Source organism: Streptococcus ruminantium (genome assembly GCF_003609975.1).
In the GTDB taxonomy this organism is placed as follows: domain Bacteria; phylum Bacillota; class Bacilli; order Lactobacillales; family Streptococcaceae; genus Streptococcus; species Streptococcus ruminantium.
On sequence record NZ_AP018400.1, the window covers coordinates 495515 to 1418260 of the forward strand.

Below are 922746 nucleotides of genomic sequence, written 5' to 3' on the forward strand. Positions count from 1 at the left end.
ATTAATTTATAGTGCTGCTGCTCCGTTAGGTTATCTAACTCAAAAAGGATTCTTTGATACGATTCCTCATAGCATTGATGAAGCTGCAAGAATAGACGGAGCAACAAGTTTTCAAATTTTTTGGCATGTGCACTTACCATTGTCAAGGCCGATTATTACTTATACAGCCTTGACAACATTTGCTTGGCCGTGGAGTGATTTTATTTTGCCCAAATTATTGTTGAAGGAAAAAGATTTATACACAGTAGCTGTTGGTCTCATGAATCTTGATGAAACGCAGTTTGCTCGCTTTGCAGCAGGTAGTGTTTTTATCGCTATACCGATTATCTTGCTTTATTTTCTACTAATAAAAAATATGGTAAAAGGGTTGACAGCAGGAGCAGTGAAGTAAAGGAGAATAATAATGAATAAAAAACTTCTATCTAAAAGTTTAATTGTTTTGGCAACAGGTTTATTAGCCATTATGTGCTGTACAACTAACTTGATGGCTGAGACATATCGATCTGTTGAGAATAGAGCAGATTTTTCTTCGGATGTTATCTATCAAATTATCACAGATAGATTTGCTGATGGGGATGAAACTAATAACCCCAAAGGAGAAATTTTTGATAAGGCTGATTTACGAAAATATCATGGTGGAGATTGGCGTGGTATTATCAATAAAATAGAGGATGGTTACCTAACAAACTTAGGAATCACAGCCATCTGGATATCCTCTCCCGTTGAAAATATTACAACCATTGATCCAACAAATCAAAGCGCTGCCTATCATGGGTATTGGGCTAGAGATTTTTTTAAAACGAATGCTGCTTTTGGAACAGAAGAAGATTTTAAAGAATTAGTAAGTACAGCACACAAACATGGAATAAAAATTGTTATTGATTTTGCACCTAATCATACCTCAACAGCCGAATATAATGGTTTGGTTTTTCCAGAGGATGGGGCTTTATACAAAAAAGGGGAGTTGTTAGGTAAGTTCTCTTCTGATACAGCCAAAATATTTAATCATGAGGGATGGACAAATTATAGCACGTATGAAAATGGTATTTATCATAGCTTGTACGGACTGGCTGATTTAAATAACTTAAATCCAACGGTTGATCAATATATGAAAGAGGCGATTGAAACCTGGATTGATTTAGGGATAGATGGTATTCGGGTTGATGCTGTTAAGCACATGTCTTTGGGATGGCAAAAAAATTGGTTGAGCTATATTTATGAGAAAAAAGGACTATTTGTCTTTGGCGAATGGTATACAGGAGGAACGGAGGCTGAACCGGAAATGACTCATTTTGCCAATGAAAGTGGGATGAGTCTATTAGATTTTCGATTTGCAAATTCCATTCGTAGTTTGTTTACAAATAGTAACTACACTATGACAGATTTTTACAATGTTATAAAGGCGACAGAAAAAGATTATGAGGAAGTTAATGATCAAGTAACGTTTATAGATAATCATGATATGAGTCGTTTTTCGTCCATAGTTAATGGAAATCAGGTTGCTGTTAATCAGGCTTATGCTTTATTATTGACTTCTCGTGGTGTTCCGACAATTTACTATGGAACAGAACAATATGATAAAGGTGATAGCGATCCACACAACAGGGGAGATATCAGTTCATTTGATACATCAAGTGATGCATATAAAATTATCAGTAAATTGTCCATTTTAAGAAAGCAAAACAAGGCTCTTGCCTATGGTTCGACGGAAGAAAGATGGATCAATTCAGATGTTCTCGTTTTCGAAAGAAAATTTGGAGAGCATGTAGCATTGATAGCAGTCAATAAAGGAAGTAATAACTATCAAATTGAAAATTTAAAAACAAGTTTGCCACAAGGACAATACAACGATGAGTTATCATCATTATTATCTGGAAATTCTATTCAAGTGGGGGTAGAAGGGCAAGTTTCAAGTTTTTCGTTGGCACCAAATGCAGTGGGAGTATGGGTTTACAATAGCCAAAGCAATAAATTATTATTAGGAGATGTAGATCCATCCATGGGGAAAACTGGAAATGAATTAACTCTTACTGGTGAAGGATTTGGAGATCGCCAAGGAAAAGTTCACTTTGGTAATCATGAGGCACAAGTTACAACTTGGTCAGATACATTGATTAGGGTTACAATTCCTAGTATCACATCTGGAAAATATGATATTAAGGTTTCTAACACGAGTGGTGAGGAAGATGTTTATAAAAATTTTGAGGTGTTATCAGGTAGTCAGATTCCGTTTCGGATGATTGTGGATAATGCTATGACCATTCCGGGAGAGAACTTATATATAGTAGGGAATGTCGCTGAGTTAGGCAATTGGGACACGAATAAGGCCATTGGTCCGTTGTTTAATGCAACTGCTTCTATTGCTCAGTATCCATCATGGTTTTACGATTTGAGTTTGCCAATCAACAAAAATATTGAATATAAATTTATTAAGAAAAATCAATATGGACAAATTGTATGGGAGGGTGGTGAAAATCACTTGTTAGAGACAGGAAATGAAGCTATGATTGTTAGAACACAGTGGCAAAATTAATTTCCATTCCCAAGTTAAAAATTAAATCACACTATTTGTAAAAAGTTAGGTAAAGAAGACCAAAAGTAGTTCAGAGAGGCGTTTTAGATATGACTAGAAACTGGTTTATCTTATCATATAAAAATTGATGTGTGTTCTTAAAAATGTAAATTCAATTTTTTCTATGAAATAAAACGCCTTTGATGAACCTCTTTAAACGTCATTGAATAAAAAAGTTCACGGCTAATTTAGCTAATTTACAAGTTATCGTTTGTGGTAGATATAAATTTATTAAGAGACAAAAGGTTTTTTTGTGCTATATCGAGGCTCTTTATCAAGGAACATATAAGGACACTGTTCTCCACAATTTATAAGAGTTAAGCGTAATTTATATATATGTTATTCGATTTTATACTTTATGCTATAGATTTTCCTACCGAAATTACAAAGTTATTGTTATTGCGGATTGAATTGTGCATATAAAAAATAAAACAATATCAGTCTTGAGACGGATGGCAATTTCCTCAGATTGGTTTATACTGTAGTTAATCCTAAATATTTTTCATATCTCCTTACAAAAACACCAACTCAGTTGGTGTTTTTGTCGTAACTTTTAGACTTGACTAGCAGAGAGGCGGCTTCACATCTAGAAATACGACTCAGAGTTTTATAGTAAAGTTTTGTCAAAAAAGTGAATAGATATGGAGAACATATTCTTTGAAAATCCAGTCCAGACTTTGTTGGATTCGTGTGATAAATATCGGCCATTCCCAAAATTGAGTCTGGTTTTCATTGAGGATAAAATTTTAGAGGAAAGCATATAAAAAATCAGCCAGTTGACTGATTTTTTGATATAATTTATTTTATGAAACTTCCACAATTTCTTTTTTTAGCCATTACAACAATCTTAGCCATTTATTTTATGAATGCTTCTATTTTGACAGGTGATTTTTTCATTGCGGGTCTCTATGCCTTTATAGCCTATCGAAACTTCCACTTTTCTTATAGAGTGACAAAATTTATCCGATTGATTGAGAAGCAGACCAAGAAGTCAAGCTGATTTCTCCGCTGGAGATGATTTTTGCCTTGCCATTATCCAGCTGGATGACGAGGTTACCTGTATCGGTGACAGCGATGGCTGTACCGTTAAATTTTATTTGATTTTCTACAAAGCTCACTTGTTGGCCAATAACAAGTGATTTTTCTTTATAGAGGGCGATCAGGTCTTTTTCATCTGTCTCAAAGAAGGCCCTCCAGATGGATGTGATGAGCTGGTTACGGGTAAATGGTGGTTGCTCTTCAAAGAGATTGCCTGCGGTATGTTGAAGTTCTTTTGGAAAATCATCAATAAAGACATTGATACCGACTCCGATAATGACATCTGTCACAGTTTGACTTTCCATGGAGGAGATAGCCTCAGTCAAGATACCTGCTACTTTTTTCTGACCGAGGTAGATGTCGTTGACCCACTTAATCTGAACATCTAAATCGCTCAATTCTTGAATGGCTTTTATGACAGCAGCGGCAGCAAGGATGGTATAGGGTTTGAATTCTAAGAAGGGGACATTTGGAGCAAGGCGGAGTGACATGTAGATACCACCTGCTTTGGAAGCATAAAATGGTCTGCCAAAACGCCCCTTGGCCTTATTTTGATGGGGAGATAGGTAGAGAGCAGGGGTGGTATGTCCCTGTTCAATCCCTTGCTTGGCATCCAGTTGGGTAGAGTCGCTATCTACTTTAAAATGAACTGGAATGTGAAGAGCCTGAGAAATCAGCTCAGGCAGAAGCAAATCACCATCCACAAGTTTATAGCCACGATTGCGGGCAGCTTCAATAGTTAACCCCTGCATCTCCAATTGACGAATAGCCTTCCAAACGGATGTTCGTGAAATACCTAATTCCTGAGCTAATTCTTCCCCGCTTATATAATCTTGTCGTTCTTCCAATAAGAGATAAATTTTTTGATAGGTTTTCATACAATCATTATAGCAAAATCTCTCCTAAAAAGTGATATAATAAACTATAAATCAAAATCAATCATAGATAGTTGGAACTTGGAAAATAGGTAGGACTAATGTGAAAAGTGGTAGCTTGGAAATAGATGCGTTTAGATCGTATGAGTCTGGTTTTGAAAGAGTATAAGGAGGTTGCTATGAAAACATTGGATTATATTGTAAAACTGACAAAGACCCCGTCGCCAACTGGTTTCACGACGGACATCATGAACTATATCAAGGAAGAAGTGGAATCTTTTGGGTATGAAGCTGTGAAGACGCCAAAGGGGGGAATTTTAGTTTCTGTCCAAGGGGAAAATAATCAAGAGCATCGCGTCTTGACTGCCCATTTGGATACCTTGGGGGCTATGGTGCGAGCTATCAAGCCAGATGGTCGATTGAAGATGGATTTGGTTGGTGGATTTGGTTATCCTTCTATCGAGGGAGAGAATTGCTTGATACATTGTGCTAAAAACGGCAAGACTTTTACAGGAACGATTCTGATGCACCAAACTTCTGTCCATGTCTATCGTGATGCTAACACAGCGGAGCGAAATCAAACCAATATGGAAATTCGTTTGGACGAAAAAGTGACCAGTGCAGAGCAAACGCGAGCCTTGGGGATTGAAGTTGGTGATTTTATCTCCTTTGATCCACGAACGATTGTGACGGAAACTGGATTTATCAAAAGTCGTCACCTTGATGATAAGGTATCTGCTGCAATTTTGATTCACTTGCTGAAAGTTTATAAAGAAGAAGGAGTGAACTTACCTTATACGACCCACTTTTATTTTTCAAACAATGAAGAAATTGGCTATGGAGCTAACTCTAGTCTGCCAGATAAGGTGGTAGAGTACCTTGCTGTTGATATGGGGGCTATGGGAGATGACCAGCAAACGGATGAGTATACGGTTTCCATCTGTGTCAAAGATGCCTCCGGTCCTTATCACTACGAACTTCGTCAGCATTTGGTGGCTTTGGCTGAAAAGGAAAAGATTCCCTACAAACTAGACATCTATCCCTACTATGGTTCAGATGCATCGGCTGCTATGCGGGCTGGAGCAGATGTCAAGCATGCTCTACTTGGGGCAGGGATTGAGTCCAGTCATTCTTATGAGCGAACTCATCTGGATTCTGTTCAAGCTACAGAGCGGATGGTAGACGTTTATTTGAGATCTTTTATGATTGACTAATATAAAATGAAAAGTCCAGTTGTGCTCTTTTGTTGCTTAGTATATTAGTCAAATACTTTATTCTGCACGAAATAATTCTCCATTCAAATTGTTTTAGATTGTCAAAAAGAGACTCACTGGATAAATCGGAGCAATTATTGAATAGTTACAGTGGTTAGGAGATTGGAAGGTAAGACAGAGAGGAGAAATACATGTCAACAAATCGTTTAGCTTGGGACGAGTATTTTGCGGCGCAGGCACTTTTGATTGCCAATCGAGCAACCTGCAAGAGAGCTAAGGTCGGTGCTGTTCTGGTGAAGGATAACAAGGTGATTGCTACAGGTTATAATGGATCTGTTTCGGGGACGGAACATTGTCTAGACCAAGAATGTTTGATGATTGATGGTCACTGTGCTCGAACGATTCATGCCGAAGTAAATGCTATTTTACAAGGAGCAGAACGCGGCATTCCCAAAGGTTTTACAGCCTATGTGACTCATTTTCCATGTTTGAATTGTTCTAAGCAACTTCTTCAAGTTGGATGCAAACGGGTAGTATATATCAATGAATACCGTATGGATGACTATGCGCAGTATCTGTATAAAGAAAAAGGGTGTGAGTTGGTACATTTGCCACTTGAAGCAGTTAAGAAAGCGATTATGGATGCAGAGTTTATTTAGAAGCGATAGACATTTTGGGAGGCGCTGATGGCTGACAAACAACTGATGCTAGAGCAAACGAAACAGATTTTAAAATCAGTCGTAGGTACGTTTCTTTGCTCTGACTTTCATGAGGGATACTCATAAGTTAGAAATTTTGGAGGAAAATATGATTTTTAAAGTAGCGATTTTACAGGCTCGTGCAGAAATTGCAAATATAAAAAGAAATATTGAGACTATAATCTGTTCTATGAAGGAAGCATCAAAAAATGGAGCAGACATTTTGCTACTTCCAGAATGTTTTGTAACAGGTTATGAACTTCCGATGACGTATGAAAAAAGTATATCCTGTGATGACGAAGTGATTATGAAAATATGCGAAGTGGCAAAAGAGTACGGTATAGGTGTTGTACTAACGTCGTTTACAAAAGGAAAAAGACAACCTCAAAATACAGCTTTTGTCATCAATAGGTCCGGTGAAATATTGATGAAATATTCAAAGGTACATACTTGTGATTTTGCTGATGAAAAAGATGTTGAGGCAGGAACTGAATTTAAAGTTTGTGATGCTGATGGCATAAAAATCGGTATAATGATTTGCTATGATAGGGAATATCCTGAGAGTGCAAGAATGCTTATGTTAAAGGGGGCAGAAATTATTCTTGTACCAAATGATTGTGGTTCGATGAGACCACGTATTCAAGCCTTGTCCACCCGAGCGTATGAGAATATGGTTGGAATAGCAATGGCGAATGCAAATGGGGAAAACGCAGGTTGTTCTTGTGCATACAGTCCTATTTGCTGGGACAAGAACGGGATTTGTCTTGATAATACAATCATGTTAGCGGATGATGTGACAGAAGGATTGTATTATGCAGATTTTGATATGAACACAATAAGGGAATATAGGAATAGTGAAATGATGGGGAATACATTTAGAAAGGTAGTCGCATATAAAGAATTATTGGATGCTACAATTTCAGAGCCATTTATAAGAGGTGGACAAAAATAGATTTCTCCTACAAATTCTAATTTTTCGCAGTAAAACAATGAAATAAAAGCAATCACATAGCCACTTACGAAACAGTATGAATTTGTCTACTTACTATCATTGAAACAGCAGATTGTTTTCTGCTGTTTTTGATTAAAAGTGTAGGATTTACAAGACGGAAACGCCTAAATCATGTTATAATGGTTATGTTATTAAGTCCCGAAAAGGTAGTCGTATGACAAATATTTTTTGCGACTAGTGCTTTGTAACCTAGTAACGCGTGGCAACTCAATCGTTCAAGAGGAGCTACGAGATTTTTATTAAAGGGGGACATGTTTATGTCAGAACGGAAATTATTTACGTCTGAGTCTGTATCGGAAGGACATCCAGATAAGATTGCAGACCAGATTTCAGATGCCATTTTGGATGCGATTTTAGCCCAAGATCCAGATGCCCATGTGGCAGCAGAAACGGCTGTTTACACTGGTAGTGTGCATGTTTTTGGTGAAATTTCAACCACTGCCTATGTGGATATTAACCGTGTAGTGCGGGATACGATTGCTGAGATTGGCTACACAAAAGGTGAGTACGGTTTTGCGGCAGAGTCGGTTGGGGTTCATCCTTCATTGGTTGAGCAGTCACCGGATATTGCTCAGGGAGTCAATGAGGCTTTAGAGGCCCGCCAAGATGCCAGTCAGGATCCACTGGATTTGATTGGTGCAGGAGACCAAGGGTTGATGTTTGGTTTTGCGGTGGATGAAACGCCTGAACTTATGCCCTTGCCAATTTCACTTAGCCATCAATTAGTTCGTCGTTTGGCTGAATTGAGAAAATCTGGAGAGATTACCTACCTTCGTCCAGATGCTAAGTCCCAAGTGACAGTTGAATACGATGAAAATAATCAGCCCGTTCGCGTGGATACCGTGATTATCTCCACCCAACATGATCCTGAAGTCAGTCAGGAACAAATTCGTCAAGATGTTATCGAACATGTTATCAAAAAAATCATTCCTGCTAGGTATTTGGATGATGAGACACACTATTTTGTTAATCCAACAGGTCGTTTTGTGATTGGAGGTCCGCAAGGAGATTCTGGCTTGACAGGTCGTAAGATTATCGTTGATACTTATGGCGGTTATTCACGTCATGGTGGCGGTGCTTTTTCTGGTAAAGATGCAACCAAGGTTGACCGTTCAGCTTCTTATGCTGCTCGTTATATCGCTAAAAATATCGTGGCAGCTGGGCTGGCTAGGAAAGCAGAGGTTCAGTTGGCTTATGCCATTGGTGTGGCCCATCCAGTTTCTGTTCGCATTGATACCTTTGGAACAAGTACTGTTGCGGAAAGTAAACTGGAAGCTGCTGTTCGTCAGATTTTTGACCTTCGCCCAGCTGGTATCATTCAGATGTTGGACCTCAAACGTCCAATTTACAAACAAACAGCAGCCTATGGGCACATGGGGCGTACGGATCTTGACCTTCCATGGGAACGTTTAGACAAGGTTGAAGCACTTAAAAAGGCTTTGGTGTAGTCGGTATATTGAAATAAATGCTAGGACAGCAGCGCAAGCTGTTGTCCTTTTTGTCCATTAAATGGCTAGCTTTTTCTTTTCTATTATGGTAAAATGAAACGTATGCCTTTTTATACGCTTCAAAAACCAAAATGATAGATGTTCACTCGTCTGAGATATTCATGTGAGTTGAGACGGGTGTAAATAAAAATAAACTTCTGTTTATTTCTAGTCTCCTAGTCCGTTGATAGGCTATGTGAGCTATTTTTGAGTTTCATTGGGGATGGGGCAAATTAAGAAAGTGAATGTTAATATGAAAAAGATTGTAATTAGTGGTGGGAAGGCATTGAAAGGTGCCGTAACCGTTAGTGGTGCCAAAAACTCAGTTGTTGCCTTGATTCCAGCCATTATTTTAGCAGACGGTATTGTCACTTTAGATGGGGTGCCTGCTATTTCAGATGTGGATAGTTTGATTGATATCATGGAAACCATGGGGGCTGCAGTAAAACGTGATGGTGAAACACTTGAAATTGATTCACGTGGCGTTCAAGATATGCCTATGCCTTTTGGCAAAATCAACAGCCTCCGTGCTTCTTATTATTTTTATGGCTCTCTTCTTGGACGTTTTGGTCAAGCCGTTGTCGGTTTGCCAGGGGGATGTGATTTAGGACCGCGTCCGATTGACTTGCATCTAAAAGCATTTGCTGCCATGGGAGCTACGACAACCTATGAAGGTCAAAATATGCGTCTATCAACGGATGGACGTCGTATGCAAGGGGCTCATATTTTTATGGATGTAGTGAGTGTAGGTGCTACCATCAATACTATTTTAGCTGCTGTTAAGGCTGAGGGGCGTACTGTCATTGAAAATGCGGCACGTGAGCCTGAAATTATTGATGTTGCGACTCTTCTCAATAACATGGGAGCTCGTATACGAGGAGCTGGTACAGATATTATCACCATTGACGGTGTAGATTACTTGAAAGGAACTCGCCACCAAGTGATTCCAGACCGTATTGAAGCTGGGACTTATATTGCTCTTGCAGCGGCTGTCGGAGAAGGTGTTCGTATTGATAATGTTCTTTATGAGCATTTGGAGAGTTACATTGCTAAGCTGGAAGAAATGGGCGTGCGCATGACTGTTTCAGAAGATAGCATTTTTGTGGAAAAGCAGGATAAGTTAAAGGCTGTTAGCGTGAAAACTTCTCCATATCCAGGGTTTGCAACAGATTTGCAACAACCGCTTACTCCACTTTTACTCAGAGCGGAGGGAAGAGGTACAATTATTGATACCATTTATGAAAAACGTATCGGTCACGTACAAGAACTGGCCAATTTTGGTGCCAAGATTTCTACGCGAAACAATCACATTGTTTTTGAAGGCCCAAACCAATTAGCAGGAGCATCTGTAAAAGCAACAGACTTACGTGCTGGGGCTGCGATGATTATTGCTGGTTTGATGGCCGAAGGGCGTACCGAGATTACCAATGTTGAGTTTATCCTTCGCGGTTACTCAAATATTATTGAAAAATTAACAGAACTGGGTGCTGATATCCAGTTGGTTGAAGAATAAATACAATGTGGGGCTGAGAATTTTCTCAGCCCCTTGGGTACACTATGACGATTTGGATGCAGTTGGCAAGATTTGCTTGCTTTGAAACAGAGCGTCTGCTCTTAAGACCTTTTTCCTATGATGATAGAACTGGCTTCTATGAGATAGTGTCAAATTCAGAAAATCTTTCATTTATCTTTCCAAGCATTATGGAAGAAGAACTTGCTACAGCTACCATGGTGGAGAAATTTATGCGATCTCCCTTGGGGAATTGGGCCTTAGCCGATAAGGTTTCCGGGCAGATGATTGGAGCGCTTTGCTTTGAAAAAGTAGATGAACGAACATTGGATGCGGAGCTCAGCTATTTTCTTAGAAAAGATTATTGGGGTCAAGGGTTGATGACAGAAGCAGTGCGCAGTTTAGTCTTTTTCGCCTTTTATGAAATCAAGTTGAGGGAATTGTACATTGTCACTCACTTAGAAAATACAGCTAGTCAAATGGTGGCCAAAAAAGCTGGTTTTCAGCAGGTTGAGCAGTACCGTGGTAGTGACCGCTATGGGCACAAGATGAGAAATTATCTTAAATTTCGCTTGAAAAGAACAGATTTTAGTTTAGAAATGTATGAGGATAAATAGATAAATAATGATTACAATTAAATCGCAACGTGAAATTGATGCAATGAAACGAGCAGGAGATGTCTTGGCGGAAGTTCATATCGGACTTCGTGACCTCATCAAGCCGGGGGTGGACATGTGGGAAGTAGAAGAATATGTTCGTAAGACTTGTAGGGAAAAAAATGTTTTACCTCTTCAAATCGGCGTAGATGGTGAATTGATGGATTACCCTTACGCAACCTGTTGTGGGCTTAATGATGAGGTTGCTCATGCCTTCCCGCGTCATTACAAGTTGAAAGAAGGCGATTTGCTCAAGGTGGACATGGTTCTCAGTGAACCGCTGGATAAGGCAGTAGTAGACGTTTCTAAGCTCAATTTTAATAATGTTGCGGCTATGAAAAAAATCACTCAGAGCTATCGTGGTGGCGTTGCAGATTCTTGCTGGGCCTATGCAGTTGGTCAGGTTTCTGAAGAAGTTCAAAACTTGATGAATGTCACAAAAGAATGTCTCTATCGTGGCATTGAACAAGCTGTGGTTGGTAATCGTATTGGTGACATTGGTGCAGCTATTCAAGAGTATGCAGAAGGTCTTGGCTATGGTGTTGTTCGTGATCTGGTCGGTCATGGTGTTGGTCCAACCTTCCATGAAGACCCAATGGTTCCTCACTATGGTACAAAAGGACGGGGGATTCGCTTACGTGAAGGAATGGTTCTGACGATTGAGCCAATGATCAATACTGGAACTTGGGAGATTGATACGGATGTGAAGACTGGATGGGCTCATAAGACACTTGATGGAAGCTTGTCTTGTCAGTATGAGCATCAATTTGTGATTACCAAAGAAGGTCCGGTTATTTTGACGAGTCAAGGAGAAGAAGGAACGTACTAATCTTTTTGCAGTCTCTAGTCTTGTCGCAGGGATTGAACAGCTACACGAAGAAGGAGAAGAGGATGAAAAAAGCTAAGTTTTGGGAAGGATTAAAGACATTCTGTTCTACCTTCTTTTCCCTTTATCAATCTTCAGATATTGATGTGACCAGTGTGGCAGTAGCCTACTATTTATTGATTTCCATTTTTCCAGTCCTGTTAACCTTGGCCAATCTTTTGCCCTACTTCCCATTTGATATTGATTTGATTTTGACAGTACTGGCTGATTTTGTGCCTGAGCGTCTCTACCCTTCTGTTTCTGACTTTGTGGTTTCTGTTCTGACAAAACCGTCTACTTCATGGTTGGGGATTTCTATTGCTACAACGCTTTGGACCTTGTCGTGCAGTATGACGATTTTGCAAAAGGCGGTCAATAAGGCATACGGAATTAACAAACATAGGGATTTTATTATTGGGCGCTTGATTGGTATTTTTCTAGGGATTGGTTTACAAGTTATTATCATCTTGAGTATAACCCTATTGACCTTCGGTCAGGTCATCCTTTCTTCCATTGATAAATTATTTCATTTTGAAAATGGATGGTTAAGAGGGCTTCTTAGTCAAACGCAGCTAATTGGCTTCATGGGCTTGTTTGCTGCCTTGATTATGCTCTACTTTTTCCTGCCTAATGTTCGTATAAAGAAAGTGCGTTATGTGCTACCTGGGACTATTTTTGTCCTTGTGACCATGGCTTCTATTGGACAGTTTTTCTCTATTTATGTGGATAACTATGCCAATAAGCTACTGGATTTTCGAATGATGGCGGCTGTTATCTTTCTTGTCTTTATGCTTTGGTTTATTTTTATGGCACAGGTATTGATTATTGGTGCTATTATCAATGCCAGTGTTCAAAGTATGCAGGTAGAGGAATTTCATGCTAGAGATGGGGATATTGTTTCTATTTTGAATCGGATTAAGGCAAAATTTACCTCTATTGATAAAGAAGGATAGAAACTTGTTCACTGATTGTCAACCTGTTATACTTGGTCTAAGAAGCTCCGGTAGCTTCTTTTTTGTTTTTTCCATGAAAAAGGAGTATACTAAAGAGAGGAGGTGAGTTCAATGAAGTTGATCATTGACCAACATTTTTGGGAGGTTTTTCCAGCAGCGCAAATTGCTATCCTGACTGTCAAGGGAATAGATAACCATTCAAAGGCTAGCAAAGAGTCTTATTTTGCAGATTTACTAAAGAAAGCATGTAAAGAAGCAGAAAAACACATTGAAGAAGAGCCTTTTACACAAAACCTTGTCATCAAGGAATGGCGCGAGGCTTTTACCCATTTCAAAACTAAAAAGGGTGCGCGCTCTTCTATTGAAGCCTTGTTGAAACGAGTTAGTCAGGGTAGAGAATTTTCCCCAATCAATCCGTTAGTTGATCTTTATAATAGCATTTCATTGCGCTACGGTCTTCCTTGTGGTGGAGAAGATCTGGAAAAGATTGTAGGGGATCTACATTTAGGAAAGGCTAAGGGAGGAGAATCTTTCTATCCATTGGGAGCAGAAGAGGATTCGCCGGCTTTAGCAGAAGAGATTATCTACTACGACCAGGAGGGTGCGGTTTGTAGGAACTTTAACTGGCGCGAGGCTCAAAGAACCATGTTGACGGAGGAAACTCAGGATGCAATTTTAGTGATTGAATCAATAACACAGGAACGGGCGTCTCTTGCTCAAGCTGCGATAGCAGAATTAAAACAGTTAATCGAGGATTATTTTGGTGTCACTGGAGAAATCCAACTTTTAACCATTGAGAATCCAGAAGTTGAACTTTAAGTAATTGAATAGAAAAACGAATGATAATAGTGAGTCAAAAAGACAGTAACTATGCTCATTCGTTTTTTAGTCATTTGGTTCATCTTGGACGGTATCAGTGAGAAACTCCGTTTTTCAAAATCAAGCTTTATGATATTTGTAATAATCATTTTAAACCGATGACTTCCAGATTATTTACTTTATTTCTGAGTAGGTTGACTTGTTTCAGCGAGCCTACGATCTCTCCAGTTTCATTGTTTATCCTTAAAGACAAACAATTTGCTCAATACATAGTTTAAAACGATAGCTGTGATCTGTGAGAAGAGAGTGGCAATAGCGTTGACCAGCCTGAGATCATTGTTAACAAATTGACCGATAAGGATTGGGAAGGCTTGAACGAGGATAAAGGCCAGCAGCATGTCTAGCCCCATGGTGACTAGGCGGGCAGAGATAAATTTGATGAAACGTGGAAACCAGCCCTGAGAACTTTGTTTAAAAACAATCCGATCATTGGTTACGAAGGCAAAAAGAATCGCAAAGATATTGGCAATCAGGGCGACAAGTACAATCTGATTGATGATTGCAAATAGTGCGATACGAGTTACCATATAAACAAGAGTCGTTGCCACACCAAAAATTAAATAGAGGACCACTTCATTTTCTAAGATTTTTTTCATAATATTTTTCATAGGATTAGTCTACCATTTTTATGTAAATTGTGCTATACTAAACAACGTTGTTGAATACATCCTTAAAAATCAACAACCCTTGGGGCTTGCTCACTTTACCCAAGCATATTTTAAGCATATTGCTAAAGGAGAATAGTATGAATACTTCTAAATGGACTGCCAAAGATATGGCAGAAATTGCTCTTGTTGCCGCGATCTATGTCGCTCTGACAATTACCCCCCCACTCAACGCTATTTCTTTTGGGGCTGTTCAGTTTCGTTTGTCTGAAATGTTGAACTTTTTGGCTTTTTACAACCGTAAGTATATTGTGGCTGTAACGATAGGCTGTATGATTTCTAATTTAATCGGTTTTGGAGTGATTGACCTCTTTGTAGGTGGATTCTCAACCTTGATTTTTGTTAGTCTAGGTGTTTTCTTGTTTGATAAATATAGGAAAGAGTATCTCTTTTCTGGTCTGTTTAATAAGGCTTTCTTTTATTTCTCATTCTTTTTTGCGGCAACCATGTTTACCATTGCTTTTGAATTGAAGTTTCTTTATGGGAACCCATTCTTTTTGACTTGGTTGACAACAGCGGCTGGAGAGTTGCTTTCTTTACTGGTAGGAGCCCTTATTATTGATGCATTGTCGAAAAAAATAAACTTTGAAAGATAGTTATAAATGTGAGTGAACACCTTCGGGTGTTTTTTGTTTGTGTTAAAAACTACGCTACTCACGGAAACCAAGATAGACTGAGGTTGGTAGTGAAGGATTTTTCCCTCTCAATGGGGAAGGGGAAAATCCAGATATCAAATTTTATGGAGCATCATTTAGAGGTTCCTCGACACCATTAAAATTGTAATCAGGTTATGCTTTTGTCTAGTGCTCCTCAAACTAAGTTGATAGGTTACTGTAAAGAAAAAGGTATTCTTTAGGAAGTGAAAGACTGTTTGTCTCAAATTGGTATGGTAGATGCTAATTTTTGAGGAGCATTATACCGCTTTCATGGTATAATAGGAACTATGGAAGAAAAATATATGAAGATTGCCCAAGAATTGGGTATTAGTTTAAAACAGATTGATACGGTCTTGTCCTTGACAGCCGAAGGGAATACCATTCCTTTTATTGCCCGTTATCGGAAGGAAGCAACTGGTAATTTGGACGAGGTAGTTATTAAGTCAATTATTGATCGGGACAAGGCTTTGACTGCTCTAGAGGAACGAAAGGCAACAGTTCTTGCTAAGATTGAAGAACAGGGGAAATTGACAGATCAGCTCCGTCAGGCAATTGAGGAGGCCGAAAAGCTAGCTGATGTCGAAGAACTTTACCTTCCTTACAAAGAAAAGCGTCGTACCAAGGCGACGGTAGCGCGTGAGGCAGGTCTCTTCCCATTGGCGCGTTTGATTTTGCAAAATGTGGTTGATTTGGAGGAACAAGCAACTGGTTTCATCTGTGAAGGTTTTGATACAGCCGAATCATGTCTAGCAGGAGCTGTAGATATTTTAGTAGAAGCCATTTCTGAAGACACCAAGCTCCGTTCGTGGACCTATCATGAAATTCAGTCCTATTCTAGCCTCTATTCGGAAGTAAAAGATCCAGAAGCTGATGAAAAATTGGTTTTCCAGATGTATTATGATTTTTCGGAAAAAGTAGCCAAGATGCAGGGCTATCGCACGCTAGCGCTCAACCGTGGCGAGAAACTCGGTGCTTTAAAGGTTGGCTTTGAGCATAATCTGGAAAAGGTTATCCGTTTCTTTGAAGTGCGTTTTCCGCAGAAAAATGCCTATATCAAAGAAGCCATTGGTCAAGCAGTCAAGAAAAAGATTATTCCAGCCATGGAGCGCCGCATTCGGACAGAATTGACAGAGAAAGCAGAAGAAGGGGCTATTGCACTCTTTTCAGATAATCTCCGTAGCCTGCTCCTTGTGCCACCGCTCAAAGGAAAAATAGTACTGGGATTTGACCCCGCTTTCCGGACAGGTGCTAAGCTGGCAGTAGTAGACCAGACAAGCAAGCTTCTAACCACGCAGGTCATCTATCCTGTTAAACCTGCTTCCCAGTCTCAAATATTGGAAGCTAAAAAAGAATTAGCTGCTCTGATCGGTCAATATCAGGTGGAAATCATTGCCATTGGAAACGGAACAGCAAGCAGGGAATCGGAAGCTTTTGTTGCCGATGTACTCAAGGATTTTCCGACTGTTTCCTATGTCATCGTCAATGAAAGCGGAGCTTCTGTCTACTCAGCTTCGGAGCTGGCACGTTCTGAATTCCCAGACCTGACTGTTGAGAAGCGCTCTGCTATTTCCATTGCTCGCCGTCTGCAAGATCCCCTAGCTGAGCTAGTTAAAATTGATCCAAAGTCCATCGGTGTTGGTCAGTACCAGCACGATGTCAACCAAAAACTTCTATCGGAGAGTTTGGATTTTGTAGTGGATACAGTGGTGAACCAAGTCGGTGTCAATGTCAATACAGCTAGTCCAGCCCTTCTCGCCCATGTAGCGGGACTTAACAAGACCATTTCTGAGAATATCGTCAAGTATCGTGAAGAAAATGGTGCTTTGACCTCTCGCCAGCAACTCAAGAAGGTACCTCGTTTGGGAGACAAGGCTTTTGAGCAAGCAGCAGGTTTCTTGCGGATTCCAGAAGCGGTCAACTTTTTGGACAATACTGGTGTTCACCCTGAGTCGTATGAGGCTGTAGAGAATTTGCTTGCGCTTTTAGAGATTGATCACTTAGATGTAGCTGCGCAGGAAAAATTAGCCAAGGTTGATATAGCAACTATGGCGGAAGGATTGACAATCGGTCAGGAAACCCTGAAAGATATTATTGCAGACTTACTTAAGCCGGGGCGTGATATGCGAGATGACTTTGCAGCTCCTGTTCTCCGACAGGATGTCCTAGATTTTAAAGATCTACAGATCGGACAGAAGTTAGAAGGTGTTGTTCGTAATGTGGTTGACTTTGGAGCCTTTGTTGATATTGGTATCCATGAAGATGGTCTCATTCACATTTCCAATATGAGCAAGAATTTTATCAAGCATCCGAGTCAAGTGGTGTCTGTCGGTGACTTGGTAACAGTTTGGGTTCACAAACTAGATCAACAACGTGAGAAGGTCAATCTGACCCTTGTGCCACCTCGTGAAGCTCACTGAGTATGTTCGGCAGGTCTCATTGGAGGACTTCGGTAAGGTATTTTGCCATGAAGCAGTTTGGAACAGGCGTTTGCGGTCAACAGGCGGACGCTTTTTTCCGACAGATGGACACCTAGATTTCAATCCCAGACACCTGGAGGAACAGGGATTGGATGTATTTCGGAAAATTGTTCGCCATGAACTTTGTCACTACCATCTCTATTTTGAGAAAAAAGGTTATCGACATAGAGATAGAGATTTTAAAGATTTATTAGAAGCGGTGGACGGTCTGCGCTATGCTCCCAGCTTAAAGCAGATTGCCAGACCGTCCCTACTGTATAGCTGCCAATCTTGCGGGCAAGTCTATCAGCGCAAGCGGCGCATTGACCTAACAAAATATCATTGTGGTAAGTGTCGTGGCCGCCTGATATTGCAGCAGTAGAGAATCAGTCCTTGGGCTGATTTTTTTGTACGCAAATATGGTATACTAGAAAGGAATTGAGGTGAGTGTATGACACAAAAGAAAGAAGAGCGCTTAATTGAGTTGTACGAAAAAGGAATCTTGACCAAGGAAGAGGCACGTGCCTGTTTCAAGGAAATGAATCAAGAGCCAGACTTTCTTTTTGTGGAAGAAAAAGCAAAATTGACGTTTACTTTGCCAAATTTTAAGGTATTTGCTTCTTCAAAGTTGAAACAGGCTTACAGCTTTGAAGGAATCGAATCACTTTTTCTCCAATTGTCAGAAGGTCGATTGATCTTGACAAAGTCAAAGACTGGTCGGGTTGATGTTGAAATTGTCTACAATCAAGGAACGCCAGAAGATAAACTCCCTCGGATTTATGTAGAAAATAAGGGGCTATATTTTACTAGTCCTCACTCCTGCCACTTGTTTATTTATTTGCCTCAGGAATGGATGTCGGTTCTAGATTTAGATTTAGGGCAGGCAGATGCGCGTATGGATTATCTGCCATTTGAGGATATTTCTATCCGTAGTTCAAGGGATAAAAAACAACAGGATATTCGCTTGACAACTTGTGGTGGTTATCCGCAGCATCTCTATGTCCAATTAGCTCAGGCTCCTCTAACTTTGCAGACTGGCAAAGATCAAGGTATCCGTGGTCAGATTGAATCCAGTTCTGGTCAGATTCTTGTTAATCGGAAAAGAAAGACTAGTCCTTATCGGTTTGAAAAGTCTGGTAGAGACCTGCTCTTTATAAAGGCACAAACAGGGGAGAGTGCGTTTTATGTGAAAGGAATAAAAGATGTTAATTGAATTGTATAAACTGAGGCAGGGGAAGGTCTTATCCGGTGTTTTTGCTGGACTAGCTCATAAGTTTGGTTGGGATGTTTGGTTGGCGAGGGTTATTTTTCTTGTCGGTCTTTTTCTAGGTAGAATCCCGCTCATATTGATTGGTCTTTACATTGCAGCAGCTTATTTTTTACCCTATAAAGAAGATCGGGATGCGGATCGCTACGGGACAGGTCCACGTAAGATCAAGAAAGCAGAAAAAATAGATAAATCATGGTTTGAATAGCAAAAAGTGAGGTTGGGTAATCCAGCCTCACTTTTAGAGTTCGTATTGCTATCCTAGCGTAGAGGTTGATTGGCTTTAAGAGTTTAGTCAACTATTAAAGGTTGGAGATAGGAACTGTAAAGCGTATCTCGGCAATTTGTGTTTCCCATCCCAAATCTGACCGAAGCAATGGTGTATATGGTTGAAAATACGAACTTTTTTCTATCTGTCAAATATTTTTCTATTTTCATGTTTTAGACGAATTGGGATGACTGACAATAAGCTCTAGTTCTCCCGTGAAGGTCCATTTAGTCACATTAGCAGGCAGGATAAAGTGGCTTCCTTTTTTCAGCGAGTAGCTAGTGTTGCCAACTTGAATGGTTCCTTGCCCCCCAATAACGCTGACCAACAAGTAAGGGACGGTCTGCTCCATGGTTACTCTATCCTTAATCAACCATTTATAAACTGTGAAAAATGGACTAGAAACCAAAAGGGTAGAGTCTAGGGTATCCAATGAGAGACGAGCTGGTGTCGCATTAGCGACGCAACCAATTGTCAAAACATCAATAGACTTGTCAATATGAAGCTCACGCAGATTGCCAGCTTCGTCACGACGGTCGAAGTCATAAACTCGATAGGTAGTATCGCTAGATTGCTGGGTCTCTAAAATCATAATCCCTTTACCGATAGCATGCATCGTACCGCTTGGAACAAAGAAGAAGTCACCCGTTTTTACTGGTATACGGGTCAAGAGTTGTTCCCAGTTCTCTTCATCAATAAGTTGTTTGAGTTCCTCTTTTGATTGAGCATTATGACCGTAGATAATTTCAGCTCCTTCATCGGCTTCTAGGATGTACCAACATTCTGTTTTTCCCAATTCTCCCTCATGGGTCAAGCCATAGGCATCATCCGGATGCACCTGCACACTGAGCCAGTCATTGGCATCAAGAATTTTCGTCAGTAAAGGAAAAACTGGATCACTTGGATGGCCGAACAAGTGTTTTTCATTTTTATAGAGGTCATCAAGCCCTCTTCCTTTATAGCAACCATTTGAAATAGTTGTCACACCGTTGGGATGGGCAGAGATTGCCCAGCACTCACCAGTCTTCTCACTTGGAATATCATAGTCGTAATTGGTTTTTAAACGATTCCCACCCCAAATTTTTTCGTGCATGACAGGTGTTAGAAATAATGGTTCCATGGTCTTCTCCTTGCTCTATCTTTTATATATAGAGTATAACAGATTTACGAAAAATATGTAGGGAAAGAAAGTGCTTGTCTTGCATATTCAGAACATTTCTAACATTGAGAAGGTTGAGGTAAAGTTCCTTTTGCTAAAATAGGGACTTGTTTTTCCTTGAAGCCAAGGCTTGTGGTATAATAGAATAAAACGGAAAGTGAGGGAACAGATGACCGTTTACGTGAAAGATTTGGTCAATAATCTGCGTATTGAATGTGCCTACAGCACGGAAGAATTGCTTCAAAAGCAAATTACTACAGCAGATATTACACGACCAGGCTTGGAAATGACAGGCTATTTTGATTATTACGCTCCAGAGAGAATTCAGTTGATGGGGATGAAGGAGTGGTCCTACTTGATGGCCATGACAGCTCATAACCGCTATCAGGTTCTCTCTCAAATGTTTCAGCCAGAAACACCTGTCATCATTGTTGCGCGTGGTTTGGAAATACCAGAGGAGATGTATAAGGCTGCTAAGGAAAAGAAAATTGCCATCTGTCGCAGCAAGACAGCTACCAGTCGTCTATCGGGAGAGTTGTCCTCTTATCTGGATAGTCGCTTGGCTCAACGAACCAGTGTTCATGGTGTTTTGATGGATATTTATGGTATGGGCGTCCTAATCCAAGGAGATTCCGGTATTGGTAAGAGTGAAACCGGTCTTGAATTAGTCAAGCGTGGCCATCGTTTGGTGGCAGATGACCGTGTAGATGTTTATGCTAAAGATGATGTGACGCTTTTGGGGGAGCCGGCAGAAATTCTGCGCCACTTGCTAGAAATCCGTGGAGTCGGTATCATCGACATCATGAGCTTGTATGGGGCTAGTGCTGTCAAGGATTCATCAGAAGTTCAATTAGCTGTCTATCTAGAAAACTTTGAAGCTGATAAGGTTTTTGACCGCTTAGGTAACTCAGGAGATACTATTGAAATTGCTGGTATTGTTGTTCCACAAATTCGCATTCCTGTAAAGACCGGTCGAAACATCTCAGTGGTTATTGAGGCAGCGGCTATGAACCATCGTGCCAAGCTGATGGGAGTTGACGCAACGAAAATTTTTGAAGAACGTCTGTCTAATTTGATTGCACATAATAGGGAGGAAGGTTAGTATGAATCCTATTGCCATTAAATTAGGTCCAGTCGAAATTCGGTGGTATGCTATCTGTATTTTACTTGGTCTGATTTTAGGTATCTATTTAGCAGCAAAGGAAGCACCGCGTAAGAAGATCCGTCAAGATGACATTTTGGATTTTATCCTAATCGCCTTTCCTTTATCTATCATTGGAGCTAGGCTTTATTATGTAGCCTTTTCATGGAGTGAATATAAGGACAATCTTTTATCTATCTTTGCTGTCTGGAACGGAGGCATTGCCATCTATGGTGGTTTGATTACAGGTGCCATCGTATTGTACTTTTTTTCCCGACATAGATTTATCGAAACGCTAGATTTTCTAGATGTCGTTGCACCTTCAGTAATGCTTGCTCAGGCGATTGGCCGTTGGGGAAATTTTTTCAATCAAGAAGCCTATGGTAAGGCAGTAGACAGTTTGAACTATTTGCCGGGTTTCATCAGGGATCAGATGTACATTGATGGGGCTTATCGCCAGCCGACCTTTTTGTTTGAGTCCTTATGGAATGTGTTCGGCTTTGCCTTAATCTGTATCTTACGCAGACGATCCAAGTTACTCAAACAGGGAGAAATTACAGCTTTTTATCTCATCTGGTATGGTTGCGGTCGCCTTTTGATTGAAGGCCTGCGGACAGATAGTCTGATGTTTTTAGGAGTTCGTGTTTCCCAGTGGGTATCAGGTCTTTTAATTCTGGTCGGTATTGTGATGGTTTTAGTGCGGAGGAGGAAGTCCTCCATCCCATTTTATCAACCTTAAAAGGAGAAGGATATGATTATTGAAGTTTCCATTTTGATGATTGCCTTGTCGATTGTGGCAGTGGCGGTTTACCTTGTTTTACTGTTGAAAAAGTTGGGAGCGGTGACGGATGAAGCGCAGCAAACACTGAAAGTCCTGACCAGCGATGTCAATGTTACGCTTTACCAAACCAACGAACTTCTAGCCAAAACCAATGTTCTGGTGGAAGATGTCAATGGTAAGGTGTCCACTTTAGATCCTCTTTTTGTAGCAGTGGCGGATTTGTCAACTTCTGTATCAGACTTGAATGCTTCGGCTCGTGATTTGACGGTAAAGGCTAAGTCTGCTGGTGCAAGTACGGTAAAAGCAGGCGGTGTTCTCTCTGTCCTGTCAACTCTCTCATCTCTCTTAGGTAAGAAAGGAGAAAAAAATGGTAAGAAAATCTAGTAGTGTATGGACCAGTCTTTTGTTAGGAGCAGCTGGTGGTGCAGCGGCTGCGGCTTTTCTAGCAACGAAAAGTGGTAAAGCAGTCAAAGAAAAAGTCGTCAATTTTGCCAATGTTTATAAAGAAAATCATGAAGAAATCAATGCTGATTTGGTCAGTAAGGCTCAGGACTTTGGCAAACAAGCGACAGAACGTTTTGCTGAAGTGAAGACCCAACTAGAAACTGGGGAATTGACATTAGAAGATCTAGTCAAGTCTGGCAAAGATAGAACGTTGGAAACTTTGGGACAACTCAAGGAAAAAATAACTGAACAAAATTTATCCACAACAGATATTTTAGAAGCTATCAAGACTAAAACAAAAGTCTCAGCAGTTGATGGAGCAGGAGATATTGAAGAGGCTATCGTAGTGTCAGAAGATATTGAAATTGCCATTGATGATGTGGTAGTGGCTCCTGTGCCTAAGGAAGCTCCAGAAGCCAAGTCAGAAATTGTACTAGAAAAAAGTGAAGAGCTATAGGGCTTCCTGTTAGCTGAGGATATCGAACAAAACTAGCTTAGAAAATGTATCTAGGCTAGTTTTTCTTATAATATTTTAGTTGGCATTAAAGATTGTAGTTTTTATGATCCAATATTATATTCAGTTTATTTTTTACCAGCAACAATGGTCAAGGGTATACTTCAACTTCAAGCAGGGTGAGTTAACGGAGTAATAAAAGGTAAAATGCAAATACCACAAAAGCCCATTAGAGTAAATCTAAGGGCTTTTGTCTATCTTGAGAGAGTATTATTCTCTCAAGTTGTTTTGTTTACGAAAGTTGTTATGCCTATTTCCTCTTTCGGTAAATCGCTTGAGCACTGATAGTCGCGGCAAGTGCTAGTCCGACAAACGTCAGTCCTAGTCCGCTGAGACTTCCTGTTGATGGCAGTGGAGTCGATTTTTTCTTCTTAGGAGGAGTGGTTGGCTTGTAGGTGTTGGTAATAGTGATATTTCCATTTTCAACTTTTCCTACAGATGCTGTGTATCCATCAACCACTGAAACCTCTTTGACCGTATAGACAATATCTTTCTGGTTTGCTTTCTTGTCAAGTCCTGTCCAAGTATGCGTCCACTTGTTATCGGCAGTCAGGGTTACAGGTTCGCCCAACTTTTCACCGTTGGCATAGAGTTGAACTTGGATAGATCCAGGACGTTTACCATCTTGATTATTGTTATCCTTCCAGACCTTGGTAACAGTGAGACTCGTCTGACCAGGTGTGTAACTGTTGGTAATGTTGTGACCATCAATGGTTGTTGTATAGTTATCAACGGCATTCTCAGTTACAGTGTAGATAATTTCCTTCCCGTTAGCGTACTTCGGTAGGTTAGTAAAGGTATAAGTCCAATTCGTATCGGCAGAGACTTTCTGACTTTGAACGACTTCACCGTCTGCCAAGAGGTTTACGGTAATAGATTTCGGACGTTTACCATCTTGGTCGTTGTTATCGTTCCAGGTCTTAGTCCCTGCAACTTCCGTTGTTTCTGGAGTATGGGTGTTGGTGATGGTAGTTCCTTCTACAGATGAGGTATACCCGTTTGGTGTGTTCGCCTCTTCCACAGTGTAGGTAATTTTCTTGCCATTTTTGTATTCAGGTAAGTCTGTGAATGTGTAGTTCCAATCACCGTTGGCATCTGGTTTGATGGTTGTTGTAGAAACTACCTGACCATCTGCCAGAAGGTTGACGATAATAGAAGTTGGGCGTAGACCATCTTGGTTGTCCTTATCTTTCCACACCTTGTTTACCTTGACAGAGGTTGTACTTGGTGTGTAACTGTTTGTGATATTGTAGCCATCCACCTTCATCTCATACCCGTCTACTTTTTCTTCTGAAACAGTATAGACGATTTCTTTTCCGTTAGCGTATTTCGGTAGGTCGGTGAAGGTATACTTCCAGTCGTTTTCAGCAGTGACTTGTTGGCTCTTGATGACCTTACCATCCGCCAAGAGGTTTACGGTGATAGATTTCGGACGTTTACCGTCTTGGTCGTTGTTGTCGTTCCAGGTCTTAGCACCTGCAACTTCCGTTGTTTCTGGAGTATGGGTGTTGGTGATATTGGTTCCTTCTACCGTTGTTTCGTATCCCTCTACCTTTTCTTCTGAAACAGTATAGATAATTTCCTTCCCGTTAGCGTACTTCGGTAGGTTAGTAAAGGTATAAGTCCAATTCGTATCGGCAGAGACTTTCTGACTTTGAACGACCTCACCGTTAGCCAAGAGGTTGACAGTGATGGATTTTGGACGTTTACCGTCTTGGTCATTGTTGTCATTCCAGGTCTTAGCACCTGAAACTTGCGTTGTTTCTGGAGTATGGGTGTTGGTGATGGTAAAGTTATTGGTTGATGTTTGAGTTACTTTTGAAGTATAGCCATCAATAGCAGTGACTTCTTTGACGGTGTAGACGATGTCTTTTTTGTTTGCTTTCTTGGCAAGCCCTGTCCAGGTTGCTTTCCAGTTGTTCTCTTCAGAAAGGGTTTGGCTCTGTCCAGTGGCAACACCGTCTGCGTAGAGTTCTAGTTTGATTTCCCTGCGCAGTCCGTCTTGGTTGTTGTTGTCTTCCCAAACTTTTGTGGCAGTGACACTTGTTTCTCCCGGTGTGTAGCTGTTAGTGATATTGTAGCCATCATAGGTTGTAGTGTAATCTGCGACTGCTTTTTCACTAATCGTGTAGGTAATGGCAGCTCCATTTTTCTTAGCAGGTAGGTTTGAGAACTTGTAAGCCCAGTTGTCGTCTGCGGTGACGATTTTGCTTGCGACCGGTTGACCGTCTGCCAAGAGGTTGACGGTAATGGATTTTGGACGTTTACCATCTTGGTCGTTGTTATCGTTCCAAGTCTTGGTACCTGCAACTTCTGTTGTTTCTGGAGTATGGGTGTTGGTGATGGTAGTTCCTTCTACCGTTGTTTCGTATCCCTCTACCTTTTCTTCTGAAACGGTGTAAGTGATTTTCTTGCCATTTTTGTATTCAGGCAAGTCTGTGAAGGTGTGGCTCCAATCGCCATCAGCACTTGGTGTGATCGTTTCCGTCTTAACAACTTCACCGTCCGCCAAGAGGTTGACGGTAATGGAAGTTGGGCGCAGACCATCTTGGTTGTCCTTATCTTTCCACACCTTGTTTACCTTGATAGAGGTTGTACTTGGTTTATAGGTATTGGTAATGGTGACATTTCCATTTTCAACAGTTCCTACAGTAGTGGTGTATCCCTCTACTTTTGAGACTTCTTTGACGGTGTAGACGATGTCTTTTTTGTTTGCCTTCTTAGCAAGTCCTGTCCAAGTATGTGTCCACTTGTTATCAGCAGTCAGGGTTACAGGTTCGCCCAACTTTTCACCGTTAGCATAGAGTTGAACTTGGATAGCTTCAGGACGTTTACCGTCTTGATTGTCCTTGTCATCCCAAGCCTTGGTTACTGTGAGGCTGGTTTGACCAGGTGTGTAACTATTGGTGATATTGTACTTATCGTAGGTTGTGGTGTAGCCTTCAACAGCGTTTTCTGTCACGGTATAGACGATTTCTTTTCCGTTAGCGTACTTCGGTAGGTCAGTGAAGGTGTACTTCCAGTCGTTTTCGGCAGTGACTTGTTGGCTCTTGATGACCTTACCATCAGCCAAGAGGTTTACGGTGATAGACTGTGGACGTTTACCGTCTTGGTCTTCGTTATCCACCCAAGTCTTAGTACCTGAAACTTGCGTTGTTTCTGGAGTATGGGTGTTGGTGATGTTGGTTCCTTCCACCTTCATCTCATACCCGTCTACCTTTTCTTCTGAAACAGTGTAGACGATTTCTTTTCCGTTAGCGTACTTCGGTAGGTCGGTGAAAGTATACTTCCAGTTGTTTTCAGCAGTGACTTTTTGAGTCTTAAATGGTTTGCCATCAGCTAAGAGGTTTACGGTAATGGATTTTGATCGTTTACCGTCTTGGTCGTTGTTGTCGTTCCAAGTCTTAGTACCTGAAACTTCTGTTGTTTCTGGAGTATGGGTGTTGGTGATGTTAGTTCCTTCCACCTTCGTCTCATACCCATCTACCTTCACCTCTTCCACAGTATAGACGATTTCTTTTCCGTTAGCGTACTTCGGTAGGTCGGTGAAAGTATACTCCCAGTTGTTAGCTGCTGTTACCTCTTGGGATTGAACGACTTTGCCATCAGCCAAGAGGTTTACGGTGATAGATTTCGGACGTTTACCGTCTTGGTCGTTGTTATCGTTCCAAGTCTTAGTTACTGGTACAGATACTTTTTCAATGTTGGTATTTGTCACAGTAAAGCCAGAAGCCATGTCGCCTGTCACTTCAGATTGGTAGTTTTCGATCGCATCTTCTTTGATGGTGTACTTGATTTCTTTGCCATCTGCGTGAAACTTGCGTAGGTCATTAAATGTTGCTTTCCAACTGTTTGAAGCGTTGAGAGTAGCTGTTTTTCCGGTGTCTGCATCATCTGCGTAGAGACGGACTGTAGCGGAATCTTTTGCAGGGCCAATCCATTTCTTGTCAACGCTTACTGATGTTTTAATTGGCTTGTTTGTGATGGTTTGGATGGTCGCTTTTCCATCAGCGACAGAGACGGTTGTTTCTTCTGGATTTAGTTCAAATCCATTCGGTGCTGTCAGTTCTTTGATTTTGTACTGACCTGCGACTAATTTTTCTGTCACAGCTTCGCCTTGAGCATTTGTAGTGACTTCGTATTCTTTGCCATTCGCAACATTGGTGATTTTAAACTTGGCATTGGCAAGTTTTGTCTCTTGATTTTCAGCATCGACTTTGATGATTTTAATCTTGTTGGTCAAGTCACCAGAACCTGTACCACCAGATGAGGAATTGATATAGGAAGCAGAGTGTTCAGCAAGCACCTTGTCTTTAGAAGTGAGCTTAACATTGTTTTTTATAACGGTATCCGGTGTATAAGATGTTTGATAAGTAAAATAGTACTGTTGGTTACTTATATTTCCTAAATTTACTGTAACAGTCCGATCATCATTTGAAAAGGAAATCTTATCACTGCTAATGGTTTCAAGGACTTTTATTGGGTTACCTACTGAGTCAAACTCTACCCTTTGTAATCTGAAAGTATCTTTGATAAATTTCTCTGGAGAATTAAGTGCTAATGTATCAGAAAAAACAGTGTCATCTGGGAAGCTTCCCTTTTCATGGTTGATACGACCTTCCCATTGTACACGATTTCCACCGATCTCTTTTGACCATTTATTCAACTTTTCATTTTTAAGATCTGTTGGGCCATTTGGTCTAACCTTAATGGTGTGGACTTTTCCACTTACAGTTATAGAAAATGTGTTTTCTTCATTCCGGCGAACTTTTGAGTTAACAAAATTGGCTGCTAGTTGCATTGAGCCTTTGACATTATATTTGTTCTGTACATAATCGGTAAAAGTCGCTCTTACTTTTCCACCACCATCAGGATTTGGTGTTACATGGGCGTTGGCAACGACACTTCCATCAGGTGCATGTAGCGGAAAATCAACTGCCGCAGAATTGGTCGGAAACCTCATTGCGTCAGGCAGTGTGACCTCGAAATAATCTCCTTTGCGTAATTCTGCGCCATGTCCACTGGCATCCCAGTCCAGCGCTAGATAGAACCTACCATTGTAAAAAACATTATCTGTTTCTTCGCCATTAGGTGTTCTAAGCACCTTGAGTGATGTTATAGTAGTCTCTACTTCTTTTGGAGCTTCCTCCGCCAAGGCAGTACTGGCAGGGGCAAAGACCTGAAACAGCAAGCAGAATAACATTACTATCGTCTTAAATCGACTTTTTAATCCTGTTTTCATCTTTAAATTTTCCTCTTTTCTTTGACGTTTATCTATCTCCAATTTGAGAATCAGCCCGAATACGAATCATGACCACCTCTTCCTTATTTTATTCAGGAAAAATGCTTTTTTTTTTAGCATTTACGATAAAATTTTACCACTTAAACTACAGGAAGTTAAGAACAATCGGTTGACACCGTGTGGACTTGTTTTGGGGGTTTAAAATTCTAAAAAAAAAGGCTATATATGGTCTATTGAGGAAGGGAGATTATAGAAAAAGATTGAATGACTAGGGTGACTGGAGATAGTATCTGGAAAGGATTAAGGAGGGAAATATGGAAGAATATGAAAACCTCAATATATTTGCACATGGTTAAAATAATTGACTATAGTTGTTTTTCTGTTAAAATAGTAAAAAATATTGACTAATGTGATAGGGAAATCCATGAGAGTTACCCTTATCTCAAGGATTGTAGCTTATAGCTGTTAGCAGTGTGGAAAAATATAAATCTTAGATTAGATCTATTACCTATAAAGGGTGGTAATTTGGGAGAGATGATTGTCTTTACAAGGAGAACAAGAATGATAAAATTACACAAGCGCAGTAAGACCTACGCTCGGATCTTCGATCAACAAATTGGGCTGTATGAAGGTTATGCCCGAAAGCATGGACTCCATGCCAAGTGCCTATCGATTCTCATGTGGATTTATTACAATCCTGAAGGTGTGACTCAGAATTGGGTTAGCAAGAAAACCTATTCCAGTAAGCAAGTTGTCAATGCAACCATCAAAAAGTTTCAGGAGAGAGGTTGGGTTTTCTTGGAGGAAAATCCGGCAGATAAGCGCCACAAGCGGGTTAAGCTGACAGAGGAGGGGCGAATGTTTGCCAATCAGATTTTACATCCGCTAGAAGAAGCCGAACAGCAGGCCTTGTCCAAACTCAGTCAAAAAGAGCAAGAACTTTTGCTTCAGTTGACACAATGCTATAGTCAGAATCTTGCTCAAATATTATTAGGAGGGGAAAATGATTGATTATCAAAATATATCTTTAGTTTGTAAAGCTAGTGGTCCAATCTTGAAAAACTTAACTTTCACTATCCAAGAGGGAGAATTTTTTGTCTTGATTGGTCCCAGTGGGAGTGGAAAGACAACAACTCTGAAATTGATTAACCGTTTGATTGAACAAACTGACGGTGATATTCTTTTTCAAGACAAGTCATTAAAAGATTATAATTTGCGAGATTTGCGTCTTGAGACAGGCTATGTCCTCCAGCAAATTGCCCTTTTTCCAAACATGACTGTGGCAGAAAATATTGCTCTTATTCCTGAAATGAAGGGAATGGACAAGACTGAAACCTTGGTTAAAATCAGAGAACTCTTGTCTAAGGTCGGCCTGGATCCGGGTAGCTATCTAAATCGTCTACCCAAGGATCTATCCGGAGGGGAGCGACAGCGAATTGGCATTTTGCGAGCTATTATTGCCAATCCTAAGGTTCTGCTTATGGACGAACCGTTTTCTGCTCTTGATCCCATTAGTAAGACCCAGTTGCAGGACTTGATTAAGGATCTACATGAGGAGTATAAGATGACGACTGTCTTTGTCACTCATGATATGGATGAGGCAATTAAGTTAGCTGATCGCATTTGCTTGATGCAGGATGGTCAAGTGGTGCAGTTGGGAACTCCTGATGAGTTAAGAAATCAGCCAACTAACGACTTTGTCAAGGAATTTATCAAGACTAGAGGAGGTGCATGATGAATTTGGTTGAAACCTTTCTAGAGCGCAGGGAGGAGTGGCTATCAGCTCTCTTTGAACATTTGCGAATTTCCCTGTTAGCTTTGATTATCGCGATTGCGATTGCTGTTCCGTTGGGTTTAATTTTGTCAAATAAGAAACGACTGACTGAATGGAGCTTGCAGATTACAGGGATTTTTCAAACGATTCCTTCGCTAGCTCTTCTTGGTCTTTTCATTCCTTTTATGGGAATTGGTACTCTGCCTGCGGTGGTTGCTCTAGTCATCTATGCTGTTTTCCCTATTTTGCAGGGAACTTTGACAGGTCTTGCTGAGATTGATCCTTACCTGGAAGAGGCTGCTACAGCTTTTGGAATGACGAAATGGGAGAAGTTGAAGAAGTTCAAACTAGCCTTGGCCATGCCCATTCTTATGTCAGGTATTCGGACAGCTTCCATTATGATTATCGGAACAGCAACCTTGGCAGCCTTGGTCGGTGCAGGTGGGCTGGGATCCTTTATTCTTCTGGGGATCGATCGTAATGATTCGGCTCTGATATTGATTGGTGCGATTTCGTCAGCTAGTTTGGCGGTTCTCTTTGGTTATGGAATTCGACTATTGCAGGATAGAAGTCCCAAAACAATTTTGCTGGCTCTACTAGTAACGTTATTTGCTGTGGGCGCTAGCTATGTGCCTATGTTAAACAAACCATCTAAACAGATTGTGATTGCCGGAAAACTCGGTGCGGAGCCAGAAATTCTCATCAATATGTACAAGATATTGATCGAGAATCATACAGATATTGGTGTAGAGATTAAGCCTAATTTTGGAAAGACTAGCTTCCTTTATGAAGCTCTAAAGTCGGGGAGTATTGATATTTACCCCGAGTTTACAGGGACTATTACGACTACTCTTTTATCCACTCCGCCGACAGGTCTATCTAATAATCCTCAAGAGGTTTACGAATACGCTCGAGAGGCTATTTTAAAGCAAGACGGATTAGTTTACCTCAAACCAATGAATTTCCAAAATACCTATGCTTTGGCGGTGACGAAGGATTATGCCAAGGAAAATAGCATTGAGAAGATTTCTGATTTAGCAAAGGTTCAGCAGACAGCGCTTGCAGGATTTTCTCTAGAGTTTAATGACCGTAAAGATGGGAATGTTGGTCTGAAAAATTTATATGGTCTAAATTTGAATGTGAGGACCATGGAGCCAGCCTTGCGTTATCAAGCAATCGCCAATCAAAATGTACAAATTATAGATGTCTACTCAACGGACAGTCAGATTATCAGAAACAACCTCAAGGTATTGGAGGATGATAAACAACTCTTTCCGCCGTATCAGGTAGCTCCGCTATTATCAAAGGCGACTATGAAAAAATACCCTGAGTTGGCGAAGGTTCTTGGTCAGCTAGCAGGTAAAATCTCAACTGAAGAAATGACTCGGATGAATCATGCGGTTGATGTGGAGGGCAAGTCAGCAGCCCAAGTAGCGCGTGAATATTTGGAAAAAGAAAAGTTATTGAAGTAGGAAGAACAGTATATTCAGGCAACAAGAAAATGTGAGAAAGCTTTGTCTGAGTTGTATTCATGACGGAGAAAATCAGAAGTTTTCAGATAATTATATGGCTACTAGTTATAGTACGGTGTTTCTGATGAAAAGGGAAGATTCGTAGTTTTCTTTGAAGACTTGTTCAAACGCAATCGCAAGTGTGAAAATTACTAAAGATTTTCGTTGAGAATCTACATTTTATATGTTTTACTTTACAACAAATCTAATTTTTATCTGTATTCTTGTAAAGTAGCTGTTGTTCGTATTTACTGGAGCGAGCTTTTATGCTACGATAGTGTCGTGCTGATAGGCACTAATCTTTTTATTAGAATGAGGTATTATCGATGTCTAAATGTAAAATTGCAAGTGTAGCGATACTTGCTGCCCTTTCCCTATTTGCAACTGCTTCTGTCTCTGCTAATGAAGTTGGAAGCAATAAATTTATTAACATCGCACCGCCAGGAGGCAGAGGGTCAGAAGGATCAAGACAGAGCAACAAGTGGCTTGATAAGTATATTGAGAAATTAGAACAAGCTGAACCTACAGGAACTCCAAAGACGCTAGGACTTGGGCAAAGCTTTAAAGGGACTGCACATATCTATTAATTAAGATCATAATTTAAATTTAGATATAATTGTAATTATAAAGAGAGTCTAGGGTAAGAACTAGACATAAAACGAAAAAGCGAACAGATTGGGTTTTAGTTTGGTAAACTTCCCAATTTGATCGCTTTTTTATTTTATTCATTGCACTATGGAGTTTGAACATAAAAAAGTTCAAACGGTCATTTTTTTACTTCAAGCTCTGTAAAAATACCCTACTTCAATCACATTTATGTCTAGAATCTTCATCTAAAAGTCATGCTATTTGATTGTATTGGTTGTTTTTTGAAAAAGCTTCCGCCAATTTTGGAAACTCAATTCCGGATTGGGCAGGAGTTTACCGAGGCTGGCACGCCAAACCTGATAACGAGTGTCAAATAGGAGACGGATCATTCTATCTACCATTTCAGCTTGTTCTGGGGAAAGTGCTTTTCTCAGTCGATCTATTTCTTGCAATTTTTGTAGAGGATTGACGGTTATATCACTAAAACGTTCAATACCAGCCTGGATAAGAATACCAAAGAAAAGGTCGAAAAAATTCTGTAGTTCTTTGTCTGATAAGGTAGCTGTCCATGTTTTTAAAGTCTGGTTTATTTGTAGACTATCTTCTGTCAAGGATAGGTCTGATCTGAAGTCAAGCCCCTCGACTTCCCAAGTAAAGCTGATATGTTGAAGGAGACCGACAGCATTGCTTCGAATGACTTGGACATTTTCTGGTGTTTCAAGCATCATGCCGATGATAGAATTTTGTGGAATGATGGGATAGACACGATTTTTAATCGCCTGATAGTTAGGAGTTTCCAAGTATTTTTTATGGAGTCCAGGAGCATCGAAAGGGTAGATGGCCTGGATACTTTCTTGTAATTTAGAAGGGAGTTGACAAGCTGCGTAGAGTGCTAGATTTCCACCTTTTGAATGTCCTGCCAGATAATAGTTTCCAGATTGGCATGCCATGAGTTTTTTTAGATAGGCACTTGCTGCGCGTTGAGCAGGGATTTCATCCATATAGGTCATGTGAAAGTCTTCTTTCCAGCCAATAATGGTATCGTCTGTGCCTCGAAAGCAAGTCAAAATGATTTGCCGGTCCAGTCTATAACTGATAGCGGAGAATTGTTTTTCTTGATTCAACTGATAATCGTTAACGAAACCAAAAGCCTTGAGATGTTTGAAGCGTTTGGATTTGGCTAAGAGGGCAAACAGGGCTAATCGGTTTTTAGTTACCATGGAAAAATATGGAAAATTATGTTGATAGGTTTCATCAAATATTTCTGCCAAATGGTCGAGTCGAATTCCTGACTCTTCAAAGGAAAAGGGAACTAGATTATCGAAAGGAAGGTAGGAAAGTTCTGCTAGAGCAAGAAGATCTAGTTTATTAACGGGCTGGTCATAAAAACTATCGTATTGGTTTTCTTCAATGTAGTTTAGTAAATTTGACATAGCATCCTCTTTTTCTTCGTTCATTTTTCGCTATTATAGCGAAATTGAAGCAAAATGACAAATTTGTAAGGGTTATTTTACCTATTTTTCCTCAAATTTTTCCTGTAATGAGCTATAATAATGATAGAGAAGGAGAAGATCATGCAGAAGATTTTAGTCGTTGAAGATGATCGAACCATTAGCCAGCTAGTAGCTAAGAATTTGGTTCATTGGGGCTATCAGGTCCAAGAAGTCAAAGATTTTCATACTGTTTTAGAGCAGATAAGCAATTTTCAGCCACATTTGATTGTGTTGGATATTGGTCTGCCTTTTTTCAATGGTTATTATTGGTGTCAAGAAATTCGGAAAACTTCTCGTGTACCCATTATGTTTCTTTCTTCTCACGATCAGCCCATGGATATCGTCATGGCAATCAATATGGGGGCTGATGATTATGTGACAAAGCCTTTTGAGATGACTGTGCTTCTTGCCAAGATACAAGGGCTACTCAGGAGAAGTTACGACTTTATCGGTGAACAAAGTTTGCTTTGGTTTGAGGAGGTTTCTCTGGATTTAAAAACCATGCAGGTGTACTTTAAGCAGACTGTAGAAGATCTGACCAAAAATGAATTCCAAATTTTACGAGTACTTTTTGAACACAGTAGGGAAGTGGTCAGTCGTGAGGAATTGATGAGGGAGTTATGGAATAGCGATTTCTTTGTGGACGATAATACCTTATCGGTCAACATTGCACGGCTGCGCAAAAAATTGGCGGAATTAGGTTTGCCAGACTTGATTGCTACAAAGAAAGGAGTAGGCTACGGCTTAGTATGGACTCATGATTAAACAGGATTTTGGAAGAGTGCTGGTCTATTTTTTTAGGTCTTGGCTCTATTATCGTCTCGTCTTCATCATCGCTTACATTATTTTTTCTAGCACCATCTTAGGCTTTAGTTTTCTCTTTGAAGTTGAGAAGGATTTAACTATCTATGTTTTGACCCTCCTGACACTTTGTTGGTTTGGGGCTTTGTTTTGGGATTTGGTGGTAGATTTTTCACGTTTTAAGAAAATCTGGCGTGGACAGGAAGTTCAGTCAGGGACAGCTGGTGAACTTCATCTACAAGAGAAGGTAGAATATTTGAAAGTTCAAAATAAGTTTCTAATGGAAAAGCAACTACAAGAACAAGTGGAATTAGAAGATTATTACACGCTCTGGGCTCACCAGATGAAAACTCCCATTGCAGCAAGTCAACTGATGATTAAGGAAATGGAGGCAGGGAAAATTCGCCATCAGATAGAATCAGAACTTTTTAAAATTGAGCAGTATACAGGTTTGGTTTTGAACTATCTCCGCCTCCAATCTTTTCATGACGATTTGCTGATTGAAAGCGTCGACTTGTACGAGTTGATGAAGGAGCTTGTCAAGAAGTATTCTCTCTTTTTCATCCAGTCTAACACCAGCTTAGTATTAGGCTCTTTAGAGCGAACTCTAAAGACAGACAAACGCTGGCTGGGGCTTTTGGTAGAGCAACTTCTGTCCAATGCTCTCAAATATTGTCAGGGAGGAACCATATCAATTTTTTTAGACGGTGATGATTTAGTTATCCGAGATACAGGGATAGGGATTGCAGAAAGTGACTTAGAACGAGTCTTTGAACGAGGTTTTTCAGGTTTCAACGGTCGCAGAACCCAACAATCTTCGGGGCTGGGACTCTATTTATCACAAAAAATTGCTAGGGAGCTGGGCTATTCCCTAAAACTAACTTCTAAGGTAGGAGAAGGGACAGAGGTTCGGATTGGAATGAGAGAAGAAGTGCTGGTTTTGGATTAGAGTCCTTGAAAAGCCCATCTGTTTTTGTCTCTAAATGACCTGTTTCCTGGGTTATTGGTATTTGTTCAATCTGATTCATTGATATAGCTTACAAAATTGTCACCAAAATGAAAGCTAGAGCGATGGCAATCTTTTTCTAGAAGAGGTAGGATTAAAAGAGAAAAAGAAAAGGAGAGAGATTATGTCACTCTTAGATGTTCAGCATGTTCAAAAAATTTATAGTTCTCGTTTTAAAGTTGGTCAGGTTGAAGCCTTAAAAGATATTCATTTTACGGTGGAGGAGGGGGAATATGTAGCCATTATGGGAGAGTCTGGTTCGGGAAAAACGACTCTGCTCAATATTCTTGCGACTCTTGACAAACCAACGAGAGGAAAGGTTTTGCTCAATGGATTGGATACACAGTCTATCAGAAGTAAGGAAGCTTCGGCCTTTCGGCGGGAAAAGCTTGGTTTTGTCTTTCAGGATTTTAATCTTCTAGACACACTTTCTGTTAAGGATAATATTTTACTTCCTCTAGTCCTTTCACGTTATCCGATTGATGAGATGAACAAACGGTTAGTACATACACTTAATAGTCTAGAAATTGGAACTCTACAAGACAAAATGCCTTACGAGATTTCAGGTGGACAGCAGCAACGGGTAGCCGTAGCGCGTGCAATCATCACACGTCCTGAAATCCTCTTGGCTGATGAGCCAACAGGGGCATTGGATTCCAAATCTTCGGCAACTCTTTTAGATGTTTTCGAACAAATCAATCAGAAGGGACAAACTCTTCTGATGGTGACTCATTCAACCGCTGCTGCCAGTCGTGCTAAGCGTGTGATTTTTATCAAGGATGGTATTCTCTACAATCAAATCTATCGTGGAGAACGAAGTAGTCAGGAAATGTACCAGTTGATTTCTGATACCTTGACTGTTATGGCGAATCGAGGTGAGTAATATGCTAGGATTAACCTTCCGATTAGCTCTCACTAATCTAAGAAAGAACCGTCGTCTATATTACCCCTACATCTTAATGACTATGGTGTCAACAACTATTGCCTATATTTTTGCTTCTCTAGCCTTTCATCCCAATCTAGGTGAAGTCTGGGGAGCAAATCAAGTGACTCATGTATTAGGCCTTGGGATGATTGTGGTTATGATTACCGTTACCAGCATGATTTTTTATGCTAATAGTTTTATCATGAAACAACGTTCTAAAGAATTTGGGGTCTATAGTATTTTAGGATTAGAGAAGAAACACTTGTTTCTCATGACTTGCTTTGAGCATCTAGTCTTTTCCATTGGAACTGTTGGGAGTGGATTGATACTAGGTATCGTACTGGATAGATTTTTCTACGCTCTCTTGCTCAAAGTAATGCAAATGAAAGTCGTTCTGGCTTCCACTTTCCAGATGAAAAATGTTATTCTGGTAGCAACCTATCTTTTGGCAGTTTTTCTACTGGTTAGCATTTTTAATATCAGCAAATTGGGGCTGACGGATTCTCTCAAACTTGTTCAGGGAAAGAAGATTGGGGATAAGAAGGCAGTTTTTCTTCCATTACAAACTCTCACGAGCCTAATTTTGCTAGCTATAGCTTATACAATTGCTCAGTCAGGAGGAAATCCTTCTCTAGCTTTACCAAGTTTTTTTGGTGCGACTCTTTTAGTTATTTTAGCGACCTACTTACTCTTTCAGGCTGGTGTCATTACTTTTTTGAATTGGTTAAAAAATCGCCAAAGCTATTACTATAAACCAGCTAATTTTATCTCCATATCTAATTTGATTTTCCGTATGCGAAAAAACGCTATGGGACTTGCGACTATTACTATTTTGTCAGCTATGTTTTTAGTGACTATGATAGGTGGACTCAACATCTATATTGGTGGTAAAGATCATATTACCAATCAGAATCCCAATGATTTTTCCATTGACATCGGTCTCAGGCTAAATACTTCTCGTGAGCAGGTTCAGAAGTGGGTAGATGATATTTTGAAGAAAGCACAGATTCCGGTGAAAAGCCAAGTGACCTATGACTATCAGCGATTCTATTTTGCCAATGCAACAACCCAACGGATTAACTTTTTATCAGATGAAGAGTATTCAAATAGGAAATTTTCTAAGCCAGTCGGTATTGGTTATATTATTGACCAAAATACCTATCAGAAAATGACTGGACAAACCTTGGATTTGTCCGCGAATCAGTTGGCGATTTATGGCGATTATCAAAAGGGTCAAGAGGTTGAGATTGGCAGCAAACGTCTTCAAGTTGCTCAAGTATTACATAAGAATATTACCCTGGGACATTTACCAAAACATGCTATTTCTCTTACTCTCGGTCAGCATCTTGTTCTGGTGGTAAACAATTTGGATATGTTCACAGAGCGTGTAGACGCTAGGTATTATCTAGGCTATGAATCCAGCTTGCCAGAAGAAGAGCAAGTCAAGGCGCGGGAGCATTTCTTAACTAGAAACTTTGAAAGTGAATTGTGGGATAGGAGTCTACTGCCAAACGGTTTATCTGTTATCAGCTTGGGCTACCGTGCTTATGCTATGCGTTCCTTCTTCAGTTTGGCAGGTTCCTTGTTCTTTATTGGTTTGCTTCTCTCTCTGATTTTTCTCATGGCGGTCGTACTAGTCATTTACTTCAAACAAATTTCTGAAGGATTTGAAGATAGGAGCCGTTTTGTGATTATGACAAAGGTTGGCTTGGATGAACAACAAACCAGACAATCTATTCGTAAGCAATTACTGACAGTATTTTTCTTGCCAGTTCTTCTGGCCTTTGTCCATCTAGGATTTGCTTATAAGATGTTATCATCTATCCTATTTTCTATAGGGGTAGTCAATACAGAGTTGATATTTAAGGTAGCGGTGGGGCTGTGTTCTGGGTACTTCTTGCTTTACTCACTGGTTTACATGATTACAACACGGTCTTATAAGAGAATCATTTCTTAAACTTGGGGGAACCCAAGTTTTTATTTTGCCATTGGCAACATTATTTGATCAATTATTAGTTTTTTATTTGCGCATATATTTTTTATCGTATCCATCTTATTTTAGCTAATATGCTTTACAAACTAGTTCAAATGTGCTATCATTCTATAGAACTAGTATGTAAAACAAGATAGTTGGAAAACTTTGGCTTTATCAAGTTTTTATTTTTAAAACACTAGTTGGTAAAACAAATTAGATAGGAAGGAGGGATAGCATGAAGGAGACACAAATGCTAAAAGGGATCTTAGACGGTTGTGTCCTGCAGATCATCGCCCGACAGGAAATTTATGGCTATGAATTGGTTCAAGAACTGAGGGCTAGTGGCTTTCAGAATATGGTCGGTGGAACAGTCTATCCTCTTCTACAAAAATTGGAAAAAAATAGTTTGATTGTGAGTCAAAATAAGCCTTCTCCAGATGGTCCAGACAGAAAGTATTTTTACCTAACAACTCAAGGACAGGCCTATTTAGAAGATTTTTGGCTCCAATGGAATGATTTGGTTAAAAAGGTAGATCGGTTGGCACAAACCGTTGAAAAAAGATAACCGTCCTAAGTGTGTTTAGCCCACTTTGTCCGTTTCCTATTTTTATACGGATTTTTACGCTCTTTGTATCTTGGTTTAATTGAACACGAGCTAAAATCCTAGTAAAAAAGATAACCGTCCTAGTGTGCTTAGCCCACTTTGTCCGTTTCCTATTTTTATACGGATTTTTACGCTCTTTGTATCTTGGTGAAGGGAGAATGAAATGAATAAGCAACTGGAATATCGTAAACAGATTGAGATGATTGAGGAAAAACTAATCAGGAAAAATAAGGAATATATGGAACGTATCAGCGGTTATATGATGATTGCTTCTATTTTTTATCATCAAGAGGAGGTCGTGATGGAACAGCTTTTGTCCATCTATCAGGATGTTTTTGCTGCTCAGCAGGACGGTTGTTCCGCAGAGGAATTCCTCGGCAAAGATAGCAAACAGATGGCAGACGAACTCTTGTCCTACCTTCCACCTATTGGTCTTATGGAGGTGGCTCGTTTAAGTGTTCTTATTCTTAGTATCTATCTTGGCAGCCAGTTCTTAATGGATTTTGCAGGAACAGGAGTCATCTCTCTCAACTGGATTGGCTTGCTCTGCGATACCGTTCTCAGTCTACTGTTGCCAATAGGTATCTTTCTTATCCTTCGTAGACTGATTTACCAGACTGATAAAATCAAGATTTTAGGGATCTATATTGGTTTTCCTCTCGTCTTTTTAGGACTTTGTTTCTTGCGGCTTTGGTTAGTTCCAAAGAAGCTTGATTTCGTCTTGACTGGTTGGGGATTGGTGGTTCTACTTGCCCTACTAGGAGTAGCTCTGCTATTTTTCCAAGAGCAGAAGTTAGTTCGCTATGTCTTTCTGCCTACCTATGTTCTCACTCTGGCTTGTGGTAGCTTGACTAGCTATCTAAAGCAAGTGGGAGCCTCTGTTCCCATCTGGCTTAATCTCACTTTAATTTTCCTGCCGATTATAATCTTTTGGATAGGAAGTATGATATTCTTGATGAGAAAGGAAAAATGAGATGAATACATTTCAGCTACACTTAAAGCAGATGAACGATTTGCAACGAAAATTAAATAAGGAAAACAAGGCTTATATGAAGCGCCTTCGTACCTATATGACTCTGGCCTCTGGTTTTTACAATCAGGAGGAAAGAACCGTAAGGTTGCTGCTATCTATTTATCAAGATGTTTTGGAGGCACAGAAGGATGGTCAGTCGGCTGAAGATTTTCTTGGTAAGGATAGTCAGCAAATGGCAGATCAACTTCTGTCTGATTTACCTCCGTTGCGTTGGTATTATGGTTTGAGGTTAACAGGGAGTATTGCCTTGGTCTATATCGGTTGGCTGTTTCTAGGAACCTTTAGTTGTACGGGATATATGAAATTGGAATGGCGCTCCTTACTTTGTGATCTTCTCATCGGCTTCATGTTGCCAAGTTCTGCCTTTTTTATCCTAAAGAATCTCGTCTATGAGCCGTCTAAGGCCAAGGCGAGATTTGTGATAGGAATCTGGAGCATCTTAGTTCTTGGAATAATCGGTCTGCGGATATGGCTAAGTCGCCAGTTTTATGAGTTCATCCGTCTGCCATTTTGGGTTTCTGTTCTTATTTTGGTTGGGATTGCCGCAGGAATCTGGTACTATCGAAAGAAAACTTCTATTATTCATGTGTTTATGCCTTCTTACATTCTTACAGTGTTGAGTGGCTTTAGTCAGATTGTAGCTACACATTTCGGCTATGGGGAACGAGATTGGACAGGTTGGTTGCCTTTGGGCTTTATCAGTCTAGCTCTAATTTCCTCTCTTCTAGGTGCACTTTATATGTTGAAAAAAGATGAATTGAGCTAAACAAATTTGCAAGGATGGTGATAGACTAGCTTTTTGAGTGGTCTATCATTTTTTGGTATAATAAATAAAGGAGTTTTTTGTTATTATGGAATATGACAGTTACATAAGATTTCCGAATGACTAAGAAAGTCAATAAAGTTGTAGAATTTAGAGTTTGGAAAAATAGGGGATACATTATAGGTATGAGATTATGGCATGAAGAACTAATAAATAAATTACCACGTCAGCAATTACTAGGACAACATAGAGAATGCGCAGCCTTGAGAGGAGCTGGATGGGGACGTTTGCACGCAACTGTTAACTATGTTTTTGAATATTCTCCCTATAAGTTGTACCAATATCATTGCCTGATTCTTGCGGAAATGGAGCATCGGGGATATAAACCGGATGAAAAATGGAAAAATCCTTTGTATAGAGGAAAAGTTGTTTCTGAATATGAAAAACTATCTGAAGAGGTCATTACACACCCTATTTACCCCGAACACAACGAGGAGTATCTGGAAGAATGTTTGGATAATTTAAAAGCCAAAAATATACATCTGTCCTAATTATACTTGGGTTAGAAAGCCAAGAAGGTACGATGGGATATATCAAAAAAGAGGGCATTTCCTATTGAAAATATTGTAAGTCCATAACGATAGCAACAACTCATTATAAGGTTCAAGAAACCTTCTTAAATCAACGTTTATAGGCAATAAAGGAGAAAATCATGACATTTGAAGAGATTTTACCGGGTTTAAAGGCAAAAAAGAAATATGTACGTACTGGATGGGGTGGAGCAGAGAACTATGTCCAACTCTTTGACACTATTGAAGTTGATGGTCAAAAACTAGTGGCCACACCCTATTTTCTTATCAATGTAACAGGTGAAGGCGAGGGATTTTCTATGTGGAGTCCGACACCTTGTGATGTGCTAGCAACTGACTGGGTAGAAGTTCATGACTAAGAGAGTCCTTGTCACAGGTGTATCCAGCGGCATAGGTCTTGCGCAGGCTCGGATTTTTTTGGAAAATGGCTGGCGTGTTTACGGACTGGATCGGACCAGCAAGCCTGATTTAACTGGTGATTTTCATTTTTTACAAATTGACCTGACAGATGATCTATCTCCGGTTTTTTCATGGTGCCAGACAGTTGATGTCCTCTGTAATACCGCAGGTGTTCTGGATGATTATCGTCCTCACTTAGAGATAGAAGAGGCAGAATTGGAACATATCTTTGCAGTCAATTTTTTCTCAGTAACCAGATTGACCAGTCCCTATCTGCGCCAAATGGTAGAAAACAAGTCGGGCATGATAATCAATATGTGCTCTATTGCTTCTAGTTTAGCAGGTGGAGGAGGTTCAGCCTATACAGCTTCCAAGCATGCTCTAGCAGGCTTTACCAAGCAGCTCGCCCTTGACTATGCCAAATCAGGTATTCAAGTCTTCGGCATTGCCCCAGGTGCTGTTCAGACAGGGATGACCCAGGCCGACTTTGAACCAGGAGGCCTGGCTGATTGGGTAGCAGCTCAGACTCCTATCGGACGCTGGACACAGCCAGAAGAAATTGCAGAGTTGACCTTTATGCTAGCTACGGGAAAATTCTCGTCTATGCAAGGGCAGATTATTTCTATTGATGGTGGTTGGAGTTTGAAATAGATGGATTGTATGGTTGAGGAGCAACCACACAAATACATACGAAGCGGAAGATAAATCTTTCAATCTGGAGAGTTTAGACTCTCCTTTTTGTTTACAACATCAGCTCTTTGTTCTGCTATTTTCCAAAAATCCTAAAATTTGCTATAATGAGGTGATAAGATTGAAAAGAGAGATATTTATGAGTAATAATTATGCCATTATCCTAGCAGCGGGGAAGGGAACTCGCATGAAATCTGACTTGCCAAAGGTCTTACACAAGGTAGCAGGTATCACTATGCTGGAGCACGTTAAGCGTGCTGTAGATGCTGTGGAGCCAGCTAAGACAGTGACTATTGTTGGTCATAAGGCTGAATTGGTTCAGGCAGTTTTAGAAGGTAGCTCGGAATGTGCATTCCAGTCTGAGCAGTTGGGAACAGGTCATGCAGTAATGATGGCTGAGCCGGAATTGGCAGGGTTAGAAGGACAAACCTTGGTAATCGCAGGTGATACACCGCTGATTACAGGTGAAAGTTTGAAAAATCTTATTAGTTTCCATGTTAGCCATAAAAATGTGGCGACCATTTTGACTGCTCAGGCAGATGATCCTTTTGGCTATGGTCGAATTATCCGAAATGCAGATGGTGAGGTACAAAAAATTGTTGAGCAAAAGGATGCTAACGATTTTGAAAAACAAGTCAGGGAAATCAATACTGGTACCTATCTCTTTGATAATAAACGCCTCTTTGAAGCCTTAAAGGACATCAATACGGACAACGCTCAAGGCGAATACTATCTGACAGATGTGATTGCAATCTTCCGTCAGGCGGGAGAAAAAGTGGGGGCTTATGTGTTGCGAGATTTTGACGAAAGTCTAGGCGTCAATGACCGTACTGCTCTTGCAAAAGCTGAAGCGGTGATGCGTAAACGGATCAATGAAAAACATATGGTCAATGGTGTTACATTTATCAATCCAGAAGCAACTTATATCGACATTGATGTTGAAATTGGTGCAGAGGTAGTTATTGAAGCCAATGTTGTACTGAAAGGCAGGACTAGCATAGGAGAGCGCACTGTTTTGACAAACGGAACTCGTATCCGCGACTCTAAAATTGCAGCAGATGTTGTGATTAGCAATTCAGACATTGAAGAATCCATCATTGATGAAGGTGTAACAGTTGGACCATACGCTCATATCCGTCCAGATAGCCTATTGAAAAAAGGGGTTCATGTCGGTAATTTTGTGGAAGTCAAGGCTTCTACGCTTGGAGAAGGAACTAAGTCAGGGCATTTGACCTATCTTGGAAATGCGACCATTGGAAGAAATGTCAATGTGGGAGCTGGTACCATCACTGTGAACTATGATGGAAAAAATAAGTTTAAGACCAGAGTAGGAGACAATGCCTTTGTTGGCTCAAATTCAACCATCATTGCACCGGTAACAATTAACGATAATGCTCTGCTGGCTGCTGGCTCTGTGATCACAAAGGATATTCCTAAAGATGCAATCGGTATTGGTCGTAGTCGCCAAGAAAATAAAGAAGGATATGCAACACGTTTTCCTTTCCATCCAGATAAAAAATAGGTAGCTATATGAAATTTGAAGAAAAAACCATTAATCGGAAAGAGATTTTCAAGGGACATATCTTTGATGTCGTAGTTGATGATGTCCAATTACCAGATGGTAAAACTGGTAAGCGGGAATTGGTTTTCCATAAGGGAGCAGTTTGTGTTTTAGCTTTGACATCAGATGGTAAGATGATTTTAGTTAAACAATACCGTAAGGCAATTGAGCGTACCATCTACGAAATTCCAGCCGGTAAGTTGGAACTGGGAGAAGAGGATACATTGGAAGATGCAGCTCTGCGCGAATTGGAAGAGGAAACTGGGTACAGCAGTGATAAACTAACCTTACTGGCAGATTTTTATTCGGCCATTGGTTTTTGTAATGAGCGTATCCGTCTCTACCTAGCTGACAATCTGATAAAGGTTGAGAACCCTCGTCCTATGGATGAAGACGAGGTTATTGAACTCTACGAGGTAACCTTGGAAGAAGCCTTGAGTTTAGTAGCAAGTGGAGATATTTGTGATGCCAAGACTATTATGGCTGTTCAATATTTACAACTCATGAGAAAGTAGGTTAAAGCATGGGGAAGCCCTTGTTAACAGATGATATTTTAGAGAAAGTGAAAAAGAAGCAGTATTCTGATGGATTTATGTTTGGGCATTACCGTCCCAATCAAGACGTCCCAATGGATGACTCTGTATTTGAACCCTATCTCGAAGAGGATTATCAGGGTTATGAGGAAGGGCAGACTATCCGTATTCCAGTCACCCCCACGGTGGTAAAAAGTCGCCGTATCGAAACCATCAAACGCGAAGAATTTCGTAGTAAGGTCAATAAAATCCTCTTTTGGGTTATACTCTTGCTGATTGTATTTATTTTGGCAGTATTATTTATTTAGGAGAGAAGATGAAGTTTGGAATAATCGCAGCCATGCCTCAAGAATTGAAGATTTTACTTGACCATCTTCAAGAGGGAATTGAGACTGAAGTTTTAGGTCGGACCTACTATCAGGGACGTATCGGTCAACACGAGGTTGTTCTTGTTCAATCAGGGATTGGGAAGGTCATGTCCGCCATGTCTGTCGCAATTTTGGTCGATCGTTTTGCGGTAGATATCATCGTCAATACAGGTTCGGCAGGTGCAGTCGCTGAGGGCATTGCTGTTGGAGATGTTGTTGTGGCAGACCAATTAGCTTACCACGATGTCGATGTGACAGCCTTTGGTTATGCCTATGGACAAATGGCGGGGCAGGAATTGTATTTTCCGGCAGATCAAACCTTGTTGAAGCAACTAAGATCCGTATTGGAAGAGCAGGAAATGGCTAGTCATGTAGGTCTGATTGTGACAGGTGATAGCTTTATAGCAGGTCAGGACAAGATTGCAATCATCAAGGAACACTTTCCAGAGGTTCTTGCTGTGGAAATGGAAGGAGCAGCGATTGCTCAAGCCGCTATCAATGCAGGCAAACCATTCTTAGTCATCCGAGCCATGAGCGATACTGCCCAAGGAGATGCTAATATAACGTTTGATGAGTTCATCATTCAAGCAGGTAAACGTTCGGCACAGATCCTAATCTCCTTTTTAGACCAAATTTAGAGCGATGTCAGAATACAATGATAAAAAGCGAACAACTATGGCTTTCTAATATACTCCCTTTATAGTGGACAGTGAATAGATCAAACTATTTCACCAGAAACGATGAGGGGAGTTTTTCCATGCTTAAAAGAAGTCTCAAAACTGCTGGAGAAAAGTTAAAGGGCCTCATCCCTCTTGGAGTGAGGAGCAAGGCCACGATTTAAATTTTTTAGTTTCTAATTTCTTACTACTTTATATAAGTTACTCTTTAATTGTTTGTTTGAAAATATTCTCTTTCCTTTCCTTGTCAATAGCCAAAAAGTATGCATAAATAACATCTAGCATAATGAGGAGAGGAATTTGTGGAGAAATTCGGTTGCCATAGTTCAGATGCCTGACAGAAGCAACAGGGATGATTTGATCAAAGGGGGGATGGGAAAAGCATCTGGTAGTTAGCAGGGCTGTTGGGATGCCTTTTTGAGTAGCTAAATGTAAGTGTTCCATGACTTCTTCTGTTTGCCCGGATAAGGAAAGTCCAATGACCAAACAAGTTGCGTCCAAAATATTCGTTGTCCAAATGAGATTGTTTTTGTCCGTGATAGCATCGCATACCACACCTAAACGCATAAACCGAGATTTGATTTCTATGGCAACCAGCCCAGAACTTCCGATGCCGTAGAAGTACACTCTTTTGCTGGCATCTATTAGCTTAGCGATTTCCTCAAGTTTCTCCTCATCCACTAAATTATTGGTTGAAGTTAGGATTTCTTCATAATCAACGAGAACCTTCTTTGTTAGGCTACGCTGTAATTTTTCAAAATGTTTTTCTAGATATTGCTGGTTATTTTGAAAAGCAAAGACAAATTCTCGATAGCCAGAAAAACCACATTTTTTAGCGAAACGAGTAAGAGCAGATGGGGAAATGTGGAGATTTTTTATCGTAGTTTCCAAGCTTAGATCGGCCGTCGCAGGATCCAGTTGCGTGAAATAGCTACCGATATGTTTTTCGAGCCGTGTCATCTGATCCAGATGTGACTCAATAATTGCGGTGATGTGTTTTGGTGTTTGCAACATATTCGATTCCTTTAATAGGATGGTTTAAGGATATTATATCACTAAAACCTCCTCATGGATAGGATTTATGATATAATGGAGTCGTAAAAGGAACGTGAGACGATGTATATTGAAATGATTGATGAAACAGGGCAGGTTTCTGCTCAAATGCAAGAGCAAATTACGGATTTGCTCCAGTTTGCGGCCGAAAAAATTGGCAAGCAGAATAAGGAAATGGCTGTGACTTTTGTTGATAATGCCCGTGTCCACGAGGTGAATCTCAAGTATAGGGGGATTGATCGTCCCACTGATGTCGTCAGTCTGGAGTACAAGCCTGAATCTTTGATTGTATTTAACGAAGAAGATTTATTGGATAATCCTGAGTTGGCAGAGATGATGGAAGACTTTGATGCTTATATCGGTGAATTGTATATCTCCATTGATAAGGCACGGGAACAGTCAGAAGATTACGGTCATAGTTATGAGCGTGAAATGGGCTTTTTGGCTGTTCATGGTTTTCTACATATCAATGGCTACGATCATTATACGCCGGAAGAAGAGGCGGAAATGTTTGGTTTACAAGAAGAAATTTTGACTGCTTATGGACTTACACGAGAATAATACAAAAAATCGGTGGAAAAACAGGGAATTGATTGCTAGTCTTGAGTTTGCGGTAACGGGTTTGTTAACTGCTTTCAAAGAAGAGCGCAATATGAAGAAGCATCTAGTCTCGGCCATCCTTGTGGTGCTGGCAGGGGTTGTTTTTCAAGTAACGGTAACGGAGTGGCTCTTTTTATTACTTAGCATCAGTTTGGTGATCGCTTTTGAAATTGTCAATTCAGCTATTGAAAATGTGGTGGATTTGGCATCGGGTTATCATTTTTCCATGCTGGCTAAAAATGCTAAAGATATGGCAGCAGGGGCGGTTCTATTTATCTCAGGTTTTGCTCTTTTAACAGGGCTTATTATCTTCTTGCCTAAGATTTGGAACCTTATTTTTTAGAACTTTTAAGGAGAATACATGACATTTCGGTCAGGTTTTGTGGCGATTTTAGGTCGTCCAAATGTAGGGAAGTCGACCTTCCTAAACTATGTGATGGGGCAAAAAATTGCCATTATGAGCGATAAAGCTCAGACAACTCGGAATAAGATTATGGGGATCTATACAACCGATGAGGAGCAGATTGTTTTCATTGATACGCCGGGCATTCACAAGCCCAAGACAGCCTTGGGCGATTTCATGGTGGAATCTGCCTACAGCACTCTGCGTGAGGTGGATACGGTCCTCTTTATGGTGCCAGCTGATGAAAAGCGAGGCAAAGGTGATGATATGATTATGGAGCGACTCAAACAAGCAAACGTTCCAGTCATTTTGGTGGTCAACAAGATTGATAAAGTACACCCAGACCAGCTTCTAGAGCAGATTGAGGACTTTCGTCATCAGATGGATTTCAAGGAGATTGTGCCAATCTCTGCGACTCAGGGCAACAATGTTAACCGTCTCATGGAGATTCTCAAGGAAAATCTAGACGAAGGGTTCCAGTATTTCCCAGCAGATCAAATCACAGACCATCCGGAGCGTTTCTTAGTATCTGAGATGATTCGAGAAAAGGTTCTGCATCTGACCCGTGAAGAGATTCCGCATTCAGTAGCGGTGGTGATTGAGTCTATGAAACGTGATGAGTTTACAGACAAGGTACATATTCGAGCGACTATCATGGTGGAGCGTGATAGTCAAAAGGGCATTATCATCGGTAAGCAAGGTGCTATGCTCAAGAAGATTGGCTCTATGGCTCGTCGTGACATCGAACTGATGCTAGGTGATAAGGTCTTTTTGGAAACCTGGGTCAAGGTCAAAAAAAACTGGCGTGATAAGAAGTTAGATCTGGCCGACTTTGGCTATAATGAGAAGGAGTATTAAGAGGAATACGAGAGCTAGGTTCTGATACTGAGTTGCCTAAGGACTTTTTATAGGAATTTTTGTAAATTTGAGTAGTTTTTTTAAAGGCATCAGCTTTAGCGAATCAAACTCGATCCAAGTCATCGAAAACTTCTATTTTACTTAAATTTAATAGGAATCTATATTCGTCAGGGAAGCCGCAAGGTTTTTACTGCGTTGTGGGGGGAATTGATGATAAAACCTGTGACGAAAGAAGATGTTTGCATATGGAGTAGCTTTGCAAGTCAGGTATGGCAGAAAAAAGAAATAAACTTACTAGAGCAGTTCAGGGCTGGCGCCTTTCCAAATGAGTTTCTCTATTATGATGGGGAGAAAAAAGCCATAGCTTGGGTTAGTTTATCACTTCGTTCAGAATACGTTGAAGGGTGTTGTTCTAGTCCTGTTGCCTATCTGGAGGGAATTTGGGTTCGTCCGGATTATCGCCAACGAGGTATTGCTGGTCAATTGCTGATTTTTGCGGAAAAATGGGCACGAACGATGGGGGCAAGCCAGCTTGCTTCTGATGCGGATATTGATAATGTAATCAGTCAGGCTTTTCATATAAAAAACGGTTTTAAAGAAGTTAGCCGTACCGTTCACTATGTTCGAAATTTGGTAGTAGACAAAGAATAGCGGGGCTTGCTTTTCTGGCAAAATCAGATTAAGTAGTCAGTGTTGAACATGCCTACGACTCTTTGAAAAGGGGTGACCATTACCTTAGGTACTTTTTCACTGTCGGTAGGGTTACCATTTTTCTTTTATCTTGTAATTTTACTTAGAAAGGTAGAGTGTTTGCGTGCTGGAACCCGAGCTAAAAGCTCGGAAAATAGACAGAGCTCTTCGTGTGTGAAGCACCGAGTGTTGCTCTCCTGATTTCAGTCGCTTTTTACGCTCTTGGTATCATAAATTGCCCGAACTTCCTGAAGTTGAGACAGTTCGTCGAGGTTTGAATAGATTGGTTAAGGGGAAGACTATCCAAAAAGTTGAGGTCATTTATGCTCCCATGGTGAAAACAGGAGTAGATCGTTTTTGTCAAGATTTGGTTGGTCAGGTGATTATAGATGTGCAGCGTCGCGGCAAATATCTTTTGATTTATCTGACAGACTTTGTATTGATTTCTCACTTGCGTATGGAAGGCAAGTATAATTTCTTTCAAAAACAGGTGCCGATAAACAAGCACTTTCATGCTTTTTTTACTTTTACTGATGATTCTACTTTGGTCTATCAGGATGTCCGTAAGTTTGGTACCATGGAATTATTACAGGAAAAGAATTTATCTGCTTATTTCGCTAGTCGAAAAATCGGTCCTGAACCAACAGAAGAAGATTTTCATTTAGCAGAATTTACTGCAAAATTAGCCAGATCCAAAAAGTCTATCAAGTCTCATCTCTTGGACCAGTCCTTGGTAGCAGGCTTGGGAAATATTTATGCTGATGAGGTTTTATTCAGAGCGCAAGTTCATCCTGCTCAAGTCAGTCACAGTCTATCAGCAAATCAGATAACTGCTCTTCGCCAGGCTACTATTGAGGTATTGCAACTGGGGATTGAAAAAGGTGGATCAACGATCCGAACTTATAAGAATGCCTTGGGGATGGATGGAAGTATGCAGGATTATTTACAAGTATATGGAAAGACAGGACAGGCTTGTCCTTGCTGCCAAGAGAAGATCGTTAAAATCCAGTTGGGCGGTCGGGGTACGCATTTCTGTCCTCGGTGTCAGGTGTTAGATGGTTAGAGTCATCGGAGTGACAGGCGGTATCGCCTCAGGAAAGTCAACTGTGTCGGCCTATCTGCGAGAAAATGGATACATAGTTATTGATGCTGATGCGGTGGTGCATGAATTGCAAGCCAAAGGTGGCAAGCTTTATCAGGTCTTACTGGCTGAATTTGGTGAAAAGATCTTATCCGCAGATGGAAATATAGACAGAGAAAAATTGGGGCAGGCTGTTTTTGCAGATAGCAGTTTTCGGCTTCGTTTATCTAAGTTGCAGGATCGGATTATTCGTCAGGAGCTTTTAAAGAGACGAGATGAACTGAAGCAGAAAGAGGAGATAATTTTCATGGATATTCCCCTGCTCTACGAGGCAGATTATAGCGGGGAAGTAGATGAAATCTGGCTAGTTTATGTCGATAAAGCGCAGCAATTGGACAGACTCATGAAGCGCAACGGGTTTTCCGTTCAAGATGCGGAACATCGGCTGGCAGCTCAGCTTTCTTTGGATGAAAAACGAGCGAAAGCTCCGGTGGTTATTGATAATAGTGGAGTAATTGAGAAGACTTTGATGCAGGTTCAAGGTCTTTTGGAGGGGTTAAAGGATGGATGACGGTAGTAGGTATTGGAAGCAGAACTTGAAGATAGCCTGGTTAGGAAATTTCCTGACAGGAACTAGTTTTACCTTGGTGATGCCTTTTATTTCGGTTTTTGTGGAAGAACTGAAGGTGGCGCCGGGACAAGTGGAGTACTATGCTGGTCTGGCTGTGTCGGCTAATGCCTTGGCAGCGGCTCTGATGGCACCTATCTGGGGGAGTTTAGCGGATCGTTATGGACGTAAACCCATGATGGTGCGGGCAGCTTTTGCTATGATTTTTACTATGGGGGGGATGGCTTTTGTACCTAACGTTTTCTGGTTGATCGTCCTGCGTGTTTTAAATGGTGTTTTTACAGGTTACATTCCAAATGCAACAGCCTTAATTGCTAGTCAGGTTCCTAAGGAAAAGACGGGCTATGCTCTTGGCACCTTATCAACGGGAGCCGTTGCCGGAAACTTAATCGGACCGACTCTTGGTGGTATCTTAGCAGAGATGTTTGGGGTTCATACGGTATTCTTGCTGGTTGGTCTTCTTTACGCCCTAGTGGTTATTCTGACAATTTTCTATATCCGAGAGGACTTTGTTCCGGTCAAAAAAGGTGAGGCGATGTCCATTCGGGAAGTTTTGGTGCAAGTGAGAGACCGACAAATGTTGGTTGGTCTTTTTATCACTTCCATGATTATTATTGCGGCTGCTCAGGCAGTTGTACCTATTCTGACTCTCTATGTTCGGCATCTGGGACAAACGGATAATCTACTCTTTGTAGCAGGCTTCATTATTTCTTTGCCGGGGATGGCATCCTTGGTGACATCGGGGCATTTGGGGAAAATTGGGGATCGAATTGGCAATCACCGACTTTTGTTGCTGGCTTTAGCCTATAGTCTTTTAATCAACGTTTTCTGTGCTTTTGCGACTAGTCCTTTTCAGTTGGGTTTGCTTCGTTTTCTGTATGGTTTTGGAACAGGCGCCCTTTTGCCTTCTGTCAATTCGCTTCTAACGAAGTTGACTCCTAGGGAAGGTATCTCAAGAATTTTTTCCTACAATCAACTTTTTAACAATCTAGGCTCTGTTGTGGGACCAATGATGGGGTCAGCGGTGGCTGCTCACATGGGCTACAACTGGGTATTTTATCTATCTAGCGGCCTAGTCTTGTTCAATCTTATCTGGTCCTTGATCAATTTTAGAAACTACTTGAAAGTAAGGGATATTTAGTGAGAGTTAAAATCAATTTACAATGTTCAGAATGTGGTAGTAAGAATTACTTGACTAGTAAAAATGCTAAGACCCATCCACAGAAGATTGAGGTGCTAAAATACTGTCCAAAAGAGAGAAAAGTGACTCTTCACCTTGAATCTAAATAGTTTTTATGGTATAATGTCAGAAGTTATTGTAGAAAGTGAAAAAAATATGTATCAAGCATTATTAACAATTCTGTTGATTTTATCTGTTATTTTGATTGCAGTGATCTTTATCCAACCAGCTAAAAACCAGTCTAGCAATGTCTTTGACTCTTCTAGTGGTGCTTTGTTTGAGCGGACAAAGGCACGTGGTTTTGAGGCGGTTATGCAGCGTATTACAGCTATCCTTATTTTCCTTTGGATGTTGGATGCGCTCGCACTTGTTATCATTTCAAGTAAGTAGATAAATCAGACTGGGACTTGTTCTTGGTCTATTTTTTTAGTAAAGGTATCATGAAAAACGAAATTATTAACTATATCAAAGAAGTTGGTCCAGTGACCATGGGTCAGCTAGCTGATCAGTTCGGTGCTAGTTCCGCAAAGGATTTTACCGGTTTGGTTAAGCTGGTTTCCAGCATGGAAGGCCACCGTAAGTTGATCTTTGACAATGCAGGTCGGATTGCTTTGCCGATGCCAAAAAGAGTGAAAAATCAGGTGACCTTGCAGGGGATTTTCCGTGCACATAAATCAGGATTTGGATTTGTGACGATTGATGAGGAGGAAGATGATCTCTTTATTAGCCGCGATGATGTCCATTTTGCCATTGAGGGTGACCGAGTGGAAATTGCTATTAAGAAGGTAGCTGATCGGCTCAAAGGGACAGCTGCGGAAGCGGAGGTTATTGATATTCTGGAGCACAGCTTGAAAACAGCGGTGGGGCTAATCATCTTCGATGAGGATAAGCCTGAATATGCTGGCTATATCAAGTCTAAAAACCAAAAGATTACCCAGAAGATCTATATTAGGAAGTCACCTCTGGTATTGACCGGAACAGAAATCCTAAAGGTTGACATTGAAGCTTATCCAAGCAAAAAACGAGATTATTTTGTAGCAACCATTCGTGATGTGGTAGGGCACAAGGACGATGTAGGAATTGACGTGCTGGAAGTTTTGGAATCTATGGATATTGTCTCTGAGTTTCCAGATGAGGTATTAGCAGAGGCAGATCGTGTGCCAGAATGTCCATCAGAATCGGACTTTGTGGGGCGTTTGGACCTGCGTGATGAGGTGATTTTTACCATTGATGGTGCAGATGCTAAAGATTTGGACGATGCAGTTCATATCAAGCAACTCAAGAATGGTAATATGGAATTAGGTGTCCATATTGCTGATGTCAGCTATTATGTGACCGAGGGATCTGCTCTGGATCAAGAAGCCATCAAGCGAGGGACTTCTGTCTATGTGACTGACCGAGTGGTACCTATGTTGCCAGAGCGCCTGTCAAATGGAATCTGCTCACTCAATCCAAATGTAGATCGCTTAACCCAATCTGCCATTATGGAAATCGACCGTAAAGGTAAGATTGTGAAGCACTGGATCGGTCAGTCAGTTATCAAGACGAGCTTTCGCATGACCTACTCGGATGTTAATGACATGATTGCAGGGGATAGGGAAAAGTTAACCAAATATAAGGCTATCGCACCGAGTGTGGAACTTATGGTTAAACTTCATGGGACATTGGAAACGATGCGCTACAAGCGCGGTGCCCTTAATTTTGATACAGCAGAAGCCAAAATTATTGTCAATAAGGAAGGGTTACCTGTCGATATTCAGCTTCGTCAGCGTGGAATTGCCGAGCGAATGATTGAGTCTTTCATGTTAGCAGCTAACGAATGCGTTGCCGAGCACTTTGCTCAGTTGAATCTTCCTTTCATTTATCGGATTCATGAGGAGCCTAAGTCGGATAAATTGCAGAAGTTCATTGACTATGCAACCAGTTTTGGCTTGGCTGTTTACGGGACAGCTAATTCGATTAGTCGGGAGACTCTTCAGGAGTTGATGGAGCGAGTCAAAGACGAACCTTATGCGGATGTGCTGAACATGATGTTGCTCCGTTCCATGCAGCAGGCACGTTATTCGGAACACAACCACGGTCACTATGGTTTGGGAGCAGCGTTTTACACTCACTTCACTAGTCCCATTCGCCGTTATCCAGACTTATTGGTTCACCGTATGGTGCGAGAATATGGACAAAATCCTGCGGAGAAGGCTGAGCATTTTGAACAGGTCATTCCTGAGTTGGCTAAATCGTCTTCAAGTTTGGAACGTCGTGCTATTGATGCTGAACGAGAAGTTGAAGCAATGAAAAAAGCTGAGTTTATGCAGGAATTTGTCGGTCAGGAATTCGATGGTGTCGTATCAAGTGTGGTTAAATTTGGTCTTTTTGTCGAATTAACAAATACAGTTGAAGGACTGATTCATATCACCAATCTTAGTGAATACTACCAGTTTCATGAGCGAACCTTGACCTTGCAGGGTGAGAAGTCGGGTCGTGTCTTCCGTGTTGGTCAGCCGATTCGTATCAAGCTTATGCGGGCGGATAAGATGACTGGAGAGATTGATTTTGCTCACGTTCCGTCTGAGTTGGATAGTATCGAAAAAGCCTCAAAAGCTAAGCGGAGGGCAACTGGGCATTCCAACCGTGATCGTGATGATCGGTCAGGGAGAGGACGGGGGAAGAACCGCAAGAAAGAAGCTAGTGATCGCGATAGCTCTCGTCATAAGTCAGCAAAAGACTACAAGTCTAAGAGCGGAAAGTCAGCTAGGAAAAAGAAACCATTTTACAAGGAAATTGTGAAAAAGAATAGGAAGACAAGGAGGTAGACATGGCTAAGGGTGAGGGCAATGTGATTGCACAGAATAAAAAAGCTCGTCACGACTATACCATTGTGGATACGGTAGAAGCGGGGATAGTGTTGACAGGAACGGAAATCAAATCCATTCGTGCAGGACGAATCAACCTTAAAGATGGTTTTGCTCAGATAAAGAATGGTGAAGCTTGGTTGGTCAATGTCCATATCGCTCCCTACGATGAGGGAAACATCTGGAATCAAGAACCGACTCGGACTCGAAAGCTCCTCTTGCGGAAGAAGCAGATTGAATCACTAGGTAATGAGGTTAAGGGGACAGGGATGACCCTTGTTCCTCTCAAAGTTTACATCAAGGATGGTTTTGCTAAGATCTTAATTGGCCTTGCTAAAGGTAAACACGATTATGACAAGCGAGAGTCCATCAAACGTCGTGAACAGGACCGGGACATCAAGCGAACGATGAAATCCATCAATAGTAGATAAAACTAAAAGAAGTTGGAGATGGTTTTCTTTTTAGATGAAGATAAATGTTCTGATTCAAAAAAACTCTGTCTATGTAATATTTGACAAAGATTTTTCTTTGTGTTAAAAATGAGACGAGAAGATGAAGTACGGTAACAGTTGGGTTTGATTAAGAAGAGAAAGCGAATTTCTGGGCAGTGTCACATACAGGTCTGTAAAAAAGACTTGGGGTTCTGATGTGTCAGGTTTATTGACTCAAAAAGCTTAGAAATAAATCAAGAAATTAGACGAGCAAGTTTAATATATTTTACTCGTTTTAGATTGAAACATGTTTGGATAGAGCGAACAGACTTAGATAACATAGCAGAGGCTAAAGGAACATAGGTTTTAAAAATAGTGTTATCGCATTGGCGAAATAGACTAATTTGTTATATTCAAGATAACAAAATGATTGTTTCTGGTTTTGAAGTTACTCACTGTAAAGAAGCTTAAAAATAATAGTTCATGAATTTAACTATAAAATAATGAATAAATAATAGATTGGAGCCAGTATGACAGTTTTAGTCCCTTATAGACGAATGCCGGTTTGGAATCAAGAAACGGTTCCCCAACATTTTTTGACCAAGCACAATACTAAAGTTGGTACTTGGGCAAAAATTAGGGTTTTGAATGGACGGATTAAGTTTGAGTTAATGTCTAATGCTAATGAAGTCTTAGGCGAGTTTGTCTATGTCTCAACAGATGATATTCCAATGATAGAACCTCAGGTTTGGCACCGTGTGACATTGTTGACAGAGGATACAGAGTTTTTCTTAGAATTTTTCTGTAGTCCGGAGGATTATTTTGCCAAGAAGTATGACTATACTCGTACGCATTCGGAAGTCTTGGAGGCCTTGAATATTATTGAGCCTTGTAAGGTATTGGACCTGGGCTGTGGACGTGGTCGTAACAGTCTCTATCTTGCTCAGCGTGGTTTTGATGTGACAGCTGTGGATAAAGATGAGTCAAGCATTCAGACACTCTTACAGGTTAAAGAGTTGGAAGATTTGGATTTGCAGGTCGGTTTCTATGATATTAACTCCGCTAGTTTAGAGCAAGATTATGACTGGATTATTTCAACGGTCGTTTTCATGTCCTTAGAGCGTGGCCAGGTACCAGCTATTATCCAGAATATGCAGGAGCAAACACGAAGTGGTGGTTATAATCTGATTGTGGCAGCCATGGATACAGAGGATGCACCTTGTCCCGTGGATTTTTCTTTTACTTTTGGAACAGGCGAGCTGAAAGAGTACTATCGTGATTGGAAATTCATCAAATACAATGAAAATTTTGGTCACCTTCATAGACGGGATGAAAATGGGAATTTTCTCAAAATGCGTTTTGTGACCATGCTAGCTCAAAAAACGAAATAAAATATTTTTGAAAGCACTTGCATAGCAAGTGTTTTTGAGTTACAATGTAGGTGTAAATGGGTAAACACACTATAGGAAAGGAGAAGTCTATGAAAAAGACTTTTATTCGCATTGCAACATTTCTGATGTTGGTTTGCCTATTCCCTACCCAGATTGTCCAAGCCTGTGCGGGCTTTATCATTGGGAAAGGATTGACAACAGACGGTTCTGTCCTTTATGGTAGGACGGAGGATTATCCATATTCACCGGATAACGGGGCGCACAATAAAAACTATATTGTTGTCCCAGCAAAAACCTACGCAGAAGGTGAGATGTTAACGGATGAGGCATTTGGTTTTACTGCACCACATTTGGCAAATGAATTTAAATATACATCAACACCTGATGCGGCGCGTGGTGATGGTTCCAACGGTAATTTTGGTGCACATGGCTTTAATGAAAAAGGTGTCTCTATGTCAGCTACTGTGACAGCCATTCCAAATAAAAAAGTGTTGGCTGTGGATCCACTTGTAAAATCTGGGGGATTAGGAGAGTCCATTTTAGTTGACTATGTGCTGCCTCGTGTTTCAACCGCTCGTGAAGGAATTGAATTGATTGCTAAGACAATCGATGAAAAAGGTTCAGCGGAAGGTAATATTGTTGTGATCGCCGATAAGAACGAAGTCTGGTATATGGAAATTTTGTCAGGTCACCAATATGTTGCCATCAAATTCCCAGAAGACAAGTATGCTGTTTTTGCTAACACTTACTATTTAGGTCATGTTAATCTAGCAGATAAGGAAAATGTGATTGCTTCATCTAAAGTGGAAGAAGTAGCTAAGCAAGCTGATAGCTACGCTACCGTAGATGGTCAATTCCACATCGCCAAGTCCTATGGACCCGAAACTTATGCAGAAGGAGATCGTTCTAGGACGTATGCTGGTATCACACTGCTGGATCCACAAACTCCAGTAACCTATGGCGATGCAGTCTATGACTTACTGCGTCAGCCGACAGATCCAAGTCGTCGCTTTGGTCTACAGGATGTTTTTGTCTTGCAACGCAATCGCTTTGAGCATCTTCCTCAATTTCGTCCAGATGATGAAGTCGGGAAGAAAAAACAAGGCGATAATGGGGAAAATGATCAAGCAGCAGATGCAACCTACAAGTACGCTCTTGGTAATGAGAACGTCATCAATGCCCATGTCTACCAAATAAAAGACAGCTTACCATCAGCCTTTGGTGGCATTGTATGGCTAGGGTTAGGTCAGACTCGGAATACTCCTTATGTACCTTTCTATGGCATTGTAACAGATACTCACGAAGCTTTTAAACCGCGTACGGCGACTTATGACACAACTTCTTGGTACTGGACTGTTCAGAATATTGATAAGATGGCAATGGCTCACCCAGAGTTATTTGGCAAATCTATTCAAGAAAAGTGGATTGCTCTTGAAAAGGAATGGATTGCTCAACAAGCGGCTTTAGATACCCAGTATGCAGGTTTATCTGATGAGGCAGCTCTTGCGCAGGCAGGAAGCATTACAGCAGATACCTTGGTACGGGCAGATGAAATTTTTAAACAGTTAAAAGCAGTAGAAGCTGAGATGAAAGCTAAAATTGAGTCAGCGACTACTCCATCATCTAGTACAGAATCATCGTCTAGCGCAGAATCATCATCCAGTACGGTGCCATCATCCAGTGTAGAATCATCAAGTACTACAGTGTCATCTACAAGCACTGGTACGAGTACAAACCAGTCTACTATAGTGAGCTCAGACAAAGGAGGAGTAACAACTTCGTCTAGTATTGGTGCAGGAACAAGTGTTCCTTCATCAAATAAGAAAGTGAGTGCTACGACTAAAAAAGGAAAATCCATTCTTCCAAGCACGGGTGAGCAGGTCAGCATACTCTTAATTGCTCTAGGAGTGGTAGGTATCCTAGTAGTCATTTTCCTCAATCGTAAAAAATCTGACAAAGATTGAATCATTCTTCTTTTGTGAGTAAATAGATTGGGAGCAAAAGAGTTTCAGTTTAGAAATTGAACCTAATCAGCTAATAAAGTAATTCAGAAAGCGAACAAATTTGGAATGTTTATCAAACTGAATTCCAATCTGTTCGCTTTTTACATTTTACTATCTTGCTTCTCAGTATTGCATTTTTTGGGGGCAATTATTGGGATCGGATTCATTCCCATTTTTTAATCAAAATCATTTACAAATGTAGTCAAAATGTGTACGATATGATTACAAATGTAGTCAAAGGAGTTTAAAATGAAGAAAGCAAGCTACTCAGTTGAAGGAATGACTTGTGCTTCCTGCGCTATGACAGTAGAGAAAGCTGTAGGGAAGTTAACAGGGGTGGAGCAGGTTGGTGTGAATATAGCCACTGAGAAATTGACTCTTACCTACGATGCAGAACTCCTAAGTTTTGAAGACATTAGCCAGACGGTTGAAAAGGTAGGCTACCGTTTAGTTGATAACTTGGTGACAGAAACCTATCTGATAGAAGGAATGACCTGTGCTTCCTGTGCCATGATGGTAGAAAAGACCCTTAGAAAATTAGAAGGTGTAGAAGAAGTCAATGTTCATTTGGTTACAGAAAAAGTAAGAATCCGTTACGATCGAGACCAGCAAAATCTAGCTAGTTTAGAGGCTGCTGTCAAAAAAGCAGGTTATAAACTGGTCTGGCAAGCATCAGAGAGAGAGAAAGAAATGAAAAAAAAGCTGACTAAGCAAGAAATTCTGTGGAATCAATTTATCTGGTCAGCCTTATTTACTCTTCCTTTGCTTTATATATCTATGGGACCTATGTTGCCGTTTGGTGGACTTCCTTTGCCAATTTGGCTCCATCAGCCTTTATTCTATACCACCAGTCAATTGATCTTGCTTTTGCCAGTCCTTTATATCGGTCGCAGTTTTTTCAAAAAAGGCTTTAAAATGCTCTTTCAGGCCCATCCCAATATGGACTCTCTGATTGCCGCAGGGACCAGTGCAGCTCTTCTTCAAGGGATGTTGATGCTTGGTTTTCTTCTATCAGGCAGAGAAGTACCTATGCATGGTCAGCATCCGGACTTGTATTTTGAATCGGCCGCAGTTATATTGACTTTGATTACCCTAGGAAAATACTTTGAAGCTAGATCCAAGGGACAAACTTCTGAAGCTATAAAAAAACTGATGAATCTAATCCCTCAAACAGCTCAAGTTTTACGTGAAGGGCAAGAAATGCAGGTTTCGATTGATCAAGTCCTAGTAGGAGATAGATTGATTGTTCGACCAGGTCAGCAGGTTCCTGTGGATGGCAAAGTCCTAGAGGGACAGACCAGAGTGGACGAGTCCATGTTGACAGGGGAGAGTCTACCGGTCAAGAAAATGGTAGGAGATACTGTTTTTGGTGCTACTCTTAATCAACAGGGAGCCATTCAAATGCAGGCAACCAAGGTTGGTCGTGATACAACTTTGTCCCAGATTATTCGCTTGGTAGAGGAGGCACAGGGGACTAAAGCTCCCATCGCCAAACTTGCTGACCAAGTATCAGCAGTCTTTGTTCCTATCGTTATGGGGTTGGCACTATTATCTGGTCTAACTTGGTATTTTCTAGGGCAAGAATCTTGGATATTCTCCCTGACTATTTCAATTTCTGTTCTGGTTATTGCCTGTCCCTGTGCTTTAGGCTTAGCAACGCCGACTGCCATCATGGTTGGTACGGGAAAGGGAGCAGAAAACGGGCTACTCTTCAAATCCAGCCAAGCTATAGAAGCTTTGCAGCAGGTGGACACCCTTATTTTTGACAAGACTGGCACCATTACCGAGGGGCAGCCCCAAGTGGTAGCCATTCAGCTTCTAGCGGATAAAAATCGAGAACAAGTCCTTCAACTTGCAGCAAGTAGCGAACAGTTTTCAGAACATCCCTTGGCTCAGGCTCTCCTTCAAACTGCAAAAGAGGAGTCTATTGCCTTGCTAGCGGCAACAAATTTTCAGGTACATGCTGGCCGTGGTCTTTCAGTGACAATAGCAGAGCAGACTATTCACTTGGGGAATGAACGTTTGATGAGTGAACAGGAAATTGAGCTTGGGGAAGGTCGTGCAGTAGCGGAACAATTTGCAAAAGAAGCTAAGACGCCAGTATTTTTAGCAGCTAATAAGGAACTCTTGGCGGTTATTGCAATCGCTGACCGAGTGAAGAAGACCAGTCAAGAGGCTATACAGACCCTAAAAGCTATGGGCTTAAAAGTGGTTATGTTAACAGGAGATCATAAAAAAACAGCACAAGCCATTGCCAAAGAAATAGGGATTGAGCAGGTTATTAGTCAAGTGTTACCTGATGATAAGGCCAATCAAGTTCGACTCTTGCAAAGTCAAGGAAAATGTGTAGCCATGGTGGGGGATGGCATCAATGATGCTCCAGCCCTAGCTCAGGCGCAGGTAGGCATCGCTATCGGTTCGGGCACGGATATTGCCATTGAATCCGCTGATGTAGTTCTCATGCATAGTGATATGTTGGATGTCATCAAAGCCATCAAGCTTAGTCAAGCAACCATGCGGACAATTAAACAAAATCTTTTTTGGGCCTTTGCCTATAATGTTGTCGGTATACCTATTGCTATGGGATTACTATACCTTTTCGATGGTCCTTTGCTAAATCCTATGCTTGCAGGTGCAGCAATGAGTCTGAGTTCCGTATCCGTAGTGCTTAATGCTCTGCGTTTGAGGAGTATGAGACTGGAGATTCAAGCTTTTAAGAAATAGTCACTTTCCCATTTCTGTCTTTTTTTAGTTAGCTACTGACTTTTATTTTCTGATGGATTTTAGAAATGAATCAAATTAGTGGATAATATTTTCAAAAACGCTTACAATGATTATTAAAAAAATAAGTTGTAAGGGAGAATTATATGACAACGTTTATTGGAAAAGCAGTGACCTTAGTAGGCCCCCGTTTGCAGGTGGGGGACAAGGCCCCAGATTTTGTCCTAATGGCTAATGATTTGAGTCTGAAAAGTTTGAACGATTTTGGCAAGCAAACAAAGGTTATCAGCGTTGTGCCTTCCATTGACACAGGGGTTTGTGATGCGCAAACCCGTCGCTTCAATCAAGATTTGGCAGAGCGTGACAATACAGTTGTCATTACTGTTTCGGTCGATCTTCCGTTTGCTCAAAAACGCTGGTGTGGAGCTGCAGGATTAGAAGATGCGGTGACTCTATCGGACTACTACGATCACGCTTTTGGTAAATCCTATGGTGTCCTCATGCAGGAATGGAACCTTCTAGCTAGAGCAGTTTTTGTCCTAAATGCGGCCAATGAAATCATCTATGTCGAATACTTGGACAATGTTAACGAACAACCAAACTACGAAGCAGCACTAGCCGTGTTGAACTGAGATAATTTTAAGAGATGATTATTGTCACCTTGCCTAATACGGAAATACTTCCGTCTGGCAGATTTGACTGGATTTTATGGAAAGTTCTTTGTAACACTTTTGTTTTATTGAAGAGGGGACACATCATCTCCTCTTTTTGTTACCTACAGGCATTTAAGGGGGAGCTTAACATTTATGAAGGGTTTGTTGTTTACCCAATATTGTCCTCACTTCTCTTTTTATTTTCTTCTTGATTCGTCATTGCCAACTTTCATAGTTTCTATATGGACGTTATTTGATTCTTGTCCCGTCTTCTAAAGCCTATTTTTTTCTAGGCTTTCAACTTGGGATTTAATGATCTTGAAATTCAATGAAAGAACGATAAGGTAGATGAGAAGAGGGGAGTCTTCTCTTTTATGGTATAATGAACCTAAGGAGAGAGGAGAAGGCCATGGCTTATATCGAAATCAAACAGTCTTCAAAATATTATCGAATGGGTGAGACAACCATTGTGGCGAACCAGGATGTCTCTTTTGAAATTGAAAAAGGAGAGCTGGTTGTTATTTTGGGTTCATCTGGTGCAGGGAAATCTACCTTGCTTAATATTCTTGGTGGGATGGATAGCAATGATGAAGGAGAAGTTTGGATTGATGGCATAGACATTGCTCGATTATCCAGTCATGAATTAACTAATTATCGCAGAGATGATGTTGGTTTTGTTTTCCAGTTTTACAATTTAGTAGCCAATCTCACAGCCAAGGAAAATGTTGAACTAGCAGCAGAGATTGTCAAAGATGCTCTAGATGCCGAGGAGATTCTTGAACAGGTGGGGCTAGGACACCGACTGAATAACTTTCCTGCCCAGCTTTCGGGCGGTGAACAGCAACGGGTTGCTATAGCTCGGGCGGTTGCCAAAAAGCCTAAAATCTTACTTTGTGATGAGCCGACCGGTGCTTTGGATTATCAGACGGGAAAACATGTTTTGCAAATCTTGCAGAACATGTCTCGCAAGGATGGGACAACGGTCATTATTGTAACGCACAATGCAGCCTTGGCTCCGATTGCAGATCGAGTTATTAAAATGCGAGATGCACATGTGTACTCGGTTGAGTTAAATTCGCATCCGCAGAATATCACCGATCTAGAGTATTAGTTGGAGAAAATATGAAAAAGAAAATCTATTGGAAGGATATGGGACAGTCCTTGATTTCTTCCAAAGGACGATTCCTATCTATTTTTAGTTTGATGATGCTAGGTGCTTTAGCCTTGACAGGTTTGAAAGTGACATCTCCCAATATGGAGAAAACAGCTCAGTCCTATCTTGTAGCTCATCAAACAATGGATTTGGCAGTTTTATCTGGTTTAGGGATCAGTCAAGATGACCTTGAAGAACTAAGAACCTTGAAAGGAGTCGCAGTTGAAGCAGGCTACTTTAAGGATGTGACTACAGAGAAAGAGCAGGAAGCCATTCGCTTATTTTCTGCACCAAGAACTATCTCAAACTATCATCTTTTAGAAGGTCAATTTCCTAGTAATAAGGATCAGATAGCCCTATCGCCTTCTTTGCGAACACATTACCAATTAGGTGACCAGTTTGTTGTGACAGAACCAGACAAGAATGGCAGGGTATTGACTCAGACCAGTTTTACGGTGGTTGGTTTTGTCGCTTCATCAGAAATATGGGACAATGAGACCATGGGACTGGCTGCCAGTGGAACTGGTCAACTAGCAGGGTATGGGGTAATCAGTGAAACAGCATTTCATTCAGATGCCTATATGATTGCTCGTTTACGCTATGATGATTTGGTAAATCTTCCTTATTATAGTCAAGCTTATCAAGAACAATTAAGTAAACATCAAAAAGAGGTAGAAAAGCTTTTAGAAGATAATGATGAAAAACGGTTAGCTGCTATTCAGTCAAATGGACAGGCTGAAATTTCTAAAAGTGAAGGAGAAATTTCTGCTACCCAATCACAGCTAAAGCAAGCTGAAGAAAGACTACAAACTAGCCAAAAACAATTGGATAATGGTCGCAGTGAATTTGCACGAGGTCGCGCTAAGATTGTTCAATCTGAAGCAGAATTGAAAAATGCTTTGACCGGTTTATTATCAAATAAGAGTGAATTAGAGCGGACCAAGAAAGAGCTAGATAATCGGAAATCGCAACTGGATCAGACCGGTTCCTTTTTAGAAGGAAACCGCATGGAACTAGAACAAGCAGCCCAACGTCTGGAGCAGGCCAAGCAAGAGTTGGATACTCAAAATACCAAACTTAGCCAGAATGCCTCAACTATCTCAACAGGACGTTTTAACTGGCATCGTGATCAACAAGAGTTGGATAAGCAAATTGCTAGTCAGGTGCAGGAAGGGCAAACTCTTTCAGATTATCCTGAATTGCTAGCAAAACAGGAACAATTGGATGCAGAAAAACAACGTCTAAACCAACTAGAGATAGAACATGAGCAAGCTAATCAGACTTATCTACAAGGGCATGATTATTACCAGTCTAAGGTAAAGGAACATGAGACAGCCTTAGCTCAGTATCAAAAATGGAATGAAGAACACCAAGCTAATGTAGCACAGTATCAAGCTAGTCTTAGCCAATACGAACAAAGCGTTGCAGCTTATCATGCCGCAGTAGCAGATTATGAATGGAGTCTTAGCCAGTTAGAGTCTTCCAGTTTAAAACTCAATCAAGACGCCTTGCGTTTGGAAGAGGCTGATAAAGAATTGTCCCAAGTACAATCTGAGCTATCAACCAATAAAGCGAAGGCCGATAAACACCTCAGCCAAGCTCAGTCAGAAATTGAAGCTGCTAAGTCTGGTCTTAATAAACTTGAAAAATCACCCTATCAAATTTTGACACGTTCAAGTCTGCCTGGAGGAGATGGCTATACAACTTATAGCAATGCAACCAAGTCTATTGCTGCAGTAGGAAATGTCTTTCCTGTTGTTCTCCACTTGGTGGCAGCTCTCGTCACCTTCACCACTATGGCTCGCTTTGTGGATGAGGAACGGACACGTTCAGGCCTCTTCAAGTCTCTAGGTTATACCAATAGACAGATAATGGCCAAGTTTATCCTTTATGGATTAGGGGCAGGATTAGTAGGGACTTTGGTGGGAGTTGTAGTAGGAAATCTCATTCTATCACCTCTTATCTCCAGTATTATCACAAAAACAACCGTGATTGGTCCAGCAAAACTCCATTTTTACCCCCTTTGGACAGGGGTAGCTATCCTCTTGTCTTTGATTTCTTCAGTTTTACCAGTCTATCTGGTTGCACGACATGAACTAGCAGAAAAACCAGCTCAATTACTCTTACCTAAACCACCGGTAGTAGGATCCACCATCTGGTTAGAAAAATGGCCAGCTATCTGGTCTCGTCTCACTTTTACTCATAAAGTGACGGCTCGTAACATTTTTCGCTACAAACTCCGCATGCTGATGACTATTTTGGGAGTAGCAGGTACTGTTGCTCTCCTGTTTGGTGGATTGGGAATTCGGTCCTCCATATCAGGCGTAGTGAAACGACAGTTCACTGATTTGATTCATTATGATATGTTGGTAGTGGAAAATAGCAGAGCCGCCGAGAAAGACTTGAATAAACTGACAGATTTTCTCCAGTCCAATCAAGTTCGCCAGTCTCTTCCGGTGGTTTTTGACCAATTAAAAGAAGCAGTGCAGGAAAGAGACCAAAGAAAAAATCTTTCTATTAGCCTGTTTATCTCTAATCTGCAAGATTTAGGAAATCTTATCAGCCTGAAAACTCAATCTGGGCAAACAATTAAATTGAGTGATAGGGGCATTATCTTAACTCAAAAATTAGCTCAAATCTATGGCGTAACAGCTGGTGATAAAATCCCTCTGACCTTGGAGGAGAAGGAAGTCCAAGTTAGGGTTGCTGCTGTAGTAGATATGTATGCAGGTCACTTCATTTACATGACGGATAGCTATTATAGACAGGTAACAGGAAAGCGTAGAACCGCTAACGCCTATCTAGTCCAGCTCAAAGAAGATAAGACAAATCATATAAAAAAGACTGCCCATCAACTTCTAGCCATGCCAGCAGTAAAAAGTGTGGTACAAAATACATCTCTCATGGCTATGTTGACCACCATCGCAGGTTCGCTCCAGACCATCATGACCATCTTAATCATTTTATCTATCTTACTAGGTCTTGTTATCCTTTATAACCTCACTATTATAAACATGTCGGAGCGGATTCGTGAATTGTCAACCATTCGGGTGCTGGGTTTCCACAATAAGGAAGTAACGATGTACATCTATAGAGAAACCATTGTCCTTTCATTGATTGGAATACTGGTCGGCCTAATTGGTGGAAGCTATCTTCATAGGCTTCTCTTAGTCATGATTAGTTCGGACAGTATCCGCTTTAATCCGAATGTTGGATTGGAAGTCTACCTTATTCCAATACTTGCTATCCTTGGCATTCTAGCAGCTCTCGGCTGGTATGTTCATCATCTCCTCCGAAAGGTCAATATGCTAGAAGCATTGAAGTCGGTTGAATAGATCTGCCTATCTAATTTATCTTTTATCACTTTGCTTGCCTTTGCGATTGCAAGTATCTGCAAGTTTAAACAGTCTATTTTTAGGTTAGTTAGATTGCTTACAGCAATAGTATGATTCTGTTTGGTTATCGCTATTTTAACAGTTAAAGCAAAAAATTAGATATTTTAGTTTTGTGGTCAGTAAGAATATTCTTGCTGGCTTTTTGTATTCTTTGATTAGGCTTTTCAATGTGTTATAATAGTCTCATGGATAAGAACAAATTATTATTGATTGATGGCTCCTCAGTAGCCTTCCGTGCTTTCTTTGCACTTTACAATCAAATCGACCGATTTAAAAGTCCGGCTGGACTTCATACAAATGCAATCTATGGTTTTAATCTCATGTTGGATCATATGATGAAGCGGATTGAACCCACCCATATCTTGGTGGCATTTGATGCTGGGAAAACGACATTTCGGACGGAGTTATATGCCGACTATAAGGCTGGTCGAGCTAAGACACCTGACGAGTTCCGCGAGCAGTTCCCTTTTATCCGCCAGATGCTTGATGCTATGGGGATTAAGCACTATGAGCTGGATCAGTACGAGGCCGACGATATTATCGGTACCTTGGACAAAATGGCAGAGCGAGCAGACCTTCCTTTCGAGGTGACTATTGTCAGTGGCGACAAGGACTTGATTCAACTAACGGACGAAAATACTGTAGTGGAAATCTCCAAAAAAGGTGTAGCAGAGTTTGAAGAATTTACACCGGCCTACCTCATGGAAAAGATGGGGATTACCCCTACTCAGTTTATTGACCTAAAAGCGCTGATGGGAGATAAATCGGATAATATTCCCGGTGTGACAAAAATTGGTGAAAAAACAGGTCTCAAACTCTTGACTGAATTTGGTTCTTTAGATGGTATTTATGAGAATATTGATCGCATGAAGCCCTCCAAGATGAAAGAAAACCTGATTGCAGATAAAGAAAGTGCCTTCTTGTCACGAACACTTGCTACGATTGATACACAAGCACCGATTGAGATTGGTTTGGATGATGTCCTCTATAGTGGTCCTAAGGTGGATGAACTTGGTCAGTTTTATGATGACATGGGGTTCAAGCAACTGCGTGCACAGCTAGGCTCATCAGTTGTTGAGGAGCAGATGCTGGAATTTCAGACTGTTTCAGAAGTTAGCTCTACCATGCTAAAAAAAGACCAGTTCTTCTATTTTGAAATACTGGGGGAGAATTATCACCGTGAAGACTTGGTTGGACTGGCCTGGGGAGATAAAGACGGTATTTATGTTGGTGGACCAGAACTATTGGACAGCCCAATTCTCCGAGAGTTCTTGGAGAAGGAAACTATCAAGACCTATGATTTTAAGCGTGGTAAGGTCTTGTTAGCTCGAAAATCGCTCCATTTATGTCCAGCAACTTTTGATAGCCGTTTGGCAAAGTACCTCCTCTCAACAGTTGAAGATAATGCTCTGACAACCATTGCAAACCTATATGGACAGACTAGTCTCCTTCCAGATGAGGCTGTCTATGGTAAGGGCGCCAAGCTAGCCCTGCCAGAACGAGAAGAATTCTTCCCACATTTGGCGCGTAAAGTCCAAGTTCTAGTGGAAACAGAAGCCCCTATGCTGGCAAAATTAAAGGAAAACCAACAATTGGATTTACTATTTGAGATGGAATTACCACTGGCTAATGTTCTCGCCAAGATGGAAATTGCTGGTATCAAAGTAGAAGCCGATACCCTCAAGACCATGCAGGAAGAAAACGAAGTGTTGATTGACCAGTTGACTAAGGAAATTTATGAGTTGGCTGGTCGGGAATTTAACATCAATTCTCCCAAGCAATTGGGGAGCATCCTATTTGAAGAGATGGGCTTACCGCTCGAATACACCAAAAAAACTAAAACAGGCTACTCAACAGCAGTTGATGTCCTAGAACGCTTAGCTCCAATCGTTCCAGTTGTATCTAAGATCTTGGAGTATCGTCAGATTACCAAGCTTCAGTCTACCTATGTCATCGGTCTGCAAGATGCTATCCTAGAGGATGGAAAAATTCACACCCGTTATGTGCAAGATTTGACCCAGACAGGTCGTCTATCATCAACAGATCCAAACCTACAAAATATTCCGGTTCGTCTAGCACAAGGACGTTTGATTCGTAAGGCCTTTGTTCCATCTCTGGAAGATAGTATTCTACTTGCTTCGGACTACTCACAGATTGAACTACGCGTGTTGGCTCATATCTCTCAAGATCAGCACTTGATAGAAGCCTTCCAACAAGGAGCAGACATTCATACCTCAACAGCTATGCGAGTCTTTGGTATCGAAAAGGTGGAAGACGTGACCGCAAATGACCGTCGAAACGCAAAAGCAGTAAACTTCGGTGTGGTCTATGGAATCTCAGACTTTGGACTGTCAAATAATCTAGGGATTAGTCGTAAAGAAGCTAAAGCTTATATTGATACCTATTTTGAACGTTTCCCTGGTATTAAAAATTATATGGAAACCATTGTACGCGAAGCACGTGACAAAGGATTTGTAGAGACCCTCTATAAGCGACGTCGTGAATTACCAGACATCAATTCTCGCAATTTTAATGTACGAAATTTTGCTGAGCGCACCGCCATCAACTCACCAATCCAAGGATCAGCAGCGGACATTCTCAAGGTAGCCATGATTCGTTTGGATAGGGCATTGACCGAAGCGGGACTTGCCACCCGCATGCTACTTCAGGTTCATGATGAAATCGTCTTGGAAGTTCCAAAATCGGAGTTGGAAGTAGTCAAAACAATGGTAAAAGAGGTAATGGAGTCTGCTATTAACCTATCTGTTCCTCTAATTGTAGATGAAAATGAAGGACAGACTTGGTATGAAGCCAAATAAGAAAGGAAAACTATGAAAAGGATAATGCTATGTATCGGTTTAGCTAGTCTACTTCTCACGGGCTGTGGACAAGCAGCAAAAGAGACGAAGAAATCCACTAGCTCTTCGGGGGAAGAATTGTCAGCTACTCTGCCTGTTTTACAGGAAAAACAAGATACAACGAATGAACAGCTGAACGTTTTAGCCAATACAGAAAAAGTTGCTGCTAATAGCAATCCTCCTGCTGATGAAACGCAAAAAGGTCACAAAATTCATGCAGCCAATAACGGTGTTGCTGTAAAAGACCAAAATGGAAATGTCAAGGAGTTTTTCCGTTACTATGATGTACCATCCACTTGGACGATCAACCAGGAAAATACACAGGATGAAACAGTAGTAGCAGTCTATGATGTAAAAGAAGGTTCTAGCAACTATATGATTCAGCTTTATAACATCAATGCCTTCAACAAGTCCCCACTGGAAGAGGGACGGAATATGACTGCTGAGGAATTAGAGACGAGAATGACAGAAACGAATCATTCCTTCAATGAAAAGACGATTGTCACGATTGATGGACAGCAGTGGAATGTTGGGCGCCAGTTTATACCTGACAAAAAACTAGCTCGTTTGACCCTCTATCGTATGGAATCAACTGGTTCTTATGATGACTCGGTTGTGGTAGGTTCTATTTACTATTCCCTAGACCCAGGTTCTGATAAGGATCGTACCAACCTCAAAACAGTTATTGGACAGCTTAAAGATGTAGTTCATCAAATTTCTAAAAAATAAGTTCTGGTTCGGCAGAGACATGCAGGATAGCAGCCTACTTTTAAAGAAACAATAATGAGGAGATGGGAATGACTTACACATTTGCAAACCCAAGTCAAGACCTTGTGTTTGACTATCTAAGAAATGCTAAAACTATTGCGGTAGTAGGTTTGTCGCATCGAGAAGAGACAGCAGCCTATCGTGTTTCTAAGTTTATGCAGGAAGCTGGTTATAAGATTTTACCAGTTAATCCAAGAGTTGCAGGGGAGACTATTTTGGGAGAGCCAGTCTATGCTCGTCTGGCGGATATTCCTCAACCAGTAGATATTGTGAATATCTTTCGTCGCAGTGAATATTTGCCGGAAGTAGCGCATGAGTTTATCCAGATAGATGCCAAGGTTTTTTGGGCTCAGCTAGGACTGGAAAATCAAGAAGCTGAAGAGATACTTCGCCAGGCAGGGCATAAGGCTATTATCATGAACAAGTGCATCAAGCTAGAATATCTTGATATGTAAGAAACATTATTTACTAACTATTGTTAGTGAATCAATATATCTGACTTTTTTATAAAAATGAAAAACTCCTAGAAACACAGCTACTAGCAAGATTTCTAAGAGTTTTCTTTTTTTAGTTTTTTGCTAGGCCAAATGTAACAGGATCGGTTATAAAAAACTTGTCCAAGGCAACAATATTTGTCAACAAGTTTCTCTTTCTTGTTATTGAGCTAATGTGGTCTGAGAGAAACTGCCTTCCTTCCCTTTCCCCAGTCCGCTAAGGCAGTTAAAAGAAAAGGGCTACAATTAAAAAAGATTGAAGAATGTAGTCCAACATGAACTTTTTCTTCAATCCGAACTGTATATAGCTATATGTTATGTTTTTTAGCTTGTTCTTCCGCTATCTCTTTATAGAAATGCACCTGTGCTGCATATTGGTAGGGCCATACGTACAAGCCTGCCAGACCAAATGTGATACCGATCAGGATATACCAGCCTAAGAAAGTTATATCGAGTACAAACCGTTTAAATTTATACCCTCTCATCAATTTTCTACTAGATTTGATAATAGAAAAAGCTCCTGCGTATTCTCCACGTTCCAATTGTTCAAATAAGATATAGTCAACTTGGGAATAAGCGTAGACTTGAGGGATATAAAGAATCATTCCTACAAGAGTGACTATCAAACCAATAAGGAACACCGCTAAGATTACTGCTAATACATCTTGAGGCAACATAGTAAGATCAGTTACCCCACTTGCAACGACTAAGGCTGCTAGGAGAGTACTGGAACCGCTAACCATTGCTATACCTAAGTAGAAAAGTAATCCCCACAAAAATAATAGGAACTGTTTTAGGATAAAAGTAGAAAATATTTTTCCGAAATCTTTATGATTGAAAAGAGTCAAGACCTCTCTAAAGGAAGTTGTTTTCTTTGAACCTTTGATAACATGGAACACAGTAAAACTGACGGATAAATACAATAAACCTAGTAGTAATCCGTAAAATAGCGGAAACAAGGAGCTAGAAAAAAGATAGCTAGGGTTGATAAGCTCTGTTGTTGTCAATCCCACAAGACTATTGCGAGAAAAAGAAATAAGTTGAACGATGACAGAAATAAGAACAGGAATGCCTGCCAGTTGGTAGATACCAGGTGTTTCATTTAAGGTTTGGCGAGCTTTTTCACGAATACTAGAAATTGTGAACATCTTTAGACCTCCTTACCTCAATATTATAACACAATTCTAGGTGACAAGCTAGGCTTTTTTTGATAGACTGGAAGATGCTGTGGAAATCATTCTAACACGTAATGAAAATAAAAATAGGCTGCAGAAGTTGAAAATGAAGCCACTACAATGTGCATTCAGATAGTATCTCAGACGGATTGAACGCTATTTGCATCAGTAATCCGTAGGTAGGAGATACTTGCCGTTCAGCGGATCGAAAAGCCAATTTCCATCAAGACGAGGGAATGATACAGGATTGTTTTCAGAAGGTAGAAATTGATTCGACCAGGCAAGAGTATATTCCTAGGACTGTTTTTCCTAGCGGGAGGTAAAAATGACAGATGTTCCAATCAAGTATCGCTTGATAAAAAAAGAAAAGCACACAGGTGCTCGGTTAGGTGAGATTATCACGCCACACGGAACCTTTCCAACACCGATGTTTATGCCTGTTGGTACACAGGCAACAGTTAAAACCATGTCGCCCGAAGAATTGAAAGAGATGGGATCGGGTATTATTCTATCCAATACATATCATCTCTGGCTTCGTCCAGGAGATGAGTTGGTTGCACGCGCTGGTGGTTTGCATACATTCATGAATTGGGATCAGCCGATTTTGACAGACTCGGGTGGTTTTCAGGTTTACTCGCTGGCTGATAGTCGCAATATCTCAGAAGAAGGGGTGACCTTTAAAAATCACCTCAACGGTAGTAAGATGTTCCTGTCTCCTGAAAAGGCAATCTCTATTCAGAACAATCTTGGTTCAGACATCATGATGAGTTTTGATGAGTGTCCACAATTCTATCAACCTTACGATTATGTGAAAAAATCTATCGAACGAACCAGTCGCTGGGCAGAACGTGGTCTCAAAGCTCATCGTCGCCCTCATGATCAGGGGTTATTTGGTATTGTGCAGGGGGCAGGCTTTGAAGATCTCCGCCGCCAGTCCGCTCACGACTTGGTTAGCATGGATTTTCCAGGTTATTCTATCGGTGGTTTGGCTGTTGGAGAAACTCACGCTGAGATGAATGCTGTGTTGGACTTCACAACCCCACTGTTGCCAGAAAATAAACCCCGCTATCTGATGGGTGTTGGTGCTCCAGACAGTTTGATTGATGGTGTTATCCGAGGTGTTGATATGTTTGACTGTGTTCTTCCGACACGGATTGCAAGGAATGGTACTTGTATGACGAGTCGTGGTCGTCTGGTGGTTAAAAATGCCCAGTTTGCAGAAGATTTTACTCCACTTGATCCTGAATGTGACTGCTACACATGTAGAAATTATACCCGCGCTTACCTTCGCCATCTGCTCAAGGCTGACGAGACATTTGGTATTCGCCTGACAAGCTACCATAATCTCTACTTCCTCATCAACCTGATGAAAAATGTCCGCCAAGCCATCATGGATGATAACCTTTTAGAATTCCGTCAGGACTTTATGGACAAGTACGGTTATGGCAAAAATGGACGAAATTTTTGATATTCATTCCCTCCTACGAGTATGTGGGAGGGTTAACTGTTGTCTTGGGGACATAAAATACTAACGATAATCAAGATGAAGTACTATGGGGGAGAAAAAGGCTGGAGTAAAAGAAGGCGATGGTTGAGTCAATTAAATTGACGAAATTATGTGTTACAATGTATAATACTAACTAGGGATATTTACTCTGCCTATGAGTAAATAAACCAAATATTTTTATGGAGATTTTAGGAAAGATGTTTAGAAATAATTTGAAAGATATGCTCAAAAAACAAGAGTACTTTTCATTGCGTAAATTTAAAGGTGGTTTGGCTTCGGTTACGGTAGGAGCGGCACTATTCCTGGCTGGTGCAGCAGTTGAAACTATTGTATCACCACAAGCAGTAGTGGTATATGCAGAAGAAGCTACTTATTCAACTAATACAACTTGGACATTAGACAACAAAATTAGTTCGGAAAACACTTATGTTGACCCTGAGTTTAGCACGCCCTATGCAACAGCTGAAACAAGCGTTCAATTAGAAAACGGAAAGACAATTGATGTAGTTGCTAAGATTACTCCAGTTGGAGAATTTCCTGAAGGGATTGCATATCTGGTGGAAGGAGATGATCAATCTTCATACGGAGCCTTGCCTGAAATGTTTGTTGGGAACCCAGCTCCTGAAACCATTCCTGCCCTAGGTATTTATGTTCAGCCAGCTCCGTATAATGATACTAAACAGTGGGATTTTAGTGGTGCGCGTGATGAAGCGATTGTAACCTTTACGTTTAGTGAGCCTGTAACAAATCCAATTATTGATCTATCTGGTATTGGTGGTTCGGCTGACAGTTATTCTGACACCGAAAAAACTGGTAGGGGTTCATTCAATAGTACAATTTTGACCTTATTGACGCAAGATGTGGTGCTAGAAGCAGCTAGTTCAGGGGCAAATCTGACGGTTACAGATAAAGTGATTGAAGCAACTGCAAAAAATACCTACCATCGTTCAGTCGTTCCAGCAGATGCAAGTGGTACAGGAAGCGAACGATACCCAGATATGGTTCCAGCAGGAACAGGATCTGTTCGAGCTGTAGGTACAGTTTCAGAACTTAGCTTTAAATTATCTCATAGTGCGACCCCATATTCAGTATTTCCAGGGGTAGGGAGTGACTATACAGTCAATGGTCGTGTCAATGGCTTCAATAAAGCATGGTCAGACCGCTTTGTCGTAAAGGGTGAGTCTTCAACCGTATCAAATGCAGATCTGTTCCGTCTATCAGTCCGTCTAAACAATACGAAGACCGGTTCAGTTGTTATCAATTATCTTGATACGGATGGTAATATTCTCCAACCACAATATACTGATACAACAAACGCACCTGTTGGAACGGAGTATGATACGACTGAAAATCAGGAAAAGCCGGCTGAAATTGTCAAAGATGGTAAAACGTATGTTCTTGCTCCAGAAGGTTTTTATAATGTTGGAGAGGTTACCTTAGATAACAACTTGCGCTCCTCTAACTTGGAGGCATTCAAACTAGCTATAGATGCCGTATCAGGTCAAGTTCTACCTGGACAACGTGCAGTAACTTATGTATATAAATTGAAGGAACCTGTTGCTGAAACTGGTGATGTTGAAGTTAACTATTTTGCTGTAGATGACAATGGGAAGGTTACGCCACTTACAGGAGTAGTTGAAGGCCTGACGAATAAAGATGAAGTTGGGACGACAGAAGTTGATACAAAAGCTGGAAAAGATGGTAGTGAATACGATACTCAAGATCTTCGTCCAACTAGTATTACTGATAAAGATGGCGTCAAATGGGTCTTGTCTGAGGATAGAACCGATGGTGACGGAGAGACGGGCATTGTAAAGGCTGGTGAAATCAAGAAGGTTAACTACTATTATGTCAAAGAATCTGTTAAGACAGGTTCAGTTATTGCTCGCTATGTTATCCAAGGTACAGAAACTGAAATTGCTACAGATAAGATTATCAAATCGGCTGAAACTCCAGTAGATGAGTCCTATACAGACACTCCACCAGTAAGCATCGAATTTGGTGATAAGAATTATACACTTGTTGGTACTCGTAATAACCCAGGCGATGCACCCAACGGTGGTAAGGTGATTGAGGGGCAACAAACAATCACTTATGAATATAAAGAAGTAGTTACTACTCCAACTCCAGAAGTTAAGACAGGTACAGTTCTTGTTCGTCATATCACAGATCAGGGTGAAATTCTTGCAGAATTAGCAGATGTTGTACGTGACGAAGAAGTTGGAACAAGTTATGTAACTAGTTCTGAAACATTTGAAGGCTATACATTCGTTAAGGTAGATGAAGCAGGATCTCCAGCAACCGGCACTGTTGAAGAAGGCATTCAGACTGTAACTTATATCTACAAGAAAGTAGAGTCCCCAATTCCAACTCCAGAAGTTAAGACAGGTACAGTTCTCGTTCGTCATATCACAGATCAGGGTGAAATTCTTGCAGAATTAGCAGATGTTGTACGTGACGAAGAAGTTGGAACAAGTTATGTAACTAGTTCTGAAACATTTGAAGGCTATACATTCGTTAAGGTAGATGAAGCAGGAGCTTCAGCAACCGGCACTGTTGAAGAAGGCATTCAGACTGTAACTTATATCTACAAGAAAGTAGAGTCCCCAATTCCAACTCCAGAAGTTAAGAAGGGAAGCGTACAAGTTCGTTACATCACCGAGAAAGGCGAGGTTCTTGAGGATACGACTGTTGTTAAGACTGATGAGCCGGTAGGTACAGAGTACACGACTGAGCAGAAGGTATTTAGTGGTTACACATTCATTAAGGTAGATGAAGCAGGAGCTCCAGCAATCGGCACTGTTGAAGAAGGTACGAAGACTGTAACTTACATTTACAAGGAAAGCGAGACTAAACCAACTCCTGTGACTACAATCTTGCCAGAGACAGGTGAGAGTGTATCAGTACTTTCTCTAATAGGCTTAGTCTTGTTAGGATCGACTGCATTTACTTCACGTCGTCGTCAGAAAAAATAATAAGCTTCGACATTGATATAGTGATTAGTAAAGTTCTAATGTAGATTTTATTGTGTTTTACTATGTAAAATAACATTGGATAACAGCTTAGTTTACTGGTCATGATGAAGAGTGGTGCCAACAGTTGAAGAAGACGAAATTCGGCTTTCTTCTAGTTTCAAAAAGTTCCAGAGTCAAGAAGACTCAGGAACTTTTTTATGTTATGGCTTCAAACTAGTTTTTTCTGAAGAGAAAAATGAAAAGAAGTAGAGGTGGTATCAGATTCTGTTTACATTCCACTAAATTTTGATTATCTGAAAAATAATAGTGTAGGGAAGGGGCTCACAAATGAGAAAATATTTCAAAATCTATTTGTAAGTGAGAGAGGGAGAATATTGCACTGGATAAGTTAAGTGTAGAAGAATACAAAGGATGGACTCAGAACAAGATAAAAGCCCGTTGTAACGGGCAATAATTAAGGAAACAAAGCATAACTTGAACGAAAGGTTAGATGCTATTGGAGCTTGGTGGCTTGGAGTCTGTATATAACTCCCATTTTTTATAGACTTTTTCTTATCCTACTTTGAGGATGTTTATCCTTCAAAATACAATAATTCCTTTGGAGTTTTGGTGAAGAGTTCAAAGCCATTCTTGGTAACATAGCCACAATCTTCTATACGAACCCCTACCTTACCAGGAATATAGATACCCGGCTCAACAGAGAAGCACATGCCCTCTTTAATCACTAAGTCATTACCCTTCATGATAGATGGAAATTCATGTACATTCATCCCTAATCCATGTCCTAAACGATGGTTGAAGTACTCACCGTAGCCAGCTTTTTCAATGATTGAACGAGCTGCATCATCAATTTCCTCAGCTGTTACACCGGGCTTAATCATATTGACCGCAGCCATATGTGCCTCAAGAGTTAAATGATAAATATCCTTTTTAAATTGATCGGGCTGACCAACGGCAACCGTCCGTGTCATATCGGAAGTGTAGCCCAGAGCTTCTACTCCAAGATCAAACAATAGCAGAGCATCATTTTCAATCTTATTTGTAGATGGAATACCATGCGGATTGGCTGCATTGTTACCAGTTAAGACCATAGTGTCAAAGCTCATTTTTGAAATACCCTGTTTCTTTATTTCAAATTCAATCTGAGCGATAATATCTGTTTCTGTTACATTGAGCGAAATAGCATTGAACCCAATCTGCATAGCCTTGTCTGCGAATTCTCCAGCAACCAACATTTTCTCAATCTCATCGCGAGATTTGATGAGTTTCATGGTATTGATGAAGGGAGTGACATCTGAGAAAGGTTGATTGAAAATAGATTGAAGACCATGATAACGTGTCAAATTAAGGTTATCAAATTCTGCACCGATGGCTGAAAAAGTTTTTTGCGGCAATTTGCTTTTGATAATCTGCCAAGGATTTTCAGAGTCTATATAGCCAGCTACAGGGAAGTCTACAGTAGCCATCGCACGCTCGACATCTAAAGCAGGTAGGAAAAGGAGAGGTGCGTGATCTGGCATGACAAAAAGCATCATGTGGCGCTCGTGTGGATCGCCATAATAGCCTGTCAGGTAATAGATACTGACTGGATCTGAGAAGATAGCTATATCCATTTTATTTGATTCAAGGTAGGATACGACCTGATTTAATTTCGACATAATGTAGGCCTTTCTGTGTTGAAGTTGGTAATAGAGATGAAAATTTCGTTTATTATATAGATTATTGTTCCAAAAAATGAAAAAAATTGCAAGCATTATCAAAAAAATCTGTTTTTTCTCTTGAAAGTGGTTTCAAAAAATGATAAACTATATATGAGTGAAAGCGTAATTTTCATAGAATAGAACTATTGAAAAGGAGTACATAAGGTATGTTAAACACTGACGATACGGTAACGATTTATGATGTTGCCCGCGAAGCTGGTGTATCCATGGCGACTGTGTCGCGCGTGGTAAACGGAAATAAGAATGTAAAGGAAAACACCCGTAAAAAGGTATTAGAAGTTATTGACCGTTTGGATTATCGTCCAAATGCTGTTGCGCGTGGTTTGGCCAGCAAGAAGACGACCACTGTTGGGGTCGTGATTCCAAATATTGCAAATGCCTATTTTGCGACTCTGGCTAAAGGAATTGATGATATTGCGGATATGTATAAGTACAATATTGTCCTTGCCAACAGTGATGAGAATGACGAAAAAGAAATCAATGTGGTCAATACTTTATTTTCAAAACAGGTGGACGGTATCATTTTCATGGGCTACCACTTGACAGACAAGATTCGTGCGGAATTCTCCCGTTCACGAACTCCGATTGTCCTAGCTGGTACCGTGGATTTGGAGCACCAGTTGCCAAGTGTCAATATTGACTACGCTGTTGCTAGTACGGATGCAGTGAACCTTCTTGCAAAGAATAATAAAAAAATCGCCTTTGTATCTGGTCCACTCGTTGATGACATCAATGGAAAAGTTCGTTTTGCTGGTTATAAGCAAGGATTAAAAGAAAATGGGATTGAGTTCAATGAAGGTCTAGTCTTTGAATCTAAGTATAAGTACGAAGAAGGCTATGCTCTTGCAGAGCGTGTCTTAAATGCTGGGGCTACCGCTGCCTATGTTGCCGAGGATGAAATTGCAGCAGGTCTATTGAACGGCATCAGTGATATGGGAATCAAAGTTCCTGAAGATTTTGAGATCATCACCAGTGATGACTCTCTCGTTACTAAATTTACCCGTCCAAACCTGACATCTATCAATCAACCACTTTATGATATTGGTGCTATTGCTATGCGCATGCTGACAAAAATCATGCACAAGGAAGAGTTGGAAAATCGTGAAGTGATTTTGAATCACGGTATAAAGGTTCGCAAATCAACGAAATAACAGAAGGCTGCCTTGGCAGCTTTTTCAATTTTATTGAGCTAAATAATGCAGGTCTGTGTTACAATAGTAGAAAGAATAGTTGACTGGAGATAGAATGAGTAAGAAAATTATCAATATGATGTCAAGCGCCACGAAGGTCTCAGGACAAGGAGTTGGTTCGGCCTATCTAGAGCAAGTTGACTTGGTAAAAAAAGGTTTGTCAGATAGGTTTGAAGTGACAATCAACCAGTATAAGCCAGCCCATATTACCCACTATCATACGATTGACCCACTGTTTTTTTTGACGGAGTTTTGGTTTACTCGTAAGGGAACATCTGTAGGATATGTACATATGCTGCCAGAAACGGTCGAACAGAGTTTGCAGTTACCTCGTTTTGCCAAGAATATTTTTTACAAGTATATGATTGCTTTTTATAAGAAGATGGACTATCTCGTAACGGTCAATCCTTATTTCATTGGAGAATTGGCTCGTTACGGCATTTCAAGAGAAAAGGTTACCTACATTCCTAATTTTGTATCTAGCCAGGCTTTTCACCCGCTGACAGTGCAGGAAAAAGCTACTAATCGAGCCCAGTATGGATTTTCTACAGAAGATTTTCTTATTGTGGGGGTTGGTCAAGTCCAGACGCGTAAGGGAATTTTTGATTTTTTGAAAATGGCAGAGCGCTTGCCTCAATATCGTTTTGTCTGGGCTGGAGGATTTTCTTTCGGGAAGATTACGGATGGTTACGAAGAGTTGAAAAAAGCAGTGGATAACCCACCAGCAAACGTAACTTTTCTAGGAATTGTTGAGCGCGAAAAAATGAATGCAATCTATAACCTAGCAGATGTGATGATTTTGCCATCCTTTGAGGAATTATTTCCCATGTCTATCTTGGAAGCTATGTGTACACACAAGCCCATCTTGTTGCGAGATTTGGAGATTTATGAGGACATTCTCTTTGATTTTTACCGCAAGGCAGATAATCTAGATGGTTTTGTCCATGAGATTGAACAGTTAGCGAGTCAGCCAGACTATTATGCTCAGGCAGTGGCAGATGCCAAGCGTGGTAATGAATTTTACTCGCGGGATCACGTTTTAAAAATGTGGCAAGAGTTTTACGAACAGGTTCTTCCTAAAGAAGACTAGAAGGGGGTTGGCGTGAGAATAGGATTGTTTACAGATACCTATTTTCCACAGGTGTCAGGAGTTGCGACCTCGATTCGCACACTAAAGACAGAATTGGAAAAATTGGGACACACGGTATTTATCTTTACAACGACAGATCAGGATGTGAACCGCTATGAAGATTGGGACATTATTCGTATTCCTAGTGTGCCCTTTTTTGCCTTTAAAGATCGTCGAATCGCTTATGCTGGTTTTAAAACGGCTCTAAAAATTGCCGGGCGTTATAAGCTGGATATGATTCATACTCATACAGAGTTCTCCTTAGGAATACTGGGGAAAATGATTGCAAAGGAATTGGATATTCCAGTGGTCCACACCTATCATACCCAATATGAGGACTATGTACACTACATTGCTAAGGGAAAGATTATTCGTCCAGGCATGGTCAAATATCTGGTAAGAGCGTTTTTAAGTGATTTAGATGGTGTTATCTGTCCAAGTGAGATTGTAGAGACTCTCCTAACCAGCTATAATGTTCCTATTTCTAAACGGGTTATTCCGACAGGGATTGATCTGGCTAAATTTGAGCGTCCAGAAATTGGAAGGGATGAGATAGATGACTTGCGGACCCAGCTTGGAATCGAGTCTGATGATACCATGTTGCTCAGTCTATCGCGCATCTCTCATGAGAAAAACATTCAGGCTATTGTTCAGGCTATGCCGCGCATTTTATCGGAAAATCAAAAAGTAAAGCTGGTGATTGTTGGTGGAGGTCCTTACCTAGGTAAGTTGCAATCAATGATAGCAGAGTTAGATCTCGCTGAACACGTTCAGTTGACCGGTATGATTGCACCTAGCGATACAGCCCTCTATTACAAAGCTGCGGATTTTTTCATCTCAGCCTCTACCAGTGAAACGCAGGGGTTAACCTTCCTAGAAAGTTTAGCCTCAGGAACTCCGATTCTAGCTCACACCAACCCTTATTTGAGAAATGTTGTGACAGATAAGATGTTCGGAACCCTCTATGTTCGAGAGCAGGAGTTAGCAGATGCAGTCATTGAGGCTATCGTTGCCACGCCACCTATGAATCCTTACGTACTTGATAAAAAATTGTACGAAATTTCGTCAACTAACTTTGGTCGTAAAGTTTTTGAATATTATTTGGATTTGAAAATTTCCTATGACTTCCGAAAAGAACATACAAACCAAGATAGCGTAGCAGAGTCACTCCTGAAAGAGGCCATTCATCTGCCCCAAAAAGTAGTTGTCAAGTCGACGAATACGACTGCTAGAATGTTGAAAAAATCTGTTGAGCAGGTTAAATCTATCCGCAATTTCTTTGAATAACCCTAAATTAGACCATCTCCATTTGTTTCTGTATCATCAGTGTAGCCGAAAGACGGTCTCTTGAAAAATATTTGACAGCGATAGAAAAATAAGAAAAATCTTTGAAAATCGAGGAAAAGATGATATAATGTGTTTTAGAGACTTATCAATTCTAGGAAATCTTTGAGAGAGTGTGCGGCTGGTGGAAGCACATAGAGGATGGGATTGACACTACTCGTTATAGATTTTATGCAAACATAAAAGGGTGGTTCCCTTATAGCCAATCTGAGGTAGTCAGGCTTTTTGTGGTGGCTACGAATGAAGGTGGAACCACGTTACGACGTCCTTTTACGAGGGCGTTTTTTGTTTTTGAAAGGAGGGAAAAAATGGATTCAGTGACAATCCAACGGTGTCAGGCTATTCGAAAAGCATATCATGATCTTGAAATCAAACACCATGGTCAAGAGTGGTCAATAGCTGAAGATTTACTAGCACTTTCTAATGACATAGGTAATCTTAACCGCTTGGTTATGACTAAACAAGGGCGGTATTACGATGAGACGCCTTATACTTTAGAACAAAAATTGGCTGAAAATATCTGGTGGTTGATTGAACTAGCGGAACGTTTGGATGTAGATATTGCTAAAGAAGTCGAGAACTTTTTAACCTTTAAAGAAAAACAACTTGGTATAAAATATAAATAGAAGAAAGGATTAGGGTTCTGCTAGCTAGTCTAACTGAACCCACCCTACAAGCTGTGCAAAAAAGATAGCTTTTCCTAGAAGTAACCTTCTACGTCAAATCTCCTATTTTTGCTTGACTTGTTACGGGCTTGGTATCTTATTTATGATTAACATTACTTTCCCAGATGGCGCTGTGCGTCAATTTGAATCTGGTGTGACAACTTTTGAAATTGCTCAATCAATTAGCAGTTCTCTAGCAAAAAAAGCCCTTGCTGGTAAGTTCAATGGCCAGCTGGTTGACACGACTCGTGCCTTGACGACTGACGGTAGTCTTGAAATTGTGACACCAGACCATGAGGATGCATTTGCTGTTCTTCGTCATTCGGCTGCTCACCTTTTTGCTCAAGCGGCGCGTCGACTTTTCCCGGATATTAAATTGGGTGTAGGTCCTGCCATTCAGGATGGTTTTTACTACGATACTGATAATGCAGCGGGCCAGATTTCCAATGAGGATCTTGAGCGTATCGAAGCTGAGATGGCAAAAATTGTTAAGGAAAATCACATTTGTATTCGTGAGGAAGTCACGAAAGAGGAAGCTCTTGAAATCTTCGCTGATGATCCTTATAAGATTGAGCTGATTAGCGAGCATGCTGGTGATGCGGCTGGTTTGACAGTTTATCGTCAGGGTGAGTTTGTGGACCTTTGTCGCGGTCCCCACGTGCCATCAACTGGTCGTATCCAAGTCTTTAAATTGTTGAATGTAGCAGGAGCTTACTGGCGAGGAAATTCTGATAATGCTATGATGCAACGTGTTTACGGTACTGCTTGGTTTGACAAGAAAGACCTTAAAGCCTATCTTCAAATGCGTGAAGAAGCAAAAGAGCGTGATCATCGCAAACTTGGTAAGGAACTTGATCTCTTCATGATTAGTCAAGAGGTGGGACAAGGGTTGCCATTCTGGTTGCCAAATGGAGCGACCATCCGCCGTACCTTGGAGCGCTATATTACGGATAAGGAATTGGCTTCAGGTTACCAGCATGTCTACACACCGCCATTAGCTTCCGTTGAGCTGTATAAAACTTCGGGTCACTGGGACCACTACCATGAAGATATGTTCCCAACGATGGATATGGGAGATGGTGAAGAATTTGTTCTTCGTCCGATGAACTGTCCGCACCATATTCAAGTCTATAAAAATCATGTACGTTCGTACCGTGAATTGCCAGTACGTATCGCTGAACTCGGTATGATGCACCGCTATGAAAAGTCTGGTGCCTTGACCGGTTTGCAGCGTGTACGTGAAATGACACTTAATGATGGGCATATCTTTGTCACCCCAGAGCAAATCCAAGAAGAGTTCAAGAAGGCTCTCCAATTGATTATTGACGTTTATGCCGATTTCAATCTCAACGATTACCGTTTCCGCTTATCTTTGCGTGATCCAGAAGACAAGGAGAAATACTTCGATGACGATCAGATGTGGGAAAATGCCCAAAGTATGTTGAAGGCTGCCCTAGATGACATGGAAGTGTCTTATTTTGAGGCGGAAGGCGAGGCAGCTTTCTACGGACCAAAACTGGATATTCAGGTTAAGACTGCTCTTGGAAATGAAGAAACCTTGTCAACGATCCAACTTGATTTCCTGCTGCCAGAACGTTTCGGTTTGACCTATATCGGAGCTGATGGTGAAGAACACCGTCCGGTTATGATTCACCGGGGTATCATCTCAACCATGGAGCGTTTTACAGCCATCTTGATTGAAACTTACAAAGGTGCCTTCCCAACTTGGTTGGCTCCAACCCAAGTCACTATGATTCCTATTTCTGTAGAGGCACATTTGGATTATGCTTGGAAGGTTGCTAAAGAATTGCAAGACCGTGGTGTGCGTGTACATGTTGACGAGCGCAATGAGAAAATGCAGTACAAGATTCGTCAAAGTCAGACAAGCAAGATTCCATACCAGCTTATCGTTGGTGATAAGGAAATGGAAGACAATACAGTCAATGTTCGCCATTACGGAAGCAAAGCGACACAAACCTTATCTATTACTGAGTTTGTAGAAGCGATTTTAGCTGATATTGAGCGTAAATCACGTCCAATCCAAGACTAATACTATTTAGATACGGTAAATTTGGAGAAAACAATTCTTTTTCTTCAACAAGTTAATTAGTCAGCTAATATTAAGGAATGGATAATAACTAACCTTACTTGATAAGAGTTCTAGCGATGTTGTCACATGAAAAAACCAACAAGGTCGTTAGCTCGGGACTCTTGGAACTTGGCATACAAGTTTTGCAGAGATAGGAAGAGGATAAAGCGCGCTCAGTTGTGGCTCAAAATCTGACTCTCTGCTTAGAAAACGAACAAAGATTGATTTCCAGAAAAAGGAATCAAATCTTTGCTCGTTTTTTATGTATACCAATTTATATAATGCAAATATATGCTGATTAGAGTTATTTTGTTCCAAGCTCTTTTTACTAAATATTACCGGAGTGAAATAAGAAGTAAGCGAACCCTGAATCATAATTTTGAAAATGTGAAAGTGAGCGAGACTGGAAGAAAAGTTTATCTCGGGTCAAACATCCTTAAAACGACCATTCTAAAAAGACTTAGAATCATCGGTAAAACCATTGATTCTAAGTCTTTTATGATTGGTGTCTAATTTTTTGTGACATCTCCTAAGTGATTTGGCTTGGTATTGTACACATAGATATAAAAGGTTGTGGAACTGAAATTTATTCAGTTGCGCTATTGACGTATGGATTTTTTAAGAGCATTATTCAATACTGTTTGCCCAAGATTTAGCTACATAGCGTGATAGGCTTGAGATAGCGAAGTTGATACTGAAGTAAATCAGAGCTACCATAAGATAGAGAGCGAAAACTTGCTCAGCTTCAAAGTAGCGACTCATAAGGATTTGGCTAGAACCAAAAAGTTCTTGAAGAGCGATAACAGAGTAGAGGAAACTAGTATCTTTGATGACTGTCACAGTTTGTGAGATGATGGCTGGCAGTATCTTGCGAATAGCTTGAGGCATAATGATGTAGACCATGATTTGAATAGAAGTAAAACCTTGTGACAAACCAGCCTCTATCTGACCTGATCCGACAGCATTGAGACCACCACGAATGATTTCGGCCATGGCTGCGGTGGTAAAAATAGTAAAGGCGGTGATACCCGCAGGTGTTGATTTCATTTGGAAAATCAAGAAAACTGTGAAAATCCATAATAAATTTGGCACATTTCGAACAAATTCAATGTAGATGGTCGCTATCCATTTTAAAAGTAGATTTTTTCCATTACGCATGATAGCTAAAACCATGCCAAATAGAACCGACAGAACTATGGAAATACTTGAAATATAGAGAGTGAGATTTAATCCGTTACAGAGTAGTTGAAAAGTTGAGGGTCTGAGCAATTCTAAAATATAATCCATTCTTCAACCTCCTTAGTGTGAAAAGGCAGTCTTGTTTTTTTCTTCAATGCGGCGTCCCCAGCTAGCAACAGGGAAGCACATGATGAAGTAGAGAAAGGCGGCGCCAGTAAATGCTGGGATATAGTTGGCATTCATAGCAGACCAAGATTTAGTCATAAACATAATATCTGCTCCAGAGATAATGGCAACCGTAGCAGTGTTCTTAATCAAGTTAACGACTTGGTTGGTCAATGGTGGTAAAATAGTGGGAATGGCCTGTGGCAAGATAATCATACGCATGGTTTCAGCAGGGGTGAAACCTTGAGAGAGAGCGGCTTCTGTCTGACCAAGCGGAACCGCTTCAATGCCTGCACGAATGACCTCTGCAATATAAGCACCATGGTATAATCCTACACAGATAACCGCCGTCCAGTAGATGGAGGGCATGAGGGTATAGTTAGAAATCAAAGGTAGACCGTAGTAGACAATCATAAATTGTACCAAAAGTGGTGTATTTTGGTAGTATTCAACATAGATACGGGCAATTAGTTTTCCGCATATATTTTTACTAGAAGACAGGCTACCGAATACAATACCAAGCAGCATAGCCATGATAAGAGCGCCGACGGAGATTGCTAGGGTAAAGAGAAATCCTTGGAAAAAAATAGGGAAATCATTGAAATAACGGATCCAATTTTCCCAAGCATATGGACTAGTTGTTAACACATTCATAACTTTCAACCTTTCTATTCATCCGTTTCTGTGATTGGTTGGAGACTATTGGCATTGTAAATAGTTTGAAGACTTCCATCAGTTGCCCATTCTTTGATTAAACCATTTAAATAGTTGTTGAGGTCCTTATTGGATAATTTGGTAACGATACCATAATCTGAAGCTGAGAAGCTGAAATCCATAAGTTCAGATTTGGAACTGATGTAGCCAGAAAGGATGGATTGGTCTACTGAGAAGGCATCTGTTCGTCGAGCACGAAGGGAGACAGATAATTCAGGGTAAGAGCCTAATTCTGCAAAGTTAACAGAAATTTTATATTTTTCTGCTAAATTTGTAATCAATTTGCGGGTAATGGAGCCTTGAGCGACACCGATTGTTTTACCATCTAAATCTCCAAAATTCTTAATGCCACTATCTTTGTTTACTAAAAAGCCAACGGCATCGGTGTAGTAGGGGGATGTAAAATTATAGAGGAGCTTGCGTTCTTCAGTGATGGTAAAAGTGGCGATGACGATATCAACTTGGCCATTATCTAAAAGCGGTCCACGGGTCTGAGCTGTTACGGGTGTAAATTCAATATCAACACCAAGTTTATCAGCAATTTTTTGGGCAATATCAATTTCCATCCCCTCAAATTTTCCAGTATCAGGGTTCTTGTAGCCGAAATTAGGGACATCCTGTTTCACTCCAACGCGGAGTACCCCTCTATCTATGATAGTTTGTACTTGATTATTGGCAGATAGATTGTCTGGTACCTCAGTCTGGGCGATAGGTTGTTTGGCAAAGAGACAACAAACAAAGCCGATGAGGAGAAGGGGAATGATAAAGAAGTTGCATCTTTTCTTATTCATAGGTACCTCCTAAAGTTTAATCTTATCAGATTCATGGTTTATAATTTTGCTGAGGAACTGTTGGGCACGTGGTTCGGTGGGATGATCGAAAAATCCGTTGACATCGGTCGTGTCTACCAATACTTCACCTTCTGCCATGAAGATGATACGGTCTGCGACCTTGCGGGCAAAGCCCATTTCATGCGTTACGATAATCATATTCATACCATCACGAGCTAATTTTTGCATGACAGTAAGTACATCACCGATGGTTTCAGGGTCAAGTGCTGAAGTTGGTTCATCAAAGAGCAACAATTCAGGCTGCATGGCTAAGCCACGGGCAATGGCTACACGCTGTTTTTGTCCACCTGATAACATAGCAGGGTAAGAATCTTTTCTATCCCAGAGATTGACGAATTCTAGGTATTTTTGAGCAGTTTTTTCGGCGCTGACCTTGTCAATTCCCAAAACCTTAATAGGAGCCAATGTCACGTTTTCTAACACGGTTTTATGTGGGTAGAGGTTGAAATGCTGAAATACCATACCCACCTCCTTTCGAAGGGCAACTAATTCTTTGACTGTGGAGTTTGAAACTGTATGACCGTTCACAATAAGCGATCCCTTGTTAATCATTTCTAAACCGTTGATAGTACGAATAAGCGTTGACTTTCCAGAACCAGATGGTCCAAGGAGAACAACAACCTGTCCAGGTTTGAATTCTAAGTTAATGTTGCGTAAGGCATGGTAGTCACCATAATATTTATTGACATTTTTAAATTCTACTAAAGTCATAAGCTTCTCCTTGTGTAATCGTTTTTTATGTACTATCATCTTAGCATTGCCGATATGGAGTGTCAAGTAAATTCTGACAATTTAATCTATTTTATGTTATAAAATATAACATTATGATGTAAAGTGATTTTGAACTATGAATTTTTTAGGTAAGTTTGTTATAATAGAAGAAATAGAACGAAGGTAAGACACAAATGAAAAAAATACTAATTGTAGATGATGAAAAACCAATCTCAGATATTATCAAATTTAATATGACCCGTGAAGGATATGAAGTAGTGACAGCTTTTGACGGTCGTGAAGCACTGGAGACATTTGAGAAGGAATTTCCAGATGTTGTTATTTTGGATGTGATGTTGCCGGAGTTAGATGGACTAGAAGTGGCTCGAACAATCCGCAAGACTAGCAATGTTCCTATACTAATGCTATCAGCTAAAGATAGCGAGTTTGATAAGGTTATCGGTCTTGAACTTGGTGCGGATGACTATGTGACAAAGCCCTTCTCTAATCGTGAATTACAGGCGCGTGTCAAGGCTCTTCTTCGTCGCAGTGAATTGACAGAAACGCAAGTTAATCTTTCTTCCACAAGTACCTCAGAGTTAGTTATTGGGGACTTAGTTATCTTGCCAGATGCTTTTGTGGCTAAAAAACATGGTAGGGAATTGGAGTTGACTCATCGTGAGTTCGAATTGCTTCATCATCTAGCTAAGCATTTGGGTCAGGTGATGACTCGCGAGCATTTGCTGGAAACTGTGTGGGGCTACGATTATTTTGGTGATGTTCGTACAGTGGATGTGACCATTCGCCGTCTGCGGGAGAAGATTGAAGATACGCCAAGCAGACCTGAGTACATCCTGACCCGTCGAGGTGTAGGATATTTTATAAAGGGAAATGTTTAATCAATTACGGTATCTAATTACTACAGCAGAGTTTTGGTTTGTCGGAATTTTGATTGGTTTTCTGATTGCTTTGACGGTTCTCTTGATTGAAAACTACCGAGATAATAAGCAAATCAAACAACTGAATCAAAAAGTTAATGCTCTCATTGATGGAAATTATGCAGATATTTTAGATTTGAGAGGGAGTCCAGAAATTACTGATATGGCTAACTCTCTTAATGATTTGTCAGAAGTTATTCGGCTGACTCATGATCATTTAGAGCAGGAAAAAACACGCTTGACTTCCATTCTTTCCTATATGAGTGATGGGGTGGTTGCAACGGACAGGATTGGGCGAGTTATCATGATCAACGATATGGCCCAGAAGCAGTTGGGGTTATCGGGAAAAAAGCAGGAACAGTACCATCTGCTAGAGGTGTTAGATTTACCAGATCGGTATACTCTCAGAGATTTGTTTGCTCAGACACCAGAGATTATTATTGAGCACACCAATGAAAATGAGGAATTTCTTACTCTTCGTGCCAATTTTGCTACCATTCGTAGCGAGAGCGGCTTGATTTCAGGTCTAGTAGTCGTCTTGCACGATATGACCGAACAGGCCAAAGAAGAGCGAGAGCGGCGCTTATTCGTATCCAATGTCAGTCATGAATTGCGGACTCCTTTGACTTCTGTTAAGTCCTACTTAGAAGCCTTGGATGAAGGAGCTTTGACTGAGTCGGTTGCCCCGAGTTTTGTCAAAGTATCCTTGGATGAAACCAATCGAATGATACGGATGATTACAGACTTGTTAAGTCTCTCCCGAATCGACAATCAAGTTGGTCAGGTAGATGTGGAGCTGATCAATTTTACGGCTTTTGTAACCTTTATCCTCAACCGTTTTGACCAGATGAAAAATGCCGACTCTGATAAGGTTTACACCATTGTACGTGATTATCAGATTAGCCCAATTTGGGTGGAGATTGATACTGATAAGATGACGCAAGTTTTAGATAATATCCTGAACAATGCTATCAAATACTCACCTGATGGTGGTAGGATTACTTTTAGTATGAAAACGACAGACAGCCAGTTGATTGTGTCTATTTCCGATGAAGGTTTGGGGATTCCAAAGACAGACTTACCTAAGATTTTCGACCGTTTTTATCGGGTAGACAAGGCACGCTCAAGGGCACAAGGAGGCACTGGCTTAGGACTGGCCATTGCCAAAGAAATCATCAAGCAACACAGGGGCTTTATTTGGGCTAAGAGCGAGTATGGCCATGGTTCAACCTTTACCATTGTCTTACCATATAGTAAGGACATTGCTCTTGACGATTGGGATGAAGCTTCTGAGGAAGAATAGGAGAACATGATCGGAAAAGGTTTTAATTACAGTATTTTAGCTTCGGGCTCCAGTGGTAATTGCTTTTATTTGGAAACCGATAAGAAGAAAATTTTAGTGGATGCAGGTTTGTCTGGTAAAAAGATCACCAGTCTCCTTTCGGAAATTGACCGCAGACCAGAGGAGATTGATGCTATTTTTGTGACGCATGAGCATAGTGACCATATCCATGGTATCGGTGTCTTGGCTCGGAAATATGGCATGGATATATACGCTAACGAGTTAACCTGGCAGGCAATGGAAAGTAAGCTTGGTAAGATTGATGTTGCTCAGAAACATATCTTTGAGCTAGGGGCGATGAAGACATTTGGAGACTTGGACATTGAATCCTTCGGTGTCAGTCACGATGCAGCCTGCCCACAATTTTATCGTTTTATGAAGGACGATAAGTCTTTCGTTATGTTGACAGATACAGGTTATGTCAGTGATCGCATGGTTGGAATTGTGGAAAATGCAGATGCCTATTTGATTGAGGCGAACCATGATGTTGAAATTTTGCGGGCAGGTTCTTATTCTTGGAATTTGAAGCAGCGTATCCTTTCAGATAAGGGGCACCTCTGTAATGAGGATGGAGCAGATGCTATGATTCGCTCGCTAGGAAATCGGACAAAAAAGATTTACCTTGGGCATTTGTCTAAGGAGAATAATATTAAAGAACTTGCTCATATGACGATGGTTAATCAGCTTGCGCAAGCTGACTTGGGAGTAGGAACTGATTTTCAAGTTTGTGATACGTCTCCGGATACAGCAACCGCTTTAACGAAGATTTGATAAAAAGGTCATGTTTAACATGGCTTTTTGTCTTTCTTACTTTGATGAATACGAGACTACATTTGGGCATGGATAGCTACAATATCAAGGCTTCAAAATAACTAGATATTGCGTTTTGTGACTGTCAGCACAATATGCCTGAAAAATGACTAGGTCAAAAAATATTTTTTGCTCGTGATGTGATATAATGATGTAGAAACTTTCTAGAATGAGGTTTATGAATTGAAAAAAAAGCGACATCAACCATTTGAACATAGTGGGAATTTTATTGCTGTTCGTCTAAATATCTTATTTTCCATTGTGATTCTTTTGTTTATCATTCTCGTCTTGCGCTTAGCAGACATGCAGATTGTCAATCATGATTTTTATAGTAATAAATTGTCCACAGCTAGCCAAAAAATCATTAGTAATGGTTCTATACGTGGGCAAATCTATGATGCTAAGGGGAAACCTTTGGTTGAAAATCAAATCCAGCAGGTAGTGTCCTTTACACGGTCCAACAAAATGTCAACTCAAGACATGAAAGACGTAGCTAATAAACTCTTGCGGTGGGTTGGTGTTTCCAATGTAACTATCACTAGGAGAGATAAGGCAGACTATTATTTAGCCAATCAAGAGATTTATAAGAAAGTCGTTGCCAGTCTTCCTGATAATAAACGGTATGATACAGATGGAAACTACCTTAATGAGTCAACTATATACTCCAATGCTGTCGATAGCATTCCTGATGAGGCTTTGCAATATTCAGATGAAGAAAATAAGGCAGTCGAATTATTCAAGCAGATGAGTGGAGCTACCTATTTTTCGACAATCAATCTGGTGACAGATCCCCTTTCTGCGGAGCAAGTTGCGCATATTGTAGCGAACGAAAATCAGCTCCCAGGCATTTCAACAACCAACAACTGGCAGCGCAGGATTTTACAGACTTCCTTGAGTTCCATTATCGGTACGGTAACAAGTGAGCAAGCTGGTTTACCTGCGGAGGATGCAGATTATTACTTATCTAAGGGCTATTCTTCCAATGATCGAGTGGGGACAGCTTACCTCGAAAAACAATATGAAGAAGTGTTACAGGGACAACGTGAGAAAAAAGAGATCAATCTCGATCGAAATGGCAATGTCGAAAGTATGAAGACCATTCAAGAAGGTCAGCAAGGAAATAACATCAAATTGACGATTGATTTAACTTTCCAAGATGGAGTCAATGCTATTCTTAAGCGCCATTTTGAAAATGAACTAGCTACTGGTAGTGCCCTTTACTCAGAAGGAGTATACGCTGTCGCATTGAACCCTTCTACCGGTGCAGTACTTGCTATGTCTGGTTACAGCCATGAAAAAGGCTCCAGCAATATTACAGAGAATGCCCTTGGAACCATCACTAGTGTCTTTACACCAGGTTCCATTATCAAGGGGGGTACGATTAGTTCCGGTTGGGAAAATGGAGTCATTCATGGCAACCAAGTGCAGCTAGATGAACCCATTTACTTTGCAGGCTCAGCACCGATTACATCGTGGTATGGTACTTACGGTAGCTTTGATATTGATGCGACTCAAGCTTTAGAATATTCTTCCAACGTGTACATGGTGAAAATTGCCCTTGGGCTTCTTGGGCAGACGTATTCGGCTAATATGTTTCTAAATGATGGAGAGACCTTGAAAAACGCCATGACCAAACTTCGTTCAACTTTTGCTGAGTATGGTCTAGGCGCACAGACAGGTATTGACCTTCCCTTGGAGTCTACTGGTTTCTTGCCAAATGATTATACAACAGCCAATTTTATCACAAATGCATTCGGTCAGTTTGATAACTATACGCCTATGCAGATGGCTCAATATGTAGCTACGATTGCAAATAAGGGAACTAGGGTTTCGCCGCATCTTGTTGAGGGGATTTATGCTAACAATGCTCAAGGTGGTCTGGGAGAATTGATTAAAACGGTATCAGGGAAGGAAATGAATCAGGTGAACATTTCGGCTGACAACATGGAGCTTCTCCGCCAAGGTTTTTATCAGGTTGTCAATGGTAACGGTCGCTTTAATACTGGTAGTGCCATCGGTCAAGGTGCTTCTGTGACGATTAGCGCCAAGACAGGTACAGCTGAAACTTACACAACGACCCCTTCTGGAGAAGTGATAACAGCAGTCAATACCAATGTAGTGGCCTATGCGCCGAGTGATCATCCAAAGATTGCTGTCGCAGTTGTGCTACCGAACTTGACAAACCAAAATTCGACGACAACCAAGACGATTACCCGAGAAATTATTAATCTGTATCAGTCACTTTCCCCAATGAACTAAGGAGGTCTATGCTTTACCCTACACCGATTGCTAAATTGATTGATAGCTATTCCAAATTGCCAGGTATTGGTATTAAGACAGCGACTCGCTTAGCTTTCTATACTATTGGTATGGAAGACGATGTTGTCAACGAATTTGCAAAGAATTTACTAGCAGCCAAGCGCGATTTATCCTATTGCTCCGTCTGTGGCAATTTAACAGATCAGGATCCCTGTGCTATCTGTCAAGATACAACGAGGGATCAATCGACAATTTTGATTGTAGAAGATAGTCGCGATGTGACTGCATTAGAGAATATTCAGGAATATCATGGTCTCTATCATGTTCTACATGGCTTGATTTCACCGATGAATGGTATTGGTCCAGATGACATCAATCTGAAAAGCCTCTTGACACGACTCATGGAAAATGAAGTAACAGAGGTTATTGTAGCTACTAATGCTACTGCAGATGGAGAGGCGACTTCTATGTATATTTCACGCGTCCTTAAACCAGCAGGGATTAAGGTAACCCGACTGGCACGAGGATTGGCAGTAGGTAGCGATATTGAATATGCAGATGAAGTAACCCTACTCAAAGCAATTGAAAATAGGACGGAGTTATGATGGATTGGGGTTAAAGGTTCCTAATCAATGATGCGAACAGCTTAAACTCTCCAATCGTTGTCAGCTATATTTTTAAGTCCTATAAGTGTTCAATGGATAATGGTTCTATGTGAACTTTTTGAAACAGTTACTAAATGGACGATTTTCCTATTTGATTTTGGTCAATTATGATATAATAAATCTAAGCAATGCTTAGAGATAAAGAAGGAATGTATATGTCAAAAGAAACCTTGATTTTATTATATGGTGGACGTTCAGCGGAGCGTGAAGTATCTGTCTTATCCGCAGAAAGTATCATGCGGGCTATCAATTACGATAAATTTTTCGTCAAAACCTACTTCATCACACAGACAGGTGATTTCATCAAAACTCAAGAATTTTCTCAGACACCGTCCGCTGATGAAAAGCTCATGACCAATGCGACTATCGTTGAAGCTCAGAAAGTTCATCTGAGCAATATTTATGAAGAGAATGCGGTTGTTTTTCCAGTTCTCCATGGTCCAATGGGAGAGGATGGTTCTATCCAAGGTTTTCTGGAAGTCCTTCGTATGCCATACGTAGGAGCTAATATCCTAGCCTCAAGTGTAGCTATGGATAAGATTACTACCAAGCGAGTTTTGGAGTCGGTGGGAATTCCCCAAGTCCCTTATGTGGCGATAATTGAGGGTGAGTCAATCGAAGAAAAGATTGTAGAGATTGAAGATAAGCTCACGTATCCAGTTTTTGTTAAGCCAGCCAATATGGGATCGAGTGTCGGCGTTTCAAGAGCTGACGATAGGACAAGTCTACGTGCAGCCCTGAACCTAGCTTTTACGTATGATAGTCGTATTCTTGTGGAGCAAGGAGTAAATGCGCGCGAGATTGAAGTTGGTCTTTTGGGAAATGCTGATGTAAGAACAACCCTTCCGGGTGAAGTCATTAAAGATGTTGCCTTTTATGACTACGATGCCAAGTACATCGACAATAAGATTACAATGGAAATTCCAGCTAAGATTGAAAAAACAATCATGGATAGGATGCGAAAAAATGCCTCTAAGGCCTTTCGTGCGATTGGTGGTTGTGGCCTATCTCGCTGTGATTTCTTCCTGACAGAAGATGGAGAAATCTTCCTAAATGAGTTGAATACCATGCCTGGATTTACCCAGTGGTCTATGTATCCATTGCTTTGGGATAATATGGGGCTTACCTATCCAGACTTAATCGAAGAATTGGTTAGCTTGGCTAAGGAAATGTTTGAAAAACGCGAAAGTCACTTAATTTAATAGAAACCGAGATTGGAATCATTCCAATCTTTTTTCTTGCACAGTTGGATAAAAAGGAATAGAATGGAGTTTATTCTGGAGGTGTTTATGTATCAAACGATAGTAAAAGGAAAGCGATTGTTTCAAACGTCATCCCAAGGTTACGGGGATCCGATTACGACTTTTGGTGTAACAGATCAGGGAGAAACGCCAGTCAGTCTGGTCAATATCGCTCTGGCTTCCTGTGTAGCCATGTGTATCCAAGGCTACTATGCCAGTCAGGAAGGAAATAAGACTATGTCTGTCCAGGTGGAGAGTCAGTTGGAAAATCAACATTTCAGGCTAAACATTGGAATTGGTGAAGAGGTAGCACTAGAAAAGCAGAAAGAGATTCTTGCTTATATAGAGCAGAAGTGTAAGGTTAAGGCTCTTTTGAAAGAGGATTTGATGATTGAGACAAGATTTTTTGTTCTAGAAAGTGTGGAGTAAGATGTTTTTAGCAATAGAAGAAATGTGGCAGAATAAGTTACGTTATGGCTTGATTTTAGGTCTGTTGATCCTGATTTCTTATTTGGTTTTTTTCTTGACAGGTTTAGCTTATGGTCTGATGCAAGAAAATCGAGCAGCAGTGGATAAATGGCAAGCAGATTATATCTTGCTTCATCCAGATAGTAATCGCTTGATTCCTGCATCAAAGATAGATGTGGCCTTGATTAATCAAGTGAAGGGGGCTGATAAGGCTCTTATCCGCCAACAGGCTGGGGTTGCTTATGTAGATGAAAAGGCCAAGGAAAGGATCACTATTTTTGCAGTTGAGGCAGATAGTTTCATTGCTCCAAATGTTGTTGAAGGACGCTTATATGAAAAAAACAGCGAAATTGTCGTAGACAAGACGCTATCAGAAGTAGATGGCTTTGGTTTAGGAGATCAAGTTTATCTATCAGGTGCTGATGAAAAAGTAACCATTGTAGGATATACAGATAATGCCTATTTTGGTGTAGCACCAGTTGTTTATATGAATTTTGCAGCTTTTTCAGAACGAATGCAAGCAGACAAACGACAGCCAACTAGCAGCAATCTTGCTAACGCTATTGTCGTTCGTGGAGAAATAAGGGATGTTCCAGATAATCTCGAAAAAATTGCGATTGCAGATTTTATTGAGAATTTACCGGGCTACAAGGCACAAAATATGACTTTCGGTTTTATGATTGGTTTCTTGATTGTTATTTCGGCTATTGTTATTGGAATTTTCATTTTTGTGTTAACAACTCAAAAATCACCGATTTTTGGTTTGATGAAAATTCAAGGTCTCTCCAATGCTTATATCTCTGGATCAGTGCTAGCTCAGACCTTCCTGTTGGCTGGCTTGGGAACAGTTACTGGATTAGTTGGAACTTATCTATCATCTTTTATTTTGCCAAGTTCGGTGCCATTTGAAAATAACTGGCTCTTCTATACAGTAATCGGCCTGGCTTTGGTCTTGTTTGCTCTTTTAGGTGCCAGCTTTTCTGTGCGTTCTATCTTTAAGGTAGACCCATTGCAAAATCTATCTTAGGAGATTCACCATGAAAACACTTATTTTTGAAAATATTAGTAAGACCTTCCAAGACGGTAGTCAGACTATTACAGCTTTAAAGTCAACCAATTTTAGTATTGAGGAAGGCGATTTTGTTGCTATTATTGGACCATCAGGTTCTGGGAAATCTACTTTTCTAACAGTAGCTGGAGGTCTGCAAACACCATCGACAGGTCATGTCTTAATCAACCAATCAGACTATTCAGCTTTGTCTGAGAAGAAACGGGCTCAGCTTCGCTATAAGGATATTGGTTTTGTCTTACAGGCTTCAAACCTGATCCCTTTTTTGACGGTCGAAAAGCAGTTGACCTTGGTGGATAAAATCAATAAGAATGTCAATCCTAGCAAACGTCAGGAACTGCTAGCAGAATTGGGGGTTGACCACCTCAAAAATAAGTTTCCTAAGGACCTTTCAGGAGGTGAGCGACAGCGCGTGGCTATTGCACGGGCCCTTTACAATGATCCGAGCTTGATTCTGGTTGACGAGCCTACTGCTAGCTTAGACACCGAACGTGCCTATGAAGTAGTAGAACTTCTAGCCAAGGAGTCAAAAGAACGTAAGAAATCCATTATTATGGTGACGCATGATCAACGTATGATTGAAAAATGTGATAAAGTGTACGAGATGAAAGACGGTATGTTGACTCAAGTTCGGTAAAAAAGTGGTATAAGTGATATAATAGAAGGAGCGAAAGCTCTTTTGATTTTGGAGAAATACATGAAATTACATCTACACGAAATTGCTCAGGCATTGAGCGCAAAAAACGATATAAGTACCTACCCTGATAGGACTCTTAACAAGGTTGAATTTGATAGCCGCAAGATTGAAACAGGAGACCTTTTTGTTCCTCTTAAAGGTGTGCGTGACGGTCATGACTTTATTCCAGTTGCTTTTGATAATGGCTGCGCAGTTACTCTATCTGAGAAAAGCCTTGATGTTCCCCATATTCTAGTTGATGATTGCTTGGCTGCGCTACAAAAATTAGCTGCCTACTATCTAGAAAAAACAGGTGTTGAGGTCATAGCAGTCACTGGCTCAAACGGAAAAACAACGACTAAGGACATGATTCATGATGTTCTAGCAACGACTTACAAAACCTATAAGACCCAGGGCAACTATAACAATGAAATCGGCCTGCCTTATACCATCCTTCATATGCCAGATGAAACAGAGAAACTAGTTTTGGAAATGGGGCAGGATCATCTTGGCGATATTCATCTGTTATCTAAACTTGCCAAACCCAGTCTATCGGTTATCACGCTTTTTGGCGAGGCGCATTTAGAATTCTTTGGATCGCGTGAGCAGATTGCGCAAGGGAAATTACAGATTGCAGATGGCATGTCTGCTGGAGGCGAACTGATTATTCCGGCTGATCCAATCGCAGAAGCCCATTTACCTATCAATCAAAAAATCATCCGTTTTGGAGATGGTGCTGATCTGCAGCTAACAAGCCTAATCGAATCCAAAGACAGTTTGAACTTTACGGTCAACTTTATCAACGGGGAGATTTTCCTTCCCGTGACGGGGAAATACAATGCAACGAATGCTATGATAGCTAGTTATGTTGGGAAGAGTTTAGGTGTGGCAGAGGAAGCTATTAAATCCGCTTTGGCCAACCTCAACCTAACTCGCAATCGTACCGAGTGGAAAAAGGCAGCAAACGGTGCAGATATTCTCAGCGATGTTTACAATGCCAATCCAACAGCAATGCGCTTGATTTTGGAAACTTTTTCAACCATTCCAGCCAATGAAGGTGGTAAGAAAATTGCAGTTTTGGCGGATATGAAGGAGTTGGGACAGGAATCTGTTGCCCTCCATAACCAACTGATTTTGAGTCTGTCGCCAGATGTTTTAGATACGGTTATTTTCTACGGTCAAGATATTGAGGGCTTGGCTCAGCTAGCCAGTCAGATGTTTCCGATTGGTAAGGTTTATTTTTTCCGAAAAAATGCAGATCAGGATCAATTTGAGGATCTAGTCAGTCAAGTACAGACAGTTCTTGGTAAGCATGATCAGATTTTGCTCAAAGGCTCCAATTCGATGAATCTGGCGAAATTGGTTGAGTTCTTAGCAGGTTAGAGAGGGATTGTCCAGTCCCTCTTCTTTTTACCCTTCTTGTCAAATGAACTAGGATTTGATATACTAAACTCAAGTTTTTGAAGGGAGTTTGATGCGTGACTGAATTTTTCACCAATCATATTTCTAAGGCACCATCTTTAAGTCTATCGGGATACCTCGCCCTTATTCTGATTTTTTTTGCCTTAATGTATCTTTCATGCTGTTTCTATCAAAAAAAGTGGTATCGTTCCTTGTTTTGGTGGCTACAGTTTTTCCAAATCGTGAGCTTGTATTCTTGGTACATAGCGGTATCTTGGCCCTTATCTGAAAGTTTACCTTTTTATCATTGTCGACTAGCGATGCTTTTTATTCTTTGGGCAAAACCAGGTCCATTGAAACGTTATTTTGCCTATCTGGGTCTCTTTGGTTCATTGGTCGCTTTTATCTACCCTGTCTTTGATCCCTTTGCTTTTCCTCATTTGACATTTTTCACCTTTGTGGTGGGGCATTATGCACTAGCTGTCAACTGTCTCCTTTACCTGCTATCTGATTCGCAAATGGAAGTCTTGGATAGGAAAGAGGTGGTAAGATATACGGTCACCATGAATACTTTTCTACTTTTTGTGAATGCACTACTTGGTGGAAATTACGGTTTCTTAAGTCATACACCTCTAGTTAATAGTCGAAATATTCCTTTGAATTTTCTATTGGTAACGGTTATATTTTGTTTTGCAATTTTGTCAGGTCAGTCTATGGTAGCCTACTTGAAGAAGAGAGACTGGTCAATCGTTCAGGACTGAGCGATTTTATGCACATCGAAGAAAGATTAGTTTGACAAAATGCATTCTGGCAGATAGCCAAACGAGCAGATTCAGTTTGAATTGCTCGTTTTTTCTTATCATGAGTGGAAATCTTATCACGATAGTCTTTAGAAAAGGACAAAAATAAAAAACACAGAAAATGTTGGCTTCCTGAATAGATCAATAGACCAAGTCAGCATTTCTGTGTTTTATTTATCAGCTAGTAATGATTCATCCCCACTTTTAGGCCTGTTTGAAAGCACCTTGCTTATAACTAACCCAGAAAAATACAGGTGTAAAGACGACCATCAATCCCAGATAGATCATCAGTGTGTAGTCACTGAGTGGACGGATTTCAACTAAATGATGGAGAAAATGTGAACCGATAAAAAAGCCGAATACAGAATAAACAATGAGAGCAAAACGTACCTTGGTGAGTGGCAAGCAGGCACGAATAACAGCTAACACTCCAGTCGACCCCAATATGTAATAAGACAGTGTTTGCATATCACTAGAAGTTAAGCCACCATAGACTTGCATCAGATGAAAAGCAAGAATGCTGATAACAACCATGAGTGCATTGGGTAAGGCTAACAAGAGAGATTTTCTAAGAAAATGTTTTTCAACAGGTCGGATATTTCGTTCAAAACTCAGGACGAAAGGAGGGAAACCTTCAACGAATTGACCGATCAAGGTCATCTGTACCTGAATAAACGGGAAGACAAGAAGGTATTCTGCTTTACCAAGTGCAATACTAGCGATACAGATAAGTCCTAGTAAGAAGGAGTAAATCGTTTTGATGAGAAAGATAGGTGCGATATGGGCAATATTATTCACCACGCGCCGTCCTTCAAAGAGAATTTCAGGAATATCGCGAAACTCGGACTCTAGCAGAACTAGATTGGCGATTTGTCTAGTTGCAGGATCTCCTTCTGCCATGACAATGGAACAATCAGCCTCACGTAGAGCTAGAATATCGTTGACCCCATCTCCTGTCATCGCTGTTGTATGTCCCTGAGCTTTGAAGGTTTGGATGAGTAATTTCTTTTGATGAGGAGAAACCCGACCAAAAATAGCGGTTGCCTCAGCCTGAGCTACTAACTCCTCGTCGCTGACCTTAGAGCAATCAATATAGCTAGCGTAATCTGTAAAGCCGGCTTCTTTAGCAATATGTGATACTGTTACAGGGTTATCTCCAGAGATGATTTTTAAGGTAACCTCTTGCGAGCGTAGGTAGGCGAGTGTTTCTGCTGCATCTTCTCGAATCGGATCGGCAATTTCTAGGAGGGCAAGTGGTTCAATATCTTGAGGTAATTCTCCTTTAGTCGAGTGGAGGTTTGTCTGGCTAAGGGCTAAAATCAATACACGAGATCCACGTGTCTGAGCCTCATGAACAGCCGGAGGATTTTCTGTTAGCAGCATCTCAGGTGCGCCAAGAAAGACTTGACCGACTCCTTCAATCATCATAGCTCCCCATTTTCTATCACTAGAAAATGGAATAAGATGACTGGCTGTATAGGAGTGTTGCAACTGTCCGTAGGCATTCCGGATAGCCTGAGCGGTAGAATTGTTATCTTCACTGGTCTGGATGTAGGCTGCTAAGATGTGCTGGATTGTATCTAGGGAATAGCGATTGGCTAAGGGAAGGAGCTTGTCAACAGTCATTTTTCCTTGGGTAATGGTTCCAGTTTTATCCAGACAGAGTACATCAACTCGAGCCAACGTTTCTACAGAATACATTTCTTGAACGAGGATATTTTTCATCCCCAACTTAATAACGGCTGTTAGGAGCGAGGTAATTGTCAATAAGGCAATTCCTTTTGGTAACATACCTAAGAGAGCGGTTGAACTGGTGACAACAGAGTCTTTTAGTGGGAGTAACTTGATGAAAAAGGCTTCTAGGAAAAGAGCGAGTCCGAAGGGAATGATAATTTTTCCTGTAAACTTGGCAATTTTATCCATATTGTAAAGGATACGAGAAACGATAGGTTTGTGGGTCTTCGCTTCTAGCATGAGTTTATTGGCGTAGTTATCTGCACCGACATGAGTTACTTGAGCATAAACCTGCCCACTGACTAGGTAGCTACCGGATAATAATTCGGTTCCCTGATTTTTTAGGATCAGATCGCTTTCTCCAGTTAGCATTGCCTCATTGGCTTCGGCAGTTCCTTGAATGACTAGAGCATCACTAGGCACCTGCTCCCCAGCAGATAGCAGGAGAAGATCATCTAAGACAATGTCCTCGGGATCTATGGAAACTATTTGTCCATCCCGTACTACTCGCACTAAATCTTTATTCATAAGATTGAGTTTGTCAATCATTCGTCGGGCACGCCATTCTGTTAAAATGCCTGAAAAGGCATTGAGGACGATAACCCCGAAAAAGAAGAGATTGGACCAAGCTTGAACAGCTAGTAGTGCCAAAAAAATAGCAAAGTTTAAGGCATTAAAGGATGTAAAGACATTTCTTCTAAATATTTCCCAGTTACTGGCGCTACTTTTGGTTTTAAAGTGATTGGTTTGCCGAGCCTGGATACGTTCTTGTACTTCTTTGTTTGATAAACCTTTTATATGCTTATTCATGATTCTCTAACTTTCCTTTTCTAAAATACATGAAATGAATCTCTCATTTCTATTGTAGCATATTTATAATACAATAGCATAGTTCTTGGGACTGATTCTTCAATTGTTTGAAAAATTCCTTTATTTCCGATATAATAAGAAAGTTGTAGGAGTGGTCCTCTTTCTTTCCTTTCAAGATATGCGAAAGAGGAATTCCTTCTGCTAGAGATAAAAATGAAGAGTTTATAAGGAAAAGCAATGTCATTACAAGAAGAAATTAAAAAACGCCGCACTTTTGCCATTATTTCCCACCCGGATGCAGGTAAGACGACTATTACAGAGCAGTTGCTTTATTTTGGTGGTGAGATTCGTGAGGCAGGTACGGTTAAAGGTAAAAAAACAGGGAATTTTGCCAAATCTGACTGGATGGATATAGAGAAACAACGTGGGATTTCGGTGACATCGTCTGTTATGCAATTTGACTATGCAGGTAAGCGAGTCAATATCCTTGATACTCCGGGGCATGAGGATTTTTCGGAAGATACCTATCGGACCTTGATGGCGGTGGATGCGGCTGTTATGGTGGTAGATTCTGCCAAGGGGATTGAGGCTCAGACTAAAAAGCTTTTTGAGGTTGTTAAGCATCGCAATATTCCAGTCTTTACCTTTATAAATAAGTTGGATCGTGATGGTCGTGAGCCGTTGGAATTACTAGAAGAATTGGAAGAAGTCTTGGGTATTGCTAGCTATCCAATGAACTGGCCGATTGGTATGGGAAAGTCTTTTGAAGGTCTCTATGATCTCCACAATCAACGTTTAGAACTCTATCGCAGTAAAGAACGTTTTGCTAGCTTAGAGGAAGGGGATAGGCTGTTTGGGAATAACCCTTTTTACGCACAGGTATTAGAAGATATTGAGCTGCTATTAGAGGCTGGAAATGAGTTTTCAGAGAAAGCGATTTTAGCAGGTGATTTGACACCGGTATTTTTCGGATCAGCTTTGACCAACTTCGGTGTACAGACTTTTCTTGATACTTTCTTGGAATTTGCTCCAGAACCACATGGGCATAAGACAACGGATGGAGATGTTATTGATCCGCTCAATAAAGATTTTTCGGGTTTTGTTTTCAAAATTCAAGCCAATATGGATCCTCGCCATCGTGATCGGATTGCGTTTGTTCGTGTAGTATCAGGCGAATTTGAACGTGGGATGGCAGTCAATCTTCCTCGTACAGGCAAGGGAGCTAAGCTGTCAAATGTGACTCAATTTATGGCCGAGTCACGTGAGAATGTGGAAAATGCAGTAGCGGGTGATATTATTGGTGTCTACGATACAGGTACCTATCAGGTCGGCGATACCTTGACTGTTGGTAAGAATAAGTTTGAATTTGAACCACTACCAACCTTTACTCCAGAGATCTTTATGAAGGTAGCTGCTAAGAATGTGATGAAGCAAAAATCCTTCCACAAAGGGATTGAGCAATTGGTCCAAGAGGGAGCTATCCAGCTCTACAAGAACTACCAGACTGGCGAGTATATGCTAGGAGCTGTTGGCCAACTCCAGTTTGAAGTCTTCAAACACCGTATGGAAGGGGAATACAACGCAGAAGTTGTTATGACACCGATGGGGAAAAAGACGGTTCGTTGGATTAGACCTGAAGATTTGGATGAACGGATGTCCTCAAGTCGCAATATCCTTGCGCGTGATCGGTTTGATCAACCAGTTTTCCTATTTGAAAATGATTTTGCCCTCCGTTGGTTTGCGGACAAGTACCCCGATGTTGCGTTGGAAGAGAAGATGTAGTAAATATCTGAGACTTTTTACTAGTTGGAGATATGGAAAGTCGTAGAGTGTCAACCTTAAATATAAAAAGTGAACATACTGGGATTTGTTTGATAAACATGCCAATATGTTCACTTTTTAGTTCATTTAATGAGCTAATCAAGATGATAATAGGGGACTTTTAAACACTGAAAATCTTTTTGTACCGATACTTCAACTTCAAGCAGGGTGAGTTAACGGAGTAATAAAAGGTAAAATGCAAATACCACAAAAGCCCATTAGAGTAAATCTAAGGGCTTTTGTCTATCTCAAGAGAGTATTATTCTCTCAAGTTGTTTTGTTTACGAAAGTTGTTATGCCTATTTCCTCTTTCGGTAAATCGCTCGAACACTGATAGTCGCGGCAAGTGCTAGTCCGACAAACGTCAGTCCTAGTCCGCTGAGACTTCCTGTTGATGGCAGTGGAGTCGATTTTTTCTTCTTAGGAGGAGTGGTTGGCTTGTAGGTGTTGGTAATGGTGACATTTCCATTTTCAACTTTTCCTACAGATGCTGTGTATCCATCAACCACTGAAACCTCTTTGACCGTATAGACAATATCTTTCTGGTTTGCTTTCTTGTCAAGTCCTGTCCAAGTATGCGTCCACTTGTTATCAGCAGTCAGGGTTATAGGTTCGCCCAACTTTTCACCGTTGGCATAGAGTTGAACTTGGATAGATCCAGGACGTTTACCGTCTTGATTATTGTTATCCTTCCAGACCTTGGTAACAGTGAGACTCGTCTGACCAGGTGTGTAACTGTTGGTAATGTTGTGACCATCAATGGTTGTTGTATAGTTATCAACGGCATTCTCAGTTACAGTATAGACGATTTCTTTTCCGTTAGCGTATTTCGGTAGGTCGGTGAAGGTATACTTCCAGTCGTTTTCAGCAGTGACTTGTTGGCTCTTGATGACCTTACCATCAGCCAAGAGGTTTACGGTAATAGATTTCGGACGTTTACCGTCTTGGTCGTTGTTGTCATTCCAGGTCTTAGCACCTGCAACTTCCGTTGTTTCTGGAGTATGGGTGTTGGTGATATTGGTTCCTTCTACCGTTGTTTCGTATCCCTCTACCTTTTCTTCTGAAACAGTGTAGATAATTTCCTTCCCGTTAGCGTACTTCGGTAGGTTAGTAAAGGTATAAGTCCAATTCGTATCGGCAGAGACTTTCTGACTTTGAACGACCTCACCGTTAGCCAAGAGGTTTACGGTAATAGATTTCGGACGTTTACCGTCTTGGTCGTTGTTGTCATTCCAGGTCTTAGCACCTGCAACTTCCGTTGTTTCTGGAGTATGGGTGTTGGTGATATTGGTTCCTTCTACCGTTGTTTCGTATCCCTCTACCTTTTCTTCTGAAACAGTGTAGATAATTTCCTTCCCGTTAGCGTACTTCGGTAGGTTAGTAAAGGTATAAGTCCAATTCGTATCGGCAGAGACTTTCTGACTTTGAACGACCTCACCGTTAGCCAAGAGGTTTACGGTGATAGATTTCGGACGTTTACCGTCTTGGTCATTGTTGTCATTCCAAGTCTTAGTACCTGCAACTTGTGTTGTTTCTGGAGTGTGGGCGTTAGTGATGGTAAAGTTATTGGTTGATGTTTGAGTTACTTTTGAAGTATAGCCATCAATAGCAGTGACTTCTTTGACGGTGTAGACGATGTCCTTTTTGTTTGCTTTCTTGGCAAGTCCTGTCCAGGTTGCTTTCCAGTTGTTCTCTTCAGAAAGGGTTTGGCTCTGTCCAGTGGCAACACCGTCTGCGTAGAGTTCTAGTTTGATTTCCCTGCGCAGTCCGTCTTGGTTGTTGTTGTCTTCCCAAACTTTTGTGGCAGTGACACTTGTTTCTCCCGGTGTGTAGCTGTTAGTGATATTGTAGCCATCATAGGTTGTAGTGTAATCTGCGACTGCTTTTTCACTAATCGTGTAGGTAATGGCAGCTCCATTTTTCTTAGCAGGTAGGTTTGAGAACTTGTAAGCCCAGTTGTCGTCTGCGGTGACGATTTTGCTTGCGACCGGTTGACCGTCTGCCAAGAGGTTTACGGTGATGGATTTTGGACGTTTACCATCTTGGTCGTTGTTATCGTTCCAAGTCTTGGTACCTGCAACTTCTGTTGTTTCTGGAGTATGGGTGTTGGTGATGGTAGTTCCTTCTACCGTTGTTTCGTATCCCTCTACCTTTTCTTCTGAAACGGTGTAAGTGATTTTCTTGCCATTTTTGTATTCAGGCAAGTCTGTGAAGGTGTGGCTCCAATCGCCATCAGCATTTGGTGTGATCGTTTCCGTCTTAACAACTTCACCATCCGCCAAGAGGTTGACGGTAATGGAAGTTGGGCGCAGACCATCTTGGTTGTCCTTATCTTTCCAGACCTTGTTTACCTTGATAGAGGTTGTACTTGGTTTATAGGTGTTGGTAATGGTGACATTTCCATTTTCAACAGTTCCTACAGTAGTGGTGTATCCCTCTACTTTTGAGACTTCTTTGACGGTGTAGACGATGTCTTTTTTGTTTGCCTTCTTAGCAAGTCCTGTCCAAGTGTGTGTCCATTTGTTGGCTGCTGTTAGTGTCACGACCTCGCCAGATTTCTGGTCGTTAGCATAGAGTTGAACTTGGATAGCTTCAGGACGTTTACCGTCTTGATTGTCCTTGTCATCCCAAGCCTTGGTTACTGTGAGGCTAGTTTGACCAGGTGTATAGCTATTGGTGATATTGTACTTATCGTAGGTTGTGGTGTAGCCTTCAACAGCGTTTTCTGTCACAGTATAGACGATTTCTTTTCCGTTAGCGTACTTCGGTAGGTCAGTGAAGGTATACTTCCAGTCGTTTTCAGCAGTGACTTGTTGGCTCTTGATGACCTTACCATCCGCCAAGAGGTTTACGGTGATAGATTGTGGTCGTTTACCGTCTTGGTCTTCGTTATCCACCCAAGTCTTAGTACCTGAAACTTGCGTTGTTTCTGGAGTATGGGTGTTGGTGATGTTGGTTCCTTCCACCTTCATCTCATACCCGTCTACCTTTTCTTCTGAAACAGTGTAGACGATTTCTTTTCCGTTAGCGTACTTCGGTAGGTCAGTGAAGGTATACTTCCAGTTGTTTTCAGCAGTGACTTTTTGAGTCTTAAATGGTTTGCCATCAGCTAAGAGGTTTACGGTGATAGATTGTGGTCGTTTACCGTCTTGGTCTTCGTTATCTACCCAAGTCTTAGTACCTGAAACTTGCGTTGTTTCTGGAGTATGGGTGTTGGTGATGGTTGTGCCATTTACAGATGCCGTATAGCCGTCTGGTACGTTGGTTTCTTCTATGGTGTAAGCGATATCTTTTCCTTCATCATCTGTTTTAGGTAAGTTTTCAAATCGAGCCGTCCAACTATTGGCAGCATTAAGTGTGACGGTTTGCCCATCAATAGCTTTCCCGTTAGCATAAAGTTGAATCGTTATACTTTCAGGACGTTTACCGTCTTGGTCGTTGTTGTCTACCCATTTTTTTGCAACAGGAATAGATAGTTTTTCCCTAGTATTTTTGATGGTACGAATGATACCGCTTTCGCCCAAAACCACTTCAATTGGAGTAGGGTCTAAAACATATCCTTTAGGTGCTTTAATCTCCACAATTTTAAACTTACCCTTAGCAGCTTCCGTGGCTGAGTACACTTTCGATTGACCAACGCCATCTTCTCCAATTGTGACAATCTCTTTTTCTCCACTTGGTGATGTGATTTCGAATTCTGCTCCATTAAGCAAATTACCTGTTTCAGCATCTTGTTTATATAGTGTGATACGATAGCCTGTTTCTAGCTGAATAGTACCACCTGTTGTAATTTTTGTGGAACGTGTCACACGATTTACGGTCGTTGTTCTTTCTGTACTAGTGGTTAAAACTTTTTCTCCACCAATCATTGATAATTCATTAATAACATTTGTTCCGTTTGCAGGAGAAGTGGTAGAGTAATAAACATTGTAGGCTGATGGCTTGCCATTAGATGCTAAGCGAGCGGAAGTGTTTAGTAGTTTTAACTCAAAGGTAGTATAAGCACTATTATATTCTATAACGTAATCTTCCCCTACTTTCAACTCCTGTTGATCTGTTAGGTTAAGATTCGAATTAAAATAGCCTGCATAGACCTTTAACTTCTCAGGAATGTACTGCATAGGAGCGGAATCATCTGGAATAACATCTTTAAGACTAATGGAATCATAAGTAGATTGGTTCGTATTTATTCGTAAACTCCAGTTATGAATGTATTCTCCACTTTTATTTAGAATCTCAGAACTCCAAGACTCTTTTGTCATAACGCCACGGAATTTCACAAAGTTCTCTTTTTTGATACCTTCGGTGTAATTTGATGAGCTTCGTTCTTTTATAGAGATACTATGCGTTATTTCTTTTGTAGTTTCTGCCTTTTGGTAAGTCAGTGTTTCACTTTCAGAGGCTTTAGTTACCTTGAATTCGGTATAAAAAGTTCCTTTTACACCTTGAATTTGACTTCCTCCCTTTTTGGTAAGATAATTTTCTAAGTTTTTTAGAGTAACGGTAACTGTCCCTCCTTGACTTTCTCCATTTGATGTAACAACAGCTGTCCCTACATCTACGTTTGTTTCCTTATCTTTTAAGTCGAAACTAGTATTTTCAACTGTAACTGGAGCTGGGATAGTAAATGTAAAATAATCTCCGTCCTTCAGCTTTCCATCATACTGAGATAAATCAAAAGTGGTTTCAAACCGATACCTATTATCCCTAACCAAAGTATGGATGCCTGCACCATTTGGTTGTAGGGTTTCTCCGTTATCAACATCCCATAATGAAATGTCTGTAATAACCTTGCTTAGTTCATTCCCGCCAACCGAATGAACAACTTGCCATGGTGTTAGTAATCCTACAAGCAAGACTACTGGAGTAAACAGTAATAGGAAATAATTTCTAATTTTTTTCATATCAGAAACTCCATTCTACATAATATTGAATGCTTAAATGTCCTAGTTTGATGAGTAAAAAAATATCTCTCTATTTTTTTCTAGGTCATTGCTTTTTTTTTTAAGCATTTACGATAAAATTTTACCACTTAAACTACAGGAAGTTAAGAACAATCGGTTGACACTGTGTGGACTTACTTTTTAGGGTTTTTAATCTTTAAAATGAGAGCCTCTTCTATATTTTTTATTGATTTAACTTATTTTTTTAGCAAAAAGAAAGACAAATATAAAGTTGTTATTTGGAAGCGTGAGAAATTTTTATATTTTTCCTTGCCAAAAAGTTAAATAAACGATATACTAGTTAAATGTTAACTAGTTAATAAAAAGGAGAAATTGATGCAAAAGAAAACAACTCTGTTTGCTCTAACAGGTATTATCTTATCTTGTCACCTTTGTTTGGCAGCATGTCAGAAGGAGCAGAAACCAGCAAGTCCTCAGCAGGAGATGCAAAGTAGTGTAGTTGACGAAAAAATGGTCGTTGTCTCTGAGATTAAAGCTACTGGCTATATGCGTTTACATGGTGAGGAATCTTATTTTGTAGAGGGAGCTATTCCTTACACAGCATATTTTCTAAAGGACACTCTAGCTCCATCCAGCTACAAGTTTGATAAAAAAGATGTCCAATACCAGTTGGAAAATGGGTATATAGTCAAAATAAAAGACAATTACTTCTACTATCCCAATAAGAAAGATGCGAACGTTATCTCACTTACGGAAGCTAAGAAAATCACGAAAAACCAAAAGAAACCTGCTAAGCAGCAAGAAAAAGGCGTTGCAGGTGTTCATTTTCCGACAGATGATGGTTTCTTATTTGAAAATGAGAAACAAATTCTCTCCAGAACCTCTGATGGTTTGGTCTTAGAACACAATGGACATTCTCACTTTATCTTTTACAAAGATTTGAAAGAAAGTAAATGGGCATACCTAGTTCCTAAGGATAATGTAGATAAGAGTCAACCAGCTTCACAATCAAGCGAGAAAAAAGTAAATATTGTTCATTCTTTGGATGATGGCTATGTTTTTGATCCGAAGGATATTGTGGCTGAGGATGCGAATGGGTATACGGTACGACATGGTGATCACTATCACTATATCTGGAAATCTAGTTTGCAGAGGGGGAATCAACAGGCACGGACAGGGCATGCAGAGACCAGCCCACTTATAAATATCCCACAGGCCTCTCCTATCTATAGACCGAATATTGTAGAGCCTAGATTTGATGAGGAAGCAGGTGGAAGTTCAACTACTCCTACTAACAAGAAGCGTTTCCCAGGTGTTGACTATCCGACAAGTGATGGTTTCCTCTTTGATGGTAATCATGTACAAGGGACATCAGAATTAGGACTTATCGTTGGTCATGGTACCCACACCCACCTCATTCCGTATGCTCATCTAATCGCTAGTCCTTGGGAATCTTATATCCCAGCAGCTTATTTAGAGAAAGCTAGAGCAGAGTATCTGGCTCATTCTTCTGGTCAAGATGAATCAAAAAAACCGCAAGAAGATAAGAAGCCAGAAGTACCTTCTGAAGACGAGGCACTAGCAGCTAAAAAAGCCTATTTGGCAGAGAGCTTGCACGTGTCGCCAGAAGCTATCAAGGTGATTCAAACAGATGCAGGACCGGCTTTTGTCTATCCGCATGGAGATCATTCTCATACAATTTTAGTTGAAAAGGTAGAAATCGGTAAGCCAATCGAAGATCCTCATGGAGATCCTCATGCTCACCAAAAAGTTGGTAAGGCTACTCTCAAACAGTTGGGATTTGATGATGAGGTGATTGAAGATATTCTACACGCTACGGCTGACACACCTTTCCCAGCAGATGAGACAGATCCTGAAAAAATGAAAGAATGGCTCAAGACAGTTAAACACCTCAATATTGGCCAGCGAAAAGACCCTCTCAAGAGACCTGGTTTACATTTGATGCCAAATATTGAAGTCTTGGGAATTGGTTTTACACCGGTTAATGATGTAACACCAGTCCTTCAGTTTAAGAAATTGAAACAATTGTGGATGACTGGTACAGGCATCAAAGATTATTCGTTCTTGAAACAAATTCCAACTTTGGAAGGGATTGATATATCGCAAAATGAAATCTCTGATTTGAGTTTCTTGAAAGACTATCCTCATCTGAAAGTTGTATCGGCGGCAGGAAATGGCATTAAAGATATCAGTACACTAGCAACATTAAAAACATTAGAATCCTTAAACTTGGATCATAACGAGGTTTCAGATTTATCTCCGCTGTCAGATTTGTCTTATTTAACAGCTATCAGTCTTGACAATAACCGACTTTCAGACCTATCAGCGCTTCAGAACAAGAAGAACTTGACTCGTTTGTATTTGTCCAAGAACCCTGATTTAAATCTTTCAACCTTGAAGACTGAAAATCTGGAAGAACTGACAGCCAATGAGAGCAATGTCAAGGATGTTCAGTTCTTGAAAAATAATCCAAATCTAACCAATGTAACCCTGAAAGACAATAAGATTTCCAATCTAAAGGGAGTTGAAGGAGCTAAGAAGTTAGTAAACCTAGATGTTGAAAATAACCAAATAGACTCTCTGAAAATAGATGACAAGCAAGAATCTGTTGCGCATCTGAATGTTTCTGGTAATAAATTGAAGAATTTGGAAGGAATCAATGACTATAAAGCTTTAGAGAACATAAATGCTTCCAAAAATGAGATTGAAACTCTAGCTATTGAGAAGCCAAATACCACTCTAAAAACAATTGATGTCAGTGAGAACCATATTCCTAAAGAAGAATTGAAGTTTAACGAGAAAAATATACCAGTCGCTATTGCAGAACACTTCCCAGCTGTCGAAGGCGGAAGTATCGAAAATAATCATCCAAAAGATAAAGTTGTTGAAAAAGCTGCGGAGTAAGGTTGAGTGATCATAATCATTTAAATCTTGAGAAAAATTCAGACATTTTCGGATAAGTGAGTCCACTTTTATGCTATACTATTAGAAAACGAAGAAGGAGTGCATATATGGGTTTATTCTCGGGTTTACTGGGTAATGCCTCTCAGGTCGAAAATGATAAGATTGAGCGTGAACTGGAGCATATTCTATTGGATGAAGAACAGGTGGATATGGCGTTCAGTTTGGTAAGAGACTTAATCGTTTTTACAGCCTATCGCTTGATTCTGGTTGACAAACAAGGTTTATCTGGTAAAAAAGTATCCTATAAATCGATTCCTTATCCTTCCATTTCTCGTTTTACGATTGAAACTTCAGGCCATTTTGATTTGGATGCTGAACTAAAAATCTGGATTTCATCTGCTACAGAACCTGCTGAAGTCCTTCAATTTAAGAGTGATAAAAGTGTTATTGCTATTCAGAAGGCTCTAGCGGCAGCAGTTTTGGGAAGATAGGAAGAAGTAGAAAGTAGTTAGCTGCTTTCTACTTTTTTGATATACTAAGGTGGATTATCTGTTGAGGAGAATATATGTCAGAGATAAAATTGAGAGATTGTTTATTGATTTGTTTTGGAGCGGTTCTATATGCTCTCGTATTAAATATGCTCATCATTCCTCATGAATTTGGAGAAGGTGGCATTACTGGGGTTACTCTATTGTTGTATTATATGGCAGGGATAGAGACAAGCTTATCCAGTTTTGTTTTGAATGGTATTTTGATTATTTTAGCTTATCGTTTTTTGAGCAAGCTGACGGTTTTCTATACCTTCTTAGCGGTAGCGGTCATGTCCTTGACCATGCATTATACAACGTTTCTGCAAGCACAATGGCTACCGTTGGTTCCTTCTGCTTGTCTAGCGGGACTGGTGACAGGGCTATCTATGGCTCTAGTCATTTATGGGAATGGTTCAACAGCAGGTAGCGATATTATTGCCCTACTCTGCAATAAATATTTCAATTGGAAGATTTCTACGGTTATTCTTTTATTTGATCTTCTTGTTGTGACACCACTTTTCTTTAGAATAGGCCTTGTAAAAACCTTTTGGACTGTGGTGATGGTGGTTATCATCAGCAAGAGTTTGGAGTGGTTTTTGCAAAAATTGAAGTAAGCGGATATGTTATAAAAGAGAAGGTCTTCATACTAGAGGATTAGAATCTCTTTGAAGATGAAGTCTTTTGGATTTTACATTGAAAACATGGATATTTTAATGAAAACGTATTATTTAACCTTATTAAGATAAATACCTATCTTAATTTCCAGTTTGTGTTATACTAAAGGAGTTGCAAATTTACTGTCAGTGGTTCGACCCTGACAATCTTGTTACAAAAAAAGTTAGATAAGGTAGCTTCGTACTGCCTTGTAAAAGAAAGGAAATGCGTTAAGTATTTTAGTTGGGTTCATCGAGATTATACTTGAATCTACACTAAAAATAGTATGAAAAAAGTAGATACTAACACCTATAGAATGGGCATCAGTCTTCTCTTTTCATTTTGTTTTCTTAACGAATTTGGTATTATAATTGAAATTTACAGAATTACAGTTGTCGGAAGACATTTTACTCGCTGTTGAAAAGGCAGGTTTTGAAACGCCGTCACCTATTCAGGAACAGACGATTCCTCTCGCGTTGGAAGGAAAGGATGTTATTGGACAAGCTCAGACAGGTACTGGTAAAACCGCAGCTTTTGGTTTACCGACTCTCAATAAGATTGATACAAATAATCAAGCCATACAGGCACTTGTCATCGCGCCAACACGTGAGTTGGCTGTGCAGAGTCAGGAAGAATTATTTAAATTCGGACGTGAAAAAGGAGTGAAGGTACGCTCTGTTTACGGTGGTTCAAGCATTGAAAAACAAATCAAGGCTCTTCGTTCAGGCGCTCATATTGTTGTCGGTACACCAGGTCGTTTGTTGGATCTCATCAAACGCAAGGCCTTGAGATTAGAAGGCGTTGAGACGCTTATCCTTGATGAAGCAGATGAAATGCTCAATATGGGCTTCCTAGACGATATTGAGGCTATTATTGAGCGGGTACCAGTCACTCGTCAGACTTTGTTGTTCTCAGCAACTATGCCAGAACCAATCAAACGTATCGGTGTTAAGTTCATGAAAGAACCTGAGCATGTTAAGATTGCGGCTAAGGAACTAACGACAGAGTTGGTAGATCAGTACTATATTCGTGTTAAAGAACATGAAAAATTTGATACGATGACCCGTCTGATGGATGTTGAACAACCAGAATTATCCATCGTTTTTGGTCGTACAAAGCGTCGTGTAGATGAGTTGACACGTGGGCTGAAATTGCGTGGTTTCCGTGCAGAAGGAATCCATGGAGATTTAGATCAAGGCAAACGTCTCCGTGTTCTTCGTGACTTTAAAAATGATAATTTGGATGTGCTCGTTGCAACAGACGTTGCAGCACGTGGTCTAGATATTTCAGGAGTGACCCATGTCTACAACTACGACATTCCGCAAGATCCAGAAAGTTATGTGCATCGTATCGGTCGTACAGGTCGTGCAGGTCAATCAGGTCAGTCAATTACCTTTGTCTCACCAAATGAGATGGGCTACCTAGCCATTATCGAAAATTTGACAAAGAAACGCATGAAAGGGCTCAAACCAGCAACTGCACAGGAAGCCTTTGAAGCCAAGAAAAAGGTTGCTCTCAAGAAGATTGAACGTGAGATGGCTGATGAGACCATTCGTAGTAACTTTGATAAGTTCAAGAAAGATGCAATTCAATTAGCAGCAGAATTTACTCCAGAAGAATTGGCGCTTTATATCCTGTCCCTGACTGTTCAAGATCCAGAAAGCTTGCCAGAAGTAGAAATTGCGCGTGAAAAGCCATTACCATTTAAATTTGCCCCAGGGCAAGCCAAGGGTAAAGGGGGACGTAGCGGACGTGATCGTGGTCGCCGTGATGGAGATCGTGGTGGACACCGTGGTGACCGCAACCGTCGTGATGATAAGTTTAGACGCGATAATCGTCGGCAAGATAATAAGAAACCACACCAGCGTACTTCAAGCGAGAAGAAAACAGGCTTTGTGATTCGCAATAAGGGCGAAAGATAGAGCATTTTATTACATTATTCAATCAGATCACAAGTAGTGGTCTGATTTTTTGTAAAGGATTTGGAAATACTGAAAAATTGCTAGATATGACGGGTATTTGATACGATGTCTTTCAGAGCATAGAAAATGTATCAGTTGTTTCACTCTCTTCTGATATAGGGCTTGAACGAAGATGGTGATAAACACCAAGTATTTATCGGATAATCAGGTAGCTTCCATGCGATTATTTACTAAAAGAAGAATGTTGGATTACAATGATGTTATAGATTTCTGTACTTGCCTTGCTTGTTTTTACTTTTATCGTTATTTCCAAAATGTTTTGTGATGGAAGTTTAGTTTGTTATACTATGATTAGTGGAACAAGGAGGTAACACCATGGGTATTTTGACAATGGAAAAAGTCTTTGTATTCTAAAATTTGAACACAAAGGAGAACATCATGATTACTTACAAACAACATCCACAGCTTGATTTTCAAGCTATCTTAGAACTGTACGCCTCTGTTGGCTGGACAAATTATACATCTTGTCCAGAAATGTTAAAACAAGCCTTGGAAAAAAGTCTTTTTCTCTTAGTTGCCTTTGATGGCGATCGTTTAGCTGGCTTATTGCGAGCTGTTGGTGATGGATATTCCATTATTTTTATCCAAGATATTCTAGTAGCACCAACCTACCAGCGCCAAGGGATTGGTCGAACACTCTTGAAGCAGACACTGTCCCATTTTCCAGATGTTTACCAACTTCATCTCTTGACCGGTAATGAGGAAAAGACCAAGTCTTTCTATGAAGCACTTGGTTTTACAGAGGTGGGAGATTTGGATTGTGTCGCCTACACTTACTTTAAAAAGTAGGTGTTAAATGTAGAAAAGTACTTGAAGGTTTCAGAACAGTCTCTCAATCATCACTAAATTTCTTAGAAATGTTGATAAATTAATATTTCTGAGAGTTTCTCTTTTGGGACAAAAATAAAAAAATTGAAAATCTTGTTCAAAATAAACTTTTTCTTCCATCTGGGAGATTGGTTCCGTTTTTTACTTTGAGCAGATGAGTTGAAATTCAAAACAGATAGGATATAATACTTTTATCAATTATTAGTGAGGAGAAAAGACATGGCGACTCTATTGGTTGTAAAAGCTCATCCTCTTGATAGTCAAAAGTCCTATGCTTTGCGGGCTATGGAGGAGTTTCAAGTACGTTATGCCAATTTGCATCCTGAGGATGAAATAGAAATAGTGGATGTCTTTGAAGACAAGATACCTGTTTTGGATAAATCCTTGTTGGAAGCCATGACAGCCACTAAAAAAGGGATGGAAATCAGCTCAGAACAGGAAAAATGCTTAGAACACTACAATGCATTTACTCAGCAGTTTTTAAAAGCAGATAAGATTGTTATTGCCAATCCTCTCTGGAATCTCAATGTTCCTAGTCAGTTGGTATCCTGGATCAATACAATCAATGTGGCTGGTTTGACCTTCAAGTATGGACCAGAAGGTGCGATTGGCTTAGTGAAGGATAAAAAACTCTTACATATCCAGTCCAATGGTGGTGTCTATGCAGGTCAGGATCCTGCTGCCCAGTACATCAAGTCCATTTTTGAATTCCTCGGTTTTAAGGATCTGTATCAAGTCTTTATTGAGGGACAATCTGCCAATCCAGATCAAGCTCAGGCAATCTTTGACGAGGCGCTGGCTGAGATTGATAATATTTTAAAACTATTTTAAAAAAGCAACCTTGCTCCAGATGAACAACCTCCAAGTGTTAGATTTTGTATCCAGTCTTTGGAGGTCATTCAAGTGGAACGAGGTTGTTTTATCATTTCTGCGATATAATCTAATTTACTTTGACGACTGCGTTTTTTAAAGAGAGCTTCGGCAGACATGGCTTCCTGCTTACTGTTAAAAGCTTCTTGATAGAGCAAGGTCACGGGTAAACGTCCGCGAGTGTACTTGGCTCCTTTACCGCGATTATGTGTCGCAATCCGCTTTTCCACGTTAGTCGTATAGCCTGTATAAAGACTTCCATCAGAGCACTCTAAAACATAAAAATAGGCTTTATTTTCCATAGTAAATCTCATGAATGGCAGGAGTGTAGTCGCCATTTTCCTCGTGGACAACCAGAGGTGGCAGGATTCGGAAACCATCAACTGCTCCATCCTTGATGGCCTCAATCAGGAGCATGTTAGCCTCCTTGCTAGCCTTAGGATAGACAAATTGAACACGTTTGGGCGCTAGTTTGTATTTTCTCAGTGTGTCTAAAATATCTAAAAATCGATCTGGTCTGTGAACCATGGCCAGGCGACCATTAGATTTGAGTACTTGCTGAGCGACGTGACAGATACTATCTAAATTGGTTGCAATCTCGTGCCTAGCTAGTAGGTAATGTTCGCTGTCATTGAGATTTGAAGTTTCGTCTACTTTGAAATAAGGAGGATTGCAGAGGATTAAATCCACCTTAGAACGTGGAATGTGATGGGTGAGATTGGCCAAATCATCATTGATGACTGATACCTGTTTTTCCAAATGATTGAGCAGGATAGACCGACGGTTCATGTCTGCTAAACGTTTTTGCAACTCTACTTGGATAATCTGTGCCTTTGTACGCGTTGATGCGAAGAGTCCAACTGCACCATTTCCACTACAAAGGTCAACAACAATACCTCTTTGTACGGGCATTTTGGGAAAGCGAGACAAAAGAACACTATCAACTGAGTAGCTAAAAACCTCACGATTTTGAATAATTTGTACATCTGTAGAGAAGAGCTGGTCAATTCGCTCTCCTTCATATAACTTTATCGTTTGCATGATACTATTATACCATCTTGTACACTATCTGTCTGTCCAATGTGATGAGAGAAGCTGGTATGGAGTTAAGAAAGATGGGAGATAGAACTCTGGATAGTGAGAGTGAATTTTTCTAAAACCTTCTATCAGAATACATAGATGAGAAATTCTATCCAAATTCCTAAATTTAACAGAACGACACAGAGCCAAATTTTTCAATTTTCTTTGATATTTGACCTCTTACTTTAGAAAGCTTGATAGATGGTAAAGGGGAGAGGACAGATGAATAGGATAGTCCAGATGGATATACCTTTTCTTAAATACAGACTGAGATTAGTCAATAGAAAAAGAATCGTTTCATAAAAACTCAAACTTCGATAACATTTCTTATTACTTTCTCTAAACATAGGAATCTTCATTTTCCAAGTCAGTGAGACATTATCACATGGAATCCAGACTGCTCATCTTAAAAGGCGTAAATAGCTTACCAGCAAAATAAGCCCTATATGGAAGATAAAACCATACTTGGATAGCTCTTTTTCATCTTTATAAAAGAAGGCTCGGTAGGCATGGGTAAGTAGGATGGGGATAATCAAGATATCAAACCATAGATATTTTTTGTCAGAAAATGCACTTGATATGGGAAGGAGAAAAAGACTCCAAAAAAGAAATTGATAAAAATGAGAATAGCGGTAAAAGCGTCTATTAAATGAGAATTTCATAGGGTTCACCTCCTGAAATTATTATACAGAATCGCTGATAGCAAGTAAAGCAAGTATATGCAGTTTGTCTCAGTTAGGTATAGGAAATAACTATAACGGAGAAGGATAATTTTCTATAAGTCATTTAAGATATTTTCATCAAAAAATGAGCATTTTCATGCTAGACTAGAAACAAAGCAAAGGGGGATTTGTTATGATAGATTATAATTTGGATACGATTTTAGCCCATGCAGGCATTAACAATGATGAGAAAACAGGAGCACTTGTTTCTCCAATCCATCTATCTACCACCTACCAGCATCCTGAGTTTGGTCGGTCTACGGGGTTCGACTATACCCGAACCAAGAATCCGACCAGAACTAGTCTAGAAAAAACATTAGCAGCTATTGAAAAGGCTGACTATGCTATAGTGACTAGCTCTGGTATGGCTGCTTTAGTGTTACTATTTAATGGTTTTCCGGTGGGAAGTCACATTATTGCAGCCCGTGATCTTTATGGAGGTAGTTTTCGCTGGTTCAGTGAGCAAGAAAGTCTAGGGAGATTTCAGTTTACCTATGTCAATGACGAAGAAGAACTACTTGCTGCTATCACTAATCAGACGGATTATGTTTTCCTGGAGACACCAACCAATCCACTCATGGTAGAATTTGATATTGCAAAGATTTCGGCTATCGCCCATACCAAGGGTGCCAAGGTGATAGTTGATAACACCTTTTACAGTCCTATTTACCAAAATCCACTGATTCTGGGAGCAGATGTTGTTCTTCATTCTGCAACCAAGTACCTATCGGGGCATAATGATGTTCTGGCTGGGGTGCTTATGACAAATGATCAGATCCTTTATGACAGACTCTTCTATGATCAAAATACAACAGGTCCGACCTTGTCACCACTGGATGCTTATCTATTGATGCGTGGTTTGAAAACCCTATCTCTTCGCATGGAAAGAGCAACTCAGAATGCTCAGAAAATTGCTGCCTATCTAGAAACCAACTCAGCAGTGAAACAAGTTTATTACACCGGTAAAGGAGGAATGATTTCGTTCAAAGTGGTTGATGAAAGCAAGATTCCCTATATATTGAATAATCTACAAGTTTTCACTTTCGCAGAAAGTTTGGGAGGAGTGGAAAGTCTTATTACCTATCCTGCTACTCAGACCCACGTAGATATTCCAGTAGCAACCAGGCATTCTTACGGCTTGACAGATGACCTACTTCGTCTGTCTATTGGTATCGAGGATGTTAATGATTTGATTGCTGATCTGAGAGTCGCCTTGGAGGGAGAAGATGAATAGATATGATTTTACTCGTAGACCCAATCGCCTCAATCATCATGCTGAAAAGTGGAAAAAGACGGAAGGAGATTCGGAACTCTTGCCCTTGTGGGTAGCCGATATGGACTTTGAGCCTTTACCAGAAATTCGTCAGATTATCCGTGACTACGCAGATCAGCACATTTTTGGATATTCTTATGCTAGTGATAGCCTATATCAGTCAATTATTGATTGGGAGAATAAGCAGCATGGTTATAAGGTTACTAGAGAGTCTATTCTTCTTGTCGGGGGAGTCGTTCCTGCTCTGTCGATTGCTATTCAAGCACTGACCAAGGAGGGAGAGGCTGTTCTGATTAACACTCCAGTTTATCCACCATTCGCCCGTACGGTTAGGTTAAATAATCGTCATTTAGTGACAAATTCGCTCAAGCTTGAACAGAGGAGATTTGTAATTGATTTGGAAAAATTGGAGCGCGACATTGTGGAAAATAATGTTAAACTTTATATTTTTTGTAATCCCCATAATCCAGGTGGTCGGGTTTGGACGAAAGAAGAAGTTCTAGCCATTGGGCAATTGTGTCACAGGTATGGTGTTCTACTTGTCTCAGATGAAATTCATCAAGATTTAATCTTATATGATCATCGACACCGTTCGTTTAATACAGTTAATGAAGCTTTTAAGGATTTTTCTATCATTCTATCGTCTGCCACTAAGACCTTTAACATTGCTGGAACAAAGAACAGTTTTGCTATTATTGAAAATCCGGTCATTCGCAAAGCTTTCTACAAACGACAACTAGCCAACAATCAGCATGAAATTCCAACTATCGGCCTCTTGGCTACGGAGACGGCCTTTCGATATGGAGATGATTGGTTAAAAGAGTTGAAAATAGTTCTTGAAACCAATATTGATTTTGTCGAAGAATACTTGAGGCGCCACACCAAGATTCAAATGATGAAGCCGCAAGGTACCTACTTAGTATGGTTGGATTTTTCAGCCTACGATTTAGACCATTCTGAGCTAATTGACCTCTTACAAAATCAGGCTAAATTGATTTTAAACGATGGACTCAGTTTCGGTAAGGAAGGAAGGTATCATGCTCGTCTCAACGTAGCTGCCCCATTTGAAACGATTAAAACTGCCTGTGAACGAATTGGGAAAGTTTTTGGGCAGGGTGTCCAAATGGATGGACTTTCAGATGATGAGCTACGATATAGGAATCAAAACAAAGTCATCTAATATAAATATTATAACAAGAATCTCAAGATAAATATTTATTTTGAAAACACTATTACAACAGTTCATTTTGATTTGTATAAAAAAGCAAACATACTTAAAATTCTGATAAACAGAAAGTTACAGTTGTTTGCTTTTTATAATTTAAAAGATAGAACCTCTGAAATTGCTGAAGTAGAAGAGAGAAAAATCACAACTATTGAGTTATAATATAAACATAATGGAAAGAGGAGGTTCCTCTTTTTCTTGCGTAAGTACACATTGTGTAGAAAGGACACGAATTATGTCAGAACAAGTAAAAACAGATTGGTGGAAAAAATCCGTTATCTATCAAATATACCCACGTAGTTTTCAGGACTCCAATGGAGATGGTATTGGAGATATTAGAGGTATAGTGGATCGTCTCGATTATCTGAGTGAGTTAGGAATTGATGCTATCTGGCTTAGTCCAGTTTATCAATCTCCCATGGATGATAATGGCTATGACATTAGCGATTATCAGGCTATCTCACCTGAATTTGGTACCATGGAAGATATGGAAGAGTTGATTGCGGAAGGGCATAAGCGCAACATAAGGATTGTGATGGACTTGGTACTCAATCATACTTCGGATGAACATTTCTGGTTTCAAGAGGCTCTCAAAGGACCGGAGAACCCTTATTACGACTACTATGTATGGGCAGATGAGCCAAATCAGCTTCGTTCAACATTTTCAGGCTCAGCATGGGAATATGTACCTCACTTGAATAAGTATTACTTACACCAATTTTCTGTCAAGCAGCCAGACTTAAATTGGAAAAGTCCTAATCTCAAGCAAGAAATCTGGGACATGATCAACTTCTGGATTGCTAAAGGAGTAGGAGGCTTTCGACTAGATGTGATTGATTTGATAGGGAAAGAGCCAGATAAGCTAATCACAGCAGACGGACCGACCCTTCATCCTCTTATCCAAGAATTGAATCAAAAAACATTCGGAGCTCATGATCTTGTAACAGTCGGTGAAACATGGAGTGCCAATCCTGCTAGTGCTCAGCTTTACTCGCATCCAGATAGAAATGAATTTTCCATGATTTTCCAGTTTGAACATGTCTGCCTTGATCAGCAAGAAGGAAAGGAAAAATGGGATTTGGCTCCCCTAGATCCTGTTCGATTGCATCGTGTTCTTTCAAAGTGGCAAACAGAATTGATTGGCAAGGGGTGGAATTCCCTTTTCTGGAATAACCATGACCTACCACGCGCCATTTCTCGCTTTGGTAACGATAGTCCAGAGTTTCGTGAGTTGAGTGGAAAGATGTTAGCTATCTATCTTCATTTTATGTCGGGAACACCATACATTTATCAAGGTGAAGAGATCGGTATGATAAACACACCAATTCAGGATATTTCTCAAGCAGATGATATAGAAACACGTAGGATGTATGCAGAGAGGATAGAGTTAGGCTATACTAAAGAAGAGCTACTACAGTCTATCAATGTTAAAGGACGGGATAATGCACGTAGGCCTATGCAGTGGACTTCAGAAGAAGGAGCCGGCTTTACAACTGGCAAAGCTTGGTTGGCTCTTAGCGATACAACTGAGGAAATCAATGTTACTAAGGCTCTGGCTGATAAAAATTCTCTTTTTTATACTTATCAAAAGCTCATCTCTCTTCGCAAGCAGTATCCATGTATGTCCGAAGGAAAGTACAAAATAATAGAAACTGGAAATAATGGAGTGATGGGGTACCGTAAGTATGATGAAGCAGATGATTTTATAATCCTAGCAAACTTTACCAGTGAACTCCAAGTTTGTGATGTGTCTGTAGAAGATTACTTTATCTTTATGGGCAATTATGAAAATGAGGAGTCTAGCGCAAGGTTGCAACTACGACCTTTTGAAGCTATTGTTTTTAAAAAATGATGGAATCTACCATATTCGCGAGCATTTTTCAGGAATTTTTGGTAAAATAGAAAAAACAAAAAAGAGAGGTTTTATCATCATGGGGAAATTCCAAGTCATCTCACACCCACTCATCCAACACAAGTTATCTATCCTTCGTCGATCAGTAACTTCAACTAAGGACTTTCGTGAGTTGGTTAATGAAATCGCAATGCTAATGGGGTACGAAGTGTTGCGTGACTTGCCACTTGAAGATGTGGAAATTGAAACACCGATCACAAAAACTGTTCAAAAACAAATTGCAGGTAAAAAGTTGGCTATTGTTCCAATCTTGCGTGCGGGTGTCGGCATGGTTGATGGTTTGCTTAGCTTGGTACCAGCAGCTAAAGTCGGCCATATCGGTATGTATCGCGATGAAGAAACCCTTCAACCGGTTGAGTACCTTGTAAAATTGCCTGAGGATATTGATCAACGTCATATTTTTGTCGTTGATCCGATGTTGGCAACAGGTGGTTCTGCAATCCTTGCAGTTGATTCATTGAAGAAGCGTGGTGCATCAAATATCAAGTTTGTAGCCCTAGTTTCTGCGCCAGAAGGGGTGAAAGCTCTTCAAGAAGCGCACCCAGATATTGATATTTATACAGCAGCCTTGGATGAAAAACTCAATGAAAAAGGCTATATTGTACCAGGACTTGGTGATGCAGGTGACCGTTTGTTTGGTACGAAATAATACCCTACAAAAATGGTGTACCATGATTCCAAATAGAGGTTCATTTATAGGTTGAAAAGAGGCAGGACTTTATCTTGTATTTATTGATCCAACTCCATCTATTTTATCTGCAATCTCAATTTGTCTTTTCATTAAGCATCTATTTTAAGGAGAAATCAGCTTGTCTGGTTTCTTTTTTCGTTTGTGTTTTTTATTTGACCATTTTTGACTATTTCTATATAATGAGTACAGAAAATCTCGAAAAGGAGTAATTTTATGATTCCAGTAGTTATTGAACAAACCAGTCGAGGTGAGCGTTCGTATGATATTTATTCTCGCTTGCTGAAAGACCGAATTATCATGTTGACAGGACCAGTTGAAGACAATATGGCAAACTCAGTCATTGCTCAGTTGCTTTTCCTCGATGCTCAAGACCCTACAAAGGATATTTATTTGTATGTGAACACCCCAGGTGGATCTGTGTCAGCAGGACTTGCTATTGTAGACACGATGAATTTTATCAAGGCAGATGTCCAAACAATTGTGATGGGAACTGCTGCAAGTATGGGAACTGTTATCGCATCAAGTGGTGCTAAGGGTAAGCGTTTTATGCTTCCAAATGCAGAGTATATGATTCACCAGCCAATGGGAGGTACTGGTGGCGGTACTCAGCAGACAGATATGGCTATTGCTGCAGAACATTTGCTGAAAACACGCAATAAATTAGAAAAAATCTTAGCTGATAATTCGGGTAAAACAGTGAAGCAAATCCACAAGGATGCAGAACGTGATTATTGGATGTCAGCAGAAGAAACCTTGGCCTATGGCTTTATTGACCAAATTATGGATCATGCAAAGGTAAAATAAATAGCAATAAAGAACGGTGGCAATGTAGTGAGCTGCCTTCTATTTCTTCTCGGCTCCAACTCTTTCAGATAGTTGGAGCTTTTCATTTTCTAATGAAAACGGTATAATATGGAAAGAGAACTTTCAGAGGAGGAGCCATGTTTGAGAAGAAAAATCGTACTTGTTTAACTGTCTACTTACACTACAACCGTGATGCGCGTAAGCTTAATCAATATGGGGATATTGTTTATCATTCCAAGCGATTGCGATATGTCCTGGTCTATATGAATCAAGAGCAAGTAGAGGAAGCCATGCTTAAATTAAGTAAGGAGAGATTTGTGAAAAAGGTCCTACCTTCTTATATAAAAGATTTAGACCAAAACTTTGTTGGTAATCTATGGAGAGAAGAAGGACAAACTGTTGTATGATAGCTAGAATTAACAGGCATTCAGGTGCTTGTTAATTTTTTTGTTTCAAGTAGAAAAAAATTTTTCTTTTTTGTTGACAATTTTCAGATAATTCAGTATATTAGATACATCGTAAAATTTAAGAAAGATTTAAGGTGTTTTCATGAAAATAAGAAAATTTGTAGTGGCATTTGCTACAGTCGCTTCCACAGCTTTACTTGCCGCATGTGGTACTGTTTCGACAACCAATACCGCCACCAAAGGTGTATCGATTGGTGGTACATTCAAGATCGGGTACAATTTGGAATTGTCAGGATCAGTTTCTTCTTATGGTCAAACCGAGGAAAAAGGTGCCAACCTTGCTGTAAAAGAAATCAACGCAGCAGGCGGTATTGACGGGAAAAAGATAGAAGTCATCACCAAAGATAACAAATCTGAAACGGCTGAAGCAGCAACAGTAGCAACAAGCTTGGCAAGCGAAGGTGCAAATGTCGTGATTGGTGCAGCCACATCAGGAGCTTCTGCAGCTTCTATTCCAGCTTTGACTTCGGCGGGAGTACCGATGATTACCCCTTCAGGAACTCAGACCAACTTAGTTGTCAATGATAAAGGCGAAGTTCAAGATTATTTCTTCCGTGCAACTTTTACGGATGGATATCAAGGGCAGATTATGGCCAAGTATGCGACTGAAAATTTATCAGCTAAGAAGGTTGTTCTTTACTATGATAATTCATCTGACTATGGTAAAGGGGTAGCGGAAGCATTTAAGAAAGCTTATAAAGGAGAAATCGTCTCAGAAATCACATTTGCTTCTGGAGATAAGGATTTCCAAGCAGCTCTTACTAAATTGAAAGGCAAAGAGTTTGACACTATTATCATGCCTGGATACTACAATGAAACAGGTACAATCGTGAAGCAGGCGCGTGGTCTTGGCATTGACAAACCTATCCTTGGTTCAGACGGTTTTGATTCGCCACAATTTACAGAACTAGCGACCGCCTCAGCAGCTTCAAATGTTTACTACCTTTCAGCATTTGTAACATCAGCAAGCGAAAAAGCAAAAGCATTCTACGATGCTTATAAAAAAGAATACAACGAAGAGCCATCCATGTTCTCAGCTCTTGCTTATGATTCTGTTTACATGGCAGCAAAAGCTGCAAAAGGTGCTTCTGACTCGATAGCAGTAAAAGATAATCTTGCTAGCTTGAAAGATTTTGAAGGTGTGACAGGAACAATGTCAATCGATAAAGAACACAATGTTGTTAAATCCGTCTACGTTGTAGGTTTGACAAATGGTAAGCAAGCATCTGTTGATACTATTTCTGTTGACAAATAGAGAACAAGCAAAAAGAGGGTGCACCCTCTTTTTGCTTTGTACAATTACTATGTTACATGGAAATCAATAGACTAGGTGTTACTTGAGCTAACTTCCTAGATCTGTTTTCTCGTTTATTTTAGATTTTTATCCAGTATTTGTTTGACTAAATAAATCATCTTTTAAATATTAGAAAAATTCTATTTAGCTTGCCTATTTTCAGAAAATTTTGTATAATGTAATAATGCTTATAGAGCTTGAAAAATAGTTAGAAAGATTGGTGAACCTATGCTTCAACAACTTGTCAATGGTTTGATTCTTGGTTCTGTTTATGCCCTTTTAGCCCTTGGTTATACCATGGTGTACGGAATTATCAAACTCATTAACTTCGCCCATGGAGATCTTTATATGATGGGTGCCTTTATGGGATATTTCCTATTAAATCATTTAACTTTTATTGCAGATGGAGGGATACGTTTCTTCGTAGCACTTATTCTTGCTATGTTGGGAACAGCTATTCTTGGTGTCTTTATTGAGTTTTTAGCCTATCGTCCTTTGCGTAATTCAACGCGTATTGCAGCCTTGATTACAGCTATTGGTGTGTCCTTCTTTCTAGAGTACACGATGATTAAGTTCTTTACAGCAGATGTTAAGGCTTTCCCTCAAGCGATTGAGGCTGTAACCTTTCAGTTGGGGCCGATTTCTATCACGAATATCCAGTTAATTATTCTTGGAGTATCGCTTGCTTTAATGGTAGCTCTGCAACTGATTGTGAAACGAACTAAAATGGGAAAAGCCATGCGTGCTGTTTCAGTGGATAGCGATGCGGCGCAGCTCATGGGAATCAATGTAAACCGTACAATTAGCTTTACCTTTGCGCTTGGTTCTGCACTTGCTGGTGCAGCCGGTGTCCTTCTTGGCCTTTACTATAACCAAATCGAACCACTCATGGGGATGACACCTGGTCTTAAGGCCTTTGTGGCGGCTGTATTGGGGGGAATTGGTATTATTCCAGGTGCAGCACTTGGCGGATTTGTTATCGGAATTATCGAAACCCTCACTTATGTGATTAGTTTGGATACATTCCGTGATGCGGTTGTATATACTGTCTTGATTATCATCCTCTTGGTACGTCCGAGTGGTATCCTTGGTAAGAACGTGAAAGAGAAGGTGTAGACATGAAGCAACATCTTAAAGTTAATGCGATTTGGTTGGCTATCTTGCTAGCTGGTTTTGGTCTTATTCAGGGCCTTGTATCCGCAGGAATTCTGAACTTTTACTATATCCAGATTGTTCAACAAATCGGCATTCAAATTATTCTGGCAGTCGGCTTGAACTTGATCGTTGGTTTCTCAGGTCAATTTTCGCTTGGTCATGCTGGTTTTATGGCTATCGGTGCCTATGCAGTAGCTATTCTTGGTAAAATGATGCCATCTTATGGTGGATTTGCTATTGCTTTGATTATTGGTATGTTTATCGCAGGCGCAGTAGCTCTTTTGGTTGGCATTCCAACTCTTCGCTTGAAGGGGGACTATCTTGCTATTGCGACACTTGGCGTTGCAGAAATTATCCGGATTCTGATCATCAATGGTGGTCCTTTGACAAATGGTGCAGCAGGGATTACCTCAATCCCACTCTTTACGAGTTGGCCTATGGTTTATATTTTCGTCATTGTTACAACCCTGCTGACGGTAAACTTTTTACGTAGTCCGATGGGACGTGTGACGATTTCTGTTCGCGAAGATGAGATTGCGGCAGAGTCAGTTGGTGTCAATCCTACGTTTGTGAAAGTTTCGGCTTTTGTATTTGGAGCGATGACGGCAGCTATTGCCGGTGGTCTTCATGCAGGTTATGTTGGAACAATCGTTCCAAAGGATTTTGCCTTCATGACATCTGTTAATGTTTTGATTATCATTGTATTGGGTGGGTTAGGGTCAATCACTGGTACGTTTGTAGCGGCGATTGTTCTTGGAATTTTGAATGTACTTCTCAAGAGTTACTCAGATATTTCTATGATTATCTATTCGCTGGCACTCATTCTCTTGATGATTTTCCGTCCAGGTGGTCTTCTGGGAACGAAAGAATTTAGTATGGCAGCTTTGTTTAAGAAGAAGGAGGTTAAGTAATGGCCTTGCTTGAAGTAAAAAATTTAACCAAAAACTTCGGTGGATTGACAGCTGTTGGTGATGTGACCATGGAACTTCATGAAGGGGAGCTGGTTGGTCTTATTGGACCAAACGGTGCTGGTAAAACAACCCTTTTCAACCTTTTAACGGGTGTTTATGAGCCAAGTGAGGGTAGTATCACACTTGCGGGTACTCTCTTGAATGGTAAAGCCCCTTCGAAAATTGCTTCACTGGGACTTGGTCGCACATTCCAAAATATTCGCTTGTTCAAAAATATGACCGTCTTGGAAAATGTTTTGATTGGTCTCAGCAATCATGGCAAAGCTAAAATCTTTGCAAGTTTCTTCCGCCTACCAGCATTTTATAGAAACGAAGAAACCTTGAAAACAAAAGCTATTGAACTTTTAAAAATCTTTGATTTGGATAGTGATGCGGATACGCTAGCAAAAAATCTTCCTTACGGACAACAACGCCGCTTGGAAATCGTTCGTGCCCTTGCGACCGAACCGAAAATTCTCTTCTTAGATGAGCCAGCGGCGGGTATGAATCCACAGGAAACGACAGAATTGACTCAACTTATCCGTAAAATCAAAGAAGAGTTCAATATCACCATTATGCTAATTGAACACGATATGAGCTTGGTTATGGAAGTGACAGAGCGTATCTATGTCTTAGAATATGGTCGTTTGATCGCCCATGGAACACCTGAGGAAGTCCGTAGCGATAAGCGTGTTATTGAAGCATACCTTGGAGGTGAGGCCTAATGCCAATGTTGAAAGTTGAAAATCTATCGGTACATTATGGTGTCATTGAGGCGGTTAAAAATGTATCATTTGAAGTTAACGAAGGAGAAGTAGTGACGTTGATCGGTGCCAATGGTGCTGGTAAAACCTCAATCCTTCGTACGATTTCTGGTCTTGTTCGCCCATCGTTAGGGACAATTTCATTTCTTGGAAACGAAATACAAAAAATTCCTGCTCGTAAAATTGTGGCAGATGGGTTATCGCAAGTTCCAGAAGGTCGCCATATTTTTTCTGGTTTAACCGTTATGGAAAACCTAGAAATGGGTGCCTTCCTCCGAAATAACCGTGAGGAAAATCAAGCTAACTTGAAGAAGATTTTTTCCCGTTTTCCACGTTTGGAAGAGCGTAAAAATCAAGATGCAGCTACTCTTTCAGGTGGTGAACAACAGATGTTGGCAATGGGGCGTGCCCTGATGAGTCAGCCCAAACTCCTACTTCTTGATGAACCATCTATGGGACTGGCTCCAATTTTCATTCAAGAAATCTTTGACATCATCCAAGACATTCAAAAGCAAGGTACAACAGTACTCTTGATTGAGCAGAATGCTAATAAAGCTCTCGCTATTGCAGATCGCGGCTATGTTTTGGAAACAGGGAAAATCGTCCTCACAGGAACAGGAAAAGAACTTCTCACCTCAGAAGAAGTCAAGAAGGCTTATCTAGGTGGTTAAAACAGCCTACGAATAGGCTGTTTTAACCGGGAAATGGGAAACGCCGGCTGGCGTTTTTCATTGGTTCAAGGTCCGGGGGACCTTTTTAGGTTGGAAATTGAAACTGCCGGCAGGCAGTTTTCTTTTTGATAGTTTTATTCTATGTATTAGGAAAAGCAAAAGGTAAACATGTCCTTTTCTCAGCTTTATTTAGATAGCAGATAAGTACCAATAAGCGCTCTCCTCTGTCTAAATACTGGGAACAAGTTCTCCTACCTATACAGTGAGCTTCAAATATAGTATAATACTTTACGAAAATCAAAACCATATTTTGTCAACTTGCTTTGATGAGCTTCAGTTCTATCTACAGCTTCGTGTATTTTTTGATTTTCATTGAATATATTATTCCTATTTGGAGGTCTGTGTGATTAAAGTTGAAGAGATTTTGTCCAAGTTGTCACCCAATCAAAAGGTCAACTACGATAAGGTATTTCAAAAGATGGCTGCTTCCTGGCAGTCGACTGGTATTCGACCTAAGATTCTCATGCACGTCTGTTGTGCCCCATGTTCTACCTATACCTTGGAATACCTGACACAGTATGCTCAGGTAACTATTTATTTTGCTAATTCCAATATACACCCCAAGGCGGAATACCAACGGCGAGCGGCCGTAACGGCTCAGTTTGTCAGAGAATTTAATCAAAATACAGGTCAAAATGTAGGCTATTTGGAGGCGGACTATAGCCCTCAGGAATTTTTCAAGAAAACCCAACATCTGGCCAATGAGCCAGAAGGGGGAGATCGATGTAAAGTTTGTTATGATTATCGATTAGATAAGACGGCAGAAAAGGCAGTGGAGCTGGGGTTTGACTACTTTGGTTCTGCCCTAACAATCAGCCCTCATAAGAATTCTCAGACCATCAATGCTGTTGGAATTGAGGTGCAAAAACTATATGACACCCAATATCTTCCCAGTGATTTCAAGAAGAATGGCGGCTATCAGCGTTCGGTTCAGATGTGTGAAGAGTATGATATTTATCGTCAGTGTTACTGTGGTTGCGTCTACGGAGCCAATGCCCAAGGGATCAACCTGATACAGGTCAAAAAGGAAGCCTTGGAATTTCTGAAGGAGCATAAAGATTATTCTCACATCCCCTTTAAGGTCGTAGGAAAGGATTGATTTTTCATTTCCTTTCATAAAGCATTGAAATCGTTTTCGGATTTATGGTATAATTAAAGTAGGATCTACTAAGGAGGAAGTTCTATGTCTGTTAAAGATTTTATGACCCGTAAAGTCGTCTATATTTCCCCAGACACAACCGTTGCACATGCAGCTGACATCATGCGTGAACAGGATTTGCATCGTCTGCCAGTTATTGAAAATGATAAGTTGGTCGGTTTGGTGACAGAAGGAACCATTGCCGAGGCGAGCCCTTCTAAAGCAACTAGTCTATCAATCTATGAAATGAACTATCTACTCAATAAGACCAAGGTTAGGGATGTGATGATTAAGAATGTTATCACTGTTTCAGGTTACGCTAGTCTGGAAGATGCGACCTATCTTATGTATAAGAATAAAGTCGGGATTCTTCCAGTTGTAGACAATGGTCAGCTCTACGGAGTCATCACAGATCGGGATATTTTTGCGGCTTTTCTCCATGTTTCAGGTTATGGAGAAGAAGGAGTTCGTGCTCGTTTCCTTGTAGAAAATAAGGCAGGAGAATTAGAAAAAATTATCCGACTGGTGGCAGATAAGGATTACAATATCATATCAACTGTTCAACTTGCGACCAAATCTGGAAAGGTTGTTATTGAAGTCCAGATTGAGGGTAAGGTGGATGTTGCTGAAGTCCGTACCCTTTTTGAAAGTGCGGGCATCCAAGTTGACAGCTTAGTTCCAACCGTTGCCAAAAAGATTTAATAGCTGAGCTTCCTCAGATTTTTCTCCGGCTATTCTATTTCTAGCAAAGTAGTTTTAGATATATAAAGACATGCATCTCTGACTAGGGATGCATGTTCGCTATTTTTATGGAGGAGACTAAGGCATCAAGCGTTGCTCCAGAATGGTACAAAAAACACAGAAGAGGTTGGGGCTTGAACTCCCTCAAGTCAACTTCTTCTGTGCTTTATTCTCTGTTCGTTTTTGTCTGTATCCCTTTTACAAGGTGACCGAATAAGGAAATAGAATCGTAGATAAACTGAATAGCCATCCCCTTAGTGGCGTTCGAGCGGCTCTTTATTCCGGTCTAACGTAAAGCCTTCACCGAGGACCTCATGAGCATCAGTGATGGTGATAAAAGCGTGTGGATCTATTCTCCGAATGAGTTCTTTCATCTCTTGGAGCTGACTCTTGTAGATGACGGAGTAGATCATATTGACATCTGTTTTGCTATAAAATCCTTGAGCTTTTATCAGGGTAACACCGCGCTCAATTTCATTATCAATAGCTTGGGCTAGTTGTTCGGATTTTTGAGAAACAATCATGACCCCCTTGCTACCGTACCCACCTTCTGTTACAAAGTCAATGACCTTAGAGGCAACGGCAACCATCATTAAGGTATAAAGGACCGTGCGAAGGTCTTTAAAAACAATGACAATCAGCGTTAGAACGAGTATATCAACTGCTAAGATAATCTGTCCGATTGAGAAGGAAGTGTATTTATGACCGATACGGGCAATAATGTCGCTTCCGCCAGTCGTTCCACCAGCTCGGAAGATAATTCCCAGTCCCAGCCCCATAAGGATACCACCTAAAATACTAACTAAAATTAAATCTTGTTGAAGATTGATTGAAAAATGAATTTTTTCAAAAATAGCCAGCCAAACAGTGACGCTAAGTGTTCCTAGAAGACTGAGATAGAGAGTCTTTTTGCCTAGGATTTTCCAACCTAGGATGAAGAGAGGAATATTAAATACAATATTCATTATCCAAGGTTGGATACGAAAGAGATAGTAGATGATGAGAGTTAGACCAGTTGCACCACCCTCAAATAAGCGATTGGGCATAATCAAATAATTAAGACCAAAAGCAAAAAGACCTGCACCAAGTAAAATGAATAAACTATTTTTCAAACGAACCATAAGCACCTCCCTATATGTGTATATTTCAATTGTAAAAGATTTTCTCCTGAAAAACAAGTCAATTTTCAAGTGATTTTTTGGTTGAATTTTGGTAAAATGAGATGACTATCTATGAGTGAGGAAAAGATGACAAAAGGTTTTTTTATTACATTTGAAGGTCCAGATGGAGCGGGGAAAACAACTGTTTTGCAGGAACTTCTACCAGCCTTGAGGGAGTTTGGATTAGAAGTGGTTACAACTAGAGAGCCAGGTGGGGTAGCTATTGCAGAGGAAATCCGCAACATTATTCTCAATCCAGCAAATACTGAGATGGATGACAAGACAGAGCTTTTGCTTTTTATAGCTGCTCGTCGTCAGCATTTAAAGGAGAAAATATTACCACCATTGACTCAGGGGAAGTTACTCCTAATCGACCGTTTTATTGACTCATCCATTGCTTATCAAGGATTTGGTCGTGGTTTGGATGTGGCAGATATTAACTGGCTCAATCAGTTTGCAACGGATGGTCTGAAACCTGATTTGACCCTCTATTTTGATATTGATACGGAGGAGGGCTTGGCTCGTATCGCTCGAAATGCAAATCGAGACGTGAACCGCTTGGATATGGAAAAAGTGGATATGCATAAAAGAGTTCGTCGAGGTTATCTGTCGATTTTAGAACAAGAACCAGAGCGGTTTGTTAAAATTGATGCTAGCCAGCCGTTAGAAGCTGTGATTGCAGATGCCCTTGCAGTGATTAAGAAACGGTTGTTAATGAGATAATGAATATTCAGGAATTAAAAGACTTGCAACCAGCCGTATTTCAGCGTTTTATTACCACTTTGGAGCAAAAACGTTTGGCTCATGCTTATCTGTTTTCTGGTGCTTTTGCTAGTTTTGATATGGCTCTTTTTCTCAGTCAGGCTCTTTTTTGTCAGGAAAAAGATGGCATCTTACCCTGTGGTCATTGCCGCACCTGCCGCTTGATTGCAGCAAATGAATTTTCAGATGTGACCATTGTGTCTCCTCAGGGAAATCTTATCAAGACAGAAACTGTGCGCGAGATAGTTAAAAATTTTTCTCGGTCAGGTTTTGAGTCTGACAAACAAGTCTTCATCATCCGTGATGCTGAGAAAATGCATGCTAATGCTGCCAATTCGCTCTTAAAAGTGATTGAGGAGCCACAGTCTGCTATCCATATTTTTTTGTTGACCAATCAAGAAGAGGCAGTTCTTCCAACTATTAAGAGTCGGACTCAGATTATTGGTTTTCCTAAAAATCTTCCTGCTCTGGAGAGAATGTTGGAAGCAGAGGGCTTGTTAAAAACGCAGGCCAGTCTTTTGGCTCAGCTTACTTCTAGTCATGAAGAAGTCAAGAAATTAGTAGAAAATAAGAGTTTTTTAGAACTGACAGTTCAGGCTAGAAAATTTACTGATTTGCTTTTGACCGATGCAAACAAAGCTTACCTGCAAGTCAGTTTCTTAGCTGGTCTTGCTGTAGAAAAAGCAGAGCAGGAGCGATTGTTCGACCTCCTCAGCTTGTTATTAGCTGAAAAGATGACGGATGCCTTAGCCCGTGAAAAAATGGATGCGGTCCTTGAGGCAAAAAAAATGTGGCAGGCCAATGTCAGTTTACAGAATAGCCTAGAATATATGACACTCATATAGTTGTTTAGTTTGTTTTTGATGATATTTGATAAGTCAACTTATTTTTCTTTTCCACTCTTAGATCGTGGTGCCAAAAGCAAACTAGAAAGCTCTCAAGATAAATAGATAGAAAGGAAGACAATGGATAAAAAAGAAATTTTTGATGCTCTGGATGATTTTTCGCAGAATCTTTTGACAACACTGGCAGAAGTAGATGCCATTAAAAAACATTTGCAGGGCATTATTGATGAGAATACAGCCTTGCGTTTGGAAAATTCTAAATTGCGAGAGCGTCTGGAAAAAGAAGATAAAACAGGCCATAAGTCTTCCAACTTTGGTAAGGAAAATTTGGAAAATATCTACGAAGATGGTTTCCATATTTGTACTTTCTCTTACGGACAACGCAGGGATAATGATGAGCCTTGTATGTTCTGTGTTGAATTATTGAATCGAGACTAGGATGAAATTACAAAAATCATACAAGGGGCAGACAGGTTTTGGCACTCTTTATTTGGTTCCGACCCCTATTGGAAATTTACAAGATATGACCTTTCGGGCTATCCAAACTTTAAAAGAGGTCGATGTGATTGCAGCGGAGGATACTAGAAATACCGGACTCTTGCTCAAACATTTTGAAGTTGAGACCAGGCAGATATCCTTCCATGAACATAATGCTCATGAAAAAATTCCTCATTTGCTTGATTTGCTCCGGTCAGGTCACTCTATTGCTCAGGTATCGGATGCTGGCTTACCTTCCATCTCTGATCCTGGTCACGATTTAGTTTGTGCAGCGATTGAAGAAGGCGTCCCCGTTGTATCGCTTCCTGGTGCATCAGCAGGGATTACAGCCTTAATCGCATCTGGACTTGCTCCTCAACCTCATATTTTTTATGGTTTTTTGCCACGAAAAGCAGGGCAGCAAAGAGAGTTTTTCCGTGAAAAGCTAGCCTATCCTGAGACGCAAATCTTTTATGAATCGCCTTATCGAGTGGTGGATACGCTAGAAAATATGTTGGCGGTATATGGAGATCGTCAGATAGCAGTTGTACGTGAATTGACTAAGCTTTATGAAGAGTACCAGCGAGGAAAGATTTCGGAGATTTTGGTCTATTTAAAAGAGCACCCTCTCAAAGGAGAATGCTTGGTGATCGTTGCTGGTGCAGATGCTGAATCGCCCCTATCCATTGATGAGGTGGATTTGAAGGCTGAGGTTGAAAAAGAGATAGCTGGTGGTTGCAAACCAAATCAAGCCATCAAAGAAGTGGCCAAGCGCTATCAACTTAAAAAGCAAGAGGTATATGACACCTACCATGGACTAGGCTAAGCCTAGTTTTTTTGTATTTTTATGCAGGTAAGTATTGAGGGACAATGGACGAGAAACCTCCTAGTGTAGAATTCTATTTGCTAACTTCAATATATCCTTACTTGTTGTCCTAATTTGGCCATACTTATTTCTGATTTTTGTCTCAAAGTGAGTTTTCCTGATTCTATATGTAGAATAAAAACATAAGATTTTATTGAATAATCTGAATATTTATGTTAAAATGAATAGGATATTTTAATGGAGGGATTTTATGACAATCTACAACTTTTCTGCAGGTCCTGCAGTTTTGCCAAAATCAGTGCTTGAAAAAGCCCAAGCGGAATTTTTGAACTATAATGGTTCGGGAATGAGCGTTTTGGAGATGTCGCACCGTTCCAAGGACTTTGAAGAAATTATCAAAGGTGCTGAGACAACCCTTCGTGAACTGATGTGTATTCCTGATAACTATAAGGTTATTTTTTTACAAGGTGGGGCTTCATTGGAATTTACTATGATTCCACTCAACTTTGCTCAAGGAAAGAAAGCTTACTATCTTGTGGGTGGTTCTTGGGGAAAAAAAGCCTATACTGAGGCTGTTAAATTATCGAAGACAATCGCTTTTGAGCCTATTTTGTTGGCTTCTACAGAGGAAATCACCTATACAGAATTGCCAACATTCGATCCAAATGATATTGATCCAAGTGCGGCCTATGTGCATTTGACGACCAATAATACGATTGAAGGTACGTCAGTTTATAAACTCCCAGATACCAATGGAGTACCAATTATTGCTGATATGTCTTCAAATATTTTGGCGGCTCGTTACAATGTAGAAGATTTTGCCATGATTTATGCTGGGGCGCAGAAAAATATCGGTCCAGCGGGTGTGACAGTTGTGATTGTACGTGAGGATTTTCTGAATGATCAACCAGTGCTCTCAAGTATGTTAGATTACCGCATTCAAGCTGAAAATGACTCTCTCTATAATACACCACCAGCTTACTCAATCTACATTTCTAAGTTGGTTTTTGAATGGGTCAAAGAAATTGGTGGTGTTGATGAGATGGAAAAAATCAACCGTGAGAAATCTAGTCTACTTTATGATTATATTGACCAGTCTCACTTTTATAGCAATCCTGTTCGCAAGAAAGAAGAACGTTCGGTAGCTAATATCCCATTCGTATCACCGAGCGAGGAGTTGGATGCAAAGTTTGTCAAGGAGGCAACAGCGGCAGGTTTTAAAAATATCAAGGGGCATCGCTCAGTAGGTGGTATGCGTGCCTCACTTTACAATGCCTTCCCACGTCAAGGTGTGGTAGAATTGATTGCTTTCATGAAGAAGTTCGCAGAGGAGAATGTCTAAGATGGAAATTAGATTGGCCCATCCAAATGAAATTGCATCAATCACTCAGATTTTTAAGGAGGCCAAGGCATTTTTAGCGGCTTCTGGAAGTGATCAGTGGCAGGGATCCTACCCTGACCATGAAACGATTTTTGAAGATATTTTGACCGGGAAAGGTTATGTCGGTCTGGTTGATGGGGAGATTGCTACCTATGCAGCTGTTTTCCGAGGGACGGAAGCAGCCTATGAGGCTATTTATGATGGCAAATGGCGGCACAATCATCCTCTTTATACCACCATTCACCGAGTGGCAGTAGCAGCCGAATTTCGTGGCAAAGGCCATATTTTAACCTTCTTGCAAGGAATCATTGAAGGACAAAAGGGACCAGATTTTCGTTGTGATACGCATGATAAAAATCTCCCTATGCAGCATATTCTAGAAAAATTAGGCTTCATCTATTGTGGCAAAGTGCCTTTAGATGGAGAGCGTCTAGCCTATCAAAAAATCAAGCAAAAGAATGAACGCAGTCTCTATCAGGAAGTGAACGAGGACGACCGTTGGATGCTTGGAAATAACTAACACTCTTTGAAAATCAGGTGTACACTTGATTACTTGATTTAAGAAAATCGTAGTTAGTTCTTGATTTTCATTGAGTATTCAATAAACTAAACGAAAGAAAGGTGACAGGCTATTTTCGCCTTTTTAGGTAAAAAACAAATGGTATTTAGCGTACGAACATTTAATAATATCAACCAAGTTGGACTTAAGGAATTGGGCAATAGGTTTCAGATTGATGGTGACTATGCAGCAAATCCAGATGCTTTTATTATCCGTTCTGAGAACTTGCATGGTTTTGACTTCCCAGAAAATCTAAAAGCGATTGCTCGTGCGGGTGCTGGGACGAATAACATTCCTATTGACCGGGCGACAGAGAAGGGAATTGTTGTTTTCAATACTCCCGGAGCCAATGCCAATGCAGTAAAGGAAGCAGTACTTGCCTCTATCCTCTTATCTGCTCGAGATTATATCGGAGCAAGAGCTTGGACAAATACTCTTTCGGGTGTTGATGTACCTAAGCAAGTAGAAGCTGGTAAAAAACAATTTGCAGGTACAGAGATTGCTGGTAAAACCTTAGGTGTCATTGGACTAGGCGCTATCGGTGCCCGCATTGCCAATGATGCTCGTCGTCTAGGCATGAATGTGCTTGGCTACGATCCATATGTTTCTATTGAGACAGCTTGGAATATATCTAGTCATGTTAAGCGTGTTGATGATCTGAAGGAAATCTTCGCCCATTCGGATTACATCACTATTCATGTTCCTTTGACAGATAAGACACGGGGACTTTTCAATGTAGATAGCTTCGGTCAAATGAAAAAAGGAACGACCTTGATTAACTTTGCTCGTGGTGAATTGGTTAACCATACAGATCTGTTTGAAGCGATTGATGCGGGTGTTATCAAAACCTATATTACAGATTTTGGTACGGAGGAAGTGCTCAATAAGGAGCATATCATTGTTTTTCCACATGTTGGAGGTTCCACCGAGGAAGCAGAGCTCAACTGTGCCATTGCATCTGGTCAGACTATTCGTCGTTTCATGGAAACGGGAGAAATCATCAACTCTGTCAACTTTCCAAATGTCAAGCAACCTTTGGATGCGCCTTATCGTATCACCCTGATTAACAAGAATATTCCAAACATGGTTGCAAAAATTTCAACAGCTGTGTCAGAATTGGGGATCAATATTGATAATATCATCAATAAGTCTAAGGGAGACTACGCTTATACCCTTCTTGATTTGGATGAAGCGGATAAGGCTAAAATTGATCAATTGGTGACTAAATTTGAGGCAACAGATGCTATTGTCAAGGTACGTGTGATTCAAAATAAAAACTAATGTATTACAAATCCATTTATACCAGTCCGATTGGGGCAATGTCTTTGGTAGCTAGTGATAAAGGGCTACGTGGAGTCTGGTTTGAGGGGCAGAAATACTTTGAGAGAGGTCTAGAAAGTCAGGTTCGGATTGCTGCTCATCCTGTTCTAGACCAGGTGATTCAGCTCTTGGATGCCTATTTTTCAGGACAGATAGTTGATTTTTCCAGTTTAACCTTGGAATGTGTTGGAACAGTATTTCAGAAAAGGGTTTGGAAAATCTTGCAAAGTATACCAACTGGACAGACGATTACCTATGGGCAGATTGCTAAGCAATTGGATATTCGTTCAGGACAGGCAGTTGGTGGAGCTGTGGGTCGAAATCCTTATTCGATTATTGTTCCCTGCCATAGGGTTATCGGTCAGAAAGGACAACTGACTGGCTATGCAGGTGGGGTGGATAGGAAAATCTGGCTTTTGCGGCATGAAAATTCAACCTATAGTACATTATAAATATCAAAAATAGATGCTTTACAAGTTATCAAGCTATTTGAGAGTGGTGCTGATCATGTTGATTTTTAAAGAGGAAGAGGTAAAGAAATGATTTTATTTTATGAGTATCCCAAATGTACGACCTGTCGGGCAGCAAAGGCAGAGCTGAAAAGTTTGGGACTGGATTTTGAAGCAATTGATATAAAGGCGACTCCACCCAGTGTAGACCAGCTAAAGACTTGGATGGAGGCAACAGGTTTGGAATTAAAAAAATATTTCAATACCTCAGGCAATAGCTACCGTCAACTTGGTTTGAAAGATCGGTTTGGGAGTCTGACATTGGAGGAAGCTCTCAGTCTTTTAGCCAATGATGGTATGTTAATCAAGCGTCCTTTGCTGATTAAGGATGGAAAAATTTTACAGATTGGCTATCGGACAAAATATGAAAATCTCGGTTTATAAAAGCCGAGATTTTTTATCGTTTTATAGAGCATATTCAACAGAAATATACTCATGCTGTTTTCTTAGGAGATAGAGCATTTGAGGCTTGTTTTCTAAGAGTTTCTGGACAATTTCATGCTGAACATTATGGAGGTTTATCTTGACACGGATATTCATCCCTTGTTTGAAAATATGAATCTCAACATCATTTGCTTCTTCGTTTAAATAGGGTTCAAGTATCTGATAGATAGAGTCGTGAATTTCAGGGAAATGAACAGTACCATTAGCCAATTCTTTAAAGGATGCTACTAATACGCTCCAAGGTTCTTTGAACGAAATGAGAGCTAAGATGAGCGTTAAAAAGAAATCTCCGGTGTAATGAAGAAAGCCTAGCCATGAGTTGATTGGAATGAGATAGAGAAGAAGTACTGCGATACCAATCGCTCCAGAGATTAGACCATCAATTAAATTCCCTTTTGCTTCTGCTAGGATGATGGTCGATAGATGGTTGACTTTGGCACTCATGTAGCGATTATAGAGGTAGAGTCCGATATAAATAAGGAACATGGTAATCGTGTAGGGAACCGCAGGACCGATTGTCATTTGCTGACCATTTCCATGCACGAAATAGGCAAAGGCTGTTGCACTCGTTTCTAGTACAGCAAAAATCAATAGTAGTAAGGTTGCCAGAGACTTCATAATCGCATAAAGCGGCTCTAGAAAGTAAAGGCCTTGGGGAAAGGTTTCTGTTTTTTTATGGCTATTTTTGGAGATGTAGACTGCCACTAGAGATGATACAAATGCTATCAGAGAAAAGACTCCATCCAGAAGAAGAGCATTTAAATCTGTCATGATATAAACAGCTACTCCTGCTAAACCGGATAATCCATTCACGATAGAAGAAATGGTAAGTGACTTGCGTTCGATTGCTTTGTGATTCATAATCCCTCTCTTATACAGTATATTTATATTTTTATTATACCATAAAATGATAGCGGTTTCAAATCTAGGGAACTATAAAGGCTGGAAGAAAAATCCAGCCTCACTTTTTAGACTTTGTGTTACCGCCTCAAGGCAGGACTTGAAGATAGCATTTACAAAGCGATTCTTAGTAATTTATGCTTTCTACCTCAAGTCTGACTTATATGAAATGAAAAACATTAAATCGTAATTTCCATCACAATTGGTGTGTGATCTTGGCGAGCTCCGGAGTCAATCATAGCAGACTTAGTCACCTTGTCTGCAATTCGATTGCTGACTAGCCAATAGTCGATTCTCCATCCGGTATTATTTATCTTGCTGGTACGGCTACGCTGTGCCCACCATGTGTAAGCGCTGGGAATATCACCGTGTAAGAAACGAAACGTATCGGTGAAGCCTTTTGCAAGTAAATTTGTAAAGCCTTGACGTTCTTCATCCGTAAATCCTGGCGATTGACGGTTACTTGCAGGATTAGCAAGGTCGATTTCCTTATGGGCAACGTTGTAATCGCCTGTAGCCAAAACAGGTTTTTGGCTATCTAGTTGTGAGAGGTAGTCTGCGTAGCAGGCATCCCAGATTTGGCGGTCCGCTAATCTCTTTAAGCCATCTCCAGCATTTGGTGTATAAACTTGTGTGACATAAAAGTGATCGAATTCCAGCGTGATGATACGTCCTTCAGCATCCATAGTAGATGGAGCACCGATTTCTGGGAAGGAGATGACTGGTGTCAGGTGATTTTTATAAAGAAAAAGGGTACCAGCATAGCCTTTACGGGCAGGCTCTACAGAAGAGCGCCACGTGTTCTTATAGTCTGGGAAGTAGCTTTCCAAGATTTCTAGGTGTTTTTTGGTAGGTCCCTTATCAGATAATTTGGTTTCCTGAATGGCGATAATATCTGCATCTTCTGCTACAAGCGTATCAATGACCGCACGCGATAGCATGGCACGTGGAGATTCTGCGGTTAGAGCAGCATTGAGGGAATCAATATTCCATGAAATGAGTTTCATAATTTGTCCTTTTCTAGTCTTTGCTGTTTTTCATTATACCAAAAATCGCTGTTTCAGACGAATATAGAAGCCTGAAGAATTTTTAGTTTTTCTGACTACTTGGCCTGTCTTTTATGACTTCAGCAAACGAGAATATTTTGTTTCCGTAGTTGTTGAAGTAACAAGTATATTAAATGACTTAAAAGGTTAAAAATATGATACAATATAACCAATAAATCTTTGTTTGTGGAGGTTGTTATGAAAAAGAGGATGATTATTTTTGCAGGAGTATTTTTCATTTTAGAAGTACTAGTCTATTACTGGTATCAATTACCTGCTCTTAATATTTGGAGTTTGGATTTTTGGATATTCTTTCTTCAGTCAGCAGGGTTGGCTTGGATACTATTAGCACTTTTTGGTTCTAAAAGTGCCGTCCAAAAGGTGACGAAGGTGTCAGGTCGTCAACGCCAAGTGGAGACCTATCACTTTTCAGCAATCAGATTACCAACCTATTTGACATGGTTAGGACGTATCTGGCTATTGATTGTTGTAGCCCTTATGGGACTTACTGTCATCAATTCTCACATTTTCCGCGCTAAGGACTACGCACAGGTCATTACGGTTAAGGATGCTGATTTTAAGGCAGATTTCCCTAATACAGATGTTTCTAAATTAGCTCTTTTGGACCGTGCTTCTGCAGAGAAGATTGGAGATACCTATCTTGGTACGATTGACAAAGTTTCTCAATTTGGTATCTCAGACGACTATCGCCAGATTACTATCGGTCAGCAACCTTTCCGTGTTTCTCCCTTAGAATACAAAAATTTTTGGAAATGGTTAAGCAATCATAAAGATGGAATCGGCTACTATGTCAAGGTCAATCAGACGACAGGGAAGGCAGAACTTGCTAAGTTAAGCAAGGCTATGCACTATTCGGATTCAGAGTATTTGATGAATGATACTATGCGCCATCTTCGTTTTCAATACCCAACGACTATTTTTGGGAAACCGTCCTTTGAGGTTGATGATGAAGGAAATCCTTATTATATCGCAACCATTTATCAGCCTAGATTTGGACTATCTTCCAATGATCCGATTGGAGCCATCGTATTGGATGCGGTGACGGGTGAAAGTAAGAAATATGATTTAGCGAATATTCCTGACTGGGTGGATCGAGTTTATTCTGCTTCAAATGTTATCAGTCGTGTGGATGACCATTATACCTATCAGAATGGTTTTTGGAACACTGTTTTTAGTCAGACAGGTGTTAAGAATACAACAGATAGTTATAATTACATTTCTATAGGTTCTGATATTTATCTTTATACAGGAATTACCTCAGCTACAGCTGATTCTTCTAACCTTGGTTTTATTCTCGTCAATATGCGAACCAGAGAAATTACTAACTACAAGTTAGCCTCTGCGACTGAAACAGCAGCTCAAAAATCAGCAGAAGGAGAAGTTCAAGAAAAAGGATACAAAGCAACAGCTCCAAGTCTAGTAAAGTTAGCAGATAAAGCTTACTATTTGGTCTCCCTAAAAGATGATGCTGGTTTGGTAAAATCTTATGCTTTGGTTGATGCGGAAGACTATCAACAGGTATTAGTCAATAATGATATTGCAACCTTGATTTCACAAGTATCCGGTGTAGATGCTTCTAGTCTTACTGGTTTGGCAAATACCTCTAATGGAGAAGGAACTGAACAGACTGAAAACATTACAGGAAAGGTAGAAGCTTTGGGAAGTCAGATGATTGGTGGATCAACTATCTATTATATCCAATCAGGAGGTAAGATTTATAAGGTCAAAGCAACAGAAGACAGCATAGACCAATTGCCATTTATTAAAGTGGGAGACAGGTTTGCCGGCCAATTGGATAAGAAAAACTATCTTAAAAACTTTACGATTATCCGTGAATAAGAAAGGAAGCTGGATTTTAATCTGGCTTCTTTATCCTATTTCATGGTTTATAGTAAGCACATCTTGACACGGTGGATGATTTCTTCTGTAATTTAGTTTACATATCGGGTTTGATGAGAAAAAACTTGTGGAAGATATTTACTCTATCTCCCTCCACACTTGTTTTCTTTTATCCGCCACTTTTCATGCGTATCAGCTGTGTTTATGGTATAATATGAAGGTGCGATTCTTTGGAACTCAAACGAACAATAGCCATCAGTTTTGGTTTCGCTGAGTATCGTTATTTTTACTAAAAAGGAGTAATTTGTGAATTTATTTAGAAAGAAACAAGCAGCGGCTCAAAGTAGCCAGATGCGTCGTCATCTGGGGTTAATAGATTTGGTATTACTAGGGATCGGTTCTATGGTTGGAACAGGGATTTTCACCGTGACTGGTCTAGCAGCGGCTCAGTATGCAGGACCAGCTCTGGTTATTTCTATTGTCATTGCAGCAATTTCTGTTGGGCTTACAGCGCTGTTTTATGCGGAGTTTGCTTCTCGTATCCCGACGAATGGGGGGGCTTATGGATACCTTTATGCTGTTTTCGGTGAATTTCCTGCCTGGATAGCTGGTTGGTTGACCATTATGGAGTTTTTGACAGCAGTATCTAGTGTTGCATCTGGTTGGGGGTCTTATCTAAAAGGTCTTTTGGCTAACTTTGGCCTTGCTATGCCAACAGCTTTAAATGGAACCTTCAACCCACAAGCAGGAACCTATATTGACCTCCTACCAGTATTGGTCCTAATCTTTGTAGTTGGAGTAGTTTTGCTTAATTCCAAGGCGGCTCTTCGCTTCAATTCAGCTTTAGTTGTTTTGAAATTCTCTGCTTTGGCTCTCTTTGTTTTAGCCGGTATCTTTTTTATAAAAGCTGAAAATTGGTCTAATTTTGCTCCATTTGGCTTTGGTGCAATCTACGGAGGAAAAGCTGGAATCATGGCTGGTGCTTCGTTGATGTTCTTTGCCTTTCTTGGTTTTGAATCTATTTCATTGGCGATTGATGAGGTCAAACGACCAGAGAAAAATGTTCCTAAGGGTGTTGTATTATCCTTATCCATTGTAACTATTCTTTATATTGTTGTGACGCTAGTCTTGACAGGTATGGTTCATTACACTAAGCTTGATGTCGCTGATGCAGTTGCCTTTGCTCTTCGTGAAGTTGGCTTAGGCTGGGCAGCGAGCTATGTGTCTGTTGTAGCCATCTTGACATTGATTACTGTATGTATTTCAATGACCTATGCACTTTCTCGTATGGTTTATTCTATCAGTCGAGATGGTCTTTTGCCAAAATCACTGAGTCAGTTGACACAAACGAGCAAGGTTCCAAAAAATGCGACTATTTTAGTTGGAATCTTTGCAGCTATCTGTGCAGGAGTTTTTCCACTGGCAAGTATCGCTTCCTTCCTAAACATCTGCACTCTGGCTTATCTCATCATGTTGGCTCTTGGCATCATCCGCTTGCGTCAAGTGGAAGGTCTACCTAAGCAGGGACAATTTAAGACACCGCTGGTACCTCTCTTACCGATTTTGTCTATCGTCATCTGTCTTTCTTTCATGTTTCAATATGATTTGAACACATGGATGGCATTTGGTTTTGCTTTGGTCGTTGGGATACTTATTTATATCCTTTATGGTTACAAGCATTCGGAAGCTAAGTGATGCAACTCCCAGTGTTGAATAACTAAAAAGACTGTCAGCTATTTTCAGTAGCGAACAGTCTTTTTAGTTATTCTATTTTCTTTACCGCAAAAATGAGTTGTAGCGGTGTTTTATTTTGCTTTATTTTTGAAATAGAGATCGTAAATCAGCCAAGCGATCATCACACCTTGTACAAGAAGACTAATAACAGAACCTTCCACTCCAAACTGCCCACCGGATAGCCACTCAGGACCTTTGGTATTGACTTCCAAAAAGGCTGCACCAGTATCCGATCCGCTAACTGGAAAGGCAAAGACATTCCCTTGGAAACAATTCCAAGCAGCGTGAATACCACTGATAACCCAGATATTACCTGTTTTTAGCATGATTAGGCAGGTTAGAACCCCAAATAAGAACAGATCCACTAGGGAGATGAAGGAGATAGCGTTGTTACCGAGGTGTATAGCAGCGAAAAAGAGTGAGGAGGCTATTATTCCGACAGGGATATTATGTTTGGCTGAAAGGGATGGAAACATCCAACCGCGAACGAGGATCTCTTCTGTCGTACCTTGGATAGACCAAGCTATCATGATGATGAGGAATTGGGCGAGAAGAGTCGGAGTAAAGTTGACCTTACTGATGGTAACAGCACCGACTGCCATGAGTAAGAAGGTACAGGTTATCAGCATAGCCGCTCCAATTCCCCAGCCTTTAAGAAAGTCACGAGAAGCTCCCTTTTTTCGGAATCCTAGTCCTAGCCAGGGACTTCTTTCAATGGCTCTCGCCCAAAGTAGAACTGCTAGGCTGATAAAGATAAAGCTAAATAATTCGAGAACATGACCCGTAAATGCGCTAGACGGTAGCAATCTTCTTATAGGAGTAAATACCATGCTACCGACAGTTTCGCCGATAATGAGTAAGATGAATCCTACGATTGGTGAGAAAATCAAGTTGAGATTAAAGTACGACTTATTTTTTTCATGTATAAATTCTGCTTTCATTCGTTTTTCCTTTCAGATACAATTTAAACTAGTCTACCATATTTTCTTTTGAAACACTAGTTTGCTGCTAGAGTGCAAAATAAAAATCAAGGAAAAACGATAAAATAAAGTGGAAGATAGAATGGAGATTTGTCAGAGCAAGCTCATATTCATCGTTTTGATTTTTCTAAGAATATGAGGAAATATGGTACAATAGTAAAAAAGGATGGAGGAAACAGATGCAAATGAACGAGTGGATTAAGCAATTTCAATTGGAAAACAATCACTTACTAGGTCCATTTTTTTATGGTACGCCTCTTGCTCTGCGTTTTGAGATTGGGCCATCTGGTGAGATGTCTCATCCACTTTACCTGGATAGAGCTTATGAGCGAGCAATAAGACTTTTGGAACAGGCTAGCTCTAATTATGATTACTTACTGTTATCTTTATTGCGGGAGGAAGATAGAAATGTGGAGGTCTCTCTTCGGCATTTTACATCAAGGTTTGGCTTTGAGGCACCACCTCAGCCAGAACTGTTTGAGATAGTGGGTCCAGTGGGAGAACTGCTCATCTTTGAACGCTACCTTTTTCCAATCTCCACTCAAAACCTAAAAGATATAATCAAAGAAATTGTTTGGGCAGATTTTGGTGGTTTTGCCTATCTATCAGCATCTGTCCTCTTGCTTTCGACTTGTGATAATGTCATCTACCATTGCTATGATGATAGGGGAGTTGATATTGCAGTGCTAAATCATCAAAAGCGTCACGAGCTTTTTCATGGTTGTCATGATCTGCTCTTTGATTATGATATGGAGGAAATGATGAGAAGGATGGATAGCAATATGTGAAGGGTGAGATTCAAGTTTTTGAGGGTCTAGTTTGGAGCGCTGCCTGCTGTCTTATCTAGCAGTATTAGAAAATAGAACAGCTGGTTTACTCTATCAAGAACTAGGATATTTTAATATAAGCAGAGCAGGCTAAGATTGAATGTGCTAAAGCTCATTTTAGGGCATTGAAGGAGCAGGAGTTGATAGCTGATGACCGAATTTACGATGTAGTTGACTCCTATGAGAAACTTCTTGAGATAGTGAAAGGATAGGATGAACTGGTACCAAGCGTACTACTAGAACATTTGGTTTTCGACAGTCTTTAGACATACAGTTCATACCCTTTGAAAGTCAAACTTGGATTTTGTTAACTCGGTCTGGCGCATTTCTATTCTATCAGTACCCGTTCTCCATTTTATTTGAATTTTTGCTATCTATATTATGTAATTATTCATCGGAAAGCGCTATCGTTTTTAATGAAGATGGAGATAGTGTGTTAAGACCAAACTTAAATAGACTAAATATCGAATGGAAAAACGGATTAAAATGGGGTACACCAGATGGTAATATGCTGGTTCATATACTGTAAGAAATTTTGTTTCTAACTGGTATGCTCCTGTTTACTGGTAAGGCACCCCATAAGATAGCGTTTATTATGGAATAACCAAATAATAAGAGGCTAGAATAAAAGTCTAAGTTCATATACAAAAAAACGAATAAGATTAGATTTCTGTTACTCAGAGGTCAAACTTATTCGTTTTTTTATTTAAAAGGAATTATAAAATGTTCCAAGCTCTTTTCTTCAATCTGAACAGCTATTTGAACTGTTTCCTTTTAATATTCATCAGCAGAAAAGACTAGAACCATAATTTGAAGGATGGTGAATCCTGAGATGAAAGGAAGAGCTGCCCAAGATATAGCCGCTATCATTTCATTGACAACTGTTATTGGTCGGGTAAAGATGTCCCAAGAATTTAATCTGGCATAGCGACCGATATGGATAGCAATACTGGATAGGAGGGATAGCGTACAAAATATGAGTAGGCGTATCCAGTAGGCCTTGATGGAAAATGCAGAAAAGATCAGTTTTAGACTTTCTACACCAGCCATTACTCCAAAGAGAATACTAGGAACATAGAGCATGAAGAGAATCATGCTTTCACGTTCCCATAGGACAGTACTGGTGAAGTGCATGTGTGTAATATCTGTTACCATATAGAATGTGTTAGGATAAAAGAAGAGCCATAGGATGGCAGCGAACAATTTTAGAATATTTTGTTTGCTACAGTTAGCAAGGACTGCCAAATCAAAGGCAACCAAAGCCAAAAACATATTCCAAATTAAATTTGGTCTTTGCAGATTATAACGAATCATACCTGCCGATAAGACTAGGAAAAAGAAGTGGATGAAAAGATTCTTTTTTGTGAACATTGGTTACCTTCTTTCTTTTTTATTGAGTGTCTAGTATAGCATATTTTGACGGAATGTAGTACTTGTAAGCATTTTGTGATTTTATTAAAATGTGATAGAATAGGACAATGGAAATAGAAGGTTTCACTAGTCGAGAAAGAAATTCAGGAGTCCTGAGCTAGTCAGGTCTATCGTCGTGCGACGAGGCTATTGATGGGACACAAGAAAATCTATACACCGATAGGTAGCTATTTTGAAAGGAAGATAAATACATGACAAAAAGACCATTTTACATTACAACGCCGATTTACTATCCATCCGGCAAGCTCCACATTGGCTCTGCCTACACGACTATTGCCTGTGATGTTTTAGCTCGTTATAAGCGCTTGATGGGTCATGCAGTCTTCTACTTGACCGGTCTTGATGAGCATGGTCAAAAAATAGAAACCAAGGCTGCTGAGGCCGGTTTGAGTCCGCAGTCTTATGTTGATGGCATGGCAGAGGGTGTTAAGGAACTTTGGAAGCTCCTTGATATTTCCTATGACAAATTTATCCGTACAACAGATGATTACCATGAAAAAGTTGTTGCAGACGTTTTTGAGCGATTGCTGGCACAAGATGATATTTACTTGGGTGAGTACTCAGGCTGGTATTCTGTATCAGACGAAGAATTTTTCACTGAAAGCCAATTAGCAGAGGTCTTTCGAGATGAATCCGGCAAGGTAACAGGTGGTATTGCTCCGAGCGGCCATGAGGTAGCCTGGGTATCAGAAGAGTCTTACTTCCTCCGCCTTAGCAAGTATCAAGATAAGCTAGTAGAGTTCTTTGAGAAGCATCCAGACTTTATCCAGCCTGATGGTCGTCTCAATGAAATCATGAAGAACTTTATCGAGCCAGGTCTGGAAGATTTGGCTGTTTCCCGAACGACCTTCAGTTGGGGAGTGCCAGTGCTGAGCGACCCTAAGCATGTAGTCTATGTTTGGATTGATGCCCTGCTCAACTATGCGACTGCCCTTGGCTATGGTCAGGACGACCACGCCAACTACGATAAGTTCTGGAATGGTACGGTCTTCCATATGGTTGGTAAGGATATTCTCCGTTTCCACTCTATCTACTGGCCAGTCCTCCTGATGATGTTGGATATGAAGTTACCCGATCGTTTGATTGCTCACGGTTGGTTCGTCATGAAAGATGGCAAGATGTCTAAGTCCAAAGGCAATGTGGTTTATCCAGAAATGTTGGTTGAGCGCTTTGGTCTTGACCCCCTCCGCTACTACCTCATGCGCAGTTTACCTGTCGGATCTGACGGGACTTTCACGCCTGAGGACTATGTTGGTCGAATCAATTATGAACTAGCAAATGACCTCGGCAATCTCCTCAATCGTACGGTTGCCATGATTAACAAGTACTTCGGTGGTAGCCTGCCTAACTTCAAGGCTGGTGTAACAGCTTTTGATGCTGATTTGGAAGAAATGGCAGAGCAGTCTATCCAAGACTATCATAAACACATGGAATCTGTTGATTATCCACGTGCCCTTGAGACAGTTTGGAATTTGATTGCCCGCACCAACAAGTACATTGATGAAACAGCCCCTTGGATCCTAGCTAAAGAAGACGGCGATAAGGAACAACTGGCTAGTGTCATGGCACATTTGGCGGCAAGTCTTCGTGTGGTGGCGCACCTCATTCAACCATTTATGATGGCGACGTCACATGCAATCATGGAACAACTAGGCATGGGTAATGTGACCTCGCTTGAAACTCTTAAATTTGCTGATCTTCCAAATGACTTGACAGTGATTGCCAAGGGGACTCCTATCTTTCCACGTCTTGATATGGAAGAAGAAATCGCCTATATCAAAGCTCAAATGGGTGGAAGCTCTGCTATTTCCCAAGAGGAGAAAAAAGACTGGGATCCAGCTAGCGTGGAACTCAAAAATCAGAAAGAAACGATCCAATTTGAAGACTTTGACAAGGTAGAAATCCGCGTAGCAGAGGTCAAAGAAGTTTCAAAAGTTAAGGGCTCAGATAAATTGCTTAAATTCCGCCTAGATGCTGGTGACGGTGAAGATCGCCAAATCCTGTCTGGTATTGCCAAATATTATCCAAATGAGCAAGAATTGGTCGGTAAAAAAGTTCAAATCGTAGCTAACCTAAAGCCGCGCAAGATGATGGGCTTGCTCAGTCAAGGGATGATCCTTTCAGCAGAGTACAATGATCATTTAACCCTTTTGACAGTGGATTCATCTGTACCAAATGGCAGTCAAATTGGATAAACTATGGAACACTCAGATTAACTGGGTGTTTTTTTACGAACTAATAGAGAAAGGAGGTCGTCTTATGCTTGTTGCTATCAATGAAAACGGCTTGTTGTTTAATCTTTTAGAAAATCCTGCGCCGCAAGGCTCATTCAACTGTCCAGGCTGTGGTGGTCCTGTACGATATAAATCCGGAAAAGTTCTGCGTTCGCACTTTGCTCACGTTACCCTGCGGGATTGTCATTACTTCTCCGAGAATGAGTCTGCCCAGCACCTATCGCTCAAGTCTTATCTGTATAACTGGTTGATTGAACACAATAAGGTAGAGCTTGAAAAATGTTTACCAAACTTGGGACAGGTCGCAGATCTATTTGTCAATAATCATCTGGCCCTAGAAGTCCAGTGTTCTAGTCTATCTCTTTCATGTTTGCAAGAACGAACAAGTTCTTATCATAAGTCAGGTTTTCAGGTATTGTGGCTGCTAGGAAAAGACCTCTGGCTTAAAGACAGGCTTTCCAAACTACATAAGCAATTTCTCTCCTTCAGTCTTAATATGGGGTTTTACTTATGGGAATTGGATGATGAAAAGCAGGAATTGCGACTTCATTATCTCATTCATGAAGATCTGCGTGGTAGGGTGCATTCCCTGACCAAGAGATTTGCATTTGGTCAGGGAAACCTGTTAGATATTTTGCGGCTACCTTTCACCAAGCAGAGTCTATCTAGGATGACCTGTCCGATAGACAATCATCTACCTCAATATATCGCCCAGCAGCTTTATTATAAATCTCCTAAATGGTTGACTCTACAGGCTGAAGCTTATTGCCAAGGTGACAATCTACTAACAAAGACCGCTCTGGATTGGTATCCCCACATCCGCCTTCCAAGCTCTGCTATTGGCTTTGCCCAAATCAGAAAAAATCTAGCTCCAATCTACCAAGCTTTTGATAGATTTTATAAAAAAACGAAAGCTCAGAAGGAACAAGTCCTGTATTCACCGGCCTACTACTGCCAGAAATAGGGCATTCTCTCTTACTTTCCGTTGGAAAGGGGGACTTTTTTGTGTTAGAATAGGATTCACGGAGGAATTACTATGTCAAAACAACGTCATGAGATTGAAGAAAAATATCAGTGGGATCTAACCACTATTTTCCCAACAGATGAAGCTTGGGAGGAAGAATATATTGCCCTACAGACTGAAACAGAAAAGACAAAAGATTTTGCAGGACATTTGTTGGACTCTGCTAAAAGTCTTTTAGAGATTAGCGAGACCCAGCTTGGTTTGATGCGCCGTATCGAAAAACTGTATGTTTATGCTTCTATGAAGAACGACCAAGATACTCGTGAAGGGAAATACCAAGAATTTCAAGCCAAAGCTATCAGCCTCTATTCTGCTTTTTCACAAGCTTTTGCCTTTTACGAGCCAGAATTTATGGCGATTACAGAAGAGCAGTTGAAGGCTTTCAAGGCTGAGGAACCAGCCTTGATTCAATACAATCACCAATTTGAAAAGCTGTTAGCCGCAAAAGATCATGTTCTATCTCAAGAAGTAGAAGAAGTTCTAGCTGCAACCAGTGAAATTTTTGAATCCCCAGCAGAAACCTTCTCGGTCTTAGATAATGCCAGTTTGCGTTTCCCTGAAATCGCAGATGAAGATGGCAATCTAGTACCTCTGTCGCACGGTAATTACATCCATTTTATGGAGTCTAAAAATCGTGAAGTTCGTCAGGAAGCTTATGAAGCCATGTACGGAACCTATGAGCAATTCCAGCATACCTATGCAAAGACACTTCAGTCCAATGTTAAGGTCAATAACTTGAAAGCTCGTTTGCGTAAGTACGATTCGGCTCGCCACGCAGCACTTGCAGCTAATTTTATTCCAGAATCTGTCTATGATACATTGGTATCAGCTGTCAATAAGCACCTTCCTCTCCTGCATCGTTATATCAACTTGCGTAAGAAACTCTTGGGAATTGATGACCTCAAGATGTACGATATGTACGCACCCTTGTCCGATTTTAGTACAAAGATTTCTTATGAGGATGCACTCAAAAAATGTCAAGAAACGTTGGAAATTTTTGGTGAAGACTACTCAACTATTGTTAAAGAAGCCTTTGAAAATCGCTGGATTGATGTTCATGTCAACGAAGGAAAGCGTTCAGGAGCTTATTCAGGTGGCGCCTATGATACCAATGCCTTCATGTTGCTCAATTGGCAGGACAACTTGGATAACATGTTTACTTTGATTCACGAAACAGGTCACTCCCTTCATTCCATGCTGACTCGTAGAACCCAGCCTTATGTCTATGGACATTACACTCTCTTCTTGGCAGAAATTGCCTCAACTACCAACGAGAACCTCCTCACTGAAAAGCTCTTGGCAGAAGTGAAGGACGATAAGGAGCGCTTTGCAATCCTCAACCACTATTTGGATGGTTTCCGTGGCACGGTATTCCGTCAGACTCAATTTGCTGAGTTTGAACAAGCTATCTATAAAGCTGACCAAGAAGGGCAGGTTTTGACTGCTGACTTCCTCAATGAGTTGTACGGTAAGATGAATGAGAAATATTATGGACTTTCTGCGGAAGACAATCCTGAAATCCAGTATGAATGGGCACGCATTCCGCACTTCTATTACAATTTCTATGTTTACCAGTATGCGACGGGCTTTGCAGCGGCATCAGCCCTTGCCAATAAGATTGTCAATGGAAGCCCAGAAGACAAGGAAAACTACCTAAATTATCTGAAGGCTGGTAGTTCCGATTATTCTCTAAATGTTATCGCCAAAGCTGGTGTGGATATGACTAAAGAAGACTACCTAAATGACGCTTTCAAGGTCTTTGAAGCTCGCTTGGAGGAACTTGAAGAGCTTGTCGAAAGAGGAGTACATCTCTAAGTCATACTCTCCTATAAACGCTTGAGTGTGATTCCTACTCTGTTTAGTCTAGTTTTGGTACTGATTGGTATCGGAAGTTTGATAAAGTCGGAGCTATCAATAGAAAATGTTGTTTTTTTACTACTGATGCAACCACTCCTAGTCTATTCTTACGTGTTGAGAAAACAAAATGCAGTCTTTGGCTTAACAACTGAATATTTAGAACTACAAAGTCAGATTTGGGACCAAGGCAACGTATTCCCTTGGGAGAGATCGGAAAGATTCGTCACTGTGCGTATCCCCTCTATCGTGGATACCAATCAAGAAGGTTGCGTCTTGTAGGAAATACAGGAACTCTACTTGTGGAAGTTAATTTGAACAAACTGGATGGAGCAGACTTCAATGAAATCTATCATTTTATAGAGCGGGTAGCCCCGCATGTGCAATGGGATTTTTTAAATCAATAAATTAGGAGGTAGTATGCTGACAGAAGAGCAATTACAGGATATTTTTGAACTAGCTGATCTGCTGTCAAATGGCAATAGAGATTTATTTATCCAACTAAGAGAAATCGTTTTTTCCAAGGATCCGAATGACATCCTTGACTCTATCGAGCAGACTCTTGAACCAGATTCATTTGACGATTTTTTGGATCGTGTTGGAGAGTCTGAAACAGAGAACCTTTGGCTGATTTTGACAAAGTTGCTAGAACACTTAAACTATATCTGTGTTTACAATCATCGCGATGAATTGCAAGAGTTTGTCCACTCGTTTGACCGTCTTCAGCAGGTCCGTAATACAGGGATTTCCCTTCAGCTTGATTCGGAGGGATTGAATGTAGCAGACTCTATGCCTAAATGGGCAGCAGTTATTGATCGTAAATATGCTAGTGAAGGCTACTGTCTCGGAGCGATTGATATGGATACAGAGAGTCATTATCTATTCTTTGCTAAAGTTTCTATTTTCAATCGTCTGCGAGAGTTGGCGAATAATATCGGTTATCGAATAGATTATGCAAAATATATGTAAACTAAAAGGCAGGGGATTCCTGTCTTTTTGGTATGTATGAGAAGAAATTATTAGTAGCTTATGTTATAATGAAGCTTATGGTTCAATCATATTCTAAGAACGCAAACCACAACATGCGCCGTCCTATTGTCAAAGAGGAAATTGTGGAATTTATGCGGACACGTCAGGCGCAGAATACAGGATTTTTAAAGGAATTAGAAGAATTTGCACGTAGAGAGAATATCCCGGTCATCCCTCACGAAACAGTTGCCTACTTTCGCTTGCTTATGCAGACCCTGCAACCCAAACGTATTTTAGAAATTGGTACAGCTATCGGTTTTTCAGCCTTGTTAATGGCTGAAAATAGTCCTCACTCACAGATTACGACCATTGATCGCAATGAAGAAATGATTGGGTTTGCCAAGGAAAACTTTGCTAAGTATGACAGCCGGCAACAGATTGAGTTGCTAGAAGGTGAAGCGATGGATATTTTACCAAACCTATCAGATGACACTTATGATTTTGTCTTTATGGATTCTGCTAAATCCAAATACATCGTATTCTTGCCAGAAGTTCTAAAAAAGGTGAAGGTGGGTGGTTTGATTGTAGTGGATGATATTTTCCAAGGAGGAGATATTGCCAAGGAGATAACGGAAGTGCGACGTGGGCAACGGACTATTTATAAAGGCTTGCAGCGCTTGTTCAATGCGACCTTAGATAATCCGGGTTTGACTGCTAGTCTGGTTTCTATGAGTGATGGTCTTCTTATGTTGCGAAAAAATATTGACAATGTTGTTTTAAATATTGAAGAATTTTAAGAAGTTTTTAAGCTTTTGTGTTATAATGAAAGGGTTAATTAAGAAAAGGAGAGAGTTTCTAATGAAGAAAACTAAAAAGATTCTTGCAGGCGCAGCAACCCTTTTTGCGGCTGTAACACTTGCTGCTTGTTCAAGTGCAGCAGATAAAGACATTATTACCATGAAAGGAAAACGAATCACTGTATCTCAGTTTTATGAGAAGGTAAAAACAAATCCTCAGGCTCAACAAGTTTTGCTATCAATGATTATTAGTAATGTGTTTGAGAATCAATATGGTGATAAGGTTTCTGCTGATGAAGTCAATAAAGAATACGAAGCAAAGGCAGCGCAGTTTGGAGATTCATTTGCAAACGCTCTTTCTTCTGCCGGGCTAACGACAGAAACATATAAGGCACAATTGCGTACAGATAAGTTGGTTAAGTATGCTATCCAACAAGCGACTGAAAAAGAACTAACGGATGAAGTTTATAAAAAGGCTTATGACGCTTACACTCCGGAAGTTACTGCGCGTATCATCAAGTTGACAGATGAGGCTAAGGCAAAGGAAGTTTTAGCAGCAGCACAAGCTCAGGGAGCAGATTTTGCTAAGTTGGCGAAAGAAAATTCAACTGATACTGCTACGAAGGACAATGGTGGTGAAATTAAGTTTGATTCAACATCAACAACAGTCCCTGCTGAAGTCCAAAAAGCGGTTTTTGCTCTTGATGCAGGTCAGGTGGGTGCTTCAGTCGTTTCATCAGTTGATATGAAAACATATAAAACTAGCTACTATGTTGTGAAGTTAGAAGCTAAAACAGAAAAATCTGCTAAATGGGAAGATTACAAGGATAAGTTGAAAGAAATCGTTTTGACTCAAAACCAAAATAATCCGACCTTTGTTGCAAAAGTTTTGAAAGAAGGACTACAAAGTGCGAATGTTAAAGTGAAGGATCCTGCTTTCCAAAGCCTCCTTTCAAAATACGTGACAACAGAAGGAAGTAGTTCGTCATCAACTCAAAGTTCTTCGTCAACTCAAAGTTCTTCGTCAACTCAGAGTTCTTCATCAACAAAAGAATCTTCTAGTTCATCAGGTCAGTAATTGGATGTTTATTAAGAATGGGTATTTCATCACTTAGTTTCAGAAAATTGGCGGTTGCTGCGAGCCATCTAAGCGAAATATCCTGCTACTTAATATCTACAACAGAATACAAAATGAGAATGACAAGTCATTGAATGAAGGTGGTACCGCGGTTTTTCGCCCTTCGTTTGGTTTCTTGTCATTTTTTTGGAGAGAGGATTATGAAACAATTCCAGGTGAAACAACGATTTACCTTTGGAGGTGAAAAGTTTGAGATTCGCGATAATCATGAACGACTTGCTTATCAGGTTGAGGGGAGTTTTCTTGAAATTCCCAAGCGTTTTTTTATAACCGATGCGCAAGGAGATAAAGTTTGCCAGATTACAAAGGCATTTTTGACCTTTTTACCCCGATTTACGATCGAAATGACCAACGGACATTCTTTCCATGTGCGTAAGGAATTGACTTTTTTCAAAGACCGTTATACAGTTGAGAATTTAGGTCTGCTACTAGAGGGGAATATTTGGGATTTACATTTTCGATTGAGAAGTTCGGAAGGTCAGCTGGTAGCTGAAATATCCAAGGAGCTTTTTCATCTGACTTCGCACTATAAAGTGATAGTCATGGATGATAATTACGCAGATTTGGTTATTTCCCTAGTCGTGGCCCTAGACTATGTCGAAATGATGGAAAGTACTTCCAGTTAGTGTCCTTTCACTCGTTTAATAAGGTTCTGCCAAAATTATGGTACGCCTAACAACTGTGTAAAAAAGATAAAGTGTTCTAAAGAATACACTTTTTCTTCTCTCCCTTACTACTTTTACCAAATTATGAAAAATTACGAAAGGAAAAGTTCAGCTTCTTTTTGAACTGAACATGAGCTAAATGCTGTGTAGAAAAGATGAGTTGCTTAGTGTTCAAAGAACACGTTGTTAGCTCCTTATTTTTACTTTGCATTTAAGGCTCTTAGTATCTGAATTATGAAACAATTATCTTCTGCTCAAATTCGTCAAATGTGGTTGGATTTCTGGAAATCGAAAGGACACTCTGTTGAGCCATCTGCCAACCTTGTGCCTGTCAATGATCCAACTCTTCTTTGGATTAACTCAGGTGTAGCAACCTTGAAAAAATACTTTGATGGTTCTGTCATTCCTGAAAATCCACGGATTACCAATGCACAAAAATCTATCCGTACCAATGATATTGAAAACGTTGGTAAAACAGCACGTCATCACACCATGTTTGAAATGCTAGGAAATTTTTCAATTGGTGACTATTTCCGTAATGAAGCAATTGAGTGGGGATTTGAGCTTCTGACAAGTCCGGAGTGGTTTGCCTTTCCTAAGGATAAACTGTACATGACCTATTATCCAGATGATAAGGATTCATACAACCGTTGGATTGCTCTTGGAGTAGACCCAAGTCATTTGATCCCGCTAGAAGATAACTTCTGGGAAATCGGTGCCGGTCCTTCTGGTCCGGATACAGAAATCTTCTTTGACCGTGGAACAGACTTTGACCCTGAAAATATCGGTATTCGTCTTTTAGAAGAAGACATTGAAAATGACCGCTATATAGAGATTTGGAATATCGTTCTCTCACAATTTAACGCAGATCCAGCTCTTCCGCGTTCAGAGTATCAGGAATTGCCAAATAAAAACATTGATACGGGAGCCGGTTTGGAACGCTTAGCGGCTATTTTCCAAGGAGCTAAGACGAATTTTGAGACAGATCTGTTTTTGCCAATCATTCGTGAAGTAGAGAAAATATCTGGTAAGACTTATGATCCAGATGGTGATAACATGAGCTTTAAGGTCATCGCAGACCACATCCGTGCCTTGTCGTTTGCTATTGGGGATGGTGCTCTTCCGGGAAATGAAGGTCGTGGCTATGTTCTTCGTCGTCTGCTTCGCCGCGCTTCAATGCATGGTCAGCGTTTGGGAATCACTGAGCCATTCTTGTACAAGCTGGTCGAAACGGTGGGGCACATCATGGAAAGTTACTATCCAGAAGTGCTTGAAAAACGTGAATTTATTGAGAAAATTGTCAGGAGTGAGGAAGAGTCTTTTGCCCGCACGATTCATACAGGTTCACAATTTGCTGAACAGTTGATGAACAAGTTGGCGACAGAAGGAAAGACAATCATTGATGGTCGTGACATCTTCAAGCTTTATGATACCTATGGATTCCAAGTTGAGTTGACGGAAGAATTGGCTGAGAATCGTGGCATGACCCTTGACATTCCTGGCTTTGAAGCAGCTATGAAGGAGCAACAAGATCGTGCGCGTGCATCAGTTGTCAAGGGCGGCTCAATGGGTATGCAAAATGAAACCCTTGCAGGCATCACAGAAGAGTCTGTCTTTGTTTATGAAGCGAATCAACTAGAGGCTAGTTTATCTGTTCTTGTAGCGGATAATGCTCGCGTGGATAGCTTGTCTAGTGGTGAAGCCTTGTTAGTCTTTGATAAAACTCCTTTCTATGCAGAAATGGGCGGTCAGGTCGCAGACCACGGTGTTATTTTGGATGAAGCTGGTAATATCCTTGCTGAGATTACAGATGTTCAAAAAGCACCGAATGGACAACCGCTCCATACCGCCCAAATCCTGGCAGAATTAGTTGTAGGAAATCGCTACACAGTGGCTATTGATAAGCAGCGTCGTCACCGTATTATGAAGAACCACACCGCAACCCACTTGCTCCATGCAGCTCTTCATAAGATCATCGGCGAACATGCAACGCAGGCAGGCTCATTGAACGACCAAGAACTCCTACGATTTGACTTTACGCACTTTGAAGCGGTGACACCCGAAGAACTCCGGCGTATTGAAGAAGAAGTTAACGAGCAAATTTGGCAAGCTCTCCCAGTAATCACAGTTGAAACAGATCTTGCAACAGCTAAAGAAATGGGAGCAATGGCACTCTTTGGTGAGAAATATGGTAAGAAGGTTCGCGTTGTTACCATTGGCGATTATTCTGTTGAACTTTGTGGTGGTACTCATGTTGGCAATACCGCTGAAATCGGAATTTTCAAGATTTTGAAAGAAGAAGGAATTGGTTCAGGGACTCGTCGTATTGTAGCTGTAACGAGTCGAGAAGCCTTCTTGACATATCGTGACCAAGAAGATGCCTTAAAAGAAGTAGCAGCAACCATCAAATCTCCTCAAATCAAGGAGGTGCCAAATAAGGTAGCTAGTCTTCAAGAACAATTACGTGAATTGCAAAAGGAAAATGCTAGCCTAAAAGAAAAAGCAGCAGCAGCGGCAGCAGGTGATGTCTTCAAAGCTGTCCAAGAAGTAAATGGTATTCGCTACATTGCTAGCCAAGTCCAAGTTTCTGATGCAGGTGCTCTTCGTACTTTTGCAGACAACTGGAAACAAAGAGATTATTCCGATGTGCTTGTTCTTGTTGCGGCTATTAACGACAAGGTCAATGTTCTTGTGGCAAGTAAAGCAGCATCCATCCATGCAGGGAACCTCATCAAAGTTCTTGCTCCAATCGTAGCAGGTCGTGGTGGTGGTAAGCCAGACATGGCTATGGCAGGCGGTAGCGACACGTCTGCTATCCAAACTCTCTTGAATAGTGTCGCTGAAAATCTATAACATATATAAGCTCTTTCATCTGTTGGATGAAGGAGCTTTTGCTATCATAGGCATTTTTTCGATAATCCGATTCAGAGGACTCCTGCATAGGAATAGAATTGTTCATCTTTGAGAAAATATAATAATTTTTGACTAGAATACTATGCATAATGACTACTATTATTTTCTTTTTGACAAATATACTTGTCAAAAAGAAAAAGAAGTGTTACAATAATATCGTATAAGCAAGTGGAAGACGCTAAGGAGATTCCATTTGAATCAAGGATACAGAAAATAGCTTGATTGTTTGTCGGGCTTAGAAAGGAAGTATCATGGAATATATTTTGAAAAACCGGCTCAAGGAACTGCGGGCTCGTGATGGGCTCAACCAAACAGAATTGGCCAAATCAGCAGAAGTTTCTCGACAGACTATTAGCCTGATTGAGCGGGGAGAATACACACCATCAGTAGTCATTGCGATACGGATTGCACAGATTTTTAACGAACAATTGGAAAATGTTTTTCAATTAGTGGAGGTAGATGGATGAAACAGGGTAAACAGATTTCAACAATGCAAAGGGGACTTCGTATCATTACTTATATGCTGATGGGAGCAGTTGTTGGTGGATTTGTAGGCTACTTTGCCATGCTGTACCATCTCAATGGACTTCCATCTTTTATGAGTTTGGATCATCTAGTACTCTTCACTCGTATGTTTAATTTTATTGCTTTTACTATTGCTATTTATTTGGGAATAAAGGCCAACCAATTGCATACAAGCTATAAACATCTAACGGATGAAGAGGATGATTTAGCTGATGGTCTGTATAGGAAAATGCATCGAAATTTAGAGTATACAACCATCTTATTTAATGTTGCAGCTTCGCTGACTTTGTTAAACTTGGGCTTAGGGACTAGAATAGATTTTTCTAGTTCAGCTCTATTCATGACCTGGTCGCTTATTGATCTGCTACTATTGGTTCTTCTTTTTATTTCTCAGTCATTCCTTTTAAAATTGATTCAGAAAATTCGCCAATACAAGCTATCAGCTCTTGCAACCGTTAAAGAAATGAAGGATTTTGTAAATGCTATAGATGAAGGTGAAAAGCAGGCAAACTATGAAACAAGTTTCCAAGTTGTTTTCTCTCTCAATCAGATTATTTTGCCAAGTCTGTATATTTTCTTATTTGTCCTAAGTTTTATTCTGCACAGACCTCAAATTGTCGGTTATATTATCGTAGCCTTTCTCCATATTTATATCAATGTGATGCAAGTTCAAATGGTTCGGAGATATTTTAAATAATCAAAGTCGGAGTGAAAAGTCTTCAGATGAAGTCAGATAGAAGGTTTTGAAAAAGTTATTGTGTGCATGTCTTTGAAGAATAATTAGCTACAGAGCGGCTTGACTTGCCTATTTCTGTTCATCTTAGTTCAAATTGGCTAAGAGCGCTGCTATTTTCTAAAAAAAGATAAACTAAAAGAAATATTTTAAAAATATGTGAAGGAGATAATTAGATTATCATGAAAAAAATAACAACTATTATGGAATGGAATGTCGTTAAAAACTGGAAGTATCTTCTGACTGCTGTAGCAGTTCTAGCATTAAATATTCTGACACAACGATTAGTGTTTAGCCTGCCAAATTTTAATGGTCCAAATCTATTCATTGCAGCGGCATTGCTACTTTTTGCAGTAGCTATAGGTCTGTGGAGTACTAAAATTTTAGGTTTATGGCAGAGTGAGAAGAAGTGGAGTTTGCTTGAAGCGTTTGGCTTTCTCAGTATCGGTTTCGTCGTTTTGTTTGGTGTAAAAATGATTGGTGGTCAGTTGATTGTGATAGAAGAGGGGTATGGAAAGACTCCAGCCAATCAGGAGCTCATTCAAAATAGTGGTTTACCGGTTTTACTACTCTTTATTTTTACAGTCTTTTTTGCTCCTGTTCTGGAAGAATTACTTTTCCGTGGGATTATCATGGGGAAAGTTTTTGGGAAAGATTCGATTTTAGGTTTACTTTTATCTAGTTATCTATTTGGTCTTATCCATGGTCCTACCAATATTGGTTCCTGGGTTCTCTATGCAGGAATAGGTCTGGTCTTGGGGGTTATTTACCGTCTATCAGGAAAGTATTCTTACGCTCTTATTCTACACTTTGTGAATAATCTTATCGGTATTGGCTTACTCCTTCTCTTGCAAAGTTTGGGAGCCCTCTAGGAAGTAGGAGAATGTTACAGTAGATCATCTTATGAAAGAGAGCAATGGGAGGTTGTTATAATTGAATTATGTTAAACATAGTGTTTTAGTATTTCTCTATTTTCTTGCTTATCAATTTGTAGCAAGTTTTCTAATGGTGGGGATTGCATTGAAGAAAGTTCCCAATTTCCCACCTCAGTTGATAGAGAGTATCGTTTTTTGGGGGGCCATCATCGGTGTAATCCTCTCAACTGCCTTTACTATCGTTTTATGGAAGTTCATTTATTTACGTAAAACGATTGATTACAGGGTGGAATCGTCGTGGTTTCATAAACTCTATTGGCCAATCTTGCTTTACATTGCTTTTGTTATGTTCCAGTTCTTAGTGCCTGTTTCGGAAAGCCCGAATCAAAAGTTGGTTGTGGAATTCGTAAGATTCTATCCAGTTATCGCCTTTTTTTCTGTGGTTATATTTGCTCCAATTTTGGAAGAATTGATTTTTCGTGGTGTTTTAGGGACTTATTTCTTCCCTAAAATGTCAAACATGAAATCTGTGGGACTTTATCTGGTGGTGACAGGAGTTATTTTTAGTGTAATACATGCTCCAGCGACAATTCCGCAGTTCCTTATTTACTTGACGATGGGGATCAATTTAGGCTGGATCTATCTTATCAAACGTGATATTCGCTACCCGATAGTCCTTCATTTTATAAATAATTTCCTATCATTCCTCCTCATTTTTATGGGAAGATAATAGAATGGAAGGATGAGAGATGCTATCCAAAATGGACAATCTGGTAAATTAGAAAGATTAAATAGCTAAAAAACGAGTGAATAATAGTTAGTTCGTATTTTCTAACTGACGATTATCATTCGTTTTTTGTTGTGTTGCTAATCTTTGATATTCATGTTTAGGCTCGTATTTAATCAGTTATTATTGGCTTTATTTGTCAATATGATAAGCTAGGTATAAGCCGCTTAGATAATGCAGTTAAACTGTTTACTAATCAGCTACAAGGTAAGTTTTTGTGCGAATGCTAGGTTTTTTAAACAGTATTTCTTGTTAGTTCATACTTTACAAAGAACTATAGTAGTGTTTTTTTGTATAGTTCAAATAATATGATAAAAACTATTGACAAAACCGGTTTACTAGATTAAAATGATTTTGTAAACGTTTTACAAGTTTAATGACAAAGGAGTTGAAGGGTATGAATCAAACATTTTCAATGGATCAGTTTTCGCTCAAAGGGAAGATTGCCCTGATAACAGGAGGATCTTATGGTATTGGTTTTGCTATTGCTTTGGCCTATGCTAAGGCAGGAGCGACCATTGTTTTTAATGATATTACTCAGGAGCTGGTAGACAAAGGCTTATCAGCCTATCGTTCTGAGGGGATTGAAGCACATGGTTATGTTTGCGATGTAACGGATGAAGAAGGCATCCAAGCTATGGTGGCTCAAATCGAAGAAGAAGTTGGAGTCGTTGATATTTTAGTCAATAATGCAGGAATTATTCGCCGTGTGCCGATGATTGAGATGACGGCAGCTCAGTTCCGTCAGGTCATTGATATTGATTTGAATGCTCCTTTCATTGTTTCCAAGGCTGTTATTCCCTCAATGATTAAAAAGGGACATGGTAAGATTATCAATATCTGTTCTATGATGAGCGAGTTAGGACGTGAAACAGTTTCTGCCTATGCAGCAGCCAAGGGCGGTTTGAAGATGCTGACGAAAAATATCGCATCAGAATACGGAGAAGCTAATATTCAGTGTAATGGAATTGGCCCTGGCTATATTGCGACTCCTCAGACAGCTCCTTTACGGGAATTACAAGCAGATGGAACGCGCCATCCGTTTGATCAATTTATCATTGCCAAAACACCTGCAGCTCGTTGGGGAGAACCAGAGGATTTGATGGGACCGGCAGTGTTTTTGGCTAGTGATGCTAGTAATTTTGTCAATGGTCACATTCTTTATGTGGATGGAGGAATCTTGGCCTACATCGGAAAGCAACCGGTGGAATAAATAACAAGTAGTACGAAATACGAAAAACGAAAGGATTATATATGAAAATTGCACTTATCAATGAAAATAGTCAGGCAGCTAAAAACAGTCTTATCTTTGAAACCTTGAAGGAAGTTACAGACGCAAAAGGTTATCAAGTTTTTAACTATGGTATGTATGGAAAAGAGGGAGAAAACCAGCTAACCTATGTTCAAAATGGTTTATTAGCTTCTATCCTGCTTGTCAGCAAGGCAGCGGATTTTGTCATTACAGGATGTGGGACAGGTGTTGGTGCCATGCTTGCAGCCAACAGTTTTCCGGGTGTGACATGTGGTTTTGCGGTAGATCCGACAGATGCTTATCTGTTTTCACAAATCAATGGGGGGAATGCCCTATCGTTACCGTTTGCAAAAGGATTTGGCTGGGGAGCTGAGTTAAACCTTAAACTCTTGTTTGAACGGCTTTTTGCTGAGGAAATGGGAGGAGGATATCCGAGAGAACGAGTTGTCCCAGAGCAACGCAATGCCCGCATTTTAAATGAGATGAAGGCAGTTACTTATAAGGATTTGCTGACAGTTCTCAAGGAAATAGACCAAGAATTTCTCAAAGAAACGATTTCTGGAGAGAAGTTTCAAGAGTACTTCTTTGCAAATTGTCAAGATGAAGCGATTGCGGCTTATTTGAAAACAGTACTTGAATAATAAAGGGAAGGTATGGCTATGAAGAAGGTGCTGCTGATTGGTGAACCCTTAATTCGCATAATGCCAACAAACTATCAGGAAATAGCAGATGGTGTGGAGAGCCGAATGTTTTTCGGTGGCTCGGAAATGAATATTGCCTGCAATCTTCAAGGGTTTGGTTATCCGACCAAAGTTTTGACAGCACTGCCGGAGGGACCGTTGGGTGATCGCTTTATGGCTTTCTTGGTTAGGCATGGAATTGATGTGAGTGCGATTCAACGAGTTGGTGAGCGGATTGGGCTTTATTATATGGAGTCTGGTTTTGGTTGTCGACCAAGTCAAGTCTACTATGATCGCAGTCACTCTAGCCTAGCAGCCATGCGTATAGAACAGTTGGATATGGAGCAACTATTTGAGGATGTTGCTCTGATCCACTTTAGTGGTATTACTCTGGCTATAGATCCGACCGTTACCCTTTGGATGAAAACGATACTGGAGGAAGCTAAAAAAAGGAATCTTCCAATTTCCATTGATCTTAACTGGCGATCCAAGATGATTGGAAAAAGGGAAGCAAAAAAACTCTTCTCAGAATTTGCAGTTTATGCGGATTATTGTTTCGGTATTGAGCCTATTATGAAGGATGCAGGTGATTGGGATTTGTTTGATAGGGATCAGGCTGGTCTCTATGACATTGAAGAACGAATGTTGGCACTAAAGGAAACTTATGATTTCCAAACCATTTTTCATACAGTGCGTCAGATGGATGATATGGGGAGGAATCACTATAGAGCTTACGGTCTGGCAGAGGAGTTTATCTGTTCTGTAGAGCTGAAAACTCAGGTTTTACAACGGGTTGGAAGTGGAGATGCTTTTGTTGCAGGGGCTATTTATCAGCTATTGAAAAAGGCTTCACTCGAAGAGACCGTTAATTTTGCTGTTGCTAGTGGGACCTATAAATGTAGCCTGGAAGGGGATCAAATGGTGCAGTCTGTTGATCGCATCAAGTCCCTACTAGACGGAAAAAATGAAATAATAAGGTAAAGGAGTTAAGATGAGTCGAACACAAACTCTTTCTCAGTTAAGAAAGCAAGTCCTAGTTGTCGTCATTCGAGGCGATGCACGCAAAGAGGGCCTTCAGGCTTCAAAAGCTTGTATTTCAGGTGGAATTTCGGCAGTTGAGGTAGCCTACACTAATCCAGATGCAGGTTTGATTATTTCTGATTTATGCACTGAATACAAGGAAAATCCTGAGGTATTGATTGGTGCTGGGACGGTACTGGATTCTGTAACTGCTCGTCAGGCGATTATGGCTGGGGCGACCTACATTGTCTCGCCATCCTTTAACGACGAAGTGGCAAAAATTTGTAACCTCTATGCAGTACCTTATATTCCAGGTTGTATGACTTTGACAGAGATTACCAGAGCCTTAGAAGCAGGCTGTGAGATGATAAAGCTCTTTCCTGGTAGCGTATTTGGACCAAAATATATATCAGCTATTAAAGCTCCCTTGCCTCAAGTTTCTATTATGGTGACTGGTGGAGTGAATGCGAAGAACATTTCTGATTGGTTGGTAGCAGGCGCCGATGCAGTTGGTATAGGTGGTGAGTTTAATCAACTGGCTGCTCAGGGGCATTTTGATCGTATTCAGGATATGGCTAAAATTTATGTGTCCTTAGCTGGCTCTTGTAAAAAATAAGTTTAATCACAGGATGTAAAAAAACGCTTACATTTTTTTTAAAAAAACTATTGACAAGTTCAAATCAATAGTATAAAATACAAGGTGTAGGTAAACCGGTAAAGTTAAAAAGGAGGGGTTTTGTGATTCAATTAGTCGTCGTGGCTCATGGAAAGTTTGCGAGTGGTATTCTCACTTCTCTGGAATTGATTGCAGGGCAAGTAGAAAAAATTCAGGCGGTTGACTTCACTGATGGCATGTCTGCTCAGGAAGTGAAAGAGCGTATAAAATCTGTTATATCAAGCGAAGAGAAGGTGTTGGTTCTAACGGATTTACTAGGTGGAACTCCTTTTAAAGTCAGTGTAGAGTTGGTAACAGAACATTCAGAAAAAAGTATTGCGGTCTTGTCAGGCCTCAACTTGGCTATGTTGCTAGAAGCTAATTTTTCTCGTTTGACAGACGATTTTGAGCCATTAGTAAGTAAACTGGTTAATGTTGCCAGAGAGGGAGTGGCAGATTCTATTACCCTTCTGAAACAGGATAATGGGACAGAAGAGGAGTTATTTGAGGATGGTATCTAAAGAAAATAAGATGATAAAAGAAGTATTGATTGAGCCGATTCGGCTGGGAGAGGAGTTCAGAACAACTCCACTGTTAACCAAAGAGGAAGTAGAAGCGGCACTCAATCTCGCCCTTCAGCAGTTAGAGTTGAATCTGGATTACTTTGGGGAAGATTTTCCAACTCCAGCAACTTTCGATAATATTTATCCAAAGATGGATAATACGGAATGGACCAATGGCTTTTGGACGGGTGCTCTCTGGTTAGGATATGAGTATTCTGCGAGCGCAAAAATGAAAGCGCTAGCAACTTCTAATACCGCTTCTTTTTTGAAGCGTGTTACTGAGCGAGTTGAGCTAGATCATCACGACTTAGGTTTTCTCTATTCTCCTTCCTGCGTAGCAGATTATAAGCTGACAGGAAACCCTATGGCACTTGAAGCTTCTATAAAGGCTGCTGATAAATTGATTGAACGTTATCAAGAAAAAGGAGGATTTATTCAAGCTTGGGGGGAACTTGGGAAGGCAGAGGATTATCGGTTAATCATTGATTGCTTGTTGAATTTGCAGTTGCTTTTCTTTGCTTATGAACAAACAGGCAATCGGAAATATTATGATATAGCCGTCAACCATTTCTACGCTTCCGTCAATACGGTCATTCGTGATGATGCTTCGACTTTCCATACTTTCTACTTTGATCCTGCGACTGGAGAGCCAGTCAAAGGGGTAACGCGGCAGGGCTACAATGATGCTTCTTCGTGGGCAAGGGGGCAGGCATGGGGTGTATATGGTATTCCATTGACCTACCGTATGATAAAAGATTCAGCTTGTTTGGATTTATTTAAAGGTGTGACGAATCACTTCCTTAATCGTTTGCCGGAGGATAAGGTTTCCTACTGGGATTTGATTTTTAACGATGGCAGTGGTCAGTCCCGAGATTCTTCTGCGACAGCGGTAGCGGTTTGTGGTATCCATGAAATGTTGAAATACTTGCCGGAAGTAGATTCGGATAAGGAAACTTACAAATATGCAATGCATGCCATGTTGCGCTCATTGATGGACAATTATGCAAATCGAACCTTACAGCCAGGTCGTCCTCTGCTTCTACACGGTGTCTATTCTTGGCATTCTGGTAAAGGAGTGGATGAAGGAAATATTTGGGGAGATTATTATTACTTAGAAGCTTTGCTTCGTTTCTATAAAGATTGGGAATTATATTGGTAGGAGGAACTGATGGCTACACCAAATATTGTAATGGCTCGCGTCGATGAACGATTGGTTCATGGGCAAGGGCAACTATGGATTAAATCTTTGGGTTGCAATACAGTTATTGTTGCAAATGATAAGGTTAGTGAGGATAAGATTCAGCAAACCTTGATGAAAACGGTTGTTCCAGATTCCGTTGCCATGCGCTTCTTTTCCTTGCAAAAGGTTATTGATGTGATTCATAAGGCAAATCCAGCTCAGACGATTTTTTTAATCGTTAAGGATTTACCTGATGCTTTGACCCTGGTGAAAGGTGGTGTTCCGATTACAGAGCTAAACATCGGAAATATCCACAATGCCCCCGGTAAAATGCAGGTCACTCGCTCGATTTTCTTCGGTTCTGAGGACAAAGCTGCGGTGAAAGAATTGAGCGATGTTTACAAGGTTCGTTTCAATACTAAGACTACACCTTCTGGCAATGATGGTGCGACTGAAGTGAATGTATTGGATTATATTTAGGCTAAATTTTGGATTAAATTTTTAAAAAATAAAAAAGGAGAATTATCATGACGATCAGTCTCATTCAAGCTGTTCTCATTGGTTTATGGACAGCATTCTGTTTTAGTGGACTTTTGTTAGGTCTCTATACAAATAGATGTATAGTTCTATCATTTGGTGTCGGAATTATCTTAGGAGATCTTCCAACTGCTCTAGCTATGGGGGCCATCAGTGAATTGGCCTATATGGGCTTTGGTGTTGGTGCTGGCGGTACGGTACCACCTAATCCAATTGGTCCCGGTATCTTTGGAACATTGATGGCGATTACAAGTGCTGGTAAAGTTACACCAGAAGCTGCACTTGCCCTATCAACTCCGATTGCAGTAGGGATCCAGTTCCTACAAACATCTGCTTACACTTTGCATGCAGGAGCACCTGCATCTGCGGTTAAACATCTTCGTGCAGGCGATCTTTCTAAATTTAAACGTGCTGCTAATGGTACGATCATTACTTTTGCTATTCTCGGCTTTGCCCTTGGTTTCCTCGGTGCTTATTCAATGGATACCCTGTTGAAATTGGTTGAAATGATTCCACCAGTATTGTTGAATGGTTTGAGTGTTGCAGGTAAAATGCTTCCAGCTATCGGTTTTGCGATGATTTTATCTGTGATGGCTAAGAAAGAACTCATTCCGTTTGTATTACTTGGTTATGTTTGTGCAGCCTATCTTAAACTCCCAATTATCGGTATTGCGATTGTCGGAAGTATCTTTGCGCTGAGAGAATTCTTTAACAAACCAGAACAAGTGGCAGTAAAACAGGAGGAAGCACACGATGACTGGATCTAAATTAACTAAAAAGGACTATATCAATACTTCTTTACGGGCCTTTTTCCTACAGAATGGCTTTAACTATAGTAACTATCAGGGAATTGGTTATGCCAATGTCATGTATCCGGCCTTTAAAAAGCACTTCGGAGATGACAAGGAAGGCTTGACCAAGGCTTTGGAAGAAAACTGTGAATTTTACAATACCAATCCGCATTTCCTGCCTTTTATTACCAGTCTTCATTTGGTAATGCTGGAAAATAATTTGCCTGAGGAAGAGACACGTGGGATTAAGATGGCTCTCATGGGACCATTAGCGGGTATCGGTGACTCGCTTTCACAATTCGTTTTGGCTCCTCTCCTATCTACCATTGCAGCTTCTTTGGCAGGTCAAGGACTTGTTGTAGGACCAATCCTATTCTTCCTTGGTATGAATATTATCTTGACTTCTATCAAACTTTTGACTGGTTTGTATGGTTATAAATTCGGTACCAGTGTGATTGATAAGCTGAGTGAACAGATGGCAACTATCTCTAAAGTGGCAAATATCATTGGAGTAACGGTTATTTCTGGTTTAGCGGTGACCTTCGTGAAAATCTCTGTACCGATTACATTTGCAGCGGGTGAGGTGAAAGAAGGGGCAGATCAAAAGATTGTGACCATTCAAGGAATGTTGGACAAGATTGCGCCAGCCTTGCTTCCAGCTTTGTTCACTATCTTGGTGTACTACCTCATCAAGAATAAGAAATGGACAACCTACAAGTTGGTTATCTTGACAGTTATTATCGGTATCTTGGGTAGCTGGTTGGGAATACTTGCGTAGGTATCTATGGAACAACAAACGCTTTATTATATCATCATTATTTTAGTAGCTCTATCAACCATACTTCCTATAGTGACTTCTTATGTCAGTCGTAAGCGGCAACAAAAAGAGTTTGAAGAACAGATGAATAAGCGCCAACAGTATTTATCAACTCTGAAGGTTGGGGATGAGATTATCCTCTTGTCTGGACTGCATGGTAAAATTATCAAACTAACAGGTAGTTTGGTAGAATTGCAGATTGCAGAAAATGTTCACGTTTACGTTGAGAAAGAGTCAATTATGGGAAAATCTAAAGGACTACTTTTTACCAAGTAGTTCTTCTTTCTTGCATTAAACAGAAAACGCTTGCAAGAAAGGTGCTTGTAATGAATATGTGCGTATGGTATATTCGTGTTTAAGTAAAGTATTTATGTGAAATGTTAGGAAGGTATCCTTTGATCCTCCTACAAAAGGGAAAGGAAGGACCAATGAAATTTTTTAAAGGTCAAACCAAACAATATTATAGTATTCGCAAATATAGAGTGGGTGTTTGCTCAGCTCTGATTGCATTGTCCATGCTGGGGACACGGGTTGCAGCTAATCAGTTGCCAGAAACAAAACCAGCAAGTTCTCAACCGAATCAAGTAGTAGAAACAAGTCCAAAGGCAACGGAAACAACAGATACAAGTCCTAAAACGACAGAAGCAGGCGATGCAGTCAAAAATACAGCAAGTCCTGAAGGGAATCCGACGGCTGCGACCAAAGATTCTTCCAGCTCGGTTTCAAAAGTTGATGATGGTCCAAAAGCGGTCAAAGAGGCAGTTGAAGAGACTACGACTAATTTGGTAAAAAATGGGGATTTTACAACCACAACAAAGACTTCAGGGGCCTGGTCAGGACAGGCAGCTAAAGACTGGGAAACTTGGGTGCCGGGTAATGTGAAAAAGGAAAATGGAAAGGTAACCGTTGATAACGGGCGACTCCATATCTCTTCAACCGATACATACCGAGTAGCGGTTCACCAAACTGTGGATGTTGATCCTAGTAAAAAATATCTCTTAGGCTATGATGTGGAAACTAAGGATCTGAAAGGTAGCGGAGTGCGCGTTCGGTTACACGGTTTGACAGCAGAAGGGAAGGATTTGGAGCCGAAAGAATTTATCCATACCCCTTTTAAAAATGGCAGCAAGAAAGAGCGTGTAGAGCAAGTCTTAACTGTCTCACCACAAACTCGCAAACTGAAGGTCGAACTATTTTTTGAAAATAGTATCGGTCAGGCTTGGCTTGACAACGTTTCGTTGGTTGAACATATTGAAAAAGTGCCAGAAACACCGGAACAAAAACCAGAACCTGCTCAGCCAGAATCGGGACAGATTACCCTTGCTAGCAATAAGGTTTACCTGCCTACTCGTCCAGATTTGACTTATAAGATTGCAAATTCAGCGATTGCTACATTAGAAAAAGGCATACTCCGTCCTCTTACAGAAGGTAAGACACAGGTAGAAGTTTATGATAAGGATACGAAAGTATCTAGTTTTGAGTTGATTGTTAAAAAACATCAGGCAACTGTTTTTGATCAGTTGCGGGACAACTGGGAAGATATTTCCCTAGCTAATAAGCGTTATCAGTCTAGCGATGTGCAAATGAAAGCCTTTCTGGGACGTCTAGATGCAGGTGTCGATTCCTCTCTTAAAAATTGGGTGGAGCCAACTGAGCGGGCAAAGACAATTTTTAAGGATATTGACTTTAGCAAGTCCAGCCATCTCACAACAGTTTACCGTCGTTTAGAACAGATGGCTCAGGTCATTGAAAACCCTGATTCTAAATACTATCATAACCGTTCTCTCATTGATGTAGTTAAAGCGGGGATGAAGTGGCTATATAGCAATGTATATAATGAACAAAAAGAAATCACCGATAACTGGTGGGACTATGAAATCGGTACTCCTCGTGCAGTTGTCAATACCTTGATTTACATGTTCCCTTACTTTAGTCAAGAAGAGATTTTGACCTATACCAAGCCGATTTCAAAATTTGTTCCAGATCCGACCATTATTCGTAAGACAATCAATAAAGCGACCCCAGCAGTCGGTGGTAACCAGACTGACCTTAGTAAGGTAGCTATTTTGGAAGGAGCGCTACGCGAAGATGCTGATCGTGTAAGGGCAGGTGCGCAAGGTTTGACAACTATTATGAAATTTGTGGATAAAGGTGAAGGTTTTTATAAGGATGGCTCCTTTATCGACCATACGAATGTTGCCTATACAGGTGCTTATGGTAATGTTTTGATTGAAGGTTTCTCACAATTGTTACCAGTTATCCAGTCGACAGACTTTGCCCTCAAAGACGAACAAACGAACATTCTTTACGAATGGATTGAAAAAGCCTTTATGCCTATTTTAGTTCGTGGTGAATTGATGGATATGACTCGTGGTCGCTCCATCAGTCGTGCAACTGGTGAATCACATGTTCAGGCTATGGAGATTTTGCGGTCTCTTGTGCGTATTGCAGAGTCTGCTCAGCCGGAACAAAAGGCTAAGTTATTATCTTTTGTCAAAGCGCAGCTAACATCTGATACTTTCTATGATAACTATAAAGGACTTAAATCCTATAAGGATATTGATCTGGTGAATAAACTTTTGGCAGATAATCAGATTGCTGCTGAAGTGGATAAGGACTATATCGCAGCTTTCAATAATATGGACAAATTTGTCTATCGAAATGCTCAAGAAGGCTTCACCTTTGCCTTATCCATGCATTCTTCTAGGACACAGAACTATGAAGATATGAACAATGAAAACCGTAAGGGTTGGTACACCGCAGATGGGATGTCCTATCTTTACAACGGTGATTTGAGTCACTATAGTAATAACTATTGGCCAACTGTTGATCCTTACCGTTTATCAGGTACAACAACGACCAAGGACAAACGAGAAGATGGTAGTGGCGAGGTCACTTTGGCAAGTGATTTTGTTGGGGCAAGCCAGTTGGGGAATCGTTTAGCAACCATTGCTATGGATTTCAACAACTGGAATAAGAGCCTAACAGCTCGTAAAGCTTGGATTGTATTGGGCAATAAGATTGTTTTTCTGGGGACAGATATTAAACACCAATCAGCTCAAGGGGCAGTGACAACGATTGAAAATCGTAAGTTATTGACTGGGGAAAATTATAGATATTATATAAACGGTCAGCAGGTTGATTTATCTAAGGAAGTAGCAACGGATCAGACCAAATCCTTCTATATGACGAACGGGAAGGATAATCAGTCTATCGGTTATGTCTTCTTGAACCAATTATCAACTCGTGCCAAACTAGATCATCGCACTGGTAAATGGAGTGATATCAACTATAATCAGTCCAAGGAAACGGTGAAAAATTCCTTTGTTACCCTATGGCATGAGCAGCCTCAGACAACCAGCAATTATGCCTATGTACTTGTTCCAAACCAATCTATGGAAAAAGTAAACCAAGCTGCGGCTAGTGTAAAATTACTACACCAAGACAGAGACCTCCAAGTGGTCTATGATCAAGAGCAAGAGGTATGGGGTGTTGTAAAATATACAGATGCTGCTTATAAATTGACGGACGGTATCACTTTGACAGACGCTGGTTTGTATACAATCCAGAAAGTGGATGGCAGCTACCGCATTGCTTTCTATAATCCATCTACCCGTACAGTAAAGAATGGCATCCAGTTGACAGGAGAAGGTGCTCGTATAACTGTGGAATCAGAAGCAACTCCAGCTAATCCCTCTATTGTTTGGAAAGTTTCGCCTTCAGAAACTTCTGGAAAAGGGGAGGCGAGAAGAGTAGTCCCAGATAAAGCAGAAAATCAGCTACCTAAGACCAATCAAATGAGTCAAGACACCCAGCCGCTAAGTGTACGAACAACCATGAAACCACCAATGGTATCCAAGGAAAAGCAGGAAAAAACACAGTTGCCTGATACGGGAGACACAACAGGTCTCAGCTTTAGCGCTTTAGGTCTAGCAACCCTAGGAGTAGCAGCAACTTTCAAACGTTCTAAATCACATTCCTGATTGATGGTCAGTATCGTAGGGGTGGAGAAAGAACTCGACAAATAGAAAAAGTTTCGTCAACAAGTCTATATTTTAGTGGTTGAGCTAAAACGGTCTCTTCCCAGACCATAACTTATGTAAACTGACTCCTGTCAGTCCTAATCTCCTGTTTAAAAAGGTCTAGAAGGCTTTTTAACCTCTCCACCACTATTGAGATGGAGATGGGCCCAACAAAGTCCGCAACATTCGTAGGGGTCAGATTTGAAGTAGAAGGCACAAAGTGCTAGTATTTACTTCGCACAATCTTTTCATAGTCCTCTGGACTGTAAAAAACGATTAACCACTGGACTTAGATGTTGAAACGAACTCTGAAAGTGAGGTTGGACTTTTTCCAACCTCATTTTTTAGAGAGTAAACAAAGAAAGGAGCAACCATGCAAATGGAATCTGAAAAATCAACAGATGACAAATCCGTAGAAGTACTGAGAAACTATGTCTTTCATCAGCAGGCTCAAGCCTATAAACAATTACATCGTTCTTGTCAGAATTTACTAGACGATATTTTTCTCTTTGAGGATAATTGGGATATGGAGCCCTGTCCTATTGGCTACCATCTTTCTCCCCTGGACTGGACAGCCGATTGCCACGGGGATGAGGAATGGACCTTTATGCTCAATCGTCAGGAATATCTGTGGAAGCTAGTCTTTGCCTATCTGGTTGAAAAAGACCCTCGTTACATGAAGCAGGTCAAACGCTTGGTATTCAGTTGGATAGAACAGGTAACAGACTGGCATCCGAAAAGAACCAGTAGCCGAACTCTGGATACTGCTATTCGCTGCCTTAGTTGGTTGAGAATCCTTCCATTTTTAACAAGCTGGCTAGCAGAAGAAGAATACAAACGACTATTGGAGTCCATCCAGCAACAGCTAGCCTATCTGCGTTGCCATTATCGCCCAAAAGATAGACTGAGCAACTGGGGAATTTTTCAAACAGGAGCCATGCTCTTGGCACATGCCTATATTGGAGATAAGGTCAATTTGGAGGAAGAGTACCGCTTCGCCTGTCAGGAAATCGAGATACAGATTCAAACACAGGTATTAGAAGATGGAACTCAATTTGAACAATCCTTTCTGTATCATGTCGAAGTGTATAAACTACTTCTGGAAATCGCCCTTCACCTACCAGCTTATCGTAAAAGTTGGACTCCTGTCTTAAAAAAGATGGCAAACTATGTAGTACAATTAACAGGGCCAGATGGAAAGAGTTTGCCTATAGGAGATAGTGATGTGCACAGGACTACTGACATCTTACAATTGACAGCCATTTTCTTTGGAGACAACTCTTATCTGATAGATGATTCTAAATTAGACCTAAGTATTCTGTTTCTGGTTGGAGAAGCTGGCTTGCGACAGTTTGAAAACTTGACAGTACCATTAAGGACAACAGGAGCTTGCCATTTTCCTGAGTCCGGACACAGTATCATCAAAGAAAAGGATAGTTATCTATTTTTTAAAGCAGGTCCCATGGGAAGTGCTCACAGTCATTCCGATCAAAATAGCTTCTGTTTTTACCACAGGGGACAACCTATTCTGATTGATAGCGGTCGCTTTAGCTACCGAGAATGCGAAGAGCGTTACCTACTCAAAAGTGCTTGGGCTCACAACAGTTGCATTCTTGATGGTAACCCACCAGAGCAGGTGAGTGGCTCTTGGGAATACAAATCCTATCCCCAGTTTATCAGCCATACTAGCAAGAGCGTTGAACACTATCACTGGCTGCAAGGAATATATCAGGCGCAGACTAGAAAAGGAGTTCCTTATTGGCACAAGAGACAACTTCTTATGGTTGGACAAGACTTACTACTGATAGTAGATAGTGTAGATTGCTCAGGACAACACCAATTAACCACCCAGTTTATCTTAGATGAAGCTGTGAAGATTAGCCATCAGCAAGTCAATGACATCCGCTTATACAGTGCAAATGATTTTGAGATACAAGAAACCGTGCGTTCTCACCGCTATAATCAGCTAACAGCTACTAAGAAATTGGTAAAACAAGAATGTTTTAAGAACCGACTAGTTACCTTCACCTTGCTGGCAGAGCAGAATATTCAAATTGAACGAGTGCCGGTTCATCAAACGGATAGTCGCTTGGTAGAAGATGGTCTAGCTTTTACCTGCAAGGGAGAAACTCTAGACATTCTTATATCGCTTGTAGATCAGGATATTTATAAGGGAGAAAAATTACTCCAAGTTGATGGAATTCCTCTGAGAGGGAAGTGTCTTGTCGTAGATAAGAATACGCAAAAGGTTATTCGACTCAGAAATTAAAAAAATGTAAAATGCGATTGATTTTAGTCGAAATCCCTGCTAAACTACGGATAGTATGATACAATAAACATAGCATAAGGAGGTATTGGTAAGATGTCAGGGAAGTTTACTATCAAGGATATTGCAGAGCTGGCTCAGACTTCAAAGACAACCATTTCCTTTTATTTGAATGGTAAATATGAGAAAATGTCTAAAGAGACAAGAAAAAAGATAGAAAAAGTGATTCGTGAGACAGACTACCGGCCTAGCATTGTTGCGCGAAGCCTCAATTCAAAAAGTACGAAGTTGATAGGTGTGCTAATCGGCGATATTACGAATACTTTTTCCAATCAAATTGTCAAGGGTATTGAAGAAGAAGCCCACAAGAGCGGTTACCAAGTGATGATTGGAAATAGCAATTATGATCAAGCCAGCGAGGATAAGTACATTGAGAGTATGCTAATGCTTGGTGTAGATGGTTTTATCATCCAACCCACTTCGCATTTTAGAAAGTACTCACGCATTATTGAAGAAAAGAAGAAACAGATGATTTTCTTTGACAGTCAACTCTACGAACACCGCACGAGTTGGATTAAGACTAACAATTACGATGCTGTCTATGATACAATTCAAACATGTGTCGAAAAGGGGTATCAAAAGTTCATCCTTATCACAGCAGATACCAGTCGCCTCAGTACGCGTATTGAGCGTGCGACTGGCTTTATGGATGCCTTATCAGATTGCAAGCAGGATTATGTAACTCTGACAATTGCAGATGAGCATGTTGATGTAGAAGAAATGAAAAACTTTCTTGCCAAAGAGGTTTCCATCCAGGAAAAAACACTGGTATTTGTTCCCAACTGTTGGGCGCTACCTTTGGTGTTCAATATTATGAAAGAACTAAATTTCACCTTCCCACAGATCGGTCTCCTAGGTTTTGATAATACTGAGTGGACAAACTTTTCGTCCCCTACTATCTCTACCATTGTTCAGCCTGCTTTTGAAGAAGGACGCCAAGCGACCAAGATGTTGATTGATCAGATTGAAGGGATCAATCGAGTTGAACGCCAACAGGTCTTAGATTGTACGGTTCATTGGAAAGAATCGACATTTTAGTCGAACAAAAGAGCATCAGCTTGCTCTCTGATAGATTAAAATATTGTTACAAATGAATGTTAGCATCCTTTAGGAGAATTGGAGTAGTCCAATTCTTTTTTGTTTTATAAATATTTTTTTGTTAATCATAATTAACTTTTGTGAAAATCATTACTAATTTTTATTGAAATTTAGATTAAAAAAGAGTATGATAATGTAGACGGTTGGGAAAGACGAATATTTGCTAGCCATTTATGATAATTCTACTGGAAGGGAGAATAGGAGATGTAAAGAAGAATATCAAGTATTTTATAAATTTTAATTTGGAGGAATAAATGGAACAAGAATTGATAAGACCCAGAAAACAAAAGCTGATTCTAACAACCTCGGCGATGATTTTACTAGCGAGTGTTGCAGCAGCAGAGCAGCAAGTAATGGCTGATACGCAGGATAAAGCGTCAGATACGGTGGAAACCAGTATGAAAGAGAAACCGTCTATGCCAACTGCTCCGAGAGCAGAAACAGCTTTGCCAGCGGCTGAACCAGTCGGGGAGGAAGCAACAGTAGCAGAATTATCTGCAAAGGAAGACTTAACCACTGCCAATCAAGCTTCTCACACTTCTTCGGGTCAAAAAACAGAAAAAAACAAGTCATCAGATAGTACAGAAAAAGAAAACAAACAAGTACTAGTCACCTTTGAAAAAACACCTGATGAATCAGTCAAAAAAGCTGTCCTTGCCTTAGCAGGAGAACCTTCCAAACACCAATTTGATGAGATTATCAATGGGCTGTCTGTTGGAGTACCTAAGGAAAAATTAGCTGAAATACAAGGCTTGAAAGGTGTTAAACATGTTCAAGAAATAAACGCTCAACATAACATTCATCCGAACCCAAAAGAGCTAAAACACCTCAATGATCAAGCTCGAACCATTCGCGAGCAAAGAAAAGCAGAAAGAGGTACTCATCCCCTAGATGGACGAGGATTGGTTATTGCAACCATTGACTCTGGGATTGATAAAAACCACGAAATCATGCGACTAGATGATGATATAAAAGAGGAAAACCTGAAAATTAAAGAGGTTGCCCCAGGATATAGTCGTAAGATTCCATTCGCCTTTGACTTTATGAGTGGCGACAATGACTTGCTAGATGAGAGATCAGAGCATGGTATGCATATTGCAGGGGTATTGGTCGGAAACAAAGACAACGGTTTTAAAGGGATGGCTCCCAATGCTCAGCTTCTAGCTTATCGTACTTGGAGTTATGCCAATATAGAAGGTTTCCAAGAAGACCATCAATTTTTCGCCTTGGAAGATGCTATCAAAAGAGGTGCAGATGTTGTCAGCTTGAGTATCGGAAGTGATGGTTCTGGACAAAAAGGAGACGCTTGGTACGAAGCCTTTAAGAGAGCTGCCGAAAAAGGAATTATTGTGACAGCAGCGATGGGAAATACAGGATCTGCCAATACGACCAATACCTTTGATAGACGAGTTGACTCGGCTTATCCACAAAAAGATGAATCAGCAACTGTAGCAGTAGCAGCTAATCCTTATGTGCTCGGTGTTGGCTCTTACTATCACACGCACATGCAACTACCTCATCTAAAAGTTGGGGACTTGGATCTTCCTTATGAGGATATTAACTGGCATAACTATACCATATTTGGGAAGAAAGACCATCAAGAATTTAAGGCTCAAGGTGAATTGTATGACTTAGAGGAGGCAACAGACAAGACAAATCTTGAAAATAAAATTGTTCTCGTTCGACGTGACGAGGAAGACTTGTTGAAAAAGCTCACTGGTTTGATGCACAAGAATGCTAAAGGCATTATCCTAATCAATGCACCTAGTCCAACTACTTTAGGGAATTACGAAACCATTCCAGAAATCAGAAGTACCCTTTTGGATGATTATAAGGGACTGTTTAAGAAAACATGGGCAGTCAGTGTGTCTGAAAAAGATGGAGAACGCTTAAAAGCTTATGTCAAGCAAATGAAGCGAGAAGAAGAACTCATCTTCCAAACAAAGCCAATCCTAACCAAGGTCTTTGATCATCCAGGTATCTCAGGATTTAGTTCTTGGGGAAGCTCAGGAACTATGGAAATGAAACCAGATGTAGTAGCCCCAGGGGAAAATGTTTACTCAACAGGTAACTGGAACAGCTATTTTAATATGAGTGGTACTTCCATGTCTTCTCCTTACGTAGCTGGAGCCAGTGCTATGCTGCTTCCTCATACTAAGGAATTGTTGAAAAAAGGAGGCTCCTTAACTAAGGGACTATCCTTACCTGAGTTAAATAAAATCTTGCTACAAAATACAGCCGATGTTCTTTTGGATCATACTGTTCCAAAAGGACAAGATGTCTTAGAGTACTCTCCAAGACGTCAGGGAGCAGGGGCTGTTAATGTAGAAAAAGCTTTAAAAACAAAAGTTTTGGTGACCTATGAGCATAACAAAGGAGCGGCTTCCTTAAAGGACTTTGAAGACAAGAAAAAAGAGTTTTCTCTTGTCATGAAAAACCTGTCTAATGAGGAGCAAATTTTTGTCATCACACCGGGGCAGGTTTTAGGTAAGACGCTCCATCCCCACGAACGCAAGATCTATGGCAAAACAGAAAGTATTCAAACTACCCATACGCGGAAGATTGATGGAGCTAACTTACAAGTTGCCAAAATTATCAGGATTGCGCCAAAAAGCCAAGCAGTTATACCAGTCACTCTAGAAGTCGGTGGCGCACAGAAAAATGAATTTGTTGAAGGCTATATTTATTTCCAATCTTTAAAGTCAGGTCAGCCAAACCTCAATATCCCTTACACAGGATTCTATGGCAACTGGAATGATGAGAAGATTGTGGACCCACCAGCTTGGGAAAAAGACAGCAAAACAAAAATGACTGGCTTTGTCAAAGGCTATGCGACAGGTCACGAAGTCTTTGACTATGTCCCATGGGGGACAGACTATGAGAAATGGAAAGAAGATCCATCTCAAATCACCTCAGATCCTAACTTGTATGTCTTGCAATCTAAAGGCGGAATCAGCGACAATGCCAAAATGCGCTTGAGATTGATGACCATGCGTCATGCGCAAGAGTTGGTCGTTGAGGTCGTAGACTCTAAAGACGAATCTGCCAAGACTCTGAAAGTCTTGAAGAGAGGTCATTATCCGCTTAAATTTTTGAATAGCGCTCATAAAGAAAAACTCCAGCATTATATAGAACCATATAATGATCCTGATATGGATTTGGATTGGAGAGGGACTATTTTTGATCCGAAAAAAGATGAGGAAGTACCTTTGCCAGAAGGTCAGTACTACATCCGTATTCGGGCTCGTTTGGAAGAGGATCGACCATGGCAGTATACTTACATCCCATTCAAGATTGACAATACTTCACCAACTATTCGTAAGGTAAAGAATACAGATGATGGAGTAGTCTTGGACATCAAGGATGCTAATCTACACCAGGTTTTACTGATGAAAAATGATAAAACCGTCAAAGTTGTTGAACGTTCTGCAGATGGTTATTACCATGTGGAAAAACGGTTTATTGAAGATAAAGTAGAGTTAGTAGCAGTTGATTATGGCGATAATAAGACCGTCTTTGACTTAGAGAAAATGACTGTATCGTCCAGCACATCTTCTGAAGATGATGAGACACCATTAGGCAGATACGTGAGACCTAAGCGAACAACACGTGGTTATGGATTTGCAACCTCAGATGACGATGATGATGAGGATGATGAACTAGAAGATCTGGATGAAAAAACTTCTTCTGAAGATGAAGAAACTGAGGAAACAGACTATGACGCTGCTGATGATGACGATGATGATTTAGAAGAAAAGGCTAAGAAAGAAGATCCAACCAAGTTTGAAAGCGGAGCCGATTTCCATGATGATGATAATACACTAGGCTACCTAGAAGGAAACCGTGGTGGTAAGATATGGGATGAGGATGAAGAAAAAGGTCAGTATTACCGTACCTACTATCTACACGTTAAAAAAGGTCAGCGTGTTATCATTACCAATACAAACCCGCTTTACAATGTGAAGAAGTATAAGGCAATCACAGCACCGACCTGGTCTGGCACCTATGAGTCTGATCCGAAACAGAGAGAATACTATAAAGAAATTAAAGTACCTGTCTTTGAAGGTTCGAACCAGATTAACGTAACGGTTTACCACGATAATAAGAAAATTTTTGCGCGTGGCTATGCAGTGAAATTAGATAGTCAAATTCCTAAGTTGACTATTGATAATAAAAATATCAAGCTTCCAACTGAAGAGGATGAGACAGGTGTCATTCTTACACCAGATGGTAAGGTTAGACTATCTGGAACGGTGGAAGATGGACAAGAGGGATGGAAACTCTATATCAATGGTGATATGGTAGACAGTACCCTCAAAAAAGGTGAATTTGGTGACTTCTACCATCATAACAAGCGTCAATGGACTTATGAGAGACAGCTCGAAAATGACGATTATGTAACGATTAGAGTAGTTGACTATTTGAAAAATAGTTATACCTATCGCTTTAAGGTGAAGGTTGATACATCAGCCAAGCACGAAGAGTTGGTACAACCAAATCCAGAAACACCATCCATCAAGAATGTTGATACATTTACGAATGATTTGAATGTTGATTCGTTATTTGATGGATTTAAAGGCGAGGGGATTACGACTCCATTGGCTCTTGTGAAGGAACTCAGTCGCTTAGCTCCAGACTATAGTATTCAGTTGTTTAGTTTGGAATTGCTGAAGCCGGATGGTTTCTATGTGGCACGGATACAAGTCCAAAAAGGCAATCAATACCGTCAGCTTGATGTTAAATGGTCTTCAATCCAAGTGGAACAAGAAAAACCTACTGACACTATGAAACCTCAGGAAATTCCACTACAACCAGAGAAACTGGATCGTAAGGTAGAAACTCCAGAGAAACCACAACAATCAGATAAGCCGTCAGAGACTGTTCCAAACGTATTGAAACCAGCGCAACCAGATCAAGGTGAAAAAGTGTCGCTTCGCATGGAACTGAACCGTGCTCTTCAGATACAAGAAGGTGAGTCTAAGCAGGTACCTTCAAAAGCAAGTTCAAAAGCTCTTCCTCAGACTGGTGAGAGCAGCAATCTATTCCTAGTAGGTTTAGGAGTTGTACTTGCAGGCTTTACTGGTCTTTATCGTAAGAAAAAGAAAAAGCAGCTTTAATAGACAGACAAGTCGAAGATAGTTGTGTGCCAATAGCTTAACCCTCCATAAAAGAGTAGATAGACAAGGTCTTAGACCGACGTTCTATCTGCTCTTTTTTTGTACCGTGTTGGAAGACTACAAATCATGGAAGACGGACTGGATTTATCCCAAATGAAAACCCATACCTCAGCTATTGAGATATGGGTTTCTTAAAGCAAGTCTATTGATAGAAGAGATAGCTAGATGGCACATTGCTATCTCTGATTCGTCAGAGGTGCTTTATTTTTTTCTTTTTTTAGTGTGCGCTATTCCCAAGAATCCTAGTAATCCACTTCCCAGTACTGCAAGGATAGAAGATGCCTCACCTGTATTTGGCAAGACTTTCTTAGGAGTCCGTGCCTTAGATGGCATAGCTTTCTCTGCTTTCTTAGGAGCAGGAACTGGCTTCTTATCCTTAGGTTGCTCAGGTTTCTTGCCTTCAGGTTGAGTTTGTTTCTCATCCTTAGGTTTCTCAGCTTTCTTGCCTTCAGGTTGAGTTTGCTTCTCGTCCTTAGGTTTCTCAGCTTTCTTGCCTTCAGGTTGAGTTTGTTTCTCATCCTTCTTAGGTTGTTCAGGCTTCTTATCCTCAGGCTGAGTTTGTTTCTCGTCCTTCTTAGGTTGTTCAGGCTTCTTATCCTCAGGCTGAGTTTGTTTCTCATCCTTCTTAGGTTGTTCAGGTTTCTTGTCCTCAGGCTGAGTTTGTTTCTCATCCTTAGGTGGAGTCGGCTTGTCTTCTTTCTTAGGTGCAGGAGTTTCTTTAGGTGTATCTGACAATTTTGTCAAGACGAGAGTAATTGTCTTAACGGTAGGGTCTAGTTTGTCGTAACCTTCTTTTTTCTCAATCTTGTATGTATCAGATAGATTTTCTGTCAGCTTCTTGATTTCTGCTTCAAGCTCTTGAGGAGTTCCGTAGAACGGACGACTTTGTCGGCTACCGCCATCACCGTTTGTTTCTAATACAATAATGCTCTTATGCTGATTGAAGACCAGTAGGATTCGATTTTCTCTTTCAAATCGGTCAACATAAGGATAACCATTTTGTTTGTATTTCTCTATTGCTTTATCCAAGGTTGCTTTTAGCTCTTCTGGTGTACCTTTGAAGTCCACTTCTTCTGTCTTATCTTTTGTTTGATAGAAGAGTTTGTAGTCTTTCTTCATGCTATCATCTTGCTTAGGCTGAGATGGAGCAGGTTTCTCTGTATCCTTCTTAGGATCTGGAGTAGGAGCAGGTGTTTCGTCTTTCTTAGGTACTTCTGGTTCCTTAGGATCTGCAGGTTTCTCTGTATCCTCAGGCTTCTTAGGTGCTTCCTCAGGTTTATCCGTATCCTCTGGTTGTTTTTCTGGTTTCTCAGGAGTCGGCTTGTCTTTGTCTTCCGGCTGTTGAGGTTGAGAATCCGGAGTTTTTTCAGGCTTATCTTTATCTTCCGGTTTTTCTGGAGCAGGTTTCTCCTCCTTCTTAGGTTCCTCTGGAGCAGGGGCAGGTTGCTCTTTTTCTTTCTCTTTTTTAGCTTTTTCTTCGTCTAGTTTTTTAGCTAATTCTAAAATTTGATTATAAGGTCTAATAACATCATCGTTGACATAGGTTACTAAATTAGGTCCTTCCAAAGAAGCATAGGTATCTTTATCTTTCCCGATTTCAAATGCTTTCTTGATAAGGTCTAACATCTCTGTGCTTGAAGCGTGCTTTTTATATAGCTGCTGTGCATGACGTGCCATTTTTTCAATCTTAGCATATTGGACATAGTCTTCTAGGGAATTTTTTATTTCTTTTTCATCAGTTTTTGATTTAGCACTCTTTAATCGAGCTTCTGCAATTGGTTTCTGTCCTTTCCAAAATTCGGCTTGTCCCTTAAAAGGACCAGTTTCGTCTAAAGGAGATTGTTTGTTAACTTCTTCTAGGAGTTTTTCCAATTCTTTAACCATTGGGTGATCGGCAGGGTTTGTAGGAGTATTTGGGGTTTCAGCCTCTTTTTTGTCCTCTGCCTTCGGTGCTGCTTCCTTAGGTGTTTCCTCCACAGGTTTTTCTTTTGGTTCCTCTACTTTTGGTTTCTCTTCTGTAGTAGCAGTTTCCCCTCCCGTAGCTGTAGTAGCAGCATTTGTACCAGTAGCTGTTACACCTGGTGTTGCGGCAGTTCCCCCTGCTGAGTCACTAGTAGTGCCATCTGTTGTGACATTTGCTTGAACGAGTTGTGTCGAAAGTCCAAATAATAATGTGGTTCCAATGAGAATTGACCCGACACCAGCTCGCAATTTACGAATACTGTAATGCCTTTTCTTCTGTGGAGTCATAAAATATCTCTCTTTCTTCATTTTTATATATACTAGTATATCATTCCATAAAAGATGAACCCTTATATTTTATATATTGTTATAAAAATATTATCTTCACGAATTTACTGAAAATTTAATGTCATTTAATTTTGGGAACACTAATTAACTCCAATACCGGGAAAACACGGAGTTTTACTGGATTTTTTCAACGCAATTACCATTAAAAAAATACTGATCTGACGCCTTACAAAGTTTTTAATTGCTACACTATCTGATGTATCATGACAGTGAAAATTAGGTTCAAAATTATCTGAAAACAAAACAAAACAAAAGAAAGGACTTAGTCCTGTATAAATCAAAACTAAATCCTTGCAATAATTATTTACTCTATTTCTGAGGAGCATAGGGCTACCCATTTGCCCTGTGGCGCTAGGGTCTCTTACAATCCATACAAATAGTCGTCGTCCTGCATAGCTTCAACTTCACCGAGCAAGTATCCATTTCCCACCTGTGAGAAGAAGTCGTGGTTTGATGTACCAGTTGAGATACCGTTCATGATAATCGGGTTGACATCATCTGCTGAGTCTGGAAAAAGCGGATCTTGTCCCAGGTTCATCAGCGCCTTGTTGGCATTGTAGCGGAGGAAGGTCAAGACTTCTTCTGTCCACCCAACAGCATCATAAAGAGAGCGCGTGTAGCCTTCCTCGTTTTCATAGAGCTGGTAGAGGAGGTCATACATCCAGTCGCGGAGTTTCTCTTGCTCCTCCTCTGGCAATTCATTGAAACCGACCTGAAACTTGTAACCGATATAGGTACCGTGGACAGACTCGTCACGGATAATCAGTTTGATAATTTCAGCAACGTTAGCGAGTTTATTATTTCCAAGATAGTAAAGCGGAGTAAAGAAACCAGAGTAGAAGAGGAAGGTTTCCAAAAACACACTGGCGATCTTCTTTTCAAGTGGTGTCCCAGTCTCATAGATTTCGTTGATTATCTTCGCCTTGCGTTGCAGGTATTCATTGCTGTTTGTCCACTCGAAGATGTCCTCAATCTCTGATTTGGTATTCAAGGTTGAAAAGATAGAAGAGTAGGACTTGGCATGGACAGACTCCATGAATTGGATATTGTTGTAAACAGCCTCCTCATGAGGGGTCCGAATGTCATTGCGCAATGCCTGCACCCCTGTTTCAGATTGCAGGGTATCCAAAAGAGTCAAGCCACCGAAGACCTTACCAACCAGGTCTTTTTCTTCGGCAGTCAATTTACGCCAGTCATCCAAGTCGTTTGACAGGGGGATACGGGTATCGAGCCAAAATTGCTCGGTCAACTTTTCCCAAGTAGACTTATCGATAACGTCTTCAATGGCGTTCCAGTTTATGGCTTTGTAGTAGGTTTCCATATTGTTTTCTTTCGTTTTATCACTAATTATTTTTGCGTTTATTTACCAAGCATCAGAACTGTCATGATACAATTCCGAAGCAGCCTATCTGTCGTTCGTTTTCCTTGATGTTAGTTGTTGAATAAAGTTTTTTCTTGCTTTATTTTTTCAATCCAAACGGATAAACATTTTCCAAACGTTACAATGTCGAATAATCTTTATTCAAAACATCAGATAACACACGACTCACATTGGTTTGCGCCGACTTCTTCGCCATCATCCGTGAAAGTACGGATGTAGTAGATTGATTTGATACCTTTGTTAAAGGCATAGTTACGAAGAATAGACAGGTCACGTGTGGTTTGCTTATTCTCTTTTTTCCATTCGTAAAGGGCTTTTGGCAGCTCGCTACGGAGGAAAAGTGTGAGTGATAAGCCCTGATCCACATGCTCGGTTGCAGCAGCATAAACATCAATAACCTTGCGCATATCCATGTCATAGGCTGATTTGTAGAATGGAATCGTTGCAGTAGAAAGTCCAGCAGCAGGATAGTAAATCTTACCGATTTTCTTCTCTTGGCGTTCTTCAATACGTTGAGTAATCGGATGGATAGAAGCTGAAACATCATTGATATAGCTGATAGAACCATTCGGCGCAACAGCTAGACGATTCTGGTGATAAAGTCCATCAGCTTTTACCTTCTCACGCAGTTCAGCCCAATCTTGTCCGCTTGGAATAAAGATCCCTTCAAATAACTCTTTCACACGATTTGATTGTGGCTGGTAGTCACCAGTTACATACTTGTCAAAGTAAGTACCATCTGCATAGGCTGATTTTTCAAAATTTTGGAAAGTAGTCCTGCGCTCACGCGCAATATTGTTTGACTCTACCAAGGTCCAGTAGTTGAGGAGCATAAAGTAGATATTGGTAAATTCCACCGCTGTTTGTGATCCATAATCGATCAGATGTTGAGCCAGATAGCTGTGGAGTCCCATAGCACCGAGACCGATAGAGTGGGCCTGACTATTTCCAGCTTCAATGGATGGCACCGCAGAGATATGTGAATGGTCTGTTACATAGGTCAAAGCACGTGTCATGGTGCGGACAGAACGACCGAAGTCAGGTGATTTCATGAGGTTGACGATATTGGTTGAGCCGAGATTGCATGAAACATCTGTTCCCATAGTCAAGTACTCCTGAGAATCGTTGAGAACACTAGGAGTTTGTACTTGAAGAATCTCTGAACAGAGGTTAGACATGATAATCTTACCATCAACAGGATTGCTACGGTTGGCTGTATCAATGTTAATCACATAAGGATAGCCAGATTCCTGTTGTAGTTTTGAAATCTCTGTCTCCAAGTCGCGCGCCTTGATTTTTGTTTTACGGATACGAGGATTAGCGACCAACTCATCGTATTTTTCTGTTATATCAATGTAATTGTATGGGATACCGTATTCTAGTTCGATAGAATAAGGGCTGAAGAGATACATATCTTCGTTCTTACGAGCCAGTTCGTAAAATTTGTCAGGAACAGTAATACCAAGTGAGAGAGTCTTCACACGAACCTTCTCATCAGCATTTTCCTTCTTGGTAGAAAGGAAGGCGATGATGTCTGGATGGAAAACATCTAGGTAGACAACTCCTGCCCCCTGGCGCTGACCGAGTTGGTTAGAATAGGAGAAGCTATCTTCAAAGAGTTTCATAACTGGAACAACACCAGAGGCAGCTCCCTCGTAGCCCTTGATTGGTGCACCGGCTTCACGCAAGTTGCTGAGAGAAATCCCCACACCGCCACCGATACGGGATAATTGCAGAGCCGAGTTGATAGAACGACCAATCGAGTTCATATCGTCTGTTACTTGGATGAGGAAGCAAGATACCAACTCACCACGACGGGCACGCCCAGCGTTTAAGAAAGAAGGAGTCGCAGGCTGATAACGCAAGTGAATCATCTCATTTGCCAAATTCAATGCCAATTCCTCATCGCCTTCTGCAAAATACAAGGCATTGAAAAGCACACGATCTTCCATGCTTTCCAAGTAGTAGGCACCGTCGTTGGTCTTGAGGGCATACTGGTTGTAGAATTTGTATGCCGCCATGAACGATTTGAAGCGGAAGTCTTGATCTTTCAAAAATTGATCAATTTTTATGATAAATTCAGGACTGTACTGCTCCAAAAATTCTTTTTCAAGGTAGTTTTCTTCCAGTAGATAAGCAATTTTATCTAAAATGGAATCAAACTGTTTGGTATTTGGAAGGACATTCTCCTTAAAGAAAGCTTTGACAGCTTCTTGGTCTTTATGGAGGGGAATTTGCCCATTTACAGGGCGGTTAATTTCATTATTTAGACGGAAGTAGGAAACATCGCCTAACTCTTTCAAACTCATAGTTGCAATCTCTTTCTATTTATATAGGAAGGTAAAATAGTATTAAACCAAAGCTTTTAATTTTCCTGGTTGGAAGCCTGAGAAGACACCGTTTTCAGTTTCGATTACTGGTGCCGCTGAGAAACCGAGTTCTTTAACATGCTCGATAAACTCAGGTTGCTCATCTAGATTGATTTCTTTGTATTCTACATTGTGCTGGTCCAAGAATTTCTTAGTCATTTTGCATTGTACACAGTTGTTTTTTGAATAGATTGTTACCACTCAAGTTCTCCTTTGTCCATGAAGGATTATCAAAAATCCTAATTTTGTTACCAGACTAGCATACAAAATTTTGAGATGAAAGTCAAGAAGGAAGTTTAGGCAAAATCACAAAATATAGTATATTTTTATTTTGTAAAATACCATATATAGTGCTTATCCGTTCTTGATAATAGGTCTATCATTCGTGCTGTTGACCAGAAAGCTATCCTTGTCTCGTATTGTATTATGCTGAATAGTTGAAACATAAATACAACAAAGTACGATATGCTTGATAGCGACACAAAAATATTTTTTTCTTACTGAAAAGTAAAATATGACAATACTAGCTATTTATGAAAAATAAGATGAGAAATAGTTTTAAGTTTTTCATGGTCACCTCTCTCGCAGTATTCGGATACTAAATTAAATAGCAAAGAAACAAGTCTGTTTCTATAAAAATATTTATGGTATAATAAAAAGGTCAATACTATCTTTACTTGATTTTCGCTTTCTCTCAATCCTTCTGTCTGGGATTGAGTTTATTTAATAGTAGAAAGAATGAAACAAGGTCGTTTTTTTGTACTAGAATATGAAAGAAAAGTAAAAAAATATTGAAAATGATTTCAAGAAGTGGTATAATGTCCTCTGTAAGGGTTATCACGAGTAACTCACAATTTTGTAAAAACAAAGGAGAATCCAAATATGGCTTCAAAAGACTTCCACATTGTGGCAGAAACAGGTATTCATGCACGTCCAGCAACATTGCTTGTGCAAACAGCTAGCAAATTTGCTTCAGACATCACTTTGAACTACAAAGAAAAGTCTGTTAACCTTAAATCTATCATGGGTGTTATGAGTCTTGGTGTTGGTCAAGGCGCTGACGTAACAATCTCTGCTGAAGGTGCCGATGCTGACGATGCAATCGCAGCTATCACTGAAACAATGGAAAAAGAAGGATTGGCATAAAAAGATGACAGAAATGCTTAAAGGAATTGCAGCATCAGATGGTGTTGCCGTTGCTAAGGCATATCTACTCGTTCAGCCAGATTTGTCTTTCGAAACTGTTACAGTTGAAGATACAAATGCAGAGGAAGCTCGTTTGGATGCTGCTCTAGAAGCATCACAGAACGAGCTTTCTGTTATTCGTGAGAACGCAGTAGCTAGCCTAGGTGAAGAGGCCGCAGCCGTATTTGATGCACATTTGATGGTTCTTTCTGACCCAGAAATGATCGGTCAGATAAAAGAGACAATCCGTGCTAAGAAAACCAATGCTGAGACAGGTTTGAAAGAAGTCACAGATATGTTTATCGCTATCTTTGAAGGTATGGAAGACAACCCATACATGCAAGAGCGTGCAGCAGATATTCGTGACGTAGCTAAGCGTGTGTTGGCGCATTTGCTTGGTGTTCGTTTGCCAAACCCAGCAGCTATTGATGAAGAGTCTATCGTCATTGCTCATGACTTGACCCCTTCAGATACAGCACAGTTGAACAAACAGTTTGTAAAAGCCTTTGTGACAAATATCGGTGGACGTACAAGCCATTCAGCTATTATGGCTCGTACACTTGAAATTGCGGCTGTTTTAGGGACAAATAACATTACGGAAATTGTCAAAGATGGCGATGTATTGGCTGTTAACGGTATCACCGGTGATGTTGTTATCAACCCATCTGAAGAAGTGATTGCAGAATTTAAGGCTGCTGGCGAAGCTTATGCAAAACAAAAAGCTGAGTGGGCTCTCCTCAAAGATGCTCAAACAGTTACTGCTGATGGCAAGCACTTTGAATTGGCAGCCAATATCGGTACACCAAAAGACGTTGAGGGTGTTAATGATAACGGTGCAGAAGCTGTCGGTCTTTATCGGACAGAGTTCTTGTACATGGATTCTCAAGACTTCCCGACTGAAGATGAGCAATACGAAGCGTATAAAGCAGTACTTGAAGGTATGAATGGCAAACCAGTTGTGGTTCGTACAATGGATATTGGTGGTGATAAGGAGCTTCCTTACTTTGATCTCCCGCATGAGATGAACCCATTCCTTGGTTTCCGTGCCCTTCGTATCTCTATCTCTGAGACTGGTAACCAAATGTTCCGTACACAGTTGCGCGCTCTTCTTCGTTCATCTGTACACGGAAAACTACGGATCATGTTCCCAATGGTTGCTCTGTTGACAGAGTTCCGTGCGGCGAAAGCTATCCTTGAAGAAGAAAAAGCAAACTTGTTGGCAGCAGGCATTGCAGTTGCAGATGATATTGAAGTGGGTATTATGATTGAAATCCCAGCAGCAGCGATGATTGCGGACCAATTTGCAAAAGAAGTAGACTTCTTCTCTATTGGTACAAACGATCTTATCCAATACACAATGGCGGCAGATCGTATGAACGAGCAGGTTTCATACCTTTACCAACCATACAACCCATCTATCCTACGTTTGATTAACAATGTAATCAAGGCTGCACATGCAGAAGGCAAGTGGGCTGGTATGTGTGGTGAGATGGCAGGCGACCAACAAGCTGTTCCACTTCTTGTTGGTATGGGCTTGGATGAGTTCTCTATGAGTGCGACCTCTGTTCTTCGTACACGTAGCCTCATGAAGAAATTGGACACTGCCAAGATGGAAGAATACGCTCAGCGTGCATTGACAGAGTGTGCAACAGCTGAAGAAGTTCTTGCCCTTCAAAAAGAGTATGTAGATTTTGACTAATTAAATTGTAGCACTTCCGATTTTGGAAGTGCTTTTGCATGCTCTGTTATTATAGTGATTATAAAAACACCTGTCAGAAAATATTACTCTGACAAGTGTTTTTTATGTTTAGTTTTTCTGATAAAACTTGTTGTGTTGATAAATAGGATCAAAAGTAAGGTTGATACCTAGTTTGCGAAGGACGCTTTTATCTTCGTCGGATAGGATAACTGTCGAATGAGCTTCGCTACCGTTCAAATGTCCCAATTCTTTCATGGCTGTTGCAGCAAGTGAGCTATCTTGGGCGGTAATAGCAAGGGCATTGAGGATTTCGCTGGCATTGAGACGGGTATTGTGTTTATCTAGGTGGTTGGTTTTTAGCTCTTGGATTGGACGGATATAGTTTGGCTCAATCAATAAAACAGCATCATCGATTTGAGCAATCTGCTTGATGGCGTTCAAGAGAACGCTGGCAGTCGGTTTGAGTAGGTCGGATGTTTTACCTGTCACAATCTCTCCACTTGGTAACTCAATAGCAAGAGCAGGGGCATTGGTTTCTTCAGCTTTTTGGCGTGCTGCAAGGGTGACTTTACGGTCCGCTGGGGTTACACCGACCTCGTTCATCAGCAATTCAATCTTCTTGACAGCTTGCTCGCTGACACGTTCCGCCTTAAAATCGACCAAGGTTTGATAGTAGCGACGAATAATCTCTTGTTTAGAAGCTTCAATGGCAGCCTCTTCGTTGATGATTGAATAGCCGACCATATTGACTCCCATATCAGTCGGTGAAGCGTATGGTGATTTCGTTAAGATACGCTCAAAGGTACGGTTGAGTACAGGAAATACTTCAATGTCTCGATTGTAGTTGACTGCTGTTTTTCCATAAGTCTGCAAATGGAATGGGTCAATCATATTCAAATCGTCAAGATCGGCAGTAGCAGCCTCGTAGGCCAGGTTCACTGGATGATGAAGAGGTAAATTCCAGACAGGGAAGGTTTCAAACTTGGCATAACCAGATGTAATGCCATGAAGTTGATCGTGATATAGTTGAGAAATACAGGTTGCCAATTTACCAGAACCAGGACCTGGAGCTGTCACAACAACGAGATTGCGACTTGTTTCGATATAGTCATTTTTTCCCATACCTTCCGGCGAGATAATGTAGTCAATATCAGAGGGATAACCTTTTATTGGATAATGTAGATAGGATTTGATGCCATACTTTTCAAGCTGCTTGCGGAAAGCATCAGCAGCGGGTTGGTTACGGTATTGGGTAATGACAACAGAACCGACATAGATGTCAATATCGTTGAAGGTGTCAATCAGACGGAAGACTTCTTGGTCATAAGAAATTCCCAAATCACCGCGCGCTTTTGAATGTTCAATATTGCTGGCATTGATTGCGATGACAATTTCTACTTGATCTTTTAATTCCTGAAGGAGTTTGATTTTATTATCAGGTTCATAGCCTGGTAGGACGCGGGCGGCGTGGAAATCCTCTAGCATTTTTCCACCAAATTCCATGTAGAGTTTACCCTCAAATTGGGCGATACGCTCTAAAATATGGTCACGTTGTAAGTTCAAATATTTATTTGAATCAAATGCAATCTGTTTCATTGTGTTGCATCCTCTCTATGTATGTTTAGTTATATGGGTAATATTTTGCTCAGAAAAAACAAAAACGCCCCCTAGCTAATAGGGAGCTATGTCCGACCTCTTAAAAGAGGTGCCCGAACAATACTATATCAGAGTTAGACGAGCTTGTCAAGCGTTCCAACCTTTTTCACAGAATAGGGAATCTATAACTATTTTCAGAAACCCTATTTAAAAATTGATACATTTGTGTGAAAACTAGGCTAGGGTAGGAAGTGGAGAAGGAAATGTGTTATAATATTGAGATGGAATGCAAGTAAGACCTTCCATGGTAAATATGACTTGAACTTGAGAGAAAGGAGCATATTATGAACGATTTACATGCAAAATTACTGGAAGATTTTGGGATCAATTTTTCGGATCTGACCTTGTTAGAAACAGCTTTTACCCATACCTCTTATGCCAATGAGCATCGTCTTCTAAAAATTTCACATAATGAGCGCTTGGAATTTTTAGGAGACGCTGTTCTCCAGTTGATGATTTCCAAGTACCTCTATCAGAAATATCCTGATCGTCCTGAAGGTGAGATGTCCAAATTGCGTTCGACATTTGTTAGAGAAGAGTCCTTGGCTGGCTTTGCTCGTGCTTGTGGCTTTGATGCCTTCATTCGTCTGGGAAAAGGTGAGGAAAAGTCTGGTGGTCGCAATCGGGATACGATTCTCGGTGATGCTTTCGAGGCATTTTTGGGAGCTTTGCTATTAGACAAGGGAGAAAAGGCCGTTGAACAGTTTCTTTATCAGGTCATGATTCCTCGTCTGGAAAAGGGGAATTTTGAGCGAGTGACAGACTATAAGACAGCCTTGCAAGAAATTCTTCAGGTCAATGGTGAAATTGCAATATCCTATCAGGTTATATCAGAGTCTGGGCCTGCACACGATAAAATTTTTGAGGTGGAGGTGTCGGCGGATCAGCGTGTGATAGGACGTGGAAGTGGTCGGTCGAAAAAATTAGCGGAACAAGCTGCCGCCCAAAATGCTGTGGAGACTAGAGGATAGATATGTATCTTAAATCGATTGAAATGCAGGGCTTCAAGTCCTTTGCGGATAAGACAAAGGTTGTTTTTGATCGTGGGGTGACTGCTGTGGTCGGTCCCAATGGGTCTGGCAAGTCCAATATTACAGAGAGTCTGCGTTGGGCTTTGGGGGAGTCTTCTGCCAAGAGTTTACGTGGTGGCAAGATGCCAGATGTTATCTTTGCCGGGACAGAGAATCGGAAACCACTCAATTATGCTTCTGTAGTGGTGACTTTGGATAATAGTACAGGGTTTATTGCTCATAAGAACAAAGAAATAAGAGTTGAACGCCACATTTATCGGTCAGGTGATAGTGAGTACCTGATTGATGGTCAGAAGGTGCGACTGCGGGATATTCATGATCTTTTTATGGATACCGGCTTAGGTCGAGACTCCTTTTCTATCATTTCTCAGGGGCGTGTTGAGGCCATCTTCAATTCCAAACCGGAGGAACGCAGGGCTATTTTTGAAGAAGCTGCGGGTGTTTTAAAGTACAAAAACCGTAAGAAAGAGACAGAAAGTAAGCTGGCTCAGGCTCAGGGAAACTTAGATCGTTTGGACGACATCATCTATGAATTGGACAATCAGGTCAAACCCTTGGAAAAGCAAGCTCAAACAGCTAAAAAGTTCTTGGAGTTGGATGGTCAACGCAAGGAACTCTATTTAGATGTCTTGGTCGCTCAGTTAAAATTGGGCAAGGAGACATTAACTGCCAAGGAAGCAGAATTAGAGGCAGTCAAGGTAGATTTGGCTACTTATTATGAACAGCGGGCTGAGTTGGAACAGGACAATCAATCCTTAAAGGACAGGCGCCACCGTCTATCAGAACAGATGGAGAGAGAACAGGCTGTCTTGCTTGATTTGACGAAGTTGATCAGCGATTTGGAACGAAAAATAGATGTCTATAAGCTGGAATCCAGTCAAAACGAGTCTAGTCGTCAAGAGGCTCAGGAACGCTTAGAAACGATGCAGGTTAAGCGAGATGACTTGGAAGAGCAAGTTATCCAAAAACAGGAAACACTTGCTCAACTAGAGGCTACTCTGGCTACCTTGCAGGTGGATATTGCTGCGGTGGATAAAGAGATTTCTTACTTTTCAGAAGATCCAGAACAGGTTCTAGACCATTTGCGAGAGCAGTATGTGACGTTGATGCAGGAAGAGGCTGAAGCGTCGAACCGTTTGACAAAAATTCAGCAAGATATTGCCAATCAAATCAGCTTGTCTGAGAGTAAATCAGAAGAGTTGGCGCGACTACAGACTGAAAAAGAGACTGCCCAGAAAGAATTGACAGAGAGTCAAGCTAGTGTGGAGCAGGCTGAAGCCAGTCTGCGTAGCTTGTTGGATGCTTATCAGGCTGGAAAAGAACAGTTTGAGCAGGCTGAGAAAGTCTATCAACAAGAGCAAGGGCTTATGTTTGATTTGCTAGATCAGCTCAAGGGGAAACAGGCTCGGCAGTCAAGCTTGGAAGCTATTTTAAAAAATCATTCCAATTTTTATGCTGGAGTCAAGGCTGTTTTGCAAGCTGCCCCAAGTTTGGGTGGTATTGTTGGTGCGGTTAGTGAACAACTGACTTTTGATACGCGTTATCGGACTGCTTTGGAAATTGCTTTGGGTGGTGCCAGTCAGCATGTGATTGTTCAGGATGAAGCGACCGCTAAACGGGCTATTGCTTTCTTGAAGGAGAAACGCCAAGGGCGAGCGACCTTCTTGCCACTGACGACTATCAAGCCACGGCAGTTGGCGGCTCAACAGTTAGCAGTCCTTGAAAGTTCGGTTGGTTTTCTGGGAATAGCCAGTGATTTGGTGACTTACCAAGCTGGTTTAGATAGTATTTTCCAAAACCTGCTAGGGACGATTGCAATTTTTGACACGATTGATCATGCAAATCAGGCTGCGCGTGCAACTAGGTTCCAAGTGCGAATGGTGACGATGGATGGGACTGAAATTCGTCCCGGTGGTTCCTTTGCTGGTGGTAGCAACCGTGGGAATAGCACGACCTTTATCAAGCCAGAATTAGAGGCGCTTTTGGGAGAAATAGCAGAGCTTTCTAGCCAGTTGCAAGAACAAGAGAGTTTGGTAGCGACTAAGAAAGTGACCGTAGAGCAAGCTAGAGAGAGTCTGGATACTATCAAGGAAGAGGGAGAGCAAGCTCGTCTTGCTCAGCAGAGTGCAATCATTCGTCAGGAACAAGTGGAGAATCGTTTAGCTCAGTTAACAGCTCAGTACGATTTACAAATGGGACAAATTAGTCCCACAATCCTCACAGAACTGGAAGGCCAAGCTGCCGAGGAAGCGACCCTTGTTCAATCTTTGCATGACAAAAAGGCTGAGCTAAATCAGCAAATCAGCCAAGTTCGAGATAATCGTGATAGCATCCAAGAGAGTTTGCAGAACTTACAAGCTCAAAAGGGACGCTTGACACTTGAACAGACTGAGGTAGCCAGTCAGCTTCGCTTTGAGCAGGCAGATCTCCAACGCTTGAAGGTAGAAAAAGAAGCTGCTAATGAGGAAATATCTATCCTACAAGATAGAATTGACCAGAAATTAGAAGCTCTTGAGGATACCAGCATAGAAGTTCTGGAAGAACAATTACTGGCAGCTACTGACAAGCAAACTCAGACCAACCAAATTCTTATTCGCTTAAAATTTGAACTAGAGGATATTGATGGACAGTTCGAAGATTTGGAAGGTAGATTGCAGCAGGCTCGGTCTAAAAATGATGACTTGATTCGCAAGCAGGCCAAGTTGGAATCGGACTGTGAGCAGGCAGGGGATAAATTAAGAAATTTGCTTGCGAACCTGACTGAGCATTTTAAGCTCAGTTTTGAAGCCGCCTGCCAGAAAGCTAAGGAAGTAGAAAATCTTCCTGCGGCCGAGCAAGCACTGAAAGATTTTGAAAGAGCTATTCGTACTCTTGGTCCGATCAATTTGGATGCAATCGAACAGTATGATGAAGTAAGCAACCGCTTGAACTTTCTCAATGAACAGCGAGCAGATATTTTATCAGCCCGCGATTTGCTCCTTGATACCATTCATGAGATGGATGATGAGGTGAAAGAACGCTTTAAAGTAACCTTTGAAGCCATTCGCGAAAGCTTCAAGCAGACGTTCAGACAGATGTTTGGTGGCGGTTCTGCGGACTTGATATTAACAGAAAGCGATATGCTGACAGCGGGTGTGGAGATTTCTGTTCAGCCTCCGGGAAAGAAAATCCAATCGCTCAATCTGATGTCTGGTGGTGAAAAAGCCTTGTCGGCTCTTGCTCTGCTATTTTCTATTATCCGTGTCAAGACCATTCCCTTTGTTATTCTTGATGAGGTGGAGGCTGCTTTGGATGAGGCGAATGTTAAGCGTTTTGGAGATTATCTCAATCGTTTTGATAAGGAGAGTCAGTTCATCGTGGTGACTCACCGTAAGGGGACAATGGCAGCGGCGGATGCCATGTATGGAGTGACAATGCAGGAGTCAGGTGTTTCTAAGATTGTCTCAGTTAAACTGAAAGATGTGGAAAAATTATGATCAAAAAGCTTTATGCTAGTGATATGGATGGTACTTTTTTACGCGAAGACCACAGCTTTGATAAAGAGCGTTTTCGTCGATTGCTTGATCGTTTTAAAGAAAAAGGGTATTTGTTTGTAGCCGCTAGTGGACGGTCACTGCTAAGCCTTAAGATGGTCTTTGAGGATTTTGTGGATGAGATTGCTTTTGTGGCAGAAAATGGTTCAATTGTGGAATATCAAGGTCAGGTAATTTTTATGGATGAATCTATTCCATCGGAAGTTTACCTTCCCTTGATTGCGGGTATAGATGCAGGCCCTTACGGAAGCAGTCGTTCCATGGTTTTATCGGGTCTCGAAAATTTTTATTTATTAAAAAATGCAGAGCCACGTTTCTTGGAAGCAATGACGAGCTATTATGCCCATTTTCATCTGGTTGATTCGTTCAAAGAGGTTGAAGAAGATATTATCAAAATCAATGCTAAATTTTCTCCTGAGGAAATGGATGCTGCAAGGCAGTGGTTGAACGATACGTTTGAAGGTGTGACAGCCATGACAACGGGATTTGATAATATTGATATTATCCTATCTGGTTCCAATAAGGCAGTCGGTCTTCAACACTTATGCAGGCATTTTGGGCTTAGTGGGCAGGAGGTTGTGGCCTTTGGTGATAACCAAAATGATTTAGATATGTTGGCATTTGCAGGTTATGCTATTGCGACAGAAAATGCTAGAGCCGATGTCAAGGCTCTGGCAGATCAGGTGATCGGACACTGTAATGACGAAGCGGTATTGGCCTATTTAGAGGAGGAAGTAAATGGCAATTAAATTGATTGCATTGGATTTAGACGGAACACTTCTGACATCGGATAAACGAATTTCGGAAGCTAACAAAGAAGCTATCGCCAGAGCACGCCAACAGGGAGTTTACGTTGTATTGACGACAGGACGTCCCTTGCAAGCGATAGGCACTTTTCTGGAAGAGTTGGACTTGCTCGGTGAAAATCAGTATTCTATCACTTTCAATGGTGGTTTAGTGCAAGAAAATACAGGTCGTATCCTAGATAAGACTGGTTTTAGCATTGAGGATGTGCGTGCCATCCGACAGGTGACAAATGACTTAGACCTGCCGCTGGATGTTCTTTATGGTGGGGATGTTTACTCTTTACCGTCAGCACACTCTTCTCTCTATTTGACCTGCAATCCGCTGCTCAATAAGATTTTGATTACGGATGAGACCATGCCAGAGGACTTTGTTTACAACAAGGCCGTATCGGCAGTTGCCGCAGATTTTTTGGATGAACAGATTCCAAAAATCCCTGTAGAACTCTATGAGCGTTTCGAGATTTTTAAGTCACGGGATATTTTGCTTGAATGGAGTCCAAAAGGAGTCCATAAGGCAAATGGTCTAGCAAAATTGATAGGTCATCTAGGTATCAAACAGTCAGAAGTAATGGCCTGTGGCGATGAGGGAAATGATCTTTCCATGATTGAATGGGCTGGTCTTGGTGTAGCGATGGCCAATGCAACAGATGAAATCAAGTCGGTTGCCAGAGTCGTTTTGCCAAAGAGCAATGATGAAGATGGGATTGCTTGGGCCATTAAAAAATATGTACTGAATGGGGACTAATATGGGATTATTTGATCGATTATTTGGACAGAAAGCGCAAAAGAAAAGTCAGGCAGAAGCAGTTGATGAGCTTGAAAAGAATCAGGCAGAAGAAGAGACGGGACAAAGTGAACCAGTTGAGCCTGAACAAGTAACAGAAGCTATTGAACAGCCTGTGGTGCCTGAATGGACAGTTGAGCAGGAGGAACGAAGACAGCGAACACTGGATATGATGAGCCAGTATTATGCTGCTAAGGAAGCTGCTGCCTCTCATGTCAAAGAAGCTCAGGAAGAAGGAGATGGCTCTGCTATCCAAACCAAACCAAAGACTGAGGCTGTTCAGCAATTAGTACAAACAGTTCAAGAAAGCGAACAAGATAAGTACCAACGAACTTTGAAAAAGACCCGTACAGGTTTTGGGGCTCGCCTCAATGCTTTCTTTGCTAATTTTCGTTCGGTTGACGAAGAATTTTTTGAAGAACTGGAAGAGATGTTGATTTTGTCAGACGTAGGTGTACAAGTCGCTTCTACACTGACAGAGGAGCTCCGCTATGAAGCCAAATTACAAAAGGCTAAGAAAGCTGAAGAGCTCCGTCACGTGATTATCGAAAAACTCGTCGATATTTATGAAAAAGATGGACAGTTCAGCGAACAGATCAATTTTCAAGATGGCTTGACTGTTATGCTCTTTGTGGGTGTCAATGGTGTTGGTAAAACAACCTCTGTCGGTAAGTTGGCCTACAAGTATAAACAAGCTGGTAAAAATGTTATGTTGGTTGCAGCAGATACTTTCCGTGCAGGGGCAGTTGCTCAGTTGGTGGAATGGGGACGTCGTGTTGATGTGCCAGTAGTGACGGGTCCGGAGAAATCAGATCCTGCCAGTGTTGTTTTTGACGGAGTCGAACGTGCGGTGGCAGAAGGTGTAGATATTCTCATGATTGATACGGCAGGTCGCTTGCAAAATAAGGATCATCTCATGGCAGAGTTGGAAAAAATTGGTCGCATTATCAAGCGAACTTTACCAGATGCACCTCATGAAACTTTGCTTGCCTTAGATGCTTCAACAGGGCAAAATGCTCTCAGTCAGGCCAAGGAATTTTCAAAAATTACACCGTTGACAGGTCTGGTTTTGACGAAACTGGATGGTACAGCAAAAGGTGGAGTGGTTCTTGCCATTCGACAAGAATTAGATGTGCCTGTCAAGTTGATCGGTTTTGGTGAGAAGATTGATGACATCGGTGAATTTAAGTCAGAAGAGTTCATGCGTGGGCTCTTGGAAGGATTGGTATAGAATGAAAAAAAGTAGTTAACTGCGAAGTTAGCTACTTTTTTGCTGATTCATAATTCTTGAAATTTCTTCTGCGGTGTCCACCATGCCTCGCTGGTACCAAGCGGTGCAGGCACCCAGAATCGAATAACCGACAAAGGCGTAGGAATAGGCTACTTCAATCGGTAATTGAGCTAGACTTTGCTTGTCTGTCAGGAGTTGGGCGATGAAGATTTCCTTTTCACTCTTGTAGAGGCAGTCAATCAAGGTCTTGTTCTGCTGGAAAAATGCAAAGAGTGAGGGGAAGGACAGGTCGTTACCATATTCTTCCTTGTAGGCAGAAAAAGCTCTCTCCAAGGCCTGTTTTAAAATGGCGTCCTTACTATCAAAATTCCGATAAAAGCTGATGCGGGTCACTCCTGCTCGATTGGCAATATCGGTAATGGTAATCTTATCATAAGCCTTTTGCTGAATAAGTTGCAAAAGGGCTTCTTGGATATAATCTTGTGCAGTCATGTTACAAACTTCCTCCTTTTGTTACATAGTGTGCCTTTGGCATTGACATGGGAATTAACGAATGTTACACTTGTTACATCTTAATTGAAAATGAAGGAAATGTCAAGGAGTAATCATGACTTTAAAACGTTGGTTGGTGATAGGGATTATAGCGATTGTTGGACTGTTAGTTGGTCGCCTGTTAGTACGGATTTTCCTTAATCTGCTCTTGGGTGGAACAATTTGGGGAGGTAATTTTCTATGAGAAGGAGAAGATTTGTGGGCTTAGGAATTTTAGTATTTTTCTTGGCTGTCCTTGCTGGTGTAGCTTCTAAAGGTCTGATTAAGCCAGCTTGGGCCAAGAAGTACACTGTTGAATGGTCGGAGCAGGTAGGAAGAACGGTGACGGATCTGTCCTATGGAGAGGAAGAAGTCCAAAAGTTTGACCTCTATCTGCCTGCGAACACTAGTAAGCAGACCTACGGACTTGTTGTCTATCTGCATGCGGGTGGGTTTACAAGCGGTGATAAAAAGGATGACCAGCAGATGTTGCAATGGCTGGCTTCCAAGGGCTATGTGGCCGCAGGGATCAACTATACCTTGCGGACAGATGAAAATGGTGCAAGTGTTACTTCTCAGGCTCAGGAAATCAAAGACAGCATTCCTCATGTGATTGAAGCTGCTAAAAAGGAAGGCTATACAATTGACAAAATGGCTATTTCAGGCGGTTCAGCAGGTCATGCTCTGGCTATGATTTACGCCTATCGGGATGCCAAAGAGGCTCCTGTTCCTGTGGTCTTGACCTTCGGTGGTGTTGGCCCCTCTAGCTTTTACATGGAAGATTGGGGCATTTATGGGGCGGATACCAATCATGAAGCTGCCGCAGGTCTTGTCAGTGCTATGTCAGGACAAGAGGTGACTAAAGAAATGATTGTTGACGGTAGTTACAAGGCTATTGTCAATGAAATTTCAGCAGTCCACTGGGTGACGGAAGAATCTGTGCCAAGTGTGGTCATCTACGGCAAACATGATAAGGTGCAGCCTTACGCCGCAGCCCTTCGACTAGAAAAAGCCTTGAAGGAAAAAGGTGTTGACTACCAGTTCCTTACTGCTGAACATTCTGGACATGGTCTGCAAAATGACGATGCCGCAAACCAAGCCTATATGACCTTAGTGGAAGACTATTTGACCAAGTATCTGCCGGTGGATTAAGTTTTAGTAGTGAGTGTTGAATTGATTGGCATTCATCATTCAACAGTTAGGTTAGATTTAAGGAGAAATAATGAAGAAAGGATTCACAATTTTAGGTATCATCATTTTTTGTATCATTTCGTTAATGATTATTACCCTTAATTTTCTTTCGCACCAATCAGTAAATCCAAGAAATTTCCAAGAAAAAACGGAAATGGGTGGAGAGATTGAACAGAAGTATATGGCAAATGGAAGCTATGAAGTTGCCAAAAAAGAAGAAGGAACGCTCTTAAATTTTGGAAAATTCCTGATTTTCTATCCAAAAGAATTGGAGACAAGTGACAAGCAATACCCTGTTATTGTGATTGCCAATGGAACTGGTGTTCCACTTTCTAAATTTCCAGCTATTGCTGAACATTATGCTTCCTGGGGATTTATTGTCATCGGAACGGAAGAGCCTCACTCCTGGAATGCCTTTGGGGCTGAAATGAGTATTCGTTATTTAGAGAGAATGAATGCCAATCAAGAAGTTGCTGATAAGGAAAGTCTGTTTTATCAAAAAGTTGATTTTGAAAATGTCGGCATCGTAGGGCATTCGCAAGGTGGTGTTGGGGTTATCAATGCTATCACCGACACACAGCATAAAGATATTTACAAGACTGCGGTGGCACTTTCTCCTACCAATAAAGAGTTAGCTCATAATCTATTTTGGGATTACGATGCGACAAAGATTACTATTCCGATAATGCTCATATCTGGTCAGGGTGGAGGAGATGATTGGGTTGTTACAGGAGACCAATTGGTTGACATCGCCAATGATATTCCAAGCAATAAACTTGCTATGAGGCGTAAAAATACGCCACATGGTGAAGTGTTGTACAAACCAGATGGCTATACAATGGCATGGTTTATGTGGCAATTGCAAGGTGATACAGAAGCCGCCCAAGCATTTATAGGTGATAAACCTGAAATCTTAACCAATCCGTATTATACTGACCAACTGATTGAGTTGGAAATAGATAGAAAAGAGTAATGCGGAGTATCCTATAAGAAAGTTGTTAGAAAAAAAGTCGTTAGTTCAACAAGAACTAGCGACTTTTTCTATCTGTATGTAGCAGTGAGTAAACAGTAATGTCAACAATACCACGATTATTTCGAGCAGCTTGTCGGAGGGTGCCTTCGTAGGTCATGCCGACTTTCTCCATGACACGACCAGAAGGACGGTTTTCACTATCATGAACAGCCATAATCCGTAAACAGCCCACTTCTTCCAGTAAATAGCGATTGACAGCTTCAAGAGCTTCAGGCATGTAACCTTGGCCCCACCATTTACTACCCAACACCCAACCTAATTCAGCGGCCTGTACTCGTTCATCTAGACTGACGACGGAAATATCTCCAATTACTTGTTGTGTTTCCTTGAGCTCAATAATCCACCTGTACGATTTTTCTTGTGAATAAGATTGGAGACAGAACTGGATATAGTCTTCAGTTTCTTGGAGTGTCTGATGAGTTGACCAGGTCAGATAAGTGGTGACCTTTTCATCTGAAGTCCAGTTTTGGAAAACTGATTCAACATCCTTTGCTTGAAAAGGGCGCAAAATCAGGCGTTCTGTTTCTAATACTTGTGTTCCAATATGTTGCATCTTATTTTCTCCTCAACAATGCTTCTATCCAGTCTGGTGCATAGGCAGAAGTACAGCCTTTTGGTACTTTCATGTCCACATAGACAGCGAGCTCCTGACCGATTGCAATACCTTGTTCCAGGTAGTCAGGATAGGCAACTGCAATCTCCACCAAACATTGGTTCATGGTCCATTGGATAAGCGGGTCTGCGGTTTGTAAATGCTGGCGAATGTGGTCTAGAGATTCTTCGATTTCTTGATTTGAGGCAGTTTTTCCAGCAAAATATTTAGCACGGAGGAACCAGCCAATGCGTTGAAAAATGGCTGAATTTTTGTCCAGCAAGTAGGCTTCCCAATCCTTACTGTCTTTTCGTTTGCTAAGAATGATGGAAGCCAGCTTATCGAGGACATTGACCGAAACTTCTTCATTGAGGCAAGTTTCTAAAGCAGTAGAAGTCAGCTGGTCAGGTTTTGTTTTGGCAATTTGAATAGCTAAATATTGTGCCTCAAGGACACCTGCTTGCCAGAGTGGAGCAAACAAGTCCAGTCGATTTTTATAGGCCTTGGCGATACCAGAAATAGCTCCCATCGGAACGCCGTAGTAGGGCTTGGTTTCGCCAATTTTTTCATATCGCTTGAGGGTGCCAGCATGGCTGGCTGCTTCAAGTTGGGTGAGAATGGTGTTTATTTCAGTCATAAATATCTCCGAAAAAAACTGGATTGCTCCAGTTTTCATATGTAGTCGTTTAGTTTGCTTTTAGTACAAGGCAACGAGCTGCAGGTTGCTAGAACAGCCTAGAGGCTGTTCTAGGTTGGAAATAAGACATGCGAAGCAAGTCACTTTCGTGGAGTACGGAAAAGCGAGTTAACGAAGTAATCAAAGATAAACTAAATGACTATTTCAATAAGCCACGTTCACGGTACCAGACATCTGGTGTCCAGATCCATTCGCAACCGTAACTTTTGAGTAAATCAAAGGCAGCTTGTGGTCCCATAGTTCCTGCTGGATAGGTGTGGAGTTGTACTTGATGATTTGTCCATAGTTCAACGATACGATCAATCAAACTCCAGCTAGCTTTTACTTCCTCCCAATGGCTAAAGTTCGTTGAATCACCATTGAGAACATCAAAGAAGAGTTTCTCGTATGCCTCAGGCGAGTTTCCTAGAGCTGTTGCATTATGACGAAAATTGAGTTTGGCGGGTGTCAAGGCAAAATGGGAGCCGACTTCTTTACCATTGATGGACAACATGAAGCCCTCCGTTGGTTGGATATAGATTGTTAAGATATTTGCCTCGGATGGTTGTCCGAAAATATCTTCTGCGTGCTTAAAGGTGATGGTGATGCGTGTTCCTTTTTCTGTCAAGCGTTTTCCAGTACGGAAGAAGAATGGAACATCACGAAAGCGGTCTGTATCAACAAAGAAGGCACCGCTAGCAAAGGTTTCGGTCTGAGAACCTTCAGCAATATTTGGCTCATCAAGATAGCCAATATAGTCTTTGCCATCAATAGAGCCTGCTGTATATTGACCACGGATAAAGTTTCGCTTGAGTTCCTCGTCAGATTGGTGACGGAGGTGTTGGAAAACCTTTATTTTTTCAGCGCGAACATCCTCTTCTTTGAAACTAGCTGGTTTATCCATAGCAAGAAGGGAGAGAACTTGTAGAACATGGTTTTGAACCATATCTTTTAGAGCACCTGAATGGTCGTAGTAACCACCTCGATCCTCCACTCCGATTGCCTCTGCGAAGGTGATCTGGATATTGTCAATATAGTTGCGGTTCCAAATATGCTCGAAAATAATATTAGCAAAACGTACTGCAAAGATATTTTGAACCATTTCCTTCCCTAAATAATGGTCAATACGGTAGATTTGATCTTCCTTAAAAGTAGTTGCCAATTCCTTATTCAAATTTTCGGCAGTTGCCAAGCTAGTTCCGAAAGGTTTCTCGATAATCAGACGCTCAAACCCCTGTCCATCAACAATTTGTTCGGATTGAAGATGTTTGGCAATGGTACCGAAAAATTCAGGAGCCATGGAGAGGAAGAAAATCTTGTTGTGCCGTGTATCGTATTTTTCACACAAATCATCCTGCAATTTGCGAAGAGCTAGATAATGCTCTGTATCATTGACATCGTGACTTTGATAGTAAAAATGACTAGCAAATTCATGGGCTTGACGTGGTGTATCCGGCAAATCACCTAAGGATTCAATGACGATTTGTTCAAAAAATTCTTTCGTCCAAGGTCTACGTGCTGTACCGATAACTGCAAAATGTTCCTTGATATGTCCAGCCTTATAGAGGCGGAATAGGGATGGGTATAGTTTGCGTTTGGCAAGGTCGCCACTAGCACCAAAAATTGTAAATACTACATGTGATGACATAATTTCATTCCTATCTGTTCAGTATGAACATCATTATAGCATAAATTGTCAGAAAATTTGCTTTTTAGGTATAGGGGATTAGAAAATTCGATAAACATAAGGAGATTTGGGGCGTTCAATTTGTACAATAGAGTTCAGATTCAGAGTTGGTAGACTCTGCTTCAGGGAGGTGTGGTAAGTTATTTTGATGACACCGCTGGCCTTGACCCAAGTGTTGTCGGGAAAATTAGTATCCAATCCAGTAGATAACAATCCATAGACTCCCGAATCGGCAATACAATGGATGATGCCAAAGCGAAAAATAAATTGCTGGTTGGCATTGTTAGGATCATTGTAGACAAAGCCAACAAGTTCGATACTTTTTCCAGTAAACTCCTTAGGATAGTTATAAATAGCTTCCATGACCTCCATATAGTTTTGACTCGTAACAGTAATCTTCTCCTCTGCTAGGTAGCGGTTAGCTGTGTCCCGCATCTTGTTTTGGTAATCTGATTTGGTGAAGTAGATAGAGGTGTCTGGCTTGAGATATTGAACCGTTGTTCCCTCTTGTTTTTGTACGGCTGTATCATTTTGAGCGGCTAAGGGAAAATGATAGCCTTTGGCAGCGACGATGGTTGCATCTAGGCTAACCGTTGGAAATAACCAAGCGATTGCCAGAGGAATGATTAGCAGTACGATGCTGGTAAGTCGAGCGGATTTTTTTGTTAAATGGCTGTGCGTTTCAATCTCTTTCATCCAGACAATGAGTTGGACGATGGCAAGAATAAAGGACAAGACCATGGATAAGTAAGCTAAGTAAGTATAGTGCAGATTGATATACTGATCTAGTTTCCCTGATATATAGAGATACATAGTCATTTCAAAATAACCTGCGAGAATTAAAAAACGAATCATGCCAAACCTCCAATTAGCAAGCTATATCCTAAGATGACAAAAACAATCACAACGATGAATCCCAGAATAAATTTCCCTTTAAAATAATGTTTCATCATCATCAGATTTTTGACATCTATCATCGGACCGATAACCAAAAAAGCCATGACGGGGGCAAAGCCGAAGCTAGAGAGTAAGGAAGAACCGATAAAAGCATCTGCTTCAGAACAAAGAGAAAGAAGAAAAGCTAGCACCATCATCAGTAAAATGGCCGTTACAGGATGATGACCGATAGAAGTTAAAACTGCCGTAGGAACATAGACTTGCACTAGGCTAGCAAAAAGGCACCCCAATACTAGGTAGCGGCCTGTATCGAAAAATTCATCAATGGAGTGAATCAAAGCATAAGCTATTTTTTGCCAACCAGTTTTGTCTGAAAAATCATGTTGGTGACAACTAGTGGGGTTACCCTTTACGATTGGCTCTTTGATGAAAAATCCTAGGCTTATCCCTAAAACCAAGGCCACCAAAATCGACCCAATCGCTCGATAGAAAGCAAAGGTGATGGAATTACCAAAAGCTGTAAAGGTGGCGAATAGGACAATGGGGTTGATGACAGGAGCAGTTACCAAAAAAGGTACAGCGGTATAGCTCGGTACCTTTTTTTCCAATAATCGATTGACGATGGGAACAATTCCACACTCACAAGATGGAAAAATGAAGCCGATAAAGGTCCCAAAAAGAATGGCTAATACCTTATTTTGGGGTAAGAATTTATGAATTTTATCAGGGGTCACAAAAACTTCGATAAAGCCAGAAATAATAGCTCCAATCAGGACAAAAGGAAGGGCCTCAATGATAATTGATAAAAAAATAGCTCCAGCCTGTAAGACGGAAGTGGGGAGTTGATCAAATCCAAACATATTTATTTTCCATCAGCTTTCTGTTCAGCTACCTTGGGCTTAGTATCTGGAAATTCGACTTCTTCTAGTTTCTCAAAAGAAGCAAACTCTTCCAGCATCTTTTCTAAATCATTTTGTTTTTTATATGTTATAGCCATAGGATACCTCCAAATGTTTTTGCTAAGGCACTCGGTCGCTCAAGAGCAATAAGTTGATTCCTCTTTTTACTCAGAACGATTTTGATTTTCATGATTATTATTATACCTTTTTTTTGAAAATTTATCTAAAGTAATCCATTGCAATCCTGCTTCAAATTGAAGATTAAAATTAGCTGAGCTGTTTGAAATCATGGTATAATATTTGTATGGAAACAAGAATATCAGAATTGGTGAGCATGCTGAATCGGTATGCTAAGGAATACTACCAACTAGACAACCCTAGTGTATCGGATGCAGAATACGATAGACTCTATCGTGAGTTGGTTGAGTTAGAAAATGCCCATCCAGAACTTATTTTGCCGGATAGTCCTACCCACCGAGTTGGTGGGAAGATACTGGATGGATTTGAGAAATACAGTCATGTTTATCCCTTATTTAGTTTGCAGGATGCTTTTTCACGTGCTGAATTGGATGCCTTTGATCAGCGGGTTCGTAAGGAATTCCCGCAGGCTAGCTATATCTGTGAACTTAAGATTGATGGTCTTTCAATTTCTTTGACCTACGAAGCTGGAAATTTTGTGGTTGGTGCAACACGAGGTGATGGAAGTATTGGAGAAAACATTACTGAAAACCTCAAAAGAGTGGCAGATATTCCCTTGACTCTGACAGAAGCGGTGGATATAACGGTACGTGGTGAATGCTACATGCCCAAGTCTTCATTTGCCCGTGTCAACAAACAGCGTCAGGAAGCAGGGGAAGCTGAGTTTGCCAATCCACGCAATGCTGCTGCAGGAACCCTCCGTCAGCTAGATACGGGAGTGGTGGCTAGACGTGGGTTGGCTACCTTTCTCTATCAAGAGGCTGGTCCCTCTGATGCGCCTAGTCAGTCTGATGTACTTCATAAATTAGATCGTTTAGGCTTTGTAATCAATCAGGCTTATCAGTTGGCAGATTCCATAGATGAAGTGTGGGACTTTATCGAAAAAATGGCGGAGCAACGAGATGATTTGCCTTATGAAATTGATGGTGTTGTGATTAAGGTCAATGACCTAGCTATCCAAGAGGAATTAGGATTTACAGTCAAAGCACCGCGTTGGGCCATTGCTTACAAGTTTCCGGCTGAAGAAAAAGAAGCAGAGCTTCTATCTGTTGATTGGACAGTGGGGCGGACAGGAGTCGTTACGCCAACGGCCAATCTCAGTCCAGTCCAATTAGCAGGAACAACGGTCAGTCGGGCGACTCTCCACAATGTGGATTATATTGCAGAAAAAGATATTCGTATTGGCGATACAGTCTTAGTCTACAAGGCAGGAGATATTATTCCAGCGGTCCTAAAGGTAGTGGATAGGGAGCGTACCAATCAAGAACCAATGCCGATTCCAAGTGAATGTCCAAGCTGCTCAGGTAGACTGCAACACTACGAGGATGAGGTGGCGCTCCGTTGTATCAATCCACTTTGTCCAAGTCAGTTAATGAGTAAGTTGGAGCATTTTGCTAGCCGCGATGCGATGAACATTTCTGGCTTGGGAACTTCTATTGTAGAGAAACTTTTCCAAGCAGGTTTGGTTCATGACGTAGCAGATATTTACAAGCTGACGGTGGAAGATTTGTTGACTTTGGATGGCTTTAAAGAAAAATCAGCCGAAAAACTTTATCAATCCATTCAGGCTTCTAAACATAATTCTGCTGAACGTCTCTTGTTTGGTTTGGGAATCCGCCATGTTGGGAATAAGGCGAGTAAGATTTTACTAGCATCATTCAACAGTATAGAAAAAATAGCAAATGCTGATTTAGAATCTATTTCCAGCTTGGAAGGATTGGGACAAGTCATTGCTCAATCGCTCGTAACCTACTTTACTAGTCAAGGAGCACAACAACTACTGAGTGAACTGAAAGAAGCAGAGGTAAATTTATCCTACTTGGGGCAGTCGGTAGCCGAAAATGCAGTCCTGTCAGGTATGACAGTGGTATTGACTGGAAAATTAGAACGGATGAAGCGCAGTGTAGCGAAGGAAAAACTAGAAGCCCTAGGTGCCAATGTGGCAGGATCTGTTTCTAAGAAGACAAACCTTGTAGTTGCAGGAGCAGATGCAGGGAGTAAATTAGCTAAGGCTCAAGAGCTAGGGATTGAAATCAAGGATGAAGCCTGGTTGGAAAGTCTGTAAGGTGAGACGATGAAAAGAAGAAAATGTGCGAGATTGATCTATAATCCGACCTCTGGTCAGGAGATAATGAAGAAAAATATAGCAGGGGTACTGGAGGTACTAGAGGGATATGGCTATGAGACATCAGCTTTCCAGACCACAGTTGAGAAAGACTCTGCCAAAAATGAAGCTAGGCGTGCAGCCCTTGCGGGTTTTGATCTAATTATCGCAGCTGGAGGAGATGGAACCATCAATGAAGTTGTCAACGGTATTGCTCCTCTGGACAAGCGTCCTAAGATGGCTATCATTCCAGCGGGGACGACCAATGATTATGCGCGTGCTTTAAAAATACCTAGAGGAAATCCCGTAGAAGCTGCGAAGGTTATCGGCAAGAAACAGACTATTTTGATGGATATTGGTCTGGCGAAAAATCAAAAAGATGGCTTTCATCAAGAACATTACTTTATCAATATTGCTGCTGCAGGAACGCTGACAGAATTAACCTATAGTGTTCCAAGCCAGCTCAAAACCATGTTTGGCTACCTAGCTTATGTCGTTAAAGGAGCCGAACTATTGCCACAAGTCCAGTTTACACCTGTTCGTGTAGAACATGATGGAGGAGTATTTGAAGGTTCCATCTCAATGATTTTTGTTGCCCTAACCAATTCGATTGGGGGCTTTGAACAAATCGTACCAGATGCCAAACTAGATGATGGTAATTTTACACTTTTGATGGTGAAAACTGGAAATCTGTTTGAGATTTTACGCCTGATTGGTCAGGTCTTAGATGGCGGAAAGCATACGGACAGCGATTTGGTGGAGTATATCAAAACACGAAGTTTATCAATTGAAAATCTTGCTCCAGACAATCGTCTCTTGTTAAACTTAGATGGCGAATTTGGCGGAGAGGCCCCTGTTCGTTTGTATAATCTCTCTAATCATATAGAATTTTTTGCAGATACAGATCTCGTTTCAGATGATGCTATCACTCTTGATACGGAGCAACTCAATCGCGAGGATATGGCAAAACGTTTCATTGAGGAGACCAGCCGTATGGACGAAACTATAGACTATTAAATAGGAAGAAAAGATGGGAATATCTTTTCTTTTTCTTTTGTAAAAACGAATTAAACGCTTTCAATATCGGTATTTTCTTGACAAACAGATGTTTTAGGAGTATCCTTACATGGTATTAAATTTTAAAAGGAGAATTCGTTATGAGTTTAGGCGCATTGGCCCTTGGTCTGGCCTGTCTTGGTGTAAGTATCGGTGAAGGACTGTTGGTGGCTTCATATCTCAGTTCGACTGCACGTCAACCAGAAATGCAAAGTAAGTTGATGGCTGGTGTATTTTTGGGTGTTGCCTTTATTGAGGGAACTTTCTTCGTAACTTTGGCGATGACATTTGTTTTGAGATAGTAGAAAATAGAGAAATAGAAAAGGGGGGAACCTCCATTGGAAGAACAATTAAGTCCAACCCTTACCCTTGGTCCCGTAACCTTTGACCTGACCATGGTATTGGTTTCTGTCATTACCATTTCCATTATTTTCTTACTTGTTTTTTTGGCTAGTCGTCGGATGGAACTCAAGCCGAAAGGAAAACAGAATGTTTTGGAGTATGTTTACGAGTTGACCATCAATTTTACCAAAGGCAATCTTGGAGATGAGGAAGCTAAGCGTTATTCCTTGTTCTTTTTTACAGTATTTACTTTTCTTTTAGTTGCCAATAATTTGGGGTTGATAACGAAGTTGGAAACAACAGAGGGACACAATTTATGGACTTCTCCGACAGCGAATATGGCTTATGACTTTGGTCTTGCTGGAATCGCTATTCTTTTTTGTCATATTGAGGGAATTCGCCGCCGTGGCTTTAAGAGCTATCTAAAATCTTTTGTGACTCCGTGGGCTATGGCACCAATGAACATCCTAGAAGAAGTGACTAATCTCGTTTCACTCGCACTTCGTTTGTACGGTAATATCTATGCCGGTGAAGTACTTGTTTCTCTTCTTTTACGATTATCACAACAAAGTGCACTTGCGTATCCAATTGCCTTTGCTCTAAACGTTGTTTGGACAGGTTTTTCTGTATTCATTTCATGCTTACAGGGGTATGTATTTATTATGTTGGTATCTATGTACTTAAATAAAAAAATCAGTAGCGAGAGTGAATAGGAAAGGGAAAGACAATTATGGCAACATTTATTACAATGCAATCTAGTACCGTTCTTGGAAACTTTATCTTGGTAACCGCCTCATTTGTGGTACTTATCGTTCTTATTCGTGTATTTGCATGGAATAAGATCACTGGGATTTTTGAAGAACGCGCAAACAAGGTTGCAAACGATATAGACGCTGCAGAAGAAAAGTTGGCAGTAGCAGCCAACCTTGTTCAACAGCGTGAGGATGAATTGATACAAGGTCGTATTGAGGGTCAAAAGATTATTCAGGATGCAGTTGAGCGTGCTAAGCTAGAGAAAAAACGTATTCTTGAGCAGGCTGACATCGAAATTCAAGGTTTAAAACAAAAGGCAGAATTAGAAATCGAGGCTGAGAAGCGTGAAGCACAAGAAAACTTACGTGTTCAAGTAGCTGAGTTGGCTGTCGATTTGGCAGGAAAGATCATATTTGAAGATTTGGACCAGCAAGCACATAGCAACTTGATTGACCGGTATTTGGACAAACTAGGAGACAAGTAGATGAACGCTAGAGAAAATGCCATTGTGCAAAAGTATGCTCTATCATTTGTTGAAAAAGTCAGTGATCATGAGGAGATTTGGGAGATGTATGACCAGATTTCTGACCTGATTTCGATTATCCATGATAGCAAGCTAAATCGTCTCTTACTGTCTGGGACAGTATCTAGGGAGGAAAAGGCTAAGTTTGTAAGAACGGTGCGTCAATCTAGGTTCTGGCAAATCAATGACCTGCTTGAAGATGTTATTCAAGGTGGTCATGCACACTTGCTGCTTGAAACGCTCGAACGTGTCCAATTACAAATTAGCAAATTTAAAAACGAATTTGAAGCCCGAGTGGTTTCAGTCTATCCTTTGACGGAAGAACAAAAAGAGCGCCTTCGTCACTTGGTAGAACAGCGATTTGCCTTGCGTGTAAGGAGTATCATTGAGGAGCTAGACCAGAGTCTTCTTGGCGGCTTCATCGTGACAGTCAATCACAAGGTAATTGATGCAAGCGTTCGGACACAGTTGAAGGACGTTAGGAAAAAACTTTAGAAAATAGAAAGTGGTGTTCTTTTGATTAATGCACAAGAAATTAGCGCTTTACTAAAACAACAAATTGAGGACTTTCAGCCTGACTTTGACTATACAGAGACTGGTGTTGTAACCTACATTGGTGACGGTATTGCCCGTGCGCAAGGTCTTGATAATGCTATGAGTGGAGAGCTTTTGGTATTTGAAAATGGCACCATAGGTATGGCTCAAAACTTGGAGACCAATGATGTCGGTATCATCATTCTTGGTCAATTCACAGATATTCGTGAGGGGTCAGTTGTCCGTCGTACTGGTAAGATTATGGAAGTTCCTGTTGGTTCAGCCTTAATCGGTCGTGTCATCAATCCACTTGGTCAACCGGTAGATGGACTTGGGGAAATTCGCACGACTAAGACGCGTCCCATTGAATACCCAGCTCCGGGTGTTATGCAGCGGAAATCAGTGAATGAGCCTTTGCAAACAGGCTTGAAAGCCATTGATGCCTTGGTTCCGATTGGTCGTGGACAACGGGAATTGATTATCGGCGATCGTCAGACTGGTAAAACTTCTGTGGCTATTGATGCGATTCTCAACCAAAAAGGCCAAGATATGATTTGTATCTACGTGGCTATTGGTCAGAAGGAGTCCACAGTTCGTACACAGGTAGAAACTCTTCGTCAATATGGTGCCTTGGATTACACAATCGTTGTAACAGCATCAGCCTCTCAACCTTCGCCCCTACTTTTCTTAGCACCGTACGCTGGGGTTGCTATGGCAGAAGAGTTCATGTATGAAGGCAAACATGTTTTGATTGTTTATGATGACCTGTCAAAACAGGCGGTAGCCTACCGTGAGTTATCTCTCTTGCTTCGTCGTCCTCCGGGTCGCGAAGCCTATCCAGGGGATGTTTTCTATCTGCATAGTCGTTTGCTTGAACGTTCTGCTAAGGTATCTGATGAATTGGGTGGTGGCTCCATCACAGCTCTGCCCTTTATCGAAACACAAGCCGGTGATATTTCAGCTTATATCGCAACAAACGTTATCTCGATTACTGATGGGCAAATTTTCTTGAAGGATGATTTGTTTAACTCGGGTATCCGTCCGGCTATTGATGCTGGTTCTTCTGTATCGCGTGTAGGTGGTTCGGCTCAGATTAAGGCTATGAAGAAGGTTGCAGGAACCTTGCGTATTGACTTGGCGTCTTATCGTGAGTTGGAAGCATTTACCCAATTTGGATCTGACTTGGATGCGGCTACGCAAGCCAAGCTAAATCGTGGTCGTCGAACGGTAGAAGTGCTCAAACAGCCCTTGCATAAGCCGCTTCCAGTTGAAAAACAAGTTTTGATTTTGTATGCTTTGACAAACGGCTATCTGGACTCAGTACCGATTGATGATATTCTAGCTTTTGAAGAAGAGTTGTATGCTTATTTTGATTTGCACTACGATAATCTTTTGGACATCATTCGTACAACTAAGGATCTTCCAGATACAGATGAGTTGAATGCTGCTATTCAGGCTTTCAAAGACCAGTCTGTCTTTAAGTAAAGGAGTGAGTTATGGCAGGTTCTCTCAATGAAATTAAATCAAAAATTGCATCAACTAAGAAAACCAGTCAAATCACCGGTGCCATGCAGATGGTTTCGGCATCTAAGTTGGCCAAATCGGAGCAACTAGCGAAGTCTTTTCAGATATATGCCAGCAAGGTACGTCAAATCACGACAGATCTCTTGCGTGGAGAATTGATGGCTTCAGATACTAGCAATCCAATGCTGATTCGTCGTCCTGTCCAAAAGTCTGGCTATATTGTGATTACATCTGATAGTGGTCTAAAGGGTTCTTATAACTCAAGTATTTTAAAGGCAGTCATGGGCATGATTGAACAAGATCATAGTTCAAAGGATGAGTATGAGATTATTGCCATTGGTAGTATGGGGGCAGATTTTTTCCGTGCTCGTGGTATCAATCCTGTCTTTGAATTGCGAGGTTTGGCAGACAATCCAAGTTTTGAAGAAGTTCAGAAGATTATATCTAAATCTGTTGAAATGTATAAAAATGAACTTTTTGATGAACTCTATGTCTGCTACAACCATCATGTCAATAGTTTGACTAGTCAGGTACGTGTACAACAGATGCTTCCAGTAGAGGATTTGGACCATAATGAAGCAGACGGCTATACAGCAACGTTTGAGTTGGAGCCAAGCCGCGAAGTGATTTTGGAACAACTGCTGACACAGTATGCCGAGTCTACCATTTATGGAGCTATTTTGGATGCTAAGACGGCTGAAAATGCGGCTGGAATGACAGCCATGCAGACAGCAACGGATAATGCTAAGAATGTCATTACAGATTTGACGATTCAATACAATAGGGCTCGTCAGGCAGCTATCACTCAGGAAATTACTGAGATTGTGGCAGGTGCCTCAGCCCTTGAGTAATTTTAAGTCTTTGAATATCAAATCCATACTCTGTTAAGAGACTTGATGGGTGAAAGGCTCTACTGATGAAAATACTCAGTTTTCGACCTAAAAAGTAGTAGAATCTATCTTTGTCTTCGTTTTCGAGGCTGAATTTGGTATTCATTGAGCAATAGAAATAGAGGAAATAGAATGAGTTCAGGCAAAATTACTCAGGTTGTCGGACCAGTTGTAGACGTGGCGTTTGCAGCAGAGGATAAGCTTCCTGAGATTAACAACGCACTCGTTGTATATAAAAATGATGATTCCAAACAAAAAGTCGTGCTTGAAGTTGCTCTGGAGCTTGGAGATGGCGTTGTACGAACCATTGCCATGGAATCAACGGATGGATTGACTCGTGGAATGGAAGTTCTTGATACGGGTCGTCCTATTTCGGTTCCAGTCGGTAAGGAAACGCTCGGTCGTGTCTTTAACGTTTTAGGGGATACGATTGATCTTGAGGAGTCTTTTCCGGAAGACTTCAAACGTGATCCGATTCACAAGAAAGCCCCGGCCTTTGATGAGTTATCTACTTCGAGCGAGATTTTAGAAACAGGAATCAAGGTTATTGACCTTTTGGCACCTTATCTAAAAGGTGGTAAGGTTGGTCTATTCGGTGGTGCCGGAGTTGGTAAAACGGTTCTTATCCAAGAATTGATTCATAACATTGCTCAAGAACACGGTGGTATCTCAGTGTTTACCGGAGTTGGCGAGCGGACTCGTGAGGGGAATGACCTTTACTGGGAAATGAAGGAATCAGGTGTTATCGAAAAAACCGCTATGGTCTTTGGTCAGATGAATGAACCACCAGGTGCCCGTATGCGGGTGGCTCTTACTGGTCTGACAATCGCGGAATATTTTCGTGATGTTGAGGGGCAGGATGTCTTGCTCTTCATTGATAACATCTTCCGCTTCACTCAGGCAGGTTCGGAAGTTTCAGCTCTTTTGGGACGTATGCCATCAGCCGTTGGTTACCAGCCAACTCTTGCGACTGAAATGGGGCAATTACAGGAGCGGATTACATCTACGAAGAAAGGCTCTGTTACATCTATTCAGGCTATTTATGTCCCAGCAGATGACTATACAGATCCAGCGCCAGCGACAGCTTTTGCCCACTTGGATTCGACAACAAACTTGGAGCGTAAATTGACCCAGTTGGGTATCTATCCCGCAGTGGATCCTTTGGCTTCCTCTTCTCGTGCCCTTGCTCCGCAAATTGTTGGTGAAGAGCACTATGCAGTAGCGATGGAAGTCAAGCGTGTCCTTCAGCGTTATCAGGAATTACAGGATATCATCGCCATCCTTGGTATGGACGAACTATCAGATGAAGAAAAGACCCTGGTTAATCGTGCGCGTCGTATTCAGTTCTTCTTGTCGCAAAACTTTAACGTTGCTGAGCAATTTACTGGCATGCCTGGTTCCTATGTTCCAGTAGCTGAGACTGTTAAGGGCTTCAAGGAAATCTTGGATGGAAAGCATGATCATTTACCAGAGGATGCTTTCCGAAATGTCGGTTCCATTGAGGATGTAGTCGCTAAAGCTGCTAAAATGAAATTCTAGAGGTGGTCTATGGCACAAATGACTGTTCAAATCGTGACTCCTGATGGGTTAAAATACGATCACCGTGCGACCTTTGTCTTAGTTAAAACAGTAGATGGCGAGATGGGGATTTATTCAGGGCATGAAGAGTTGATTGCTGTTTTGGAAATCGGTGAAATGAAAGTACGTCGCGTTGATGACGAAAACCATGTGGACTGGATTGCGGTCAATGGTGGAATTATTGAAGTTAACAAAGATGTGATTACGGTTGTTTCCGATTCAGCAGAGCGGGCACGAGATATTGATATTAGCCGTGCGGAACGTGCCAAATTGCGAGCAGAGCGTGAATTGGAAGAAGCACAAAATGCCCGTGATATTGATTTGGAGATGCGGGCGGCTGTTGCTCTTCAACGTGCGATAAACCGTATTCGTGTTGGAAAGCACTAATGTAGCCCGACCTTTATGCTATCTTTGCTTTTCCAATCCTTTGTAAGGCTTGGGTAGAAAACTACTTTCCGAACTGTTGGGGCTAGTACTAAAAAGAAAAAGACTATATATGGGGTTGGACTTGTCCAAGTCCCATTTTTCAATTTCATGGTATAATGAGAGTATGGTAACATCAATTTTACAATTATTCAGTCATATACTTTTTATCTATCTGGCTCATCATCTACTGGTAACAACCGTTGATTGGACAAAGTGGTTGATAGTAACGAGAGATAACCAACGCAGGACGAACACACTGGTTCTATTTTTAGCCATTGTGTTGGGCTATCTTGTCTCTACATTCTTTTTAGAATTGTTGATGATTGGTCGTTCTTTTGCGAGGCTTGGATAAAGAGTAGGAAGAGGATGATAGATGGATACAATTATTGTTAGAGGCAGTCGATCTGGTTTAAAAGGCCAGGTTGAGATTGAAGGGGCTAAGAATGCTGTTCTTCCCCTGCTAGCTGCGACGGTCTTGGCGAGTCAAGGGCAGACACGATTGCTGCAAGTGCCAATTTTGTCAGATGTTTATACGATGAACAATGTTGTTCGAGGGCTCGGTGTTCGAGTCAAATTTGATGAGGAAAGTAAGGCGATTACTATCGATGCAACTGGAAAGCTCGGTAGTGAAACGCCTTATAAGTATGTCAGTCAGATGCGGGCTTCTATTGTTATTCTAGGACCAATTTTGGCTCGAAATGGCTATGCTAAAGTTTCTATGCCAGGTGGATGTACCATTGGAAGTCGCCCTATTGATTTGCATTTGAAAGGCTTACAAGCCTTAGGGGCAAAGATTAAGCAACGTGCGGGTTATATTGAGGTGATTGCGGAGAAGCTGCGAGGAGCGCCTATCTACCTTGATTTTCCAAGTGTAGGCGCTACGCAGAATTTGATGATGGCAGCAACTCTTGCTAACGGTACAACAGTACTAGAAAATGCTGCGCGCGAACCTGAAATTGTTGACTTAGCTATTTTTCTGAATAAAATGGGGGCTAAGGTAAAAGGAGCAGGAACAGAGACCATCATTATTACCGGTGTAGAAAGATTGACCGGTGCAGAACATCAGGTAGTGCAAGACCGCATAGAGGCAGGTACGTTTATGGTAGCTGCCGCCATGACCGGTGGTGATGTCTTGATTAAGGATGCGGTTTGGGAACACAACCGTCCCTTGATTTCCAAGATGGTGGAAATGGGTGTAGAAGTGACAGAAGAAGCGGGTGGAATTCGAGTGCGTTCGCAAGTGGACAAGCTCAAACCTGTAACAGTTAAAACTCTTCCGCATCCAGGTTTTCCAACTGATATGCAGGCTCAGTTTACCGCATTGATGGCTGTTGCCAAAGGAGAGTCTACCATGATTGAGACGGTATTTGAGAATCGTTTCCAGCATCTGGAAGAAATGCGGCGAATGGATGTGCATTCGGAAATCTTACGTGATACAGCCATTATCACAGGTGGTCAGCCTCTTCAGGGGGCTCCGGTCATGTCCACAGATTTGCGAGCTAGTGCAGCTTTGATTTTAGCTGGTTTAGTGGCTGAAGGCGAGACAACTGTTGGTCGGTTGACGCACTTGGATCGCGGTTACTACCGTTTTCATGAAAAATTAGCGGCTCTTGGTGCAAGTATTGAGCGTGTAAGTGGAGAAGGAGAAGATGGATAAGGAAAATCTTAACTATGTTGGTAAAAATTTACTCTTAGTAGTAGTTGGATTGATGATTGCCATTTTAGTATTTGCTATTGGTTTAATAGTAGGTTATGGTGTTATCGGTGATGGAGATAATATGTTTGCAATCCTATCACCAGAAAAGTGGCAGGAGTTATTTAGTAAATTTACAGGAAAGTAGGGAGACCTACTTTTTAATAGGAGAGTAAAGTGGCAGAGAAAAATGTAAAAAAACAAGCCATGAGTTTGTTTAGTTTGTTGGCCACACTCATTGTAGTGGGTGGAGGCTACTTTCTAAGCAGTACGACGAATAGTAATGTTACGAATCATCCTTACTACGTCAATCAATCCAAGGCTAGCGAATCAGTACCAAGTCAAGAATTGGCTAGCTCAGTATTGACAGAAAATGTAAAAAAGCAACTCGGAACTAAGATTGAGTGGAACGGAGCAGGTGCTTTCTTCATCAATGGGAATAAAACCAATCTAGATGCATCGGTAGCTAGTGCTCCTTATGGAGAAAATAAAACCAAGATTGTACAGGGAAAAATGGTACCGACGGTTGCAAATGCTCTTTTAGCAAAATCAACCCGTCAGTACAAGGACCGAGATGAAACAGGAAAGGGGCGTACCTCTTGGACTCCTGCTGGCTGGCATCAGATTCATGGCTTATCAGGGGAATATGATCATGCAGTTGATCGAGGCCATTTACTAGGCTATGCCTTGATTGGTGGGCTTTCTGGTTTTGATGCTTCAACAAGCAATCCTAAGAACATAGCTGTTCAGACAGCTTGGTCCAATCAAGCCAATGACCAAGCTTCTACCGGGCAAAATTATTTTGAAAGTCAGATTCGTCGGGCGTTGGATAAAAATAAGCGTGTCCGCTACCGTGTAACACTGATTTATGCAGAGGACAATGACTTGATTCCAGTTGGGAGTCATTTAGAAGCAAAAGCAGCAGATGGAAGTCTAGAATTTAATGTTTTTGTTCCAAATGTACAAAGTGGTTTGAGTATCAATTATCGTACTGGTAAGATTACAGTCAATCCCCACTAGAATTATCAGATGAATTTTCAATTAAATTAGCAAATATATCAGACGATTTATGCGATAAATCGTCTTTTTTTCTTTGAAGTTAAAAAAATTTGCAAAAACTGTTGACAAATCATCAGATGAATATTAGAATAATAGTTAAGAAAACGCTTACGACTTTTGTCGTAGAAAACATTTAGGAGGAATTTCCGATGGAAAAACATGTTGAACAACGTGTTGAAGATGTTACTTATAACAGAGCAAAGTTGTGGCAGATTATTTTATTCGCCTTAAATAATTCTTCGACGAATATTTATCTGGTTGCCTTTACTTTTGTGACTTATTTGTCGACAGGCGTGCTTGGTTTAGCAGCGCTATTTGTTAGCCAATTGATGGGATATATCCGTATTTTTGATGGCTTCATTGATCCAACAATCGGAGTTATTATTGATAAGACAGATACTAAATTTGGTAAATATCGTCCAATCTTGGTTTTGGGTAATATCATCACTGCCTGCTCTCTCTTTATGATGCTTGGTTTGAGTGGTGTTGGTGAAAGTCTACGTCTTCCACTGTTTATCCTCGTCATGATTATCCACAAAATTGGTTATTCGCTCCAACAAACAATCACTAAGGCTGGACAAGTTGCGCTCACCAATGATCCGAAACAACGTCCAATCTTTAACATTGTTGATGGTATCGCCACAACGGTTTTGATGACAGGTAGTCAAGTTGTTGTTTCAGGTACCTTGGTTCCAAAATATGGTGGCTTTACTGCTGAATTTTTCCAAGTACTTTTTACAGGCGTAGTGATTATTTCAGCAGTGCTCGGTATTTTAGCTATTATTGGTATCTGGGAAAAAGATAATAAGAAATACTTTGGTCTTGGTGAGAAAACACAAGAAACAAAATTGGCTGATTATTGGAAGGTCATCAAAGGTAACAGACCACTCCAAGTACTCTCTATTTCAGCAGCTTTTGTAAAGTTTGTCGCACAACTCTTTGGTGACTCTGTTCTCGGTGTTATGCTCTTTGGTATCGTCTTTGGTGACTATGCTCTTTCAGGGAAGATGTCCATGCTTCTCATTTTACCGGGTATTCTAGTGACAGTTGGAGCAGCACAGTTGGCTCGACGTAAAGGGTTGCGTTTTGCTTATGTAACTGCACTTCAACTTGGTATTGTAGGTCTAGTGGGATTGACATTCTTGTTGCTCCCAGCTCGACCAGGCATGTTGGATTTGACAAACTGGAATCTTTACACTGTCGCTTTCTTTGTAATATACATCATTGCTCGTTATGCCTCAAGTGCACCTTCTGGTTTGGTACTGACAATGGGGGCAGATATTACGGATTATGAAACTTCGGTATCGGGTCGTTATTTGTCGGGTATGATTGGTACAATTTTCTCCCTTACGGATTCTATTGCTTCATCCTTTGCACCGATGGTTATTGGTTTTGTGTTGGCTGCCATTGGTTTTGGAAAACAATACCCAACAGTTGAGACAGCATTTTCAGGTGATTTGAGAATGGCCACAATTGTCTTGTTGACAGTTATTCCTATCGTAGTTTTGTGTGTGTCATTGTTCTTGATGAAATTCTACAAACTTGATCGTGAAGAAATGGCCCGTATCCAAGAGAAAATTCATGTCATGAAAGCCGCAAAAGATGAAGAACGTGTTCGTGCTATTGCGAAAAATGTTCCTCTATCAGATATGGATTATGTTGATGTGACCAAGTACAAGGTTGATCAATATGAAGAAAAATAATATAGTCTTTATTGCCTTGCTGACTTGGAATAGTCCACTGAATTGGGATGAGTACTAGAAGCAAGTCAAAAGGCTATGCTCTATGAAATTGATACAATAAGGGGATTCTACTGGAGGCTTTGATCTTGCTGACAGGCATTCTGGTCATGAATAGCCTACGTGTGATTTTTCTTGAGTAAAGATAGTAAAGTTGATTGGTCTAGTTGGAGGATTCTGGCTAGGCCCTTCCTTTAGGAGGTAACAATGAAAAAAGTCTTGGCCTTTGGGGAGATCTTGCTTCGTCTATCCCCGCCACATTACCAGACCTTGACACAGGCAACTAGTCTGGATTGTCAATTTGGAGGTTCAGAGTTGAATGTTTTGGCGACCTTAACGCAACTCGGCTACCCTGTAGAATTATTGACAGCTCTTCCTGAGAATGAATTAGGAAAGATGGCAGAGCATTTTCTCTTTGCTCGGCAAATCGGACAAAACTATTTGATTCGAAAGAAGGGGCGCCTTGGGATTTACTATTATCAAAAAGGATTTTCTCTTAGACCGAGTCAGGTAACCTATGATCGTGACCACTCTGCTTTTAGTTTGTCAAGGGCAGAAGATTACGATTTGGAAACTGTTTTTGATGGAGTGGATTGGTTCCATGTCAGTGGTATCACTGTCGCTCTGAACTCGGATGTCTATCAACTGGCCTTTCGCTTGATGGAACTAGCAAAACAAAAAGGTGTGACGGTCTCCTTTGATCTGAACTATCGTGAGAGCTTATGGTCTTCCTTTGAAGAGGCAAGGGCAAAGCTTTCTCCTTTTGTGGGTCTGGCAGATGTTTGTTTTGGTCTAGAGCCCATTCAGCTATTAGGCAGTTCAGGGAGGGACTTGAAGGACGAGGTAGGCTTGGTTCGACCTTACGAGGATAGAGAAGTACTATTACGGGTTCTTGATGAATTGGCAGCAACCTATTCTGTACGGAGTATTGCCTTTACTCAGCGAGAGATGACTTATAATAATGATTACCTGTTAAAGGCTTTTCTATACCAAGATGGTGTCTTGTATGAAACCGAGAAAGAATCAATTCAGGTTCTAGATCGAGTAGGAACTGGAGATGCTTTTACAGCAGGAATAATCTTTGGCTATTTACAGGAGGAGATGCCGCAAAAAATTTTAGATTTAGGAATGGCTAGCTTTCAATTTAAGCACACAATCGAAGGAGACATCAATGTTATCAATCAATCAGACATTGAATGCTTGCTTCAAAAAGGTTCGCATGAAATAAAACGATAGAAAGAAGGAAAAATTATGTTATATCCAACTCAAACGAAAACACGCTCTGTTTATTCATTAAATGGAATCTGGAAATTCAAGCAGGGACAAAATAATCCTCAGTCAATGTTAGATACAGATGAGGTCATGGTTGTGCCTAGCTCTTTTAATGACATTGTTGTTGACAAGGAAAAACGTGACTTTGTTGGGGATAATTGGTATGAACTCATGGTATCCTTACCAGTTGTTTCTAGTGATGAAGAATTGATTGTCCGTTTTGGCTCGGTTACGCATCAAGCCAAGGTCTATGCCAATGGTCAATTGATTGGGGAGCACAAGGGAGGTTTTACACCATTTGAATGCTTACTACCAGAGGAACTATATAGTCTGGAACAATTCCGTTTGACAGTCTGTGCCAATAATGAACTAAATTTTTCAACCCTTCCCGTAGGTAATTATAGCGAAGAAGTAGATGAAAATGGGCAAGTAGTGAAAAAAGTGAAGGAAAATTTTGACTTTTTCAACTATGCTGGTATCCAACGAAATGTTCACCTTTATAAGCGCCCTAAAGTTTGTATAGAAGACATTGTTATCCAGAGTGAACTCAAAGAAGATTTGACTCAGGCTACCGTCAAGGTTGATGTGACTGTGGTTGGACAATGTGATACAGTACGTGTGACAATCTTAGATGAAGAGGGAAGAAGTCTTGGGCTGATAGAAAAGAATCAGCTGGTAATTGATTCGCCTCGCCTTTGGGAAGTACTAGATGCTTATCTCTATACTGCCAAAGTAGAATTATTTGATGGGGAACGCCTTGTTGATTCATACAGTGAGTCATTTGGTATTCGTAGTATATCTGTTCAAAAGGGGCAGTTTTTCATCAATAATAAACCATTCTACTTCAAGGGCTTTGGTAAGCACGAGGACACCTTCATCAATGGTCGAGGACTCAATGAAGCTGCCAACTTGATGGATTTGAACCTGCTCAAAGAGATTGGTGCTAATTCTTTTAGAACCTCGCATTATCCCTACTCTGAAGAAATGATGCGTTTGGCTGACCGCTTAGGAATTGTCGTGATTGATGAGGTGCCTGCTGTTGGTCTTTTCCAAAACTTTGCAGCTTCTTTGGATTTGAATCCAAGAGATAATGGTACGTGGTCGGTCATGGAAACCAAGGAAGCACATGAACAAGTTATCAGAGAATTGGTGGCACGTGATAAGAACCATCCGTGTGTCGTTATGTGGGTAGTTGCCAATGAACCAGCCAGCCATGAAGCAGGTGCGCATGAATACTTTGAGCCACTTGTGCAACTCTATAGAGACCTAGATCCTCAATCTCGCCCAGTAACCTTGGTCAATATTCTCTTAGCAAAACCAGGACTAGATAAGGTTATGGACTTAGTAGACGTTATCTCCCTCAATCGCTACTATGGTTGGTACGTGGAGCACGGAGATTTGGCTAAGGCAGAAGTAGGTCTAGAAGAGGAGCTTAATGCATGGCAGAGCCTGTATCCTGACAAACCAATTTTGATGACAGAATACGGTGCAGACACTCTTCCGGGGCTACATTCCCTCTGGAATATTCCTTATACAGAAGAATTCCAGATTGCTTACTATGATATGAACCACCGAGTATTTGATCGCATTCCAAATTTAATTGGGGAACAAGTCTGGAATTTTGCAGATTTTGAGACCAATGTGATGATTTTCCGTATTCAAGGAAATCACAAAGGACTCTTTTCTCGCAATCGTCAGCCAAAACAGATTGTCGGAGAGATAAAGAAACGTTGGACTTCTATTCCGAACTACCATTATAAAGCAAAATAAGCTATAATAGTAGTAAATAGAAATGCATTTGGAGGAGTAAGGTATGGCAAGACCGTTGGTAGAAAAAGCAACGGAACGCTTACTCGAATTGATTCTTGAGAGAGGCTATGAGGTCGGCGATAAGTTACCGAATGAGTATGAGTTAGCTCAAGATTTGAAGGTTGGGCGTTCGACAGTCCGTGAGGCAGTTCGGAGTTTGGCTACTAGAAATATCTTGGAGGTTCGTCAGGGATCTGGGACTTACATCAGTTCCAAAAAAGGTGTATCAGAAGACCCTTTAGGTTTTTCTTTGGTGAGGGATCGCATTAAGTTGACGACTGATTTGTTTGAAGTGCGCTACTTGCTTGAGCCGAGAATCGCTGAGCGTGTAGCACAATTTGCTTCAGATGAAGACATTGCTCGCCTAGAAGACATTGTCCTTGCTATTGAAGAATCGGTGGATGCAGGGGATCATCAACACTTAGAACTTGATGTGAAATTCCACTGTATGCTGGCTGAAATGAGTGGAAACTTAGCCATGACTAGTCTTATGCCGGTCATCAACCAATCTATTCATCTCATCAATGAAAATTACTCAAATCGTCAGATGAAATCAGATAGCTTACAAGCTCATAGGAATATCCTTTCGGCCATAAAACAACGGCATCCAGTTGCTGCTTATGACAGCATGCTAGCTCATATTATCTCTGTTAGACAAGTTGTTCTCAGTGAATGGTTTGGTAAAGATCTGACCATGCATGGTTTAAATGACACTAAATAATCAGTATATAAGAAATACCTAGAAGACTATCTTCTGGGTATTTTTTTGGCTTTTTCCTTGACAAATCATCAGATGAATTGTATACTAAAACTATAATTGATAACGCTTTCTAATTGGAGGTCAAGATGCTAAAACAATTAAAGGAAAATTATTTTTTCGCGGTGATCCGTGGAAAAGATGAAAATGATGCGAAAGAAATCGCTCGTCACGCGATTATGGGCGGTATTCGGAATATAGAAATTACATTTTCAACTCCTAATGCAGGGGAGGTCATTACCGATTTATTGGAAGAGTTCTCAGATGATTCTTCTGTAGTGATTGGTGCCGGAACGGTCATGACTCCTGAATTAGCTAAGAAAGCCATGGAGGCAGGAGCTGCCTTTCTAGTTAGTCCACATTTTGACTGTAAGATTCAGGAGTTAGCTCAAGAGGCTGGGAGTCTTTATTTTCCAGGTTGCGCAACTGCAACAGAAATTGTAAAGGCTAGCCAAGCAGGTTGTCCTATTATCAAACTCTTTCCTGGCGGTGTGCTAGGACCAGGGTTTATCAAGGATATTCACGGGCCTATTCCGGAAGTGGATTTGATGCCATCAGGTGGCGTATCAGTTGACAACGTAGCCGCATGGAAAAAAGCTGGAGCGTGTGCAGTAGGAGTTGGTTCTGCCTTAGCAAGTCGAGTAGCACTAGAGGGTTATCAGAGTGTGACAACGATTGCCCGTAGCTTTGTAGCAGCCTTGGAGGAATAACATGACATTTAATGATAGATACTTTATGTTGAAAAATGAGCCGGCAAAGAAACTGTATGAAAAAATAGCTGAGCTACCCATTTATGATTTTCATTGTCACCTTGACCCAAAGGAAATTTATGAAGACAAGGTCTATGAAGATATTGTTGATTTGTGGCTAGGCGGTGATCACTACAAGTGGCGCTTGATGCGGGCAAATGGTATTCCGGAGGAAGAAATTACTGGCTCTGCTAGCAAATTGACTAAGTTTAAGGCATGGGCAAGAACCTTGGAACGTGCTTATGGCAATCCACTTTACCACTGGAGTCACTTAGAATTAAGGCAGGTATTTGGGGTGGAAGAGCTATTAACAGAAGAAAATGCAGAAAAGCTCTACCACCAGCTCAATGCCTATTTGCAGGAACATCAGATTAGCCCGCGTAAACTGATTGCAGATGCAAGGGTTGCTTTTATCGGTACAACCGACCATCCACTGGATCATTTAGAATGGCATAAACAGTTGGCTGAAGATCCAGAGATGGAGACAGTGGTTGCACCGACCTTCCGCCCAGATGAAGCCTTTGTAGAACATCGTCATTTCAGACAGTTTGTGAAGCGATTAGAAGAACTTACCGGTCAGGCAGTATCAGATTTTACTAGTTTTGTGACTGCCTTGGCTCAGCGTGTAGCCTATTTTGCTCAGTGCGGTTGTAGGGCAAGTGATATTAGCTTTACAGCTATTTGTTATGAAGAAGCCTCTATCATGGAGCTAAATGATATTTTACAGGCTAGCTTGGCAGGAAAAGTGGCTAGTCAGTCCAGTGTCAATAAGTGGCAGACTGCTATTTTTAGAGAACTCTGTCGCCTCTATAAAGAATATGGTTTTGTAACACAAGTTCATTTTGGAGCTTTGCGTAACAATCACACAGGTCTTTTTGAAAAACTAGGAGCGGACGTTGGTGTGGACTCAATTGGAGATCAGACGAGCCTGACAGTTAACTTAAATAGATTATTAGATGACTTAGTTCAGGAAGATGCCCTTCCAAAAATGATTTGGTACAACCTTAATCCGATTTACAATATTGCCCTAGCTAATACTCTAGCAAATTTCCAAGCCAACGAAGAAGGATGTCGTAGCCAGTTGCAGTTTGGGGCTGGCTGGTGGTTCAACGACACCAAGTTGGGAATGATTGAGCAGATGAATGCCTATGCAGAGCAAGGAATGCTAGCTAACTTTGTCGGTATGTTGACCGATTCACGTAGCTTCTTGTCCTATCAACGTCATGATTATTTCAGACGAATTTTAGCTAGCTATGTCGGGCAGTGGATTATGGAGGAAGAAGTGCCAGAGGATTACGATCGTCTAGGACAGTTTGTTGAGGCTATTTCTTACCACAATGCCAAAGAGTTTTTTGAACAATAAAGGAGAATAAATCATGAAAATGTCTTTTCGTTGGTACGGGAAGAAGGATCCTGTTACTCTTGAACAAATCAAGGCAATACCGGGGATGCAGGGGATTGTGACGGCTGTCTATGATGTGCCAGTTGGTCAGGCTTGGCCTTTGGAAAATATTCTAGAGTTGAAAAAAATGGTGGAAGAGGCTGGACTTGAGATCACTGTAATTGAGTCTATCCCAGTTCATGAGGATATCAAGCAAGGAAAACCAAATCGTGATGAATTGATTGAAAACTATAAAACATCTATTCGCAATGTGGGGGCAGCAGGTATTCCAGTGGTTTGCTACAACTTTATGCCTGTATTTGATTGGACGCGGTCTGACCTTCACCACCCACTTCCAGATGGTTCAACCTCGCTTGCCTTTCTCAAGTCTGATTTGGCTGGTGTAGACCCAGTGGCAGACGATTTGAACCTACCAGGTTGGGACTCATCTTACTCCAAGGAAGAGATGAAGGCTATCATCGAAAATTATCGTCAAAATATCTCTGAGGAAGATTTGTGGGAGAACCTGGAGTATTTTATCAAGGCCATTATGCCGACAGCTGAAGAAGCCGGTGTGAAGATGGCTATCCATCCAGATGATCCACCTTACGGGATTTTCGGTCTACCACGCATCATCACAGGCCAGCAAGCTGTTGAAAGATTTCTGAACCTTTATGATTCAGAAAATAATGGTATCACCATGTGTGTCGGTTCCTACGCTTCTGATCCGAAAAATGACGTGCTAGCAATGACTGAGTACGCTCTCAGACGCAATCGTATCAACTTTATGCATACTCGAAATGTAACAGCGGGTGAATGGGGCTTCCAGGAGACAGCTCATTTGTCACAGGCTGGTGATATTGATATGAATGCCGTCATCAAGCTTTTGGTGGATTATGATTGGCAAGGAGCTTTGCGCCCAGATCATGGTCGCCGCATCTGGGGAGATCAGACCAAGACACCGGGTTATGGCTTGTATGACAGAGCACTGGGGGCGACTTATTTCAATGGTCTTTACGAGGCAAATATGCGAATAGCAGGTAAGACACCAGATTTTGGAATTACAGTGAAAACAGTCGGAAATAAGGAGGAATAAGAATGACACGTGTGATTGAATTTAAGGACAAAGTGGTTGTCATCACAGGAGCAGGTGGAGTACTCTGTGGTTATTTGGCTAAGGAATTTGCCAAGGCTGGTGCCAAAGTTGCTCTTTTGGACTTAAACGAAGTAGCTGCTCAAGTCTTTGTTGATGAGATCAAAGCAGCAGGAGGGATCGCTAAAGCATACAAATCCAATGTCCTTTCCAAAGAAAATTTAGAAGAAGTACGCCAGCAAGTATTGGCTGATTTTGGTCCAGCAGATATTTTGGTTAACGGAGCAGGTGGAAACAATCCTAAAGCGACAACAGATAATGAATTTCATGAAGTCGGACTTCCTGCGGATACCAAAACTTTCTTTGACTTGGACGAAGCAGGCATCAATTTTGTTTTCAATCTCAACTACCTTGGAACCTTGTTGCCGACACAGGTTTTTGCTCAAGATATGGTAGGGCGTGCTGGAGCAAATATTATCAATATTTCCAGTATGAATGCTTTTACACCTTTGACAAAAATCCCGGCCTATTCAGGGGCAAAAGCAGCCATCAGCAACTTTACACAGTGGTTGGCTGTACATTTTTCAAAGGTTGGTATTCGCTGCAATGCTATTGCACCGGGCTTCTTGGTGACCAATCAAAACCGTGGTTTGCTCTTTGATGAGGCAGGACAGCCAACGGCGCGTGCTAACAAGATTTTAACCAATACACCTATGGGGCGTTTTGGGGAAGCAGAAGAGTTGGTAGGAGGTGTATTCTTCCTAGCAGATGAGAACCTAGCTAGCTTTGTAAATGGCGTTGTTCTCCCAATTGATGGTGGCTTTTCAGCCTATTCGGGAGTTTAGTCATGAAGTCTGATTACGTGTTTTGTGTTGATTCTGACGGTTGTGTCATGGATACCATGACTTATAAGCACAAGCTTTTCTTCGGCCCTTTAGCTGCGGATGTATTTGGGATTGAGGATAGAGAACCTTTTTTAAAAGAGTGGAATCGGGTTAACCTGTATTCACGTACTCGAGGTATCAACCGCTTTGTTGGGCTAGTCACAGGTTTGGACTTTGCTGGGGTGGCTAACATTGAAAAACTGAAACATTGGGTCGAGTCAACAGATTCTCTCTCCAATGCTTCTTTGGAAAAACTCTTGACTGAACGACCATCAAAAGATTTAGAATTAGCTCTAGAATGGTCCAATCAGGTCAATCAATCCATTAAGAACTATACTGGTCCAGTCCTAGCTTTTATCGGTGTTCATAAAGGTCTAGAAAAACTAAGTCAACTCGGAAAAGTTTACGTGGTTTCATCTGCCAATAAAGAAGCAGTAGAAGAAGAATGGACAGATCAAAGTTTAATGGGCTACGTTACAGAACTCAACTGTCAGGATAGAGGTAAAAAAGAAGATGTGATTAAGCGACTGGTTGATGAAGGCTATGATCCAAATAAAATTATGATGATAGGTGATTCACCTGGTGATTTGAAAGCAGCTGAGCTTAATAAAGTACATTTCTACCCGATTTTAGTTGGACAGGAGTTACACTCATGGGCAGACTTAGCCGAGAAAGTGGCAGAAGACTTTGTGGCTCAGCGCTTTACGACCGAATATGAAATGAGCTTAATAGATACATTTTGGAAAAATTTAGACGAGTAAGAAAGGGCTAGGGGTACGCCCTTAGCTTTTTTGGAGGCAGAAATGACAAACTTAGTAGATTTACGAAAAAAACCTTACAATTTAGATGAAGAAGCTATCGCTTGGATTGAAACAACCATCGCTCAGATGACCTTGGATGAGAAAATCGGTCAGCTCTTTGTCAACATGGGAAGTCAGCGGACAGAAGAGTATTTGACAGGTGTATTAGAAGATTACAAGATTGCCGCTGTTCGCTACAATCCTGGACCGGCAGCAGATATTTGGGAACAAAATAATATCTTACAAACCAAGTCTAAAATCCCGCTCTTGATTGCAGCCAATACTGAATCAGGTGGCAATGGTGCCGTCACAGATGGGACAAAAATCGGTGATGAAATCAAAATTGCCGCTACGAATGATCCACGTTATGCCTATGAAATGGGGAAAATTGCAGGTTTAGAAGCCTCTGCTGTTGGCTGTAACGCTTCTTTTGCACCAATCATGGATCTCAGTCGCAACTGGAGAAATCCTATTATCGCCAACCGAACTTGGGGAGCCCATGTGGAGCAAGTACTTGAACTATCAAAAGAATACATGCGTGGCATTATGGAACATGGAATCATTCCTTTTGCGAAACATTTTCCTGGGGATGGTATTGACGAACGAGATCATCACCTCTCTTTTGCTTCAAACCCAATGACCAAGTCTGAATGGATGGAAAGCTTTGGACGCATCTATGGTGAAATGGCTGAAGCTGGGCTTCCCGGAATCATGGCTGGCCATATTCATTTGCCAAATGTTGAAAAAGAAATGCACCCTGAACGTGAGTTGGATGAGATGTTACCAGCTTCGCTCAATAAAACACTTTTGGATGAGCTATTGCGTGGAGAATTGGGCTATAATGGTGCTATTGTAACGGATGCTAGCCACATGATTGGTATGACCGCTTCTATGTCTCGGCGTGAATTGTTGCCAACTGCTATCGAAGCTGGTTGTGACCTCTTCCTCTTCTTTAATGATCCAGAAGAAGATCTACAATGGATGAAAGAAGGTCTGGCAAACGGTCTCTTGTCTGAGGAACGGTTGCACGATGCCCTTCGTCGGACATTGGGCTTGAAAGCCAAGCTCGGTCTTCATCAGTTTGAGGGTCGTCGCCATGAGATGATGTTACCAAAAGAAGAAGCTCTAGCCTTGATTGGGACAGAAGAAGCTAAACATCTGGCTAAAGAAGTGGCAGATAAGGCGATTACCTTAGTCAAAGCCAAGCAAGAAGGAGTCTTCCCTGTGACACCAGCCCGTTACAGACGTATCTTGTTGGTAGAAGTAGATGGCTACAAGGGAGGTTTTGGCGCCCTTATCAATTCAGGTAAAAAGCGAGCTTCAGATACCCTGAAAGAATTGTTAGAAGCTAGAGGTCATGAGGTATCTATCTGGGAAAATACAGAAGCGCGGATTGCCAAGCTACCAGAAGAGGAAAGACCAGCAGCTATTGCCAATGTTTACGCTTCTAAACGCCCAATAGCAGAAATAACAGACCATTATGACCTAATTATCAATCTGGTTGATGTTAACTCTGGCGGAACCACCCAACGGATTATCTGGCCAGCCGCTAAGGGAACGCCAGACCAACCTTTCTATGTTCACGAGATTCCAACGATTGTCGTGTCCGTTCAACACCCGTTTGCACTTGCGGATATGCCACAGGTAGCAACCTACATCAATGCCTACGATGGCCTACCAGTCACCATAGAAGCCTTGGTAGAAAAATTGGCAGGAGAATCAGAATTTATCGGAGTATCTCCTGTAGATGCCTACTGCGGTTTACTAGACACGCATATTTGGCGTGGAAACTAAGTCACTTTACGTTTAATGTTGATGATAGTGACATGTGTACGAAGCACCAACATCTCAAATGATCCATGTATCTTCGGAAAAAGCAGTTATTGACATTTTCCACGTGGTAAAATAGCCTTGAAGTCCTCCAATATCAAACTCCTCTGTGATGGTTGAACTGCACTCAAAAAGTTAGAGAACAAATCTAATGATTGGGGTGTAGTTCAGATACGCAGTAGGAGTTTTTTAGAAAGATTTCTTGCTAAAATTTCCATAATTTGCTAAACTAATTAGTGAAGTCAAATAAAACTGTTTTCTATCCAAATAGAATCATTTTATGTGACGACTCAGCTCCCCTCTTAAAGGTTAGCTGAAAACTTACAGAAGACAAAATTGAATAGAAGTCTGTGAGACTAGTAAACCTATGGAAACTGTTCAGGGAGTTGAGCCGAGACTGCAAGCTCAATCAGTGAAAGTTGGTCGAATTCACTCACACGAGGACTTAAAAATAAGGTCTGCATAGCAGATGAAAACGGATGGTACCGCGTGACAACGCTCCGAGATGGGTGAAGTCATGCGTTTTTTTATTGGAGGAATGATGTCAAATATTGAACAACAACTGGCCGAATTGAGCCAAACCACGTTAGAAAAATTAAAAAAAATCCAACACCAAAGCGAAAAAGAATTACAAGATTTGCGTGTTGCTGTCTTGGGGAAAAAAGGTTCGCTGACAGATTTGCTTAAAGGACTCAAGGAGTTGCCAAATGATGTGAAACCGATTATTGGCAAACAAGTCAATGAGGTTCGGGATGTCCTAACGGCAGCCTTTGAAGAAACAGCGAAAAAGGTAGCGGAAGCAAAAATTAAACATCAACTGGCTGCGCAAACCATTGATGTGACTCTTCCCGGTCGTCAAGTTAAGGTCGGAAAACGTCATGTTCTAACCCAAACCTCTGAAGAAATCGAAGATATTTTCTTAGGCATGGGCTTCCAAATCGTTGATGGTTTTGAAGTGGAAAAAGACTACTATAACTTTGAACGCATGAATTTACCAAAGGACCATCCAGCCCGTGACATGCAGGATACTTTCTACATAACGGAAGAGATTTTGATGCGTACCCATACATCACCTGTTCAGGCACGTACCATGGATCAGCACGATTTTTCAAAAGGTGCTCTTAAAATGATTTCACCGGGACGTGTGTTTCGTCGTGATACAGATGATGCGACCCACAGTCACCAATTCCATCAGATTGAGGGCTTGGTTGTCGGCGAGAATGTCTCCATGGGAGATCTCAAGGGGACTCTTGAGATGATTATCAAGAAAATGTTTGGGGAAGAGCGCCAAATTCGTCTGCGTCCGTCTTATTTTCCATTTACAGAGCCCTCTGTTGAGGTTGATGTTTCTTGTTTCAAGTGTGGTGGTGATGGTTGCAACGTATGCAAGAAGACAGGCTGGATTGAGATTTTAGGAGCCGGCATGGTCCACCCACAGGTACTGGAAATGAGCGGTATTGATTCGACTAAATATTCTGGTTTTGCCTTTGGTTTAGGTCAAGAACGTATTGCCATGCTCCGCTATGGAATCAATGATATTCGTGGATTTTATCAAGGAGATATACGATTTTCGGAGCAGTTTTAACGTAGCACTACTCAAGGCTGACAAAGTCAGCTCTTAAGTAGACGGAAATCGCTATTATGCGAATTCCTTGACTTGATCACCTTGCTAGTTTTTTTATGCAAAAGTACCGTTTTGCTTGAAAAACTGTTGCAATTTGATGCTCATAAATTTACCTATTTATGAGAAGCCAGTCGTTATCGTGAACTATCTAACAACCTTACTCGTCAAAAGTTGAAAAATATCGGATTGTTACAGAGTATCCCTAAGCTTGTTTGGGGTGATTATTCGGTGATGGAAACGATAATGATGCGGTGAGGTTGGAAGAGTTGGGGCTGAATAAAAATCTTATCTTCTTAGGTAAGCATTCCAAAATCTTTCGATTTGAAATATAAAGAGGAAAATATGTTAGTAAGTTATAAATGGTTAAAAGAATTAGTTGACTTTGAAGCAACGAGTAGCGACTTGTCAGAAAAAATGTCAACAACGGGAATTGAGGTAGAAGGAGTTGAGCAAAAGAGTGCAGGTCTTTCTAAGCTCGTTGTGGGACAAGTTGTCTCTGCGGAGCCAATTCCAGATACCCACCTTCATATCTGTCAGGTGAATATCGGTGAAGAGGTGACACAAATTGTTTGCGGTGCACCAAATGTGACATCAGGTATCAAGGTTATCGTTGCTTTGCCGGGTGCACGTATTGCAGGCAATTATAAAATCAAGAAAGGTAAAATCCGCGGAGTGGAGTCTCTGGGGATGCTCTGCTCATTGAGTGAGATTGGTGTCTCAGACTCTGTTGTACCAAAAATCTATGCGGATGGTATCTACCACCTGCCAGCAGAAGCGGTTGTGGGAGAGCCGATTTTCTCTTACCTAGACCTTGATGATGAAATCATCGAGCTATCCATCACGCCAAACCGTGCTGATGCTCTATCCATGCGTGGAGTAGCTCATGAAGTAGCTGCGATTTATGACAGTCAGGTCAACTTCAAGCAAGTAGCCTTGAATGAGAGTGACAAAAAAGCCAGTGATGTGATTGAAGTAGCGATTGAGTCCAACAAGGTGACAGCCTATACAGCGCGTGTCATTGAAGATGTAACCGTTGCCCCAAGTCCACAGTGGCTGCAAAACTTGCTTATGAACGCAGGTATTCGTCCAATTAACAACGTAGTTGATATTACCAATTACATCTTGCTCTACTTTGGACAGCCTATGCACGCTTTTGATTTTGACAAGTTTGAGGACAAAAAAATTGTAATTCGTCAAGCAAAGACTGGTGAAAATCTGGTTACACTTGATGGTGAAGAGCGCAACTTGATTGCAGATGACCTTGTGATTTCTGTCGCAGATAAGGCGGTTGCCTTAGCTGGTGTCATGGGCGGAGCAGATACCGAGATTGATGATGATTCTAAGACGGTTGTTCTAGAGGCTGCTCTTTTTGATGGCAAGTCTATCCGCAAAACTTCCAGTCGCCTAAACCTCCGATCAGAATCCTCCTCTCGCTTTGAAAAGGGGATCAACATAGCGACCCTATGTGAAGCGATGGATATGGCGGCGGCTATGATTGCTGATTTGGCTGGCGGTCAAGTCCTGTCCGGTATCGTGTCTGAAGGGACGGTAGACACTTCTGATGTACCTGTCACAGCAACCATTGAGTATGTTAACCGTTCGCTCGGTACCAACCTTGACTACACCCAAATAGCCGATATTTTCCGTCGTTTGGGTATGGAAATAACTGGCGATGCAAGTCAGTTTACAGTAGCAGTACCATGTCGCCGTTGGGACATCCGCATTCCAGCAGACTTGGTAGAGGAAATCGCTCGCATTTACGGATATGATAATCTTCCGACCACTCTTCCAAAAGAGGATGGAACAGCAGGCGAGCTGACTCTGACCCAGCAAATTCGTCGCCAGGTTCGACACTTGGCAGAAGGTGCAGGTTTGACGGAAATCATCTCCTACGCCCTTACAACACCTGAAAAATCAGTAGAATTTGCGGCCCATCCAACCACTGTAACCGAACTTATGTGGCCAATGACTGTTGATCGTTCTGCCCTTCGTCAGAATATGGTATCCGGCATGTTAGAGACAGTTGCCTATAACGTTGCCCGTAAAAATAAAAACCTAGCCCTCTACGAGATTGGAAAAATCTTTGAACAATCTGGCAATCCAAAAGAAGATTTGCCGCAAGAAATCAACAAGTTTGCTCTTGTTTTGACAGGCTTGGTTGCAGAAAAAGATTTTCAGACACCAGCGGTAGCTGTTGACTTCTTCCATGCTAAAGGGATATTGGAAGCCATCTTCGGTCATTACAAACTGGCTGTCGATTTTGTGGCGACAAGTGAGATTTCCGCTCTACACCCAGGTCGTACAGCGGCAATCCATTTGAATGGGACTGCTATCGGCTTTGTTGGTCAGGTACATCCTCAAACAGCTAAGGACTACGGTATTCCAGAGACCTATGTGGCTGAAATCAATCTTGATGCGATTGAGGCGGCTCTACAGCCTGCTCAGCCATTTGTCGAAATCTCTAAATTCCCATCTGTTAGCCGTGATATTGCCCTTCTTTTGAAGAGTGACGTTACCCATCAGGATGTTTTGGATGCTATTACAGCAGCCGGTGTGAAGCGCTTGACAAAGGTAAGTCTTTTTGATGTTTATGCCGGTAGCAATATTGAGGTTGGCAAGAAATCAATGGCTTATAATCTGACCTTCCAAAATCCTGCGGATAGCTTGACAGATGAAGAAGTAGCCAAGTATATGGAAAAAATCAGTAAGAGCTTGGAAGCTCTCGGTGCTGAAATCCGCTAATAGCTCCTTATGCCCCATTGAGGCCTTGATAAGATTTGAAAATCCTAGTTTACGGACTAGGATTTTTTTTGGAGGAATGGACAGTCGCATAGAGCAGATTGGAAATATGAAACACGGATTGCTGTGATTTACTTCCAATGCTACGTTGAGATGGTGATACGAACTTTAAAAAGTGAGGCTGGGAAAATACTAATAAAATCACAAAAAGACTCGAAGGTTAGTTTACATAAATCTTCAAGTCTTTTGTACTATCGCTGGTTGTCCATTTTTGACTAAAAATGGAGTTCTTGTCTATCTTATAAAATAAACGGTTCAATCGTCAAGTTAACAGTGTCACCGTATTTAGCCACAAGATCTGCTGCTAGAGGGTGATAAAGTTCCCGTAGGTGTTCAATTTTGTCAGGAAATTGCTTGCCGATATAATCAAATTTACATTCGATAGTATGAAAAAGCTGATGGAACAGCTCATTTATACTATGTAATCGAGCAATCATCTCTTCATCTTCCTTGAGAAAATCTGGAATATCTGTGCGATTATCGACAAAACCATCAATCAGTTTTACGGGAAAAGATCCGTATTCGAGGACAAATTCATACATGGGTTTCTCCTTGTCTATTTTTATGTCTATACAAGATAGCTGTGTTGGTGATTAGAGGAATTCATATTCTAAAATCAAGATGTTTGACTATTCTTCGTAGAAATCCACACTGTATTCGAGCAGTTTATCACCATCATAGCGGAAACAGGCAGAGAAAAACGGACGATTCTCCAGCAACCATTCTTGAAAATGCCGATCTCCCTCCCAAGTCGGCTTGGATAAGACCTGGTCGTAGGGCACCCATTCCAAATCTCCTTCGCTACATTCAATTAAGTTCCCTTCAAAACCGGTAATCTTAAAAACATAGGTGTACCAGTCGCAATTTGGCGTAAAATCTGGAAAGGTGATAATCCCTTTTAGTGCATGCTGGGTGACGGTGAGACCTGTCTCCTCGAAAACTTCACGAATAGCACATGCTTGCGGTGTTTCACCGGCCTCTAGCTTGCCACCTACCCCGATCCATTTTCCTTGGTGGACATCATTTTCTTTCTTATTGCGATGAAGTAAGAGGAACTCCCTGCCATTATCAATGTAACAAATAGTTGCTAGTTGGACTGGTTTCTTTGTCATGTCTTCTCCTTGTGGTCAATTAGCTTTATTATACCACAACTAGGGGAGAAAAAAGGAAGTTCTGGGTTCAACAATCTGTCCAGGGACAGTTTTGCTTTCCGAAAGACAAGAAGGCTTTTCCTGAAAACAATTTTAAGGTATAATGAAACAATCAAACCATTTAGGATGTCTTATGTCAAAACAAGAACAAATTGAACAAACTATCTATCAATTACTGGAATTACTAGGAGAAGATCCCAAGCGTGAAGGTTTATTAGATACACCAAAACGTGTCGCAAAAATGTATCTCGAAATGTTTAGCGGTTTACAGGAAGATCCAAAAGATCAATTTACGGCCGTCTTTTCCGAAGGGCATGAGGAAGTCGTTTTAGTCAAGGATATTCCTTTCCACTCTATGTGCGAACACCATCTGGTCCCCTTTTATGGTATCGCTCATGTTGCCTATATTCCAAGCAAAGGACGGGTAACAGGCCTAAGCAAACTGGCACGGGCGGTAGAAGTGGCCAGTCGCCGTCCACAGTTACAAGAACGTTTGACCTATCAAGTCGCTCACGCTCTACAAGATGCTCTTAATCCAGAAGGAGTTTTTGTTATGGTAGAAGCCGAACATATGTGTATGAGTATGCGTGGTATTCGTAAGCCGGGTAGCAAGACAGTGACAACTGTAGCTCTAGGTAAATACAAGGAGGATGCTATTTTGCGCCGTGAACTTTTATCCATGATTCATAACAAATAGGAGGAAATATGTCACTCGAACGATTAGCTAAACAAGTATCTATAATGGGAATCCTCAATGTAACACCAGATTCCTTTTCAGATGGTGGAAGTTATAATGAAATTGAAACTGCTCTAGCCCAAGCAGGGCGATTATTAGCAGCAGGTGCAAAGGTGATTGATGTCGGTGGCGAATCAACTCGTCCAGGTGCTACATTTGTTACAGAAGAAGAAGAGATTGCCCGTGTAGTTCCAATCATTCGTGCGCTCAAGGAAAAATATGACTGCCTGATTAGTATTGATACCTATAAAACAGGAACCGCTCGAGCAGCTCTAGAGGCTGGGGCGGATATTCTCAATGATGTTTGGGCAGGTCTCTATGATGGGAAGATGCTCGCCTTGGCTGCTGAGTATCAGGTCCCCATCATTCTCATGCACAATCAAAAAGAGGAAAGCTATCAAGACATCGTTAGCGAGGTGAGGGATTTTCTCATTCAACGTGCTCAAGCAGCCTTGGCTGCTGGAGTAGCGCCAGATAAGATTTGGCTAGACCCAGGCTTTGGTTTTTCAAAAAATGTCCAGCATAACCTTGACCTGCTGCAAGGCTTGGATCAGTTGACAAATTTGGGCTATCCAGTTCTCTTTGGAATTTCCCGTAAGCGAGTTGTCGATCACTTGCTTGGTGGCAATACACTTTCTACAGATCGAGACCAAGCCACAGCGGCCCTATCAGCCTGGGCAATCATGAAAGGTTGTAAAATGGTTCGTGTCCACAACGTGGAAGCCAATAACGACCTAGTAAAAGTTTGGGACCAACTGATTTCAGGAGGAGAGAATGGATAAAATTTCGCTCAACAAGTGTCGTTTTTATGGCTATCATGGAGCCCTTAAAGAAGAACAAGTTCTCGGTCAGGTTTTCACGATAGACTGTGACCTATTTGTTGATTTGACAGCAGCTTCCCAATCAGACCAGCTAGAAGATACAGTCCATTATGGCTTGGTGTTTGAGACCATAAAAGATATTGTAGAGGGCAAGCCCTATGTTCTCATCGAAAAAGTAGCAGGTGTGATTTGTCAGGAAATTTTTGCTCGCTTTCCAAAGGTGGAGAAAATTCGTCTGGCGATCTACAAGGAAAACCCTCCTATCGCAGGGCATTATGATTCAGTCGGTATCGAGTTGGAGCGCAAACGCCCATGAAACATCTAGCCTATCTCAGTATCGGAGGAAATATGGGAGACCGCCTAGCCTATCTACAGGCAGCCTTAGAAAAATTAGACAATCATAAGGACTGTCAGCTAGGACTCGTTTCCTCCATCTATGAAACCCCAGCTTGGGGAAAAACAGATCAAGCAGATTTTCTCAACCTCGCCTGTCAGGTTTATACAGACCTATCTGCCCAAGATTTTTTAGCTTTCTGTCAAAAAATTGAACAGGATTTACACCGAGTTCGACTTGAAAAATGGGGGGAACGAACCATTGACCTCGATATTATTTTTTGGGATCAAGAAAGGATTGCAGAGGAACATTTAGTTGTCCCTCACCCCTACGCTCAGGAGCGAGCCTTTGTTCTTATCCCTCTCGCAGAGATTGCAGCTACCTATTGCCATCCAGTATTTGGAAAGACGGTTGCAGATTTATTAGCAGAACTTGGAGAACAAAAAGACATTAGAATATTTAGTAAACCTCCCTTTGAATAAAATACCATCATCAGAGGGAAATAGAGATGTATGAAGGAGAACCATGACACTTTTAGCACTTTTAGGAGTTTTATTGGCGATTGTTGCCATTATCTACTGGACATCAAAGAACTTGCATGTCATCATTGCAGCCCCCTTGGCTAGTTGCATCATCATCTTGACCAATCAGATGAATATTCTTGAGATGATGCTAGGAAAAGAGCAATCTTACATGACCGGTTTGGCTAGTTTCCTCATCAACAATTTTGCCATTTTCATGCTAGGCTCTATCCTCGCTCGTTATATGGAAGCAAGCGGAGCAACTCAGACCATTGCCGATAGCATTTTGAAAATGATGGGAAAAGACAGTCCTTACAAGGGCTTACTAGCCATCACTCTTATAGCCTCTATTTTGACCTATGGAGGCGTAAGTATTTTTGTAGTGATTTTTACCCTCCTTCCTCTATCGCGTCCTCTCTTTAGGGAGTTAAATATTAACTGGGCCCTCTTTCCACTCCCTGTCTTTCTGGGAGCAGGAACCTACACCATGACAACCTTACCGGGAGCACCATCTATCCAAAACGTTATTCCAACAAAAGCCCTAGGAACTAATTTGGCCGCAGCTCCAGTCATCAGCCTAGCTGCCAGTCTGACCTTGTTTGTTTTCGGCTTGCTTTATATGGCCTATTGTCTCAAAAAGAGTTTAGCAAATGGTGAAAGCTATACGGAAGAAGAGGAGGAGATGACAATAACCACGCCTGCTAAGGCACCAAATCTTTTCTTGTCTATTCTCCCTCTGATCAGCTTGATTGGAACCATCTTTCTTTTGAGCAAGTTACCTAATGTTTTAGCAGTCGGCTTACTAGTATCTATTATGCTAGCTGCTCTCATTTTCCGCCCTTATTTGCTGAATCAAAAAGAGATTTTAAACTCTGGCGCGACTGCCTCTATCATTCCTGCTTTTGCAACTTCCAGCACAGTAGCATTTGGTACCGTCTTGACATTATCAACTGGCTTTACCATTATCCAAGAGTGGATACAACAAATTCCAGGCTCCCCGCTTCTCAGTCTATCTATTTCAACAGCACTTGTTAGTGGGATTATCGGCTCTTCATCTGGTGCTGTAGGTATTGCAACCAATAATTTTCTTCCAACTTATCTGGAAATGGGGATTCATCCCGAATTGCTACACCGTGTCATCGTTGTTGCCTCAGCTATCTTGACAGTCGTACCACAGTCCGGTGTCATGATTACTTTCCACAATCTATCTAAGTTGAGCATGAAACGTGGTTTGAAGTATTCCTTTATCCTAGTGACAGTTGGGCATCTCCTAGCCTTACTAGTTATTCTGCTATTAGCATCTTTTATCTATAAAACTTAAACCAGTAGCTCCTCACAGGTGAGTGAGCAAACATGTGCCTCACTTTCACGACCCCATCTAGCCCACCTTGTCATCCGTTTGCTCTCTCATAAATTTTAAAATTTATTGTATCGAGTGGCTTGCTTCATGCTATAATAGTTGTATCAGTTTTTTTCAAAGGAGCATGACATGTCGAACTTAAAAGAACAGGTCGGAATCAAGGCCGCTGAATTTGTAGCTGATGGTATGATTGTGGGGTTGGGAACCGGCTCGACGGCTTACTATTTTGTGCAGGAGATTGGCCGGCGGGTGCAGGAGGAGGGACTTCAAATTACAGGTGTAACGACGTCGCATGCCACTGCCGAACACGCAGCATCCCTTGGGATTCCCCTAAAAAATATCGACGAAGTTGAGTATGTAGACTTGACTGTGGATGGTGCAGACGAAGTTGACGGATCTTTTAATGGTATCAAGGGTGGCGGCGCAGCTCTCCTTATGGAGAAAGTCGTTGCAGTCAATAGCAAGGACTGTATCTGGATTGTTGATGAGACGAAGATGGTAGAAACTTTGGGAGCCTTCAAGTTACCAGTAGAAGTCGTTCAGTATGGTTCGGAGAATCTTTTCCGCCATTTTACCGCCAAAGGCTACCGACCAAGTTTCCGCATGCATGACGGTAAGAAACATGTGACAGATATGCAAAACTTCATCATCGACCTCGACTTACACCGAATTGAAGACACCTATGCTCTAGCAGAAGAATTAGACCGGACCGTAGGTGTCGTAGAGCATGGACTTTTCATTGGTCTTATCTCCAAAGTCATTGTAGGCACACCAGATGGACCACAAATTATCGAAAAAAAATAAAGTGAAAACGCTTCTCATTTTGATACCAATGAGAAGCTTTTTTGTGGTATAATGAAAATACGAACGTTTAGATTCTTGGAAAATCCAGTCCACATCTCGCTGGCTTAATTTGAAGCGTCATCTACCCTGATAAGCCTCCCTAGCTTGCAGTTGCAATGATGTTTCATCTGTGTCCACAGGCTTTGTTGACTGTGATTTTCTTTGACTCTAATTATTCAAAAAAAGGAGACGATTATGCCTAAATTTAAACGTGTTCACTTGGTTGTCATGGACTCTGTCGGCATCGGTGCAGCACCAGATGCAGACAAATTCTTCAACGCAGGTGTAGCAGATACCGAATCAGATACTCTCGGTCACATCTCTGACAAGGCTGGACTTGAAGTGCCAAATATGGTTAAGATTGGTCTTGGAAATATTCCACGTGATACCCCCCTTGCAACGGTACCGATGGAAGAGAACCCTACAGGTTATGTGACAAAACTAGAAGAGGTCTCGCGCGGTAAGGATACCATGACAGGACACTGGGAAATTATGGGTCTCAATATCACTGAGCCATTTGATACCTTCTGGGACGGCTTCCCAGAAGAGATTTTAACAAAAATAGAGGAATTCTCAGGACGTAAAATCATCCGCGAGGCCAATAAGCCGTACTCAGGGACTGCTGTTATTGATGACTTTGGTCCTCGCCAAATGGAAACAGGCGAGCTAATCGTTTATACATCCGCAGACCCTGTTCTTCAGATTGCAGCTCATGAGGAAGTTATTCCACTTGACGAGCTTTACCGCATCTGTGAATATGCCCGTTCGATTACCCTTGAACGTCCAGCTCTTCTCGGTCGTATCATTGCTCGTCCTTATGTCGGTGAGCCGGGCAATTTCTCACGGACTGCTAACCGTCATGACTATGCAGTATCACCATTTGAAGCGACAGTTCTCAACAAGCTGGCAGAAGCTGGTGTATCGACTTACTCTGTCGGTAAGATCAATGACATTTTCAACGGATCAGGCATTACAAATGACATGGGACATACCAAGTCAAATATGCATGGGGTGGATGTTTTGATAGATACGCTCAAGTTACCAGCATTTGAGGAAGGCTTCTCCTTCACAAACTTGGTTGACTTTGATGCTGTTTATGGCCACCGTCGCAATATCGAAGGGTACCGTGATTGCCTGCAAGAATTTGACGCACGTATCCCAGAAATCATCGACAACATGCGCGAAGATGACCTACTCCTGATTACGGCAGACCATGGGAATGATCCATCTTATGCAGGCACCGACCACACTCGTGAGTATGTGCCGCTCTTGGCTTACAGCCCAAGCTTTACAGGTAGCGGTGTTATCCCAGTCGGTAACTTTGCTGACATCTCGGCAACCGTTGCCGAAAACTTCGGTGTCGAAACTGCCATGATTGGACAAAGCTTCTTGGATAAATTGGTATAATCATAAGCAGATGGTTGAAAGGAATTGTCATGCTTGAACAGGTTGAACGCTTGATTGATGAACTCAACAAGATTGATAGGCAGTTTTTCGTAGATTACTTTGAAACTGGTAAAGTCAAAAAAATCAACCTCAAACATACCTTTGCCAAGGTGCCGACTGAGCCTATCCTGCTTTATCGCTTCAATCTGCACGAATCAATCAATGATTACCTGATGAAATCTGACATCAAGGACATCAGCTTTTACTATCGTGTAAAGACAGCGGAGTCCATTCTGGATAAAATCGAGCGTTTTAAAGAGCGGTCGGAAGGTTATCCGATCCATTCGATTTTGAATGACATCTTTGGTGCTCGGATGATTCTGACCTCCGCTCAGTTGGAGCAGGTCATGGAAAGTTTAGATGATTGGCAGGAAAAATTTGGTTTGAAAAACTGGTATCTGCGAGATAAGGATGAGTACACAGGCATTCATATCTATTTCAAAAATAAGAGCAATTTCTACTATCCTTGGGAATTGCAACTGTGGGACGAAAAGGACTTAGATCGCAATATCGCCAGTCATCGCAAGTATAAACGAGATTTCGTAAAATAAAGGAGAATGTATGTCACTAATCGAAAAAATTTATGAAACAAAAGCTTTTTTGGAAGAAAAAGGCTTGGTAAAGCCAGAATTTGGCTTGATTTTAGGTTCAGGTCTAGGTGAGTTGGCTCAGGAGGTAGAAAATGCGATAGTCATTGATTACGCAGATATTCCAAACTGGGGCAAGTCAACCGTTGTAGGGCACGCTGGCAAGCTAGTGTACGGTGATTTGGCTGGCCGCAAAGTCTTAGCCCTGCAAGGTCGCTTCCATTTCTACGAAGGAAATCCGATGGAAGTTGTCACCTTCCCAGTGCGTGTCATGAAAGCTCTTGGCTGCCAAGGCGTGATTGTTACAAATGCGGCAGGTGGAATCGGCTATGGCCCAGGTACCCTGATGGCGATTACAGACCATATCAACCTAACAGGTCAAAATCCATTGATTGGTGAAAACTTGGAAGAATTTGGACCACGTTTCCCAGATATGTCCAATGCCTACACCAAAGAATACCGAGAAAAAGCACATGCAGTTGCTGAAAAGTTAGGTATCAAGCTAGATAACGGTGTTTACCTTGGCGTTACAGGACCAACCTATGAAACACCTGCTGAAATTTTAGCCTTTAAGACCATGGGTGCTCATGCAGTCGGAATGTCAACGGTACCAGAAGTTATCGTAGCTGCTCACTCAGGCTTGAAAGTCTTGGGAATCTCTGCAATCACCAACTTTGCGGCTGGATTCCAATCAGAACTCAACCACGAAGAAGTAGTAGAGGTCACAGAACAAATCAAGGGTGATTTCAAGGGCTTGGTTAAGGCCATCTTGGCTGAATTATAATAGTTTGTAAACGTTAGTATCGTTTGTATGAGGAGGACTAGCATGAATAAACGCTATTCAAAGCAGTTATTACTTCTCTGTTTGATAACCGGAGTCTTACTATTTGTCTTGTTTGCGAAATGGGCTCTAATTGGAAATAATGCATTGAAGTTTTTAGTACTTTATTCCATTTTTTCAGTAGGCTGTTTCTGTCTCAATCTAAATAAGAAAAAAATAATATAAAGCGTGGTATCGTAAGATATACCGCTTAAATCAAAAAACTAGAAAGGCAGGGCAATCGAGTTCCTTAGAATTGAACTCGGGCTAGAGGCTGTGCAAAAAAGATAAGCCCTCCCAGACGTTTGCGTCTACAGTCGGTTTCCTATTTTTGCTTTGCCTCTTTCACGCCCTCGTATCTTAATTATGTCAATCCATATTGCTGCTAAACCAGGTGAAATTGCTGATAAAATCTTGCTTCCAGGAGATCCGCTTCGTGCTAAGTTTATCGCTGAAAACTTCCTTGAAGATGCTGTTTGTTTCAATGAAGTCCGCAACATGTTCGGCTACACTGGTACTTATAAAGGCCACCGTGTTTCCGTCATGGGAACAGGGATGGGCATGCCATCAATCTCTATCTATGCGCGTGAGTTGATTGTAGATTATGGAGTGAAAAAGCTGATTCGTGTCGGAACAGCCGGCTCTATCAATCCAGATGTACATGTCCGTGAGCTGGTTCTTGCTCAAGCTGCGGCAACCAATTCCAATATTATCCGGAACGATTGGCCGGAATTTGACTTCCCACAAATTGCTGACTTTGAACTACTGGATAAGGCCTACCACATCTCGAAAAAACTAGGTATGACAACGCATGTCGGTAATGTTCTTTCTTCGGATGTTTTCTACTCAAATATGGCAGATCGCAATATTGCCCTTGGTAAATTGGGTGTCCATGCTATTGAGATGGAAGCAGCAGCCCTGTACTACTTGGCAGCCCAGCATGATGTGCAAGCTCTAGCTATCATGACAATTTCAGATAGCTTGGTGAATCCAGAAGAAGATACGACAGCCGAAGAGCGCCAAAATACTTTCACAGATATGATGAAGGTTGGTTTGGAAACACTGATTGCGGAGTAATGTAAATCACTCTAAACTATAAAATTTTTGCAAAAAATTTAAGGCAAACTAATTTCTATTTATATGGAAATTGGCTTGTCTTTTTTTCGTAAATACGGTATAATAAAATAAGAAAGCGTTTACAAAAAAGAGGAGAAACCTTTCTGAATGATTACGTTACTATATTTAGGAGAAACACCATGATCAATTTACAACATTTTGTCCAGTCTATGTATGCCAAACGTATCGAAGATTGCACTGATCAAGAACTCTATTATGCCCTGCTCGCCTTTACCAAACAACAAAGCGAAGCCAAGTATACAAACGATCAGAAGAAAAAAGTTTACTATATCTCTGCCGAGTTTTTAATTGGCAAACTCTTATCCAATAACCTTATCAATCTAGGCCTTTATGATGAGGTAAAAAGCCAGTTGGTAGCTGCCGGCAAGGACTTGCTCGCCATCGAAGAAATGGAGATGGAACCATCCCTTGGGAATGGTGGCCTAGGTCGCCTAGCAGCCTGCTTTCTTGACTCCATCGCAAGCCTTGGTTTGAATGGCGATGGTATCGGACTTAACTACCACTTTGGTCTGTTTCGCCAGCTGTTCCAATACCATCAACAGTCAGCAGTACCAAATGAGTGGCTGACACCACGTTCATGGCTGACAGAGTCTCCGATTTCTTATCAGATTCCCTTTGCTCATTTTACACTAACATCCAAGTTGTACGACATTGACGTACCAGGATACAAGACAGACCGCAAGAATCGTCTGCGCCTGTTTGATCTCGGATCAGTTGATGATGACATCATCTACGATGGTATCGAGTTTGACAAAGAAGATATTTTCCGCAACCTGACCCTTTTCCTCTATCCAGACGATTCGACAGATGAGGGCAAAGTACTGCGGATCTTCCAGCAGTACTTCATGGTATCCAATGCTGCGCAACTTTTGATTGATGAAGCTGTTGCCAAAGGGTCAAACCTCCATGACCTGCCTGATTACGCAGTGATCCAAATCAATGACACGCACCCATCGCTGGTGATTCCTGAGATGATTCGCCTTTTGGAACTCCGTGGCATCTCCTTTGATGAAGCTGTCGAGATTGTCAAGAAAATGACTGCCTACACCAACCATACCATCCTGTCAGAAGCCTTGGAAAAATGGCCACTTGACTTCCTCAATTATGTCGTACCTCATCTGGTACCATTTATCATGGAGTTGGATCGTCGTGCAAAAGAAGTAAAGGACGACCCTGCTGTAAATATTATTGACGAACATGGACGTGTCCACATGGCGCACATGGATATTCACTACGGTTATTCGATCAATGGAGTTGCAGCTCTGCATACCGAAATCTTGAAGACATCTGAGTTGAAAGCCTTCTATGACCTCTACCCAGAAAAATTCAACAATAAGACCAACGGTATCACCTTCCGCCGCTGGCTCATGCACGCCAACCCAAGTCTAGCTAACCATCTCGATGATTTGCTGGGACATGGCTACCATCATGAAGCCGGTGAACTTGAAAAACTCCTGGAACACAAGGATAATCCAGCATTGAAGAACAGCCTGGAAGAAATCAAACAGCACAACAAACGCAAACTACAACGCCATATTGCACGTACCCAAGGACTGACCGTCAATCCGGACTCTATCTTTGACGTACAAATCAAGCGAATGCACGAGTACAAACGCCAACAGATGAATGTCCTCTACGTGATTCATAAATACTTAGACATCAAGGCAGGAAACATTCCGACACGACCATTGACCGTTTTCTTTGGAGGAAAGGCGGCACCCGCCTACACCGCAGCTCAGGATATTATCCATCTAATCTTAGTCTTGTCCCAAGTCATCAAAAATGACCCCGAAGTTGCACCACACTTGCAGCTAGTCATGATTGAAAACTACAACGTTACAGAAGCAAGCTATATCATCCCAGCAGCAGACATTTCTGAGCAGATTTCCCTTGCATCCAAGGAAGCCTCCGGGACTGGTAATATGAAATTTATGCTAAATGGCGCACTGACAATCGGTACAGATGATGGTGCCAATGTGGAAATCCACGAGCTTGTCGGTGACGAGAACATCTATATTTTTGGTCAAGACAGCCAAACCGTCATCCAGCACTACGCGCAAGGGACTTACCATCCGTATAGTTTCTACGAGCGTGAGACAATTCGTCCCCTGATTGACTTTATCACGAGTGACACTGTTCGTCAGGCTGGTGGTATTGATGAGCGCTTGTGGCGATTGCAGGACAATCTCAAGCACAAGGACTACTTTATGACCTTACTGGATTTAGAAGACTATATCCACACCAAAGAGCGCATGCTGGCTGACTACGAAGACCGGGATAGCTGGTTGGAGAAAGTGATTGTCAATATTGCCAAAGCCGGCTTCTTCTCATCTGACCGCACAATCAAGCAGTACAATGAAGACATCTGGCATTTGGAAAATTGAGTTGGAGCGGTTCAGGCCCCTCACCAAGTCCCCTTATGTGGTATGATTAGAGTGGATAACTGGCAGCAAAGACCAAATTGACATTGCCATTAAAGAGATTGAAGTTACTATCAACGGTGTAACCTATAAACTACAAAAGAAACCTATCTAATTCCCACCCAGCTCCGAACTATTTTGGAAAACTAAAAATCAATGAGATTATCTTTCTCCCTTTCTCCAAAGATAAATTGGTTTTTGATTCGGTAACATCCATAGTAGAGATTTAAAAGGAAATGGAAAAATCCTTATTTTCAGACCTTAGTCCGCAACAACTGAGCATAATCTTAACATTGAAAACAACAAAAACAGCTCCCCCTTCAACCTAGAAAAGAAGGCGATTACAAAAAAGTAGATAAAAAATAGATTTCCTACAGAGGATGAATACTTACACCCCGTGGAAGTTTGGTACAATAGTCATATCTAGGAGAGAGGTGCATCATCTCTTTCCAAAAAAACAATAAAGGAGTGACACTTACAGTGTTTTCATGTAAAAAAGTTAAAGTCGGCCTTGTTTCGGCTGCAATCGCTTCATTACTTGTCTTGGCGTCAAGCCCAGTTGCTCAAGCTTCTAGCTATCGGAGTTCTGATAGCATAGGCTTCGAGTTTGACAAAGATGGAGCACGGGGTTCTGATAGCTTAGGCTTCGAGTTTGAGAAAGATGGAGCACCAGGCTCTGATAGACAACATGACAATATCCCTCCTCGTGGTGGTGGCAATATTGAGATTTGCAACTATGACGGTGGTAACGGTATTATCTCAATCTGTCGTGGTTCAGGTACTGGTCGCTACAATCATTGGGGCTATAATGGCTACAGTGGCGGTAGCAACAAAGAGTTAGGCTGGGAGTACGAAAAAGACGGTGGCAATGGTCCTAGATACCATGATGACCTTGGTCCACGTAACACCCTCGGCTTAGGTAGTGTTCTGGGGGATATGGGAAGAGCCATCCTTCATTAGAATAACCAACCGGTCATTCGGATAAAAAAATTGCTACAAATTCCTTTTAACCAACAAAACAATCATCTGTCGTGCGGGTGATTGTTTTTGTTTGCCTATATAATGAATGTCCTACAAAACCAATCGCCTTGTGCTATAGCACCGATCGCTTGACAAGCCTTCGCATATTTTCTACTTGGAAAAGGAAAAGTCACCTCCTGACAAAAAATAGATGACCTACAGAGGATACATACTTCCGTCTGATATAATGTTTTACATTCTAGGAAGAAAGAGGTCTCTTCCTGCAAAAGTAAAAAATAGATAAAGGAGTTGTATCAATGTTTTCTCATAAAAAAGTAAAGCCTTCATTGCATACGGTGAAGCCCCTTATAGTGTCAGTGGTTATCCTCCTCCTACTCTCCATCCTAATGGCAGGGACGGTTGTTCGTTCCGAAACTTGCACTGGTAGTGGAGGTATTAGTGGGAATAACCTAAATACTCCGTTGCAAGGCGCCGAGGGGGATAATAGTAGTCTCCGTGGTGACAACTCACGCACTCTCCTAAAGGGGGAGGAGGGCGCAACAACTCACCCTATCTTGAGCGGCAACAATCGGGGCAGTCATAAGCTCCCAGGAGATGGTGGTGAAACTCAGCCACTCCCAGGTCTTATAGGTGGAAGCCGAGGTAATAACGCACTTTCAGGAGAATCAGGTAGTACCAGCGCTCCTATTTTTAGTGGCAACAGTGGCGGTGTCAAACTTCCCGGTTTAGAGGGAGAACGCGGCAATGATGGTATCAGCGGTCGTACTCCTAAGCTTCCCGGCTTGTCAGGCGAGCGCTCTTGTCCTTTCTCTGGCACCCCTGCTCAATGTCCCCTCTCCTGCTCCCAAGTGGAGCTTACTCAGCTAGACTGTCGCCAGGTTGAAGTCAAATTGGAATCCCTGCCTACTGTCTCAGCTAGGGATGGTTGTGAAAACCTCCCCTATATCCGGATGATAGTCGTCCCTGCCATGGCGCCTGACTCCCTTCCAGAAGTTGCATCCTGCAAAGAAACATGCTTGAAAAAAGTGATAGAATATTGCAAAGTCCAGCCCAGTCCAGATGGCAAATGCCAGTCCTCCCAAGGGGACACCTGTAAATTTGAGGTGGTTGCTTGTCCTGTAGAGCACCTCTATGAAGACCATCCCTATATCATCCTATCGAAGACTTGCCCCGTAGCAGCCAGCCAGTCTGCTGGAGAGGGACAAGGACGGGTGCACCTATGTATCTCCCTAGCAGAAAAATCCCCCCAACAGTCAGCAGAGAGTCTCGCTAGGATAAAAGCTTTCCGATGTGCAGATCTTTCAGAAGCCACGGGCAAATCAGATGACAGATTTGTGATTCACTGGCTTATCCCTCACGAACTAGCTGATAAGAAACGCCTTTGGATCATATGGATTCCTGTCTTACCGCTCTCTCCTGCTTCCCAACAACCATCTGCAAGCTAGCGGATGGTTGCGGGGTTTACTAGCAATGAGTGGAATCTAGCAGTCACAAAAATGAGAAAAATGCACCTTTTCTACTATGAGTACGTCCCTACTCCTTACCTTTTCTCCCTACTTGGAAAAAGAAAAAAACTCCTCAAAAGTTATCCTTCAAAAAAATTAGATAAAAAATAGATTTTGTACAGAAGACAAATACTTCCGTTTGATATAATAGTCCATGCTCTAGGGAAGGGGTAAAGACTCTTCCTTGCAAAAGCTAGAAATCATAAAGGAGTTAGTGAAATGTTTTCACACAAAAATAAAAAGTATTCATTACGTAAAGTGAAAAATGGCGTAGCATCAGTAGTTATCGCCTTATTGTTTGCCTCAGTGACTGCTCCAGTTGCTCAGGCTGAAGATCCTGCTACTTTTGATCCAAGTGGACAACGTCCTCAAGCTAGACTATGGGGGACTGGCTACAATGGCTTGCTCTTGAAGGGTGATGTTAGTATAACTAGCATTGGTGGCTCAGGAGGAAGCAGAGGTAGTGAACATGATGAAAATAGCTGCCCTAGACCTTGGGGTAAGGTAGGTGACCCATCTGGTGAGGTTTGTCCTGAAAGTGGTCCACTTGCAGGCGAGTCAGGCTTGAGCGGCAGCAATAAAGGCAAGACACCCCTAAAAGGTGAGTCAGGGTTGAGCGGTAGCAATGAAGGCAAGACACCCCTAAAAGGTGAGTCAGGATTGAGCGGCAGCAATAAAGGTAAGACTCCTTTAAAAGGTGAGTCAGGATTAAGCGGCAGCAATGAAGGCAAGACACCCCTGAAAGGTGAGTCAGGCTTAAGCGGCAGCAATAAAGGTAAGACACCCCTGAAAGGTGAGTCAGGCTTAAGCGGTAGCAATAAAGGTAAGACACCCCTAAAAGGTGAGTCAGGTTTAAGCGGTAGCAATAAAGGTAAGACACCCCTGAAAGGTGAGTCAGGCTTAAGCGGCAGCAATAAAGGTAAGACACCCCTGAAAGGTGAGTCAGGCTTAAGCGGCAGCAATAAAGGTAAGACACCTCTAAAAGGTGAGTCAGGTTTAAGCGATGAGAATGGCCCTATCGTACTTCCAAGGCTAGAGGGTAACAATGGTGATGATGTGTTTCCAGGATTACAAGGAGAACGTGGTGAGGAAGAGCCTGGCTTAAGCGGTCATAGTGGTGACATTCTTCCAGGTTCAGGCGGTGAACGCGGTGGCTTAAGCGGCAGCAACGAAGGCAAGACACCCCTAAAAGGTGAGTCAGGATTAAGCGGCAGCAATAAAGGCAAGACTCCTTTAAAAGGTGAGTCAGGATTAAGCGGCAGCAATAAAGGTAAGACTCCTTTAAAAGGTGAGTTTGGCTCTCGGAATGACAAGGATGAACCTGGGTTAAGCGGCAGCAACCAAGAGCAACCAACGCTAAAAGGTGAGCCAGGTTCAGGAAATAAAAACAGTCAAGATCCTGATCTCAGTGGTCGATGTCCAGATTGGGCTCCGGGATGTACTACTGAAAATAATAATATATTTGATCCAAACTGGGGTTCAGGAGAAAGAGAACGCAATGGCTTGAGCGGCAGCAATAAAGGCAAGACACCCCTAAAAGGTGAGTCAGGATTAAGCGGCAGCAATAAAGGCAAGACACCCTTAAAAGGTGAGTCAGGCTTGAGCGGCAGCAATAAAGGTAAGACTCCTTTAAAAGGTGAGTTTGGCTCTCGGAATGACAAGGATGAACCTGGGTTAAGCGGCAGCAACCAAGAGCAACCAACGCTAAAAGGTGAGTCAGGCTTGAGCGGTTCCCAAGGAGATCCGCATATAGATTCTGGTTGGCAACGTGGTACATGTACTGGAGATGGTGGTTGCACTATTGGTTTCCGTGGTGGAACAGGAGGCAGCAACCAAGAGCAACCAATGTTAAAAGGTGAGTCAGGCTTGAGCGGTAGCAATAAAGGTAAGACTCCTTTAAAAGGTGAGTCAGGGTTGAGCGGCAGCAATAAAGGTAAGACTCCTTTAAAAGGTGAGTCAGGATTAAGCGGCAGCAATAAAGGCAAGACTCCTTTAAAAGGTGAGTTTGGCTCTCGGAATGACAAGGATGAACCTGGCTTAAGCGGCAGCAACCAAGAGCAACCAACGCTAAAAGGTGAGTCAGGGTTGAGCGGTAGCAATGAAGGCAAGACACCCCTAAAAGGTGAGTCAGGCTTGAGCGGCAGCAATAAAGGTAAGACTCCTTTAAAAGGTGAGTCAGGATTAAGCGGCAGCAATAAAGGTAAGACTCCTTTAAAAGGTGAGTCAGGCTTGAGCGGCAGCAATAAAGGCAAGACTCCTTTAAAAGGTGAGTCAGGATTAAGCGGCAGCAATAAAGGTAAGACTCCTTTAAAAGGTGAGTTTGGCTCTCGGAATGACAAGGATGAACCTGGGTTAAGCGGCAGCAACCAAGAGCAACCAACGCTAAAAGGTGAGTCAGGTTCAGGAAATAAAAACAGTCAAGATCCTGATCTCAGTGGTAAATGTCCAGATTGGTCTCCAATTTGTGACCCTAATAATAATCATCCATTTGGACGAACTCCTCACGGTTCAGGAGGAAGAGAACGCAATGGCTTGAGCGGTCATAATGAAGGCAAAACACCCCTAAAAGGTGAGTCAGGATTAAGCGGCAGCAATAAAGGCAAGACACCCTTAAAAGGTGAGTCAGGGTTGAGCGGCAGCAATAAAGGTAAGACTCCTTTAAAAGGTGAGTCAGGGTTGAGCGGCAGCAATGAAGGCAAGACACCCCTAAAAGGTGAGTCAGGGTTGAGCGGTAGCAATGAAGGCAAGACACCCCTAAAAGGTGAGTCAGGGTTGAGCGGCAGCAATAAAGGTAAGACTCCTTTAAAAGGTGAGTCAGGATTAAGCGGCAGCAATAAAGGTAAGACACCCCTGAAAGGTGAGTCAGGCTTAAGCGGCAGCAATAAAGGTAAGACACCTCTAAAAGGTGAGTCAGGTTTAAGCGATGAGAATGGCCCTATCGTACTTCCAAGGCTAGAGGGTAACAATGGTGATGATGTGTTTCCAGGATTACAAGGAGAACGTGGTGAGGAAGAGCCTGGCTTAAGCGGTCATAGTGGTGACATTCTTCCAGGTTCAGGCGGTGAACGCGGTGGCTTAAGCGGCAGCAACGAAGGCAAGACACCCCTAAAAGGTGAGTCAGGATTAAGCGGCAGCAATAAAGGCAAGACTCCTTTAAAAGGTGAGTCAGGATTAAGCGGCAGCAATAAAGGTAAGACTCCTTTAAAAGGTGAGTTTGGCTCTCGGAATGACAAGGATGAACCTGGGTTAAGCGGCAGCAACCAAGAGCAACCAACGCTAAAAGGTGAGCCAGGTTCAGGAAATAAAAACAGTCAAGATCCTGATCTCAGTGGTCGATGTCCAGATTGGGCTCCGGGATGTACTACTGAAAATAATAATATATTTGATCCAAACTGGGGTTCAGGAGAAAGAGAACGCAATGGCTTGAGCGGCAGCAATAAAGGCAAGACACCCCTAAAAGGTGAGTCAGGATTAAGCGGCAGCAATAAAGGCAAGACACCCTTAAAAGGTGAGTCAGGCTTGAGCGGCAGCAATAAAGGTAAGACTCCTTTAAAAGGTGAGTTTGGCTCTCGGAATGACAAGGATGAACCTGGGTTAAGCGGCAGCAACCAAGAGCAACCAACGCTAAAAGGTGAGTCAGGGTTGAGCGGCAGCAATGAAGGCAAGACACCCCTAAAAGGTGAGTCAGGTTCAGGTGGTGAACACGATAAAGATAAGTGCGTTCCTAGACCTTGGGGTACGGTAGGTGACCCAGCTGGTGAGGTTTGTCCCAGAGATGGTCACTCTCCCAGTTTAAGCAATAACAGCGAAGTTCCGACTCCAACTCCCCTAACCAATGCGTCAGGCTCTCAGAACAATAATGGGAGGTATCCCAGTTTAGGCTCGAATAATGGGAACAATCTTCCAGCTCCCTCTCCACTGATGAGCGAGTCAAACTCTCAAGGTGGCGGTAGTGAGCACCGTCCCAGTTTAAGCACTAATGGTGAAAATAGTCTTCCAACCCCGGTCCCAGCTCCTCTGATTAGTGATTCAGATACCCAGTCTGGCAATGGTGGTACAGGCTCACAAAGAGACAGTCTTCCAACTCCAGTCCCAGTTCCTTTGACTAGTGAGTCAAGCACACAGTCTGGTAATGGCGGTACAGGTTCACAAGGTGACCGTGTGCCAGTAGCACCAGCGCCTCTAACTAATGGTACAAGCACTCGGACTGGCAATGGCGGTACAACCCCTCAAGGTAGCGGTCTTCCAACCCCAATGCCTTTGACTAGCGCTCCAAGCACTCAAGCCGGTAATGGCAGCTCAGCTTCCCAAGGTAGAAGTGGTGGTCGTGGTGCTAGTCATGGTACTCAAACCACTCCTCTAGCCTTTACAGGTGAGTCTGGCTCTACAGGTCTTGCTCCACGTGCTACACGTACTAGACGTAGTGTGAGTGGTACTACAAGTACAGGTGGTTCCTCAGTAGGAGGTCAAACGACCAACACGACTGGCAACCAATCAGCGAACAATTCACAATCAAACAACCAAAACCAACAATCGAGCGCTCCAGCAGCTACATCTGCTGCGACAAACGCTCAATACCAAGCTAGTCCAAAGCATCATAAGGTTTCAAAATCAATCACGAAAAAGACAGCAGATGCTTTGCAGTTTGTTTGGATTTTACTGCTGGTGATGATCCTGGCTATTGCAGGTTACCTCGTCAGCAAAAAAACACCTACAACTAAGGAGATGAAGTAGTGACACACAAGCACATCCAGTCCTATGCAAAGAAGGGGATTCGTCTGAAATCCTCCCTCTTGCTGGCGACAAGTTTAGCACTATTGGCAGCAGGCTCTGTTTCCGCCTCTGCCAATGAAGTGACATCTGAAAAAGACATGCCTACCAATCAGGAAGCGGCAAGTCGTACTTCATCCGTCTCGTCTCAGCCAGTCTCTACCTCTGCGACAGAGGAAGTGACTGCTGCGGCAGAAAAACTAGATGAGACAACAGCGATAGAAGAAGCGAAAGAGTCAACCGTCTTGGAAAATCCTCTTTCTGTAAATCCTATCTCTCCTGGAGATAAGACTATTTCAGGCGAGACCACTCCAGGTGCTCTAATAGACATCAAGGTGGATGAAACTTCTCAAATCTTGATAGTAGATCCTGTATTTGCAGACAGAAAAGGAAAATTTACCCATGAGCTCAAGCAGCCTGTCCTCTATCATCAAAAGGTTGAAGTAATCTCTACTCACCCAAGACTCATGGAAGAGGAAGAAGTAGAGCTTGATGGTGGAGAGACCAAGGTAGAGCAGACGACTCCACGACACCCTCAGGCTTATCCTATCCCTACCAAACCCCTCCAAAAGGTAGGAAACCAGCATCAGGTATTGGTCGAGCCTCTCTTTGAAGGTGCCAAGAAGATACAAGGACATACCTCTGTTGAGGGGACTGTCTATGCCATGATTGGTGGCACCATTGTATCCAAGCCTGCTCAGATAAAGAATGGTTATTTTGAGATTGAATTTTTAGATGCTTTAGAAGCAAGCACCTTTAAAACCACTCACAATGTAAGATTATCTTTCATCTCAAATGATGGTCTACCAGTGATGCAGGCTGTCCCAGTCTACCCACTGGGAGAGACTCTCAAGGAGAAGCCAAAACCTTCTCACACTTATCAACCTCTGACAGCAAGTAGCACAGAGTTTTCTGGGATGACCGAGCCTTTTGGCCGGGTCCAGCTCTACAATGCTGAGACAGGTAGCTTTGTCCTAGAAGCATGGGCAAATGAGGAAGGAAAGTACTCTGAAAAATTACCAGCATTGACTAGTAACCAGCGCTATTACCGTCTCTTTATGGGTCTCAACAATGACTATCAGATGTTAGTAGAGCAGACCGTAGACGGAGCAGATAAGCAGATTCCTTCTTCACAGGTCTTGGAGATTTTGGATCGCATCCTCTTTGACACCTCAGATGTTGTCTCTCCTTCTAGTCCACTAGAAGTACCAAGTATTCACAATCAAAAAGAATACATAGCTGGACGTAGCAAGTACGCTCACCACTTCGTCCGTATCACATCTTCTGTGCCAGATAGAAAGTTCCCTACCATTATGACCAGCGAACTTGGTTTCTGGGGAATTGACTTTAGAGATTTGGACATAACACTGGAGCAAGGCGAGCAGTTGACCTTTGAGGTGATTGATCCTAAGACCTTTGCGGTCGTGGCTAAACAAAGCACGATTGTCAAAGGGATCAATGATGGGGTAAAACCAGAAGAGCACTCCTTTGTCTTGCCGACGATTACAAGTGATACAGGCTATGTGAAAGGACAGGTTGCTCCGAATGTTCGGATTTTTGTCCATCAAGGTGATAAGCTCTTGGCAGAGACTATCTCGACTCCTGAAGGAGACTTTGAGATTGACTTTGGAGAGACGGTATTTAAGCCAAATAGCGTGCTGACATTTACCGCCTTCAACGCAGAAGGACGACAAGTCCTTTGGAATAAAGTTTCTGTCAAAAGAGGAGAAGGCAAGCGCATTCGGAAACCTGAGAAAAAAGCAGAAGTTCAAAAGAAAGCGCCAGATGCTCTTGTCGATACTCAAAAGAAACAGGCAGATAGTTCTAAAAAAGTCCTCCAACCACAGGATAACCCTTCTATAGACAAGAAAACAGAAAACAAACGACCGCTTGACCCATCTACAGAGATCAAGGTTCTTCCAAGTGATGAGATTCCATCTGTCACAGGAAAAGAGTCCCAGCAAAACGCTCCTCTTTCAACTGTAGCCAGCGAAGGAAAAGCTGCATTACCGCGCACAAATGCAACACCTTCTCTTGCTCTGATGTTGACAGGCTTGATCAGTCTAGGAGCTACAGCTCTTATAATCTTGAAGAAAAAACGGTCAACGGATAAATAATATTTTATTCAACACTCCAAGATATTTCATAAAATACTTTATAAAACACTTTACAAACTATCTATTCATAAAATACTTCACAAAACATTTCACTTAAGTTGCCAAACAAAAACCCTAATGTTTGAGCAACAGCATACAACAAAAGAACTACTTCCGATAATGGAGGTAGTTCTTTTGTTTGTGGCAGAAAGTGCTATCACGACATAGCCGATAGGATGGGCTCTATTGATACATGTCATTTGAATCAGTACGACAAAAAGACTACTTTCTCCGGAGAAGTGCGGCAATTCCGCTGATTTTGCGGGCAAAGGAGTGCCTGTGAAAATAATTTCTCCCACATTGTGCTATAATAGTTTTATGCAAAAACGACCGACATCAGCCTATATTCATATTCCATTTTGTACGCAGATTTGCTACTATTGTGATTTTTCCAAGGTGTTTATCAAAAACCAGCCTGTTGATGAGTATCTGGCAGCTCTGATAGAGGAGGTCACCTTTTACGATTTGCCAGCCCTCCGTACTCTCTATATCGGTGGAGGGACTCCATCAGCCCTATCAGCTGAACAACTGGATTACCTGCTGACCCGTCTGGAAGCAGTAGTGGACCTGTCGCAGCTAGAAGAATTTACCATTGAGGCCAATCCCGGAGACCTGACAGTCGATAAGATTGCAGTCCTGCAAAAGTCCAAGTGCAATCGGGTCTCTCTGGGAGTTCAGACCTTTGATGATCGCATGCTGAAAAAAATCGGTCGCAGTCACAATCAAGCTCAGATTTACGAGACTATCTCATCTCTCAAGGCTGCAGGGTTTCACAATATTTCCATTGACCTCATCTACGCCCTACCTGGCCAGACCATGGAGCAGGTGGTGGACAATGTTGCTAGGGCGCTGGAGCTAGATATTCCCCATCTGAGCCTCTACAGCCTGATTTTGGAGAACCACACGGTCTTTATGAACCGTCAGCGCCGCGGCAACCTCCATCTCCCCAATGAAGATGTGGAGTCAGACATGTTTGACTATATCCTCAAAGAGCTGGAGAAAAATGGCTTTGAGCACTACGAGATTTCCAACTTCACCAAGCCCGGCTTTGAAAGCCGCCATAACCTTATGTATTGGGATAACTCCGAATACTACGGACTGGGTGCAGGAGCTTCAGGCTACATAGACGGTATGCGCTACCGCAATCGTGGTCCCATCCAGCACTACCTCAGATCCATCCGTGAAAAAAGACATTCTCGCCTGCATGAGGAATTTCTCAGCAAGACCGAGCAGATGGAAGAAGAGATGTTTTTAGGGTTACGGAAAAAAGCTGGCGTATCAATTGAGCGCTTCGAGGAAAAGTTCGGTGTGTCCTTTGAAGCTCGCTACGGTCGAGTCGTCAGAGACTTAAAAAATGAAGGACTCTTACAAGAAGAAGACCGCTTTATCCGAATGACGAAAAAAGGTCTCTTTCTAGGTGATACCGTTGCCGAGCGTTTCATCTTGGATGAATAGGATGGTCACCGGTGCCTGATGGGATGTTTAGGCGCAAGACCGGTAGCTACCGTAGATATTTCTATCGAGCGAATCGCAGCGGATAAAATGGTTTAAAATAGTAGAAAGGTTGGAGTGATATGGGATTAACCTACCAAGAAGAATGGACCGTCCCTTTTGACATGTGTGATGTCAAGCAGGAGGTCAAGTTGCCTGCCCTCATTTCCCACTGTCTGGCAGTCTCTGCTCGGCAGTCCGAGGAGCTGGGGCGCAGTGATCTATTTGTTTATCAAGAATACAGGCTCATCTGGGTGGTGACAGATTACGAATTGACGATTGAGCGCCTTCCCAAGTACAGTGAAACAGTCCTCATTCGGACAGAAGCTGTAGCCTACAACAAGTTTTTCTGCCAACGGACATTTGTCATCTATGATACGGAGGGCAATCGTCTATTGGATATTCTGTGTTATTTTGTTTTGATTGATTTTGACAGTCGCAAGCTTTCCCCTGTACCAGAAGAGCTGATTGCTCCGTATCAGTCTGAGCAAGTCAAGAAATTACCTAGAGTTCCCAAGTACCAAGATCTGGAAGAGCCGATTGTTCAGTCGTTTCCTGTCCGCTATTTTGATCTGGATATGAATGGCCATGTCAACAACGGTAAGTACCTGGAATGGATGTATGAGGCTCTGGGCTATGATTTTCTGCTCTGCCATTGCCCTCAAAAAATCCAACTGAGGTATATCAAGGAAGTGGCACCGAAAAGTCAGGTTAGCTCGCTCCTTTCCCAAGTACACCTAACCAGTCAGCACGAGATTGTGGTCGACGGTCAGATCCACGCCCAGGCAGTCATTGAGTGGAGGGAGAGCCATACCGCAGGATAGACGGTTGGAATGGGCAGTACGTCTGCAAGCTCTGGCACAGACGAGTTAGCCTGCGGGAAAGATGTTTACGACATCGAACGTTTCGAGGAAATCCGCAGTATTGCTGCTGAAATGCTGGCAGAGTCTTCAGGTCATCCCTTGTAAGTGGTCGAGAGTCTCTTTTGCGCAGATGAAAAGACGATTTCCTTTTAGGAAGCCGTCTTTTTTGATGTTGTCGAAATACGACATATTGTGGTTAGTGTAAACAGATACATAGTTCCCATAAAAATATTAGTCCGAAATTTTGGGGAAATATCTCAATAGAATAGAGAAGATGTACATGATAAACAATGAAGAAATATTGTGATATATCCAAATAGGCATTTTCTAAATAAAAATATAAAAAATTTACATTTTTGTTTAAGAATGATAAAATATATTGCTGCAATAAAAATAGAAAGGTAGATATTATGGGAACGTTATTGGCTACTAGGATTAAGAGTAGAAGAAAAGAATTGAAATTATCTCAAAAAGAATTAGCAGAAGGAATTTGTAAGCAAGGTCAAATCAGTCGTTTGGAGAACGGAGAATACACTCCAGGTTCAGAATTATTGCATCAGTTAGCTAAAAAACTTAAAGTGAGTATGGATTATTTTTTTGATGAACAGGTTTCAAATGAAAATTCAGAACTTACTGAGTTTAAAAAAATAGCTAAAACATTTATTGCTCAAAGGAATTATGAATCATTGAAATATATCTATGATTTAGAGAAAGAAACGTCGCATCGCTTATCATTGTCAGATAAAATATATCTGGAGTGGATTGCATCTTTAGTTGATTTCTATTTCCACGGTAGAAAGAAGGAGGCGATAGAAAGGTTAGAAAAGTTATTACAGTCACTTGATAAATCAGATATTAACTTTTTGCAAATTTCTAATACCCTTTTTAATTTCTATTACGATACAGAAAACTTAGCTAAATTTGATTTAATAAGGGAAGAGTTAAATGTTCAATTACATCAATTAAATTTAAGTACAATAGAGGAATTGGAATTGTCTATAAAATTTAACTACAATCTCAGTCGTTACTATTGGTTACAAAAAAATATTGAATTGGCTATCAAACAAGTATCAGCAACTATTAAGCTGTGTCAAGAGTATCGAACCACATATTTACTAGCGGATTTATTTTTATTATTGGGGAATCTCAGTCAAAATTTTTCAGAAAAAACGACTGCTAAAGGCTACTTTGAGATTGCACATTTTTTATATAAGCAAATCGAAGATAATAAAGAGATGGCTCTGACAGTAGAACACTATATTGCAGATAAATTTTAAGATTAGACATTGGAACGATGTTTAAAGGCATCGTTTTTTATAATACAAAAAGCATATATATAAAATATATATAAAAAGATTATAAATTTTATTGACGAATAAATTCCTTGGTGCTAAAATGAACCTATAGAAAAAGTAAAAGTAGTTTTTATGAGGAAGGTTTCAAAGAAACTCATCGTTATGTCTTTGTTGGGAGGACTGATTTTATCTATTGGTAAAGGTGAAGACTTTTTCGACTTAGGTCTAGTGGAAGTTACAGATATAAACTAATAAACCTAGATAACGATTTTGCAAATTATCAGTATACACCTGCAGTAAATTTGGGAACATCCTTTGAAAAACTCTTTGCATCCCAGCTGAAAGGAATTGTTCAAAGAGTTGTTCTCTATAATAATGGTGAATATTTTACTGATAGCAATGGAGAATATGTAGTTCAGTATTTTGAACTAAACAGAGAATACTATTTTGTAGATTTTAGAACGGCTTCACAATACACTTTGCTTTTAATCAAACTACCTCCAATTCAAGACGAACTTATAAATTACATTCTATTTATAGGATATTTAGCACAAGAAATCTGCATCAATAATGCAGGTTTGGGACATTATAATCGACCAGTCAAGCAAGTAAATTTCACCTTTTGTAAAAATGTTTTAGGTGATAAATACAAAGATTATTTGCCGTTCTACGGTGTAATAACAGGCAAAGAAACGATATTAAGTGGAGAAAGTGAGAATATATATGATGCCGAATAAAAATAAAATAGTTGAGATTCTTTCGAATGATAAGCTTAATTTGTCATTATCAGCTTTTTTAACCTTTATTGTCTCGGTTGGAGCAGTATATACAGTCTATGCAAGGACAGATATTTTGAATGAGGTGTTGGCTGGAACTGGTCAAGTTTGGTTCAATCTTATTTGGCTTGTTGTCTGCTTGGTTGTTGTTGAAATATTGAGAGCCATATTGAAAATTGTCAATGCCAAGTTAACTCGAAAGTGGAAATTATATCTGGGAAACAGGATTAGTAAGAACATTGAGCGGATGCCGTTTGAGAAGTTTTATCAAAAAGAAATAGGCGACCACATGGCAATCTATACCTACCAATTAGAGGTCGTATCCGTCTACTTATTGGAGCCGATAACAGGTTTTATTAGTTCTGTAGTCCTATCGGTCATTTCTTTGGTATTCTTAGGTTTGATTAGTTGGAAGTTTGTTGTTTTTGCGTTGGTTTCAACTGTTCTACTTTTTTCCATAAGTGGAAAGTTTGGGAAAAAAATCAGCGATGGATATGCTGCATTATCCGTTCGCACAGGGGAATTTTCAGAAAAATTAAAAGAATATTTATCTGCTTATGAGATTTTAAAAAATTTAGGAGTGGTTGATCGGATATCAGAACAAATTGGAAAGAGCCAAGAAGCTAAAGAAAATCAACAGTTTCTCATAACCAAGTATCTGGCATTTGGCGGACTAACTCTACAAAGTGTTGAAAAACTATTTGAAATGTTAATTTTTGCCTTTACCATATTTTTGATTAGTAGAGGAGAGTTGCTGATTGGTGCGATTGTTTCGGTTCCTGCTATGCTAGGGATATTTTTACAAGCCGTCGAACAGTTGGTAGATTTGTATATGAAAATTATCGGTACAAAAGATATGCTAGATACTGTGACGGAAATCTCAGAAACGGTGGAAGAGAATTATCCAACGGTAGAGCGATATATTGAGTTTGAGAATGTTGGTTTCACTTATGGTCCGAAGCAGATTTTCAATCAGTTGAATTTTCGGTTTGATACTGGGAGGAAGTATGCTCTGGTTGGTAAAAGTGGAAGTGGAAAATCAACCTTGCTCAAGCTATTATTAGGACGTCTTAAGCCGACAGAAGGTCACATTTTGATAGATGAAGAAGTATATTCACCAGAGGTAGATGTTAACTTTTCAAATCAAATCGGCTACATCAATCAATCCCTCTTCATTTTCTCAGACTCTATTCGTTACAATATTGGTCTTGGACAATCATATACAGATGAGCAACTTTGGGAAGTACTTGAAAAAGTTAAAATGGCAGATGTGGTGGCTAAATTGCCACAAGGTTTAGATGAAGTGGTAGGTGAATTTGGGGTAGACTTATCTGGCGGCGAGCAACAACGGCTTGCAATGGCACGGATTTTAATTCGAAAACACCCGATACTACTACTGGATGAAGCAACGTCTGCGATTGATGTGAAAACATCTAAGGTGATTGAGCAAGAAATATTAAGCAACCCTGACCTAACTGTCATTATGATTACACATCACTTACAAGAGGAAATTAAACCATTCTTGACAGATATTCTAGATCTTGATAACTAACGACGGTACGGGTATTTGAAAGCAAATAGTGAGATTTTTTCGATGGTAAAATTTTCTATGAGACCATCATTTTTTCCATCATTTTTAATACAGATTGACAAATTCGCTATATATCGAATATCTTGTTTCTTCATATGTAAAACACTTCAGTTGAATCCAGTTCGAGAACTTGATTCGATTGAGGTTTTTTTTATTTCTTCAATTTTGGAAAGGTACTGCCACAATAATGTTGCTTGAGCAGATGTAGGTTTTCTAGAACAAGGGCGCAATCTTTTCACTCTAATATTGACGGGAGAAGCCTCGAAATAACCAGTAAGTGAGGAGTAACTATGATAGGTATGCGACCCCCTCCTTATATTATATTTAGTGCGGTTAGCTACTGCCCAAGCCCAAGTGATACACTTAAGCAATGATTGGAAATGTATCTTCATTAAAAACAGCTTTGTAGTCATATGTAATCGGCTGTGGAGTCACAATATCCCCTCCGTTGCAATATCCAAATGGATAACTTGTTTAATATTCTCAAGTTGACACAAAATCGTTGCACGATAGCCGCCATAGTCATTACTTTCTTTAATAGCTGTGATAGATTGAATCGTTAAAGAAATACCTTCTCCTAAAACTGCTAAAATTTCTTTAAGTTGCTGTTTAACAGTTTCTTCTGAGGGTGTTATTTGATGGAACAAAAAGTCAATATCAACAGTGCTACGGATCCAACTCCGATGACATTTGACAGTAGGAATCCTCCTTTGAAAATATAGTGATTTGAGTATGAACTTTGACTTAATTTTTTCAAAATCACTTCTAGAAAGTAATAGATTATTACGGAATTAAAGGGTAATCCAGTATTCTTTGCAGAGTACTGTCCATTTAGCTTTGGGTAATCTCTAGGAATTGTTACATCAAAACATTGAGGAATTTCATCTGTAAATTGTTGCAGATACAGTGCTGAGATATAAGAGAAGACAGCCTTGGGATAACAGTACTGAAATATGATGGGGAAGAAGTAGCAGTTTGTTACTATGGGAATAGCTGCTGTTGCTTGGAGTAGCACGGTTGCACAAGTTGGTGAAGCGACAAAGCGACTGGATCATACTATTAGACGGAAGGCCTATCCAGCTACTAATTTGCCTGAGGCTCAACCAGCACTAGTTACGGAACAGACGGACAGTCTTATTCAGCCAAACACGCAAACTGTACCGCATGATGTGGTGATACAAGTATTAGCTAGAACCTTTATGGCAGTAAATGTTATAGACTACGGACAATGGGATTCAAATCAATCATTTATTTTCAAAAAAGTAATGACATAAAGTTATTGTAGTAACTACTTGTTAAATAATAAAAATAACTTGTATATTTTAAGTTCATTGTGGTATAATGAGCTTAGAGTTCGGTGTCTCACTGCCATTAAAGGTGGAGCATTAACATTAGGAGGGATGTTGCATCTCTCCTTTAATTTTTGAAAAGTTATTATCAAAATTGCTTTTTGTCCCAAAAACCTTATCATTTCTGGAACAAAAGGTGACGAAAAGGAGAAAAGATGACCTATCAAGGCTATTTGATTGACTTAGATGGTACAATCTACGAAGGAAAGAAACGGATTCCAGCCGGTGAACGGTTTATCCATCGTTTGCAAGAACACCAGATTCCCTATCTGTTTGTGACAAATAATACAACGCGCAGACCTGAGACGATTCAGACAATGTTGGCGGAAAATTTTAATATTCAAACCCCTCTTGAAACCATTTATACAGCCAGCTTAGCAACGATTGACTACATGAATGATCTGGGCAAGGAAAAAACGGTTTATGTTATCGGGGAAGATGGTCTCAGGTCTGCCATTTTTGAAGCTGGCTATGTAGAAGATACGGAACACCCTGCCTATGTCGTTGTTGGACTAGATACCCAGTTGACCTATGAAAAACTCACCATTGCAACTTTAGCTATTCAAAAAGGTGCGACTTTTATCGGTACCAATCCAGATCTCAACATTCCAACAGAACGCGGTCACCTACCAGGAGCAGGTTCTTTGATTGCTCTTTTAGAGGCGGCAACTCGTGTTCAACCTACTTTTATTGGTAAACCGGAAGCCATTATCATGAACAAGGCGTTGGAAATCCTAGGGACTGAGCGCAGCCAGACCATCATGGTGGGAGATAACTATCTAACTGATATTCGAGCAGGCATTGATAATGGCTTTCCAACACTTTTAGTGTTGACAGGATTTACCAAATCTGAGGAGGTAGCCAGCTTGCCTATTGCTCCAACTCACATCCTCAAGAGCTTAGACGAATGGAGTTTTGATGAAAACTAGGTTGCAAGTTATAGGTACGGCATTATTCATCTTATCAGCAGCCATCTTGGCAACGATTTATCTAGCTTGGCTTGTCTATCCTTTGGAAATTTCCTTTCTAGGGCTGGAAAAAATCGTCTATATGAAGGCGGCGGATATTGCCTATAATTTTAATATGTTGATGAACTATCTAACCAACCCGTTTGTGACCGTTTTGAATTTTCCCAGTTTTTCAGCCTCAGCGGCCGGTCTCAAACATTTTGCGGACGTCAAGCATTTATTTCACTTGGTGCAGGGGATCTTTGTCATCACTTTGCCAACTTTTATCCTTTTTACAAGGAAGATCGTTCTAAAAGGACATGGAAATCTATTCAGAAATGTTTTTTTCTTACTGGCTCTAGCTCCAGTTCTTGTTGGTCTGTTGGGCTTATCTATCGGCTTTGATCATTTCTTCACCCTTTTTCACCTTGTCCTCTTTCCAGGAGATTCGACTTGGCTCTTTGATCCAGCTACGGATCCTGTCATCTACATCCTACCGCAGGAGTTTTTCTTACATTGCTTTCTTACCTTTTTCTTTCTTTACGAACTGTTCTTTGGGATAATTCTTACGTGGATAGTCAGAAAGGGCAGAAAAGAAAGTACCTTGTAATTTTCAGATGTTGAGATTAGAAAGTGCCTAAGCTTTCAAAAAATAAGAAGAAACATTATCAGAGCAGGTATCAGAAAATTTTGCTTCAATCTTCTTTTAGTTAGAGCAACACATGGTTTCTTGGGTGATAAGTCAATTTTGGATTCTCTCCAAAATTTACCACATACCAGAATCAAAAAAAGATTGACAAACGGTCGGAATCATAGTAAAATGATAGGGACTTTGAAATTGAGGGGAGTGAAAAAAATGTCAAAAACAGTAGTACGCAAGAACGAATCACTTGATGATGCTCTTCGTCGTTTCAAACGTGCGGTTACTAAAGCTGGTACTCTTCAAGAAACACGTAAACGTGAGTTCTACGAAAAACCATCTGTAAAGCGCAAACGTAAATCAGAAGCAGCTCGCAAGCGTAAAAAATTCTAATTGAATTTGAAACAGCTCTGTTTGGGAGCTGTTTTTTTGTTTACTTTTTACCTTGAGTGACTTATAATAGCTATGTAGAAAAAATCTTTTTTCGAGCAATGCGTTAGGAACATCGAAGGTAATCCTTGGTAAACATCAAAAAATAGATGAGAAAATAGCACCCAAGTTCATCAAATCAAAGTGACATTATAGTTTTGATTTTTGAAGAGGATGAAGTGGAGATGATTGATGTTCGAGGGTAGAGAAGGAGTTGTCAAATGAGTATCTTAGTAACAGGTGGGGCAGGCTACATTGGTAGTCACACAGTTGTCGAATTGTTGAAATTGGGTAAGGAAGTCGTGATTGTTGATAATCTTTCCAACTCAAATATTGTTGTTTTGGATCGTATTGAAGAAATTACTGGCAAGCGCCCGACCTTCTATCAGCTAGATGTTGCAGATAAGGATGGTCTCCGAACAGTTTTTGAAAAAGAGGCGATTGAATCAGCCATTCATTTTGCAGGCTACAAGGCAGTCGGTGAGTCTGTTGAAAAACCGATTATGTACTACGAAAATAACATCATGTCAACCCTGTCTCTTGTAGAAGTAATGGCTGAGTTTGGTGTTAAGAAAATAGTATTTTCTTCAAGTGCCACCGTTTATGGTCTAAACAACCCATCTCCACTGGTCGAATACATGCCAACGAGTGCTACCAATCCTTACGGATATACCAAGGTCATGCTAGAGCAGATTCTTCGTGATGTGGAAATTGCAGATAGCAAGTGGAGTGTTGCGCTCCTTCGCTACTTTAATCCAATTGGTGCTCACGAGTCAGGCTTGATCGGTGAAGATCCTGCGGGTATCCCGAATAACCTTATGCCATTTATTGCACAGGTAGCTGTAGGAAAGCGTGAGCAGCTAAATGTCTTCGGAAACGATTACGACACAGTGGATGGGACAGGCGTTCGTGACTACATCCATGTCGTTGATCTGGCTTTAGGTCACATCAAAGCCTTAGAAAAAATTTCATCCGCAACAGGTGTTCACACCTATAATCTAGGTTCGGGTCAAGGTACAAGCGTGCTAGAATTGGTACAGGCATTTGAAAAGGTAAATGGTGTCCCTGTTCCCTATAGAATTGTAGACCGTCGCCCGGGTGATGTCGCAACCTGCTACGCAAATGCTGACAAAGCTCTCAGAGAATTGGATTGGAAGACGGAAAAAACGATTGAGGACATGTGCCGTGACACTTGGAATTGGCAATCAAAAAATCCAAGTGGCTATGAAGGATAAGAAAAAGATGCAAGGTGTTTGCTTATACCTGAGCATGTAGATTCTTATCAGAGCTAATAAAACGTAAACTATAAATAAAACTCTTAGAAAGGCTATATCAGCCTCTCTAAGAGTTTTTGTTTTTCAATAATAAAGAAGAAAGATTGAAGAACTTGCCCCAAGCGAACCTTTTCTTCAATTTGAGATATAAGTATCTGCACGCATTTTTTTATTAACGATAAGAAAAACAGGTACAATGCCTGTTTCAGAGCGTAGACAAACCCTATCAACAATAGAATAATTTCAAATTTAGAGATTGACTACTACATAATGAAAATTCCGATAAATACTATCATACTTGCATTTCTCAGAGTTTTTATTTTTCAACAATAAAGAAAAAAGATTGAAGAATATCTCCAAAATGGACTTTTTCTTCAATCTGAACAGGCATTATACCTGTTTCCATATTATTTGTTTTTCAACAAGTCACGGATTTCTGCAAGAAGTTCTTCTTGAGTTGGACCTGCAGGAGTTTCTTCTTCAACTTTTTTAGGCATTGCTTTTTCAGCAGCCTTAACGACAAAGAACATTGCAGTACCGATAATCAAGAAGTTGATGATAGCGCTCAAGAAGCTACCGTATTTCACACCATTCCAAGCAAGATCAGCGATATTTTGAACATTCGCAGCTTCCAAGGCAGGATTTAAAATCAATGGAGTGATAATATCCTCAACAAATGATTTGATAATCGCACCGAATGCACCACCGATTACAACAGCTACAGCAAGGTCAACAATGTTCCCACGGAACAAAAATGCTTTCAATTCTTTCAACATATCCTAAATATGTCCTTTCATAAATTATTACTCCCTCTATTATAAACATAAAAAAATATTTTACAAGTACTTTGTTTTATAAATTTTACATTTTTCCTCATTTAGTATAAAATAGAATATGTTAAACTAAGGGAAGAGTGTTCATTTTTGAATGAACTCGTATGATATGAGGGGGGGACATGCTTTCAAAAGATAAGATTACTGAAATAAAGCAAGCTCTCAATATCGTTGATGTTATTGGCGAGACTGTTACTCTGACCAAAGCTGGCCGTAACTATATCGGTCTTTGTCCTTTTCATGGAGAAAAAACACCTTCGTTTAATGTGATTGAGGATAAGCAGTTTTACCACTGTTTTGGATGTGGGAAATCTGGTGATGTCTTCAAGTTTGTAGAGGAAACCAATGGGGTTTCTTTTGTGGATGCAGCGGCTATCCTGGCCGAAAAAGCTGGTCTTCAGTTGGACATTACGCCTTCCCATCGTCAGGAAGAAAAACAGATGAGTCCTCATCAAATTCTTTACGATATTCATCGGGATGCGGCAAAATTTTATCATGCTCTTTTGATGACAACCAAGATGGGAGAAGCAGCCAGAACTTATTTGCACCAACGAGGGCTGAACGATGAGGTTATCAAGGCTTTCCAACTAGGCTTGGCACCTGCTGAGCAAACTATTCTCTATCAAAAACTGTCACGTCAGTATGATGAGGAGAGCTTGTTGAACTCTGGTTTGTTCAATCCTGGTGAAAATAATATTATCTACGACGCTTTTCAAGCTAGAATTATTTTCCCCTTGACGGACGAATATGGTCGAATCGTAGCCTTTTCGGGTCGGATTTGGACGGAGATTGACCGAAACAATAAGCAACTGGCCAAGTACAAAAATTCACGTAGCACAGCTATTTTTAATAAGAGTTACGAATTATATCATTTGGACAGGGCTAAAGCGGTCATAAAAAAGCAACGGGAAGTCTACCTGATGGAGGGCTTTTTGGATGTTATTGCAGCCCACCGCGCCGGTATTGATAATGCGGTTGCCTCTATGGGGACAGCTCTTACCAGAGAGCATGTCGGACATCTAGCTAAGTTTTGCAAGAAAATTGTCCTGACATACGACGGGGACAAGGCTGGACAAGCGGCAACGCTGAAAGCATTGGATGAGTTGCAAGATTTTCAGGTGGAGATTGTTAGTCTTCCAGACAATATGGATCCAGATGAGTTTCTGCAAAAAAACTCAGAAGAGGCTTTGCAACAGGTTCTAACCAAGTCACGCATCAGTGATGTTGAATTTTTGATTCAATATTGGAAGCCTGAAAATCCTGATAATCTGCAAATGCAAATTGAGTTTGTGGATAAAATTGCCCCTATCATTGCTAAAGTTTCATCCATCACCGCCCAAAATTCTTATATTTATAAAATAGCAGATTTGCTTTCGGATTTTGATTATGGTCAGGTGGAGCAAGCTGTTAATGCTATCCGCTTGAACCAGCGGCAGCAACGAACTCAGCAGGTGTATCACGATCAGGCTAGTCAGCCTTATCTGCCTCCCATTCAGGCGGTTACACGAGTTACTCGTCTCATTCGGACAGAGAATCACTTGCTCTCTCGAATGGTAGAACATCCCTATATTTTAAATGAATTTCGTTTAAGGGAAGATTTTTATTTTGCAACGCCAGAATTGCAGCTTCTGTACGATATTTTGAAAAGGCAAGGGGAAGTTACTAGCTTTGACTTGTCTCAACTGGATGATTCTGTTCAACAAGCTTGGTATCGAATGCAAGAAGAACGTTTGCCGCAAGAAGTGGCATCGAATGAGATGGAAGAATTAGAATTCCGACGAGATCGGGAACTGTTGAAAAAGGAGAATCAACAGTTAGCACGGAAAATCCGTGAGCATTCCCACGTGGGAAATGCAGATATTGCCCTCGATGAGTTACAAAAACTCCTCGATAGAAGAAGACAAATGGAGTAAATATGACAAGCAAAAAAGATAAAAAAACAGAAGTAACTACTTTTGATGTGCAAGTTGCTGAATTTATCCGCAACCACAAGAAGCAAGGTGCGGCTACGGATGATGAAATCAACGACCAATTGGTCATTCCTTTCACACTTGATGCGGATGGAATTGATGATTTGCTCCAACGGATTCAGGATGCAGGGATTTCAATTGTTGATAAGGATGGAAATCCTTCTGCGCGTGCTATGCAAGTAGAAGAAGAACCAGAATTATCTGATGAGGACTTACTCGGTAGCACCTCTGCAAAAGTAAATGACCCTGTTCGCATGTACTTGAAGGAAATCGGTGTTGTTCCACTTTTGACGAACGAAGAAGAGCAAGAGCTAGCCTTGGCTGTGGAAGCTGGAGACCCAGAAGCCAAGCAGCGTCTAGCTGAAGCCAACCTTCGTTTGGTCGTTTCGATTGCAAAGCGTTATGTGGGACGTGGGATGCAGTTTCTTGACCTCATTCAAGAAGGAAATATGGGCTTGATGAAGGCTGTTGATAAATTCGACTACTCGAAAGGTTTTAAATTCTCAACCTATGCGACTTGGTGGATCCGTCAGGCGATTACACGTGCCATTGCTGACCAAGCTCGTACGATTCGCATTCCTGTTCATATGGTTGAAACCATCAATAAGCTTGTTCGTGAACAACGCAACCTTTTGCAAGAACTCGGTCAAGACCCCACACCTGAGCAGATCGCAGAGCGTATGGATATGACACCTGAAAAAGTGCGTGAAATCCTCAAAATTGCTCAGGAACCAGTTTCTCTTGAAACACCGATTGGTGAGGAAGATGATAGCCACTTAGGTGATTTTATCGAAGATGAAGTGATTGAAAATCCAGTTGACTATACGACTCGTGTGGTACTGCGTGAACAACTGGATGAGGTATTGGATACGCTGACTGACCGTGAGGAAAATGTATTGCGCCTGCGTTTTGGTCTGGACGATGGAAAAATGCGTACCCTAGAAGATGTCGGTAAGGTCTTTAATGTGACCCGTGAACGCATCCGTCAGATCGAAGCCAAAGCCCTCCGTAAACTACGCCACCCATCCCGTAGCAAACCCCTCCGTGACTTTATGGAGGATTAAAACACCACTGATGTGGTGTTTTAACCCGAGCCAAGAAATTCGAAAGCGAGGCCACCACTGATGTGGTGTTTTAACCCGAGCCAAGAAATTCGAACGCTAGGCCACCACTGACGTGGTGTTTTAACCCGAGCCAAGAAACCCGAAAGCGAGGGTTGTTCAAGACCTTTTAACACTTGTATAGAATGTGGAAAGTCTCCAGATGGGCTGTATCAACTCGGCTGATGTGGTATGTCAAGGACTGCCAATAAGCAGGCATTTATATGGGAGACTCATTTGCCTAAAAATTTAAAGTGAATATTCCTAGAGGCAGTTGAATTGCATCTGGTGGTATCCACTCACGGAATACTTGACCAAAGAAAGAGAGAAAAATGGCTTATACAGAAGAACAAATGAAAGACATTCAGGAGCGTATTTTTCATGCTCTTGAAGATGTGATTGACCCCGAGCTTGGGATTGATATTATCAATTTGGGACTCATTTATGAGATTCGCTTTATCGAAGGAAAGGCAGAAATTGATATGACCCTTACAACTATGGGATGTCCTTTGGCTGATTTGATTACCGATCAGATTCATGATGTCCTCAAGGATGTTCCGGAAGTGACAGAAGTAGATGTGAGATTGGTTTGGTCGCCAGCTTGGACAGTGCAGAAAATGAGCCGCTATGCGCGAATTGCCCTTGGTATTAAATAGGTGAGTAAACATGATTTTCGAACGAGAAAGTCATGTTTTTAATTTTTGTTAGTATTTTTTTGAAATATGTTAATAATATTGAGTTTTTTTATTGCAATATTCAGTTTTTAGTGTTAGAATGGTTTGGCCTAGGAAAAGTAGTGCTACTTAAAGAACATTAAAAGCCAACTAGTTCAAATAGTCAGGAAAGTGGCTATTTGAAAGGGAAATTAAGGCGAGTGAAGTCTGTGTGTACTAAAGAAGAGAGCTTGGTTGCTTTTCGGATAGTGGACAGAAGTTCTCGTCAAAGATTGCCACTCCTTCAGATGAAGCGATAGGGAGTTTTGATTTTCGAAGAGTAAGATACCTATTCTAGCAAATATCAGACCTATATGGGGCAGGGATACTCATCCTTTGTCAATACCAAAGCCTACGGACAGGCGGGTCGAATGCCGAAGCGTGGCCTCAGCCACATTATTGATAGGGTTAAAAGCCTACATTTTATAAGTTGATTTTAGGAGTTAGTTCCTAATTCATAGCAAAGTTAGTGTGGTGAAAGCACACGTCATCTTGTGAAACGGTCAATAAAGTACGTATATATTTGCACTGGAGAGTAGGAAACGGTAGGCACATAAACTCAATAGAAGAATAAAAAACGTCAATAGCGATTGTAGAGCAGGATTTTACCCTGCTCTTTTTACTTGTTTAAAAAGGGTTGGAGTGAGAAGTTAGATTCACAGACAAACATCTTAGATTCAAGCTATAATTTTTTGCTAGTATACTAGTAGTACTGCCGGAAAAACTAACAAAGGAAATCCAAAGTAGTCTGGTGGACTAGTGTTTGGACTGCGGATACAAGTTCTTATATCAAGTAAAGGAGAATTTTTCAATATGAAAAATCAGCACCAGGCCCCTATTTATGAGGGATTGGTAAAGTTACGACGGAAGCGGATTGTTCCCTTTGATGTTCCAGGTCATAAACGTGGACGAGGAAATCCAGAACTAGTTGAACTCTTGGGTGAAAAATGCGTTGGAATAGATGTCAATTCTATGAAACCCTTAGACAATCTGGGACATCCCGTTTCCATCATTCGAGAAGCGGAAGAGTTAGCAGCAGAAGCATTTGGCGCTAGCCATGCCTTTCTCATGGTTGGAGGAACGACCTCGTCTGTTCAAACCATGATTTTAGCAACTTGTAAAGCAGGAGATAAGATTATCCTACCACGGAATGTTCATAAATCGGCCCTCAATGCCCTCGTTTTATGCGGTGCTATCCCAGTCTATGTGGATATGAGTGTCCAGCCTGAGATTGGTATTGCACTTGCTTTGGAAAATGAAGCTTTTGAACGTGCTATTGCACAACACCCTGATGCAGTGGCAGTTCTCATAAATAATCCGACTTACTATGGTATTTGTTCGGATCTCAAGACTTTGACTCAGATGGCTCATGCGGCGGGAATGAAGGTTTTGGTAGATGAGGCTCATGGGGCACACTTGCATTTTTCTGACCAGCTCCCCTTGTCTGCCATGGATGCAGGAGCGGATATGGCAGCAGTATCTATGCACAAATCAGGTGGAAGTTTGACACAAAGCTCTCTCCTGCTAGTAGGTCCAGAAATGAATGTAGAATATGTCCGTCAGATTATCAATCTGACCCAATCTACCTCAGCTTCTTATTTGCTTCTGTCCAGTCTAGATATTTCACGACGAAACCTAGCTCTGCGTGGTAGAGAATCTTTTGAAAAAGTAATTGAGATGTCTGAGTATGCACGCCGAGAGATCAACGCGATTGGTGGTTACTATGCCTATTCTAAAGAGCTAATTGATGGAAAAACTGTCCATGACTTTGATGTGACCAAGTTATCTATCTATACACAGGGGATCGGTCTGACTGGTATTGAAGTTTACGATTTGCTACGTGATGAATACGATATACAAATCGAGTTTGGTGATATTGGGAATATCTTGGCCTACATTTCTATCGGTGACCGCTTGCAGGATATTGAGCGTCTAGTGGGTGCCTTAGCTGACATCAAGAGGCTCTATTCACGTGATGGGTCAGATTTGATTTCGGGTGAATATATCCAACCTCAACTAGTCTTATCACCACAGGAAGCTTTTTATGCTCAGCGTGAAAGTCGTCTGCTACAAGAAGCAGTGGGACAAGTATGTGGTGAGTTTGTCATGTGCTATCCGCCAGGGATTCCTTTACTGGCACCAGGTGAGCGTGTCACACAAGAAATTGTTGATTATATTGTCTTTGCCAAGGAGCGTGGCTGTTCGCTTCAGGGAACAGAGGATCCAGATGTTAATTGTATCAATGTGATTAAGGAAGGCTAAACAGCCTAACTTTCAAACGATAGCTTTTGTGGTCAGGGGGCACTGATACTAGAGGAGAAGTGAATCGCCTCAGGTATTCCATTTATCTCTCAACTGCCTAAGAAGCTATCAGCACAAAAGATTAGTAAGAAAGGAATTAAACAGGGGACTTGCTGCCTCGTCAAGTTAGAATTTTTCTTAGAAGTAAACTGTTTTATAAGATTTTCTATTTTGTACGATCCTTTTCGGCAAATCGTCCCCTTATATCTTGATATGGAAATGTGGTTTTCAGAAGTCCAGACTCCAGATGTGAAATTATCTATTAGAACCAGCCAGCAACTCTATGCAGGTAGAAGTGAGTTTCAGGATATTGCAGTATTGGATTCACCGGCTTTCGGTAAAATTTTGACCCTTAATGGTCGTGTTCTTTTTTCAGATGTGGATGATTTTGTATATAACGAAATGGCTGTCCATGTGCCTATGGCTGTCCATCCCAATCCTAAAAAAATCTTGATTTTGGGTGGGGGTGATGGTGGTGTCGCCCAAGTACTAAGCATGTATCCTGAAATTGAACAGATTGATGTTGTAGAACCCGATGAGCTTCTGGTTGAAGTGTGTCGGGAATATTTTCCTGATTATGCTTCAGGTTTAGAGGATGAGCGAGTAGAGGTCTACTTGCAAGATGGATTGCGTTTTTTACGTAACTGTGAGAATGAATATGATATTATCATCAATGACGCAACCGATCCTTTTGGACATACAGAGGGCTTATTCACTAAGGAATTTTATGGTAATGCCTTTCGTGCTTTGAAAGAAGATGGCATAATGGTCTATCAACATGGTTCGCCTTTTTATGATGAGGATGAGTCGGCCTTTCGTTCCATGCACCGTAAGGCTACTCAATCTTTCCCTATCAGTCGGGTTTATCAGGCCCATATTCCTACTTCGGCAGCAGGTTACTGGCTATTTGGCTTTGCTTCAAAGAAATACCATCCTATTGAAGATTTTGATAAGGACAAATGGAAAGCACGTCAACTTTTTACAGAGTACTATACAGCAAATCTGCACGTGGGAGCTTTTCTTTTGCCCCGCTATGTTGAAGCTATTTTAGAAGAAGAGGAGAAAAAATAATGAGTCGTTTGTTAGTGATTGGATGTGGTGGTGTTGCTCAAGTAGCCATCAGTAAGATTTGTCAAGCTTCAGATACTTTCAAGGAAGTTATGATTGCCAGTCGCACCAAGTCCAAGTGTGACGATGTAAAGGCTAGTCTTGAAGGAAAAACAGCCACAAAAATTGAAACTGCTCAAGTTGATGCGGATAAGGTGGAAGAAGTTATCGCCTTGATAGAAAGCTATCAGCCCAAGGCGGTGTTGAATGTGGCTTTGCCCTATCAGGATCTGGCTATTATGGATGCTTGTTTAGCGACAGGAGTCGACTATATCGATACGGCCAATTACGAATGTGAAGATACAGAAGATCCTGAGTGGCGAGCTATTTATGAAAAACGTTGTGAAGAAGAGGGATTCACAGCCTATTTTGACTATTCTTGGCAGTGGGCTTATAAGGAGCGTTTTGAAAAAGCAGGGCTGACAGCACTTTTAGGAAGTGGCTTTGATCCGGGTGTGACAAGTGTATTTTCTGCTTACGCTCTCAAGCACTACTTTGATGAGATTCATTATATCGACATTTTGGATTGTAATGGTGGAGACCATGGTTATCCTTTTGCAACAAACTTCAATCCAGAAATCAATCTACGTGAGGTTTCTGCACCAGGGTCCTACTGGGAAAACGGTAAATGGGTAGAAGTAGAAGCTATGTCTATTAAGCGTGAGTACGACTTCCCTGAAGTAGGGCAAAAGGACATGTACCTCCTTCATCACGAAGAAATCGAGTCTCTTGCTAAAAATATTCCAGGTGTGAAACGCATTCGTTTCTTTATGACCTTTGGGCAATCTTACCTGACTCACATGAAATGTCTGGAAAATGTTGGTCTTCTCCGCACGGATCCAATCCATTTTAACGGTCAGGAAGTCGTACCGATCCAATTCCTCAAAGCTCTTCTACCGGATCCAGCTAGTCTTGGTCCACGAACCGTTGGAAAAACCAATATTGGTTGTATCTTCACAGGGATTAAAGATGGTGTTGAGAAGACCATCTACATTTACAATGTCTGCGACCACCAAGAATGCTACAAGGAAGTTGGTTCACAGGCTATTTCCTATACGACAGGTGTGCCAGCTATGATTGGCACCAAGCTCGTTATGGATGGTACATGGAAGCAGCCAGGTGTTTACAATTTGGAAGAATTGGATCCAGATCCGTTCATGGCTCTACTCAATCAATACGGTCTACCATGGCAGGTAGTCGAAAATCCAGTGTTGGTGGATTAAATGAGAATAGAAGAAATCCCAACGCCAGCCTACATCATTGATGAAGTTAAACTAGAAAAAAATCTTCAAATCCTCAAGTCTGTCCAAGATCAAACCGGCTGTAAGGTTCTTTTGGCTCAAAAGGCTTTTTCCATGTATGCCACCTATCCATTGATTAGCCAATACTTAGCTGGAACGACCGCCTCAGGACTCTATGAAGCAAAATTAGGTCGAGAAGAGTTTGGCGGCGAAGTTCATGTCTTCGCCCCAGCTTTTAAGGATACAGATTTGGAAGAAATATTAGAGATTGCGGACCATATTGTTTTTAATTCGGAACGCCAGTTGCGAAAGCATGTTGAAAAATGCAGAGAAGTTGGTGTTAGTATCGGTCTACGTATCAATCCAGAATGTTCTACTCAGGGAGAGCATGCCCTATATGACCCCTGTGCAGCAGGTTCTCGTTTTGGTGTCCGAATAGACCAGTTTTCAGAAGACTTGTTGGACCTAGTGGATGGCTTGCATTTCCATACTCTGTGTGAACAAAATGCCGACGACTTGAAAATAACTCTGGATGCTGTTGAGGAAAGATTTGGGTCTTATCTCCACCGTATCAAGTGGCTCAATATGGGGGGCGGTCATCACATAACAAGAGAGGATTATGATCTGAGGTTACTTGTTTCCTCTATCCAGCATATACAAGAAACCTATGGAGTAGAAGTTTATATCGAACCGGGTGAGGCTATTGCCCTCAATGCAGGCTATCTTGCGACCGAAGTTCTTGATATTGTAGAAAATGGTATTGAAACCCTGATCTTGGATACTTCAGCCACCTGTCATATGCCAGATGTCTTAGAAATGCCTTATCGCCCACCTTTGCGATCTGGTTTTGAGGCAGGTGAGAAAGACTATACCTATCGCCTATCTTCCAATACATGTTTGACTGGTGATATTATTGGTGATTATTCCTTTGAGCAACCTATTCAGATTGGTGATAAGCTCTACTTTGAAGACATGGCTATCTATTCTTTTGTCAAAAACAACACCTTTAACGGCATCGGATTGCCAAGTCTGGTTTTGATGGATAATCAAGGTGAGTGTCGCATCGTCAAGACTTTCGGTTATGAGGATTTTAAGGGGAGGCTATCGTGATGAAAAGTCCAAAAGAGGCTGGATATCGCATGCCTGCTGAATACGAGCCCCATCATGGTACCCTCATGATCTGGCCGACTAGACCAGGCTCATGGCCTTTTGATGGTCAAGGAGCCAAGAAGGCCTTTGCACAGGTTATTTTTACGATTGCTGAAAGTGAGCAGGTCTATCTCTTAGTGGATAAGGCGCATTTGGCAGAAGCTCAGATGATACTAGGAGACTCTGTGGTCTATCTAGATATTCCTACTAACGATGCTTGGGCGCGTGATACCGGTCCTACCATTTTGCTTAATGAAAATAGCAGAGCTTTGTCTGTCAACTGGGCCTTCAATGCTTGGGGCGGTGACTACGATGGTCTCTACCAGAATTATGAAGCCGATGATCAAGTAGCCAGCCGATTCAGCCACATTATCGGCTTACCTATTTATGATTGTCACCCCTTTGTCTTAGAAGGTGGTGCTATCCATAGTGATGGTGAGGGAACAATTCTGGTGACCGAATCCTGTTTACTCAGTCCAGGGCGCAATCCTCATCTGATAAAAGAGGAGATTGAGCAAGTTTTACTAGATAGTCTGGGAGCTGAAAAAATTATTTGGTTGCCCTACGGGATCTACAATGATGAAACCAATGAGCATGTAGACAATGTAGCTGCCTTTGTCGGTCCAGCGGAGCTTGTTCTAGCTTGGACAGATGACGAAACGGATCCTCAATTTTTTATGTCAAAAGCCGATTTGGACTATCTGGCAACTCAAGTGGATGCCAAAGGAAGAAAGTTCACAGTCCACAAACTCCCAATTCCAAAGAATCCTATTTTGGTGACAGAAGAGGATCTGCCGGGTTATGCCTATGAAGTAGGGGAGGAAGAGAGGGCTGTCGGTGAACGCTTAGCGGCTTCTTATGTTAATTTTTATATTAGTAATGGAGCAGTCTTAGTGCCTCAATTTGGGGATATTCATGATGTGATGGCTGTCGAGATTTTAGCCTCTCTTTTTCCCACTAGGAAAATTGTTGGAATACCAGCCCGTGACATCCTTTTGGGAGGAGGCAATATCCATTGTATTACCCAGCAAATTCCAGCATTTAGAAAGGAAAATCTATGAGACAGGTTACAGTAGCAGCTATCCAGATGCAGTGCAGTCAAGAACTGGTTGAAAATCTAGTGACCGCAGAACGCTTGGTTCGACAAGCAAGTCAGCAAGGTGCGCAAATTATCCTTTTACCAGAACTCTTTGAACGTCCTTATTTTTGTCAGGAGCGCCAGTACGACTATTATGGCTATGCCAAGTCGGTAGAAGAAAATGATGCCATTCAACACTTTATTCCCATTGCAAGAGAGTTGCAAGTAGTTTTACCTATTTCTTTCTATGAAAAAGATGGCAATAGTCTCTACAATTCTATTGCAGTGATTGATGCTGATGGCTCTGTATTGGGCGTTTACCGTAAGACCCACATTCCTGATGACCATTATTACCAAGAGAAATTTTACTTCACACCGGGCGATACAGGCTTTAAGGTATGGGAGACTCGCTATGCTAAGATTGGTATTGGTATTTGTTGGGACCAGTGGTTTCCAGAAACAGCCCGTTGTTTAGCCCTTAATGGAGCAGAATTACTCTTTTATCCGACAGCTATCGGGTCTGAGCCAATTCTGGAAACAGATAGTCAAGGGCATTGGCAGCGGACCATGCAGGGACATGCAGCAGCAAATATTCTTCCGGTTATTGCCGCCAACCGTATCGGTTTGGAAGAAGTAGGTCCTTCTGTGGAAAATGGTGGTCAGTCATCTAGCCTGAATTTTTATGGGTCTTCCTTTATGACTGATGAAACAGGTGGCTTACTAATCAAGGCCAGTCGCGATGAAGAAGAGATCTTGCTTGCTAGTTATGATTTAGACAAAGGTGCACGCGAGCGCTTGGATTGGGGACTTTTCAGAGATCGCAGACCGTATATGTATAAGCGCATTGTAGAATAATAAAAGAGCTTGGGACAAAAAGATTTTCAATTTTGAAAATCTCAATTATCAAGTCCTTTAGATCTATAATTGAACAAAAAAAGCGAACAAACCAAGATTCTGATTGTCAGAAAACTGGTTTTGTTCTCTTTTTATATATGAAATTGGACTATTGTCCCAACCTCTTTTCTCCTTTTTCGTCACTAACTGTAGAAAAATGGATTGGGACTCTACACAAATTCTACACTTTTTTTCAGAGTAACATAAAAACCTAGTCCAATGTTGGAACTAGGGTACATTTTATCCTAATAACTGTCGTAGCCATTGACTTCCATAAATCCAGAAGAAACTGTAAGCCACAACGGAGAAGGGACGACAAAGTAAGGTGATAGTGATAAACTTGCGATAACTCATACTGGTCAAGCCGGTAATCATCACCACAATGTCCGCAGGAGAAATAGGGGAAAGCATGCAGAAAATGAAGAAAATTTCATAGCTACGCTTATTATCAATCTTACTTTCATACTTGTGGAAAGTTTCTTCGGACATGAATAGTAGGCAGAATTTTTTCCCATAGCGACGTGCCAACCAGAAGAGGATGATACTTCCTATAGAGATACCAATGTAGTTGAGGAAAAATCCCAACCAAAAATGAAATACCAAGAAGCCAACAACAGTTGTAACACCACCAGGAATAATCGGGAAAACAACCTGGATGATTTGAATTGCCAAGAAGGAGAGAATCCCCAAAGTTCCTTGACTTTTTATCAGATCGCTCAAAACATTTTGGTCATTTAAAATACCAATCTTATAGAGCCAAAATAGAAAACCAATGGTTCCAATAAGGGTGAGAACACTTAAAATTTGAATCGTTTTTTGCCAAAATTTATACATAATTTTATTTTACCATATTTCAACGTTTTTTTACATCTTAATTCCATAAAAATGAAGCTAGTTATTAGCCAACAGTTCTGAAAAAATTTGAGGTATTCATTTGGAGAAAACTTTTGACAAAAGAGACTAGAATTTGAAAAAATCAAAGGAAGCTGGCAAATCATACCAAAGCATTGGGTAGTATAGCGGACTTTCTCTTGGTTGAACCACTCTTGAAGATTAATCAAGGATGTTGAAAAATCAGTACTATTATCATAGTTCCGCTTTAGAAGAACTACCTCACACTAGTCGTATTTTAAGGATTTTATGATGTTGTGAATATAGGTTCTAAGTGTCCCTCTATGATTTCAATACCCTTGTATTAACGTAGGTGGCGGAAGATTACTCCTGTATTGATTATAGATGATTTTTCGTCTATACTTAGGGTGAAGACAATGTGGTATTTACACATCCATTTTGTATGAGACTTTTGAGCCATTTTTGCTATACAATGGGATTGAACAAACTTACTTGTAACGCGTTTTGAGCTTTTTGGGACAACTGCCGATGCGCACCCGCATAACGGGTTGTTTATTTGTTTCGCACTTACGGAGCGAAAATACTATAACAAAAATAGTTTGAGATAAAAAGTCTCAAACTATTTTTATAGCTCGAAATAGCCAAAATATACTAGGATGTTTAAAATGACAGCAATCTCATTTGGAAACGGACAAAAGTGGTGTTTTGCGGCATTGACTTGGTGACATGTGATAAAAATCTCTGAAGACTTTGGAGAAATAAAGAGGATCCATAAAACCAACAGAATAGGCAATAACCTTGATGGGTTCCTCTGTTCCTTCAAGTAATTGTTTAGCTCGTCTCATTCGAACCTGCAATAGGTATTCTTTAGGACTAACATGGTGGAATTTTTTAAAGAGAGTCGTCAGGTAAGAGCGGTTGACATTTAAATCTTCTGCGATGGTCGAGATGGACAAACCATCAATATTATAATGCATCTCAATCATATGACGACATTCTTGACAAATTTTTTCAGCCTGACTAAGTTGACTGACCTCTAGATTTGGTGAAGCTCTACTAAGTTCAAAGAGTAATTTATAGGCTTGGCTGAAAAGCTCCAGCTGATTTCTAGTTGTTCTTTCCCTAGATTCTGCCTTGGCAATCAATTTTATGATTTGTTGAGCAACTTTTGAAGTTGACTTTTTCAGACTGTTGCGGAGATAGGCATCAATGCCGATACTGGACAACTCAATATAATCTTGGGATTTGTTCCCTCCCATTCCGATCCAATAATAAGACCAGGGGTTCCTTTTATCTGCTTGATAAAATGTCACTTCATTTGGTTTTAGGAGAAATAAATCTCCAGCAGACAGGTGAATTTCTTGATTGTTGTAGTAAAATGTCCCCTTTCCTTTGGTGATGTAGTGGAGAACGTAGTTGTCTCGGATAGCTGGTCCAAATGAGTAGGAAGGAGCGCAATCCTCATAGCCGTAGAAGTCGATGGATAAGTCACTGGTATCTGTATTTAATTCAGAAAACAACATGTCAAACTCCTCCTGAGAAATATTCACTAACATTTTACCATATTTTAGTAACAAAATTCCATTTTATGAAGCGCTTTCATCTGGTAAAATGAATTCATCGTTAAGGAAGGGAGTTGCCATGATCAATTATCAAGAAAGTACATCGCTGTTTCATTTGCAGTCTGTTGACTTCTCTTATGTTCTTCAGGTTTTAGAAAATGGACTCTTGGTTCATCGTTACTTTGGAAAAAAAGTAAATCATTTTAGTAGAGACAATAAAATAACATACCTGGATCGAGCTTTCTCACCCAATCCAATTAGTAAGGATCGGACTTTTTCACTAGATACCTTGCCACTTGAGTATTCTAGCAATGGTTTAGGAGATTTTCGAACATCTGCCATTGAATTGCGAAACGAAAAGGGAACAAGTCTGGATTTACGCTACAAGGATCATCGGATTTTTGTAGGGAAAAAAGACCTAGTTGGTTTGCCAGCAAGTTTCGGTGGAGATGAAGAGGTGGAAACCTTAGAGATTGACCTCTACGATGAATTGATAGATGTGACAGTAACACTAACCTATAGTCTCTTTTCAAGAGCCAACTACTTAACAAGGTCTGCCTTGATTCAGACGGGGAGAGAAGCAACTCACATTGAAAAAGCTTTGTCTATGACACTGGATTTACCACATAAGGATTTCACCATTCATACGCTTACTGGTCGCTATGGCTATGAAAAAGAATGGACTAGAACTCCTTTGACACAAGGCAAATATTCTGTGGGGAGCATCCGTGGAGCTTCTAGTCATTCGAGAACCCCTTTTATTGCTTTGGCTGATCCAGATGCAAGTGAGGATGCAGGTGAGATTTACACGGCACAATTGGTTTATTCAGGCAATTTTATAGCCTTTGCAGAAACAACCGCTCTTCACACTACGAGACTAGGAATTGGTCTCAATGATGAAAAATTCAATTGGAAGTTAGAAGCCTATAGCTCCTTCCAAGCGCCAGAAGCCTTACTTTCCTATACTTCAAAGGGGTTTACGGGCTTGACAAAGGATAGTCAAAATTTTATTCGTCATCACTTAGTTAGAGGGAATTGGGCTCATAAAGAACGACCGATTCTCATTAACAACTGGGAAGCAACATATTTTGATTTTACTGAAGAAAAGATTGTCGACTTGGCAAAATCAGCTAAAGAAACTGGGATTGAACTCTTTGTCTTGGATGATGGTTGGTTTGGAAAACGCAATTCAGATACCTGTTCATTAGGTGATTGGGTGGAAAACCGCCAAAAATTACCATCTGGTTTAAATGGTCTAGCAAAAAAAATTACTGATTTAGGCATGAAATTTGGACTCTGGTTTGAGCCAGAAATGGTTTCTGAAGATAGTGATTTATATCGGGCACATCCAGACTGGACTATTCAGACCACTGGGAGAAGTCACACCTATAGTCGAGAACAATTGGTTTTGGACTTATCAAAAGATGAAGTTTGTGATTACCTAATTGAATCTGTCTCAAGTGTTCTTCAGTCTGCTAACATTTCTTATGTCAAGTGGGATATGAACCGCAATATAACCAACATTCCTGAACTTCAGGCTAATCATGAGAAACATGAATTTTACCATCGCTATATATTGGGGCTTTACAGAGTTTTGGAAACACTCCATCAGCGTTTTCCAGAAATTCTTTTTGAGTCCTGCTCAGGTGGTGGTGGTCGAAATGATCTTGGTTTACTCTATTATATGCCACAAGCTTGGGCTAGTGACAATACGGATGCCATCGGACGTCTCTCTATTCAGGACGGGACAGGATTAATTTTCCCATCTATTGCAGTTGGTTCTCATGTTTCCGCAGTGCCCAATCATCAAACAGGTCGCATTACTTCGCTTGCAACTAGGGGAAATGTAGCTATGCTTGGAAATCTAGGTTATGAATTGGATCTGCATGCTTTGACTAAAGACGATCTTCAAGAAATTGAACAAGAAGTCAAAAACTACAAATCAATTCGCCATACCGTTCAATTCGGTGATTATTATCGACTCAAGAAAACCAACAATACTCATGCCTACAATTATGTCAATGAAGACAAGAGCCAAGTTGTTTTCACCTTCATAAAAATTCTCTCTCAACCAGAAGCACCATTGCTACATGTCAAACTCAAGGGACTGGATGAGAAGGCGCTATACTATTCTAAGGAATTAGATGCCAGCTTTTACGGAGACGAACTCATGAACATAGGCTTAACCATGCCACATATTCAAAAAGATTACTTTAGTGTTCAATATATATTTCATAAACAATAGGAGGATATCATGAAATTCAAATCTATTCTTAAATGTGCAACAATGGTTGCCTTTGCTAGCTTCTTAGCTGCTTGTGGTAACTCTCAATCAGGTGGTGGTTCAGTTGCCAAAGAGGTTGAGTTCTTCTCACAAAAACCTGAGATGCAAGCTACTTTGCAAGAAATCGTTGATGATTACAACAAATCTCAAGATGAAGTGAAAGTTAAATTGACAAGTGTTCCAGATCCAGGAACAGTATTGAAAACACGTATTGCTAATGGTGAGGCGCCAGATGTCATCAATATTTACCCACAAAATGCTGATTTTAAAGGCTGGGCAGCAGATGGTCAATTTGTAGATTTAACAGATGAATCAGAAATTCTTGGTAACCTAAATGATGGTGCTGCGAAAGCCTATGCAGTCGATGACAAAATTTATAATGTACCATTGACAACAAATGTTTCTGGCATCTATTACAATAAAACTGCCTTTGAAAAACTAGGTATTCAAGTACCAAAAAGTTTGGCAGAATTCCAAGAAAACGTTAAGAAAATTAGAGATGCAGGACAAACTCCATTTGCAGAAGCTTTAGGTGACTCTTGGACAGTAAACGGTTATGCACAATTAGCTTGGATTCAAAGCGCTGGAAGTGCCAAAGAAGCAAATGAAGCACTTCGCTTCAGTGATAAAGGTGGCATTAAGGTCAATGATGTAACAAAAAACGTTGCTGCTTACCTGAACCTCATGGCAGGTAACGGTCAAGCCAACTCTGACGGTGCTCTTTATGCAGATACAGTTGCAGCCTTTGCAGAAGGGAAGGCCTTGATGATGCCAAATGGTTCATGGGCTTTGACAGTTATCAAACAACAAGAACCAAAATTTGAAGTTGGATTCTTCCCAATGCCAGGTTTGACAGTAGATGCACCAGCAATGACAGTCGGAGCAGCTGACTTGGCTGTATCTATCTCAGCAGATTCTAAGAATGTGGATGGTGCCAAAGCGTTTGTCAAATACCTAAGCTCAAAAGAAGCTATGCAAAAATACTATGATGTTGATGGATCACCAACTTCTGTAACAGGTGTAAAAACAGAAGGTAAATTTGAAGAGCTTGCAGATGTTGCCAAATTGGCCTTCACTGACCAACAAGCCATCTGGTTGCATTCTGAGTGGACCTCAGAAGAAACATTCTGGGATGCTAACGTTTCTTACATTAAGAACCAAGACTTGGATGCTTATACCAAAGCATTGAACACATTCTTTGATACCATGAAGTAATTGTTTGTTGTTGATTTAAGCATTGGAAGAGCTTGGGAGTATGGCCAAGCTCTTTACATTAGTAAACAAGGAGACACACTATGAACAAAAAAGGATTTACCAGCAAATACTGGGCGTACAGTTTTGTGGCGATTCCTGTCTTACTTCAGCTCATTTTCTTCTTTTACCCTTTAGTAAATGGATTCATTTATTCGATGACTGACTGGACAGGCTTGACCCGAAATTTCAATTTTATCGGTCTAGATAACTACATTAAAGTATTCCATGATCAAGCTTTCTACAGAAGTTTAGGGTTCACGATTATCTTTACCATTGCCTTGGTAATTGGAGAAATTGTGATTGGTACTTGGTTAGCAACCTTGCTCAATCGTAAGATTAAGGCTGTCGGTTTCTTTAGAACCTGGTATTTCTTCCCAGCAGTGCTGTCAACAGTAACCATCGGTTTGATTTTTAGCCAACTCTTTAACTATGGACTACCACAAATTGGGGAGTTATTGAAAATTGACTGGCTCAGTTCCAACCTTCTTTTCCAAGAAAAATCAGTGTTCTGGTCTGTTCTATTTGTTGCACTTTGGCAAGGTCTTGCCATGCCAGTGGTCATCCTTTTGTCCGGTTTGCAATCTATCCCAGAAGAGATCAAAGAAGCAGCAGCTATTGATGGAGCAAACAAACGTCAACAATTCTTTCAAATTGAATTGCCATTCCTGTTGCCGTCCATCAGCATGGTCTTTATCTTGGCTATGAAATCTGGTTTGACAGCTTTTGATTTGATTTATTCTTTGACCAAAGGTGGTCCAGATGGGGCAACCAAAACATTGGGATTATTGGTCTACGACAATGCCTTTACCAATAACCAGTTCGGCTATGCTAATGCCATTGCAGTAGTACTCTTTGTGATTATTACCATCATCTCTGTGGTACAAATTACTCTATCCAAAAAATATGAAGTGTGAGGTCTTTAATATGAAATTCAAAAAACAGAATAATATTATTACCTACATTGTATTGGTAACAGGGATTCTGCTTATGTTGATTCCTCTTGCGGTGACCATTATCAGTGCCTTTAAAACAACAAAGGAAATCACTGGGAACTTCTTTGGTTTACCAGAAGAGTGGACACTGGTCAACTTTGAGCGATTGTTCAATGATGGTATTACCCATTATTTCTTGAACTCTGCTTTTCTTACCGTTGTGAGTGTGGGCTTAATTATTATCGTTATTCCTATGGCAGCTTTTGCCATTGCCCGTCATATGGATCGTAGAAAAATCTTTGCCATCATGTACACGCTCTTGATTATTGGGATGTTTGTGCCATTCCAAGTTATCATGCTGCCAATGGCTAAATTAATGAACAACTTGAAAATGACAAATCTTGTTGGTTTGACAATTCTCTATCTGACCTATGCTATTCCTCAGACACTATTTCTCTATGTCGGTTATATCAAAACCATCGTACCGACTGAGATGGATGAAGCAGCATCTATCGATGGGGCTGGTCGCTTTACTATGTACCGCAAGATTATTTTCCCACTAATGAAGCCTATGCATGCGACGGTTTTAATTATCAATGCTCTTTGGGTATGGAATGACTTCCTCTTGCCCCTATTGGTTCTCAATCGGGATTCCAGCACTTGGACTTTGCCACTTTTCCAATACAACTATCAAGGCATGTATTTCAGCGATTATGGACCATCATTTGCTTCCTATGTGGTAGGTATCGTACCAATCTTGATTGTTTATCTAATTTTCCAAAAGAATATCATCTCTGGTATGACAAGTGGTTCTGTAAAATAAGTGTTGATTGTGATGGTAAACTAAAGTTATTCGTCAGTATAGAAAAGTCTGTTGGTATACGAAAAATAAATCTATTTGCTACCAATCATAAAATGAAGAAATGGAGTGTCCTATGACTATTACAAATAAAATCATGTTGATTACCTACTCAGACAGTTTGGGTAAAAATTTGAAAGAACTAGATGAAAATCTAACCAAGTATTTCGGAGATGCCATTGGTGGTGTGCATTTGCTACCATTCTTTCCATCAACTGGGGATCGGGGTTTTGCGCCGGTTGATTACGAGGAAGTAGATAGCGCCTTTGGAAACTGGGATGATGTCAAACGTTTGGGGGACAAGTATTACCTCATGTTTGATTTTATGATCAACCACATATCTCGTCAATCCAAATACTACAAAGATTTCCAAGAAAAGAAAGATGATTCTGAGTATGCTGACCTTTTCTTGCGTTGGGAAAAATTCTGGCCAGAAAACCGTCCAACTCAAGAAGATGTTGATTTGATTTACAAGCGTAAAGATAGAGCGCCTATGCAGGAAATTGTCTTTGCGGATGGTACAAAAGAACATCTCTGGAACACTTTTGGTGAGGAACAAATTGACCTTGATGTGACCAAAGAAGTGACGATGGACTTCATCAAGAATACTATCAAAAACTTGGCAGAAAATGGCTGTGACCTCATTCGTCTAGATGCCTTTGCCTATGCTATTAAGAAATTGGACACCAATGACTTCTTTGTAGAACCTGAAATCTGGGATTTGCTCGATAAGATCCGTGACATGGCTGCAGAAGCAGGAGCAGAGCTCTTGCCAGAAATCCATGAGCATTACACCATTCAGTTCAAGATTGCAGACCATGATTATTATGTCTATGACTTTGCCCTCCCAATGGTGACCTTACACGCGCTCTATTCGGGGAAGACCAATCAACTGGCTAAGTGGTTGAAGATGAGCCCAATGAAGCAGTTTACAACCCTTGATACCCACGATGGTATTGGTGTCGTTGATGTTAAGGACATCTTGACAGATGAAGAGATTGACTTTGCTTCTAACGAACTTTACAAGGTCGGTGCCAATGTCAAGCGGAAATACTCATCAGCTGAGTACAATAATTTGGACATATACCAAATTAACTCAACCTATTATTCTGCCCTCGGTGATGACGATAAGAAATACTTCCTTGCTCGTCTGATTCAGGCCTTTGCACCGGGTATTCCACAAGTTTACTACGTTGGTTTTTTGGCTGGTAAAAACGATCTAGATCTCCTTGAAAGTACCAAGGAGGGGCGCAACATCAACCGTCACTACTACACAAGTGAAGAAATTGCACAAGAAGTGCAACGTCCCGTCGTTAAAGCATTGCTCAAACTCTTTACTTATCGCAACAAATCGGCAGCCTTTGATTTGAACGGTAGCATTGATGTGGCGACTCCAGATGAAAATAGCATTGTCATCACTCGATGCAATGCGGACAAATCAATCGTGTCTGAAGCGGCTATTAACCTGAAGGATTTGACATATAGTGTCAATGAGAATGGACAAGCTGTAACATTTGAATAGTTTATTCTCCCTAAGATCCCCAAATCTGGGGATTTTTCTTAGAACCCGTATCCACAAAAAATATTAAACTAAAACTATGACATGAAAAACATATGATACTGATTTAAGCACTCAGGAATGGGCTAAGCTTGAATCCTACTTTTCCAAATGCGGCACTTATAAATGGTCTGAACGAGAACTTGTTAATGTAACTTTGTACATCACTAAAAGAGGTTATCAATGGTGTATGCTCTCTCATGACCTAACGGTATGAAGTTTCTTTCGTCGTGCTATGTAGGATACCATTTTGACAGAGCTTGTTAAAAAAAGTGAGCAAAAGCTGGTAGAGCAGTCTCGCCAATCCATGCCATCATTGATTCTCAAAGTGTGAAACAACGGTTTATGTAGCTAATCTTCATGGCACAAAATCAGGGATTTTAGTAGCTCGTCAAGTGATGGCAAAGGAGTTCTAGTGTCCAGTAGATATTTTTGAAAAAATCAAAGGAAGCTGGCAAATCATACCAAAGCGTTGGGGAGTAAGTATAGCGGACTTTCTCTTGGTTGAACCACTCTTGAAGATTAATCAAGGATGTTGAAAAATCAGTACCAACATAGGTCGCTTTGGTAAAACTACCTCACATTAGTCGTATTTTAATGATTTTATGATGTTGTGAATATAGGTTCTTAGGCTGTACTTCTTTCGTATAAAATTTGCGCTAGATCTACAATCATTTTATCTTATGACATAAAATAGGAAAATACGATCTATTAGGCTGAAAGACGTATATTTACTTGTAATCTCCATTTTTATATGTTAAAATTCAGTTCTATTTATATAAAAAGGAGAAGAAATATGAAGCATTTTATGAAACATTTAAAAAGTCGTGTAAAAAAGCATATGTTTTGGGTTGGTTTTACATCTTTGATGCTTATGTTGATTGATAATATTTTAGTTAATTATTTTCACATCGAGATTACTCGCACTATAAATCAACTCGAACAAACGATTTGTATCATTCTTAGTATTCTTGTCTTTTTAGGTGTCTTAAATAATAAGCCGGACATAGAGGCGGAGAAAGTTATTAAAAAGTAGGATGTTTGTCTTACAGGGGATGTACAATTTACACAAACAAATTGAGTGGGTGTCAGAGTCTCTAAATTTACGGAACTTGTTTACAATCCCTAGCAGTGTCACAAGTTTTCTAAGAATCGTCAATCCAAACTATTTTAAAAATAATTTTGCTATTTATAAAAAAATTTGTTATAATACTTTTTGTATCAAGCTTTCGGGGTTGTTACGGATTCGACAGGCATTATGAGGCTTGTTCTGCAACTCATCGGCAGATGTAAAATTGCCAGTTAAATATAACTGCAAAAAATACAAACACTTACGCATTAGCAGCTTAAAAACCTGCCTGCGTGACTAACCGCAAATTGCTTGTGTTTGTTGGTTAGTCTTAAGACTAACAAGCTACGTTGGGATTTAGTCAGGAAGTTCCAAAAGAGATTTACTGACTCGCTTGGTCTAGGTTTGAGTTATGTATCGAGTCCAGGTTAAAATAAGACATAACCTATGGTTGTAGACGAATAAGTTGGCAGGTGTTTGGACGTGGGTTCGACTCCCACCAGCTCCATGTATGGAAGATTACTCAAGAGGCTCAAGAGGCCGTGTTGGAAACGCGGTAGGCGTGTAACAGCGTGCGTGGGTTCGAATCCCATGTCTTCCGTGTACATAGAGGAGAACGATTGAACAATCGTTCTTTTTTTGTTTATTGTGGCTAGGTGACAAAAATGGATACCCCAGAATTGAATCAATAGTTCAGTTTCATTCCTTCAAAGTAAGAGATCAAAATGCAGTGGTTAATGAGCTATTGCAGTTTTTTTAAGGAAAGATACGAGTGTTAGCAATAAAGTAACCCGTTTTTATGAAAAATTTGTCTTAGAATAAGCCCTGACTTCTGATAATCTAACATGCAGAAAAAATAGTTAATTTCGTATATTTTTTAATAATGAAGCAAAATCGTTCCTTTTTACGTGGAAAAATCTTGTTTTTCTTTTGAATTGTGGTATGATAGTTAACAATATACCAAAAGGAGGTCACTTTGACAGTGTTGAACGTAAATGAACTAGCCAAAACCGAGCTACATTGCCACCTAGATGGTTCTTTGTCTTTAGAAGTTATACGCCAATTGGCTCAGATGGCCGAGATTGAGATCCCCAATCGCGATGACGAATTGCGACAATTGGTCAGCGTTCCGGGAAAGGTGGATAGTCTACTTACTTATTTGAAAACTTTTGATTTTATTCGACCACTTTTGCAGACAGCAGAAGCCTTAGAACTTGCAGCTTATGATGTTGTGCGACAGGCTGCCAAGGACAAGGTGGTATATATCGAAATTCGTTTTGCACCTGAATTATCTACAGATCAAGGGTTGACAATTTTAGAAAGTGTCGAAGCTGTTTTAACAGGTCTAGAGAAAGCGACTAAGGATTTTGGTGTTCTTGCAAAACTGTTAGTTTGTGGCTTAAAACAAACCGACCCTAGTCGGACGAGAGATATTTTTTCTGCTATCGCAGATCTGGCGCCACGAGGACTTGTTGGCTTTGATTTTGCAGGAAACGAAGCAGATTATCCGACAGAAAAGCTTCAAGAACTGATTCGATTTACCCAATCTCTCGGTTATCCAATGACGTTTCATGCTGGTGAATGTGGCTGTGTGACAAATGTTGTTCAGTCATTGACCTTAGGTATTAAGCGGATTGGTCACGGTACAGCTCTTAGCAATCAACCAGAAGCCATCCAAGAGTTTGTCAATAGCGGAGCAACGCTTGAGATGTGCCTGACCTCCAATCTTCAGACCGGAGCCGCATCCTCTCTCGCAGATTTCCCTTATCGTCAATTATTACAAGCTGGGGCCAAGATTACTATCAATACGGATAATCGTACAGTTTCTGATACCAATCTAAATAAAGAATACCGATTGTTTGTAGAGCACTTTGGGACAAATAAGGAAGAATTTTATCGCTTTAATCAATATGCTGTTCAAGCCAGCTTTGCCAGTCATAGGGAGAAGGAGTGCTTACTTGAACAACTAGCTCAGCACTACAGCCTATGATGGTTTGCTATTGTTATTTCCTTTCATATTTTTAGCAAAATTAAAAAACTTCTGTACCAGTTCATTGATACAGATGTTTTTGTTTATTGTAGATTCAATTTCTTGGTCATAATGAAATAGGTTCCAAAGTAGTAGGCAAAAGAAAGGATAATATTTATCAAAGACAAGATTGGACTTGGGTAGAGAGAGAAAGCTAGTCCAGAAAGTGCTTCTGAGCTGTTCAAGTGAAGAAAGGCACTCAATACTCCGACAACAATTCCAATTCCGACATACGTCAAGACAGCAAAGAGAAAACGATGATCCTTGAAAAGTTGACCGACAGATATAGAAAAGTAAATCAAGAGGATATTGGCAATAATTTCAATCAAACCATAGATAAATCGACTGAACAACGTTGTCCAGTTCAGATTCTGGATGATTATTTGTAGTTGGGAAAGAGCATTCTTATCACTTGGCATCAGAATCAGTGTAATAACGATTCCGATAGAAAAGATAGCTGTAATAATTGCTAAGATGTACCAGACAAGAGATACCAAGAGCTTACTTAGAATAATTTGATGGCTGTCAACGGGTAGGGTCATGGTGAGGTAACCTTGGCGACCATAGACATTTTTTCTAAAACGATTGATTACTAGGAAGAATGTTGAGAGAAAGAGTGCTGCAATCAAAATACCAAAGGTCATAAAGGATGTTCCAAGAAGGACCATCTCACCTACATTGGGTTCAGTATTTCCAATCGGTGTTCGAAGAGCCAGAGCTTGGAGCCAAAAACCCAACACTACTGATAGTACTAAAGAGGCAATGTAGATTCCCAGATACCATTTTCCGACGGACTGGAATTCATGTTTCAATAATTTTCTAAACATAGTCATCTCCTTATATTAACTAAGCCTTAAAATCTTGGCGGAAAAGTTCATCGATTGACTCGCCGCTCTCGATTCGTAAATCATCCACATTTCCATGACGAATGATGCTCCCGTAGTGAAGAAAAATCACTTCATCTAAAATTTGTTCAACATCTGAAATCAAGTGTGTAGAAATAATAACAGAAGCAGTTGGAGAATAGTTATTGACAATGGTCTTTAGGATATAGTCGCGAGCGGCAGGATCGACACCTCCGATTGGCTCATCTAGAATATAGAGTTGGGCTTGACGACTCATCACTAAAATCAACTGTACTTTTTCTTTATTTCCTTTAGACAGATGTTTCATGCGACTGTTTAAATCAATGCCTAGATCCTGCAAGAGGTGAAGAGCACGTTCTTTATCAAAATCAGCGTAGAAATCTTCAAAAAATGCGATAGCATCTAGAACCTTCATATGTTCATCAAGGTAGGTTGTATCTGGGAGGTAAGATACGATAGCCTTTGTTTCTGGTGAAGGAGTACGACCGTTAATAAGTACTTGGCCATATTCAGGTTGTAAGAGACCGTTTAGCAATTTGATCATGGTTGTTTTACCAGATCCATTTGGGCCCAAGAGTCCAATGATTTTTCCAGCGGTCAGTTTCAAGTTAACATTATTGAGGGCAACAGCTCCACCATAAGATTTTGAGACTTGTTGTAGCTCAACTAAAGTGTACGGATTATTCATAAGTAACTCCTTTCAAGTAGTCATCCAATTGATGCGGTAGCTCATCTTGTTTGAAGCCCAAGTCCAACATATTGGTAACAAAGTTTTCTAGTTCTTTCTGGGCTAGATGCAAACGAGTCTGTGCAATCAATTCTTGATTGTCTGTCACGAATCGCCCTGTCGTACGGACGGAATAAACAAATCCTTCCGTTTCTAAATCAGACAAGGCTCGCTGAACGGTATTAGGGTTGACCCCAGCGATTTCAGCTAAATCGCGAACGGTCGGTAGCTTATCTCCTGATTTTAATTGATTAGTGATAATCTGGAGTTTGATAGTATTGCTAATCTGAATGTAAATGGGGATATTGTTGTCAAATTTCCAAGCCATAATCGTGTCCTTTCTAAGGATTTATTTTCGTATTTATGTCTTATATAAATAATACAACAATCTATATAAATTTTCAAGTAAAATGTTTTAAATGTCTGAAAAATATTTTTACATGATAATTTGGTATAATGGAAGAAAGACAAGAAGGAGAAAACCATGCTAGCACAATTAGATACCAAAACCGTCTATACTTTTATGGATAGCATGGTAACAATAGAAGAGTACGTTAGCAGGGCTAAAGAGCTAGGGTATCAAGCCTTGGGAATTATGGATAAGAATAGCCTTTACGCAGCTTATCATTTCATGGTAGCTTGCCAAAGGGAAAACGTCCAGCCGCTCATCGGATGCGAACTGAATTGGAAGTTGGCAGACTATGAGCAGGAGATCACGACTCAACTGGTGGCTTTGACGACTGAGGGGTATCGCAATTTACTTAAAATTTCAACTGCAAAAATGACTGGTCAGGATGATTTTGAAGCAATTCGTCAGTATTTAGTCGATATAGCAGTAATCGTTCCCTATTTTTCTGATGTTGCACAGTTGGATTTAGGTCTGGATTATTATATTGGGGTTACTGCTGATCTCCCTATCCAAGAGTTTGCCAAGCCGATCCTTCCTCTGCATACGGTACGTTTTTTTGAAGAGGGGCAATTGGAAAGCTTACAGGTTCTTCATGCCATTCGAGATAATGTTCCCCTCAATCAAGTGGGAGATATTGATAGCAGGCAAGTCTTACTGTCTGCTGATAGTTTAACCAATCTATTTATCGCTCGTTTTCCTCAGGCTGTCAGCAATTTGGAAAAGTTAGTTCAGGGAATTTCTTACCATCTTGATACAGGTTTGAAACTGCCACGTTTTAATAGAGAGCGACTTGCAGCAGAAGAATTGCGGGAAAAAGCTTATCAAGGCTTACAGAATAAGCAATTAAACCATTCTATCTACCAAGAGCGCTTGGAGAGAGAGCTGTCTGTTATCCATGAAATGGGGTTTGACGACTATTTTTTGATTGTTTGGGATTTGCTTCGTTTTGGGCGCAGTCAGGGCTACTATATGGGAATGGGGCGTGGTTCTGCGGTGGGAAGTCTGGTGGCCTACGTTTTGAATATTACAGGTATTGATCCTGTAAAACACAACTTGCTGTTTGAGCGCTTTCTCAATGTGGAACGTTATTCTATGCCGGATATTGATATTGATATTCCGGATATTCATCGTTCTGACTTTATCCGCTATGTGCGTGATCGATATGGTTCGACCCATGCTGCGCAAATAGTGACTTATTCTACCTTTGGTGCCAAGCAAGCTATCCGTGATGTTTTTAAGCGCTTTGGAACACCTGAGTACGAATTGACTAATATTACAAAGAAAATTTCTTTTAGGGATACTCTTGATTCAGCTTATCAACGCAATGCCTCCTTCCGCCAGATAATCAATAGTAAGATAGAGTATAAAAAAGCCTTTGCTATCGCCCAGCAAATTGAAGGGCAACCTCGCCAGACCTCCATCCATGCGGCAGGTGTGGTGATGAGTGATGAGGACTTAACAGATACGATTCCCTTAAAAATCGGAGATGACATGTTGGTGACTCAATACGATGCTCATGCTGTTGAGGCAAATGGTCTTCTCAAAATGGATTTTTTGGGTCTGCGCAATCTCACCTTTGTTCAAAAAATGGCTGAGGGAGTGCGTGAACAGTACCAGAAAAAGATTGACATTGCTGCCATTAACTTGGAGGACCAGAAAACCTTGGAACTCTTTGCAGCAGGACAAACCAAGGGAATTTTTCAATTTGAGCAACCTGGTGCTGTTCATCTGCTAAGAAGGGTGAAGCCTGAGCGGTTTGAAGAAGTTGTGGCCACAACTAGTTTAAATAGACCGGGGGCAAGTGATTATTCGGATAACTTTGTTAAGCGCAAACATGGGCAAGAAACGATCGATTTGCTGGATCCGTCGATAGCAACTATTTTGGAGCCGACCTATGGTATTATGTTGTATCAGGAACAAGTTATGCAAATTGCTCAGACTTATGCAGGTTTTACACTGGGAAAAGCTGATTTGCTCCGCAGAGCCATGTCCAAGAAAAATGCCAAGGAAATGCAAGCAATGGAGGCTGATTTTCTTGCAGGTGCTTTGAGCATGGGACACAAGGAAGGCAAGGCTAGAGAAATCTTTGCCATGATGGCTAAATTTGCAGGTTATGGTTTTAACCGTAGCCATGCCTACGCTTACTCGGCACTCGCCTTTCAAATGGCTTATTTCAAGACTCACTATCCAGATGTATTCTTTACAGTTATGCTCAATCACTCTAGCGGCAATTACATTGAAGATGCTTTGCAGTTTAATTTTAAAGTGGAAAAACTGACAATCAATCATGTTCCCTACTATGATAAGGTGGAACAAGATAAGATTTATCTAGGATTGAAAACACTGAAAGGCTTTCCAAAAGACTTTGCTTTATGGATTTTAGAACATCGCCCTTATAAGTCAGTTGAAGATTTCATTTTGCGTCTGCCTGATAACTATAAAAAGAAGGAACTCATAATCCCGCTTATTCAGATTGGCCTATTTGATGAATTTGAGAACAATCGTAGAAAAATTCTGGAGAACTTAGACAATCTACTCGTTTTTGTAGAAGCTATAGGTTCCTTTTTTGCAGAAGATACTTATAGTTGGATAGAAGCAGAGGACTATAGTGACAGTGAGAAATTTATGATGGAGCAGGAATTGATGGGAGTTGGTATCAGTCCCCATCCTTTAGTCGCTATCTATCAGAATGCTCAGCGATCTTTTGTAGATTTGGCTGACTTAGTAGCAGGAAATCGAGCGACAATATTGGTACAAATGCAAAGCATTCGTTTAATTCGGACCAAAAAGACTGGGGAACAAATGGCTTTTCTCCAAGTGACAGATACGAAGAGAAAACTAGATGTCACTTTGTTTCCAGAGGCTTATCGTCAATATGGACCGGTGTTAGAAGAAGGAGTAACTGCTTACATTACTGGTAGGATTCAAGAACGTGATGGTCGGTTGCAGATGGTTCTGGAAAAGGTAGAACCCATCAGTTTGGAAAAATTCTGGATTCTGTTAGAGAACAAAGAGCATGATTATGCTGTTGCTCGTATTCTGGAAAAATACAAAGGTTCTATTCCCGTTGTTTTACATTATCAAGATAGTAACCAGACAATTCAAGCAGAACGCTATATGGTTATGAAAACGCCTCAATTAGAAGCCGACTTGGCTGAATTTGCCATGAAAACGATTTTTCGATAAAAATATAGTAAAAAGTCAAGCAAGTTTAGTTTAAGTATGTTATAATAGGACAGTTAAAATGAAAAGTAAAAGGAGCATTAACGAATGAAACGTATTGCTGTTTTGACCAGTGGCGGTGATGCCCCTGGTATGAACGCTGCTATTCGTGCAGTTGTTCGCCAAGCAATTTCAGAAGGAATGGAAGTTTATGGAATCAACGAAGGCTATGCAGGTATGGTTGCAGGTGATATTCACAAACTATCTGCTCGCTCTGTAGGTGATATTATCTCACGCGGTGGAACATTCCTCGGTTCAGCTCGTTATCCAGAATTTGCCAAGTTAGAAGGGCAACTAAAAGGGATTGAGCAATTGAAAAAACATGGCATTGAAGGTGTGGTCGTGATTGGTGGTGACGGCTCTTACCACGGTGCAATGCGCTTAACAGAACATGGTTTCCCAGCTATCGGTGTACCTGGGACGATTGATAACGATATCGTTGGTACAGACTTCACTATCGGCTTTGACACAGCAGTAACAACTGCTATGGATGCGATTGATAAGATTCGCGACACTTCATCAAGCCACCGCCGTACTTTTGTTGTTGAGGTAATGGGACGTCATGCCGGTGATATTGCTCTTTGGGCAGGCATTGCTTCGGGTGCAGATGTGATCGTTGTTCCAGAAGAAGAATTTAATATCAATGATGTTGTTTCTAAGATTAGAGCTGGATACGAAAATGGTAAGAAACATAGTATCGTTGTTTTGGCAGAGGGAGTTATGCCAGTTGCACAATTCGCAGAAGAATTGAAAGCAGCAGGAGATACAAGCGATCTTCGTGTGACAGAATTAGGCCATATCCAACGCGGTGGTTCACCAACTGCGCGTGATCGTGTACTTGCTTCACGCATGGGTGCTCATGCTGTTAAATTGCTTAAAGAAGGTCGCGGTGGTCTTGCAGTCGGAATTCGTAATGAGCAAATGGTTGAAAACCCAATTCTCGGTACAGCCGAAGAGGGTGCCTTGTTCAGTTTGACAGCCGAAGGTAAGATTGTTGTGAATAATCCGCATAAAGCGGACTTGGGATTGGCTCAATTGAACCGTAACTTGTCAATCTAGGTAGCGTAGTTTTAAAGTGTTAATGAAGGGTCATAAGACCATTAAAATAAAAGGAGTTTTGTTAGAGATGAACAAACGTGTTAAAATTGTTGCAACCCTTGGTCCAGCGGTAGAAATCCGTGGCGGTAAAAAATTCGGTGACGATGGTTACTGGGGCGAAAAATTGGATGTTGAAGCATCAGCACAGAAAATTGCTGCTCTGATTACAGAAGGTGCAAACGTCTTCCGTTTCAACTTCTCACATGGTGACCACAAAGAGCAAGGTGACCGTATGGCAACTGTTCGTCGTGCGGAAGAAATTGCTGGTAAGAAGGTTGGCTTCTTGTTGGATACAAAAGGTCCAGAAATCCGTACAGAATTGTTTGAAGGTGATGCTAAAGAGTACGCTTACACAACCGGTGATAAATTACGTGTTACTACAAAACAAGGTGTGAAATCTACAAAAGAAGTTATTGCTTTGAACGTAGCTGGTGGCTTGGATATTTTTGACGATGTTGAAGTCGGTAAACAAATCCTCGTTGACGACGGTAAGCTCGGTTTGACTGTTGTTGAAAAAGACGCTGTAAACCGTGAGTTTATTGTTCTAGTTGAAAACGATGGTGTTATCGCAAAACAAAAAGGTGTAAATATTCCTTACACTAAAATTCCTTTCCCAGCTCTTGCAGATCGTGACAACGCAGATATTCGTTTCGGTCTTGAGCAAGGCTTGAACTTCATCGCCATCTCATTTGTTCGTACCGCAAGAGACGTAGAAGTAGTTCGCAATATCTGTAAAGAAACTGGCAATGACCATGTTCAATTGTTTGCAAAAATCGAGAACCAACAAGGTATTGATAACATTGATGAAATCATCGAAGCAGCAGACGGTATCATGATTGCTCGTGGAGACATGGGGATTGAAGTACCATTTGAAATGGTTCCAGTTTACCAAAAAATGATTATCACTAAAGTGAATGCGGCTGGTAAGGCAGTTATTACAGCAACAAACATGTTGGAAACAATGACTGAAAAACCACGTGCGACTCGCTCAGAAGTTTCAGACGTGTTTAATGCTGTTATTGATGGTACAGATGCAACTATGCTTTCTGGCGAATCTGCAAACGGTAAATACCCAGTTGAAGCAGTTCGCACAATGGCGACAATCAGCAAGAATGCACAAACTCTTCTTGAAGAATACGGTCGTTTGTCATCTGATGCCTTCATTCGTAACAATAAAACAGACGTTGTTGCATCAGCAGTTAAAGATGCTACTCATTCAATGAACATCAAATTGGTTATTGCTGCGACTGAAACTGGATATTCTGCTCGTGCAATTTCTAAATATCGTCCAAATGCTGATATTTTGGCAGTAACATTTGACGAGAAAGTTCAAAAATCATTGATGTTGAACTGGGGTGTCATCCCAGTTGTCACTGAGCGTCCAAGTTCAACAGACGACATGTTCGACTTGGCAGAGCGCGTTGCGAAAGAGCAAGGCCTTGTTGAGTCAGGTGATGATATTGTTATCGTTGCGGGTGTTCCTGTAGGTGTTGCTGGTTCAACAAATACAATGCGTGTTCGTACTGTAAAATAATAATATGCTTAAAAAAGCCTATTGTATCAAGTTTTTCGGGCTCATTGTCAACTGTAGTGGGTGACTTATAGCTAAGCGCGAGAGGAGACGAACTTCGTCTTCTCATTTTTGATGTTCAAAGCGATTAAGATACGTTTCTTGAAATTGTCAAAGTTCTTGTAACCAAAGGCATTGCGCTTGATGTCTTTGATGAGTTTGTTAGTGGCCTCAAGTTTAGCGTTAGAGTAAGGCAATTCAATGGCGTTAGTGATGTAGTTTTTATAGCGAATAAATGTGCTCAAAGCGGTTTTAAAGGTGCGATTGAGATGAGGTAAAGCGTCTTGAATTAAGCCCCAAAACTGCTCAGTATTCTTCTCTTGCAGGTGGAAAAGGAGTAACTGGTACAGGTCATAGTAATCTTTAAGCTCAGGGACTAGTTTGAACATCTTATTGAGACATTCTCTAGGAGTTAATGTTTCTCTAAAGGTTCGAGCATAGAACGCCTTAAGAGACAGTTTCCGACTATCTTTTTGGATAAGTTTCCAGTAGTACTTAAGAGCTCTGTATTCAAGAGATTTATCGTCAAATTGCTTCATGATTTCAATACGTGTTTGCTTGAGAGCTCTATTGATGTGCTGGACAATGTGGAAACGATCGAGAACAGTTTTAGCTTGAGGAAATAGAACCTTGATGAGAGGAATATAACTTCCAGACATATCGACAGTGACGACTTTAACTTTTTTTCTAGCTTCTTTCGAGTACTTGAAGAAATGATTTCGGATGGTTGTTTGACGTCTGTCATCAAGGATGGTAATGATTTTCTTGGTGTTAAAATCCTGAGCAATGAAGGCCAGTTTTCCCTTCTGGTAGGAGAACTCATCCCAGGAAAGCACTTCTGGCAAAGTAGTGTACTCCTCTTGGAAATGAAATTGCTTGAACTTGCGATAGACAGTAGAGGTAGAGATAGCGAGCTTAGCAGCGATATGGGTAAGAGCCTCTCTGTTGAGCAATAGGTGAGCGATTTTCTGTCTCACTATTTCAGAAATTTGGCAATTTTTCTGAACGAGAGATGTTTCAGAAACAGTTACTTTTCGACAGGACTTGCACTGAAATCGTCTCTTTTTCAAACGAATGAGGCTAGGGAAACCAGCAATCTCAATAAAAGGGATTTTAGAAGGTTTCTGGAAGTCGTATTTGATTTGTTTTCCTTTACAGTGTTTACATTTGGGAGGGTGATAATCAAGTGTAGCGGTGACTTCGATATGGGTATCGTGTTGAATGGCTTTATTTAAGATGATATTTTTGTCTTTAATTCCGATGAGTAATGTGGTATTATTGATGTGTTCCATAAGATACTTTCTAATGAGTTGTTTAAGCGCTTTTCATTATAAGTCTTGTGGGACTTTTTTGATACTCAAAAAGCCCTATAATCTCCACAGTGGGGTTTACCCACTACAGAAATTATAGAGCCGTTTTTCGACTTGTACAGCAGGCTTTTTTTCTGTGTTTTATCATGTTAAGGTGCAAACTTATATATTGATCATGTAGCGACTTTATCTTTATTCTTATTCATGATAGGATTAGTAACTTTCTGGTTATTTTATTCATCAACTCACATATGTTTGTTTTTATGGTAGACTTTTTCTGCGAGCTAGTTTAACAACTCTATGATAATGTATTTGATTTGATGTTTTAATCAAATAAAGAGTCGAGAAATATTATTTCTCGACCCTTTGAATATAATAATCTGGTGAATAAGCGGTACGGTCAAAATTTGTATTTTGACCTAAAATTTCAGTAGCGATTTGCCAACCGATAAATGGGCCATTTGTTAGACCAGTTGATCCCAGACCGCTAGCGACCCAGACGTTTTGCATGTCTGCGATCGTTCCATAGAATGGAGCATAGTTCGAGGTGTAGGCACGAGTACCGATACGAGTTCGTGCAACAGGGAAATTAGCTAGTTCAGGCATAAACTCTGCCGCCTTTTCATGCATGGCCTGAATTTTTTTGCTATCAAGAGATAAATCGTAGCCCATATCATCCTCGTGTGTAGCCCCGATGATAAACTTTCCATCTTCAAAAGGTAGGAAATCAATCTCTCCATACGGCATGCACACTGGCCAGTGGTCACTCTCAAAGTCAGTATCTAATTCCAGTAGCTGACCTTTTTGCGGTCGGACATCAACCTGATAACCAAGTGGCTCCAAAATATGCGGTAGCCATGCGCCTGTTGCTAGAATAATAGAATCTGCTGTCAGTATTTGGTCACCTACTTTGACTGTGTGAGCATCGAGTAATGTTGCCTCTCCTTTCAAGCAGCTTCCTCCATTTTTCAGAAACTGCTCCTGTAGAATATCTATCAAGCGTCCGCCATCAATTCGACCGCCCCCTTCTAAATGAACGCCGAAATAGTCGGGCTTGAGCGGGGGAAGATAGGTTGTGATTTCTGGACCTACAAGTGGTGTAATCTTGCCAATTGTTGGAGCATCAAGGCGGCGTTCCTCAGCAATTTTTTGGATCTTATCTAGCAATTCTGGCTTACTTTTAAGACCAATTGTTCCAGTCTGTTTAAAAGGGATGTCACTAGCGCCAGACTTTTCCAAATCATCTACCAATTGACGATAGAAGACCGCTCCGTCTGAGGTCAGCTTATACCAGTCCTTGTTTTTCTTCTGGGCCATCCAAGGGCAGATGATACCAGCAGCAGCACGAGTTGCTGTTCCGATACCGGAATCGATGAGGGTAAGGTTGACATTTACTTCTTGGGAGAGATAGAAGGCTGCGGTTGAACCAACGATTCCTCCACCTATAATGATTACTTGTTTCTTCATAATGTTCATTATATCACAAATTTATCAGTTTATTTATTTTTTTCAAGATGTTACAATAGAAAATAATAAAAATAGAAAGGGGTTTGCGTGTCAGATAATATGTATCCAGAGGTCCTAACGGTTGGAAGTGGGACCATTAAGGTAGCAGCAGTAGGTGATAGCTTGACCTACGGATATGGATTGGAAAATCGGGAAAGGGATGCCTATCCCTGTGTTTTGGCAGATAGGTTGGGAGCTCACTATCAAGTTTCAAATTATGGTTTGAGTGGTCGTTCTCTTCAATCAACGGCAGATTATCCTTACTTTTTAGAAAAAAATGCTCAGTTGTTGCTTGATAATGACGCAGATATTATTATCGTAATGATTGGTAGTAATGACAGTCGCGCTCCTTATTGGAATAGGGAGAGGTTTCAGAGAGAATATCGAGAAATGGCAGAGCGTTACATGAAGTTGCCTAGTCAACCAGATGTGTATTTGGTTGTTCCTCCATTCGTACCTACCAGTCGTTTTGGGCTTAATAATCGAATTATTGAAGATGAGCTACAGGTGATGATTCCTGAAATTGGGAAAGAGTTAGGCTTGTCGGTTATCAATCTTTATCCACTAACTAAAAATCACTTAGACTACTATAGCGATGGGTTGCATTTGAACCCGCTAGGAAATCAGGTTATTGCTGAGGAAATTTACCGCCATCTCATGAACGAAGCGTTTTGAAATATGGTATAATAGAGTTGAAATGGAGAGATTATGGTAAAAAGAGATTTAATAAAACAAGTTAGCTTATTCATTTTATTGATTCTTGGCATCATTGGGTTGAGGCTTTGGCTGTTTGAACCTGTTACGATTACAGCGGAGATGGCAAATAACTATTTGAAGAAAAATGACTTCATCGTGACAGCCCGCAATGTTCGTCTACATCATGGGGATTTTATCCTGTACAAACATGAGGGAAAAGAGTATGTCAGTCGTGTGATTGCGATTGAAAATGAGAGTGTTACCTACATGGATGACGTTCTTTATCGCAACAATATGATCATCCCAGAAAATTATCTGAAGACTCCTCATTCTCAGGAAAGTTATACAGAAGACTTTACCCTGGGAACCTTGACGGGAGGGAAGTATGATGTGATTCCAAAGGGACAGTATTTGGTTCTCAATGATGTTCGGACGAATCGGAAGGATAGTCGAAGTTTTGGTTTAATTGCTGGAAAAGACATTATTGGACGACTAACTTTTCGAGTTAGCCCTTTATCCGAATTTGGTTTTATTAAGACAGGACTGGTCCGGTAGGACCAGTTTTTTCAGTAATATTCTTAGAAACTTTTGCTTCATTTTTTAATAGTTGACTAGACCAATTTAGATATTGACAAAGATAGAATCTTTTTATATACTGATTTTATCAGTCTTTTTTTGATATAAATCTGACTAGACCAATTTATGAAAAAATGAAAGTCAATGCCCAGCATTGAAGGTGATATGTATGTGTGGAATCGTTGGTGTTGTAGGAAATACAAATGCAACTGATATTTTGCTTCAAGGACTTGAAAAGCTAGAATACCGTGGTTATGACTCAGCAGGTATTTTTGTGACAGGAGGTGAACAGTCTCATTTGGTAAAGGCTGTTGGGCGTATTGCTGAACTATCAGCGAAAGTAGGAGATAAGACCGAAGGTAAAACCGGAATCGGTCACACTCGTTGGGCAACGCATGGTAAACCGACTGAAAACAACGCTCATCCACATACTTCTCAAACTGTTAGTCACGTTCTTGTTCATAATGGTGTGATTGAGAACTATGCAGAAATCAAGGAGGAGTACCTGACAGGTCACGACTTGAAAGGGCAAACCGATACAGAAATTGCTGTGCATTTAATTGGTCATTTTGCTGAGGAAGGGCTATCTACCTTGGATGCTTTCAAGAAAGCTCTTCATATCATTCAAGGCTCTTATGCATTCGCTCTGATTGATGTAACAGATGCTGATACAATCTATGTGGCTAAGAACAAGTCACCGCTTTTGATTGGTCTAGGTAGTGGTTACAACATGGTCTGTTCAGATGCTATGGCTATGATTCGTGAAACCAGTGAGTATATGGAAATCCATGATAAAGAACTGGTTATTGTGAAAAAAGATAGTGTTGAAGTGATGGACTATGAGGGAAATAGTATCGAACGTGGTAGCTACACTGCGGAACTGGATTTATCTGATATTGGTAAGGGAACTTATCCTTACTACATGCTAAAGGAAATTGATGAGCAACCAACTGTTATGCGTAAACTTATTAGCGCTTATACCAACGAAGCTGGTCAGGTAACAGTTGATGCGGATATTATCAAAGCAGTACAAGAAGCAGATCGTATTTATATCTTAGCTGCTGGAACGTCTTATCACGCAGGATTTGCCGCAAAAGATTTCTTGGAAAAATTGACGGATACTCCAGTAGAGTTGGGAATCTCATCTGAATGGGGTCACAATATGCCGCTTCTGAGCAAGAAACCTCTCTTTGTGATGATTAGTCAATCCGGTGAAACAGCAGATAGTCGTCAGGTTTTGGTGAAAGCCAATGAAATGGGAATCCCTAGTTTGACTGTGACGAATGTTCCCGGCTCAACACTTTCACGCGAGGCAACTTATACTATGCTGCTTCATGCAGGTCCCGAAATTGCAGTGGCTTCTACAAAAGCTTACACCGCTCAAATTGCTACTTTGGCAATCTTGGCTAAGGCTGTCGGTGATGCAAATGGCAATGCCTATGCTAAGGAATTTGATTTGGTGCATGAACTGTCTATCGTAGCTCAATCCATTGAGGCTAGTCTGTCGGAAAAAGATGTTATTGCTGAAAAGGTTGAGAAACTTTTGGCAACTACTCGCAATGCTTTTTATATCGGTCGTGGTAGCGACTACTACGTATCCATGGAAGCAAGTTTGAAGTTAAAAGAAATTTCCTATATCCAATGTGAAGGCTTTGCTGCCGGGGAGTTGAAGCACGGGACCATTTCGCTTATCGAGGAAGGAGTGCCAGTATTGGCTTTGATTTCAAACTATCCACATTTGGCTAGCCACACACGTGGAAATATTCAGGAAGTCGTGGCGCGTGGTGCCAATGTTTTGACAATTGTGGATCAAGCAGTAGCCAAAGAAGATGATGATATTATTGTTACGACTGTTCATCCATTCTTATCATCTATTGCCATGGTTGTGCCGACGCAGTTGATTGCATACTATGCAACGCTTCAACGTGGTCTGGATGTTGATAAGCCACGTAATCTGGCTAAGTCAGTAACGGTTGAATAAGTATAAGGGAGATTTGGATTTTCAAAATCTCCTTTCCTTTTCTGCAAAATATAAAAAATTAGGGAATTTATTAAAAATTCTGAAAAATCCTTTGAAATAAAAGATATTTTTTGATATACTAGAACCCAATCATTCTTTTAGGAGAGCTTTATGGATTATGTTTTGGAAGTTCTGCCCAGTCTATTAAATGGTGCAGTTATCTCCCTTCAGGTATTTTTTCTCGTATTGATTTTATCCTTGCCTTTGGGAGCCATTTTTGCCTTCTTGATGCAGGTTAAATTTAAGCCTTTACAGTGGTTGCTGCATATTTATGTATTGATTATGCGTGGGACACCTTTGCTTTTGCAACTGATCTTTGTTTATTATGTCTTGCCGAGCGTAGGAATTACGTTTGATCGGATGCCAGCGGTTATTATCGCTTTCACGTTTAATTACGCAGCATATTTTTCAGAAATTTTTCGTGGCGGGATTGAAGCCATTCCTGCTGGTCAGTACGAAGCAGCCAAGGTATTGAAATTTACACCTGTTCAGACCATTCGTTATATTGTTTTGCCACAGGTCGTTAAAATTGTTTTACCAAGCGTCTTTAATGAAGTGATGACCTTGGTTAAGGATACATCTTTGGTGTATGCTTTGGGAGTTAGTGATCTTTTGTTGGCTAGTCGCACAGCAGCTAACCGAGATGCTAGCTTGGCTCCTATGTTTATCGCAGGAGCCATCTACCTCCTGATGATTGGTGCTGTCACTCTTGTTTCTAAGCAAGTGGAAAAGAAATTTGATTACTATAGATAGGAGAAAGTCATGTTAGAATTACGCAATCTATCAAAACGTTTTGATAATAAACAGATTTTCTCCAACTATGATTTGCTCATTCCAGAGGGGAAAATTATTGCCATTGTTGGTCAATCTGGCGGTGGGAAGACTACTCTTTTGCGGATGTTGGCAGGTTTAGAATCAATTGATTCGGGAATCTTGATTTATAATGGTCAGGAACTGCCACTTGATGAGTTAGGAAAGCGACATTTGCTGGGCTTTGTCTTCCAGGACTTCCAGCTTTTTCCACACTTATCCGTATTGGAAAATTTGGTTCTCTCTCCAATGAAAACGCAAAATATGTCGCGCTCGGAGGCGGAAGATAAGGCCCGTAAACTCTTGGATACCCTAGGTCTAGCAAATCATGCTACTTCCTATCCATTCTCATTATCAGGTGGACAGAAGCAGCGTGTAGCCTTGGCCCGTGCTATGATGATTGATCCTGAGATTATTGGCTATGACGAACCAACCTCAGCCTTGGATCCTGAATTGAGAAAAGAAGTTGAAAAATTGATTTTGGAGAATAGGGCGACAGGTATTACACAAATTGTGGTAACCCACGATATGCAGTTTGCTGAGAATATCGCAGATGAAATCATCAAGATTGAACCGAAACATTGAGGTAAATAAGATGATGAAGAAATTTTTCCTTGGAGCTGCGGCTCTTGTGATTAGTCTGGCTCTTGTGGCCTGTGGATCAACTAATTCAGCAACTAAGGTTGATAAATGGTCGACTTATGAATCTAAAAAGTCTATTACGATTGGTTTTGATAAGACCTTCGTACCGATGGGATTTGAACAAACAGATGGCTCTTATACAGGCTTTGATATAGAGTTAGCAACGGAAGTATTTAAAAAATATAATATCAGTGTTAAATGGCAACCAATTGATTGGGACTTGAAAGAGACAGAATTGAACAATGGTAATATTGATTTGATTTGGAATGGTTATTCGATAACAGATGAGAGAAAAGAAAAAGTTCTCTTTACAAATCCTTATATGGATAATCAACAAGTCCTTGTAGCTAAGAAGACTTCCAATATTAGTCAAGTATCTGATATGAAAGATAAGATTTTAGGTGCTCAAGCAGGATCATCAGGTTATTCTGTTTTTGAATCACAACCAACCATTTTAAAGAACATTGTGAAAAACAATGATGCCAGCCAGTATGCGACTTTTAATGAAGCACTGATTGACTTGAAAAATAATCGTATTGATGGACTCCTGATTGATCGTGTGTATGCGAATTACTATTTGAAAGAAGAGGGGATTCTAGCAGATCACAACATTATTGATGCTGGCTTTAAAAATGAAGCTTTTGCAGTTGGCGCACGTAAATCTGATACAACTCTTGTAGATAATATCAATAAAGCATTCGCTGAACTATATAAGGAAGGCAAGTTCCAAGAAATCTCTCAAAAGTGGTTTGGAGAGGATGTGGCAACAGCCACAATAAAAAAATAAGGAAAGAGCCGTAGTGCTCTCAGATTGAAGAAAAAGTCCATTTTGGAGATATTCTTCAATCTTTTTTCTTTTATTTAGAAAATTAAAAACTCTGAGAAATGCAGGTATAACAGTATTTGTCGGAGTTTTCATTATATAGTAGTCAATCTTTAAATTTGAAATTATTCTAATGTTGATAGGGGGGCTACGCTTTGAGAACTGTAGTGCTCTTTTTTTCTGTTGAAGGATAAGCGATAAGCTAGAGAGACCAGATAAGAAGTCTATCTCTAGTCCAGAATTTTAAAACGCCCATCAAAAAAGACTTAGGATCAGCATTTTGACTGATTCTAAGTCTTTTACGGTTTTATAGAGTTTTGCTCATTTTCAAACTTGTTTCTTAGAAATCTGATGGAAGATGACGGTCCAATTTTCATGACGACGCCAGAGAGAGGTGTGAACATAGTTGCCAATTTCAAAGGTAACCAGTTTTGACTTTTGACTGACAGATACCATTTGGTAGTTGGATAGGTAGAGTGTTTGAACAGGATGTTGCGCAAGCATTTTCTCTTTATTATAGTAACAACCGTTGTCATCAATTAAAAGGTACTGGTCATCAATCAGGTTTTCGTACCCCTTGGCATGTGATTGAATCTCGGTTTCAAGGCGGAAGAGTTTATCATAGAGATGTTCGTACATTTCGTCATGAGGAAGTTCAGAGGGTTCTACGTGAATATCCACATCGAAAACTCCATGTTTGAGAATCAGGAGTTGTTCCACTTGCTCGGTAATTTCATGGCTCTCGTAAACGGATAGATCAGGATTCATTTCCAAGACAATATCCAGATAGATATTGGCGCCGTAAGTTCGTCCACGCTGTGATTTGACAGAGACAACCTTAGGTAATTTTAATATGTCTTCTTCGTATTTATGAAGAAGCTCCTCATCAAAGCCATCTGACAAGGTGAAGAAGCTTTCCATAAAAATATCGTAAGCTGTTTTTAAAATGAAGAAGGTAATAATGATAGCAGTAATCTTATCAACGATTGGAAAATTTAGAGCAGCAGCAAAGATGGCAATGGAAGTTCCGATAGAGGTAATCGTATCAGATAGGTTATCCTTAGCAGCAGCCTCCAGCGCTTTGGAATGTACTTTCTTGGCTAAGCGATGGTTGTAAAAATAGACAGCTAGCATGACTAGAGCAGAAAAGATTCCAACAATAGCCCCCATGATATCTATTTCGACAGATGTATTGGTCAACAATTTTTGTATAGTATCGTAGAGAACTTGAAAACCAACGACAAACATAATAAAAGAAGTGATCAAACTAGCCAGATCTTCCATTTTCCAGTGGCCAAATTTATGATCAGTATCAGCAGGCTTTTGAGCTATCCTCAGACCGATAAGTACGGCAATATTGCCGATAATGTCGGAAATATTGTTGAAGGCATCAGCAGTCAAAGCAGCAGAATGGAAGAGGTTTCCTGCGGTCAGTTTCACACCAGAGAGAAAAAAGTAGGCGAGAATAGAGAGGATAGCCCCACGCTCGGCTAACTTTAAATTATGGATTTGTTGCTTCATACGAACCTCCTCAATAGTCCCTATATTCTAGCAAAAAATGACTGGAAATTCAAATGGAGGAGGGAGTAGTCTAGCGAATCGTCACATATGAATCTTCACATTAAATAGTGGGATAGAGGATTGGTTTGAAAGAGAGTGATATTTCCTTTAAAAATCAAAAGAGCCCAAGAGCTCTTTTGGATCAGAATATTTCAATATCACCGGTTTGACTTTGAATATGTAGTTCAGCGCTTGCCTGCGGAGCGTGATAAGCAAAACCACGCCCGTTTGGTGATAGAGTTAGATTTGTATCGCAATCACCAAAGGCAGTTTCGATATATAGCGACGTAGTGTTCGCATTACTGTGGAAATCACGGAAAGAAATGTCGCCAGATACGTTTGTCAGGGAAGTTTTTCCAATAAATTGGCAATTTGTCAACTCCATGTCTCCACTAGCGCAATCTATGTCAAGGTTTTCCAACTGAGAAAGGGTACAGTCAATATCACCAGAGGCAAGCTCGATTTGTAATTGTTTCACCTGACTATTGGTGAGGCTAATATCTCCACTACCAATTTGAAGATTTCCTTTATCGATTTGACAAGAAAGAAGCCCTATGTCACCTGCGCCTGCACCTATGTTCATCTGTGAAAGGTGACAGTTTTTGCATAAAATATCTCCAGAACCAGTTTGGATTGTTCCCCCTGAAATAGCTAAATTTTCCAGATTCACATCGCCATTTCCAAGTTGGACAGTGAGTACTTTTTGCTGGTAATTTTTTGGAAGATATAATTGAAAATGATTGTCTGAGAAGATTTGCTGAGTGATATCTTGTATAAGAGTTTTTAAAGTGAAGTTAGATGAAAAAATTTCCTTTTGATTAAAAGATTGTCGAATTGTTAACAGGTCTGCTTGATTTTCTATCGTTACACCACTATCCTCATCACAAAGTAGGTAGGCAGTTTCTTCATTTGTTGGTAATATGGATAAATCTGCTGTGTCAAACCTAATAGATAATCGCTTAAAGTCTAATAAATCTATTCGCTTCTTCTCTTTATCAAAGTCTGACTTTGCTTGCGAAAAGCTTGATTTTTTCTCCCTGCTTTGCTCTCTCTGAATGATTGTAGGAGTAGAAGCAAGTTTACTCAATAATTCCTTGGCAACTTCTTCTGGTGTACCAAGATCCTTTAGGATAGCATCTTCATTTTCAGCTCCTGCTTCATCAAAAAGTTCGGTGAAATATTCCATCGCTTCATCGTATTCTTTTCTTGAAAGTGGTTGTAGCTTTACTTCTAATTCTTTTAAAAATTGTGTGCGTGTCATTTTCTAATGCTCCCTTCTATAATACCATCAATCTGCTCCTTGTAAGCCTTCCATTCTTCTTGCAAAAAGGGAATGTGTCCACGTCCAAGTGCAGTAATAGTGTAGTATTTCCGCTTTCGCCCTTGATATTCCTGCGAATAAGTGGTGACATAACCAGCAGTTCCTAATTTTTTTAAAATGGGATAGAGTGTAGATTCCTTGATATCTGCAACAATCTTGATGGTCTGACTAATCTCATATCCATAGGAATCCTGCTTTTCAATGATGGAGAGTATCAAAAATTCGATTAAAACTGATGATACGGGATAGTACATATTTGCCCTCCTTTTATATAAATATTTTATATATAAATTTTATACCTATGAATTTCTTTTGTCAAGGGAAATATATAAAAAAATTATATATTGATAGAAAAACCATTAAAAATATGAGATATGATATGATAAAACAGATTTAGGAGGCTTTGAAATGGCGGAGATTTTGATTCGAGCACTTGGTTTTTTACTAGTGATTGCTCTAGGATATATGCTAAAATTACGGAAAGTGGTGCGACGGGAAGATGCAGGAATTTTTTCGGCCATTGTGATGAATGTGACCTTACCCTGTACGATTTTGGTATCAGCTTCTTCAGTCCAACTGGGAGAAGGGTTACTTATTCCCTTGCTTTTTGGATTTGCTATGAATCTCGTGATGGATGGGATTGGTTACTGGGAGGCCCGTGGAAGAGGCAGTCGAATCCAGAGTATTGGCTTTATGCAGATTTCAGGTTATAATATCGGAACCTTTACTCTTCCCTTTGTACAGGCTTTTTTTCCAGTGAGTTATCTGGTACCTGTTTTACTGTTTGACACGGGGAATGCTCTTATGGTACTAGGAGGAAATTATACTCTAGCAGTTGGTCTTGATAGTGAACGGTAGAAGATGGGAATTGCGAGTATAGTGCGAAATTTATTTGGTTCGGTTCCGTTTGCTGTCTACCTGCTGACATTTGCTTTTTCTAGTCTAAATCTGCAAATTCCCAGTCGGATTTTATCTATTACTTCTATAGCGGCCAGTGCCAATCCATTTTTAGCCATGCTTATGTTGGGTATCCTTTTTGATTTGAAGCTAGATCTGAAAAAGATAGGGCGATTGATATATTTGCTCTGTCTGAGGTTGTGCATAAATATCCTTATGGGAAGTATATTTTATTTCCTTCTCCCTATTGACAGAATGATGAAAAATCATGCTGTTGGTTTGTCTAGCGTCACCGATTTCCGTCATGTCCCCTGTTTATGCTTTAAAGCTTGGAAGTTATTCAGCAGAGCCCGCCAATCTTAATTCCTTATCCATCTTGGTCAGTCTAGTGTTGATGATGCTGTTAATCGTAACCGCCCAATAACGAAGTATCTATAAAAATAATCCAACCTCCTTTAAACTGTTAATAGAAAACAGAAATGGAGGTTTTTTCATTATGCCAACACCTATCGTCCCCTTAAACTCACCCCCACAGTCTCGTCACTTTGAGAGAAAAAACAGAAACGCTACTCTGCTGAAAATTCGTCCCGAAAAAGTAGAACTCACTTTCTTTCATTACTATCAACCATGAGGTATTGGAAACCATCTTGGACAAGGTACTAGCCTATGACCATCCGACTCAGTGATTTAGGTCAAGTTTACTTGGTCTGTGGAAAAACAGATATGCGTCAAGGGATTGATTCCCTCGCCTACCTTGTCAAAAGTCAATTCAATCTAGATCCCTTCACAGGTCAGGTCTATCTCTTCTGCGGAGGTCGAAAAGACCGATTCAAAGCTCTTTACTGGGATGGACAAGGATTTTGGTTATTGTATAAACGTTTTGAAAATGGGAAATTGACTTGGCCAAACAATGAAGAGGAGGTTAAAGCCCTCACTTCCGAGCAGGTGGACTGGCTCATGAAAGGATTTTCGATAAGTCCTAACATAAAACCTACAAGAAGTCGTGATTTCTATTGAAATGATGGCTTTTCTTTGTGTATAATAAGATAAAAAGAAGGAGGCTCAATCGTATGGATGAGTTAATGGCAATTATGAAACAACAGACCTCAACGATTGAACAACTTACCAACGAGTTGACCCTCCTTCGTGAGCAGGTTGAATATCTGAGACAGAAACTCTACGGAAAATCATCCGAAAAGGTAGTGCATCAACCCGGTCAGCTGAGCTTGTTTGGTGAAGAAAGTCTCCCTGAAGAAGAAGCTGACTTACCCAGTTGAGACAGAAACGATTACCAATAAACGCAAGAAAACTAAGGGAGTTCGTCAGGCTATTTTTAGTCAGTTCACTCCAGAGATAGTTCATCACGAATTACAGGGCGAAGACTGCCTTTGTCCAGACTGTCAGGGGCCGTTGAAGGAGATTGGCACAACGGTTCAACGTCAAGAGTTGATCTTTATTCCTGCGCAATTAAAACGGGTTGACCATATCCAACATGCCTATAAGTGTCAGGCATGTAGTCAGAAGAATCTCAGCGATAAGATTGTCAAGGCTCCTTTAGCCCATAGTTTAGGATCAGCCTCTATCATTGCTCATACGATTCATCAGAAATTTAATCTGAAAGTGCCGAATTATCGTCAGGAAGAGGATTGGAACAAGCTCGGCTTACCGATTAGTCGCAAGGAAATAGCCAACTGGCATATCAGGTCTAGCCAATATTATTTCGAGCCGATTTATGCCCTTCTACACGAGAAGTTGCTGGAGCAGCCCATTCTTCATGCGGACGAAACCTCTTACAAGGTCTTAGAATGTGATCGTCAGTTAACCTACTATTGGACCTTCTTATCTGGAAAACAGGAAGCGCAAGGGATTACCCTCTATCACCATGACAAGCGCCGAAGTGGTTTGGTTGTTCAGGAAGTTCTTGGGGATTATGAGGGTTATGTTCACTGTGACATGTGGAGTGCTTATCGCAAACTAGCCAAGGCTCAACTAGTTGGTTGCTGGGCACATGTGAGACGGAAATTCTTCGAGGCAACTCCCAAGAAGGCGGATACGACCTCTCTAGGCGCTAAGGGATTAGCTTATTGTGACCAATTGTTTAGCCTTGAAAGGGAATGGGAGGGATTATCAGCTGAGGAGCGATTGTACAACCGACAGGCAGAGTTGACTCCCTTGATGGATGAGTTCTTTGACTGGTGTCGCAAACAAGCTGTTTTGCCAGGGTCTAAATTGGGTACTGCTTTAGAATACAGCCTAAAATACGAATCCACCTTCAGAACCATTCTCTCGGACGGCAACTTAGTCCTGTCTAATAACATAGCTGAGCGAGCGATAAAGGTCTTAGTTATGGGATGTAAAAATTGGTTGTTCTCTCAGAGCTTTGAGGGCGCCAAGTCGACAGCTATCATTCTGAGTCTTTTGGAAACAGCCAAGAGACACGGCCTTGATTCAGAGAAATATATGACTTATCTTCTAGAACACTTGCCTAATGAGGAGACACTCGTAAAAAAGGAGGTGCTAGAGGCTTATTTACCGTGGAATGAAACCATTCAACGGAACTGTAAATAGAAAAACATCCCAGAGTCAAATATAGACTTTGGGATGTTTTCTATATACTCCGTTATGGGGCGGTTACTGTTAATCTTTATGTTTGCATGAAAAAAGCCTTCGTATGCACTGAGCTTCAGAAGTTAGAGAAAAATCTAACATTTTGGATGCGATTTAGTACATGAAGGCTTTTCTTATTGTCTGGGAAATTTACCACTTATACTCAATCAAAATCAGCTTAGGTGGATGTAGGTGTAGATAAAACTAGAGTTTATCAAGCAAGGTCATCAAAGTCTAAGCTTTATATTTGAAGAATATCAGTCGATAAAGAAATCCTGTGGCCCTTGATAGCGACTATCACTATTAAAGGCTAGGTAGAGGTTAAAGATAGGGGTAAAAAGGACATAGAAGATGGCTTGGATAGCAGATAGACCAAAACTGCGACCGAAACAATAGGTTAGATAGATACCATAAAGCGGACCAGCTATAAGTAAGAAAAGAATAAACCATCTCTTCTCATATCCAAATGCAATACATTGTTGGATGTAGAGATTGTAAATAGGAATCAAGGCCTTCCATCCTGCATAACCTGCTTTTTTAAAGAGGATATAGTTGGAAATGGTAACGAGGATAGTCCAAATTGCTGAAAACAGCAGTGCTGTTCCCCAAATACCAATGAGAAGACCTTGTATAAAGAATTCTTCTGTCATAGTGAAACTCCTTTCGTTTTTATATATCTATTATAACAGTATTAGTTCAATAATACAAGAATTAGATACAGATATTTTGGAATTTAAAAAAGTTAGATTTCTACCGGAAACCTAACTTTTTTGATTTTTATTTGTAGGATACAATACCCAAAATCACATCAACAGCCTTTTCCATGGTTTCAAGACTGACAAATTCGAAGCGACCATGCATATTTTCTCCGCCTGCAAAGATATTTGGTGTTGGAATACCCATGAAGGAAATCTTAGAACCATCTGTACCACCGCGGACTGGTTCAATCAATGGCTTAATGCCCAAGTTTTCCATTACATCCCTAGCGATTGTAATCGGGGTCATATCTTTTTCGATGATTTTTTTCATGTTGTAGTATTGATCGTGAAGATGAACAAGAACACGTTGTGTATCAAAGTTGGCATTCATTCTTTCTGCAATATCCAACATCAATTGTTTGCGAGCTTGGAAATCAGTCTCTTCAAAATCGCGGATAATGTAGTTAGTAGAAGCTCTATCAACACTTCCTTCCATATTCATCAAATGGAAGAAGCCTTGGTAGCCTTCTGTCTTTTCAGGTCGGTCTGTTTCAGGAAGTGCGTTGTGGAAGTCAATAGCCATTTGGAAGGCGTTAATCATCTGGTCTTTGGCAGATCCAGGGTGAACATTGCGCCCTAGGAAATCTATCTTGGCACTGGCAGCGCTGAAAGTTTCATATTGAAGCTCACCAAGTGGCCCTCCGTCCATCGTGTAAGCAAAGTCTACATCGAAGTCCTCTACATCAAACTTATCAGCACCAACTCCAATCTCTTCGTCTGGACCAAAGCCTACTCGAATTTCGCAATGCTTGATGTCAGGATTTTCTACTAAAAATTCAATGGCTGTCATAATTTCAGCGATACCTGATTTATCGTCAGAACCTAGCAAGGTCGTACCATCCGTAGTAATCAAGGTTTGCCCATGATAATTTGCTAATTGTGGGAAATCTTTTGGATGCAATTCGTAACCAGAGGTGCCAAGTGTGATTGGGCTTCCATCATAATGTTCGATTATCTGTGGATTGATACCCTCAGCATTGAAATCCGCTGTATCCATGTGAGCGACGAAACCAATCTTACGTGTCAAACTAGGATCATTGGCAGGTAGAGTTCCCACTGCAAAACCATTTGGCAGATAGTGAACATCCTGCAACCCAATGCGCTTCATCTCAGGTAACAGGATATTCTGAGCAAATTCTACTTGGTTTTGAGTAGATGGAGTAGTTGTCGAATTTTCATCTGAGCGAGTATTTTCTTTTACGTAAACTAAAAATCGATCTAAAAGTGTTGGATATTTCATATTTTCTCCTTCGTAAATCTTTGAATTGGTTTAATAGGGTATCAATTTGATGGGACATGCACTAGCCATTCTGCATCTTCGTTTCTAATTAGCTTCTCAATGACAAAATATGTTTTTTAATAGCTTTGGCAACACCGTTGTTGTCATTGGTATCTGTGATATCTTGGGCGATGGCTTTAACCTCGTCATTGGCATTTCCCATAGCAATACCAAGTCCTGCGAACTCAATCATTTCAAGGTCGTTATTGGCATCCCCTACAGCCATAATTTCTTCTGGTAAAATTCCCAGGCGGTTGGCCAATTTTTGCAGACCAGAAGCCTTGCTGGCCCCATTTGGTAAAATTTCTAAAAGATAATCCTGAGAACGAACGGTTGAGTATTTCTGGCTGAGGAGTGGATTGTATGCTGCTTCAAATTGATCAATTGCCTCCTTTTCACCGACGAACATTGCCTGAAAGAAGCGGTACTTTCCAGATTTTGCTTCTGTTAGGTCAATAGCAAACGGGGACATGCCAACGATTTGAGCATCCATACGAACAATCTTGTTAGCTTTTTCAGCCAGTACGAAATATTCTGCTTCATCAAATAGAGAAAGTTGCACGTCATCACTATTTGTAAAACTGCTGAGATGGTCAAGATCATCAGGGGTCAGTTCGTCCCAATCGATTAAACTCCAATCACGGGTAGAATGAGTTGAACAACCATTATTGACAATGATGAACTCGTTCTTGGTGTCAAAACCAAGTTGCTTGATGAAAGGCTTTACACCTATCAAGGGCCGTCCAGTACAAAGTACAACTGTGACACCTAACTCTACAGCCTTGTGGATTGCTTCAATCTGTGGTTGCATTAACTCTTTTTTCTCGTTTAACAACGTTCCGTCCATGTCAAGGGCGATGAGTTTTATCATAAGAACCTCCTTGTTTTAAGACTAGTATAGCACAAAATGGGGGAGGAGTGGTTGAAATACTTGAAAGACTGCTGTTATAATGGAATCCTTTCTTAGTTATGATTAAAAAATGATAAGCGGATAGATGATCATTGGTTGATTACCGATTTTTTTGGGTATAATAGAAGGAGAGATAAGGAGAGTATTATGCATAATATTACATGCCCTCATTGTGGGACGGCTTTTCAGGTTAATGAAACAGAATACAGTCAGTTGTTAGCTCAGGTGCGCGGTGCGGAGTTTGATAAGGAAGTCCATGAGCGGTTGGCGCGTGAGACAGAATTATTGATTCAGAAGGCAGAAAATGATTTGCAGACTCGACTGGGGGATAAGGATAAGGAGATCTTTGAGTTAACTGCCAAGTTGGACAAAATAGCTAGTCAGACTGAGTTTGACATCAGCTCTGCTATTTCTCAAAAAGATCAAGAAATTCAAGAGCTAAAAGCTCAACTAGATAAGATTGGTATTGCTAAGGATTTAGAGTTACAGCGAGCGGTGGCGAAGGTTGAAAAAGAGCGGGATGCGGCTCAAGCGGCTTTGGCTGTTCAGGAGCAGAAGCAAGAGTTGGCCCTTGCGAACACCCGTCAGGAGTATGAAGTGCGTCTAAAAGCTGCGGATGAGCAGGTGGAATTTTACAAAAACTTTAAGGCTCAGCAATCAACCAAGGCGATTGGGGAAAGCTTAGAGCTTTATGCTGAGGCAGAGTTCAATAAGGTACGCCAATTAGCCTTTCCAAATGCTTACTTTGAAAAGGATAACCAAGTGTCAGCGCGTGGTTCCAAGGGAGACTATATTTACCGTGAGCTTGATGAAAATGGGGTGGAAATCCTTTCGATTATGTTTGAGATGAAAAATGAGGCTGATGATACCATCAAAAAGCATAAGAATGAAGACTTTTTCAAGGAATTAGATAAGGATCGCCGAGAAAAAGAGTGTGAATACGCAGTTCTAGTGACTATGTTAGAGGCAGACAACGATTACTACAATACGGGTATTGTAGACGTTAGCCATAAATATGAAAAGATGTATGTCGTCCGTCCACAGTTCTTTATCCAATTGATTGGACTTTTGCGAAATGCTGCACTTAATAGTTTGAAATACAAACAAGAATTGGCTTTAGTTAGGGAGCAGCATATTGATATTACTCATTTTGAAGAAGACCTAGCAACTTTCAAAACAGCCTTTGCTAAAAATTATCAGTCGGCCAGCAACAATTTCCAAAAAGCCATTGATGAAATCGACAAAGCCATCAAACGTATGGAAGCTGTTAAGGCTGCCCTTACGACCAGTGAAAACCAACTACGTCTAGCTAATAATAAACTTGATGATGTCTCCGTCAAGAAACTGACTCGCAACAATCCAACCATGAAAGCTAAATTTGAAGCATTGAAGGGAGGATGAAATGGGCACAAAATATAAGTAACGTTGAGAGTTAAGATATGGAAAAGATAAAAAAAATTATTTTAATTGATGGAGAAGATAAGACAGGACGTATTGAATCAATTCAGTTGGTTCGTCATAAAGGTAAGTCTTGTATATTGATGCAATTGTAATGAAATATCTACATTTATATCAAGATAATCCATTGGAGTTTTTTGATAATTTTCATGAATTTAAAAAAGATGTTAAAGAATATCTTGATTTAATGATTTATGGAATTGTTATCAGGTAAAACGTTCAAGAATTATAGTTAGGAGGAATATTGAATGAACTATAAAAATCCATACGAAAAATTGTCTGGAAAACTAAATAATCGAAAGCTGGTAAATGCCGGGTTTTCAGAAAAAACTTATGATACAGGGAGTGTTAAGCTGAACTATGTGGTTGGTCCTAAGAATGGACCAAGTTTATTATTGATTCCTGCACAAATGGGTATGTGGGAAAGTTATAAGAAAGTACTTTTGCCACTGTCAAAAATTTTTCAAGTATACGCCATAGATGTGAGAGGTCATGGAAAGTCTTCTTGGACACCGGGGTATTATTCATGGGGAATTATTGGTGAAGATATAAAAATATTTGTAGAAAATGTAATAAAACAAAAAGTTATTATTAGTGGAAATTCATCAGGTGGCATTATCGCTCTTTGGTGTGCTGCTAATATTCAGGAATATATTTCCGGAATTATTCTTGAGGACGCACCCATTTTTTCTGCTGAAATGCCACGATTTAAAGAACAAGATAAATTTGTATATAACGGACTAAAGCACCTTGTTAATCAAATCGGAAATATACCAGATAGAGATTTAGCAAATTATTTTAAAGATATGGAAGTACCAGCCTCTGATAAGAGAATCAAAAGAATTCCAAATTGGTTTGTTAGTTGGTTGTCACGAAAGATAAAGAAGTTTCAAGATAAACACCCTGATAGTCCAGTCGAAATTGGATTCCCAGATAGTTTGCGTTTGCTAATTAAATCGTTATCTATGTTTGACCCGGATTTTGCCAGAGCCTTCGTTGATGGTAGATTTTATGATGGTATTGACCATGCAGAAGCTTTTGAGAAAACAAAATGCCCCATATTGCTTATTCAAGCCGATTGGAAGCGATACGAAAATCACGGACTTGTAGGAGCATTTGATGATGATGACGCTCAGCACGCTATTTCCTTAGCTCCGCAAATAATATATAAAAAAGTTTCCGCTAATCATGTTATTCATACTTTCAAGCCCAAAGAGTATATTAAATTATTGTCAGAATTTAGAGAAATAGTATCTGATAATTCTATATGTAATGGTGAATGATGAAGATGGTATCAACAGAAACTATTTATTGTTATGACCGGGAATGAGCAATCATTAGATAAAAACATCAGCGATTTATTGGGGTATATACAGTATAACAATTTTGAGGTGAGAGAAAGTCCGATTTATTCCATTTTTGATTATTTATATAAGCAATATGAGAAAGAGCGGAAAGAATACCTTAGTAAGCGTAAAAGACTATCTAGGTACGATTCTGAAAATTTGATGTATCATTTGATAAAAGAAATATTTACCAGTGATGAGAAATATAATAACTTAGATGTTATACATTCTTATAAATTGAGAAATCTTGTGAAAAATTTTGACTTACTAACAGAGTCTGAGGCAATTTATGCAAGTCATGGGAATACTCATCTTGATTTCTTAATCACTAATAGATTAACGAAGGAGCCTGTTCTAGCTGTAGAGGTAGATGGTTATGCTTTTCATAAAGTTAACAGTACGCAATTTAAACGCGATAGCATGAAGGATACTATTTTGGGAAAATGTGGTATTCCTTTGGTAAGATTTAAAACCAATGAGAGTCAGGAAAAACAAAGATTGATAAAAGTCTTGGACGAAGTATTAAGGAGAGAATAAATATGAACACAATCGACCTAAATCTGCCTGTGGCAGATATTATCAGTCAGCACCCCGAAGTTAAAGAACTCTTAATTGACCTTGGTTTTAAGCCCCTAGCTAATCCTGCTATGCTACATACAGTTGGCAAGGTGACTAGTCTTAAGACAGGTTCTAAGATGACCAAGATTCCACTTGAGCGTATCCAGCAGGTTCTGGAATACAATGGCTATGATGTGGTGGGAGAACAAGAATGAATAACCAACGTATTGAGATTTTGAAACGTATTCTTTTGGATTTGCACAATGGAGCGAACCCAGAAGAAGTCCAAGCTCAGTTTAATCAGCATTTTACGGGGGTTTCTGCCTTAGAAATCTCCATGATGGAACATGAGCTCATGTCTAGTGATACAGGAATTACCTTTGAGGATGTCATGAGTCTCTGCAATATCCATGCTAACCTCTTCAAGGGAGCGATTACTGATGTAGAAGTGGCGGATATTGATCAAGAAGGTCACCCTGTCTCTGTTTTTAAGCAAGAAAACCTTGCTCTACGGGCAGCACTACTTAGGATTCGTCGTATTTTAGATCAATATGATCAAGTGAAAGAGTCAGAACTTCAAACCCAGCTCCTTCAAGGTTTGAAGCGCCAGTTTAGTCTTCTAGGACAGTTTGAAAACCACTATACTCGTAAGGAAAAAGTCTTCTTCCCTATTATGGAACGTTACGGTCATGATGCACCACCGAAGGTCATGTGGGGTGTGGATGATGAGATTCGTGACCTCTTTAAAATCGCCTATCAATCTTTAGAGAGTGGTGAGATGAGTGCTCTAAAAGAAAACTTTGAAGTTTTTGCTAAGGAATTCGAAGAAATGATTTTCAAGGAAGAGGCCATTCTTCTCATGATTTTACTTGAGATTTTCACTCAGGATGATTGGATCCAGGTGGCGGAAGATAGTAATGTTTACGGTTATGCTATTGTCAAACCGACAGCCAAGTGGGTACCCCATCGGGAGGTTTTTGGAGAAATAGCAGAGCAGGAAGTGGAACCTCATCCTCCGAAAATCAATGCGCCAAATCAACAGATTATCGACACGCCAGAAGGTCGGTTCACCATTACTTTTACACCGAAGGAAAAATCAGAACGGATTCAGGATCGAACTAGCCCGCAAACCTTTGGTAATGGATACCTGTCTGTTGAACAAGCTAATTTAATTCTCAACCACTTACCGCTTGAACTGACATTTGTCAACAAGGATGATATTTTCCAATATTATAACGATAGCCACCCTGTTGAGGATATGATTTTTAAACGGACCCCCAGTCAAATCGGTCGCCATGTTGAACTTTGTCACCCGCCAAAAATTCTTGATAAGGTTAAGAAAATTTTTGATCTTCTCCGCACAGGACAAAAAGAACAGGTATCCATGTGGTTCAAGTCAGAAACCATGGGCAAATTTGTTTATGTAGTCTATAAGGCTGTTCGTGATAATCAAGGTGAGTTTCAAGGAGTTCTGGAGTACGTTCAAGATATTCAACCCTTCTTTGATCTAGAGGGCGAGTTTCATCGGGATATATAAATTCTTATCGGACTGCTCACAAGAGTGGTCCTTTGTGTTATAATGAAAGCATGATTTCAGGAATTATTAACCTAAAAAAAGAAGCAGGCATGACCTCGCATGATGCTGTATTTAAGCTACGCAAGATATTGCAGGAAAAGAAGATCGGTCACGGTGGAACCCTAGATCCAGATGTGACAGGAGTTCTCCCCATTGCAGTCGGAAAGGCTACTCGTATGATTGAGTTTATGCAAGAAGAGGGGAAAGTCTATGAGGGGGAAATTACCATTGGTTATTCGACTACAACAGAAGATGCTTCAGGTGATATTTTAGAGCAGACACCAGTTTTAGAGATAGCTGAGCAAGTAGTTGATGATGCCATGAAAGGTTTTGTTGGAACCATTACTCAAATTCCGCCTATGTATTCAGCAGTTAAGGTCAATGGACGTAAGTTGTACGACTATGCCCGTGCAGGTGAAGTAGTTGAACGGCCGAAACGTCAAGTTGATATTTATAGTTTTGAGCGAACTAGTCCTATCCAACTACTTAATAACTGTGCACGTTTCACATTTCGTGTTCGTTGTGGTAAGGGAACCTATATTCGAACTCTATCTGTTGATTTGGGGAGCAAGTTGGGCTATGCTAGCCACATGTCCAAGCTGGAGCGGACAGGCTCTGCGGGAATGAAGCTAGAAGATGCCTTGACATTAGAAGAAATTGCGAGGAAGGTAGCTCAAGGAGATCTTAGTTTCTTACAACCGATTGAACAGGGGATTGGAGATTTACCGATTATCGAGTTGACGGATGAACAAGTCATAGACGCCACATTTGGACGGTTTGTGGACCTGGACTCAGAGAAGGAACGGTTGGCTGGTTTTCATTCTGGTAAGCTCATTGCTGTTTTTGAAAAAAGAGACCAAGTCTATAAACCAAGCAAGGTTTTACTTTAAAAGATTTCTGTAACTGTGATAAAATAAATATATGAAGATTACAACGATTAAAGACTATACAGAATTGCATCAAAACGAGCCAACGGTATTGGTTTTGGGCTACTTTGATGGGCTTCATCTTGGGCATAAAGCCTTGCTAGAACGAGCAAGAAAAATAGCAAACGAGCAGGGATTAACAGTGACTGTCTTAACCTTTCCAGAGTCCCCTCGTTTGGCTTTTTCGCGTTTTGAGCCGGAACTTCTACTACATTTAACGAGTCAAGAGCAGCGCTATCTCTTATTGGAGAAATACGGAGTGGATAATCTTTATTTAACGGCGTTTACCAGTGAGTTTGCTAGCAATACACCAGAGGAATTTGTAGAGCGTTATATCAAAGGAGTAAACGCCAAGGTTATAGTAGCTGGGTTTGATTATCATTTTGGTAATTGCAGAGCAAATGTGCAAGCTTTATCAACCCTATTTGAGGGGAGAGTGGAAGTTGTTGAGCAGGTTAGCTTAGGTGGTGAGAAAATATCTTCAACTCGTATTCGTCAGGCAATTCGATCAGGAGATGTTTCTTTAGCTAACCAACTTTTGGGCTATTCTTTTATGACAGAAGGGCTTGTTGTTCATGGGGATGCCAGAGGTCGGACAATCGGTTATCCAACTGCTAATCTAGCTCCATTTGATCGAGTTCATCTGCCTTCTGATGGTGTTTACGTAGCAGATGTTGAAGTGGATGGTAGGCGTTACCGAGCTATGACGAGTGTAGGAAAGAATGTTACATTTGATGGGACTGAGCTACGGATTGAAGCCCATATTTTTGGATTCAATCGTTTTATTTACGGTAAAAAAATAACGATTTTTTGGTTAGAGAAAATTCGAGATATGATTAAGTTTGATGGTATCAATAGTTTGATGGAGCAGATGAAATCTGACGAGAAGTTTGCTTTGCAGTGGGAAGACTATGTCCGTTGAAGCTCATGTAGCTGTCGAATCTATTCAATTTGTCATCCCCCCCTCTCACCAAATTGTTAATACTGTGCTAGATGTACAAGTTCTCCTAGGCAGCAAAATACTTTGAAAAACACTAGTTGTGAAGATTGGCAAGTAGGTTGAACCTCTGAAATGATTAGAAAAAAAATAGAATCTTTAGAAGAATTAAGGGGAAATAGATTGGATTTTCTATTGAAAACTCTCTTAAATTAGAGTATAATGAAATAGAGAAAGTCTATAGAGGGGATGGAAGGTATGATCACTTTATTTTTGTCACCAAGTTGTACCAGTTGCCGTAAAGCTCGTGCTTGGTTGACAAGCCACGAAGTCCCTTTTACTGAGCATAATATTATGACCAGCCCTTTGACTGCTGAGGAATTAAAAAATATTTTAACACTGACAGAAAATGGGACGGATGATCTAATCTCAACTCGCTCGAAGGTTTTTCAAAAATTAGATGTTGATGTAGATGAGCTTTCTGTAGGGCAACTCATTGCGTTGATTGAAACCTATCCAAGTCTTTTGCGTCGTCCGATTATTCTGGATGAAAAGAGGATGCAGATTGGTTTTAACGAAGATGAAATTCGTGCGTTTCTTCCACGGAAATATCGTAAACAAGAGTTGAAGAACGCTACACTGCGAGCAGAAATAGGATGAGATGATATGAACAAAAATTATTCATATCCACTTGATTTTTCGTGGAGCACAGAGGAGATTTCCTCCGTGCTTTCTTTTTTCAATCAAGTGGAAGCAGCTTACGAGAAGGGGATTGATGCGGCGACAGTATTGGCTGCTTACAAGATCTTTAAAGAAGTTGTCAAAAGCAAGGGACAGGAACGTCAGCTTGATCGTGATTTTGAGGCGGTTTCTGGATACTCGCTCTATCAAGTTGTCAAAGCAGCTAAAGAGAAAGGGAAAGGGGTGATTCGTTTTGGAAGGTAAATATCAATTAGCGCAATCACTTGTCTTAGAGGCAGGAGAGTTCCTTCGTCAACATATAAACGATGAACTCCAAATTGAAGAAAAAGCTGGTTTTACAGACTTGGTTACCCATCTTGATCGGCAAGTTCAAGAGCAACTAGCTCACCACATCCAATCCTGCTATCCACAAGATAGGATTTTAGGAGAAGAAGGAAAAGATATTTTATCGGTTTCTGATGGGAATGTTTGGGTGATTGATCCAATTGATGGGACAGCTAATTTTATTGCACAGAAAAATGATTTTGCTATTATGGTTGCCTATTTTGAAGATGGGGTAGGTCAGTTCGGTATCATTTACGATGTTATACGGGATAAACTTTTTCATGGTGGCGGTGTGTTCCCAGTTTACTGCAATCAAAAACGACTGGAAAGCCCTGAATTACGCCCACTTCGTCAGAGTTTGATAGGGGTGAATGCTCAGTTATATGCAGCCAACGAGCATGGAGTAGCAGATTTGGCTTTGCAGAGTCTTGGGACACGGTCTGTTGGTAGCGCAGGAATCGGTTTTTCTCATGTTTTTGAGGGCCGTTTGTTTGCTTATGCTTCCTGTCTTTGTCTCTGGGATTACGCAGCAGCTAGTATTATCGGCCATTCTTTAGATTTGACGATGCTAAGTTTTGAAGAATTGGATCTTTCTTATGGTAAACGAGAGTTTGTTATGCTCGTGTCAAATGCTCATCTTGAGGAAGTAAAGGAGTATTTATTCTGATGCAATTACCGCAGGACTTTATTAAAAAATATAGTGATTTGCTTGGTACAGAAGCCCAGGCATTTTTTGAGGCCTTTCGTCAACCAGCAGTATCTGGTTTTCGCACCAATCCTCTCAAGGAAAATCAACAAAAGTTTGAGCAACCGATTCCTTATATGCCCTGGTCTTATTATGGGAAAATTTCAGGAAAATCTCCTGAACATGTAACTGGATTGGTTTATTCCCAAGAGCCGGCTGCCCAGATTGTTGGTCAGGTTGCGGCGCCAGAAAAAGGGATGAAAGTCTTAGATCTTGCGGCTGCACCTGGTGGAAAAACGACCCATTTGCTATCTTATTTGGATAACACAGGGCTTTTAGTCAGCAATGAAATCTCAAACAAACGTGCAAAAATTTTGGTGGAAAATGTCGAACGTTTTGGCGCTAGAAACGTTGTTGTAACGAATGAATCAGCAGAGAGACTGGCTGGGATCTTCCCTTCATACTTTGATATGATTGTTTTGGACGCTCCATGCTCAGGCGAAGGAATGTTTCGAAAGGATCCTGATGCTATCCAATATTGGTCGAAGGATTATCCGGCTCAGTGCGCTAGTTTACAGAGAGATATTTTAGCGTCAGCTATGGATATGCTAGCTCCGAATGGCTATCTTATTTATTCCACTTGTACATGGGCGCCAGAAGAAAACGAAGAGATTGTGACTTGGCTTTTAGAACACTACGATTTGGAACTGGTGGATATTCCTAAAATAAACGGAATGGTTGAAGGAATTGCTTACCCTGAAACAGCTCGAATGTACCCCCATCACTTTGATGGCGAAGGCCAATTCGTTGCTAAATTCAAATATTGTGGTGAAGGCAAGTCAAGAAAAATAAAAACAGGCAAGTCTAATCTCAGTAGAGAACAAGGGGAGTTATGGAATGAATTTTCCAAAAAATACTTGGCTGTTCAGTTAGATGGATTGTTGCAGGTTTTTGGCGATAATCTCTATTTATTACCATCTGGTTTGCCTGACTTGTCTAAGATTAGGATTGCTCGAAATGGTCTTCACTTAGGTGTCTTTAAGAAGAAGCGATTTGAACCGAGTTTTGCACTAGGACTATCTTTACACAGCTCAGAGGTTAATTATAGGGTGGAGATTAGCTTACATGATTTTAAGACCTATGTCGCTGGTCATCCATTAGCAGTATCCAGAGATTTGGCTAATGGATGGTACCAAGTTGCCGTTCAAGGAAACGGTTTAACTTTCGCTAAGATTGTGTCTGGAACCTTAAAAAATACCTTCCCTAAAGGTCTAAGATTTTAAATAAATTAAGCAGATTTTTTTTGCAACTTGTCTTTTTATATGATATAGTGGATGAGTGGAAATATCTTGTAAATTCTATGTAAAAATGCAATGATGAATAAGGGAGATTCCATTGAAAAATGTAAAGGAAAAAACGAAATGAAAAAAAAGCAGAAACTTGGAATAGCAGCTTTCTTTCTTTTGGGTAGTCTAGTCTTTTCTGGTTGTTCTTCTTGGATTGATAGAGGAGAATCCATTACGGCTGTAGGTTCAACAGCTCTTCAACCACTCGTTGAGGCAGCGGCAGATGAATTTGCTAGTAGCAATATTGGTAAGTCTGTCAATGTTCAGGGAGGCGGTTCCGGTACGGGCTTATCTCAGGTTCAGTCAGGCGCTGTCCAGATTGGTAATTCTGATGTGTTTGCTGAAGAGAAGGAAGGTATTGATGCAGGTAAACTTGTTGATCATCAAGTTGCAGTTGCAGGTTTAGCAGTGATTGTCAATGAGAAGGTAACTGTTGGAGATATTACGACGGAAGAACTTCGTAAAATCTTCACAGGTGAGATTACCAACTGGAAGGAACTTGGAGGTGAGGATCTGCCAATTTCTATCATCAATCGTGCTGCTAGTTCAGGTTCACGAGCGACTTTCGATAGCGTCATAATGGATGGGAAACCTGCGGTACAGAGTCAAGAACAAGACTCAAATGGCATGGTGAAATCCATCGTAGCTCAAACTCCAGGATCCATTTCTTATCTATCGTTTGCCTATGTTGACACGTCCGTTAAGACGATTAAGCTAAATGGCTTTGCGCCAACTACTGAGAATGTGGCGACCAATGCTTGGCCAATTTGGTCTTATGAACATATGTACACTATGGGAAAACCAACCGAATTGACAAAAGAATTTTTAGAGTACATGATGTCAGATGAAGTGCAAAAGGGTATTGTTGAAAGTATGGGGTACATCTCTATCAACGATATGAAGGTTGTAAAAAGTGCGGATGGCACAGTGACGGAGAAGGAGTAAGTATGAAAAACGAACAACTTGCTAGAGAGCTATCATCGCCTTCTAAGAACTCTCGTTTAGAGAGGTTTGGTAAGGTGGTGACCTTTCTTTGTTTATCATTGATTGTCTTTATCGTTGCGATGATTTTGATTTTCGTAGCACAGCGTGGTTTGTCTACTTTCTTTGTGGACGGAGTTAGTATTGTCGAATTCCTATTTGGTAGCAAATGGGAGCCAAGCTCGAAAATATTTGGTGCCTTGCCAATGATTTCAGGTTCCTTTATTGTTACGATTTTGTCAGCAGTTGTAGCAACCCCTATTGCAATTGGTGCAGCTGTATTTATGACGGAAATATCGCCAAAACGTGGGGCGAAAATCTTGCAACCAGTTATCGAACTCTTGGTTGGGATTCCATCGGTTGTATATGGTTTTATCGGTTTACAAGTAGTTGTACCATTCGTGCGCTCCATTTTTGGAGGTACAGGTTTTGGTATCTTGTCAGGGGTATTTGTACTCTTTGTAATGATTTTGCCAACAGTGACCTTTATGACAGTAGATAGCTTGCGTGCCGTTCCTCGTCATTATAGAGAAGCTAGTCTGGCAATGGGGGCTACTCGCTGGCAAACAATTTGGCGCGTTATTTTAAATGCAGCTAAACCGGGTATTTTTACAGCAGTTATCTTTGGTATGGCGCGTGCCTTTGGTGAAGCTTTGGCTATTCAGATGGTAGTCGGTAATTCGGCTGTCATCCCAACTTCTCTAACAACACCAGCAGCAACTCTAACTTCCATATTGACAATGGGGATTGGTAACACGGTTATGGGAACAGTTCAAAACAATGTTCTTTGGTCCTTGGCTCTTGTCTTACTCTTGATGAGTCTTATCTTTAATATGATTATGAAATTTATTACGAGAGAGGGTAAGAAAAACTATGCACGCTAAAAAATTTGATAAATTTGCGACGGGTATTCTTTACTCTATCGCTGGTGTGATTGTCGTTATTTTGACATCATTGATTCTCTATATTTTACTTCGCGGTTTGCCGCATGTCAGTTGGGATTTCTTGACTAGTAAGTCTTCTTCTTACAAGGCAGGAGGCGGTATCGGCATTCAGCTTTATAATTCTTTTTTCCTTTTGGTTATAACGCTTTTTATATCTGTTCCTTTATCGACCGGTGCAGGAATCTATCTAGCTGAATATGCTAAAAAAGGTCCCTTGACAAACTTCATTCGTACCTGTATTGAAATCTTGTCCTCTTTACCATCTGTTGTGGTTGGTTTGTTTGGTTACTTGATTTTCGTAGTACAGTTTGAATACGGATTTTCTATCTTATCAGGTGCTTTGGCCCTCACCGTTTTCAATTTGCCACAGATGACGCGGAATGTTGAAGACAGCCTTCGACACGTTCACCATACTCAGCGTGAGGCTGGCTTGGCTCTTGGGCTATCTCGGTGGGAAACAGTACTTCATGTTGTTATTCCCGAAGCACTTCCCGGTATTGTAACTGGTATTGTTTTGGCTTCTGGTCGTATCTTTGGTGAAGCGGCAGCTCTTATCTATACAGCGGGACAATCAGCGCCAGCTCTTGACTGGTCAAATTGGAATCCATTGAGCGTTACCAGTCCGATTTCTATCTTCCGCCAATCAGAAACCCTTGCAGTGCATATCTGGAAAGTAAACAGTGAAGGTACTATTCCAGATGCAACTCAAGTTTCGGCAGGTTCTGCGGCCATCCTCTTGGTCTTCATCTTGATTTTCAATCTTTCTGCTCGTTATATTGGTAAGAAAATTCATGCGAAAATGACTTCTGCAGTTTAAAAGTCAGACGTAATAAGGAGAAAAAATGGCAGATTATAACTGGAATGAACGCCATATCATCACTTTCCCAGAAGAAAAAATTGCTCTTTCAACAAAAGATGTTCATGTTTACTACGGTAAAAATGAAGCTATAAAGGGCATTGATATGCAGTTCGAGAAAAATAGAATTACAGCCCTGATTGGCCCATCGGGTTGTGGAAAATCAACCTACCTTCGTAGTCTCAATCGTATGAATGACACCATTGATATTGCAAAGGTTACAGGTCAAATCCTCTATGAAGGAATCGACATTAACAAGCCGGGAATGAATGTTTATGAGGTTCGTAAACATATAGGAATGGTATTCCAACGTCCAAACCCCTTTGCAAAGTCCATTTATCGTAATATTACTTTTGCACATGAGCGTGCAGGTGTAAAGGATAAGAAGGTTTTGGATGAGATTGTTGAAACCTCTCTCAAACAGGCAGCTCTTTGGGATCAAGTTAAGGACGACTTGCATAAGTCAGCCTTCACCTTGTCAGGCGGACAACAACAGCGCTTGTGTATTGCTCGAGCAATCTCTGTAAAACCACAAATTTTATTGATGGATGAGCCGGCCTCAGCCTTAGATCCAATTGCGACCATGCAGTTGGAAGAAACCATGTTTGAGTTGAAGAAAGAATATACGATTATCATCGTAACGCACAACATGCAACAAGCAGCGCGTGCAAGTGATTATACAGCCTTCTTCTATCTTGGAGACTTGATTGAGTACGATAAGACAGCGAACGTTTTCCAAAATGCAAAACTAAAATCTACTAGTGATTATGTTTCAGGACATTTTGGATAGAAAGGAAGATGATGACATCACCTATTTTACAAGTAAAAGATTTATCTGTTTACTACAATAAGAAAAGGGCTTTAAATAGTGTTTCAATTGATTTCTATCCAAATGAAATTACAGCCTTGATTGGTCCATCAGGTTCCGGTAAATCTACGCTTCTGCGTTCGATTAACCGAATGGGAGACCTGAATCCCGAAGTAACCTTGACTGGAGCAATTGATTATAACGGCAAGGATATTTACAGTCCTCGCACAGATACTGTTGATCTTCGTAAAGAAATCGGTATGGTTTTCCAACAACCAAACCCGTTTCCAATGTCTATCTATGAAAATGTTGTTTATGGTCTTCGTATCAATGGTATTAAGGATAAAGCGGTTTTGGATGAAGCAGTTGAGCGCTCCTTGATTGGGGCATCCATTTGGAATGAAGTAAAGGATCGGTTGCACGATTCAGCAGTGGGACTGTCAGGGGGTCAGCAGCAGCGTGTTTGTGTTGCACGTGTGCTAGCAACCAGTCCTAAAATTATCCTTTTGGATGAACCAACATCTGCTCTTGATCCAATTTCAGCAGGCAAGATTGAAGATACTCTGTATGGATTGAAGGATAAATATACCATGGTATTGGTAACTCGCTCCATGCAGCAAGCATCACGTATTTCTGACAAAACAGGCTTCTTCCTTGGTGGAAATCTGGTTGAATATAATTCGACAAAAGAAATGTTCTTAAATCCTGCTAATAAGGAAACAGAAGACTACATCACAGGTAAGTTCGGCTAAGCCCCGCAAGAAAAAGAAAAGAGGTTTACATGTTAAGAGCTCAATTTGAAGAAGAATTAGGAAAACTTCATAACCAATTTTATGCGATGGGAAATGAAGTATTGGCTCAGATCAACAATGCTGTTCGTGCCTTTACAACTCATGATCGTGAATTGGCTAAAGAAGTTATTGAAGCAGACAAGAAAATCAATGCTTTTGAAGTAAAACTAGAAAAAAAATCACTTGAAATCATTGCCCTTCAACAACCAGTTTCTACTGACCTTCGTCGTGTTATCACTGTTTTGAAGGCAACCAGTGATCTTGAACGTATGGGAGACCATGCTGTTTCGGTTGCGAAAGCTGCTATCCGCATGAAGGGAGAGGTTCGCATTCCCATTGTTGAAGAAAAGATCAAAAAAATGGGACGTGAAGTTCGCCAGCTAGTAGAAGAAACGTTGGAACTTTACCTGAGTGATGACGAGATGGAAAGAGCTTATGAAGTGGCTGCTCGTGATGAAGTTGTAAATGAATTTTACTCAGCCATTCAAGAGCTGACGACAGAGGAAATCAAGAAAAACCCAGAAGCCTTGATTGCAGGTCGTGACTACTACCAAGTACTAACTTACTTGGAGCGTACTGGTGACTATGCAAAAAATATTTGTGAGTGGGTTGTGTACCTTCGTACAGGCGATATTACAGAATTATAAGATAGGGCTTATAGAAGCTCTATTTTTAATTTTAGACAAGTTTAAGAAAGTTACTGTATAGTCTAGAGTAGACGAACTAAGTAGTGTTATTCTTGATGGCAGTTGAAAACTACGCTAAATACAAAGAGCTAAACTCCCATGTTCAAAAAATGATTACTAGTACGATTTTTAAGAAAATATACTTCAGAAATTGATATGGTAACTGTTTTATGGGACAATAGATAAAATAGTTTTTGTTTTTTTCATTCCATGATATAATAAACTTATTATAAGGATAGAAAAGGAAATCGTCCAAATCAAGTATAGTTTTTGGGTCTACGATTTTAAGAGTAATTTAGGAGGGAAAAATGATTAAAATCTTATTGATAGAAGATGATTTGAGTCTATCCAATTCAGTCTTTGATTTTTTGGATGACTTTGCAGATGTCATGCAAGTCTTTGATGGCGAAGAAGGAATCTATGAAGCAGAGATGGGGATTTACGATTTGATTCTCTTAGACTTGATGTTGCCTGAAAAGGATGGTTTCCAAGTATTGAAAGAGTTACGTGAGAAGGGTGTGGTAACGCCAGTTCTCATCACTACAGCTAAAGAAAGCTTGGAAGATAAAGGTCATGGTTTTGAATTGGGAGCAGATGATTACCTCATTAAGCCATTTTACTTAGAGGAGCTGAAAATGCGCATTCAAGCCCTATTAAAACGGGCTGGTAAATTTAATGAGGAAAGCACACTGAGTTTTGGAGATATCTTAGTTGATTTGTCCACGAACACGACAACCGTGAATGGTCAACCAGTTGAATTGCTGGGGAAAGAATTTGATTTGTTAGTCTACTTCCTACAGAATCAGAATGTTATTCTGCCTAAAACACAAATTTTTGATCGCATTTGGGGATTTGACAGTGACACTACCATTTCAGTCGTTGAAGTCTACGTATCTAAGGTTCGGAAAAAATTGAAAGGGACGGCTTTTGGGGAACATCTTCAAACCCTTCGTAGTGTCGGTTATATTTTGAAGAATGACTAAGCGATTTAGAAAGCTAGTTTACACGGATAAATTTTCTTTCTTTATCCGCTATTTTGCAGTCTTTACTCTGATTTTTGGTCTGATGACAGCTATCATCTTTCAATTGATGCGTTCAACCATGTATGAAAATTCGGATGACACGCTACATCGAATCAAAGAAGAACCTGCAATGGCAGTTGGACTGGCAGTGGCGAGAGCCTATCAACCGAATTCAGAACTCACTCTCCAAGACAATTCAAATAGGAATACGACGGCTTCCATTTTGGATGATACGATGACGCCCCAAAGCGGAAATGGGGAACAATTGAGGTTGGGAGTGAATACTCACGTACTGCTGTATAACAAGAATGGTGAAATCATTAACCCTGATAAATTCACCGGCTTATCAAGGTTGACCTTAGACAAGGAAAATTTAGATGAAATTAGGGAAACGACCGTTAAATCTTCTTTTGGACTGAATGAAAATTATCGTTATGTAACGATTAAACTGGTAGTCGAGGAACTCGGTCATTATGCGGTTTACGATATAAAGTATGCAACTATCCTAGTGAATGTTAGCCAAATTAAATCATCTATTGAGAAGTATGAAGCAACAGTTGCTGTTGTAATGGTTTCTGCTTGGTTGATTTCTATCTTGGCAAGTATTTACTTGTCCAATCTTAGTATGCGTCCTATTTTGACTAGCTATCAGAAACAAAAGGATTTTGTGGAAAATGCCAGTCATGAGCTACGTACACCATTAGCTGTTTTACAGAACCGCTTGGAAGGGTTGTTCCGTCATCCTGAAACGACCATTTTGGAAAGTAGCGAAAGTATCGGATCTAGTTTGGAGGAGGTCCGCAATATGCGGTTACTGACGACCAATTTGCTCAATCTCGCACGCCGGGATGATGGTTTTAAACTAGATATGGTAGAAGTACCTCCTACCTATTTTGATGAAATATTTGATAACTATATTATAATTGCTGAAGAAAACGGCAAGAAGGTGACTGTCAACAATTTAATTAGCCAGTCTATTCGAACGGACAAAGTTTTAATTAAGCAATTGCTGACCATCTTATTTGATAATGCAATGAAATACACCGATGATGATTGCGATATTCAAATTACAGCCAGTATAAAAGATAAATTAGTCTGCTTTACCATTGCGGATAATGGCTTAGGAATTACCGACAACGACAAAAAGAAAATATTTGATCGTTTCTATCGGGTTGATAAGGCTAGAACACGTCAAAAAGGTGGATTCGGTCTAGGCTTATCTTTGGCGCAGCAGATTATCAAGGCTCTGAATGGAGAAATTTTCGTTAGGGATAATCAGCCTAAAGGGACTGTTTTTGAGGTGCAACTTCCAATCAAAAAATAAGGCCTAATAAGAGTAAGCGTAAAAAGCTTTGCTTCTTATCAGGTCTTTTTTTTCGAGTCAGAAAGGAATAAGTTCACATAGTGTCAACCGATAGTACTTAACTTTTAGTGGTTTAGATGGTAGAATTATCACATACCAAAATGCTAAAAAAAAAAAAGGAGAGTTAAATTATGTCAGAAACTACACTAAAGGGAACAGCAAGAAGGGCTCTGTATACCATGCTTGCTTCTTGGGGAAATATTATTTTGTTTACAGGTTTTGCTTTTTTTCTGACGAAGTTCATACTAGGTCAAGTTGGAACAGGACGAGGTGGATCAGATGGTACCAAAATACTGATTGCCATAGGAGTTTTCCTTTTCTGTATGTTACTTGCTTCTTTAGGCTTATACACGCTGAAAAGCTCGCAAACCATCTATTACTTTAAAGATGGATTTACTATTGGTAAAAATGGTGAAAAAATCCTTTACCAAGGGCTTCAGTATCACTTTGTTCCAGGAACAACACCAGATAGAGTGATGGCTATTTTTTACAAATCTGCTGGTAAAATAAAAAGAATTCCCGCAGTTTCGTATGCAACGAATGCTTTTGCTACTTTTCAGGAGGATGTTGTTGAGGCGAACTTGCCACAGGCTATTCAAAAAATTGAAAATGGTGGAACAGTTGAGTTTAGAGCTGTAGGAAAAGGTAGTGCCACCGTGAAAAATCTAGAGAAAAAACTCGAAAATGGTATCAAAATCAAGGTCAATACAGAAAGCATTACCTTTGATGATGAGGTATATAACTGGGCGGATTATACCATCATTTCAGATTATGTTGGTTTGGTCGTTGTCTTAGACTCAGAAACAAATAAAAAAATCATGAGCTTTAATCAAAAATATTTAGTGGAGCAACCACACATTCTGACAGGTTTGGTAAATATTCTTGGAGGACGTTAGTGAAAAATCATTTTAGAGGAACGGTGTCCCCTTGGACTATCCGCAAGGTTAATAAATGGTTAGCTTTTCTTGGTAGTCTATCGGGCTTTATTATTGCAACCATAGCATTGTACCTTTTTGCTATTTGGGGATATGCAAATAATCGTCTTGTCTTACTTGCTCTTTTACCATTGACCGGTACAGTTTGGTTTTCAACATTTGATAAGAAACAGTCAAGATCATCTTCTTCAGATGATTATTGGGATTTTGGCAAAGCGGAGAAAAAGAAGTCAAAATTTGATAAAGTAGATCCTAGCATAGATTGGTTCGGTGCGGTCGTTAGTATTGTTTTTGCCTATCTATCAATTTATTTATCCGAAGTCTTGGTTTTAGTTCATGCCTATCAAAAAGCGGGCTGGCAGAATGGCTTTTTCTCTTTGTTTACTGGTATTTTTACCAACATCTTGAGAATGGATGAGGCTAGCAAATATCTGTGGAAGCATTGGATTGGTTTGACAATAGTTCTTATGGTTGTTATTGTCGGTCTGTCTTTTCATTACATTTATATGAGAATGAATGTGACTCCTGGTCGCAAATTAACGGATGCAGAAAAAGCAAAATTAGCCTATGGAGCTGTTCTATTTACAAGAAATGGCTTATCTTATGATTATTTGCTGGGCTACTTGCCAACAGGCCGAATCAAAGCCAAAGAAGCAAAAGAGATGCTGGCCCGTGATTGGGACATTCATAATAAGAATGATGTTCTTCAGATTGTCAATGACTTATTGGACAAGAATTCCATCATTGGCGATTTAGATCAACTGTTGCAAAATATCCGTGATGGACAAGCGGATGTAGAGGATCAAGCTATTTATGACGATATTATCAGCAATCTAATGGCTCATTATCAATATACTGATAAAGAGTTGGAAAAAGTTCAAACTCTGGGTGCATGGAATAGTGATCGCCTAGTGAATTTAGTGCGGTATGCCTATGCTGCTAGGTACATCTCAGAAAAGGAGATGTGGGATATGGTTGATCAAGCAATTATCTATGCTAAGCATAGGTATGGTACATGGAGAGAATACTTTGCGGCTGTTATCCTTGGGCGAAGTCTTGGCTGGGGTGGTGATTTTGAAAGCAATCGAATAGTTGCTATGAAATTATTGAACAATCCCAATAGCATCTACAAACAATATCCCTTCTAATACCATATCCATACCACCACATTCTTGAATGCTTTGTCTTCTAAAAGTTTCTTTGGCGATTAACTTTCAACTTCAATGACAAGCCATAAAGTTTTCTTGTCAACATGGTGTTGTTATCCATCGTGTTAGACTTGATTGTTTCATTCGTTTTTCTATCATTTGTCAGAAGTGGTAGTTTTTTCAAGGATATTATTTTAGAAGACAGTACTTTTGAGCTACTGTCTTCTTTTCTATCTATTTAGGTAACATCTTTTTAATATAAAGAAAAACAGCCCTACGGACTGTTTTTTAAGCAAGTTTTGATGCAAGACGTGCTTTATCGCGGCTTGCTTTATTTTTGTGAATCAAACCTTTAGTTTCTGCTTTATCAATTGCTGAGCTAGCAGCACGGAAAAGCTCTTCAGATGGGTTAGCTTCAAATGCTTTGATTGCAGTACGCATAGCTGATTTTTGTGCTGAGTTTTTCGCGTTTTGTTTAACGTTCAATTCAGCGCGTTTGATAGCTGACTTAATGTTTGCCAATGGTTTCACCTCCACCCTTTCTTGTACTAACCATACCATTATATCTGAAAAGATGGGTTTTGACAAGTGAAATTTATTTTTTTAGATAAATTTTGTCAATCTCATGATTTTCAGCCTTATGCAGAATAATATCTGCTCGATTTCTTGTTGGCTCAATGAATTTTTCTAGGTTGGCCAAATTGATATTTTTCCAAGTATTTTGTGCGATGGATAAAATTTCAGGATAGGTCATCTGCGTGAAGCGATGGTAATAATTATTTGGATCATTTTTAGCAAGAGTTAATAATTTTTGGAAACGCTCTAAATACCAGGTTTCAATGTGCTCAACATCTGCATCCACATAGATTGATAAGTCAAAGTAGTCGCTAACGTAGAGTCGTTGGTTTTGTGGATTTTGAAAAACGTTAATCCCTTCAACAATCAAAAAATCTGGAGCCGTTATCTCCTGTGATTCACCAGCAACAATATCGTAGATCTCATGCGAATAGACAGGAATTTGACAATCGTAGCCATTTTTAATCTTATCTAGGAAGTCAATCAAACGTTCCATATCGTATGATTCTGGAAACCCTTTTTTATTCAGTAACTGGCGTTCTTCCAAAATAGCATTTGGATATAAGAAGCCATCTGTTGTTACCAGTTCGACCTTGGCATGTTTAAATGTCCGAGCAATAAGAATTTGCAATAGTCTACTGGTTGTTGATTTACCTACAGCGACACTTCCAGAAACACCGATGATGAAGGGTTGCGGCTTAATCGTCTTTTGTAGAAAGAGACTCTTGGTAAAATTTAAGTCCTTTCTGGCCTTTCGATAGATATGGATGAGGTTGATTAAGGGAAGATAAATATCAGATACTTCATGCAACTGTATACGGTCATTGAAACTTTTTATGGAGTTCAGCTCGCTCTGACTCAAGGGGATAGTTGTTTTACGATGAAGCTGTTGCCAAGTGGTTCGATCAATTTGTTCAAAATTTAAAAATTCATTTTTCATGTACATGTATTCCTATATCTGGTAAGCGTTTTAAAGATTGTAACCATTCTATCATATTTTTCATACTAAAAAAACTCTTGAAAACGTTTTTAAGAAGTGTTATAATAAACACATGTCCAATATGTATTATGAACAAAATCCTATAGTAGCACATGATATTCATGAAGTCCAGATTCGTTTGCTAGATACCCCAATGTCATTTTGGACAGATGCAGGTGTTTTTAGCAAGAAAATGGTTGATTATGGTAGTCAAGTGCTTTTAAAAACCCTTCATTTTGAAAAAGGGGAATCGGTGCTGGATGTTGGCTGTGGTTATGGTCCCATTGGTTTGACCCTATCCAAGGTTTTCTCTGTGCGGTCTACCCTGATTGACATCAATAGCAGAGCTTTGGATTTGGCTAGAAAAAATGCTGAGAGGAATGGTGTAGCTGCTGAGATTTATCACTCCAATCTTTATGAAAATGTAATTGGAACTTTTCATCATATCGTTTCCAATCCACCAATTCGAGCCGGTAAGATGGTTGTGCATGAAGTAATTGCTGGAGCCTTTCAACACTTAGAGGTAAACGGAACCTTGACGATTGTTATTCAAAAAAAACAAGGGGCTCCGAGTGCTAAAGCTAAGATGGAGGAAGTTTTTGGCAACTGCCAAATTATTAAGAAAGACAAAGGATACTATATCCTTGAAAGCGTGAAAGAATGAGAACAGTTGATCTAATTCAAAAAAAACGAGATGGCTTAGAACTATCTTCTGAGGAAATCAAGTGGTTAGTGGATGGTTATGTAGCCGGTACAGTTCCAGACTATCAGATGGCGGCATTGGCTATGGCTATCTACTTCAAAGGCATGTCAACGCGAGAAATTTCTGATTTGACCATGTCTATGGTTGCTACAGGAGAGCAGATTGACTTGTCGGCCATTCCCGGTATTAAAGTAGACAAACATTCTACTGGAGGGGTAGGTGATAAAGTTACCCTAATTTTGGCACCACTGGTAGCAAGTTTTAATGTTCCAGTAGCCAAGATGAGCGGGCGAGGTTTAGGACATACAGGTGGTACTCTTGACAAGCTAGAGTCTATCAAAGGTTATAAAATTGAAGTCAGTCAAGAGGAATTCATCAAACAGGTTCAAAATACTGGTGTTGCTGTCATCGGTCAGTCAGACAATCTCGTCAAAGCTGACAAGTTGCTCTACGCACTCCGTGATGTAACAGCAACGGTTGATACGATTCCGCTGATTGCAAGCTCTGTGATGTCTAAGAAGATTGCAGCTGGTGCTGATGCCATCCTCCTTGACGTGACAGTCGGTGAAGGTGCCTTCATGAAAACAGTCGAAGAGGCGCGTGTGTTGGCTCAGACAATGGTAGATCTTGGAAAAGCAGTAGGGCGTAAAACAGTGGCTGTTCTGACCGATATGTCCCAACCAGTAGGGACGAGCATCGGAAATCGTTTGGAGATTTTAGAAGCTCTTGAAATTCTACAAGGTAGAGGCAGGGAAGATATTACAGAGTTTATCTGTGAACTAGCTCATATTATGTTGGGACTTGCTAATGTAGAAAAAACGGTCGAAGAGGTTCGTCAACATATTGAAAATGGAGCAGCTCTTAAGAAATTTGAAGAGATGGTTGTAGCGCAAGGTGGAGATTTAGAGGATCTTTATCGTCCTGTTCAGGTTGCACATCAGATTCCTGTTTTCGCTGAGGAAGATGGTTACATTGTCGGACTCCCAGCTCTAGAGTTTGGACTTTTCGCCATGAAACTTGGTGCAGGTCGTGCAGTCAAAACAGACTCTTTGGACTATGAAACAGGTGTCGTTTTCCATAAGAAAGTTGGTGAAGCAGTTTCTAAAGGAGAACAGGTTGCAACGATTTATGCCAATGAAAATATTTCGGAAAATATGCTTACAAATTTCCAAAAAAATGTTAAAATAGATAGAGTGAGTGTAAAAACGAAAGAAATTATTGAAATCATTTCTTAATGTACGGAGAAAACTATGAAATTGAATAAATATATTGACCACACAATCTTAAAACCTGAAACCACGCAAGAACAAGTTGAGAAGATTCTAGCAGAAGCAAAAGAGTACGATTTTGCTAGTGTATGTGTCAATCCGACATGGGTCGCTTTGGCTGCTGAAAGTTTGAAAGACAGTGATGTAAAAGTTTGTACTGTTATTGGTTTCCCTCTTGGGGCAAATACCCCTGCTGTCAAAGCCTTTGAAACTAAAGATGCTATCGCAAATGGTGCAGATGAGATTGATATGGTTATCAATATCGGTGCTTTGAAATCAGGAAACTACGATTTAGTTTTTGAAGACATTAAGGCTGTGGTTGAGGCAAGCAACAACAAACTTGTTAAGGTAATTATTGAAACGTGCCTTCTGACAGAGGATGAAAAAGTAAAGGCCTGCCAGTTATCACAAGAAGCTGGTGCTGACTATGTTAAAACTTCTACAGGATTTTCTACAGGTGGTGCTACCGTAGCAGATGTTGCCTTGATGAGAAAAACTGTAGGACCAGATTTGGGTGTTAAAGCCTCCGGTGGAGCGCGCTCTTATGAAGATGCTATTGCTTTTATCGAAGCTGGTGCAACTCGTATTGGTGCATCATCAGGCGTTGCTATCATGAATGGAGTGCAGGCGGATGGCGACTACTGATTTAATAAAATTAGCTGTGAGCAATAGCCAGAAGGCTTATGTTCCCTACTCAAAATTTCCTGTTAGTGCAGTTTTGGTGTCAAAAGATGGACAAGTGTTCACGGGGGTAAATATCGAAAATGCTAGCTTTGGATTGACGAACTGCGCCGAGAGAACAGCCATCTTCAAGGCCGTTTCTGAAGGCGTACGAGAGTTTTCAGAAATCATTATATATGGTGAAACAGGAGAGCCCATATCGCCATGTGGTGCCTGTCGTCAGGTAATGGCGGAATTTTTTGAACAGGATTTAAAAGTGACCTTGGTCGCTAAGGATCAATCGACAGTCGAGATGACAGTCGGGGAGTTACTTCCATATTCCTTTACAGACCTCACATAGTCTGTATGACAGTCATTTGACTGTACCATTATTACTCTGCAACTACGGTTGCAAAAATATTTTAGGAGGGTTCAGAAATGAACAAGAAACTTGTTGGACTTGGTCTAGCAGCTGTTGCGGCTCTATCATTGGCTGCGTGTGGTAACCGTGCTTCAAAAAGCGGTAGCTCAGAATCTTCAAAGTCAGCAGACTCAACTGTCAAGGCTGCTATTGTCACAGACCTTGGTGGTATTGATGACCGTTCGTTCAACCAATCCGCTTGGGAAGGTTTGACAGCTTGGGGGAAAGAAAATAATCTCGAAAAAAATAAAGGTTATGCCTACTTCCAATCAAATAGTGAATCAGACTATGTAACGAACCTTGACTCAGCTGTTTCTGGCGGATACAATCTTGTGTTCGGTATCGGTTTTGCCTTGGAGAGTGCTATTGCAGAAGTTGCTCCAAACAACCCTAAGACACATTATGTAATTGTGGATAGCACTGTTCCAAATCAAGACAATGTTGTCAGTGTTGGCTTTGCAGACCATGAAGCATCATATCTTGCAGGTGTTGCAGCAGCTAAATCAACCAAAACAAACCATGTAGGTTTCATTGGTGGTATGCAAGGTGTTATCATCGACCGCTTTGAAGCTGGTTTTGTTGCAGGTGCTAAATCTGTGAATAAAGATATTAAGATTACAGTAGATTATGCTGGTTCATTCGGTGATGCAGCTAAAGGTCAAACAATTGCTGCGACTCAATATGCAGCAGGTGCTGATGTTATTTTCCATGCTTCAGGTGGTACTGGTAACGGTGTATTTGCTGCGGCGAAAGCAGAAAATGCTACTCGTAATGAAGCAGATAAGGTATGGGTAATCGGTGTTGACCGTGACCAATCAGCAGAAGGTGCATATAAGTCTAAAGATGGAAAAGAATCCAACTTTGTTCTGGCATCAACTTTGAAACAAGTTGGTACTTCTGTTAAAAATATTGCAAACCAAGCCCTTAAAGGTGAGTTTCCTGGTGGAAAAGTTCTCCAATTCAAATTGGCTGATGGTGGTGTAGAATTGGCTGAAACAAACCTTTCATCAGAAGCTTCTAAAGCAGTTGCTGATGCTAAAAAAGCTATCCTAGACGGTAAAGTGGAAGTTCCAGAAAAACCTTAAATACTTTTTTAGACTATTCCGACTCGGCGACCTGACGGGTCGCCGTTTTTGGTTGAGATTTCTCTCAGTAAAGCCTATCAATGTACCGTGATGGTAGGTTTCACTGACAAAAATGATATGGTCTTTGGAACATTTTACGAGTCACATAGACCCTGATCAATGTTTCGGAAGACTGTAGTCAGAAAGGAAATAGATTATGACAAAGGATTATGTCATTGAGATGCGCAATATCACCAAAATATTTGGTGAGTTTGTTGCAAATGACCACATCAATTTAAATGTCAGACGTGGTGAAATTCATGCCCTTCTCGGTGAAAATGGGGCAGGAAAGTCTACTCTGATGAATATGCTTGCTGGTTTGTTGGAACCTACAAGCGGTGAAATTGCTATCAATGGTCAATCTGTAAAGATTGATTCTCCCTCTAAGGCAGCGCAATTGGGGATTGGTATGGTTCACCAACATTTCATGCTGGTTGATGCTTTTACAGTTGCTGAGAATATTATTCTTGGATCCGAGACCACCAAAGGTGGAGTGATTGACCTTAAGAAAGCTATTGCTGAAATTAAGGAACTCTCTGCTAAGTATGGTCTTGAAGTTGATCCCACAGCTAGAGTTGCGGATATTTCTGTTGGTGCTCAGCAGCGTGTAGAAATCCTTAAAACCCTCTATCGTGGTGCAAATTGAGCCTACAGCCGTTTTAACTCCAGCAGAAATTGCAGAGCTTTTAAAGATTATGAAAGCCTTGGTAGAGGAAGGAAAATCTATTATTTTAATCACGCACAAGCTGGATGAAATACGCGCAGTTGCTGACAGTGTAACGGTTATCCGTCGTGGTAAGTCGATTGAAACAGTTGCCGTAGAAGGTGCTACTAACCAAGATTTGGCAGAGTGGATGGTTGGTCGTTCTGTATCTTTCAAGACAGAGAAGATAAAAGCCAATCCAAAAGAAGTCATTTTATCAATTAAAGATTTAGTAGTAAATGAAAACCGAGGGATCCCAGCGGTCAAAGGTTTATCCCTAGATGTTCGTGCAGGTGAAGTTGTTGGTATAGCTGGGATTGATGGTAACGGTCAAAGTGAACTAATCCAGGCCATTACTGGTCTGCGGAAGGTGAAATCTGGTTCTATCACTATCAAGGGTGAAGAAGTTGTCGGCAAAACACCACGTAAGATTACAGAAATGCAAGTTAGTCATGTGCCAGAAGATCGCCATCGTGATGGCCTTGTCCTTCCGATGACTGTAGCAGAAAATATTTCCTTACAAACATATTATAAAGAGCCGATTTCTAAAAATGGTATTTTGAACTATGGTACTATTAACGAGAAGGCACGCTCGTTGATGGAAGAGTTTGATGTTCGTGGTGCTAGTGAATTGGTTCCGGTTAAGGCACTTTCGGGTGGTAACCAGCAAAAAGCTATTATTGCCCGCGAGATTGACCGCAACCCAGACCTCCTCATTGTCAGTCAGCCAACACGTGGTTTGGATGTCGGTGCTATCGAATATATTCGTAAACGTCTCATAGCAGAACGTGATAAGGGTAAGGCTGTTCTTGTTGTCAGCTTCGAACTGGATGAAATATTGGATGTATCAGATAGAATTGCTGTTATCCATGATGGGGTCATCCATGGGATTGTTGAACCTGCTAAGACCAATAAACAAGAATTGGGTGTATTGATGGCAGGTGGACATATTGAGAAGGGAGAAGAACATGCTTAAAAAATATAAGAATTTAACTCTTCCAATGTTGGCGGTGGTCAGTGGTATCCTACTTGGAGCGATTGTCATGCTTGTGTTTGGTTACGATCCAATTTGGGGTTATGAAGAGTTATTCTATTCGGCTTTCGGTAATATCAAGTCTATTGGTGAAATTTTCCGTGCGATGGCACCTCTTGTATTTACCGCTCTTGGTTTTGCTGTGGCTAGTCGTGCAGGCTTCTTTAATGTTGGTCTTTCAGGTCAAGCATATGTTGGTTGGGTTTTTGCAGGCTGGTTCGCTCTGGCGAATCCGGATTTGCCACGTCCAGTCTTAATTTTTGCAACAGTTGTGATTGCAATGTTGGCCGGTGGTATCGCTGGTGCTATTCCCGGTGTCCTTCGTGCTTATTTAGGAACGAGTGAAGTTATCGTTACCATTATGATGAACTATATCTTGCTCTATTCATGTAATTACATCATCCGTGATGTTTTTGCAGATAATTTGATGAAAAATACAGATTCGACTATCAACGTATCAGCTAATGCTTCTTATCAGACAGAATGGCTTCGTGCATTGACGGATAATTCTCGGATGAATATTGGTATCTTTTTTGCCCTTATCGCAGTTTTTGTTATTTGGTTTCTATTAACGAAGACAACACTTGGTTTTGAAATTCGTTCGGTAGGTCTCAATCCGACAGCTTCTGATTATGCTGGTATGTCTGCCAAGCGTACCATTATTCTGTCTATGATTATTTCAGGTGCTCTTGCTGGTCTCGGTGGTGCTATTCAAGGTTTGGGGACGTTCCAAAATGTTTATATCCAAAGTGGTAACTTAGACATCGGTTTTAATGGGATGTCTGTAGCGCTCTTGGCCTCAAATTCACCGCTTGGTATCCCACTAGCTGCCTTCCTTTTTGGGGTCTTGTCAGTAGGTTCTCCAGGTATGGTTCGGGCACAGATTCCGCCAGAATTGATTAACGTAGTCACTGCGTCTATCATCTTCTTCATCGGTGTGAAATTCATTTTTGAACAGTTGTTAAAATCTAGAAATAAAGCGAAAGGAGCGAAATAAGATGAATGTTTCAATGCTTGCCTTACTCATTTCGCAAATGCTGATTTATTCTGCACCTTTGATTTTTACCAGTCTTGGAGGAGTTTTCTCTGAGCGCGGTGGTATCGTAAACGTTGGTCTAGAAGGAATCATGGTGATTGGTGCCTTTGCTGGTGTTGTATTCAACATTGAGTTTGCAGAAACTTTTGGTAAAGCGACTCCATTGGTGGCAGTTTTGGTCGGTGGTTTAGCCGGTATCCTATTTGCTGCTATCCATGCGATGGCAACGATTAACTTCCGTGCGGATCATGTTGTGTCTGGTACTGTACTGAATTTGCTTGCACCTGCGCTAAGCGTCTTTCTTGTAAAAGTTATGTATCACAAGGGACAGACTGATAGCATAACACAATCATTTGGGAAGTTTTCATTCCCTATCTTGGCTGACATCCCTATCATCGGAGATATTTTCTTCAAAAATACTAGTTTGATGGGGTATGTTGCCATTGCAACAGCCTTTGTGGCATGGTTTGTCCTCTATAAAACAAAGTTTGGTTTGCGTCTTCGCTCAGTGGGTGAACATCCACAAGCTGCAGATACCTTAGGTATCAATGTCTATGCCATGCGTTATGCAGGGGTTTTGCTAGCTGGTTTTCTAGGTGGTGTTGGTGGTGCCGTAAGTGCCCAGTCAGTTAATATCAATTTTTCTGCTACGACAATTGTTGGTTCAGGTTTTATAGCCTTAGCGGCAGTTATCTTTGGTAAATGGAACCCAATCGGTGCCATGCTTGCTAGTCTATTCTTTGGACTTTCACAAAGTTTGGCAGTAATTGGTAGTCAGTTGCCTGGTTTGAAGGATATTCCAACTGTTTATCTTCAAATTGCACCCTATCTTGTGACAGTGATTGCGCTATCTGCCTTCTTTGGTAAAGCAGTAGCTCCTAAAGCAGACGGAATTAACTACATCAAGTCTAAGTAATCATATAGAGCTTGGGACAAAAAGATTTTCAATTTTGAAAATCTCAATTATCAAGTCCTTTAGATTTATAATTGAACAAAAAAAGCGAACAAAACTAGTTTTCTGACAATCAGAATCTTGGTTTGTTCGCTTTTTATATATGAGATTGGACTATTGTCCCAACCTCTTATGACTATGCTTGAAAGTAGAAAAAGGCAGACCGTTAGGTCCACCTTCTCTTAGGCTTGATGATTAGTTTTTAACACCTGCTGCAATTTCTGGCTTAGCAAAGGCATCGTCAATAATATCTTTCAATTGTTTAGCAGAAGCTTGCATTTTTTGCAATTCAGCTTCGCTCAATGGGATGTTAACTGGGCGAACAATACCATGTGCACCGATGATAGCAGGTTGACCGATGAAAACATCTTCGACACCGTCGTATTGACCTGCTTGGTAAACAGACAATGGAAGTACAGCATTTTCATCATCAAAGATTGCCTTAGTGATACGAGCAAGGGCAACACCGATACCATAATAAGTAGCACCTTTTTTATTGATGATGGAGTAAGCTGCATCACGAACAGATACAAACAAATCAACAAGACCTTGTTCATCAATGTCGCGGTTGTCTTGCAACCAGTCGTACAATTTCACACCGGCAACGTTAGCATGAGACCAAACAGCAAATTCTGAGTCACCATGCTCACCCATGATGTAGGCATGGACAGAACGAGCATCAATACCGATTTTTTCAGCTAATGCTTGACGGAAACGAGCTGAATCAAGTGAAGTACCTGAACCAATAACACGTTCTTTAGGGAAACCAGAGAATTTCCAAGTTGAATACGTCAAAACATCAACTGGGTTAGCTGCAACAAGGAAGATACCATTGAAACCAGACTTAACAATTTCAGTAACGATTTGTTGGTTAATGCGAAGGTTTTTCTCCACCAATTCGAGACGAGTTTCACCTGGTTTTTGTGGCAAGCCAGCTGTCAATACGACAAGGTCTGCATCATGAGCATCTGAGTACTCAGCAGAATAGATTTTTTTAGGGAATGTGAAAGCTAATGCGTGGCTCAAGTCCTCTGCATCACCTTGAGTGCGGTCTTTGTTAATATCAATAATACCCAATTCTTGACCAATACCTTGGTTGACAAGAGCGTATGCATAAGCAGAACCTACAGCACCGTCACCGACAAGAATTACTTTTTTATGTTGTTTAGTTGCAGTCATCGCTAAACATCTCCTTAGTTTTATTTGGGGACGAATCCATCCCAACCATAATCCATTCTAGCATGTTTTGTATTTTTTGTCACTTGTGAAAGCGGTTTTGAAAATGTTTACATGCCATTTCCAACAAAGAAATTTACTTCACAATGTGATATAATAGAAGCACAATGACTGTTGAAAGAGGCATATAATGCAAGATAAGAATTTAGTGACGGTTAATCTGACCAAGGAGATGAAATCATCCTTTATTGACTATGCGATGAGTGTTATCGTTTCGCGTGCTCTTCCAGATGTACGTGATGGTCTGAAGCCCGTGCACCGCCGTATTTTATACGGAATGAATGAACTAGGAATTACACCAGATAAGCCACATAAAAAATCTGCCCGTATTACAGGGGATGTTATGGGTAAGTATCATCCACATGGTGACAGTGCCATTTATGAAGCTATGGTTCGTATGGCGCAATGGTGGAGTTATCGTCACATGCTGGTAGATGGCCATGGAAACTTTGGTTCTATGGATGGTGATGGTGCTGCTGCCCAACGTTACACAGAGGCTCGTATGAGCAAGATTGCGTTGGAGATGCTTCGTGATATTAACAAGAATACAGTTAATTTTGCCGACAACTATGATGCTAGCGAACGGGAGCCGGAAGTATTGCCAGCTCGTTTCCCAAATCTATTAGTTAATGGTACAACTGGTATTGCTGTGGGGATGGCAACCAACATTCCTCCTCACAACTTGGGAGAAACAATTGAAGCAGTTAAATTGGTGATGGACAATCCAGAGGTGACAACGCGTGAAATCATGGAAGTCCTACCTGGTCCGGATTTTCCAACCGGTGCTCTTGTTATGGGGAAATCAGGTATTCATCGTGCCTATGAAACTGGTAAGGGATCCATTGTTCTGCGTTCTCGCACGGAGATTGAAGAATATGGAAATGGTCGCGAACGGATTGTTGTTACAGAGTTTCCTTACATGGTCAACAAATCCAAGGTCCAAGAGCATATCGTTAAGCTGGTGCAGGAAAAGCGTATTGAAGGGATTACAGCAGTTCGTGACGAGTCCAACCGTGAGGGGGTTCGCTTTGTTATTGAGGTACGCAGAGATGCGTCTGCTAATGTTATCTTGAACAATCTTTTCAAGCAAACTCAACTGCAGACTAATTTTAGCTTCAATATGTTGGCTATTCAAAATGGTGTACCAAAGATTTTATCTGTTCGCCAGATTTTAGAGTCCTACATTGAACACCAAAAAGAAGTAGTTACCCGCCGTACGCAGTTTGATAAGGAAAAAGCGGAAGCGCGCGCCCATATTTTGGAAGGGTTGCTGATTGCTCTTGATCATATTGATGAAGTAATCCGTATTATTCGCAATTCAGAGACGGATGCGATTGCACAAGCTGAATTGATGACTAAGTTTCATTTGTCAGAGCGTCAAAGTCAAGCTATCCTTGATATGCGTCTCCGTCGTCTGACAGGTTTGGAACGTGATAAGATTCAATCCGAATATGATGAACTGATTGCCTTGATTGCTGACTTGACTGATATTTTAGCTAAGCCTGAGCGTGTTGTTTATATCATTAAAGAAGAATTAGAAGAAGTGAAGCGTAAGTACGCTGATAGTCGTCGTACAGAATTGATGGTTGGTGAAGTTCTTTCTCTCGAAGATGAGGATCTGATTGAAGAAACAGATATCCTAATCACCCTGTCAAACCAAGGCTATATCAAACGCTTGGCTCAAGATGAGTTTCAAGCACAAAAACGTGGTGGACGTGGTGTACAAGGTACAGGTGTTAAAGATGATGATTTTGTACGTGAATTGGTATCCACTAGTACTCATGATCGTCTCCTTTTCTTTACAAATAAGGGGCGTGTTTATCGATTGAAAGGTTATGAAATCCCTGAGTATGGTCGTACTGCCAAGGGACTTCCGGTAGTTAATCTGCTCAAGCTAGAAGAGAACGAGTCTATTCAGACCATTATCAATGTGACGAAAGATCAAGAAGCAGATTGTTACCTATTTTTTGCAACTCGTCAAGGTGTAGTTAAACGTACCAGTGTTTCAGAATTTGCTAATATCCGTCAGAGCGGTTTGAAGGCTTTGAATCTGAAAGAATATGATGAACTTATTAACGTATTCTTGACAAATGGGCAGGCAGATGTTATCATGGGAACCAAATTTGGTTATTCCGTTCGATTTGCGGAAACAGCCGTCCGCAATATGGGACGAACAGCAACAGGTGTGCGTGGTATCACCCTTCGTGATGGAGACCAATTGGTTGGAGCTACCATGATTTCGGATGAACAAGAAGTTCTTGTCTTGACTGAAAAGGGCTTTGGGAAGCGCACTCCAGCTAGTGAGTACCCTACAAAAGGACGTGGTGGTAAGGGGATTAAAACCCTTAAAGTTGCTGAGAAAAATGGTCCGCTTGCAGGGCTGACAACCGTTTCTGGTGCTGAGGATATTATGGTAATCACAGATACTGGTGTCATTATTCGTACAAGTGTGGCTAATATCTCACAAACCGGTCGCTCTACCATGGGTGTTAAGGTAATGCGTCTCAATGATGAAGCGAAAATTATGACTTTTGCCTTGGTTGAAGCTGCTGAGATTAAAGAGGAAAAGGAATAAGCAGTCATGTCTAAACGTGAAAAGAAGAAGCGAAAGGGTTCTTTTTGGCGTAAACTTCTAACAGTTTTATTGGTATTGATTTCTCTGGCTTTGATATTTAATGCTCCTATCCGTAATTTTATCATTGGATGGAATACCAATAAATATCAAATCAAAAATGTTACTACAGAGGATATTGAGAAAAATAAACAAGCTGAAACGACTTTTGATTTTAATCAAGTTGAATCCGTTTCGACAGAGGCTATTTTGAAAGCCCAATGGGAAGCACAGCGTCTACCGGTAATTGGTGGAATTGCCGTTCCAGAACTTGGTATCAATCTTCCTATCTTTAAAGGTGTCTTTAATACCTCTCTTATGTACGGTGCAGGTACAATGAAGGAAAATCAGGAAATGGGAAAGGGGAATTATGCGTTAGCCAGTCATCATATTTTTGGAGTAACTGGTGCAGCGGACGTTCTTTTCTCACCGCTTGATCGTGCCAAAAATGGTATGAAGATTCATATTACCGATAAGACAACCGTCTATACGTATGTAATCGATAGTGTGCAGATTGTTCCTCCGGAAAGTGTACATGTTATTGACGATGTTGCTGGAAGAACAGAGATTACCTTGGTAACATGTACTGATTATTATGCTACAGAACGTATCATTGTAAAGGGAGTTCTTGAGTCAACAACTCCATACAAACAGTCACCAAAGGAAGTATTGGATGCATTTACAAAGAGCTACAATCAGTATGATTATGGTCAATAGGATTGGCTCGCCCCAACATTCTTAATTCCTAACGAGTAGGATAGTGGCTAATTGGTGCAGACTGTGGTAGTCGGTTTTTAAGGCGAATACAGTAAATTAACTTTGTGGGGGTGGTACAGAATTGCTATTCTAATTCTGTACCACCCCTATTTTTTATCCACCTTACGAATAGATAAGTGAGGAGGAAATTATGTATCAAATTGATTTTAAAGAAGAATCTCTGCTCCCTCGTGAACGTCTTATGGAAGTAGGGGCTGAACGACTTAGTAATCAAGAATTATTAGCTATTTTTATTCGAACCGGAACAAAAAAAGAGCCTGTTTCCATTCTTTCCAATAATTTATTAAATCGCTTGGAGAACTTGGCGGCTTTAAGAGAATTGTCTATAGAAGAATTGCAGACTTTAACAGGAATCGGTCGTGTGAAAGCAATTGAAATCAAGGCCATGATTGAGTTGGGAAAACGGATCAACCAGTCTGAATTGCTCTTAAATGAACGTATTTTGGGTAGTGAGAAGCTTGGGCGCAAGATGATCCAAGAACTCGGCGATAAGAAACAAGAACATCTGCTTGCTCTTTATCTAAATACACAAAATCAGATTATCAGTCAAAAGACTATTTTTATTGGTAGTGTTAACCGCAGTATTGCAGAACCACGTGAAATTTTGCATTATGCAGTCAAATGCATGGCAACATCTATTATTATCGTACACAATCATCCATCGGGTTCAGTGCAACCTAGTAAAAATGATTTACTTTTCACAGAGAATTTAAAAAAATCCTGCGAAACGCTAGGATTGGTTTTATTAGACCACTTAATTGTAGGTTGCAAGGGATATTATTCTTTTAGGGAAGAAAGTGAGTTATTCTAAATAGTTGTTTTAATAGTTTTGACGGGATAATGTCGTACATAGGAAATCAAGAGAGAGCTTTTTGTAGTATAGTGAGCTATACAAGGAAAGCTTTAAAGAAAATGTAAGATTGTCCATCATGGTGTAACAGCTTGAAATATGATATTAAAAAACTGAATTGCAAAGTTGTTATTTTACCATGGATAAAAATGTTATAGCAGATAAGGTACTTTTAGTTGGGATATTGAGTTGAAGAGAGCATGATTAAATTGTTCTAAAATAAAACAAGTGGAGCAATTTTAAAACCAGTCCTCAAAACATGGACTGGTTTTGGTTATTTTTAGAAAAACTAGCTGCACGATAGACAGGGCAGCATGCGATAGGTTTTATTCGTGGGTTCATTTTCTGACATGCACCAATCATTATCCTTTGCGTATAAAGTAGAGCAAGGTTTGTAACTCGCTAGTCAAATCAACATATTGTACAACTACATCTTTTGGGACAGAGAGATTAACTGGTGAAAAACTGAGGATACCCTTAATACCAGCTTCAACAAGGATGTCTGTTACCTCCTGAGCTTTGATGCTCGGTACCGTTAAGATAGCTGTTTGTGAGTTGGCCTCTTGAATACGATCTTTAATATCTGAAATGGCATGAATAGGAATATTTTCGTCTATAGTGCCGACCGCAGGGCTGTCATCGGCCTCGAATGCCATGACAATCTTCATTTTATTCCGTTCGTGAAAGCGGTAGTGAAGCAAGGCGCGTCCCATATTTCCAACACCAACTAATATCACATTGGTAATGGAAGTATCGTTTAAAATATCCGCAAAAAAATCCATCAGCTCCTTGACATTGTAGCCAAAACCGCGCCGACCGAGTTCTCCAAAGTAAGAAAAATCACGGCGCACAGTTGCGGAATCTATGCCAATGGCTTCGGCGATTTCTTTAGAACTAGCTTTTTCAATATTACCTGCATAAAAACGCTTGAAAATACGGTAGTAAAGGGATAGACGTTTGGCAGTAGCGCGTGGAATATCTGATTTTTTATCGTTTTTCACTTTGGACTCCTTTATTTTTTATATCGATGATTCGTATGTTAAATAATTCTTTCCTCTATTCTAGTCCAAGTTTGTGAAAAAATCAACAGATTGATTTTAAAAAAGACCAAACAGAGAACCTGTTTAGTCTAGTGTCTGTAAATAAAGATAGAGGTCACCGATTGTTCCTTTGAAATCCAATTCCTTCCCATCTTTGATAATGCTAGAGATAGGATAGTAATCCGGTAGAGTAAGGCAACCAGAGAAGGCTAAAACTGCTGCCTCCTTATTTTCAAATGTCTGGCTACGCTCTTTTTTATAAGCATCACGATAATGGACTTCAATCATTTTTATGCTTCTTTCGTAAAGATGTCACGATCAATCAAGCTATCCATAAGGAAGTAAAACTTTTCCTGAATGACCTTATTGCTCTCTGGTTTAAAAATGTTAACCAAGTGTAGACCGGATTTATCTGTGATATTGATTTTAAAACCTGTCAAGTCCTGATTGATAATAATTTTTAAGAGGAAACCCTGGTTTGAGTTTGGAATTTCTTCCAGAAGACGAGTCAGTTGATAATGTCCTGCTTTGGTTTGTTCAAACGTATTGTCACGCAGTGTATATTTTTTGACAACAGGACTAATATGATAAGTAAAGTTACAATCTTTCAAGGTAACAGATTTTTGGAATGCCATTTTTAACCTCCAATTATTTTTTTTAATTCTACGATAAGAGTATCTATTTCTTGTTTTGTGTTGGTTTCTGAAAGGCTGATACGGATAGACTCCTTCAACCGAGGAGATTCTTTTCCATACATAGCTTCCAATACATGGCTGTTTTGAACAATGCCAGCAGTACAGGCAGAACCGCTAGATACAGCAATACCGACTAGATCTAATTGCATAAGTAGTTGTTCGTTTAGCTTGCCTGGGAAACCAATATTGAGGATATGGGGGAGATGGGAGCCAGACTGATTGATATAATAGTCTAATCCATGTAACCCTTCAATAAGTTGTTTTCTGAGTTGACTGATGTAGTTGCTATTTTTGTCTAATTCGGTAATTTGCTCCGTTAGAGCAGTTGCCATAGCAGCAATGGCTGGGAGATTTTCGGTTCCTGCTCGATGTTGAGCTTCCTGCTTTCCACCATGGATTAAGGAGTCAAACCGGTGAATTTTACTGTATAGAAAACCACTTCCTTTCGGGCCATGGAATTTATGGCCTGCAGCAGTAAGAAAATCAATCCCATATTCAATCGGGTGTAGCTCTACCTTTCCAACAGCTTGGACAGCATCAACATGAAAGACAGCTTGATGCCCAGAGAGAACTTGACCAATTTCCTTAATGGGAAGTAGTTGCCCAGTTTCATTATTGGCGAACATAACACTGACAAGGATAGTATCTGGTCGTAGGGCTTTTTTTATTTGTTGAGCAGTGATGACCTGATCTATCGGCTGAATATAGGTTACCTCAAAACCAAAATGTTCTTCTAAGTACTGCATGGTATGAAGGACGGCATGATGTTCAATGGCTGTTGTAATCAGGTGTTTGCCCTTATCTTTATGAGCAAGGGCATAACCCTTGATCGCTAAATTATTCGCTTCGGAACCGCCGGAGGTAAAAATGAGCTGATCGGGCGAAACAGCTAAAACTTGGGCAATATCCTGACGTGCCTGACGAAGAATTTGGTTAGCATTGCGGCCAGCATGGTGAATACTGGATGGGTTGCCATAACTTTCTTGAGCAACTTCCATCATTCGTTGGAGAGCAATGGGAGAAGCGGGAGTGGTTGCTGCATGGTCTAAATAAATCAAAAAGTAGACTCCTAGTTTTCTTTTATCGGATTAGTAAACTTGAAGAGTGGGCTGAGTGGCTGATGTTCTTGAATACGGTGAATTGCATTTGCGATTAAGTCACTAGCTGTTAAGAAGGCAATGTTCTTTGGATGTTGCTCCTTGCTAGAAACAGAGTCGGTCACTAGGATTTCTTTGATTGGCGCTTCGTCTAGTAACTGCGCGGCTGTTCCTGCAAAGAGGCCATGGCTGGCAACAGCATAAATTTCAGTAGCTCCACCTTCTTGTACAATTTTTGAAGCTTGTGAAAAGGTGCGACCAGTATTGAGAATGTCATCTACCAAGATCGCTTTTTTACCAGCCACATCGCCGATGATGTATCCTTCGGAACGCTCAGAATCATCTTGAGCATAATCAATAATAGCAATCGGAGCATTTAAAAATTCTGCGATATTGCGAGCACGTTTGATACCTGAGTTTTTAGGGCTAACAATGACCACATCTTCTTTGCAAAGACCTTTTTCCATATAGTAGTGAGCAAAGAGAGGCTCAGTAAGGAGATTGTCTACTGGAATATCAAAGAAACCTTGGATTTGTGAAGCATGTAAATCAAGAGTTAATACGCGATCTACGCCAGCTTTAACTAGCATATTAGCAACTAACTTAGCTGTAATTGGTTCACGTGGAGAAGCAGTACGATCTTGACGCGCATAGCCAAAATAAGGGATAACAGCAGTGACGGTGTTAGCACTAGCGCGTTTACATGCATCGATCATAATCAATAGTTCCCACAGGTGGTTATTGACCGGATAACTAGTTGATTGGATGATGTAAACATCTACGCCACGTACAGATTCTTCAATGTTAATTTGGATTTCTCCATCTGAAAACTGACGAGAAGAAAGTTTCCCAAGAGGAATTCCAGCAGACTCTGCAATTTTTTCAGCAATGTCGCGATTGCTATTGAGTGAGAATAATTTTACGTTGTGTTCACCGAGAGGTTGCACCATTTTCAAGTAACTCCTTTAATACACTGAGCTTTTATGAAGATCATAAAAGTATTTTTTACAATAGATAATTTTATTTTACCAAAAAATTGAAAAATTTTCAGCAGAGAAATAAAAAATCAGTCCTATTGAACTGATTTTTTATAGGCAGCTGTTCGAGCAACTTTGCTGCTGGCATATTTGAATTGGATAGATTTTTTTTTGAGAAATTCATCAAATAGAATTTTCCCTTCATCGGCATCTGTAACCTCAACTTCTAGCTCGTAGTCTGTTTGATCAAGATAATCATTTTTATCCAGAGCCATGAGCCCGATAGATGTCTCTTTTTCATAGCGCTCAGTGGTTAAGCTACCCCAGACAGCAAGTCTATTGAGAGGAATAGCGGTGATTGAAATAATATCTGCAATCTGACCTGTTGGAAGTTGAAAATGTGTAAGTAAGGCTCTAGCGGTCTGAATATCCAGAGCTTGATTGTATTCTTGGTTGCCAATTTCCTGAGGAATTTTTAATGTTAGCTCTGCCATTTCTTCAAAGGTACGAATTCGGAGAGAAAGACGGTTATTTTTCAGATCAAAGTCTGGGGTATCAATATAGTGATTGGTTTGAAAAACGGGATTTACATCAGAAAAATCAGGCAAGAGGCGTTTGTATTCCGATTTGGTCAATAGTGTTTTGTACTCGATTTCTAGATGGTTTTTCATGCAGTAAACCCTTTCATATGTTATAATAGATTAGTCTTTGTGTTATCTTAACACTCTTTGAAAATCAAAATGAAATCTTGTTACTTCGTCTTGATGAGTGTCTTATCTGATGGAAGACTTTAGCTGCTGCTTGAAATTTAAAAAGTAGTAGAGTTCCATCTTTGACTTTATTGCTCATCTATTTTTGATTTTTTATTGAGTATAATACAATTTAAAAGTTTTGACAAGAAAGGGATCATATGGATTTTAATTGGGAAGAATTTTTAGACCCTTACATCCAGACAGTTGGCGAACTGAAGATCAAATTGCGAGGAATTCGTAAGCAGTATCGGAAGGCCAATCAGCATTCTCCAATTGAGTTTGTAACAGGACGAGTGAAGCCAATCGAGTCTATTAAAGAAAAGATGACCTTGAGACATATAAAATTGGAAAATCTTGCTCAAGATATGCAGGACATTGCTGGTCTTCGGATTATGGTCCAATTTGTTGATGATATAGAAGAAGTTCTAGCGATTTTAAGGAAACGAAAAGATATGCAGATTGTTCATGAGCGGGACTATATCAATCACATGAAGGCTTCTGGCTATCGTTCTTATCATGTAGTGATTGAGTACCCAGTGGACACCATAAATGGTAATGAGACGGTTTTGGCAGAGATTCAAATTCGTACCCTATCCATGAACTTTTGGGCAACGATTGAACACTCTCTCAATTACAAATATAGGGGAAACTTTCCCGAAGAAATCAAGAAGCGCTTGGAAGTTACAGCGAAAATTGCCTATGAATTAGATGAGGAGATGCGAAAAATCCGCAACGATATACAGGAAGCGCAGGTCTTATTTGATCCTGGCTATCGTAAACTGAATGATGGTGTTGGAAATAGTGATGATACAGATGAAGAATACAGGTAGAAAAAAAATCGCTCTGCTTGCAAGTCGAAATCCTAAGAGTGAAGCAGTGTCCAGAGAATTGTGGACAAAATTAAGGGAAGCAAATTTTATTTTAACCGCAAAAAATCCAGATATTGTCATCTCTATTGGAGGTGATGGGATGTTGTTATCAGCTTTTCATAAGTATGAGAAGTTGATTGATCGTGTCCGTTTTGTTGGTATTCACACGGGACATTTAGGATTTTATACGGATTATCGTGATTTTGAAGTTGATAAGCTGATTGAGAATCTCAAGCTTGATACGGGTGCACGAGTTTCCTATCCAATCTTAAATATTAAGGTCAAGATGACAGATGATCGGACGATTGAGGCGCGTGCTCTGAATGAAGCGACTATCAAGCGCTTATCTAAGACCATGGTCGCAGATATTATCATCAACAACGTTCCCTTTGAACGTTTTCGAGGTGATGGGATTTCGGTGTCTACTCCGACAGGCTCAACAGCTTATAACAAGTCTCTTGGTGGCGCTGTCTTACATCCGACAATTGAAGCCTTGCAGATTGCTGAGGTGGCTAGTTTGAACAATCGTGTTTATCGAACGTTGGGTTCCTCTATTGTTGTCCCCAAAAAGGATAAGATTGTGATAGAGCCTAAACACAATGACCGTTACTCGATTGCAGTAGACAATAAGACTTTCACTTACGACAATATCAAAACCATTGAGTATCAGATTGATAATAGCAAGATTCATTTTGTTGCTACCTCAAGCCATACTAGTTTTTGGAATAGGGTCAAAGATGCTTTTATTGGAGAGGTGGAGTGATGCGCTTTGAATATATAGCTGACCAGCATATAAAAATCAAGACATTTCTTAAAAAATATGGTGTTTCCAAGAGTCTACTCGCCAAAATTAAGTACATGGGTGGCAATATCTGGGTCAACGATATAGAACGCAATGCAACTTACTTGCTTGATATTGGAGATAGAGTTACAATTGATATACCGGCTGAGGAGGATGTTACGGGAAGTTTGAAACCGATTTCCTTTCCACTGGACATTGTTTATGAAGATGACCATTTCTTGGCTATCAATAAACCAGTTGGTTATGCATCAATTCCATCTGTTTTACATTCCTCAACGATTGCTAATTTTGTCAAGGGATACTTGATTGCTCAGGATTATGAAAATAAGCAGGTTCACATTGTAACGCGTCTGGATAGAGATACTTCTGGTGTGATGCTGTTTGCAAAGCATGGCTATGCCCATGCTCGTCTGGATAAACAGTTGCAGGCGAAATCGATTCAGAAACGTTACTATGCTCTAATCAAGGGAAATGGAGTCTTGAAAGTTCAAGGTGATATTATTGCTCCGATTGGGCGACCAGAAGATAGTATTATTACTCGCTGTGTGACCAATACGGGGAAGTATGCCCATACTTCCTATCGTGTTGTCCAATCATGGAATGACATTCATTTAGTAGATATTCAACTCCATACAGGTCGAACGCATCAAATTCGTGTTCATTTTGCTCACATTGGTTTTCCATTGCTGGGAGATGACATGTATGGAGGGAGTTTAGAATGTGGGATAGAGCGTCAGGCTCTGCATTGTCATCATTTGGTCTTTGACAATCCTTTTTCAGCCGAAAGGATTGATTTGGAAGTGTCTCTTCCAGATGATTTTCAGGCTGTTATCAATCAGTTAACAAGTAAATAATTTTAAGGAGTTTGTTCATGAAAATTTTTGAGCAATTAGCTACAAAGCTAGAGGGTAAAAAAGTTCGTATCGTATTGCCAGAAGGCGAAGAACCACGCATCTTGCAAGCGACAAAACGTTTGGTTAACGAATCAGATGTAGTACCAGTCTTGCTTGGAAACCCTGAACGTATTAAAATTTACCTAGACATCGAAGGGATTACAGAAGGTTTTGAAATTATTGACCCTGCTCACTATGACAAGTATGATGAGATGGTAGCAGCATTGGTGGAGCGCCGTAAGGGCAAAGTGACTGAAGAACAAGCACATGAATTGTTGAAAGATGTGAACTACTTCGGTGTGATGCTGGTCTATATGGGGGTTGTAGAAGGAATGGTTTCAGGTGCCATTCATTCTACAGCTTCAACAGTTCGTCCAGCCCTCCAGATTATCAAAACCGAGCCAGGAGTGTCTAAGACGTCGGGAGCTTTCTTGATGGTCAAAGGTGAAGAACGTTATATTTTTGGTGATTGTGCGATTAACATTGACCCGGATGCTCAAACACTTGCAGAGATTGCGATTAACTCGGCTCGTACTGCTAAGATGTTTGGTATTGATCCCAAAGTGGCCATGCTCAGCTATTCGACAAAGGGCTCAGGTTCAGGGCCTAAGGTTGATAAGGTTGTAGAAGCGACCAAGATTGCTCAGAAATTGCGTCCAGAGTTAGATTTGGATGGGGAATTGCAATTTGATGCAGCTTTTGTTCCAACGACTGGAAAGTTGAAGGCACCAGGTTCAAATGTAGCAGGTCAGGCAACAGTATTTATTTTCCCAGGTATCTCAGCAGGTAATATTGGTTACAAGATTGCAGAGCGTATGGGTGGTTTTGCTGCAGTTGGTCCTGTTTTGCAGGGACTTAATCAGCCTGTAAACGACCTGTCTCGTGGTTGTAATCCGGATGATGTTTACAATTTGACCTTGATTACTGCGGTTCAAGCCTTGGAGCACCGTTAATATGAAATTTTTATCACGATATTTTAAGGATTATACAAAGGAATCCATACTTGGTCCATTTTTCAAGCTATTAGAGGCCTGTTTTGAACTTCTAGTACCATTGATTATTGCCAATATCGTTGATACAATTATTCCAAATGGCAGCCGGGGAGACCTGGTTGCTATGCTTTTTTTGCTGGTTACTTTTGCTGGTATCGGAGTTGTTGTTGCGCTTGTGGCACAATATTTTTCAGCTAAAGTGGCAGTTGGAGTGACAAAAGAGTTAACGGAAGATTTGTATCAAAAGGTGCTTTCCCTTCCCAAATCTAGTCGAGATAGGTTATCTTCTTCAAGTTTACTGACTCGATTAACAAGCGATACCTTACAGATTCAGACGGGGATCAATATTTTTTTACGTTTGTTTTTGCGTGCTCCGATTGTGGTATTTGGTGCCCTTATCATGGCCTTTTATCTCAGTCCTAGTCTGTCTCTTTATTTTATGGGGATGATTTTTATCTTGCTTGTGCTTGTGACAGGTATCTCCTTGATTACCAGCCGTATTTATCAAAGCTTGCGAAAAAAATTAGATAGTTTGGTCGGTCAAGTACGTGAAACTATGACAGGTTGGCGAGTTATTCGTGCTTTTGGGCAGAAAGAGCGTGAAATCAAGGCATTTCAGACAATCAATCAAGAGTATGAAAAGCAGCAGTTACAAGCTGGCTTTTGGTCCAGTCTTTTATCGCCACTAACATTTTTAGTAGTCAATATCACCTTGGTGGTTTTGATATGGCAGGGAAATGAGGCGATTTCTAGTAATGGATTGGAACAAGGGATGCTGGTTGCTCTCATCAATTACCTTTTACAAATTTTAGTGGAATTGGTCAAGATGGTGATGGTGGTTTCAACCCTCAATCAGACTTACATTTCAGCTCAGCGAATTCAAGAGGTGTTTGAGCAAGAATCAGAAGATATAGAAGCTCCATTACCCAAGATAACCTGTAAAGATAGGAACCTTATTTTTTCTGTCCAACATCTTTCTTTTTCCTACCCTCGGTCATCGGAAGCCTCTTTGTTAGATATTACTTTTAACTTGTATAAGGGGCAATTTATGGGAATTATTGGTGGTACAGGTGCTGGTAAGTCTACACTGGTAGACTTATTGCAGGCTCTCTATCCAGTGCCAGCTGATCAGTTATCCTTGTTTATAGATGGGGGGAATCCAGAAAATTTGAGGCTTTGGAGACAGCAGTTAGCCTTGGTTCCCCAGCAGGCTCAGCTTTTTGCTGGCACTGTCCGTTCTAATCTATCATTGGGGCTTAAACAGGTTTCTGATAGTGATGTGTGGGCTGCCTTAGACATTGCTCAAGCTAGAGATTTTATTGAGGAAAAGGGAGGTTTGGAGAGTCCAGTTGAAGCATTTGGTAAGAACTTTTCTGGAGGTCAACGTCAGCGTCTAACCATTGCGCGTGCTGTTTTACAGCAGGCATCGGTATTGATACTAGATGATGCAACTTCGGCTTTGGACTATATGACAGAAAGTCGTCTCTTATCTGCTATTCGCAAACATTTACCTGAAAAAACCTTGATAATGATATCGCAGCGGACCAATAGTTTGCGGTTGGCGGATCAAATTTTAGTATTAGATCAAGGACAGCAAGTGGGGCTTGGTCGTCATGAGGATTTGCTAAGAATCTCAGCGGTTTACCAAGAAATCAATCAGTCACAAGAAGTCGAGGAGGTTAGTCATCATGCAGGAATCTAGTTTTAAAGGTCTTGTAAAATTGGTTGTGAAACAACCTTTAAGACTCAGCTTGCTTCTGATTGGAACCTTTGTACAGGTTGTGCTGACGGTTTATCTACCGATTTTAATTGGTCAAGCGGTAGATGCTACACTTTTAGCGGATAGCCAATTCTTATTTAAGATTGTTCAGCGGATGTTGCTTCTTATTCTGCTGAATACCATGGTTCAGTGGTGGCTGCCTCTAATAACCAATCGTTTGGTCTATGGTATAGTGACAAATTTGAGAGAACAGGTCTATGTCAAACTTCATCATATGCCTTTATCTTATTTAGATAGTCAGTCTGTAGGGGATCTGGTTGCCCGTTTCTCAAGCGATAGTGAACAACTGACCAATGGATTGTTGATGATTTTCAACCAATTTTTTATTGGAGTTTTGACGATTATCTTTACTATTTTTACCATGGCAGGACTGGATTTGACGATGATGCTATTGGTAGTTGCTTTGACTCCGGTTTCACTTCTGGTTTCACGCTATATCGCTAAAAAAAGCTATGGTTACTATAGAAAACAGACTCAGGCACGTGGACGGCAATCTCAACTTCTAGAAGAGTCTATAAACCAATTGACTCTCATTCAATCCTTTAATGCTCAAGATCAGTTTGCAAGTGACTTTCAGTCTGTCAATGATAGCTATGCAACCTATTCTCAGCAGGCTATTTTTGCTTCTTCGACTGTCAATCCCAGCACTCGTTTCATCAACGCTGTCATTTATGCTTTTCTGGCGGGACTTGGAGCTTTACGGATTATGATGGGAAACTTTACCGTTGGATCTTTGACAACTTTCCTCCATTATGCTAGTCAGTATAGTAAACCCTTTAATGATATTTCTTCGGTCCTTTCAGAGTTGCAGAGCGCGTTGGCTTGTGCAGATAGATTATTTACTATTTTAGCTTTAGATGGTTTGGCAGAACAGGCAGAGCGAACAATCAATCCCGAGGAGTTGAAAGGAGCTGTCTCTTTTGAAAATGTGTCCTTTTCATATCGCAGTGACCGTTCCCTGATTGAACATCTGGATATTCAAGTCAAATCAGGTCAGAAGGTAGCTATTGTTGGACCAACTGGAGCAGGCAAATCTACAATGATTAACTTGCTCATGCGCTTTTACGATGTGACAGCAGGTCAGATTGTGTTAGATGGCGTTCCGATTAGTCAGTACAGTCGTGAGGAACTCCGAAAGCAAATTGGGATGGTATTACAAGAAACATGGATAAAGTCGGGAACAATCCATGATACCATCTCCTATGGTTATCCCAATGCTACACGAGAATCAGTTATAGAGGCAGCCAAAGCAGCCAATGCTGACTTTTTCATTCGTCAACTACCACAAGGATATGATACGATTTTAACGGATGGAGGACGTTCCCTATCTCAAGGACAACGTCAGCTCCTATCCATTGCGCGTGTCTTCATTAAAATTCCTAAAATCCTAATTTTGGATGAAGCAACCTCCTCCATTGATACAAGAACTGAGATTTTGGTACAAGAAGCCTTTGCAAAATTGATGAAAGGACGAACCAGCTTCATTATTGCTCACAGATTATCCACTATTCAATCGGCAGATTTGATCTTAGTTATGGTTGACGGAAAAATTGTAGAACAGGGGAATCATATAGAGTTAATGGCTCGTCAGGGTATTTATTATAAGATGCAGATGAGCCAGCAAGCAAAAGGAGAATGAACTTGATAGATAAATTGAAATTAACCCCTATCACAGCTCTGGATGATTACCAGACCGAGATGATTAACAAACGTGAAGTGTTATTGACTGCTAAAGTTACTGAAAAATCGCTGAATCCATATGGTATGGCGCACGGTGGTTATCTTTTTACCTTGGCAGATTCTGTAGCTGGATTGACAACTGTTGCAGGTGGAGTTTACTCAGTCACTCTTCAGTCCAATATTCATTACATGAAAGCAGCAAAGCTAGAAGATACCCTATCAGTAACTGGTCGCTGTACCCATGATGGTAGCAGGACAAAGGTTGTTGAAGTAACGATACAAAATCAAGATAAAAAGTTGATAGCGACAGCGAGTTTTACCATGTTTGTGACAGGGAAAGTAGAATAAATTAGCAGGTGCTTCGTTACTGAGTATCAGGCAACAAATCATAGTTCTAAGGATACAAATGGTTTGAGAAGCTACCTTTAGCTGAGCATTAAGTTGAAAAACAAAGTGTGGAAGGTTTTAGAAGAAGAACTTGCGGTAGCAAGACATTTCTATAGATTGCTATAAATTATATACAAAAAGATAAACTGGGAGACTACAGCAGTCCCCAGTTTATCTACTTTATGCTATACTAGGTATATGTTAGATTTGAAAAAATATGAAATAGAAATGTGGCCGAAAGAGAAGATTGTAGCTTTTCGCAAGGCACTTTTGGATTGGTACGATGCGAATAAACGTGACCTTCCTTGGCGAAGAACAAGAGATCCTTACGCTATTTGGCTATCAGAAGTCATGCTTCAGCAGACTAGGGTAGATACTGTGATTCCCTATTATGAACGATTTCTCTACCATTTGCCGACTATCAGTGATCTAGCTGCTGCTCCAGAAGAAGTCATACTTAAACTTTGGGAGGGCTTGGGCTACTATTCACGTGTTCGGAACATGCAAAAAGCTGCTCAACAGATGGTCGCAGATTTTGGTGGCCACTTTCCAAAAACGCATGCAGAAATTTCCAGATTAAAAGGAATCGGTCCCTATACTGCTGGGGCTATTGCAAGTATTGCTTTTGATTTACCAGAACCTGCTGTAGATGGTAATGTTATGCGGGTTCTCAGTCGTCTGTTTGAGGTAAATTACGATATAGGTTTGCCGGCAAATCGTAAGATTTTTCAAGCTATGATGGAGCTTTTGATTGATCCTGATAGACCAGGAGATTTCAACCAAGCTCTGATGGATTTGGGTTCTGATATTGAATCCCCGGTGAATCCCCGGCCAGAAGATAGCCCAGTCAAGGAATTTAGTGCGGCCTATCTCAACGGAACGATGGATAAATATCCTATCAAAGCTCCAAAGAAAAAGCCCTTGCCTGTAGCCTATCACGGATTTCTTATCAGAAATAAGGACAATCAATTTTTGCTGGAAAAAAACACAGATGCAGGACTTTTATCCGGTTTTTGGTCCTTTCCACTTTTGAAAAAAGGGACAATCGTAGACAAGCAGGTATCTCTTTTTGAAATAGCAGAAGAACCTATTCAACCAGATATTCGGCAGAGCTTTACGGAACTTTATGGACTAACCATCGATTGGCAAGAGCAAGAATTTGACTCCGTTCAACATGTTTTTAGTCACCGCAAATGGCAGATAGATTTAACAGAAGGTCTAGCAAGGACAGCTAAACTCCCAACCAATCGAGAAATTAGGTGGGTATCTGTGGAGGATTTTCATTCTTATCCTTTTGCTAAACCACAGCAGAAGATGTGGGATTCCTTTCTCCGTGGAAAAGAAAGATAAAAAAGTAGCGTTTAGAGCGTATAAATATTTGAAAGCGTTTTACAAACGTGGTATAATCTAATTGAAAAGGAGATATGTCATTTGAGATGTCGAACGCCATCTGACCTAAAGAAAGGAGTCTGAAAGCGTTCAATGATGAAGACTACTGGCTCGCCTTCTCCAATAAAAAAGGGAGGCAGCTAATAGAGGAAAAGTTCATTACCCCTGTTTTATATATCTATTTGTATACCTATTATCAAATGCGCAGCATGAATTCGTTGTTTAGCCTTGCTACCCAGTTCAATCAAAAGTAGGCTAGACTAATCGTTTGGTAACCACTGTATTAAAGAAAAAAATTTTGGAATATAATCACGGAAAATCATGAAGACCTCTAGTGATTTTCGTTATAGTAAGCAATCTCCATGCTTTAAGCAAATAGTACGAGGACAATTACAGACATAAGGGTAGCAGAATAATTATTTAATCATTAACTTATCGCCGAATGACGGTAATGAACTTTTCCGTTTTTAGATATGAGAAGGGGTGGTTGTGTTTTCCAGATTAAAGACAAACATTGTGTTAGTATCTACTTCATAGAAGTGCTACCCTTTGGGTAGCCCCCACTTAGTTTTTGATTCACAAGAAGATGAAATGAGTATTTTAACTGATGTCGGTTTAGAGAACTTGTAGCAATGGTTGCTAAAGTTGGAAAACACCAAGCAAAGACAAAATTAAAGAAAGCAGAGTTTTGGATGATGCTTTAAACTTAACCTCTCCTGGTTATCATATTGCTAAATATTGGGATAACCATGATAAATATCCAGGAAATGGTAGAATTAACTTTGAGTGGTGATTGTCTTGAAGAAAAATTTTATAATTATTATTTATATTTTATTATCTTTGTTTGGTAGTTTTCTCATATTTTCACTACTAGATTTAGATTTTAAATGGTGGACCACTTTAGCCATAAGTACGAGTTTTATATATACCTATCTCAGTTCAAAAAATGATGGCAAATGACCTTAACTAAATTGCTTTACAGTCATGATGTAAAGTGCCTTTAAACAAGATCAGTCTTTTGTTGAAGCGATAGCGGACAGATGAAAAGCCGTGGCGGAGATTGATTGCGATAAATAGTAAAAGAAGTATATTGAAAAAGTTCCAGAATAGCTACTTGATTAGGCTTACATTCTGGAACTTTCTTTTTGGTATAGAGGATGATTGATAATCATGATATAAAGTATATGGGAGTATTTAGAGTGTTATACCTCTTAAAATATACCCTTTCACATCTGTGTATTCAGAATCATTCCAAATTTTCTAATTCGATTTCTTCCAATCCTTTTTCTGTTAATCTATAAATCTTATTACAAACTTCTCTTAGAAACCGTCTATCATGGGAAACGCAGACTAGACCGCCAGAGTAATTTGTAAATAATTGTCGAATATAGGGTTGAGATGTCGGTGAGAAGTTGCGACTAGGTTCATCTAGCAGGAGGAAGTTTGCACGATCAAGCACCATTTTGAGTAACAGCAGCTTGGCTTTTTGTCCACCAGACAATTCACTAATTTTATGATGAACTTCTTGACGGGTAAATTGGAGACTGGCAAGATGTGTCAAAATGATTTGCTCTTGTTCACGGTTACCCTGAGGTGATAGAAATGTGAGAGGTGAAACAGATTCATCCAGTAAATCTTCATAATGTTGAGGCATATACCCCAATATAATATCTGGTCGTTGGCTGAGTTGCTGATAGAGAATGTTGAGAAAGGTTGATTTTCCTATCCCGTTGGAGCCGATAATTCCGATTTTATCTTGGGCATTTAGGTAAAAATGAATCTGCTTAGCTAGTATCTGGTCGCCTATTTCTAGTTTAAAATTCTCATATTGTAAGAGTTGCTTTCTTGGTGGAAGGGGAGAAATATCTGAGAAAAATAGAGCGATGGTATCTTCGTGAAAGGGAACCTGAGTCAGATTTTCTTTCATTTTCTCATAGCGTTTTTCATGAGAGAGAACATTTTTCATTTTTTTAGCAATCAAGCGCCCCAGAGTCGCATCGTGGGTTTTTAATAGAGTATCGCGAACCTGAGATTTCTGTCGTAGGTGTTTAGCCATGACTTTATCAAATTCCTTGCGATCATTTTGAGCCTGTTGCTTTTGTTTCTGATAGGCTTCCTGACGTTGTCGACTGTAGTTCTGATAATCAACTTGTCGAACTTGTGTCTGGGCAAGCGTTTTTTTCTTGACGGATTCCAAATGGATAACCTTTGTAGCTGTTTTAGCAAGAAAGTCCTCATCGTGAGAGACAAAGATGATTGCCTGAGAGCTGGTTATGATGTAATTTTCCAGCCAAAGCAAGGTATCCAAGTCTAGATCGTTAGATGGTTCATCTAGGAAAATAAGCTCCGCAGGACTGGCTAGTGATTTAATTAATTGAATTTTTAGCTTTTCTCCCCCTGACAGGCTAGCAATAATCTGTTGACTAGCAAAACGGTTGCTGTCAAATTGTAGCTGCTCAGCGTAGAGATAAAGTAAACCATAATCCAAATTGGCATCCATATCCCCAAAGAAGTAGTCGTTCAGAGTTAGCTCTGCTATTTCTTTGGAAATACTTTGAGGAATGTAGATAAAGGAATGAAAATTTCTCTGTATAGTACCAGTCATGAGTAGATAGTGAGCAACTAGTGATGAGTCCATTAGAGCTTGTAGCAGACTGGATTTACCATTTCCTTCTTCTCCTATAATAGCCACTTTATCGCCAGGATTAACAATTAAATTTAGATCCTGTACCAAGTTTCGTAGATCTTTTTGATGGTCAAGGGAGAGGTGTTGAGTAGTTAGCAGCATAGAGCCTCCTTTACAAGAAAATATACACTACCTATTTGGTAGTGTATGTGCATCCGCTCAAAAAGACCCTATCCGGAGAATAGAGAGTGCAGAAAAAAGACACAAGAAAACCACCAAATAAGCGTAGAACTTAGTTTGATGCTCTCGAAAATCAAAATGATAGGAAACCATTCGTCCAGTTCCAAAACAAACAATCTCCAGACTGTTTAGGTTTTAGGTATCTCGACATCGTTTCTATATCCAGATGATATTCATTGAGCATAGGTTTACTTGTTACTGTCCATTTCTCCTTACCCCACAATTACAATTTTCATTTAGTATATCATGTCTGAATAGACCTGTCAAGCCTATAGTTTTTGAATATCAAAACGATTTTAAGGGCTTTGATAGGTGATAAGCGTTATTGGAAAAAGGGACTTGGCTTTAAGGTGCTAGAGCGTATGATTGAGCGGGCCAAAGAACTGAATTTTAAAGAAATAATTGTCGAAGAAATTTACGATTGGAATGAAGGCTCTCGTAAGTTATTTGAAAAATGTGGCTTTATAGCTGTAAGAAAACTGCAAAAGGCTGGTCCTATAAGAAGGTAATACAATAAGACATCAAGATTATTGGTCATTCAGCTGGGGAAAATCTCTTATTAGCCATCAGAGAAATACCAAGATAAGAAAAATTATATTTATATGGATAAAAAGAGGTGAGTAATTGCTGAGTACATCGAAAAAACCTTGACAGTTTGTCAAGATTTTAAGTATTTAAACATTCAAAACTTTATCTAGGAAGTCTTTGAGACGAGGATGTTGCGGATTATCAAAGATTTGCTCAGGAGTGCCATCTTCAAGGAATTCACCACCATCCGTAAAGATAACACGGTTGGCAACCTTGCGAGCAAAGCCCATTTCGTGGGTAACAATCAGCATTGTCATTCCTTGTTCAGCGAGGTCCTTCATGACCTTCAGTACATCACCGACCATCTCAGGGTCAAGGGCTGAAGTTGGTTCATCAAAGAGCATGATGTCTGGATTCATAGCTAGGGCACGAGCGATGGCTACACGCTGTTTCTGTCCGCCAGAGAGACTATCAGGCATGGCATCGCGCTTGTCTGATAAACCAACCTTTTCTAATAATTCCATACCGACCTTTTCAGCCTGAGTCTTGTCTAGCAACTTGTGTTCAATGGGAGCAAAGGTAATGTTGTCTAGCACGGACATATGCGGGAAAAGGTTAAAGTGTTGGAATACCATACCGACATTTGAGCGGAAGGCATCAACATCTGTTTTTGGATCTGTTAAATCATAACCATCAACAGTTACTTGACCACTGGTAATCGTTTCAAGCAAGTTCATTGTGCGAAGGAAGGTAGATTTACCAGAACCGGAAGGACCGATGATACAAACGACATCTCCCTCGTAGAACTTAGCAGTAATTCCTTTGAGAACTTCATTTTTACCATAGTACTTGTGTAAATCGTGGACGTTGATTTTTAATTGAGCCATTATTTACCTCCTTTTTCAAGTTTACGAGCCAAGCGAGTCAAGAGTGTGATAACTACCAAGTAGATGATAGCAAGGATGGCATACATACGGAATGATTGATAGTTACGGGCGATAATGATTTTCCCTGCTTGGAAGAGTTCAACCAAACCAATTGCAGAAATGATGGTTGTATCTTTTAAAGTGATGACAAATTGGTTGATGAAGTTTGGCAACATGATTTTCCCTGCTTGTGGCAAGATAATCTTCCGCATGGTTGTTCCATAGGAAATACCCAGACTTCGAGAGGCTTCCATTTGACCAGTTGGAACAGCTTGGATACCACCGCGAACAATTTCAGCAATATAGGCACCTGAGTTGAGCGAGAGGGCAATTGTTCCAGCAACAAAGTCGTTGATTGGTGCTTGTTGGCCTGTCATGGACTCAATCAGGTTTGGAATTCCCCAGAAGATAAAGGCTGCGACAATCATTAGTGGAATACCACGAACTACATCGACAAATATAGATGAAGTGACGCGGAGTACTTTGATTGGGCTAACCGCAAACATCCCAAAGATAATACCAATAACAATAGCGATAGTAAATGAAAGAAGGGCAAGACCAATCGTAATGCCAAGTCCTGAGAACAATTGACCGTAATTATTTTTTAACAGACCGAAAATAGTTGTTTCATCAACAGTTGAGGTTGAAGTATCGGTCTTTTTGGTTGAATTGAAGTACTTGTTTAAGATTTCATCGTATTTGCCAGATTTTACAAGGGCAGCTAAACCGTTGTTGAACATTTCAATCAATTCAGGATTTGTCCCTTTTTTGACCGCAAATCCGTACTCACCAGATTTTTCACCTGGAATTGGCGTAGCAAAGTCGCGTCCTTGTTGGATGGCGTAGAGGAGAACTGCTTCGTCATCCATCAAAGCGGCAATTGATCCGGAATTTAAGCTGTCATACATGCTTGAAGCTTCATCAAAAGCTTTTAGCGTATAACCGTACTTGGATTTGTTTTCTTCTAGGAAGGTATAGGAGGCAGTACCATTTTTTGCGCCGACAATCTTACCTTTCAAGTCTTTGTAGGAAGCAATCTCACTCCCGTTTTTGACAGCAAGTAGGATATTGGAAGTGTAGTAGGCATTTGAGAAATCAAAAATTTCTTTACGTGCATTGGTGATAGACATACCAGCGATGACAGCATCGGCTTGTCCTGCTTGAACGGCATTCAGAGCTGCATCAAAGCCAGGATTTTGAATGGAAATGGTAAAACCTTGTTGTTCAGCGATAGCCTTAATCAATTCCATGTCAATACCGACATAATTGCCAGACTTATCTTGGTACTCGAATGGTGCAAATGATGAATCGGCTACGATGGTATAACTAGCTTTAGCCGGTGTTGCTTTGACTGTAGCACTTCCTGTTAAATTGAGCCGAGATGAATAATCCGTAGTCTCTGAAGTGGTAGTTGATGATCCTAACCATTTGTTCATGATAGTTTCATAAGTACCGTCTTTCTTCATTTCCGCTAGAGCCTTGTTGAAGTCTTTTACAAGGTATTCGTATTGACTACCCTTTTTGACAGAAAATCCAAATGAACCGATAGCTTCACCAGCAATATCAATGCTGAGATCCTGTCCTTGTTGGATAGCATATTTGATGACTGCTTCATCATCCATAACCGCATCAACAGCGCCTGTTGAAAGGCTATTGTACATCAGGTCACCTGTATCAAAAGTCTTGATATGATATCCATATTTACCCTTGTTTTCATCAAGGAAAGCTTGAGCAGCTGTACCATTTTTAACACCGACAGTTTTTCCTTTTAAATCCTTGTATGATGAAATCGTGTTTGCCTTGGTTGTCGCAACCACAATCTTTGTATCAAAGTAAGGATCTGAGAAGGTGAATACTTTTTTTCGTGCCTCAGTAATGGTTGTACCAGCCATGAGAGCATCAGCAGAACCAGCTTGGACTGCATTGACTGCAGCATCGAAGCCAGGGAAACTCTTAGTAATCGTCCAACCAGAACGTCTCGCTACTTCGTTGATAATATCAACATCCAATCCTTTATAGACCTGATCTGAATCTTTAAACTCGAATGGGGCATAAGCATTGTCAAATACAATATCAATTGCATCGTTAGCCTTTGTACCGGTAAAGATAAAGAATGCTGGCAAAATACTTGCCAATAACATGAATAATTTTTTCTTCATTTCCATACTCCTTCTATTTAGATAACTGTCCCAGTATACCATATTCTGGGCATTATTGCAAAAACAGGAATCGGACCATGTTACATTTTGTGACATGAAAGGTTATTGAATTGTGAGAAAATGTAATATTCTTGAAATATTTATCAGAGGAATCGAATGTTTCACCATGAAATAAAGTTATGATAAAATAGAAGTATGATAAACAGAAGTAATGAAAATCAATTCAAATTAGTATCTAACTATTCTCCATCAGGAGACCAACCTCAAGCGATTGAAACCTTAGTGGACAATATTGAAGGGGGAGAAAAAGCTCAGATTCTCATGGGGGCGACTGGTACAGGTAAGACCTATACCATGAGTCAGGTGATTGCTAGGGTCAATAAGCCAACCTTGGTTATCGCTCATAACAAAACCTTGGCTGGTCAATTGTACAGTGAGTTTAAGGAATTTTTCCCTGAAAATGCGGTGGAATATTTTGTCTCTTACTACGATTATTATCAGCCCGAGGCCTATGTACCTTCTAGCGATACCTATATCGAAAAGGATAGTTCAGTTAATGATGAGATTGATAAATTGAGACACTCAGCGACATCAGCCTTGCTAGAACGTAATGATGTGATTGTAGTAGCCTCAGTTTCTTGCATCTATGGTTTGGGCTCACCAAAGGAATACTCAGATAGTGTAGTTAGTCTACGACCAGGTCAGGAGATTTCTCGTGATGAGCTTTTGAATGCTCTGGTGGATATTCAGTTTGAGCGCAATGATATTGACTTTCAGCGGGGACGTTTTCGTGTTCGAGGTGATGTGGTGGAGGTTTTTCCAGCTTCGCGTGATGAACATGCCTTTCGAGTAGAATTTTTCGGTGATGAAATTGACCGCATTCGAGAGATTGAAAGCCTGACAGGGAAAGTTTTAGGTGATGTGGAACACTTGGCAATTTTTCCAGCTACCCACTTTGTGACGAATGATGACCACATGGAGATGGCTATTGCGAAGATTCAGGCGGAACTGGAGGAACAGCTTAAGGTTTTTGAGGCAGAAGGTAAACTCTTAGAAGCTCAGCGATTGAAACAACGTACCGACTATGATATTGAGATGCTGCGGGAGATGGGCTACACTAATGGTGTTGAGAACTATTCTCGTCACATGGATGGTCGTAGTGAAGGAGAGCCGCCGTATACGCTGTTAGACTTTTTCCCCGAGGATTTTCTTATCATGATTGACGAGAGTCACATGACCATGGGGCAGATTAAGGGGATGTATAATGGTGACCGCTCACGTAAGGAAATGCTGGTTAACTACGGTTTTCGTCTACCGAGTGCGTTGGACAACCGTCCGCTGCGCAGAGAAGAATTTGAGAGTCATATCCACCAGATTGTCTATGTTTCAGCAACTCCAGGTGACTATGAGATGGAACAGACAGATACTATTGTCGAGCAAATCATTCGACCGACTGGACTCTTGGATCCCGAGGTGGAGGTTCGACCAACCATGGGACAGATGGACGATCTTTTAGAGGAAATCACTGTTCGAGCGGAGAAGGGCGAGCGAACCTTTATCACGACTCTTACCAAGAAAATGGCAGAAGATCTGACTGATTACCTGAAAGAAATGGGTGTCAAGGTCAAGTACATGCATTCGGATATTAAGACATTGGAGCGGACAGAGATTATTCGTGATCTTCGCTTGGGGGTTTTTGATGTTTTGATTGGGATTAACCTACTTCGTGAGGGAATTGATGTACCAGAAGTCAGCCTGGTCGCTATCTTAGATGCTGACAAGGAAGGTTTTCTTCGCAACGAACGTGGTCTCATCCAGACAATTGGACGGGCAGCACGAAACTCTGAAGGTCATGTTATCATGTATGCTGATAAGATTACAGAATCCATGCGCAAGGCTATTGATGAAACTGCTCGGCGCCGTCAGATTCAAATGGCCTATAATGAAAAGCATGGTATTGTACCACAGACTATTAAGAAAGAAATTCGTGATCTAATTAGTGTTACTAAGGTTGTTACACAAGATAAGGAAGAAGTCATTGACTTCCATGCCCTCAACAAGGAAGAACGTAAAGCTATGATCAGAAAACTAGAAGGTCAAATGCAGGAGGCGGCAGAAGTTCTTGACTTTGAATTGGCAGCACAGATTCGGGATATGGTGATTGAACTGAAGAATCTGTAATATCATCTGTCGAAAGGGATTTACAATGCGCATTAAAAAGATGGAAACAGAAGTAGAAATAGAAGGCAAAGCCTATGTTCATTGGAAAGCCTAGCAGGAGACTTATGTTGGCTTATTGCCGCAGGAGTTTCTTGAAAATATCCGTACACTAGATCGCTGTCGGGACTGGGCCACTCGCTATCCTCAAAATGCTCTAGTTGTTTTGGTGGATAATCAGGCCATTGGATTTGTTTGCTATGGTGTGTCTAATCAGGCAGATTTAGAAAATGCAGGCGAGCTCTATGCTCTCTACGTTTTGGCTGATTATTATGGAAAAAGATTGGCTATCAGCTCATGCAAGTAGATTTGAAAAAAAATGCAGAGTTTTGATAAGATTGCTCTCTGGGTACTAGAGGGGAATGTGCGTGCCATTGCTTTTTACGAAAAAATTGGTTTTCGCTTTGATGGAGTCACCAAGACTGTGAAATTAGGAGTAGATCGAGTAGAACATAGGATGGTGTTTAGGAAGTAGTTTTGTTTAGTTAGCGATGCAAATCATCACAAGCTTGCCTTACATGACTATATCTCTGAATCGGATAATAATCTCCTCTAAATGATTGGTCATGAATTGACCCATCAAAGTGAACTTTTCTTGACCATGAGAAAGAAACCATGTGGTTTTAAGAGGGATGGTAGGAGATAGCGGTTATCGCTATTTTCTAGCTGATACGAACTCTATCAACCAGTGGTTAGAAGAAAAATATAGTTATCATCCTTTATCAGAATTTGGTAGAAAATCTTATAGAGGGAATTATGTTTCTATCTTTTGTGAATATTGGCGGACTTTTCTGGTTATTGGCTGCTAGTTGAACAGTTAGGGTCAGTTAAAAATGTGTTTGTAACTGACCATTGTTGGGATAAAAATGGAAGAACAGTTGATTTAACATTACCATCATAATATCTAGAGGAAGAGGAGACCAAGGTATAATATTGTTATTGAGGCAAGAACATTTGAGAATGTTTTCGCCTTTTTTTAGTTTAAGGAAGACAAGCGAACATTTTAAGAATTGCAGGAACTAACAATATCCTTGGATAATCATTGTTCTCAGATCCTAATTTTATCCAAGCATTTTTCCAAAAGGTTAGTCATGTAGATAGAAGTTCTTTAAAAAAGCCATTATACAGTAAAAAACGAACATTCGATAGGCATCAGTATAAGAAAATGTATCGAAGTGATATACTAATAGTGTCTGGTTATGGCAGACAAATTTTAAAACATAATATCTAAATAATAAAAATTAGAAAGGGCCTTTGTTAGCCAATAAAATGAACAAAAAATTACACAAACTAATACTTACACTGCTTTCCATCTTTTTCTTATTTACTGAGCAAAATCATGTATTTGCAATCGATCATTATGATGAAACAGATTCGGTAGTATTTGAGAATGATAGGGCATATTTTAAGTTTAATGATTCGGATATTACTAACTATATTGTTAATAACTGGTGGACAAAAAATATTGTATTTACAGAAGCGGAAAAAAAGATTATGCATGATTATACCTATAACCAAGCTACTCCAATAAATACAGCAATCGAAACTGTCAAAGGAGATATTGAACAACTATCTCCCGAAATAAAGCAACAGGTTGTTTTGCTAGATCAAGCAACCCATAAACTGGCAATTCCTTGGGATATTATTGTTTATCGCTATGTGTATGAAACTTTTTTATTAGACTTAGGACTAACTCAGTCTGACTTAAATCAATATTATAAGGATAAGCGGTTTGATCCAGAGATATTGAGCAAAATAAAATCTGGGACTCAATATAAAAAATATAGTTTTATGAGTACTACTGCATTAAAATACGGAGCACTAACACACAGGCCTATAGAGCTACGATTGAGAGTTAAGCAAGGAAGTTATGCAGCATTTGTTGCACCCTATTCCTATTTTCCTTCAGAGCTTGAATTTCTCTTCCCAAGAGGAGGTCAATTGGAGGTGATAGGAGCCTACTTGTCGGAAGACAATAAAAGATTGAATATAGAAGTTCACTTTAAGGGGAGTTTATAAGTTATACTAACTTATGGAGGCTGGTCAAAAAAAGTCAATTTTAGTCAATCGTTGCGGAGAATTATCTGAAAAAAAGCAAGGATTTCCAATAAATGCATTATTTTTTATGCATAAATATTGAAATATTCAGGTAATGAATGAGAGGGAAGGTTGCTGGATTCACAGGTCAGATTCGATTAAGTGAGCTTAAATTAAGGCTCATTGGTTCTGGATACTGTAAAAAGGCATAAATGTAATTATATACAATAAAAATAGCAATAGTGAATTAGGGAATAAGTTTAAAAGAAATCAATCTAAAAAACATGCAAATGATTTTTTGATAGATTAAACAAAACACATATATAGAACGAATGAATAGGGGTAAATATTTTTTAATGCACTCTATTCATTCGTTTTTTGTCATTCAAGTATTCATTTCTTATTTTTAGTTAAGATGTTGTAATTGGAGTATTTGTGTATTTTATAAAGGATATTGTATATATAGTCTGTTGTTATTTGTAAGAAACTAGTCTATTTTTTATTTTCATTTCTTTTTTTCTGTTAAAAATATTCTTTGTGAAAACGTTGACAATTAAGAAATTGTATATTAAGATGATTTGTGTGATGAGATTTACAAATATAGAATAGGGGGGGATAACATGGGAGTAGATAATTTGTTTTCAATTGGTAGAGCGGCTGCTATGAGTGGTGTTTCAACAAAAACATTGCGCTACTACGAAAGTCTAGATCTAATCCATCCTAAGCATATTTCCAGTGAGAATGGCTACCGCTATTATGATAAAGATGCTCTGTTGCTGATACCATTGATTAAGTATTATCAGCAAGTTGGGTTAAGTTTAAAAAGAATTAAAGAGCTGATTCATGTAGCTGGGTGCTCTACTCACTATCATCATCTCAAGAAAAGGCGCGACGAGATCAATGCCGAGCGTGAAGAGCTATCTATCGCACTATCATCCGTGGATGATTGGTTAGAATTGATTGTTGAGGGTGAGATGTGCCTGCAAAGTAGGAAGCATCATCCTGGAGCAAACATAGAGCAGATGATTAGTGTAAAATATTATTCTGAGCAGGCAAGTTATTGTTATTTGGAACAGCCTTATAGCTATAATTACAAAGAGTCGATCATCAATTTGGAGTGGATTAGGCATTTAGAAGCACATCATTTAGAAGTTTCAGGGCCGGTTATTTTGAAATATAACTCTTATCTAAAAAAGATGAAGGGGGAAAGTAAATTCGCAACTATCTTGCAGCATTGTTTTCCAGAGTCGGAAACTTTTTCAAAATTTGGCGGTTTTATGGCTTTAACCTGCTATCACATTGGTCCACTAGAAAGTATTGCTGAGACATATAAGTATTTGCTACACTATGCAGAGAAGCATAAATATAGCCTAAAAGATGAGTGTTATGAACGCCATGTCATTGATTATTGGGTAACTCAGGACCACAATGAGTTTGTAACAGAGATTATTATTCCTGTTGTCACGCAGGATGAGCTTTATCAATAAAATAGTTAATAGATGGACGGTTTGAAGAATGTAAAGAGCATCTTCAGGCCGTTTTTTATATTTTCCAGTTAACGAATCAGTTAATTAGGGGAGATGTCATGATGTTTGACTGATAAATAGTTGTTCAGTTCACAAAACTTTACCCCTAGGATAAAGTTTTGTGAGCATATTTCTTGCAAAAATAAAGATAATGTGCTTGTTTGTTAAAATTGTTAAAATTCTCTAATATATTTTTCCTTTAAAATACCTGAGTGAGAGTACTGCCATGTCATAGAAAAATAGTGCAATTATTTATACATTTTCAAAAAACTAAAAATAATTTTGTAAAAATTAAAAAAAATGATTGACTTTGACTTTGTGGAAGGGTTTACAATGTTGTTATGTAGGGAATATAGAGATTTTTTACAATTGTGCAAAAAGTAAAATTTATATGTGTTTTTGTGTTAAATTTAGTATAAAAAATATATAAAGGAGGTAGTATCATGAGTTCCGAAGCATTGGGAATGATTGAAACTAAGGGATTAGTCGGCTCAATAGAGGCGGCAGATGCAATGGTTAAAGCAGCAAATGTTACTTTAATCGGGAAAGAACATGTTGGTGGTGGTTTAGTAACCGTCCTTGTTCGAGGAGATGTCGGAGCAGTTAAGGCGGCAACAGATGCTGGTGCTGCTGCTGCACAACGAATCGGTGAGTTAGTCTCTGTTCATGTTATTCCACGTCCGCACGGGGAAGTAGAGACAATCTTGCCTGGTTCTAAATAATGGCTCTCTATTTTAAAGAGATTAGGAGGTATTTTTATGGGACAAACGACAAGTACTATTGCACAACAAAAAATGAATGAAACGACCAAAAAATTCCGTATTGCAGGTATTCGAAGCGGAATTGTTTCTGGCTTATTTTATGGATTATACTCCTTTGTTATTATGATTCTTCAGAGATTTGATCCGATTAAGTCAGCGGTGGGCATTTTAGCAGCTCCCTTTGTAATGGGCGCGATAAATGATTTTTTGGGTGGTTGTGTGCTCTTGCTTGCAGCGATAAGAAATGGGAAATTCAAAGAATTGGGGCGTACATTAGCTACTAAACCAGGGAAAATTATGTTGCTCGGCTATATTTTGGGCGGTCCAGTAGCAAATGGTGCTTACCTAGTTGGTCTTTATTTAGCGGGAGCTTTTGCTATTCCAATTTCAGCGACAACGGCTGCGTTTGGTGCTCTTTTCTCAGCTATTTTCTTAAAACAAAAATTAAACATGCGCGTTGTTGCTGGGATGTTGATGTGTGTGGCTGGCGCGGTTGTTATCAATCTGGTAAAACCTGAGGGAGCTCCTAATTTTACACTAGGAATTATCCTGGCTGTAGTGGCTGCAATATGCTGGGGATTGGAAGGAACGATTTCAAGTTTTGGTGGTGCAATGCTTGACTCAGAAGTTACTGTAACCCTACGTCAATTGGTTTCTGGTTTAATTCAAATGGTTATCATTGTCCCAATTATTGGAGCGACGGGTCTATTTACAGCAACCTTAACTTCACCGTTTTTAGTATTTCTCCTACTGATTTCCGGTACATTGGTTGGTATTTCATATATGGAATGGTATCGTTCAAATGCTATGGTTGGTACTGCGATTGGTATGTCCTTAAATATTACCTATGCTTTCTGGGGTGTTCTACTTAGTGTTTTATTCCTTGGACAAGCAATTACAACAACTATTGTTGTTGGTTCGTTGGTGATTATCACAGGTGCTATTCTAGTAACGACGAATCCACTAGATTTTTTTAGAAAAGATGAGGTATAGTCCATGAAATTATTACCAGCAAGAACAGCAGTGCTAAATTATATGAGTACAGTAGAAGAGGCGGATGTATTTCAAGTTATGTCAGCCTTGGAACCTCTATTTGGCAGTGAAAAACAGTTCAGAGAGGACTTGTTTTTAGAACATTTGATGTCGTTAGAGTGCAATGGTTATCTCGTTCAGACGGGATTTAATTTGGATGAAAACGGAAAGTTGAGAATCCGCTATCAAATAAATGATGATGGAAGATACGCAGTGGAAAAATATATTGCAAAAGAATTTCGAAATGTAGAAGGAGGAGCGATATGAGGTATCATGGTGGTCAGGCATTAGGACTTGTGGAAACAGTTGGTTTGGTGCCAGCTTTGGAAGCATGCGATAAGATGTTAAAAGCCAGCAATGTCAAATTGATTTCCTACGAGAATGTTGGTTCTACATTGGTTACAATCATGGTAGTTGGTGATGTAGCTGCTGTTGAGGCTGCTGTTGAGGCTGGAGCACGTGCAGCTGAAGCAATTGGTAAATTAACTGCTCATAATGTAATGCCAAGGCCAATCTCTTCTGTTGGGGACATGGTTTCTGTACATGATATTGATAATTGATAAAGGAGGAGACAATGGAAAGATATCAAGCAATTGGTGCTGTGGAGACATTTGGTCTTGTATATGCACTTGAGGCAGCAGATGCAATGGTAAAGGCTTCAGATGTTGAAGTAATTGCTTATGTCAACACTGCATCCGGTTATATTGCAGTTATTGTCCAAGGTGAAACGGCAGCTTGCAAGACAGCTGTTGATGCGGGAGTTAGTGCGGTAGAAAAAATGGGGACTGAGGTATATAGTAGTGTTGTCATTCCAGGACCACATGAAGATTTAAAGAAAATCATCGATCGCTACTCATTAGAAATGATGTTCCCAGAAGAAGCAACAGAGTAGGAAAGTGTGAACGAAATGAGATATATTGACAAAGATTTGGAATCAATTCAAGAAATAAGAAATTTGCTTCTGAATGGTCAAATGTCTTTTGTTCACTTGCAGAAGTACAGTCAAAGTGATTTGGATGTCGTGACTTCTATCTTTATCAAAACTTTGCTGGACAAAACAAGCGACTATGTCCACGAGTTTGTGACTGGTAATGATTACGGTGTGGAAGAGGATGAGCATTTTTTATGTACACATTTTCTGAAACGTTTCGAGGAAACTCTTCAGAAGGAGTCATATATCGGTATCATCGGTGGAAATTCTACAGAAAAAGTTATCGAAATTGGAGCGCCGATGGGGGTTGTTGCGGTTTTGTTACCAGCTCGCCCAACCTTTACCTTATTGGTTAATGTCTGTTTACTAGCGATGAAAACAGGAAATTCTCTGGTATTCATTGCTAATCGGCAGTCAACAAGGTCAACTCTTCATAGTTTGAAAAAACTAATTACGCTTGCCGAAGAGTCTGGTTATCCTGAAGATGGTATCAGTCTAGGTGAGACAATTAGCGATGCAGGAATACTGGAATTGTTGGCCAGCGATAAGGTTTCTCTACTCATCAATATTGGCTGCCCAGAATACATTTCAAATAAGTTTGTCACCAATATACCTTTATTATATGGTGGGGATTCATCTGGACCAGTATTTGTAGAAAGAACCGCAAACATCGAGAAAGCTGTTAGTGATGTCATTCATTCGAGAAGTTTTCAAAATGGTATCTTACCCGGTGCAGAGCAATTTCTAGTTACTGAAAATGTTATTGCAGATCAAATCAAAGATAGCCTAGAAAAGAATGGAGCTCATTTGCTGACGGAGTCAGAGACTAGGAAGCTGATTGCATTTCTAACAGCTTCAGAGAAGAATATTAAGGAAAATTATATTGGGAAGTCAGCTATCTGGTTGGCAGAAAAATCCGGCATATCTGTTCCGGCAGAAACAAAGGTTCTTGTATCTGTCCAAGATTACATGAATGAAGAGGATTTTTTTAGTCGAAAATTACTCTGTCCAGTGATTGTAGTCTACTTGGAACCGGATTGGACCTTAGCTTGTGTTAAATGTATGAACTTGCTAGATGAGTTAAAAATGGGACATACGTTAACCATACATTCCAAAGATTGGAAAATCATCAGAGAGTTTGCCTTAGTCAAAAAGGTTGGGAGAATTGTGGTAAATGCACCTACAGTTTGTGTCGCTACAGGTATTGTTTCTAACTTCCCGACATCATTGATATTGGGTGGTATCACAACTGGTAAAGGATATAGCTCGGAAAATATCACACCGAAACATTTGACTTATACCCGTCAGGTTGGTTTTGAAGTTAATAATAAGTCATGAATTGATTGTTCGAAAGAGAGGAAATATTCAATATGGATATGAAGGAATTTACAGCTAAGCTGGAAGAAGCTACGAAGAAACTAAGTGCGGAAGAACGTGCATCACTGGTAAAAATTTTCCAAAGTGTTTCTGATGATATTACAAAGCCAGAAGTTAGTTTTGCAAATGTAGAACCGCTTGTGTCAGAAGGTACAGATGTACCAGAGGGAATTACACCTCGATTGCAGGCCTTAAAAAACCAATATTTGAAAGCTCAACCAACGATCTCTTTAATTCGTGCGGTAAACCTGACACGAATTTCTAAAGAGAATGAAGGTATGCCAAAAGCAATCCTACGCGGAACTGCTTTCAAGGAATTTTGTAAAATTGCTCCAGTAGTCATTCAGGATAATGAATTATTGGTAGGTGCACCGAATGGTGGCGCACGTTTTGGTGCCTTTTCTCCAGATATTTCATGGCGTTGGCTTCGCGATGAAATTGATACGATTTCAACTCGTCCGCAGGACCCATACGCCTTGTCTGAAGAAGATAAAAAGGTTCTAAGAGAAGAAATTTTCCCATATTGGGAAGGACGTTCTGTAGATGAAGCCTGTGAGTCACAATACCGTGAAGCGGGTGCTTGGGAACTTTCTGGTGAATCATTTGTCTCTGATTGTTCTTATCATGCTTGTTCTGGTGGTGGTGACTCAAATCCAGGATACGATGTGGTAGGGATGAAAAAAGGTATGCTAGATATTAAGGCTGAAGCAGAAGCCCACCTAGCAAAACTGGACTATGCTAATCCAGATGATTTGGAGAAAATCTATTTCTACAAATCGCAAATTCTAACAGCAGAAGGTGTTATGATTTATGCGAAGCGTATGTCTGAGTACGCAGCAGAATTAGCCGCAAAAGAATCCAATCCAAAACGCAGAGCAGAATTGGAGATGATTTCTCGCGTCAATGCCAATGTTCCTGCGCATAAACCAGAGACTTTCTGGGAAGCGATGCAATACGTTGTAACAATTCAGCACCTACTACTCTGTGAAGAAAACCAGACAGGTCTTTCAATTGGTCGTGTTGACCAGTATATGTATCCGCTTTATAAAAAGGATATTGAATCTGGCCGGATGAATGATTATCAAGCTTTTGAATTAGCCGGCTGTATGTTTATTAAGATGTCAGAAATGATGTGGTTAACATCAGAGGGATCTTCTAAATTCTTTGCAGGTTATCAACCATTTGTAAACATGTGTGTCGGTGGGGTAACACGTGAAGGGCGTGATGCAACAAATGATTTGACCTATCTTTTGATGGATGCGATTCGCCATGTGAAGGTTTATCAACCAACCTTGGCAACTCGTATCAATAACAAATCGCCACGTAAGTACTTGAAGAAAATTGTTGATGTTGTCCGTGCAGGAATTGGTTTCCCTGCGTGTCACTTTGACGACGCTCACATCAAAATGATGTTGGCAAAAGGTGTTTCAATGGAGGATGCACGTGATTACTGCTTAATGGGATGCGTAGAACCACAAAAATCGGGTCGTCTCTATCAATGGACATCAACAGCCTACACTCAATGGCCAATCTTAATCGAAACAACGTTGAACCATGGTATTCCATTATGGTACGGAAAACCAGTTACTCCAGATATGGGACCTCTTGAGCAATACAAAACATTTGAACAATTTGAAGCCGCTGTTAAAGAGACAATCAAGTATGTTACCAAATGGACTTCTGTTATGACCGTCATCTCTCAGCGTGTCCAACGTGAGTTAGCACCGGCACCATTGATGTCCATGATGTATGAAGGTACGATGGAAAATGGTCGTGGAGTTAAATCAGGTGGAGCGATGTACAATTTCGGTCCAGGTGTTGTTTGGTCAGGGCTTGCTAACTACGCAGATTCCATGGCAGCAATTAAAAAACTTGTCTTTGAAGATAAAAAGTATACACTTGCCGAATTGAACAAGGCTTTGATTGCCGATTTTGAAGGGTATGATCAAATTCGCGCAGATTGTTTAGCAGCTCCTAAATATGGTAATGACGATGACTATGTGGATTATTTTGCTTCAGATATTGTCGAGTTCACAGAAGAGGAACATCGTAAGTATAAGACTTTGTATTCTATTTTGAGTCATGGTACCTTGTCCATTTCAAATAATACACCTCTCGGTCAAATTACAGGAGCCTCTGCTTCTGGTCGCCGTGCTTGGACACCGCTTTCAGATGGTATCTCACCAGATCATGGTATGGATACCAAGGGTCCGACAGCGATCATTAAGTCAGTTTCCAAGATGGCGAATGAAAATATGAATATCGGCATGGTTCATAACTTCAAGATTATGGCAGGTCTTCTTGACACTCCACAAGGTGAGGAAAGTTTGATTACCTTACTTAGAACAGCAAGTATTCTTGGTAATGGTGAGATGCAGTTTAACTATCTTGACAATGCAATTTTGCTAGAAGCACAACAACATCCAGAGAAATATCGTGATTTGATTGTTCGTGTAGCTGGTTATAGTGCCTTCTTCGTTGAATTATGTAAAGATGTTCAGGATGAAATTATTGCGCGTACAGTTTTGACACGGATTTAAAACATAATGTGGATACAGTGGTCTTCTTTAGCCAGAAGGCCTACTGTAACTATTCGGATAGGAGAAAATTGTAGTGGCAACAGTAAAAAAACATGAAACACGAATCAATGTATTCAATGTTCAAAAATATAATTTATATGATGGTCCAGGCATTCGTACTATTGTTTTCTTCAAAGGTTGTCCAATGCGTTGTAAGTGGTGTGCTAATCCAGAAGGACTAGAATTTGGGACAAACATCATGCATAAGGAAACCCTATGCAAACCCTATAACTCTTGTGCTAAAACTTGTCCGCTGGGAAGTGTTTGCTTTAAATTTGCTAATGAGGAAGTGCCTGTTCCATATGAGTATTCCGACAAAGAGCATCCAATTGATATTCGGCGTTATCAGAAAAAGCGTCCAACAAGAGCAGATATTGAGGGGTGTCCCGAAGGTGCATTAACAATTGCAGGAGAGGCTAAAACCATCTCAGAACTGATGGATATTATTCATGAAGATGATGCCTTTTATGAAATGTCTGGTGGTGGTGTTACTCTGTCTGGTGGAGAATGTTTGGCCCAGGGTGAAGGGGCACTTGCTTTGTTGAAAGCTTGTAAGCAAGATGGTTTGAATACCGCAGTAGAAACAGCAGGTCATGTCCCAAATAAGGTGGTGATGAAGGTCGCTGAGTATACAGATCTGTTCTTATTTGACTTGAAGCATATGGATTCAAAAAAACACAATGAATGGACAGGTGTTGGAAACGAGCGGATTTTGAACAATCTAAAATCTGTATTAGATGCCGGTTATAATGTGAAGATTCGCATGCCCATGTTGAAAGGAATCAATGATAGCGAAGAGGAGATTCGTGCTATTATTGACTTTTTACTTCCGTATAAAGACAGAGTAAATTTTCAGGGAATTGATCTTCTACCCTACCATAAATTAGGTGTCAATAAGTATAAACAATTGGGAATGGAATATCAAATTGAAGGTGATCCATCGTTAAGTCAATATGACTTAGATAGGATAGAAAGCTATATCTTATCGTATGATTTTCCAGTAAATGTTGTTAAACACTAAGGATTGGGAGGAGGAATTTTTGTGGAAGTAATTGGAGAAATCAATCGAATTATTCAAGAATCTGTTCCGGGTAAACAAATTACATTGGCTCATGTTATTGCTGCTCCCATCCAATCGGTTTATGACAGTCTGGGAGTAGAAGATAAAGGAGCTATTGGAATTTTGGCTATAACTCCATACGAAACAGCTGTTATTGCTGCAGATCTAGCCGGAAAAGCAGCAGATATAGATATTTGTTTTATTGATCGTTTCACAGGTTCTCTCATGTTTAGTGGAGATGTACAGAGTGTAGAAACAGCCCTACAAAGAATTCTTGACTATTTTAAGTATAACTTAGGATTCTCCATTGTTTCATTAACAAAATCATGAGAAAACGAATACTGATTATTGGACCAGAGGGTTCTGGGAAAAAGGAACTCATTAGAGTACTAGAAAATGAGGAGGAGATTTGCCTCATAAAATCTATCGTGTATGGTTGTGAAACAATTTATGTTCCTAGCACTTATCTCAGGAGTCCTAGCATGAAAAAGCATATTATTGCAACGCAACAAAATGCTTATTGTCTCCTGATGCTCTTACATTCTAGCCGTGTCTATAGAGTCTATTCACCTAATTTTGCACAAGTGTTTAGACTTCCTAGTTTAGGGATTATTGTTCATCATTCAGGACAGTCTATTAAAAATACAGCTGATTGCATAGTTGAATTACAAGAAGCTGGTGTTGATGAGATTATTGAATGGGAGATGGGAGACTCTGATACCTATCACGAATTATGTAAAAAAATAGAACAATTAAAAGAAGGTAATCAATGAAAATACATGAATTTCAAGTGGGTCCACGCTTTATTTTTGGTAAAGGGGCTACAGCAAAAATTTCAGAATTACCAATTACGAAAGCCTATGTTATTTGCGATCCTTTCATGGAACAAAGTCACCTTGTGAACGAAGTTTTAGAGGTTCTAACTACTTCGGGAGCAGAGACCAAGGTTTTTTCAAATGTAGTCCCTGATCCGACAGTACAAGTCGTTTCTGAAAGTATGGCTGAAATTAGAAAGTATAAACCAGATGCTGTTATTGCCTTAGGAGGAGGATCAGCGATGGACACAGCCAAGGCAGTTGTCCGAGTATATTCTGAATCTGAAAAAGTAGACAGTCCTTACTTGATTGCGATTCCCACTACAAGTGGGTCAGGAAGTGAAAATACTGCTTTTGCAGTCATCTCAGATCCAACGCATAACGAAAAAATTGCACTAGTTGATGATTCAATGGTTCCGGATCTCGCTATTTTGGACACTACTTTTACAATGACTGTACCTCCATCGGTGACAGCGGATGCAGGAATGGATGTACTGACGCATTGTCTGGAAGCTTATGTATCCAATCAGGCTAATGATTTTTCTGATGCCTGTGCTGAAAAAGGCATCCGGTTGACTTGGCAATACATCTTTGAAACCTATAAAAATGGTGACAATCAATTAGCTCGTGAGAAGATGCATAATGCTTCATCTATAGCAGGTATCGCATTTAATAATGCAGGGTTGGGAATTTGTCACAGTTTATCTCATGCTATCGGTGCTTTCTTCCATGTACCGCATGGTCGGATCAATGCCTACCTATTGCCCTACATCATTTCCTTTAATGCTTCCTTGGATAGTTCAGGAGAGACAGAGGCAGCTAGACGATACGCTGAGGTTGCAGAGATGTTGAATATTGGCAAAGTCACAGTTAAACAATCAGTAGTAGCTCTGACAAGTGCAATTAAACAATTATCGATAAAAATGAGTATCCCAACGAAACTTGAAGAATTGGGAATTGATCGAAAAGAGTTTGAAAAAATGATTCCAGAGATGGCACAAAGGGTCATGGCAGATGCTTGTACACCAACAAATCCAAGAACCGTTACGCAGGAGCAGATTGAGGCTATCTATCGCTCAATGCACTAATGGCTAACATAAGTATATAAAAAGATATTATTGAGTGGAAGGAGGATGTTATGAAGTATCTAACTGAAGATGATTTACGTCTGATTTATCGTGACAATCCTTTTGAAACCTTCACTATTCAAAAACAAACTAGACTAACTCCAGGAGCAAAAACTTTTCTTATGGACCGTAAGGTTCGACTCATTGATGAGGCCGAAAAAAAGCCGTTAACCAATGCAGTAAAATCAAGTTCAATCACCAATAGTTGCTCATCATGTATCACACAGTCAAATGAATGGTTGATACTTCGGAGTGAACTTTTACGAGTGGCCTATGAGTTGATTGAGTTGGATTTTTCTATCTCTGAAGAGCTATGCATGTTAGAACAATGTATGGCAACACCATCGATTTCAGACCGTCAAATGATTGAAGAACAAGCAATTAGTCAATCATCTGTGGTCGAAAGTCTAGGAAGAATGCGATTGTTGTTGAGAACTAAAAAAGGGAGAGTAGCCTCTCGTCTATTCCCTCTATATTTTAAGTTTCAGACCTTATCTGAAAGAGTTGATGAACCAATACCTGAAGTGTTGCAAGAAGTTATCAATCGGTTGGCAAGCATGATTATATCTTGTGTCAAAAGATATGAGGAGGTAGGCGATGATATCAAACAAATTACCTAAAACATGCGATCAGTATGTGGAGGAATTTGAAAAGGCTGAAAAGCAACCTATTATTACAAAAAGTCATATTTATTATACGGGGGTTGATTTAGGAACTGCCTACATCGTCTTAGTTGTCCTAGATGAGAATCGAAATATTGTAGCTGGTGCACACCGCAGCGCCAATGTTATCAAGGATGGAATGATTGTTGATTATATTGGAGCGATTCGCATTGTCCGAGAACTAAAAGAAAGTTTAGAAAGACAATTACAGACGGAATTACTCTATGCTGCTGCGGCTCTTCCGCCAGGGACAGATCTATTAGATGGTGGAGTAATCAAAAATGTTGTTCAAGGAGCAGGCTTTGAGTTGACAGCTTTATTAGATGAACCTACAGCAGCTAATACCATTGTAGGCCTTAAAGATGGGGCAATTGTGGATATTGGTGGTGGGACAACAGGCATTTCTATCTTAAAAGATGGAGAAGTAGTGAAGACAGTTGATGAGGCAACAGGGGGAACGCACTTTACTTTGGTAATCTCTGGTGCTTACCACCTAACCTTTGAAGAGGCTGACGCCTATAAGCGAGATAACAACAATCATAAAGAACTGAATAGCGTTTTGAAGCCTGTCGTTGAAAAAATTGCCAGCATTATAAATAATAGTATTGCTGGATATGATGTGGATATCATCTACTTGGTTGGTGGCACCAGTTGTCTAACTGGAATTGAGGCCATTATCGAAAAAGAAACGGGGATTCGAACTGTTAAACCGAAAAATCCGATGTTTGTTACCCCGATAGGAATAGCAATGAATTGCAGTCAAGAAATTATGTATTAGGAGGCGAAGATGTTAGTTGCAGAATTAGTTGATACAATTTGGGCCACTAGAAAATCGGATGCCTTGAATGGTGCTAAATTTCTACTGGCAAAGGTAGTCGGTGGTAGTAGATCTGGAGAGATTATGGTCGTTGCTGATATGATCGGTGCAGGAATTGGTGATCGAGTCATTGTGGCAACAGGTTCTGCTGCCCGTCGTATGATGGAAAATGATTTGATGCCAGTTGATGCAGCGGTTATAGGAATTATTGACGAAAACTACGATCAAATCAAACAACAAAACGGAGAAATAAATAGATTGTTGGAATAGAAAGGAGAAGAGATGGCAAAATTGATAGTTGCAAAAGATGTTCTTGCATGTAAGGAAGCAGGGCAGATGGTGTGTCATATTGAAAAAGGGACAATTATTACTCCTGCTGCACAAGATGAAGCCAAAAAATATGGTATTTCATTTGAGTGTTGCGAAGATACTTGTACAACATCATTTGAAATGAGTAATCAACGTATCAGCACTGATGAAATCCTGCATATTTTAAAGAATATTTTAATGAATACAGATGACAAAATAGAGAGGGAAGCCAAGCCATACCGTTTTGTTTCGCATACAAATGGTATGAAAGTTGTACGTGGTTCAACGGTTCGGATGGATGACTTTGATACAGGAACACCGGGTGCCAAGGTCGGTTTTCAGGAACTTGTTGGCCAGCATGAATCAAAAATGAGTGCAGGTTTTCTAACGATTGATCAATCCAAATTTGCATGGAAACTACCATACGAAGAAATTGATTATGTTATCTCGGGAACGGTAACAGTTGAAATCGATGGACAAACTTTTGTAGCGCGTGAAGGAGATGTTTTATTTGTCCCTTCAGGCTCAAATGTGGTTTGGGGTTCACCAGATAATGCAAAACTATTTTATACTACGTATCCATCGAACTGGGCAGACTTAATGTAGTTGGGGAGGCCAAAGAATGAGAGCTTTAGGGTTGATAGAAACGTATGGGTTTATCGGAGCCATTGAAGCTGCGGATGTCATGCTAAAAGTTGCAAATGTTTCTTTGCTGAAATTAGAAAAAGTGCATGGCGGCTTGGTCACTGTCAGTATCGAAGGAGATGTTGGAGCAGTAAAAGTAGCTGTGGAAGTTGGTGCTAGCGCTGTTCAGAGATTTGGTACGGAGTTTCTTCATAGTTCGCATGTCATTCCTAGACCGGACCAACAACTCTCTTCCATTTTAGATGAGAATACTGAGATAAGCCTCTTACAAGATGAACCAACAAAAGAAGTAGCAGTTGCCCACTTACCAAACGCTTCAAAAGCGACAGATAAAATCGTTGAGGCAGAAGAACACGTCACAGATAGTATCGAAGAACCGATAGTAAATGTAACAACCGTTAAGGAATACAGGCGACAACTAGAAAGAACAAAGGCTGCAGACTTACGGGCGATGATTTCAGATAATGAGAATATTTCCATTGCAGAAGAAAAATTATCCAGTTTGGTAAGGAAAACGATGATTGCCATGTTGGTCGATGATTATTCTAAGAAAATCAAACAGTCAGTAGAAAAAACGTAGGAGGTTCAAAGCAGAATGAAGACAATTGATGTAGATCTCTGCTCTATACAAGAAGCACGTGATTTAGTAAGAAGCGGCAAAGAGGCGGCACAGAAGATTGCTCATTTTTCAGATGAGCAGATAGATGCCATTCTAAAAAATATCGTGAAATCAGTTGAAGCCAATGCTTATTATTTAGCTAACTTAGCAGTAGAAGAAACAGGCTTTGGTAAATTGGAAGATAAGGCTTATAAAAATTATGCAGCCTCAACTTTACTTTATGACGAAATCAAGGATTATAAGACATCGGGAATTTTAGATTTTGATGAAAATAATAAAGTTTTTAGAGTAGCTGAGCCAATGGGACTGGTGCTGGGGATTACACCTTCTACTAACCCAACTTCAACAATTATTTATAAGTCGATTATTTCTATTAAATCGCGTAATGCAATTGTGTTTGCCCCACATCCATCGGCTAAGAGGTGTAGTATAGAAGCGGCTGAACTAGTGAGAAAAGCTGCGGTTGAAGCTGGAGCCCCAGAAAATATTGTAGGGTGTGTTATGAACCCAACATTAGAGTCAACAAATGAGTTGATGCACTCAAAAGAAGTTGCAATGATTATCGCAACGGGCGGTCCCGGCATGGTAAAAGCTGCTTATAGTAGTGGCAAACCAGCTATTGGTGTCGGGGCTGGCAATTCTCCAGCTTATATTGAGAAAACAGCAGATGTAAAAAAAGCAATTGCTACTATTATTGCCTCTAAAACATTTGATAACGGGACGATTTGTGCTTCTGAGCAAGCGATTATCTGTGAGGAAAGCAATAAGGATGAAGTACTTCGCGAATTAAAAGAGCAGGGGTGCTACCTCATGACCCGAGAGGAGACAGATAGGGTTTGTCAGCTTCTCTTTAGAGGCAATACTAAAGGATGCCATCCGGCCATGAATCCGAAATTCGTTGGGCAACCAGCTATAAAAATTGCAGTTGCAGCAGGGCTGTCAGTACCAGAAGATACCAAGATTTTGGTAGGTCCTCAAGTTGGTGTTGGTCAGGGAAATCCACTATCGTTTGAAAAATTAACGACTGTTATTGGTTTTTATGTTGTCAAAGATTGGGAAGAAGCTTGTGCTTTGAGTATTCGACTGCTACAAAATGGTATCGGTCATACGATGAGCTTACATACAGGTGACCCAGAAATGATTTTCCGTTTTTCCAGTAAGCCTGCTTCTCGTATCTTAATCAATACAGGAGGAAGCCAAGGTGGTACAGGTATTTCCACTGGACTTCCAATTGCCTTTACCCTAGGTTGTGGTACTGATGGTGGTAGTTCTGTTTCGGATAATCTAACCCCAGAACACTTGGTAAATGTAAAAACAGTTGCATACGGAACAAAAGATGTTACAACTATTGTTGCGAAAGATAGTCGCTTTCAATCATTGCCAAAATTGACTATGCTATCTAAAACCGATACAAAGATTGATGCAGTATGTTCAGCGAGCATTCATTGTCAAAACAAGCATGAATTGGAAAAAGATTTTTTGAGTCAAACGCCACAGGCTATTCAAGAAAATTTTGAAAAGCGTCAAAACTTACAGTCTGATGAATTAAATGAGAAACAAACTCTGTCTACCGAAGATGACATTGATAATGAAGCTATTGTTAGAGAGATTTTGTCATCTTTAAGAAGATAGGAGGTGATTGTGTGGGAGAAGATCTAGAAAGCTTGTTTTACAAAGTAGTTGACTATCTTGATGGGAGAGATAGCAATAATGTAGAAAAGGTTTTGGTCGAAGAAAAGCCAGTGGCAGCCAAGGAACCTGTAACAAAAGCAGATGTTTTTGGTCGCAATGCCATTCCTCTAGGTATATCAAATAGGCACATTCATTTATCTCAGGTAGATATAGATTGTTTATTCGGTCCTGGCTACCGCTTTAATCAACTAAAAGAATTGTCGCAAAAGGGACAATTTGCCTACAAGGAATGTGTAACCATTGCAGGTCCTAAGGGAGTTATTGAAAGAGTTAGGATTTTAGGTCCATCACGAAGCCATACGCAGGTTGAAATATTAAGAAGTGATTGTTTTAAGCTGGGTATTGATGCACCGTTACGCTTATCCGGTGACATTGAACATACTCCAGGTTGCACAGTAATTGGTCCAGTGGGCTCGATTCAGCTAAATAAAGGTTGTATAGTCGCTAAACGACATATTCATATGAGCCCAAGTGATGCTAAACATTTCGGTGTAGAAGACAAGCAAGTTGTTTCTTTGGAAATACCTGGTGAGCGTGGCGGCATTATCCATAATGTTATTGTTCGTGTGAATGATAACTTCTCACTGGAATGTCATTTAGATACCGAAGAAGCAAATGCCTTAGGACTAACAGGGCTAAATAAATTACGCATTATTAAGTAAAGGAGAAGGAAATATGACTTCAGAAGCATTAGGCATGATTGAAACAAAAGGCTTGATAGGCTCAATAGAGGCTGCTGATGCTATGGTAAAAGCTGCTAATGTTACCTTGATTGGCAAGGAACACGTAGGTGGTGGTCTAGTTACCGTTTTGGTTCGTGGTGATGTTGGTGCAGTAAAAGCTGCTACTGATGCAGGTGCAGCCGCTGCCCAACGTGTAGGAGAGTTAGTCTCTGTTCACGTCATTCCGCGTCCACATGGCGAAGTAGAAACCATTTTACCACACTAATATAAGTAAAGGAGAAGGAAATATGACTTCAGAAGCATTAGGCATGATTGAAACAAAAGGCTTGATAGGCTCAATAGAGGCTGCTGATGCCATGGTAAAAGCTGCTAATGTTACCTTGATTGGCAAGGAACACGTAGGTGGTGGTCTAGTCACCGTTTTGGTTCGTGGTGATGTTGGTGCAGTAAAAGCTGCTACTGATGCAGGTGCAGCCGCTGCCCAACGTGTAGGAGAGTTAGTCTCTGTTCACGTCATTCCGCGTCCACATGGCGAAGTAGAAACCATTTTACCACACTAATATAAGTAAAGGAGAAGGAAATATGACTTCAGAAGCATTAGGCATGATTGAAACAAAAGGCTTGATAGGCTCAATAGAGGCTGCTGATGCCATGGTAAAAGCTGCTAATGTTACCTTGATTGGCAAGGAACACGTAGGTGGTGGTCTAGTTACCGTTTTGGTTCGTGGTGATGTTGGTGCAGTAAAAGCTGCTACCGATGCAGGTGCAGCCGCTGCCCAACGTGTAGGAGAGTTAGTCTCTGTTCACGTCATTCCGCGTCCACATGGTGAAGTAGAAACCATTTTACCAAAAGTAAAATAAATTTTGAGGAAGAAGAGCTCATCTGGTTTGGGGTGAGCTTTTCTAAAAATAGTAGGTAATTTCTTCTCGAAGAATTGGGGAAAGATTAAAAAATGTAGGGAGGAAGGAATATGTCACATCAAGAAATAATGGATGGTAATATGGCTGCGGCATACGTAGCATATGCTTTTAGTGATGTTGCAGGTATTTACCCTATTACACCCAGCTCTACAATGGGAGAATGGATTGATACTTGGCAGGCAGAAGGTAGAAAAAACTTATTTGATCAGACTGTAAATGTTGTTGAAATGCAATCAGAAGCGGGAGTGGCTGGCTTCGTGCATGGTTCATTAAAAACTGGAGCACTAACGACTACTTGTACCTCTTCTCAAGGATTGTTGCTAATGATACCTAACATGTACAAGATTGCAGGAGAATTACTACCAGCAGTTTTTCATGTTGCTGCACGTTCTGTAACGACAAATGCCCTCAGTATATTTGGTGATCATAGTGATGTTATGGCTGTACGACAGACAGGCTTTGCAATGTTGGCAGAAGGTTCCGTTCAAGAAGTAATGGATCTGTCACTTGTAGCCCATTTAGCAACACTAGAATCCAGTCTTCCCTTCGTTAATTTTTTCGATGGATTTTCGACAAGTCATGAACTACAAAAAATCACTGTTCTAGAATATGATGAGTTCAAGCCTCTAGTGCATGAAGAGGCGCTCAACATCTTTCGTGGTAGAGGAATGAATCCCAACCATCCAACGGTGTCCGGAACCAATCAAGGACCAGACACCTTCTTCCAACAGCGCGAGACAGTAAATCGACACTATCAAGTTCTTCCCTACGTTGTACGAAAGTACATGAAAAAAATCAATCAACTTCGTGGAACAGATTATGACCTAATGCGATATTATGGACATCCTGATGCAGAAACTATTATTGTAGCAATGGGATCCGTATCCTCTACAATTTGTCAGACTGTTGATTACTTGATAGATAACAATAAAAAAGTGGGCTTCATTCAGGTTCATCTCTATCGACCTTTTCCAGTAAAAGATTTTTTAGAAAAAGTACCCAAGACAGTTCAAGCTATCGCTGTTTTGGATAGAACCAAAGAAGCAGGAGCCACAGGTGAACCTCTTTTCTTAGATGTAAGAACTGCGTTTTACGAAAGTGAGCGACACCCCATTATCATTGGGGGAAGGTATGGATTGGGTTCAAAAGAAGTGAGACCTAACCAGATAATGGCTATCTTTGCTGAGTTGGAGAAAGCTTCTCCAAAGCCTCATTTTACTATAGGAATAGAAGATGATGTTACCAACCTTTCATTAAAGGTGGGAGATTCTATTGATCTGACAAAGAAAACAACTTACCAAGTGAAATGTTGGGGATTTGGAGGAGATGGCACAGTTAGTGCCAATAAATCAATTATCCGCATTATGGGTGAACATTCTGACTCTACTATTCAAGGTTCCTTCTATTATGATTCTAGAAAACAGAATGGTCTCACGATTTCAAACCTTCGATTTGGTCGAGATAAAATTCAGTCTTCTTATTCTATATTAGAAGCGGATTTTGTTGGGGTTACCATGCCTGGATATTTAAGAAAAATAGACTTGGTAAAGGGATTAAAAAAAGGGGGAATATTTCTATTAAATACCACCTGGTCCCATGAAAAACTCAGTCGCTTACTTCCAAGCAAACTCAAACGCTACTTGGCTGATAACGAGATTCGCTTTTACACCATAAATGCCTACAAAATTACACAAGAAGTAGGATTGTATGGTAAACCAGGCATTTGCATGCAGGCGGCTTTCTTTAAACTAACAGACTTTTTATCGGAAGAAGCAGCAGTTGATGCCATGAAGAAAGAGATTGTTCAGGCGTATAGACATAAATCACCAGAAATCGTAGAACAAAATCTACGAGCTGTTGAGATGACTATTGCTTCTATAAAAAAAATAGACATTCCAGCCGATTGGAAATTATGTAGAGAGGAGCAAAACGCCCCATCAACCAATACTTTGAAGTATATACAGAAGATTCAGCAACCTGTTCATCGTCTGGAAGGAAATTCTGTGTCGGTTGGTCAATTGATAGAAAATGGTCTCGTCGCAGGAGATATTCCCTTGGGAATTGCGCCAGTAGAAAAACGCAGTACGGCTTGGGAAGTACCAGAGTGGAATTCAGAATTTTGTGTGCAATGTAATCAATGTTCATTTGTCTGCCCACATGCTGCCATTCGTCCTTTCCTAGTTGAACAAGATGAGTTGAATCAAGCTCCTGATGGCTACAGGGTTAGAGATTACAAGGGAAAAGATGGACTGATGTATCGTATTCAGGTATCTGTTGAGGATTGTACTGGTTGTGAACTGTGTGTAAAGGTCTGTCCTGCCAAAGGCAAGGCTTTAAAGATGATTGAAGTGGATGACGAAGCTTCAGGTAAGTTTAAGGAAGAAGCCATTCATTGGGCCTTTTCAATGACCTTACGTGCCAAAGAAAATCCAGCCAAGCCAGGAACTATTGCACATACACAATTTGAACAGCCTCTCTTGGAATTTTCAGGTGCATGTTCAGGATGCGGTGAAACTCCGTATGTAAAACTATTAACTCAGTTGTTTGGTAGTAGGATGATGATTGCTAATGCTACAGGTTGTTCTTCCATCTGGGGAGGGATGTTTCCTATCACACCGTTTAGTACCAATTCACTTGGGCAAGGTCCTGCTTGGAGTAATTCTCTGTTGGAAGACAATGCTGAATTTGGATATGGTATGTTAATGGCTACGCAAACGAGGAGACACTCGCTGATTGCTGATATGCTCGCAGCAAAAGAGGAAGCAAGTTCAGTTTTGGTAGAGCTGATAGATAACTGGATTGAAAACATTGATAAAGGCTATGGGACAATTGCACGAAGCAAAAAGTTGATAGACTTGCTCCTTGTTGAAATGGATGAGACAAAACCCTTCTTGACAAAACTTTACGAAAAACGTGATTTATTTGTAAAACCCTCACAATGGATTATCGGTGGAGATGGTTGGGCCTACGATATAGGTTATGGTGGCTTAGATCATGTGCTTGCCAGCGGAGCGGATGTAAACATACTGGTACTTGATAATGAAGTATACTCTAATACTGGTGGCCATGTTTCAAAAAGTACACCGACATCAGCTATTGCAAAGTTTTCAGCTTCAGGTAACAGAGGAATAAAAAAAGACTTAGGAATGATGGCAATGACCTATGGTAATGTCTATGTAGCTCAGGTTGCAAGTGGTGCGAATCCAGTTCAGGTGATTAAAGCATTTGAAGAAGCAGAAAAACATCCAGGACCATCACTTATCATTGCCTACGTCCCATGTATCACTCACAAGATAGCAGGAGGAATGAAGGAAAGTCTTCAGGAAGCAAGACAAGCTGTAGAATCTGGTTACTGGTCCTTGTACCGTTACAATCCAAAGCTAGAACAAGAAGGAAGAAATCCGATGATTTTGGATTATAAGCGCCCAAATTTTGATAAAATGATTGATTTTATGATGAAACAAGAGCGATTTTCTTCCTTACAACAATTTAATCCTACTGTAGCTGCGGATTTATTTCATCAAACAGTGGAGCAAGCCAAACGGCGTTTTATAAACTATGCCAAGTTATCTGGAGACTTCGACAACTATATGAAAAGAGTGCAAAAAAATCAGACAAAGAAAAGTAGCACAATACAGGAGTCTACATTAGAAACGATTATACATAGTTTAGATTTTTAATACTATACTAAAAATAAATACTATCTCTTTGGGGATGGTATTTATTTTTAGTTTTATCAGTGAAATAGATATTTTATACAAAATATTGAATAAAAATTTAAAAAATTATTGACAAGTGTATAAAAATGAATTAAAATGGAAATATATTCTGAAAAAGTAAAGAAAATATAGGAAAACAACCTATTTTCATACTTTCTAGGAAAATAGAATTTGAAAAAGAAGGTATTTAGGAAACTATGAAAAAACTATTAACATTAGCAACACTGTTAGCAATCTTGACTCTGGTCGCTTGTTCTTCAACCTCCCCTCAATCAAGATTGGATGCCATCAAAGAAAAGGGAACCTTGGTTGTAGCAACCAGTCCAGACTATGCACCATTTGAATTTCAAACCTTAGTGGATGGAAAAAATAAAGTTGTCGGGTCGGACATTGCTTTGGCGCAGAAAATTGCAGATGAACTCGGAGTCAAACTTGAAGTTTCGTCTATGAGCTTTGATAATGTACTAAGCAGTATACAGTCAGGCAAGGCTGATATTGCTATTGCTGGTCTATCCTATTCAGAACAGCGCGCAAAAGTATTTGATTTTTCTGAAATCTATTATCAAGTGGCAGATACTCTTCTTGTGAAGAAATCCAATCTGGATAGATATACCGCCTTAGCTGATTTAAAGGGACAAAAAGTGGCTGTTCAAAAAGGCTCTACTCAGGAAGTTTATGCCAAGGAGAACATGACCGATGTCAGCTTGATTTCTCTTGGAGCAATGGGAGAAGCAATCAATGAACTGAAAACTGGTCAAGTTGAGGCTGTCTTGGTAGATAAACCTGTTGCTCTTGGCTACGCTGCACAAAATGACGATTTAGCTCTTGCAACGATTCCCTTTCCAACAGTTAAAGAAAATGGCAAAGCTATTGCCATGCCAAAAGGTAGTACTGATCTAAAAGCAGCTATTGATGCTGTAATAAAAAAGGTTGTCGAAAACAATGAGTATGAAACTTTCTTAAAAGAAGCTGCTAAATACACTGTCTCAGAATAAGATAAGAAGAGCAATGCTGAACCTTTGTGGAACCAATCGAAAAACAAGCTTCGTCAAATCTAAAATAAATGATTTCTGATTGGAATAATGAAAAATAAAAAACGAATGGTAAATAGCTAATGTCTTTTGACCTTGCTATCTTCATTCGTTTTTTTTTTATATGGTTATCTCAGCAATCAGAGAATTTTCTGTGATTCTAATATAGAATTTTGCTTATCTTGTGCGCTCTAAATAGAAACTGGTTAAGCGTGGAATGGTAATAGTTGCTCCGTTTTCATCTGGATAGAGGGTGAACGATTCCATCGGAATGGTGTTAGATGAGAAGACCAATTGATATTCAGAACCTGCTGGAAGGTCTAGGTGAACATTAAAAAGTTCTTGATCGTTGAAGTTGTGAACCGTTAAGATTTCTTGCTCGTCACTCATGCGTGAAAATGCGTAGAGACTGGCTTCTTCATCAATTTTTATCCAGTTAAAGCCTTTTTCATAGGCTTGATAGTCATACTTCCAGAAAGCATCATGCTCTTTATAGAAAGTGGAAAGAGTCCTCATCATCTGGTAGAAAGAATGATGGATTGGAAAGTTCAGTAGATTCCAGTCCATTTCTGTATGCTCATGCCATTCTCGGATATGCCCCCATTCATTCCCCATGAAAAGTAATTTCTTACCAGGATGAGCGAAGTAGAAGCTATAATAAACCCGCGCTAGGTGGAATTTATCATCATAATCTCCGTTCATTTTGTTGATGATTGAGCATTTGCCATGAACCACTTCATCATGAGAAAGTGGTAGTAAAAATTGTTCATTTTGGTTGTAGTACATACCAAAGGTGATTTCGTTAGAATGATACTTACGATAAATGGCAGGTCGCTCTACAAATTTTAGCGTATCATTCATCCAGCCTAAATCCCATTTCATATCAAAGCCAATACCACCCTCTTCAAGAGAATGTGTGACTTTAGGGAAACTAGAAGAGTCTTCTGCAATCATCAGTACACCCTTATAATCAGTATGAACCATGGCATTGACCCGCTTGATAAAATCTATTGCAGCGTGGTTTATCTTGTCTTCGTCTGTTTCCCCACGCCAATAAAGAAGATAGGATAGAGCATCAACACGAATGCCATCAAAATGGAAGTATTCCAGCCAATATTTGAGGTTTGATAATAAGAAAGAACGTGTTACACCCTTACCTAGATCAAAATTAGCTGTTCCCCACTGGTGATTTTCACGGTCGTGTTCATTGGGATACTCATATAGCCAACTACCATCAAATTGATAGAGCCCGTGCGCATCTTTGCAGAAGTGAAGTGGTACCCAATCTAAAATGACTCCGATACCTGCCTGATGGCATTGGTCAACTAAATACTTCAGCTCATCAGGTTTTCCATAGCGACTAGTTGGACTATAATATCCAGTTACTTGATATCCCCAGGATGCATCTAGAGGGTGTTCTGTTATTGGAAGTAATTCGATATGTGTGTAATGATTTTCCTTGACATGTTCAATCAGAAGAGGAACGATTTCCTTGTAAGAATAAAAAGTGGTGGTTGAAGAAGCCTCTTCGTTTTTATTGGCCAATTTTTGTTTCCAGGATCCCAGATGAACTTCATAGATGGATACCGGTTGTTGCTTAAAATCATAATTTACACGATTGTACATCCAGACATCATCTTTAAACTTGTAACGTGGATTGTAGGTTGTAGAGGCGGTATCGGGACGAACTTGGCTGAAAAATGCATACGGATCTGCCTTATACATTTCCCGACCGTCATGAGTGATAATGAGATACTTGTAATTTTCTAGCGATCTCAGTCCTTCGATATACAGTTGGAATGTTCCATCGATTTCCCACTGCATCTGGTGACTACGTTGCCAGCCGTTAAAATCACCAACTACAAATACTTCTCTGGCGTTGGGAGCATAGACACGAAATTGAGTACCAAGAATCTTATTGCGTAGCTTAATGATATGAGCACCCATTTTTTCATAGAGGGTGGTATGCTCGCCGGAGTTCATATAATATAAATCTAAATCAGTAAATTCTGTCATAGCAATCTCCATTGCCGAAAAGGAGTGGACAGTGGTCGCACTCCAGTTCAGTTCTAATTTTTATTCTAACCACTAATTTCACGATAAAGCCAGATGTATTTTTCAGCAGAAGCTGTCCAACTGAAATCGCGCTTCATAGCTTGATGGACCATTGCATACCAATCTTCTGGACGGTCATAATAGGTTTGAAGAGCAAAATCATAGACTTGACGCATACTATAGGCATCTCGTCCACCAAAGCTGAAGCCCGTTCCTTCTTTGGTATCTATATGGTAAGGTGTCACTGTGTCAACCAAGCCACCGGTTTCTCGTACCAGTGGTAGTGTGCCATAGTGCATAGAAATCAACTGGCTGATTCCGCATGGTTCAAACATAGAAGGCATGAGGAAAAGGTCGCTTGCTGCATAAATTTGATGCGCTAAAGGCTCATTGTAACCACGATAGAAGGCAAATTTTTCAGGGTAAGTATGTTTAAAATGATTAAAGGCATTTTCGATGTCTGCTTCTCCATTACCCAAGATAATAAATTGTACATGTGCCTGTAAAAGATGACCGAGTACCTCGGTTAAAAGGTAGAAGCCTTTTTGCCATGTCAAACGGGATACAATACCAATCATCAAGACATTTTCATCTTGAGGTAAGGCAAATTGAGCTTGTAGAGCTAATTTATTAGCTTTTTTGTCTCCAAGGGTTTCTAAACCATAGTTCTTTACAAGATACTGATCTGTCTGACTATTCCAACTATCATAGTCAATACCATTGACAATACCAACGAGGTCATGTCTACGTAGTTCGAGAACATGTTGCATATTTTCGCCGAATTCTTCTGTCAATATTTCACGAGCATAGGTAGTTGATACTGTGCTAACTTTATCAGCATAGAGAATACCCAATTTCATAAAGCTGATACACTCGTCGTGGAAGCGTGCGATACCATCCAGATAGTAGCTGTAATCCATACCGAGAGCTGACCAGAGTGCTTGCTTATGGAAGATACCTTGGAAAGCAAGGTTATGAATTGTAAAGACATGCTTGATATTTCGAAATTCCTCACGGTAGCTATAGAAGGTGCGGCAAAGGAAAGGAAGAGCAGCGGTATGCCAATCATGAGTGTGCATCACATCTGGGAAGAAGTTCAACGCTTCTAACAAGCGACAAGTAGCATGTTGGAAGTAGCCAAAACGCATGGCATCATCATCGTATCCATACAACTCATCACGTTCAAAGAAATCACGGTGTTCGATGAAGTAGAAAGTCACACCGTCAATGACTTGGCTATAAACATTGGCCATGGACTGAATATCACCTGCACGTACATCAAAGCTAGATACATAGTCGAAATCAGCATGATTGGCCATAGCAATTTTTTTATATAGTGGCAGGACTACGCGGACATCCAAGCCTTGTTTTACCAATTCTTTAGGGAGAGAGCCGATAACATCAGCTAAACCACCGGTTTTGATAAATGGAAGTCCTTCAGATGCCACAAAGAGAACAGATTTTTTTGCCATATTAGCTCCTATATGATTTGATATGGTTTCAAGTATGAAGGCGATGTTTCACTTCCTTTTATATCAATTGGATGGATGATTTTTGTTGCCTTATCAATAATAGCATTTTCAATGTTTGCACCACTTTTAATCGTTACACCATTGAGAATGATTGAGTTTTTGATGACAACACCTTCTTCAATAACAACGTCACGGTCAATAACAGAGTTTTCGATTTGACCATTGATATTGGCACCATTGGAAATCAGGCTGCGTTTGACCTCAGCAAGGGGACCATATAGACATGGCGAACTATCGCTTGTTTGAGTATGGATTGGCCAATCGTGTTTAAAGAGCAATTTGCGCGTATCTTGGTCAATTAACTCAATTTGAGTTTTGAAATACGAAGCAGTAGTATTGATACATGCGACATAGTCTCGGTGTGCATAGCCCATGATTTTGTATTGATCAACTGTATCGCGCAGTATATCTTTTAGCCAATAGAGAGATGAAACCTTATTTGCACGTCTAATCAGATCAATGAATGTTGTGCGTTTCATAATGTAGGCCTCAAGAGAAACTGGACGGTTTTTATACTTACCATGGTTTTCTTCAAAAGCGACAATCCGTCTATCTTCACCAAACTTAAGAGTTTGACATCCAATGAAATGGTCTTTAGCATCGGAAACATTCTTGTAAAGAACGGTTATATCTGCACCAGTTGCAAGATGTTCGCTCATAACTTTTGAAAAATCCTGACTGTAAATGAAGTAGGATGGTGCAATCAACACGTACTCTTTATTAGAACTTTCAATGTAGTGGATATTTTCTGAAAATGCGTTAATATCATGACGGTAAACGCTGCTTGGATCTGTTGCGCTATTTAGCAAGCGAAGAGAGCCACGTTTACTATTGATATTGTAATGTTTACCTGTACCGACGTGTTGAATGGTAGAACGCATCTCTGTAGGCATGTAGACTTGAAATTCGCTAATTCCAGAGTTTGACATATTGGATAAGACAAAGTCAATGAGGCGGTAGCGACCCAAAAAACCAAAGGCTTGCACGCCACGATGTCTCATCACATCGCCAAAGTGTACATTATTTCCTTCAATATTTACAATTCCGAGGGTATTTCTTAACATAGCAGTCCTTTCTTACTTAGTTACGTTCTTATCAATCAAGAGGATATTGTCCACATCGCCTGTCAGTTTGATACCATCTGCGATTTTAATGTTTTCAGCTACGATAACATGATTGAGTTCAGCCCCTTCACCAATAATGGCTCCAGGCAAAATGACAGAATTTTTAACAATTGCACCTTGGCTGACCTGGACATCGGTTGAGATAACAGAATGTTCAACTGTTCCATCGATAACAGCGCCCTTATCAATATAGGCAGATTTTACGGTGGCAGTTGCACCGATCACTTGGGCAGGAGAGCCTTTGTCCTCAGAATAGATCCTCCATGACCGATCAGAAAGATCCAGATCCCCAGCATGGTCAATCAAGTCCATGTTAGACTCCCAAAGGCTATTAACAGTACCGACATCTTTCCAGTAACCTCGGAATGGATGTGCTACAAGAGTACGACCATCTTCTAGGTACTTTGGAATGATATCGTGACCGAAGTCGTGAGAAGAAGTATCTAGTTTATCGTCTTCTTGGAGATATTTTTTCAAGGTCTTCCATGTGAAGATATAAATACCCATGGACGCAAGATTGCTCTTAGGATTTTCTGGTTTTTCCTCAAATTCTTCAATACGGTAGTTTTCATCTGTATTCATGATACCAAAGCGAGAAGCTTCCTTGATTGGAACCTCTATAACAGCAATAGTAGCATCTGCTTTCTTCTGAATATGGGTATCAAGGAGTTTGTCATAGTTCATCTTGTAGATGTGATCACCGGACAAAATTAGTACGTATTCTGGATTATGAAGGTCAATGAAATCAATATTTTGAGTAATGGCATCTGCGGTCCCCTTATAGAGTCCAAAACCTTCTATTTTTTCACTTGGAGGTAGCACAAAGATACCAGAGCCTCGGACATCTAGTCCCCACCGTTGCGATTGAGCAACATATGAATTCAAGAGGACAGGTTCGTACTGAGTCAAAACTCCGACAATATCAATACCTGAGTTGGCACAGTTACTGAGTGGAAAGTCAATAATACGGTATTTTCCACCAAATGCAACCGCTGGCTTGGCAACTTTTTTGGTTAAACCTTCTAGACGAGTTCCACGTCCACCTGCAAGAATCATAGCTAACATTTTATTTTGAGCCATCTAACCACTCCTTAATATATGTGATACATGTATTATAGCATAGAATACAAAAAAATGAAAGCGTTTCCTAGGGGTGAAAACGAGATATTTTCATTTTCACTTTCAACATCTTTCATAAATATATCATAGCATATTATTTTGTGTTTGTCTATATAAAATTGTATTTATTTTTGAAGTAATCTATCGGTCTACCTCTGATTTTTGACACATAAGTTGAGCGTAAAAGGAGCGATGGGGTCTAACAAAGTCGAAGGTGTAACTTTCATTTTAAAATTTGGTGCATTTATCATAAAATCCATCGGAGAGACTGACTTGATAACCTATTGGTTTGCTATTAACCTTCTGGTACTTCTTAGGTGTTCAGTCTATTGTAGCAATGACAAATACTTTTTTTACAAAATTTAACAAAAGTGTAAAGTTCTACTGTACAAATATTAAAATGCTATAATAGAGTTATAAAAGTAAAGGAAGTGATTGGTATGAACACAATCACAGCTTACAACTCACGCTGATTATGTAATCAAGCGTGAGTTGTAAAGTAGAAAAATAGGCTTTTTCACATATTTGTAGAGAGTTTTTTGTACTGTTTGCCTGTCACTATGCCTAACCATTTTTCAAATGAAGTTGATGGGCAATTAAGGTTTTACAAAGACTATCTTCCATAGACTAATGTTAATGTTTCAATAGACGATATCTTCACTGATTATACTGATTTATTACATTGGAAACTCAAAACTACATGAAAAGTCTAAGAGAATCTGATAGCCAGTTTTATCACAATGAGCTATTTCTTGATACCACTAATGGAGAAACGTTGGCAACTACGGAATTGAAAGACTTGATTATTTCTGAAAAGGGAGCTAAATTGTTTTTGCAATGGAAAAATGTTTTAATAGAAGTAAAACAAAGGAGTGTGACCTCGCTTTAACTTATTCAGTTTACAAATTATTGATGAGCTGAATTTATTCAATAAACCAAAAGGAACTGGACAGAAAGGTCATCTATAGTCAATAGTTTTTCAAAAAGGCTTGGAATCAATATTTTTTAGAGGTGATTCCAAGCCTTTTATGAATTTATAGTGCAAACTGATATATGATTCCCTTATTTTTCATCAAATTTTACTTCTTCAAGTAAGTAGTTGATGAACTTTTCTCCCATGTCCGATAGGAGGGATTTTTCATGCTGAATATAAACTAATTCGATTTCATCGTCACATTCAAGAGGGATGGAGACGATATTGTCTCCGTTTAGATTTGAGTTTAGGATACCGGTAGCGATGGTATAGCCATTTAGACCAATGAGGAGGTTGAAGAGAGTAGCTCGGTCAGAGACAACAATGGATTTTTTGTGGTGTTCTTGGGCTAGAATTTCTTCAGCAAAGTAGAAGGAGTTGTGAATCCCCTGTTCGTAGCTCAGATATGGGAAGTCAGATAATTCATCCAGTGTGATAGATTTTTTTGAGGCAAGGGGATTGGTCTTGCTGATGAAGACATGGGGGCTGGCTGTAAAGAGATGGGTGTAAGAAAGACGATTGTCATCTAGGAGTTTTAGCAAGACATCGCGGTTGAAGTGATTGAGAAAAAGAACTCCAATCTCAGAACGAAAGTTCTTCACGTCATCAATGATTTCCCAGGTCCTAGTTTCTCTCAGAAATAGCTCATAATCTTCCATCTCCGTCTCTTTTAGCAGAGAAACGAAGGCATTGACTACGAATGCATAGTGCTGAGATGATACACTAAACAGTTGACGCTTGGCGATTGGATTTTTGTAACGATCTTCTAAAAGCTCAGTCTGTTCAACGATTTGGCGAGCATAAGAAAGAAACTCCATTCCATCCTTTGTCAAAGTAATGCCCTTGGAATTACGGAAAAAAATCTTGATGTTCATTTCTTTTTCCAAATCACGAACAGCATTGGAAAGGCTTGGTTGGGTGATAAAGAGTTGCTTAGCCGCTTCGTTCATGCTACCTGTTTCTGCAATCTTGATAATGTAGTATAATTGTTGGATTCTCATATTTCTATTGTATCATGATTTGACAAAATATTTGAAAAAATGTATAATGCTGAAAATATATCCTTTAACTGAGTCCAGAGAGGCGAAGAAGGGAACGTGAATATTGGGGCAATTACTGCCTTCTTTTCGTGTGACCTTGCTTAGCTAGCAAGGTTTTTTCTCTACATCGACTTTCTTGTTTTCTGTGCAACATAGAATTGGAGAAAAGATGATTTTAAAAGAACAGATGATGATTGTGGAACAAGTTCAGTTGGCACCACGGATATTTGCCATGACCTTAAAAGGAAATATGGTTCGAGAAATGAAAATGGGACAATTTATCCATATACGTGTTCCCGATGATTCTATGCTCTTGCGGAGGCCGATTTCGATTTCTGAGATTGATGTAGAAAATTCACAATGTCGTATTATCTACCGAGTTGAAGGTCAAGGGACAAATGTTTTTTCAAAAATGGTTTCAGGACAGAATTTAGATGTCATGGGACCACTCGGAAAGGGATTTGATACCGATTTTCTCAAAGAAGGGGATCATATCCTCCTCATCGGTGGAGGAATAGGAGTGCCTCCCTTAATTGAAGTAGCCAAGCGAGCCGTTCACCGTGGTGCAAAGGTTACGTCAGTCATTGGTTTTGCCACAAAAGAGGCAGTTATTTTAGAAGAAAAATTAGGCCGCTATGGACAGGTCTATGTTACAACGGATGATGGTTCCTACGGGAAAAAGGGGAATGTTGCTTCGGTTGTTAATCACCTATCTGAAGGATTTGCTGCAATCTATTCCTGTGGTGCACCAGCTATGATGAAGTATGTTGACCAACGCTTTCAGGATCATCCACATGCCTATGTTTCTCTGGAAGCTCGTATGGCTTGTGGAATGGGGGCTTGTTATGCCTGTGTTGTCAAGCCCAAGCAGGGACCAGAACATGAAAATAAGCGGGTTTGCAAAGAAGGTCCAGTCTTTGCAACAGGCAGTCTAAATTTATAGGAGAATGGTATGAATAAACGACTAGCGATTTCATTGCCGGGATTAGAGTTGAAAAATCCTATCATTCCTGCTTCGGGGTGTTTCGGTTTTGGTCAGGAATATGCAGGCTATTACGACCTAAATCAACTTGGTTCTATCATGATTAAGGCGACGACTCGTCACCCACGTTATGGTAATATGACTCCTCGGGTTGCCGAGACTCCAGCAGGAATGCTCAATGCCATTGGATTACAAAATCCGGGTGTGGATGTAGTTTTATCTGAAAAACTACCATGGCTTGCGAGCAACTTTCCAAGCCTACCCATCATTGCCAATGTAGCTGGTTTTTCAAATGAAGAATATGCTTATGTTTCTGGCAAGCTGTCCAAAGCTTCAAATGTAAAAGCCATTGAGTTAAATATCTCCTGTCCTAATGTCGATCACGGGAACAAGGGGCTACTCATCGGACAGGTTCCAGAGCTTGCATATGCTGCTGTAAAAGCAGCGGTCGCATCCTCGTCCGTTCCTGTTTTTGTCAAATTGACACCGAGTGTAGCTGATATTACTTTGCTTGCCAAAGCAGCAGAAGATGCAGGTGCTAGTGGACTGACGATGATAAATACTTTAGTTGGTATGCGGTTTGATCTCAAAACGCGTCAGCCAATTCTGGCGAACGGAACAGGTGGTATGTCTGGACCTGCAATATTTCCAGTTGCTTTGAAGCTCATTCGTCAAGTTGCTCAAACGACGAACCTGCCGATTATCGGTATGGGGGGAGTTGATTCGGCAGATAAAGCGATAGAGATGATGATTGCTGGTGCATCTGCAATCGGTATTGGTACAGCAAACTTTACAAATCCCTTTGCCTGTCCTACGATTATTAAAGACTTACCAGAGTGTATGGATAATCTGGGTATCAGTAGCTTAGAAAAATTGCGCCAAGAGGTCAAGCTCAGCTTGGGCTAGCATTGACAAACATAGAATAAAAGAATAAGATAAAAGAAAATATCTCCTTTAACTAAGTCCAGAGAGGCTGAAAAGGTGTCATGTAAAAAAACTTGAGGCACTGTTCTCAGGCTGGTTTCGTGTAACCCACCTCTGTCCAATCTGGCAGGGGTTTTTGTGTAGATGAAAGGATTTTATGAAAGAAAAACGACCAATCATTGCCTTAGATTTTGCTAGTAGAGAAGAAGTTAAGTCTTTTCTTGAACAGTTTCCATCACAGGAAAAGCTCTATGTGAAGGTGGGAATGGAATTGTATTACGCGGAAGGGTCAAACATCATCGCCTATCTGAAAGGTTGTGGCCACAGTATTTTTCTAGACCTAAAACTTCATGATATTCCAAATACCGTTGAGGCAGCAATGCGGGTCCTAGCTGGAATGGGTGTTGATATGACGAATGTTCATGCGGCCGGTGGTGTGGAAATGATGCAGGCTGCTAAACGAGGTTTGGGGACAAAAGCAGTCTTGATTGCAGTTACTCAGTTGACATCAACATCGGAAGAGCAGCTGAGGAATGACCAGAACATCCAAACTAGTCTACAAGAAGCAGTGGTTCATTATGCCAAAAAGGCAGCTCAAGCAGGGCTAGATGGTGTTGTTTGTTCAGCTCAGGAAGTAGCTATGATTAAGCAGGCAACTGAGCAAGATTTTATCTGTCTGACACCGGGAATTCGTCCGATAGGTAGCGATGTAGGAGATCAAAAGCGAGTTATGACACCGGCAGATGCAGCACGTATTGGTAGTAATTACATAGTGGTTGGTCGTCCCATTACAAAAGCAGAAAATCCTTATCAAGCCTATTTAGACATCAAGAAAGAATGGAATACAGAAGTGGATAAGATGGGGCAGTAAGAGGGGAAAAGACATATTAAGCAATTACACATTATAAAGTTGATACGGGCTCACGTGTCAAGCATTCTATGGAACTTACGAGTTTATCTGGCGAGATAAGCTTGGAAAAACAGAACACGCATTACATGAGGAGGTCTATTATGACACTAGCAACGGAAATCGCATCATACTTGTTGGATATTAAGGCAGTTCATCTGCGTCCGGAAAAGCCTTTTACATGGGCATCGGGGATCAAATCGCCAATTTATACTGACAATCGCATTACGCTTTCTTATCCTGAGACCCGTAATCTGATTGAGGATGGGTTTGTTCAGCGTATTGAAGAAGAATTTCCAGAAGTTGAAGTAATCGCGGGAACAGCGACAGCAGGGATTCCGCATGGAGCCATTATTGCTGATCGGATGAATTTACCATTTACCTACATTCGTAGCAAGCCCAAAGATCATGGAGCCGGTAATCAGCTAGAAGGACGTATTGTCAAGGGACAAAAAATGGTCATTATTGAGGATTTGATTTCTACGGGTGGTTCGGTTCTTGATGCAGTTGCTGCCGCAGAACGTGAGGGTGCAGATGTGGTAGGTGTAATTGCTATTTTCACTTATGAACTGCCACGTGCAGAGCGTAATTTTGATAATGCTGGTGTGAAGCTAGTGACACTTAGCAATTACTCGGAACTCATCAAAGTAGCTAAGGTACAAGGTTATATCAATGCAGATGGCTTGAATTTGCTTAAAAAGTTCCGTCAAAATCAAGAAACTTGGCAAGAAGAATAGAATCTAGAACCTCAAGGTGTACGATTTTTAGGAACTAATTCTGTAAAATGGTATAATAGTCACTGAGTACTTTAAAGTACAAAAATGACAGTATGAGGAGAAAATCATGATTTCAGTTATCGTGCCTTGCTTTAATGAGGAAGAGGTAATCCCTTATTTTTACGAGGCCATGGAAAAAGTCCGTAGGGAGATGGAAGAAGAGTTTGAGTATCTTTTTGTTAACGATGGATCAAAAGACGGTACTCTAAAGGTTCTACGTCAGTTGGCTACTGAGGATACAAAAGTTCGCTATCTTTCCTTTTCACGAAATTTTGGGAAAGAAGCTGCACTCTATGCTGGTTTACAAGAAGCCCAAGGAGATTTGATAACAGTTATGGATGTTGATCTTCAGGACCCACCGGAAATGTTGATAGAGATGAAGGCGCTACTTGAAGCCAATTCTGATTTGGATTGTGTGGGGACCCGCCGTGTAAGTAGAGATGGGGAGCCGCCGATTCGTAGTTTTTTTGCCAAGCTATTTTACAAGTTGATGAATAGGATTAGCCAGGTGGAAGTAGTGGATGGTGCTCGTGATTTTCGTCTGATGAGACGTCAGATGGTGGATGCAATTTTATCAGTCTCAGAGTACAATCGCTTCTCTAAGGGAATCTTTGCATGGATTGGTTTTGAGACGAAATACCTACATTATAAAAATGTGGAACGTGTTGCTGGGGCCACAAGCTGGTCTTTTTGGAAGTTGCTATCCTATTCTGTTGAGGGGATTATCAATTTTTCGGACACACCATTGAATCTCGCATCTTACACAGGTTTTTTCACTTTCCTGTTATCCCTTGTTTTGATGGCTCTAATTGTCTTTAAAACTCTGGTATTTGGAGAAGCAACTATCGGCTGGCCTTCAACCATTTGTATTATCCTTTTTTTAGGTGGATTGCAGTTGATGACGATTGGTATCCTTGGTAAATATTTGGCAAAAGTATTCTTAGAAACAAAAAAACGTCCGATTTATATCATTAAGGAAAAAAGTTCTAATTAGGAGTTACAGTATGAAACATTCGGCTTGGCATGACTTGATAAAGACCCAGTTGCCAGAGCATTATTTTGGAAAGATCAATCAATTTTTAGATTATGTTTATGCTGGTGGAATAGTCTATCCACCGCGTGAGAAGGTTTTTGCAGCCATTCAGACTACAGCTTTAGATAAGGTTAAGGTCGTTATCTTGGGACAGGATCCCTATCATGGTCCACAACAGGCTCAAGGCTTGTCTTTTTCAGTACCGAATACGGTTCCTGCGCCGCCATCTCTTCAAAATATTCTCAAGGAACTAGCTAATGATATTGGTATCAAGGAGGAACATGACTTGACCTCTTGGGCTGAACAAGGTGTCCTTTTGCTCAATGCTTGTTTAACTGTGCCAGCAGGGCGAGCAAATGGACATGCTGGTCAGATTTGGGAGCCTTTTACAGATGCAATTATAAAAGTGGTTAATAATCTGGAACAGCCGGTTGTATACATTCTATGGGGCTCCTATGCTCGTAAAAAGAAAGCTTTAATTACCAATCCCAAGCATTTGATTATTGAGTCAGCCCACCCGAGTCCCTTATCAGCCCATCGTGGCTTCTTTGGTAGTCGGCCTTTCTCGCAGACAAATGATTTTCTAATTGCTCAGGGGTTAGTTGGTATTGATTGGTTGAAATAATCAATGCCCTAATTCCTCATTTTTAAACTCGGGTTCTGAGGAATTTAGAAACATAGAATCAGGCTCTGCAAAATTGAAACTATACTTTGTCAACCAGCTTTTCCGAAGCTCAGTTTTATTTGTGGCTTTATTTCTTCATCTGGTTTTGATTTTCATTTGGTATCTTCCATTTATTTTTAACTAGATTTGCTTTAGGCAGTTTCGTAGCTGTTGAGGTGGTTATTTCTGATTTTTATTTTAATAACAAAGGAGAACATAAATGTTTTTAGTAAAGAATGGTCGGGTGATGGATCCTAAGTCTGGATTAGACAAGGTTTGTGATATTTTAATTCAAAATAAAAAAATCATTAAGGTAGCAGAGAAGATTGAAGGTGATTTTGCAAAAGTTCTGGATGTGACGGGATTAGTAGTTGCGCCGGGTCTAGTAGATGTACATGTACACTTTCGGGAACCGGGGCAGACACACAAGGAGGATATTCATACAGGGGCATTAGCTGCCGCAGCCGGTGGTTTTACCTCAGTTGTCATGATGGCCAATACCAATCCGACCATTTCAACCGTTGAGACCTTGCAAGAAGTACTGGCTTCAGCTCAGAAGGAAGCGATTCACATCTATAGCGTAGCGACAATTACAGATTGTTTTGATGGACAAAATTTAACAGATTTTTCAGCCTTATTAGAAGCAGGAGCAGTAGCATTTTCAGATGATGGTATTCCACTAACAAATGCTGGTGTTGTGAGAAAGGCTATGAAGTTGGCCAAGGAGCAGAATTGTATCATCAGTCTTCATGAAGAAGATCCGGATTTGAATGGTATTTTAGGACTCAACGAACAAGTGGCAGCCAAGCATTTTCATGTATGTGGTGCGACTGGTGTAGCAGAGTATAGTATGGTAGCGCGAGATGCCATGATTGCTTATGAAACGGGTGCGCGGGTTCATATCCAACATTTATCGAAAGCTGAGTCAGTCAAAGTAGTGGAATTTGCCCAACATCTTGGCGCTAATGTAACAGCAGAGGTAGCACCTCAACACTTTTCTAGAACAGAAGATTTGTTGTTGACTAAGGGGGCTAACGCAAAAATGAATCCGCCTCTTCGCTTAGAAAGTGATCGGTTGGCTGTTATAGAAGGGTTAAAATCTGGAGTCATTACCGTTATCGCAACAGATCATGCACCACATCATGCTGATGAGAAAAGTGTAACCGATGTGACGCAGGCACCTTCTGGTATGACTGGACTAGAAACCTCCCTTTCTTTGGGCTTGACCCATCTGGTGGAAGAAGGTCACTTGACGCTTTTGGAACTACTAGAGAAGATGACCATCAATCCAGCTCAACTATACGGTCTTGATGCGGGTTATTTAGCTGAAAATGGACCAGCAGATTTAGTTATATTTGATCCAGATGCAGAACGAATTGTTGCTTCGGATTTTGCTTCAAAAGCAGTCAATTCACCATTTATTGGAGATTGTTTGAAGGGAAAAGTTTCCTATACAATAGCGGATGGGCAGGTTGTTTTTGGAAAATAGAAAATGAGAGCTTGGGACAAAAAGATTTTCAATTTTGAAAATCTCAATTATCAAGTCCTTTAGATCTAGAATTGAACAAAAAAAGCGAACAAAACTAGTTTTCTGACAATCAGAATCTTGGTTTGTTCGCTTTTTATATATGAGATTGGACTATTGTCCCAACCTCTTTTGTCGAACCTTTTTAAACTGTAAGCGATTTCAATGTTTTGATTTTGAGGAATAAAAAGTGTATAATATATCTATCAATAATGCCAAAGGAAGGTTGGTTTATGAAAAAGAAAGATTTCCTACTGCCGGTATTGTCCACATTACTGTTGTCACCATTTATTTTGACTCAGCAAGTGCAAGCTGCCGAAACCGCAACGACCCCTCAAGCTAATCAAGCTACCACCCCTGCCCCGAGTGCGAGCACTGCAGAAGCAACAACCCCGGTAGCAGAGGAAGCTGTGGAAGGTGTTATTATCCACACAAACGATGTTCATGGACGTATTCTTGAAGAACGTGGAGTTATTGGAGATGCAAAGGCTGCCGCTGTCATTGAAGAGGAGCGTAGCAAGGTCAAAAATACTATCGTTGTAGATGCAGGAGATGCATTCCAAGGCCTACCGATTTCAAATTCTACTAAGGGCGAGGATCGTGCCAAAATTATGAATCAAGTCGGCTACGATGCGATGGTAGTCGGTAATCACGAGTTTGATTTTGGAATGGATCAAGCAATTAAGTACAAGGAAACATTGAACTTTCCGTTGTTGAGTGCGAATACTTATGTAAATGGTGCGCGTGTGTTTGAAGCTTCAACTATCATTGATAAAACACCGACAGTTGCAGGAGATGAATTTGTTGTTATCGGTGTAACAACTCCTGAAACAGCGACCAAGACCCATCCTAAAAATGTCGAAGGAGTAACCTTTACCGATCCTATCACAGAAGTCAATAAAGTGATTGATGAGGTAGAAGCTCGTGCTTTGGCAGATAATCGTGTTTATAAGAACTATATCATTTTAGCTCACTTAGGTGTAGATTCCACAACTCCTGTTGAGTGGAGGGGGTCAACATTAGCGCAGGCTCTTTCTGAAAACAGTAAACTTGCAGGTAAACGTGTCATCGTCATTGATGGTCACTCACATACAGTTGAAGCAACTACCTATGGCAAGAATGTTACTTATAACCAAACCGGTTCATACCTGAACAATATTGGTAAAGTAACTCTAAGATCTCAACAATTGTTGGGAGAAGCGAGCTTGATTTCTGCCGATGATGCAAAAAATATCACTCCAAATCAAGCCATTGCCAAGCTTGTTGAAGAAATTAAGGCAAAATATGAAGCAGACAATGCTCAAATAGTGATTGAAAAGAACAATGTTGAATTGAATGGTGATCGTTCAAATGTTCGTGTTCGTGAAACAAACTTAGGAAGTGCTATTGCAGATGCTATCTATGCTTATGGTCAAACAGGATTTTCAAACAAGACCAGTCTTGCAGTAACCAATGGTGGAGGCATCCGTGCAACAATCGCTAAGGATTTACCAGTTACAAAAGGTGATATCATTGCAGTTTTGCCATTTGGAAACATCATTTCACAAATCACAGTGACAGGTCAGCAGATTGCAGACATGTTTACCAAGTCCTTGTCATCTACCCTGCAAGTTGATAAAGAGACAGGTAAGATGATTCTGGATGAAAATGGCATGCCCCTTTTTGAAGCTAGCGGCGGATTTCTTCACATCTCCGGTGCACAAGTATTTTATGACCCAACTCTTCCTGCTAAAGACCGTGTCCTCATCATTGGTATTCTCAATCCAGAAACCGGTAAGTACGAGGAATTAGATCTTCAAAAGACTTACTATCTAGCAACAAATGATTTTCTTGCGGCTGGTGGTGATGGTTATACTATGCTTGGTGGTGCACGTGAAGAAGGTTCTTCAATGGACAGTGTTTTTGCAGAATACTTGAAAACTGCTGATTTATCAGCTTATAAAGTTGTTAATCCATATTCTCGGTTGCTACCTGTTAATTCGAGTTTGGACACAGATGGTGATGGTTATCCAGATTTTATGGAAATGTTATTAGATACGGATCCTGAAAATCCTACCTCTAATCCGGATGTGACACCTGAAGATAAATCTGACACTGTACCTCATCAAGTAGAAACAGTATCTATTCTTGAAAAGAATGATCAATCCAAGGTTTCTAAAAAATCAGATACAGTACGTACAGCTAAGACCTCAAAAGCGACGACATTGCCAAATACAAGTAGTCAATCCAATGTGGTACTCAGCTTGTTTGGTTTCGGTCTGGCTGGTCTAGCTGTAACTGTTCGTCGTAGAGAGAGCAAATAAATCATCATCTTAAACAGAGTCCTTGGGCTCTGTTTTTTGTTGTTGAGGAGGCATTTTATTTCAGTAATCTTGCTGTGGGTACCTTTCTGTAAAAAGGTATTCACTATCAGTTACAAATCTTGTCAAGAAACCAAGGATGATTTAGGTATGATGTGTTACCTAGATAAATATCACAGTTACCAATTATTAAGATAACTGTATCCATCTTTACAAAGTTGTAGAAGTTCTGCGGAATACTAATAGCATAAACTTAGAAGAATATAGAGAGGCAAGATATGAGGAAACAAGGCAATTTGTATTAACCATAAACTGCTTACCAGCAATCTCTAGCAATACTTGTAGAATTAAAGATCGTAGGTCAGATTAGATTGTTCAAACCGGCTATACATCTACACTATATAGCCCGTCTAAATAAAAGTGAATTTGCTTCTGGCTGATCTTTAGTGAATTGTTTTCAGTTGTGTCTATAACCCCAAATGCTCAATAATGATTTTTGAAAAGTTCTTCATAGTTGATATGACTGCCGATGATGATAATGTTCGCTAAATCGGAGTGAGCTCGTATATCTTGCAGGTAGAAGGCCATCTGATCGGATGTTAAAAGCCTTGACTTTATGATAAAATAAGTGGTAGGCACATCAGATTTATAAGGATGATAGTATAGGGATAATTTGGACTTTTTCCGGATATTTTTGATGAGAAAATAGGCTTTAATGACAGTTGTTACGAATATACTGGTTAGGGAATTTGGAAAAATTTCGATCATACTGTCTTCTTCCTTCTAGCGGTTTCTTGACTCTATTTTATCAAATATGGTCTGGTAACTAGAGGATGTTTCCTGAATGGTCATTTAACTTTCCTAAATAGTATAACAAATACCATTTAAGATATTCTGATGACCGTTTGGGATTTTAGAAAGCGTAAATATCCATTTCGTGGTATCTCAGGTAAGGCAAGAGGAAGATACCAATGAAATCCATTATCGTGCAAATAAAACAAGAAACTACCAAAGTGATGATGAAGGACATTTACTCCATTATGTCGTGTCCAATCAAACCTCACTATGTTTAAATGATTACCGAAGAGAAAACCTATGAGTTGCTGCAGCAATTATAAAACATTGAAAAACTATATCCCGAAGACTTATTAAGATGTCATAGAAATTGTTTAGTGAATATCTCAAAGATGAAGGCAGTCAATTTTCAAGAAAAACCATTTATCTTAAGGAGAAAGGACAGTATCAAGTCGTTTTTTCAAGACGTAGCCACCAACGGATACTAGAACGATAGCTGAATAAAGGAGATTGGTAAGATGAATATATTTGTACTAGAAGATGATATTATACAACAAACAAGGATTGAAAAAGTGCTTAACAATCTTTTGGAGAAACATAAAATAGAGCCCAAAAAACTTATTATTTCTGGGAAACCCGAACAGTTGATTGCTTCAGTGGAGGAGAAAGGGGCGCACCAGTTGTTCTTTTTGGATATTGAGATAAGATCAGAAGAACTTAAAGGTCTTAAAGTCGCTAAACAAATCAGAGATATTGATCCTTATGCTATTATTATTTTTGTGACGACGCATTCTGAATTTATGCCTCTCTCTTTTCGTTATCAAGTATCAGCATTAGATTATATTGAAAAGGAACTAGCAACGAAAGAATTTGAATCTCGCATAGAAACAGCTTTACTGTATGCAGTGAGTAAAGATAGTAAAACAGTAGCTGAGGATTCTTTCTATTTCAAATCTAAATATGCCCAAGTTCAGTACCCATTTGATGAAGTTTACTATGTTGAAACATCTCCAAGACCACATAGGGTTATCCTTTATACAAGAACTGATTGTATGGAGTTCACCGCCAGTTTATCAGATATTTTAAAGCAAGAAAAGAGACTGGTACAGTGTCATCGTTCGTTTCTTATCAATCCTGCAAATGTTAGCAAAATAGATAGACAAGCCAAAGTTGTTTATTTTCCCAATGGGACACATTGTTTGGTTGCAAGAAAAAAATTAGATGTTACTTTGGCGACTATAGACCAGCTGCACTGAGTGAGGAGAATGTATGAATGTTATCCAGTATATCATGGAAGTTGTTGTATCTAATAGCTTGATGATAGGGTTATTTTTCAAAATTAACCATATAAGATTTACTGTTAAATCAATTTCAATGGCGTTTTTTCTTAGAGTGCTGGTCGCATTTGTAATAGCTACCTTAAATAGTGTCTTATCAAGTCGTTTTTTTAACTATTTCGACGATCCTCTGTATGGTCTCTTATTCTCTTGGTTCTTTCTGAAACCACAGTCTAAAACACTACTTATTTTCTATGGTCTCTTTATACCTACTTTCTGGGATATTTTTAATCGGTTGATTGTATTTTTTATTATTCCCTTTTGGGGACAGCCCAAAGTTCTATTAGAAGATAATCTGTTCTCTTTTTTCTCTCTTTTTTTGAGTATTTTATTAACTCTTATTTTCCTTAAATGGCTTCGGTATGATTTTGTTGCACTTAGAGCTGAGATGGTTGATTTAAAAGAGAAAAAGCTATTATGTGTCGCCAATTGTGCAATGGTCATTTACTATTTGCTAATGCAAGTATTGACTTACTTTGAGTATGAGCACGCGGTTCTTACTCAGAGCTATCGCCAGTTTATATTAGTAATCTATTTGATACTATTTATGGGAATGATCAAGCAAGTTGATACTCACTTGAGGGAAAAATTACAGGCCAAACTGACTTTTCAACAGAGTTTACAACTCAATGATTTAGAGAAATATAGCAAGCACATAGAGGGGCTCTATCGCGAGGTGAGAGGCTTTCGCCATGATTATACCAATTTATTGACGACATTACGTTTGGGTATTGAAGAAAATAATATGGCACAAATTAAGGAGATATATGATTCCGTACTCAAGGATTCACATAAAAAGTTTAGACACCAAAAATACGACATTGGTCGTTTGATAAATATTCAAGATTCCGCCTTGAAGAGTTTGCTGGCTGCTAAGAGTATTCAAGCTGATGAACATGATGTGGCGGTAACCTTGGAAGTGCCGGAGGTTGTTAAACTCCAAGATATGGAGTTGATTGATTTTATCACGATTGTATCTATTCTTTTTGATAATGCCTTAGAAGCTGCTGTGGATACTAGCAGTCCAAAGATAAATGTTGCCTTTTTAAATATAGGCGATAAGCAAATGTTTATTATTGAAAACTCGATTAAAGAGGAAACAGTCAATATTTCAAAAGTTTATTCTTTTGGTCATAGTTCAAAGGGGAGTGACAGGGGGATTGGTCTATATAATGTGATGAAGATCATAGAACGTTATCCAAATGTATCGCTTAATACTAGAAGTCAATGCCATGTTTTTGGTCAAATGTTAGAAATTGGAAAGAATAAATAAAAATAAGTAGGCATAGGGAGTTAGTTCACACCTACCATTTTATATTAGTTCTATACTTATTTTTTATTTATAGAGACTGTAATTTTCTTGAGAAAATCAGCCCACCAATCTCCACCAGAGATACGGTTAAGTTCTGAGTCAGTTAGTTCGGTAAACTGAGTGAATGGTTTTTCTTTGTCCATTTTTGGACCTCCTTACATATTTGTTTATTTTATTGTATACAAAAACAGATGATTCTTTTCTTCAAATCCTAAATGGTCATCGAAACGTCCTAAATGGTAAAGTTAAAAAAAATAATTTTCACAAACTCTTCCTAAACGGTCATTTTAAAGCTTTGAACGAAAAAATGTACCATTCAGGAAAGTTAAATAACCATTCAGGAAATGGAGCAAAAATTTTTTTGAATACGTGGTATACTAAATTTGTCAAGGTTGCAACCCGACAAAAATAAAAAGCATATAGGAGGTCTTCGTTGTGAATACGAAAACAACGGAACGATTTGAGGTTATAGAGGTTGAAAAGCTTGCTAAGATTGCAGGTGGAGTAAAGATCGCACCTGGTGCGTATTGCAAGACTGTGAATGGTAAAACAAGCTGTTCGGTAGACTATAGGGAATTGTGGGGATATACTGGTCAAGTTATTGTTAATGGATGGATAAATTATGGTCCGTGGCATGCAAGACCAGGAATTGGAGTGATTATTCCATAATGAAAAAAGAATTGATAGAAAAACTAGAACAGCTTTGTGAAGATGAAAGTGTCGTTCAAGTTCCTGATTTAATTAGCCTTTTTCAAACCAAATTAAAAGATATACAATTTTTAACTACAAAATATCAGTTGCTAAAATTTTCTGCTGAACTGAGTCAAGCGATATCCCTTTATTTAATGACACATCATTATCAAGCGCCTAAGTCGGTTATTGATTTTGGTGTTTGGATAGCCAGAACTTCCTCTGAATATAGAGGGCAGTTGTCATTTTGGCAAATGCTAGCCTTAAGTCTCTCTGGAATGATAAAATAGTATCAGATTATAATTTTTATTATTGAGGAACTGAAGAAAGATTTTTGAATACGTAGTATACTAAATTTATCAAGGTTGTAAGCTAATAAAATAGAAAAATAAGGGGGTATTCGTTTTGAATATAAAAACAATGGAATACTTCAATATTTTGGATGTTGATAGTCTTGTTGACTACTCCTAACCGATATAACGTAACTCCGTGGAGTACTAATTTAGAATGTAAAAATGGGCCTCATACACCCAATCAAATGTGGATAAAGTCCTGTGTTGCTGATGCATGGACAAGTATGAATGATTAAAGCGATAGAAAAAACTAATGGATACGGCTGTAAAACTAAGAAATATTCAAGATATGCTGAAACAATTAGAATTAACTCAAAAATAGGGAATAAAATTTTAATTGCTTTAGCGAAGTCTTATCAGTCAACCAGTCTTTTTATTGGACCAGAGCAAGTAAAATTTGGTTCAGAATCTTACAAAGTAGAAGGAGAGTGTGATAAGTTTCATTTTCCATAAGCTGTAGTGACCATTACACTTTTGTAAAATCACTAGTAGCTGGTGTAGTAACTATTTTTGCTGTTGAGTAAATCAATAAAAAAAACGACTGTAGGTATCTTCTATAGTCGTTCAATTTATCTTTTATTTATTTATTTAGCGAGCGGAGCCAAAATTAAAAAGATTTTCAAATTAAAAATTCTTTATTATCATCAATAAAAAGGCGAACAAATCTGGGAGAGTTTATCAAACTAAGTCTCAACATGTTCGCTTTTTTATAATATTAGTAATCTGTTTTATATAAGTTCGATCGTTCTTGAACAAGCTTCCGCAACTTCTGGATCATGTGTCACAATCAGAATGGTTTTACCATCCTGATTTAACTTGCGGAGCAAGTCCAAAACAATTTCTTTATTCTTCCTATCTAGTGAGCCAGTAGGTTCATCGGCGAGAATCACTATACTTGGTTTTAGAATAGCTCTAGCAATAGCAACCCTTTGCTGTTCTCCACCAGATAGTTCAAAAATGTTATCATTTTCGTAGCCTTTTAAGCCGACTTGCTCTAATGCCTGACTGATTCGTTTCTTTTTTTCATGTTTGCTTAATTTTTGGTAAAAAAGTGCCAACATTAAGTTTTCTTCGACAGTCTTTGAATCCATCAGCGCAAAATTTTGAAAAAGGTAGGATATTTTATTTCTGATAATGCTACTAGCTTGGCTACTGTTAACCTTGATATTTTCCATACCATCAAATTGATAACTTCCATTTTGAAAATCATCAATCAAGCCAATGATATTAAGTAGGGTGGATTTTCCGCAGCCGCTAGGACCAGTTATTGCGACCATTTCGCCTTTTTTTATTGAAAGAGAAAAATCCTTTAATACATTCTTCTTTCCGAATGATTTGTTAATTCCATTTAGTTTAAGCATGCTTACTCCCCTTTCAAAATTTGTAGTGCGTTTTGATTTTCCAGCTTTTTAATGTTAAACATTGTGAAAAGTGTATCGACCAAAATCAAACCACCAAAAAGAATAAGAACTAGATGTGATCTGGAATAAATCAGCAGTGATAGCAAACCGATAAGATATAAAATCGTAAAACTGTAAAAGTGTTTGCGGTAGCGATCTACAAATGTGAAACCAAGTAATTTTTTTATCATCAAGTTAGATTTATTAGAGTGGAAAATAATGCCAGATAGAGCAAGTGAGACAAATAGTTCTATGCCTGTAACTAGCAGTAAGATGAAAGAGACAAAAACCAGGGCAATTTCTTGAACGTTCACATTTCCAGCTAAAATATCTTTTAAGATGGTGAATTTCGGAATAAGATATTTTGATTGAGAGGAAATGTTGGTTTCAATTGCTTCCCCTAATGTCTCACGATAAGGAATCTTGATTGGGTTATTTAATGCCCCTACATTCCCAAGAAACTGTTCCTCATGAAATAGCATGTTTTCACCAGTAAGGACGGTGAAGATTGGATTGTTGATTTGTCTATGTTCTTTGTCAAATGAAAAAATATTTATATTTTCGTTGTAGTAGATGATTTTTGTTTTAATGCTGGTAACATCTAACTTTTCTTGTTCCTGACGGTGGTATCGGTTGTACAGAAGATGCCGAATAGCTTCTTGTATATTCGTGTTTTTGTATTTAATGGGGACTAAGAATAGACGCTCGGAATTAGTTTGACCGTCAACTGTTAGTCCTAATTCTGACAAGTAATTGGAGTTGATAGTCATTATATTATAGGAATCATCAGCAGTGAAATGGATTGTTTCATCGTAATCATAAAACTTTTGTCCCTTCTCTATTTTTTCATAGTGAATATAAAAGGCATTTTCATTTTTTTCCAGCATTGAAAAAAGACTACGAAGTTCTCGCATTCCCTGGGTTCCACCACTTGAAAAATCTGCTTCACCAAGAGTGGTTAAACGATAATTTTCCAGTGTTAGGTAGTTGGAGTAGGGAGACCAGGCTATCTCGGTTTCTCTATCTTGTTTTAACTGTTGAAATGTAACGGACATGCTAACTAATATCAATGAACAGATGAGCAAGGTAATGGCTTTCAATCCATACATGATAAAGGTTCCGATTTTAAAATCTGCAAAATTTTTAAGTAACTTGCTAATGGATAAATTTCCTACGATGAGATAGACAAGCACCTGCAAGAACAGATAAAAGCATAGGATTGACAACTGGCTAAGCAAAAGATGAAAATAGAAGTTATCAGGAGCTGTTTGTAGGGATAATGAGAAGTAGGTGTTAGTCAGAATCATAGCAGCTATGAGAAACAGCAGATCAACTTTTGCTCTAGATACCATGATTCTAAGATCGGAAAGCCCCATCATCTTCATAACACCTATTTCCTTGATTTTGCTAATGGTATCGTAGATCGTGAGAACTGCAACTACCAGCGCTAAAATAGCTAGAACAATAGAAAAAATGATGAGGTAGCGGTTGACAATACTAGTTGCTTCAGAACCACCTGGGGTTGAGAGCATGGCTGGGGAAATTTGGTAAAAATCACTCAGTTCCTTGATGATACTGGCTACATCATAGGTATTTTCTGAAACAATGGTATAGTTGCCATTCACCGTTCGATCTTTATTTTTATAATATTCTTCTAAAGAGGTGATTTTTAATTTATTTAGATAATAGAAAGATGGAAGAGTTTGTTTTTGTTTTGGGTTTCCTGTTGCAAAGTTTGCGTAGAAACCATCAGAAAAATCAATTGTTTTGATGTCAGGGAAAACTGATGCTGGGAAGGTATCAGAGTGTAAGAGGATGGATTTTCTGATGACCCCATCTTCCATATCTGTGCGAAGGATAGAAACCCTGTACTTTTCTTTTATGCTAGACAGAAATGAAAGGTGATCAGTCGTTGATACTGAAGAATTGGTGATATAAAACTTGGTCGTTTGCCCCTTGCCTGCTTCTATGTCTTGGAGGTTTTGATAGTCCTTGGTCTGATAGATATTAAGGATAAATAGACTGGCCAGCACAATCAGCAAGGAGTTAAAGATATGTAAAATTTTTTTCATTAGTTTCCTCCTAAGCAAAAAGGTCAGTTCAATGAGATTAGACTGACCTTCCGTTCTAGATATGATTAGTAAGTATTCCAGTAGTAGGACATTCTAGTTGGTGGAAATCTATAATAAACACTCTTGGCCCAAACACCTGGTTGAGCGCGACTTGATGCTACAACTTGACCATCAAATTTGATAGAAGAACTGTGTGTTTTAGAGTTGTGCAAATAGTCTGAATATCCGAAGTTTCCACTCCATCCAACTCCATAATTCCAATAGCCACCTCCAACCTCAACAGCTAGGACAACAACTGGAATTGTGAGCATTATTGTTAGGAGGCTGGACAAAATAATTTTTTGAAGTTCGTGCCAATTCTCCTCATAAAAATGTAATAATGAAATAGTCGTATCGGAAGGATTTGCAATATAGTTTCCGGATTATTTTCCTCCTTTCTAGCAAACCCTCCATATCATCTTCATTATAGCATATAAAAACTTAACTTATCAAGTAAAATTAAAATGATTAGTGAAGAATGGTTGAACAAAATAAAGTGATGTAAGCGGCTTTCTCTCGCTCCAAAATTAAAGAAACAATCAAGAAGAGGTAATGGACATAGTAGTTGACTGTCCTGTTATAAAATTTGGAGAATTTTTGTACTGTAAACAACGGTAGTAATATTTTGGGCAAAATAATGGTATAATATAGACTGATTGGATTTTTTAAATCGGTACCAACGTATGAAAGAGATAAGGTGTTTAAACCTTGATATGAAAGGAATTTTTTAACATGGCTACTATTCAATGGTTTCCCGGTCACATGTCAAAGGCTCGCCGTCAGGTACAGGAAAATATCAAACACGTTGATTTTGTGACGATTTTAGTTGATGCACGACTACCCCAATCCAGCCAAAATCCCATGCTAACCAAGATTGTTGGTGATAAGCCCAAGCTGATGATTCTCAATAAGGTGGACTTGGCCGATCCAAGTCGTACTAAAGAATGGCAGAGCTATTTTGAATCTCAAGGGATTCGCACCCTTGCTATCAACTCAAAAGAGCAAGCAACGGTGAAAAAAGTCACCGACGCAGCCAAAAGTCTGATGAAGGATAAGATTGAACGACTACGCGAAAGAGGAATTCAAAAGGAAACCTTACGTACGATGATTATCGGTATTCCAAATGCAGGCAAATCTACCCTGATGAACCGTCTTGCTGGTAAGAAAATCGCTGTGGTTGGAAATAAACCAGGAGTCACCAAAGGGCAACAGTGGCTCAAATCTAATAAAAACCTAGAAATTTTGGATACCCCAGGGATTCTCTGGCCTAAGTTTGAAGACCAAGAGGTAGGGTTGAAGTTAGCCCTGACAGGCGCTATCAAAGATCAACTTTTGCCAATGGATGAGGTTACCATTTTTGGTTTGGACTATTTTAAAGTTCACTATCCAGAACGCTTATTAGAGCGCTTTAAGGGAATGGATTTAGAACAGGAAACACCTGAACTTATCATGACTTGGACACAGAAATTGGGCTTTCGTGATGACTATGACCGTTTTTATCATCTTTTTGTTAAGGATGTTCGAGATGGGCGCCTAGGTACCTATACATTGGATAAGGTGAGTGATTTGGATGGCAACGATTAAAGAAGTGACAGCTCTGCTGGCTAGGGTGGACAGTCTAGAAAGTCCGATATGGTCTGACTTGGCTCTGGATGAGCGAGCAGGTGTTCAGGCTGCCATTAAGAAACGCCAAAAGGAGCTGAAAAAAGAAGCAGCAGAAGATGCTCGCTTAGAAGCTATGCTATGCTACGAAAAAGCCCTCTACGAAAATGGGGTCGAGTGGATAGCTGGTGTTGATGAAGTTGGTCGGGGGCCTTTGGCGGGGCCGGTGGTGGCAGCGGCGGTCATCTTGCCAAAAGGCTGTAAAATTCGTTACCTCAACGATTCCAAAAAAATTCCTAAATCTAGGCATGAAGCTATCTACCAAGAGGTAATGGAGCAAGCAGTAGCGATTGGTATTGGGATAAAGAATGCTGAAATAATTGACCAAGTGAACATTTATGAAGCGACTAAATTGGCTATGTTAGAGGCTTTAGAAAAGTTAGATAAAGAACCCCAGCACCTCTTGGTAGATGCTATGAAGCTGGATAGTTCCATTCCTCAGACATCCATCATCAAAGGCGATGCGAATAGTCTATCCATTGCAGCAGCTTCTATTGTTGCCAAGGTGACACGGGATAGGCTGATGGCGGATTACGATAGAGAATTTTCTGGCTATGGCTTTGCTAAGAATGCTGGCTATGGAACTGCTGAACACGTGGAAGGTTTGAACAAACTTGGCATTACACCTATTCACCGTAGAAGTTTTGAACCTATCAAGTCTTTGGTAGAAGGAGGAGCGAGCTAGTGCCTGTTCTTATTGGTTTATTTTTTCTATCTTTGGTCGTCTTTATCGCTCTTTATTTTATTGAAAGACGATCTATTTTTATATCACTTTTTGCTCTAAATATCTTCATTTGGACTGTGGCTTCTGTGATTTCTACAGGAATTTTAGAGAGCAATGAAATCGTGCGACTATTAGCTATTGCGGTGGCTATGGTATTATTGTTGTTCTTGCTAAGTGGTCCTGTCGTTCTGCTTCTTACTCTTTATTTAAATGGTTTTCAGATTTTGAAAAGAGAAGGTTTTTGTTTCCGTAATTTCCTGTCAATAGGATTGGCAGTTGGCTTAACATTCTACTTTTTTATCGCACCGTTTGTTGTCCGATCTCTTTCTGATATTAGTTTTTTCAATATGCTTTTCATCTATGTTGGGTTCCTAGTGTCCTACGCTATTTTTATTAGCATTCTTTATACAATTTCTAGTTTTATCAATCTGATCAATCTATTTTCTGGGAAGCTAGACTATGTGGTCGTATTGGGAGCAGGACTGATTGGTGATAAGGTAACGCCATTGTTGGCTTCGCGGATTGATAAAGGCATAGCAATTTATCAGAAACACTCAGGCAGCAAACTAATTATGTCAGGTGGCCAGGGGGCTGATGAGCTCATTCCGGAAGGTCAGGCTATGGCAAATTATGCTATGGAACAAGGAGTTGCTGCCGAAGATATTATTATTGAAAGTCAATCTATCAACACAGAGGAAAATCTAAAATTTTCCCAAACCTTGATGAAGAAGGATAGTCGTTTTGCGCTTGTAACCAATTACTACCATGTTTTTAGAGCTCTCTTATTAGCTCGGAAATTGAAAATGAAATGTATTGGCTATGGAGCTAAAACCAAGTTTTACTTTAGTCTCAATGCCTTCATTCGTGAATTTGTAGGCTACCTAGTTATGAGTCGGAATGTGCACATAATCTTTTTAGGCATTGTATCAGTGATTTATTTGCTGGGAATGGTTGTTAGTTTGATGTATTAAAAGAGCCTAGACACATCAGTCTGGGCTCTTTTTCAGAGTTCTAATCACCTGTTAACGCAGTGGTTAACTGGCAGATTTGTTTCCAAATCAAGTCTCTACGGCTGTTGTGAATAGACCTTCGTTTTAAATTATCTCCTAAGCAATTTAAGTACATCTATCGCGTATTTTATCCCTATTTATTACAGCATAAAATATACGATTGCTACATACTGTAAGGCAGAAGCTAGAAGGATAAAAAGGTGCCAAATCATGTGAAAATAAGGTTTTTTCCTAGCATAAAAGAACGCTCCAATAGTATAAGATAGTCCTCCAGCTAACATGAGAACTCCAAAAGTCAGCCCTGTCTTTTGGAGAATAGAAGGAAGGATAAAGACAACCAGCCATCCCATAAAGAGATAGAGAAAGAGACTAAATTTTTCGTTGATTTTTTTAGCAAAAATTTTGTAGAGAATTCCCAGAATTGTTAATCCCCACTGTAAAATAACAATCAGATATCCAAGCCAGCCACCAACCAAAGATAGGGCTACCGGTGTATAGCTTCCAGCGATGGCAATGTATATCATACTGTGATCTATGATGCGTAGGATATATTTGTGGGTGGATGCGTAGGGCATAGAGTGGTAGACAGAAGAAGAGAGGAACATTAAGAAGAGGCTGATGACAAAAATGGACATCCCCACTGTAGCTGTAAGATTGTAATCTTTGAAGGAATGTATGGCGGTAATGGGGAGTAAAACCAGCATGAACACAGCTCCAACTGCATGAGTCACACTATTTGCAACTTCTTCTCCAAAGGAAAGAGGGAGGCTGAGTTTTAAACTATTCTTCATGAAAACTCCTTTCTAGTTCAAAGGCAAGTTGATGTGTTTGATAATAGAGTTTGACAGTTTGACAAGCATGACGGATAATATCGGGAGTTTCCTTGCTGTCTTTATCTTGCATACAGTCGATAAAATGATTATATAAGGTTGCTGAGTCGCTAGATAGAAGTAGCATTTTAAGGGTTTGACTGATTTCCTGAATGGAAAACACATTTTTCAAAATGGTTAGGGCTATCAAATGGGCTAATTGATGCTTTTTATATTTTTTCTTAATCGGTTTTTCAATCTGTTTATGTTTGACATAATTATTTATCATGGCAGCAGTTAGAGCTTTTTGCTCCAAACAATATGGAGCTTTTGTTGCTTGATTAACATACATGAGAACCTGATCAAGGTACAAGTCTAAGTCAGGTAGCTCGTGCCAATAGGGTAAAGAATGATTCATAATTACCAGCTTTCTTTTATCTAGTATCGATAACTAGATTTTATGATATTATTTATCTGAAGTCAAGAAAAAGCTTCAACAATTTGAAGCCATAGTATTTTAGATTGTGTGAACATTTCGATTAACTTGTTGGTTAATACCATTAAGATTTGTTATTGACTTTTTTTAAAGCTAGTTATATCATATAGAAAATATATTGATAAATACAAGTGAGTACTATTTTCTTTGAATAACACAATGAAATTAGTCATTGCTTGGAAAGCTTAGACTTGTAATTGATATCTATCTAATCGTCCAAAGATTGGACTGATTACAAAAAATAGGAGTTTTTATGCTCACTGAGAGAGAAAAAATGCTTGCTGGTCAGCCATATACGGCCGATGACTCAGAACTGAGGCAAATGAGGATGCTGGCCCGCCAAAATATGCAAAAATTTAATAATGAATTAGACGGTGAAAAGCGTTCTGAATTGATCAAGTCTTGGTTTGGCGGGACAGGTGAACGTCTCTATATGGAACCGAATTTTTGTTGCGACTACGGAAGTAACATTCATGTTGGAGAGGATTTTTATGCTAATTTTAACTGCACCATGTTGGATGTCTGTCCGATAACAATTGGAAAGAATGCCATGATTGGTCCCAACTGCCAGTTTTTGACGCCCTTACATCCGTTGGATCCCATTGAACGCAATTCTGGTTTGGAATATGGTTCGCCGATTACTATTGGGGATAATTTCTGGGCTGGTGGTGGAGTTATCGTTCTGCCAGGAGTAACCTTGGGTGACAATGTCGTTGTTGGTGCTGGTTCCGTTGTGACCAAGTCTTTTGGTGATAATATCGTTTTAGCGGGCAATCCTGCGCGTGTCATCAAAGAAATACCTCAAAAATAATTCTTCCATTTGGGAGAATTTTTTGTTTTCATTACGAACAATATGATTGAGGTGAATAATATGAATAACTTTGAACTATTTAAACTAAAAAAAGCTGGACTAACTAATCTCAACATCAACAAGGTCTTGGCTTATAGAGAAAAATATGGTAAACAATTGTCCATTCGGAATATTGCTGTTGTCTCAGAGTGCAAGAATCCAATTCTTTTTATGGAAAATTATAAGAGTTTAGATTTAAAAGCTTGCAGACAAGAGTTTAATAAGTACCCATCCCTATCCATTTTAGACGATAGCTATCCCTTGGCATTAAAACAGATTTATAATCCACCCGTCCTCTTATTTTATCAAGGTGATTTGGAACTCTTAGACAAGCCCAAGCTAGCTGTGGTAGGGACACGAACTGCCAGTAAAAATGGTATCCAATCCGTCCGAAAGATTCTAAAAGAACTCAACAATCGCTTTGTTATTGTTAGCGGTCTAGCGAGAGGAATTGACACAGCAGCTCATATTGCCAGCCTAAAGAATGGCGGACAAACGATTGCTGTTGTTGGAGCTGGCTTGGATATAGTCTACCCAAAGGAAAATAAGGAACTACAACACTATATTGGAAAGAATCATTTACTCCTAACAGAGTACGAACCGAGTGCCAAACCTCTCAAATTTCATTTTCCAGAGCGCAATCGTATTATTGCTGGTTTGGTTGAAGGTTTGGTAGTTTGCGAAGCCAAAATGCGGTCTGGTAGTTTGATTACCTGTGAAAGAGCTTTGGAGGAAGGTAGAGAAGTTTATGCCATTCCAGGATCTATTTTAGATGGAAAATCAGATGGTTGTCACCATTTGATACAGGAAGGTGCCAAATGTATTACAAGTGGTTTGGATATCATTTCAGATTATCAATTTTAAAATAAGTTTTTCTATAGGAAAATAAAAATCTTGACACTGGTTGAAAAATAGTATATTCTTTGTGAGGTTAAAAATATTTATTAGGGTAAAAGAATGGCAACAAAATCAGTGAGCAAGAAAAAGACAGCAGCCAAGAAAAATTTAGTTATTGTTGAGTCGCCAGCTAAGGCCAAGACAATAGAGAAATATCTTGGTAAAAACTATAAAGTGGTAGCTTCGGTTGGGCATATCCGTGACTTGAAAAAATCCAGTATGTCCATTGACTTTGAGAATAACTACGCACCTGAGTACATTAATATTCGTGGTAAGGGACCTTTGATCAATTCTTTGAAAAAAGAAGCTAAAAGTGCCAAGAAAGTCTTTCTTGCAAGTGACCCGGATCGAGAAGGAGAAGCTATTTCCTGGCATTTAGCCCATATTTTGGGTTTGGACGAAAACGACAAGAATCGTGTTGTCTTCAATGAGATTACCAAGGATGCGGTAAAGAATGCCTTTCAAGAACCTCGGACCATTAACTTTGATCTGGTTGATGCCCAGCAAGCTCGTCGTGTTTTGGATCGTATTGTTGGATATTCAATCTCTCCTATTCTATGGAAGAAAGTTAAGAAAGGATTGTCTGCAGGGCGCGTTCAATCTGTTGCTCTTAAACTGATTATTGATCGTGAGAATGAAATCAGTCAATTTAAGCCAGAAGAATACTGGACTATTGACGGAACCTTTAAAAAAGGTAGTGAGAAGTTTCAGGCGTCATTCTATGGTTTGGATGGTAAAAAGACTAAAATTGAGAATAACGAGCAAGTGCAGAATATTCTGTCTCGTCTCACTGGGGATGACTTCTTGGTAGAACAAGTGGAGCGTAAAGAGCGTAGACGTAATGCTCCACTTCCTTACACGACCTCAACCATGCAGATGGATGCAGCCAATAAAATCAATTTCCGTACTCGCAAGACCATGATGGTTGCTCAGCAGCTTTATGAAGGAGTCAGCTTGGGAACAGGTGGGACGCAAGGTCTGATTACCTATATGCGTACAGACTCAACTCGCATCAGTCCTGTTGCTCAGACTCAAGCAGCGGCATTTATCACAGAACGATTTGGGGTCAAATATTCTAAACATGGGAATAAGATTAAAAATGCAAGTGGTGCTCAAGATGCCCATGAAGCTATCCGACCTTCAAATGTCAATCTAACACCAGAATCAATCGCAAAATACCTAGATAAAGACCAGCTGCGTCTCTATACGCTCATTTGGAATCGTTTTGTAGCTAGTCAGATGGCTGCCGCAGTATTTGATACCATGAGTGTACGTCTAGGACAAAATGGCGTTATCTTTGCTGCTAACGGAAGTCAAGTTAAATTTGATGGCTATATGGCAGTTTATAACGATTCTGATAAAAATAAGATGTTGCCAGATATGGAAGAAGGGGATACGGTTGTTCGCCTCTCAACAAAGCCAGAGCAACATTTTACCCAACCACCAGCTCGCTATTCTGAAGCTACCTTGATTAAAACTTTGGAAGAAAATGGAGTTGGTCGGCCGTCTACTTATGCTCCAACCATTGAAACAATCCAAAAACGCTATTATGTTAAATTGGTATCCAAACGATTCGAACCAACAGAATTGGGAGAGATTGTCAATAAGCTAATTGTTGAGTTCTTCCCAGATATTGTTAATGTTAAGTTTACAGCGGATATGGAGCAAAAGCTAGATGATGTTGAAGTTGGAAAAGAGCAGTGGCAGAAGGTTATTAACAGTTTCTACCTACCATTTAAGGTTGAATTGGCAAAAGCTGAGCAAGAAATGGAGAAAATCCAAATCAAGGATGAGCCAGCAGGCTTTGCTTGTGAAGTTTGTGGACATGAAATGGTTATCAAATTGGGACGATTTGGAAAATTCTATGCATGTAGTAACTTTCCAGATTGTCGCAATACCAAGCAAATTACAAAAGAAATTGGGGTAACTTGCCCCATCTGCCAAAAAGGACAAGTCATTGAGCGTAAGAGCAAACGCAATCGTCTCTTTTATGGCTGTGACCGTTATCCGGAGTGCGAATTTACTTCGTGGGATAAACCAGTAGGCCGTTCTTGTCCAAAATGTGAGCATCATCTTGTAGAAAAGAAAGTTCGTGGTGGTGGCAAACAAGTTGTTTGTCCTAGCGGAGATTACGAAGAGGAGAAAGTCAAATAATCAGTGTTTGGGACAAAAAGATTTTCAATTTTGCAAATCTCAAATATCAAGTCCTTTAGATTTATAATTAAGCCAAAAAGTGAACAAACCGATATTCTGATTGTCAGAAAACTAGTTTTGTTCGCTTTTTATATATGAGGTCGGACTATTGTTCCAACCTCTTTCAAATTTTTAAAAAAATGAGAAAAAATTCTTGCTTTATTTGAAATACTGTGGTATGATTATTTAAGTTTGAAAAAACTGACCTAAGACAGTAGGGGAGCTAGACTCGTAAACATCCTACCGAGGCACAAAACGATTATTGATATAAACGTATTTGTACTTTCGTGTCTGGGTTTGGATGCGATTTTTTTGTGTCCAACCAAAATAAAAACGGAGGTAAAGAAATGAGTGAAGCTATTATCGCTAAAAAAGCGGAATTAGTAAATGCCGTTGCTGAGCAAATGAAAGCTGCAACATCTATCGTTGTTGTAGATGCTCGTGGTTTGACAGTTGAACAAGATACAGTTCTTCGTCGTAACTTGCGTGGTGCAGAAGTTGAGTACAAAGTTATCAAAAACTCAATCTTGCGTCGTGCTGCTGAGCAAGCTGGTCTTGAAGGTCTTACAGAATTGTTTGTAGGTCCATCTGCAGTTGCATTCTCAAATGATGCAGTTGCTCCAGCCAAAACAATTTATGATTTCGCAAAAACTGCTGATGCTCTTGAAATCAAGGGTGGTGCTGTAGAAGGTAAAGTTTCTTCTAAAGAAGAAATTGAAGCACTTGCTACATTGCCAAACCGCGAAGGCATGCTTTCTATGTTGCTTTCTGTACTTCAAGCGCCAGTTCGCAACGTTGCATACGCTGTCAAAGCTGTTGCAGAAAAAGAAGACGCTGCTTAATGTGTCAGAGTGTGGCTGCTTAGTGCTACAAACGAATTAAAAAACCTAAATTGGAGGAAAATCACAATGGCATTGAACATTGAAAATATTATTGCTGAAATTAAAGAAGCTACTATCCTTGAGCTTAACGACCTTGTTAAAGCTATCGAAGAGGAATTTGGTGTAACTGCGGCTGCTCCTGTAGCTGTTGCTGCGGTTGGTGGTGCTGCAGAAGAAACTAAAGACTCATTTGACGTAGAATTGACATCTGCTGGCGATAAAAAAGTTGGCGTTATCAAGGTTGTACGTGAAATCACTGGTCTTGGTCTTAAAGAAGCTAAAGAACTTGTTGACGGTGCACCAGCGCTTGTTAAAGAAGGTGTTGCAACAGCTGAAGCTGAAGAAATCAAAGCTAAATTGGAAGAAGCTGGCGCTTCAGTTACTCTTAAATAAGAGTCACATCATAATTAGATTGCGGAAGCCCGATTTACCAGTCTTTTAGAGCTTATAGCGATTTAAAGAAACTGATAATTTGATTTGGTTTCCTGCCAAAAATCCTGCCAAAAAATCTTTGGCAGGATTTTTGTTTTTATATAAATATACTGTGCAGAATTGCTATTCTTCAGCATTTGTATTTGTAGAAATATATTTTTATGTGAGCGAGAACATTTCAATAAGTGTTCTCGCTTTTTTTATTTTCAGGAGGAAAATCATGCAAAAGAATGAACAGTCATCACGACAAATTGTGATGTGTCATCTCATGGCTATCATGAGAATTGACATCGAGAAAGCAAAGAGGATTGTTATTGAAATGGAAGAGTCAGGGCTAATTCAATTTGATGAGTTAGGAAATATCGGTTTATTAGTGTTGGAGGGACAATCATGAAACGTATTACCGCAAATCACTATTAAACGTCAGAGCGTTACTATAAGCTCCCAAAACTCTTGTTTGAGAGTGATCGCTATAAGGACATGAAACTTGAGGTTAAGGTTGCTTATGCTGTTCTAAAAGACCGTTTAGAGTTGTCCTTGAGTAAAGGTTGGATAGATGAAGATGGGGCTATTTATCTGGTATATTCCAACTCCAAACTCATGGCACTACTTGGCTGTTCCAAGTCTAAGTTGTTGGCTATTAAGAAAACGTTGCGAGAGTATGGCTTAATAGATGAAGTCCAACAATCTTCCAGTGAAAAAGGACGAATGGCCAATAAGATTTACTTGGGGGAGTTGGAACATGAACCTACCCCAGTCTCAAATTCAAACGGGGGTAGTGCTCAAAAAACACTAGGGGGGTGTCAAAATCAGCCGGGGCAGGTCTTAAATTCAGCCACTAGTGAGACTGAAGTTAGTGAGACTGATATGAGTGAAACTAAAGAGAGTGAGTCAGTCATTGAGGACGAGGAGGAGAAAGTAAGTCAAACAAGTAAGAAAAATGACAATGACTATTTTCAACGTAAAGTAGACCGAGTCACAAGATACGATAGAGATTACATTTGGGGCTTGGTGCATGACCAGTTGAGACAAGTTGGTCTATCACGAGCCGCTAGTGATTATGCCATGCTTTATTTTGATCATCGGTATCAGTACGCTTTAGAGAATATGAGGTTTGCGGACAGAACAGAAACGATAGCGGAGTATGTCTTTAATGGCGTCTTATCCGAATGGACCAAGGTCCAACGCTTAAAAGAACTAAAAGGGGGTGAGTAAGATGTTTTGGTGGATATTATTAGGTATTTGGGAATTAGGAATGATTTGGTTCATTTTTGAACTTATCACTGCCCCAGAAATGGAAGATCATTGTTAAGAAAGGACGTTACGCAAGAAGTAAGGTCCTTTTAGTTTTGTCAGAAAGGAATGAGAGACATGAAGTTTTTAGATTTGTTTGCAGGAATTGGAGGCTTTCGACTGGGATTAACCCGTCAGGGCCATGAGTGTATTGGCTTTTGTGAGATTGACAAGTTTGCGAGGAAATCTTACAAGGCCATCTATGAGACCAAAGGAGAAATAGAATTTCATGATATTAGACAAGTCACAGATCAGGACTTTAGACAACTTAGAGGGCAAGTGGACATCATCTGTGGGGGATTCCCTTGTCAGGCATTTTCACTCGCAGGCAGACGATTGGGATTTGAGGATACTAGGGGAACTTTGTTCTTCGAGATTGCTCGAGCGGCCAAACAGATCCAACCACGTTTTTTATTCCTCGAAAATGTCAAGGGCTTACTCAGTCACGACAAGGGAGAGACATTTCGAACAATCCTCGCCACATTGGATGAGTTGGGGTATGATGTTGAATGGCAGGTGCTTAACAGTAAAGATTTCCACGTGCCGCAAAACCGGGAAAGAATTTTTATTATCGGACATTCTAGAAGATACTGTCCCCGATTCCTATTTCCTCTCAGAGGAGAAAACAGCTCAGCTGGTCTTGAACGATTAGGCAATGTTAATCTGTCAGGCAAAGGGATGAATGGAGAAGTCTATTTATCACGTGGGCTAGCACCAACCTTAACCAGAGGAAAAGGTGAGGGAACTAAAATTGCCATTCCTGTTTTAACTCCTGATAGGCTAGAAAAACGCCAACATGGGAGACGCTTTAAAGGGAACGATGATCCGATGTTTACTTTAACTAGCCAAGATCGGCATGGTGTAGTTGTCGCAGGAACTTTACCAACTTCTTTTATCCAAACTGGACGAGTCTATGACCTTTCAGGGCTTTCTCCAACGTTGACAACCATGCAAGGAGGGGATAAAGTTCCTAAGATTCTCTGTCGTGAAGAAGCGCCACATTTGAAAATTAGGGAAGCGACCAAACTAGGCTATGCCAAGGCAATAGTGGGAGATTCTGTCAACCTTGCTTACCCAGAGTCTACCAAACGCAGAGGACGAGTGGGAAAGGGGATTTCAAATACCTTAACCACTTCTGACAATATGGGAGTGGTTGTTGCTGCTTTGGAGTACCGTAAGGACAAGTGGTATGAAGTGACTGGAATAATCCTAGATGGAAAACTGTATCGTTTGAGAATCAGACGCCTAACCCCAAGAGAGTGTTTTAGGTTACAAGGATTTCCTGACTGGGCTTTTGAGAGGGCAGAAAGTGTTTCAAGTAAAAGTCAGTTGTATAAACAAGCAGGCAATAGCGTGACCGTCACTGTTATCGAGGCCATTGCTAGAGAATTTAGAAAGATTGAAGAGGAAGAAAACCATGAAATTATTACATAGTAAAAGTATTAGGAACTGCACGGATCTAGAAGAAGCCATACATCAAGCAGAAGTAGAGAGATTTTCGGAAATGATTGCTTCTTTACCCAATTATGATTGTGACATTGATGTCACTTTTGAAGATGACTACCACAAAGAAATGAATTATCCGTTAGCTTATGAGTCCAACTTACATCGTATTTTTGAATTTATCGAAACCCAAGACATCAAAAATGGTGTTGATACTTATCTAACGGATGAGAACAATCTCGCCTTTAGGGCATTTGGTCAACATTATATGGCAAATGGAAAAGATGGTTTATTGACTACACTGATTACAGTAAAGAGTTTTGGTGAAGGCAGATCACCTATTGATATGAGTAAGGTGTTTCCCCCACTAACTCAAGCATTAGAGAAGGAGCTATCTGTGTAGGAGGAAGCGATGTTAGAAATCTATTTAAGTCGAAATAACAGTCGGAATCAGAAACTCCTGTCTTTTTGTGACTCGCATGGTATTTCCTACTCCAGTAAAGAAGTGAGTCATCTATCACGTGAGGAATTACTGAGGTTGTTTACCAAAAGCAGTGATTGTTTTACGCTCTTATCCCCTTCGCTACTACGATTTAAAGGTCATAGAGAGATGAAATTGAGTGAGTTAGTGACGTTAGTTCTACGGAAACCTGACCAGAATCTTCGTCTCCCAATTGTGGTTTGTGAGGATAACGTGTATCCCGATATGAGTTTAGAAGAAGCGAGAACCTTTCTTCCGAGAAGTCAAAAAGTGGTTTCCTTTCGTGAACATCTTTTTAAGGACATGACGACATAAGGAGGAGCTATGAACGAACGCTTTTGGGAAAATTTGGAAATTATCGTTATGGAAAAAGGACTGTCATGGGCTGACCTTGCTCGACAGATGTTTAAGGGGCAATACGTTTATCCCAGTGAATTTAAGCGCCTCTACCAAACCTTTCGTCACTACAAATCTCATCGCCTGATGCCACAAGTGAAATGGGTGGAGAAAATAGTGAGTGTTTTAGAGATTGACTATGAAGATTTGTTTAGGAGGTAGAGATGAAACGTTTAGTAGTCATGTACGGAGTCATTCATGTCAATGTACTCCTAGTGAGTTTGTACCTAGTTGGTTGGCTAAATGGGGCATGGTTACCTGTTTTACAAGTGACGTTTCTAGCCCTGCTATTGTGGAGCTGGAAAAGGTACCAGATACCTAAAAGAAACCTATCCTTTAAGGAGAGAGGGCTTTGGGTGTGTGGTAGTCTAGGTGTCATGGTAAGTATTGCTCTTATTATGAGTGCTCTATTTTCAGGAAGCGAACCAAACCAAGAAACGTTAGTGACTGTTCAAGACCAGATTCCTGTTCTGTCCTTTATTCTTTTTCTCCTTAATGCCAGTGTTGTGGAAGAAGTCTTTTATAGAGAGGTGTTGTGGGGAGTCTTGTCTCAACCAATGAATCAAGTCGTGTTAACGAGTTTCCTCTTTGCCTTAGCCCACCACCCCTCTAGTTTATTCACTTGGGTGCTTTATGGGAGTTTAGGTCTCACACTTGGTGTGGTGAGAGGGCAAACAGACTGCTTGACGTCCACGCTTATTCACCTGTCTTGGAATGGAATCGTCTTTTTCCTATCTTTATTGTGATACCAAAATCAAGGGTGCTTTCGTATCATGAAAGCACCCTATTGTTTTGATGGGGAATCATATAAAGGAGGAAATGATGTCATCCGAACAACAGGAACGCCAAGTGATTCAATATGCAGAACGGAGTGCTATGTTTACGGTGAAGGTCCTTCTCAAACTCTTAGAGTGGTCAGCAAGACACGCCCTAGCACAAGACTCGGCTTATAAAGTTGGGGTTCAAAAGTTAGAAGAACTCCTTCAAAGTCCATATGCCATTGAGTCGCTGAATATCTCAAAAGACATTTTGGATAAACCAGTTGATGTGGAGAAATTCAAGGAATTGGTGGAATCAGAAAACCTTCCTATTGCCATTAGTTGGCAAGGAGATTACCTTCATTTCTATGCTAAGGATAAGTCGCTCTTAGACAAGCACTTAGATGAGTTGCTTCAGAAGTTGATTTCCAATCCAGAAAAACTGAAAGGGCTAACTATGGATAAAACCCTTGATGAGGAAATCGCACAAGCCAAGGAACAGATTGTGATGTCAGAACCCTCTGCTGTGAAAACAAAGGAGGTCATTCTCTAATGGTCTCAGGGAAAAAAGCCTTTATTTTTGGCGTATTAGGACTTGCTCTTGGCTATTTCTGCCATCGGCTAGTCTTGCTTTACGATAGCCTACCTAATCAACCGCCCTTGGAACGCCTTGCCTATCTCTTAGGCGAAGGACAGAATCAGGTCTTAAATCCCTTGTGGAATGGTCATTTTACTGGTAGATCGGTTTTAGGCTTTTGCTTTGGGCTTGTGACGATGGGCCTAGTCTATCTTTATGTTTCAACTGGTCAAAAGGTTTACCGAGAGGGGGCTGAATATGGCTCTGCTCGGTTTGGAAATAGCCGTGAGCGTAAAGCCTTTCTCAGTAAAAATCCCTTTAATGACACTATTTTGTCACGAAACGTTAGGCTAACCCTGTTAGAAAAGAAAGCCCCACAGTTTGACCGAAACAAGAACCTTGTGGTCATTGGTGGATCAGGGGCAGGGAAGACCTTTCGGTTTGTCAAACCCAATCTGATTCAGCTTAACTGTTCCAATATTGTCGTTGACCCTAAGGATCACTTAGCTGAAAAGACAGGGAAGCTCTTTTTAGAGAATGGCTATCAGGTCAAGGTCTTAGACCTCGTAAACATGACAAACTCAGATGGCTTTAATCCTTTTCGTTATGTGGAAACGGAGAATGATTTGAACCGTATGCTTACGGTCTATTTCAATAATACCAAAGGCAATGGCAGTCGCAGTGATCCCTTTTGGGATGAGGCGTCCATGACCTTAGTCCGTGCTATTTCCTCTTACTTGGTGGATTTTTACAATCCTCCAGGCAGTACCAAAGAAGAAGCAGACAGTCGTCGTAAGCGAGGGCGTTACCCCTCTTTTTCTGAAATTGGAAAACTCATCAAGCTCTTATCCAAAGGAGAAAATCAAGATAAGAGTGTCTTAGAAGTGATGTTTGAGACCTATGCCAAAACATATGGGACAGAAAACTTCACCATGCGTAACTGGGCAGACTTCCAAAACTACAAGGATAAGACCTTGGATTCAGTAATTGCCGTAACAACGGCTAAGTTTGCCCTCTTTAATATCCAATCTGTCATTGATTTAACCAAACGTGACACCTTGGACTTAAAAACATGGGGAACGCAGAAAACCATGGTTTATCTCGTTATTCCAGATAATGACGCCACCTTTCGCTTTCTCTCAGCCCTTTTTTTCTCCACCGTCTTTTCAACCTTAACGAGACAAGCTGATGTGGACTTCAAGGGGCAATTGCCTATTCATGTCAGAAGTTATCTAGATGAATTTGCCAATGTCGGCGAAATTCCAGACTTTTCGGAACAAACCTCAACAGTTCGCTCACGGAACATGGGTCTCGTACCCATTCTTCAAAACATTGCCCAACTTCAAGGGCTCTATAAGGAGAAGGAGGCTTGGAAAACCATTCTAGGAAACTGTGATAGCTTGCTTTATCTTGGAGGCAATGATGAAGAGACCTTCAAGTTCATGAGTGGTCTCTTAGGCAAACAAACCATTGATGTGAGAAGTACCAGTCGGTCGTATGGCCAAACAGGGTCTGGGTCAACGTCTCATCAAAAAATCGCAAGGGATCTCATGACCCCTGATGAAGTCGGAAACATGAAACGTGATGAATGCTTGGTGAGAATTGCAGGGGTTCCAGTCTTTAAGGAAAAAAAGTATTTCCCCTTGAAACATAAGAACTGGCAATACTTAGCGGATAAGGAGTCAGATGAACGTTGGTGGCATTACCACATTGACCCACTAGAAACAGAGGAAGTTCTGTTTGAACCCTCTGACCATAAGGTTAGGGATTTAAGCACAGAAAGCACACTACACTAATAGAAAAGAGGAATCGTATGAACCAAAAATTTACAGGCTTTGTTTATGGCGTGGACGCTAGTTCCATGTTTGCCCAAGCCATGGCGCTCTTACAAAAAGGAATGGTTGCGACAGGAGCCTTTCTTGTCGTCATGGGCATTATTAACCTATCAACCAATATCAAAGATGGTGGACCTGGTGTCCGCAATGCCATCTTAGAAATTGTGGGTGGTGTTATGGTAGGTGCCGCTGGTGCCTTTATCACCCAAATTACCATTTAGGAGGGCTAAGTATGACATGATAAACACATTACCTTCAGCTTTTGTCTTTCTAGCCTCGGAGAAGATTTCAAGCGATAGCCTTTTTGAAGGCTTTAACGTTGACTTAGAATCGACGGCCAACTTGGTCAAATCCCTTGCGGATTATAACCCAACCGTGTGGTCTTATATGTCAGCTATCACAAAAGGAGTGATGCAACCCTTGGGAGTGGCTATTTTAGCCGTTGTTTTAGTCCTTGAGTTTTCTAAGATGGCTAAGAAAATCGCCAACTCAGGTGGTGCCATGACCTTTGAAGCTATTGCTCCTATGATTGTCTCTTATATCATGGTGGCTGTGGTCATTACAAACACCACTGTTATTGTAGAAGCTATCTTAGCTGTTGCTTCTCACATCATTGAAGGCGTAGCTGGTGTCGTTTCTCATGGGGGAACGACTTATGAGACCATTTCAGGACTTAAAGGGTCAGGAATTATTGGAAAACTGATTGTTGTCTTCTTTGCCATTCTGATATGGTTGGTCCGTTTGGTGAGTGTGATGGTGGTGAATCTCCTCATTACGATTCGCTTTATCCAACTTTACCTCATGATTCCATTTGCGCCTCTAACGATTCCGACCTTCCTCAGTGATGATTGGCGAAGTGTTGGGATTGGCTACCTGAAAAACATCATGGTCTATGCTCTTCAAGGGGTCTTAATTTTCTTAATTATTTCCCTTGTTCCCCTCTTTGAATCTGCTGGGAAATTGGCTCTCTCAAATGGTGCGGGAATGATGGAGACGCTAGCAACTGCCTTTGGTGGTTTAGTTCAGGCTATTTTATTGATTATTGCCTTGGTGGGCAGTCAACGGACTGCCAGAAGTATCCTAGGCATGTAAGGAGGATTGGGAAGGACGTTCCTCCCAATCTTTTTTCATATTCATCTTAGATTGGAGTCTTATGAATACACGTGTTTTTAAGGACATTACAAAAGTTCAACACAGGGCTTGGCTGGGCTTTACCACACGACAAGTTATTTTTGTCTTACCAGCCGTTGCTATTACCATCCTGATTTTAGGGTTAAACCTCTTTTATTGGCAATTTGGGGATTGGTTTGTCTATGGTCTTATCTTTACCTTTACTATTCCCCTCATGTTATTTGGGGTTTATCGCCCTAATGACTTACCATTTGAAACGTATCTTAATTACCGATGGCATTACGAAATGACCATACCAGACCGTATACTAACTGGACAGAAAGGAATACAACGTGAAAAAAACAAATCGCTCAATGAAACCAAAGACCTCTTCTAAGCACAAGAAGACACGTAAACCAAAAGAAGAAGTGCTACCAACAACTGTTAATACGCTTCTTTACCAAGGCCTTTTTTCTAATGGTCTCATGCAAGTCATCCCAGGTTATTTTTCCCAGTCCTATCTTCTAGGGGATGTCAATTACCAAACGGTTGGTTTGGAGGATAAGGGAGCTATTATGGAAACCTATTCAGACTTGATTAACAGTTTGGATGACAAGACCAATTTCCAACTCACTATTTTTAACCAGAGGGTCAACTTGGATAAATTTAGAAAGGGTGTCTTTTACCCCTTACATGAGGATGGCTACGATACCTATCGTGAAGAACTCAATCGTATCATGGAAAATAACCTTGAAGCTGGTGAAAATAACTTTTCAGCGGTTAAGCTCATTTCTTTTGGGAAGTCAGACCAAAATCCGAAACTCGCCTATCGCTCCCTGTCTCAAATTGGGGAATACTTCAAGAGTGGTTTTTCTGAAATTGATGCGAACTTTACTCTCCTCAGTGGAGAAAGCCGTGTGAACCACTTGGCTGATATGTTGCGTGGGGAAAATCATTTGCCCTTTACTTATCAAGATCTGGTGCGTTCAGGACAAACGACAAAGCATTTTATTGCCCCAACCAGTCTGTCCTTTAAGCACAAAAATCATATTGAAATGGATGATAAACTGCTTCAGATTGTCTATGTTCGTGACTATGGGATGGAGTTGGGGGATAAGTTCTTACGAGAACTCATGCAGTCGGACTTGGAAGTGATGATTAGTCTTCATGCTAAAGGGTCAGCCAAGTCAGAAGCCATGACCAAGCTCCGCACCAAGAAGACTTTGATGGAATCGCAAAAAATAGGGGAACAACAAAAGATGGCACAATCTGGCGTTTATCTTGAAAAGGTTAGTCAAGTCTTAGAAAGTAATATTGATGAAGCCGATGAGTTGATTAAAACCATGACCCAAACAGGAGACAAGCTCTTTGACACCCTTTTTCTGATTGGAGTCTTTGCGGATAACGAAGACCAATTGAAGCACTCCCTTGATATTATCAAACAAGTGGCAGGTTCTAATGACCTTGTGATTGATAATCTGACCTATATGCAGGAAGCTGCCTTTAATAGCCTGTTGCCTTTTGGGAAGAACTACCTTGAGGGGGTGTCACGGTCTCTTTTGACCTCAAACATTGCCGTGAATTCCCCCTGGACATCTGTAGACCTTCAAGATAAGGGAGGGAAATTCTATGGGATAAACCAGATTTCAAGTAATATAATCACCATTGACCGTGGGAAACTCAATACCCCATCAGGATTGATTCTAGGAACTTCAGGTGCAGGTAAGGGGATGGCGACTAAGCATGAAATCATCTCAACCAAGTTAAAAGAAGAAGAGAGTGATACCGAAATCATCATTGTAGACCCTGAAAATGAGTACAGTATCATTGGTCAAGCCTTTGGTGGGGAAAGCATTGATATTGCGCCTGACTCTACTACATTTTTAAACGTTTTAGACTTATCCGATGACAATATGGATGAAGACCCTATTAAGGTCAAATCTGAATTTCTTCTCTCTTGGATTGGGAAACTCTTAGACCGGAAAATGGACGGTCGAGAAAAGTCCCTAATTGACCGTGTAACACGGTTAACCTATAAGCATTTTGAGACACCATCTCTCGTGGAATGGGTCTTTGTTCTCTCTAAACAGCCTGAACAAGAAGCCAAGGACTTAGCCCTTGATATGGAGCTTTATGTGGAAGGCTCACTCGATATTTTCTCACATCGTACTAATATTAAAACTGACAGCCATTTCCTCATTTACAATGTTAAAAAGTTAGGGGATGAGTTGAAGCAGATTGCCCTCATGGTCATCTTTGACCAGATTTGGAATCGTGTGGTTAAAAACCAAAAACTTGGCAAGAAGACCTGGATTTACTTTGATGAAATGCAGCTTCTGTTGTTGGATAAGTACGCTTCTGATTTCTTCTTCAAGCTCTGGAGTCGTGTCCGTAAGTATGGGGCCATTCAACAGGCATTACCCAGAACGTGGAAACTCTTTTATTAGATGCCAATGGCAGACGCATTATCGCTAATAGCGAGTTCATGATACTTCTAAAACAAGCTAAGAGTGACCGAGAAGAGTTGGTACACCTCTTAGGGTTATCTAAAGAGCTTGAGAAATATTTGGTTAACCCAGAAAAGGGATCTGGATTGATTAAGGCAGGCTCAACGGTTGTTCCCTTTAGGAATAAAATCCCACTTCAAACCCAACTCTTTGACATCATGAGTACCGATCCAGAAAAGATGAGGGGTGAATCATGACAAGAGAGCAACAGAAGGTCAAGGTTGCCCGTAAAACCTTTCAGAGTAGTTTAAAGGCTAGTCGTATCCATTACCGTAGGGAGAAGAAGGGGTTAAAACGCTCACTTCCTAAACGACGCTTTATCATGCGCCGAGCTGAGAAAGCTGAAACAAGGGAACAACGTCAGACACTGAAGCAAAACTATCAGGAGGAAAAAGACCTAGCGACAGATACCTTTAAGGAAGCGATTGCCTATGTGTCACCCAGATGGCTAAAGCGTAAGGAAATTAAGAAGTATCGGCTTCCTCAAGCCAGACAGCGTCTAGCAGTTGCCAGAAAACACTTGGCTGAAGTCAAGATAGCAGAAAAAGAGGAGGAAGCTACTTCTAAGTTTACTTATCAGAAAGAGTCAAGAGAACCGAAAACATCACGTTTTCATTTTCAGAAAGAGAAATCTCTTGACCGCCTTCAGGCAGAAAAAGAGGTTAAATCAGCTAAACGTGACGTGAAGCAACTGAAAAGAGCCCATCAGGCCAAGAAACCCTCAACCAAGGTCAAACGAGGGCTACGCTATGTTGCTTCGGAATCACTGGATGTCGTTGCTCAAGATGATGACTTAGAGGGTATTCGAACTGTCAAGGATTTGAGCATTAAAAGCAGACGTTACGGAAGATTTACTTATCAGTCAGGAAAACTGCTGGTGAATAGTGGACAGACTGGTGTGCGTTTCACAAAGGCAAAAATCTCCCATGGCAATGAACGGTACCAGAACTTCAAAAAGGGGAAAGGCTTTACTCGTGAGAAGTCTCTAAAGCCCAAAAGACACTACCACACCTTCCTCAAACAAGCTAGGAAAAACAGTGTGTCAGGACTAAAGGGGCTTGTTCAAGCGATTAAGAGTAGCTTGACCTTCTTTTCAACGATTGTTTTCAATCCCATGACTTGGGTGGTGTCAGGTCTTCTGATGATGAGTTTTGTCATAGGAATTTCAGGAATCACTCTCATTCAACAGGACGAGAGTGAACTGACCAAAGCCTATACGCACATGACGTGGGAAGATGCGGAAAATACTAGAACTAACGCCACTGGTATTACCTACTACACGAAGATCGATGAGGTCATGGCCTTTATGAACCTTAAGTATCAGGACTATGCTTTAGAAGAAGTCATGGAAGAGGGGAATGAGACCTATCAAGCCTATCTCAGTCAGCTTTGGCAGGACTTAAACGGTGGAGAGTCTTTGAAAGCCATACTTGAGTTGACCAAAGAGCCTACCTACAAACTCTCTGATGACGATAGGGAAGATTTAAAGGAATTAAGTGAAGAAGGCACCTATCTTGCCCTCCAAGAATTAGATAACCCCTTTCAAGGTCAGACTGAAAATGATACGCTTACCATGACGGTTCGCTATGGCTATGAGGTGATTGATGAGAAGCCAACGCTTCATCACCATATCATTCTAGAAGCTAAAGAAAATCAAGTGATTGTAGCTCCCATGGATGGTAAGGTTTCCCTAGATGGAGAGAATATTCTGACGTCAGGTAAGGGACTAAATAAGTCTCAACTGACCTTGTTTAATGTCCATATAGGTCGAGTGACAGACGGTCAGAAAGTTCAAGCAGGAGAGGTGATTGGTCAAACTAAGGATGGAGCTGGTCTTAAAGTGACCTATCAAAAGGTTGACGATGATTCAGAGAAACTGGTTTACGTCAATCCGGCCTTTTACTTTCCTAAGGTCATTCAACTGCAAACGACCATTCTCCCTACTATCGGTCAATTTGGTGGGGATGAGTTTGCGAGAGCTAAAGCCATCTATGAGTATTTGAAGAATCAAGGGGCAACCAATCAAGCGATTGCGGCTATTTTAGGGAACTGGTCGGTAGAATCGTCCATCAACCCGAAACGAGCAGAAGGCGACTATTTGTCTCCTCCTGTTGGAGCGAGTGCTAACTCTTGGGATGATGAGGGGTGGCTATCCCTTAATGGTCCAGCTATCTATAATGGACGATACCCCAATATCCTAAGACGTGGCTTGGGCTTAGGGCAATGGACAAATACGGCAGATGGGTCACGTAGACACACCTTATTATTAGCATATGCCAAACAAAAGAATCAAAAGTGGTATGACTTAGGTCTACAACTGGATTTTATGCTTAATGGGGATAATCCTTACTATACCAACTGGTTAAAAGACTTTTTCAAAAATTCAGGAAGTCCAGCCAGCCTCGCTCAACTCTTTCTCATCTACTGGGAGGGAAATAGTGGAGATAAACTCTTAGAGCGACAAACCAGAGCCACCGAGTGGTATTACCAAATCGAAAAGGGCTTTAGCCAACCCAATGGTGGAACTGCTCAAAGTGATCCAAAAGCTTTGGAGGCTGTTAGAGGAGACCTTTATGACAATTCTATTCCAGGTGGTGGTGATGGTATGGGCTATGCCTATGGGCAATGTACGTGGGGAGTAGCCGCCCGTATCAACCAACTGGGATTGAAACTCAAAGGTCAAAATGGCGAGAAAATTCCAATCATTAGTACCATGGGCAATGGTCAAGACTGGGTAGCCACAGCAGCACGCCTTGGTGGGGAAACAGGTAAGCTCCCAAAAGCAGGAGCGATTATCTCTTTTGCAGGAGGTGCTCATGGAACACCTGCCGCTTACGGTCACGTGTCGTTTGTCGAGAAGGTTTACCCAGATGGATCTTTCCTTGTTTCAGAAACCAACTACAATGGCAATCCTAACTATACTTTCCGTAAATTATCAGGAGTGGATAGCACGATTAGCTTTACCTATACGACGAAATAAAGTAAATTTTTTGGAGGATACATTTTTAGACATTTTTAGATAAATCTTTATATGACGTTTTAATTGACATTAGGAAGTAGTTAGGTTATACTATAAGTGTAGATAACAAGAGTATTTACTAAGCGTTAAGCATTATTGGTCGGTTGGTTTGACTGGTAGTGTTTGCTTTAGTAGGGTTGTGTGTGAACACCTCGAGCCAACAATGAAAACACTCGATGAAAGGATTCGTATGAATCCTTTTTTCGTAGAAAGACTAATATGAATGGTGATTTATTAAAATTAGCAGCAAAAAATTTTGAACCTTTATTAAATAAGAAAATTACAATTGAACTTGGTAGAAAAGGACAGAAAACGGTTTTAGATATTCTGTTTTCAAAAGACCATTTTTTTCACTTAGCTGGACTTCATAAACTAAACGATATACATTTTAGCCATAAAAAATCTTCTCTAGTTTTTGATGATATTTTAGACGGTCGGATTAACTCTGACTTATTAGAATCTTCGTTGTACTATGATAAAAAAGGGGTTAGGTCACGTTTAGAAATTTTGTCGTATTTATATGCTGGCTTTACAAAGCCTAATCTTGTCGTTAGAAAAGCAAAGAATTTCCCCATCAGAGGTAGTAAATTAAGATGGAGTTATTTGGTGGAATTTTACATTGATGACATCCGTCTAGGTGGGTTTTTTATTGATAACTATCGAAGTGGTCATTCTAATGAATTTATTGGTGTCAGTATTTTTGAAAAATCTCAAAAAGATTATACTGTGAACCAAACGAAGTTTACAATACTTTCAATCTATGAAACTGATACTGTATCAGGAAATATAGAGGTGCTTTTCACTAGAATGTAGTTCTCCTAACATCTAGGTTGACAAAGTAGGGAAAAGGTTATATCATTTGGTTATCGAATTGGGGCGTGTTAGTCACGTCTGGGAGGGTCTGATGCGTCAGTCCTCCCATTTTTATTTATAAGCAATTTTCAGAGGTTATTGGTAGTGCTACAGATAGCTTTTTTTCTTTGTCCGTTTTTTGATGTGATACCAAAATCAAGCCGTCTTTTTTATGATGGGGAGAGAGTGACAGATTGTTGCTACTTATCAAAAGAAAAGAAGGACTTTTTTATGACCAAGCAATGTCATTATCACTTTTTAGTCAATCAGGAAAAAGCAGAAAAGTATGTCTTCCGTAAAAGCAAGAAGTACCGAACCCTGTGTTCGGTAGCTCTTGGAAGTATGGTGACGGCTGTTGTCGCTTGGGGTGGCCAAGTAGCACAAGCTGACTAAGTTGTAACACTTTCGCTAGATAATACCGTTCAGAGATTCTACAATTGTGATTATGAACTAGCATAAGTCTGCTATTTAAAGTTACACTTAAGAACAAAAATGACTATTTTAAGAACAAGCTACCTTTTGATATAGTTTTTGTTGTAGAATATCTTCAATGAAAATAATTCAAGGCTGGAAGACACGTATGAGTTTAATAAATCCTATTCCAGATACTAACTGGTTAAAGAATAATAAAGATAATTTAAGGATTTCGGATGAAGCCTATCTTGAATTAGTACAAATTTATGATTTAATAGACTCCATAGATTGGGAGTATTCAAGAATAAATGATGACGCAACTTTGATAGATAAAATAAATCAATTTGCGACTAATAGAAAAAAAACAACTGTATCCGTAGTATATATTGTAAAAAATGAAGAGAACTTTATTTTAAAAAGTTTAGCAAGTATTATTGATTTTGCTGATGAAATTATTATTGTTGATACAGGTTCTACTGATGGTACTTTAGAATGTATAACTGAGTTATCACGTGAAAAATTTTTTTGTACACATTTGAATGGTGTGATGATTTTCAAAGGCTAGAAATTATGCTAATTCACATGCTTCATGTGATTGGATATTAGTTTTGGATGCTGATGAGGTTGTTGATGATTTCAAAATTTAAAGTTACTTTGTCATATTTTAAATTATTTGATAGTTTAAGTGATACTGTATTTAATTTTAATATAATTCGAGGAGTGATTATTATAAAACAGGAAAGTTAATTAGTAACAGGGCATTTCAATATAGAGGTAGAGTACACGAATCCTTCTATTCAATAAATAACAAAGATATATTATGCTAATCTAAAATTAATGTTTATGGACAAAAAAGAAAATAAAGAGAAGGCAAGCTATTATAATGAGCATTATTAAAGACGATGCTAGATTACCCTACAGATAGTAGGTGGTGTTATTACTATTTTAGAGATAATTATAGTCAAATCAATTTGAATCAGATGTTTGAATATAGTTGTAAATCAATATTTAAAAGAAATATTGTATCTGAAAATAATTTCATTTCAAATTATTTTTCTGTACATATAATTATGTTTATTTTGTCAAAATGATTGATGAAAATAATTACATTCTTTTGATTGTTATCTAAATCTAAAAAAAAAGTCTCAGGACATTCAGATTTTATTTTTTTAAAATATGCACGTGAATTCAGGTTAATACAAGAGGATATTTTAAATTCTATGAAGAGTTTTTAGAAGAATATAATAAATGTTTATTTTCTGAAAATATATTTCTCCTAATTGTATAAATTCACTCTTGGGATATTATCTATTTTAGGGGATTTTTTGAAGAGAGTGGTTTAATATTTAGAGAACTAAATTTAAATATCAGAGACTATCCTAGTTTCATTAATGAAAATTTAATTAATTACTTTCAAAAACATGATGAATCATATTCTTGTAATGATTTTAAGCGACTGAATCAATTGGAGGAAGATTTATGATAAAAGTAATTTATATAAAAAAGTTTATAAAACAGTTTATATATTGATTTTCAGAATTAGAACAAGAACCCTTATTTAATAATAAATTTCAGGATTGGAGAATGGTTTACTAATTCTGGCAAAGGTGGATTTGCAGTAGTATATTATCTCGGACGATTTTAAAAGTTATATTTTAAAAAAATGTAAAGATTACAGACGAGCAAAGATTAAATTTTTAAAGATTATTTTCCGATTTCACAAATAGTGAAATTGAATTTTGAAATTGAACAAACAATCCACAATTTTAATTTTACATATAATATAAAACTACTTTTATTTATAAACAGTTTATTAGGAGGTAACATCATGACTCAAATGGAAAAATTTAATAAGATTTCTAAAACAGTTCTTAATGAAATAAGAGGAGGTGCATCGGTAAGTGCTAATTGTAAATGGGCGATTGTAACTTGTGCTCATGATACAATTTTAGCTGGCTTAGGTACTTCTGATCCAGGAAGTTCTTGTGCCTATATGAGGCGTGTATGTAAGAAAAATTGATAATAATATAGAGGAGTTTTTTTTGAGTAAGTTTTGCTATATGATTTTTATGGGTGAAAATCTCACCCATTTTTGTGTTTGATCCCTAGTTGTTGCTCCAATATTTTAATTATAGATAGCATATAACTTTATTATGCTTCATTAGTCATTTTATAATATATCAAGGCTAAACACTAATACTAGTAAGGAGTATATTGAGTGAATGAAATTTTCGAAACGTCATTATCGTGCTCAAGTTGATTCAAAAGATTGTGGAGTAGCTGCTTTGGCCATGGTGTTAGAATACTATAATTCACATTATTCTTTAGCAGAACTTAGAGAAATGTTAGGTACAACTGAAAATGGGACTACTGCATTTAGTATAGTTTCTGTGGCAAATGAATTAGGGTTCGATACTGAAGCTATTTATGCAGATATTTCTTTATTTGACATAGAGGATATAAAATTTCCATTTATTGTACATATAAATAAGAATAATAAATTTTATCATTACTATGTTATTATTGGCAGTGATAAAAATATATTTATATTGATCCTGATCCTCTGATAAAATTATCTAAACTAACTAAAGAACAGTTTCTTGCAGAATGGAGGGATAACTATATTATTAAAACCAAACCATGAGTACAAAATTAAAAGAAGAAGACAAGTTTTCCTTCTTTATTTACTTTACTGTTTAATCAAAAGAAATTAATTTTTTAATTATATTATTAACTTTAGCAGTAAACTTTATAAATATAATTGGTTCATACTATTTAAGAGAGTAATTGATTCTATATTCCTAAAGGGGCTGGATTTTCTAATCTAATGTCAATAAGCCTAATTGTTATTTATCTTATGCAACAGGTTTTTGTATTTGGTCAAGGTATTGATAACAGTTCTAAGTCAAATACTTTCAAAAAATATAATGCTGTCATATATTGCTCACCTTTTAAACTTCCTCTATCTTTTTTGCAACAAGAAGAACTGGCGATATTGTCTCTAGATTTTCAGATGTAATATCATAATTGAAGTATTATCTAGTATAATTTTATCTGTAATACTAGATGTGTCAATAGTTACTGGAGTATCAATTGTACTTTTTTTTGCAAAGTAGTTATTATTTTTATTATAATTATTGCGTTTCCAATTTATGCTTTAGTAATTTTTATTCATGAAACCATTTAGACGTAGTAAAACTAGTGTAATGGAAGCAGGAGCTTCACTTTCCTCAGTTCTTATAGAAGATATAAATGGAATAGAGACAATAAAATCTCTTACTAGTGAGGTTGATCGCTATAAAAAAATAAAGACAATTTAGTAATTATTAAAAAAATTACTTTTATAGTAAAGATAGTTGTTTCAAGATGTGTTAAAAAATTTACTCAATTGTTGTTTAATGTATTAATTTTATGGCAAGGTGCTATTTTAGTATTGAAGGAAAAAATATCATTGGGATCTTTGATAACTTTAATACTTTAGAACTTTATTTTCTGAATTCACTGGAGAACATTATTAATTTCACTAATTTCCAATCAGCAAGTGTTTGTATAATAGATTAGAAGAAATCTATTCGGTTCAATCGGAATTTCAGGATAAGTTCTTCATAACAAATTTTAAATTGAATTCTAGTAAGATAGTAATTTCAAATTTAACCTACAAATATGGCTATAACAGCCTCTATTAAAGATATTAATTTAGTTATCGAGGAAGGTTGTAAAATAGCATTTGTTGGTCTTTCTGGTTCAGGAAAACAACTCTAGCAAAAATGTTAGTTAATTTTATGCCTCCTACCATGGAAGTATTGAATTTGGAGGAATTAATATTAATATTGATAAGAAGACTTTGAGACAATTGATTAATTATATACCCAGAAACCTTATATTTTTAACGGTACTATATTAGATAATCTTTTATTAGGTGTTGAAGATGAAATTTCATTTGAAGAGATTAATAAAGCTACTGAGATTGCCGAGATAAAATCTGTTATAGAGAATTTACCGTTTGGATATGAACCGAACTTTCCACTGAACATAGCATTTTGTCAGGAGGTCAACTTCAGAGAGTTGCCATTGCACGTGCATTATTAACCAATCCTTCGGTATTAATCTTAGATGAGTCAACAAGTAATTTGGATAATTTAACGGAAAGAAAAATTATTGATAATTTAATGAGCTTAGATGCAACTGTAATATTTATTGCTCACCGTCTTAATATAACAGAACAGGTTGAAAGGATATTTGTCATAGAAAATGGTATGATAATCGAAAACGGAAATCATGAAGATTTGATATTAAAACAAGGGTTTTATTCTAAAATATTAAAAGGTTAATTTTAAAATTGAGGAGTTAATATGAAAAATAATTTGTTAGATGATTATAGAAATTTTCCCAAAATATCAACGGATAATTTGAAATCTATAAAAGGTGGAGGAGATACTGTCTTTAATAAAGTAAATCATTTCTTTTGTGATTTAATAAACTGTAGAGGAAAGGGGAGAATGAATTGATAAATGGATAACTTTTTATTAATGGAATTCATAGTTTTTCAATTTTTTTAATGGTGTCATATATTCTTCCACTTTTATATATGCGTTAGGGTATATATGAGATATTGTGGCTTATCTATGCTATAATTTATTTTATTTCTGAAATATTAATTATATTTTGAGACTTTGATATTTATACTATATTTTATTGTATTTTGATTTATATTTAAGAATGATAGGCCGACATCATTTTTCTATTCTTCTTATATGTTTAGTTATGATAAATTCTAGATTTTTCAAAGCATTCTAAATAGGTTGCTAAATTTTGATGAGATTTACACTTATTTTTTGACAGATTTATTATGATAAGATTTATAGAATATACTATTCCATTGGTTTTGATTTTGTTATTTTAATTAATCATTTAGATTTTGAAATAGTTAAGATGAGCATTTAAAATTATGTTTATGTTGGGAATTTTATATTTGTTTTTATGCTTTTGTCATTACAATATGGACGCTATATTACAATCTAATTTATCAGTTATCAAGATATTTGGACCTACAGTTGCATTAGCCCATTTTCTTCTATTTCTTTTTTTAGCCCAATATATGAAATCACAGCAACGAATTTACGAAGTAAATTTAGAAGTAATTCGCCGTGAAGAAGAGAATAGAAATCTTAATAAATTTGTTGATAAATTAGGTGATTTATATGAAGATTTACGAGGGATTCGCCATGATTTCGCTAGCATTATATCAAGTTTAGAGCCTGCGATTCAGGAAAAAAATATTGATGAAGTAAGCATTATCTATAAAGAAGTTCTCATTAAGATGAATAGAAATCTACAAAAGAACGAATACTCAGCATTTAATTTGAAAAATATTGAAGACTTAGCTATTCGTAATATGCTGGCTCAATCAATTTTGGAAGCAGAACAATATGATATACAATTCAATTGTTACGTGTCTGGACATATATCTCAAGTCAATGTACCAATGTTAGAGATGATTCAAATATTATCTATTATGTTGACTAATTCAATTGAATCTGCTATTATTTCAAAAAAACCTTTAATTGAAGTGGCTTTATATAGAGATAAGAGCATTGTTACAATAGTTATTAAGAATAGTCGAAATCCCATCTCTTTAGATAAGAGAACTATCTGGGAGGTAGGGGGTTCAAGTAAAGGTGAGGGGAGGGGAATTGGGTTATATAACTTGAGAAGACTGGTAAATAGGCATGATAATTTGACTCTAGAAACACAAATAGATTATGATAGTTTTACTCACATCTTGAAAATAATGTAAGCTGGAGGTATGTTATGAATATTATTGTTCTGGATGACAATATTCATCATCAGTTGCGACTAGAATCTGCTCTTTATGATGTAGCTCGGTCTTTACATATTCATATCAATATTGAATGTGCTAGAACAATACAGGCATTAAGAGAGTATATGAATCAAGAAGAAGTAAATCAGATATATTTTCTAGATTTAGAAATTGGCAATCAAAAAAATTTAGGTTTTGAGATTGCTAAAGAAATAAGAAATAATAATCCTTAGCATTATTATATTTGACTTCATATTCCGACTTGATGCCCTAGTATTTCAATATCATCTTTCGGCATTAGATTTTATTATTAAAGATCTTAAAGAAACAGAATTTCGTAATCGGTTAAAGCAGTGTTTGAACAAGTAATAATTCATTTAAGAAAAAATCTGATGGGAATTGTTAAGATATAGTTACCAGAACGAACTGGTATCTGCATACCTTTTCCGATATACTTTTATTCAAACCTCAGTTAAACCGCATCGATTAATTATTTATACAGTAGATTTTATTAAAGAATTTTATGGTTCTTGAATGATATTCTAGATTTAGATAGTAAGAATTATTTTGAAAAAGTGTCTCAACAATAATAAATATGGATAATGTTACTGAGTACAGTTCGAAAACAAGAGAAGTAAAATTTTGAAGGAACAACATGTCTTGTATCTAGATTGAGAATTGGATGTAAAACCAGATTAAGAAATAAAGGAATAATATGAAGTATATATAATTGATAATTTAAACTCTTTCTTTTTTACGTAAGTTATTTAGGTTTTAGTACAAATTAAATTTTACTAAATTTGATATATCTTTAGTTATGAACGTACGATAGACGAATGAAGAAAATATTGTTTTAAGATAACGATTTTTCATAATAAAAATAATATTTCTTATCACGAAATTTTGTTATAAAATAAGTGAAAAAAAGAGGATGAACCTATGTATATATGTGAATTTTGTGAAAATATTTTTGAAGAAAATGCATGTATCTAGAAAGTAGTTACATGTATTTTATTCATGCGTAGGGACTAGTGAGAGTCAACGTAAGTGTTGACAAATAAGGAGTTATCACGTATAATGAGAGTAAATAAAGATTATAAATTACTTGTGGGCTAGTGGATATGGTCTGCACCCGCCTGTGGGCTCCGCACTCAGTTCAAACTGTTTGTTGAGAAAAAGAATAGCAGGACCGCCTACCCTTGAGGAATAGATAGGGCATATCTAGCGTGAGGTGAAACTCAATACGTGGAAGAGAAGGAAGCACCTGCTTCCTTCTCTTTTTTAGGAGAAAAATAGAATGACATATACTTTGGAATGGCTCGAGACCTTTGATGGAGAAATTGATATTCTCAATGTCGATATGTCCTGTCTAGCCAATACTATTGAGAAATATGTTTCTCAGTACAAATACGTTTATCAGACAAATATGGAGGACTATCCCGAAATTGTTCTTTCTGTCCCAAATTCCTCTATTCCCCATTTATTAGGATTATCAAGAGATCATCATGTTAATTTACCAACTAATAACGCAGGGAGTATTTTTGAAGGATTAAAGGATGATTGGATATTGGAGCGTCTAAATAAGGCTGATAATGGTTGGTTTAGCGAAAATAAATTCAAAATCGTTGGAACATTATTACTTTATCAAATGTTACATGTGATGGAATGTAAATTCTACACAACGGATGGTATTTTGAATAGAAAAGTTGGCAAACGATTTAGAAGAGATAATATTTATTTTGTGGTCTTCAAATTAAGTAATGGTATTAGTTATACAGTTGAATTATCGCGTGAACAAGGGAACCAATACTTTCCAAGAAGTCTTAAAATCAACGACACCTTAATTACAAATTGTAGAGAAATAGAGTTGAAACTTGTTGACAAGAAACGCTTTAAGACCGCTAAAGCTAGAAAGGTTAATTGGCCGTCTTAATAGAAATATTGATATGATAATCATTGGGTCATCCACTTTTTGTGGGTGGCTTTTTTCTTTGTCCTTCTTCGATGTGATACCAAAATCAAGGTGTCTTTTTTATGATGAGGAGAGAGTGACAGATTGTTGCTACTTATCAAAAGAAAAGAAGGACTTTTTATGACCAAACAATGTCATCATCACTTTTTAGTCAATCAGGAAAAAGTAGAAAAGCACGTCTTCCGTAAAAGTAAGAAGTACCGTACGCTTTGTTCGGTAGCTCTTGGAACTATGGTGACGGCTGTTGTTGCTTGGGGTGGCCAAGTAGCACAAGCTGACGAAGTGGTAACACCCTCGCAAGATAAGACCATTCAGTTAACGGAAAATCCTGCGACCAATTTACCAGAAGCTCAACCAACACCAGTTGTTGAACAGACGGATAGCCTTGCGTCAACTGGTCAATCAGATGGCGCTATTACAGTCACCGTTCCCCATGATATTGTGACACAAGCTGCCAATCAAGCAACTGCTGAAGGGGTTACTACTGTTCAAGACCGGCCGATGGATTTAGGAAACACGACCTCTGCGAGTGATACCAGTAAGCAATTGGCTAAGGCAGAAGCAGATGCTACGAAACAAGCTGAGAACATCACTCAGGTGACCAATTACCTATAAAGCGGACAAAGCGACTTATGAACAAGATAAAACTCGTGTTGAACAAGGGAATGCTGCGTTGGCTGCTAGTCATAAAGAAGCCACTCAAGCAGGAAAGGCCTTGAATAGTTCAGTGGATAGCACAGCTTCAAAAATCAAAGGACAAGATCAGTCAGCTAATGTGACGGTTACCACTCAAACCGTAACATCAGGAGATGGTTCAACGGTTTCAGTCTATCAGGATTATACCTCTGCGGTAACTGCTATTGATAAGCAAAATAAGGATAATCTAGCTGAGTATGAATCGGAGAAAAAAGCCGCAGATGCCATTGTTGCAAAGAACTTAGTGACTTAAAAGGAAAATGAAGCGGGTCTTGCTAAAGCAAAGGCTGATAATGAAGCAATTGATAAACGCAATCAAGCCGGACAAAAAGCAGTGGATGATGAAAACAAGGCAGGTCAAGCTACTGTTGATGCCTATAATAAAGACCAACAGAAATTAGTCACAGACCGTGAAGCTGAGATTGCGAAAATCACGAAACGCAATAAGGAAAAAGAAGAAGCCGCCAAGACAGAAAAAGACGCCATTGATGCCTATAACACCAAGGAAATGGAGCGCTATAAACGTGATTTAGCTGAGATTTCAAAAGGAGAAGAAGGCTATATCTCTCAAGCTCTTGCTCAGGCACTCAACTTGAATAATGGAGAACCGCAAGCACGTCATTCAGCTGATACCAGAAATCCTAATCGTATCGTTGCTAAGGGTGACGCTATGCTTGGTGGGTATTCTAAAATCCTTGATTCGACAGGATTCTTTGTCTATGACACCTTTAAAACGGGAGAAACCCTTTCCTTTACCTATCAAAATCTTCAAAATGCTCGCTTTGATGGTAAGAAAATCACAAAAGTAGCCTATGACATTACTAACCTTGTTTCTCCAGCTGGAACTCATGCCGTTCAGTTAGTCGTGCCAAATGACCCAACAGAAGGCTTTATCGCCTACCGTAATGATGGGACAGGCAATTGGCGAACCGATAAAATGGAGTTTCGTGTCAAAGCCAAGTATTTCTTAGAAGATGGCTCTCAAGTCAGCTTCACCAAGGAAAAACCAGGTGTCTTTACCCATTCCTCACTCAACCACAATGACATCGGTTTAGAGTATGTGAAAGACTCATCAGGTAAGTTCGTTCCTATCCATGGCTCTACCATTAAAGTGACAGATGAAGGTCTAGCTCGTTCACTTGGATCAAATCGTGCCAGTGATTTGAATCTTCCTGAAGAATGGGATACGTCATACAGTAAATATGCCTATAAGGGAGCGATTGTCTCAACGGTTACATCAGGCAACACTTATACAGTGACCTTTGGTCAAGGGGATATGCCTCAAAATGTTGGTCTCTCTTATTGGTTTGCCTTAAACACCCTACCAGTTGCACGGACGGTCAAACCTTATAGTCCAAAACCTCATGTGACACCAAAGTTAGAGCCAATTCCAGAACCGATTAAGGTCGTACCGAAGACTTTTACACCAAAGACCTTTACGCCAGAGCCACCTGTGAGCTTTAAGGAAAAACCATTAGAGAAGGTTACTCAGCCTAGCCTAACCCTTACGAAGGTCACCTTGCCTAAAGACCCTACGTCAGAGCCGTTACCAAAAGCACCACACGTGCCAAAGGTTCATTATCACGACTATCGTCTGACAACGACTCCTGAAATTGTTAAGGAAGTTATCAATACCGACCAAGTGAACCTTCATGACAAAACGGTCGCAAAAGATTCAACGGTCATTTACCCCTTAACCGTAGACGCTTTTTCTCCAAATCGAGCCAAAACCACTAGCCTCGCCTTTGAAGATTACCTTCCAGCAGGCTATGCCTTTGACAAGGAAAAAACGCAGGCAGAAAATGGAAATTATACCCTTACCTTTGATGCTGCTAAGAACTTTGTGACCTTGACCGCAAAGGAAGCCTTGCTTCAAGAGGTCAACAAAGACCTCACCAAGACTTACCAACTGGTGGCACCGAAACTTTATGGTAGCCTTCAAAACGATGGGGCAACTTATTCCAACAGTTATAAGCTCCTAATCAATAAGGGAACCCCAAATGCCTATACAGTGACTTCTAATGTTGTGACAGTGCGTACGCCTGGTGATGGAACGACCACTAGCCGTATTGAGCCGCAGAAGAAAAATGAAAATGAAGATGGTGTGGTCATTAACGATACGGTAGTGGCTTTAGGAACAACTAATCATTACCGTTTGACCTGGGATTTAGATCAATATAAAGGCGATAGGTCTTCTAAAGAGACAATTGCTCGTGGTTTCTTCTTTGTAGATGACTACCCAGAAGAAGTGTTGGACTTAGTAGACAAGGGAACAGGTATCACCACTCCTGATGGCAAAGCCGTATCAGGGATTACTGTTAAGGCTTATGCGTCGCTGTCAGAAGCTCCTAAAGACCTTCAAGATAAACTCGCTCATGCTAAGATTTCTCCTAAAGGGGCTTTCCAAGTCTTTATGCCGAATGACAATCAAACCTTTTATGACCAGTATGTTAAAACAGGAACTTCTTTAAACCTTCTCACCAAAATGACGGTCAAAGATGACCTCTATGGGGAAACGGCAACCTATCGAAACAAGGCTTACCAAGTGGATTTTGGCAATGGCTATGAAACCGATGAGGTGACCAATACCTTTGTTAGCCCAGTACCTAAAAAACAAAACCTAAATAAGGATAAGGTGGATATCAATGGCAAACCTATGGTAGTCGGTTCACAAAACCACTATACCTTGTCATGGGACTTGGACCAATACCGTGGCATTAAGGCTGATAAGGCTCAGATTGCACAAGGGTTTTACTTTGTGGATGATTATCCCGAAGAAGCTCTATTACCAGATGATGCAGGCATTCAACTCGTGACATCTGATGGTAAAGCAGTGTCAGGTGTGATGGTAAAAACTTATACGAGCTTATCAGAAGCCCCTAAAAACCTACAGTCAGCCCTTGAGAAACGCAAGATTGCACCTAAAGGAGCCTTCCAAGTCTTTATGGCAGAAGACCCACAAGCCTTTTATGATTCATATGTGACCAAAGGACAAAACATTACCATTATCACCCCTATGACTGTTCGTGAATCTATGCTCAATTCTGGGAAGTCTTATGACAATGTAGCTTATCAAGTAGACTTTGGACAAGCCTATGAGACCAATACGGTAACGAATAACGTGCCAAAAGTAACACCAAATAAAACTAATACCAATAAAGAAGGCGTGTCTATTGATGGCAAGACCGTTCTTCCAAATACCGTCAATTATTATAAGATTGTTCTTGATTACAGTCAGTACAAGGATTTGGTAGTGACGGAGGATGTTCTTGCCAAAGGTTTTTACATGGTAGATGATTACCCCGAAGAAGCGCTTATCCTAAACGCAGATGGTGTTCAAGTGATGGATAAGGCAGGAACTCTTGTCAAAGGGATTTCTATCAAAGCCTATGCCTCATTGTCAGAAGCGCCTAAAGTGGTTCAAGATGCTATGGCCAAACGCCAGTTCACACCCAAAGGAGCCATTCAAGTTTTAAGCACTGATGATCCACAAGCCTTTTACGAAACCTATGTTAAAACTGGTCAAACCTTAGTGGTGACCCTTCCAATGACCATTAAGAATGAGCTGACAAAGACTGGTGGGAAGTATGAAAACACCGCTTATCAGATTGACTTTGGTTTGGCTTATGTGACAGAGACTGTGGTTAATAATGTGCCAAAACTAGACCCACAAAAAGATGTGGTGATTGATTTGTCACAAAAGGAGAACAGTCTTGATGGAAAAGAAGTTGTCTTGAATCAGGTCTTTAACTACCGCTTGGTGGGAGCACTCATTCCTGGTAATCGTGCGAGACCACTCATCGAATACCGCTTTGACGATGATTACGATGAAAACCATGACGACTATAATGGTGTTTACAAGGCTTATACCTTAGTAGATGTGACTCTAAAAGATGGAACGGTTTTACCAAAAGGGACAGAAGTGACTAAGTACACGCTACAACATGTCGACACGTCAAAAGGAACGGTTACCATCAGTTTTGATCAGGAATTCCTTGAAAAACTAGCAGAAGAATCCGAGTTTCAGGCAGATGTTTACTTGCAGATGAAACGGAGTGCTTCAGGTGAAGTAGAAAATACCGTATTACATACTGTCAATGGCTACACCATCAGCTCAAATACGGTTAAGACAACTACTCCTGAACCAGAGCCACCAACTCCAACTCCGACTCAACCAACCTCACCCCAATCACCTATTCCAACACAAGAACCACCAGTTCCAGCAAGTGTCTTACCAAATACAGGAGAGAGTCAATCCCTCTTGGCGCTTGTCGGTGGAGGACTTCTTTTAGGCCTAGCTTACGGACTTTCTAAACGCAAAATGGAGGACAACTAAATGGAACCCAAAAACATTTACACAAGAGATTCAGACCAAGATGGTCTAACGGATGCTCAAGAGTTAGCTTTAGGGACTAATCCTTTTAGCAGCGATACGGATAGTGACAGACTGACAGACCTTGAAGAAGTCAAACAAGGCTTGAATCCAATTCAACAGCGTAAGGAGAGAAGCTATGGATTGGAATTATGACACAATTTCTAGAACCCTTTCTGAGATGGCACGAGAAAACTATGAAGACTTGGTTAAAGCCTTTTTAGCCATGGAATTGAGTATCAAAAACAAGTCACTTCTTGATACGCTCTATCAAGACTTTATGGGCATTGATGACTTATCTTTAGTCAGTGAAGACCTGCGCCTAAGAGCAGACGGTTATCAGGAACAGCTTCAAGAAGAAGTGACGGACCTCTTGGATAAACTCTATCGAACAGGTGAGGGAGCTAGTTTCATTATGGAAGTGATTGCGTCCAACAATATTTCTGAGTCCCTTGCTCAGTATGAGGCTTTGAATGAGGAGGATTATTCGCCTCTCACCTTAGAGACCTTGCAGGACATTATCCAAAAGGAGTTGTCTTTAACGAGTCAAGATTATTTTGGAGATGTGACCTATCTCGCCCTGCAGAAAGATTTGTTAGACCAGAAAAGCCATTTCTTACAACAGTATGTGACAACTTTAATGGATAAGTTACCACAAGAAAAAGACCAAAGCGCCTTGGTCCTAGACTAAAGCAGTGGGCTGAGAATACCTCTCAGCCCCTTTTTAATTGGAGGAACATATGACTCAAGAACAATTACTTGAAATGTTGCGGGCAAGATTGCCACGTGACCAGATTCTTTTGGAATCCTTTTTACGCTATCAAGCAGTCCATTTTGATGAGGATTGGGATAGCCTTATCCAAAATTTTACAACCCAAAGAGGAATAGTCACCTCACCTGTTCAAGTGGTTCGCTTTGAAACAGAAGTTTCTGCTTTTGTAGAGGCAAGCCCCTTTGATGGAGTGACGGACCTAAGCAGCTACACACAGACCTTTGGTCAAGCTGGATTAAAGAAGTTACACCAATTATCAAGTGATGAGAAAGCCTTGGTGATTGAGGTAGCCCTCTTTAACCTAGCCACTCGCTTTCAGCTCTTAGACCAAGAAGGCGCCTATCAGTCCATTTCGGTAGCTTCTCTTTTGGATAAAGGCAAAGCTGCTAATTTGGTTAATGTCTACCGAGTGGCCAATAATTTGTCTAATCGTATTAGCCGTGATATTGAACAGTTTCTTCTCACCTATGAACCTGAACTAAGAAGTATCCAGGAAACGTTGGAGGAAAAAAAGGAGGCGGTTGAAGAAAAAGTAGTTCCAGAACCTTCTCAGGACATCACCTTTCGGGAAGAAGGACTTGTCATAATCGCAAGTCTTGATGAGGACGAGTTATCGCAACTGGATTTGCGAACAGGGCAAACAGAACATTTACCAGCCTATGAACATCTAAACTTGTCCCAAAAATTTGAGATATTAAGTCACTTTGACCAAGTGCGAAATAGCCGTCCAAAACTACCAAACTTGAGACGTGGGGAGTTTGACCATGAAATGGAAATGACGCCAATCTATGAGGACAATGAGCTATTAACCTATTTAGAAGCAGATGGGACAGCCTATGACTTTCAACGTCCTCTAACACCTCAAGAAGAAGTAATCTTAACTGAAATTGGTCAAACTATTTTGGCTGAAAATACCGAAAAATTGACCAATTTAGGGATAGACTTAGCTGACATTGATGAGCAGCAACGTGGGATACTGATAGATGCTGCAGGGCGTTTTCATTTGAAGAATGCCGACCTAGCCTTACTAGGGGGCTATCCTAAAGCAACCGTTACTCAATTAGCCCTTGCGACAGAATTGCTTCAGATGGGACTTGCTTATGACAAGGCAGAATTTTTCTTGACCAGTCAGCTAGACTTAGAAGAATCAAGACCCATTGCCTACGCCTTCTTGCATGAAGACCTCAATCTTGAAGAAGCAAGAACCTTTGAAAGGGACAAACTGTCCCAACCAGACCTATCCTTTGGAGAATGGCGAGAACACCTATCGCAAACAGAACCTGAAATCATTGTGACTCAAGAAAAACTACCAAATCCTATCGTAGAAGAAGCCCTTCAACGCTACCCGATTGATTCTAGAGTAACTTATAAGGGGCAAGAGTTTCAGGTAATGGCCATTGAGGACTCAGGCGTTAATAACTTGATACGGGTTGAACTACAAAATGACTTCACAGATGTGATTGAGCAAAATCCAGTTCTTTTCTTACGGACATTAGAGGACATCACTCAGGCTCTTCATGTTCCATCTGTCGAAGAAAAAGAGGAAGTGGAAGAACCTCAACAAGAATTAGACCTCTTTTCCTTTATGGATGATGACCATCAAGACATTGTTTCCCAAGAACCAGTCACAGAAAGTGAAGCAGAAAAAACTGAAATATTTGAAACGGAGGGTGAGCCAGAACTTTCTGAAGTCATTAAGACACCCCCAACCACTGATTTTTACTTTCCAGAAGATTTGACAGACTTTTACCCTAAGACAACAAGGGATAAGGTTGAAACCAACGTAGCTACTATTCGTTTGGTGAAAAGTCTTGAATCTGAACACCGTCAAGCCACACCAAGTGAACAAGAACTGCTTGCCAAATACGTGGGCTGGGGAGGCTTAGCTAACGAGTTCTTTGACGAGTATAACCCAAAGTTTTCTAAGGAACGTGAGGCATTAAAAACACTAGTCACCGATAAAGAGTATTCGGACATGAAACAATCTTCTTTGACCGCTTACTACACAGACCCTCTCTTGATTCGTCAGATGTGGGAGAAGTTAGAACGTGATGGCTTTACTGGTGGTAAAATCCTAGACCCGTCTATGGGAACGGGAAATTTCTTTGCGGCAATGCCTAAACACCTGAGAGAAAATAGTGAGCTGTATGGTGTAGAGTTAGACACGATTACAGGTGCTATTGCCAAACACCTTCAACCGAATAGTCACATTGAAGTAAAGGGCTTTGAGACCATTGCCTTTAATGACAATAGCTTTGATTTGGTTCTCTCAAATGTGCCTTTTGCCAATATCAGGATTGCCGATAGTCGCTATGATAAACCCTATATGATTCATGATTACTTTGTTAAAAAATCCCTTGATTTGGTGCATGATGGTGGGCAAGTCGCTATGATTTCCTCCACAGGAACCATGGACAAACGGACAGAAAATATTCTCCAGGACATTCGTGAGACGACTGATTTCCTTGGTGGTGTGCGTTTACCAGATAGCGCCTTTAAGGCCATTGCAGGTACCAATGTCACAACAGACATGTTGTTCTTCCAGAAACATATGGATAAGGGATATGTGGCAGATGATTTAGCTTTTTCAGGTTCTATTCGCTATGACAAGGATGACCGTATTTGGTTGAATCCTTACTTTGATGGAGACTACAATAGTCAGGTTCTTGGGACCTATGAGGTTAGAAACTTTAACGGAGGGACACTTTCTGTGAGAGGAACTTCTGATAATTTGCTAGCAGATGTTCAGATGGCTCTTAAACAGGTTAAAGCGCCTAGAACTGTTGACCCTTCTGATATCTTCATCAGTCCTGATGTGATGAGAATACAAGTCATTGATACCTCTGTTCCGCCTGAAATCAGAGAAACCTTAGACCAGTATAGCTTTGGCTATAAAGATTCTACGGTTTACTACCGTGATCATAAGGGCATTCGTGTAGGGACAAAAACTGAGGAGATTAGCTACTATGTGGACGAGGAGGGGACCTTTAAGGCATGGGATACCAAGCATTCGCAAAAACAGATTGACCGCTTTAATGACCTCGAAGTCACCGATAGTACTGCTCTTGATGTTTATGTGACCGAAGAAGCCACCAAACGTGGGCGATTTAAGGGGTATTTCAAAAAGACCGTCTTTTATGAAGCTCCCTTGTCAGAGAAAGAAGTGGCACGGATTAAAGGGATGGTTGATATTCGGAACGCCTACCAAGAGGTGATTGCCATTCAGCGCTACTATGATTACGACAGAGATGAGTTTAACCACTTGTTAGGACATCTCAATCGCACCTATGATACTTTTGTGAAACGCTTTGGTTATGTCAATAGTGCTGTGAATCGTAACCTTTTTGATAGTGATGATAAGTATTCGCTCCTTGCGAGTTTAGAAGATGAAAGTCTTGACCCGAGTGGGAAGACAGTTATCTATACCAAATCTCTTGCCTTTGAAAAAGCCTTGGTTCGTCCTGAAAAGGAAGTGACGGCAGTTTCTTCTGCCCTTGACGCTCTCAATTCTAGTCTAGCAGATGGCCGTGGTGTAGATTTGGATTACATGATGTCTATTTATCAAACAGACTCTAAAGCGACTTTGATTGAGGAATTAGGAGACGCTATTATTCCAGACCCAGAACGCTATCTAAACGATAGGGAAGTGGTCTATGTGTCTCGGCAGGACTTCTTATCAGGAGATGTGGTGACTAAGTTAGAGGCTGTGGACTTACTCATTAAAGCAGACAACTCTGATTTTCCTTGGGTCTATTATCAAGGTCTCTTAGAAGACGTGAAACCACCACGTGTGACCTTAGCTGATATTGATTATCGGATTGGCTCACGTTGGATTCCTCTAGCCGTTTATGGGAAATTTGCCCAAGAAACCTTTATGGGACAAACTTTTGACCTGACTGACCAAGAAGTATCAACTGTTCTTGAAGTCAGTCCGATTGATGGGACGATGTCTTACCAATCCAAGTTTGCCTTTAGGTATTCTACCGCAACGGATAGAAGTCTAGGTGTACCTGGGTCTCGGTATGATAGTGGTCGTAAAATCTTTGAAAACCTGCTTAATTCCAATCAACCAACCATTACCAAACAAGTGGAAGATGGGGATAAGAAAAAGCATGTGACGGACGTGGAGAAGACAACGGTTCTACGTGCTAAGGAAACACAACTTCAAGAACTCTTCCAAGATTTTGTGGCTAGTTACCCAGAGGTGCAACAGATGATTGAAGAGACCTATAATAGCCTTTATAATCGTACAGTCTCAAAAGTTTATGATGGCAGCCATTTAACCATTGATGGGCTTGCCCAGAATATTTCCTTACGCCCTCACCAAAAGAATGCTATTCAACGGATTGTGGAAGAAAAACGAGCGCTTCTAGCTCATGAAGTGGGTTCAGGTAAGACCTTAACCATGCTTGGGGCAGGATTCAAACTGAAAGAATTGGGTATGGTGCATAAGCCTCTTTATGTGGTGCCATCAAGTCTGACCGCTCAGTTTGGCCAAGAAATCATGAAGTTCTTCCCAACCAAGAATGTCTATGTGACGACCAAGAAAGATTTTGCGAAAGCCAAACGCAAGCAGTTTGTCTCACGGATTATCACAGGGGACTACGATGCCATTGTCATTGGGGATTCCCAGTTTGAGAAAATTCCCATGAGTCATGAAAAGCAAGTGACCTATATTCAAGATAAGTTACAACAACTTCGTGACATCAAGCAAGGTAGTGATAGTGATTATACTGTTAAAGAAGCAGAGCGTTCTATTAAGGGCTTAGAGCACCAATTGGAAGAACTTCAAAAGTTGGAACGTGATACCTTTATTGAATTTGAAAACCTTGGGATTGACTTCCTCTTTGTGGACGAAGCTCACCATTTTAAGAATATCAGACCCATTACAGGCCTTGGGAATGTCGCAGGGATTACCAACACGACTTCTAAAAAGAACGTGGATATGGAGATGAAAGTGAGACAGGTTCAAGGAGAACACGACTATCGTAATGTGGTCTTTGCGACAGGAACACCAGTCTCTAACTCTATTAGTGAACTCTATACCATGATGAGCTATATCCAACCCGATGTCCTAGAACGATACCAGGTCTCTAATTTTGATTCATGGGTAGGGGCTTTTGGGAATATCGAAAATTCTATGGAACTAGCACCGACAGGGGATAAATACCAACCCAAGAAACGCTTTAAGAAGTTTGTGAACCTGCCTGAACTCATGCGGATTTATAAGGAAACAGCTGATATTCAGACCTCAGATATGCTTGATTTACCTGTACCTGAAGCTAAAGTTATTGCGGTGGAGAGCGAATTGACAGAAGCTCAGAAATACTACCTTGAAGAGTTGGTTGATCGTTCAGACGCTATCAAGTCAGGTAGCGTTGACCCTAGTGTCGATAACATGTTAAAAATCACTGGGGAAGCTAGAAAACTAGCTATTGACATGCGTCTCATTGACCCAGCCTATACCTTATCGGACAATCAGAAGATTCTTCAAGTAGTGGACAATGTGGAACGCATTTACCGTGAGGGAGAAGATGATAAAGCTACCCAGATGATTTTCTCAGATATTGGAACGCCTAAGAATAAGGAAGAGGGCTTTGACGTTTACAATGAATTGAAAGACCTCTTAGTGGATAGAGGGATTCCCAAAGAAGCAATTGCCTTTGTCCATGACGCTAATACGGATGACAAGAAAAACTCTCTGTCACGCAAGGTCAATAGTGGGGAAGTCAGGATTCTCATGGCTTCTACGGAAAAAGGTGGAACAGGATTAAACGTGCAGTCTCGTATGAAAGCAGTCCACCATTTAGACGTTCCCTGGCGTCCCTCTGATATTGTTCGTGCGTCCGTAAAGGCGGTATAGTAAATCTACTTTTTGGCAAAGTAGTAGGCGTGACCTTAATGCCTATCATCACCCAACTGACCTGTGAGGGAAACCAAATATCAGGGAACAAAGCACGTTGGGAAACTCATAAGTTGATGAGTTATCACATCACGACTGAATGAGGAGATGACAATGTAACAGTTGTTACTGAGATAATTATAAGGATAAAATCTAAACTGATTGAAGGATAGTCTAAACGGTCTGTGTCAGGACTGTGAGGTAAGATAACTAAAATCCTCATACTATGGAACTTCATTATCACTGTTCGAGGTAGTGAAGCAAAGGGATTCCATAGCGTATTCATAGTAAATGAAAACAGATGAACGTCCTATCCGATGAAATTATCAAGCTATGTTACTATACCAGCTAAACGGAGATTACCTAAGTCAAAATGCTTGTAAAAGCTATTAAACATCAGGTTTATGAATATTTGATAAGGTAACGGAGTTCCCGTAGTAGTTCGAGCGTGTTAATGGCACGTACATGGCGAAGGGGAACAGTTTATAACATTAACATTATGGAAAGGAAGGTGTGCGAGACACCATGAGAAATCCTCAAAATGTGTTAAACAATCTAACAAAACACAGTAAAGATAAAAACTATCAATTTGAGCGACTTTATCGCTTACTTTACAACAAAGAAATGTACTTAGTTGCCTATCAAACGATTTACGCTAACCCAGGACACATGACACCTGGAGTAGATGAGTTGACGATTGATGGTATGAGTATGGCTAGAATTGACCAATTGATTGATTCCCTGAAAGATGAATCTTATCAGCCACATCCATCAAGACGAACCTATATTCCTAAAAAGAATGGGAAGCCACGTCCACTAGGTATTCCATCATTTGATGATAAGCTCTTACAACAGGTTATCAAAATGATTTTGGAATCCATCTACGAGGGACAATTTGAATCCTCTTCCCATGGTTTTCGTCCGAATAAAAGCTGTCATTCAGCACTTACTCAAATTCAGAAAACCTATACAGGAGTAAAGTGGTTTATTGAAGGAGATATCAAATCGTTTTTTGATAATATCAACCACGATGTGATGATTCAAATTCTACGAGAAAGAATTACGGATGAGCGTTTCTTACGCCTGATTCGTAAATTTCTCAATGCAGGATATGTGGAAGATTGGAAATTCTACAAAACCTACTCAGGAACTCCACAAGGAGGAATAATCAGTCCAATTCTAGCCAATATCTATTTGGATAAGTTTGATAAATATATGACAGATTATGTGAAGAACTTCTGTGAAGGGAAATACCGTAAACGCACCCCAGAATATCGCCAAAATGAGATTGCACTGGGAAAAGCAAGAAGAACACTAGAGTGTACTTCGACGGAAAACCAACGCCAAGAAGCCATTCAACGTATTCGTCAATTAGAAAAAGAAAGAATATTGATTCCTCATAGCGACCCTATGGATAGTAGTTTTAAGCGTCTAACCTATACCCGAAATGCAGATGATTTTATCTGTGGTGTGATTGGAAGTAAAGAGGACGCTCGTCGTATTAAAGCAGACATTAAGGACTATTTGGAAACGGTTCTCAAATTGGAACTCTCTGAAGAGAAAACCCTGATTACCAATGCAAGAGATAAAGCGAGGTTTCTGGGTTATCATCTGTACATTCGCCAATCCAATTTAGCCAAACGTGATTCGGCAGGACGATTGGTCAGAAATTATACAGGTAGATTGGTTTTAGAGGTTTCTATTGAAACGATTCGAGATAGATTACTGTCCTATGGGGCTATGAAAATGACTTATCATAGAGGTCACGAAGTTTGGAAACCAACAGCTCGTTATTTTATGAAAGACTGTGATGATTTAGAGATTTTAGAACGCTACAATGCGGAAATAAGAGGTTTTTATAACTATTATTGTATCGCTAACAACAGTTCTATCCTCCATCGCTTTAAGTATATTATGGAATATAGCATGTATAAAACCTATGCGACCAAGTATCGTACGACTAAATCTCACATCATCCGTAAATATAAAAAGGATGGTCAATTCAGGATACAGTATATTGGACGTAAAGGAGATACAATGACCCGTTATTTCTATAATGGAGGCTTTAAACGTCAAAAGAAATCTTTCCTAGAAAATGATAATTTACCAAACACGGCAAAATATTTTAGCCGAACCAATTTAATTGATAGATTAAAAGCAAACCGTTGTGAGTACTGTCAAGCTACCAATAGTCTCATTGAAATTCATCATGTGAGAAAACTCAAGGATTTAAAGAAAAAGACTTTTTGGGAACGCTTGATGATTTCTAGACAACGGAAAACAATAGCACTGTGTAAAGATTGCCATAAGAAATTACATTATGGCAAGTTAGATTGAGTTTATAAATGGAGAGCCGTATACATTGAAAGGTGTACGTACGGTTCGGGGGCGAGTATTTGGAAACCTGCCGTAGTAATACGGTAAGGCGCTGGGTACTTAGCCTACAACGCAATGGTAGATTAATTCGTCAAGGCAATATGCACCAAGAGGTAGATATTTACCATTACATTACGAAAGGGAGCTTCGACAACTACCTCTGGCAAACTCAGGAGAATAAACTCAAATACATCACGCAAATCATGACCTCTAAAGACCCTGTGCGGTCGGCAGAAGACATTGATGAACAAACCATGACTGCTTCAGACTTTAAGGCTTTAGCGACAGGTAATCCTTATCTCAAACTAAAAATGGAACTAGAGAATGAGTTGACGGTATTGGACAATCAAAAGCGTGCCTTTAATCGCTCCAAAGATGAGTATCGCCATACCATTTCTTACTGTGAGCAGAACCTCCCTGCCCTTGAGAAACGCCTTAGTCAATATGACCGAGATATTGCCCAATCCTTAGGAACTAAGTCACAAGATTTTGCCATGCGATTTGATAATCAGATGATGGATAACCGTGCAGAAGCTGGAGACTATCTACGTAAACTCATTACCTATAACCGTTCTGAAACCAAAGAAGTAAGAACGCTTGCAACCTTTAGAGGGTTTGAGCTTAAAATGGCAACCAGAAGTCCTAGTGAGCCCTTACCAGATATGGTGTCTTTAACCATTTCAGGTAGCAACCAGTATTCTGTCTCTTTAGACTTGAAATCAGATGTGGGAACCATTCAACGCATTACTAATGCCATAGACCATATCTTCCAAGAAAAGACAGAAGAAATGGCCAATAATCTAAAAGATAAGCTAGCAGTCGCAAGGGTTGAAGTGGAAAAGGTCTTTCCTAAAGAAGAGGATTATCAGCTGGTTAAAGCTAAGTATGACCTTCTTGCCCCGTTGGTTGAACAAGAAGCAGAGGTTGAGGAAATTGATGCAGCCCTAGCTAAGTTCAATGAAACGATCCAACCACAACACGACCAACAACTTTCTCTTGATTTTTAAGAAAAAGGCTGACAAAAAATAATGAACGCGGTAAAATGAAGTCAAGAAATCATCAAAGGAGAATTGATTATGACCCAGACAGTAGAAGATATACGTTACCAATTAGAAGAATGGTTAGCACAAGGTTTTACAAGCCCTGAAGATAGAGATAACTATCAAGCCTTAAAGGAACAATATGAAGATGAAACCCTTGATTACAGCTTTTCAAAGCGAGAAATCATTGGTCAATTAGAGGTAATTATCACGACTCGTGAGAATGACTTTCCAGACTTAGATGAGGTCACCAAAGAAGAGTATCTTGACCTGGTTGAACAACTTGATAAACTAGACAAGGGACAGGCAGATTATTATCGTAAGCAATTAGCGTAGAAAGTGGTGTAGATATGTTAGAACAAATCATTCAAAGTCTTTTGATTATCGCAGCAACAGGACTAATTTTACTTGTCCTTTACCAGATTGCGAAGATGCTTGGAAGCTTATTTGTTATTGGATTAATCGGATTTTTAGCTTTCACAGAAGTCTATGGAATTTACCTCTTTTTTACAGATCAATACCTATATGTGGAAGATTTAGCGACCAATGGTATTTTGAGCTTTACCACTTTCTATATTGGATTTAATGTTCTGCTTATATTCGGACTTGTGGTCAAAGTGATTAGAAGTCGGATAGCATAACTAATAGAGGTTGTGAAAAACTCAAATTTCCGCCTTGCTGTTGAAAATTGGACAAAATAAAATGGCTTAGAATCAACGTTTTCTGACGACGTTACTCTAAGCCATTTACTATTTTTAAGACTTTTTGCCCAGCCTCTTTCAGATGTTTATTCAATATTGACGTGTTATTCTGATAAATTGTTTTTTAGTAATTCAAGTTCTTCAGATGTTAAATCAGAAATTAATAGCTTGATTTTCTCGTTAGGTGAAACTTTTTCAGATAGCATCTGATTGAGTTTGTTACGTATTATTGGTTCATTAATAGTTTGTATTTCAATTTTAGTTTGTTCTATTAATGTAGGGGAAATAGTTGGTTGATTAAGGATATTTATGATTTTATTTAACTTACTTTGAGCAAAACTTCCATAGATATCACTTGTCTCCATTTCCTCATATATTATTCGTTGTATGTTTTTAGCAAAGGTATCAACTTGCTTTGAAATCACTTTTCCGTTATATTCTTTTAGTGAAATCACATTATGATTTTTTATATCAGATAAAATAAATGGGGAATGGGTTGTAATAATAAACTGAAAAGTTGCATTTTGATAAGAAGGACTTGCAGTATCTAAAAAGTAAGTACAGCATAAACTTAAGAGTTGAACCATTTTATTTGACCAAGAGGATGGAACGATTCATCTATTTCATCTATTAAAATTATATGGTTCCCACTTTCAGCATTTGAAATCAATTCAATTAATTGTCCTAAAATTGAATTAAATTTCTTCTCCTGTAGACGATAGTTCATGTAACTTAAAAATAAATTATCTTCAGGAAATACACATACCTTTAGAGTTTATTTTATTACAATGCAGAAGCTTTCTATATCCCATTAGAAAATCGTTAATCTTTTGTTTCTGATGAAAATCAATAATGAATGAGTTATTATCTACTTCTAAGTGGTCAGAAGTTTTCCATAATAATTGCATTGCTTTTATTGAAAATTAATAAAATCAGTAATTTGGTAGGTTATCTATGTTTACTTGAGGAAAGTTATGTCTAAAATAATCTTGTAAAATTTTAGAAGTTTCATCAGTTTTAAGATATAAAATATCTATTTGAATACTTTGAAAGTTCAAAGCTAGATATTTATGAATTTGTTTTAAAAGTAGAACCAAGTTCTGTTCCAAAATAGTATCCTTCCTTCAAGGTAAGCATTAAATTTATAAGAAAGTCAACTATTTGATTAATAAAATGAGATTGCAAATCATCTTTACCAAGCGTTAAGAGAAGTTTAGGAGGCTCAAAAAATCCTTTGATATAAATACCTTTATCAATTAATAAGGATTGTAGTTCATCATAAGACCAATATGAAATTCTATATTTCATTATTTTATTTGAGGGGAAGAAATCATTTATTTTTAGTAATCTAAATGCTTGAATAACATTATAATTAGAAGGAGGTTGATATAAGTATCTAGTGATCAAGTTATTGCCGAATAATGTGTCAAATTCGTCATTATTTTCACTAAAACTATATTGGTGATATTTTTTGAAAATGTAGTTTATGCTTCCGTTAGGAACATTATCAGTAATATGATAAGTGTTTCCTTGTTTTCTGAGTAATACAGTTTTAATATCTGCGATAAGTCCATCATTAGTTTTTATAATCTGATTATTAAAAATTATTTGTTTTATTGCATGCTTATTATTAAATTCAATGAAAATTGATTCATCTAATTCATAGAAAATAAAGTATTCGTATTTACTTAGAAATTCTTTTCGCTCTGAGAATTTAAACCCAATAAAGTTTAGTAAAGTTGTTTTTCCAACACCATTTATTCCTACAATTGCCGTGATATTTGTGACATTTTCTCCATAAAACTCGGCAATGTAGTTTGGATTTTTATTAATTGTTATTGTTTCATTCCAATCGAAGTTTATAGTGTACTCATCTGAAAAATGAAAAATTTGTTTGCTTATTAAATTTTCATAATCACGTATAATCAATCCTAAAAGTTTCATTTTCTACCTTTCTAAATTATTTAATTCAACATATATGTCCGAAATTAATTTTGACAGAGGCCTTCTATAGTAATCTTTTTCAGCAGTATACACACCAGTAAATAGTCTATTGATGTCACTGTCCGATAATGGAATTATATTATTAATTTCGTTCAAATAATGTTCTGGAATAAAAATTTTCTTTAAAATTGCATCTAAAACGAGATCACTGTGTATTTGATATAAACTCTCTAAGTCTAATAAACTATAGTCATTTCCATAATTATTATAAGTCTCCGAAATAATGCGTATAGAGTTATGATTTGACAAGAAATCCCCCTCCAAAGGCCACCAACTAAAAGTTATTCTATTATCTGATGAGATTTCATTTTTATATGGTGATAATAAAAACGGATGAGTACCTTTATTTCTATTACAACTTGGACAGGAGGGAATCAGATTAAAAAAAGAAGCTGCGAAAATAGGAAATTGTGATTTGTGCCAAAAATGATCTAATTCGCAAGTATTTTTATTATTGGAAGAATTCATAAAATTACGATTACAATAAGGGCAGACTGATAGACGAGTTATTGATAGAATACTCTTACGGTTACTGTCTTTGCTAATTGCATTATAAACATTATTGATAAGATAGTCTTTAACTGAAACAGCTGTTTTGCTTTTGAGTTTTTTATTACTTTTTATGCTGTAGTTGTAATCTAAATTTTTGATTGAAGGAGATTTACTGAGTTTTTCTATTTCATTATAAGAAAGCAACATAATATCTAAGAACGGTTTATCTGATAACTGTCTATTTAAAATTTTTTTAAATATAGGATCTACCTTTTTTAAACACCATTGATTTAAGTTGTTTCGGTAATTATTATTCATATTCTTATAAACATTAGTACATAGCTTATTGATCTCATCAATATCCATCAGAGTAATTGTAATCAATATAACTCACCCTTCCTAATTCGTTACTTAAAATATATTATATCTGATTAATTGGAAAATATGAAGCATAGAAGAAAATTCAATTAATTAGATTGAGATTTTATTGTAACGATTAAGGAAAAATTTATTTAGATTTCTAATTATGAATTTTTGGGGAATATAGATTAGTTTTAACTTCCTGTGATAAAATCTCCAAGTTAATCTTGTTATGATGTGGCTATCACTAATAAAGGAGTAAGCCATGTTAAATAAAGTGAAAGCTCGATTTCTGATTGGAGTAGGAGGTTTAATCGCAGTCAGTTTTATGGTCATGATTGGCTACACGATTGGCTCACAAACCATTTCAAAGCAAACAGAGAACCAAATACGAGCAGAAGCCAATAAACTTGTGTCAAAGAAAAAGCAGGAGGAAAGAGCGACAGTCCTATCAGATGAGCTTGTCAAAGAATTTCTCACTCAATATTTCACCAAGGTTCAGCTGGGTGAAAATAACGCTCGTATCAAGCCCTACATGACGGATTCGGCATTTTCAGAAGAGGAAGCAAATCAGAATAAAGCGATCAATCAAGTTTATAAAGACTATATGCTTGACTACCGATTTGAATCAGCCAGTATCTATGTCAATACAGAAAGCAATGTTGCACTTGCGGAAGTTACCTATCAAGTGACCTATGTTTCTGATTTGAGTGAGCAACAACAGCGAACCACTCAGACAGAAACTAAGACGGTTATGTTATCCTACTCCAAAGTTTCCGACAAGCTCCTAGTTAATCAGTTGACCATTTGGAATGGGAAACTGGAGGACATGAAAGAAGCAACAGATGGAGCCAATTCCAGCATACCAACGATCCAAGGAACTACAACAAGTGAGAACAACTAGCAGGAGACAGTCTTCTGCTTTTTTTGATAGGGAGATAAGATGACACGAATAAAAGCAGTAAAACAAAAGGCCATTTTAAATGTGGCTGAAAGTCTGGGTTATTCCTTCAGACGTTTATCAGGACACATTTATGAACACCCAGACCATGATTCCTTTCGGATTTTTGCGGATACTAATACTTTCAAATGGTTTTCAAGAGATATACAAGGGGATGTGATAGACTTTGTTCAATTAGTGGCAGGTGTTTCTTTCAAAGAGGCTGTGTCTTATCTTGAAAATGGAGATTTTGAACAAGCTAAGGTGATAGAAGAAACTTATCAACCGTTTCACTATTGTTTGCATGAAGAACCCTTTCAGCAAGCACGTTTTTACTTAAAAGACATCCGTGGCCTAAGTGATCAGACTATTCATACCTTTGACAGACAAGGATTGCTTGCTCAAGCTATTTATCAAGCGGAGTCGGTTTTAGTATTTAAAAGCTGTGACCATAATGGGATCTTACAGGCCGCAAGCCTTCAAGGTCTCGTCAAAAATGAAGAAAAACACGATCGAGGTTATCTCAGAAAAATCACGAAAGGATCTCATGGCCATGTCGGTATTAGTTTCGATATTGGGAATCCTAAGCGACTCATTTTTTGTGAATCAGTTATCGATATGATGAGTTATTATCAGCTTCATCACAAGCAGCTATCAGATGTTCGCCTGATTTCAATGGAAGGCTTAAAACTTTCAGTGATTGCTTACCAAGTCTTGCGTCTAGCAGCAGAGGAACAGGGGAAATTGGAATTTCTAGATACAGTAAAACCAAGCAGACTTAGCCATTATCTTCAGGCAATACAAGAGACGACAACCTTCTTCCAAAACCATTCAAATGCATTAACATTGGCTGTTGATAACGATGAGGCAGGAAGAGAATTTTGTCAGAAACTTATAGACAAAGGACTTCTAATCGCTCAAGATTTACCACCATTGCAGGGACTTGAAACAAAGTCAGATTGGAATGATATTGTGAAACGACAAAAGGAATTATCTTTAAGAGATCTTATCCAGTCAGCCCAAACAAAAGTCATTAGAGATCATCCTCCACCAAAACGAGAGCGTGCTATGGAATTGTGATAACAAAATCAAGTCCGCTATCATAATCTAGAAAGTGACAAGGAGGACACCCTATGAGTGTGATTGAACGTCTGGCTGAAAAAGTAGCTAGACAAGAAGAAAAGGTCTCACGTGAGACGGAGAAATTGGAAAACTATCGAGACCAACTACAAACTGCTATGTACAGTACCTTTATCAAACGGCAACAATCTAGTCAGTTGTCATTTCATGAAGCACTAGAGCAAGCCTTTGGTAAAGAAACCACACTACACCCAGATTACAGAAATGAGGATATAGAATGAGTAAAACATGGAATTTTGATCAACCACTAGATGATGTGAAACCAACATCGTCCCATGAAGAACGAGCTAAAATCGCAGCACTTTTCCATAAACAGGATGAAAAACCAATTGAAGAAGTAGATTATGTGGCTGCTTTTGAACAGCAACAAAAGGAGTCAAAATCTAAAGATGACCAAACGCCGGAATCAAAAGTTAAACAAAGTCAACCTAAGAAAGTAAATATCACAAGTGACTACAAACAGCACTTGGCAGATACCATTGCACAAAACAACAAGGATATTTCCGCCTGTCAGAAGCAAATTGAAGAACTTTATCAATTGATTGATGAAAAGAAAATCCAAAATAAAAAGTTACAGGCTATTTCAGTAGCCATTGATGATTTATAAGTCAGGTAGTCCTATGCGGGCTACCTTTTTACAATTTAAGGAGAAGATAATGAAATTTTTTCAAAAGAAAACACAGAATCAGAATCAATTCAAACGACTGATTCATCGACTATCAGGGATGTCAGATAGTGAACTAACTAAAGTAGAGAAAATCCTAGATGTGTTTTTTGATACAAATTTCAAGCCTGATAGGAGCGTTGAAATATCTCAAACCGTTATAACCGATGAGGAACAAAGTCTTGATAAGTCGATTCAGGAAGCGAAAAATAAAATTAACATGGAACAATTGGAAAAAAATATTGAGAGATTTAGACAAGGTAGGCGAGAGAGCAATAATAACAAATAACAGACCAATTATAGAGAAGTTTTTATCATTCAATTAATAATTCAACAATTGTCGTATTACATGATATAATGAAGATAAATAACGACTTTAATTTAAGGAGGAACTCATGCCAACTTTACAGTCACAGTTTATTAAATTTCACGACACAATTAAGCTAGATGCTGATGATAAAAAGGTTTTAATCGACAAACGTAAAAAGGTTGAAGAAGTAATTAACAATGGTGTTTCAGAATTTGGAAAAAGCTTTTTTAACCAAGGAAGCTACTCAACTTACACAGGTATTTTACCGATCGATGAAGGAGATTATGACTTAGATAGAGGTTTAAAAATCGATGTTGATAGACATTCGAATTCTCCTAAAGAGGTAAAAAAATTTATTTTTGATGCACTAGTCTCCGAATTTGGTGAAAATAGAGTCAAAGTAAAAAATCCATGTGTGACAGTATCATTTCCTGAAGATAATGTTCACATTGATATAGCGGTGTATTGTACTGAAAATGATAACTATTTTTTAGCCAGAGGAAAACTTAATAGTATTGATGAAAATATTAAATGGGAGGAAGCAGACCCTGTAGAATTAACGAAAAAAATTAATAATGCTATGGAGAACTCCGAAGACAGATACCAATTTCGGAGAGTAATTCGTTACTTAAAAAGATGGAAAGATCTCAAATTTAAAAATCAAGATAATAGACCGACAGGAATTGGAATTTCAGTTTTTGCTGTCAGTAATTTTTCTGTAAGCAAAAAAGTAGACTATTTATCAGGAAACACTACTTATGATGATATTTCAGCTTTAAGAAATTTAGTAAATACTATGATTAATTCATTTTCGGGTACATATGATGTTGACAGAGACTTATTTTATCCGAGATTAGAGGTTTACTTACCGGTTAAGCCATATACCGATGTATATGAAAGGGTATCAAATATACAAATGGAAGCCTTTAAGAATAAATTAGAAAAATTAAGAGACTCACTAGATGAGGCAATAAAGTCTACTGATTTAAGTGAGTCTACAAAAATATTGAGTAAACAGTTTGGTGATGATTTTCCTATTATTGAACAAAAAGAGACAGCAGAAAACTTTGGAACTCGGGCTATAATCAGTGATTATCCAAGTGCTTAGAGGCATGTATGTTAGAAAAAAAAGAAATATTCCAGATGTATTTTGACGAAATACCTTCAGAGAGCCTGGAATTAGAAGATAAGGAATGCTATTTTTATCAATATAAAAAATTTACCTTAAAAATTATCATTTCTAATGATTTTCCCCATTCACTTCCTGAAATCTATCTTTCAAATTATATGGATTTTAATAAATGGTACAGCCATGTCGGTTCCGAAGGGAAATTGTGTTACATTTCAGAAGATAATTTAATTTGGGACTTTAATAATCCAAGTGGATTATTAAAAGATTGCTGTGAAAAAGTAAAGGAATTACTGGATAGTTGGGATACACCAAAAATGACCGAAGAGCTCAGGAAAGAGTTTCTGTCATATTGGTATATCAGTTGTTTGAAATCAAAAACAAAATATATAGAGATTCGAAGTTACTTATCCAGGGTCAGTACATTTGAGAAATATGAATTAGTCCTGTCGAATCAGAAATTCCATCTTTTTAATTATGGTTCACAACTCAAAGGGAGTGTTGTGCCACATTCTAAAAAAAGTAGAGATGTTTATATACTTCCACTTAAAGATTCGAATTCTGTGATTCCTCCTAATCCCCTGAATGAACTAACAGAAGCAACGTTTAAGAAAATGATCACAGGAAATCTATCTTCGGGTGTTAGACGCCGCTTCCAAAAGTGGTGTAAAATGAAAAGAAAGTCATTCATATTAATTTTATCACTTCCTATATCTGATAATGATTATGTTTTGTTTGGTGCGCATTTTGAGTCTAGAACTTTCAAATATCCATTTAAAATTGATAATAAGGTACTACAAAAAAATAAAGATAGAAAAAAATTGGTTCTAAGGCTAAAAAATCAAAAAATAGGAGTTTCAACATTACTCCAGTATATATTACAAGATTCGACAAGGAGTATAGAGTGAGTAGGACATCCCAAGAATATGATTTTCTGAATAAAAAAGTTATAATTGTTGGACTTGGATCTGTAGGATCATTTGTTGCAAACAATTTATCTAAAATGGGTATAAATAAACTTCTTTTAATAGATCCTGATTTTTTAACGGTCGATAACATTTCAAGGCACTACTTAGGTATGGATAGTATAATAGATAATATTCAAAAAGTAGACGCTTTAGAAGATAGATTGAAAAAAGAAAATCCTGATTTAGAAATTGAATGTGAGGGTATCCGATTTCAAGAAATAGTTCGGAAGAATCCAAATTTATTTTATGAATATGATTTCGTTTTTTCTTGTGTCGGAGATACTAAAACTAATTTTGAAATTAATCATTTTTTCAGAAAGATTGGAAAAACGGTATTGTATTGCTGGTTAGATCCATATGGAGTTGGGTATCATAACCTACTAGTTTCTCCGCAAAATAATGGATGCTATATGTGTATGAACTATGAAGATGGGCATCTTGTTAATAATAGAGCCTCTTTTGCAGAGAAAAATCAAATATTTGAAAAGCGTCTAGCTAGCTGTTATTCTTCATTTATTCCTTATAATGTTATTGCGCCTAGTTCTTTGGCAAATAAAGCTATAGAAGTATATTTACAGTACTTGGATGGGGAATTTTCTTCTGAAAACAGACTAGTATCAGAAATTGGTTCAGATAAACAGTTTGGAAAAGAAGGATTTACATATAGTGTTCGATACTACAATTGTATAAAAAATAGTGATTTATTAAATGTTTCTTTAAGAACAAATATATCTTGTCCAGAGTGTAACGGAGATTATAAAGTTGATTTATGTAAATCTGAATAATAAATATCAAATTGTAATACCATCTGATATTTTTAATTCATTACTAGAGTTTAGGCAATTGGGTTTGGAACCTGAAGCAGGTGGTATTTTTGTTGGTAAGAGACTTTTAAATAATTCGATACTTATTATTAATTTTTCAGAACCACAGGATAATGATGTAAGAAGTAGATTTAAATTCTCAAAAACTTCTCCATATCACCAGAAGTTTGCAGATGATTATTTTGGTAAAAGTTCAGGTTTTATAAGTTTAATTGGAGAATGGCATACCCATCCTGAAGATATACCTACTGCATCTTGTGTTGACATTAGCTCATGGGAAAAAATTATCTCAGATAATGATGACAGATTATTCTTTTTGATAGTTGGACTTCGGGCTGGTAGATTCTACTATAGGGAATCAAATAAGTGGCAATCCACACTAATCTATTTTAAGGATGTATAGATACGTATGAATCGAAAAAATAAATTATTTAAGAAATTCTTTTTTTGGTCTCAAAAATTTTATTTACCATTAGTATTAATTTTTATATTTCCAATTCTGATTTGTTATTTGATTGGGAAGAGTTGGACCCTGGTTGAAGTTGAAAAAATATCAAATACCAATTTTTTTACGAGAGCTGTTTTTGAAATAATTCCTGATAATTCTACCGCTACTTATATAGTTCTTTATTTATTAATCTCTACTTCATTATTGATGATTTTTAGAAAAAACAATGCTGAACGAACATTTAATGATGGTCATTCTGTATATCTTCATAACTGCTATAAGAGGCTGTGGATTGCAGCAAATATATTAGGCTATCGAAAGTTACAACTTATAGGTGTCTCAATACCAATGCAGTTTGAACTTATTATTAATGGAGTTTTTTCAGAATTTATCTCTGAATCTTCAGTTGTTCAATATGATGAATTTCAAGGAGAAATTATTGTTGAGTATCCAATTGAAAACAAGAAAAATAAAGTTGTCAATTTATTAGTATGTGATACATATGATATTCCTTTAGAAAAATTAGCATCTGACTATTTGGAAAATACAACAGTAAAAATTTCATCACAACGAAAGTATAGTGGTAACAGATATAATAATCCTCAATTAGTTAGTACAGTTAGAGAAGAGGTACAAAAAATAGTTAACACCTATAATGAGGTTAATCTATTTATGACAACAAATCCTTTAAATACACAAAGAATTGTAGGAAAGTCATTTTTAACATTAGATAGATCAGGTTTCGATAAAGTTTCGGTGATACAGATGGATGAAACTCAAATTTATAAAGATCCATTTGTGATATACGAAAATTAATAGGAAATCAATGGTTGAGAATTGTAAAACTCTTCTTAGTGTTTTATTGCAAATTATATTGGCTCTTTGTCAATTTTTGTGGTTAGATGAGTAGCTAGGATCGAGAGATGAGTAAATGGTTCCTCTTCTTTTGAATGTTCAAAACGATAAGAATTTTAGTGTCAAAGTTTGTGAAGTTTCGAAAACCAAAAGTATGGCGTTTGATATCTTTGACAATCTTGTTAGTTGCTTCCTATTTAACGTTAGAATAAGGTAGGTTAAGAGTATTTGTAGGTAAGCTTTATATTTCATAAAAGTTTTTAAGATGGATGAAAATACCTGATTGACACCGTCAAAACGGTCTTAGATCAGTCTTAAGAAATCAATAGGTCTCTTTTCTTGAAAATGAAAAAGCAGAATCTGATAAAGATTATAATAATAGCATAGTTCTTCAGAGTGATCCACAATCTTATCGACAATCTCACGAAGCGTAAAGATTTGTATGAACGTTCGTGAATCGTGAATAGAAGATATTCCATTTCAATTTCAACCTGCAACAAATACATGGAGAAAACATAGTTTTCAGAAAAAATATTTTCATATTTTATACAGTTTTTTAGCAAAAATTTATGCTATAATAAGTCTGAATTTGAGGACTTACTCAGCAAAGTCATACCAACTTCAGAAAATTTGCTCAAATTGCCAATGTTTATGTTGTCCCCATAGACTAATTATTAGGTGAACAGACTGAAAAAGGCATTGAATAAAAACAACAAACAGATTTAAAAGAATCATAATATTTTGGAGGTAAAGCGATGAGCTATATTAATGGTATTACTGAAAAAGAGTTACAACATAACGATGACGTGTGTGTTGTTTTGGATACAAACTACCTTCTTGGAGCGCTGAGCTCAGTAAATCAATCAGAAAAATATTTTGATGCAATATTTAACGTTAATTTTAATATATATATACCATTTATTGTTTGGGTTGAATTCAATTACAATGTTCCGGATGTCCTAAGTAAGACTTCAAGTTTATTAGAGGGAACAAAAGAATATTTAAGTTCCTATTCAGAAAAAAAACTTTCTTCTGAAATGAGTGAAATTAAAACAAAATTCAATAATATGTTTGATAAACATATTATTGAAAAAAATATTGTTGGAAAAAGAGTTTCTGAGGATAGTAGAGCGTATTTTAACCAGCTGATTGATAATGAAGACGGTTTAGCTGAATTATTTGACCAAATTACGTCGAAGTCAAAGTCAATTTTTGATACTTGGAAGGAAAGTTATCTTACAACAATTAATCACAAGATTGAAAATCATACTTCAAGTATGAATCTACAACTTTCAAAATTAAATAATATTATTGATAATGGTGACTCTCGAATAATTGTAGGAGCGCAGTATGACATTGAAAAATTGGAAGAATTTGTAAACCAATGTAAAAATCGTGAAAAAATGAAATTATTCCCAGGCAATTCAGAAAAGGATTTAAATAAAGTAGGAAGTAGATTATGGGGAAACCTAGAGATTCCGAAGAAGTACGGGGATATGTTGTTATGGCTTGAATTGATAGACTATGCTCAAAATCAGTCCAAATTTAAAGAATATATACTAGTATCTGATGATACTGAAAAAGAAGATTGGGTTAAAAAAGACACCAAAGAGCTTTATCCAGATTTATCGATTGAATTTTTTACTAAAACGAATTCATATATTCATCATAATACTTCATTTGAATTTATTAAATCAGTGACACCTGATATTTCAGAAGATGAATTTAAAAAGGATTATGGCTTTAATATAGAGTTAGATAGCAGTGTCTCTACTGCTAATGACTTAATTGATTTCGGTGGGATTGAAGTATCGGATGAAGTGGAAGATAATCTTTCTAAATACTTTGATTTAGAGGACATGAGTTTTAGAGATACGATTATAGTTCCAGCAAAAATAGATGGATTTAAAGGTGTTTTCCTTGAAGAAAATCGTTGGTATTCAATAAATATTAAGAATGATAGAATTCCATATTTAAAATATATTGCTGCTTACCAGAGCGCTCCTGTATCAGCAGTCACATATGTTGCAAAAATAGACCGTATAGTTGATTCACCGTTTAAGCCAGGCAAAAAAATGGTTATATTTGAAGGTAAAGCATTGCCATTAAAACGTCCCATACCAATGGGAACTGATTATCTTGCTCTTCAAGGTCCAAGATATACGAACCATAGAAAACTTAATAGTTCAGCTGATACAGATGAGTTATTCAATTTTGATGATGATATATAAAAACAAAAAGAAAATTATTTTTCATGAGAGCTCAGGCTCTCTATTTTTGTATTCTCTTCAACAATGTGATACCTTCTCCAAATCTTCCCTGCTATTCTTGTATCATTCCTAAGAAAATAAAACCTCAATTTTTCACTGGGGGTTTGGGGGCGAAGCCACCAAGTTATCTTATCGTTGGCTGTCAAAACAGAAAGGTTTTGGTCGGCTGGCGATATGATTTTTTGGGTATTGTGACCACAATGCCTGAGCTCGCAAAGACCGAACAAGGAGAGGCTGAGGTCTTTAGGAATCGTACTGACAATGTGAGGCAGCCTTACATTGTCAGACAAGTATCATGTTGAAAGGATAGTAGGATGGGACAAGAAATTAAGTTAATCCGTAAGCAATTTAGAATCACGAGACAAGAAGAAAAACAGATAAAAGAAATGATGAGGGAACAAAAACTGGATAGTTTCTCAGAATTTCTTCGTCAAAATTTGTTGAAAAAGAATTATCAGGATAGAATTTTTGAAAGTTGGTTCTCCCTTTGGCAGTCTCAAAAGTTTGAGCAGATTAGTCAAGATGTGCATGAAGTTCTAGTTGTCGCAAGAGAAAATCACCAAGTGACTCAAGAGCACGTTTCAATCTTATTGACCTGCGTTCAAGAATTGATTGCGGAAGTCAATCAAGTACAGCCACTCAGTCGTGAGTTTCGTGAAAAATATATGAGATAGGAGGCTACTATGGTTTATCGTTATCGTACCAATCTCAAAAAAGTATTTCTAACAGATTCAGAGTTACATCAATTGAATGAGCGAATCGACAAGAGTCACTGCCAAAATTTTTCAGTCTATGCCAGAAAAGTGTTGCTGAATCCCAATATGTCATTTATCACCATTAACACGGATACCTATGACCAGTTAGTATTTGAATTGAGACGGATTGGAAATAATATCAATCAAATTGCGCGTGCTATTAATTACAGTCATCTTATTTCTCAAGAACAGCTGGATGTATTGCGTAAGGGGATTGGTGAGTTAGTTACAGAAGTCGAAAAAGAATTTCAAGTAAAGGTTAAAAAATTAAAGGAATTTCATGGTAGTTACTAAGCATTTTGCGACTCACGGAAAAAAATCTCGCAGACGTTTGATTAAATATATTCTCAATCGGGAAAAAACGGATAATCTGAAATTAATATCTGATTACGGAATGAGTAATTATTTAGACTTTCCTAATTATTTAGAAATGGTAGAAATGTATAATGCTAACTTTCTCAATAACGATAAGTTATATGAGTCAAGAAATGATCGTCAAGAAATACATCAACAAACTATTCATGCACATCATCTGATTCAATCTTTTTCACCTGATGATAATTTAACACCTGAAGAAATTAATCGTATTGGTTATGAAACTATGATGGAATTAACTGGAGGTCGATTTCGTTTCTTAGTCGCAACTCACATTGACCAATCACATATTCATAATCATATTTTAATTAATTCTATAGATCTGAACTCAGATAAAAAATTAAAATGGGATTATGCTTTAGAAAGAAACCTTCGTATGATTTCAGATAGAATTTCTAAAATGGCTGGTGCAAAAATTATTGAACATCGGTCATCTTATAGTGACTATAAAAAATACAAGGCGTCTAGCCATAAGTTCGAATTGAAACAACGACTTTATTTTTTGATGCAGCAGTCAAAATCGTTTGATGATTTTATAAAAAAAGCTGAGAAGTTACATATTCAGATTAATTTTAATCAAAAGCATAGTAGATTTATGATGACGGATAGGAATATGACAAAACTGATTCGTGGACGACAAATCAGTAAACGTGATTTATATGATGAAGATTTTTTTAGAACGTATTTTGCTAAAAAAGAAATTGAAAGTCGTTTAGAGTTTCTATTGAGTCATGTCAATTCTTTAGAGGAGTTGCAAAAAAAATCCCAAGAATTAAATCTTACTATCGATTTAAAACAAAAAAATGTGACCTTTACTCTTGATGAAAATGGTCAGCAAATTAGTATCAGTCATAAAAAAATAAGTAATAATAAGTTATATGATGTGAATTTTTTTCAAGATTACTTTAAAAATAAGGAAGTCGGTGATTCAGAAGGATTAGATAATTTACAGGAACAGTACGATGCTTTCCAAGAAGAACGAGGTAAGGATAAAGTATCCACTGAAGATATTGAGGAAGCCTTTGAGTCATTCAAGAAAAAGAGAGATGCTATTCATGAGTTTGAAGTGGAGCTTGCAGAACACCAAATTGAGAAGTTAGTTGATGAGGGGATTTATATCAAGGTGTCTTTTGGTATTAAGCAGAGTGGCCTTGTTTTCATTCCCAACTATCAACTAGATATTATTGAAGAAGACAATCAGAAAAAATATAAAGTTTATATTCGTGAGACAACTTCATACTTTGTATATAACAAAGAATACTCGGATAAGAATCAGTATATTAAAGGGCGAACCTTGATTAGACAGCTAACCAACGATAGTCGAGCAATACCATACAGACGACCAACTTTAAAAAGTCTTCAAGAGAAGATTTCTGAAATTAATCTTATGATTGAACTGTCTAACACGAGCAAACATTACCAAGAAATCAAAGATGAGTTTGTATTAGAAATTGCGAAACTTGATATGAAACTGGAAGAAACCCAAGAAAAAATCGCCACCTTGAATAAGATGGCGGAAGTACTTATCAATCTGAAGAGTGACGATCATGAAAGTATAAACTTAGCTAAGTATGATTTTACTAAAATGAACATGACAGAATCAGCATCTTTAGAGTATGTACAAGAAGGGGTTATCATAAAGAAAATTGAACTTAGTGAAACTTTAGATGATTATGAAGAATTGGTAAGAAAGCTGGAGACTTTTATAGGAGTTCTGAGTAGTAAGAAAAGTATTAATCGAGAATTAAAAAATAGTATAACGACTGATTAAAGTTTCAAGACTGAAAAAATCATGAGTTATTATTCTCCAACTCATTTAAGTAACTCTCTATTTTCATAAGCATTAAAGGATTGTTATAAATCTTACATAACTCTCTTGCTTCTATATAGTAATCTTTGACTTGATTTTTGTCTAAGAATTCTTTTCCAGAGTTTCCAACAATGATGAGTAAGGGAGCTAATTGGTAACTGGTTTGTTTCTCTTTACAAAGTTCAATAGTCTCAATAGCTTCTTGTATGGCTTCGTTATATTTTTCTTTTGATACTAAATAGTGAGCGTAGTTGTAGCGAACTCTGATATATCCAAATAAAAACTCTTGTTGATTCAGATTTTTTGACTTATATAAACTCATTAGAAGAGAGTAGTTCATTTCATAATCTTTTTCACGACCAACTAGGGAATAGAAGTTGGATAAAGTATTTAATACATTTAAATAGATTAGAGTATTTGAAGACATTTTTGACACCATATTTTCCAAGTAAGAGATGGCCTCGTTCTGAAGATGATATTGATAGAAGTCAATAATAGATTTAATCCAATCAAGGTACATCCTGTCTTCCAGTGTTAGAAAGGTACTTCGATCTGCCTCAATTTTATAAAGGTATTCTAGATCATCATAATTTCTATCGTCTAATAGACGAGAAGATAAATGTTTAAAATTAGAGAGGTTAGAATTAACTTCAATTTGTTCATTGAAAAAGTAATCTAATGTTACTTCCAGTCGTTGAGAGAGCTTAAATAAAATGTCGGCAGAGGGAATAAAATGTCCTCTCTCAATCTTACTAATCTGACTTTGTTCGCAAATTCCTTCCGCAAGGGTTTGTTGGGAGAGCCCTAGTTCTTTTCTTTTAGTTCTGAATTTTTCAGCAAGCATATTCATAAAAAATAATAATCCTTTCTAATCACTTAGATTTATTATAGAGTTTTTAATTCAAATTAGCAAGTATATGGTTGTTTTAATTCTTTTGGGTAATAATTTTTAAAAAAAGGTTTAAGAAGAATAAAATGGATTGACTGATAGTTATAAAAGTGCTAAAATAATTTCGAAAAATAGGAAAGGGGGTGTTATATGAAGAAAAATCACGGAATTAATAAACTAATGGCACTCATGTTATTAGGTTTACTTATGGTATTGGCTGAAATGGCGAGAAAATTGAACAAGAAGATAGACTTGTTTGAGCTTGCAAAATATTTTATTGAAGTTAACGAATATGATGATTGCTTAGAAATTGATTTATCTGTATGTCATGGTGCAGCTGGCATAGTCCAATCATTACTATTTGTATATGCAACACTGACTGATAGACGTTTTTAGAATTAGCCAACTTCTGGGAAAAGTCCTTTAGAATTGCTAAAAAATGGGTATTATACTGGGAAGAATCTAGAGATTATTGTTAGGATACTTTTAGGTTGGTCAGGTATTATTGATACTGCTATTTTATTAAGAAATTATAACAAAGACGAGAAGTCTTATATACCTTAAATCTAAGCTCAAAAGATTATCAGAAAGAATTATTTAACAGCAACATGAATTCTTATGGGAAGTACAGCATGAAGATTAATAATATAGTAAAATTATGGGAACTTAGCTATTCTGAAGGATATAAATTTGAACTAAGAAAGGTGAAATTGTTGGTTTAGTAGGTAGAAATGGTGTCGGTAAAAGTACCTTGATGAAAATTTTGTACAAAATAATAGACCTGATTTGGAGAAAACGAGAACTGACAATGTTGGGTATTTGATTGAAGAACCGAAATTGTTTTTATCTAAAACTGGTTTAGAAAATTTAAAGTATCTGTCAACACTATATGGAATAGATTTTAACCAAGAAAAATTTGGACACTTTATCCAAATCTTAGATCTAACGCAATCAATTAATAAGAAGGTAAAAACATATTCATTAGGTACTAAACAAAAGTTAGCTCTACTTTTAACACTTGTTACAGGACCCGATTTTTTAATTTTAGATGAACCGACAAATGGATTGGATGTTGAAACTTCTCAGAAGGTTTTTGAATTATTACAGCATTTAGCATCATGCGAAAATGTAGGAATTTTAATATCAAGTCATCAGTTAGAAGACATTGGAGAAATTTGTAATAGAGTTCTTTTTTTGGAAAATAGCTTATTAACATCGCAAATACTTGGAAAAGATAGTCATACTTCATTGATTGATATCGTTTTTCAGTCAAATATTGATTTAGAAATTTTTACTACTATGCAAGCACTTGGAGAAATCGTCCAACAAGATGGTTTAAAAATTACCTTATCAGGAGTGATTCAAAGCAGTGAATTATTCCAATTTTTCAATGAGCATTCTATTAAAGTAGTAGACTTTGAAACAAAAAAAGAAACACTTAAAGATATCTATTTGAAGCGCTCAAAATAAAGAAAGGTTGAATGTTATGACATTAAATAAATTAAACTTTCTAAAAGAAAGTATAAGAGAATTATATTCATCAGGATCAATATATCTTGGAGAATTAATCTCATTTCTACCACCAATACTGGTCACCCTATTTATTCTAAATAACCCAGGAACCTCTTTTGGTATAAAGCATGTATCAAATTTTTATGCTATGATGGGGATGCTAATGGCAGTCATCCATGCCAATCGAATTATTAACAGGGATTTTTCTCATAATACAATTAGTCTGTTTTTTAACCGACAACAAAATCGCATTAATTATGTGGCTTCAAATGTTCTATATGCCATTGCAGTTGCTTTAATTTATGCATTAAATGGTCTCCTGTTGCTGCTTATAGTAAGTAAGCTAGGGGTTCCAGGAGAAATAGAAATTCATTTTTTGGCAGCATTTATAGGCAACACGGTTTTATTGGTTCTGTTTTATTTTCTCTTATCTAATATTTTCTATTTGTATAAATTCAGAAGTGGATTCGTTTTTGGGATTTTAGCAGGTTTATTGCTCTTTGTGCCGAATATTTTGAATACAATTCTGAATAATACAAGCTATGATTTTCTTATTAAAATTATAGAAATTTTACCTTTTTATTCGTTGCCAGTTTTTGTAGCGTCAAATATAATGTCTGTAAGCCAGTACGTTGTGGTAATAATAACAACCACTTTACTGTATGGATTGACTCTAAAAAAAAGTATGGGGTATTCATTCTAGCTGGTCTAGTAATGCGGTATTCATTAAAAATTTATAGCAGCAAGTTTTTTTAAGAGCTTGCTGTTTTTTTGTTACAACTATTTTTTTGGAACAAGAGCACCATATTTTCACTCTTATAGTGACGAGAAATCCTCGATCTGAAAAAGAGAGAAGTATTAATGGTTGAGATAAGGAGTCCTCCTTTCATGATTAATAGAATTCATAAAAGGAGGATTAAATGAAATATTATATTCATGTTAGAGGTGAAAAAATCCCTGTAACTGAAATAGTTTATAAAAGCTATTGGCAATTGGTCAATCACGAAAAATATCTGAGTAGAAAGGATAGAAAATTTGGTTTGTTACCATTCTCTTCTTTTGAAGTAGATGGATTACCTTTAGATAATATCCTAATAGATACTTCTATTGATATTGAACGTTTAATAGAAGCCAACATCCTTATTGAACAATTAAACGATGCTCTATTAAGTTTATCTGACAAGGAATTTGAGATAATCAATGATCTATATTTTAGAGACAAAACAATTAGGGAAGTTGCGATTGAACAAGGTATGTCTACGACTAGCCTCTTTCGAATAAGAAATACTATCTTGAATAAATTACGGAAATTTTTCGAAAATTAGCGGAACAGGAGACTGAAATTTTCACTCTTAGAAGTGAGAGATAATTTTAGTCTCTTTTTGCTCTTTGACAACTGAATAAACCGAGGTGGGACTTTCTTATTTGTCGAGCAATTTAGTGAGATACGCCGTGATAGGAGCGAAAATTATTAGCTATAAAATAGAGTGGTTCTCTATCTGCCATGACCACAAATAAGGACAATGATACTTCTGAACGTTCAGGCTGCCAACGTAAAAGGACAGCGGGTGAGATGCCCATGAATGATTTAACCAATCATACCCACGGAGGAAATAATTTTTTTGACAGGAGTGGAGGTATGAAAACAGTAACATATAAAAACTTGATGAATATTGGTTTTCCTGAACATACGGCAAGAAACATCATTAGAGAAGCAAAAAGAATAGCAGTAAAAAAGTTTGAAGAAGCTCGCAAAGTTGACCATAATGCGGTACAATTAAGTAAATCGCCCTTTGACAATAGAAGACTTGGTATTGCTCCTAAAGATATAGTAGAAGAGTTAATCGGAATTTCACTCTCTGAAGACAATTTAGAAAGTGAGAATTAAAGATGGCTACAAAAAATCAAAAAAAGTATAAAGGTGTTTATTGTGATAAGAATGGCAAGATATTTTATCAGGCTGATCTTGGTGTTGATTCAGTAACAGGTAAACGAGTTCAAAAGAAAGCTAGAAAGAATCAGTATGGTAAGCCATTTACTACAATGAAAGAAGCGTATGATGAACTGGTTCGAATTAGGTATGAGTTTAATAATAACCTTAGTATTGAAAATTATAATATAACATTTGAAAGTTATATGAATACCATTTATCTAAGAGCTTATAAGCAAAAGGTACAAGCTGTAACTTATAAAACTGCTTTGCCACATCATAAGTTATTTATTCAGTATTTTGGCTCTAAACCTTTAAAAGGCATAACAGCTAGAGATTGTGAATCTTTTAGATTGCACATCATTGAGCATTATTCTGAAAATTATGCAAAGAATTTATGGTCACGATTTAAGGCTTGTATGGGATATGCTGAGAGATTAGGATATATTTCATCTATGCCATGCAAGGCGTTAGATAACCCTAGAGGCAAGCACCCTGATACTCCATTTTGGACTTATATTGAGTTTCAGAACTTTATTAAACCATTTGATTTACAAGATTACGAAGAGTTACAAAGATTCACAACTATTTGGTTATATTATATGACAGGTGTTCGTGTAAGTGAAGGTTTATCGTTATGGTGGGAAGATGTCGATTTTGAGCATAAATTCTTGAAGGTTCATACAACCTTGGAAAAGGATGAAAATGGAAATTGGTACCGCAAAGACCAAACCAAAACACCAGCTGGAGAATGCCTCATTGAATTAGATGATGTGACAATATCAGTATTGGAAAACTGGCGAAAAAATCAAGTTTCCAATCAAGATACAGATTACATCATTTCACGATTCGGTGAACCGTTTTGTAAATCAACAATCTGTCGAATTATCAAGAGAAAAGCTCAAGAAGTTGGAGTACCGGTGATAACAGGAAAAGGTTTGAGACACAGCCATGCTTCATATCTCATAAATGTTTTGCAGAAGGACATTTTATATGTGGCAAGACGAATGGGACATGCTGATAAGTCTACAACTTTGAATACCTACAGTCACTGGTTTAATGCATTAGATAAAACAGTATCAGAAGAAATAACCCAAAATGTAATTAGTGCAGGACTAGATTCCATTTTATGCCAAAATCCCTGCCAAACTCATAATTAAGGCTAAAAAGCCTATTATACCGCCCACAGAGTAACGTATGTTATTGTTACTCTTAAATAAGAGTCACATCATAATTAGATTGCGGAATCCCTATTTACCAGTCTTTTAAAGCTTAAAGCGATTTGAAGAAACTGATAAATTGATTTGGTTTCCTGCCAAAAATCCTGCCAAAAAATCTTTGGCAGGATTTTTGTTTTATATAGATTTATTACCTATGTTGCTGAGAATGTAACCTAATTGATTATGTATTAAGAAAGGTATTTCATTTTAAAAAATGTTGGAAAAATCAACAATTTTTGATCATTTTTTGCTATAATGTAGAAAACCAACAGGAGACTGAACATGAATAAGCGTGAGAGATTAGATGAAATTACACGTCTGGTGAATAAAAAAGGGACTGTACGAATATCAGAAATTGTCGAATTATTGAATGTGACAGATATGACTGTCCGCAGAGATTTTGTCGAATTGGAAGAACAGGGAGTATTGACCAAGATACACGGGGGAGCTAGAAGCAATAAGGCCTTTCAGTATCGCGAATATTCCCATTCTGAAAAGCATATCCAGAATAAGAGAGCAAAGCAAGATATTGCAGAGAGAGCAGCTCAACTGATTGAAGATGGTGATACCGTATTTCTAGGTCCAGGGACAACGGTTGCTTTCTTAGCAGAAGCTATAAGGAATACACATCTGACAGTCATTACCAACTGTATGCCGGTCTTTACAATTCTTTCTCAAAAGAAAACGGATGATTTTCATGTTTTTCTACTCGGTGGAGAATACAGACAAGTGACGGAATCGTTTGTGGGAGAAATCACAAATACAAGCTTAGAAAAAATGCGATTCAGCAAAATCTTCTTTTCAGGAAATGGGCTCAAAGGAAGAGATGTCATGACATCCACTCTAGCAGAAGCCTATACTCAGGATTTAGCAATCAAACATTCTGTTGAAAAATATTTATTGCTTGATTCCTCAAAAATCGGAAAAGATGATTTTACAGTATTTTGTGATTTGAAGGATGTAACAGCCATCATCACAGATGTAAAAACTGGTGATGAAAACCACCAATTGCTTGAAAACTACATTGAAGTCATTAACGAATCAGACTAGATTGGAATGCCAATATATCAAATGTTGGCTTTTTGTTTTGTTTTTTTAAAAAAATAACATTTTTTGCACAAAACAGTTGACTTTCTGTTTGATTAGCTATATAATTTAAACATAAAAAGTGAAAACGCTTTTAAAAAATGTAAAATCAATTAACTTTCTATTATGTTAGGAGATACGTTATGACAATTATTATCGGTGCTGATCCAGCAGGTGCTCAACTAAAGGAAGTCATTAAGCAGTATTTAGCTGAAAAAACATATGACTTTAAAGATGTCAGTGATGGAAGTGATTTTGTAGACACAACACTTGCTGTCGTTGCAGAAGTCAACAAAAATCAAGAAAATCTGGGAATCGTAATTGATGCTTACGGAGTTGGACCATTTATGACAGCAACAAAGGTAAAAGGTATGATTGCTGCAGAGGTTTCTGATGAACGCTCAGCCTATATGACAAGAGGACATAATAATGCTCGCATAATCACCATCGGGAGTGAGATTGTCGGAGCGGGTATTGCTAAAAATATCGTTAGGGGATTTGTTGAAGGGAAGTATGATGGTGGTCGCCACCAAATTCGTGTCGATATGTTAAATAAAATGTGCTAATAGTTTAGAATAAAGGAGCCTAATGATATGAAAATTGCAATCGGATGCGACCATATTGTCACTTATGAAAAAATAGCTGTTGTAGATTATTTGAAGAATCAAGGGTATGAGGTATTAGATTTTGGAACATATGACAATGTTCGTACCCATTATCCAATCTATGGTAAAAAAGTTGGTGAAGCTGTTGCCAGTGGGCAAGCAGATTTGGGGATCTGTATCTGTGGAACTGGCGTAGGAATCAACAATGCTGTAAATAAAGTTCCGGGTGTACGTTCTGCACTTGTTCGTGATATGACTTCTGCCTTATATGCTAAGGAAGAATTGAATGCGAATGTTATCGGTTTTGGCGGCAAAATTACAGGTCAATTGCTCATGTGCGATATTATAGAAGCTTTTATTAAGGCAGAATACAAACCGACCGAGGAAAACAAACGCTTAATTGAAAAAATTACAGCTGTAGAAACAGCCAATCAGGAGCAAGCTCATCCAGAATTTTTCAATGAGTTTCTTGAAAAATGGAATCGTGGGGAATATCATGATTAGGAGGGGCTTATGATAGTAACGATTACCTTGAATCCGTCTGTTGATATTTCTTATCACCTAGATTCATTTCATTTTGATAGGGTAAATAGAGTAGAAAAAGTCCGAAAAACTGCTGGTGGCAAGGGACTCAATGTGACTCGTGTTCTTCATCAAATTGGCGGAGAGGTAGTAGCAACAGGATTTGTTGGTGGGCAACTAGGAAATTATTTAAAGCAAGATTTAACAATAAAAGGTATCGAACATTCATTCGTTGAGATTGAAGGTGAGACTCGAAATTGTATTGCTATCCTCCACGGTGGTCAGCAGACTGAACTGTTGGAACAAGGGCCAACTATTCACGGGCATGAATCCTTAAATTTCATTCACCACTTGGAAACTTTATTAAAAAATAATGCTGAGCTTGTGGTTATCTCTGGAAGCCTACCTAAAGGATTGCCTGTTCATTTTTACGTAAAGGTGATGGAGATTTGTCAGAGATATAATGTAAAAGTGGTTTTGGATTGTTCAGGTGAATCACTGAAAAAAGTACTGACAAGTGCTAGTAAACCAGTGGTCATTAAGCCTAATATCGAAGAACTTTCTCAACTCATTGGAACAGAGGTAACCAACAATATTGAACAATTGAAAACAGTTTTATCAGAAAAGCTGTTTGAGGGAATTGAATGGATAATTGTTTCCTTAGGAGCACAAGGTGCTTTTGCCAAGCACAATGATACATTTTACCAAGTCAAAATACCTAAAATTCGTGTCGTGAATCCAGTAGGATCAGGAGATTCCACTGTAGCTGGAATTGCAGCGAGTTTAGTACACAACTCATCGGATGTTGAATTATTAAAGAATGCGAATGTTCTGGGGATGCTGAATGCTCAAGAAGAACAAACAGGCTATGTTAATACAAGTAACTCGGAGTCTTTATTGTCTCAAATTACAGTAACGGAGGTTTAATGATGATAGTATCAACTGATAAAAGAAAACGGATGGATAAGGTAAGCGATGAAATGGGCGTTATCTCTGCCTTAGCCTTTGACCAACGTGGCGCTCTTAAAAAGATGATGGCTAAGTACCAAGCTGAGGAGCCAACCACAGAACAAATAGAAGATTTGAAGGCGCTTGTTTCTGAAGAATTGACACACTATTCTTCCTCCATTCTTTTGGATCCTGAGTTTGGACTTCCTGCCTCTCTTGTTCGCGATAAAGAATGCGGATTGCTGTTAGCCTATGAAAAAACAGGGTACGATACAAATTCAACTAGCCGTCTTCCAGATTGTTTGGTAGAATGGTCTGTCAAACGCTTAAAAGAGGAAGGAGCAGATGCCATCAAGTTTTTACTCTACTATGATGTGGATGGAGATTCTTATGTTAACCTCCAGAAACATGCTTACATTGAACGCATTGGTGCGGAGTGTCAAGCTGAGGGGCTTCCTTTTTTCCTAGAAATCTTAAGCTATGATGAAACCATTGCAGATAATGCAAGCCTAGAATTTGCCAAGGTAAAGCCTCATAAGGTAAATGGTGCAATGAAAGTTTTCTCTTCTGAGCGTTTTGGTGTTGATGTCCTGAAAGTGGAAGTTCCTGTCAATATGAATTTTGTAGAAGGCTTTGGAGATGGGGAGGTTGCCTATACGAAAGAAGAGGCTGCCGAATATTTCCGTCAACAAGAAGAAGCAACTCAGCTACCATATATTTATCTCAGCGCAGGAGTATCTGCTAAGCTCTTCCAAGATACACTAGTATTCGCCCATGAATCTGGAGCCAAATTCAACGGTGTCTTGTGTGGACGTGCAACTTGGGCAGGAGTTGTTCCAGTATATATTGAACAAGGAGAAGAGGCAGCACGTGAATGGTTGCGGACAACTGGACGTGAAAACATTGAAGGACTGGATGCTGTTTTGTCCAAAACCGCAACTTCTTGGATGGAAAAATCATCATTTTTCTTTAAGTAAGGGTTTACATTTTCCAAGAATGTGCTATAATGAGTTTAATTAGTAAGAATAAGGTGGATTGTAACTAATTCGATTAGGCAAGACTGCAAATGGATTAGAGAATAGTGCATTCTCGGTTTGTTTGTAGTCTTTTTTGCTTCATAAATGTAGGAGGGAAGTATGTTTAGAATTATACAGCCGCTAAATAATAATGCCGCTCTGGTAAAAAATGAAAGTGGCGAACAGGCAGTTGTGATGGGATTAGGAATAACCTTTCAGAAGAAAAAAGGAGATCTCATTGCCAAAGATAAAATAGAAAATATTTTTTCATTGAAAAATGATGAAGCCAAGGAAAATTTTTTAACCTTGTTAAAAGATATTCCTCTTGATTTTATCTCTATAACTTACGCTGTCATTAGCCACCTAGTATCTACTTATCATTATCCTGTTCAAGAGTACCTATATGTGACATTAACCGATCATATTTACTGTTCTTATCAAGCCCTATTGAAAAATACTTATCAGGAGAGCAGGTTACCAGATATATCATCTGAATATCAACTAGAATATCAGATGGCACGAGAAGCTTTGCAGCTATTTCGTGATAAGTTGTCAGAAGATTTTCCAGATGACGAAATTGGAAGAATTGCCCTACATCTTATCAATGCCAAAGGAGAAACAATCTATCATACAACTGAAGAATACGACATCAGCAAAAAGATAATGACAGAAGTTGAGCGAACCCTTTTTGACAACGGTATAAAGAGAACGAAAGAAAATAGTAACTTTTACGATCGCTTTATGATTCATCTATCTTATTTTTTAAATTACTTAGATCGTCCCGAACAATCAAATGATTCCATCACTACCTTAGAGAGCTATATCAAGCTACATAATCCTAAGGCCTATCAGATAGGGGATCATATTTTTGAGATGATTAGAAATCTGGTGAGAGAGCCAGTTAATGATAGTGAGCGTTTTTATATTGTATTGCATATTCAACGTTTGTTATAAGTTTCGCTCCACATAAATCAAATATAAAAACTTGTTGACTAAAAACACCTACTCCTTGTAGAGAGATTTTTTGAATTTGATGTTTATTGAGTATCACTATAAAAAATAGAGGAGGTCCATATTATGAATAGGGAAGAAATGACGTTACTGGGCTTTGAGATTGTGTCTTACGCAGGAGATGCTAGGTCAAAGCTTATGAATGCTTTGACTGCTGCGCAGGAAGGGGATTTTTCCAAAGCTGAGGCACTCGTTCAAGCAGCAAATACATGTATTGTTGAAGCCCATAATGCCCAAACCAGTCTATTACAAAAAGAAGCAGCGAGGGAAGATTTAGCTTTTAGTGTCACATTGATGCACGGTCAAGATCATCTCATGACAACATTGCTCTTAAAAGATATGATGAGCCACATGATTGAACTATACAGAAGGGGTAATTTATAATGAATACTTTGATCAATGCCTTAGAAAAACAAAAACCGTTATTTGAGAAAATTTCTCGGAATATTTATCTTCGCGCTATTCGTGATGGTTTTATTGCCAGCATGCCTGTCATTCTTTTCTCTAGTATTTTCCTTTTGATTGCTTTTGTTCCAAATATTTTTGGATTTACTTGGAGTAATGAAGTTGTTGCTCTGTTGATGAAGCCTTACAACTACACCATGGGAGTTGTTGCTTTGCTTGTGGCTGGAACAACAGCCAAGTCATTGACAGACTCTGTTAACCGTGGTATGGAAAGCACAAATCAAATCAACTACATGTCCACCATGTTGGCTTCTATTACAGGCTTCTTATTGTTGGCTTCAGACTCGATTGAGGGGGGCTTTGCTAATGGATTCCTAGGTACTAAGGGGCTGTTATCTGCCTTTCTTGCGGCTTTTATTACAGTTACGATTTACAAAATTTGTGTTAAAAACAATGTCACCATCCGTATGCCAGCAGAGGTGCCACCGAACATCTCTCAAGTCTTCAAGGATTTGTTCCCATTCTCTTTCTCAATCTTTGCTCTTTATGGTTTAGATTTACTTGTCCGTAATACCATTGGGACAAGTGTTGCTGAAGCTATCGGTACGCTTCTTGCACCACTCTTTACGGCTGCAGATGGTTATCTAGGTATTACTATTATCTTTGGAGCCTATGCTCTCTTCTGGTTTGTTGGTATCCATGGTCCATCAATTGTTGAGCCAGCGATTGCTGCTATTACTTATGCAAACATTGAAACCAACTTACAATTATTTCAAGCAGGTCAACATGCTGATAAAGTTTTGACTTCAGGGACACAAATGTTTATCGTTACCATGGGTGGTACTGGAGCTACCTTGGTAGTGCCATTCATGTTCATGTGGTTGACAAAATCAAAACGCAATCAGGCGATTGGGCGTGCCTCAGTAGTTCCTACTTTCTTCGGTGTTAACGAACCAATTTTGTTTGGTGCGCCACTCGTTCTGAACCCGATTTTCTTTGTGCCATTTATCTTGACACCAATTGTAAATGTTTGGATCTTCAAATTCTTTGTAGATACCTTGGGCATGAACAGTTTCTCAGTAAACCTTCCTTGGCCTACTCCAGGGCCTTTGGGTATTGTTATGGGAACCCAGTTTGCAGCCCTATCATTTGTTCTTGCAGCCTTGCTTATTGTTGTTGACGTTGCCATCTACTACCCATTCTTGAAAGTGTATGATGATCAAATTTTAGCAGAAGAAATTGCTGGAAAAACCAACGATAGCTTAAAAGAAAAAGTTGCTGCAAACTTTAATACAGCTAAAGCAGACGCTATTCTTGAAAAAGCTGGTGTGACAGAAAAAACATCCGAAACAGAACTCACTGAGCAAACCAATGTCCTCGTCCTTTGTGCGGGTGGGGGTACCAGCGGTCTCCTTGCTAATGCTTTGAACAAGGCTGCAAAAGAGTATGGCGCTCCAGTAACTGCTGCTGCTGGAAGCTACGGTGCTCACCGTGAAATTTTACCACAGTATCAATTGGTTATTCTTGCTCCTCAGGTTGCATCTAACTATGAGGATATCAAGGTCGAAACGGATAAACTTGGTATTAAATTGGCTAAGACTGAAGGCGCTCAATACATTGGTTTGACCCGTGATGGACAGGGATCACTCGAATTTGTTAAACAACAAATGGAAAATTAAATAAAACAAAATGGAAGGTTGGGGGAACTCAATCTTCTATTTTCTTTCAATTGACTAATGTTAGAAGAGGTTTATAATGACAAAAACATTACCAAAAGACTTTATTTTCGGTGGAGCGACAGCTGCTTACCAAGCAGAAGGTGCAACAAAAACAGATGGTAAGGGACCGGTTGCCTGGGATAAATACCTAGAGGAAAATTATTGGTACACAGCAGAGCCAGCAAGCGATTTTTATAACCGTTATCCAGTTGATTTAAAATTAGCAGAAGAGTTTGGTGTCAATGGCATTCGGATTTCAATTGCTTGGTCACGCATTTTTCCAACTGGGTTTGGCGAGGTCAATCCAAAAGGTGTTGCATACTATCACAATCTTTTTGCGGAATGCCATAAACGTGGGGTGGAGCCATTCGTCACACTGCACCATTTTGACACCCCAGAAGCCCTGCATTCAAACGGTGACTTCTTGAACCGTGACAATATTGACCACTTTGTGAATTACGCAGCCTTTTGCTTTGAAGAATTTCCAGAAGTTAATTACTGGACAACTTTCAATGAAATCGGTCCAATTGGTGATGGGCAATACCTTGTCGGAAAATTCCCTCCGGGTATTCAATATGATTTGGCTAAGGTTTTCCAATCTCACCATAACATGATGGTATCACATGCTCGTGCTGTTAAGCTTTATAAAGATAAGGGGTATGCAGGAGAAATCGGTGTGGTGCATGCTCTACCAACTAAATATCCCTATGATCCTGAAAGTTCAGGTGATGTCCGTGCAGCAGAACTAGAAGATATTATCCATAATAAGTTTATTTTAGATGCAACCTACTTGGGGCATTATTCTGAAAAAACTATGGAAGGTGTTCATCATATTTTAGCAATGAACGGTGGTGAGTTAGACCTTCGAGATGAAGATTTTGCAATTTTGGAAGCAGCTAAAGATCTTAATGATTTTTTAGGCATCAATTACTATATGAGTGATTGGATGCGTGCCTTTGATGGAGAAACAGAAATTATTCATAATGGTAAGGGTGAAAAAGGCAGTTCTAAATATCAAATTAAGGGAGTAGGCCGTCGAGAAGCACCTCTAAATATCCCTAAAACAGACTGGGATTGGATTATCTATCCACAAGGTTTGTACGACCAGATCATGCGTGTCAAAACAGACTATCCAAACTATAAAAAAATCTACATCACTGAGAATGGTCTCGGATATAAGGATGAATTTGTAGATGGCACGGTCTATGATGACGGTCGTATTGATTATGTGAAGAAACATCTTGAAATTATTTCTGATGCGATTGCGGATGGTGCGAATGTCAAAGGATACTTCATTTGGTCTCTTATGGATGTTTTCTCGTGGTCTAATGGATATGAGAAGCGTTATGGTCTTTTCTATGTTGATTTTGAAACGCAGGAGCGTTATCCAAAGAAAAGTGCTTACTGGTATAAAAAAGTGTCTGAAAGCCAACTCATTTGTTAAGAGAGGACAGAGCTGGTAAGTTACAAACTCTCAAAGAACTGCTTTCATTTCAAATAAAGTAGTTCTTTTTATTTTCAGACAATTTTTGGTATACTGGATAAGTATTACATAAAGAAAGGTTCTGTTTTGGGGTTACCCTATGGGGATTTGATAGTGTGCCGCTGAATTGTGTCTACATTTCATTTTCACTAAGTAATTGTCCCAGACAGTAGTCAGAGAGTATCTGACTAGAGGTATTAGTCTATTGTCTCAATCAACTGCAAAATATATCAATGTTATTGGAGCTGGTTTAGCCGGTTCTGAAGCTGCTTACCAGATTGCCAAGCGGGGCATTCCTGTGAAATTATACGAAATGCGTGGGAGCAAATCGACTCCCCAGCATAAGACAGATAAGTTTGCGGAGCTGGTTTGTTCCAATTCTTTTCGTGGTGATAGCTTGACCAATGCGGTCGGTCTCCTCAAGGAAGAAATGCGCCGTTTAGATTCGCTGATTATGCGAGCTGGCGAAGCTCACCGTGTGCCCGCTGGTGGTGCTATGGCTATGGACAGGGAAAATTTTTCGCAAGCTGTCACAGATGAAATTTACAATCATCCACTGATTGAGGTAATTCGTGAAGAAATTACGGATATTCCTAAAGAGGCTATTACGGTGATTGCAACAGGTCCATTGACTTCAGATGCTTTGGCGGAAAAAATTCATGCTCTCAATGGTGGTGAAGGCTTTTATTTCTACGACGCAGCAGCTCCGATTGTTGATAGCTCAACTATTAACATGGATTTGGTTTATCTCAAATCTCGCTACGATAAGGGAGAAGCTGCTTATCTCAATGCACCGATGAACAAGGAACAGTTCACCGCCTTTTATGAAGCCTTGATTTCCGCCGAAGAAGCACCACTTAACTCCTTTGAAAAAGAAAAATACTTTGAAGGTTGTATGCCGATTGAAGTTATGGCTAAGCGAGGAATTAAAACCATGCTTTATGGACCAATGAAACCGGTTGGCCTAGAATATCCAGAAGATTATAAGGGGCCGCGTGATGGGGAATATAAAACACCGTATGCTGTTGTCCAGCTCCGTCAGGATAATGCTGCTGGCAGTCTCTACAATATCGTTGGTTTCCAAACTCACCTTAAATGGGGTGAGCAAAAGCGGGTCTTTCAGATGATTCCAGGACTTGAAAATGCAGAATTTGTTCGTTACGGTGTTATGCACCGCAATTCTTATATGGATTCACCAAATTTATTGAATCAGACCTTTGCGACTCGTAAGAACCCAAATCTCTTTTTTGCTGGTCAAATGACCGGAGTAGAGGGCTATGTTGAATCTGCGGCTTCTGGCTTAGTAGCTGGTATCAATGCTGTCCGTCGTTTCCTAGGTGAAGAACCTGTCATCTTCCCCCAAACCACAGCTATTGGGGCCCTGCCTTTCTATATCACCCATACCGAAAGCAAACACTTCCAGCCTATGAATGTTAATTTTGGCATTATCAAGGAGTTAGATGGACCTCGTATTCGTGATAAGAAAGAGCGCTATGAGGCAATAGCAGAGCGTTCCCTCAAGGACTTAGAAGAATTTTTGACTTACTGATATTGGTTGAAACCTTTTCCTGTCAGATGAGAACTTCACACACTTGTCTAATAATTGACATCTAAGTTTGCGGTTTTATTCATGTTTTGACAATGATACCAAGGCAATGGATAACTAGTTTTAAAGAAAAAATATACTGATTTAAGGACACCTTCGGGTGTCTTTTATTATGGCTTCGAGCCAGTTTTTCCCGTAGAGAAAAACAAGAAAACCACCAGCTATGCCGGTGGCTGACAAGGCTTTGAGTTTCCATTTCTTTTTCCTGATATAATCTAATTGTTCAGGTTAGATAAGGAGGAAAAAGAAATGGCTAAAACCAGTTACAGTTTATCACATACTAAATGGATGTGCAAATATCATATAGTTTTCATACCTAAGTATAGTAGAAAATCTATCTACTACAAAATAAGACAAGACTTGATTGATATTTTCCGTCATCTATGCAAATATAAAGTATAAGTATGGAAATCGAAAGTTTTGGGCAAGGGGTTACTACGTCAGTACAGTCGGATTAAATGAAAAAACTGTTGCGAAGTACATTCGCAAACAGGAGAAAGACGACATTACACTTGATAAATTGAGTGTGAAAGAATATGAAGATCCGTTTTCGGATGGCGGATTCAGAACACGATAAAAGCCCGTTGTTACGGGCATTAGTCAAGTAATAAAAGCACTAACCTGAACGAAGTTCAGCGAACGCCTTTAGGCGTCACTGGAGGAAAACGGCTTATAGCCGGTGTACAAGCCACCCGTTTTCACGGGTGGTTATGACTCTGCCAGTTTTGATCAACTTTTGCTCGGTTATGAAAAAAAGGCCAACCCTTTCTTTGATCCTAGCTATATTCGGAAAATTTATACCCTGACTGGTATTATAAAACCGACAGTCTTTTACAAGGGACGACTGGTAGCTACTTGGCGATGAGATAGGGGAAGGATTGTATTGGATATTTTTGAAGATCTGACCAATCAGGAGAAGAAAGAGATTGAATCCTACCGCCATATCTATGAAGAGGAGCTATGTGACTAGAGAATTTTGTTCGTAAAATCCGAAAATTACGAACGAATAACTAAATTTTCTGAATATTCCGCAAAAACTATGATATAATACTTAGAATAACACCGAGAAAAGGATTGTATATGAATAAGTCTTATTTTTACCTAGATGTAAAGTCACATGACTTAACCGTCCCTTTTACAGGAAGAAAACGCCGTGTGCGAGTATTGTTACCCAAAGGATATGAAGAGGATAAGGAAATGAGTTATCCAGTTGTTTATTTCCATGATGGACAAAATGTCCTCTATAGCAAGGAAGCTTTTTCAGGGCATTCTTGGAAGATTATTCCAGCAATTAAGAGAAATCCTGATATTACTAAAATGATTGTTGTTGCGATTGATAATGATGGTGCAGAGAGGATGCATGAGTACGCAGCATGGAAATTTAGTGAGATGGGGATTCCTGGTATTCAATTTGGTGGCAAAGGAACCTTATATGCAGAGTTTATCATGGATGTCGTGAAGCCATTCATTGACCGATACTATCGTACTAAGTCAGACAAGGAACATACGGCCATGATTGGTTCATCTCTCGGAGGCAATATTACCCAATTTATGGGATTAGCGTATCAAGATAAGATTGGCTGTCTGGGTGTTTTCTCATCCGCAAACTGGCTTCACCAAGCTGCATTTGATCGCTATATTGAGCGGAAACAACTTGATCCAGACCAACGTATCTACATCTATGTCGGTACAGAAGAAGCAGATGATACAGATAAGACCCTAATGGCTGGAAATATCAAACAGGCCTATATCAATTCATCTCTGACCTACTATCGTCAATTGGTAGCAGGTGGTGCTAAACTGGATCATTTAAAATTGGAAGTTATTTCTGGAGCTGTTCATAATGAAGAAGCTTGGGCAGCTTATTTGCCAGAATGTTTGCGTTTTTTAAGTGAAAAATGGTAGAAAGAAGGTAACAAGCTATGCATGTAGAATTTTTAAGCCACTGGTCAGGAAATCTTGGTCGTGAGATGCATGTCAATCGTTATGGTCATGCAGGAATTCCAGTTGTTGTTTTTGCTTCATCAGGTGGTTCCTACGATGAATATGCTGATTTTGGTATGATTGAAGCCTGTCGCGGCTCGATAGAAGCAGGGCATGTGCAATTTTTCACACTTACTAGCTATGATAAAGAAAGCTGGCTAGCTGATTGGAAATCTATTCATGATAAGGCTCAGGCACACCGTGCCTATGAACACTATGTAATTGAAGAGGCTATTCCTTTCATTAAACACAAAAGCGGTTGGTTTGATGGGATGATGGCAACTGGTTGTTCCATGGGAGCCTATCACGCGCTTAATTTTTTCCTTCAGCATCCAGATGTTTTCAATAAGGTGATTGCGCTATCGGGAATCTATGATGTACGGTATTTTAATCATAATCAGGACTATGGTCACGACGATGTTGTCTACCAAAATTCTCCGATAGACTATATTTGGAATCAAAATGATGGTTGGTTTATTGATCATTATCGCCGGGCGGATATTATTGTCTGCACTGGTTTGGGAGATTGGGAGCGAGATGGCTTAGAATCATTTTATCATCTTAAACGTGCTTTTGAAGAGAAGAATATTCCAGCTTGGTTTGATACATGGGGAACAGACGTAGCCCATGATTGGGCTTGGTGGAGAAAGCAAATGCCTTTCTTTCTTCACACACTAGGTTTGTAAGAAAGGAGACTCATTATGAATTATCTTGTCATTTCCCCTTTTTATCCAGAAAATTTTCAGCCCTTTACGATCGAGCTATCTAAGAAGGAAGGAGTTACGGTTCTCGGTATTGGTCAAGAGCCGTACGACCAACTTTCTGAGGAGCTCCGCAATGCCCTAACAGAATATTTTCGTGTTGAAAATCTTGAAAATTTAGATGAAGTGAAACGAGCTGCTGCCTTTTTGATATATAAACATGGTCCAATTGATCGTGTTGAATCACACAATGAATATTGGCTAGAATTGGATGCCAGTCTTCGCGAACAGTTTCATATCTTTGGCGCCAAACCTAATCATCTTAAAAAGACAAAACTCAAATCTGAGATGAAGAAATACTTCACAAAAGCTGGAGTACCAGTTGTACCGGGAATGGTTATCAAGACCGAAAAAGATATTGAGAAAGCTGTGAAAAAAATCGGCTTTCCAATGATTGCTAAACCTGATAATGGCGTAGGGGCATCAGGGACTTTCAAATTAACTCAAAAAGCTGATTTGGAAACTTTTAGGGCTACTTGGGATGGCCAGACAATCTATTTCTTCGAGAAATTTGTCAATTCAAGTATGATTACGACCTATGATGGTTTGGTTGATAGCAAAGGAAATATCGTTTTTGAAACAAGTCTAACCTATGTTCATACACCTTTTGAATTGTTGCAAAGTAAAAAAGATAACGCTTATTATATCGAAAAGGAATTGGATCCAAGGTTGGTAGCCTATGGTAGGGCCATTATGAAGACTTTCGGAATGAAAGAACGCTTTTTTCACATTGAGTTTTTTAAAGATGATAATGACTACATTGCAATTGAGTATAACAATCGTATAGCTGGTGGTTTCACAGTAGAAGCATATAATTATGCTCATTCGATTGATCTTTTCCGTGATTATGCCAATGTAGTGACTGGGGGTGCCGTTGAAGAACGTCATTTTGCACCGCAATATTGTCTGGTGGTAACCCGTCGCGATACAACCAATTATGTCCACCCAGTTGATGAGCTTCGTAATCGCTACACCGATAAACTAAAAGCAATAAAACGTATGCCAGATGCTTTTGCAGGATTGCAAGGCAATGATGCCTATTTACTTGTAACAGATAGCAAAGAAGTACTTGACGATATGATTGCCTTCATTGGTGAAGTAAAATAAGATACCCAAAGACACTTGGCAGTGTCTTTTTTGCTTCCCTTACAAAGCTGTAAGTTTGTGAATTAGAATTGTAAGAATAGGAGTTTCTAAAAAGTTTATAATAAAATCAAACATTAAGGAAAGAGAGGAATGAACTATGTTATTCAAATTTTTACGAGTAAAACAAGAGCAAAAGCAAGACTTTACTGAGAAGGAAAAAGTAGCAATGATGAAACAGATTGAGTTTCTAAAAGATATTTCTCAAGATTTGCAAACCATTCGATTTATGGCATACTAAATGGAGGGAATATGAAAAAGAAGATACTAGGCCTGATCGCTATAAGCAGTTTTATCTTTACTGCTTGCTCCTCATCCTCGGCTGGAATTAGTTTTAATGAGACATACCAAATCTTCCATTACAAGGGCAAAAACTATGCTATTACCAAACAAAGAGTAAAGGGAGATTCTATTCGGACAGCAGAAACCAGATTTATGGAGTGGCCTGTTGTCAAAGAGAAAGGAAGAGTAAAAGAAACAGTTTCCCTTAATAACCTCTACGTGACAAGTAGTGACCAGTGGGTAATCGGTATTCAGGGACACTATTATAAAGTGGAACTTGCGAGTAGAGTTGCCGAGTCAGATCGTATTGATTACCAAAAAGTGCTAGATGAAGTTGATAGTCAAAATTATTTAAAAGATTAGAGCGATAGAATCGTTATGGTATCTATAGCAGAAATTGTAGTTCTGACCACTATTGCTTATCAGGAAAAAAGAAGTAAGAAAAAATAAAAGAAAGGAATTGAATACGGCTAGCAAATCTAGAATTGAGATAAACAAGTTGTGTATAAACACGCTTTGCCAATGTTTCAAAATGTTGCTAGGTTGTTGTTCGAAAGAGTATAAGTAAGTATGTTATTAGAAATCAATCATTTAGAAAAAATCTACCGCACACGTTTTTCAAAAGAGGAGACACGTGCCCTTCAAGATGTGGATTTTAAGGTAGAAGAAGGCGAGTTTATCGCCATTATGGGTGAAAGTGGATCAGGTAAAACGACCTTGCTCAATATTTTGGCGACTTTGGACAAGCCAACTAGGGGGTCGGTCATCTTGAACAATCAGGACATTACGAAAATCAAAGAGGGGAAGTTAGCAGATTTTCGCTTGCGCAATCTAGGTTTTGTATTCCAAGATTTTAATCTTTTGGACACTCTATCCGTTCAAGACAATATCTTTCTACCTTTGGTGTTGGCGCGTGAGAGTCACAAAGAAATGGACAAACGATTGGTGGCACTAGCTCCAAAACTTCGTATTCAAGATTTGTTAAAAAAACGTCCTTTTGAGCTATCGGGTGGGCAAAAGCAGCGCGTGGCTATTGCACGAAGCCTGATTACCCAGCCGCAGATCGTCCTAGCTGATGAGCCAACTGCTGCCTTAGATTACCGCAATTCAGAAGACTTACTCAGTCTCTTTGAACAGATCAATGAAGGTGGGCAGACTATCCTTATGGTCACTCACTCAGCCAATGCTGCCAGTCATGCCAAGCGAGTTCTATTTATCAAAGATGGGCGCATTTTCCATCAGCTCTATAAGGCGGGTAAGAACAATCAAGATTTTTCAAGGGAAATCTCACTCAATATGTCTGCCCTGCTAGGAGGTGAGTAGATGTTTTATTTCAAACTTGCTCAGCAAAATATCCGCAAATCCATTAGTGTATTTGCTCCCTTTGTTCTAGCTAGTTTAGTCCTATATACCATCATTTGTTCTATGTTTCTACTCATGTTGAGTCCTGTCATGGAATCCATGAAAACTGGTGGTATTGCCCTCGGACTTGGTTTAGTCGTTTTGACTATTTTCTCACTGATTATGGAAATTTATAGTTTTAATTTCCTTATGAAGCAACGAGCCAGAGAATTTGGTCTTTACAATATGTTGGGAATGAATAAGAAAAAAGTTTCATTGATTGCTAGCCTAGAGCTCATCATGATCTTCTTAATCATTGTTCTGATTGGATCTATCTTTAGTAGTATCTTTTCCAATGTTCTTTATTTGATCTTTGTTAATTTGCTAAAATATACTGATTTACATTTTAGTATTGCTCCGCTAGCCTTTGTCATGACTGCTCTTCTTTTTGCGGGTATTTTCCTCTTCTTAGAATTACTTGCTATTCGGAATATCAGCAAGACCAGCCCTCTCATTCTCTTTAGAGCTAGTGAGAAAGGAGAGAAGGAGCCTAGGGGAAATATTCTTTTGGCAGTTTTGGGAGTCTTAGCTCTGGGAATAGGGTATTATCTCTCATTATCTTCTAAAGTACAGGGTGTTGGGGTTATCTATCGCTTCTTTATAGCTGCGCTTTGTGTCATTGCCGGTACCTATCTTTTCTACATTAGTTTTATAGCTTGGTATTTAAAAGCACGCAGAAAAAATAAAGGTTATTTTTACACCCCAGAACATTTCGTGACGACTTCACAGATGATTTTTCGTATGAAGCAACATGCGACAGGTCTTGCTAATATCACTCTTTTAGCGGTGATGGCTTTTGTAACCATTGCTACAACGAGTTCACTCTATGCCGGTACTTCAGGTATTGTAAACACTCTTTATCCAAAGGAATCCTCTATTTCCCTCCGTACTTCGGATCGCCAAACAGGTAAGCAAACCTTGCAGGATGTGGTACTTAGCCATTTTCCAGGAGAAAGAGTAGAGGATCATCTGACCTATTTGACCTATGGTGCTGCTATCCAATATGATAGCGGGGAAAAACTTGTCATCAATTCTGAAACTGTATCCAGTCCTGATTTTACAAAGATGTTTTATGTTTGCTTTATAACACAAGATGACTTTAGAGGATTGGGAAATAAGTTGCCAACATTGGCAGCCAATCAAGTCGCCTTTTTCCAACCAGGTAAAAAATATCCTTTAAAAACACTATCCATAGGTGATAAAACTCTTGAAAATGTGATTAGTCTGGATAAGGCGACCTTTCCAGATAGTGTCAATACTATCAATCGTGCAGTCATTATAGTGAGTGATGATAAGGCTCTATTAAATATTCGTGATTATTATGAAGCGAATCACCCTAAAGGGTATCCCACAAGCTTGAACTATCGGGTTTTCATGGATTTGACCCAAGAACAGGTAGAGAGTATCGGTGAAATGATAGGAAATATGTTCATACTTTCTGATTCAACTGGTGAAAGAATCGGTACGATCATCCAGAAAGCAGATTTTCAAAACACAATGTTAGGCTTTACCGGGGGCTTCCTTTTTACAGGTTTCTTGTTAGGGATTAGTTTCCTTCTTGGTGCGGCTTTGATTATTTACTACAAGCAGTATTCTGAAGGATACGAAGATAAAAAATCCTATAAGATCTTGCAGGAAGTGGGCATGAGTCAGCAATCTGTCAAGAAAACCATCAATTCGCAAATACTGTTGGTCTTCTTTATGCCACTGGCTATGGCTACTCTACATTTCCTCGTTTCACTGGTTATGCTCAGACAAATGTTACTGATGTTTGGAGGAACCTCCTCCACCGTAATCTACACTGCCAGTGGGGTCACTCTAATCTTTATTGCTTTCATCTACTTTATCATTTATAAATGGACCAGTAGAACGTATTACCGGATTATTGAGCGGTAGGAGTAGAGCCGAGAAGTGATTAGTGATTGTACTAGACTGGAAGTTTGGGTTGAAAATAATTGACACATAGTAGTCAAATCAACCATTGTTTCTTAGGTTGTTGATCACTATAAGGAAGTAAGACTGGGATCACCTCCAGTCTTTTTATACTAGAAGAAAGGCGGAAACTTTGATAAAATAAAGCTATGAAGAAAGAAACGATTTATATTGTAGAAGATGACGAAATGATTGTGCAGCTCTTGACACAGCATTTGGGGAAATCTTATCGAGTTGAGAGTGTACAAAATTTTCGAGCAGTTAGTCAGGAAGTAGCAGAACTCCAGCCAAACTTGATTCTGATGGATATTAACCTACCATATTACAATGGGTTTTATTGGACGACTGAAATTCGTAAGACTATGACCATGCCAATTATTTTCATTTCCTCCAGTGATGATGAGATGAATGCTGTAATGGCTATGAATATGGGCGGTGATGATTTTGTGTCTAAACCTTTTTCATTAGGCATTTTGGATGCCAAAATTGGAGCCTTTCTTCGTCGAGTCAATCAATTCAATAAAACAATGCAGCTAGAGCTTGATCATTACCTCTTGAGCTTGGATGGCTATTTTTCCAATGAATCGGATAAGGTTCATCTCTCTCCAACAGAAACCAAGATTTTAACGACCCTGTTACATCAGCAGGGACAAATCGTTCGTAAGGAGGACTTACTGGAAAAGCTCTGGGAAAATGAGGAATTTATTGATCAAAATACGCTCAATGTCAATATGACCCGACTGCGTAAAAAAGTCAGTGAATTAGGTTTTAACCGTATTCATACGGTTCGTGGTGTGGGGTATATTGTCAAATGATGATTGCATTTATTCGAGAATACCGGAGCTTGTATTTTTCTTACGTAGTTTTGGCAGGTAGTTTTATTTTACTTTTTTTCCTCTATCGCCTACCTGTAGAATTTTTGGGACATGCTCTGATGTTGTCTGTGACACTCCTTATCATCTTGACAATTGGGCTATATTGGAAATTTTACAAACGCATGAAAGCCCTAGAGGATTATGTGGATGAAAAGGACCTGCCCTTGCTCAACAAACCAATAGATTTGACCTATCTGCATTTAATTGAGTTGGAAAAACAAGCTACACGTGAACAACTTTTGGAATACAAGTCCAGAGAAGAAGATCTACAAGCTATGGTTAAAATGTGGTCCCATCAGATGAAAGTCCCCTTAGCAGCTCTGTCCTTGATGAGCCAGACCAGGAATTTAAAGCAGCAAGATGTCAATTACCAGCTTATGCGTCTGGACAATTATATGGGGAATCTTCTTAACTATCTCAAATTAACCAATCATAATAGTGATTTTCGTTTTGAGCAAATAGAAGTGAGAGAAGTAGTGATTGATGTAGTCAAAAAATACCGCAATCAGTTTTTACAAAAGGAAATAACTGTGAGCATAGATGGTACATGGATGTTGAAAACGGATAGAAAGTGGTTGAGCTTTGCTCTTTCACAGATTATTGACAATGCTCTCAAGTACAGCAAGTCAGGGGGCAGTGTGACAGTCATCTTAAATCAAGGAATTTCAATCAAAGATACAGGAATTGGCATATTACCTGAAGACATCCCAAGACTGTGCGACGAGGGATTTACAGGTTATAACGGGCGTGAACATCAGAAAGCGACTGGCTTCGGACTTTACTTGACCAAGCGGGTTCTGACACAATTAGAGTTGGATATGCGGATAGAAAGCCAAGTGGAAATTGGAACAGAGGTAGTTATCAATAAGCGGAGAGACTAGCCTATTTCTCCTCTTTTTTGAAAACGTTTTTAAAATATGTTATACTCAATCTAGTTTGATTTAGGAGGAAACTATGTCACATCATGTTTTACAGAATGGGTCAGATATTCGAGGAATTGCTATTGCAACTGATGAATACGCTGTCAATCTAACAACTCAAGCGACCCAAAATATTGTCCGTGGTCTCATTCATTGGTTGATTCAGGATCCCGAATTAGCCCAAACCTACCAGCAAGGTCAACTGACAATAGGTATTGGTCGGGACAGTCGTTTAAGTGGCCCTGATTTAGTATCAACTTTTACGGAAGAAGCTGTTCGCCTTGGAATTCAGATGATTGATTTTGGCATTGCCACTACACCCGCTCTCTTCATGAGTACTCAGTATCCGCAGTTCAAGTGTCATGCTGGTGTGATGATTACCGCCAGTCACCTGCCGTATTATTTTAATGGTATTAAGATTTTTTCAGCAAATGGCGGAGCAGAACACGATGATATTGACTTTATCCTCTCGCATTATGAAGACTTGCCGAGTTCACGCTTGGGAAGTGTGACTCAAGCAGATTTGATGACACCTTACGCTCAAGATCTAGTCACAAAAATCCGTCAGGCATGCAAGGGGCAGGAAAAACCATTAAGCGGTTTGAATATTATTGTTGATGCTGGAAATGGAGCTGGAGGATTCTTTGCGGGAAAAGTTTTAGCAGAACTAGGAGCAGACACGACAGGGTCGCAATTTCTTGATCCAGATGGAACCTTCCCGAATCACATTCCAAATCCTGATAATAAAGAGGCAATGGAAAGCATTCGCCAGGCTGTCTTGAAACAGGGAGCAGATTTGGGCATTATTTTTGATACAGATGTTGACCGTGCAGCTCTTGTAACCAAGTCTGGCTCCATTCTCAACCGCAACAACCTGATTGCTGTTCTCAGTCAGATTATTCTAGCTGAACACCCGGGGACTAGTATTGTGACAAACTCTCCAACAACCGAACACCTAAAAGTGTTTATTGAAGGTCTTGGCGGCAAGCAAATCCGCTATATTTCAGGCTACCGCAATGTCATCAATAAAGCCCTTGAAACGAATAAGGCTGGTATCGACTGTCAGTTGGCGATCGAGACTTCTGGACATGCAGCATTCAAAGAAAATTATTTTCTTGATGACGGTACCTATGTCGCAGCAAAAATTCTCATGTTATTGCCAAAGCTCCAAGCGCAAGGGCAGTCTTTGGACGATTTGATTGCCCAGCTTAAGCAACCTGTAGAAACTCAGGAGGTTCGATTTAAGTTAGAATCACCAGATTACCGCAAACTTGGTGAGCAGGTAATCGCTGCTCTTCGTCAAACTCAGTTTGAAGGTTTTACTTTTAACCCAGAAAACGAAGAAGGAGTACGCTTTGATTTGACTGCTCCTTATGGCGAAGGCTGGTTATTGTTGCGAATGAGTCTGCATGAGCCATTATTGGTCTTACAGGTTGAAAATGATCAAGCAGGTCACATTCCAGCTGTTTTACAGACTATCTCTACTTTTTTAGATAAATATCCAACTGTCAATCAAGAAAAGTTGAAGGAATTGATGTAGTTAATTCGATAGTCTAAAAAATAAAAATCGAACAAATTAGTTTGCTAAACTTGTCCAATTTGTTCGATTTTTTATTTTATAGGCTAATAAGCAGCATGTTTTCTTTTTCAAGGAATTTGTAAACAGAAAGTTTTTCTTTATAAACTTTTTTACATAATTTATTTTATGCAAAATTATAATTTATCCAAAGCATTTTTCTGTTCATCATTGACAATGTGAGTATAGAGGTCTGTAACCTGAGTATTGGCATGACCTAATTGATGACTAACAAGAACTTGTGACTTTGTGGCATCATAAAGGCGTGTTGCAAGCGTGTGTCGGAGCTTATGGGGAGTCACACGTATTTTAAAATCTGCGGAGTATTTGGCTACCATTTTTTCAATAGAAGAAGCGTCGATACGATTAGGAAGCCCACGGTATTCCGATAGAAAGAAGGCGGTATCTGCTTTTTCAGCCTTGTAGCGTTGCTGACGGATACTCATATAATTCTCCAAATAGGGCTTGGCAAAACCGGCTACATTTACTGAGTCGCGCTTGCCACCTTTACGCGTAACTTCAATCATCATCATTTTGATATTAACATCACGGAGGTCTAAATTGACAGCCTCGGATAAACGGACACCAGATGCTAACAGAAGGGCTAGAATTGCTAAGTCTCTTTCTTTATTTTTTTGAAAAGAAGAGAGGGCTCGTTTGGATAATTTAGCTTGATATTCATTTTCTACATAGTCCAGGAATTCCATGGTCTCATCACCTAAAAAGAGCTTTTGCTTGATGTTTTCTGCCCGTGCTGCTAAGGTTTCTTTCTTTTTCTTGGTGGATACCTTTTTCATAACATTGCGGTAGAAGTAGGGTTCTCCTTGCTCATTCTCCACCTCTTCAGTCAAATACTTGAAGAGACTAGAAAGCGCCGACAGAGTACGGTTAATGGTGGTCTGCGACACGCCATTCTGCGTGGTGTTAGCATTTAATAAAGGGCGCTCTCGTAGATAAAGAATAAAGGCCTCCATATCTTTCTTTGTCAGATGTTCAAGCGCCTCCAATGGGATGTCAGCAATCTGTCTAGCAGACACCAAGGCAGAATCTTGCAACCATTCAAAGAAACGTCGATATTCTTTCAAGTATTCGTATAAAGTTGTAAAGCTGTAAGGAACAGTTAGCTTAGATTGATAATACTCCAGCACATACCAAGGCATGATGGCTTTTAATTGCTCAATTTTCTCTAATAACAACTCACGTCGCATAATTTTCTCCTGATTTTTTACTTATTGGTAGTATAGCATAAGTCTATATAAGTTTCAAGAAAATTATAGTTTTTCGGAAAGATGTTTGTGAGTAAATTACTATCAGTAAAAGTAATTTACATATAACCAAAAAATTTTTTTCACCGCTTTCACTAAAAATGTACAAAACTAGGACTTATAATGACGGGAAACCGGATTTCTCAATATTCCCCATTTCGAGTAAAATGTACATAATTAAACGGAAAACTAAAAATTTTTTTAAAGTAGATTTTGGAAAAATGTACATTTGAATTTTATTTTTGCTTATGACTAAAGTATTTTGTAACGTCTCAATTATAGTCTCTATTTATTTCTTATTATATTTAGAATACACACTTCTAAACTTATTCCTTTAGGAAGGAGTGCAATTTTCTCCCCATAGTTTTGGTTCATCAGGAAATATATTATCATGTGTCTTAAAATAATACTCTCTCACTACTTCAACCCACTTATTTATCATATTAGCCGCCAACAATGCATCACTGGAAGGGTATAAAGTTAAAAATAGGGTTGTAAGTTGTGCTAAAGTAATAGCCGAATGTTCACCTGGAGTCGTTAAACCAAAATCTGTGCGCCCGACAGTAATGACCTCCTCGTTTCCGATTGTACCAAGTCTATTAAAGGTGCCTTGAGATGAGGGATGTATAACTTCATTGGCTAATTGATATTGATGTTGCCACAAATTTGCAGGAAAACTTGCTTTATTCTTTATATCATCAAAACGAATAAATTTCTGTTTAGAATCAAATTCACCACATGCTTTAGCCCAATCATACCTGTCTTCTGAATTGCGGGAAGAAATAAAGGACTCTGCTACTTTTTCTCCATATTTTGAGATAAATGATGCAATAATATTTAATTCATAAAGTGAGCGCCATCTAGCATAGGCACCATCAGCAAAACCATTCTTCATTAACGTAATAATCTCTAAAAATTGTTGAAGCCCTCTTCCGTGGATATATTTTAAGGCAGTATATGTCTGAATTGACTTCTCTTTTTCCTCAGCGTCTAATTCATTTACAAATTCAGAATAATCTCTTACAGCTTCTAAGACCATCATATACATAGCTTCAGAAGTCACAAAAGCACTAGACCATTCTTGATTTATTCGTGCAAGTATTTCTGTTTCTTCATTTCTAAAAAATAGTGAATTCTCATGCATTATCGTTTTAGCATCATCCACCATTTGATCCGAAACGTCAATAAGCATTGTTTGATATAAATCTGAAAGGTCAGCCTTTTCGTATTTCTCTAAAAAATTATCAATTTCTTCTTGATTAGTTAACGTACTTATTTGTTCTTCAAGTACCTTATTTAATGTATCTGTAAAAAACTTTTCGAATCTATCAGCCATTATTGCTCCTACTGCTTAATTCTCTAAATATAGACTGCTCTATACTCTTGCAACTTCTTGTTTAAAAATCTACCCACTTTAATGTCATGATTGTTAATCTGAGATAATCGTTCATCATCTGATGAAATTTGGGGTTTCTGAATGAATTGCAAATCTTTAGAGGATAAATTTTCTCTTAGAAATCTATTGAATTTTTCTCTTTCAAAATCATTTTCAAAAACTAAAATAACTTCTAAAAATCGTCTCTTTGAAATCGCAGCCTCATGGTTATCTGAATCAAATAAAAATTCATGTATATCCCATTCAATTGAGTCACGAGTAAAGTATCTATACGATAAGGAATCTTTTGTAATGCGAGCATTATCTAAGAATTCCCACTTAGGTATGGAAGTCATATATCTTCCTGAATCCATAACAATCATTTCATCCTCATACAATATCGTTTGATGGTATTTAAATTGATATTTTTTAAAATAATGATTTGAATTCATTTGTGTATGAGCATAAAATACATCTCGATTACGATCTTCAGAATCATTGTCTTCTTCAAATGTAAATTCAGGAAACAACTTATAGTATTTTCCGTTTGAATTATTTTCCCAAGAGCTCCTATCTTTTATATAACTGCTTAATTTATCAAAAGGTAAGAGATCTAGCCCAAATCTTTTACGCCATAATAATTCAACTTCATGAGAAGAAGCGATGCTACTAATTGGAGTATTGCTATCTTGTCTTCTAGTATAAATAACTCCTGGTAATATTTTTGATTTATCTCGGGTGAATTGTTCTTCAAGATAATAAGGAACTTGTTTTGAGTTGTATATAACTAAAACATCAATTTCATTATCTTCAATCTGAATAGTTTCTAGTTTAACAAAAGGAGAGATACCGCCAGCAAACTTTTGATTTCTAAGCATATCGACAATGTCAGCTTGGCTCTTTCTATTTTCGTCATGAGAAATACCTTTTATTTCTCCATCATCTGCAACACCAAATATTAGGTATGCATCTCTATTAACTAAATTATTTGCTAAACAAATAATATCATGAACAAACTTTGCATTGTTAGAATGATATTTTTCTTTATAATCCCAGTAACTTCCTTCTCGTTGCATTTTAATTAAAGAAAGTATTTCATCTTCAAAACTAGTATCCATTTGTTACCTCATTTCATAACATTATACACTTCTTATTATACCACTAACGCAGTAAAAACATATAGACTATATCACTACGGTACTCCTCTAAAATCTACACAATATTATCTTAAAAAATGTACATTTGAACTCACTAACTTCCTAATATTTTCTACTTCATTTTGTACAATTGAATCTCTAACCAAGCTACAATCTCCTCATCCAATACTGTACTTTATTAGTGTTTAAAATAAAGTACAAAATAAAAATAAAGTACATTTTTTGAAGAATGTACTTTATGCTTCTATTCCAGTATTATCAAAGGTTTAAACCATGTTAGGTCAATTGTTCATAAATTTTTAGTTTTACTATCAGTAAAAGTAATGTCAAAGAATTAACATTCTAAGCTCGTGTAATAACCTAGAATTGGGTTATATGTCTTTTCAGGTTTCAAGTTATTTGTATACTTCTAGAATCTGATTTTAAAATGCTTCTAAGCAGATTGTCAGCGGTCTTGTGACCCAGATGTTATTATTTGTTTGAGCGTTCTAGAATGGTTATTTTATCTACTGTTAAAATATAATGTTCCCATCAGTTGCTGAATAGTTTTCTTTGTAGTATTTTTTCTTGTAAATTGTCATAGGAACAACGACCAGTAAGTTGGTTTTTGTTGGCAAATCATTATAGCATTTGATAGGCAGCTTATTTCCAGATCAGTCCATCTTGAAAATTTTCAGGACAAATGGATTGGCTTGGGGTAGTTGGTTTTCTAAAATGTTAGTCAATGAAGTTTTTCTGACTTAAAAAATATCCTCTGATGAAATCATCATATAAAGACTCTTTTCTATTTTTATAAAAAATTACATAATATATATTATGTAATTTTTTTAAAGTATCAATAAACCATAAACAATCAAAACACTAATAATGCTAAACAAAGAGCCGATTAGATAATACTCAGCAAATGCTTGGTTCTTTGAAATTTTATCGTAACGTGCAATGGATTTTGCTGTGAAGACAAGACCGATAGCAGTAAATTGTCCAAGAAGCAAAAAAATTCCCATAATCAAGCGTTCTAATTGCCCTATCAAGGCTCCTGCACCGCTAATTGTTGATTGATTAGCTTCCACTTCTTCCACCTGAACCTGATATTTACTGAAAAATAGCTTGAAAATAATGTTGACAGGCTTGGTAAGTAAGATGATGAAGAGGATTCGGACAAGCAAGAAAGCGCTAGAGTTCCAAAAAGAATGCGTAGCTACATTTACCCCTATCGTTTGATAAAGAATGAAAATGCAGCTAATATGCAAAAACTGATCCAATAAGAAAGCTACAGGCTCCCAAGATGATTTTATCCAATGATGTTTGTTGAGGAAATACTTGAGGTAATCAATCGCAGCGTGACTTAGCCAAATTTGGAAAAATAGATCTCCATTTTGATTTGGTGTGAGGATTGTTAAAATAAAAAGAGGAAAGGCGACAAGCAATAGATGGATAGCGAAGGCAGTAAATTCTCTTTTTTTCGCATCTGCTAGCCTTTGGCTTTGCAATGTGAAATCACTCAAAAAGTGTGCGATAAGAAGAGCAACTAGAACTGGTTCTTGGATTAAATAGCTAGATATAATAGAATAATTCATGAGCTTACCCCTCTTTTTGGCTTAGTTGCAAGATTAGATTCATAACAGTTTGGCGGTTTCGCAGATAGATTTTTATCCCACTTGATTTTAAACGTTTAGTAAAAGCACTTGGGCTCAGTTTCATCTTTTCAGCGATTTGTTTTTGCTTAAAATCTTCCTGGTAAATGTTATTGGTCAATAAGGTTTCAAACAATTCCGCCTGGGAAGAGTTCCAAGCTGCTCTTATGAAATCGCTGGAAGTCAATAAAGGATTGATAACGCGGTCAATTTGCTTGTATTCGGACGAAAATGCTAGCTGACTAGTACCATAGTCATTATTATCATGGATAAATTCAATCGCTTTGCGTGCTTCCCAGTAAGCTGGACCATCTGCTCCGATACTTTGTCGAGGGTCAATCGTTGTTAAAATACCTCCCAGGCCAATTCCAAAGCGAATCTCTAGCTCCCCTCGAAAAGCTATTTGTATTCGATCAATCATAAGAAAGATGTAAGGATTTGGTTTGCAGAGTGCCTGAAACTCATCTCCCTTTGTAATAGTAAATGGAGAGGCAAATTCACGAGAATAAGAAAAGTTGATTACTTTTAACACATTTTTTAAGCGTTCTTGAACGGTAGAACGATTTGAAGTCTGTTTTGAGTTGATAATATCACCGATAATGGCTATATAATTCATCAGATGTCCTCCATTCTTCTATATATGTCCATTTTATCAGACATTTTCTGATTTGTCCATTAAAACGGACATTTTCTAGTTTGTCCATTAAAATGGACATTTATTAAAGGGCTAAAACATTAAAATAACTTTTCAGCTACTTCTACTTTTCATTTTTGAAAAATATATTGCAATCATGAGATAGGATATCTTAAAAAAGAAGAGATTTATGTACTGACCCCAAAAAGTTGGACAAGAAATATTATTGAAAGGATTTAGTTCTGTATTGAACAGGGCTAATTGAGCTGTTGTTAGGAGGATATCTAGTCGGAATCCTCCCTCAACCATTTCTCTAATTGTTTCTGCCTTTCTCTCGCTAAGGCTTCGTCCCTGAGGCGCAGTTCCCTCAACTTTTTTAGATAGGCCACCTCAGTTCGTAGACGTTCATTTTCTTCCTGAAGTCGCTCCAGCTCTGTCATTTCTTCCCAAGTTTTCTTTGGTTTACGTCCCATTTTAGGTATCCTTCCTCTAGGTTTTTCAAGAATAGTATACCCGTTTTTCTTGTATTGCGCTATCCAATTAGGCAGTGTCCCTATATTTGGTAGTGCATAATCCAGTGAAACGTCTAGTTGAGAACGGCCTCTTAGTAGGACTTCATTTATGATTTCCTCTTTCAGCTCTGGTGAATAGTAGTTATTTTTCCCTTTTTGGGCACAGTCCAAACCATGTTTGTCAATCAGTCGAACCAAGTATTGTAGATGAACCTTAGTCACATTAAATCTTTGGCTGAGTTTGTGGCCAAGTCCAACCTAATTGTTTTAAGTGATAATAGATTTCAATTTTATCGTTAGCGTTTAATTTCATAAGAAAAGCACCCCAATCGTTAGATTTTGTGTCTAACTTTTGGGGTGCAGTACATTATTTTCTCTTCTTTTTTGCTTTTTTAATTTTATTAGCTTGGCGCTTCATGGCTTGTTTCATGGCAAATTGTCCTATTTTTCCCTTCAGACCTCCGCCAAACATTTGAGACATATCAGGCATATCAGAATTCCCCATCAATTGACTCATGTCTGGCATATCAGCTCCTCCCATCATTCCCTCAAGGGCTGACATATCCATACCATTCATATTAGGCATATTTTTAGGGAGATTATTAGGATTGATTCCCATCTGTTTCATCATTTTATTCATATCACCAGACATGACACCTTGCATCATAGTCTTAGCCTGATTGAAGTCTTTGATAAACTTATTGACTTCTACAAAGCTGTTTCCTGAGCCATTAGCAATACGACGACGACGGCTAGGTGTCAATAAATCTGGATTTTCCCGTTCTTCTGGTGTCATAGAGGATACAATCGCACGCTTACGGGCAATTTGCTTTTCATCCACTTTAAGATTTGCCAAGGCAGGATTGCCAGCCATACCAGGAAGCATCTTTAAAAGTTCTTCCATAGGTCCCATATTTTGAACCTGATCCAACTGGTCAATAAAATCATTGAAATCAAAGGTATTTTCTCGCATTTTCTCAGCAAGTTCCAATGATTTTTTCTCATCGTATTCTTTGCTAGCCTTTTCAATTAAGGTCAGCATATCTCCCATACCAAGGATACGTGATGACATACGGTCTGGATGGAAGGTTTCGATGTCAGTAATTTTCTCGCCTGTACCAGTAAATTTGATTGGCTGACCAGTAATATGGCGAACAGATAAGGCTGCACCGCCACGGGTATCCCCATCAATCTTAGTCAAGATAACACCGGTAATAGCCAGCTGATTATTAAACTCACGCGCAACATTAGCAGCTTCTTGACCAATCATAGCATCCACAACCAAAAGGATTTCATTTGGCTGAGCAAACTCTTTGATTTCTTTTAGTTCAGTCATGAGAGCCTGATCAATTTGGAGACGACCAGCCGTATCAATCAGAACATAGTCATTGTGATTGCTCTTAGCTTGTTCCAAACCTTGACGAACAATTTCAAGAGCAGGAACTTGGTTTCCAAGCTCAAAGACAGGAACGTCAATTTGTTGACCGAGCGTTTTTAACTGGTCAATGGCTGCTGGACGATAAATATCAGCAGCAATTAGCAATGGACGTGCATTTTCTTCCTGTTTGAGTTTGTTAGCTAATTTTCCTGTAAAGGTCGTTTTACCAGCACCTTGCAAACCAGCCATCATGATGATGGTTGGAATTTTGGGTGATTTGATAATTTCTGATGTTTCAGCCCCCAAAATAGCTGTTAATTCTTCATCAACAATCTTGATGATTTGTTGGGCTGGGTTCAATGTTTCAATGACTTCGTGTCCAATCGCACGCTCACGAACTTTTTTGATAAAATCCTTTACAACAGGCAGAGCAACGTCGGCCTCTAATAATGCCAGACGAATCTCTTTGGTAGCCTCTTGAATATCACTCTCTGCAATTTTTCCCTTACGGCGCAAATTTTTAAATACATTCTGTAAGCGTTCTGTTAAGCTCTCAAAAGCCATATTTTCTCCTTTTACTCTCTATTGTCAATACTATTTAGAATGGTGATTTTTTCCTTCAAATACGTATCATTGGGATAGGTATTAAGAATGTCATCAAACACCTGACTGCGAACGACATAATCAGAATACATGTGCAATTTCATTTCGTAGTCTTCTAGCAATTTTTCTGTTCTCTTAATATTATCGTAGACTGCTTGACGACTTACCTGAAATTCTTCTGCAATCTCCGCTAGACTATAATCATCTGCATAGTAGAGCTCAATATAATTCATCTGTTTGTCGGTTAGCAAGGCAGCATAAAATTCAAATAAGGCATTCATTCGATTGGTTTTCTCAATTTCCATAAGTTCTATTATATCAAAAAATCTGTCTTTAATAAATAAGAAATGGCACAATCCTTTTAACAGAAGTTCTTCCTTTCACAAGTAAACAGTGAAAAACAAATATTCGCTACAGAAAAGAATAGTAAAATGGCAAATTGTATTGTTTTTACATAATTATTATTACGTTAATTATTTTCCAAATAAAACTCAAAACGTTCGCCTACATATTGGCTATTTACAAACTCAAATGCTTGACCATCTTCCAGATAGGAGACCTGTTTCAGGGCAAGAATCGCTTGGTTCTTGGCAATTTGTAGGTACTGAGCGACCTTTTCATTTGCCAATCGAGCAAAAATTGTCTGCTTGCTGGTACCAATCCGGTAACCATTCTTTGTTAAAGTTTGAAAAAAATGGTTGGTTACTTCTTCTTTTGGAACATGTTTTATCAACCGTTCAGGAATACAGGCCACCTCGTACACTACGGGAATATTATCTGCGTAGCGAACACGCTCCATCCGCACTATATATTCACCCTTTCCTAACCCTAGTTGTTCTATCTCTTTATCTGTTGGCTTGGTTCGGACATACGACAAGAGTTTGCTCGTCGGTATTTTCCCTTGAAGCTGGACAATTTCGGTAAATGAGGTCGTGCCCCGCATCTTTTCCTGCACCCTCGTATTTGCTACATAGGTACCGGATCCGACTTTTCGTTGCAAGATTCCTTCTTCAACAAGCAGGGTAATACCTTGGCGAAGGGTCATTCTAGAAACACCAAATTCTTCTGCTAAGTCGCGCTCGCTCGGTAAACGTTGTCCAATTTTCCAAGTTCCACCGTCAATTTGATCTTTTATCTTATCGTGAATAGTGATGTATGCTGCTTTCATTTGTCTAGCCTTTCTAGCTTCTAGTTTACCAAAAATAAAGACGTTTGACTAATCTAGACTGGTTTCTATTTGGAAAAGATTGCTAGACAAACAATGTGAGTAAAAGAACTAAAATAAACAGTGTAAAACTGAGAAAAATACGAACACTCAATTTAAGAAAATCACTCATAGTTTGGAAAACAGATATTTAACAAATATGGTTTGGAAAATGTTCGTTTTTATGGTAGAATGAGTAACGATATTTGAATTTTATTCAAAATAAAGGGGTAAAACATGACAAAACAAGATGTTCAAAAAATCATTGTTCTGGATTATGGTAGCCAGTACAATCAGCTCATTTCACGTCGCATTCGTGAATTTGGTGTCTTTTCAGAATTGAAAAATCATACTATTACTGCTGAAGAAGTTCGTACAATCAATCCAATCGGTATCGTTCTATCTGGTGGCCCGAACTCTGTTTACGCAGAAAATGCTTTTGATATTGACCCGGCAATTTTTGAATTGGGGATTCCAATTTTAGGAATTTGCTACGGAATGCAATTGATTACTCATAAATTAGGTGGCAAGGTTGTGCCTGCCGGTGAAGCTGGTAATCGTGAGTATGGTCAATCCAACTTGCAGCTAGAAGCTGAATCAAAACTGTTTGCCGGCACTCCTGAGAAGCAACTAGTTCTCATGAGTCATGGTGATGCTGTGACAGAGATTCCTACAGACTTCCACTTAGTTGGTTTATCTGCTGACTGCCCTTATGCGGCCATTGAAAATACAGAACGTCATATTTACGGTATCCAATTCCACCCTGAGGTTCGTCATTCTGTTTATGGGAATGACATCTTAAAAAACTTTGCTTTTGCTATCTGTGGCGCTAAAGGTGACTGGACGATGGAAAATTTTATTGAAACAGAAATTGAAAAAATCCGTCAAACAGTTGGAGATAAGAAAGTCTTGCTTGGTTTATCTGGTGGAGTAGACTCTTCTGTCGTTGGTGTCCTTCTTCAACGTGCTATCGGAGACCAGTTGACCTGTATCTTTGTTGATCATGGCCTACTTCGTAAGAATGAAGGGGATCAGGTTATGGAGATGCTAGGCGGCAAGTTTGGTCTCAATATTATTCGCGTTGACGCTGCTAAGCGTTTCTTAGATTTACTTGCAGGTGTGTCTGATCCTGAGAAGAAGCGTAAAATCATCGGAAATGAATTTGTTTACGTTTTTGATGATGAGGCAAGCAAGCTGACGGATGTCGAATTCTTAGCTCAAGGCACTCTCTATACAGACATCATTGAATCTGGTACAGATACGGCTGAAACTATTAAGTCCCATCACAATGTTGGTGGTTTACCAGAAGACATGCAGTTCAAATTGATCGAACCATTGAATACCCTTTTCAAAGATGAGGTGAGAGCACTTGGTACTGCTCTTGGTATGCCGGATGAGGTTGTTTGGCGCCAGCCATTCCCAGGACCAGGTCTTGCTATCCGTGTTATGGGTGAAATTACCGAGGAAAAACTTCAGACAGTTCGTGAGTCTGATGCAATCTTGCGCGAAGAAATCGCAAAAGCTGGTCTAGATCGCGATGTTTGGCAGTATTTTACGGTTAATACTGGTGTACGCTCTGTAGGAGTTATGGGAGATGGTCGTACCTACGATTACACTATCGCCATTCGTGCTATTACTTCCGTTGATGGTATGACCGCTGACTTTGCTAAACTTCCATGGGATGTCCTTCAAAAAATCTCCGTCCGTATCGTAAATGAAGTTGAACACGTCAACCGCATCGTCTACGATATTACAAGTAAACCACCCGCAACTGTTGAGTGGGAATAATATAAACTATTCGAGAAGCCTTGTGAAATAATGTCTACAAGGTTTTTCTTTTATTTTTGACAATAAATTTGACATAAAATCCCCCTTAGCTGTGTCTCGATGGTGCTAAGGGGGAACCTTTTTTGAGAATCAACGCATTTGTATGTGTTTCCTAAGAGTTCTTTTGGCGAAGCAACAGCACTATTGCGACTAGTAAAAATGGCAAAGCTGCAAGCATGCCCATCGGTGCAGGTCCTAGTAATCGTGCAGAGCCAGTATTAGTAAGACAAACGGACAAAGGTAGAGCTGCTACTGCATTGATTGCACCGTGGAAAAGTGATGGTATCCATATACTTTCGCTTTTTTCATACAGCCAATCGTGCAGAATTCCCCATCCAACCGTGATGGCACAAAAGAGAAGCATACCAACAATAGGAAAACCAATATACCCATTTTGATTTGCTGTAGCCGCTCCATATTCATAACCAACTAGCCAAATGAGAGGCCAATGCCACATTCCCCAAATGATACCCCCTATAATCCATCCCATTCTTCTCCCTAATTTGGCTTTTAATTGAGGATATAAAAATCCACGCCATCCAATCTCTTCGCCTAGTGCTATAACCATATTGACGAATGGTGCATAAGTAATGCTACTGATGAAGCTCATTATGATATATAGGGGATAAGAAATACCTAGCGACTCCATCTGCTTAATAGCCTCTACGCCTCCAGTTACTACCAGATATTTTCCACTTATATCAAAATGCGTAGGAAAAATCATGAAGTATAAGCAAGCTCCGAGCGTTACTAGGACGATTGGAGCAAACCATGCTATCATAATGAATCGAAGGTTCTTCCGAAACTGCACCCTCCAGCCCATATCGCCTAACTTGACTCCTGAAATTAGCGCACCAATTGTAGGAACAAACATCATTCCTGTAATGATTAGTTGAGCAAATATGGTATTACCATTATTATAAATAAACGAGGCACCTATCTGTATGGCGTATGCAAGAAGAAATGTCCATATCAGATACTTCATCATCTGAATTTTATTGTATCTTTTCATTATGTGTCATCCTATCTCTTCTTGTGATTCGGCAGCAATCTCCACGCAGAAACCGTGATGGTTACAAGATGAACAAGTGAGTTTTCGTGTGGTATAGGTATGCTTGGCCCATAGTCCTTCCTTAATGGTTGGCTGAAAAACTGTATGACATTGCGGACAGATATAAGCCATCTTTTTGAAATACCAACGGCAAAACCAAATGATATATGGAACCACAACAATAACCCAGACAAGGAATAGCCACCAGATTCCCTTTGTGAACCATAAGATAATTGATGCCCACTGTAGAATACCGAGTGGTAGCGCACCAACTATCATAATGAGGCGGAGATTCCTCAGTTTCTTCCTGTTTGTCATAGTATATGCTATGTCACCAATAAATTCGATGGAAAATTCACTCACATTTTTAAGTCTGGTCTTCAGTTCGGAAATTTTATGTAGCTTCTCCTCCCGCTCGATAACCTCTCTCTTCAATATAGCTTCCTGCTGATTTAAAAGTAGAGAGATAATGCTACCGGGATCTTCCTCAGAAAGAATCTGTCCGATTGAGTCCAGAGAAAGTCCTAGTTCACGAAGAAAGCAGATAATTTTCATACGCTTTACATCATCTTCAGAGTAGAGCCTTCGTCCACCTTCTGTCAATTCACTCGGAACAAGAATACCACGGGTATCATAATATTGAACTGTTCTGACTGTCACTTCACAAAGTTTTGCAATTTCCCCTGTCGTGTATTTTGACACAGCTTTCACCTCCTTTATGCTAATAATAGCATATAACCTAGCGTCACAAGCAATACCTGACGTTAGGTTATGTTATATTTATTTGGAACACTTGCAATCACTGTCAAAAAGTAATTGTCTTATTAGGACATTTGTAACCTGCACTGCATACCTTCATCTTGTTCTGTATTTTTTATAAGGAAAAAGTACAAGTTGTTTTTCTTATCGTTTCATTATAGCGTATCATTGAAAGCTGTGTCTATATTTTCCTAGTAATTATTGCTAAAAAACGAAAATAGAACTTAACTCTGTCTAGTAACAGAAATAAGTTCTATCTCATTTTATGATTAGACAATCGCTATTGAATAATTTTTATCACCTGTTTATAAATAGCATTTGCAGTTAGTCCATATTCTTCCATCAGGTAGTTTTGTTGTCCGACCTGTCCGAATCGTTCGTCAACGCCAACACGGTAAACCAAAGTATCTTTAACTGTTGCCAGTAGCTCACAAATTGCACTGCCTAAACCGCCGATACGATTGTGATTTTCTGCTGTGATGACAGGTTTTCCCACAAGAAGATTTGTTACTTCTTCGTGGATTGGTTTAATACGAAAAAGATCTATCACTTGTACAGATATTCCTTCTTCTGCTAAACGGTTAGCAGCGAGTATAGCCTGTTCTACCATAATACCGCTAACGACTATAGTTGCATCTGTGCCGTTGCGTAAGATGGTATAGCCCTTACTGAAGTCCTCATCTCCTATATAAAGAGGAAATGGCCTTTTACGGATAGTTCGGATGTATTTGAGACCACCTATCTCTAAGGTTTCCTCCAAGATAGCTCGGAATTGGATGTCATCACTTACTTCATAAACTCGAGCATTTGGAATCAGGCGCATCAGTCCTAAATCTTCAAATGGCATATGGGTGCCACCATTCATTTCAGCAGATACTCCAGCATCTGAACCAATAATAGTCGCATCAAGCTTAGCGTAACCAAGTGATAAGAATACTTGATCATAAACACGACGACTGGCAAACGGTCCAAAGGTATGTAGATAAGGCTTATAACCTAAAACAGATAATCCCGCAGCCACACCGACCATTTCCTGCTCCATAATGCCTACATTGATATAGCGACCACCATAAGTAGATTGTAATGTATTGGTGGACATAGAACTAGACAAGTCTGCTTCTAAGACAATGATCTGTTCGCTCTCTTTGCATTTCTCAGCTAAGAAATCACTATAGATTAGACGCATTTCTCTACTTTCTCTCATGTCCTACCCTCCAATTCCTTCTCCAAATCCTGCGCAACTTTCTCTAAATCTATTAGTAAATTGCCAGCAAGACGTAGGTGGTGGTTGTTTTCCATATTTTCAAGGAGAGGGACCCCTTGTCCTTTGATAGTATCAAGTACGATACACTTTGGTTTGTTGGAACGACTTGTTTTTACGGTTGTGATAGCATTTAAAATCGCTACAATATCACTGCCATCCACTCGTACTGCTTCCCAGCCAAAAGAAATAAATTTCTCCACAAAATCAAAAGTTTGACAGATATCTACTGTACGACCATCTAGCTGTTTCTTATTGTCATCAACAAATAGAATGAGATGAGATAATTCATGGTGAGCTGCAAATTGAGCAGCCTCCCAACATTGTCCCTCATTCAACTCACCATCTCCTACCAATGTATAAGTATAGTAAGGGAAGTTGGCAATTTTTTGACCGTAAGCAACTCCTGTGGCCACACTCATTCCTTGGCCCAAAGAGCCAGTTGTCATGTCAATCCCGGGAGTGAGATTGCGATCAGGATGTGAAGGTAGACTAGTCCTGTTACGATTGAGCGACCACAAAAAATCATGATCAAAGAACCCTTTCAGATAAAGTGCGCTGTAGAGTGCTGGACCTGCATGCCCTTTAGAAAGGATAAAATGGTCTCGCTCTCGAGATGAAAAGTTTTGAACAGTGATATCCATTATTTCACCATACAGAACTGCTAAAACTTCCACGATAGATAAACTGCCGCCATAATGACCAAATCCAAGCTGGTTGAGGGTTGCTATTGTATGATAACGAATTTCATCCGTAAATTGTCGTAGCCTCGCTAGCTCTGCTGCCATATTAAACCTCTTTCTTATTTTTGGAAATAATAGTCAGTACTAGCATTAGTGCAAGAACAGCGAAAATACCAATAGATATTGTTGCCATACCACCATTTTTGGCTAAAACACCAAGGAAAATACCTGATAGCCCAAAATCTGCATCAGAGAATGTGGAACCTGCAAAGCCGAGATTTCCCAAAACTGGAAGTAAGAAGACTGGTAAAAAACTCAATAAAATACCTTGAGCAAAAGCTCCAACAATAGAACCACGAATACCACCAGAAGCGTTCCCTATAACACCTGCTGTTGCGCCGCAGAAAAAGTGTGGCACCACTCCTGGTAAAATCACTACGCTGCCTGTTACAATCATAACTGCCATACTGACCAAGCCACCGACAAAACTAGAAATAAAACCTATCAATACTGCATTAGGAGCGTATGGATACACAATTGGACAGTCAAGAGCTGGTTTGGAGTTCGGTACCAATTTTTCAGAAATACCTTTAAAAGCAGGTACAATTTCTGCCAATATTAACCGTACACCAGAAAGAATAACGAATACACCGCCGGCGAATGTACCACCCAATTGTAGTGCATAAACAAGACTGTTTGTACCATTACTCAATGTTGTTTCAATCCAGTCACCGCCAGCGAAAAGAGCAACGATAATGTAAATAATTGACATTGAGATAGCGATACTGACAGTTGAATCACGTAAGAAGGCCAAACCTTTAGGGAATTTGATGTCTTCAGTTGATTTTGACTTATCGCCAACCAAGCTACCAATGAAACCACTGAGCCAGTATCCTAAGGAACTAAAATGCCCAAGAGCAACTTTATCATTGCCTGTCAATTGAATCATATATTTGTGAACAAAAGCAGGTGACAAGGTCATGATAATTCCTAGAGCTAAACCGCCCATAATAATGAGTCCTGCTGATGTAAAACCTGCTACCGTCATGATGACAGCAATCATACAGGCCATGTAGAGGGTATGATGACCTGTCAAAAATATGTATTTAAAACGTGTAAAGCGTGCAATTAAGATATTAAAAAACATACCAAGAAGCATAATGAGAGAAGTTGCTGTCCCGTATTCAGTCAATGCAAGTGCCACGATAGCTTCGTTGTTTGGAACGACACCTTGTAAATGAAAAGCGTGTTCAAACATGGTTCCAAATGGATTGAGGGAAGTTTGTAAAAGTGTTGCTCCACCACCAACTACAAGGAAACCAACAAAGGTCTTCAAGCCACCTTTAATTAGTTCGGATGCGGGCTTCTTTTGAAGTCCCAATCCTAAAACTGCAATCAAGGCAACTAGAATTGCTGGTGTCTTTGCAATATCAATTAAAAACTTTAACATACTCTTCTCCTTTACAATTTTTTCACTTAAATCAAATCTTTTTCCTGACAGATGGTGGTTACAAGCTCTCTCAGTTCATCCATATCAATAATGCTATTGAGCGAACGAACATCCCCAAGATGACTAGCAGAATCTGCCAAGTCACGACCAACAATCCATACATCGGCATCTTGTGCTGTTGCTCCACCAATATCATAATGCTCGACTTCAACATCTGCTATGCCTAAATCACGCAAGATTGATTCAATATTCATTTGAACCATAAAACTTGATCCCAATCCTGAGCCACAGGCTGCTCCAATTTTTAACATTTACCGTTCCTCCTTTAATAAATCTGCAATCTCAATGAACTCTTTTGAGTCAGTAAGTTGTTGAATAGTTGTTGTTTCTCTTAATATAGCTGTCAAATGTGACAAAGCTCGCAGATGGGTGTGATTATCTACTGCCGCAATGCAAATCAGCAAGCTAATCTCATGAGTAGGATCGTCTAATAGGTGGATGGGATATTTTAGGCTCAGCATAGACATGCCGACTTCCTTAACACCATCTTCTGGACGTGCATGAGGGATTGCTACTCCTTTTCCTAAATCAATAAATGGTCCTAAATTTTTTACCTTATCAATCATGGCATCAATATATCGTTCTTCGACTTTTCCCTGCTCAACCAGAGGTTGTGCAGCTAACGAAATAGCTTCCATCCAAGACAACTTTTGTTCTGTGTAACGGTAGGTGTCTACCGTAATCAATTCAGCTAACATCGGACTCCTCTCCCTTCCATTAGGTATTCTTTCATTTAAAAATTGTACAAGTTCATACTTTAGAGCTGGCTCGCGATGAACAGTGGCGTACCTACTGATAATGCTAAGCAATCGCTCAATCTCGATAGGAACATAGCCAGCGTTAACAAATTGTTCACTGACTAAATGAAAGAGCTCCCGCTTTTGTGCCAAAGTCATTAGAGTAGGAACTAAGAAAAAAGGACGTTGTGTCTCCAACTTAATTGTTGAAAAAATCATATCATAGTTGTCTTCAATGGCTCCTTCAAGATAGGCTAAAGAATGTAGGTCTGAGAAGCAAATATTAGGAAAAAGTTGTTTAAGATGCTCTTTCACAATCAAGGATGAACTTACTCCATTAGGACAGACCACCAAGGCTCGATAATGAAACGACCGGTCTGTAGCGGCTTCTATATATCCTCCAAAATGGATAACGAAGTAAGATACTTCACTGTCTGGAACATCAAATCCTAAATGATTTTCTAAAGGTCGTAAAGCCTTCTTAACAATTTCGAATAAATCCTTGTGTTCTTTTTTTACCACATTGGTATAAGCATTTACATTGACTAAACGTGATGTCAAACGTGCATAGGCCGGTATTAAATGTCTCTCCAGTCCTTGGATTAACTCCTTGCGATGCTTAAATTCAATCAAAGACAAACGTTCCATTTCATCAACAATTTCCAATGTTAATCGATGGAAGAAATCATTTTCACCACTAATTTGTCCCTCTAAACATCCCTGTAATAGATGGGTTAGATAAGCAACCCAAGATTCTGACAACTCCTGATGCGTCTCTAATCCCCTCCACAGTTCACGCACAATATCCTGAGGGAAGGGTGAAACTATGTCTGTAATATCCTTGTCTACTCGTTTTTTGCGGATAGAAAGATATTGAAGGAAATAGAGAAACTCATCCAGGCGGTCTTCCAAGGCTGACAACTGGTAAAAATGACAAAGGTGCTGACTAATCTGTTTGAGATTTGTAATGTGATTTTTTTCCTGCCAAGCCCTGAGAAGATAGTCCATAGCCCATATCCCAACGGAAGATCGTAAGCAACTACTAATTGCATAAAGTGCTAGACGATGTTTATTTTCTTCCTGTCCGATTAAATGGTAGCCGTCCGATCGAGTATAGGCAAGAAAAATATCAAAGCGACTGCAAACATTTCGCACAGCTTTAATATCAGCTAGAACAGTGTTGCGACTAACCCCCAACAAATCTTGAAAATGATTATTGGAAACAAATTCTTTTCGGATGAAGGTATAAAGGTAAAGAAGCATTTGTCGCTCCTCTTGCGACAAATAAATCTCGTGGCTCCGCAACCATTCAAAAATCTCTCGCTGGTACGATAAAAGTGTTTCGGGAACTTGATATAGTCCCCCTTTAAAATAGATGGGTTCATATCCTTCTCGCTCTAAAAGTTCGTTTACTTCTCGTAAGCCAACCAATACATTTTCCTTATCAACTCCTGTCTGAACACTTAATTCATAAAGACTCATTTCTTTATTAGCAAATAACTCTATGATAACAGCAATGGTACGATTATCCATTTCTCTCACCTCTTATTTTCATTTTATTCTTTTTTGAGCCCCTTTTCCAGTCTCTTTGAGTCCAATTTACACTCGTTTAGAAAACGCTCTCATTGTACTCAATAGAAATCGAGTAGAAAAATTATTCTCTTTCGTCTGTAAATAGCTGACTAATTGCCGAAATCCATCTCTATTCTCATTGTCTTGATATGTTGAATGATAAGGCCATAGAGGGAGACTTTATATCAAAACGACAGAAGATATAGTGAACACAGTTTGTATCAACGAGTCATAAACACCATCTAATATTTTTTTGAGTTCAAGCATTAGCTTAAAATAGATGGCAAGATGAGTTCAAATATTAAAGTGTCTCCTCATCTGCTAGAGAGAGCCATAAAGACTAAACTAAAAAGAAACAGCCCATGAGACCGTCTCCTTATCTTAAATGTATAATTCCGAAACCCTTTATTTACATATGTCTGTACGCTTCAGGACAATTTTAAGGTTGATAGATAATCTGGTAACCAGCATTAACAATCACTCCGTTTTGATAAACTGTGTAACGGGTGTTATCGTTTCCTTCCAAAACATTGTAAGGTATAGACTCCGTTCGTGTATAATTCCCTTCGGTTACCCTCCAATTGTTCTTGCCTAAAATCCTATTTGCGTAATCAACTGTTTTGGGACCACTCTCTAATTGAACACCTGTTTCAGTATTTTTTAGTGGATCTATACCGCTATTAGCTGAATTCGATAGACGATAAAAGGCATCTGCATCAGCGCCTAACAATCCATTTTTGGCCACAATTCTATCACGGGAAGCATCTGTTGGGGCTGCCACTCCACTTGCAAGGAAAGAAGAACTCAATGTGGTACCTTTGGGAATCATAAGAAGGTCAACTTCTCCAACGCTTGAATCAACATAGCCAGTTTCAAAAATCCCATCCGTTATTTTTCCACGACCTAAAAGATTACGATTCTCATCAACTAAACCTTTGCTATTAAATACCAAGGTTTCCCCTTTACTATTCTGCCAAGTACCGAGAATGCTGTCATAATTCCCCTGCATTAGTGCATCAATATCCATAGAAAGTAGTGATAACTCTCTGGGTACAGTGGATGAAATACTTGAACTAGTTGACTGATGTTCAGTGTTTGATGAACTTCTTGTTGTCTTTTCTTTTCCCATGTGACAAGCAGGAAAAACGATAAGAGTAAAGAGTCCCAGTAATGCCAGAGGATATTTTTTCTTCATCTTGTCCTCGCCTCCTTATTCCCTATGAATCGTAAAACCAGTAGCCTGCTTCGTCGCCATGATAGTCATATCTGAAATCTGTACATGCTTGGGTTGATTGGCAACAAATAGAGTGCAGTTAGCAATATCTTCCGCTTGTAGCGCTTCGATTCCCTTATAAACAGTAGCTGCCCTTGCTTTATCACCATGGAAACGAACCTGACTGAAATCTGTTTCTACAATACCGGGTTGTATGGTAGTGACCTTAATTTGCTTATCAATTGTATCAATGCGAATGCCATCTGATAGGACTTTTACAGCTGACTTTGTTGCAGCATAAACTGCCGCTCCTGCGTAGGCATAGATTCCTGCTGTTGATCCGATATTGATGATTTGTCCATCGTTATACATAACCATTTGGGGCAATAACTGATGCGTAACAGCAAGCAAGCCCTTTATATTAGTGTCGATCATAACCATCATATCCGTCAAATCATAATCTTGGAACTTATCCAATCCCAGAGCTAGACCAGCGTTGTTAACCAAAATATGAATCTGACCTACTTTCTGTAAAATACTCTGACAATGTAGGATAACCTGCTCTATATCTGTCACATCAAAAGAATAAATATAGACCTGAACACCGTACTTATTTTCAATATCTCGTTTAATCGCTTCCAATTTGTCAAGTCTGCGCCCCGTGATGATAACATTATCACCATCTTTAGCAAAAGCATAAGCAATCGCTTTACCAATCCCACTGCTTGCACCTGTAATCAACACATTTCGTTTCATCACTTTGTCTCCTATTCTCCTATTATACTACATTTTTGATGAGATTGTTTCAAATACACATTCCGAGAGGGGAAATGAGACTGTTCGTACCATCACTCCTGATGATAAATTGATCCGATACAGACACCTGCTACCTGTTGTCAAAGGAAAGCTGAGCGACACTTCAGGCATTTATCAGATAAGAGCATGTCTCCAACAGAAAAAACTCATTTCTCATGAGTTTTAGACAATTTAAAATAGATTTATGAATCGCATTAAATGCATATTAAAGCGAACTTGCCGTGCATAGTAGATGTTTCCGCCATTTACATATAGTTTTCCACCATTCAGCAAGGCGATTGGGTGGTAGTAGGTATAGGTTTCCTGTGTAGTATTGCCTAGACTTGGTGCCACCACGTTTTTTGAATATTCTTCTGCTAAGGCAAGAGTATGCTCGCCACCATGTTTAGCAATATAATCAATATAGGCAGGACCGAAATTATAGGCTTGTACAGCGGTCCAGACTCCTACACCTTTTTCCTCTGCTAATCGTAGTTTTTCGGTAAGATAGACTATTCCTTGACGGATACTTTCTTTACTATCTGTAATGGTATTGGCAGAACCGCTTGCCGATTCGCTGGACTGCATGACATCAACTTCTCGTCCTTTGGTTTCTGTATAAATCATTGCTAAAATGAGCTCTTCATTGGCTGATGTGTCATTTTCCGCTAATATTTCTCGAACCATAGGTTGATAAGTCATAACTTGCTTGACTGTACGATACGTTTGAAAACATTTATAGCCAAGAAAGATTAGTAAAAGAAGCATTAGTATTTTTATCAATTTTTTCATTTACTTACTCTTTATATCTTCAATATTTTTGATAAGGATGGAATAAGTTCCATTATCATTTTGAATAAATTCGACCGCTTCCGCATCTTCATAGATAGCATTTGGTACAATCAGTTCAATGCCATTTGATAAAGACAACTTTTGATTTTCAAACTTTTTGAGCTGGCGGGTCTTATCAATCTCATCAAAAGACACCTTGTCTGGGATGACTTCTTTCAGCTGATCAACAAAATTCAGACGCGCAGTTAAGTTGGTATCGAACAACTGATCTGCTAATTTCTCTGGTGATAATTCGTTACCTTCTTCCAAATTGTTAAAAATAGCTGATTTTACCTTGGATTGAAATTGGAAATCATCTTGATGAAAACTATCTGCAATTTTCTGAGCAGTTTGTTCGACAGCTTTAATTGATTTTTTAGCGGAAATAGCTGGTGTGACCTGCAGAAGATTATCTGAAAAGTAATTGAGAAAGGCACCGTTGTGTTTGATTCGTTTCTCAATCAGATGGTACCTGTATGTCTGAAGATTGACAATTAAGGCCTCATCTGGTGCGGTTCCTGCTCCTGGCAAGTTATTCTGTGTAATTTTTATAGGACTCCCGCTCTCTGCTCCTACATGAGCCAGACTTTCACGTAAAGAAATTCTTAAGAATGCAAAATGTTCGATACCATTTTTCTCAAAAGTGATGAATATGAGGTCATTGGTTTTGAGGTTTTCAGAGATCGAAAATTCTTCCTTCCAGAGATTTGCAATCTTGACAGAATTGGTTAGTAAATCTCCTTTCAAATAATCCAGAAAAGGATGGTTTGCTTCAAATTGTCCTGTCTTAGCTTCATCAGAAAAGACACGCTCAATTTTCTTACGCAAATATTCTTCTATTTTAGGAGTAACAGTCAAAAGCTGGTCGGCAAGGACCAGCTCAGTATCATCAGAACTAAATTGATGTATTAGGGCTTTTTTTACAAATATATCCATTATAAACCTTCGTATAGAGGGAATTGTTCCGTCAAAGCACGAACTTCCTGACGAATTTCCTCAAGAACTACTTCATTATCAGCATTTTCAAGTGCTTTGATAGTTAAGTGGGCAACCTTACGAGCCTCTTCAATACCAAAACCACGAGCAGTGATGGCTGCTGAGCCAATCCGAATGCCGCTGGTTTTGAACGGTGATAATTTCTCGTAAGGGATTGAGTTTTTATTTAGAGTAATATTTACTTCATCCAAAAGATGTTGGGCAACTTTACCATTTTCAACAACTTTGGTAACATCAACAAGGAAAAGATGGTTATCCGTTCCACCTGTGATGACTTTAAAATTCGGATTAGCAAGAAAAACTTCTGCCATAGCCTTACTATTATCTATGACTTTTTGAGCATAATATTTAAAGGAAGGATCCAATACCTCTTTAAATGCAACTGCTTTGGCAGCGATGACGTGCTCTAGCGGGCCACCTTGAATACCAGGGAAGATGGCTGAATTGATTTTTTTTATGATTTCTTCATCATTTGTCAAGATCAAACCACCGCGAGGACCACGTAGAGTTTTATGAGTTGTTGTAGTAACGATATGTGCATGCGGAATTGGACTTGGATGAAGCCCTGCTGCCACAAGACCAGCAATATGGGCCATGTCAACCATCAATTTTGCTCCTACACTATCAGCAATCTTACGGAATTTAGCAAAATCAATAATACGGGAATAAGCTGAAGCACCAGCAACAATCAATTTTGGCTGAACTTCTTTCGCTTGCTCCAAAATAGCATCATAATCCAAGAGGCCCGTTTCTTCATCAACATTATAAGCCACAAAGTTATAGGTTTGCCCTGAGAAACTAACAGAAGCACCGTGAGTTAAATGTCCACCTGCAGCCAAATCCATTCCCATAACAGTATCTCCAGGCTCAATCAAAGCCATATAAGCTGCACAGTTGGCTTGACTTCCTGAGTGGGGTTGAACGTTAGCAAACTTAGCACCAAAGATTTCCTTTGCACGCTCAATCGCTAAACTTTCAACAACATCTACGCACTCGGTACCGCCATAGTAGCGACGGCCCGGATAGCCTTCAGCATACTTGTTGGTCAAGATAGATCCTTGGGCAGCCATGACAGCTTTAGAAACAACGTTTTCAGAAGCAATCAGTTCGATGTTATTTTGTTGACGAGCTTCTTCTGCCTTAATTGCATCCCATACTTCTTTATCAAAGTCTTTGTAATCAACTGTATCAAAAATCATGTGCGGTACTCCTTTATAAATGATGGTATTCTATAAAAATAGATGCGCTGTTCAATGGTTATTTTATAGAGTTTTAATAAAACGCTTCTGCAGCTTATCTGATATATAGCCATGCTGTTCGTAGAAATGATGGGCTTGTTTGCGATGGTCGGCTGAATTCAGGCGAATAAAAGTATATCCATTTTCTTTAGCTAACTTCTCGGTAGCTTCTAACAAAGCTGAACCAATTCCTTGTCCTTGAAAATTGGGTAAAACAGCTAAACCAAGGATATTCAATCCAGTTTCAGAATAGAGACTTTCGTAAACTTGAGCATGGATGTAACCCAGCACTCCTTGGTCTGCCTCATTTTCATAAACGAGGAAGAAGTGTCCCCCAGCATTGGAACAACGTTGAAATTGCCTTTCTGTTTTTTCCAAGGAAACGTCATATCCTAAGGAAACAGCATTAATGGCCCTTATAGCTGATAAATCTGTTTGTTTTAGTGATCGAATCATAGGCTTAGTCCTCGAATTTTATTTCAGGAATAGCTGTCTCAATTGCCTCACGACTAATAGCGCCTTGACGAAGAATACGAGCTTTCTGTCCGGATAAGTCTAAAATAGTTGAATCCATACCTGTCAGAGCTTGATCATCTTCTATTCCTGCTAACTGCTCTGGAAACTGAGTCATCAGAAAGGCGAACTTTGTGCCACTTTCTTCTCCAGAAATATTGGCAGATGGTCCAATTAAAGGGCCAGTTTCTGAAATCAAACGTAAGGTTTTTTCATGGCTAGGAATGCGAAAACCAACAGTATTTAGCCCTGAATTAACCCAAAAAGGAACGTTTTTATTTGCTTTCAATATAATCGTTAAGGGACCAGGCATAAATCTATTATACACTTTTTCTAAAAAATTGGGTGGATTTTGACTAAAATATTGCATCTCTTCTAAGCTGGAAACATTTAAGTTCATTGCCTTGTCCCTAGGACGCCGTTTTAGACGATAAACATGATTAACTGCTTCTTCGTTCAAGGCTTGAGCGAAGAGACCATAGACTGTCTCGGTGGGGAGAACAACCGCGCCTCCACTTTCAATAATAGCTCGAATAGTATCTATTGTCATCTGCTACGACCTTCCTATCCTGACCAAACTGGTCTTTGAGAACTCGGACTCGTTTTTCAGGGAAATGCAACGCTAATAAATCAGCAACAGACTGCCCTTGCTTATAGCCAATTTCAAAGTATATTTTTCCATTATCCTTCAAAAATTGTCTTGCCTGCTCTACAATTTTTCTATAAATAACTAGGCCATCTTCCTCCGCAAATAAAGCTAAATGAGGCTCTGATGCGAGTACGTTAGTACCGACCTCATCTTTATCATTTGGTGAAATATAGGGAGGATTGGAAACAATAATATCAAAATTACCCGAAACTGCTTGGAAAAGGTCTGAGTGTAGAAACTGAACAGAAACTTGATTGCTTGCTGCATTTTCTACGGCTACTTCTAAGGCATCAGACGAAATATCGACTGCAACCACTTCCCAATCAGGTCTAGCTTTAGCAAGCGAAATTGCAATTGCACCGCTGCCTGTTCCTATATCCAAAACTCGTAAATTTGCTCTGCTATTTTCCAGCAAAATCAACTCAACCAACTCCTCAGTTTCTGGTCTGGGAATCAAAACTCGCTCATCTACAGCAAATCTGAGTCCGTGGAAATCAGATCTGCCGATGATGTACTGAGCTGGTCGGTGAAGGGCAAGCTGATGGTAAATCTGGTCAATGAGTTTGCGGTCAGTGGGAGTCACTTCCTGACGAAGCATGAAGAGAAAATCTGTAAAATCAAGATTTTTCAAGCTACGATAAGCGAAGGATAAACTTTCTGCTTCTTCACCGATGGCTACTAGCTGTTTTTCATAGTCAGCAAATAATTGCGCATAGTTCATTATTTGCTAAGTTCTTCTAGTTTTTTCGTCTGATCGTAAAGAACAAGGGCATCAACAACCTCGTCCATCTTGCCAGACAAGATGGTATCTAATTTTTGTAGAGTCAAGCCGATACGATGGTCTGTCACGCGGTTTTGTGGGAAGTTGTAGGTACGAATACGCTCAGAGCGATCTCCTGTTCCGATGGTTGACTTTCTTTCAGCATCTTGTTCATTCTGTGCGATTTGCGCAAAATGATCAGCTACACGTGCACGGATAATTTTCATAGCCTTGTCACGGTTTTTTTGTTGTGTCCGTTCTTCCTGCATTTCAACCTTGATGTTAGTTGGTAGGTGAACGATACGAACAGCTGTGGCAACCTTGTTGACGTTCTGTCCACCAGCACCAGAGGCATGGTAGATGTCAACACGAAGGTCTTTAGGATCAATATCATACTCTACTTCTTCTACTTCTGGCATGATAAGCACAGTTGCTGTCGAGGTATGAACACGCCCCTGACTCTCTGTCACGGGAACACGTTGCACACGGTGGGCACCTGATTCATATTTAAGTTTTGAGTAGACGGATTGACCAGATACCATGGCGACTACTTCTTTGATACCACCGACACCATTATATGAAGCCTCCATGACTTCAAAACGCCAACCTTGACTTTCTGCATATTTTTGATACATGGTCAGAAGATCTCCGGCAAAGAGGGCAGCCTCATCACCGCCGGCTGCTCCACGAATTTCCAAGATGATATTCTTGTCATCATTTGGGTCTTTGGGTAGAAGAAGAATTTTAAGTTTTTCCTCGTAGGTTTCTTTGTCAGCCTTGGCTTGTTTGAGTTCTTCCTTAGCCATCTCTTCCAAATCTGTGTCGCCAGAAGATTCTTTAATCATCTCCTCAGCATCCACTATATTTTGCAGAACAACCTTGTATTCACGATAAGCTGTGACTGTATCACGAGTTGCTGCTTCTTCTTTTGACAAATCCATAAAACGCTTGGTATCGCTGACCACATCCGGATCAGAAAGCAATTCTCCAAGTTCCTCATAGCGGTCTTCAACCGCCTGTAATTGATCATAAATATTCATAATAAAAGATACAAAGCCCGTAAGGAAGCGATGGAAAAATAGGGGACTGATGAAGTGCGTCTACACGCAAGGCAGTCTATCTTTTTTTCGTAGCTTTCAGGGCATGTTCGATTCCTTTCTAAGATATTAAAGGGCATAAGCGAACTGAGAAAATGAGAGGTTCTGACGAAGGATAAAACCTCCCTAGGAAAAATATCTTTTTGTACAGCTCGTAACCCGTATTCAGTTCACTCTAAGATATTAAGGGCACTAAGCGACTCAAAGGAAATTAGGAATTCGGACCTAGAAACTAAAGTTTCTGGGAAGAATTATCTATTTCCACAGAGTCGTAGCCCGTATTCAGTTCACTCTAAGATATTAAGGGCACTAAGCGACTCAAAGGAAATTAGGAATTCGGACCTAGAAACTAAAGTTTCTGGGAAGAATTATCTATTTCCACAGAGTCGTAGCCCGTATTCAGTTCCTTTCTGTAAAATAGTTGGAATGAATTCTTCCGCATAATTAACTTGTAAGACATGCTCAGTTTTTCTGTGAAGTATTCAAAATAATACATCTTGCCTGAATGCTCATATCTCGGGTGAGAAGTAGTGCTTGCGGCAAACAGGAATATAGGTTTCATTACCACCAATCTGAATTTGTTCTCCCTCGTAGGTTGGTTTCCCATCTTGAGTCCGCAAGACCATGGTTGCCTTTTTGGAGCAATACTGACAGATTGTTTTAATCTCATCCAACTTATCGGCCAATAAAAGCAGGTATTTGGAACCTTCAAATAATTCGTTTCGAAAGTCATTTTTAAGACCGAAGGCCATGACAGGCACATCCAATTCATCTACGACACGTGCGAGAGCATAAACATGATGACGTCGGAGAAATTGAGCTTCATCAATCAAGACGCAATAGGGACGTGTTTCCATTTTTTTGATAAAACCAAAAATATCCATTTCATCATCAATCGCTACTGCTTCTCTACGCATACCGATCCGACTGGAGACGACACCAAAGGCATCACGAGTATCCAAGGCTGATGTCATAATGACAACAGGCTTTCCTTGTTCTTCATAATTGTGTGCAACTTTCAAAATCTCGATGGTTTTACCAGAGTTCATTGTGCCGTATTTATAATATAATTGTGCCACTTTTTCTCATCCAATCTTAAATTTCACTCCTTCCATTCTATCACAAAATATGCTTTAAGGGAAACATAAAAACAAGCTCCAAAGAGCTCGCTAAAAATCAGGGCCATGTTAATAAATTCCCGATAATATCGAAAACAATTCGTGCAAATTTTGGTCTCCACTTATAAAGCATAACCAGGCCATAAATCATACTGTATAGGAAAAAAGTGATAAAAACCGGTCCTTCCCACGTACTCTGGGCAAAAACTGTTGCAGCCAAATATAAAGCCAGACAACCTAATAAAAACGACAAAATCATACGATTTCTGTGATTCATTGCTATCGACCTCCTATCTTAGATCAGAATACCATTTTTTGTAAACGCTGTCAAATAGGGGCTATGTGCTTATCGCTCGCAACCAATTCCATCACCGTCACGATCCAAATGCGGTCCATAGCCTGGTTGCCCTCTATAAACTGGAGCTGCTCCAGCTTGTCTAGCTGCCTTACAATTTGGATAATACACATTTTGTGAAGTATTTCCAGCAAATTGCTGGATTTGATTTTGCACTCTTACTTTAGTCTGCCTCTTAGCTTCGGCAACGATTCTTGCTTCTTCATCCTTAAGTGCCTTTTCAGCAATGGCTTTTTCTGCATTCCAATATTTAATAACTACTTGGCTATCTTTTTTAATAACTTTATCATTGATGTCACTGAAGACCTTACCATCAATTTCAACAGCAATGACTTGTCCATTCTTAGAAATTTCATTAGTATCTGTAGCTACTTCTGTTACTTGTGGGAAGCCACCGTCTATAAATAATTTTTTGGTATCTGCGATTTTGGTTGTTGAAATAGTGGTTGGTAATTCTGCGAAACTAGAAAAATCAGAATAAGCAATCACAATCGGAGTCTCTTTTTTTATAACAATTTCTTGCTTAGTGCGTAGCCTAAGTTCTACACCACCCAAGGTTATCTTTTGAATTTTCTCATGATTAGACTTATCTTTATCTGCAACAGCTTCCCATTTAATATCAGTAAAACCTGCTACTTTTATATGTTTTTCAAGTTCTGATTTACTTTCAGCATCAATTACATTTTCTGGCACCCTGATATTATCCTGACTAACATCAAAATAAGTCAACTTGACTGGCAAACTGGCAGAGTAAAAATATCCTGTTTGATACAGATGATTACCAATTTGAAGAGTGTCTACCCTATCTTTCTTATCTTCATTGCCTTTCTCTATCAGTAGAATAGGAATCATATCAATCTGCTTAAAGCCTAATTTACTTAGTTCTTTTTCAACATCTGCAATTTTACTAGAAGGCGAAAATTTCACCTCAACAGTATCTTCCTTAGGAGCATGATAGGAAATGACAATAGGAGCATTTTTTCTAACCCAGCCTTCCTTCCACTTCTCTCCGTCAACAGAGACAACTTCAACAGGATTATTTTCACCAATTTTTCCAAATTCTAAATCATTGATCTCCTTCCCCTGTATATTCTCGAAACCTGCTTCTTGAAAATGCTTTACAACTGTTGCATATTGTTGACCATAAAGTTTCTCTTTTTTAGGGAGTTCAGCAGTCGTTAATTGACCTGTAATAAAAATAATAGCTAATGTACCGCCCGCTATAATACCTGTTTTTCGATTAAAAAATTTACGCGATTTTTTCAAAAAAACGCTAGTAACTTTTTGAGTAATTTTTCCAGTAAACATAATTCTCCTCCTTAATTCCATACACTGTTATTATAACAAAATATAATAGGTAATTACAATGGTTTATAAGAATATCCTTGGAAAACAGTAGAAACTATGATACAATAAACAAAAAAATACTGGAGGACTGTCATGCCATTTGTACGAATCGATCTGTTTGAAGGACGCACCCAAGAGCAAAAAATAGCTCTTGCACGTGAGATAACAGAGGTTGTGTCTCGCAATACTAATGCACCTAAGGAAGCCATTCATGTCTTTATCAATGATATGCCAGAAGGGACTTACTATCCACAGGGGGAAATGAAGCATAAATAAAAATACTCTCGCAATTCACATTTGCGGGAGTATTTTTATCTTGTACTTTATTTCGTATTCAGCGATAACGTGATTACTTTTTCTCATCGTCATCCATGCTGAGAACGCTGAGAAAGGCTTCTTGTGGAACTTCTACAGATCCTATTGCTTTCATGCGTTTTTTACCAGCTTTCTGCTTTTCAAGGAGTTTTCGTTTCCGTGAAACATCGCCACCGTAACATTTTGCCAAAACGTTCTTACGAAGAGCCTTGATGTCACTACGGGCCACAATTTTATGACCGATAGCTGCCTGAATAGGTACCTCAAACTGTTGACGGGGGATAATTTTTTTGAGTTTATCTACAATGATTTTTCCACGCTCGTAGGCAAATTCCTTATGGACAATAAAGCTGAGAGCATCCACCTTATCTCCATTGAGGAGAATGTCCATCTTAACCAACTTGGAAGTGCGGTATTCAGAAATCTCATAGTCGAAGCTAGCGTAACCACGCGTTGAAGACTTGAGTTTGTCAAAGAAGTCAAAGACGATCTCAGCGAGTGGAATTTGATAGATAACATTGACTCGATTGTCGTCAATATAATCCATCGTTACAAAATCTCCTCGCTTGCGCTGGGCCAATTCCATGACCGCTCCAACGTACTCTTGGGGAACCATAATTTGTGCCTTAACATAAGGTTCCTCAATGGTTGCAATCTTGGTAGGATCTGGAAATTCTGAAGGATTGGCAACTTCAAGCATCTCACCATCTGTCATATTGACATGATAAACTACAGATGGGGCAGTCATAATCAAGTCAATATTAAACTCACGCTCGATCCGTTCTTGGATGACATCCATATGTAGGAGTCCCAAGAATCCACAGCGGAAACCAAAGCCTAAGGCTTGTGAAGTTTCTGGCTCGAACTGTAAACTAGCATCATTGAGTTGGAGCTTTTCTAAAGCTTCACGTAAATCGTTGTATTTGTTAGAGTCAATTGGGTAGATACCAGCAAAGACCATCGGATTCATCTGCTTATAGCCTGATAAAGGCTCTGCTGCTGGATATTCTGCCAAAGTTACTGTATCACCGACACGGGTATCAGCAACAGTCTTGATAGAAGCTGCAATATAGCCCACATCACCAGTTGCTAAAAACTCACGTCCGATAGCTTTTGGTGTAAAAATACCTACTTCTGTGACATCAAAGGTTTTACCATTACTCATCATTTGGATGGTATCACCTGGTTTAACCACACCATTGACAATCCGAACTTGCAAGATGACCCCACGATAAGGATCATAAACAGAGTCAAAAATCAAAGCCTGTAATGGAGCCTCTACATCACCAGTTGGTGCAGGAACTTTCTCTACAATTTGCTCTAAGATTTCTTCAATACCGATACCAGCCTTAGCAGAAGTCAATACTGCTTCTGAAGCATCCAAGCCAATCACATCTTCAATTTCCTGACGGACGCGTTCAGGATCCGCTGCTGGTAGGTCAATCTTATTGATAATAGGCAAGATTTCCAAATCATTATCCAAAGCTAAATAAACATTGGCAAGTGTCTGGGCTTCAATTCCCTGTGCCGCATCTACGACCAAAATAGCACCTTCACAAGCTGCTAGAGAGCGAGACACTTCGTAGGTGAAGTCAACATGTCCTGGTGTGTCAATTAAGTGAAAAATATAGGTCTCACCATCTTTAGCCTGATAATTGAGTTCAATGGCATTAAGCTTAATGGTAATACCGCGCTCACGCTCTAGATCCATGCTATCCAGTAATTGAGCCTGCATTTCACGACTAGAAACTGTCTCTGTCTTTTCCAAAATGCGGTCTGCTAAAGTTGATTTACCGTGATCAATATGAGCAATAATAGAGAAGTTCCGAATCTTCTCTTGACGTTTTTTTAAATCTTCTAAATTCATTATCCATCCTCTACAAGGGTACTGCTCTTTATTATATCAGATTTAGCAAGAACTTTCCATAGCAAAAGCACCCAGATAACCTAGGTGCCTGCTCTGTTATTCTCTCAACCAGCATCTCTAAGTTTCGGATTCAACATTTATGAGAGAATGAAACCCGTAATTTAGCTCTTGGGGGCTATTCGTCTTTTGATGATGACGAATAAATCTCTGCTAGATATTATCCAAGATAGCCTCCCATGCTTGGTCGTAACCATGGCGAGTCTCAGAAGAGAAGACGACAAACTGGTCATTCTTATCAAAATCTAATTTCTTTTTAATAATGGATTCATGTTTATTCCATTTGCCACGAGGGATTTTATCCGCCTTTGTTGCAACGATGATAACAGGAATTTCATAGTATTTTAAGAAATCATACATTTGTACATCGTCTGCAGATGGCTCATGTCGCATATCTACTAAACTGACGACGACCCGTAAATTATCGCGGCTAGTCAAGTATTCTTCAATCATTTTTCCCCACTTGGCACGCTCAGTTTTTGAGACTTTGGCATAACCGTAGCCAGGAACGTCAACAAAGCGGATTTTGTCATCAATATTGTAAAAGTTTAATTGCTGAGTCTTCCCTGGTTTTCCCGAAGTACGAGCAAGATTTTTTCTCCCTAGTAAGGTGTTGATAAAAGAAGATTTTCCGACATTCGAACGACCTGCTAGAGCAATCTCTGGAATATCATCAGCAGGATATTGGGATTTTGAAACTGCACTAAGCAAAATTTCGGCATTATGTGTATTGATTTCCATTTTTTACCTTTCATAAGCAAGGGAGGGAAATCTCCCCCCTCGCTCCTCCTAGTTTTTCCTTAAGCAGTTTCTAGTAGTGGCTTTTCCTTGCCATTTACTGCAGCTTTGGTTACTCGAACACGCTTAACCTCATCTTGACCCGGCACTTCAAACATGACATCCAGCATTGTTTCCTCAATAATGGAGCGAAGACCACGAGCACCTGTTTTACGCTCAATTGCTTTTTTAGCAATTTCCTCCAAGGCATCCTCGTCAAATTCTAATTCCACATCATCGTACGAAAGGAGCGTTTGGTATTGCTTCACAAGAGCATTTTTAGGTTCAGTCAGAATGCGAATCAAATCCTCTGTTGTCAGTTGATCCAGAGCTGCAAAAACTGGTAAACGACCAATCAATTCTGGAATGATACCAAATTTTTGAATATCATCAGCGATAATATGTTGCATGTAGGATTCTTTTTCATCAATGGCACGATTATTCTGACCAAATCCAATAATTTTTTCGCCGAGACGTTGTTTAACAATTTCCTCAATACCATCAAAAGCGCCACCTACGATGAAGAGGATGTTCTTGGTGTCTACATGAATCATCTCTTGGTTTGGATGTTTACGTCCTCCCTGTGGTGGTACGCTAGCAACTGTCCCCTCGATAATTTTTAGGAGAGCCTGCTGAACACCTTCACCAGATACATCCCGCGTAATGGACACGTTTTCACCTTTTTTGGCAATTTTATCAATTTCATCCACATAGATAATTCCTCTTTCTGCACGGTCAATATTGAAATCTGCCGCCTGCAAGAGTTTGAGAAGGATATTTTCTACATCCTCACCAACATAACCTGCTTCTGTCAAGGCTGTGGCATCTGCAATCGCAAATGGCACATTCAAACTTTTAGCGAGAGTCTGTGCTAAGAAGGTTTTACCAGATCCAGTTGGTCCAATCATGAGGATATTTGATTTTTGTAAATCAACATCATTATCATCACGACTGTCTTGAAAATTGATTCGCTTATAGTGGTTATAAACCGCCACTGCCAGCGCACGTTTCGCCCGGTCTTGTCCGATGACATAGTTGTTTAGGATATTTAATAATTCCTGTGGTTTTGGCGTATCAGCCAAGTCTGTTAGAACTTCTTCTGCCAATTCCTCACGAATGATTTCTTGTGCTAATTCGACACATTCATTACAGATAAATACATTGTTTCCGGCAATAATTTTTTTGACTTCTTCTTGATTTTTTCCACAAAATGAGCAGTAAATAAGCTCATGTGTATGCTTAACAGCCATATACTTCCTCTTTCATACCTCATTATCTAAATAAAAATCCATAAATAGCGTGAATGCTATTGACCAGATTGGTAAAAGCGTTCAATAAAAATAGAATCGCTAAACCAAAACGTTTCTTTCTAAAAGCCTGAACAGCACAAAGAACGCAGATTCCGCATAGAAACGCTGTAAATAGACCAAATAAACTTCTCTCCATGCCTTACTTTTCTCTTCTTTCGTAGGTTTTGATTGTGAAATCAAACAGATTGACTTGATCTTTTTGTCGTAGGTGACTACTTTTAAGCTTAAAGTTAGCGAGTGAGAAACTATCTGGGAAAAAGACATCACCATCAAATTGCCCATGAATATTTGTCACAATCAACTCCTCTATGTATGGTTCAAAAACAGTAAAAATCTGACTTCCACCGATGACAAATAGATTCTTATCTTGCTCTTCATACCAATCAAGTACTTCTTCAACACTATGTACCACAGTAACGCATTCATTTTCTACATGATAAGACGGGTCTGTAGTCAGTACGAGTGATATACGATTGGGAAGGGCACGTTTGCCCATACCATCAAATGTTACTCGTCCCATAACCATAGCATGACCACTTGTAGTCTCTTTAAAGTGGGCCAAATCAGCAGGCAGGAACCAAGGCAACTTATCTCCTTGTCCAATCAATCCATTTTCATCTTGAGCCCAAATCGCAACAATCTTTTTCGTCATTATCCTCTCACTTTCCGTTTTACCATTCTATCAAAAAATCATAAAAAATGCACTTGCCAAGTCGACTTCATGCACTGATGACCTCACAAAACAAGGAAGTGAACAACGAAGGTTAGAGATAAACAGTGCGCAGTTCACATCAATAGATTGGGGAGCAGCTATATGAAATTACCAGATAACCCAACAGTTGATATTATCTAGAAAATATAATATAAAAACAAAATCAATCGGAAATGATAGAAAAATCTTTCTAAATTATCCGATTGACCCGTTACATCAAATTTTAGTCACTTCAATAGTCAGTGAAGTGATTAGTGAGGATTGGAGGTAAAAATTAGCAATAATTCCTTTACCGCTTAAATTGTCCTGAGATTGTAGATAAAAAGAATAGCGTTCTTTACTACCATCTGATTAAATCGCTAAATCGAATTTTAGTTGCGGTTTAACCGGATGATAGTTCACTAATTCGAAATCTTCTGGCTTAATATCAAAGAAATTGGTACCATCAGGTACATTCAATATCAAATGTGGCTCTACTTCTGCCGATGTTCTACGAAGCAATTCTTCTGCTTGTTCAAATTGGTTATCGTAGATATGGAGATTGTTGATGAAGTAGAAAAACTTTCCAATTTTCCAGCCAAAATGTTTGGCAATCATCATCTGTAAAGCAACATACTGCATAGCATTGATATGATGAGCCACCAACATGTCATTTGAACGCTGTGTTAATGTTGCATCCAAGTAAATATCCCCATCTACTCGGCGAACATCAAACATAGTTTGAAAGGCACACGGCAAGAGACCTTCTGATTGTTCAAAAGCCTCATAATCCCAAAGTGAAATCACATTGCGGCGGTTCCAAGGATTTTCTTCTAACTGTTTGAGAATTTTGGAAATAATACTATGTTTTTTGACAATGGCTCCGTAGCGCTCACCAATGGTACCTGTTCCCTTGACCTCCCAGTCATTCCAATAGCTAACACCATACTTGTCCTGCAAGATGGATAAATCATTGGTCTGATCCTGATAGATCCAAAAAATCTCCTTGATGGCTGATTTTATAGGGATAGGACGCAAGGTGGTAATAGGAAATTCCCCCTTAGAAAGATCGTACTCAGCGAAACTTCCAGTTACGTACCTAGAGTTGGCAACATTTCCATCTTTATAACGAGGACGAGCATTTTCTGAAAAAACGCCCTCTTCCATAATCTTACGAATATTGTCTTTGAAAATCTTATCTGCTTTTGTCATGATTTTAGTATAGCATGTTCCAACCAAAAACTCCAGTTTGCACTGGAGTTTTCAATTATAAAGTAGCAGGTAGAAGTCCAGCTTAAACAAACCAGATGAAGCAATAGCTAGGTCCAAAAATGGAATGATAATGAAATGCAAATTTGCAACGCCAAACCATTGGTCAGTTGGTAAAAAAAGCAAAACTAAGAAAAGAACTGCAATGCTATACAAAACCATATTCAGCCTTTTTAATACAGTCATATTCATAAGTTGCCCCTTCTAGGGACCAAAGATAAGATACCCTAGACCGAAGATTAAGGGGAAAGAAATAATCAGAAATATACTGATTAAGCCTGTCCAAAGTTTCTTATAGTAGATAGACAATATAAGAATCAGAGTGCCAAGCAGGGGAAGAATCAACATAGTCGCTACAGACCCCCAGCTTGATGGAAAGAACCAATCACGGATCCAATAATCCACGAAAAATGTAGACAATAAAACCAACAAACCAAGTATAGTCAGATAATCAATTATTTTGGATATATTTAGCTGTTTCATAAACCAATACTCCTTTTCTTCACTATCAGAGTACGCTTTCTAGCTGTAACTTTCAATATATTTATATAAAATACATGTGACAGCGGATTAGAAAAAAGCAGAGTTCTCCTCTGCTTTCAACGATTATTTCAATACTAGTGATGCTGCACCAAGTACACCTGCATCATTACCACGTGTCGCCAATACAATCTGCGTACTTTCTTTAATTTGCGGGAAGCTGTTTTCAGCAAAGACCCTGCGAACACCATCCAACAAAAAATCACCTGCCGCAGACACACCACCACCTAATACGATGTAAGCTGGATTGAGAACTGCTGCAATATTGGCACACGCTACGCCAAGATATTCGGAAAAATGACGGTAGACAATCAGAGCCAAACCATCCTTTTCTTTGGCCAAGTCAAAAACATCCTTAGCAGTTACTTCCTGACCATCATCAATCATTTGTTTTAGCTTGGCATCTCCAGCATATTCTTCTGCATAACGACGGGTTAGATTGACAATACCTGTTGCTGATGCAACGGTTTCCAAACAGCCTTTTTTACCACAAGTACAGGCAAATGGGTTCTCAAAATCAACAGTGATATGTCCGAGTTCACCACCAGCTCCCTTAACACCACGAATCAAATTACCAGCAGCAATAACTCCACCACCAACACCAGTTCCAAGGGTCATGAAGACAACGTTTGGATTATTATTTCCTGCACCAACCCATTGCTCACCAAGTGCAGCCACATTAGCATCGTTATCAATAAAGAAAGGCAAACCTAGTTCTGCTTCAAACTGCTTCTTGACTAACTGCAATGTTTTCCAGTTAAGATTATAAGCACCGATTACCGTACCCGCTTCACTGTCAACTACTCCTGGTGATCCCATACCAACGCCTAAAAAATCATCTTTGGTCAAGCCATGGGTTTCAAAACGATGTTTGATACTCGTAATAATATTAGGAACGATATGGCTTCCCTCATCCAAAATGTCTGTTTTAATAGACCATTTTTCTTGAATCTCACCTTCAGTTGTTAAAATTGCTAGCTTAACAGATGTTCCGCCAAGGTCAATACCAATAATTTTTTTAGACATATCTTTTTTCACCTCAAATCAGTTTTCTTTATTATACCACAATGAAAAGGTTTGCGTAAAGCCCTTTCAATCGTTTGTTAGTCTTTTAGGGCTAGCTCTAAAAGTTCGTCAGATAGAGCGAACGCAGTTCGTTTTTAAAAAGGTGCAGGATACATCAGACAAGTTTATAATGAAACTAAAAAGCTTGATGGATGCTCCTATCCTATCTAAATAGATAGAGCAAGATTAAAAATTGAATGTGCAAAATAAATCGGCCAACACTAAATAGCATAATGATTGTGAAATTGCTACCTTCTTTAGTTCCATTGTAGAGAAATAGGGTTGAAATAAAAGTAAAACCAAGCGCAAATCCCAGCATTTGCCAGTCCTGATAAGACTGAGCATAAAAGGATGTGCTTATCGCTAATAAAGCTAAAGATAGCACGGTCAATAGCAAACGTAGAATCGTCATTTTTTTAGTCTTGAAATAACTAAAAATCGCAGCTATCAAGGTCACCAACAAATAAATGATCATATAGGATATGACAAGAATCTTCATCCTAGCCCTCCAATTCACTCAAATACTCGAAGCGATCGTATTTTTCTAGCAGTTGATCATTTTGGGCATCCAGCTCCTTTTGCAAGTCAGATAATTTTGTAAAATCACTACCACAGGTCAACATCTCTGCCTCGATAGCTTCAATCTTCTCTTCCAACGCTGCAATTTCATCCTCAATACTTGCCCACTCCTGCTTCTCAAAATAGGACATCCGCTTCTTATCTGTCTTAATTCTCTCTGTTTTTTCCTTTGTTTTTTCTTTGGAAATTGCAGAGCTAGCAGTTAGAAAGGCCTTCTCATCAAGATAGTCGGTGTAGTTACCGAAAAAGACTTGAATGTCATCCTTCTCAAAAGCAAGAATCTTGGTTGCTACCTTATCCAAAAAATAGCGGTCATGACTGACAGTAATAACCGGTCCCGCAAATCCTTGCAAGAAATGCTCTAATACCGTCAATGTTGCTATATCAAGGTCATTTGTTGGCTCATCTAGCAAGAGTACATTCGGCTTTTCCAAGAGAATTTTCAGCAAGTAGAGACGTTTTTTCTCCCCACCGGATAATTTTTCAATCAAGGTACCATGGGTATTTCGAGGAAAGAGAAATTGCTCCAAAAGTTCTGCGATAGAAACTATGCCAGAGCTAGTCTTGGTCTCTTCCGCCACCTCTTGCAAAAAATTGATAACTCGCTTGCTTTCATCCAACCCTCTAATAGTTTGTGAAAAATAGCCGATGCGGACAGTCTCGCCAATATTCACTTTTCCACTATCGACTTGCAGCTCTCCTGCTATCAAGTTGAGCAGAGTCGATTTTCCCTTACCGTTATCCCCTACAATACCAATCCGATCCTTGTTCTGAATAAGCAGGTTAAAGTCAGATAAAATAGACTTATTCGGATAGGAAAAATAGACATCTTCAAAATGAATGACCTTTTTACCAATGCGCGAAGTTTCAAAGTTAATTTCTAAATTATTATCGTCAATTTTATGAGCAAGTTCACCCTTTAAATCCTGAAAACGATTGATTCGAGCCTGTTGCTTAGTAGCACGAGCTTGTGGTTGACGGCGCATCCAAGCAAGCTCTTGCTTGTAAAGTTGTTCTTTTTTGTGACGAAGTGCCGCATCACGCTCATCTTGCTCAGCTTTCAAGCGTACATAATCTTGATAATTTCCCTGATACTCGGTCAAGCTAGCACGATCTAGTTCAAAAATACGTGTCGCTACATTATCCAAGAAATAGCGATCATGGGTAATGAATAGAACGGACTTTTTTGTATTTTTCAAAAAAATCGTCAGCCACTCAATCGTTTCAATATCCAAATGGTTGGTCGGCTCATCCAGAAGTAAGAGATCTGAATCACCTAAGAGGACTTGGGCCAACTGAACCCTTCTACGCAAACCACCAGATAGCTCTGCCACTATTTGGTTACCATCTGTTAGCCCCAGTTTCGATAGAACCGTTTTCACCTGACTTTCAATTTCCCAAGCATTGAGGGCATCCATTTCTGACATAATTTTTTCCAAATGCTTTTGGCTAGCTTCATCGTAATTTGTCAAGAGCCGTTCATATTCGCGGATAAGCCGTATTTCTTGTAAATCAGATGATAAAACAGTATCAAGTACCGTCCTACCTTCATCAAAGTCAGGATCCTGAGTTAAATAGGCAATCTTGTAGGAATTTTTACTATAAAAAGGAGAAATATCACCATCAAACCCTATACGACCGGCCAGAACATCTAAGAGAGTTGTCTTCCCTGTACCGTTAACGCCGATAATTCCGATTCGATCACCCGGATGAACAATGAAAGAAAGGTCAGAAAAAACTGTCTTATCACCAACTGATTTGGTAAGATGTTCAACAATAAAATCACTCATTCTCTAAAATCCTTTTCACAAATGCCATAATTGCTGCTGTTTCATTAGGCAAATCCCCTTCAACAATCTGATACTCAACTTGTTTGAGTACTTTTCCAAGCAGAGGTCCTGGTTTTAAGTTGCATTCACTCATGATATGCCCACCATTAACCACTATTTCTTGCCTATCATAAATAGCCAGTTCACGATGTATTCTGTCAATTTTGTCAAAATCTGTGCTCAACCCTTGAGCATGACGTAATTCTTCAGCCAAACACAATAAGTCTTTTCCATACAGGAAACAGATTTGCTTGGTGATAGATCCTGTTTGACGAAGTTGATAAATCTCAACCAATTTGACAACCTTGCGCTGGAAATCGTTACTGGTTTTCCATTTTTTTAGGAAGGAATGGGTATTTTTTAACTCCAGACAGATAACAAGCATAGCCCAAGCTTGTTCAGAACTTGAAAAGTTAAAGCTTTCCTCTATGCTAGCTAACAATTTTTCCAAGTTTTCTCCCTTTCCTGCTAGGTCAGGTAGATGATTATAAGCCTTAGAATCAATCATAGCGCGTAGGCCTTTTCGCCAAAAATTTGCCACTAAAAGTTTGTCAAACTCAATAAAACTACGTTCCACGGAAATTTTTTCCAGTAGGGGAGCAGTCTCTATCATAGCTGTAAACGTTGAAGGCTCTATCTCAAAGTTTAAGGTGGCCGCAAAACGAAAACCACGCATGATACGCAGAGCATCCTCATTAAAGCGCTCAGTTGGAATACCAACTGCTCTTAAAACTTGATTTTTTAAATCGTCTAAACCATTAAACAAATCCACAACGGTCGCTGACTCATCAAGTGCAAAGGCGTTGACTGTAAAGTCACGACGTTTAAGGTCTTCTTCCAAAGAACGCACAAAAGAAACCTGACTAGGACGTCGAAAGTCAACATACTCCTCTTCAGTCCGAAAGGTTGTAATCTCATATTCTTTCCCTGCCTCAAGCACCAAAATGGTTCCGTGCTCAATCCCCACATCAATCGTTCGTGGAAAGATTTGCTTGGTTTCTTGAGGGTAGCTGGATGTAGCAATATCTACATCATGAATGGGTCTGCCAAGAATGGCATCTCGAACAGAACCACCGACAAAGTAGGCTTCAAAACCAGCAGATTTAATTTTCTCTAAAATCGGTAAAGCCTCCTGAAATTCAGAAGGCAAATTGTTTAATTTCATAATAATTGTTCCAAACCATAAACGAGTTGTGAGCGATTAACGACCTCTTTGATACCGAGATTGACACCGCTCATAAAGGAAATACGATCATAGGAGTCATGACGAATCGTCAACCCTTCACCTTGAGCACCAAAGATAACCTCTTGGTGGGCAACAAGTCCCGGCAAACGCACCGAGTGAATACGGAAACCATTAAACTCTGCCCCCCGAGAACCTGCAATCAATTCTTCTTCATCTGCTACACCTTGAATATGTGATTGCCGCACCTGAGAAATTAACTCTGCTGTTTTTATAGCAGTTCCACTCGGTGCATCTTTTTTCTTGTCATGATGTAACTCAATAATCTCAAGATTTGGGAAATACTTGGCAGCCTGTGCTGCAAATTGCATAAGAAGAATGGCACCGATCGCAAAATTCGGAGCAATTAGCCCCCCCAATCCCTTTTCTATGGAGAGGGCTATCAATTCCTTGATTTCTTCAGGTGTAAAGCCTGTCGTTCCCACCACAGGTGCAAAGCCATTCTCCAGTGCAAAACGAGTATTTTCATAGGCAAATTTCGGTGTGGTAAAATCCACCCAAACATCTGCATCAAGAGTGGTCACTTCTTCTTTTGTATTGAAAACAGGCACACCATCCAACTCTGTTTCAGATGCAAATGGGTCTATCAAAGCTGCCACAGCCAGTTCTGGATCGCTTTTTACCATATCCAAAGCTGTAGAACCCATTTTCCCTTTAAAACCAGCGATAATTACCTTGATTGTCATGCAAACTCCTATTCAATAATGGGAGAAATACCAAACGCCACCGCTCCTTCTCCAAGATGGGTTCCAATGACCGAACCAAATGAAACGATTGGCAAATCGCTGCCTATCCCTGCTTCTGCTAATTGCTGCTTAAAACGAATCGCTTTTTCAGGTGCATTGGCATGAATAATGGCAATTTGGTACTGTCCTTCTTTGGTCTTCTCTTGAAGAATCTCTAAAAGCCGTCTGATGGCTTTTTTCTCTGTACGTACTTTCTCATAAACCTCAATTTTCCCTTCGCCTGTAAAGTAGAGAATCGGTTTTATACTGAGAAGATTTCCTAGCAGAGCTGCTCCATTTGATAGACGTCCACCTTTTACTAAATGATTCAGATCATCAACCATGATAAAAGCTGTAGTTTTTCCTATCTCTTGGTCTAATTTTTCTATAATCTCTTCAAAATCAAGACCTGTTTCAGCCCACTTGAGAACATTTTCCACCATCATTCCTAAAGGAGCAGAGGTAATTTTCGTATCAGGAAAGGCAACAGTTAAGCCGTCAATCTCATCTGCTAAATACTGGATATTTTGATAAAAACCTGAGATTCCAGATGACAAAAACAAACCTAGAACGTGCGTAAAGCCTTTTCCTTTCAGACTAGTTAGAATTTCTTCTAACTCTAATAAGCTTGGCTGACTGGTTTTGGGCAACTCTTTAGAAGAGGCCATTTTCTGATAAAATTCCTCAACTGTCAAGTTCTGCCCTTCAATATAATTCTCCCCATCTATGCTAACCGGGATACTCAAGACAAAGAGATTCTCTCTTTCCATACTTTTTGTATCCAAAACTGCTGATGAGTCAGTAATAACTGCTAACTTCATACTAAAACTCCAAATTTACTCCCGGGGCATCAAATGCAATTTCTGTAACGTCATACGTCATTCGCTTCAATATATCCAAAAGTGGCTCGACCAAAATGCGCTTGTCTTCGTCAGTAAACTCCGTTGGTTCTTCTACCAAGCGATGAGGTAAGTGAACTGCTTGACTCATGGCACCAGAAATAACAAAATGTTCCAATACAATCATGAAGCGTAAAATGGTCACCATAGATGTTCTATTTTCGGAACGATTTTGCTCAATCAATTGAAAGTCAACTTTCAATTTCGTTTCTGGTACACCGTTTTCTTTCTCCCATGCATGGTTTCGAGCGTCAAAATGATACTGGTTAACAAATTCTTTATCGCGAATGATTTCCATTTCAATTTCTCCTAATAACAATAGTACCCACATTATATCATAATTCGCTTGAGAATTGCGAAAAAACCTTGCTAGCCGCAAGGTTTTTCAGTGATTACTTAGATTGACGAAGTGCTCCATAAAGGATACCTGAAACAACTGCACCAATTACTACATAAGCAATGTAGAGAAGGGGATTTGAAGTAAGGGCGATAACGAAAATACCACCGTGTGGAGCCATCAATTGAATACCTGACAGACCAACTAAGGCACCAGCAAGCGCAGAACCGGCGATAAAGCTTGGAATTGCACGAGCAGGGTCGGCAGCACCGAATGGAATGGCTCCTTCTGTAATGAATGAAAGTCCCATAACGATATTTGTCAAACCAGAGTTACGCTCTTCTTGAGTAAATTTATTCTTGTAAAGAAGGGTTGCTACGAAAACTGCCAATGGAGGAACCATACCGCCTGCCATTACCGCAGCCATCGCAACAGATCCACCATTAGAAACAGTCGCAGCAAGTGTACCAGTCCCAAAAACATAAGCTGCCTTATTAACTGGACCTCCCATATCAACTGCCATCATACCGCCGAGAACCAGTCCGAGTAGAATTGCCGAGCTACCTTCAAGACCACCAAGAAAATTATTCATGCCTGTATTGATAGCGGCCATTGGGATATTTACGAAAAACATCAAGAAACCAGTGATGGCTGTTCCCAAAAGTGGCAAAAGCAAAATTGCGTTCAGACCTTGCAACGATTTTGGAAGGTTACGTAACAGATTACGAAGTCCAAGAATGACACCACCAGCGATAAATCCACCGACTAGAGCGCCTAGGAAACCAGAAGACACACCAGCAAGAGCAAGTGTTGCTTCTCCACCGGCTGCATAAGGAATCTTACCGAATGCTAGACCACTGCTAGCTATAGATCCTGCTACAAAACCAGCTACCAACCCCGGTTTCTCAGCGATTGAGTAGGCAATATATCCAGCTAGAAGTGGCAACATGAAACCGAATGCTGCACTACCAATCTTCATAAACATGGCAGCAATTTCATTGTAAGACCCAAGGCTGCTTAGGCTATCACTTGGGACACCAAGTAGATTATCAAATAGAAAGGCCAAAGCAATCAAGATACCGCCACCAATTACGAATGGCAACATCTGAGATACCCCGCTCATCAAATGTTTATAGAAGGCTTTACCAAGGCTAAGTTTTTCTGTTGATTCCATTGTTTCTGTCCCTTCTTTTGCTGTATAGGTTGAGACATTTCCACCTAAGACAAGATTGATGAGTTCTTCGGGTTGTTTGATACCAGCCGCAACTGGACGAGATAGCACTGGTTTGCCATTGAACCGGGGCATATCAACCGCCTTATCTGCTGCGATGATAACACCGACCGCTTTCCGAATATCCTCGGCAGTTAATCTATTGCCGATACCTGATGCTCCATTCGTTTCAACCTTAATATCCACACCCATTTCTGCCGCCTGCTTTTTAAGAGATTCCTCTGCCATATAGGTATGAGCAATGCCCGTTGTACAAGCAGTTACAGCTACGATGAATGGACGATCGCCACTTGCATTTAGTTCAACAGCTACCTTCTCAGCCTTTTCTTCTGCTTCTGCCGCATCAAAGACTGCTAGAACATCTTCTGGAGATGAAACTTTGCGAAGTTGATCAGCAAAACCAGGTTTCATCAAGTATTTTGATAATTCTGCAAGAGCTGCTAAGTGGGTATCGTTAGCTCCTTCTGGAGCGGCAATCATAAAGAACAGATCAGTTGGTTGGCCATCAAGACTGGCATAATCCACACCCTTGTTTGACTTAGCAAAGAGAACGGTTGCTTCCTTAACGGCTGCATTCTTAGCATGTGGCATTGCAATACCATCTCCCAGACCAGTTGTTGTCTGTGCTTCACGATTTAAGATACCTGTTTTGAAAGTCTCAAAATCTGTCACAACCCCTCTATCAACCAGACTAGTAATCATTTCATCAATGACCGCTTCTTTTGCTGTAGATTGCAAATCAAGAAGCATAACTTCTTTTCTTAAAACATCTTGAATTTTCATAGTTTTTCTACCTCAACTTTTTCATAAGTTTCCTTGATAAATGCAATGCTTGCCAAATCATCTGAAAAGGCAGTTGCTGTACCACATGCAACCCCCCACTTGAGGGCTTCAATTGGATCTTGCGAGCGAACGTATTCCCCTGTAAATCCTGCCACCATAGAATCACCGGCTCCAACAGAATTTTTTACGATTCCTTTGATTGGACTAGCAAAGTAGGTTGCATCTGGAGTGACCAAAAGAGCACCGTCTCCTGCCATAGAAATAATGACATTTTGAGCTCCCATCTCTAAAATTTTCTTAGCGTAGTTTTCAATATCTGCAATACTACTCAGCTCAACATTAAAAATAGCTTCTAGTTCATGATTATTCGGCTTGACCAACAAAGGCTGGTACGCCAAGGAGTCTAAGAGAGTTTGACCTTCAAAATCACAAACAACCTGTGCACCTGTTTGCTTGGCTACAGGAATCAATTTGTTATAAACTTCATTCCCTAGATTGGCTGGTGCAGATCCTGCAAAGACAACGGTATCTTCTTTTGTTAATCCTGCAAAAATCATCTCGAGCTCTGCTAATTGCAATTCAGTGACAATTGGTCCCAGACCATTGATTTCTGTTTCCTGATCTGCTTTTATTTTTACGTTAATGCGTGTATCTTGATCAACCTGTACAAAATCCGTATCAATACCTTCTGCAACCAATCCATCCTTGATAAATTGGCCGGTAAATCCACCGAGGAAACCAGTTGCTGTATTTGGATAGCCTAAACGCTTCAAAATGCGGCTAACATTGATTCCCTTACCGCCGGTATACTTATCATCGCTTTCCATCCGATTGACGCTCCCCGTCTCGACATGGTCCAAACGAACGATGTAGTCAATAGCTGGATTGAGCGTAACTGTATAAATCATACCTCAATAACCCTCGTTTTCTCTTTTATAATGTCCAACAAACTGCTTTCCGAAGATTGACAGATAATATTGGCTTTTTCGATAGCTGCAACTTTTACAAAGGAAAATTGACCAATCTTTGAAGCATCCGCTAGAATATAGCTTTCTTTTGCATTTTCTAAAACAGTACGCTTAATGGTCGCTTCTTCAATGTCTGGAGTAGTCAGGTAATGTTTATCAATACCATTCATTCCCAAAAATGCTTTGTCAAAGTTAAGTTGCCGAATCTGTTCTAATGCTACTGCACCGATAGAAGCGTCTGTTGACTGTTTGACAAATCCACCAATGATAATGGTTTTTATCTTGCGATCAACTAGCTTGACTGCGTGGTGGACAGAGTTTGTCACGACTGTTAGATTTTCTTGTTGGAGATAGTCAATCAATACACCGGTAGTTGTTCCTGCGTCTAAAAAAATCACATCTCCATCTGCAATTTGTTTTGCTGCTCTTTCAGCAATCTCTCGTTTTTCCTGAACGTTTTTGACAGATTTTTCAAGAATAGACTCTTCAAGCTGCAAGTTTGCTGGTGCTTGAGCTCCACCATGTATGCGACGAAGCTTTCCTTCGTTTTCTAATTCATCCAAATCTCTACGGACCGTGGACTCAGAGGTCTTAAGAATCTCGACCAACTCTTCTAAACGGACGAATTGTTGTGTCTGTATACGCTCCAATATCGCTTGTTTTCGTTCTGATTTGAGTATGTCCAACACCTCCTGCAATCGTTTACAAAATCTATTATACACGAAACTCAAACCTTGTCAATCATTTTCTATCAAAAACAATCAAAAAACTTCATTTTGGATCAAAAGGGCTCATAAAATCATCTCCACATTTCTCCGGAACAAATAAAAACACAGTCTAGTCAACTGTGCTCTCTGTTTTGATTTTTTGCAAAATAGCCGCTTCTTCGGCTGTAAATGGATAACTTTCTAACAAATCTGGACGACGGTGGTAGGTCTTTCGAAGACTTTCTTCTAAGCGCCACTTGCGAATATTTTCATGATGGCCACTCATCAGAACATCCGGCACTACCATCCCACGATATTCATAAGGGCGAGTATATTGCGGATATTCCAAAAGACCTGATGAGAAACTATCATCCGTATGGCTGCTCTCCTTACCAATCACCTCTGGAATCAACCGAACAGTCGCATCAATCATCGTCATGGCTGCCAGCTCACCACCTGTCAGAACATAATCTCCAAGTGATATTTCATCTGTTACTAAAGTTTTGATGCGTTCGTCGTATCCCTCATAATGACCGCAGATGAAAATCAACTGCTCCTCCTGAGCCAATTCTTCTGCATAGGCTTGATTAAAGGTCCGTCCGGCAGGATCCAACAAAATGACTCGGGGATTGGTCTGCTCAATACTATCCATGGTGTCAAAAATGGGCTGAGCACGCAGTAGCATCCCCTGACCACCACCGTAAGGCTCATCATCGACATGACGAGCTTTCTCAGCTTTCTCACGAAAATTATGGTAAGAAATTTCTAGCAAGCCCTTGTCACGTGCCTTACCGACAATCGAATGCTCCAATGGGGCAAACATTTCTGGAAAGAGGGTCAAAATATCAATTTTCATCATCTAGTCCTTCAAGCAATTCCACATCAACACGATGATTAGCAATGTCAATATTTAGAACAACTGGCGGGATATAGGGTAGGAGCAAGTCCTTTTTCCCTTTACGCTTGACAACCCAGACATCATTGGCACCCGGCTGGAGAATTTCTTTGATTTGGCCGATTCGTTGATCATTTTCATAAACATCCAAACCGATAATTTCATGATAGTAAAACTCACCCTCATCCAAATCAGCCAAGTCTTTCTCTGCAATTTTCAGACTGAAGCCCTTGTATTTCTCAATATCATTGATATGGTACATACCTTTGAATTTGATAATATCAAAGTTTTTTGCCTTACGATGACTAGCAATCTCTACTTCCATAACGAATTGTTCCTTATCGTTAAATAAGGCCAACTTAGCCCCTTTTTTAAAACGTTCTTCCGCAAAATCTGTCACAGAAAGTACACGCATCTCTCCTTGAAGACCTTGGGTATTGACAATTTTTCCTACATTAAAATAATTCATGATCTCTCCATTAGTATTTCTATCTCCTTATTCTATCACGAGCCAGACGATTTCTCAAGTACGGAAAAGGTAACCACAATCTCTAGCTCTTTAAGCACCATGGTGAGGCGGAATAAGGGATGATAGTTTTTTCAAACGGAGATTAAGAGCAACACCACAGACAAAAATTCCTGCAATCAAACCAATCCAGTAGGCCTCTGGTCCCATTTTGAAGCATTTCTCTAAGAAAAAAGCGACGGGGAAGGTCATAGACCAGTAGGCAATCAAACCAAGGAGAAAGGGTACTGTCGTATCTTTGTAACCACGTAGAATTCCCTGAATTGGTGCGGTATAAGCATCAGCCAACTGGAATAAGAGTGCAAATGTCAAAAATTGTGATGTCAGTTTAATAAATTCTATATTATTTCCGTAAAGAAAGGCAACTTTTGAACGGAAAAAATATAAAAATGTAAGTGTTAAACCAGCAAAGCCTAAGGCAACAAGTCTCCCTAAATGGCTATAAGCTTTTACATCCTTGATGCGTTCTGCTCCTACTTCATAAGCAATCACAATAGCCAAGGTCGAAGAAACAGATGAAGGGAATGCATAAAGTAAAGTAGCAAAATTCATGGCTGACTGGTGCGCAGCAATAATCTGTGCAGAAAATTTTGCCATATAAAGACCAACTACTGCAAAAATTGCCACTTCTGCAAACACTTGCAAACCAATCGGGACTCCTACTTTCAAGCCTTCCTTCAATAAAGAAAGATTGATTGGACTCCATTTCCAAACACTATAGGATGAGATGGTCTTATTTTTGAACATAACACAGATAATAACTACTAGAGTTGCCCAGTAAGCCAAAGCAGTCCCTAGTCCCGCTCCTGCTCCTCCAAGAGCTGGTAGGCCCATTTTCCCATAAATCAATAAATAATTAAAAAAGCTATTAAAAGGAACAAGAAGCAGCATGAGGTACATGGATAGACGAGTCAAGCCTAAAGCGTCAAAGAAGGAACGACAAACGCTGAACAACAAGAGAGGGAGGATGCCGAATGAAATGTAGAGAAGATAGTGTTTACCAACTTGGAAGACACTGGCATCCAAGTTGAAACGTGCTAAAACTGGAATCGCTACAAATAAAATCACGACTAGAAGGATACCTGTTAATCCCAACGCTAAATAGACAAACTGGTGAAACTCCTCACGAATCCTAAAACGCTCACCACGTCCCAAGTACTGTCCAATAATGGGAACCATTGCTGAAACAATTCCTGTCAAAAAAGAGAAAAAAGGATTCCAAAGACTGGTCGCCATTGAAACACCTGCTAAATCCATGGTATTATACCGCCCTGTCATCATGGTGTCAATAAATGAGGCAGAATAGTTGGCGAATTGATAGATCAAAATTGGTAAAAATATCTTAATAAAGAGCCAGAGTTTCTCTGTATTGGTCTTAGTTGGATACATAGCTCATCCTTTTCTATTTTAATACAATTTATTGTAACAAGATTGCCCTTATTCTGCAAATACTACAAAAAGAAAAGGCCCTGCTTGCAAGCCCCTTCTCATCCTTAAATCGAATCACCATTCCAGATGGAATTTTTAACGATAACATAATCTACATGCTTGAGGCTGGTAATATCACGACCACCAGCATAGGAAATAGAGGACTGTAAATCCTGCTCCATTTCTATCAAAGTATCTTTCAGATGCCCTTTGGCTGGAAGTAAAATTTTCTTACCTTCTACGTTTTTGTAGGCACCTTTTTGATATTCTGATGCAGAACCGTAGTATTCTTTGAATTGTTCACCGTCTACTTCTACTGTTTTCCCTGGACTTTCAATGTGACCTGCAAAGAGCGATCCAATCATTACCATACTAGCACCAAAACGGATAGATTTGGCAATATCACCGTGAGTGCGAATACCGCCATCTGCAATAATCGGCTTACGAGCAGCTTTTGAACACCAACGAAGAGCCGCTAGCTGCCAGCCACCCGTACCAAAGCCTGTCTTAACCTTAGTAATGCAGACTTTACCTGGGCCAATACCAACCTTGGTCGCATCTGCACCAGCATTTTCTAACTCACGAACTGCTTCAGGGGTGCCAACATTACCTGCAATCACAAAGGTTTCTGGTAATTCTCTCTTGATATGCTGAATCATCCTGATCACACTTTCTGCATGCCCATGAGCAATATCAATCGTAATAAACTCAGGCGCATCTGCCTTCAAGCTAGTCACAAAGTCGTACTCGTAATCTTTTACACCCACTGAGATAGAGGCAATCAATCCTTGCTCATGCATACGCTTGATAAATGGTATCCGTCCTGCTTCATCGAAACGGTGCATGATGTAGAAATACCCTTCTTTAGCCAGCATTTCTGCTACATCTTCATCAATAATAGTCTGCATGTTAGCTGGAACAACTGGTAACTTAAAAGTGTATTTACCCAAAGTAGTCGTCGTATCCGCTTCAGAGCGGCTATTGATAATACACTTATTGGGAATAAGCTGAATATCTTCGTAGTCAAATACCGGAGTCTCGTTGAACATGATTTTACCTCTATTTTCGTATATTTTTCTGCGGCAACAGAATAATTTTCGTTTTTAAACGATTTTATATCATTTATTATAAAACATTGTTTGGTTTTTGTCAATTCTATATATTTTTACAAGATTTTCATTCGTCTCTTTTCGTTCTTTTGGATGATTATTATCTTTAACATTCGTATCATTCACGAATTAAGTGTTTTTTCCCAAAAAATTCCTAGAACGTTCTGGATTTTCGCCATATTTTTTATAATTTAAGATAAAAAATTTAAAAAAACAGAATTTTTTGTTTTTAAAATAAGATTAGAATCATACAAAAAGACTAATCAAGTAGAACCTCACAACTTGACAACGCTTTCAAAAATATTTATAATAAATACATAAAAACATGAGTAATATCGTATCAGCTAACTCATTATTCCATTGATTTATATTATTTTAGAGAAAAAGAATTATAGATAAGGAGTATGTTATGAAACGTGTCTTTGTACTATTTTCAAACTTAGTGCTTTCTATCTTTTTTGTATGGGTATTTTCGATATGGTCTGACACTTTCGTCTCCTACCACTATCCGTCTGTTGTTGTTAGCGAGGCAGATGCACAGGTCAACTATTCTCATGTAAAGACTGCCTTGACCGATCTAGCTCATCGAACAGACAGCTTAATCGCCATACAGCACCAGGAACCAGGAGAAGATGGAAAAACAAGATTTTCCTATACCCCCTTTGGCAATGGCGAGTTGCCTGAAGACTTGAAGAAAAAGGAGATTCAAGATCCCTCGACTGTCGGAGTGGAAGCCAACTATTTTATTCTAAAAGGATCAGTCACTACACAGAAACTCAGAAACACTTTGAGCCAGATAGGTATGACGAATCTATGGATTATTCAACCTACACCGCTTAGCAATCTGGCTAGAATCTTTACCAACGGTTTTCAACTGCTCAGTATAATAATATTCTTCTTGACCTTTGGCTCTCTCTGTCTCATCACTCAGATTAAGGCGCTTCGGTCAGCGGGAATACGGCTGATTTCAGGTGAGAATCGCTGGAAAATTTTTCTTAGTCCACTCCGCTCTGATCTGTTTAATGCTGTGGGAGGATTTGCCCTAGCGACTCTTGCCTTCTACATTCTCAGGCACATCTTTTCCCTCCCTAGCCTATCCATCTATACCGCTAGCACTGGACTATTGGTCTACAATCTTTTACTGTTGGGCATTGCTTTGTTCTTTGCAGTTTTATTTGCTACAGGGATTAAGAAAGTCCATCTGATGAGCGTTATCAAGGGAAAAATCCCTGTTAGAGGAATGATCAGTCTAATCCTCATCGGTCAGTTATTAGCAGTGATTATCGTCTCCTTTAGTATGTCACAAACACTAACTTACACCGCCGCTTGGAAACAGCAAGAACAAGGACAAGTCGCTTGGCAAAAAGCTAAAAACTATATTACCCTTTCCGCGAGTCGTGAAGCCATAGATGTAGGTAGTCTAGATCAAGCTAGACCAAAACAAATCAAATGGTTAGAGTTTATGAAGCAGGCCGTAGCCGAAGACAAGGCGATGCTGGTACGCCATCATCTTGTTGATCGTGATCGAGGAAGTGGTCCTAACTCAAAGGTGCTAACAACCTCCACTGTCTGGCAGGACTATAGCCCTCAAGGTAATGTCTTGATTGTAACTCCCCAATATATCCGACAGGAAAATATCAAGCTCTCCCCAGCTACTAGTAACAAAGTCAACAACCTAGCTCTGGGGGAATTTGTCCTCCTCCTACCTGAGCAACTCCGGTCTGAGGAGTCCCGCTATCGGGCAACATTTGAAGAGTCCATGACAAATCTGATGTCCACAAAGTCCCTAAACATGACAGCTACAGTGGATTATTTACCAACTGGGCAGAAACGCTTTGTCTATAACACAACACCTATTTCCTATCAACAATTTCTGACAGATCCGATCATCATTGTGACTACTCCAACATCAACTGGACCGGATGCTATCAACTTTTGGAACAACGCTTTGCAGGATTATTTTCTGTTCAACAATCTCGAAACAGCACAGGCACTGATCAAACAAGCAGGATTTGAAACTTGGGTGAACGAACTAAAATCAGGCTACCATATTTATAAAACACTACTGGATAACCTTAAAAGAGAAGTTTGGTTTACAATTGCTGGCGGTATTTTGGGAATAGCAACCTCTATCCTGATGTTTAACACGATGAACCTTCTCTATTTTGAAGAATTTAGACGTGACATATTTATTAAACGGATAGGTGGCCTCAACTTCTTTGGACTTCATAAAAATTATTTATTAGCGCAATTAAGTGTATTGCTACTAGGTTTGATAGTCAGTCTTTTGCTAACGACTAACTTTGCTGTTTGTCTGTTGGTAGCTACCCTCTTTGTTATAAATTCTATCCTACTTCTGTATCGGCAAATGAGACACGAAAATAGGATGTCTATGATTATTTTGAAAGGAGCTTGATGTGAGATGATTCGATTGGAAAGCGTCAGTAAACAATTTGGAGATCGTGTTCTCTTTTCTGATTTGACAATGACGTTTGAGCCAGGGAAGGTGTACGCACTGATTGGTTCAAGCGGTAGTGGGAAAACAACCCTGATGAACATGATGGCAAAACTAGAGACTTACGATGGGAATATCTTTTTCCGTGAAAAGGAGCTGAGAAAATATAAGTCTAGTGAGTTTTTTCGCGATGAACTTGGCTATCTTTTTCAAAATTTTGGTTTGCTAGAGAGCCAGTCGATTGATGAGAATTTAAAGCTAGGTTTGATTAAGCAAAAAATGAGCAAAGAGAAACGAAAAAAGCTTGAGCTAGAAGCCCTCGAACGTGTTGGATTGCATTATCTTACTCTTGATAAGCGTATATTCGAGCTGTCTGGTGGCGAAGCCCAGCGTGTGGCACTGGCAAAACTGATTTTGAAAAATCCACCTTTCATTTTGGCAGACGAACCGACGGCCTCCATTGACCCTGAAACAGCTAAGGTCATCATGTCCATCCTCTTATCACTGAAAAATGAAGACAGGACGATCATTATCGCAACTCATAACCCCACAATTTGGGAAATGACTGATGAAGTAATTGTTGTGGATCAACTTTAACCTCTATGTTCCTCGTAATAGATAAAAAAGATCTATGGTGTGTCTCCATACATCTTTTTTATCTAGATACTTTTAGTCAAAATCATATAACTGTGGGAACTTTTCACACTCAGGATTTTTAGGATGACAGACCTCACGTCCAAAATATATCATGGCTTGATGAGCCGGAAGCCAGAGCTCCGGTGGTAAAACTTCCATCACACGCTTCTCTGTCTCTAATGGTGTTGCAGATTTTTTCACAATATCATGATGTTTGCAAATACGTCCGACATGAGTATCTACGGCGAAGGCAGGAATACCAAAACCAACACTCATGACGACATTAGCAGTTTTGCGACCCACTCCTGCTAGAGCTTCCAATTCCTCACGTGTCTGCGGAACGATTCCATCATGTCGGTCTAGTAGTTGCTGGGCACATTCCTTTAAAAACTTAGCTTTATTGCGATAAAGACCCAAACGAGAAATATAGGGCTCGATCTCCTTTGTTTCTGCTGTTGCCATTGCCTCTGGAGTTGGAAAAGCCGCAAACAAGCCAGGAGTCGCCTTATTAACTGCTGCATCTGTCGTTTGAGCAGATAGAAGAACAGCTACTAAAAGTTCAAAATGATTGCGAAAATCTAAGCTGGGTTTAGCATCAGGATAAAGAGCAATAATTTCTTCAATAACTTTGCGTGCGCGTTTATTTGATAATACCATATACACATTATACCATGAAAGAACTCATTTTTCTCAGATGAGATTCCAGCTACAGGGGTAATTTTGTATATGGAGAAAAGACAATAAAGCTCAGTAATTGACAAGACTTGCGCCACTTTATTTTCTGCATATCAAGTACGCAATACATGATACAATATAAGAAAACGATCGAGGTGATGAGTGTTATGAATCTGCAACAACTTTGTCAGCATGTCATCCAAGCTAGGCCACGTGATAGTCATAAGGGCAGTTTTGGGCGTGTCTTGCTTGTTGGTGGTCTCTATCCCTATGGAGGAGCTATTATCATGGCCGCCCTTTCTACAGTCAATAGCGGAGCTGGTTTAGTGACTGTTGCTACCGAAGGCGATAATATCTCTGCTCTACACAGTCATCTTCCTGAAGCTATGGCTTTTCCAATAGAAGATACCGCCTTATTCACTGAGATCTTGACCAATAGTGATTTAGTGTTGATTGGTCCGGGGTTAGGAGATAATAGCAGAGCGGAACAGTTATTAGATTTTGTATTAGAACAACTTACCGAGTGGCAAACTTTGATCCTTGATGGTTCTGCATTGACCTTAATTGCAAGAAAACATAGAAAAGACTTTCCTTGCAAACAAGTCATCCTTACGCCTCATCAGAAGGAATGGGAACGACTATCTACCATCCCTGTGACTGAGCAAAATTCCGAAAAAAACTTGCAGGCTCTAAAAACTTTCCAAGATTATACAATCTTGGTTTCTAAAGGCTCTGCTACACAAGTTCTCCAAACTCAGCCAGAGCGTTCCACTCCCATAATGGTCGGTGGTCCTTATCAGGCTATGGGAGGGATGGGAGATACCTTAGCTGGTATGATTGCAGGTTTTGCGGTTCAATTCCCACATGCTCAGCTCTATGAGAGAGTCCTTGTGGCTACCTATCTACATTCTTATATCGCAGATCAGTTGGCCGAACAGCAATACATTGTCAAGCCGACCGACATCTCCAAAGAAATTCAGCAAACCATGCGTTACTTTCAAAATCAAGAATAATAGAGAGACTATCAAAAAGGCTTAAAATCAATGTTTTACGAACAAGATTCTAAGCCTTTTATATTATATAGAGTTTTTATTCACGCTATCCGGAATAATCTTTCCTGAACATCTGCTTTATAATAAGCTTAATCAGTTTGTCCCGAATCTGATGCTCCAAATTCATTATTCCCCTAGACTTTCTTTATCTTGTTTTAAATCAAGGGGAGCTATAAGAGTGCCAAACAGCATGAACAGACCGACCAATACAACTGTATTAGAAGAATCTCCTGTACTTGGTAGTTTGCTTGCTCGAGGGATGTTGACAAGACTAGTTGGATTTATCTGGTGAGTAATAGGAGGAGCTAACTGTGAGTCCCCTGTCTCTGTACTAATCGGATGATAGACCAGATTTGATACTTTAATCACTGGTAACGGTTGTCCACTATCGACCTGCTGTTGCTCTTTTCCTGATGGAACTGCTATACCATCAAGATTTGCTTGAGCACTTGTCAAACTAGCAAGTGCTTGATCTACGCTCTCCTGACTCGCTTGTTCATCGGCCAGAATGGTTTTCGCTGTTTCAAGCGCTTGATCATAAGCAAGTTTTACATTGTCTGAAGCATTGAGATACTTAACATCTGTTGCTTTCAATACAGATGAAACAGAAACAGCATTACGAAGTGCAGTAAAGTCTGTCTTTTGTCCATCCAAATCTGCCTTGGTCGCTAATAAGTCTGCTAGTACTTGATCAATTTCAGTCTGAGTTACTTTTTCCTTGCTCAGTATCAGTTGTACAGTACGAATAGCTGTATCATAAGCTACCTGTCTGGTAGTTTGAGCATTGTAGTAAATAAAGCTTGACTGGATTGATGGATAAGCTGCTACTTCCGCCATTAAAGAACCAGTATCAGTGGCTTTACCATTTAATTGTTCCTTTGCAGCGACCAGATTTGCTAACACTCTATCTACTTCTGCTTGATGATGTCTATTAGCAAGTACAGCATTGGCTTCTTCTAATGCCTTATCATAAGCTGCTTGAAGATTCATAGCTGCATTGTAATAAGTATCTGTAGCTTCTATCTCTGAAAGCTCAGAAATCAAGTCTTTTAAGGCAACCTTGTTAATCAAGGTTAATTTTTTAATATTTGATTGATTGGCAAGGACTGCTACATCCAATTCCTCTAAGAATTCATAACCATCTGGAAGAGTAGAAACAATAGTATAGGTACCTACCGGAACAAATTTACCATAGTCTGTCTTAGAATATTTCGCATTTGGCAAGAGGATCATCTGTCCATCATTTGTTTTTAGCTGAATCATTGAACCAGTAGGTAGTAGTTTATCAATGTCTACAAGTAGATTAGCCTTATCTTTCAAAACGACATAGAAATTCACTTCTGCCGTGCTATTTTCTTCATTGATTGTAACTACAAACTTAGTCTCACCAGCTAAGACTGACCGTTCTGTATCATGGAGAAAGAGTTCAAAGGTATAAGTACCGAAAGGTAGTTTTAGGATACTACTATTATCAGCATAGCGTGGCAATTCAGCAACTATCTTGCCAGTTGCATCTCTTACAGAATAAGTAAAAGGAATTTGAACAGGTTTGTCGGTATCCTTATCCAGCATGCTTACTGTGACCAAACCTTTATCATTTCCTATGCTAATCAAATTCTCTACCTTTTCATAACTAACATTACCTGCATAATCTTCCACAGTATAGTAGAATTTTGAAATATCAGCCAGATTGAGCGGTAAAGTAAAGGAACCATCCTTATTTTGTGGGACAAAGACCTTATTATCTGCAACAACCACATCACCATTTTTTTCCAATGAATGGACTGTTGTCATACCATTTCCATCTGCTACAAGATAAAAGACTTGCTCTCGGAAAATACCTGATTCACCTTTTTCAATTGCCGGCCGTGGTTTGAATGTAAATGTTGTTTCATCATAGGTTGCTGTTGTAATAACTGGAGCTTTTCTATCAATGATGACATCAAAAACCATGCTTTGTACTTTAGCTCCTGGAACTTCAGGAGAGTAGGTCAAAACATATTGGTACTTGCCATCTGCAAGGGCATTCCCAGCACTATCTGTTCCCTTCCATTCAGTTGGATAGATAATTGTTGATTTTGGATTCTTTTTATCATTACTATAAAAATTCTTATCACCACCTTGCGGCTCACTTGACCAAAGCGGTGTAGTCCGTTCTGTATCAGTTGCAGCATAAACATTTGCTACCAAATCAGTATAGTTTCGTAAGAACACACCTTTAAAAGCTAACGAGTCTTGATTACGGTCACCATTAGGGGAGATAGCTAAATGAGGCTTTCCTTCTTGATCTAACCGCAATACAAAGTGACCTGACTCATTTTTGAATGTTCCTAAAGTTTTGGTGGTAAACTCTGTTCGCTTACCCGTTGAGTAGACTAATTCTGTACTTCCGGTAACAAGACCTGTATAGTGTTGACTAATATCAACTGTGTCTGGTTGTTCTGCAACCGGCTCAAAATAGAATCCACCCTTTCCATCTGCAATAAGATTGTAAATCGGCTCTTCTACGACAGATAAGTTTTGAAATTCTCCACGGAAGCCAACATAAGGAATACTGACAATTTCCCCACTATCAACCACATTAGTGAATCGAACAAAACCTTCAAGATAGTAGCCATTCTTCATCAAGTTTGTCAACTCTTTTGCAAAACTTGTCGCATCTACCTCAACGGAAATAGTTGTGGAGGAATTTGCCTTGACAGTAACACTACCACCAGGAATTTCTTTTAACAAACGTGGTGCTAAGGTGATCAGTCCTTTTTCATCAACTGTATCGGTGGTTAATTGGGTGGAGTAATTCAGTGTCTTGTCTTCATTGGTGATATTATGAAGAGTGACAGTGAAATTAAATCTATCTCCAACATTGCCTAAAGTAATGCTACCATATCCATCTTCACCAGTCAGGTATAAACCTGTAGAGATAGCCGCTGCGGTGTCTATAATACCAGCACCTTGTTGACGTGGCGAAGTATAAGTTTTTGTTTCTTTGTTGATGTGTGCTTTCGCGGTTGACATTAACAGGTACTTGATAAGTGCTTCAACTTCTTGAGGTGTTTTTGTTGGATAAGTAGCTTGTATGTATTGCTTTACCAAGGCTGCTGCCGCAGCTACATGGGGAGCGGCCATACTGGTTCCCTGCATGCTAGCATAGTCATTGTCGTTGATTGCTGCATAGATAGCTCCACCAGGAGCAGCCAAATCCGGTTTCAACTCACCATCTGCTGACAATCCCCAACTTGAAAAGTCGGACAAAAGCCCGGCTTTAGGGTTAGGCTGAATATCGGTCTCGTTATTAAATACAATCTTGTATGAATTGGCAGCCAAAGCCTCACCAAATTTCATTGGGATAAATATTGAAGGGATGGCAATGGCTGTGTCATCCAATGCCATACTTACATTTGCCTCATCTGGAAGATTATTAAAGACAACAACACCCGTTGCACCTGCGGCAGTTGCATTGGCAATTTTTTCAGTGAAAGGAATAGAACCGCGTTTAATTAAAGCTAGTTTACCTTTTACATCTAGATTTTTAAAATCTTTTTCTGTACCAATTCCTGCAAATACATACTCGTACTCTTTACCCAATTCAAATTTCACAGAACTTTTATCTGGATTATCAAATGTACTCTTACCATAGTTCAAATCTGCCCTATCCTCAAGTCCGACAATATTGATAACCTTGCTACCAATGGTCGTATTGTTGTAAGAAGCAACTGAAATTGCATTACGAGCTGTAGAAGGTGCTCCTACCAAACCGTAATCTGGATTTTCTGCTGACGGATTGGAATGACCTGAGCCAAATGTTCCATCATTACCGGCAGCAATTACAACTGACACCCCTGCACGACGAGCAGCTTCTATGGCAGCAGTAACATTTTCATTCATATTGACAACAGAACCATTTGCTCCACCCAAACTGAGGTTAATGCTATCTGCACCCAATTTTACTGCATCTTCAATCGCTTTTACGTACAATGCTGCGCTGGTTGTAGACTGAATATCAGAGAAGACCCGCATGAACATGACCTGCGCTTCTGGAGCAACACCGTACATCAACTGTCCAGCTACAGGTTGAGTCGGATTCCCCGTTGCAATGCTTGTTACATGCATACCATGAGAACGCTGGTCTTTTTCCTTCAAGACAGTATTGGCATCAACATAATTATAACCAAATACAACCTTATCACTAAACCACTTACCATAAGTAATTCCTGCGGCTTTTTTAGCAGCTTCTAATTCTTCTGCTGTTTTATATTTTGCAGTTGAAGTATCTGAGATACGCATCGTATCATGATCAATATCCAAACCAGAATCAATAATCGCAACGACTGTTCCTGCACCCTTATAACCATTTTCCCAAACTTTAGGGACGGTGACGATTGTATTACTGTCAATATTTTGTGGTTTGGCTTCTTCAGAGACGCCAATCAAAGATGCTGTTTTGGTCTCTTTTTCTTCAGCATTTTCTTTCTTACTTGCAGCACGTGTTTTCTCGATTGTAGTAGATTGTTCGGGACTGATAGAAATGTCACTCTCAACTGGTTTGCTTTCGCTAGTTGATGTCGCAGCTTCATTCTCAACAGTGATTGTTTCGACTGGAGTTGTTTCTATGGGTAGGTCAGTCCTTTTTTTCACTGTCTGATTTTCCTGCTCGGCATTTTCCTTTGTCTCAGCAGAAAGGGTGGTTTCTACTTGTGTAGGCGCCGGATTATTAATTTCATTAGCGGCTACGGACTGGACTCCTCCAAACAAAAAAACTGCACCCAAAAGAACAGACACAGTCCCAATTTTATGTTTTCTAAGTGAGAAGGTTTCCTTCTTTTTCATACTACTTCCTCCTAATTTACTCCTTCATTATTGGAAAAACCAATAAGTCTATTTAAACATAAAATTATCAGTATTGCAAGTATATTCTGAAAATTCTATTATTTAGAAAAACTATGGCTTGTTATAACAAAAACTTATAACTATTAAAAATGATGCAAAAAAATACACTGAAACAAAGAGAATTGTTTGTCGCAGTGTATTTTTATTACTTATTTACGATACATCTTAACTTGCAGGTACAAATCATTATAAGTACCGAGCAAATCCTTTCCTAAGTTATCATAAACTTCCATCTTCTTCATTGTTTCTTCTGATGGATAGAAGGCTTCATCATTCTGAGTTTCTTCATCAAGCATTGCTTTAGCAGCAGGAATTGGGGTTGAATAACCAACATATTGTGCGTTTCGTAGAGCATTTTCTGGGCGAAGCATGAAACTCATAAAGGCATAAGCTCCACTAATATTCTTGGCTGTTTTTGGAATAACCATATTATCAAACCAGAGATTTGAACCTTTTGAAGGAACAACATAACGGAGATTTTCATTTCCCTCTAGCATATCGCTTGCCTCACCCGAAAAACTAACTGCAATAGCTGCGGCATCCTGAATCATATACCCCTTGATTTCATCAGCAACAATGGCCTTGATATTTGGGGTTAGATGATAGAGATGTTCTGCCGCTTTTTTAATCTCTGACGGATTCTTTGAGTTCAAGCTGTAACCTAAGGATTGCAAACCAAATCCCATAACCTCACGAACGCCGTCAATTAACATGATATTATCACGGTATTCTTCTGACCACAAGTCTTCCCACTCCCGTGGCGGCTTGGTAACCATTGTTTTGTTATAAACAATTCCCAAGGTTCCCCAAAAATAAGGAATAGAGTAGTCATTATTTTTGTCGAAACTTAATCCCATAAACCGTGGGTCAATATTATTGAGTCCTTCAATTTTGGATTTATCTAGTTTGATGAGCATATCTTCTTCTGTCATCTTAGAAATCATGTATTCTGAAGGGATAGTCAAATCATATGTTGTCCCACCCTGTTTGATTTTGGTATACATCGCTTCGTTGGAATCAAATGTCTGATAATCCACTTGAATGCCTGTTTCAGCAGTAAATTCTGCTAACAAGTCTGGATCAATATAGTCTCCCCAATTATAGATAACCAATTTATCCTTTGTTCCCTGGGCTGAATGAGCTTCTAATTTGTAACTAATTCCCCACAGGACTAAAATAATCATCAAGATCCCTAAAAAGAACGAATAGAGTCTCTTCATTAGTTAGCCTCCTTCTCACGTGAAATGAAATAATAGCCTACTACTAGTAGGATAGAAAAGAGGAAAACTAGGGTAGACAGAGCATTTATCTCCAAAGATATTCCTTGACGAGCCCGTGAGTAAATCTCTACAGACAGGTTGGAATAACCATTTCCTGTGACAAAGAAGGTGACTGCAAAATCATCAAGTGAATAAGTAAAAGCCATGAAGTAACCTGCAATAATAGCCGGAGTTAAATAGGGTAACATGATTTCTTTTAACATTTGTGGCTGAGTTGCTCCAAGATCGTAGGCTGCCGAGATCATATCTGGGTTCATTTCCTTCAACCGTGGCAAAACCATCAAGACAACAATCGGAATAGAAAAGGCAATATGACTTAGTAAAACGGAGATAAAACCTAATTGGAAACCAATAATGGTGAAAAGAATGAGAAAGCTTGCTCCAATCATGACATCAGGAGCCACCATCAAGATATTGTTAACGGACAAAAGAGCGTTTTGAAAACGAGGTCTGGCTTGATAAATATAGATGGCACCAAATGTTCCAATAAGAGTTGCAATCAAAGAACTCAAAAAAGCTAATAAGAAGGTTTGAGCTAAAATTAGCATAAGACGACTATCACCCAACATAGATGAAAAATGTTTAAAAGTAAAGCCTGTGAAACCATTCATATCACCGCCTTTATTGAAAGCATAGAAGATGAGATAAAAGATTGGCAAATAAAGAACGAGAAAAGCAATCGTCAAGTAGATGGTAGCAAATTTCTTCATTATTTCTTCCTCTCTTTCGTTACCCACATAATCAACAGCATGGCTACAATCAAGACAACACCAATGGTTGAACCCATTCCCCAGTTTTCCGTAATGAGAAAATGTTGTTCGATAGCTGTTCCTAGTGTGATCACCCGGTTACCGCCAATCAAGCGAGTCAACATAAAGAGACTCAAACTTGGAATAAAGACAGCCTGAACGCCAGAGCGCACTCCATTCATAGAGAGAGGAAAAACAACTTTTACGAACGTTTGCCATGGAGTCGCTCCCAAATCTCGGCTAGCATTGATTAGATTCTTATCTAAATCGTCAAGCGCATTAAAGATTGGCAAGATCATGAAAGGAATTTCGATATAAGCAGCAACTGCAATAAAAGAAAAATCTGTAAAGAGGATTTGCTGGGCTCCCAAACCAACAAACTCCAGAAATTGGTTAATTGAACCATGCTGTCCGAAAATCCCAATAAAAGCATAAGCTTTAAGTAAGAGATTGACCCAAGTCGGTAAGATGATCAACATAAGCCAAAGTTGTCTGTGCTTAAGTTTGGTCAAAAAATAAGCAGTTGGATAGGCTACCAACAAGGTTGCTAAAGTGATGACTCCTGCATAAAAAATAGAGTTAAAACTCATTCGCAGGTAGGTCATATTGGGAGAATTAAAATAGGCCTGATAATTGGATAGTGTAAAATTATTATGAATATCAAAGAAGGATTTGAAAATAATCAGGGCAACTGGTGCAAGGACGAAGAGAGACACCCATAGTACATAAGGAATCGCAAATAGCCTAGAGGTTTTCTTCATTGCGTTCCTCCTCAATAGCATTGATTAGGCCATCTTCTACTTCTTCTACCTCTACATATTCTTCAATACGGGCATCAAATTCTTCCTCAGTTTCGTTGAGACGCATAATGTGGATGTCTTCCGGTTCAAAATTTAGACCAATCACCTCACCGACAATAGCTTTGCGGGTGGAGTGAATCATCCATTCATTGCCCAAATCATCGTAGGCAATAATTTCGTAGTGAACACCACGAAAGAGCTGAGTATCTACCTTCACCTGTAATTTTCCTTCTTCCGGTAAGGTAATGCGTAAGTCTTCGGGACGGATTACAATTTCAACCTCTTCATTTGGACGCATACCACCATCAACAGCTTCAAAACGCTTGCCGTTAAACTCGACCAGATAGTCTTCAATCATGCGTCCCGGTAGAATATTGGATTCTCCAATGAAAGTCGCAACAAAATGGTTAATCGGTTCATCGTAAATGTCTACCGGCGTCCCTGATTGAACAATTTCACCATCATTCATGACAAAGATCCAATCGCTCATCGCTAGAGCTTCTTCCTGATCATGGGTCACAAAGACAAAGGTAATCCCCAAACGCTGCTGAAGCTCACGGAGCTCATACTGCATTTCTGTTCGTAGTTTCAAATCCAAGGCAGAAAGAGGTTCATCAAGTAAGACAACTCGTGGCTGATTGATGATGGCACGTGCGATAGCGACACGTTGACGCTGTCCGCCAGATAGTTTTTGAATGGAGCGATTTTCGTAACCTGAAAGACGAACCATCTGAAGGACCTCAGTTACTCTTTGTTCAATTTCAGCTTTTTCAATTTTTCGCAGTTTTAGGGGAAAAGCCACATTTTCAAAGACGGTCATATGCGGGAAAAGGGCATAAGATTGGAAAACTGTATGGACATCTCGTTTATTGGTCGGAATATCATTGATGCGTTGACCGTCCAGATAAATATCCCCTGAACTGGCTTCCAAAAGACCAGCAATAATATTTAAAATTGTTGACTTACCGGATCCAGAAGCACCAAGTAGGGTATAGAATTTCCCTTCTTCTAATTCAAAACTAATATCCTTTAAAACGGTCGTCCCACTGTCTTCGAATACTTTGGAAACGTTCTTAAATTCAATAATTGGCTTTTTCAATTTTCATAAATTCCTTCTTTTTTTGTAGGAGCCTAGTGGCTATAATGTGTCAGCAGGGTCACCGATAATGCGAACTTCCCTCTCCAAAGTGATGCCTGAAGATTTTTTGACCATTTCAATCACATATTCAATTAAATCTTCATAATCTTTAGCTGTCCCATCAGCAAGATTGACCATGAAACCAGCATGTTTTTCAGACACTTCTACACCACCGATACGATACCCTTTTAAGCCAGCTTCCATAATCAACTGACCTGCAAAATGCCCCAGTGGACGTTTGAAGACCGAACCACAAGATGGATATTCTAGAGGTTGTTTGAGTTCACGGATATGGGTCAAGCGAGCCATTTCTTGTGAAATTACAGTGTGGTTCCCCGGCTTAAGAGCGAACTTAGCAGACAAAACGATTGCACCATTTTCCTGTAAGACAGACGAACGGTAGCCGAATCGGAGTTCACGATTATCCAAGGTTTCTACATAACCAGCCGGTGTTAAAATTTGTGCAGACACTAAAATATGAGCCACTTCTCCACCATAGGCTCCTGCGTTCATATAAACAGCACCCCCAATACTTCCCGGAATGCCACATGCAAATTCAAAACCTGACAAGGAATGGAACAGAGCAACCTTAGTTGTTTCAATCAAGTTTGCTCCTGCTTCTGCTTCAATAGTATAGCCTGAAACCGTCACAGAATTAAGCTTATCCATCCGGATAACAAAACCACGAATCCCACCATCACGCACAATGATATTACTAGAATTCCCAAGTACTTGCCAAGCAATTCCCTCACGTTTGGCAAATTCTACAATACGAACAATCTCGTAGCGATTGCGCGGAAAAGCTAAATAGTCAACAGCTCCTCCCACTCTCGTGTAGGTATATTCTTTCAAAGGTTCATCAAACCGAATATCAATACCTTCCAATTCAAACCTAATTTTATCTTTCATAATCTTCTCGTTTCAATTTAGGATATACATGATTTATTATACCAAAAATTAGAAGATAAAACGAATAAAAATCAACAAAAATACATTTATAAAAAATAGCCCCTAAGGGGCTAGAAAGATTAGAAAATTTGAATGCCTTTAGTATCAACCCGGAGACGATGAATCGTCCCATCTAAGGTGAGATTTTCAAGTGCCTTAACTATTTGATCTTCTTTTTCTTTAGGCGCTAAAATCATAACAGTAGGACCTGCGCCAGACAAATAAGTTGCATATGCTCCTAAATCCTGTCCAACTCGTCTAATTGAACAAAACTCTTTCACTAATGATTGACGGAACGGTTCATGGAACATGTCAGACTGAATAGCTCTTCCAGCCGTTGTCAAATCTCCTGCCATCAGACTAGCAATCGCTACATTAGCAATCGCACTTGCTGCTACTGCCTTCTTATAGCTCATTTGGTACGGTAGGACTCCTCGACTTTCCACTGTTCTCAGCGAATAATTTGGAATAAATGCAACAAAACTAGCTTCAGGAAACTCCGTTACAACCGCTTGAACCCTTCTATTTACATAGCTAGAGATAACCAGGTTCCCATAGATAGCTGGTGCAACATTATCCGGATGTCCTTCAATTTCTGTTGCCTTCTGTAATTTTTCATCTGTAGTCATCTTCAACTTAGCTAGTTGATTTGCAAGTTCAATACCTGCTACAATTACTGAACTAGAAGAACCCAGACCACGCGCTAAGGGAATATCACTCGTCATCCTGATACGGTGTGGTTGCAATTTTTTAGTAACCTTCAAGGCTGTTTTTATTAAAAGATTATTCTTATCAGTCGGAACAAATTCAAGATTGTGCTCAATAATCCATTTATCTGTTGGCTCAAGCACTTCGATTGTTAAATATTTTGATAAAGCAACTCCAACCGAATCAAAACCGGGACCAATATTGGCTGAGGTTGCTGGTATCATGATTTTCATGGCCTATTCTCCCAAAACTTTAAGAATATTCAAGACAGTGAAATCTGTCTCTTGTGCCAATCTCACTGTCACATTTTCTAGCTGCGTTTTGCTCATCTCGTGTGTCACAATAACCAGACGAGCAGTGTTACCATTGACTCCCTTTTGCAAAATTTGCTTGAAGGAAATTTCTTCGGCATTGAAAAGTTCTGCTAAACGGAGCATCTTCCCATTCTTATCAGGTGTTACGATAGAAAAGTAATATTCGCTCTTCACATCGCTTGGTATAGCCAATTTAAGCGAACGGCTATATTCATTAAAGGCTTTACCGACAGTTCCCTCCTTAAGACGACGAACGATGCGGATAATGTCTGCTACTACACTGGTCGCTGTGGGTTTTTGACCAGCACCAGGACCATAGTACATTGATTGACCGATACCGATGGACTCGACAAAGACAGCATTCATAACACCACTAACGCTTGCTAGTGGATGATCTTTCGGTAAGAAGGTAGGGGATACTTCTGCAAAAATACCAGAGGCGGTTTCCTGAATATCCCCCACAAGTTTAATGACATACCCTAATTCTTGAGCCACTGCTACATCCTCTGGCGTGATATGAGAGATCCCCTTGTGAGCTACATGTTCAAAATCAACAGTCATCCCAAATGCAAATTGGCTGAGAATCACTGCCTTGTAGGCAGCATCAATTCCTTCGACATCATTTGTCGGGTCGGATTCAGCATATCCTAATTCCTGAGCAGTCTGCAAAGCCTTATCATAAGTCCAACCTTCATCCACCATTTTTGTCAACATGAAGTTTGATGTTCCATTCAAAACTCCCAGAATGCGGGTTACTTTATCTGCTGCCAAAGAATTAACCAAAGTACGCAATACAGGGATACCACCTGCAACAGCAGCCTCATAATAGAGGGCTAAATTCTTTTCTTCTGCCAAGGCACATAATTCACTGCCGTAAACGGCCAGTAAATCCTTATTAGCTGTAACGACATGTTTGCCTGCTTCTAAAGCGCGGGTAATGAATGTTTTAGCAGGCTCGATTCGCCCCATCAATTCCACTACGATTGCAATCTCTTCGTCCTCTAAAATTTCACCAATATCTGTAACAAAATGATAGTTGTATCCCGCAACCAAGAGACTTTCTTTTTCTGCATCATCCTTGACAAGTACTTTGGCAACTTCAATTCTATCTTGGGCTGCTTTTTCAATTTTCTCTGCATTTTCTTTCAATAAAAATGGCACACCGCTTGCTACTGTTCCGAATCCCAATAATCCTACCTTAATTACCATGCACTCTCCTTCAAAAGTTTTTCTCTCATTATACCAAATATTCTGACTACTTGGCAAAAATTTGGTATAATTGTCTTACTATCTATGCTATGGAGAAACAATATGAGACATTCAAGAAGAGCAATACGAAAACGTAGACAGCATGGTAAACTAATTGTCAGCATGATTATTGTCTTATTACCTCTTATAGCTATTTCTGCATTTCTATTTTCCATGTCAAAAAAAGTGGAAAATTCTAGTACTTCTAGCTCAGTTCAAAGCCAGCAAGAAATTTCAACAACCACAACAGCTAGTTCTAGTTCATCGGTGCAACCCGAAGTCACTTGGGAACGACAGGAACAGCCTGTCAAATTCCCTATCCTCATGTATCATGCCATCCACATAATGGCTCCTGAGGAAGAAGCCAATGCTAACCTAATCGTTGCTCCAACAACCTTTGAAAGTCATCTGAAAGCCCTGCAGGATGCAGAGTACTATACCTTATCGCCTGAAGAAGCTTATAAAGTTTTAAAGGAAAATGTCTTGCCAGCTGGCAAAAAAGTTGTTTGGCTCACCTTTGATGATAGTATTTGGGATTTTTACAGTCATGCTTACCCACTCCTTAAGCAGTACAAAATGAAGGCGACCAATAATGTCATTACTGGTTTTACAGAAAATGGACGAGCCGGCCACCTCACTTTAGAACAAATGAAAGAAATGCGTGCTGCTGGACTTTCCTTCCAAGCTCATACTGTCAGTCATCCCGATTTGGAATACAGCTCGATCGAAACACAAACCGATGAACTTACTGCTTCCAAAGCTTATCTGGATAACCAACTAAATCAGGAGACGATTGCTCTTGCCTATCCAGGAGGACGATACTCAGCAGATACTGTTGCTTTAACCGAAAAAGCTGGTTACAAGCTCGGTGTGACAACCAATTATGGACTGGCTTCTGCCAGTGATGGTTTATTGACACTAAATCGTATCCGTATACTACCAACAACCAGTGCTGAAAGCTTGTTGGCAGAAATTGCCCAATAATAGCATATCTCCCTTCAGATTGAAGAAAAAGTCTATTTCGGACAAGATCTTCAATCTTTTTTTGCGATCAAAAGTAAAAAACTCCCAGAAACGTTAAAAAGTAACGTCTCTAAGAGTTTAGTTACAAACCATATCTCAAAATGATTTGTTTTATCTGCACTCTCACTTCCTTAACAACTAGGAAGCTATTTTTCATTTTAGTTGATGAAGCAGAAGTTCAGGAATAAAACTTAATGTTCAAGTAATAAATTGATTACACAATGAACATCAGACTAGCAAATGCAACAGTAGGTAGAACTGAAGCTTATCAAGTCAGGTAGATGAAGTCTGGTTTTGACTTTCAAAGAGTATGAAATACTCTCCTACTATGTCACCTATCAAGACAAATAAGTCAGTATTTTACTACTTAGATTGACTAAATTGACTTTGGTAAAGATTGTAGTAAAAACCTTTATCTGCTAAGAGGCTCTCGTGGTTCCCCTGTTCGATGATTTGTCCATCTTTTAGAACCAAAATTTTATCTGCTTCTTGAATGGTAGATAAGCGATGAGCGATGACGAAACTCGTCCGTCCCTTCATCAAGTGTTTCATAGCCTTCTGAATCAGCAACTCTAGTCGCGTATCAACCGATGAGGTTGCCTCATCTAAAATCAGGATTGCTGGATCTGCTAAAAGAGCACGAGCAATAGTCAATAATTGTTTCTGACCTTGAGAAATATTGCTGGATTCCTGATTCATCTCCATGTTGTAGCCACCGGGCAATGTGCGAATAAAATGATCTACATTGGCAGCTTTGGCAGCTTCAATAATCTCCTCATCCGTTGCATCTAGTCGACCAAAACGTAAGTTTTCTTTAATTGTTCCTTCGTAGAGCCAAGCATCTTGAAGAACCATCCCAAATTGACGACGATAAGATTGGCGAGAAATGGTTCTAATATCTTTTCCATCAACCTTGATAGAACCAGAGGTCACATCATAGAAACGCATGAGAAGATTTATCAAGGTTGTTTTTCCTGCACCTGTCGGACCAACAATAGCTACCATTTCTCCAGGTTCTACTTGTAAATTAAAGTTTCGGATAAGCGGTTTGTCATCCGAATAACCAAATTCAACTTGTTCAAAACTAACTTGACCAGATAGACTTTCTGTCAACTCAAGCGCATTGGCGTCTGCTTCATCAAGCTCATCTAGGACCGAAAAGATGCGTTCAAGGGAAGATTTAGCTGACTGGAGTTGGGGGGCCAGCTGAGTCAAGGTTTGGACAGGCTGCGAAATCTGCCAAACGTATTGGACGAAGGCCTGCATATTCCCTACAGTTAACCTCCCAGCAAGAACTTTTAAGCCAGCAAGCAGAGCGACCACTACATAGGCGATATTAGAAAAGCCGTGTACTATAGGCATCAGTAAACCAGACATGAAGCTAGCCTTAAACCCGACTTCCTGCAAATCTGAGGTTATTTGTCGAAACTCCACAGTCGATTGTTCTTCACGTCCATATAGCTTGACAACATTGAAGCCTGTGAGGTTTTCTTGAACAAAACCGTTGAGGCGGCCGAGAGCATCTGCCTGTTGTTTAAAGTAGGGTTGAGATTTACCCATGATAAATTTTGAGCCAAAATAGGTCACAGGCACTAAGATCATCACCACTAGAGCCAGCGAAACATCTAGCCAGAAGCACATGAAGAGGGCTAGTGATAGGGCTAGGGCTGCGTTGACCAACTGAAGAAAACTTTGCTGTAGAGCATTTGAAACCGTCTCAACATCACTGGTGAAGCGACCTAAAAGATCTCCATACTGATGTTTATCAAAGTAAGATACTGGAATTTTGTTAATCTTATGACTCAAGTCATGACGAAGTTCCTTGGTAGCTCCTTGGACTGCCTTGGTCATAAAATAATTGGAACCGTAAGCTCCGATTTCATACAAAAGAGCTCGAAAAGCATAAATAGCCAGCAAGATAGCAATGTAGGAAACATTGATTTCCGCTCCAACTACACCATTGGCAATGTCAAGAAGATTTTTTGTCAGTTCTGTAATGATAAGTCCTAATACAAAGGGTTCTAGCGCATTCATAACCGCACTAATTGTCTTTAGAAAAACAGCTAAAAATACAGAAGATTTATAATGACGTAGATAGTCCCAAACACGAGTAAATACAAATGTGTTCTTCATGATTCCTCCTATTCTTCTGTCAGGGATTGACGATTGAGCTGAGAATTTGCGATTTCACGATAAATCTCGTTATTTTCCATCAATTCATTGTGAGTACCGCGACCAACGATTTCTCCTTCATTCAGAACAATAATCTGATCTGCATCCATAATAGTTCCAACACGTTGGGCGACAATTAAGACTGTTGCATTTCCTGTAACTTCTTTCAAACGACTCCGTAAAAGGGCATCTGTCTTATAATCCAAGGCTGAAAAAGAATCATCAAAGATATAAATATCAGGCTGCTTGACAATGGCACGTGCGATAGAAAGGCGCTGTTTTTGTCCACCAGATAAGTTGCTTCCCCCTTCTGCAAGATGGGTATCGAACTGCTTCTCTTTGCTTTCGATAAACTCCTTGGCCTGCGCCACATCTGTTGCTTGATGAAGTTCCGTGAGACTAGCATCGATTTTCCCATATTTGAGGTTTTCTGCGATTGTTCCGGTAAATAGCAGAGCTTTCTGCGGAATAAATCCAATCTTGCTACGGAGAGCCTTCAGATTATAACGTCTGACATCCACACCATCTACTAGGATACGACCTAAGGTCACATCATAAAAACGTGGAATTAAGTTCACCAAAGAAGATTTACCCGAACCAGTTGAACCGATAAAAGCAATCGTTTCACCAGGATTAGCTTTGAAGGAAATGTTATGAAGAACTGGAGATTCTGTTTCACCCGGATAGGCAAACGTCACATTCTCAAATTCTAAATAACCATGTGTATCCGTTTCTGTCACACCATCTTCATTCTTTGAAATAGAAATCGGCATGGCCAATACTTCTCGAATTCGTTGGCTAGATACAGACGTGCGCGGATACATGTTAAATAAATTAGCAAATAGTAAGAATGAAAATAGAGCATGGAAGCTGTATTCAATAAAGGCTACCAAATCACCAATTTGTAAATTACCTTCTTTCAAAGGTTTTAAAGCAAACCATACGATGGCTACAATCATAGCAATGATAATCTGCACAAATAAGGGTTCTGTCAGACCGGTTAAATGAAACAGTTTTTTAGACGTTTCTGTGTATTGTTCATTGACTTCTTCAAAGCGTTCTTCTTGGAATGCTTCGCGTGTAAAAGCTCGAATAACCCGTAAACCCATCAAGTTTTCTCGCACATATTGGTTAATGGTATCCAAGCGCTTCTGTTGCTTTTCTGAGAGCGGGCGGGTCTTCGTTGCTACATAGATGATAACCATGATAAGGAAAGGTGTAGCAACTGCTACTGTCCATGCAAGACTTGGACTAGTCACCAGAGTCATTACTACACTTGCAACCATCATTAACGGGGTAATAATACCTAGTTTTAAAATCATCTCTGAGAATTGCATTAAAACAAAGGCATCATTTGTCATGCGAGCCACCAATGAGGAAACACCAATCTGTTCATACTCATGATGTGAATAATCTTGGATTTTCTCATAAAGGTCATTACGAATATCTTTGACAATACTTGTTGTCAGTTTTCCAGCTGCATAGGCTAATGTTACCCGTCCTACAATACCGAGCAACACGATAAAACCCATCATGATAGCCCAATAATAGAGTTGGTTGACATTATTTTTGGTGATTCCTTGGTCAATCATTCTAGCTAGAAAAGTAGGCAAGCCTAGATTCACTACTACAAACAAGAAAGCTCCCAATAAATCTAGGGCAAGCCATTTGGGATATTTTTTTAAATAAGTCCAAATGAGGTTCATTATTTTCGTCCTTTCTATATGCTAAAAAGGGGCAAGCCCCTTCCTGATACATTGATAATAAAATTCCTCACTCCCTTTCAATCAGACAAGCGATGATTGGAAATAAGAATAAGCTTGCTAGATTGGATACAACTCACACTAGGCAAGCCAAAATGATAGTAGCAAGAGACTATAAAAGCCACCAAATGGTGACTTTCCTATTCTCTTTCGTCAATCACTAAACGAACTTTCTTACCACTTGTTGGAACAGAATAAACAATCGTCCTGATTGCAGAAATTGTACGTCCTTTCCTACCAATGATGCGACCAATATCAGACGAATCTAAATCCAAATGGTATTCCAAGAATTCAGGTGTATCAACGATTTTAATCGTCAAACTTTCAGGTTGTGAAATCAATGGTTTCACAATTGCAATAATGAGATTTTCAATCATGTCCATAAGTGTTCTCGCTTACTATTCTTATTTAGAGAATTTTTGCTCGTGGAATTTTTTCAAAACGCCTGCGTTTGAAAGAAGGGAACGAACAGTATCAGATGGTTGTGCGCCTTTTGCCAACCACTCAAGTACACGCTCTTCTTTAAGAGTTACTGAGTTTTCAGCCAAAAGTGGGTTGTAAGTACCAACAGTCTCGATAAAACGACCATCACGTGGTGCGCGTGAGTCTGCAACGTTGATACGATAGAAAGGTTTCTTTTTAGAACCCATACGAGTTAAACGGATTTTTACTGCCATTTTTAGTATTCTCTTTTCTTTATGATAGTATTCGGTGAAATAGCAGAGCTATTTAGCACATGTTTTATTATATCATACTTCTATCAGGTGTCAAGAAAAAAACTTGACACTTTTAATTATTTTTCATATTTCTAGCAAAAATGTCCATTTTTGAGTCGGATGAATTTTCCCAAATTATCTATAATAAAATCCGGCCAGTACTTGTACTGTAACTAACTTATCAGACATCTTACTTAAAATAAATTTTTTATCATACCATCACGTATTTTATTTTCTTTTATTTTTTCTATCCATTTCATTTTGAGTATTTTTCATATTCAAGGGCAATTACAAATAGACATAATTTTTTCGAGGAGTCCCATCAATGAGTCGCTCCTCCAACTATTTTCATATCCTCTTTCCCTGCATATTCTACAATAGTCTCTATTGCCACTTGGACCCCTTTTACGATAACCTCCAAAGACATTGAAGCAAGTCCGGATTTGCCAATAACTTGTTCAGGTATAAAAGGGATATGTAAAAATCCAGCCCTAGTCTGCGGAAAATTCCGCTCAGCCAGATAAAGGGATTGATACATAAGATGATTGCAAACAAAAGTTCCAGCAGTATTGGACACTGATGCAGGAATCCCAGCTTTACGCACAGCTTCTACCATAGCCTTGATTGGTAGCGTTGAAAAATAAGCAGGGGCCCCATTTTCACGAATAGCCGTATCAATCGGCTGTTGCCCAGCATTGTCTGGAATACGTGCATCATCTTGGTTGATAGCAACCCGCTCAAAAGTCAATTCCATACGACCACCAGCTTGACCGAGACAGAGAACAGCATCCGGCAAATGCTTTGATAACTGTTCTTCTAAAACACAGGCAGATTGATAAAAGACAGTCGGTATCTCAGCCACTATAATCTCTGCACCAGTGATATGCTTAGGCAAGCGCTTGATCACTTCCAAAGCAGGATTGACAGTATCACCACCGAAGGGATCAAAACCAGTTACTAAAATTTTCATTTTATCACTTCTCCTATAGTATTATTTCTCCGTAATGAAATTTTTGATTGGGTCGTATGTGACGAACAAAACCTAATTCCTCAAAAATCCTATCTCTAAAATGAGCTTTTAAAATAATTTTCTCTCTGGCAACCCGTTTGGCTTCATAGAGAATGTCCTCATTCAAGCGACTAACATTTGCCAGACCAGCCAGACCAGCTAAATTTTGTGATTCTTTTATTTTTTGTGAGAACATAGGATCAAAGTAGATTATATCAAAAGATTTATCTGGTTGCTCCCTTAGATAAGTCAGACTATCTGTCCACAAAGTTTTGACTCCTCGCATGGCTTGGTTGATAGCTTCATCACCACTATCAAAATCCTGCAAACCTTGACGAACGATAAAATGAATCAGTTGAGAACTTTCCAGAGCTGTAACCCGATGGCCTGCACTAGCCAGTACAATACTATCAGAAGCAAGCCCCATGGTACAATCTAAGACTCTTTTTGCGCTAGCTCCTACCAGTTCTACAAGTGGGTCTCGCCCCGATTTAATCCGCAAAATAGCTGTATCCGGATGAAAAAACAGTCTTTGACCGTTCTTCTGTTCCAGAGTGAGTTGTTCTTGATAGACAACTAAGATACCATCTACCCTCCTTAATAAGGCAGAAACGGACTGCTTCTTGCGTTCGACATACCGAACCCCTAGGCCTCCAGCTATCTGCTTAGCTTTTGCGACAAGGAGTTCGTTCATTCTAAGACTAGTTGTAACAATATATTGCATAGTTAGATTATAACAAAAAGATGACCTCTTGCGAAATCATCCTCTGTACTAAATGTTGCAAATTTAATCAATAAACCAATTTAAAATCATGATTTATAAAAAATTGAAGACAGCAGGCATACTCTCTCTTCTAGATTGCCTGAGTCATAAAACTACGACTTTCCAGCACTTTTACCATTGCTTCTGCTGTATCAAGTGCTGTGAAAAGAGGAATTCCTCCTTCAATAGCAGATCTACGGATCATTTGACCATCTCCATCAACTATGCGCTTTTTGCTAACTGTATTGATGATTGCTTGAACTTTTCCTGCCCGAACCAAACTAGGGATGTCTGGATATTCAGAATCACCTAATTTACCAACAGGTGTCACGGATAAGCCTTTATTGACGAGATAGGCTGCCGTTCCTGCTGTTGCAAATAGACCATACCCCAACTCATGGTAACGTTGAGCAAGTCCTAACGCTTCTTCCTTATCTTCATCCGCAATGGTAAAAACGATATTCCCAAACTCCTCCAGATGCTGATGGCTAGCCTCAAAAGCCTTATAGAGAGCTTTTTCCAATGTCTGGTCTGAACCCATGATCTCACCAGTAGACTTCATTTCAGGTCCCAAAAGACTATCTACTTTGGCCAATTTAGAAAAGGAGAATACCGGTGCTTTCACATGAACTTGTTGACTTTCAGGATAGAGTCCCCCCTCATAGCCCAATTCAGTCAAGCACTTCCCTAAAATTAGCTGAGTCGCTACCTGAGCCATCGGGATATCGGTTACCTTTGATAAAAAAGGTACTGTACGACTGGCACGAGGGTTTACCTCAATAACATAGACCATCTCATCTTTGATGACAAATTGAATATTCATCATACCAATACAATGTAAACCAATCGCCAAGCGTTTAGTATAATCTGCAATTGTTTCTTGAACCTTTTTAGACAAACCTTGTGGAGGATAAACTGCCATCGAATCACCCGAATGGACACCTGCACGCTCGATATGCTCCATAATGCCGGGAATAAGAACATCGGTACCATCCGAGATAGCATCTACTTCACACTCTCGACCAAGAATATAAGAATCAACTAAGACCGGGTGTTCAGGTGATACCTTTACCGCAGTTCGCATGTAAGAACGTAAATCATCTTCATTTTCAACAATTTCCATGGCGCGTCCCCCAAGAACATAAGAAGGACGCACGAGTACTGGAAAACCGAGCTTGCAAGCTGCCTTGATGGCCTCTTCTTCAGTGGTTACAGTCTGACCTGGTGGCTGGGGAATACCTAATTCTTTCAATGCTTTTTCAAATAAATCTCTATCCTCTGCACGATCTAAATCCGCTACCTGAGTCCCCAAGATCTGAACCCCAGCTTTTGCCAATGATTCTGCCAGATTGATAGCTGTCTGTCCACCAAACTGAACAACGACACCTTTTGGTTGCTCCAAATCAATAACATTGAGAACATCTTCTAAGGTCAGTGGTTCAAAGTAAAGCTTATCTGAAATAGAAAAATCTGTCGAAACAGTCTCTGGATTTGAGTTCATGATAATAGCTTCATAGCCTGCGGCTTGAATAGCCTTAACCGAGTGAACCGTTGCATAATCAAACTCAACACCTTGACCAATCCGAATTGGACCCGAACCTAGAACCAAGATAGATTCCTTTTCTGATTTGATTGACTCATTTTCCCATTCATAGGTTGAATAGAAGTATGGCGTTGAGCTTTCAAACTCCGCAGCACAGGTATCAACCATCTTGTAGACCGGAATAATCTTGTTTTCCATCCGAACACGACGAATATAACTTTCTGTTCTGCCCCAAAGCTCTGCAATCTTACGATCCGAAAAGCCATATTTCTTGGCTTTTTTCAGAACATCAATATGATCAAAGTTAACTGCCAATTCCTGCTCTATTTCCAAAATATGAAGCAATTTATCGAGGAAAAATAGATCAATCTTCGTTAACTGTGCCAATTCTTCTACTGTATAACCGCGTCTGAGTGCTTCCGAAAGATAGAAAAGACGATCATCCTGTGCCTTGACAATTTTTTCAACCAGGGCATCATCCGACAGCCGACTAAGTTCCGGCATTTCATTATGATAGACACCAATTTCAAGCGAACGGCAAGCCTTTAGCAGACTTTCTTCAATATTACGACCAATCGCCATAACTTCTCCCGTTGCCTTCATCTGTGTTCCCAAACGACGTTCGCCTTTTTCAAACTTGTCAAATGGAAAACGTGGAATTTTGGCTACTACGTAGTCCAATGCTGATTCAAACATGGCGTATGTTGTTCCTGTTACAGGATTGATCATTTCATCAAGTCTGAGGCCAACAGCGATTTTGGCTGCCAATTTTGCAATCGGGTAACCAGTTGCTTTGGAAGCTAAGGCAGACGAACGAGATACACGAGGATTGACCTCGATAACATAATACTTAAAACTGTGTGGATCTAGTGCCAGTTGAACATTGCAGCCGCCCTCGATCTTCAAAGCTCGAATGATACTAAGACTGGCATCACGAAGCATCTGATTTTCAATATCTGAGAGGGTTTGAGTGGGAGCAAAAACGATAGAATCTCCTGTATGAATCCCCACAGGATCGAAGTTTTCCATGTTGCAGACAACAAGGGCATTATCTGCAGCATCGCGCATCACTTCATACTCAATTTCTTTAAAACCAGCAATAGATCGTTCAATCAAACACTGAGTGACTGGAGAGAGCTTCAGACCATTCTTGACAATCTCACGTAATTCTACTTCATCGGTACACATTCCACCACCAGTACCACCTAATGTAAAGGCTGGACGAACAATGACTGGGTAGCCAATTTCACGAGCAAAATGCAAGGCTTCTTCAACAGTTGTTACAATAGTAGATTCTGGAATAGGTTGCTTCAATTCCTCCATAAGTTGCTTAAAGAGGTCACGATCTTCGGCTTGATCAATAGCAGATAACTTAGTTCCTAAAAGCTCTACACCCAGCTCTTCCAAAATCCCAGCCTTCGATAACTCCATCGCCATGTTAAGACCTGTCTGACCTCCGAGCGTTGGCAAAAGAGCATCTGGACGTTCTTTGCGTAAAATACGAGTGACAAATTCAAGCGTAATCGGCTCAATATAGACCTTATCCGCAATCTCCTTGTCCGTCATGATAGTTGCTGGATTGGAGTTGACAAGTACGACACTATAGCCCTCTTCTTTCAGAGCTAAACAAGCCTGAGTTCCAGCATAATCAAACTCGGCCGCCTGACCAATAACAATCGGACCAGACCCAATCACCATAATTTTTTTAATATCTAAACGCTTTGGCATAATTTATGATACAAGGCCCGTTAAGTAAACAAAGTCAAAATAAGAAGGCTAATACAATATCAACAGATACTAGAAACCTTATCCTTTTGACACAGCTTATAGGGCGTGTTCGAACCTGAAAACCAAAAAGTTTTCACGAACCTGTATTCTCCCCTTTCTATTTGTCGCCTCACAGGGCGACATTAAATAAGATTTTCGACACGAGAAAATAAGTCAAGATTAAATCATTTTAAAAACAAATGCAAGAATCGGCCACCTCTTGAAGGGAGGACAAGAAACTTAGCTTCTACCTAACTTGCTGTCTCATGGAACAGTACAAAATCCTTGCTAGTTTTCCTTCTTAAAAGAATCTATTAAGTCCATAAATTCATCAAAAAGGTAACTAGCATCGTGTGGACCGGGTGCTGCATCCGGATGGAATTGGACAGAAAAACCTGGGTGATATTTATGTCGCACACCTTCAACTGACCGATCATTGATCTCTTCATGCGTAATCATCAGACATTCTGGTAATTCCTCACGTGCGACAGCATAGCCATGATTCTGACTAGTAAAATCAACACGCCCCGTTGCAATCTCACGTACCGCATGGTTAAACCCACGGTGCCCAAACTTCATTTTATAGGTCTTTGCACCATTGGCTTTTGCAAAGAGTTGATGCCCCATACAGATACCGAAAATTGGAATTTTTCCAAGAATACCACGAATCATATCAAGTGCTTCAGGCACATCATCAGGATTCCCTGGTCCATTGGATAACATGACACCATCTGGATCTAGGGATAGAATTTCTTCAGCTGTTGTGTCATAAGGCACAACAGTTACGTTGCAATCACGCTTCGCTAATTCTCTGAGAATAGAATGTTTGAGCCCAAAGTCAACCAACACAATGCTGCGACCAATACCTGGTGCAGGATATGCAGTTTTGGTAGATACCTGCTGGATATTATTAGTTGGTAAAACGGTCGCCCTCAACTGATCTGTCAGATGTTCAACAGAATCTCCTACATTGGCCAAGGTAGCTTTCATGGTACCGTGTTGGCGAATAATTTTTGTAAGTGCACGCGTATCAATTCCTGAAATCGCAGGAATATTCTTAGCCTTTAAAAATTCATCTAAAGTCATTTGATTGCGCCAATTACTAGCTCGACGAGCCCATTCACTGACGACAACTCCCTTACAAGTCGGCTTAATCGATTCATAATCATCCCGATTTATACCATAATTCCCTATCAAAGGATAGGTAAACGTTAAAATTTGACCATTATAAGACTGATCTGTAATGGACTCTTGGTACCCCGTCATACCAGTCGAAAAGACCAACTCCCCTGTCACATCAGTAGTTGCACCGAAGGCTTCACCTTCAAAAATTGTCCCATCTTCTAAAATTAAACGTCTTTTTGACATAATAATAAGATATTAAAGGCGTTAAGCAGACACAATCAAAATAGGAATTTATTTAGATGAAAAACAAAACCATTCAAGGAAAAACTATCTTTTTGACTCAGTCCGTAGCCGGAATTCAATTACAAAACCCGGATAGAATAACACCCCTTCTCCTTTCTATTTGTAGCCTCACAGGGCGACATTAAATAAAACTTTTGACACCAGATCCAACTAGTACAAGATAAGCTCTTACACGACTCGTTCTTGACTAATAATATATTTTAAGCCTTCCCATTCACAATGGCTTCCAAAATCGCCATACGAACAAAAACACCATTTTGCATTTGGCGAACAATACGTGACTTTGAAGCTTCTACTAAATGATCATCGATTTCTACATCACGATTGACAGGAGCTGGATGCATAACAATGGCGCTATCTTTCAAGCGTTTGTAACGCTCATCTGTCAAACCATGCATGCTGTTATAGGTTTCTTTTGAAAATCCACCAGCACCATCGTGGCGCTCATGTTGCACCCGGAGCAACATCAATACATCCACTGTTTCAACAATATCATCAATATTCAAGTGCTGTCCATAAACATCAAATTCCTCTGAATACCACTCTTCCGGACCAGTAAAGAAAATCTCTGCACCCAAACGCTTCAATATCTGCATGTTGGATCTAGCAACACGCGAATGCGTAATATCTCCAGCAATAGCAATCTTTAGCCCCTCAAACGTTCCAAATTCCTCGTAGATAGTCATCAAATCAAGCAAGGATTGACTCGGATGCTGCCCAGAACCATCACCACCATTGACGATAGATGTCTGAATAGTCGGACTGTCGATTAGCTGTTTGTAGTAATCAACTTCTGAATGGCGAATCACGCAAATATCTACTCCCAAAGCAGACATTGTTAAAATGGTATCATATAAAGTCTCCCCCTTATTGACAGAACTTGTACGAGCATCAAAATCAATCATTCCCATATCCAAACGTAGCTCTGCCATTTCAAAAGACTTATGAGTTCGAGTTGAATCTTCAAAAAATAGATTAGAAGCGAAATACTTTCGATCCAATTCCACTCGTTCTCCGCGTTTAAAAGCAATTCCTCGTTGGATGAGTCCCAGCACTTCTTCATTCGAAAGAGTTTCCATTGTAACCAAGTGTTTGAGTGAAACTTTACCATTTGTAATTGTCATGATGATACCTACCTTTATAGTTTGGGTGTAAAATAATGATTTGTAATATTCTCTGGCAATCAAAAGGATAGCCTAGCAACTTATACCCTTATTAGCCCTAGATAGTCTACATTGATTTTCATCAAATATTGGGAATGACTATACTCCTTCAACGAGGAGCACAGCATCTTGTCCATCAATTTCAGTCATGTGGACAATAATTTCCTCCGCGTGACTAGTCGGAATGTTCTTTCCAACATAGTCCGCTCGAATAGGTAATTCCCTGTGTCCGCGATCTACAAGAACAGCCAGACTAACACGAGCAGGACGTCCCAAAGAAACTACATTGTCAATTGCTGCTCGAATGGTTCGACCTGTGTAAAGAACATCATCTACTAGTATCACATCACGATCATTAACATCTGCAGTTATACTTGTCGTATCTTCTTCTACTTTCATATCATCTCGGAAAGGCTTAGTATCCAATTCTCCCAGTGGAACATCTATACCTTCTAATTGTTTCAACCTTTCCTGAATTCGTCTGGCGATAAAGACACCACGTGTCTTGATTCCTGCAAGAACAATGTTATCCAAGTTCTTGTTGCGCTCAATAATTTCATAGGTAATACGGGTGATTGCCCGCTTCACCGTCACATCATCAACAATTTCTTTCGTCTTCATAAGACCTCCTCAAAATAAATAGTGCATTGATACACAGTTTCCTAAGAACTGCGACATCTTCAAACCTGTAATCACTAAGAAAAGAGAGGAACGGTGTTCTCACTGCCGTTCAAACTACATCAATTTCTCTAAGCTCTGTTGCCATTGCTAAGAGAAACAGAAAAGTCTCCTTTTTACAAGGAGACCATGAAAACATAGACTAGTATAAACCAGTCTGCTTAACACACGACTCCTTGTCTGCCTCTCTGGACAGGTTTTAAAGGATTATTAGGTATAAGTATAGCATAAAATTTCAATCTTGACAATTTTTTTCTGAAAAAAATGAGAATTCTTCGTGTTTTACTGAGTATCAGACTTGATAGACACAGGACGTTGAAGGTTTAGAGATTTTATTGCCACCAATAAGAAACCACAGAGCAGGTAAGCTACAAAGATTGTACCCGCGTAAGTCAATACATAGGGCCAACCATACTTTGGAACATTGAGGAAAAAATAGGCAAAAGGACTATCCTTAGCGTCCGGAATAGGAATCTTGATAAAAAAGCCATTGATTAAACCAAAAATCATATAAAAGACTGGCAATGTTGTCCACCAAATTGGATCAAACCATTTGTACTGCCTTTGACGATCCACAATCAGAGTATCCAAAAGAAAATAAAGTGGCACAATGTAATGACAGAGCATATTTTCCACACGCCAGAAATCTTTAGCTAAGGGAGCTAGCATAAAATGATAAACCACGCAGGTAATCATAATAGACATGGTAACAGCCGCTTTGATTCGAAGGAATTTGTGATTTTGTAAATCAATATCCTTTCTCATAGCATAGAGCATATAAACTGCAAATATAGATACCAACAGATTGGACTGAACGGTATAGTACATAAGCATGCCAACACCGTATCGCATAATCTCCAATACCGTGCCAGTGATAGCTAAAATGGTTAACAAACAGCGACTATAAAATAAAATACTTTGATACTTCATACTATCCTTTCATATATGACAAAAGACTGGAATAGGCCAGTCTTTTACTTAGGCAATAAAATCTACTAGATTTTCTTAACAAACTCAGATTTAAGCTTCATTGCACCGAAACCATCAATCTTACAATCAATGTTGTGGTCTCCTTCAACGATACGAATCCCCTTCACACGTGTACCTTGTTTAAGGTCTTTTGGAGCACCTTTTACTTTCAAATCTTTGATAAGCGTTACGGTATCACCATCAGCCAGACGGTTGCCGTTAGCATCAATAGCTATCGGACCATTTTCTTCCTCAGCTACATCTGCTGGATTCCACTCATAAGCACACTCAGGACAAACCAAAAGCGCACCATCTTCATAAACATATTCAGAACGACATTCTAGACAATTTGGTAAAGTTTCCATTTTCACTCTCCTTCCATTTTCCGTGTTCTAGTATAACATGTATTGGAAAAATGGGCAAGATGATAAGGTTTTCACTGGTGTTCAGTCCTCCGTAGTCTCTCTAGAGTCTCTTGAAAAATAGCTGGCGCTTCTGCTGTAAATTCGATGACCTCTCCTGTTCGCGGATGGGTAAATCCAAGTGTCCGGGCATGGAGAAATTGCCCCTGCCCCTTCAAAGTCTTACGTGGACCATAAACCTCATCACCAGCAACGGGATGTCCAATATAAGCCATATGAACACGGATTTGATGGGTACGACCCGTTTCCAAAGTTAGTTCTACTAAAGTATAAGTTTTAAATCGCTCCAACACCTGAAACCTAGTCACGGCTTCCTTACCCTTAGCGGTCACAGCCTGCTTCTTACGATCTTTTTCAGAACGACCAATCGGTGCTTCAATCTTACCACGATCATTTGGTAAATTCCCATGAACGATTGCCCAATATTTGCGAAGCGATTTTTTTGACTTCAATTCTTCAGCTAATCTCACATGAGCTTCATCATGTTTAGCAATCATCAACAAACCAGATGTATCTTTATCAATCCGATGAACAATCCCCGGACGAAGAACACCATTGATCCCCGATAGATCCTTCACATGATAGAGAAGAGCATTTACTAATGTTCCGGAAGTGTGTCCTGCTGATGGATGAACAACCATACCTTGTGGTTTATTTATAACAACAATATCTGCATCTTGGTAAACAATTTCTAGCGGAATATTTTCGGCAACATAAGAAAGCTCTTCAACCTCAGGCATTTGATAAGAAATTACATCACCGACCTGCACACTATACTTGGCTTTCTTTAGCTCACCATTGACCAAAACCTGACCAGCTTTGATTTGCTCGTTAGCGATTGATCGTGACAATTCTGTTAAATCTGCCAAAGCCTTATCCAGACGTAAACCACCTACTTCAACTCTTACTTCCATTCTTCTCTTCTTTCAAAATACATATAAATAGAATGCCTACACCAACAGTTAAACAGACATCTGCAACATTAAAAACTGGGAAATTGACAAAATCTAAATGAAACATATCTACAACATAACCTAGTCTTACACGATCTATAAAATTCCCCAAACCACCAGCCATAATCAAAGAGAGGCTGAACAAAATCCAAAAACTACCATTGATTTGTTTGATAAAATACCAAACTAGCCCTACCATGACGATAATGGTCACAATGGTAAAGAACCATTGCTGATTCTGCAAAATGGAATAGGCTGCTCCATAATTCCGTAGATAGGCTAAACTCATAAAGCCGGGAACAAAATCTCGCACAGTATCTAACTCAATATTAGCAACTGTCCACCCTTTCACAAGTTGGTCTAAACCAATCAAAACAGCTATCCAAAGCGGAAATCCAATTTTACGCATTCTCATCCTTCTTCCTATCAAAATATGCCTGCATCGCTTCAATAAAATCTTGTGCACAGGTACTCAGCTCATCAGCAGCACGTTTGACATAAACCATGCGATTGTCCCTCTTTCCTTTAAAGGGAATTACCGTAATACCATTTACACTCTCTTTATCAAGGTAGCCTGAACCCGTTGCATAGGCATCTGTTCGTTCTAAAATTCCATTCAAAGTGGCACGATCCGTCACATCAAAAATAACTGAGGAATCAGAAGTGTCAATCAAATTTTCTGAATAGTAGAGATAAGCTTCTTTTTCCTGTGTAAATCTTACTGTAGGCAACCCCACCAAATCAGAAGACACAATCTCATCCTTCATCGTCAATGGATGATCCTTACGAAGATAAATGTGAGTTTGAAAAGATGCCAACTCAACCGCCTGCAACTGAAGCTTGTCTAACTTCTGCATAATCCCCTTGGTATTTCTCTCATTTAAGTAAATGATGCCAAGTTCACTATACCCTTGCGCAACCTCATCCAAAATCTGAACCGTTGTTGATTCAAAGATACGAAAATGTGGATACTGTGGGTGCTGACGAGAAAATTCGGTCATCAATGGCGGTAGAAAGTCATAATGCTGACTAGAAATTGAAAAAGTTTTCTCCCCCTCTTCCGGTTGCAAATAGAGGTGTTCAAACTGATCAAAGCCCTTGACCAACATCTGAGCCCTCTCATAAAATTCCATTCCTTTTTGTGTTAAAAATGTGCCTGAACTGGTTCGACTAAAAATCTGGAAGCCCAATTCTTTTTCTAAATCACGAATGGAAATTGACAAACTCGGTTGAGAAATATACATCTTCTCTGCCGCTTCTCGAAATGTACCACTATTGGCAATTGCCACTACATATCGTAATTGTTGAATATTCATCTTTGAACCTCCAAAACTGCTCTACTCATTATACCAAAAAAAGTAGGATTTGCCGACCTCCTACTTCTTTCGCATATAAACAATCTGCGTCTGCTCTGTAAAACCTAAGTTTTTATAAAGTGACCAAGCTCCAACATTTTCTTCTTCAACTGCAATTTGAAATTTTCTCGTATTTCTGTCAATCAAATCATTGATGACTGATTTGACCAAAGCAGAACCAATCCCCTTTCCTCTCATATCTTCAGTAACAGCAAGACCATAAAGATAATTATAGGAGGTGGAGAGATCCACTGTACAGGAAGCAAAAATCTTCTCTCCTTTTTTTATAATATATAAAAGACTATTCTTATCATAGACTGCTTCTTTTGCATACTGAATGCTCATCTCCAAACTTGTTTCAAAAGTCTGAGACTGAAACTGCGCAATCGCTTCAATATCATCTGCTGTTGCTAACAAACATTCCATATCTGGCAAATAAACTTCCTTAAAAGCTTTCCGTTCCCTACTTAACCAAATCTCTTTCTCTTCCTCGGCTACTAACTCCATATTTTCTAAAAAATTCGGATTCTGTTGCAGAAAAACTTGCTCAGTAACAAAAAGCGGACCTAATAGTTTATGCTCCTCTTGTATCAAGTAAAATTGATCCAAGAGTTGGCTAGCAATTCCCTTTCCACGAACATCGGGCCTGACCATCAGACTAACTTCAGCTAGTTCTTCTCTATCGTCTGCATAAATGGCCAACAATCCTAGCAATCTCTCATCCTGATAAGCTAAAAGAAAGGCTGGCATATCTTTATCAAAATTGAGCATGTTAGACAAGTAAGGTTGACGATAGGTCCCATCAACCTCTCTACAAGCTGCATTCAAACTATGACAGGCCTCTAACTCAGCTTTCGATAGATTGGTTCGTGTTTTTATTATACACCTTTTCATAAAAAATCCTCACTCACATATAAATTCCTATCTTTTATCATATCAGTCTATACAACTTTAATAGGATTGTCAAGAAGAAAATGAGTTCCAGATGATGGTAAATAGATCAAGAAAAAAGCTCTCCGAAATCTCGGAAAGCCTTTATCCATGCACCTTTAGCGCATTATTTCGCGATTGGGTAAACAGATACTTGTTTCTTATCGCGTCCTTTACGTTCAAAGCGAACAACACCTTCTACTTTAGCGTAGAGGGTATCATCTCCACCACGACCTACGTTAACTCCTGGATAGATTTTAGTACCACGCTGGCGGTAAAGGATTGAACCACCAGATACAGTCTGACCATCAGCAGCTTTAGCGCCAAGACGTTTTGCCTGTGAATCACGACCGTTTGACGTTGAACCTCCACCTTTTTTGTGGGCCATAAATTGCAAGTTAGCAAGATTCAAGTTTAACATATGTTATTCCTCCGAATTTCTGTAATGATTGTCTCAAGCTATACCAATTAAGCGTTGATAGCGTTGATAACAACTTTTGTGTAAGGTTGACGGTGACCTTGTTTACGGTGGCTACCTTTTTTAGGTTTGTACTTGAAGGTAACAACTTTCTTTTGTTTACCTTGTTTTTCAACAGTACCAACAACAGTAGCGCCAGCTACAAGTGGAGTACCAACAACAGTTTTCTCACCACCAACAAGAACTACTTCTTCGAAAGATACTTCTTGACCTGCTTCAACGTTCAATTTTTCAACGTAGATAGCTTGACCGACTTCAACTTTAACTTGTTTGCCGCCAGTTTTAATGATTGCGTATGTGCTCATTATGCACCTCCTATGAAAGATATGGGCTCATGCCCGATTTTTTGTGAAGACTCGCCTAGTACCGTGGGACAAACCTCTTTTACTTAATAAGCCTAAGTGACGGTAATCGAGCGGTTGCACAGGCTGTGCATAGTCAACACTCCTACTATACCAAAAATCACCTGCAAATGCAAGTGATTTATATCTAAATTTTTTGGAAAGTCTAAAATCTCCTCAATAACTTAAGAAAACGTGTATTTCTCTGACTTAAGAAAGGCTAGAACAACGTTTTCTTTTGCCTTCCCCTTCCATTACATTTCAAAAACTTCACTCTCTTGTTTATTTGGTAAGAAAAGAGAAAGGATAATACCTACGACAGCAGGTAAAAACCAAGCTAAAGATTGTCCCGCCAATGGTAAAGATGAGATGAAAGCTGAAACTGCTGTCCAACCCAATTTCCCTGCTAGAACTTCTACCAAAGATAAAATAGTTACTACTCCTACTGTCATCTGCATCCCATAGGTTGATAGTGGTGCAAACTTATTAACAATAGTAATCAAAACAATACAAATCGTAATCGGATAAAGAACTAATAAAACAGGCACTGAGTAGGTAATAATATTATTCAGACCGAGATTAGCAATCCCAAAACCAATCAAAGTAAAGATTGTTGCATAAATTTTATAACTAAAGCGTGGAAAACGATCAGCGAAAAACTCACCACTTGAAACAATTAGTCCTGCAGTTGTGGTAAAACAAGTCACGATAACCATAGCTGCTAAGAAAATTTGAGCACTTGGACCAAAAATCGCTTGTGTTGCTTGCGACAAAATGTAAACCCCCTTGTTTGTATCCGAAGATAAAACATCAGCTGGAACTGGGAAATGGTTTCCAAGGAAGGCCAAGCCGATATACAAAGCAGAGAAAGCCAAGGCTACAACAAGTCCTACCGACCAAATAGTAGATACATATTCTTTTTTACTAGAAAAACCAAGCTGTTTCAAGGTGTTGACAGCTACGACACTAAAGGCAATAGAAGCAAGAGCATCCAGAGTATTGTATCCTTCAATAAAGCCTGTACCAAAAGCCTGTGCAGTCGAATAAGCTGCAGATGCTGGTAATGGGCTAGTTGAACTGTATTTGAAAAAACCAAGAACAACTAAAATAATAATCAAAATAGCAAATACCGGCGTTAAAATCCGGCCGATACTGTTCAAAATTTTAGAAGGATTCAAGGCAATCAGGTACGCTGCAATAAAATACAAGGCGGTAAAGAGCAAAAGCCAAAATGAAGGATTACCATCTCCTAATAAAGGGGCAATCCCAATCTCGAATGAGGTCGTTGCTGTACGTGGAATAGCAAAGAATGGACCAATTGCCAAATATAGTGCTACTAGATAAATCGTTGCAAAGAATGGAGAAATCTTGCGTGAAATTTCATAAACATAACCTTTAGGATTTAAGGTACCGACAATCAAGGCAATAACAGAAATTCCAACTCCTGATACCACAAAACCGAAAATAGCCGGCCAGAAATTTTCACCAGATAAAACTCCAAGTGCTGGAGGAAAAATCAGGTTACCAGCACCAAAAAACATACCAAACAAAAGTAAACCTGTTAAAGCTCCTTTTTTCATAACTCCTCCTCTTAAAAGAACTTTGTGATTTTTCATTATACCATGAAGCGTCACTATTTTAAATAATTAAAATCAGAAAAAACGGATTAGCAAAATCTGTAAAAATATCTTTGAAAGTAATATAATTCAATAAAATCAACACCAGATATTCCGATAGAAACAAAGCTGATGAAAATTAGAGATACTCCATTCAGGCTGGACAACTGCTGAAAGGGACTGAATTTTTTCAGAATGTTACAGCAATTCCTCAATCAAGCTCTCCACTTCATCTTGAACATCTTCCCTCGGTGTGATGTCACTCACGATAATACCTGCAACCGCCCTTTCCACCAAAGCTTCAACATCCATACGAGACTCATATTGTTCCACATTTTTGATTTTAGGGTTGGTTTTTGGACGATCTGGTGCAAAAATAGTACAACAGTCTTCAAATGGCTGAATGGAAATATCAAAGGTATCAATTTCTTGAGCAATTTCAATAATTTCCAGCTTATCCATTGTAACAACCGGACGAATAATAGGCGTATTAGTTACTGCATTGATAGCCTGCATAGACTCTAAAGTCTGACTAGCAACTTGTCCCAAACTTTCACCATTGACAATTACCATGGCACCACGCTCCTGACGGACACGATCTGCAATCCGCATCATAAAACGACGTGTCAAAGTCATCAAATAGGCCTCTGGTGCTTTTTCCTTGATTTCTTCTTGAATTTCGGTAAATGGCACTTCAATGAAAGTGATATTACCACCAAAAGCAGTCAATTTACGAGTCAAATCATGGGCTTTTTTCAAAGCACCAGGACTTGTATAAGGTGGACTTGCAAAATGGAGAGCTTCAATCTCCACACCACGTTTGAGTGCTAAATAACCTGCAACAGGAGAATCAATACCACCAGATAACATAAGCATCCCTTTACCGGATGTCCCGACGGGTAAACCACCCGCTCCCCTAATTTCTTCATGAGAAATATAGGCTGCATCCGAACGAATCTCTACCCGCAAAGCAATATCAGGTGACTTCATCTTGACTTGTACAGTCGGAATGGCCGTAAAAACTGCATCTCCTAAAACTTGATTAAGATCACGACTATCCAGTTCAAAGCTATGATCACTCCGACGTGCCGCAATCTTAAAAGTCATGCCTTCACGGTAAATCTCCTTCATAATGCCTTGAACAGCTTGCTTAAGAGCCTGAACAGACTTTTCTACCTTGTAGGAAGGTGCAAAACTCTGGATACCAAAAATCTTTTTCAAAGAGGTGGATACTGCTTGATAATCTGCACCATTCAGATAGACATGTCCACGATCTCGATCAAAATAAACTGTCACTTCTGGATAAACCGAGAGGACATGCTTGATATTATTGCGAAGTTTATTAACAAATCGCATTTTATTTTTACCTTTGGTTGATAATTCTCCATAGCGAATCATAATTTCTGAATAGTTCATATTACCTGACTTTCTGTGTATTCTGATAAATTTTCTTAAAAATAGTCAAAAATTGTTCGATTTGTCCCATATCATTTTCATCATCCAAGCTGATACGAACGGCAGTTTGAGCCAATTTCTGAGGAACTCCCATGGCAATTAAGGTTCCCGCTGGCTTTCCAACTTTGGATGAACAAGCCGATGTCGTTGAGATATAGATTTGGTGTTCCTCAAGAGCATGGACAATAACCTCGCCACGAATATTTCTAATACCAAAAGTTAAAATACTGGGGCTAAAACCATCCATCTCTGAAAAAACAATTACATCATCGTATTTGCTAAGTTCATCAAAAAGAATTTTCTTCATAGCAACAAGCTGCTTTTGACTCTCAGCTTCCTTATCTAGTATTAGGCGGAGCGCCTTAGCTGTTGCGGCTATTCCAGCCACATTTTCTGTTGTCGATCGTTTATCATTCTCCTGTCCACCTCCTGTCAATAACGGAGTGATTTTCTTTCCAGATTTGACATAGACAAAACCAACTCCTCGGACAGAATGGAATTTATGACCTGAAAAACTTGCAAAATCAACTCGATCTGTCAAATAATCTTCTGTTGGTACTTTTCCGATAGCTTGAACTGCGTCTACATGAAAAGAAATTGTTGGCTTATCAGCCAGAAGCTGAGAAATTGCACCAATCGGTTGAATTGTTCCAATTTCATTGTTAACAGCCATGACAGATATTAGAATAGTATCGGAACGTATCAAACCTTCCAAAGCTTCAAGATCCACAAAACCTTGAGAATTGACCGGAGCCAAATCAACCTCAAATCCTTGTGTTTTGAGCCAAAGTGCTGACTCTTTTACCGCTGGATGCTCAATAGCTGACACGATGATGTGCTTACCCAGATGTGCCTTTTCAAATGCCACTCCCTTGATGACCCAGTTGTCACCTTCCGTACCACCTGAGGTGAAAAAGATTTCTTTGCTATCCCTACTTAATAAATCAGCTATTTGTTTGCGGCAAGCCTCCAAAATACGAGTAGCCTGACTACCTAGATGGTGCAAACTAGAAGGATTCCCCCAAATTTTTGTAACAACTTCTGTATAGGTCTTAAGAACTTCAGGATAAACCTGTGTCGTTGCCGCATTATCAAAATAGATCATTTTTTATATTCCTTTTATTGCAATAGTCCTATTTTATCATGTTTTACATGGAGTTTCCACTCTTTAAAATAGTTTTACAATTTGTTTTCTTAGCTGGAATCGAAGGTCAATTTTAGGTGTATACCAAAAATAACATACAGCAAAAATCATTAGTCTATCTGTTTTTAAAAAATTCTCACTTCTATCAACTCTATACTCTAGATAGGATTAAAACCTATATAAATAAACAGATAGTCTCTCTTGTGATTCCAGTCAATAGTACATCATCACCTAATGGTAAAATTCTTTTTATTTCCTTATAATCGCATCCAGATAGGGAACCCACTTGTCTCCAATCAATTCCGATAAGGAGCCAATCCAGCGGTAGGCAGTATGCTCTTCGGGGTCTAATTGAATAGGCAAATTTGTAAGCAATTTTCCACTATAAACTAGCCGAGTGAAAACCATCTCCTTTGATACATCATATTGACTATCCTCATGGATAATAGCAAGCAACTCCACTTGTTGACCTGTTTCTTCAAACACTTCACGAATTGCTGCATCTTGGGGAAGCTCACCAACTTCTACCCCTCCTCCAGGAATATCCCAGAAGTTTGGGTAAACATTCTCTTGACCTCGTTTTATCATTGAGCGTTTGGTAACTAAATATCTTCCATCTTCCTCTAATAATACATGAACAATAAGTTTGACAGGCATATTTACTCCATTTCAAAAAGATAAAAACTCCTGTAAAAACAAGAGTTTCTAACGTATGTAGTCCACCCTGAGGGAATCGAACCCCCATCTCAAGAACCGGAATCTTGCGTGATATCCATTACACTAAGGGTGGAAAGGAAAAACTTGCGTAGAAGCAAGTTTTTATATCAATTACAATTCAATGTCACCGAAAAGGTCAGCCATTGAGAAACCAGATTGAGTTTCTGGCAATTCGTAATCACGTTTGTCTTCACGTTTTTGACGACGTGGACGTGGAGCACGTTTTTCAGCTTTTTCTTCACCTTCAACTGCTGCTGGACGCTCTTCCAAAGCTTTGATTGAAAGTGATACACGCTCATCCGCTGCATTTACTTCAAGAACCTTAACAGTTACTTCTTGACCTACAGACAAGGCATCTTTTGGATTTTCAACACGTTTATGTGAAATTTGTGAAATATGCACCAAACCATCAATGCCTGGCAATACTTCAACGAAGGCACCAAAATCAGTCAAACGTTTCACTTTACCTTCAATAACGTCACCAGTTGCCAATTTTTGCTCAACACCATCCCATGGACCAGGTTGTGTAGCTTTCAATGACAATGATACACGACCTTCAACTTCATCAATCGCAAGAACTTTAACTTCTACTTCCTCACCAACTGTTACAGCTGATTTAGGAGATACATTACGCTCATGTGACAACTCAGTCAAGTGAACCAAACCATCAACACCACCAAGATCAATGAATGCACCAAAACTTGTAATACGTGCAACTTTACCAGTTACAACATCACCAACTGACAACTTACCAAATACTTCGGCGCGCACTGCTGCAGCTTCTGCTTCAACAACCTCACGACGTGATAAGATAAAGCGGTTTTCAGATGGATCAACTTCCTTAATTTTTGCTTCTAACTCTTGACCTACAAAGCGCTCAGTATTACGAGTGAAACGGCTATCAATCATTGAAGCTGGAATGAAACCGCGAAGACCTTCAAATTCAACTGCAAGACCGCCTTTAACAGCGCGAGTTACTTTAACGGTAACAACTTCTTCCTCACGACCAACAAGCTTGTCCCATGCTTTACGTGCTTCCAAACGTTTTTTAGATACAAGATATGTAACAGTGTCTGTATCTTTGCCAACAACTTGGCGAAGTACAAGCAATTCAAGCGTTTCACCAACTTTAACAAGATCGTTGATGTCAGCTTCACGGTCATTTGTCAACTCACGAAGAGTCAACACACCCTCTACACCAGTACCCGAGATTGCTACATTTGCTTGACCAGCATCAACTGTCAATACTTCTGCAGTTACCACATCACCAGGTGTAACTTCATTTACACTGTTCAACAAATCTTCAAATTCGTTCATTAAAAACCTCCGACAATCAGGTCTCTCGACCCAAAACAAAATATATTTTATTTAAGGCACACGCAAGGACAAACAACAAATGGACATCTTTGACGAACTAGAATGAAACCTAGTACCTTTACTGGGGTAGCTGGATTCGAACCAACGCATGAGGGAGTCAAAGTCCCTTGCCTTACCGCTTGGCGATACCCCATGAGTATTCAAATAAGATATAAATTCTTCAAGCTGAACACGGACTAAAATCCTAGTGAAAAAGATAAACTTCCTCGTGCGTTGCACACATTACGTCAGTTTCCTATTTTCATACGGATTTATTAACGTTCTTTGTATCCTGCTTTATGGAGAGAGAGGGATTCGAACCCCCGAACCCGAAGGAGCGGATTTACAGTCCGCCGCGTTTAGCCTCTTCGCTATCTCTCCGTGCATCAACAGTCATTATTCTAACATAAAATAACGACTATTACAAGCCCTTTAGTGAGTTAAATTATAATTTTCAATAATATTTCCGACTGCTTTTTCTAGTTTTTTGTAAAAGCTTTCGGTATTTCCATTTTTTACAACAGCAAAATTGTTTTCAGCCAATTCAGCAATCTCACCAATAACTTTCTTACCGATTACAAGGCGATAGCCAGAAAACTCTTCTTTATTTACCAAAACCTTACTATCTTCAATTTGAATTTCAATTTTTTTATCTTTTTTGCTCATTTTTTTAACCTCACTTTTACTATTCTACAAAAAAAGAGAAAAGCTTGCAAGTACAAGCCTTATGAAATCAATCTACTTCTACAATCCAGCCTGCGGGTGCTTTAATATCCCCAAACTGAATACCTGTTAACTCATCATAGAGTCTACGAGTAATCGGTCCTACCTCCGTCTCACTGTAAAACACATGGAACTTGCCTCCCATTTGAACACCACCAATTGGGGAAATAACAGCTGCTGTACCACAAGCACCCGCTTCCACAAACTGATCCAAATCTTTAATATCGATTTCTCGTTCCACTGCCTTCATACCCAGATGATGCTCTGCCAGATAGAGAAGAGAATATTTAGTAATAGATGGTAAGATTGATGGCGAAATTGGTGTGACAAATTCATTCTCCGCTGTGATACCAAAGAAGTTTGCTGAGCCGACTTCTTCTATCTTGGTATGGGTAGCTGGATCTAGGTAGATAACATCTGAAAACCCCTGTTTTTTTGCATACTGCCCTGGCAGAAGAGAAGCTGCATAGTTACCACCAACTTTGGCCGCTCCTGTTCCATTTGGTGCTGCACGGTCGTATTTGTCTTGGATAAGAAAATTAGTCGGAGCGAGACCACCTTTAAAATAATTGCCAACAGGCATCGCAAAGACTGTGAATATGTATTCTTCTGCTGGCTTGACACCAATAATATCACCAACACCAATAAGGAGCGGACGGAGGTAGAGAGTTCCACCTGTTCCATACGGAGGAACATAATCAGCATTGGCTTTAACTACCTGTTTGCAGGCTTCAATAAACAAATCTGTCGGAACTTGAGCCATCAGTAAACGTTTGGCTGTCCGCTGAAGACGTTCTGCATTTTGATCCGGACGAAAAAGTTGTAATTTCCCTTCCTTGGTACGGTAAGCCTTCAACCCCTCAAAAGCCTGCTGACCGTAGTGAAGGGCTGGCGAGCTTTCAGAGATATGAAGATTAGCCTCCTCTGTTAAGTCTCCCTTACTCCACCGACCATTTTTATAATAAGCAATGAAACGATAGGGTAATTTCATATACGAAAAACCCAGATTTTCCCAATCAATTAACACAGACATATCTACACTCCCAGATTACTTTCTATTATTTTACTACTTTTACAATGGATTTTCAATTAAAAATTCAGAAAATTTTGTGAATACAATAAAAACCCGCCATAGCGAGTTTGTTTCTAATCAATCCATGCTCTGAAAACTTCCTCATCAGAAATTGTATCTGAGATAAAGCTACCATTGCTAGTGCGCTCTGATAGGCTGAGCTGAATGAGATCTATTTGATGGACTTTACCAGTTTTGGACTGAACATGGAGCATTTGACTCGATGTTTCCTCTTCGACTTGACTGGTAAATAAATCAAAATCTCCTTGATCTGTCAGAATCGGTCCAGCTGCAAAGACACGATGGGGCTTCGCTTTGAGCTCACGTAAAACTTGTAAACCACGCTTAGCACGGCTGGTCACCGGAATATCATTCGTCGCCATACGCTTTAGACTACCACGCTGAGTCAAGATATAACTTGAACTAGTATTGCTGATAAAAGCTGCAACCACCGTGTCTTTATCTTTGAGATTGATCGCCTTGACACCGGCTGCCTTAGCACCGATGACTGGCACTTCTTCGATGTTGAATCGCAGAGCATACCCTTTTTCTGTTATGATCATCATGTCATCCAAAACCACTGGAGATACTGCGATAACCACATCTTCTGCATCTTTTAATTTAGCATACTTGGTTGATTTGGACTTGTAAGTCCTCCAAGGAGTGAATTCCTTACGCTCCACACGCTTAATCTGACCATACTTGGTTGCCGCAAAGTAAGTCCCCTCTTCAAAATTCTCTAACAATTCAGCAAAGATAATCTCTTCATTGGTTTCAAAATTCATCAATGTCTGACTGAGGTGTTCTCCAATATCCTTCCAACGAATATCTGTCAGTTCATGAACTGGTCGGTAGATAACATTACCAAGATTAGTAAAGAGTAAGAGATGCTGAGTTGTCTTAGCATTCTGTAAGAAAATTAGCTGATCATCATCCCGTTTCCCCATTTCTTCAAGCGTTGAGGCATTAAAAGAACGTGGACTAGTTCGTTTAACATAGCCCGCCTTGGTTACACTGACGAAGGTCTCTTCTTCAACAATCAAGCTGGCCGTATCAATTTCGATGGCTTCTGCATAATCTTGCAATTCACTTAATCTAGAATTACCAAATTGTTTCTTGACGTCACGCAACTCTTTTTTCATGAGGTTGAACATAGTACGCTCATCACCGATAATAGCTGCTAAAGTCTGAATCTGCTCACGTAAGGCAGCTTCTTCGTTTTCCAAGGTAACAATATCCGTATTTGTCAAACGATAAAGTTGTAAGGTCACAATTGCTTCTGCTTGTTCCTCACTAAATTCATAGCTAACTTTTAGGTTTTCCTTGGCATCCGACTTATTCTCAGAAGCACGGATTAGGGCGATAACCTCATCAAGAATCGAAATAACTCGAATCAAGCCTTCTACAATATGAAGTCGTTTCTCAGCTTTTTCCTTATCAAACTTGGAACGTGCAATGATAATCTCTCTGCGATGGGTAATATAGCTGGATAGAATTTTCTGCAAGCCGACCTGACGCGGTGTAAAGTTATCAATCGCAACCATATTAAAGTTATAGTTGATTTGTAAATCAGTGTACTTGTAGAGATAGTTGAGAATGGTCTGTTCATCACTATCCTTTTTTAACTCAATAGCAATCCGCAAGCCTGTACGATCTGATTCATCCCGAACTTCTGCAATACCAGGTACTTTATTGTTCACTCGAACATCATCAATCTTTTTAACTAAAGTAGCCTTATTGACTTCATAAGGAATTTCAGTAACGACAATTTGTTTCTTGCCAGCCTTGAGCTGTTCAATCTCACAACGACTACGGACAACGACACGCCCCTTACCAGTTTCATAGGCCTTCCTGATTTCATCAGCTCCTTGGATAATAGCACCTGTCGGGAAGTCTGGTCCCGGCAGGAACTCCATGAGTTTTTCTAGTTTCGCTGTCGGATGATCAATCAGATAAACAACAGCATCAATAACCTCTGCCAAGTTATGCGGTGGAATATCAGTCGCATAGCCTGCTGAAATCCCAGTTGCTCCATTGACCAAAAGATTTGGGAAGGCAGCCGGTAGTACTGTAGGTTCTTTTTCTGTATCATCAAAGTTCCATGCAAAAGGCACCGTCTTTTTCTCTATGTCAGCAAGGAGATAGCCAGCCATTTCCGACAGGCGTGCCTCAGTATAACGCATAGCAGCAGGTGGATCACCATCCATAGAACCATTGTTCCCATGCATTTCCACCAGAATCTCGCGATTTTTCCAGTCCTGACTCATGCGCACCATGGCTTCATAAATGGAGGAATCACCATGTGGATGAAAATTCCCCATGATATTACCGACTGACTTAGCAGACTTACGATACCCCTTGTCAAAGGTGTTACCATCCCTATTCATAGAATAAAGAATCCGGCGCTGAACGGGCTTTAAACCATCACGAATATCAGGAAGCGCACGCTCCTGAATAATGTATTTGGAGTAGCGACCAAAACGCTCTCCCATGATGTCCTCAAGGGACATGTGTTGAATGTTACTCATAAGATACCTCAATTAAATATCTATACTATAGAATTTTCTTACTGCCTAGTCAAACATTTCGTGATCTCTACAATTTTCTCAGAAGTAAAAATCAATCATACGAGTAGGAAAAATGTCTAGGAGCAAGGCCACAATGGTAGGGAAATCACTATTTCCCGTTGTTTCCAATCTCAAATAGTTACTCCTCTGACTGTTTGATCTGACCTTAAATCACTTCAATCTTGTTCAAAATCAATTCCGACCTTTTGATACGATAAAAATGGGTGAACAATGTTCAGATTAGCATATTTTTCAACAATATCATCAAAGGTCTCACGAGGTAGCTTGTCGATATAGTTTAAGGATTGCTCTAAAAAATACGTGGTGTAATTTGACAGCAATCTTGGGCGACATTGGTGTGACGAATTTTACCGGCAAAACCATAAATGCCTTCAAGTTAAAACTCGATGAATTTGAGAACGTCTTAAACATTTCTCAATTTCTATCTTGAATAACTGAACAACCTTTTTCTAGCTTCTCCGCTCTTCAAGACGAGCTAACCATAGTTGCATTCCTAGTTCCTAGTTTATTTTCTAAAGCCATACCCTGCCTCAGTTTATTTGGTAAATGCTGTAGCTTCTTCCAAAGTAAACTTGACATTATCCTCAATCCATTTGCGGCGTGGCTCAACCTTGTCGCCCATAAGGACGGAAACACGACGTTCAGCACGCGCTAAATCTTCAATCGTTACACGAATGAGGGTACGAGTATCGGGATTCATGGTGGTTTCCCAAAGCTGGTCTGCATTCATCTCACCCAAACCCTTGTAGCGTTGCAAGGTAGATCCCTTGCCAAATACCTTACGAAGATCTTCAAGTTCGCCATCTGACCAGGCATAGGCAATCTTCTCTGTCTTTCCTTTACCCTTGGACATTTTATAGAGAGGAGGAAGAGCAATGTAGACACGACCTGCCTCTACTAATGGCCGCATATAGCGATAAAAGAATGTCAACAAGAGAGTCTGAATATGAGCTCCATCCGTATCCGCATCGGTCATAATGATAATCTTGTCATAATTAACATCTTCAAGAGTAAAATCAGAGCCAACACCAGCACCAATGGTATAAATCATAGTGTTGATTTCTTCATTTTTAAGGATGTCTGCCATCTTGGCCTTGGCGGTATTGATAACCTTACCGCGCAGGGGAAGAATGGCTTGAAACTTACGATCTCGTCCCTGTTTAGCAGATCCACCAGCAGAGTCTCCCTCCACGAGATACAGTTCATTTTTAGCTGGATTCTTGGATTGGGCTGGAGTCAGTTTTCCTGACAATAAGCCTTTATCTTTCTTATTCTTCTTACCATTTCTAGACTCATCACGAGCCTTACGGGCAGCTTCACGGGCATCACGAGCCTTAATAGCTTTGCGAACCAGATTAGAAGCTAACTCGCCATTTTCTAAAAGGAAGAACGTCAACTTATCCGAGACAATGCCGTCCACAACTGGTCTAGCCAAGGGACTTCCCAACTTGTCCTTGGTCTGTCCTTCAAACTGCAAATGTTCTTCAGGAACGAGAATAGACAATACCGCAGACAGACCCTCACGATAGTCAGAACCTTCCAAGTTTTTATCTTTTTCCTTTAGTAAATTAGTCTTGCGAGCGTAGTCGTTCATAGCCTTGGTAATAGCTAATTTTAGACCTGTTTCATGGGTACCTCCGTCTTTAGTACGGACATTATTGACAAAGGACAGAATGTTATCTGAGTAGCCATCATTGTACTGCATAGCCACTTGAACTTGAAAACCAGAGTCTTCTCCTTCAAAGTAAAGAACGGGCGTCAAAGTCTCCTTGTCCTCGTTTAAATAAGAAACAAAATCCTGCACACCGTTTTCATAATGGTACTCTTCGTGCTCACCGGTCCGCTCATCTGTAAGAGTCATGGTGACTTGTTTGAGCAAGAATGCTGACTCTTTCAAGCGTTCGGAAATGGTGTTGAACTTGAAATCTGTCGTGGAAAAGACAGTGTCATCAGGCATAAAAGTGACCTTCGTACCAGTTTTTGATTTTGGTGCGGTACCAATTTTTGTCAAGGTTGTAACTGGATTTCCACCCTGCTCAAAACGCTGTTTATAGATAGCACCATCACGGGTAATTTCAACTTCCAACCAACTAGACAGGGCATTGACCACTGAAGACCCCACCCCGTGCAAGCCGCCCGACGTTTTATAACCACCTTGACCGAACTTACCACCTGCATGTAGAACGGTGAAGATGACTTCAACAGTTGGCTTTCCTGTGACATGCATACCAACCGGCATACCACGCCCTCGGTCAGTGACTGAAAGACTACCATCTTTACTAATTCTTACATCAATACGATCACCAAAGCCAGATAGCGCTTCATCAACAGCATTATCAACAATCTCCCAAACCATGTGGTGTAGACCATTGCCATCTGTTGAGCCAATATACATGCCGGGGCGTTTACGAACCGCATCTAAACCTTCCAACACCTGAATGGCATCATCGTTATAATTATTTACAGTAATCTCTTTTTTAGCCAAAACTGACCTCCATACTTATCATCCTTTCTATATTACAAGTTTTTGTTTATTTTTGCAAAAAATTTCTGTTTTCTATCCGATGAGACAACTTACTCAAGGATATTTTAGACAAAATCGCCTGAGAATATGCTATAATGAGAGCATGTTATTGAATTTTATTTTACTACTAGTTGCTTATTTATTGGGCTCTATCCCGTCTGGTCTCTGGATTGGCCAATTCTTTTTCAAAATCAATATTCGTGAGCATGGTTCGGGCAATACTGGTACAACCAACACTTTCCGTATCCTTGGTCCAAAAGCCGGAACAGTGGTGTTTGTAGTGGATTTCTTAAAAGGTACCTTAGCAGCTTTACTGCCTGTTTTCTTCCATGTTCAAGGTATTTCTCCGATTGTATTTGGGCTGATGGCAGTTTTAGGACATACTTTTCCTATTTTCGCACAATTTAAGGGAGGAAAGGCAGTTGCAACTTCAGCTGGTATGCTTTTGGGAGTGGCTCCAGCCTTTTGCCTCTATCTGGTCATTATTTTTGTGACTTCCCTCTACCTGACTTCTATGGTATCCTTTTCTAGCGTTTTAGCGGCTGGTCTAGCTATCTTGGGAGCTTTGCTATTTCCAGCGATTGGTTTTCTATTGATAGGATATGACTGGTTATTTACATTGATTATCATCTTCTTGGGATTATTTGTCATTATTCGCCATAAAGAGAATATCAGGCGCATCCTCCAAAAGGAAGAGAATATGGTTCCTTTTGGACTCAATCTAACCAAGCAAAAAAAGCGAGCGTAAAAACTCGCTTCTATCTTTTACTCCACATCAACCGATACAACTTCGATCTTATCACCACCAAGTAAAATCAAATGACAGTCTACATGATTTCTATTGTAGGCTTTTTTCAATGCTTCTGCATAGAGTTGCATCTGTGTCTTGTAACGGTCACATAATTGACTGGGATGATTGTATTTATCCGTCTTATAATCAAAGAGAACAATATGATCAGTATAAAGCAGATAACCATCAATAATTCCTCGAAGAACAAACTGTTCCTGCGAAAGAGAATCGATTTGCAAGCTAGCAAATGGTGCTTCACGATGGAGCTTGTCTGTATTTGACAAAATTTCTTTCCCCAAATCTGTATCAAAGAAATCCAAGATTTTTTGAATATCAATCTTGTCCTTTACCTCTTGCTCTGCTTGAACCTCCTGTAGGGCTTGGGAAACTGTGTCTTCTGTCACTAACCAAGATAGATCAAGGCGCTGCATCAATTCATGAACTGCCGACCCGATTTGTGCACTACTAATGGTTGGTTTCTTGGAAAAATCTGGTAGATCAAATTTGACTTTTGGCCGATATGCCTCCATGATTTCCAAGCCTTCTTGCTCCAGAACAGGTTCATAAAGCTTTTTGATTTGACTTGGGGTTCGCAAGCTAGGTAATTCAATAGCAGACTTGTATTTGGTATTTAAATCTTGGACAGATGACAACTGATTCAAGGCGGTTGTCATATCTTCTGACTGACGAATATGTCGTAAACTGGTGCTCTCCAACTTATGTTTAACCACTAGTTTTCCAATCTTGTCTTCAGTCAAATCTTCATCGGTGACAAATACTTTCTTAAAATGAAGATTTTCTTCGGAAAAAGCTGCATCAATGCCCAAAATCCAGTCCTGAAAGGTTGTCATACCTTCCCTACTTGATTTGGCCAGAACACCATTTTCTCTCTTGCCATCAAAGCGATTGGCTAGTTTTTCTGCATTCCCTTTTCCAACCAAGTATAGCTTTTTCTTCGCACGAGTCAGAGCTACATAGAGTAAACGCATATGCTCAGATAGATTAGCAATTTTCAGCTCTTGAAGATTTTGTCGATAAGGTAAGGTGTTCATTAAAACACGGACCTGTGGCAGCGGGCTGTTGACTCTGGCTTTCATATCCGCTATATACTGGATACCCAAACCATTTTTCCGACTAATAATGACCGATTGATAGTGATCTTCCAAATTAAAACGCTTATCACTATTCATCAAGAAGACATAGCTAAATTCTAACCCCTTTGACTTGTGAATCGTCATAAGTTGTACGGCATTCTGTGGCAAAAATTCTTGGACATCTGCTAAGTCCTTATTATTGGCTAAAGCTCTGTCAATCATGGCTATAAAACGAGCCAGTCCCTTATAACCAGTCTTTTCAAATTGATTAGCACGAAGACCCAGAGCGTAGAGATTGGCTTGACGCTTGCTACCATTTGGAAGGGCACCAACATAATCATAGTAGAATTTTTCATTGAAAATCTTCCAAATCAAGTCATAGATAGAATGCAGTTTTGCATAAGATCGCCAGCTGTCTAAAATAGATAGAAAGTCTCCAATTTTCCTTTTGAAGATATTATCAATCAATTCTGGATGCTGACCGGTACCGGCTTGAGCCAGTTTCATTTTTGGGTAATAAAAACCTCTGCTAGCCTGTAGGGCAATCCTCGTTAATTCGTCCTCATCAAATCGAAACATCGGTGATTTGAGAAGAGCGACTAAAGCATAGTCATTGAGTGGATGGTTAATGATACGTAACGTATCCAACATAACCATAACTTCCAAGGATTTTAGGTAGGAAGCTGTCCCTCCATCTGCTACCAGTGGGATCCCGTGCTTGTCAAAAATGGACATAATCAAGTCATTATGGGTTCGCTTTTGCACCAAGAGAGTAATATCCTTAAACTCAACTCCTTTTTCATTATGGAGGCGAATGATTTCCTTGGCAACGACTTCTACCTCACCAGCAGTCAATGTAGCCTCATCAATAGTCTCCTTGCTCGATGGGCGGCTTCCTTCCTCATTGTCATAAATCAAATACTCCATCTCATGCTGGGGTTGAAGAAGCTTCTGACTCGGACTACCTGCTACCAGATGATGTGTCTCGTCATACTTGATTTCCCCAACTTCACGATCCATCAATCTCGTAAAAATGGCATTGGTAGCTTCTAAAACCTCTATCTGACTACGGAAATTTTCCTTAAGCAATATCAATTTCCCAGCAGATGGATTTTTCTGATAGGTTTCAAACTTCTCCTGAAAAATCATAGGGTCGGCCTGACGGAAACGGTAGATGGACTGCTTGATGTCCCCCACCATAAAGCGGTTATGCCCATTAGAGAGTAAGTCTAGCATCCGCTCCTGACTATGGTTGTTATCCTGGTACTCGTCCACCATAACCTCATGGTATTTTTCTTGGAAATGCTGGCGTATCTCCGCATTTTCCTCTAAAATCCGAATAGCAAAATGTCCAATGTCTCCAAATTCAAAGGCCGCTTCACTGATTTTCAAGTCCAAATAAGCTTGTGAAAAATCTAAAACAAAATCACGTAATAATTCCAGCAATGGAATCGCCTGACTCTGGTATTCTTTCAGCAAGTTCAGCTCGTAAACTTCTTGCCTTATATCACGCAAGTTAGCGATGATTTCACTCTTTCCTGCATTATAGTCTTCTTTGAAGGCAACCAAATACTCATCCTTAGGACGATTAGCATTGGTTAATCCCTTACCACGCGACTGGTCATTGATAAGGAGAATGGTTTCAACCCGTTTCATCAACTGCTCAGTACTGAGATGTTCTAAATCGGACAAAAGATGAACCACCTCTTCTACCTTAGCAAAATACTTAGCAGAACCAAAATCTCTCCTCCCCCATTCTACATGATGACGGAAAAAATCCTCAGCTTGGTGAAGTTGGTTTAATACCCTATCCTTAACACCTTGATTAAGTTGTTGCTCAATCTTCTCTGGACTATACATATCTGCCTGAACGGCTATATGTGTTAACCATTCTGATGGATTGCTGGTTGATTGACTGAATTCATAAACCTGATAGACCACCTCACGAAAGCCACTATTATCCTTGTGATTGCCAGAAAAATTACGAACTAGCTTGCGAAAGTTCCCAGAAGTATCCTGATCAATATACTGCTCAAATAACTGACTAAAAACTTCTTTTTTGAAGGTTGCTTTCTCTACTTCGTCCTGCAAGATACGAAATTGAGGTGAGATTCCCAGACTGTAGCCATAGGTCGTGACCAATTTCTGAGTAAAGGCATCCATGGTTCCAATATCTGCTTTGGTAAGATCTGCCAGTTGAGCAGATAGATGTCTACGCAAGTCCATATCACTTATCTGGGCAATAGTCTCATTGAGATTTTTCTCAATCCGTTCCTTTAATTCGCCCGCAGCTTTGACTGTAAAAGTTGAGATAAAGAGCTGGTCAATCCCAACACCACGTTTGAGCTTGTCCAATATCCGCTGAACCATCACAAAGGTTTTACCAGACCCTGCGGATGCAGAAACCAGAATATTTTGTCCATACGTATAAATAGCTTCTATTTGCTCAGGGGTTCGCTTTTGTTCCTTATCAGAAACAAGTTCGGCTGCTTGTAAATCTGCAATTTCCTTAGGGCCCAAAAAGCCTTCAAATGTCATTTGTTCTCTCCCCCTTTCATCCGTTCTATCCAATCTTGCCTCTTCGCTTCCCTAACCAGGCGCCGAGCCATTTTCATGTGTCGATCTGCTTCAAATCCAGTGATAGCTTTCAACTGATCACCTACTACTGAACGCCCATCTTTCGTGTAAGGGTTAATAGCAAAGCGGCCTGCAAGAATATCTTGAGCTGCTTGTTTGTAAAGGTGCTGATTGTAAGCCAACAAGATCCTAAATTCATCTTCTGTGTAGAGCTGATTGTACGTCTGATATAAACTATTCAAACCAATACTCTGCTCTTTTAAATACAAGCCTTTGTAAACTAAACTGCTATTCGCAATCCCTTCCAGTTGCTCTATACTCCTCGTATCTTTTAACTTAACAATCGGATCCTGCAAATGCAAATACATAGCACCAAAAATAGGTTTATCCTTGGTTTCTTCCAACTCCTGCAAGGCCGCTAAGTAGGTTACCAACTGAGGCTTTAAACCGTTGTAAAAATCAGCAAGAGAAAAAGTCTGATCACTAGACTTGTAGTCTACAACACCAATCGCCTGATTAGTCTGTAAGGTATCTAAGCGATCAATGGTACCATTTATATGAATCTGCCTTCCAGTTTCCAAGCATAAGGAAAGAGCTTTCTCTTGACGGAAACTTTTTTCCTGACCATCAATAACGATTGTATCATTATCCCTTAAAACTGTTGCACTGGAGCGTGCAATCTTATCCAGAACCTCTTCTGTAAAACGAGCCTCCGCATCCTGATTGTAAAACATGGCAAACTCAGCTTCTGAGCGAGTATTAGCGATTGCCATCTCCAGCTTCTCATCAAAACTATTATCCGTTTGATCCATTACCAGACGCTCAAAAATCCTATGCAAAAATAAGCCGTGCTGAAAAGCTGTTGGATGGATGGATTCCTGCTCTCTCAAACGTAGTACATTGCGGACAAAATAGAGATACTGGTTATTGTAAAAATTGGTCAAACTAGAGGCTGAAAGATTCAAAGGCTTATCTTCCGGATAGAGGATAGCTAGAGTTTCATCTGCCAGTTTTTTAGAAGAAATGTCTCCTGTAATGGTCGGAATCTCAATATCTTGCGACTCTAGTTTTTTCTTTAAATGCCGAACTAGAACCATCCAAAAAGCTGCTTGTCCTTCCCATTCTTCCCCTTCAAGAGCTGGATTTTCCAATTCCACCACTCGTGATAAGAGACTCTTATAGTGACCAATATCTTGTGGATGAAGTGTTTTATTGCGACCCCGTTCTTCCACTTTTAAACCCATCTTTTGTAAAATTTTGACGTAGGGAGAATGACTATTTTCCTCTTCCTTGTAAATCTGTGGTGTTGAAATGATTAGTTGCTCTGTTGCAGCATTCAACAGAGACATCATGGCAGCGTGATTCTTCTTGATATTTTCCCGACTCACCAGATCAAAACGTGATGAAGTGGCTGATACAAGATTAACCTTTTCCATCTCTTCTTCCGTTAGAAGACTAGTGTTTTTGACAACCTTTGGAAAGTTAGATTGTCCCATACCGATAGCATAGACATATTTAGCAGAATGAGGCTCAATCAAGTCATAGGACTTAATATTCACCACGTCAACAGTTGCAGGAACGGTCCGATAATGACTAGCCTGCATACCTGCCCGTAAAATAGCTAAAAAGTCAGCTAGTTTCAGCTTTTCTTTACCAAAAATCTGGTGGAAAGAATGCAAGATATATGTAAAACTTTTCCAGACCTGCTCTTCTTTTTCCCGTTCAACTTCATTTAGTCCTCGAGATAGTTTTTCCATATTTTGAGGGAGATGAACAGCCTCTAAGAAGGACATAAATTTCTCCAGCAAATTGGAACCGGATCGAACACCCGTCTTAAATAAATCATTCAAAGGCTCCATAATTTTTGCTCGCAAGGGTTCTAAGATGTTCAAATCATAGACAAGTCCTCTATCTTTTATGACAACCTTATCATAATCTGCTCTGCTATTGACCGAAAACGCACGCGAAAAAGTAGCCTGACCCTTTATATCTGCAAAAAGAATATAGGATTCAAAAAGATCCTGCTCTTTTTGAGGAATGTTGGCATATAAACCTGATTTAAGGAGATTGAGCAAATCTTCAGCTCGAAAACGATACCGTTGCAATCTATCCAACGACTCAATAAAATGAACGAGTGGGTGGTGGCTCATTTCTTCTGCCTTGCCAAAATAGTAAGGAATTTCGTACTTATCAAAAATCTTCCCAATCTGCAATGCATAGCTATCCACATCACCCAGAAGTAACAAAATATCCTTATAACGAACTCCCTGATGCAGATGCTGACGGATGGCCGTTGCAACCTGCTCCACCTCTTCTTTCTGATTGACCACATCCCAGAGTTGAACTTTTTTCAGATCTTCTTCTGTCAAATCCAGCACAGAACCACTATAATCATAGTAGGATTCCATGTTCTTAGAAAGTTTGCTTAAACCATCCAAAGCAGGATCTTGTCCAATATAGGTTGCCTTGACACCGAATTGAGCGGACAACTGTCGCAAAAAGTCAACACTGGCTTGATAGACATTACCCTCTATATAACTAGCTTGAATCGCTTTTTTACTGGCATAAACACCGATAAAGATTTCTTTTACACGACTGTTCAAAGCCGTTACCAAGGCTTCTTCTTCCGCGGAAAAACGGGAAAACCCATCTACAATTAAAACAATGTCCTGCAGCTCCTCATCTAGCTGATTGGTTTCGACCAAAGCTGTTAACTGTGCTAACTTAGATTGGTGTTCAAATCCCTCTTTAGATAGCAGTTCAGTCACTGCTAAAAAAATCCGAACGAGATCAGCCTGTTTGTCTGGAGAACCCATAGCTTCCAAATCCAAGACAGACATATTGGCACGTTGCAATTCTTTGTATAAGGCAACCAGCTGATTGATGAAAGCAAAATCAGTCTGTAAGCGCCCATAAACCTTCAGCTCTCCATCTTCAAATTGCGATAAGACTCTGAAGAAAATCATAGCCAAACCAACATCATCAATTGCTTGACCTGTTCCTATCTGCTTGATCATCAAGTAGCGTGTCAATTGTTCAAAACGTGTCACAATAATATCAAAAGAAGCCTGTTCTTGTAGATTTCTCAAGACCTTACGTTCCATCTCAAAAGACAAAGAGTTGGGGGCAATATAAAAGACACGCTTCCCTTGTTTAGCATAATCTGCTGCAATCTCCGTTAAAAACTGCGTCAGTGGATTTCGTATATCTGTATAGATTAATTTCATAAGAAGCACTCATACTTTCTAAAAATATCCAGTCAGTCTGCATCAAAATTGACTAGATATGCTCTGATAGATCCTTGGTAATCTTCAATACTTACTACAATCTCTCAAAAGATTCTACCATCACTAGTATATCAAAATTCAGAATATAATAAAAAGGAAAGATGAGACTTTCCTTCTTCTTTTCTATGCGTCTTGCTCTTTTGCCAAGCGCTCCCGTTCCAAGCGTAATTTACGATTAGGGTTAAGCTTGTTAAACAATTCTTCCAATTTTTCAGCATTCCAAATGTCAGCCGCTGAAACAAAGTTACCATCTTTATCCTTGAAGGATATTGGTTTATCACCCATAAATACCTCCTCATAAATCATTCTTCAAATCAGAAAGAACACGACACAAAGGGCAGACAATTGATACTACTTATCCAGAGTGAGTAAGACAATTATCGCGTCTCCCAATGTTTGACCCAGGTTAAAACTGGACATTCTTCAGCTTCTGAGCTTGCACCTAGAACACTGCTATGTGGTATCTTAGTCTACAAATTCAAACTCAAACTTACCGATACGAACAATATCTCCATCTTTTGCTCCACGCGCACGGAGGGCTTCATCAACCCCCATTCCTCGTAATTGACGAGCAAATTTCATAACGGATTCATCACGATCAAAGTTGGTCATGGTAAAGAGCTTTTCAAGTTTTTCACCAGATAGAATCCAACTTGCATCATCTGCGCGACTGATGTCAAATGCTGGTTCATCTGGATTAAAGCCATAATAAACTTCTTCTTCCTGAAAATCTGAAGCATCGTAGAGCAAGAATTCTGGTGTTTTTTCTAGCAACTCTGCAGTGGCTTCCAGCAGATTTTCCAGACCTTGGTGAGCGATTCCTGAAATAGGGAAAATCTTAGGCAACTCGTCAAATTCATCGTAGTTAGCTGCCAATTTTTCCTGAAATTCTTTCAAATTATCAGCTGCTTCTGGCATATCCATCTTGTTAGCAACAATAATCTGCGGACGCTCCATCAGGCGCAGATTATAGGTCTCTAGCTCTTTGTTAATAGCCACGTAATCCTCGTATGGATCACGTCCTTCGCTCGCAGACATATCTAAGACATGAAGGATAACACGAGTCCGCTCAATATGACGGAGGAATTGTGTTCCCAAACCAACTCCCTGACTAGCTCCCTCAATCAGTCCCGGTAAGTCCGCAACTGCAAATGATTCACCAGACTTGGTACGAACCATCCCTAAATTCGGTACAATCGTCGTAAAATGGTAAGCACCGATTTTGGGCTTGGCAGCCGTTATAACACTGAGAAGGGTCGATTTCCCAACCGATGGGAAGCCAACAAGACCAACATCAGCCAAAACCTTCAATTCTAATTCAAGATTGCGTTCCTCGCCTGGCTCACCATTTTCAGAAATCTCTGGCGCAGGATTCTTAGGTGTCGCAAAACGAATATTTCCACGACCACCACGACCACCGTGAGCAACAATAAATTCTTGCCCATTTTCAACCAAGTCTGTGATAATCTTTCCAGTATCTGCATCACGGACTGTTGTTCCTTGAGGGACTCGTACATAAAGATCCTCAGCACCGCGACCATGCATGCCTTTTGTCATCCCTTTTTCACCAGCATCAGCCTTGAAAGTACGATTGTAACGGAAGTCCATCAGGGTACGCAGACCTTCATCAACCGTAAAGATGACATTGCCTCCACGACCACCATCTCCACCCCAAGGACCGCCATTTGGTACATACTTTTCGCGGCGGAAGGCAACCATGCCATCTCCACCTTTACCAGCCTTGACCTTTATCTTAGCAGTATCTAAAAACATACTCATAATTTAACCTATTCTTTCCTAGAAAAAAACGCCTAGTAGCGTTTTACTTCATCAATGCATTGATTGCCGGTAAAATCAAACCAGCTAGTGTCACGACGACCATCACGACAACAATCGCTAATGTTACCTTTTCAAACGTTGTTTTTTTATGTTTTTCTTCACCAAAAGCCATTGCTTTCTCCTTATTTCAGTCATTGATAACCTATTCTACCACATTGTGAGATAGTTTTCAATTCTGATCCTTGGGCGATAAGCTTTCTTTCACTCTCTCTGCTACCTTGTATGGTACACCGACATCAGCGATTTCCTGTAAACTTGCTGCCTGAATTTTCCCAATGGATTTGAAATGTTTCATGAGTGCCTGCTTGCGTTTGGGACCCAACCCTTCAATACCATCTAATTTGGAAGAGAAAGAATTTTTAGATCGCAACTGACGATGAAATTCAATAGCAAAACGATGAACCTCATCCTGAATACGGTGAAGCAAGAAAAATTCCTGAGAATTACGAGGCAAGCTCACCACTTCTAGTGGATCTCCAAACAACAATTCATGTGTCTGGTGTCTGTCATTCTTTTGCAAACCAGCAATCGGAATAGCCATCCCCAGCTCTTGCTCAATAACCTCTTTTGCTACATTGACTTGTCCCTGACCTCCGTCAATGATAATCAAGTCAGGAACGATCAGACTTTCTCGCTGAACTCGACTATATCTACGATAAAGAACTTCACGCATAGAAGCATAATCATCTGGTCCTTCTACCGTCTTAATCTTGTACTTACGGTACTCCTTCTTATTTGGAACACCATTTTCAAAAACGACCATAGCTGACACAGGACTGGTTCCCATAGTATTGGAATTATCAAAAGCCTCTATCCGAAGAGGTGTCGGAATCCCCAAAAGTTGACCAATATTCTCGATAGCACCATAGGTCTTCTCCAGGTTCTTCTCCAAAAGGTTGAACTTCTGCTCCAGACTAACACGCGCATTCTTAGTCGCTAAATTGATAAGTTGCTTCTTCTCACCACGCTGAGGCTTAAACACCTTTGTATCAACCAAGGCTTCTACGGCTTCTTGGTCAATATCCTGTGGTATCAAGATTTCAGACGGTATTAAATGCTGCTGGTCTCTATAAAACTGACCGATATAGGTCAAAAAATCTTCGTCCGCATCGTTATAATAGGGAAAAAGATTGACATTCCGCTCAATCAGTTTACCCTGACGAACAAAGAAAACCTGCACACACATCCAGCCTTTATCCACATAGTAACCGAAAACATCCCTATTTTGTAAATCATGAGCCATTACCCGCTGTTTGGTCCGCAAGGTGGATATAGATTGTAAAACATCTCGGTATTCCGCAGCCTTTTCAAATTCCAGATTGCTGGCAGCTAGCTTCATCCTTTCTTGGATTTCCTTGACAATCTTATCATCGTTTCCATTCAAAAACTGAGCGACTTCCTTTGCCATCCTATCATAATCGGACAGACTAGGTAAATTTTCCCCATGGGCTAAACATTGCCCCAAGTGGTAATACAGACAATACTTATTCTCAGGCAATTTGCATTTGCGAAAAGGGTAGAGACGTTCCAATAACTTCAGTGTCTGATTGGCTGCGCCAACATCAGGATAAGGACCAAAATACTGACCACCATCCTTCTTAATCTGTCGCGTAATGATGAGTCGGGGATGGCGTTCCTTAGTAATCTTGATAAAGGGGTAAGATTTGTCATCCTTGAGCATGATGTTATAGCGAGGCTTATTTTCTTGAATGAGATTGATTTCTAACAAAAGCGCCTCAATATTGGAATCAGTCACAATAAACTCAAAATCAGCTATCTCAGCCACCAAAGCCTCTGTCTTGGTGTCATGAGCACCACGAAAATAAGACCGAACCCGATTGCGCAGATTCTTGGCCTTGCCTACATAAATGATCTTTCCATACTTATTTTTATGGAGATAACAACCAGGGCTGTCCGGCAATAACTCCAATTTATGCTTGATGATTTCATTCATAGGATTATTATAACAAATTTTCCTGTTTTCTACCCTCGTATCCAACTAAAACCTTATCAAAAAGACTTTCTCTTTTATTTTATAGTAAATCGTTTTTTATCCTAGCATAGCCTTATAGTTATGAAAGCTAAGTCAAAAGGTTATACATTAAGCAATACTGAATCTAAACTAAATAGCAAAAATATTCTCAAAACATTTATAAAGAACTATTGCTTTTGTACTAACTCAGCAGTATAATGGTTATAATTTATCATATTTTAGGAGGTTGTTATGATTCAATTTGATCACATTACCAAAGCCTATGGCAAGACTATTGCACTTGATGATTTGAACCTAACCATTCAAAGTGGTGAAATTTTCGGATTGATTGGGCATAATGGAGCTGGTAAGACAACGACAATCAGTCTTCTTACTTCCATCATTGAAGCCAGTCAAGGTCATATCATAGTAGATAACCTTAACCTAGCAGAACACCGTGATGACATAAAAAAACGTATCGCCTACGTTCCTGACTCACCAGATATATTTCTTCATTTGACAGCTTTTGAATATTGGCATTTTCTGGGGAAAGTTTATGGTGTGACTAAAGAGGAAGTGGATGAACGCATCAGTAAGCTATCTACTCTCTTTGATATGACAGCACGCCAACATGAACCAATTGATAGTTTTTCACACGGTATGCGCCAGAAAACAATTATCATAGGAGCTTTGATTCCTAATCCTGATATTTGGATTTTGGATGAGCCCTTGACAGGTTTGGATCCCCAAGCATCTTTCGACCTCAAACAAATGATGAAAGACCACGCTCAAGCTGGTCATACAGTCCTATTCTCGACCCATGTCCTTTCTGTTGCAGAACAGCTCTGCGATCGTATTGCGATTTTAAGAAAGGGACAACTCATTTTCGTCGGAAGTTTGGATGAACTCAAATCTCAATATCCAGACAAGGACTTGGAAACTATTTATCTTGAGTTAGCTGGTCGGCAGCAAACGAAGGCAGGTGAGGAGGTATGAAGAAATCCATCATCTGGGAGCTAGTCAAGATCAATATTCTTTACTCCAATCCTCAGCTCTTGGCTTCTATTAAGAAAAAACAAAACAAACGCAAGACAGCTTCCTTTTCGGCTTATAAAAGCGTCCTTCGGCAGCAATTATTATTGACTTTAACCTTTGGCCTTATCTATTCTTTTCTCTTTATGGGTGTGGATTATAGTCGTTCTGTCGGCTTCTTCTCTCTGCAACTAGCACTCTTTACTCTGATTGCTATTGTCTATGGCTTTACCGGATTCTTTTCGGTTTTCTACGATAGTAAGGATACTAAGCTCTATTTGGCTCTCCCCATAAAAGCACAGGAAGTTTTCATCGCTAAGATTTTCTCCGCTCAGGGTATGGTTTTACCTTTCCTCATGCCCTGCTTGGCCTTGCTCCTTATTACCTATTGGCAAACTCGAGGCTCACTCTTTGCCTTACTGGCCATTCCATCTTTCTTAATCTTATGGTTATTCGTCAATATGGTTAACCTAGTTATCATGCATCTTGTCGGAGCAATTCTCACAAAAAGTCCTCGTAAAACCATGATTTCGACCATCTTGATGACAGGCTCTTCCTTGTTGGCATTTGCTGCTATCATGTTCCTCCAATCTCAACAAACCGTATCCTTGCAGTCTGGAGGATTCGTGAATTTTTCGATTATACCACTATTCGTTGGCTTCCATTACGTGATTAGCCAGACAATATCAATCGGAACTTTTCTACACTTTATCATTCCTCTAATCTTGATGATTGGACTGATTATTTTTGCCTTTAAAACAATCATCCCTAATTACTTCAATCAGATTTTAGCGATTGAAAATGTTTCTACCAAGAAGACAACCACTAAGCCTGCAAAAATTCCTAGCAATCTCAAACAAGCTCTCATTAAACATCACTTATCTACTTTAAAAGACAGCAACCTCATGGTTCAAACCTTGATTCAGCCCATCATTATGGGGGTAGCTTTATTTCCAGCATTCAGTCGTATGTCTGCAAATGGTAGCTTAAGTGCCTTTGACTGGAAGTACTTTGGTATCGCTATGTTAGCTGGCTTTCTACTTGGTAATCTCTTTTCCGGCTCGACAACCTTCATTGGTGTGGCCATGTCATTGGAAAAAGAAAACTATCACTTTATCCAAACACTTCCTATCAACTTCAAAAAGTTTATTATCCAAAAATTCTGGGTTCTTGTGGCAGTTCAATTTTTCTTACCAACCCTACTCTACTTCGTTTTAGCTATCGGTCTAATGAAACTCAACCTTATCCTAGCACTCTTTTTCATTATCGGCATCATTATAGCTTCCCTACTCACAGGACAATTGTACTATTGGCGTGATCAACGCTTGCTTATGCTTAACTGGCAGAATAGTAACCAACTATTTGGCCGTGGTAGTGGACAATGGCTGATTGCAGGTAGCATTCTTGGAACCATGTTTTTAGGGGCTATCGCTATGGTTATGAGTATTATCTTAGCTGGTACAATTGGGGCAATTTACGTTAGTTCTGCCCTATTAACACTGCTAGTTGTGCTATCAGCTGCTCTTCAATTTTATATTTACAAGGCCTATTGGCAAAAACTATAAGAGGTTGGGACAATAGTCCAATTTCATATATAAAAAGCGAACAAACCAAGATTCTGATTGTCAGAAAACTAGTTTTGTTCGCTTTTTTTGTTCAATTCTAGATCTAAAGGACTTGATAATTGAGATTTTCAAAATTGAAAATCTTTTTGTCCCAAGCTCATTTTTATAGTCAACGCAAGATCTTAAAAATCTGAATAGCTAGTAATGCTAACTATTTAGCTACCTCATACCAGTCGCTTGATCTCACAATTACCTTTAGTAATCCCCACCAGGAACACTATAATATTCTTCTAAGGTCAATCCTGAATTATAAATGTCTGTCGCTTCTTCACCGATATAGCGAACATGCCAAGATTCTGCCATATAGCCTGTAATGTGTTCTTTCCCAGGAAGATAACGAACAACAAAACCGTAGTTATGTGCATTGGTAGCTAACCACTGGGATGCTTTCGGTTCTTCCAGCAAATTGCCACTAGTATCTAGTAAATCAAATGCCAATCCTGTTTGATGTTCGCTGTAACCGGGTCTTGCAGAATAGGTATCTGCGGCAGCTTGGCCTTCTTGATTGACATACGACTGATAGACACTAGCTTGGTGTGCATATGAACGAAATCCACTATAGCTATTAGAAATACCGAATCCCAATGCCTGCATATCCGCCATCAATCGCCGAAATGCTGCAGCAGCTGTTGGATTTTCACCTGGTGCATAATCAGCCGCAAGTGGGTGCTTTTTATTAGCAATAATGACTTCTCCGTATTTTCCTTGAACGCTATAATAGGAACCATTAAAATGCGCTTTAGTCACTGTACCAGTATTTGTAGTTGTTTCTTCTTGGCTCTTCTCAGTCGCTGTAGAATCACTAGTAGATTGCTCTGTGGTCGTTGTCGAGTTAGTAGTTGAAACAACCGCTGAAGAGCTACTATTTGTGGAGGAGCTACCAGTAGTTGTCTGGCTTGCTTTTTGATTGCAGGCAGCCAATAATAGTACCATCGGAATCATCAATATAAAGCTACGTTTCATTTCTATAAACACCCCATTCTCCTTCATATCTATGTCTATTGTATCACAATCCAACAAAATAATCAGAATTTCCCTTAGTCTCCACTTCCTTTACATAAGGTTATTATAATAACTCTAAGAGTTCTTGATAACTATAGATAATGTAAGTCGGGACAGCCTTACTTTCGTTCATTAGTCTGGTTGGATTGTACCAAACTGTATCAATACCTGCATTATTTCCTCCTTGAACATCTGCAGTTAAGCTATCTCCTATCATCAAAGCTTTGTCAGGACGAAAATCGGGTATCTGCTCTGCTATTTTTTCATAAAAAGCAGCCTCAGGTTTCTGTATCCCCATCTGCTCGGAAATAAAAACTTCTTTGAAATAAGAGCCAAGAGATGAGTGAAACAAACGATTTTTCTGAATATAGGTAACACCATTAGTAGCAGCATAAACATGATAACCACGCTCAGTAAGTTCTTGTAAAAGTGTGTCCGCTCCTGTAAAAATCTGCCCCTGCCGCCCAATGAACTCTTGATAACGAAGAGCCATTTCAGCCCCATCCACTTGATGTCCAAAGTGTGCAAAGACACGAGAAAAGCGAGTGTTAACCAACTCTTTCTTGGTAATCTTCCCCTTTTCCAAGTCCTTCCACATGGCCTGATTTATGGGACGATAAATATCTTTAAAGGTTTGAATATCATCTACAGCCATTGACGTCAGAAACTCCGTTAGAGCCACTTCTTCTCCGCGGGTAAAATCAAGGAGTGTGTGGTCAAGATCGAAAAGTAGAAATTTGTAAGACAATTTAGGATTTTTCCTTTCTAGGGGGGGTGCAAATGGCTTTAAGGGGGTGCAAAATTACCCGACCCATTCTATAACTTCATTATACCACAAAACAAAAAAAGCGGTCACACCTACTAATGTATGACCGCTTCCCTTTTCTATGCTACAATATCTAATCTTGACTTAAATCTAATGAATATTATATGCTATTTACCAATACAAAAGGGCCCCTCCAGGATCACAAGGGGACGGTTTGAAGTGACCCCCTTGTGTTGTAACTATGGTTTTAGCTTCATATAATAATCCCTTTGCTCTGGATCTAGTTTTTCTATTGCCATCCGGAGGGTCACCCGGGGCATGGACTTCCCGTGTTGATCTAGAAATGCCAACAATTTCTCCCTGTCCTTCTTGCCTGCTTCTCTAATCCAGCTACCTACAGCCTTGTTGATGAGTTCATGTTCATCGTATAAGAGAATTTCAGCAATCTTAAAGGTATCCTCCACCTGTCCTTTCTTAATGAAGGCGTAGGTGCTGACAATTGCCGTTCTTCTCTCCCAGGGGTCATCAGATTCGGCAAGCTGATATAGGATTTTTCTATCCTTATCAATCAGATACTCTCCAATTATGTTATAGGCTCCCCGATCTACAAAATCCCAATTGTTAAGTCGATCATGTCTTCTTAAATAGAGATCAAAGAGTTCTTTTTTCTTCTCGGGTGTAGTCTTCTTGTCCTTGGCTTGATAATCCATAATGCTTACTGCACCCATTCGGATTTCGTAGTATTTGCTTTCGAGAAGCTTTTCAATTTCTTCAATAGACATAGACTTATACTTTTTAGCGATTTTAAATACATCCCCAAATTTCACCCCAAAGGCTTGAGTCTCCTTGTCTTCTCCTTTGAAATACTTCTCGAGCTTCTTGAGCTCTTTTTCCGTCTTAAGCTCCTTTAGGGTATCGATAAAAGCCTCGGCTGTAAGCACTATATCTTGATTTTCTTGCTTCTTAACCATATCCTTTCTCTCCTTTTTTCATTTTTATTTTTATTTTTTACCCTCAGTTATAAGCTTTATTCAACTGTTCAATCTCAAGCTTCTTCATCTTTAAATCAATATCAATGACCCTTTTCACACGATCTTTGTCTTGGTCCTGAAGATATTCAAATAATACCTAAAGAAAAATTTTCCAACAGCACTTGTCTATCTGAAATAGTATACACTCGACATGATGTGTCTTTAGAGAATCAATGATACTATTTAACGATTTGACACTTTCTAACGATTAATTTTGAATAAATATTATAAGATGTACTACCATTACAAAAAAGTTTCCTATCATCCTTAAGAACAGCTAAAAAGCCTTGAAACCAAGCTATTTCAATGGATTTTAATCGTTTATTTGTATCATTTAACTTCTACAAATTTCGAAAAGTAGAAATTTGTAAGACAATTTAGGATTTTTCCTTTCTAAAAGCATGACATGTTCATTTTATCAAACTATTGATCCTATTTACTTCTATTGCATAATATTCTGAAACTGTAATCTGTCCAAGGAAACTGAAGAGTTCAGACTTGCTTTTTAGAGTTACCCTCTCAAAAACTATTCTTCCTTACTAATCGGCGCTAAACTTGCAAGAACTTTTTTAAGTCCCATTTCTGGGAAATTAATTTTCAATTCTTGATTGTTACCTGTGCCTAAAACTTCAAGGACTGTGCCAGGGCCCCATTTCTTATGGATAGCAATATCACCGACTGACCAGTTAATATCTGAATCTGATGTTGGATGATTGGAAGCAAAAGGCATGCTACCACCTAGCTTGGCAGACGGTTGTAGAGTCGCTTTTCGACTCTGCATGGCCTCCTGCAAACTCATCCCTTGTCCAAACTGAGAAGCTCTGCCATTGATATAGGATGCCTTAAAGCTAGTATTAGCTGGACGGGCTAGACCTTGATAGTCAAGGAGGTCACTGGAAATTTCACGGATAAAACGACTTGGTTGGTTGTAGTTGCTCCGCCCAAAGAGGAGACGAGAATTTGCATTCGTCAGGTAGAGTCGTTGCTCCGCCCGCGTAATACCAACATAGGCCAAACGGCGCTCCTCTTCCAGTTCTGCCTCTTCTTCTGCCGATCGGCTAAGAGGAAAGACATTTTCTTCCATACCAATCAAGAAGACAACCGGAAACTCTAAACCTTTGGCTGCATGAAGGGTCATGAGAGTAACCTCTGAAGATTCCGTATTGCCATCGTCTGTATCCGCAATTAAGGCTAAGTCATTAAGAAATCGACTGAGCTTTTCAAGACCTGTCTCTTCTTCCTCTAAGCTTTTATCATCAAAATTTTTAGTTACAGATAGAAATTCCTGAATATTTTCAATACGAGCATTGGCTTCAAGCGTATTCTGAGTTGCAAGGAACTCTATATATCCTGTCTGATCCAGAACTGCTTCCACAACTTGGGTAACTGTTAAGGTATCCAATTGACTCCGAAGGTTATAAAGGAGATTGGCTAAGTTGTACACTGCTTGCGCTGCTTTACCCTTGATTGTTGACAGTAGAATATCTTGTGATGCTTCCAAAAGTGACTGCCCTCTGCTATTAGCAAAATCACGTATCTTGTCAACCGTTCCTGGTCCTACACCACGCTTAGGTTCATTAACAATGCGTGCATAAGAAATATTATCTGCTGGATTGGCAATGATGTTCAGATAGGAGATAACATCCCGAATCTCTTTACGACTGTAGAACTTAGTTCCACCAACCATGGTATAAGGAATATTCGATTTAAGCAAAGCTTCTTCAATCGTACGAGACTGAGCGTTGGTGCGATAAAGAACAGCAAAATCTTTATAACTTTTACCTTCTCTGAACAATCTATCAATCTGACTGGCCACAAAAATGGCTTCATCATTCTCATCCTTTGCTCGATAATAGGTAATCAAATCCCCTTGTGGATTTTGGGTCCAGAGTTTCTTAGGACGACGGTTGCGATTATTTTCAATCACTTCATTCGCAGCCTGTAGAACCGTCTTGGTTGAACGATAATTCTCCTCCAAGAGAACCACCTTACTTTCTGGATAGTCTTTCTCAAAATCAAGGATATTCTGCATATCTGCACCACGCCAACCATAGATAGATTGATCCGCATCACCGACCACACAAATATTTTTAAATCGTGAGGCTAAGAGCTTGACTAACTGATACTGGGCATGATTGGTATCTTGGTATTCGTCAACATGAATATATTGAAATTTTTGCTGATAATAGGTGAGAATCTCTGGATTTTGGTCAAATAGGCGAAGCGTTAACATAATGAGATCATCAAAGTCAACAGCCTCTGACTGGCGCAGTTCTTTCTGGTAGGCGGTGTAACACTTGGCAACAATCTGTGCATAGGGATCACCTGCCTGAGCAGCGAAAGCTTTATCATCAATCAGATCATTTTTAGCATTGGAAATAGTGGCTAGGATGGATCGCTCACTCCATTTTTTAGGATCCAGATTGAGGTTCTTCAAAATACGCTTCATGAGACTACGTTGCTCACCAGGATCTACAATCGTAAAATTGCGATTATAGCCAATATGGTCGGCATCTCGTCGCAAAATCCGAACACACATGGAGTGGAAAGTTGCGATCAAACTGTCCTGAGTAGCTGGATTGAGGGCATAAGCACGCTCTTTCATCTCACGTGCGGCCTTGTTTGTAAAGGTAATGGCAAGGATATTCCAAGGATTTATCATCTTCTCATCAATCAAGTAAGCAATCCGGTGTGTCAGCACTCTAGTCTTACCTGAGCCTGCCCCTGCCATAATCAAAAGCGGTCCCTCCGTTATCTGTACCGCTTCCGCTTGTCTGTCATTCATTCCTTTTAATAATGGATTCATATAAGATACATGGGGCTATGAAACAACCAAAAAATGACTGTTTCAGGTTTGAAATAAGGAAAGCTAAACTCTCCTTAGTATTCGCCCGTGTTCAGTTCGTTAAACCAAACACTCCTTTCTTTTCATCATACCTCCCATTATACCAAATTTCACCCAATCTTGCTTCCAGAGACGATAAAAGACCGAGATTTCGCTCGGTCTTAGCTTTGTTATTCCTACCCTAATTTTGCATTTCTAGCATAGGGATGAGGTTCTTTTATTCTTTTGCTGAAAGTGCAGCCATGGTGATGTAGTTATATGGCTTGTTGAAATGTGGCAAGAAGAGAATATCCAAAAGAGCTAATTTCTCAATTGTTACGCGCTCTTGGATTGCCAATGAAAACATGTGCATACCCATAGAAATATCTTCTTTAGAAGCCATTTGAGCACCGAGAATAACACGAGTATCTTTATCATAAACGATACGGATTTTCACTTCGTGGTTGTCATGCTCTATGAACTCTGGTTTTTGCAAGTCTGAGAAGTCAGTTGCTACAGCATTGTAACCGAAACGTTTTGCTTTCTCTAAGGTCAAACCAGTTGAGACCATCTTAAGGTCGTAGATAGAGATACCGTTAGAACCTTGTACACCAGCAGTTTCAAGCTCAGTACCACATGCATTGTGAGCTGCAACGATGGCTGTACGAACAGCATTAGTAGCTAAAGCAATGTAGTTTGTATCTTGAAGAGCGTTATCATAGACAGTTGCACAGTCACCGATGGCATACACATCAGGAATGCTTGTTTCGCCTTTTTTGTTTACAAGGAAGGCACCATTGCGGAAGAGTTCAATCTTACCAGCACCAAGCTCAGTGTTTGGACGGAAACCTACAGCCAAGATGACCATGTCAACGTCAAAGGTTTCCTTGTCTGTCACAAGACGCTCAACTTTACCATTACCTTCAACCGCCTGTACAGTCTGACCAAATGCCAACTTGATCCCATGCTCTTCCAAGTTTTTGTTCATCAAGTCTGTAAACTCTGGATCGTAGTAACCACCGAGTGATGATTGAGCAATATCCACCAAGATGACTTCTTTGTCAAGACGCTCAAACGCTTCAGCAAGCTCAACGCCGATATAACCAGCACCAACAACTGCAACACGTTTGATGTCTGGGTTATTGAGTTTCTCAATCACTTCTGCTGAGTTTTGGTACAATTTAACGAATTGGAGATTTTCAAGAGTTGCCTTAAATTCGCGTGAACCCTCTTGGATTTCTGCCCCCTTGATTGGTGGCAAGATCGGCTGTGAACCAGTCGCTAAAATCAACTTATCATAGCTTTCAACATGCTTCTCACCGTTAACGATAGCTGTTACTTCTTTTTTATCATAATCAATAGACTCAACTGGTGACTCCATGTAAACTTTTGCACCAGCTGCCTCCAATTTTTCTTTGTCTGAATAGAAAAGACCTTCTGGACCAGAAATTTGCTTACCAATCCACAATGCCATACCACATCCCAAGAATGAGATGTTGTTGTTTTGGTCGAAAACGACAACTTCGTTTTCTGCACCATAATTGTTCAGGATCGTATTGATTGCTGAAGTACCGGCGTGGTTTGCACCGACAACAACGATTTTAGCCATAATGTAAAATCTCACTTTCAAAAATAAATTTTTTCCAGTTTATATTATACAACAGGCTTGGTACCGATTTCAAAAAATATGCTCAAAATATCACATTTTTTTATAAAAAACTTTTGATGGCCTAACAATGCTATAATAAAGGGTATTCACAAAACAAAAAAACCTAGATTTCTCTAGGTTATAGCTTAGCGTACTTGCTCGAAACGCAGATGAACAATCATCTTATCAGCATAGCCATTGCGTTCCAAATCACGTTGCAAACGGTATGAAATATAGTGCTCAGCAATCGTAATATAACCAGCATCCAAAAGGCGATGCTCCACCTGCGACTGAACCATACTAATCGTTGGGCGCTCTGTATGAGCTTCTTCCAAGTCAAGCACTACCTTTTTCGTTACCTGAGCAAGATTTTTCCGCCAAGTCTCATCAATGACATAAACAGTCTGTGCTGCCTTTAGAATGGCTTGGTAGATTTTATCCGGGTCAAATTCAACAATCTCTCCACTACGTTTAATGACTTGCATAAAAGCTCCTTTCTGGTTTTCAGTAAACCCTTTCATACTTCTATTATCTAGGTTTTTCACGGTTTTGTCAAGTTTCTTTTTCCATTCTATGGTATAATATCACTATTAACTTAAAAGAAAAAGGAGAAGCCAATGTCAAATGCAATGCCAAAGCGTCATGAAATAGACGTCCAGCTCACTTGGGATACCCATCTAATTTTCCCAGATAATCAAGCTTACAAGGATGCACTCGTATCCTACAAGACACAAACTGAACATTTTGAAAGAACCTATAAAGGAAATTTAACAAGTCTCGAAACAATCGTAGCAGCTCTCAAGGACTATGAAGGCCTCTCAATCCTCGTAAGCAAATTGTCTCACTATGCTTTTCTTCCGCTTGAAGTGGATAAGATGAATACTGAACTTGCTAGTTTATCTAATGATTTCGATTTAACACTCGCCTATACTACTCCTAAATTGTCCTTCCTTGAAACAGAATTAGGCTTGCTTGATCAAGAAGTTTTAGAAGATGTTATTACGAATCAACCGCAATGGAAAGCCTATATTGAAAATATTATCCGTCAGAAACCACATCAGCTTCACCCGCTACAAGAAGAACTTTTGGCCAACTTTGCTCCAACTCTCACCCAACCATATAACAACTATGGCGTAACCAAGTTTGAAGATATGACCTTTGATAGTTTCGAGGCTAACGGTGAAACATTGGGAAACAGCTATGTTTTATTTGAGAATGACTACGAAATTAGCCACGATACGGAAGTCCGTCGTCGTTCTGCTGCTGGTTTCTATTCTACCTTGAAAAAGTACAAAAATACCACTGCTGCAACTTACTTATCTCATATCAAAAACGAGCAAATTGAAGCTCGCCTGCGTGGATTTGATAATACGATTGACTTCCTTTTGCATCGTCAAAATGTGTCACGGGATTTGTTTGACCGCCAGATTGACATCATCATGAAAGAATTGGCTCCTCATATGCGCCGCTATGTGAAATTAGTTGCTAAGGCGCATGGTTTAGATAAAATTACCCATGCCGACTTGAAAATCAGTATTCCATCTAAATTCAACCAGCGGATTACTCCAGAAGAGTCAAAACAATTTTTGATTGACTGTCTAGGTATCCTCGGTGAAGACTATGTTAAGATGATTGAACAATCATTTGATGAGCGCTGGATTGACTTTGCTCAAAATGAAGGCAAAGCGACAGGTGGTTTCTGCGCCACTCTTTACGATGGACCATCTTATATTTTGCTTTCATGGACTGGTTTGATGAATGAAGTCTTGGTACTGGCTCATGAATTGGGGCATGCGGGTCATTTCCAATTGGCTAAAAAACAAAGTGTTCTTAGCTACGAACCATCACTTTATTTCATTGAGGCACCATCTACTGCCAACGAAGTCTTGACATGTAATACTCTTCTGAAAAATAACCAAGATCCGAACTTCCAGGCATACTTGATTAGCGAATTGATTAGTCGCACTTACTTCCACAATATGGTTACCCATCTGCTTGAAGCAGCCTTCCAACGTGAAGTTTATACTCGTTTGGATAATGATGAATACCTCAATGGTGACATCCTCTGCCAAATCAAATTGGATATCATCAAAGAATTCTGGGGCGAAGACTTTGAAATCGGTGATGATGCTGGTCTTATTTGGATGCGCCAGCCACACTACTACATTGGTCTTTACCCATACACTTACTCAGCAGGTTTAACAATTGGTACTGCTATGGCAAAACAACTGGAAAAAAATCCAGAAGAAGTCGTTGAGAAATGGCTTGAGACCCTTTCACTCGGAGCCAGTCTTTCAGCTCAAGACTTAGCAAAACATGCGGGTGTTGATGTTTCGACCGACAAACCACTAAAAGATACTATCGCCTATGTTGGCTCTTTGGTAGATAAATTAGAATGTTTAGTATAAATGGAACAGGATATCCTGTATTTCAGATTGAAGACAAAGTCCATTTTGGACGAGTTCTTCAATCTTTTTCTTTGCAGCCAACAGCAAAAAAACTCCCAGAAACGTCGAAATAATAGCGTTTCTAAGAGTTGAAAGATGAACAACATTATCGTAGGTTTTCCAAAGTTATTACATTTTAAGGGTTTGTCTACGCGCTGAGTAGTTTTTCCTGCTCTTTATTTGTTAATAATCGGGTCTTACAACTCCAGTCACAGTCGCTTTTGTTGCTTCATAATCTCCATCAATCACAACCTTAATAATACGTTTGGCATCTTCTTCTGGACATGGAACCAAGGGCAGGCGAAGCGGACCAACTTCAAAGCCCATATAATTGAGAACCGCCTTAACTGGCGCAGGACTGGGATAAGAAAAGAGGGCATTAACCTTAGGAATGAACTTACGTTGAATGGCCGCTGCGGTTTTGATGTCCTGTTGCTCGATAGCCACAAACATGCGATGCATCTCATCTCCATTAGTATGAGATGCCACAGAAATAACACCATCTGCCCCAAGATTCATTGCATGAAAGGCGTCTCCATCTTCACCTGTATAAATTAAGAAATCTTCTGGTTTATGCTCAATTAAATAAGCCATATTGGCCAGACTGGTACACTCTTTGACCCCGATAATATTTGGATGCTCGGCTAAGCGAAGCATGGTTTCAGGAGTCATCTCTACTACAACACGACCCGGAATATTGTAGATGATAATCGGCAAATCCGATGCATCAGCGATGGCCTTAAAATGCTGGTACATCCCTTCTTGTGATGGTTTATTGTAGTAGGGAACAATAGCAAGACCAGCAGCAAAACCACCAAAAGCTGCAACTTCTTTGGCAAATTCGATGGAATCACGTGTATCATTGGTTCCAATTCCAGCAATCAATGGCACGCGCCCCTTAACAATTTTTTGTACAGCAGCGAATAATTCTAATTCTTCCTCATGAGTCAAAGTGGGACTTTCAGCAGTTGTTCCGGCTAGTAGGATAGCCTCTGTATGGTGATCCAAGAGGTATTCAATCAGTTCGGGCAGAACCTCGTAATGGATAGAACCATCTTCTTTGAAGGGGGTAATCATAGCTGTGATGATTTTTACATTGCGTAATTCTTGGATGGACATCGGTTTCCTCCCTTTTTTATTGCCCCAAAAGACTATTAAGAGCCTTTTTTATGTTCATTTAATATGCCAGACTTATTGCAATTCAAACTTTAATTCCATGGTTGGACGGACAAGACCACGTTCATGGAGGGTTTCAGCAATCTGTACAGAATTCCAAGCAGCACCTTTGAGCAAATTATCTGAAACGACCCACATGTGGATCCCATTTTCCTTATCCAAATCTTTACGAATACGACCAACAAATGTATCACGACTACCGACCGCATTGATGGCTTGTGGATAGATTTGATTAGCTACATCATCCTCCAAAACCGCACCTGGAAAGGCCGCAATAGCAGCTTTTACTTCATCAATCGGTGCCACTTCCTTGGTTTCAATGTAGACAGACTCAGAGTGAGCTGACAAGACCGGAATACGGACACAGGTCGCAGAAACAGCAATGCTATCATCTTCCATGATTTTCTTAGTTTCTTTTGTCATCTTCATCTCTTCGTAGGTGTAGTCATTATCTGTAAAGAGGTCAATTTGTGGCAGAGCATTAAACCCGATTGGATAATGCTTCTTATCTCCACCTGAAGGTAAAATATTGGCTTCAACCGCTTTTGGTTCAACACCGTCACTCAAGATGGAACGAAGCTGATGTTGGGTTTCTAAAATAGCTCCCATACCTGCACCAGAAACTGCCTGATAGGTCGATACGATAATCCGCTCCAGTCCCCACTTCTGGCGAACTGGTTCCAAAGCTACCATCATCTGGATGGTTGAACAATTTGGACAAGCAATGATACCATTATGCCCCTCAAGTGCATGAGCATTGACCTCTGGAACAACCAGAGGAACATCTGGATTTTGACGGAAATATGAGGTATTATCCACAACAACTGCTCCCGCTTTGACTGCATAGGGAGCATACTTAGCAGATGTAGATCCCCCCGCTGAAAAGAGAGCAATATCAACACCTTCAAAAGCTGTTTCCTTTGTTTCTTCAATGACAATATCCTGACCTTTGAACTGTAAAGTCTTGCCCGCAGAACGTGCAGAAGCCAAGAAACGAACTTGTTTAATCGGAAGTATTGATTCTTCCAACATTTTAATCATCTGAGCGCCAACTGCACCAGTCGCACCAACGACAGCCACTACATAGGCCATAGTTACCTCCTTAAAAACAGCGTTGTGAAATCCCATGATAGGTCAGTACCTTCGTCTTACTCAAGACAAACACAAATAGTCTTGTCATATAAACTAGGTCCAGTTTACTTCCAGTCTCTTATACTCTATCACCAGACTATTAGAGCAAATCAGAAAGGTATTTCATCTAACTGAATCATTCTTCAAAATTTTCTAACTATTTATACCTACTAAGTATATCACAATTTTGCTAAATGAACAGTCCTAAAAAAGTATTTTCTCAAGTACAATCATTTTTTACGAATGAACATGGAGTTGATTTTCACTGAACATTAAATAATAAAAAGAGGCATTGAAGACATTACTCCTAAAACTAAGATGAGCTTGGGACAAAAAGATTTTCAATTTTGAAAATCTCAATTATCAAGTCCTTTAGATCTATAATTGAACAAAAAAGGCGAACAAACCAAGATTCTGATTGTCAGAAAACTGATTTTGTTCGCTTTTTATATATGAAATTGGACTATTGTCCCAACCTCATGCTTAATGATTTATCTACCTCACAAAACCGGAAAAATACTATCGAAATATAGAGATTAACCCCTTATTATTTTCCTTTTCGGCGATGCGAAACGGCTACGACTGTTCCTAGCAATGCCAATCCTACCAAGGAAAGTACGGAGATAGTCTCTCCTGTTTTAGGTAAAATTGCGGCTGTTTTAGGCAATTCTTTAGCTGCGCTAGCTACAGGTACACTTAAAACGCTATTTTGTGCTACTGCCAGAGATGATTCTTGTTCATCATTGATTGCTTTTGAAGTGCTATTGGTCTGCTCAATATTTTGTGCGGTTGCCTGATAGATAACAGCATAATCACTGAAACTTTTCGCAGTAAATTCGACAAAACGACCAGATTGTCCCAAATCCTGAACAGTGAAATCAAGGGAATGAACTTGTCCTGATTGTGGCAAATAGAGTACTTGAGCGACTGCTTTATCGGTAGCAACCGGTAGAGATACTCTAGCAGTATAAGCCATCTTCACCACTTTTCCTCTGCTATCAATGAGATCAATATCATACATTTTATAATCTTTACCTGCTAAAACAGATTGGGTCGGCAAAGAAGAGAGTGATTTTGGAGTAACACGTAGAGCAACAATTTCAGATGATTCTTTCTCTGACAATACTACTCTAACACCAGTTGGTACATCAACCAATTCACGCTTAGTAGAACTAGTACTACCATCCTCATTTTTCAATGTTGGTGTATTATCCTTCTTGGTCTCTGAATTTGGAACTTCAGGATCTGGTTTATCTGCATCTTTTTCTGGTGTTGCATCTGATGGTTTATCAGGAGTAGATGGACTGCTACCTGAATCTGGTTTACCGTCTTCTTTCTCTGGTGTTACATCTGATGGTTTATCAGGAGTAGATGGACTGCTACCTGAATCTGGCTTATCTACTTCTTTTTCTGGTGTTGTATCTGATGGTTTATCAGGAGTAGATGGACTGCTACCTGAATCTGGCTTACCGTCTTCTTTTTCTGGTGTTGTATCTGATGGTTTATCAGGAGTAGATGGACTGCTACCTGAATCTGGCTTATCTACTTCTTTTTCTGGTGTTGTATCTGATGGTTTATCAGGAGTAGATGGACTGCTACCTGAATCTGGTTTATCTACTTCTTTTTCTGGTGTTGTATCTGATGGTTTATCAGGAGTAGATGGACTGCTACCTGAATCTGGCTTATCTACTTCTTTTTCTGGTGTTGTATCTGATGGTTTATCAGGAGTAGATGAACTGCTACCTGAATCTGGTTTACCGTCTTCTTTTTCTGGTGTTACATCTGATGGTTTATCAGGAGTAGATGGACTGCTACCTGAATCTGGCTTATCGTCTTCTTTCTCTGGTGTTGTATCTGATGGTTTATCAGGAGTAGATGGAGTGTTATCAGAATCTGGCTTATCGTCTTCTTTCTCTGGTGTTACATCTGATGGTTTATCAGGAGTAGATGGAGTGTTATCAGAATCTGGTTTACCGTCTTCTTTCTCTGGTGTTGTATCTGATGGTTTATCAGGAGTAGATGGAGTGTTATCAGAATCTGGCTTAGTCGGTGGTTCCTCTTGCTTAGGCTCATCTTTTTCCATTGGCTCTTGAGTCTCTACCTTAGTATAAACCACTTGGAAAACTGCTGGGGTAGCAGAGAAATAACCTGCCATACCGGCCATAGCTTCTGTCAGATTTGCTTTACCATTAACAGTATAAGTATAGCCTTCTCGTGCCAAATCAGTATCTGATACCGTAAAGCGAATTGCTTCTCCTTCTAGACCAATAGCTTGGTAAGTTCCACTAGCCTCACTAGCTGATTTCGGTAGTTTTTCCAATGGATCATTCTCAGACACAAGCTTGGCTGTCATTTCTTTAGCATAAGTAACCTTGACCTCTTGACGAGCTGATTCCAATCCCAGCACACTACTTGTGACCTTCTCTTTATCTCCAGCCTTTTCTGGACTGATAGACTGAACCTTATGACCTGTTACTTCAGGATAAGAGACATCATCGGTCCTTTCCCATACTTGACTGAGCCACTTCTTCTTATCTGTTGTATAGTTTGATGGAACCTCAACTCCCTCTGGTACCTCTTCAAGCAAGCCAAGCTGCGTTCTTTTTACCCATTTGACAGTATCAGAATCAACAGGTTTACCATCATCACCGATAGTCACATCAGAAAGATTGAGGTTTACTTCAATTGGTCGTCCATCCTTAGACGTAGCAACATAAACATACTTCACTGTTGGTAATGTTTTTGATACCTTATTAACAATATTTGAAGCATGGCCTAAGTCGGTTGGTGCAACTGGAATTTGGGAGTTTTCAAAACCAAATTTCAAGTCTGGAGCTGGTTCTTCAACAGTTAAGAAGGTCACTGCTTGTCTATGTGGATCCGATACCTGATTCCCCTGACGGTCAACATAACTTATCACACGTTCTACAGTTTTTAGCTCTGTTGCTTTAGCAGGAGCAGGAATAAAGAGAACCGTTGCAGACAGTGGATCAACTGTTAGCTCTTTTTGACCAACTTTTTGACCAATCTTGTCATAGAGACTCTTGGAATTCGAAGTCACGATAAAAGCATTGCTGAAATCATTAGTGCTATTGATGCGCCCTCGATTTCCTTCCATATTTTTAAATTCATTGAGTTTCTCATTACCTCCATAATACCACTGGTTACCACCAAGCGTCAGTGAAGATTTATTATCGCCATTATTGTTATTGAAAATAACGAGATACTTACCATTTTTGTTTTCACCTTTACCATCGAGACGGAGTTCATAAGTGATGACACCTGAACTACCTTGGGCATTTGTAACAACCATCTTCTCGTTAATATCATTATAGTCAGATAGTTGGAAGAGCGGTTCTGCCAATCGTAATTGGGTAATTGCTTTGGAGAAATTCACTGCATCTGCATGAGTTTTCACCAAATTCCAATCAATTTTATTGTATTCATCACCGCTGTTATAAGTATTAACGGAATTATTTTTTGTTCTCAAAAATTCTTGTCCATGTTGCGAGAAATGAATCCCTTGCGCTAGGGCACTCATGGCTGTCGCCAACTCAACACGATTCAGGTGGATCTTTGGATCACGTGTGTCAATGACATTGTAACGTTTCAAGAGGTCACTTAGAGTCATACCATCATGGCATTCCACATAGTTTAGTTGTTGAGAAGCGTTTGCATATTTCTTACGATCACCACCTAACAGACTGTCCGCTACCTGTGTTGCATTAGCAATGTTAGGATTGTTTTCTCCCTCATTGACAAACCCTTTGGCATCTAGATGGTCATTGTGAGCATGTCCAACGATAGCATTGCGACTCGTTGCATCGAAGAAACCGTAAGTCGGGATTTTCTTACCTTGAACATCGCTACCTGCCTCGCCTTTCGGCAAGTAGGTTCCCATACTATCCCAACCTTCACCATAGGTCACTATATTAGGACCAACCTTATCTAGAGCCTTACGAACTTCATTCAGTGTCGTTACATCAAGATCGCTCATGGCATCGAAACGGAAACCGTCCATACCATATTCTGCTGCCCAGAAAGCAGTTGAATTGACGATATAGCGTCTCATCATTTCAGAATTAGAGCGCACCGCATTGCCCACAAAAATATCGTTATTCATCACATTGGCAGGTTGGTTGATGGCATAGTAATACCCAGGAACAGTCTGCTCAAAGACATTCTTTTGCCCATGATAAAGGTGGTTATAGACCACATCCAAGGTGACATTAAGCCCTGCATCATGAAGCTTTTGCATCATCTCTTTGAGTTCTTTGATACGGTTTTCTGGGTCGCTTGGATCTGTAGCATAAGATCCTTCTGGAACGTTGTAGTTCTTAGGGTCATAACCCCAGTTTTGTTGGTTATTATGAACACCATCTGGTTCTGCTTTTGATATAGTGGTATTTTCTGGATTGTCCTTATCTAACTCAGGAACAGTTTCAAAATCATTAAGAGGCATCATTTGGAGATAATTGGTGCCACGATATTTTAGATAGTCCAAACCAGTCATCGTGCCATCGTTCGGATTTTTAGTACCTGACTGAACAAAACCAAGATAGTTCCCACGATCTTTTTTGTCAACACCAGATGATTCGTCAATAGAAAAATCACGGACATTGACTTCTAAAACACTAATTTCTGAATTCGTCTTAGCACGTTTATTGTTTGTCACCTGAACTTTTGGACCAACCTTGCTTGGGTCAAGAATGACAGACCGTGTGCCCCCTTGAATAACTGCTACAGAATACGGATCTTGAGTGGTGACCTCACGGTGATTGTGTTCCTTAACGACTATAGTATTATCACCATTCCCTTTTCGCTCAATTACATCCCCAGCGTAGAAGGCTGCTACTTCTTCACGGGTAGCCTCGCCATTCTCATTCAAAACTTTACCACTGGCAGAATTTCGATAAATTTTAACTTTTTTATCTCCCTTTTGTTGCTCCTCTACTTGTATAAAGTGTGCATTTGGCAGACTAAGAGTATAATCATATGCTAATTTTTCAGCAGTATCTACACCCAGCTCTCCCAACAGTGATTTATCAAGTTTATAGGTCCATACACCAACGGTATTTTGGGTATGGTCATCTGGATTAGCAACTGTCCCGCGGGTCATATTGACCGTTTTATCAGCATTCGCAGTAGGGGTTAGAGTCTTATAAAGATTGAGTTTAACTTCCTTGGCTGTCGGTGCCCAGAGATTGATAGTCGCTGTGCCATCATCGTTTAAGGTCGAACCAAGTCGTCCCAAACTACCAACTGTTTTGAACTTATCTGGCTCAGATGCATCTACAACCTTATCCTCATAGCCAAATTTTTTATCAAATTCAGGTGTTTGTATGTTGGAAATTTGTGAGTAAAAATTGTCTCCAACATAGATATTTGTTTCAGTGTAAGGATTGACCGTTGCAGTCATATCACCGGTCTTTTTATCATTCCATTGATCTTTTCCACCTTTTTTAATGATATAGTTAAAGAAAGTCGCATCAGCCTTAGGTGTAACCGTTACCTTCCACTGGTCACCCTCTTTTGTCATCGGTAAGTCAACTCCAGATTGCTCGAGTCCTCCCCCCCAAACATAAGCATAGTAGTCACCCGTATCTGTTGTCGGCTTGTAGTAAATATGAACTGGCTTAGCTGTTGTCACATCAACCTCATGCTGCGCTTGATGTTGATCATCCTTGACTGTCACATCTTGAGCCTGGTCTAAAAATGATGAATTAGACTCTTCAGCAGATTCAACACTAGAAGAGACACTACTATCCTCTTCTGTCTTTGGTGCAGGTGGCTGCTCTTCTCCAGAATCCGTACTCCGCAATTCTGTTGAAATTGGTGATTCAACAGGTGTCTCCAGTGCAAGCGCTTGCATTTCGCCGCATAAAAAAATAGCTGTCATAGCTCCAAGACCAAATACCCATCGCTTCCCTGATTTCCACATTCTAAAACCTTTGGCTTTTAGAACAAGTTTTGGTTTCTGTTGCATAACAAACTCCTTTTGTGTTATTTATTTATCTCTATTATGCAACCGTTTTCCTAAAATGTCAAGTGTTTTACTAAGATATATCAAACAAAAAGTACACAGGGTGTCGCCCACCTTGCCTCCAAGATTTAATAGACTGAGGTATAGCATATCAAGAAGATACCTATCTAAGTATCTTACCACCTCAGTTTTAGCATATTTCAAGCAGCATTCCAGTAGTTTAAATACTCCTCAAATTTTTTCCTATAGATGGAAAACAATAGTCTCAAAAACTTCACCTAAATAGATTATTAGATTGTTTGAATAGGTATCCACATCTTTAAACGGTAACGCTCTAAAAATCATAGCAAATGAATTCATAATCTCAAACAGCAGAAAAACTCCTAGATAGCAATAAAAAATAGTTCATACCAACTATTAACCAAACTATAACCTGCAAAAAAGCCCACCTAAAGAGTGGGCGAGAGTACTATTTCCAGTAAAGATAACCTTTTAATTAAACGAAGGTCTTCCTAACTTTAGATGCGATGAGGTCAACACTTAATCGGGCATATAAGGCTGTTCCATCACACTTTCTAATGTTAACTGAACTACTGCAATTTCTCAGAGCAATTGATTATCTATCTAAAGAACGAACATAGTAGTCAACAGCCAAAAGAGCTTCTGCTACATCCTCGGCTGAAATAGCAAATGGCATACCATGGATAGTTTCCCCTGCGATAGTCGCCTGTTGCCCTACCTTCAGCAAATCTTCATAGCTAGCGTCTGCTAAATGCAATTCTGCTAAGGTAGTCGGCAAATTCAAAGCTTGGTAGAATCGGATATATTTTTCCAATTCTGCTTTCGGACGATTTTCCAAGAAAAGTTGTGTCAGGGTACCGTAGGCAACTTTTTCACCATGTGTTAAATGATGTATGTCACCTTCTAAAGCTGTGAAGCCATTATGGATAGCATGTGCTGCTGCCAGACCTGCACTCTCAAAGCCCAAACCACTTAATAGCGTATTAGCTTCAACAATATTTTCTAAGGCAGTGGTGACAACTTTAGCTTCACAACTTGCCATAGCTTGTAGTCCATAATCAAAGAGCACCTTCTCACAGGTCTGTGCGATTGCAATGCCTGCAAGGGTTTGAGCACCACCAGCCATAGTAGAACCATTACTCTGCAAAATAGCACGTGCCTCCACCCAAGTTGCCAAACCATCGGCAATACCTGAAGCCAGTAAACGTGGTGGTGCTTGACAAATAATGGCTGTGTCTACCAGAACAAGATCTGGATTTTTCTTATAGAAAATATAGCGCTCAAATGCTCCTTCCTCAGAATAAATGACAGACAGAGCAGACGTTGGAGCATCTGTGGAAGCGATTGTTGGAGCAATGACTACAGGAACCGCTAGCAAATCAGCAATAGCTTTAGCAGAATCAATTGTCTTGCCACCACCCAGGCCGATTACTACATCACTCATCTCCTTTTTTCCAATTTCCACAACACGCTGGATTTCTTTGTCTGATGCTTCACCATTAAAAGCAACTCGACAAGCTTTCATGTCCTCTCCAGCTAGATAGGATAGAAATTTCTCTCCTACAATGCCATAAACCAAATCATCGCAAAGCACCAGGGGCTTATCCCCCAATTTTCCAATTGCTTCTGCACCTTGAAACAGGACATGTTTTCCCTGTATATAACGTGATGGACTTGCGAATACTTTCATAGGAATTCCTCCTTATTGTTAGATAATAACTATTTTTATAGACTAATTCATCGCTAAAACTTGTTCAATCGCACATTGAACTTCCTCATCCTTTATTCCTAGTGGTTTCAGGTCTTTTCTTATAACATTCAGCAGTTCTAAACGATCTATTTTGTTGGAGAATGGTAATAAATGAAGCTGCTTGCACCATTGAATAATGGCTGTCATTTTCTCTTCTGACTCATGGTTCAAGTAAGTAAAAAGCAACAGGATAAATGCATTCCTTCTAAGCGATTCATCTAGCCAATTTAATTCTATTTTTGCGAGGTTTGCTCCTAGTTTCTCAACTAAAGACCAAGCATCTGTGCTCAGACAATATCCGTTTAGCACCGTGAGAACCTCTAAAATATCTTTCAGCGCTCTTGATAATGTCGAATTTTCAAAATCAACTATAGCTTGAGAAGCATCTTTTAATAAAGCGCTTTCACAACCTTTGATAAGAATACCATCTACCAAACTGGATAGATGATGATTGTTTATTTTTTTAATAACAGCTAGGTAAAGCAGAGAATTTATTATACCAGCCTTCAAATCTGAAACAGGCTGAGCCAGAAGCAAATCTCTATCCACTATAATGAGCCGAACTGACTCCTCCAGTAAGATTCGTGGATTTTTCCACTCCTCAGCTACTACAAATGGCAAACTTGTAGAAGGAAGTGACAGAGAAGTCGGAATCAAGACAAATGGCAAGCCCAGCAGATTTGCAACAGCCTTCGCACACTCCATCGCGACATTGGTACCAAACCCAATAACAAGATCTGCACGGTGCTGAAACCCCATTTCTCCAACTTCTTCAATCAAGGCTTGACTCATCTCTGTCAGACAGGCTACTTTGGTAATTAGCCCATGACAGGTTAGATGTTTCACCAAACCTTGTATATCTTTATTATACTCCCACTCTACACATAAAACAAGGGGACGATGACCTATCTTCAAAATATCAACCGCACAATTTTCTAAGAGATTATTCCCCTGGATGCTGCGTGAAAGACTTGAGAATCGTTTCATAATGTCCCCCTTATTTTTTTATTATATATAGCCTAAAAGTTCCTAGATGGATTTTTTTCCATAACTGGCTGACCAATCGCTGGCAAAGTCATCCACTGCCTTTTCAATAGCTGGCATAGCGAAAGCTGCTTCAAATATATCTACACCTGCTGTAACAGCCTGTGCACCGTGCGCAAATGCTTGATTGACTTGATGAACATTTTTAAATGAAGCTGCCAGGATTTTACTTTTCGAACAATCTCGATCAATAGCCTCTGCTAGTTGAGCAATAACTGCATTCGAATCAATGTTCAGATTCGCCATACGATTATAATAGGGCGCTAAGTAATCTGCACCAGCTTCAATAGCCAACAAACCTTGAAAAACACTGTAGATGGCCGTTGCTGTAATCTTATACCCTTCTGCTTTCAAGATTTTCATAGCAGCTAAGCCAGCAGATGTTACTGGAACCTTAATATAGACATTTTCTGGTGCCAACTCACGAATTTTTTTAGCATCTGCCAAAATACCTTCGTAATCTTTTGCCACAACTTGTACATGCAGTGAAGCTGTTGGTCCGATTAGATCACGAATAAGGTGCAAATGTCCGAAAAAGTCAATGCCCCCCTCTTTCTTTGCAATGGTCGGGTTTGAGGTCACTCCTGCAAGCGGAAGGACCTGAGCCCATTTTCTTATCTCCTCTATATTGAGGGTATCCAGCATAAATTCCATAATAAGTAACCTCTTTTACAATGTATGTTCTGTACGACCGATAATGTCGTCCTGCGTTGCTCTAGACAGTACATTGAAGAACGCTGAATAACCCGCCACACGGACAATCAGGTCACGGTGTTTTTCAGGATGCAACTGCGCATCAATCAAGGTTTCTCTAGAGACAACGTTGTATTGAATATGATAACCATGCAAGCGGTTAAAAAATGTCCGCAGTAGAGCAATCAATTTTTGTTTATCTTCTTCTTTTGCAAGAGTTTGTGGATTAACTTTCTGATTGAGCAAAACTCCTCCAACAATTTCATGTGTTGGTAATTTTGCAACAGACTTCAAAACGGATGTTGGTCCATTTTTATCCATATTATGAGATGGTGAGCAACCTTCTGCAAGTGGAGTCCCTGCATTCCGTCCGTCTGGAGTCGCTAGCGTGCCACGACCTTGTCCCACATTTGCAGAAATAGATGATGTACCTGAATAGCGAATACCACCAATAGGCCCCCTGCCAAAACGAGTATTTGGATACTTAGCAATCTCATCAATATAGATATCATAAGCTGCTGTCACCAACTGGTCTGCATAATCATCATCGTTACCATATTTTGGTGCATCCTCAATCAACATCTCTTGGATTTCTTTACCACGCTCACCAGCATAATCTGTTTCCAAAGCATACCACAACTCCTCTGGGGTCAGCCTTTCTTCTTCAAAGACCAGTTTCTTGATGGCTGCTAGAGAGTCAGATAAATTAGCAATACCAACCTGCAAACCTGAAATATAATCGTAAATCGCTCCGCCTTCTTTCAAATGCTTGCCGCGACCAATGCAGTCATCTGTAAGGGCGGAGCACAGGATATCTGGTACCTCTCTTTCCAGAGCAAGGTCAATTGCATTTTCTACAATAACACTCATACGTGTCAAGTGGCGGAGGGTTTCTTCCCAAGCAGCTTGCAACTCTTCAAAAGATTTCATATCTTTGAAGTGGCCAAAGGCAGGAGCAAAGCGTTTCCCAGATGCCGGATCAATACCATTATTCATGGCAATCAACAATACTTTCGGGAAGTTCATGTAGCTCATCCCTGTACAACGATAGCCCCATTTCCCCGGAACTGCTGTTTCTACACAGCCAATGGCACTGTAATCATAGGCATCTTCTTCCAAGACACCTTTGTCGATAAAGGATGGAATGATAATCTCATCGTTATTAAAAGCTGGCATACCAAAGCCAAGTTTCATTACTTCTATACATTCATTCATGAAGCGAGCATCCAGACCTGCATGATAGCGAACCGTTAAGTTTGGTTGTGGTAAATGCGTTTGGGCAACAGACTTCAATACCAGATAAGAAAGAGGATTGACCGCATCCTTCTTATCACGTGTCTGTCCGCCAATTGTGACATTTTGATACAACGGACTACCTGCAGATGAGAAGGTGTGGGACTGACTGCGAACCTTGTTGATAGTGATGGTCTTAATCCACAAGTTGGTCAAGCGTTCAACAATACTATCTTCTGTTTCACGACCTGCTTCCAAATCTGCTTTTACATAAGGATACATGTACTGATCAAACCGTCCATAAGATAGAGAATGTCCATTTGACTCAATTTGTAAGATACACTGAATAAACCAGACGGATTGTACCGCCTCTGCAAAGGTCTCAGCAGGCTCATATGGAACTTTAGAGCAAATGCGTGCAATTTCCAACAGCTCCTCACGGCGTTTAGCTGTCGGTGCTTTTTCTGCTAATGCTGTCGCCAAGGTAACAAAACGATCTGCGTAGGCCTTTACAGCTTTAATGATGATGAAAATAGAGTCATAAAAGTGATACTTATCAATACTTGCCGGATCTGTCAAGTCAAGGTTTGACTTCGCTTTATGCACCCGTTCTTCAAAACCACGCAAACCCTGTTCTAATACTTTTTGGTAATTGACAGCCAAGTGCGCATCACCTGAGTTCATCTTACCTTCCATACCAAAGAAGCCAGTTTCCATATACACCTGAACCTCTTCTGGAAGTAGAACCCCAGCTCGTGATCGAAGATTGTTCTTTTCCCAGAATGGCGCAATATTTCGTAACTGCTCCTTGGTTTCTTCCGTAATATAGAAGACATCCCCATCCCGTTTTTCAAATAAATCCAATTCATTCAAAACAAATTCCAAGGTATACTCAGGGAAAATCGGAGCATCTTTGTTGGAAGAAGCTTGGTTTCCTACAATCAAACTTTCTTCTTCAATGTAGAGCGTCATGTTCTCCAATATTTCCTTGAGCATGTAAGCTCTTTTTAACACATTAGGCTTTTCTCTATGCTCTTGATAAGCTCTTGTTGCTAGAACAGCTCGTTCTGCATCAATATAAGGTTTTTTATCAAGAACATCTTCTCTGTATTTGTTCATCCGATCTGTCAGACTTCCAAAATACTCTGTTTTAATGCTGGTGCTAGCTACTTCAGTTACTGTTTTCATAGTTTTATCCTTTCTTTAGAAACAGTATTTAGTTTCGTTTGTAAGAATAGTATACTCTGTAATAGAGCCTATTGTCAATTATAGTTAGTTAAAGCTAGGATTTCTGAGGCAACTTGCACATTCTTGCAAACTTTTTAAGTAGCATTCTTGGCTAAACTGCTTCTTTCGTCTCATTATCACAAGCTATCTTATCTTGAATCTTAAAGAATGGAAAATAAACAAGTGTTGATACTGCTAAAATAAGAATCTGAACAACCGCTCCCTGCCAGCCACCAACCATAAAACCAGAGATGATGGCAGGAGTGGACCAAGGCAAGGTGACACCTGAGAATGGCTGCATAAAGCCAATTGAAATAGCACCATAGACAATGAAGGCTGCCAAGATTGGCACCAAGACAAACGGCAAGAACATCACCGGATTCATCACAATTGGGAAGCCAAATACAACCGGTTCATTCACATTAAAGAGTGCAGGAAAAGCTGCTACTTTACCGAGTGCTTTATACTGTTTTGACTTCGCTGCAAATAACATGGAAAACACGATACCAAACGTAATACCTGAACCTGACATAATCAAAAAACTATCTAAAAACTGCTGGGTCACAATATGAGCTCCATTTTCTAAAGATAGCTTATCTGCTGCTAGAAGAGCCTTATTAGCATCAAGGTTTGATAGAAGCAAAGCGGTAACAACACCATTCACAACTGACTGTCCGTGTACACCAAACCACCATAGGAAAGAAATGAAGAAGGCAATCCCGATGGCACCTGGCAATGAACCTGTTAGCCCTTGAAGAGGCACTTGGATTACATCGTAAATCATTTCAATGAAAGTACCACCATTTGTCACTATCTTAGAAATGATATAGACAATCATAGACAATGAGAATATAACAAAGGCAGGGATCATCGCCTCAAACTGTTTAGCAATCGCCTGAGGTACTTGTTCAGGCATTTTAATAACAATATGACGCTGAATAAAGGTCGTATAAATAGCACCTACTACCAATCCGATGATAATTGCACCGATAATCCCCTGACCACCAAACCAAACTTTTGCAACAGCATCACTAATAGGTTCACCGATTGCTGGAACATAAGAGGATTTCAAAAGAATAAAGAATGAAGAAACTGATAGCACACCGGCTGGAAGCGGTTCTACACCACTATTTTTCGCATAAGAGTAACCGATTGCAAAACAAGAAATCAAACCCATGATTGCAAATGTTCCACTATAAACCTGCATGAAAGGCTCTGTCCAATTAGGACCAAATAAAGAAGCAATTGCAGCATTCAAATCTGCAAAAGGTAATTGCCCTAAAATCAAGAAAATACTACCAACAACTGTCAAAGGCAAGATGGCTAACATACCATCTTTTAGAGCAATAATTCCTTTCATATTTACAAATTTCATGATTGGGACAATAATTTTTTGTGTATCAATTTTGGACATGACCATACTCCTTTATGAAACCATGCTGAGCGCTAATTGCAGAACTTTTTTACCATCCAACATACCGTAGTCTGCCATTGGAATTACGGCAATCGGAATCTGTTTCTCATCGCAGAGAGCTTTTGATTTATCAAGTGTATAAGCCACCTGCGGGCCCAACAAAGCAATGTCAATTTTATCAAGGTAATCTGCAATTTTCCCTTGAGAGTGTGCAGTAATTTCAACCTCCACACCAGCATCCGCTGCAGCAATTTTCATGTTGTTGACCAACATACCTGTAGAAAAGCCAGCAGCACAAAAAAGAGCAATTTTAACCATTTCGGTTTCCTCCTAAATATAAAATATATTTTGTTTTAATTAACTTTTTGTAGTTCTTTTCTCAAATCAATAATTTCTTTAATTAAATTGATTTCCGTAATGGATGTCATCAAATGGTCTTGAGAGTGGACAAATAAGGCAGTAATATCTGATTTTGAACCTCCTGCTTCTTGTGCAAGGAACTTGGTTTGCATATTGTGAGCTTCCAATAGTGCTGCATCTGCAAGTCTCAATTCTTCTTCAGCCCCTTCCTCCTCACCAGCTTTGACAAGTGAAAGAGCTTGATAGGCATGACTCTTTGCATCTCCAGCATAAATAATCAATCCCATGATCAATTGATCAGCAACAATCATTTCCATTGTTTTTTCCTCCAACTTGTTTTATTTGTAAGTAAATATTTTTCTTTCGTAACCAAATCATATCATTTTCTATAAATGGAGTAAACATATTTATGGAACATTTTCTGTTTTTATATATTTACGCACTTTTGTGCAATATTAAGTAATTAAAAAACACCCAAATCACATCTATAGTTGATTTAGGTGTTTTAAAGGTTACTCTTGCCTACTACTCCAACTGAAAGTTGGAAGCTTGATCAAGTTCCAAAACTTTCACTATTGTTCGTTCATCTGTCACCAAATGATGAATATATCCAGCACGTAAAACCGCTAGAATAGCTTGAGCTTTTTGATCTCCGTATGCCAACGCCATCGTGTCTGGAACCTCTTTCAAATCTTCTAAGGATATAGCAATGGTTCTTTTTTGCAAATCTTCAACAACTTGTTTCCCCTGTTGGTCAAAACAACGACAACAAGTTTCACCAACTGCTTTTTCAACTGATAATTGCTGGAAATCGTCCGCTGTCAACATATCTAACCACTGGCGATTTTTTTCATCAACCCCACCGCCAATTCCTACTACTGCAACATCCAACTGTTTCCAATCTGCCCGTAATTCCTCAAAATATTTAGAAGACAGAATACCATTAGCAAGTTCTTGATTTTCTTGAATGATAGTTGCATTGATAAAACGACATTCTCCGCGAAATTTGCTAGCCATGTTATAAATCAAGGTATTGACATGATAACGTGCGTGAATATGACTAGGCCCACCAGCAATAGGAACAAACTTGACTCCTTTCATGCGATGATGCCCGATTTTATCTACGATAAGACTAAGACTTCTTCCCCATGAAAATCCAACCTTCTTCTCATCATCAATCAGATTGGTTAGCATATCCGCAGCTGCTTGAGCCAAGCGATTTTCCAGATCAAACAGATCCTCATCTGTACTATTTTCAACCAGTTCAAGGCCTTTCAGACCATACCTATTCTGCACATACTTCTCTAGTTGATAAAGCCGCCTATCAAAATCTTGAATTTCAATCTTTACAATACCTTCCGACTTAGCCTTGGTCAGCATTCTACTGACCGTTGTTCGATAAATCCCTGTTTCAGTAGCAATTTCTGCCTGACTTTTTCCCTCTACATAATAAAGATAGGCGATTTTGGCTAGCTGCCTTCTTTTTTCTTGTTTCATCCTACCCTCGCACTAAACTATTGTTACCTTTACATGAGCTTGCTGTAATTCAGTTAGGACTGTTTCGGTGATAGAAGTATCTGTAATCACCTGCGCAACTTGACTCAAGCTAAATCTATGTACGGTTCCACGCTTTGTAAATTTACTAGCATCTGTCAGGACAATCATCTCTTCAGCAACCTCTGACATATATTGAACAACTTCACTCCGCATTAAATTCTTTCCAGTGAAGCCATGCTCGCTATCAAAACCATCTGCTCCTACAAAAGCTTTGTCAACATGGAAAAACTGAATCATTTTACGCAAGAGTGGCCCAACCGTCACTTGAGAATCTTTCTGAAATTCCCCACCTAGTAAAATAATCTGACAGCTATCATATTGTCGTACGAAATTCGCGATAAAATATGAATTTGTAATAATGGTGACATTCCTCTTGGTTTTACAAATCTCCTCAGCTAAAAGTGCACAAGTCGAACCAGACTCTATCATTATCGTATCGTTATCTGCAACCAAGTTAGAAGCTTCCTTAGCAATGCGTTTTTTCACATCATAGCGAAAAGACATACGAATATTGAGATCATCTCCACTATTTAAAACAGCATAACCATGCTCTCTCCGCAATAATCCTTTCGATTCTAGCTTATCTAAATCCTTACGGATGGTCACCTTAGAAACTTCCAACTGCTCTGCCAAACTGTTAACATCAATTTTCTCATGCTGTGATACTAACTGTATAATTTTATCTAAACGTTCCATTTTTATCACCTCATATTCATTCTACCAAATTTTTGCTCTTTTTCAACTATTAGCAGTCTTTTTGTTACGTTCGTAATTGTAAAACTTTCTTTTATGTGATAAAATCAAATTAAATCGAAAAGGAGTACGTCATGAACATAAGAAAAGGTATTATTTTTAACATCCAGCATTTTTCCCTCCATGATGGACCCGGTATTCGGACAACTGTTTTCTTAAAGGGTTGTCCCTTACACTGTCCTTGGTGTGCAAACCCAGAATCTCAAAAGCGAAAACCCGAGCCTATGTTAGATGCTATTAGTAAAAAAACAACTATCATGGGAGAGGAAAAGACAGTTGACGACATTATGATAGAGGTCATGAAAGATATTGATTTCTATGAAGAATCTGGAGGTGGTTTAACACTTTCTGGTGGAGAAATTTTTGCCCAGTACGAATTTGCTAAAGCCATTCTAAAAGAGGCAAAGTCACACGGTCTTCATACTGCTATTGAAACAACTGCCTTTGTTGAGCACCATAAGTTTGTTGATCTCATTCAATACGTTGACTTTATTTACACAGATTTGAAACACTATGATACTATATCCCATCGGAAAGTAACTGGGGTCAATAATAATCTTATCATCCAAAATATCCAATATGCCTTTTCTAGTGGAAAAGAAATTGTCCTTCGCATTCCTGTTATCCCTGAGTTCAATAACTCATTAGAAGATGCCGAAGAATTTGCTCAGCTCTTCAATCAACTCAATATAGACAAAGTTCAACTCCTCCCTTTCCATCAATTTGGTGAAAACAAATATAAGCTCTTACATCGTACATATAGTATGTCTAATGTTAAAGCTCTTCATCCTGAGGAATTGAAGGAATACCAATCTATCTTCATAAAGCACAATATCAACTGTTACTTCTAGCAGTTAGGATGGAAAAATTACCATTCTACTACCTTGATACACTGCATCATCCTTGCTGGTCAAATCTTTCTCAATAAAAAAAAGCCCACCTAAAAGGTGGAACGGGGCATCGTATCCGATGAGAACAGAAGGTTCACACAACTATTCAAGGTCCGCTCCTGCGTTTCAATTAAATGAAGACCTCCCCAGCGTCGAACATGACAAAGTCACTATTCGGCTCATCGCATAAAATCATTTTATCATATCTCAAGATGGTTGTAAACTAAACTGATCTCTAAAATATCATCTGCTTATTTGATTACTACCTATTTTCCATATTGATGACATGTCCGTTATCATAGTCACAGGTTTATCTAAATATATTTGGAAGCCTCACGAATCGAAAGACTTGCCATCTGATTACGGTACTTATTGATAAACATCCGTACCCAATCGGGATTCGTTTTGGAATAATCTCGCAGACTCCAACCGATTGCCTTATTGATAAAAAATTCTGTTTGGTTGAGATTGTTGACAAGGATCTGTTCCAAAAGTTCTGTATCTGTATTCTCCTTTTCCAGTAACTGATGGTCAATCGCAAGCCGTCTCAACCAGAAATCATCATCCACACTCCAATCCAAAATAACCGTTTTAGCCTCTGGATGATTCAAAACAATCTTTCCGACCAGTTTGTCTAGTCCATCAATACTATCCCACCAAGATTTAGTTTGAGCCAATTTTTTTAAACGTGGTAAATCCTTCAGGGCTAGATCCTTCTTTTTTATCACCAAATAGTCAATCGCCACATATTGAAATTCACGATAAGGCTTGTCCCAACAAGCCTCTACAAAATCCCAATCAATCCCTTGACTCTTGTTTTTTTTAAACAATTCCCTTGTAACCTTGCGGCGATCTGGCGTGCGGACACCTAGGAAATCAAAATTGTTTTTCATATACGCTCTCATCGGCTGAACCTGATGAAAATCCGCAACAGCCAGTAACTGCTCTTCTAATTCTGCAATATTCATTTTACATTCCTTTTTGTAGTTTTTGTCTGTGCAGGGTACTTCTTTGTTTTTGGGCGACCAGCTGAAACAGTCTAACCCCAGACTGTATGGGCGCTTCCTTATTTTCGGGCGACCAGCTGAAACAGTCTAACCCCAGACTGTATGGGCGCTTCCCTATTTTCGGGCGACCAGCTGAAACAGTCTAACCCCAGACTGTTTCAGTCCTCCACCAACGATTTTTGAAGCCAGACAATATCATGCCAGTTCCCAAACTTATAACCGACTTTCTTTAAATGAGCTACCTGTTTATAGCCCATTTTTTCATGTAGAGCAAGAGAAGCAGGATTAGGTAGGGATATACAAGCCAAGAAATTCTTAAAACCACGCGCAATTAGCTCTTTCTCCAAGTGACTATAAAGCAAATTTCCAATTCCCTGACCACGTGCCTTTTGACTAATATAGATTGACAACTCAACAGTCCAATCATAAGCTGCACGAGGGTAGTAAGTTGAAGCGTAAGCATAACCTAAGATTCTACCTTCCTCTTCCGCTACTAGATAAGGAAATTTTTCCAAAATCTTCTCTATCCGATCTGCAAATTCGGTAGCTGTAGGAACTTGCGTTTCAAAGGTAATAACTGTTTCTTCAACATAAGGAGAATAAATAGCAACCAGCTCTTCTACATCAGATGGTCGTACTGAACGAATTTCAATCATTTATTTCTCCAACAATGCACGATCATAAATCGTATAATCACAACGATAAATAATCAATCGCTTGCCATCAATCAATAATTCAGATGTTTTGGGTGCATCTGAAGCGTATAAAGACACCTTATCACCTGCGTAAGTCGCAAGCGGTGTCCCATTTTGCGAACGAATCAAAACAACCTTTGCCTTTCCTGTAAAATCATTTTGTAGGCTAGATACCATTCGATTAACAAGGGGAATTGCACGGTCGTAATTAGCAATGTTCACCGTGGTCTGATACTTGGCATATAGGTCTTCTAAACCTTCTTCTGCTGCAATCAATGACGAACCTACGTGATCAATCTCATATTTTCCAAGTGTTACTTTCAAAACAGAAGAGTCTGCCTTCGAGTTCCCTTCCCTATCAACAGAATCAAATTCTGCATTCCTTGAAATGGAGAGAGACTTACCAGCCATCTCGTCAATCAATTGGGAATTTTCATCAAAAGTTCGAACTGTCATCTCCAGACCAATCCACTCTTCCTTTGTATTCTTCCACCAGTTGGAGATAGATTGACAAGCTGATAAACTTATCAGGCACAGACTAAAGACTGTTAACACAGCCAACTTCTTTTTCAGTTTCATATAACACCTCCCAAGTGTGATACCTTATTGTATCATGGAACAAGAAAAAATTCCAAATCCAGTAACTCCTATAATGAGAGACACATCCAAACAACAAGGGTCTAAAATATAGTGTTATAATTATGTACAAAGCTTTTCAATTCATCGTCAATTAAATGATATTTTAGCTAGCATCATCGTCTTATTTAATTTAGAAAAATAATGCAAAAAAACGCACTCCAAACTTTGACGAGTAAGGATTACGGTTTTACTATTTTTTACTCTACTAACTTTGCGTCAGCATTGAGAAGAGGCAAATTCCAGTAGGATTTTACAAGAGTTGACAGCTTTCCTTTAAAAGATAATTAGCACAAAATCTTCTTTAGAAATTGAACACATCATTCAAATTCTCAGCCATGGTTGGATGGGTAAAGATTTGCGTTTTAAAATATGTATACGGAATCTTGTTATCAATTGCCATAGCAATTAAATTTATCAATTCCTCCGAATTGCGACCAAAAAGGGTCGCTCCCAGAACCAGCTTAGTTTCCTTATCAACAATTACCTTGAAGATCCCCTTTAAATCATTGTTGACATGGGCGCGTGGCATATTGATTACTGGAAGCTCATTGGTAATATAGTCATATCCTGCTTCTTTAGCCTCATTCTCCGTCAGACCAACACGTGAGAGAACCGGTGTGATGAAGACGCTCGTTGGAATAGACTTACGCTGACTTAGACAATAGTTACCAGTGCCAGTTAACTTACCAAAGACAATACGAAAATCATCTAGAGAAGTATAGGTGAATTGTGGACCACCGTTGACATCTCCAACAGCATAGACACCTGATACAGTCGTTTCACAGTAGTCATCCACTTTGATGGCTCCATTTTCTGACACGGCAATGGTAGTATTCTCCAAACCCAAGTCAGCGGTATTTGGCACACGTCCTGTTGCATAGAGGACTGCATCAAAGACGGTTTCTTCCCCCTTAATCGTCACAGCGACCTGTTCTCCTTTTGCTTCCACTCGCTCAATGCGTGCATTCATCTCAAAAGTCACACCGGCCTCTTCCATGTATTCTTTTGCTAATTTAGCGACTACTTCTTCTTCCTTTGGCAAAATGGTAGGACTAGCTTCATATACCGTTACCTGACTGCCTAACTTGTTATAAAGTCCGGCAAATTCTAAACCAATATTTCCGCCACCAATAATAGCTAGTTTATCAGGGCACGTTTTTAAGTTCTGGATGCCTGTACTATCATAAACATGGGGCGTATCAAGCAATCCAGGAATCGGAAGAACGCGAGATTTAGCACCCGTATTGATAACAATAGTTTCTGCGGTCAACTGAATTGATTCACTTCCTGCAGACACTTCCACAATCTTATCTGCCACAAAACGAGCATGACCTTGGTAGAGATTTGCACCACTACCTTTTAAAACCGCTTCATTTTTATTACGCAGTCGAGTGGTAACCGTTTCTTTTTGATCCATAACCTGCTCAAAAGTCCAATTTTTATCCGCAGCTACTAAAAGTGTCTTGGTGGGAATACACCCAATATTGATACAAGTGCCACCAAACATTGCAGGATTTTCCTCAACCAGAGCGACCTTTTTGCCTGCCGCCGCTAACTTACCTGCTAGAGTCTTACCAGCTTTACCAAAGCCAATTACTAATAAGTCATATTGTTTCATACTATATTCCTCTTGTAATCTATTTTATTACTCAGTGTATCACAAACGGATATTTTTAGCACAATTCTGCTACGGTAAAGACTAGAGGGGCAAAAAGACTGCTAGAACAGACCAATGGCTACTCCATTCTCTGCCACATCCATATTGAGAGCAGCAGGGGCTTTGGGAAGTCCTGGCATCGTCATAACATCACCTGTTAGTGCGACAATAAAACCAGCTCCCAATTTGGGAACAAACTCGCGTACAGTAATATCGAAATCAGTCGGAGCACCAAGAGCGAATGGATCATCCGAAAAACTGTATTGCGTTTTAGCCATACAGACCGGTAAGAAGTCCCAGCCATTCTTAGCAAATTCAACCAATTGGTTACGCGCTTTCTTCTCAAAAACAACACCTGAACCACCGTAGATTTCTGTAACAATCTTGGTCACTTTTTCTTCCAGACTATCTTCTAATTTGTAGAGCCCCTGATAGCTAGCAATCTGATTGTCAATAGTTGCAACAACTGTCTCAGCTAATTCGACACCTCCATCAGCACCATTTGCCCAAACACTAGCCAGTTCAACAGGCACACCGATTTCTTCACAAAGTGCTTTTAAGGTCATAATTTCATCTTCTGTATCTGATACAAATTCATTGATAGCAACCACTGCTGGAATGCCATATTTCTGTACATTTTCTACATGGCGTTTCAAGTTGACAAAACCAGCTTTTACAGCTTCTACATTCTCAGTCAAAAGCTCAGTTTTAGCTACACCACCATGCATTTTCAAAGCTCTCAAGGTCGCAACAATCACCACTGCATCGGGAGCCTTAGGTAGATTTGGCACCTTAATATCAAGGAACTTCTCTGCTCCAAGATCAGCTCCAAATCCTGCTTCTGTCACAGTGTAGTCCGCCAATCGCAGAGCTGTTGTGGTGGCAAGAACTGAATTACATCCATGTGCGATATTAGCAAATGGCCCACCATGAACAAAGGCTGGCGTACCATAAATAGTTTGAACAAGGTTTGGTTTTAAGGCGTCTTTCAAAATGAGGGCAAGAGCACCCTCTACAGCCAAATCACGCACATAGACAGGACTGCGATCAAAACGATAGCCAATCACAATATTGGCCAAACGCTCTTTCAAATCATTGAGATCAGTTGCCAAACAAAGAATTGCCATCATTTCAGAGGCTACAGTGATGTCAAATCCATCTTCTCGTGGAATGCCATTGAGCGGTCCACCCAAACCAACTGTAACCTTACGCAGAGCACGATCATTCAGATCCACCACGCGCTTCCAAATAATACGGCGTGGATCAATTCCAATGACATTCCCTTGATGGATATGATTATCAATCAGAGCAGAAAGAGCATTGTTTGCAGTTGTGATAGCATGCATATCACCTGTAAAATGTAGATTGATATCTTCCATCGGCAGAACCTGAGCAAAACCGCCACCAGCAGCTCCACCTTTAATCCCCATCACAGGCCCTAGAGAAGGTTCACGAAGGGCGACCATGGTCTTTTTGCCAATCTTTGAAAGAGCATCTGCTAAACCAATGGTAATCGTAGATTTTCCTTCACCAGCAGGAGTCGGGTTAATAGCCGTCACGAGAATTAACTTGCCGAGTTTGTTTTTCTTAACTGCATTGATTTTTTCAAAAGATAATTTTGCCTTATATTTCCCATATAATTCAATATCATCAAAATGAATTCCTACTGTTTCAACAATATCCGTAATGGGTTTCAAGGTAATACTTTGAGCAATTTCTATATCTGATTTCATGAGAATTCCTAATTTCTTTATTATTTTGATATTATTATATCACACAAAACTTATTTTCGCACGTTATTTGTATTTTTTTAAAAAACGTACGGTTTTTTGTAATTATTTGCTAATTTATTACCCTAATATAAGAAAAAACACTCTATTTTTCTGTTTTCGCATATAAATCAATTATTTTGAATGCAAAATAGTATTCCGTAAGCTTTACGAAAAATCAAAATTCTAGTACAATATGAGCATGAAACTATTGATTACATCCGGCGGGACAAGCGAAGCAATCGATCAGGTCCGCGCCATTACCAATCATGCCTCAGGTAGCTTAGGAAAAATCATTGCGGAACAGGCTCTAAAACGCGGTCATCAAGTCACTCTAGTTACGACAAAACAAGCTCTTAAGCCTGACCCACAGGATTGTTTAACCATCATTCAAATCACAGATGTAGACAGTCTGAAGACAACGTTGGAACCCTTGGTCAAGTCCCATCAGGTTCTCATTCACAGCATGGCTGTATCTGACTATACACCGATTTACATGACCAGTTTGGAGGAATTAGAAAAAACGGACGACCTCTCTTGTTTACTCCATAAAAAAAATACCGAACATAAAATTTCTTCAAAAGAGGACTATCAAGTTCTCTTTCTAAAAAAAACTCCAAAGATTATCTCCTATGTCAAGGAGTGGAATCCAGCAATTCGACTCATCGGTTTTAAGCTATTGGTTGCTGTCTCAAAAGAAGAATTATTGGCAGTTGCTCGGCATAGCCTTGAAAAAAATCAAGCCGATTATATTTTGGCTAACGATTTGGTAGACATAGAAGAAAACAAACATGTTGCCTACCTCGTTGATCATGCTACAGAAACACAGGCAAACACTAAAGATGAAATTGCCCAGCTCATCTTAGAAACCTTAGAAAAAGGAGGTTAGAATGGCTAATATTACCCTCGCAGTAACCGGATCCATCTCAGCCTATAAGGCTGCCGATCTGACTAGTCAACTGACTAAGCTTGGACATCAAGTAACCGTCCTCATGAGTCAATCTGCCATGGACTTTATCACCCCCTTAACTTTCCAATCTCTGTCAAAAAATCTAGTCCATACAGATGTAATGATTGAAGAAAACCCCAGTCTGATTAAACACATTGATATAGCAAAAGAAACAGACCTCTTCCTAGTCGCGCCTGCTTCTGCCAACACCATTGCAAAACTAGCAAACGGTCTGGCAGATAATATTATAACAGCAACAGCTCTTGCTCTTCCCGATAGAACGAAGAAATTAGTTGCACCAGCCATGAATACCAATATGTACCTCAACCCTGCTACCCAGAAAAATCTAAGCAGATTAGCGGATTACGGATTTGAGGAAATCAAACCACGTAAAGCCTTACTCGCCTGTGGTGATTTCGGAACAGGAGCTTTAGCAGAAACTGAATATATCTTGGAGAAAGTGAGTCAAACCCTTTATGAAAAACAATAAATCCAATTTTGTAGCAACTATTGCAATTTTCTTTGCTGTCATGCTAGTAGTCCATTTATCTAGCTCTATCATTTTTAATCTTCTACCCTTTCCAATCAAACCTACCTTGATACACATTCCTGTGATAATCGCCTCCATTCTTTATGGTCCTCGAATCGGAGCCACACTCGGTGGCTTGATGGGGATGATTAGCGTTGTGACAAATACCGTGATTCTCTTACCAACTAGCTACCTCTTCACTCCTTTTGTTCCCAATGGAAATATTTTGTCGCTTATCATTGCCATCGTACCACGTATTTTGATTGGTATAACACCCTATTTTGTACACCAATTTATCAAAAATAAATTAGGATTATTGATTGCTGGTGCAATTGGTTCTATGACGAATACTGTTTTTGTATTGGGAGGAATCTTTGTTTTCTTCTCATCAGTTTACAACGCTAACATCCAGCTTATGCTAGCTGGAATTATAGGTACAAATGCTATTGCTGAGATGGTTATTTCATCTATCTTAGCACTTATAATCGTCCCAAGAATATTAAAATTAAAAAATCAGCACACATCTTAAACCATGTTTGTGTAGCCATCATCCATAAATCAAACAGTAAAACTCTTGAAAAGTTTAATAGATAAGCAATATCAAGAGTTTTTTTATCTGTAAAAAAGAAACCCAAGTCAAACTTGAGTCTCTGTATGCTTTAAGTAGTGTACTCTGTTCTTTTAATTTCGCCCCATACCTTCTTCTTTTTTTTATAGCCAATAAAGCTTGTCAGACGAACGTAATTTAAAATCCAGTGTAAGCAACAATATCTAAAAATAGAAACAATCGCTGCCTTACATAAATCAATGGGAGTAATAAACAAATCTTGAGAATAGGCGCGTTGCAAGAATGATGTGAAGGTCACAAGAGAGCAAAAAACAATATGGAGACAGAATAACGATACTAAAAACGAAGTATTTAATTGGTGAGAAAAGAAAGATAGCAAGATAATAAAACAACCAAATGTTTCTATAAATGGAGCCAAAAATTCAAACAGCAAGTAGTAGATATATGCAAAATATCCCACCACACCAAATTTTACTCTTGACAACATTTTATAGTATTTCTTCAAGCATTGATATAGACCTAAAAACCATCTGCGACGTTGCTGGCATAAATCTCCTAGAGAATTTGGAGCTTGACTCCAGCAAATAGCGCTTGTCTCATAGCAAATACGATAAGAAATATTATTATTACGACAAAAATAGTGCAATTTCATAACCAGTTCCATATCTTCCCCGAGAGTTTGCGTATCATAACCACCAACAGCTATTACATACTCTTTATGAAATAAGCCGAATGCACCTGATATAATTAAGTTAGATTGTAGATAATCAAATAAAATTCGTGTCCCTAAAAATGCACAGTCATATTCAATGGCTTGAGCACATGGCAGTAATGACCAAGGTAGTTGATAATTGTTGACTTGACCATCAACAATTCGCACTCCTTGTGCTACTTGAACGACTCCTCCAACAGAAATAACATTGTCCCACTTCTGCATTGGACGAACCAATTTTTTCAAGGAATCTTTTTGGAGTATAGAATCTGCATCAATACACAAAAAATAATCATGGTTTGCTGCATTAATTCCAAGATTCAGAACATCCCCCTTGCCTCCATTCTCCTTTTCGATTAAGGTCAGATGTACGGAACCAAACCACTTCTCTGATATTCTATGATAAGGACGACAGGATAAGCGATACTTGATTTCACAATGACATTCTTCTAGTTGAAAATACTCGCGTACTAATTTAGCCGTTTTATCTTTCGAACCATCATCTAACACAATAATCTCATAAACAGGATAATCCAACTTGAGCAATGATTGTATAGAAGAAATGATTGTCACCTCTTCATTATAGGCTGGTACCAATATAGAGATGGGAGGGTAACTCTTTTTACTTTTCTCATATTTCTCACGATTTTTATAGCGCTCGTGGAGATGGACTCCTCCAGCAATGACCGAAAACATAAGAAAACTAGCATATATAGTGAGGTGTCCCAAAAACAAAGTTTGTGAAACCGTTAAAAAACCTTTTAACCAAACCATTTCCTTTTCTCCCCTTAACTAATGTTTTTTCTTCCATTGAACATAGGAGCGCTTGATAATGTAGGACATATTAAAAATAAAAATTGCGATACAAATAATGATATAAAAATACAAAAGATTATGAACCATCTTTATTCTCCTTCCAATAGTTTTTCAATATCGTATACGATTCCTTTAGAACACCAGTGACATTAGGTTTATTCCATTTATTGATACGATAAAACGCTATCGGTATATTATTATTTTGTCTCAACTGGCCAATTCCAATTCCAATCTGGTCAATGCGCATTTCGGAAACACCGTAATGCATGTAGTAATCATCGTGGATTTTCCCTTGAGCAGGATTTGAAAAATTTAATAACTGCCATGGAATTCGTACTTCTACCACATCTTTACCAAAATAAATATCTGACCGTGAATCAAAATCCTCAGCCCCTCTTTGGCTATTTCCAACTCGTAGCTTACCAGTTTCAAAAACAGGATTCCATTTGTCTTGACGTGCCGCTTTCTCTAAATCATCAAAGATGCGATTATGCTTTAAAAGTAATGAGACAGGATGAAAATGTGACGAATCTGACTCAGGGATATCTACAAATGGATCTATTCCCTTTATTTGTTTTAGGTAATTAGCTCGAACAGCATCGTATCTATTTTGCACTAATAAATGACTACCATTTGTACCATCTATACTCAGGATAAAATCCACCTTACTTTGGAAGTTCAACTTTCCATGTTCCCAATACAAGCTCCCTGTCTTAGGTGTTATATCCAATGGAAGAGTCCATTTATCTTGTGGTGTTAAACCTTCTTTTTTGATAGCAAAATACAGATAATTTTCATCACTATCTACACTTAGTTTAGCTCCATCATGCTCTATTAAAGGCTGAATATTCCACTCTGTCAACTTTCCATCAATCACATGATTCTTGACTTGATTTTCAAAAGCTAATAATCCAAATCCTTGATTATTGGATTGAACATCCCCCCATTGGAAACGACTGTGTCTATTTGTCGTAAAGGAGGTGTTCCAAGTACGAGCTCCCCAATCATCTTGCCACGTTTCAACGAGAGCACCAACTGTCCCTGCTTTTAGAAATGATTGATAGTCTCGAACTAATAACTCACCTTGTTGTTTTTCTGATAATGGTCCTTCAATTCCTTCCTGACTAAGCGCAGTAATACCTCTGGAAGTTGAATACCCATAAGAGGAGATTAATACAGGAACACGATGATGACTTTTTAGAAGATGAGTATAGTTCTCTGGGTAATTTTTTTGTTTTGCCACTTCTATTACTTCTTGAGAAAGATTTGAACGATCCGCAATCACATAATCCAAGGCCTTTGGATGGTAGTCCAGTAACTGATAGGAAGCAAATAAACCTGTCTTCAAACGGCTAGTTGGAACTATATGTTCAATATCTAGCTGGGCATATTTTGAAGTCTGAGCTGCAAATGGTTTTTGATATATAAATGGATCTGTCAACGCGGAGCTGCCAAAGGTGATTAGGTGTTGCCAACCATATTTCTTTGATTCATACGCTACCATCTCATCCATAACTTGTGCTAGCATCACTTCAAAAGGTGTCACTTCTTTGATAGTACGAATATATTTTCCCTCATATGCTTCCTTCTTGACTTGATGATTTGTATAAGCAATTGTTGAACTATTCCACTGATCTCCAACTGCAAAACCAAGTACCCATTTTGAAACATCTTTTTTATAATACTGACTACCTAGATTTGTATTCCACACTTTTCTTCTACCATGTATTATATCTACTGCATCCTTTACATCGTGTAGCAGTTGTCCACGATAGTACTCATGAAAAGCATCAATAGCACTATTGTCTCGATAATCATCTATACGTACTCCTTGCAAAAGATACAGAGGATACTTTGAACGATTATTGTGTTCATCTAGCGCTTCATAGAAAGCAACATCCATAATCGATTTTACACGGATTGTATTGGCTCCCATCTCAGAAATTTTCTGCATCCAAGAAAGATATCTTTCCTTTCCTATCGCAAAGTCGTTCTCATGATAGCCTGCTATGCCGCTCCCCATATTTACTCCTTTGACGATGAAGGGACTATTACCTTGTTTTGTTTTTTGAATCAACTTCTGATTTTGAATTTGAAAAGTATACTGAATTTGACTATCTGAATACATTTGAGGCAAATATAAACTTCCATCAAAATAATAGAAATAATATCCAATACTTAAAAGGGCTGTTAGTAAACTAACTACAATAAGATATTTTTTCACAAGTCCCTCCTAATCTACTAATGTATTTGTGTTTTTTGATGGTGCACAATATTGATAAAGAGTATCAATGTGCTTGTCTAACCATTTTCCTCTATCTTCAATGAACTTCTTTAAAACATGAACAGACTCTCCGTAGCTAGTTTGATTTCTTTCAGGAGGCTGTAAATAATTCCTAGAGTCTACTTTTTGTACTTGAAATACATACCCCCACTTTTCATTATTGCGTTGGATAGCTGAACCTAAAAAATCGACAGTCTGATCAATATAATTTTGAAGTCTTTGTGTACTTAATTGATTTTTTCGCAAATGATGATATTTCTGAACCACTAGATCTACAAATTCTTTATCCTTCAACATCATGTTAAACCATGGAACATCTAGCATGGAAAAGCCAGCTTGGTCATAACTGACATCAATATGGTTATCAAAAGCATTATTAAAATCCCAGACAGCTATCTTCATTTTATCGCGCAAATCCTTATAAAGATAGGTTGAAAAAATCCCTGCATCCGTATTACGAAAGAACTCATTAATAATAAAATAGGTCGCAAATGCATTTCTATCAATGTATTGAGAGTATTTCTTTAAATCATACGAATACAGGATTCGTTCAATTTTACTAATATCTCGTTGAATAAAATCCTTTTGTTCTTTTGTGATATTTCTAATATTTGGATAGCGAATATCTAATGCTGAAATACCAGCCTGGTGAGTATAGCCAACAAAGTTATCAACAGGATTTTTTGCCTTATGTGGCCGATCCCAGACAGCAATATAGGATGTTAGAACCGCACGTTTATTACTTTTTTCAATAGCTATGCGATAAGGACCTTGTTCTATGCTTTCAACAATCAAATAAAGACCTTGGTACTCCCCATTTACAATCAATTCACAATAGCGAACATTTGGCGCATACTCCATTAGCTCTCCTGATATATTGTAAGAAAGATAATTCCGCACCAAAGTTCTGTCTAGAAATGGACCGTGCAATACCCACTCTGATTCTTTTGGCATACCAGCCACTGTATGAGCTACATCTTCACCATTTTTATTAACAAAACGCAACTTGATTGATTTTTTATCAAAATGTCGTGAAGAATTTCCACGATAGGCAACATCTGCCAAAGATTCTATACGAGCTTTTGTTGCCAGAGTATTTTTTTGATAAAGATCATCATGTAGACGGATTGTGCTACGAACAGATTGTTGCCGAGTAGAACCTTCATTGAGACCTCTGTCTTGAGGGATTTCTTGCTTATTTTCCGTATCAATTTCAACAATTGGTAAATGACTTGTTAGATATTCGGTAGAGTTGATAGGTTTATGAGAAACAGCTATTGTATGATGATGAAATCGTTCCTTAGATGGACGAAATTGAGCCACGTATAAATAGAAAATTCCTATTATCAAGCAACTTAAGGTCAGCAAATACATTAACTTTAACTTCATGTTTCTCACCCATTTATATCATCACTTTGTGTCACGATATTAAAATATTCAACTTCACCAAGTCGATAAACTTGATCAACCAATCCTTCCTCCTTTGTACAAGATTTATCATATACTCTTCGATTTACCTCAAATATTAACTCTACCATATCAGATTTAGTGTTTTTTACACGCTGAACTATTTGTCCACTAAAATATCGGAAAAAAAGTCCTTCCAAAGAAACCTCCAAATCCCGAGTAGCTCGTACAATCAATAACATACGATTCTCATTTTTTACCCTTCCCCAGAATAGTAATAATAAGAAAATCACACTACTACCAATCATTGCAACAATGTAATCACCAACTCCACAACAAATACCCACTACAATAGTCCAAAAAATATAAGTAGTATCACGAGAATCTTTCACGGCTGTTCTAAAGCGAACAACAGAAAGGGCACCGACCATACCTAGAGACAAGGCAACATTATTTCCAATAACGGTCATAACAGTGGCAGTTAGTACAGTAAGAGTCATAAGAGAAATGTTAAATTTCTTACTGTAAGTGGTACCTACATGAGTATAAGCATAGGAAATATAAATAACCCCACCTAAAAGCGCTGCTACTAAAATATGCATAAACATATCTTGTATCGTCAAAGTTCCGTTATGTTCTAAAATCTTTCGTAACAAGTCTTTCATTTTTAACCTTTTCCTATTTAAAATTGATAATGTTTACTAATCATTCTTCCCATACAATACTTGCTAGCACTTAGTTCACTACGATCCACCTCAGCTAGAAGATCTTTTATATAAGACAACAAAAAGCCATTAAACTTTACTTCTAGAATTACCAAGTGAGGGTCTAATAGCGTATATTGCAATAAATCATCATCGAAAATATCATGGGACGCTTCGGTTCCTTTTACTTGCCAATCAAAAGTGACACGGATGTCATTTTCAGGTGCAAAAAATGCTTTACGTCTGTACTCAATAATAGTTTTAGGTCGGTAACAATACTGATTCATACGATAATAAGACTCAAGAGCCAGTTGTTCAGAATGGCATAACAGTACAGAAGTATCCCCTAAAATTAGAGCCTGAGCTTCATCTTTCGGCAACAAAAGAGAGCGCTTTCTTTGACTATCTCCTTGTTTCTGCTTCATTTCTAATTTTGCATACGGTGAATTACCACCGTAGTTTCTCAGACGAATTTTGCGCCGAACTTCAAGGCCGTCCTCTTTTTCTTGCCAATCCACATCCTCAAGCGAATCAAAATAAAGAGAACGTACACGGTAACCATCTCCTTTTCCATGGCTATCTGTCTGCATTATTCTTTCTAGTTTTAATGACAAATAATAATAAGCTTCTAACGGAATCAGGTATTTTTTTTCTTTCCGCAAGACTTCATTAATCACTGCATACTCCTTTCTAATAATACACATGCACAAAGAGAAAACAAAATTTACTTTCTAGTGCTTAGCTTTTTATCTAACTCACTAGAGACGGCTAAGGCTTGCTTCTGGTTGGCTGAGAAATCTTTTTTCTCAGATTTAAATATTAAAAAAATTTCTAGGTTCATTTTCATTATCTTCTAGTGTGTTTTGATTGCTGCAACAACAACAAATTCCTATCGATAACATTCATCACATCCTACAAATGTTGTTGAGACATTTTCAATTGCCATCACATATTCCTCCTTTATTATTCTCATAATAAATGTCTCCAATAGATATTATCCCCAAAAATCAACTACTTCTTCTTGTTTTTTATTTGTTTTTAATTAGATTTTAATTAAAAATAGTGCAATAAGTTACTTACAGTATGATAACATATAGCTCTAAACATGAGAATCATACCTATTTTGTATCGAACCCTTAAATTCACACAATCCAAACATCGATGAAAAATATTATTGTAAAATTGATTTCAATGATATGACATTATGCATTTCTCTATCTTCATTATCTTAATCTTGAATGAATAACCTGAAAACTGATTTTTCTTTTTTGCAATTTATAAAACTTCTCTTTGCTCAAATATAAAAATTTATTCAAATGAATCGCAAGATTGAACTTATAAATTTAGATGTAAAGATCACTTTGCTGCAGACAATGGCGATAGGAAATTTTGAAGATTTAAAACCTTAAAAATAAAGAAAAAATCACATATAAACGTGCTTTTTCATTGAAATGATATAGAAAGCGATTAACAAGATTTTTCAGAAGGAGAAATATATGACCTATATAAACAACTACCAAAAATGGCTCGATTTTGCAGAACTTCCGGACTACTTGCGCAAAGAATTGGTCGCAATGGATGAAAAGACAAAGGAAGATGCCTTCTATACAAACCTTGAGTTCGGTACAGCAGGTATGCGCGGCTATATTGGTGCTGGTACCAACCGTATCAATATCTTTGTTGTCCGTCAAGCTACCGAAGGCTTGGCTAAATTGGTAGAATCCAAAGGTGAAGAAGCAAAACAACGCGGTATTGCTATCGCTTACGACTCTCGTCACTTCTCACCAGAATTTGCCTTTGAATCCGCTCAAGTCTTGGCTGCACATGGTATCAAATCATACGTGTTTGAGAGCCTCCGTCCAACACCTGAATTATCTTTTGCAGTTCGCCATTACAATGCCATTGCAGGTATTATGATAACTGCTAGTCACAACCCTAAAGAGTTCAATGGTTACAAAGTCTATGGCGAAGACGGTGGACAAATGCCTCCAGCAGATGCTGATGCCTTAACCAATTACATCCGTGCTATTGATAACCCCTTCGCTGTAGAATTAGCCGATCTGGAAGCAAGCAAGGAAAATGGACTTATCACCATTCTCGGTGAAGAAACAGACCTAAAATACCTTGAGGAACTCAAAGACCTCACCATCAACTCTGACCTGATTGCCGAATATGGTAGAGACATGAAGATTGTCTATACCCCCCTTCATGGTACAGGAGAGATGCTGGCTCGTCGTGCACTTGCTCAAGCTGGTTTTGAGTCCGTACAAGTTGTCGAAGCACAGGCAACACCAGACCCAGACTTCTCAACAGTTGCCTCTCCAAATCCAGAAAGTCAGGCCGCCTTTGCCCTTGCTGAGGAATTGGGACGTCAGGTTGATGCCGATGTTCTATTAGCCACTGACCCTGACGCTGATCGTGTTGGTGTAGAAGTTCGCCATGCTGATGGTTCTTACTGGAATCTTTCCGGCAACCAGATCGGTGCAATCATTGCAAAATATATTTTGGAAGCTCACAAACAAGCTGGTACCCTCCCTGCTAACGCTGCTCTCGCCAAGTCAATCGTATCAACTGAACTAGTTACCAAAATTGCTGAAAGCTATGGTGCAACTATGTTTAACGTTTTGACTGGTTTCAAATTTATTGCTGAAAAAATTCAAGAATTTGAAGAAAAACACAATCATACTTACATGTTTGGTTTTGAAGAAAGCTTCGGCTACTTAGTTAAACCATTCGTTCGCGACAAGGATGCTATTCAAGCTGTACTGATGGTTGCGGAAATCGCTGCCTACTACCGCTCACGTGGCATGACCTTAGCAGATGGTATTGAGGAAATCTTCAAAGAATACGGCTACTTTGCTGAAAAAACCATCTCTGTTACCCTTTCTGGTAAAGATGGTGCTGAACAAATCAAGGCAATCATGGCGAAATTCCGTGAAAACTCTCCAGAACAATTTAACTCAACGGATGTTACAGTCTTTGAAGACTTTGCCCTCCAAACCAAAACGGACAAGACTGGTAATGTAACAGCTCTGACAACTCCTCCATCTGACGTTTTAAAATATACACTTGCTGATGATTCTTGGTTTGCGGTTCGTCCTTCCGGAACAGAGCCAAAAATCAAATTCTACATCGCAACTGTTGGTGAAACCTTAGCTCAAGCAGAAGAAAAGATTGCCAACATTGAAAAAGAAATCAACGAATTTGTTGGGTAAAATTGGGAAAGAGTCCGAGAAAAGATCCGTTCTTAGTCCAAAATAGATAACCAACTGTACTATAAAAGACTTGAAATCAAGGTTTGTTTAAACCAAATTTCAAGTCTTTTCGTTATTTTATTAATTTTGGCAGCCTCTTTTTCTAAATCATTTCCCCTTAATATCTTAGACTGCTGCCCTGCCACTTAGTTTTACAAGTTTGATAATCATATCAAACTCTATAAAATCAATGCCATTTTTTATGATGAATTAACAACTTTACTACTCATTTACTTCTGCCATACCAGCCAATTGCTTCACGGACTATAAATCAGTAATATACTCACTCACAACCAGCAAAACTTTCCATCGTCTAGCGTTTGACTAAACTAGAGAATATACCTTTGTTTTGCCCACTATCTTTTAATCAATACAGATATATCATAACTAAAAAATTTATTTATTTTTTAACATAGAAAATAGCGGAATCAATTATTTGTGATATACTAGTGATAATAAAATGTTATCGGTAGGAGAAAGTAAATTGATTAAAGATTTAGAGGAGTTGTTAGAAAAATATCCCAATTTTTCTCAAATTTTCATTCCAATAATTTTATCAATCATATTATCGGTTATTCTGTTCATAGCCAAGATTCCACAAAGGTGTTTACAAAAATATAAAAAACGCCAGAAAATTTTTCAGAAAAAGCAATACATACAGGATAGTGCTTATTTAAAACGGGAATTGGAAATCCAAGAAATTCTTCAGGAACTCATCAAAGAACAGGACCTGACTATTGTATATGGTGCTCTAGGGCGTGGTAAGACAATTATACTTAAAAAGTTACATGATAGAGTTCTTGATAAAAAAGAAAAATCCCTTAAATTTTCATTGTATATCGATTTAGAAAAGAAAAATTTAATTAATGAACTGGAGAGAATTACTGAAATAAAGATAGTCAGTCCACTTGATTTTTATAATTGGCTTGATAATCTCCTTTGTCGTAAAAAATGTCTGATTATCCTAGATAATATTGCTCCGGCACAATACGCCAATATAATCAATTTTTTCCTTGATAATTATCACGTTCAATATAAGGTTATTCTGGGATTAAATTATATTAATCCTAAGGAATCTTCTCAAATAGAAATAAAGAATTTTGATGCGAAACAAGTTACTGAACTAGCAAAGCTACGTAGATTGGACATTGATGAAGACAATCTTTCAAGAGTGTTTACCTTGACTCAAGGTATTCCTGTCTATGTAGACTATCTTTTTAAAACTAATCGCCGTCCGCTTAACTTTGAACTCGTGGAGGTTATAACATCTCAATTAGCTATTTGCACTACTGAAGAGAAAGACCTCTTGCAGTCAATCGCTTTGAATAAAGTTCTATATCATGACTTTACCGAGGAATTATTCTCCACTTTTGATATTGGTCTAATAATGTCTTTGTCATCAAAAGGGTTGATTCAATTTGAAAAAATCACAAAGAATATTGAATTAAATTCGCTCATTGCTGAACAGTATCTCTCGCATTTAAAGAATGATTACGTGTACGTAAAATTACTGGAGTATTATAAAATACATAGTCAGGAAAATTTTTTAGAATTATCACTACGAGTGCCTATTGCAATAAAAAATGATTACTCAACTTTTAAGCAAATATTAAAACAATTGTACAACGATGAAAAATATCAATATCTACTATATTTGGGTGAGATAATTTTACAAAATGGACCTCAAGTTTTTTTTGATTTTGATAACATTATTGATACTTTTTTTGACTGTTTTATTTCTTCTCTATTAAAAATAGGAGATTACAACTACGCGAAAGATATTATCGATAAGATAAATGATTGCGACGTTTTTAATAGCAACCTAATCTATAGAAATGTTCGAACCGAAGCGATATCTTATAAGATAAATTTCTGTGATCTCTTACATTTAACGAATTCATTCCAAGATGCTATTGAAAACTTAGAATTATTATTGGCAACAAGTACCGTATCCTCTGAACAACAAGAACGTTGTAACTATTTAATCTTGCATTGTAAGAGACACATCGGTGAGGACTTAAGCCAAATATCCAAGAACTTTCGTAAACTTTCCAACAATAGTCAAGAAATCTATTATCAAATTCGTTCGCTATATTCAGCCTTTTCAATTGATATGTTTCAAAGGAAAAAACACCTGAAAAGAAAATTTGCAGAATTGGAAAATAAAATAGATAGTTTACAGCCTAATAACGAGATAGTATTGTTCGCACAGCGTCATTATATTATTTTTTATCGTAAATATTGCAATGACTTAGAAAAAGCAGAAAAACTCTTAATAAAAAATATTAAGAGTTTAGAGAATAGCAAATTAAGAATTTTATATGATTATTATTTTGAAGCTGGGGAATTATACCGCGAGAAATTCTATTTCCAATCTTCTAAAAAGAATTATAAAGCGAGTGATGATTTCTATGAAAAAGCTATTGCATTTTCAAAAAATGTTGGAGATACTAATTTATATCACAACGCCATGATTGGAAGGATATTATTGCAGGAGCAAACTACTAAAGTTACACAAGAAGATTTGAATTTCATTCATCGAGCTATTCAAACAAATCCTTTGCTGAATAAAATGCAATTCCAATTAGCTTATTATTATCTAACACATGACTATGGCATGCTTGATGAACTCTCTAAGTATGCTAGGCTGTTAGAGTATGATGATACTTCTAATATTGCCCAAAAATTATCGAAAAAACAGTCTTGTTTTATACCTTTAACTGTCATGTAAACTTTGTTTAAATTGGTTAACTTGTGCTTCTGAAAAAGTATAGTTCAGAGTTCGTTTTGCTTTTAAAAAGTTATCAACATGCTTAGTGATTTCATCGCTAGGCATATTATTTTTTATTGCCGTTAGTATCGTGACTATAGTACCAATGATATCGATTTCCCAATTATAGCGTGCAATCTCTTGTAAACCAATCCTAATTCCAAAATCATTATAGATTTTCTTTTCTCGCTTTGTTACGGATATGCCATAGTGGCAACATGCTTCAAAAAACGCATCTAATTCAATTTGATTAGGAAAAGAGAGCCAAATTTGGTGAGTTTCAGAATACCGTTCATCACCTACTAAGGTAAAGCCGTTCCTTAGTAACTTTTTAGAAAGGTCTTTGACCATTTGCCGAATATTTTGAGAATAGGCATTGCCAAATTTTTCAAATTCAATCAACGTTGTTATCAGACTGAGTATGTGATGAAAATGGGTATTTCTTAAGAAGTCAGGATTGATTGCTTCATATTTTTGAAGTAACAATCGATTATTTGTCAATATAAGACCACATGTCACCCCTGGAAGAGTTTTATGAGCAGCACCAAACATAATGAAATTATCATCGCTTTTGTTAAAATATTCAAAGGGATTTTTATTCTCTTTACCAGCAATCAGACCCAGAGTCTGAGTTGCATCGTATAATAAGATACAGTCTTTCGGCAAAATAATCTTTTCTAAATTAGGTTGGAATAAAATATCAGAAAGACAAACCAATATCCCTTTGGCACTTTCCTCTATAAGTGCTTTATTTAATTGGTCGTAATCAAAATCTAATTTATTGTAGTCATAAGGAATATATCTAGTAATTATCCCTAATCTTCGACATATTTTCTTTATTGAGGTATGTCCACCATATTCATCACTTGAAATATATACAATGTCCCCTTCCTCAAATAAAGTCATTAATAACGACGTAACAGCATTAATACCAGATAAGGTGCGTGCATCAGCATATTGTGCACCATATAATTCAAGACATAGTTCGTTTAAAAAAAGATTAAATTCAAAGAGCTTGCTACTCCCTAAAAAATTATTTTCTTGGTAGGTAGAACTTGCTCCTAGAAGATATTTCTCTTGCAATGATGAAGAGAGCATAATTTTAGAAAAAGGTGATACAACATTCTCTGCTGCGCATAGAGGAAGTTGATTCTGGTATGTAAAGATTGCATCATTGTATAGCTGTTTAAATTTCCACAAGGTATCCATAATCTCTCCTACCGATAACATTTTATTATCACTATACAAGCACTTTAAATAAGTCTATAATAGCAGCGTAACAATTTGAAAAGGAGACATTCATGAATTACACTATTATTTCTACTTACTTGGACTACTGCAAAAACCATAGACGTTTAAGCCAACATACTATCCGAGCATATAAAAATGACCTCAATCAATTTTACAATTCCAAACAGGAAAATATAGAAAATTATGTCGAATACTTAACAAAATCAGATATTAAAACAAGTACCTTACGACGAAAAATCGCGTGTCTAAAAGTTTTCTATAACTATCTAAAGTCCCAAAATATAATCAAAGAGAACCCCTTTAGTAAGTTACGCTTTCAATTTCGACCGGAAAAATCCTTGCCCAAAACTATTCCTTGTAGGGAATTAAAAAAGATTTATCTATATCTAAGCAAGAGGTGTCTAACTACCAAAACACCTTATCAGAGACAAAAAGCCGAGCGAAACTTACTTATTATCTCTCTCCTACTATCAACTGGCATAAGGATTTCAGAACTTTGTCATATTCAAATTTCAAGTATCAATCTCTCAAATCGTACTCTACATATTATGGGTAAAGGAAAAAAAGAACGAATAATATTTTTAGGGGACAATACCACTTTTATCCTATTAAAATCATACATAACAGCATATTGTAATGAGTCGGATAAGTTTTTATTTCCTGGTAATACTCCACACAGGCCACTATCCGATCAAAGTATCCGCTTAATCTTAAAAAATATTCGAGAGCATATTCATCTGAATATTCCTATTACACCTCATATGTTTCGACATAGCTTTGCTACGATGTTATTAGATAACGATGTAGATATTCGTTACATCCAACAAATACTTGGACACAGTTCTATTTCTATAACCCAAATCTACACCCACGTATCACAATCGAAGCAAAAAGAAATCTTAAGTTTATACAATCCAATCACCTCTATTCTTCCCAAATAACATGCTTAAGCTGGCGTGAAAAACTTTGAGCAAACTCTATTGTAGAGCCTTTTTAAGCATAGAAAAAACTTACGGACTAACCAAACTCCATTAGAAAATTATATGGAATTTAAAATGTTCTACAGCATAGGCGCGCGTTAAACTTGAAATCTCCTATTCGATGAACTGATTCCTCTAAAAAACTATGATGCTAAACATAAATGTCGCGTAAACAAAGGAAATAACTACGATGATTGCTCACTCCATCTCAAGAGTAAGTTACTCTCTGTTGACTAGCAACTAACTAATTCGTGACATCCGTTATTATAAGTATAAAATATTAAAAAAGGCATGAATCCCATGGAATATGGAAAAACATACCTTTTAACTATCTAATTTAATTGAAACTTAGCAGATAACCTTTCTTGTTTTCCACCAGAGACTTTCATCTCTGTGCTCTTTCAATCTACTGAACTCGACTTTCCTCTACAGCACCCCTAACTTGTTCTGCTGTCTGCCCTAAAACCTCTCCAGCCTTGGCCGCTTGTTCAGAGACAAAATCAGTCGTTGCCTTCCCTGCCTCTGTTACACGATCCTGAATTGTTATGGATTCTTTTTCAAATTCACCACGTGTCTTAATATCTACAACATGGACATTAACTTCAATGACTTCTAGATGGGTCATACGAGCGACTTCTTCACTGATAATTAACTTGATTGTATCAACAATTTCCGGAATATCACGACCGTATTCTACAACAATTCGCAAATCAGTTGCAACTTGCTTTGTTCCAACTTCAACATTAACCCCTTCAGTAACATCATCACTGTTAATAATTTTGTTTTTAAAATCCGTCAGGAATCCACCACTTACCGAAAGTAGACCTGGTACTGTCTCCAATGATTTACCAATGATTTTTTCAATAACCCTGTCACTGTACGTGATGTCTCCTTTAAGACCTGCTGCTTCATGTTGTTGCGTCAAGTTGTTAGTTGTTTGATTTGACATAATGAGTTCCTCCGCCTATTTCTTTAATGTATTACTTTCCTGCTTCATCATTGTCCGTGTGTTTTTTGACACCATCAATGATGCCTTCGACAGTACCCTTGACATCCGCTGCTACTTCCTTGATCTTACCGGCCACCTTATCAACAACACCTTCTGCCTCAATCTTTTTATCATCAGTCAGTTTTCCGACAGTCTCTTTGATAGTGCCCTTTGCTTGATCCAATTTTGCATCGATTTTTTCAGTCATATAATTTCCTCTTTCTACTTTTAACCTAGCTTATTACTACTAAATTACACGTGGTTCATCTGATTCTGTTAGGTTTTGGATTCCCTTAGCAGCTTTGTTATAATGGGCTGAGGCAAACTCACCAGTTGTTTGAGCAACTTCAGTGATTCGTTCCTGCAAACTAATCTTTTCTTCTTCATACTGCTGGCGGGTCTTAATATCTACGACGTTAACATTAACTTCTACGACATCTAAGTTTGTCATTCCCTTAACTTCTGTTTCGATGACCTTTTTAATATCTTCGAAAATTGTTGGAACATGTTTTTTGTACTCAGCCACAATATTCAAATCCACTGCAACTTGTTTTTTCCCAACTTCAACATTCACACCATCTCTGGTTGAGTCTGTATTAACCAATTTTTCTTTAATATTGGATAAGAAACCACCATCCACTCCCAAAAGACCATCTACGGATTCGAGAGCTAGTCCGATGATTTTTTCAATAACTTTATCATCATAAGTTAAATCACCACGGATAGTTTTTGCTTTTGTTAGTTCTACTGCTTGAGTCATACATTATACCTCTCTTTATTAGTTTATGTTTGCACTACTTATTTGAACAACTGTTTCAAAAGCTGTGTTTTTTGTAAGTAATTAGCAATGAAGATACCGCTTAGCATAAAAGCTACAATTAGTAACGTTTTTAAAAATCCAATTTGTATCAATAGTACTGCCACGAGTAAACCGACTAATGCACCTGTTATTGAGTATTGATAATGACTAAACCATTTTTTCCAGTTCATAATGCCTCCTATTCTACACGACTAGACGTTACTTTCTGCTTAGGCTCGATATGAGTGACAGCTACATGGTAGTCTAATTTCTTGGCAATACCAAAGAATTGCTCCAATCCTGCCCGAATTTCTTTCTCTAGGGCTGCTAGTTTTGCGGGAACATCAACCTTTGGAACAATTCGTCCACTCGCGTAAACCTTGAAGCGATTACGAAACATCTTCACTTTGACAGCAGGTGAAGGCATGATTCCTTCTTCCTGAATCAAAGTACGAATATAAGATTCAATAGCATCTTTTTTGATTTCTAATCGTCCAGATTCTGTATCCTCCAATTCAACCTCTGTATAAAGTCTTGGATAAAATATCACTACCAGAATGAACATTAGGAGAAAGATTAGCACCGCCGTTGCCGTCCAAAAGATATAGGGAGCTAAGGTACTTTGTAAAGCTGGCTTGAGATATAAGGAAGTTATTAGATTAGATACTTGATCCGGAAACCTTACCTTATCCACAGTCATTAGAGCCAATATTCCAACTAGAAGACTTAGAAGAAATCCGAAACTAACGAAACTTATTTTTTTGACCCTATTCATAAATTTCTCCCTCTAGCGAGATTTTCCTAGAAAGAAGGAAACGACTGCGACTACAATAACAGCTCCAAGAATTGAAGGAATTAAAGCCATGCCTGCTAAAGTTGGTCCCCAAACACCAAAGAGTGATTGGCCAACCGAGGCACCAATGAGCCCAGCCAGAATATTAGCTATCCATCCCATAGAGCCACCTTTTTTTGTTACAGCTCCAGCAACAACTCCGATAAATGCACCTACAATAATTGACCACAACATATTCTATGTTCCTTTCTGTATAGTTGCTAAAACTGACAACTATTTTTTTAATATATATTGTCATTTTACAGATTTTGAAGATAGTTGTCAACACTTTTGCTCATAGTTGCAACATTTTTTAAAAAACAAGTTGTCAAGTTTAGATAAAATAAATATCTCAAAAAAAAAAAAAGACTAGGACACAAATCCTAATCTCAACTCCTTAGGGAACCATCACCCTGATCCCTTCAGGCAGTACAGTCAATTTAACAGGTAAATAATCACTTTTATCTCCATCAATTCTTGTTCGAGCACTTCTGTAGCGTCGCTTGTATTGTTTAATCGATAGTTCTGAAGTACGAAAATGTTGAAGCTCTTGTAGTTGAGCGACTTCCCCTCTGAAAATACGAGGCAGACGAAGCAACCATCGCCACAAAGAAACATCTGAGAAGAGATAAACACTCATCAAACCATCGTCAAATTCAGAAACGGTATCAAATTGGGTTATGCCACCGATTGACTTGGTCAAAGTAATGAGCAAAATCTTAGTTTTATACCTGACGAGCTCTTGCCCATATCTTAACTCCAGATAATAATTCCTATTTCTAAAAAGAACCCGTATCGTATCCTTAAGATAGGCTAACGGTCCCCATTTTCTTTTTTGTGCCGATGTTACCTTAGCTGCAATATCTGCCATAATGCCCAGAGTCAAACTCGAAATGGCGTATTGCTGGTTGACCTGGCATAGTTTTACAGCTTTAACCTGCCCCTTCAAAAGGTTTGGAATAGCTGCTTCTCCAATAGGAATTCCCAAGGATTTAGCAAAATTATTAACAGTCCCTGAGGGTAATATTCCCAGAACAGAATGGCCACCACCTTCATAGATACCACCTGCTATTTTATTTATCGTACCATCACCACCCATGGTAACCACCAAATCAACCCGTTCTTCAGAAGCTTGTTTGGCCAGAGCTACCGCTTCTTCAATACTTTTAGGTTCATGCAAGCAGATATTTTTTTCTTCTACCCCCTCACCTGCCAGATAGGTTGTCAATGTTTTGATTAAGCTTGTTTTATCACCAGAACCTGACTTAGAATTGTAAAGAACCAATACTTTCATCTGCTTCCTCCCTTTCCTATCATTTATTATAACAAAATTTAGAAGAAGTTAGGAATCTAGTATTTCGCTTAGCGTTATTAGTAAGATATGAAAAGGGAGAATAGATGAGGACAAGGGAGGCTTCTCATTGGAATGAAGCAGGGTAATTGCTATGAACTTAAAAAGACACTGTTTTTTATTTTTTATATTGTCTATTTTTAAAAATATCACTATATCAATAAGAAAAATAACTATAAATCACAAAAAGTGACAACAACAAATAAAAATATTGTAGCTTATTTTACTTTTCTAATCAATCCATGATATAATAATCGTAAAATCAGAAAATAAGAAAACGGAGGTTATAATGCCTAACAGAAAATTGATTAAAACATCAAAATTTCAGAAAATCGCTGTTGAAGTGGCTAAAAAAATCGCTATCGGTGATTACCCCGTAGGTTCAAGTATAAAATCTCGCTCAACACTCTCAGCCACTTTCGGCGTTTCTCATGAGACCATCAGGAAAGCTATGAATATCTTAGCCGACCTCCACATTGTAACCCTTAAACAAGGTAGTGGGGCAACTATATTATCAAAGGAGCGCGCAATTGAGTTTCTTGATGATTTTGAAAGTACTAATGATATCGAAACTCAAAAAAATAATATTCTAGAACAAATCAAAGAACAAGAAAGGCACCTAAAAAAATTATCCGGCTTGGTTTCTATCTATCTGGAACAGACTAAATTAGTCAACAAAAAATATCCCCTTGATCCCTATGGTCTCCGTTTATCAGCGGATTCTGAATTTATAGGAATGCAGCTCCTTGATGCTCAGATTTGGCATAAGACAGGGGCCACAATAGTGGCTATCGAGCGAAATAACGAACTCCTTCTCTCACCTAGTCCTTATCAGACATTCCAGAAGAATGATACAATCTACTTTATTGGTGAAGAACCTAGCTATGCTCGCATGGCTAATATCTTTAACCTTTCATAGTTTCACCTATGCTAAGAGCACAGTATAGAATTTCTCAGCTACTGATGAAGCCGAGACCAAACAAAAATTTTCAACTTTTGGCCCCCTTCTTCACCTATTGCTGTTCAATGAAATGACATACATAAAAATAAACAAAAAATGTGAAAAGAACCACTTATAATGCCCAGTATAAAAATTATATACTGTGCTTATCCAGAGGTTCTTTTTTCATAGCTGAGAAAGTTTACAATGTATTCGCCCATCTTCACTCTGTATTCCCTAATTAAAATGAGGAACTGTCTATCCCAATCATTTGATAGACTGCTATTGACCTACTGGTGAAGCTTGTCAAAAACCATTAAGGCGATAAAAAGATACAAACAGGCCATATCTATTTACTCTGCCACTATTAGTCTTAGAAATCAAAGGTTAACAATAATTTTCATCTAGAAACTCCATTGCGACAGAAAAATTTAGATTTGATAACTATTTATATTTTTCTATACTTCTACTTCTGTTCCTTCAAGAAATCAAACGGTGATGTCTTCATCAAGACCAATGGTTATATGGTCTAGCATTCAACACAGATCAAGTGCCAAACTCTATTTGGTTCTACTTAAATACCAGGCTGTAGTGTCTATCAAGCAGGCGATTTTCTTCTAATATTCTCTCCCACTTATCATCAAGCAATTCAATGTTCTCACTTAAAAGCTCCAGTGCCTTAGAGTATTTCTTTGTACAAGTAGCTACTTCCTCCTAATATGATAACAACTGTTACAAATCTATCTATCCTTAGGGGAGAGACACCATCTTCTGAAATGACTAGATTTTTATCAATGAATCCCAGCCTCTATCTAATTTATATAAAATAATTATACTCTCTATGCTTATGTAAATTCCAGTTTTCCAGTTATACGTGACTTTCTTTCCATAAATTTCAATAGAAGAGAAGTTACGAATATGAAAGAAAAACCTAAGGCTAACTCTTCATAAATTAGTCCATAATATTTAGAAAGGCTATTTCCTTCTACTAAACCTTGAGCAATCTGAATAGATCTTGTCAAAGGTAGAATATTAGAAAACCATTGTAAAATATGAGGTAATTTACTAATTGGAAAATTAGCACCGGTAAAAATCAACAACAATCGACTTGCTAAATTCAATACAAGATTTGTCTCACTGGTAATTAAAATAAAACATGAAAATATATATCCAAAACTCATGGCTACAAAAGAGGAGAGAAAAAGAACTACAACAAACGAAGAAATCATTCTTATATTCCAACTAATTCCTAAAATAAAACTAACTAATGTCACTCCTATAGTTACAGATAGCATACTCGTAATCATTGTGCTAATGGCACTGGAAAACAAGATTGAGCTTAACTTAGTTTTGGAAGCCATTAGAAAACTCAGTGTCCCATTGTATTTCTCTACCATCAGTTGTGTTCCAACACCAAACAAAGCGCCAAAAGAGGCAATGAGTATCGCATTTCCAATCATCCACTTTTGAATGTAATCCGTTCCGTAAATGTATCCGGCAACCATAGAGAAAAACAAGGTTTGTGAAATGGGAGGAATCAAGTCAAACATCATGTATGTTTTCCAATCCGACATTATTGAGGATTGTTTGTAAGAAAAGACAATCCTTCTAAAAAATCTTAAAATACTTTCCATTTAATACACCTCCAAAGTTGCGTCAATTCTACTTTTTTTCTCTACACTGACAAAGGCAAAGTAAGCAATTATAAAATTAAATACGGTAAGTAAGGAGAGAATTGATATAACAATAAATATCTCTTTTAAATTCCCACCGTATACAGCCAGTTCAAATCCTTCCATTACCCATGTTGGAGATAAAATATACGAAAACCACTTAACATATTGAGGGATAACATCTAAGGAAAAAACCATTCCGGTTACTAACAGTAGCGGATACTCTATTAAGTTCATTAACAACCGAGCACTTCTTGATAAAGTAAATGCTGAACACATTAGCATCCCTATACTGACAAAAGTCAGTACTGCCAAGACAATCACAATTACTAATAAGCTAAAATTTTTAACAACCAAAAAACGATTAAATAATATGGTCACAAAAAATACATTCAACAAAAATGCTATTACTCCCCAAAGACTGTTACCAAGTAATTTACCAAAAATAATCTTTTTAAAACCTGACGGTGATGTGAATAAAATAGGTAACGTCCCTAAATACTTTTCTCTGTTTATATCTGCCGCTGATGAAAAACAAATAATCGTCCAAAATGAAGATAGAGAGGTTCCCAAAATAGCATATAAAGTAAATTCTTGATTGGATCTATTACTATACATTAGCCCTAAGAGAACAGCATTACACAGAGGATTTAAAAATAGACAATAGCGAAACATACTTCTTGCTATCGCTTGCTTCATATGTACAAGAGCACTAGAAATAATAACTTTCATACTCCTGTCTACCTCACCAAATTCAAATAAATGTCTTCCAGTGTTACATCTATTTCTTTTTGTTCTTTCACTTTATCTTGAAGAATTTTTGTTCTATCTTCATCTGAAATTAATGATGCAATTTCTGGTAATGTACCACAGGTTACAATTTCGCCTCGATTAATGATTGCAATTCTATCACAAAGTTCCTCAGCTTCAGCCATATAATGAGTTGTTAAAAGAATTGTTTTCCCATTTTTAGCTAGCTCTTTTATGATGTTTCTCAACTCAAGTGCTCCTACTGGATCAAGACCAATACTCGGTTCATCTAAAAAAATTATCTCAGGATCATTTAACAATGCTCTAGCAATCTGAAGACGCTGCTTCATACCTTTTGAGAATGTCTCTACTCTACGTTTTGCAACACTATTCAACCCAACCTGTTTAAGTAAAGCTGGAATCAAAATCAGTTGCTTCTTTCGAGGTATCTTATATAAATCTGCAAAATAAAACAAATTATCCTCAGCAGAAAGTCTAAAATATAAACTTCTTTCTCCTCCAAAAATGAAATTTATTCTCTCGCGAATTTGTTGCTCATCTTTATAGATATCAAATCCAGATATTTCTACTTCACCTGATGTAGGAAGAAGCATTGTTGAAAGAATTTTTATTGTAGTTGACTTGCCTGCACCATTCGGACCTAATAAGCCAAAAATTTCTCCTGGATAGATTTCAAAGGAGAGGTCCTCAACTGCTTTAACAACACTAGGACTCTGTTTAAAGAAACTCTTCTTTTCTGAATATTCTCTGCTCAACTGTTGAACTTTAACTACTGAATCCATAAAACCTCTTTTCTATCTTTATCAAAATCGATACACATCTAATTCGATTTTAATAGAATTTTATTTTTATGTCAATAAAAAAATGTGGCTGTTACACCACATTCTTTATATTTACAGGTCAATCGAAAAGTCCTCAAGTAATTTCTTTAGTACTTCTTTCATTTTTGTTTCTGATATAGAATAATACTTTGAATTTTTAACCGGCTCCTCATTGATCAAGCCTACGTCTTTCAAAAGTGAGATATGATGTGAAACGGTTGAAGGTGCTAGTTGCAACTCACGACTGAGCTCCTTACTATTCAAAGGAGAGGTGTGTTGCAATAGCTTCAAGATTTGATACCTGGTCTCATCAGAAATTATTTTGAGAACAGGCAATAAAGAAATCGTACTAAACTGAGGCTGACTGATATTATAAATCAAGATTTGCTTATTATTGCTAGTTCCATCATTATAGAATAATCTTACACATTTCCTAAAAAGTAAAAGTGTTGGTACAAAATAATAATGGTCATAAGGGCCTACGTTTTTAAACTTTTTTCCCATCATGCGTTGTGACACTTCAAATGGACTTTCATTTTGAAGATCCTGTATTAAGTTGTTTTTAAAGTCCCAAAACTGTTTTTCACTAGAGACCAGTTTTTCTCTCAAGGCATCATTTATCAACTCTCTTGATAAATCGAAAAATTCATTCAAGTAGCGGTCATTTTCTCGTAAAAAACAAGAAAAACCTAAAAAGTTAGAGCAACTTTCTTGCACAGTAAAAAATAGACTATTTAAAATTCCATCGTCGCTAAGAGCCTTTAAAATGGTTTCCGAAGCTATGCCACAATCATATGGCCAATCAATTAAACGGTAAATTCTTTCTCCCTTATTTAACCTAGCAATACTTGATTGAATCGAGTCTAGACTAAGCTCTTCCGAAATGCTATCAAGTAAAAAATCAAGAATGGAAATATTTGTTAAATCCTTTACCGCATGAAAGGTTTCAAATAAAAAGCGATAACGTTTTTTCCAATCTTCAATTTGGGCTTTAGAATAAAGATTTAGAGCAAGAAAATCATCTTCATCGTGCAACAAATAAAGACAGGCTAACATTGCCTCTATATCCTCAGAAACTGTATAGATTGCCTTATCCGACATCACTTGATAATCAGTCATTTTTCCTCCATGTAACCCTCAAAGCAAGAGTCTCATTTCAATTATACCACCTTTTCTCTATCTATACATATAAAAATCACTTAGTCATTTTCTCTTCCCCCATACGCACAAATTGTTCCTTTCTTGATTAGTCGTCTGATAGTTTGATTGTTGGCATCATAAGTCTCTATCTCAGTATCCTTAAAGATCATCTTACCAAAAATGGAAAAGTCAGAAGAGAGCTTGGTTTCAATGACGGTAAGCCCCATAGCAGCTACAAGCTCTGTCACGTCAATCTTGGTAGGTGACTTGAGGGCTTGTGGGTAGTATTTGGCTAGAAAGGCATTGGCCAACTCATCAAAGTCTGCCTTTTTGATGTAGGGGACACCTGACCGACTAAGGGCTCGGCTACACCTTCTATTTTGTTCTTTCAGGTCAACTGACTGAATAACAAAAGACTGAATACCATTGTCTAGGACAACTTCTGTGACCAGCGAGAGCCAGATGGTTTTCTCATCTACCTCTAACTCTCCCTTATACCGCTCGCTCACTTCCACAAAGTCAGTTACCACAATCTCCATCTCCAAACGGTTATTGTCTAACATAGAGGTGTAAATAGCATAGACATCAATATCTATCAACTCGATATAATTTCTGGGATTTCGGATATTTCTAGTTGATAAATCAATCTCCTCTTTGTGTTCAATCAAAAATGCCCTGGCCTTAGCAAAAAGGAGGTTATAATACTTCTTTTAGATATGGGTTTCAAGAGATGGTCTGGACATGGCAGGACTCCTTTTCTTTTATCTTAAATTCTATTATAGCCTATGGCACAATTTGTCAAGTTATAAAATGACAAATGAGAAAAAGAGGAATTACTGATGTTCTCACCCAGTAAACTAAAACACTATCGATTAGCTAATAACCTATCTCAGACGGCTATCGCAAATAAACTAGGTGTCACCAGAGCAACTCTCTCAGCTTGGGAAACAGGCAAAACTGTTCCCAATAAAAAACACCTTCAAGAACTAGTTCAACTCCTACACACTCACCCAGATAACCTGCAGGAAGAACACCCTCATCTCACTCTTTATAAACAGCTCAACAAGACAAACAAAAAAAGGTCGATGAACTCACTCATGACCTTCTCATGAAACAAAAAGTTGTCCCACTCTTCTCTGTTCATGTCCTTGACAACGTGGCTCTATCAGCTGGGTACGGTAACGATATCTGGGATGAATACGAAACTAAGGAAGTTTTCACAGATAGGGAATACCTCTACGATGTAGCGACATGGATTGACGGTCACTCTATGGAACCAGTTTATCAAGATGGAGAGGTCGCTCTTATAAGAGAAGGTGGTTTTGATTACGACGGTGCAGTCTACGCCATAGCCTGGAACGACCAATTATACATCAAGAAAGTTTATCTTGAAGAAGATGGCTATCGACTAGTTTCAATCAATGACTCCTATCCAGATAAGTTTGCACCAGCCGAGGATAATCCAAGAATTGTAGGGAAAATAGTTGGAAACTTTATGCCTATAGAACAGTAAAGAGCTTGGGACAAAAAGATTTTCAATTTTGAAAATCTCAATTATCAAGTCCTTTAGATCTAGAATTGAACAAAAAAAGCGAACAAAACTAGTTTTCTGACAATCAGAATCTTGGTTTGTTCGCTTTTTATATATGAGATTGGACTATTGTCCCAACCTCTTTTGAGTACTGCTAGTATTTCTTATAGCACATAACTAAATGGTACTTATTTCAAAAGGTTTTTCCACTGAAATTGCATGTTCAAACACCCTAATCATCACATCCAGTAAATTACTACCATTTAAAGTGATGAAATAATCCGATAGTAGTTTAATTTCCGAGCAAATTTGATTTCCCCAAGGAGCAGATTCTTCTAAGTTCTCAAAATCCCAAACATTGTCATAAGACGACAACTTGCTAAACTCTATTCGAATATTCTGCAGTTCAAGCAGACAATCCTTTAAATTATACACTGAAACTCTACCATAATACAATTCATTCATAAGGATTGGATATCGACTACCCCATTTTGAATTTTCAAGGCGTATAAATACAGTTGAAAAAAAATGAATTAAAGAACCCAACTGATCCAACAGTGTAATAGCGCAGACCAACTTTTAATGCAACTGACATCTCATTCTCCTTTAAAGCGCTATTTTTAAAATGGTATATTAAACAAGACTAAACATTTTTGCTTTGATATTTTTTCTTAGATATAAAAGATGACACCAAGAACACTATGAACAACAGAACATCAACAACGTACAAAGACCTACTCTCAAGATATATTCGGATAGCATTGACCAAAAAAGCTATTGATAGAACGAGAAAAACGTACGGTATGGATTTTTTCATGAATTTCAACCTCCTCAATATCAGTATACTGAAGTCGTAGTAAAGAATCATGAGTAAAAAGGGTAATTATTTGATATATCCTAACTTTTGAGCCTTTATAACCGCCTTTAAAGTTGAATCCACTTCAAGTTTTTCTAATATATTTTGGATATGGTTTGTTAAAGTCCTATCAGAAATATAAAGAGATTTCGCAATATCTTTTCGTTTTTCACCATTGCCTAAGTGCATAAGAATCTCTTTTTCACGTTCTGTTAGTCCATCTATAAAATAATTCTGATTGGGAAAATAGTCTTTCTCGCAGGAGATATCTTTAATAATTTGAATTAATTTTTTAGAACTTATATTTTTAGGAACAAATCCTTTTACCCCAATTCGTTGAGCTTGATATTCATATACAGGTAAATCAAAGCCTGTTAATAGTGCAATCTTACAGTCGCTGTATTTCTCTAAAATATCTTGAGCTATTTCAAAACCATCTGAACTAAATTTATTGTCTAAGTTAATGTCTAACAATATCACTCGATATTCTGTCAAAGTTGAAAACAATTTTTTAAAATCATCCTCATTAGTCACAATATCAATGTGAATGTCTGACTGATACTGATGTATAGCTAAGGCTAAACTCTCTGCAAACAGGCTATGGTCATCTATTAATAAAATTTTCAATCGCTTTCTCTCCTTCCATCATCAGTTTGATATCAACTTGCAATCCATTAGAATCAGCTTGTTGAAAGGTAATAGCTCCTCCTACTGCCTTTACTTGTTCTTCCAAAACTGACAACCCGTGTCCGTGTTTAAAAGGCTTTAGCTTTTGATAACAACCATCATCAATGACCGACAAAGAGAGCTCCCGTCCATCTCTAACCAATGTAACAGTAATCGTTTGGCCTCTGGAGTATTTATAGGAGTTATTAACGAGCTCTCTTAGCCATCTGTAAATTAGAAAATCATAAGGAGGGTAGATTACTAAATCTTTTGCTGAATAAAATGCTAGAGAAATAGCCGTTTCAGGATAACGTTTTTCAAACGATTTTAGCACCATACGATAATTGTCATATAATGATAACCCTTTGAGTAACTGAGGACTATACTGATTCATTCGCTCACGGACAAAAATATTGAGATACTCTAATCTTTCTTCTATCGTTTTGACAGCGATACTTGGATTATCCAATCGAGATAACTGAATCAAAGCGTTTATATCCTGAAGAATATTATCATGCAAGAAATTCGCAAACTCTTGATTCAAAGCTTCCTCTTTCAAAACTGAACTAATCCCTACATAATCAGAATACGTACTTCCAGTTATTAGTCTGTAACTTTCTCCAAGTAACTGTAAGAAGTACTGAGTATATACAATAATTGTTACAATTTCAAGAACAACTAAACTCCTTCTATTTAAAATTAGAATAAACAGAACAATATAAAATAAAACTAGAAAGATAATCGTTAGCAATTGTTCTTTTTGCCTAAATACTGCGTCATTATGATAAAACAAGATGAGTACTAATCCTGCAATTAGAGCTAAAAAATAAAATAGCCATAAACCAGAAAATAAAACTGATGATTGAAAAAAAATGAAACCGATAGAAGTGAAACAAATTATGAGATAAGAGATTAACACCATTAACCAATAAAATCTATTGGAATCATTTCTATAAAACGTTTGCTTGCTCCTTAGAAAAACAATTAAGAGAGCCATCACGAAAGTGACAACCAAATAAAGCGAAAAGGCAAGACTAGTCAATTCTGGAAAAAATAAGCTTGTACCAGATAAAAGTCCTACTATCATCATGAACAGATAAAATGAAGTCTGTAACTTTTGAAAAAACAAGCTAAGAGATATGGATATTAATGAAGAATAGATTATGATGCCAGTTAAATATTGTAACCAAATAGGAACTGCAGTCCCCCCTATGACAAATAAAATAGAGTGACACTGACCAAATCTAACTAACCATACAATAAATTTGCTAATTTTAGACCTAATAGAAATTGTTCTATGCAAAATAAAATCCAATAGTAATAATACATTTAAAACAAGCAAAAGCAAGCTAGTTTCGATGTTATCTAGAAATCCTTTAAAGGACAAATAAATAAATCCTGTAATAAACAAAGCATAATACGCTGTACTTAACAAATTTCTTCTCATGTTTTACTCAAATCTATTCTTTTTCCTAAGTAGTATTATACCAATAAAAGACAAAGAAATGATTAGGAAAATAGCTAAATAGTGGATTGCAGTAAATGATTTAAAATCAGCCACATAACTTAAATAAGAGTACGGGTTAGCAATCCATATGATTTGTCCTAAAGGGAGACGTCCGAGGACGACTCCTACAACAGCTACTAAAATTGGTAATACATAAGTCCCACTGAACTGATGTATCAGCAGACTAATATTGACAAGTGCAACGATGCTTAAAATTGATAGGATCAAAAATAAACTATTATCAATAACCACGTTGAGGACACTCTCTCCTCTCAAGGCAACAAATACTAGTGGAATAAAAAAGTGACAAAGAAATATGAGTGGTATTACTATCCAATAAAATTTCAATATGGAGAACTGTATCTGTTGGCTAGAGATTCCTTTTATTGTTAAGTTTTGAAAAGCAGTATTCTCTACTTCACGGTAAATAGAAATGATTAGGAATACAGGAATCATCACTGGTAGTAAAAGATTACTGTATAAGTCTAGACCTGTCACAAATAAAACCTTTGCAGGAATCTCTTTGATTGTATATCCTGCGTAGCTTTGAAAAATGACTAAAAAGATACCTATCCCTATAAATACAGGAGCTAAATAAGTTCTCTTATACTTTAAAAATTCTAATTTCCACATAATTATAATCATTCCTTTCGTTTCATTCAAGGCTAAACACCGAATGAAAGGGTGCAGTTCCTTTATTTTTCCTTTATATTATAAAATGAGAAGGCCTATTACGACTACAGATCACGGAGAGATAAGTAGGTGAGTAGCTCTGTCTCCACCTCTAATTTTATAGGTTTAGCTCATCCCATCAAGCACAACTAACTGTGACGCTGTACACAGAAAACCAAAACAAGACAATGTCTATTCAAAACGCTATTCGCTTCACACAACAACACAGATTCTCTGTTGCTTAGTTTTCAAGCCTTCTTTTTAGCGTGCTCAAAATTACGATAAACCAGACATAAATTAACTGTTATTTTTTCAAACTTACCTACTAAAGATGAAATTTTTTAGTAGTGACTAAAAGAACAGCACCACTCCATATAATATTCCCTAGAGTGATTAGTAAAATTATCATTGGATTAAGAGCACTAGAAGTTATCAAATAAGAAATGCCATTTATTGGAAACACATAAACAAAAATCGGATTAGAAGCAAAAAGAGTTTGCAACAAAATAAGAATAATAACACTGCTTAGGGCAGATATACTGTTTTTTATTAACAGATGGGTACAAAACTGAAGTGTCATCGTGAGTAAGCTGAAAAATATAGTGGACGATAAAACTAAGAATACCCTAGACCAATCAATTACTAACGATAAGTTGGTCTGTGTAACAATAACAAAGAAAATAGTTGACAGTAACTGATAAGAAATTAAAGACAGAGTAACTGTGAAATACTTTGAAAAGAGAATTTTATTTTTCTTGCCTATCCCTAAAAGGAGTAATTCCCAAGTATGGTTATTGTGCTCAGTTGAAGTAACAAAATAGTTAATAATCCCATTTACCACTAAACTCACTAATCCAGAAAAACCCAAAAAGATCAGCATAGCCTTCTGAAAAGGTGTTTGCGCTATTTCCCCAACTCGCACATCTAATGATTTGAAGATAAAAACTGTTCCTAGTAATTGCAAACAAAAAGTAATGCCAAGCAATAACAAAGCTGTGGGAGTTCCCGCAAACCTCCTTATTTCATTTTTTATCAGCGTGACCATACACTTCATCTCCTTTCGTTAAGTCTAAGAAGATTCTTTCTAGATTTTTATTTGGTGAAACCTCCAAAATATCAACTCCTTCTTGTACAATTTCTTTTATTAAAACTGGTATATCTTGCTTGGAAGTCTTTATTTCAAAATGAGTTTCTTTTCGAACAAAAGAGATATTTCGGGCTTTCAAAACATTTTTCAGAACATATGGATTTGCAACTTCCAAATGATATGAGCTTTCCCTCTTATTATAAAGTTCAGAGAGGGGACCCTCAAAAATGAGTTCGCCATCATGTATTATACCGACCATATCCGCAATTGTTTCAATTTCACTAATATGGTGGCTTGATATAAAAATCGTTTTCCCTTCTTCTTTAGCTAGTCTGTATAAGAGTTCTCTGATTTCCACAATTCCTTTCGGATCTAGTCCATTCGTAGGTTCATCTAGTACCAGTATATCTGGATCATTCAGAAAAGCAAATGCTAAACCAAGGCGTTGTTTCATACCAAACGAGAATGAAGAGACTACTCTATTGCAGGCTTCACTTAAGCCCACTAAATTTAAAACTCGATCAATTTCTTCTTTCGGTTTTTTGAGAACTTCTTGTATAATAGCTAAGTTTTCATAAGCCGTTAAGTTTTTATAGTAACTTGGTGTACTAATAAATGCTCCGAATGTTGATTCCTGATTTTTTAAGTCTTTAAGACTTACCCCATCAAAGTATACGTTACCTTTTGTTGCAGGTAATAATCCTGTAAGGATTTTCATCGTTGTGGTTTTACCAGCTCCATTAGCCCCAATAAACCCATAAATTTTCCCTGAAGGAATCCTAATAGTAACATCTTTTAAAATGATTCGATCACCATATTTCTTACTTATATGATTTAAATGTATATCCATTTTCTTCCACTCCTAATTCTAATAGTTTTGATCCAGGTTTGATTAATTCTTTATCATGTGTAATAATAATTTTAGTTGCTCCAAGGCCATCAATAGCTGCCATAATGGCTTTAGCGTTTTCGGAATCCATATTACTTGTTGGCTCATCTAAAATAATAACTTTATATTCTTGCAAAAATAATCTTATCATTCCTATTCTTTGACGTTGACCAGTTGAAAAATTAGTACCATTTTCTAATATAAATAAATTTTCAATATTTAAAACATGAGAGAACACATCTGAAAGATTTAGTTTATCAATTGCTAACATTAATTCTTCAACAGTATAGTTTGGACAGAATAATTTCAAATTTGACTTCAAAGTGCCTTTAAAAAGAATTGACGGATGTGATATATAGCAAACATCTCTTCTTAAATCTAACTTTTGGCTTAGAGAATTAACCCCTCCAATAGTTATTCTTCCCTCATTACCTGCTCCGCTAATACTTTGTAAGCCCAGTAAGATTTTAACCAAAGAGGTTTTACCGCTACCTGATTTTCCAGTTATAAAAAGAGTGTCTCCGTCCTCAAGAGAAAACGAAAGATTTTTGAAAAGATAAGCCGAATTATTATCATATCGATATGATAACTCATCAACATCAACTATGCCATTTTGAAGCTTTGCAAAGGTTTTAGGAGATTGTTCTTCTCCTACTAAATCAATAAGTCTTTCAATATTTGGATACAGACTAGCTGCGTTAATAAGACTACTTACAATTCCCATCATGGGAGAATATAATATCATAGCCATAGAACTAATCAAAGCCACTTCTCCACTTTTTTCAGGACTCAATATAACTATAACTAGACTCACAATAGAAATTAAAAGAGAAAAGAATGTCGACGTAGTTTGCTGGAATGTAACCGATTTAGCTTCTGCAATTCCTCTATCAATCTGCGACTGTACATAGTCTAATAAACTACTTTTAATCTTCTTTAGATAACGATGGGCAATCCCTGATCCAATTAAAAAATTATAAGCTAGGATACCATCACTGGCAACACTTCTAAATATAGACCGTTTATAACTTTCATTTTTAGATAATTTTATTAAATCAGTAATAAATATACAGTTAATGATAGCGATTAGTAAAATTAGCAAAATTATCATACTGGCGTAGATTCCAGCATTTAATATTAGATATAGACTTGCTAAGAAAATAAGCATTGTTGAGATAATCATATTGGGCACTTCAACTGCCAAAAATCTACAGATTTGAGGATTAAGCGATATTCGTGACATAATATCGCCACTATGATATCTAACTATCTCAGATTCAGTTAAACTAAATAATTTCTCATAGATATTAACTGTTGATTTTTCTTCAAGAATTATAGTTTTTTGACTCCGTAATTTTTCTAAAATATAATTCAAGACAGCTGTTAAGCATATTACACCAATTAAAAAGAACACTCTGTGTATATTGATTTCTCTTGTTGACAAGTTATTAATTAATTTACTTATTAAAATAGGTGTCATTAATAAAAATATATTGTAACTCGCCAAAGCAATAGAATAGGTTTTACCAAGCTCAAAATTCCAAATTTTGGTATTTCTGATCCTAGATATCTTATTTATTATGGATAACTTTCGCTTAATAAAAGATTGATTGGGCTTTAGCTCCATACAATAACCTGAAAAAAATGTTATAAATGTATCTTTGTTAAGAGTTTTTCGACCATAATTAGGATCAAGTATAGTTGCCTCTAACTCATTGTACTTTTCTAACACTACAAAATGTGAGAAATCCCAAAAAAGTATTGCTGGAAGAACTATTGATGACATACCTTTCATATCATCTACTCTAAGCACAACAGCATCTACACAGAATTGTTTTGCAACATTCTTTATATCTCCCATGCTCCACCCAACAGCAGTATTCTTGTATTGATATAGTTCTGATAGCTCAACATCTCTTCCTAAATAATCCAAAATCATTGCTAAGCAACATGGTCCGCAATCATTTTGCTGGGTTTGTAACTTTTCTCTTATTTTTTTCATTGCTCTTTACCTAAAAATCCTAGAGTAATAACAGAACCTCTAAGTGTTTTTTTTTCGTTTGAGATAGTAGAGAAATCCTGATATTCCTGTAAATAGCGATATATCTTTTTTCAGAATGTTATTGTGATTGGACTTAAAAATTAAGGTTTCCTCCAACATTTTCAGTTTCTTCTGATACTCGTCAGAAAGTAAATTATCTTGATTCAATACTTGAAAGAAATCCAATCCGCCTAAAAATCCATGGCATAATGAATAATCCTCAGTCTCACTTAACTTATTCATTAGATAATCAATATTAGATAACACTTTATCAAGATATTTAGAGTCGTTACTTATTTTAAATAAAATATATTCAGAAACAAGATATCCTGTCAAACCGTTGCACCATCCCGATCCAGGGTATAACATAATATTATCCCGACTCTCAAAGTATTTAAATCTATTAGCAAACTCTGAATTATCTGGTAAAACAAGAGAACATATTTTATAAATAACTTTTATACCAGTAAACCCATGTGCAAACCCCACTTTAAACTGTTCCTGGTCTTTTGTTAATTCTAGAAAAACTTCTCCTAACTTCTTTAATTCAGCAATATCTACAAATTTTGGATTTTTCAAAAATATCAAATATTTTTGTAAAATTAAACCACCGACTCCATCAATTATATCAAATTCAGTAAAGTCTAAATTGGGAATTATATCATCTTCTTTTATTGGAGAATTGCTTAAATTTTTATAAAGCAATAATGAAGCATAGCCATCAATTAGGCCTACGTCTTTTGAATTGATAATTTGTTGTTCAATAACTTTTAAATCAAATATTTCTTCCAATTCATCGTAAGATAATAACAATCCTAACTTCCCTTCATACAATCCCAAATTAGATTCTCCATATATGTAATTCCCATTAGGATCTTTCTGAAGGGTAAGAGCATACGGCGGTGTATCACTAAAGATTGACTCTCTTACTAATTTTTTAACATCTGCTTCAAGATGATTATTTCGCACTTGAGAAAAATTGTAATTATCAATATTTAAACTGACTCTAAGAAGATTTAATTGATATTGTAAATCTGCTTCAGACATACAATTTAACTTAAAATCTATAGAATCGTACAGACTCATAAAATTTTTTGCGTCAGTCATTGAAATAGTTCCAAAGTTACCAAATGTAAACAATGGAACTTCACCATTAACCAATTGATCAATTTCAATCATGATGTACTTCTTTTCATGACTATTAATCACAGGTATTTCTTTTAAGAAACTTGTTAAAATATTTCTTGTTTTTAGCTCGTCCATCAATAAATCTGGTACAGTTATTCGATCAATAAGTGCTGAATATATAGACGTATTTCTTAATACCAATCTACACTGTAAGACATTTTTATACTTTAAGATTACTGTTTTTAAAATTTTATAATAACTTCTTAACCTTGAATAACCAAAGATGAATCCAGATTCAATATCACCTAAAAACTTATTAGCCGAGACATGAACATCATCAAGCACTGGTAAAAATTCTTTAATGTCTTTAAATTGATGCTCTTTTAATATTAAGCGTACTTCTGAACTAAACGGGTTTATTTCTTCAAAAATTTTTTTTACAACAATATTCTCTTGACCTATACTACTACAGTCAAATATTCCATCAAAATTTCGTCTATATTTCATGGGTAATAACCCAGTTGAAAAGATACTGTTTGAAATTTTTCCCTCTAGTTGAGACACAGGATTTATTAACGTTTCAAAATCGATTACATAGGGATGTTCTTTACAAGCAATAATATTTTCATTGTGCATATCATTTCCATTCAACACATACGTAAATGCTAGAAGTATTCCCATATTTCTATAAAATAAATGAATTTGATCTTTATCATGACAAGATAAATTGTCAATTTTCTCTTGAATCATAAAATTGTTACCAACAAATGTATCAGGAAACTTGAAATACTTGGAGTCGAATACTCTACGATTTAATTCATTCAAAATTGGATACAGAGTATATCCTGAAGTTTTATAAAAAAATGATTTACTTTGAAGTTGAAAGCTTATATTCCTATTACTACCATGATTGTCTCCCACTATTGATACTATTTTAACATTTATATTTTCCTTATTCAGGTCAAAATTTTCTATAATTTCATTATAATTTTGGCTTAAATTTGCTAAAAAACATTCAATACTCTGCTCATAATTGTCCTTTAATAACTTTAATCTTCTTTTTAAGACTGGATATTTATCAAGAAAGTATAATCCGTCATTAAGTATACTGTTACAAAATTCATTGTCTTCTTTATATTTTGCATTGGTTCCTTTCTCTATCCTAAATAAATTAATTTCTTGGACTAATACAGGAAGTAGTATTTTTCTGAACTCCTCTTTAAAACTATTAAAAATGCTGTCAGAAAAGGAGCACACTCCATTAAATTTTGAAGTGGCGAATGAAAATTCTTCTATAACCTTCGATATGACTACATCAAAACTTCTTTCCTCTGCTATATTATTTGCCATATATATTACCTCTAAATAGAATAACAGGAAATGCCCTATCAAAAAATATGATAGGGCATATATAGCTACATAGCTACAAACTAATTTTTATTTTAACAGTTTTTACAACCAGAGATGAATCCAATGTTTACACAGATATTTGATAAAAAGCCTGGGCAATCTTTGGTTAAAGTCTTAACAAGCCCACTTCCAGCACCACCGACTAATAATGCAATTTCTTGATCAGTTGCAGTTTGAACATAAATTTCCGGATTAGTATTATTCATCATAAATTCCTCCTTGAATAAGTAATTATTTGTAACTATGTTTCCCTACAACTTCATTATAAATCGATTAGTGATGTAAAGCATGAGTAAAAAAGGCAAAAAATAAAAATTTTTTTGGTTCCAAATCTAAAAATATCGAAACATAAAAATAAAGTAAGCGTCCAGTAAAAACCTCTGAAGTCAAGAGTAACTTCAGAGGTTTTTAATTAATCAGGAAACAAGTACGAAAGTCTAGGATTGGTATTCATAAATCTTATTCTACTGTTTTAACACTAAATGACTATAAGACAATCTCTTCTTGTTTATATTACTAAATTTATCAATTTCTTTCTGCAAATTGGTCTCAATTTCTAATTTTATAAGCATAACCATTAGAAATAGCAATAGCCTCTCGTTCCTCGAGTGTTCTAACCCTGCCTATTTTTTCCTGTGAGCTAATTCGATAAATTTAATAAAATTTTCTGCTACCAGTACTTTCTTACCTAACAAATCATGATAAAGAGTATATGCTCCATAATCTTGTTCTGAAATAGAAATGACATAATAATCTCCACCACTATTCATACAATAGAAATAAATTTAATTCTTTTAAATCGTCCAAGAGACCATACTTTTTAATTTCAAATATACTTTTGCTCCATATTCTCATTCCAAAAAAGCAATAATATCATCTTTTTTTCTTCCAATCTTTATTGTTGTCTTGGGTGTATACCACCGTTATACTTTTCAAGAACTTTAAATATAATTCAGGCAATTTGATAGTCATCTGATCTCTAAATTAGAAACTGACCGTAAACTATTTTCAAACTTCGAAATCAACATATTAAACTCCTACTTCAAATAATAAAATCCACCATAATGAGAGAACTGTGAATGAATATCTATATCGACCAACTGTAAAATACCATTTTTATAATCATGATGTATTGCATAACCAGTCAAATCATCAATTCCTTGCTTTGCAAATTCTTCTACAGCTAAACGCCTGTCTAATGCTCTATCTCCTGTAAATTGTTTAATAGAAACTGTGGCAAGATCCCTGTCGCCATGATACATAACCTCTTCTGGGAAATCAACCACATGCACCATTTGACCATTAACTTCTTTTAAAGAATATGGAACAGTTACACCATCAGAATTAGTATATTTCCAGACTTGACTACCGTCCGCAAATTCTTCAATCGTCAATGTTCCGTTTTTCTTATTAAACCAATCTCTGACTACTGGAGAACCTTTAGGTTTGTTGTCTTGAACAAATTTGGTTACTGTTCCCTTATGTGCATTCTTCATGTCATCCCAAGAATCAAAGGTATTTACTTTGACAGGTTCATCAAGAACATCTAGCGGGGGAGTAGAGGTGGAGTGCGGAATTTCATTAGGAGTTTTAGTGTTTAGTTTATTCAAACTAAACTTCCCTGCCAAGGAAGAACCTGCCGAAGCACCAGCCATACTAGTTAAAAATTTAGCCGCATTGGCCTGTGAGTCACTAGCTCCTAAAAGTTTAGCTCCGTGATAACCAAGTTCTCCTCCGCCCCATGCCCCCAAAGCACCTCCACCAAATTGAGCTAGGCCTTTTACAACACTTCCAGTTTGACCAATTGGTGCAATAATGGAACTACCGATACTAAAGATTTGACCAGTTTGATGATAGAGTTGGTTATTTCCCAAGAAAATGGTATCTCGGATAGGATTGACCGCAAAACTCTTGGTATCGCCTAGAGAGCCATAAATAATATCTTGTTCGGCCTCGATCATGTTCGAATAGCCATATAAAGCAGTACCTGTACCAAGTGTTGCACCATCAACAACTTTTTCTTGGAAAATAGCAGAGCTGAAAAACAAGCTCTGCTAATACAATCTGTTATTCTTTAGTATATCAGTTAATTCCTAAAAAGAACATCGGGCTAGATGATTTCTAAAATCAACTTGATACAATGACTAACCCTTCCAATGTACCATATCATAAGGATAATATTGCTGTCCCTCAAGACTACTATCATCTAAATCCAATATCTTGGCAATAGCTCCAGCTTCGAAACTCCAATACCCAGCATGAAAGGCTGGATTTTTTGACTTATGGCTATTATACCAAGGGGCATCATTAGAGCCTGGATACCACTTGCTAAAGACATAATGTCTCAAAGCACCAAGTGCCTTCTCCTGACTCTCTGCTTCGATGATAGCTTTAGCGTGAGCGTAAGGGCGTTTAAAGCGAATCTCCTCATGTTGTGGCCAATCAGGACGGTAGTAACGAATCAGAAAGTCCATCAAGTAATCTTGATAATCAACTTTCTCAATATTTTCAATAAAAGGTGCCATTGTTGCAGCATCGATATCTAATAGAATACCAACTGAAATAATATCCAAATCGTCCAAATAATGAATATGGCCATTTAAGACAAGAGATTTAATTTCTAAATAAGCGAGAAAAGCCTCTCTTACTTCAGACATTGAACTTCCTGATGAATATCTATTTTTGAAAATTTTGAATAAATTCATCGCAATTGAATCATTCATATTTCTTATTACTCTCGCATTCGGAAAATGATTTCTTTGCACTCCTTTCTTCTCATCCTCTTTTATCTCTAAAATATCATCCGCAATCATTCTATTGTGCATACAATAAAAGTCTCTTGATTTACTATAATTTTCTAAAGTATTTAATTTATCTCTTACTTGCATAATAACTCCTTATGGCCATGTTCCAATAATATTCGCATCCATATCCAAACGGAAATGACTAACATTTCCATCAATATTGACTTTACTCAAAACGGCTTCGTAATTCCCTTTATCAATGGCTTGCTTTACCCTAAAATAATCTTCTAGATTAGCAAAATCATCCTCATGAATTCTGTTCTTAATCCACTCGTAACTCATTTGCTTACCATCAGCTGTATAAGGATTAAGTTTAGATTTATTAAATTTAGCCTCATCAATAATAACCTTAGGTCCAGCACCAGACTCATTGATGTAAATACCATCAATTCCACGCTCTAATTTAGCATCCAGACTTTCTGGGATGTCCCTGCCAACACGCCTTAAAACATAGATAGAGGTCTCACCACTCCTTGAATTCAACAGATTATCATAAGTTCTAATCTCGCTATAGTTTCCCTTTTGTTTACTAGAAGCAGTATCATAGTCGAAATCGGAAACCCTTCTTTTCAACTCATCTTGGAGCTCAATTCTTTGATTAATGGACTTTTCAACTTTTACATAACTGGACTTAAAGTTAGAACTTTCACGAGCTAGGCGACTCTCCTCAAGGTTTTTAAGAACCTGCTCCTTATTATACGGCGGTGCTTGCTCAGGAACTTTTTTCGTTATCAGTTTATTCAAGCTAAACTTCCCTGCCAAGGAAGAACCTGCCGAAGCACCTGCCATACTACTTAGAAACTTCGCCGCATTGGCCTGTGAGTCGCTAGCTCCTAAAAGTTTGGCTCCGTGATAACCAAGTTCTCCTCCGCCCCATGCTCCCAAAGCACCGCCACCAAATTGAGCTAGGCCTTTTACAACACTTCCAGTTTGACCAATTGGTGCAATAATGGAACTACCGATACTAAAGATTTGACCAGTTTGATGATAGAGTTGGTTATTTCCCAAGAAAATGGTATCTCGGATAGGATTGACCGCAAAACTCTTAGTATCTCCTAGAGAGCCATAAATAATATCTTGTTCAGCCTCGATCATGTTCGAATAGCCATATAAAGCAGTACCTGTACCAAGTGTTGCTCCTGCTGCTACAACAAGAGGTGTTGCTGCTCCTGCGGTTGCTACAATAGCTACTACACCACCTACAACCGTTAAAGCACCAACCACAAAATTTAGAACTCCCTGATTACGACGCTCTTCGGCTGCAATGGCTTCCCAACGAACGGCATCACGTTCCTGAGCCGTCCTAATCCGATCTGTACGATTTGATAAGTGATTAACCGCATTGCTATAAGCTGCCGCAACTTCCTGCATTTGTTGAAGCTGACCTATAGAACCAGGTTGATAACTACCAACATTCCTTGATTGACTCCCATAACTTGCCAACAAGCGTTTAGTTGATGCTAAAAGCTCCTTGAAGGGCACTAAATCTTGCATGGTATGCTGAGATTCATATTGAGCAATACTCTGATGAAGTCTATTCAAATCATTAATCAGAGAGTTGTACTTCATAATGGTCGTCGTATGACTCATCCCTCTATAGGTCAAAATGTCATTAATCTTGGCCTTCTCAGTACTCAATAAATCAAGCTGATTCTGTAAATTATTACGCGATCCCTCCAAATCACTCTTAAGAGTCGTAAGGTTTTGCTCCGGCAATTTTGCTTTGGAAGCATTGTCTATATTATAATAACCGTCTTTATAAAGCAAGAGGGAAGCGGAATAATCCTGCATTAAAGTTCCCAAGACCAAAATAATCGGATAATGAACTTCTGCCAAATAACTCTTCATTCCATTTAATGCTTGTCCTTGAAGAGCAGATATTAGCTGAAATTAAAAGCTACTGACTTATCCTAGGATCAATATCGGGGGGATTCTTTGACCACAGCGGAGAATAATAATTAGTAGGCATATTTTGTTCAACATAATATTTATTTATCAATATAATATCATATAAAAATTGTAGAAACGCTATTTTTGCTTCCTCAAAAGTTTTGAATGAATGTTTACCATTATAGCTACCCCTGTCCATTGTCCCGTATATAAAATATAGTTGTTCTAACTTATCAAACTCAATAACTACTTCCCATTCACCTGGATTTTTATCAGAAAATATTGAATACCTTAAACTTTCGTAACCTAAATTTTGAATTTCTTCTAAAAGTTGTTGTTTATATAATTTCAAAATTTCCATTATTTTATCTCCTCTATCAACCCTAACTTCTCATACCAACTTACTGAGGTTCCAAATTTAACTTGAGTACCTCCACCAGAACCAAAAACAATATCAATCGTCCCCTTTTGAGGATTCGCTATATCTTCAAGAGTAAATTTATAATCCCTCATTAATTTATCAAGTATAAATTTATCTGATTGTGGTAGGTTTTGATAAGCTTTCTCAACGTTTTTCAAATCAATGTTTTGAATGACCTTATATTGATGATAAACTTGATAATCCTCTGGGTACGGCAACCCCCTCTGATTAAAAGGTGTTATTTTACCACCTTCAACTGGACTAGTAAATGTTCCACCTGATTCTCCAAATCGATCAATTATATCACCTATTTTTAGATTAGCTGGATTCATAACTGGTTTCCCATTTTTAAGAGTAAAACCATTATGTAATGGCCAGTTAATAGAACCATCATTCTTTAAATACGAGCGATATCTAACAGGCGTCAACTGACCAGTTGATTTATCAATCTCGCTAGATATATACGCATATCTCCCGTTTTTCCAAACGATTCTTTCTGCAAAGTATTTTCCTTGAAGTTCATATTCTTTTCTAAGATAATCATCCATTCTAGATGAATTTCTAGCAAGGCGACTCTCTTCAAGGTTTTTAAGAACCTGCTCCTTATTATACGGTGATGCTTGCTCAGGCATTTTTTTCGTTGTCAGTTTATTCAAGCTAAACTTCCCTGCCAAAGAAGAACCTGCCGAAGCACCAGCCATACTACTTAGAAACTTCGCCGCATTGGCCTGTGAGTCACTAGCTCCTAAAAGTTTGGCACCATGATATCCAACTTCTCCTCCGCCCCATGCTCCTAAAGCACCGCCACCAAATTGAGCTAGGCCTTTTACAACACTTCCAGTTTGACCGATGGGGGCAATAATGGAACTACCAATACTAAAGATTTGACCAGTTTGGTGATAGAGTTGGTTATTTCCCAAGAAAATGGTATCTCGGATAGGATTGACCGCAAAACTCTTGGTATCGCCTAGAGAGCCATAAATAATATCTTGTTCGGCCTCGATCATGTTCGAATAGCCATATAAAGCAGTACCTGTACCAAGTGTTGCACCAGCTGCTACAACAAGAGGAGTTGCTGCTCCTGCGGTTGCTACAATAGCTACTAGGCACCCGCTACAGTTATAGTAAAATCACTTAAAGAAACTAATTCTTCAAGTGACTTTTTGAGTACTAACTATTACTTTTCTGTAGGTAAATAATCTAAATTTATTGGTTTAGGATTAACCACACCGTCTGTTAAATGTGAGAAAAAAATCTCGTCTGTAGCATCTATCGCCTTTTTCGTAAAATTATTAACATATAAAATCTGGATGAATTCTGATAACCAATACGATTGGTCGTTTTATAATTGAGAATATTGAACTGCTCCAAATTATAACCAACCTTATCCATTACCATATACAGATAACGAGAACTTCTTTAAATTATAAATTTAGTATTTCAATTGGAACATTTTCTTTCAATCCATCTCTGAATGCATTTTTAAATGTAGTAAAAATATTATCACCTGAACTAGTTAAATAATAATCAGATAGATTTTTTACATCCGTACTTATATTATCTCCCCAAGGTGGTGTTTTTGATAAATCATTAGCATCCCAAATTACCTTATCGGGAGAAAGAACTTGAAACTCTCTCTCTATTTGCTCCAGTTCTACAGATGCTTGGCTTATCTGTTCAACAGCTAATTGACCACTATATAAATTTTTCATTACTATCGGAAATTTTTCGCCCCAGCGACCATTCTCAAGATTTATACATACACTCGAAAAGAAGGAATGTAAAAAATCTGGTTCCCCTATAGAATACCAAAAAAAATCCGCTTTCAAACCAACTACCATTACAACTATATTCCTTTCTTTTCTTTAATACTATTTTTTAAATAAAATTTGGACATCAAGTCCCGACTTGGATAATATATTATCTCTGATTTGTTTTAACACGTTAGAGTCTACATTTTGACCTCTAACATCTATAACAACTGTTTGTTTTGTACTCTCAGGAAGATTATGTGTTCTCTGCTTAACCTGTTTACTAACATTATTCACTAGATTACTCCGACCCTTACTAGTTTGTACATTATAATTTTTAACTTCTATACTATGACCAGCCTTATAATACTCAGGTCTCACACTTCCCTTAGTTCCATGAGGTACCTCATTACCATTAAGAAATGATTTTTGAGGTTCATAGCCTGGAAAGTCTTTCCCGACATCAACTTCTGATTGCCTCCAACTCGGTCTCTCAACTAATTCGTCAATACCTGACAAATTTTCTTGCTCAGGAACTTTTTTCGTTATCAGTTTATTCAAGCTAAACTTCCCTGCCAAGGAAGAACCTGCCGAAGCACCTGCCATACTACTTAGAAACTTCGCCGCATTGGCCTGTGAGTCGCTAGCTCCTAAAAGTTTGGCTCCGTGATAACCAAGTTCTCCTCCGCCCCATGCTCCCAAAGCACCGCCACCAAATTGAGCTAGGCCTTTTACAACACTTCCAGTTTGACCAATTGGTGCAATAATGGAACTACCGATACTAAAGATTTGACCAGTTTGGTGATAGAGTTGGTTATTTCCCAAGAAAATGGTATCTCGGATAGGATTGACCGCAAAACTCTTGGTATCGCCTAGAGAGCCATAAATAATATCTTGTTCGGCCTCGATCATGTTCGAATAGCCATATAAAGCAGTACCTGTACCAAGTGTTGCACCGGCTGCTACAACAAGAGGAGTTGCTGCTCCTGCGGTTGCTACAATAGCTACTACACCACCTACAACCGTTAAAGCGCCAACCACAAAATTTAGAACACCCTGATTACGACGCTCTTCGGCCGCAATGGCTTCCCAGCGAACGGCATCACGTTCCTGAGCCGTCCTAATCCGATCTGTACGATTTGATAAGTGATTAACCGCATTGCTATAAGCTGCCGCAACTTCCTGCATTTGTTGAAGCTGACCTATAGAACCAGGTTGATAACTACCAACATTCCTTGATTGACTCCCATAACTTGCCAACAAGCGTTTAGTTGATGCTAAAAGCTCCTTGAAGGGCACTAAATCTTGCATGGTATGCTGAGATTCATATTGAGCAATACTCTGATGAAGTCTATTCAAATCATTAATCAGAGAGTTGTACTTCATAATGGTCGTCGTATGACTCATCCCTCGATAGGTCAAAATATCATTAATCTTAGCCTTCTCAGTACTCAATAAATCAAGCTGATTCTGTAAATTATTACGCGATCCCTCCAAATCACTCTTAAGAGTCGTAAGGTTTTGCTCCGGCAATTTTGCTTTGGAAGCATTGTCTATATTATAATAACCGTCTTTATAAAGCAAGAGGGAAGCGGAATAATCCTGCATTAAAGTTCCCAAGACCAAAATAATCGGATAATGAACTTCTACCAAATAACTCTTCATTCCGTTTAATGCTTGTCCTTGAAGAGCAGAATCACTCATGAACCGAGACATCGCTGACTCAATGCTTGCTAAAGCTTCCGCCCAGCCAGTAATAGTCGTTGAAACCTCTCTTTGAACATTAGTGATATCTTCAAAATGAATTTTATATGCCATGCCTATCCTCCTAAGGAGTGGTTTGTCCAAACTGACCACCCAGTTGTGCATCCATTGCCAACAAACTCAGACCGGTCTGATCCATCAAGTCGATATCGTTGTTGAGAAAATTCGCATAAGCAGTTATCAAAGCAGACAATTCGTTGAACTGATCCCGATATAAATCAAGAGCTGATGATGTAGAGGTATACTCATAAAATTTTGCACTGACATTAACGAGACTTCCCTGAGTTGATTTCAACTGACTAATGTGAGGCTGAAATACAGTTTCTGATAAGGCTATTACTCCAAACATCTTAGCCCTCCTTTGTATGGAATAGTTTTTCAATCATGTTTCCAAGACTATTAATCTGGCTATAGCACCAGCCTATAATACCATTCTGCTCCTGTTGTTGATTCTCTAGTCGAGTAATCTCATCACAGATAGAATCAAAATAAGCATCTAATTCTCGTTGAAATGTCTCATACTCACTGATAAAACCATCCCAATTAGTATTCAATGTGTCCTTATTCTTGCCTTCCCAGCCAGGACGATTATTCTTATGCTTAATGGAAAATTTTATATTACTAACCTCTTGTTGAATAGAGACTATCGAACTTTTTACATTACGGAGACGTCCTAGTTTCTCCTCAATAGAGGTAATAGCTGAAGAAGCCGCATTAATTGAACTCTGATGAGAATTAATTTGCCTTCTTAAGCTATAGATTTGGTCATAATCAACCTTTCCCATCTGTTACTCCTTTGCTTGAGATTTCACCAAATCAGATACTTTTCCTTTAGGGATTTCCGTACTAGACAGAGTGGCTTGAAGATTCTCTAACATCACTTCATTTTCTTCATCTTGAAATCCCTCATGGACAACTTTTAGGATATCCTCATCATTAAAGTAAATCAAATTATCTCCAAGTAAGCCCTCTGGATAAAGGCAAGCCCCATAATCAAAACGATAAATTTGCCCATCTACTGGTGCTGCAATTAAGCGAGCGATAAGCATCATTTTTTTAGTGCTCCCTTTAAGAATAACCACTGTACCAAGTGGCAACATTGTAACTTCTGACATTTTCTTGTCCTCTCTAAATTTCTAATAACTGCACAAACTCATAGCCTTCTGGATAGAGGATATAGCCTTGGTTAGGCCTAAGTGCTGGCTCATTGTTAAGGTAAGGGTAGCGAGTGTGGTTCTGGTCACTGATGCGAACCCCCAAGAAGACTTGGTCAACCAGCTGAAGCATGAGCTTGACGAAACTGTCATAACTATTGTTAACCAAATCTTGGTAGCTACCTACAAACAATGGTGTCACACCATACTTAGGCCCTTCAACCAAGAGCAGTTTCAAGTCAGCTTCGCTCAAACCCACACTCATCCCTGTTGAAGCCAAGTCTGGGATAAGAACCAACCAGTTCTGGTAGCTATCCTGCGGTTTAACGACTCGCTCCTTCAAATCACTAATAATGGTCTGTAGAACATCGCTAACTTCTGTATTGCTAGTAAAGCGATTGAACCCGTCAAATAACTGATTAGGAACCTTTCCATTGTTATCCAAAATAACGGTGTTGTAACGGTCAGACAACCGCTTCAGTTGGAAATCAAGAAGCTTGTAATAGGTGTTGATAAAGGATGGCCCTTCTGCGGCCATTAAGACTGGCTTCTCAAAGCTAAAACCTGCTGGTTGAACCCACTCCCGATCCAAACCAAAGACAAAGTCCTTGGCTGACAGGTCGATGCTTTCAGGCTTGACCTTCTCAGGCAACATCGGGATACCACTTGGTAAATCACCTGTGTAGGCTGTCCTCATGGCTTCAACCTCATTGCCCACTTCGATGATGTAGTCCGCATAGGCTTCACTGGTGTAAGGCAAGGTCACCTGGAACTGGACAATCTCATCAAGTTTAGTAATAGCTCGGCCTTTGATTTCATCCAAAGGAATGTTGGACCGCCCGACAACACCTGACAGGTCACTATTATCAAACAAGAAGAGGGAAATCTTAGTCTTGAAGTTGGACTGGAGCTGAAGACGCATGGCATTGAGGCGAGATAAGGTCGTCACCAGATAAATGCCAAGTGACGCACCGTCACGAGCGATGACGTTAAGCACATCATAGAAAGCATCCGCAAATGGGGCATCCATGACACTATCAAAGCCATCAATCATGACAAAGAGGGTTGGGAAGCTGGCTTCAGACAGCTGGTTGTACTGGCGAAGGTTGGTGGCCTTAAGCTTGGACAAGGCCTTCTTACGCTCCTTAACCATCTGCTTGAGGCGACGCATGGATTTGAGGATTTTCTCCGTCTCATCCAAGGCGAAGTAATCCGCCACATGAGGGAAATCGGACAGGGAAATCAAGCCACTGGTGCCGAAGTCATAGAGATAGAAGTGAACTTCTCCTGGGCTGTGTTTACGCATGGCATCAACTGCCAAGGTCTGAAGGAAGGTTGATTTACCAAAGCCTGGACTAGACACTAGAAGGATGTGACCTGTCTGCTCCATGTCAAAGTAAAGTGGCGACTGTTCCTGCTTCTCTGGGATATCCTGATACCCCACCAAGAGTGGCTTAAGACCAGATGACTCTTTCCAATAAGTCCTAAAGTCCGTTTCCTGCAAGTCTTGCGATAAGACTCGGTCAGCCAAAGGTGGTAACCAAGGACTGGCAACCTTAGGAATATGGAGGTTCTCAAAAATCTCATGAGCCTGTTCCACAATGGCATCCAGCTCCGTCGGCAAGCTCTTGACATCCTTCTGCTTGGACAGACCACTCAGGTCCTTGTTAATGGCCCGATACTGACCGCTGTCTGTGATGTCATAAACCGTCGTCTCACGCTGAACACCAGCCTTGCCGTCTGGGTTGTAATCCGCACCAGACCAGGCTGACTGGAAGAGCTCGTAGATTTCATTGTTACCAACTTGAAGGTAGGCCCGACCAGTCTGAGTAATTTCCGCCGCATCAGGGGTCTTGATGACCTCACGAGAGTCAGCCACATCCTGCACCTTAAGGGCAATCTTGAACTTGGAGTTAGACCAAATCTGGTCATTAACCACACCACTCGGCTTTTGAGTCGCAAGGATTAACTTAACCCCCAACGAACGGCCGATACGGGCCGTTGACACCAATTCATCCATGAAGTCTGGCTGGTTGGCCTTGAGCTCTGCGAACTCATCGCTAATGATGAGCAGATGCGGCAGAGGTTCAGACACCTTGCCCTCCTTGAAGAGTTTGGTGTACTGGTTGATGTGGTTGACATTGTTTTCTTGGAAAATACGCTGACGCTTCTTGAGTTCAGCCTTGATAGATACCAAGGCTCGGTTGGCCTGGTTGCCATCCAAGTTGGTAATGGTTCCCACAACGTGAGGAAGTTTGGCAAAGAGATTAGCCATTCCACCACCCTTGTAGTCAATCAAGAGAAAAGCCACTTCGTAAGGGTGGTAGTTAACTGCCAGAGACAGGATATAGGACTGCACCAGCTCTGACTTACCAGAACCTGTTGTACCCGCAATCAAACCGTGAGGGCCATGCGCCTTCTCATGCAGGTTGAGGTACAGGATATCATCACGACCACGAACACCGAGAGGCACCGACATGGTCTGATAGGTCTCATTTTCCTTCCAGCGGGTCAAGAGGTCCAACTCTTCGACCTTACTCACCCCATACATCTCAAGGAAGGTGATGCTATCAGGGATAGAGTTCCGCATGGTCTGAACATGAGTAATCCCTGCCATGTTTCTGGCAAAGGTTTCCTTATCCTCAAGAGAGATCACTGGAAGTGGGACAAACGCCTGATTGAGGTAGGTAGCCTCCTGCAAAATCAGGGTCGCCTTCTTATCCCCACGGTAGTCCACAACTGTCTTCACATGTTCAGGCAGGCTCTCAATCACCTCTTCCACAAAGACATAGTGAATGCCCAAATGAGACAGGTCTTCATTGATATACTCCATGATGTTGTGATCAAGCATCAGGCTCAAATCGGTAATCAAAAGAACATAGCGTGGGGCATACTGCTTCTCACTTGATTTTTCCTGCTCACTGTCCAGTTTTCTCTCCTTGATAATCTGGTAAAGCGAGGTCAAGAGCTGGTCACGTGTCCGCTGGCTGTAGACAAACCCACGGCTGTTAAACACTTTCAACTGGGTGTGCGGTAACCAACGGCTCCAATTCCAAAGTGGCAACTCTTCCTCACGGAAGATTGGCACAAACTGAACATCGTGGTAGCTCTGGAAGGTCGCCACCTGCATCATGAGTTGTTGCACTTGCTCAATCACCACACGACGAGAACCAATATAGCCAATGGGCGACCCAAGCTGGTTTTGAAGAGGCATTTGGTCCAAATGACGATAGTAAGCCAAGAGTTCCTGAACCTTTTGATTGGCCTCCTCATTGTGCTTGGTCATCTCTGAGTCAGAGTAATCAATGCTAAAGCTCGCCTTGATTTGACCGAGCCCCAAACGGTAGGTCAAAAAATCAAAGTGATAAGGGGTCTTCTCATAGATACGGCGGTCAAGGCCAGCCGCCATCTCAAGTAAGTCCGCTGTCGCAGGATAGTGGTAAAGCAGAGCTGTCTCTTGTTCCGCCTTACTGCTAGCCAACTCCTCGTATTTACCATCCAGATAAGTCAGGTAATCTGAAATCTTCTGCTCTTCCGTTTCACGGTGTTTCTTCTTATCCGCAAAGTAAGAGTGAATGGAGGTTCCGATAGTAATGACAGACATCCCCATCATCATGATAACCATACCGCCGCTTTTAGAAAAGTAGACTGTTAAGCCTGTGAATACAATCATGGCGATTGGGGTCAACAAGAGCTTCACCAGCGATTGCTTGGTATCTTCCGATTGGGTGGGAACAGCTGCTACTGAAATTTTGTTCTCTGGTTCTCTTAAAATAATTCGAGGAGAGCGATGGAAATCCTTCCCTCGATCATCTCGTTCTGACAACTCTGCTGGCAACAAGTTCGTCTGATAATCCCCCACAACCGCAAACTCCAAGCGGTCATTAATTATCGAAAGGAATAAGCCTGAGGCAAAGAGAACAGTGTCATGGTCTTGGAGTGAAGCTTTATCCGCCACCAACTGGCCATTGTGATAAAAGGCTTGGTTGGCAACAAGCTGCCACTCGTCTGCCTGAGGTCTGAGAACAACTTCCAGCGACGGGAGCGACACTTGAATCGTCGCATGGTAATCGGACGATAGGTAAAGCATCCCATCTGGCAAGTAAACACTCTGACGCCCCGCAAATGAAACCACCGTTACCAGCTTCCCTGAATCCAATTTGAACGGGTGCACACCATGTGAATAGGTCTCCTCATCCAAACGAAACCCATCGTCAAGCACCTCGATAGTTGCTGATTGGGAGAAGGGCAAGTGATGCTTTAATAGTTCACTCAACTCATAGGGTCTGCCAGGAAACAAGGGGTAAGCAATGTGTTCAGTAATGACATATAACATGGCCCACCTCCTTATTCCTGAGTGCTTGAAGCAGGAGTCTTTTCACTTGCAGCACCAGCTGTTTCTTCTGGTGTCAGGTAGGTTTTCTTCAACTCATCCAGCTTGGTTTTATAAGTGTTTAATTGACTGGTCCGCTCTTCTGCTCTTAAATCAGGATCGCGTTGAATATCATCGATTTTCTTGGTCATGCTATACATGAGCAATTGGGGGTCATCCAGGAAACTAGCGATATCAATGGCCTCATCAATCTTAGACTGACCAATCAAAATCCAATAACGAAGGTAGTCCTCGTTTGACTGCGTTGAAATTTTACTAAGCTCCTGACGTTGCGTTTCCGTCAACGGCTCTGTCATGATAACCGACAAGGCAACGATGTACTTATCGTCCTGACTAAGTGCCTTGCTATCCGCAGATTTAACGGTTGTAATCACTTTGGAATAATCTTTTTGAATAAAGGCTAAACGGGTTTGACTAATCATCTCTTGTTTTGGTAGAGAAGACAAGAGAACATAGCCTAGACCTGCCGCCAATAACACCGCCCCCAAACTAGCTAAGATACTAGTTGCTTTCAAACGAGCCAGGCGACTCTTGGTAACCACGGCCATGGTCTGCTTATTTTTCTCTTTCTCAGTCTGATACTCGGCTTGAAGTAATGTGCTGACGTCAACTAAAGAGTCTGCCTTCACCAGTTGCTCACAGAAAAGATTGCCACGGTAAAAAGGTAGCTTACCATTGATTAAGGTATCATAGCTGGTCTTCTTGTCTAATACAGACACCATCATGGCCTGATAGCGTGTTAAAAACTCTTCAACCGTCAGTGCCTCATAAGGCGGTACTTGACCTTTAACCCCTCGCTCTACTAAAAGCGGCAGAGCATTCAGGGTAAAGAGGACCTTACTCGGGTGGAAATCATAGGTGTAAACGGTTTGGTTAAGAAGTTCAAACACCTGACCAAGATTGATAAAATGGCGTAGCTGCTCTTCTCGTGTCAAATCAACAAGCCTATCCCAGGCATAGCACCCATCAGGCTGAACCAATTCCAATTGGAGGTTCTCGCCATCAATCGCTACTTTCTGATTGACAAACAAGGGCTGTTTAGCTTCCAAGAGTTGGAAAGCCACTGATTGATTCCCTTTAACCTCTTCTAAAAGCAATTCTCTCATAACTGTTGTCACGCCTCTTCTCCTTATTCTATAATGTTTCAATCACAAGCAGGTCACCGTCTCTTAAGTCCGTTAACTCTTGAAAACGTGACAAGACTTGCCCCTTCTTTCCTTGGCGAGCCAGAGGGTTGTTAAAAACCAAGCCCAGGCCATAGGACTCCGATACCGTCTGTAATAATTCCTGTAGGGCCATCGTTGTCGGCACTCTTAAATCCAGCAAAGGACAACCAACAAGAGATAAGTCCAGACTGATATTGACATAAGATGACATTTGATTAGTTTCCTTTCTGTCGTCTGGTTTGAACAAGCGACCAGCTCATGACCACAATGCCCAAACCAAATAAAGCTAACATCTGCCAGGAAATACCTGGCTTTTTCTCAGTCAACTGCACACCATAATCACTTGACACCGCAAGCTCTGTTTCAGGGTTAAATAACAATTCCCTATAATCCGTTGACCAATTATTTGAGGGCAGATCCTCAAGAAAAATAGCTTCTTTGAGGCTTTTTTCCTCCTCTGAGACGATTGCTTGCTTTTGACTAATGGTGTCTGTGGTCTCTGTCTGAAAGAGCTTAGAGAGTTCTGTCTCCTGCTCAATGTAATAAACTTCTTTGGTCTCTTTCCCCTGATTAATATCCGTGTTAATCTGGAGAGAGCCATCATTGGCAAAGACAAATGATGGCTCCATAACGATAACACTAAGCCACAGGACAAAGAGACGACTGAAATGGCGTTTCATAATTAATACTCCCCTAATATATGACTAGGTAATTCGTCCATTAGTTTAGACTAAAATTCTTAGCCGCTGGACTAATGATCCCGACAGGAGGCGAATCACCTGCTTGACTTTGGTTACCAAAACAATCACCCACTAAACGATTAAAGTAAGTCATCAACTGCTGGATTTTACTTAGGTGGCGTACCAAAGTGCCAGCCGCCTGCCCGGTCATTTGACTTGAAATTGTGCTAACCGCAAACGATAGTTCTCTAATAATACGGTCAGTAATACTCTGGACCGCTTTTTGGCTAGCAACAATCTCATCTAAATCAAAAGCTGTATAAACCCCTTCTTCAATAATAACTGTTAAAGCAGGGAGTAAGTGCTGCATATCCGCAGATGCTGTTCTGGAAATTTCAAGGGCAATTTCAAGTTTGTCAGGTAGGGACTTGAACACTCTTCTCGCTTCATTAATATTGGTGGTGATATGAGAACCGTATACTTCAGATAGAGTTCCCCAATAGATTTGTTTTGTGACAATTTTATCCTTTACTTTTTCGGAACTTTCAACATAGATCGTCGTCGTGAAAGACTCTTTTATTAACTCTACGGTACTGTTAAAGACCCCAATGCTAGACCGCCAATCGTCTAAGGATCTTTGAACGGAACGAAAAGCTTCAGAGAATGCAGTCCCTACAATTCTTGCATAATTGTCGCTATTTTGCTCAACTTGAGTATCAAAAGCCTGTAGGACATCCTTAACATCATCAAAGATGTTTGACTCTTCCAGATAGGCTTTGTAGCTACTCGGAACAGTTGATGGGGCTAAATAATCGATATTACCGCCGCTGGTAATCTGTCCACTCAACCACTCATCCATTTGTTGGAAATGATTGGCTAAGCTCGAGCTTAGTTGAGCAGCATTACTAATACTGGCATTCAGTTGTGATAAGTTCCTCTCTTCAACAGCCAGAACTTCTGTCAATGCTTCGCTAATCCCATCTTTCTTACCTTCTCGTAACCCTCTTCCTTCAAAGATTTTTTCAGCCTGTTCTTTCAAGTGCTTGGCAGTCTGTTCCAAAATTTCTGAACACTTGAGAGCAGATGGCGTCGGGTTAATCGAGAGCCCTGAACTGGATGTCCCAATCTGCTCTGCTTGACTATGTTGATAAAGGCTACCACTTTGTGTTTTGAGGGTGGTAATCAAACTATTATAGGGACTGATATCAAGGTAAGCCCCTGAAGCAAGACAGGCTGAACTCGGAACAGAACTATAGCTGATTGTATTGATTGAAGCCAGGTTATCAAAAATATGCTTCTTGGAAATAGCTTGCCCAAGGGAATCGTGGAGCTGATAAAAGACATCTGTCAACCGAGTTTCCTTAAACCGCTGGACAATACTTTCTTCAACCTTTTTCTTCCGAGTCTCAAAGTCGCCTTGAATCTTAGTATTTTTTTCTTGACACAAGCGACACAAGTTAATCAGCATCGGAATTTCAGTCAAGCATAGCATGTTCAAATTGCTTGATAGCATGCGTAAACTATCTGGGTTTATCGTGATGGTCTCACTACCAAATGACGACAACGAGCCACTCGATAGAAACAGGTTGCGTGGCTCAGTATTAGCAGCACTAATCCGAATATCTGCTGTGCCATCACCATCAATATCCACCTGACCAACATAGTTTTTCTTGTCTACAACTAAGCCATACTTGTCAACTAAGTTACCCTGCTCGTCAAACTGCCAGGCAGATAGTCCATGATAGTACAAGAAGTCAAGCCCGGCAATATTATTTTCTTTATACGGAGCAACATAACGAGCTATTCCTAAGGGGTCGCCTCCAAAATTTCCAATTCCATCTCTCTCATTTCGGTAATTGATGAGAATGTCCGTGTTCGCTTTTGCCCAAGCTATCTCCTCTGCCGTCAACATATTTGACAGATCTGGACCATTAAAGGTCGTGGCTTGCCACTGATTTTTTATGGCAACAATCTGTCCCAAGTAACCTCCTAGAGAATGACCAGTTACTTGAATCGTTGCTTGGGGATAGTCGTTTCTCACTTCCTGTGCAAACTCAAGAGCTGTGTCAATCTGACTAGCTGTGTTTGGCAAAAGAGAATGTGCCTTAAATTGGTTCTGCCCCATTATGACACTATTTAAGTCCGTCTGCCTATCCTTCGGATCGCCAAAATTCGTTCCAGCATAAGCGATAGTAATGTTTTTATAGTCCACAACGCCATTAACTACTGGCACTACCGCCATGGCCTGCATGCCGTTGGTGGGGTTGTCTTCGACCTTGAGGACTTTGAATTGACCGAGACTATTATCTTTCCCATTGAAAAAATATTTTTTCTCTTTTTCAGGATGATAAGCAACATCATCTCTAACCCTCTCAACCCAGTAAGATTGTTCGGCTAGCCATTTATACTGTTCATCTGTTACTGACATACTATTCTCCTAAATATATCACATCTACCTTTTTATAAATATCTTCTGTACTATTGAGTGGAGTAGCCCTTCTCAGACTTTCAAAATCATCAATAGGACTGAGACCAATATTATCTAGACGTTCATCAAACTCTGAAATTTCTGAAACTGTAATCCCTGTTTTATATTTTTCATTATCATTTATAGTAAATAATAAGTGATAGCTACCTGTATTTAGGTCTTTACTAAATTTTGTAAATTTTACTGTTTCTATATTATAATTCTTGACAATTCCTCTAACCACATTATCCTGCTGTTCCTTTGTCAACGTTTCCTTTGTCATGCTACAACCTCCTAATAAACTCATCATTCCAATAACGAGAAATAAACTTGCTAAAACCTGCTTGATTTTCATAGACATACCTCCATCATTGTAGCCACCATAGCCTGCATGCCGTTGATGGGGTTGTCTTCGACTGCAATCACTTCAAATTTGCCTAGAGCTTTGTCGCTATCATCACAAAAATATCTCTCATTTGCAGCAGGATGGTATCCTACATCATCTCTTTCTTGTTCTACCCAATAGACTTGTTCTGCCAACCACTTATTTTGTTTATCAGTAGTCATAATCAATTATCCAAATAATGAACTTTAATTTCAGATATATCAATTTCTTGCTCTTTTGGAAACCATTCAGAGTGCTCTAATTGTTGAAAATTATTTCTAGGATTTAGTCCAACTGTTCCAAAAGTATTTTCAAATTCAGCTAGATTATCGGCTGGAATAGTCGTCTCCAAAGACTCATCACCGTTCACACGAATTGATAGTAAATATATACCTGTACTAGTATTTTTTGATAGTTTTAAAAATTCCACCGCATGAACTTCATATCCCCTTGCAATCCATCTAACCACATTATCTTGCTGTTCTTTTGTTAATGTTTCCTTTGTCATGCTACAACCTCCTAATAAACTCATCATTCCCATAAGGATAAACAAACTTGTTAAAACCTGCTTGATTTTCATGAACATACCTCCATCAGAGCAACCGCCATACCTCTTCACTTTCAACAATCCTTATCATTTCTTCTCGCAACTGCTTTTCTTGATTCATTTGGTATATCACTCCTATTCCAATCATAATGATAAGGCTAGATAAAAGACCAACTAGCTATTTTTGCCATGTTTTCATCGTCTGCTACTCCTCGAATTAAATAAACTTTAAAAATTCTGAACTCGTTCTTTCTCACTTTCAACAATATTCTCCAGTGGATAAGTCACTAATTTGGAGAGAGCCATCATTGGCAAAGACAAATGATGGCTCCATAACGATAACACTAAGACACAGGACAAAGAGACGACTGAAATGGCGTTTCATATTAAACTCCTGATTCGTCAAGCTCCTGATAATGGTAGATGGTTAACCCACTAACTGCTCCTGCTAGGAGAAGCGTTAGGATAAAGGTTACCGTCCACCCTTCTTTATTATTCAAAAATGCCGTCAGCATTCCCTCTAAGTAGGTCAGCGGGGATAAGAAGGACACCCAACTGCTATGGCTGATGTAATGAGAATCGAGCAACTGGCCCGCACTAATTAAATACATCATAACTAGGAATAGGCTGATGAGGAAACCATAGCTCTTCAAGTACTGATTAAGATGACTAATACCGTGGGCAAAAAACTGTGTCAGAACAGCTAACAGCATCATCAGCAAGAACATCTGACTTCCTGAAAGGGTTAGACGATAACCTGCAAAACCACCGATGATAACCGCTGCCAAGAAAGCTACTCCTGTCAAAAAGATAAAGGGGTAAAGGCTGTTGGTCCAATGGCGACGAGCCACGACATCAACAAGCTTAGGCCACTTAGAGCGGTCGCTATGTTGCAAAATATAGGACGCCGCAAGGCCAACAAGGTAACTCATCAAAATCAAAAGAAATCCTGAACGTTCATCTTGACGGGTATCAGCTTGTTTAGTCACTGTTCCCACTAAAGATTCGATTTTTGAAGAATCAACTGGGTTAGATAAGTATTCATAAACAGCATTGTTCTGACTATTGCCGATTTTGGTATTGCTCAAAACGGTTGAGAAGGATTTCAAAAACTCTGCGTTATCCCCATACTCTTTGGTCATCACCCCATAAAGTTCATCAACACGACCAGATAGGTTTGCCCCCTCAGTCTCCAATGCTTTGACATCTGTGGCTAGACGGTCAACTTGCCCCTGAATACTCTCAGAAACCAATTGATGAGCCTTCGTATTATCCATCAATGTCTGACTCGCATTTTTCAATCGCTCCAAGTCACTATTGATAGACATGGAAACTGTAACCAAGTCCGTATTGTCACGCTTTTCTTGTTCCACAAACGTTGGCTTTTTCTTAATGGTCTCATTAACTGACTGAGTTTGTTCAACTATTGTAGCTAGTCCCTCTAGGAGTTTGGTTGTATTTGCCCGCAATTCGTCGATATAAGTTGACAATTCTTCTGATTTTGGAATGAGGGCATCAAATTCAACAATCGTTTCTTCGGGTGTTTTTAAAGTATTTTTTAATTCAGTAACAGTTGTATCTTGAATTAACTTAACCACAATAGTCTGAAGTTCTTCTTTATTATCGTATTTCTGTTTAATACGCCCAAACAGAGAACTTGGACTTGGCTCTAATGTTCCAGAGCCATCTCTAAATTGTTCACCATAGAATGCTTTAATAAGACCTGCCAGTTCATAATAAGAACGTAAATCTACAACCACTGCTCTTTCAAGATGGTTTGTACGAGCATACTCGCCATAAGGGTAAAAGACAGAGGACGCATGATAAGTTCGATGAAAGACCTTATTAACACGATCGATATTTTCACGACTGATTGTCTCTTCTTGAACCCAACCACTGGTGACATCACTACTATCTGGTGTCTCAGTTCCAGAATCTGTACTTGAGTTTTCAACTGGGACAAAAGTATCCAATCGTCCATCAGTTGCCGGTGGCAAGGTAACTGGCGGGTTCACTACCCGATCATACTCAAAATTTTCCTTTGTCGAGACCATTAATTCCACAACTAAAGGGCTAAATAGATTGATAGCAGTATCGTCATTCGGAATGAGTGAATACCTTATATCAATACTTTCCTTGAGCGGAGAGCCAATAGCTAAGCTATATTCACCTCCACCAAGATGAGTAGCGGAGATACCAGAAACATTTAGTGCATAGCCTTCTGGTACTCTCATTAGGATTTCGGAAACTTCTCCCTCAATGGAAGGAAGTGTTAACTGCTGAGGTTGCGCAACTTCTTGTCTGACAATGTTTTTGGCGTTATTAAAATATGTTTCCTGGTTACTAATGGATTCTAACTGTGGCGAAGTAAGGCCATGCGTCTGTGCATAAGACAATGCAAACGCATTAAGTGCCTTCAAATACCGTTTATCCTCTTCAGAGAGATTCATGGCTTCAATCGCCTGATCACTATAACCAGAAAAACGATTAAACTCCATCTTAAAAGATTCTGTTAATAAAGATTCAATTGATTTTAAGTAATTACCTAAAGTAGCTGCTTGATCCTGAACATCAAAAGAAGAACTATTTTCTAGCGACTCCTTAACAGCAGCTAATATTTTGGCATCATAGTCTGATAGAGCGGTGTCAATATTCCCATTTAGTTCTCTAAGCTTAGCTGTAAAGGCTTCAACATCTTGCTTCATTTGGTTTGCTTTAGTCTGTGTATCAGCCAAGATCTCAGGATTGCTATTTTCTGATGACATCCGTTCATTTAAAACAGATAATTGACTCAACTGCTCCTCAACACTCAGCTTCGAAAATTCATCATCATATGCTTTGAGGCTGTCTTCTCTATTAAGAATTGACTCTTGCCACTGCTCTTGCAGAGACTTTATTTGTTCCAGCTCTGCTGTATAAACCTTATTGACATCGATAATTGATGTAAAGGCATCATTGGACTCGAGCAGACTTTTTTGAAAACTGGTATAAGCAGACAACAATTCTGTTGGAGATGACGAGACACCTGTAAACTGTCTGGAGTACATGGTTAAGGGGCTAATTAAATTAGTATCAAAAGCATTCAGGACTCTACCATCTGCACTGACAACATTCCCAACCTGCCCTTGAGCCGTTTGAAGGTTACCAACAATACTCAGGAAATAGATATGAATCAAATCTTGGTTAAATAGACGTTTTAAATCGACAACTGCCTGTTCAGCTTGTTTCACCAAATGGTTTTTATCTGACTTTATTTGATATTGGAACTCTGCTTGAGCTGGAGAAGAACTTTCCAAGGCAAGTGAATCTTGTGAAAACTTAGTGGGTAACACAACCATCAACTGATACACACTATTTTCAAGTCCCCTCTCTGCGATGGAACGGCTAACCACTTCGACAGAGTAACCGCCCTTAGAAGCAAAGGAAGTTGTCAACAACTCACCAATATTAAGTTGCTGGCCATTGTAAACCATACCAGCGTCTTCATTAACGACCGCTATTTTAAGAGAGTTATTTCTAGACACAACCTGCTCTGATGACTCCGTTGAAAGGGTACTAGGCTTAATAATTCCCCAGTAGGAAACGATGGAGACTATTGATAGTAATAAGCCTATCAGTATTAAATTTTTTCTGGTCATACCACATTACTCCTTGGGGATAACATAACAAAAGGGCTGAGGAAGCCTCCCCAACCCAACACGTGTGTTTGTCTTTTCTTAATTAAGACCAAAGTTACGAGACAAATCTTGGTCGTTTTGTTGCATGGCTTGAGCAGTTTTATCAAGCTGAGTATTGATTTGTTGCATCAACTCTGCAAAGTTCTGAACTTTTGGCTTCAATTCATTAAATTGGTTGTCAAAGCCTTGGAATGCAGCACCTTCCCATTCGCTACGAAGCGTGTCTTGAAGACGTTGCAAGTTGTTCAAAATTGTTGTGATATCATTTGAGGCTTTTCCATACTCTCGAGCACGACTTTGAAGCGTTTCCGGGGATACACGGATTTGTCCTGACATAAGGTTGGTCTCCTTTGTATTTGATAATTTTATTCTATCATGAAACGAAACTTATTACAAGTATTTTTTGGCTAAATTCACAAAAAATTTAACACTTTTAATACCTCTACTTTTTAACGATTTAATCAAAGGGGGTGCAAATACTATCACACACCCCCACTAAGTAAAGACACTCACTATAAGAGAAACAGATCCACAATCATAAAGCTCTTGAAATCGAGCTATTTCAAATGTTTCGGAGTTTAAGATTGTATCAATTTCTATACACTCACTTCTACCGACCATATCGGTGACTTAAGAGAGGGGGGGACATCTATTCCCTCATACTCCTTATCTCATGTCCCCACCTTGTGTCTACGGAAATAAATCCCTCTAAAATCCCTCAGTATCTCAACTGCCTCAACTGAAGTAGTTACTCTGATACTACCCCACCCAAAAGCAAAAAGCCTGGTCTCCAAGGCTTTTAAACATGCTTTCGTTCAACCGTTTCTAGGCTTTCACCAGCAAACCAACTACCTCGACGTGTGCTGAGAGTTTCCTTCTATACTAATAGACGAAAGGGAGAGGATATGGTTTTTGAATGATACTGTGGAACGGAATTACTTATCTTTACTTAATGCTTTTAATATCAATCGTTCCATCCGTGAAGAATAAAGATATGTTCTTAACGAATTACTCGTTCTCTTTAATCTGTATAGCAACTCCAAGTCATCATAAATGGACCAAGATAAACGAAATTGCTCGTCTTTTCTCTCTTTTTCCAGTTGCTTTTGAGTAAGGTCTCGCGAATAAGTGCGGCGATTATCCAGTTTAGAAATCATCCCTTTTTTAGTATAAAAGGACTCTTCGATTTTATCTGCTTTATTCAATAAATGAAAATCCCAAAAATAAAGATACCAGATATCAAATCGCTTAACAGAAAACATTCGTGTAAAACGCTCTAAACTATCGCTAGATAATTTAGTAATAATTTCTTGTAATTCATTCACATCATCTATCTCAATAAATCTAAAATCCTCAACACTTCTTGATACATAGTATGCTCCACTAATTAAAGACATATAATTGGAAGTTTTCTTTTCTAAAAAGATTTCAACTATCGAGTCTTGACGATTAATAACATAATCGAAATTTTCAGATATTTGATAAATATGATCATCAATCCAAATCAATAATCTTTCATACAATAAGACAACCTCTTTGAAATATTGACTATTTTCATTATCAATTATTTTTCGAACATCTCGTTTTGGCTATAAAAAGAAAAAGAGGCTGTCGGCAATATTGTAATCAAAGCTACTAGAGCAGGCAATCTTGAAAAGAATCACCAATATTTACTTTTAATTGTAAAATATCTTTTATAAATTCTTGAAGTTTAGATAAATATTGAGTAATATCTCCACTCAGTATTTTTAATGAAAGACAGGCGAATGAAACGCTAACAACACAGATAACTAATACAGTTCTAAATATATAAGTAATAGCTGACCAAAGAACTTTTGACAATCCAATCCATACTGAATTTTTTCACCACCATAAGTTACCCATCCCAATCGTAGTAATCTAGTTAATCTCAGCAAATAGTAATTCAGTCTAATTGTGTAAAGGGCAAATCCTCCCTTCTTAATTCTCACTGCATATTGACCTAATTCACCCAAAAAATAACTTATACCACTATGTAGTTCCATGATTACTAGTTCATAGATTAAGAACAAAAAAAGTAATTCTAACCAATATATAAAAGTCAGACCTAGTAGATTACCTTGAGATATTTCCAAATTAATAGAATTAATAGAAAATACTATCTTATCTATAAAAAACAAGAAAATTCCTATCACTATAAAAATCAAGAAAAATTTCAATAATTTATCCTTCATATTTTCCATATTCCTTTATTTTATCTAAATTGTTTTAGCACTACTTATTCAGTATACCACAAAAATGCAAAAAGTCTGTAACGACAATGGTTTCCCGCTGTCGTTACAGACTCTTTATCCTAATTGTATTATCTTGATTATCGATGTCCTACCAACTAATATTTTATAAAATCAAAAAATATGATGAGTGATTTCACCTACGTTCTCACTGATAGAAGTAATTGCTAGCCTAGTTTGATTTAACTCATATCTTTTTTGAACACTATATTTAGGCTCATTTCTAAAAAAAGATACAGGTTTGCAGTTATAAAGTGTACCCGGTTTACTATCCAACTTTGTTAATGACTTTAAGAATAAATAGTAGTCATATGCTCCAGTCCGAAAATGTAGTAAAAAATCTGCATCTAATTTAGACCAATTCGGTTTAGAGTACTCATAAATATTGACATAACTATCTTTTCTTCTCAAACTTAATCCTAAAATTTGAGAAGCTGTTGACCGCCTAAGAAAAGTTTCAAATTTCTGGGAAGAGCATATTGTTCTATAATTAAGCTTTTCAGTTCTAACTAGTTCGGGCACTTTTTTAGCATCTTTTATATTATTTAGAGATAGCTTATGAAACCCAGCTAAATGTTTAAAATTTTCATCTCTAAACTCAAAATGTATACATTGGCTAATTTGAAGACTATAACCATATATTTTTCAACATACTCTCTATTCTCCAAACAAAAATGGGGAGCTGTTTAGACTCCCCATCATTCGGTAAACTTTTATTTGCCTGCTCGTGGTGAAGCTTACCAAAACCCATTAAGGCAATAAACAGATACAAGGCAGACCGTATCTACTTACTAAGCCAATGTTAGTTTGGAAACCCAAAACCAACAATAGTTTACATCTACAAGAGTAATTATAGCACTAAAATTTAGAATTGACAAGTATTCATAATTGTTTTTTACATCCTATAAATCTACCCCAGTTCCTTCAAGAAAGCGAACGGTTATCTCTCCTTCAAGCCCTATCCTGATATGGTCTAGCACTCGACACATGTCTGAAGGGTTGAAGTCAATCTGCTCCTGCCTAAGCAGGTCACTCAATGCCATGCTGTAGGGCTTATCAAGTAGGCGATTCTCTGCTAAGATTTTCTCCCACTTACCATCAAGCAAGTCAATGTTCTCGCTTAGTAGCTCCAATGCCTTTAAGAAAATCTGCTCGAGTGTCGCCTCATCCAAATGGCTACTGTAACACCCTTCCACTCCCTTGATGCGATAGCGGTTGTTACATTGCCAAACTTTACGTTTCCCTCGGCTGGTTGCCCAATTCTTTCGTCCAAAGGCTGACCCGCAGGCTCCGCAGAACACCTTGGTGGTAAATGGGTTGTCCTCACTCTGCATGATATAAGACTTGAGCTGATGTTCCTCTCGATAAGTTTTGCGTCTAGCTATTTCCAGTTGAACAGTCTCCCAAGTCTCCTCATCAATAATACCTTCGTGGCTACCTTCCACATAGTATTGGTTGACTTGCCCATCATTTTGCATGCGTTTCTTGGTCAAAAAATCAACTGTGAAGGTCTTCTGCAGTAAGGCATCCCCCTTGTACTTCTCATTCTGAAGCATTTTGAGGATTGCTCCTGGACACCAGTTTGCCTTACCTGACCACCCCTTGATTCCTTCGCTATTGAAATACCTTGCAATGTATTCTGGACTGTAGCCATCCATATACAACTTGTAGATATCCCTTACCACCTGTGCCTGCTCTGGGTTAATAATCAGCTTACCATCTTCATCCTTATCGTATCCCATGAATTTGGTCGCATTAACTTGCACCTCTCCTCGCTCGAACCGCTTCCTAATCCCCCAGGTCGCATTCTCTGAAATGGAGCGTGATTCATCCTGTGCTAAGGAGGATAAAATGGTAAGGAGCACTTCGCCTTTGGCATCCAAGCTATCGATGTTCTCCTTCTCAAATGTCACCCCAATCCCAAGTTCTTTAAGCTCACGAACATATTTGATGCAGTCCAAGGTGTTTCTTGCAAATCGAGAAATAGACTTGACTAGGATGCGGTCAATTTTACCTTCCCTACAGTCTGCTATCATGCGGTTGAACCCTTCACGTTTCTTGGTGTTGGTTCCTGAAATGCCCTCGTCGGTGTAAATATCTACCAAATCGTAATCATCATGTTGGGCGATATAATCATGGTAATGTCTTACCTGGTTCTCATAACTTGATAGCTGCTCGTCTTGGTCGGTAGACACTCGACAATAGGCAGCTACCCTCAACTTGGGCTTGAGTAGGTGTGCTGTCTCCACCTGCACCTTCCTGGCAGGTATAAGTGTAATCTGCTTTGCCACTTTCAGTCTCCTTCTTTTTGATGGTGTAATGTCTCGTTAAATCTAGTTTCCAACTATCCAATAAGGACTCTTGGATTTTTATACCTTCGCAGATTGACTTCCCCTGTTTAAGATAAGTCGCACACATCCAAGTAGGGGTTCGATAGGGAAGCTGTCGGCGTAGACTTTTCTTACAATAAGGGCAGAAGAGCTTTCCTGTATAGGGATAGCGTTTGGCATAAACCGCTGGGTTGGTTGTCCCCTTTCGCTTCTGTCGGTACTCTTGGGCTTGTTGCCACAATTCTTTGGAAACAATAACTGGGTGGTGATCTTCCATGTAATAACTATCTACCGAACCTTTGTTCAGTAAAGTATGGTGGCCAAGTGATGGGGTATAGAATTTTTGAAAGTGCCAGTCCCCCTTATACTTTTCGTTACTTATTAGGTTTCGGATAGTACTCTCATGCCATTGCCGATTGGTTGCTGTAGGAACCTTGTTGGCATTTAGTTCTTTGGCAATACGATTTGCTCCTTTTCCTGAAACATAAGATTCAAAAATATGCCTTACAATCTCAGCTTCTTGTGGGTTGATAACCAACTGCCCATCTTCGACATCATAGCCCAAGAACCGCATGGCATTAATATGGAATTCCTCTCGTTGAAACTTCTTCTGATAGCCCCATCTCACGTTAAAACTGTGGCTGGTTAACTCCTCCTCCGCATAGGAAGCTAGAACTGTTAACATGACCTCTCCTTCTGAAGAGAGGGTATGGAGGTTTTGCTCTTCGAAGAAGATGTCTACTCCCAAGAGTTTCAACTCACGGCTGACACTCAGAATGGTTTCCGTGTTTCGTGCAAACCGACTGATGGACTTGGTATGAATACGGTCAATCCGACCTTGCCGACAAAGCTCCAACATCCGTTGAAATTCTGGTCGAGCTGTTTTCTTACCTGAAATCCCCCTATCCATAAACACACCAATAAAATCGACATCGCTTCTATCCTTGTAGTGATTGTGATAGTAGGCAATTTGGTTCTCAAACGACGCCAGCTGTTCTTCTTCCATACTCGATACTCGAACATAAACACAAACCCTTAATCGCTTAGTTTTATAAAAGCAAAAAAGAGTATTACCCTTGTGGTAATTCTCTCTAAATAACCTCGCTCATTAAAACTATAACTTCTTGCTTGAAGAACTTATGTAAATCACAGTCTCCCTTTGGTCCGTAAATACTTTGAATTGCCTCAAAGTCTTGGCATTTGAAAGTATAGTTTAACGTTTTATTCTCCCCAATCTGGTAGCTAGCTGTGAAAATACCTTTTTCAATCAAGGCTTGGTAGTCAACCTTAAGCGGAGACAATCTTCCAATTTCAACAGTCTCTCCAACTTCCAGCTCAAGGTAGGTTTTTCGGAACACCTCCGCAAGTTTCTCAAAGGCGTTCAATCTCGGCTGTGTACTCATCATCTTATTTCCTCTTTTCCATTTTGGTATGTACATATTACCGTTAAAACTAAGATACGTCCAGCTATATTTTGCGATATAAGCGATATTTTTGACGATTTTTTATCTATACTTTTTCACGATTTAGCAAAAAAGGGAGGGGGGCATCTATTCCCTCATACTCCTTTACCTAGGTCCCCACCATACGTCTACGGAAATAAATCTCTCTCAAATCCCCCAGCAACTCAATTACCTCAACTGAGGTAGTTACTCTGATACTACCCCACTCCAAGCTAAAAAGCCTTGTCTCCAAGGCTTTTTAAGATGCTTTCGTTCAAAGGTTTCTAGGCTTTCACCAGCAAACCAACTACCTCGACGTGTGCTGAGAGCTTTCTTCTATACTAATAGACGAAAGGGAGTGAAAATGATTTTAAGATTATACTGTGGAACGGAATAACAATTATTGACAAGACAGCAAACTGACTTCACTTCTTCTACCACTGGTGAGACACGCAATTCTATATAATCTAAAAATCACATTAAACTCTTTAGACCGTCATAATTAGTCTGAGGGATTTTTGATGATTTCCTTGTAAATCATTCTAAGAATACCTGCAACAGTCGCTTTGTTAAAATGAGGCTCACCAAAATGATGACTACTACCCCTCATTTTCAAGGCCACTAGCCCCTCTATTTTCTTACGATCTATCACACCATTTGCTACACACTGATCTAAAAATGAATCACCATAAATTTTTTGATATTCTTCCAAACCTTGTACAATCCAAAACGTGTCATATAAGAATGCCTTATAGGCCTTCAACCAATCCCACATAATCTCTGGATCCACAACATTTGGATTTTCAAGATGGCATCTTTTGCACAACAAGACAAAATTTGAAGGCCTATCTGTACCCCCTCTAGAATGAGGAATAATATGGCAACGTTCTAGCTTGGTTTTACGGGCACATCGCCAACACCTCTCTCTTGCTTCCGACCAATCAACGCTCAGTTCACTCTCGCAAACTTTATTAGTCCAATAATCTGCAATCTCGTTAATCGTTGTGCTTATTTTGGGCCGTTTAGCCATCACTGACCTCCCGAAATATTTTACTCTAAAATATCTTGAATTGATACAGCTACAAAATGCGACTTATTAAAATGATCAACAATATAAAAATAAACTTTCCCTTGTTGCCGCCTGCCGACTAACTGTTGAATAGCTTTCTTCATTATATTGTCTTCAACTTCAAGATAAACACTTTCACCAGGTCGCAAGGTGCTGGAATAATGTGTCGGCAGATTCTTTTCATTATAAGTCCATTCCAATACGCCATCAAACTCAACCTGTTTACTAAAAATAAGCCGCTTGTATAAAGATAAGCCTTCATAAAGGAGAGTTGTAGGAACCTGTCCAATATTTAGAATTTCAAAAATATGAGTTGTTTTATCTGTCTCTGAGTCATCATCCATACAATAGTAAATATAAAGGTTTGGCCTCTCAGTTCGTCTCGCCAGCCATAATGACAGAATAACTGCTCCAATTGTCCCCAAAGCTGATAGCATATCCCATAAATTACCTAAATCAAGAATAAGTTTCATTTGCTATCTTTCTAAAAAACCATAATCAATATTAAGTGCGTAAAAATAATTTTGGAATGTTCCCCTGAACGAAAAAAGAATCAAACACACTATCACCTAACAGCTCCATCTAACCAAATAACACTATTGAACTAGATTGCTTTGTCAACTTTACCCATAACTCCCAAGAATATTTAGAGTAGAATACTTCCAATTTATACATTAAACAACATCGTTCCCTTGACATATACGTATAACTTCAATAAATCCAAAAAAGTACACAATACTATAAACAATATAAATAACATCTATTTGTCCTAAGCAGCAGGGGACTCTCGAAGGAAAGGAACTCTGTTAGACTTTCTTTAAGTAGTATTAGAATTTCAGGTAACCATCAATTCTCTTCAACTTCATTGCAGTCAAATTTACAATCCTCGACTCTAATGGTAGATAAATCTTCACTGCTTGGATTATCTACCTTTATCACTCGTCTTGCATGATATATAATCAAATCGTCATACAAATTTCTTGCCAACCGAGCATTTGCAAAGTTCTCATCCTTCAATGAAATTTGCTTTTCAAAATACAAGTGAATTTTCTCTTTAGCCTCATCGTCTAGAATATAATCATTGCTTTGACATATGGAAAGCAATATAGTGACCAACTCTGCAGAACTATAGTCATCGAATTCTATGAAGGTATTGAAACGCGATTTTAATCCAGGATTTGATTCAAAAAATTTATTCATTGGCTCGGTATATCCAGCAACGATTACAACCAAATCATCTCTATAATCCTCCAAAGCTTTTGTTAATTCTGTTAAGCACTCTCTACCATAAGAATCAGAATGCTCATTTTCTGTAATGCTATAGGCTTCATCAATAAATAAAACACCGCCTTTAGCTTGTTCAATGACTTTTTTAACCTTAAGTGCTGTTTGACCTTGGTACCCTGCGATAAGATCAGTTCTTGAAACTTCGACAAAATGCCCCTTTGACAGCAAACCAATCCTCTTGTAAATTCGCCCTACAATTCTGGCAACAGTAGTTTTTCCGGTCCCGGGATTACCAGTAAATGCTAGATGTAAGGTACTCTTTGTCGTGTAAAGATTTTTTTCCCTACGCAACTGTTGAACCTTTTGATATAGTATCAAATCTTGAACGTTACTCTTTACTTTTTCTAAACCAGTAAGATTATTCAATTCATCTAGTAGCTCTTCAAGCGTTCTCCTATCTTGATCCACATCTCTAGTTGGTTGGCATATGCTTTGAATCGTGGAATAACCATAAAACTCAATCAAACTGGTATTAACAGCCTGTGCTGCTCGCTTAATTTCAATTTTATATTTTTCATTGTCGACAACTTCAGAGATTCTTTTAAGCAAAGCGATAGTAGCACCACGACTATGCTCATCCACAATTACTGTTGCCAATCTCGTAATTTCACCACTCGTAGCTATAATAGCATCCAGTTTAGAAGCATTGTTTATTAATATCTTCCCGTATTTATCCATCATATCACCCTTACACCAGAAATAAAATTAGTACAATGACTGCCAAACCTAGAGCTCCTCCAGCAATCCAGTAAGCGTATTTAACTTTCTTTGTTAACTTCTCAATCGCTGCATTGGCTGCTTGTACTACTTCCGCAATATTCTCATTTGTTTCTTCCTTATTTTTCTTAACAGAATAGGCAGTCACTTCATTCTGTTTTTCCATTTTAGTAAGAATATCTGAGTGTTCTTTAACGGTAGTCCAAATATTATCAACATCTTCTAAATGTGCAATACCGTTGACTTTATTAATATTTTCATTCAAATTTTGAATATCTTTCTCGCTAGCGGAGACTCTCTTTGAAATATTATAAACGTCCTGTAATGCTGTCTCTAATCTCTCTGCTTGTTCACAATTTCTTTTAAATAAAGTTTTTGTTCTTCTACATAAGTCCAAAGCTGATCAATCTCATCTAAGTGAACATATCCATCTATTTTCTGTTTAAATTTTTTGAGTTCTTCCAGCGTTCTACGCTGATTCTCTACAATTTTCTTAATTTGTTCTTGAGTTTTTTGAATGCCTTCACTTGTTTCTTCTGTTGCCTTGATGGAAACAATAATAGCTTGAATATAATCCCTATCTAAAGCCTCCAAGGCACTATAGACCTGCCCAAACTCCTTAATCAATTTTATTTGGGTATTATTGATGTCGTGAAAGTACATTTGGATTTGTGATGTCAAGTCATTTAATTCATCACCTGTAACCAAATGGTCCAAGTTGAATCCACGTCCTAAAAACAGGTCACCAAAAACTTCTACTACATCTTTATTGTTTTTGACTCTTCTTATATCTAAATCCATTAAAGTTTGTTCAGAGAAAAGCTTTATTGCATTCTTGGCATTTTCAAAATCATGATGCTGTATAACTAAGTCATCCATATTTAACCCCTATATATCGTTTTATCTAATTTGGTACAAATATTACCAATTTCAATGTTGATTTTAAATACTTTGACTACAGTTCAGTAAAGAGTGCATTAATATCATCAAAAGCTTCATCAATACTTTCATCTATTGCACAATTTTTTCTAATGTTCTCAACTGATTCAGCCATCATATTAGCAGCAACAGAATTACGTTCGTGAATATTTTGTGCGACCGTCGATTTTATATGGTAAAGTTTTACCTCACTAACACCCTGTAGCTGATGCTGCGTTCTTAAAATTTCATTTCCTTTGGTAATTTGGGCATCGATATTCTCCTGCATCATGCTTTTTGCGATTTGTTTTTCAATAAGGTTAATTGCTATCGCACCGACGATACCTGAACTAACGGCACCAAAGAAAATGCCCAAAATGTTTGCTAAGCTACCAAGTAACGGTATTTCGATGGCAAAAACAGGGATAGTTATCAATCCTTTTTCAATCACTTCACCAAGTAACATTGCACCTATACCAGCCATTCCTGCTACAATAATTTTACCAACTTCCATAAGAAGTATTCCAATTGGTTTACCTTTATTAGCAGGATTTTTTATATAGGTTATCGCATTCCTCAGAGAACTCCAACCTTGCTTCAGCATTATCCATACTTTCTTAAGCGTACCGATAATTGGTCCAAAAATTGCTGTGGCAAAGGTAGTAAATAGTGTATTTCCAGCATTAATAAGATGTTGCTTCATCTTCCCAATAAAAGAATGTATTGCCTCTTTTACACTATCTAAAAGAGTATCTAAGACTCTCTTAGACGACTTAAACCACTGAACCAGTTTAGCAATGATTTCTCTAACAAGTTCAGCTAACAATTGCATAAGAACAGCTCTAAGCATCTTTCCACCAACACGGAACGCCTCCTCTTTTCGTGATTTTTTCCCGGCTTCGATAGACTTTTGCTCTGCCTCTTTTTTCCTTTTTTCGTATTCTTCGCGAGCTTCTGTATCCTTCTTACGAAGTTCACCTTCATCTACATTAAAACGTTCTGCTGCTTTCTTTCCATCTCGTTCACTCTCTAAAAATTCAGACATTGTAGAATCACCTTTTGATTGATTAGCTGCTGAATCCATCAAATTAAGGTTTTGATCACTGTTAGCAAAGACAATTTGCTCCTCCCGAGTCATATAGGCATTTGTAGCTGGGTCACGAATTATCTCACCAGCAGAAACAATATGGTCCATATTTTTATTTGCAGTTTTTTTGCCCGTAGGTCTACCTCTATCAAAATCAGCACGAACCCCTTTATTCAACACCTTCTTCCAAGAGTTACTTCTTGTATCATATTTCTCGTGTACTTGTTGGTCTTCATTATATCTATAGTTACTTGTTCTATGTGTAATATTGGGATCCTTTTGGAAATTAGTTTGCCAATCATCGTATCTCTGTTTATAGTCAATTTCAGTATTATGTCTAGCCAGCCTACCTTCTGCAAAATTTTCCATCGTTTGAATATGAGCTTCTTTCCTCAAATCAAGGTGAAGGCCTCTATTTTCTTTAATGAAATCTTCACCTGCGGTCACAGCTACTTGATTGAGGAATTGCTCCCATACCACATCTTTGATAATCTCCCCGAGATTGTTCGGATTTCCAATGTTTTCTCCTTCTTCTACTAGAAACTGCACATCTGAAAGTTCTTCTTCCAAATGACATTGAAGCTTTTTCTCCAACTCATCAAAGTCAAAGGACTCCATTAAATCCTCGTTTATTAGTTCTGTTTTATCAAGAACAGCATTTTTTTTCATAATTGCCCTTCCTCTAAAAGTATAATGAAGTATACTATTGCGCTTATAAAATATACGCATATCATGTGTTCACTCAAAACAATTATTATTTTAGTCAGGTTTCTTTCCATTGAACTGCTCAATTTCGTTTATAAGTTCCTCAATTCTCTCATTAAGAATCTTATTCATAAAACCACTACAGCTTATTAATGGTAATATTTAAACGATAAGCAGCTACACTATCTGATATCTTTTTATTGTTTAGAAAATTAAAACTAATAATAATTAGTAAGCTAAAAATAGATAATTATCCGTTTTCACCTACATTATACCATAAATTAAGTGAGATAATTTTCATTCCCTAAAATTTCTAGCCTATGAAAATACAGGTACTTCCAAGCAAAAAAGCCTTGCAATCAAGGCTTTTCACTATCCCTTTCGTTCAAGGGTTTCTAGGCTTTCACCAGCAAACCAACTACCTCGACGTGATGCGTATTCGGGAATAGGTCAACAGGTTTTACCTTAGTTAGTTTGTAACCTAATTCTTCATAGAGTTTGACATCACGCGCCATAGTGGCTACATTGCAGGAAATGTAGACAATTTTATCTGGTTGAACAGAGGTGCTTGCTTTGATAAAACTCTCAGTTAGGCCTTTTCTAGGAGGATCTACGAAAATAATTGTCGGCTTGATTCCTTCATCTACCCACTTTTTCATAGCAGACTCTGCACTATCACAGATATAGGTGGTATTGTCAATACCATTTCTAGCAGCATTCTTCCGACTATCAAGTACTGCTTTCTCAACTACTTCCACACCGTAAACATGCTTGACTTGTTTGGCAAAGGAAAGTCCAATTGTCCCAATACCAGAATAAGCATCAATTGCGACATCATCTGCTGACAAGTCTGCAAAGTCAATAGCAGTCTGGTAAAGTTGCTCTGCCATTTGCGTATTAACCTGATAAAAAGACGGACCAGAGATTTCAAACTCATTACCTAGCATGGTATCTACAATAGTCTCTGAACCATACAGCAGACGAAATTCTTGGCCAAAGATGGTATTAGTAGCTCGATCATTGATATTTTGGATGACAGAAACAAGATTGGGAAACTGACCGGTCAAGTGTTCAATCAATGTCTCTACTCGGAAAATTTTAGGACGAGTTGTCACTAAAATCAGCATCAATTGTCCTGAATAATGTCCACGACGAACCACTAGATTTCGAATCAGACCAGTTTTCTCCCTTTCATCATACGGCTTCAAATCCAATTTACGTAAAAGATCGCGAGTTGCCACAATGAGAGAATCAATTTCTCTATGCTGAATATAAAAATCCTCAATTGGGATTAAATCGTGGGAATTTTTACGGAAAAAACCTGTCTCTAACTGCCCATTAACACGACGGACAGGAACTGCTGCCTTATTTCTATAGGCTACAGGGTTTTCCATTCCTAGTGTATCTCCTACTTCTATATCTGAGATTCCAGCAATCTTACGTAGGCTGGTTTCAACTTGTTTTCTCTTGAAAACTAATTGGGCTTCATAGGTCAAATGCCCCAAATCAGCAATACCTGTTCGCAAATAAGTCAAGTCTAAATTTTGATTGCGGTCTAAAGAATAAGTTAGATAATCTTCTACTTTCCCAAAACCAATATTTTTCTTGAGCTTCAAGACACGCATAAGAATTTTCTCACCGGGAAGAGCATTTTCGATAAAAAAGACAAATCCATCTAATTTGGCAATCCCTTGCCCTTCATGTGTTAAATCCACAATTTCTACTTCAACAATATCATTTTTCTTTAACATTAGTTCTACTTTCTATTTGGCACTAGTCCTCTCTGAGAATGACAATTAGATAAATTCTCAAAGAGTTTACTCATCACGGTAAGACAAGCCCCATAATACTGATTCGCAAAAACTATAAAAAGTGACCGAAGCCACTTCCATAATCAAGTGAAGGTATCGTCAGAACAAGGAGCTAGACTATAACCTATCATAGCGATCCTACGAGCTACGATAGACTACTCCTAGCGCAGACCCAACTCAGCCAAGCGGCGCTTGTATTTTTCAAAGTCGACACGCAGGGCCATTCCACCATACATGTCATAGTCATCAATCCAGTCGCCATTCTCCGGTATAGTCATTCGTTCGACTCCATTGGCAGCATCTAAAATGATTCCCGGTCCCTGTAACCACATGAAGCTTTGTGGCACAGTTGTAGGAGTCATAGCAACTACCTTTCCAATCGCTTCAATACCAGAAAACAATTTCATTGGATTTTTTGCCTGTGTCATCACAGCTGATAAGACTTGCTGCTGACGCTTAGTCCGCCCAAAATCTCCTTCATCATCTGAACGGTAACGTGCGTAGTTAAGCAAAGTTTTTCCATCCATTCGCTGCAAGCCAACCTGAATCGTCTGGTAAGCCGGAGCATTCTTCTCCAACTGTAAATCATTGGGTACCTCAACAGATTTGACTACTTCACCATTGACGGTAGAAAACTGAGCATCAATACTCACTCCTTCAGGGAATAAGGTATCAATGGTTGTTGCAAATGTTGCAAAATCAACCATGGCATAATATTTAATATCAATCCCAAAGTTATTTTTCAAAGCCTTGCGAACTTCTTCTGCTCCCTGCCGATTATCTTGTTCTCCCAGAGTATAAGCAGCATTAAGCTTATACTCATAGCCCTCAATATTTACCAAAGTATCACGCATAAAGCTGACAAGTTTCACCTTCTTGTCTTTATTATTGACATTTAAAACCATAATAGTATCTGTCCGTGTCTCGTCAGAGCTTTCACCAACACGCCCATCCGTACCTAAAATCAATATGTTTGTACCATTTGCTGTATCTACTCCATTGAAAACTTCAGGTACGGGCCTTTCAGTGACACTATTCATCCCTTTGAAAAAATGATAACCCATTGCGACAATGAGACAGACAAATGCAAGCAACAAAAAGCCAATAAATCGTTTCAGTCTCCCTTTTTTTCGAGGTTTCTTAGCTTTTTTTACTGGAGGTTCAAACTCCATTTTCAAAGGTCGAGCTGGAAGTACTTGTCGACTTCTCTTTCTATGTTTGCGGTCAGGATATTGAGGCAAAAGCTCCTCTTCTTCCTCAATATACTCCTCTTCAAACAACTCATCCTCAAAATCATCTTCACTTGCAACTGGTATAAAGTTACGTGCAGACTGACTCAAGCTTCTGTTCGAGCTTTGTAATTCTTTTTTGTATAATAAATAATCCAGTTCCCGACTTTCTTTGTCGTTTAGATAATGGATATTTTTCTGTAAATAATCTAACCTCAACTGCTCATGATGGGTCAAGGCGCTATTGTTTTTATTCATTTGCTTACTTTCATCCTAGTTGGTGATATAGACTAGATAATTCCCTAGTATTTTACATGATATTCCCAAGCTAGTCAATTCTTCTTGCGCATAGGTCAGTAACTCATCAGATTGGTGGTCAATATCCAGTATAAAAAAATACTCTCCTAAAGCAGTTTTCAAGGGACGACTTTCAATTTTTGTCAAATTGATCTCACGCCATGAAAAAACTGACATAGCCTTATACAGGGAACCAGGTAAATTATCAGGCAAAGTCAAAGCTAGGGTAACCTTTTTCCCTGTTTCCTGCAATTGTAAGCTCGGTGCTTCATTTCCTAAAATCCAAAAACGTGTGAAATTCTCATTTATTTCTTGAATATTCTGGGCAAGCATTTCTAAACCATATTCCTTCGCTGCTGCCTGTGGAGCAATAGCCGCAAATGGTTGAGTAGGATGCTCAGCCACAAAACGAGCTGCATAAGCTGTGCTAGCTGTCATTTCTAAGCGAGCTTGCGGGAAATACTTCTGAATGTACTTCTTACCTTGAGCTATAGCTTGAGGGTGGGAATAAATAACTTCAATCCTTTGCCAACTCTTTACAGCCAAAAGTTGTTGGGCAATAGGCTTCACAACCTCAGCTACCGCACAAATATCAGCCTGATGAAAAAGATAGTCAATCGTTTCATGAACGCTTCCCTCAATAGAATTTTCTACTGGGATGACTGAATAGGCAGCCTGACCTGTCTCATAGGCCTTTATGACCTCTGTAATAGTGTCAAATGCTTGCAAATCAGCCTCCGGAAAAGTTTTTTGAGCAACTTGATGGGTAAAGGATCCTTTCGGTCCTAAATAGGCTACCTGCATAAAATATTCCTTGCTACTTGTTCTGGACTTAAATGATCGGTGTTGATGATGGTATTCGCTACTCCTTGATATAAAGAGATGCGTTCCATATAGATTGCTTTAACTTCTTCTTTACTAAGTTGTAAAAAAAGTGGACGTTCAGATTCTTTGTCTAAACAAATCCTCTTATAAGCAACTTCAAAGGAAGCAGTTAAAAGGATATTATTCTCCCTGTTTGCTACCAGCAACTTTCGATTCACTTCGGATTTAATCACACCACCGCCAGTCGACACAAGACAATCTTCTGGTAAATTTAACAATTCTTGCAAAACTTGAGTTTCCCGTTGACGAAAGGCAACTTCTCCCTCGTGATCAAAATAATCAACAATCGACATCCCAATTTGTTCTTCAATAATACGATCCATGTCATAGACAGGGAGAGGTAGTAAACGTGCAACAGTTGTTTTTCCAACTCCCATAAATCCCAGTAAAACGATTGGCATTGTCTCTCCTAATCTATCAAACAATCAAGGTGATCAAAGAAGGAAGGATAGCTAGTGTTGATGGCTTCAGCTCTTTCTAAAGCAACCTCTCCATCAGTAACCAAAAGAGCTGCAATGGCAGTCATCATACCGATACGGTGGTCACCGAAGGTATTAACAATGGTTCCATGTAGTTGCGTAGATCCATGAACGATCATACCATCTTCTGTCGGTTCAATAGTGGCTCCCATACTATTTAGTACATCAGCGACTACTTGGATTCGATTTGTTTCTTTGACCTTCAATTCTGCTGCATCACGAATAGTCGTTGTTCCAGCAGCCTGAGTAGCCAATAAAGCGATAATCGGCAGCTCATCAATCAAGCGTGGAATTAAATTCCCAGCAATTTCTATTCCCTGCAATGCAGAACTTTCAACAGTTATCGTCGCGGATTTAGCTAGTTCATCTATATTAGATAAAGTAATATTTCCACCCATAGCCCGAATGACATCAAGAATACCTGTCCGAGTCTCATTGATACCAACGTTCTCAAGTACTATCTTAGAGTTGGGAACAACCAATCCCGCCACCAGCCAAAAAGCTGCACTAGAAATATCCCCCGGAACTATAACATCTTGAGCGGTAAATTCCTGACCTCCTTGGATCCGAATTTCTTTGCCAGAAACTGTCAGTTCCCCACCAAATTGCACAATCATATCTTCCGTATGATTACGGGTAATTTCCTTTTCAAGTATAACTGACTCACCTTCAGCTTGTAAAGCAGCAAATAGCAGAGCCGACTTGACTTGTGCAGAAGCGACTGGCAACTGGTAGCTAATCGGCTTCAGACTCTTGTTTCCTTTAATCGTCAACGGTGGCATATCACGCTCTGTCTGTCCAGAAATCTCGACGCCCATTTCACTGAGTGGGATTGTTATACGATCCATTGGACGCTTGGATAGAGAGTCATCACCAAACATGGTTGCTTCAAAATCTTGACCTGCTAAAATGCCAGAAATTAAACGGATAGACGTCCCAGAATTCCCCATATCCAGTTGATTTTTGGGAGCATGAAATCCATCAAAACCAACGCCATGAATCTCAACAATATCATCCTTATCTTCTATCGTTACCCCAAGCTCACGAAAGACCTGCATAGTAGAGAGAACATCTTCTCCGTGCGAAATATCATAGACACGGGTTACCCCTTTAGCCAAAGCTCCAAAAATGATAGAACGATGACTGATAGACTTATCTCCCGGTACTCGAATAGTACCAGATAAGCGCTTAATATTGGTTTGTAATCTCATGAATTACCCCCAAGATAGTAATACTATTATTTTATCATAATTTTATAATATTTTCAGAAAATTTCGTAAGAAATATAGAAAAACCAGCCTCAAGACTGGTTGACAATCAATAAGCGAACCAATACAAGTGGTATAAAATCAAGGATGATTCCTACTTATTTTTACAAACTATAATTGCTGATAGATGTCAGCACTGGTCGGGTAAATCAAGGAAGTACCAATCTTCTCTACCAAAATAATATTTAAGCGATTCTCCAAATTCTTCTTATCAGCCGAAATAAATGGCAGAGCAGACTGAATCAACTTCTTATCTACATTTGTCGGTAAATGAAAAGCTCTTAGGAGTTGTTCAATACGCACCGCATCTGCCTCTTGCAACATTCCTGCTGCAATGGCCAATTGGTTAGCAGCCACCATTCCGATAGAAATGGCTTGTCCATGCGAATACACTTGATAGGCTGTGGCGCTTTCTAGGGCATGGCCAAGTGTGTGACCGTAGTTGAGTTTGAGGCGTTCTCCAGTATCACGCTCGTCATCCTCAACCACCTTCCGCTTAATGTCGCAACAGGTATGAATAATTTCTTCAATCTGCTCCATAATAGCCTGACGATTCCCCAGTCTCTCTAGCAACTCGAAAAGTTGTAATCGTTTGATACAGCCATATTTAATGACTTCTGCCATCCCATCATGAAAGAAGTGATCTGAAAGAGTATTCAATACCTCTGGATCAATCAAAACTGTTTTGGGTTGATAAAATGCACCGATTACATTTTTACCTTGTGCCAAATCAACCCCTACCTTACCACCAACACTTGAATCAACCTGGGCCAGAAGTGAGGTAGGAATTTGAACAAAGTCAATACCACGAAGATAAGAAGCTGCAATAAAACCTGCTAAATCACCTATCACACCTCCACCAAGAGCAATGATTAAATCACTTCGTGTCAGTCCAAAGGCTAACAAATCCTCGAAGATAGGTTGCAGATTAGAAAAATCCTTGGTGCCCTCTCCTGCTGGCAAAATCTTAATCCCCACTTCAAAAAACTTAGACAGTTGAGCTACCAAATCTTGTCCATAATGAAAGTGAACATGTTCATCTGTTAAGATAAAGACACGCTTTCCCTTAACAAAGGGATGGATATAGTCCACAAAGCGATGACGAAGCCCATTTTCAATATGGATGGTATAACTACGAGAACCTAAATCAACATAGATTTCCTTCATAAATCTACCCTCTATTAGCCAAGTTTTTTCTTTTCAATATCAAGAAGAATCTTAATAACTGCCATCATGTCATCAAATTGATCTGGTGTCAATGCCTGTTGACCATCTGACAGAGCATTCGCTGGGTCATGATGAACCTCAACTGTAATACCATTGGCACCTGCCATCACACCTGCTTTAGCCATTGGCTGCACCAAATAAGTATAACCACCAGCATGTGATGGATCAACAATGATTGGCAAGTGTGAATTTTTTTGAATAACTGGAACAGCTTGCAAGTCGAAGAGATTGCGAGTGGTCTGATCGTAAGTACGGATACCACGCTCGCATAAGATAACATTGTTATTACCACCAGCCATAATATACTCTGCCGACATCAACCATTCTTCATAGGTCGCTGCCAAACCTCGCTTGAGTAAGATTGTTTTTTGAGTTTGACCGATAGCTTTTAAAAGGTCAAAATTCTGCATGTTCCGTGCACCAATCTGGATGACATCAACCATTTCAACAAACTCATCCAAATGATCTGTCCCCATCAATTCAGACACAATTGGCAGACCTGTCTCGGCTTTAGCTTGCTGTAAAAGGCGCAAACCTTCTGTTCCCATACCTTGAAATGAATAGGGTGAGGTACGAGGCTTGTAAGCACCACCACGTAGCATGGTCGCACCAGCAGCTTTTACACGATGAGCAATCTGCATCAACTGTTCTTCTGATTCAACTGAACATGGTCCAGCAATCATTGCAAAATGGTCACCACCAACCGAAGTTCCGTCAACTGTAAAAATAGAATCTTCTGGATGCATGGCACGGCTCGCCTTTTTATAAGGAGCAGATATCTTCACAACACGTTTGACATCCTCAAGCGATTCAAAATGTTTGACTGGAACTTGTGTCGTATCACCGATAACTCCCAAAATCAAATCATTGACACCATAGTTTATATGAACCTCACAGCCACTTTCTTCCAATTGACGAATGATATTCTGAAGTGCCCAATCTTTGATCAATTTATGAACAATAATAATCACACTATTTCTCCTTATTTATCTTGAAACACTAGTTTTCTAATGTAGTCGACAGGCATTTCTTTCCCTGTAATCAAGCGGAAAGCTGCTGCACCTTGATGTAAAATCATACCCAAACCATTGATCGTTTTTCTAGCCCCTTGTTCCTTAGCAAAGGCAAGTAACTTGGTTTCTCTAGGTGTATATATAATATCATAAACAATTAACTTTGGATGAATAATCCCATCGGTTTCAATTAAACTCTCAGATGCCAGTGGTTTCATCCCCACACCCGTCGCATTGATGAAAATAGTACTTTCCTGAATAGATTGATGGAAATGCACTTGATTTTGTAAATCAGTTAGACTTACTGCACAGTTCGTCACCTGATTAAGCTTGTCAACCAAATCTTTGGCAGCTTCAAAATTCTTACCCTCATTGTTGAAAATACGAATTTCCTTTGCACCGTCTAAAGCTGCCTGAACTGCAATTGCACGACCCGCTCCGCCAATTCCTGCTAGAGTAATGATTTGATCTGTGATGGCTACTCCTTCTTCTCGGAGTGATTCCATAGCACCAATCCCATCTGTATTATGTCCAACTAAATAACCTTGACCATCTTGATTGACTACCGTATTGACAGCTCCAATCAATTGAGCTGATGGTGAGATTTCATCCAGATACCCCATAACAGCCTGTTTATTCGGCATAGAGATGTTTGCCCCACGAATGCCTAAGGCTCGCATGCCTTTTACTGCATCCCCTAATTGCTCCACTCCAACCTCATAGGCTAGGTAAACATAATCCAGCCCTAGTTTCTCATAGGCTGCGTTATGCATACTAGGCGACAAACTATGTTCAACTGGTGATGCTAAGATACAAACTGTCTTGGTATATCCACTAATCCGCTTCGCCATTTCTCCTCCCAAAGTCCCACTACTGTCTTCAGCTTGTTCAGTCTATCATTACTTTACAAAATCATTTCATCATCGGTCAACTTCTCACCGCTATTCTTGTAGAAAAGATCCATCAAATTCTGGACGGTAAGATGCTTCTTTTTCTCACCTTCTACATCCACAACAATTTGGCCACGATGGAGCATGACCAGACGATTTCCATACTCAATAGCATTTTCCATGTTATGAGTAATCATCAAGGCTGTCAATTGATGCCCTTCAACGATTTTCTTGGTTAATCCCATCACCATATCACTCGTTTTCGGATCCAAGGCTGCTGTATGCTCGTCCAAAAGGAGAACCTTGGGCTTTACCAGTGAAGCCATCATCAAGGTTAGAGCTTGACGTTGCCCACCTGAAAGAAACTGTGTATCTACTTTCATACGCTTTTCTAGTCCAAGCCCAAGCTCTTTCAAGGCCTCCTTGAAAATAGCACGCTCACTATCTTTTACTCCCCAGCCTAAACCACGAGAAAGGCCACGACGATAGGCAATAGCCATATTTTCCTCAATAGTCAATCGTGAAGCAGTTCCCATTTTAGGATCTTGAAAAACACGACTAATATTTTTTGAACGCTTCGCCGCTGAAACATGTGTGATGGATTTGCCTTCTAGGAGAATGTCCCCTGAATCTACCATCAAAGTTCCAGCTAAGGAATTCATGAAGGTTGATTTACCAGCACCATTGCCACCGATAATAGAGATAAAATCACCTTTTTTCACATCCAGATTCAATCCACGCAGGACATGGTTCTCATTGACCGTACCGGCTTCAAAAGTTTTATGAATATTTCGGATAGATAAAATTGTACTCATGGCTTTCTCCTAGACATTTCCATTTGATTTTGGACGACGGATATTGGCTTTTCTTTGCCATTCTGGCACATATAGAACCGTCGCCAACAGCATCGCTGAAAAGAGCTTTACAAGGTCTGCGTCCATGCCTGGAATCTCCAAAATAGCAAGGATAATCAAGCGATAAATCACTGCACCAAGGACAACAGATAACAATCTCCATCCAAGACGTAAATTGCGTAAAATGACCTCTGCAATAATGACCGAAGCCAGTCCTATGACAATGGTACCTGTACCTGAGTTAAGGTCCGCATAGCCATTATTTTGAGTCAATAAAGCTCCGCAAAGGGCAATCAAACCATTTGACATCATATAACCATAGATTTTCATCCTATTGACATGTACACCGTTGGCCTCGCTCATTGGAATATTATCCCCTGTTGAACGAATTGCAAGACCAACCTGAGTATTCATCAATAGTGTTAAAATCCCTACTACAGATAAAACAAAGATGAGAGCAATTATAAACACTGCATTTGTTTTTCCAAAACCGAGACTTTGTAGTTGCGTCACTAGAGTTTCCTGTTTGAGAAGAGCCACATTGGCCTTGCCCAAAATCTTCAAGTTAATGGAATAAAGACCTGTCAAAGTGACAATACCCGTCAAGAGAGCAGGAATTTTCAACTTTGTATGTAGAAAACCTGAAATCAGACCTGCCCCCATACCAGCCAAAGCTGCGAATAACGTTGCTAGAAGAGGAGGAATCCCATTTACAATTCCTGTAGCACAGACAGCCGCTCCGAGAGGATAGGCTCCCTCAGCGGTCATATCTGCAATATTTAAAATGCGAAATGTCAAGTAGACACCGAGCGCCATGACTGACCAAAGCAAGCCTTGCGAGATACTTGATAAAATAATATCCACGATTTTCTCCTTTTAAGTTTTCTATAACCTTTTGAAATGGCTTGGATACCACACCATTTTCACCCTATTTGACTTTAGCAGTCTCCATATCTTAAAAATCAAGAAAATATGTAATGACAGTCGTAAACTAGATCCTATTTTACCACTTTTATCAAGATACAGAAAGTTTAGCTGCACCTCTTAACTCTTTTCTCACCTTATATGGAAACTGGTCGTTTCCTAGTACCCAATAACATCGTAAAACTCTATCAATTTTTATTTTCTAATGCTTTCATCACTCCAACATCAATACCGATGGCCTTTGCCATATCTTCATTCACAGTGATAGCTGCTGTATTTGGTTTTTCAACTGCTAAAGTCGCAGTTTTTTCTCCTTTCAGTATCTTCACAGCCAATTCTCCTGCCTGAACACCAATCGCATGGTAGTCAACACCATATGTAAATAGAGCTGCATCAATAACTGCTGCATCACTTCCTATAGCTGGTACTTTTGCTTCTTTTAAAACATCACCAATTGTAGATGCAGTTGAAGCAACTGTATTGTCGGTCGGAAGATAGATAGCATCGACTTTTGCTGCTAGGGAAGTCATAGTTTGTTGCACATCATTAGTTGATGTAACAGTCATCACTTCAACCTTCACTCCCTTAGTTCTAAGGGCTTTTTTGGCCTGCTCTGCTTGAACTTCTGAGTTTACTTCACTCGAATTGTAGAAAATTCCGACTGTTTTTGCTGATGGCACTACCTTGAGCAACATTTCAATTTGCCCTTCAACATCCGTTGTATCAACAGAACCAGTCATGGAACCTCCTGGCTTATCTAACGACTCAACCAAACCAGCCTCCACTGGATCTGTCACAGCAGTAAAAACACTTGGTGTTTTACGATCTGCATTGAGCATAGCTTGTGCTGCTGGTGTTGCAATTGCAAAGTTGAGATTATTTCTTCCAGCTAATTTTTCTACCATTGTTTGTAGATTTGCCTGATCTCCCTGTGAATTTTGCAAATCGATTATCAGATTTTCCCCATCCTTGTAGCCAGCTTTTTCAAGAGCTTCTACAAAGCCTTTACGAGCTGATGACAAGGCTTCGTGCTCCGCATATTGAATGATGCCAACTTTTACAGTCTCAGAATCTGATAATTTGGAACGGCACGCAACAAATATGACAAGGGCTAGAAATGCTACAAAACTCAGAATCATTTTTTTTGAACTCATAATTTTTCTCCTTAAAATAATATATGTAAATAAGAAAGGGACCGCTTAGAAGATACTCTAAACGGTCCCAATCTTTCAACTGTATCAGAAAAACAGACTGAATCTTCTGTGCCATTTAGATGTATCATCTATGAGGCACATGTCAAAAGAACTACAGCCACATAGATACAAACTTCACGTTCCCGGGTTTGCATCCATGTTTACCATGTCTACAAACACTATCTAAAATAGCCATAGAAATAAGTAGGTGCAACTGTTTGCTTTTGACGAATGAGTGACATATCTATTTTCCTTTCACTTTTATTTTGTAACCATCATAACTATTTTTACACCATTTGTCAATAGGTAAATGGCATATTTTTCAACTTTTTTGAATATTTAAAAAATTGTCGAACCAGATAGGTGTTTATCTCTCAAAACGTTTCACACCATCGAGGTAGGTTGCCTGCAAATGGCCTTCATCATCCACTACGATAAAATCCGCTGCTCGTCCTTCTGCAATGCAGCCACAAACATGATCAATATTGACAGATCGAGCAGGCGCTAGCGAGGCCATCCGAAGGGCATCTGGTAAGCTAACTAAGCCCCATTTTACCACATTTTGTACCGCCTCAATCAATTCCAAAATGGATCCTGCCAAATTCCCACTCTCTTTCAGGCGTGCTGTCCCATCTTTGACAATCACTTCAAACTCACCCAATCGCGACTCTCCTTCGCCTATGCCACCTGCTCTCATACAGTCCGTAATGAGAACAGTTTCCTCAGCACCGCGAGCCTTCACAACAATTTCTGCTGCAGCTGGATGTACATGATGGCCGTCACAAATCATCTCAGCATAGACATTTTCCAAATCCAAGGCTGCTCCAACCATACCTGGTTCCCGATGATGAAGACCACTCATACCATTATAGACATGGACAAAGATGTTAGCCCCAGCTTTTACCGCTGCCTGAGCCTGTGCATAGGTCGCATCACTATGGGCCAAAGCAGTGTGGATAGCCTTACTATTGGCAAAAGCAATAAACTCCTCCACCCCTTTACGCTCAGGGGCAATGGCGATTTTATTCACCAAACCATTAGATAGACTATGCCATTTTTCTAACTTATCAATGGAAGGGTCGCTCATATATTTTGTATTTTGAGCTCCCTTATATTTTTCTGTAAAGAATGGCCCTTCTAAAAAGATACCTTGGATTTTTGCTCCCTGTTCCTCACCAGCGTGCCTTCCTATCGTTTCACAAACTGCATTTAAATTTTCAGTTGTGTCTGTTAAGGTCGTCGGTAACCAAGATGTTACACCACAAGATAATAATCTTTCTGATATTACCTTAATTCCCTCAAAATTATTATCCATAACATCGTGTGAAGCATATCCGTGGATGTGTGTATCTACTAAGCCAGCAGCCAGATGAAAATCCGAATAATCAATAATTTCTCCTTCCGGTTTTTCCGTCAAAATACGTCCAAATTGACCCTCATCTGTAATTTCTAAGTAAGCAGACTCTACTTCTCTATCTGACAAAATAATAGACTTTGCTTTAACAAATCGTGCCATATTGTCTCCTTTAACCGATCTAATCCTAAATTGATTATAATCATATACTAATTGTAGTTTAGTCCTATTAAAGTAAATTGTCAAGTTATTACCATACTATTCTGGCAAAAATAAAATTGAGTTTTTGCTATATAATTATGGTACAAATAGTAGAAATTGAGCAGAAAAATTGAGCTTCTTGGAGAGCTATTTTCGTCATATTGTTGACAATAAAAAAAGCAAGAGAGAGCAACAAATAACAGTCACTTTCTCCTGCTGTGAATAAGCCTTACTGGGCCCAAAGGCTATCTTAATAGCATTGGCCCTACAGCTGCTTTTCACAATAGTTCATTCAACGGTTTAAAAATTATGCGTTCCAAATCTGCAACATACGTACCAAGTTGCTGTTGTTTGTTGAAGTATTCTGTCAACAGTGGGGTGGCTTGAACTTTCTTATTGAAGTCCAACAATTTCTCCTGATCTGCCTCAGTTGGAATCTCGCCAGCTTGTAACTTACCTTGAATATCCTTTTGAAAAGAAATATAATTTTCCAAAACTTCCTTGGCTTCTGAATTTCCCTCAACTGAAGCTTTTACAGCTTCTACTGCCTTGTATTCAGGCAGATTACGAATAGCACGCTCCAATTCATTTGCAATATCATAGATATTTACTGACATAAACTTTCTCCTAATCTAAGTAAATTTGGTAAGTCGTCTGCTTGCTCAAGCGTTTGGCAGCTTCTTCCAAATTTCCTTTATTTTTAAACGTAATTTGCAAAACACCGTGTATATCTTCACGATTTTCCTCATTGATACGGATATTAACAATAGAGATTCCACGTAAAACTTCTAAAACATTCAAGATTGTATCATCTTTATCTGGAATGTTGATAAACAAATCATAAAAAGAGTCAATTCCTGCTCGCTTGTGAATTTCCATTGCCTTGCGTGTCTGCCTACCTTTGTCAAAAAATTCCCAAATAGCTTCCTTGTTGCCAGATTTCAGTAAATCTGATACCGCAATCAGACGACTTTGAAACTCCTCAATTCTATCAATAATTGCTTCTGGATTGGTCATAAGGATACTCGTCCACATACTAGGCTCAGTCTCAGCAATCCTAGTCATATCTCTGAAACCACCCGCAGCAAAGTGATTCGTGAAAGGATGAAGCTGGGCATACTCCCCTGCTTGATGAATCAGGCTAGAAGCCAAGATATGTGGAAAATGAGAAATTTGACTAGTTACTTGATCGTGCTCTTGTGCTTCCAACTGAATAAAGCGAGCACCTGTTCCAGATAACAAATCCACCAGTGTGGGTATAGCATTTGCCTTGGTAACTTTGCAAGGCGTCAGAATATAATAAGCGTTCTCAAAGAGATGAATATCTGCAGCATCTACACCAGATTTATGACTACCAGCCATAGGATGTCCACCGATAAAATTAAGCTGCTTGGGAGCCAAGTACTGCTCAGCAGCAGCCATAATTACTGACTTAGTGGAACCAACATCCGTAATCAAGACTGTATCCTTCAAGGAAAAAGAACTCAACTCCTCTATCAAACCAATACAGACTTGGATAGGAGTACAAAGAAAGATAACATCTGCCTGATTAGCCAAGACCTCAAGATTTGTTGACACTTGATCTACCATTCCACTATCTAGAGCAATTTGCCAGGAATGCTCATTCGGATCAACTCCAAAAATTTGATAGTCGGGATGTTGTCTACGAATACACAAGGCAAGTGAACTCCCAATCAGCCCTAATCCAACAATCAAAATATTCTTGCTCATTTGATACCTAGAAATTTCTTATATGGTCACGATAACTTGCAACCGCAACTTTCAATTCTTCCATATTGTCTGAAGAGAATTTATCCAAAATCTCCATTGCAAGAGTTGTTGCTACAACAGATTCCATAACTACTCCAGCGGCTGGAAGAGCCGTTGGATCTGAACGTTCAACCGTTGCCTTGTAGGGTTTATGGGTATCAATATCGACAGACATGAGTGGCTGATAGAGTGTCGGAATCGGTTTCATGACACCACGAATGACCAAAGGTTGTCCATTGGTCATTCCTCCTTCAAAACCACCTAAATTGTTGGTTCTGCGAGTATATCCTTCCTCTTCAGACCAAAGAATTTCATCCATAACTTGACTCCCTTTAAGGTAGCCAGCTCGAAAACCAACACCAAACTCTACTCCTTTGAAAGCGTTGATGGAAACAACAGCTTGTGCTAGTTTGGCATCTAGCTTTCTATCCCATTGCACATAAGAACCAAGACCTGCTGGAACTCCTCCAACAATCGTTTCAACGACACCACCGATAGTATCACCATCTCGCTTAACTTGATCAATATAGTCCTTGATTTCCTCTTCACATTCTCGGTTCACAACTGAAACTTCTGATTGTTCAGCACGCTCACGGATTTCAGCGATGGTTAGACCATCTGGTATATCCATTTCCTTGCCACCAAAAACAACTATATGGTTGGCAATTTCAATATCTAGCTCCGCTAAAATACGCTTGGCAACTGCGCCTACAGCTACTCGCATGGTTGTTTCACGCGCACTGGAACGCTCCAGAGAATTTCGTAAATCGTCAAAGCGATACTTCATCCCTCCAACTAAATCTGCATGTCCTGGTCGAGGATGCTTGATTCGGCGCTTACTTTTTAACTTGTCCTCAATATCTTCAACAGACATAATATCCAGCCATTTTTGATGGTCCTTATTGGTGACATTTAGAGTGATGGGAGCACCTGTCGTCTTACCATGACGAACACCTGCAGTAATCTCTACACGATCTGTCTCAATCTGCATACGACTACCTCGACCATAACCACCCTGACGGCGTTCCAAATCAATATTGATATCCTCGGCTGTCAATGAAAGACCAGCTGGTACTCCCTCTACAATAGCTGTTAGTCGCGGACCGTGAGACTCACCGGATGTTAAGTAGCGCATACCTTAATTCTCCAAAATTTCCAAAAACTTACGAGTATTCCCCAGAGACATTTGACCCGGTGCAGACGTTTCATCAAGACTAGCAAATGTCCAGCAAGAACCCGTAATTCCCCCTGCAATACGAGTCAACTTGCCCAATTCTCCCATTGCAAACGTAGCAAATTTTTGCTCTGCATTCAAGGACTTGAACCCACGAGTATAATTCATAACATCCAAGACATCCTGTTCAGTATTAGCCATCACAGCCATCTTAACAACAGCTGGTGATAGACTAGTTAATTCAGACATAATCTCCAAATAATTAACAGGCGTTTGCTCAAAATTATGGTAGCTCAAAACAAGATTCGGAAAATCCAACATCTGCTCAAAAACAGCCTGATAGGAATAATATTCAAAATCAATATAATCCGGCTGATAAAGAGCTGCAACTTCCTTAATCAAATTTACATACTCTTGATCTGCCAAATCCAAATGGCCACCCTCACGTGTCGTCCGTATAGTGAAAATCACTTCCTTACCATTACACTTCTCAAATATGGCTGGGGCTACTCTTAAAATATCATCTTTTGGGAGGTAATCAGCCCTCCACTCAATCAAATCAGCTTCTGCCAGACGCTCTACATCAATGACCTCTACATCTTCCAAGCTTCTAGGCATGATAGGAACTACTATTTGCATTTGTCTACCTGTATCGTAAAGACCTTGAGGTAATTACTACTTTCATCATTTTTATTGATTACAAAATCGGCTGGCAAGCGATAACTTGCCACATAACGGTGCTTTTTAGACCCAAATCCTTTTTCGATTTGTCGCTTGAATTTCTCTACCGAAACATTGGCTGCATTGGTCGAAGCAATGATAGTTCCACCTGTATTTAGTATTTCCAGGGATTGTGCAATCAACTTATGATAGTCCTTAGCCACTGAAAAGGTCTGTTTCTTGTTTCGAGCAAAACTCGGAGGGTCCAAGATAATAACATCGTAACTTAATCCTTTTCGTTTGGCATACCTGAAGTACTCAAATACATCCATCACAATAAACTGGTGAGCCTTTACATCTACACCATTTTCTAAAAAATGCGCTTGTGACAGTTCGCGCGAGCGCTTAGCTAGGTCAACAGAAGTTGTCTGCGAAGCACCTCCTAAAGCCGCAGCAATGGAAAAGGCTGCTGTATAGGAAAACATATTTAGAAGTGACTTGCCAGCAGCTAGACCATCAACCAGTGAACCACGCACCTCATGCTGATCCAAAAAGATACCGGTCATCAATCCATCATTCATAAATACCTGATAGCGAACACCGTTTTCTAAAACTGTAAAATAGTCTGGAGCCTCTTCTCCATAAAGAAAGGCAGATTCAACATCTCCCCCTTTAAAACGGATTTTCTCATAACTCCCCTTGATTTCGGGAAATACGTTTCGAAAAGCTGAGACAATCCTATCCTTAATAGAGTAAATAAAGGTATTGTACCATGAAAAAACCGCATATTCACCGTACAAATCAACCGTCAAACCACCAAAACCATCGCCATCTTGATTGAAAACACGAAAAGCATCGGTCACCTCGGACTGGTAAAAAATTTGTCGTCTACGCTTGGCTTTAACAAATAAATTAACAAAAAAATCTATTGTTAATTCTTGATGTGATGTACTAAATACCCAACCTATTCCTTTATTTTGTTTGGATAAATAAGCCTGCCCTAGATGCTTTCCATCCTCAGAATATAGACTAACCAGTGTGTCCTCATCAAGAGATAAGTCTGGAAAATCGGCACTTTCTAAGAGTTGAATTCCTCTATTAACCTTCTGTTCTACAATCCGATTCACCTTTATTTTCATAGAATGATTATAACATATTTCCACATATATGCCAAAAAAGCTCCCCATTTTGAGGCTTATTAAAAAATTGTGGTATAATGAACTGAGATATTAGAAAGGATTATGAGCTTTTATCGTGCGAAAACTAATTGACTCTGTCAAGCCCCATGTACAGACTCGGCTTGGCTTCATCCTTACTTTGTTAATCATTTATTGGCTAAAAACCTTATGGGCCTATTATGTTGACTTCAACTTAGATACACAAGGATTTTTTCAAAATCTTATTGCTATTATCAATCCTTTACCAATCGGCCTACTCTTACTTGGACTTGCTCTCTATATAAAAAATACTAAGATCTTCTATGGGTTGGCGATTGGAATTTATACTCTCCTTTTTATCTGGTTATTTTCAAATGCCATCTATTTTCGAGAGTTCTCAGATTATATCTCCATCTCTACCATGATGGCAACATCTAGCGTATCAGCAGGACTCGGTGAGGCAGCCATTAAGCTATTTAGATTGTGGGACATCATCTACTTTATTGATTTTATCGTCTTTGCTACCCTACTTTATCGAAAATCAATCCAATGGGATCAAAGAAGATTTCATCAAAAATCTAGTTTTGCTATTACTGCATTTTCTGTACTATTTTTCTCCATCAATCTATTTTTAGCAGAAATTGATCGTCCAGAATTGCTTACGCGTGGATTCTCCAATACTTATATTGTCAGGGCACTCGGATTACCTGCCTTCCTCGGCTACAATGCCAATCAGACATATAACACTCACAGGGATCGATCCGGTGCAACAGCTACTGCTCTTCCCCCTATCAAACAATATGTCGCGGAACACTATGCTCAACCGAATGATCAATATTTTGGAATTGCCAAGGGGCGGAATGTCATCTATCTCCACCTTGAAAGCTTACAACAATTTGTAATTGACTATAAGTTAAATGTTAATGGTGTAGAACATGAAGTAACTCCTTTCCTTAACTCCCTCTATCATTCTAACTCAACTCTTGCCTTTTCCAACTTCTTTAATCAAGTCAAGGCTGGAAAAACCTCAGACTCTGAGACAATGCTTGAAACCTCTCTCTTCGGGCTTAATCAGGGTTCCTTTATGGTTCAATACGGCGGAAGCAATACCCAGCAAGCAGCACCTTATATCTTATCAAAGAATGGAGGCTACACATCTGCTGTCTTTCACGGAAATGCAGCAAGCTTTTGGAATAGAAACAATACTTACAAACAATGGGGGTATAATTACTTCTTTGACCAGTCTTATTTTTCAAAAACCACTGCAGACAATTCATTCCAGTATGGTTTGAACGATAAAATCATGTTTGCAGATTCCATTCAGTATCTTGAACGCTTGCAACAGCCGTTCTATACAAAATTTATCACTGTTTCCAACCACTATCCCTACACAACCAGCTTGACTGGAGATGAGATTGGCTTTCCACTAGCTAATACAAAGGACGAAACCATCAATGGTTACTTTGCAACAGCCAACTATCTAGATGCTTCCATCAAAGCATTCTTCGATTATTTAAAAGCAACTGGTTTGTATGAAAATTCTATCATCATCCTTTATGGCGATCACTACGGAATTTCTAATTCACGCAATCCAGATTTAGCACCACTAATTGGAAAAGACTCCCAAACCTGGTCAGACTTTGATAACGCTATGATGCAGCGTGTCCCATATATGATTGTTATTCCTGGGATGACAAATGGTGGTATTTTCAATACTTACAGCGGTGAAATAGATGCTCTCCCTACCCTCGAACATCTACTAGGTATTAAAGCAAATCATTTCCTTCAAGTTGGTCAAGACATACTTTCTAACCAGCACAACCAAATTGTAGCCCTAAGAACTGCGGGAAGCTTTATTACTCCTAAATACACTAGCTATGAAAGAAAACTCTATTATACTGAGACCGGACAAGAAATTACAAATCCGGATGAAACAACTCAAAAAGAAATCGATCATATCAAAGAAACAGTTGCAGCTCAATTAGCCGCTAGCGATGCTATTCAGACTGGTGATCTCATACGCTTTTTTGATAATGGTTTACCAGCTTTAGATATTAACCAATATAGCTACATAGACTCACTGGCTGCTGAAATTGCCATTGAAAATAAACTCGGTAAAAACTCGACCAGTCTTTATAGCAAAAACGGGAATAAATCTACTGTTGATTTGTTTAAAGCACCAAGCTATGCCGAGCTTTACAATAAGAATGGCTCAGTAAATACCGAAACAAATACGACAACTAGCACATCATCTGAATAAAAGAAGCTAGGTTAATTCCTCTTGTTAGAGTTTAGAACAAAAGTCAGACTCACCATACATTTAGTAGCCTGAATGAAAAGCTCCATATAAAATAAGGAGTTAAAAAGCTGAATATTTAAAAGGCATGATTCCCTCGGAATGTAGAGGGGCATGCCTTTTAATATGTCGCGATTTATCGTAGTTATACCAGTTACGATATATTCGATAATTTGATAGATGAGGCTCCCTTCTTTGAACGAGAGTAAACTCAGTGACTCACTCTTCAAATGAGAGAAAAAATTTTATCATAACATGTCGTAGTTAAGAGGAGCCAATACTTCACCTGCTTTATCACCATAAGCTCTCGGAATTCTTGCATCATAAAATATCTGCAAAGTATCAAATTCTCCTCGTAATTTAGCATCACTCCAAATAGGCGAAATTTGATAAGCATCTTGCACTTGTCTCGCTGAATCAAATTTTGTAAATCCCACATATCCTCCTGGTGCCTGCATTGATTCCATTGTTTGCTTTGCATATTTAGAATCCATATATCTATAGCCAGTAGCTGGAAGGGGTGTTCCATCAGGTGCTACATAAAAATCTGTCTTGGGCGTGCTTTTATCGGGCCTAGAGACTTGTTGGACAGAGAGCGCATCCTTGTGCGAAGACACATCCCCCTTCTGTCCTTTAACAGTTTTGCTGGAGACACCTTCTGTTATGGCATTGATAGCTAGGCTTGTTCCAATGTTGGCTGGGCTGATGTTACCACCTTGGGCCGCATCCACAGCAGTATCCACTGCGGTTTCAATGACAGTATCTGCTGCTTGGCGGCCCTGTGCATTCCCAATGCCTGAGGTAGCTCCTCCTAGACCGCTTAGCAGGCCACCGGTAAATAGCAGAGCTGTTTTGCTAGCTTAGTATAAATATTAAGTTTTCAAAGCTTCACACTTTTATTTTACCACACCTAAAAGAAATCACCTAGTTAGACTAGATAATTTCGAACACTTCTTATATCAACATCCTAATTTAAGAACATTTTGCTATGGGTTTATTATTTATTCTCATCTCAGAAAAAATGTTAGTCTGCAATTACAAGCTTTATTCCATAGAACATAGCTTTTTATAGTTACATTATCAAATTTAAATCTTACCACAAATCAACCCTTAGTGTAGTGAATTGAATGTACTCTCCTTTTTTAATTCCCGCAGGTACTTCCTCAATATCATGAATATATATTTCTCCTATTTGAACAATTCCTTTGATATCATCTAAAAGACGCCCTACAAGGAAGTATTTACCATTTCCTAGATGTTCAACTACATATTCTGTTTTTTCACTTCTCTCCAAATTAGAATATTCAAATACCGAAATTGTCCCCCTTACTTCTTCTCCCTTTTTTTGAAAAAAAGGATGTGAGAAACATGTAATTTCATAGTTGCCATCTGTCACTACGACATCAGCTTCTCCAATTTCTTCGCTTATCCAAATGATATCTTTTATTATCAACACTGCTCTCATCTCCTATGGAATTACTTCAAAATTTGAAGATTTTTTTACAATTTGTTTTGCATATTTTACATGATAAGTTGTAATATCACCGCTAGTTCTATCCAAACCAACAAAAGCATACTTCGTAGATTTTCCAGTTCCACCAATTTTCATAACATAGCCATTCATCTCTGGAATATAAGTTCCTTTTTGTATAACGTAACAGTGGAAGTTAATCATCTATTTTGATCTTATTTCAAAGCAAAAGCATCCATAAGGTACTGATGCAGAATCTAAATCGCACATGTCGTACAGCCACTTCATCATCTGCGGTACTCCTCGATCCATTAAAAATTGCATATAGGTTTGGAGACTGTTTTGAAACCCCAAAACATCCGTCTTCTCCAACAGGAAGTGTGTGCGCTCCATATCATCTAAAGTAATATATTTTTCTAGTATTCTATATTCAGATTCAGGAGATAACCAAAACATGTTTTTTGGGGCAAACTCCTTTCTTTCGGTCAGCGACACACAATCACTACTTTCAACGTAGAAACGTGCTATATCAAATTCTTCCTGTAAACTTAATTTTTCATTCATGTAAAATGGAGTGATATGAATGGAAGAGGTTACTTCATTTGTTTTTATAATCTCTTGCAATAATCTGAACAGTTCTGTTAGAGTCGGATATAATCTATATTTTGACTGATAGTAAGTCGTATTTAGATACACGAGTTCATTGATTCTTCCTTTTGGTTTTTCAATCATTATTGAGGTCCTTTCCAATTTGGATTGTTTAAATCAGCAATTTGAATAACTTTTCCTGTGCTATCATCAACTGCAACATAATGCACATCATCAACATAGTAATTTGTTACACTGCTATTAGTATATTTATTATAACCAGAAGTCGTTTTTACGGGATTATTGATGGTATCTGCAATTTTTTGATTAGTCCAACCTCTATCTGAAACTTGACTAGAATAATGAGACTTTGAAAATTTATCACTAAAAGCAATATCTCCTGCTTCCATCTTAGTAATTATCTTACCTACAGCACCTACTCTATCCACTGTGTCAACAGTTTGCGCTATACTCGAGATATTCCCAGTATCATCAATCGCCTTAAAGTCTGGGGCAATATTCCCCTTCTGTCCCTTAACAGTTTTGCTAGAGACACCTTCTGTTATGGCATTGATAGCTAGGCTTGTTCCAATGCTGGCTGGGCTGATGTTGCCACCTTGGGCCGCATCCACAACAGTATCCACTGCGGTTTCAATGACAGTATCTGCTGCTTGGCGGCCTAGTGCATTCCCAATGCCTGAGGTAGCTCCTCCTAGACCGCTTAGCAGGCCACCGGTAAATAGCAGAGCTGTTTTGCTAGCTTAGTATAGATATTAAGTTTTCAAAGCTTCACACTTTTATTTTACCACACCTAAAAGAAATCACCTAGTTAGACTAGATGATTTCTTTGAAAAAACTACGAAGAGAGCAATAGTAATCTAGGTACATCTTCACTATAAAAATAAACATTATAGTTTAATAAATTATGTAAACAATAGGTCGGATGATTTTTTATTTCCTGATTATCAATACTATACAAATACCGCTCAGTACTGTCCACTGGTAAAAGTTGATACTCAGTATTTTCCGGTGAACCAGTTAAATCAATACCTTCTTCTACCATATAAAATGCAAACATATCGTCCAATTCTACTCTTATTCTATTTTTTAACCCTAAAAGATAGAATTGAGTCTTGTAATTCAAAGTAGAATATAGCGTAAAAAAGTAATAGCAATCAGCAGGGATTTCATCACCTAAAGTCGCACTCTGTCCCTGAAGCATTACATTCTCTAACTGTAAATCCAATTCTCCTTCTGTAATTGTTATTTCCTGACTAACAACAATATCCAATATAGCCTCTTCAACAACTATTACATAATGTTGAAGTTTTGAATCAGAAATTATTCCACAGGATCTATATATTAGATCAGAAATAACTTCACTCCCCATTACACTGTAGCACCCTTTTTCAAATGTCAAAAGCATTTGAGAACGTTGGGTAATTATATTGCAATCACTTGTTGGAGTAAAAGCAAAATAGTGCATATACCCCAAATTTACTAAATAGCAACGATCATTAATTCTCAAACCCAAATATTGCCCATCTCTCATTGTAGAACCTATCGAAAATGAGACATTGTATTTTCCATCAACAAAAACATTATTAAACACTCTCTGGTATCTTTCCATGACTACTCCCAATATCTAATTTTTATTCCCCTATCTGGAATTGAACTATCTTCATACTGAATTTCTAATGTTGGAGAATTGGATGATGCATTTGAACTCCAAGAACGAGCGACTACTTTGGTACCATCTTCCATATATCCTACCTTACCCATCCCTTTATTCCCCGGAATTGTAAATTCTTTGATATCAGTCAAATTGATATTATCAAAATCTTTTAGAACTTGCTCATATCCTCCTTTAGATTGATAGTTTTTAAAACCATATGTATTAATCGAGATATCTGGCAAGTCCTCTATAATATTCTGTATAGTCTGATGCTGCGGCGACCTAACGATACTATCAGGTGCTACATAAAAATCTGTCTTGGGCGTATTTTTACCAAGGTTAGGTATTTGCTGAGTAAGGAGCGCATCCTTGTGTGAAGACACATCCCCCTTCTGTCCCTTAACAGTTTTGCTGGAGACACCTTCTGTTATGGCATTGATAGCTAGGCTTGTTCCAATGCTGGCTGGGCTGATGTTGCCACCTTGGGCCGCATCCACAACAGTATCCACTGCGGTTTCAATGACAGTATCTGCTGCTTGGCGGCCTAGCGCATTCCCAATGCCTGAGGTAGCTCCTCCTAGACCGCTTAGCAGACCACCGGTAAATAGGCCTGTTGTAGCTCCTCCGAGTATACTGCTGCCTACATCCTTCACGATACTACCGGCTTGTTTACCTGAAAGAACGCCTGAGGTAAAGGCATAGGAACCTCCACCCACTGCGCCACTGACTGCTCCAACAGCCATACCTGTCGTAACAGTCGCTGTGGCACCCGTCAAGCCTAAACCTCCTGCACCAACTACCCCAGCAATAACTGGGGCAGCTGCTCCAGCAGTTGCGGCGGTCGCTGCGACTGCGACAACCGTGGCGGCTGCGGTAATCCCCACAGCTTTCCAATCGACATTCCTCAGGAAGTTAACGCCCGCTTCCACCCAGCGCTCGGCTGTTGTACAGACATGCGTTATGGTCTCCTCTAGGGATTTGGTCCAGTTGCGCACAATATTGGTGGCCTCTCTTGTCCTTGAAGCTCCCCAGTCATAGACCGATTGCCCTATGGTCTTGGCTTGTTCCCAAGCATTGGAAATACTCCTTTGGGCTTGAGCCTGTTGCCATAAGGTCTGCTGGTAGCTGGTTCTAGGAGCGTTAGGAGATGGTGTGTAGTTGTAGGAATAAATCTGGGTCTGTTGTTGGCGAACCTGATGAGCCCTATGCTCCGGTGTGGATGGAGCATATAAGGTGCCATCTGTAGGGTTCATCAGAGGTTTCGGTTGGCTGTACCCCCTGACAGGGCGACCCCCACCACCTTCCATCATGGCAAACGGTGAACCATAATGCCCACTCGGGTCAGTATAGTTTGCAGGGTTATTCTGCACATAGGTGTAGAGGTTGTGACTGAGTGGGTCTGTCCGACTGCCCTGATAACTGTCCGCTGTCAGGAAAGTCCCCGTCTGACTATCGTAATATCTGGCCCTTAGGTAATCCAAGCCCGTGACATCCCTAGCCTCACCATTGTAGGCGAACGGTTGCCCAGTCTGATCGGTGGTCTGCTTGGTGGCACCATAGAGACCATAGCTGCTGGAAGCGACTGCCTCCCCGTGCTCAGTCAGACCAGTCACAGAAGCAGATTGATTGGTTAGGTAGAAATAGCTCTTGCCTGTACTTTCATTCCTATAGTTGCTTCTTTCCCTACCATAGGTATAGGTCTCCCGCTTCTTGAGTTGTGCATCATAGGTCTGGAGGACCTGTGTGTGCTGGCGGTTGACATCATTGACATAGTTTCGAGTCTCGTAGTAGTGATAAGTGTCTTTCTTGGTCGTGTAAGGAATCAGAACCTCTTGAACCTCGCTTGAGTAGACCACTGGAGACTCTCCCGGCAGATGGTCTGCACTCGGTGGATGAACTACTAAACCTTCCTTGCTTGCCCGATCCTTTGCCACCTTCTGATGATAGGCGTTCGATACCGTATCGAAAGTCGCAATCCAGTCATAGCCCTCGCTAGTCGCAAAGCTAGAGAAGAACTGGATAACATTTTGTGTGAAACCATACCAGAAGAGACTGTGCTCTTTCCCGCTTGATGCGGTATATGGAGACTTACGCTTCTTATCCGCAGGCTTACGCTTGAAAAGTTGGTAGTGATGGGTAGCCTGTGTTCGACTAGCAGTGAAGACACGATTATGATCTCCATCATAGAGAGCCGCAAAGAGGAGACCTTCCTTATCCTTGACCGCAAGGAGACGATTCTCCGTATCGTAGATGTAGTTCAGCTTGGCATCCCCTTCGCCAGAAGCTGTGCGGTTGCCATTTTTATCATACTGATAGGTAGTGGTCTTATCGCCCGTCTTCATTTCAAGCAGACGATTATTGGCATCATAGGTATAGCTCGTCCTAGTTGACTTGCCCTCTACTTCTTCTGTGCTTGTCAGCTTGTTTCCTGCTTGGTCGTAGGTGTAGCTGAACTTACTTAACTCCTTACCAGCCTTGTTTGAAATCATCATGGTGGAGATTTGCCCCAAACTGTCGTAGCTATAGGCTTGAATGAGTGTTTCCCCATCCTGTGTGATGGTCTCCTTGGCGATATAATTACCATCATCATACTCGTAAGCATAGCTGGAGATGACCTTATGCTTCTTATCCCGATGGATCATTTCCTTCACCCGATGTGCCGCATCGTAGGTCAACTTGCTAGTCGTCCCATCTCCACGCTCTATCTTGACCATGTCCCCAGACTTATCATAGGTGTAGGTAGTGACGTTACCATCACGATTGGTAACCTTAGTCAAACGATCAAGAGCATCATAACTGTAAGTTACCTCACTACCATCTGGATAGGTTAGTTTAGTAACATTACCATAGTCGTCGTAGGTGTAGGCAATGAGGCTGCCATCTCCCTGACGAACTCCTATCAACTCGCCCTCTTCATTATAAGCGTATCTAGTCTGACCCGTCAAGTCGCTCATAGCTACTCTGCGACCATCCGCATCATAGGCATAGAGAACCTGACCTTCCGACTTGACAGATGTCTTTTTGGTTAGGAGTTGGTCTAGCTTATTATAATCATAACGGATAGTCTGTCCATCCGCTTTCTTGACTTGAGAGAGTTGATTATTGAGGTCATAGGTGTAGCTTTCAACATCTCCCAACGCTGTCATCTTCTTGATAACATTGCCTAATTGGTCGTAGCTGTATTTGGTCACTTGACCATTGCCATTGGTAACAGAGGTAAGGTTGCCCACACTGTCGTAGGTATAGCTACTCGTTGAGGCCTTATCTCCACTTCCCTTGGTCGCTGTCAAGAGCTGGTCTTTCAGGTCATAGGTATAGCTAGAGATGCGTTTGCTTCCGGATAGAACACTGGTCAAGTTGCCATTGCCATCGTAAGACAGGCTGCTGCTTGCTCCTGTCGGGCTTGTGACCTTAGTCAGACGATTATCCTTATCATAGCTGTAGAGAGTGATTTTCCCTCCCGTATCAGTTTCAGCTATCAAGCGATTGCCTACATCATAGCTACGCTTACTCACTTGTCCCAAAGCATTGACGACTTCCTGCAAGTTACCGTTTGGATCGTAGGTGTAGGTTTCCTTCCGTTTGCCATTGATAGTACGTTTGGTCACTTGACCTACAGGGTCATAGCTTTGTTCCGTCTCACGACCTGTCGGTGTTGTGATGGTCTTGAGTTGGTCCAACTTAGTATAGGATAGGCTAGTCTTAGCACCACTTGGTGCAGTAATGCTTGCTAGATTCCCAGAAGCATCATAGCTATACTTCGTTTCAAGGTCCAGTGTATTCTTTTCAGATAGGAGACGACCAGCTATATCATAGGTGTATTTAGTCGTTCTGTTTGACTGGTCAGTCTCTGTGATGAGGTTACCTGAAACATCATAAGTATAAGACTTAGAAAGTCCTTGTGGAGCGGTCTGCTTCTCCAAACGACCAAGAGCATCATAGGCATAGCTAAATGTGGCTTGATTGGATAGAGTACGACGAGTCGCACGGCCATAGAGGTCATTGACATAGGTTGTCACTCCACCGTTTGGATCGGTCTCTGTGGCAATACTTCCTGTTTTATCATAGGTATAACTGGTTTTTCCACCTGTTGGCTTGGTCATACTAGCCAGACGATTGAGTGCATCGTAACTATAGATGGTGGTGTTACCCTCGCCTGTTGTTTCAGATAGACGATTACCCACTGCATCGTAAGTATAGGTTTGGCTGGCACCTGTTGGTGCAATTGTTTCTGTCAAGCGACCGAGTGGATCGTATTTCAATACCGTCTCTTGACCATTTGGATCCTTATAAAGAATCAGATTTTCATTGGCATCATAACCGTAGGTAGTTTGATGCCCGTTGGCATCCGTTACACTTGCGACATGTCCCAACACATCGTATTCGTAACGAGTTTTGTGTCCTTCAGGATCTATTTTGGTGACAACACGGTTGAGCGGATCATAGGCGTAGCTGGTTGTCCGACCGAGATGGTCCACTGTCTTATTTAGATTACCGTTTTCATCATAATGATAGCTGGTCTTATGACCTTCTACATCTGTCTTTGTCACCAGATGACCGACCTCATCATAGGTATAGCTTTCGCTACGACCATCTGCATAGGTGACTGTAGTCAACTGATTATAAGCATCATAGGTCCTACTTGTCGTCTGACCGAGACTATTGGTCGTTGTGAGACGGTTACCTGCAGCATCATAAGTATAGGTTTCATTTAAGGACTGGTTATCCTTAGCTGTAATAACACGGTTGGCAGCATCGTAACTATACTCGGTGATGAGTCCACTAGATTGACTTTGCTTCACCAAGCGGTCTAGGGCATCATATTCATTGAGGGTGCTTGTACCATCCGCTCGAATAATCTCTTTAACTTGAGCAGTCGGTGTATAGGTTAGCTGAGTCGCATGTCCATTTGGATTAATAACTTGAGTTACGTAGCCTAATTCATTGTACCGATAGACAGTCTTTCCTCCTAGAGCATCTGTTTTCTCTATCAAGCGCTCCATCTGATCGTAGGCAAAGTTGGTTGTGTGACCAAGGGCATCTACAACCTGTGCCACTTTATTCTGACCAGTATAACGGGAACTAGCGGTATAACCTGCAGCATCGGTCAAGCTATTCTGATTTCCATTGGCATCGTAGGTCATGTTTGTTGTTTGCCCGAGTGCATTTGTCGTACTGGTCAAACGGCCTGCGGCAGTATAGGCATAGCTGGTTTTAAGACCTTTGGCATCCACTCGTTCCAGAACGTTGCCCATGGCATCGTAGCTGTAAGAAATACTCGTTTGATCTGGATAGTGGATGGTCGTCACATTGCCAAGCGCATCATAAACATAGCTGGTCGTACGCTCTCCCAGACTTTCTGTGAGTTTATTGCCCACTGCATCATAGGTATAGGTTACTGTTTGACCGGCTTGGTCCGTATGGTTGAGGAGGCGTCCAAGTGAGTCATAGCTGCTAGAGGTGCTAGTGCCGATAGGGTACTTGGTACGAACCTGATTGCCCGCCTTATCATAGCTATAGGTGGTCACTTGACCAAGGGCATCTGTAACAGTCGCAATTTGGTTAACAGCTTCATCATAGGTGTAGGTTCTTGTCTGACCCGCTTCATTGGTTCGTGTCAAGACTCGCCCCAGCGCATCTCGACTGTAGGTCACGGTCTGTCCACCAGCATTCGTCTCTGTTAATAACCGTCCTCTACTGTCATAGCTATAGGTAGTCGTATGCCCTTCCGCATCCGTCTGGCTAAGGAGATTGCCCACCCCATCGTAGCTGTAACTATAATTACCTCCTTCACCATTATTGGCCGCAATCTTACGACCAAGCGCATCATAGCTAAAGGTACTGATATTCCCATTACCTTCCGTCACAGTAATGACCTGCCCTGCTGGGTCAAAAGTCTGACTAGTACCAACACCATCCGCATCTTTTTCACTCAGTTTACGCCCTTCGGCATCGTAGGTAAAAGTAGTCACTCCACCACGTGGATTGGTAATGGTGGTGACTTGATTGTGAGCATTATAAGCAAGTGTGGTGACACCACCAGCTGAATTGGTCACTTTGACTAATTTAGCACCATCATAAGCTAGTTGAACCGTATTGCCACGAGCATCTTTTGTAGAAAGAATTCGTCCCTGCTCATCAACGGTATAGGCGATGGTTGAGCCATCTGCTAAAGTCGTAGAAAGAAGGTTGCCCTTATTATCGTAGGTATGACTAGTCGTATGCCCTGCAAAATCTGTGACAGAAAGCAGATGGTTGTTTCGATCATATGTAGAGGTCTTAACGGCACCATCAAAACGGGTCTCTGTGAGAATATTTCCTTGACTATCATAGGTGTAGCTAGTGGTTTGTCCCAACTCATTGGTCTTACTTGCCAAACGATTATTGCTATCATAAGTTTTGCTTACACTACTTCCATCCGGATAGGAAATCCCTTTTGTCCGATAAAATGTATCATAAGTATAAGTCGTCTGTTGCCCATTAGCATCAGTCGTCACTGTCTGTCCATCACTGTAAGAAAGGGTAGAAACTGCACCTGTACCATCTGTTTGTTGGGTTACACGGTTTTGATCATCATAGACATTCTCGACGATTTTGGTACCATTTGCATCATACCAGGCTGTCATGCGTCCCTTGTCATCATAATCGTAGCGAGTCTTAGCTCCTGCTGCATCTGTGTAGGCAATCAGATTACCGGCCTCATCATATTCATAGGCTAACGTTGCACCATTGGGTAACTGGATAGCTCCGATATAACCAGAGTCATTCAGGATGATACCATATGTGATGCCTGTTGGAGATACAATCTTTCTTAGCTGTGCCTGTTCATTGTATTCTAGATCGGTTTTATTTCCTTTTTCATCTATCTGACGAATCAGTTGACCATGGAAATTAAAGATTTTTTCTTTCTGGTTGCTATCTTTGATATGGTATTCCTTGACTGCATATTCTTCCTCGCCATTGCCAAAATCAGCTTTTTTAGTTTCTAACTCTTTGACAGTCAGGGTCAAATCATATCCTTCTGGAGCCTTGTATGTATCACCTTCTTTAGTGAATATCAGGATTGAACCATCCATGCGTGTATAGTAAAGATTACCTTCCTCATCAAGGGATAGCTGTTCGTTGAAGGCAAAAGACCAGCCACGACCAAAGAGGCTATTCATTCCTGCGGCTTTGGAGTTATAATGACGAATAATGGCAAAATCTCCACCTAGGTCAGAAATAGCTACATCTGTCCGCTCTAGGAAAAAGTTCCCCGTATTGAGGTTAATCGGTTCAAAACCAAACTCACAGTGCAGTCCCCGTCCCATCAAAAGCATATCTACATCAGCCTTTGTCTTATCATTTAGGACAGGCGGGTTGTAGGGAGTCTTAGCATTTTGCTTAGGATTACGGATAAAGAGGGTATTATTTTTAACCAGCAACATATCTTGAATCCGATTGTCAAAGGCAATCTGATCGAGAGAAACTCCGTAGTAACTCGCTATCTTGGGCAAGGTATCATATTGAGTGACCTTGTAAATAATGAAAGAATCACTAGTTTTTTTCCCGCTAGTTTGTCCCTCCTTCTGACTTTCTGCATCAATAGTATACAAAGTATTGAGATCTGGCTCTGTAAAAGGTACCAAGGTCTGCCAGTTTGATAACTTATCTTTGTACTGAGTGGTTCCTTTTTCAAAAGCGGAGATAAAAGAGCTGGTATCAGGATACTTATACGAGAAACTAGCTGTACTCTGGCCACTATAATTCTTAGCAGGATCGCTCAATTGGTAACTAACTTGTGCTGCAGGACTAGTCAGACCATCCGCAAGGACTCCTTGAAACTGGAGCTTCCCAGACCTATCTGTTTTGACCATCGTTCGCAGGTTAATTGTCGTATCACCGATAGCATAATGAACATCTGCTGGATCGGGTACTGACCAATGAATCGTCAAACTTGGAGCCTTGTCAGAGGTAAAACCAATCTGTCCCGCATTGGAGGCAGTTGCTTCTGTCGTATAAAAAGCACCACCATCTGCATCTTCATCTGTAGCTGCAACGACCAAACCATAGTTAGGATAGAGTCCCTGTACCCATCCGTTAACCGCATCGCGAATATCAAAGTTGTGCATCCCCACTTTTTTAGTTGAAATAGCATTCTCGCCCGCAATTTCTCGACCTAGATTAACAGAAGAATTCCATGTCACTGTATTGATATCGAAGTCTTCTGTCATACGATAGGCACCAAATTGCGTTCCTTGATTTCCTGGAGCCGTGTACTCATAGAGATTTAGTGTAGCACTATCAATCTTAGCTTCTGATGGAATATGTTGTTTAAAGTCATAGTTTACTTTAAAATACATCCGACTACGGCCGATATCTTTGACATAAGGTACACCTGTCATCCCCATCAAGTCGACCGTCATATATCCTACATACCCATAGGCCAGACCTTGGTATTGACCATGAACAGTACTAGTAACAGAGTCAAGAATGTTTTCACGAGGAACTGTGATAGTCGGATCAATCCGTACAGGGTATTGACGAGCACTGTCTGCCAACCACTCTTTTCCAGCAACGACAGTAATCTGATAGCGTCCCTCTTTTTTTACTAATTCCAGTTTCAAATCTTGACTAGTCTCACCAGCCGCATCTACCATCATAGGTGCAGTCAGAACAAAAAGGATATCTTTCTTCCCCCTTTGACGAACCAAGACTTGATTGACTTCCAGAGACACATCATAGTCTCCCGCATCTAAAATATAGGTGAATCGGTTCTTTTCTTCCCATTTGGCGAGAACAATTTCTTCCTTGACCCCATTTGATTGGACAGTATACTGAACATCTGTTGTCCCATCAACATTATTGTAAAGGATAGCATTATCCTGCACAGTTGCATGTCCGTAAGTTTTATCCAAAGGGTAAATAGAAATCTTTTTCTCCTGACTGACCACATCAATCGGTGTTTCATTATTCACTTGAGAAGGTAAGACCACATTGACTGGGGATTCTTTTGGTAGGTAGTAGTGCTTCCCGTCTGCATGATAAGAGTAAAGACTCAAATCAATCGGAACCTCTTTCCCTTCGTGATCCAAGTAGGTCTTAGCCTGACTACCGATATGGGTCACAAAGCGAGTTTCATCCACCTTGTAGAGCTGTTCTCTCCCATTTTCGAGGATTGGAGCACCATACCGCTCACGCAGAGCCGCTTCTTCTGCACTCTGACTATCCTCACTAACTTTAGGCTGTTGGATGGCATCCCCTGCATCGTCCGCTGTTTCTTCCTGTTCTTGAGTCGTAGATGAAGGAGTTATCGTATTTTCATTACCAACTGTCGTCTTACGTGCTTCTTCCACCGACTCATTGTAATAAGTCTGGCGTTGCGAAGTTTCAACAATTTCCTGAATTTCCCTCGCATAGATTAGCGGGCTGTTAGTCAGCAGGAGGGTTGATAGCATCAGCCAACTAACTAGTTTTCTTATCTTTTTCATATTCATCATCCTATTATTTTCCAATTAAACGATATACCGTTCCCAAGACAATTACAGTATCAACAGCACGCAACAGCAAGCCCGAAATGCTTGGTAAAATCAGACCTATACTAGTTGTGAAGATAAGTACTATTGATACAATAACCAGAATTCTCTGAAAGTTCTCCTCCTTCCAAGACAAGCTGGTTCCTTGATAGAAGCGATACAAAATAAACAACACAGTTACTTTCACCAGCGACTGAAACACACTAGTCACTAGCCAAACACCATTTTTTACATCTCGGTAGCTAAAGGAACTGTGATCATATATGAACTGCCCCAATCCACCAATCAGTAATCCTCCCAGAATGGCTACAGTGAATGTCAAAATCAAGGTCTTAACAACACGATTGTCTTGATTGTACTGCTTTATGAACCAAAGAGCTAATCTCCCTATAATAAACAAAGCCACCCCTGATAAAAAAAGACCCACAATTCCGATTCCTAAAAGAAAGGGAATATTCTCAGACCAAGGTTTCAATAGACCGATTCTCATCAGCTCTTGACCTATCCCCAAACTGATAAAGCCAAACACAAACTCAGAAAATCGCCTACGTTTTCTAAAAATCTCCATATCAACTCTCTCCTTTTCTGATAGCATGGACAACAAAACGCATACCGTCATTTGCTGCATCACAAGTAGACAAAATCAATAGCCTATCCTCCGCAGCATCAAAGGGAACCGAACGATAAAAACCACCATATTCTCTTGATCTTGTCTCTAAATGAGAAACATAGGTTGCAACCTGTCTTGAATCACTCAGTCCATAGGTATGGTATAAATGATCATCTGTAAAAGAGTAGGCCGCAATAATCTTGTAAGAATAGGTTTTATCTTTTGTTATGATGGTCACTGTTTGAAATTCTTCAAATACAGAAATATCTGCAAAGTAATCCAAGCTTCCAAACATTGAATCATCCCTCATGGCGTGTCCATATAGAATAGTTGCCGGATCATCAAAACTCCTATTATTGACCTTCTCAGTGAAAATCGCACCGTAATTCGTCTCGTTGCCCTTTTCATCATGGGTCAGATAATACCGATCATCTGTCGGGTGTTGCAGGACAGGGTAGTTGATTTTCGTACCATCCACTCTAATCCAAGCATAGACATCCGAGTTTTGATGAAAACTTTGTTTCACCTGTTGTATCTGTCTTCGTATCTCTTCTGTCTTCTCCAAATGTAGCACTCCGTGAGACAAGAGGAAAATCATACCACCAACTAAGGCTACACCCAGTAGCTGTCTAAAGTTCTTCAATTCAGTCTCCTTTTCTCTAATATTTTACCATAATCTTAATAGGAATAATAGCTTTTTACAAAAATTTATTTGGGAATTTCCTATAACAGTTAATGGACGAAAAAACGATAGTAACTTTAATGGAGATTCCCTACGTTCTAGATTGGTTACTCATTAGATACTATCCCTTCTGACTTTCAACTACTCTTTGGATACTTTTAAAATTTTCTATCAATAGGCTGAAATAGCTATTTTTCTATTGTTTTAATAGGCTCTATAATTTCTGTAGTGGGTAAACCCCACTGTGGAGATTATAGGGCTTTTTGAGTATCAAAAAAGTCCCATAAGACTTATAATGAAAAGCGCTTAAACAACTCATTAGAAAGTATCTTATGGAACACATCAATAATACCACATTACTCATCGGAATTAAAGACAAAAATATCATCTTAAATAAAGCCATTCAACACGATACCCATATCGAAGTCACCGCTACACTTGATTATCACCCTCCCAAATGTAAACACTGTAAAGGAAAACAAATCAAATACGACTTCCAGAAACCTTCTAAAATCCCTTTTATTGAGATTGCTGGTTTCCCTAGCCTCATTCGTTTGAAAAAGAGACGATTTCAGTGCAAGTCCTGTCGAAAAGTAACTGTTTCTGAAACATCTCTCGTTCAGAAAAATTGCCAAATTTCTGAAATAGTGAGACAGAAAATCGCTCACCTATTGCTCAACAGAGAGGCTCTTACCCATATCGCTGCTAAGCTCGCTATCTCTACCTCTACTGTCTATCGCAAGTTCAAGCAATTTCATTTCCAAGAGGAGTACACTACTTTGCCAGAAGTGCTTTCCTGGGATGAGTTCTCCTACCAGAAGGGAAAACTGGCCTTCATTGCTCAGGATTTTAACACCAAGAAAATCATTACCATCCTTGATGACAGACGTCAAACAACCATCCGAAATCATTTCTTCAAGTACTCGAAAGAAGCTAGAAAAAAAGTTAAAGTCGTCACTGTCGATATGTCAGGGAGCTATATCCCTCTCATTAAGAAATTATTTCCAAATACCAAAATTGTCCTCGATCGTTTCCACATTGTCCAGCACATCAATAGAGCTCTCAAGCAAACACGTATTGAAATCATGAAGCAATTTGACGATAAATCTCTTGAATACAGAGCTCTTAAGTACTACTGGAGACTTATTCAAAAAGATAGTCGGAAACTATCTCCTAAGGCTTTCTACTCTAGATCTTTTAGAGAGACTCTAACGCCTAGAGAATGTCTCAATAAGATGTTCAAACTGGTCCCTGAGCTTAAAGATTACTATGACCTGTACCAGTTACTCCTTTTCCACCTGCAAGAGAAGAATACTGAGCAGTTTTGGGGCTTAATTCAAGACGCTTTACCTCATCTCAATCGCACCTTTAAAACCGCTTTGAGCACATTTATTCGCTATAAAAACTACATCACTAACGCCATTGAATTGCCTTACTCTAACGCTAAACTTGAGGCCACTAACAAACTCATCAAAGACATCAAGCGCAATGCCTTTGGTTACAAGAACTTTGACAATTTCAAGAAACGTATCTTAATCGCCTTGAACATCAAAAATGAGAAGACGAAGTTCGTCTCCTCTCGCGCTTAGCTATAAGTCACCCACTACAGTTGACAATGAGCCTTTTAATAAAACAAAAAAAGGAACCGATGACCAGTTCCTTTGCTACCTATGCCTTCTTATCTTTTAGACATGGCTCTTCAATTTTTACTTACCTAATTTTGCTTTTGCTGCATCAGCAAGAGCTGTAAACGCTGCTGCGTCATTTACTGCTAAGTCAGCAAGCATTTTACGGTTTACTTCAATTTCTGCCAACTTCAAACCGTGCATCAATTGTGAGTATGACAAGCCATTCATACGAGCAGCCGCATTGATACGAGTAATCCACAATTTACGGAAATCACGTTTCTTCTGACGACGGTCACGGTATGCATAGTAATAAGAGTTCATTACTTGTTCTTTCGCAGTACGGAACAAGAGATGTTTAGCTCCATAGTAACCTTTAGCTAATTTTAAAATACGTTTACGGCGTTTACGAGAAACAACGCCACCTTTAACACGTGCCATTTAATTTTCCTCCAAATAATAATCTAAATTCTAGTAGTCAGCTTATCTCAAACCTGTAAGCATTGATTTGATACGCTTAAAGTCACCTGCATGTACCATACCTGCTTTACGAAGGTGACGACGTTGTTTCTTAGTTTTACCATGGAAACGGTGTGAAGTATAAGCGCGGAAGCGTTTCAAGCCACCAGAACCTGTACGTTTGAAACGTTTAGCTGATGCGCGGTGAGTTTTTTGTTTTGGCATGTTAATTCTCCTTTTGCTTAAAAAGCTTATTTTTTATCTGAAGCTGGGGCCAACTGCATAAACATTTGACGTCCGTCCATCTTAGCACGTTGTTCAATAATAGCAATATCTTGGGTTGCTTCGGCGAACTCAGCTAATACTTTCGCTCCAACTTCTTTATGGGTAATCATACGACCTTTAAAACGGATCGAAACCTTGACTTTATTTCCTTTTTCTAGGAACTTACGGGCATTGCGAAGCTTCGTATCAAAATCCCCTTTGTCAATCGTTGGACTTAGACGCACTTCTTTTACAGTGACAACACTTTGTTTTTTGCGTTGTTCTTTCTGTTTTTTCTGATATTCAAACTTGAACTTACCGTAGTCCATAATTTTTGCAACTGGCGGTTTAGCTTGTGGTTGAATCAATACTAAATCCACGTTTGCATTATCAGCAATGGCTTGAGCCTCATTGAGTGGTTTGATTCCCAACTGTTCACCCTCAAGACCGATAAGACGAACTTCACGCACTCGAATTTCATCATTGATGAACAAATCTTGCTTTGCTATGGCTTTTCACCTCATTTTATATTTTTCGAGAAAAACGAAACGGACTTGCTAAACAAGTCCGCACTACACCATTATTATTTCCGAAGAAATCTTAATCCGTAGAGCCAGACAACGTTAGTCGCAAGGCGAGAAGCTCTCACTTCTGCTTTTCTCAATACGACCATTCTATCACTTATCCGACTGCCTGTCAAGAATTTCTTTCGCTTTTTCTGTAATAAATTGAACAACTTCCTCAATTGATACACCTGTGGTGTCAAAAGTAATGGCGTCATCTGCTGCTTTTAAGGGGGAAACTGCTCGATTTGAATCCTTAAAATCACGAGCAGCAATCTCTTCTTTCAAGATTGCCAAATCAGTCTCAATCCCCCGCTCCATATTTTCCTTAAAGCGACGGCGAGCGCGTTCTTCTACAGAAGCAATGAGAAAGATTTTCAGCTCTGCCTGAGGTAATACTACAGTACCAATATCGCGACCGTCCATAACAATACCGCCACCCTCAGCAATTTTCTGCTGCAAACGCACCAATTCCTCCCTCACTAGAGGTAGAGCTGCTACTGCTGATACATTATTGCTCACCTGATTATCCCGAATAGGAAATGTTACATCCGTCTCCCCAACAAAGACCAGTTGTTGACCATTCTCATCTCTTCCGAAGCGAATGGGGTACTGGATAAGTAGCTGAACAATCCTCTCTTGATCTGTGACATCAATACCATTTGTCAAGGCAAGGTAGGTAGCCGAACGATACATGGCTCCTGTATCTAAGTAGGTATAACCAAAATCTTTGGCTATCATCTTAGCAACGGTTGACTTACCACTTGAAGCCGGACCGTCAATTGCGATTTGAATTGATTTCATAACTCCTCTATCTAATACGAACTACATCACCAGGATGGGCAAGCCAAGAACCTGTTGTCATTTTTTCTGGATTTAGTCGTTCTAATTCGGCGATTGAAATGCCACCACGACTCGCTATCTGCCCAACCCCTTCTCCTGGTTGAACAGTTAGAGTAGACCCATCAGCAGCCTCAGCAACCTTAGAACTTGATTCTGTCGTCTCTGCCCCTGATGCCTCCGTAGAGCTAGACTCTGTCGTCTCTGCAATAGTTGATGAACTATTTGAAACGACCGCAGTGGTGCTCGGATTATAAAATTCTTTTGTAGAATCCGTTCTACTACCACCTACGGATAGATAAAACGCAGTGACACCAATAATTAGCACAATGACAAAGAAAATGATTGCCAAGGTTGTAAAGACACTTGTGCTTGCCATTCCCTTACTCAAACGTTCTCTACGACTAAGAGATTCTGTGTGATAAACTTCTTCATTCCATGGCTCTTGTGACATTATCGGGAAAACTCCTTGTATTTTTATTAAAATATGATTACAATACTAAGTATGAAAATAAAACTTATTCCTGAGCGTTGCATTGCCTGCGGGCTTTGCCAAACCTATTCATCTATTTTCGATTACGATGATGAAGGCATTGTTGTCTTTTCAGACGATACAAATCTGGAAAAAATGGTTGAACCGACTCCAGAGATTCTTGCTGCCATCAAATCATGTCCTACAAAAGCCATTTTATCAGATTGATTTGGCTTTTTTTGTATAATATTCTTCAAAATAATCCAGTTTTATCAGGTGATCGACCAATTCAATTTCACCTTTGAAGTGACTATGAACAACCAAATGGTTCACAAAATACTTTTTCGGCCACTTGCGCATATAGTACACCTGACCGTTTGGTATTTCTTTAGAGAATATGCGAATCGCCAAATAAGTGACCTCTACTCGAGTTATGCTGGCAATTTCAATCTCCTGGACAGAAAATGGATTAGCCGAAACAATTCGTAAATGCTCTTCTCTTAACTCAAAGTAACGATGTAAGCCCAGTATGATCAAAATAAGGGAAAGGGCAACCAAAAAAATAAATAGTCTTGATATTCTTAATCGCTCCAGTAACAATATCATACCAACAAAAAGAGGGGTGAAGGCGAGTGACCAGTAAATAATAGCCCAAGATAACTCCGGCTGCCAATGGTAACGGATTTTACCGAAAATTTTAATCATGTCCAACCTCCACCTACTATTCTAGCATAAATAAAGAGATTTTCCTATGAAAACCTCCCCCTTTTGAATGTTTATTGCATTCACATGTCAGTTCAATTATAATGATAGAATAATTTAAAATATACTGTTACAAATCGCTAAAATCAAGAAAAAGAATCGATTTACCATTCTGTTCTGTCTTAACCATAATATATATCTTGAGATTTTATACTAATTTTGAACAGACCAATAATAAGTCCTCTACTTTTGTAATAGCAATAAATTGAATAAGCCCTTCAATTTAATTTCAAGTTTAGCCTGTTTAAAGTACATATACGATTGACAATCAATAAGAAAATAATTGCTAGGAATACAAAATTTGCAGGAGATTCAATACCTATCCAATCTGATAATTGACTAATTGCATTTGGCAAAAACGCAAAGACAAGCAAAACACCTGAGAAAAAAAACCAAAAAATACTGTCCTCTATTTGAATCCTTGACTTGCGAATATTCATTAAAATAAAAGCTGAAGTAGACATAGCTGTCACAATAAGTAAAAATTGAAATTGGATAGCCATTATTTCCTCCTAAAGTTTTGAATCAATAAAATAGATGTAAACATATGTACCATATATTTTATAGAACGGGATAACGTCAAGTAAGATTGTCCAGTCTGTCTCTCCAGCATCTTAACTTGCACTTCTCTTATTTTATATCCTTGACGAATCAAGAAAGAAATAGTATCTGGTTCGGGTGTATAATTGACATTCAATGCAAAATCCCTGATAAGTTCCTTGTTAAACATCCTCATACCAGATGTGGGATCCGTAATTTTTTGACCAGTAGTTAGCCTGATAGACCAGCTAATTAAGCTATTACCTAACATTCTCAAAGAATAATTTTTAGGCGCAGATACGAAACGTGAGCCGATGACACAGTCATGTCCTTTTTTGATTTCCGCAACCAAATCACCAATATACTCTGGTAAATGCTGACCATCTCCATCAAATTGTATCGCCTGATTATAATTCATTTTATATGCGTATTTAAAACCAGTCTGAACAGCTCCTGTCAAACCAAGATTAACAGGAAGATCAATGATATTGAAGCCATTCCCGTGACAAATTTCTGATGTACGATCTTTTGAACCATCGTTAATAACTACATAATCAAATTCAGGAAAATTGCTCTCCAGATTATTTACAACAGCCTCAATTGATCCTTCTTCATTATAAGCTGGAATAATAATCAACGTATCTGATTTCTTTTTAAACATATCTTCCCCTAACCATTTGATTCTTGACTTTTTTCATAAAAGTGAATAAGAATTCTTACCATAAATTCTGGCCAAAACAAACGATACATTTCCGTATCTTCTTTTGTCCGAACATTATCACGAATAGTATTAGATGTTTCTGATTCTTGATGAATACGGTGATACATCAGTTTTTCAGAAATATATCCAAAACTTCCCTTGTAATGCGTACTGATGTCATACCAAGCATACCAATCTAAGTTTGTTCTCATCTGTGTTTCAAATTGAAAACCAGATAATTTCTCCATATCATAGGTTACAGCAGGACAACAGATGGCATTTCCAAAAGCTAATATGCGATTTCGCCAAAATCTCCAATTTGGGAATAGAGCTAGTGCTTGCAACATCAGCGTTTTAATCTTCAAATTGGTATTAGCTGGAACTTCCTGATTATCACGGTATTCTGCATAGTCTGAGTAAACTATTGTATGATTGGAATGACGAGAAAATTCTGCAAGGACTTGTTCAGCATAATTCTCTTTATAGAGGTCATCCTGATGTGCAATGGTTACATATCGACTACTGGCAAACGATAATGCATAGTTCCAATCTTCTCCAATCCCTCCACCACTACTTGTATGGTAAGGAATAGCATATTGCTTACATAGTTGCTCAATATGTTTACTTGGTGTGGAAGTATACAGGATGATTTCTGATCTTACCGTCTGATTTTTCAAGGAAACAATACATTCTTTCAGGTATGGACTATCTCCATATGCGCAAATCACAAAAGTGTGATTGGTTTTCATAATTTTTTCTCCGATTTGAATACTTCTTTTGTGCTTCAAATGTTAATTTTATCAACAATCAAATAATATTACAATTCATTTTTTAGCGATTTCTTAATAAATACATAAATGCCGATACTTAGTAAAAAATATACCAGCATAGCTAGAGCAAAACTAATTGAAGCTCCTAGAATAGAGTAATGCTCAATAAAGGGAGTAGTAATTACTTTTGAAATAATAAAAGTTAAAATTGTCACTACTAGTAAATAGGACTGTTTTCTATGAATCGTCAGCAAATTATCTACCAATACTGAGTATACATTCAAGCCACCTCCAATGAGCAAGATCATAAATGGCAACTTATACTGTCCTAGTTCAACACCAAATACAATGCTTAACACAGGAAGACCCAAAATGTAGCCTCCCAAGAGTACCACTAAATGAAATAGGGTCAACAATAAGAACAATTTCTTGACTTGTTTTTGATAGGATACTATTTCTCTCTTGTGCCAAAAGACAGATAGTTCAGTGAGCATAGGACGTAGAATATATACCAACAAACTCAATACAAAAGATGGCATAAAAATAATATTAAAGTCCCTCTGCAAACCTGCAAAATTGCCATTATTCTGTAAAACTGAAGAAATGACAAATTTAGGTTCAGAATAGATATAATTTACTAAAAACGCATTTATAAAAATTGGAAAACAATTGAACAATATGTCCATTACTGATTTAATATTCCGTATTGAAGTAAAAAGAGTATCTTCTGAAAAATATTTCTTCAAATAGTGTATATCTTGAATGATAAATAACAAAAAATTTACCAGAAGCATTGCAGAAACAGAAATATTTAGAGATTTGAACAACACAAGAGAAATGCTAAAAAATAGTATGGTACTTAAACTATGACCGAATAATACTTTTCCTGCTAAATCTGATCGATTATGTTGTTGAAAAATCCTGAAAACATCCGAAAGCGCATCAAAACTTCTATGAAATGTTAAAAAAACTATTGGTAAGTATAATCACTTGAAACTTTATTAAAATTTAAGTAAAGCATAGACATATCATCAGCAGACGATAGTAAGTAATCTAGAAATAAAGTACTCTGAAAATTATTCTTTCAAGTATCGTTGATTGATACTGCCTACACCAAATAATCCTACAACATACAATTGTTGCGCCACAGTAAAAGAAAAACTAAAAGTATCAGCAACAGCCGGAGAAGTCAGTCTACTCGCAACCATCAACAAGACAACAGATACCAAGGTCGCAAAGACTGTTCCAATAGTATTCCAAATTATCCCTACTTTTCCAATATTTCTGCTTTGCATCATTTATTCACCTTTACAATACAATTTTGAAAAGATAGGAAGAAGTTTAATTTTGTCTAGTAAATAAAACAGAGAGACAATAAATCTATTTTTAAAACTCTCACCTTGGATAACTTTAGAAAAGAACATGCTTTTATACGCCATCTCACTATCCAAATAGTTCTTACCATTTTTAAACTGACGCATAAATTCCTCAGGTTTTGCCTTACTTCCAGAAAACAGCATGTACCATACCAAGTATCTATAAAGATAGTACTCTATCCGTCCCTTATCAAAGTCTCCGCTTTTAGATTTAATTTCCCTCATGACAACTCTCAAATCCAAATCCTCAGACAACCCGCGTTGATGAGTATTAGAGACACTAGCCTCATTATAATACCAGAAGTAGCCAACATATGGGATTACCTTTATCTTATTTGTTTTTGAGTATGCCACAATACTAAAAACAACATCTTCTCCAAGACCATAATTGAAAAATGTAATGGCATTGCTTAACAAAAAACTTTTCCTGTAGATTCTTGCCCATGGAGCTACAATAATATATTTTGACCACTCCGTATTGCTCAATACTTCTGTATGCAAAATTTTTCCACTCGAATTGACTCTTTGATAGCCTCCTATAACAATGTCCAGATTATTTCTTGTTATCTCTTCAAAAAAAATTTCTATATAATCTTCTCTAAAGTAATCATCATTATCTACAAACATGACATATTCGGACTCAGCAAGGGTTATTCCTAAATTTCGTGTTTTAGCAACGCCACAATTTTCTTGATCAACTACCCGTATATTTGAATACTTTTTAGCCCAATTATTCAATATAGACAAGCAATGTCACTGATGTCATATTGATAGCAATAATTTCAAAGTTTTTAACTGTTTGTTCCTGGGAACTCAAACATTTTCAATCGTTTTTCTGCATTATATACGGGGATAACGACCGAAACCATAGGTTTTCCATAAAATAATATTTCTCCTAGTTAAATCTGTATATAAAATCAATACTTACTGTCAAAATAGTCAAAATGATATCAATAATTGTTGTATTTTACTAAAATTATCAGTATCTACAAGTTCACGATTGATACACCTTTGGCAAAATCACAGGTAAAAGTAAAGGTAAAAAACAAACCATCAGATAATAATATCGACCTTGAATACCGCCAACTAAAACATCACCGGGTTTGTAAACACGTGGATCTCCAGTTATAGCATAAACCATTAAAAATGATATACCTATGAAAAGAAATACTAAATACAATCGGAGTTTTTTAGGCACCCGTATCTGAAACTCAATGGAATTCCATATATATAAACAGATAAAAATAAGCATAGAAATCACAGCCAGAAACATTGGTTCGTGACTAACATATTGTAGGGGACGCGAGACAAAATTATTCAAAATAGCAGTCGGTGCATTTACCATCGTCCGAATAATTGGTAACGGATGTAGAAGGAAATAGGCCAAGCCCGGACTTTTACCAGTTACTGAAGTGGAGAAATTAAAAATATTTAAAATTCCAGTATAAACTAACCCTAAAAATAGGACTGGTATAAAAGAAAAAATTGCAAATAGCTTTACTTTCTTTGATACAAAGTACTTATTAGGTAACACTGCAAGCAAACTTCCCATCAATACAAATGGAAACTTAGAAAATACAAGCAACATTGCCAGACCTTGAAATAGACAAGAATATTTTAGCGTAATTTTTTCTTTTTCAGCCAAAACATTCGTCAGCATAGCAATCATAAGAAGACTAGCACCGTAATATAAATAATCATAATGATAACCTGAAACAACATATAAAGCAGAAGGTAAGGTCCCCATCAAATAAATCATATTTTGATAAACTCGACTTATTCTAATGGCCAAAAACACCAGTAAAGCATAAGCTAGCACATGAAAAATTCGACCAATATAATACGAAATATAGACTTTATTCGAAACTAAGCGACCAATATTCCATCCTATTGCTCCTGGTATAAAGGAGGGGTTATCAAAAGATGTTGGTGTCCCTGCAATTTTACTTTTCTGATGTTCTACATTATACCAATAATCATCGCCTTTAAAATTTTGGGGATTCCGAATACTGTCATGTAAAAAGACAGAATCGTAATCTTTTAGCTGTTCATCAGAGTATTTAAATAAAAAACTATCTGAAATTCCTATAGCATTTGCTAAGTGTGATTCTTCATCCAAAGCATATTGAACAGGTCTAATCAAAGCAATAACAGTACCGAATGATAAAATAAGGAAAAAAGCGTTCCTAGCTAATTTCCTAGGTTCCTCCATATCAACTATTACAAAGTAAAATACAACAGCAATCACAATGTACCAAAAATTTTGATTGAACTTCCACTCAAAAAAAATCGGTAGAGTCAATTGAGCAAATAAAATCAAAAAAATACCAACAAGAATATTGCGTAGCTTTGTAATCCATAGACTGTTTGTCAGCATACTGTCATGAACCTTTCTTTTTTTCTAGTGAATAGCGTGAAATATCTTGATTGAGTTCAACAAGATTAGCCTGACGGATACCACGCCACTTTTCAATATGAAAAAGAGGGTTAATCGCTAGCCAATACAATTTTCGTTTCCAAGTATAATCATTATCTGAAATAATTTTCATACTATCCTCAAAACTTGACCTTAGTACTTGTTTCACCACCGAAAAAATCGATACCTTATTGGTTATACCACTATTCAAGCGGACATTATAAGCCTCATCAAAGATACGATGCCGGTACTCTGAAAGACGTACATCATTTGAATGTTCAACAATTGCTTTTGAATTATAAACCTTGATATAGCCCGCATCCAGTATATCCTTACCATACTCATAGTCCTCTGAGTAAGCAACATTGCGGTAACCTATTTTTTCGATGAGAAATTTACGAGGGGCGGCAGAACATACATCGCTATAAAAAGACTCTTTAGTGTATTGCCCCTTCTGACTGGTATCCAATCTCTGCCAGAAAGTTAATGCATCCGCAACTCCTTGTTCATTGAAAACTGCTAAAATATCGTATTTCATTGCAGGAAAACAATAGTGACGCGGCTTTTGATTTCCGAGTACAGCTACAATATCTGGATGGATAGCAAACGGCCGAACCATTTCAACCAACCACTGCTCATTATGTGGTACAGCATCCTGACTAAGGTAAACCATTATCTCGCCTTGACTTAGTTCTGCTGCCATTTGACGAGTTCCACCATGAGAATACTCTTCTTTTTTCAGATGGAGGAGTTTCAAATTATTGTGCTTTTGGGCAAAACGATTGATAATATTGACTGAATCATCAGTGGAACCCGAATCCGTAATCAATACATCCCAACTGAAATCCGTTACTTGTCGATACAAAGCAGACAAAGTTTCTTCTAAGTGGTCATGTTCCCCATTGTAAACGGGAATAAATACCGTAGCTTTTATTTGATTAGTCATTCAAAACCTCACGACAAATAATCGTCTCCACTTTTTTATAACTTTCTTCCCACGAAAGTCCTGTATATTTTTCACTCATCGCCTGAGCATGCTCTGTAATATCCTGACGTTCAACAGCTTGACACAATTTATCTGCCAATGAAACAGGATACGCCTCTGTATAGAGAATGTCTTCAATTTCACCAAGTACCATGCGATTATTATCTCCATCATTCATGACTGGTACACAACCAGCAACTAGGAGTTCCAAAGGTAATAATGAAACGTTCGTCAGAGAAAGTACAAGGCAAGCCACACTTTCGTGGTAAAGCTCTGCCAACTGTTCTTTATTCAAAATGCCACGATCTGTAAATTCAAAAGGAATATCATAATTTGACATATCTTGACCGAAAAACTCGATTTCATATTCAGGATGACGTTCTTTAAAAATGTTCAAAGCCATGACACCAATTTCAAAACCTCGACGTTCTGTATGAGCGCGAGCATAGAAACAAATTTTCTTTTTCTTGACAACAGTTTTTTGAGGTTTATAGATATCAATATCAGCACCAAAGTCAAAATAATCAGCCTGCATCCCATACTGACCAACTTTTTCTACAAGCCATTTTCCAGCAGTAATACCGTAAAAACCAAATTTATATGTAGCTTCTGCTAGCATGTAACGAGAACCAACACCAAAGAAAATTGGCTCAAAATCCTGAACAAAATAAAACTTATGTAACTGTTCACCTTTAAGATTAAAAACAGCATATGCTGTTTCCCAGCTAGTTGCAAATACTACATCCTGATTTTTAAAATCTTGTAGCTCTTCTACATCTACTTCTATACCGTATGAGCGTGAAAAGATTTCCTGTGCTTCTTTAGCAGATTGGGGAATAGTATTATTATGGTGGATATAGAATGTAATATGATGTCCTTTACTTTGCAAATATTTCACGAAACGCGAAATCGTTGTATGACCTCCACCGCCAGGTCCAACTGGAGGTGACACCCAGGCAATATTCAGTTTATCCTTTGCCAGCTTTGCAGGCTTAATGTAAGGATTGTTGATATAGTCAGCACCAGCAATCTCTCGTATTCCGGGCATTTGCGGAAGCTTGTTCATATCTATTTTGGCAGGAATCGTTTGTGTCGCAAGAGGACTGGCTCCAGTTAATTTCTGTTTCACTTTCCTCGCTGTAGCGCGCCATCCCTCTTGTCTATAGCTTCTGATTATCTTATCTAACATTATAATTTCCTTCTTACCTTATTTATTTGAATCGTTTCAATAGACTTGATAATTTTCGTATTGGCTCAGTTATTTTCCATGAAAACGAGGCTTGTATTTTTTGAATTTCATCATTTAAACGATCAATATCATCGTTCAAGCGCTGAATATCACCATGTAAGCTCTCCTGTTCAAAAAGTAATGTTGATATTCTATCCGTCTTTTCTCCCACAATTCTTTCAAAATCTGCTATCCGCTCTGCATCCCAGGCAACATCTCCTTCAAGCAAAGCCTTCTTAAAGGTAGATGACCAGGTATAGGCAAAAATACGAATCGCTGAGATATCCATTGGAAGTTTTTCTAGAGGTAGCGTTCGGAAAGTTTTATCATTCGAATACCCTGTAAAACTGCGGGCACGTTCTATCATCAATTCCCGAATTTCTTTATATCTTTCTGGATTTTTTAATGGCTCATCGAGTGGAAAGCGCTTAGGATTTTCAATATACTCCTCATCTGTCAAGCTATGTGGTAAGACATCCAAGCCACCATATCGCGCAGGTTCATACTTTTCTGAATCCTTAATCAAAAGAACAGGAGTTTCAAAAGCCAATGAAGGCAAGAAACAGTGCAATCGTGTCGTTACAACTGCGTGTGCTGACTGGTACAAAGCAAGCATATACTCAGCGACCGCAAATCGTTCCTCATTTTCCAAAAACGGGAAATGATAGACAGTCAATTCGATAATTTCACGATTAGTTGTTTCACGCATTTTTTCAACAACATTTTTCGGAACATCCACTGCTAAAATAAAGCCCTTTTTTTCAATTTCTGGATCACGCTGCAATGTCAATGTGAGACATCCTGAAAAGTAGGCATCTAGTCCATTTTGTTCAAAAAAGTCCAATGTTTGCTTATCGCGTGCACCAACTGGACCATTCTTCAAAAGGAACTTTAGACTTTCCTCCGATTCAAAAGCCTTTCTCACCTCATCATCTTTGGTACTTACATGTACGGAAGTGATAAGTGGTTTCAACTTTTCGGTATTCTGAGGAGGCCATCCCTTGGGTTCTCGATTGTACCAGCCATTCATAATAATCTTTGTAGGCTCTTTAGGTTCCCATTCTGCCAGCTTATCACGATCAACATATTCATCAATATGTGGTAAAAAGCGTCTGGCAGCAATACTCTGAACCTCATCACCGATATTTTCAGTTGAGTACTTCATCAGTGCGAATTTATATTCCATAAAATCTCCTATTTTTCACTCCATACTCCCTGTGCATTAAACTGCCCGCTACGGGCAGGGTTTGACTCAAGGATATTGATTTTGGGTGGTTTTCCTTCCATCGTAATATCTTCATAGCCAAGGAGCTCACGTGTCTCACTCCAAAATGAAACATTAACCGAGTATTCCCCCTTCACAAATTGTGAAGCAGGAATCTTACATTCGGCTACATATTCACCTTTTTCTTTATCAAGAAGTTCCATATCTGCTATGCTGCCGATACCAGCAATCAAATTATCCCCGTAATCGCGAAATGAGGTTCCAATTGTAAATTTTACAGGTTTATTTACTTTGTAACTCACCTCAACCCAAATATCATCTTTTAAATAAAAATTATTGGTTTCTTCTTTTGAATTTTTGGTCCGTATTGACACTATTTCTATGTCATTTTTACGTCTCTCTCTTTTATCATCTGTTTTTTTGATTTCTGTTCGGTGCTCGACATTTCGCAAGGTGTATTTTCCAGCAACCATATTGGGATCTCCGATAATGGATATTTCACCTGCATCAATCATCATCGCCTTTGTACAAAATCGTTGTACAGAAGCCATATCATGAGTTACTAAAATAACAGTTTTCTTTTGCTTTTTCAAATTCGCAAAGTACTCAAAACACTTTCTCTGAAATGCCTCATCTCCGACAGCCAGTACTTCATCCAGTACTAAAATATCACCTTCTGCCTTAATTGCAATCGAAAAGGCCAGACGAACCTGCATACCGCTTGAATAGTTCTTCAATTTTTGATCCATAAACTCTTCGAGTTCAGCAAATTCAACAATATCGCCGTACATATCATCAATTTCAGACCTAGTGAACCCTAGGAGTGCACCATTCAAGTAGACATTTTCTCTACCTGTTAATTCTGGATTGAAACCGACTCCGAGCTCGATGAAGGGAATGAGGGTGCCATTGACTGTCACTTTTCCTTTTTCAGGAACATATATTTGAGAAATGATTTTTAAAAGCGTTGACTTCCCAGAACCATTCCGACCAACAATGCCAAAAAAGTCACCTTTTTCAACTTCAAAAGATATATCTTTCAAGACATGTTGCTCTTTATAACCTTTTATCCCCCGAAAATAATTTACCAGCGTTGTCCTTAAACTATGGGTTGATTCGGTTGGTAACTTAAAATTTTTGCTGACAGAATCAACCTTTAATGCAATTTCCTTTTTCGACATTATAGAATCTCCGCAAATTTTTTAGAATTCTTTTTAAAGATGGTATATCCAACAACAAAAATTAGAATTGATAATACGTAAGGAATGGCAACCATCCATTTAGCTTCATAAATATCCCATGAAATAGTTGCTCCATCATATACAATATGATGACGAAGATCTTGTACAATCTGAGCAATTGGATTCATCATCATCACCTTCGCCACTCCCGTATGACCGCGTTGGATAATATAGGTAATCGAATAAATAATCGGTGTTGAATACATCCCGGCTTGTAATACAACTTCCCAGATTGGTCCCATATCACGATATTTTACAAATAAGCTAGAAAGGATAAGGGCAACACCTGTCGCTAACACGATCAATTCCAAAAATGCAGGAATCAGCATCAATATACCAAAATCAAGTTGTACTCCATTGATGATCGCAAAAAGCATTACTACAGCAATGTTAATGCCATAGTTGATTGCAGCACCCACAATTGAAGAAATAACAATAAGTTCTTTAGGGAAGCTGATTTTGCGCAACAAGTCACCTCGAGAAACAATTGAGAGCATCCCCATATTGGTGGCTTCTGTAAAGAAGTTCCAAGTCACCATACCAAGAAGCAGACTTACCGCATAGTGTGGAGTACCGTCGTCAAACTTTAAAAATCTCACAAAAACCAAATACATAATGGTGAACATCATAAATGGCTTCAAAATGGACCAGAGGTGCCCGATTAAGGAGCCTTGGTAGCGAAGTTTAAAATCAGTTTTTACCATTTCTCTCAGGAGAATCTGGTTTTCTTTATTTAATAAGTTCATGATTATTCCTTATAAGCAAATTTTGTCACAATCAGTGTTGTGAATATAAATGTGTGAAAGGTTTTATTTTTTTTCAAACCATACTTACGCAAGGTTCTATAACGTTCCAGCATAGGCTTATCCATAATGGATACAAAGGCTGCAATCAACTCTCTGTTCGACTTAGAAAGAGGCATCCCTAGTAAATGACTAGCTTGCTTTTGACTGCTTTTTATCAAATCCCAATAGACTTTAAATAGAATATGAGGACGGATCCATTTTTTAAATCGTTTAGATAGAGTTCTCGCACCCAAAACATTATCAGAATGCTGCCGATATAGTTCGCCTGGCTGATCAATATAAACCAGTGTTCCAAATGCGGATGCTAGCAGAGCTAAATACCAATCATGCATGAGAATATTTTCTGTTACTCGCCACATTTGTGCTAGATGATGGTTGATCATGGCAACGCCACCGGTAACTGTATTTTCTGTTAACTCCTGAACCAATTCAGTATTAGCATGATGAGATTGGGAACGAATCATACTCTCGGTCATGACCTCTAACTGTTGATCAACCACTTTTAAGTCCATGTATACCATGAGTGGTTTATCCATCGGATACATCTGAGCTTTTTGTAAGCTAACTTCCAGTTTATCTGGTAGCCAGATATCGTCTTGGTCGCTGAAAAAATAATAGTCTGCAACATCGTAATTGACTAGGCGATGGAAGCTTTTGATAACTCCTATGTTTTCTCCTGATTCCTCTTCGATAAAATGAATCCGACGATCTTGATTAACAAAATCTTGGATAATCTCTCTAGTCCGATCGCTCGAACCATCATCGCGAATGAAAAGCTCCCAATCTGTGTAAGTTTGTTCTTGAATGGAGCGAATCTGTTCTGGTAAGAACCGCTGACCATTGTAGGTCGACATGAGTATATTTACTTTCATTGTAGAAATAATTCCTCGTACTCTCGGACAATTTTTTCCCATGTATAGGATTCTTGCATGTGACTCTTTGCAATTTCTCCCAACTCCACTGCTTCGGATTGTCCGTCAATATTGTTTATAAGTTGAGCTAGATTCCCCTGCTCCTTACTCCAGTATCGTGCTCCATCTAAGGCAACTTCTCGGTTAAAGTCAATACCGAGAACTAGATTTTCATTGGTCTGAGCCAGAGCTTCCAGAAGACTGGGATTTGTCCCACCCACCTCATGACCATGGATATAAGCGCGACATTCTTGTCGGAGATACTTGAGCAGGTCTTGATCATAAACTGTTCCGATAAACTTGATACGGCTATCCGTCTCAAAGTCAGTCTCTTCTTTTAGTCTTTGGAAATAAGCAGAGCCCTGATGATTGGCTACAATGACCAAATCACGTTTAGTAGAACTTGCCATAAATTCTTTAATAGCTGTTGCATAATTATTTTCTGGAACAAAACGACCAATGATGAGATAAAATTCTTTTTCCTTAATGCCCCATTCATCAAAGTGACTGCGAACCTGCTCAGATCCCTTTGTCAACTTTGTCGGACTTAAATCCGTACCATACGCAATAAACCTTGTCTTAGTACCTGGGTATGTAGATTGAATATAATTCTCAATCCCCACATTATCTGCAATGATAAGATCAGCATATTTTGCCATCATCTTCTCAGAAAATTTTAGGTAGGATTGGACAGGTTTGGACCACTTAGCTCGTCTCCACTCCAACCCATCTGGATTGACAAATAGAGTTCCGCCTACAGAGTGAATCTTTCTGGCAAAAGGAGCAATAAAACCACCTATGGTATTTCCTAAAATATAGAAAATTGGCCTTTCTATCTGCTGTTCCTTGACTATTTTTAATGCATAAGTGATGGCCATCATATCATAAGCAATGACACGTGCAGGACCAAGTTTTGGGGGATTGATTGTAAAACAATCCGCACCCAAATAAGTTGAGTGCTGGTGGTGACTTGTATCCGATAGACAAGCCACGTGATAGCAAATGCTTTCGGACATCTGGTGTCCGACTAATTGTTGGACAAAGGTCTCAAAGCCACCATATTGTGCTGGTAATCCACGACTACCGATGATAAAAATGTGTTTCATGATTCCTCTCCATCAAATTGCACTTCTTTTTATTATACCATTTTTTCGATTTTTTTCCTAATTCCATCCATGTTTTATCTGCAAAACTCTTCCTCATTTCTCATTCGTTTGAGACCCCAAAACAAGCTTCAAGTAGATTTTGAGTTATGGAAAAAATTTGATATGATATAATGTATAATATTGAAAATAAATAAACCTTAGAATTGTTAATCATTTATGAAGTCTATCAAATACCTCATTCACCTAATTGTCGTCGTGTTCCTATGTGGTTCTTTTTTTAAATATGTAAGCCTAATCCAAAATGAACTCGGATCTGCGGATAATGATGGAACTGTCCGTATAGTAGCTGATGAAAATCAGCAATACGTTTATGGAATCCAAATAAATGGAAGATATATCGTTGAAGAATACGTTGTCAAAAATGATTGGTACGTTGTCTCCCAAAATGTAGTAGATACATTCTATATTTCACAAACTGAAGAAAATATTATGGAGTTCAAGTTACCTACCTCGATAAAATCTGTCGCATTTGAATATCGAGTTAGCGAAGAACCAAAGACAATCAAGGTGTATATTGATAATAAACTAGTGAAAACTGTAGATACCTCAGATGGCAATAGTCATAAAAATATGGTTTTCATTGAAACTCCTCAGGTATCTATGCTGACAAAAGAAAATCAGTTATGGTATTTACAAATTGCTATTTTATCCATTGGACTATTATTTTATACACTGCATAATGCGACTTGGAGAATCAAACGCTATGAATTGCTTATCCTAGTTCTTCTACTCACTACTCAACATTTGTTAGTTTCACTTATTTTTCCCTATCTTTATCGAGATAGCTTAGTTTTATTTAACTCCTCTTTTAACCAAGTCGAGATACATCAACTCCTTGCTACACTCTCCCTATCAATATTTGCTAGCTTTTTGGGCTATAAACAACTTAAAAATAGTATAGTTAAGCGCTTAAGAGTCTTATTCCTCATGGCTAGTTTCCTTTCAGTGCCAATATTATCACTCTTTATCATAGAAAATAGCTACTCACAATTTTCAACATTGTCTATAGAGAGTATTAGAAACAATTTAATCATTATCGGAGTGTTGTACGGTATCTTTGCGCTCATAACAAATTTGAAATTTGCAAGTATCTTGGTACTAAGTAGCTCAGCAATAATTGGCATCAGTAATCAAATTATGATTACCAGTCGAGGAATACCACTACTGTTTTATAATATTCTCCAAATTGAGGATGGTTTGAATGTTGCTTCAAACCTTGCGCTGAGTTTTAATAATCAGATGCTACAAAGTCTTGTTTTTACCTGTATTTTAATCACATATTTCTCTTTTCTTCCAAAATTATCTATTTCTATTCCTCTCCCCAGTGCAGCATTTGACTCGAACTATGGCTACAGATGGATGAAGCGTCTTGCTAGAGTTATCACCGGATACATTGCTCTCCTGACAATCTTGCCAACAATGAGTCAAACTGTCGTTCATAGTGCCAATATTCCCTTAGATTATTGGAAAATGTATGTCACCTATGGACAATTCGGTCTACCACTTTCGCTTGCTTCTTTCTATGAAGATAGTAAAATTTCTAAACCAGAAGGATACTCAAATTCAAAACTCCAAGAAGTACTTCGTGAATATCCTTCCGAGACAGCTCAACAGACAGTAAAACCAAATATCATCTTTATCCAGAATGAATCGCAAAGTGACTTTTCAAATCTGGCTGGACTGACTATGGAGCCAGATCCTTTGGCAAATCAGCACTCATTAGTTGAAAATACTATTCATGGTACACTAAATGTTTCTGTCTATGGTGGCGGTACTGCAAACACTGAGTACGAGGTTCTGACAAGTAATCCTATCAGTCTCCTCTCCTCCAACCTATTTCCTTATCAGCAAATTATCACCCAGGAACGGCCAAGTTTTGCTACTTATTTAAGGAATAAAAATTATGATACGATCGCACTCCATCCACAATCTGGCAACAATTATAATCGTAGAGCAGTCTACCCTCTCTTAGGTTTCAATAAATCCTATTTTCTGGATTCTACACCAGCAATCAGTAGTTTAGCACCGCTAACAAATGAGAGAGGCTGGCCATCTGACAGCTTTTTATTCAACGGAATAAAAGAGCTCTATTCTCAAAAGGCAGACAATCCTCTATTTAGCTTTGTAGTGACAATGCAAGGTCACGGAGGTTACCCAAGTACAGAGAGTGCTTATCCAAGAGAAGTTCGTATCAATGGTTCGACATCCGAATACTTAGCTGAAACCGAATTTCTGACTAGTATGAAGAAAACTGATGAAGCCTTCGCTGATTTGATTTCCTTCTTCCGTTCTTACAAAGAACCGACAATCATTGTTATGTATGGAGATCATCAGCCAAGCCTAAGTCAGGAATTTTATTCTCAATTTATGGATGAAAATGACCCATCAGCAAAATATTCTGCTCCTTTTGTTATCTGGTCAAATTTTCATATCAAAGAGCGTGAAGCTACAACCATCAGCCCAAATTACCTTGTACCATACTTGATGGATATATTGTCCGAATCTGATTATCCTCTTCCTCGGTCATCATATCAGCAATTTTTAAGTGCTATGCAAAATCAGGCACCTGTTATTACTAGCTGGGGCAATCTAGATAGCAATGGACAACAAATTGAAAATCTGGGTACACTACCACTCTATCAAACATATTTACAATTAGAATATAACAGCGCTGTTGATAAGCAGCCACTTTTAGACTTATATGAGTAACAAATAACCTCGCCCTAAACTGAGCGAGGTTATTTTACTGTCTATGTAGTTAATTATCCAAACGGTACAATTTATAACTTTCAATAACAGAACGTAGTTTTTCACCATATCGTGGATCAGTTGCATATCCCGATTGTCGCAAGGCAACAATAGCTTGCTGATAATCAGTCGCTTCTCTATAACCTTGATAATTCTTTGTTCTCCATGGAGTAGAGGTAAAGAATTTACCATAGTCAGCTATGCTTTCTTTCCATGAATTATATTTTCTAAATAACTGTTTTTCTTGTTTAAGTTCTCTGTTGCGGTATTCGTTGGTTACAATTTCGATAGTATCACCAGTCCATGTTTCGTCGGCCTTGATACCGAAGAGATTATTTCCATTAGTGGCCAAATGAGACGTTCCCCATGCACTTTCTAAAATAGCTTGAGCTAACATGACACTTGGAAGAATAGAATGGACCTTGGAAGTTTGTTTGATGGCGGGTATTAAAACATCAATAAAACCTTTTTGCATATCAGAAATAGGTAATGATTCAGTCCCTATTGCTTTTCCCCCAACAGCACCATACCAAGCCATTACCCCTTCTGTCAAAGCTCTAGCAAGACGAGTATGATACGAATCTTGTTTAATAACCTGCAACTCGGAAGGATTATCCATAAAACCAAGTTCTACTAGAATAGCTGGAACTGCTGTTTCACGAAGCACTGCAAAGGTCTCCCTTTTCACCCCACGGTTTACTGCTCCAGTTTCCTTAATCAAGCTTGCTTGAACCTTATTAGCTAAGATTTCACTTTCAGCCAATCGGGTAGGATCATTGTGTTTTTCTTTGTTAATTTTTGGTTGATACTCAGGATCATACTTATACCAGTAAGTTTCAATCCCTTTCGTATCGGTCACCCCTGCTCCTGTCGCATTGAAATGAAGGCTAATGAACAAATCAGCATTGCTTTTATTAACCCGACTTGAACGCTCCGTACGATAGTCAACATCGTAATCACCGGTACGGGTCATTAAAACATTGATACCACGTTGTACAAGACTGTCTTTCAATTTATTTGCAACAGACATAGCGAGATTTTTTTCATGAATTCCACCGTAGGAGGCACCAGAATCTCTACCACCATGTCCCGGATCAAGGTAGACTGTGTAGGAACGTGGTGCTGAAGGTAAATCAACCGTGGTAGCATTCACATAGGTCATACTGCCATCAAAGCCTCGGTAATACAAGTGAACATTGTACCTGCCAGTGCCATTTTTATGCTGAGATTTATTAACTTTCAACAGGTAGCTACCATCTGGTTGGCGATCTGCGGTATGGTAAATAATATCATCCTGACCGTTGGTCTCTGTCCAAGTTGGGACCAAGACCTTACTGATACCCTGCTGAGAGGAGACATTGGTAATACGAACATCAAAACTACCTGTTTGATGGTTAACATTGGCAATACTCAAATTGCCCGTAGTAGAAACCTCTGACAAGCTAGTCGTGGTCTGTGCAACATAGGTCATACTGCCATCAAAGCCACGGTAATACAAGTGAACATTGTACTTGCCAGTGCCATTTTTGTGCTGAGATTTATTAACTTTCAGCAGGTAACTACCATCTGGTTGGCGATCTGCGGTATGGTAAATAATATCATCCTGACCGTTGGTCTCTGTCCAAGTTGGGACCAAGACCTTACTGATACCCTGCTGAGAGGAGACATTGGTAATACGAACATCAAAACTACCTGTTTGATGGTTAACATTGGCAATACTCAAATTGCCCGTAGTAGAAACCTCTGACAAGCTAGTCGTGGTCTGTGCAACATAGGTCATACTGCCATCAAAGCCACGGTAATACAAGTGAACATTGTACTTGCCAGTACCATTTTTGTGCTGAGATTTATTAACTTTCAGCAGGTAACTACCATCTGGTTGGCGATCTGCGGTATGGTAAATAATATCATCCTGACCGTTGGTCTCTGTCCAAGTTGGGACCAAGACCTTACTGATACCCTGCTGAGAGGAGACATTGGTAATACGAACATCAAAACTACCTGTTTGATGGTTAACATTGGCAATACTCAAATTGCCCGTAGTAGAAACCTCTGACAAGCTAGTCGTGGTCTGTGCAACATAGGTCATACTGCCATCAAAGCCACGGTAATACAAGTGAACATTGTACTTGCCAGTACCATTTTTGTGCTGAGATTTATTAACTTTCAGCAGGTAACTACCATCTGGTTGGCGATCTGCGGTATGGTAAATAATATCATCCTGACCGTTGGTCTCTGTCCAAGTTGGAACCAAGACCTTACTGATACCCTGCTGAGAGGAGACATTGGTAATACGAACATCAAAACTACCTGTTTGATGGTTAACATTGGCAATACTCAAATTGCCCGTAGTAGAAACCTCTGACAAGCTAGTCGTGGTCTGTGCAACATAGGTCATACTGCCATCAAAGCCACGGTAATACAAGTGAACATTGTACTTGCCAGTACCATTTTTGTGCTGAGATTTATTAACTTTCAACAGGTAGCTACCATCTGGTTGGCGATCTGCGGTATGGTAAATAATATCATCCTGACCGTTGGTTTCTGTCCAAGTTGGAACCAAGACCTTACTGATACCTTGCTGAGAGGAGACATTGGTAATACGAACATCAAAGGTGCCTTGAGCATCATTACGGTTCTCAACGGTAATGGTACCAGTAGGCTGACTAGCTATTGTTGAACCAGTACTCACCTGAGTTTGTGAAACATTTGATGACGCACTCAATGAACTTTCTGTTCTGCTTGTGGCTGAAGTTGTTGAATGACTAGCAACAGCCGACACTGCTTTCGCTCTTATATTGGTTGAAGCTGCTTGACTACCTCCTGAGGATGTTAGAGTACTTGCAACATCATGCTTTTCCACTTCCCATTTAAAACTATAATCCGTTAATTGTTGCGAGCTACCATCAGTGAGTTGTGCTGTTAATTTCAGTGTAAAATCTCGATCGTCTTGAGAAAAGTTTGTACGATCCAGAATTGCTACATATCTTCCGTATTCATCAATTGAAAATGTAAGGGGATAGCCAACACTAGTTTCTGAACTAAACTGAGCAGTTATGCCAATAATTTCTCCTGTAATCTGAGATAAGATAGCCTTCATTTGTCCTGCTTCTTCAACCACAGATAACTGACCACCAGTATTAGCCATTGCTGTTGAAGAAACATGACTTGATGGTGCGTCTATAGTATCTGCTTGAACAAGTTGACTAGATGATAGCAACGCACACAAAGAAAGAAATAATAAGGTTTTCTTTTTCATATAAAATCCGTTATCCTATTTTTTCTCTTGTTTATAAAATTCCTCTAATGCTTCTTGCCAGGTCGGAATGATAAAGCCAGTTGCTTTCGCCTTAGCTAGGCTCATAGTTGAATTAAATGGGCGTTTAGCTTTAGCAGGGAATTGACTAGAATCCACCGGTAGTACCGTAGTATTGGTATCCTTGAGGATTTCTACTGCAAAGTCAAACCAGGTTGTATCTTCATTCGCGTCATTTGACAAATGGTAGTAACCAAATTCTTGCTTTGTATCCACTAGATGAACCATAAATTCCGCCAAGGTCCGTGTCCAAGTTGGGCGCCCATGCTGGTCGTTGACAACAGTCAAGGTGTCACGTGTCTCAGCAAGATTTTGCATAGTAAAGACAAAGTTTTTACCATAGTTACCAAATACCCAAGCCGTACGCACAGTGTAGAACTTATCAGCAAATTTCTCAACTACCTCTTCGCCTAAGCGTTTGGCACGACCGTACTCAGACTGGGGATTTGGTTGATCATTGACCTGCCATTCTTGACCAACTGACAGATTACCATCGAAGACATAGTCTGTGGAGATGTAAACAAGAATTGCATCATACTTAGCAGCTGCCTTGGCAATATTTTCAGAACCGATAACATTTATTTTGTAGTTCAATTCTTTACCTTCATCTTCCGCCATATCAACTGCGGTATAAGCTGCGCAATGGTAAACGACAGTTGGCTTTACTTCTGCAAAAAATGTATCAACTGCTTCCGCATCTGTAATATCCATTTCTGCAACATCTGCGGCAATGTATTTGATACCACGTTCGTCCAAAAGGTAACGCAATTCAGTCCCTAACTGACCATTTGCACCTGTAATTAAAATCATGTTTGCTCCTTTGTTTTAAGAAAGGCTTGAGCACTTGCCCTAGCCTTTAGTTTATTCGATTACCTCTTGCGTTTTAGCGTAATTAGCTTCGACCGCTGCTTTTTCACCTTGCCACCATTCTTTATTATCGGTGTACCACTTGATGGTCTCTTCTAAACCTTCTGAGAAGTTGGTAAATCGTGGCTCCCACCCAAGTTCATCACGAAGTTTGCTAGCATCAATGGCATAACGTAAATCATGACCTGCACGGTCTGTCACATGATCGTAAGCATCTTTAGGTTGCCCCATTTTCTCTAAAATTAGTTCAAGAACTTCCTTATTATTCTTCTCACCATCAGCACCAATTAGGTAAGTTTCCCCTATACGACCCTTGGTCAAGATAGCCCAAACGCCTGTTGAGTGATCATTGGTGTGAATCCAGTCACGAACATTCTTGCCTTCACCATAGAGCTTTGGTTTGATACCGGCCAAAATATTGGTAATCTGACGAGGAATGAATTTTTCAATATGTTGGTAAGGTCCGTAGTTGTTTGAACAGTTGGAGATAGTGGCCTTAACACCAAATGAACGCACCCAGGCTTTAACAATCAAATCAGAAGCTGCTTTTGTTGATGAATAAGGCGAACTTGGGTTGTAGTTGGTATCAGCAGTGAATTTCTCACCTGGTCCTTCACCATGCCCTGGTAAATCTTCACGTAGAGGAAGATCGCCATAAACTTCATCCGTTGATACATGATGGAAGCGAATATCATACTTACGAGCAGCTTCCAAAAGGGTGTAAGTCCCGATAAAGTTGGTATGGATGAATGGTGATGGATCATTGAGCGAGTTATCATTGTGACTTTCAGCTGCATAGTGGACAATCGCATCAGCGTTGGCTGCTAACTTGTCCACCAGCTCAGCATCAGCGATGTCACCGACAACCAACTCTACACGGTCACCCAGAATTGCTTCTAAATTGGCACGGTTACCCGCATAAGTCAATTTATCCAGAACAGTCACATGGACATCTGGATGGTTATTGTAAACGTAGTGCACAAAGTTTGAACCGATGAAGCCAGCTCCACCTGTGACAATAATATGTTTGAATTCTGACATGATTTCTCCATTTATTTTTTTATGTGCCATCTCAAGTCGTTCGGACAGCAATGATATATTGGTCAGGCTCGCTTTGCGCACCTTAGTTCTTTAGTGATTGACTTAGGTAGTCAATTTTTGCAAAATCTTTATGGTTATTTTGATCAGCTCGGTAAGAATCTTTTGAAGAGGATTGATAAATAGCCAAGTACTGCTCCAAGGTTGGTAGATAATAATGAACTCCTTTTGTCACTTGCTCTTCCAATTCTTCTAAGCGGATACCTGCAAAATCAGGGAGAGTATCTATGACACCAAACTCGATAGACAAATCATCCTTTTGATACTCGTGTTCATGACGGTCAACAAGCTTATAACCAAGCGTTACCATAACCTGATGAATGGCCTCAAACTGGTAAATCCGTTCTTCATCAGAGACTTGCCAGCCCCTTGGATCACCAGGCACGTGAATATCCAAATCTCTAGCTTGCCAGTCTTGAGCGGTCCTAAGTTCCAATCCAACAGAGCCCATTAACAAAGGAGTTATGCCAATCTTATTGAGCTGCTCTGCTATTTCCAAAAATACTGAAAACATTACAAATCCTCTTTTTTTAAGGGTTTAACATCCTTGAGCAAGGGGTGGTTCTTATCGGCCTCAGAAACTTCTGCCTCTGCCAGATTTTCCCAAGTGATGTCCAAACTAGGATCCGCATAGTTAACAAAGGCATACTTAGGCTTGAGCTCCAAAGCCCAGTAATCATTGACTAGATAGCTATAAGCTACAAAATCTGACAGTACTTGAAATCCGTTAGCAACACCGCGCGGTACAAAAATACCCTTACTCGCATCAATGATTGTCTGATAGGTATTCCCAAAAGTGTCACCTTCGCGTAGGTCAACCCAAGTTCCTAAAACCTTACCGCCATCTGCTACAGAGATATACTTGTCCCAAGGCTCGGCATGAAGTCCCCTAAGGACGTTCTTACGTGAAAAACTGACATTATTTTGCAACTTTCCTTCGGCAAAGAAACTTTCTGGAAAACCCAGTGGAAGCATTTTTTCCTTTTGAAAATTTTCCTTAAACCAGCCACGATTATCTCCGTGAACCGGAATATCGAATTCCAACATGCCGGGGATAGTTTCTACTGCACGTGCTGCTAATGTTTTTCCGAAAAAGTTTTCTATCATTCAGTTTCTCCAATCAAACGGAGCAGATACTGTCCGTATTCATTTTTCTTGAGTGGCTGTGCCAATTCATGCACTTGTTCCTTGCTGATATAGCCCATACGATAGGCAATTTCTTCTAAATTGGCAACTTGAACATTCTGCAAGCGTTGAACAGTCTCAATGTACTGCGCTGCTTCTAGTAAGCTCTCATGCGTGCCTGTATCCAGCCATGCAAATCCACGTCCCATTAGCTCAACAGACAAATCTCCACGCTCAAGGTAGGCTTTGTTGACATCTGTGATCTCAAGTTCTCCACGAGGTGATGGCTTGATATTTTTAGCAATCTCCACAACATCATTGTCATAGAAATAGAGACCTGTAACCGCAAAATTTGACTTTGGCTGCTCCGGTTTTTCTTCAATGGATATAGCATTCATATCTGAGTCAAACTCCACAACACCAAAACGCTCTGGGTCTTTCACTTGATAACCAAAGACTGTTGCACCAGTTTCCTTACTTGCTGCCCGTTGCAACATCTTGGTCAAACCATTACCATGATAGATATTATCTCCCAAGATAAGCGCAACAGGGTCATCACCAATGAACTCTTCGCCAATAATGAACGCTTGGGCCAACCCATCTGGACTTGGTTGCTCAGCATAAGAAAGCGAGATTCCCAATTCAGATCCATCTCCTAACATGTCCTCAAAACGTGGCAAATCTTGAGGTGTGGAAATAATCAAAATCTCTTTAATCCCAGCTAACATAAGTGTTGATAGCGGATAGTAAATCATCGGTTTATCATAAATGGGCATCAGCTGTTTTGAAGCTGCACGCGTAAGTGGATAAAGCCGAGTTCCTGATCCACCTGCCAGAATAATACCTTTCATGTAAGAATACCTTCCCTAAATTAATATCAGTTCATTATACCATATTTCCAAAGACATTGTCAGTAGGAAAAAAACTATAAAAATAGCCTTTTTCAGAATTTATTCCACAGCAATATCCAAAATCACTTGGACAAATCCTGCCATAAAACCCAATAAATAAAATATGTTAGTCATAAACTGATAGGTAAATATTTCCTAAAATTTATCGACAGTTGTAAAGGTACCTTTACCTATAGTAGTTTATAAATGCCTAAATGGATTAGTCGAAATGGTTGAGGCTAAAATTTCCAACTCCCAATTCTCCTCTGCCTTCCATTTTTCTAATAGACCTGCAATTTTAGTGATAAACAAGACCTCGATATGATGGCCGGGATCAATTGCCAAAAGTCCTTGAGTTAGCATATCCTGCCCTGTGTGGTAATAAATATCTCCTGTGATGTATACGTCTGCTCCTTTAGTTAGGGCATCTTGATAAAAAGAGCCTCCGCTACCTCCACAAATAGCAATGCGACTGACACGCTGTTTCGTTTGATGATCATAGGCAACCAGACGAACAGCATCCAAATCAAAGACGGACTTAACTTTCAAGGCCAATTCTTCCAGACTCTGCTCTGCTATCGTCCCAATACGACCGACTCCTTGACCCTCGGCAGTTTCATGCAGGTAAGTCGTATCTTTTATATCTAGCAATTCACAGAACCAATCATTCATCCCTCCTTCAACCACATCGATATCTGTATGGCTGACATAGACCGCAATATCGTTTTTGACCAAATCTAGGTATATTTTTGTCTGTGGGTTATCTTCCACCAAATCTTTTAGTGGTCGGAAAATTGGTGCATGTTTGACAATAATCAAATCAATCTGCTTATCAATGGCTTCTGCTACCGTTGTTTCTCGAATATCCAAGGCCACCATGACGCGTTTGACTTCTTTGCTGAGTGTACCGATTTGCAACCCCGAATCACCTTCCATGGATAAACTAGTTGGACAAAAAGCCTGATAGCGTTCGATAACTTTACTTGCTAACATAGAGAGCCTCCTCAATCTGTTTGATTTTATGAAAAATAACAAGTCGATCTTCACCGCATTCCAGTGGAATTTGTTCAAAAGCTACTTTTAACTTTTCCTGTTCCTTATGCCACTTTTTGATAAAAATCGAAGACTTTTGTTCTAATAAATACGGACCGAATCGATGTTCAATTTCCAATAACTTCATCTGCCCAGATTCTGCAACGAGGACTTCGTAGAATTTGCCATTTTCTTCCAGAATCTCTTCAGCAATCAATTTGAACTGATTTTTTTCAAGCCAGCGACGGACATCATCCTCACGATTATTAGGCTGGAGAATCAAGCGCTCAACGTTTGCTAATTTGTCTTTTCCAGCTTCCAAAATATCGGCAATGAGCCTACCACCCATGCCTGCGATAGTAATTGCGGTGATATTATCAGCCACTTCTATAGCCGCCAGACCATTTGCTAAACGAACTTGAATCTTATCCAATTTCCCTGCCTGTTCCACATTTTGTAAGGCTGACCGATAAGGACCTTGAACAACCTCACCAGCTATCGCAAAATCAACTTGTCCTTGCTCCACCAAAAAAAGAGGGAGATAAGCATGATCACTCCCTACATCTACTAAACGTGCTCCTTTAGGCACAAAACTTGCGACTGTCTCCAATCTTTTTGATAATTTTGTTTCCATTTTACTCTTTCCAAAGATCCATCGCATCAAGAAAATCACTTGATACTGCTACATTCTTAGGTGTCTGAATCTCTCTTTCTGCATTCTTGGCTTCTACCTGAGCAGGAGTAGTAATTCCCTCCCGACGCCAATTTCGTAGAATAGCCTGGATATATTTCCAATTGGTCTTGTTATTAAAAACCGCTTCTTTCAAGGCTGCACGCACTAAATCCACAGAAGTCTTATCATCCTCAACAGTTTTCTGTAAGTCCTCAACCTCAAAAGGTGATAAGAAACGACCAAGTTCACGTTCAAAATCACCAACTAAGGTCTTTAAATCATTCTCTGGCTGTATAAGTTCCGGCCGCTGCTTCTGTAACAAGAGATGATCTAGTCGTTCCAAGGCAGGAAAAGCATTAAATATCATTTCAATTTCACCTGCAATGCTGATTGTTTTAAATTCCAAAAGACCGGCTTCTTGTAGATTTTCAATAGCTTGGTTAACCTGAGCAACAGTCTTACCAGTTGCTTGTGCAATTTCACTTGGTGCTAGAGACTCCATGGATGATGAATTCTGATGAAAGAAAAATTGCCATATCAAAAAGTCATCTGCTGATGGAAAAAGCTCTTGGTAATGAAATAAGATGGCTGCAGGCAAAACCAGATACCCCTGCCGAAATTGCTGTGAATAGTTCATACTTCCTCTTTAAAGATTCATATAGTGCATCCCAAAGTCTAGAAAAGCTTGGGATATTATAATCTTGACAGCACTTGCCATAAACAAAACGTATGTTAAACAAGTGTGTTGACAAACCTATACGGCTGACTGCTTAAATGTCTGCCAGTTGTATGGAGTTTCTTGGTAGACAGCATAGTTGATCCAGTTAGTGAAAAACTGTGCTGCTGGCAAATTCCATGATAGAGAAGGTCTGCTTGTTGGGTCATCCTGTTTAAAATAATTTTCTGGTATGTGCGGATTTTTACCAGCCAGACAGTCACGTAAGTACTCCTTAGCTAATGTATCCCTATCATACTCAAAATGTCCAAAACTGTAGACTTCCCTCAAATCCTTACTAGCTAAGATTGACAAACCAACTTCTGACCCTTGTGATAAAATCATCAAGGTATCCAAATGTGAAATATCTTCCTCTTTTACTTCGGTATAACGCGAATGAGGCGAGCGAAACTCGTCATCAAATCCTCTCATAAGCGGACTGGTACGATTCGTTACTTCCTGCCAGTAGACACCTGATAGCTTGCGAGCCATACTATGCTTAGACACACCATAGCGAGCATACAAACCAGCTTGAGCCCCCCAGCAAATATGCAATGTAGAATAAACATGTGTTTTTGACCAGTCAAATATCTGTATCAGTTCTTGCCAATAATCTACTTCTTCAAAGGATAGATTTTCCACAGGCGCACCTGTTATGATAAGACCATCAAAATAGTTATCCTGAATTTGATTAAAAGTCTTGTAAAATTGTTTCAAATGATCTGAATGGGTATTTTTAGATTCATGACTAGCCATATGAAGAAATTCTACTTCTAATTGCAAAGGAGTATTAGCTAAAAGACGGAGCAACTGAGTCTCCGTCACAATTTTCTGTGGCATGAGATTGAGAATTAAAATCTTAATCGGACGAATATCCTGGTGACTCGCACGATCACTGTCCATAACGAAAATATTCTCTTCTCTCAAAATATCAACTGCTGGTAATGATTTTTCAATTTTAATCGGCATAGACAACCTCCTATTAGCTTATACATATTATAAGATAGGTTGCTATACAATTCAATTAGAAGAAAAATAGGACCAGTTATAATTTTTAGCTATATCTGAATACTAATAATGCATTAAGACCTTATAGTCATAATCTCCAATAGCTTCACGACCATTCAAATCATCTAGCTCAATCAGGAAGGCACAACCAGCTACAATACCTCCAAGTTTTTCAATCATTTCAATCGTTGCCTTGACGGTACCACCAGTCGCCAATAAGTCATCAACAATCAAGACACGCTGTCCTGGTTTTATGGCATCTGCATGCATGGTAAGTGTATCTACACCGTACTCTTTCTCATAATCTGCTGAGATAACCTCACGCGGTAATTTGCCTGGCTTACGAACTGGTGCAAAACCAATCCCCAATTCAAATGCAACTGGACATCCAACAATAAAACCACGCGCCTCCGGGCCAACGATCATATCGATTTGTTTATCAGTTGCATATTGTACAATCTCACGTATAGCATAGCTGTAAGCATTCCCATCAGCCATCAATGGGCTAATATCACGAAATTCGATTCCCTCTTTTGGATAGTTGGGAATGGTTGCAATGTAATCTTTTAAATTCATTTTTTTCTCTCTTTTAAAAATAATATTTTACTCTTCATTATACCATGAATTTGTATTTTGGTACACTGCACACCTAGAGAAAATAAAAATGATAGATAGCAACTCACTAATTTTCAAACCCATTGGCTTTTATCATCATTGTTGCCCTCTTCAAAAATTGCAAGTTTTGAAGAGAGATTAACTGAGGAATGTGTTAGTCAATCATCCTCGTCCGCATAGCCAATCATAGATTTCTTGAACTGTTCCAAGAGCCATCAGCTCTTGCTGGATGACTGTTTTTTTTAAGTTTTGATAGATTTGACTCTCCGAAAGTTCCTTCTTCTGGGCTGTTTTGTTAACACGCATTATACCATTTGTAATCGTGACAAATTCCAATTCTTGGAAAATTTGAATCATCTTGATTAACAGACTATCTTTGATTTTCAAGTAACCGGCCAAATCTTTTAATTTATAACGAACATCAAACTCATCGAACTGGTGGATAGTCTTATAGAGCCTCGCAAACTGATCTCGGCTGCCATAACCATCCAAATAGTAGGGTGTAGCCATTTCATTCTTAAAGTAGACCGCTTCAAATTTTGTCTTTTGAAAATAGCTGCGCAGACTCTCTATTTCCTCTGGTAAACTAACCAAGACAATGGCCTTTTCATCTGTAGGTGGATGTTCCAAATCCAAGATAGGGATGCCTGTTGGTAATGGATGCTGTTTGCCACGAATATTATAGAGTTGAATACCAACAACACGCGCATCAACCAGCATCAATTGAAGACTAGTATTACCATTCCATTGATTGACAGACAAGGTAACCGCTAATTCTAACTGCTTGGCCTGAGAAAATTCCAAGGCTAGATTCCCTCTGCCGAATGCGACCACATCAAAAGTTGCTGTCCCTTTGGTGACCCGCAGTTTGAGATGGGCATTATTTTGTCCCATGGTTCGTGCAGATTCCACTTGAAAATCTTTGAGGTAAAAGACTGGTTTTTTATTATCCATACCGTAGGGAGCCAGTTTACCAAACGATTTGAGAGTTTCCATAGTCAGTTCTTCTAGGTCCAACTCTTCGTCTAAAACCAGCGGAGACCTACTAGGTTGATCCAAATTATTTTCTCTTATGTAGGTCGCTAATGTTTCAGATAGTACACCTAGTTTATCTACTTCCAAGGTCATTCCGGCCGCACCCGCATGTCCTCCAAAGGCGATAAAAAGGTCCTGATGATCCTTTAGAGCTTGGAAAATATCAATAGCTTCAGTAGAACGAGCCGAACCTTTAGCCTTATCTGCTTCGATTGACAATACAATAACAGGTTGTTGTAATTCTTCCAGTAGACGTCCTGCAACGATTCCAAGTACTCCTGGATTCCAGCCTTCTCTAGCTAGGACTTGAACTGGTCTATCACTGCGAATCATGGTCCTAGCTTCATCATAGATAGCCTGAACCACATCTTTTCGCTCTGTATTTTTACTATCAATCAAAAGAGCAATTTCGTAGGCTTGCTCCTCATCAAAACCTGTCAATAATTCCACTGCCGGATTAGGGTCATCTAATCGACCAAGAGCATTGAGGCGGGGAGCGAGCTGAAAGCCAACGGTCTCTTCATCAAGACTAGCCACATCAATGCCTGCTATCTTTATCAGTTCTTGCAAACCAACACGTTCTGTCTGCCTAAGAAGAGACAAACCATACTTGACCATCACACGGTTTTCATCTGTTAGGCTAACCATATCAGCAATAGTTCCAATAGCCACAAGATCCAGCAAGTCAGCATGAACTGTCTCCAAAAGAGCACAGGCCAATTTGAAAGCAACACCACAACCAGCCAATTGTTTGAAAGGATACGAACCATCTGGATGTTCTGGATGGATAATTGCATAGGCATTTGGCAGAGTCTCTTGTAAAGAGTGGTGATCAGTTACGACAACATCAACCCCTTTTTCTTGGGCATAAGCAATAGCTTCATGCCCTGCTACTCCATTGTCCACCGTCACAATAAGTGAGACTCCCTGCTGCTCAATAAAATACTTGTAAACTGATAGGTTAGGCCCATAGCCATCTGTAAAGCGATTGGGCAGATAGACCTGAACTTCTGCACCTAGTTCCTCTAAAACCTCCTTTAATATCGATGTTGCAGTCATGCCATCTGCATCATAGTCTCCATAAATCAGAATCTGTTCGTAATCTTCTATGGCCCGACGAATCCTATCAACAGCCTTGTCCATATCGTGAAGTAAATAAGGATCGTGCAAATCATCTAGGCTAGGGTGTAGAAATGTATGTAGATCTTCCGATGTATGAATACCCCGATCGTAAAGTAACTTAGCAGCTACTGGGTCCAGACCTTCTTTTTTAGCTAGTTTAGTAAATTGTTCACTGGAAGAGCTGGTCAACAACTGCCAGTCATATTGTGGTTTAATCACATTTTTACTCCTTATTCAAAAATGATATTTTTTTCAAGCTTCCTTATACATTTAAGAGAATTTTACCTATGTACGATTTGCCGAACAAACGTTATCTTCAGCTTTCTGGTGTTCATGGAAGATAAGCTGTCCTACCATTGTATCATTTTCACCTCAGAGCAGGGGCGAAATAATCCGAAATAAGGCTCCACTGAGGCGTTTATACCAAGAATAAGTCTTGTCAAAGGTCAGCAAATTGATACGTTGGGATTTTTTAAAAGACTGATTAAAATCTTCTTTTATCGCTGTTAAGACCGCTGAATGATTGTAAATGTAAAGACCACATTCAAAATTAAGATAGAAAGAACGAAAATCCATATTAACTGTTCCGACAGTTGCTTTTTTATCGTCAACCAGAACAACCTTTGAGTGGACGAAGCCTGGTTTAAACTCATAAATCTCAATCCCTGCTTCTAGATAGACTGGAAAATCCGTTCTAGCTGCCAGGTAAGCTGACTTCTTATCATAGATATGAGGTAGTAAGATCCGCACCTCTACCCCACGTTTTGCAGCGTAAGTCAGATTATCAATCATTTCATCATCTAAAACTAGATAAGGTGTCATGATGTAGATATAGTCTGTAGCTGATTGAATCATATCTAAGCATACCCGCTTAGCCACAGCTTCACCATCAAAGGGATTTTCACCATAGGGCAAAAAGAAACCTCCTATATCAACGTTCCCTTTGTCTAACACTTTATAGGGTTTGAGGTATTTAAGGTCATCTGTCTCCCCCTTTTCATTGTAGTTCCACATTTGTAGAAACATGAGGGTAAAATTGGCAACCGCTTCTCCCTTAATCATAATAGCGGCATCCTTCCAGTAACCAAAGCGCGATTTTTTATTGATGTATTCATCCGCAATGTTGACTCCACCTGTAAAAGCAACCTTACCATCAATGATTGCAATTTTCCGGTGGTCACGGTTATTCTGAACAGTTGATAATGCAGGGATAATTTGTGAAAAAACCTTGGCCTTAATACCATATTTTCTCAAAGTTTTATAGTAGGTATAGGGAAGATTCGTCAGTGAATTCATACCATCATACATAAAACGGACTTCAACTCCCTGCGCCACTTTTTCCTTTAAAATTTCCAAAATGGAATCCCACATGTACCCCATATCCACGATGTAATATTCCATAAAAATATACTGCTCTGCTTTTTTTAATTCTTCTACTAGAACCTCAAACTTGGCCTGTCCTGTTGAAAAATAAACAGCATCTGTATTGGTATGGATAGGGTAACCGACATACTCACTCATATAATGGGCCAACTTTAGCTGCTCCCTATCTTCTCTCTCCAAAGCTTTCATCACCTGCTCAGATGTCTTACTATATTCTCTTAGACGTTGCGCCTGCTTCTGAAAATTTTTTCGATAGCGCTTGGTTTCAATATTTGATTGCAAAATAAAATAGAAAAGAGCACCGAAAATCGGAAGACCAATCACAAAGATGATCCATGTTAACTTAAAACTCGTATTCATGGGACGATTGATGATAGAAATAGCAACAACGATCGAGCAAAGTTGCATAACTATCAGTAAAGCAGGGACATAAATCGCTGCAGAACCCACCAGCCATAAAACTAGAAAGATGGTCAAAGCTAGTAAGCTGATGACAATAAAGGCCCTACTGTAAATTATTTTCCAAATTTTCTCCATACATCGCCCTTCCAAGTTTTTTTTCCATTATAACAAATTTTAATCAAATATCCTATCTTAAATAAATGATCATATCAAGCAAATCTTTCCGAAAATTTTGAATATATAGATATATTCAATTAGGATTGTCAGCCCCTTTCTTTTTTGGTAAAATATATTTGAAAAATATCCCGTCCAATCTATTACACTGTACATTATTTCATAAAGGAGGAAGTTCCTATGAAACTTTCACATAAAAGGAAACTGTTGAATCAACTTTTACTTGCTTCAACAGCTCTTTTGGCTGCTTCCATCACACAGGCCAATGTCTTTGCAAATACAGAAGATGCTGTCCTGCCTGCTTCAAGTGAGACGCTAGTTCCAGCACCAACTGAAGCTAACCCCGATAAAAAAGCTGCCAATCCTTCCGAGGAGACCCCCGTAGAAAAACAAGTTGAGGAGGCAACTACGACACCCCCTACCCCCGCTTCTACGGAAATGGAAAAAAGCACTGCCGAAGTAAACAAGTCAACTGATGAATCTACACAAGATACTACTGAAAAAACTAATCAACCAGTTGCAGAAACACAAAGTACAGCCTCAAATACAACCATTGTCAATCTTAAAACAGAGACTGTTTATTTGTCCGAGACTGCTAGTATAACAGAAACTGTCCCTCTAGCAAACACCACCACTGAAAAAATCGAATGGAAATTGGATGGCAAACCAATTTCAGAATGGAAAACTTGGAACCTAGAAAAAGGGAACTTTACAGGAGATTCATTCATCACCGTTGAAGAAAGTAGACAGAATGACCAACTTCATTTGAACATTCATTTGGCAGCTTTATTCGGTGAGGATTTAAGCAAACGAACTCCAAGTAATATTCGCCGTACCTACCGCCAGCACATGAAGGACCTCGTTTTAGAAGGTACCAGTATAGATGGAAAGTTGACTATCACTAAAACCCTTCATTTCCGCCCCTATGAGGCTTATCGTACCCACGACGAAATGCTTGCAGAGATAGAAGAAACTAAGAATGCTGCTGCCAAAGATCGTCTCGTGACCATTGATACGATTGGTAAATCCGCTGAAAATCGTGAGATAAAAATGGCCATTGTGGCTAAAGACCAAGCAAGTATTGATAAGTATCTTAATGAAACAACACCTCTCATGCTTACCCAGCCTGATCAGATGTTACAAAACTTAAAAGCTGGTACTTTCGACTACAAACTACCTATCTTAATCAACAATACCCATGCTGATGAGCAGCCTGGTATTGATGTAGTAACCAGTCTTTTCCGTGACTTTGCACAAAAGGATACCATTACCTTCCCATCTACAGATGCAAACGGTAAACCGATTACTCTGAATTTAAAAGTTTCAGACTTGCTAGATAAATTTATTTTCCTGTTTAACTTTACAGAAAATCCTGATGGCGATGTTAAAAATCTTCGTTCTCTCGTAAATGGCTTGGACCCTAATCGAGACGCTGGTTTCCAGGTCAATCCTGAAACTCAAGCGATTGTCCGTCAAATTCACAAGTGGAATCCAATATCCGTCTTGGATATTCATGGCTTTGTATCTGGTTTCCTCATTGAACCTGCCACTCCACCTCATGATCCGAACTTTGAGTATGACTTACTAGCAAATATAATGTTGGAAAAAGCTCATGAAATGGGACGAGCTGGAGTTGCCAATTCTAAATATACACGCTACACCATTCCAAAAGTACACTGGGGAGATGGTTGGGATGATTCCTTTTCCGGCTATACTGCTGTCTATGCAATGTATCATGGTATCTTAGGTCATACAATCGAAATTCCTGAAAGCAATCAAGAATCATTCAAAGCTGGATTTTTTGCAGTTTTAGGTGGCATTCACAATATGGCAACTAAACCAGACAGTCTGATGGAAATGCGCCTCAAGTACTACTCTCGTGGCGTTAACAAAGTTGAAGATCCAAAAGCCGAAGCTGAATTAGTCGGTCCTGATGGCAAGATAGTTGGTCGTGTGAAAAAGAATCAGCCAAAATTCTTCCCAGACTACTATGTCATTCCTATGACACTTGACAAAAACAATGATATGCAAGAAGCATTTAAAATGATTGAGTACTTCAATCGCAATGGTGTTGTTGTCAAAGAATTGACCGAGGATGTCGGAAACTTCCACAGAGGGGACTTGGTCGTTGATATGGCTCAAGCCAAACGCGGATTTGCCAACCATGTCCTCTATTCCGGTTCAAATGAATCTGCTTGGGGGGCAATGTATGCTGAATTAGTTGTCAATTTCCCAAATATGAAAGGCTTCACAGCGAAAGCTATTTTCGATCAGGATGCTTTTAATGGAAAATTAGGAAGCATTACTTGGACCAAAGCACCGCGCACTACAGAAATCGATCATAAGGCTCCTTATTACATCGTTGCAAATACCTCTGAAAGTGCTGTTCAAGCTATCAATCAAGCTATCAAATCAGGGGCCAAGGTCTACTTGACAGAGGATGGTTACATTATGGAAACCAGCCAATTCAGTCAGCTACTGGAACACTATGCTCTTTATGGTGAACCACTTTATAAGAAACCTGTTGGACAAGAATTAAAACCAATGAAGGTCTATGCACCATCACATTCTTACAGTTGGGCTGGAGATTTTGCAATTTTAGCCAATTCTGCTCTTGCTGCAGAGCGTATGGGATTCGAAGTTGTAAAAACTGCAGATGAGGCAGACGCCATTATCCTTGAATCCGATCAATTTGATGCTAGTGTATTCGGTAAGAAACCTGTCATCATTGTTGGCGGTGGTGCTATGCAAAAACTAGAAAAATTAGGAATTTTAGCGGGATTCAATGCTGAACAATTTGCAAATGGCAGTGACCATGAAGGACTTATGCGAGCCATTATTGATGATAAACATCCTCTAACTAGTGGTTATGCAATGAACGGTCTTTTCTACTCAAACTCCGGTAATTGGATCGAAGGTATCCCTGAAGGTTTCAAAACTCTCGTCAAAATTGCTGATAAAGATTACTATATTGCAGGTTGGTGGCCTGGTTATGAAAAATTAGCCAATAAGGTTGTTGCGATTGCCGGTAATCATCAAGGTTACCCAGTCTTCATCTATGCTGGTAACCCAACCAATAAGGTCCATCCCGTACACTTCTTCCGTTGGGTATCCAATGCCCTCTTTGGTAGCCAGTTAGCAACCTTGGAAGATCTTCCTCCTGTAGAGATTCTAGTGCCACAACCTATCAAAGAGGAAAACACTGAAGAGTCTAAAGCTACACTATTAGTCAAACAGACCGGCTCTAGTCAAAAACAGTTGCCTCGAACTGGCTCACAAACAAACTATATTGCTATTGCATTGGGTAGTCTGTTACTAGGCACAATTATCTTTCGTAAAAAAGAACGCAGCAATAAGTAAATAAAATACTAATAAAAAAACGCCGAATAAACATGAACTGCATTCCAGTTGTTAGATTGTTGGTCTAACTTTTGGAGGGCAATTCAAAGATTCGGCGTTCTTTATTTTAGGGAAAAGATTGTCCTAGCTAAATAATCAGCTATCTGCGGAAAGAGGGTATAGAGCTTATGCGCTGCTGCCAAAGTCCACGGCAGATTGACATCACGCTTTTTCGTTCCCATAGCTGCCACAATTTTCTTAGCCACATAGTCAGGCTGTAATAAGAAAGCCTTTACACTTTCTTGATAACTTCCATCAGGATCTGCTTGGTCGAAAAAACCAGTTGCAATTGGGCCTGGATTGACTGTTGTAACAGCTACGCCGTACTTGGCCAATTCTAATCGAATGGTATTGGAAAAGCCTATGGCCGCAAACTTTGTTGCTGAATAAACTGATGATTTAGCTGAAGCGATGAGACCTGACATAGAAACAATATTGATAATATGGCCACTTCGCCTAGCTTTCATCCGCTTGCCAACCAAGCGACATAGAGTCATTAGAGAAAAAGTATTGATGTCAAACATGTCCTGCACCTGCTGGCTAGAAAAGTTCTCAAAATCATCATAAACAGCATAACCGGCGTTATTGACCAAGATATCAATCTGTCCATGTTGACCATCCAGCTCATCCAAGAAGGCTGTCAGAGCTGCTTCATCTCGAATATCCACATCATAGACAGCTTTTTTCTCATGATAAGTATAAAGCTCCATTATTTTTCCCCGATTCCGTCCCAACAAAATCAGAAAATCATCTTTGAGCATGGGTACCATTGCCTGTGCTAAACCACCAGAAGCACCCGTTATCAAAATCGTCCTCATAGCTCTACTTCCTCTAAGTCCTTGACAACATAAACATTTTCAAAAATTGTGCTCGCGTCCTTCCTAAGACGGCTAATATCTTTAGACAGGAAACGCGGGCTAATATGATTTAGGAGAAGTTGCTTTACTCCCGCTTCTTTGGCCACCTGTGCCGCTTCCATATTGGTCGAATGTCCATGCTTACGTGCAATCTGTTCATCACCCTTACCATAGGTCGATTCATGAACCAAAACATCTGCATTGACCGCTAAGCGCACACTCGCATGACACTTGCGCGTATCACCTAAAATCGTCACTACCTTCCCCGGACGTGGTGGTGAAACGTAATCACTAGCTATAATTTCAGTTCCGTCGTCCAACGTAACATTTTCTCCATTTTTGATTTTTCCAAAGAGAGGACCAAATGGTACACCCGCCGCACGAAGAGCTTCTGCATCCAATGTTCCTTCCAAATCTTTCTGGATAACACGATACCCGACACAAGGAATTGTATGATCTAGTTTTTCAGCAAATACCGTGAATTTATCTGTATCCAAAACCTGTCCAACGGTATCTACATCAAATTCATGAAAATGAATCCGATAAGGTAGGCGAGAACCAGAAACCCTGAGACTGCCTAGGACAAAAGAACGGATTCCCACCGGACCATAAATGTCAATATCCGTCTGTTCTTCACTAGACTGGAAAGATCGACTAGATAAAAAACCAGGTAAGCCAAAAATATGATCACCATGTAGGTGAGTAATAAAAATTTTTGCTACTTTACGAGGGCGAATGGTTGTCTCCAAAATCTGATTCTGTGTCCCTTCTCCACAATCAAAGAGCCAAACCTGATTGATTTCATCTAAAAGTTTTAAGGCCAAACTGGATACATTACGAGCCTTAGAGGGCTGCCCCGCCCCCGTACCTAAAAATTGAATTTGCATTGCTTCCCTTCTAAATTTCTATATATAAGACAGCAGAACGACCAGACCACGCAAAATACTGTCTACCAGAGTAAATTTCTGCCACTTCCATGATCTCATCCTGATTGAGTCCAGATAGTTTTACCAAGCTAGTAGAACTAGCTACCTGAGTCAGGAGGTAATCTGTTTCCTGTTCCATCAACTGATTATCATCGAATGCATTATATTGCATGAAAATCTTTCCATTCTCTACAAAAATAACATAGTGCGGAAAGATTTGAGCAATTTCAAAGAGCAGACTATCGGTGACTTCTTCCTCATGCTCTGAAAAAATCTGACTCAAACCATCAGTTCTTACGTAGGAAAAACCAAAAGATTTGCCGGACAAATTGAGGCGGATAAAAGGTTTCTCTTCTGCAAAGGAAGGATTTTCCTGAATCAAGCCCAACTCCAGAGATAGGTTAAAAAAATAATCTGTCGCCTGTTTAGCCCCCCGCTTTTGATACATTTCTGCAAAATAGGCATTGACCACAGAAGGGGGTGGTGTGATAAAGTCAAGCTTTTGTTGATCTGTTAAACCAGCCAATTTCCTGTCCAGATAAACCTTATCAAGACTGGTAAAACCACCGTATTTAAGAGCTAAATCAAGGTAATCTATCATACAATTCTTCCAACTTCCATTTATTTGTAGAGGCGATATAGCCCGAAACTACTTCGACATCGTCTTCATAGCTTCTTTTATCAATCAAAGCCAGTGCGGATAAATCATGTAATTGATAAGCTTGAGTCAAAGGAACTCTGACCTCAAATGGCTCAAACATGGTCTTTATCTTTGCCAAAACCATCATCTGAATATGCCTTTTGGCATTTTCAGCCTTAGCCGATAGCATTACATGAGGAAACTGACTAGGAGTAAAATGATCATCTGTCTTATCCAACTTATTATAAAGAGCTAAGCGAGGAATATCCAGCATATCTAAGTCTTTGAGAATATCCAAGACTACCCTCTCTTGCTCACTATGATTCGGATCAGAAGCATCAATGACATGAAGTAAGAGGTCCACATTTATAGACTCCTCCAAAGTAGACTTGAAAGCAGAAATCAACTCCGTTGGCAAGTCCTGAATGAAACCAACTGTATCGGTCAAGGTTACATTGAATTTACCAGACAAGTTGATCTGCTTGGTCGTGGCATCCAGTGTCGCAAAGAGTTCATCAGCTTCATACTGTCTCTTGTCTGTCATAGCATTCATTATGGTAGACTTACCAGCGTTAGTATAGCCAATCAGGCCTATCTTGAAGACTCCTGATTGCAGGCGACGCTCACGAACAGTAGCACGGTTTTTCTCTACTATCTTTAGCTGACGTTCAATGTCATGAATCTGGTTACGGATACTCCGGCGATTTAGCTCCAACTGACTTTCTCCCGGACCACGAGAACCGATTCCCCCAGCCTGCCGACTGAGCATAATTCCCTGACCAATGAGACGAGGTAACATGTACTTGAGCTGGGCGAGGTGTACCTGCAATTTTCCCTCATGACTCCGAGCACGCATAGCAAAAATATCTAAAATCAACTGCATACGGTCAATAACTTTGACACCGAGAACGTCTTCTAGGTTAATATTTTGTCGCGGGGTTAGACGATGATTAACAATCACCATGTCAATCTCATCAGCTCTAACCATTTGAGCAATCTCATCTAGTTTTCCAGAACCAACAAAGGTCTTACTGTCATATTTTTCACGTTTTTGAGTATAGACTCCCTTAACCAAGGCACCCGCTGTTTTCGCCAGACTAGCCAACTCCTCCATAGACATCTCGAAATTGTCTGTCTGCTGCAATTCCACCCCGACTAAGAGAACACGTTCTTGGTCTTTTTGCGTTTCAATCATCTAAAAATTCCTCCACAGCGGTGAAAATAGTATCCTTGTAATGTGAGCATCCAACGGAATAAAATGGGACGTGCATGCGATTTCTAAACCATGTTAATTGGCGTTTAGCAAAACGACGACTATTTTGCTTGACCTTATCAAGTGCTTCATCCAAGCTACACTCTCCAGCCAAGTAAGGAAAAATCTCCTTATAACCGATTCCCATAGCTGCCTGAGAAGTCGGATAATTTTGATAGAGCCAAGTTACTTCTTCTAATAGGCCTTGAGCCATCATCTTATCCACTCTCTGATTGATCCGATCATAAAGAACCTGCCTGTCATCCGTCAAACAAATATAGATAGGCTCATAGTCCGACTCTGTATTTTCTAAATTCTTACCGAATTTTTTTAACTCTAATCCACGAACCATCCTCCGACGACTGCTATCTTGAACTGACAAACCTGCCTGCTCTGCCATTGTCACTAAAATCTCGTCTGAAAAGAGAGCAAGCTCTTTTCGATAGGCAAGAACTTCTTCTTGATTAACCTGCCCTCCCAGATGGTAACCCTCAAGGAGACTCTGGATGTAAAGTCCCGTTCCTCCTACAATGATAGGAAGTTTACCCCGACTAACTATGTCGGCAATCAACATCTTAGCTTCCTTCACAAATTCATAAACCGAATAACCTTCTGCCACATCTCGGACATCTATCAAATGGTGGACAGCTGCCGCTTGCTCCTCTAAACTAGCTTTGGCAGTGCCAATGTCTAGCTTGCGATAGACTTGCTGGCTATCACCACTGATAATTTCACCATTGTAGCGCTGAGCCAACTCTATTCCTAGGGCAGTCTTTCCAACCGCTGTCGGTCCTACGACCACAATTACTTTAGTTTTCATCTTTTTCCTTGAAAATATTTTGTTTTTCCGCTAGAATCTATTATAACATAAGTAAAGGAGAATTCACTATGGCTAAAGGTTTTGGCAAAGGTTTCTTGACAGGTGTTCTTTCAACTGTTGCCCTTGCAGCAGGCGCTATCTTCACCGTTCATAAGACAATCATCGAACCAGAAGAAAAGAAAGAAGCTTTCATTGAGGAAAATCGTAAAAAAGCTGCTCGCAAACGAGTAGCACACTAAAAAGCTGGAAATGTTCCAGCTTTTTTATTCGCATAAAAACATTGACTTATCAAACAACTTAAGGAATACTCAAAAAAATCAAATCGCCATCATCATTTTAATTTCCTAAAAGCATTACAGAATAATATCTTTCTTCTCAATCAATACAATGGTCCACATCATAGCAAGCGTTACAATGGCAAGAGCAATCATTAACGGTAACCAACTACCAAAGATCGGAAAACTATATCCCAACAATCCCGGACCAAGAGCTGCAATGAGATAGCCCCCTGTCTGAACCATTCCTGACAATTGAGCAGTCGCTTGACTATTACTTGTCTTCAAGGAAAAACTCAACATCATGTAAGGGAAGAGTGCCCCATTTGAAAAGCTGAGGATTATATGCAGTGCAGACCAGAGAAATAGATTAGTAGGAATAAAGGCCATCATGAACAGACCTAATAAGGTTACAGCAGAAATAGCCAACATGCTATTGCGTCTTGTAACTCTCGTCTGGCGTGATAAAATTGCCGGAATAATCATAGACATCGGAATGGCTGTCATATTGAACAAACCAGCCATCAAACCCGCCTCTGCCTTACTAAAACCAACCGATTGTGCAATCGTTGGTAGCCAGGTGATTTCTGTATAGTAAAGCACAGATTGCAGACCTGCAAAGATAAGAAAGGCCAAAGCCGCCTTATTCTTCCAGATGGAGACTACCTTTTCTTCCTGAGAATCACTTGCAAATGTGTGATTCTGTTGAATATTAGGTAGCCAAATGAGGAAAGCCAAAAGAACCAATCCCGAAATCAGGTAAATGAAGAACTCCCAAGAACTAGCCGAAACAATCGGTACCGCAACCATTGAAGCAAAAGTGGCGGCCACCCCCATAAGAGTAATGTAGACAGTAGTGTATAGACCTATCTTTTGAGGAAAATTAGCTGCAACTAGACTTGGTAACAGAACATTTATAAAAGCAATGGTAGCACCAATAAGCATGGTACCAACATAAAGCGCCGGTAAGTTCAAGACCCGCATGCCTGAACCAACAACCATAACCAAAAGAACAATAGCCATCAGTTTTTCCATACCAAACTTAGCTGCCAGACGAGGTGCTAAAGAAGAACAGAGAGCAAACATAATCAGTGGAATAGAAGTCAGAATCCCCAATGAGCTAACTTCTACTCCAAGTCCTACTGCTACATCCGTCAAAATAGCTGGTAAAGCAGTGAAAGGGGCGCGCATAACCACTCCCAGCATAACAATACCAGCTACCATAAATGGTGATTGTTTTTTCATCATTTTTCTCCTAAATTTCCTAACGTTCGGATTTCAACACTTTTGATTATACCATAGTTGACAAATGAGAAAAAGTTTTAAGCATGTAATTTTCTGTTGTTATAGTTTCTAGCTATGGATGTAGTATAAAAATAACTATTTTTCAAATACAGTAATCTGAGTTAGAATAGTTTCACTACTAAATTGAAAGAGAGAGAAATAATGACAACTTCAAGATTCCAGCTCGTCGGTTCACTCCTCCGACCATCAAACTTAAAAGAATTTAAACGCAAGATTGAATATCGTGATGATATTCAATATCCATTCTACGATGCTTTTGATGGTTATCAGGAGACAGAAACTGCTGCTATTGAAGCAATTATTGCTGAACAAAAAGCAAACGGCATTGATGTCATAACGGATGGGGAGTTTTCCAAGTCCATGTGGCACCTTGATTTCATCTGGGGATTCCAGGGAATCAAGCGCTATATTGCTGAACATGGCTATCCTTTCAAAGACCACAACGGTCAGATTTTTGAAACTCGCAAAGATATTGGTCTATCTATCACAGGACCCTTATCTGCTAAAAATCACCATTTCATTGACATTTACAAAACTGTTAACAAACTGGCTGGCAACAGCGACACCAAGTTGACTGTCTGGGGTCCGGCTCATGCTTTCACTGAACTTGTCCTCTTCAATGGACAGGTAGGAGCTGATAAAATTTATAAGACACGTGAGGATTTAAAAGAGGGCTTGTTGGCAGCCTATAAGGAATTCTTAGTAGAATACAAAGAAGCCGGCGGAAGCATTATTCAGTTTGACGATTGTCTCTGGGAACTATTTGACCCTGCCAACCCTGTTCCATTTCTGCCACAAGATGATTCCGAAGCCTTAGCTGCATTGGCTGATGAATTTATTTCTATCAACAATACCATCATAGATTATGGACATGAAATCGGTTTAACCGTTTGGACTCACAATTGTCGTGGGAACTATGAAAGCCGAGCTGCGGCTAATGGTACCTACGAAGCCATAGCTGAAAAATTCCTTCGCGACCAAAAATATGACCGCTTTTTCCTTGAGTGGGATGACGAGCGCGCAGGTGACTTAAAAGCCTTAGAGAGCTTACGTGATAAGGATGTTGAAGTCGTACTGGGCTTACTTTCCAGCAAAACTTCCGATCTAGATGATGAAAAACGAGTTTACAAACTATTGGAAGAAGCCAGCAAAATCATTCCTAAGGACCGACTCTACCTCTCACACCAGTGCGGCTTTGCTTCATGTGACTCAGGAAATGAATTAGCTATTCCACAACAATGGAATAAAATCAAACAAGGACAAGACATTGCCGCTACATTCTGGTCCGAATAGCTTTACGCAGGTTATTCACACAAAATTGACTATCTCTCTACAGTAACAAGAACCCTTTAGGCATTAACCTAAAGGGTTTTTACTATTATTCTATTTATTGAGAACTATCAATCCAAGCACCTGCTCTATTCCATCTTAGTAGCATACGACAACCTGCTGTTACCGCCAAGCATACTGGAAAATTAGCTGAGAACATTTTATGGACTTCGTAAAAAGCTGCAATGCAACTCGCATACTGCACAAATTTCCTCCGGCAAAAATAATACTTTCTCTGATATTCCTGTTCAAAAACTAAAAGTAAATAAATTAAATACAGGTAGATAAACCAATCATCCTATTTACCACCTCTTGCCCTGACTCGTTATAATGTATCCCATCACTGGTGTACTCATATTTTAAATGACCTTCTTCTGCCATTGTTTCATTTAAGTCAATACAATAAAGTCCCATTTTTTCAGTCTTGTCTAAAATAAATTCATTGATTTTCTTCACATCTTCATTGTTAACACCATCTCTAAACAAAGAATAAGCAATCGTGGTAACATAGAGAGATTGACAATGGTCATTCAGTATGTTGAACAGACGATCCACATTATGCTCAATCGTTTCTAAATCATATCCAACGATAAAATCATTTATTCCCAATGAAATGATGACTGTGTGGAGTTTTTTTGTGAGAAGCTGATCTATATTATCCAAAAGCGTGTTGAACGTTATCCCCCCTATACTTAGATTATCAAATCCTTCCAATGAAAGATTTAAAAGACGACTATCTCCTAAAATTATATTATCCTGACTCTGTTTATGAACTAACTTTTCAATCTTTTCCGCATAAAAACGGCTGTTTTTCTTTTCTCGCTTTTGATAATCAAAATAAATACGACCAATAACTGCCATAAAATCAAAACGATCATCCACATCCACTGAATCTTCTTTTTTCATCAGATAGGCCTGAGTTTTCTCCGAAAAGTACGTTTCATCTCTTAAATAGGCATTTTTAGAGCTTATATATATAGCTCCATTAGGATAGTAAAGGAGCTTCTCGTCTTGCCTTCTATAGTTTTTCCCCAACCCAACACTATCTTTTATATAAGATCCCTCATCCAAAGTTGTAAATAAGGTTGGAGATTTATCAACCTTAGTAAAACTCACTACATGGTCTGCCTCCCCATTTAGATACAGAGCGAATGCTTCTTGGATATGTCTCCCCGTTCTCAAGGGTGAGGTAACTTGGAGTAGGACAAATACTTGATCCTCTGGAAAGGGCTCTAAAAAATGCTTGTTTACCTGATAGGAGGTGGCAAACTCTGTGGCCAATTCCTTGGGTCTCATGAGAACAGATACTCCTGTTGTTTCGCATATTTTTTTATAGTGCTCAGAATCTGTACTCACAAAAATATTTTCTTTCTTAAAACATCCTGACTCAATTGCGGCATGGATTGTATGGAAAATCATAGGCTTTCCATCTAAAAATAACATATTTTTATTTGGTAATCCTTTTGACCCAGATCGGGCGGGAATGATACAAACTGGTTCCATAGCGCACCTCTATTTTATCTTTTTTGCAGGCACACCAACATAGGTACCCGATTCCAAAATATTTCTAACAACAACACAGCCAGCCCCTATGGTAGTAAAGGGATGGATGCTGATACATTGAATAATGACCGCACCACTACCAACATAGGTTCCTTCTCCTATTTGGCAGAGACCATTAACGGTTGAACCTGGGGCAATGTTGCAATGCGGGCCAATGACTGAATGATGTTCAATTATCGCACCTGTATTGATAATACAGTTATCATATACAACGGACTCTGAGCCAATAAAACTGGAAAAACCCAAAAAGATTCCCCTCCCTTTGATGCTATCTTTTGAAAATACATTGGAATGGGGACTGATAATATTTACAATAGCAGAATAATGGTTCTCTGCGACTAGTTCAAAAACTTCTTTTCTCTTCTCATTATCCCCAATTGTAATAAAGACACAGTCAATCAATCCTTTTTCTAAGAATGATACACTTTCAGAAAGCTTCCCTAAAATAGGATACCGTCTATATTCCTTTATCGGTTTATCATCAAAATATCCAACAAATTCATACATGGTAAGATCTAAAAAGGGTAAAACTCCATCTGAAAAGGTTCCAGCACCGAGAAAGGCAACTTTCTTCATATTATCTCCTCATCACATTTCAAATCATAAAAATCTTTCATGACCACATCGCCAGCGGTTAAAAACTCTTTGATAGCACTATAAGCTAAAAATGACGAATCTGCTTTTTCATAGGGATTTGTAAAATCACTTATTTTTTCAAGCGCATCTAGTCCTGAAACAATATCAGCTGTTCTAGTGCCGACATGGCAAACACTTGGCCCTGATACCCTGCCTAGCTGGCGATTTCCTATATTGAGAGTCGGAACTCGTAACGAAGGAACTTCAATTAAGCCTGAGGAAGAATTTCCTAACAGACCTTTAGAATGCTTTACCAACGAATGGAAGTATTTCGTCGGCAAAGAAGAAAACAAATGACGCGAAACATTCTCCTCCACAAAGGAGTGTAAAACCTGCATAATAGCATCTGACGATGTATCTGAATTGGATCCAATAACAATGCATTGTGTTCCTGTTTTCTTTAGAGCCTCCACAAGGGCTTCTGTTTGGGATACCGCGGTCTGGTTTTCAAGAGTGACAGGATGAAACAGTACCACATAGTAATTTTCTTCCAACTCAATGTTCAATAAGCACGACAATTCTTCTTTGGATAGGAAATCCTGCAATAAAACATTTTCAACTCCCATACTTCCAATATGTTTTACCCGTTGCGGTGATTCTCCAAGCTGTATGACCCTTTTTCTGAACTCCTCGGTAGATGTCAGATGAAGATGACTCATTTTTGTAATAGCATGCCGAATCGACTCATCAAAGTTTCCCAACGTTTTTTCCCCACCGTGAATATGACAAATTGGAACAGTAAATATAAGCGCCACATTTGCGACTGGTAACATTTCATACCGATCACCAAGGATGATCACTAAATCATATTGTTCACTAGAAAAAACATCAATCAGACCATCTGTCAAAGTAGCTAGAGAATGTGCAATCGTTGCCTTAGAAGTATCTGTCAGCTGCAAGTAAATTTTCTTGGTAATGGTAAAACCATCTCGTTCAATATCTGTGAGTGTATAGCCATATTTCTCCTCAAGATGCATGGCCGTCACAACTAAATCCAACTGGATATCCTCATCCTGATCTAGCCTGGTCAACAAACGACGCATAATCCCATATTCAGCGCGCGAACCAGTCACAAAACAAATTTTTTTCATTACTCCCTCACATTATAACTGATTCGCAAAATCACTATGTATGATATTTTGATCCACTTCAAAATCTGCCTCACTCACCTTACCTAAAATATCATACCATTTCATAGGAGATATTCCATCTCCTGGCCGTTTAACGGTAATATTGTCTACAGAAAAAATATCGCCTTTTTTAATATCTTTTTTAGCCACTATAGACTTGCGAGCAACAATTTTATTCTTTTCTTCTACAGGATCTGGAATTTTTTCACTTCTTCCCAAAGCTTGTTCAATGATGCGAACCCCCTTTACCAAATCCGATAAAACTTCCGGAGTAGCACTGGCCCTATGGTCAGGACCTTCCATAGCATTGTCCAAGGTAAAATGTTTTTCTATGATACTAGCTCCTAGTGCCACTGCTGCAATTGGAACTTCCGATCCGATACTATGATCCGAATACCCAATGGATGCATTGGGAAACTCTTTCTTTAAGGTCGTCAGCACATTTAAATGGAGGGAGCGATAGGGAGCTGGATACTCCGTTGTACAGTGTAAAATAGAAATATCAGTTGTTCCATTTTCTCTCAAAATACCTACAGCTCGATGAATCTCCTCTATGGCTGCCATTCCGGTTGACAAGATAACCTTTTTCCCTTGCTTACCAATCTTTTCCAAGTAAGGCAAATTCGTAATCTCTCCCGATGGAATCTTATAAACAGGCATATTGGTTGAAATCAAAAAATCAAGTGATTCTTCATCAAAAGGTGTCGAAAATACATCAACATGCTTGGAGAGACAATAGTCACGCAGCTCCAAATATTCATCGAAACTCAACTCCAATCGGCGAGTCATTTCCAGTTGCGAATCTTTTTCTCCTGTAGTCTCTTTCTGATACTCTGCTTTAGGGGCATATTTTGAGATCAATTTTTCTGCTTTAAAGGTTTGGAATTTTACCGCATCAACTCCACATTGAACCGCGACATCAACCATTTTCTTTGCGAGGTGGACATCACCATTATGGTTGCATCCAATTTCTGCTATGATATAAACCATTCGTGTTTTCCCTTCTTCTCTTCTTGGCTACTCGTAAAGATAGAGTATGAGCAAGTATGCCTATTACTATTGAGATGTAGCAAGAACATTGTAATAATATCACATTTTCCTAAAAAATGTTTCTTGTTCTTTCTTAACAGACGGGTTAGCAGCAAGCTTGTTGAATGCTAGTAAAATCCATTACTTGCTAACTTCTATCATTTTTACAAATACATTATAACACTAAAAAAATTTATAGTGAGCTTAAAAATTATTTTTACTACTATGTTATAATCATACTCCATAGAGATTAGCCCTGCAAATTAAAATATAATTAAGTTTTGTATCAACAAAAGGTCGACAAATTATCTTACATTACAAGATAGAAAGGTTTACTTCTTTTTTTACACTACGAATAAGATCATGATATTCTTTCTATAGTGATAAGCCAAATAGAAGCGATCATCCTATAGGCACTTATTGCATTTTCTGAGAACAACTGGAAAAGACCGCAAAGTATTGAGAAGTTGTTATAGTTTTCCTTATGAGACAAAAGTATTTTATTATCTATATAGTCATGGTAACATTCTATCATTTTCTAAGAATTTTGAAAAACACTCACTACAACGGCATAACAGTTTCATTACTTTATCATAGAAAAAGCAAAACATGATTACTAAAAATTTAAAGTTGTTGTTTCAAAGAAATCGCGACATTAAAAAAGCGATCTTCAACGAAGAAATAAATCGCTTCTTCTTTCATTCAAAAGCCTTTTAAAATTACATTTCAGGGCAAAACAAAAAGTTTGTCTTCATTTTAAGAAGACAAAAACAAGGTCAAGAAATCAATGACCTTAGAGGGGACTGTTACTTAAATCTTGAGAGTACAAAAACTCTCCTTTGTATTTGATTTGATTATAGTATGTTTTACTGTTACTTAAATCTTGAGAGTACAAAAACTCGCTCTGATGCACCACTACTATCCCAGTAGTTTTACTGTTACTTAAATCTTGAGAGTACAAAAACTGTTCTGTTACTGTAAGTGTTTCGTACATAGTTTTACTGTTACTTAAATCTTGAGAGTACAAAAACTATCCCAATAGCACAAAATAATGCAATGTTGTTTTACTGTTACTTAAATCTTGAGAGTACAAAAACAGATCGGCTGAATTATCTATCTCTTGCTAAGTTTTACTGTTACTTAAATCTTGAGAGTACAAAAACTAATGCCGATAGTTTCTGAAAAGCAAAAACGTTTTACTGTTACTTAAATCTTGAGAGTACAAAAACTGGCAAGTTCAATGCTCTGCTTCATTAAGTGTTTTACTGTTACTTAAATCTTGAGAGTACAAAAACGGTGTTTTTGGCCTATTTTGGGGTGTTTTTGTTTTACTGTTACTTAAATCTTGAGAGTACAAAAACAATTTGAGGTGGATAAATGAGAGAAGGAACGTTTTACTGTTACTTAAATCTTGAGAGTACAAAAACCTCAAATGATTTTTATACTCTCTTATTCCAATTATAATCCCTATCAAAATACTTGTCAACTTTAGGTATTAAGATAATTTTCTTCCAAGACAGACAAGGAATATTTCTCAAATTTTGGCTTTGTATCATACTGATAAAGGGTATTTATGATCTTTAACGTCAGTAGATCTCTATATGACAGACTAACCACTTCGCTTATCTCAGAGCAAAACAAATAGGAACTAACTTTTCGCAGAGAAGTCAAAAACTCTTGTTTGTCTAATGGATTATTGGAAGGATAAGAGACCTTATAGCGCTCATATAGAAATTCAAGTGCTGGATAATGCTCAATTTGATCTGCTAAAATATTCACCGTTTCAATCGTGCTTTCATTTAAGTATAGATATCCCTCTTGAGAAGGAAATATCATAACATGAAAATATGGATATTTTCGACAGAGCACTTCTAAGTGTTGAGCGATTCTTGTAAAAGAAGAATAGCCCAAATAATCATCCATATTTTTGAAAACAAGTAATATCGGCTTAGTTTGTTTCTCAAGTAAATAATCCATCATTTGTAGTAGAAACCATAACTTATTTTCATTAGGAACAAACTCAAAAGCAATTGAATCAAACTTCTTCTTAAAGTAGGGTACCAATTGTTTTGTCACTATTTGTTCAGGAGTAACGTCCATATTTCCAACTTCGTAACAAGTATCATCAATGACTAAATCAATATTTGCACTTACTTTTTGAGCAGTTTTTTGTAAATGATGGTTGATCGTTTCTAGTTCTTCCATTATCTCAATACATTGTATTTTAGAAGAAAGGTAAGAAAAACCAATTGTCCCCTTCTTGTAAGACATCTGCTCTACAATATCTCTCACATCTGAAATAGAAATGATTTGAAATGCATTTCGCTTCAAAACAGTCTCATCTAAAAAAATTTCAGGCTCAGCTTGTTGAAAAAGAGTTAAATCTTCCTCTCTATATTTTTTGCCATCAAGATACCAAATGAGTAACTGCCAGATATAATATTTTAATTCTTGATTTTGACCGACAATCTGAGTAAACTGACCAAAATGAATTGGAATCCTACCAAGGGTATGATGAGTAAAAAACAAATTCATATAATCACCAACTTTTTATCACTGACAGTTTCTTCTTGTTTTGTTTTACCACCTACTATCAATACCATCTCTGAAAATTGCTTTTCTGTAACAGCTAATAATCTGACATTTCCAGCAGGCAAATAACTTTGTTGTAATTTCTTATAAAATTTACTTGCAAAACTTCTATTGGGACAAGTCCGATAGTATACGGAAAATTGTAACATTTCAAAGCCGTTCGCAATCAATTCTTTCCGAAACAAACGATATTGTCTCTTCTCTTGAGCAGTTTCCATCGGTAAATCAAAAAAGCATAATAGTCTCATTGCATCGTACCTCATGACTTCTCCATTTCTAAACTTGAAACAATAGGACAGAAAAATTGATTGGTCTCTTTATCTTCGATACAGCGAATAAATCCTTTGACAAATTTGTCCATCGCTACCGTAACGCTACAATTTTCTTTCCCATATCTCACTTTAGCATTTAATAAATTTGTCAACTCCAAACGATGCTCATAAGTCAAAAAATCTGCTTCTTTTAAATGATAATATACCCACACATCAACAATTTGCCTAAAAGGCTCCATTAAATCATCGACTAAATTAAACTGATTGTATTCGTTTTTATGAAAAATACCAATTAAAGCATTTAAGCCATAATCTGCAACGATTCGAGCCAGTTGAGCTCTGAAGATAGCATAACCATAATTCAAACCAGCATTGATTGTATCTGTTTCTTGTTGGGTGAGACGAACAAATTTTTTCCCAAACAATTCATTAAAATAAACTTTGGCTGCATGTCCCTCTCGATTCGTTTTATCTCCAAGCTCAATGTGATCTCTATAATCTGCTAATAATTGAATTGTTCCCAAATCTTTCTCTAACATCGCTAGAACGTCCTGTTGATTCCCTATTTTGAAATAGGTTATAATCTGCCATAACCTATCCTTCTGTTGCTGGGACCAGGCTAATTGAGCCTGTAATTTTTTATAGGCTCTAAAATGTCCATTCTGTGAATGATAAATACCTGTAGGCAAATGTTGGTTATCACAGACTATCAGAGCAATATTATACTTGCTGAGTGTACTCAATAGGCGCAGTGTAACAACTGTATCACCTCCTTCAGCAACAATAATTGAAATATCACTTAATGGAACTGTAAACTCTTCTCCCTGTTTTTTTATAACTAGATTATCTAACTTTAAACGCATTTTTTCACTCTGATGAATATGTACAATTCTCCAAGTCATTTTTACCTCCTATTGCATAACGAAAAGCACCCCATACGAAATGGGGTGCTTGATTTCGGCATGAAGCCTTATCTTTGTAGGCTCAGCAAGATTTAAGTAACAGTGTAAGGCGTCCCTTACACTCTAAGTTTACACTTTTTACTTAAAAAATGCAACCCCTTTTTTACTTATTTTTAAAATTTAACTGAGGTTGATCTCCCTCTTGTTTTATAAAGTATTTAAACCCCAATACATCTGTTCGAATCTTGTAAAGAGATATATCTGATTTGTTAAGTCCCTTTATACATTGACCACTTTTAGCAACTGTTCCTAAAATTGGTAGCAACTGTTCGTCTGCACAAAATTTACTCTTTTCAAATGGTTTTAATTCCATATAGTGTTTATTAGTATCATTTTTTGAAGAAAAACGAAATATTTTGTCAGTACCATTTCTTATATCCTTAATAAATAGCAAATCCTGTTTGTAAAGAGTAAACTTAAACTTAGAACACTTGTCAACTCCTTCTTCTTTTTTTAATGAATCATATTTTTTCTGACTTATACCATATTCTCCTGTACCTTTTTTAAAAGATAAATCAGAATATTTAAGACCTAACAGCTCATATTTTCCACTCTCAAGATTAAAGTAAACATCCGTTCTCCAAGGTTTTAGTGACTGCAATACAACCGCATTGCGACTATTTTCAGGAGTGATATTGATATGATTTCCAAGTTTATTATCATAATACTTCAAAGATTTTATTGCTGGTCCATTTCCTTTTCGACTGTATTTCTTGATATAGCCATTTTCCTTGTAATACCGCTCAAATGGATTTCCTACTTCCTTACCCTTATCATCAAATTCTCGATAATCACGTAAAATAATCTCAATAACTTTTTCCCAAGTGTCAGGATCTTTTTGATACATTAGGAAGGATGTTTTATCTTTATGATAGCGTCTTGAAAAAGCCTCATATCCAGCCTGCGTATAAATATCCTTGATTTTTCCAAGAACGTAGGTCTCCTCTACTTTATCTTTTCCAAGCTGAGCTTTACGGGTTGCATAGATTGTCGCATCAGAAAGTTTACGATTCACTTTTGAATCTATTTGATAAGAGAACAAAATCTCATCTTCAAAACCTGGACTAGAAATTGTACGTACAAACCCTTGATAAGGTGGTTGATAAACAAGTTCTTTGTATTGTTCATCCGTCAACTCTAATATTTCACCGGTTTCTAAATCAATTTGTTGTCCCTTTTGGTAATCTATAAGAAGAGGATTTTCCTGTTTCTTCCAAAGCTTTAACTGACTAGACGCTGCAATAATCAATGCATCTATAGCATGATGATGATAGGTTTCTCGCGTCTTTTCAATTCCCCATTTTCGGCGCAATTGCGAAGTGAATTGCCCTCGAACAACTGAAACCTTAGTTGATTTTCCTGAAGTTTTATAATAGTCTTGCAAAGCATTTAATATGACTCTGGAAGCGTAGCGAGTATCTACTAAATTACGTTGAATAAACTTGCTCTTTACTTCAAAAACATCAATATCTTCCTCAAATATCAGGTATTCACGTTTCTTCTTCCCAAGCCCTCTACACTTATTGACATAATCCTTGAACTCACGATAGGACCATGCTGCTGTCGTACTTTGAAGATAGCGATAAGGCGTCCGTTGCCCTTTTTCTTGATTGGCTGTTGCAAGAACTAAAACCTTATTTGATAAACTATCATCAAAAGTGAGAGAAAGCGGCAGAATGTGATCAATTTCATACTGATTCTGGTTGTGTATCAAATCATGTATTGAAATTGGTTGTCCCGTATAAATACATCTTTCTCCCTGCTGATACCACAATCGAATTTTTGTTGCAAGCTGCTTGTGTCCATGATAGAGATGATCTGGCAATTCTTTACCGTTACAGTAAAGCTCTGCAGCTCTTTTTATGGAATCTACTTTCTCTTTTGCATTTGCTTTTTGCCCATCTGCAATGCGTTTCTTTTCCTCATCTTCATTGCGATCACGAGGCATTTCTATCACAATTTGATCAAATTCACCCCACTTTTTCGTAGCTGCATTGATAATCTTAATCGTCTGACGAATAGACTTGGCGACAACCGGGTTATAAATTTCTTCCACCACTTCATCAACCTTGATAGTGTTGGTATTTCCTTTTTCTTCATCATTCTTCTGAAACTTGCCTAGTCGAGTCAGAATTGTCATCTGCTCCTCAGATGTAGCATACAACTCTGGAATGAGTTCCAGCATCATTTTTTGAGAAAGACTGTGCCAACCTCTTGCAAATAATTGACTTTTTGCTTTTCGGAAACTTGCCAACTCCTTAACTTGTTCATGATTGAATAAGTCTGGTAGTTGTCTATCTAACGCTTCTTGAATTCCTTCAAAATCTGTATTAAGAGTCAATATATCTGCCAGTACATCTAATTGCTCACGTGATAAGTCTTCAATATCTACCAGTGGTACAAGTCCCTTCATTGCTCGAAAAACTTCAAATGTATGCATATCTGGCTTATCTTTATTATCTAAACGATAGCCTTTTATGTCATCAACCTCACAGCCAACGAGCTTTGCTACCTGTTGCAATACTTTCTTTGCACCTAATGTAGTAGTATGTTTTGCATACTCAACTAAACATTCCTTCTGATCCTGACTTAATTTTTTAGTCTCAGTGGGAACGGTTAAATTATTTAAATCATTTAAAAAATTGAATTCCTGTGCCGTATAAGAAGCCTTTGAGGAACGGTATTGGTCTTCATAAAAGGTACATTTTCCAATCAAAATACCAAATAAATTTTCCAAAGTTGTTCCATCTGTTCGATAAACACCATAATCTGTCCTAGATTTTTCATTTCCTGGTCCAATATAATATTTTCTCTTTCCAGTAAGTAAATGAAGCATGTTATCACAGAAATCGTCTGAAATAAAAGTGTGGTATGCCTTCTGACATTCTAAAATTTGTTTGACTTCTTTTGCATAATCAGAAGTAGAAAATACATTGATAATTTGTTGCGGCTGCCCTTCATCATCTATTATTGTGAAGTTTCCACGTAGCTGACCGTATTTCTCCAAACGGTCCAACTGAATCTCCCCTGGCGTCTTATTATCTAGCAACTTTCTATTTCTCTCAATAGCTTTTGCGTAGTCTGTTTGCCCAGCTTCACTATCTGCTTCTGCATCATCTAGGTAGGAAATTCCTCTACGTTTCATGATATTTTTTAGTGCGACATACAATTCATCAACTGTCAATTTTGGGGAAAGTCCCTTTACACGGAGAATATAAGGATTTTCGGACGATAATTCTCCCTTCAACTCCACTTGGTAAGTCGCAAATAAATCTTCCAATCTTTTTATTCTATGTTTCTTCCTCCTCACTAGGCGACGGCTTTTACGAAAATCTCTCCGCTCTGCATTATTAGCTGCATTTGCTGAAGGAAAAATCCGAGAGCTAGCATGAACAACTTCTCCAGTCTGTGCCTCAATGATTCCAACCCCAACAGAAGCTATACCAATATCTAATCCTAAAATTTTACCGTTTGACATATAGCACCTACCTTCTTTTTGTATATCTCATAATTATTTTACAACTTTTATAGAGTATTTTCGATATCTATATTAGGTTTTTTATCTCTCAGAGGTGATTTTTTTTGCCTTCCATGTTAAACTATAAATGCTATATCAACTAGAAAGAACCAACCTATGATGATTACCAAAGAATTTGATACTATCGCTGCTATTTCTACCCCACTAGGTGAGGGAGCCATCGGTATTGTTCGCCTGTCTGGAACAGATGCTTTTACGATTGCAAGCAAGGTTTTTAAAGGTAAGGATCTGGCGACAGTTCCTAGCCACACGTTAAACTATGGGCATATTATTGATCCAGCCAATGGTCAGGTACTAGACGAAGTTATGCTTGGAGTCATGCGTTCGCCACGTACCTTTACACGTGAAGATGTCATTGAAATCAATACCCATGGTGGAATTGCTATAACAAACGAAATCCTTCAACTCCTCATTCGACAAGGAGCTAGAATGGCTGAACCGGGTGAATTTACCAAGAGAGCCTTCCTAAATGGTCGAGTTGATTTAACACAAGCAGAAGCTGTCATGGACGTGATTCGAGCCAAAACTGACAAGGCTATGTACAATGCAGTTCGCCAGTTGGATGGCTCGCTCTCTCAACTTATCAACGATACTCGTCAAGAAATTCTAAATACCTTGGCTCAAGTCGAGGTGAATATTGACTATCCTGAGTATGATGATGTTGAAGAAGCAACTACAGAGCTAATCCGTGAAAAGACTCTCCAATTCCAGATGCTGTTGGAGCAACTTCTCAGTACTGCCCGTCGGGGAAAAATTTTACGCGAAGGAATTGCTACTGCTATTATTGGCCGACCCAATGTTGGTAAATCTAGTCTACTCAACAATCTCCTGCGCGAAGAAAAAGCCATCGTAACCAATATCGAAGGAACAACGCGTGACATCATCGAGGAATATGTGAATATCAACGGTGTTCCCCTCAAGCTAATTGACACAGCAGGTATCCGTGAAACAGATGACATTGTTGAACGAATTGGAGTCGAACGTTCCAAAAAAGCCCTTGAAGAAGCCGACCTCATCCTCCTTGTTCTTAATGCAGCCGAGCCGCTCACCGAGCAAGATAGAAAGCTGTTAGCCATCTCTAACCTAGCTAATCGCATCATTCTGCTCAACAAGACAGATCTAGAGGAAAAAATCGAAGCAGATCAATTACCAAATGATGTCATTCGCATCTCGGTTTTAAAGAATCAGAATATCACTCAAATCGAAGAAAAAATCAACCAGCTCTTCTTTGAAAATGCAGGTTTGGTGGAACAAGATGCCACTTATCTATCTAATTCTCGCCACATTTCCCTCATAGAACAGGCTGTTCAAAGCCTACAAGCTGTCAACGATGGATTAGAGATGGGAATGCCTGTTGACCTACTGCAAGTTGATTTAACCCGTTGTTGGCAAATTTTAGGAGAAATTACAGGTGATGCTGCTCCGGATGAACTCATCACCCAACTCTTTAGTCAATTCTGCCTCGGAAAATAAAAAGTATCACATCACTTTTAATTGATCAATAGCCAATTAAAGCCATTAGATATTTAAAAAAACAGAGACCGTTAGAAATCATCGAGTAGATCCATTTTCAATAACCAACCTCCCCCATCCATGAAAAAATAAGCAAGCCATCAACTTGCTTATTTTTCTTTTCATCAGCTATCTTAGTTTCCTTTATTCCTTATCCCCTAAATCAACACTTGGTACTGTAGTTGTAGCATCATTGCTTGCTTGAAATAGTTCAACTTTTTTATAACCAAATATATTGGCATAGATCGAAGTTGGAAAACGTCTGATTTTTTTATTATACGTTGTTGCTACTGCATTATAATCCTTACGAGCTACCAAGAGTCGATTTTCTGTCCCTTCAAGCTCAGTAATTAAATTAGATACCTGCTGATTGGCAGTTAGTTGCGGATAGTTTTCCGCCACCACCAAAAGTCTTGATACAGCGGAATCCAACTGACCTTGAGCCTGATTGTATTCTGCTGATCCCTGTTTACTGGAACCAATTTTGGCCCGAGCATCTGCAATGGCTATAAAAATCTTTTCTTCATGTTTCATGGCTCCTTTAACAGCAGAAACCACATTGGGAATCAAATCATACCGCCGTTGCAATTGGGTATTCACATTTGCTTGGGCATTTTCTACCTCTGCATAACTATCTACCAGACCATTGTACTGTCCGATCGCTCCCATTCCCAAAAATAGCAAAGCTAAAACTGGAATAAGGATAATCAACCATTTTTTATTCATTTCAAACCCTCTCATTATCATTCATACATCCGTCAGCTATTGACTTGATTTTGCTAATATGTTTCATACCAAGTGGTGTGTACCAAATAGAACTACCAGCCTGAGGAAGCGCCGCCACCGCCACCACCCCCTCCAGACCAGCCTCCTCCGAAGTCAGAGGATGATGAGCTAGAAGAGTGATTATTTCTATAATGCTGATGGTCATTTACTAACATCCAAAGGAGACTTCCAGTTCCACCACCACCACGGCCAGATTTATCTATGACAAACAAAATGATGGCCACGAAAATGACAACTAGAAAGATGCTAAAGCCATCGCCCTCCGAGCTATTGTGTTTCTCCAAAGCTGCTAGTTGATTTTTAGCGTCACTCGTTCCATAAAATCGATCACCGATGGACTGAACAATATAGGACACCCCACCGTTATAATCTTTCTGACGAAAAAATTCCCTAGCATTGTCCAGAATCTTCTTTGCCACAATATCTGGCAAAACTATAGCGGCATTGTCTGATGTCTCTATACGAAATGCCCTATCAGCTATAGCAATAACCAGCAAAATGCCATTGTTTGTCCCAGAAAATCCAATCTGCCAACGTCGAAAGGTTTCATTAGCTAAACTTTCAATATCACTTGACAGCTGCTCTTTCATATAGACACCAACCTGCAAGCGTTGTTCGGTTGCCGCCCAACTTCGATTGAGTTGATCAATCGTTGCGATGGTTTCTGTAGACAGTAGTTTTGTCTCATCAACTACTGTAGTATCAATCGGTTTTTCAGGAATCAGATCGGCACTGACCAACTTGGGAGCAAAAGAAAAGCTTATAATCAAGATTATTAAATAACCGATAATATTATTTTTCCATTTTCTCATCAGAACACCTCCTTCGATGAACAAAGATAAGAAAAAATCTATTAACAATATACATACAATTATATCATATTATTTGTTTTTTAACAACATCTTTACAATTTTTTAAAAGCAATCTACTCTAGCCCTACCTGCCAGCGATGTAGCAATGGCTAAGTAACAAAGACAGTCTTTTTAATCCAGTTAATCAAAATAATCTAAAACAATGTAAAACGTTTGATAAAAAGCCAAAAACCTTTCCTATCAATTCTATAACAATACACAGTTTTCAAAAAAGACGGGCGAACCCGTCTATGTCGTTTACTTGATTAACTCATAAATAGCTTCTGCATAAATAGCAGCCGCACGATAGAGTTGCTCTACTTCGATAAACTCATTGGCTTGATGCATCGTGTTCACATCACCAGGGAACATAGCACCGTAGGCAACACCACGTTTGAGCAAGCGTCCAAATGTTCCACCACCGATAACTTGTTCGTAACCTTTTAGTCCTGTATGTTTTTCATAGACAGATAGGAGGGTCGCAACCATTGGATCATCAATCGGGCAATAGTGTGGTGTATGTCCCTGCTCAGAAAGGCTAACAGCCTCTACCCCTAGTTTTTCCAAACCAGCCTTAATGGTTTCAGGATTGGTATTTTTAGGATAACGGAAATTGAGGGCAATGGTATTGTCAGATGAAGCCTCATCAAACTTGAAAACACCCGCATTCATGGAAAGAGCACCCATTTGCTCATCGGAAATAGCTACACCAAGTTTCTTTGCTTCATGATCTTCTAGAAGAGTATCACCTGCCAATTCCAGATAAGCTTTCGCAGCTCCATCAAAGGCAAACTGTCCGAGGAACTTAGCCAAATAAGTTGCTCCGTTGACACCTTCTTCTGGGGTTGAACCGTGGGCTGATTTTCCGATGACAGTTACTTGCACCCTGCCGTTATCAAGAGCTTCTGCGTCAGCTTTTAGACCGTATTCTTCTACAAAAGCTGCAAGTTTACTATCTAAATCGGTCAAGTCTCCAGAAATAATAGCTGTTGCAGACTCAGGCACCATATTCTCACGTAAACCGCCTGCAAAGCTATGCAATCTAGCAGCTCCGCTATTTTCTCCAGTAAAATGCAGATAAGCTGTGATGTTCCCTTTCTCACCATTGATAATCGGAAACTCAGCATCAGGTGAGAATCCAAAGTCTGGCAAAGGCAGTCCCACATGCTCAAAGTAATAATCCATGTCCGCCCAACCTGACTCTTCATCAGTACCCACAATAAAACGAACTTTCTTAGAAGTTGGCAAACCTAATTCTTTGATGATTTTCAAACCATAATAGCAAGCCATGGTCGGCCCCTTATCATCAGAAGAACCGCGGGCAAAGAGTTTTCCATCAATAATTTGAGGTTCGTAAGGGTCTGTATCCCAACCACTACCAGCAGGTACCACATCTAAGTGTCCAAAGATTCCGAGAACTTCATCTCCTTCACCAAATTCAAAATGCCCTGCATAATTGTCTACATTCGTTGTTGGATAACCATCACGGTCTGCAATTTCAAGGAATTTATTCAAGGCATGAACTGGGCCAGGACCAAATGGATGTTTTGCATCTGCTTGACTATCGTCACGCTCAGAATTGATGCGCAAAAGATCAAACAAGTCTGCCATAAACTCGTCTTTTCGTTTGTCTACTTCTGTTCTAAAATTCACTGTCATGATTTCTCCTTTTAGTATTAAAGTAAGTCCATTCTATCATAATTGAAAGAGATTTCATAGAAAAAGCAAAGATGAGGTTGCTAAGCACCTCAACCTCTATCTTTTTATGGATAAATTGGCAAGATAGTCTGTGCCAAATTGTGTCAAGCGATTACGACTATCTTTGGATTCATAGAAATCAATCATAGCAAAACCTGCCTTGAGTTGACCACCTATTTGCTCCTCCAGTGTGTGACTAAATTCATAGCCATATTTGGGATTAATCGCCAGTTCGCCTGCCGCCTCCAATCTTCGTGAGTTGAAAGGTAAGCTATATTTAGGCTCTAAAGGTTTGTCTAGGTCATCCCATACATCATCACCATCAAACACATAGATCCATGGATTCATATAACCGACCATCAGCAAACCACCTTTTTTCAAGACTCTATAGGACTCCTGCCACATATTTGTTAAATCTTCAATGTAGACGTTAGACACTGGGCAGAAAATAATATCAAAACTCTCATCTTCAAAAGGAAAGGGATTCGTCATATCTGCTTGGACCGCTTGTAAATCTATATTTTCTCGCTCTGCAACTAGCCTATCTTTGGCTAACTGCTCTTGTGAAAAGTCCATAATCGTTGTGTTATAGCCATGCGCAGCAAAAATAGGTCCCTGTTGTCCACCACCACAGGCCAACCCCAATAGCTTTTTACCTCGGGCTTTTTCAAACCATTCTAGCGGTACCATTTTCCCAACTGTTAAAGAAACTTCTAAGAAACTGTTTTTTACTCTTAGGAACTCTTCATGACTAATAGGTACTGTGTAGCTGTTTCCTTGCTTACTAGAAATCCGATCCCAACGGTCTTGGTTGTAACTTACGTAATCACTCATCTTATGTTCTTCTAACGAAGTTTGAGCAAATACAACCTCATCTTTTTTATTATTCATTTATTTTACATTCCTTACTATGCTTATTATAGCATTCGCTAGCAAAAAAGCCACCTTCCCGTGACTTTCTCTGCTAGGTTAATACATTAAAATCCCAAATATCGTCCACCCAATCTTGATAAAAGTCAGGTTCATGACAAACCATGAGGATAGATCCTTTGTAATCCTGAAGAGCCCGTTTGAGTTCGTCCTTGGCATCCACATCTAGGTGGTTGGTCGGCTCATCAAGGACTAGGACATTGTTTTCTCGGTTCATCAACAGGCAAAAGCGAACCTTAGCCTGCTCACCACCTGAAAGAACTTGAATTTGACTTTCGATATGCTTAGAGGTCAGACCGCAACGGGCGAGAGCCGCACGAACTTCTGCCTGATTGAGAGCTGGGAAGGCATCCCAGACAGCTTCCAACGGTGTCTGTCGGTTTCCTCCTGCTACTTCTTGTTCAAAATAGCCAAGTTCAAGGTACTCACCGCGCTCAACTGAACCACCTAGTGGTGAGATAATTCCCAGTAAACTCTTGAGAAGAGTGGATTTCCCGATACCATTGGCACCAATAATAGCAATCTTCTGATTGCGTTCAAAGGTCAAATTGAGCGGCTTGCTATTTAGGACACGATCATAGCCGATTGCCAAATCTGTCGTCTGGAAAATAAAGCGACTTGGTGTACGAGCCATCTTGAAATCAAAGTTTGGTTTCGGTTTTTCAGCTTGAAGCTCGATGATCTCCATCTTGTCCAATTTCTTCTGACGAGACATGGCCATATTCCGAGTTGCAACACGAGCCTTGTTTCGATTTACAAAGTCTTGTAAGTCTGCAATTTCTTTTTGTTGACGTTCATAGGCAGCTTCCAACTGAGCTCGTTTCATCGCATGAACTTCTTGAAATTGGTAGTAATCCCCTGTATAACGAGTCAGGAGTTGATTTTCAACATGGTAGACAATGTTAATCACATCATTCAAGAATGGAATATCATGTGAAATCAAGACAAAGGCATTTTCATAGTTTTGCAAGTAACGCTTGAGCCAGTCGATGTGCTCTGCATCCAGATAGTTAGTCGGCTCATCAAGCAGCAAGATGTCCGGTTTTTCCAAAAGCAACTTCGCTAGAAGAACCTTGGTTCGTTGTCCACCAGACAACTCAGTCACATCTGTATCCATACCATAATCCATCACACCAAGAGCACGCGCCACCTCATCAATTTTAGCATCCAAAATATAAAAGTCACGACTTTCCAAACGGTCTTGCAATTCACCTACCTCTTCCATGAGGTCATCTATATCTGCTCCTTCTTCTGCCATGGATAGATAAATATCATTGATACGGGCTTCTGTCTTAAATAGTTCATCAAAGGCAGTTCGCAAAACATCACGGACCGTTTGTCCTTTCTCCAATTTAGCGTGTTGATCCAAGTAACCCGCTGTCACGTAGCGAGACCATTCCACCTTACCTTCATCTGGTTGCAGCTGTCCTGTCACGATGGACATAAAGGTTGATTTCCCTTCTCCATTGGCACCGACAAGTCCAATATGCTCTCCCTTTAACAGACGGAAGGATACATTTTCAAAAATTGCTCGATCACCAAAACCGTGACTCAAATTCTTCACTTCTAAAATACTCATTTTATCTCCTCTAAAACACCAAAGAACTGGAGTCTAAGACTCCAGTTTAATTCTATGTTACTCAATGAAAAGCAGTAACGAGCCAATACATTCGTATATCAAAACAAGTTGACAGATTCAGCTATCAATTCTTGACAAACATTAGTCCAAGCCAATTTCTGCACGCACCACATCTGCAATTGTATTAACATAGTAATCAACCTCGGCATCCGTTGGTGCTTCTGCCATGACTCGCAAGAGTGGCTCAGTACCACTCGGACGGACTAAAATGCGTCCATTTCCTGCCATTTCAGCTTCCATTTTCTCAATAATAGCTGCAATAGCAGGCACTTCCATCGACTTATCCTTCATGCTATTTTCCACACGGATATTGACTAATTTTTGTGGATAGATAGTTACTTCTGCTGCTAATTCTGACAATGTTTTGCCTGTTTCTTGCATAATTTTTGTTAATTGCACAGCGGTTAGCTGTCCGTCACCTGTGGTGTTGTAATCCATAAGGATGACATGTCCCGACTGCTCACCACCAACATTGTAACCTTCCTTACGCATTTCTTCTACCACATAACGGTCGCCAACTGCGGTCACAGCTTTTTCAATCCCTTCACGATCTAAAGCCTTATGGAAACCAAGATTGGACATGACCGTTGTCACAATCGTATTTTTAGCCAAAAGCCCTCTATCAGCAAGGTACTTGCCAATGATATACATGATGCGATCGCCATCTACTAGATCTCCATTCTCATCAACTGCAATCAAACGGTCACTATCTCCGTCAAAGGCAAGACCGATTCGACTTCCCGTTTCCCTGACTAATTTTTGAAGCTGCTCCGGATGTGTTGAACCGACACCTTCGTTAATGTTGAGTCCATCTGGATTTTCAGCCATGACAGTTAAATCTGCGCCCAAGTCTGCAAAAACCTGACGAGCAGAGGTTGAGGCAGCACCATTTGCCGTATCAAGTGCAACCTTCATTCCTTCCAATTCTATACCCGCTGATACAAGGAATTGTTGATACTTGCGCAAACCTTCTGGGTATTCTACTACATCCCCTAACCCTTGAGCAGATGGGCGTGGAAGAGTATCTTCTTCTGCATCAAGAAGCCCTTCAATCTCCGCTTCCAAAGCATCATCCAATTTGAAACCATCACTGGCAAAAAACTTAATGCCATTATCCTGAGCTGGATTGTGGCTGGCAGAAATCATAACTCCTGCACTGGCTTTCTCTGTTTTTACCAAGTGGGCAACACCTGGTGTTGCCAAAACACCCAACCTATAAACATGAATTCCTACTGATAGGAGACCGGCAATCAAAGCAGCTTCCAACATCTGCCCTGAAATCCGTGTATCACGCGCTACAAAAACGCGAGGGACTTCCGTCTCATGCTGGCTAAGTACATAACCACCGAAACGTCCTAATTTAAACGCCAATTCCGGCGTTAATTCAATGTTCGCTTCTCCTCGAACACCATCTGTACCAAAATATTTACCCATCTTATTTCTTAACCCCTTATTTTGTTTTTGTAAGTGCAACTTGCATATTAACTTCTGTTTGTGAAAGAACAACCGGCAAGACATTACCATCTGCATCAACTGCGCGCAACTTAGCAACCCCACTATAGTCCTCAGACAAGTTGCTAACATCCATGGCTACGGCTTCAATACGGTCAATCTTAGCCATGGTCTCCTCATCAGTCGTCACCTTGACCGTATCTAAATTAACAGAAACCTTGGACAGACTATAGCCTTCTGCCAACTGATTGCTGTAGACTCGTCCTTCAACTGGAAAAGCCTTGCTCACTCGTTTACCAATCTTGACAGTGATGGTATCAGGCGCTAAAGTCGCACTCACTCCTGCTGGCAAATTGGCTAATTGGAGTTTAACTGTCTGCGTTCCAGCGCTTACCTTCTTTAGATTTGCAATAACTTGAAAAGTTCGAGTCAATTCTGCAGATTCTCGCTGCAACAGAACGCGATTGGAGCCACGCAACTCAACTGCTACTGTTGATGAAAAGCCTGAAATAAAATACTTGCTCGTATCGTAATCTATCTCAATCGGCACGTTATTCAAGGTATGCACATAGGTTTCTGATTCTTTATTTTTTGCTGATGATTCTGATGTTTTATAGTTGGTAGTTGTTGCATAGAAAAAGAGCAACAAAGCTAGAAAAACTGATAAGACTAAGTGGCCGACCGCCTTAAATTTATCGTGCATGTTTGCTTCCTCCCAATCGTTTCCAAATAGGCTGTTTGTCTGCATGTTCAGAAATAAAAGTGGAGCGCAATTCAGCTTCAAATTCTTCAAGCGTCAAATCATGCTTGAAGACTCCATTGTGAGCAATTGAGATGCTCCCTGTCTCTTCCGAAACGATAAAGACAAAGGCATCTGAGACTTCAGACAAGCCGATAGCTGCACGATGGCGAGTACCAAACTCCTTTGAGATTCCTGCACTTTCTGACAACGGCAAATAGGCACAAGCAACTGCTACCTTATCTTCTTTAACGATAACAGCACCATCGTGAAGCGGTGTATTGGGAATGAAAATGTTAATCAGTAATTCCCGTGACACATCCGCATTTAGAGGGATTCCTGTCGCCCTGTATTCTTGCAAGGTTCGTGCTCGTTCAACTGCTACAAGTGCTCCGATTTTCCGCGGTGACATATAGGCCACCGACTTGAGAATGGCATCAATTAACTTCTCTTCTGCACTCACAGTATTTGCGGTAAAAATCTGAGTTGTACGGCCAAGCTTTTCCAACATAGCGCGCAACTCTGGTGCAAAAATAACAACTGCCGCAATAACTCCGTAAGTTATGACTTGATTCATCAACCAAGCAATAGTCTGCAAGCCAAATAAACTAGCCACAATCTGAGCAATGATAAACAGAAAAACCCCACGAATCAAGGTCATAATTTTAGTGCCTGCAATAGCCTTACTAAAATTATAAATTAAATAAACAACAATGCCAATATCAATTAAGTGAAGTAAGGCGGTCCATGGACTAACAATCAGACTCGACCAATACCCCGCATCTAATAACTGGTTAAAGTTTAACATATCGTTCTCATACTTTCTAACTCATACATAGTAACGACTCCATTATACCATATTTTTTCCTATATTCTTTAGAAAACCATGACCATCCCATTAAAAAGATTACAGATTTACTGCGAAAATATGTCGAAGATCTGCATACTCTATTATAGAAAATCAAAAGGCTTTGTGTTAAAATAAGTCCATGAAAATAAATACATTACTAGGGATGATAGCAGGAAAAACTTCCCAATTTGTTTTAAGTAAACTCGGTCGTGGAACAACCTTGCCAGGAAAAATTGCTCTTGCATTCGATAAAGATATTCTAAACAGTTTGGCAAAGGATTATGAAATCGTTGTTATCACTGGCACAAATGGTAAAACTTTAACAACTGCGCTAACAGTCGGTATTCTTCAGGAGGCTTTTGGGGAAATTACCACTAACACCAGTGGAGCCAATATGATTACAGGGATTACGGCTACCTTTTTGTCTGCCCCCAAAAATAAAAATGGCAAAAAAATTGCTGTGTTGGAAATTGATGAAGCCAGTCTTACAAGAGTGACTGACTTTATCAAGCCAAGCCTGATTGTATTCACTAATATCTTCCGCGATCAGATGGATCGTTACGGTGAGATTTATACGACTTACCAGATGATCTTAGATGGAGCTGCAAAGGTACCAACCGCCACTATTTTAGCTAACGGTGACAGTCCGCTTTTCAACTCAACGACAATCATCAATCCAGTCAAATACTACGGTTTTGCGACAGAAGAACATGAGCCTCGCTTGGCCCATTACAATACCGAAGGCGTACTCTGTCCACATTGCCATCAAATTATTCGGTATAAGCTCAATACCTATGCAAATCTTGGAAGCTATACTTGTAGCAATTGTGAATTTAGCAGACCTGAATTAGATTATAAGCTGACCAAGCTCAAAGAAATCACCAATACTTCTTCTTCCTTTGTTATTGATGATCAAGACTATAGAATCAATATCGGTGGTCTCTACAATATTTACAACGCTCTTGCAGCAGTCAGTGTCGCAGAGTTCTTTGGGGTTCCATCTGAGAAAATTAAAGCTGGCTTTGACAAGAGTAAGGCGGTTTTTGGTCGTCAAGAGACCTTCAAACTAGGCAACAAGGACTGTACCCTCGTCCTCATTAAGAATCCGGTCGGTGCAACTCAGGCTATGGAGATGATAAAGTTAGCTCCTTATGAATTTAGCTTGTCTGTTCTTCTCAATGCTCATTATGCTGATGGTATTGATACTAGCTGGATATGGGATGCCGATTTTGAGCAGATTTCACAGATGAAGATTCCTCAAATTTTTGCAGGCGGAGTTCGTTCTTCAGAGATTGCTCGCCGTCTTCGCGTCACTGGTTATCCAGAAAATCAGATTGTTGAGAAGTCAAAATTGGAAGACATCATCAACTTGATTGAACACTCCAGCAGTCAACATGCTTACATACTAGCGACCTACACTGCCATGTTGGAATTCCGTGACTTACTAGCCCAGCGCCAAGCTGTTGGAAAGGAAATGAAATAATGGTTTATACTTCATTAAAAAGTCCCGATAGAGACTATCCTTACAAGCTCTATATTGCTCATCTCTACGGAGACTTGATGAATACTTACGGTGATAATGGCAATATCCTTATGCTCAAATATGTAGCAGAAAAGCTAGGAGCTCGTGTTCAGGTTGACATCGTCTCTCTGAAAGATGGCTTTGATAAAGAATTCTATGATATTGTCTTTTTCGGTGGTGGTCAAGACTATGAGCAATCTGTTCTAGCCAAGGATTTACCAACCAAGAAAGAAAGTCTAGCAGATTTCATCGAAAACGAAGGCGTTATGTTAGCTATCTGCGGTGGTTTCCAATTACTCGGACAATACTATATCGAGGCTAGTGGACGTAAAATTGAGGGCTTGGGAATTTTGGGACACTACACTCTCAATCAGACTAATAATCGCTATATTGGCGACATCAAAATCCATAATGATGAATTTGATGAAACCTACTATGGATTTGAAAACCATCAAGGGCGCACTTTTCTAGCGGATGACCAAAAACCACTGGGTAGGGTTATCTATGGAAATGGTAACAATAAGGAAGATGGCGGCGAAGGAATGCACTACAAAAACACCTTTGGCAGCTATTTTCACGGTCCCATACTCTCACGTAATGCCAATCTAGCTTATCGCTTGGTCACAACAGCCCTTCGGAAAAAATACGGACAAGCTATTCCACTTGCAAACTACGTAGACATTCTCAGTAAAGAAGTTGCAGAAGAATACAGCGATGTGAAGAGCAAGGCAGAGTTTGAGAGATGAGATTTCAGGAAAAACAAACTCATGCTTTGCGCAAATTAAACAGTTCTTGTAGATCTTTTCAATCTGTCATTTGACAACTAGAGATGACCAAGCACCACAACTAGTTTCCGAAACATGGATCATCTATCTTTTAAGATTGTTACTTGATGAGGAAACATTCCCAAAAACGTCTAAAGTTTAAACTTTGGACGTTTTTTCAATAAATACTTGCACAGTAAATCAGATTGATTCTACACCTACCTACTAACACCATACCTATGCCTTGCACTACGACAAGCTCACCCCATTTGACAACTCAGAAAAATAAAGAACAGTTAGAAGGAACACCTTCTGTTAAAAATTTGATACACAGTTACTCATATGGCTTGCAGGAATATCTAAAATGATATATAATTAACTAGTTAAGTATAATATCAAGGAGTAAAGAATGACAAAAAAGACTAGACTCTTGGCCTTAGCAGGAACAGGAATTGTTTTAGCAGGAGGTCTATATTTTGCCGTACACCAATCACCTAAACAATCTATGGAAAAAACAGATAAAATTGAGCAAAAAATAAAAGAACCACGCTCTACATCTGTAAAAAAAGAAACAGATACTCGCAAAAAAGTTGCAGGAATCGATTTTCCAACCGATGATGGCTTCCTCTTAGAAAATGAATCACAAATCCAAGCTAGAACAGATACAGGAATTGTGGTCGCTCATGGTGGACACTCGCATTTTCTTTTTTATTCAGATTTGAAAGGGACAAAATGGTCTTACCTAATTCCTCAGGAAGCTAGAATGGTCTCACCTACTAGTCCGCTAGACTCAAGTGCTGCGCATCAAGGAACATCTTCGGCTCAAGGACATCACTATGTGTTCAATACGGCAGATATTGTCGCTGAAGATGCCAACGGATATACAGTAAGACATGGTGACCATTATCATTATATTTTGAAATCAAGTTTATCAACGGATCTCAGAGCCAGTGCTCAGCAACAGTTTCAGCGCTTGCAAAATCAAGCAGGACCTAGTACAGAACGTACAGAAGCAGGTATAGCAGGAATTCATTTTCCAACCAGCGATGGCTTTCTCTTTGATGGAACTGGTATTGTCGGCAGAACAACTTATGGTTTGCGTGTCTCTCACGGAGAACACACTCATCTAGTCACTTATGACAGCTTAAAAGGGACGGCTTGGGAAAATCTTATCCCTTCACCATCACCACAGATTGATGAAAAACCGCTACCATCAGTCCCTCAGACACATGATCTATCAGCAGAAATAGCTGCTAAACGAGAACATTTAGCTAAGTCATTGGGAATATCGGTTGAGGCTGTGAAAGTAGATAAAACTGAGGATGGTTCAGTAGTTCTCAATTACCCTCACGGAGATCATAGTCACTCAATAAGTTTATCAGAAATTGACGTGAATAAACCATTTACGAATCCAGATGAGCCGATTAAGCAGATCGAGGGTGAAACCATTGAGGAACGTAAAGAGCGCCTTATCAAAGAATACATGGAGCGTTTTAAAGTTCCTCGCGAAAATATTACCGTTGATGGTAATTATATGTCTGTTAAGCATGGAGATCATGCACATATCTATAAGATTGATCCTAATTTACCAGACGACCCTGAGCGTGATGTAAAAACAGAAACAACGAATCTTGAAGTTGAAGAACAATTAGTTCATGGACCTTTTTATACAGAAGGACTTATGGAGAATTTAACACGCAATGGTGTCTATCAAAAATACAAGCCAAGCGGTATTAAAAATATTAAAAACTTTATCTTATTAACATTTAGCACAAATAGCGAATATGGTGACTTAGTCGTTAATGGTAAAAAGAATAAAAGAGTTTACTACTTGATCCGTAAGGACTTAAATTGGGAAGACTTACACATTCAACGTCCAGACGCTGTCAAACATGAAGGCAGTACCTTTAAAGGGTGGAATGCTGAACTGCCATCGCATGGAAAAATGCCTAGAGAGCACCAGTACTTCCACGTAAAATTTACTAAAGTAAAAGAAAAACCAACCAAGAATATCTATACTCCAGCTGATGATGTATCTAATATTGATTTATCCAACTATGTTTCTGTCAAATATACTACAATATTTAATGGCCGACTTAAATTAAACGATCGCATCCAAGGAGGATTTACCTATTTCGTAAAATCAGATTTGACTTGGAAACAAGCTAAGGAACAAGGATTGATTGCTCCGGAACCTGTCCCAAATAATGGGTATGAATTTATTGAATTTAGAAATGTTATTACCGGTGGAAAAGGGGAGAATGACCCCGTTAGCTTAACAATTAGCTTGGCTGCCTTTGGTTCAACAGCACCTCATTTAGGACCTTATATTGCAGCTAATCCCGAAAATCCAACAGATATAAATGACCCAAGCAGACATCCTAACTATTATTGGCATGATCCCAAGCACTATGTCGCAGTTGCCTTTAAAGCCACAGAGGGTGGGCAATTGCAAACACGTCTAGGAACCAGTAAAACAGTTGTCTACCTAGTCAGAAAAGGGTTAACACTGGAACAAGCTGGGATTTTTCCACCTGTTTTAAAACCAGAAAACGGCTATAGAAGAGATTATAGGAAACCTGTTATTCCAGATTCTGCGTGGGATACTCCTGCCTTAGCAGATACCACCTATAATATTGATTTTGATAAGAAAGATAGTCCTCAGAAAGAGCCAAACCACATAGAGGCAACAAAAGAGGTAACACCTCCTGTTTCTAAAGATTCAAACAAGCCTGATAAAACAGGGGACAAACAAGATACCGTAGTTCATCCAAACAACCAATCCATTGGAGAAACTACTATTCCTGACATAGCCAAAAGTGAGTCTGAAACACCGTCTCCTTCATCACCACAGGATCAACATACCCCTAATACTTCTCATACAGTTGATAATTCTGCCCAGAATGGACATAAAGATATTTCTCGGACAATCAATGATCTTGTAAAGGAGGAACCTAAGTCTGATACTTCTCATACAATTGATGGCTCTATTTCTGATTGGTTGAAAGAATTCGTATAGAATAAACAATCTATTATCAGAGTTTTATTTTCAATCAGTGTAACTGCTTAATAAAGAGGCAGCCAGAAAAGCTGGGCTGAAGGTTTATTTACTACAATCTTATCATTCGAGAAAAACATTACCCAAAAACGTCCAAAGTTTAACCAGCTTTGGACGTTTTTCAATATACCTAGTTATTAGAACTCAATGTCTCTATTTTTCCCACTAAGAGCAAACCTTCAATGGTAATTTCCTTCAACTGGCTGAGATCTAGCTGGGACTGATCCACTTGAAAAAAGAGTGGCGTCATATCTGCCAACACTTGAGCATGGGCTTGACTGATTGGCAACGTGCGACTGACTAAAATCTCCTCAATCTGCCCCATGTATGACTTGAAATAATCCACAATCTCACGGTTGTCATAAGACTCCTTGCGTAACTGTTTTTGGGCTAAATGGCGAAGCTCCTTGAGATGGTTTGGACCCGGAACCAGTTTGAAAACAGTTCCACCTTCTTTAAGTACTCTGGTAAATTCCTGATAATTGGCGGGAGAAAAAATATCCAAAATCCCATCAATAGTCTTATCTTGTATAGGTAACTTGGTCAAATCCCCGACAAACCATTTGACTGCCTTTGTACTATCTGTGCGTGCTGCCAACAAGACGGAATCCTTAGAAATATCAAAAGCAAGAATATCCAAGTTCATTTTCTGAGCCAACTTACGAGAATAAAATCCTTCCCCACAGCCGATGTCTAAGACTGATTGTAAGCGCAACTCAGCTATTTTCCCTTCAAGAACCTGATAGAGATGATCATAATATCCTTGTTCCAAAAAAGATTGGCGGTTTTCAAAGTTAGATTTATGATAATTAGCAGACTGTTTAACCTGAGGTGCTAGGTTGACATACCCCTGTTTGGCAATATCAAAGGTATGTCGATTTGAACAGCGTAGGCTATTTTGATCAAGACCAAGAACCTGCCTACAGTATGGGCAGGCAAAAAATTGATCGCTATTTGTAAAACGTTGGTGTTTCATCATAGAGTTCCACTTTCATTTGCATCTTATCCGAAATAAACATCAAGAATAAATTCTGAGTTTATTGTATCAACATTTTCTAAGTCAATCTCATACCCATAGGACCATTTAGAAATAGCTTTATTTGCACTTTCTATCCAAAATAATTTATCAAAATCAGCATCAATGCCGAACAGAACTTTTCTGTAAGTCTCTTTTCTGTCAAAGCAAACTAATTTGCACTTAACAGCAGTCGGGTTTTCTTCAGCATACCGAGCCAATTTTTGACGAATAACCTTACTGATACTATCCCAGCGTAATTTAGGATCCGGCTCTTTACTGTTAATTATCATACATCTACTCCACTAGGACTGCCCATTCTTCCATAAGATTTTCTTGTTGATGAGTCAGTTGGTCGATTTCCTTTTGGTAATCGGTCAACTGACCAAGGTCATTGGTTTCTAACATAGCTTGATTGAGCTCATTCAAGCGGTTTTCGATGGTATCAATTTCCGCCTCGATTTGTTCTACACGGCGTGCTAATTTGCGTTGTTCTTTCTGATTTTCCTTTTGAGCTTGGTAGTCCATAGCTCCGACAGATTGGCTAGTCGTTTCTATTTGTACAGACTGATTTTCTGCTTCTAGCTCTGCCTTTTTCTCTAAGTAATAATCATAGTCGCCCAAGTAGAGCATGGAGCCTGTTTCTGAAATCTCCAAGACTTTGGTGGCAATGCGGTTGATAAAATAACGATCATGGCTGACAAAGAGTAGTGTACCATCGAACTCAATGAGGGCATTCTCCAAGACTTCTTTACTGTCAATGTCTAAATGGTTCGTTGGCTCATCCAGCACGAGAAAATTATTATTTTCCATAGAAAGTTTAGCAAGAAGTAACCGAGCTTTTTCACCACCAGAAAGCATGGAAACCGACTTTTTGACATCATCTCCTGAAAAGAGGAAAGCACCAAGACGATTACGAATATCCACTTCCGGCAAGGTCGGAAAGGCTGACCAAAGCTCTTCGAGGATGGTGTTAGATGGCGTTAGAGCAGCCTGTGTTTGGTCATAGTAGCCCAACTCAACATTAGCACCAAGCTTAGCATCTCCTTTTATGAACGGAATGGATCCCACAATAGATTTGAGTAAGGTTGTTTTACCTATACCATTTGGTCCAACAATAGCAATGGCATCTAGTTTGCGTTGATCAATAGAGATTGGTTGGGAAAGGACAACTCCATCATAGCCCACTGCTGCCTCCTCAACTGTCAAGACAATGTTACCCGAAGGCTTATCCGATTGAAAGGTCATGGTAGCAGATTTCCTACCTAGCATTGGCTTATCCAAGCGATCCATCTTTTCCAACTGCTTGCGTCTGGCTTGGGCACGCTTGGTAGTTGAAGCACGGACGATATTTTTTTGGACAAAATCTTCTAGCTTTGCAATCTCCTTTTGCTGCTTTTCGTAGTTTTGTAGCTCTGTCTGTAATTTTTGTTCTTTTAATTCGACAAACTGTGAGTAATTGCCCACATAACGATCTAAGGAATGTTTCGTTAGATCAAGAGTAATCGTTGCTACTTTATCCAAAAAATAGCGATCATGGCTAACAATGATGATTGCTCCCTTATAGTGAAGCAAATAATTTTCTAGCCAAGCAATAGTCTCAATATCCAGATGATTAGTTGGCTCGTCTAATACCAAGAGTTCTGGGCTCTCCAAGAGCATTTTCGCCAAAGCTAACCGAGTGTTTTGACCACCAGACAACTCAGAAATTTTCATATTCCACATGGCTTGGTCGAACTTGAATCCATTCAAAATAGCACGAATATCAGCCTCATAGTTGAAACCGCCAGCCAGACGAAATTCCTCAGACAAGCTATCGTAAGTCTTCATGAGCTGGTCTAAGTCACTACCAGATAGGCTCCCCATTTGTTCTTCCATGTCACGCAGGCGTTTTTCAATCATCCGCACATCATCAAAAACGTGGAGCATTTCATCATAGATTGTATTTTCCGACTTAAAGCGACTATCCTGTGCCAGATATGAAAGAGAAAGACTACGCTTGGTCGAAATCTCACCACTAGTCGCTGCTTCTTCTCCTACAAGAATTTTCAATAGAGTAGACTTTCCCGCACCATTTTTACCAACAAGAGCAATCCGGTCCCTTTCATCCACTTGAATATTGATATTATTAAATAAAACTTCACCCGCAAAGGAGCGTGCGATCTTGTTTCCGCTTAGAATAATCATAGAGATATTGTACCATAATTTTGTGAGGTATTGGTATTCCTTTTTCAATTCACAAAAAAACAGTAACTTTTCAGCTACTGTCTTCATCCATTTTGTCCCATCAACCTAAACCACTAAGTAACTCCTTGTTTTGCCAAAGTAAATAGAGACCCCCTCCTATGATAATCAGCATGAGGATAAACTTTATTACACCTTTGACAAAGCGGATAAGCACCAATAAAATCATTGATACAATCAACCAGCCCCAAGCTGAAGAATGTAAGAGTGATTCCATTCCAGCAAGACTGCTACCTGCTAAGAAACGGATAGGAGATGGAATTTTTTCTAACCAGTCCGCTGAAACACCAAGTTGGTCTATAATAGACTGGCCACTTGTTTTGAGCCAAGTAAAAATTCCTGCATTGTAGACGAAAAGCAGAACCTGCTCAGGATAACGTTTAATCAAATTAAGAATCATTTAATAGTGTAATTCCCTTCTGTAATAATCATAAAAGATAAGGCAGGCCTTTGCAACATATAGACAATCGAAATAGAGCGTAGAATATTTGCCTTACACTAATATCTCTACAATAGAAATAAATGTCAGTATAGGCCCATTTGAACTCTTCCTTAAAGTTCTAGGATAACCTTTCTTCCAGTTCAAAGTCAATAGGTAACCAGGCTAAAACTTTCTCTATCTGCTGGTTCCAGTAGTACCATTCATGTTTGCCAGGTCCGATACTTGCTTCAATATTCAAGCCTAGATTTTTCAACTGACGAACGGCTTTTTCATGACCTTCAAAAAGAAAGTCTTCCTCTCCACACCAGGCATAAAATTTTGTCTTTTTGTCTGATTGCTTGGCAATTTCCAGCAAATTATTTGGATTTTTAACATTTGAAATGTCACCAAATACACCACTCCAGTAATTGAAACTACCGAGTTCTTCTGCCGCTGGATTATCAAAATCAAAATACAGAGCACCAGACAAGGAGGCTGCGTAAGAAAAACGATTGGTAGACATGGCTATCTTGAAAGCTCCATAGCCTCCCATAGATAGACCGGCAATAAAATTTTTCTCTCGCTTATCCGACATATTAGGGAAGAAACGCTTGAGGATTTGTGGTAGTTCTACTGCAATAGCATCAAAGTAGTCCATTCCGTAGGTCGTGTTGGTATACCAGCCCTTGTCCGTATTTACCATAACGACAATAAGATTGGTATAGCGCACCAACCGCTCAATGGTCGAACGATTGAGCCAGGAATCATGATTGCCACCCATCCCATGCAAAAGATAGAGGACTGGAATATCTGTATCATCAGGATTTTCCACCCGATTGCGATCCGGGTAGAGAACATTGACCTGTCTGGACATGTCTAGTACCTCTGAATGATACTCAAGTTTCATAATAGCCATGATCAATTCTCCTATTCTAAAGAGCCCGAGTTTCCTCTGGCTCTTATACAATTTTGTACCTATAGTCGATAAAAACTAAGTGCTTTTCAAAGAAAATAGAACTTTTTTACTTAACTTCCATAATCACTGGTAGGATGGCAGGGCGACGTTTAGTTTGGTCAAAAAGGAACTTCGAGAGACTATCACGAACAGCACTCTTTAACTCTGTCCAATCAAAACTATCCTTCGTAAAATAATTTTCTACCGTTGCATTAACTAATTCTGAAGCTTCTCGCAGAATGTCCTTACTCTTTTTGACGTAGACAAAACCACGTGTATTGACCTTGGCTTTAGAAATAATTTTCTTTTCACGGCGGTTAACGGTAATGGCAACAATGAAAATACCGTCTTCAGAGAGGATTTTCCGGTCACGAAGGACAATATTTCCAACATCACCCATGGCATTTCCATCAATCATGACATCACCAGCAGGAACCGCTCCGCTATGGACAAAATCACCCGCTTCAAAGGACATAACATCACCACGTTTAACAATGATAATATTCTCTGGAAACATGCCAATCTCTAGTGCAGCCTTGGCATGAGCATCAAGTTGACGGTACTCTCCCTGAACCGGGAAGAGATACTTAGGTTTCATAATGTTGAGCATCAATTGCAAATCACGCGCATTTCCATGTCCAGACACATGGAGGTTTTTGGTAATAGATTTGACCGTTCCGCCAGCCTTGTAAATCAGGTTTTCCACACGAGCAACTACTGCTTCTTTTGAAATACTTGGTGTTGTAACAATGTAGACTAAATCACCATCTTTGATTTCAACATAGCGGTGCCTACCAATAGCCATCTTACGTAAACCATTCAATGGTTCACCCATGCGACCTGTTTCTAGAATAATCAGTTCATGTTCTTCATACTTGCCCATATCCTTAGGCTTAACTAAGAGATGTTCACTAACGAGACGAAGTTTTTTCAACTGAATAGCTGTACGAACAATGTTTTCTACGTCATATCCCGTCAAAACAACACGACGCCCAGTTGCCTCAGCCGCATCAAAAATCTGTTGGATGCGAACAATATTGCTGGCTACAGCTGCAACAATCACACGACCATCACAGTCTGCAATGGTATTAAGAATTTCTTCGCCTGCTTCGTGCATGCTAGCTAATTGAATACTGCTGTCAGCATTGGCTGAGTCGGATAAGAGGGCTAGAACTCCTTCATTTCCGATTTCAGCTAAACGACCAAAATCGGTTCGATAAAACTCGTCTGCTGCTTGGTCAAACTTGAAATCTCCTGTATAGACGATATTTCCTTCGTTAGTTTTGACAACAATTCCTAAACTCTCTGGAATAGAGTGAGTCGTTTGGAAGAAGGAAACGACTGAATCACCGAAATCAATTTCTGTCTCTGCATTGATAATATGAAAATCGTTAAATTTCTTTGTTGCATTGTTACTTTTGACCAACAATTTAGCCAATTCAATAGTCAAATGTGAACCAAATACTGGAACCTTCACTTTTTCCAAAAGATAAGGAAGTGCTCCGATGGCATCTGCGTGTCCATGTGTCAGAAAGACTCCTGCCACACGATGTTTATTTTCTTCCAGATAGTCAAAATTTGGGACAACTACATCGACACCCAATTGTTCATTTTCAGGATACTTTGCTCCGGCATCTAGAATAAAAATATGTTCATTCACCTCGGCAATATAGAGGTTTTTTCCATTCTCACGTACACCACCGAGGGCCATGATTTTTATGGTAGTCATGTTTACTCCTTTGTGGACATCTTACAGATGTCTCATTATTTTTTTACTAACGGTCCTTGGAAGGTCTCCCAAGTCGAATTACAGTCTGCTAAATAGCTATCACTATCATTATACATTTTTTCAGGAAAATTTACAAAAAACTCTGCTGAAAATCAACAGAGTTTCCCCTTATCTCTAACCGTAATCTTTCTTCAGACAGGAAACTTCCTCACTTTCACCCCAGTATCATCATCCTCATAGTTCAATGATATGGGCTGTAAAACCGATTTCTTCTACGAATCGTAATACATCTTCTGTCTTTATAAAAATAGTCTTAGTATTGACATTAGGATGGAAGGTCAAGATAGGATCCGATAGAATTTCCTTATCAAAATAAACTTGAATATCTCTTTCAGGATTATTCAGCAAACCAAATACAGATACAACGCCAGCAGGCAGCTGCATTTTTTCCATCAGGCTATCGCTTGATGCCATCCGAATACGATTAGCTCCAACCAACTCACGAAACAAGTCCATATCCAACTGTTTTTGGTCATCCATAATCAGTAAATAATAGGCTGTTTTCTTCTTATTTGTCAGAAACATGGACTTAGTACGGACTCCTTCTAGTCCTTCAATATAACGATCCGCGTCTTGCGTTGTCAGAGCTGCAGGATGCTCTACGATTTCATAATTCATTCCCAGTTGTGCTAACCGTTCAAAAACAAGATTTTCCATAATGAGGCCTCATCTAGATGTTAGTTAAATTATACCTTATTTCGCGATAAAACCAAAGGATAATGTAAAAAGTCTGGATTATCCCAGACCTTTAATCAAATAATTTATAATAATCTTCCAGTTTCATTTGAGATTTCTCTTCTGTGGTCTGATCTTGAATAATCCGGCCATTCTTCATGACAATCAGACGATTCCCATGAGCAAGAGCATCTTCCATTCGATGGGTTACCATGAGGGCAGTCATCCCTTTGTTTTCAATCCACTCACTAGTTAATTGCATTAGCGACTGACTGGTCTTAGGGTCCAAAGCTGCTGTGTGCTCATCTAGTAACAAGAGGTCTGGTTGCTTCAAACTAGCCATTAAAAGACTAAGTGCCTGACGCTGCCCCCCAGATAGAAGACCCGCTGGCGTATCCAAGTGTTTCTCAAGACCATTTCCCACTTTTGGCAGGAGTTGCTCAAACTCTTCTATATGCTGGGACAATCTGCGTGGAATCAAGTTCCGCCCTTCTCCACGATGTTTGGCAATGAGCAGATTTTCAGCCACTGTCATTCGCGGTGCTGTTCCCATTTTTGGATCTTGAAAGACACGTGCTAGGTATTTGGCACGCTTTTCTGCTGACCAGTTGGTTACATCCTCACCTAAGATATGCACTGTACCACTAGTCAAAGCTAGAGTTCCTGCAATAACATTAAAAAGGGTTGATTTACCAGCTCCATTTCCACCCAAAATAGTGATAAAATCACCTTGGTAAATGGTTAAATTAACATTGTCTAAAATGACCCGTTCCTCATCAAAACCACTGGTCACCACCTTGGTAGCATTTTTTAATTCAACAATTGCTCTCATCGTGATAAGTTTGCTCCCTTCATGATTTTTTTCTTGAACTCAGGTACCATAAGACAGACCGCCAAAATCATGGCTGAGAAGATACGGAGATAGCTAGTATTGATGCCCAGGGAAATCACCAGCAGAATCAGAAACTGATAAAAAATGGCACCTACCACGATAGCTAAAAACCTCTCTAGCATAGTCAGATTTCCATAAATAACTTCTCCTATAATCAGACTAGCCATCCCTACCACGATAACCCCAATACCACGAGAGACATCCGCGTAACCCTCTTGCTGTGCAATCAAAGCTCCAGAAAGGGCAATGATACCGTTTGACAGGATAAGCCCCATTAATTCCATTCGACTGGTGTTGATACCAAAACTACGAGCCATCTCTGGGTTATCTCCTGTAGCGATAAATGCCTGCCCAAGTTGAGTATATAGGAAGAACATCAGACTAGTAATCACAAAAACTATACTTGATAATCCTAGGAGCAATTCATTGACCTGGTTAGAGAAGGGGAGAAGATTTTGGAGTCTACCAGCATGGAGCAAACCTAAATTTGCCCGCCCCATAATGAAGAGAATGACGGAATGACAAGAAGACATAACCAAGATTCCAGCCAAGAGAGTCGGAATTTTACCCTTAGTATATAATAAGCCTGTGACCAAACCAGCCAAGCAACCAGCCATCACTGCTGCCAGCGTTGCCAAGATAGGATGTACTCCTTGAGTTAGCAGAGTAACAGCCACAGCTCCTCCTAAAGGAAAAGACCCCTCTGTCGTCATATCGGGGAAATTCAAAATCCGAAAGGTGATAAATATTCCCAAACCGAGTATGCCCCACAAGAGGGCCTGTGATATAGTTGATACAATCATATTTTTCCTTTTCTTATTCGATAACTTTACTTGCCTTATTGAGGACATCTTTGGACAAGACAATGCCCAACTCTTTTGCAGCTTTCTGGTTCACTACAACACTTCCTTGATGAAAAATCTGAACAGGGGTATGAGCTGGATTAGCACCATCCAATACCTTAGCAGCCATCTTACCAGTTGCCACGCCCAGATCATATTGGTCAAGTGTTACAGAAGCAATACCTCCATCTGCCACCATATCTTCTACACTAGTAAAAATAGGAGTTTTTGACTTATTGGCAACAGAGACTACTGTCGAAAAGGCAGAAGCCACTGTATTGTCAACCGGTGTGAAGAGTACATCTGCCTTTCCACTTGCCACTTCGACTGTTGAAGCTATTTCATTACTAGAGGCTACAGCGTATTCCAGGACTGTATAACCTGCCTTTTCAGCAGCTTTCTTGAACTCTGCCACTTGAATTTTGGAATTGTCCTCGTTGGAGGAATAAAGAACACCGATCGTTTTAGCACTTGGTGTAATTTGTCTGATAAGAGAAACAGTATCTGCTACTGGGGTTTGATCAGAAACACCGGTGATATTACCCGCAGGATTTTTCAAATCTGTCACCAAATTGGCACCGATTGGATCTGTCACAGCTCCCATGATAATCGGTAATTCCTTTGTCGCATTCGCCAATCCCTGAGCTGCAGGTGTCGCAATACCAATCAATAGCTGGTTGTCATTTGCCACTAACTTTTTGCTCATAGTCTGAACTTGTGACTGATCCCCTTCAGCATTCATAAAGTCAATGACAAGATTATCCGCTGTTGCATAGCCTCCATCTTTCAGACCAGCCTTAATTCCTTTATAAATTTCATCAAGGGAATCATGGGTCACAAACTGGAGGACCCCAATTTTCACTTTTTCAGTTGTTGCTGCCTGTCTACTCCTTTCTTGTTGTGTCATAAAGAGGGCAGCAATTACCATTGCCGTTAAGGCAAGTATCGTAGTCAATAATTTTTTATTTTTTATCATAATCTTATCTCCTTTTAGCACTAATCATTCATGTCACCAAATCACTATTCCACCATCGCCATCGTTTCATCAGCATTACCTCATTCTATTACTAAGTTATTGTCAAATTTAGATTACTTTTAGGGGAAAAATGAAGAGTGGGGCTATCATAGCACAACATAAAAGTAACTGAATAAGACAATGAAAAAAACTCGCAGGAAAATATCCTGCGAGGGCGTCAATGACACGGTGCCACCTCACTTATGGGAATTTGTCTAAAATCCTCCCATATCTCTTCTCCTCTAACAAGGAGTCGCACTGTAAGGTGTGCAAACCGAACTGTCATTGTTTTCAGTTCATTTTCGTTGATTGTTTTAACCTATGACTGCACTAGCTCTATTGCTATACCACTAGTATATTAGCTACATCAACCCATCTTATCCTAGGTTGAAGATTCTGGCACAAAACAATCTCATCAGCCCATTTCATAAAACTCCGCCACCTGTTCACAGCTACCACAGGCTCCCTGAAGACTTCTGCCCTACTACTTCTTCTGATTACGTTTGATTATACGGTATCCGAAAATCTTTGTCAAGACTTTTGATTAAATTTTCTGAAAACTTTTTTACAAATGAACCTTAACTCATGGACTATTACCCAAATCTATAAATCTGTAAAATATGATATACTAGACAGAGCTAGATTTCAGGAGAGAAAGAGGGAAAGCATGTCTTTTGACGGATTTTTTTTACATCATATAACAAAGGAACTCAAAACTAATTTGGAAGGTGGGCGGATTCAGAAAATCAATCAGCCTTTTGAACAGGAAATTGTTCTCGCTATTCGTAGCAACCGCCAAAGTCACAAATTGCTTCTATCTGCCCATCCCATGTTCGGAAGGGTACAGTTGACACAGACCGAGTTTTCCAATCCAAAAGTGCCAAATACCTTCACGATGATTCTGCGAAAGTATTTACAGGGAGCTGTTATCGAAGAAATTCGTCAGTTGGAAAATGACCGTATTTTGGAGTTTTCTGTGTCCAATAAAGATGAGATTGGCGATCATATTCAAGCGACTTTAATTGTCGAAATCATGAGCAAACATAGCAATATTATTCTAGTTGATAAATCGGAACATCGGATTATTGAAGCGATTAAGCATGTTGGTTTTTCACAAAATTCTTACCGAACACTTTTACCGGGTTCAACCTATATTTACCCACCGAAAACCAATTCACTCAATCCTTACACAGTGTCTGACGAAAAACTATTTGAAATTTTGTCTACTCAAGAGCTCAGTGCCAAGCATCTCCAACAACTTTTTCAAGGACTAGGACGAGATACAGCAGACGAGTTAGCTGGCCATCTGACTAGCAATCGTCTAAAGAACTTCCGAGCCTTCTTTAACCAGCCAACACAAGCGAGTCTGACAGATAAATCCTATGCTGCTCTGCCATTTGCCAATAGTCCTGAAAATGAACCAGCTTTTAAAAGTCTAGGAGATCTGTTAGACTTCTATTACCAAGATAAGGCTGAACGCGATCGCGTTTCCCAGCAAGCCAATGAATTGATTAAGCGAGTGACTAGTGAGCTTGAAAAAAATCGTAAAAAGTTAGTGAAACAGGAACAAGAGTTGAGGGATACCGAAACAGCGGAATTGGTACGGCAAAAAGGAGAGCTGTTAACAACCTATCTTCATCAGGTTCCTAATAACCAAGCGAGTGTAATCTTAGACAATTACTATACAGGTGAGGAACTTGAAATTGAATTGAATGTAGCCTTAACACCTAGCCAGAATGCCCAGCGTTATTTTAAGAAATACCAGAAACTCAAAGAAGCTGTCAAACATCTGACTTCCTTGATTGAGGAAACCAAGGCAACCATCACCTATCTGGAGTCTGTGGATACTATGCTAGAGCAAGCAAGTTTGTCAGAGATTGATGAAATTCGTGAGGAGCTAATTGAGACAGGCTACCTCAAACGCCGTCACCGTGAAAAAATTCATAGACGCCAGAAACCAGAACGCTACTTGGCAACGGATGGAAAAACTATTATTCTAGTTGGAAAAAATAATTTACAAAATGATGAGTTGACCTTCAAAATAGCTAAAAAAGGGGAACTTTGGTTCCACGCTAAAGATATTCCTGGTAGCCATGTGATTATTACAGGGAATTTGGATCCTAGTGATGAGGTTAAGACCGATGCAGCAGAACTTGCAGCCTACTTCTCCAAAGCTAGACATTCTAATCTTGTCCAAGTTGATATGATTGAAGCCAAGAAACTTCACAAACCAACTGGCGGGAAACCGGGCTTTGTGACCTATCGTGGACAAAAAACACTCCGTGTCACTCCAACAGCAGACAAAATAAAATCCATGAAAGTCTGATTCATGGATTTTTTTACTTGTTCATTAAGAATGTCATTCGATTGATTAACTGTTGGAGGTTCTTCTTGATAAAAGCTAAAGCATACATATCTTGATTTACTTGACTAGTTTGACCGCCTGTTTCAGTCATTTTTTACTTCAAATTTTCACAGTTTTCTGAACTACTCAGCCCTATCTATATCCTTTTTGACTTCCTCAGCATCAACTGTTGCAAAGAGGTACTGGCGGTCTTGGACAGGAAAGCGTTGATCTAGCTGATCTACCGGTCCGATTTCGACATTCCCTTCAGCGATAACGTAGTCTATCACATGGCCCCCAAACGTTCGATCATCCGAAATAAAATGCAAATGGTAACCGGCTACACTAATACCATGGAAAATTTCTGGTGTCCAAATTCCAACAATCGTCCCCGAAATATTCTCTACGGTATATTCTGGTTGTCGGCTAGCGACTTCTGCAAATCGAACTTCTGAAGTTGATTTGGGAATCATGCGCACATGCATCTGTGAAAATGTCCCCCTTATTTTGAGAGAACGGAAAAGATTTTCCCCATCATAGTAAGACTCTATACGCTGATGCAACTCATCACTGGTCATCTCAAAGCGTTGCCTAAAAATAACTTCTGCCTCATGAAAAATAACAGCTGCATAAGGAATCTTTCTATCCGCAGGAACTTCCACTACTTCTGCTCTGTCGCCTTCGCCTTTTGCTTGATAGGCTTTTCCATCCAAAATGATCAACTCACCATCAATGGAATCCAAAGTTCCTAGTCCCAAGTCTCCATGTTCTAGCAGTTCACCAACTGTCAAAGAACCAGTATACAAACCCGCCATCAAAGCTCCTAATGTATTGTATTGAAATAATCGCTTTACCTGCATGCTCTACCCTTGATTTAAAAACTCTTGCATCGCCAAATCATCTGGAACCAATTGGATATAGCGACTAGCCTGCATTCTCGCCTCTTCCAATCGACCAAGTTGACGTAAAACTTCCACATAATCAGCCAAAAATTCTGGGTTATCTGCCAAGTCCACAACCAATTCATCATAAAGAGCGAGGGCACGCTCACTTTCTTCCAAAGCCTGATAAGCTTTAGCCACATTCCAACGAGCTAAAACATTGTCCAAATCCTCACTAAACAGAGCTACAACCTCTTCAAATCTTCCTTGTTCAAGGTAGAGATTCGTCAAACGCAAAAGCAATTCATTGTTATCATCTACTAGTTCTTTCGCTTTGAGCAAGTAATTTTCAGCAGCTTCTTTATCATGTAACTCATAAGCATATTGTGAAGCCTGAAGCAAGAGATTGGCATCAAAACCATTCCTAGATAGCCCCTTTTCTGTCATCTCCAAAGCTTCTTCCAACTTATGCTCTGCATGTAAAGACTGAGCATAGACATACTCGTACCCCTCAAAATCAGGATTGATTGTATCAAGCTGTTTAAAATAGAGATTGGCCTTTTGATACTCTTCTTTTTCAAATAGCAGAGCAGCCAACTCAAAAACCGTCTGATCATCATATTCCAACTCAACAGCTTTTTCCAAAAATTCAATCGCTGCCTCAAATTTTCCCAGACTAGCATAAGCAAGCCCAATTCGCTGGTAGGTCGAAATCCCCGTCAGTTCATAAATTTCACGATTATCCAGTTGAGCGTAGTAAGAAATAGCTTCCTTGAAATACTCTAATTCCATATCCAATTCAGCCAAACCAAATAGAATAATTGGCTCGTCCGATATTCGACTTGCCTCCAACATCTTCTCACGCGCCACATCTGCCAAGCCTTCTGCCTGATACAAGTCTGCCTTGACCAATAAAGCTTCTACATAAACCAAACTCTCTTCTGGAATCTCTTCCAAATAACCAAAAGCCTCTTCTACCAACCCATCTTCAAAAGCAATCTGGGCTAAGTTGATTGCCACCTCCGGAAATTCATCCTTGATTTGAGTATAGATTTGACCTGCCTGAGGAAAAAAACCAATACCTTGCAGATAAGCAGCTAAAGATAAGAGTGTACCTGGATCATCCTCAATCAAGGCTCGGTTAAAATACTTATTAGCCTTTCCCAAATCCTGCTGTTCCAGACAAACCATCATTTTTTCACTATTGTTCATTCACAACCTCATCTTTTTCATTTTCATACAAATCACTATGCGTTTTATACCATTCAAATATTGCCTTAACCAACACCTTGATAGATGCATAGATTGGGATACCTAGTAGCACTCCCAAGATACCAGATATTTGACCCGCAGTTAGTAAAACAAACAAGATGGTAATCGGATGAATGTTGAGTGAGTTACCGATAATCAGCGGAGTCACGAAGCGTCCTTCAATCGTTTGCTCAATCATAAAGACTACTAAAACCTTGATAAGCATGATCGGTCCGGCAATCAAGCCTAAAATCACTGCTGGAATCATAGCCAAGAAAGAGCCCATAAAAGGAATAAGATTTAAAAAACCTGCCAATACCCCTAAAGTGACCGGATAACTCAGTCCGATAACAGAAAACATCAAAGAAAACATTAGTGCTACAATAATGGCCACTGTCACCTGACCACGGACATAATTAGAGAGCTGCCCATTCACATCTGTTAAAACAGTTCCAATCGGTTCTCTCCACTTGGTTGGCAAATACTGTGTGATATAGTTGTTCAACTCTTTGCCATCCCTCAATAGATAGAAAAGAATGAACGGCATAATCATAATCGCAACAATAATCTGTGAAGTTGTTGAAATAATATTACTAGCCCAGTTAACTGCACTTGAAGAGAATTTCTGAACATGAGTCACAATTTGATCATTTACCTTATTGACCATCTCTAGAGCAGTTGGCCTAAACTGCTCAAAACGATCATCTTGAAGAAGACTAGTTACCTCGCCTTCAATTCTCTGAATATTTGAGGGCAAACTTCTCGCAAAAGAAGTCACCTGTTCTTGGATACTTGGAATAGCCACAGCCAATCCCCAAACAATTAAAAGACTAATTAAAACAAAAAGAATGGAAATACCGACCGTACGAGGGATTTTATGCTTTTCCATCCAATCCACCATTGGATTCAGCAGATAATATAGTAATCCTGTCAAAATCATAGGCAAGAGTATAATTTCTAAAAAACTTCCCACAGGTTTTAACAAAAAACTAATCTTACTAAAAACAAATATGGTAAGAAAGGCTAGCAACATCACCAATAAAAACGTGACCGCCTGACTGTTTAAGAACAAACGGAAAAACCAAGTCCAGCCAAATTTTTGATTCTTATCGTCCATCTAACATACTCCTCTTCTTTTTATCTATTGTAACATGATTCAACATAAAACTATCTCAAAACATCTGTTTGAATTTTCAGATTTTTATTGACATTAAGCAATACACTATACCATTTAATAACTAATAGTCTATCATATCATTTACGTAAAAATAAAATAGAACGATAACCAGATTGTCACTACTGTGCCTATTGTTCAGGCTAAATTGGTGATACTTACTAAAATAAATCTACTCCTGTCACATATTCTTACTCTTTCAAATAAATTATAACGAACTTCTCCATCCAAACAACTACATGATAATGGTGAGAGGTGTATTTTAGTTTTTTATTTTAAATAGTCGCAATTTTACTCCTCTGACTGAGTTAGGGTACTATATTGATGATTGCTGATTCTACTTAAAATTTATCTTATAATCATCATTTTATCTAAATATTCTTGGAGCAGATTATGGTATAATATTTTGTGACAAAAAATTAACGAGGTACGCTATGACAATCTATTTCGGTACATATACAAAACGAGAATCCAAAGGAATTTACAAAGCACAATTTGACTCTGAAAAAGGAAAATTAAGCCACTTAGAATTAGTTGCTGAAGAACCAAATCCTACCTATCTCTCCTTTGATAAATCAGGGTACCTTTACTCTGTTGGAGCAGAAAATGGTCTAGGAGGCATCGCTGCTTTCAGGACTGACTTTACTCCACTCAACCATGTGGTATCCGAGGGCGCTCCACACTGCTATGTTGCTGTGGATGAAGAACGCAACTTAGTCTACGCCTCCAACTACCATAAGGGACAAGTCCTAGTGTACAAACAACTGACAGACGGATCACTAGAACTAGCTGACCTTGTACAACACCAAGGTTCTGGACCGCATGAAAATCAAGTCTCCGCCCATGTTCATTTTTCTAATTTGACACCGGATAAATTCTTAGTAACCTGCGATTTGGGCTGTGACCAAGTGGTTACTTATAGGGTATCGGATCAGGGAGAACTCGAAAAATTAGCTACTTACCAAGCCACTTCAGGTAGTGGCCCACGCCATATTGTTTTTCATCCCGTAGCCAAAATTGCCTACCTAATCTGCGAACTTAATTCTACTATTGAAGTTCTTATCTATGACGGTTGGGGACAATTCGAGCTGATGCAAACCATTTCCACTCTCCCTAAAGAGCATACTGGCTTCAATGGCACTGCTGCTATTCGTATCACAAGAGACGGAAAATTTGTCTACGGTTCTAATCGTGGGAATGATTCTATTGCAGTTTACAAAACACTCGGCGATGCCAGCTTAGAACTAGTAGAAATTGTCCCAACAGGCGGAACAACCCCACGGGATTTCACCCTCAGCCCTGATGAAAAACATGTCATTGTTGTCCATCAAGATTCTGACAATGCGACTGTTTTTGCAAGGGACTCAAAGACTGGACAATTAACTGAGCTTTCTCACGACTTCTATGTTCCTGAGGCTGTTTGTGTTACATTCTCATAAGATAAACTCCTTGTAAAATCAATCAAATTTTGGTTTAATAATTTTATAGGAGGTGATTCCAACATGAATCCAGTAGAACTTTTTAACAAGGTCAAAGAACTAGTTGAAAACAAAGACTTTGACGGTGCGAAACAATTTATCGAAGAAAACAAAGACCAACTCGGAGAATACCTAGAACAAGCTAAAAACTTGTTATCTGGCTCTGAGGGTGTGAACGGTCTTTTGGACAAGGTTAAAGGCTTGTTCTAACAATATCAAAAACTAGGCTGAACAATCAGTCTAGTTTTCTTTTTTCCGTACCACTAGAAATTATTCTTACTCTGTTAAAAACTTTTACGCAGATTTGTTCCACCTATATCTACTATATAACATTCCTTTACAAGGAACAGTTCATTTCAAACGATTGTCGCTGACTATCAATCATAGCGATCAGTTCTAGAAGCGAGTCAATCTGCCAATCACTCTTCCACTTCCCATCCTCTACTCCCAATCTCCCCAGTCCAGTCATCACTCGAACTGCTCGCATTCCAAGAGATTTTGCAGGCAAAATATCATTATCATATCGATCGCCGACATAAATAGTTTTATCTGCCGAAGTAGCTGCCTTTTCCAAAGCAAGTTTGAAAATAGTCGGATCTGGCTTAGTGAACCCAATCTCTTCAGACAAGATAATTAACTGAAAGTAGGATAGCACTCCCCAGTCCTCCAGTAAGGCCCTGACTCCACCAGATTGATTCGCAATAATCCCCAACTGATAGTTACTAGATAGCTTTTCAAGAACTTCTTTTACTACCGGATAGAGTCTGACCCCCTCATTTGTCCACAAAGGACGTTTTTCATTTGGAGCAAAATAGTTCCACGTCTCCTTAATCGGGTCTCCTCCACCACGAGCAAACTCCTCCATTTTCTTACAATAAAAATTGAAAGAACCATCTCTTCCAAGAAACTGCAACCTTTTCACACACTCTTTCACGTAATGACTATACGCTTCCTCTTCGTCTAAAAGAGTTGAGCCTAAATCAAAGAATATCCACTCCATCATATCACTCCGCACTTTCTACCTTTTTTCTTCTCCTCGGTGTCAATACTTCAGCAATCATCGTTTGAAAAAGACCTGTCAAGAAAATCTCATCATCTACATCATCTACTAAAACATAGGTTTGACTCCCTGATATGGAACTTCTAAATTTGGATTGGAAACATATGACAGCACCGATGAAACAGCTTTAACCAGTAAACGATTATCATATAATCCACCAATGACTTTCCCTTGATAATAAAGAATATATTCCCCCATCATGGCGCGATAACGAATACCTCCTAAAATTGATAACCGTTCTAAAATAAACTCTAGGTACTCTTTACCAGCCCTCCCAATCGATTGGATACACCTCTTTCAGATTCTTCTCGGATAGATAAATTTCCCCTTGACCCATCCTTATTCACTTACAGTATATCACTTTGACTTAATTGTTACTAAACCAAACAAAAACTCCCTAGAAAACTAGAGAGTTTTAAAATTGCTATACAGCTTATTTTTTCAAGTTGTAGAATGAGTTCAAGCCTTTGTAGACTGCAACTTCACCCAATTGATCTTCGATACGAAGCAATTGGTTGTATTTAGCAATACGGTCTGTACGTGACAATGAACCTGTCTTTATTTGACCAGCATTAGTTGCAACTGCAATGTCAGCAATTGTTGAATCTTCTGTTTCACCTGAACGGTGGGACACAACCGCAGTGTAACCAGCTTCTTTAGCCATTTCGATAGCTTCAAATGTTTCAGTAAGGGTACCGATTTGGTTAACCTTGATAAGAATGGAGTTAGCAGCACCTTCCTTGATACCACGTGCAAGGTAGTCAGTATTTGTTACAAAGAAGTCATCACCAACCAATTGAACGCGTTTACCAAGACGCTCAGTAAGAGCTTTCCAGCCATCCCAGTCGTTCTCATCCATACCATCCTCAATCGTGATGATTGGGTATTTGTTAACCAACTCTTCAAGGTAGTCAATTTGCTCTGCAGACGTACGAACGGCAGCTCCTTCACCTTCAAATTTAGTGTAGTCATAAACTTTGCGTTCTTTGTCATAGAACTCAGATGACGCACAGTCAAAACCAATCATAATACCATTTTCACCAGCTTCATAACCAGCTGCTTCAATAGCTTCGATAATTGTTTCAACACCGTCCTCAGTTCCTTCAAACTTAGGAGCGAAACCACCCTCGTCACCAACTGCAGTTACCAAACCACGAGCTTTCAAGATTTTTTTCAAAGCGTGGAATACTTCAGCACCCCAACGAAGACCTTCTTTAAATGAAGGAGCACCAACTGGCAAAATCATAAATTCTTGGAAAGCAATTGGAGCATCAGAGTGAGAACCACCGTTGATGATGTTCATCATTGGAGTTGGTAATACTTTGGTATTGAATCCGCCTAGGTAAGTGTAAAGTGGCACTTCAAGGTAGTCAGCAGCTGCACGCGCAACAGCAATAGAAACACCAAGAATAGCATTTGCACCCAATTTACCTTTGTTAGGAGTACCGTCAAGAGCAATCATAGCGCGGTCGATAGCTTGTTGATCACGAACGTCAAAACCAATGATAGCATCAGCAATCACGTTATTCACGTTGTCAACAGCTTTTTGAGTACCAAGACCGAGGTAACGAGACTTGTCACCATCGCGAAGCTCAACTGCTTCGTGCTCACCAGTAGAAGCTCCTGATGGAACCATACCACGTCCGAAAGCACCTGATTCAGTATAAACTTCGACTTCAAGTGTAGGGTTACCGCGTGAGTCAAGGACTTCACGAGCGTAAACATCAGTAATAATTGACATTATATTACTCTCCTTTGAGTTTAAAATAGTTACACTGTTATCATACCTTAAAACAGGGGATTTTTCAAGAAAAAATAGGTTATTTTTACTGAAAGAGCTGATGTAAACGCCTTCCTTTGCAAACTGAATCTGATATGGTATACTAAAATTATGAACGATTTACATACTACTATTCTGCAAAAAGCCTCTGGAGAAACCCGTTTCAATCCCGATGAACAACGACTTTATATGGGAACCTATCGGGAACGGGTAGTGCTACTTATCTCGTTTGAGGAGATACAAAAACAACAATTCATTCACAACTTTGATAGCATCTGCCAACAACTATCTAGTAGTCATATTCCTCTATTTTTAAAGCTGTCCCCGTCTCTATCTGATCGCTTACAAGTTTCATTCATGAAAATGGCTCAGACTCACACAATTACTACATCCATCATTGATGAAAAAATAGGACAATCGCCCTATGCTCTTGTTTTTCATACAGACCATGCTATAGATAAAGAAAAAATTACTTTAGAAGACGTATTTCCAAAACTTATTACTGAAGAGGAAAAAAAGAAAGAGGAAAAGCCTTCCTTCTGGAAAAAATTATTTGGGTAAGCAATGCTTCCCTTTTTTTAATTGCATTGGTTGAAAACTTCTTAATTCATTTTTCCACCTAGTTGAAGAGTTCTCGCCACTTGTTCCGCTGTTCGTACTAAATTTTTTTCTGCTTTTCGGAGCGTGTCTTCTAAACCTCCAACTTCAGCGATAATCGGGAAAGCTGCACAGATATTTTCAATGGGAAAATCCGGTAAATCTCCTTTAAGACTACCACAAATCGCGATCACTGGAATACCTACAGGTGTTCGTCGAGCAACTCCCATAGGAGTTTTCCCTCCCAAACTCTGTGCATCCATCCTCCCCTCTCCTACAATAACTAAATTTGCCTGAACGACCCGCTCATCAAATCGTAGCTGATCCAAAACAAAGTCAATACCATTTTGAATGCTGGCTCTAGCAAATTGTACCAAGCCTGCCGCCATACCCCCTCCTGCACCAGCTCCAGCCAAATCAAGAATAGTAGGATTCACAAGTTGATAGAAGGATCTCATTTCCTCATCCACCTGCCCAAATTCAGATACTGCCAATCCTTTTTGAGCTGCAAAAACATGCGTAGCTCCTTTAGGACCACAAAGAGGAGTATCCACATCCACCACCAAGTCAATACTGACTTGAGATAGGTCAGATACAATAGCTTCTGCAGAAAAACTAGCAATCTTTCCTAAGTTGGCCCCAATAGCCTCTACAATCTGTCCATTCGCATCATAAAAATTTACTCCTAAACCTGCTGCCATCCCAATCCCACCATCATGACTAGCAGAGCCACCTATGCCGATAAAAACATGTCTCGCACCTTCTCTAACCACATGTAAAATCAATTCACCAACGCCATGAGTCCTAATTTGAAGAGGATGTCTCTTTTCTTTTGGAATACTTGCAAGACCAACAATTTCAGCCATTTCAAAGACTGCAATATCATCCTTCGTTGCATAGGAAACAGAAACTTTTTCACCAAAAGGTCCTGTAACTTCTGTCTGTTTTCGTTTAAGTTGTAGGGCTTCTACCAGACTATCAACCGTTCCTTCGCCACCATCACCCAGTGGGAGTAAATCATAACTCGCTTGAGGATAAACTTTAGAAAAACCTGAATGAATAGCCTGAGCGACCTGCGAAGCAGAAAGAGATTCCTTGAATGAATCTGGAGCAATTAAAACATGCATGACTGAGAAACCTCCTTTACTTTATATTATTAGTATAGCACTACTGCCATAGCCTTTCAAGAAATCTTTTAGTCGGTATTCACTGAAAATCAAATAGTTTCAACCATCTATTAAAATAACGAGGGAAAGAAAATAGCTAAAACTTCTGAAAGGGACTCTTGTGGATAAAAAAGATAAATGAACTCTTCCCGCCAAACCAAGACATAAGGAAATAAGATAAAAACCGAAAATCCATTTACCGAAGTTAAAATGAAGCTTATATCAATACTATTTTCTACTAAACTATACAAGATTCTTCAGTTATCATACCTAGTTTTACAAAAACTGAATTTGATTTTCAAAGAGTATGGTATACTAAAGGAAAGGAGATCGATATGTATCAGACTATTTTATTTGACCTAGATGGAACATTGACAGACTCTGGTCAAGGAATTTTAAACTCAGTTGCCTACGCACTTGAAAAGATGGGGATAGAAGAACCGAATCCAGCCAATCTACAACGTTTTATCGGTCCACCTTTATATGAATCATTTTCACGATTCTATCAACTGAATCAAGAAGAGACACAAGCTGCAGTAGATGCCTTTCGTATCTATTTCAAAGAAAAAGGAATGTTTGAAAACCAGCTTTATCCAGGTATCATTTCTCTCCTAGAAAAACTGAAAACGAATGGGAAAACACTTGTGATCGCCACTTCAAAGCCAGAAGTTTTTGCTAAACAAATCTTGGAACATTTTGGAATTGCTCACTATTTTGAAGTGATTGCTGGAGCGAGTTTGGATAGCAGCCGTATCAGCAAAACGGATGTTATTGCCTATGCCTTAAAACAGATAAACTCTATCTCCCTTCCAGCTATTATGATTGGCGATAGGGAGCACGATATTGAGGGAGCATCTGCCAATAATTTGCCTGCCATCGGTGTTCTCTATGGCTACGGAACGAAGCAAGAATTTGAAACTGCTGGTGCCAGTCATATTGTTCAAAGTGTGAAAGAGTTAGAGAAGTTTCTTTTAGCTTAATACCAAAAGGCTCGAAATAAATCGGGCCTTTTTATACTCTATCACTATTTTATCTAGTAAACTACACTGCCTCTATTGTTCCTGGCAGTTTTTACTTGCTTTGGGAAGCCACTTCATCAATTATCTCAATCAATTTGTATAAATTCTTCTCTGTAATTCGGTAGGGAGCTTCCTTCTCAACAACTGATTTGGCACAAAAAGCAATTCCAATACCCGCTTCTTGAATCATCGGTAAGTCATTTGCCCCATCTCCCATAGCAATTGTATCCTTCATTTCCAGACTATTTTCCATAGCCCAAGCCCTCAATTTAGCCTTTTTTACATCCTTTGTCACAATTTCACCAAGTACTTGACCTGTAAGAACTCCATCCACAATCTCAAGTGTATTGGCCTCCACATAGTCCAAATTAAGACGCTCCGCTAACCTATCTACCGTTTGATGAAATCCACCTGACACTACTGCTACTTTATATCCACGTCTGTGTAGCTCTGCCACCAGCTCCTCTGCACCAGGTGTAAAATGAATGCGATCAAAAATAGTAGCAAGAACCGTTTCTGGCAAACCTTTAAGAAGGGCGACCCGCTCTCTTAAAGCTTCTACAAAATCCAATTCTCCTCTCATGGCTCGCTCAGTAATCTCCGCCACCTGCGATCCTACGCCAGCTTCTTCTCCTAATAGATCAATTCCTTCTTCCATGATCAAGGTGCTGTCTACATCCATGACCACTAATCCTTTAATTTTCTTCATTTATCACCTCAATCACTTTGAGCTGCTCCTAAGAGCAAACCCAGTTCTAACCTGCTGGCTTACGGATGTTAGAATAAACGCAACCAACTCCAGCACAATAACCAATCCAACGTAACTATCTAATGATTCTCCTATATATCAGAGATGTATCCGTCCCCTAGCCAATCATTCAAAACATTTCCCACCTTAATGCCTATTTTGTTCCATCTTACCAGATTTCTGAAAAATTACAAGAACTAGTAATACTTTCACCAATATTTTCAAGTCTCTCTTTCCAGGCTTCATAATAAGCACAATGATATTGGAATAATCTACTGAAACAAAACATATTTAACCTCTATAAAAGGATTATTTTCTTTTAGATGCTATCCCCATTAAGCACTCGCAGCATGCAAACAGAAAACCATAATCATTATCACTGCTAAAAATGTTTCATATCTTCCAAAAAGAAAAGACTGCTATCACTTTGTAAATGCGTGATTAGACAGTCTTTTACTGTTAATAGCGGATAGCCTCTCGAGTTTTCTCATACGAACGTACAAAGCGCTCTGTTACACCCGGCTCAACCGTCTCCAAAGCAAATGAAATTTCTTCAAAAGCTGCTTGATAGTCAAATTCTTTTTCAAAGATTGACAGCGAGCGGTTGAAGGCTTTTTGTACACTTTCATCAAATGAACGGTAACGGTTAGAATACTGTAAAAGCTGCTCTGTCAAAGTAGCGTTCTGCACGATTAAGTATGCTAACTCCTCTAATTGATTCATATCATAGGTTGCATTTTCCAACAGACGATTGACGACTTCTGTGTTAATCCGCTTATAATCCAGTTCAGCAATTAAGGTTTCTACATGATCGCTGGTTCTGAAAAAGCTAGTCAAGAACTCTGCCGGAATCCCTGGAAGATTGCGCTTTTCCATATAACGCTTAAGGGTATGAAGCTTATTGATATAAAGAGTAGCCTTTTTGCGTGCTGTACTTTCTGATACTTCTTGCGATTTGAGATAGTCAGCCAATACTAGCTGCTCTTCTTCAATTTCTTTCAAACTAGCTAGGGAATGCTCCAGACGTTCTTCCAAAATAGAGTAAGCTACTTGTGGATTCTCAAGATCTTCTACGCTTTCTGCCACAACAATTTCAATTGTTTCCAAGCGTTTTTTCAACTGCTCAATCCGTGAAAGTTTACTGTCAGCTAGAAGGTACAAAGCATTCAAACGCTGACTTTCCTCATCCAAAAGTTGTGTGTTTTGCACAGCATGTTCCAAAAATTTCGGCAAGTTTTTGCTAATCCTAACAACTGCCTTATTGGCATCAATTTCTCGATTAAAAATACGATACAGATGGTCAATTTTCGCCTGGATGGCTTCATTTTCAGCCTCTGCAGCATCCAAATCAAAAGAAACAATCAGGGCTGTATTTTCACGGATCGATACGCGAATATTTTGGAATTGCGACTCAATATTTGCTTCTGTAAATAAGTAATTTTGCTCAACTAATTTGCGATAACCAGATTCCAAATCTTCTAACTGTTCTGGGAAGTTTTTGGTTACTTTTTCAATCAAATCTGGGATACGATCCATAATTTGATTCAAGGCAATCATGTGCTCTTCTGTCTTGTCAAGAATCTCAGCAGCTTCTATAGGGTCACCTGATGAATTAAGCATCACAAACTCAGAGAACTCGACTTCAATATTTTTCAACTGTTTTTCAAGCTCTGGCAATGTCTCGCCATAACTCTCAGAATTTTCACGAACGGCTGCTTGCAAGTTATCAAATAAGTTTAAAGCATGTTTGACACGACCAGAGTTTTTTTCCTCTTGTTCCCTCAGCTCAATTAGACCGCGACGGATAGAAGAAATATCTTCCTCAATCAAATCAATTTGGCTTTCAATGCTATCAATAGCGTTTTTAGCACTAACAAAACGAAAAGAATTATTGTAGCTCTCTGCTTCAAAAATATGGTTTTCAATATCAGCAAACGAATTGAGCGATAAATCCACCCACTTTTGATTCCACTCACGGAATGAAACCTGACTCTGACCAATCAAATGAAGAGCCTTAACAGTCTCAACTTCTTCATTAACTGGGAGGTTAAATAGATCTTCCTTGCGTTCCTCCAATGCAACCAAGAGGTTGTCATTGCGTTTGCGAATAATCAAGCAAGCTACATAGGCAATGATTAGAATAATAACAATCGAAACGATTAAGATGATTGTTCCTGTAGGCATGTAAATCTCCTTAGCTCATAATAATTACTAGAAAATATCGCTTAATTATACCATAAATCTCTAGTATATGCACTTGTTTTTTTCGTTTTTAGACATCTAATGTTGAATAAACAGCATTTTCCTCAATAAACTCTCGCCGAGGCTCAACTCTGTCCCCCATCAACATGTCAAAAATCTTATCTGCTTCCGCAGCATCATCAACAGAAACACGTGCCATAAGACGATTTTCTGGATTCATCGTTGTTTCCCACAACTGATGATCATCCATTTCTCCCAAACCTTTGTAACGCTGAATAGTTGGCTTGGAACGTCCTGTACTATGTCTCGCTAAGGCATCTTGCAATTCTTGTTCTTGATTAACACTAGGCTGGATGTATTCTTTTATTTCACTTCCAACTTTGATTCCATAAATTGGTGGTTGCGCAATATAGACATAGCCAGCCTCTACCACTGGACGCATATAGCGGTAAAACAAGGTCAAAAGGAGAGTTCGGATATGGGCGCCATCCACATCGGCATCAGTCATGATAACCAGTTTCTGATAACGGGCTTTGCTGACATCAAAATCAGCTCCAAATCCAGTTCCCATCGCTGTAAACAAGCTGCGAATTTCTTCATTGGCCAGAATCTTATCCATGCTAGCCTTTTCTACGTTTAAAATCTTACCACGGATTGGCAATATAGCTTGAAACTCACGATCACGACCGGACTTAGCAGAACCACCAGCTGAATCTCCCTCAACGATAAAGAGTTCTGTTTTTGTCGCATCATTTGAGGAACAATCAGCCAATTTCCCAGGAAGATTGGAAATTTCAAGACCAGATTTCTTACGAGTCACTTCACGCGCCCGTTTAGCTGCTATGCGAGCCTTACTTGCCAAAATCCCTTTTTCAACGATTCGACGAGCAACCTGCGGATTTTCCAAAAGAAATTCTGAAAAAGCTTCTGAAAAGAGACGATTGGTAATCTTGACAACCTCGCTGTTGCCCAACTTCGTCTTGGTCTGTCCTTCAAACTGTGGCCCAGGATGCTTCACGGAGATGACAGCTGTCAAGCCCTCACGTACATCTTCGCCAGTCAGATTGTCCTCGTTCTCTTTGAGAATTTTACTTTTCTTTGCATAATCATTGATAACACGCGTAAGTGCTGTTCGGAATCCCTGCTCGTGAGTCCCCCCTTCATGGGTGTGGATGTTATTTGCAAAACTGACCACATTTTCATGGTAGCTAGTCGTATATTGTATGGCGACTTCTACCGTAATATCATCCATTTCACCTTCGGTGTAAATAGGCATTTCAAAAATAACATCTTTGTTTTCATTGAGATACTCAACATAGGAAGCAATCCCCCCCTCATAGTGGTATTCCTTGGTTTGTTCAAGTCCTTCACGCTTATCTGTAATAGAAAGATTCAAACCACGGTTGAGGAAAGCCAACTCCTGAATACGTTTATTCAACTTAGCAAAGTCAAACTCAGTTGTTTCATTGAAAATTTCTGGATCTGGTGTAAAATGCACAGTCGTACCAGAACGATCCGTTTCTCCCACCACTTTCAAATCTGCAACGACCTCACCACGATGATACTCTTGAAAATAAACCTGACCATTTTTATAGACATGAACATCCAACTGTGTTGAAAGAGCATTTACTACGGAAGAACCTACGCCGTGCAAGCCACCAGAGACCTTATAGCCGCCTCCGCCAAATTTCCCACCAGCATGGAGAACGGTGAAGACTGTTTCCACAGCAGGACGACCTGTTTTTTCCTGAATATCAACAGGGATTCCACGACCATTATCAATTACTGTAATCGAGTTGTCCGGTTCGATATAGACTTCAATCTTATCTGCAAATCCAGCTAAGGCCTCATCTATGGAGTTATCAACAATTTCCCAAACCAGATGATGAAGCCCCTCTTTGGAAGTGGAACCAATATACATTCCCGGACGCATCCGAACTGCTTCCAACCCTTCCAAAACCTGAATCTGACTGGCATCATATTCCTGAGCCTTATCTTGTAAATCTTTGATTTCTTCTGTCATTTCTTTTCCTTATTTTCTATAATGATTACCCGTTTAAAAATAAAAGTCTACAAAATAATCTAGCAAGACAAAAAATAATCATCGTCAAGCAAGTAACAACGGGTACACTTTCTATTTGAAATAGGTAAAAATCATTCTGATGAATACCTCTCATTATACCATATTTTCTGATATTTTGATAGAAAAAAAGGGGCTGAAAAAACACCCCTATTAAATAGAAACACTTTTATATTATTATTTTCAACTGTTATAGCCTAGGGAACTCCCAGGATTCAAGAGAAAGTCATTGGAATATGCCTGACAAAGTACAACACAGGTTTGAAGTGGGATAGGCTAATCAATTCTGAATCCCTTTTGTTTCACTGCTATATATGGGGCAGCTTCTATTTCAAATCTTCTCTCAGATGACAGAATTTGTATGATTGGTACTCATCCAGATACACCTTATTCAAGGCGACTAGAACAATCATCACTATTTTGCCTAGTTTGGTTTTACTACCGCTAGAAAGAGAAAACTTTTTAAAGCGCTTCAAAACATGATTTATTTTTCAATCTTATAGACCATTGTCTGCGCAAGCTCTGTGCCATCACCACCAAACAAATCAACCAATTTATATGCAAAATCCAAACTTGTACCTGCACCACGACTAGTAATGATAGGTCCATCAACTACTACATTTTCTGCTAAATGAATGCCTGATTGAATATCTGCTTCTTTTCCAGGAAAACAAGTATAGCAACGACTGTCTAGTAGACCTGCTTTATCTAAAACAATCGGAGCTGCACAAATAGCTGCAATAGACTTGCCCATTTCAACTGCCCGCTTCAATGCTGAAATCAAACGATCATCATCTCTTAGATTTACCGATCCTGGCATTCCTCCAGGTAAAACAATCAAATCAAAGGGAGACAATTCACCGCTAAACATTTGATCCGTTTGAACGCGAATTCCATGTGATCCCTCCACTTCCTGACTATTCAGACCAAGTATTTGACAATCAAAACCAGCACGCCGGAAAACATCAACAGGTGCCAAAGCTTCAATTTCTTCAAAGCCATTAGCCAAAATAACTGCCACTTTCACCATATAAACCTACTTTCTAACGTCTTAATGTAATATTTCTATTCTTACGTGATTTGTTGGACTCTTTCTCACTGGCTAGACGTGATTGATAGCCCATTGATAAGACCAAACCAACACCGATTAGATTGGCCACCATTGATGATCCTCCCTGAGAGATAAAAGGCAATGGAATCCCTGTCAAAGGAAGTAAACCAGTTGCAGCACCAATATTTTCAAAGACATGGAAAAGAATCATCATGATGTATCCTGTCGATATATAGGTATAGTAACGGTTGTTTGATTGCAATGTTACTCGCAACATACGGTAGATAAAAAGTAAATACAAACCGATTAGGACTGTTCCACCAATAAAACCAAAATCCTCGCCAATAACTGTAAAGATCATATCACTTTCACGGACAGGAATTAGTAGATTGGTTTTATTGAAACCAAGGCCCTTCAATCCACCACTACCAATAGCAATCAAGCTCTGAGCCTGTTGGTAGGTAGTTGTTTGAGCATTTTTAAATGGATCCAACCAAGCCGAAATACGGTTGATTTTGTATGTGTCTATGCCTATATTGTATAAGAAAGTCGTCCCACCAGGAGAAATGAAAATAAGCATAAAAGTGACAAATAATACAAACAAGGTCAAGGCTGTAGGTAATAAAATTTTCCAAGAAACCCCTGATAAAAGAAGCATGCCACTGAAAATAGCAGCAAACACCAAGGATGTTCCAAGGTCTTTTTGCATAGCCAAAAGTAGTAAAATCGGAACCGTCAGTAAAATCATATAGCCAATGAGTATAAAGTCCTCACGAATCTTCCGTATCGGATAGTGTTTATGGAAGGTAACAATAACTCTAGCCAACATGACAATATAAGCTATTTTCATAAACTCTGAAGGCTGAAAAAGAGTCATATTCCCAATAGTCACCCAGTTTTTTGCCCCTGTTGAAGCCACCAACTCAGGATTGTAGAAAAATAATGGTAAAGCCATTAGAATAAGCCCCAGAACATATAAAAAGGGGGTAACTTGCCAAAGAAATTTAGTAGAAAAGAACATAACTAAAAAGGCTGCGATCATCCCCATCCCTATCCATGCAACTTGCTGTCCTACCATTTGTAAAACATTTGCGGGATAATCCTGACTAACTGCAATATAGAGCGAGATAATCCCCACAACTAATAGAAAAAAGACTGGTAAAATGAGCGAGTAATCTATTCGACTATCAATCGTCCCTCTATATTTCATGAAACACCTCATACTTTCACTTCAAATTCTTACTTACCCTATTGTAGCAAAAATATTCACTCATTGAAACTAAAAATCAACCTCATTCTTGTAAAAAGAATCTTAAAAAAATTGCTCAATGGAGAAGAAAACACTGATTTTTTTTCTTTTTTCTCACTCTTGTTTTACTCTACAATTCATTCTCTCATCCCTTCTTGTTTCGTTCTAAAGAATAAAGAAAAAATAGTCTCTGAATATTGAATATACTTTTTAATTTACAAACTAAAAAAACAACCCCGAGAGGTTGTTTCTTACTTGAGACCGTATTTTTTGTTGAAACGATCCACACGTCCATCTGCTTGGGTGAACTTTTGACGTCCTGTGTAGAATGGGTGTGAGTCTGATGAAATTTCCACACGAACCAATGGATATGTTTCACCTTCAAATTCTACTGTTTCGCTAGTTTTCTTAGTCGAACCGCTAAGGAACTTGTAGCCAGTAGTAGTGTCCATGAAGACAACAGTGCGATATTCTGGATGGATATCTTTTTTCATTTATAAAAAATTCCTTTCTGCCATGGTCTCTTTCTGAGCCATAGATTATAACCACTTAAGTCTACCAAAATTTTTGCCTTCTGGCAAGTCTTTTTACCTATTTTTTCAACATTCTATAAGAGTTCAAAGAACAGAGGCTCCCGAAACGATGTCGGATGTAACTCTCATTCCAAAACTCCCCTCTGATGGACTAGCCAAACCATCCGAAACCCTCTCTAAACCTATTTCAACCCTGTCAACCAAGCTCGGTGTCAACAAAATACGTCCTTCAGTATCTATTAACACTGCTTCTACCTCTGGTATTTGACAAACCATCTCAAAGATCTCTGGTATCGCCTGTCCAAACAAGCGAGTTGTCCAAATTTCACCATCTACCGATCGCTTAGAGATGATCGTGAGACTAGCAAGATTCGTTTCAATGGGGTACCCCGTCTCAGAACTTAAAATATGATGATAGTTTTTTCCATTGACCGTAAGGGTTCTTTCGTAGACACCTGAGGTAACAACCGATTCTTGACTTATTTTGAGAACTAGGGCATTTTCACCACGCACTTTCTGTGGATCTTGAATACCGATTCGCCAGTAACCATCTGGATTGTGTGGAGCTTGACCAAAAGTTAGGACATTGCCACCTAGGTTAATCAAGCCTGCGGCCACATCCATTCTTTTCAAGAATTCAACAATCCTATCCGCTACATAGCCTTTTGCTAAAGCACCTAAATCAATAGCCATACCTTTCTTTGGCAGATATACCATCTGTTCTTCATCATCCAATTCAATGTCAGCTGGATCGATTAGTTTGAGTTTTTTATTGATGATTTCTTGATGAGGAATATTAGCATCACCAAATCCAATCCGCCAAGCCTGAACAAGCGGTCCAATTGTTATATTGAGAAAGCTATCTTCAGCCAAACTATGTTTTTTGCCCAATTTTATCAGTTCGTATAAATCCTGCGTAACTGGAACTGCTTGAACCCCAGCATTGAGATTGACCTCCATCAATTCGGAAGTCAAATCATTGGCTGAAAAGCGGTCCTTGTATAGATAGAGCAACTCCTCCACCTGATCTAAGATTGTTTCTGCTTGCTCATGCCAAATCTTGGTTTCAATCATGGTTCCCATCAAGCGAATGATTCTACTACTTGCTTGCATTTTTCACTACCTGTTGGATTTCTTGGTAAATTTGTTCATTTTCAGAAAGAGAATAAGAGTTAGCACCACTCGCTAGTGGATGACCACCGCCATCGTGGCGTTTTGCAATCTCATTGATAGGAGTATACTTACTGCGGAGACGAACCCTATAGCTGCCATCAGCTTGCTCTACAAAAACACCCCATGCCTGAACCGCTCCAATACGCCCCGGTGCGCCAACAATGAAAGAAGTATCCGCATCGGTCACACCGTACCGCTCAAGAATTGCGCGCGTCAATATAATGCGAGCAGCTCCGCATCCATCTACCTCTAAATGATCATAGACGTACCCTGTCAGCTTAGCAATTTTAAAGTCAATGGTATCCATCTGACGAGATAGGTGCGCAAAATCAAAATCTTCTTGGAGCAAACGAGCAACCATTTCAAAGGTATGTGAGCTAGTCGCTGGGTAGAGAAAACGGCCTGTATCGCCTACGATTCCAGCATAGAGCAAACGAGCAATCTCTCCATCCAAAACTAACTGACTTTGGATAGCGAACTCTGTAATCATTTCACTACAAGAACTAGCTGCTGTATTGACCCAAAGTAAGTCGCCATATGGTTCTTCATTGGGATGATGGTCAATTTTTATCAAAAAGGCGCCCTGCGCATAACGCGCATCATCAATACGAGCAGTGTTTGCTGTGTCTGTCACAATGACCAACGCACCCTGATAATCTTTATCCGCTACTGCATCCATCTCTGCCATCCAAGAAAGATTGGGAGCTTCAAATCCTGTTGCCTTAATAGTCTTTGTCGGAAAATTCTTTTGCAATAATTTTTGCAAGCCAACCTGACTACCAATCGCATCTGGATCTGGTCTCTGGTGACGGTGAATAATGATGGTGTCGTATTCTTGAATTTTTTCAATAATGTTACTGTAAATAGTCATAGCAACTCCTTTTCATCATTTTAGCATAAACTTCCCCTTTTGAAAATGATAGGAGTGTGATATAATGAGGTGACTATATAATTTGGAGGAAATTATGGCACTAGCAAAAATAGTTTACGCTAGTATGACTGGTAACACAGAAGAAATTGCCGACATCGTTGCCAGTAAACTAGAAGAGTTAGGCTTAGAAGTACAAGTTCATGAATGTACAACCATTGAAACCGAAGAAATTTTGGATGCAAACCTCATTGTTGTAGCTAGTTATACTTATTCTTATGGTGGAGATGGGGAACTTCCAGATGAGATTGTTGACTTCTATACTGACCTAGCCAATTTAGATTTGACTGGAAAAATCTACGGTGTCTGCGGTTCTGGTGATACTTTCTATGATGATTTCTGTAGTGCAGTTGATGATTTCGATGTTATGCTAGGTTCACGCGGTGCAATCAAGGGTGCTGAGAATGTTAAAGTTGACCTCGCTGCTGAAGAAGAAGATATTATCAATTTAGAAAACTTTGCAACCGACTTAGTCGCAAAATTGGATACACTTACTTAATTAACGGATCAAACCTTAATGGTTTGATCTGTTTTCATATTCCTTGTATGATTTTTCCCTCTACTACAAGATTGAAAAGGGCAATCTTATAGCAAACCATTTTCTAGTTCTACTTCGACTTATTTCATATCATTTTAACTCACCTTGCTTGTACCTTTATCAGACTATCCCCATATTGGTTTGAAGCAAACTATGCTTTTCTCATCTCCAATAATCTAGGTCTGAGCTATTGATCAAAAATAAATAGGGTAGCTATAAAATAAAAGATTGAAAAAATATAACTCACCAGTAAGTTTTTTACTTGCAATTTTTTTATTTCTGATATACAATTAACTAGTTAACTATTTGTAAAGGAGAAGATAATGGCTAAAAAATCAAAAATAGCTCGCTATCATAAACAGTTGGAATTGATTGAGCGCTATGCTGAATTACGAAGAACACTCAAAGAAAATGGGGACTATGAAGCTCTAAGAAAGCTTCCTCGTGATTCTAATCCTAACCGATTAAAACACCGCGACCTCACCGATGGCCGTCCACACGCCTACATGCGCAAATTCGGTGTCAGTCGGATTACATTCCGTAAGCTCGCTCATCTTGGTCAGCTTCCAGGAGTTAAAAAAGCAAGTTGGTAAACTTCCTCAAACAAGGCTAGTCTTCAGCCTTGTTTTTTGCTATACTAAAAACCAACCAAAATAATTTATAGGAGAATAGACATGGAATTGGAAATCATTCGTTCACAAATCAATCAACTAGATCAAGAACTTGTCACCCTATTGGAAAAGCGTATGGAATTGGTAGAACAAGTCACAGCTTATAAGCGGGCGACAGGAAAACCAGTTCTTGATAGCAGTCGCGAAACAAGTGTCTTAGAACGTGTAGGAAATTTGGTAAAAAAAGACGCATATCGCTCTACCATTCAAGCAACCTTTAGAGACATCATGGCTCAGTCCAGAGCTTATCAATCTTCACAGTTAATGAGCCATGAGCAATAGAGGAAGGTTTCAGGTTCAACTATTTGTCCTGTCTCTGACGAGTGGAATAATAGCAGGTTTGGTGACAACTCTCTTTGGAAATATCCTGTTAGGTATAGGAGAGCTACGCTCTAAATTCTTTCTCTGCTTGATACCATTTTTAGCATTGGCTGGATTAGCACTCGTTTTTGCTTATCAAAACTGGGGAAAATCTGTCCGATCAGGCATGGATCTAGTTTTTAAGGCAGGACAAGGACAAGACACACATATATCTCCAGTCTTGATTCCATTGATTACGCTAACAACATGGATCAGTCATCTTTTTGGAGCCTCTGTTGGACGTGAAGGGGTAGCTGTTCAGTTGGGAGTTGCCCTTTCTCATTGGCTAGGAACCAATTGGTTCAAATCCATTTCTAAAGATTTAATAGTTAAAATAGGTATGGCAGCTGGTTTTGCTGGACTTTTTCAAACACCCTTGGCTGCTAGTTTTTTCGCTATTGAAGTCTTAGTCGTCGGGAGTTTTTCATGGACAAGCCTCCCCTATTGCTTGCTAGCAGCCTTCACAGCCTCTACCACTTCTCATCTGCTTGGATTAGAAAAATTTAGTCATATCATCACAACTCCAAACTTTCAAATTGCAGACAGCTTCAAATTCCTATTGTTATCACTTTGCTTTGGCATTATCGGCAATCTTTTCGCTTGGATTCTTGAGCGGGCAAAGACTCGTATAAATATTTGGTTGTCCGATCCTTATAAAAGAGTATTCTACATGGGATTATTGTTAACTGCCCTACTGTTTATTTTCCACCAAGGCCGTTATTCTGGTCTAGGAACCAATTTAATTGAGTTTAGTTTAGAAGGAGAGCAAATCTTTACCTACGACTGGTTTCTCAAGCTCATTCTCACCTGTCTCTGTTTGGTAGCCGGTTTTCAAGGTGGTGAAGTAACTCCACTCTTTGCTATTGGCGCTAGTTCTGGTGCTGTCTTAGCAGGAATACTTGGTCTTCCAATAGAATTTGTTGCAGCCCTTGGGTATTGCACTGTATTCTCCTCGGCTACCAATACTCTACTAGCACCTATCCTGATTGGATATGAAGTATTTGGTATTAGTCTGGTACCTTACGCTGTTCCTGTTCTTTATCTAGCCTATTTTATCAACCGCAAAGAAAGTATCTATCGACAACAGTTGCGATAAGTCGAGATATACTCGTAAGAAACCACAAAAAGCCTGTATTTTCAGGCTTTTCGAGTATTTATCATCATAGTATTTATCCTGTGGAACACTCTGCTCATTCTTTTTTCGATCCAATCAATGTTTATCTCTTCTAATTGCTTGAAATGCATTGACATATTTTTTAGTAACAATACAAAAAAGAGCCCTCAGACTCTTTGAAACACTATTATTTTGATTCTTTAATGAATGTAAACTGCTGATCCATTACCAAAGACTCAGCTTTTTTTACATACTTACTAAAATCACCCGAATCAATGCCTAACTTCCAAAGTTTATTGGCCTTTTCATTGATTGAAGTAGTTTTAATTGAATTAAAGACTGGATCTACAACTCCTTTTAAAATTGGAACCGTCAGGATTCCAGTCTCGGTATTGTATTCTCCATCAATCTCCTTTGCTGCTGCTGTAAATGTGTCCGCAATCTGTTGCTTGATGGCACTGTCCGAAGGTTTTTCTTTATCAATGAGTTGCTTGGCTTCATCTGGTAGAGCATCATATGTCAGACCTTGCTTTTGTAACTCACTCTCTATTGTATTATCCACAACTTTAACAAGCGAATTTTTAAATAATTCAGTGTCTACTTGATAGCTGAGTTTTATACTAGCATTCCCATCATTTACTTCCAAAGACATATCCATGGTTTTTATTAACTGGTCTGGACGGATCCCCAATTCCTTAATTCCAGCAATATCTTCTTCATTGGCATTTGCTATAAGCAAATTCTTTATATTTTCTGTTCTCCAGTTACCGTCTATCGAACGGCTATCTATAAAAACACCAAAACCTACAAGGGCTATTCCAATGAATAGAGCAAGCCCCACAACAATCTTTAAAATCTTTTTCATTTTATACCTCCATAGGTCATTGTAACACATTTTAAGTTTTTTTCATACACTAAAATTCAGAAAAAACAATAGTACATATATGCCATTCTATACCACCCAAAATTTCAAAAAAGTCTGGAACTTGATGGAATTTTTTGGGGGAAAGAAGTTTGGACAGGCAAGTAAAGAAAGCTTGATACACAGAGGATCAGAGCATAGAATGACCCTTGAAAATTTACTCATTTTGAGACATTCTACAATGATGCAATTTTTCATTAAAATCTTAGCAACCTTATTATGTCAAATGCTTCTGTTTTTCGCTTTTGAATGCAAAGAAAAAAGATTGAAGAATTTGTCTAAAATGAACTTTTCTTCAATCTAAACTCCTTGAAAACATTGGTGTTTCAAGGGTTTCTGTATTATTCCTAATCTCCCCTGCAGGAATCGAACCTGCAACTAATTCTTAGGAGGAATTTGTTATATCCATTTAACTAAGGGAAGTCTGCTTCTCTGCCTTCTATTTTAACTCAGAAAACGGCAGAATGCAAGAGTAGGATCAATCTTTTACATACTGACGGTATTTTTCCATCTTCCCTTTAAACAGTTCTCCATTACTTGGAGCTGTGTAGGAAACTGCATTAGCACCAGCCTCAATAACCCGACGAATAGATTCTTCCGTTGGTCCACCTGTGGCAATAATGGGAAAATCTGGAAAATCTTCTCGAATTTTCTTCACAACATTGGGGGTCTCTAGACCACAAGAAATATTTAAAATATCCACTCCAGCCTTGATACGCGATACTAAGTCAGATTTTTCAGAAACAACTGTGTAAATAATAGGAATATCCACAACCTTATTGATTTCCTCAATTGTTTGAACATCTGTTGGACCATTGACAACAACTGCGTAAGCTCCCTCCGATTCAGAAAATAAACTCATATTGGCCGAACGTTTTCCAGTAGTCAAACCTCCACCGACACCTGCCAGCACTGGAACAGAGGCAACTAGCATTATACTCTTGATAATTGTAGGACTGGGTGTAAATGGGTAAACCGCTAGGATGGCATCTGCATTATGATTAGCAATGATCGATACATCTGTTGTAAACAAGACCGAACGAATCCGACGGCCATAAATCCGAATACCACTGCATTCTTTAATAACTTCAGGCATTTGAACAATATCTTGTCGCAAATCCGATAAAACCGATGGAATGAATTGTTGGCTCATGCACAGCCTCCTTTATGCTGAATATACTACAGTATAACATATTGTTTAACGGAAAACTATCTTTACATTTGTAGTATCTATGCTTATTTTTTATCTGCTCTAGAATGACTTCTATGTTGGGGATAATAAAACAGCCATCTAATCCGAATTGAGCCTGACCTATGAACTGCTCAAAAACTCCCCACACCTTGACTGCGCGGAGAGTCAATACCCATCTGAATCAGTCTAGAACCAAGACCTGTGTAACTTATGAAGTCAAAATAACCTAAAAGCCCAGAAAAAAGATAACCTGCCTTGACATCGGGCAGGTTATCTTTTTTCTGGCCGCTTTTGACGACCTTTGTATCCTATCTTAGCGACGGATTTCTTTGATACGCGCAGCTTTACCTTGCAATGCACGTAAGTAGTACAATTTAGCACGACGTACTTTACCGTAACGTACTACTTCAATCTTATCAACACGTGGAGTGTGAATTGGGAATGTACGCTCGACACCTACACCACCAGAGATTTTACGTACAGTGTACATTTCTGAGATACCTTGACCTTTGCGAGAGATAACTACACCCTCGAAAATCTGGATACGCTCACGGTTACCTTCGACAACCTTAGCATGAACACGCACAGTGTCACCAGGACGGAATGAAGGGATGTCAGTACGAAGTTGACCTTCTGTCAAACTTTGGATCAATGGATTCATGTTTTTCTCCTATCTTTGTCAATCATAGGTGCTTTTAAACCCAGCGGATAAACTGTATTTTTGTGCGTCCATTACACACGAGATATATTATACCTCAAGTATCCACTCTGTGTAAAGTACTTTGGTGCTTTTTTCTTTTTATTTTGTCTAAAGAAAAGCTATTGGTTCTCTTTGCGTCTCACTGATACTGCCATACCAAGTGACACCAAGCCACCTAGACTGATAAGGAAGGAGGTCAACTCTGCCTGACCTGTTTTTGGAAGAGCTTGTTTTCCTGTTGCTTTTTTAGCCATTTTTTGATCTGTCTTGGCAGTTATTCCTCCAGTTTGGTTCTTATCTCCTTGCGACTTGCTCTTATCATCCATCTTTTCTTCATTTGAGATGTTCGCCTTTGATGAATTGTCTTGATTCGTAGAGCTACTGCTATCTGGTTTTTCACCTACTTTTGGTTCTTCCACATACTGTTTTACAAAAGTTTTTCTACCCATGATTGCAGCACTTATACTCTGCCCTGCATTTTTCAAATCATTCAAATATTCGATAAAGACTTCTGTATCTGGGTTAATAGCACCAATCAGTTTTGCATCTTTGAAGATAGAAAAACCATCACCGCCTCCTAGAAGAAAGTCGTTGATAACAACTGTGTAAGTCTTTGCTGGGTCAATCTCTGTGCCATCCTCTTTAAAAGCCTTAGCAACCTTATAAGGATTGTCTGCTGTTGGGTTATCTGCCACAGTGTAAATATATTTGAGACCTGATAATTGCAAGAAGTACTTTTCACCTTCATCATATTGTTGGTTCAAGGCTGTATAAATCTGCTCTCCAGTCATTTGGACGATTTGTAGGATATTACCAAACGGTTGAACAGCCTGAGCTGCTCCCCACGTAACAGAACCATCGGCTTGAACCTTCAAATCAGCACGGATACCACCATCATTCGTCATTGCAAAATCAACATCATAACCTGATTTTTTAGCAATGGCTAACTGAGCTGTTGTTACTAAATTTCCCACAGCACTTTCTTTAAATTCATTAACTTCGCGTGAAATATCTGTTGCTTGGCTGGCAGTTCCAATCTTTTGTTCTGTAACCTGTTTAACGATTACATTAGCCTCATCCACAATAGCCTGAATTTCTGGATTTGGTGTTTTTTTCCCTGGAGCTACTGCAACAACTTTTGCAGTTGGAACAGCTTTGAAATCAGCAATGTCTGTATCATAAATCGCACGTACATCTGCATAGGCCTTACCTTGTGAGGTTGCCTGAACAATCAAGGTCTTTCCAGTCGTACCATTGGTATGTACATGGTTGTGCCCTGCAAAAACCACATCGACAGAGTTTTCAGGATAAATCCGATTTAATTTTTCAATCATATCTGCTGATTCACCAGCAGCTACACCATCCTTACTCGTAGCTGGAACATGGGCCAACACTACAATGGCCTTTACTCCTTCTTTATCTGTCAATTCTCGTGCATATTTTGCAATGGTCTCTGCCTCGTCCAGGAATGTATATTGTTCATAATTCTTCTTCAGAACAAGATTTGGGATTTCCGTTGTTACTACACCAATAAAACCGATTTTAGCTTCCTTATCATTTATAGGGACAGTTTTAATAGCGTATGGTTTCCAACCATAAGGAATTTCACCTGTTTTCTTATCGACAACATTAGCAATAACCATTTCTTGGGTCGCCGCTTCACGTTTGTAGTTGTCAACAATCGGGTTAAACTTACCAGGTTCTGGTGCCTGACCTGTCATGATACGATTATATTCCTCAAGGCCTTCGTCAAACTCATGATTACCGAGTGTACCGTAATCAATCTTCATTTTGTTCAATACTTTAACAGTCGGTTCATCCTGCAAGAGTGCTGAGTTAGACGGACTTGCTCCAACCATATCACCAGCTTGAACACGAATAGATTCTGCAGGCATTTGTTTTTCAGCGGTCTCAGCTTTAAATTCTGTTTCAGCATCATCCATATAGGTACCTAAAAGCGCTGCTGTGCCCGCATTGCGAACTGTTTCACCCTCAAGGCGTGCTGTTCCTGTCGTATCAAGCGCACCATGGAAGTCATTTACACCTATCAATTGGACAGCTAGTTCGTCTGCTAAAGCAGTTTGTGTCGCCATCACACTAAAGCCAGCCACAAGAGCCAAAATACTGCTCTTTAATCTAATATTCTTTTTCATAAGAAAAGTAATACTCCTTTTGTTTTTCGTCGTATTGACATAATCTATAATAATCCTTTTCTTATTATTTTTCAATATAAAATCAGTCGTTTAGGACAAAAACACAAAAAACATTCGTCTTTCACTCGTTTTACATGATGTTACAGAAAACATTTCATACATTTTCTCTTGTATTGCGAAGGTTTTGCTCAAATCCATCTTCCCAATTACAGAGCCATTTGGGAAGATTTGTCAAGGACATAAACAAAATTTCTTTGACAAATTTATATCTTCTCTGTTTCTCTTTTGATTAACTCTAGTATTTTATCCTTGTATGTTTCCCCTGTATCTTGCTTAAAATGTAGGTTTACAGTATATTTTGTCTTTCCAATATCCATTATTAACTGTTTATGTTGTGGTTCTTTTATTACTCTTTTTTCTTCTTCCATAAGTCCTCCTTTCCGTTTTTAGAAAAAGAAAAAAACAGTAAACCGATTTGATGATTTACTGTTTCGTAAGTTGCTGTGTTATTGTTTCTATTTAATTATTTCATTTCGACAAACTGGGATTTGTCATCAAACCAGCACTCCCGTTGTTCGTCTTTTCAACACAATAAAGCTTATGGCACAAATACTAATATACACTATAGCAAACAATACAACATGAGCAATGCCGATAGGGTATGGAGCAATCCACCCTTGTTTGAAAAGTGCGATAGAAATTGCACCCGTAACCATAGAAAAAGGCATGAACAAGAACCCGCTGAGATTAAGCCAGTTAACAGCAAAAGCCGGCCTTGCTGCAGAGAGTAACCGCCCGATAAAGTATCCAGCAATTCCAACGGCCTGAATAATCATTGAACCCCATATGGTATCTATGGTTTGCGTTTCATGCCAGCCTGAAAAAGCACTAAATAATCCAATCGCAACAAATGCTGTTGATGCGATATATAGTATCTTGCTTGTTAGCTCAGAGCTTTTCTGCTCTTTATCTGCAACTGGTTCAATTCCTTTTAGAATGTAATCGGTTGTAACTCCGAAGTAATCGCTCATGGTAATTATTTTTTCCAAATCCGGCAAGCTTTGTTCGTTTTCCCATTTTGAAACCGCCTGCCGAGATACTCCAACCTTGTCTGCAAGTTCTTCCTGTGAGATTCCGTTTGTTTTTCTCAAATACTCTATTCTGTCTGCCATGTTCATAACGCACACTCCTTTCTTTTATGGTTTAGTTATATCAAATCAATCGGTTGCATGGCTACCAAGCCACCTTGGAAATATGTCAACCAACAGTTGCAATGCTGTTTTTTTGTTAAGTCAATATAAATAACCTATCCTACAAAATCTAATTTATTTCACTCAATATTGTTATTATACCATTTTTCTATATCAGCTCTCTGTAGTACTTGACAATTGCCTATGAAATTAAAATATACATCAACTTGTTGTTTTCTATCTTTTCCCTTTCTTCGCTTCTTGGTTTTGTAATCAAGGCATATTATTCTACCAAGTGCAGTGTATCTCATATATTCTCTTTTTTCTAAGATATAACCTGCTGTGGTCAGTATCAAAAAATACGGATCTTCTATACCTTTTTCTTGGAGCTGTAGTTATTTTCGAGATAATGTATTTCTGCATATTTCGCTAGCTACTTGAAGCAACTTAAAAACTCTTCCTTATCAGGAAGAGATGATACTGTTCATATAACAACTATTGACTTTATTCCCAACTCTCGTCAATTGAAAGAATTAGTTTCTTCGGGAACTTAGGTCTCACGGACTTTCTTAACTAAAAGTCCTCTCACAGAAATACCGTGATATGATAAAAAGATTACTTACCAGTTGCTACTTGATAAAGTTGACCAACTTTGTTCCAATTGATAATTTCAAAGAAGGCCTTAATATAGTTTGGACGAACATTACGATAGTTGAGATAGTATGCATGTTCCCAAACATCAAGCGCTAAAATCGGTTTTAAACCTTGCATGATTGGTGTGTCTTGATTAGCTGTCGAGATGACTTCCAACTTGCCTTCGCTGTTAACAACCAAGAAAGCCCAACCTGAACCGAAACGCGTCGTAGCAGCCGTTGTGAATGCTTCTTTGAAAGCATCAAATGAACCAAATGTTTCATCAATATCTGCTGCCAATTCTGCTGGAATTTCTGTTTTTTCCGGTGAAAGCAATTCCCAGAACAAGGCATGATTGAGGTGGCCGCCACCATTGTTAATCAAGGCTTGACGAATATCTACAGGCAGAGCATTAACATCTGAAAGGAGGGCTTCTAGGTCTTCACCAATTTCAGGATGTTTTTCAAGCGCTGCGTTGGCATTTGCCACATAAGTTGCATGGTGCTTGCCATGGTGCAAGGACATTGTTTCCGCATCAATATACGGCTCCAAAGCATCGTATGCATAGGGTAGGTTTGGTAAACTGATTGCCATAATCTCATTCTCCTATTAAAATTGATAAGTCCATTTTACTCCAACATGGAATCCTTTTCAATTTATTTGTCCGAAACCATCTATACTAGTGTCCTTCTAGGTTGTAGCAATCTTTAGTAAGGCTAAATCAAACAGGTATTCCTTATCAAACTGACCTGTCTTCATTTGGAAATCTGTCTCAATCAAAAGTTTGATAGCTTTTTTTAAAAAGCCAATTGATAAGTGACGAGAGTCACGTAGAGCATATTTTACCTGAAATGGATTGACCTTTCGTCCCATAATCTCGGATAATTCTGCCACAATCTGCTGTTCTCCACGTCCTTGTGCCTGCAAGATTTGAACCTGTAAATAGGTGCGAAACTGTGTCAACATAATAGCGATGAGTTTGATTTCTTCCTCCCCTTGTAAACGCAAATCACGTACTAAATTGCGTGCTTGATCCATTTTTGATTGCAGTACAAGCTGGGTTAGATCAAAAATATTATCCTGCAAAGTCTTAGGAATCGCTGCATCAATATCGGCTAGAAAAATAGGTTCTTGTCCCTTATAAGACTGTAAAAAAGCTAGGTTCTTACTGACTTCTGCAAAATCAAAATTGGATTTTCCCAAGAGATAGTGAAAAACATCCGCATCCATCTGCAAGCCTATACGACAAACTTCTTTCTGGAAATAATGTTTTAAATCAGCCTCTTTCAAAGGATTAGCTTCTAAAATCAAACCATCTCGCTTTAGAAGTTTGACTAGACGGCGCTTGCTGTCCAACTTTCCTGGTGCTAAAATGACCAGACGAGTTGTCTCAACAGGATTTTCCAAATAGGCCTCAAACTGCTTAAGCTCATCATCTGTCAAATAGCGTTTTTTATCTGTTGTCATATCAGAAAAGTAGTCCAGAATAACTACTTTTTCATCTGAGAAGAAAGGAAGAGAAACCAAATCCAAGTCCACTTGACGATACTCTGCCTCTGACATATCAAAGTAAGCAAAGCCTAAATCTGCTGTACTAAAGTCAATTTGTCTTAGCAAAAGTTCCTTTGCAATTTGATACTGTCCGACATCTTCACCACATAAAACGGTCAACAACCCCAAATTTTCTCTTTTTACCTGTTCAATCTGTCCAATTACTGTCATGCTGTCCTCTGTTTCTTCTTCCATTGTATCATAAAAAGATGGATGACTCAAAATGTGATAATGCCTCAAAATCTTGCAAACAGCATAGAGTCCAGTAGGATAAAGTCTATTGAATAATCACCATCTCTTTTATTAGACCTTTATCAACATTGTCCAATTCTTAGGAAATCATACCTTTGTCACTTGCTCATGAGCTATTTAGAACCTATCGACTTTGGGCATTTCAATGGTACAGAAACATTGCCACTGATACACTCAGTTACTCCACCAACTTTTCAAATTCCACCAAGTATCTTGAAAAGAGTCTCTAACTACATCTCTCCACGTTTTATTATTTTCCTCTTCAATAGAACGTTTAAACAAACCTTCAGCATATTCTTTTTCTTTAGCTTCTTGCTCTTTTTGGAAATGCTCAGCTTGTTTCTTTTCACTTTCGTATACTAGCTTACCAAAATAAAAATTCCCATCATCTGCAAAGCTCAACGTAACAATATCTTCTTCTGTTAGCGGTTTTTTCAGTTGGACTGTGTAATTTCCGCTGCCATCTGCGCGATTCCCGCTAACCTTCCATTCTCTATCTTGACAATCCGAATAAATTTGTTTATCCGTATACGTACACTTTAACTTAAACTCTTTATCTGCGACCTTTATTTTTTCTCCATTAACACTTGTATATACATAACCATGTGGCTCCAATTTTACCTGAATAGAATTGGAACCTACATTAAAAGGAACCACCGTAACTCCTGGTACACTCTGCTGTCCTTTAGTTTTAAATGGTACTGTATCGGCCTTGATACCGGTAAATGATAAAGAACCAATAACGCAAACACCTACAGTAATCAATATTTTCTTAAATTTCATCATGCCTCTTCCCTCAGAATATCTAAACTAGATTAGCATATACCAATTCCATTAAAAATTCAACAAAAAAACTCCATTGAATAGATATGTGCATATTATAAAAACTAGAGTTGCTGATGGAGTATGGCTATCTCACATACCATTTTCACTCATCTCACCGTTTCAATTGACCAACTTCGCCAACCTCTAAAGCGAATAGCTCCTTGCCGGTCTGTCCGATAGATTTGCATATTCTTCTGTTCAAAACGCTCCAAGGTTTCTTGATGGGGATGCTTGTAGCGATTTTTCTCACCAGCCGAGATTAAGGCAATCTTAGCTCCAATATGGTCTAAAAATTCAGGATAAGAAGAACCTTTTGAACCATGGTGTCCAGCTTTTAGAACATCAACTGACAATTTGGGATAGGTTTTTATCAGCTCTAATTCCCCCTCCTCCAGATCACCCGTAAACAGAAAATTGATTCCAAGGAGCCGTCCATAGAGGACAATAGAATCATTGTTGCTACCATCACCCGATCGGCTCGGATAGAGCACTTCCAAATAGGAATCAACAATCGGTAGGCGATCACCCACCTGCACAACATGAACAGGTACATTGATTTTTTTCAAGGTGGTTACAAAGCTAGGGACTGTCAAACTACCTGAAGACACATAGATCTTTCCGATCTTAAAATTCTTAGCTACTTCCAGAACATCGCCCACATGGTCAGTATCGGTGTGCGTCAACACCAAACTGTCAATCTTGTCCACACCTCGACTATGTAGATAAGGAATCAAGGTCCTCTCTGCATTAGCCTGACGGGATCGCGCCTTCCAGCCTTCCTTGACCGTAAAATCCACCCGTCCACCAACGTCAATTAGAACCGTACGCCCCTGCATATCTCGCAAAAAGATACTATCTCCCTGTCCGATATCTACGACAGTTACTTCATTTTCTAATGGATGTTTTGTAATGAAAAATAGCAGAGTAAGGAGCAAACTCAATCCTAACAGCCATTTTTTCTGTCTATGAAAATCGTAAAGCATGAAAAATCCCAGTAACAAGACTAACAAGATGAAGTCAGACGGTTTCCCTAGTATCAAAGGTCGAAGACCCAAATCCGATACCCAAATAATCATTTTCTCCATCAAAACAAAGAAAGAATTGACCCAAGTAATCTTGACCAAGGGAGATAAAAGAAAAATTACAGATAGACTCGGCAAAAGCAATACATCAAAAACAAAGGAAAAGAAGAAGGTTAGTAGAATAGATAGGGGCTGAAAAGCGAAAAAATAGGTCATCAGAATTGGCAGAATCCCCAGAGAAATACTCAGACTTTCCACTACAACCTTTTTGATTTGCTTCAAGTCTTCAAAATCAAAGACCGTCAACAAAAAAGCATAGGTAAATGTCAAGACACCTCCAACTGTCAGGAGAAAACGAGGCTGCACCAAGAAACAAATAAAGAGTGTTGCAGCAAAGTTATCCAGCTTCCGAAGCCCCAGGTTGCTCAAAATTTTCTGAATCAAAGACCGGACGACTGATACAGAAAAGCCTGTCAAACCAGCATAGACAAAAGAAAAGGGGACTTGTAATTGATCAACTGTCTCCTTTGTCAAGCCTAAACGCAGTAAAATCCAGCGAAACTTATCAATGAAAAAACCTACCTGCATTCCTGATAGAGCAAAGAGATGGATAATCCCCAGACTGGAGTAAAGGGCGCTCATCTGATCAAAGTCACTGTCCAACTCTCCAAAAAGCAACCCTGTCATGTAATGGCTCATGGGGGAAGGAAAATTAGATTTGATGAAAACCAAGGCTTTTCTCCGCCAAATTGACAACCAATCCATAGGGTTCCAAGAGTGAATAGGTACGATCTTATTGATAGTCGCTATGGTGAGGATTCGATAGATTCCCTGTGTTTTTAAATAGGCTTGATAATCAAAACCATTGAAATTCCGCTGACCTGATGGGAGACTTGTCTCTGCCTTCACCTCCACCTGAACAAGAGCTGTTAGCTTTTGGAAATACTCCTGTTCTTTCTGACTAGTTAGTTTGTAGAAACCTTGGTAAATCTGACCATCAGTCCTAGCACGGAAAGATAACTGATCGCCATTGATATTTATAGTATCCGGCACAATCTCTACAGCAGTCACTTGCTTTGAAACAGCCTGCTCTTCCTGTTTCCATTTGAGCTTTTGGCAGCCGAAGAATAGACCGCATAAGACTAGAAGCGGCAGCATTTTAAAAAAAGTAAGTTTCCCCTGACGCCGCCAATAGATTACCAATAATAATATCAGAAGGCTCATTGTCAACATCGAAAAACGGTGAACCGTAAAGTAGGTCACGACCGCCAAAATGGCTAGATGTATAGGCTGACAGGGAAGCTTATCCAACCGTAACATAGGATCGGATACTTTCTAGGGTCTTGTCACCAATGCCAGAAACATTGCTGAGATCGTCCACCGACTTGAAAGAACCATTGGCTTCACGATAAGCAATAATATCCGCTGCTCGCTTAGCACCGATGCCTGAAATGGTCTGTAAGTCCGCCACCGTAGCTGTATTCAGATTAACTAGACCAGATTTATTTCCCTCTTGAGACAGGGCTGAGCTAGTTGAAGAATTGGGAACTACCGAAATATTCTCACCCTGACTAGCCACATAGACGACTGTTTCATCAGTCAGCTTTTGTGCTAGATTGATAGATTTTTGATCTGCTTGACTAGTGAAACCGCCCGCTGCGGCAATAGCATCATTGATACGGGCACCAGTCTCTAAGGTGTAAAGACCGGGATTTATCACTGCACCCTTGACATCCACCACTAGTTTGCTGTTTTTCTCGCTAGCTTCTGTTGAGGTCTCTTCTATCACTTCTTGACTGGAGCTGATTTGTTCTGTCTGTGAAAACTTGGTCAATCCTGTCTGGTCAACTGGCTGAGCTGACTGTCTAAAAAGAAGAAAACTCGCCACCACCACTACTGCTATCACAGGCAGACCAACTTGCCACTTGTATTCTTTAATGCATTCAATAACTTTTTCCATAAAATTACCTCCACTTAAATCATTCGGAAAAAGAAATGAAAAAACCCGCATTTTGCGAGTTCTGTGCAATAACATATCTTTCTCTCACTTATCCAACTGTGTGCTTGGTTGCCAGAAAAAGCTTGCAAGATAGCTAAAAGCATAGGTCAACCCCAAGATAAGTGCCACCAGCAAAAGGACTGGAAGTCGGTAAATGTATGTAAAGATAGTTGGTCTTTTCTTTGTCTGGAAAGATGCTGCAAGTTCCTCTATGCGCTTGAACTCCGTTTCAATCCGACGGGTTACTTCTGCTGTGCCTTCATCATCCATCCGCCTAATATCGGACACATCAATCGGATTCCCAAAAGCCACATCAATCCGCTCGCCAGCAAGTAACCCCTTAATTGTCATCGGACCAACATAGGTAGCAGGCATAAGCTTAACCTTAGCAGATTTCGCAATAACAGCCACTCCCCCCTTGAGTTCGGATGAATGACGACTACCTGATGGAAACATCACTAAGGAACGATCGCTCTTTTTTAGCATATTCACAGGATACTTGATAGCTGCCATACCGGGATTATCACGATCAATCGGAAAGGCTCCACATTTGCTAATCCACCAGCCAAAACCACGGTCCTTGAATAACTCTTTTTTAGCCATGAAAATAAATTGCTTGGGTGCTGCAGCATAGCCTAGAAAAACCGGATCCCAAAAAGTTTTATGAGGAGCAATTAGAATATAGTTTTCCTCTTGTGGCAAAATTTTGTCCCTATCATGATAATGAATGTTACCATTGATTGCCCAAAGTAAAAAAGTTAATAAGGTTCTTAGATACGAATAAAACATTTTCTTCTCCTTTTCAGTCCTTTCCATTATAGCATAAATAGGGTAAGTTCGACATTTCTAAGATGACATACAAAAGGAAAAAACAGACTCACCATTTTTTTATTCATGGATATTACTAATGTGGAGTCCCCCCATCATCTTTCTGTGTATTTACTTGTCAAATACCTTTGATAGGTTTACAATAGAGGCATGATTAAAATTGAACGTGTATTGGACATTTTGAAAACAGATGGCAATTTTCGCCATGTTAGCTATAATCAGGAAGCTTTCAAAACATGGAAAGGGATTTCATTTAATGCCCTTAGCTATGACAGTCGAACGGTTACCTCAGATACCCTTTTCTTTGCTAAGGGTTTGTCCTTCAAAAAAGAATTTTTGGAAGGAGCTATTGCGGCTGGTTTAACCTTTTATGTGTCTGAAATTGACTACGAAGTAGGTATTCCTGCAATTCTAGTAGGGGACATCAAGCAGGCAATGAGTCTGGTGGCGATGGACTTCTATAAAAACCCTCAGAACCAGCTCAAACTTTTAGCATTCACTGGTACTAAAGGAAAAACGACCGCAGCTTATTTTGCCTTCAATATCCTCAAACAACATCACAAGCCTGCTATGCTTTCGACCATGAACACCACTCTGGACGGCGTGAACTTTTTCAAATCAACATTGACCACTCCGGAAAGTCTGGATCTCTTTGCCATGATGGCAGAAGCCGTAAAAAATGGCATGTCCCATCTGATTATGGAGGTATCCAGTCAGGCTTATCTCGTGAAGCGAGTCTATGGTCTAACCTTTGATGTCGGGGTCTTTCTCAACATCAGCCCTGACCATATCGGGCCGATTGAGCACCCAACCTTTGAAGATTACTTTTACCATAAGCGGCTTTTAATGGACAATAGTAAAGCAGTCGTTGTAAATGCTGGCATGGATCATTTTGAGGTCGTAAAAGACCAAGTCTCTTCTAAAGACCATGATGTTTATGGACCTGCTTCTGAAAATGAAATCATTCAATCTGCTGGCTTTGACTTCACTGCTACTGGCAAATTAGCAGGCCATTATGATATACAACTCATTGGTAGATTCAACCAAGAAAATGCCATCGCAGCTGGACTAGCTTGCCTACGACTGGGAGCCAATCTCAAAGATATTCACACAGGGATTGCTCAAACAAGTGTACCGGGTCGCATGGAGGTCCTAACTCAGAAAAATGGAGCCAAGGTTTTCGTGGATTATGCCCATAACGGTGATAGTGTGAAGAAATTGATTGATGTCGTCTTAGAACATCAAACAGGCAAAGTCATCTTGATACTAGGTGCACCTGGAAACAAGGGAGAAAGTCGTCGAAAAGATTTTGGGCTCTTGCTCAATGATTATCCACAAGTAGATAGTATATTAACAGCAGACGATCCTAACAGAGAAGATCCCGCAGTTATTGCTGAACAAATTCGTTCTTACATGACACGGCCAAGCAGCTTTATCCTAGATCGCGAAGAAGCTATTCGCTTTGCTATGACTCAAACCGTATCTCCGCAGGATGCAGTTATCATCGCTGGAAAAGGGGCAGATGCCTACCAAATCGTTAACGACAAGCGTGAAGAATATGCTGGTGACTTAGAAATTGCTAAAAAATATTTATAATTCCTTAACCATTGTTTCAAAGAACAATGGTTTTTTATAATCATTATTATTAAATTAAAATTTTCAGAAAAATCTTTGTCTCACAAAATTTTTATGGTATACTATTGATCGAAACGTATTGAAAATCATAGTCTGCTTATTCTACCAAGCAATAGAAAAGTTTTTTTCAAAAATAGAACGGGAACTTTCGTACCTTAACGCAATCAATTCTATCTGAAAAAAATTATTTCTTCGTATCAATTGTTTATTTCATCCAGAGCCTTACACCTTTGTGTCTAGCCGACTGTGATCAATTTCCTATTTTATACGGATATACGGATTTTTACGCTCTTTGTATCCTTAGAAAGGAGAGAACTTTGTGTCTTCTATTCAAGCTGAAGCTATCCAAGTAGCTTATGACAATCGAACAATCATTGATAGTTTGTCAGCCACTATTCCGACAGGAAAAATAACCACGATTATCGGTGCTAATGGTTGCGGAAAATCAACCTTGCTCAAAGCATTGACAAGGATTCTCCCCGTGAAAAAAGGAGCTGTCTATCTGGATGGGCATGTCATTGCTCAACTTCCTACCAAAGAGGTAGCCAAAAAACTAGCCCTTCTACCTCAAATATTAGAAGCAACGGAAGAAATTTCTGTCTATGAGCTAGTTTCTTACGGTCGTTTTCCTCATCAAAATGGGTTGGGGCACCTTTCTGATCAAGATAGAGAAAAAATTAATTGGGCGATGGAAGTGACCCAAATCACTTCCTATGCCCGACTACCTGTCAATGATTTGTCCGGTGGACAACGGCAACGGGTTTGGATTGCTATGGCCTTGGCTCAAGATACTGATACTATCTTTCTTGACGAACCCACTACTTATCTAGATCTTAATCATCAGTTGGAAGTGTTGGAACTCCTGAGAAATCTCAATCAAACACGACAGAAAACGATCGTCATGGTTCTCCATGATGTCAATTTATCAGCTCGTTTTTCAGACTATATGATTGCTATGAAAGACGGAACGATTTATCGCCATGGTTCTGTTTCTGATGTTATGACAGCAGATATTCTTGGGGAAATATTTAAGATTGAAGCCCAATTGATACAAGATCCAAAACAACAGTATCCTATTTTACTAACTTATGATTTAAAATACAATTAAGGAGAAAATATGAAAAAGATTTTAACCTATTTTAGTTTGTTTGTAACCCTTATTTTCTTGACAGCTTGCTCGACTGCACAAAACTCAGATAAAGTCGAATTGTCTAGCATGCCAAAGATTGAAGGTATTACCTATCACGGGAATATTCCAAAAAATCCAAAGAAGGTTGTCAATTTTGCCTATTCTTATACAGGCTACCTGTTACAATTAGGAATCGATGTATCAAGTTATAGCTTAGATTTGGAAAAAAATAGTCCTGCCTTTGGTGAACAGCTCAAAAAAGCTGTTCGACTAACTGCTGCGGATACCGAGGCTATTGCTGCACAAAAACCAGATTTAATTCTTGTTTTCTCAGGCAATGAGAACCTGAAGACCTTGAAAGAAATTGCTCCTGTCATTGAAATTACCTATGGAAAGAGTGATTATCTGAAAATGTTGACTGATATAGGTCAAATTTTTGACAAGGAAAAAGAAGCCCAGACTTGGTTGGATCAATGGAATAAAAAGGTAGCCTCTGCCAAGAATGAACTCAGTGGCCTGATTGATCCAAAAACAACCTTTACAGTCATGGATTTCTATGATAAAAATATCTATCTCTATGGCAATAACTTTGGTCGTGGTGGAGAACTCGTTTATAAAGCACTTGGTTTTGCTGCACCTACTAAGGTGCAAGAAGATATTATCAACAAAGATGGTTGGTTTGGCGTGTCGCAAGAAGCCTTACCAAACTATATCGGAGACTATGCTCTTGTCAATGTCAATGATAAGACCAGAGAGGCCGCAGCCTCTCTCAAGGAAAGTGATATTTGGAAGAAACTACCTGCGGTGCAAGCCGGTCATGTCATTGAGATCGATTACAATCTCTTCTACTTCTCAGATCCTATGTCACTTGATATGCAAATAGGGGCGTTTGTTACAGCCATCAAAGAAGCGAAGTAAAAAGGAATTGTACAATGAAGCAAGAAGAATATCTTCTTTATCACTCAACAAAGCCAAAGAAAATTTGGCTTGTTTTTTTCATCATTAGCTCACTGTTTCTGGTGGGAGCTTACTGCGGTTTACGGTTTGGTACTGTCTCTTACAGTCACGACCAACTGATGGAGGTTCTCCAAAACCCTATGACTGATTCCAATATCCAAGATGTCATTGTGGACCTACGAATGCCGAGAATATTGGCTGCCATTTTAGTCGGAGCAGCTATGGCTCAGGCAGGAGCAATGATGCAAGGAATCACTCGCAACGCTATTGCTGATCCTGGTTTGCTGGGAATCAACGCAGGAGCAGGTCTAGCTCTTGTCATTGCCTATGCAATCATGGGAAGTCTGCATTATAGCCAGATTTTATTCATTTGCTTATTAGGATCATTCCTAGCAGCTGTCTTAGTTTTTGGTCTCTCTTATCAGGCTCAAAAAGGCTATAATCAGTTGCGTCTAATCCTCTCTGGGGCTATGGTAGCAAGCCTCTTTTCAGCAATTGGACAAGCCATCACCATTTATTTTGATCTGTCTACTGCAGTTATCGGCTGGCAAGCAGGAGGATTGGTTCAAGTCAATTGGAAAATGTTAACAATTATCGCTCCTTTCATCATCTTGGGACTAATTTTAGCTCAGCTTTTTTCCCATCAGTTGACGATTCTTAGCCTCAATGAAACCGTTGCAAAGACTCTGGGACAGCGAACTCTGTTGATAACGTTTGTCTTACTGGGCATTGTGTTGCTACTGTCAGCCGCTGCAGTAGCTTTGGTAGGAGCACTTTCCTTTATTGGTCTTATTATCCCACATTTTATACGGATGTTTACAGGAAAGAACTATCAACTTCTACTACCTTTGACTGCACTTGCAGGAGCTGGCTTTCTTATCTGGGTAGACCTCATCTGCCGCTCTATCAACCCTCCTGTTGAAACTCCCATCAGCGCTGTTATTAGTATCATCGGTCTACCTTGCTTTCTATGGTTAATCCGAAAGGGGAAACACTTATGATGAGAAAAAAACATCTTCTAAGAGCTTTCTCTCTCCTTATAGCCCTACTTCTGGTCGGCTGCCTAGTTTCTCTGTCTATCGGCTATGCCAATTCATCTTTTTCAGATATTTTAGATGTAATAACTGGACGAGCAAATTCTTCTACTTTACTTATTATTAGCCGGATTCGCTTTCCTCGCATTTTAGCTTCCATAATTGGCGGTTCTTCTTTAGCCTTGGCTGGCTTGCTCCTGCAAACCCTAACTCGTAATCCTCTAGCAGATTCAGGTATTTTGGGTATCAATACCGGAGCTGGGTTAGTTGTAGCTATTCTGGTGGGTATGTCTTCAAAAATAAGTCCTATCTTTCTAGCCTTTACTCCTTTATTTGCCATGTTTGGTGGTGGGTTAACAATTTTTCTAGTCTACTGGATTGCTCGTAAAAAGTTCTACGGTATCCAACCAACAAGTTTGATTATCACAGGAGTGGGGATCTCAAGTATGTTGGCAGGTATCATGGTCAGTATTATCAGCCGGCTAGATGACTTCAAGATGAAATATATTGTTCAATGGCTGAGTGGCAGGGTTAACGGTGGGGACTGGGCAACGCTAGCTACCTATTCTCCACTTCTGATTTTGGTTTGGTTATTAGCCTTTAGTCGGAGTCGCCCACTCAACATTATGAACCTCAATGATCAGACAGCTATGGCTTTAGGCCTACATCTTCAAAGGGAAAGGCTCATAACTTTAAGTTTGGCTACTGCTCTGGCAGCCCTTAGTGTGATCCTGGTTGGAAATATCACTTTTGTTGGTCTCATCGCTGGTCATATCACTCGCTATTGGCTAGGTAACGATCACCGCATAACCATTCCAGCCAGCATGCTGACAGGTAGCCTCATTCTACTTCTAGCAGATACAATTGGGCGCGTCCTTCTAGTCGGAACAGACATTCCAACTGGCTTGGTTGTCACTGCTATCGGTGCTCCTTATTTCCTTTGGTTATTAAAAAACATGACTAGGTCATCCTAGCCATGTTTTTTTATATCTTATTCTTTGCAATAAAATCCTACAGGTGAAATATTACTCATTTGAATGACTCTATATTGATATGGCAAATTTAAAATATAGCTTGACATTTAAATCAAAGAAAATAACTTCTATATTGTTTGCATGTACAAAAAATGGCAAGCGATAAGACGACTGCTATACGCAGTACGTACCACTTGCTTTTTTTATACAAATTGATCTAGAGGATATTATTTCAAAAATTGCTCTACCTTTCCCTTATATTTGGCCCACTCAGGAGTCAAAAAGGCCTTGTTTATATGGTAGTGAACAGGTGGCTGTTTCTCGGTGAGGAAGGGATTGATGTAACGGTCAAGCTCGAGCCAACCTCGCCAACCAATATGAATCGTATCCTGCATGAAATAATCCACATTCCCCTGCTCCGACAAATCAGCAATATGACTGAAACCCTGGCTAGTTAATTGGTGCTTAATCTTAGCTACCGTTGCTTGATACATATCCTTATTCAGGCCTGTATAGTTCATCCAACGCCCGTTGACAGGGGGAATGACAAACAACACATTCGTCCTATACTTTGCAAATTCATTCAAGACCAACTGGAGATCATTATACTCCGGAGACTGTAAATAAGATAGTTTAGTCTGTGAGTGCTTAAACTTTTGTATTCTTGATTTCAAACGATTCTTATAAAAAGTATCATCAATTTGAAAATCATTGGATTGAGTCGCACGTCTTCCTTCACTATTAGCCACATCCACTAAACGATCATAGGAAAATGTCTTGGGAAGTTTCGCAGCCTTACTCTTGACCAGCTCAAGATTACTGCCTGTATCAGGAAAGCGGCTAAATAAGGCATCCTGCCTATCTAAAAAATAACCTTGCCATTGTAGCTGCAACCGATCAAAGTCTGTTAGCTTTTCTTTATTCGCTACCTTTTGAAGCATATGAGTCAGGCTGCAACTAGATTTGAGCTCTAAGAAGCGTTTAGCTGCATATTGTTCATAGTCATCGCCTACATTTGTTTGTAAAAAGGAAATCGCTTGATCGCTACTAAAATATTGTTCAAAGGCGTCTGAACCTTCTCCCCTACGCGAAAACCACTGCGGAGAAATGATATAGATTGCCTGACTGTCTTTCAGGTGAGATCTCATCTGCTGCATACCAAAGTATTGGGTAAGAGAGGATGCCCCTCGCTGACCCAGCAAATAAGGAGTATAGCTCCGCTGGTAGGCACTTGCTAAAACTGACGGATGCATGCTATCAAACCGCAACCATTCGCTTGATCCAAAAAAGGGAACGAAACGGTGCTCCGGATTACTCAAAGCTCTATTTTTCTTGTGTCTGCTTTTAAAACTGATACTGGACAAAGCAACTGCATCCTTCTTCTCCTCTTCAATAGTAGAACGATAGGAATTTGGGAAAAATAATACGACAACCACTACTAAAAGGTGCGCGCAAAAGATTGGCCCTAAAATATGCCACAACCGCTTATGCATGCATTAACTCCGTCACACCAGCGATAATTTTATTAGCTGTATTCCAGTCTTCACGACCAAATTCTGAAACAGGGACAACGATATTAAATTGATTTTCCAACTCAACGATTAACTCAACAGTTCCCATACTGTCCAAGACACCTGCATCAAACAGATCCTCGTCCATCATATCAGACACATCTTCCATAAACAAGTCTTCAATCATTCCCAAAACTGTTTCTTTTACATCCATTTTAAAATACCTTTCATTACTGAGTGCCCTAGGTGACACTGCTTATTTAAACCATAATTTATTTAAAAATCCTGAAAAAATTAAGAAGGAGAACATCACCGCATGGAAAGTAATGACCATCCCAGCCAAAGCTGTCCAACGATTATCTGGAAGGGGAGGCTGTCCTGCTTTTTTCCTTGCTAGATTCACCGATTTTTTCTTGCGTAACCAAGCGTCATTGATCATTAAACCGATGGCATGAAAAAGACCATAGGCAACATAGTACCATGTCACGCCATGCCATAAGCCCATCAAGAGCATATTAACAAGATAGGCGACATTGGATACTGTATTTCGATTTTGAAAAATCTTATTCTTCAACAGGGTCTTCACCAGGCGCATAAAGACAAAATCACGAAACCAGAAAGACAGACTCATGTGCCAACGATTCCAAAATTCCTTGAGGTCACGAGATTTAAAGGGATGGTCAAAATTGATCGGACAACGGATTCCCATAAGGTTGGAAATCCCTAGTGCAAAGAAGGAATATCCAGCAAAATCAAAGAATAATTCAAGACCATAAAGATACATCACTCCCAGGGTCGGCAGATTGAACCAACCTCCTTGACCTAGCGCCACACCTTTCAAAGGATCAAGCAAAACCTGTCTAATAAAATAAGCTAGAATAAACTTATAAAAGAATCCCATCATGATAGAATGAATAGCCTTGTCCAGCATATTCAGTAACTCATCTCTCTCAGGAATCTGCTCATAATCTTCTGTAAACCTTCTGTAACGATCAATTGGACCGCTAGAGAATGTCGGCATAAAAAGTAGGAAACGAAGAAAGCTGACCAAACTAAAGTTTGCTAATAATCCATCCCTCATCTCCATTATCATTCCAACAGACCGAAAAGTCAGGTAAGAAATCCCTAAAAATCCAAAAAGTGAGGCAGGCTGATTGATGGTCGGTGCCAATTTCACCCAGGACAAGGGCAGAACAGCAAGAAACACCACCAGATAGAAGACCCAACCTTGATTGGCCCGTTGACGATAATACTTGTAAATAAAAACTAAAACCGTTTGCCAAAGAATATAGATAAACAAAGACAGTAACTGTTCTGTCTTACTACCTGTGAACATCAAGATAATAAAGATCAGACTGACTAGCCCCTCATACCAAGGAAAACGTTTCTTGAAGAAAAGACCTATAAAAATTGGCGCAAGGGCTAAAATTAGATAAATAAAATACAAAGGATTTCCATAGGGTTCTAAGCGTGGTAAAGCTTTAAAAAACTCCATCATTGGGCATTTACCTCACTGATCAATCCCTTAATATCAATCTTACCATTGGCGGTCAGTGGTAGACTATCACGGTAGATAAACTTAGATGGCATCATGTAATCCATCATTCGATCTGTCAACTCCCGCTTAATAGCCTTGGTCAACTCCAATTCCCTAGAAAACTGCTCCATAACCCCAGCTTTGGGAACTACATAGGCCAAGAGATTTTGTACTTTATGATCTGCGTTATAGCGCGGAACTGCCACTGCAGCCTCAACTAGACTGGATTTGTTCAGATGTTGACCCACTTCCTCTAGCTCAATACGATAGCCATTGTACTTGATTTGAAAGTCCATACGCCCACCATAGAGCAAGAGTCCCTCGTCTGTCATCATCCCCAAATCACCAGTATGATAAGCCTGAAGCCCTTCAAATTTGAAAAAGGCAGCCTCTGTCCGCTCTGGATTGTTTAAATAACCTTTTGACACTGCTGGACCGGATACAATAATCTCTCCCTGCTGTCCATTCGGCACTACTTTACCGTCCTCTCCCAAAATAAAAGTCGGCGAGTCTGGTTTGGTATAACCAATCGGTAGACGTTTGCAGGTAGCTAACATTTCATTAGTAATAGAAACTGCCGATAAGGCGACTGTAGCCTCGGTAGGACCATAGGCATTGACAATAACAGCATTTGGAAAACGTTCGCGGAGCTTCTGAGCAGTTTTTACTGTCAATTCCTCACCATCAAAATAAAAATGCGTCAACTCTGGCAGATGCTGACTATCAAACTCACGAGACAGCAAAGCCATGTCCACAAATGACGGCGTTGAGGTCCAAATCTTAAATGGTAAGGCTTGGATCGTTTCAAACAAGGTCTTAAAATCTAAGGTCAATTCCTTTGGAAGGGCAAATAAGGTCCCACCCATAGCAAGAGTCGGTGCCCAATACATGACTGACAAATCAAATGAATAAGGCGGCTGAGCTAGCATTTGTGGCCGTTCCGGCACTGCAAACTCCTTATCTGTTACCATCCAATTAGTAAAGCTAAGAAGATTACGATGGGAAATCTGCACTCCCTTAGGCTTTCCAGTCGTTCCAGATGTAAAGATGATATAGTAAATCTCATCTCCTTCTACGGGATGAGTCAAGCGGTAAGGTGTTTTATTCTGAACTATCTCTTTCAATTCAGACAAACCAACGACCGGCAAACTAGTCCCTAGAGGAAAATCGGTCACCGCAAATACCATGCTAGGCTCTGCTATTTCTATAATCGCTTCAATCCTATCGAGAGCTGAGTGACTATCCACAGGTATATAGGGATGACCTGCCTTTGTCAAGCCGACAAAAGTAGCCAACATATGGTATTCTTGACCACCAAAGACGATAACAGGAGATTTTGGTGGCAAGTCTAAACCATCGATATAAGCTGCTAAGGAATCGGAATCTGCCTTCAAATCTCCATAGCTATAAGTTTGCCCCAGATAATGATAAACAGGATAGTCAGGGGTTTCTTGGGCAAAATACTCTATTCTTTCTAACATACTTTGAATCATTTTATACTCTTCCTTCTCCTTTAAAATTCATTATAGATAAAACTACCCTGTCCTATATCCAAATAGCTGTATAAATACAAGAGCACCAATAATATAAAAAAATAGAACAACATCCTACCAACAAATATCAAAACTGGATGTTTGGTTATTACATTTTCCATCATTATAAACAAACTCTTCCCTTTTTTCTGTATTGCCATAGTACTACAACAATGTCAAAAAAACAAGTAAAAGATAGAGGTAAAAAACAGAAAAGACTGAACTAAGGAGTCCAGTCTCACATCCTTTAAGTGGATAGAAACACCAAAATTTTCCCCTATGAAGAAAAATCCATCTCACTTTCTTTTTAATCAAACTTACTAGCTGCGTCTTCATCAATAATTAGAACCACATCTTCGTGCTTTTGAAGAATACTAGCTGGAACCTCTTCCGTTACAGGTCCCTCCACGGTCGCCTTAATTGCGCCAGCTTTTTCAGAACCATAGGCCATAAGGACAATGGTTTTAGCTGCCATGATATTAGCAATTCCCATAGAAATCGCTTGTTTTGGTACCTCATCTGCTGTTTGAAAGAAGCGACTATTAGCTTCAATAGTGGATGGTGCTAAATCAACTAAATGTGTTTGTCCATCAAATGAAGCGCCTGGTTCGTTAAAACCGATATGCCCATTGCGACCAATCCCCAAAATCTGGAAATCAACCGGATTTTCTGACAAGATTTGATTGTAACGCGCGGCTTCTGCTGCTACATCCTCTGCCAGTCCATTGGGCAAATAAGACTGCTTGAAGGGCTTGGCATTGAATAAATTTTCCTTCATGAAGTGGACATAGGATTGGTCACTGTTCTCATCTAAACCAACATATTCATCTAAATTCACAGAAGTCACATCTGAAAAATCTAGTTCGGACTCTCGAATCAATCTGTAAAATTCCAATGGACTGGAACCTGTCGCTAACCCCAGAACCTTTGCTCCATTCGCTAATTTTTCTCTCAAGAGGTTTAAAGCAACTATTGCCCCCTCTGCTTGATTTTTTACAATATGAATTTTCATAAAACACCTCTTTTTGGTATAGACCGATTTTCTTATCTTTATTATATGGTATAGACCAATTTTTGTCAAGCACTTATATCCAATAATATATTATAGCAACAAAATACCTCTATCATTGATTCCTAAAAGGAGGAAATATTGTTAAAAGCTTTCCTCATCCTTCATCTATTTGTGGTATAATATACTTATGACAGATGCGCTTTTTTATTTATTTTTTATCGGTATTCTTCTCTGCCTTGCTGGCTATTTTATCCCAAAATCAAGGGTTCTAAAATTTATCTTCTACCTTGCCGGTAGCCTATTAGTGGTGTTTCCTTTTGCCCTATTGATTTACTTGACCTACATTTTACTATGATCCAAGGAGAGAATATGAATACTGCAGATTTTGATTTTGAATTACCCGAAGAACTGATTGCTCAAGTGCCTCTTGAAAAACGCGACAGTTCTAGACTATTGATTTTAAATCGTGAACACAAGAGCATGGTTGATAGTCATTTTGATCATATTATCGATCAGCTTAATCCAGGTGATGCTCTCGTCATGAACAATACTCGTGTCCTACCTGCCCGCCTTTATGGTTATAAGCCTGAAACGAATGGTCATGTAGAGCTTTTACTGTTAAAAAATATCCACGGTGATCAGTGGGAAGTACTTGCAAAACCAGCTAAACGCTTAAAAATTGGTGCTACTATCGCTTTTGGAGATGGTCGTTTGACAGCCACTATCGTGGAAGAATTAGAGCACGGTGGACGAATTGTTGAATTTTCCTACGATGGCATTTTCCTTGAAGTTTTAGAAAGTTTGGGCGAAATGCCCTTACCTCCTTATATCCATGAAAAATTGGAAGACCGAGAACGCTATCAGACGGTCTATGCTAAGGAAAATGGTTCAGCCGCAGCGCCAACTGCTGGTCTCCACTTTACTCAAGAACTACTGAAAAAAATTGAGAGAAAGGGAGTGAAACTCGTTTATTTGACCTTACATGTCGGTTTAGGAACATTCCGACCAGTATCTGTGGACAATGTTGAAGAGCACGAGATGCACTCAGAATTTTACAATCTACCTGCAGAAGCCGCTCAAATTCTCAACCAAGTCAAGGATAACGGTGGTCGTATCATTGCGGTCGGTACAACCTCTATCCGTACCTTGGAGACAATTGGAAACAAATTTAACGGCCGCTTGGAAGCTGACTCTGGTTGGACCAATATTTTTATCAAACCAGGCTATACTTTCCAGATTGTCGACGCTTTTTCAACCAATTTCCATCTACCAAAATCCACTCTTGTCATGCTTGTTTCTGCCTTTGCTGGTAGAGAATTTACTCTGGAAGCCTACAAGCATGCTGTCGAAGAAGGCTACCGTTTCTTCAGTTTTGGAGATGCTATGTTTATCCAATAAACATACCTTTATTCTCATTTTCACAACCTATTGTCTTTTGTCTCAGATGGAACATCGATACTTTCGACTCACTTAACTCCGATTGTATCTATCAGAAGTCTATTCAAAGGTCCTTATAACCAGTCTAAAAATGGGGTATATATTCTACCCAGACCACTAAAACTAATTTGATTTTGCTTTTCACTGAGCATTCACATCCCGAGGAGATTCCTATGAACAAGATTGAAAGTCGTCATCAATTGATTCTGTCCTTGATTATGGAGAAAAAAATACATACCCAGCAGGAATTACAGGAATTACTGCATGTAAATGGGGTGTCTGTCACTCAGTCTACGCTATCACGGGACATTAAAATGCTCAATCTCGTCAAGGTCAATGAGGAAGACTCAGCCCACTATGTCATCAATCCTATCGCACCGACACGCTGGGAAAAACGACTACGGCTCTACATGGAAGATGCTCTGGTAATGCTAAAGCCTATCCAGCATCAAGTAGTACTAAAAACCCTACCCGGCTTGGCCAATTCTTTCGGTTCCATCTTGGATGCTATGGAAATTCCTCAAATTGTTGCAACAGTCTGTGGAGATGATGTCTGTCTCATCATTTGTGAGAATGTAGAAGGCGCTCAGGCTTGCTTTGACTATCTAAAACAGTACACTCCACCATTTTTCTTTAGTAGACTATGAGGCTAGAGCCGACTCAATATTATTTAGTTAGTAAATCTATTTCTTCCAGTAAATGAAAAATAAATCATCTGGGTAAACCAATATATAGGGTTTACTCAGATGATTTTTTTGTTGATAGATACTTCTTGGTGGAGGAGAAACTGATTAGATTACACTAATCAATCACAAAACTTCTAAAAAAACATAGTGGTCTTGTAGTAGCTTTCTAACTTTTCTATGTCCTCATATTTTTCTGATATGATTGCTTAAAAAATAGGTCCTATCGGTGGAAAAGTTTATGCTTATACCCTCTTGCACTTTTATTCCAATCAAGGTAAATAGTAAAGATTGATGCACGATAAAATAATAATTCCATATTTTCACAAGCAATTAGAATTTCTGACAAGTAATTTTACTGAGTTTTTATTATCATTTTGAATAATACAGTCAGGTGAAAGACTAGAAAATCTGTGTGAGATTTTGCTTCTTGTAAGACAGAGTGTGAAAAAACCGACAAATGAGATATGCCTCCTGAGTCGCAAACAAGCTCCTCAAGAAAGATGTCATTCCAAACTAAAGTTGATTTATAGTGTACTGCTTATATTCATGATTTGTTAACTGTTTTGCTCAAATCGTAATTACAAGTTCTGACATGAAAAATGGGTATCTCCAAACTGGATTTACCCATTTTTATATTTTTTAACTAGTTTGTGCCCAGACTCTTTGAATCTTTACTGTATTCCTTTGTTCCTGCTTTTTACGGTAGCTAACTTCCCTAATCCTAGAATACCAAAAATGGTAAGATCGGTATTGGTCACCATTCCTGTATTTGGTAACTGTTTTTCTGGATGCCCTACTTGCTTGTCTCTGTGACTCCTTTCACCAGTCACCTGTCCTGTTCTTATAGCCCCTTCAGAAGCGAGATTTTTTTCTTTTTTCGTACTACTCTTCTCACTAGAAATGAGCGGTAGATAACCTTCTGGTATTGACTTTGATTTGGTATGATCTCCTGGTAGCAAAGCAACCAATGCCTCACGTGCAGCCCTAACTTCTGCTAAATAACCATCCACTATTGCTTGCTCAGTTTTGTTCAGTTTCCAATCAATTCTATCCAATACTGCTCGAAGCGCAGCAACGCTTTCTGACGTGTATGTGCTCAAATCAGCAGGAATTTTCTCCACCTCTTCCCGTAAGTCAGTATAATCTGCCGGAAAAGAAGATTGATCTGCTGCCACAAAAGTTACTTTCGCTAATTGCACATCGCTAGCTATCAATTCTTTCTTGGCACCGCTCTCTAATTGATAAGAAATCCCTGATATTTTAGGAAAAACAATCTTGATATAGTTAGTTCCCTTGCGAATCCCTCGAATATCAAATGTAGTCCGAGCGTAGGCAGGCGTAGCCTCTACAAAGTTATCAACTACACTAGTAGTCTCTTTATTCCACGTTTTTCCATCAGCAGATGAATAAACTGTAAAATCAATAGCTCCATCATTTACCCCTACCAAATGTTTACGAACAGACTTACCTTCTTTAGCCCAAGCCTTATTATTGTAAACCGCATAGTCTTCCAAAGTCTTGTAATAGGCTGTCAAATGGAGAGATTGGGGATCTTTCACTTGATAAATAAGAGCATTTTCTTCTTGACCAGTCGCATATAATCGACTTGTTTCATAACGAGGTTGTCCACCATAGTAAAAATTATTTTTATTCTCATGGGGAGCTTGACCGTGAGAAACAGCTGTTAACTGGCCTAGTTTCCTACTAGGTTTAATGACATAGTCGTTTGCAGGAGTGTCATCTAGATTATCAAAATAAGTCTTTTCTTGTCCTGCTTTTTGATAGACACGAATCCAATCAATCAGGTATTCGCTATCTTGTTTTGTCATGTTCTTGTTGTAATCAACATCACCAACCCAACCATCACCAACTTGTGTTTCCAAGATTGGAAACATTGGACGGGTATGCATGCCATCTCTGTCTTTACCACGTTGGGTTTGGAAAACAAATTTCCCATCAATATACCATTTGATGACATCTGGTGTCCACTCTACTTCATAGACGTGGAATTGTTGACTCCAAGCCTCATAATGTTTGATTGGAACACCGTGAGATTCTTTATTTTTAGCTAGAATACCAAAATGGTTGGTCGTCCATGCTTCCCATGGATTTTGACCAAGATATTCCAATATATCAATCTCATCATGGCCGGTTTCATCTTGCGCCAACATCCAAATGGCTGGCCAGATTCCCTTGGAATCATTAACCTTTGCCCGAACAGCTATACGACCAAATTGAAAAGAGTATTTGTCTTTAGATTCTAAACGTCCTGATGACCATGTAACTTTTTGTGGCAATTCTGTGTTATTATAGCGGTCCAAGCCAACTGCCTTAATTAAATTTTCTTTCGTATTGTGATTGGTTGTCCGGATAGACAAGTAACTCTTATCTCCATCCTTTTTAATAGAAACAGCTCCTCGATTGTAAATGGCAGCATGATTCCACATACCATCAATAATTTGCCACTTGTTTTCATCAACCTTCTCACCGTTAAATTCGTCTGACCAAACCAAGGTATCGTATTCAGATTTAGGTGGAACGTATTCTGGAGTTGACTCGTCATAAGACTTACCTCGTCCCATGATTTGAATTTCTGAATAGCGGAGAGGCTTAGCATCTGTACGCACCCCTGTGAATCGAACATATCTAGCCTTAGAACCTTTTGGAACTGCAATAGTTAGAATCTCCCCTTCACCAATGGATAGATTGCTTCCACTGTAGACAGTCTTATAGGCATTTCCTGCATTATAGTCATCATCTAAATCTACGCGAAAATTGCGATAATCTCCTGGTGACAGCTTAACCTTGATTTCCTCAATGGTATAAATATTTTTAAACTCATATTGCAGATAAGCAGCATTTCCTGTTGATTCTTGCGTAGTATAATTATCATCAAACTTGCCATCATTGATAGCATCAGGATTGCTTGGCGCCTTTCCATAAAAATACGGTTTTTTCAAGGCAGCAAGGTTAACTAGCTCAGTCTGCGATTCTTCATCAGCATTCGCATCTGCTTCTACTTTAGCCAACACTTCAACCTCATTAAATAGAACACCATTGCTATAACCTTTCCAGGAACTATTGGTATTTTGAATATAATGACCCCGACCCCAAATACGGATATAACGCGCATCAATCGGTGTTGATAATTGAATAACCTGCGGTTGCCCCTTTGTTTCAACTGTTTCTACCACATCTGCTTTCTCAAAAATAACCTTTGTGGTCTCAGGAGAAAAATCTGCACTTGTAGACAATTCAACCTTGACATCCTTAAACGTTGATATGGCATTTTCATAGGTATTCCGATGAATTTTTATAGTATGAACAGGAACCGTTTTCTCGAAATCATACTGAATGTGGACATGATCCCATTTTGAATAACCATTATCAGCTCCACCAGTTTCTTCACCTGCAATAATTTTCGTATTATTGTTAGTATCATCAGCACTACCATAAATTGTTCCATCGGTGGCTGCTGTTGGATTTTTTATCGTAACTGAAGGAATAGTTGTCAACTCTGAAGCCATCAGGTGCTGACTATTGGTTGTAGGCTCTTTGCCTTCTATCACATTTTTGTCAACTACTTTAGATGGCTCTTTGCCTTCTTCTGGCGCTAAAGCTTTTGTTTCTCTCAGAGAGTCTGATTCTGGTGCTCCTTGTCCCAAAATAGCAGTTGACTCATCAGTCGCTGCTATGTCCTTGTGACTAACCACTGTCGATTCTTCTGTTGAGAGTTCATTGGCAGCAGCAATCTGCTCTGCCCACATCAAAAAGCTAGCACAGACTAAGAGCTGCCCCAGAATGACTTTTTTTGCAAACTTACTAGGTTCCTTTTTCATCGTTCCCTCCTATAATGCTTGTAAGTTTATGTTACCGGTAACCAAAATAAATCAATACACACAATATTCCAGACCAACTACTATAGTTTTTGATAAAAACTAGTTTGAATGACTATTAGGTGCACTATTATATTTGTGATTACCATCCTACATCACAACTATAACATGTAATCTCTTTATTATAGAATAGGCTAGCTTGACCTTTTCTATATGCAAATGGGCTTTATTCCTAAAATAGCATATAATAAGTCACATTTTCATATATTACTAGCTCTTCCCTGCAAAATAGGAGCTAGTTCTATCTGGATGAGATACTAATAGCCTATTTGCTGTTTTTTAAACAATTAAAACCTGCAAAAAGAGTTCTCAGGTTAAAACCCAAGAACTCCACTTTAATACATATTTTACTATTCAGCAGCCAAGCGGTAGATAGCCTCTGCATAAATATCCATTGTTTTATATAGATCTGCTAGTGGCATGCGTTCATTTTCTTGGTGTTCTGTCTGCTCTGTATCAGGGAAACAAGCACCAAAGGCCACACAATTTGGCATGGTTCTAGCAAACGTTGCACCACCTGACGAAATTGGTTGGCTCGTCAAATCTCCAGTCTTATCCTGATAGACAGCCATGAGTGTAGAGACAAGTTCGCTATCTAATGGAACATAGAGAGCTGCTAGGTAATCATATTCTTCATAGGTCAAACCACATGCTTCTGCCTTAGCTTGCAGCGTCGAAACAAGCCAATCCTTATCTGTTGTGACAGGAATACGAATATCCAGACGGATTTCTGATCTCTTAGCACTGATAGTCAGTCCAGCAATATTGAAGCTGAGCGTACCTGATGGTGCGTCTGTCACATCCCCAAATAGCTTAAAGCCCGTTGCATCTTCACCGATAGCATGAACAATGAAATCCAGAGCTGGATGACTCTCAAAGTGCTCCAAAGCTTTGGCTAAACGAACAATAGCATTAACACCTTCGGCAGCATCTTTTGCATGACGAGAAATTCCTAAAACTGTTATTTGATCATCCTTGGCTTCATAATCGAAACCTAGTTGATCTAGTTCAGCAATTACACCCGCTAATAAATGACCTGAATAACTAGCTTTTGCAGGTACCACATTATAAGCAGTCCCCGCTTCAATATTGAGACAACTATGTCCTGGTCCATGTAACTTGGCTTGCAGTAAACCTTTTTCAGCATAGGTCAATGGGAAAGATGAATCTGGAGCAAATCCCATGGTCGCTACTTCTTCTAGCTGATTATAGCGGTTCATACAACGCCATAGGGTTTCTTCATCTGTACCAAAAATAAAACGGATTCGTTTATCAAAGTGAACACCTGCATCCATTAGTGCCTTGACAGCAAATAAAGCCGCCATAGAAGGTCCTTTGTCATCTTGAACACCACGTCCAATAATATGATCGCCTTGCACCACCGCTTCAAATGGTGGTGTTTTCCATTTGGTCACATCACCTGCAGGTACAACATCCAGATGACAGAGAACAGCTAACAGCTCTTCTCCCTGACCAATTTCAGCGTAGCCATAATAACCAGCAGGATCCAAATAGGTTTTAAAACCCATCTTCTCCGTCAAAGCTAGAGTATACTCCAAAACTTCCTGAATAGCTTGCCCAAATGGAGTATCTGCTTGGTGCTCATGCAAGACAGAAGGAAAGGCAACTAATTCCTGAATAGCTCGAACACATTCCTCTTGATGAGTTGATTGAATAAAACTTGTTCTCATTGTTTCCCCTTTCAATGTGGTGAAATACTATCAGCTTTAGGTATATCCATTCTATCATAAATAGAAAAACTGAGCTAGACACAATTTTAACCAAAGAAATCGATCTAACTCAGAATTTCATTTAGAAGAATGTTGCAATAACCAAAATAGCGATGGAAGCAATCACAATACCTGCAATCAATTTACCTACAAACTTGTACCAAGTACCAATTTCAACACGACCAAGTGCCAAAGCTCCCATTACGATACCTGATGTTGGAGCTACCAAGTTTAAAACACCTGAAGCAGCTTGGAAGGCTGTAATAACCAAGTGAGCTGGTACATTGACAAATTCTCCAAGCGGTGCCATGATCCCCATGGATGCACCTGCAAGTCCTGATGAAGATGGAATCAAGAAGGACATTGGCAAATAGAAGAGATAAGTCAAGACAATAAAGATTTGAGATGACAAACCTTTCAACCCAACTTCACCCCAATGAAGAATGGTTGCGGTAATCATACCATCGTTCATGATTACTTGGATACCACGTGCCACTGCACAAATCAAAGCTACGCTGAAAATATCAGCTGCACCGTTCATGAAAGCCTTAACCAAGCGCTCTTCGCTCATGCCATATACCAAACCTGCTACAATAGCTGCTACAGCAAAAAGCATTGCTCCTTCTGGGAAATACCATGTACCGAGCGCAGCAGTTGATGAACCAATCACCTGACCGATGAATGGGAGAGCAACCAACCAATCTTTGAACTGTTTAAAAATGTTTATACCCAAGTCTCCCCAAGGGATGAAACTACAAATCATCAGAACAAAGGTCAAAACAAAGACCCAAAGAACACGCTTTTGCGCAGGCGTTAATTCTGCCTTCACTTCTTGAGTTGCTGCCACATTAAAGTGTGCCATATCTGCTTCACGTTGCTTGTAAACAAGAGACTTAGTTGGATCATTTTTTACTTTTTCAGCATAGTTTGCGACAAAGGCGATCCCCATTGCTAACATCACAACGAAGAAAATCAATCGCCAAATCATACCGTCTGCCACACTAACTCCGGCTGCATCAGCAGCGACAACTGTAGCAAATGGGTTTACAGTTGAAGCCAAGCAACCAATCTGCGAACCGAGCAAGATAATGGCCACACCAGTAATTGAGTCGAAACCAACAGCCATCATAACTGGGACAATGAGTGGGAAGAAGGCCATGGTTTCTTCGCCCATACCATAGGTAGAACCACCCAACGCAAATAGGAACATAAGGACGTAAATCAACCATTTTTCACGACCCTTGAACCGTTTTACGATAGAAGCAATCCCTACATCAAGTGCACCTGTTTCGTTGACAACGCCTAAAAAGGCACCAACCATCAGGATAAAGAAGGCAACATCAATAGCTTTACTAGTTTCGCCATGTCCCAACATAGCGCGAATAGGAGCCATTAGTACATCCCAAATCCCTTGTTGATTTTGCTTAACCGCTTCATAAGTTCCCGTAATAAACTTACCAGCCTCATCCTTCTGATACTGACCTGCTGGAATAATCCATGTCATAATTGCCATCACGGCAATAATGAGTATCAATATAGTATAAGACGAAGGCAACTTAAAGCCTTTTTTCACTTTTTCGCTCATCGCAAAAAACCTCCTATAATATTTTTATAACCAATAATAATCCAAAACTGATGAGAAAATAAAGTTCAAGCTAGTCTTCCCTACTTCCAATTCTTAAGTAGCAGGCTGGAAAACTCCGCCAGAATTTCTCACTCATCAAGATGAATCAACACCTATCGTTTTGACTTTCAAAGAGAATTTATTTATTCTTTATTGCAAAGAAAGTTATATTCACAATAACCTAATCAAATATCCACCTAAAACCAAGAGATTATGCATCTCTTCCAGTATTTTTAGACTTAATGACCACCAAAACCTGCTTCAGCAGTCCCAAGGACCGTTTCTTCTGCCACTTTCGAACTTTTAAACAGCAGGCTAAAAACACCGTTTTGATTATCAAAGAATATCATCCTGAAAACATTGCTTATAGATAGATACTTGATAGGAATTTGATGGGAAGAGGGAAAAGTATGAAACATGCTCAACTTTTTCCCTGCATCCATCAATAAAATAACCCGTCCAACTTTACTGTTTGACAATGATTGTCCCACTGTCTGACTCAATCAATGCACCTAAGTTTTCTAGCGATGTAATAACTGCTTTTGATTCCGGTTTATTATTCACAAAAGCAATAGCTGCTTGAACTTTTGGCAACATAGAACCTGGCGCAAATTGGTTTTGTTGGATATATTCCTCCAATTCAGCTACGGTTACTTTTTCTAATTTTTCCTGATCTGGCTTGTTGTAGTTAACAAAGACATAATCCACACCCGTCAATACGATAAACAAGTCAGCATCCACCAATTCAGCCAAACATTGAGAAGCGAAATCCTTATCAATAACCGCCTCAACACCTGAAAGAGTACCATCTTGTTCCTGCACAACTGGGATACCACCGCCCCCAGCAGCCACAACAACTTCCCCTGCATTGAGAAGGGTTCTGATAGTACCAATTTCTTTGATACCAACCGGCTTTGGCGAAGCCACAACCTTACGCCAACCACGACCTGCATCTTCTTTGAACGTTGCACCAGTCTTTTCGGCTTCTACCTTAGCCTCTTCTTCTGTATAGAATGGACCGATTGGCTTCGATAAGTTCTCGAAAGCCGGATCATGCTTATCAACGATAACCTGAGTAATGATAGAAGCTACATTCTTATCTATACCTTCCTTTAGCAGCTCATTTTCCAGAGCATTTTGCAACCAGAAACCAATCGAACCTTCTGTCATTGCTACCAAGCTATCCAATGGAAAAGCTGGGTTTTTCTCTGAATCGGCAGCAAGGTTTTGAAGAAGCAAATTCCCAACCTGAGGACCGTTTCCATGCGTGATAATTAAGTTGTCCCCATTTTTTATTAGTTTTACAAGATGCTTAGCTGTCTGTACCAAAGCTTCCTTCTGTGCTTGAGCCGATGGGTCAGAAGATAAGATAGCATTTCCTCCCAAGGCTACTACAATTTTTCGATTCGTCATATTCTTAGATCTCGCCTCACTTTCGTATAACAGAAATCGTTTTCATTTCTCTCCATAAAAAGGGGCTGATCCCAGCCCCCGGAGGTTGCGATTTCATTCAGTAGTTTTTAAACACGTGGTACAAACGGATCACCCAATGTTGCAGCCATCACTGCTTTGATAGTGTGCATACGGTTTTCAGCTTGGTCGAAGTGGCGTGCATACTTGCTACGGAACACTTCATCTGTCACTTCCATTTCTTCTACACCGAATTTTTCAGCAACATCTTTACCGTAAACTGTATTGGTATCATGGAAAGCTGGTAGGCAGTGCAAGAAGATGAGATCTTCGTTCTCTGCTTTTTTCACCAACTCCATATTGACTTGGTAAGGTTTCAAAAGGGCAACACGTTCTGCAAATTTATCTTCCTCACCCATTGATACCCAAACATCTGTATAAAGAACATCTGCTCCTTTAACAGCCTCATCTGCATTATCCGTGATAAGAACACGCGCACCAGATTCTTTAGCGAAGCCTTTTGCTAGTTCAACGACTTCTTCTTCTGGGAAGAGTTCTTTTGGTGAGAAGATGTGGACATTAACACCAAGAATAGCACCAGTTACCAATAGTGAATTAGCAACATTATTGCGTCCATCACCACAATAAACCAAAGTCAATCCTTCAAGTTTGCCAAAGTTTTCTTTGACAGTTAAGTAGTCTGCCAACATTTGAGTTGGATGCCACGCATCGGTCAATCCATTCCATACAGGTACACCTGAGAACTCCGCCAATTCTTCTACCATTTTTTGGCTGAAACCGCGGAACTCAATACCATCAAACATCCGTCCCAGTACTTTAGCAGTATCTTCTGTAGATTCTTTTTTGCCAAGTTGAATATCATTGGCACCAAGATATTCAGGGTGAGCACCCAAATCAATAGAAGCTACCGTGAAAGCTGCACGAGTACGTGTTGATGTTTTTTCAAACAAGAGCGCAATATTTTTTCCTTCCAAATAGCGATGCGGAATATTACGCTTCTTCAAATCTTTCAAATGCGCTGAAAAATCAATCAACCATTCCAATTCTGCACGAGTGAAATCCTTCTCCGCTAAAAAATGTCTGCCTTTAAAAATGTTTGTCATTGCTTCTTCTCCTAATTTTATTTCTATGTAATTGTTTTCGTCAGTGTTTGGCACCATTCCCCATCCTCTTGATAGATGTCCGATGTTGCCTGATAACCTAAGGACTCATAAAATGACTTAGCTGTCAACTCCGAATGAATCAGCAGCTGATGGATGCCAACTTCAAGAGCATAATCTTCCAAAGCTCGGATAATTTTTGAAGCATAGCCATTGCCCCTGTATTTTTTAAGTGTAGCAATTCGAGTTAACCTTGCTTGCCCTTGTCCAATCGGAAGAAAGCGTCCAGTTGAGACCGGCTTTCGATCAAGATACAGGTTTGCATATACCCGACCTTTCTCATCATGCCGGTCAAATTCATCCTCTTTCGCAATATTTCGTTCAAGAACAAAGACCCTATAGCGTACGTATAACGCACTTGCTCGTTCCCAAGGTTCCGAACCAATACAAAGCAGTTCTCGAGTCTTCATCATTAAACTTCTTCACGTTCAAATGGCATTGACATACAACGTGGTCCACCACGACCGCGAACCAACTCACTACCACCAATCTTAATCAAGCGAAGTCCTTTAGATTCTAAGATAGCGTTAGTAATAGTGTTACGCTTGTAAACAACTACAACACCCGGTGCAATCGTTAACGTATTTGAACCATCATTCCATTGTTCACGACCAGCAGCAACCATATCACCGCCACCACAACGAATCAATTCCACTTTTTCAAGACCAAGGTTTGTAGCAAGTAATTCTGCCAAGTCACCATGTTCTTCTTCAATATGGAGCATCTCATTTTCATAAGTGACAGAATAAACCCGTAAATCCCCTTCAATTTCTGGGTGAATCGTAAACTTATCATAGTCAACCATTGTGAACACTGTATCCAAGTGCATGAATTTACGATTATTAGCAAACTCAAAAGCTAGCACCTTCTTGAAGCCCACATTTTGCTCGAAGATATTTACTAAAAGTTTTTCAATAGATGCTGCGTCCGTACGTTGTGAAATCCCTACAGCCAAAACATCCCTTGAAAGAACCAGCTCATCACCACCTTCGATACGGGTTGTTTCTTCACGGTCATAAACCAGCGGTACTTTTCCACCATATTCTGGATGGTAAGTAAAGATGTATTTGCCATACAAGGTTTCCCGATTACGTGTTTCGGAGTACATGTGATTCAGTGAAACAGCATTACCGATTGTAGCAAATGGATCCCGTGTGAAGTAAAGGTTTGGCATTGGATCTATTGCAAATGGGTAGGAGGATTCGACCAAATCTGTCAAACCTTTTTCTTCAGCAGGGATGTCTGGCAATTCTGCCTTTTGAACACCAGCCATTGTTTTTTCAACCAGTTCTTGATTGTCTTCAATAGCCATCAATAACTGACGAATCGCTTTCTTAGTTGCTCGACCACGGATATTTGCTTCATCCAAGTACTCATTGATAAATTGCTCACGAACCTCAGGTGTAATGAGTGATTCAGCAGCTAATTTTTCTAAGTAAAGCACCTCAACCCCTTCATCACGAAGAGCTTGAGCAAATGCATCGTGTTCTTTTTGTGCATCTTCCAAGAAAGGAATATCATCAAAAAGCAAGCGCTCCAAGTAATCAGGCATCAGGTTTTCAATTTCCTTACCCGGTCTATG

Annotated in this window: 808 protein-coding genes, 5 tRNA genes, 1 other RNA gene, 23 pseudogenes, 1 CRISPR repeat array, 1 riboswitch and 3 other annotated features (2 of these 842 only partly in view); of the genes and pseudogenes, 445 read left to right on the forward strand and 392 right to left on the reverse strand. The window is 39.5% G+C overall.

The features are described from left to right. The 3 genes from SR187_RS02540 to SR187_RS02550 form a co-directional block, all read left to right on the forward strand. Window positions 1-391, forward strand: partial view of a sugar ABC transporter permease gene (locus SR187_RS02540; protein ID WP_120171407.1) — the final stretch only. 437 nt of this gene lie to the left of the window's left edge; only the last 391 of its 828 coding nucleotides appear in the window; its start codon lies off the left edge, out of view; the stop codon is at window positions 389-391. A gap of 12 nt (window positions 392-403) precedes the next feature. Further along, window positions 404-2533 (forward strand): alpha-amylase family glycosyl hydrolase, encoded by a 2130-nt coding sequence (locus SR187_RS02545; RefSeq protein WP_120171408.1) that lies wholly within the window; start codon window positions 404-406, stop codon window positions 2531-2533. A gap of 844 nt (window positions 2534-3377) precedes the next feature. Further along, on the forward strand, window positions 3378-3572 hold the full coding sequence (locus SR187_RS02550) for a DUF3272 family protein (protein WP_024532353.1): 195 nt from the start codon (window positions 3378-3380) through the stop codon (window positions 3570-3572). Here the strand turns inward: SR187_RS02550 and birA are convergent. Further along, window positions 3532-4488, reverse strand: coding sequence for a bifunctional biotin--[acetyl-CoA-carboxylase] ligase/biotin operon repressor BirA (gene birA, locus SR187_RS02555; RefSeq protein WP_120171409.1), 957 nt, complete (start codon window positions 4486-4488; stop codon window positions 3532-3534). The genes SR187_RS02550 and birA overlap by 41 nt on opposite strands. A gap of 176 nt (window positions 4489-4664) precedes the next feature. Between birA and SR187_RS02560 the strand changes: the two genes are divergently transcribed. The 9 genes from SR187_RS02560 to SR187_RS02600 all read left to right on the forward strand — a co-directional run bounded on the left by SR187_RS02560 (window position 4665) and on the right by SR187_RS02600 (window position 13699). After that, window positions 4665-5699 carry a M42 family metallopeptidase gene (locus tag SR187_RS02560; protein WP_024532355.1) on the forward strand — a complete coding sequence of 345 codons (1035 nt, stop codon included), beginning with the start codon at window positions 4665-4667 and terminating at the stop codon, window positions 5697-5699. Between the two features lie 191 nt (window positions 5700-5890). Then, on the forward strand, window positions 5891-6358 hold the full coding sequence (locus SR187_RS02565) for a deoxycytidylate deaminase (RefSeq protein WP_024532356.1): 468 nt from the start codon (window positions 5891-5893) through the stop codon (window positions 6356-6358). A 148-nt stretch (window positions 6359-6506) separates the two neighbouring features. Next, window positions 6507-7349 carry a carbon-nitrogen hydrolase family protein gene (locus SR187_RS02570; RefSeq protein ID WP_024532357.1) on the forward strand — a complete coding sequence of 281 codons (843 nt, stop codon included), beginning with the start codon at window positions 6507-6509 and terminating at the stop codon, window positions 7347-7349. 317 nt (window positions 7350-7666) lie between these two features. Beyond that, a complete protein-coding gene (gene metK, locus SR187_RS02575) occupies window positions 7667-8857 on the forward strand; it encodes a methionine adenosyltransferase (protein ID WP_024532358.1) in 1191 nt (396 codons plus the stop codon). Window positions 8858-9149: 292 nt separating this feature from the next. Beyond that, entirely contained in the window at window positions 9150-10409 is a 1260-nt protein-coding gene (locus SR187_RS02580; RefSeq protein ID WP_120171410.1) for a UDP-N-acetylglucosamine 1-carboxyvinyltransferase, read from the forward strand. Window positions 10410-10453: 44 nt separating this feature from the next. Continuing rightward, complete coding sequence (locus SR187_RS02585; RefSeq protein ID WP_120171411.1) at window positions 10454-11023, forward strand: GNAT family N-acetyltransferase; 570 nt, start codon at window positions 10454-10456, stop codon at window positions 11021-11023. Between the two features lie 7 nt (window positions 11024-11030). After that, window positions 11031-11891: a methionyl aminopeptidase gene (locus SR187_RS02590; protein ID WP_024531602.1), complete on the forward strand. Its 861-nt coding sequence runs from the start codon at window positions 11031-11033 to the stop codon at window positions 11889-11891. A 62-nt stretch (window positions 11892-11953) separates the two neighbouring features. Next, window positions 11954-12880, forward strand: coding sequence for a YihY/virulence factor BrkB family protein (locus SR187_RS02595; RefSeq protein ID WP_024531603.1), 927 nt, complete (start codon window positions 11954-11956; stop codon window positions 12878-12880). 111 nt (window positions 12881-12991) lie between these two features. Beyond that, window positions 12992-13699: a B3/B4 domain-containing protein gene (locus tag SR187_RS02600; protein WP_024531604.1), complete on the forward strand. Its 708-nt coding sequence runs from the start codon at window positions 12992-12994 to the stop codon at window positions 13697-13699. A gap of 230 nt (window positions 13700-13929) precedes the next feature. Here SR187_RS02600 and SR187_RS02605 read toward each other — a convergent pair whose 3' ends face one another. Further along, on the reverse strand, window positions 13930-14355 hold the full coding sequence (locus SR187_RS02605; protein WP_373428438.1) for a GtrA family protein: 426 nt from the start codon (window positions 14353-14355) through the stop codon (window positions 13930-13932). Window positions 14356-14395: 40 nt separating this feature from the next. Continuing rightward, window positions 14396-14507, forward strand: a riboswitch (PreQ1 riboswitch). On the opposite strand from SR187_RS02605, the gene SR187_RS02610 reads away from it, so the two are divergent. The 5 genes from SR187_RS02610 to SR187_RS02630 all read left to right on the forward strand — a co-directional run bounded on the left by SR187_RS02610 (window position 14505) and on the right by SR187_RS02630 (window position 19011). Continuing rightward, a complete protein-coding gene (locus tag SR187_RS02610) occupies window positions 14505-15020 on the forward strand; it encodes a QueT transporter family protein (RefSeq protein WP_120171413.1) in 516 nt (171 codons plus the stop codon). (Overlaps the previous riboswitch by 3 nt.) A 347-nt stretch (window positions 15021-15367) precedes the next feature. Then, complete coding sequence (locus SR187_RS02615) at window positions 15368-17497, forward strand: Tex family protein (RefSeq protein WP_120171414.1); 2130 nt, start codon at window positions 15368-15370, stop codon at window positions 17495-17497. After that, window positions 17484-17918, forward strand: a complete 435-nt coding sequence (locus SR187_RS02620; RefSeq protein ID WP_120171415.1) for a SprT family protein — start codon at window positions 17484-17486, stop codon at window positions 17916-17918. The genes SR187_RS02615 and SR187_RS02620 overlap by 14 nt, the downstream gene beginning before the upstream one ends. A 69-nt stretch (window positions 17919-17987) precedes the next feature. Further along, complete coding sequence (locus SR187_RS02625; protein ID WP_024531609.1) at window positions 17988-18749, forward strand: hypothetical protein; 762 nt, start codon at window positions 17988-17990, stop codon at window positions 18747-18749. Further along, window positions 18739-19011 carry a PspC domain-containing protein gene (locus SR187_RS02630; RefSeq protein WP_120171416.1) on the forward strand — a complete coding sequence of 91 codons (273 nt, stop codon included), beginning with the start codon at window positions 18739-18741 and terminating at the stop codon, window positions 19009-19011. Before SR187_RS02625 ends, SR187_RS02630 begins: the two co-directional genes overlap by 11 nt. Window positions 19012-19237: 226 nt before the next feature. Here SR187_RS02630 and manA read toward each other — a convergent pair whose 3' ends face one another. After that, window positions 19238-20191 carry a mannose-6-phosphate isomerase, class I gene (manA, locus tag SR187_RS02635; RefSeq protein WP_120171417.1) on the reverse strand — a complete coding sequence of 318 codons (954 nt, stop codon included), beginning with the start codon at window positions 20189-20191 and terminating at the stop codon, window positions 19238-19240. A gap of 208 nt (window positions 20192-20399) precedes the next feature. Between manA and hprK the strand changes: the two genes are divergently transcribed. The 4 genes from hprK to SR187_RS02655 are packed head-to-tail and all read left to right on the forward strand — an operon-like array spanning window position 20400 to window position 23053. Then, window positions 20400-21332: an HPr(Ser) kinase/phosphatase gene (hprK, locus tag SR187_RS02640; RefSeq protein WP_024531612.1), complete on the forward strand. Its 933-nt coding sequence runs from the start codon at window positions 20400-20402 to the stop codon at window positions 21330-21332. 1 nt (window position 21333) lies between these two features. Next, a complete protein-coding gene (gene lgt, locus SR187_RS02645; RefSeq protein WP_120171418.1) occupies window positions 21334-22110 on the forward strand; it encodes a prolipoprotein diacylglyceryl transferase in 777 nt (258 codons plus the stop codon). Window positions 22111-22122: 12 nt separating this feature from the next. Continuing rightward, window positions 22123-22536: a DUF948 domain-containing protein gene (locus SR187_RS02650; protein ID WP_120171419.1), complete on the forward strand. Its 414-nt coding sequence runs from the start codon at window positions 22123-22125 to the stop codon at window positions 22534-22536. Further along, a complete protein-coding gene (locus tag SR187_RS02655) occupies window positions 22520-23053 on the forward strand; it encodes a YtxH domain-containing protein (protein WP_120171420.1) in 534 nt (177 codons plus the stop codon). Before SR187_RS02650 ends, SR187_RS02655 begins: the two co-directional genes overlap by 17 nt. A 307-nt stretch (window positions 23054-23360) precedes the next feature. Here SR187_RS02655 and SR187_RS02660 read toward each other — a convergent pair whose 3' ends face one another. Then, entirely contained in the window at window positions 23361-28352 is a 4992-nt protein-coding gene (locus tag SR187_RS02660) for a Cna B-type domain-containing protein (protein WP_120171421.1), read from the reverse strand. Between the two features lie 561 nt (window positions 28353-28913). Here SR187_RS02660 and SR187_RS02665 point away from each other — a divergent pair. From SR187_RS02665 to SR187_RS02680, 4 genes are all read left to right on the forward strand, one after another. Then, window positions 28914-29363, forward strand: a complete 450-nt coding sequence (locus tag SR187_RS02665; RefSeq protein WP_024531677.1) for a MarR family winged helix-turn-helix transcriptional regulator — start codon at window positions 28914-28916, stop codon at window positions 29361-29363. After that, a complete protein-coding gene (locus tag SR187_RS02670) occupies window positions 29356-30087 on the forward strand; it encodes an ATP-binding cassette domain-containing protein (protein ID WP_024531676.1) in 732 nt (243 codons plus the stop codon). Before SR187_RS02665 ends, SR187_RS02670 begins: the two co-directional genes overlap by 8 nt. Further along, the gene (locus tag SR187_RS02675; RefSeq protein WP_194215549.1) at window positions 30084-31598 is read left to right on the forward strand and encodes an ABC transporter permease/substrate-binding protein; all 1515 of its coding nucleotides are present in this window, start codon (window positions 30084-30086) and stop codon (window positions 31596-31598) included. Before SR187_RS02670 ends, SR187_RS02675 begins: the two co-directional genes overlap by 4 nt. A gap of 365 nt (window positions 31599-31963) precedes the next feature. Further along, complete coding sequence (locus SR187_RS02680; RefSeq protein WP_120171423.1) at window positions 31964-32224, forward strand: hypothetical protein; 261 nt, start codon at window positions 31964-31966, stop codon at window positions 32222-32224. A gap of 258 nt (window positions 32225-32482) precedes the next feature. On the opposite strand, the gene SR187_RS02685 is transcribed toward SR187_RS02680, so the two are convergent. Continuing rightward, window positions 32483-33658: a DUF2974 domain-containing protein gene (locus SR187_RS02685; RefSeq protein WP_120171424.1), complete on the reverse strand. Its 1176-nt coding sequence runs from the start codon at window positions 33656-33658 to the stop codon at window positions 32483-32485. Between the two features lie 141 nt (window positions 33659-33799). On the opposite strand from SR187_RS02685, the gene SR187_RS02690 reads away from it, so the two are divergent. The 14 genes from SR187_RS02690 (at window position 33800) to SR187_RS02755 (ending at window position 45604) form a co-directional block, all read left to right on the forward strand. After that, window positions 33800-34483: a response regulator transcription factor gene (locus SR187_RS02690; protein ID WP_120171425.1), complete on the forward strand. Its 684-nt coding sequence runs from the start codon at window positions 33800-33802 to the stop codon at window positions 34481-34483. Further along, on the forward strand, window positions 34476-35468 hold the full coding sequence (locus tag SR187_RS02695; RefSeq protein WP_120171426.1) for a sensor histidine kinase: 993 nt from the start codon (window positions 34476-34478) through the stop codon (window positions 35466-35468). Before SR187_RS02690 ends, SR187_RS02695 begins: the two co-directional genes overlap by 8 nt. A 181-nt stretch (window positions 35469-35649) precedes the next feature. Then, window positions 35650-36408 (forward strand): ABC transporter ATP-binding protein, encoded by a 759-nt coding sequence (locus SR187_RS02700; protein ID WP_120171427.1) that lies wholly within the window; start codon window positions 35650-35652, stop codon window positions 36406-36408. A 1-nt stretch (window position 36409) separates the two neighbouring features. Further along, window positions 36410-38407 (forward strand): ABC transporter permease, encoded by a 1998-nt coding sequence (locus SR187_RS02705; protein ID WP_120171428.1) that lies wholly within the window; start codon window positions 36410-36412, stop codon window positions 38405-38407. 253 nt (window positions 38408-38660) lie between these two features. Next, on the forward strand, window positions 38661-38990 hold the full coding sequence (locus SR187_RS02710; RefSeq protein ID WP_120171429.1) for a PadR family transcriptional regulator: 330 nt from the start codon (window positions 38661-38663) through the stop codon (window positions 38988-38990). Window positions 38991-39192: 202 nt separating this feature from the next. After that, complete coding sequence (locus SR187_RS02715; RefSeq protein WP_120171430.1) at window positions 39193-40002, forward strand: DUF1129 domain-containing protein; 810 nt, start codon at window positions 39193-39195, stop codon at window positions 40000-40002. 1 nt (window position 40003) lies between these two features. Then, on the forward strand, window positions 40004-40828 hold the full coding sequence (locus SR187_RS02720; protein WP_231996445.1) for a DUF1129 domain-containing protein: 825 nt from the start codon (window positions 40004-40006) through the stop codon (window positions 40826-40828). Between the two features lie 182 nt (window positions 40829-41010). Then, window positions 41011-41376: a TIGR02328 family protein gene (locus SR187_RS02725; RefSeq protein WP_120172459.1), complete on the forward strand. Its 366-nt coding sequence runs from the start codon at window positions 41011-41013 to the stop codon at window positions 41374-41376. A 161-nt stretch (window positions 41377-41537) separates the two neighbouring features. Further along, on the forward strand, window positions 41538-41774 hold the full coding sequence (locus tag SR187_RS02730; protein ID WP_024531665.1) for a DUF2829 domain-containing protein: 237 nt from the start codon (window positions 41538-41540) through the stop codon (window positions 41772-41774). Next, window positions 41767-42465 carry a 3-oxoacyl-ACP reductase gene (locus tag SR187_RS02735; RefSeq protein WP_024531664.1) on the forward strand — a complete coding sequence of 233 codons (699 nt, stop codon included), beginning with the start codon at window positions 41767-41769 and terminating at the stop codon, window positions 42463-42465. Before SR187_RS02730 ends, SR187_RS02735 begins: the two co-directional genes overlap by 8 nt. Window positions 42466-42643: 178 nt before the next feature. Beyond that, window positions 42644-44026 (forward strand): bifunctional UDP-N-acetylglucosamine diphosphorylase/glucosamine-1-phosphate N-acetyltransferase GlmU, encoded by a 1383-nt coding sequence (gene glmU / locus SR187_RS02740; protein ID WP_120171431.1) that lies wholly within the window; start codon window positions 42644-42646, stop codon window positions 44024-44026. An 8-nt stretch (window positions 44027-44034) separates the two neighbouring features. Continuing rightward, window positions 44035-44580 (forward strand): NUDIX hydrolase, encoded by a 546-nt coding sequence (locus tag SR187_RS02745; protein WP_120171432.1) that lies wholly within the window; start codon window positions 44035-44037, stop codon window positions 44578-44580. Between the two features lie 8 nt (window positions 44581-44588). Then, window positions 44589-44906 carry a cell wall synthase accessory phosphoprotein MacP gene (gene macP / locus SR187_RS02750; protein ID WP_120171433.1) on the forward strand — a complete coding sequence of 106 codons (318 nt, stop codon included), beginning with the start codon at window positions 44589-44591 and terminating at the stop codon, window positions 44904-44906. A gap of 8 nt (window positions 44907-44914) precedes the next feature. Next, the gene (locus SR187_RS02755; RefSeq protein ID WP_120171434.1) at window positions 44915-45604 is read left to right on the forward strand and encodes a 5'-methylthioadenosine/adenosylhomocysteine nucleosidase; all 690 of its coding nucleotides are present in this window, start codon (window positions 44915-44917) and stop codon (window positions 45602-45604) included. Window positions 45605-45844: 240 nt separating this feature from the next. Here SR187_RS02755 and SR187_RS02760 read toward each other — a convergent pair whose 3' ends face one another. Next, complete coding sequence (locus SR187_RS02760) at window positions 45845-46657, reverse strand: MurR/RpiR family transcriptional regulator (protein WP_024531659.1); 813 nt, start codon at window positions 46655-46657, stop codon at window positions 45845-45847. A gap of 102 nt (window positions 46658-46759) precedes the next feature. On the opposite strand from SR187_RS02760, the gene ybeY reads away from it, so the two are divergent. The 20 genes from ybeY (at window position 46760) to SR187_RS02860 (ending at window position 70813) form a co-directional block, all read left to right on the forward strand. After that, complete coding sequence (gene ybeY / locus SR187_RS02765) at window positions 46760-47257, forward strand: rRNA maturation RNase YbeY (RefSeq protein ID WP_120171435.1); 498 nt, start codon at window positions 46760-46762, stop codon at window positions 47255-47257. Further along, window positions 47238-47639, forward strand: a complete 402-nt coding sequence (locus SR187_RS02770) for a diacylglycerol kinase family protein (RefSeq protein ID WP_024531657.1) — start codon at window positions 47238-47240, stop codon at window positions 47637-47639. Before ybeY ends, SR187_RS02770 begins: the two co-directional genes overlap by 20 nt. Window positions 47640-47657: 18 nt before the next feature. After that, complete coding sequence (era, locus tag SR187_RS02775; RefSeq protein ID WP_120171436.1) at window positions 47658-48557, forward strand: GTPase Era; 900 nt, start codon at window positions 47658-47660, stop codon at window positions 48555-48557. A gap of 210 nt (window positions 48558-48767) precedes the next feature. Continuing rightward, window positions 48768-49208, forward strand: coding sequence for a GNAT family N-acetyltransferase (locus tag SR187_RS02780; protein ID WP_120171437.1), 441 nt, complete (start codon window positions 48768-48770; stop codon window positions 49206-49208). A 274-nt stretch (window positions 49209-49482) separates the two neighbouring features. Then, on the forward strand, window positions 49483-50310 hold the full coding sequence (gene mutM, locus SR187_RS02785) for a DNA-formamidopyrimidine glycosylase (protein WP_120171438.1): 828 nt from the start codon (window positions 49483-49485) through the stop codon (window positions 50308-50310). Further along, on the forward strand, window positions 50303-50899 hold the full coding sequence (gene coaE, locus SR187_RS02790) for a dephospho-CoA kinase (RefSeq protein WP_120171439.1): 597 nt from the start codon (window positions 50303-50305) through the stop codon (window positions 50897-50899). The genes mutM and coaE overlap by 8 nt, the downstream gene beginning before the upstream one ends. Next, window positions 50892-52097, forward strand: a complete 1206-nt coding sequence (locus SR187_RS02795) for a multidrug efflux MFS transporter (RefSeq protein ID WP_120171440.1) — start codon at window positions 50892-50894, stop codon at window positions 52095-52097. The genes coaE and SR187_RS02795 overlap by 8 nt, the downstream gene beginning before the upstream one ends. Then, on the forward strand, window positions 52097-52246 hold the full coding sequence (rpmG, locus tag SR187_RS02800) for a 50S ribosomal protein L33 (protein ID WP_032537847.1): 150 nt from the start codon (window positions 52097-52099) through the stop codon (window positions 52244-52246). The genes SR187_RS02795 and rpmG overlap by 1 nt, the downstream gene beginning before the upstream one ends. Before the next feature lie 46 nt (window positions 52247-52292). Then, the gene (secG, locus tag SR187_RS02805; RefSeq protein ID WP_024531652.1) at window positions 52293-52526 is read left to right on the forward strand and encodes a preprotein translocase subunit SecG; all 234 of its coding nucleotides are present in this window, start codon (window positions 52293-52295) and stop codon (window positions 52524-52526) included. Between the two features lie 50 nt (window positions 52527-52576). After that, complete coding sequence (gene rnr, locus SR187_RS02810) at window positions 52577-54946, forward strand: ribonuclease R (protein ID WP_120171441.1); 2370 nt, start codon at window positions 52577-52579, stop codon at window positions 54944-54946. A 2-nt stretch (window positions 54947-54948) separates the two neighbouring features. Next, complete coding sequence (smpB, locus tag SR187_RS02815) at window positions 54949-55416, forward strand: SsrA-binding protein SmpB (protein ID WP_024531650.1); 468 nt, start codon at window positions 54949-54951, stop codon at window positions 55414-55416. A 530-nt stretch (window positions 55417-55946) separates the two neighbouring features. Next, window positions 55947-56807: an SAM-dependent methyltransferase TehB gene (gene tehB, locus SR187_RS02820; RefSeq protein ID WP_120171442.1), complete on the forward strand. Its 861-nt coding sequence runs from the start codon at window positions 55947-55949 to the stop codon at window positions 56805-56807. Window positions 56808-56896: 89 nt separating this feature from the next. Next, window positions 56897-58771, forward strand: coding sequence for a C69 family dipeptidase (locus SR187_RS02825; RefSeq protein ID WP_120171443.1), 1875 nt, complete (start codon window positions 56897-56899; stop codon window positions 58769-58771). Between the two features lie 288 nt (window positions 58772-59059). Next, the gene (locus SR187_RS02830; RefSeq protein WP_120171444.1) at window positions 59060-61534 is read left to right on the forward strand and encodes a heavy metal translocating P-type ATPase; all 2475 of its coding nucleotides are present in this window, start codon (window positions 59060-59062) and stop codon (window positions 61532-61534) included. A gap of 143 nt (window positions 61535-61677) precedes the next feature. Continuing rightward, a complete protein-coding gene (gene tpx / locus SR187_RS02835) occupies window positions 61678-62163 on the forward strand; it encodes a thiol peroxidase (RefSeq protein WP_120171445.1) in 486 nt (161 codons plus the stop codon). Between the two features lie 430 nt (window positions 62164-62593). Beyond that, on the forward strand, window positions 62594-63295 hold the full coding sequence (locus SR187_RS02840; RefSeq protein WP_120171446.1) for an ABC transporter ATP-binding protein: 702 nt from the start codon (window positions 62594-62596) through the stop codon (window positions 63293-63295). 11 nt (window positions 63296-63306) lie between these two features. Then, a complete protein-coding gene (locus tag SR187_RS02845) occupies window positions 63307-66672 on the forward strand; it encodes an ABC transporter permease (RefSeq protein ID WP_120171447.1) in 3366 nt (1121 codons plus the stop codon). 245 nt (window positions 66673-66917) lie between these two features. After that, the gene (polA, locus tag SR187_RS02850) at window positions 66918-69551 is read left to right on the forward strand and encodes a DNA polymerase I (RefSeq protein ID WP_120171448.1); all 2634 of its coding nucleotides are present in this window, start codon (window positions 66918-66920) and stop codon (window positions 69549-69551) included. Between the two features lie 12 nt (window positions 69552-69563). Further along, on the forward strand, window positions 69564-70319 hold the full coding sequence (locus tag SR187_RS02855) for a glucose-6-phosphate isomerase (protein ID WP_120171449.1): 756 nt from the start codon (window positions 69564-69566) through the stop codon (window positions 70317-70319). Between the two features lie 68 nt (window positions 70320-70387). Beyond that, entirely contained in the window at window positions 70388-70813 is a 426-nt protein-coding gene (locus tag SR187_RS02860) for a CoA-binding protein (protein WP_024531642.1), read from the forward strand. A 347-nt stretch (window positions 70814-71160) separates the two neighbouring features. Here the strand turns inward: SR187_RS02860 and SR187_RS02865 are convergent, their stop codons facing one another. After that, window positions 71161-72000, reverse strand: a complete 840-nt coding sequence (locus tag SR187_RS02865; RefSeq protein WP_120171450.1) for a DUF975 family protein — start codon at window positions 71998-72000, stop codon at window positions 71161-71163. A 352-nt stretch (window positions 72001-72352) separates the two neighbouring features. On the opposite strand from SR187_RS02865, the gene tgt reads away from it, so the two are divergent. Both tgt and SR187_RS02875 read left to right on the forward strand, forming a co-directional pair. Then, a complete protein-coding gene (gene tgt / locus SR187_RS02870; RefSeq protein ID WP_024531640.1) occupies window positions 72353-73495 on the forward strand; it encodes a tRNA guanosine(34) transglycosylase Tgt in 1143 nt (380 codons plus the stop codon). Between the two features lie 236 nt (window positions 73496-73731). After that, entirely contained in the window at window positions 73732-76509 is a 2778-nt protein-coding gene (locus SR187_RS02875; RefSeq protein ID WP_160113874.1) for a MucBP domain-containing protein, read from the forward strand. A 572-nt stretch (window positions 76510-77081) separates the two neighbouring features. On the opposite strand, the gene SR187_RS02880 is transcribed toward SR187_RS02875, so the two are convergent. Further along, the gene (locus SR187_RS02880) at window positions 77082-78167 is read right to left on the reverse strand and encodes a M24 family metallopeptidase (RefSeq protein ID WP_120172460.1); all 1086 of its coding nucleotides are present in this window, start codon (window positions 78165-78167) and stop codon (window positions 77082-77084) included. Between the two features lie 209 nt (window positions 78168-78376). Between SR187_RS02880 and ccpA the strand changes: the two genes are divergently transcribed. The 5 genes from ccpA (at window position 78377) to thrS (ending at window position 84608) form a co-directional block, all read left to right on the forward strand. Beyond that, window positions 78377-79381 (forward strand): catabolite control protein A, encoded by a 1005-nt coding sequence (gene ccpA / locus SR187_RS02885; RefSeq protein WP_024532092.1) that lies wholly within the window; start codon window positions 78377-78379, stop codon window positions 79379-79381. A gap of 94 nt (window positions 79382-79475) precedes the next feature. Next, a complete protein-coding gene (locus SR187_RS02890) occupies window positions 79476-80510 on the forward strand; it encodes a glycosyltransferase family 4 protein (protein ID WP_120171452.1) in 1035 nt (344 codons plus the stop codon). 12 nt (window positions 80511-80522) lie between these two features. Beyond that, window positions 80523-81836 (forward strand): glycosyltransferase family 4 protein, encoded by a 1314-nt coding sequence (locus SR187_RS02895; RefSeq protein WP_024532090.1) that lies wholly within the window; start codon window positions 80523-80525, stop codon window positions 81834-81836. A 365-nt stretch (window positions 81837-82201) separates the two neighbouring features. Further along, window positions 82202-82519: a nucleoside triphosphate pyrophosphohydrolase family protein gene (locus SR187_RS02900; RefSeq protein WP_120171453.1), complete on the forward strand. Its 318-nt coding sequence runs from the start codon at window positions 82202-82204 to the stop codon at window positions 82517-82519. A gap of 142 nt (window positions 82520-82661) precedes the next feature. Continuing rightward, window positions 82662-84608, forward strand: coding sequence for a threonine--tRNA ligase (gene thrS / locus SR187_RS02905; RefSeq protein ID WP_120171454.1), 1947 nt, complete (start codon window positions 82662-82664; stop codon window positions 84606-84608). Window positions 84609-85274: 666 nt separating this feature from the next. Here the strand turns inward: thrS and SR187_RS02910 are convergent. From SR187_RS02910 to SR187_RS02925, 4 genes are read right to left on the reverse strand one after another with little or no spacing between them, the layout of a single operon-like run. After that, window positions 85275-85934 carry an amino acid ABC transporter permease gene (locus SR187_RS02910; protein WP_120171455.1) on the reverse strand — a complete coding sequence of 220 codons (660 nt, stop codon included), beginning with the start codon at window positions 85932-85934 and terminating at the stop codon, window positions 85275-85277. A 12-nt stretch (window positions 85935-85946) separates the two neighbouring features. After that, complete coding sequence (locus SR187_RS02915) at window positions 85947-86645, reverse strand: amino acid ABC transporter permease (RefSeq protein ID WP_120171456.1); 699 nt, start codon at window positions 86643-86645, stop codon at window positions 85947-85949. A gap of 14 nt (window positions 86646-86659) precedes the next feature. Beyond that, complete coding sequence (locus SR187_RS02920) at window positions 86660-87496, reverse strand: transporter substrate-binding domain-containing protein (protein ID WP_120171457.1); 837 nt, start codon at window positions 87494-87496, stop codon at window positions 86660-86662. Between the two features lie 9 nt (window positions 87497-87505). Next, a complete protein-coding gene (locus SR187_RS02925; RefSeq protein ID WP_024532083.1) occupies window positions 87506-88267 on the reverse strand; it encodes an amino acid ABC transporter ATP-binding protein in 762 nt (253 codons plus the stop codon). Between the two features lie 194 nt (window positions 88268-88461). Between SR187_RS02925 and yycF the strand changes: the two genes are divergently transcribed. The 11 genes from yycF to SR187_RS02980 all read left to right on the forward strand — a co-directional run bounded on the left by yycF (window position 88462) and on the right by SR187_RS02980 (window position 99897). Continuing rightward, window positions 88462-89166, forward strand: a complete 705-nt coding sequence (gene yycF / locus SR187_RS02930; RefSeq protein ID WP_120171458.1) for a response regulator YycF — start codon at window positions 88462-88464, stop codon at window positions 89164-89166. Continuing rightward, on the forward strand, window positions 89159-90508 hold the full coding sequence (vicK, locus tag SR187_RS02935) for a cell wall metabolism sensor histidine kinase VicK (RefSeq protein ID WP_024532081.1): 1350 nt from the start codon (window positions 89159-89161) through the stop codon (window positions 90506-90508). The genes yycF and vicK overlap by 8 nt, the downstream gene beginning before the upstream one ends. A 6-nt stretch (window positions 90509-90514) precedes the next feature. After that, complete coding sequence (locus SR187_RS02940; RefSeq protein WP_024532080.1) at window positions 90515-91318, forward strand: MBL fold metallo-hydrolase; 804 nt, start codon at window positions 90515-90517, stop codon at window positions 91316-91318. Between the two features lie 222 nt (window positions 91319-91540). Continuing rightward, window positions 91541-93616, forward strand: a complete 2076-nt coding sequence (pbp2b, locus tag SR187_RS02945; RefSeq protein WP_024532079.1) for a penicillin-binding protein PBP2B — start codon at window positions 91541-91543, stop codon at window positions 93614-93616. 8 nt (window positions 93617-93624) lie between these two features. After that, window positions 93625-94221: a recombination mediator RecR gene (gene recR, locus SR187_RS02950; protein WP_024532078.1), complete on the forward strand. Its 597-nt coding sequence runs from the start codon at window positions 93625-93627 to the stop codon at window positions 94219-94221. A 215-nt stretch (window positions 94222-94436) separates the two neighbouring features. Beyond that, window positions 94437-95483 carry a D-alanine--D-alanine ligase gene (locus tag SR187_RS02955; RefSeq protein ID WP_120171459.1) on the forward strand — a complete coding sequence of 349 codons (1047 nt, stop codon included), beginning with the start codon at window positions 94437-94439 and terminating at the stop codon, window positions 95481-95483. Between the two features lie 87 nt (window positions 95484-95570). Beyond that, window positions 95571-95951 carry an OsmC family protein gene (locus tag SR187_RS02960; RefSeq protein ID WP_120172461.1) on the forward strand — a complete coding sequence of 127 codons (381 nt, stop codon included), beginning with the start codon at window positions 95571-95573 and terminating at the stop codon, window positions 95949-95951. A gap of 1 nt (window position 95952) precedes the next feature. After that, complete coding sequence (locus SR187_RS02965; protein WP_120171460.1) at window positions 95953-97017, forward strand: ABC transporter permease; 1065 nt, start codon at window positions 95953-95955, stop codon at window positions 97015-97017. A gap of 10 nt (window positions 97018-97027) precedes the next feature. Next, window positions 97028-97696 (forward strand): ABC transporter ATP-binding protein, encoded by a 669-nt coding sequence (locus SR187_RS02970; protein WP_120171461.1) that lies wholly within the window; start codon window positions 97028-97030, stop codon window positions 97694-97696. 60 nt (window positions 97697-97756) lie between these two features. Then, window positions 97757-99118 carry a UDP-N-acetylmuramoyl-tripeptide--D-alanyl-D-alanine ligase gene (locus SR187_RS02975; RefSeq protein ID WP_120171462.1) on the forward strand — a complete coding sequence of 454 codons (1362 nt, stop codon included), beginning with the start codon at window positions 97757-97759 and terminating at the stop codon, window positions 99116-99118. Between the two features lie 95 nt (window positions 99119-99213). Next, window positions 99214-99897, forward strand: coding sequence for a YwaF family protein (locus SR187_RS02980; RefSeq protein ID WP_120171463.1), 684 nt, complete (start codon window positions 99214-99216; stop codon window positions 99895-99897). A 243-nt stretch (window positions 99898-100140) separates the two neighbouring features. Here SR187_RS02980 and SR187_RS02985 read toward each other — a convergent pair whose 3' ends face one another. Further along, the gene (locus tag SR187_RS02985) at window positions 100141-102480 is read right to left on the reverse strand and encodes a cation-translocating P-type ATPase (protein ID WP_120171464.1); all 2340 of its coding nucleotides are present in this window, start codon (window positions 102478-102480) and stop codon (window positions 100141-100143) included. A gap of 237 nt (window positions 102481-102717) precedes the next feature. On the opposite strand from SR187_RS02985, the gene SR187_RS02990 reads away from it, so the two are divergent. After that, the gene (locus SR187_RS02990; RefSeq protein WP_120171465.1) at window positions 102718-104262 is read left to right on the forward strand and encodes a peptide chain release factor 3; all 1545 of its coding nucleotides are present in this window, start codon (window positions 102718-102720) and stop codon (window positions 104260-104262) included. Between the two features lie 338 nt (window positions 104263-104600). Here SR187_RS02990 and SR187_RS02995 read toward each other — a convergent pair whose 3' ends face one another. After that, the gene (locus SR187_RS02995) at window positions 104601-109205 is read right to left on the reverse strand and encodes a Cna B-type domain-containing protein (protein WP_120171466.1); all 4605 of its coding nucleotides are present in this window, start codon (window positions 109203-109205) and stop codon (window positions 104601-104603) included. A gap of 375 nt (window positions 109206-109580) precedes the next feature. Here SR187_RS02995 and SR187_RS03000 point away from each other — a divergent pair, with 375 nt between their 5' ends. The 6 genes from SR187_RS03000 to SR187_RS03025 all read left to right on the forward strand — a co-directional run bounded on the left by SR187_RS03000 (window position 109581) and on the right by SR187_RS03025 (window position 116955). Continuing rightward, entirely contained in the window at window positions 109581-112130 is a 2550-nt protein-coding gene (locus SR187_RS03000; protein WP_120171467.1) for a pneumococcal-type histidine triad protein, read from the forward strand. A gap of 107 nt (window positions 112131-112237) precedes the next feature. After that, on the forward strand, window positions 112238-112621 hold the full coding sequence (locus SR187_RS03005; protein WP_024532261.1) for a PH domain-containing protein: 384 nt from the start codon (window positions 112238-112240) through the stop codon (window positions 112619-112621). A gap of 74 nt (window positions 112622-112695) precedes the next feature. Beyond that, window positions 112696-113274, forward strand: coding sequence for a YitT family protein (locus SR187_RS03010; RefSeq protein ID WP_120171468.1), 579 nt, complete (start codon window positions 112696-112698; stop codon window positions 113272-113274). Window positions 113275-113685: 411 nt separating this feature from the next. After that, window positions 113686-115236 (forward strand): DEAD/DEAH box helicase, encoded by a 1551-nt coding sequence (locus tag SR187_RS03015; RefSeq protein WP_120171469.1) that lies wholly within the window; start codon window positions 113686-113688, stop codon window positions 115234-115236. A 438-nt stretch (window positions 115237-115674) separates the two neighbouring features. After that, window positions 115675-116085 (forward strand): GNAT family N-acetyltransferase, encoded by a 411-nt coding sequence (locus SR187_RS03020; protein ID WP_120171470.1) that lies wholly within the window; start codon window positions 115675-115677, stop codon window positions 116083-116085. Between the two features lie 258 nt (window positions 116086-116343). Continuing rightward, a complete protein-coding gene (locus tag SR187_RS03025) occupies window positions 116344-116955 on the forward strand; it encodes an FMN-dependent NADH-azoreductase (protein ID WP_120171471.1) in 612 nt (203 codons plus the stop codon). 68 nt (window positions 116956-117023) lie between these two features. Here the strand turns inward: SR187_RS03025 and SR187_RS03030 are convergent, their stop codons facing one another. The 3 genes from SR187_RS03030 to SR187_RS03040 form a co-directional block, all read right to left on the reverse strand. Next, the gene (locus SR187_RS03030; RefSeq protein WP_024533014.1) at window positions 117024-117296 is read right to left on the reverse strand and encodes a GIY-YIG nuclease family protein; all 273 of its coding nucleotides are present in this window, start codon (window positions 117294-117296) and stop codon (window positions 117024-117026) included. Next, window positions 117286-118035, reverse strand: coding sequence for a tRNA1(Val) (adenine(37)-N6)-methyltransferase (locus tag SR187_RS03035; protein WP_024533015.1), 750 nt, complete (start codon window positions 118033-118035; stop codon window positions 117286-117288). The genes SR187_RS03030 and SR187_RS03035 overlap by 11 nt, the downstream gene beginning before the upstream one ends. A gap of 440 nt (window positions 118036-118475) precedes the next feature. Beyond that, on the reverse strand, window positions 118476-118736 hold the full coding sequence (locus tag SR187_RS03040; RefSeq protein ID WP_024533016.1) for a hypothetical protein: 261 nt from the start codon (window positions 118734-118736) through the stop codon (window positions 118476-118478). Between the two features lie 193 nt (window positions 118737-118929). On the opposite strand from SR187_RS03040, the gene SR187_RS03045 reads away from it, so the two are divergent. The 13 genes from SR187_RS03045 (at window position 118930) to SR187_RS03105 (ending at window position 131902) form a co-directional block, all read left to right on the forward strand. Further along, window positions 118930-120030: a cystathionine gamma-synthase gene (locus SR187_RS03045; protein WP_120171472.1), complete on the forward strand. Its 1101-nt coding sequence runs from the start codon at window positions 118930-118932 to the stop codon at window positions 120028-120030. Then, window positions 120023-121249, forward strand: coding sequence for a MalY/PatB family protein (locus SR187_RS03050; protein ID WP_120171473.1), 1227 nt, complete (start codon window positions 120023-120025; stop codon window positions 121247-121249). Before SR187_RS03045 ends, SR187_RS03050 begins: the two co-directional genes overlap by 8 nt. A 280-nt stretch (window positions 121250-121529) precedes the next feature. Next, the gene (locus SR187_RS03055; RefSeq protein ID WP_120171474.1) at window positions 121530-123146 is read left to right on the forward strand and encodes an alpha-glucosidase; all 1617 of its coding nucleotides are present in this window, start codon (window positions 121530-121532) and stop codon (window positions 123144-123146) included. 79 nt (window positions 123147-123225) lie between these two features. After that, window positions 123226-123855, forward strand: a complete 630-nt coding sequence (upp, locus tag SR187_RS03060) for a uracil phosphoribosyltransferase (RefSeq protein WP_024533020.1) — start codon at window positions 123226-123228, stop codon at window positions 123853-123855. 234 nt (window positions 123856-124089) lie between these two features. After that, on the forward strand, window positions 124090-124701 hold the full coding sequence (locus SR187_RS03065; protein WP_227984907.1) for an ATP-dependent Clp protease proteolytic subunit: 612 nt from the start codon (window positions 124090-124092) through the stop codon (window positions 124699-124701). Window positions 124702-124838: 137 nt separating this feature from the next. Beyond that, the gene (locus tag SR187_RS03070) at window positions 124839-125108 is read left to right on the forward strand and encodes a YlbG family protein (RefSeq protein WP_024533022.1); all 270 of its coding nucleotides are present in this window, start codon (window positions 124839-124841) and stop codon (window positions 125106-125108) included. A 142-nt stretch (window positions 125109-125250) separates the two neighbouring features. Continuing rightward, window positions 125251-126423, forward strand: coding sequence for an ABC transporter substrate-binding protein (locus tag SR187_RS03075; RefSeq protein WP_120171475.1), 1173 nt, complete (start codon window positions 125251-125253; stop codon window positions 126421-126423). Window positions 126424-126690: 267 nt separating this feature from the next. Beyond that, window positions 126691-127578 (forward strand): branched-chain amino acid ABC transporter permease, encoded by an 888-nt coding sequence (locus SR187_RS03080; RefSeq protein WP_024533024.1) that lies wholly within the window; start codon window positions 126691-126693, stop codon window positions 127576-127578. Window positions 127579-127580: 2 nt separating this feature from the next. Next, window positions 127581-128528, forward strand: coding sequence for a branched-chain amino acid ABC transporter permease (locus tag SR187_RS03085; RefSeq protein WP_024533025.1), 948 nt, complete (start codon window positions 127581-127583; stop codon window positions 128526-128528). Next, a complete protein-coding gene (locus SR187_RS03090) occupies window positions 128528-129292 on the forward strand; it encodes an ABC transporter ATP-binding protein (RefSeq protein WP_024533026.1) in 765 nt (254 codons plus the stop codon). The genes SR187_RS03085 and SR187_RS03090 overlap by 1 nt, the downstream gene beginning before the upstream one ends. Continuing rightward, complete coding sequence (locus SR187_RS03095) at window positions 129292-130002, forward strand: ABC transporter ATP-binding protein (protein ID WP_024533027.1); 711 nt, start codon at window positions 129292-129294, stop codon at window positions 130000-130002. Before SR187_RS03090 ends, SR187_RS03095 begins: the two co-directional genes overlap by 1 nt. 403 nt (window positions 130003-130405) lie before the next feature. Beyond that, the gene (locus SR187_RS03100) at window positions 130406-131161 is read left to right on the forward strand and encodes an epoxyqueuosine reductase QueH (protein WP_024533028.1); all 756 of its coding nucleotides are present in this window, start codon (window positions 130406-130408) and stop codon (window positions 131159-131161) included. A gap of 84 nt (window positions 131162-131245) precedes the next feature. Continuing rightward, the gene (locus SR187_RS03105; protein WP_024533029.1) at window positions 131246-131902 is read left to right on the forward strand and encodes a CBS domain-containing protein; all 657 of its coding nucleotides are present in this window, start codon (window positions 131246-131248) and stop codon (window positions 131900-131902) included. Between the two features lie 293 nt (window positions 131903-132195). Here the strand turns inward: SR187_RS03105 and SR187_RS03110 are convergent, their stop codons facing one another. Next, window positions 132196-133062 (reverse strand): YitT family protein, encoded by an 867-nt coding sequence (locus SR187_RS03110; protein WP_120171476.1) that lies wholly within the window; start codon window positions 133060-133062, stop codon window positions 132196-132198. A gap of 126 nt (window positions 133063-133188) precedes the next feature. Between SR187_RS03110 and tmk the strand changes: the two genes are divergently transcribed. The 9 genes from tmk (at window position 133189) to SR187_RS03155 (ending at window position 140164) form a co-directional block, all read left to right on the forward strand. Further along, window positions 133189-133824, forward strand: a complete 636-nt coding sequence (tmk, locus tag SR187_RS03115) for a dTMP kinase (RefSeq protein ID WP_120172462.1) — start codon at window positions 133189-133191, stop codon at window positions 133822-133824. Further along, on the forward strand, window positions 133824-134708 hold the full coding sequence (locus tag SR187_RS03120; protein ID WP_120171477.1) for a DNA polymerase III subunit delta': 885 nt from the start codon (window positions 133824-133826) through the stop codon (window positions 134706-134708). Before tmk ends, SR187_RS03120 begins: the two co-directional genes overlap by 1 nt. A 120-nt stretch (window positions 134709-134828) precedes the next feature. Further along, window positions 134829-135146, forward strand: coding sequence for a DNA replication initiation control protein YabA (gene yabA, locus SR187_RS03125; RefSeq protein ID WP_120171478.1), 318 nt, complete (start codon window positions 134829-134831; stop codon window positions 135144-135146). Between the two features lies 1 nt (window position 135147). Then, entirely contained in the window at window positions 135148-136011 is an 864-nt protein-coding gene (rsmI, locus tag SR187_RS03130) for a 16S rRNA (cytidine(1402)-2'-O)-methyltransferase (RefSeq protein ID WP_120171479.1), read from the forward strand. A gap of 250 nt (window positions 136012-136261) precedes the next feature. After that, complete coding sequence (gene serC, locus SR187_RS03135) at window positions 136262-137353, forward strand: 3-phosphoserine/phosphohydroxythreonine transaminase (protein ID WP_024533035.1); 1092 nt, start codon at window positions 136262-136264, stop codon at window positions 137351-137353. 1 nt (window position 137354) lies between these two features. Then, window positions 137355-137912 (forward strand): GNAT family N-acetyltransferase, encoded by a 558-nt coding sequence (locus SR187_RS03140; protein ID WP_120171480.1) that lies wholly within the window; start codon window positions 137355-137357, stop codon window positions 137910-137912. Between the two features lie 138 nt (window positions 137913-138050). After that, window positions 138051-139232, forward strand: a complete 1182-nt coding sequence (locus SR187_RS03145) for a 3-phosphoglycerate dehydrogenase family protein (protein WP_120171481.1) — start codon at window positions 138051-138053, stop codon at window positions 139230-139232. Beyond that, a complete protein-coding gene (locus tag SR187_RS03150; RefSeq protein WP_120171482.1) occupies window positions 139232-139723 on the forward strand; it encodes a methylated-DNA--[protein]-cysteine S-methyltransferase in 492 nt (163 codons plus the stop codon). The genes SR187_RS03145 and SR187_RS03150 overlap by 1 nt, the downstream gene beginning before the upstream one ends. A gap of 87 nt (window positions 139724-139810) precedes the next feature. After that, window positions 139811-140164 (forward strand): arsenate reductase family protein, encoded by a 354-nt coding sequence (locus tag SR187_RS03155; RefSeq protein ID WP_120171483.1) that lies wholly within the window; start codon window positions 139811-139813, stop codon window positions 140162-140164. A 21-nt stretch (window positions 140165-140185) separates the two neighbouring features. On the opposite strand, the gene SR187_RS03160 is transcribed toward SR187_RS03155, so the two are convergent. Both SR187_RS03160 and SR187_RS03165 read right to left on the reverse strand, forming a co-directional pair. After that, window positions 140186-141085: a cation transporter gene (locus SR187_RS03160; RefSeq protein ID WP_024533040.1), complete on the reverse strand. Its 900-nt coding sequence runs from the start codon at window positions 141083-141085 to the stop codon at window positions 140186-140188. 218 nt (window positions 141086-141303) lie between these two features. Then, entirely contained in the window at window positions 141304-142131 is an 828-nt protein-coding gene (locus SR187_RS03165) for an exodeoxyribonuclease III (protein ID WP_120171484.1), read from the reverse strand. Window positions 142132-142368: 237 nt separating this feature from the next. Between SR187_RS03165 and SR187_RS03170 the strand changes: the two genes are divergently transcribed. Then, the gene (locus tag SR187_RS03170) at window positions 142369-144030 is read left to right on the forward strand and encodes a hypothetical protein (protein WP_120171485.1); all 1662 of its coding nucleotides are present in this window, start codon (window positions 142369-142371) and stop codon (window positions 144028-144030) included. A 306-nt stretch (window positions 144031-144336) separates the two neighbouring features. Then, the gene (locus tag SR187_RS03175) at window positions 144337-145725 is read left to right on the forward strand and encodes an amino acid permease (protein WP_120171486.1); all 1389 of its coding nucleotides are present in this window, start codon (window positions 144337-144339) and stop codon (window positions 145723-145725) included. Window positions 145726-145835: 110 nt separating this feature from the next. On the opposite strand, the gene SR187_RS03180 is transcribed toward SR187_RS03175, so the two are convergent. After that, window positions 145836-146705 carry a CPBP family intramembrane glutamic endopeptidase gene (locus tag SR187_RS03180; RefSeq protein WP_120171487.1) on the reverse strand — a complete coding sequence of 290 codons (870 nt, stop codon included), beginning with the start codon at window positions 146703-146705 and terminating at the stop codon, window positions 145836-145838. A gap of 224 nt (window positions 146706-146929) precedes the next feature. Here SR187_RS03180 and SR187_RS03185 point away from each other — a divergent pair, with 224 nt between their 5' ends. After that, window positions 146930-147532 carry a DUF3885 domain-containing protein gene (locus SR187_RS03185; protein ID WP_227985557.1) on the forward strand — a complete coding sequence of 201 codons (603 nt, stop codon included), beginning with the start codon at window positions 146930-146932 and terminating at the stop codon, window positions 147530-147532. Window positions 147533-148345: 813 nt separating this feature from the next. Here SR187_RS03185 and SR187_RS03190 read toward each other — a convergent pair. Continuing rightward, window positions 148346-148942 (reverse strand): DUF1361 domain-containing protein, encoded by a 597-nt coding sequence (locus tag SR187_RS03190; protein ID WP_024533046.1) that lies wholly within the window; start codon window positions 148940-148942, stop codon window positions 148346-148348. A gap of 251 nt (window positions 148943-149193) precedes the next feature. Between SR187_RS03190 and metG the strand changes: the two genes are divergently transcribed. The 26 genes from metG to SR187_RS03325 all read left to right on the forward strand — a co-directional run bounded on the left by metG (window position 149194) and on the right by SR187_RS03325 (window position 183574). Further along, window positions 149194-151197 carry a methionine--tRNA ligase gene (metG, locus tag SR187_RS03195; protein WP_120171488.1) on the forward strand — a complete coding sequence of 668 codons (2004 nt, stop codon included), beginning with the start codon at window positions 149194-149196 and terminating at the stop codon, window positions 151195-151197. Window positions 151198-151261: 64 nt separating this feature from the next. Continuing rightward, window positions 151262-152200 (forward strand): competence protein CoiA, encoded by a 939-nt coding sequence (locus SR187_RS03200; RefSeq protein ID WP_120171489.1) that lies wholly within the window; start codon window positions 151262-151264, stop codon window positions 152198-152200. Between the two features lie 72 nt (window positions 152201-152272). Further along, a complete protein-coding gene (pepF, locus tag SR187_RS03205; protein ID WP_120171490.1) occupies window positions 152273-154075 on the forward strand; it encodes an oligoendopeptidase F in 1803 nt (600 codons plus the stop codon). 459 nt (window positions 154076-154534) lie between these two features. Beyond that, window positions 154535-155083, forward strand: a complete 549-nt coding sequence (locus tag SR187_RS03215) for a DUF6630 family protein (protein ID WP_024531732.1) — start codon at window positions 154535-154537, stop codon at window positions 155081-155083. A 77-nt stretch (window positions 155084-155160) separates the two neighbouring features. Continuing rightward, complete coding sequence (locus tag SR187_RS03220) at window positions 155161-155880, forward strand: O-methyltransferase (protein WP_024531731.1); 720 nt, start codon at window positions 155161-155163, stop codon at window positions 155878-155880. A gap of 61 nt (window positions 155881-155941) precedes the next feature. After that, window positions 155942-156958, forward strand: coding sequence for a peptidylprolyl isomerase (locus SR187_RS03225; RefSeq protein ID WP_120171491.1), 1017 nt, complete (start codon window positions 155942-155944; stop codon window positions 156956-156958). Between the two features lie 200 nt (window positions 156959-157158). Then, a complete protein-coding gene (locus SR187_RS03230; protein ID WP_120171492.1) occupies window positions 157159-157644 on the forward strand; it encodes an LURP-one-related/scramblase family protein in 486 nt (161 codons plus the stop codon). A gap of 273 nt (window positions 157645-157917) precedes the next feature. Continuing rightward, window positions 157918-160536, forward strand: a complete 2619-nt coding sequence (gene alaS, locus SR187_RS03235; protein ID WP_120171493.1) for an alanine--tRNA ligase — start codon at window positions 157918-157920, stop codon at window positions 160534-160536. A 311-nt stretch (window positions 160537-160847) separates the two neighbouring features. Then, window positions 160848-161063: a helix-turn-helix transcriptional regulator gene (locus SR187_RS03240; RefSeq protein ID WP_120171494.1), complete on the forward strand. Its 216-nt coding sequence runs from the start codon at window positions 160848-160850 to the stop codon at window positions 161061-161063. Continuing rightward, the gene (locus SR187_RS03245; protein WP_120171495.1) at window positions 161060-161818 is read left to right on the forward strand and encodes a DUF3169 family protein; all 759 of its coding nucleotides are present in this window, start codon (window positions 161060-161062) and stop codon (window positions 161816-161818) included. The genes SR187_RS03240 and SR187_RS03245 overlap by 4 nt, the downstream gene beginning before the upstream one ends. A gap of 218 nt (window positions 161819-162036) precedes the next feature. Beyond that, window positions 162037-162726 carry a CPBP family intramembrane glutamic endopeptidase gene (locus SR187_RS03250; RefSeq protein WP_120171496.1) on the forward strand — a complete coding sequence of 230 codons (690 nt, stop codon included), beginning with the start codon at window positions 162037-162039 and terminating at the stop codon, window positions 162724-162726. 61 nt (window positions 162727-162787) lie between these two features. Further along, window positions 162788-163459: a CPBP family intramembrane glutamic endopeptidase gene (locus SR187_RS03255; RefSeq protein WP_227985763.1), complete on the forward strand. Its 672-nt coding sequence runs from the start codon at window positions 162788-162790 to the stop codon at window positions 163457-163459. Between the two features lie 454 nt (window positions 163460-163913). Continuing rightward, entirely contained in the window at window positions 163914-164729 is an 816-nt protein-coding gene (locus tag SR187_RS03260; RefSeq protein WP_024531723.1) for a gluconate 5-dehydrogenase, read from the forward strand. A 41-nt stretch (window positions 164730-164770) separates the two neighbouring features. Further along, window positions 164771-165409, forward strand: coding sequence for an RpiB/LacA/LacB family sugar-phosphate isomerase (locus SR187_RS03265; protein WP_120171497.1), 639 nt, complete (start codon window positions 164771-164773; stop codon window positions 165407-165409). 18 nt (window positions 165410-165427) lie between these two features. Next, window positions 165428-166429 carry a sugar kinase gene (locus SR187_RS03270; protein WP_024531721.1) on the forward strand — a complete coding sequence of 334 codons (1002 nt, stop codon included), beginning with the start codon at window positions 165428-165430 and terminating at the stop codon, window positions 166427-166429. A 10-nt stretch (window positions 166430-166439) separates the two neighbouring features. Then, window positions 166440-167084 (forward strand): bifunctional 4-hydroxy-2-oxoglutarate aldolase/2-dehydro-3-deoxy-phosphogluconate aldolase, encoded by a 645-nt coding sequence (locus SR187_RS03275; protein WP_120171498.1) that lies wholly within the window; start codon window positions 166440-166442, stop codon window positions 167082-167084. Between the two features lie 122 nt (window positions 167085-167206). Then, complete coding sequence (locus tag SR187_RS03280; RefSeq protein WP_120171499.1) at window positions 167207-167644, forward strand: PTS sugar transporter subunit IIA; 438 nt, start codon at window positions 167207-167209, stop codon at window positions 167642-167644. 10 nt (window positions 167645-167654) lie between these two features. Then, complete coding sequence (locus SR187_RS03285; RefSeq protein ID WP_024531718.1) at window positions 167655-168845, forward strand: glycoside hydrolase family 88 protein; 1191 nt, start codon at window positions 167655-167657, stop codon at window positions 168843-168845. Between the two features lie 9 nt (window positions 168846-168854). After that, window positions 168855-169346, forward strand: a complete 492-nt coding sequence (locus SR187_RS03290; protein ID WP_024531717.1) for a PTS sugar transporter subunit IIB — start codon at window positions 168855-168857, stop codon at window positions 169344-169346. A gap of 47 nt (window positions 169347-169393) precedes the next feature. After that, complete coding sequence (locus SR187_RS03295) at window positions 169394-170170, forward strand: PTS mannose/fructose/sorbose/N-acetylgalactosamine transporter subunit IIC (protein WP_024531716.1); 777 nt, start codon at window positions 169394-169396, stop codon at window positions 170168-170170. Next, on the forward strand, window positions 170157-170972 hold the full coding sequence (locus tag SR187_RS03300) for a PTS system mannose/fructose/sorbose family transporter subunit IID (RefSeq protein WP_024531715.1): 816 nt from the start codon (window positions 170157-170159) through the stop codon (window positions 170970-170972). Before SR187_RS03295 ends, SR187_RS03300 begins: the two co-directional genes overlap by 14 nt. Window positions 170973-170978: 6 nt before the next feature. After that, window positions 170979-171287, forward strand: a complete 309-nt coding sequence (locus SR187_RS03305; RefSeq protein ID WP_120171500.1) for a preprotein translocase subunit YajC — start codon at window positions 170979-170981, stop codon at window positions 171285-171287. Window positions 171288-171439: 152 nt separating this feature from the next. Further along, window positions 171440-174994, forward strand: coding sequence for a hyaluronate lyase (gene hylA, locus SR187_RS03310; RefSeq protein WP_120171501.1), 3555 nt, complete (start codon window positions 171440-171442; stop codon window positions 174992-174994). A gap of 412 nt (window positions 174995-175406) precedes the next feature. Further along, window positions 175407-177302, forward strand: coding sequence for an alginate lyase family protein (locus SR187_RS03315; protein WP_120171502.1), 1896 nt, complete (start codon window positions 175407-175409; stop codon window positions 177300-177302). A 93-nt stretch (window positions 177303-177395) separates the two neighbouring features. Beyond that, window positions 177396-178397: a LacI family DNA-binding transcriptional regulator gene (locus tag SR187_RS03320; protein WP_120171503.1), complete on the forward strand. Its 1002-nt coding sequence runs from the start codon at window positions 177396-177398 to the stop codon at window positions 178395-178397. 314 nt (window positions 178398-178711) lie between these two features. Beyond that, window positions 178712-183574, forward strand: coding sequence for a S8 family serine peptidase (locus SR187_RS03325; RefSeq protein ID WP_120171504.1), 4863 nt, complete (start codon window positions 178712-178714; stop codon window positions 183572-183574). A gap of 261 nt (window positions 183575-183835) precedes the next feature. On the opposite strand, the gene SR187_RS03330 is transcribed toward SR187_RS03325, so the two are convergent. From SR187_RS03330 to nrdH, 4 genes are all read right to left on the reverse strand, one after another. Continuing rightward, complete coding sequence (locus SR187_RS03330; protein ID WP_160113875.1) at window positions 183836-185884, reverse strand: GAG-binding domain-containing protein; 2049 nt, start codon at window positions 185882-185884, stop codon at window positions 183836-183838. Window positions 185885-186305: 421 nt separating this feature from the next. After that, entirely contained in the window at window positions 186306-187265 is a 960-nt protein-coding gene (gene nrdF / locus SR187_RS03335) for a class 1b ribonucleoside-diphosphate reductase subunit beta (protein ID WP_120171506.1), read from the reverse strand. Window positions 187266-187474: 209 nt separating this feature from the next. Continuing rightward, window positions 187475-189634, reverse strand: a complete 2160-nt coding sequence (gene nrdE, locus SR187_RS03340) for a class 1b ribonucleoside-diphosphate reductase subunit alpha (protein WP_120171507.1) — start codon at window positions 189632-189634, stop codon at window positions 187475-187477. 42 nt (window positions 189635-189676) lie between these two features. Next, the gene (nrdH, locus tag SR187_RS03345; protein WP_024532387.1) at window positions 189677-189895 is read right to left on the reverse strand and encodes a glutaredoxin-like protein NrdH; all 219 of its coding nucleotides are present in this window, start codon (window positions 189893-189895) and stop codon (window positions 189677-189679) included. 681 nt (window positions 189896-190576) lie between these two features. Here nrdH and SR187_RS03350 point away from each other — a divergent pair. Further along, window positions 190577-190840, forward strand: a complete 264-nt coding sequence (locus SR187_RS03350) for a phosphocarrier protein HPr (RefSeq protein WP_002936050.1) — start codon at window positions 190577-190579, stop codon at window positions 190838-190840. Window positions 190841-190844: 4 nt separating this feature from the next. Continuing rightward, window positions 190845-192578, forward strand: coding sequence for a phosphoenolpyruvate--protein phosphotransferase (gene ptsP / locus SR187_RS03355; RefSeq protein WP_120171508.1), 1734 nt, complete (start codon window positions 190845-190847; stop codon window positions 192576-192578). Between the two features lie 108 nt (window positions 192579-192686). Here ptsP and SR187_RS03360 read toward each other — a convergent pair whose 3' ends face one another. After that, complete coding sequence (locus tag SR187_RS03360; RefSeq protein ID WP_120171509.1) at window positions 192687-194174, reverse strand: DUF1846 domain-containing protein; 1488 nt, start codon at window positions 194172-194174, stop codon at window positions 192687-192689. Window positions 194175-194518: 344 nt separating this feature from the next. Between SR187_RS03360 and rnc the strand changes: the two genes are divergently transcribed. From rnc to ftsY, 5 genes are read left to right on the forward strand one after another with little or no spacing between them, the layout of a single operon-like run. Beyond that, the gene (gene rnc / locus SR187_RS03365; RefSeq protein WP_120171510.1) at window positions 194519-195205 is read left to right on the forward strand and encodes a ribonuclease III; all 687 of its coding nucleotides are present in this window, start codon (window positions 194519-194521) and stop codon (window positions 195203-195205) included. A 2-nt stretch (window positions 195206-195207) separates the two neighbouring features. Then, entirely contained in the window at window positions 195208-198741 is a 3534-nt protein-coding gene (smc, locus tag SR187_RS03370) for a chromosome segregation protein SMC (RefSeq protein ID WP_120171511.1), read from the forward strand. Further along, complete coding sequence (locus SR187_RS03375; RefSeq protein ID WP_120171512.1) at window positions 198738-199547, forward strand: Cof-type HAD-IIB family hydrolase; 810 nt, start codon at window positions 198738-198740, stop codon at window positions 199545-199547. The genes smc and SR187_RS03375 overlap by 4 nt, the downstream gene beginning before the upstream one ends. Continuing rightward, complete coding sequence (locus SR187_RS03380; protein ID WP_120171513.1) at window positions 199537-200349, forward strand: Cof-type HAD-IIB family hydrolase; 813 nt, start codon at window positions 199537-199539, stop codon at window positions 200347-200349. Before SR187_RS03375 ends, SR187_RS03380 begins: the two co-directional genes overlap by 11 nt. Window position 200350: 1 nt before the next feature. Next, window positions 200351-201619 carry a signal recognition particle-docking protein FtsY gene (ftsY, locus tag SR187_RS03385; protein ID WP_120171514.1) on the forward strand — a complete coding sequence of 423 codons (1269 nt, stop codon included), beginning with the start codon at window positions 200351-200353 and terminating at the stop codon, window positions 201617-201619. Window positions 201620-201646: 27 nt separating this feature from the next. On the opposite strand, the gene SR187_RS03390 is transcribed toward ftsY, so the two are convergent. Beyond that, window positions 201647-202111: a TetR/AcrR family transcriptional regulator gene (locus tag SR187_RS03390; protein WP_120171515.1), complete on the reverse strand. Its 465-nt coding sequence runs from the start codon at window positions 202109-202111 to the stop codon at window positions 201647-201649. Window positions 202112-202226: 115 nt separating this feature from the next. On the opposite strand from SR187_RS03390, the gene SR187_RS10170 reads away from it, so the two are divergent. The 3 genes from SR187_RS10170 (at window position 202227) to SR187_RS03400 (ending at window position 204314) form a co-directional block, all read left to right on the forward strand. Continuing rightward, entirely contained in the window at window positions 202227-202355 is a 129-nt protein-coding gene (locus SR187_RS10170; protein ID WP_265573511.1) for a hypothetical protein, read from the forward strand. Beyond that, window positions 202352-203302 carry an alpha/beta hydrolase gene (locus tag SR187_RS03395; protein WP_120171516.1) on the forward strand — a complete coding sequence of 317 codons (951 nt, stop codon included), beginning with the start codon at window positions 202352-202354 and terminating at the stop codon, window positions 203300-203302. The genes SR187_RS10170 and SR187_RS03395 overlap by 4 nt, the downstream gene beginning before the upstream one ends. A gap of 70 nt (window positions 203303-203372) precedes the next feature. Further along, window positions 203373-204314, forward strand: a complete 942-nt coding sequence (locus SR187_RS03400) for a poly(ethylene terephthalate) hydrolase family protein (RefSeq protein ID WP_120171517.1) — start codon at window positions 203373-203375, stop codon at window positions 204312-204314. Between the two features lie 55 nt (window positions 204315-204369). Here SR187_RS03400 and SR187_RS03405 read toward each other — a convergent pair whose 3' ends face one another. The 6 genes from SR187_RS03405 to SR187_RS10175 form a co-directional block, all read right to left on the reverse strand. Next, complete coding sequence (locus SR187_RS03405; RefSeq protein WP_120171518.1) at window positions 204370-204927, reverse strand: GNAT family N-acetyltransferase; 558 nt, start codon at window positions 204925-204927, stop codon at window positions 204370-204372. Window position 204928: 1 nt separating this feature from the next. After that, window positions 204929-205603, reverse strand: a complete 675-nt coding sequence (locus SR187_RS03410; RefSeq protein WP_120171519.1) for a DNA alkylation repair protein — start codon at window positions 205601-205603, stop codon at window positions 204929-204931. 199 nt (window positions 205604-205802) lie between these two features. Then, complete coding sequence (gene zwf, locus SR187_RS03415; protein WP_120171520.1) at window positions 205803-207290, reverse strand: glucose-6-phosphate dehydrogenase; 1488 nt, start codon at window positions 207288-207290, stop codon at window positions 205803-205805. Between the two features lie 78 nt (window positions 207291-207368). Then, complete coding sequence (locus SR187_RS03420; protein ID WP_024532396.1) at window positions 207369-208184, reverse strand: TIGR03943 family putative permease subunit; 816 nt, start codon at window positions 208182-208184, stop codon at window positions 207369-207371. Next, window positions 208181-209086 carry a permease gene (locus SR187_RS03425; RefSeq protein ID WP_120171521.1) on the reverse strand — a complete coding sequence of 302 codons (906 nt, stop codon included), beginning with the start codon at window positions 209084-209086 and terminating at the stop codon, window positions 208181-208183. The genes SR187_RS03420 and SR187_RS03425 overlap by 4 nt, the downstream gene beginning before the upstream one ends. Window positions 209087-209088: 2 nt before the next feature. Then, window positions 209089-209223 (reverse strand): SPJ_0845 family protein, encoded by a 135-nt coding sequence (locus SR187_RS10175; RefSeq protein ID WP_257875377.1) that lies wholly within the window; start codon window positions 209221-209223, stop codon window positions 209089-209091. A 206-nt stretch (window positions 209224-209429) separates the two neighbouring features. Between SR187_RS10175 and ligA the strand changes: the two genes are divergently transcribed. From ligA to pheT, 26 genes are all read left to right on the forward strand, one after another. After that, window positions 209430-211388, forward strand: a complete 1959-nt coding sequence (gene ligA / locus SR187_RS03430; protein WP_120171522.1) for an NAD-dependent DNA ligase LigA — start codon at window positions 209430-209432, stop codon at window positions 211386-211388. A 9-nt stretch (window positions 211389-211397) separates the two neighbouring features. Beyond that, window positions 211398-212444, forward strand: a complete 1047-nt coding sequence (locus SR187_RS03435; protein WP_120171523.1) for a diacylglycerol kinase family lipid kinase — start codon at window positions 211398-211400, stop codon at window positions 212442-212444. 140 nt (window positions 212445-212584) lie between these two features. Further along, window positions 212585-212785: a F0F1 ATP synthase subunit C gene (locus SR187_RS03440; RefSeq protein ID WP_024532400.1), complete on the forward strand. Its 201-nt coding sequence runs from the start codon at window positions 212585-212587 to the stop codon at window positions 212783-212785. Window positions 212786-212821: 36 nt separating this feature from the next. Next, window positions 212822-213538: a F0F1 ATP synthase subunit A gene (gene atpB / locus SR187_RS03445; protein WP_024532401.1), complete on the forward strand. Its 717-nt coding sequence runs from the start codon at window positions 212822-212824 to the stop codon at window positions 213536-213538. 17 nt (window positions 213539-213555) lie between these two features. After that, window positions 213556-214062: a F0F1 ATP synthase subunit B gene (atpF, locus tag SR187_RS03450; protein WP_029751382.1), complete on the forward strand. Its 507-nt coding sequence runs from the start codon at window positions 213556-213558 to the stop codon at window positions 214060-214062. Beyond that, window positions 214063-214596 carry a F0F1 ATP synthase subunit delta gene (locus tag SR187_RS03455; RefSeq protein WP_024532403.1) on the forward strand — a complete coding sequence of 178 codons (534 nt, stop codon included), beginning with the start codon at window positions 214063-214065 and terminating at the stop codon, window positions 214594-214596. It abuts the gene before it with no gap. Between the two features lie 3 nt (window positions 214597-214599). Beyond that, on the forward strand, window positions 214600-216120 hold the full coding sequence (atpA, locus tag SR187_RS03460; protein WP_162497001.1) for a F0F1 ATP synthase subunit alpha: 1521 nt from the start codon (window positions 214600-214602) through the stop codon (window positions 216118-216120). Between the two features lie 11 nt (window positions 216121-216131). Beyond that, the gene (locus SR187_RS03465; protein WP_024532405.1) at window positions 216132-217010 is read left to right on the forward strand and encodes a F0F1 ATP synthase subunit gamma; all 879 of its coding nucleotides are present in this window, start codon (window positions 216132-216134) and stop codon (window positions 217008-217010) included. A gap of 171 nt (window positions 217011-217181) precedes the next feature. Then, complete coding sequence (gene atpD / locus SR187_RS03470; protein ID WP_024532406.1) at window positions 217182-218588, forward strand: F0F1 ATP synthase subunit beta; 1407 nt, start codon at window positions 217182-217184, stop codon at window positions 218586-218588. Between the two features lie 9 nt (window positions 218589-218597). Next, a complete protein-coding gene (locus tag SR187_RS03475) occupies window positions 218598-219014 on the forward strand; it encodes a F0F1 ATP synthase subunit epsilon (protein ID WP_120171525.1) in 417 nt (138 codons plus the stop codon). A gap of 163 nt (window positions 219015-219177) precedes the next feature. Continuing rightward, complete coding sequence (locus tag SR187_RS03480) at window positions 219178-219405, forward strand: DUF1146 family protein (RefSeq protein ID WP_120171526.1); 228 nt, start codon at window positions 219178-219180, stop codon at window positions 219403-219405. A 21-nt stretch (window positions 219406-219426) separates the two neighbouring features. After that, on the forward strand, window positions 219427-220710 hold the full coding sequence (gene murA / locus SR187_RS03485; RefSeq protein WP_120171527.1) for a UDP-N-acetylglucosamine 1-carboxyvinyltransferase: 1284 nt from the start codon (window positions 219427-219429) through the stop codon (window positions 220708-220710). Next, entirely contained in the window at window positions 220703-220894 is a 192-nt protein-coding gene (locus tag SR187_RS03490; RefSeq protein ID WP_120171528.1) for a DNA-directed RNA polymerase subunit beta, read from the forward strand. Before murA ends, SR187_RS03490 begins: the two co-directional genes overlap by 8 nt. A 29-nt stretch (window positions 220895-220923) precedes the next feature. Continuing rightward, on the forward strand, window positions 220924-221766 hold the full coding sequence (locus tag SR187_RS03495) for a DNA/RNA non-specific endonuclease (RefSeq protein ID WP_120171529.1): 843 nt from the start codon (window positions 220924-220926) through the stop codon (window positions 221764-221766). A 188-nt stretch (window positions 221767-221954) separates the two neighbouring features. Next, the gene (locus SR187_RS03500; protein WP_120171530.1) at window positions 221955-223508 is read left to right on the forward strand and encodes an MFS transporter; all 1554 of its coding nucleotides are present in this window, start codon (window positions 221955-221957) and stop codon (window positions 223506-223508) included. Window positions 223509-223751: 243 nt separating this feature from the next. Further along, window positions 223752-224780: a sugar kinase gene (locus tag SR187_RS03505; RefSeq protein WP_120171531.1), complete on the forward strand. Its 1029-nt coding sequence runs from the start codon at window positions 223752-223754 to the stop codon at window positions 224778-224780. A 15-nt stretch (window positions 224781-224795) separates the two neighbouring features. Beyond that, a complete protein-coding gene (uidA, locus tag SR187_RS03510; RefSeq protein ID WP_120171532.1) occupies window positions 224796-226586 on the forward strand; it encodes a beta-glucuronidase in 1791 nt (596 codons plus the stop codon). Window positions 226587-226629: 43 nt separating this feature from the next. Then, entirely contained in the window at window positions 226630-227346 is a 717-nt protein-coding gene (locus SR187_RS03515; protein ID WP_024532414.1) for a FadR/GntR family transcriptional regulator, read from the forward strand. A gap of 125 nt (window positions 227347-227471) precedes the next feature. Continuing rightward, complete coding sequence (locus tag SR187_RS03520; protein WP_120171533.1) at window positions 227472-228092, forward strand: bifunctional 4-hydroxy-2-oxoglutarate aldolase/2-dehydro-3-deoxy-phosphogluconate aldolase; 621 nt, start codon at window positions 227472-227474, stop codon at window positions 228090-228092. Between the two features lies 1 nt (window position 228093). Then, complete coding sequence (gene uxaC / locus SR187_RS03525; RefSeq protein WP_120171534.1) at window positions 228094-229494, forward strand: glucuronate isomerase; 1401 nt, start codon at window positions 228094-228096, stop codon at window positions 229492-229494. Window positions 229495-229507: 13 nt separating this feature from the next. Further along, entirely contained in the window at window positions 229508-230608 is a 1101-nt protein-coding gene (locus SR187_RS03530) for a mannonate dehydratase (protein ID WP_120171535.1), read from the forward strand. A gap of 2 nt (window positions 230609-230610) precedes the next feature. After that, entirely contained in the window at window positions 230611-231450 is an 840-nt protein-coding gene (locus SR187_RS03535; protein ID WP_024532418.1) for an SDR family oxidoreductase, read from the forward strand. 2 nt (window positions 231451-231452) lie between these two features. Continuing rightward, entirely contained in the window at window positions 231453-232250 is a 798-nt protein-coding gene (locus SR187_RS03540) for an HAD family hydrolase (protein ID WP_120171536.1), read from the forward strand. A gap of 42 nt (window positions 232251-232292) precedes the next feature. Then, complete coding sequence (locus tag SR187_RS03545) at window positions 232293-234083, forward strand: glycoside hydrolase family 3 protein (protein ID WP_120171537.1); 1791 nt, start codon at window positions 232293-232295, stop codon at window positions 234081-234083. A 577-nt stretch (window positions 234084-234660) separates the two neighbouring features. Further along, window positions 234661-235704 carry a phenylalanine--tRNA ligase subunit alpha gene (gene pheS / locus SR187_RS03550; protein WP_120171538.1) on the forward strand — a complete coding sequence of 348 codons (1044 nt, stop codon included), beginning with the start codon at window positions 234661-234663 and terminating at the stop codon, window positions 235702-235704. A 381-nt stretch (window positions 235705-236085) separates the two neighbouring features. Further along, window positions 236086-238485: a phenylalanine--tRNA ligase subunit beta gene (gene pheT, locus SR187_RS03555; protein ID WP_120171539.1), complete on the forward strand. Its 2400-nt coding sequence runs from the start codon at window positions 236086-236088 to the stop codon at window positions 238483-238485. Between the two features lie 296 nt (window positions 238486-238781). On the opposite strand, the gene SR187_RS03560 is transcribed toward pheT, so the two are convergent. Beyond that, window positions 238782-239084, reverse strand: coding sequence for a hypothetical protein (locus SR187_RS03560; protein WP_024532056.1), 303 nt, complete (start codon window positions 239082-239084; stop codon window positions 238782-238784). Between the two features lie 87 nt (window positions 239085-239171). Beyond that, complete coding sequence (locus SR187_RS03565) at window positions 239172-239654, reverse strand: NUDIX hydrolase (protein ID WP_120171540.1); 483 nt, start codon at window positions 239652-239654, stop codon at window positions 239172-239174. 172 nt (window positions 239655-239826) lie between these two features. Here SR187_RS03565 and folE point away from each other — a divergent pair, with 172 nt between their 5' ends. The 21 genes and pseudogenes from folE (at window position 239827) to SR187_RS03675 (ending at window position 266107) form a co-directional block, all read left to right on the forward strand. Continuing rightward, on the forward strand, window positions 239827-240390 hold the full coding sequence (folE, locus tag SR187_RS03570) for a GTP cyclohydrolase I FolE (protein WP_120171541.1): 564 nt from the start codon (window positions 239827-239829) through the stop codon (window positions 240388-240390). A gap of 8 nt (window positions 240391-240398) precedes the next feature. Then, on the forward strand, window positions 240399-241211 hold the full coding sequence (gene folP / locus SR187_RS03575) for a dihydropteroate synthase (RefSeq protein WP_120171542.1): 813 nt from the start codon (window positions 240399-240401) through the stop codon (window positions 241209-241211). Then, entirely contained in the window at window positions 241204-241566 is a 363-nt protein-coding gene (gene folB, locus SR187_RS03580; protein WP_120171543.1) for a dihydroneopterin aldolase, read from the forward strand. The genes folP and folB overlap by 8 nt, the downstream gene beginning before the upstream one ends. Beyond that, window positions 241563-242066 carry a 2-amino-4-hydroxy-6-hydroxymethyldihydropteridine diphosphokinase gene (folK, locus tag SR187_RS03585; protein WP_120171544.1) on the forward strand — a complete coding sequence of 168 codons (504 nt, stop codon included), beginning with the start codon at window positions 241563-241565 and terminating at the stop codon, window positions 242064-242066. Before folB ends, folK begins: the two co-directional genes overlap by 4 nt. Before the next feature lie 43 nt (window positions 242067-242109). After that, window positions 242110-243426 carry a GntP family permease gene (locus tag SR187_RS03590; protein ID WP_120171545.1) on the forward strand — a complete coding sequence of 439 codons (1317 nt, stop codon included), beginning with the start codon at window positions 242110-242112 and terminating at the stop codon, window positions 243424-243426. Window positions 243427-243594: 168 nt separating this feature from the next. Then, complete coding sequence (gene rpiA, locus SR187_RS03595; protein ID WP_120171546.1) at window positions 243595-244269, forward strand: ribose-5-phosphate isomerase RpiA; 675 nt, start codon at window positions 243595-243597, stop codon at window positions 244267-244269. A gap of 234 nt (window positions 244270-244503) precedes the next feature. Further along, window positions 244504-245715: a phosphopentomutase gene (locus SR187_RS03600; protein WP_024532064.1), complete on the forward strand. Its 1212-nt coding sequence runs from the start codon at window positions 244504-244506 to the stop codon at window positions 245713-245715. A gap of 29 nt (window positions 245716-245744) precedes the next feature. Then, window positions 245745-246305 (forward strand): nucleotidyltransferase family protein, encoded by a 561-nt coding sequence (locus SR187_RS03605; RefSeq protein WP_120171547.1) that lies wholly within the window; start codon window positions 245745-245747, stop codon window positions 246303-246305. A 10-nt stretch (window positions 246306-246315) separates the two neighbouring features. Beyond that, window positions 246316-247125 carry a purine-nucleoside phosphorylase gene (locus SR187_RS03610; RefSeq protein WP_024532066.1) on the forward strand — a complete coding sequence of 270 codons (810 nt, stop codon included), beginning with the start codon at window positions 246316-246318 and terminating at the stop codon, window positions 247123-247125. Between the two features lie 402 nt (window positions 247126-247527). After that, entirely contained in the window at window positions 247528-248238 is a 711-nt protein-coding gene (deoD, locus tag SR187_RS03620) for a purine-nucleoside phosphorylase (protein ID WP_024532067.1), read from the forward strand. A 179-nt stretch (window positions 248239-248417) separates the two neighbouring features. Next, window positions 248418-250682, forward strand: coding sequence for a glycogen/starch/alpha-glucan phosphorylase (locus tag SR187_RS03625; RefSeq protein WP_120171549.1), 2265 nt, complete (start codon window positions 248418-248420; stop codon window positions 250680-250682). A gap of 516 nt (window positions 250683-251198) precedes the next feature. Continuing rightward, window positions 251199-251678 (forward strand): YSIRK-type signal peptide-containing protein, encoded by a 480-nt coding sequence (locus SR187_RS03630; protein ID WP_160113876.1) that lies wholly within the window; start codon window positions 251199-251201, stop codon window positions 251676-251678. Between the two features lie 317 nt (window positions 251679-251995). Beyond that, complete coding sequence (locus SR187_RS03635) at window positions 251996-253144, forward strand: calcium-binding protein (RefSeq protein WP_120171551.1); 1149 nt, start codon at window positions 251996-251998, stop codon at window positions 253142-253144. 279 nt (window positions 253145-253423) lie between these two features. Next, complete coding sequence (locus SR187_RS03640; protein WP_120171552.1) at window positions 253424-257938, forward strand: YSIRK-type signal peptide-containing protein; 4515 nt, start codon at window positions 253424-253426, stop codon at window positions 257936-257938. Continuing rightward, window positions 257938-260091 carry an LPXTG cell wall anchor domain-containing protein gene (locus tag SR187_RS03645; RefSeq protein ID WP_120171553.1) on the forward strand — a complete coding sequence of 718 codons (2154 nt, stop codon included), beginning with the start codon at window positions 257938-257940 and terminating at the stop codon, window positions 260089-260091. The genes SR187_RS03640 and SR187_RS03645 overlap by 1 nt, the downstream gene beginning before the upstream one ends. 357 nt (window positions 260092-260448) lie before the next feature. Next, window positions 260449-261585, forward strand: coding sequence for a radical SAM family heme chaperone HemW (gene hemW, locus SR187_RS03650; protein WP_120172464.1), 1137 nt, complete (start codon window positions 260449-260451; stop codon window positions 261583-261585). 119 nt (window positions 261586-261704) lie between these two features. Further along, entirely contained in the window at window positions 261705-262445 is a 741-nt protein-coding gene (locus SR187_RS03655) for an acyl-ACP thioesterase domain-containing protein (protein ID WP_120171554.1), read from the forward strand. After that, window positions 262432-262586: pseudogene (locus tag SR187_RS03660) on the forward strand (NUDIX hydrolase N-terminal domain-containing protein); the annotation flags it as partial. The gene SR187_RS03655 and the pseudogene SR187_RS03660, both read left to right, overlap by 14 nt. 308 nt (window positions 262587-262894) lie before the next feature. Continuing rightward, window positions 262895-263761, forward strand: a complete 867-nt coding sequence (locus tag SR187_RS03665) for a helix-turn-helix domain-containing protein (RefSeq protein ID WP_120171555.1) — start codon at window positions 262895-262897, stop codon at window positions 263759-263761. Window positions 263762-264081: 320 nt separating this feature from the next. Further along, the gene (locus SR187_RS03670; protein WP_120171556.1) at window positions 264082-264516 is read left to right on the forward strand and encodes a hypothetical protein; all 435 of its coding nucleotides are present in this window, start codon (window positions 264082-264084) and stop codon (window positions 264514-264516) included. After that, window positions 264503-266107, forward strand: a complete 1605-nt coding sequence (locus SR187_RS03675; protein ID WP_120171557.1) for an ABC transporter ATP-binding protein — start codon at window positions 264503-264505, stop codon at window positions 266105-266107. The genes SR187_RS03670 and SR187_RS03675 overlap by 14 nt, the downstream gene beginning before the upstream one ends. A gap of 405 nt (window positions 266108-266512) precedes the next feature. On the opposite strand, the pseudogene SR187_RS03680 reads toward SR187_RS03675, so the two are convergent. Then, a pseudogene (locus SR187_RS03680) lies at window positions 266513-267002 on the reverse strand (nucleotidyl transferase AbiEii/AbiGii toxin family protein); the annotation flags it as partial. Then, a pseudogene (locus SR187_RS03685) lies at window positions 266988-267116 on the reverse strand (type IV toxin-antitoxin system AbiEi family antitoxin domain-containing protein); the annotation flags it as partial. The pseudogenes SR187_RS03680 and SR187_RS03685, both read right to left, overlap by 15 nt. A gap of 13 nt (window positions 267117-267129) precedes the next feature. On the opposite strand from SR187_RS03685, the gene SR187_RS03690 reads away from it, so the two are divergent. From SR187_RS03690 to galE, 5 genes are all read left to right on the forward strand, one after another. Next, window positions 267130-267420 carry a hypothetical protein gene (locus SR187_RS03690; RefSeq protein WP_120171558.1) on the forward strand — a complete coding sequence of 97 codons (291 nt, stop codon included), beginning with the start codon at window positions 267130-267132 and terminating at the stop codon, window positions 267418-267420. Window positions 267421-267650: 230 nt separating this feature from the next. After that, a complete protein-coding gene (locus tag SR187_RS03695) occupies window positions 267651-268424 on the forward strand; it encodes a TIGR01457 family HAD-type hydrolase (protein ID WP_120171559.1) in 774 nt (257 codons plus the stop codon). Further along, window positions 268414-269052: a TIGR01906 family membrane protein gene (locus tag SR187_RS03700; RefSeq protein WP_120171560.1), complete on the forward strand. Its 639-nt coding sequence runs from the start codon at window positions 268414-268416 to the stop codon at window positions 269050-269052. The genes SR187_RS03695 and SR187_RS03700 overlap by 11 nt, the downstream gene beginning before the upstream one ends. A 246-nt stretch (window positions 269053-269298) precedes the next feature. After that, window positions 269299-269475 (forward strand): 30S ribosomal protein S21, encoded by a 177-nt coding sequence (gene rpsU / locus SR187_RS03705; RefSeq protein ID WP_000048054.1) that lies wholly within the window; start codon window positions 269299-269301, stop codon window positions 269473-269475. Between the two features lie 257 nt (window positions 269476-269732). Continuing rightward, on the forward strand, window positions 269733-270746 hold the full coding sequence (gene galE / locus SR187_RS03710; protein ID WP_024532369.1) for a UDP-glucose 4-epimerase GalE: 1014 nt from the start codon (window positions 269733-269735) through the stop codon (window positions 270744-270746). Between the two features lie 446 nt (window positions 270747-271192). On the opposite strand, the gene mscL is transcribed toward galE, so the two are convergent. Continuing rightward, window positions 271193-271561: a large conductance mechanosensitive channel protein MscL gene (mscL, locus tag SR187_RS03715; protein WP_120171561.1), complete on the reverse strand. Its 369-nt coding sequence runs from the start codon at window positions 271559-271561 to the stop codon at window positions 271193-271195. Window positions 271562-271740: 179 nt separating this feature from the next. Between mscL and dnaG the strand changes: the two genes are divergently transcribed. The 9 genes from dnaG to aguB all read left to right on the forward strand — a co-directional run bounded on the left by dnaG (window position 271741) and on the right by aguB (window position 283132). After that, window positions 271741-273531, forward strand: coding sequence for a DNA primase (gene dnaG / locus SR187_RS03720; RefSeq protein ID WP_120171562.1), 1791 nt, complete (start codon window positions 271741-271743; stop codon window positions 273529-273531). Window positions 273532-273533: 2 nt separating this feature from the next. Continuing rightward, window positions 273534-274652, forward strand: a complete 1119-nt coding sequence (rpoD, locus tag SR187_RS03725; RefSeq protein WP_024532366.1) for an RNA polymerase sigma factor RpoD — start codon at window positions 273534-273536, stop codon at window positions 274650-274652. A gap of 368 nt (window positions 274653-275020) precedes the next feature. Further along, entirely contained in the window at window positions 275021-275344 is a 324-nt protein-coding gene (locus SR187_RS03730; protein ID WP_024532365.1) for a metal-sulfur cluster assembly factor, read from the forward strand. An 870-nt stretch (window positions 275345-276214) separates the two neighbouring features. Further along, a complete protein-coding gene (locus SR187_RS03735) occupies window positions 276215-277663 on the forward strand; it encodes an aminotransferase class I/II-fold pyridoxal phosphate-dependent enzyme (protein ID WP_120171563.1) in 1449 nt (482 codons plus the stop codon). 252 nt (window positions 277664-277915) lie between these two features. Beyond that, entirely contained in the window at window positions 277916-278773 is an 858-nt protein-coding gene (speE, locus tag SR187_RS03740) for a polyamine aminopropyltransferase (RefSeq protein ID WP_024532363.1), read from the forward strand. Further along, window positions 278773-280032 carry a saccharopine dehydrogenase family protein gene (locus SR187_RS03745; protein ID WP_024532362.1) on the forward strand — a complete coding sequence of 420 codons (1260 nt, stop codon included), beginning with the start codon at window positions 278773-278775 and terminating at the stop codon, window positions 280030-280032. The genes speE and SR187_RS03745 overlap by 1 nt, the downstream gene beginning before the upstream one ends. Beyond that, the gene (nspC, locus tag SR187_RS03750) at window positions 280033-281160 is read left to right on the forward strand and encodes a carboxynorspermidine decarboxylase (RefSeq protein WP_120171564.1); all 1128 of its coding nucleotides are present in this window, start codon (window positions 280033-280035) and stop codon (window positions 281158-281160) included. Then, entirely contained in the window at window positions 281157-282260 is a 1104-nt protein-coding gene (gene aguA, locus SR187_RS03755) for an agmatine deiminase (RefSeq protein ID WP_120171565.1), read from the forward strand. The genes nspC and aguA overlap by 4 nt, the downstream gene beginning before the upstream one ends. After that, window positions 282257-283132 (forward strand): N-carbamoylputrescine amidase, encoded by an 876-nt coding sequence (gene aguB, locus SR187_RS03760; protein ID WP_120171566.1) that lies wholly within the window; start codon window positions 282257-282259, stop codon window positions 283130-283132. The genes aguA and aguB overlap by 4 nt, the downstream gene beginning before the upstream one ends. A 279-nt stretch (window positions 283133-283411) precedes the next feature. On the opposite strand, the gene SR187_RS03765 is transcribed toward aguB, so the two are convergent. From SR187_RS03765 to SR187_RS03770, 3 genes and pseudogenes are all read right to left on the reverse strand, one after another. Further along, complete coding sequence (locus SR187_RS03765) at window positions 283412-284005, reverse strand: TVP38/TMEM64 family protein (protein ID WP_024531844.1); 594 nt, start codon at window positions 284003-284005, stop codon at window positions 283412-283414. A 322-nt stretch (window positions 284006-284327) separates the two neighbouring features. Next, window positions 284328-284483: pseudogene (locus SR187_RS10015) on the reverse strand (transposase); the annotation flags it as partial. 217 nt (window positions 284484-284700) lie between these two features. Next, window positions 284701-285546 (reverse strand): AraC family transcriptional regulator, encoded by an 846-nt coding sequence (locus SR187_RS03770; RefSeq protein WP_120171567.1) that lies wholly within the window; start codon window positions 285544-285546, stop codon window positions 284701-284703. A 118-nt stretch (window positions 285547-285664) separates the two neighbouring features. Here SR187_RS03770 and SR187_RS03775 point away from each other — a divergent pair, with 118 nt between their 5' ends. From SR187_RS03775 to add, 9 genes are all read left to right on the forward strand, one after another. Next, window positions 285665-287830: an alpha-galactosidase gene (locus tag SR187_RS03775; protein WP_120171568.1), complete on the forward strand. Its 2166-nt coding sequence runs from the start codon at window positions 285665-285667 to the stop codon at window positions 287828-287830. Window positions 287831-287839: 9 nt separating this feature from the next. Beyond that, window positions 287840-289084 (forward strand): extracellular solute-binding protein, encoded by a 1245-nt coding sequence (locus SR187_RS03780; RefSeq protein ID WP_120171569.1) that lies wholly within the window; start codon window positions 287840-287842, stop codon window positions 289082-289084. Between the two features lie 80 nt (window positions 289085-289164). Beyond that, window positions 289165-290037 (forward strand): carbohydrate ABC transporter permease, encoded by an 873-nt coding sequence (locus SR187_RS03785; protein WP_120171570.1) that lies wholly within the window; start codon window positions 289165-289167, stop codon window positions 290035-290037. A gap of 10 nt (window positions 290038-290047) precedes the next feature. Beyond that, window positions 290048-290878, forward strand: a complete 831-nt coding sequence (locus SR187_RS03790; RefSeq protein WP_120171571.1) for a carbohydrate ABC transporter permease — start codon at window positions 290048-290050, stop codon at window positions 290876-290878. Window positions 290879-290990: 112 nt separating this feature from the next. Beyond that, a complete protein-coding gene (gene gtfA / locus SR187_RS03795) occupies window positions 290991-292436 on the forward strand; it encodes a sucrose phosphorylase (protein ID WP_120171572.1) in 1446 nt (481 codons plus the stop codon). Window positions 292437-293268: 832 nt separating this feature from the next. Next, window positions 293269-293508, forward strand: a complete 240-nt coding sequence (locus tag SR187_RS03805; protein ID WP_227984782.1) for a phage holin — start codon at window positions 293269-293271, stop codon at window positions 293506-293508. 195 nt (window positions 293509-293703) lie between these two features. After that, window positions 293704-294052: a transfer-messenger RNA gene (gene ssrA / locus SR187_RS03810) on the forward strand. A gap of 2 nt (window positions 294053-294054) precedes the next feature. Beyond that, window positions 294055-294142: transfer RNA gene (locus tag SR187_RS03815), tRNA-Ser, on the forward strand. A gap of 375 nt (window positions 294143-294517) precedes the next feature. Next, complete coding sequence (gene add / locus SR187_RS03820) at window positions 294518-295531, forward strand: adenosine deaminase (protein WP_162496983.1); 1014 nt, start codon at window positions 294518-294520, stop codon at window positions 295529-295531. Window positions 295532-295614: 83 nt separating this feature from the next. Here add and SR187_RS03825 read toward each other — a convergent pair whose 3' ends face one another. The 3 genes from SR187_RS03825 to SR187_RS03835 are packed head-to-tail and all read right to left on the reverse strand — an operon-like array spanning window position 295615 to window position 297491. Beyond that, window positions 295615-296397 (reverse strand): ABC transporter permease, encoded by a 783-nt coding sequence (locus tag SR187_RS03825; RefSeq protein ID WP_120171573.1) that lies wholly within the window; start codon window positions 296395-296397, stop codon window positions 295615-295617. 19 nt (window positions 296398-296416) lie between these two features. After that, window positions 296417-297124 carry an ABC transporter ATP-binding protein gene (locus SR187_RS03830; protein ID WP_024531848.1) on the reverse strand — a complete coding sequence of 236 codons (708 nt, stop codon included), beginning with the start codon at window positions 297122-297124 and terminating at the stop codon, window positions 296417-296419. Continuing rightward, window positions 297117-297491 (reverse strand): GntR family transcriptional regulator, encoded by a 375-nt coding sequence (locus SR187_RS03835; protein WP_120171574.1) that lies wholly within the window; start codon window positions 297489-297491, stop codon window positions 297117-297119. The genes SR187_RS03830 and SR187_RS03835 overlap by 8 nt, the downstream gene beginning before the upstream one ends. A 156-nt stretch (window positions 297492-297647) precedes the next feature. On the opposite strand from SR187_RS03835, the gene SR187_RS03840 reads away from it, so the two are divergent. From SR187_RS03840 to pyk, 3 genes are all read left to right on the forward strand, one after another. After that, window positions 297648-300758: a DNA polymerase III subunit alpha gene (locus tag SR187_RS03840; RefSeq protein WP_120171575.1), complete on the forward strand. Its 3111-nt coding sequence runs from the start codon at window positions 297648-297650 to the stop codon at window positions 300756-300758. An 84-nt stretch (window positions 300759-300842) separates the two neighbouring features. Next, entirely contained in the window at window positions 300843-301853 is a 1011-nt protein-coding gene (gene pfkA / locus SR187_RS03845) for a 6-phosphofructokinase (RefSeq protein ID WP_024531851.1), read from the forward strand. A 67-nt stretch (window positions 301854-301920) separates the two neighbouring features. Beyond that, a complete protein-coding gene (pyk, locus tag SR187_RS03850; protein ID WP_024531852.1) occupies window positions 301921-303426 on the forward strand; it encodes a pyruvate kinase in 1506 nt (501 codons plus the stop codon). A 71-nt stretch (window positions 303427-303497) separates the two neighbouring features. Here the strand turns inward: pyk and SR187_RS03855 are convergent, their stop codons facing one another. Together SR187_RS03855 and SR187_RS03860 are read right to left on the reverse strand one after the other, a co-directional pair. Beyond that, window positions 303498-304754 (reverse strand): ISL3 family transposase, encoded by a 1257-nt coding sequence (locus tag SR187_RS03855; RefSeq protein ID WP_120171576.1) that lies wholly within the window; start codon window positions 304752-304754, stop codon window positions 303498-303500. 369 nt (window positions 304755-305123) lie between these two features. After that, on the reverse strand, window positions 305124-306239 hold the full coding sequence (locus SR187_RS03860; protein WP_120171577.1) for an NAD(P)/FAD-dependent oxidoreductase: 1116 nt from the start codon (window positions 306237-306239) through the stop codon (window positions 305124-305126). Between the two features lie 87 nt (window positions 306240-306326). On the opposite strand from SR187_RS03860, the gene SR187_RS03865 reads away from it, so the two are divergent. The 6 genes from SR187_RS03865 to SR187_RS03890 all read left to right on the forward strand — a co-directional run bounded on the left by SR187_RS03865 (window position 306327) and on the right by SR187_RS03890 (window position 311809). Then, the gene (locus tag SR187_RS03865) at window positions 306327-306953 is read left to right on the forward strand and encodes a GDSL-type esterase/lipase family protein (RefSeq protein WP_120171578.1); all 627 of its coding nucleotides are present in this window, start codon (window positions 306327-306329) and stop codon (window positions 306951-306953) included. A 33-nt stretch (window positions 306954-306986) separates the two neighbouring features. Then, on the forward strand, window positions 306987-307529 hold the full coding sequence (gene lepB, locus SR187_RS03870) for a signal peptidase I (protein ID WP_024531855.1): 543 nt from the start codon (window positions 306987-306989) through the stop codon (window positions 307527-307529). Between the two features lie 190 nt (window positions 307530-307719). Further along, window positions 307720-309531, forward strand: coding sequence for a glutamine--fructose-6-phosphate transaminase (isomerizing) (gene glmS / locus SR187_RS03875; RefSeq protein ID WP_120171579.1), 1812 nt, complete (start codon window positions 307720-307722; stop codon window positions 309529-309531). A gap of 150 nt (window positions 309532-309681) precedes the next feature. Next, on the forward strand, window positions 309682-310323 hold the full coding sequence (locus SR187_RS03880; RefSeq protein WP_024531857.1) for an amino acid ABC transporter permease: 642 nt from the start codon (window positions 309682-309684) through the stop codon (window positions 310321-310323). Window positions 310324-310332: 9 nt separating this feature from the next. After that, window positions 310333-310965 carry an amino acid ABC transporter ATP-binding protein gene (locus SR187_RS03885; RefSeq protein WP_024531858.1) on the forward strand — a complete coding sequence of 211 codons (633 nt, stop codon included), beginning with the start codon at window positions 310333-310335 and terminating at the stop codon, window positions 310963-310965. Between the two features lie 13 nt (window positions 310966-310978). Continuing rightward, window positions 310979-311809, forward strand: a complete 831-nt coding sequence (locus SR187_RS03890) for an amino acid ABC transporter substrate-binding protein (protein WP_024531859.1) — start codon at window positions 310979-310981, stop codon at window positions 311807-311809. A 363-nt stretch (window positions 311810-312172) separates the two neighbouring features. Here the strand turns inward: SR187_RS03890 and SR187_RS03895 are convergent, their stop codons facing one another. The 3 genes from SR187_RS03895 to SR187_RS03905 all read right to left on the reverse strand — a co-directional run bounded on the left by SR187_RS03895 (window position 312173) and on the right by SR187_RS03905 (window position 314980). Continuing rightward, entirely contained in the window at window positions 312173-313366 is a 1194-nt protein-coding gene (locus tag SR187_RS03895; protein WP_120171580.1) for a cation diffusion facilitator family transporter, read from the reverse strand. A 181-nt stretch (window positions 313367-313547) separates the two neighbouring features. Continuing rightward, window positions 313548-314666: a DUF4097 family beta strand repeat-containing protein gene (locus SR187_RS03900; protein WP_120171581.1), complete on the reverse strand. Its 1119-nt coding sequence runs from the start codon at window positions 314664-314666 to the stop codon at window positions 313548-313550. Next, entirely contained in the window at window positions 314663-314980 is a 318-nt protein-coding gene (locus SR187_RS03905) for a PadR family transcriptional regulator (protein ID WP_024531862.1), read from the reverse strand. The genes SR187_RS03900 and SR187_RS03905 overlap by 4 nt, the downstream gene beginning before the upstream one ends. A gap of 154 nt (window positions 314981-315134) precedes the next feature. Between SR187_RS03905 and SR187_RS10020 the strand changes: the two genes are divergently transcribed. From SR187_RS10020 to tnpC, 5 genes and pseudogenes are all read left to right on the forward strand, one after another. Beyond that, a complete protein-coding gene (locus SR187_RS10020; RefSeq protein WP_231996447.1) occupies window positions 315135-315584 on the forward strand; it encodes an AEC family transporter in 450 nt (149 codons plus the stop codon). Window positions 315585-316119: 535 nt separating this feature from the next. Beyond that, window positions 316120-316309, forward strand: a pseudogene (locus SR187_RS10025) (hypothetical protein). Further along, window positions 316290-316640, forward strand: coding sequence for an IS66 family insertion sequence element accessory protein TnpB (gene tnpB, locus SR187_RS03920; RefSeq protein WP_120171582.1), 351 nt, complete (start codon window positions 316290-316292; stop codon window positions 316638-316640). Before SR187_RS10025 ends, tnpB begins: the two are co-directional and overlap by 20 nt. Window positions 316641-316693: 53 nt before the next feature. Beyond that, window positions 316694-316900 carry an IS66 family transposase gene (locus SR187_RS03925; protein WP_024533122.1) on the forward strand — a complete coding sequence of 69 codons (207 nt, stop codon included), beginning with the start codon at window positions 316694-316696 and terminating at the stop codon, window positions 316898-316900. After that, complete coding sequence (gene tnpC, locus SR187_RS03930; RefSeq protein ID WP_167747248.1) at window positions 316857-318191, forward strand: IS66 family transposase; 1335 nt, start codon at window positions 316857-316859, stop codon at window positions 318189-318191. The genes SR187_RS03925 and tnpC overlap by 44 nt, the downstream gene beginning before the upstream one ends. 296 nt (window positions 318192-318487) lie before the next feature. On the opposite strand, the gene SR187_RS03935 is transcribed toward tnpC, so the two are convergent. The 3 genes from SR187_RS03935 to SR187_RS03945 form a co-directional block, all read right to left on the reverse strand. Then, window positions 318488-318880 (reverse strand): DUF5684 domain-containing protein, encoded by a 393-nt coding sequence (locus tag SR187_RS03935; protein WP_024531678.1) that lies wholly within the window; start codon window positions 318878-318880, stop codon window positions 318488-318490. A 127-nt stretch (window positions 318881-319007) separates the two neighbouring features. Further along, window positions 319008-320228: a peptidase T gene (gene pepT / locus SR187_RS03940; protein WP_120171584.1), complete on the reverse strand. Its 1221-nt coding sequence runs from the start codon at window positions 320226-320228 to the stop codon at window positions 319008-319010. Between the two features lie 88 nt (window positions 320229-320316). After that, window positions 320317-321138, reverse strand: coding sequence for a Cof-type HAD-IIB family hydrolase (locus tag SR187_RS03945; protein ID WP_024531680.1), 822 nt, complete (start codon window positions 321136-321138; stop codon window positions 320317-320319). Window positions 321139-321324: 186 nt separating this feature from the next. Between SR187_RS03945 and SR187_RS03950 the strand changes: the two genes are divergently transcribed. The 22 genes and pseudogenes from SR187_RS03950 (at window position 321325) to SR187_RS04055 (ending at window position 340569) form a co-directional block, all read left to right on the forward strand. Further along, window positions 321325-322578 (forward strand): DUF2130 domain-containing protein, encoded by a 1254-nt coding sequence (locus SR187_RS03950; protein ID WP_120171585.1) that lies wholly within the window; start codon window positions 321325-321327, stop codon window positions 322576-322578. Between the two features lie 130 nt (window positions 322579-322708). Then, window positions 322709-322849, forward strand: a pseudogene (locus tag SR187_RS03955) (TetR/AcrR family transcriptional regulator); the annotation flags it as partial. A gap of 34 nt (window positions 322850-322883) precedes the next feature. Continuing rightward, window positions 322884-323918: an alpha/beta fold hydrolase gene (locus SR187_RS03960; RefSeq protein WP_120171586.1), complete on the forward strand. Its 1035-nt coding sequence runs from the start codon at window positions 322884-322886 to the stop codon at window positions 323916-323918. Window positions 323919-323951: 33 nt separating this feature from the next. Further along, entirely contained in the window at window positions 323952-324518 is a 567-nt protein-coding gene (locus tag SR187_RS03965) for a DUF2726 domain-containing protein (protein WP_120171587.1), read from the forward strand. Between the two features lie 2 nt (window positions 324519-324520). After that, complete coding sequence (locus SR187_RS03970) at window positions 324521-324754, forward strand: DUF1858 domain-containing protein (protein ID WP_024531683.1); 234 nt, start codon at window positions 324521-324523, stop codon at window positions 324752-324754. Then, the gene (locus tag SR187_RS03975) at window positions 324751-326076 is read left to right on the forward strand and encodes a DUF438 domain-containing protein (RefSeq protein ID WP_120171588.1); all 1326 of its coding nucleotides are present in this window, start codon (window positions 324751-324753) and stop codon (window positions 326074-326076) included. Before SR187_RS03970 ends, SR187_RS03975 begins: the two co-directional genes overlap by 4 nt. A gap of 53 nt (window positions 326077-326129) precedes the next feature. Next, window positions 326130-327005, forward strand: a complete 876-nt coding sequence (gene truB / locus SR187_RS03980; RefSeq protein WP_162497003.1) for a tRNA pseudouridine(55) synthase TruB — start codon at window positions 326130-326132, stop codon at window positions 327003-327005. Between the two features lie 31 nt (window positions 327006-327036). Further along, window positions 327037-327963: a bifunctional riboflavin kinase/FAD synthetase gene (locus SR187_RS03985; RefSeq protein WP_120171590.1), complete on the forward strand. Its 927-nt coding sequence runs from the start codon at window positions 327037-327039 to the stop codon at window positions 327961-327963. A gap of 273 nt (window positions 327964-328236) precedes the next feature. Next, window positions 328237-328638, forward strand: a complete 402-nt coding sequence (locus tag SR187_RS03990) for a Spx/MgsR family RNA polymerase-binding regulatory protein (RefSeq protein ID WP_024531687.1) — start codon at window positions 328237-328239, stop codon at window positions 328636-328638. A 6-nt stretch (window positions 328639-328644) separates the two neighbouring features. Beyond that, the gene (locus SR187_RS03995; RefSeq protein ID WP_029751278.1) at window positions 328645-328923 is read left to right on the forward strand and encodes a UPF0223 family protein; all 279 of its coding nucleotides are present in this window, start codon (window positions 328645-328647) and stop codon (window positions 328921-328923) included. Beyond that, window positions 328913-329671, forward strand: coding sequence for an inositol monophosphatase family protein (locus SR187_RS04000; RefSeq protein WP_120171591.1), 759 nt, complete (start codon window positions 328913-328915; stop codon window positions 329669-329671). Before SR187_RS03995 ends, SR187_RS04000 begins: the two co-directional genes overlap by 11 nt. Continuing rightward, on the forward strand, window positions 329671-330972 hold the full coding sequence (locus SR187_RS04005) for an RsmB/NOP family class I SAM-dependent RNA methyltransferase (protein ID WP_120171592.1): 1302 nt from the start codon (window positions 329671-329673) through the stop codon (window positions 330970-330972). The genes SR187_RS04000 and SR187_RS04005 overlap by 1 nt, the downstream gene beginning before the upstream one ends. A gap of 138 nt (window positions 330973-331110) precedes the next feature. Next, entirely contained in the window at window positions 331111-331980 is an 870-nt protein-coding gene (locus tag SR187_RS04010) for a phosphate ABC transporter substrate-binding protein PstS family protein (protein WP_120171593.1), read from the forward strand. Between the two features lie 2 nt (window positions 331981-331982). Beyond that, window positions 331983-332900 carry a phosphate ABC transporter permease subunit PstC gene (gene pstC / locus SR187_RS04015; protein WP_120171594.1) on the forward strand — a complete coding sequence of 306 codons (918 nt, stop codon included), beginning with the start codon at window positions 331983-331985 and terminating at the stop codon, window positions 332898-332900. Beyond that, window positions 332890-333777: a phosphate ABC transporter permease PstA gene (pstA, locus tag SR187_RS04020; protein WP_024531693.1), complete on the forward strand. Its 888-nt coding sequence runs from the start codon at window positions 332890-332892 to the stop codon at window positions 333775-333777. Before pstC ends, pstA begins: the two co-directional genes overlap by 11 nt. 25 nt (window positions 333778-333802) lie before the next feature. Further along, a complete protein-coding gene (gene pstB / locus SR187_RS04025; RefSeq protein ID WP_024531694.1) occupies window positions 333803-334606 on the forward strand; it encodes a phosphate ABC transporter ATP-binding protein PstB in 804 nt (267 codons plus the stop codon). Between the two features lie 11 nt (window positions 334607-334617). Further along, window positions 334618-335376 carry a phosphate ABC transporter ATP-binding protein PstB gene (pstB, locus tag SR187_RS04030; RefSeq protein ID WP_120171595.1) on the forward strand — a complete coding sequence of 253 codons (759 nt, stop codon included), beginning with the start codon at window positions 334618-334620 and terminating at the stop codon, window positions 335374-335376. 29 nt (window positions 335377-335405) lie between these two features. Continuing rightward, the gene (gene phoU, locus SR187_RS04035; protein WP_024531696.1) at window positions 335406-336062 is read left to right on the forward strand and encodes a phosphate signaling complex protein PhoU; all 657 of its coding nucleotides are present in this window, start codon (window positions 335406-335408) and stop codon (window positions 336060-336062) included. A 347-nt stretch (window positions 336063-336409) separates the two neighbouring features. After that, a complete protein-coding gene (locus tag SR187_RS04040) occupies window positions 336410-337084 on the forward strand; it encodes a response regulator transcription factor (RefSeq protein ID WP_120171596.1) in 675 nt (224 codons plus the stop codon). Further along, window positions 337077-338447: a sensor histidine kinase gene (locus SR187_RS04045; protein ID WP_120171597.1), complete on the forward strand. Its 1371-nt coding sequence runs from the start codon at window positions 337077-337079 to the stop codon at window positions 338445-338447. The genes SR187_RS04040 and SR187_RS04045 overlap by 8 nt, the downstream gene beginning before the upstream one ends. Window positions 338448-338617: 170 nt before the next feature. Beyond that, window positions 338618-339382 (forward strand): hypothetical protein, encoded by a 765-nt coding sequence (locus SR187_RS04050; RefSeq protein ID WP_227985742.1) that lies wholly within the window; start codon window positions 338618-338620, stop codon window positions 339380-339382. Continuing rightward, the gene (locus SR187_RS04055) at window positions 339382-340569 is read left to right on the forward strand and encodes a DUF1266 domain-containing protein (protein ID WP_120171598.1); all 1188 of its coding nucleotides are present in this window, start codon (window positions 339382-339384) and stop codon (window positions 340567-340569) included. Before SR187_RS04050 ends, SR187_RS04055 begins: the two co-directional genes overlap by 1 nt. A gap of 288 nt (window positions 340570-340857) precedes the next feature. Here the strand turns inward: SR187_RS04055 and rpsT are convergent, their stop codons facing one another. Beyond that, a complete protein-coding gene (gene rpsT / locus SR187_RS04060; protein WP_075098301.1) occupies window positions 340858-341106 on the reverse strand; it encodes a 30S ribosomal protein S20 in 249 nt (82 codons plus the stop codon). Window positions 341107-341164: 58 nt separating this feature from the next. Then, window positions 341165-342085, reverse strand: coding sequence for a type I pantothenate kinase (gene coaA / locus SR187_RS04065; protein ID WP_024531701.1), 921 nt, complete (start codon window positions 342083-342085; stop codon window positions 341165-341167). A 112-nt stretch (window positions 342086-342197) separates the two neighbouring features. On the opposite strand from coaA, the gene SR187_RS04070 reads away from it, so the two are divergent. The 8 genes and pseudogenes from SR187_RS04070 to SR187_RS04105 all read left to right on the forward strand — a co-directional run bounded on the left by SR187_RS04070 (window position 342198) and on the right by SR187_RS04105 (window position 349988). After that, window positions 342198-342788: a class I SAM-dependent methyltransferase gene (locus SR187_RS04070; protein ID WP_120171599.1), complete on the forward strand. Its 591-nt coding sequence runs from the start codon at window positions 342198-342200 to the stop codon at window positions 342786-342788. Beyond that, the gene (locus SR187_RS04075; protein WP_120171600.1) at window positions 342785-344062 is read left to right on the forward strand and encodes a pyrimidine-nucleoside phosphorylase; all 1278 of its coding nucleotides are present in this window, start codon (window positions 342785-342787) and stop codon (window positions 344060-344062) included. Before SR187_RS04070 ends, SR187_RS04075 begins: the two co-directional genes overlap by 4 nt. Window positions 344063-344077: 15 nt before the next feature. Then, entirely contained in the window at window positions 344078-344740 is a 663-nt protein-coding gene (gene deoC / locus SR187_RS04080) for a deoxyribose-phosphate aldolase (RefSeq protein ID WP_120171601.1), read from the forward strand. Further along, window positions 344727-345116, forward strand: a complete 390-nt coding sequence (locus SR187_RS04085) for a cytidine deaminase (protein WP_024531705.1) — start codon at window positions 344727-344729, stop codon at window positions 345114-345116. Before deoC ends, SR187_RS04085 begins: the two co-directional genes overlap by 14 nt. Before the next feature lie 77 nt (window positions 345117-345193). Next, window positions 345194-346261, forward strand: coding sequence for a BMP family lipoprotein (locus SR187_RS04090; protein WP_120171602.1), 1068 nt, complete (start codon window positions 345194-345196; stop codon window positions 346259-346261). Between the two features lie 196 nt (window positions 346262-346457). After that, window positions 346458-347979: pseudogene (locus SR187_RS04095) on the forward strand (ABC transporter ATP-binding protein). Next, complete coding sequence (locus SR187_RS04100; protein WP_024531707.1) at window positions 347972-349033, forward strand: ABC transporter permease; 1062 nt, start codon at window positions 347972-347974, stop codon at window positions 349031-349033. The pseudogene SR187_RS04095 and the gene SR187_RS04100 overlap by 8 nt, the downstream one beginning before the upstream one ends. Window position 349034: 1 nt before the next feature. Beyond that, window positions 349035-349988 carry an ABC transporter permease gene (locus SR187_RS04105; protein ID WP_024531708.1) on the forward strand — a complete coding sequence of 318 codons (954 nt, stop codon included), beginning with the start codon at window positions 349035-349037 and terminating at the stop codon, window positions 349986-349988. Between the two features lie 231 nt (window positions 349989-350219). Here the strand turns inward: SR187_RS04105 and SR187_RS04110 are convergent, their stop codons facing one another. Next, complete coding sequence (locus tag SR187_RS04110; protein WP_120171603.1) at window positions 350220-351203, reverse strand: L-lactate dehydrogenase; 984 nt, start codon at window positions 351201-351203, stop codon at window positions 350220-350222. A gap of 187 nt (window positions 351204-351390) precedes the next feature. Here SR187_RS04110 and gyrA point away from each other — a divergent pair, with 187 nt between their 5' ends. The 3 genes from gyrA (at window position 351391) to radC (ending at window position 355459) form a co-directional block, all read left to right on the forward strand. Then, window positions 351391-353835, forward strand: a complete 2445-nt coding sequence (gene gyrA, locus SR187_RS04115) for a DNA gyrase subunit A (RefSeq protein ID WP_120171604.1) — start codon at window positions 351391-351393, stop codon at window positions 353833-353835. Between the two features lie 6 nt (window positions 353836-353841). After that, window positions 353842-354588 (forward strand): class A sortase, encoded by a 747-nt coding sequence (locus tag SR187_RS04120; protein WP_024532869.1) that lies wholly within the window; start codon window positions 353842-353844, stop codon window positions 354586-354588. A gap of 190 nt (window positions 354589-354778) precedes the next feature. Next, window positions 354779-355459, forward strand: coding sequence for a RadC family protein (gene radC, locus SR187_RS04125; RefSeq protein WP_024532870.1), 681 nt, complete (start codon window positions 354779-354781; stop codon window positions 355457-355459). A gap of 401 nt (window positions 355460-355860) precedes the next feature. Here the strand turns inward: radC and SR187_RS04130 are convergent, their stop codons facing one another. The 6 genes from SR187_RS04130 to SR187_RS04155 form a co-directional block, all read right to left on the reverse strand. After that, window positions 355861-356499 carry a redox-sensing transcriptional repressor Rex gene (locus SR187_RS04130; protein WP_024532871.1) on the reverse strand — a complete coding sequence of 213 codons (639 nt, stop codon included), beginning with the start codon at window positions 356497-356499 and terminating at the stop codon, window positions 355861-355863. Between the two features lie 123 nt (window positions 356500-356622). Beyond that, window positions 356623-356826, reverse strand: coding sequence for a DUF4649 family protein (locus SR187_RS04135; protein ID WP_024532872.1), 204 nt, complete (start codon window positions 356824-356826; stop codon window positions 356623-356625). A 2-nt stretch (window positions 356827-356828) separates the two neighbouring features. Then, entirely contained in the window at window positions 356829-357173 is a 345-nt protein-coding gene (locus tag SR187_RS04140) for a DUF1831 domain-containing protein (protein ID WP_024532873.1), read from the reverse strand. A gap of 2 nt (window positions 357174-357175) precedes the next feature. After that, window positions 357176-358291 carry a cysteine desulfurase family protein gene (locus SR187_RS04145; RefSeq protein WP_120171605.1) on the reverse strand — a complete coding sequence of 372 codons (1116 nt, stop codon included), beginning with the start codon at window positions 358289-358291 and terminating at the stop codon, window positions 357176-357178. 11 nt (window positions 358292-358302) lie between these two features. Continuing rightward, window positions 358303-359280, reverse strand: coding sequence for a ribose-phosphate diphosphokinase (locus SR187_RS04150; protein WP_024532875.1), 978 nt, complete (start codon window positions 359278-359280; stop codon window positions 358303-358305). Between the two features lie 122 nt (window positions 359281-359402). Then, window positions 359403-359978, reverse strand: coding sequence for a CYTH domain-containing protein (locus SR187_RS04155; RefSeq protein WP_120171606.1), 576 nt, complete (start codon window positions 359976-359978; stop codon window positions 359403-359405). Between the two features lie 239 nt (window positions 359979-360217). Here SR187_RS04155 and SR187_RS04160 point away from each other — a divergent pair, with 239 nt between their 5' ends. The 8 genes from SR187_RS04160 to mutY all read left to right on the forward strand — a co-directional run bounded on the left by SR187_RS04160 (window position 360218) and on the right by mutY (window position 368812). Beyond that, on the forward strand, window positions 360218-360889 hold the full coding sequence (locus SR187_RS04160; RefSeq protein WP_024532877.1) for a GTP pyrophosphokinase: 672 nt from the start codon (window positions 360218-360220) through the stop codon (window positions 360887-360889). Next, window positions 360873-361691, forward strand: coding sequence for an NAD kinase (locus tag SR187_RS04165; protein ID WP_024532878.1), 819 nt, complete (start codon window positions 360873-360875; stop codon window positions 361689-361691). Before SR187_RS04160 ends, SR187_RS04165 begins: the two co-directional genes overlap by 17 nt. Beyond that, the gene (locus SR187_RS04170) at window positions 361691-362584 is read left to right on the forward strand and encodes an RluA family pseudouridine synthase (RefSeq protein ID WP_120171607.1); all 894 of its coding nucleotides are present in this window, start codon (window positions 361691-361693) and stop codon (window positions 362582-362584) included. The genes SR187_RS04165 and SR187_RS04170 overlap by 1 nt, the downstream gene beginning before the upstream one ends. Before the next feature lie 17 nt (window positions 362585-362601). Beyond that, window positions 362602-363576: a phosphate acetyltransferase gene (gene pta, locus SR187_RS04175; protein WP_120171608.1), complete on the forward strand. Its 975-nt coding sequence runs from the start codon at window positions 362602-362604 to the stop codon at window positions 363574-363576. A gap of 1 nt (window position 363577) precedes the next feature. Continuing rightward, window positions 363578-365317: an ABC transporter ATP-binding protein gene (locus SR187_RS04180; protein ID WP_120171609.1), complete on the forward strand. Its 1740-nt coding sequence runs from the start codon at window positions 363578-363580 to the stop codon at window positions 365315-365317. After that, on the forward strand, window positions 365304-367034 hold the full coding sequence (locus tag SR187_RS04185; RefSeq protein WP_120171610.1) for an ABC transporter ATP-binding protein: 1731 nt from the start codon (window positions 365304-365306) through the stop codon (window positions 367032-367034). The genes SR187_RS04180 and SR187_RS04185 overlap by 14 nt, the downstream gene beginning before the upstream one ends. Before the next feature lie 2 nt (window positions 367035-367036). Further along, the gene (locus tag SR187_RS04190; protein ID WP_120172468.1) at window positions 367037-367423 is read left to right on the forward strand and encodes a PaaI family thioesterase; all 387 of its coding nucleotides are present in this window, start codon (window positions 367037-367039) and stop codon (window positions 367421-367423) included. Window positions 367424-367660: 237 nt separating this feature from the next. Then, window positions 367661-368812 carry an A/G-specific adenine glycosylase gene (gene mutY, locus SR187_RS04195; protein ID WP_162496984.1) on the forward strand — a complete coding sequence of 384 codons (1152 nt, stop codon included), beginning with the start codon at window positions 367661-367663 and terminating at the stop codon, window positions 368810-368812. Between the two features lie 1285 nt (window positions 368813-370097). On the opposite strand, the gene SR187_RS04200 is transcribed toward mutY, so the two are convergent. Continuing rightward, the gene (locus SR187_RS04200; RefSeq protein WP_120171612.1) at window positions 370098-371639 is read right to left on the reverse strand and encodes an ATP-binding cassette domain-containing protein; all 1542 of its coding nucleotides are present in this window, start codon (window positions 371637-371639) and stop codon (window positions 370098-370100) included. Window positions 371640-371995: 356 nt separating this feature from the next. Here SR187_RS04200 and SR187_RS04205 point away from each other — a divergent pair, with 356 nt between their 5' ends. Next, window positions 371996-372226: a GNAT family N-acetyltransferase gene (locus tag SR187_RS04205; protein ID WP_231996448.1), complete on the forward strand. Its 231-nt coding sequence runs from the start codon at window positions 371996-371998 to the stop codon at window positions 372224-372226. A 165-nt stretch (window positions 372227-372391) separates the two neighbouring features. On the opposite strand, the gene SR187_RS04210 is transcribed toward SR187_RS04205, so the two are convergent. Both SR187_RS04210 and SR187_RS04215 read right to left on the reverse strand, forming a co-directional pair. Then, window positions 372392-373132 (reverse strand): amino acid ABC transporter ATP-binding protein, encoded by a 741-nt coding sequence (locus SR187_RS04210; RefSeq protein WP_024532886.1) that lies wholly within the window; start codon window positions 373130-373132, stop codon window positions 372392-372394. Further along, window positions 373132-375330: an ABC transporter substrate-binding protein/permease gene (locus SR187_RS04215; RefSeq protein WP_120171613.1), complete on the reverse strand. Its 2199-nt coding sequence runs from the start codon at window positions 375328-375330 to the stop codon at window positions 373132-373134. The genes SR187_RS04210 and SR187_RS04215 overlap by 1 nt, the downstream gene beginning before the upstream one ends. A 195-nt stretch (window positions 375331-375525) precedes the next feature. Between SR187_RS04215 and uvrB the strand changes: the two genes are divergently transcribed. The 28 genes and pseudogenes from uvrB to SR187_RS04350 all read left to right on the forward strand — a co-directional run bounded on the left by uvrB (window position 375526) and on the right by SR187_RS04350 (window position 401854). Further along, complete coding sequence (gene uvrB / locus SR187_RS04220; RefSeq protein WP_120171614.1) at window positions 375526-377511, forward strand: excinuclease ABC subunit UvrB; 1986 nt, start codon at window positions 375526-375528, stop codon at window positions 377509-377511. A 115-nt stretch (window positions 377512-377626) separates the two neighbouring features. After that, window positions 377627-378022: pseudogene (locus tag SR187_RS10255) on the forward strand (N-acetyltransferase family protein). A gap of 142 nt (window positions 378023-378164) precedes the next feature. Continuing rightward, window positions 378165-378356 (forward strand): hypothetical protein, encoded by a 192-nt coding sequence (locus SR187_RS09840; RefSeq protein WP_145981830.1) that lies wholly within the window; start codon window positions 378165-378167, stop codon window positions 378354-378356. Window positions 378357-378816: 460 nt separating this feature from the next. Then, window positions 378817-379566 carry an ADP-ribosyltransferase gene (locus SR187_RS04230; RefSeq protein WP_120171615.1) on the forward strand — a complete coding sequence of 250 codons (750 nt, stop codon included), beginning with the start codon at window positions 378817-378819 and terminating at the stop codon, window positions 379564-379566. Window positions 379567-380204: 638 nt separating this feature from the next. Then, window positions 380205-381071: a MerR family transcriptional regulator gene (locus SR187_RS04235; RefSeq protein WP_120171616.1), complete on the forward strand. Its 867-nt coding sequence runs from the start codon at window positions 380205-380207 to the stop codon at window positions 381069-381071. A gap of 482 nt (window positions 381072-381553) precedes the next feature. Further along, window positions 381554-381832 (forward strand): ethanolamine utilization microcompartment protein EutM, encoded by a 279-nt coding sequence (gene eutM / locus SR187_RS04240; protein WP_024532891.1) that lies wholly within the window; start codon window positions 381554-381556, stop codon window positions 381830-381832. A 36-nt stretch (window positions 381833-381868) separates the two neighbouring features. Further along, a complete protein-coding gene (locus tag SR187_RS04245; protein WP_024532892.1) occupies window positions 381869-382864 on the forward strand; it encodes a DMT family transporter in 996 nt (331 codons plus the stop codon). 3 nt (window positions 382865-382867) lie between these two features. Further along, a complete protein-coding gene (locus SR187_RS04250) occupies window positions 382868-383170 on the forward strand; it encodes a hypothetical protein (protein WP_024532893.1) in 303 nt (100 codons plus the stop codon). Beyond that, the gene (locus SR187_RS04255) at window positions 383167-383463 is read left to right on the forward strand and encodes a BMC domain-containing protein (protein ID WP_024532894.1); all 297 of its coding nucleotides are present in this window, start codon (window positions 383167-383169) and stop codon (window positions 383461-383463) included. Before SR187_RS04250 ends, SR187_RS04255 begins: the two co-directional genes overlap by 4 nt. Window positions 383464-383477: 14 nt before the next feature. Beyond that, entirely contained in the window at window positions 383478-383795 is a 318-nt protein-coding gene (locus SR187_RS04260) for a BMC domain-containing protein (protein WP_024532895.1), read from the forward strand. A 15-nt stretch (window positions 383796-383810) separates the two neighbouring features. Next, window positions 383811-385172, forward strand: coding sequence for an aldehyde dehydrogenase family protein (locus SR187_RS04265; protein WP_024532896.1), 1362 nt, complete (start codon window positions 383811-383813; stop codon window positions 385170-385172). A gap of 32 nt (window positions 385173-385204) precedes the next feature. Then, on the forward strand, window positions 385205-387751 hold the full coding sequence (gene cutC, locus SR187_RS04270; RefSeq protein WP_024532897.1) for a choline trimethylamine-lyase: 2547 nt from the start codon (window positions 385205-385207) through the stop codon (window positions 387749-387751). Window positions 387752-387818: 67 nt separating this feature from the next. Continuing rightward, window positions 387819-388811, forward strand: coding sequence for a choline TMA-lyase-activating enzyme (gene cutD, locus SR187_RS04275; protein ID WP_024532898.1), 993 nt, complete (start codon window positions 387819-387821; stop codon window positions 388809-388811). A 21-nt stretch (window positions 388812-388832) separates the two neighbouring features. Then, window positions 388833-389180: a BMC domain-containing protein gene (locus SR187_RS04280; protein WP_407697562.1), complete on the forward strand. Its 348-nt coding sequence runs from the start codon at window positions 388833-388835 to the stop codon at window positions 389178-389180. After that, entirely contained in the window at window positions 389177-389623 is a 447-nt protein-coding gene (locus tag SR187_RS04285; RefSeq protein ID WP_024532900.1) for a EutP/PduV family microcompartment system protein, read from the forward strand. Before SR187_RS04280 ends, SR187_RS04285 begins: the two co-directional genes overlap by 4 nt. Next, window positions 389620-390753, forward strand: a complete 1134-nt coding sequence (locus SR187_RS04290; protein ID WP_120171617.1) for a 1-propanol dehydrogenase PduQ — start codon at window positions 389620-389622, stop codon at window positions 390751-390753. Before SR187_RS04285 ends, SR187_RS04290 begins: the two co-directional genes overlap by 4 nt. Window positions 390754-390803: 50 nt before the next feature. Beyond that, window positions 390804-391412: a hypothetical protein gene (locus SR187_RS04295; RefSeq protein ID WP_024532902.1), complete on the forward strand. Its 609-nt coding sequence runs from the start codon at window positions 390804-390806 to the stop codon at window positions 391410-391412. Beyond that, on the forward strand, window positions 391390-392232 hold the full coding sequence (eutJ, locus tag SR187_RS04300) for an ethanolamine utilization protein EutJ (RefSeq protein WP_162496985.1): 843 nt from the start codon (window positions 391390-391392) through the stop codon (window positions 392230-392232). Before SR187_RS04295 ends, eutJ begins: the two co-directional genes overlap by 23 nt. A gap of 9 nt (window positions 392233-392241) precedes the next feature. Further along, the gene (locus SR187_RS04305; RefSeq protein WP_024532904.1) at window positions 392242-392541 is read left to right on the forward strand and encodes a EutN/CcmL family microcompartment protein; all 300 of its coding nucleotides are present in this window, start codon (window positions 392242-392244) and stop codon (window positions 392539-392541) included. Between the two features lie 12 nt (window positions 392542-392553). Beyond that, on the forward strand, window positions 392554-393186 hold the full coding sequence (locus SR187_RS04310; protein WP_024532905.1) for a cupin domain-containing protein: 633 nt from the start codon (window positions 392554-392556) through the stop codon (window positions 393184-393186). 16 nt (window positions 393187-393202) lie between these two features. After that, window positions 393203-393805, forward strand: a complete 603-nt coding sequence (locus tag SR187_RS10180; RefSeq protein WP_120171618.1) for a BMC domain-containing protein — start codon at window positions 393203-393205, stop codon at window positions 393803-393805. Window positions 393806-393820: 15 nt separating this feature from the next. Then, window positions 393821-395476, forward strand: coding sequence for an acetaldehyde dehydrogenase (acetylating) (locus SR187_RS04320; protein ID WP_120171619.1), 1656 nt, complete (start codon window positions 393821-393823; stop codon window positions 395474-395476). A 110-nt stretch (window positions 395477-395586) separates the two neighbouring features. Then, window positions 395587-396198 (forward strand): phosphate propanoyltransferase, encoded by a 612-nt coding sequence (gene pduL / locus SR187_RS04325; protein WP_407697563.1) that lies wholly within the window; start codon window positions 395587-395589, stop codon window positions 396196-396198. 13 nt (window positions 396199-396211) lie between these two features. Continuing rightward, entirely contained in the window at window positions 396212-396484 is a 273-nt protein-coding gene (eutM, locus tag SR187_RS04330) for an ethanolamine utilization microcompartment protein EutM (RefSeq protein WP_120171621.1), read from the forward strand. 22 nt (window positions 396485-396506) lie between these two features. Beyond that, window positions 396507-396779 (forward strand): ethanolamine utilization microcompartment protein EutM, encoded by a 273-nt coding sequence (eutM, locus tag SR187_RS04335; RefSeq protein ID WP_120171621.1) that lies wholly within the window; start codon window positions 396507-396509, stop codon window positions 396777-396779. A 22-nt stretch (window positions 396780-396801) separates the two neighbouring features. Then, the gene (gene eutM / locus SR187_RS04340; RefSeq protein ID WP_120171622.1) at window positions 396802-397080 is read left to right on the forward strand and encodes an ethanolamine utilization microcompartment protein EutM; all 279 of its coding nucleotides are present in this window, start codon (window positions 396802-396804) and stop codon (window positions 397078-397080) included. 110 nt (window positions 397081-397190) lie between these two features. After that, the gene (gene nifJ, locus SR187_RS04345; protein WP_120171623.1) at window positions 397191-400820 is read left to right on the forward strand and encodes a pyruvate:ferredoxin (flavodoxin) oxidoreductase; all 3630 of its coding nucleotides are present in this window, start codon (window positions 397191-397193) and stop codon (window positions 400818-400820) included. 236 nt (window positions 400821-401056) lie between these two features. Beyond that, the gene (locus SR187_RS04350; RefSeq protein ID WP_120171624.1) at window positions 401057-401854 is read left to right on the forward strand and encodes a transporter substrate-binding domain-containing protein; all 798 of its coding nucleotides are present in this window, start codon (window positions 401057-401059) and stop codon (window positions 401852-401854) included. A gap of 213 nt (window positions 401855-402067) precedes the next feature. On the opposite strand, the gene glgB is transcribed toward SR187_RS04350, so the two are convergent. The 4 genes from glgB to SR187_RS04370 form a co-directional block, all read right to left on the reverse strand. Next, window positions 402068-403906: a 1,4-alpha-glucan branching protein GlgB gene (gene glgB, locus SR187_RS04355; protein WP_024532529.1), complete on the reverse strand. Its 1839-nt coding sequence runs from the start codon at window positions 403904-403906 to the stop codon at window positions 402068-402070. A gap of 65 nt (window positions 403907-403971) precedes the next feature. Further along, a complete protein-coding gene (locus SR187_RS04360) occupies window positions 403972-405417 on the reverse strand; it encodes a glycogen synthase (RefSeq protein WP_120171625.1) in 1446 nt (481 codons plus the stop codon). Between the two features lie 8 nt (window positions 405418-405425). Beyond that, complete coding sequence (gene glgD / locus SR187_RS04365) at window positions 405426-406541, reverse strand: glucose-1-phosphate adenylyltransferase subunit GlgD (protein ID WP_024532531.1); 1116 nt, start codon at window positions 406539-406541, stop codon at window positions 405426-405428. Window positions 406542-406553: 12 nt separating this feature from the next. Next, a complete protein-coding gene (locus SR187_RS04370; protein WP_120171626.1) occupies window positions 406554-407681 on the reverse strand; it encodes a glucose-1-phosphate adenylyltransferase in 1128 nt (375 codons plus the stop codon). Between the two features lie 739 nt (window positions 407682-408420). Between SR187_RS04370 and SR187_RS04375 the strand changes: the two genes are divergently transcribed. Beyond that, window positions 408421-408609 (forward strand): hypothetical protein, encoded by a 189-nt coding sequence (locus SR187_RS04375; RefSeq protein ID WP_120171627.1) that lies wholly within the window; start codon window positions 408421-408423, stop codon window positions 408607-408609. Between the two features lie 173 nt (window positions 408610-408782). Here the strand turns inward: SR187_RS04375 and SR187_RS04380 are convergent, their stop codons facing one another. Next, window positions 408783-409694, reverse strand: a complete 912-nt coding sequence (locus SR187_RS04380) for a LysR family transcriptional regulator (RefSeq protein ID WP_120171628.1) — start codon at window positions 409692-409694, stop codon at window positions 408783-408785. Window positions 409695-409902: 208 nt separating this feature from the next. Between SR187_RS04380 and SR187_RS04385 the strand changes: the two genes are divergently transcribed. From SR187_RS04385 to nt5e, 8 genes are all read left to right on the forward strand, one after another. After that, complete coding sequence (locus tag SR187_RS04385) at window positions 409903-410676, forward strand: dihydroorotate dehydrogenase electron transfer subunit (protein ID WP_120171629.1); 774 nt, start codon at window positions 409903-409905, stop codon at window positions 410674-410676. 9 nt (window positions 410677-410685) lie between these two features. Further along, the gene (locus SR187_RS04390) at window positions 410686-411621 is read left to right on the forward strand and encodes a dihydroorotate dehydrogenase (protein WP_120171630.1); all 936 of its coding nucleotides are present in this window, start codon (window positions 410686-410688) and stop codon (window positions 411619-411621) included. 175 nt (window positions 411622-411796) lie between these two features. Beyond that, window positions 411797-412510 (forward strand): orotidine-5'-phosphate decarboxylase, encoded by a 714-nt coding sequence (gene pyrF / locus SR187_RS04395; protein ID WP_120171631.1) that lies wholly within the window; start codon window positions 411797-411799, stop codon window positions 412508-412510. 140 nt (window positions 412511-412650) lie between these two features. After that, window positions 412651-413283 carry an orotate phosphoribosyltransferase gene (gene pyrE, locus SR187_RS04400; protein WP_120171632.1) on the forward strand — a complete coding sequence of 211 codons (633 nt, stop codon included), beginning with the start codon at window positions 412651-412653 and terminating at the stop codon, window positions 413281-413283. Between the two features lie 103 nt (window positions 413284-413386). Next, window positions 413387-414316, forward strand: a complete 930-nt coding sequence (locus SR187_RS04405) for a glycosyltransferase family 2 protein (RefSeq protein ID WP_162497004.1) — start codon at window positions 413387-413389, stop codon at window positions 414314-414316. A 10-nt stretch (window positions 414317-414326) separates the two neighbouring features. Next, a complete protein-coding gene (locus tag SR187_RS04410; RefSeq protein ID WP_120171634.1) occupies window positions 414327-414980 on the forward strand; it encodes a uracil-DNA glycosylase in 654 nt (217 codons plus the stop codon). Window positions 414981-415239: 259 nt separating this feature from the next. Next, window positions 415240-416508 carry a dihydroorotase gene (locus SR187_RS04415; RefSeq protein WP_120171635.1) on the forward strand — a complete coding sequence of 423 codons (1269 nt, stop codon included), beginning with the start codon at window positions 415240-415242 and terminating at the stop codon, window positions 416506-416508. Window positions 416509-416777: 269 nt separating this feature from the next. Next, window positions 416778-418847: a cell surface ecto-5'-nucleotidase Nt5e gene (gene nt5e, locus SR187_RS04420; protein ID WP_156019180.1), complete on the forward strand. Its 2070-nt coding sequence runs from the start codon at window positions 416778-416780 to the stop codon at window positions 418845-418847. A 480-nt stretch (window positions 418848-419327) separates the two neighbouring features. On the opposite strand, the gene SR187_RS10045 is transcribed toward nt5e, so the two are convergent. Further along, the gene (locus SR187_RS10045) at window positions 419328-419612 is read right to left on the reverse strand and encodes a hypothetical protein (RefSeq protein WP_228026686.1); all 285 of its coding nucleotides are present in this window, start codon (window positions 419610-419612) and stop codon (window positions 419328-419330) included. A 353-nt stretch (window positions 419613-419965) separates the two neighbouring features. Between SR187_RS10045 and SR187_RS10260 the strand changes: the two genes are divergently transcribed. From SR187_RS10260 to SR187_RS04440, 3 genes are read left to right on the forward strand one after another with little or no spacing between them, the layout of a single operon-like run. Beyond that, window positions 419966-420127, forward strand: coding sequence for a LytTR family transcriptional regulator DNA-binding domain-containing protein (locus SR187_RS10260; protein WP_079276155.1), 162 nt, complete (start codon window positions 419966-419968; stop codon window positions 420125-420127). A 30-nt stretch (window positions 420128-420157) separates the two neighbouring features. After that, window positions 420158-420895 carry a response regulator transcription factor gene (locus SR187_RS04435; RefSeq protein WP_120171637.1) on the forward strand — a complete coding sequence of 246 codons (738 nt, stop codon included), beginning with the start codon at window positions 420158-420160 and terminating at the stop codon, window positions 420893-420895. A 13-nt stretch (window positions 420896-420908) separates the two neighbouring features. Beyond that, window positions 420909-422249 carry a sensor histidine kinase gene (locus tag SR187_RS04440; RefSeq protein ID WP_120171638.1) on the forward strand — a complete coding sequence of 447 codons (1341 nt, stop codon included), beginning with the start codon at window positions 420909-420911 and terminating at the stop codon, window positions 422247-422249. A 56-nt stretch (window positions 422250-422305) separates the two neighbouring features. Here the strand turns inward: SR187_RS04440 and SR187_RS04445 are convergent, their stop codons facing one another. Continuing rightward, complete coding sequence (locus tag SR187_RS04445) at window positions 422306-422431, reverse strand: ComC/BlpC family leader-containing pheromone/bacteriocin (RefSeq protein WP_079276156.1); 126 nt, start codon at window positions 422429-422431, stop codon at window positions 422306-422308. Window positions 422432-422723: 292 nt separating this feature from the next. On the opposite strand from SR187_RS04445, the gene SR187_RS04455 reads away from it, so the two are divergent. From SR187_RS04455 to SR187_RS04465, 3 genes are all read left to right on the forward strand, one after another. Beyond that, window positions 422724-422957, forward strand: coding sequence for a bacteriocin (locus SR187_RS04455; RefSeq protein ID WP_120171640.1), 234 nt, complete (start codon window positions 422724-422726; stop codon window positions 422955-422957). Next, window positions 422957-423268, forward strand: coding sequence for a bacteriocin immunity protein (locus SR187_RS04460; protein WP_162496986.1), 312 nt, complete (start codon window positions 422957-422959; stop codon window positions 423266-423268). Before SR187_RS04455 ends, SR187_RS04460 begins: the two co-directional genes overlap by 1 nt. Before the next feature lie 291 nt (window positions 423269-423559). After that, entirely contained in the window at window positions 423560-423784 is a 225-nt protein-coding gene (locus SR187_RS04465; protein WP_120171641.1) for a hypothetical protein, read from the forward strand. 275 nt (window positions 423785-424059) lie between these two features. Here the strand turns inward: SR187_RS04465 and SR187_RS04470 are convergent, their stop codons facing one another. The 3 genes from SR187_RS04470 to SR187_RS10265 form a co-directional block, all read right to left on the reverse strand. Next, window positions 424060-424692, reverse strand: coding sequence for an ABC transporter ATP-binding protein (locus tag SR187_RS04470; protein WP_120171642.1), 633 nt, complete (start codon window positions 424690-424692; stop codon window positions 424060-424062). 2 nt (window positions 424693-424694) lie between these two features. Continuing rightward, complete coding sequence (locus SR187_RS04475) at window positions 424695-426803, reverse strand: DUF1430 domain-containing protein (protein ID WP_120171643.1); 2109 nt, start codon at window positions 426801-426803, stop codon at window positions 424695-424697. A 65-nt stretch (window positions 426804-426868) separates the two neighbouring features. Continuing rightward, on the reverse strand, window positions 426869-427135 hold the full coding sequence (locus SR187_RS10265; protein WP_227985530.1) for a lactococcin 972 family bacteriocin: 267 nt from the start codon (window positions 427133-427135) through the stop codon (window positions 426869-426871). A gap of 439 nt (window positions 427136-427574) precedes the next feature. On the opposite strand from SR187_RS10265, the gene ylqF reads away from it, so the two are divergent. The 3 genes from ylqF to SR187_RS04495 are packed head-to-tail and all read left to right on the forward strand — an operon-like array spanning window position 427575 to window position 430199. Next, entirely contained in the window at window positions 427575-428426 is an 852-nt protein-coding gene (gene ylqF / locus SR187_RS04485; RefSeq protein ID WP_120171644.1) for a ribosome biogenesis GTPase YlqF, read from the forward strand. Continuing rightward, window positions 428413-429189, forward strand: coding sequence for a ribonuclease HII (locus SR187_RS04490; protein WP_120171645.1), 777 nt, complete (start codon window positions 428413-428415; stop codon window positions 429187-429189). Before ylqF ends, SR187_RS04490 begins: the two co-directional genes overlap by 14 nt. Continuing rightward, the gene (locus tag SR187_RS04495) at window positions 429189-430199 is read left to right on the forward strand and encodes a YdcF family protein (RefSeq protein ID WP_024532811.1); all 1011 of its coding nucleotides are present in this window, start codon (window positions 429189-429191) and stop codon (window positions 430197-430199) included. The genes SR187_RS04490 and SR187_RS04495 overlap by 1 nt, the downstream gene beginning before the upstream one ends. 179 nt (window positions 430200-430378) lie before the next feature. Here SR187_RS04495 and trhA read toward each other — a convergent pair whose 3' ends face one another. Together trhA and SR187_RS04505 are read right to left on the reverse strand one after the other, a co-directional pair. Beyond that, window positions 430379-431029 (reverse strand): PAQR family membrane homeostasis protein TrhA, encoded by a 651-nt coding sequence (trhA, locus tag SR187_RS04500; protein ID WP_024532812.1) that lies wholly within the window; start codon window positions 431027-431029, stop codon window positions 430379-430381. After that, entirely contained in the window at window positions 431019-431465 is a 447-nt protein-coding gene (locus SR187_RS04505; protein WP_024532813.1) for a DUF1836 domain-containing protein, read from the reverse strand. The genes trhA and SR187_RS04505 overlap by 11 nt, the downstream gene beginning before the upstream one ends. A 331-nt stretch (window positions 431466-431796) precedes the next feature. Here SR187_RS04505 and SR187_RS04510 point away from each other — a divergent pair, with 331 nt between their 5' ends. From SR187_RS04510 to SR187_RS04685, 39 genes and pseudogenes are all read left to right on the forward strand, one after another. After that, entirely contained in the window at window positions 431797-432354 is a 558-nt protein-coding gene (locus tag SR187_RS04510; RefSeq protein WP_120171646.1) for a sugar O-acetyltransferase, read from the forward strand. Between the two features lie 60 nt (window positions 432355-432414). After that, window positions 432415-433257 (forward strand): DNA-processing protein DprA, encoded by an 843-nt coding sequence (gene dprA / locus SR187_RS04515; protein ID WP_024532815.1) that lies wholly within the window; start codon window positions 432415-432417, stop codon window positions 433255-433257. Between the two features lie 93 nt (window positions 433258-433350). After that, window positions 433351-435444, forward strand: a complete 2094-nt coding sequence (topA, locus tag SR187_RS04520; protein ID WP_024532816.1) for a type I DNA topoisomerase — start codon at window positions 433351-433353, stop codon at window positions 435442-435444. Between the two features lie 226 nt (window positions 435445-435670). After that, window positions 435671-435805 (forward strand) — a sequence feature (ribosomal protein L10 leader region). A gap of 25 nt (window positions 435806-435830) precedes the next feature. After that, a complete protein-coding gene (gene rplJ / locus SR187_RS04525; RefSeq protein WP_024532817.1) occupies window positions 435831-436325 on the forward strand; it encodes a 50S ribosomal protein L10 in 495 nt (164 codons plus the stop codon). Window positions 436326-436391: 66 nt separating this feature from the next. Next, on the forward strand, window positions 436392-436757 hold the full coding sequence (gene rplL, locus SR187_RS04530; RefSeq protein ID WP_024532818.1) for a 50S ribosomal protein L7/L12: 366 nt from the start codon (window positions 436392-436394) through the stop codon (window positions 436755-436757). A 259-nt stretch (window positions 436758-437016) separates the two neighbouring features. Next, the gene (locus SR187_RS09940; protein WP_120172473.1) at window positions 437017-437190 is read left to right on the forward strand and encodes a hypothetical protein; all 174 of its coding nucleotides are present in this window, start codon (window positions 437017-437019) and stop codon (window positions 437188-437190) included. Further along, window positions 437187-438011 (forward strand): annotated as a pseudogene (locus SR187_RS04540) (replication initiator protein A). Before SR187_RS09940 ends, SR187_RS04540 begins: the two are co-directional and overlap by 4 nt. A 156-nt stretch (window positions 438012-438167) precedes the next feature. After that, window positions 438168-439523, forward strand: coding sequence for a DNA (cytosine-5-)-methyltransferase (gene dcm / locus SR187_RS04545; RefSeq protein ID WP_120171647.1), 1356 nt, complete (start codon window positions 438168-438170; stop codon window positions 439521-439523). Further along, a complete protein-coding gene (locus SR187_RS04550) occupies window positions 439507-439935 on the forward strand; it encodes a hypothetical protein (protein ID WP_120171648.1) in 429 nt (142 codons plus the stop codon). Before dcm ends, SR187_RS04550 begins: the two co-directional genes overlap by 17 nt. Window positions 439936-439944: 9 nt before the next feature. Then, window positions 439945-440328 (forward strand): thioredoxin domain-containing protein, encoded by a 384-nt coding sequence (locus tag SR187_RS04555; RefSeq protein WP_120171649.1) that lies wholly within the window; start codon window positions 439945-439947, stop codon window positions 440326-440328. A gap of 9 nt (window positions 440329-440337) precedes the next feature. After that, window positions 440338-440571, forward strand: a complete 234-nt coding sequence (locus SR187_RS04560) for a transcriptional regulator (RefSeq protein WP_120171650.1) — start codon at window positions 440338-440340, stop codon at window positions 440569-440571. Between the two features lie 2 nt (window positions 440572-440573). Beyond that, entirely contained in the window at window positions 440574-441155 is a 582-nt protein-coding gene (locus tag SR187_RS04565; RefSeq protein WP_120171651.1) for a CPBP family intramembrane glutamic endopeptidase, read from the forward strand. Window positions 441156-441231: 76 nt separating this feature from the next. Continuing rightward, a complete protein-coding gene (locus SR187_RS04570) occupies window positions 441232-441720 on the forward strand; it encodes a hypothetical protein (protein ID WP_120171652.1) in 489 nt (162 codons plus the stop codon). Beyond that, window positions 441720-443540 (forward strand): VirD4-like conjugal transfer protein, CD1115 family, encoded by a 1821-nt coding sequence (locus tag SR187_RS04575; RefSeq protein WP_120171653.1) that lies wholly within the window; start codon window positions 441720-441722, stop codon window positions 443538-443540. Before SR187_RS04570 ends, SR187_RS04575 begins: the two co-directional genes overlap by 1 nt. A 17-nt stretch (window positions 443541-443557) precedes the next feature. Further along, complete coding sequence (locus tag SR187_RS04580; RefSeq protein ID WP_001072129.1) at window positions 443558-443800, forward strand: hypothetical protein; 243 nt, start codon at window positions 443558-443560, stop codon at window positions 443798-443800. Window positions 443801-443816: 16 nt separating this feature from the next. Then, window positions 443817-444671: a type IV secretion system protein gene (locus SR187_RS04585; RefSeq protein WP_120171654.1), complete on the forward strand. Its 855-nt coding sequence runs from the start codon at window positions 443817-443819 to the stop codon at window positions 444669-444671. A gap of 61 nt (window positions 444672-444732) precedes the next feature. After that, window positions 444733-445086 (forward strand): PrgI family protein, encoded by a 354-nt coding sequence (locus SR187_RS04590; RefSeq protein WP_120171655.1) that lies wholly within the window; start codon window positions 444733-444735, stop codon window positions 445084-445086. After that, window positions 445043-447393, forward strand: a pseudogene (locus tag SR187_RS04595) (VirB4-like conjugal transfer ATPase, CD1110 family). The gene SR187_RS04590 and the pseudogene SR187_RS04595 overlap by 44 nt, the downstream one beginning before the upstream one ends. Beyond that, window positions 447390-450176, forward strand: coding sequence for a phage tail tip lysozyme (locus SR187_RS04600; RefSeq protein ID WP_120171656.1), 2787 nt, complete (start codon window positions 447390-447392; stop codon window positions 450174-450176). Before SR187_RS04595 ends, SR187_RS04600 begins: the two are co-directional and overlap by 4 nt. A 258-nt stretch (window positions 450177-450434) precedes the next feature. Then, entirely contained in the window at window positions 450435-451028 is a 594-nt protein-coding gene (locus SR187_RS04605) for a PBECR4 domain-containing protein (protein WP_120171657.1), read from the forward strand. A 270-nt stretch (window positions 451029-451298) separates the two neighbouring features. After that, window positions 451299-451457, forward strand: a pseudogene (locus SR187_RS04610) (putative cross-wall-targeting lipoprotein signal domain-containing proteiin); the annotation flags it as partial. Window positions 451458-451617: 160 nt separating this feature from the next. Continuing rightward, the gene (locus SR187_RS10050) at window positions 451618-452046 is read left to right on the forward strand and encodes a glycosyltransferase (RefSeq protein ID WP_231996451.1); all 429 of its coding nucleotides are present in this window, start codon (window positions 451618-451620) and stop codon (window positions 452044-452046) included. Window positions 452047-452071: 25 nt separating this feature from the next. Then, window positions 452072-452128 (forward strand): annotated as a pseudogene (locus SR187_RS10185) (hypothetical protein); the annotation flags it as partial. A 1181-nt stretch (window positions 452129-453309) separates the two neighbouring features. Beyond that, window positions 453310-453501 (forward strand): hypothetical protein, encoded by a 192-nt coding sequence (locus SR187_RS04620; protein WP_105141509.1) that lies wholly within the window; start codon window positions 453310-453312, stop codon window positions 453499-453501. A gap of 202 nt (window positions 453502-453703) precedes the next feature. Next, entirely contained in the window at window positions 453704-454048 is a 345-nt protein-coding gene (locus SR187_RS10190; protein WP_269460238.1) for a cysteine peptidase family C39 domain-containing protein, read from the forward strand. A 639-nt stretch (window positions 454049-454687) separates the two neighbouring features. Continuing rightward, window positions 454688-454801 (forward strand): hypothetical protein, encoded by a 114-nt coding sequence (locus SR187_RS10195; RefSeq protein ID WP_407697564.1) that lies wholly within the window; start codon window positions 454688-454690, stop codon window positions 454799-454801. Window positions 454802-455521: 720 nt separating this feature from the next. Then, window positions 455522-455812 (forward strand): ATP-binding cassette domain-containing protein, encoded by a 291-nt coding sequence (locus SR187_RS10200; RefSeq protein WP_269460240.1) that lies wholly within the window; start codon window positions 455522-455524, stop codon window positions 455810-455812. Window positions 455813-455833: 21 nt separating this feature from the next. Then, window positions 455834-455989, forward strand: coding sequence for a bacteriocin-type signal sequence (locus SR187_RS04630; RefSeq protein ID WP_120171658.1), 156 nt, complete (start codon window positions 455834-455836; stop codon window positions 455987-455989). 440 nt (window positions 455990-456429) lie between these two features. Then, on the forward strand, window positions 456430-457278 hold the full coding sequence (locus SR187_RS04635; RefSeq protein ID WP_231996452.1) for a GHKL domain-containing protein: 849 nt from the start codon (window positions 456430-456432) through the stop codon (window positions 457276-457278). 14 nt (window positions 457279-457292) lie between these two features. Beyond that, the gene (locus tag SR187_RS10055) at window positions 457293-457535 is read left to right on the forward strand and encodes a response regulator (RefSeq protein ID WP_231996453.1); all 243 of its coding nucleotides are present in this window, start codon (window positions 457293-457295) and stop codon (window positions 457533-457535) included. 1064 nt (window positions 457536-458599) lie between these two features. Further along, complete coding sequence (locus SR187_RS04645; protein WP_120171659.1) at window positions 458600-459235, forward strand: hypothetical protein; 636 nt, start codon at window positions 458600-458602, stop codon at window positions 459233-459235. Between the two features lie 159 nt (window positions 459236-459394). Beyond that, a pseudogene (locus tag SR187_RS04650) lies at window positions 459395-464306 on the forward strand (SspB-related isopeptide-forming adhesin). Next, entirely contained in the window at window positions 464307-464498 is a 192-nt protein-coding gene (locus tag SR187_RS04655; protein ID WP_120171660.1) for a thrombospondin type 3 repeat-containing protein, read from the forward strand. It begins immediately after the preceding pseudogene. Continuing rightward, on the forward strand, window positions 464482-465033 hold the full coding sequence (locus SR187_RS04660; protein ID WP_120171661.1) for a hypothetical protein: 552 nt from the start codon (window positions 464482-464484) through the stop codon (window positions 465031-465033). The genes SR187_RS04655 and SR187_RS04660 overlap by 17 nt, the downstream gene beginning before the upstream one ends. Before the next feature lie 49 nt (window positions 465034-465082). Continuing rightward, window positions 465083-470977 carry a DEAD/DEAH box helicase family protein gene (locus tag SR187_RS04665; RefSeq protein WP_120171662.1) on the forward strand — a complete coding sequence of 1965 codons (5895 nt, stop codon included), beginning with the start codon at window positions 465083-465085 and terminating at the stop codon, window positions 470975-470977. Between the two features lie 564 nt (window positions 470978-471541). Next, on the forward strand, window positions 471542-473353 hold the full coding sequence (locus SR187_RS04670) for a reverse transcriptase domain-containing protein (protein WP_120171663.1): 1812 nt from the start codon (window positions 471542-471544) through the stop codon (window positions 473351-473353). A gap of 104 nt (window positions 473354-473457) precedes the next feature. Continuing rightward, a pseudogene (locus SR187_RS04675) lies at window positions 473458-474399 on the forward strand (hypothetical protein); the annotation flags it as partial. Between the two features lie 69 nt (window positions 474400-474468). After that, window positions 474469-474768, forward strand: coding sequence for a DUF5962 family protein (locus SR187_RS04680; RefSeq protein ID WP_120171665.1), 300 nt, complete (start codon window positions 474469-474471; stop codon window positions 474766-474768). A gap of 14 nt (window positions 474769-474782) precedes the next feature. After that, the gene (locus SR187_RS04685) at window positions 474783-475073 is read left to right on the forward strand and encodes a DUF5966 family protein (RefSeq protein ID WP_120171666.1); all 291 of its coding nucleotides are present in this window, start codon (window positions 474783-474785) and stop codon (window positions 475071-475073) included. Between the two features lie 164 nt (window positions 475074-475237). On the opposite strand, the gene SR187_RS10060 is transcribed toward SR187_RS04685, so the two are convergent. The 3 genes from SR187_RS10060 to SR187_RS04695 all read right to left on the reverse strand — a co-directional run bounded on the left by SR187_RS10060 (window position 475238) and on the right by SR187_RS04695 (window position 478013). Continuing rightward, window positions 475238-475720 carry a hypothetical protein gene (locus tag SR187_RS10060; RefSeq protein WP_231996454.1) on the reverse strand — a complete coding sequence of 161 codons (483 nt, stop codon included), beginning with the start codon at window positions 475718-475720 and terminating at the stop codon, window positions 475238-475240. Window positions 475721-476201: 481 nt separating this feature from the next. Further along, window positions 476202-477077 (reverse strand): hypothetical protein, encoded by an 876-nt coding sequence (locus SR187_RS10065; protein WP_231996455.1) that lies wholly within the window; start codon window positions 477075-477077, stop codon window positions 476202-476204. Window positions 477078-477080: 3 nt separating this feature from the next. Further along, window positions 477081-478013 (reverse strand): HNH endonuclease, encoded by a 933-nt coding sequence (locus SR187_RS04695; RefSeq protein ID WP_231996456.1) that lies wholly within the window; start codon window positions 478011-478013, stop codon window positions 477081-477083. A 241-nt stretch (window positions 478014-478254) separates the two neighbouring features. Here SR187_RS04695 and SR187_RS04700 point away from each other — a divergent pair, with 241 nt between their 5' ends. The 10 genes from SR187_RS04700 to SR187_RS04740 all read left to right on the forward strand — a co-directional run bounded on the left by SR187_RS04700 (window position 478255) and on the right by SR187_RS04740 (window position 485228). Then, window positions 478255-478893: a hypothetical protein gene (locus SR187_RS04700; protein ID WP_044774505.1), complete on the forward strand. Its 639-nt coding sequence runs from the start codon at window positions 478255-478257 to the stop codon at window positions 478891-478893. Between the two features lie 39 nt (window positions 478894-478932). Further along, window positions 478933-480009 (forward strand): toprim domain-containing protein, encoded by a 1077-nt coding sequence (locus SR187_RS04705; protein WP_120171668.1) that lies wholly within the window; start codon window positions 478933-478935, stop codon window positions 480007-480009. A gap of 53 nt (window positions 480010-480062) precedes the next feature. Continuing rightward, complete coding sequence (locus tag SR187_RS04710) at window positions 480063-480290, forward strand: DUF5965 family protein (RefSeq protein ID WP_024388338.1); 228 nt, start codon at window positions 480063-480065, stop codon at window positions 480288-480290. Further along, window positions 480287-480676: a DUF5945 family protein gene (locus tag SR187_RS04715; protein WP_120171669.1), complete on the forward strand. Its 390-nt coding sequence runs from the start codon at window positions 480287-480289 to the stop codon at window positions 480674-480676. The genes SR187_RS04710 and SR187_RS04715 overlap by 4 nt, the downstream gene beginning before the upstream one ends. A gap of 49 nt (window positions 480677-480725) precedes the next feature. Next, window positions 480726-481022: a hypothetical protein gene (locus SR187_RS04720; RefSeq protein WP_162496987.1), complete on the forward strand. Its 297-nt coding sequence runs from the start codon at window positions 480726-480728 to the stop codon at window positions 481020-481022. Window positions 481023-481128: 106 nt separating this feature from the next. After that, window positions 481129-482151: a cyclic GMP-AMP synthase DncV-like nucleotidyltransferase gene (locus tag SR187_RS04725; protein WP_120171671.1), complete on the forward strand. Its 1023-nt coding sequence runs from the start codon at window positions 481129-481131 to the stop codon at window positions 482149-482151. Window positions 482152-482159: 8 nt separating this feature from the next. After that, entirely contained in the window at window positions 482160-483080 is a 921-nt protein-coding gene (locus SR187_RS10070) for an E2/UBC family protein (protein WP_231996457.1), read from the forward strand. Next, window positions 483077-483925 (forward strand): HesA/MoeB/ThiF family protein, encoded by an 849-nt coding sequence (locus SR187_RS10075; protein ID WP_231996458.1) that lies wholly within the window; start codon window positions 483077-483079, stop codon window positions 483923-483925. Before SR187_RS10070 ends, SR187_RS10075 begins: the two co-directional genes overlap by 4 nt. Continuing rightward, window positions 483903-484367, forward strand: coding sequence for a Mov34/MPN/PAD-1 family protein (locus SR187_RS04735; protein WP_160113877.1), 465 nt, complete (start codon window positions 483903-483905; stop codon window positions 484365-484367). Before SR187_RS10075 ends, SR187_RS04735 begins: the two co-directional genes overlap by 23 nt. 6 nt (window positions 484368-484373) lie before the next feature. Then, window positions 484374-485228, forward strand: coding sequence for an acyltransferase (locus SR187_RS04740; RefSeq protein WP_120171673.1), 855 nt, complete (start codon window positions 484374-484376; stop codon window positions 485226-485228). A 94-nt stretch (window positions 485229-485322) separates the two neighbouring features. On the opposite strand, the pseudogene SR187_RS10080 reads toward SR187_RS04740, so the two are convergent. Next, window positions 485323-485723: pseudogene (locus SR187_RS10080) on the reverse strand (transposase); the annotation flags it as partial. Window positions 485724-486022: 299 nt separating this feature from the next. Between SR187_RS10080 and SR187_RS04745 the strand changes: the two are divergent. The 4 genes from SR187_RS04745 (at window position 486023) to SR187_RS04765 (ending at window position 490438) form a co-directional block, all read left to right on the forward strand. Beyond that, on the forward strand, window positions 486023-487498 hold the full coding sequence (locus SR187_RS04745; RefSeq protein WP_120171674.1) for a PIN-like domain-containing protein: 1476 nt from the start codon (window positions 486023-486025) through the stop codon (window positions 487496-487498). Between the two features lie 353 nt (window positions 487499-487851). Next, window positions 487852-488211, forward strand: coding sequence for an SAG1252 family conjugative relaxosome accessory protein (locus tag SR187_RS04755; RefSeq protein ID WP_120171676.1), 360 nt, complete (start codon window positions 487852-487854; stop codon window positions 488209-488211). Between the two features lie 9 nt (window positions 488212-488220). Then, window positions 488221-488586 carry a MobC family plasmid mobilization relaxosome protein gene (locus SR187_RS04760; protein WP_120171677.1) on the forward strand — a complete coding sequence of 122 codons (366 nt, stop codon included), beginning with the start codon at window positions 488221-488223 and terminating at the stop codon, window positions 488584-488586. After that, on the forward strand, window positions 488573-490438 hold the full coding sequence (locus SR187_RS04765) for an SAG1250 family conjugative relaxase (protein WP_120171678.1): 1866 nt from the start codon (window positions 488573-488575) through the stop codon (window positions 490436-490438). Before SR187_RS04760 ends, SR187_RS04765 begins: the two co-directional genes overlap by 14 nt. A 19-nt stretch (window positions 490439-490457) precedes the next feature. Here the strand turns inward: SR187_RS04765 and SR187_RS04770 are convergent, their stop codons facing one another. Next, the gene (locus tag SR187_RS04770; RefSeq protein WP_018165750.1) at window positions 490458-491327 is read right to left on the reverse strand and encodes a helix-turn-helix domain-containing protein; all 870 of its coding nucleotides are present in this window, start codon (window positions 491325-491327) and stop codon (window positions 490458-490460) included. 189 nt (window positions 491328-491516) lie between these two features. Between SR187_RS04770 and SR187_RS04775 the strand changes: the two genes are divergently transcribed. From SR187_RS04775 to SR187_RS04910, 29 genes and pseudogenes are all read left to right on the forward strand, one after another. Further along, on the forward strand, window positions 491517-491762 hold the full coding sequence (locus SR187_RS04775; RefSeq protein ID WP_120171679.1) for a lanthionine synthetase LanC family protein: 246 nt from the start codon (window positions 491517-491519) through the stop codon (window positions 491760-491762). A 313-nt stretch (window positions 491763-492075) separates the two neighbouring features. Beyond that, on the forward strand, window positions 492076-492189 hold the full coding sequence (locus tag SR187_RS10205; protein ID WP_120172474.1) for an ATP-binding cassette domain-containing protein: 114 nt from the start codon (window positions 492076-492078) through the stop codon (window positions 492187-492189). Next, window positions 492186-492836, forward strand: coding sequence for an AAA family ATPase (locus SR187_RS04785; protein ID WP_269460241.1), 651 nt, complete (start codon window positions 492186-492188; stop codon window positions 492834-492836). The genes SR187_RS10205 and SR187_RS04785 overlap by 4 nt, the downstream gene beginning before the upstream one ends. 16 nt (window positions 492837-492852) lie before the next feature. Then, window positions 492853-493581, forward strand: coding sequence for a hypothetical protein (locus SR187_RS04790; protein ID WP_120171681.1), 729 nt, complete (start codon window positions 492853-492855; stop codon window positions 493579-493581). A 217-nt stretch (window positions 493582-493798) separates the two neighbouring features. Then, window positions 493799-494203: a sigma-70 RNA polymerase sigma factor region 4 domain-containing protein gene (locus SR187_RS04795; protein ID WP_120171682.1), complete on the forward strand. Its 405-nt coding sequence runs from the start codon at window positions 493799-493801 to the stop codon at window positions 494201-494203. Between the two features lie 314 nt (window positions 494204-494517). After that, window positions 494518-494766, forward strand: coding sequence for a DUF3173 family protein (locus SR187_RS04800; protein WP_000860228.1), 249 nt, complete (start codon window positions 494518-494520; stop codon window positions 494764-494766). 2 nt (window positions 494767-494768) lie between these two features. Further along, window positions 494769-495968, forward strand: coding sequence for a tyrosine-type recombinase/integrase (locus SR187_RS04805; protein WP_120171683.1), 1200 nt, complete (start codon window positions 494769-494771; stop codon window positions 495966-495968). Window positions 495969-496310: 342 nt separating this feature from the next. Then, entirely contained in the window at window positions 496311-497078 is a 768-nt protein-coding gene (locus SR187_RS04810; protein ID WP_024532819.1) for a DeoR/GlpR family DNA-binding transcription regulator, read from the forward strand. 179 nt (window positions 497079-497257) lie between these two features. Beyond that, window positions 497258-497680, forward strand: a complete 423-nt coding sequence (lacA, locus tag SR187_RS04815) for a galactose-6-phosphate isomerase subunit LacA (RefSeq protein ID WP_120171684.1) — start codon at window positions 497258-497260, stop codon at window positions 497678-497680. Window positions 497681-497707: 27 nt separating this feature from the next. Further along, a complete protein-coding gene (gene lacB / locus SR187_RS04820; protein ID WP_120171685.1) occupies window positions 497708-498223 on the forward strand; it encodes a galactose-6-phosphate isomerase subunit LacB in 516 nt (171 codons plus the stop codon). Window positions 498224-498232: 9 nt separating this feature from the next. After that, a complete protein-coding gene (locus SR187_RS04825; protein WP_120171686.1) occupies window positions 498233-499168 on the forward strand; it encodes a tagatose-6-phosphate kinase in 936 nt (311 codons plus the stop codon). Between the two features lie 2 nt (window positions 499169-499170). After that, window positions 499171-500166 carry a tagatose-bisphosphate aldolase gene (gene lacD, locus SR187_RS04830; protein ID WP_120172475.1) on the forward strand — a complete coding sequence of 332 codons (996 nt, stop codon included), beginning with the start codon at window positions 499171-499173 and terminating at the stop codon, window positions 500164-500166. A 159-nt stretch (window positions 500167-500325) separates the two neighbouring features. Then, window positions 500326-501159 (forward strand): PRD domain-containing protein, encoded by an 834-nt coding sequence (locus SR187_RS04835; RefSeq protein ID WP_120171687.1) that lies wholly within the window; start codon window positions 500326-500328, stop codon window positions 501157-501159. Between the two features lie 123 nt (window positions 501160-501282). Further along, the gene (locus SR187_RS04840) at window positions 501283-501600 is read left to right on the forward strand and encodes a PTS lactose/cellobiose transporter subunit IIA (protein ID WP_024532825.1); all 318 of its coding nucleotides are present in this window, start codon (window positions 501283-501285) and stop codon (window positions 501598-501600) included. Continuing rightward, on the forward strand, window positions 501600-503300 hold the full coding sequence (locus SR187_RS04845; protein ID WP_120171688.1) for a lactose-specific PTS transporter subunit EIIC: 1701 nt from the start codon (window positions 501600-501602) through the stop codon (window positions 503298-503300). Before SR187_RS04840 ends, SR187_RS04845 begins: the two co-directional genes overlap by 1 nt. A 76-nt stretch (window positions 503301-503376) precedes the next feature. Next, on the forward strand, window positions 503377-504783 hold the full coding sequence (gene lacG / locus SR187_RS04850) for a 6-phospho-beta-galactosidase (RefSeq protein WP_120171689.1): 1407 nt from the start codon (window positions 503377-503379) through the stop codon (window positions 504781-504783). A 244-nt stretch (window positions 504784-505027) separates the two neighbouring features. Then, window positions 505028-506371: a methylenetetrahydrofolate--tRNA-(uracil(54)-C(5))-methyltransferase (FADH(2)-oxidizing) TrmFO gene (gene trmFO / locus SR187_RS04855; protein WP_120171690.1), complete on the forward strand. Its 1344-nt coding sequence runs from the start codon at window positions 505028-505030 to the stop codon at window positions 506369-506371. A 306-nt stretch (window positions 506372-506677) separates the two neighbouring features. Next, window positions 506678-507005, forward strand: a pseudogene (locus SR187_RS04860) (transposase). Window positions 507006-507107: 102 nt separating this feature from the next. Next, window positions 507108-507293, forward strand: coding sequence for a DNA glycosylase AlkZ-like family protein (locus tag SR187_RS10085; protein WP_227984874.1), 186 nt, complete (start codon window positions 507108-507110; stop codon window positions 507291-507293). A gap of 215 nt (window positions 507294-507508) precedes the next feature. Beyond that, on the forward strand, window positions 507509-508333 hold the full coding sequence (locus SR187_RS04870; RefSeq protein WP_024532754.1) for an alpha/beta hydrolase: 825 nt from the start codon (window positions 507509-507511) through the stop codon (window positions 508331-508333). Between the two features lie 17 nt (window positions 508334-508350). Next, entirely contained in the window at window positions 508351-509097 is a 747-nt protein-coding gene (locus SR187_RS04875; RefSeq protein ID WP_120171691.1) for an esterase family protein, read from the forward strand. 15 nt (window positions 509098-509112) lie between these two features. Then, window positions 509113-510279: an ATP-grasp domain-containing protein gene (locus SR187_RS04880; protein WP_120171692.1), complete on the forward strand. Its 1167-nt coding sequence runs from the start codon at window positions 509113-509115 to the stop codon at window positions 510277-510279. A 136-nt stretch (window positions 510280-510415) separates the two neighbouring features. After that, a complete protein-coding gene (locus SR187_RS09945) occupies window positions 510416-510556 on the forward strand; it encodes a hypothetical protein (RefSeq protein WP_165437884.1) in 141 nt (46 codons plus the stop codon). An 11-nt stretch (window positions 510557-510567) separates the two neighbouring features. After that, window positions 510568-510960, forward strand: coding sequence for a NisI/SpaI family lantibiotic immunity lipoprotein (locus SR187_RS04885; protein WP_120171693.1), 393 nt, complete (start codon window positions 510568-510570; stop codon window positions 510958-510960). 207 nt (window positions 510961-511167) lie between these two features. Next, entirely contained in the window at window positions 511168-511920 is a 753-nt protein-coding gene (locus SR187_RS04890; protein ID WP_024532751.1) for an ABC transporter ATP-binding protein, read from the forward strand. Then, a complete protein-coding gene (locus SR187_RS04895) occupies window positions 511921-513894 on the forward strand; it encodes an ABC transporter permease (RefSeq protein ID WP_120171694.1) in 1974 nt (657 codons plus the stop codon). 185 nt (window positions 513895-514079) lie between these two features. After that, the gene (locus tag SR187_RS04900) at window positions 514080-514745 is read left to right on the forward strand and encodes a DNA-binding response regulator (protein WP_120171695.1); all 666 of its coding nucleotides are present in this window, start codon (window positions 514080-514082) and stop codon (window positions 514743-514745) included. Next, complete coding sequence (locus tag SR187_RS04905) at window positions 514742-515686, forward strand: sensor histidine kinase (RefSeq protein WP_120171696.1); 945 nt, start codon at window positions 514742-514744, stop codon at window positions 515684-515686. Before SR187_RS04900 ends, SR187_RS04905 begins: the two co-directional genes overlap by 4 nt. Before the next feature lie 73 nt (window positions 515687-515759). Further along, window positions 515760-517265 (forward strand): phosphohexomutase domain-containing protein, encoded by a 1506-nt coding sequence (locus SR187_RS04910; protein WP_120171697.1) that lies wholly within the window; start codon window positions 515760-515762, stop codon window positions 517263-517265. 173 nt (window positions 517266-517438) lie between these two features. Here the strand turns inward: SR187_RS04910 and xerS are convergent, their stop codons facing one another. The 9 genes and pseudogenes from xerS to SR187_RS04960 all read right to left on the reverse strand — a co-directional run bounded on the left by xerS (window position 517439) and on the right by SR187_RS04960 (window position 527027). Next, on the reverse strand, window positions 517439-518509 hold the full coding sequence (gene xerS / locus SR187_RS04915; RefSeq protein ID WP_120171698.1) for a tyrosine recombinase XerS: 1071 nt from the start codon (window positions 518507-518509) through the stop codon (window positions 517439-517441). A gap of 391 nt (window positions 518510-518900) precedes the next feature. Beyond that, complete coding sequence (locus tag SR187_RS04920) at window positions 518901-519902, reverse strand: DUF5677 domain-containing protein (protein WP_120171699.1); 1002 nt, start codon at window positions 519900-519902, stop codon at window positions 518901-518903. A gap of 23 nt (window positions 519903-519925) precedes the next feature. Then, window positions 519926-521059, reverse strand: a complete 1134-nt coding sequence (locus SR187_RS04925; protein WP_120171700.1) for an AlbA family DNA-binding domain-containing protein — start codon at window positions 521057-521059, stop codon at window positions 519926-519928. An 866-nt stretch (window positions 521060-521925) separates the two neighbouring features. Continuing rightward, window positions 521926-522675, reverse strand: a complete 750-nt coding sequence (locus SR187_RS04930; RefSeq protein ID WP_120171701.1) for a DUF3307 domain-containing protein — start codon at window positions 522673-522675, stop codon at window positions 521926-521928. A gap of 4 nt (window positions 522676-522679) precedes the next feature. Next, window positions 522680-523348: a SatD family protein gene (locus tag SR187_RS04935; RefSeq protein ID WP_024532740.1), complete on the reverse strand. Its 669-nt coding sequence runs from the start codon at window positions 523346-523348 to the stop codon at window positions 522680-522682. A 273-nt stretch (window positions 523349-523621) separates the two neighbouring features. Further along, a pseudogene (locus SR187_RS04940) lies at window positions 523622-524191 on the reverse strand (transposase); the annotation flags it as partial. Between the two features lie 54 nt (window positions 524192-524245). Next, entirely contained in the window at window positions 524246-525820 is a 1575-nt protein-coding gene (ffh, locus tag SR187_RS04950) for a signal recognition particle protein (RefSeq protein ID WP_120171702.1), read from the reverse strand. Window positions 525821-525831: 11 nt separating this feature from the next. Continuing rightward, window positions 525832-526164, reverse strand: a complete 333-nt coding sequence (locus tag SR187_RS04955) for a putative DNA-binding protein (protein WP_024532737.1) — start codon at window positions 526162-526164, stop codon at window positions 525832-525834. Between the two features lie 164 nt (window positions 526165-526328). Then, window positions 526329-527027, reverse strand: a complete 699-nt coding sequence (locus SR187_RS04960; protein ID WP_120171703.1) for a GntR family transcriptional regulator — start codon at window positions 527025-527027, stop codon at window positions 526329-526331. A 273-nt stretch (window positions 527028-527300) separates the two neighbouring features. On the opposite strand from SR187_RS04960, the gene guaA reads away from it, so the two are divergent. Further along, window positions 527301-528851: a glutamine-hydrolyzing GMP synthase gene (gene guaA / locus SR187_RS04965; RefSeq protein ID WP_120171704.1), complete on the forward strand. Its 1551-nt coding sequence runs from the start codon at window positions 527301-527303 to the stop codon at window positions 528849-528851. A gap of 151 nt (window positions 528852-529002) precedes the next feature. Here the strand turns inward: guaA and SR187_RS04970 are convergent, their stop codons facing one another. The 18 genes from SR187_RS04970 to SR187_RS05060 form a co-directional block, all read right to left on the reverse strand. Next, entirely contained in the window at window positions 529003-529902 is a 900-nt protein-coding gene (locus SR187_RS04970) for a CPBP family intramembrane glutamic endopeptidase (protein ID WP_231996459.1), read from the reverse strand. A 6-nt stretch (window positions 529903-529908) separates the two neighbouring features. After that, window positions 529909-530643, reverse strand: a complete 735-nt coding sequence (locus SR187_RS04975; RefSeq protein WP_024532733.1) for a MerR family transcriptional regulator — start codon at window positions 530641-530643, stop codon at window positions 529909-529911. A 337-nt stretch (window positions 530644-530980) separates the two neighbouring features. Then, window positions 530981-531904, reverse strand: a complete 924-nt coding sequence (locus tag SR187_RS04980) for a transketolase family protein (protein WP_120171706.1) — start codon at window positions 531902-531904, stop codon at window positions 530981-530983. Beyond that, a complete protein-coding gene (locus SR187_RS04985; RefSeq protein WP_120171707.1) occupies window positions 531901-532749 on the reverse strand; it encodes a transketolase in 849 nt (282 codons plus the stop codon). Before SR187_RS04985 ends, SR187_RS04980 begins: the two co-directional genes overlap by 4 nt. A 1-nt stretch (window position 532750) precedes the next feature. After that, on the reverse strand, window positions 532751-534094 hold the full coding sequence (locus SR187_RS04990; RefSeq protein ID WP_024532730.1) for a PTS ascorbate transporter subunit IIC: 1344 nt from the start codon (window positions 534092-534094) through the stop codon (window positions 532751-532753). A gap of 26 nt (window positions 534095-534120) precedes the next feature. Continuing rightward, window positions 534121-534405: a PTS sugar transporter subunit IIB gene (locus SR187_RS04995; RefSeq protein WP_024532729.1), complete on the reverse strand. Its 285-nt coding sequence runs from the start codon at window positions 534403-534405 to the stop codon at window positions 534121-534123. After that, window positions 534406-536424, reverse strand: coding sequence for a BglG family transcription antiterminator (locus SR187_RS05000; protein WP_120171708.1), 2019 nt, complete (start codon window positions 536422-536424; stop codon window positions 534406-534408). Between the two features lie 478 nt (window positions 536425-536902). Continuing rightward, complete coding sequence (locus tag SR187_RS05005) at window positions 536903-537658, reverse strand: DUF6287 domain-containing protein (protein WP_120171709.1); 756 nt, start codon at window positions 537656-537658, stop codon at window positions 536903-536905. A gap of 15 nt (window positions 537659-537673) precedes the next feature. Continuing rightward, window positions 537674-538432 (reverse strand): SDR family NAD(P)-dependent oxidoreductase, encoded by a 759-nt coding sequence (locus tag SR187_RS05010; protein ID WP_120171710.1) that lies wholly within the window; start codon window positions 538430-538432, stop codon window positions 537674-537676. A gap of 231 nt (window positions 538433-538663) precedes the next feature. Next, window positions 538664-539263 (reverse strand): lysozyme family protein, encoded by a 600-nt coding sequence (locus tag SR187_RS05015; protein WP_120171711.1) that lies wholly within the window; start codon window positions 539261-539263, stop codon window positions 538664-538666. Then, window positions 539264-540238 (reverse strand): nucleoid-associated protein, encoded by a 975-nt coding sequence (locus SR187_RS05020; protein WP_024532724.1) that lies wholly within the window; start codon window positions 540236-540238, stop codon window positions 539264-539266. Further along, window positions 540238-541497: a serine hydroxymethyltransferase gene (gene glyA / locus SR187_RS05025; RefSeq protein WP_120171712.1), complete on the reverse strand. Its 1260-nt coding sequence runs from the start codon at window positions 541495-541497 to the stop codon at window positions 540238-540240. The genes SR187_RS05020 and glyA overlap by 1 nt, the downstream gene beginning before the upstream one ends. 63 nt (window positions 541498-541560) lie before the next feature. Further along, on the reverse strand, window positions 541561-541992 hold the full coding sequence (locus SR187_RS05030; RefSeq protein ID WP_120171713.1) for a GNAT family N-acetyltransferase: 432 nt from the start codon (window positions 541990-541992) through the stop codon (window positions 541561-541563). 4 nt (window positions 541993-541996) lie between these two features. Continuing rightward, window positions 541997-542599, reverse strand: coding sequence for an L-threonylcarbamoyladenylate synthase (locus SR187_RS05035; RefSeq protein ID WP_162496988.1), 603 nt, complete (start codon window positions 542597-542599; stop codon window positions 541997-541999). Then, window positions 542568-543419 (reverse strand): peptide chain release factor N(5)-glutamine methyltransferase, encoded by an 852-nt coding sequence (prmC, locus tag SR187_RS05040; RefSeq protein ID WP_120171714.1) that lies wholly within the window; start codon window positions 543417-543419, stop codon window positions 542568-542570. Before prmC ends, SR187_RS05035 begins: the two co-directional genes overlap by 32 nt. Further along, entirely contained in the window at window positions 543419-544498 is a 1080-nt protein-coding gene (gene prfA / locus SR187_RS05045) for a peptide chain release factor 1 (RefSeq protein WP_120171715.1), read from the reverse strand. The genes prmC and prfA overlap by 1 nt, the downstream gene beginning before the upstream one ends. 566 nt (window positions 544499-545064) lie before the next feature. Continuing rightward, window positions 545065-545634: a thymidine kinase gene (locus tag SR187_RS05050; RefSeq protein ID WP_024532718.1), complete on the reverse strand. Its 570-nt coding sequence runs from the start codon at window positions 545632-545634 to the stop codon at window positions 545065-545067. 385 nt (window positions 545635-546019) lie between these two features. Beyond that, a complete protein-coding gene (locus tag SR187_RS05060; protein WP_120171716.1) occupies window positions 546020-547336 on the reverse strand; it encodes an excalibur calcium-binding domain-containing protein in 1317 nt (438 codons plus the stop codon). Window positions 547337-547468: 132 nt separating this feature from the next. Here SR187_RS05060 and SR187_RS05065 point away from each other — a divergent pair, with 132 nt between their 5' ends. Then, on the forward strand, window positions 547469-547651 hold the full coding sequence (locus SR187_RS05065; protein WP_120171717.1) for a 4-oxalocrotonate tautomerase: 183 nt from the start codon (window positions 547469-547471) through the stop codon (window positions 547649-547651). A 73-nt stretch (window positions 547652-547724) separates the two neighbouring features. On the opposite strand, the gene lepA is transcribed toward SR187_RS05065, so the two are convergent. The 20 genes from lepA to guaC all read right to left on the reverse strand — a co-directional run bounded on the left by lepA (window position 547725) and on the right by guaC (window position 568465). Continuing rightward, window positions 547725-549557 carry a translation elongation factor 4 gene (gene lepA / locus SR187_RS05070; RefSeq protein WP_024532033.1) on the reverse strand — a complete coding sequence of 611 codons (1833 nt, stop codon included), beginning with the start codon at window positions 549555-549557 and terminating at the stop codon, window positions 547725-547727. 210 nt (window positions 549558-549767) lie between these two features. Next, window positions 549768-550355 (reverse strand): ribosome biogenesis GTP-binding protein YihA/YsxC, encoded by a 588-nt coding sequence (yihA, locus tag SR187_RS05075; RefSeq protein ID WP_024532032.1) that lies wholly within the window; start codon window positions 550353-550355, stop codon window positions 549768-549770. A gap of 59 nt (window positions 550356-550414) precedes the next feature. Further along, window positions 550415-551641, reverse strand: coding sequence for an ATP-dependent Clp protease ATP-binding subunit ClpX (gene clpX / locus SR187_RS05080; RefSeq protein WP_024532031.1), 1227 nt, complete (start codon window positions 551639-551641; stop codon window positions 550415-550417). A 199-nt stretch (window positions 551642-551840) separates the two neighbouring features. Beyond that, a complete protein-coding gene (locus tag SR187_RS05090; protein WP_120171718.1) occupies window positions 551841-552353 on the reverse strand; it encodes a dihydrofolate reductase in 513 nt (170 codons plus the stop codon). A gap of 411 nt (window positions 552354-552764) precedes the next feature. Beyond that, a complete protein-coding gene (locus SR187_RS05095; protein ID WP_024532029.1) occupies window positions 552765-553604 on the reverse strand; it encodes a thymidylate synthase in 840 nt (279 codons plus the stop codon). Window positions 553605-553655: 51 nt separating this feature from the next. Further along, window positions 553656-553847, reverse strand: coding sequence for a hypothetical protein (locus SR187_RS05100; protein WP_145981831.1), 192 nt, complete (start codon window positions 553845-553847; stop codon window positions 553656-553658). Between the two features lie 420 nt (window positions 553848-554267). Beyond that, window positions 554268-555227 (reverse strand): ROK family glucokinase, encoded by a 960-nt coding sequence (locus tag SR187_RS05110; protein ID WP_120171720.1) that lies wholly within the window; start codon window positions 555225-555227, stop codon window positions 554268-554270. Window positions 555228-555429: 202 nt separating this feature from the next. Further along, the gene (locus SR187_RS05115; protein ID WP_024532025.1) at window positions 555430-555765 is read right to left on the reverse strand and encodes a hypothetical protein; all 336 of its coding nucleotides are present in this window, start codon (window positions 555763-555765) and stop codon (window positions 555430-555432) included. Window position 555766: 1 nt separating this feature from the next. Continuing rightward, window positions 555767-557635 carry an ABC-F family ATP-binding cassette domain-containing protein gene (locus tag SR187_RS05120; RefSeq protein WP_120171721.1) on the reverse strand — a complete coding sequence of 623 codons (1869 nt, stop codon included), beginning with the start codon at window positions 557633-557635 and terminating at the stop codon, window positions 555767-555769. Further along, window positions 557628-558839 carry a CCA tRNA nucleotidyltransferase gene (locus SR187_RS05125; protein ID WP_120171722.1) on the reverse strand — a complete coding sequence of 404 codons (1212 nt, stop codon included), beginning with the start codon at window positions 558837-558839 and terminating at the stop codon, window positions 557628-557630. The genes SR187_RS05120 and SR187_RS05125 overlap by 8 nt, the downstream gene beginning before the upstream one ends. Then, window positions 558836-559603: a 4-hydroxy-tetrahydrodipicolinate reductase gene (dapB, locus tag SR187_RS05130; RefSeq protein ID WP_120171723.1), complete on the reverse strand. Its 768-nt coding sequence runs from the start codon at window positions 559601-559603 to the stop codon at window positions 558836-558838. Before dapB ends, SR187_RS05125 begins: the two co-directional genes overlap by 4 nt. Window positions 559604-559611: 8 nt before the next feature. Next, window positions 559612-560463, reverse strand: coding sequence for a DegV family protein (locus SR187_RS05135; protein ID WP_120171724.1), 852 nt, complete (start codon window positions 560461-560463; stop codon window positions 559612-559614). 1 nt (window position 560464) lies between these two features. Beyond that, window positions 560465-560839: a DUF1149 family protein gene (locus SR187_RS05140; protein ID WP_024532020.1), complete on the reverse strand. Its 375-nt coding sequence runs from the start codon at window positions 560837-560839 to the stop codon at window positions 560465-560467. Window positions 560840-560933: 94 nt separating this feature from the next. Then, complete coding sequence (locus tag SR187_RS05145; RefSeq protein ID WP_120171725.1) at window positions 560934-562892, reverse strand: PTS fructose transporter subunit IIABC; 1959 nt, start codon at window positions 562890-562892, stop codon at window positions 560934-560936. Beyond that, the gene (pfkB, locus tag SR187_RS05150) at window positions 562889-563800 is read right to left on the reverse strand and encodes a 1-phosphofructokinase (protein WP_120171726.1); all 912 of its coding nucleotides are present in this window, start codon (window positions 563798-563800) and stop codon (window positions 562889-562891) included. Before pfkB ends, SR187_RS05145 begins: the two co-directional genes overlap by 4 nt. Beyond that, complete coding sequence (locus tag SR187_RS05155) at window positions 563797-564546, reverse strand: DeoR/GlpR family DNA-binding transcription regulator (protein WP_024532017.1); 750 nt, start codon at window positions 564544-564546, stop codon at window positions 563797-563799. The genes pfkB and SR187_RS05155 overlap by 4 nt, the downstream gene beginning before the upstream one ends. Window positions 564547-564697: 151 nt before the next feature. Continuing rightward, a complete protein-coding gene (gene trmD / locus SR187_RS05160) occupies window positions 564698-565423 on the reverse strand; it encodes a tRNA (guanosine(37)-N1)-methyltransferase TrmD (RefSeq protein WP_120171727.1) in 726 nt (241 codons plus the stop codon). After that, the gene (rimM, locus tag SR187_RS05165; RefSeq protein ID WP_120171728.1) at window positions 565413-565931 is read right to left on the reverse strand and encodes a ribosome maturation factor RimM; all 519 of its coding nucleotides are present in this window, start codon (window positions 565929-565931) and stop codon (window positions 565413-565415) included. Before rimM ends, trmD begins: the two co-directional genes overlap by 11 nt. Window positions 565932-566021: 90 nt before the next feature. Next, a complete protein-coding gene (locus tag SR187_RS05170; RefSeq protein ID WP_120171729.1) occupies window positions 566022-567377 on the reverse strand; it encodes an MATE family efflux transporter in 1356 nt (451 codons plus the stop codon). A gap of 104 nt (window positions 567378-567481) precedes the next feature. Continuing rightward, window positions 567482-568465: a GMP reductase gene (guaC, locus tag SR187_RS05175; protein WP_120171730.1), complete on the reverse strand. Its 984-nt coding sequence runs from the start codon at window positions 568463-568465 to the stop codon at window positions 567482-567484. Window positions 568466-568934: 469 nt separating this feature from the next. Here guaC and SR187_RS05180 point away from each other — a divergent pair, with 469 nt between their 5' ends. Beyond that, window positions 568935-570941: a DUF1430 domain-containing protein gene (locus SR187_RS05180; protein WP_120171731.1), complete on the forward strand. Its 2007-nt coding sequence runs from the start codon at window positions 568935-568937 to the stop codon at window positions 570939-570941. A 6-nt stretch (window positions 570942-570947) separates the two neighbouring features. Next, window positions 570948-571577 carry a putative bacteriocin export ABC transporter gene (locus SR187_RS05185; RefSeq protein ID WP_024532011.1) on the forward strand — a complete coding sequence of 210 codons (630 nt, stop codon included), beginning with the start codon at window positions 570948-570950 and terminating at the stop codon, window positions 571575-571577. Window positions 571578-571649: 72 nt separating this feature from the next. Here the strand turns inward: SR187_RS05185 and nth are convergent, their stop codons facing one another. After that, a complete protein-coding gene (nth, locus tag SR187_RS05190; protein WP_120171732.1) occupies window positions 571650-572273 on the reverse strand; it encodes an endonuclease III in 624 nt (207 codons plus the stop codon). 185 nt (window positions 572274-572458) lie between these two features. Here nth and SR187_RS05195 point away from each other — a divergent pair, with 185 nt between their 5' ends. Further along, window positions 572459-573304: an NAD(P)H-hydrate dehydratase gene (locus SR187_RS05195; protein ID WP_024532009.1), complete on the forward strand. Its 846-nt coding sequence runs from the start codon at window positions 572459-572461 to the stop codon at window positions 573302-573304. A gap of 165 nt (window positions 573305-573469) precedes the next feature. Here SR187_RS05195 and SR187_RS05200 read toward each other — a convergent pair whose 3' ends face one another. The 8 genes from SR187_RS05200 to SR187_RS05235 form a co-directional block, all read right to left on the reverse strand. Beyond that, the gene (locus tag SR187_RS05200; protein WP_120171733.1) at window positions 573470-578170 is read right to left on the reverse strand and encodes a S8 family serine peptidase; all 4701 of its coding nucleotides are present in this window, start codon (window positions 578168-578170) and stop codon (window positions 573470-573472) included. A gap of 209 nt (window positions 578171-578379) precedes the next feature. Then, window positions 578380-579450, reverse strand: coding sequence for an ABC transporter substrate-binding protein (locus SR187_RS05205; RefSeq protein ID WP_120171734.1), 1071 nt, complete (start codon window positions 579448-579450; stop codon window positions 578380-578382). Then, the gene (locus tag SR187_RS05210; protein ID WP_024532006.1) at window positions 579450-580220 is read right to left on the reverse strand and encodes an ABC transporter permease; all 771 of its coding nucleotides are present in this window, start codon (window positions 580218-580220) and stop codon (window positions 579450-579452) included. The genes SR187_RS05205 and SR187_RS05210 overlap by 1 nt, the downstream gene beginning before the upstream one ends. Then, on the reverse strand, window positions 580220-581020 hold the full coding sequence (locus SR187_RS05215; protein WP_024532005.1) for an ABC transporter permease: 801 nt from the start codon (window positions 581018-581020) through the stop codon (window positions 580220-580222). Before SR187_RS05215 ends, SR187_RS05210 begins: the two co-directional genes overlap by 1 nt. Then, entirely contained in the window at window positions 581004-582158 is a 1155-nt protein-coding gene (locus tag SR187_RS05220) for an ABC transporter ATP-binding protein (RefSeq protein ID WP_024532004.1), read from the reverse strand. The genes SR187_RS05215 and SR187_RS05220 overlap by 17 nt, the downstream gene beginning before the upstream one ends. A gap of 39 nt (window positions 582159-582197) precedes the next feature. Next, window positions 582198-583106 carry a UDP-N-acetylmuramate dehydrogenase gene (murB, locus tag SR187_RS05225; RefSeq protein WP_120171735.1) on the reverse strand — a complete coding sequence of 303 codons (909 nt, stop codon included), beginning with the start codon at window positions 583104-583106 and terminating at the stop codon, window positions 582198-582200. 119 nt (window positions 583107-583225) lie between these two features. Further along, window positions 583226-584086 (reverse strand): homoserine kinase, encoded by an 861-nt coding sequence (thrB, locus tag SR187_RS05230; RefSeq protein WP_024532002.1) that lies wholly within the window; start codon window positions 584084-584086, stop codon window positions 583226-583228. A 3-nt stretch (window positions 584087-584089) separates the two neighbouring features. Beyond that, window positions 584090-585376: a homoserine dehydrogenase gene (locus SR187_RS05235; RefSeq protein WP_120171736.1), complete on the reverse strand. Its 1287-nt coding sequence runs from the start codon at window positions 585374-585376 to the stop codon at window positions 584090-584092. A gap of 102 nt (window positions 585377-585478) precedes the next feature. Between SR187_RS05235 and SR187_RS05240 the strand changes: the two genes are divergently transcribed. Beyond that, window positions 585479-586399: a polysaccharide deacetylase family protein gene (locus SR187_RS05240; protein ID WP_120171737.1), complete on the forward strand. Its 921-nt coding sequence runs from the start codon at window positions 585479-585481 to the stop codon at window positions 586397-586399. A gap of 402 nt (window positions 586400-586801) precedes the next feature. Here SR187_RS05240 and SR187_RS05245 read toward each other — a convergent pair whose 3' ends face one another. The 31 genes and pseudogenes from SR187_RS05245 to parE form a co-directional block, all read right to left on the reverse strand. Beyond that, the gene (locus SR187_RS05245) at window positions 586802-588571 is read right to left on the reverse strand and encodes an ABC transporter ATP-binding protein (RefSeq protein ID WP_024531999.1); all 1770 of its coding nucleotides are present in this window, start codon (window positions 588569-588571) and stop codon (window positions 586802-586804) included. 8 nt (window positions 588572-588579) lie between these two features. Then, on the reverse strand, window positions 588580-590316 hold the full coding sequence (locus SR187_RS05250) for an ABC transporter ATP-binding protein (RefSeq protein ID WP_120171738.1): 1737 nt from the start codon (window positions 590314-590316) through the stop codon (window positions 588580-588582). 197 nt (window positions 590317-590513) lie between these two features. Beyond that, entirely contained in the window at window positions 590514-590756 is a 243-nt protein-coding gene (locus SR187_RS05255; protein WP_120171739.1) for a KH domain-containing protein, read from the reverse strand. Between the two features lie 21 nt (window positions 590757-590777). Beyond that, window positions 590778-591050: a 30S ribosomal protein S16 gene (gene rpsP, locus SR187_RS05260; RefSeq protein WP_002940682.1), complete on the reverse strand. Its 273-nt coding sequence runs from the start codon at window positions 591048-591050 to the stop codon at window positions 590778-590780. A gap of 361 nt (window positions 591051-591411) precedes the next feature. Continuing rightward, window positions 591412-592059: a pyroglutamyl-peptidase I gene (gene pcp / locus SR187_RS05265; RefSeq protein WP_120171740.1), complete on the reverse strand. Its 648-nt coding sequence runs from the start codon at window positions 592057-592059 to the stop codon at window positions 591412-591414. A 13-nt stretch (window positions 592060-592072) separates the two neighbouring features. Beyond that, window positions 592073-592822: a class I SAM-dependent methyltransferase gene (locus SR187_RS05270; protein ID WP_120171741.1), complete on the reverse strand. Its 750-nt coding sequence runs from the start codon at window positions 592820-592822 to the stop codon at window positions 592073-592075. 130 nt (window positions 592823-592952) lie between these two features. Further along, the gene (gene carB / locus SR187_RS05275) at window positions 592953-596132 is read right to left on the reverse strand and encodes a carbamoyl-phosphate synthase large subunit (RefSeq protein ID WP_120171742.1); all 3180 of its coding nucleotides are present in this window, start codon (window positions 596130-596132) and stop codon (window positions 592953-592955) included. A gap of 327 nt (window positions 596133-596459) precedes the next feature. Then, on the reverse strand, window positions 596460-597539 hold the full coding sequence (locus tag SR187_RS05280) for a carbamoyl phosphate synthase small subunit (protein ID WP_120171743.1): 1080 nt from the start codon (window positions 597537-597539) through the stop codon (window positions 596460-596462). A gap of 260 nt (window positions 597540-597799) precedes the next feature. Continuing rightward, window positions 597800-598723, reverse strand: coding sequence for an aspartate carbamoyltransferase catalytic subunit (locus SR187_RS05285; protein WP_120171744.1), 924 nt, complete (start codon window positions 598721-598723; stop codon window positions 597800-597802). Window positions 598724-598861: 138 nt separating this feature from the next. Continuing rightward, the gene (pyrR, locus tag SR187_RS05290) at window positions 598862-599383 is read right to left on the reverse strand and encodes a bifunctional pyr operon transcriptional regulator/uracil phosphoribosyltransferase PyrR (RefSeq protein WP_024531991.1); all 522 of its coding nucleotides are present in this window, start codon (window positions 599381-599383) and stop codon (window positions 598862-598864) included. A gap of 339 nt (window positions 599384-599722) precedes the next feature. Beyond that, entirely contained in the window at window positions 599723-600370 is a 648-nt protein-coding gene (locus SR187_RS05295; protein WP_120171745.1) for a Pr6Pr family membrane protein, read from the reverse strand. A 65-nt stretch (window positions 600371-600435) separates the two neighbouring features. Then, entirely contained in the window at window positions 600436-600774 is a 339-nt protein-coding gene (locus tag SR187_RS05300; RefSeq protein ID WP_024531989.1) for a zinc ribbon domain-containing protein YjdM, read from the reverse strand. Window positions 600775-600845: 71 nt separating this feature from the next. Continuing rightward, a complete protein-coding gene (locus SR187_RS05305) occupies window positions 600846-601745 on the reverse strand; it encodes an RluA family pseudouridine synthase (RefSeq protein WP_120171746.1) in 900 nt (299 codons plus the stop codon). Then, complete coding sequence (gene lspA, locus SR187_RS05310) at window positions 601729-602193, reverse strand: signal peptidase II (RefSeq protein ID WP_120171747.1); 465 nt, start codon at window positions 602191-602193, stop codon at window positions 601729-601731. Before lspA ends, SR187_RS05305 begins: the two co-directional genes overlap by 17 nt. Beyond that, window positions 602186-603100: a LysR family transcriptional regulator gene (locus tag SR187_RS05315; RefSeq protein WP_024531986.1), complete on the reverse strand. Its 915-nt coding sequence runs from the start codon at window positions 603098-603100 to the stop codon at window positions 602186-602188. The genes lspA and SR187_RS05315 overlap by 8 nt, the downstream gene beginning before the upstream one ends. Before the next feature lie 60 nt (window positions 603101-603160). Further along, window positions 603161-604033 (reverse strand): GNAT family N-acetyltransferase, encoded by an 873-nt coding sequence (locus tag SR187_RS05320; RefSeq protein WP_050579603.1) that lies wholly within the window; start codon window positions 604031-604033, stop codon window positions 603161-603163. Window positions 604034-604196: 163 nt separating this feature from the next. Then, entirely contained in the window at window positions 604197-604490 is a 294-nt protein-coding gene (gene rpmA / locus SR187_RS05325) for a 50S ribosomal protein L27 (protein WP_024532936.1), read from the reverse strand. Then, window positions 604468-604674, reverse strand: coding sequence for a GerMN domain-containing protein (locus SR187_RS10090; protein ID WP_323131742.1), 207 nt, complete (start codon window positions 604672-604674; stop codon window positions 604468-604470). The genes rpmA and SR187_RS10090 overlap by 23 nt, the downstream gene beginning before the upstream one ends. Continuing rightward, window positions 604607-604852: pseudogene (gene rplU / locus SR187_RS05330) on the reverse strand (50S ribosomal protein L21); the annotation flags it as partial. The gene SR187_RS10090 and the pseudogene rplU, both read right to left, overlap by 68 nt. A 37-nt stretch (window positions 604853-604889) precedes the next feature. Continuing rightward, window positions 604890-604978, reverse strand: a sequence feature (ribosomal protein L21 leader region). Window positions 604979-605142: 164 nt separating this feature from the next. Beyond that, on the reverse strand, window positions 605143-606468 hold the full coding sequence (gene brnQ / locus SR187_RS05335) for a branched-chain amino acid transport system II carrier protein (RefSeq protein ID WP_120171748.1): 1326 nt from the start codon (window positions 606466-606468) through the stop codon (window positions 605143-605145). A 234-nt stretch (window positions 606469-606702) separates the two neighbouring features. Then, window positions 606703-607920 (reverse strand): tRNA uracil 4-sulfurtransferase ThiI, encoded by a 1218-nt coding sequence (gene thiI, locus SR187_RS05340; RefSeq protein WP_120171749.1) that lies wholly within the window; start codon window positions 607918-607920, stop codon window positions 606703-606705. Between the two features lies 1 nt (window position 607921). Continuing rightward, window positions 607922-609064, reverse strand: coding sequence for a cysteine desulfurase family protein (locus SR187_RS05345; RefSeq protein ID WP_120171750.1), 1143 nt, complete (start codon window positions 609062-609064; stop codon window positions 607922-607924). Window positions 609065-609352: 288 nt separating this feature from the next. After that, window positions 609353-609760 carry an NUDIX hydrolase gene (locus tag SR187_RS05350; RefSeq protein WP_024532931.1) on the reverse strand — a complete coding sequence of 136 codons (408 nt, stop codon included), beginning with the start codon at window positions 609758-609760 and terminating at the stop codon, window positions 609353-609355. A gap of 61 nt (window positions 609761-609821) precedes the next feature. Next, window positions 609822-609893: transfer RNA gene (locus SR187_RS05355), tRNA-Arg, on the reverse strand. 38 nt (window positions 609894-609931) lie between these two features. Continuing rightward, window positions 609932-611137 carry a 30S ribosomal protein S1 gene (gene rpsA / locus SR187_RS05360; protein ID WP_120171751.1) on the reverse strand — a complete coding sequence of 402 codons (1206 nt, stop codon included), beginning with the start codon at window positions 611135-611137 and terminating at the stop codon, window positions 609932-609934. Window positions 611138-611258: 121 nt separating this feature from the next. Continuing rightward, window positions 611259-611330: transfer RNA gene (locus SR187_RS05365), tRNA-Gln, on the reverse strand. Window positions 611331-611476: 146 nt separating this feature from the next. Beyond that, window positions 611477-611557: transfer RNA gene (locus SR187_RS05370), tRNA-Tyr, on the reverse strand. 51 nt (window positions 611558-611608) lie between these two features. Next, window positions 611609-611842, reverse strand: a complete 234-nt coding sequence (locus SR187_RS05375) for a DUF2969 domain-containing protein (RefSeq protein ID WP_024532929.1) — start codon at window positions 611840-611842, stop codon at window positions 611609-611611. Window positions 611843-611909: 67 nt separating this feature from the next. Next, complete coding sequence (locus SR187_RS05380; protein WP_120171752.1) at window positions 611910-612932, reverse strand: branched-chain amino acid aminotransferase; 1023 nt, start codon at window positions 612930-612932, stop codon at window positions 611910-611912. 113 nt (window positions 612933-613045) lie between these two features. Then, window positions 613046-615499: a DNA topoisomerase IV subunit A gene (gene parC / locus SR187_RS05385; RefSeq protein ID WP_120171753.1), complete on the reverse strand. Its 2454-nt coding sequence runs from the start codon at window positions 615497-615499 to the stop codon at window positions 613046-613048. Between the two features lie 595 nt (window positions 615500-616094). Further along, window positions 616095-618044 carry a DNA topoisomerase IV subunit B gene (gene parE, locus SR187_RS05395; RefSeq protein WP_120171754.1) on the reverse strand — a complete coding sequence of 650 codons (1950 nt, stop codon included), beginning with the start codon at window positions 618042-618044 and terminating at the stop codon, window positions 616095-616097. 142 nt (window positions 618045-618186) lie between these two features. Here parE and plsY point away from each other — a divergent pair, with 142 nt between their 5' ends. Further along, window positions 618187-618831 (forward strand): glycerol-3-phosphate 1-O-acyltransferase PlsY, encoded by a 645-nt coding sequence (plsY, locus tag SR187_RS05400; protein WP_120171755.1) that lies wholly within the window; start codon window positions 618187-618189, stop codon window positions 618829-618831. A 17-nt stretch (window positions 618832-618848) separates the two neighbouring features. Here the strand turns inward: plsY and addA are convergent, their stop codons facing one another. The 6 genes from addA to uvrC all read right to left on the reverse strand — a co-directional run bounded on the left by addA (window position 618849) and on the right by uvrC (window position 629624). Then, the gene (gene addA, locus SR187_RS05405) at window positions 618849-622505 is read right to left on the reverse strand and encodes a helicase-exonuclease AddAB subunit AddA (protein WP_162496989.1); all 3657 of its coding nucleotides are present in this window, start codon (window positions 622503-622505) and stop codon (window positions 618849-618851) included. Then, window positions 622502-625771, reverse strand: a complete 3270-nt coding sequence (gene rexB / locus SR187_RS05410) for an ATP-dependent nuclease subunit B (RefSeq protein ID WP_120171757.1) — start codon at window positions 625769-625771, stop codon at window positions 622502-622504. The genes addA and rexB overlap by 4 nt, the downstream gene beginning before the upstream one ends. Before the next feature lie 183 nt (window positions 625772-625954). Further along, entirely contained in the window at window positions 625955-626116 is a 162-nt protein-coding gene (locus SR187_RS09950) for a hypothetical protein (protein WP_024532922.1), read from the reverse strand. Between the two features lie 180 nt (window positions 626117-626296). Next, window positions 626297-627610 carry a GTPase ObgE gene (gene obgE, locus SR187_RS05420; protein WP_120171758.1) on the reverse strand — a complete coding sequence of 438 codons (1314 nt, stop codon included), beginning with the start codon at window positions 627608-627610 and terminating at the stop codon, window positions 626297-626299. A gap of 43 nt (window positions 627611-627653) precedes the next feature. Further along, window positions 627654-627782 carry a DUF4044 domain-containing protein gene (locus SR187_RS05425; RefSeq protein WP_024532920.1) on the reverse strand — a complete coding sequence of 43 codons (129 nt, stop codon included), beginning with the start codon at window positions 627780-627782 and terminating at the stop codon, window positions 627654-627656. Between the two features lie 57 nt (window positions 627783-627839). Then, window positions 627840-629624, reverse strand: a complete 1785-nt coding sequence (gene uvrC, locus SR187_RS05430) for an excinuclease ABC subunit UvrC (protein WP_024532919.1) — start codon at window positions 629622-629624, stop codon at window positions 627840-627842. 270 nt (window positions 629625-629894) lie between these two features. On the opposite strand from uvrC, the gene SR187_RS05435 reads away from it, so the two are divergent. Together SR187_RS05435 and SR187_RS05440 are read left to right on the forward strand one after the other, a co-directional pair. Beyond that, window positions 629895-630638: an ABC transporter ATP-binding protein gene (locus SR187_RS05435; protein ID WP_120171759.1), complete on the forward strand. Its 744-nt coding sequence runs from the start codon at window positions 629895-629897 to the stop codon at window positions 630636-630638. Continuing rightward, window positions 630635-632239 carry a permease gene (locus SR187_RS05440; protein ID WP_120171760.1) on the forward strand — a complete coding sequence of 535 codons (1605 nt, stop codon included), beginning with the start codon at window positions 630635-630637 and terminating at the stop codon, window positions 632237-632239. Before SR187_RS05435 ends, SR187_RS05440 begins: the two co-directional genes overlap by 4 nt. Window positions 632240-632494: 255 nt before the next feature. Here the strand turns inward: SR187_RS05440 and ldcB are convergent, their stop codons facing one another. The 6 genes from ldcB to SR187_RS05470 all read right to left on the reverse strand — a co-directional run bounded on the left by ldcB (window position 632495) and on the right by SR187_RS05470 (window position 640055). After that, complete coding sequence (ldcB, locus tag SR187_RS05445; RefSeq protein WP_120172478.1) at window positions 632495-633268, reverse strand: LD-carboxypeptidase LdcB/DacB; 774 nt, start codon at window positions 633266-633268, stop codon at window positions 632495-632497. 97 nt (window positions 633269-633365) lie between these two features. Continuing rightward, a complete protein-coding gene (locus tag SR187_RS05450; RefSeq protein ID WP_120171761.1) occupies window positions 633366-634049 on the reverse strand; it encodes a YjjG family noncanonical pyrimidine nucleotidase in 684 nt (227 codons plus the stop codon). Window positions 634050-634306: 257 nt separating this feature from the next. Further along, window positions 634307-635038 (reverse strand): DNA alkylation repair protein, encoded by a 732-nt coding sequence (locus SR187_RS05455; RefSeq protein ID WP_120171762.1) that lies wholly within the window; start codon window positions 635036-635038, stop codon window positions 634307-634309. A 586-nt stretch (window positions 635039-635624) separates the two neighbouring features. Continuing rightward, window positions 635625-637904: a DNA helicase PcrA gene (gene pcrA, locus SR187_RS05460; protein WP_120171763.1), complete on the reverse strand. Its 2280-nt coding sequence runs from the start codon at window positions 637902-637904 to the stop codon at window positions 635625-635627. Window positions 637905-638160: 256 nt separating this feature from the next. Beyond that, on the reverse strand, window positions 638161-639531 hold the full coding sequence (nox, locus tag SR187_RS05465) for a H2O-forming NADH oxidase (protein WP_120171764.1): 1371 nt from the start codon (window positions 639529-639531) through the stop codon (window positions 638161-638163). Window positions 639532-639716: 185 nt separating this feature from the next. Beyond that, on the reverse strand, window positions 639717-640055 hold the full coding sequence (locus SR187_RS05470; protein ID WP_024532912.1) for an ATP cone domain-containing protein: 339 nt from the start codon (window positions 640053-640055) through the stop codon (window positions 639717-639719). Between the two features lie 132 nt (window positions 640056-640187). Between SR187_RS05470 and pepF (SR187_RS05475) the strand changes: the two genes are divergently transcribed. Then, a complete protein-coding gene (gene pepF / locus SR187_RS05475; RefSeq protein WP_120171765.1) occupies window positions 640188-641978 on the forward strand; it encodes an oligoendopeptidase F in 1791 nt (596 codons plus the stop codon). A 222-nt stretch (window positions 641979-642200) separates the two neighbouring features. On the opposite strand, the gene dapA is transcribed toward pepF (SR187_RS05475), so the two are convergent. From dapA to SR187_RS05540, 12 genes are all read right to left on the reverse strand, one after another. Then, a complete protein-coding gene (dapA, locus tag SR187_RS05480) occupies window positions 642201-643136 on the reverse strand; it encodes a 4-hydroxy-tetrahydrodipicolinate synthase (RefSeq protein WP_024532910.1) in 936 nt (311 codons plus the stop codon). Between the two features lie 72 nt (window positions 643137-643208). Then, on the reverse strand, window positions 643209-644285 hold the full coding sequence (locus tag SR187_RS05485; protein ID WP_120171766.1) for an aspartate-semialdehyde dehydrogenase: 1077 nt from the start codon (window positions 644283-644285) through the stop codon (window positions 643209-643211). 586 nt (window positions 644286-644871) lie between these two features. Further along, on the reverse strand, window positions 644872-650310 hold the full coding sequence (locus SR187_RS05490; RefSeq protein WP_160113888.1) for a KxYKxGKxW signal peptide domain-containing protein: 5439 nt from the start codon (window positions 650308-650310) through the stop codon (window positions 644872-644874). 613 nt (window positions 650311-650923) lie between these two features. After that, entirely contained in the window at window positions 650924-652018 is a 1095-nt protein-coding gene (locus SR187_RS05500) for a glycerol dehydrogenase (RefSeq protein ID WP_024532581.1), read from the reverse strand. A gap of 42 nt (window positions 652019-652060) precedes the next feature. After that, window positions 652061-653065 carry an iron-containing alcohol dehydrogenase gene (locus SR187_RS05505; protein ID WP_120171767.1) on the reverse strand — a complete coding sequence of 335 codons (1005 nt, stop codon included), beginning with the start codon at window positions 653063-653065 and terminating at the stop codon, window positions 652061-652063. Window positions 653066-653107: 42 nt separating this feature from the next. Beyond that, entirely contained in the window at window positions 653108-653776 is a 669-nt protein-coding gene (locus tag SR187_RS05510; RefSeq protein ID WP_120171768.1) for a fructose-6-phosphate aldolase, read from the reverse strand. Window positions 653777-653791: 15 nt separating this feature from the next. After that, entirely contained in the window at window positions 653792-656236 is a 2445-nt protein-coding gene (locus tag SR187_RS05515) for a glycyl radical protein (protein ID WP_120171769.1), read from the reverse strand. Window positions 656237-656387: 151 nt separating this feature from the next. Further along, on the reverse strand, window positions 656388-657689 hold the full coding sequence (locus SR187_RS05520) for a PTS sugar transporter subunit IIC (RefSeq protein WP_120171770.1): 1302 nt from the start codon (window positions 657687-657689) through the stop codon (window positions 656388-656390). A 12-nt stretch (window positions 657690-657701) separates the two neighbouring features. Further along, complete coding sequence (locus SR187_RS05525; protein WP_024532576.1) at window positions 657702-658007, reverse strand: PTS sugar transporter subunit IIB; 306 nt, start codon at window positions 658005-658007, stop codon at window positions 657702-657704. A 35-nt stretch (window positions 658008-658042) separates the two neighbouring features. Then, window positions 658043-658366 (reverse strand): PTS lactose/cellobiose transporter subunit IIA, encoded by a 324-nt coding sequence (locus SR187_RS05530; RefSeq protein WP_024532575.1) that lies wholly within the window; start codon window positions 658364-658366, stop codon window positions 658043-658045. Window positions 658367-658574: 208 nt separating this feature from the next. Further along, complete coding sequence (locus tag SR187_RS05535; protein WP_024532574.1) at window positions 658575-659546, reverse strand: sugar-binding transcriptional regulator; 972 nt, start codon at window positions 659544-659546, stop codon at window positions 658575-658577. A 12-nt stretch (window positions 659547-659558) separates the two neighbouring features. Further along, window positions 659559-660302 carry a DeoR/GlpR family DNA-binding transcription regulator gene (locus SR187_RS05540; protein ID WP_024532573.1) on the reverse strand — a complete coding sequence of 248 codons (744 nt, stop codon included), beginning with the start codon at window positions 660300-660302 and terminating at the stop codon, window positions 659559-659561. Window positions 660303-660433: 131 nt separating this feature from the next. Here SR187_RS05540 and SR187_RS05545 point away from each other — a divergent pair, with 131 nt between their 5' ends. Beyond that, complete coding sequence (locus tag SR187_RS05545; RefSeq protein ID WP_120171771.1) at window positions 660434-661210, forward strand: glycyl-radical enzyme activating protein; 777 nt, start codon at window positions 660434-660436, stop codon at window positions 661208-661210. A 353-nt stretch (window positions 661211-661563) separates the two neighbouring features. On the opposite strand, the gene SR187_RS05550 is transcribed toward SR187_RS05545, so the two are convergent. The 5 genes from SR187_RS05550 to SR187_RS05570 all read right to left on the reverse strand — a co-directional run bounded on the left by SR187_RS05550 (window position 661564) and on the right by SR187_RS05570 (window position 666980). Next, window positions 661564-662217, reverse strand: coding sequence for a DNA alkylation repair protein (locus tag SR187_RS05550; protein ID WP_120171772.1), 654 nt, complete (start codon window positions 662215-662217; stop codon window positions 661564-661566). A gap of 197 nt (window positions 662218-662414) precedes the next feature. Beyond that, window positions 662415-662912, reverse strand: coding sequence for a GNAT family N-acetyltransferase (locus SR187_RS05555; protein ID WP_120171773.1), 498 nt, complete (start codon window positions 662910-662912; stop codon window positions 662415-662417). Further along, window positions 662913-663530, reverse strand: a complete 618-nt coding sequence (locus SR187_RS05560; protein WP_024532570.1) for a DUF5052 family protein — start codon at window positions 663528-663530, stop codon at window positions 662913-662915. Between the two features lie 361 nt (window positions 663531-663891). Continuing rightward, the gene (locus tag SR187_RS05565; protein ID WP_120171774.1) at window positions 663892-665208 is read right to left on the reverse strand and encodes an FAD-containing oxidoreductase; all 1317 of its coding nucleotides are present in this window, start codon (window positions 665206-665208) and stop codon (window positions 663892-663894) included. 101 nt (window positions 665209-665309) lie between these two features. Further along, the gene (locus SR187_RS05570) at window positions 665310-666980 is read right to left on the reverse strand and encodes a formate--tetrahydrofolate ligase (protein WP_120171775.1); all 1671 of its coding nucleotides are present in this window, start codon (window positions 666978-666980) and stop codon (window positions 665310-665312) included. A 238-nt stretch (window positions 666981-667218) separates the two neighbouring features. Between SR187_RS05570 and SR187_RS05575 the strand changes: the two genes are divergently transcribed. The 3 genes from SR187_RS05575 to SR187_RS05585 are packed head-to-tail and all read left to right on the forward strand — an operon-like array spanning window position 667219 to window position 669023. Then, window positions 667219-667905: a phosphopantothenate--cysteine ligase gene (locus SR187_RS05575; protein ID WP_162496990.1), complete on the forward strand. Its 687-nt coding sequence runs from the start codon at window positions 667219-667221 to the stop codon at window positions 667903-667905. 1 nt (window position 667906) lies between these two features. Beyond that, complete coding sequence (gene coaC / locus SR187_RS05580) at window positions 667907-668455, forward strand: phosphopantothenoylcysteine decarboxylase (RefSeq protein WP_120171777.1); 549 nt, start codon at window positions 667907-667909, stop codon at window positions 668453-668455. Then, window positions 668442-669023 (forward strand): ECF transporter S component, encoded by a 582-nt coding sequence (locus SR187_RS05585; protein WP_120171778.1) that lies wholly within the window; start codon window positions 668442-668444, stop codon window positions 669021-669023. Before coaC ends, SR187_RS05585 begins: the two co-directional genes overlap by 14 nt. Window positions 669024-669153: 130 nt before the next feature. Here SR187_RS05585 and SR187_RS05590 read toward each other — a convergent pair whose 3' ends face one another. The 5 genes from SR187_RS05590 to SR187_RS05610 all read right to left on the reverse strand — a co-directional run bounded on the left by SR187_RS05590 (window position 669154) and on the right by SR187_RS05610 (window position 675659). After that, window positions 669154-670548 (reverse strand): glycosyltransferase family 2 protein, encoded by a 1395-nt coding sequence (locus SR187_RS05590; RefSeq protein ID WP_162496991.1) that lies wholly within the window; start codon window positions 670546-670548, stop codon window positions 669154-669156. Window positions 670549-670666: 118 nt separating this feature from the next. Then, window positions 670667-672814, reverse strand: coding sequence for a hypothetical protein (locus SR187_RS05595; RefSeq protein ID WP_120171779.1), 2148 nt, complete (start codon window positions 672812-672814; stop codon window positions 670667-670669). A 9-nt stretch (window positions 672815-672823) separates the two neighbouring features. After that, window positions 672824-674263 (reverse strand): CotH kinase family protein, encoded by a 1440-nt coding sequence (locus tag SR187_RS05600; RefSeq protein ID WP_120171780.1) that lies wholly within the window; start codon window positions 674261-674263, stop codon window positions 672824-672826. A 5-nt stretch (window positions 674264-674268) separates the two neighbouring features. Further along, window positions 674269-674946: a DUF4956 domain-containing protein gene (locus SR187_RS05605; RefSeq protein WP_120171781.1), complete on the reverse strand. Its 678-nt coding sequence runs from the start codon at window positions 674944-674946 to the stop codon at window positions 674269-674271. A 17-nt stretch (window positions 674947-674963) separates the two neighbouring features. After that, on the reverse strand, window positions 674964-675659 hold the full coding sequence (locus SR187_RS05610) for a polyphosphate polymerase domain-containing protein (RefSeq protein ID WP_227984892.1): 696 nt from the start codon (window positions 675657-675659) through the stop codon (window positions 674964-674966). Between the two features lie 822 nt (window positions 675660-676481). Here SR187_RS05610 and SR187_RS05615 point away from each other — a divergent pair. Both SR187_RS05615 and SR187_RS05625 read left to right on the forward strand, forming a co-directional pair. Next, window positions 676482-678200: a phospho-sugar mutase gene (locus SR187_RS05615; protein WP_120171783.1), complete on the forward strand. Its 1719-nt coding sequence runs from the start codon at window positions 676482-676484 to the stop codon at window positions 678198-678200. Between the two features lie 523 nt (window positions 678201-678723). Further along, window positions 678724-680970: a hypothetical protein gene (locus SR187_RS05625; RefSeq protein ID WP_231996423.1), complete on the forward strand. Its 2247-nt coding sequence runs from the start codon at window positions 678724-678726 to the stop codon at window positions 680968-680970. On the opposite strand, the gene SR187_RS05630 is transcribed toward SR187_RS05625, so the two are convergent. Then, window positions 680956-682218, reverse strand: coding sequence for an aminotransferase class I/II-fold pyridoxal phosphate-dependent enzyme (locus tag SR187_RS05630; protein ID WP_120171785.1), 1263 nt, complete (start codon window positions 682216-682218; stop codon window positions 680956-680958). The genes SR187_RS05625 and SR187_RS05630 overlap by 15 nt on opposite strands. 92 nt (window positions 682219-682310) lie before the next feature. Between SR187_RS05630 and SR187_RS05635 the strand changes: the two genes are divergently transcribed. Beyond that, a complete protein-coding gene (locus tag SR187_RS05635; protein WP_120171786.1) occupies window positions 682311-683201 on the forward strand; it encodes a tyrosine-type recombinase/integrase in 891 nt (296 codons plus the stop codon). Between the two features lie 445 nt (window positions 683202-683646). Here the strand turns inward: SR187_RS05635 and SR187_RS05640 are convergent, their stop codons facing one another. The 7 genes from SR187_RS05640 to SR187_RS05670 form a co-directional block, all read right to left on the reverse strand. Next, window positions 683647-684189, reverse strand: a complete 543-nt coding sequence (locus tag SR187_RS05640; RefSeq protein WP_120171787.1) for an Asp23/Gls24 family envelope stress response protein — start codon at window positions 684187-684189, stop codon at window positions 683647-683649. Window positions 684190-684220: 31 nt separating this feature from the next. After that, window positions 684221-684436, reverse strand: a complete 216-nt coding sequence (locus SR187_RS05645; protein ID WP_024532563.1) for a CsbD family protein — start codon at window positions 684434-684436, stop codon at window positions 684221-684223. Window positions 684437-684475: 39 nt separating this feature from the next. Continuing rightward, window positions 684476-684988, reverse strand: a complete 513-nt coding sequence (locus SR187_RS05650; protein ID WP_120171788.1) for an Asp23/Gls24 family envelope stress response protein — start codon at window positions 684986-684988, stop codon at window positions 684476-684478. A gap of 38 nt (window positions 684989-685026) precedes the next feature. Then, a complete protein-coding gene (locus SR187_RS05655; RefSeq protein ID WP_120171789.1) occupies window positions 685027-685218 on the reverse strand; it encodes a DUF2273 domain-containing protein in 192 nt (63 codons plus the stop codon). A gap of 8 nt (window positions 685219-685226) precedes the next feature. Next, the gene (amaP, locus tag SR187_RS05660) at window positions 685227-685802 is read right to left on the reverse strand and encodes an alkaline shock response membrane anchor protein AmaP (protein ID WP_120171790.1); all 576 of its coding nucleotides are present in this window, start codon (window positions 685800-685802) and stop codon (window positions 685227-685229) included. Between the two features lie 12 nt (window positions 685803-685814). Next, on the reverse strand, window positions 685815-686054 hold the full coding sequence (locus SR187_RS05665; protein WP_024532559.1) for a GlsB/YeaQ/YmgE family stress response membrane protein: 240 nt from the start codon (window positions 686052-686054) through the stop codon (window positions 685815-685817). A gap of 202 nt (window positions 686055-686256) precedes the next feature. Beyond that, entirely contained in the window at window positions 686257-687153 is an 897-nt protein-coding gene (locus SR187_RS05670) for a diacylglycerol/lipid kinase family protein (RefSeq protein WP_120171791.1), read from the reverse strand. 346 nt (window positions 687154-687499) lie between these two features. Here SR187_RS05670 and SR187_RS05675 point away from each other — a divergent pair, with 346 nt between their 5' ends. Beyond that, window positions 687500-688129, forward strand: a complete 630-nt coding sequence (locus tag SR187_RS05675) for a TrkA C-terminal domain-containing protein (RefSeq protein WP_032537900.1) — start codon at window positions 687500-687502, stop codon at window positions 688127-688129. Window positions 688130-688995: 866 nt separating this feature from the next. On the opposite strand, the gene SR187_RS05680 is transcribed toward SR187_RS05675, so the two are convergent. From SR187_RS05680 to SR187_RS05700, 5 genes are all read right to left on the reverse strand, one after another. Further along, window positions 688996-689784 carry an ABC transporter permease gene (locus tag SR187_RS05680; protein ID WP_120171792.1) on the reverse strand — a complete coding sequence of 263 codons (789 nt, stop codon included), beginning with the start codon at window positions 689782-689784 and terminating at the stop codon, window positions 688996-688998. Next, window positions 689785-690555 (reverse strand): ABC transporter permease, encoded by a 771-nt coding sequence (locus tag SR187_RS05685; protein ID WP_120171793.1) that lies wholly within the window; start codon window positions 690553-690555, stop codon window positions 689785-689787. Window positions 690556-690563: 8 nt separating this feature from the next. Further along, window positions 690564-691376 carry an ABC transporter ATP-binding protein gene (locus SR187_RS05690; protein ID WP_024532554.1) on the reverse strand — a complete coding sequence of 271 codons (813 nt, stop codon included), beginning with the start codon at window positions 691374-691376 and terminating at the stop codon, window positions 690564-690566. 111 nt (window positions 691377-691487) lie between these two features. Further along, the gene (locus SR187_RS05695) at window positions 691488-692534 is read right to left on the reverse strand and encodes an ArsR/SmtB family transcription factor (RefSeq protein WP_120171794.1); all 1047 of its coding nucleotides are present in this window, start codon (window positions 692532-692534) and stop codon (window positions 691488-691490) included. Window positions 692535-692614: 80 nt separating this feature from the next. Next, complete coding sequence (locus SR187_RS05700; RefSeq protein WP_120171795.1) at window positions 692615-693223, reverse strand: hypothetical protein; 609 nt, start codon at window positions 693221-693223, stop codon at window positions 692615-692617. 171 nt (window positions 693224-693394) lie between these two features. Here SR187_RS05700 and SR187_RS05705 point away from each other — a divergent pair. Continuing rightward, window positions 693395-694068, forward strand: a pseudogene (locus SR187_RS05705) (LexA family transcriptional regulator). A 195-nt stretch (window positions 694069-694263) separates the two neighbouring features. Here the strand turns inward: SR187_RS05705 and SR187_RS10270 are convergent. From SR187_RS10270 to SR187_RS06005, 59 genes and pseudogenes are all read right to left on the reverse strand, one after another. Next, window positions 694264-694662 carry an Imm70 family immunity protein gene (locus tag SR187_RS10270; protein WP_050579630.1) on the reverse strand — a complete coding sequence of 133 codons (399 nt, stop codon included), beginning with the start codon at window positions 694660-694662 and terminating at the stop codon, window positions 694264-694266. A 307-nt stretch (window positions 694663-694969) separates the two neighbouring features. Then, window positions 694970-695569: a response regulator transcription factor gene (locus SR187_RS05715; RefSeq protein WP_120171796.1), complete on the reverse strand. Its 600-nt coding sequence runs from the start codon at window positions 695567-695569 to the stop codon at window positions 694970-694972. Continuing rightward, window positions 695547-697055: an ATP-binding protein gene (locus SR187_RS05720; RefSeq protein WP_120171797.1), complete on the reverse strand. Its 1509-nt coding sequence runs from the start codon at window positions 697053-697055 to the stop codon at window positions 695547-695549. Before SR187_RS05720 ends, SR187_RS05715 begins: the two co-directional genes overlap by 23 nt. A 3-nt stretch (window positions 697056-697058) precedes the next feature. After that, on the reverse strand, window positions 697059-697748 hold the full coding sequence (locus SR187_RS05725) for an ABC transporter permease (RefSeq protein ID WP_120171798.1): 690 nt from the start codon (window positions 697746-697748) through the stop codon (window positions 697059-697061). Window positions 697749-698112: 364 nt separating this feature from the next. After that, the gene (locus SR187_RS05730; protein WP_120171799.1) at window positions 698113-698832 is read right to left on the reverse strand and encodes an ABC-2 family transporter permease; all 720 of its coding nucleotides are present in this window, start codon (window positions 698830-698832) and stop codon (window positions 698113-698115) included. Continuing rightward, a complete protein-coding gene (locus SR187_RS05735) occupies window positions 698810-699724 on the reverse strand; it encodes an ABC transporter ATP-binding protein (protein ID WP_120171800.1) in 915 nt (304 codons plus the stop codon). The genes SR187_RS05730 and SR187_RS05735 overlap by 23 nt, the downstream gene beginning before the upstream one ends. After that, window positions 699696-701765 (reverse strand): cysteine peptidase family C39 domain-containing protein, encoded by a 2070-nt coding sequence (locus SR187_RS05740; protein WP_120171801.1) that lies wholly within the window; start codon window positions 701763-701765, stop codon window positions 699696-699698. Before SR187_RS05740 ends, SR187_RS05735 begins: the two co-directional genes overlap by 29 nt. Before the next feature lie 39 nt (window positions 701766-701804). Next, window positions 701805-704282 carry a DUF4135 domain-containing protein gene (locus tag SR187_RS10095; RefSeq protein ID WP_231996424.1) on the reverse strand — a complete coding sequence of 826 codons (2478 nt, stop codon included), beginning with the start codon at window positions 704280-704282 and terminating at the stop codon, window positions 701805-701807. A gap of 92 nt (window positions 704283-704374) precedes the next feature. Next, window positions 704375-704551: a type A2 lanthipeptide gene (locus SR187_RS05755; protein WP_227985572.1), complete on the reverse strand. Its 177-nt coding sequence runs from the start codon at window positions 704549-704551 to the stop codon at window positions 704375-704377. A gap of 828 nt (window positions 704552-705379) precedes the next feature. After that, on the reverse strand, window positions 705380-706390 hold the full coding sequence (locus SR187_RS05765; protein WP_120171803.1) for an HNH endonuclease family protein: 1011 nt from the start codon (window positions 706388-706390) through the stop codon (window positions 705380-705382). Window positions 706391-706486: 96 nt separating this feature from the next. Next, the gene (locus tag SR187_RS05770; RefSeq protein WP_120171804.1) at window positions 706487-707230 is read right to left on the reverse strand and encodes a PoNe immunity protein domain-containing protein; all 744 of its coding nucleotides are present in this window, start codon (window positions 707228-707230) and stop codon (window positions 706487-706489) included. Window positions 707231-707239: 9 nt separating this feature from the next. Next, complete coding sequence (locus SR187_RS05775) at window positions 707240-709027, reverse strand: T7SS effector LXG polymorphic toxin (protein ID WP_269460243.1); 1788 nt, start codon at window positions 709025-709027, stop codon at window positions 707240-707242. A 16-nt stretch (window positions 709028-709043) separates the two neighbouring features. Then, window positions 709044-709397: an Imm59 family immunity protein gene (locus SR187_RS05780; protein WP_120171806.1), complete on the reverse strand. Its 354-nt coding sequence runs from the start codon at window positions 709395-709397 to the stop codon at window positions 709044-709046. Beyond that, on the reverse strand, window positions 709397-710377 hold the full coding sequence (locus tag SR187_RS10100; RefSeq protein WP_231996425.1) for a glycohydrolase toxin TNT-related protein: 981 nt from the start codon (window positions 710375-710377) through the stop codon (window positions 709397-709399). The genes SR187_RS05780 and SR187_RS10100 overlap by 1 nt, the downstream gene beginning before the upstream one ends. Window positions 710378-710881: 504 nt before the next feature. Then, window positions 710882-711298 (reverse strand): Imm70 family immunity protein, encoded by a 417-nt coding sequence (locus SR187_RS05790; protein ID WP_120171807.1) that lies wholly within the window; start codon window positions 711296-711298, stop codon window positions 710882-710884. 30 nt (window positions 711299-711328) lie between these two features. Continuing rightward, window positions 711329-713026, reverse strand: coding sequence for a T7SS effector LXG polymorphic toxin (locus SR187_RS05795; RefSeq protein ID WP_160113879.1), 1698 nt, complete (start codon window positions 713024-713026; stop codon window positions 711329-711331). 10 nt (window positions 713027-713036) lie between these two features. Beyond that, window positions 713037-713321, reverse strand: a complete 285-nt coding sequence (locus SR187_RS05800; RefSeq protein ID WP_120171809.1) for a TIGR04197 family type VII secretion effector — start codon at window positions 713319-713321, stop codon at window positions 713037-713039. Window position 713322: 1 nt separating this feature from the next. Then, the gene (locus tag SR187_RS05805; RefSeq protein ID WP_120171810.1) at window positions 713323-713757 is read right to left on the reverse strand and encodes a YwqH-like family protein; all 435 of its coding nucleotides are present in this window, start codon (window positions 713755-713757) and stop codon (window positions 713323-713325) included. A gap of 3 nt (window positions 713758-713760) precedes the next feature. After that, window positions 713761-714087 carry a DUF4176 domain-containing protein gene (locus tag SR187_RS05810; protein ID WP_120171811.1) on the reverse strand — a complete coding sequence of 109 codons (327 nt, stop codon included), beginning with the start codon at window positions 714085-714087 and terminating at the stop codon, window positions 713761-713763. A gap of 13 nt (window positions 714088-714100) precedes the next feature. After that, window positions 714101-718462 (reverse strand): type VII secretion protein EssC, encoded by a 4362-nt coding sequence (essC, locus tag SR187_RS05815; protein ID WP_120171812.1) that lies wholly within the window; start codon window positions 718460-718462, stop codon window positions 714101-714103. A gap of 11 nt (window positions 718463-718473) precedes the next feature. Next, window positions 718474-719637 (reverse strand): type VII secretion protein EssB, encoded by a 1164-nt coding sequence (essB, locus tag SR187_RS05820; protein WP_323131743.1) that lies wholly within the window; start codon window positions 719635-719637, stop codon window positions 718474-718476. Between the two features lie 16 nt (window positions 719638-719653). Beyond that, window positions 719654-719896: a type VII secretion protein gene (locus SR187_RS05825; RefSeq protein ID WP_120171813.1), complete on the reverse strand. Its 243-nt coding sequence runs from the start codon at window positions 719894-719896 to the stop codon at window positions 719654-719656. A gap of 4 nt (window positions 719897-719900) precedes the next feature. Further along, window positions 719901-720365, reverse strand: coding sequence for a type VII secretion protein EssA (gene essA / locus SR187_RS05830; protein ID WP_120171814.1), 465 nt, complete (start codon window positions 720363-720365; stop codon window positions 719901-719903). A gap of 40 nt (window positions 720366-720405) precedes the next feature. Continuing rightward, window positions 720406-722793: an SA1320 family protein gene (locus SR187_RS05835; RefSeq protein WP_120171815.1), complete on the reverse strand. Its 2388-nt coding sequence runs from the start codon at window positions 722791-722793 to the stop codon at window positions 720406-720408. A 1-nt stretch (window position 722794) separates the two neighbouring features. Further along, window positions 722795-723187 carry a hypothetical protein gene (locus tag SR187_RS05840; protein ID WP_120171816.1) on the reverse strand — a complete coding sequence of 131 codons (393 nt, stop codon included), beginning with the start codon at window positions 723185-723187 and terminating at the stop codon, window positions 722795-722797. After that, window positions 723184-723399 (reverse strand): hypothetical protein, encoded by a 216-nt coding sequence (locus tag SR187_RS05845; protein ID WP_120171817.1) that lies wholly within the window; start codon window positions 723397-723399, stop codon window positions 723184-723186. Before SR187_RS05845 ends, SR187_RS05840 begins: the two co-directional genes overlap by 4 nt. A 2-nt stretch (window positions 723400-723401) precedes the next feature. Then, complete coding sequence (locus tag SR187_RS05850) at window positions 723402-723797, reverse strand: hypothetical protein (protein ID WP_231996426.1); 396 nt, start codon at window positions 723795-723797, stop codon at window positions 723402-723404. 226 nt (window positions 723798-724023) lie between these two features. Then, window positions 724024-724149, reverse strand: coding sequence for a hypothetical protein (locus SR187_RS10210; RefSeq protein WP_265572930.1), 126 nt, complete (start codon window positions 724147-724149; stop codon window positions 724024-724026). 1 nt (window position 724150) lies between these two features. Further along, a complete protein-coding gene (esaA, locus tag SR187_RS05855; protein WP_120171818.1) occupies window positions 724151-727402 on the reverse strand; it encodes a type VII secretion protein EsaA in 3252 nt (1083 codons plus the stop codon). Between the two features lie 78 nt (window positions 727403-727480). Next, window positions 727481-727777 (reverse strand): WXG100 family type VII secretion target, encoded by a 297-nt coding sequence (locus SR187_RS05860; protein WP_120171819.1) that lies wholly within the window; start codon window positions 727775-727777, stop codon window positions 727481-727483. 599 nt (window positions 727778-728376) lie between these two features. Next, a complete protein-coding gene (locus tag SR187_RS10105) occupies window positions 728377-728964 on the reverse strand; it encodes a hypothetical protein (protein WP_231996427.1) in 588 nt (195 codons plus the stop codon). Window positions 728965-729231: 267 nt separating this feature from the next. After that, complete coding sequence (locus tag SR187_RS10110; RefSeq protein WP_231996428.1) at window positions 729232-729654, reverse strand: hypothetical protein; 423 nt, start codon at window positions 729652-729654, stop codon at window positions 729232-729234. A gap of 171 nt (window positions 729655-729825) precedes the next feature. After that, window positions 729826-730353 (reverse strand): PBECR4 domain-containing protein, encoded by a 528-nt coding sequence (locus tag SR187_RS10275; RefSeq protein ID WP_160113889.1) that lies wholly within the window; start codon window positions 730351-730353, stop codon window positions 729826-729828. A gap of 260 nt (window positions 730354-730613) precedes the next feature. Further along, the gene (locus SR187_RS05875; RefSeq protein WP_197714141.1) at window positions 730614-731960 is read right to left on the reverse strand and encodes a recombinase family protein; all 1347 of its coding nucleotides are present in this window, start codon (window positions 731958-731960) and stop codon (window positions 730614-730616) included. Next, a pseudogene (locus SR187_RS05880) lies at window positions 731869-733086 on the reverse strand (recombinase family protein); the annotation flags it as partial. The gene SR187_RS05875 and the pseudogene SR187_RS05880, both read right to left, overlap by 92 nt. A 46-nt stretch (window positions 733087-733132) precedes the next feature. Next, window positions 733133-733447, reverse strand: a complete 315-nt coding sequence (locus SR187_RS05885; RefSeq protein WP_120171822.1) for a hypothetical protein — start codon at window positions 733445-733447, stop codon at window positions 733133-733135. Window positions 733448-733985: 538 nt separating this feature from the next. Beyond that, a complete protein-coding gene (locus SR187_RS05895; protein ID WP_120171823.1) occupies window positions 733986-734513 on the reverse strand; it encodes an HNH endonuclease in 528 nt (175 codons plus the stop codon). A 20-nt stretch (window positions 734514-734533) separates the two neighbouring features. Beyond that, window positions 734534-735025 carry a hypothetical protein gene (locus tag SR187_RS05900; protein ID WP_120171824.1) on the reverse strand — a complete coding sequence of 164 codons (492 nt, stop codon included), beginning with the start codon at window positions 735023-735025 and terminating at the stop codon, window positions 734534-734536. 373 nt (window positions 735026-735398) lie between these two features. Then, a complete protein-coding gene (locus SR187_RS05905) occupies window positions 735399-736520 on the reverse strand; it encodes an AAA family ATPase (RefSeq protein ID WP_323131744.1) in 1122 nt (373 codons plus the stop codon). Window positions 736521-736527: 7 nt separating this feature from the next. Beyond that, window positions 736528-736821, reverse strand: a complete 294-nt coding sequence (locus SR187_RS05910; protein ID WP_120171826.1) for a hypothetical protein — start codon at window positions 736819-736821, stop codon at window positions 736528-736530. A 68-nt stretch (window positions 736822-736889) separates the two neighbouring features. Beyond that, window positions 736890-737435 (reverse strand): hypothetical protein, encoded by a 546-nt coding sequence (locus tag SR187_RS05915; RefSeq protein ID WP_120171827.1) that lies wholly within the window; start codon window positions 737433-737435, stop codon window positions 736890-736892. A 76-nt stretch (window positions 737436-737511) separates the two neighbouring features. Then, window positions 737512-739230 carry an AI-2E family transporter gene (locus tag SR187_RS05920; protein ID WP_197714142.1) on the reverse strand — a complete coding sequence of 573 codons (1719 nt, stop codon included), beginning with the start codon at window positions 739228-739230 and terminating at the stop codon, window positions 737512-737514. 431 nt (window positions 739231-739661) lie between these two features. Further along, window positions 739662-741017 (reverse strand): 23S rRNA (uracil(1939)-C(5))-methyltransferase RlmD, encoded by a 1356-nt coding sequence (gene rlmD, locus SR187_RS05925; RefSeq protein WP_120171828.1) that lies wholly within the window; start codon window positions 741015-741017, stop codon window positions 739662-739664. 221 nt (window positions 741018-741238) lie between these two features. Next, window positions 741239-742564 carry an LCP family protein gene (locus tag SR187_RS05930; protein WP_120171829.1) on the reverse strand — a complete coding sequence of 442 codons (1326 nt, stop codon included), beginning with the start codon at window positions 742562-742564 and terminating at the stop codon, window positions 741239-741241. A 15-nt stretch (window positions 742565-742579) separates the two neighbouring features. Beyond that, complete coding sequence (pheA, locus tag SR187_RS05935; RefSeq protein WP_120171830.1) at window positions 742580-743407, reverse strand: prephenate dehydratase; 828 nt, start codon at window positions 743405-743407, stop codon at window positions 742580-742582. After that, a complete protein-coding gene (locus SR187_RS05940) occupies window positions 743398-743889 on the reverse strand; it encodes a shikimate kinase (RefSeq protein ID WP_120171831.1) in 492 nt (163 codons plus the stop codon). The genes pheA and SR187_RS05940 overlap by 10 nt, the downstream gene beginning before the upstream one ends. An 8-nt stretch (window positions 743890-743897) precedes the next feature. Next, entirely contained in the window at window positions 743898-745178 is a 1281-nt protein-coding gene (gene aroA / locus SR187_RS05945) for a 3-phosphoshikimate 1-carboxyvinyltransferase (RefSeq protein ID WP_120171832.1), read from the reverse strand. A 168-nt stretch (window positions 745179-745346) separates the two neighbouring features. After that, window positions 745347-746402 carry a 3-dehydroquinate synthase gene (gene aroB / locus SR187_RS05950; RefSeq protein WP_120171833.1) on the reverse strand — a complete coding sequence of 352 codons (1056 nt, stop codon included), beginning with the start codon at window positions 746400-746402 and terminating at the stop codon, window positions 745347-745349. Between the two features lie 14 nt (window positions 746403-746416). Beyond that, a complete protein-coding gene (gene aroF / locus SR187_RS05955; RefSeq protein ID WP_120171834.1) occupies window positions 746417-747433 on the reverse strand; it encodes a 3-deoxy-7-phosphoheptulonate synthase in 1017 nt (338 codons plus the stop codon). Between the two features lie 11 nt (window positions 747434-747444). Continuing rightward, window positions 747445-748326, reverse strand: a complete 882-nt coding sequence (gene aroE, locus SR187_RS05960; RefSeq protein ID WP_024531971.1) for a shikimate dehydrogenase — start codon at window positions 748324-748326, stop codon at window positions 747445-747447. A gap of 53 nt (window positions 748327-748379) precedes the next feature. Next, window positions 748380-749180, reverse strand: coding sequence for an ABC transporter ATP-binding protein (locus SR187_RS05965; protein WP_120171835.1), 801 nt, complete (start codon window positions 749178-749180; stop codon window positions 748380-748382). A 9-nt stretch (window positions 749181-749189) separates the two neighbouring features. After that, on the reverse strand, window positions 749190-750083 hold the full coding sequence (locus SR187_RS05970; RefSeq protein WP_024531969.1) for an ABC transporter permease: 894 nt from the start codon (window positions 750081-750083) through the stop codon (window positions 749190-749192). A gap of 248 nt (window positions 750084-750331) precedes the next feature. Then, window positions 750332-751297 (reverse strand): ABC transporter substrate-binding protein, encoded by a 966-nt coding sequence (locus SR187_RS05975; protein ID WP_120171836.1) that lies wholly within the window; start codon window positions 751295-751297, stop codon window positions 750332-750334. A 406-nt stretch (window positions 751298-751703) separates the two neighbouring features. Continuing rightward, entirely contained in the window at window positions 751704-752852 is a 1149-nt protein-coding gene (gene nagA, locus SR187_RS05980; RefSeq protein ID WP_024532999.1) for an N-acetylglucosamine-6-phosphate deacetylase, read from the reverse strand. A gap of 317 nt (window positions 752853-753169) precedes the next feature. Then, window positions 753170-753508, reverse strand: a complete 339-nt coding sequence (locus SR187_RS05985; protein ID WP_024533000.1) for a YlbF/YmcA family competence regulator — start codon at window positions 753506-753508, stop codon at window positions 753170-753172. A gap of 10 nt (window positions 753509-753518) precedes the next feature. Further along, the gene (locus SR187_RS05990) at window positions 753519-754622 is read right to left on the reverse strand and encodes a prephenate dehydrogenase (RefSeq protein ID WP_120171837.1); all 1104 of its coding nucleotides are present in this window, start codon (window positions 754620-754622) and stop codon (window positions 753519-753521) included. Window positions 754623-754629: 7 nt separating this feature from the next. Further along, the gene (gene aroC / locus SR187_RS05995; RefSeq protein ID WP_024533002.1) at window positions 754630-755796 is read right to left on the reverse strand and encodes a chorismate synthase; all 1167 of its coding nucleotides are present in this window, start codon (window positions 755794-755796) and stop codon (window positions 754630-754632) included. A 3-nt stretch (window positions 755797-755799) separates the two neighbouring features. Further along, entirely contained in the window at window positions 755800-756474 is a 675-nt protein-coding gene (aroD, locus tag SR187_RS06000) for a type I 3-dehydroquinate dehydratase (protein ID WP_120171838.1), read from the reverse strand. Beyond that, window positions 756465-757634 (reverse strand): class I SAM-dependent rRNA methyltransferase, encoded by a 1170-nt coding sequence (locus tag SR187_RS06005; RefSeq protein ID WP_120171839.1) that lies wholly within the window; start codon window positions 757632-757634, stop codon window positions 756465-756467. Before SR187_RS06005 ends, aroD begins: the two co-directional genes overlap by 10 nt. Window positions 757635-757749: 115 nt before the next feature. Between SR187_RS06005 and SR187_RS06010 the strand changes: the two genes are divergently transcribed. Then, entirely contained in the window at window positions 757750-759912 is a 2163-nt protein-coding gene (locus SR187_RS06010) for an LTA synthase family protein (protein ID WP_120171840.1), read from the forward strand. 284 nt (window positions 759913-760196) lie between these two features. Here the strand turns inward: SR187_RS06010 and SR187_RS06015 are convergent, their stop codons facing one another. The 9 genes from SR187_RS06015 to SR187_RS06050 form a co-directional block, all read right to left on the reverse strand. Beyond that, window positions 760197-760691, reverse strand: coding sequence for a hypothetical protein (locus SR187_RS06015; RefSeq protein WP_120171841.1), 495 nt, complete (start codon window positions 760689-760691; stop codon window positions 760197-760199). A 350-nt stretch (window positions 760692-761041) separates the two neighbouring features. Then, window positions 761042-761404, reverse strand: a complete 363-nt coding sequence (locus SR187_RS06020) for a hypothetical protein (RefSeq protein WP_145981832.1) — start codon at window positions 761402-761404, stop codon at window positions 761042-761044. Window positions 761405-761416: 12 nt separating this feature from the next. Further along, window positions 761417-761623 carry a hypothetical protein gene (locus SR187_RS09845; protein WP_145981833.1) on the reverse strand — a complete coding sequence of 69 codons (207 nt, stop codon included), beginning with the start codon at window positions 761621-761623 and terminating at the stop codon, window positions 761417-761419. Next, complete coding sequence (locus tag SR187_RS06025; RefSeq protein WP_120171843.1) at window positions 761624-762151, reverse strand: hypothetical protein; 528 nt, start codon at window positions 762149-762151, stop codon at window positions 761624-761626. Next, entirely contained in the window at window positions 762151-762651 is a 501-nt protein-coding gene (locus tag SR187_RS06030) for a colicin E5-related ribonuclease (RefSeq protein WP_120171844.1), read from the reverse strand. Before SR187_RS06030 ends, SR187_RS06025 begins: the two co-directional genes overlap by 1 nt. 212 nt (window positions 762652-762863) lie before the next feature. After that, complete coding sequence (locus tag SR187_RS06035; RefSeq protein WP_120171845.1) at window positions 762864-763637, reverse strand: hypothetical protein; 774 nt, start codon at window positions 763635-763637, stop codon at window positions 762864-762866. Window positions 763638-763639: 2 nt separating this feature from the next. Further along, window positions 763640-773152 carry a DNRLRE domain-containing protein gene (locus SR187_RS06040; RefSeq protein WP_120171846.1) on the reverse strand — a complete coding sequence of 3171 codons (9513 nt, stop codon included), beginning with the start codon at window positions 773150-773152 and terminating at the stop codon, window positions 763640-763642. Between the two features lie 13 nt (window positions 773153-773165). After that, window positions 773166-773765 carry a hypothetical protein gene (locus SR187_RS06045; protein WP_120171847.1) on the reverse strand — a complete coding sequence of 200 codons (600 nt, stop codon included), beginning with the start codon at window positions 773763-773765 and terminating at the stop codon, window positions 773166-773168. Between the two features lies 1 nt (window position 773766). Continuing rightward, on the reverse strand, window positions 773767-774450 hold the full coding sequence (locus SR187_RS06050; protein WP_120171848.1) for a class B sortase: 684 nt from the start codon (window positions 774448-774450) through the stop codon (window positions 773767-773769). 371 nt (window positions 774451-774821) lie between these two features. On the opposite strand from SR187_RS06050, the gene SR187_RS06055 reads away from it, so the two are divergent. After that, window positions 774822-776078 carry an ISL3 family transposase gene (locus SR187_RS06055; protein ID WP_120171193.1) on the forward strand — a complete coding sequence of 419 codons (1257 nt, stop codon included), beginning with the start codon at window positions 774822-774824 and terminating at the stop codon, window positions 776076-776078. Between the two features lie 117 nt (window positions 776079-776195). Here the strand turns inward: SR187_RS06055 and rplT are convergent, their stop codons facing one another. The 5 genes from rplT to SR187_RS06080 form a co-directional block, all read right to left on the reverse strand. After that, window positions 776196-776555 carry a 50S ribosomal protein L20 gene (rplT, locus tag SR187_RS06060; RefSeq protein WP_024531755.1) on the reverse strand — a complete coding sequence of 120 codons (360 nt, stop codon included), beginning with the start codon at window positions 776553-776555 and terminating at the stop codon, window positions 776196-776198. Between the two features lie 42 nt (window positions 776556-776597). Then, window positions 776598-776798 (reverse strand): 50S ribosomal protein L35, encoded by a 201-nt coding sequence (gene rpmI, locus SR187_RS06065; RefSeq protein ID WP_024531754.1) that lies wholly within the window; start codon window positions 776796-776798, stop codon window positions 776598-776600. A 26-nt stretch (window positions 776799-776824) separates the two neighbouring features. Continuing rightward, the gene (gene infC, locus SR187_RS06070) at window positions 776825-777331 is read right to left on the reverse strand and encodes a translation initiation factor IF-3 (RefSeq protein ID WP_024531753.1); all 507 of its coding nucleotides are present in this window, start codon (window positions 777329-777331) and stop codon (window positions 776825-776827) included. A 40-nt stretch (window positions 777332-777371) separates the two neighbouring features. Next, window positions 777372-777500: a sequence feature (ribosomal protein L20 leader region), on the reverse strand. A 14-nt stretch (window positions 777501-777514) separates the two neighbouring features. Further along, the gene (gene cmk / locus SR187_RS06075; protein ID WP_120171849.1) at window positions 777515-778204 is read right to left on the reverse strand and encodes a (d)CMP kinase; all 690 of its coding nucleotides are present in this window, start codon (window positions 778202-778204) and stop codon (window positions 777515-777517) included. A 7-nt stretch (window positions 778205-778211) separates the two neighbouring features. After that, complete coding sequence (locus SR187_RS06080; protein WP_120171850.1) at window positions 778212-778694, reverse strand: SAG1386/EF1546 family surface-associated protein; 483 nt, start codon at window positions 778692-778694, stop codon at window positions 778212-778214. Between the two features lie 51 nt (window positions 778695-778745). Between SR187_RS06080 and SR187_RS06085 the strand changes: the two genes are divergently transcribed. Then, the gene (locus SR187_RS06085; protein ID WP_024531750.1) at window positions 778746-778940 is read left to right on the forward strand and encodes a ferredoxin; all 195 of its coding nucleotides are present in this window, start codon (window positions 778746-778748) and stop codon (window positions 778938-778940) included. Here the strand turns inward: SR187_RS06085 and SR187_RS06090 are convergent. The 15 genes and pseudogenes from SR187_RS06090 to cps2T form a co-directional block, all read right to left on the reverse strand. Beyond that, on the reverse strand, window positions 778932-779417 hold the full coding sequence (locus tag SR187_RS06090) for an EbsA family protein (RefSeq protein ID WP_024531749.1): 486 nt from the start codon (window positions 779415-779417) through the stop codon (window positions 778932-778934). The two genes, SR187_RS06085 and SR187_RS06090, sit on opposite strands and share 9 nt — an antisense overlap. A 275-nt stretch (window positions 779418-779692) precedes the next feature. Then, on the reverse strand, window positions 779693-779977 hold the full coding sequence (locus SR187_RS06095; RefSeq protein WP_231996429.1) for a DUF2304 domain-containing protein: 285 nt from the start codon (window positions 779975-779977) through the stop codon (window positions 779693-779695). Beyond that, complete coding sequence (locus SR187_RS06100) at window positions 779977-780675, reverse strand: glycosyltransferase family 2 protein (protein ID WP_120171851.1); 699 nt, start codon at window positions 780673-780675, stop codon at window positions 779977-779979. The genes SR187_RS06095 and SR187_RS06100 overlap by 1 nt, the downstream gene beginning before the upstream one ends. An 8-nt stretch (window positions 780676-780683) precedes the next feature. Then, window positions 780684-781463 (reverse strand): glycosyltransferase family A protein, encoded by a 780-nt coding sequence (locus SR187_RS06105; RefSeq protein WP_024531747.1) that lies wholly within the window; start codon window positions 781461-781463, stop codon window positions 780684-780686. 68 nt (window positions 781464-781531) lie between these two features. After that, on the reverse strand, window positions 781532-781855 hold the full coding sequence (locus tag SR187_RS09850; RefSeq protein ID WP_145981834.1) for a polysaccharide biosynthesis protein: 324 nt from the start codon (window positions 781853-781855) through the stop codon (window positions 781532-781534). A 705-nt stretch (window positions 781856-782560) separates the two neighbouring features. After that, window positions 782561-782782, reverse strand: a complete 222-nt coding sequence (locus SR187_RS06115) for a hypothetical protein (protein ID WP_120171853.1) — start codon at window positions 782780-782782, stop codon at window positions 782561-782563. After that, the gene (locus SR187_RS06120; RefSeq protein ID WP_120171854.1) at window positions 782783-783607 is read right to left on the reverse strand and encodes a glycosyltransferase; all 825 of its coding nucleotides are present in this window, start codon (window positions 783605-783607) and stop codon (window positions 782783-782785) included. Between the two features lie 247 nt (window positions 783608-783854). Beyond that, the gene (locus SR187_RS06125) at window positions 783855-785237 is read right to left on the reverse strand and encodes a DUF2142 domain-containing protein (protein ID WP_120171855.1); all 1383 of its coding nucleotides are present in this window, start codon (window positions 785235-785237) and stop codon (window positions 783855-783857) included. 4 nt (window positions 785238-785241) lie between these two features. Beyond that, the gene (locus SR187_RS06130; protein WP_024531743.1) at window positions 785242-786222 is read right to left on the reverse strand and encodes a glycosyltransferase family A protein; all 981 of its coding nucleotides are present in this window, start codon (window positions 786220-786222) and stop codon (window positions 785242-785244) included. Continuing rightward, entirely contained in the window at window positions 786215-787450 is a 1236-nt protein-coding gene (locus SR187_RS06135) for a rhamnosyltransferase WsaF family glycosyltransferase (protein WP_024531742.1), read from the reverse strand. The genes SR187_RS06130 and SR187_RS06135 overlap by 8 nt, the downstream gene beginning before the upstream one ends. A gap of 22 nt (window positions 787451-787472) precedes the next feature. Next, on the reverse strand, window positions 787473-788675 hold the full coding sequence (locus SR187_RS06140) for a polysaccharide pyruvyl transferase family protein (RefSeq protein ID WP_120171856.1): 1203 nt from the start codon (window positions 788673-788675) through the stop codon (window positions 787473-787475). Window positions 788676-789156: 481 nt separating this feature from the next. Then, window positions 789157-789895: pseudogene (locus SR187_RS09900) on the reverse strand (ABC transporter ATP-binding protein); the annotation flags it as partial. Then, window positions 789895-790701, reverse strand: coding sequence for an ABC transporter permease (locus tag SR187_RS06150; protein ID WP_024531739.1), 807 nt, complete (start codon window positions 790699-790701; stop codon window positions 789895-789897). The gene SR187_RS06150 and the pseudogene SR187_RS09900, both read right to left, overlap by 1 nt. Before the next feature lie 2 nt (window positions 790702-790703). Then, the gene (locus SR187_RS06155) at window positions 790704-791633 is read right to left on the reverse strand and encodes a glycosyltransferase family 2 protein (RefSeq protein ID WP_120171858.1); all 930 of its coding nucleotides are present in this window, start codon (window positions 791631-791633) and stop codon (window positions 790704-790706) included. Then, window positions 791630-792778 carry a beta 1-4 rhamnosyltransferase Cps2T gene (gene cps2T, locus SR187_RS06160; protein WP_120171859.1) on the reverse strand — a complete coding sequence of 383 codons (1149 nt, stop codon included), beginning with the start codon at window positions 792776-792778 and terminating at the stop codon, window positions 791630-791632. The genes SR187_RS06155 and cps2T overlap by 4 nt, the downstream gene beginning before the upstream one ends. A gap of 216 nt (window positions 792779-792994) precedes the next feature. Between cps2T and SR187_RS06165 the strand changes: the two genes are divergently transcribed. Further along, complete coding sequence (locus SR187_RS06165) at window positions 792995-795547, forward strand: LTA synthase family protein (protein ID WP_120171860.1); 2553 nt, start codon at window positions 792995-792997, stop codon at window positions 795545-795547. Between the two features lie 49 nt (window positions 795548-795596). Here the strand turns inward: SR187_RS06165 and SR187_RS06170 are convergent, their stop codons facing one another. From SR187_RS06170 to cls, 13 genes are all read right to left on the reverse strand, one after another. Continuing rightward, window positions 795597-798845 (reverse strand): GBS Bsp-like repeat-containing protein, encoded by a 3249-nt coding sequence (locus SR187_RS06170; protein ID WP_120171861.1) that lies wholly within the window; start codon window positions 798843-798845, stop codon window positions 795597-795599. A 15-nt stretch (window positions 798846-798860) separates the two neighbouring features. Beyond that, on the reverse strand, window positions 798861-799712 hold the full coding sequence (gene rfbD, locus SR187_RS06175; protein WP_120171862.1) for a dTDP-4-dehydrorhamnose reductase: 852 nt from the start codon (window positions 799710-799712) through the stop codon (window positions 798861-798863). Between the two features lie 51 nt (window positions 799713-799763). Next, complete coding sequence (gene rfbB / locus SR187_RS06180) at window positions 799764-800810, reverse strand: dTDP-glucose 4,6-dehydratase (RefSeq protein WP_120171863.1); 1047 nt, start codon at window positions 800808-800810, stop codon at window positions 799764-799766. An 82-nt stretch (window positions 800811-800892) separates the two neighbouring features. Next, entirely contained in the window at window positions 800893-801381 is a 489-nt protein-coding gene (locus SR187_RS06185; RefSeq protein WP_024531965.1) for a phosphoribosylanthranilate isomerase, read from the reverse strand. Then, window positions 801381-801974, reverse strand: a complete 594-nt coding sequence (locus tag SR187_RS06190) for a dTDP-4-dehydrorhamnose 3,5-epimerase family protein (RefSeq protein WP_120171864.1) — start codon at window positions 801972-801974, stop codon at window positions 801381-801383. The genes SR187_RS06185 and SR187_RS06190 overlap by 1 nt, the downstream gene beginning before the upstream one ends. Further along, window positions 801971-802843, reverse strand: coding sequence for a glucose-1-phosphate thymidylyltransferase RfbA (gene rfbA, locus SR187_RS06195; RefSeq protein ID WP_024531963.1), 873 nt, complete (start codon window positions 802841-802843; stop codon window positions 801971-801973). The genes SR187_RS06190 and rfbA overlap by 4 nt, the downstream gene beginning before the upstream one ends. A 240-nt stretch (window positions 802844-803083) precedes the next feature. Further along, complete coding sequence (locus tag SR187_RS06200) at window positions 803084-803875, reverse strand: Nif3-like dinuclear metal center hexameric protein (RefSeq protein WP_120171865.1); 792 nt, start codon at window positions 803873-803875, stop codon at window positions 803084-803086. Further along, entirely contained in the window at window positions 803862-804548 is a 687-nt protein-coding gene (locus SR187_RS06205; protein ID WP_120171866.1) for a tRNA (adenine(22)-N(1))-methyltransferase, read from the reverse strand. Before SR187_RS06205 ends, SR187_RS06200 begins: the two co-directional genes overlap by 14 nt. A 1-nt stretch (window position 804549) precedes the next feature. Further along, the gene (locus tag SR187_RS06210; RefSeq protein WP_024531960.1) at window positions 804550-805224 is read right to left on the reverse strand and encodes a DnaD domain-containing protein; all 675 of its coding nucleotides are present in this window, start codon (window positions 805222-805224) and stop codon (window positions 804550-804552) included. A gap of 117 nt (window positions 805225-805341) precedes the next feature. Beyond that, complete coding sequence (gene metA, locus SR187_RS06215; protein ID WP_024531959.1) at window positions 805342-806271, reverse strand: homoserine O-acetyltransferase MetA; 930 nt, start codon at window positions 806269-806271, stop codon at window positions 805342-805344. Window positions 806272-806373: 102 nt separating this feature from the next. Next, the gene (locus SR187_RS06220; protein WP_024531958.1) at window positions 806374-806886 is read right to left on the reverse strand and encodes an adenine phosphoribosyltransferase; all 513 of its coding nucleotides are present in this window, start codon (window positions 806884-806886) and stop codon (window positions 806374-806376) included. A 201-nt stretch (window positions 806887-807087) separates the two neighbouring features. After that, entirely contained in the window at window positions 807088-809301 is a 2214-nt protein-coding gene (recJ, locus tag SR187_RS06225) for a single-stranded-DNA-specific exonuclease RecJ (protein WP_120171867.1), read from the reverse strand. A gap of 153 nt (window positions 809302-809454) precedes the next feature. After that, window positions 809455-811002 (reverse strand): cardiolipin synthase, encoded by a 1548-nt coding sequence (gene cls, locus SR187_RS06230; RefSeq protein ID WP_024531956.1) that lies wholly within the window; start codon window positions 811000-811002, stop codon window positions 809455-809457. Between the two features lie 219 nt (window positions 811003-811221). Between cls and SR187_RS06235 the strand changes: the two genes are divergently transcribed. Continuing rightward, window positions 811222-814401: a M14 family zinc carboxypeptidase gene (locus tag SR187_RS06235; RefSeq protein WP_120171868.1), complete on the forward strand. Its 3180-nt coding sequence runs from the start codon at window positions 811222-811224 to the stop codon at window positions 814399-814401. A gap of 101 nt (window positions 814402-814502) precedes the next feature. Here the strand turns inward: SR187_RS06235 and SR187_RS06240 are convergent, their stop codons facing one another. Genes SR187_RS06240 through miaA form a run of 5 tightly spaced genes read right to left on the reverse strand, consistent with a single transcriptional unit; the run spans window position 814503 to window position 818935 of the window. Continuing rightward, window positions 814503-815258, reverse strand: a complete 756-nt coding sequence (locus SR187_RS06240) for an SDR family NAD(P)-dependent oxidoreductase (RefSeq protein WP_120171869.1) — start codon at window positions 815256-815258, stop codon at window positions 814503-814505. Beyond that, window positions 815255-816184, reverse strand: a complete 930-nt coding sequence (gene rnz, locus SR187_RS06245) for a ribonuclease Z (protein ID WP_024531953.1) — start codon at window positions 816182-816184, stop codon at window positions 815255-815257. Before rnz ends, SR187_RS06240 begins: the two co-directional genes overlap by 4 nt. A 10-nt stretch (window positions 816185-816194) precedes the next feature. Beyond that, a complete protein-coding gene (locus SR187_RS06250) occupies window positions 816195-816824 on the reverse strand; it encodes a cystathionine beta-lyase (RefSeq protein WP_120171870.1) in 630 nt (209 codons plus the stop codon). Beyond that, on the reverse strand, window positions 816808-818058 hold the full coding sequence (gene hflX / locus SR187_RS06255) for a GTPase HflX (protein WP_024531951.1): 1251 nt from the start codon (window positions 818056-818058) through the stop codon (window positions 816808-816810). The genes SR187_RS06250 and hflX overlap by 17 nt, the downstream gene beginning before the upstream one ends. Then, window positions 818051-818935 carry a tRNA (adenosine(37)-N6)-dimethylallyltransferase MiaA gene (miaA, locus tag SR187_RS06260; protein ID WP_120171871.1) on the reverse strand — a complete coding sequence of 295 codons (885 nt, stop codon included), beginning with the start codon at window positions 818933-818935 and terminating at the stop codon, window positions 818051-818053. Before miaA ends, hflX begins: the two co-directional genes overlap by 8 nt. 68 nt (window positions 818936-819003) lie before the next feature. On the opposite strand from miaA, the gene SR187_RS06265 reads away from it, so the two are divergent. Beyond that, window positions 819004-819174, forward strand: coding sequence for a DUF3042 family protein (locus tag SR187_RS06265; protein ID WP_032502441.1), 171 nt, complete (start codon window positions 819004-819006; stop codon window positions 819172-819174). A 114-nt stretch (window positions 819175-819288) separates the two neighbouring features. On the opposite strand, the gene SR187_RS06270 is transcribed toward SR187_RS06265, so the two are convergent. Continuing rightward, a complete protein-coding gene (locus SR187_RS06270; protein WP_120171872.1) occupies window positions 819289-820455 on the reverse strand; it encodes an MFS transporter in 1167 nt (388 codons plus the stop codon). A gap of 201 nt (window positions 820456-820656) precedes the next feature. Between SR187_RS06270 and SR187_RS06275 the strand changes: the two genes are divergently transcribed. Next, on the forward strand, window positions 820657-821808 hold the full coding sequence (locus SR187_RS06275) for a cobalamin-independent methionine synthase II family protein (protein ID WP_120171873.1): 1152 nt from the start codon (window positions 820657-820659) through the stop codon (window positions 821806-821808). A gap of 306 nt (window positions 821809-822114) precedes the next feature. On the opposite strand, the gene SR187_RS06280 is transcribed toward SR187_RS06275, so the two are convergent. From SR187_RS06280 to cas9, 8 genes are all read right to left on the reverse strand, one after another. Beyond that, window positions 822115-823347, reverse strand: coding sequence for a cytidylyltransferase domain-containing protein (locus SR187_RS06280; protein WP_120171874.1), 1233 nt, complete (start codon window positions 823345-823347; stop codon window positions 822115-822117). Between the two features lie 9 nt (window positions 823348-823356). Continuing rightward, window positions 823357-823983: an acetyltransferase gene (locus SR187_RS06285; RefSeq protein WP_120171875.1), complete on the reverse strand. Its 627-nt coding sequence runs from the start codon at window positions 823981-823983 to the stop codon at window positions 823357-823359. Beyond that, on the reverse strand, window positions 823980-825134 hold the full coding sequence (neuC, locus tag SR187_RS06290; protein ID WP_120171876.1) for a UDP-N-acetylglucosamine 2-epimerase: 1155 nt from the start codon (window positions 825132-825134) through the stop codon (window positions 823980-823982). Before neuC ends, SR187_RS06285 begins: the two co-directional genes overlap by 4 nt. A 12-nt stretch (window positions 825135-825146) precedes the next feature. Beyond that, window positions 825147-826163: an N-acetylneuraminate synthase gene (gene neuB / locus SR187_RS06295; protein ID WP_120171877.1), complete on the reverse strand. Its 1017-nt coding sequence runs from the start codon at window positions 826161-826163 to the stop codon at window positions 825147-825149. An 836-nt stretch (window positions 826164-826999) separates the two neighbouring features. After that, window positions 827000-827629: a CRISPR direct-repeat array (repeat unit 36 nt; unit sequence GTTTTACTGTTACTTAAATCTTGAGAGTACAAAAAC). 61 nt (window positions 827630-827690) lie between these two features. Beyond that, on the reverse strand, window positions 827691-828737 hold the full coding sequence (csn2-St, locus tag SR187_RS06300; protein ID WP_120171878.1) for a CRISPR-associated protein Csn2-St: 1047 nt from the start codon (window positions 828735-828737) through the stop codon (window positions 827691-827693). Continuing rightward, on the reverse strand, window positions 828734-829057 hold the full coding sequence (gene cas2, locus SR187_RS06305; protein WP_024531942.1) for a CRISPR-associated endonuclease Cas2: 324 nt from the start codon (window positions 829055-829057) through the stop codon (window positions 828734-828736). Before cas2 ends, csn2-St begins: the two co-directional genes overlap by 4 nt. Next, entirely contained in the window at window positions 829054-829968 is a 915-nt protein-coding gene (gene cas1 / locus SR187_RS06310; RefSeq protein WP_120171879.1) for a type II CRISPR-associated endonuclease Cas1, read from the reverse strand. Before cas1 ends, cas2 begins: the two co-directional genes overlap by 4 nt. 163 nt (window positions 829969-830131) lie before the next feature. Next, entirely contained in the window at window positions 830132-833506 is a 3375-nt protein-coding gene (cas9, locus tag SR187_RS06315) for a type II CRISPR RNA-guided endonuclease Cas9 (protein WP_120171880.1), read from the reverse strand. A gap of 159 nt (window positions 833507-833665) precedes the next feature. Between cas9 and mnmE the strand changes: the two genes are divergently transcribed. Further along, on the forward strand, window positions 833666-835039 hold the full coding sequence (mnmE, locus tag SR187_RS06320) for a tRNA uridine-5-carboxymethylaminomethyl(34) synthesis GTPase MnmE (RefSeq protein WP_024531939.1): 1374 nt from the start codon (window positions 833666-833668) through the stop codon (window positions 835037-835039). A gap of 183 nt (window positions 835040-835222) precedes the next feature. Here the strand turns inward: mnmE and SR187_RS06325 are convergent, their stop codons facing one another. From SR187_RS06325 to cdaA, 8 genes are all read right to left on the reverse strand, one after another. After that, the gene (locus SR187_RS06325) at window positions 835223-835804 is read right to left on the reverse strand and encodes a LemA family protein (protein ID WP_120171881.1); all 582 of its coding nucleotides are present in this window, start codon (window positions 835802-835804) and stop codon (window positions 835223-835225) included. A gap of 92 nt (window positions 835805-835896) precedes the next feature. Beyond that, window positions 835897-836676 carry a TPM domain-containing protein gene (locus tag SR187_RS06330; RefSeq protein WP_120171882.1) on the reverse strand — a complete coding sequence of 260 codons (780 nt, stop codon included), beginning with the start codon at window positions 836674-836676 and terminating at the stop codon, window positions 835897-835899. 297 nt (window positions 836677-836973) lie between these two features. Next, on the reverse strand, window positions 836974-838374 hold the full coding sequence (pepV, locus tag SR187_RS06335; protein WP_120171883.1) for a dipeptidase PepV: 1401 nt from the start codon (window positions 838372-838374) through the stop codon (window positions 836974-836976). Between the two features lie 96 nt (window positions 838375-838470). Further along, on the reverse strand, window positions 838471-839247 hold the full coding sequence (locus SR187_RS06340) for a class I SAM-dependent methyltransferase (protein WP_120172486.1): 777 nt from the start codon (window positions 839245-839247) through the stop codon (window positions 838471-838473). Between the two features lie 130 nt (window positions 839248-839377). After that, the gene (locus SR187_RS06345) at window positions 839378-840922 is read right to left on the reverse strand and encodes an ABC-F family ATP-binding cassette domain-containing protein (RefSeq protein WP_120171884.1); all 1545 of its coding nucleotides are present in this window, start codon (window positions 840920-840922) and stop codon (window positions 839378-839380) included. Between the two features lie 141 nt (window positions 840923-841063). Then, window positions 841064-842416, reverse strand: a complete 1353-nt coding sequence (glmM, locus tag SR187_RS06350; protein ID WP_024531933.1) for a phosphoglucosamine mutase — start codon at window positions 842414-842416, stop codon at window positions 841064-841066. 16 nt (window positions 842417-842432) lie between these two features. Beyond that, complete coding sequence (locus tag SR187_RS06355; RefSeq protein WP_024531932.1) at window positions 842433-843137, reverse strand: CdaR family protein; 705 nt, start codon at window positions 843135-843137, stop codon at window positions 842433-842435. Beyond that, entirely contained in the window at window positions 843127-843981 is an 855-nt protein-coding gene (cdaA, locus tag SR187_RS06360) for a diadenylate cyclase CdaA (RefSeq protein WP_024531931.1), read from the reverse strand. The genes SR187_RS06355 and cdaA overlap by 11 nt, the downstream gene beginning before the upstream one ends. Window positions 843982-844162: 181 nt before the next feature. On the opposite strand from cdaA, the gene murT reads away from it, so the two are divergent. The 3 genes from murT (at window position 844163) to SR187_RS06375 (ending at window position 849328) form a co-directional block, all read left to right on the forward strand. Continuing rightward, window positions 844163-845506: a lipid II isoglutaminyl synthase subunit MurT gene (murT, locus tag SR187_RS06365; protein WP_120171885.1), complete on the forward strand. Its 1344-nt coding sequence runs from the start codon at window positions 844163-844165 to the stop codon at window positions 845504-845506. Beyond that, window positions 845506-846291 carry a lipid II isoglutaminyl synthase subunit GatD gene (gatD, locus tag SR187_RS06370; RefSeq protein WP_120171886.1) on the forward strand — a complete coding sequence of 262 codons (786 nt, stop codon included), beginning with the start codon at window positions 845506-845508 and terminating at the stop codon, window positions 846289-846291. The genes murT and gatD overlap by 1 nt, the downstream gene beginning before the upstream one ends. Window positions 846292-846718: 427 nt before the next feature. Next, entirely contained in the window at window positions 846719-849328 is a 2610-nt protein-coding gene (locus tag SR187_RS06375; RefSeq protein WP_120171887.1) for a pneumococcal-type histidine triad protein, read from the forward strand. 169 nt (window positions 849329-849497) lie between these two features. Here SR187_RS06375 and SR187_RS06380 read toward each other — a convergent pair whose 3' ends face one another. The 10 genes from SR187_RS06380 to trpX all read right to left on the reverse strand — a co-directional run bounded on the left by SR187_RS06380 (window position 849498) and on the right by trpX (window position 859176). Continuing rightward, window positions 849498-850346 (reverse strand): putative RNA methyltransferase, encoded by an 849-nt coding sequence (locus tag SR187_RS06380; protein ID WP_120171888.1) that lies wholly within the window; start codon window positions 850344-850346, stop codon window positions 849498-849500. 23 nt (window positions 850347-850369) lie between these two features. Further along, window positions 850370-850675 (reverse strand): hypothetical protein, encoded by a 306-nt coding sequence (locus tag SR187_RS06385; RefSeq protein WP_120171889.1) that lies wholly within the window; start codon window positions 850673-850675, stop codon window positions 850370-850372. A 4-nt stretch (window positions 850676-850679) separates the two neighbouring features. Then, entirely contained in the window at window positions 850680-852569 is a 1890-nt protein-coding gene (abc-f, locus tag SR187_RS06390) for a ribosomal protection-like ABC-F family protein (protein ID WP_120172487.1), read from the reverse strand. 100 nt (window positions 852570-852669) lie between these two features. Beyond that, window positions 852670-853026, reverse strand: a complete 357-nt coding sequence (locus SR187_RS06395) for a hypothetical protein (RefSeq protein ID WP_120171890.1) — start codon at window positions 853024-853026, stop codon at window positions 852670-852672. Window positions 853027-853186: 160 nt separating this feature from the next. Then, window positions 853187-853963 (reverse strand): alpha/beta hydrolase, encoded by a 777-nt coding sequence (locus SR187_RS06400; RefSeq protein WP_120171891.1) that lies wholly within the window; start codon window positions 853961-853963, stop codon window positions 853187-853189. Between the two features lie 106 nt (window positions 853964-854069). Then, entirely contained in the window at window positions 854070-855731 is a 1662-nt protein-coding gene (locus SR187_RS06405; RefSeq protein WP_120171892.1) for a ribonuclease J, read from the reverse strand. A 234-nt stretch (window positions 855732-855965) separates the two neighbouring features. Next, window positions 855966-856448, reverse strand: coding sequence for a prolyl-tRNA synthetase associated domain-containing protein (locus SR187_RS06410; RefSeq protein ID WP_120171893.1), 483 nt, complete (start codon window positions 856446-856448; stop codon window positions 855966-855968). Between the two features lie 91 nt (window positions 856449-856539). Beyond that, a complete protein-coding gene (locus SR187_RS06415; protein WP_024531922.1) occupies window positions 856540-857298 on the reverse strand; it encodes an ABC transporter ATP-binding protein in 759 nt (252 codons plus the stop codon). Beyond that, entirely contained in the window at window positions 857295-858161 is an 867-nt protein-coding gene (locus SR187_RS06420) for an ABC transporter permease (RefSeq protein WP_024531921.1), read from the reverse strand. The genes SR187_RS06415 and SR187_RS06420 overlap by 4 nt, the downstream gene beginning before the upstream one ends. Before the next feature lie 13 nt (window positions 858162-858174). Then, window positions 858175-859176 carry a tryptophan ABC transporter substrate-binding protein gene (gene trpX / locus SR187_RS06425; protein WP_120171894.1) on the reverse strand — a complete coding sequence of 334 codons (1002 nt, stop codon included), beginning with the start codon at window positions 859174-859176 and terminating at the stop codon, window positions 858175-858177. Between the two features lie 706 nt (window positions 859177-859882). On the opposite strand from trpX, the gene SR187_RS06430 reads away from it, so the two are divergent. Continuing rightward, a complete protein-coding gene (locus SR187_RS06430; protein WP_120171895.1) occupies window positions 859883-861541 on the forward strand; it encodes an Rqc2 family fibronectin-binding protein in 1659 nt (552 codons plus the stop codon). Between the two features lie 161 nt (window positions 861542-861702). Here the strand turns inward: SR187_RS06430 and budA are convergent, their stop codons facing one another. Genes budA through SR187_RS06445 form a run of 3 tightly spaced genes read right to left on the reverse strand, consistent with a single transcriptional unit; the run spans window position 861703 to window position 864808 of the window. Next, a complete protein-coding gene (budA, locus tag SR187_RS06435) occupies window positions 861703-862419 on the reverse strand; it encodes an acetolactate decarboxylase (protein WP_120171896.1) in 717 nt (238 codons plus the stop codon). 3 nt (window positions 862420-862422) lie between these two features. After that, window positions 862423-863652, reverse strand: a complete 1230-nt coding sequence (locus tag SR187_RS06440) for a tetratricopeptide repeat protein (protein ID WP_120171897.1) — start codon at window positions 863650-863652, stop codon at window positions 862423-862425. Further along, window positions 863642-864808: an AI-2E family transporter gene (locus SR187_RS06445; RefSeq protein ID WP_120171898.1), complete on the reverse strand. Its 1167-nt coding sequence runs from the start codon at window positions 864806-864808 to the stop codon at window positions 863642-863644. The genes SR187_RS06440 and SR187_RS06445 overlap by 11 nt, the downstream gene beginning before the upstream one ends. A 491-nt stretch (window positions 864809-865299) precedes the next feature. Here SR187_RS06445 and SR187_RS06450 point away from each other — a divergent pair, with 491 nt between their 5' ends. Together SR187_RS06450 and SR187_RS06455 are read left to right on the forward strand one after the other, a co-directional pair. Further along, window positions 865300-866304: a lactonase family protein gene (locus tag SR187_RS06450; protein ID WP_120171899.1), complete on the forward strand. Its 1005-nt coding sequence runs from the start codon at window positions 865300-865302 to the stop codon at window positions 866302-866304. Between the two features lie 63 nt (window positions 866305-866367). Then, complete coding sequence (locus SR187_RS06455; RefSeq protein WP_024531915.1) at window positions 866368-866553, forward strand: hypothetical protein; 186 nt, start codon at window positions 866368-866370, stop codon at window positions 866551-866553. Between the two features lie 127 nt (window positions 866554-866680). On the opposite strand, the gene SR187_RS06460 is transcribed toward SR187_RS06455, so the two are convergent. The 3 genes and pseudogenes from SR187_RS06460 to eno all read right to left on the reverse strand — a co-directional run bounded on the left by SR187_RS06460 (window position 866681) and on the right by eno (window position 869144). Next, entirely contained in the window at window positions 866681-867346 is a 666-nt protein-coding gene (locus tag SR187_RS06460) for an HAD family hydrolase (protein ID WP_120171900.1), read from the reverse strand. Window position 867347: 1 nt separating this feature from the next. Beyond that, window positions 867348-867682 (reverse strand): annotated as a pseudogene (locus SR187_RS10235) (TfoX/Sxy family protein). A gap of 154 nt (window positions 867683-867836) precedes the next feature. After that, window positions 867837-869144 carry a surface-displayed alpha-enolase gene (gene eno / locus SR187_RS06470; RefSeq protein ID WP_002935704.1) on the reverse strand — a complete coding sequence of 436 codons (1308 nt, stop codon included), beginning with the start codon at window positions 869142-869144 and terminating at the stop codon, window positions 867837-867839. 150 nt (window positions 869145-869294) lie between these two features. Between eno and SR187_RS06475 the strand changes: the two genes are divergently transcribed. Beyond that, window positions 869295-869744 carry a DUF1694 domain-containing protein gene (locus tag SR187_RS06475; protein WP_024531912.1) on the forward strand — a complete coding sequence of 150 codons (450 nt, stop codon included), beginning with the start codon at window positions 869295-869297 and terminating at the stop codon, window positions 869742-869744. 41 nt (window positions 869745-869785) lie between these two features. Here SR187_RS06475 and SR187_RS06480 read toward each other — a convergent pair whose 3' ends face one another. Continuing rightward, the gene (locus SR187_RS06480) at window positions 869786-870907 is read right to left on the reverse strand and encodes a glycerate kinase family protein (RefSeq protein ID WP_120171901.1); all 1122 of its coding nucleotides are present in this window, start codon (window positions 870905-870907) and stop codon (window positions 869786-869788) included. 374 nt (window positions 870908-871281) lie between these two features. On the opposite strand from SR187_RS06480, the gene SR187_RS06485 reads away from it, so the two are divergent. After that, entirely contained in the window at window positions 871282-871926 is a 645-nt protein-coding gene (locus SR187_RS06485) for an HAD family hydrolase (RefSeq protein ID WP_024532659.1), read from the forward strand. Window positions 871927-872017: 91 nt separating this feature from the next. Here the strand turns inward: SR187_RS06485 and serB are convergent, their stop codons facing one another. The 8 genes from serB to SR187_RS06525 all read right to left on the reverse strand — a co-directional run bounded on the left by serB (window position 872018) and on the right by SR187_RS06525 (window position 881872). Beyond that, window positions 872018-872674 carry a phosphoserine phosphatase SerB gene (gene serB, locus SR187_RS06490; RefSeq protein ID WP_120171902.1) on the reverse strand — a complete coding sequence of 219 codons (657 nt, stop codon included), beginning with the start codon at window positions 872672-872674 and terminating at the stop codon, window positions 872018-872020. A gap of 498 nt (window positions 872675-873172) precedes the next feature. After that, entirely contained in the window at window positions 873173-874897 is a 1725-nt protein-coding gene (gene ezrA, locus SR187_RS06495) for a septation ring formation regulator EzrA (RefSeq protein WP_024532657.1), read from the reverse strand. An 88-nt stretch (window positions 874898-874985) separates the two neighbouring features. Then, the gene (gyrB, locus tag SR187_RS06500) at window positions 874986-876938 is read right to left on the reverse strand and encodes a DNA topoisomerase (ATP-hydrolyzing) subunit B (protein ID WP_120171903.1); all 1953 of its coding nucleotides are present in this window, start codon (window positions 876936-876938) and stop codon (window positions 874986-874988) included. A 541-nt stretch (window positions 876939-877479) separates the two neighbouring features. Further along, on the reverse strand, window positions 877480-878025 hold the full coding sequence (locus tag SR187_RS06505; RefSeq protein ID WP_120171904.1) for a DJ-1 family glyoxalase III: 546 nt from the start codon (window positions 878023-878025) through the stop codon (window positions 877480-877482). Window positions 878026-878038: 13 nt separating this feature from the next. After that, complete coding sequence (locus SR187_RS06510) at window positions 878039-879268, reverse strand: FtsW/RodA/SpoVE family cell cycle protein (protein WP_079276145.1); 1230 nt, start codon at window positions 879266-879268, stop codon at window positions 878039-878041. Window positions 879269-879546: 278 nt separating this feature from the next. Beyond that, a complete protein-coding gene (locus SR187_RS06515; protein WP_024532653.1) occupies window positions 879547-879789 on the reverse strand; it encodes a type B 50S ribosomal protein L31 in 243 nt (80 codons plus the stop codon). A 123-nt stretch (window positions 879790-879912) separates the two neighbouring features. Next, on the reverse strand, window positions 879913-880941 hold the full coding sequence (locus SR187_RS06520; protein ID WP_120171905.1) for an FAD:protein FMN transferase: 1029 nt from the start codon (window positions 880939-880941) through the stop codon (window positions 879913-879915). Beyond that, complete coding sequence (locus SR187_RS06525; RefSeq protein ID WP_120171906.1) at window positions 880928-881872, reverse strand: DHH family phosphoesterase; 945 nt, start codon at window positions 881870-881872, stop codon at window positions 880928-880930. Before SR187_RS06525 ends, SR187_RS06520 begins: the two co-directional genes overlap by 14 nt. A gap of 94 nt (window positions 881873-881966) precedes the next feature. Here SR187_RS06525 and SR187_RS06530 point away from each other — a divergent pair, with 94 nt between their 5' ends. From SR187_RS06530 to SR187_RS06545, 4 genes are all read left to right on the forward strand, one after another. Beyond that, window positions 881967-882428 carry a flavodoxin gene (locus SR187_RS06530; protein WP_024532650.1) on the forward strand — a complete coding sequence of 154 codons (462 nt, stop codon included), beginning with the start codon at window positions 881967-881969 and terminating at the stop codon, window positions 882426-882428. 362 nt (window positions 882429-882790) lie between these two features. Next, a complete protein-coding gene (rpsN, locus tag SR187_RS06535; protein ID WP_024532649.1) occupies window positions 882791-883060 on the forward strand; it encodes a 30S ribosomal protein S14 in 270 nt (89 codons plus the stop codon). Between the two features lie 81 nt (window positions 883061-883141). Further along, complete coding sequence (locus SR187_RS06540; protein ID WP_024532648.1) at window positions 883142-883420, forward strand: chorismate mutase; 279 nt, start codon at window positions 883142-883144, stop codon at window positions 883418-883420. Then, window positions 883410-884594 (forward strand): chloride channel protein, encoded by a 1185-nt coding sequence (locus SR187_RS06545; RefSeq protein ID WP_120171907.1) that lies wholly within the window; start codon window positions 883410-883412, stop codon window positions 884592-884594. The genes SR187_RS06540 and SR187_RS06545 overlap by 11 nt, the downstream gene beginning before the upstream one ends. A gap of 205 nt (window positions 884595-884799) precedes the next feature. Here SR187_RS06545 and SR187_RS06550 read toward each other — a convergent pair whose 3' ends face one another. The 14 genes and pseudogenes from SR187_RS06550 to SR187_RS06620 all read right to left on the reverse strand — a co-directional run bounded on the left by SR187_RS06550 (window position 884800) and on the right by SR187_RS06620 (window position 897840). Continuing rightward, on the reverse strand, window positions 884800-885477 hold the full coding sequence (locus SR187_RS06550) for a hypothetical protein (RefSeq protein WP_120171908.1): 678 nt from the start codon (window positions 885475-885477) through the stop codon (window positions 884800-884802). 408 nt (window positions 885478-885885) lie between these two features. Then, window positions 885886-885957: transfer RNA gene (locus SR187_RS06560), tRNA-Arg, on the reverse strand. A gap of 55 nt (window positions 885958-886012) precedes the next feature. Further along, window positions 886013-886687, reverse strand: coding sequence for a beta/alpha barrel domain-containing protein (locus SR187_RS06565; RefSeq protein WP_024532644.1), 675 nt, complete (start codon window positions 886685-886687; stop codon window positions 886013-886015). A 352-nt stretch (window positions 886688-887039) separates the two neighbouring features. Then, on the reverse strand, window positions 887040-887387 hold the full coding sequence (gene rplS, locus SR187_RS06570) for a 50S ribosomal protein L19 (RefSeq protein WP_011921928.1): 348 nt from the start codon (window positions 887385-887387) through the stop codon (window positions 887040-887042). Between the two features lie 158 nt (window positions 887388-887545). Next, window positions 887546-889579 carry a surface-anchored 5'-nucleotidase gene (locus tag SR187_RS06575; RefSeq protein ID WP_120171910.1) on the reverse strand — a complete coding sequence of 678 codons (2034 nt, stop codon included), beginning with the start codon at window positions 889577-889579 and terminating at the stop codon, window positions 887546-887548. A 263-nt stretch (window positions 889580-889842) separates the two neighbouring features. Further along, window positions 889843-890007, reverse strand: a complete 165-nt coding sequence (locus SR187_RS06580) for a transposon-encoded TnpW family protein (RefSeq protein WP_120171911.1) — start codon at window positions 890005-890007, stop codon at window positions 889843-889845. 126 nt (window positions 890008-890133) lie between these two features. Beyond that, complete coding sequence (locus tag SR187_RS06585) at window positions 890134-890757, reverse strand: helix-turn-helix domain-containing protein (protein ID WP_120171912.1); 624 nt, start codon at window positions 890755-890757, stop codon at window positions 890134-890136. Window positions 890758-891002: 245 nt separating this feature from the next. Continuing rightward, window positions 891003-891193 (reverse strand): annotated as a pseudogene (locus SR187_RS10240) (recombinase family protein); the annotation flags it as partial. A 191-nt stretch (window positions 891194-891384) separates the two neighbouring features. Then, a complete protein-coding gene (gene sodA / locus SR187_RS06595; RefSeq protein ID WP_024532641.1) occupies window positions 891385-891996 on the reverse strand; it encodes a superoxide dismutase SodA in 612 nt (203 codons plus the stop codon). 96 nt (window positions 891997-892092) lie between these two features. After that, window positions 892093-893124 carry a DNA polymerase III subunit delta gene (gene holA / locus SR187_RS06600; protein WP_120172488.1) on the reverse strand — a complete coding sequence of 344 codons (1032 nt, stop codon included), beginning with the start codon at window positions 893122-893124 and terminating at the stop codon, window positions 892093-892095. Between the two features lie 255 nt (window positions 893125-893379). Continuing rightward, window positions 893380-893991 (reverse strand): hypothetical protein, encoded by a 612-nt coding sequence (locus tag SR187_RS06605; protein WP_231996430.1) that lies wholly within the window; start codon window positions 893989-893991, stop codon window positions 893380-893382. A 146-nt stretch (window positions 893992-894137) separates the two neighbouring features. After that, entirely contained in the window at window positions 894138-896372 is a 2235-nt protein-coding gene (locus SR187_RS06610; RefSeq protein WP_120171914.1) for a DNA internalization-related competence protein ComEC/Rec2, read from the reverse strand. Continuing rightward, window positions 896356-897012 (reverse strand): helix-hairpin-helix domain-containing protein, encoded by a 657-nt coding sequence (locus SR187_RS06615; protein WP_024532637.1) that lies wholly within the window; start codon window positions 897010-897012, stop codon window positions 896356-896358. Before SR187_RS06615 ends, SR187_RS06610 begins: the two co-directional genes overlap by 17 nt. A gap of 84 nt (window positions 897013-897096) precedes the next feature. Next, window positions 897097-897840 (reverse strand): lysophospholipid acyltransferase family protein, encoded by a 744-nt coding sequence (locus SR187_RS06620; RefSeq protein ID WP_024532636.1) that lies wholly within the window; start codon window positions 897838-897840, stop codon window positions 897097-897099. A 189-nt stretch (window positions 897841-898029) separates the two neighbouring features. Here SR187_RS06620 and SR187_RS06625 point away from each other — a divergent pair, with 189 nt between their 5' ends. The 5 genes from SR187_RS06625 (at window position 898030) to SR187_RS06645 (ending at window position 903608) form a co-directional block, all read left to right on the forward strand. Continuing rightward, on the forward strand, window positions 898030-899475 hold the full coding sequence (locus SR187_RS06625; protein WP_120171915.1) for a UDP-N-acetylmuramoyl-L-alanyl-D-glutamate--L-lysine ligase: 1446 nt from the start codon (window positions 898030-898032) through the stop codon (window positions 899473-899475). Window positions 899476-899833: 358 nt separating this feature from the next. Beyond that, a complete protein-coding gene (locus tag SR187_RS06630; protein WP_120171916.1) occupies window positions 899834-900622 on the forward strand; it encodes an ABC transporter ATP-binding protein in 789 nt (262 codons plus the stop codon). A gap of 9 nt (window positions 900623-900631) precedes the next feature. Further along, window positions 900632-901561 carry an ABC transporter substrate-binding protein gene (locus SR187_RS06635; protein WP_120171917.1) on the forward strand — a complete coding sequence of 310 codons (930 nt, stop codon included), beginning with the start codon at window positions 900632-900634 and terminating at the stop codon, window positions 901559-901561. 14 nt (window positions 901562-901575) lie between these two features. Beyond that, entirely contained in the window at window positions 901576-902601 is a 1026-nt protein-coding gene (locus SR187_RS06640; protein ID WP_120171918.1) for a FecCD family ABC transporter permease, read from the forward strand. Then, a complete protein-coding gene (locus SR187_RS06645) occupies window positions 902598-903608 on the forward strand; it encodes a FecCD family ABC transporter permease (protein WP_120171919.1) in 1011 nt (336 codons plus the stop codon). Before SR187_RS06640 ends, SR187_RS06645 begins: the two co-directional genes overlap by 4 nt. Window positions 903609-903835: 227 nt before the next feature. Here the strand turns inward: SR187_RS06645 and dltD are convergent, their stop codons facing one another. The 6 genes from dltD to SR187_RS06675 form a co-directional block, all read right to left on the reverse strand. Next, window positions 903836-905101: a D-alanyl-lipoteichoic acid biosynthesis protein DltD gene (gene dltD / locus SR187_RS06650; protein ID WP_120171920.1), complete on the reverse strand. Its 1266-nt coding sequence runs from the start codon at window positions 905099-905101 to the stop codon at window positions 903836-903838. Continuing rightward, window positions 905094-905333: a D-alanine--poly(phosphoribitol) ligase subunit DltC gene (gene dltC / locus SR187_RS06655; protein WP_024532629.1), complete on the reverse strand. Its 240-nt coding sequence runs from the start codon at window positions 905331-905333 to the stop codon at window positions 905094-905096. The genes dltD and dltC overlap by 8 nt, the downstream gene beginning before the upstream one ends. A 42-nt stretch (window positions 905334-905375) precedes the next feature. Continuing rightward, a complete protein-coding gene (gene dltB / locus SR187_RS06660) occupies window positions 905376-906617 on the reverse strand; it encodes a D-alanyl-lipoteichoic acid biosynthesis protein DltB (protein WP_120171921.1) in 1242 nt (413 codons plus the stop codon). Next, window positions 906614-908149 (reverse strand): D-alanine--poly(phosphoribitol) ligase subunit DltA, encoded by a 1536-nt coding sequence (dltA, locus tag SR187_RS06665; protein WP_120171922.1) that lies wholly within the window; start codon window positions 908147-908149, stop codon window positions 906614-906616. The genes dltB and dltA overlap by 4 nt, the downstream gene beginning before the upstream one ends. Window positions 908150-908169: 20 nt before the next feature. After that, window positions 908170-908310, reverse strand: coding sequence for a teichoic acid D-Ala incorporation-associated protein DltX (locus tag SR187_RS06670; protein WP_079276146.1), 141 nt, complete (start codon window positions 908308-908310; stop codon window positions 908170-908172). 185 nt (window positions 908311-908495) lie between these two features. Further along, window positions 908496-909200, reverse strand: a complete 705-nt coding sequence (locus SR187_RS06675; RefSeq protein ID WP_120171923.1) for a glucosamine-6-phosphate deaminase — start codon at window positions 909198-909200, stop codon at window positions 908496-908498. 369 nt (window positions 909201-909569) lie between these two features. Here SR187_RS06675 and queA point away from each other — a divergent pair, with 369 nt between their 5' ends. Together queA and SR187_RS06685 are read left to right on the forward strand one after the other, a co-directional pair. Further along, entirely contained in the window at window positions 909570-910598 is a 1029-nt protein-coding gene (queA, locus tag SR187_RS06680) for a tRNA preQ1(34) S-adenosylmethionine ribosyltransferase-isomerase QueA (RefSeq protein WP_120171924.1), read from the forward strand. A gap of 212 nt (window positions 910599-910810) precedes the next feature. After that, window positions 910811-911284 (forward strand): arginine repressor, encoded by a 474-nt coding sequence (locus SR187_RS06685; RefSeq protein ID WP_024532624.1) that lies wholly within the window; start codon window positions 910811-910813, stop codon window positions 911282-911284. 710 nt (window positions 911285-911994) lie between these two features. On the opposite strand, the gene SR187_RS06690 is transcribed toward SR187_RS06685, so the two are convergent. From SR187_RS06690 to arcA, 8 genes are all read right to left on the reverse strand, one after another. Continuing rightward, a complete protein-coding gene (locus tag SR187_RS06690) occupies window positions 911995-915162 on the reverse strand; it encodes a family 16 glycosylhydrolase (protein WP_120171925.1) in 3168 nt (1055 codons plus the stop codon). A 407-nt stretch (window positions 915163-915569) separates the two neighbouring features. Then, the gene (locus SR187_RS06695; protein WP_120171926.1) at window positions 915570-916910 is read right to left on the reverse strand and encodes a dipeptidase; all 1341 of its coding nucleotides are present in this window, start codon (window positions 916908-916910) and stop codon (window positions 915570-915572) included. A 121-nt stretch (window positions 916911-917031) separates the two neighbouring features. Further along, entirely contained in the window at window positions 917032-918534 is a 1503-nt protein-coding gene (locus tag SR187_RS06700) for a YfcC family protein (RefSeq protein WP_120171927.1), read from the reverse strand. Window positions 918535-918812: 278 nt separating this feature from the next. Then, window positions 918813-919052: a hypothetical protein gene (locus SR187_RS06705; RefSeq protein ID WP_024532620.1), complete on the reverse strand. Its 240-nt coding sequence runs from the start codon at window positions 919050-919052 to the stop codon at window positions 918813-918815. Next, complete coding sequence (gene arcC, locus SR187_RS06710) at window positions 919039-919986, reverse strand: carbamate kinase (RefSeq protein ID WP_024532619.1); 948 nt, start codon at window positions 919984-919986, stop codon at window positions 919039-919041. The genes SR187_RS06705 and arcC overlap by 14 nt, the downstream gene beginning before the upstream one ends. A 107-nt stretch (window positions 919987-920093) precedes the next feature. After that, window positions 920094-921107 carry an ornithine carbamoyltransferase gene (gene argF / locus SR187_RS06715; protein ID WP_024532618.1) on the reverse strand — a complete coding sequence of 338 codons (1014 nt, stop codon included), beginning with the start codon at window positions 921105-921107 and terminating at the stop codon, window positions 920094-920096. Between the two features lie 23 nt (window positions 921108-921130). Next, a complete protein-coding gene (locus SR187_RS06720) occupies window positions 921131-921574 on the reverse strand; it encodes a GNAT family N-acetyltransferase (protein WP_407697541.1) in 444 nt (147 codons plus the stop codon). 2 nt (window positions 921575-921576) lie between these two features. Beyond that, window positions 921577-922746: the 3' portion of an arginine deiminase gene (arcA, locus tag SR187_RS06725; protein WP_120171930.1), read on the reverse strand. It continues 60 nt past the right edge of the window; 1170 of the gene's 1230 nt are visible here — the last part of the coding sequence; its start codon lies beyond the right edge, outside the window; its stop codon occupies window positions 921577-921579.

Excerpts from the sequence above, each read along its gene's own strand:
- SR187_RS05550 (WP_120171772.1), bottom strand. The coding sequence starts at position 662,217 with ATGAATATTGCAGAATTAGAAGAGCAGTTACTGGCTGTTGCGGATTTT.
- SR187_RS04740 (WP_120171673.1), top strand. The coding sequence starts at position 484,374 with ATGAATCGAAAAAATAAATTATTTAAGAAATTCTTTTTTTGGTCTCAA.
- nrdE (WP_120171507.1), bottom strand. The coding sequence starts at position 189,634 with ATGAGTTTGAAAGAGTTAGGCGATGTTTCCTACTTCCGTCTAAATAAT.
- uxaC (WP_120171534.1), top strand. The coding sequence starts at position 228,094 with ATGACATTTAATGATAGATACTTTATGTTGAAAAATGAGCCGGCAAAG.
- essA (WP_120171814.1), bottom strand. The coding sequence starts at position 720,365 with ATGAAACGCCATTTCAGTCGTCTCTTTGTCCTGTGGCTTAGTGTTATC.
- SR187_RS04555 (WP_120171649.1), top strand. The coding sequence starts at position 439,945 with ATGTTAGAAATCTATTTAAGTCGAAATAACAGTCGGAATCAGAAACTC.
- cls (WP_024531956.1), bottom strand. The coding sequence starts at position 811,002 with ATGGAGAAAATTTGGAAAATAATTTACAGTAGGGCCTTTATTGTCATC.
- SR187_RS03420 (WP_024532396.1), bottom strand. The coding sequence starts at position 208,184 with ATGATTCGTTTTTTAATTCTCGCAGGTTATTTTGAAATGACTATGTAT.
- SR187_RS03860 (WP_120171577.1), bottom strand. The coding sequence starts at position 306,239 with ATGAAGAAACAAGTAATCATTATAGGTGGAGGAATCGTTGGTTCAACC.
- SR187_RS03965 (WP_120171587.1), top strand. The coding sequence starts at position 323,952 with ATGACCGGGAATGAGCAATCATTAGATAAAAACATCAGCGATTTATTG.
- miaA (WP_120171871.1), bottom strand. The coding sequence starts at position 818,935 with ATGAAAACTAAAGTAATTGTGGTCGTAGGACCGACAGCGGTTGGAAAG.
- SR187_RS06375 (WP_120171887.1), top strand. The coding sequence starts at position 846,719 with ATGACAAAAAAGACTAGACTCTTGGCCTTAGCAGGAACAGGAATTGTT.
- SR187_RS03900 (WP_120171581.1), bottom strand. The coding sequence starts at position 314,666 with ATGACACGCACACAATTTTTAAAAGAATTAGAAGTAAAGCTACAACCA.
- SR187_RS03285 (WP_024531718.1), top strand. The coding sequence starts at position 167,655 with ATGATAAAAGAAGTATTGATTGAGCCGATTCGGCTGGGAGAGGAGTTC.
- SR187_RS05515 (WP_120171769.1), bottom strand. The coding sequence starts at position 656,236 with ATGAAAACAGTAACTGAAGTAGCTAGCACCAGCATTAAAACAGAGTAT.
- SR187_RS04980 (WP_120171706.1), bottom strand. The coding sequence starts at position 531,904 with ATGAGAGAAAGTAGAGAAATGCGTCTAATCTATAGTGATTTCTTAGCT.
- eutM (WP_120171621.1), top strand. The coding sequence starts at position 396,507 with ATGACTTCAGAAGCATTAGGCATGATTGAAACAAAAGGCTTGATAGGC.
- SR187_RS06385 (WP_120171889.1), bottom strand. The coding sequence starts at position 850,675 with ATGATAATTAACAGTAAAGAGCCGGATCCTAAATTACGCTGGGATAGT.
- SR187_RS05640 (WP_120171787.1), bottom strand. The coding sequence starts at position 684,189 with ATGTCAAATCAAACAACTAACAACTTGACGCAACAACATGAAGCAGCA.
- SR187_RS06455 (WP_024531915.1), top strand. The coding sequence starts at position 866,368 with ATGAATCCAGTAGAACTTTTTAACAAGGTCAAAGAACTAGTTGAAAAC.
- SR187_RS03640 (WP_120171552.1), top strand. The coding sequence starts at position 253,424 with ATGTTTTCACACAAAAATAAAAAGTATTCATTACGTAAAGTGAAAAAT.
- SR187_RS04760 (WP_120171677.1), top strand. The coding sequence starts at position 488,221 with ATGGTTTATCGTTATCGTACCAATCTCAAAAAAGTATTTCTAACAGAT.
- SR187_RS06325 (WP_120171881.1), bottom strand. The coding sequence starts at position 835,804 with ATGAATAAAAAATGGTTGATTATCCTTATTCCAGTTTTAGCTTTGCTA.
- SR187_RS05200 (WP_120171733.1), bottom strand. The coding sequence starts at position 578,170 with ATGAAAAAGAAGGAAACCTTCTCACTTAGAAAACATAAAATTGGGACT.
- SR187_RS06475 (WP_024531912.1), top strand. The coding sequence starts at position 869,295 with ATGAACGATTTACATACTACTATTCTGCAAAAAGCCTCTGGAGAAACC.
- SR187_RS02665 (WP_024531677.1), top strand. The coding sequence starts at position 28,914 with ATGATAAAATTACACAAGCGCAGTAAGACCTACGCTCGGATCTTCGAT.
- SR187_RS03475 (WP_120171525.1), top strand. The coding sequence starts at position 218,598 with ATGGCACAAATGACTGTTCAAATCGTGACTCCTGATGGGTTAAAATAC.
- eutM (WP_120171622.1), top strand. The coding sequence starts at position 396,802 with ATGACTTCAGAAGCATTAGGCATGATTGAAACAAAAGGCTTGATAGGC.
- SR187_RS04505 (WP_024532813.1), bottom strand. The coding sequence starts at position 431,465 with ATGAATCATTCTTTACCCTATTGGCACGAGCTACCTGACTTAGACTTG.
- rpsU (WP_000048054.1), top strand. The coding sequence starts at position 269,299 with ATGTCAAAAACAGTAGTACGCAAGAACGAATCACTTGATGATGCTCTT.
- SR187_RS03105 (WP_024533029.1), top strand. The coding sequence starts at position 131,246 with ATGTCTGTTAAAGATTTTATGACCCGTAAAGTCGTCTATATTTCCCCA.
- SR187_RS06095 (WP_231996429.1), bottom strand. The coding sequence starts at position 779,977 with ATGGCTATCCAATTTCAATTTTTACTTATTGTGACAGCTATGTCTACT.
- SR187_RS03830 (WP_024531848.1), bottom strand. The coding sequence starts at position 297,124 with ATGAATAATCCGTACACTTTAGTTGAGCTACAACAAGTCTCAAAATCT.
- SR187_RS04170 (WP_120171607.1), top strand. The coding sequence starts at position 361,691 with ATGCGCTTTGAATATATAGCTGACCAGCATATAAAAATCAAGACATTT.
- SR187_RS04215 (WP_120171613.1), bottom strand. The coding sequence starts at position 375,330 with ATGAAGAAAAAATTATTCATGTTATTGGCAAGTATTTTGCCAGCATTC.
- neuB (WP_120171877.1), bottom strand. The coding sequence starts at position 826,163 with ATGGTTTATATCATAGCAGAAATTGGATGCAACCATAATGGTGATGTC.
- SR187_RS03325 (WP_120171504.1), top strand. The coding sequence starts at position 178,712 with ATGGAACAAGAATTGATAAGACCCAGAAAACAAAAGCTGATTCTAACA.
- SR187_RS03275 (WP_120171498.1), top strand. The coding sequence starts at position 166,440 with ATGAGTCGAACACAAACTCTTTCTCAGTTAAGAAAGCAAGTCCTAGTT.
- SR187_RS03220 (WP_024531731.1), top strand. The coding sequence starts at position 155,161 with ATGGTTCAATCATATTCTAAGAACGCAAACCACAACATGCGCCGTCCT.
- dltB (WP_120171921.1), bottom strand. The coding sequence starts at position 906,617 with ATGATGGAGTTTTTTAAAGCTTTACCACGCTTAGAACCCTATGGAAAT.
- radC (WP_024532870.1), top strand. The coding sequence starts at position 354,779 with ATGTATCAAATTGATTTTAAAGAAGAATCTCTGCTCCCTCGTGAACGT.
- SR187_RS03605 (WP_120171547.1), top strand. The coding sequence starts at position 245,745 with ATGCTTGAACAGGTTGAACGCTTGATTGATGAACTCAACAAGATTGAT.
- SR187_RS04135 (WP_024532872.1), bottom strand. The coding sequence starts at position 356,826 with ATGATTGAAGTCCATTATCGTGATGCTTATAAAAAAGAGCGTAGCCAG.
- gyrB (WP_120171903.1), bottom strand. The coding sequence starts at position 876,938 with ATGACAGAAGAAATCAAAGATTTACAAGATAAGGCTCAGGAATATGAT.
- ylqF (WP_120171644.1), top strand. The coding sequence starts at position 427,575 with ATGGCTACTATTCAATGGTTTCCCGGTCACATGTCAAAGGCTCGCCGT.
- esaA (WP_120171818.1), bottom strand. The coding sequence starts at position 727,402 with ATGACCAGAAAAAATTTAATACTGATAGGCTTATTACTATCAATAGTC.
- eno (WP_002935704.1), bottom strand. The coding sequence starts at position 869,144 with ATGTCAATTATTACTGATGTTTACGCTCGTGAAGTCCTTGACTCACGC.
- deoD (WP_024532067.1), top strand. The coding sequence starts at position 247,528 with ATGTCAATCCATATTGCTGCTAAACCAGGTGAAATTGCTGATAAAATC.
- SR187_RS02780 (WP_120171437.1), top strand. The coding sequence starts at position 48,768 with ATGATAAAACCTGTGACGAAAGAAGATGTTTGCATATGGAGTAGCTTT.
- SR187_RS04265 (WP_024532896.1), top strand. The coding sequence starts at position 383,811 with ATGAGATATATTGACAAAGATTTGGAATCAATTCAAGAAATAAGAAAT.
- SR187_RS03885 (WP_024531858.1), top strand. The coding sequence starts at position 310,333 with ATGTTAGAATTACGCAATCTATCAAAACGTTTTGATAATAAACAGATT.
- prfA (WP_120171715.1), bottom strand. The coding sequence starts at position 544,498 with ATGAATATTTATGATCAATTACAGGCGGTTGAAGACCGCTATGAGGAA.
- SR187_RS04120 (WP_024532869.1), top strand. The coding sequence starts at position 353,842 with ATGTCTAAACGTGAAAAGAAGAAGCGAAAGGGTTCTTTTTGGCGTAAA.
- SR187_RS04085 (WP_024531705.1), top strand. The coding sequence starts at position 344,727 with ATGGCGACTACTGATTTAATAAAATTAGCTGTGAGCAATAGCCAGAAG.
- ptsP (WP_120171508.1), top strand. The coding sequence starts at position 190,845 with ATGACAGAAATGCTTAAAGGAATTGCAGCATCAGATGGTGTTGCCGTT.
- SR187_RS04845 (WP_120171688.1), top strand. The coding sequence starts at position 501,600 with ATGAATACTTTGATCAATGCCTTAGAAAAACAAAAACCGTTATTTGAG.
- SR187_RS05690 (WP_024532554.1), bottom strand. The coding sequence starts at position 691,376 with ATGGATTCAGTAGTTAAAGTTCAACAGTTGAGCAGAGAATATTCAGAA.
- SR187_RS05695 (WP_120171794.1), bottom strand. The coding sequence starts at position 692,534 with ATGACTGATTATCAAGTGATGTCGGATAAGGCAATCTATACAGTTTCT.
- SR187_RS02680 (WP_120171423.1), top strand. The coding sequence starts at position 31,964 with ATGTCTAAATGTAAAATTGCAAGTGTAGCGATACTTGCTGCCCTTTCC.
- SR187_RS04705 (WP_120171668.1), top strand. The coding sequence starts at position 478,933 with ATGACACGAATAAAAGCAGTAAAACAAAAGGCCATTTTAAATGTGGCT.
- SR187_RS05540 (WP_024532573.1), bottom strand. The coding sequence starts at position 660,302 with ATGGAACGTTTAGATAAAATTATACAGTTAGTATCACAGCATGAGAAA.
- pcp (WP_120171740.1), bottom strand. The coding sequence starts at position 592,059 with ATGAAAATTTTAGTAACTGGTTTTGATCCCTTCGGTGGTGATACTGTC.
- SR187_RS03780 (WP_120171569.1), top strand. The coding sequence starts at position 287,840 with ATGAAATTCAAATCTATTCTTAAATGTGCAACAATGGTTGCCTTTGCT.
- SR187_RS05210 (WP_024532006.1), bottom strand. The coding sequence starts at position 580,220 with ATGAAGAAATTTGCTACCATCTACTTGACGATTGCTTTTCTCGTTCTT.
- SR187_RS03010 (WP_120171468.1), top strand. The coding sequence starts at position 112,696 with ATGTCAGAGATAAAATTGAGAGATTGTTTATTGATTTGTTTTGGAGCG.
- SR187_RS04870 (WP_024532754.1), top strand. The coding sequence starts at position 507,509 with ATGAATAAGTCTTATTTTTACCTAGATGTAAAGTCACATGACTTAACC.
- SR187_RS03775 (WP_120171568.1), top strand. The coding sequence starts at position 285,665 with ATGATCAATTATCAAGAAAGTACATCGCTGTTTCATTTGCAGTCTGTT.
- nth (WP_120171732.1), bottom strand. The coding sequence starts at position 572,273 with ATGGTATTATCAAATAAACGCGCACGCAAAGTTATTGAAGAAATTATT.
- SR187_RS04250 (WP_024532893.1), top strand. The coding sequence starts at position 382,868 with ATGAAATTATTACCAGCAAGAACAGCAGTGCTAAATTATATGAGTACA.
- SR187_RS06250 (WP_120171870.1), bottom strand. The coding sequence starts at position 816,824 with ATGATAGATTACCTTGATTTAGCTCTTAAATACGGTGGTTTTACCAGT.
- SR187_RS06210 (WP_024531960.1), bottom strand. The coding sequence starts at position 805,224 with ATGAACTATTCACAGCAATTTCGGCAGGGGTATCTGGTTTTGCCTGCA.
- SR187_RS04160 (WP_024532877.1), top strand. The coding sequence starts at position 360,218 with ATGGATTTTAATTGGGAAGAATTTTTAGACCCTTACATCCAGACAGTT.
- SR187_RS02550 (WP_024532353.1), top strand. The coding sequence starts at position 3,378 with ATGAAACTTCCACAATTTCTTTTTTTAGCCATTACAACAATCTTAGCC.
- SR187_RS06235 (WP_120171868.1), top strand. The coding sequence starts at position 811,222 with ATGAAACTTTCACATAAAAGGAAACTGTTGAATCAACTTTTACTTGCT.
- obgE (WP_120171758.1), bottom strand. The coding sequence starts at position 627,610 with ATGAGTATGTTTTTAGATACTGCTAAGATAAAGGTCAAGGCTGGTAAA.
- SR187_RS03145 (WP_120171481.1), top strand. The coding sequence starts at position 138,051 with ATGGTATTTAGCGTACGAACATTTAATAATATCAACCAAGTTGGACTT.
- SR187_RS05900 (WP_120171824.1), bottom strand. The coding sequence starts at position 735,025 with ATGAAACTTATTCTTGATTTAGGTAATTTATGGGATATGCTATCAGCT.
- SR187_RS05655 (WP_120171789.1), bottom strand. The coding sequence starts at position 685,218 with ATGAACTGGAAAAAATGGTTTAGTCATTATCAATACTCAATAACAGGT.
- SR187_RS06460 (WP_120171900.1), bottom strand. The coding sequence starts at position 867,346 with ATGATGGAGTGGATATTCTTTGATTTAGGCTCAACTCTTTTAGACGAA.
- SR187_RS10050 (WP_231996451.1), top strand. The coding sequence starts at position 451,618 with ATGAAAATAATTCAAGGCTGGAAGACACGTATGAGTTTAATAAATCCT.
- SR187_RS06205 (WP_120171866.1), bottom strand. The coding sequence starts at position 804,548 with ATGGAAACAAAATTATCAAAAAGATTGGAGACAGTCGCAAGTTTTGTG.
- SR187_RS04180 (WP_120171609.1), top strand. The coding sequence starts at position 363,578 with ATGAAATTTTTATCACGATATTTTAAGGATTATACAAAGGAATCCATA.
- SR187_RS04715 (WP_120171669.1), top strand. The coding sequence starts at position 480,287 with ATGAGTAAAACATGGAATTTTGATCAACCACTAGATGATGTGAAACCA.
- SR187_RS03360 (WP_120171509.1), bottom strand. The coding sequence starts at position 194,174 with ATGAAACAGATTGCATTTGATTCAAATAAATATTTGAACTTACAACGT.
- SR187_RS03835 (WP_120171574.1), bottom strand. The coding sequence starts at position 297,491 with ATGGCTTGGAAATTTGACAACAATATCCCCATTTACATTCAGATTAGC.
- SR187_RS06530 (WP_024532650.1), top strand. The coding sequence starts at position 881,967 with ATGGCACTAGCAAAAATAGTTTACGCTAGTATGACTGGTAACACAGAA.
- SR187_RS02605 (WP_373428438.1), bottom strand. The coding sequence starts at position 14,355 with ATGAAAAAAATCTTAGAAAATGAAGTGGTCCTCTATTTAATTTTTGGT.
- SR187_RS06615 (WP_024532637.1), bottom strand. The coding sequence starts at position 897,012 with ATGGAAAAAGTTATTGAATGCATTAAAGAATACAAGTGGCAAGTTGGT.
- SR187_RS06480 (WP_120171901.1), bottom strand. The coding sequence starts at position 870,907 with ATGCATGTTTTAATTGCTCCAGATTCATTCAAGGAATCTCTTTCTGCT.
- SR187_RS03805 (WP_227984782.1), top strand. The coding sequence starts at position 293,269 with ATGAAGCATTTTATGAAACATTTAAAAAGTCGTGTAAAAAAGCATATG.
- SR187_RS06185 (WP_024531965.1), bottom strand. The coding sequence starts at position 801,381 with ATGTTTTCAGTATTTTTGGAAATAGCAGAGCAGCTCAATAAGATTGGC.
- rfbD (WP_120171862.1), bottom strand. The coding sequence starts at position 799,712 with ATGATTTTAATTACAGGTGCAAATGGTCAGTTAGGGACTGAATTGCGT.
- SR187_RS06550 (WP_120171908.1), bottom strand. The coding sequence starts at position 885,477 with ATGAAAAAGATTTTAAAGATTGTTGTGGGGCTTGCTCTATTCATTGGA.
- gatD (WP_120171886.1), top strand. The coding sequence starts at position 845,506 with ATGGTTTATACTTCATTAAAAAGTCCCGATAGAGACTATCCTTACAAG.
- SR187_RS04230 (WP_120171615.1), top strand. The coding sequence starts at position 378,817 with ATGAACAAAAAATTACACAAACTAATACTTACACTGCTTTCCATCTTT.
- SR187_RS04920 (WP_120171699.1), bottom strand. The coding sequence starts at position 519,902 with ATGGCTGATAGATTCGAAAAGTTTTTTACAGATACATTAAATAAGGTA.
- SR187_RS06265 (WP_032502441.1), top strand. The coding sequence starts at position 819,004 with ATGGCTAAAGGTTTTGGCAAAGGTTTCTTGACAGGTGTTCTTTCAACT.
- SR187_RS04905 (WP_120171696.1), top strand. The coding sequence starts at position 514,742 with ATGATGATTGCATTTATTCGAGAATACCGGAGCTTGTATTTTTCTTAC.
- SR187_RS05755 (WP_227985572.1), bottom strand. The coding sequence starts at position 704,551 with ATGATGAATAATACTAATCCGGAAATTTATGTTCAAACTGCAACTGAT.
- SR187_RS04930 (WP_120171701.1), bottom strand. The coding sequence starts at position 522,675 with ATGAATTATTCTATTATATCTAGCTATTTAATCCAAGAACCAGTTCTA.
- SR187_RS04645 (WP_120171659.1), top strand. The coding sequence starts at position 458,600 with ATGACATATACTTTGGAATGGCTCGAGACCTTTGATGGAGAAATTGAT.
- SR187_RS04880 (WP_120171692.1), top strand. The coding sequence starts at position 509,113 with ATGAATTATCTTGTCATTTCCCCTTTTTATCCAGAAAATTTTCAGCCC.
- SR187_RS03465 (WP_024532405.1), top strand. The coding sequence starts at position 216,132 with ATGGCAGGTTCTCTCAATGAAATTAAATCAAAAATTGCATCAACTAAG.
- SR187_RS04935 (WP_024532740.1), bottom strand. The coding sequence starts at position 523,348 with ATGAATTATATAGCCATTATCGGTGATATTATCAACTCAAAACAGACT.
- SR187_RS03625 (WP_120171549.1), top strand. The coding sequence starts at position 248,418 with ATGATCAATTTACAACATTTTGTCCAGTCTATGTATGCCAAACGTATC.
- pyrE (WP_120171632.1), top strand. The coding sequence starts at position 412,651 with ATGACACTAGCAACGGAAATCGCATCATACTTGTTGGATATTAAGGCA.
- SR187_RS03825 (WP_120171573.1), bottom strand. The coding sequence starts at position 296,397 with ATGTTTAGAAAATTATTGAAACATGAATTCCAGTCCGTCGGAAAATGG.
- SR187_RS06720 (WP_407697541.1), bottom strand. The coding sequence starts at position 921,574 with ATGAAGACTCGAGAACTGCTTTGTATTGGTTCGGAACCTTGGGAACGA.
- SR187_RS05630 (WP_120171785.1), bottom strand. The coding sequence starts at position 682,218 with ATGGATACCTTGTGGAAATTTAAACAGCTATACAATGATGCAATCTTT.
- SR187_RS06395 (WP_120171890.1), bottom strand. The coding sequence starts at position 853,026 with ATGATTCTTAATTTGATTAAACGTTATCCTGAGCAGGTTCTGCTTTTC.
- SR187_RS04310 (WP_024532905.1), top strand. The coding sequence starts at position 392,554 with ATGGCAAAATTGATAGTTGCAAAAGATGTTCTTGCATGTAAGGAAGCA.
- SR187_RS03095 (WP_024533027.1), top strand. The coding sequence starts at position 129,292 with ATGCCAATGTTGAAAGTTGAAAATCTATCGGTACATTATGGTGTCATT.
- aroB (WP_120171833.1), bottom strand. The coding sequence starts at position 746,402 with ATGAAGGAAATCTATGTTGATTTAGGTTCTCGTAGTTATACCATCCAT.
- SR187_RS05350 (WP_024532931.1), bottom strand. The coding sequence starts at position 609,760 with ATGCCTGTCAAACTTATTGTTCATGTATTATTAGAGGAAGATGGAAGA.
- glmS (WP_120171579.1), top strand. The coding sequence starts at position 307,720 with ATGTGTGGAATCGTTGGTGTTGTAGGAAATACAAATGCAACTGATATT.
- SR187_RS06415 (WP_024531922.1), bottom strand. The coding sequence starts at position 857,298 with ATGAGAGCAATTGTTGAATTAAAAAATGCTACCAAGGTGGTGACCAGT.
- dcm (WP_120171647.1), top strand. The coding sequence starts at position 438,168 with ATGAAGTTTTTAGATTTGTTTGCAGGAATTGGAGGCTTTCGACTGGGA.
- SR187_RS05525 (WP_024532576.1), bottom strand. The coding sequence starts at position 658,007 with ATGGTTAAAATTGCTCTTTTTTGTGCTGCTGGCTTTTCTACAGGTATG.
- SR187_RS04445 (WP_079276156.1), bottom strand. The coding sequence starts at position 422,431 with ATGGACAAAGAAAAACCATTCACTCAGTTTACCGAACTAACTGACTCA.
- SR187_RS02560 (WP_024532355.1), top strand. The coding sequence starts at position 4,665 with ATGAAAACATTGGATTATATTGTAAAACTGACAAAGACCCCGTCGCCA.
- glgB (WP_024532529.1), bottom strand. The coding sequence starts at position 403,906 with ATGACAGAATTTACTGATTTAGATTTATATTATATGAACTCCGGCGAG.
- SR187_RS02685 (WP_120171424.1), bottom strand. The coding sequence starts at position 33,658 with ATGTCAAATTTACTAAACTACATTGAAGAAAACCAATACGATAGTTTT.
- SR187_RS06515 (WP_024532653.1), bottom strand. The coding sequence starts at position 879,789 with ATGAAAAAAGATATCCATCCAGAATATCGCACTGTTGTCTTCATGGAC.
- mnmE (WP_024531939.1), top strand. The coding sequence starts at position 833,666 with ATGATTACCAAAGAATTTGATACTATCGCTGCTATTTCTACCCCACTA.
- SR187_RS04680 (WP_120171665.1), top strand. The coding sequence starts at position 474,469 with ATGACCCAGACAGTAGAAGATATACGTTACCAATTAGAAGAATGGTTA.
- SR187_RS03945 (WP_024531680.1), bottom strand. The coding sequence starts at position 321,138 with ATGATAAAACTCATCGCCCTTGACATGGACGGAACGTTGTTAAACGAG.
- SR187_RS04360 (WP_120171625.1), bottom strand. The coding sequence starts at position 405,417 with ATGGCAAAAAAATCTGTTCTCTTTGTGGCATCTGAAGGACTTCCATTT.
- SR187_RS04755 (WP_120171676.1), top strand. The coding sequence starts at position 487,852 with ATGGGACAAGAAATTAAGTTAATCCGTAAGCAATTTAGAATCACGAGA.
- SR187_RS03155 (WP_120171483.1), top strand. The coding sequence starts at position 139,811 with ATGATTTTATTTTATGAGTATCCCAAATGTACGACCTGTCGGGCAGCA.
- SR187_RS03600 (WP_024532064.1), top strand. The coding sequence starts at position 244,504 with ATGCCTAAATTTAAACGTGTTCACTTGGTTGTCATGGACTCTGTCGGC.
- xerS (WP_120171698.1), bottom strand. The coding sequence starts at position 518,509 with ATGCGACGTGAGTTGTTATTAGAGAAAATTGAGCAATTAAAAGCCATC.
- SR187_RS06670 (WP_079276146.1), bottom strand. The coding sequence starts at position 908,310 with ATGGAAAATGTAATAACCAAACATCCAGTTTTGATATTTGTTGGTAGG.
- smc (WP_120171511.1), top strand. The coding sequence starts at position 195,208 with ATGTATCTTAAATCGATTGAAATGCAGGGCTTCAAGTCCTTTGCGGAT.
- thiI (WP_120171749.1), bottom strand. The coding sequence starts at position 607,920 with ATGAACTATTCAGAAATTATGATTCGCTATGGAGAATTATCAACCAAA.
- SR187_RS04010 (WP_120171593.1), top strand. The coding sequence starts at position 331,111 with ATGAAAAAAAAGCAGAAACTTGGAATAGCAGCTTTCTTTCTTTTGGGT.
- SR187_RS03455 (WP_024532403.1), top strand. The coding sequence starts at position 214,063 with ATGAACGCTAGAGAAAATGCCATTGTGCAAAAGTATGCTCTATCATTT.
- SR187_RS05005 (WP_120171709.1), bottom strand. The coding sequence starts at position 537,658 with ATGAAGAAAAAATATCCTCTGGCATTACTGGGACTCTTTACTCTTATC.
- SR187_RS10180 (WP_120171618.1), top strand. The coding sequence starts at position 393,203 with ATGAGAGCTTTAGGGTTGATAGAAACGTATGGGTTTATCGGAGCCATT.
- SR187_RS02880 (WP_120172460.1), bottom strand. The coding sequence starts at position 78,167 with ATGTCGAAATTAAATCAGGTCGTATCCTACCTTGAATCAAATAAAATG.
- SR187_RS04575 (WP_120171653.1), top strand. The coding sequence starts at position 441,720 with ATGGTCTCAGGGAAAAAAGCCTTTATTTTTGGCGTATTAGGACTTGCT.
- SR187_RS02910 (WP_120171455.1), bottom strand. The coding sequence starts at position 85,934 with ATGGATTATATTTTAGAATTGCTCAGACCCTCAACTTTTCAACTACTC.
- SR187_RS03985 (WP_120171590.1), top strand. The coding sequence starts at position 327,037 with ATGAAGATTACAACGATTAAAGACTATACAGAATTGCATCAAAACGAG.
- SR187_RS03045 (WP_120171472.1), top strand. The coding sequence starts at position 118,930 with ATGATAGATTATAATTTGGATACGATTTTAGCCCATGCAGGCATTAAC.
- atpF (WP_029751382.1), top strand. The coding sequence starts at position 213,556 with ATGGCAACATTTATTACAATGCAATCTAGTACCGTTCTTGGAAACTTT.
- SR187_RS04745 (WP_120171674.1), top strand. The coding sequence starts at position 486,023 with ATGAGCTATATTAATGGTATTACTGAAAAAGAGTTACAACATAACGAT.
- SR187_RS06410 (WP_120171893.1), bottom strand. The coding sequence starts at position 856,448 with ATGGAAAATCTTGTTTTTGAACGGTTAGCACAACTGGGAATGAATTAT.
- phoU (WP_024531696.1), top strand. The coding sequence starts at position 335,406 with ATGTTAAGAGCTCAATTTGAAGAAGAATTAGGAAAACTTCATAACCAA.
- murA (WP_120171527.1), top strand. The coding sequence starts at position 219,427 with ATGGATACAATTATTGTTAGAGGCAGTCGATCTGGTTTAAAAGGCCAG.
- deoC (WP_120171601.1), top strand. The coding sequence starts at position 344,078 with ATGAAATTGAATAAATATATTGACCACACAATCTTAAAACCTGAAACC.
- SR187_RS02915 (WP_120171456.1), bottom strand. The coding sequence starts at position 86,645 with ATGAATGTGTTAACAACTAGTCCATATGCTTGGGAAAATTGGATCCGT.
- SR187_RS05115 (WP_024532025.1), bottom strand. The coding sequence starts at position 555,765 with ATGAAGATTCTTGTCATATCCTATATGATCATTTATTTGTTGGTGACC.
- gyrA (WP_120171604.1), top strand. The coding sequence starts at position 351,391 with ATGCAAGATAAGAATTTAGTGACGGTTAATCTGACCAAGGAGATGAAA.
- atpD (WP_024532406.1), top strand. The coding sequence starts at position 217,182 with ATGAGTTCAGGCAAAATTACTCAGGTTGTCGGACCAGTTGTAGACGTG.
- SR187_RS06400 (WP_120171891.1), bottom strand. The coding sequence starts at position 853,963 with ATGGCTATTATGAAACTTGAGTATCATTCAGAGGTACTAGACATGTCC.
- SR187_RS03030 (WP_024533014.1), bottom strand. The coding sequence starts at position 117,296 with ATGGAAAATAAAGCCTATTTTTATGTTTTAGAGTGCTCTGATGGAAGT.
- SR187_RS03560 (WP_024532056.1), bottom strand. The coding sequence starts at position 239,084 with ATGTATGAATTTGTCCTCGAATACGGATCTTTTCCCGTAAAACTGATT.
- SR187_RS05285 (WP_120171744.1), bottom strand. The coding sequence starts at position 598,723 with ATGACAATTACAAATGGTAAAGTTTCACTCAAACACTTGGTTACAATG.
- SR187_RS02600 (WP_024531604.1), top strand. The coding sequence starts at position 12,992 with ATGAAGTTGATCATTGACCAACATTTTTGGGAGGTTTTTCCAGCAGCG.
- SR187_RS05090 (WP_120171718.1), bottom strand. The coding sequence starts at position 552,353 with ATGACGAAAAAGATTGTTGCGATTTGGGCTCAAGATGAAAATGGATTG.
- SR187_RS05725 (WP_120171798.1), bottom strand. The coding sequence starts at position 697,748 with ATGTGGAAATTAGAATTTTTAAAGTATAAGAGAACTTATTTAGCTCCT.
- SR187_RS06340 (WP_120172486.1), bottom strand. The coding sequence starts at position 839,247 with ATGAGTGATTACGTAAGTTACAACCAAGACCGTTGGGATCGGATTTCT.
- SR187_RS06345 (WP_120171884.1), bottom strand. The coding sequence starts at position 840,922 with ATGAGTATTTTAGAAGTGAAGAATTTGAGTCACGGTTTTGGTGATCGA.
- SR187_RS06525 (WP_120171906.1), bottom strand. The coding sequence starts at position 881,872 with ATGACTATTTACAGTAACATTATTGAAAAAATTCAAGAATACGACACC.
- SR187_RS04620 (WP_105141509.1), top strand. The coding sequence starts at position 453,310 with ATGACTCAAATGGAAAAATTTAATAAGATTTCTAAAACAGTTCTTAAT.
- SR187_RS06005 (WP_120171839.1), bottom strand. The coding sequence starts at position 757,634 with ATGAAAATAAAGGTGAATCGGATTGTAGAACAGAAGGTTAATAGAGGA.
- SR187_RS02610 (WP_120171413.1), top strand. The coding sequence starts at position 14,505 with ATGAATACTTCTAAATGGACTGCCAAAGATATGGCAGAAATTGCTCTT.
- glyA (WP_120171712.1), bottom strand. The coding sequence starts at position 541,497 with ATGATTTTTGATACAGTTGATTACAAAGACTTTGATAAAGAAGTATGG.
- SR187_RS02585 (WP_120171411.1), top strand. The coding sequence starts at position 10,454 with ATGACGATTTGGATGCAGTTGGCAAGATTTGCTTGCTTTGAAACAGAG.
- SR187_RS05965 (WP_120171835.1), bottom strand. The coding sequence starts at position 749,180 with ATGAGTACAATTTTATCTATCCGAAATATTCATAAAACTTTTGAAGCC.
- SR187_RS05795 (WP_160113879.1), bottom strand. The coding sequence starts at position 713,026 with ATGGCATATAAAATTCATTTTGAAGATATCACTAATGTTCAAAGAGAG.
- SR187_RS02965 (WP_120171460.1), top strand. The coding sequence starts at position 95,953 with ATGTTTTTAGCAATAGAAGAAATGTGGCAGAATAAGTTACGTTATGGC.
- SR187_RS06545 (WP_120171907.1), top strand. The coding sequence starts at position 883,410 with ATGAGCAATAGAGGAAGGTTTCAGGTTCAACTATTTGTCCTGTCTCTG.
- nspC (WP_120171564.1), top strand. The coding sequence starts at position 280,033 with ATGAGAATAGAAGAAATCCCAACGCCAGCCTACATCATTGATGAAGTT.
- SR187_RS04890 (WP_024532751.1), top strand. The coding sequence starts at position 511,168 with ATGTTATTAGAAATCAATCATTTAGAAAAAATCTACCGCACACGTTTT.
- ligA (WP_120171522.1), top strand. The coding sequence starts at position 209,430 with ATGGAAACAAGAATATCAGAATTGGTGAGCATGCTGAATCGGTATGCT.
- SR187_RS04960 (WP_120171703.1), bottom strand. The coding sequence starts at position 527,027 with ATGAAAGCAGCATACATCACTATTCACGATAAGATAAAAGATCAAATT.
- metG (WP_120171488.1), top strand. The coding sequence starts at position 149,194 with ATGACAAAAAGACCATTTTACATTACAACGCCGATTTACTATCCATCC.
- SR187_RS03400 (WP_120171517.1), top strand. The coding sequence starts at position 203,373 with ATGAAGAAAGGATTCACAATTTTAGGTATCATCATTTTTTGTATCATT.
- SR187_RS03735 (WP_120171563.1), top strand. The coding sequence starts at position 276,215 with ATGAAAAATCAGCACCAGGCCCCTATTTATGAGGGATTGGTAAAGTTA.
- aroE (WP_024531971.1), bottom strand. The coding sequence starts at position 748,326 with ATGGCGAAGCGGATTAGTGGATATACCAAGACAGTTTGTATCTTAGCA.
- SR187_RS05990 (WP_120171837.1), bottom strand. The coding sequence starts at position 754,622 with ATGAGCAAGAATATTTTGATTGTTGGATTAGGGCTGATTGGGAGTTCA.
- vicK (WP_024532081.1), top strand. The coding sequence starts at position 89,159 with ATGTTTAATCAATTACGGTATCTAATTACTACAGCAGAGTTTTGGTTT.
- tgt (WP_024531640.1), top strand. The coding sequence starts at position 72,353 with ATGACAGATGTTCCAATCAAGTATCGCTTGATAAAAAAAGAAAAGCAC.
- pepF (WP_120171765.1), top strand. The coding sequence starts at position 640,188 with ATGTCAAATGCAATGCCAAAGCGTCATGAAATAGACGTCCAGCTCACT.
- pstA (WP_024531693.1), top strand. The coding sequence starts at position 332,890 with ATGCACGCTAAAAAATTTGATAAATTTGCGACGGGTATTCTTTACTCT.
- thrB (WP_024532002.1), bottom strand. The coding sequence starts at position 584,086 with ATGAAAATCATGATACCAGCAACCTCAGCCAATATTGGTCCCGGTTTT.
- SR187_RS03770 (WP_120171567.1), bottom strand. The coding sequence starts at position 285,546 with ATGTTGTTTTCTGAATTAAATACAGATACCAGTGACTTATCCATCGAC.
- SR187_RS04885 (WP_120171693.1), top strand. The coding sequence starts at position 510,568 with ATGAAAAAGAAGATACTAGGCCTGATCGCTATAAGCAGTTTTATCTTT.
- rsmI (WP_120171479.1), top strand. The coding sequence starts at position 135,148 with ATGAAATTACAAAAATCATACAAGGGGCAGACAGGTTTTGGCACTCTT.
- SR187_RS05615 (WP_120171783.1), top strand. The coding sequence starts at position 676,482 with ATGACCTATATAAACAACTACCAAAAATGGCTCGATTTTGCAGAACTT.
- SR187_RS05250 (WP_120171738.1), bottom strand. The coding sequence starts at position 590,316 with ATGAACCTCATTTGGACTTATTTAAAAAAATATCCCAAATGGCTTGCC.
- plsY (WP_120171755.1), top strand. The coding sequence starts at position 618,187 with ATGTTATTGAATTTTATTTTACTACTAGTTGCTTATTTATTGGGCTCT.
- SR187_RS05315 (WP_024531986.1), bottom strand. The coding sequence starts at position 603,100 with ATGAATATTCAACAATTACGATATGTAGTGGCAATTGCCAATAGTGGT.
- SR187_RS04410 (WP_120171634.1), top strand. The coding sequence starts at position 414,327 with ATGAAACATTCGGCTTGGCATGACTTGATAAAGACCCAGTTGCCAGAG.
- SR187_RS06565 (WP_024532644.1), bottom strand. The coding sequence starts at position 886,687 with ATGAGCCAACAATTCATTCCATCGGTTTTATCGGATTTGCGACAAGAT.
- SR187_RS03480 (WP_120171526.1), top strand. The coding sequence starts at position 219,178 with ATGGTAACATCAATTTTACAATTATTCAGTCATATACTTTTTATCTAT.
- csn2-St (WP_120171878.1), bottom strand. The coding sequence starts at position 828,737 with ATGAATTTGTTTTTTACTCATCATACCCTTGGTAGGATTCCAATTCAT.
- SR187_RS02830 (WP_120171444.1), top strand. The coding sequence starts at position 59,060 with ATGAAGAAAGCAAGCTACTCAGTTGAAGGAATGACTTGTGCTTCCTGC.
- pepV (WP_120171883.1), bottom strand. The coding sequence starts at position 838,374 with ATGACAGTGAATTTTAGAACAGAAGTAGACAAACGAAAAGACGAGTTT.
- carB (WP_120171742.1), bottom strand. The coding sequence starts at position 596,132 with ATGCCAAAGCGTTTAGATATTAAAAAAATTATGGTGATTGGGTCTGGT.
- SR187_RS05535 (WP_024532574.1), bottom strand. The coding sequence starts at position 659,546 with ATGAAACAAGAAAAAAGAAGGCAGCTAGCCAAAATCGCCTATCTTTAT.
- cas9 (WP_120171880.1), bottom strand. The coding sequence starts at position 833,506 with ATGTCAAACGGTAAAATTTTAGGATTAGATATTGGTATAGCTTCTGTT.
- SR187_RS06695 (WP_120171926.1), bottom strand. The coding sequence starts at position 916,910 with ATGAGAACAAGTTTTATTCAATCAACTCATCAAGAGGAATGTGTTCGA.
- dapA (WP_024532910.1), bottom strand. The coding sequence starts at position 643,136 with ATGTCCATCCAAGAATTACGCAATGTAAAAATCATCACAGCTATGATT.
- mscL (WP_120171561.1), bottom strand. The coding sequence starts at position 271,561 with ATGTTGAAAGAATTGAAAGCATTTTTGTTCCGTGGGAACATTGTTGAC.
- SR187_RS04100 (WP_024531707.1), top strand. The coding sequence starts at position 347,972 with ATGCTTAAAAAATATAAGAATTTAACTCTTCCAATGTTGGCGGTGGTC.
- SR187_RS05730 (WP_120171799.1), bottom strand. The coding sequence starts at position 698,832 with ATGGTCACGCTGATAAAAAATGAAATAAGGAGGTTTGCGGGAACTCCC.
- SR187_RS05575 (WP_162496990.1), top strand. The coding sequence starts at position 667,219 with ATGAAACTATTGATTACATCCGGCGGGACAAGCGAAGCAATCGATCAG.
- SR187_RS04290 (WP_120171617.1), top strand. The coding sequence starts at position 389,620 with ATGAAAATACATGAATTTCAAGTGGGTCCACGCTTTATTTTTGGTAAA.
- SR187_RS06445 (WP_120171898.1), bottom strand. The coding sequence starts at position 864,808 with ATGGACGATAAGAATCAAAAATTTGGCTGGACTTGGTTTTTCCGTTTG.
- SR187_RS02660 (WP_120171421.1), bottom strand. The coding sequence starts at position 28,352 with ATGAAAACAGGATTAAAAAGTCGATTTAAGACGATAGTAATGTTATTC.
- glmM (WP_024531933.1), bottom strand. The coding sequence starts at position 842,416 with ATGGGTAAATATTTTGGTACAGATGGTGTTCGAGGAGAAGCGAACATT.
- alaS (WP_120171493.1), top strand. The coding sequence starts at position 157,918 with ATGAAACAATTATCTTCTGCTCAAATTCGTCAAATGTGGTTGGATTTC.
- SR187_RS04660 (WP_120171661.1), top strand. The coding sequence starts at position 464,482 with ATGGATTGGAATTATGACACAATTTCTAGAACCCTTTCTGAGATGGCA.
- SR187_RS04685 (WP_120171666.1), top strand. The coding sequence starts at position 474,783 with ATGTTAGAACAAATCATTCAAAGTCTTTTGATTATCGCAGCAACAGGA.
- SR187_RS03075 (WP_120171475.1), top strand. The coding sequence starts at position 125,251 with ATGAAAATAAGAAAATTTGTAGTGGCATTTGCTACAGTCGCTTCCACA.
- SR187_RS04380 (WP_120171628.1), bottom strand. The coding sequence starts at position 409,694 with ATGAGAATCCAACAATTATACTACATTATCAAGATTGCAGAAACAGGT.
- SR187_RS05020 (WP_024532724.1), bottom strand. The coding sequence starts at position 540,238 with ATGGATATATTTGTAAAAAAAGCCCTAATACATCAATTTAGTTCTGAT.
- SR187_RS06405 (WP_120171892.1), bottom strand. The coding sequence starts at position 855,731 with ATGACTACCATAAAAATCATGGCCCTCGGTGGTGTACGTGAGAATGGA.
- SR187_RS04900 (WP_120171695.1), top strand. The coding sequence starts at position 514,080 with ATGAAGAAAGAAACGATTTATATTGTAGAAGATGACGAAATGATTGTG.
- SR187_RS03165 (WP_120171484.1), bottom strand. The coding sequence starts at position 142,131 with ATGAAACTCATTTCATGGAATATTGATTCCCTCAATGCTGCTCTAACC.
- SR187_RS04245 (WP_024532892.1), top strand. The coding sequence starts at position 381,869 with ATGGGACAAACGACAAGTACTATTGCACAACAAAAAATGAATGAAACG.
- SR187_RS04605 (WP_120171657.1), top strand. The coding sequence starts at position 450,435 with ATGAATGGTGATTTATTAAAATTAGCAGCAAAAAATTTTGAACCTTTA.
- pepT (WP_120171584.1), bottom strand. The coding sequence starts at position 320,228 with ATGAAATATCCAACACTTTTAGATCGATTTTTAGTTTACGTAAAAGAA.
- SR187_RS05585 (WP_120171778.1), top strand. The coding sequence starts at position 668,442 with ATGAAAAACAATAAATCCAATTTTGTAGCAACTATTGCAATTTTCTTT.
- SR187_RS05600 (WP_120171780.1), bottom strand. The coding sequence starts at position 674,263 with ATGAAGTTAAAGTTAATGTATTTGCTGACCTTAAGTTGCTTGATAATA.
- glmU (WP_120171431.1), top strand. The coding sequence starts at position 42,644 with ATGAGTAATAATTATGCCATTATCCTAGCAGCGGGGAAGGGAACTCGC.
- SR187_RS05110 (WP_120171720.1), bottom strand. The coding sequence starts at position 555,227 with ATGTCTAAAAAAATTATTGGTATTGACCTTGGCGGAACATCTGTTAAG.
- SR187_RS06275 (WP_120171873.1), top strand. The coding sequence starts at position 820,657 with ATGACAACTTCAAGATTCCAGCTCGTCGGTTCACTCCTCCGACCATCA.
- SR187_RS05665 (WP_024532559.1), bottom strand. The coding sequence starts at position 686,054 with ATGTTGTGGTCAATTATTGTAGGTGCATTTATCGGAGTTGTTGCTGGA.
- SR187_RS04350 (WP_120171624.1), top strand. The coding sequence starts at position 401,057 with ATGAAAAAACTATTAACATTAGCAACACTGTTAGCAATCTTGACTCTG.
- SR187_RS03315 (WP_120171502.1), top strand. The coding sequence starts at position 175,407 with ATGCAAATGGAATCTGAAAAATCAACAGATGACAAATCCGTAGAAGTA.
- SR187_RS03250 (WP_120171496.1), top strand. The coding sequence starts at position 162,037 with ATGAAAAAAATAACAACTATTATGGAATGGAATGTCGTTAAAAACTGG.
- SR187_RS04305 (WP_024532904.1), top strand. The coding sequence starts at position 392,242 with ATGTTAGTTGCAGAATTAGTTGATACAATTTGGGCCACTAGAAAATCG.
- SR187_RS03730 (WP_024532365.1), top strand. The coding sequence starts at position 275,021 with ATGGCTTATACAGAAGAACAAATGAAAGACATTCAGGAGCGTATTTTT.
- SR187_RS02990 (WP_120171465.1), top strand. The coding sequence starts at position 102,718 with ATGTCATTACAAGAAGAAATTAAAAAACGCCGCACTTTTGCCATTATT.
- lepB (WP_024531855.1), top strand. The coding sequence starts at position 306,987 with ATGGTAAAAAGAGATTTAATAAAACAAGTTAGCTTATTCATTTTATTG.
- SR187_RS02865 (WP_120171450.1), bottom strand. The coding sequence starts at position 72,000 with ATGTTCACAATTTCTAGTATTCGTGAAAAAGCTCGCCAAACCTTAAAT.
- SR187_RS03790 (WP_120171571.1), top strand. The coding sequence starts at position 290,048 with ATGAAATTCAAAAAACAGAATAATATTATTACCTACATTGTATTGGTA.
- SR187_RS02625 (WP_024531609.1), top strand. The coding sequence starts at position 17,988 with ATGACACAAAAGAAAGAAGAGCGCTTAATTGAGTTGTACGAAAAAGGA.
- SR187_RS06675 (WP_120171923.1), bottom strand. The coding sequence starts at position 909,200 with ATGAAAATTCATATTGTAAAAAATCAAGCAGAGGGGGCAATAGTTGCT.
- SR187_RS04005 (WP_120171592.1), top strand. The coding sequence starts at position 329,671 with ATGCAATTACCGCAGGACTTTATTAAAAAATATAGTGATTTGCTTGGT.
- pta (WP_120171608.1), top strand. The coding sequence starts at position 362,602 with ATGAAAATTTTTGAGCAATTAGCTACAAAGCTAGAGGGTAAAAAAGTT.
- SR187_RS03180 (WP_120171487.1), bottom strand. The coding sequence starts at position 146,705 with ATGAAAGCAGAATTTATACATGAAAAAAATAAGTCGTACTTTAATCTC.
- SR187_RS03765 (WP_024531844.1), bottom strand. The coding sequence starts at position 284,005 with ATGTATAAATTTTGGCAAAAAACGATTCAAATTTTAAGTGTTCTCACC.
- SR187_RS02720 (WP_231996445.1), top strand. The coding sequence starts at position 40,004 with ATGAATACATTTCAGCTACACTTAAAGCAGATGAACGATTTGCAACGA.
- SR187_RS05180 (WP_120171731.1), top strand. The coding sequence starts at position 568,935 with ATGAAACGTGTCTTTGTACTATTTTCAAACTTAGTGCTTTCTATCTTT.
- SR187_RS04590 (WP_120171655.1), top strand. The coding sequence starts at position 444,733 with ATGAATACACGTGTTTTTAAGGACATTACAAAAGTTCAACACAGGGCT.
- SR187_RS03590 (WP_120171545.1), top strand. The coding sequence starts at position 242,110 with ATGACACTTTTAGCACTTTTAGGAGTTTTATTGGCGATTGTTGCCATT.
- SR187_RS06620 (WP_024532636.1), bottom strand. The coding sequence starts at position 897,840 with ATGTTTTATTCGTATCTAAGAACCTTATTAACTTTTTTACTTTGGGCA.
- SR187_RS03050 (WP_120171473.1), top strand. The coding sequence starts at position 120,023 with ATGAATAGATATGATTTTACTCGTAGACCCAATCGCCTCAATCATCAT.
- SR187_RS05440 (WP_120171760.1), top strand. The coding sequence starts at position 630,635 with ATGAAGAAATCCATCATCTGGGAGCTAGTCAAGATCAATATTCTTTAC.
- SR187_RS05860 (WP_120171819.1), bottom strand. The coding sequence starts at position 727,777 with ATGTCAGGACAAATCCGTGTATCCCCGGAAACGCTTCAAAGTCGTGCT.
- SR187_RS02745 (WP_120171432.1), top strand. The coding sequence starts at position 44,035 with ATGAAATTTGAAGAAAAAACCATTAATCGGAAAGAGATTTTCAAGGGA.
- rpsN (WP_024532649.1), top strand. The coding sequence starts at position 882,791 with ATGGCTAAAAAATCAAAAATAGCTCGCTATCATAAACAGTTGGAATTG.
- SR187_RS05505 (WP_120171767.1), bottom strand. The coding sequence starts at position 653,065 with ATGAAACGATTCTCAAGTCTTTCACGCAGCATCCAGGGGAATAATCTC.
- SR187_RS06025 (WP_120171843.1), bottom strand. The coding sequence starts at position 762,151 with ATGATTGAAAAACCAAAAGGAAGAATCAATGAACTCGTGTATCTAAAT.
- SR187_RS04090 (WP_120171602.1), top strand. The coding sequence starts at position 345,194 with ATGAACAAGAAACTTGTTGGACTTGGTCTAGCAGCTGTTGCGGCTCTA.
- trpX (WP_120171894.1), bottom strand. The coding sequence starts at position 859,176 with ATGATAAAAAATAAAAAATTATTGACTACGATACTTGCCTTAACGGCA.
- SR187_RS03215 (WP_024531732.1), top strand. The coding sequence starts at position 154,535 with ATGCTGACAGAAGAGCAATTACAGGATATTTTTGAACTAGCTGATCTG.
- SR187_RS02725 (WP_120172459.1), top strand. The coding sequence starts at position 41,011 with ATGAGATTATGGCATGAAGAACTAATAAATAAATTACCACGTCAGCAA.
- SR187_RS03005 (WP_024532261.1), top strand. The coding sequence starts at position 112,238 with ATGGGTTTATTCTCGGGTTTACTGGGTAATGCCTCTCAGGTCGAAAAT.
- pstB (WP_120171595.1), top strand. The coding sequence starts at position 334,618 with ATGACATCACCTATTTTACAAGTAAAAGATTTATCTGTTTACTACAAT.
- SR187_RS03000 (WP_120171467.1), top strand. The coding sequence starts at position 109,581 with ATGCAAAAGAAAACAACTCTGTTTGCTCTAACAGGTATTATCTTATCT.
- SR187_RS05885 (WP_120171822.1), bottom strand. The coding sequence starts at position 733,447 with ATGATGAGTACACAGCCGAGATTGAACGCCTTTGAGAAACTTGCGGAG.
- SR187_RS06580 (WP_120171911.1), bottom strand. The coding sequence starts at position 890,007 with ATGGAAGAAGAAAAAAGAGTAATAAAAGAACCACAACATAAACAGTTA.
- SR187_RS03225 (WP_120171491.1), top strand. The coding sequence starts at position 155,942 with ATGAAGAAAACTAAAAAGATTCTTGCAGGCGCAGCAACCCTTTTTGCG.
- pstB (WP_024531694.1), top strand. The coding sequence starts at position 333,803 with ATGGCAGATTATAACTGGAATGAACGCCATATCATCACTTTCCCAGAA.
- SR187_RS04765 (WP_120171678.1), top strand. The coding sequence starts at position 488,573 with ATGGTAGTTACTAAGCATTTTGCGACTCACGGAAAAAAATCTCGCAGA.
- SR187_RS04800 (WP_000860228.1), top strand. The coding sequence starts at position 494,518 with ATGAAAACAGTAACATATAAAAACTTGATGAATATTGGTTTTCCTGAA.
- SR187_RS03960 (WP_120171586.1), top strand. The coding sequence starts at position 322,884 with ATGAACTATAAAAATCCATACGAAAAATTGTCTGGAAAACTAAATAAT.
- SR187_RS04840 (WP_024532825.1), top strand. The coding sequence starts at position 501,283 with ATGAATAGGGAAGAAATGACGTTACTGGGCTTTGAGATTGTGTCTTAC.
- SR187_RS03070 (WP_024533022.1), top strand. The coding sequence starts at position 124,839 with ATGTTTGAGAAGAAAAATCGTACTTGTTTAACTGTCTACTTACACTAC.
- SR187_RS06190 (WP_120171864.1), bottom strand. The coding sequence starts at position 801,974 with ATGATAGAAAACTTTTTCGGAAAAACATTAGCAGCACGTGCAGTAGAA.
- SR187_RS03395 (WP_120171516.1), top strand. The coding sequence starts at position 202,352 with ATGAGAAGGAGAAGATTTGTGGGCTTAGGAATTTTAGTATTTTTCTTG.
- ybeY (WP_120171435.1), top strand. The coding sequence starts at position 46,760 with ATGTATATTGAAATGATTGATGAAACAGGGCAGGTTTCTGCTCAAATG.
- pstC (WP_120171594.1), top strand. The coding sequence starts at position 331,983 with ATGAAAAACGAACAACTTGCTAGAGAGCTATCATCGCCTTCTAAGAAC.
- argF (WP_024532618.1), bottom strand. The coding sequence starts at position 921,107 with ATGACAAACATTTTTAAAGGCAGACATTTTTTAGCGGAGAAGGATTTC.
- abc-f (WP_120172487.1), bottom strand. The coding sequence starts at position 852,569 with ATGATTATTCTAAGCGGAAACAAGATCGCACGCTCCTTTGCGGGTGAA.
- rnc (WP_120171510.1), top strand. The coding sequence starts at position 194,519 with ATGAACGATTTACATGCAAAATTACTGGAAGATTTTGGGATCAATTTT.
- SR187_RS04200 (WP_120171612.1), bottom strand. The coding sequence starts at position 371,639 with ATGCTGCTAACTACTCAACACCTCTCCCTTGACCATCAAAAAGATCTA.
- zwf (WP_120171520.1), bottom strand. The coding sequence starts at position 207,290 with ATGTCATCACATGTAGTATTTACAATTTTTGGTGCTAGTGGCGACCTT.
- SR187_RS02650 (WP_120171419.1), top strand. The coding sequence starts at position 22,123 with ATGATTATTGAAGTTTCCATTTTGATGATTGCCTTGTCGATTGTGGCA.
- SR187_RS05320 (WP_050579603.1), bottom strand. The coding sequence starts at position 604,033 with ATGAAAAGGTGTATAATAAAAACACGAACCAATCTATCGAAAGCTGAG.
- murT (WP_120171885.1), top strand. The coding sequence starts at position 844,163 with ATGAAAATAAATACATTACTAGGGATGATAGCAGGAAAAACTTCCCAA.
- SR187_RS05425 (WP_024532920.1), bottom strand. The coding sequence starts at position 627,782 with ATGGCTTTTGGTGAAGAAAAACATAAAAAAACAACGTTTGAAAAGGTA.
- SR187_RS05015 (WP_120171711.1), bottom strand. The coding sequence starts at position 539,263 with ATGAAAAAATTGATAAAAATACTAATGCTTCTTTTACTAATCTTTCTT.
- SR187_RS03635 (WP_120171551.1), top strand. The coding sequence starts at position 251,996 with ATGTTTTCTCATAAAAAAGTAAAGCCTTCATTGCATACGGTGAAGCCC.
- SR187_RS05305 (WP_120171746.1), bottom strand. The coding sequence starts at position 601,745 with ATGGAAGTAAGAGTTGAAGTAGGTGGTTTACGTCTGGATAAGGCTTTG.
- SR187_RS04075 (WP_120171600.1), top strand. The coding sequence starts at position 342,785 with ATGAGAACAGTTGATCTAATTCAAAAAAAACGAGATGGCTTAGAACTA.
- SR187_RS04790 (WP_120171681.1), top strand. The coding sequence starts at position 492,853 with ATGACATTAAATAAATTAAACTTTCTAAAAGAAAGTATAAGAGAATTA.
- SR187_RS05650 (WP_120171788.1), bottom strand. The coding sequence starts at position 684,988 with ATGACTCAAGCAGTAGAACTAACAAAAGCAAAAACTATCCGTGGTGAT.
- amaP (WP_120171790.1), bottom strand. The coding sequence starts at position 685,802 with ATGAATAGGGTCAAAAAAATAAGTTTCGTTAGTTTCGGATTTCTTCTA.
- ccpA (WP_024532092.1), top strand. The coding sequence starts at position 78,377 with ATGTTAAACACTGACGATACGGTAACGATTTATGATGTTGCCCGCGAA.
- SR187_RS05800 (WP_120171809.1), bottom strand. The coding sequence starts at position 713,321 with ATGTTTGGAGTAATAGCCTTATCAGAAACTGTATTTCAGCCTCACATT.
- SR187_RS02570 (WP_024532357.1), top strand. The coding sequence starts at position 6,507 with ATGATTTTTAAAGTAGCGATTTTACAGGCTCGTGCAGAAATTGCAAAT.
- SR187_RS09945 (WP_165437884.1), top strand. The coding sequence starts at position 510,416 with ATGTTATTCAAATTTTTACGAGTAAAACAAGAGCAAAAGCAAGACTTT.
- pyrR (WP_024531991.1), bottom strand. The coding sequence starts at position 599,383 with ATGAAGACGAAAGAAATTGTTGATGATGTGACGGTGAAGCGGGCAATC.
- SR187_RS04655 (WP_120171660.1), top strand. The coding sequence starts at position 464,307 with ATGGAACCCAAAAACATTTACACAAGAGATTCAGACCAAGATGGTCTA.
- SR187_RS04475 (WP_120171643.1), bottom strand. The coding sequence starts at position 426,803 with ATGAAAAAAATTTTACATATCTTTAACTCCTTGCTGATTGTGCTGGCC.
- budA (WP_120171896.1), bottom strand. The coding sequence starts at position 862,419 with ATGCAGGTAAAGCGATTATTTCAATACAATACATTAGGAGCTTTGATG.
- SR187_RS04260 (WP_024532895.1), top strand. The coding sequence starts at position 383,478 with ATGGAAAGATATCAAGCAATTGGTGCTGTGGAGACATTTGGTCTTGTA.
- prmC (WP_120171714.1), bottom strand. The coding sequence starts at position 543,419 with ATGAACTATGCGCAATTATTTGCTGACTATGAAAAACAGCTAGTAGCC.
- birA (WP_120171409.1), bottom strand. The coding sequence starts at position 4,488 with ATGAAAACCTATCAAAAAATTTATCTCTTATTGGAAGAACGACAAGAT.
- secG (WP_024531652.1), top strand. The coding sequence starts at position 52,293 with ATGTATCAAGCATTATTAACAATTCTGTTGATTTTATCTGTTATTTTG.
- SR187_RS04435 (WP_120171637.1), top strand. The coding sequence starts at position 420,158 with ATGAATATATTTGTACTAGAAGATGATATTATACAACAAACAAGGATT.
- SR187_RS05240 (WP_120171737.1), top strand. The coding sequence starts at position 585,479 with ATGAGACATTCAAGAAGAGCAATACGAAAACGTAGACAGCATGGTAAA.
- SR187_RS04580 (WP_001072129.1), top strand. The coding sequence starts at position 443,558 with ATGAACCAAAAATTTACAGGCTTTGTTTATGGCGTGGACGCTAGTTCC.
- SR187_RS05375 (WP_024532929.1), bottom strand. The coding sequence starts at position 611,842 with ATGAGCAAAAAAGATAAAAAAATTGAAATTCAAATTGAAGATAGTAAG.
- SR187_RS03080 (WP_024533024.1), top strand. The coding sequence starts at position 126,691 with ATGCTTCAACAACTTGTCAATGGTTTGATTCTTGGTTCTGTTTATGCC.
- SR187_RS03490 (WP_120171528.1), top strand. The coding sequence starts at position 220,703 with ATGGATAAGGAAAATCTTAACTATGTTGGTAAAAATTTACTCTTAGTA.
- murB (WP_120171735.1), bottom strand. The coding sequence starts at position 583,106 with ATGAAAGATAAAATTAGGTTTGAATTGGAAGGTATTGATATTCGGTTT.
- SR187_RS04825 (WP_120171686.1), top strand. The coding sequence starts at position 498,233 with ATGATAGTAACGATTACCTTGAATCCGTCTGTTGATATTTCTTATCAC.
- cmk (WP_120171849.1), bottom strand. The coding sequence starts at position 778,204 with ATGAAATCAATTCAAATCGCAATTGACGGTCCGGCTTCAAGTGGTAAG.
- SR187_RS04670 (WP_120171663.1), top strand. The coding sequence starts at position 471,542 with ATGAGAAATCCTCAAAATGTGTTAAACAATCTAACAAAACACAGTAAA.
- SR187_RS05235 (WP_120171736.1), bottom strand. The coding sequence starts at position 585,376 with ATGGTAATTAAGGTAGGATTATTGGGATTCGGAACAGTAGCAAGCGGT.
- holA (WP_120172488.1), bottom strand. The coding sequence starts at position 893,124 with ATGACAGTAATTGGACAGATTGAACAGGTAAAAAGAGAAAATTTGGGG.
- dltA (WP_120171922.1), bottom strand. The coding sequence starts at position 908,149 with ATGATTCAAAGTATGTTAGAAAGAATAGAGTATTTTGCCCAAGAAACC.
- SR187_RS04105 (WP_024531708.1), top strand. The coding sequence starts at position 349,035 with ATGAATGTTTCAATGCTTGCCTTACTCATTTCGCAAATGCTGATTTAT.
- SR187_RS03975 (WP_120171588.1), top strand. The coding sequence starts at position 324,751 with ATGAATAACCAACGTATTGAGATTTTGAAACGTATTCTTTTGGATTTG.
- SR187_RS03950 (WP_120171585.1), top strand. The coding sequence starts at position 321,325 with ATGCATAATATTACATGCCCTCATTGTGGGACGGCTTTTCAGGTTAAT.
- SR187_RS06635 (WP_120171917.1), top strand. The coding sequence starts at position 900,632 with ATGAAAAAGATTTTAACCTATTTTAGTTTGTTTGTAACCCTTATTTTC.
- SR187_RS03200 (WP_120171489.1), top strand. The coding sequence starts at position 151,262 with ATGCTTGTTGCTATCAATGAAAACGGCTTGTTGTTTAATCTTTTAGAA.
- SR187_RS02755 (WP_120171434.1), top strand. The coding sequence starts at position 44,915 with ATGAAGTTTGGAATAATCGCAGCCATGCCTCAAGAATTGAAGATTTTA.
- SR187_RS02875 (WP_160113874.1), top strand. The coding sequence starts at position 73,732 with ATGTTTAGAAATAATTTGAAAGATATGCTCAAAAAACAAGAGTACTTT.
- SR187_RS05060 (WP_120171716.1), bottom strand. The coding sequence starts at position 547,336 with ATGTTTACTGGAAAAATTACTCAAAAAGTTACTAGCGTTTTTTTGAAA.
- SR187_RS04255 (WP_024532894.1), top strand. The coding sequence starts at position 383,167 with ATGAGGTATCATGGTGGTCAGGCATTAGGACTTGTGGAAACAGTTGGT.
- lacG (WP_120171689.1), top strand. The coding sequence starts at position 503,377 with ATGACAAAAACATTACCAAAAGACTTTATTTTCGGTGGAGCGACAGCT.
- SR187_RS06700 (WP_120171927.1), bottom strand. The coding sequence starts at position 918,534 with ATGAGCGAAAAAGTGAAAAAAGGCTTTAAGTTGCCTTCGTCTTATACT.
- cdaA (WP_024531931.1), bottom strand. The coding sequence starts at position 843,981 with ATGTTAAACTTTAACCAGTTATTAGATGCGGGGTATTGGTCGAGTCTG.
- SR187_RS06085 (WP_024531750.1), top strand. The coding sequence starts at position 778,746 with ATGAAAATAAAACTTATTCCTGAGCGTTGCATTGCCTGCGGGCTTTGC.
- SR187_RS03995 (WP_029751278.1), top strand. The coding sequence starts at position 328,645 with ATGAACAAAAATTATTCATATCCACTTGATTTTTCGTGGAGCACAGAG.
- SR187_RS02630 (WP_120171416.1), top strand. The coding sequence starts at position 18,739 with ATGTTAATTGAATTGTATAAACTGAGGCAGGGGAAGGTCTTATCCGGT.
- SR187_RS03085 (WP_024533025.1), top strand. The coding sequence starts at position 127,581 with ATGAAGCAACATCTTAAAGTTAATGCGATTTGGTTGGCTATCTTGCTA.
- SR187_RS03515 (WP_024532414.1), top strand. The coding sequence starts at position 226,630 with ATGGCAAGACCGTTGGTAGAAAAAGCAACGGAACGCTTACTCGAATTG.
- SR187_RS06100 (WP_120171851.1), bottom strand. The coding sequence starts at position 780,675 with ATGTTTAAAAAGAAATCAGATACGTTGATTATTATTCCAGCTTATAAT.
- SR187_RS10170 (WP_265573511.1), top strand. The coding sequence starts at position 202,227 with ATGACTTTAAAACGTTGGTTGGTGATAGGGATTATAGCGATTGTTGGA.
- SR187_RS05770 (WP_120171804.1), bottom strand. The coding sequence starts at position 707,230 with ATGCAAGTAAGAGATAAATTAAATACTTTAGAAAATTATAGTAAATCA.
- SR187_RS03970 (WP_024531683.1), top strand. The coding sequence starts at position 324,521 with ATGAACACAATCGACCTAAATCTGCCTGTGGCAGATATTATCAGTCAG.
- manA (WP_120171417.1), bottom strand. The coding sequence starts at position 20,191 with ATGGAACCATTATTTCTAACACCTGTCATGCACGAAAAAATTTGGGGT.
- SR187_RS03880 (WP_024531857.1), top strand. The coding sequence starts at position 309,682 with ATGGATTATGTTTTGGAAGTTCTGCCCAGTCTATTAAATGGTGCAGTT.
- SR187_RS05510 (WP_120171768.1), bottom strand. The coding sequence starts at position 653,776 with ATGGAATTTATGCTGGATACCCTCAATATAGAGGAGATAAGAAAATGG.
- parC (WP_120171753.1), bottom strand. The coding sequence starts at position 615,499 with ATGAGTAACATTCAACACATGTCCCTTGAGGACATCATGGGAGAGCGT.
- SR187_RS03405 (WP_120171518.1), bottom strand. The coding sequence starts at position 204,927 with ATGCAACATATTGGAACACAAGTATTAGAAACAGAACGCCTGATTTTG.
- SR187_RS03745 (WP_024532362.1), top strand. The coding sequence starts at position 278,773 with ATGAGTCGTTTGTTAGTGATTGGATGTGGTGGTGTTGCTCAAGTAGCC.
- SR187_RS03390 (WP_120171515.1), bottom strand. The coding sequence starts at position 202,111 with ATGACTGCACAAGATTATATCCAAGAAGCCCTTTTGCAACTTATTCAG.
- metK (WP_024532358.1), top strand. The coding sequence starts at position 7,667 with ATGTCAGAACGGAAATTATTTACGTCTGAGTCTGTATCGGAAGGACAT.
- SR187_RS05490 (WP_160113888.1), bottom strand. The coding sequence starts at position 650,310 with ATGCAACAGAAACCAAAACTTGTTCTAAAAGCCAAAGGTTTTAGAATG.
- SR187_RS05920 (WP_197714142.1), bottom strand. The coding sequence starts at position 739,230 with ATGAAAAAAAATGCTGTTCTTGATAAAACAGAACTAATAAACGAGGAT.
- eutM (WP_120171621.1), top strand. The coding sequence starts at position 396,212 with ATGACTTCAGAAGCATTAGGCATGATTGAAACAAAAGGCTTGATAGGC.
- SR187_RS02840 (WP_120171446.1), top strand. The coding sequence starts at position 62,594 with ATGGCTTATATCGAAATCAAACAGTCTTCAAAATATTATCGAATGGGT.
- SR187_RS06140 (WP_120171856.1), bottom strand. The coding sequence starts at position 788,675 with ATGGAATATAAATTCGCACTGATGAAGTACTCAACTGAAAATATCGGT.
- rplL (WP_024532818.1), top strand. The coding sequence starts at position 436,392 with ATGGCATTGAACATTGAAAATATTATTGCTGAAATTAAAGAAGCTACT.
- cas2 (WP_024531942.1), bottom strand. The coding sequence starts at position 829,057 with ATGAGGTACGATGCAATGAGACTATTATGCTTTTTTGATTTACCGATG.
- nt5e (WP_156019180.1), top strand. The coding sequence starts at position 416,778 with ATGAAAAAGAAAGATTTCCTACTGCCGGTATTGTCCACATTACTGTTG.
- SR187_RS06150 (WP_024531739.1), bottom strand. The coding sequence starts at position 790,701 with ATGAACTTATTAAATAAAGAAAACCAGATTCTCCTGAGAGAAATGGTA.
- dnaG (WP_120171562.1), top strand. The coding sequence starts at position 271,741 with ATGCTTTCAAAAGATAAGATTACTGAAATAAAGCAAGCTCTCAATATC.
- essC (WP_120171812.1), bottom strand. The coding sequence starts at position 718,462 with ATGTTATATGTCATTACTGAACACATTGCTTACCCCTTGTTTCCTGGC.
- SR187_RS02690 (WP_120171425.1), top strand. The coding sequence starts at position 33,800 with ATGCAGAAGATTTTAGTCGTTGAAGATGATCGAACCATTAGCCAGCTA.
- cps2T (WP_120171859.1), bottom strand. The coding sequence starts at position 792,778 with ATGAAACACATTTTTATCATCGGTAGTCGTGGATTACCAGCACAATAT.
- SR187_RS06040 (WP_120171846.1), bottom strand. The coding sequence starts at position 773,152 with ATGAAAAAGATAAGAAAACTAGTTAGTTGGCTGATGCTATCAACCCTC.
- SR187_RS03040 (WP_024533016.1), bottom strand. The coding sequence starts at position 118,736 with ATGAAATTCTCATTTAATAGACGCTTTTACCGCTATTCTCATTTTTAT.
- rpsP (WP_002940682.1), bottom strand. The coding sequence starts at position 591,050 with ATGGCAGTAAAAATCCGTTTAACTCGTATGGGTTCTAAAAAGAAACCT.
- SR187_RS04995 (WP_024532729.1), bottom strand. The coding sequence starts at position 534,405 with ATGTTAAAAATTGGAGCAGCCTGTGGCTCAGGATTGGGATCAAGTTTT.
- SR187_RS02920 (WP_120171457.1), bottom strand. The coding sequence starts at position 87,496 with ATGAATAAGAAAAGATGCAACTTCTTTATCATTCCCCTTCTCCTCATC.
- SR187_RS06520 (WP_120171905.1), bottom strand. The coding sequence starts at position 880,941 with ATGCAAGCAAGTAGTAGAATCATTCGCTTGATGGGAACCATGATTGAA.
- SR187_RS05975 (WP_120171836.1), bottom strand. The coding sequence starts at position 751,297 with ATGAGTTCAAAAAAAATGATTCTGAGTTTTGTAGCATTTCTAGCCCTT.
- SR187_RS02900 (WP_120171453.1), top strand. The coding sequence starts at position 82,202 with ATGGATTCAGTGACAATCCAACGGTGTCAGGCTATTCGAAAAGCATAT.
- SR187_RS03925 (WP_024533122.1), top strand. The coding sequence starts at position 316,694 with ATGGATGAGTTAATGGCAATTATGAAACAACAGACCTCAACGATTGAA.
- SR187_RS05195 (WP_024532009.1), top strand. The coding sequence starts at position 572,459 with ATGAATCTGCAACAACTTTGTCAGCATGTCATCCAAGCTAGGCCACGT.
- folB (WP_120171543.1), top strand. The coding sequence starts at position 241,204 with ATGGATAAAATTTCGCTCAACAAGTGTCGTTTTTATGGCTATCATGGA.
- SR187_RS05520 (WP_120171770.1), bottom strand. The coding sequence starts at position 657,689 with ATGTCCAAAATTGATACACAAAAAATTATTGTCCCAATCATGAAATTT.
- hylA (WP_120171501.1), top strand. The coding sequence starts at position 171,440 with ATGAAATTTTTTAAAGGTCAAACCAAACAATATTATAGTATTCGCAAA.
- addA (WP_162496989.1), bottom strand. The coding sequence starts at position 622,505 with ATGACATTTGAAGGCTTTTTGGGCCCTAAGGAAATTGCAGATTTACAA.
- SR187_RS05850 (WP_231996426.1), bottom strand. The coding sequence starts at position 723,797 with ATGAAAATCAAGCAGGTTTTAACAAGTTTGTTTATCCTTATGGGAATG.
- SR187_RS03320 (WP_120171503.1), top strand. The coding sequence starts at position 177,396 with ATGTCAGGGAAGTTTACTATCAAGGATATTGCAGAGCTGGCTCAGACT.
- SR187_RS03530 (WP_120171535.1), top strand. The coding sequence starts at position 229,508 with ATGAAAATGTCTTTTCGTTGGTACGGGAAGAAGGATCCTGTTACTCTT.
- SR187_RS04805 (WP_120171683.1), top strand. The coding sequence starts at position 494,769 with ATGGCTACAAAAAATCAAAAAAAGTATAAAGGTGTTTATTGTGATAAG.
- rpsA (WP_120171751.1), bottom strand. The coding sequence starts at position 611,137 with ATGAACGAATTTGAAGATTTGTTGAACAGTGTAAATGAAGTTACACCT.
- SR187_RS05255 (WP_120171739.1), bottom strand. The coding sequence starts at position 590,756 with ATGGACATGATTGAAAATCTCATTATTGCAATTGTGAAACCATTGATT.
- tehB (WP_120171442.1), top strand. The coding sequence starts at position 55,947 with ATGACAGTTTTAGTCCCTTATAGACGAATGCCGGTTTGGAATCAAGAA.
- SR187_RS06485 (WP_024532659.1), top strand. The coding sequence starts at position 871,282 with ATGTATCAGACTATTTTATTTGACCTAGATGGAACATTGACAGACTCT.
- SR187_RS02975 (WP_120171462.1), top strand. The coding sequence starts at position 97,757 with ATGAAATTACATCTACACGAAATTGCTCAGGCATTGAGCGCAAAAAAC.
- aroC (WP_024533002.1), bottom strand. The coding sequence starts at position 755,796 with ATGCGCTACTTAACATCCGGTGAGTCTCACGGTCCGCGACTAACAGCT.
- SR187_RS05485 (WP_120171766.1), bottom strand. The coding sequence starts at position 644,285 with ATGGCCTATGTAGTGGCTGTCGTTGGTGCGACTGGTGCAGTTGGCGCT.
- SR187_RS04630 (WP_120171658.1), top strand. The coding sequence starts at position 455,834 with ATGAAAAATAATTTGTTAGATGATTATAGAAATTTTCCCAAAATATCA.
- SR187_RS05790 (WP_120171807.1), bottom strand. The coding sequence starts at position 711,298 with ATGGTAGTTGGTTTGAAAGCGGATTTTTTTTGGTATTCTATAGGGGAA.
- SR187_RS03905 (WP_024531862.1), bottom strand. The coding sequence starts at position 314,980 with ATGTACTATCCCGTATCATCAGTTTTAATCGAATTTTTGATACTCTCC.
- SR187_RS04385 (WP_120171629.1), top strand. The coding sequence starts at position 409,903 with ATGATTTTAAAAGAACAGATGATGATTGTGGAACAAGTTCAGTTGGCA.
- SR187_RS03655 (WP_120171554.1), top strand. The coding sequence starts at position 261,705 with ATGGGATTAACCTACCAAGAAGAATGGACCGTCCCTTTTGACATGTGT.
- ftsY (WP_120171514.1), top strand. The coding sequence starts at position 200,351 with ATGGGATTATTTGATCGATTATTTGGACAGAAAGCGCAAAAGAAAAGT.
- SR187_RS05560 (WP_024532570.1), bottom strand. The coding sequence starts at position 663,530 with ATGAAACTGAAAAAGAAGTTGGCTGTGTTAACAGTCTTTAGTCTGTGC.
- brnQ (WP_120171748.1), bottom strand. The coding sequence starts at position 606,468 with ATGAAAAAAGGAGCTTTAACAGGTTTACTTTTGTTTGGTATGTTTTTT.
- SR187_RS04600 (WP_120171656.1), top strand. The coding sequence starts at position 447,390 with ATGACAAGAGAGCAACAGAAGGTCAAGGTTGCCCGTAAAACCTTTCAG.
- trmD (WP_120171727.1), bottom strand. The coding sequence starts at position 565,423 with ATGAAAATTGATATTTTGACCCTCTTTCCAGAAATGTTTGCCCCATTG.
- SR187_RS05530 (WP_024532575.1), bottom strand. The coding sequence starts at position 658,366 with ATGGAAATGATTGTTGCTGATCAATTGATCATGGGATTGATTATTTAT.
- SR187_RS10195 (WP_407697564.1), top strand. The coding sequence starts at position 454,688 with ATGGAAGCAGGAGCTTCACTTTCCTCAGTTCTTATAGAAGATATAAAT.
- SR187_RS05245 (WP_024531999.1), bottom strand. The coding sequence starts at position 588,571 with ATGAAGAACACATTTGTATTTACTCGTGTTTGGGACTATCTACGTCAT.
- pyrF (WP_120171631.1), top strand. The coding sequence starts at position 411,797 with ATGAAAGAAAAACGACCAATCATTGCCTTAGATTTTGCTAGTAGAGAA.
- SR187_RS04665 (WP_120171662.1), top strand. The coding sequence starts at position 465,083 with ATGACTCAAGAACAATTACTTGAAATGTTGCGGGCAAGATTGCCACGT.
- SR187_RS02860 (WP_024531642.1), top strand. The coding sequence starts at position 70,388 with ATGACTTACACATTTGCAAACCCAAGTCAAGACCTTGTGTTTGACTAT.
- SR187_RS02825 (WP_120171443.1), top strand. The coding sequence starts at position 56,897 with ATGAAAAAGACTTTTATTCGCATTGCAACATTTCTGATGTTGGTTTGC.
- SR187_RS03435 (WP_120171523.1), top strand. The coding sequence starts at position 211,398 with ATGAAAAGAAGAAAATGTGCGAGATTGATCTATAATCCGACCTCTGGT.
- SR187_RS05470 (WP_024532912.1), bottom strand. The coding sequence starts at position 640,055 with ATGCAAGTCATTAAACGTAGTGGAGAGATTGTTGAATTTGACCCGGAT.
- SR187_RS03545 (WP_120171537.1), top strand. The coding sequence starts at position 232,293 with ATGACAAACTTAGTAGATTTACGAAAAAAACCTTACAATTTAGATGAA.
- dapB (WP_120171723.1), bottom strand. The coding sequence starts at position 559,603 with ATGACAATCAAGGTAATTATCGCTGGTTTTAAAGGGAAAATGGGTTCT.
- SR187_RS02655 (WP_120171420.1), top strand. The coding sequence starts at position 22,520 with ATGGTAAGAAAATCTAGTAGTGTATGGACCAGTCTTTTGTTAGGAGCA.
- SR187_RS05030 (WP_120171713.1), bottom strand. The coding sequence starts at position 541,992 with ATGATTCGATCACTAAAACAAACAGATTTATCAGCTATAAGGGCCATT.
- queA (WP_120171924.1), top strand. The coding sequence starts at position 909,570 with ATGAATACTGCAGATTTTGATTTTGAATTACCCGAAGAACTGATTGCT.
- SR187_RS03990 (WP_024531687.1), top strand. The coding sequence starts at position 328,237 with ATGATCACTTTATTTTTGTCACCAAGTTGTACCAGTTGCCGTAAAGCT.
- SR187_RS05270 (WP_120171741.1), bottom strand. The coding sequence starts at position 592,822 with ATGCAATATATTGTTACAACTAGTCTTAGAATGAACGAACTCCTTGTC.
- SR187_RS02580 (WP_120171410.1), top strand. The coding sequence starts at position 9,150 with ATGAAAAAGATTGTAATTAGTGGTGGGAAGGCATTGAAAGGTGCCGTA.
- SR187_RS05895 (WP_120171823.1), bottom strand. The coding sequence starts at position 734,513 with ATGGCTAAACGGCCCAAAATAAGCACAACGATTAACGAGATTGCAGAT.
- SR187_RS10190 (WP_269460238.1), top strand. The coding sequence starts at position 453,704 with ATGAAATTTTCGAAACGTCATTATCGTGCTCAAGTTGATTCAAAAGAT.
- cas1 (WP_120171879.1), bottom strand. The coding sequence starts at position 829,968 with ATGACTTGGAGAATTGTACATATTCATCAGAGTGAAAAAATGCGTTTA.
- SR187_RS06220 (WP_024531958.1), bottom strand. The coding sequence starts at position 806,886 with ATGAATTTAAAAGATTACATTGCAACCATTCCCAACTATCCAAAAGAG.
- SR187_RS05635 (WP_120171786.1), top strand. The coding sequence starts at position 682,311 with ATGAATTACACTATTATTTCTACTTACTTGGACTACTGCAAAAACCAT.
- SR187_RS06055 (WP_120171193.1), top strand. The coding sequence starts at position 774,822 with ATGGAACACATCAATAATACCACATTACTCATCGGAATTAAAGACAAA.
- lspA (WP_120171747.1), bottom strand. The coding sequence starts at position 602,193 with ATGCGTAAAATTGGATTTCCGCTTTGGATAGCTGTTTTGATTGGTTTA.
- SR187_RS03020 (WP_120171470.1), top strand. The coding sequence starts at position 115,675 with ATGATTACTTACAAACAACATCCACAGCTTGATTTTCAAGCTATCTTA.
- SR187_RS06640 (WP_120171918.1), top strand. The coding sequence starts at position 901,576 with ATGAAGCAAGAAGAATATCTTCTTTATCACTCAACAAAGCCAAAGAAA.
- rplJ (WP_024532817.1), top strand. The coding sequence starts at position 435,831 with ATGAGTGAAGCTATTATCGCTAAAAAAGCGGAATTAGTAAATGCCGTT.
- SR187_RS04775 (WP_120171679.1), top strand. The coding sequence starts at position 491,517 with ATGAAGAAAAATCACGGAATTAATAAACTAATGGCACTCATGTTATTA.
- SR187_RS03190 (WP_024533046.1), bottom strand. The coding sequence starts at position 148,942 with ATGTTCACAAAAAAGAATCTTTTCATCCACTTCTTTTTCCTAGTCTTA.
- dltD (WP_120171920.1), bottom strand. The coding sequence starts at position 905,101 with ATGCATAAGCGGTTGTGGCATATTTTAGGGCCAATCTTTTGCGCGCAC.
- lacD (WP_120172475.1), top strand. The coding sequence starts at position 499,171 with ATGATAGTATCAACTGATAAAAGAAAACGGATGGATAAGGTAAGCGAT.
- glgD (WP_024532531.1), bottom strand. The coding sequence starts at position 406,541 with ATGTTAAGAAATACCCTCGGAATTGTAAATATTGAAGGAAATAATGTA.
- SR187_RS02700 (WP_120171427.1), top strand. The coding sequence starts at position 35,650 with ATGTCACTCTTAGATGTTCAGCATGTTCAAAAAATTTATAGTTCTCGT.
- SR187_RS02695 (WP_120171426.1), top strand. The coding sequence starts at position 34,476 with ATGATTAAACAGGATTTTGGAAGAGTGCTGGTCTATTTTTTTAGGTCT.
- SR187_RS04390 (WP_120171630.1), top strand. The coding sequence starts at position 410,686 with ATGAATAAACGACTAGCGATTTCATTGCCGGGATTAGAGTTGAAAAAT.
- neuC (WP_120171876.1), bottom strand. The coding sequence starts at position 825,134 with ATGAAAAAAATTTGTTTTGTGACTGGTTCGCGCGCTGAATATGGGATT.
- SR187_RS05930 (WP_120171829.1), bottom strand. The coding sequence starts at position 742,564 with ATGAATAAAAACAATAGCGCCTTGACCCATCATGAGCAGTTGAGGTTA.
- SR187_RS06135 (WP_024531742.1), bottom strand. The coding sequence starts at position 787,450 with ATGTTAGATAAGATAATCAGAAGCTATAGACAAGAGGGATGGCGCGCT.
- SR187_RS06685 (WP_024532624.1), top strand. The coding sequence starts at position 910,811 with ATGAACAAGATTGAAAGTCGTCATCAATTGATTCTGTCCTTGATTATG.
- SR187_RS02960 (WP_120172461.1), top strand. The coding sequence starts at position 95,571 with ATGTATCAAACGATAGTAAAAGGAAAGCGATTGTTTCAAACGTCATCC.
- SR187_RS02705 (WP_120171428.1), top strand. The coding sequence starts at position 36,410 with ATGCTAGGATTAACCTTCCGATTAGCTCTCACTAATCTAAGAAAGAAC.
- SR187_RS05915 (WP_120171827.1), bottom strand. The coding sequence starts at position 737,435 with ATGGATGACTTAGTTATACAGCATCATGATTTTGAAAATGCCAAGAAT.
- SR187_RS05500 (WP_024532581.1), bottom strand. The coding sequence starts at position 652,018 with ATGAAAGTATTCGCAAGTCCATCACGTTATATACAGGGAAAACATGTC.
- pyk (WP_024531852.1), top strand. The coding sequence starts at position 301,921 with ATGAACAAACGTGTTAAAATTGTTGCAACCCTTGGTCCAGCGGTAGAA.
- SR187_RS05545 (WP_120171771.1), top strand. The coding sequence starts at position 660,434 with ATGAACATAAGAAAAGGTATTATTTTTAACATCCAGCATTTTTCCCTC.
- coaC (WP_120171777.1), top strand. The coding sequence starts at position 667,907 with ATGGCTAATATTACCCTCGCAGTAACCGGATCCATCTCAGCCTATAAG.
- SR187_RS04770 (WP_018165750.1), bottom strand. The coding sequence starts at position 491,327 with ATGAATATGCTTGCTGAAAAATTCAGAACTAAAAGAAAAGAACTAGGG.
- SR187_RS04165 (WP_024532878.1), top strand. The coding sequence starts at position 360,873 with ATGAAGAATACAGGTAGAAAAAAAATCGCTCTGCTTGCAAGTCGAAAT.
- SR187_RS05135 (WP_120171724.1), bottom strand. The coding sequence starts at position 560,463 with ATGAAGTTAGCAGTTATTACTGACTCATCAGCAGTTTTGGATACAAAA.
- SR187_RS02675 (WP_194215549.1), top strand. The coding sequence starts at position 30,084 with ATGATGAATTTGGTTGAAACCTTTCTAGAGCGCAGGGAGGAGTGGCTA.
- SR187_RS02715 (WP_120171430.1), top strand. The coding sequence starts at position 39,193 with ATGAATAAGCAACTGGAATATCGTAAACAGATTGAGATGATTGAGGAA.
- yihA (WP_024532032.1), bottom strand. The coding sequence starts at position 550,355 with ATGGAAATCAATACACATAATGCCGAAATTTTGCTTAGTGCAGTTTCA.
- SR187_RS02760 (WP_024531659.1), bottom strand. The coding sequence starts at position 46,657 with ATGTTGCAAACACCAAAACACATCACCGCAATTATTGAGTCACATCTG.
- rimM (WP_120171728.1), bottom strand. The coding sequence starts at position 565,931 with ATGAATTATTTTAATGTAGGAAAAATTGTCAATACCCAAGGTCTTCAA.
- tpx (WP_120171445.1), top strand. The coding sequence starts at position 61,678 with ATGACAACGTTTATTGGAAAAGCAGTGACCTTAGTAGGCCCCCGTTTG.
- SR187_RS04415 (WP_120171635.1), top strand. The coding sequence starts at position 415,240 with ATGTTTTTAGTAAAGAATGGTCGGGTGATGGATCCTAAGTCTGGATTA.
- SR187_RS04835 (WP_120171687.1), top strand. The coding sequence starts at position 500,326 with ATGTTTAGAATTATACAGCCGCTAAATAATAATGCCGCTCTGGTAAAA.
- SR187_RS03090 (WP_024533026.1), top strand. The coding sequence starts at position 128,528 with ATGGCCTTGCTTGAAGTAAAAAATTTAACCAAAAACTTCGGTGGATTG.
- SR187_RS04465 (WP_120171641.1), top strand. The coding sequence starts at position 423,560 with ATGATTAAAGCGATAGAAAAAACTAATGGATACGGCTGTAAAACTAAG.
- dprA (WP_024532815.1), top strand. The coding sequence starts at position 432,415 with ATGAATAACTTTGAACTATTTAAACTAAAAAAAGCTGGACTAACTAAT.
- SR187_RS05720 (WP_120171797.1), bottom strand. The coding sequence starts at position 697,055 with ATGAGAAGAAATTTGTTAAGTACAGCGTATTATGCTTTGTTTATTACA.
- SR187_RS02925 (WP_024532083.1), bottom strand. The coding sequence starts at position 88,267 with ATGACTTTAGTAGAATTTAAAAATGTCAATAAATATTATGGTGACTAC.
- smpB (WP_024531650.1), top strand. The coding sequence starts at position 54,949 with ATGGCTAAGGGTGAGGGCAATGTGATTGCACAGAATAAAAAAGCTCGT.
- SR187_RS03270 (WP_024531721.1), top strand. The coding sequence starts at position 165,428 with ATGAAGAAGGTGCTGCTGATTGGTGAACCCTTAATTCGCATAATGCCA.
- SR187_RS04560 (WP_120171650.1), top strand. The coding sequence starts at position 440,338 with ATGAACGAACGCTTTTGGGAAAATTTGGAAATTATCGTTATGGAAAAA.
- SR187_RS05845 (WP_120171817.1), bottom strand. The coding sequence starts at position 723,399 with ATGACTACTGATAAACAAAATAAGTGGTTGGCAGAACAAGTCTATTGG.
- SR187_RS04810 (WP_024532819.1), top strand. The coding sequence starts at position 496,311 with ATGAATAAGCGTGAGAGATTAGATGAAATTACACGTCTGGTGAATAAA.
- SR187_RS10210 (WP_265572930.1), bottom strand. The coding sequence starts at position 724,149 with ATGAAACGCCATTTCAGTCGTCTCTTTGTCCTGTGTCTTAGTGTTATC.
- SR187_RS04700 (WP_044774505.1), top strand. The coding sequence starts at position 478,255 with ATGTTAAATAAAGTGAAAGCTCGATTTCTGATTGGAGTAGGAGGTTTA.
- SR187_RS04985 (WP_120171707.1), bottom strand. The coding sequence starts at position 532,749 with ATGGCAGCAGAGCTAGCGAGGCTACGACAATTTACGGATGAAATTCGT.
- rplS (WP_011921928.1), bottom strand. The coding sequence starts at position 887,387 with ATGAATCCATTGATCCAAAGTTTGACAGAAGGTCAACTTCGTACTGAC.
- SR187_RS05685 (WP_120171793.1), bottom strand. The coding sequence starts at position 690,555 with ATGAAAGTTATTATTTCTAGTGCTCTTGTACATATGAAGCAAGCGATA.
- SR187_RS10070 (WP_231996457.1), top strand. The coding sequence starts at position 482,160 with ATGTTAGAAAAAAAAGAAATATTCCAGATGTATTTTGACGAAATACCT.
- SR187_RS05455 (WP_120171762.1), bottom strand. The coding sequence starts at position 635,038 with ATGGTTAAGAAGCAAGAAAATCAAGATATAGTGCTTACAGCCGAGGCT.
- eutJ (WP_162496985.1), top strand. The coding sequence starts at position 391,390 with ATGATATCAAACAAATTACCTAAAACATGCGATCAGTATGTGGAGGAA.
- SR187_RS02940 (WP_024532080.1), top strand. The coding sequence starts at position 90,515 with ATGATCGGAAAAGGTTTTAATTACAGTATTTTAGCTTCGGGCTCCAGT.
- SR187_RS02970 (WP_120171461.1), top strand. The coding sequence starts at position 97,028 with ATGAAAACACTTATTTTTGAAAATATTAGTAAGACCTTCCAAGACGGT.
- SR187_RS04895 (WP_120171694.1), top strand. The coding sequence starts at position 511,921 with ATGTTTTATTTCAAACTTGCTCAGCAAAATATCCGCAAATCCATTAGT.
- SR187_RS05570 (WP_120171775.1), bottom strand. The coding sequence starts at position 666,980 with ATGAAATCAGATATAGAAATTGCTCAAAGTATTACCTTGAAACCCATT.
- thrS (WP_120171454.1), top strand. The coding sequence starts at position 82,662 with ATGATTAACATTACTTTCCCAGATGGCGCTGTGCGTCAATTTGAATCT.
- macP (WP_120171433.1), top strand. The coding sequence starts at position 44,589 with ATGGGGAAGCCCTTGTTAACAGATGATATTTTAGAGAAAGTGAAAAAG.
- SR187_RS05380 (WP_120171752.1), bottom strand. The coding sequence starts at position 612,932 with ATGTCTGTGTTAATTGATTGGGAAAATCTGGGTTTTTCGTATATGAAA.
- aguB (WP_120171566.1), top strand. The coding sequence starts at position 282,257 with ATGAGACAGGTTACAGTAGCAGCTATCCAGATGCAGTGCAGTCAAGAA.
- SR187_RS05280 (WP_120171743.1), bottom strand. The coding sequence starts at position 597,539 with ATGTCAAAAAGACGTTTAATTTTAGAAGATGGGACAATTTTTGAAGGT.
- SR187_RS05205 (WP_120171734.1), bottom strand. The coding sequence starts at position 579,450 with ATGAAGAGACTCTATTCGTTCTTTTTAGGGATCTTGATGATTATTTTA.
- SR187_RS05735 (WP_120171800.1), bottom strand. The coding sequence starts at position 699,724 with ATGGATATACATTTAAATCATATAAGTAAGAAATATGGTGATCGAATC.
- SR187_RS04925 (WP_120171700.1), bottom strand. The coding sequence starts at position 521,059 with ATGGATACTAGTTTTGAAGATGAAATACTTTCTTTAATTAAAATGCAA.
- pheS (WP_120171538.1), top strand. The coding sequence starts at position 234,661 with ATGTCAAATATTGAACAACAACTGGCCGAATTGAGCCAAACCACGTTA.
- SR187_RS02995 (WP_120171466.1), bottom strand. The coding sequence starts at position 109,205 with ATGAAAAAAATTAGAAATTATTTCCTATTACTGTTTACTCCAGTAGTC.
- SR187_RS05140 (WP_024532020.1), bottom strand. The coding sequence starts at position 560,839 with ATGGAAATCATTCGCGATAAAGAATTTGTTAACCAGTATCATTTTGAC.
- pheT (WP_120171539.1), top strand. The coding sequence starts at position 236,086 with ATGTTAGTAAGTTATAAATGGTTAAAAGAATTAGTTGACTTTGAAGCA.
- SR187_RS03505 (WP_120171531.1), top strand. The coding sequence starts at position 223,752 with ATGAAAAAAGTCTTGGCCTTTGGGGAGATCTTGCTTCGTCTATCCCCG.
- pcrA (WP_120171763.1), bottom strand. The coding sequence starts at position 637,904 with ATGAATCCATTATTAAAAGGAATGAATGACAGACAAGCGGAAGCGGTA.
- SR187_RS04565 (WP_120171651.1), top strand. The coding sequence starts at position 440,574 with ATGAAACGTTTAGTAGTCATGTACGGAGTCATTCATGTCAATGTACTC.
- SR187_RS04285 (WP_024532900.1), top strand. The coding sequence starts at position 389,177 with ATGAGAAAACGAATACTGATTATTGGACCAGAGGGTTCTGGGAAAAAG.
- SR187_RS06625 (WP_120171915.1), top strand. The coding sequence starts at position 898,030 with ATGATTAAAATTGAACGTGTATTGGACATTTTGAAAACAGATGGCAAT.
- SR187_RS03410 (WP_120171519.1), bottom strand. The coding sequence starts at position 205,603 with ATGACTGAAATAAACACCATTCTCACCCAACTTGAAGCAGCCAGCCAT.
- yycF (WP_120171458.1), top strand. The coding sequence starts at position 88,462 with ATGAAAAAAATACTAATTGTAGATGATGAAAAACCAATCTCAGATATT.
- SR187_RS10055 (WP_231996453.1), top strand. The coding sequence starts at position 457,293 with ATGAATATTATTGTTCTGGATGACAATATTCATCATCAGTTGCGACTA.
- SR187_RS04970 (WP_231996459.1), bottom strand. The coding sequence starts at position 529,902 with ATGAAAAGATACAATAAAATTCAGATGATGAAGTATCTGATATGGACA.
- SR187_RS06575 (WP_120171910.1), bottom strand. The coding sequence starts at position 889,579 with ATGAAAAAGAATATTAGATTAAAGAGCAGTATTTTGGCTCTTGTGGCT.
- SR187_RS03785 (WP_120171570.1), top strand. The coding sequence starts at position 289,165 with ATGAACAAAAAAGGATTTACCAGCAAATACTGGGCGTACAGTTTTGTG.
- SR187_RS02855 (WP_120171449.1), top strand. The coding sequence starts at position 69,564 with ATGAAAAGGATAATGCTATGTATCGGTTTAGCTAGTCTACTTCTCACG.
- SR187_RS05905 (WP_323131744.1), bottom strand. The coding sequence starts at position 736,520 with ATGATGGATAAATACGGGAAGATATTAATAAACAATGCTTCTAAACTG.
- SR187_RS05120 (WP_120171721.1), bottom strand. The coding sequence starts at position 557,635 with ATGAGTGATTTTATTGTTGAACATCTTACCAAATCAGTTGGTGATAAG.
- SR187_RS06450 (WP_120171899.1), top strand. The coding sequence starts at position 865,300 with ATGACAATCTATTTCGGTACATATACAAAACGAGAATCCAAAGGAATT.
- SR187_RS04490 (WP_120171645.1), top strand. The coding sequence starts at position 428,413 with ATGGCAACGATTAAAGAAGTGACAGCTCTGCTGGCTAGGGTGGACAGT.
- pfkB (WP_120171726.1), bottom strand. The coding sequence starts at position 563,800 with ATGATTTATACAGTTACGCTCAATCCAGCTATTGACTACATCGTTCGT.
- aroA (WP_120171832.1), bottom strand. The coding sequence starts at position 745,178 with ATGAGATTACAAACCAATATTAAGCGCTTATCTGGTACTATTCGAGTA.
- SR187_RS03855 (WP_120171576.1), bottom strand. The coding sequence starts at position 304,754 with ATGGAACACATCAATAATACCACATTACTCATCGGAATTAAAGACAAA.
- SR187_RS06240 (WP_120171869.1), bottom strand. The coding sequence starts at position 815,258 with ATGAGGACGATTTTGATAACGGGTGCTTCTGGTGGTTTAGCACAGGCA.
- SR187_RS04295 (WP_024532902.1), top strand. The coding sequence starts at position 390,804 with ATGAAGTATCTAACTGAAGATGATTTACGTCTGATTTATCGTGACAAT.
- rlmD (WP_120171828.1), bottom strand. The coding sequence starts at position 741,017 with ATGTTAAAGAAAAATGATATTGTTGAAGTAGAAATTGTGGATTTAACA.
- SR187_RS06280 (WP_120171874.1), bottom strand. The coding sequence starts at position 823,347 with ATGGAACCAGTTTGTATCATTCCCGCCCGATCTGGGTCAAAAGGATTA.
- rpmA (WP_024532936.1), bottom strand. The coding sequence starts at position 604,490 with ATGTTAAACTTGAATCTTGCTAACTTGCAATTTATGGCCCACAAAAAA.
- SR187_RS02590 (WP_024531602.1), top strand. The coding sequence starts at position 11,031 with ATGATTACAATTAAATCGCAACGTGAAATTGATGCAATGAAACGAGCA.
- SR187_RS04050 (WP_227985742.1), top strand. The coding sequence starts at position 338,618 with ATGTCAGAAACTACACTAAAGGGAACAGCAAGAAGGGCTCTGTATACC.
- speE (WP_024532363.1), top strand. The coding sequence starts at position 277,916 with ATGGAAATGTGGTTTTCAGAAGTCCAGACTCCAGATGTGAAATTATCT.
- rpoD (WP_024532366.1), top strand. The coding sequence starts at position 273,534 with ATGACAAGCAAAAAAGATAAAAAAACAGAAGTAACTACTTTTGATGTG.
- SR187_RS03170 (WP_120171485.1), top strand. The coding sequence starts at position 142,369 with ATGAAAAAGAGGATGATTATTTTTGCAGGAGTATTTTTCATTTTAGAA.
- SR187_RS06155 (WP_120171858.1), bottom strand. The coding sequence starts at position 791,633 with ATGAAAGTAAATATACTCATGTCGACCTACAATGGTCAGCGGTTCTTA.
- SR187_RS04370 (WP_120171626.1), bottom strand. The coding sequence starts at position 407,681 with ATGGCTCAAAATAAAATGTTAGCTATGATTCTTGCAGGTGGACGTGGA.
- SR187_RS06380 (WP_120171888.1), bottom strand. The coding sequence starts at position 850,346 with ATGATGAAACACCAACGTTTTACAAATAGCGATCAATTTTTTGCCTGC.
- SR187_RS05670 (WP_120171791.1), bottom strand. The coding sequence starts at position 687,153 with ATGAAAGTATTGGTTCTTTACAATTCTAAGTCAGGTTCTGGTGATAAA.
- SR187_RS02795 (WP_120171440.1), top strand. The coding sequence starts at position 50,892 with ATGGATGACGGTAGTAGGTATTGGAAGCAGAACTTGAAGATAGCCTGG.
- nagA (WP_024532999.1), bottom strand. The coding sequence starts at position 752,852 with ATGGCACGATTTGTTAAAGCAAAGTCTATTATTTTGTCAGATAGAGAA.
- lacA (WP_120171684.1), top strand. The coding sequence starts at position 497,258 with ATGACAATTATTATCGGTGCTGATCCAGCAGGTGCTCAACTAAAGGAA.
- SR187_RS04720 (WP_162496987.1), top strand. The coding sequence starts at position 480,726 with ATGAAATTTTTTCAAAAGAAAACACAGAATCAGAATCAATTCAAACGA.
- gtfA (WP_120171572.1), top strand. The coding sequence starts at position 290,991 with ATGACTATTACAAATAAAATCATGTTGATTACCTACTCAGACAGTTTG.
- SR187_RS03185 (WP_227985557.1), top strand. The coding sequence starts at position 146,930 with ATGAACGAGTGGATTAAGCAATTTCAATTGGAAAACAATCACTTACTA.
- SR187_RS06270 (WP_120171872.1), bottom strand. The coding sequence starts at position 820,455 with ATGAAAAAACAATCACCATTTATGGTAGCTGGTATTGTTATGCTGGGA.
- pfkA (WP_024531851.1), top strand. The coding sequence starts at position 300,843 with ATGAAACGTATTGCTGTTTTGACCAGTGGCGGTGATGCCCCTGGTATG.
- SR187_RS03535 (WP_024532418.1), top strand. The coding sequence starts at position 230,611 with ATGACACGTGTGATTGAATTTAAGGACAAAGTGGTTGTCATCACAGGA.
- trhA (WP_024532812.1), bottom strand. The coding sequence starts at position 431,029 with ATGAAGAATAGTTTAAAACTCAGCCTCCCTCTTTCCTTTGGAGAAGAA.
- SR187_RS06035 (WP_120171845.1), bottom strand. The coding sequence starts at position 763,637 with ATGGAAAGATACCAGAGAGTGTTTAATAATGTTTTTGTTGATGGAAAA.
- SR187_RS05435 (WP_120171759.1), top strand. The coding sequence starts at position 629,895 with ATGATTCAATTTGATCACATTACCAAAGCCTATGGCAAGACTATTGCA.
- SR187_RS04375 (WP_120171627.1), top strand. The coding sequence starts at position 408,421 with ATGAAAAGTCTAAGAGAATCTGATAGCCAGTTTTATCACAATGAGCTA.
- lacB (WP_120171685.1), top strand. The coding sequence starts at position 497,708 with ATGAAAATTGCAATCGGATGCGACCATATTGTCACTTATGAAAAAATA.
- SR187_RS04710 (WP_024388338.1), top strand. The coding sequence starts at position 480,063 with ATGAGTGTGATTGAACGTCTGGCTGAAAAAGTAGCTAGACAAGAAGAA.
- SR187_RS10110 (WP_231996428.1), bottom strand. The coding sequence starts at position 729,654 with ATGAAGGATAAATTATTGAAATTTTTCTTGATTTTTATAGTGATAGGA.
- nrdF (WP_120171506.1), bottom strand. The coding sequence starts at position 187,265 with ATGGAAACCTACTACAAAGCCATAAACTGGAACGCCATTGAAGACGTT.
- folP (WP_120171542.1), top strand. The coding sequence starts at position 240,399 with ATGTCACTCGAACGATTAGCTAAACAAGTATCTATAATGGGAATCCTC.
- SR187_RS06510 (WP_079276145.1), bottom strand. The coding sequence starts at position 879,268 with ATGAGGTGTTTCATGAAATATAGAGGGACGATTGATAGTCGAATAGAT.
- SR187_RS04875 (WP_120171691.1), top strand. The coding sequence starts at position 508,351 with ATGCATGTAGAATTTTTAAGCCACTGGTCAGGAAATCTTGGTCGTGAG.
- sodA (WP_024532641.1), bottom strand. The coding sequence starts at position 891,996 with ATGGCAATCAGTTTACCAAACCTACCCTATGCATACGATGCTTTGGAG.
- SR187_RS03260 (WP_024531723.1), top strand. The coding sequence starts at position 163,914 with ATGAATCAAACATTTTCAATGGATCAGTTTTCGCTCAAAGGGAAGATT.
- SR187_RS02615 (WP_120171414.1), top strand. The coding sequence starts at position 15,368 with ATGGAAGAAAAATATATGAAGATTGCCCAAGAATTGGGTATTAGTTTA.
- SR187_RS03055 (WP_120171474.1), top strand. The coding sequence starts at position 121,530 with ATGTCAGAACAAGTAAAAACAGATTGGTGGAAAAAATCCGTTATCTAT.
- SR187_RS03300 (WP_024531715.1), top strand. The coding sequence starts at position 170,157 with ATGACTGGATCTAAATTAACTAAAAAGGACTATATCAATACTTCTTTA.
- coaE (WP_120171439.1), top strand. The coding sequence starts at position 50,303 with ATGGTTAGAGTCATCGGAGTGACAGGCGGTATCGCCTCAGGAAAGTCA.
- SR187_RS05185 (WP_024532011.1), top strand. The coding sequence starts at position 570,948 with ATGATTCGATTGGAAAGCGTCAGTAAACAATTTGGAGATCGTGTTCTC.
- SR187_RS06170 (WP_120171861.1), bottom strand. The coding sequence starts at position 798,845 with ATGAAAAAGAAAACCTTATTATTTCTTTCTTTGTGTGCGTTGCTATCA.
- SR187_RS04150 (WP_024532875.1), bottom strand. The coding sequence starts at position 359,280 with ATGGTGCAACCTCTCGGTGAACACAACGTAAAATTATTCTCACTCAAT.
- SR187_RS06130 (WP_024531743.1), bottom strand. The coding sequence starts at position 786,222 with ATGACTAATCAAATAAAAGCTACGGTATTTATTCCCGTTTACAATGGG.
- pheA (WP_120171830.1), bottom strand. The coding sequence starts at position 743,407 with ATGCAGGTAGCCTATTTAGGACCGAAAGGATCCTTTACCCATCAAGTT.
- SR187_RS05010 (WP_120171710.1), bottom strand. The coding sequence starts at position 538,432 with ATGAAACGAAATGTGTTGATTACAGGTGCAAGCAGTGGGATTGGTAAA.
- SR187_RS03230 (WP_120171492.1), top strand. The coding sequence starts at position 157,159 with ATGAAACAATTCCAGGTGAAACAACGATTTACCTTTGGAGGTGAAAAG.
- SR187_RS03695 (WP_120171559.1), top strand. The coding sequence starts at position 267,651 with ATGACCTATCAAGGCTATTTGATTGACTTAGATGGTACAATCTACGAA.
- SR187_RS04460 (WP_162496986.1), top strand. The coding sequence starts at position 422,957 with ATGAAAAAAGAATTGATAGAAAAACTAGAACAGCTTTGTGAAGATGAA.
- SR187_RS04140 (WP_024532873.1), bottom strand. The coding sequence starts at position 357,173 with ATGGCATTCCAAAAATCTGTTACCTTGAAAGATTGTAACTTTACTTAT.
- SR187_RS05680 (WP_120171792.1), bottom strand. The coding sequence starts at position 689,784 with ATGGAAAGTATTTTAAGATTTTTTAGAAGGATTGTCTTTTCTTACAAA.
- SR187_RS06045 (WP_120171847.1), bottom strand. The coding sequence starts at position 773,765 with ATGGAGATTTTTAGAAAACGTAGGCGATTTTCTGAGTTTGTGTTTGGC.
- SR187_RS03245 (WP_120171495.1), top strand. The coding sequence starts at position 161,060 with ATGAAACAGGGTAAACAGATTTCAACAATGCAAAGGGGACTTCGTATC.
- SR187_RS02595 (WP_024531603.1), top strand. The coding sequence starts at position 11,954 with ATGAAAAAAGCTAAGTTTTGGGAAGGATTAAAGACATTCTGTTCTACC.
- SR187_RS04725 (WP_120171671.1), top strand. The coding sequence starts at position 481,129 with ATGCCAACTTTACAGTCACAGTTTATTAAATTTCACGACACAATTAAG.
- guaA (WP_120171704.1), top strand. The coding sequence starts at position 527,301 with ATGACAAAACAAGATGTTCAAAAAATCATTGTTCTGGATTATGGTAGC.
- SR187_RS03895 (WP_120171580.1), bottom strand. The coding sequence starts at position 313,366 with ATGAAGCAACAAATCCATAATTTAAAGTTAGCCGAGCGTGGGGCTATC.
- arcC (WP_024532619.1), bottom strand. The coding sequence starts at position 919,986 with ATGACGAATCGAAAAATTGTAGTAGCCTTGGGAGGAAATGCTATCTTA.
- SR187_RS05780 (WP_120171806.1), bottom strand. The coding sequence starts at position 709,397 with ATGGAAATTTTGAAATTATATAAACAACAACTTTTAGAAGAAATTCAA.
- SR187_RS06115 (WP_120171853.1), bottom strand. The coding sequence starts at position 782,782 with ATGATGCAAAGCAGAAATATTGGAAAAGTAGGGATAATTTGGAATACT.
- polA (WP_120171448.1), top strand. The coding sequence starts at position 66,918 with ATGGATAAGAACAAATTATTATTGATTGATGGCTCCTCAGTAGCCTTC.
- hemW (WP_120172464.1), top strand. The coding sequence starts at position 260,449 with ATGCAAAAACGACCGACATCAGCCTATATTCATATTCCATTTTGTACG.
- upp (WP_024533020.1), top strand. The coding sequence starts at position 123,226 with ATGGGGAAATTCCAAGTCATCTCACACCCACTCATCCAACACAAGTTA.
- tmk (WP_120172462.1), top strand. The coding sequence starts at position 133,189 with ATGACAAAAGGTTTTTTTATTACATTTGAAGGTCCAGATGGAGCGGGG.
- folE (WP_120171541.1), top strand. The coding sequence starts at position 239,827 with ATGTCAAAACAAGAACAAATTGAACAAACTATCTATCAATTACTGGAA.
- rnz (WP_024531953.1), bottom strand. The coding sequence starts at position 816,184 with ATGCAAATTCAATTTTTAGGTACGGGGGCGGGGCAGCCCTCTAAGGCT.
- SR187_RS10065 (WP_231996455.1), bottom strand. The coding sequence starts at position 477,077 with ATGAAACTTTTAGGATTGATTATACGTGATTATGAAAATTTAATAAGC.
- folK (WP_120171544.1), top strand. The coding sequence starts at position 241,563 with ATGAAACATCTAGCCTATCTCAGTATCGGAGGAAATATGGGAGACCGC.
- SR187_RS06430 (WP_120171895.1), top strand. The coding sequence starts at position 859,883 with ATGTCTTTTGACGGATTTTTTTTACATCATATAACAAAGGAACTCAAA.
- SR187_RS03305 (WP_120171500.1), top strand. The coding sequence starts at position 170,979 with ATGGAACAACAAACGCTTTATTATATCATCATTATTTTAGTAGCTCTA.
- SR187_RS03665 (WP_120171555.1), top strand. The coding sequence starts at position 262,895 with ATGGGAACGTTATTGGCTACTAGGATTAAGAGTAGAAGAAAAGAATTG.
- galE (WP_024532369.1), top strand. The coding sequence starts at position 269,733 with ATGAGTATCTTAGTAACAGGTGGGGCAGGCTACATTGGTAGTCACACA.
- SR187_RS02770 (WP_024531657.1), top strand. The coding sequence starts at position 47,238 with ATGGACTTACACGAGAATAATACAAAAAATCGGTGGAAAAACAGGGAA.
- lepA (WP_024532033.1), bottom strand. The coding sequence starts at position 549,557 with ATGAATTTAGAAGATTTAAAAAAACGTCAAGAGAAGATTCGGAACTTC.
- SR187_RS05215 (WP_024532005.1), bottom strand. The coding sequence starts at position 581,020 with ATGAAGAAAACCTCTAGGCTATTTGCGATTCCTTATGTACTATGGGTG.
- SR187_RS06540 (WP_024532648.1), top strand. The coding sequence starts at position 883,142 with ATGGAATTGGAAATCATTCGTTCACAAATCAATCAACTAGATCAAGAA.
- SR187_RS05590 (WP_162496991.1), bottom strand. The coding sequence starts at position 670,548 with ATGGTTTGGTTAAAAGGTTTTTTAACGGTTTCACAAACTTTGTTTTTG.
- metA (WP_024531959.1), bottom strand. The coding sequence starts at position 806,271 with ATGCCGATTAAAATTGAAAAATCATTACCAGCAGTTGATATTTTGAGA.
- SR187_RS03500 (WP_120171530.1), top strand. The coding sequence starts at position 221,955 with ATGGAAAAACATGTTGAACAACGTGTTGAAGATGTTACTTATAACAGA.
- SR187_RS02565 (WP_024532356.1), top strand. The coding sequence starts at position 5,891 with ATGTCAACAAATCGTTTAGCTTGGGACGAGTATTTTGCGGCGCAGGCA.
- SR187_RS04185 (WP_120171610.1), top strand. The coding sequence starts at position 365,304 with ATGCAGGAATCTAGTTTTAAAGGTCTTGTAAAATTGGTTGTGAAACAA.
- SR187_RS10095 (WP_231996424.1), bottom strand. The coding sequence starts at position 704,282 with ATGGCAAATAATATAGCAGAGGAAAGAAGTTTTGATGTAGTCATATCG.
- SR187_RS06585 (WP_120171912.1), bottom strand. The coding sequence starts at position 890,757 with ATGAACATGGCAGACAGAATAGAGTATTTGAGAAAAACAAACGGAATC.
- SR187_RS03700 (WP_120171560.1), top strand. The coding sequence starts at position 268,414 with ATGAAAACTAGGTTGCAAGTTATAGGTACGGCATTATTCATCTTATCA.
- SR187_RS04990 (WP_024532730.1), bottom strand. The coding sequence starts at position 534,094 with ATGTTAAAGTTTTTAATTGATATTGCAAAGACACCAGCAATTCTAGTT.
- SR187_RS06440 (WP_120171897.1), bottom strand. The coding sequence starts at position 863,652 with ATGAACAATAGTGAAAAAATGATGGTTTGTCTGGAACAGCAGGATTTG.
- SR187_RS02545 (WP_120171408.1), top strand. The coding sequence starts at position 404 with ATGAATAAAAAACTTCTATCTAAAAGTTTAATTGTTTTGGCAACAGGT.
- SR187_RS05035 (WP_162496988.1), bottom strand. The coding sequence starts at position 542,599 with ATGACAATAGATACTATTCGAGCTATTATTGAAAGTGGAGGCGCGGTT.
- SR187_RS06645 (WP_120171919.1), top strand. The coding sequence starts at position 902,598 with ATGATGAGAAAAAAACATCTTCTAAGAGCTTTCTCTCTCCTTATAGCC.
- SR187_RS05605 (WP_120171781.1), bottom strand. The coding sequence starts at position 674,946 with ATGAAAGACTTGTTACGAAAGATTTTAGAACATAACGGAACTTTGACG.
- clpX (WP_024532031.1), bottom strand. The coding sequence starts at position 551,641 with ATGGCTGTTAAGCATACACATGAGCTTATTTACTGCTCATTTTGTGGA.
- SR187_RS03675 (WP_120171557.1), top strand. The coding sequence starts at position 264,503 with ATGATGCCGAATAAAAATAAAATAGTTGAGATTCTTTCGAATGATAAG.
- SR187_RS03240 (WP_120171494.1), top strand. The coding sequence starts at position 160,848 with ATGGAATATATTTTGAAAAACCGGCTCAAGGAACTGCGGGCTCGTGAT.
- SR187_RS05740 (WP_120171801.1), bottom strand. The coding sequence starts at position 701,765 with ATGAAAAAAATAAGAGAAAAGTTACAAACCCAGCAAAATGATTGCGGA.
- nifJ (WP_120171623.1), top strand. The coding sequence starts at position 397,191 with ATGTCACATCAAGAAATAATGGATGGTAATATGGCTGCGGCATACGTA.
- rfbA (WP_024531963.1), bottom strand. The coding sequence starts at position 802,843 with ATGAAAGGTATTATTCTGGCAGGTGGATCAGGAACTCGGCTTTATCCA.
- era (WP_120171436.1), top strand. The coding sequence starts at position 47,658 with ATGACATTTCGGTCAGGTTTTGTGGCGATTTTAGGTCGTCCAAATGTA.
- uidA (WP_120171532.1), top strand. The coding sequence starts at position 224,796 with ATGTTATATCCAACTCAAACGAAAACACGCTCTGTTTATTCATTAAAT.
- SR187_RS06080 (WP_120171850.1), bottom strand. The coding sequence starts at position 778,694 with ATGTCACAAGAGCCATGGAATGAAGAAGTTTATCACACAGAATCTCTT.
- SR187_RS03025 (WP_120171471.1), top strand. The coding sequence starts at position 116,344 with ATGGCGACTCTATTGGTTGTAAAAGCTCATCCTCTTGATAGTCAAAAG.
- SR187_RS04440 (WP_120171638.1), top strand. The coding sequence starts at position 420,909 with ATGAATGTTATCCAGTATATCATGGAAGTTGTTGTATCTAATAGCTTG.
- SR187_RS02735 (WP_024531664.1), top strand. The coding sequence starts at position 41,767 with ATGACTAAGAGAGTCCTTGTCACAGGTGTATCCAGCGGCATAGGTCTT.
- guaC (WP_120171730.1), bottom strand. The coding sequence starts at position 568,465 with ATGTTCAACGAGACTCCGGTATTTGACTACGAAGATATTCAGCTTATT.
- SR187_RS03110 (WP_120171476.1), bottom strand. The coding sequence starts at position 133,062 with ATGGTTCGTTTGAAAAATAGTTTATTCATTTTACTTGGTGCAGGTCTT.
- SR187_RS06605 (WP_231996430.1), bottom strand. The coding sequence starts at position 893,991 with ATGATGAAATTTAAGAAAATATTGATTACTGTAGGTGTTTGCGTTATT.
- SR187_RS06420 (WP_024531921.1), bottom strand. The coding sequence starts at position 858,161 with ATGATTGTATCAACTATATCACAGGCCCTCTTGTGGGGCATACTCGGT.
- SR187_RS05000 (WP_120171708.1), bottom strand. The coding sequence starts at position 536,424 with ATGGATAATCGTACCATTGCTGTTATCATAGAGTTATTTGCTAATAAA.
- SR187_RS05095 (WP_024532029.1), bottom strand. The coding sequence starts at position 553,604 with ATGACAAAAGCAGATAAGATTTTCAAAGACAATATTCGTAAGATTATG.
- SR187_RS03565 (WP_120171540.1), bottom strand. The coding sequence starts at position 239,654 with ATGACAAAGAAACCAGTCCAACTAGCAACTATTTGTTACATTGATAAT.
- SR187_RS06285 (WP_120171875.1), bottom strand. The coding sequence starts at position 823,983 with ATGAAGAAAGTTGCCTTTCTCGGTGCTGGAACCTTTTCAGATGGAGTT.
- SR187_RS04570 (WP_120171652.1), top strand. The coding sequence starts at position 441,232 with ATGTCATCCGAACAACAGGAACGCCAAGTGATTCAATATGCAGAACGG.
- SR187_RS05985 (WP_024533000.1), bottom strand. The coding sequence starts at position 753,508 with ATGTCAGTAAATATCTATGATATTGCAAATGAATTGGAGCGTGCTATT.
- SR187_RS03150 (WP_120171482.1), top strand. The coding sequence starts at position 139,232 with ATGTATTACAAATCCATTTATACCAGTCCGATTGGGGCAATGTCTTTG.
- SR187_RS04235 (WP_120171616.1), top strand. The coding sequence starts at position 380,205 with ATGGGAGTAGATAATTTGTTTTCAATTGGTAGAGCGGCTGCTATGAGT.
- SR187_RS05555 (WP_120171773.1), bottom strand. The coding sequence starts at position 662,912 with ATGATTGAAATTCGTTCAGTACGACCATCTGATGTAGAAGAGCTGGTT.
- pepF (WP_120171490.1), top strand. The coding sequence starts at position 152,273 with ATGTCAAAACAACGTCATGAGATTGAAGAAAAATATCAGTGGGATCTA.
- SR187_RS04320 (WP_120171619.1), top strand. The coding sequence starts at position 393,821 with ATGAAGACAATTGATGTAGATCTCTGCTCTATACAAGAAGCACGTGAT.
- SR187_RS04955 (WP_024532737.1), bottom strand. The coding sequence starts at position 526,164 with ATGGAAATTGAGAAAACCAATCGAATGAATGCCTTATTTGAATTTTAT.
- SR187_RS05805 (WP_120171810.1), bottom strand. The coding sequence starts at position 713,757 with ATGGGAAAGGTTGATTATGACCAAATCTATAGCTTAAGAAGGCAAATT.
- serC (WP_024533035.1), top strand. The coding sequence starts at position 136,262 with ATGACAATCTACAACTTTTCTGCAGGTCCTGCAGTTTTGCCAAAATCA.
- ffh (WP_120171702.1), bottom strand. The coding sequence starts at position 525,820 with ATGGCTTTTGAGAGCTTAACAGAACGCTTACAGAATGTATTTAAAAAT.
- SR187_RS05825 (WP_120171813.1), bottom strand. The coding sequence starts at position 719,896 with ATGTCATCTTATGTCAATATCAGTCTGGACTTATCTCTTGTTGGTTGT.
- SR187_RS05145 (WP_120171725.1), bottom strand. The coding sequence starts at position 562,892 with ATGAAAATTCAAGATGTTTTAAGAAAAGAAGTTATGCTTCTTGATTTG.
- ezrA (WP_024532657.1), bottom strand. The coding sequence starts at position 874,897 with ATGCCTACAGGAACAATCATCTTAATCGTTTCGATTGTTATTATTCTA.
- SR187_RS02985 (WP_120171464.1), bottom strand. The coding sequence starts at position 102,480 with ATGAATAAGCATATAAAAGGTTTATCAAACAAAGAAGTACAAGAACGT.
- SR187_RS05565 (WP_120171774.1), bottom strand. The coding sequence starts at position 665,208 with ATGAAACAATATGACTTATTAGTAATTGGCTTTGGTAAAGCTGGTAAG.
- SR187_RS05940 (WP_120171831.1), bottom strand. The coding sequence starts at position 743,889 with ATGCCAATCGTTTTACTGGGATTTATGGGAGTTGGAAAAACAACTGTT.
- SR187_RS03265 (WP_120171497.1), top strand. The coding sequence starts at position 164,771 with ATGAAAATTGCACTTATCAATGAAAATAGTCAGGCAGCTAAAAACAGT.
- rexB (WP_120171757.1), bottom strand. The coding sequence starts at position 625,771 with ATGAAATTAATCTATACAGATATACGAAATCCACTGACGCAGTTTTTA.
- SR187_RS03290 (WP_024531717.1), top strand. The coding sequence starts at position 168,855 with ATGGCTACACCAAATATTGTAATGGCTCGCGTCGATGAACGATTGGTT.
- SR187_RS05100 (WP_145981831.1), bottom strand. The coding sequence starts at position 553,847 with ATGACTGTATTAAAAAGGCTGAATATGGTTTTGTATAGCATTGCAGTT.
- SR187_RS06200 (WP_120171865.1), bottom strand. The coding sequence starts at position 803,875 with ATGTTAGCAAGTAAAGTTATCGAACGCTATCAGGCTTTTTGTCCAACT.
- SR187_RS05675 (WP_032537900.1), top strand. The coding sequence starts at position 687,500 with ATGCCTAACAGAAAATTGATTAAAACATCAAAATTTCAGAAAATCGCT.
- SR187_RS04155 (WP_120171606.1), bottom strand. The coding sequence starts at position 359,978 with ATGAAAAACCATCTAGAAATCGAGTACAAAACACTATTGACCAAATCG.
- SR187_RS05345 (WP_120171750.1), bottom strand. The coding sequence starts at position 609,064 with ATGATCTATTTTGATAATGCGGCAACGACACAGGTTTATCCTGAAGTT.
- SR187_RS04070 (WP_120171599.1), top strand. The coding sequence starts at position 342,198 with ATGTCCAATATGTATTATGAACAAAATCCTATAGTAGCACATGATATT.
- SR187_RS06690 (WP_120171925.1), bottom strand. The coding sequence starts at position 915,162 with ATGAAAAAGGAACCTAGTAAGTTTGCAAAAAAAGTCATTCTGGGGCAG.
- SR187_RS04210 (WP_024532886.1), bottom strand. The coding sequence starts at position 373,132 with ATGGCTCAATTAAAAATCAACGTCCACGATTTACACAAGTACTATGGT.
- mutY (WP_162496984.1), top strand. The coding sequence starts at position 367,661 with ATGTTAGATTTGAAAAAATATGAAATAGAAATGTGGCCGAAAGAGAAG.
- SR187_RS03425 (WP_120171521.1), bottom strand. The coding sequence starts at position 209,086 with ATGTTTGGATTTGATCAACTCCCCACTTCCGTCTTACAGGCTGGAGCT.
- SR187_RS09950 (WP_024532922.1), bottom strand. The coding sequence starts at position 626,116 with ATGGGTGATAAACCAATATCCTTCAAGGATAAAGATGGTAACTTTGTT.
- SR187_RS03350 (WP_002936050.1), top strand. The coding sequence starts at position 190,577 with ATGGCTTCAAAAGACTTCCACATTGTGGCAGAAACAGGTATTCATGCA.
- SR187_RS03540 (WP_120171536.1), top strand. The coding sequence starts at position 231,453 with ATGAAGTCTGATTACGTGTTTTGTGTTGATTCTGACGGTTGTGTCATG.
- SR187_RS05835 (WP_120171815.1), bottom strand. The coding sequence starts at position 722,793 with ATGTCAGTAACAGATGAACAGTATAAATGGCTAGCCGAACAATCTTAC.
- SR187_RS10175 (WP_257875377.1), bottom strand. The coding sequence starts at position 209,223 with ATGGCTATAACATATAAAAAACAAAATGATTTAGAAAAGATGCTGGAA.
- SR187_RS04910 (WP_120171697.1), top strand. The coding sequence starts at position 515,760 with ATGTCACATCATGTTTTACAGAATGGGTCAGATATTCGAGGAATTGCT.
- SR187_RS06330 (WP_120171882.1), bottom strand. The coding sequence starts at position 836,676 with ATGAGAAAATGGAAAAATAATATTATCGGTTATTTAATAATCTTGATT.
- SR187_RS10020 (WP_231996447.1), top strand. The coding sequence starts at position 315,135 with ATGGCGGAGATTTTGATTCGAGCACTTGGTTTTTTACTAGTGATTGCT.
- uvrC (WP_024532919.1), bottom strand. The coding sequence starts at position 629,624 with ATGAATGAAATCATCAAGCATAAATTGGAGTTATTGCCGGACAGCCCT.
- SR187_RS03935 (WP_024531678.1), bottom strand. The coding sequence starts at position 318,880 with ATGACAGAAGAATTCTTTATACAAGGTCTTCTCATTGGTATTTGGGGA.
- SR187_RS05300 (WP_024531989.1), bottom strand. The coding sequence starts at position 600,774 with ATGGAAACTTTACCAAATTGTCTAGAATGTCGTTCTGAATATGTTTAT.
- SR187_RS03160 (WP_024533040.1), bottom strand. The coding sequence starts at position 141,085 with ATGAATCACAAAGCAATCGAACGCAAGTCACTTACCATTTCTTCTATC.
- SR187_RS02845 (WP_120171447.1), top strand. The coding sequence starts at position 63,307 with ATGAAAAAGAAAATCTATTGGAAGGATATGGGACAGTCCTTGATTTCT.
- cutC (WP_024532897.1), top strand. The coding sequence starts at position 385,205 with ATGGATATGAAGGAATTTACAGCTAAGCTGGAAGAAGCTACGAAGAAA.
- SR187_RS06505 (WP_120171904.1), bottom strand. The coding sequence starts at position 878,025 with ATGGTGAAAGTGGCAGTTATTTTGGCTAATGGCTTTGAAGAAATTGAA.
- SR187_RS10060 (WP_231996454.1), bottom strand. The coding sequence starts at position 475,720 with ATGGTTCAACTCTTAAGTTTATGCTGTACTTACTTTTTAGATACTGCA.
- SR187_RS03330 (WP_160113875.1), bottom strand. The coding sequence starts at position 185,884 with ATGACTCCACAGAAGAAAAGGCATTACAGTATTCGTAAATTGCGAGCT.
- SR187_RS02890 (WP_120171452.1), top strand. The coding sequence starts at position 79,476 with ATGAGTAAGAAAATTATCAATATGATGTCAAGCGCCACGAAGGTCTCA.
- SR187_RS06355 (WP_024531932.1), bottom strand. The coding sequence starts at position 843,137 with ATGCACGATAAATTTAAGGCGGTCGGCCACTTAGTCTTATCAGTTTTT.
- SR187_RS03295 (WP_024531716.1), top strand. The coding sequence starts at position 169,394 with ATGACGATCAGTCTCATTCAAGCTGTTCTCATTGGTTTATGGACAGCA.
- SR187_RS03120 (WP_120171477.1), top strand. The coding sequence starts at position 133,824 with ATGAATATTCAGGAATTAAAAGACTTGCAACCAGCCGTATTTCAGCGT.
- topA (WP_024532816.1), top strand. The coding sequence starts at position 433,351 with ATGGCAACAAAATCAGTGAGCAAGAAAAAGACAGCAGCCAAGAAAAAT.
- SR187_RS03840 (WP_120171575.1), top strand. The coding sequence starts at position 297,648 with ATGCTAGCACAATTAGATACCAAAACCGTCTATACTTTTATGGATAGC.
- dltC (WP_024532629.1), bottom strand. The coding sequence starts at position 905,333 with ATGGATGTAAAAGAAACAGTTTTGGGAATGATTGAAGACTTGTTTATG.
- serB (WP_120171902.1), bottom strand. The coding sequence starts at position 872,674 with ATGAAGAAAATTAAAGGATTAGTGGTCATGGATGTAGACAGCACCTTG.
- rpmI (WP_024531754.1), bottom strand. The coding sequence starts at position 776,798 with ATGCCAAAACAAAAAACTCACCGCGCATCAGCTAAACGTTTCAAACGT.
- SR187_RS04550 (WP_120171648.1), top strand. The coding sequence starts at position 439,507 with ATGAAATTATTACATAGTAAAAGTATTAGGAACTGCACGGATCTAGAA.
- recR (WP_024532078.1), top strand. The coding sequence starts at position 93,625 with ATGCTTTACCCTACACCGATTGCTAAATTGATTGATAGCTATTCCAAA.
- hflX (WP_024531951.1), bottom strand. The coding sequence starts at position 818,058 with ATGATTGAAACGCAAAAAGACCAAGAACGTGTTCTCTTAGTCGGGGTG.
- nox (WP_120171764.1), bottom strand. The coding sequence starts at position 639,531 with ATGGCTAAAATCGTTGTTGTCGGTGCAAACCACGCCGGTACTTCAGCA.
- SR187_RS03140 (WP_120171480.1), top strand. The coding sequence starts at position 137,355 with ATGGAAATTAGATTGGCCCATCCAAATGAAATTGCATCAATCACTCAG.
- SR187_RS03690 (WP_120171558.1), top strand. The coding sequence starts at position 267,130 with ATGGGAATAGCTGCTGTTGCTTGGAGTAGCACGGTTGCACAAGTTGGT.
- SR187_RS06610 (WP_120171914.1), bottom strand. The coding sequence starts at position 896,372 with ATGTTACGGTTGGATAAGCTTCCCTGTCAGCCTATACATCTAGCCATT.
- rfbB (WP_120171863.1), bottom strand. The coding sequence starts at position 800,810 with ATGTCAGAATTCAAACATATTATTGTCACAGGTGGAGCTGGCTTCATC.
- hprK (WP_024531612.1), top strand. The coding sequence starts at position 20,400 with ATGACCGTTTACGTGAAAGATTTGGTCAATAATCTGCGTATTGAATGT.
- SR187_RS03380 (WP_120171513.1), top strand. The coding sequence starts at position 199,537 with ATGGCAATTAAATTGATTGCATTGGATTTAGACGGAACACTTCTGACA.
- SR187_RS03035 (WP_024533015.1), bottom strand. The coding sequence starts at position 118,035 with ATGCAAACGATAAAGTTATATGAAGGAGAGCGAATTGACCAGCTCTTC.
- SR187_RS05840 (WP_120171816.1), bottom strand. The coding sequence starts at position 723,187 with ATGAAAATCAAGCAGGTTTTAGCAAGTTTATTTCTCGTTATTGGAATG.
- SR187_RS02730 (WP_024531665.1), top strand. The coding sequence starts at position 41,538 with ATGACATTTGAAGAGATTTTACCGGGTTTAAAGGCAAAAAAGAAATAT.
- SR187_RS04110 (WP_120171603.1), bottom strand. The coding sequence starts at position 351,203 with ATGACTGCAACTAAACAACATAAAAAAGTAATTCTTGTCGGTGACGGT.
- SR187_RS04795 (WP_120171682.1), top strand. The coding sequence starts at position 493,799 with ATGAAATATTATATTCATGTTAGAGGTGAAAAAATCCCTGTAACTGAA.
- SR187_RS06090 (WP_024531749.1), bottom strand. The coding sequence starts at position 779,417 with ATGATTAAAATTTTCGGTAAAATCCGTTACCATTGGCAGCCGGAGTTA.
- SR187_RS03890 (WP_024531859.1), top strand. The coding sequence starts at position 310,979 with ATGAAGAAATTTTTCCTTGGAGCTGCGGCTCTTGTGATTAGTCTGGCT.
- SR187_RS03520 (WP_120171533.1), top strand. The coding sequence starts at position 227,472 with ATGCTAAAACAATTAAAGGAAAATTATTTTTTCGCGGTGATCCGTGGA.
- SR187_RS02670 (WP_024531676.1), top strand. The coding sequence starts at position 29,356 with ATGATTGATTATCAAAATATATCTTTAGTTTGTAAAGCTAGTGGTCCA.
- SR187_RS05065 (WP_120171717.1), top strand. The coding sequence starts at position 547,469 with ATGCCATTTGTACGAATCGATCTGTTTGAAGGACGCACCCAAGAGCAA.
- SR187_RS10045 (WP_228026686.1), bottom strand. The coding sequence starts at position 419,612 with ATGATCGAAATTTTTCCAAATTCCCTAACCAGTATATTCGTAACAACT.
- SR187_RS04635 (WP_231996452.1), top strand. The coding sequence starts at position 456,430 with ATGTTTATGTTGGGAATTTTATATTTGTTTTTATGCTTTTGTCATTAC.
- SR187_RS09845 (WP_145981833.1), bottom strand. The coding sequence starts at position 761,623 with ATGATTAACTTCCACTGTTACGTTATACAAAAAGGAACTTATATTCCA.
- SR187_RS03440 (WP_024532400.1), top strand. The coding sequence starts at position 212,585 with ATGAGTTTAGGCGCATTGGCCCTTGGTCTGGCCTGTCTTGGTGTAAGT.
- SR187_RS09940 (WP_120172473.1), top strand. The coding sequence starts at position 437,017 with ATGCAAAAGAATGAACAGTCATCACGACAAATTGTGATGTGTCATCTC.
- SR187_RS04040 (WP_120171596.1), top strand. The coding sequence starts at position 336,410 with ATGATTAAAATCTTATTGATAGAAGATGATTTGAGTCTATCCAATTCA.
- SR187_RS06165 (WP_120171860.1), top strand. The coding sequence starts at position 792,995 with ATGAAGTCTATCAAATACCTCATTCACCTAATTGTCGTCGTGTTCCTA.
- SR187_RS06105 (WP_024531747.1), bottom strand. The coding sequence starts at position 781,463 with ATGAAAACCAATCACACTTTTGTGATTTGCGCATATGGAGATAGTCCA.
- yabA (WP_120171478.1), top strand. The coding sequence starts at position 134,829 with ATGGATAAAAAAGAAATTTTTGATGCTCTGGATGATTTTTCGCAGAAT.
- SR187_RS04045 (WP_120171597.1), top strand. The coding sequence starts at position 337,077 with ATGACTAAGCGATTTAGAAAGCTAGTTTACACGGATAAATTTTCTTTC.
- SR187_RS03375 (WP_120171512.1), top strand. The coding sequence starts at position 198,738 with ATGATCAAAAAGCTTTATGCTAGTGATATGGATGGTACTTTTTTACGC.
- tnpB (WP_120171582.1), top strand. The coding sequence starts at position 316,290 with ATGACCATCCGACTCAGTGATTTAGGTCAAGTTTACTTGGTCTGTGGA.
- SR187_RS04585 (WP_120171654.1), top strand. The coding sequence starts at position 443,817 with ATGATAAACACATTACCTTCAGCTTTTGTCTTTCTAGCCTCGGAGAAG.
- rnr (WP_120171441.1), top strand. The coding sequence starts at position 52,577 with ATGAAAAACGAAATTATTAACTATATCAAAGAAGTTGGTCCAGTGACC.
- SR187_RS05170 (WP_120171729.1), bottom strand. The coding sequence starts at position 567,377 with ATGTATCCAACTAAGACCAATACAGAGAAACTCTGGCTCTTTATTAAG.
- aroD (WP_120171838.1), bottom strand. The coding sequence starts at position 756,474 with ATGCAAATAGTAGTTCCTATCATGCCTAGAAGCTTGGAAGATGTAGAG.
- SR187_RS05645 (WP_024532563.1), bottom strand. The coding sequence starts at position 684,436 with ATGACTGAAAAAATCGATGCAAAATTGGATCAAGCAAAGGGCACTATC.
- SR187_RS02710 (WP_120171429.1), top strand. The coding sequence starts at position 38,661 with ATGAAGGAGACACAAATGCTAAAAGGGATCTTAGACGGTTGTGTCCTG.
- lgt (WP_120171418.1), top strand. The coding sequence starts at position 21,334 with ATGAATCCTATTGCCATTAAATTAGGTCCAGTCGAAATTCGGTGGTAT.
- SR187_RS03610 (WP_024532066.1), top strand. The coding sequence starts at position 246,316 with ATGTCACTAATCGAAAAAATTTATGAAACAAAAGCTTTTTTGGAAGAA.
- SR187_RS05125 (WP_120171722.1), bottom strand. The coding sequence starts at position 558,839 with ATGAAATTAAACAATTTGCCTTCTGAATTTCAGGAGGCTTTACCGATT.
- SR187_RS04470 (WP_120171642.1), bottom strand. The coding sequence starts at position 424,692 with ATGCTTAAACTAAATGGAATTAACAAATCATTCGGAAAGAAGAATGTA.
- SR187_RS04510 (WP_120171646.1), top strand. The coding sequence starts at position 431,797 with ATGCTCACTGAGAGAGAAAAAATGCTTGCTGGTCAGCCATATACGGCC.
- uvrB (WP_120171614.1), top strand. The coding sequence starts at position 375,526 with ATGATAAACAGAAGTAATGAAAATCAATTCAAATTAGTATCTAACTAT.
- SR187_RS06125 (WP_120171855.1), bottom strand. The coding sequence starts at position 785,237 with ATGCTGACAAACAGTCTATGGATTACAAAGCTACGCAATATTCTTGTT.
- SR187_RS05810 (WP_120171811.1), bottom strand. The coding sequence starts at position 714,087 with ATGTCAGAAGTTACAATGTTGCCACTTGGTACAGTGGTTATTCTTAAA.
- rpiA (WP_120171546.1), top strand. The coding sequence starts at position 243,595 with ATGTCGAACTTAAAAGAACAGGTCGGAATCAAGGCCGCTGAATTTGTA.
- coaA (WP_024531701.1), bottom strand. The coding sequence starts at position 342,085 with ATGAAAAATGAATTTTTAAATTTTGAACAAATTGATCGAACCACTTGG.
- eutM (WP_024532891.1), top strand. The coding sequence starts at position 381,554 with ATGAGTTCCGAAGCATTGGGAATGATTGAAACTAAGGGATTAGTCGGC.
- rplT (WP_024531755.1), bottom strand. The coding sequence starts at position 776,555 with ATGGCACGTGTTAAAGGTGGCGTTGTTTCTCGTAAACGCCGTAAACGT.
- SR187_RS05295 (WP_120171745.1), bottom strand. The coding sequence starts at position 600,370 with ATGAAGTATCAAAGTATTTTATTTTATAGTCGCTGTTTGTTAACCATT.
- SR187_RS02955 (WP_120171459.1), top strand. The coding sequence starts at position 94,437 with ATGTCAAAAGAAACCTTGATTTTATTATATGGTGGACGTTCAGCGGAG.